The sequence below is a fragment of the Stutzerimonas stutzeri genome, from assembly GCF_019090095.1.
In the GTDB taxonomy this organism is placed as follows: domain Bacteria; phylum Pseudomonadota; class Gammaproteobacteria; order Pseudomonadales; family Pseudomonadaceae; genus Stutzerimonas; species Stutzerimonas stutzeri_AN.
In genome coordinates, this window is the sequence record NZ_JAGQFP010000002.1 from 736,919 (window position 1) to 1,640,913 (window position 903,995).

Below are 903,995 nucleotides of genomic sequence, written 5' to 3' on the forward strand. Positions count from 1 at the left end.
ACGCCTCTACTGCACGGTCAACCTGTCGATTCGCCAGTTGCAGGAGCCCGGTTTCACCGCGCTGCTGGAGCAGGTGCTGGACGAAACCGGCTTGCCTCCCAGCAGCCTGGTATTGGAGATCACCGAGACGCTGCTGATGCACGACAGCGAGCTGGTGCTCGGCAGTCTCCACGAGATCGCGGCGCTTGGCGTGCGGCTGGCGCTGGATGATTTCGGCACCGGCTATTGCTCGCTCGGCTACCTGAAACGGTTCCCGCTGGACATTCTCAAAGTGGACCGCAGCTTCATCGCCGCCGCACCGGAAGACGCCGACTCGGTCGCCATCAGTCGGGCAATCATCGGCCTTGGCCACAGCCTCGGCCTGGCGGTGGTCGCCGAAGGCGTCGAGCGTCCCGAACAGCTGCAGTTCCTTATCCAGCAACACTGCGAAAATGCCCAGGGATTCTGGTTCAGCGCCCCGCGGCCTGCCGCCGAGTTGCAGGACCTATTCAGCGGTGAGCAGCGTTTCGAGGGGCTCTGGCGGCTGCTCCCGCATTCCAGCCCCGAGCGCACGGCGCTGGCTCACTGAATCGAGCCGTCCGGCGCCCGGCCAGGGCGGGCCAGGCACTCTTGGCGACAGCCGGGGTCCACTTCTCTGACTATTGATCATTCAAGCGGTCACCGGCGGTCCGCCGGTTCTTTTCTGAAGGAGGTGACCCATGCGACTCGTATATCTTTCCGCCCCCATCCTGGGCCTGTTGCTGGCGGGCTGCGGCCCCGACGAGCCCGACCGTGAGCAGGCGCCGCCGCCAGCCACCGAGCAACCGGCGACGCCACCAGCCACTACGCCACCAGCCGACACCGGTACGGGGACTGGCACCGGCGCTGGCACCACCGGCACCGGTACCGGTGCGGGCGTCGAGACGGGCACGGGTACCGGCATGGGCACCGGCGCCACGGGTGACATGAACACGGCACCGGCCGGCAACGGCAGCGGTCTGGGCACCGAGTCCGGCGCTGGCACCGCGCCCAATACCACCGGCAACGCGTCTGGCGCGTCGCAGTAGGCACTGTCTCATCGGGGAGCCGCGTCCATGCGTCGGGCTCCCCCTCCATCAGGAGACCCGCATGAAATCCAGATGCATCGTAGCCCTGGTCGCCGTGCCGTTTTCGCTGCTGCTCGGTGCCTGCTCGCCGGATGACGAGCGCTCGGCCATGGACAACAACAGCCGGAATCAGCAGGAATATCAAAACACCGCGACCGACCCGGCCGGGCCGCGCGAAGTCTCGCCGCCCTCGAATATGGCCAACGAGTGACACCGCGCCCGTCCGGGCCGGTCACCGCCACGCGGCGTCAGACGTACTGGGCTGCCGCGTAGCCCGACGCCCAGGCCCACTGGAAATTGAACCCCCCCAGGTGCCCGGTGACGTCGAGCACTTCACCGATGAAATAAAGGCCGGCAGCCTTCTGCGATTCCATGGTCTTGGACGACACCTCACGCGTGTCGACGCCGCCCAGCGTGACTTCCGCGGTGCGGTAACCTTCGGTGCCGGCGGGTACCAGCTGCCAGCTGCCGAGCCGCTGTGCCACCTCGTTCAGCTCCGCCTGACTGTATTGCTTCAACGGCCTGGAGACGAACCAGTGCTCGGCGAGCAGTCCCGCCATCTTGCGGGTGAACAGTTCCCCGAGAAGCGTCTTGAGTTCGGTGTTGGGCCGTTCGAGCCGCTGCTCGTCCAGCCACTGGGGTAGATCGAGGTGCGGCAGCAGGTTGATTTCAACCGTATCGCCGGGCTGCCAGTAAGAGGAGACCTGGAGAATCGCCGGGCCCGACAGGCCACGGTGGGTGAACAGAATGTTTTCGCGAAAGCTCTGGCCGTTGCAGCTCACCAGGCAGTCTTCGACCGATGTGCCGGACAGTGCCTCGCACATCCCCTTGAGCTGCGGCTCGGTAATGGTGAACGGTACCAGGCCGGCGCGCGTCGGCAGAACCTGATGCCCGAACTGACGCGCAACCTGATAGCCGAAGCCGCTGGCACCGAGGGTCGGGATCGACAAGCCCCCCGTGGCGATCACCAGCGACTGGCAGCTGATCTCGCCGAGACTGCTTTGCAGTCGATAACCACCGTCGGTCTTTTCGATGCTCTGCACGGCGGTGTCCAGGCGCATGTCGACGCCGGCCTGCCGGCATTCGTCGAGCAGCATGCCGAGGATGTCGCTGGATTTATGGTCACAGAACAACTGGCCCAGCTTCTTCTCGTGATAGGGCACGCCATGGCGAACGACCATCTCGATGAAGTCCCACTGGGTGTAACGGGCCAGCGCCGATTTGCAGAAGTGCGGGTTGCCGGAGACGAAGTTCGCCGGCTCGGTGTACAGGTTGGTGAAATTGCAGCGCCCGCCACCGGACATGAGGATCTTCTTGCCGGCTTTGTTGGTGTGGTCGAGCAACAGCACGCGACGGCCGCGTGTCGCTGCCGTGAACGCGCACATCAGCCCGGCGGCGCCGGCACCGATTATCACCACATCCGTTTGCAACACCACGCACCTCGGTCAGCTCTGGAAAAGGCGGCATGGTACTCCGCCGGCTCAGCGGCTGCAGCGCTGTTCGCAGCCATTGGGCGGCGCGCGGATTAGTTCGGCGGGGCGGGCAACTGGCGGATCAGGTGGCTGGCCATGCTGCGCAGCGGGGCCAGTTGACGGCAGATCAGCGCCAGCTGGGTCTGCACCAGGCGGTGAGCGTCGTCCATGTCTTCGGATGTCTGTTCCAATTGCTGGGCCAAGGCCTGTTCGTCTTCACTGTAGACGGCCACTGGCTGGCCGCGCTGCAGGGCCATCGCCAGTTCGTCGAGGCTGCTGGCCAATCGTTGTGCGGCATGCTCCAGCAGTTCATCGCGAGCATCGTCCGGCAGGCCCTCGCGGTGTGCGCCCAGGCCCGAGAGGTAGTTGAGCAAGGTGTGCGAGAGGATCAGGAAGCGAAAGCCGGTTTCGGCGTCCTTTCGAAAGTGACCGGGTTCGAGCAGCATGTTGGACAAGGTGGTCGACAGCGCGGCGTCGGCGTTGTGCGCGTTGCGCCGGGCCAGGCGGTAGGCGAGGTCGTCACGCTTGCCGCTTTCGTACTGGGCCATGATCTGGCGCAGATAGTCCGCGCTGCGGCTGAGGGTGTTGGCGACCATCAGGTTGAGGCGGCGGCCCTGCCAGTCCGGCAATACCAGGAAAACCGCGGCAGCGGCGATCAGGCTGCCGAGCAGGGTGTCGATCAGCCGCGGCCAGATCAGCCCGTAACCATCGCCGACCTGATTGAAACAGAACAGCACCAGCAGCGTGATCGCCGCGGTGGCCAGCGTGTAGCGGTTGCTGCGGGTGGCGAAGAAAGCCACGCCGGCGACCACCGCGAACAGCGCCTGGATCTGCTGGCTGGGAAACAGGTCGAACAGCGCCCAGCCGGCCACCAGGCCAAGCACGGTGCCGGTCACCCGCTGCACCAGCTTGATGCGTGTGGCGCCATAGTTCGGCTGGCAAACGAACACCGTGGTCAGCAGCACCCAGTAACCCTGTTCCGGATGGATCGCGTGTAGCACCGCGTAACCGCATACCAACGCCAGGCTCATGCGCAATGCGTGGCGGAACAGCAAGGAGGTCGGCGTCAGTTGCAGGCGGATGCGTGCGAGCGCGTCGCGGATCGACTGCGGGTCGCGGTCCAGCAAGCTGCTGTCCTGCTCGCCGGCCAGCGCATCCGGGTTGCTCGCGCTGGCGAGCTGGCGCTGCATGGTCGCCAGGTTGTTCGACAGCGCGCGTAGCGAGCGCAACAGTCCGCGCCAGGCAGGATTGCTCTGCAGACGCAGGTGCGCCAGCGACGACTCCAGGTCGGCCAGTGCCTGGGCGTTGTCGTCGTGGTAGCGAAACGGCTGGCGCAGCTGGATGGCACTGGCCAGCTCGGCGCAGGCGGTGCCCTGCAAACGCAGCAGCCGGGCGCAGCGAAACAGCACATCGCTGTGGAAGAACGCCTCGGCCAGTGCCTGGTAGGGGTAGTGCGAGGAGCTGACGCGCTCGTGCAGATCCTGAGCGAGGAAGTAGAGCTTGAGGTAGTGGCTGATCTTGGCGCCTGGCCGGCCATTGCCGAGGCGATGCAGCAAGGTTTCCTTGGTGGCGTTCAGGGCGCTGACCACGCGTCCGTTCTGCTGCGCCAGTTGCAGCCGACGGTCCTCCACATCGAGCTGGCGCACCGGCTCGAACAACGAGGCCTTGAGCTTGAAGTATCGCCCCAGCTCACGGTACAGCCTGGCCAGGCTCTGCTGCACCGGCTGGTGCGCGAACAGTGCATTCCAGAGCACTGACAGCAAGCCGTAGCAGGCCGCCCCGGCAAGTAGCAGCAGCGGGTCGCGCCAGGGTTGCACGGCGTCGGCGGCACGCTGGTCGGCGGCGATCATGCTGTAAATGGAGAGGATCAGCGTGGCCTGGGCGATCGCGGCGTAGCGCTCGCCCAGCGCGCCGAGCATGACCAGTGCAAACGCCGCCGCGGCCATGCCGGCAACGAACAGCAGGGGATAGGGAAACAGCAGTTGCACCGAAGCGGCGGCCACGCTGAAGCACAGCAGCGTGACCAGCAAAGCCGTGAGCCGGCCGAGCCAGCTGTCGTCTGTTTCCGCCAGAGCACTGGCGATCACGCCGAGGAACAACGGGATGGCCATCCTCGGCTCCCCGAGGTACCAGCTCAAGCCCATGCTGCCAGCCAGCGCGATCAGCACGCGCAGGCTGTAGCCGAATTTCTCCAGGGCCCAGAGGCGGCGCAGGGAATGGCTGAGCGAGGGTGAACGCATAGTAGGCTCGGACCTGGTGATTGAGGAGATTGGACGTGCGAGGCGGGCTGGCGTCACCGATCGCTTTTGCAAAGCTTATACCGACCTTCCGTCGCGTATTAGCGGAACGCCATCTCGTGGTCATCGTTCTGCCGTATTTGGCTGGCTTCATTCATGCGCCCCTCCCATTCCGATAACAGAGGACAACGCATGAACCGTGAACACGACGCCAGCCGCCGCAACCTGCTCAAAGGCGGTGCCATCGCCGCGGTGGTCGCCACCACCCCCTTTCTCGGCACGTTACAAGCGTTCGCGGCACGCAATGCCCAAGGACGTGGCGCCGGCCTGGTGCGCAGCAGCTACGGCCCATTGCGTCCGACCCGGGACTTGAGTACCGGGCTGGAACTGCTGCAACTGCCCGACGGTTTTCAGTACAAGAGTTTTTCCTGGACCGGTGACCTGATGGAAAACGGCCAGCCGGTACCCACGTCCCACGACGGCATGGGTGTCATCGATGTTCGGCGGGGGCCAAAGGGACCCGAGATCGTGCTGGTGCGCAATCACGAAGCCAGCACCGGCCCGCTGATCGAAGCCAGCGGCGTGTATGACGGCATCACGCTGTCCAATGGCCAGCGTCCGGCCGGTGGCACCACCAACCTGTACTTCTCCCGCGGCATCGATCAGCCGGTGCGTACCGTACCGAGCCTTGGCGGTACCCGCACCAACTGCGCCGGCGGTGTCACCCCATGGGGCACCTGGCTGTCGTGCGAAGAAACTACGGTCGATTACAGCAGTGTTGGCGGGCGCGCCCACGGTTACGTCTTCGAGGTGACTGCCGACCCGGCGCTGACCACCGGCCAGCCGATCGTGCAGATGGGCCGCTTCGCCCACGAAGCGGTCGCCGTCGACCCACGCAACAGCTACGTTTACCTGACCGAAGATGCGCGCAACCGCGCCGGCTACTATCGCTACATTCCCACCGATGCCAGCCAGCAGCCCGGTTCGCTGGCCGCTGGCGGTATCCTGCAGGCTGCGCGTGTGCGCAGCCGTGAGCTCGTCGACCTGCACGCGCCCAGCCAAGGCGACACCTATCAGCTGGACTGGGTGGAAGTGCCCAACCCGGATCTGGAGCCGCAGCCTGAAGGCAGCGGCCCGTTTGCCCAGTCCCGCCGCGCCGGTGGTCTGAGCATGAGCCGCGGCGAAGGCATCTGGTACAGCGAGGGCAAGCTCTACATCGTCGATACCAGTGCTGGCACCGACGCCCAGGGGCGCGCTGGCTACGGTCGCGGCGCGGTGTGGATGCACGACCTGGCGACGGACCGCCTCACTTGCCTCTTCGCCTCGACCGACGCCGAGATCGCCAACAACCCCGATAACATCACCGTCAGCCCACGCGGCGGTTTGCTGCTCTGTGAAGATGGCGGCGGTGTGCAGGACGACTACGGCTTTGGCGAGCGTCTGCTGGGGCTGACCACGGCGGGCGAGGCGTACATCTTCGCCAAGAACAACGTGGTGTTCGACGATATGCAGGCAGCGGCGGCTGGCAAGAAGGTCTCCGGTGGTGACTATCGCAACCGCGAGTTCTGCGGCGCCTGCTTCGACCCGAGCGGCCACTTCCTGTTCGTCAACGTCCAGACCCCCGGGATCACCTTCGCCATCTGGGGTCCTTGGGCGCGCGGGTCGTTGTAGGAGGCGGGAAGCGGCAAGCGGTAGGCTTGAGGGTGGTGTTGCGTTTCGCGTGTACCGGGTGCCGTGGATGGTGGATCGGTGAAGCGCGATCCACCCTACGTCAGCTTGAACCTTGGCTCGACAGTTTGGCCTCCAGCCTTATAGCTGCCTCACCTTCAGCGACCGACCCTTGATCTTGCCGGCGTTCAAGCGATTGAGCGCCTGCTTGGCGACGCTGCGCTCGACCGCGACGAACGCCTGGAAATCGAAGATCGCGATCTTGCCGACCTGCGTGCCCGGGATGCCCGCATCGCCGGTGAGCGCCCCCAGGATGTCGCCGGGGCGCAATTTCTCCTTGCGACCGGCACCAATGCAGAGCGTCACCATCGGCGGCTGCAGCGGTCCGCCCGGCTGAGCTTTCAGCTCGCCCAGCGGTTGCCAGTTCAGCGGTGCCTTTTGCCGATCCTCGATGGCCTGGGCGCGGTGGCCTTCGGCAGGCGCTACCAGGCTGACAGCGATGCCTTTCTTGCCAGCCCGACCGGTACGTCCGACGCGGTGAATGTGAATCTCCGAGTCCCGCGCCAGCTCGACGTTGATCACCATGTCCAGCGCGTCGATATCCAGCCCGCGCGCCGCGACATCGGTGGCGACCAGCACCGAGAGACTGCGGTTGGCGAACATGGCGAGCACCTGGTCGCGGTCACGCTGTTCCAGATCGCCGTTGAGCGCCATGGCCGAAATCCCCTTCGCGACGAGGGCGTCGACCAGCTCCTGGCATTGCTGCTTGGTGAAGCAGAAGGCCACGCAAGTCTCGGGTCGGAAGCTCGCCAGCACGCGAATGACCGCTTGCATGCGGTCCTGCGGGTCGATCTCGTAGAAGCGCTGCTCTATCTGCGTGTCATCGTGCAGGGCTTCGACCTTGACTTGCTGCGGGTCGCGCATGAAGGCCGATGCGAGTTGCTTGATCCCGGCCGGGTAGGTGGCAGAAAAGAGCAGGGTTTGCCGCTTGGCTGGGGTCTGGCCGATGATGTCGGCTATCGCATCGTAGAAGCCCATGTCGAGCATGCGGTCGGCTTCATCGAGCACCAGTGTCCGCAAGCCGTCGAGCTTGAGCGTGCCTTTGTTCAGATGCTCGAGCACGCGCCCGGGCGTGCCAACGATGACATGCGCACCGTGCTCCAGCGAGCCGATCTGCGGCCCGATGGACACGCCGCCGCACAGGGTGAGGATTTTGATGTTGTCGGCCGAACGCGCCAGCCGGCGCAGCTCCTTGGCGACCTGGTCGGCCAGCTCGCGAGTCGGGCACAGCACCAGTGCCTGGCACCCGAAATAACGAGGGTTGAGCGGCTCGAGCAGGGCGATACCGAAGGCTGCGGTCTTGCCGCTACCGGTCTTGGCCTGGGCGATAAGGTCCATGCCCTTGAGCATCACGGGCAGACTCTGGGCCTGGATCGGTGTCATCTCGGTGTAGCCGAGTGCGTCGAGGTTGGCCAGCGTCGCGGCGCTGAGGGGCAGGGTGGCGAAGGCTGAACTGGGCACGGTAGTGATCTGCAAGGTGAAGTGGCGGGCAGTCTAACAGGCCTGTGCGGTCGTCGCGTGGCAGCCGGCGAGCCGCGTTCTGGGCGGAACGGATAAAGACTGAGCGGGTCCCAAAGGAGTCAGTGGATACTCCCAGGAGGCTGTTTTGTCCCGCTTGTTGTTGCTGCTCAGTGCACTATCCCTTCCCGCCATCGCCGCAGAGCCGACGCTCTTCGGCCGCTATGAACAGATCAAGGTCGAAGATCTCGGCAAGACGCTCAAGGCCAAGATGGACACCGGCGCGATGACGGCTTCGCTGTCGGCTCGCGATATCGAGCGCTTCGAGCGTGACGGCGAGGAGTGGGTACGCTTCCGCCTGGCGGTCGAAGGGGCTGGCGACACCGTCTTTGAACGGCCGTTGGCTCGCGTGGCCGAGATCAAGACCCGTGCCGAAGAAGCGGACGACGATACCGATCTCGAGCGTGGCCCGGATGTCGCCGAGCGGCCGGTGGTGGAGATGCAGCTATGCATCGGTGACCAGTTGCATCAGGCCGAGGTGAACCTCACCGACCGCAGCCATTTCCGCTACCCGTTGCTGATCGGGGCGACGGCGATCCGCGACCTCGAGGCCGCCATCGACCCGGCGCAGAAGTACACGGCGGGACGTCCGGCCTGTTAAGGCGCCGCGAACCCAGCGCGGCAAGCAGCGCGCAATTGCGCCTCGGCTACACGAGAGCAGCGGAACCAGGCGTTCCGCTGTCCGCCGTGAACAGGCGATGCCGGTACCTATTGGCGCATCTACTACTGGTTATTTAAATAATGAATAACCTCAGTGCGGCAGTGGTTATATGACAGCCATATGTCGATCCCTAACGGGTTTGGCCAACTGATATATATCGGCCATTCAGGTCGGCTCGTTCAAGGGTTCATTCGAACGTGTTAATTGGGGTAGTTCGCCTTGTCGGTCATGTGCTTGTTCATTGACTTATAAGTCAGGTAACAGGCAGCGCTAGCGTGCCTTTAAACGAACACCGTGCCTTGGCCCGAGATGGGGCGAGCGGCGACATGCTGTATGGAAAGGGGGGCGATCAGGCGGACATCTGTTTGAAAGCGGACTGTCGCACAATGACAACCGTCAGACTAAAGTCGGGGCTATTCAGCGATAGGGCATCCTTGTAAATTCAGGCTGTGGTTCCCTTTACCCGTAAATAAAAATAAGACGGAGAACGTCATGGCCGACAGCGACAAAACAAATGCTGCTGCGTACTGGAAGGCGAATGTTCGCCTCATAACTTGGAGCCTGGTGGTATGGGCTCTTGTCTCTTATGGTTTTGCCATCCTGCTGCGACCCCTACTCGCCGGCATCCCGGTCGGGGGGACTGACCTGGGGTTCTGGTTCGCTCAACAGGGTTCCATCATCACGTTCATTTTGATCATCTTCCACTACGCGTGGCGGCTGAACAAACTGGACAAGGAATTCGGGGTTGAGGAGTAACCACAATGAGCCAATATTGGATCAACATGCTGTTCGTGGGCGCCTCGTTCCTGCTCTATATCGGGATCGCGGTCTGGGCTCGCGCCGGGTCAACTAAAGAGTTCTATGTCGCCGGCGGTGGTGTTCACCCCGTCACCAACGGCATGGCAACGGCAGCAGACTGGATGTCTGCGGCTTCCTTCATTTCCATGGCTGGCCTGATTGCCTCCGGCGGTTATGCCACCTCCGTCTACCTGATGGGCTGGACCGGTGGTTACGTGCTGCTGGCGATGTTGCTGGCGCCGTACTTGCGCAAATTCGGCAAGTTCACCGTACCGGACTTCATCGGTGATCGCTTCTACAGCCGTGGCGCGCGCCTGGTCGCTGTCGTCTGCCTCATCCTCATCTCCGTGACCTACGTGATCGGTCAGATGGCTGGTGCTGGTGTGGCGTTCTCTCGCTTCCTGGAAGTGAGCAACTCCGCCGGCATCTGGATCGCGGCTGCCATCGTGTTCGCCTACGCGGTGTTCGGCGGCATGAAGGGCATCACCTACACCCAGGTGGCGCAGTACGTGGTTCTGATCATCGCCTACACCATTCCGGCCGTGTTCATTGCCATGCAGCTGACGGGCAACCCGATCCCGATGTTCGGGATGTTCAGCACCCATACCGAATCCGGTATGCCGCTGCTCGACAAGTTGAACCAGGTGGTTACCGACCTTGGCTTCGCCGCCTACACCGCCGACGTCGACAACAAGCTGAACATGTTCCTGTTCACCCTGTCGCTGATGATCGGTACCGCCGGTCTGCCGCACGTGATCATCCGCTTCTTCACCGTACCGAAGGTGGCTGACGCCCGTTGGTCCGCGGGCTGGACGCTGGTCTTCATCGCGTTGCTGTACCTCACCGCACCCGCGGTTGCCTCCATGGCGCGCCTGAACCTGGTTCAAACCATCTATCCGGAAGGCCCGAAGGCCGAAGCGATCCGCTATGAAGATCGTCCGGAGTGGGTCCAGACCTGGGAGCAAACTGGCCTGATCAAGTGGGAAGACAAGAACGGCGACGGTCGTGTGCAGATGTACAACGACGCCAACGCCGCCTTCGCTCCGACCGCTACCGAGCGTGGCTGGAGCGGCAACGAGCTGACCGTGAACAATGACATCATCGTTCTGGCCAACCCGGAGATCGCCAATCTGCCCGCCTGGGTCATCGGTCTGATCGCTGCGGGTGCTATCGCTGCTGCGCTGTCGACTGCTGCGGGTCTGCTGCTGGCGATCTCCTCTGCCATCAGCCATGACCTGATCAAGACGCTGATCAATCCGAAAATCAGTGAGAAGAACGAGATGCTGGCCGCTCGCCTGTCCATGACGGCAGCGATTCTGCTGGCGACCTGGCTGGGCCTGAATCCTCCGGGCTTTGCGGCTCAGGTTGTGGCGCTGGCGTTCGGTCTTGCAGCCGCGAGTCTGTTCCCTGCGCTGATGATGGGTATCTTCTCCAAGCGTGTGAACAGCAAGGGTGCTGTAGCCGGCATGCTGGTGGGTGTGATTTCCACCGCCGTGTACATCTTCCTGTACCTGGGCTGGTTCTTCATTCCTGGCACTGCCAGCATTCCGAACACCCCTGATCAGTGGTGGATGGGCATCTCCCCGCAGGCCTTCGGTGCCGTGGGTGCGATGCTGAACTTCGGCGTGGCTTATGCCGTCTCGATGGCTACCGAGGCACCGCCGCAAGCCATTCAGGATTTGGTCGAGAGCGTTCGTACCCCCAAGGGTGCTGGTGCTGCGCTTGATCACTAACTGATAATGCGTCAACGGTCAGACCTGGTCTGACGATGAAGTAGAGTCGGGCTTCCATTTGGAAGCCCGATTTTTTTAAGGAAGCTGAATATGATCTGGCATCTCATCGCTGCAATAGTCGCCGCAGTCGCGGGTGCGGGGATCGCACTGCTGCTGCGCTCTCTGACTCGGAAGCGGTTGCCGAAGTGGATCATTCCGGTGTTCGCCGGTCTGGGTATGCTCAGCTACACCATCCATTACGAGTACACCTGGTTCGAAGCCAAACAGGCTCGCCTGCCGGACGGGACCGTGGTGGTTGCGAGCGAAGAGGGGCAAATGTTGTGGCGCCCCTGGACCATGCTGTACCCCATGCCTCTGAGCTACACGGTCCTCGATCGCGCCAATGCGCAAATCCAGGACACGGATCAGGGGCGCATCGCTCGCTTTGTACTGTATCGCTTCGATAAGCAGCACCTGCTCTCCACCGTGGCCAGCCAGCGCTATCAGCTGATCTGCACGGAGAAGGCCATGTTCAGGTTGAACGATGCAGGTCAGGCCAAAGCAGACAGCTTGACCGAGCTGGAGGCCGATTCGCCGTTGTTCCAACAGATCTGTGGTGCCGACTCGCGCTGAGCCAGTGGCATTGATCTGGCGCTAACGCAACGCGGCGCCCGCTCATGGGGGCGCGGCGCTGCGTTCAGGCGCCAGGGCAGGGCGGAGCGGGCGGCGAGTCGAGACTCGGAAATCTTGTTCCTTGATTCAAGGTTGCCCAGTCTGAGCGGGTGCTGCCGGTCGCCGGCGCAGCAGCGGCCAACTGCCGAGAACCGCTGGCAGGCCGAGGCCGAACCAGGCCATCACATCCCACCAGCCATCCCCCAGCAGCGCGGCGAAAAGGCCAGTGAGACCGAGTACAGCAAGCAGGCCCGGCAGCCTGAAGGTCGATTGGCGCCAGCTCATACGGCCACCTCGCGGCCTGTCGCCTGCGCACCGCGGCGGCGAACCCACCAGAGATACAGCCCGCTACCCAGCACGATGATGGTCAGCACGTCGAGCACGGCCCAGAGGATCTGCATCGGCCGGCCACCGTAGTCACCGAAATGCAGGGGTTGTGACAGGCCCAAGGCATCCATGTACCAAGGGCGATCGCCGACCGCAGTGACCTGCAGCGTCTGTGCATCGATCAGCACCGGGGTAAGCAGGTGCGAAGTCAGATGGCTGCTGCCATTCATGAACACGGTGTAGTGGTGCTCGCTGGAAAAGCGCGTCCCCGGGAAGGCGATGAAGTCCGGCTGCATACCCGGCGCTGCCTGGGCGGCGATCTCCAACAGATCGTTGGCCGGGGCGCGGGTCGTCAGGGGCGGCGCGTCACGGTAGGGCGCGAGCATCGTCGCCAGTGACTCAGCGCGCCATGCCTCGATCAGCAGGTCGGCACAGGCGCTGACCACGCCGGTAATGCCTACCACCAGGGCCCAGCTGAGTGTGACGATACCGATCAGGTTGTGCAGGTCCAGCCAGCGCGTCCGGCTGGAACGGTCATGGCGTACCTGAGCGAACTGCAGCCGACGCATGAACGGCGCATAAAGAACGACGCCGGAAATGATCGCCACGATAAACAGAAGGCCCATGAACGCCAGCAGAAGCTTGCCGGGCAAACCCGCGAACATGTCCACATGCATGCGCAGGAAGAACATCATCAGCCCGCCATTGGCCGCCGGCATTTCAACCGCTTCGCCGGTACGTGCATCGAGCATGAAGGTATAGGACGAGTTGGGCTCGGTGCCGGCCGTCGCCGCGGTAATCGCCACGACACCGTTGGGCTCGTCCGCTTCCCAGCCGAAATACTGCACGACCTCACCCGGGCGGTGCCGCTCGGCAGCGGTCACCAGCTGTTGCAGATCCAGATGTGGCGTTCCGGGCGCCATCTCACGCAGCTCCGGCGCATCGCCAAGCAGATGCTCCAGTTCGTGGTGAAAGATCAACGGCAGCCCGGTGATGGCGAGCATCAGCAGAAACAGGGTGCAGATCAGGCTGGTCCAGGTGTGGATGAAGGACCAGCGGCGAATGGTGGCGGCCCGCATCAGAACTCCAGCTGCGCCGATAGCTTGAGCGTGCGGGGTGCCCCAAGGTAATGGCTGCTCAGCCAATATTCTTCGTCGGTCAGGTTGCTGAGGTTGGCGCGCAAGGTCAGGGCTCGGTCATCTCCCAAGGGCATGCGATAGCGACCGCCCAGGTCGAACGTGGTGAACGAGGGGATGGTGTTGTCGTTGGCCTCGTCGGTGTACTGCTTGCCGGTATAGAAGGCGCCACCGGTGAGCGTCAGCCCCGGTACGCCGAATATCGCGTATTCGCCGTAGAGCTTGGCCAGGTGCCGCGCCACGTCGACCGGCCGGTTGCCGTCGTTGGCAGCATTCGCTGCTCCTTCCACGACCGGGTCGAGCAGGGTGACGCCGCCCACCAGTGTCAGCGCTGGGGTCACGTGGCCGGTGATGCCGAACTCCAGGCCCTTGTTGTGCTGCATGCCATCCTGGACGAAGAAATTGGCGGCGTTGGTGTAGGTGTTGGGCTTCTCGATGTCGAACAGCGCAACGGTGAACAGGGCTCCGCCGAGTTCGGCTTTCGCACCGATTTCGTACTGTTCGCTGACGATCGGCGCCAGCGCCTGCCCGGCGTTGTTCGTGCCACTCGGCGCTACGCCACCGGTCTGCAGGCCTTCGATGTAGGTTACGTAGGTGGTAAGCCACTCGACCGGCTTGTAGACGAGCGAGACGTTGGGCGAGGTTTCGGTTTCGCTGTAGTCCTCGATCGCCGGCGCACTGCCGAACGCGTCGACCCAGACGAAGTTGTCGTTGAAGGTCTTGATACGCGAGTGCGTCACGCCAAGGATCGTCGACCATTGCTCGTTGAAGGTGATGACGTCGCCGATCAGCACACTGTCGGCCTGGCTGCGGCTGGCCAGATGGTAGTCACCATCGCCGAGGTCGTAGGCTGGCTTGTCCACCTGCGGCCGCTCGCTGAAGGGCACCTCGGGCGTTACCGACACATATTGCGGGCCCGGGAATGGGATGTAGTCGGTGTTGTAGCGAACCCGGGCGATATTGCCCTGGTAACCGAAGGTCATCGCATGGCCGACACCCGCGGTGTCGAAAACCGCGTCGAGGAACAGGTTGCCCGAGGTCTCTTCGGTTTCGACCGGGGCGAAGGCGTAGAGCGGCTGGACGTACACCCCGGCCGAATTCACGGTCGGCCCCGTATAGGCGTATTCGGTGGTGTATTGGCTGTAGCCGAGCGCGCCGCGCAGGCTGAACACGTCGTCCAGGCGCCACTGGAAGCGGCTGCCGACGCGGTCGTGACGGCTGTCGTTGTAGGCCCAGCGCTGGCTATAGAGCTCGTCGTTCTCGAGATCTTCAGCATCGGGCCGGAATGCCTGATCGGCGAAGTACCAGTAGCTGGTAAGGCCCCGCGTCTCGCTCTGCTTGTGCGAGGCGTCGAACTGGATGAGCAGGTCGTCGCTGACGTTCCAGTCCAGCGCGAGGCTGGCCATGTGACGGCGTTCGACCTGTCCGTCGATGGCGGTTTCTCCGTCCTGCGCGAGCAGGTTGACGCGGTAGCCAAAGCGCCCTTCGCTGTCAATCGGCCCGCCGAAGTCGCCATGCAGGTACTGGTTCTCGCCGCCGGGGGTCCCGTAGGTCACGCTGTTGTAGCGCTCGGCAGTGGGTCGCTTGAGTACGTAGTTAACCAGTCCGCCGGGGCTGGCCGGCCCATAGAGGAAGCCGGACAGACCGCTGAGGATTTCCAGCCGCTCCATTTCCTCGATGAAGTTGCCGCCATCGTAGCTGTTGCTGAAGCGCAGGCCGTCATTGGCGATGCTCAGGTTGCCGACACCGCTGAATCCGCGAATGGCCACTGCGCTGGCATAGCCGGCGCTGGTTGGGGAGGTGAACTGGGTGGTGGGGCTGAGCTTGAAGATGTCGTCGCTGGAGGTGGCCTGGATGTTGTCCATCAGCTCGGAGGACATCACCGTCACCGAGTAGGGGGCATCCTGGAGCGCCATGCCGCCCAGCGCGCCTACGTTTCGCACGGTGCTGGCGCGGTAGCCGCTTGCTTCACCGCCGTCGGCCAGCGCCTCGGTTGCGGTCACGGTGACGTCCGGCAGTGCCATCGCGTTGGTTGCCGCCTGCTGCAAACTCAAGCTGCCCGAAGGCTCCTGACGAAGCTCCAGCCCGGTACCGCGCAGCGCTTCCTGCAGCGCACCCTGGCCATCGAAGCGGCCTTGGACCGGCTCGGCCATGCGGTCGCGGGTCAACGCCGGGTCGATGCTGAGCACCAGTCCCGCTTCGGCGGCGATACGGTTGAGGGTCGAGCCCAGCGGCGCGGCGGGCAGGGCATACTCGCGCACCTCGCCGACAGCCGCTTCGCCGTTTGGCGCCTGGGCCAATAGGGGCAGCGGTGCGACAGCAATGGCAACGGCCAGGAGGCTGGGGCGAAACAGTGAAAGCGATGGCATTTGTGAATAACTCCTGAATAGGAATATGTCTCAGTTATTCATCAGGCCGGATCAGAAATGAAAAGTGATAGGGGCAGCTGAAAATATTTTCATCGGGCCTGCAGCGTCGCTGTATGGGCGCCGCCGCTACTCGCCCGGTCGGCTGACGGGTTGCGCCGGCACCACCTTGACCCACCAGTCGGTGTGCCGCTCGATCTGCACCGGCAGGCTGGGTGGCAGCGCGGCCAGCGCGCGGTCAGTGTCGTGTAGCGGAAAGCTGCCACTGATGCGAAGGGACTCGAGGCTCGGATCGAGGCCGAGGTAGCCGTGACGGTACTCACCGAGTGTTGCCAGCAGATCGCCCAATGGCAGGTCTTCCACCACGAGCATGCCCCGGCTCCAGGCGTCTGCGGCGATCGGTGCTTCCTGAGTGTCGTCAAGATGGTCACGGTGCATCACCACCTGCTCGCCAGCCCGCACGGTACGACCAGCCTGGAGGCTGCCCGGAAGCGCGGCCACGGCGGATCGGAGCACGATCAGGCGGGTCGCATCCGCCTCTCGGCGAACGATGAATCGTGTGCCGAGCGCGCGTAGATCGCCTTGTTCGGTTTCGACGATAAAGGGTCTCGGGTCGTTGCCCGGTGCGGTTTCAACCAGCACCTCACCGCGGTGCAGAAACAGTCGGCGTTCCTGCTGATCGAAGCGAACATCCAGTGCGCTGCGGCTGTTCAGCTGGATATGGCTGTGGTCGGCCAGCGTGAGGCGCTGTTGCTCACCGCTGCCGGTGCGCTCATCGGCCAGCCACACTGGCAACGGCTGCGACTGCAGTGCCAGCCCGATCGCCACCGTGCCGAGCAAGGCCAATCCGAGAAAGGCGCGGCCGGAGGCACGCCGTCGCCGGGACGTCGCGCTGACCTGCAGCGCATGTCGCGCGCTGGGTGAGTTGATGCTGCCCAGTTGCTGGTCGATGCCGCCCAGTTGCGCCCAGGCTTTGGCATGCTCGGCGCTATCGCTCAGCCAGCGCTGGAGCTCGGCATCCACCTCTGGGCCTGCCGTTTCGTCACCGAGGCGCAGTTGCCAGGCAATGGCTTCGTCGAGCACACGGGCCGATACCGGTCGCTGGTCCATGTTCATGTGGGCTCGCCGTACACCGCGATGTAGCACTGGCGCAGCGCCTGAGCCAGATACTGACGCACGCGAGGGACCGAAACGCCGAGGCGCTGGGCGATCTCGCCATGCGTCATGCCATCCAGACGGTTATAGAAGAAGGCCGCCCGCGCATTCGCCGAGAGCTCGCCGAGCAGCGTGTTTACCTGACGCAGTGCTTCGATGACCTGAAGCTGCTCTTCGGCGCTGGGCTGCGTGTCTTCCGGTTGCAGCGCCAGTTCGTCGAGGTAGGCGCGCTCCAGTGCGCTGCGGCGGAAATGGTCGATCAGCAGGCCGCGGGCGATGGTCGCCAGCATGGCCCGCGGTTCGCGCACGGCATCCAGGTCAGTGCGTTTGAGCAAGCGCAGAAAGGTGTCCTGGCTCAAATCCTCGGCGCGGTGAGGGCAGGCCTGATAGCGCTGCAGCCAATTGAGCAGCCAGTCGCGATGATCGCGATACAGCGAACCTACTAAAAGTTGGTTGGACGACTCACCAGCCGACAAGGCGAACGCTCCAAGGCCGGAAAGGCCGCTAACGAGAACTATTCGCATTATCGCAAGTTGCCGCCATGGGCGCAACGGGCGCCGTCGACTCTCGGCCCAGCGGCAGGCTGCATCGCGCTACATAAAGCTTGCGTGCTGCCGCTGCCGCCAGTTGGCCAGGCGCTGGGTCACCGTGCTCAGGTTATCGAGGCCCTGTCGTCTCGCTTTGCTCATCAGGATCAGTGCCAGTTCGGCTGTCACCAGCGCATCGGCGCTGGCGTGATGGCGCTGCAGCACCTGCAGGCCGAAATGGGTGCACCAGTCATCGAGATGGTTCTGTCTTGGCCGCCGGTCCGGGCACAGCATCGGTGCGAGCTCGGCGACATCGATGAACGGGTGGCGCAGCTTGTAGCCGAGCGCCTGTTTCAGCGCGCGCGCCAGCATGCGTTGGTCGAAGCAGGCGTGAAACGCCAGGATCGGGCTGTCACCGACGAACTCCATGAAATCCAGCAGCGCTTCGGCCGGCTCCTCGCCAGCTTCCAGCGCACTCGGCGCGATGCCGTGTATCAGGACGCTTTCGCTGAGCTTCTGCGCCGGGCGCAACAGGGTTGATTCGAACTGGTGGCCGAGATCGATCGCGCCCTGTTCGATAACCACGGCACCAATGGACAGCACGACGTCCCGGCGCATGTCCAGACCGCTGGTTTCCAGGTCGAGCACCACCATGCGTTGCGCCGGCAACGGGCTCTGGTCCAAGGCCGCGGGTGCACGCAATTGCTCGCGTCGCTGCAGTTGTTCCAGGGTGAGGATGGGGCCGCGTCGTCTGAACCAGGGCATATTCATAACTGATAGCGAACCGCCAGGCTGCTTTGCAGGCGCTGGGCCTGGCGAAAGGACTCACGAAGGATGCGGCGATCCAGATGGTTGAGGTTATCCGGGTCCAGCCGGTTGGAATACGGCCGGCCGTCGCGCGCCTGCTGTTGATGCTGCTGCATGCGCGTCTGCTGGATGAAATGATAGGCCTCCTCATAGGCCGCGCCGTCCTTTTCGTCGATCACATCGTGCTCGACCAGTTGGCGCAGTCGGTCGAGGGTGTTGCAGGTGGCGATGCCGTGACTCAGGGCGAGCAGGCGGGCCCCGTCGACGAAGGGCGTGAGGCCCTGCACCTTGAGGTCCAGGGTCGCCTTGCCCTCGCCCTTGCGGGTGACCACGAAATCACGAAACCGCCCGACCGGTGGACGATGGCGCAGCGCGTTCTCGGCCAGCATGCGCTGGAACAGACGATTGTCGCCGATCTCTTCGAGCATGCCGCGGCGCAGCTGCTCGCAGCCTTCGCTTGGCCCCCAGACCGCACGCAGGTCGAAGAAGATGCTGCTGCTGAGCAGGTTTTCTGGAGTTGACTCGCGAATGAACGAACTGAATCGGCGCTGCCACTCCTGGCGAGACAGGCACAACTGCGGGTTGCTGGCCATGATGTTGCCTTTGCACAGGGTGAAGCCGCAGGTATTGAGGTCCTGGTTGATGCGTTCGGCAAGCGGCAGCAAGCGTCCGCGGATCAGCGCCGCCGCAGCGCCATCGCTGGCTTCGAACAGGATGCCGTTGTCCTGATCGGTATGCAGTGTCTGCTCCCGGCGCCCCTCGCTTCCGAAGCACAGCCAGGTGAATGCAATTCCCGGATCGCCGAGCGCCTCGATTGCCAGCTCGATCACCCGGCAGACGGTGTGGTCGTTGAGCAGCGTGATGATGTGGGTGATCTGCGTCGACGAGGCGCCGTGGGCGAGCATGTTGTCGACCAGTTGCAGAATGCGGCCGCGGATGATCACCAGCGTCTCGACGCTGTCGGCGTGGGAGAGGGCCTGGGCCAGGTGGACCAGGTCGACGCGCTGCAGGGAGAACAGGTCGCGCTCGGAAATCACGCCGCGCAACAGACCACCTTCGACGACGCAGACGTGGGCGATGTGCCGCTCGGTCATGGCAATCGCGGCATCGAACGCGGTCGCATCCGGCGGCAGATGGAACGGGTCCTGCGTCATGAATTGGGCGATCGGGGCGGACAGGTCGGTGGTGCCGGTGCCGATCACCCGGCGCAGGTCGCGCAGCGTGAAGATGCCTTGCGGGTGCAGTTCTGCGTCGGTGATGACCACGCTGCCGACATTGTTCAGGTGCATCAGGCTGACCGCCTCGGCCAACGGCATCGACGGCAAGCAGGACACCGGATGGTGCAGCGCCAGCTCGCCAATACGCGTCTCCAGCGAATACTGCTCGCCCAGGCTCTCGACGGCGCGCATCTGTGCCTGCTGGTTGACCAGGTCGAGCAGGCTGCTGACACCGCGCATGGCGAAGTCACGGAACGCGGCGGACTTGGAGACCAGCTTGACGAAGGCTGGCTTGCTCAGCAGATAGCAGAAGGTGTCCTCGGCGGCAAAGTGGCCGGTGCGGGTGGCCCGTTCGCCCATCAGCGCTGCCATCGGGAAGCACTCGCCGACGATCACCTCGAAGGTGGTGTCGGTGCCGCGTTTGCTGGTATGCGGACGCTGGCCGTGCACCCGGCCCTGTTTGACGATATAGAAGTGCTCGACCACACCGTCATCCGGCGAAATGATGCAGTCGCCTTCGCTGTAGAAGCGCAGCTGGCAGTTCTCCACCAGATAGGCCAGATGTCCCGGCTCCATCTGGTTGAACGGCGGATACTTGCGCAGGAATTCCATGGTGCCATGGATGTTCTGCAGCACAGCGGTCTTGCCTGCCTCGGCGAAAGCATCGGCTTTGCTCATGGGTCGCTTCCATTTTTTACGCCCAATGGTGGGCGGTGGGGCCGTCAGGGCACATTGGACGTAAGTCTAGTCGCGTGCCGGTCGCGGTGGGCTGATACGGGTCAGCGCATTCGACGCGTCGGCAACACTACCCACACCCAAAAAAGAAACCCCGCCAGCGGCGGGGTTCTTTTGTGCGGCCAGGCCGCTGGGTGCGGCCTGCGGATGCGACGTCAGCTTACGGCAGGGTAAACAGTACCTTGACCGAGCTGTTGACCGCGGCGCTGTCAACGTAGCCAATGGCGTCGGCTTCGGCCGCAACCTTGGCGACCACCGCCGCGTCGTCGGCGACGCTGGCCATTGGCTGGCCTTTACCGGTGAACACCAGGCCGGACCAGTAGGACTTCAGCTGCGACTCGTTCTTGCTGGTCACTGCCGAGTAGAAGCTTTCCTTGGCCGGTGTCCAGTCCTTGATGTCGACGCCCTTCATGGACTTGTCCTTGCCCAGGAAGATGTTGGCGACGTCGGACTGCGACGGCGCTTTGGCCGCGCCTGGATTGACGATCACGGCGACCTCGGCCTGAGCCAGGGAAGCCATGCCAAACAGTGCGGCGCTGCTGAGGATGCGAAGGGATGCTTTCATCGGGACGCTCCTCAAAATACGAAATCGACGCCGACGGAAACGATGTCGCCGTCGTAGTTGCGGGCCGGGGCAACGCCGATGGCGTTCTCGAACACTTCCTGGGCGTTGCGGGTGAAGACCCCGTCATAGCCATTCTGGGTATCGACGCGCTTGTACTCGCCTTTGACCACGACGGTCGGGGCGGCCTGGTAGTTCAGGCCCAGGGTCCATGAATTCTGACGACCACCGTTGTCATCCAACTGCGCGTAGGTGACGTGTGGCAGGAAGTCGCCGAAACGGCGGCCACCCATCAGGTAGAAGGAATCGGTCGACTCCATGCCGTCGTTCTCGATCATGCGCGAGGTCCACTCGTTGCTGCTGACCCAGGTACCGTTGTCGTACTGGTAGCCGATTGAGGTGAACTTGCCTTTTTCCTTGTCGAGGTTCAGCAGCGACAGCGTCCGGTTAGTACCCAGGCCGATCACCGAGGCATCCACCGTGCCGCTGATATCGGTCTTGATGTCCGCTTCGACATAGCCGATGCGCAGCGTACCGAAATCGTTGGTGGCCAGGCTCACGCTGGCGCCGAACAGGTTGCCGTAGTCGATATCGAACTGCTCGTCGTAGGCGTAGTAGTCACGGTTCTTCGCCTGGCCGCCGGCCAGCTGGAAGGTCACCGAGCCGTAGGACAGCGGCAGGGTGTAGATCGCGTCGACACCTTCGTAGCTGGTCACCTGGACCTGGCTGTAGACCTCGTCGGGCAGGCGCAGCCAAGGGTAGCTGTAGCCGACGTCGAGGCTTTCGGAATACATGTAGATCGGGCTGCGCAGGCGGCCGGCGCGGAGCATCAGCTGGTCGTTGGCTTGCCAGGACAGGTAGGCCCACTCGAGGTTGGCCTTCCACTCATCCTGCTGGGCCTTGGCGGTGGTCTGAACGGTCACGCCAACGGTGTCGGTAATGCCATAGCTCAGCTGCGCGCCGAACTTGGACAGTTGATCGCCGCGCCAGGAATCGTTGGTCTGGCCTTGTATGCCATAGCTGCGGCCGTCGTCTTCGCCGCCCAGATGGGACACGCCGACGGTGCCGAAGCCGTTGAAACGATGCTCACCCTGTTCCAGGGCGAAGGCTTGAGTGGTTGCCAGGCAAACGGCTGCCAGGCCGATAACACGTACTGCGGTCATCAGGTTGCTCCTAAAGCAATTTAAACGCGGAATTGGGCCGTGGCCGCACGCAGGTGATCGCCCGTGCTGACCAGTTGCTCGCCCAGACGGGCAGTGGCTTCGGCGCCGTTTGCGGTTGCTTGTGCGTCCTGCTGCAACACTTGGGTTTCTTGTTGGATGGAACTCGACAGCCCGATCTGCTCCTGGGTGAACTGAGCGATGCCGGCGTTGAGTTCGTCGATCTGGTTGACGGTGAGCGCGATGGTTTCGAGCAGCTGAGTCGCCTCGACCGAGCGTTCGATGCTCGAGCGCGACTTCTCGCCATTGCTGGTCATCACGTTGAGCACGGTGTTGGCGCTCGATTGCAGGCGCTGGATGATCTGCTGAATCTCGGCGGTGGAGGCCGCGGTCTTTTGTGCGAGGTTGCGCACTTCGTCGGCGACCACGGCAAAACCACGGCCCTGTTCGCCGGCACGGGCGGCTTCGATGGCCGCATTGAGCGCCAGCAGGTTGGTCTGTTCGGCGATGCTGCGGATCACGGTCAGCACCGAGCCGACTTCCTGGGTTTCCTCCTCCAGTTGCTCCATGGCTTGCACGGCACTCATCACACTGGTGCCAAGGTCGCTGATGCCGCTGGCGAGGCTGCCGATATGGTCACGCGCGGTGGCGGCCTGACGGGCGGCCGAGTTGGCTTCGTCGGAGGCCTGCTGCGAGCGCTGCGCAACCTCCTGGATGCTGCCGGTCATGGTGAGGATGTCGCGGGTGATCGAATCGGTATGGTGCTGCTGCGACTTGGCGTTCTCTTCCGAACCCTGGGTCAGCTTGTACAGCTCTTTCGATACCTGACCGAGCGGGCTGGCCGCCTCGATGATCTGGCGAATGGTGCGCTGCAGCTTGTCGAGAAAGCCATTGAACAGCTCGATCATCGCGCCGATTTCGTCGTTCGACTCGACATTCACCCGGCGGGTCAGGTCACCGTCGCCGCGAGCGATGGCTTGTAGCGAGGCGATGACGCCACGCACGTTGGCCATCACGCTGCGAATCACCAGCCAGGCCCCGAGGCCGACCACCACGATGAGCACCAGACTCAGAATGATGCCGAGGCGGGTTGTCCGCGCGTTGGCTTCGCGGGTCTCCGCCAGGGTTTGCTGGAAGTCCTGATAGGCGCCGGTCCGGAAGTCGGCCGCAAGCTTCTGCGCCTGGCTCAGGTCGCTGGCCATGCGGTCGAGGTTCGGCCGCAGGTCGTCAAAGGAAGCGCTGCCGTCGATCAGCTTGGTCGAGGCGCTCAGAGCATTCTCGGCGTAGGTCTTCACCGCACTGCGCCAGCTGTCGAGCGCCTGTCGGCGTTGTGGCTGGCTGCTCAGCAGAGCCCCCAAGGCTTGCTGCTCGGCATCGATCTCGCCCAGCACCTCGCGAGCTTCGTCAAGAATTCCTGGCTCACCCGCCGCGACCGCATTGTTCAGCAAGCCCGGTATGCGCGAAAACTGGAAAATCACCGCATCGGCCTTTTCCAGGGTCGGATAGCTCTGGGTTTCCAAGGCCACTAGCCGCGAGTCGGTCGCCGACAGCTGCAGCGAGGTGTAGCCGACGTAGAGGATCAACCCGAGTAGCGCGACGGCGGGCACCAGCGACAACTTCGCGGTCAGCGAGAAATTCTTGAACATGCATCTACTCCACGACTGCGGCGGATACGGCGAGATGGCGACTGATGGCTGAATGGCATCAGTCGGAGGAATTGTGACTGAAATTGCTGAATCGGTCACGTTATCGGTTGCTCGAGATCGAACTTGAGCGCCGTTGGACGGATTTCCAGGCAAAAAAAACCGCCCCGAAGGGCGGCTTTTCATCGTGCTGCGGCGTGGTTTACAGACCGTTCTTGGCCTTGAACTCGCGGCGGCGGCGATGCAGGACCGGCTCGGTGTAGCCGTTGGGCTGCTTGGTGCCTTCCAGCACCAGTTCCAGCGCGGCCTGGAAGGCGACGTTGTTGTCGAAGTCCGGGGCCAATGGGCGGTAGGTCGGGTCACCGGCATTCTGACGGTCGACCACCGGTGCCATGCGCTTGAGGCTTTCTACGACCTGCTCCTGCGTCACTACACCGTGACGCAGCCAGTTGGCCATATGCTGGCTGGAGATGCGCAGGGTGGCGCGGTCTTCCATCAGCGCGACATCATTGATGTCCGGCACTTTCGAGCAGCCGACACCGGCATCGATCCAGCGGACCACGTAGCCGAGGATGCCCTGGGCGTTGTTGTCCAGCTCGTTGCGCTTTTCCTCTTCGCTCCAGTCGGTGCTTGGCGCCAAGGGGATGGTGAGGATGTCGTCGACCGACGCCTTCTCGCGCTTGGCCAGTTCGGCCTGGCGGGCGAATACATCGACCTTGTGGTAGTGCATGGCATGCAGCGTCGCGGCGGTCGGCGACGGTACCCAGGCGGTGTTGGCGCCGGCCATGGGATGACCGATCTTCTGCTCGATCATGCTTGCCATCAGATCCGGCATGGCCCACATGCCCTTGCCGATCTGCGCCTTGCCTTGCAGACCACAGGCCAGGCCCACGTCCACGTTGTTGTTTTCGTAGGCGCCGATCCACTTCTCCGACTTCATCGCCGCCTTGCGCACGACCGGGCCGGCTTCCATGGAGGTGTGGATTTCATCGCCGGTGCGGTCGAGGAAGCCGGTGTTGATGAACACTACGCGCTCACGCGCTTCCTTGATGCACGCCTTGAGGTTGATCGTGGTACGGCGCTCCTCGTCCATGATGCCGACCTTGAGGGTGTTGCGCGGTAGGCCGAGCACGTCTTCGACGCGGCCGAACAGCTCGGTGGCGAAGGCCACTTCTTCCGGGCCGTGCATCTTCGGCTTGACGATGTACATCGAACCGGTGCGGCTGTTGGCGCGGGTGGTGTTGCCCTTGAGGTTGTGCAGGGCGATCAAGCTGGTGAACAGGCCGTCCATGATGCCTTCGGGCACTTCGTTGCCTTCCTTGTCGAGGATGGCGTCGTTGGTCATCAGGTGACCAACGTTGCGGATGAACAGCAGCGAGCGGCCGTGCAGGGTCAGCTCGCCGTTGCCGTCGGCCTGGGTGTAGACGCGGTCGGGGTTCATGGCGCGGGTGATGCGCTTGCCGCCCTTTTCCAGTTCCTCGACCAGGTCGCCTTTCATCAGGCCGAGCCAGTTGCGGTAGACGAGGGTCTTGTCATCGGCATCAACAGCGGCGATGGAGTCTTCGCAGTCCATGATGGTGGTCAGCGCCGATTCCATCAGCACGTCTTTGACGCCGGCGGCATCGGTCTGGCCGATGGGGCTGGTGGGGTCGATCTGGATTTCGAAGTGGATGCCGTTGTGCTTGAGCAGCACGGCGATCGGCGCATCTGCGGCGCCCTGGAAGCCGCGCAGTTGTTCCGGATTCTGCAGGCCGGTGGTGCTGCCGTTCTTCAGGGCCACGACCAGCTTGCCGCCGTCGATGCGGTAGCCGGTGGAGTCGGCGTGGGAGCCGTTTTCCAGCGGCGCGGCTTGATCGAGGAAGGCACGTGCATAGGCGATGACCTTGTTGCCACGCACTTCGTTGTAGCCCGGGCCCTTGCTGGCGCCGTCTTCTTCGGAAATCACGTCGGTGCCGTAGAGCGCGTCATACAGCGAGCCCCAGCGGGCATTGGCCGCGTTCAGGGCAAAGCGTGCATTCATGATCGGCACGACCAGCTGCGGGCCGGCCATGCGGGCGATTTCTTCGTCGACGTTTTGTGTAGTGGCCTGGAAGTCTTCGGCTTCCGGCAGCAGGTAACCGATGTCCTGCAGGAAGGCTTTGTAGGCCACCGGATCGTGAGCCTGACCGGCGCGGGCCTGGTGCCAGGCATCGATCTGCGCTTGCAGGTCGTCACGCTTGGCCAGCAGCGCACGGTTCTTCGGCGCCAGGTCGTGGATGACGCTGGATGCGCCGGTCCAGAAGGCATCGGCGTCAATACCGGTACCAGGAATCGCTTCGTTGTTCACGAAGTCGTACAGGACTTTGGCGACCTGCAGGCCACCGACTTCAACGCGCTCAGTCATCTCTTGCCTCACTTGGTTCTTCTTCAAATCCGTCGGACAGCTCTTCTTGTAGTCCGGGTCGGCGGATACTACATGAAGCCGTTTGGAAAATCAGTCCGCCAAAGGGACCGTTCGAGACGCATCGCCGGAGCACGAGCCAGCGCTCGATGCGCATGAAAAAACTGGCTCTGCGCGGCGATGGCGGTAGATTGTTCTATACCTAGGGGGCAGGACGCCAAGCGCGGTCCATGCCCACCGTTAAGCGCGCCGTCGCCGTCCATAGCCAGAGGAGTCATCGATGGATCATCTCGTCCTAACCGTCATCGCCGAGGATCAGCCAGGGCTGGTCGAACGCGTGGCCAAGTGCATCGCCGAGCATGGCGGCAACTGGCTGGACAGCCGTATGTCGCGCATGGCCGGACAATTTGCCGGGATACTGCGGGTCGCGGTGCCAGCCGACGCGCATGTCGACCTGACCGATGCGCTACAACGATTGGAGCAGCAGGGTATCCGGGTGGTATTCGCCCGCAGCGGCGACGTGCCCGAGCGCCGCTGGCGAATGATTCAGTTGCAGCTGGTCGGCAATGACCGCGCCGGGATCGTGCGCGATATCACGCGCCTGCTGGCCGGGCACGGCATCAATGTCGAAAGCCTGAACACCGACGTCCTGCCCGCGCCGATGACCAACGAACTGCTGTTCCATGCCGACGCGCGCCTGGCGGTGCCGGCCGACCTGTCGCTGGATGACCTGCAGCAGCACCTGGAAACCCTGGCCGACGAATTGATGGTCGAGCTCAAGCTGCAACCGGCCGAGTGAATCCCCTCAGGTCACAGGCCCCTTGCGCATTAGCCGCCAGGCGTCATAGCTGTACACCGCCAGGCCCGCCCAGATCCAGATGAAGGCGAGCTGGCGGTCAGCGGGGAACGGCTCGTTGAACACCCAGACGGCCAGCACCAGCAGCAGCGTCGGGGTGATGTATTGCAGAAAACCCAGGGTCGAATAGGGCAGGTGGCGTGCCGCGGCGTTGAAGCACAGCAGCGGCAACAGCGTCACCGGCCCGGCCGCGACCAGCCAGAGCGCTTGCGGATCGGTCCAGAAGGCCCATTCTGTGCTCGGGCCGCTGCCAAAGAACAGCAACCAGCCCAGGGCAATAGGCAGTAGCAGCCAGGTTTCCACGACCAGGCCCGGCAACGCTGCCACCGGGGCCTGTTTGCGCAGCAGGCCGTAGCTGCCGAAGCTCAGCGCCAGCGCAATGGAGACCCAGGGGAAATCGCCAAGGGTGATCAGCTGCAGCGCCACGCCGATCGCTGCCATCGCCACCGCCAGCCACTGCAATGGACGCATCCGTTCGCGCAGCACGACCAGCCCGAGCAGCACATTGACCAGCGGATTGATGTAGTAGCCCAGGCTCGCTTCGAGCATGTGGTTGTGGTTCACCGCCCAGACGTAGATCAGCCAGTTGGAGGCGATCAGCACGCTGGAGATCATCAGCACGCCGATCCGCCGGGGATGCGCGAGCAGGTCCTGCCACCAGCCCGGATGACGCCACACCATGAGCACCAGGGTGCCGAACAAGGCCGACCAGATGGCGCGCTGGGTGACGATCTCCAGCGCGGCGTACTGCTCGATGGCCTTGAAGTAGAGCGGGAACATGCCCCAGATGCAGAAGGTCGTCAGACCCAACAGATACCCTTTACGCAAATCGGCAGTGGCCATGAGTGTCTCGGAACGCAGCAGCGGAGAGCCGGCCATTTTGCGCCTCTAGCAAGGGGTTTGTCTGCCGTTGTGACGGTTGCGCGCGGCCATCGCCCGCCGGGCCCGCGGACGGCGTTGAACGCCTCCGACGCGAGCCCGTCTCAAGATGAGACCCAGGGGCGCAGCGGCGCCCTGCAGCCACATGAGGTTCGCGATGAAATTGCAGAACAAGGTCGCGCTGGTTACCGGCAGCTCCCAGGGTATCGGGCGCGGCATCGCCGTACGCCTGGCCGAGGAGGGCGCGGATCTGGTGATCAATGGCCGGCACGATGACGACGAATCCCGGCAGACCCTCGAGCAGGTCCGTGCATGCGGCCGGCAGGCCTGTTTCATCGCCGCCGATGTCGGGGTGGTCGCCGAATGCCAGCGGTTGGTGACGCAAGCCATCGAGCAGATGGGCCGGCTCGATATCCTGGTCAACAATGCCGGTGTGCAGCGGCGCAGCCCGTTCCTCGAGGCCGGCGAGGGCGATTACGACCTGGTGCTCAACGTCAATCTGCGCGGGCCGTTCTTCCTCGCCCAGGCGTTCGCCCGGCACCTGCGCGACACCGGCCGAGGCGGGCGGATCATCAACAACAGTTCGGTGCACGAAGAGCTGCCGTTTCCCAACTTCACCGGCTACTGCGCCAGCAAGGGCGGGCTGAAGATGCTCATGCGCAACCTGGCGATTGAGCTGGCGCCGCTGGGGATCACCGTCAACAACGTCGCACCGGGCGCGATCGAGACGCCGATCAACCAGACGCCGATGAACCAGCCGGAAAAACTGGCCGGCCTACTGGGCAACATCCCCGCCGGGCGCCTCGGCCAGCCGCGTGACGTGGCCGGAGCCGTGGCCTACCTGGCCTCGGACGAGGCCGACTACATCACCGGTACTACACTGGTGATAGATGGTGGGCTGCTACGGAATTACAGCGAGCAATGACCGATACCGATCTGAGTCCCTTCGATTACGACACCCATGCGGTTTCCGCGGCCGATACCCTGACCCCGGCGGACCGTTATCAGGAACTGTTCGTGGCGGTGCAGACGCAGCGGGTGTTTCCCGACAGCAAGACCTTCGTCGACTGCGCACCGCGTCAGCATCCCGAACGGATTCTCGAGGCCTACCGCGCGCGCAACCAGGAGCCGGGGTTCGACCTTGTGGCGTTCGTGCACGAACATTTCGAGGTCTACCAGCGCAAGCCGACCGAGTTCGTCGCCGACCCGGACAACAGCCTGAGCGAGCACATCGATCGGCTGTGGCCGGTCCTGACCCGCCAGCCACGCAAGCATCCGGAGTTCTCCTCGCTGTTGCCGTTGCCCCACGATTACGTAGTGCCTGGCGGGCGTTTCACCGAGCTGTACTACTGGGATTCGTACTTCACCATGCTCGGGCTGGACGAGAGCGGACACTGTGATCTGCTGAGGTCCATGGCCGACAACTTCGCCTACCTGATCGACACCTACGGGCACGTACCCAACGGCAACCGCTCCTACTACCTGAGCCGCTCGCAGCCGCCGGTGTTCGCGCTGATGACCGACCTGTTCGAGGAGACGGGCGTGCACAAGGCCCATGACTACCTTCCGCAGTTGCGCAAGGAGCATGCCTTCTGGACCGAGGGCGGCGATCAGCTGCGCCCCGGCGAAACCCACCGCCGCTGCGTCTGCCTGTCCGACGGCAGCGTGCTCAACCGCTACTGGGACGAGCGCGACACGCCCCGTGAGGAGTCCTACCTCGAGGACGTCGAAACGGCGCGCTCCTCCAGTCGGCCGGCCCATGAGGTATATCGCGACCTGCGCGCCGGGGCCGAATCGGGCTGGGACTTCAGTTCGCGCTGGCTGGGCGATCCCCAGCGGCTCTCGAGCATCCGCACCACCCACATTGTCCCGATCGACCTGAACTGTTTTCTGTATCACCTCGAGCGCCAGATCTGCCGGCTCAGCGAGGCGAAAGGCTGGCAGTCATGCGCCGACGAGTTTCGCCGGCGCGCCCAGGCGCGTATCGCGGCGATCGATCGTTACCTGTGGGACGAGCAACAGGGCGCCTACTTCGACTATGACTGGTCGCTCGACCAGCGGCGCGACAACCTCACCGCGGCGACGCTGACACCGTTGTTCGTCAAGCTCGCCAGCAAGCAACAGGCGGCGCGGGTCGCTGACGTCGTTCGGGACCGGTTGCTGGCGCCGGGGGGCTTGTCGACCACCGAGATGAGCGGCACCGGCGAGCAGTGGGATCGCCCCAACGGTTGGGCACCCTTGCAGTGGATCGGCATTCGCGGGCTGCAGTATTACGGCCATGACGCGTTGGCGCTGCAGATCGAGGAGCGCTGGCTGAAGATCGTGTCGCTGCTGTACGAGCGGGAAAGCAAGCTGGTGGAAAAATACGTGTTACGCCCCAGTGCCGAGCACGCTGGCGGTGGCGAGTACCCGCTGCAGGACGGTTTCGGATGGACCAATGGCGTGACCCGCAAACTCATGCAGGAAGATCCGACCCATGAGGCCCACCGCTGCCGCGCGGGCCGCTGTCGTGCGGACTGAAAAGCAGGCTATCCAGACGGCTGACGGACGACCCGCGAGCAGCGCGGCAATGCCGCGACCCACTCGTGGCGCCCGCTCACGTCGCGGCGCGGTGTTCAACGACGGCGATAGGGATTCGGCAGGCCGCTTTCCAGGTCAAGGATGCCGCGCTCGGTGAAGCGCTGAGTGCCGAACAGGCCGCCAGCCAGCTTGCCGCGCAGCACGTAGGGGACTTCGTCCATGCCGATGTGTTCGGCCAGCCCCAGCGCCTGGCGCGCGGCGGAAAACGCCGAGACGGTCACCGGAACGTTGAGGACGGTCTCACCGAAGCGCGGCACGCTGCCACGCGCATCGCTGACGCCGCTGGCCAGGCGTCGACCGTTGACGTCCAGATCCAGCGCCACGCCGTTGTAGTCGAGCGCCATGTCGTTGGGGTTCTGAATTCGCAGTTTGACGTTCATGCGCAGCTCCAGCCCTTCCCCAGGCAATGGCTGGAGGCCGGCGACCTGGACGTTGAGTGGATCGCGCTGGCTGAACGCTGCGCAGCCGGCCAGGCTCAGCACCAGCAGGAGGACGGACAGCAGCGAAAGGGATGGGGGCGCTTGGCGCATAGGCTACTCGGGTTTCCTGGTGAGTTTGTCCAGCCCCTGCAACAGTTCCATGGGCAGCGGGAAGACGATGGTGGAATTCTTGTCGCCGGCGATGTTGCTCAGCGTCTGCATATAACGCAGTTGCATGGCGCCGGGCTGGCGACCGAGCATTTCGGCCGCCTGCATCAGTTTTTCCGAGGCTTGCAGCTCGCCCTCTGCATGAATGACCTTGGCGCGCCGCTCGCGTTCCGCCTCAGCCTGGCGGGCGATGGCGCGGATCATAGATTCATCCAGGTCCACGTGCTTGATCTCGACGTTGGCCACCTTGATGCCCCAGGCATCGGTCTGGGCATCGAGCACCTGCTGGATGTCGTTATTCAGCTGCTCGCGTTCGGCCAGCATGTCGTCCAGGTCGTGCTTGCCGAGCACGGCGCGCAAGGTGGTCTGCGCCAACTGGCTGGTCGCCGAGTGATAGTCCTCGACCTGGATGATCGCCTTCTCGGCATCCAGCACGCGGTAATACACCACCGCGTTGACCTTGACCGAGACGTTATCGCGCGAAATCACGTCCTGGGTCGGCACGTCGAGCACCAGGGTGCGCAGGTCGACGCGCACCATCTGTTGCAGCCCAGGAATCACCAGGATCAGCCCCGGCCCTTTGACCTTCCAGAAGCGGCCCAGCTGGAATACCACGCCGCGCTCGTATTCACGCAGGATGCGGAACGCCGATGCCAGTAGCGCGATCAGCAGCACCAGCACGGCGATGAAGCTCATTTCGAAACCCATGGTTCACCTCTTCTCGGTTGGCGGCGCATCGGCCGCAGTGACGTCCAGTTGCAGGCCGCGCCTGGCCACGACGCGGACCCGTTGACCGAGGTGCAAGGGCGTCGGGCTGACCACCTGCCAGTGCTCACCCTGCAGCTGCACCCAGCCGCAAGCGGGATCGTTGGCCTGGATACGGGTGACCGGCGCCAGGCGGCCGACCAGTTCGGCGTCGCCGCTGACCAGGCGCTGCCGGCGTGCCTTGAGCGCCATGCTGACGATGGCGAACAGCAGCAGCGCGCTGACCACCGCCAGCGTGCCGATCAGGGCCAGGGGAATGCCGTAGCCCGGCACATCGGTATCGAACAGGATCACCGCACCAGTGACGAAGGCCGCGATCCCGCCCAGGCCGAGTACGCCGAAGCTGGGGATGAACGCCTCGGCGATCATGAAACCAAGCCCCAGCAGGATCAGCGCCACGCCGGCGTAGCTGACCGGCAGCAGCTGCAGCGAGTACAGCGCCAGCAACAGGCAGATGCCGCCGACCACGCCGCCCGCACCGGTGCCGGGGTTGGAGAATTCGAAGATCAGACCATAGACGCCAATCATCATCAGGATCAGCGCCACGCTGGGGTTGGTGATCACCGCCAGCAGCCGCACGCGCCAATCGGGGTCGTAGCGATCGAGGCTGGCATTGGCGGTCTTCAGCGTTCGCTCGCCGGCGCTGGTTCGCAGGGTTTTGCCATCGAGTTGCTTGAGCAGATCCTGCAGATCGGTGGCCAGGTAGTCGATGACCTCGGTTTGCAGCGCCTCGCTGGCCGAGAGGCTGACCGCTTCGCGTACCGCCCGCTCCGCCCATTCGGCGTTGCGCCCGCGCAGTTGCGCCAGGCCGCGGATGTAGGCAGCGGCGTCGTTGACCTGCTTGCGGCTCATGGCATCGCCGTCGGCCTCGTTTTCCGGTGGTTCGCCATCGCTGGGTTGCTCGGGCGGCGCGCCCGGCGCTCCGCCGATCTGCACGGGCGTGGCAGCGCCCAGGTTGGTGCCCGGGCTCATCGCGGCGACATGGCTGGCATAGAGCATGTAGGTCCCGGCGCTGGCAGCGCGTGCTCCGCTCGGCGTGACATGGGTCGCGATCGGCACCGGACTGGCGAGAATCGCCTTGATGATCGCTCGCATCGAGGTGTCGAGGCCGCCGGGCGTATCGAGCTGCAGCACCAGCAGCTGCGCATCGAGCTGCGCGGCACGCTGGATGCCGGCGACGACATAGTCGGCACTGGCCGGCCCGATGACGCCGTCGAGCCGCAGGACCGTGACGGGCGCTGCCGCCTGGGCTGCACTGGCCAGGGCCAGCCAGGCCATCAACAGCAGTGCCGACGGCCAGGTCCGCTGATGGTGAGGGCGGCTGCACATGACGCGTTCCTCCGGGGTGGGTGGGCGGCAACTGCCGGTCGTATCCAAGAGGATAGTTCAGCGGACCAGGACCCTGTTGCGGCAAAGGGTCCGCGGTCGGGGCAGAAAAGCGCTGAACTCTGGTCTGCGGTCGGGCCTCAGAATTCAGACGAGATCGTTTTTTTGTGCGGCGACCCGTGACCCGGCGTGGGAGAGTCTTATGCGAGTTCATCACCTCAACTGCGGTTGCATGTGTCCGGTGGGCGGGCGCTTGTTCGATGGGTTCAGCCCCGGGCTGACCGCCAGTCTGGTGTGCCATTGCCTGCTGATCGAGACCGAGCGACACGGGCTGGTGCTGGTCGATACCGGCTTCGGCCACTGCGATGTGCTGGAGCCGCGCAAGCGCCTGAGTGCCTTCTTCATCGCGCTCAACAACATCAAGTTCGAACGCCGCCTGACGGCGCTGGAGCAGGTTCGCCAGCTCGGTTTCGCCCCGGAAGATGTCCGTCATATCCTCCTGACGCATCTGGATTTCGACCACGCGGGCGGGCTGGAGGATTTCCCCTCGGCGCAGGTTCACGTGCTGCAGCGGGAAATGGATGCGGCGCGCGCCACCCACAGCTTCATCGGTCATCAGCGCTACCGTCACTCGCAATGGGACGGGGTACGCAACTGGCAGTTCTACGAGCCGGGTGGCGATCCCTGGTTCGGCTTCCAGGCGGTCAGGGAATTGCGCGGGCTGCCTCCGGAAATTCTGCTGATTCCACTGACCGGCCATACGCACGGGCATGCCGGTGTCGCGCTGCAGAGCGGCGAAGGTTGGCTGCTGCACGCTGGCGATGCCTATTTCTATCGCGACGAAGTCGGCCAGAACGAGCGCCACTGCACGCCGGGGCTGCGTCTGTATCAGCGCATGATGGAAGTGGACCGCCCGGCGCGCCTGGCTAACCAGCATCGGCTCTGGACGCTGTCCCTGGAACACAAGGGCGAGGTCACGCTGTTCTGCAGCCATGACGCCAAGGAGTTCGAGCGCATGCGGGCGGGGACGCGCTGATGCCGCCGCGGGACGAGCGTGGCGGCGGGGCCGTACGCACCCTGATGGGCTATGTGCGCTGGATCGGCCTGGTGGCCTGTTCCCTGGCCGGGCTGGGTTATCTGCTGGTGGGTAACTTCAACCTGGCCGGCCTGATGCTGGCGCTGGCAGTGCTGTCATGGGTGAACATACGCCGCAAGCGCGTCGACGCGCCCCGCACCGATCGTTAGCCACTCAGCGGCTACGCGGCGATGGTGTGCCAAGGAACCCCTCCGGGCCGATCGGGTCGATTCACAGTACGCTTTAGCCGATAGAGACCCGAGGAGCCCCGAATGGACCTGATTCGAATCATCATCGCGATACTGTTGCCCCCGCTGGGGGTGTTTCTGCAAGTCGGCTTTGGTGGCGCCTTCTGGCTGAACATTCTGCTTACGCTGCTGGGCTATATCCCGGGCATCATCCATGCGGTGTGGGTCATCGCGCGGCGTTGAAGAACCGCACTGGATGCGTCTAGCCCGGCCGTTCGGCCGGGTTTTTTGTGCTCACCAGCGAGGCAGTGTAAAGTCCGAGGTCGCTTTTCACGTGCGTGGGGCGATCTCACGCGAATCACCTAGTACTTGCAGGGATCAGTGCGTTTGGCAACAGCGCCACGCAGCTGCCCGCGCGGCTGTGCGTGTCCGTCATCGAGGCGGTATTCAGGAAGGAACCAGATGGGCGACTCTTTCATCGATCAGAATTACTTCAGGCGCATCCTGAACCGCAACGTGGCGGTTCCTATCGGTTTCGGTTTTCTCAGCGCGTTTTTCTTCAGCGTCATCGTCTACTTCCTGCTGAATGTCAGCGACTGGGTGGAGCGCTCCGTGCTGGGCGTTTCCTACGCGCATGAGATGCTGAAAGAGATAGGCGAACTGGAAGCCTCGATGCGCGGCTATCTCATCTCGGGCGATGAGGTGTTCCTGCAGCCCTATCGAACCAACCTGCCGGCGTTCTCCGAGCAACTGGGCAAGATCAAACGCTACTCCAGCGACGATCCGGTACAGCGTGCGCGCGTCGCGCGCGTCGAGCAGTTGCACGTCCAGTGGGTGGATTTCGCCGAGCAGGCGATCGCCCGCCGTGCGAACAACGAGCCGGTGGTCGACTACGTGCGCAGCCGCCGCGGGATGGAGCTCAAGGAGGAGCAGCGCCAGTTGCTCAATGACTTCATCGCCTACGAGCGGCAGGTCCGCAGCGAGCGCACCGATACCGCTGAAATCATCTCGACGGCGCTGATCGGCGGCTTCCTGCTGTTCAGCCTGATTTTCAGCGGGTTGCTGGGTTATTTCGGGCGCCGCGATCTGCTGAGCCTGTCCGAGAGTTACGCCGAAACCCTCGCCAGGCAGCAGGCTCATGCCCAGGCGCTGGAAAAGCAGGCCTGGTATCGCACCGGCCAGACGCAGCTCAGCGAGTCGATGATTGGCGAGCAGGCGTTGCCGACCCTGGGGCAAAACGTGCTCGGTTTTCTCTCCCGCTACCTCGACGTGGCAGTGGGGGCGCTCTATGTCACCCAGGACGGGAAGTTGCAGCGCGTTGCCGAGTTCGGCTGGGACAAGGAGACGCTCAACAGCGGCCGAACCCTCGAACTGGGTGAAGGGCTGGTGGGGCAGGTGGCGTTGGAGCGTCGCATGTTGCTGCTCGACCGTGTTCCGCCCGGCTACCTGAAGGTGCGGTCCGCGCTGGGCAGCGCCGATGCCCAGTCGGTGCTCATCGCGCCGCTGGAGGACAGCGGCATGCTCAATGCCGTGCTGGAACTCGGCTTTCTGCGGCCGCTGCACGATGAGGACAGCGAGCTGCTGCGGCGCGTCGGCGAAAGCATCGGCTCGGCTGTCGAGGCCGCACGCTATCGCCAGCGTCTGCAGCGAGCACTGGCCGAAACCCAGCAGCTCAACGAAGAGCTGCAGGTGCAACAAGAGGAGCTGCGTGCCGCCAACGAGGAGTTGGAAGAGCAATCCAACGCCCTGCGTGAATCCCAGGCGCACATGGAAGAACAACAGGCCGAGCTGGAGCAGACCAACGAGCAGCTCGCGACCCAGGCCCTCGAACTCGCACGCCAGCGCGATGATCTGGACCAGAAGAATACGCGCCTGCACGAGGTGCAATTGCTGCTCGAGGAGCGTGCCGAGGAACTGCAGCGTGCCAGCCGTTACAAGTCCGAATTCCTCGCCAACATGTCGCACGAATTGCGCACGCCGCTGAACAGTTCGCTGATCCTTGCCAAGCTGCTGGCGGACAACCCGGAGGGCAACCTGAACGACAACCAGGTGCAGTTCGCCCGCTCCATCTATTCGGCCGGCAACGATCTGCTCCACCTGATCAACGATATTCTCGACATTTCCAAGGTTGAGGCCGGCAAGCTCGATGTGCACCCCGAGCCGGTATTGCTGGCGCGGATGGTCGATGGCCTCAAAAGCCTGTTCCTCGCCCAGGCGCTGGACAAGTCGTTGCAGTTCGACGTCGAGCTGGGCGATGGGTTGCCGGCGAGCCTCTACAGCGATCGTCAGCGGCTCGAACAGATCCTCAAGAACCTGCTGTCCAACGCCTTCAAGTTCACGGAGCAGGGTTCGATCATCCTGCGCGTGAGCCGCCACGATGACCGCCAGCTGGCCTTCGCTGTCCAGGATTCGGGCATCGGCATCCCCGAGGAGCAGCAAGCCGTGATTTTCGAGGCGTTCCGTCAGGCCGACGGCACCACCAACCGGCGTTACGGTGGCACCGGTCTCGGCCTGTCGATTTCCCGTGAGCTGGCCCAGCTGCTGGGCGGCACCATCGACGTCAGCAGCGAACCGGGCGCCGGAAGCGTATTCACCCTGATCGTTCCGGAGCATTACAGCGAGCCGGACGCGGCACTGCAGCCGGAGGCCGCGCCAATGCCGGCCGAGCCCGAGCCGATGGTGCTGCAGGAGCCCCGCGCACCCGCTGCGCCTCCGCCAGCCAAACCGCGTTCCGATCAGCCTGCAGTCCCGGCGCTGGCCGACGATCGCAGCGTCGTTTCCGCTGGTGAGCGCTCGGTCCTGGTCATCGAGGACGACCCCCAGTTCGCCTGCATCCTGCGCGACCTGGCGCGGGAGCTGAAGTACAGCTGCCTGATCGCACAAAACGCCGATGCCGGCTTCGACACCGCGGTCCAGTACCGACCCGATGCGATCCTGCTGGACATGCGCCTGCCGGACCACTCCGGCCTTACCGTGCTCGAGCGGCTCAAGGAAAACCCGGTCACCCGGCATATACCGGTACACATCGTCTCGGTGGAAGACCGCAAGGAGGCCGCCCTGCAGATGGGCGCGATAGGCTATGCGCTCAAGCCGGCCAGCCGGGATGATCTCAAGCAGGTGTTCGATCGGCTGGAAGCCAAGCTGGCGCAGAAGGTCAAACGCATCCTGTTGGTGGAAGACGACGCCCGCCAGCGCGAAAGCGTGTCGCGGCTGATCGAAGACATCGATGTCGAGATCACGGCCGTTGAGTTTGGCGAGCAGGCGCTGGAGCTGCTGCACTCGACCGTTTTCGATTGCATGATCATCGACCTCAAACTGCCCGACATGGACGGCCACCAGTTGCTCGAACGCATGGCCCGGGAAGAGATCTGCTCGTTCCCGCCGGTCATCGTGTACACCGGACGCAACCTGACCCGCGATGAAGAAGCGGCGCTGATGAAGTATTCGCGTTCGATCATCATCAAGGGCGCGCGATCGCCGGAGCGCTTGCTCGACGAGGTCACGCTGTTCTTGCACAAGGTCGAATCGGACATGCCGCTGGAGCGGCAGAAGATGCTCAAGAGCGTGCGCAGCCGCGAAAAGGCGTTCGAGGGTCGCAAGATCCTGGTGGTCGACGACGATGTGCGCAATGTCTTCGCCCTGACCAGCGCGCTGGAGCAGAAGGGCGCGCTGATCGAGATCGCCCGCAACGGCCACGAGGCGATTGCCCAGCTGCGCGACATCGATGACATCGACCTGGTGCTGATGGACATCATGATGCCGGAGATGGACGGCTTCACGGCTATGCAAGAGATCCGCAAGGACAAGCGCTTCGCCAAGCTGCCGATCATTGCCGTCACCGCCAAGGCCATGAAAGACGACCAGGATCGTTGCCTGCTCGCCGGGGCCAACGACTACCTGGCCAAGCCCATCGACCTGGACCGTCTGTTTTCGCTGATTCGCGTGTGGCTACCGAAAGTGGAGCTGCTGTGACATGCCGGACCGCAACCAGGCCATCGAACTGAAGCTGCTGATCGAAGCGATCTATCTGCGCTACAGCTACGATTTTCGCGACTATTCCGGCGCCTCGCTCAAGCGCCGGATATTGCTGGCGCTCAAGCAACTGCGCTGCGACAGCATCTCCGAGCTGCAACACAAGGTGCTCTATGAGCCGCCGGTGTTCATGGAGCTGTTGCAGTTTCTCACCATTCCGGTGAGCGAGATGTTTCGCGATCCGAGCTATTTTCTGGCCCTGCGCGAACAGGTGGTCCCGGTGCTGCGTACCTACCCCTCGCTGAAGGTCTGGATCGCCGGCTGCAGTACCGGCGAAGAGGTCTACTCGATGGCCATCCTGCTCAAGGAGGAGGGCTTGCTCGACCGCACCATGCTCTATGCGACGGACATCAATCCGCGTTCGCTGGAGCAGGCGCGCCGAGGTATCTTCGATATCGGCGACATGCGCCAGTACACCGAGAACTACCAGCGTGCCGGTGGCAAACAGAGCCTGAGCAGTTACTACACGGCCGCCTATGACTCGGCGATCATGGATAAGGCATTGAAGGACAAGATCACCTTTGCCGACCATAGCCTCGCGACCGACAGCGTGTTCGCCGAAACCCAGCTGATTTCCTGCCGCAACGTGCTGATCTATTTCAACAAGCCCCTGCAGGATCGGGCCTTTGGGCTATTCCACGACTCCCTCTGTCATCGTGGTTTTCTTGGGCTGGGCAGCAAGGAAACTGTGGAACTCTCCGGCTACGCTGGACGCTACGAGGCGTTCGACAAGCAGGAAAGGATCTTTCGCAAGCTATGAAATTCCCGGTCACCGGCTTTTCCGCCCATTCTCGCCGTCCGATAGACGCGGTGGTGATCGGCGCCTCGGCGGGCGGTCTGGCGGCGTTGAGTCTGCTGGTCGACGGGCTGCCGGCCACCTTGCGCCAGGCGCTGCTGGTGGTTCAGCACGTACCCGCCGGCAAGCCGACCCAGCTGGCCGAGATCTTTCAGCGCCGCACGGCGCTGCGGGTCAAGGAGGCCGATGACAAGGAGACGGTGCGCGCCGGCACGCTGTACTTCGCCGCGCCCGGCTACCACCTGCTGGTGGAGGCGGACCTGAGCCTGTCGCTCAGCCAGGACGAGGCGATTCATTTCTCGCGCCCCTCGATCGATGTGCTGTTCGAGTCGGCAGCCGATGCCTGGGGCGCGCGTCTCGCCGGGGTTCTGCTGACCGGCGCCAACGAGGACGGTGCGGCCGGTCTTGAGGCGGTCAAACGAGCCGGTGGCATCAGCATCGTCCAGGATCCGGAAGAGGCCGAAGCGCCGACCATGCCGCTTGCTGCACTCCAGCGCTTTGCGCCGGATTATATTTTGCCCTTGCGCGATATCCATCGACTGTTGCGCGAACTGGAGTGACTCATGCCTGACCAAACGGACGAAGCGAACCTGCTGATCGTCGATGATTTGCCGGAGAACCTGCTGGCGCTGGACGCCCTGCTCAAGGCGCCGGGGCTGCGCGTACATCGTGCCGAATCGGCAGAGCAGGCGCTCGAACTGCTGCTGCGCCACGAGTTCGCGTTGGCCATTCTCGATGTGCAGATGCCCGGCATGGATGGCTTTCAGCTGGCCGAGCTGATGCGCAGCACCGAGCGCACCAAGCATATCCCCATCGTCTTCGTCAGCGCCGCTGGCCGAGAGCTCAACTACGCTTTCAAGGGCTATGAGAGCGGCGCCGTCGACTTCATGCAAAAGCCGCTGGACATCCATGCGGTGCGCAGCAAGGTCAGCGTGTTCGTCGATCTGTACCGCAATCGCAAGCGTCTGGCGCGTCAGCTCGAGGCGCTCGAGCGCAGCCGGCGCGAGCAGGAAGTGCTGCTCGATGAATTGCGCAGTACCAAGGCCGAGCTGGAAGCGGCGGTGCGCATGCGCGACGACTTCATGTCGATCGTCTCGCATGAACTGAAAACGCCCCTCAATACGCTGATACTCGAGGTACAGCTGCGCAAGCTGCAGCTGGGGCGCAACAACCTCGCGGCGTTCAGCGAGGACAGGTTGCGGCAGATGGTCGACAAGGATGAACGGCAGATTCAGAGCCTGATCCGCCTGATCGACGACATGCTCGACGTCTCGAGGATCCGCACCGGCAAACTGTCCATTCGCCCGAGTCGCGCCGATCTCGGCAAACTGGCGGCCAGTGTGGTGGAGAACTTCGCGCCACAGATGGAAGCCAGTGGTTGCGCGCTGCTGTTCCAGCGGCCGGAGCCGATCATCGGCGTGTGGGACGAGTTTCGCATCGAACAGGTGCTGGCGAACCTGCTGACCAACGCCATGCGCTACGGCGCCGGCAAGCCGGTGCAGGTCAGCGTTCGCGCCACGACCGAAGGCGCCTGCATTGAGGTGCGCGACCAGGGCATCGGCATCAGCCAGAAGAGCCTGGATCGAATCTTCTGCCAGTTCGAGCGCGCCGAGGGTAGCGAGTGCAGCGCCGGGCTGGGGCTCGGGCTGTTCATCGCCGAGCAGATCGTCAAGGCGCACAACGGCCGCATTCAGGTCGAGAGCCAGGAGGGTAAAGGCGCGCTGTTCCGGGTGCTGCTGCCGCTGAACGCCGAAGCCTGATTCAGCGCCAGGCCAGCACCGGCCAGCCGCGGGCCTCGGCCTGCTCGCGCAACAGCGGATCGGGGTTGACCACGTGCGGATGCGCCACCTGTTCGAGCAGCGGCAGGTCGTTGATCGAGTCGGAGTAAAAGTGCGCGTCGTCCAGCGACTCGCCTGCCGCTTCGGCCCACTCGCGTAACCGCGTCACCTTGCCCTCACGGTAGGTCAGCACGCCACGGGTGTTGCCGCTGTAGAAGCCGTGCTGCTCTTCCAGCTGTATGGCCAGAACCTCGTTGATTCCGAGCCGCTCGGCAACCGCGCCGACGAGAAACTCCGCCGACGCGGAAATCACCAGAATGCGGTCGCCGGCTTTGCGATGTTCGGCGATATGGCGCATGGCGTCGCTGTAGATCAGCGGCTCGATCACGTCTTCGACGAAGGGGCCAACGATGTGGTCGACCTCTTCGGCCGTGCGGCCGACCAGCGGCGCCAGGCTGAACGTCATGTAGTCCTCCATCGCCAGCCGGCCGAAGGCGTACTCGGCCATCAGCTCGGCATCCTTGCGCAGGAAGGATTCCCCATCCACCCAGCCGATCTTGGCCATTTCATGGGCCCAGAGACAGGCGCAGTCGCCGTCGATCAGGGTTTCGTCCAGGTCGAAAATTGCCAGGGCCATCAAGCCACCTCGTGAATTGCGCAAGCGTCGATGGTAAGGCTTACCTGACGACCCTGGGGATAAAGATCGGCCGAGGAGCGGTTGAGCACGTCGACCAGGAGTTCGACTTCGCGCGCTTCGACGCGGTAACGGATCACATTGCCGAGCAGGCTATGGCTCTTGATCACGGCTGCAATGCCGGTGTTGCCTTCGGTTGTGTTGAGCAAGGCGATGGCTTCAGGCCGAATCGCCACCTGTGCATTGACCGGGCGTTGCAGCAGGCGGGTGGCGACTTCGGCGGAGAGCAGGTTGTAGTTGCCGATGAAACCGGCGGCGAAGGCGTCCACCGGTGCGGTGTAGAGGGTTTCGGCATCGGCGCTCTGGACGATGCGGCCGGCATTCATCAGCAGGATGCGGTCGGAAAGCGTCAGCGCCTCTTCCTGGTCATGGGTGACGAAAATGGTCGTCAGTCCCAGCTCCTGCTGGATCGTGCGGATCTGTTCGCGAAGGTGCTTGCGGATGCGGGCGTCCAACGCCGATAGCGGCTCATCGAGCAACAGCAGGCGAGGGCGCGTGACCAACGAGCGCGCCAGAGCGACACGCTGACATTGGCCGCCTGAGAGTTGGCTGGGGTAGCGCCGCGCGTAATCGTTGAGCTCGACCATCTCCAGCACCTCGGCGACCCGTCGCGCGCTGTCGTCCCGGGCGATTTTCTGCATGCGCAGGCCGAAGGCGACGTTCTGCTCCACGGTCATGTTGGGGAACAGCGCGTAGCTCTGGAATACCATGCCGATCTGGCGCTTTTGCGGCGCCAGCGGCACCAGATCCTCGCCATCGAGCATAATCAGCCCGCCGTCTACCTCGGTCAGCCCGGCGATGCAGCGCAGCAGGGTGGATTTGCCGCAACCGGACGGGCCGAGCAAGGTGATCAGTTCACCCTTGGCGATCTCGCAGTGGATGTCGCTGAAGACCTGGGTCTCACCAAAGGATTTGTGCAGGCCGCGAATGGAAAGGTAGCTCATGAGGGTTCCTGTCTCGAAGTGCCGCTGCGGTGGCATGGATCGGTTTGAAGAAGCTCGGCCTGGCGAGACACGCACGTCAGGCTCGGCCGCACAGTCTTACCAAACGACCCACGCGCTTAGGCTGTACGCTCTCGATTCAACCGGGTCGCTGCCCAGGTAAACACCAGTACGAAGAAGAAGTAGGAGATCACCAGCGCGCTATTGAAGTGACCGCTGCTGTTTTTCATGTTGTTCAGGTAAACCTGCAGGGTCTCGTAGCGCGTGCCCACCAAAAGATTGGCAAAGACGAACTCGCCGAACAGAAAGGAGAACGACAGGAACAGCGACACCATCAGGCCCTTGCGCAGGTTCGGCAGCACTACCAGGAACGCTGCCTTCCAGGTACTGGCGCCGAGCAGGTGGGCGGCGTCCATCAAGTCGCGCAGGTTGATTGCCTGCAGGTTGTTGCTGATCGCGCGGTACATGAAGGGCAGGGCAATGGTGAAGTAGGCGCCGATCAGTATCCACGGCGTACCGACCATCGCCAGCGGCCCGGAGCCGTGCAGCTGCAGCAGCCCGACCGAGGACACCACCGGCGGCACCGCGAAGGGCAGCAGGATCAGGATGTTCATCAGGCCGTCGAGTTTCGGAAAGTGGTAATGCACCACGAACAGCAGCGGCAGGATCAGCACCACTGCCAGCGCCAGGGCACCAAAGCAGACCAGCAGGGACTGACCGAAGGCGCGCAGGAAGCGCTCGTCGCTCCACAGCTGGAGGTACCAGTCGAGGGTCAATCCATCCGGAAGAATCGTGGCTGACCAGCTGCTGGCGATCGAGTAAAGAAAGGTCGCTGCCAATGGCAGCAGCAGGATCAGGAACAGCAGCCACACTACGATGCGGTGGTAGCGCTGGCCGCGCCGGGCTTCAACGGCTCGCATGGTAGCTCCTCTTCAGCAGCAGCTGATGCGCCACGGTAATCACCGCCATCAGCCCGACCAGCACCATCGCCAGCGCACTGGCCATGTGCGGATCCAGCGAGATATCCCCGGAAATCATCGCCGCGATGCGGATCGGCAAGACGTTGAAGTTGCCCGTGGTGAGGTAATAGACGGTGGCATAGGCGCCGAGCGCGTTGGCCAGCAGGATGACGAAGGTGCCAAGCAATGCAGGCGTCAGCACCGGCAGGCCGATGTAGCGCCAGTAGCTCCAGGTTCCCGCGCCCAGCAAGGACGCCGACTCGCGCCAGTCTTCGCGCAGCGCGTCGAACGCGGGATAGAGCAGCAACACGCCCAGCGGAATCTGGAAATAGGTGTAGAGCACGATCAGGCCGGTCTTGGAGTAGAGGTTGAAGTCCTCGATGATCCCGGCCTGCTTGAGCAAGATGGTCAGCGCCCCGTTGAAGCCGAGCAGGATGACGAACGCAAAGGCCAACGGTACGCCCGCGAAGTTGCTGGTCATGTTGGAAAAAGCCATGACGAAGTCGCGCAGTTTGGAGTCGACCTGACGCAACGAGTAACTCCCCAGAATCGCGATGACGATGCCGAACAGGCTCGACCAGAAGGCGATCTGCAGGCTGTGCTTGATGGCTTGCAGGTAGAACTTCGAGCCGAAGATTTTCTGGAAATTGGCCAGTCCCCAGCCCTCGGGCGTGTTCAGGCTGTTGACCGTCACCCACAGCAGCGGGGCGATCTGGAAGGCGAAGAAGAACAGCGCGAAGGGCAGCAGGCAGAGCAGCGCCAGCTGTTTGCCACGAGCGGGTCTGCGACCCAACGCGGCCGGAGCGGCATGGTCGCGTATGGCCGCGGTCTTGAGGTTGTTCTCGAGCGGCGCGGTCATTTCAGCAGCTCCCGGCACGCGGGCTTGTCATGCGCTACACCAAGCAGCTCGCACAGCGTGCCGCACAGCTCGGTCTGTTTCGGGCGCGCAGCGGTGTCGAGGCTGAATGCCGAGCCGAGAACGAACAGCGGCACTTCGCGCTCCTCCGGCAGCAGGCCATTGTGGGAGCGATCGTTGTTCATGCCGTGGTCGGCCGTGACCAGCACCTGATAGCCGTCATCCAGCCAACCCTGCAGGTACTCCGCTAACAGAACGTCGGCACGGCGCGCCGCGTTGCGGTATTGAGACGAATCCAGGCCGTGCTTGTGGCCGGCGTCGTCGACATTCATCGGGTGCACCAGCAGGAAGTCGGGGCGATGCCGCAGCCGCAGACTTTCCGCGTCGGCAAACAGGTGTGAGTCGGGGTAATGGTCTTCGTAGTAGAAATGTCCGTGCTGGATCGGCAGCTCGGGGGTCTCGCTGTGACGGTCGCGCGCAGCGTGAAACGGCGCGCGGTTATAGAGCTCGCTGACCCAGTGATAGGCCGCAGCCGCCGTGCTCAGCCCCGCCTTGCGAACGTAGTGGAAAACGCTGCGCTCGTTGGACAGCCGCACCACATCGTTATGCACGATGCCGCTCTCGATAGGTGGCACGCCGGTCAGGATGCACTCGTACAACGGCCGGGACAGGGCCGGCAGTTCGCACTGTAGCCGGTACAAGGCGCCGCGCCCGGCCATGCAATAGGCTTGCAGGTGCCCGAGTGCATGCTCGGCCACCTCGTAGCTGAGGCCGTCAAGGATGACGAGGATGGCTTTGCCCATGCTTGCGTTTCCTGCCGGTTGCCTGCTGTAGAGAGAGCGATTTCGGGTCATTGCTCGCAAATGCCGTTTTTCGAGCGCATTCGCGAGCTGACTGTTCCTTGGTGCCGGTGGCTTCCCGCCTCCGGTCATTCCATCTCGATGATCACGTTTTCCTGCCACTGCTGTGGCAGGGCCTTGGAGGTGGCTTCCCAAGCCTCTGCGTTCTTGATGGGCCGGACCTTGGCGTACTGCTCGTTGGGCAGCAGTTTCGCCTGCACCTCGGCCGGCAGGGTCAGGTGCTCGGCGCGAATCGGCCTTGCGTTGCCCTTGGCAAGGTTGATCTGCCCGGCATCGGACAGGATGTACTCACGCGCCAGCTTGGCGGCGTTGGGGTGCTTGGCCCACTTGTTGATGATGGTCGTGTAGCCGGAAATCACCGAGCCATCGGAGGGAATCAGCACTTCGAAGCGGCTCGGGTCGATCTGGTCGCGGTAGGACAGGCCGTTAAAGTCCCAAACCACACCGACTTCCACTTCGCCGCGCTCCAGCGTCTGGATCGTCGGGTTCGACAGGGACAGGCGGCCCTGCTTGGCGATCTCGGCGAAATAATCCAGGCCCGGCTGGATGTTCGTCTCGTCACCGCCATTGGCGATGGCGGCTGCCAGCACACCGTTCACGGCCTGGGCGGCGGCGCTGACGTCACCGATGGCGACCTTGTACTTGCCGTTCTTGAGCTCGGCCCAGGACGTCGGTGCTTCCTTGACCAGCTGCTTGTTAACGATGAATGCAATCGAGCCGGTGTAGGCCAGCAGCCAGTGGCCGTCCTTGTCCTTGGCCCAGTCGGGGACTTGGTCCCAAGTGCTTGGCTTGTAGGCTTGCGTGACGCCCTGCTGAACAGCGATGGGCCCGAACGCGGCACCGACGTCGCCGATATCGGCCGTGGCGTTATCCTTTTCCGCGGCGAACTTGGCGATCTCCTGGGCCGAGCTCATGTCGGTATCCATGTGCTTGAGCCCGTATTTGTTTTGCAGGTCCTGCCAGGTGTCCTTCCAGTTGGCCCAGCTGTCCGGCATGCCGACGCTGTTGACCTCACCTTCTGCACGCGCTGCCTCTTCGAGGCCTTTCAGGTCCGTTTGTGCGGCGTTCGCCGATGTCGCCAGGGCGATCGCCGATCCCAGCAGTGATGCCAGCAGCAGTCGTTTCATCAGAAGCTCCTTTCGCAAGTCGTTGGTCTAGATCAGCAAGATTTCGAGCCAATCTAGGGGATGCAAATGACAATTTGATGTCGTTGCCTCCGCCGCCGCCCGGTGGAGCGACACCGCGACAGGAGTGCCGTAGCAAGCCTAGCTCAAGCTGAAAACCTTGCCTGGCGTGGGCTGATGAAATTCGCCGATACGCTTGAATGGTTCGAAGTAACCGCGGCGGGCTGCGTTTTTCTGTGCCAATGTCATGCGACGGTCATTTGGCTTGCCTAGCCTGAAAGGTATTTACGGTCGAGATAACGAGAGCAAAGGCTCTTTCCCAGTACTGGACTAGCCCAGCGGAGGAGATATTGATGCGCGACGAGGCACCTCGGGCGGTTACGGCGATCTGTCGATCACTGCAGGAGCAGATCGCCCATGGCTTGCTGCTGCCCGGCGGGCAACTGCCGTCCGAGCGCAAGCTCAGTGAGCTCTTCGCCACCACGCGCATCACCCTGCGAGAAGCCCTGGGCCAACTCGAGTCGCAGGGGCTGATCTACCGTGAGGATCGCCGCGGCTGGTTCGTCTCGCCGCCTCGGATCGCCTACAACCCGCTGGTGCGTAGCCATTTCCACGCCATGGTTAACGAGCAAGGCCGAATTCCGGCGACCGAAGTCTTATCGGCGCGGTTGGTGCCCGCCGCCGCAGACATCTGCGCGCGCCTGAGATTGCCGGCGTTGTCCGGCGTCGTCCAGATCCGCCGAGCGCGGCGCATCGACGGTCGTCTGGTGCTCTATGTCGAACACTACCTGAACCCCAGCTATTTCCCGGGCATCCTCGACTTCGACCTGACCCGCTCGCTCACCGAGCTCTATGCCAGCGAATACGGCATCCAATACGGCCGCGTCCGCTTCGACATGGTCCCCACCGCCCTGCACCCCGAAGCCGCCACAACCCTGCGCACCGCCCCCGGCAGCCCAGCCCTGCGCATCACCCGCCTCAACCGCGACCAGCATGATCGACTGATTGATTGCGACGTGGAGTATTGGCGGCACGATGCGATTCATGTGTGTGTGGAGGTGCCGGAGTAGGGTAATGCGGACTCACCGATCGCCCACGAAAGTAAGCGTCGCCGAACTGAGCGAGGCCGCGACGCTTGGCTACTACATAAGCGCGGCGTCGTGTTTATACGGCGTTACGGTAGGACGCGAGCGGCATTCCTCCCGGATACGGCCGCCTCATACTGAGCAGCGCTGCTACCGAGAGTGCTCCATCGACTAGCTAGGCTCGGTACCGACACGATGTTGATGGACATTGCTGAAATCATTGCCCTTTGGAGTGGCATGGATGCATTTCGCCTCCTGGCTACGGTAGTAGTCTTCGACGCTCAGGCCTGGGGCGATCTTGGCGCGCAGCGCGCAGGGTTGTTGTTGCCAAGGGTGGCTGGCCAGTTTCTCCCTCAGCTTCCTCGACGCAGAGCTGCGCTTCCAACCTTCGAGGGTAAGGTCGCGCCAGTAGCGTTCGGGTCGGCCAATGGTGGCGTCATGGGCGGCGGTAACCGGGTCTAAGTAACGACTCTGCTCCAATACGGGCAGATCGGGCAGCGGCTGCTCGACATCCATATATCGCTGCAAGGTATCCCAAAAGGCGTAAAGGTTGGGTTTGTCGAGGCCCAAGCTGTGCATTTTCATGCCTAGGCAAACCTTGGTGTCGGTGTAGCGGTGGTGCAGCCAGAGTACGTAGTCATGGCCGCCATGAGGGGTGATCTGCAGCTGCATGACCGGGTCGAATTCGTAGAACGGGGCGACGAAGGGCGAGCGGAAGCGCCGACCGATACGTAACATGCCGTCGCGCCGGTTGAAGCCGCTGCCGTCGTGGGTATAGATCAGGGAATAGAGGCCGATTAGCAGGTCGGCGCCGATTACCGCCATAAAGAGCAGAATCGCGCCGAACCAGAATGCAGTTTGTTCGTCCCAATAACCCCAGAGCGCGCCTTGGTCCCAAGCAATGGTTCCGGCGGTAATTATTCCGAACACTCCGCCAAATATATAAGCCAGCCAGGGCCTCGATGAACCGTAAATCACGAGACAGGCGATCATAATGAAGAGACCTAGTGTTGTGACCAAGAAGTTACTATTAAAAACATCTGCCAGTTTTAGTGTCCATGGGAAAAAAAATGACATTAAGCAGCAAAGCTTTAATATGAATAAAAAATGCAATAGCTTGCCGCTATTTTCAAAATTCCAGCGTTCCGCATCGCAATAAATCTGCTGTTTGCGTTTTTCCTTGGTTTGCCGCTCATAGGCCAGATGAGTCTCACCCATAAGCTGGCTTTCGATCTCGGATATCGAATCCAAGTTGGCGTAATGCCCCCATTTCAAGGCGGTATCGAACAAACCTTGCTTGTCGCGAATCGGTGGAGGCAGTGGGGGCAAGGCTTGGCCGCGATAGGCGGCAGGGCCGTAGGTTTCAGTCATACCTTGAATTCCAGGGTTTCGATTAGCCAGTAGGGAACGTCATCGGTCCTAGCGTTTAGCGCCGGGGGCTTGGCGAAGGCTGCTTGATAAGGTTGCCAGGTTTTCGGGTTGGGCTGTGGCAGCACCAGCTCGTCGGAGCGGTCGGCCTCCTTGGCGAGGCGGAACTGACAGAAAACCTTGAGACGCTGGGTGACCTTCTGCCCATGACGTTGCAATGGGGTAAGCGTCATCACGGGAAACTGCTTCGGCAATATATAGAGCACCGAGGCCTCGTCCAGAGGGTTTGCGGTCAGCTTGGCCTCGTCGATCGGGCGATGCTCGGTGCGCTCCGCATTGAAGGCGCCATTGAGGGGAAGCACCCCCAATGCTTCCCGGGCAAAGAACTGAAAGTCCTGGGCGTCGAATAGGCCCAACAGGGGAGAGTGGATACGCACCGCCCAGTCGTCGCGCTCGAAGGGCTGGGCCGAGGTGCGACGGCATTCCAGGGCCGCGTTCAGCGGGGCGCGCTGCCGATTGAGGCTGCTGATACCCGCACGCACGCTCGCAGGCGCCAGATCCAGCCAGTCGCCTAGACGACTAACTTGGATCACGGGCCGGCCGAGGATGCCGAGCAGCTGCTGGTAGGCAACATGCGGGTCGCTCAGATGAGCGAAGCGCTGGTCGTCTCCAAGCAATTTGTCGAGCGCGTCGACCTGCCCATGATCCTTGCCAAAAGGCCCGTTCTTCATCAGCGCCTCGACGTCGCTGTCGACCAGCCAGCCGGCGAGGATACTGCCGCCGATAAACAGCGTGGCCCCGGCAACCAGCACCACCGGGTTGATGCACATACCAAAAGCGTAAGCCGTCCAGGCCGCCCCGCCCGCCGCCGCCACGCCATAGGCCAGGGCGGCATCGCGGTCGCCCTGATGCCAGGCACGCTTGGCGTCCCAGACGGTGATCGCCGTCGTGAAAAGCATGGCTGTGCCAGATAAGGCGCGCAGTATGGGCAGGCGCGGATTGTTCGTTTGCTCGACCAGATTTTTGGCCCAGCGGGTGGAAAACTTGGAAACACCGAAACGAGGTTGATTGAGTAGGCTTACGAGCTGATGCTCACCGCCAAGAATAAATTTCGATAGGTTGCCCGAGGCAACCACAAGGTCAGCCGCTGCAGATATATATCCGGCGCGATAGCGGTCTAGACCATCCCCCGCTTCCCTTTCCAAACTCATCATCCCCTCAACCTGCGCACTCAGGTTGTACAGGGCGCAAGCCACCGCAACCATAGGAGGAGAAGGCGACTGCGCGACAGTGTCGAGTTTGCTGGCCACCGCATGTTTCCAAGCGCTGTACTTGATCACCTCAGGATGGTTGGCAGGGGCGGCGATGATGACTCCTGCCCCACGATTGGGCAGCCCCCGTCCCACCTGACGCGGGCTGGTGGAGCCGATGACCTGACCCTCCGTATTGACGACGTTCATATACAGGTAGTTCTTACGGGTGATGGCCGCCCGCTCCGTGGCGGTCAGGCCATAGCGCAGCCCCTCTCCTTGAACGCCCAAAATCCGTAGATTCGAAGCCTGGGCCTGTGCTTCGCTGACCAGTTGAATGCCACGCCAGCTGGGACAAAGTTTCTCGAGGACGCCGTGAGTCGGTGCGAACAGGCGCTGGAACTCGATGGCTACGTTCACGTTAGCGTCGTTCAAGCGCTGCACCTGGGTCAGCACGGCTATGGAGAAAGTGTCCATAAAGTCGCCGATTAGGGCGTGCAGATTCTTGTACACCAGCACCTTGTCGGTGTCTTGCGGGTCAATGTCAGCCATGTGCAGCAGGCTGTTCATGCCCATGTGCTGTGGCTCGGGTTCGCGTTTTTTTGCGGCCAGGGCGACAAGCCGCTCTACGGCCTCGGGTAAGGTGCCGTCCGCCTGCGCCAGGAGAGGCTTGGTGAGTGGGTGATGGCCTGTTAGAAGGCGTTCGCTCAACTGGGCGATTCGGATTCGCAACGAGTTATTGGCGTCGGCCGGAGACAAGGCATCGATGTGCTCGGGTAATTTGCCCAAGGTGCCGAATATCTCGCTGAGCAACTGGTAGGGTTCCAGCAGGCGTTCGTCGTGGGTGTATTGCCAGTCCCACAGCGCTGCCGCCAGCGAAACATTCGATAGAAGACTGATCATGCGTTGCAGTTGGGATGACAGAGCGGTCCTTACCAGCTTGCGTTCGCCGTCGAACACAGCGTCGTGAAGTTGCTCAAGGTGCAGGTGCTTCTTGAACTTGCCCAGAGGGCTGCTCGGGCTCTGCATGACCGAGCTGTACAGCGCATGGGCGTAGCGACCATTGGGGCGATGCGGCACCAGCGCATTGAGGGTAAGAAGGTAGGACTCCGCCAGACGCGCTTGCGCACAGGCATGCCTGAGCGCGAACAAGGGGTCGTCGAGCATCAGCCCTACCAGCTTCGGATAGGCTCGCATATTGCGTTCCGCAAGCACATCCGCACTGGCCGCCAATGTGGGCAGGGGCTGCGGTGGCGCACTACGGGTGGCAAAAGCCAGTTCTTCCAGGCGCAGCTGCATGCGGCTGCTCATTTCATTCGAGGGGATGCTGCTCAGGCTGGGGGTGAACAGGGACGGATCGCTCAGCAGGCTCTCGATACTGAAGTCGCGCGCTCGAAAGCCTTCCGTCTGCGCGCTGATCACCACCGCCGGCATGGCCTGCGTCGGCCGCCATTGATCCATCCCAACGACCGCCGCCGACCAGGCGAACGCGACGATCTGGGCGCGGCTTTTGACTCGATTCCGATCTGCCTCAAGCCAGCGGATATATTCCCACGTCCAGGGCTTCTCGCTGTAGGCCATCAGGTAGTTGTTGGCGACAGATTGCCCCTGCACCAGGATGGGGATCAGGAGCACTTGCTGCTGCTTGCCGACGGACGGTCGATCATCGGCAGCCGTCCCGCTCTCGGCCTGTTTGCGCCAATGTGCGAGATCGACATCCTTCATGTTGCCTTTGCCGTCGCACCAGACCTCACGCCAAAGCTTGCCATTCTGGAATACGTAGATTCGCCCTGGACGTGGCAGCGCTCCCCGGGGGGCCTCGTTGTAGGCGTCATGTCCTGGCAGCTTGGCCAGCGGCATGATGGCCAAGAATGTGTTCTGTTGAACGTTTACTTCTTCCTCATGGCTGCGCATGTCTACAGCGATGGGCAGAGACAGCTTGCCACCATCCTCCCGGTCGACATTCAGCACGAGCCTCTTGCGCTGCGCATTTTCGTACTCGGCACGCTTGCGAACACCCTGCTCGATGGGTTGATCCTTCAACTCGCTCATGCGTCTTCCTCCGGGTCGAGCAACTCAACTTGCCCGCCTTGCTCCGGGTCGCCCCAGACATCCACGATCAATTGTTGCGGTCCCGGGACCACTTTTTCTATTGGGGCTGGTAACCGGTTCGGATTGGCGGTGCTGGTTTTCTCGCCCACCGGAGCGGTATCTGCTGGTTTGGGCAATACCGGTGAGATGGGCGCCGCCGCTGAGCCATTGCCCGGTGCCCCGCCGTAGTTGATCCGAATCACCGGTCCCACCAGCGTCACGCCGCTGGCGTCGAGCTTGATAAAGCTGCCTGCGGCCTTGAAGGTCAGTTCGCTGCCGGCTTCGAGGACGACCCTGAGGCCGCTGGAGAGGTGGATTTCGTTGCCGGCCTCGATGAACTGGCCGGTGCCGATCTTCAGGTGTTGGCTATTACCCACGGTGAGGTGGTCGTTGGCGCGGATTTCGGTCTTGCGGTCGGCGTGGGTGGTGCGGTGTTCTTCGGCGCGGTATTCGCTGTAGCTGTTGGCCTCGACGGTGTCGTGGCGCTCGTGGCCGACGCGGATCTTCTGGTCGTGCTCGATGTTCTCGTCCCAGTCGCGCTGGGCGTGGAGGTAGATCTGTTCGGCGCCCTTGCGGTCTTCGATGCGCAGTTCGTTATACCCGCCACCACCGGGTGAGCTGAGCGTCTTGAAGACGGAGCGGGTCTTGTTCGCCGGCAGGTCGTAGGGCACGACGTGTTCGGCGTGGTGCAGGCAACCGGTGACCAGCGGCTGGTCGGGGTCGCCTTCGAGGAAGGTGACCAGCACCTCCATGCCGACACGCGGGATGGCGATGCCGCCGTAGCGGTCGCCGGCCCAGCTGGAGCTGACGCGCAACCAGCAACTGGTCTTGTCGTCGGCCTGGCCATCCCTGTCCCAGAAGAACTGGATCTTGACCCGGCCGTACTTGTCGCAGTGGATCTCCTCGCCAGCAGGGCCGGTAACTACCGCGGTCTGACTACCCAGAATGCGGCGCTTGTGATGGCGCAGGGAGGGGCGATAGGGGACGGCCCACGGCGTTGCGGTGAAGCGGTTGCGGTAGCCCTGATGGAACGAGTCATCTGTTTCCCCTTCTCCCCGATGGGACGAGGCTGCCGACCTGCGTAGGGTCATGTCACTGCTGATCGACTCTTCCAGCACCTGCGGTTGCTTGCCTTCGTGCCGCACCTCGGTGAGCAGCCAGAGCTGGTTCCACTCGCTGCGGGGGTGCGCCTGGAGCGGGAGGAAGTGGCCGCTGGCGAGCCGGGGGTGGTCGCCGTCGCCCTCGGCCTGTTCGAAGTTGTGGCGATGACGTTCCAGGGCGCGTCGGGACAGCTGCTTGCCGCGCTCGCGGTCGGTGAAGCGGCCCGGGTAGTCGTAGTCCTCGAGGTCCGGCTGACTGTTGCCTTGTGCCATCGATTCGAGCGTCAGGCGCGGTTTTTCGAAATCGTAGTCGCGGCGGGTGATGCGGCCTGTGCGGGTTTCGAAGCGGACGCCGAAATGCTTGATGACGGTTTCGTCGGCGACCAGCCCGCTGTCCTGTTGGTAGGCGACTGGCTTGAGCGTCGGGAAGACCGTTTGGTCGTCGCCGAAAACCAGCACATGCCCGCTGGGGCTGTGCTGGAAGTGATAGTGAATGCCTTCTTCTTCGCACAGGCGCTGGACGAAGTGCAGGTCGCTTTCGTCGTACTGCACACAGTATTCGCGTTCGGGATAGACCACCGGCCCCAGGTCGAAGCGATGACCGTCGCCGGCGAGAATGCCGTGCGCCTCCAGCACTTGAGTGATGATCTGAGGCACCGAGCGGTGCTGGAAGATGCGCTGGTTGGTGCGGCGAGCCAGGTTGGCGAGGCGCGGCATGAGGACTACGTGATAGCGCGTCAGGCGCTTGCCGGATTCGCCTTGTGCAGCCTGGTGGATGTGTCCGTGGACGCCAGCGCCCTCGGTGTCGAGTGAGAGGTAGGCCGAGCGCTGCAGCAGATCCTCGAGGTCCAGGTCGGGGCGCTCGCTGACCAGCTCCAGCTCGAAGCGGTAGGGCTCGCTGATGGCGTCGCGACCGGTGAAGGCGAGCACCTGCAGGTCGTGCGCTAAGCCTTCGATCTGCAGGGAAAAATGAGGTTGGTTGGCGGGGGCGAACATCCGTGTTCCTCCTGGTTCCGTCCTTGGGTGCGCCAGGGCGCGCGGGGCTCTGATGTACCACGCACTGGCCGTGGTGCGGTGCGCTGGGTCGCGCATTGCGGTGCCGCGGTTCGGATTTGTACTACTGCTTCGCAAAAAAGGCTCCGGCCGGGCGTGCCGGACCGAAGCCTTGGGTGCCGCGCGTCGCCTTGGTCTTAGCTGGCGATCGGTGCACGCCAGTCGTCGGAGCCGGAGGTGCCGGAGACTTCGTGGGTCCAGACGATCTTGCGGTAGGTGAAGTAGACGTCTTCCAGGTGGGTGAAGTGGGACATGTTCGGGTCCTGGCAGTTGGGCATGCGCGACTGCACGTCGACGATGACCGCATCTTCCAGTTCGATGGTGAAGTAGTGCTCCTGGGTACCGGTGGACGAGGTACGGTACCACTCCAGGCGGCACTTGTTCAGCCGCTCGCCGGAAGTCAGGGCGTTGAAGATCAGCGGCGACGACTTGTCGAACACCTTGGTGATCATCAGCGGCTTGTGCACGCGCTGGCCGGTGGGCTGACCCGACTGCGGGTCGCGCGGGATGATGACCTGGTGCTGGAAGGCCTGCACCAGGATCTGGTCTTCGTGTCCTTCCTGGAAGATATTGCCGACCGAGTCCTCGGTGAAAGTGCCTGCGGTGATCAGGCCTTGCTTGGTGCCTTCGAGGGACAGATACGCGGGTGTTGGCATGAACGCTCTCCTTGCCTTGTTGAATGCCGGATTGGCATCTGAACGGTACAAAGGGCGTGCCAGTGCAGAGAAAAGCTAAATATTTCAATGAGTTAATTGTTGGGCTGGCGGCGCGTGCGACCGCTCTGGGCTGCCGCTCACATTCAGCTGGGCAATATCCTGCCGGCACCTGCGCAAGATCTGGCGCACCTCGGCGGAAGCCCCGCTAAACAGGCGCGTCGCGGCGATACCGGCGAGAGGTTGAGCCGCGCCCTGCGCAGCATGTTGCGCAGCCCGAGGCTCAGGATGAGCAGCTGATTTCCAGATGCTTGCCCCATTCCGGCGGCCGTTCGGCGTAGCGCTCCATTCCCGGCTGCTCGTCGAAGGGACGGCTGAGGACCTGATGCAGCTCGCGCACCGGACCGTAGTCGCCGGCTTCGGCCGCCTCGATGGCTTGCTGGGCCAGGTAGTTGCGCAGGATGTACTTGGGGTTGGCCGCCTGCATGCGGGTGCGACGCGACGCCTGGTCACCGCCTTCCTGTTCGCTGCGTTGGCGGTAACCCGCCGCCCAGTCATCGAAGGCGTTGAGATCGATGAAATCCTCGCGCAACCGCGCCAGCGCCTGTTCCGCCGGGCTGTCGCCGAGCTCGCGGAAGAAGCGCGTGTAGTCGATGGCGCTGCTCTGCATCAGTTGCAGCAGGCGTTGGATCAGCGCTTTGTCGCCCTCATCGGCGGTCTGAAGTCCCAGGCGTTTACGCATCAGATCGAGCCACGCCGCTTCGTAGATCGGCAGGAACAGGTCCATGGTGGCGCGCAACTGGTCGATCGCGATGAAGGGTGTCAGGGCCTGCGCCAGTGCGGCGAGGTTCCAGTGCGCGATGGGCACCTGGTTCTCGTAGGAATAGCGGCCGGCGTGGTCGGAGTGGTTGCAGATGAAGCGCGCATCGAAATCGTCGAGAAACGCGTAGGGGCCGAAGTCGAAGGTGATGCCCAGAATGGACATGTTGTCGGTGTTCATCACGCCGTGGCAGAAGCCGTAGGCCTGCCATTTGGCGACCATCTCGGCCGTGCGTTCCAGTACTTCACGGAAGAAGGCCTGGAAGGGCTCGGGATGCTCCAGGCATTCTGAAAAGTGGTTCTCGACCACATGATCGAGCAGCTTCTTCAGTTCGTCGTGCCGCTTGGTGTAGTAGAAATATTCGAAATGACCGAAGCGTACGTGACTGGGCGCCAGGCGCATCAACATCGCGCCACGCTCCGGGCGTTCGCGATAGACCGTGGAGTCCGACCCGGTCACGCAGAGTGCACGTGACGTAGGAATGCCCAGCGCATGCAGGTGTTCGCTGGCGAGAAACTCGCGGATCGACGAACGCAGCACGGCGCGACCATCGCCCATGCGCGAATAGGGCGTCAGGCCGGCGCCCTTCAGATGCAGGTCCCAGCGCTCGCCGGCGTCGTTGAGCACCTGGCCCAGCAACAGCCCGCGGCCATCGCCCAGTTGCGGGTTGTAACTGCCGAACTGGTGACCGGAATACACCATCGCCCGCGGCTCCGCCGTGCTCCAAAGCTTGTGGCCGGAGAACAGCTCGGTGAACAGCGGCTCGTCCGCCTGCGCCGGGTCGAGGTCGAGCAACGCCATCGCGGCCTCGCTGGCCACGACCAGGCGCGGATGTTCCAGCGGCTGGGGCATGATCTCGGTGGAAAACACGTCACCCAGCCGGGCGAAGCGGTTGTCGAAATGCAGCTCGGTCAGCGTTTTCACAGCGGCTCCGGCATGGGGCGGTACGGCGTCCGGTTACGGGCGCATTTGAGTGTTGGAGGCCAGGTCGGCGGTGACGTTCATCAGCCCTGACTGCCGGTGGGTGGCGCGGCGGGCTTGTCCTGCGGATCGTTCTGCCGGGGCAGGGTCCCGATCTGCAACTGCTTGCCGTCGAAGTTCTTCAGGAACACATCCACCTGACGGAAGGCGATGTTGATGCCGGCCTTGGCGAATTCGCGATCGATGAAGCGGTTGATCTCGTCGTTCGCCGGGTTGCGGTCACCGAGGTCACGCACATGGATGCGCAGCTCATGGTCGAGGGTGCTTTCGCCGAAATTGAGGAAGAACACCTGCGGCTCCGGATCCTTGAGCACTCGCGGGTTGTCCTGCGCGGCCTTGTACAGCAGCTTCTTCACCAGATCGAGATCCGAACCATAGGCCACACCAACCTTGATCGTGACGCGGGTGACGGTGTCGCTCAGTGACCAGTTCACCAGTTGGCCGGTGATGAAGGTCTTGTTCGGGACGATGATGTCCTTGCGGTCGAAGTCAGTAATGGTGGTGGCGCGGATGCGGATACGGCTGACCGTGCCGGACAGGTTGCCGATGGTTACCACGTCGCCGATGCGCACCGGGCGTTCGAACAGGATGATCAGGCCGGAAATGAAGTTGGCGAAGATTTCCTGCATGCCGAAGCCGAGGCCCACGGAAAGCGCGGCCACCAGCCACTGCAGCTTGTCCCAGCTGACGCCGAGCGTCGACAGGGTGGAGACGATGCCGATACCGGCCAGCAGATAGGACAGCAGCGTGGTGGTGGCGTAGGCGCTGCCCTGGGCCAGTTGCATCTTCGACAGCACCAGCACTTCCAGCAGGCCGGGCAGGTTGCGCGCCACGGCAAAGGTGATGGCGACGATCAGCAGCGCGCCCAGCAAATTATTCAGCGTGATCGCATTGGTCGCTGCCGTATCGCCAGTGCCGCTGACGAACTCGTAGAGCACCACGTTATCCAGGTAGGAGACGACGCTGATCAGGTCGGCCCAGACCCAGTAGAGCACCACGAAGAACAGGCCGAACATGGTCAGGCGGGTCAGCCGCAGCGACTGCTGGTTGACCTGCTCGATGTCCAGTGTCGTGGCGCCGGTGGTCTCGCTGGTATCGGTGCCTTCGTCGACTTGGGCTTCACGCTTGGCCAGCGCCCGTTGATAGGCGAGCCGGCGCGCGGCAACGGTCAGCCCGCGGATCAAGGTGGCTTCGATGACGATCCACGCCAGCAGCAGGTAAAGCGTATCGATCAGCCTGCCGGTCAGCTTCAGCGCGGTGTAGTAGTAGCCGAAGCCGACCACCACGATCAGCGCCAGCGGCAGCACGCTGAACAGCAGGCCGATGAACCGGCGAAACGGTGGCGCGTTCTGGCTTGACGGACCTTTGCGCAGCAGGCGGGTCAGACGCCAGCTCATCAGCGCGAAGCAGACCAGCACCACGACGATGCCGATCACATCATCGACCAGGCTGCCTGGCTGATGCTCAGCGATCGCCACTACCGCCACCAGCGCCATGACCACCAGCCCGAGCCGGCGGATTTCGTTGCGCAGGAAGGCCACCTGCGGGCGGTACCAGCCGAAGTGCGTTTCGGCGACCCGATTCGGCGCCAGCATGCGGTAGGCGCTGTAGAACACCATCCAGGCCTGGGCCATCTGGTAGAAAGCGGCACCAAGACTGGTGTTCTGGCCGCGGCCATCCATCTGCAGCAGGTAACCGCAGAGGGCCAGAAACAGTGCGCCCGGCAACGCCAGCAGCAGGTTCAGCAACAGGGCCAGCGGTGTATGCAGCTGGCTGTCGTTTCGAAAATGGCCGATATCGCCACTCAGGGCCTCGAGCTTGGCGTTGATCGCCTGCCGGCGCCAGAGCAGCAGGCCGATCATCAGCAGCAGGGGCACGAAGAACAGCGGACGTTCCAGCAGCCCTGCGCCCAGTGCCTCGAACACTGAAGCCCAGGGCATCGCCCTGAGCTGACGATCGAGCAATGTCGGAACGCTCTTGAGCCAGTCGAGGTCGAGCGGTTTGTTGCTCGGAATCCAGAACATCTGCTCATCGAGCGTCTCGCGCATGGCCTGCGCCTTGCTTTGCAGCTGGCGTTGGTTCAACTGCAGCGTGATCGATTCGCTGAGCAAGGCGTTGAGTTCGTGGTTGAGCCGGTCGAGCAGTTCTCCGCGGGTGCGCACCAGCTCCAGCAGGGCGCTGCGCAATTCCGGCGTGACCTCGCTCGGTGGCTGGCTCGCCAACTGCTGCTCGACATAGTCTTCCGCGTTGCCGGCTGCTTCGCGGCGCTGGTTCAGTTCGAACTGGTAGAGGCGGATGTCGGCGATCTCGTCGGCCAGATTCTTGTCCAGCTGCAGCTTCGGCAGGGCCTGCTGCTGCTGATAGAGGACCTTCGACAGCAGCAGGCTGCCCTCGAGCACGGCGATCTGCTCCTCCAGCGCCTGGTCGGCCTGGTTCAGCGTATCGAGTTGCTGGCGGGTCTGCAGGTTCTGTTGGGTCAGGTCGTTAAGGCGTTCGGTGGCGCGCAGCAGATAGCCTGACAGCCGCCGGTTCTCCGCGCTCTCGGCGGGTAGCAGTTTGTCCGAACCGGCTTTTTCCGCTTTCAGCGAGTACTTGGCGACGGTCTGCTCGGACTCTTCCCGGCGCTTGTTGTTGATCGCCGTCTGCAGCGCCATGGTCTCTTGTTCGGCGCGCGCGATCCGCTCGGAGAGCAAGTCACGGCGCGCCACGCCGAGGTCCTGCAGCTGGCTGTTGCCCGCCAGTTCGGCGCGGCGCAGCTCGATCTGCGCGTTCAGGGCAGCCTTCTCGGCGCTGAGCAGCGCTCGACGCTCGTCATTCAGCGGTTTTCCGTCCTCGCGTCCGCTCTTGAGCAGGGTGTTGATCTCGTCGATCCGCGTTTGGAACTTGCTGATATCGGCCTGCGCGCGTTCGGGCCGGGTCTGCGCGCTGATGATCATGCTGTTGGCGGCGGTCAGCGCGGTCTGCCAGCGAGACAGTTCGTCGACGCGCTCGGCCAGGCGCTGTTCCAGCTCAGTCACCGACAGCTTGGCCAGCTTCGTCCCCAGATCATTGAGGTCGCTGCCCTTGAGTTTGCTCAACTCGCTCTGGGACTGGGTGATTTCCTTCGGCGCGCCGGCCAGTTCGGCCTTGAGCTCGGTCAGGCGCCGTTGCGCCGTTTCGGCCTGCTCCGCCAGGCGCTGTGCTCGATCGTCGAGACTGGGTTGCGAGTCTTTCGGCGCCTCGGCCTCAGCCGCAGGGGCACCGCTCAGGCCAGGCATGGAAGGCGCGGCTTGAATGCCGATGAAAGACGGAGCGACAGCCAGCAGAGACGCCAGCATCAGGGAGCGCAGGAAGACCATGGACACTATCGAAAGAAAAAAATGAGAGCAGAGTCTAAGGGCTGTCGATGGGCGAGGCGAGCCCACAGATCGGAACGCGCTGCGGCGATCGATGCGGGCTGACGGCCAGCCTTAGAAGTGCAGGCTGGGGCCGGGCTTGTTGCCTTCGGGGAATTTCAGGCCGACCTTGCGGACTTCGCCATGCTCCATCGCGGCGATGGTCCAGATCAGGCCGTTCCACTCGACTTGGTCGCCGGTCACCGGCTTGCCGCCGACACGCTCGGCCATGAACTGCCCGATCTGCTGGTTGCCGTCGACGTCGCCCAGTTTCAGGCCATACAGCGCGGCCAGTGCGCTCAACTCGGCTTCGGCCTCCAGGATGAAATCGCCGAAGAAACGCATGTCGCGCCCGCGCTGCGGTGCCTCGCTGAACAGCTTGCCGAGTGCCGGGAGGTCTTCTTCGTGGCCGATGACGCAAAGGATGTCATCGACCTGCAAGCGCGTACTGCCGGAGGGGTGCAACAACGCCTTGCCGCGAAACAGCGCAGCGATGCGCGTGCCGGTGGGCATTTTCAACTCGCGCAGGGCCGCGCCGATGCACCACTTCTTGGCCGTCAGGCGGTAGATGAACATTTCCCACTGGCTGGTGGTATGGATCTGCAGCCCGGCACGCGAGATGGGCAAGGGTGAGGGCGGTACTTCGACCTTGGCCTTCTTCGCCGCCCAGGTCAGTGTGGTGCCCTGCAACAGCAGCGACACCAGCACGATGAAGAACGCCACGTTGAAGAACAGCTGGGCATTTTCCAGCCCCGCCATCAGCGGAAAGACCGCGAGGATGACCGGCACCGCGCCGCGCAGGCCGATCCACGAGATGAACAGGCGTTCGCGCAGGTGGAAGCTGCGAAACGGCAGCAGGCCGATGAATACAGCCAGCGGCCGGGCAAAAAGGATCATCCACAACGACAGCGCCAGCGCCGGCAGCGCGATGGGCAGCAGGTTGCTGGGGGTGAGCAACAGGCCGAGCACCAGGAACATGCCGATCTGGCTGAGCCAGGCCAGGCCGTCGAACATGTGCAGGATCCCGTGACGGTTGCGGATCGGCCGGTTACCCAACAGCAGGCCGCAGACGTAGACGGCGAGGATACCGCTGCCGCCGATCGCGCCGGACAGCGCATAGATCATGATGCCGCCCGCCACGGCCAGCAGCGGATAGAGGCCATCAGCGACCGCCAGGCGATTGATCAGCTGCAGCAACAACCAGCCCCCGGCAAGGCCGAGCAGGGTGCCGATGCCGAACTGTTGCAGCAGGTTGGCGAAAAAGCCCCAGCCGAAGCCGGTCTGGCCGGAGGCGAGCATGTCGATCAGCGCGACGGTCAGAAACATCGCCATGGGGTCGTTGCTGCCCGACTCGATTTCCAGCGTCGAGCCGACCCGCTCGTTCAATCCGCGGCCGTTGAGCAGGTTGAACACCACGGCGGCGTCCGTCGAGCCGACGATGGCTCCGATCAGCAGGCCCTGCATCAGCGGCAGATCGAACAGCCAGGCGGCTGCCAGGCCGGTCAGGCCCGAGGTGATCACCACGCCGGCAGTGGCCAGGGAAAATGCCGGCCAGAGCGCAACGCGGAAGGTCGCGGCGCGGGTCCGCATGCCGCCGTCGAGCAGGATGATCGCCAAGGCCAGGTTACTGATCAGAAACGCCAGCGAGTAGTCATCGAAGACGATGCCGCCAATGCCGTCGACGCCGGCCAGCATGCCGACGGCGAGGAAAATCACCAGGATCGGCACGCCGAGGCGCGTCGACAGCGAGCTCATCAGGATGCTCGCCGCAACCAACAGGGCACCGACGAAGAACAGTTGGTTGATGTGGCCGATTTCCAAGCGTGCGCTCTCCGGGGGTCAGTGCCGCTGGCGAACATGCAGGGCGCATGCCAGCGATTCTAACCTGCTGATTTGACGTGCTGTCAAAAAACGCCGGGGGATAGTGGCCATCGAGATGAGGTCGGCAGCGCTTGATTCGGGTCGGCGAGCTACGGAGTTATTGGGGGACCGGGGCAGTCCGTTGTCGTGATTCGATGAATTGCACCCATCCTACAGCTGTAGGATGCCAGGCCTGACAGTGCCTGCAGGATGGGTGAAACCCATCAGCCGGCAGGCGATGGACCCACGCAATCCGGCCCATCCCCTCGCTCAGCCTTAACCGCTAAAACCATTCTTCCCGCATGCCGAGGCAGGTGTCGTCACGGGCGGCCAGCAAATCCAGTTCATGGTGGCAGCTCGGCACTTCCCAAGTCAGAAAGTAGCGCGCGGCCTGGAGTTTGCCGCGATAGAACGCGCCATCCGCCTCGTTGCCCTTGGCCAGCCCCTTTTCGGCGCGGATCGCCTGCTCCAGCCAGCGCCAGCCGATCACGGCATGGCCGAATACCTTGAGGTACAGCGCCGAGTTGGCCAGCGCCTGGTTGATCTTGCCGGCCATCAGGTCGCCGAGCAGGGCTTGGGTGACCTCGGTCAGGCGTGCCAGCAGCTGCTCCAACGGCTGGCGCAGCGCATCCAGCGAGCCGAACTCGCCGGCGCGCTTGCAGGTGCCCTGGATCAGCCCGAGCAGCTGGCGCAGGCCGGCCCCGCCGTTCTGCATCAGCTTGCGCCCCAACAGATCGAGCGACTGGATGCCGTGGGTGCCCTCGTGGATCGGGTTCAGGCGGTTGTCGCGGTAGTACTGCTCGACGGGGTACTCGCGGGTGTAGCCGTGGCCGCCAAGAATCTGGATCGCCATCTCGTTGGCCTTGAGGCAGAACTCCGACGGCCAGGACTTGACGATGGGAGTGAGCAGATCCAGCAGCTCGTGAGCGTTCTTGCGCTCTTCGTCGGTCTGCGCAGTCTGCTCCTCGTCGACCAGACGCGCGGCGTAGAGACCGAGATCGAAGGCGCCTTCGACGTAGGCCTTCTGGGTCAGCAACATGCGCTTGATGTCGGTGTGCTGAATGATCGGCACCTGCGCCGATGCTGGGTCCTTGCCATCGGGCAGGCGGCCTTGTGGACGTTCCCGGGCGTAGTTGAGCGAGTACAGATAGCCGGCGTAACCGAGCATGATCGCGCCCATGCCGACGCCGATGCGCGCGTCGTTCATCATCTGGAACATGTACGACAAGCCCTTGTGCGGCTCGCCAACCAGATAGCCGACGCAGTTGCCGTTGTCGCCGAAGTTCAATGCGGTGGAGGTCGTGCCGCGCCAGCCCATCTTGTGGAACAGGCCGGCCAGGATCACATCGTTGCGCTCGCCCAGTGAACCGTCATCGTTGACCAGGAACTTGGGCACGATGAACAGGCTGATGCCTTTCACGCCGGGCGGGGCGTCCGGCAGCTTGGCCAGCACCATGTGCACGATGTTTTCCGACAGCGGATGATCGCCGCCGGAGATGAAAATCTTATTGCCCTTCAGGCGGTAGGTGCCGTCGCCGGCCGGCTCGGCGCGGGTGCGCAGGTCGGACAGGGAGGAGCCGGCGTGCGGCTCGGTCAGTGCCATGGTGCCGAAGAAGCGGCCTTCGAGCATCGGCTGGAGGAAGCGCTGCTTCTGCTCGTCGCTGCCGAACACTTCGATCAGATGCGAGGCGCCCATGGTCAGCATCGGGTAGGAGGAGGTGCCGATGTTGGCGGCCTGGAAATGCGCGAAGCAGGCACGCGACAGCAGATTGGGCAGCTGCATGCCGCCGTCCTCGAAGCTGCGCGAGGCGTTGTGGAAGCCCGCCTCGATGAAGGCGTCGACCGCAGGCTTGACCTCGGGAATCAGTACCGCTTCGCCGTTCTGGTAGATCGGCTCGTTCTCGTCGGCCTTGCGGTTGTGTGGCGCGAAGAGGTTTTCGGCAATGCTGCGGGCGGTGTCCACCGCGGCGTTGAAGGTTTCGCGGCTGTGCTCGGCGAAACGCTCGCGTTGGGTCAGGGCCTCGGCATCGAGCACTTCATAGAGTTCGAATGCCAGGTTGCGTGGGCAAAGCAGCGTCTCGGACATGACAATTCCTCCGGTGTTATACGGGCGAGTCTAAGGAGCCGCCGAGACCGATGCCTAGCACCATACATTCGAGTGATAAAGCGACACACAGTTGTCTTCTAGGCCTTGTCTGGGCCGGTTCAGTGTGGCCTTGAGCAGAAGTAGCCGAGCAGCTGGGCCAGCTGGCCACCACCGATACCCGCGTCGACCAGGTGTCGTCCGGCACTGGCCAGGTGCGCGTCTATGCGTTGGCGCGCGGCGTCCCGGCCCAGCAGCGCGATCACGGTGCTTTTGCCTGAATCCTTGCCTGAGTCCTTGCCGATCTGCTGCGCACTCAACCCGTCGGCAAGGTCGTCGAGCAGCTGGAACGCCTGGCCCAACTCGGTGGCATAGGCGTTGAGGTGATAGGTGCAGGTTGCGTTGGCGCCGGCCAGCAGCGCGGCGAATCCCACCGCAGCGGTGAACAGCGGGCAGGTCTTCAGGCAATTGGTCTGGGTTATGGCCTCGAGCGGCCGTGCATGCTTGCCTTCGCGCAGATCGTGCAACTGCCCGCGGCTCAAGCCTTGCGAGCCGGTCGCTTGGGCAAGTAGCTGCACCAACTGGATACGGACTTCCGCCGTGATGCCCTGGGTGGACGCGGCTATGTTGAAGGCATGGCTGAGCAGCGCCACCGAGCCCAGAACGGCCACATCCTCGCCGTACTGCCGATGGATCGTGGGCCTGCCGCGGCGCATCTCGGCGTTGTCCATGCACGGCAGATCATCGAGAAACAGCGAGGCGGCATGCACCATTTCCAGCGCGCAGGCCAGATCCAGCCCGACGCTCGTGGCGGCCTCATCCTGCAGGTCCTTGAGCGCCAGCATCAGCAGCAGCGGACGGATCCGCTTGCCCGGGGCGAGGGTGCCGTCGCGCATCGCGGCAGCGAGTACGTCCGGCAATGGCGTCTGCGGCAGCCACGCGTCGAGCCTATCGTCAATTTGCGTGCGTAACGCGCTGATCGTCTGGTCGAAGACGTGTTGCATGTCGGGCAAGGCAGTGGCCACGGTGACCTCCTGGGTCGGACTCTTAAAATCGTGACAGATCTTGTACATTATGTAGAGACATGTACAGGTCTGGCACTTTTAATGACCACATTCGTCAACATAAGGTCATCGAGCGAGGCGCTGCATGAACAACGAAATGATTGCGGGACGTAAGAACGATCATCTGGATATCGTGCTGGACCCTCATCGCGCTGGCTCAACGGTGAATGCGGGATATGACGCCCTGACATTCGAGCACTGCGCCTTGCCGGAACTGCGTCTGGACGATATCGACATCGGGGTGAGGCTTTTTGATCGGCGTTTGGCAGCGCCACTGCTGATCAGCTCGATGACGGGCGGCGCGGCGCGGGCCACGCAGATCAACCGCAACCTGGCCGAAGCCGCCGAAGCGCTGGGTATCGCGCTGGGTGTCGGCTCGCAGCGCATCGCGCTGGAAACAGGTGCCGATCAAGGACTTACGCGGCAGCTGCGCCAACTCGCTCCGAACATTGCGCTGCTGGCCAATCTCGGTGCCGCTCAGCTGGTGGCCGGTTATGGCCTGGAGCAGGCGCAGCGCGCGGTCGACATGATCGAGGCCGACGCCTTGATTATTCATTTCAATCCGTTACAGGAAGCCGTGCAACTGGGCGGCGACCGGGACTGGCGCGGCGTGCTGCGAGCGGTCGAAGCCCTGGCGACGCGCCTGCCGGTGCCGCTGGTGGCCAAGGAGGTCGGCGCGGGGATATCGCCGAGGGTGGCGCAGCAACTGCTTGATGCCGGGGTCGCGGTCATCGACGTCGCCGGGGCGGGGGGCACTAGCTGGGCGGCCGTCGAAGCCGAGCGACAGCCCGACCCCCAACAACGCGCCATCGCCCAGGCGTTCGCCGGCTGGGGCATTCCCAGCGCGCAGGCGATCGCCTCGGTGCGTCGGGCCTGCCCTGGGGCGCGTTTGATCGCCTCGGGCGGGATTCGTGACGGCATCGATGTCGCGAAGGCGATTCGCCTCGGCGCCGATCTGGTCGGTCAGGCCGCCGGCGTGCTGGATGCGGCGCTGCTCGGCCCCCAGGCGGTCATCGATCATTTCCAGGTGATGATCCAGCAACTTCGCATCGCCTGTTTCTGCACGGGGTCGGCTGATCTGGCGGCACTGACGCGAGCGCCGCTGTTGCCGGCCTTCGACCCGAATAGCCTCTGATGCGCGCGCTGCGCGGTGCCGCTGGTTGGACGGACGTTGCTCGATGATGCACTTCGCCGTGATTTCGCCGCCGTTTCTGAGCCATCTGCGCGCCATGGAAGCGATTGCCGGACAATTGCTCGCCCGTGGTCATCGAGTGGCCGTCGTGCAGCAGGCCGATGTTGCTGCGCTGCTGCGCGACCCTCGCCTGGGTTTTGCCCAGGTCGGCGCGGGCTCGCATCCGTCTGGCTCGCTCCAGGCGGTGATCCAGCGTGCCGCGCGCCCTGGCGGGCCATGGGGGATACGCCGGGTGATCGCCGATATGGCCGCGGCGACCGAAATGTTCTGCCGAGACGCGCCCGCCGTGCTGCGCGCCCTCGGTGCTGATTGCATCATCGCCGACCAGATGGAGCCGGCCGGTGGGCTTGTGGCGGATTACCTCGGGCTCCCGTTCGTGTCGGTCGCCTGCGCCTTGCCGGTCAATCGCGAAGCGCGGGTGCCGCTGCCGGTCATGCCCTGGCGCTATCGCCCGACGCCTTGGGGCGAGCAGCTGAACCTGCACAGCAGTGGTGTCTACGACCGGGCCATGCAAGCGCACGCCGCGGTCATCGCGCGCCATGCTGCGGCGTTCGGCCTGCCGCCTCGCCAGCGCCTCGATGAATGCCTGTCACCGTTGCTGCAACTGAGCCAGACGACCGCCGGTTTCGATTTTCCGCGTACCTCGCTCCCCGAGCATTTTCACGGCGTCGGCCCTCTGCGCTCGGCGCTGAGCGAGGAGCCGCCGATGGATATTCCGGTCGCGACCGGCCGGCCATTCGTCTTCGCCTCGCTGGGCACGTTGCAGGGCGATCGGTTCGGCCTGTTCCAGCGGATCGCCGGGGCCTGTCGCGAGCTGGATGTGCAATTGCTGATCGCCCATTGCGGTCGTCTCGATACCGCGCGAGCACGACGATTGCTCGAGGCCGGCGCCAGCTGGGTCACTGACTTCGCGCCGCAGCGTGCGGTGCTGGCGCGAGCGGATGCCGTGGTCACCCATGCCGGACTCAACACCGTACTCGACGCGCTGGAAGCCGGAGTGCCGAGTCTGGCGCTGCCCATCGCCTTCGATCAGCCCGGCGTTGCCGCACGGGTGGTGCATGCCGGTGTCGGTTTGAAGCTCGATCCGCGCTTGGCCGGTCGTCGCCGCATCGTGCAGGGGCTGCGACGCCTGCTGCGCGACCCTAGCTTTGCCCAGCGCGCCAAGGCATTGGGCGACGAGGTGCGCGCCGCTGGTGGTGCCCCGCTGGCGGCGCAGTTGATCGAGGCGGCGCTCGCAACGGCATCGCCCACCTTGCCGAGGGTCGAACATGGTTGATGCGGACCTGATACTGGTCGGCGGCGGTCTGGCCAACGGGCTGCTGGCCCTGCGTGTGCGCCAGGCGCGTCCGGATTTGCGGTTGCTGATCATCGAGCAGGGCGAAACCCTCGGCGGCAACCACACCTGGTCGTTTCACCAACATGATCTGACACCCGCCCAGCACGCCTGGCTGGCGCCCTTGGTGGAACATCGCTGGCCTGGCTACCAGGTTATTTTCCCGGACCTTCGACGCCGGCTGGGCAGTGGCTACGCCAGCCTGTTTTCCAATCGATTCCATCAGCTGCTGGTGTCCGAGCTGGCTGATGGCGTGCGCCTGAACACGACCGTTGCCCAGGTTGAGCCGCGACAGGTTCGACTGGGCTCGGGCGGGGTGTTGCGAGCCGGGGCGGTAATCGATGGGCGCGGCGTGCGCCGGACCGAGCAACTGGCGCTGGGCTTCCAGAAATTTCTCGGGCAGGAGCTGCGCCTGGACACGCCGCATGGCTTGCGGGAGCCGATCATCATGGACGCCAGTGTCGCGCAGCAGGATGGCTACCGATTCGTCTATGTGCTGCCGCTCAGCGCCGATACTCTGCTGATCGAGGACACCTATTACGCCGACGGCGATGCCGTTGCGCCGGACACCTTGCGGGGCAACATCCGGCGCTACGCCGAGGCGCACGGCTGGCGCATCGCCGAAACGCTGCGCGAGGAACAGGGCGTACTGCCCATCGTGCTGTCGGGCGACCTGCCGGCGTTCTGGGACGAGGTGCGTGGCGTACCGCAGACGGGCCTGTCGGCCGCGCTATTCCATCCCACCACCGGCTATTCCCTGCCGGACGCGGTGCGTCTGGCCGATCATCTGGTCGCGCTGGACCGCTGGGATGCCGACAGCCTGTTCGCGGCAATCCGTGATTACTCGATGCTGCAGTGGCGGCAGCGTGGGTTTTTCCGATTGCTCAATCGCATGCTGTTCATGGCCGGTCCGGCCGATCGCCGCTGGGCGGTCATGCAGCGCTTCTACCGTTTGCGCGAATCGCTGATCCAGCGCTTCTACGCAGCAGACCTGACCACCTGGGACCGCTTGCGCATCGTCTCGGGCAAACCTCCCGTGCCGGTGGGCGAAGCGCTTCGTGCGCTGGCAGCCGGCAATCTGCACCACAAGGACAAACGATGAACGAGGCAACTGGCGCTGTGAAACGGGCGGTGGTGATTGGGGCCGGCTTCGGCGGGCTGGCGCTGGCCATTCGGCTGCAGCGCGCCGGTATCCAGACCACGGTACTGGAGAAGCGCGACAAACCGGGCGGCCGTGCGTACGTCTATCACGATCAGGGCTTCACCTTCGACGCCGGGCCAACGGTCATCACCGATCCGCCCGCATTGGATGAACTGTTCACTGGCGCCGGCAAGCGCATGGCGGACTACGTCGAGCTGCTGCCGGTCAGCCCCTTTTATCGGCTGTGCTGGGAAGACGGCTACAGCTTCGACTACGTCAACGATCAGGCCGAGCTGGACAAGCAGATCCATGCGCTGAACCCGAAGGATGTCGCCGGCTACCAGCGCTTTCTCGCCTATTCCCGTGCGGTGTACGAGGAAGGTTACGTCAAGCTCGGCACGGTGCCTTTCCTGTCGTTCCGCAGCATGATCGGCGTCGCGCCGCAGCTGGCCAAACTGCAGGCCTGGCGCAACGTGTACAGCATGGTGTCGAGCTTCGTGGAGAACGAGCACCTGCGCCAGGCGCTGTCGTTCCATTCCCTGTTAGTCGGCGGCAATCCCTTCGAAACCTCATCGATCTATGCGTTGATCCACGCTCTGGAGCGACAGGGCGGCGTCTGGTTTCCACGCGGTGGCACCGGGGCGCTGGTGCAGGGGATGGTCAGGCTGTTCGAGGACCTGGGCGGCAAGCTGGAGCTGAATGCCGAGGTGGCGCGCATCGAGCTGGCCGGGGGCAAGGCGAGCGCGGTAATCACCGGCGATGGCCGTCGCTTCGACACCGATGCGGTGGCTTCGAATGCCGATGTGGTGAACACCTACAAGCAGCTGCTCGGCCATGAGCAACGCGGTCGTGACGAGGCCAAACGGCTCTCCGGCAAACGCTTCTCCATGTCCTTGTTCGTGATTCATTTCGGCCTCAAGCGTCGTCATGAGCATCTGCAGCACCACACGGTGTGCTTCGGGCCGCGCTACCGCGAGCTGATCGATGAGATCTTCAAGCGCGAGACCCTGGCCGATGACTTCTCCCTCTACCTGCATGCGCCCTGCGTCACCGACCCCTCGCTGGCGCCGGAAGGCTGTGCCAGTCATTACGTGCTGGCACCGGTGCCGCATCTGGGCACCGCGGATATCGACTGGGCGGAAGAGGGGCCCAAGTACCGCGATCGCATCTTCGAATACCTCGAGCGGCACTACATGCCCGGGCTGCGTGAGGATCTGGTGACCCACCGCATCTTCACGCCGTTCGATTTCCGCGACGAGCTCAATGCCCATTTGGGCTCGGCGTTCTCGCTGGAGCCGATCCTCACCCAGAGCGCCTGGTTCCGCACCCACAACCGCGATGACGTGATTCCCAACCTCTATATCGTCGGTGCCGGCACGCATCCCGGTGCCGGTGTGCCGGGTGTCGTGGGGTCGGCCAAGGCCACGGCCGGGCTGATGCTGGAGGACTTCATGTCGCAGGAGCGGGCCGGATGAACGATCAGGTCATCGACCAGTCGACGCAGGCGATCAACCTCGGCTCCAAGAGCTTTGCCGCGGCGGCCAAGCTGTTCGACGAACGCACGCGCCAGAGCGCGGTGATGCTCTACGCCTGGTGCCGGCACTGCGATGACGTGATCGATGGTCAGACGCTTGGACATGGGCAGGTCGAGGGCGACCGCTCCACCGGAGAGGCACGCCTGGCCGAGCTGGTGGACCTCACCGAGCGTGCCTACGCCGGCGAGCCGATGCGCGACCCGGCTTTCGCCGCCTTCCAACAGGTGATTCGGCGCCATCGGATTCCCAAGGCCCATCCGCTGGAGCATCTGGCGGGCTTCCGCATGGATGTGCAGGACTACTGTTACCAAACCCTCGACGACACGCTGCTGTACTGCTACCGCGTCGCTGGCGTGGTGGGCCTGATGATGGCAAAGGTCATGGGCGCCGAAGCGGAAGCGACGCTGGACCGGGCCTGCGATCTCGGGCTGGCATTCCAGCTCACCAATATCGCGCGCGACATTGTCGAGGACGCCGAGATCGGTCGCGTCTATCTGCCGGCTGAGTGGCTCGCGGAGGCGGGTGTCCCGGCTGACGAGGTCGCCTCTGCGCAGCATCGCGGGGCTCTGGCGACCCTGGCGGCGCGGCTGGTAGACCTGGCCGAACCTTACTATCAGTCGGCCTCGCAGGGCTTGCGCGATCTACCGCTGCGCTCGGCCTGGTCGATTGCCACGGCTCACGGTGTCTACCGGCAAATCGGCGTCGAGGTGAAAGCGCGCGGCGCAGCGGCCTGGGATGCGCGGGTGTCGACCAGCAAAGCGCAGAAGCTGCAGTTCCTCCTCGGCGGCGGCGTGCTGGCGCTGGCCTCGCGGCGGATGCAGGTCAGGCCGCGTCCTGACGATCTTTGGAATCGCCCTCGCTAGGTAGGGTCAACAAACCCTAATTCTTCTTGCGCAACGGCCCATCGTGCAGCTCGCGCAGCTGCTGCTTGAGCACCGGCAGCGGCGGCGCGTAGAGAAAGCCAAAGGACACGCAGCGCTCCTTGCCCTCGACCGCATGATGCAGGCGGTGCGCCTGGTACAGCCGCTTGAGATAACCGTTGCGCGGCACGTAGCGCAGCGGCCAGCGGTGATGCACCAGCCCGTCATGGGCGACAAAGTAGAGAAAGCCGTAGGCCGTCATCCCGGCGCCGATCCATTCCAGCGGGTGATAGCCGGCGGTGCCGAGGGCGATCAGCCCGATCGCGACGCCGGCGAACACCACGGCATACAGGTCGTTCTTTTCGAACCAACCCGTGCGCGGCTCATGGTGCGACCGGTGCCAGCCCCAGCCCCAGCCATGCATCACGTACTTGTGCGCCCACCAGGCGAACAGTTCCATGCCGGCCAGGGTGGCTAGAAATACCAGGGTGTTGGTCAGCACGGTCATGTCCGATCCGTTCGTCTGCAGGTCGCGCCAGTTTACGCGCTGCGTCGCCACAATGAACCTGGCTCCGACGCTTGGCGCGGCGCTCGTTGTCGCTTAACGGTTCCAGCCGGCCGCCAGCGCTTCGGTCAGCCGTGCCGCCGGAATCGGCTGGCATCCGCTGACGTTTTGCCCCGCCCAGAGCGGTGAAAAGTGATCGATGCCCTGGGGCTCGGCGGTGGCGCGCAGGCTGCCGATGGCATTGCCTGCCAGCGGAAACGCCGGCACGGCGCTGGGTCGGGCACCCAGTTCGCGCATGAGGCGATTGACGATGCCCCGCGCGGGCCGGCCGGAGAACAGGGTGGTCAATACGGTGTGCTCGGCATCCGGGCTCTGCAGGGCCTGGCGGTGCAATGGGCTGGCGCGGCTTTCGTCGCATAACAGGTACGCCGTGCCAACCTGCACCCCCGCTGCGCCAAGTGCCTGCGCGGCGGATACGCCGCGAGCATCGGCAATCCCACCGGCGGCGATCACCGGCACGTCCAACGCGGCGACGAGCTGCGGCAGCAAGGCGAAGGTGCCCAGCTGACCGTCGATGTCTTCGCTGAGAAACATGCCGCGATGCCCGCCGGCTTCGACGCCCTGGGCAATCACCGCATCGACGCCCTGCGCCTGCAGCCAGCGGCCTTCCTCAAGCGTCGTGGCGCTGGAAAGGATCTTCGCACCGGTCGCTTTGACCCGCTGTAGCAGGTCCGGCGCCGGCAGGCCGAAATGGAAGCTGACCACCGGCGGGCGATGGCGCTCCACCACCTCGGCCATCGCGGCATCGAACGGTTTGCGAGTCGCCCCGCTGGGGATGCTCGCCGGGTCGATTTCCAGCTCTTTCAGGTAGGGCGCCAGTAACGCCAGCCAGGCCTCGGTGCGTGCCGGGTCCTCGACAGGCGTTCGATGGCAGAAGAAGTTCAGGTTATAGGGTCTGCGCGTAAGTGCTGTGATGGCGCTCAGTTCGGCGTCGAGTGTTTCGGCGTTGAGCATGCCGGCGGGAATCGAGCCCAGCCCGCCGGCCTCGGATACCGCCGCCGCGAGCCGATGGTTCTGTGAGCCGGCCATCGGGGCCTGGATCACGGGCAAGCTGATCTCGAAAAGGGCGCGGATGTCCATCGGTACTCCTTGATCGGTTGGGCAGAGCTACAGACTGTAGCAGCCGTTTGTCGCGGATTTGCACACGAGGTTGCGCCGCGATTCGCCGGCCCCCTGCGAATCGCGGCGTCGCGCAGTTAGACTGTGCGCACTTCAGGAGTACCCGATGAACTACCGCCACGCTTTCCACGCCGGCAATCACGCCGACGTCTTCAAACACCTCGTATTGTCCCGTCTGTTCGCGATGCTGGCTCGCAAGGAGGCGCCGCTGGCCTATCTCGACAGCCATGCCGGCGTCGGCCTGTATGACCTCGCAGGCGATCAGGCCAGCCGCACCGGCGAATGGCTGCAGGGGATTGCACGCCTGTGGCAGGCAGAGGAGGTGCCGGCGATCGCGCAGGGGTATCTGGACGTGATCCGTGCGCTTAACCCGGACGGCACGCTGCGTTACTACCCCGGCTCACCCGAGCTGGCGCGTCGGCTGACGCGCCCGCAGGATCGCCTGCAGCTCAACGAGAAGCATCCGGAAGACGGCCGGCTACTCAAAGACAACATGGCCGGCGATCGCCGAGTCGCGGTGCATCTGGGCGAAGGCTGGCACGTGCCGCGCGCCTTGATGCCGACCGCCGAAAAGCGCGTCGTCCTGCTGATCGATCCGCCTTTCGAAAAGGCCGACGAGCTGAGCCGTTGCGTACAGGCCCTGGGTGAGGCGCTGGGGCGGATGCGTCAGACCATCGGCGTGATCTGGTATCCGATCAAGGATGAGCGTCAGCTCAAGCGGTTCTATCAGGACCTGTCGCGCAGCGGCGCACCCAAGCTGCTGCGCGCCGAGCTGTTCGTCCACCCCACCGGCGAGGCCCTGCGCCTGAACGGCTCGGGTCTTGCCATCAGCAATCCGCCGTGGGGGCTTGAGGAGGAACTGCGCGAGCTGCTGCCCTGGCTGGCCAGGCTGCTGGGCCAGAGCGAGGGCGGCTGGCGGTTGGATTGGTTGGTGGAAGAGAAGTAACGACTGAGTGACGCCTTTGGTGGATCGGTGAAGCGTGATCCACCCTACGTGGCGTGGCCGGTGCAGACTGTCCTATCGCCAGCAGCCTTCAGCGCTAGAAAAGCTTCAGCGGCTCTTCCTGCAGGGCCGACATCTGTTCACGGAGGATCAGCACCTGATCGCCCCAGTAGCGTTCGGTGCCGAACCAGGGAAAGCTCATCGGGAAGGCCGGGTCATCCCAGCGGCGGGCCAGCCAGGCGCTGTAATGCATCAGGCGCAACGCGCGCAGGGCTTCGATCAGCGGCAGTTCGCGCGGGGCGAAGTCGTGGAATTCGCTGTAGCCATCCACCAGTTCGGACAACTGCCCGAGCCGCTCATGACGTTCACCGGCCAGCATCATCCAGATGTCCTGTACCGACGGGCCCATACGGCAGTCGTCCAGATCGACCAGGTGAAACGCATCGTCACGGGCAAGGATGTTGCCGGGATGGCAGTCGCCATGCAGGCGGATCGTCTGGAAATCGGTGCGGGCGAAGACGTCATCGACGCGCTTGAGCAGGTCGCGCGCCACCGACTCATACGCGGGGAGCAGGCTCCTGGGCACGAAGCCGCCTTCGAGCAGCGTCGCCAGCGATTGGTGGCCAAAATGCTGGGCATCAAGCGTTTCGCGATGCTCGAACGGACGGCTGGCGCTGACCGCGTGCATGCGACCCAGGAGCTGGCCGAGGCGGTAAAGCTGATCCAGATTGCCCGGCTCCGGCGCGCGACCACCACGGCGGGGAAAAAGCGCGAAGCGAAAACCGGCATGTTCGAACAGGGTCTTGCCATCGCGCTCGACTGGCGCCACGACCGGGATTTCGTGATCGGCCAACTCCTTGGAGAACTGGTGCTCTTCGAGAATGGATTCGTTGCTCCAGCGACCCGGGCGATAGAACTTCGCCACGATCGGGGTTTCGTCCTCGATGCCCACCTGGTAGACGCGGTTTTCGTAGCTGTTCAAAGCCAGCACGCGGGCGTCGCTGAGGAAGCCGATACTTTCCACCGCATCGAGCACAAGGTCAGGTGTCAGTGTGTCGAAGGGGTGGCTCATGGTCGGCTCCGTGGACGGGTCGCCAGTGTATTGCACTGGGGCGTTTACACAACCGCAGGTCGTGGCTAGTCGCCGGGCTTGGGGGTACGCGCCAGGCAATAGACATCCACGCGCGCGGCGCCGGCCCGCTTGAGCAAACGCGCCAGGGCTTCGGCGGTGGCGCCGGTGGTGAGCACGTCGTCGATGATCGCCAGGTGCCGTCCGGTCAGCGGCCGCTCGCATGTCAGGGCGAACGCCAGACGCAGGTTTTTGCGCCGGCTCGCCGCGTCGAGCGCCTGCTGTGATTGGGTCTCCTGGACCCGCTGTAGGAGCGTTGCGTCGACCGGGATGGCCAATGCCGAACTCAGCCAGTCGGCAAGCATCTGCGCCTGGTTGAAGCCGCGCTGGCGCAGCCGTCGGCGTGCCAGTGGCACCGGTACCAGCGCGTCGGGACGGGGCAGGCCTTCGTCGAACGCGTGCCGCAAATGGTGCGACAGCTGCTCGGCCAACAGTCGGCCGAGCGGCCATTGCGCTTGATACTTGAAGCGGCTGATGAGGGCGTCTACGGGAAAGGCGAAGCGCCACGGGACGGTAACTTGACCGAATGCGGGCGGCCGCTTCAGACATTCGCCACAGATCAGGCCGGCCGCCGGCAATGGCAGGGCGCACAGGCCGCAATGCTCGCGCAGCCAGGGCAGTTCGGCTTCGCAAGCCGCGCAAATCGATTGCCCTGTTTCGCAGCGCTCATCACAGAGCGAACAGCGGTGTTCAATATTTAGCCAGTTGTAAACCATGAGTCCTTTCCTGGTTGACAGCGTCTCGCGCTTGGCTAACCATTTCGCATCCGTGCCAGGCCGCCGAGCCGCTACTAATTACAAGGATTGCTTATGAGCGCCACCACCGCTTCCGTTACCCGTCACGACTGGAGCCTCGCCGAGGTTAAGGCGCTCTTCGAACAACCTTTCAATGACCTGATCTTCCAGGCTCAAGGCGTGCACCGCCAGCACTTCGATGCCAACCGCGTTCAGGTTTCGACATTGCTGTCGATCAAAACCGGCGCCTGCCCCGAAGATTGCAAATACTGTCCGCAATCAGGCCACTACAACACCGGCCTCGATAAAGAAAAGCTGATGGAAGTGCAGAAGGTGCTCGATGCGGCTGCCGAAGCCAAGGCCATCGGCTCGACGCGCTTCTGCATGGGCGCCGCCTGGAAACACCCGTCCGCCAAGGACATGCCGTACGTCCTGAAGATGGTCGAGGGCGTGAAAGCCATGGGATTGGAAACCTGCATGACGCTCGGCAAGCTCGATCAGGAGCAGACCAAGGCGCTGGCCGCTGCAGGCCTGGATTACTACAACCACAACCTCGATACCTCGCCGGAGTTCTACGGCAACATCATCACCACCCGCACCTACGCCGACCGTCTGGAGACGCTGAGCTACGTCCGCGATGCAGGGATGAAGATCTGCTCCGGTGGCATCCTCGGCATGGGCGAGTCGCTGAACGACCGCGCCGGCCTGCTGATTCAGCTGGCCAACCTGCCCGAGCACCCGGAGTCGGTGCCGATCAACATGCTGGTCAAGGTCAAGGGCACGCCGCTGGCTGACGAGCAGGACGTCGATCCCTTCGACTTCATCCGCATGCTCGCCGTGGCGCGGATCATGATGCCCAAGTCCCACGTTCGCCTGTCCGCCGGGCGCGAGCAGATGAACGAGCAGATGCAGGCCCTGGCCTTCCTCGCCGGTGCCAACTCGATCTTCTATGGCGAGAAGCTGCTGACCACTGGCAACCCGCAAGCTGACAAGGACATGCTGCTGTTCAAGCGCCTGGGCATCCAGCCCGAAGCGCGCGAAGAGCATGACGACGAAGTGCACCAGGCCGCTATCGAGCAGGCGCTGGTCGAGCAGCGCGACAGCAAGCTGTTCTACGACGCCGCCGTGTAAACACGGACCTGGAAGCCCGAAGCCGGAAGCTTGAAGCGATTCGGCGTTGCTTCCAGCTTCTGGCTTCCCGCTTCGAGCTTGCCTATGTCCTTCGATCTTTCCGCCCGCCTCGCCGCGCGCCGCGCCGAACACCTTTACCGCCAGCGGCCGCTGCTCGAGGCGCCGCAAGGCCCCGAGGTGCTTGTCGACGGCAGGCCGCTGCTGCAGTTCTGCTCCAACGACTACCTTGGCCTGGCCAGTCACCCCGACGTGATCCGCGCCATGCAGCAAGGCGCCGAACGCTGGGGCGTGGGGGGCGGCGCCTCGCACCTGGTCATCGGCCACAGCACGCCGCATCACCAGCTCGAAGAGGCCTTGGCCGCGTTCACCGGCCGGCCGCGAGCCTTGTTGTTCTCCACCGGCTATATGGCCAATCTGGCCGCCGTCACGGCGCTGGTGGGACAGGGCGATACGGTGCTCGAAGACCGCATCAACCACGCTTCGCTGCTCGACGCCGGCCTGCTCAGCGGTGCGCGCTTCTCCCGTTACCTGCACAACGATGCGGACAGCCTGGCCAAGCGCCTGGACAAGGCGACCGGCAATACCCTGGTCGTCACCGACGGCGTATTCAGCATGGATGGCGACCTGGCCGACCTGCCGACGCTGTGCGCCACCGCAAACGCCCGAGGCGCCTGGGTCATGGTCGATGACGCCCATGGCTTCGGTCCGTTGGGCAAAACCGGCGGCGGCATCGTCGAGCATTTCGGGCTGGGGATGGCTGAGGTGCCGGTGCTGGTCGGCACGCTCGGCAAGGCCTTCGGCACCGCTGGCGCCTTCGTCGCGGGCAGCGAGGAGCTGATCGAGACCTTGATCCAGTTCGCCCGGCCGTACATCTATACGACCAGCCAGCCACCGGCGGTTGCCTGCGCCACCCTTAAAAGCCTAGAGCTGCTGCGCACCGAGGGCTGGCGCCGAGATCATCTGAATAAACTGATCGCGCGCTTCCGTCAGGGCGCGGCCGAGATCGGCCTGACGCTCATGGACAGCCCGACGCCCATCCAGCCGATTCTCGTCGGCAGCAGCGAGCGCGCCCTGGCGCTGTCTGCGGCGCTGCGTGAGCGCGGCATCCTGGTCGGCGCGATTCGCCCGCCTACGGTGCCAGCCGGCAGTGCGCGGTTGCGGGTAACCTTCAGCGCGTCGCATAGCGAAGCCCAGGTGGAACAACTGCTGGATATCCTGGCCGAATGCTGGAATCGATTGGCCGAGGAGCCTGAAGCGGATGCGTGATCAGCTGATTTTGCTGCCCGGATGGGCGTTTGGCCCGGCGGCGTTGCAGCCTTTGTGCGAGGCGCTCACCGAGCTTGCGCCGGCGCTCGACGTCATCATCGAACCCTTGCCCGAGCTGGCCGAGGCCGACGCTTGGCTCGACGCGCTGGACCGTCGTCTGCCCCGCGACAGCTGGCTGGCCGGCTGGTCGCTGGGCGGCATGCTGGCCGCCCAGCTCGCCGCGCGACGTCTGGACAGTTGCCGAGGGCTGATCACCCTGGCCAGCAATCCCTGCTTCCGTGCCCGGCCACAGTGGCCGGAGGGCATGGCGCCGGATATTTTCGATGCGTTTCATGAGGCGTTCAGGCTCGATCCGGAGGAGACCCTGAAGCGCTTCCGCTCGCTGTGCAGTCGTGGTGCCTACGATCCGCGAACGCTGGCCAGACAGCTGCAGGTCAGCCTTGCCGACCTGCCGTCGCCGGTGCTGGACGCCGGCCTGCAGTTGCTGGCCGAACTGGACGGACGCGCTGCACTGCATGGCTATTTCGGCCCGCAGCTGCATCTGTTCGCCGGGAACGATGCCTTGGTCCCGGCGACGGCCTGCGCCGCGCTGCAGCGTTGGATGCCGGGCATTCTGGCCGAGCTGGTGCCGGGCGCCAGTCACGGTCTTCCGCTGGAGCGAGCCGACGATGTGGCGGCAAGGATCGCAGCATTCATCAAAGGCGACGACTCATGAACGAAGTGGCCGCGGCAATGGCGCCTGAAGAAGAACACGGCCTGCCTGACAAGCGTCAGGTAGCGGCGTCGTTTTCCCGCGCGGCCGCCAGTTACGATGCCGTGGCCGAATTGCAGCGCACGGTCGGCTCTGCGCTGATCGAGCGGCTGCCGCGAACCCTGATGCCCGCGCGCTGGCTGGATCTGGGCAGCGGTACCGGTCATTTCTCTCGCATCCTGGCGAGCCGATTTCCCGCCGGGGAAGGCGTTGCGCTGGACATCGCCGAAGGCATGCTGCGCCATGCCCGACCTCAGGGTGGGGCGAGCGCGTTCATCGCTGGCGACGCCGAATGCCTGCCGCTGCGTGAGGCGTCGGTGGATCTGGTCTTTTCCAGCCTGGCGCTGCAGTGGTGCGAGGAGTTCTCCAGCGTGCTGAGCGAGGCGAAGCGGGTGCTGCGCCCGGGTGGTGTGTTCGCCTTCAGCAGTCTGTGCAGTGGCACCTTGCAGGAGCTGCGCGACAGCTGGCAGGCGGTGGACGGTTTTGCCCATGTGAATCGCTTTCGCCCCCTGAGCGCCTACCAACAGCATTGCGCCGCGAGCGGGTTGCGAGTGGAGCGGCTGGAGGTCGAACCCGAGGTGCTGCATTTCGCCGAGCTGCGGCAGCTGACCAGCGAGCTCAAGGCGCTTGGCGCGCACAATCTGAACCCAGGCCGTCCGGGTGGGCTTACCGGTCGCGCACGAATTCGCGCACTGATCGATGCCTACGAGCGGTTCCGGACGCCGAGCGGGCTTCCGGCGACCTATCAGGTGGTGTACGGCGTGTTGCGCAAGGAGCTGACATGACCGCTGCGTATTTCGTCACCGGCACGGACACCGAGGTCGGCAAGACCACCATTGCTGCAGGGCTTCTGCATGCCGCGCGTCTGGCTGGGCTCAGTACGGCGGCGGCGAAGCCAGTGGCATCCGGTTGCGACGTCACAGCCGAGGGCCTGCGCAACAGTGACGCGCTGGCACTGCTCGGCGAATGCACGCTGCCGCTGCGCTATCAGCAGGTCAACCCGATCGCCTTCGAGCCGGCGATCGCACCGCATCTGGCCGCCCGCGAAGCAGGTGTCGAATTGACGGTCGCGGCGCTGGCCGAGCCGGTTCGCCAGGTGCTGGCATTGCAGGCTCAATTCAGCCTGGTGGAGGGCGCAGGTGGCTGGCGCGTGCCGCTGGCGGGACGCGAGGCGCTATCGGACCTCGCGATCGAGCTTGGTCTGCCCGTCATTCTGGTGGTTGGGGTACGTCTTGGCTGTATCAACCATGCCCTGCTCAGCGCCGAGGCCATCGAGCGCGACGGGCTCGAGCTGGCGGGCTGGGTCGCCAATATCGTCGATCCTGCCACCTCGCGCCTGCAGGAAAACCTTGCCACGCTGGATGAGCGGCTCGAAGTTCCCTGCCTCGGGCGAGTGCCACGTCTGCCGGTGGCAAGCCCGGCCGAGATCGCCCGCTATCTAGACCTGGCGGCACTCAAGGCTTGAAGACGGCCCGCGTGTCCTCAGCGGACTTGTACCGGGCACGGTTCAGATCCATCCGGTGCACCAGCAGCGCCTGTATATAGCGATATGCGAGTGGCATCAGCGCAGCGGCTCTGCTTCAATGATGGCCAAGTGACTTTGCGAGAGTGCAACCATGCAAATCAACAGTCTTCTGGCTGCCGGGCTTGGCGCGTATCAGGCCGGGCAGCAACGTGTTGAGCAAGCCGGCGCTGCCGTCGCAGAGCTCACCCTGCCCGCTGCCGAAACCTCACAGGCGGTGGCCGATACCGTCAAGCTGACCGAGCAGCTCGTGGAAATGAAAGTGGGCGAGCATCAAGCCAATGTCGGTGCTCGGCTCCTGCAGTCGGCCGACGAAGTCCTCGGCACGCTGATCAACACCAAAGCCTGACTGTTTTCGGTCGGCCGCTCTGGCCGGCCGCCTCGCCCGGTTCGGGCGCACCAATCCTGCCTATAGTTATTTCAGATGCCGACGAATGGCGTCCTGGTCGCTGCTTGACATCGTCCAGGCCTAAACGTATGTTTCAAACGCCTGTTTGACCTGCCGGGGTAACGCCGGATGGTCCAATCGAAATCAAGCGTGGCTGACCTGCCAGTCACCTGAATCAAGAACCCACCGCTGAGGTTTACGCTATGCCTGACTACAAGGCCCCCTTGCGCGATATCCGCTTTGTACGTGACGAACTGCTCGGCTACGAAGCGCACTACCAAAGCCTTCCGGGTTGTGAGGACGCCACTCCGGACATGGTCAACGCCATTCTCGATGAAGGCGCCAAGTTCTGTGAGCAGGTGATTGCTCCCCTCAACCGCGTAGGCGATACCGAAGGCTGCACCTGGAGCGAAAGCGGTGTGAAGACGCCGACCGGCTTCAAAGAGGCTTATCAGCAATTCGTCGAAGGCGGCTGGCCGAGCCTGGCCCATGACGTCGAGCATGGCGGCCAGGGCCTGCCGGAATCGCTGGGCATGGCCATCAGCGAAATGGTCGGCGAAGCCAACTGGTCCTGGGGTATGTACCCGGGCCTGTCCCACGGCGCGATGAACACCCTGCACGAGCACGGTACCGCCGAGCAGCAGCAGACCTACCTGACCAAGCTGGTGTCCGGCGAGTGGACCGGTACCATGTGCCTGACCGAACCGCATTGCGGCACCGACCTGGGCATGCTGCGCACCAAGGCCGAGCCGCAGGCCGACGGCAGCTACAAGGTCTCGGGTACCAAGATCTTCATTTCCGCTGGCGAACACGACATGGCCGACAACATCGTCCATATCGTGCTGGCTCGCCTGCCCGATGCACCGCAGGGCACCAAGGGCATTTCGCTGTTCATCGTGCCGAAGTTCCTGCCGAACGCCGAAGGCGGCGTGGGCGAGCGCAACGGTGTCTCTTGTGGCTCCATCGAGCACAAGATGGGCATCCACGGCAACGCCACCTGCGTGATGAACTTCGACAGCGCCACCGGCTTCCTGATCGGCCCGCCGAACAAGGGCCTGAACTGCATGTTCACCTTCATGAACACGGCGCGTCTGGGTACTGCTCTGCAGGGCCTGGCCCATGCCGAGATCGGTTTCCAGGGTGGCATCAAGTACGCGCGTGAGCGTCTGCAGATGCGCTCGCTGACCGGTCCGAAAGCGCCGGAAAAGGCCGCGGATCCGATTATCGTGCATCCGGACGTGCGCCGCATGCTGCTGACCATGAAGGCCTTCGCCGAAGGCAACCGCGCAATGCTCTACTTCGCTGCCAAGCAGGTCGATATCGTCCAGCGCAGCCAGGACGAAGAGCAGCGCAAGGCCGCTGACGCGATGCTGGCTTTCCTCACCCCGATCGCCAAGGCGTTCATGACCGAAGTCGGCTTCGAAGCGGCCAACCACGGCGTGCAGATCTACGGCGGCCATGGCTTCATCGCCGAGTGGGGCATGGAGCAGAACGTTCGCGACAGCCGCATCTCCTGCCTGTACGAAGGCACCACCGGCATCCAGGCGCTCGACCTGCTGGGCCGCAAGGTGTTGATGACCCAGGGCGAGGCACTCAAGGGCTTCACCAAGGTCGTGCACAAGTTCTGCCAGGCCAACGAAGGCAACGAGGCGGTCAAGCAGTTCGTCGAGCCGCTGGCCAAACTCAACAAGGAGTGGGGCGATCTGACCATGAAGGTCGGCATGGCCGCGATGAAGAACCGCGAGGAAGTCGGTGCCGCTTCGGTGGATTATCTGATGTATTGCGGTTACGCCTGCCTGGCTTATTTCTGGGCCGACATGGCGCGCCTGGCGTCCGAGAAGATTGCCGCTGGCGAAGACGCAGACGGTTTCTACACCGCCAAGGTGCAGACCGCACGCTTCTACTTCCAGCGCATCCTGCCGCGTACCCGTACGCACGTCGAGGCCATGCTGTCCGGTGCGGACAACCTGATGGACATGGACGAAGCGCACTTCGAACTGGCCTACTAAGGCTCAGCGCAACCAGAGAAACCGCTGCTTCGGCAGCGGTTTTTTTTCGCCCCGACCTCGGCCCGTTGATCACTTTTTGTTCCGGTGGGGTGATATAAGCCAGTCAATGCAGGCAAAATGCCTTCAATCTTCAAGCGCTCGAACACCGGAGTCGCCTTGCCTCGTTTGAGCCCTGCATGCTTCAGCCATTTCTACGTCCCTCTGGCATTGGTTGCCGGTGGGCTGGCGGCTGCCCGGCAGCCGAGCCTGAACGAGTTCTTCACGTCGCTGTTCAACGTGCTGCCGACGGTCCTGCTGTTGCTCGGCGGGGCCTTCTGCATTGCCTATGCGCGGATTCGCGAGACCTGCCTGCTGGCGGTCATCTACCTGAACTATTTCCTGCTCGACACCCAAGTCGATCACTACCGTCTCACCGGCGCGCTGCTGCCCGACGCTGCGCTGACCTTTCACCTGTGCAGCCTGCTCCTGCCGTCGCTGTATGGACTGTTTGCGCTGTGGCATGAGCGCACGCACCTGCTGCAGGACGGGCTGGCGCGGGTGGCGGTGATGATCGCCGTGGTCGTACCGGCCTTCGCATTGGCCCGCCGGTTTCCGGAGGCGATGCTCAACTGGCTGGCTGAGGTTCGCTGGCCTTCGTTGCAGGCGGACTGGTTGCAATTGATCCAACTGGCCTATCCGGTGTTCCTGCTGGCGCTGCTGGGCCTGCTGCTCCAGTACCTGCGTCGGGCCCGACCCGTGCATGCGGCTCAGCTTGTGGCGCTGGTCGGCCTGCTGTTGATGCTGCCGCAGGTGTTCAGCCGTCCGGGCGCACTCAATGTGTTGAGCAGCCTGATGATGCTGACATTGGTCGTTGCAGTTGCGCAGGAGGCCTACCAGATGGCGTTTCGCGACGAACTGACCGGCTTGCCCGGGCGCCGCGCGCTGAACGAGCGGCTGCAACGCCTGGGCCGGCAGTACGTGATTGCGATGGCGGACGTCGACCGCTTCAAGGCGTTCAACGATACCCACGGGCACGATGTCGGCGACGAGGTGCTGCGGCTGGTTGCCAGTCGCCTGCGCAAGGTGGGTGGCGGTGGGCGCGCCTATCGTTATGGCGGTGAGGAGTTCGCGTTGGTGTTTCCCGGCAGCGACCTGGCGCATTGCCTACCGCATCTGGAGGCCGTTCGCCGGGCGGTGGAGACGTATCCGCTACATCTACGCGACAAGACCAGCCGGCCCAAGGATGCCGAGCAAGGTCGGCAGCGTCGTGGTGCCAGCGCGACGATGACGGTTTCTGTGACCATCAGCATCGGGGTGGCGGAGCGAACGCTGGCGCAGCGCAGCCCGGAGGAGGTCATCAAACAGGCCGATCAGGCGCTCTACAGCGCCAAGGGGGCGGGCCGCAACTGCGTTCGCTCGCACGGCGACAATCGGCGTGGCGCGGTGCGCACGGCCAAGCGCAGCGGCGCTAACGTCTGACGGTTATGGCGCCGCATTCAGCGCTTGCAATGTAATGGCGAGCAGGGCGATCAGCCAGTAGCGTGCCCGGCACAACGGTGCTGGTGCCGTACTGGAGAACGTTATGCCCGCTTACAAGGCTCCCCTGCGCGACATGCGCTTCCTGATCGATGAGGTCTTCGACTTCCATGGCAGTTACGCCGCCAACGGTGCCGAGGAGGCGACGCCGGATATGGTCAGCGCAATCCTCGAAGAAGGCGCCAAGTTCTGCGAACAGGTGCTTGCACCGCTGAACCGCACTGGCGACGAAGAAGGTTGTCACTTCGACAGCGGCGTGGTGACCACGCCCAAGGGCTTCAAGGAAGCCTTCGCACAGTATGCCGCCGGCGGATGGATGGGACTGGCTTCGGATCCGGCGTACGGTGGCCAGGGTCTGCCGCACTCGCTGGGCCTGGTGATTGGGGAAATGGTTGGCTCGGCCAATACCTCGTTTGGCATGTATCCGGGACTGACCCACGGCGCGATGGCGGCGATCGGTGCCCACGGCACCGAGGCGCAGAAACAGGCCTACCTGGCCCGGATGACGGAGGGTCGCTGGACCGGCACCATGTGCCTGACCGAGCCGCATTGCGGCACCGACCTGGGCATCATCAAGACCCGCGCCGTGCCGCAGGCCGATGGCAGCTACGCGATCAGCGGTACCAAGATCTTCATCTCCGCTGGCGAGCACGACATGAGCGAGAACATCGTGCACCTGGTGCTGGCCAAGCTGCCCGACGCACCCGCCGGTACCAAGGGCATCTCGCTGTTTATCGTGCCGAAGTTCTTACCAGCAGAGGGCCTGCCTGATGCCTCTGGTGAGGCGGGCGAGCGCAATGGCGTCGCCTGCGGCTCCATCGAGCACAAGATGGGAATCAAGGCGTCGGCCACCTGCGTCATCAACTTCGATGCCGCTACCGGATTCCTCATCGGCGAGGCGAACAAAGGCCTCAACTGCATGTTCACCATGATGAACCACGCCCGCCTGGGGACCGGTATGCAGGGGCTGTGCAACGGCGAGGCGAGCTTTCAGGGGGCGATTCAGTACGCCAACGAGCGGCTGCAGATGCGTGCGCTGACCGGCGCAAAGTATCCCGACAAACCGGCCGACCCGATCATCGTTCACCCGGATGTCCGGCGCATGCTGCTGACGATGAAGGCGTTCAACGAAGGCAACCGGGCGCTGGCCTATTTCACCGCACAGCTGCTCGATCAGATCCACAGTCCGGATGCCGGCAAGCGCAAGGAGGCCGAAGACCTGCTCGCGTTCCTGACACCCATCTGCAAGGCCTTCATGACCGACACGGGACTGGAGGTGACCAACCTCGGCATGCAGGTGTTCGGCGGTCACGGCTATATTCGCGAATGGGGCATGGAGCAACTGGTGCGTGATTGCCGTATCGCCCCGATCTACGAGGGCACCAACGGCATCCAGGCGCTCGACCTGCTGGGCCGCAAGGTGCTCGGCAGCCAGGGCAAACTGATGCTCGGCTTCACCAAGCGGGTGCACAAGTTCTGCGAGGCCAACGCTGATCACCCGCAGCTTCAGCAGTACGTGGAGCAGTTGGCGGGGCTCAACCGTGACCTGGGTGAGATCACCAAGGGCGTCGGCATGGCGGCGATGAAAAACCCGGACGAGGTGGGCGCCGCGTCGGTCGACTACCTGATGTACTGCGGTTACCTGATCCTCGGTTACTTCTGGTTGCGCATGGCTGTGGTAGCGCAGAGCCGTCTCGAGCAGGCGGGCAATGATGCGGCTTTCTACCAGTCGAAGCTCGTTACGGCCGAGTTCTACTTCTCGCGGCTACTGCCTCGTACTGCGGCGCACCGCGCGGCGATCGAGGCGGGGAGTGCGAGCCTGATGAAGCTGGCCGCCGATCAGTTCGCATTCTGAACCCTCCGGCAGGACAACTAGCCCGCGCTTGCGCGGGCTTTTTTATCTGCAGCCCCATGACGTTTCGCTACTGTCCGTTCGGTGGGCAGGGTTGCCCTTCGTGTCCGAACGCAGGGTCCGGATGAGAACCAATTGGTCATTTTAAGACGCTTCGGGCGCTGATCAGTCTTCAGTTAGACTCGCGAAACAGCTGCGGCCAACCGGCCGGGTGACATGTTCTGCGAGGTCTTTTCGATGGCTGACTACAAAGCACCGCTGCGCGATATGCGTTTCGTACTGAACGAAGTTTTCGATGCCCCGACGCTCTGGCAGACCTTGCCAGCGCTAGCGGAAGTCGTCGATGCAGAAACGGCCGAGGCGATTCTCGAGGAGGCAGGCAAGATCACCGCTAACACCATCGCCCCGCTCAATCGCAGTGGCGATGAAGAAGGCTGCCATTGGGCTGATGGTGCGGTCAGCACGCCGGCCGGTTATCCCGAGGCCTACCGGCTCTACGCCGAAGGCGGCTGGGTCGGCGTCGGCGGCGATCCGGCCTACGGCGGCATGGGCATGCCCAAGGTTATCTCTGCGCAGGTCGAAGAGATGATGAACTCCGCCAGCCTGGCCTTCGGTCTGTACCCGATGCTGACGTCCGGCGCCTGCCTGTCGATCTACGCCCACGCCAGCGAAGCGCTGAAGCAAAAGTACCTGCCGAACATGTATGCCGGTGTCTGGTCTGGTTCGATGTGCCTGACCGAGCCCCATGCCGGCACTGACCTGGGCATCATCCGCACCAAGGCCGAGCCGCAGGCCGACGGTTCCTACAAGGTCAGCGGTACCAAGATCTTCATCACCGGCGGCGAGCACGACCTCACCGATAACATCATTCATCTGGTGCTGGCCAAACTGCCTGACGCGCCGGCTGGTTCGCGTGGTATCTCGTTGTTCCTGGTGCCCAAGGTGATGGTCAACGAGGACGGCAGCCTGGGCGAGCGCAACAGCCTGAGCTGCGGCTCGATCGAGCACAAGATGGGCATTCAGGCCTCGGCCACCTGCGTCATGAACTTCGACGGTGCCACTGGCTGGATGGTCGGCGAGCCGAACAAGGGGCTGGCCGCCATGTTCACCATGATGAACTACGAGCGTCTGGGGGTCGGTATCCAGGGGCTTTCCACGGGCGAGCGGTCCTACCAGAGCGCCATCGAGTATGCGCGTGAACGCATCCAGAGCCGCGCCCCGACGGGCCCGGTCGCCAAGGAGAAAGCCGCCGACCCGATCATCGTGCACCCCGATGTGCGTCGTATGCTGCTGACGATGAAGGCCCTGAACGAAGGCGGTCGTGCCTTCTCCAGCTACGTTGCCCTGCAACTGGATATCGCCAAGTTCAGCGACGATGCCGAAGCCCGCCAGCGCGCCGAAGCTCAGGTCGCGCTGCTGACGCCGGTTGCCAAGGCCTTCCTGACCGATATGGGCCTGGAAACCACCGTTCATGGCCAGCAGATCTTCGGCGGTCACGGCTTTATCCGCGAATGGGGTCAGGAGCAGCTGGTGCGCGACTGCCGCATCACGCAGATCTACGAAGGCACCAATGGCATCCAGGCACTCGACCTGCTTGGCCGCAAAGTGGTCGGTAGCGGCGGCGAACTGTACCGGGCGTTTGCCGATGAGATCAGGGGCTTCTGCAGCACCGCAGGGGCGGAGCTGGACGAGTTCGCCGTCCCGCTGCGGGCTGCCTTGGAGAATCTCGACGCGCTCACCGCGTTCGTGCTCGACAGCGCCCAGCGCAATCCCAACGAGATTGGTGCGGCCTCGGTCGAGTATCTGCACGTGTTTGGCTACACCGCCTATGCCTACATGTGGGCGCGGATGGCAGCGGTCGCGCTGGGCAAACAGGGAGAGGACGATTTCTACGCCAGCAAGCTGGGCACGGCGCGTTTCTATTTCGCTCGATTGCTGCCGCGCATCCATTCGCTCAGCGCTACGGTCAAGGCCGGCGCCGAGTCGTTGTATCTGCTGGACGCCGAGCAGTTCTAAGGACTTAAGCTGTAGCGGCACAATGAAATTAATTCGCCATGTCCGGGAACAATGGGCCAGCATCCCAGTCATAAGCCGGCATCATGTAGTCAATGGCTTACAAGCGGGGCCAAGGATCGGCTTCCTTGTAAGTCATTGCTTACAAATCGTAGTGCAAAACTGCCACTACAGGTCTTACCGGCCCGGCGGTAGTCTTTGCGCTTGGACGCTGCGTATGGAAGCGCGACAGCACAAAATACGGAAGCGTAGCGGAACGACGCCAGGAAGGCGCAAGTCACGGATGTCAGGATGCAGTCTGCAAAGGCCCCGCTTCGGCGGGGTTTTCTTTTGCCTGGGTTTCGGCCGCTACCGGTTCTGACGGTGCGTATCAATCGTGCCGGCTTAGTCGTCCAGTCGTCAGGCCGGCATACAGACGCCGGTGCCGCCCAGCCCGCAATAGCCCCCGGGATTCTTCGCCAGGTATTGCTGGTGATAGGCCTCCGCGTAATAGAACGTCGGAGCTTCGGCGATTTCGGTGGTGATGCTCCCAAGCCCATGCTTGTCCAGCTCGGCCTGAAAACGCAGCGCGCTGTTGCGTGCGGCTTCCAGTTGGGTGGTATCGAGGCAGTAGATGGCCGAGCGGTACTGGGTACCGATGTCGTTGCCTTGCCGCATGCCCTGGGTCGGGTTGTGCGCCTCCCAGAACAACCGCAGTAGAGCCTCGTAGGTGATCTGCTGGGGATCGAAGACCACCAGTACCGCTTCGGTGTGCCCGGTAAGGCCGGAGCACACTTCCTCGTAGCTCGGGTTCGGTGTATGGCCTCCCGCGTAACCTACCGCGGTGGTCCAGACGCCGGGCTGCTGCCAAAAGCGCCGCTCGGCCCCCCAGAAGCAGCCCATGGCGAATATCGCCTGGCGCAAGTGAGCCGGAAACGGTGGTTGCAGTGGGTTGCCATTGACGAAATGGGCGTCTGGAACCGGAACGGAGGTGGCGCGCCCGGGGAGCGCCTGGCCGGCATCGGGGAGCGCCTGTTTGTGGACGAGAATTTGCGAACGCAGGGTCATGGTGTCCTCGAGCCTGATAGTCGGATGGCCTGGGCAGCCTAGGCTACCAAACGGCACGACCAACGCGCCGTCGGCCAAACGGTACACCTGATGAAAGGCTCAAAGCCAGTGCGGATAGCGGCGCAAAGAGTTGATCAGTTGGCCGCCGGGGATGGGCTTGTCGAACAGGTAGCCTTGACCGATATCGCAGCGCTGATGCCGCAGGAAGGCCAGTTGCTCGGCCGTTTCGATGCCCTCGGCGACTACTTTCAGATGAAGATTGCGGGCCATGGCGATCACCGCGGCGGTGATCTCGATGTCGTCCTGGCTGACGGGGATGTCCTTGATGAAGCTCCGGTCGATCTTGATGACATCGATGGGAAACTTCTTCAGGTAGCTCAGCGACGAATAGCCGGTGCCGAAATCGTCCATGGCCAGCGTGACGCCGAGCGCCTTCAGGCCGATCAATTGCTGACGCGTCTCCTCGGTGGCTTCGAGCAGCAGGCTTTCGGTCAGCTCAAGTTCAAGGCTGCTTGGAGGTAAGCGCTCTTCGGTGAGGATGGCGCCGATCGAGGCCACGAGTTCAGGGTCGGAAAATTGTTTCGGCGAGAGGTTGATGGCGATCTGGGGTGTGCCGAGTCCCATCGATGCGAGCTGCAAACCCATTCGACAGGCCTCGCGCGCCACCCACTTGCCAATGGGAATGATCAGTCCGGTTTCTTCCGCGACGCCGATGAACTGATCGGGCCGAATCATGCCCTTTTCGGGGTGATTCCACCGCAGCAGGGCTTCCAGGCCCTGCAGACGCCCGCTGCGCAGGCAGAGCTTGGGTTGGTAGAACACCTCCAGTTCGTTCTGCACCAGCGCGCGGCGCAGGTTGTTCTCCACGAACAGCTTGTAGTTGGCTTCGGCGTGCAGGGCTTCGGTAAACACCTGTACCTGATTCTTGCCATTGGCCTTGGCCTTGTGCAGGGCCTGGCCGGCGTGCTTCATCAGGGTTTCCGGATCGTCGCCATGCAGCGGCGCGCAGGCCAGGCCCAGCGAGCCGCTGACACTGATCAGCTGCTTGTCGACGAACAGGGGCTTGTCCAGGATGCGCAGTACCTTGTTGGCCAGATGCTGGGCTTGTTCCAGATCCATGTCATCGAGCAGCAGGGCGAACTCGTTGCTGGCGAATCGTGCCAACACGCTGTCGCGGTTCAAACTGTTGCGCAGGCGCCGAGCGAGGCTGGTCAGGAGCTTGTCGCCGGTCTGATGGCCCAGGCTGTCGTTGATGCGCTTGAAGTTGTCGATATCCACCAGCAGCAGGCAGAGGCGTGGCGTTTTTCCGTTGGCGAAGCGCTCTTCGATGCTTCGAATGAAGAATGGCCGATTGCCCAGACCCGTGAGGTTGTCGGTATAGGCCAGGCGTTCGATATGCTGCTGCGCCACCTTGCTCTGGGTGACGTCTTCGTAGATGCCGATGTAGTGCGTCAGCTCGCCGTTCTCGCCGTACACCTTGGAGATCGATAGCTGGCCCCAGTAGGGCTCGAGGTTCTTGCGGCGACTGCGGAACTCACCCTGCCAGCTGTTGTGCTGGGCCAGGCTCGAAGAGGTGTCGAACAGCAGCTCGCTGAGGTTCTCCAGGGCCGTCAGCTCGGTTAAGCGACGGCCGCGCACTTCATCGGCGGAGAATTGCGTGATGGAGGTAAAGCTTGGGTTGACGTAATCGACGATGCCGTTCTTGTCTACCAGGATGAACGCGCTTGCGCTCTGCTCCACGGCTCGCTGGAACAGGTGCAGGGTATGCGTGGCGTTGAGTCGCTGCTGGTTGGCCAGCACCTGCGCGTACTGATCTGCCAACTCTCCGGCAAAGGCCACCTCATCGGCGTGCCATACGCGCCGGCTTCCCGAATGCTCCAGGCAAAGCACACCGATGACCTCGTCCCCGACTCGGATGGTCGCATCGAGAATGGCGGTGATATTCCGAGGCTTGAAATACGACTCGACCAGCTCCTGGGTACGGGGGTCTTCCATCACGTTGGCAACATCGATGGCGCGCCCGCTGTGTACGGCTTCCATGTAGCGAGGCAGCGTCGAGATGTCCAAGGCCGATAGATACTCGGCGCTGTCGTTGTCGCGCCGGTAAGCGGCGATCGCCTCGAGTCGCTCCCCGTTGAGGTGCCAGATCGCCGCGCGGGCGATGTCGTAGGCTTCGCTGGCGGCCTGGGTAATCAGTTGCGCGGCTTCAAGCTGAGGGTTGGCCGAGCCGTAGCGGTGCCGCGCCAGCCGGACGATCAGATTCTGTTGTGCACGGGAGCGGATGAGGTGTTCCAGGTGCACGTCGGAGACGCTCTGCGGCACATCCGCAGCCGGTTCGTCGGCCGCTGCCGGCAACTCCAGGGGTGGCGCGGCTTCCGTCGAATCAGGCTCGACTACCAGGTAACCGCGCAGCAGGTCGCGGCCATACTGTTGGCCCAGTTCGCCGATTTCCAGCAGGTTTAGCGAGCCGCTGGCCGCATGCAAGCGATAGCGTATGGAGTAGTGACCCTGGACGGCCAGCTGTGCCTGGACGGTGTCGTGCATGCGTAGGCGCACGGCAGGCTCCATCAGGCTGGCGTAGGGTGAGTCTACCAATGAGCACAACTGATGAGCCGGCAGGCCGAACTGGCTCTCGCACGAGGGGTCCAGGTAAAGCAGTGCCCAGCTGGGCTCGTTCAAACGCTCGAAACGCAGCATTCCCAGCCTGGAAGGCGCTGGCAACTGCGTCACAACCTCGGTCGCCAAACGGCTGGCGGCATCGGTATGTATTTTCATCGAGCGGTTTGCTTCCAGTATGCTGCGGGGAGTCGTCTCGCTAGTTACAGCATGCAGCGTTTTCAGCGGCGAGGCGATGGCTAAATAATATTAGGCTACGGCAAGGGTGCATCATGCGACAGGGACTGACAAGCCTGGTTTCGAAGTTACTGCTGATCTCGTTCTTTCTGGGTGTCACTGTCTCGGTGAAGGCCGCTGAAACGGGCGGTCTGACGTCCGAGGAACCGGCCAAATACCTGGCTCAGCTGAAGGCCCTCTATCTTACCTCGAACGAGCGCGAAGCCTTGCTGGCGCATAGCAACGCGCTACTCGAAAGCCACGGGTTGAAGGCCGCCTATCAGGTTGGCCAGGCCAATCCACAGGACGTCAGTTACCGCTTGAGCGTGGGGGCGCCTGGTGAACTGCGAATCCGTGAAGAGCGGCGTGATGCGTCTGGCAACATCGCGGTTCGCAATCGCAGTTTCTCGGTGTTTGGTATGGACCCGTATGTCCGTTATCAGTGCCCGCCCCAAGGGGTGGTCTGCCTCTTCGAAGACCCGCTGGGCGGCGACCCCTGGCTGACGATCCTGCGTGACCCGGCCGGGGCGGAGGAGCTGGCGAAAGCCTTGTCGTTCCTGCTGCGCAATTTGCAGAAGGGCTGAGGCGGTCGGGTGAATCGGTGGTCGGGCCGTGAAACGAAAAAACCCGCCTGCTGGCGGGTTTCTTCGTTGGCTTACCTGATCACAGCAACATCGTGCGGATATCCGCCAGCAGCTCGGACAGGCGCTTGGTGAAGCGCGCGGCCGCAGCACCGTTGATGACGCGGTGGTCATAGGACAGCGACAGCGGCAGCATCAGGCGAGGCTGGAAGGCCTTGCCGTCCCATACCGGTTGCATGGTTGCCTTGGAGACGCCGAGGATCGCCACTTCCGGCGCGTTGACGATCGGCGTGAAGCCGGTACCGCCAATGTGGCCGAGGCTGGAGATCGTGAAGCAGGCGCCCTGCATGGCATCGGGTGACAGCTTCTTGGTACGCGCCTTCTCGGCGAGTTCCGCTGCTTCGGCGGCCAACTGCAGCAGGCTTTTCTGGTCGACGTTCTTGATCACCGGAACCAGCAAACCGTCCGGCGTATCCACGGCGAAGCCGATGTGGACGTACTTCTTGCGGATCACCGCCTTGCCGCTTGGCGCAAGCGAGGCGTTGAACTCCGGCAGCTCCTTGAGCAGATGCGCGCAGGCCTTGAGCAGCAGCGGCAGCACGGTCAGCTTGACGCCGGCCTTCTCCGCTACCGCCTTTTGCGCAACGCGGAAGGCTTCCAGCTCGGTGATGTCCGACGACTCGAACTGGGTCACGTGCGGCACGTTGAGCCAGCTGCGATGCAGGTTGGCGGCGCCGACCTGCATCAGGCGAGTCATCGGCACTTCTTCGACTTCACCGAACTTGCTGAAGTCAACTTCCGGAACCGCTGGGATACCCGAGCCGCCCGCCGCGCCGGCGGCCGGCGCCTGCTTGGCTTTGTGCATCATGTTCTTGACGTAGGCCTGGACGTCTTCCTTGAGGATGCGTCCCTTCGGGCCGGTGCCTTGAACGTCAGCCAGGTCGACGCCGAACTCGCGCGCCGTCATGCGCACCGCGGGGCCGGCGTGTACCTTGCTGCCGGCCTTGCTTGGCCCGCTTACCGCAGGTGCCGGTGTGGCGGCAGCCTTGGCTTCGGGGACGCCCTGCTTGTTCGGCGCGACGGCCTGTTGCTGTGGCGCGGCTTCCTGCGGCTTGGACTCGGCCTTTTTCGCTGGCGCTGCGCCTTTGACTTTCAGGGTCAGGATCAGGTCGCCGGTCTTGGCATCGTCACCCACCTTGATGGACAGCGACTCCACGACGCCTGCTTTGGGCGCCGGGATTTCCATGCTGGCCTTGTCGGACTCGAGGGTTATCAGCGACTGATCGGCCTCAACGCTGTCGCCGGCCTTGATCATGACTTCGATGACCTTGGCGCTGCCGCTGGAGCCGATGTCTGGGATACGGACTTCTTCCACGGACTCGCTTGCCGCTTCAGCGGGTGCTTCTGCTGCCGGCTCGGTCAGTTTCTCCTGGGCTGGAGCTTGTGCCTGGCTGGGCGCTGCGCTACTGACAGCTGCCGGCTTGCTTGCGGCCGCGCCCTTGAGGACCAAGATCAGGTCGCCAGTGCCCAGCTCGTCGCCCACCTTGACCGAGATGCTCTCGACCACGCCGGCGGCCGGAGAGGGAATCTCCATGCTGGCCTTGTCAGACTCGAGGGTGATCAGGGGTTGTTCGGCTTCGATGGTGTCGCCGACATTGACCGAGACCTCGATCACGCTGGCCTTGCCAGACGAGCCGATATCGGGAACCTTGATTTCCTGCGACTCACCCTCGGTGGAGGGCGAGTCCTCGGCCTGAGCGGAGGGTGCTTCGGCTTCGTCGGCGGGGCCGCCGGCGGCTGCGCCAGCAGGCTCAGCAGCGGCTTGCGCCGGTGCTTCGCTGCCTTGGGCGTCTTCGCTTTCCAGCTCCAGCAGTTCGTCGCCTTCCTTCAGTCGGTCGCCCAGCTTGACCTTAAGTGCTTTCACGACGCCCGCCTTGGGCGCCGGAATTTCCATGCTGGCCTTGTCGGACTCGAGCGTCAGGATGCTCTGGTCGGCTTCGATTCGGTCGCCGACCTTGACGAACAACTCGATAACTTCACCCTCACCGCTGCCGATGTCGGGTACGCGTATGGTTTCACTCACAATAGGTTCTCCTGTGCGCACGCAGCATCAGCAATCCAGCGGATTGCGCTTCTCGGGGTCGATACCGAACTCGGTAATGGCCTCGGCCACGACTTTGCGTTCGATGGCGCCGCGATCGGCGAGTGCCTGCAGGGCGGCGACGGCGACCCAGCGGCGATCGACTTCGAAGAAGTCACGCAGCTTGGCGCGCGAGTCGCTGCGGCCGAAGCCGTCGGTGCCCAGCACCTGGTATTCGCGCGACGGTACCCACTGACGGATCTGATCCGCGAACAGCTTCATGTAATCGGTCGATGCCACAACGGGGCCTTCGCGGCCCGCCAGGCACTGTTCGACGTAGCTCTTGCGCGGCTCCTCGGTCGGATGCAGACGGTTCCAGTGATCCACGGCCAGTCCGTCGCGACGCAGCTCGTTGAAGCTGGTGACGCTCCAGACATCGGCGCCGACGCCCATCTTGGCCAGGATGTCCACCGCGGCGCGGACTTCGCGCAGGATGGTGCCGCAACCGAGCAGCTGCACGCGGTGCTTGAAGTCGCCCTTGGCTTCTTCGAGCAGGTACATGCCTTTGATGATGCCGTCTTCGACACCCTGCGGCATGGCCGGCTGCTGGTAGTTCTCGTTCATCACGGTGATGTAGTAGTAGACGCTCTTCTGCAGCTCCATCATCTCGTGCATGCCGTGATGCATGATCACCGCCAGCTCATAGCCGTAGGTGGGGTCATAGCTGCGGCAGTTGGGGATGGTGCTGGCGAGGATGTGGCTGTGACCGTCCTCGTGCTGCAAGCCTTCGCCGTTGAGCGTGGTGCGCCCGGAGGTGCCGCCCAGCAGGAAGCCGCGGGTCTGGGCATCGCCAGCAGCCCAGGCCAGGTCCCCGATGCGCTGGAAGCCGAACATCGAGTAGAAGATGTAAACCGGCAGCATCGGCTGGTTGTAGTTGCTGTAGGCGGTACCCGCTGCCATGAACGAGGAGAAGGCGCCTGCCTCGTTGAGGCCTTCCTGAAGAATCTGGCCGTCCTTTTCTTCGCGGTAGTACATCACCTGGTCGCGGTCGACCGGCTCGTACAGCTGCCCGACAGGCGAGTAGATGCCCAACTGGCGGAACATGCCTTCCATGCCGAAGGTACGCGCCTCGTCGGCGAGGATCGGCACGATGCGCTTGCCCAGGTCCTTGTCCTTGACCAGCTGCGAGAGAATCCGGCCGAAGGCCATGGTAGTGGAAATCTCGCGCTCGCCGGAGCCGTCGAGTACCGCCTTGAGCGTTTCCAGCGGCGGGGTCGGGATGCTGAAGCTCTTCGGCCGGCGCTGCGGCAGCGAGCCGCCGAGCTTTTCACGGCACTTGCGCAGGTACTTCATCTCGGCGCTGTCTTCGGCCGGACGGTAGAACGGCAGTTCTTCCAACTGAGAGTCGTTGACCGGGATGTCGAAGCGATCGCGGAATTTCTTCAGGCTGTCGATATCGACTTTCTTGGTGTTGTGGGCGATGTTCTTCGCCTCACCGGCACCGGTGCCGTAGCCCTTGATGGTCTTGGCCAGGATGACGGTCGGCTGACCCTTGTGGTTGACCGCCTGGTGGTACGCCGCATAGACCTTGTAGGGGTCATGGCCGCCACGGTTGAGCTTCCAGACTTCTTCGTCGGACATGTTCTCGACGCGCTTGAGCAGCTCCGGATCGGCACCGAAGAAGTGCTTGCGCACGTAAGCGCCGTCTTTAGCCTTGTAGTTCTGGTACTCGCCGTCGATCGCCTCGTCCATGCGGCGCTGCATGCGGCCATCTTCGTCGGCTGCGAACAGCGGATCCCACAGGCGGCCCCAGACGACCTTGTTGACGTTCCAGTTGGCGCCTTTGAACACGCCCTCCAGCTCCTGGATGATCTTGCCGTTACCGCGAACCGGGCCGTCGAGGCGCTGCAGGTTGCAGTTGATGACGAACACCAGGTTGTCGAGGTTTTCACGGCCGGCCAGCGAGATCGCGCCGAGGGTTTCCGGCTCGTCGCATTCGCCGTCGCCGATGAAGCACCAGACGCGCTGCTTGCCCTTCGGAATGAAACCGCGGTTTTCCAGGTACTTCATGAAGCGGGCCTGGTAGATCGCGGTGATCGGGCCCAGGCCCATGGACACGGTCGGGAACTGCCAGAAGTCCGGCATCAGGTGCGGGTGCGGGTAGCTCGACAGGCCTTGGCCGTCCACTTCCTGGCGGAAGTTAAGCATCTGGTCTTCGCTCAGGCGGCCTTCGAGATAGGCGCGGGCGTAGATGCCGGGAGAGGCGTGGCCCTGGTAGTAGATCAGGTCGCCGCCATGCTCTTCGGTCGGGGCCTGGAAGAAGTAGTTGAAGCCGATGTCGTAGAGCGTCGCGCTGGAAGCGAAGGTGGAGATGTGCCCACCCAGGTCCGGGTCCTTCAGGTTCGCGCGCATCACCATCGCCAGCGCGTTCCAGCGAACCAGGGAGCGGATACGACGCTCCATGAACAGGTCGCCGGGCATCTTGGCTTCGCGGGTGACGGGAATGGTGTTGCGGTACGGCGTGGTGATGCCGTAAGGAAGTGGCGTGCCGCTGCGGGTGGCCAGTTCCCCCATCCGGGTCATCAGATAGTGGGCGCGGTCTTCACCTTCGCGGTCGAGTACGGACTCGAGGGCGTCCAGCCATTCCTGGGTTTCGACGGGATCGAGATCTTGCATGGCTTGCTCCAGGGCGGAAAGGCTTCCAGAATCGGTTGCCTGCTTCGCGATCGGCTTTGTAAGCCGATGCGTTATGTTCTTGGATGTTTTAGCCGGGGGTAGAGCCGGGCGCTGTAGTTTTACTACAAAACAACGGCTGATTCAGCCCCCTGCAACATTATTTCGTAGTAAAACTACACGTTGGCGGCTCGGTCGCGTGTCTTCATCTACATGCCGCCGCCTCTAGCTCGGGCGCTCCCGCTGTCCCCGTAGCCGTTAGCGCTAAGGAACTATATGAGTCTGCCATCGCTGGTTGCATTGCCGAAATCACTCCAACCTTTGGTCCACCGCGCGCGGGAGACGTTCCTCGGTGAGGAGCGAGACCCGGCGCTACGGCTGCAGGAGCGATTCGCTGCCTGGCCGGTGGAGCGCCGCGATGCGTTCGATCGCGTCTGCGCCGCTAGCGACTTCGTCAGCGAACAGGTTAGCCGAGATCCGCAGATGTTGCTCCAGTTGGCTGAGTCAGGGCTGCTGGAGCGGCCGCTCCGGGATGCTGAGATGCGCAGCGCGCTCGCCGAATTGCTCGCCGACTGCGCCGACGACGATGGGCTGGCGCGCCGGCTGCGGCGCTTCCGTAACCGCCAGCAGGTGCGCGTGATCTGGCGTGACCTGACTCGGCAGGCGGACCTGGCCGAAACCTGCGGCGATTTGTCCGACCTGGCTGACGCCTGTATCGACCTGACTTACCACTGGTTGTACCAGCGCCATTGTGAGCAGTTCGGTGTGCCGACCGGAAGGCGCAGTGGCGATGCGCAGCACATGGTCATCCTCGGCATGGGCAAGCTCGGTGCGCGCGAACTCAATCTGTCCTCGGATATCGACCTCATCTTTGGTTACCCGGAGGGCGGTGAAACGGTCGGCACCAAGCGCTCGCTGGACAACCAGGAGTTCTTCGTTCGCCTCGGCCAGCGCCTGATCAAGGCGCTCGATGCGCCGACCCTCGATGGCTTCGTGTTCCGTGTCGACATGCGGTTGCGGCCCTACGGCTCGTCGGGCGCGCTGGTGCTGAGTTTCAACGCGTTGGAGCAGTACTACCAGGATCAGGGGCGTGACTGGGAACGCTACGCCATGATCAAGGCCCGCGTGGTGGGGGGCGATCAGGCGGCCGGCAAGGAGTTGCTGGAAATGCTGCGGCCGTTCGTCTACCGCCGCTATCTGGATTTTTCCGCCATTGACGCGCTGCGCACGCTGAAACAGCTGATCCAGCAGGAAGTACGGCGCAAGGGCATGGCTGCCAATATCAAGCTGGGCGCCGGCGGCATCCGCGAAGTGGAATTCATTGCCCAGGCGTTCCAGCTGATCCACGGCGGCCGCGATCTCAGCTTGCAGCAGCGCCCCCTGTTGAAGGTGCTGGCGACTCTCGCCGGGCAGGGCTATCTGCCGGCGTCGGCAGTCGACGAGCTGCGTGAGGCTTATGAATTCCTGCGTTACACCGAGCACGCGCTGCAGGCCATCGACGATCGTCAGACGCAAATGCTGCCGGATAGCCAGGTCGACTGTGACCGCGTGGCCTTCATGTTGGGGTTCGATGACTGGGACGCGTTCCATCGGCAGTTGCTGCACTGGCGAGGCCGTGTCGAATGGCATTTCAATCAGGTGATAGCCGATCCGGACGAGGATGAAGCCGAGGGTGAAACCCTGGTCGGCGGCGAATGGCTGCCGCTGTGGGAGCAGGATTGGGACGAAGAGTTCGCCTGCCGGCAGTTGAACGATGCCGGTTTTCGCGACGGGCCGGTCGCGTGCCAGCGGCTCGCCGCGCTGCGTAGCGGCAATCAAGTGCGGACCATGCAGCGGCTGGGTCGCGAGCGGCTGGATGCCTTCATTCCGCGGTTACTGGCGCAGGTGGTCGAGCAAGACGATCCGGATCTGGTGCTCGAGCGGGTGCTGCCGCTGGTCGAGGCCGTCGCCCGGCGATCCGCCTATCTGGTCCTGCTCACGGAAAATCCGGGCGCGTTGCAGCGGCTGCTCGAACTCTGCGCCGGCAGCCCCTGGATCGCCGAGCAGATCGCCCGCTTCCCACTGTTGCTGGACGAGCTGCTCAACGCCGGACGCCTGTTCAGTCCGCCGCAGGCGCCCGAGTTGGCCGCGGAGCTGCGCGAGCGGCTGGCGCGCATTCCCGAGGATGATCTGGAACAGCAGATGGAAGCGCTGCGGCACTTCAAGCTGGCGCACCGCTTGCGTGTGGCAGCCTCGGAGATCGCCGGAACGCTGCCGCTGATGAAGGTGAGCGATTACCTGACCTGGCTGGCCGAGGCCATTCTCGAACAGGTGTTGGCGCTGGCCTGGCGGCACACGGTCGCCCGCCATGGGCAGCCGCGGCGCACGGACGGTTCGCTGTGCGATCCGGCGTTCATCATCGTCGGCTACGGCAAGGTCGGCGGTATCGAGCTCGGGCACGGTTCCGATCTGGACCTGGTGTTCATTCACGACGGTGATCCCAATGCCGAGACCGATGGCGCCAAGCCCATCGATGGCGCGCAGTTTTTTACCCGCCTGGGGCAGCGCATCATCCACCTGCTGACCACCCAGACCACCTCCGGTCAGCTCTACGAAGTCGACATGCGCCTGCGCCCGTCCGGCGCTGCCGGGTTGTTGGTCAGTTCGCTGAGTGCGTTCGAGCGCTACCAGAGCGGCGAGGCCTGGACCTGGGAACATCAGGCGCTGGTGCGCGCGCGGGTGCTGGTCGGCTGCGCGCAACTGGCGACGGACTTCGAGAAGGTCCGCGCCGCGGTGCTGGGGCGTTCGCGCGATCTCGACCAACTGCGCCGCGAGGTCAGCGAGATGCGCGCCAAGATGCGCGACAACCTCGGCACCCGCGCGAGCCAGGCCGGAATGGCCGACAAAGCCTTCCAGGCCGACGGCGAGTTCAATCTCAAGCAGGACGCCGGTGGTATCGTGGATATCGAATTTATGGTGCAATACGCGGCTTTGGCGTGGTCGCACCAGCATCCGCAACTGCTGCGCTATACCGACAACATCCGCATTCTGGACGGGTTGGAGCAGGCCGGGTTGATGACCGGCGATGAGGTTCGGCTGCTGCAGGATGCCTACAAGGCATACCGCGCCGCGGCCCACCGGCAATCACTGCAGAAACTGCCCGGCGTGGTGAGTGGGGATCAATTTCATGACGAGCGTCGCGCGGTGATGCGCATCTGGCATGAGCTGGGGCTCAGCTGATCTCGTCAAACTGCATTTATCGAATTCCGAGGTGGCAACAATGTCGATGGCCGATCGTGATGGCGTGATCTGGTATGACGGTGAGTTGGTTCAGTGGCGCGATGCGACCACGCACGTGTTGACTCACACCCTGCATTACGGCATGGGCGTGTTCGAAGGCGTGCGCGCCTATGACACTCCGGCCGGCACCGCGATCTTCCGCCTGCAGGCGCATACCGATCGCCTGTTCGATTCGGCGCACATCATGAACATGAAGATGCCGTACTCGAAAGAGGAAATTAACGAGGCGACCCGCGCCGCCGTTCGCGAGAACAACCTGGCAAGCGCCTACATCCGCCCGATGGTCTTCTACGGATCCGAAGGCATGGGGCTGCGCGCCAGTGGCCTGAAGGTGCATGTGATCGTCGCCGCCTGGCACTGGGGTGCCTACATGGGCGACGAGGCACTGGAAATGGGCATCAAGGTACGCACCAGCTCCTTTACCCGTCACCACGTCAATATCAGCATGACCCGCGCCAAGTCCAACGGCGCCTATATCAACTCCATGCTGGCGCTGCAGGAAGCCATCTCCGGCGGCGCCGACGAAGCGCTGATGCTGGACCCGGAAGGCTACGTGGCCGAAGGCTCGGGCGAGAACATCTTCATCATCAAGGACGGTGTGATCTACACCCCGGAAGTGACCGCCTGCCTCAACGGCATCACCCGCAGCACTGTCCTGACCCTGGCCGACGAGCTGGGCATCAAGGTGGTGGAAAAGCGCATCACCCGCGACGAGGTCTATATCGCCGACGAGGCCTTCTTCACCGGCACTGCCGCCGAAGTCACGCCGATTCGCGAGGTCGATGGCCGTAATATCGGCATCGGTCGTCGCGGTCCGGTCACCGAGCGCATCCAGAAAGCCTATTTCGATCTGGTATCTGGCAAGACCGACGCGCACGCCGAGTGGCGGACGCTGGTCAAGTAAAGCCGGAAGCTGGAAGCCAAAGCTGGAACTGAAACGTCCGGTGCGCGCTTCCAGCTTCAAGCTTATGGCTTGTAGCTTATGAATATTCTGATTGTGGGTCCCAGCTGGGTCGGCGACATGGTCATGGCGCAGACGTTGTTCGTCTGCCTGAAACAGCGCCATCCGGATTGCCAGATCGACGTGCTCGCACCGGAGTGGAGTCGGCCGATCCTCGAGCGCATGCCCGAGGTGCGTCAGGCGCTGAGCTTTCCGGTGGGGCATGGCGTCCTCGACATGGCGACGCGGCGCAGCATCGCGCAAAGCCTGCGCGGGCAGTACCAGCAGGCAATACTGCTGCCCAACTCGCTGAAGTCGGCGCTGGTGCCATTCTTTGCCGGGATTCCCAAGCGCACCGGGTGGCGTGGCGAAATGCGCTTCGGCTTGCTCAACGATATGCGCAAGCTGGACAAGCAGCGTTACCCGCTGATGATCGAACGCTTCATGGCACTGGCCTACGAGCCGGGTGCCGAGCTGCCCAAACCCTATCCGAAACCCTCGCTGCGTATCGTCGAGCAGACGCGCGACGCGGCGCTGGCGCGCTTCGGGCTGACGCTCGATCGTCCGGTGCTGGCTCTTTGCCCGGGCGCGGAATTCGGTGAATCCAAGCGCTGGCCGGCCGAGCATTTCGCCAGGGTCGCCGAGAAAAAGGTCCGGGAAGGCTGGCAGGTCTGGCTGTTCGGCTCGAAGAACGACCACGGGGTCGGCGAAGACATCCTCCAGCAATTGATTCCCGGTCTGCGTGAGGAGGCGGTGAACCTGGCTGGCGAGACCAGCCTGGCCGAAGCGATCGATCTGCTTTCCTGTGCCGATGCCGTGGTATCAAACGATTCCGGGCTGATGCACGTGGCCGCCGCGCTTGGCCGTCCGCTGATCTCGGTCTACGGCTCCACATCGCCCGCCTTTACGCCGCCGTTGTCCGAACAGGTCGAAGTTGTCCGCCTCGGCCTCGATTGCAGTCCCTGCTTCGAGCGGACTTGTCGTTTCGGCCACAACAACTGCATGCGCGAACTCCAGCCGAGCTTGGTCATCGAGGCGCTGGACCGCCTGGCTCCCCAGCCGGTCGAGGTGCGCTGAGTGAGGGTGTTGCTGATCAAGACATCCTCGCTGGGCGACGTCGTGCATACGCTGCCGGCCCTGACCGATGCGCAGCGCGCGATACCGACCATTCGCTTCGACTGGGTGGTGGAAGAGGGTTTCGCTGAAATTCCGGCCTGGCATCCGGCGGTGGCGCAGGTGATTCCCGTGGCGATTCGCCGTTGGCGCAAGCATCCCCTGCAGACCCTTCGTTCCGGCGAGTGGAGCCGCTTCAAGGCGCGGCTCGGCGAGACGCGCTATGACCTGGTGATCGACGCCCAAGGATTGCTGAAAAGCGCCTGGTTGACACGCTATGTCAAGGCGCCGGTCGCCGGGCTCGACCGCGACTCGGCGCGCGAACCGCTGGCCTCGCGCTTCTACGATCGCTCTTATGCGGTTCCCCGCCAGCAGCACGCCTTGGAGCGGGTCCGTCAATTGTTCGCCCAGGTGCTGGGCTACCCCTTGCCCGACGCCATCGCCGACTACGGCCTGGACAGGAGCCAGCTGGCGGCGCCAGGCGAGCAGCCTTATCTGCTGTTTCTGCACGGCACTACCTGGCCGAGCAAACATTGGCCTGAAGCCTATTGGCGAGAACTGGCCGAGCGGATGAGCGAATTCGGCTGGGCCATCCGGCTGCCCTGGGGCTCGGCCGAAGAGCGGGCGCGGGCCGAGCGTATCGCCGCGGGCTTGCCGAGCGTATCGGTGCTGCCCCGGCTGAATCTTGCAGGCATCGCCAAAGTCGTGGCCGGCGCGCGCGCCTGCGTCGCGGTGGATACCGGCCTTGGCCATCTGGCGGCGGCATTGGATGTGCCGAGCATTTCGCTGTATGGCCCGACGTCGCCGGGCCTGGTGGGGGCTTATGGACGCTCCCAGGTGCACCTGTGTGCCAGTGGGCCGAACGCTGGCAAGGGCGATCGCCACAAGCCCTGCTTCGACGATCTGCTGCCCGAGCGCGTCGCCAACGAACTCAAGGCCCTGTTGCGGTCCGCGGAGGCGTCATCCTGATGCAGCTGGCGTTCATTCTGTACAAGTACTTTCCCTTCGGTGGGCTGCAGCGCGACTTCATGCGCATCGCCCTGGAGTGCCAGCGGCGCGGCCATGCCATCCGGGTCTACACGATGATCTGGGAGGGCGATGTTCCCGACGGTTTCGAGGTGCTGATCGCGCCGGTCAAGGCGCTGTTCAACCACACGCGTAATGAGCGCTTCACCGCTTGGGTCGAAGCCGACCTGGCCAAACGGCCGGTGGCGCGAGTGGTCGGCTTCAACAAGATGCCTGGGCTCGACGTTTATTACGCGGCGGACCCCTGCTTCGAAGACAAGGCGCAGACGCTGCGCAATCCGATCTATCGCCGCTGGGGGCGCTACAAGCATTTTGCCGAGTACGAGCGGGCGGTGTTCGACCCCCGATCCACGACCGAGATCCTGATGATTTCCGAGGTCCAGCAGCCGCTGTTCGTCAAGCACTACGCAACGCCGGCCGAGCGCTTTCATCTGCTGCCACCGGGCATTGCTCCGGATCGCCGCGCCCCGGCTAATGCCGCGCAGATTCGCCAGGCGTTTCGCGACGAATTCGAGCTGGGCAGCGATGAGCTGTTGCTGGTGCAGATCGGCTCCGGCTTCAAGACCAAGGGGCTCGACCGCAGCCTCAAGGCGCTGGCGTCGCTTCCGCGCGAGCTGAAACGGCGTACACGCCTGTTCATCATCGGGCAGGACGATCCGAAGCCCTTTCAATTGCAGGCCAAGACGCTGGGCGTCTCCAGTCAGGTCGAGTTTCTCAAGGGGCGCAGCGACATTCCGCGTTTTCTGCTCGGGGCGGACCTGCTGATTCATCCGGCATACAACGAGAATACCGGCACGGTCCTGCTGGAAGCGCTGGTTGCTGGCATGCCGGTGGTGGTGACGGATGTGTGCGGTTATGCCCACTACATCGCCGAGGCCGATTGCGGGCGTGTAATCCCCAGTCCCTTCGACCAGGAGCGGTTCGACCGCACGCTGGCCGAGATGCTCGCCGATGACGTCCAGCGCAACCGCTGGGCACGTAATGCCCTGGCCTATGCCGACAGCGCAGACCTTTACAGCATGCCGCAGCGGGCAGCCGATGTAATTCTGGCGGAGCGACCATGAGCGTAATCCTTGCCGAGCCCTTCCAGACGCTCTGGGCGGGCCGCGACCCGTTCGACGCGGTCGAGCAGCTTCAAGGCCAGGTCTATCGCGAACTCGACGGCCGGCGCACCTTGCGCACCGAAGTCCAGGGACGTGGCTACTTCGTCAAGATTCACCGCGGCATCGGCTGGGGCGAGATCCTCAAGAATCTTGCGACCGCCAAGCTGCCGGTACTCGGGGCCGGACAGGAATGGCGCGCCATTGAGCGCCTGCACGAGGTGGGCGTCCCGACCATGACGGCGGTGGCCTATGGCGAGCGCGGCAGTAATCCGGCCGCACAGCATTCGTTCATCATCACCGAAGAACTGGCGCCGACGATCAGCCTCGAGGATTTCACTGTCGACTGGCTCGCCCATCCGCCTGCTCCGGCGCTCAAGCGTGCGCTGATTGCCGAGGTCGCGCGCATGACCGGCACCATGCATCGCGCCGGGGTGAATCATCGCGACTGTTACATCTGCCATTTTCTCTTGCACACCGACAAGCCAGTGATGGTCGATGGCTTGCGTCTGTCCTTGATCGACCTGCATCGCGCCCAGGTTCGCCGCCATATTCCCCGCCGCTGGCGCGACAAGGATCTGGCCGGTCTGTATTTCTCGGCGTTAGGCATTGGCTTGACCGAGCGCGACACGCTGCGTTTCCTGCGTGATTATTTTCAGCAGCCGCTACGCCAGGTGCTACGCGACGAGGCACGATTGCTCGATCAGCTGCAGCGCAAGGCGGCAAGGCTCAGCGCGCGCAAGGCACGCTATGGAGACGCGCTCTGATGGCCGGTTGGGTACTGGACCCCGAGTATTCGGCGTTGTCGCCCGATTTCGGCAGCGTGCAGTCGGTCTTCGACCTGGCGGGCGAGCGGGTGACCAAGGACGCCATCTCGGAAGTGATTCGCGTGGAGCGGGGCGGGGTGGTGTATTACGTCAAGCGCTACAGGAGCTCGGGCAAAAGCCTGCGCCGCTATCTCGGCCGGCCCCGCGTCAAAGCCGAGTGGCAGAATCTCAAGTTGTTCAGGCGCTGGGGAATTCCCACGGCGCCGATCGTCGCCTACGGTCTGGAGCGTCAGCACGGCGCTTTCACCCGTGGCGCGCTGATCACCCGCGAGCTGCCTCGGACCGACGATCTGGCTGCGCTTGCCAAGCGACACGACCCGCGGTTGCAGGATCCTGACTGGGTGCGGCGGGTCAGCTTCCAGCTGGCCGCCGCGACTCGCAGCATGCATGCGAGGCGCTTTGCGCACAACGATCTGAAATGGCGCAATGTGCTGGTCGATCCGCAGCTCAATCTTTACCTGATCGACTGCCCCACGGGGGCGTTCTGGTGGGGGCCTTTTCTCGAGCGGCGGATCATCAAGGATCTCGCCTGCCTGGACAAGGTCGCCAAGTACCACCTGAGTCGAACCCAGCGCCTGCGCTTCTACCTGGAGTATGCCGAGCGCGATCGGCTGACAGTCCAGGACAAGACGCGGCTTCGTCAGGTACTGGGCTATTTCGAGGGGCGGGAATGAAGGACTTCATCGCGGAGGTGGACCGAGACCTGCTGGTGCGTCATGGACTGGCGGATTTCGAGGCGCTCTGGGCGCTGCAGCTGGACGCGGTCGATGAGCCGAACGTCGAGCGAGGTGGCTGGAGCAGCGTGTTCCGGATGGAGCTGGAGGATCGGTCGTTCTACCTGAAACGCCAGAGCAACCATTTGACGCGTAGCCTGACGCACCCGCTCGGCGAGCCCACCTTCGCCCGGGAGTTTCGCGCCATTGAGCAGTTTCGGGCACTCGGCATTCCTGCTCTGCAGGCGAGCTTCTTCGCGAGCCGCCGGGTCGCTGGCGAGCAGCGCGCGGTGCTTCTCACCCGTGCGCTCGACGGCTGGCAGGATCTCGACAGCTGGCTGACGCAATGGCCGTCGCTGACCACCCCGCGGCGCAGCGGTATTCTCCAGGCGACGGGCGCGCTGGCGCGCCGGCTGCACGCGTGCGGGCAAATGCACGGCTGTTTCTATCCCAAGCACATCTTCTTGCAGGAGCAGCCCGATGGCTGGCACGCCCGCCTGATCGACCTGGAGAAAACCCGGCCGCTGCTGCTCGGGCGAGCCGACCGGGTCAAGGACCTGGAGCCGCTTTTGCGACGAGCCGGTTGTTGGAGCGAAGAGGAAGTTCGTTGCCTGCTTGGCGCCTATCTGGACAACAACGCTGAGATCGATGACTGGGTGCACCGGTTGGGCCGCCGTCGGCGCCATAAGGTGTCGCGCGCATGAGGTTATCGGAGCTGGCCGCCTGTGGCCGTCAACCGTCGCTACCGCTGACGGCCGATATCGGCGAGGCGGGCGAACTCGTCGTCGAGCAATGGCTGCGCGTACTGCCGGGGCAGCGCTATGTAGGACGGGCGCAGTGGCAGGGCAGGACCGTGCTGGCGAAATTGATGGTCGGAAGCAACGGGCATCGGCATTACCTGCGTGAGCGGGACGGCGCGGCGTCATTAGCGGCTCAAGGGCTGCCGACTCCAGGCGTCTTGGTCGACGGCTGGAAGGCAGGTGAGGGTGGCTGGCTGCTGTTCGACTTCCTCGACAATGCCCGGAGCCTGTGGGATGCCTGGCGCGAGTGCGAGCATGAGGCGCCGCTGAGCGAGGCGCAGGCCGAGTTGCTTGGGGCCGCACTGGCGCTCATTGCGCAAATGCACAGCCGTGGCCTCTGGCAGGAAGACCTGCATCTCGACAATCTATTGCTACAGGACGGCGTGTTGCACGTGGTCGACGGCGGTGGCGTGAGAGCCGAAACGCCTGGCCAGCCGCTGTCCCGCGAGCGTGTACTGGCCAACCTGGGCGTATTTTTCGCTCAGTTGCCCGCCACGATCGAGCCCTTCATCGAAGAGCTGCTGGTGCACTACCTGCTCGCGAACAGCGAGCATGCCCTGCCGCTGGAGGCGCTGCTCAAGGAAGTGCACAAGATCCGCGCCTGGCGTCTGAACGATTTCCTGAAGAAGATCGCGCGTGATTGCAGCCTGTTCAGTGCGCGTATCGGTGCGTTCGGCGCCCGAGTGGTACGGCGCGAGGCGCACGAGCGACTGCAGGGGGTACTGGACGATCCCGACGCGTTCATTGCGGGTGGTCACCTGTACAAGACCGGCGGCGCGGCGACCGTCGCCCGGGTCGAAGTGGACGGCCAGCCGCTGCTGATCAAGCGCTACAACATCAAGAACCCGTTGCACTGGTGCAAGCGCTTCTGGCGGCCCAGCCGTGCCTGGCACAGTTGGGTCGAAGGCAATCGCCTCGACTTTCTCGGCATCGCCACGCCTCGTCTGCTCGCGGTGATCGAGCATCGTTGGCTGTGGCTGCGAGGGCCGGCGTGGCTAATTACCGAATTGCTTGACGGAGAAGATATAATCGCGCGTTTTCAGCCGTACCTGAACGAGGCACCGCCGGAGGACGAACTGGCTGCGCTGGATCGCTTGTTTGCCGCGCTGATACGCGAACGTATCAGTCACGGCGATCTGAAAGGTCACAACCTGTTCTGGGAGCAGGGCCGCTGGTCGCTCATCGATCTCGATGCCGTGCAGCAGCATGCGAGTGACGTCAGCTTCGCCCGTGCCTACGCCAAGGACCGAGCACGTTTTCTGCGTAACTGGCCGACCGATTCAGCGCTCTACCGACTGCTGGACGAACGGTTACCCAAATTGATTTGAAGCTGGACGTACAGGCTCTGCTGAGCCATCGACCCACCGCTGTCGCCAAAGCCCCCCGGCCCTGAGCGTCCAGCTGCTTTTGAAGAGGCATTACCCGTGGCATTGACGATTCTCGGCCTATCCGGCGCTCTCAGTCATGATCCTTCCGCCGCTCTGTACGTCGACGGCAAGCTGATCGCTGCCGTCGAAGAAGAGCGCTTCGTGCGTGACAAGCATGCCAAGAACCGCATGCCCTACGAGTCCGCCAAGTTCTGCCTGGAGCAGGCCGGCATCAAGCCGGCGGATGTCGACGTGGTGGCGATTCCCTTCGCCCCGATCAGCATCTTCGAAAAAGCCCGTTGGCATTACGCCAAGCGCTACTGGTACGCGCCGGACCGCGCGCTGGATGCCATCCTCATGGGCAACCGCCGCTACTACCGCTACAAGAAGCGCATCGAATGGTGCCTGCAGCAACTGGGCTTCGACCTGAAGAAGGTCAAGTTGCAGCCGGTCGAGCATCATCTGGCCCATGCCTCCAGCGCCTACCACTGCTCCGGTTTCACCGAGAAGACCGCCATCCTCGGCATCGATGGCAAAGGCGAATACGCCACCACCTTCTTCGGCTGGGGCGAGAACGGCAAGATCCACAAGATCAAGGAATTCTACGACCCGGATTCGCTGGGTGGGCTGTATGGCGCGATCACTGAATTCCTCGGCTTCGAGATGCTCGATGGCGAGTTCAAGGTGATGGGCATGGCCCCTTACGGCGATGCGGCCAAGTACGACTTCTCGCGCCTGGCGACCTTCGAGAACGGCGAGCTGACCATCAATACCGAGTACGCCAACGTCATCGGCTTCCGTCGTTACAAGGAAAAGGGCAAGGGTTACTACTTCTCGCCGAAGCTGATCGAGTGGCTGGGACCCAAGCGCGAGGGCGACATCGCCGACGACCCCTATATCCATTACGCCGCCGCCATGCAGGCGCTGTTCGAAAAGCTCGCACTGCAGATGATGGATTACTACCTGGGCGACATCATCCGCGAGACCGGCAAGATCGCCTTCGCTGGCGGCTGTGCGCTGAACGTCAAGCTCAACCAGAAGATCATCGCGCGCGACGAGGTCAAGGAGCTGTTCGTTCAGCCAGCCTCGGGCGACGCGGGCACCGCGGTGGGCGCGGCGGCCTATGTATCGGTACAGCGCGGCGTGCCGGTCGAGAAGATGGAGCACGTCTACCTCGGCCCGTCCTATTCGAACGAAGACGTGATCGCCGCCTGTGCGCGCCATCCGAGCAAACCGGTGTTCAAGCAAATCCCCAACACGCCCGAGCGCATCGCCCGGATCATGGTCGATGGTAACCCGGTCGCCTGGTTCCAGGGCCGCATGGAGTTCGGCCCGCGTGCGTTGGGCGGCCGCTCCATCATCGGCTGCCCAAGCGTGCCGGGTGTGGCCGACCGCATCAACGAGCAGATCAAGTTCCGCGAACGCTGGAGACCCTTCTGCCCGTCGATGCTCGACACCGTGGCGCCGCAGATGCTCAAGGTCGATCATCCGAGCCCCTTCATGACCTTCACCTTCGAGGTCAACGAGGGCTGGAAGGAGCGTGTGGGCGAAGTGGTCCACGAGGATGGCACCTCACGCGCCCAGGTCCTCGAACGCCGCCACAACCCGCGCTGGTACGACCTGATGCTGGAGCTGGAAAAGCTCACCGGCAATGGCGTCTCGCTGAACACCTCGCTCAACCGCCGCGGCGAGCCCATGATTTGTTCGCCGACCGATGCGCTGAACATGTTCTATGGCTCCGACCTGCAATACTTGATCATGGAGGACATCCTCGTGGTCAAGGACGGCAAGGATTGGTATGAGTAGGTCTAGTTTGCTGATTACCGTCGTCATACCGGCATATAACTACGCGAAAACGCTCCCTCGTGCAGTCGAGTCGGTAATTGCTCAACTGAGCGAGCATAGCGAGCTATTAGTAATCGATGATGGCTCTACCGACGAAACTCCTGCTGTGCTCGCGGAGTTGCAAGCCAGACATTCTGCACGGTTTCGCATGATTCGTAAGCCTAACGGCGGGCTCTCCTCGGTGCGCAACCTCGGTATCGCAGAAGCTAAAGGAGCCTATCTGGTATTTCTGGATGCAGATGACGAATTGGCGCCGGATGCCTTAAGGTTGTTGAGCGAACACCTCGAGCATCATCCGCAAACGCGTATGGTGATTGGCGGGCATTGGGCGGTATGGCCCGATGGTAAGCGCCGCAAGCATTTGCCAGCAGCTCTTCCAGAGGATCGGCTGGCGCGGTTGAGAGGATATTTGCTGACAAAAACGATAGGCCTTGCCAACGGGGCGTCAGCTATCCATCGCGATGTCTTTCGGCTCGGGAACTACCCCGAAAGCTTCCGCAACGCCGAGGATATTCCTGTCTTCAGCCAAGCGCTTGCAAACTTCGACTGCACGATTCTTGTGGCGCCCATGGCTTTGATCTACAAGCACGACGACAGTATGCGGCACGACATCAAGCAGGACTGTGCGGTGGGGCTGGCCATTGTCGAGGAGGTGTTCGACAAAGGGCGGGTGCCTGCGGCTATGGCGTCGTTACGCAGGCCATTCAAAGCTCAGCGCTGCCTCTCGTTGTTTCGTGGGCTTTTAAACGCCGAGCGGTTTGACGAGGCGCGTGAAATGTATCGCCAAGCGATCGGGACTGACTGGCGGGTTATATTCAAGATGTCATACACCCGCAAAGCGTTGCGGCTCTGGTTTGGCGGAAAAGGCTGAACGTGGGGCAGCCCATGGGCGTCGCGTTGCGCCAGTTACGTGAGTTCGTGGTAGGTGCGCCCGTGCGCCGCGGAAAGGGGCGGCTGGCTACCTGGCGATTGCGCTGCCGGTTGGCAGGTAAAAGCCTGTTGGCTTTCTTGTTCGCCGCAAATCGCCATATACCCATTACGTCATGCGACGTCCTGCTGATACATCCCTCACGTAAATCGTACGAACAGGGGAGAAAAAAGGCTTTCTTGCAAGCGTTGAAGATCAATGGTCTTCACGTTGAGGAGTTCATCGAAGAGTCAGATGGTGTGCTGATTCGCACTCGGCAGTTTGTCAGGCCTGCCAAGCCAGTCCCGTTCCTGCTGTACTGGCATGCTGCGCATGCAGAGTTTCTTCTGCGACGTTATCGGGCCAAGGTGGTATTGACCGAGCGAAACGGATGGGTAGTCCCAAGCTTCATTAAGGTGCTACGCAGTGAAGGCATGCGAGTGATGCATCTGGCGCATTCAGTGCCGTCAGGTCAGTCCAGTCGCTATGACTATTTCGATTACGACTACTATCTCTTGTTTGGCAGAAGCTCCTATGACTACCTTTCTTCGTTAGGCGAGGCTTTTGGTGAGTGCAGCGCTGTCTATGCGGGACCATACTATTTGACCGACCAAAAAAAAACCGTCCGGGTCGAAAGCGATAACAGGCGAGCCCCACGTTTGTTATTTCTCGGCTCGGGACCGGAATACGAGCAAACCGAGTCCTATCAGCAGTATTGCAGGTGGGTCGTGGCCTGGCTTCACCAACATCGAGACGCAACGCTTTCGGTGAAGCTTCATCCGCGCGGGCGAGGTTATCCATGGCGGGACCACGCAGGGAATTTCGAGCGGATCGCTCTGTTGACTACAGGCGAGACGCTTGAGCAATGTGCCGGGCACTTCGATCTTGTGTTGTGTGGCTATACGAACGCCGTCTTGGATGTAGCTCGTGCTGGTGTTCCTTTCGTGCTGCTCGGAAAGGACGAGGATTTTTTTTCTGTTGCTCGATTTGGGTTGCCAAGAAGCCTTTCCGAAGCCCAGTTGCCGTTCTGTGTAGATCAGGTGCTCGCTGAACCGGAAAAGACGAAAGAGCGCTTGTCCGAGTTTCTGAGCTACCACATGTGCCATGCCGATAAGCCGCTTAGCTCTTTGGTGGATAGTGTGCGAGCCGTGGCGAACGGCTCGGAGCCTGTTGGTATTCGTTTATCTGCCCCGTCTCAAAAATATTAGACTATTTATGAATGTAGTGTTTCTCGGCTTGGCTAAGCACCAAATCCAATACTTCAGCGACCTTCTTGAAAATTCGGCACTGGCTGGCACCGTTGTCACGCCGGATACGTTACCTCTTCCATCGATTTCCGGGCTGCGGCAAGCATTACGTCGAGTGGAATGGAGGCGGTTGGTACAAGAGAAATGCAGCGAGCGGGCGACGAAAGGTCGGTATCATGGCGCTGTGTATCGGTTTTTGCTCATGCTTGAGATGCTGCTCATGGCGCTCCGCTTCGCTCGGTTACTGCGTAAGGAGCGGCCCGATGCGGTTGCAATGTGGAACGGTAGCCACCGCTATTGCGAACTCCTCACGAGCATGTGTGAGGAAAATGTGCTGAGATTGTATTTCGAGAATGGACTGCTTCCTGGGACTACAACACTTGACCCCCAGGGCGTTAATTATCGCAACTCGGTACCAAGGGATCCGGAGTTCTATCAAAGTTATGCGGAGCGATACCCTGACCGGCTCCGGGCGGGGCAATCGGTGTCGCTAGTTCCACGAGACGCAAAGCGTCAAAGCAAGTCCGTTGAGCTCCCCAGTGGCTACATCTTCATCCCGTTTCAAGATGATTGGGATACGCAAATTCGGCTGTTCTCACCTTGGATACATAACATGCGCGAGCTGTTCTCTTTTGCAGAACTGGTTGCTCAGCGCAGCGGAAGAGTCGTGGTGCTGAAGGAGCATCCATCGAGTCGAGTAAAATACCCCGATCTTGGAAAGCGTGCTTCAGATAGGGTCATTTTCGCCAACGGAAACTCGACACAAGAATTAATCGAAAAGGCTGACTGCGTTATTACAGTCAATTCCACAGTCGGCCTTGAGAGTATTTTGTTGGCGAAGCCTGTGTTGGTTTTGGGCGAGGCTTTCTATGCTGTCGAAGGCGTTGCAGCCAGGGCTCAGAATGCGACAGAGGCTCTCGCTTTGCTGGAAAAGCTACCCGCCTGGGGGCTCAGCGAAGAGATGCGACAGGCATTCATAAGTTATCTTCGGGATGAATACTGCGTGCCGGGCCGTTGGCAAGACGCAGGTCCGGAACATTATGCAACGGTGGCTAGGAGAATTGAGGCCTTAGCAGCATGATTCTACCCTCGTCGCTCCATGCCCCCTTGCGAGTATTGCTCGCGATCGGGCTGTATCTACAGCTTGCGGGGATTTGCTTTATTTCTGATGGTAGTCGTTACGCTACCATCACAAACTTAATGCTATTTGCGCCGGCACTCGCCGCGCTCGTTTTCGGTAAGCAATTATGGCCGCCGTTGAATAGAGCTTCGTTTAGCGTGCTAATGGCCCTGTGTTTTTGGGTAGCCCTTGTTTCTGTATTCAACGAGGGGAGCGTTGGCGAACCCTGGAAATGGCTGCGGTTGCTTCTCTATGTATATCTCTATGTGTTAGCCATTGGCGTGGTGATGCAGGACAGGACTCTCTGGCGAATCATGCTTCTGTTTGTTGTCTTTACTGCGGCGGTATTTGCCTGGCTCAGTCTGTTTCAAGCGCTCTTCATCGATAACCGAGGCTTTGGCTTTCGAGCATTCAGGCTGGATTCATGGAATAGCCACAAAATGGCAGATTTTGGGAATCCGATCGTATCTGCTTTGTACTTTGGTGTCGTGGCGATCATGGCGCTCTGCCTGTCGCTACGCGAAAAAGGTGGGATCAGGTTCTCGTTGCTAATCGCGTTTATTGGCGCTTCCGCGTATTGCTATTTTACTTACTCGCGAGGGGTCTGGGTCGGCCTCTTGATTGCAATTGTAGCTTATTTGGCAGTTTCGCTCACCCCGCGACAGTTTCGCATGCTGCTTTGGGTGGGGGTTCCCTTAATTATTGCGGGACTATCACTTCTCGCGAGCGTGGACGGGATAGACGCAAGTTATCGAGACGAGATCTTCTGGCAATGGTCGTCCAAGTTGAGCGAGTTTTGGTTTTGGGGCGCTGGAGCGGGGGCTGATCCGAATATCTGTATCGAAGGCATTCGGCGTTGTTTCAATCAAGCACACAGCCTGTACCTGCAATTCTTTTACGAATACGGATTTCCTGGTCTCCTGCTTCTGCTTGCGTTAATCGGTACCCTTCTGTTGGGTGGATGGCGCAATCGATCAATCCAAGGCTACGCCTCTCTGGGCCTGGCGCTTATGGTCTTCGTTATCGTCGTCTCTATCGCTAATTACTATGTGATTCTTCTGCGTCCAAGTGTGTTTTGGATCGTTTTTTGGCTGCCAGTCGCAATACTTATGTATGAAGGTGCAGGTGGCGGGCGATCGGAGGTTAAGTAGCGTCAATGTTAAAAAGCATGAAGCGATACTGGTGTATAGAGATTCTGGGCGGAAGCCAAAAAGAGTTTTCTTGGCGTCGGCTCAGGCAGAAGTATAAAAGAAGCAATCGCTATGCTTATTTGTTCTGGTTTCGTGCTGCCTACGTGCTTCACGCCGAGGGAGGGCGCTTTTGGAAGCGACGAGCCAAAATACTAAACGAGCGAATAAGTCGAAAATACAACGTTGAAATAATGCTTGGCGCGACAGTCGGCGAGGGTTTATGGATTGCCCACCCTTCCGGTATTGTGATTAGCGCATATTCCAAGATCGGGAAGAATTTCAAGGTCTGGCAGGGGTGCACTGTCGGTATCAAAGGTGGTGAGGGGGAAAAATCAATACGTATAGGGGATAACGTAAGTCTTTGTGCTAATTCTTGTATTATAGGTGACGCTATCTCAATTGCCGATAATGTGGTGGTCGGGGCAATGACGTTGATTAATAAGGATATTACCGCTCCTGGTGTCTACTTTAACAAAAGGGAGTTGGTCGGGCCTGGTTGCGGAGGCGAAATACAGCCTTAAACAGTTTAGGTTTCACTTGGTCCTCGTTTTTTTTCTAGAGGCGCCGCATAAAGCTCGATGAGTTCCTCTATGGGGAATTGTTCAAGCTTCTTTCTTTTTAAGTGGTTGCGTAAATGACTGAAGTTTCGGTGGATAAGGTTTTTTCCTAGAGGGCTGCGCTTCTTCTGCAGATCTAGAACATCAATCAGACCGAGCGATCCGTTAGGAAGCAGGATAACGTTTCCGATATGCAATGATCGGAAATAGATGCCATTTTCGTGAAGCCTTCTTATAAGGTGGGCTAGCTCCGGTAGGTGCTGTTTTATAAGGCTTGGATCGGCGCGGAAAATAGATTCTATCGAGGCGCCAGGCAGCGGTTGGTATAAGCAACCGCTCAGGCCATTACTCTTGTCAAGCCAGAACATGTCCATGATTTCAGGTACGTTGAAGCCCGAGTCACGCAGAACGGCAAGATTCTTTGCGAAGCGTTGTGCATAAGGAAACAAGCGAGCCAGGAAGGGGCGCCGGCGAGTGTAGAAGACTTTCAGAAAACTCCCGTCTGCCAGTGCCAGAACTTTGGGTCCGCGCGCATCCTTTTCCAGTACCTTTCCTTCCGTCAGCCAGCTTTCCAATTCCTGCGCTGTTACAATCCGCATCTTGTTCCTCTAGCCAGTCGTATGGGGCATGCCGAATGGCCAATTCTACCCAGCAATCCAGTGTCACGGTGTACCTGCGGTTGCTGCGCTACGTAATTCCTTACTGGGGGCTATTCGCGATCAGCCTCGTTGGCTTTCTGCTCTTCGCCGCTACCCAGCCGATGCTGGGCTACATGCTGAAGTTTTTTGTCGATGGTCTGAATAACCCGGATGCCAGCCTGTTCGCCCAGGTCCCGCATCTTAACGAGGTGCGCTGGCTGGCTCAGCTCAAGCTCTTGCAAGCCGTTCCATTGCTCATCATCCTGATCGCGCTGATGCAAGGCATTGGGTCGTTCCTGGGGAATTTTTATCTCGCCAAGGTTTCGCTCGGCCTCGTGCATGATCTGCGAGTCGCGCTATTCAACAACACCTTGACCCTCCCCAACCGTTATTTCGACAGCCACAACTCCGGGCATCTGATCTCGCGGATCACCTACAACGTCACCATGGTCACGGGCGCAGCGACCGATGCGATCAAGGTTGTGGTGCGTGAGGGCATGACGGTGATATTTCTGTTCGCCACGCTGCTGTGGATGAACTGGAAGCTCACCCTGGTGATGCTGGCGATCCTGCCGGTGATCGGCTTCATGGTCTCGAGCGCCAGCAAGAAATTCCGCAAACAGAGCAAGAAGATCCAGCTCGCGATGGGCGATGTGACGCATGTCGCATCGGAAACCATCCAGGGCTATCGCGTCGTGCGCAGCTTCGGTGGCGAGCCCTATGAGCGGGCCCGCTTCCTGACGGCTAGTTCTGAGAACACAGCCAAGCAGTTGCGTATGGTCAAGACCAACGCCGTTTACACGCCGAGCCTGCAACTCGTTATCTACAGCGCCATGGCGGTACTGATGTTCCTGGTGTTGCTGCTGCGTGGTGATGCGTCTGCTGGGGATCTGGTCGCTTACATCACACTGGCGGGGCTACTGCCCAAACCTATTCGCCAGCTATCGGAAGTCAGTTCGACGATCCAGAAGGGTGTAGCTGGCGCAGAGAGCATCTTCGAGCAGCTCGACGAAGAGCCAGAAATCGATCGGGGCACGCTCGAGCGCGAAGCGGTCAGTGGCCATCTTGAGGTGCGTAACCTCGACTTTGTCTACCCAGGCACCGACAAGCGCGTGCTGCACGACATCAACTTCACCGTCGAGCCTGGCCAGATGGTGGCCCTGGTCGGGCGCTCTGGCAGTGGTAAGTCGACGCTGGCCAACCTGATCCCACGGTTCTATCACCATGAGGCCGGGCAGATCCTGCTTGATGGCGATGATGTCGAGTCCTATACGCTGCGAAATCTGCGCCGGCATATCGCGCTGGTCACCCAGCAGGTGACCCTGTTCAACGATACGGTGGCCAATAACATCGCATACGGTGATCTGGCCGGCGCGCCGCTGGACGATATACGACAGGCCGCACGTGATGCCTACGCCGATGAGTTTATCGAGCAGATGCCTGACGGTTACCAGACGCTGGTCGGTGAGAACGGCGTGTTGCTGTCTGGCGGCCAGCGCCAGCGTCTGGCGATTGCCCGGGCGCTGCTGAAGAACGCGCCGGTGCTCATCCTCGACGAGGCGACGTCGGCGCTGGATACCGAGTCCGAGCGGCATATTCAGGGTGCGCTGGACCATGTCATGAAAGGGCGTACCACGCTGGTCATCGCCCACCGGCTGAGCACCATCGAGAAGGCCGATCTGATCCTGGTGATGGAGCAGGGACGTATCGTCGAGCGCGGAACGCATGCCGAGTTGCTGGTAGCCAACGGTGCCTACGCCCGGCTGCACGCCACGCAGTTCAAGGACGAAGCAACCGGCGAGCAGGGGGCCTGATGTTGCAGTTCCTGCAGAGCTGGCGTGAACGCGGCTGGCGGGTCATCGATGCGGCGACCTATGCGCAAGCCTGGCACCGTTATGGCGGCAGTGTGGCGACGCATCCGGAGGTGGTCGAGCGTCTGGCCCGCCTCGCCGATATTCCGGTGCGCTACCTGGGCTGGGAACACCAGGGGGAGTTGGTTGCGGCGGTTCCTTGCTGGGGGCGCTATCTGGCGTTGTCCAAGGATGTGCTGAAGAAGACCGGAAAACGTGGCCTGTTCGATTTGGGTAATGCCGAGATCATTCTTCCAATCGCCGAGCAGGCCTGCGTACCAGTGCGCCAGCGCCTACGCTATGTCTCCGAGCTAAACGCTGGCCGCATCAGTGCATTGCGTGAGCAGCCGGAGGGGCTGGCGCTGGCGCGCGAGCCGGAGGACTACTCCAAGAAGTTTCGCTACAACCAGCGTCGCGAGCAGCGTCTGCTGGAGGAGGCCGGAGGCGTGTTGCGTCCGATGCTGGAATACTCGGCGGCGGACCAGGCCTCGATGTATGCCGATCTGTTCCAGCGTCGCTGGAATTTCGAGGCGCCTGGCAGAGGCCATCTGCAGGAGGTCTTCGCGTTATTGCGTGAATTCATGACCGGCTCGGTGGTGTTGCTCGACGAGCAGCCCATCGCCATTCAGGTGCTCTACCGGGTCGAAGCGGCGAAGTGGGTGTCCATTGAATACATCAATGGCGGCGTCGATCCGCAGCAACGCGATTTCAGTCCGGGCAGCGTGCTCAGCTTCGTCAATACCCAAACGGCCTGGGCCGAGGCCCGTGCATTGGGCAAGCCGCTGCGCTATTCCTTCGGTCGTGCGGACCGCGAGTACAAGGATCGCTGGTGTCATCGCGTTCCGGTCTTCCAGGTATGACTCATGAGTGCACGCAAACAGCAACTGCTTAAACGTCACCGCAAGCACAAGCGTATCGCGCTCCTGGTCGCGTTGACGCTGCTGTTACTGATCGGTGCGCTGTTCAGTTGGTGGCTGGTGCCGCCATTGGTCCTGCTGGGGTGGGTGGCGCACGAAGCCTGGTTCGCCGACCACCTGTTCTATCGGCCGCAAGACGATTACCGCTACGACTTCCCGCCAGAGGCGCGACAGCTGGCGGTTCGGCTCGAGCAAGGGCGGCTGCGAACCGCTGCCGACTGGGCGGATAGCGACACGCTGATACTCGAGGTCCGTATCAAGGCGAACTGGCTCGGGCGCTTTCTCGATCCGCAGGTGCACATCGGCGATGACCGCCAGGACTTCGAGCGAGGTGTCGATGGGCGACGGTATCTGAATCTCTCCGGACAGCAGAGTGCGCTGCGTGCCGGCACGCTGAGCATCCATGGGCGCCATTGCCGGGTCGAAGCCGAGGCCACATTGCACGTCATGGCTTGTGCGGACTATGCCGAGCGCCGACTGCTGGTTATCGCGCCGCATGCCGACGACGCCGAACTGGCGGCGTTCGGGCTGTACAGCCGGGCCCGCGAAGTAGTCATCGTGACCCTCACCCAGGGCGAGATCGAAGCCGGCCGCTATCGCCGCCTCGGACTCGACGCTGCCGCTGCGGCGCGGCTCAAGGGGCGCTTGCGTAGCTGGGACAGCCTGGCCGTGCCGTTGTGGGGTGGTGTGCCGCCGCAACGTTGCGTGCAGCTGGGGTACTACTGCCTGCAGTTGCCGGCGATGGCCGAGGCACCCGAGCAGGCGTTCGGTTCGCGCGAATCGGGCGAAGCCGATATCCGCAGCGTGCGCGGCAACAACCCGCTGCGATTGCCCGGTGACGACGATGGCCTTCCCAGCTGGCAGAACCTGCAGGCGGATCTGCGCGCGCTGCTCACGCATTTCAGGCCCGAGGTGGTGGTGACGCCGCATCCGGAACTGGATCCCCATGCCGACCATGTCGCCGCCACGCGCGCGTTGTGTCAGGCGATCAAGGAGGGGGACTGGTTGCCGGAAGCGCTGCTGCTGTATGCCAATCACCTGCACGATAATGACCGCTGGCCAATGGGGCCCGCTGACGCCGGCGTGGCGTTGCCGCCGGCCATCGAACCGCTACCGGCCGAGCCGTTGTGGAGCCCGCTGCTGGATGCCGACACGCGGCTGGACAAGGCCATGGCGCTCGGCATGCAGCATGACCTGCAGGGCCGATTGCCGCTCAAGAAGCGCCTGCGTCGACTGATCCAAACGGTACTGGCCGGCCGTCGCTGGCCGGCGACCGGCGATGACGAGTTTTTCCGCAAGGCGGTGCGCCGGCACGAGCTGTTCTGGGTGCGCAAGCTATGACGCCGCCCCGCTGGCCCAGGCTGGCGGCAAGCGCACGCATGCTATGATCGCCGCCGTTTTTTCTTCTTCACCGGAGCCGCCATGAAACTCTCCATGCCCCGTTTCGACCAAGCCTCCGTACTGGTGGTTGGCGATGTCATGCTCGATCGTTACTGGCATGGCGGTACCTCGCGCATTTCACCGGAGGCGCCGGTTCCGGTGGTCCGGGTCGATCAGGTGGAAGATCGGCCGGGCGGTGCGGCGAACGTGGCGCTGAACATTGCGGCGTTGGGTGCGCCGGCCACGCTGGTCGGTGTGACGGGCGTCGACGAGGCGCGGCAAAGCCTGGCCGATAGCCTGGCGGCCGCCGGGGTCGGCGCGCATTTCCAAACCATCGAGCATCAGCCGACGATCATCAAGCTGCGCGTCATGAGCCGTCATCAGCAGTTGCTGCGGATGGACTTCGAGGAGCCCTTCGAAACCGATCCAGCGGCGTTGCTGGCGCAGGTCGAGGGGCTGCTCGACGGGATCAAGGTGTTGATCCTCTCGGACTACGGCAAGGGCGCGCTGCGCAACCATCAGGCGCTGATCCGGGCCGCGCGCCAACGCGGCATTCCGATCCTGGCCGACCCCAAGGGCAAAGATTTCGAGATTTATCGAGGCGCATCGTTGATCACGCCCAACCTCGGCGAATTCGAGGCGATCGTCGGCCACTGCGCTGACGAGGCCGAGCTGGTGACCAAGGGGGCCGAGCTGATGCGCAACCTCGAGCTTGGCGCGTTGCTGGTCACCCGGGGCGAGCACGGCATGACCTTGCTGCGACCGGAGCATTCGCCGCTGCATTTGCCGGCACGGGCGCGCGAGGTGTTCGATGTCACCGGCGCCGGCGATACCGTCATCTCGACGCTTGCCGCGGCGATTGCGGCGGGTGAGGAATTGCCCCACGCGGTGGCATTGGCCAATCTCGCGGCCGGAATCGTCGTCGGCAAGCTGGGCACTGCATGCATCAGTGCACCTGAGCTGCGTCGTGCCGTGCAGCGTGAAGAGGGCTCCGAGCGCGGCGTGATGACGGTCGAGCAGTTGCTGACGGCGGTCGAAGACGCGCGTGCCGAGGGCGAGAAGATCGTTTTCACCAATGGGTGTTTCGACATCCTCCACGCCGGCCACGTGACCTATCTGGAGCAGGCCCGTGCGCAGGGCGATCGTCTGATCGTCGCGGTCAACGACGATGCCTCGGTGAGCCGCTTGAAGGGGCCGGGGCGACCGATCAATTCGGTGGATCGACGCATGGCGGTACTGGCCGGCCTCGGCGCGGTAGATTGGGTCGTCTGCTTCTCGGAAAATACCCCGGAAAATCTGTTGGCGCAGGTCAAGCCGGACATACTGGTCAAGGGTGGCGACTACGGTGTCGACCAGGTCGTCGGTGCCGATCTGGTCACCGCCTACGGTGGCGTCGTCAAGGTGCTCGGGTTGGTAGAGAACAGCTCCACCACCGCAATCGTCGAGAAGATCCGCAGCCGCTGAGGCGCGCCAATGCGGTCGGTCCCGTCCTCGTCGGTTCGGGTCGGCCGCTAACGGCTAACGGCTAACGGCTAACGGCTGCGCTGGTCGTGCCGATCCAGTCGCGCCAGCGTATCCGCTCGTCGCGCACCACCCACTCATGCTGCGGTGCAAAACTTTCTGACAGCCACAAGCCTCGCGTACTGGCCGGTACCGGCAGGCCCTTGCGCAGTGTCAGCAACGAGGCGGTAGGCCGTCCATGCTGCAACGGAATCAGGTAAAGATCAGGGCGGCTACGATCCAGCTGGGCCACCAGCTTGCCGTCCTCGAGGCGCTCATCGACATGGAACAGGCTCAGCTCGCGGGTCTCTTTCGGCAGCTCCAGACGCATGTCATAAACCAGCTGCAGTGAGGCGGTAGGCAGGTGCACGTAAGCCCTGGGGCGTTCCATGAGCGTCATTTGCCCACACTGGACCGGCCGGGCCGAACCGGACAGCGACGCCAGGTTGAAATGCACGGCTTCGCGGTAACGCAGGCTGCCCTGATAAGGCGCCGGTAGCCAGATGTCGCCGAAGCGCCCCGCGAGCCAGCCCTCCGGCGTTTCAAGCAGGCATTCTTCAGCCACTTCCTGGATGGCGGTGAGCAGCGGCAGGCTGAGTTCGTGCGCCGGTACATAGCCGGAAATCAATTTCAGCACGATATCGCCGCGGTCCACGCGCTGCTGGCGCACCAGCACCCAGTATTCCTGGCCCTGCCAGCTGAGTGTCAGGCGCACCGAGACACCGAGATTGGCCAGCTCGAGACGGAAGCTCGACGGATCCTCGACATCCACCGGGCGCCGGCGTTCGAGCACCTCGGAAAAATTCAGCGGACGGCCCAGGCTCTGATAGCGCAGACCTTCTGCGCTGGCCTCGACGAGCAAGGGCAGGGTCTTGAACGCGGTGGGATTCTTACGGATCAATACGCGCGGCATTCGGCTCCTCCTGTCGTTCGGCGGCCGTAGAGGCCGCGATTATTGTTGTTGGGACAAAACGGCTGCAGCGGTACGCACGTTATCTGACAGATGTTGCGGGTTGATGGTGCCGATGATGGCGGCGCCGACGCCTGGATGCGCGAACAACAGCTCGAAGCTGGCCCGTACCGGGTCAGCGCCCGGCGCCAGGCAGGCATGACCGCTGGCCAGCGCCTTTTTGATCAGGATGCCCTTCGCGTGGCTTGCAGCGTAGTCGAGCACCGGGCGCTCGGCCTGCTCGTTGAGGTTGTAGGTGACCATGGCGCAGTCGCCCTGTTCGAGGGCGAGCAAGCCGCCTTCGACCGTCTTGCCGGACAGACCATAGCCGAGAATCTTGCCCTCGCGCTTGAGCTCGGCCAGCGTCTCGTATACGCCGCTGTTACGCAGCACCTCCACGTCATGACCATCGGAATGCACCAGCACCAGTTCGATCCTGTCTGTCCGTAAGCGGCTGAGGCTGCGTTCTACCGAGAGGCGGGTATGCGCCGGGGAAAAGTCGAAACGCGATTCACCGTCGATAAACTCCTCGCCGACCTTGCTGACGACCACCCAGTGGTCCCGCTGGCCTTCGAGTAACGGGCCCAAACGTTGTTCGCTGACGCCGTAGGCGGGCGCTGTGTCGATCAGGTTGATGCCCAGCTCGCGCGCGAGGCGAAGCAGTTGGCGCGCCTGCGCATCGTCAGGGATGCGGAAGCCGTTGGGATATTTCACGCCTTGATCGCGGCCCAGCTTGACGGTGCCCAGCCCCAATGGGGACACGCTGAGCCCCGTGCTGCCCAGCGGCCGATGCAGATCGTGGAGGGTTTCGCTCATGACAGCAGCCCCTGCCAGAACGGTCCGGTGACCGCCGGGCGCGGCAGTTCCGGAAGGACGGGATGCGGCTGAGGGCGAATGCCATCGCGGACCAGTGCGGCCTGCACGCGATCGGCGAAGTCGGGCGACAACGCCAGCTTGGTCGGCCAGCCCACCAGCAGCCGGCCCTGGTCGGCGAGGAAGGCGTTGTCCGGCCTGGCCAGCGCCGACTGGGCCGGTTCGGCGCGATCGATACGCAGCGTGGCCCATTGGGCCGAGGTCAGGTCGATCCAGGGCACCAGTTCGGCCAGCTCCTTCTTTGCCGCCGCAATCTGCGCCGCTTCGTCGCGGGCGACTCCGTCGGCCTCGGCCAGGTCGCCGCCCAGGTACCAGAGCCATTGGCCGTCGGCCGTCGGATGGCTGGTCACGGTGATCCGTGGCTTCGAGCCGCCACCCAGGCAGTGTGCATACAGCGGTTTCAGCGTGGCGGCTTTGACCAGCACCATGTGCAGCGGGCGCTTCTGCATGGCCGGCTGTGCCAGGCCCAGCGCCGTCAGGAGTTCGGCGTTGCCGGCACCGGCGGTGAGCACGATGCGCTGGGCCTGGATGGCGCGGCCATCGACGATCAGCCCGGCCAGTTCGTCGTGCACCCAAAGTGGCTCGATCCGCTCGGCCTTCAGCAGGCCTGGACCGGCCAGCTCCGCCAGCCGTTGAATCAGGCTGGGCACATCCAGCACCAGCTCGCTGAGGCGGTAGACCTTGCCCTTGAATTTCGGATCCTGCAGTGCCGGCGGCAACTCGCTGCCCTTGACCTGATCGACTCGCGAGCGCACCGCCTTGCTGGCGAAAAAGCTGGTGAGGTTGCCGGTCAGCGTACCGGGCGACCAGAGGTAATGCGCATCGGAGAGCAGGCGCACCCCTAAAAGGTCCAGCTCCCCGTTGCCTTGCAGCGCTTCGCGCCAGCGCCGCGGCATATCGGCGATGGCCTCCGACGCACCCGTCAGCGCGCCGCCCAGGGCGTACTTGGTGCCGCCGTGGATGATGCCCTGCGACTTGACGCTCTGCCCCCCGCCGAGCGCGCCCCTGTCCACCACCAGGGTCGAATAGCCTTGCTGACGCAAGCGTGCGTTCAGCCACAGGCCGGCGACGCCACCGCCTACGATCAGGACGTCGGTGCTCAGGGAATCGGACATGGACGGACCTCGTTGTGAAATCAGGCGGGCAGTATAACCGCTTGCCCGTGGGCGTTATCGGTCGCCCTGGGCTGCTTCAATGGCCCGTGCTGCTGGAAAACAGCTGGATGACCACCACGCCTGCGACGATCAGGACCATGCCGAGCACGGCTGGCAGGTCGAGCTTCTGCTGATAGATCAGCGCGGCGGCGACGCTCACGAGCACGATGCCAAGGCCCGCCCAGATGGCGTAGGCGATGCCCACCGGGATGGTCTTGACCACCAGACTGAGCATCCAGAAGGACAGGCTATAGCCTGCAACGACCAGCAACAGTGGCAAGGGGCGGCTGAACCCGTCCAAGGCCTTCATCGAAGTGGTGGCAATCACTTCGGCCGTAATGGCGATAGCGAGATACAGATAGCCAGTCATACGCGCTCCGGTGCATGCAGGGCGATCGATTCGCGCTGCGTTTCATTCGGCTGCGCCCGTGCAAGCAAGTTCGGCGTGCTGGCGCTTTTCCTGTGCGGGAGCCTAGTGGTCGTTTCATCGAGGCGTTTGCTAAGCTCCGCGCCCATGAATCGTACCCTCTACTCCTTGTTGTTCCATCTCGCCCTGCCTCTGGTAGTGATTCGTCTGTTCTGGCGCGCCCGCCGAGCGCGGGACTACTCGAAACGCGTCGGCGAACGCTTTGCGCTAGGCCTGCCGACCTTTCAACCCGGCGGTATTTGGATCCATGCGGTGTCGGTCGGCGAGAGCATTGCCGCCGCGCCGATGGTGCGTGCATTGCAGACACGCTACCCGCAGCTGCCGATCACCATTACCTGCATGACGCCAACCGGTTCCGAGCGCATCCGGGCCCTGTTCGGCGACAGCGTGCAGCACTGCTATCTGCCATACGATCTGCCCTGGGCGGCGGCGCGGTTCCTCGATCGGTTGCAGCCGAAACAGGCCGTGGTGATGGAAACCGAGCTCTGGCCCAATCACATCCATCAATGTGCACGCCGCGGTATCCCGGTGGCGCTGGCCAATGCGCGGCTGTCCGAGCGCTCGGCGCGGGGGTATGCGCGTTTTGCCCGGCTGACCGCGCCGATGTTGTCGGAGTTGAATCTGATTGCGGCGCAGACCGAGGCCGAAGCCGAGCGTTTTCGGCAGTTAGGTGCACGCGACAGCGCAGTCACCGTAACCGGCTCGATCAAGTTCGACCTGAGCGTCGATCCCTCTCTGCTCAAGCGCGCCGAACAGCTACGTCGGCAATGGGGGGCGACGGAGCGCCCGATATGGATCGGCGCCAGTACCCACACCGGCGAAGACGAAATCCTGCTGGCGGCGCATCGCCAGTTGCTGGCGGAGCGGCCCGACGCCTTGCTGATCCTGGTACCGCGGCATCCGGAGCGCTTTGGTTCGGTTTTCGAGCTCTGCCGCAAACAAGGCTTTGCCACGGTTCGACGCTCCCTTGCCGAGCCGCCCCAGGCGTCAACGCAAGTGGTGCTCGGCGATACCATGGGCGAGCTGCTGTTTCTGTTCGCATTGGCCGATGTGGCATTCGTAGGCGGCAGCCTGGTGCCCACCGGCGGGCATAACCTGCTCGAGCCCGCCGCCTTGGGCAAGCCGGTGCTGACCGGTCCGCATCTGTTCAACTTTCTCGATATCGCAGCGCAGTTGCGCGAAGCCGGTGCGCTCGTTGAGCTCGACAACGCGCCCGAACTGGCAACCGCGGTCATGACCCTGTGGCGCGACGCCGATCAAGCGGAGCAGGCGAGGCGCGCTGGCTATCGCGTGCTGAAGAACAATCAGGGCGCGCTGGGGCGTTTGCTGGCGGGGTTGGAACGGCTGCTGGGCAATTGACAGCTGAGCGTTATCGGACGCTGGTAACTCGTTCGTTCGCTGACGCAGCGAACGGCCAGGGACGCCTGGTCCTGGCCGCGCTTCGGCTCTGGCTACTCGACCCGTACCGGTCGGCCAAAATTCTCCGACAGGTCCGGCGGCAGGAAGTCGCTGTCCGGGTCGTAGTCCGCCTTCAGGTAGCGTTGCAGGTCCTCCAGGTCGCCCGGGTTGAGCGTGCCGGCGGCCTGTTTCAGGCGCAGGTTGTCGAGGATGTAGTCGTAACGCGCATTGTTGTAGTCGCGCACCGCGGCAAACAGCCGGCGCTGGGCGTCGAGCACGTCGACGATGTTGCGTGTACCCACCTGGTAACCGATGTCGGTGGCTTCCAGTGCGCTCTGATTGGACACGATCGACTGTCGGCGAGCCTGCACTTGCTCGACGTCGGTATTGACCGCCCGATGGAGGTTGCGGGTGGATTCGACCACCTGGCGCCGCAGGCTCTCGCGCTGCTGTTCGGTCTGGGTCAGCTGGTGGAAGGCTTCGCGACTCTGCGAGGTAGTCAGGCCGCCGCTATACAGCGGAATGTTCAACTGCAGGCCGATGCTGCGTTGTTCGACATCGCCGTTGTAGCGCGGCAGATCGAACCCTGGGATGTCCATGGCGCCGGTGTTGGAGAACCCCAGGCTGTCGTTGTCGCCCTTGCTGTAGCGAGCGACGGCGTCGACCGTCGGCGCGTGGCCGGCACGGCGCTGGCGCAATGTCTCCTCGGCGGCGATGACGGCTTGGTCGACCGCTTGCAGATCGAGGTTCTGCCGCGCTGCGGTGGTCACCCAGGCGCTGGCATCGTTCGGAACCGGCGGCAGCACCGGCAGGCTGTGCTCGATACCTTCCAGCGCCAGGTATTCACGGTTGGTCAGGGTAAACAAGGCCTGGAAGGCATCGTCGACCTGACGCTTGGCGATCATTCGGTTGGCGCGAGCCGTATCGAAGCCGGCTTGGGCCTCGAGCACATCGGTGCGGTCGGAAAGGCCGACTTCGAAACGTTCGTCGGCCTGATCGAGCTGACGCTTGAAGGCCGATTCCTCGGCCTTGGCCGCGGCCAGGTTGTCCTGCGCGCGCAGCACGGCGAAATAGGCTTGCGCCGTCTGGCGGATCAGGTCCTGCTCGGCGATGGAGTACTGGAGTGCCGCCTGCTCGCTGATGGCCTCGGCCGCCTGCAGCTGAAACCAGCGGTCGGCACGAAAGATCGGCTGGCTCAGCGTTGCCTGGTAGACGGTGCCGCTACGCGACAGCGAACGCGAACCGGCGCTGGTGTCGACATCCGTACGAGTCTGACTGGTTTCCGCACCCGCACTCAGGTTCGGCAGTAGGCCGGCCCGGGCCTGAGGTACGACCTCCTGTGTCGCCTGGTATTGCGCCCTGGCGGCGGCGAGATCGGCGTTGTTTTCCACGGCCTGTCGGTAGACGCTGATCAGGTCGGTGCGGCTGGAGAGCGAGGGTGCAGTCTCGGCCCAGGTCAGCCCCGACGAGGCGGCCGTCACCGCGAGTGCCAGCGTGAGTCTGCGCAGCATGTGCGTCTGTCCTTGAAGCGAAGTGATGGGCAAGGCTATGCGCCGCCAGGCGAGTGGTCAAGGTGCTTGGCGACGGCTTGAGGTCGGCTGGTTGACGGATAGCAACAGTGACCCGACGGTCGCGTTTTGCGGGTTCGGCGTGGCTTTCCTCCAAGCTCTTGATTACACTCGATCCCGTTCTTGTCGGGGTGCCTTGAATCGAAGGCTGAGATCGGAAAGTTCCGGATCCCGTTGAACCTGATCAGGTTAAGGCCTGCGTAGGGAACAAGATGTGCTCGCCAGCCGTTCCGGTGAGTTCTCTCGGCGCCAGTCCCGGCGCGCCCGATGCCCTTTCCCCGCCGTGTTTTTCAGGTTCGCTCCGACAACTATCGAGGAGCCAGTCTGATGCGTGCAGAACAACAAAATTTGAGTGAATCGGCCCAGGTCGACCAGCAGTCGATCCAGCCTTTCCCGCGTTCCCAGAAAATCTATGTGCAGGGTTCTCGCCCTGACATCCGCGTGCCGATGCGCGAGATCAGTCTTGACGTCACCCCCACAGACTTCGGCGGCGAGATCAACGCGCCGGTGCTGGTGTACGACACCTCCGGTCCCTACACCGATCCGAACGTGCAGATCGATGTGCGTAAAGGCCTGGCCGACGTGCGTTCGGCCTGGATCGAAGACCGCGGCGACACCGAGCTGCTCGAGGGCCTCACCTCGCAGTTCGGTCAACAGCGCCTCGCTGATGCCGAACTCACCAAGATGCGGTTCGCCCACGTGCGCAATCCACGCCGCGCCAAGCCGGGCAAGAACGTCAGCCAGATGCACTACGCGCGGCAAGGCATCATCACGCCCGAGATGGAATTCGTCGCCATCCGCGAAAACATGAAGCTGCAGGAGGCGCGCGCCGCCGGCCTGCTTACCGAGCAGCACGCCGGGCAGAGCTTCGGGGCGTCGATCCCGAAGGAAATCACCGCCGAGTTCGTGCGTGACGAAGTGGCCCGCGGCCGCGCCATCATCCCCGCCAACATCAACCACACCGAGCTGGAGCCGATGATCATCGGCCGCAATTTTCTGGTGAAGATCAACGGCAACATCGGCAACTCGGCGCTGGGTTCGTCGATTGAAGAAGAAGTCGCCAAGCTGACCTGGGGCATCCGCTGGGGCTCGGACACCGTGATGGACCTGTCCACCGGCAAGCACATCCACGAAACCCGCGAGTGGATCATCCGCAACTCGCCAGTGCCGATCGGCACGGTGCCGATCTACCAGGCGCTGGAGAAGGTCAATGGCGTGGCCGAAGACCTGACCTGGGAGCTGTTCCGCGACACCCTGATCGAGCAAGCCGAGCAGGGCGTGGACTACTTCACTATCCACGCCGGTGTCTTGTTGCGTTACGTGCCGCTGACTGCCAAGCGGGTCACCGGCATCGTCAGCCGCGGTGGCTCGATCATGGCCAAGTGGTGCCTGGCGCATCACCAGGAGAATTTCCTCTACACCCACTTCGAGGAAATCTGCGAAATCATGAAGGCCTACGACGTCAGCTTCTCGCTAGGTGATGGCTTGCGTCCGGGCTCGATCGCCGATGCCAACGACGCGGCGCAGTTCGGTGAGCTGGAAACCCTCGGCGAGCTGACCAAGATCGCCTGGAAGCACGACGTGCAGTGCATGATCGAAGGCCCCGGCCACGTGCCGATGCAGATGATCAAGGAGAACATGGACAAGCAGCTGGAGTGCTGCGACGAGGCGCCGTTCTACACCCTCGGCCCGCTGACCACCGACATCGCGCCGGGTTACGACCACATCACCAGCGGCATCGGCGCGGCGATGATCGGCTGGTTCGGCTGCGCCATGCTCTGCTACGTCACGCCCAAGGAGCACCTGGGCCTGCCGAACAAGGATGACGTCAAGACCGGGATCATCACCTACAAGATCGCCGCGCATGCCGCCGACCTTGCGAAAGGCCATCCGGGCGCGCAGATCCGTGACAACGCCCTGTCCAAGGCGCGCTTCGAATTCCGCTGGGAAGACCAGTTCAACCTCGGCCTCGATCCGGACACCGCACGCGCCTTTCACGACGAAACCCTGCCCAAGGACTCGGCCAAGGTCGCGCATTTCTGCTCCATGTGCGGGCCGAAATTCTGTTCGATGAAGATCACCCAGGAAGTGCGCGAGTATGCCGCGGAGAACGGCCTGACCGACGAGCAGAAGGCCATCGAGGCCGGCTTCAAGGAGCAGTCCTCGCGCTTCAAGGAAGAGGGCTCGGTGATCTACAAGCAGGTGTAGGGAGGACAAGAGCGCTGGCGGCTCGAGGCTGGAAGAAGGGCAGCCCGTAGGGTGGATGTCGCTTTTACATCAACCTTGGCGCTGGCGTGCGGTGGATCGGTGAAGCGTGATCCACCCTACGTCTGTCGCAGCTCCGTAGGATGGAATCGCCGTAGGCGCTTCCGTCGTTTACCGCGTGATGGCGATGCGTGATGCGAAGCGGAAGATGACATCGGAGCGGGTACCCCTGCTTCTCCTCGGATTACGCCTTCGGCTAATCCAAGCTACAGCGCTGGAGCCCGTAGGGTGGATGTCGCTTTTTACATCCACCCTGGCGCTGACGTGCGGTGGTTCGGTGAAGCTTCGTAGGATGGAATCGCCGTAGGCGCTTCCGTCATTTACCGTGTGATGGCGATGCGTGATGCGGTACGGAGGATGACATCGGAGCGGGTATCCCTGCTTTTCCTCGGATTACGCCTTCGGCTAATCCAAGCTACAAAGCTACAAAACACCGGCCGGTCCGCCAGCCCGTAAGGTGGATGTCGCTTTTTACATCCACCTTACGGGCTGGCGTGCGGTGGTTCGGTGAAGCTTCGTAGGATGGAATCGCCGTAGGCGCTTCCGTCATTTACCGAGTGATGGCGATGCGTGATGCGGTACGGAGGATGACATCGGAGCGGGTATCCCTGCTTTTCCTCGGATTACGCCTTCGGCTAATCCAAGCTACAAAACACCGGCCGGTCCGCCAGTCCCGTAGATCGAATGTACAGAGCGCTTCCGTCATAACCGCAAAAAACACCTGGCTCTGCCAGGTTTCAATAACAACTCCTTTGAGACAAAACGTGAACATTCCTGGCCGTTATTCCCCGCATCAGAGCATCGCTGCCGAGCACCGTGTGTTCGGTGGTCGCGATCTGTTTTCCCTCTGGTTCTCCCTCGGTATCGGCCTGATGGTGCTGCAGCTCGGTGCCTTGCTGGCGCCGGGGCTGGGCATGAGCGGCGCTTTGCTCGCCATTGTCAGCGGCACCGCCGTGGGCGTGCTGCTGCTCGGCGCCGTCGCGGTGATCGGCAGCGATACTGGCCTGTCGTCGATGGCCAACCTGAAGCGCACGCTCGGCGACCGCGGGGCGGTACTGCCGGCGCTGCTCAACCTGGCGCAGCTGGTCGGTTGGGGCGCGTTCGAAATCATCGTCATGCGCGACGCCGCAAGCTTGCTGGCGACACGGGCCTTCAGCGAGCAGAGCGTGCTGGTCAGCCCGGCGTTCTGGACGCTGGTCTTCGGTGTGCTGGCCACGCTGTTGGCGATCGCCGGTCCGCTAACCTTCGTCCGCCGGATCCTGCGTAAATGGGGTATCTGGTTGCTGCTCGCGGCTTGCGTCTGGCTGACCTGGAATCTGTTCGACAAGGCCGACCTCGCCGGCCTCTGGGCGCGCCAGGGCGATGGTTCGCTGCCGTTCGCGCTGGGGTTCGACATCGCCATCGCGATGCCGCTGTCATGGCTGCCGCTGATCGCCGACTACTCGCGTTACGGCAAGGCGGCGCGGCGGGTCTTCGGCGGCACGGTGCTGGGCTTTTTCATTGGTAACGTGTGGCTGATGGGGCTTGGCGTCGCCTACACTCTGGCGTTCGCCGACAGCGGTGAGGTCAATGCGCTGCTGCTGGCCTTGGCTGGCGCCGGCTTGGGTATCCCGCTTCTGCTTATCTTGCTCGACGAATCGGAAAACGCCTTCGCCGACATCCACTCAGCCGCGGTCTCGGTCGGCATACTGCTGCCGTTCAAGGTCGAGCGACTGGCGCTGGCCATCGGCGCCCTGTGCACCTTTATCGCCTGGCTCGCGCCCCTGGCCGAATACCAGAACTTCCTGCTACTGATCGGCTCGGTGTTCGCCCCGCTGTTCGGTGTCGTGCTGGTGGATCACTATCTGCTCCAGAGGCGTGGCCGCCTGCCGATGGCCAGCACGATGCTGCGCTGGGACACGTTGCTGGCGTGGGGATGCGGCGCGGTCGTTTATCACGTGCTGGCCAATGCCTGGCCGGAAACCGGTGCCAGCCTGCCGGCACTGTTCCTGTCCGGCGGGCTGCTGCTGGTGTTCAGCCGCTTCTCAAGGGCTACGGGAGGTACGCCGGCTTCAGTATCCCGCTGAGTTCGTTGTACGGAATCTCCAGCTGAGGATGGCCGCTCGAATACGGCGCGATGCTGTAGACGTCATATTTGAGCAGCACCTTGTCGTGCAGCAGGGCCACATTGGCGGTGCGCACAAAAGGCCACTGGCGGACGAATTCGGCGTTGTGCTGGTTCGCCAGTAGCCAGCGCTGGTGTGCCTTGGCCGCGACGCGCCAGAACGCCCCTTCCTTGCCGGGCAGCAGCACGTCGGCGAGTTCTAGCTCGCGGTCCTGCTCTCGGTCATAGTTGATGAAACCGCGCCCGGGCATGCCATGCGCGCCACCGGTGTAGAGGTAACTGGACAGCTCGACCACCAGCAGCGAGCCGTGCTGGTCGATCAGTTTGGATTGCAGGTAACTGCTCCATCCGGGTTCCGCGTTGCGCAGAAAATCCTGCTGGTAGCCTTCGAGAGTGGCGGGCAGCTCGGCGTCAGGACTGTTCAGGGTCATCTGGCGCAGCCGCGCATCGATCAACGCATTCAGTGCGGGTTCTTCGGCAAACAGTTGAGTGTCGATGTTGACCAGGGGGCAACGCTCGTCCGTTTCGGCGCAACCGGCGGGGCGCTGTTCACTGATGACCTGGCGAACCTCCACTGGCGGTTCGCCGCGAAAGTGCTGGCAGGCGCTGAGAAACAGACTGAGCGTGATCAGCGTGAGGGTATGGCGAAAGGACATGGACGATTTCATGGCTCTTGTGGTGGCTGCGGTGCGGTTTCGAGTGCCAGACGGGGGTGAAGTTCTGGAAACGGGCCTCGGCAATTTTTCCCGATACGAGTGGTCTGCAAAAGGCTGCGCCTGAATAAACGGCGCGCTAGGATGACACCTGAGAGACCGCTCACGCCGTGACGGTTACAGCCTTTCCGGCGCCCTGGGCGCGGACAACCGATATGTGAGTGATTCATGACTGATACCTACCAACCCGGTCCGGATGATGTCGAGATCGTCGAGCGAGAGCAATGCTTCAGCGGTTTCTATCGACTGGATCGCCTGCAGCTGCGGCATCGCCTGTTCAGTGGCGCCATGGGTCGGCAGCTCGAGCGCGAGCTGTTCGTCCGTCACGATGCGGTCTGCGTGTTGCCGTACGATCCTCGCCGCGACGAGGTCGTGCTGATCGAACAATTCCGGGTCGGCGCGATCGGCAAGGTGGCCAACCCCTGGCTGATCGAGCTGGTTGCTGGCTTGATCGACAAGGACGAGCAGCCCGAAGAGGTGGCCCGACGCGAAGCCGTCGAGGAAGCGGGGCTGGAAGTGGGCGAGCTGTGGCCGGTCACGACCTATTTCCCTTCACCCGGCGGTAGCACCGAGCGCGTGCACCTGTACGTGGGCCGTTGCGATAGCTCGAACGCCGGCGGCGTGTTCGGCCTGGATGAGGAGGGCGAGGACATTCGCGTGCATGTGTGGTCGGTCGAGCGGGCATTGCAGGCGGTGCGCGACGGCGGAATCGATAACGCCGCGAGCATCATCGCGCTGCAGTGGCTGGCGTTGAATCGCGACGAAATCAGGGGGGCATGGACATGAGGCGGACCCGCGAGCGATACCGCGTCGACCTGCTGGAGCTGCAGTCGGCCTGCGAAGCCAATTACATGCGGCTGATGCGCCTGCTGCCCGACATGCGCGCCCAGCCGGACGTCCGCCGGATTGCCATGAGCCAGGGCGATCGGCTGCTTGGTGTGCTTGTGCTGAAAGTGGTGGAAAGCTGCCCCTACACCACGACCGTGCAGATCAGCCAGCAGGACTGCCTGCCTTGGCTCCCGGTGCCGCAGATGGATGTGCGGGTCTATCACGATGCGCGCATGGCGGAAGTGATCAGTGCCGAGAACGCCCGGCGTTTTCGCGGCATCTACAGCTATCCCAACGCACAGATGCATCAGCCCGACGAGAAGAATCAGCTCAACCTGTTTCTCGGTGAGTGGCTGGGACATTGTCTGGCCTGTGGCCACGAGCTCGAACCCGTGCTCTGAGTGCGGCGCCCGGTCACTCACGCCACGGCTCGAGATTCGCCTTCTCGCTCCTGGGACACCGCCGTCGCATCGATTCGCTTGTCTGTGATGCATGCCCGCATCGCGTGGTTTACCCCTGTAGCGGTGAGCCACCATAATTCTTTTGCGAATTCGCCAAAGGAGACGGGTCTTGGCTGCTGCGCCCCTCACTGCTAACAACGATTCGGTGCTGCTCGTGCAGCTGACCGACAGCCATCTGTTTGCCGAGGCGGACGGGCGACTGCTGGGCATGGACACCGCGGCAAGCCTGCAGCGAGTCGTCGACCTGGTCTTGCACGAACAACCTTGCGTTGATCTGATTCTGGCCACCGGGGACCTGTCACAGGACGGCTCCCTCGCGTCCTATGCACGGTTTCGTCAGCTTTCCGAGCGCATCGATGCGCTGGCGCGCTGGTGCCCGGGCAACCATGACGACTTGGAGGCCATGCGGGAGGCCACGCGTGACAGCGAACTGATGACGCCCGTCCTCGAAGCGGGCGCCTGGCGCGTGGTGATGCTCGATACGTTGGTGCCCGGTTCGGTGTTCGGGTTGCTGCGCGACGATCAACTGGCGCTGCTGGAACGCACCCTGCTAGAAGCCCCGGAGCGGCCTCATCTGGTCTGTCTGCACCACCATCCCGTCACCATCGGCAGTCGCTGGATGGACAGCATCGGCTTGCATAACCGAGAAGCGCTGTTCGAGGTGCTCGATCGCTTCAGTTGCGTCAAGGCATTGCTCTGGGGCCATATTCATCAGGAGTTCGATGGTTGGCGCGGCGGTGTCCGGTTGCTGGCGACGCCGTCGACCGGCGTGCAGTTCGCCCCTGGCAGCGAGGATTTCCAGGTCGACACCCGCGCGCCAGGCTATCGCTGGCTGCGGCTGCACGACAACGGTGAGCTCGAGACGGGCGTCTCGCGCGTGGTCGGCGTCGATTTCGAGGTCGATTACGACGTCAAGGGGTACTGAGGCTAACCGAGCGTTGGTCTAGCGGGTTCTCGCTCCGCAACAGTGAGGCTTGGTAACGTCCAGCGCCGCTCGGGCCGCGGGCGCAGCTTGCAGCCGGCGTATCTCGCCTAGTAGCCTTTCCCGTCTTTTGCCAGCTCAGCGAACCAGCATGACCCGTATGCAGCCCGCCATCGTATATATGCACGGCCTCAACAGCTCTCCGCTGTCGCAGAAGGCCAGTCAGCTGACCGCGGCCCTGGAGCGTATCGGCTCGGTCGATCGGCTGCGAGTGCCCGCCTTGCACCATCATCCACGCCAGGCCATCGCCCAGCTCGAAGCGGCCATCCATGAACTGGGGCGCCCCGTGCTGGTCGGCAGCTCCCTTGGCGGATACTATGCGACGCACCTTGCTGAGCGCCACGGGCTCAAGGCGCTGCTGATCAATCCGGCAGTAACGCCGCATCGTCACTTCGATGGCTATCTCGGGCCGCAGACCAACCTCTATACCGGTGAGGTCTGGCAGCTCACCGAGGATCACGTCACGGCGCTCGCCGAGCTGGAGGTTCCACCGCCGCGCGATGCCCAGCGCTATCAGGTCTGGCTGCAGACGGGCGACGAGACGCTGGATTACCGCCATGCGGCGAGCTTCTACCAGGGCTGCGCCGTGCGGATTCAGGCCGGCGGCGACCATGGCTTCCAGGGCTTCGCCGAGCGCCTTCCCGCTTTGCTGGCATTCGCCGGTTTCGATCCGGCTGCCTTTGCCGAACTCGACTTTTCCGATTTATAAGGACATCACGAGACGCTTATGTCTTATACCTCCGAAGCCATTGAAGTCCTGTCGGGCCTGGATCCTGTCCGCAAGCGTCCGGGGATGTACACCGACACCTCGCGGCCCAACCACCTCGCTCAGGAAGTCATCGACAACAGCGTCGACGAGGCGCTGGCGGGCCATGCCAGTTCGGTGCAGGTGATCCTGCACCAGGACAACTCCCTGCAAGTGATCGACGACGGTCGCGGCATGCCGGTGGATATCCATCCGGAGGAGGGCGTTTCGGGCGTCGAGCTGATCCTCACCAAGCTGCACGCCGGCGGCAAGTTCTCGAACAAGAACTATCAGTTTTCCGGTGGCCTGCATGGTGTCGGGATCTCCGTGGTCAATGCCCTGTCGACCCGGGTCGAGGTGACCGTCAAACGTGATGGCAACGAGTACCGCATGGCTTTCACCGACGGCTTCAAGGCCAGCGAGTTGGAGGTCATCGGTACGGTTGGAAAGCGCAACACCGGCACCAGTGTGCATTTCTGGGCCGACCCGAAGTATTTCGATTCGCCGAAGTTTTCCATCAGCCGCCTCAAGCATGTGCTCAAGGCCAAGGCGGTACTCTGTCCGGGCTTGAGCGTCAGTTTCGAAGACAAGAGCACCGGTGAGAAGGTCGAGTGGCATTACCAGGACGGGCTGCGTTCGTATCTGGTCGATGCGGTCAGCGAGTTTGTCCGGCTGCCGGACGAGCCCTTCTGCGGCAGCCTGTCCGGCAGCAAGGAGGCGGTCGATTGGGCATTGTTGTGGCTGCCGGAAGGGGGCGACAGCGTTCAGGAAAGCTACGTCAACCTGATCCCGACGGCGCAAGGCGGCACCCATGTCAACGGGCTGCGGCAAGGCTTGCTGGACGCGATGCGGGAGTTCTGTGAGTTCCGCAACCTATTGCCGCGTGGGGTCAAGCTGGCGCCGGAAGACGTCTGGGAGCGGATCGCCTTCGTCCTCTCGACCAAGATGCAGGAGCCGCAGTTCTCCGGACAGACCAAGGAGCGCCTGTCTTCGCGGGAAGCGGCGGCGTTCGTCTCCGGTGTGGTCAAGGATGCCTTCAGTCTCTGGCTCAATGCCCACCCCGAGCTGGGCATGCAGCTTGCCGAACTGGCGATCAGTAATGCCGGGCGCCGGCTCAAGGCGAGCAAGAAAGTCGAGCGCAAACGCATCACCCAGGGGCCGGCGCTGCCCGGCAAGCTGGCCGATTGCGCGGGGCAGGATCCGGCGCGCTCCGAGCTGTTTCTGGTCGAGGGGGACTCGGCTGGCGGATCCGCCAAGCAGGCCCGCGACAAGGAGTTCCAGGCAATCATGCCGTTGCGCGGCAAGATCCTGAATACCTGGGAAGTCGATGGCGGCGAGGTGCTCGCGAGCCAGGAAGTGCACGACATCGCGGTGGCCATCGGCGTGGATCCCGGTGCGGCGGACATGTCCCAGCTGCGCTACGGGAAGATCTGCATTCTCGCCGACGCCGACTCGGACGGTCTGCACATCGCCACGTTGCTGTGCGCGCTGTTCGTTCGTCACTTCCGGCCGCTGGTCGACGCAGGGCATGTGTACGTGGCGATGCCGCCGCTGTACCGCATCGACCTCGGCAAGGATATCTTCTACGCGCTCGACGAAGCCGAGCGCGACGGTATCCTCGATCGCCTGCTGGCCGAGAAGCGCCGCGGCAAGCCGCAGGTCACCCGATTCAAGGGCCTTGGCGAAATGAACCCGCCGCAGCTGCGGGAAACCACCATGGACCCGAATACCCGCCGGCTGGTGCAGCTGACGCTCGATGATTTCGACGGCACCCGTGAAATCATGGACATGCTGCTTGCCAAGAAGCGCGCCGGCGATCGCAAGAACTGGCTCGAATCGAAGGGCAATCTCGCCGAGGTGCTGATTTGAACCGTTGCTGGCTTTTACTGCTGCTGGCGCTAGTGGCGCCGGCGTGGGCTGCTCAGGACCTTGCAGAACTGGAGCTGGTCAGCGAGCATCCAGTCGAAGGTATCGAACGGGGCAACCTGTCCGGGCTGGCCTGGTGCGGCGACGCGCTCTGGGCGGTATCGGACCGCGAAGATGACGTGCTATACCGGCTCGATGCCAGCGATACCGTCTGGCGCGCCGAGGCCGAGCGCTTCGACTTGCCGCCCGTGCCGAATACCGGGTTGTCATGGGGCGTGCGTATACGGGCCGCCATCACCGGCTTGGTGCGCGGCGGCGAGATGGATTTCGAGGGGCTGAGCTGCGACAGCCTCGGTAACCGCTACCTGGTCAGCGAAGCGCACGCGGCGGTGTTGCAGGTCAGCCCGGCGGGCACGGCACAATGGCTCAATCTTCCCGATGAGCTGGTCCGTCAGGCCCGTGCGAGCGGTATGTTGCTGCAGTTCAACGCCATGTTCGAAGGGCTTGCCGTCGACCCGGACGCAGATCGGCTCTGGCTTGCGGCCGAACACAGTCGTCGCGGGCTGATGGTGATGCACCGCAAGCAGAACGCCTGGAAGTGCACTGGTGGATGTGTTTTGCTGGCTGAAGGGGGGCGCGAGTCGCCGCCGCCTGCCATGCATGAAGGCGAGCAGCCGCGACGGTTTTCCGGCCTGGCGTACCATCAGGGCAAGCTGTTCACTCTGGAGCCCGTCCGGCATCGGGTCTGCCGGCGCGCGTCGGCCACAGGCGATAGCGAAGCGTGCTGGACGTACGCGACCACGGCGCTGGCCGATGAGCGTCGCTACGACACGCCGTTCGGCAATGCCGAGGCCTTGTGGGTGGATGCTGAGGGCGCCTGGATCGGCATCGACAATAATGAAATGACGCGCGCCGACGGGGAAAAACGGCCGGTCGTCTGGCGCTTTGCCGCACCCAAGGGCGGTTGGGGTGTCAAGCAGTGACCCAGCCAGCCGGCCGCCGCGCCGGCCGCGTCATGCTGGTATTGGCATGGGGCGCGGGGCTGCTGCTGGCGACGCGTTTTTTCGCCGACTGGGAGCAGGGCCGCGCCAATCCCAACCGCGATCCCGTCTCGGTGGTGCAGGGCGACCGCATCGAGGTGCGGCTGCTCAGCAATAGCCAGGGCCACTTCGTGGCTGACGGACTCATCAATGGCACGCCCGTGACCTTCCTGCTTGATACCGGCGCCACGGACGTGGCGATTCCCGCCGGGCAGGCGGAACGCCTCGGCCTGCAGCGCGGCGCTCCCGTCGCGCTGCAGACCGCCAATGGCTCCACTACGGGGTACCGCACGACACTCGACAGCCTCACCCTGGGTGACATCGTGCTGCATGACGTGCGAGCCCTCATCGCGCCGGGCTATGGCGCAGAGCAGGTGCTGCTCGGCATGAGCGCCTTGAAGCAACTCGAATTCACCCAGCGCGCCGGCACCTTGGTGCTGCGCCAGGAAACCCCCTGAAGGTGGCTTCATGACGATTTCCATAGAGGCGACCGTGCCGGTGCTGGCATCGCTGAATCTCGACGAAAGCCGGGACTTCTACGCGCGCTATCTGGGGTTCGAGGTGCTGCGCCAAGACGCCGACTACCTGATCCTGGCGCGCGACAGCGCCGAGCTGCATTTCTGGCGCTGCACGGACCCTTACCTGGCGGAAAACACCTCCTGCTACGTGCGGACCCGCGACTGCCAGGCGCTGTTCGATGAGTTCAGTCGCCGCGGCTTGCCGCTGCAGCCGCCCGTGGTACAGCCGTGGGGCATGAAAGAGCTGTATGTCATAGACACCCACGGCAATGTGCTCAAATTCGGCGAAAACGCTTCGATAACATCCACCTTAAGTGAAGAAAACTGCTCATGAGCGAAACCCTGGACCTGAGCCTGGACGGCGTCGAGCGCCGCTCCCTTGCCGACTTCACCGAGCAGGCTTATCTCAATTATTCGATGTACGTAATCATGGATCGCGCCCTGCCGCATATCGGCGACGGCCTCAAGCCGGTGCAGCGGCGCATCATCTATGCCATGAGCGAACTGGGGCTGAACGCCGATTCCAAGCACAAGAAGTCGGCGCGCACCGTCGGTGATGTGCTGGGTAAATTCCATCCGCACGGTGATTCGGCCTGTTACGAAGCCATGGTGCTGATGGCGCAGCCATTCAGCTATCGCTACACGCTGGTCGACGGGCAGGGCAACTGGGGGGCACCGGACGATCCGAAATCCTTCGCTGCCATGCGCTACACCGAAGCGCGTTTGTCGCGCTATTCGGAGGTCCTGCTGTCCGAGCTCGGCCAGGGTACGGTGGACTGGGTGCCCAACTTCGACGGCACGCTCAACGAGCCGGCAACATTGCCGGCGCGTTTGCCCAATCTGCTGCTCAACGGCACCACCGGCATCGCCGTTGGCATGGCGACCGACGTACCACCACACAACCTGCGCGAGGTGGCTGCCGCCTGCGTCCGGCTGCTCGATGATCCGAAAACGACGGTCGAGCAGCTCTGCGAGCACGTGCAGGGCCCCGATTATCCGACCGAGGCGGAAATCGTCACGCCGCGCGCCGATTTGCTGAAAATCTACGAGACCGGTCGTGGTTCGGTGCGTATGCGCGCCGTGTATCGCGTCGAGGACGGCGATATCGTGGTCAGTGCGTTGCCGCACCAGGTGTCTGGCTCCAAGGTGCTGGAGCAGATCGCGACACAGATGCAGGCCAAGAAGCTGCCCATGGTGGCTGATCTGCGCGATGAGTCGGACCATGAAAATCCTTGTCGGATCGTCATCATCCCGCGCTCCAATCGAGTCGATGCCGACGAACTGATGCAACACCTGTTCGCCACCACCGAGCTGGAGTCGAGCTACCGGGTCAACACCAATGTCATCGGGCTCGATGGCCGGCCGCAGGTCAAGAACCTTCAGGTAATGCTCAGCGAATGGCTGACCTACCGCATCGGGACGGTGCGCCGTCGGCTGCAGTTCCGCCTGGACAAGGTCGAGAAGCGCCTGCACCTGTTGGAAGGCTTGCTGGTGGCCTTTCTCAACCTCGACGAGGTGATTCATATCATCCGCACCGAGGACCAGCCCAAGCCGGTGCTGATGGCACGGTTCGAGCTCTCCGAACTCCAGGCTGACTACATCCTCGACACCCGCCTGCGGCAACTGGCGCGGTTGGAAGAGATGAAGATTCGTGGCGAGCAGGACGAGCTGGCCAAGGAGCGTGAGCAGTTGCTGGCGCTGCTCGGCAGCGAGACCAAGCTGAAAAAACTGGTACGCAAGGAGTTAATCGCCGACGCCGAAACCTATGGTGATGAACGCCGCTCGCCTATCGTGGCGCGGGCCGAGGCTCGGGCGCTGTCGGAAAACGAGCTGCTGCCCTCCGAGCCGGTTACCGTGGTCATGTCCGAAAAGGGCTGGGCGCGCTGTGCCAAAGGCCACGACATCGACGCGACCGGGCTGTCCTACAAGGCCGGCGATGGCTTCAAGGCCGCGGCACCAGGTCGCTCCAACCAATACGCCGTGTTCATCGACTCCAGCGGTCGCAGTTACTCGCTGGCGGCGCACTCGCTGCCCTCGGCGCGGGGGCAGGGCGAGCCCTTGACCGGACGGCTGACGCCACCACCGGGTGTCAGCTTCGAGTGCGTTCTGCTGCCCGATGATGACGCGCTGTATGTGATCGCCTCGGACGCCGGCTACGGCTTCGTGGTCAAGGGCGAGGATCTGCAGGCCAAGAACAAGGCAGGCAAGGCGCTGCTGTCGTTGCCCTCGGGGGCGCGCGTCGTGGCGCCACGGCCGTTGGCGAACCGGGACCAGGATTGGCTGGCCGCCGTCACCACCGAAGGCCGTCTGCTGGTCTTCCCGGTGCGCGATTTGCCGCAGCTGGGCAAGGGCAAAGGCAACAAGATCATCGGCATCCCGGGCGATCGCGTCGCCAGTCGAGAGGAATATCTGACGGGCCTCGCTGTGCTGCCGGAAGGGGCGACGCTGGTGTTGCAGGCCGGCAAGCGTACCTTGTCGCTGAAAGCCGATGACCTGGAGCACTACAAAGGCGAACGTGGCAGGCGTGGAAACAAGCTGCCACGCGGCTTCCAGCGTGTGGACGGGCTGCTGGTGGAAACCGCGAACTAAGCGTGGAAGTATTAGAGACTGGCTTCCGGCGTCGGATTCACGGAAGATAGCGGCCTTCAAATTTTCACCCGTTCGCGATGCGGCTGCGGCGATCCTCCAGCCGCATCGAGAGCCAAAGACAATCGGTACGACGACAGCGGCCAGTGCAGCGGGGCGGATACGCCCTCGGCCTGCCGGGTTGCTGGGTCGGTGCCAAGGTAGAGACGAACGTGCAGCGCCTCACATCTGTTTTGCTATTCGCCTGTGTCAGCCTGGCTGGCTGTGTGACTCAACCCGTGCCGATGTACCGACTCGACAACGGCGCTGTGGAAACACCCGCACAATCGGCCAATGGCGCGGCGATTCTGCTGGGGCCTGTGAGGCTGGCCGACTACCTGCAGCACGACGCCTTGTTGCAACGCCTGCCGGACGGAAGCCTGGCAGCTAACGGCCAGCAGGCGCGCTGGGCCGGCGACCTGCAAGGCGACATCAATCAACTGCTCATGCGGCAGCTGGCCTGGCGCCTGAATACGCAGAGCCTCGAACTGAGCCCCGGTAGCAAGGGCTTCAGCCCCGACGTTCAGGTCGAACTCGAGATCACCCGACTGGATTCCGGCCCCAAGCATCCCGCTGTGCTGGAAGCCCAGTGGCGGCTGCTGGACAAGCAGGGCAAGCGTCAAGGCAGTCGCCTGGTCCGCCTTCAGGAAGAGCATCAGGGCACCACGGCCGATCAGGTGCGGGCACAGAGTGTGCTGCTGCAGCGCTTGAGCGAGATGATGGCGGAGGCGATCGAACCGATGGTCGTCGCCAAGACCCCCGTCAAGCGCAATATCGTCAAGGCACCGAGCAAACCGGCAGCGCCCCCTGCTATCCCGGCGGTCGAGCCGATCAGGACCGATATGGAAGTGTTCCGCTTCTAGCGCTGCCGTCAACACGGTTGCGGAGGCCCGGCGCGAAAGGCGATAAGCCCTTCCGGCGGGCCTTTTGCCATGCTTGCCTGCTGGGCATGCCCTTTAACCGCATACCCCCGCTAGTCCACCGTTCGTGTCGCCTGGCCAGGCGTGCCGCGTGCCCAGCCGCTAGGCGTTAGCGGCGGTTGCGCAGTTCACTCATGCGTGCGAGCTGGCGTTCGAGCAGGGACGGGTAGGGCTCGAGCAGGCGCTCGACGCAGCAGGCACCTTCGGGGCTGGCGATGGGCCGAATGCGCGCGCGCTGGAGGATCAGGCGGTCTTCGCCAATTTCACGTTCGATCAGCAGCAGGTTGCGGCTGTGCTGCGACATGGCCAGGGCAGCCTGTGCGGGCTCGCTGAGCAGCAGATCGCCCTGGCTGAGATCATAGAGGCCCTCGCCCTGGGTCAGGCCGAGTTGCAGATTCAGGGTAAGGCCGCTATCGGCGACTTCGATCTGCAGGGCGTGTCCAAGGGCACGCATCAGTTCACCGCAGCACAGGGCATGAGTCAGGTAGTTCTGCTCGTCGTCCTGACTGTGGAACAGCATCAGGCTGCTGCCATCGTTGAGCGTGTGGAGTTCGGCCTGATACAGGGTCGCGGCCTGCTCCAGGCAATCGCGGTACCGCTGCAGCAGCTCGGTGAGCCGATCGCGGGGCAGGCGGCGCAATTGCTCCTGGGCGCCGAGCTGGACTGCCAGCACGCCGCTCTTGCCGGCAGACGCCGGTACTGCGGGGGTAGTCGCTATCGGCGCCGGACGCGGTGCAGGGGTTTCGAACGGCGGGTCATCGTCGAGCAGAAGGTTTTCGTCTGCGTCGACTGGCACCGCGCCTAGCGCATGATCATCGTCTTCGTCATCTTCGCCGCGGTCGGTCGGGTCGATTCCGGTGTGCCGGTAGGCACTGCTCGGCGCCGCGACCGGTGTGTCGAGGTGCGCCGAATAGAGATCCTGCATGCTGTCGTCCAGCTCGATCTCGGGTTCGGGCTCCTCGGGCACCAGGCGTGCCTGCAGCTGCCGGGCCAGATCGCCGATCTCGTCCTGGCGGCCGGCCCCAGGGGCAGGATCGTCCGGGTCGCGGAGCCACAGGCGCAATTGCATCAAGGGCAGGGAGATCTGTCGGCCGAGGCGGGTGCTCAGGATCAATGTCAGTGCCAGAAGGATCAGCGCGAGCAGCCCCATGCTTTGCAGGCTGATGGTCATCGGTTGCTGAAACTGCCGCATGTCCAGGCTGATGCGCAGGTGCCCGGCGATCACCTCCTGGAAGCTGATGGGCGTGGAATACAGCCCTTCTTCATCACCCAGCAGATTGCGCTGCGGGCGTGTGCCTGATTCGGCCAGCACGCGATTGTCGACGCTGTAGATCGCCGCATGGGCGACCAGTGGGTTCTTCACTAGATTGCTCAGCAGCACGTTGAGGCTGAGGATGTCATTGGCCACCAGCAGGTCGGTTGCCGAGGCGGCGGTCTGGGTGATCAGGCTCTGCCCGAGGGCCTCGGCCTGCTGTTCCATCGCATGCTTGAACTGCATGCCCATGACCCAGGCATAGATCACCAGGGCCAGGGCCACCAGTAACAGGGTGTGGCTGGCTACCCGCAGTACCAACGGAACGCGCCGTTGGCGTAGTGCGCGGTAGATCAGCAGAAAGAAGTTGTCAGGCTTGACGGACGCGGGCCGGTTCACAGAGCGCGGCTCTACTCTTGAGGAAGGTGCCGCGCAGTATACGGAAAGCGCACTGGGGGCTAAAGGTCACCCGGTCAAAGCGATTGAATTACTCGTCGTGTCGCTCGCCAAACGCCGTATCGAATGGCGCGGCGGACAGCGGCGCGCTCAGCTGGCGATCGGCTGTTGTAGAATGCCCGCCTTCTTTGCATAGGAGCTGCGCCTTGCGTGAAATCGTCCTGATCAATATCACCGGGGAAGATCGCCCCGGGCTGACCGCGGCCATCACCGGCGTGCTCGCTCAAGGAGGGGTGAACATCCTGGACATCGGTCAGGCCGTCATTCATGACACCTTGTCGTTCGGCATCCTGGTGGAAATTCCCGATACCGAGCGCGCCTCATCGGTACTCAAGGACGTGCTCTTCACCGCCTACAAGCATGACCAGCAGGTGCGGTTCACGCCGGTGGCCGAGGACGATTATCAGCAGTGGGTCGCCGGGCAGGGCAAGGCTCGACACATCGTGACCCTATTGACCCGCAAGGTCACGGCCGAGCAGTTGCAGCGGGTCAGCTCGATCACCGCCAAGTACGGGCTCAATATCGATCACATCGACCGCCTCTCGGGGCGCCAGCCGCTGGACATGCCCGAGGAGCTGGGCAAGGGCTGCATCGAGTTTTCCGTCCGCGGTGAGCCGGCCGACACCGCGGCGCTACGTGCCGAGTTTCTCAGCGTGGCGCAGGAACTCAATGTCGATATCGCCTTCCAGCGCGACTCGGTGTTTCGCCGCAATCGCCGGCTCGCGGTGTTCGACATGGACTCGACCCTGATCGAGGCGGAAGTCATCGACGAGCTGGCCAAGGTCGCGGGCGTTGGCGATCAGGTTGCGGAGATCACCGAGCGCGCCATGCGCGGTGAGCTGGACTTTCGCGCAAGCTTCAAGGAGCGTCTGGCCTTGCTCGAAGGGTTGGAAGAGCGCGCGCTGGCCGAGGTCGGTGCTGGCTTGCGGCTGACCGAGGGGGCCGAGCTGCTGTTCGCCGAGCTCAAGCGGCTGGGGTACAAAACGGCGATTCTGTCGGGTGGTTTCACCTATTTCGCGCGACAGTTACAGGCCAGGCTGGGCATCGATTACGTCTATGCCAACGAGCTGGAAATCGTCGACGGCAAGCTCACGGGGGTCGCCCAGGAGCCGATCGTCGACGCTCAGCGCAAGGCCGATCTGCTTCGCGAGCTGGCCGAGCGGGAGGGCTTGCGTCTGGAGCAGACGATTGCGGTTGGCGATGGCGCCAATGACCTGCCCATGCTCGGGCTTGCCGGTCTGGGTGTGGCTTTCCGGGCCAAGCCGCTGGTCAAGCAGTCGGCCAAGCAGGCAATCTCGACCCTGGGCCTGGATGGCATTCTCTATCTGCTCGGCTTTCGCGATCGCGAGGGGACGGAGTAGCCACGGCTGCAGCCTGCGCATTCAGGCGGGCTTGAACAAGATGCGGGACGAGGCCGTCAGGCAGTCGTCCCGCACGGCAGCGGTCGGCACGGGGTTACCGCTGCCATTACTCCTCGTCCGACGAGAAGTTGTAGTCCATCGATTGGCTCGGGCCCTGCAGGTATTGGCCCTGGATATATCCCACGCCGGCCTGCCAGAGCGTCGCAAGGATGGTGGCGCTGTCGACGAAGGGCACGATCGTCTGCTTGGCCTGCTCGTGCAGATCGGCGAGCAGCTGCTTGAGCGCGTCCTGGTTCTCTTGCCGGCCAAGCTCCTGGGTATAGGAACCGTCGATCTTGATGAAGTCGACATCCAGATGCTTGAGCGTATTGAACGGGTTCAGCACGCAGCCGAACCGGCTCAGGGCAGTGCGACAGCCTAGCCCGCAAAGCCCCTCGGTCAGGGTCTTCGCTTGCTTCAGGTAGGCGACGGCGTCCTGCTCGTCGAGCTGGAAGACCAGCGAGTCGGGCGGCAGGCGTGACGCCTTGAGTGCGACCCCCAGCCAGTTGAGCAGCGACGGGTCCTGCAGGCTGGCGCTGGAGAGGTGAACGAACAGCCGAGTGCTGTGCCCCTTGCTGCGATGCTCGGCGAGCAGCTTGATGGAGTTGAGCAGTACCCAGCGATCGACCTTGGTGGCCAGCCCCGCTTCCTTCGCGGCGCCGAGGAACTCGCTGGGCGGCACTTCGACGCCTTGCGGATCGAGCAGGCGCAGCAGCACCTCATAATGTTCGTGGCTGTCCCCACGCAGGCTGATGATCGGCTGGAACAGCAGGCGGAAGCTGTTCTTTTCCAGCGCCTGCTGCAGCATGGCCAGCAGATTGCCGCGGCTGGCGGCGGCGGCCAGCTCGGCAGCCGGATCGTAGGTGCGCAATGCGTTGCCATCGCAGAGCTCTTCGGCGCAGCGGTGGGCGCGATCGATGACGTCTCGCGCCTTCGCCGTTTGCTCGTCGAGTGCGGCAACGCCGATGCTCAGACTGGTCTGAACGGTCCGGCCGCCGATCTCGAACAGGTGTCCTTCGACCTTGCGCAACAGCTCGACCAGTGGGGGTTCCAGCTGCTGCGGCGTAGCATCGGCCATCAATACCGCAAACGCATCGTCGCCGAAGCGCGCCAGCTCAGCCGTGTGCGGGAACTGCTCGCGTAACAGCCCGGCCAGCTCGGCGAGCAGACGGTCCGAATCGCCCAGGCCGATCTCGGCCTGCAGGCTGGCGAAGCGGTCGATGCGAAGGTAGGCCAGGCTCGACGCCTGCCCGGCGTTCACGGCGCGTTCTACCGCTCCATCGAGCAGCTCGAGGAAGTGGTTGCGGTTATACAGCCCGGTTACCAGGTCCTGGCTGCTGATTTCGCGCAGCTTTTCCAGCTCTTCATTTTCGCTTTCCGCGCGGATGACCACCTGGATGCAGGGTTCGCCGTCGTAAGTGGCGGGGGAAAAGTGCATGCGTGCCTTGAAGTTGCCACCATCGGCACGGACGCCGCCGCAGACCAGCTCGGCACTGCCTTGCAGGGTCTGATAGTGCTTGAGGAAACCCTTGAATTCGCCCTGGTCGCACGAAGCGATGAGGTCGATCATCGGCATGCCTTCGAGCTCTTCGACGTCCTCATAGCCGAACAGCTCGAGGTAGGCGCGGTTGGCGTAGATATGCATGCCGTCATGCACGTACGCGATGGCATCTACGGAGCTGTCCAGCAGCAACTGGCAGCGCTTCTCGGCCTCGCGCAGGACTACCTCTGCGGTCCGGCGGGCGCGGCGCTCTTCGAGATTCGCCAGCTCGCGATTGGCGACCATGATCAGCCATTCGTCTTCGCCCTGCGGCACGGCACGCTGGGCGCCCAATGCCAGCGCTTCGGTCACGGCATCGGCGTCGTTGCCGTCGATCAGCTGGATGACCGGGATGTCCTTGGCTTGCTTGCGGATGGCACCGATGGCTTCGCTTGGGTCGAGATTGCTGCTGGTCGGTGCGCTGATCAACAGATCCCAGGTCTGTTGGAGCGCGTCGGCAAGGTCATCGCTGGAGGTGAGCCGGTGCACGCGTGTCGCCTGGCCCGCATTGCGAAACAGGCTGACCAGTCGCTCAGCTTCATTCTGCGAGTCCTCGAGGATCAGCAGGCGGATGGTTTTCTTTTGCGGGGCCATGGCAGCAGCTTTGGATTGCGCCTGAGACGGGGCGTTGGGGCTAAGGAAACAATGAGCGGCAATCTACAGCGTGCGCCAGAGCGAGTCAAAATCTTCACCGCGTGGCGCCGCCTGGGTTCCCCTGGCTGTGACCGACGTCTCCTGCGGCGTGGCGACGCCCACCAGTTGGTATTCGAACTGGCTGTAACTGCCGGTACCGGTCTGGCGGCGGCACAGCAGCGCGCGGAGCTCTTCGCCGTTCTGGTTGATCTGGACTTTCTGCCCTTCCTGGAACGGCAAACGGGGAGCGATCAGCGTTGCCGGCCGCGAGATGACACTGATCTCAGGCAGTATCAGAGCGCGCAGATACTCGCTGCTTTGCTCCGTCTTGCGTACCAGTCGCAGGCCACAGGGTTGCGCGGAAGGCGCGATAAGCTCGACGCCCATCTGCGGGCCGCCGCCACGCACCTGGCGAATCCAGCGCACGACGGCAATGCTCCAGGTCTGGCTGCCGGCATCCTGCAGACCGAGCAGTTCGCCGGCCTGCAGTTGCGCCGGCACCTCATCGGGCCAGGACAGGCAGAAGCCGCCGGGACTGTGGTCGACTCGCCGTACCTCGAAGGTCGGAAAGCCGTTGTCTGCCTTGGGCTCGTCTGGTGGGGCGCTCTCGGTTTTAGCGGCCGCGGTGGGCCGGACGAATTCGATATGGTCGCTCGGCAGTAGCTCGTCGGCGTTCACCGCCTGGGCGTCGAAGGCGACAGCCCAGACATCCGGAGCGGCGTTATTCAGCTTGAACACCGCCGAGCGTGTCGCATCGGGCCGTTTCAGCAGTTCGCCGAATTCGCGTTGGCCCGCCAGGAAGTAATGCAGTGCACTCATGCCGATGCACAGCTTCATCGAGCCTTGCGCTGGGGTGCGCTGGAAGCTGCGCTCGGAGATATCGCCCCAGGCGGCACTGACATGGTGCAGAAGGTCGAGGCTCAGTCCTTCGGGCAGGGCTAGCGTCTTGTCCGCAGCGGGCCCAGGCGCGGCCTGCAAATGCTGCTGAATGGCCCGAACCAGCCCGTGGGGATCGATGCCGAGCAGGTGCCGGCGTTCCTCGACGGCGAACATCGATCGATAGCGTGGTGGGCCATCGATACGAGCGGACACGCCGAACTGGCTGGACGGGCCGGGGGTCTTCTCCAATCGTACCAGTGCACTCCAGGGTTCGAGCAGCTGCGCCAGCTGGGCGATGTTCTGCTGGCGCATCTGGTTGCAGCGGGCACTGCCGAGCATCAGCGCGACGATGTAGCTCTGCTCGACACTCAGGCCTTTGACGCGATAGCACAGATCGTCTCGGACAACGGTGCGCTGGAGGCCGTGCTCGGCGGCAATGGCATAGAGCTGATGAAGCTCGAGCCACAGGCCCTCGGGCGTCGGGTTGTAGAGCTGGGTGGCGCGCACCAGCATCGCGCAGAGGCTGCGAATCGCCCGTTGCAGCGAAACGGTGACCAGCTGCAGGCGGTCACGGCCGGTCTGCGGCACCAGCTCCACGACGATCAGCTTGTAACCGGTGGCGAGATGGTTGTGCAGTGCCTGGCAAAGGCTCGCCACCTTGCGCGGGCGCTCACCGAGCACGATCGGCTGATGGTGGAGATGGCGCTCCAGCTCACGGCAGACGAAGTGAATTTCCGGTCGTAGCAACTCAAGCAGCTGCAGACGCAGCTGGGCGGTCGTGCGCAGCTTGTTGAGTTCAAGCAAGGCCTGATACAGCTGGCGCGCCGTTTCGCCGAGGTTGGCCTTGGGCAGGCCGGACAGCCACTGTTTGACGCTGCGCACGCTGGGTTCGCAGAAGGACAGCGCCTGGGTGTTTGGCGCCGTCACGCGTAGCAACAATGGTTGGCTTTGAGTTTCCAAACGATCAGCTCCGTGGTAGGCGTGCCAACGCACCGTGGGTGATCTGTCGGTGCGGGTCGGGTGCCCATCACTACATGATGTCAAAATGCAACTGTGCCCAGTCACATCATAACGGACACGGAGCGCTTGGCCAGCGGTAGCCGACCATTGGTTCGTTCTAGACGGGCGTCGGTTCTTCCGTCGAGAGGCTGGCCGGTGGTGTCGGCTTGGCCTGTCCGAGCCCTTCGCCCATGCACACCGGCGTCAATGCCGATAGCTGTTCGGCCCAGCTGACCTGGTCAGGCCCGAAGAGCATGATCACCGTGGAGCCCAGCTTGAAGCGACCCATTTCCGCGCCCTTGTCCAGATGCACCGGGGCACGGGCCGCTTCGTCGTAGCGGAAGGTCTTGAGGGTGCGCTTGGGCGGCGTGACCAGTCCGGCCCATACGGTCTCGATGCTGGCGACGATCATCGCGCCCACCAGCACCATCGCCATCGGGCCGCGCTCGGTGTCGAACAGGCAGACCACGCGTTCGTTGCGGGCAAACAGCTCCGGTACGCCTTCGGCGGTTACGGTGTTGACCGAGAATATCCGACCCGGCACGTAGACCATTTCACGCAATGTGCCGGCCAGCGGCATGTGCACGCGGTGGTAGTCCTTGGGCGACAGATAAACGGTGGCGAAATCCCCGCCCATGAAGGGTGCCGAGCGCTCGTGATCGCCGCCGAGCAGCTCCGTGACGCTGTAGTTGTGGCCCTTGGCCTGGAATATCCGGCCCTGCTCGATTTTGCCGAGTTGGCTGATCGCGCCGTCGCAGGGGTTGAGTATCGCGCCCGGTGTTGGGTCGAGCGGGCGCGCGCCGTCTTTCAAGGCGCGAGTGAAGAAGGCGTTGAAGTGTTCGTAGGCGGTCGGGTCTTCGGTCTGCGCTTCGCGCATGTCGACCTCGAAGTGGCGAACGAACCATTTGATGAAGGTGTTCTTCACCCAGGGCAGGCGGCATTCGGCCAGGCAACCGGCGAGGCGCGAGATCAGGTGATGCGGTAGCAGGTACTGGCTGAGTACGAACAAGCGATCTTTCATGGGGAGCCTTTTCATTGCTGGATGGGGGTGTCGGACAGGTTGCCCCACTCGCCCCAGGAACCGGGATATCCCTTGATGCGCGGATAGCCCAGCGCCTTGGCCAGCAGATAGGTGAAGCCCGAGCGATGATGCGTCTGGCAGTGGGTGATGATTTCCTTGTCAGCGGTAATGCCGAGCGCCTCCAGTCGCTCGGCGATGTCCTCGCGGATGCGCAGCGCACGTGTCGGGTCCATCGCGGCGGTCCATTCGAAATTGATGGCGCCTGGGATGTGGCCTGCACGTGCTGCCAACGCCTTCTCGCCCCGGTATTCCTCGGGCGACCGGGCGTCCCAGATCACCAGGTCCGCAGCACCGAGCCGACTTTCGATGTATTCGCGGGTGGCGCTGGGTGTTTCGCTGAGCTGCAAGGCAACCGGCCCGCCGGCGGCGGCAGGGCTTTGCTGCGACAGCGGCCGCTGTTCGGCCAGCCAGGCAGGCAGGCCGCCATTGAGATAGTGATAGTGCCGATGGCCGATGACATCCAGCAGCCAGATGAAGCGCCCGGCCCAGCCACCGCCTTCATCGTCATAGACGACGTAGACCGCGTCGGCTCGATGCCCGAGCGCGCCGAACAGGGCCTCCAGCTGGGGCTTGCCGGGAAGCAGGCCGGGCGCCGGCGGCTGGCCGAGCTGGGTCTGTTTCGGATCGACGAATCGCGCGCCGGGCAGGTGGCCTTCGGCGTAGCGGGTGGCGCTGGTCAAATCGACCAGAATCAGCTCGGGCGCGTCCAGGCGCTCGGCCAGATCGGCCGGTTCGATGACCAGGGGCAGGGTTGAAAAAGCGGACACGGCAATCCTCGGGCGTTCGGGAAGGGCCAAGTCTAGCGAAAAATTCAGCGACCGCGCTTGCTGAAGGTCGCCAGGGCTCGCTCGATGCATTGGACGGTCTTGCCGAACAGCTGCAGGTTCGCGTCGCTGATCGCGCTGTTGTTCTGGTCGGCCGCGACCAGCATCACCACCCGCCCCTCGTGGCCGACCGAGCGCAGCAGCAGATGTTCGCTGGGAAACAGCGACTTCAGCGTGCCCGGCAGCATGGCAGAGAACTGCGCCAGGTTGTCCGGTTTGAGCCGCAGCAGCGCGGGTTTCTCCAGCAGCCTGCGTAGTACCTGGCTTGAGTCGATATCGAGTGTCAGACGCGCCGCCTCGCGTGGCAGGCCGCTGCTCTGCTGGCCGACCAGGCGCCGTTGCTTGCGGTCGACGAGCATGATCAGCACGCGTTGCAGGCCGGCACAGCTCAGCGCGCTGCACGCGGCGGCGGTGAGTTGAAGGATGTTGTCGTAGGGGCAGGGTTCGCTGAGCAGCTCACGGCAATGCGCGCGCCATTGCGCCAGGTCTTCGGCTTCGGGCGCTGCAGCGGCCCGCTCGACCTGAAACACGCTTTCCCAAGGCCATAGCAGGCCCTGGGCAGGATGCCAGAGATCGGTCGCGCCGATCGATCGAGCGCTGTAGACGGCCTGCTGATGCACCAGTTGCTGCAGTTCGGCCAGCGGAACCTGCAGATAGAGACCGGCCAGCCGCTGCCAGCGCAGGCTGTGGATGCCGCTCCAGCTGTGGTGAGACGACAGTGCCAGGCCGTTGGCCAGGACGATGGTGTTGCCAGGCTGCGTCAGCCAGCGGCGCAACGGCGGGTCGGCGTCGAGCATCTGCTGCTGATGCAGCGGGTGTTCGTTGTCATGCGCGATATGCAGCGCTTTGATCAGCATGCGTCGATGCTCGTTGAGCAACTGGTAGCCCTGGATAATCCAGTCGGGCAGTCCCCAGCGCTCGGCGGTCGCGCTGCAGAGTTCCAGCAATGGCACGCCGAGCAGCGACTGTTCGACCTGGCGAGCCGGTTCACGCTTGACCAGCACGCGTTGTTCCCAGGTGTCGAGCAGCTGTGGATAGGCAGCGACCATCGCCCAGACGGGCGCAAGGAACAACAGACTGCCCCAATGTATTTCCTGCCAGAGCCGCGCGAGGCGCGACGCGAACAGTCCGCTGGCCTGCTGGCTGGCGTGCTGGCTGATGAGCATGACCTGCCGCAATGGTGCGGGTATGGCCTCAGGTTGCGCGGCGGGCACCTTGGCGAACAAGGCCTCGGCGCGTTTCAGGCCAATGCGGCTGAGGGCGACTTCCAGGCTTTCGGCGGGCTTGCTGGTGGTCGCCACGCCGCGGTTGGCTTCGCGAATGACGACGAGTGCCAGCGCCGGACTCGCCTGGATCAGCTCGGCGATCTGGCGCAGGGAGAGGCTGCTGTCACGCAGCGCACGCTGGACGCGGGCATACGGAACGGCAGGCGCAGGGAGCACGACGGCGTCCAGTGCATCGAGCCAAGCGTCAAGCGTGCGGGGTGGTTGGGTCATTATGATGGCGCCGTCGAACTAGCATTTCATCGGGATGGCCTTTAGTCTGGCGCAAAAGTTCCGATAACCAGAACAATTCTTTTCATCTGCCCCTTCGCCTGTCCCCATACGAGCTCGTGCATCTTTGCGCGACTTGTTTCAGGTGCACTGAAATCAGGTTTTAGACGTACCTTTCTATGGCAAAAATCATCGGCATCATCGTAGTTATCGCCAGCGTGCTCGGCGGGTTCGTGCTGTCGGGTGGCAAGCTCGGCGCGCTGATTCACCCGTTCGAGGTGATGATCATCGGCGGCGCGGCCCTCGGCGGCTTCCTGCAGGCCAACCCTGGCAGCACCACCAAGATCGTGTTCAAGAAGTCGCTGCAGATGTTCAGCTCGCGGTTCACCCACAAGTACTACCTGGAAGTCCTGGGGCTGCTCTACGAGATTCTCAACAAGAGCCGCCGCGAAGGCATGATGGCGATCGAGGCCGACCTCGAGGACCCCAAGGCCAGTCCGATATTCAGCAAGTACCCGGCAATCCTCAAGGACGACCGGATGACGGCCTTTGTCTGTGATTACCTGCGCATCATGTCTTCCGGAAACATGGCTCCGCATGAGCTGGAAGGGCTGTTCGACATGGAGCTCAACGGCCTCAAGGAGGAGCTCGAACACCCGTCGCATGCCGTTTCCAAGATTGCCGACGGCCTGCCCGCGATGGGGATCGTGGCAGCGGTACTGGGGATCGTTATCACCATGTCGGTGCTGGCCGAGGCCAACAACGCGGAAATCGGCGAAAAGGTGGGCACCGCGCTGGTGGGGACCTTCCTAGGCATTCTCGCTTCCTATGGTTTCTTCGGGCCGCTGGCTGCAGCGCTGGAGCACGATGCCAAGGAAGAGGTGAATCTCTATGAGGCCATCAAGGCGACCCTGGTTGCCTCGGCCTCCGGCATGCCGCCGACCCTGGCCGTGGAGTTTGGGCGCAAGGTGCTGCTGCCGGCGCATCGGCCGAGTTTCGCTGAACTCGAACAAGCGATGCGTGGTAGCTAAGCGACATGGAAAACACCCAGCCAATCATCGTCAAGCGCGTCAAGAAGTCGGCCGCCGGCCACCATGGCGGCGCCTGGAAGATCGCCTTCGCCGACTTCGCGACGGCCATGATGGCCTTCTTCCTGGTGATGTGGCTGATGTCCTCCGCCACGCCGGAGCAGAAGCGCGCTATTTCCGGCTATTTCCAGGATCCGATCGGCTTTACCGAGAGCGCCAGCCCGCATGTGATCGATCTCGGCGGCACGCCCACGCCCGCTCCGGACCGTACGCTCAATGACGTGATCGACCCGGCCGCTAAGCAGACCGAGGCGGCGCTCGACGCCGAGCAGGTCGAAACCCTGTCCGAACAGCTGGAGCGTGAGCGGTTGGAGCTGTTGCTGCAGGAGCTGCAGAACAAGGTCGAGGAAAACCCCGATCTGACCCGTTTCAAGGATCAGATCCTGTTCGAAATCACCCAGGACGGGTTGCGCATCCAGATCATGGACGCGGCCAACCGGCCCATGTTCGCCTTGGGCAGCGCGCAGCTTCAGCCCTATTTCGAGGACATCCTGCTGGCGATGGCCGACACCATCCGCGCGGTGCCGAACAAGATCAGCGTCAGTGGCCATACCGATGCCAAGCCCTACTCCGGACGCGGCGATTTCGGCAACTGGGAATTGTCCGCTGGACGTGCCAATGCCGCCCGGCGGACGCTGGTCGCCGGTGGTTATCCCGAAGACCAGATCGCTCGAGTGGTGGGCTATGCCTCATCGGCGCTGTTCGACCGCAACGATCCGCTGAATCCGGTCAATCGTCGCATCGACATCCTGGTGCTGACGAAGAAGGCGCAGCGCGATATCGAAGGCGAACAGTCGGATGCCGAGGCAACGGCGCCGGCGACTGGCACCGCTGCGGCACCTCCCGCAGACAATTCCAACGCCAACGTCAACGCCAACGATCCGCTACAAGCCGCTCCGCTGCGCGAACGGCTGAACATCTTCGAGGATGGCGTGCTGAAGTTCGACCAGCCGGGCGGCGAGTGAGCGTCACCGCGGGCTCTAGCTAGTACTCGGTTTCCGGCAAGCTGCTGATGATGTGCCGATAGCTGGCCATCCGTTGCGGCTGGATTTGCCCCTGCTCCAGTGCCTTTAAGAGTGCACAGCCCGGCTCACGGTCATGCTTGCAGTCGCGAAAGCGGCAATGCCCGAGCAGTTCCTGAAACTCGATGAAACCGGCTTCGACGTCGCCGCGGCTGACGTGCCCCAGACCAAACTCACGGATGCCGGGTGAGTCGATCAGCTCACCGCCACCGGGAAAATGGAACAGCCTCGCGGTGGTGGTGGTATGGGTGCCCTTGCCGGTCATTTCCGACAGTGCGCCGACCCGGGTGTCGACTCCCGGCAGCAGGCTGTTCACCAACGAAGACTTGCCTACGCCGGACTGCCCGACGAACACACTGACATGGCCGTCGAGGCGCGCTTTCAGGCTGTCCATGCCGGCCCCGTCATGGGCGGACACTTCCATCAACGGGTAGCCCAGCGTTCGGTACACCGCCAGCAACGCGTCGAGCGCGCCCTGATTCTGGGCGTCGATCAAGTCCGCCTTGTTCAGCAACAGCAGGGGCGTGATGCCGGCATGCTCGGCCGCGACCAGGTAGCGATCGATCAGGTTGGCATGAGGCTCCGGCAGCGGGGCAAAGACAATGACGATCAGGTCGACGTTGGCTGCCACCGGCTTGAGCTGGCCGCGGGTATCGGGGCGGCACAGTTCGGTTTGCCGCGGCAGTTGCGCGACGATCACGCCGATGCCCTGGTTGCCCGGCCGCCAGACCACGCGATCGCCGGTCACCAGAGCTGGCAGGTTGGCGCGTAAGTGGCAGCGGAACACCTGCCCGCGATCTTCGCCTTCCTGCGCCTCGACTTCCACCTGTACGCCGAAATGAGCGATCACCAGGCCGGTCTGTTCCGGACCGAGATCGCCACCTTCGAGTTCTTCGATGGCGCGCGATTCGCGCCGCGCGGCCCGCGAAGCGCGCTCTTCCTGGATTTTCTCGATGCGCCAGCTTTGCCGGCGGTTGAGGTGGCGTTTGGCCATTTAGATGCGATGCCCAGGCTGGAAAAGTAGGCGAGTCTAGCATGCCCCCGCGTGCGGCTACGGCCCTGTATGGCGGCGGGTTGGAGGGTTAGACTCGGTGTCGGTTCCACCTTCGATGAGCGCCTATGCCAGCGTTACCCTTTGCGCGGTTTCCCATTCTGCTGGCAATGCTAGCCCAGCTGCTTTCGCTAGCCCTCACCTGGTTCGCGTTACTTGCCCTGGCTCGTCTGCTGGGCTGGCATGGCAGCCTGTTCACCGCGGCGTGTCTGCAGGGCTCGCTCGCGGCATTGCTCGGGCTGCGGTTCGGGCTGTCGCGTTGGTGGCTGCCGATCAACGTCGGTTTCGTACCCGGACTGGTGCTGGCGCAAGGGCATGCGTTGCCCCCGTGGCTGCTGCTGGCCGGCTTTGTCGCCTTGCTGTTGCTGAACTGGAACGCGCTGGGCGAGCGGGTGCCGCTGTACCTGACAGGCAGCGCAGCCGAGCAGCGCTTGAAGCAGCGCCTGGCCGAGCTGCCCGAGGGCTTTCGCTTCATCGATCTGGGTAGCGGGCTGGGCGGTACCTTGCTCCGGCTGTCGCGGGCCTATCCCTCCGCGCACTTCGTCGGCGTCGAGACCGCCCCCCTGACCTTCGCGCTGTGCTGGTTGCGCTGCCTGTTCCAGCACAACTGCCAGGTGCGCTTTCGTAGCTTCTGGCGCGAGCCGCTGGGGGGCTACGATGTGGTTTATTGCTTCCTCTCTCCGGCGCCGATGCCGGCGCTGTGGCGCAAGGCGCGCGACGAGATGCGGTCGGACGCCTTGCTGATCAGCAACAGCTTCGAGGTGCCCGGCGTCGAGGCGCAGGAAACCCTCAACATCGATGACTGGCGATATTCGCGCCTGCTGATCTGGCGTCCGGGCGTCGATGCGCAACCTGACGGCCGATCCGTGAACGGCTAAACTGCGCGCCACAGCCGAGGAGCCCACCATGCAGAACCCCCAGAATCTGATCTGGATCGACCTGGAAATGACCGGTCTGGATCCTGACAACGACGTCATCATCGAAATGGCCACCATCGTGACCGACAGCCAGCTCAACGTGTTGGCTGAAGGGCCGGTCATCGCCATTCATCAGAGCGACGAGATTCTCGCCGGCATGGACGAATGGAATACGCGGCAGCATGGCGGTTCCGGGCTGACGCAGCGCGTGCGTGACAGCCGGATTTCCACTGCCGAAGCCGAGGCGCAGACCTTGGCCTTTCTCGAACAGTGGGTGCCCAAAGGCAAGTCGCCGATCTGCGGCAACAGCATTTGTCAGGATCGGCGCTTCCTGTACCGGCGCATGCCGCGCCTGGAGGCCTATTTCCACTATCGCAACCTGGATGTGTCCACGCTCAAGGAGCTGGCCGCGCGCTGGGCGCCGGAAGTACTGGCCAGCTTCAAGAAGGGTGGCACGCACCTGGCGCTGGATGACATTCGTGAATCCATCGCCGAGCTGCGGCACTACCGCGAACACTTCATCAAGGCCTGATTGCTGATCGCCCAAGTGGGCGCACCACCCTTCGTGCCGCGCGAGGGGTGGCGAAGCGCTGAGCTATCCGCGCCTTCGGCCCGTTAGCGTCCCAGCTTGCGCAGCTCGTCGGACTCCACCACGCGGATGCCGTCATCCTCTTCCAGCGCCAGGCGCCAGAGGGCACGCGCCAGGGTGCAGGCGGAAATGCCGCGGTACTTGCCCGGCAGCAGGTGGGAGAGCGGGGCGGTCAGGCGCTCCACCGGGCGCACTTCCATGCGCGGCCCCAGCAACTGCGAGGGGCGTGCGATGGTCAGTTGCGGCCAATCCTGCGCGCGCAAGGCCTCTTCCATTTCGCCCTTGACCCGGCAGTAGAAGATCGAACTGTCCGGACTGGCGCCCAGCGAGCTGATCACCAGCAGATGCCGGGCGCCCAGTTCACGGGCGCGCCTGGCGAATTCGACGACCAGATCGAGGTCGATGGCGCGGAACGCGTCCTGGCTTCCGGCCTCCTTGAGGGTGCTGCCAAGGCAGCAGAACGCCGTGTCTATCTGGCCCGAGAGCTGCGGCAGCAAGGTTCGCAGCGGGCCGATCGGGTTATCCAGCCGTGGGTGCTCGGCCAGGGGTTTGCGTGTGGGCGCGAGGACGCACTCGACCGTCGGTTCGTTGAGCAGGCGGTCGAGCAGATGCTCGCCGGTCAGTCCGGTGGCGCCGGCAAGCAAAATGCGCTGGGGCGTCAAATACATGGTTTGGCTTCCTGTGACGATTCAGTCGGTGGGCGTCTGCTGTGCTTCGATCAGCGACCGCCAGTGTGCGACAACCTGCTGCGGCGCCCAGATCTGCGGCTCCGAAGCCTGATAGTGGTCGGCTTGCTCCCGTTCGGCAACCCTCGCCTGTGCCAGCGTGAACGCTTGCTCGATATCCCGGGTTTGCTGCAGTGCTTCGGCGAACAGGGCGCGACCGAAATAGGTGAAGTCGCTTTCCTCGGAGCAGCCGAACGACACCCGGTCGGCACGCGCAGCGGTGATCACCAGCGTATTGGGGCTCTTCAGCGGCTCGATGAAGCCACCGGAATAACAGGCCGAGATCACCACCACCTTGTCGCGCTCGGCGAGCGGCTGCAGCAGTGTCGCCAGGTCCGCTGCCGGCAGGTCTTCCAGGGCCAGGCGGGGCTGCGCCAGTACCAGCTGGTGATCGGCGGAACCGTGGCTGGTCAGGTAGATGAAGATCAGGTCCTCGCTGCCGCTGCGCTCGGCCAGCGTGCGGATGGCACGTGCGATCGTCTCGCGGGTGGCCAGCGGCCGCTCGGCGAGACGGTCGCGATGGTTGACCAGGGTGATCTGGCCGCGGGCGGCGAAGCGTTCGGCCAGCAGCGCGTCGACGTAGTCCACTTCGCGCAGGAACACGCTCTGGCGTCCGTCGCCGGCGACGGTGAGGCTGTAGAGTTCGGCAGCAGGGGTCGAGGCCGGCACCGCCTCGAGGGCATCGGCAAGCAACTGCCCCTGGCGCAACAGGCCGATCTCCAGCGGGTCGGGTAGTTGTTTGCCGGCGGCGTCATGGCTCAGGCGGCCGGCGCGCCAGGTACCGCGCTGTTCGCTGCCGTCAGCGAGGGTGAGGGTGCCCGGGCCGTCGAAGCGTCCGGCGCGAAAATGCCCTTGGTAAAGGCTGCCGTCCGGCTGCCGCAGTTGCCCTTCGCCCTGGTACTGCCAGCGGGTGAGTTCGCCCTCATAGCGGGTGCCGTCGCTGCCGACATATTCGCCTTGTCCGCTCAGCTCGCCCTGCTCGAAGTGTCCGCTCCAGACATTGCCGGCGGCGTCTTCGTAGCGGCCTTGACCGTGGAACAGGTCGTTCTCGAAGTGCCCGCTGTAGTGCTCGCCATCACCGCCCCGATAGCTGCCTGGGCCGTTCAACTGGCCATTGACGAAGGTGCCGCTGTATTCACCGTCGGCGTCGTGGCGGCGGCCCTCGCCACTGGGCTGGCCGTTGGTGAACTCGCCCTGGTAGGTTGTGCCGTCGTGTTGCAGCGTGCCCTGGCCGTGGTAGAGCCCGTCTTTGAAGTTGCCTTCGTAGTGCAGGCCCGGCTCGGTATAACGGCCCTTGCCGTTGAGACTGCCGGCGCGGAACCGGCCCTCGTAGACGCCGCCAGTGGCGTAGCTGAAACGCCCCTGGCCGTCGAACAGGCCCTGTCTGAACTCGCCTTCGTAGCGGTCGCCATTGGCACCTTGCCAGATGCCCTGGCCATGCCACTGGCCGTCCTTGAACCCGCCGCGGTAATGGCTGCCGTTCGGGTAGTCGATTCGGCCCTGGCCCTGCAGGCGACCGTCGATGACCTCGCCGCGGTAGCGACCGCCATCGGGTAGCACCGCATCGGCCGGTAGCAGGGGCTCGCCCTCGCCGCAGGCGACCAGCAGGCAGGCGAACAGAAACGGGGTGAGGCGGCGCATGCGGCTATCCAGTGGGGCGATGCCGGCAGTATGCCGCAAACGGGACGGGGTGCGACAACGGCGCACCCCATGGAATCAGACGACGCAGAGTGCCAGGGTCTCGGCGATGTAGGCGGGTTTTTCGACGCCTTCGATCTCCATGACGGCTCGGGCCTTGAGCAGCCACTGCCCCGGATTCTTCTCGTAGGCGTCGAGCAGTGTCGCGGATACACGAACGCGCGACCCGACTCTCACCGGCTGGATGAAGCGCAGGCTGTCGAGCCCGTAGTTGACCCCCATTTTGGTGCCTTCGGGCCGGACCATCAGGTCCTCCATCAACATGGGCAGCAGCGACAGGGACAGGTAGCCATGGGCGATGGTGCCGCCGAACGGCGTCTGGGCCGCTTTTTCCGGATCGACATGGATGAACTGATGGTCGCCGGTGCATTCAGCGAACTGGTCGACGCGCTGCTGGTCGACGGTGAGCCACTCGGAGTGACCGAGCGCCTTGCCAATATAGTTCTTGAGTTCCGCGACGGGTACCTGCGGCATATTACCTCCGGATGTTTGTCGTTATTCGGCTGCGGTGTCTGCGGGTTAGATCAGCATGGGCCTGCCGGCGGATCAAGCACGCATGGTTGTGCGAATGGTGCCCCATAGGCCAGGCCCGTGCGGCTGCCCGCCGTGTAGCGGCGAGTGGCTTATAATGTCGACTCTTTCGCTCTGGAGACGTCCATGCTGCTACGCGGCCTAACCTGGCTGGTGCTGTTCCAATTGCTCGGCACTGCACTCAACGTGTTGATCCTGCCGGTGCTGCCGGGGCCGATCATCGGGCTGGTGCTGCTGTTCGTGGCGCTGTTGATGCGTGGCCAGGCCAGCGAGTCCCTGCAACTGGCGGCCAGCAGCCTGTTGCGCTACCTGCCGCTGTTGCTGGTGCCGCCGGCGGTGGGTGTGATGGCCTATACCGAGGCGATTCTCGAGGATTTCTGGGCCATCATCGGCGTGCTGGTGCTCTCGCTGGTGGTGTCGCTGGTTTTCACCGGTTGGCTGATGCAGGCGTTGATCCGTCGCCAGCAGCGCCGGGCGGGCCGAGCATGATCGGTGGGCAATGGCAGGCGGCCTGGGAGGCGGTGATCCATCACCCCTTGTTCGGCGTAGCGATCACCCTTGCCGCCTTTCAACTGGCTTATGCCGCCTACGAAAGGACTCGCTGGGTATTTCTGCAGCCGGTACTGGTGTCGATGCTGGTGGTCGTCGGCATCCTGCTCGCCTGCGGCCTGACGTACCAGCAGTACCGCACCAGCGCGCAAATGCTTACCGTCCTGCTCGGACCGGCCACCGTGGCGCTGGCGGTCCCGCTGTATCTGAATTTGCGCAGGATTCGCGAGCTGTTCGGTCCGATCATGCTGACCCTGCTGCTGGCCGGCACCGGTGTGACGGCGCTGGGCATGGCTCTGGCGTGGGCCTTTGGCGCCGATCAGGTGATTCTGATGACCCTGGCGCCGAAATCGGTGACGTCCCCGATCGCGATGCTGGTGGCCGAGCAGATCGGTGGGGTGGTGGCGCTGGCCGCGGTGTTCGTGATGATCACCGGCATCATCGGTGCGATCGTCGGTCCGGAACTGTTGCGCCGCTTTGGCGTTCAGCATCCTGCAGCCCGCGGAATGGCGCTGGGCCTGTGCGCCCATGCGGTGGGAACCGCGCAGGCGCTGCAGGAAAGCGAGGAGTGTGGTGCCTTCGCCGCGCTGGCGATGAGCTTGATGGGTGTGATGACCGCCGTGCTGCTGCCGCTGGCGGTGTTGCTGTTGTCCTGAGGAGTGGCTATGAAGCTGCCGTTGTTTCCGCTCGATACCGTACTGTTTCCCGGATGTACGCTCGATCTGCAACTCTTCGAGGCGCGTTATCTGGACATGATCAGCGGATGTCTGAAGGCCGGTCATGGCTTCGGCGTGGTCGGCCTCATCAAGGGCAGCGAAGTCGGGCTGGCGGCCAGTGAATATGCCCTGACCGGCTGCGAGGCGTTGATCCGTGACTGGCAGCAGCAGTCCAACGGCCTGCTCGGTATACGGGTAGAGGGCGGTCGCCGTTTCGATGTGCTGACGGCTCAGGTGCAGCGCGACCAGTTGATCGTCGCCGAGGTCGATTGGCGCGACGAGGAGGACGAGTCGCCGCTGGGTGACGAGCACGCCGACCTGGCGGTCCTGCTCGAGGCGCTGGGTCAGCACCCATTGGTAGAAACCCTGGGGATGGGCGGGCCGGTGCAGGGTCAGCGCGCCTTGGGCTACCAGTTGGGCTATCTGTTGCCGTTCCAGCCGGCACAGAAGCTCGAATTGCTCCAGCTGAACGATTCGCCGTCGCGGCTACAGCGTATCCAGGGCTGGCTCGAGCAGCTGCAAGGCGAAGCCGTGCAATAGTGCGCCTGTTGGCTCATTGGTAGCGATACAGCAGCATGGCGCCGGGCAGCGCCCAGACGACGAACGCACCGATCAGGCCCAGCACGGATGGCAGAATCAGCCACCACACTTTCGGTGAAAGCGCGCCCATGGGGGCTTTCCATTGCACCAGCGTCAGGCTGGCGGCGCACAGGGTGGCGGCGAGCATTGCGCCGCCGATCACGTCGGTCGGCCAGTGCACGCCCAGGTAAACCCGAGACAGCGCGATGGCGGTCGCCGGCAGGGCTGCCAGCAACACCCAGGCCAGGCGCAAGCGCGGCGGTTGCCCGCGTCCGGCCAGCACGCCCAGGGTCAGGAAAAAGGCGAAGGCCGCCGAGCTGTGGCCACTGGGGAAGCTGAAGCTGTGCAGCGGTTCGACCAGGACTTCCGGGCGCACCCGGCCGAAGGTCGCTTTCAACGCACCATTGGCCAGCGCCGTGCCCAGCAGCGTCAGAATGGCGAATGCGGCAGCGCGCCATTGCCGCACGCCGATCAGCAACAGGCTCAGTAACACCGCGGCCCACAGCTGGGTACGGAAGTCGCCGGCACGGGTGACCACCACCATGAAACGATCGAAGCCCGAGCTGCGCTCGCCTTGCACGACCGCCATCAAGCCCTGGTCGAATTCCACCAGATAGGGCCAGCCGAAGAACAGGCCGATCAAGGCGGCGGCGCTCAGGCCTGTTGCATACGGCGTGACCCAGCGCATCTGGTGCAGGCTGCAGTGCACCACGCCGCCGATGAGCAGCAGCAGTACTGCGATCACGAGACCTGCCTCAGGCCAGAAGCCTTCGGGCAGCGGCAGCCGTACCGCCGCGCCGGCCGTCCAGCCTGGCAACAGATAAGCCATGGCCCAGCCGGCAGCAGCCACCAGGCTGACCAGCAGAAAGCGTCCGAACGGCATGTCGAGCATGCCAGCGGTGAGCGGGAGCATTGGCCGCAGTGGGCCAATGAAGCGCCCCACCAGCAGGCTGGCGATGCCATAACGATCGAAATACAGCTCAGCGCGGGACAGCCACTGCGGGTTATCGCGCAGGCCCCGCATATTACGAATGCTCTGGTGATAACGGCGCCCAAGTCCGTAGGACAGCAGGTCGCCCAAGAGGCCGCCGGCATAACCCAGCAGCAGGGTCTCGCCGAGGCTCAGCACGCCACTGCCGGCCAGCACCGCGATACCGAAGATGAGAACGGTGCCGGGCATCAGCAGGCCCACCACGGCGAGGCACTCCAGACAGGCCACCAGAAACAGGCTCACGCCCAGCCATTGCGGATTGTCGGCGAGCCAGCCGGTAAGTGTGGTGAGCCATTCGAACATGGGGTTTCCTCGAGTCGAGAGGGTTTCGACCCGGCAGCTGGCGCTCCGGTTTCAAGTGCCGGCCATGATACTGCCAATGCCGCGGCCGGCCGCGACGGCTTTGGCTCGCGGTGCGTAGCCGCCGGCGGTGCGCCGCGTCCGATTGATCCCAGCCATGGCGCATCGGCCTTTTCAGCCATTCGCCCGACGCCGCTGTGCGCCGGGCGCATGGGTGGCTATAATCAGCCGCTTTCTCTCCAGTCAGGCCAGCCAGACCATGACCGAGTCCGTACTCGATTACATGACCCGCCTCGGTCGCGCCGCGCGCGAGGCGTCGCGCGTGCTTGCGCGTGCCACCACCGCGCAGAAGAACCGTGCCTTGCATGCCGCTGCGGCCGCGCTCGACGCCGCCCGCGAGGAACTGGTCAGTGCCAATCAGCGTGACCTTGCCGCTGGGCGTGCCAATGGCCTGGACGAGGCCATGCTCGACCGGCTGGCACTGACACCCGCGCGTATCGACGACATGATCGAAGGGCTGCGCCAGGTCGCGACCCTGCCCGATCCGATTGGTGAGATCCGCGACATGCGCTATCTGCCCTCCGGCATCCAGGTGGGCAAGATGCGTGTGCCGCTGGGCGTGGTCGGCATCATTTACGAATCACGGCCGAACGTGACCATCGATGCTGCCAGCCTGTGCCTGAAGTCGGGCAATGCCACCATCCTGCGCGGTGGCTCCGAAGCGATTCATTCGAATCAGGCGATTGCCCGTTGCATCCAGCTGGGGTTGGCCGAAGCCGAGTTGCCAGCTGCGGCGGTTCAAGTGGTCGAGACCACCGATCGTGCCGCTGTCGGCGCGCTGATCACCATGCCGGACTACGTGGATGTCATCGTGCCGCGTGGCGGCAAGGGCCTGATCGAACGCATCAGCCGCGATGCCAAGGTGCCGGTGATCAAGCATCTGGACGGCATCTGCCACGTCTACATCGACCAGGCCGCCGACATCGACAAGGCCATTCGTGTGGCCGACAACGCCAAGACCCAGCGTTACGCGCCGTGCAACACCATGGAAACCTTGCTGGTGCATGCGGCCATCGCCGAGCGCGTATTGCCGCCGCTGGCCGCTATCTACCGTGAGAAAGGCGTCGAGCTGCGCGGCTGCCCGCGCACCTGCGCGCTGCTCGGCGAAGCCGTGCATGCCGCCAGCGAAGAGGATTGGTCGACCGAGTACAACGCGCCGATCCTGTCGATCCGGGTGGTCGATTCCCTCGACCAGGCCATCGAGCACATCAATCACTACGGCTCGCAGCACACCGACGCCATCATCACGGAAAACTTCACCGATGCGCGCCGCTTCCTCACCGAAGTCGACTCGGCGTCGGTGATGGTCAACGCCTCCACGCGCTTTGCCGACGGTTTCGAGTATGGTCTGGGCGCCGAGATCGGCATCTCCACCGATAAGCTGCACGCGCGCGGGCCCGTAGGCCTGGAAGGGCTGACCAGCGAGAAATATGTCGTCTTCGGTGATGGCCATGTGCGTACTTGATGGCCGTTAAGCAACGGCCACGGCGCATCGGCGTTCTCGGCGGTACCTTCGATCCGGTGCACATCGGGCACCTGCGTGGGGCGCTGGAGGTGGCCGAGACGCTCGGCCTCGACGAAGTCCGGCTGGTTCCCAATTTCCGCCCGCCTCATCGCGAGGCGCCGAACAGCTCCGCTCAGGATCGTCTGGCCATGGTTCGGTTGGCTGTGCAGGACCTGCCATTGCTCGGGGTGGATGCGCGCGAACTGGAGCGCGACAGACCGTCGTACACACTCGACACGCTGGTGTCGTTGCGTGAAGAGCTGGACCACAACGATCAGATCTTCCTCATCGTCGGCTGGGACGCTTTTTGCGGACTGCCCACCTGGTATCGCTGGGAAGAACTGCTCGATCACAGCCACATCCTGGTCCTGCAACGGCCGGATGCCGATAGCGAAGCGCCGGAAGCGTTGCGCAATCTGCTGGCGGCGCGCAGCGTCAACGACCCGCTGGCGCTTGCCGGCCGCGGGGGACAAATCGCTTTCGTCTGGCAGGCGCCGCTCGAGGTGTCGGCGACACGAATTCGTCAATTTCTGGCCAGCGGCCGGTCGGTCCGTTTTCTGGTACCCGACGCCGTACTGGCTTATATCAACGCGCACGGACTTTACCGGGCGTCGAACTGAGGTTGTTTCACGTTATGCAGAATGAAGCTTTGGTCCAGCTGGCCGTCAGCGCCCTGGAAGACCTGAAAGGGGCCGACATCACCACCATCGATGTGCGCGGCAAGACCAGCGTCACCGATTTCATGGTGATCGCCAGCGGTACGTCCAGCCGCCACGTCAAGTCGCTGGCCGACAACGTGCTGGAAAAGGTCAAGGAGCAGGGCGTGCGGCCGCTGGGCAGCGAAGGCCTGGACGGCGGCGAGTGGGCGCTGCTCGATTTGGGCGATGTGGTGGTGCATGTCATGCAGGTGCCGACTCGCCAGTTCTATGACCTCGAGCGTCTCTGGCAGGGTGCGGAGCAGAGCCGCGCGCAGCACGCCGGCGAGCCGGAATAAATACCCGTGCGGATCAAGCTGGTGGCGGTGGGTTCGAAGATGCCGCGCTGGGTCGAGGACGGCTGGCACGAATATGCCAAGCGTCTGCCGTCCGAGCTACCGCTGGAGCTGCACGAGATACCGCTCAACACCCGCGGCAAGAACGCCGATGTGGCGCGGCTGATACGCCAGGAAGGCGAGGCCATGCTGGCCAAGGTGCAGCCGGGCGAGCGCATCGTCACCCTGGAGGTGACCGGGCGCCTCTGGAGCACCGAACAACTGGCTGCCGAGCTGGAGCGCTGGCGCCTCGATGCGCGTAACGTCAACCTGATGGTCGGGGGGCCGGAAGGGTTGGCGCCCGAGGTCTGCGCGCGCAGTGAGCAGCGTTGGTCGTTGTCACCCTTGACCTTGCCGCATCCGCTGGTGCGCATCCTCATCGGCGAGCAGATCTATCGCGCCTGGTCGTTGCTTTCGGGCCACCCCTACCACAAGTAGTCCAGCCAAACCCAAGATGTCACAGCCCATTCCCCTCAAAGATCACGAAAAAGACGCCCGTCTGGTGCGTCAGCGGGTGCTCGTGGGCGGCGTGATAGTGGCGCTGCTGATCGGGGTGTTGATTGCGCGTTTGTATTACCTGCAGGTCATCCAGTACCAGTACCACTCCACGCTCTCGGAGAACAACCGGGTCCATGTCCAGCCGATTCCGCCCAATCGTGGGCTGATCTTCGACAGAACCGGCAAGATCATTGCGGACAACCGTCCGAGCTTCAGCCTGACGGTTACCCGTGAGCGTGCCGAGGATTGGCGCCAGACGCTCGATACCGTGGTCGAGGTGCTGGGACTGTCGAGTGAAGAGCGCGAGCTGTTCGAGAAGCGCGTGCTGCAAGGGCGACGGCCGTTCGAGCCGGTGCCCATCATGTACGAGCTGTCCGAGGAGCAGATCGCCCGCATCGCCGTCGACCAGTTCCGTCTGCCTGGGATCGAGGTCGCGGCACAGTTGGTCCGGCATTATCCGCAGGGCGAGCACTTCGCGCATTCGGTCGGCTACGTCGGGCGCATCAACGAGGCGGAGGTCAAGCAGCTCGATCCGGTCAACTACAGCGGCACGCACCACATCGGCAAGACCGGCATCGAACGCTTCTACGAAGACGCTCTGCACGGCCAGGTAGGGTACGAGGAAGTCGAGACCAACGCCCGTGGGCGGGTGCTGCGGGTGCTGAAACGCACCGATCCGATTCCTGGCAAGGACATTACCCTGACCCTGGATCTGGAGCTGCAGAAGGCGGCGGAGGCTGCACTGGCGGGGCGCAGGGGCGCGGTCGTGGCGCTGCAGCCGGCCACCGGCGAGGTGCTGGCGATGGTCAGCCAGCCGAGCTTCGACCCCAATCTGTTCGTCACCGGTATCAGTTTCAAGGACTACGGCGCGCTGCGCGATTCGATCGACCGGCCGCTGTTCAACCGCGTGTTGCGCGGCCTGTATCCGCCCGGCTCGACGATCAAGCCAATGATGGCGGTGGCCGGTCTGGATACCGGTGTGGTCACCGAGGACACCCGAGTGTTCGACCCTGGCTTTTTCCAGCTGCCGAACGTCAAGCACAAGTACCGCAACTGGAACCGAGGGGGCGATGGCTGGGTAAATCTGGAAACCGCCATCATGCGCTCCAACGACACTTATTTTTACGAGCTGGCCCACAAGATGGGCATCGACCGCATGTACGACTACATGACTCGCTTCGGCATCGGCCAACGCGTGTCGCTCGATATGTTCGAGGAGACAGCCGGCCTGATGCCGTCGCGGGATTGGAAGCGAGCGCGCTATCGCCAGGCCTGGTATCCAGGCGAGACGGTCATCCTCGGCATCGGCCAGGGCTATATGCAGGCCACGCCTTTGCAGCTGGCGCAGGCCACGGCGTTGATGGCGACCCATGGCAAGTGGATCCGCCCGCATCTGGCGAAAAGCCTCGAAGGTCAGGCGCCGGTCGATCCGGAGCCGATGCCCGACATCCAGTTACGCGATCCGCGCTACTGGAAGGCAGCGATCAATGGGATGGAACAGGTGCTGCACGGCGCGCGCGGCACGGCAAAAAAAGTCGGCGACACCATGAAATACCGGGGCGCTGGCAAGAGCGGTACCGCCCAGGTGGTGGCGATCAAGCAGGGCGAGCGCTACAACAGCGGCAAACTGGCCGAGCGTCATCGTGACCACGCGCTGTTCGTGGCCTTTGCCCCCGTCGACAATCCGCAGATCGCAGTGGCGGTCATGGTCGAAAATGGTGAGTCCGGTTCCGGGGTCGCGGCACCGGTGGCCAAGCAGGTCATGGACGCCTGGTTGCTCGATGAAAACGGTGAATTGAAGGCCGAATATGCGAAACCGCCGACCGCCGAGGTGGCAAAGCCATGAGCGGGACATTTGATCGTACCCTGTCGACCACCGACGTGATGCGTCGGCGGGCCACCCTGCTGCAACGCATGCACATCGATGGGGTGCTGTTGTTGCTGTTGTTGGTGCTGGCTGCCGGCAGCTTGTTCGTGCTCTATTCGGCCGGTGGCCGGAACTGGGACCTGCTGCTCAAGCAGGCGGCGTCCTACGGGATCGGCCTCGGCGCGATGCTGGTGATCGCCCAGCTGGAGCCGCGATTCATGGCGCGCTGGGTGCCTCTGGGGTATCTGCTGGTCGTGGCGCTATTGGTGGCGGTGGATTTCGTGGGTTACACCGCGATGGGCGCGACGCGCTGGATCAGTATTCCGGGGGTGATTCGCTTTCAGCCGTCGGAATTCATGAAGATCATCATGCCGATGACCATTGCCTGGTACCTGTCGGCCAGGGCGCTGCCACCCGGACTCAAACATACGCTGGTCAGCCTGGGGCTCATCCTGACGCCCTTCGTATTGATTCTCAAACAGCCGGACCTGGGCACCTCGATGCTGGTACTGGTCTCCGGCGCCTTCGTGCTGTTCATGGCCGGGCTGCGCTGGCGCTGGATACTCGGTGCGGTTGCAGCCCTGGTCCCCGTTGCCGTGGGCATGTGGTACTTCGTCCTGCACAACTACCAGAAGCAGCGTGTGCATACCTTTCTCGATCCCGAGAGCGATCCGCTGGGGACCGGCTGGAACATCATCCAGTCCAAGGCGGCGATTGGTTCCGGCGGCGTGTTCGGCAAGGGCTGGCTGATGGGCACCCAGTCGCACCTGGATTTTTTGCCGGAAAGCCATACGGACTTTATCATTGCGGTCCTCGCGGAAGAGTTCGGCCTGGTCGGTGTCTGCTTGCTGCTGCTGGTGTACTCGTTGCTGATCGCGCGCGGGCTGGTCATCACCGCCCAGGCGCAGACGCTGTTCGGCAAGCTGCTCGCCGGCGCGCTGACGATGACGTTCTTCATTTATGTATTCATCAACATCGGTATGGTCAGCGGGCTGCTTCCAGTCGTAGGCGTGCCGTTACCCTTTATCAGTTTCGGTGGCACTTCATTGGTGACCCTGCTATCAGGGTTCGGGGTTTTGATGTCGATCCACACCCATCGCAAGTGGATCGCACAGGTTTGAATAGAGTGAATTTCTTGAATCCATTACGGCGTGGCTGGTTGGCACGGGTGCTCTGCGGGGCGGGTTTGTTCGGTGGGTTCGGCGGCGCCTGCGTGGCGGTCGCGGCGGACTATGAAGGCGAAAAGGTTGCCGAGTTCGTTCGTGAAATGACCCAGGATTACGGATTCGCCAGTGAACAGTTGGTGGAGATGCTGGCCCAGGCCGAGCGCAAGCAGGCGATTCTCGATGCGATCTCGCGACCGGCCGAGCGCGTGAAGCCCTGGAAAGAATACCGGCCGATCTTCATCACCGATTCACGTATCGCGCAGGGGGTCGACTTCTGGCGGGAAAACGAAGCGGCGCTGACGCGGGCCGAGCAGGTTTATGGCGTGCCGGCGGAGATCATCGTCGCCATCATCGGCGTCGAAACCTTCTACGGACGCAATACCGGCAATTACCGCGTCATCGATGCGCTGTCGACATTGGGTTTCGATTATCCGCCGCGCGAACCCTTCTTCCGCCAGCAGCTCAAGGAGTTTCTGTTGCTCGCGCGTGAAGAGCAGGTCGATCCGCTTACCTTGACCGGGTCCTATGCCGGCGCGATGGGTCTGCCGCAATTCATGCCGAGCAGCTTCCGTGCTTATGCCGTGGACTTTGACGACGATGGCCATATCGACATCTGGAAGAATCCCGTCGACGCCATCGGCAGTGCCGCCAACTACTTCAAACAGCACGGTTGGTTGGCCGGCGAGCCGGTGGTGGCTCGCGCCACCGTCGAGGGCGAGCGGCACAGCGAAGGCCTGACCGAGGGCCTCGAGCCGGTCCTGAGCGCGGCCGAGTTGCGTCAGCTGGGCTGGCACTGGCAGACCGACGAACAGATCGCCGATGACACCGCCGTGACCGCCTTTCGCCTGGATGGCGCAGACGGTGACGAGTACTGGGTCGGCCTGCCGAATTTCTATGTCATCACGCGCTACAACCGGAGCGTGATGTACGCCATGGCGGTGCACCAACTTGCTGAGCGACTGGCCCGCGCGCGAGGTGAGCAATGACCGTTCGTTTGCTGGCGGCGGCCCTTGCCGCTGTGGTCCTGGCTGGTTGCTCCTCGTCGCCGACACCGCGCTCGTCGGGGCCGGCAGCGAGTGCCGAGGTGGGCGATCCGCGCGACTATGCGCGCCCGCACAAGGACGGCGCGCCCTGGTGGGATGTCGATGTCTCGCGCATCCCGGATGCCACGCCGATGCCACATAACGGCCCGTTCAAGGCCAACCCCTACACGGTGCTCGGCAAGACCTACTACCCGATCGGCGACGGCCGTCATTATCGCGAGACCGGGACGGCGTCCTGGTACGGCACCAAGTTCCATGGCCAGCCCACGGCCAACGGCGAGAAGTACGACCTGTATGGCATGAGCGCTGCGCACAAGACGCTGCCTTTGCCCAGCTACGTTCGAGTGACCAATCTCGACAACGGCAAGACCGTGGTGCTGCGGGTCAACGATCGCGGCCCCTTCTACTCGGACCGGATCATCGACCTGTCTTTCGCCGCGGCGAAAAAGCTCGGTTATGCCGAAGTCGGTACGGCGCGGGTCAAGGTTGAAGGCATCGATCCCGAGCAGTGGTGGGCCGAACGCGGAAAGCCGGTGCCCATGGTCCTTGCGCAAGCTCCAACGGCCGGCAGCAAGGCGGCCGCCCCGTCGCTGGCGCAGCCCGTCGAGCAGTACACGCCACCGCCGGCGCAACACGCTGGCGCCACCTTGCCGGTGCAGGTCGACAACGGCGACCAGGCGCCGGCTGGCAAGTCGGGCGTGTTTCTCCAGGTCGGTGCATTCGCCAACCCGGACGCGGCCCAGCTGCTGCGTGACAAGCTCAGCAGCATGACTGCCGCGCCAGTGTTCGTCAGTTCCGTGGTGCATCAGGAGCAGATTCTGCATCGGGTGCGCCTGGGGCCGATCCACTCCGCGGACGAGGCCGCGCAGCTCGAGCAGAGTGTTCGTCTCGCCAATTTGGGAGACCCCAGACGAGTACGGGGTGATTGATCCCTTTCCGGTGCTCGACTAGACCTATGCGGCGCTTCATCAACAACCCTTTGGCACATCAATCTTCTGAGAGAGCAATGACTATCACCACCTTCGTGCATCGACTGTTCCTCCTCATCGCACTGGTCGTCGCGCCGGTAGCCTGGGCCGAGCCGGTCATTCCCTCACCGCCGCAGCTGGCGGCGAAATCCTACGTTCTGATGGACGCGGCCAGTGGCAAGGTGCTGGTCGAGAACGCTGGAGACGAGCGACTGCCGCCGGCCAGCCTGACGAAGCTGATGACCGCTTATATCGCCACGCTGGAAATCAAGAAGGGCCAGATCTCTGAAAGCGACATGGTGACCGTCAGCGAGAAGGCCTGGCGTACCGGTGGCTCGCGGATGTTCATCCAGGTCAACACGCAGGTCTCGGTCGACGATCTGCTGCACGGCATCATCATCCAGTCAGGCAACGACGCCAGCGTCGCCATGGCCGAGCACATCGCCGGCAGCGAGGAGGCCTTTGCTGACCTGATGAACAGCACGGCCCAGCGGCTGGGGATGAGCAACTCGCACTTCATGAATGCCACCGGCCTGCCGCATCCGGAGCATTACTCTTCGGCCGCCGACATGGCCAAGCTGGCCCGCGCGATCATCCACGAGGATGCGGCGCACTACAGCATCTACGCGCAGAAGGAATTCTTCTGGAACAACATCAAGCAGCCCAACCGCAACCTGCTGCTGTGGCGGGATAAGACCGTCGACGGGCTCAAGACCGGTCATACCGAGGAAGCGGGCTACTGCCTGGTCGCCTCCGCGGTGCGTGACGGCATGCGCCTGATCAGCGTGGTCTTCGGCACCAACAGTGAGCAGGCCCGTGCGGCCGAGACGCAGAAGCTGCTGACCTACGGTTTCCGTTTCTTCGAAACCAAGACCTTCTATCAGAAGGGTGTCGAGCTGGCCAAGTCGCGGGTCTGGAAGGGCCAGCAGGACCAGATCAGCGCTGGTCTGCAGGACGACCTGACCCTGACCCTGCCACGTGGACAGCTGGACAAGCTGCAGGCCGGCCTGACCTTCAATCCCGAACTCACGGCCCCGATCCAGCAGGGCGACGTGATCGGTCGCGTCGACGTCACGCTCGATGGTCAAGTCTTGCAGAGCACCGACCTGATCGCCCTCGAGGCCGTGGAAGAGGGTGGGCTGTTCAGCCGGCTCTGGGATAGCATCCAGCTGTTCTTCTTCAATCTCTTCAACTGATGCTTGAGCACACCCGGTCCTCCACCGGGTGTGCTTGCGGATCACGAGTCCGTTACCCATGACTGACACTAAAACTGATGCAACGCCACCCAAGATCGAATTTCCCTGCGAGCGTTACCCGATCAAGGTGATCGGCGATGCCGGCGAGGATTTCAGCGAGACGGTCGTCGACGTCATTCGGCGGCATGCGCCGGAGTTCGACGAAACCACCATGGTGGTTCGTGACAGCCGCAACGGGCGCTTCCTGTCCGTTCAGGTGCTGATCACCGCCACCAGCGTCGAGCAGCTGCAGGCGATCCATGTCGACCTTCGCGCGACCGGACGTGTGCACATGGTGCTCTGATGCCTGGTCGCCCGTACCGCGTTCGCGGTGTACACCTCCAGCCCGAAGGCGGCACGCCGCGATGACCGCCTCTGTTCTCGGGGTGCGTGAGTTCGGCTTGCTGGACTACCAACCCACCTGGCAGGCGATGCAGCGTTTCACCAATGAGCGCGGACCGGCCACCGGCGACGAGATCTGGCTCTTGCAGCACCCGCCGGTGTTCACCCAGGGGCAGGCCGGCAAGCCCGAGCATCTGCTTCTTCCCGGGGAAATACCGGTGGTTCAGGTTGATCGGGGCGGGCAGGTGACCTACCACGGCCCGGGACAGCTGGTGTGCTACCTGCTGCTGGATGTCAGGCGGCTAGGCATCGGGGTCCGCGACCTGGTCAGCCGCATCGAGCAGAGTCTCATCGATCTGCTGGCGAGCTACGACGTATCGGCGGTCTCCAAGCCCGACGCGCCGGGTGTATATGTCGGGGGCGCGAAGATCGCATCGCTCGGTCTGCGCATCCGAAACGGGCGCTCGTTTCACGGTCTGGCGCTCAATGTAGACATGGACCTGGAACCGTTCGGGCGGATCAATCCGTGCGGCTACGCCGGCATGCCCATGACCCAATTGACCGATCTGGTCGCAGGGCCAGTAGTCTTTTCCGAGGTCTGTGCCCGCCTGCGCGAGCAGCTGGTCAAACACCTCGGCTATGCGCAGCAGCAAACGCTGATGGGGCCAATAGCAGGCTGCTAGGCCTCGGCGCGCGTGGCGAGCATGTGTGTGGGTGTCGGGCGGTGCGGCGGTTCATGCGCCTGCCCTGAGGTCCGGGGCAGGCGCTAGTCGACCGGTCAGTTCAGGTTGAGGGTCGGGATCAGGCTGCTGTCGAACGGCTGGCCCGGAACCGGTACCGGCGCGGCCAGACCCAAATTGTTCTTTTCGAATACCCGGTCGGCTCGGTAGCTGGAGCGCACCAGCGGGCCGGCGGCGACCTCCATGAAGCCCTTTTCCAAACCGATGTCGCGCAACCGGTTGAACTCTTCCGGGCTGACCCAACGCTTGACCGGCAGATGGTTGCGGGTCGGCTGCAGATACTGGCCGAGGGTGAGGATGTCCACGCCGATGGCGCGCAGGTCATCCATGGTCTGCAGGATTTCTTCGTCGGTCTCGCCCAGGCCAAGCATCAGGCTGGTCTTGGTGAGCACTTCCGGGCGGTGCTTCTTCGCGTGCTCGAGCACCTTGAGGGTCTTCTCATAGCCAGCACGGGGATCGCGTACTTCCCGGGTAAGACGTTTGACCGTCTCGACGTTCTGCGCGAACACCTCGAGGCCTGAGTCCACCACGCGTTCGATCGCCTGGTGATCGCCGTCGAAGTCCGGCGTGAGCGCCTCGACCACTACCTGCGGGGTGTTTTCCTTGATGGCCCGAACGCAGGCGGCGTAATGGCTGGCACCGCCATCGTCCAGGTCGTCGCGATCCACCGAGGTCAGCACGATGTAGCGCAGCGCCATCAGCTCCACCGACTTGGCGGTGTTCTGCGGCTCTTCCAGATCCAGCCAGCCATTGGGATTACCGGTGTCCACCGCACAGAAGCGGCAGGCGCGGGTGCATACCGAGCCCATCAGCATGATGGTGGCGGTGCCATTGGACCAGCATTCACCCATGTTCGGGCAGTGCGACTCCTGGCAAACGGTGCTCAGGCGATGCTCGCCGACGTTGCGCTTGACCGCTTCGAAGCGGCTGCCGCTGGGCGCCTTGACCCGCAGCCACTTGGGCTTGGGTTCAAACACCTGGGGTTCGCTCGAGGCCCGGCGCTTCTGCCCGTCCTTGATCGCGGTAATGCCCTGGGTAGTGCGGAATTTTTCACCGCTGGCAACGGTTTTGGGCTGGGAGATATCGGACATCGGCTTTCTGGGCTCCGCTAGAGGCTCCGGGACGAGGCGGTTTTTGACCGCCGGGCAGTTTATCACAGGCCTGACTGCACAGTCCGTTCAGCGAACCGTGCAGCCGGGTGTCGGCCGTCCAGGTGGCAGACCCGGTGCTCAGGAGGTTAGCCCGGCGTCGCTAAGCCAACGGCTAGCGCGAGCCGAATGAGCAATCGGCGACTGGTGCCGGATAGGGTAACGGCGCGGCTTGCTTCACTGTGGCTCTGCGCGCAGTCGGCCGAGCAATTCCTGCGTCGGATGGCCATCGGCAGGCCAGCCCAGTCGCTGCTGGAAGCTGCGGATGGCGTTGCGCGTGTTGGCGCCGATGATGCCGTCCGCAACGCCAGGATCGAAGCCCTGGTTCGACAGACGCTCTTGCAGTTCAAGGCGTTCGGAGCGGCTCAGGGGCTGCTCGCCCTGCGGCCAGCTCGCACGGATCCTGCCGGCACCATCGAAACGCTCGGATAGCAGGCCGATCGCCAGCGCATACGATGACGAGTTGTTGTAGCGCAGGATGGCTCTGAAATTGTCGAGAACCAGGAAGGCGGGGCCGCGGTATCCGGCAGGCAGCAACAGGCTGGCGCTTGCCTCGTCCGAGGCGGTGGGCAGCCCACGCAGACCTAGCCGGCGCCATTCGGACAGCGGCTTGCGAATGCTGCTGTCAGCCAGTGCATAGTCGAAACCGTCCGGCAGACTGACTTCGAAACCCCAGGGTTGCCCGGCTTTCCAGCCCGACGCCTGCAGGTAATGAGCAGCGGAAGCCAGTGCGTCGGCCGAACTGTTCCAGATATCTCGCCGTCCATCGCCGTCGAAATCCACGGCGTGGGTGTTGTAGGTGGTGGGAATGAACTGGGTCTGGCCCATGGCGCCGGCCCAGGAGCCACGCAACTGATCAGCGGTGACATCACCGTGATCGAGGATCTGCAGCGCCGCCAGCAGCTGGCTCTTGGCGAACCCGGGACGTCGCCCTTCGTGTGCGAGGGTGGCGAGCGAGCGAATCACGCCTTTGTCGCCCATGATCTGCCCATAGCTGCTTTCCAGCCCCCAGATGGCGACCAAGGTGTTTCGATCGACGCCGTAACGCGCCTCGATGCCGTCCAGGGTCCGTTGGTGCTGGCGCAGCAGACGCTTGCCGCCCTCGACCCGCTGCGACGACAGCGCGCCCTCGAGGTATTGCCATACCGGGCGCGTGAATTCGGGTTGGCTGCGGTCAGCCGCGATAGTGCTTGGGTCGGGTGTGACACCCGCGAACGCGCGATCGAATACCGATGCCGGTATCCCGGCTTCCAGTGCTTCGCTACGGAAGGTTTCGCGCCATTCAGCGAAGCTTATCGCTGTCGGCTCGGCTTCGGATGGCTGTCCCGGAATCGACTCGGGGGTGGTTGGCGGCGGAGCGGTGACCGTCGTGGCGGTGGTCGGGGTCGCGGGCTCGGCGGCGCAGGCGACCACGATGCTCAGTGCTAAACCGGCAATCAGGCTGCGCAGCAGCAGGACGGGAACGAAGGTGTAAAGCATGCACCACTCTCGGCAAGGCATCGACGGACGACATTATCACGCTTTGCGCGGCTTGGCTTTTCAAGCTGCCAGAAGGACCGAAGCCTCCCAGTTGGTGGACTGGGAGGCTTCGCGGCGGTAGCTGCCTTTGCCTTTCTTCGGCTGTTCCTGGCGACTGCGAAATAGCGGTTGTGCCACCAGGCGCTTGGCCTTGTTCGGCCGTTTGTGCTGCTTGCTCATGATCGTCCCTCCGGATTGCGTGGATCAGGCGAGGGCATCATAAGGTGTGTACAAAAAATGTCCAGCAGACCAGGCGCGGGCCGCGCTATCGGCCCTGGTGGGCTGGCAGTCCATTGTCCCGTGCGTGCGGCAAGGTCGCGGGCATCGTCCCGAAGGCTCGCTAGATTTTGATCCGGCGTCCGCTCAATTGTAGGCAGAGGTCGGTCAGGCCCAGCCAGGGGTCGCCCTCGGCTTGTCCCTTGATCTGTTCGTCAATGCGCTGTGCGTCCATCAGCAGACGTTGCCAGCCGGCGACATCGTGGCGCTGCAATGCCTTGCTGACCAACGGCTTACGCTTGTCCCAGACCGGCGGGCGGGCCTGGCTGAAGGCTCGGTCGAGCGGCACGCCCTGGCTGTACTGCTGAGCGATGTTGGCCAATTGGCGAACCTCGCGCGCCACGGCCCAGAGTATGACCGGCGCTTCCACGCCCTCGCCGCGCAGCCCGGTCAGCATTTGCAGGATATGCTCCGGCTGGCCCAGCAAGGCGGCGTCGATCAGGCCAAAGACGTCGTAGCGGGCGCTGTCGGCGACGGCTGCCTGCACAGTTTCGGTGGTGACCTGGCCGCCTTCGGCGAGCAGCTTGAGCTTTTCGATTTCCTGCGCAGCGGCCAGCAGGTTGCCCTCCACACGCGCCGCGATCAGCTCCACGGCTTCCTGATCGGCGGCCAGCCCGGCTTGCGACAGGCGTTGGCGAATCCATTGCGGTAGCTGTTGCGCGTCCACTGGCCAGATCTGCAGGAATTGCACCGGCTTGCCGTCGATCAGGGCCTTGGCCCACTTGGTCTTCTGCGTGCTGCCGTCGAGCTTGGGCAGGCTGATCAGTAACACGGTGTCTTCGGCAGGGCGCGCCATGTAGTCGAGCAGCGCGGCGGCGCCTTTGTCGCCGGGCTTGCCGTTGGGGATGCGCAGCTCCAGCAGGCGCTTCTCAGCGAACAGCGAGAGGCTGGCGCCGGCCTCGATGAGCTGGCCCCAGTCGAAGCCGGTTTCGACGTTGAGCACCTGCCGTTCGCTGAAGCCCCGCTGTCGACAGGCGCCGCGGATGGCATCGCAGGCCTCTTGGCAGAGCAGGTGTTCGTCGCCGCTCACCACGTATACGGGCGCAAGAGGGCCTTGCAGGTGCTTGGCAAGCTGGGCGGGAGGCAGTTTCATAGGTCTGGGAGCGCTAGCCACCGGTGGGTGGCTAGCTAGCGTTTCATTGCGGGATCGGCAGTTCGACAGGCGATTGCAGCGGCCGTTGGCTCTGTTCGCGCATCTGTGCCTCGATCGCCTCGGCTTCGGCGCGCTTGCGGGCTTCGGCGGTCTGCTGAAGTTGATCGAGCTGGGCCGGGGTGATGCCGCGGATGCGCAGGCTCAGCTGTTGCAGGAGCTCACGGCGCATTTCCTGGCGAAGCTGGGTAGCTTCCTGGTCGGAGCCGATGAGGTTGCTGCTGTCATGCACATAGACCTTGCGCACCTCGACGCTGTCTTCCAGCAGCACGGTGTTCTCCGGCCCGCGGAACTGGTAGTCGAGCACGCTGGACAATTCGTATTCGGCCGTACGCGCCGACGTCGTATAGCTGGCGGTGCGCTGACGGTTCTGTTCGCGGACCAGGTCCAGGGTATAGCGAGCGCCAGGATAGACGCGTACGCCGTTGTCCTTGAGCAACTCTTCGAAGTCCTTGGCCGTGTCGCCGTAGCTGTTGCGTGCCTGCAGGTTGATTTCCTCGAGGGCGAAACTGGTTTCGCCCGTCCCACGCAGCTGAAAACCGCAGGCGCTCAACAGCAGCGCCAGACCGGCCACCACGAGATTGCGTTTGATCATCTTGTTATCCCCTTGCCAGTCCAGGCGCAGTGCGCCGAGGCGAATCAGTTAGCGACGATATTGACCAGTTTCCCCGGCACCACGATGACCTTGCGGATCGTCAGCCCTTCGGTGAAGCGCACCACGTTCTCGTTGGCGCGCGCGCTGGCTTCGATGTCTTCCCGGCTGGCACTGGCCGGCACTTCGATTTGCCCGCGCAGCTTGCCATTGACCTGAACCACCAGCGTCAGGCTGTCCTGCACCAGCGCGGATTCGTCGACGGTCGGCCAGCGCGCATCGATGATCGCGCCGCTGTTGCCCAGCTGCTGCCAGAGCTCGTGGCAGATGTGCGGCGCAATCGGCGCCAGCAACAGGGCGACGGTTTCCAGCCCTTCCTGCAGCAGCGCGCGGTCCTGCTCACTTTCGGTCGCCGCCTTTTCCAGCACGTTCATCAGCGTCATCACCTGGGCGATGGCGGTGTTGAATTTGTGGTGCTGGCCGACGTCGACGCTGGCCTGCTTGATGGCCAGATGCGTCGCACGGCGTACGGCTTTCTGTTCATCGCTCAGGTTGGCGGTGTCCAGCGGACCTGCCGGACCGCGACCGACATGTGCGTGGGCCAGACGCCAGACGCGGCGCAGGAAGCGGTTCGCGCCCTCGACGCCGGAATCGGACCACTCCAGGCTCATGTCCGGCGGTGAGGCGAACATCATGAACAGGCGGCAGGTGTCGGCGCCATACGCGTCGATCATGGCCTGCGGGTCCACGCCGTTGTTCTTCGACTTGGACATCTTCTCGGTGCCGCCGATTTCGACCGGCAGATCGTCGCTGGCGAGTTTCGCGCCGATGACCTTGGCCTTGGCGTCGCGCTCGACGACCACGTCGGCCGGGTTGAACCAGTCCTTGCCGCCGTTTTCCAGGGTGCGGTAGTAGGTTTCGGCGACGACCATGCCCTGGGTCAGCAGATTCTTGAACGGCTCGTTGGAACTGACCAGGCCCTCGTCGCGCATCAGCTTGTGGAAGAAGCGCGCGTAGAGCAGGTGCAGGATGGCGTGCTCGATGCCGCCGATGTACTGATCCACCGGCAGCCAGTGGTTGGCAGCCGCAGGGTCGACCATGCCCTGGTCATAGTTCGGGCTGGCGTAACGGGCGAAATACCAGGACGACTCGACGAAGGTGTCCATGGTGTCGGTTTCGCGTTTGGCCGGGGCGCCGCACTTGGGGCAGCTGCATTCATAGAACTCGGGCATGCGCGCCAGCGGCGAGCCGGCGCCGTCCGGGACGACATCTTCGGGCAGGACAACTGGCAGCTGGTCTTCCGGCACCGGTACATCGCCGCAGGCGTCGCAATGGATGATCGGGATCGGGCAGCCCCAGTAGCGCTGGCGGCTGATGCCCCAGTCGCGCAGGCGGAACTGGGTGCGGGCCTGGCCGAGGCCCTTCTTCTGCAGGGCCACTTCGATGGCATCGAAGGCGCCGTCGAAGTCGAGGCCGTCGAAGATGCCGGAATTGATCAGCTCGCCGTGCTCACCGTAGGCGTCCTGCCAGGGCGCCGGCGTCTGGTCACCTGCGCTGGTGCGGACCACCGGCTTGATCGGCAGGTCGTACTTGCTGGCAAAGGCAAAATCGCGCTCGTCGTGGGCCGGCACGGCCATCACCGCGCCTTCGCCGTAATTCATCAGCACGTAGTTGGCGACCCACACCGGCAGCAGCTCGCCCGTCAGCGGATGCTGCACACGCAGTGACGTGGCCAGGCCCTTTTTCTCCTGGGTGGCGATATCGGCCTCGGCCACGCCGCCGCGTTTGCATTCATCGATGAAGGCCTGCAGCGTGGGATCGTTCTGCGCCGCGAGGGTCGCCAGCGGGTGCTCGGCTGCAACGGCGACGTAGGTCGCGCCCATCAGCGTGTCGGGGCGGGTGGTGAAGACCTTCATCACGCCTTCGCTGCCAATGCTGGCGACGTCGTAGGGAAAGCTGATCTCCATGCCGCGCGACTTGCCGATCCAGTTGCGCTGCATGGTCTTGACCTGCTCCGGCCAGCCGTCCAGCTCGTCCAGGCTCTCCAGCAGCTCATCCGCGTAGGCGGTGATCTTGAAGTAGTACATCGGGATCTCGCGCTTCTCGATCAGCGCGCCGGAACGCCAACCGCGACCGTCGATGACCTGCTCGTTGGCGAGCACGGTCTGGTCGACCGGATCCCAGTTGACGGTGCCGTTCTTGCGATAGATCACACCCTTCTCGTACAGGCGGGTGAACAGCCACTGTTCCCAGCGGTAGTAGTCGGGCTTGCAGGTGGTGACTTCGCGCGTCCAGTCGACCGCCAGGCCCAGGCTTTTGAGCTGGCTGCGCATGTAGTCGATGTTTTCGTAGGTCCACTTGGCCGGCGCGACCTTGTTCTTCATCGCCGCGTTTTCCGCTGGCATGCCGAACGCGTCCCAGCCCATGGGCTGCAGCACGTTCTTGCCCTGCATGCGCTGGTAGCGTGCGATCACGTCACCGATGGTGTAGTTGCGCACGTGGCCCATGTGCAGCTTGCCGCTGGGGTAGGGGAACATCGACAGGCAATAGAACGTGTCCTTGCCGGGCTGCTCGCTCACTACAAAGGATTTCTGCGCATCCCAGTGGGATTGCGCGGCGGCTTCGATTTCGCGGGGCTGATACTGTTCGTGCATGGCTACTGGCGTTGAATAGTGGCTGGCTGCTCGCGAAGCGGCGACGGGCTGCTGAACGGCCGGGTCAAAGCCTGGCGAAATCGGCGGCGCAACGGGCTGAATGCGAGAGCATGGAAGCGCCGTAGCATACATGACCCCCCGTGACCGAGGGAAACCTGATTTGCCGGCGTGCGCGCCCCCGCTGGTCGCGGGCCTCGTCGTCGTTCCTGCGTGAGCTACGCTTGTAGCTGGGGGCGGGACGACCGAGGAGGTGAATCATGGGTAGAGAGCGCCAGGCAGACGAGAGCAATCTGTACGGTCGCGTGCTGCAACGGTTGACAGTAGCCCTGGAAGAAGCGGAGCGAACCGCGAGCGAGGGGGCCGGGACGACGACCGAACTGGAAGTCGGCGGGCTGACGCCGGCGGAGTTCGATCTGATCCGTGCCTATCTGCAGCAGGATTCGCAGTGGCTGTCGGGCTGGCACGCGGCGGCCGAGGAGCAGGCGCAGCTGGTGCGACAGGCGACGCGCCCGGGGTTGCGCAATGTGTTGCGCCATCATCCAGGTAAACGAAGCAAACAGACGCCGCCGCAGGTCCAGCAGGCCATGAACTGCGCGCTTTGTGGCGCCAGCGTGAACTGGCCCGACGGCGCGGGACCGGTCGCCTGCTCCGCCTGTGGCTCTCAGCTGCTGCGCGCGAGGCAGAGGTTGCATACCTACCCAAAGCACTGACGGCGTCGGTGCTGCCGACAAGCGGGCACGCCGACAGGTAAAGTTGCAGCGACCGACCTGCCGGAGCTGCACATGCCGATTCGCTATTTCTTCAAACAGTTGCTCCTGCCACCGGGCGGCCTGCTTTTGCTGCTGCTCATCGCCTGGTGGCTACGGCGCCGGGCGCCGCGGCTGGCCGCGCTATGCTTCGTCCTGGGGTTCGGCGGGCTGTGGCTGATGAGCCTGCCAATAACCGTGGAGTGGGCCGGGCGGGCGCTGGAGCGCGAGGCGCCACTCGATCGCGCCGAGTGGGCGGACCTCGCGCAGCGTGCAGAGGCAATCGTGGTGCTCGGGGCGGGGCGCGAGCAGGCCGACCCCGGCTGGGGCGCCGATCAGCCCAGCTACCTGGCGCTCGAGCGGCTGCGTTTCGCTGCGCGGCTGGCCAAGGCCTCGGGCCTGCCGATCCTGGCCAGTGGCGGCCTGCACTATGGCCAGCCGCCCAGTGAGGCGCAGCTGGCGGCAGAGGCGCTGCAGCATGACTTCTCGACGCCGACGCGCTGGCTCGAGGAGCGCAGCCGCACGACCTGGGAAAACGCGCTCTACAGCGCCAGCATGCTCAAGGATGCCGGCATCCAGCGGATCGTGCTGGTGACCTCGGCCTCGCATATGCCGCGCTCGCGCTGGTGTTTCGAGCAGAACGGTTTGCAAGTGATCGTCGCGCCGATGGGCTTCGTCGGGGTGCCCAACGGGCGGCCCTTCGGCGGCTGGCTGCCAGAAGCCAAGGCGGTCTGGCAGAACGGACTGCTGCTCAACGAGGCGTTGGGCATGCTGATCTATCCGTTGCTTTATGGTGCCGCCGACTGAACAGTCGGCGGCAGCGAGGCTCAGGCCGAGCGGCGGCGGAATACGCCCCAGCCGAGGAGCACCACGCAGACAGCGATCAGCGGCCACGAGCGCCAGCGCAGGTAAGGCGTCAGCCCTTGCATCGGTGTGACCTTGCCGTATAGCACCTGCTCTTCGAACGCCGGTACCTGCTCGGTGATGCGCCCTTGCGGGTCGATCAGCACGGTGACGCCATTGTTGGTCGCTCGGATCATCCAGCGTCCGGCCTCCAGTGCGCGCGTCTGTGCCATTTGCAGGTGCTGCAGCGGGCCGATGGAGTGGCCGAACCAGGCATCGTTGCTGACGGTGAGCAGGATGTCGCTCTGCGCGGCAAGGCTGGCGGCGAACTCGGGATAGACGACCTCGTAGCAAATGAACGGTGCGATCCGATACCCCTTCGCCTGCAACAGCGGCTGCTCCGGCGTCCCCCGGGCGAAGTCGGACATCGGCAGGTCGAAGAACGCGATCAGCCCGCGCAGCAGATCCTGCAGGGGTACGTACTCGCCGAAGGGCACCAGCTTTTGTTTCAGGTAGGTGCCTTGCGCATCGCCGGTGGTCGTCAGGCCGTTGTAGTAGCGCAACTCGCCGTCGGCGTTCGGCTGGCGCACCGGTACGCCGGTGATCATGGCCGACTGCCGATCCTGGGCGAAGCGGCCCATCATCGTCAGATAGCCCTCGGCGTGCTCCTTGAGGATAGGCACGGCGGTCTCCGGCCAGACGATGAGGTCGGCGGGGCGGCTGCGGAACGTCATGTCACGGTAGAGCAGCAGTTGCATCTCGAGCTTCTTCGGATCCCACTTGATGCTCTGTTCCACGTTCCCTTGCATGGCCGCGACGGTGAGCGGCTTGGCCTTGGCGGTCGTCCAGGCGTGCTGGCCGACCCCCAGGGCGCCGCCCCATAGCGCCACCAGGAGCAGCAGTGCCCCAATCAACGCGCCTTTCTGGGCCAGCAGGCGAGGCAGCTCCACGAGCAGCGCCGCACTCAGCACGATCGCGAACGTCATGAGCCAGACGCCGCCCAGCGGCGCCAATCCAGCCAGTGGACCGTCAAGTTGGCTGTAACCTGCGTAGAGCCAGGGGAATCCGGTCAGGATCCAGCCGCGCAGCGCGTCGAGCGCAAGCCACAGGGCGGCGAACACCAGCGCAGCGAGCAGCGGCGCGCCGGCTGGGCGCAGCCAGCGTGACCAAAGCCAGCCGAACAGCGCGAAGAACAATGCCAGGCCGGCGACGAAACCCAGCGTCAGCGCGCCCGCCAGCGGAGGGGGGGCGCTACCGAAATCGTGAATACTGACGTAGACCCAACTGACACCCGAGGCGAACAGGCCGAAGCCGTAGCACCAGCCGCGTCCGGCTGCCTGTTTCGGTGCCAACTCACGCAAGCCCAGATAGAGCAGTCCGGCCGATACCAGGGCCAGGGGCCAGATGTCGAAGGGGGCCAGCGATAGCGTGGTCAGGGCGCCAGCGGCGAGCGCCAGCAGGTTGCCCGGCCAGCCCGAGCGGGTGATCCAGCGCATGGGGTTTCCTTGAAATGCCGCCGCCGATCGATGACCGGCGGCGAGGAGGCGGAGCGGACGAGTCTACCGAAGGTTTCGGTGGGCTGGCAGGGCGCCTAGCTGTTTTCCGTTCGCGTACGGGTCAGGCGCAGCATGTGGACGCGACGGCTGTCGGCATTCAGCACGCGGACGCGGAAACCGTCGATTTCGGTGACCTCGTTGCGCTTGGGCAGGTGCCCGAACGTGCTCATGACCAGCCCGGCCACCGTGTCGAACTCTTCGTCGGGAAATTCGCTGCCGAAGAACTCGTTGAAGCTGTCGATCGGGGTCAGCGCCTTGACCAGGAAATCGCCGCTGGGCAGGGGGCGGATATAGCTGTCTTCCTCGATGTCATGCTCGTCCTCGATATCGCCAACGATCTGCTCCAGCACGTCTTCGATGGTGACCAGGCCCGCCACGCCGCCGTATTCATCGATGACGATCGCCATGTGGCTGTGGTTCGCGCGGAATTCGCGCAGCAGCACGTTAAGGCGCTTGGACTCGGGCACGAAGGTGGCCGGCCGCAGCAGGTCCTTGATATCGAATGCCTGCTGCTCGTCCTGCAGGATCAGGGGGAGCAGGTCCTTGGCCAGCAATACGCCGATCACCTCGTCGAGGCTGTCGCCGACGACCGGGTAGCGTGAATGGGCCGCGGAGATGATTGCGGGCAGGAATTCTTTCGGGGACTGGTCGGCGCGGATGCTCATCACTTGCGAGCGCGGCACCATGATGTCACGTACCTGCAGGTCGGCGACCTGTATGGCTCCCTCGACGATCGCCAGGGCTTCGTTATCCAGCAGCTTGTTCTGATGGGCGCCGCGCAGGACGTCCAGCAGCTCCTCGCGGGTTTTCGGCTCCTGGGCAAAAGCCTGGGTGATTTTCCCAAACCAGGACTTCTGCCCGTTGCTCGATCGGTCTTCGCTCATGTCTTTGACTCAATGGTCCTTGCAGTTGCCCGTCCGGGCTATTCGGTGGCATAGGGGTCGGCGTGACCCAGCTCTGCCAGCAGTTGACGCTCGAGGCCTTCCATTTCTTCGGCTTCCTCGTCATCGATGTGATCGTAGCCGAGCAGGTGCAGGCAACCATGAATGACCAGGTGCGCCCAGTGTGCGTGCACCGGCTTGCCTTGTTCGGCCGCCTCACGCTCGACCACCGGTACGCAGATCACCAGGTCGCCCAACAGTGGAATGTCCAGCAAGTCATCGGGTACGTCGGCGGGAAAGGACAGCACGTTGGTGGCGTAGTCCTTCTGGCGCCAGGTGCGATTGAGCTCGCGACCTTCGGCTTCGTCCACCAGGCGGATGGTCAGCTCGGAGTCAGCGGTCCGCTGGCGCAACGCCAGCTCGCACCAGCGGTGCAGATCCGTTTCGCTAGGCACCGCGCCATTGCTGGCGCATTGAACGTCGAGCTCAATCATCGCGACGGTCCGCAGGGCTGCGTTTGCCCGCCTGGGGCTGACGATCTTCGAAGGCCTCGTAAGCCTCGACGATGCGCTGTACCAGGGGATGACGCACCACGTCCTTGGGCTTGAAATGGGTGAAGCTGATGCCGTTGACGTCCTTGAGCACCTCGATGACATGCGCCAGGCCGCTCTTGGTGCCGCGAGGCAGGTCGACCTGAGTGATGTCACCGGTAATCACCGCCGTCGAGCCAAAACCGATGCGGGTGAGGAACATCTTCATCTGTTCCAGCGTGGTGTTCTGGCTTTCGTCGAGGATGATGAAGCTGTTGTTCAGCGTGCGGCCGCGCATGTAGGCCAGCGGCGCGATTTCGATCACCTGTTTTTCGATCAGGCGCGCCACGTGCTCGAAGCCGAGCATCTCGTAAAGGGCGTCATAGAGTGGGCGCAAATAAGGGTCGATCTTCTGCGCCAGGTCGCCGGGCAGAAAGCCCAGCTTCTCGCCCGCCTCTACGGCGGGGCGTACCAGCAGAATGCGACGCACCTGTTCGCGCTCCAGCGCATCGACGGCGCACGCGACGGCCAGGTAAGTCTTGCCGGTGCCGGCCGGGCCGATGCCGAAGTTGATGTCGTTGTCGAGGATCGACTGCACATAACGCTGTTGATTGGCCCCGCGCGGGCGGATATTGCCCTTGCGCGTGCGCAGCGAGACGTTGGGCGTGGTGGACGCGTTATTCAGCTCCTCCATGGCGGACTCCTGCAGGAACAGGTGGACCATGTCCGGCGACAGTTCGGTGCTCTTGGTCTCGCGATACAGGCGGCGAAGGAGGTGTTCGGCGGCCTTGGTCACGTCGCTCGGACCGACCAGTTCGAACTGGTTGCCACGGTTACGGATTTCCAGTTCCAGGCGTTGTTCGATCAGGCGCAGATGCTCGTCGAATTGACCGCACAGGTTGGCGAAGCGGTGGGCTTCAAAGGGTTCCAGGGTGAAACGATGAGGTTCTATGGGGGCGTTCAAGGGATTTTGATTGACCTGCTCTGCAATAAGGTTCGATGAGAATAGCGCCGTGCGGCGAAAAAAGCAGCGGCGCGCCGGCCTTAGCATCCGTGGCAAGCGCGCGGCCGCTAACTCAATGACGATCGGCCGCGGCGCCGTCCGCTCAGCTCGCCGCTTGGTCGAGCAGCGAACCACGCAATGAGTGTGGCAGGGCATCGTCGATATGCACGTCGACGAACTGGCCGATCAGCCGGGGATTGTCGCAGCGGAAATTGACGATCCGGTTGTGCTCGGTGCGGCCCTGCAGCATGCCTGGGTCTTTCTTAGAGTAGTCGGTGACGAGGATGCGCTGCGTGGTGCCCGCCATCCGTCGGCTGTTTTCGAAGCCCTGTTGGTTGATGCGCTGCTGCAGGATCGCCAGGCGCTGCTTCTTCACTTCCTCGGGGGTCTCGTCGACCAGATCCGCCGCCGGCGTGCCAGGGCGTGCGCTGTAGACGAAGGAGTAGGAAAAGTCGAAACCGACGTCCTCGATCAGCTTCATGGTCTGCTCGAAGTCTTTGTCGGTTTCTCCCGGGAAGCCGACGATGAAGTCCGAACTGATCAGGATGTCCGGCACCGCCGCCTTGAGCTTGCGGATGCGCGACTTGTATTCCAGGGCCGTATGGTTGCGCTTCATCGCCGCGAGGATGCGATCGGAGCCTGCCTGCACCGGCAGATGAAGGTATTTCACCAGTTCCGGCACTTCGGCGTGGGCCTGGATCAACGCGTCGGAGAACTCCAGTGGGTGGCTGGTGGTGTAGCGGATGCGGTCGATGCCATCGACGGCGGCGACCACGCGGATCAGCTCGGCCAGGTCGGCCGTACGCCCATCATGGGTGGCGCCGCGATAGCCGTTGACGTTCTGCCCGAGCAGGGTGACCTCGCGGACGCCGTTTTCAGCCAGGTGAACGACCTCGGCGAGGACGTCGTCGAACGGCCGGCTGACTTCTTCGCCCCGGGTGTAGGGCACGACGCAGAAGGTGCAGTATTTGCTGCAGCCTTCCATGACCGAAACGAAGGCGGTGGGGCCGTCGACGCGTGGCTCGGGTAGGCGGTCGAACTTCTCGATCTCGGGAAAGGAAATATCGACCTGCGGCTGTTTCGTGGTGCGTGCCGCGTCGATCATTTCGGGCAGCCGATGCAGGGTTTGCGGGCCGAACACCACGTCGACATAGGGCGCACGATCGCGGATCGCCGCACCTTCCTGGCTCGCCACGCAGCCGCCGACGCCAATGACCAGCTGTGGGTTGTCCTGCTTCAATTCACGCCAGCGACCCAGTTGCGAAAAGACCTTCTCCTGGGCTTTTTCACGGATCGAGCAGGTATTGAGCAGGATCACGTCGGCTTCTGCCGGGTTGGAGGTGATCTCGAGAGGCTGTTGCTCGCCCAGCAGGTCCACCATGCGCGAGCTGTCGTACTCGTTCATCTGGCAGCCATGGGTTTCGATATAGAGCTTGCGGGTCATGTTACGGGCCGGCGTTGTGCAAAAAATGACCGGCGATTATACGGCCAGCAGGTGGCCGTTAAAAGTACTGATCTCGGCGCGCAAGTCGTCAGTTTCGGGAGCGGCGCGGGTGCGCTGGGAGCCTGCATGAGCGCAGTGCGCAGGAACGGTAGCCCTGCGCGTCGCTACGGTCGGAACGGCTCGTTACCGTCGGCGGTCTGCAAGTCCATCAAGTAGTCGCGAAAGATCTGACCGAGCACCTGGGTGGCGATCTCCAGTTCGTCGCGGCGCATCTGTGCCGAGACGCGGTCGGCTGTGTCCAGCGCGTCTTCCTCTCCATTGACCGCCGCCATCTTCAATACCACGTAGGCCTGGACGTTGTTCGCCGGCACGCCTTCGCCGCGGAAGAACATCACGCCGAGCCGATGTTGAGCCAGGGCATGTCCCTGTAGCGACGCCTGTTCGAACCAGTGCAGTGCCTTGCTCAGCTCTCGCGGTGCGCGGCGGCCGTCGTAATAGTACTCGCCCAGTTCATAGGCGGCTTGCAGATCGCCTTCGCTGGCGGCCTGTTCGCACGCGCGCAGGGCTTCGCGCATCGCTTCCGGGACGGTGTTGAGTGCGCAGCGGGACGTGGCCGGAATCAGCAGCGAGTTGCCGCCTGCGCTGGCCAGCAGGGGCGTGAGAAGCAGCAGGCAGCCTAGGGCGAGGCTGCGGCCGGTGCGAGTCATGGATCTAAGCGCCTCGAAGAGCAGGGCGGTGACTGAAAGTCCGGCAAGAACGAGCCGACGTTCACATTATGGATAAGCCGCCGCCTGCTTACAAAGGCTTTGATGGCGTGGGCTCGGCAATTATGCGGGCTCGCGTGCAGCTTCGCGAAGATTGCCCGGCAAGTTGAGCAGCAGCCAGGCGATGACCGGACAGGCCAGTGCGAGCCAAAGATTTGCGTAAGCGCCAAGCGGATTGGGCCCGATCGGCAGCCCACTCCACGGCTGCAACGCCAACAACAATGCGCCGCCAGCCGCGCCAGCGCTGGCTTGCAGACGTGCCGGCCATTGCAGCAGGCCTGCATAGATCACCAGCGCCGAGCTGAGAAGACCAAGGGTCAGTGCGTAGGGTGCGCTCCAGCCGAGCTGGCGAGCCAGCTCGAAAAAGGCGCAAAGCCCAATGACGACTCGGCCCCAGGTCGGCCGACTCCAGACCCATTTCCGGCTCAGGGTCAGCGCCACCACGCCGACCAATGGTAGCCCTAGCAGCAGCGTTGCCTGCCGCAACCAGCGCCCGGCTTCGAGGGTATCGAGGCCGAGTGACAGCCTAGCCACGGCACAGGCGCCCGTGCCGGCCGCCAGACTGAACGCGAGCAGGGCGCAGAACAGGGCCGGCTGGTCCGGTTCGCCATAACCGCGCCGCGCCATGCCGATCCAGACGGCACTAGCCAGCGCGGCTGCCGTCAGGAGTGCGGCTTGCAGCAGCTCGGGCATCAGCCTGCCTGCAGCTGGGCGAATGCCCGCTCGGCGGCGTCGAGGGTCAGCTGCAGTTCCTTGTCGCCGTGTACGATGGAGGTGAAGCCAGCTTCGAACGCACTGGGCGCCAGATACACGCCGCCTTCGAGCATCAGGTGGAAGAAGCGCTTGAAGCGCTCGGCATCGCTGGCCATGACGTCATCGAAGGTGACGATATCGTTCGCCTCGCTGAAATACAGACCGAACATGCCGCCGACCTGGGTCGTGACGAACGGGATGCCGGCGGCCTTGGCGCGAGCCTTGAGCCCGTCGAGCATGCGTGTGGTGTAGGCGCTGAGTTCGTCGTGGAAGCCCGGGCGGTTGATCAAGCGCAGCGTGGTCAGGCCAGCGGCCATGGCCAACGGGTTGCCCGACAGCGTGCCCGCCTGATAGACCGGGCCCAGTGGGGCGATGCGCTCCATGATGGCGCGCTTGCCGCCGAAGCAGCCAACCGGCATGCCGCCGCCGATGATCTTGCCGAAGGTGGTCAGGTCCGGCGTCACGCCGTAGTAGGCCTGGGCGCCGCCGAGCGCGACGCGGAATCCGGTCATCACCTCGTCGAATATCAGCACCACGCCATGCTTGTCGCACAGTGCACGCAGGCCTTGCAGGTATCCCGGCGCTGGCGGCACGCAGTTCATGTTACCGGCGACGGGCTCGACGATGATGCACGCAACTTCATCGCCGACTTCGCTGAGCATCTGCTCGACAGCGGCCAGGTCGTTGAACGGCAGGGTCAGCGTGTGCTTGGCAAAGGCGGCGGGGACGCCGGCCGAACTCGGCACGCCTTGGGTCAGCGCGCCGGAACCCGCTTTGACCAGCAGGCTGTCGGAGTGCCCGTGGTAGCAGCCTTCGAACTTGATGATGCTGTCACGGCCGGTGTAGCCGCGGGCCAGGCGAATGGCGCTCATGGTGGCTTCGGTACCGGAGCTGACCATGCGCATCATTTCCATCGATGGCACCAGGCTGCAGACCAGTTCTGCCATCTCGGTTTCCATGGCGGTCGGAGCGCCGTAGGACAGGCCATGCTGGAGCTGGCGGCGGACCGCCTCGAGCACCTCGGGATGGCTGTGGCCGAGAATCATCGGACCCCAGGAGCCGACGTAGTCGACGTAGCGCTTGTCGTCTTCGTCGGTGACGTAGGCGCCTTCGGCGTGCTTGAGAAACAGTGGGGTGCCGCCAACGCTGCGGAAGGCGCGGACGGGGGAGTTCACACCGCCGGGGATGTGGGTCTGGGCGCTGGCGAAGAGGGTTTCGGAACGGGACATGCGGGCCTCTCGATTGGAAATTTCAGAAAAAAGGTTGGACGCCACTGGCCGGTCTTGCCATGACCGCGATCAGGGGCTGGCGAAGAGTTCGGTGAAGGCGCGCGCACGGCGTTCGACCTCGTGCGCTGATTCGGCCGCGAACAGGGCGTGGACCACCGCCACCAGGCTGGCGCCTCGGGCGATCAGGTCTGGCGCGTTGGCCAGGGTCACGCCGCCGATCACCACGATCGGCAGGCTGAAGCGTTGGCGTGCCTGCTCGAGCATTGCCGGGGTGGCGGCTGGCGCGCCGGGTTTGGTATTGGAATCGAAGAAGCGGCCAAACGCGATGTAGCTGGCGCCCTGTGCGACCGCCTGTTCCGCCAGGTCCAGGCGCGCATGGCAGGTCGCGCCGATGATGGCGCGAGGGCCGAGCAAGGCGCGAGCGGCCGACAGCGAGCCGTCTTCCTGCCCCAGGTGCAGGCCTGCGCCCAGACGAGCCGCCAGCTCGGCGTCGTCATTGATGATCAGCTGGGCCCCGTAGCGCTCGCAGAGCCCTAGCAGTGCTTCAGCTTCACGCAGGCGGCGCCTGTCGTCGTCGGATTTGTCGCGGTATTGCAGCAGGCGCGCGCCACCGGCCAATGCCGCCTCGGCGTAGGGCAGCAGGCGGCCATCGGCCAGCAACGTGCTGTCGGTGATGGCGTAGAGTCCGCGCAGCTTGGCATCTCTCATCGGCAACGCTCCGGTCAGGCCAGGTCCAGCGGTAGCCGGCGTGGAATGTACTGGCCACGTCCCGGCGCCTCGGCATCACGCAGGGTGCGCCAGGTATAGTCGAGCGCGGTCTTCACCGCGCTGGCCAGCTCCTCGCCGAGGGCCAGCCGGCCAGCCAGCGTGCTGGCCAGCGTGCAGCCGGAGCCGTGATAGCTGCCGGGCAGGCGCTGACAGCTGAAGTCGTAGCGGCTGCCGTCGCGGCAATAGAGGCGGTTATGAACCTCCGTTTCGTCGCCATGCCCGCCGGTAATCAGCAGATAACGGATGAAGGGCAGCAGCTTCTCCGCGCATTCGTCTGCGCTGCCATTCGGCAGTTCGGCAAGAATCCGCGCTTCCGGCAGGTTAGGCGTGGCGATGGTGGACACCGGGAACAGCCGCTCGCGCATGGCGTAACCGACTTCGTCCTTGCCCAGGGCACCGCCACCGCCGGCGCGTAGCACTGGATCGCAGACCAGCGGGACGCCCGGTAGCTTCTGCATGATGTCCAGCACCGTTTCAACCATCTCCACCGAGCCGAGCATGCCCAGCTTGACGGCGGCGATGGGCAGGTCGGCGATCACGGCGTTGGCCTGGGCCAGCACCCAGTTGCGATCGAGCACACGGAAATCGCTCACGTCGACGGTATCCTGCACCGTCAGCGCCGTAACGGTCGGTGCGGCATGGCAGCCTTGGGCGATCAGCGCTTCGATGTCGGCTTGCAGGCCAGCACCGCCGCTGGGGTCGTGGCCGGAAAGACAGAGAACAACAGGGCGAGAGCAAGGGCCAGTCATCAACGAATTCCCCGAATGCATGGCATGATGGAGTGGCCGGGGCTAGGCACAGCCAGATTTCAGGCGTGCGAGCTTATCACCATTCGTCCTGGCCAGCTCGGCAGGCGAATTGCCATATCCATTCATCGTGACGTTGCATAACCTGAGGTGTATGCGCGCGTCGACATGCTAAAGTGCCACCATTTTTCGGGTCGCAAACGCTCAAGAATTTTGTTTTTTCTGACGCGGGTCGGCAGGTCTCATACGCCATGCACCACTTTTTGATCTTCATGCTCGGCCTGTTTCCGATGCTGGCCAGCGCTGTTGAATTCGACCCGAGCACCCGGCAGCTACCGTTGGGTCGGGTCATGGCGGTGCTGGAAGACCCGGCTCGGACTGCCACCGTCGCCGACGTGCTCGCACTCGATGCGGCCGGACACTTCGTCGAGCACCAGAGCGATGTGCTCAATGCCGGTTATTCACGTTCAGCCTTCTGGCTGCGGGTGGATCTGCGGCTGCGTCCGAGCCAATCCGCGCACCGCAGCCGCTGGTGGCTCGAACTGGCCTATCCGCCGCTGGATCGGCTGGACCTCTACCTGCCCGACCAGCAGGGTCGCTATCAGCTTGCCCAGCAGAGCGGAGATGCCCTGCCGTTCGGCCTGCGCCAGATCCGGCAACGCAACCATCTGTTCGAACTGCAGCTGCAGCCCGAGCAAACGCAGCGCATCTATATCCGCTTGGAGAGCGAAGGGTCGATCCAGGCGCCCCTGACGTTGTGGGCGCCATCGGCCTATTTAGAAGAGCAGTCGGCGCACACTTACATACTGGCGATCATCTACGGCGTGCTGCTGGTGATGCTGGTCTACAACCTGTTCATCTACCTCAGCGTGCGTGATCGCAGCTACCTCTACTACATCCTCTACATCGCCTCGTTCGGCCTCTACCAGGTGTCGGTCAATGGTTTGGGCGTGCAGTACCTGTGGCCCAATTCGCCGTGGTGGGCCAACGTTTCGACGCCCTTTCTGATCGGCGCGGCGGGGCTCTTCGGTAGCCAGTTCGCGCGCAGTTTCCTGCACACGCGAGAGCACAGCCCCTGGGTCGACCGCACCCTGATGGGGATCATGGCCATGGGTGTGATCACCATGGCGATGGCGTTCACGTCCAGCTACGCGTTGTCGCTACGCCTGGCCACCTTGCTGGCGCTGCTGTTCATTCTGGTGGTCTTTGCAGCCGGCAGCCTCGCCTGGTACCGCGGGATGCGGGTGGCTCGCTATTTCATGACGGCCTGGACGGCGTTCCTTGTCGGTGGGCTGATCAACACCCTCATGGTGCTTGGCTATCTGCCGCATACCTTCTTCACCATGTACGCCGGCCAGATCGGCTCCGCCGTCGAGGTCGCACTGCTGTCGCTGGCGCTGGCCGACCGCATCAATGCCATGCGCGAAGAGCGCGCCAAGATGCTGCAGGAAACCGGTCGTGAACTCGAGCGGATGAACCGCGAACTGGCCGAAAGCAACCGCCTCAAGGATCAGTTTCTGGCCAACGTCACCCATGAACTGCGCACGCCCATGCATGGCATCCTCGGTAGCCTCGAGCTGATGCAGACGCTGGAGCTCAAGGGCGAGCTGGAGCAATACCAGAGGATCGCGACCGGCTCGGCGCGCGAGATGATGCGGCTGGTCAATGACATTCTCGCGTTGACCGAGCTGCAAGCCGGCAGGCTGCAAATGCGCCGGCAGCCGTTCGAGTTGCGCACCTTGGTCGACGAACTGTTCGCCACCTATCGGGCGCGAGCGGCGCTGAGCGGGTTGGGCCTGGAACTGGACATCGCGCCTCACGTGCCAAACCGGTTCGAGGGCGATGCCACCCGGTTGAGGCAAAGCCTGGGGTATCTCTTGGACAACGCCATCAAGTTCACGAAGCAGGGACATGTACGGCTGGCGTTCAGTGGTGAAGACGGGGCGGACGACCTGTTTATCCTGGAAGCGATGGTGATCGATACCGGCATCGGCTTCGAAGCACCGGTCGATGACTCGCTCTACCACTATTTCCGCCAACTGGATGGCAGCATGACGCGCCGGTACGGCGGACTCGGCATCGGTCTGTCCTTGTGCCGCCAACTCGTCGAGCTGCTCGACGGCGAGATCTCATACCAATCCGAACCGGGGCGCGGCAGCTGCTTCAAGGTGCGCGTACCACTGCGCCGCCTCTAGCTCGCCCGATCCCGAGCGTCTGCGCGGGTTCTTCGGGGGCAAGCGGCGATCCCGGAGCGCAGGTTTTGGCCGAAACCGCGCTTTTTCAGTGCTTCCATGCGTGCTTCACTGCTTCTTGTGGGTCGCCGCCAGCGGCGACGCGCAACGGCCCAGTACGTCCGGACGGCGAGGTAGCCAATGCTCGACTCTCACGGTGCGGTCTGACTGGTCGATCACCGCTTCTGCCTGCCCAGGAGGTCCCCATGAACCTGCACCAATTCGCCGAAACCCATGAGGTGCTCAACCAGGTCCCGCCGCTGGAAGGCGCCAACCTGTACCGTCTCGATCTGCCCCTGCAGGACTGGGTACGGCGTAACAAGGGCGGGTGGGCGGAATCGCGGCTCGATGCCTATGGCCAACTGGCTGGCGGGCCGCTGATGGTGGCGGGTTTTCTTGCCAACGAAAACAAGCCGGTGTTCAAAAGCCATGACCGCTACGGCCATCGCATCGATCTGGTGGAGTTTCATCCCGCTTACCACGAGCTGATGCGCACCGCGATCGCTCATGGCATTCCGTCGTTGCCCTGGACCGATCCGCAGCCAGGCTCGCAGGTGGCGCGCGCGGCATTGATGTACCTGCACAACCAGGCTGAGGCCGGCAGCAGCTGCCCGCTGACCATGACCTACGCCAGCGTGCCGGCCTTGCGTCTGCAGCCTGGCGTCAGTGAGCGCTGGCTGCCGAAGATCCTCAGCCTCGAGTACGACCCGCGCAATGTGCCGATGGAGCAGAAGACCGGGGTCACCATCGGCATGGCGATGACCGAAAAACAGGGCGGTACCGACGTACGCGCCAACACCACGCGCGCCTATGCCGTCGAGGCCAGCGGTCCGGGGCAGGTGTACGAACTGGTCGGGCACAAATGGTTCTGCTCCGCGCCCATGTGCGACGCCTTCCTGACCCTGGCGCAGACCGACAAGGGCGTGAGCTGTTTCCTGTTGCCGCGCCACCGTCCCGACGGCAGCCGTAACCAGTTCTACATCCAGCGGTTGAAGAACAAGCTGGGCAACTGGGCCAACGCCTCCAGCGAAGTGGAGTTCCGCGGCGCGCTGGCCTGGATGATCGGTGAAGAAGGGCGCGGCGTGCCGACCATCATCGAGATGGTGTCCTCGACCCGCTTCGACTGCATGATCGGCTCCAGTTCGCTGATGCGCCAGGCGCTGACCCAGGCCATGCACCATTGCGCTCATCGCCAGGTCAGCGGCCGCGTCCTGGCCGAGCAGCCATTGATGCAGAACGTGCTGGCCGACCTGTCGCTGGAAAGCGAGGCGGCCCTGGCGCTGACCCTGCGCATGGGCCGCGCGCTCGATCATCCGTTCGACGAGGCGGAAGAGAAGTTCGCCCGCCTGGTAACGGCCATTGGCAAATACTGGATCTGCAAACGCGCCCCGGAAATGATCGCCGAGGCCAGCGAATGCCTGGGCGGTGCCGGCTACGTCGAAGAAACCATCATGCCGCGGCTGTATCGCGAGGCGCCGGTCAACTCCATCTGGGAAGGCTCGGGCAATGTGCAGTGCCTGGATGTGCTGCGCGCGCTGTCGAAGGAGCCCGGCGTGATCGAGGTATTGTTCACCGAGCTGGGCGACGGCCATGGCGATGCTCGCTTGAAGCATCACATCAATCGCCTGCAAACAGCGTTCGCCGATAAGGACGATATCCAGTACCTAGCCCGTCAACTGACCGAGGACATCGCCGTTGCGCTTCAGGCCAAGCTGCTGCTCGAGGCGGGCAACGATGCCGTCTCCGATGCATTCATCACCAGCCGTCTGGAGGGCTGCGGCCATGCATTCGGCACCTTGCCGCGCGGGCTCGACATCAGTGCGCTGCTGGCGCGCAGCGCACCGTTTCTAGACTAGCGCCGCTGATGGTGCGTCGTGGCGCTCGGCGAGGACGGCTGCCAACACCCCTCGATCGATATTCCCCCCGCTGAGCACCACCGCAATGCGCTCGCCCAGGTTGGCGTCGCGTTCCTGCATGGCTGCGGCCAGTGCGGCCGCACCGGCGCCTTCGGCGAGGTTGTGGGTGTCTTCGTGCAGGGCGCGGATGGCCTGGCGAATCTCGCCGTCATCGACGCGTACGATGCGCGCCGCACCCTGGCGAATGATTTCCAGCGCTTCGGGCGCCGGGATCCGGCAGGCCATGCCATCAGCGAAGGTGTTGGCCGTTTCGGTGGTGACGATGCGGCCCTGCTCGACACTTTGGGCGTAGGCATCGGCTGCGCTGGACACCACGCCGATGATCTCCGTGTCCAGGCCTAGCAGATCGCGGGTTCGGATCATCCCGCAGATACCCGAGCCGAGGCCGATGGGCACGTAGACCCGGCGCAGCTTCGGCGCCGCTTCGAGCAGTTCCAGCGCGTAGGTGGCGACGCCTCGGATCAGGTCCGGGTGCAGGGACGGGACGAAATGCCAGCCGTTGGCCTCGGCCAGTTCCGCGGCCCGTTGCCGGGCGGTATCGAAGTCGCGACCGTATTCGACGACCTCGGCACCACAGGCGCGCATGGCGGCGTTCTTTTCCGTTGAGTTGCCCTCAGGCACCAGGATCTGCAATGGCAGGCCTGCCTTGCGTGCGGCCATGGCCAGGCTGATGCCGTGATTGCCGCGGGTCGCGGTGATGAGGCCCGGCAGGTACGGCTCGCGCTTGAGCAACTCCTCTACGTAGAGCAGGCCGCCCCGCACCTTGAAAGCGCCCGCTGGCGTGTGGTTCTCGTGCTTGACCCATAGTTCACAGCCCAGCCGCTCGGCGAGCAACGGCCAGGTGTATTGCGGGGTTGGCGGTACGCTTCGGTGAACCAGTTCGGCTGCCTGGCGCAGTTGGGGTAGATCGAACATCGAACGCTCCTTTGCGGGTTTGACGACGATCCTAGGTGGCAGGCATTGTATGGGTAAATCTTTATATTGCATGGCAAACAATGTGGTTACCCAATCTCGATTCGGATGATCATCCGCGCTACCTGGCGCTGGTCGACGCCATTGCCGGGGCCATTGCCCGTGGCGAGCTGAAACCGGGCGACCGGTTGCCACCGCAGCGGCGCTTGGCCTGGGCGCTGGGCCTCAATCCCAGCACGGCGATGCAGGCCTACCGCGAGGCCGCGCGTCGGCATCTGGTGGGCGGCGAGGTCGGGCGCGGCACCTATGTGCTGGCCAGCAGCCGCGAGGCCAGCCTGTTCCGGCTGAAAACACCGGAGGCGCACCCGGAGTTGGTCGACCTGTCGACCAACCTACCGGTGCTCGACCCAGACGATGACGACCTGCAGCGCAGCATGACGGCCTTGTGCGCGACGGGTGAGCTGGCGAGTCTGCAGGGCTATCCCTCCGCACGCAGCCTGCAACGTGGCCAGCTGGCGGTCAGCAGCTGGCTGCGCGGAAGAGCGCTTGAGGTTCCGCCGCAGCAAGTCATGCTTTGTGCCGGGGCGCAGCAGGGGGTGTTCGCGGCGCTGATTGGCTTGTGCGAGCCCGGTGAACCGGTGCTGGTCGAAGCCCTGACCTCGCCAGGCATCAAGGCCGCCGGGCGCCAGTTGCGCCTGCCATTGCACGGCGTGGCGATGGACGCCTTCGGCATTCTGCCGGAGGACCTTGACCGACAGGCCCGGGCCACCTCGGCGCGCGTGGCCGTGCTGACACCCTGCATGCAGAACCCGACCGCCGTCAGCATGGATGCGCAACGCCGCGAAGCCATAGCCGCCGTGGCGCGCCGGCGCGGCTTGCTGATCATCGAGGACGACATCTACGGCGCGCTGGGCGACGAGCCGCCGCTGGCCGCGGCGCTGCCCGATCGCACCTTGTTGATCAGCAGCCTGTCGAAGACGGTCGCACCCGGTTTGCGGCTGGGGTTCATCGCCGGCCCGGACGCGTGGCTGGCGCGTATCGACCCGGAACGGCAGGCGACCAGCTGGGCCTTGTCCTCGCTTTGTCTGCGACTCGGTTGCCAGTGGTTGGAAGACGGCACCGCGGCACGGCGACTGGCCTGGCAGCGTGAGCAGATGACCCGCCGCTGGCGCCTGGCGCAGAAACTGCTTGGGACTGTTTTGTCCGGCGCCTCGGCAAACGCCGCGCCGCATCTGTGGCTCGAACGGGCGAAGGATCAGGATCTGCCTGCGCTGTGCCGGAACGCCGGGATCGAAGCGGCAACGGCGGAGGTCTTCGCGGTGGGCCACGGCGCGCCCAACGCGCTGCGGCTGAGCCTGACCGCGGCGCCCAGCCTGGCGCTGTTGAAAGCGCGGCTTGAGGCGCTGGCGCGGCGGCTGGACGCATCGGATCGATGACCGCCGCAATCCGGTGCTACCGCTGTCATCGATCAGCAGGCAAGATGTTTTCAACGACTGATAAAGGAAACGCACCATGAATTCAGCAGGCGAGACTTTCCGCATTGCCACCAGCGCTGAGGCGGCCGTGGACCACCTTGCCGAGTTGCATCAGCACGCCACCCGCGCATTGAATCAGGCCCTCAAGCGCTATGTCGCCACGCGCCAGGAGCCGGGCGCTGCCGAGCGTGCGCTGTTCCGCTATCCCGAACTGCGACTGACCTACGAATGCCATGGCGAGGTGCCGGCCTCGACCCGTGCCTATGCAAAAGTGCAGGCACCGGGCGTCTACAGCGTGACCGTGACCCATCCGGCGGCGTTTCGCAGCTACCTGCTCGACCAGCTGCGGCCGCTGATCCAGGATTTCGGCGTCAAGGTCGAGGTGGGCATCAGCGAGCGCAATATTCCCTATCCGTACGTGATCGAGCAGGGCGATGAACTGGCCGGTACCGGCGTGACCGCGGCCGAGCTGGCGCGGGTGTTCCCCAGTACCGACCTGTCCGCGGCCACCGATGACATTGCCGACGGCCTCTACGACTGGGAACACGCCGATCCTTATCCGTTGGCGCTCTTCGATGGTGCGCGGGTGGATTTCTCGCTGCGCCGGCTGGTGCATTACACCGGCAGCGACTGGCGCCATGTGCAGCCCTGGATCCTGCTGACCAACTACCACCGTTACGTCGACCAGTTCATTCGCCATGGCCTCGACATGCTGCGCGACGACACCCGCTTCGTGCGCATGGTGCTGCCGGGCAACATCATCATCGAGCGCGGCATGGAGGAGGGCGAGGCACAGGCCATTATCGGTGGCGTGCTCTGGCACCGTTACCAGATGCCGGCCTATCACCTGCAGTCCGAGGATGGCCACGGTGTCACCCTGGTGAACATCGGCGTCGGCCCGTCGAACGCCAAGAACATCACCGACCACCTGGCGGTGCTGCGCCCGCATTGCTGGTTGATGATCGGCCACTGCGGCGGGCTGCGGCAGTCGCAGTCCATCGGCGACTATGTGCTGGCGCACGCCTACATGCGCCGCGACGGCATCCTCGACCGGGTGCTGCCGCCGCACATCCCGCTGCCGGCATTGGCCGAAGTGCAGCAGGCGCTGCAGGAAGCCGCCGCGCAGGTCACCGGCGACAAGGGCGAGGCGCTGAAGAAGCGGTTGCGCACCGGCACCGTGCTGACCTACGACGACCGCAACTGGGAGCTTCGCTGGGCCCAGGAACGGCCGCTGATCAACCTGTCCCGCGCCGTGGCGGTGGATATGGAAAGCGGCACCATCGCCGCTCAGGGCTATCGCCTGCGGGTGCCCTACGGGACGCTGCTCTGCGTGTCGGACAAACCGCTGCACAGCGAGATCAAATTGCCGGGCTCGGCCAACGCTTTCTATGAGCGTGCCGTCACCCAGCACCTGAAGATCGGCATCGCCGCGCTCGATCTGCTGCGCGATCAGCTCAATTCGCTGCACTCGCGCAAATTGCGCAGCTTCGACGAGCCGCCGTTCCGCTAGTCGCAGCCGCAGCATGAAACGCACAAAGCCCGAGGAGACTCGGGCTTTGTGCATCTGGCGGTCCGCGCCATGCGGCGTCCGGCTAGCGCCGTGTCATGCCGCCAGCAGCCAGGCGCCGGTGATGGCCGCTGCGGCACCGGCGAGACGCACCAGCGGAGTTGCCACGTGCGGAAGGTTGCGCGCCACGGCATAACCGCCGGCGTGCAACGCGGCAGTGGCGACGACGAAGCCGGCGGCATAACCCCAGGGACTCGACAATGCCGGCAGCTCCAGGCCGTGGGCGACGCCATGGCTGGCGGCGAACAACGCCGTGAGGCCAGCCGCGACGGCCAGCGGTGGACGCACGGCCAGGGCGACCAGCAGGCCGAGAGCCAGGACCGAGCCGGCAATACCGGTTTCCATCAACGGGATCACGACACCCGCGAAGCCGACCAGGCCACCGAGCAGCATGGTCGCAACGAAGGTGAGCGGCAGCGCCCAGCGCGCCGTGCCCTGCTGTTGCGCGGCCCAAAGGCCGACAGCGAGCATCGCCAGCAGGTGATCGAGGCCGAAAAGCGGGTGGGCGATGCCGGACAGCACGCCGGTGTGGTCGTGGCCGGGATGGGCGAAGGCGAAAGCCGGGCTGAGCAGCAGGGCAGCGGCGATTGCGATGTTCTTCTGCGGTGTCATGCGGTCATCCTCGAGTCTGCATGCGGTGGGGTGGGGACTACGGTGTGCTGGGGGTTTCCAGGTCGCGGGCAGAGCCCGCTCCTACAGGGTGAGTACGATCAGGCGGCGCGGAGCATGCCCTGTTTCTCAATAAACGCGATGATCTCGTCTAGGCCCTGGCCCACCTTCTGGTTGCTGAACACAAAGGGCTTGTCGCCGCGCATCTTGCGGGTGTCGCGGTCCATGACCTCCAGCGAGGCACCGACCAGGGGCGCCAGGTCGACCTTGTTGATCACCAGCAGATCGGACTTGCAGATGCCCGGTCCACCCTTGCGTGGCAGCTTGTCGCCGGCCGACACGTCGATCACGTAAATGGTCAGGTCCGACAGCTCCGGGCTGAAGGTCGCCGAGAGGTTGTCGCCGCCGGATTCGACGATGATCAGGTCCAGGCCCGGAAAGCGGCGGTTGAGCTGCTCGACCGCTTCGAGATTGATCGAGGCATCCTCGCGGATCGCCGTGTGCGGGCAGCCGCCGGTCTCGACCCCGATGATGCGCTCGGGCGCCAGGGCCTCGTTGCGCACCAGGAACTGCGCATCCTCCTGGGTGTAGATGTCGTTGGTCACCACGGCCAGGTTGTAACGCTCACGTAGCGCCAGGCAGAGGGCAAGGGTCAGGGCGGTCTTGCCGGAACCGACCGGCCCGCCGATACCGACGCGAAGGGGTTGGGTGTTCATGGGTGGTCTCCTCTGGATGGCAGCTGGGGTGCATCGGGGTTGATGCGAAGGGGCGTGCCGCTGCCGGCTGAGTAGGGGCAACGGGAAGCGTTTGGGGAGCGTGGAGATCGCAGCCACGCCCCTTGTGGTCCTGTGCGAGGCGCAGAGCGTTTGGATGGGTTTCGCACTGCAGAGCGGTTTGGGTGATCGATGGAGGCGTACGCAGTTGTGTCAGGCGCCGCGCTTTCCTCGGCTGGGACTACGGGTTGCGCCTCGCACGGCGCCTTACTTTTCTTTGTTTGCGCAAAGAAAAGTAAGCAAAAGAAAGCGCACCCCTGCATGCGGGTTTTGCTTCGCAAAACTTCCCTCGCTCCGGTGCTGCTCCGGGGGTCGTCGCGAAGGGACATCCATGCCGACGGCGGCCCCGACCCATCACTCCGCGCTCGGCATCCATGCCTCGCGTCCCCCTGCGCAACACCTGCGCTCGGCCTCCTGGAGGGGAGTCGAGACCGAGCCGCCTGAAAGATCGTAAACAGCGAAACAGAAGCGCTTCGTTTGTTTTCTGACAAATGACCTATCAGACGCCACCGACCGCTCCTTTCAGACGGCCGAATGGATTCCGCGCGGAGGGGCGCGAGGTCCGTAGGGTGGGTAACGCGAAGCTTACCCACCGTTTTGGAAAGTAATCCGCCATGGTCCGGCGAGAACGTGGTTGTAGCCTGTGGTGGAAAATGCTGCGCAGTTTTCCACCCTACATTGCTGAACAGGGATCGAGTCCGAGTTGTCTGAAAGTTCGCAAAAAGCGAAACAAAAGCGCTTCGCTTGTTTGCGGGCAAATGACCTATCAGACGCCGCCGAACGCCCCTTTCAGGAGGCCGAATGGAATCGCTGCGTAGAGGGACGAGCGGCATGGATGCCGCGAGAGGCGTAAAGGGTCGGGGCCGCCGTCGGCATGGATGGCCCTTGTACGCCGGCCCCCGGAGCGCGGATGGAATGAGGGAAGTCGAGCGAAGCGAGACCCGGATGCAGGGGCAAGACCTTTTGGTTCCTTTTGGGGCAATTGCCAAAAGGGACTCGCCCAGCAGGGCGAAACCAATGCATCGGCCAACTCGCTTACCCGCCCGAGATTCCCAACCCGGCGCCAACAGAGCGTTGTCGGAAGGGCGGCCCATATTAAGCGTCAACGAGGATACGGCGATCTGGGACCAATCGAACCGCTTATTACGCGCTCCATCCGAATGCAAGCTCGCCCCTATAAATGCGCATGGCAAAGCCGGACTCGATCCCCTCATGACCTAAACAACCGACTGTACTGCCGCTCATGCCCCATGCTCATCAGCGCCAGCCCAAAGGCGGCGCTGCCCCAGCGCTCCGGCTCGATAACCGTTGCGTCGAGTTGGGCCTGCTGCAGGCTAGGGAGCAGCTGCGAGGTCAACCGCTGCGCCGCCTGCTGCCCCAGCGGCAGCGTCTTCATCAACACCGCCAGTTGATTCTCCAGCCAGCCCCACAGCCAGGCGGCCAGTGCATCCTCGGGGCTGATGTCCCAGGCGCGCGCGGCCAGCGCCCAGCCCAGGGCCAGACCGGGTTCGTCGATGCGTTGAAACAGGGTGCGGGCCGGGGCGTCGAGTTCTGGCAGGTTGTCCAGCAATTGCTTGAGCGAATAGCCCATCTGCCGGCTCTCCAGCCGCAGCTCGCGAGTCTCGCGGCTGGCGCAGTGGCGGGCGGCGAGCTGTTCCAGTTCGTCCCAGTCTTCCGCCGCGGCAGCGCAGCAGTGAGCCAGCAGCAGCGGCGCCTCGAAGCGTGCCAGGTTGAGCAGCAGCTGGTCGCCCAGCCAGCGGCTGGCGCTGGCTTCGTCGTGCACAAGCCGTTGCTCGACGGCCATTTCCAGCCCTTGGGAATAGCTGTAGCCGCCGATCGGCAATTGCGGGCTGGCGAGCCGCAGCAGCGCGAACCCCGCCGGTGTCATGCGCGCACGCCGAACTGATGCAGGCGAGGCGCGTAGCTGAATTCTGCCTCGCCGGCATGGGAGTGGTGATGGCCGCCGCCATAGGCGCCGTGCTCGGGCTGGAAGGGCGCCTCGATGGCTTCGACGCGGGCGCCCAGCTGCAGCAGCATGTCTTTGAGCACGTAGTCGTCGAGCAGGCGCAGCCAGCCGTCGCCCACTTGCAGTGCGACATGGCGATTGCCCAGGTGGTAGGCGGCGCGCGTCAGCTCGAAGGCGCTGACGCAGGTCACATGCAGTAGCTGCTCGGCGCGGGCCCGCACCCGGGCGATGCGGCCGTCTTCGGCGCGCAGGCATTCGCCGTCATGCAGTGGCGGCTGGCCGCGTTCGAGGAACAGGCCGACTTCCTCGCCTTCGGTGGTGAAGCAACGCAGACGCGATTTACTGCGCGCCTCGAACGTCAGTTCCAGCTCTGCGTCGGCAGTGGCCTGAGGAGCGGTGCGGTGATGGATGACCAGCATGGCGAGCAGTTCCGATTGTGCAATGGCACAAGCAGAGCAAGCCCCTTGCCAACCCGACCCAGCCGGCACCGCACGCTGGCTGGGAACGCCGCGTGCCAGAAATGGCGCGTTTCGGTGTTCCGTTATGGTGCGCAGCGCGCTGCCGGGCACCATAGGCGTGCAAGTCAGTGCAGCGCGCGGACCATGTACACGGCAGGGATCTGGTAGCTGGCCAGATTGTCGACCTGAACGGCCTCCAGGTCGTCATGCGTGGCGTAGCCGAGGCGTGACCAGAAGGCTTCGGACTCCTGCACCGACACCAGTGCCGAGTAGCGCAGCTGCTGGCTGCGCGCCTGCTCGAGGTTGTGCTGAACCAGCGCCGGGCCAATGCCGCGACCGCTGGCTCGGCGGGAGACGGCCAGGTCGTGCAGATACAGGCAGTCGGCTTCGGCATGCGGTTGGAAGTCGCCATCCAGCGGGGTGACCTTGCCGACCCGTGAACGGTAGGCGAAGAGGTAGGCGCACACGCCCAGCTCATCCTCGGCGACCCAGGCCAGCTGGGGGCAGGCGGCGAGGCGGGCGCGGATCACCGCCTCGTCCTCGAGGACCTCGGCGGCATAGGATTCTTCCTGAATCGACATCACGGCAGGAATATCGCGCGCCTGCATCGCTCTTAACTGAAACATCTGAACTACTCGAACGGACGCGGCCGACCAGGCGGCTCGCGCGGGGCGGCGATCATACGCGATCGGCGGTTACAACGTGAGTGGGCCGACGAAGGGTCCGCGGCGACGGCCGTCGGTTCGGCTCATCCGATGACTGACGAAATGCCGATTTACGGGCATAATTCTTAGGTTGCTACCTATTGTCGCGGTTTCCCCATTGAACAATTCCCATCGGCCTCTGCTCGGCGTTCTGCTCATCCTGGTCTCCTGCCTGACCCTGGCTTCGCACGACGGGCTTTCCAAGTACCTGACCCAGCTCTATCCGGTGTTTCTGGTGATATGGGCGCGCTACCTGTCGCAGACCGCGCTGATGATCGCGCTGTTCGCGCCGCGCATGGGCTGTCGCGTGTTCCGCACGCTGCGCCCGAAGCTGCAGGTCTGCCGGGGTTTGAGCCTGATCAGCGTGAGCATGCTGTTCATCAGTGGGCTGAGCTACATCCCCCTGGCCGAGGCGACCGCGGTGATCTTCCTCGCGCCGCTGATGGTCACGATCGCCTCGAGACTGCTCGGTGAACAGGTCAGCCGCGCCCAGTGGCTGGCGGTCGGTTGCGGGCTTGTCGGGGTGCTGATCATCGTGCGCCCGGGCGGTGCATTGTTCACGCCGGCCGCCCTGCTACCGTTCGGCGCAGCACTGAGCTTCACCGTCTACCAACTGATTACCCGCCGGTTGAGTGCAACCGATCACCCCGTGACCAGCAACTTCATCACCAGCCTGGTGGGGAGCCTGGTCATGAGCGTCCTGGTGATTTTCAACTGGCAGACCCCAACGCTGCACGATGCGCTGATGATGGCGGCGCTCGGCGCCATGGCCATGAGTGGCCATTTGCTGCTGACCAACGCCTTTCGCTTTGCCAGCGCGGCTGCACTGGCGCCATTCACCTATTCGCAGATCATTTTCGCCGGGGTGGTCGGGATGATCGTCTTCGGCCATACACCGGATCTCGGCGCGATGGTCGGCATGGCCATCATCATCGCCAGCGGATTGGTGATGGCCTATGTACAGGGGCGGCAGGTGCGGCTGCGTCCTTGAAAACGGCTCCGGCCGGCCCGCGGGTCGGCCTTGCACAACACTTGACCAGACAAGGGCGACTCGACCCTTGCGTGCGTTCATCAGGAAAAGAAACATGCAACGAATTTCACACCACACCTTGCGCCAGGATTTCCGTCAGCTGCTAGCCGCCGACCGCTGCTACCACACCGCCTCGGTGTTCGATCCAATGTCGGCGCGCATTGCCGCCGATCTGCAGTTCGAGGTCGGCATCCTCGGCGGCTCGGTCGCTTCGCTGCAGGTGCTCGCCGCGCCTGACTTTGCGCTGATCACCCTGAGCGAATTCGTCGAGCAGGCGACCCGCATCGGCCGCGTGAGCCGCCTGCCGATCATTGCCGATGCCGACCACGGCTACGGTAATGCGCTGAACGTGATGCGTACCGTGGTCGAGCTGGAGCGCGCCGGGATCGCCGCGCTGACCATCGAGGACACCCTGCTGCCTGCCAAATTCGGGCGCAAGTCCACCGACCTCATCGGCATGTTCGAAGCGGTCGGCAAGATTCGCGCGGCGCTGGAAGCACGCATCGATCCCGAGCTGGCCATCATCGCGCGGACCAATGCCGGCGTGATCGGGCTGGAGGAAGTCATCGCCCGCGTACAGGCCTACGAGGCGGCGGGCGCCGATGCCATCTGCCTGGTCGGCATCGAGGATTTCGAACAGCTCGAACAGGTGGCGGCGAAGCTGAGCGTGCCGCTGATGCTGGTGACCTATGGCAATCCGAAGCTGCGCGACAACGCCCGGCTGGCCGCGCTCGGCGTACGCATCGTGGTCAACGGACACGCGGCCTATTTCGCCGCGATCAAGGCGACCTACGACTGCCTGCGCGAGCAGCGCCAAATCGATGCGTCCGACCTCAACGCCTCGCAACTCTCGGTGAAATATTCGACCGCCGAGGAGTACATGGTCTGGGCAGAGGAGTACATGCAGGTCAAGGAGTGACCGACTGCTTCCGGCTGCGCGCGGCCGGCCTTTTTCTACGCTGACGGAGATCCGATGAGCCCACGCCTGCTGACCTTCATGGTGGCATTCGCTGCCTTCCTCGGGCCCTTCACGCAGACGGTCTACGCGCCGATCCTGCCGGAGCTGGGCGCGGCGCTGAAGACCACGCCGTTGCTGATCAACCTCAGCATCTCGATCTTCACCTTCGTGCTGGCGTTCATGCAGATCGTCTACGGCCCGCTGGTCGACCGGACCGGGCGCAAGCCCACCCTGCTGGCCGGGCTGGGTATTTATATCGTCGCCTCGCTGGGCTGCTTCCTGTCCGGCAGCATCGAAATGCTGTTGGCATTCCGTGCCTTGCAGGCCGTTGGCATCGCCGCGGGCGCGGTGGTGGCGGTCACGGTGATTGGCGATCGTTTCGAAGGGGCCGAGCGCGGTCGGGCGATGGGGTCGTTCCAGATGATGGTGGCGCTGGGGCCGGTCGTGGGGCCGGTGGTCGGCGGCTTTCTGGGCGAGCACCTGGACTTCCACTACGTGTTCCTGCTGCTGGCCATCGTTGGTGGCGTGGCGCTGCTGAGCAATGCCATCGGTCTCGAGGAAACCCGACCGGCCGGCGAACAGCCGCGGGCCTTCCATCCCGGGCAGTACCTGGAGGTGCTGCGCGACCGGCAGGGGCTGGCGATCATGTTGCTCAGCTTCGTCCAGTACTACGCCTTCTACAACTACCTGGTGTTCATGCCGCGGGTGCTCGACAGCAGCTACGGCCTGAGCGCGGCGCAAAAGGGTATGGTGTTTCTGCCGCTGTCCATCGCGGTGGTGATCGGCAGTTTCAGTGGCGGACGGTTGCTGGGCCGCTGGCGGGCACGACCGATGCTGTTGGTCACGGCGCTGCTCAACGCGCTCAGCCTGCTGCTGTTCATGGCGATCGCGCAGGTATCGCTCGCCGCACTGGTGTTGGCGGTCACGGCCTTCGGGCTGTTTCTCGGGCTCTCGCTACCGGTGCAGACCAGCTTGCTGATGGACCTCTACCAGCACAATCGCGCCACGGCCGTGGGCAGCTACAACTTTTTCCGCTTCATGGGCATGGCGACCGGGCCGGTGCTCGGCTCCTGGTTGTATCAGAATGGCAATCTCTGGGTGCTCTATGGCTTCGCAGCGGCAGCCTTTCTGCTCGCCGTCGGGCATGCACGGCTGCGCTTCAGTCAGGCTCAGGCCAGGGGTTAGAACAGCGCCCGCTCGGCCTTGAACATGAAATAGCTCTCGCAATAACTGTTCTGCCCGGAGTAGACCCCGCATTGTCGTCCACTCAGGTTGGAGTCGGTGTAGGTCAGGTCCACATGCATGCCGAGCAGCGGGCGAGACAGATTCAGCGACCAGTCATTGAAAACCCGTACGCTGCCGCCCATGTGATACATCGGGCTGTCCATCGAGTGACTGGCGTATTTCAACCTCACTCCGACATTGAATGGCTGAACCGACCCCAGCTCCATGAGCAGGGTGCTGTCGGTCCGTCCCGGAGAAGCACTCAATGCCCCGCCCAGACGGCTGCCGGCAAGGTTGATACCGGCATAGAACTGATGGCGGTCGTGGTTCTCCAATTCGGGAAAGCTGTAGCGGATCACGCCCAGTTCGAAACCTGGCATATCGCCGAGATGCGGCTGGGCATACCCGGCGTAGGTGTCCAGCTCCAGAGACCGGCCCTCGAGAATGCCCATGCTGGGTGCCCATTGCCCCAGGTACAGGCCGCTGGCGTGGGTCAGGTCCAGCCCGCCACGGAAGGTGCTGGCGGCGATGGGGTTGACCAGCCCCTGCGCCATGCTGCGGGTCGGCGAGGTGCCGAGCTTGAGGTCGAAGGCGCCGAGTTCGCGTTCGACCACGTCCGGCTGGCTGGCGCATCCACTGAGGATGAGCAGTGCGGCCATCACGGCGTGTTTGTTGTTCATACGGGATTCGTGGGCTGATGAGTCATACAAGCCGCTCGGAAGCGACCACGAAGGCGATGCCGATCAAGAGCGCCGGCGCGATGTCCGCCGCTCGCGTTCTGATCAATGGGCCCAAGGGTAGTCGATGACCTGACGTGGGAATCCCCGCTCGTCGTTTTGACGCCAAGTGAACGACGGGCGGTGCCGGGGACTTGGCGTCGCGAAAAGCTGTCGCGATTGGCACACTGAACGGCGGTCGCCCGCGCCGTTCCAATGTCTTATGACGGTAACCTGGCCCCAGGCAGGCGGGAGGTAACGATGGCAACCGGTTGGGCGAACGAAGGCGCGGTACAGGATCAGATCGACAGCACCATCGAGGATGCCGTGCAGCGCGCGCGCAGCCGATTGGGCCGAGGCGAGAGCCTGACGCATTGCGAGGAATGTGACGCGAAGATTCCGGAGGCGCGGCGGCAGGCGGTACCGGGCGTGCGGCTGTGCGTGAAGTGCCAGACCGAGCTGGACAAGCAGGAAGCCAAGTTCAGCGGCTATAACCGCCGCGGGAGCAAAGACAGCCAACTGCGTTGAGGTGGCCGGCATCGGCCTCAGGCCGCGCGGACGGTCCGGCCACCGTCCGCGCCTGTCGCCTCAGCGGTGGGGTGTCAGGCTGGGCGGCGCTCCAACCGGCAGCACCTGCTTGCGCATCAGCAGGTAGTGCACCACCGCACCGAACAGCGCGCCAAGCAGCCAGGCGAAGCCCGACAGACTTTCCATGCCAGGCATCCAGACGGAGGCTACCGAGAACACCGAGCTGATGCCGAAGGCAATGATCGCCTTGCGATTCCAGCCGGCGCTGAAGTAATACGCCGCGCTGGGCTCCGAGGAAAACAGCTGCTGCACATCCAACCGCTGCCGACGAACCAGGTAGTAGTCCGCCACGATGATGCCGTAGAGCGGCGCTAGCACCGCGCCGAGGGTGTCGACGAACGCGGCGATACCCACCGCACTGATGAACGACACCCACAGCGCGCCGATGAAGAAGGCGATCACCGCGGTGATATAGCCGCCAGTGCGGGCGCTGATATGCGCCGGAGCCAGGTTGGCGATGTCGTACGCCGGCGGAATGAAGTTGGCCACCAGATTGATGCCCACCGTGGCGGCAAAGAAGGTCACCGCGGCGATCAGGGTCAGGCCGACGTTGTCGATGCGCGACACGATGTCGGTGGGGTTGGTCAGGGTCTCGCCAAACACCACCACGGTGCCGGCGGTGATCACCAGCGCGATCAGCGAGAAGAATGCCAGGCTCACCGGCAGGCCGAGAAAGTTGCCGATGCGCATCTGCCGCTCGCTTTTGACGAAGCGGGCAAAGTCGCCGTAGTTGATCACCACCGCGGCGAAGTAGGCGACCATGGTGCCGACCACGGCGGCGAACGCGGCAACGGGCCCGGCGGCGTAGCTGCCGGTGCCACTGAAGATCGTACCCAGCGCGCCGGCCAGGCTGGGACCGGCCTTGTAGCAGATGGCAATCATCATCGCGATCATCACCACGTAGACCAAGGGCCCGGCCCAGTTGAGAAAGCGCGTCACCCACTCCACGCCGCGGACGAACAACGCGACCTGGAAGACGCAGACCATCACGTAGGCGATCCAGTCCACCAGCGTCAGACCCAGCAAGGTGGCGTCCGACCCGGGGCCGGCCAGGGTGCGAACCAGCAAGGCCACCGCGGTCGAGGCGAAGTAGGTCTGCACGCCGTACCAGAAGATCGCCACGATGCCGCGCACGACCGCGGGGAAGTTCGCCCCGCGCACGCCCATGCTGGCGCGGGCCATGACCGGGAACGGAATGCCGTACTTGACGCTGGGTTTACCGGTCAGTTGCACCAGCCCCATGACGATGAAGCCGGCCAGGACGATTCCCGCGAGCACGGCCCAGCCGTTCAGGCCGTAACTGATGAACAGCGTGGCGGCGAGGGTATAGCCGAACAGGCTCTGAATGTCGTTGGACCAGACGTTGAAGATCTCGAACCAACCCCATTTGCGTTTGGCGGGGGCAAGCGGGGCGAGGTCGTCGTTATACAGCGTGGGGTCGATCTGCTTGATCCGGAAATCGTCGTGATTCATCAGTCTGCGCCCTGTGCGAATTGTTCTCGGAGTTGTATGCAGTTTTTGTTCCGTCTGTAGCAAAGTCGCGCGTGAGTAAGCGTCGGCCGATGGCAGACCTGGCCCGCAACTCACCAAAGACTAGCCATGCCTGGCGTTATCGTTAGATTGTTTTTGTATACAAAGGATGGTGTAGGGATAGGCAATTGTCCTTTTGCCTGCGCCTTCAAAGGGCAGAGGAAGCGATCTCGACCCCGAATGGGGCGGCTGCGCAGTAAAAAGATCGCGGTCAAGACCGCTCCCACAGGGGGCAGGGGCGAATCGTGGGAGCGGTCTCGACCGCGAAGGGGGCGGCGCCGCGGTGAGAAGATCGCAGTCAGGACCGCTCCCACAGGGGCGGGGACGAATCGTGGGAGCGGTCTCGACCGCGAATGGGGGGGCACCGCAGTGGAAAGATCGCGGTCAAGACCGCTTCCACAGGGGGGGCGGGCGAATTGTGGGAGCGGTCTCGACCGCGAATGGGCGGCACCGCGGCGAGAAGATCGCATTCAAGACCGCTCCCACAGGGGGGCGGGGCAAAATCGTGGGAGCGGTCTCGACCGCGAATGGGGCGGCGCCGCGGTGAGAAGATCGCAGTCAAGACTGCTCCCACAGCGGCAGGGGCGAGTAGTGGGAGCGGTCTCGACCGCGAATGGGGCGGCACCGCGGTGAGAAGATCGCGGTCAAGACCGCTCCCACAGCGGGGTGAAGCCTGGCTCGTCAGAACAGGAAATACCGCTGCGCCATCGGCAGCACTTCGGCGGGTTCACACCAGAGCAACTGACCGTCGGCGCGCACCTGGTAGTTCTGCGGGTCGACCTGAATGTCCGGCGTGTAGTCGTTGTGGATCAGGTCCTTCTTCTGCACCGAACGGCAACCCTTCACCATGCCAATCTTCTTCTTCAGTCCCAACTGCTCGGGCACGCCTGCTTCGAAGGCGGCCTGGCTGATGAAGGTAAAGCTCGACGCATGCAGCGAGCCGCCGAAGCTGGCGAACATCGGTCGGTAGTGCACCGGCTGCGGCGTCGGGATCGAGGCGTTGGCGTCGCCCATCAGACTCGCGGCAATGGCGCCGCCCTTGAGGATCAGGCTCGGCTTGACGCCGAAGAACGCCGGGCGCCACAGCACCAGATCGGCCCATTTGCCGACTTCGATGGAGCCCACCTCGTGGCTGACGCCATGGGTGATGGCCGGGTTGATGGTGTACTTGGCGATGTAACGCTTGGCGCGGAAGTTGTCGTTGCCCGCGCCGTCGCCGGGCAGGGCGCCGCGCTGCTTCTTCATCTTGTCGGCGGTTTGCCAGGTGCGGGTGATCACCTCGCCGACGCGGCCCATGGCCTGGCTGTCGGAGCTGATCATCGAGAACGCGCCGAGGTCATGGAGGATGTCCTCGGCGGCAATCGTTTCGCGGCGGATACGGCTCTCGGCGAAGGCCACGTCCTCGGCGATGCTTGGGTCGAGGTGGTGGCAGACCATGAGCATGTCCAGGTGCTCGTCGATGGTATTGCGGGTGAACGGCCGGGTCGGGTTGGTCGAGCTGGGCAGCACGTTGGCGAAACCGCAGGCCTTGATGATGTCCGGCGCGTGGCCGCCGCCAGCACCTTCGGTGTGGTAGGTGTGGATGGTGCGGCCCTTGAAGGCGCCGAGGGTGGTTTCGACGAAGCCGGATTCGTTGAGGGTGTCGGTATGGATCGCCACCTGAACATCGTACTGGTCCGCCACGCTCAGGCAGTTATCGATGGCCGCTGGGGTGGTGCCCCAGTCCTCGTGCAGCTTCAGGCCGATGGCACCGGCCTTGACCTGCTCGATCAGCGGTTCGGGCAGCGAGGCGTTGCCCTTGCCGGTGAAGCCGATGTTCATCGGGAAGGCGTCGGCGGCCTTGAGCATCATCGCCATGTGCCAGGGGCCGGGAGTCACCGTGGTGGCGTTGGTGCCGGTGGCAGGTCCCGTGCCGCCGCCAATCATGGTGGTGACGCCGCTCATCAGTGCTTCTTCGATCTGCTGCGGGCAGATGAAGTGGATATGCGAGTCGATGCCGCCGGCGGTGAGGATCATCCCTTCCCCGGCGATGACTTCGGTCGCGGCGCCGATGGCGATGGTCACGTCGGGCTGAATGTCCGGGTTTCCGGCCTTGCCGATGGCGGCGATGCGGCCGTCCTTCAAGCCGACGTCCGCCTTGACGATGCCCCAGTGGTCGAGGATCAGCGCGTTGGTGATCAGCGTGTCGACCACGTCGGCCGCGCACAGCTGGCCCTGGCCCATGCCGTCGCGGATCACCTTGCCGCCGCCGAACTTCACCTCCTCGCCGTAAGTGGTGAAGTCCTTCTCGACCTCGATCCACAGCTCGGTGTCGGCCAGGCGCACCTTGTCGCCAACGGTGGGGCCGAACATGTCGGCGTAGGCTTGGCGGGAAATCTTCATCGAATCTCATCCTTGTCCGTAGGGTGGACAACGCGAAGCTTGTCCACCGGCAAACTGGGTGGTGGAAAAGCCTGCGGCGTTTTCCACCCTACGAATCTGTAATCAGAGCGCGCCCATCACCCGTCCGGCAAAGCCGAACACCCGCCGGTCGCCGGCCAGCTCGACCAGTTCCACCTCGCGGCTCTGGCCCGGTTCGAAGCGCACCGCAGTGCCGGCCGGGATGTTCAGGCGCATGCCGCGGGTGGCCGCGCGGTCGAAGGCGAGCGCGTCGTTGGTTTCGAAGAAGTGGTAGTGCGAGCCGACCTGGATCGGCCGGTCGCCGCTGTTGGCCACGTTCAGGATCAGCGTGCGGCGGCCGGCGTTGAGCTCGATGTCGCCGTCCTGGATCTGATATTCGCCGGGGATCATGGATTGGACGTCCTGTTGAGGGTCAGTTGCATCATGGTCAGGTCCAGCCAGCGGCCGAACTTGCAGCCCACCTGGCGCATCTGGCCGACGTGGATGAAGCCAAGCTGCTGATGCATATGGATCGAGGCACGGTTCTCGCTCTCGATGAAGGCGATCATCACGTGCTTTTCCAGCTGGCGGGCGCGCTCGATCAGCGCCTGCATGAGGCTGCGGCCGATGCCGCTGCCACGATGGCCGGGGCCGACGTAGACCGAGTTCTCCACGGTATGGCGAAAGCCATCGTGGGGCCGCCAGGGGCCGAACGAGGCGTAGCCGGCCACTTGTCCCTGTTCGTCGATCGCCACCAGTACCGGGTAGTTCTGTGCGTGGCGTTCGGCCAGCCAGGCGCGGCGGTTGTCGAGATCGACGACGTTGTCGTTCCAGATCGCCGTGCTGTTCTGCACGGCATCGTTGTAAATCTGCAGGATGCCGTCGAGGTCGGCGTCCAGGGCGTCACGTATCTGCACGGGAAAATCCTTCAAGCGGTTCGGGGTCATCACGGCACGGCCGCAACAGACATTGACCTCTCGTTCACGGGATTGGTTGATGCACGGTGACCAGCTTGGTGCCGTCGGGGAAGGTTGCTTCCACCTGGATCTCCGGGATCATTTCCGGCACGCCTTCCATGACCTGTTCGCGGCTGAGCAGGGTGGTGCCGAAATGCATCAGATCAGCCACCGTCTGACCGTCGCGGGCGCCTTCGAGCAGCGCGGCGGAGATGTAGGCCATGGCTTCTGGATAGTTGAGTTTCACGCCGCGTGCCAGACGCCGCTCGGCTACCAGGCCGGCGGTGAAGATCAGCAGCTTGTCTTTCTCTCTCGGTGACAAATCCATAACAACTCCAGTCGTAGGGTGGATGTCGCTTTTCACATCCACCGGCTCGTGGTCGAGACCACGTAGCGCGTTGTTCGGGACGGCAGGTAGCAAGCGCCGACGTAGGGTAGGCAACGGCGCAGCCTTGCCCACCGTCCATTCACGTACTCCAGATTCGTGGCGGTACGGCCTCGCGCCCTAGCAAGGCTGGACGCAGCAGACGCCACAGGTCGATCAGCCAGGCACGGGCATGCAGGGCTTCGCTGGCCAGGCAGCGGCCGATGACCAGGCCCGGCAGCTGTGTCAGATCGCCCCTGACCCGGCTCGGTAGTTCGCGGCAGCGCTGCATCAGCTCGGCATCGATCTCGCCGGTGACGATCAGCGTGGCGAACACCGGCTGGCCATCGAGGCCGATCGGCGAGTCGAGCAGGCCGTCGTTGCCCGCGACACGCTGGCGTTCGTGCCAGAGCAGCTCACCATCGTGGCGGATGTCCAGCTGGGCCTGGAAATGGCCCGCGTCGAAGCGCTCGCCGCTGGCCGGCCGGCCCAGGGCGACGATGTCCCAATAGAACAACCGCGCATCGGCCTCCAGTTCGATGGTGGTGGCGAGCTCGGCCTGTGCCGCCGAGTAGACGATGGTCTCCTGAGGCAGCCATTCCAGCGTCGCGCCGGCCTTGACGCGCAATTGCACCTTCTGAAAAGCCGGGCCAGCAGCTCGATACCACTTGGCCGCGCCAGGGCTGGTCAGCTGGGCCCACGCGCCCTTGTCGACTGCCGCGCGGATGTCCAGTCGGTCGCCGCCAGCGATCCCGCCCGGCGGGTGCACGAGGATGTGTTGGCAGACTTGCGGCCCCTCGGCGTAGAGGTGCTTCTGGACTCTCAACGGCCCGCTGTGGCGGCGCAACACCGGACGTGTCGATTCGTCGAAGCGGGCGTAGGCCAGTTCGAGTTCGGCATTCCAGTGTGGCGTGAACAGGGGCGTCAGGGCAGTCATGGGTCCGTAGGATCTGCGCGGTGATGTGCTAGCCGAGCAATTGTCATGCCTCTTGCGCCACGGCGGTGCGCCGGCCCGGCATCGCGGGGTGGTAAGGCCATGGCTGAGCGGCCCCGCACCGCCTGCCAGCGCCAATCCGATGCCCTTGAATGGTGCGCTTGCCAGGTGTCACGCTGCCGGTGACCTTATTTGGTGCATGCGCAGCAAGGCACGACGGCGCGCTTCGCTTGGTTGGACAGTCGCTGCGCTGAACCGCAATCGGCTCAAGCGCAGGGCCGCTGAAACACATTGTTGCCAGCATCACGCTGCTTTATGGGCCTCTATCTCTCTTGGGCCGCTGGTTTGACGAGGGTACGAGCGAGTGCCAATGTCAGTCAGGCGCAGTTCGATGCCGAGCGGCGGTCGAGTTTCGACCTGCTGGTCTGGCGGCAATCGCAACCGCTCGGTGGTACCCATAACAACAAGATCCACGGAGGCGCTGCATTGAATCTATTGTTTCAGCAAGTGCTCAACGGCCTGACCCTGGGCAGCATCTACGGGTTGGTCGCTCTCGGCCTGACGCTCGTCTACGGCATCCTGCACATTCCCAACTTCGCCCATGGCGCGCTGTACATGGTCGGTGCCTTCGCGTCGTTCTTCTTCATGACCGACCTCGGCCTGCACTATTGGATCGCCATGCTGTTGTCCGGCCTGGTGGTCGCCGCGCTGGCTGTGCTGTGCGAGCGGCTGGTGTTCCATCCGTTGCGCAACGCGCCGCCGATTCACGACAAGATTGCCGCCATTGGCATCCTGCTGTTTCTCGAAGCGGCGATACAGATGTTCTGGGGCTCGGACTTCCGCCGCATGGCCTCGCCCTACGGCGGCATCCTCAACTTCAACGGGCTGATCATTCCCGAGCAGCGCCTGCTGATCATCGTCGGCGCCTTTACCCTGATGCTGGCGCTGCACCTGTTCCTGCGCAAAACGATGCTCGGCTCGACCATCATCGCCATGGCGCAAAGCCGCGAAGGCGCCTTTCTCGTCGGCATCGACGCCAATCGGGTGGCGATGCTGACCTTCGCCATCTCCGGCATGCTCGCCGCCTTCGCCGCCACCCTCTATGCGCCGATCAACCTGGTGTATCCGGCCATGGGGCACCTGGTGATCATGAAGGCCTTCGTCATCATCGTGCTGGGCGGCATGGGCAGCATTCCCGGCGCCATCATCGGGGCGATGATCCTTGGCTTCGCCGAGAGCTTCGGCGGCTTCTACCTGTCCTCGGACTACAAGGACATCATCGCCTTCTCGCTGCTGGTGGTGATCCTCTCGTTGCGCCCGACCGGGTTGTTCGCCAAGGGGGCTCATTGATGCATTCCTTCGCCTCTTTCCTCACCGGTCGCGCCTGCAAGCTGGTTGTGCTGGCGCTTGCCCTGGCGTTTCCCCTGTTCGCCAAGAGCGAGTACCAGGTCTATGTGATGGCCAGCGCCTTCATCTGGGCGATTGCGGTGTACGGGCTGAACATCATCACCGGCTACTGCGGCCAGCTGAACCTGGCCCATGGCGGCTTCTTCGCCATCGGTGCTTACGCCCTGGCGATTCTCACCGCGGATCATGGCTGGAATTTCTGGCCGGCGTTCGTCGCCGCGGCGCTGGTTTCGGCTGCGGTCGGCGCGCTGGTGGGCATCGTCTCGCTGCGCTTGAAGGAGCACTTCTTCGCGATCTTCACGCTGTGCGTGGGCTTCATCATTTACCTGCTGATCGATAAATGGGAGGAGCTGACTCACGGCGCCATTGGCATTCGCGGGATCGCGGCGCCGGATGGCTTCGGGCTGGTGGATTTCAGCCAGACGGTGCCTTTCTACTACCTGGCGCTGCTGTTTCTGGTGTTGGCGATCTGGTTCGCCGGGCGCCTGGCCTCGTCACTGCTGGGGCGCACCTTCATGGCGATCCGCAACGGTGATGCGCTGGCCCAATCGCTGGGCATCGATCTGATGCGCAACAAGCTGCTGGCCTTCGTGCTCTCGACCACCTACGCCGGCGTCGCCGGGGCGCTCTACGCCTCGATGATCCGCTTCATCGGGCCGGAAGAGGCCAACCCGAACCACACCTTCGACATGATCACCTACCTGCTGATCGGCGGCTTCGGCACCCTGTTCGGCCCACTGGTGGGGACGGTCGGCGTGGTCTGGATCACCCAGTCGCTGCAGTTCCTCGAGGACTACCGGATGATCATCTTCGGCCCGCTGATCGTGGTGCTGGTGATCTTCATGCCGCGCGGTGTCATCGGCACCTTTCTCGGCTGGAAACTGCGCAAGGACACCGCCGCCGCGCGGGCCAGGGATCCACGCGCAAGCAGCAAAGTCAGCCCCGGCAGCGAGGTGAACACCAATGCTTAAGGTCGAAAACCTGACCAAGATGTTCGGCGGCCTGGCGGCGGTACACGACGTCAGCATCGAGTTCGAAGCGCTCAAGATCAACGCCATCATCGGCCCCAACGGCGCCGGCAAGAGCACCTTTTTCAACCTGATCTCGGGCGTGCACAAGCCCAGCTCGGGGCGCATCCTCATCGACGGTCAGGATGTCTCGCGGATGCGCTGTGACCGTGTGGCTCGGCTCGGCGTTGGCCGGACGTTCCAGACTACGCACCTGTTCGAGCAGGCGACGGTGCTCGACAACCTCATCGTCGGCCACCGTTTGCGCACCCGCTCCGGTCTGTGGGACGTACTGATCAATTCCAAGCGCCTGCAGCGTGAGGAGCGCGAATGCCGCGAGAAGGCCCGCGCCGCGCTGGATTTCGTCGGCCTCGCGCACCTGGAGAACCGCGTGGTGCTGGATATCTCGCAGGAAGAGCGCAAGCGCGTCGCCTTCGCCCTGGCGCTGGCCACCGAGCCGAAGCTGGTGCTGCTCGACGAACCGGCGGCGGGCGTCAATCCGGAGGAAACCGAGGGCCTGGCGCAGCTGATCCGCAAGATGCCCGAGCACGGCCTGACCGTGTGCCTGATCGAACACAAGATGGACATGATCATGGGCCTGGCGGACAAGATCATGGTGCTCAACTACGGCGAGAAGATCGCCGAGGGCACGCCTGCCGAGATCAAGGCGAACCCCGCCGTCATCGAAGCCTACCTGGGGAGCGACTACGATGCTGCAGCTTGATCAGGTCGATGTCTGCTACGGCAGTTTCAAGGCGCTGAACCAGGTCTCGATGACGGTTGGCGCCGGTGAGCTGGTGGTCCTGCTCGGGGCCAACGGCGCGGGCAAGACCACGCTGTTCAACACCATCAGCGGGCTGCTCAAGCCAACCCGTGGAACCATCACGCTGGAAGGCAAACGCATCGACGGACTCAAGCCTTCGGCGCTGGTCGCCGCAGGCGTGGTGCACTGCCCGGAGGGGCGCAAGCTGTTCCCGCAGATGTCGGTTTCGCAGAACCTCGCCCTCGGTGCCTACCTGCACCGGCGTGATGGCGAGGGCAACAAGCGCAACCTGCAGGAGGTGCTGGACCTGTTCCCCATCCTTCACGACAAGCGCCACCAGCCCGCCGGCTCGCTGAGCGGTGGCCAACAGCAGATGGTGGCGATCGGACGGGCGCTGATGAGCCGGCCGCGGCTGTTGATGCTCGATGAGCCCTCGCTCGGGCTGGCGCCGCTGGTGGTCAACCAGATGTTCGAGGTGATCGCTCGCATCAACGCATCCGGCACCAGCGTGTTGCTGGCCGAACAGAATGCCTTCGCCGCCTTGAAGATCGCCCACCGCGCCTATGTGATCGAGGGCGGCAGCCTGGTGATGGAGGGCGACCAGCAGGCCATGCTGGGTAACGAAGCCGTGCGCAAAGCCTACATCGGCGCCTGATCAGTCATGACCAAGGAGACAACAATGAAAACGCTCAAAGCGCTTGGATTGGCGATGGCCACCCTGACCGCGGTCCAGGCCGGCGGCGTGTATGCCGAACAGACCCTCACCATCGGCTTCACCGGCCCGCTCAGCGGCGGCGCCGCGCTCTATGGCGAGAACACCCTGTCCGGCCTGCGCATGGCGGTCGATGATGCCAACGCGGCCGGCGGGCTCAAGATCGGTGACGAAACCTACAAGGTCAACCTCATCAGCCTCGACGACAAATACTCGCCGAGCCAGGCCGCCACCAACGCCAAGCGTCTGGTCAAGGAGTCGAACGCCGCGGCCGTGTTCGTGCCGCATACCGGCGGCGTGTTCGCCCTGCAGGACTTCAACGTCGCCGACGACTTCCTGATCATGGCCTATACCAGCGTGCCCTCGGTTACCCAGCAGGGCAATCCGCTGACGGTGCGCATTCCGCCGGAATTCACCGGCTACGTCGATGCGTTCTCAGACTACGCCCTCAAGCATTACGGCAAGAAGCTCGGCATTGCCGGCGCGACCCACGAGTACGCCAAGATCTGGACGGACATGATGACCAAGGCCTGGGAGCAGAAGGGCGGCGAGATCGTTGCCAGCAATCCCATGGACTACAACAAGTCGACCGATTTCTATACCGGCGTGAGTCGCGTCATCGCCGAAAACCCGGACGTGATGTTCGTCGGCGGCGCCTCGGAGCCCACCGGCCTGGTTGTGCAGCAGGCGCGTCAGCTGGGCTTCCAGGGCGGCTTCATCGTCATGGATCAGGCCAAGCTCGACGAAATCGCAGCCGTCACCGGCGGGCTAGATCTGCTGGAAGGCGCCGTGGGCGTCGTACCGCTGTCCGAATACGACAGCGAGGTCGCCAAGGTCTTCGTCGATCGCTACCAGAAGGCGCACGGCAAAGTGCCGGGCTCCGAGGCCGCCTACAACTACCTGGCCTTCCACGCGCTGGCCAAGGCCATGGAGCTGGCCGGCAGCACCGAACCGCAGCAGGTCAGGGCGAAGATGGGTGAGGCGCTGACGGCCATGGACCCGAAGTTCAACCTCTATTCGGTAAAGGGCATGACCGACAACGGCGGCTTCATCACACCGACCACCATGGCCGTGGTGGAAGGCGGCAAGATCGTCAGCAAGCCTATCGGCGAGTAGCCGGCCGGTTTGTCGTTCGGTCAGCAGTCCGCTGTCCGAGCGGCGAGTTTCACGACAACCGTCTTGCAGTGCGGGCTCACTGCTCAGCGCTCGGCGAGCCTGCTCTGCGAATCGTGCCTCGTTGACGGCCAGTTCCCTTGCGAAAGGCTCAGATCGCCACCAACCCACGCACGCCTTCGGCTTCCATCGTCTCGCCGCGGCCTTGCTGAATGATTTCACCGCGGCTCATCACCAGGTACTGGTCGGCCAGCTCGGCGGCGAAATCGTAGAACTGCTCCACCAGCAGAATCGCCATGTCGCCGCGGGCAGCGAGTTTCTTGATCACCGCGCCGATTTCCTTGATCACCGAGGGCTGGATGCCTTCGGTGGGCTCGTCGAGGATCAGCAGGCGCGGCTGGCTCGCCAGCGCGCGGCCGATGGCCAGCTGTTGCTGTTGGCCACCGGACAGATCACCGCCACGGCGGTGTTTCATTTCCTTGAGGACCGGGAACAGCTCGTAAATGAACTCGGGCACTTCCTTGGCTTCCTTGGCGCTGAAACGCGACAGGCCCATGAGCAGGTTTTCTTCAACCGTCAGCCGGCCAAAGATTTCACGCCCCTGGGGCACGTAGGCGATGCCGGCGTGTACGCGCTGGTGCGGCTTGAAGCCGGTGATCGGCTTGCCTTCCCAGTTCACCGCGCCTTCCTTGGCCGGGATCAGGCCCATCAGGCACTTCAGCAGGGTGGTCTTGCCCACGCCGTTACGCCCGAGCAGACAGGTGACTTCGCCGATCCTGGCGTCGAATGACAGGCCGCGCAGGATGTGGCTGCCGCCGTAGTACTGATGCAGTTGTTGGACTTGCAGCATGTCGATGTCCTTGTTTTGTCATTACGCGTGGAAAGGGCTTCGCCGTTTTCGGTGGATAAGCCTGCGGCGTTATCCACCCTGCGTTTACGTTGCGATGATGCGGACGCCGGCGTCCGGTCTGGCCTACTGGGTACGCGTGGAAAAGGCTTCGCCGTTTTCCACCCTACGTTCGGCGGCGTAGGGTGGATGACGCTTCACCCATCCACCTTCATGCGGCCTCGATGGGCGAACGGCGCCGAAGCCTTCACCGCCCGAGATACACCTCGATCACCCGCTCGTCGTTCTGCACGGTTTCGAGCGAGCCCTCGGCCAGCACCTGACCCTGATGCAGCACGGTGACGTGGTCGGCGATGGTGTCGACGAAGCCCATATCGTGCTCGACCACCATCAGCGAGTGCTTGCGCGCCAGGCGCTTGAACAGCTCGGCGGTGAACTCGGTTTCGGCGTCGGTCATGCCGGCGACGGGTTCGTCGAGCAAAAGCAGTCGCGGGTCCTGCATCAGCAGCATGCCGATTTCGAGGAACTGCTTCTGGCCGTGGGAGAGCAGGCCGGCGGGGCGATTGCGTGAGGTTTCCAGGCGAATGGTGGTGAGCACCTCGCCGATGCGGTCGCGCTGCTCGCCGTTGAGCCTGGCTTTCAGGCTGGCCCAGACCGATTTATCGGTCTTCTGCGCCAGTTCCAGGTTCTCGAACACGCTGAGCGCCTCGAACACCGTGGGTTTCTGGAATTTGCGACCGATGCCGGACTGGGCGATCTCGACTTCACTCATGCGCGTCAGGTCGAGGGTGTCGCCGAAGAACGCGGTACCGCTGTCCGGTCGGGTCTTGCCGGTGATGACGTCCATCATTGTGGTCTTGCCGGCGCCGTTGGGGCCGATGATGCAGCGCAGTTCGCCGACGCCGATGTACAGGCTGAGATTGGTCAGCGCCTTGAAGCCGTCGAAGCTGACGTTGATGTCTTCCAGGCTGAGGATGGTGCCGTGGCGGGCGTCCAGGCCCTTCTCGGCAACCCGGCCGAGGCCGATGGCATCGCGACCGCTGCCGATGCTGTCGGACGGGTCAATGAGTTCGGGTACGGCTGCGGCTTTCATTGTTCGCCCCTCCGCTTGATGAGGCCGATGACGCCCTTGGGCAGGTACAGGGTGACGACGATGAACAGCGCGCCGAGGGCGAACAGCCAGTACTCGGGGAAGGCCACGGTGAACCAGCTCTTCATGCCGTTGACGATGCCGGCGCCGAGCAGCGGACCGATCAGCGTGCCGCGGCCACCGAGGGCGACCCAGACGGCGGCCTCGATGGATTGCGTCGGCGCCATTTCGCTGGGGTTGATGATCCCGACCTGCGGCACATAGAGCGCACCGGCCAGGCCGCATAGCACCGCCGACAGCGTCCAGATGAACAGCTTGTAGCCGCGCGGATCGTAGCCGCAGAACATCAGCCGGTTCTCGGCGTCGCGCAGCGCGGTGAGCACGCGGCCGAACTTGCTGCGCGCCAGCCGCCAGCCGAGCAACAGGCTGCCGGCGAGCAGGGCGACGGTCGCCAGGAACAGCGTGGCGCGGGTCGCCGGCGCCGAGATCGAGAAGCCGAGGATGGTCTTGAAGTCGGTGAAGCCGTTGTTGCCGCCGAAGCCGGTCTCGTTTCGGAAGAACAGCAGCATGCCGGCGAAGGTCAGCGCCTGGGTCATGATCGAGAAGTACACGCCCTTGATCCGCGAACGGAAGGCGAAGAAGCCGAACACGAAGGCCAGCAGCCCCGGCGCCAGCACCACCAGACACATCGCCCAGAGAAAGCTGGAGGTGCCGTACCAGTACCAGGGCAGTTCGGTCCAGGCGAGAAAGCTCATGAACGCGGGCAGCCCGTCGCCGGCGCTTTCGCGCATCAGGTACATGCCCATGGCGTAGCCGCCGAGGGCGAAGAACAGGCCGTGGCCGAGCGACAGCAGGCCGGCGTAACCCCAAACCAGGTCCAGCGCCAGGGCGACGATGGCGTAGCAGAGGATCTTGCCGACCAGCGTCAGGGTGTAGGCCGAGACGTAAAAGGCGTTGTCCGCGGGCAATAGGTGCAGCAGCGGCATGGCGACGAGAACAGCGAGCGCCAGGCCGAGGGCGATGACCGTGGCTTTCGGCCCGGCTTTCTGCGCGGCGGTGAGGGTAAGTGGTTGGTTCATGACTGGACTTCCCCGAGGCGATGAGGGTGGCTTGTAGGCACGAATTGGCTGGGCGTGCATTCGCGGACAAGTCCGCTCCCACAGGCGCTGCTGAGCAAATGGGGCTTGGTGTTCAATCGATCACCCTCCCTTTCAAGGCGAACAGGCCCTGCGGACGCTTCTGGATGAAGAGGATGATCAGCGCAAGGATGAGGATCTTGCCCAGCACGGCGCCGATCTGCGGTTCGAGGATCTTGTTGGCGATGCCGAGGCCGAAGGCGGCGAAGATGCTGCCGGCCAGTTGGCCGACGCCGCCGAGCACGACCACGAGAAATGAGTCGATGATGTAGCCCTGGCCGAGATCCGGGCCGACGTTGCCGATCTGCGAGAGCGCCACGCCACCGAGCCCGGCGATGCCGGAGCCCAGGCCGAACGCCAGCATGTCGATACGCCCGGTCGGCACGCCGCAGCAGGCGGCCATGTTGCGGTTCTGCGTCACCGCGCGCACGTTCAGGCCCAGACGGGTCTTGTTCAGCAACAGCCAGGTCAGCAGCACCACGAACAGCGCGAAGCCGATGATCACCATGCGGTTGTAGGGCAGCACCAGGTTCGGCAACACCTGCAGGCCACCGGACAGCCAGCCGGGGTTGGCCACCTCGACGTTCTGCGCGCCGAACAGCACGCGCACCAGCTGGATCAGGATCAGGCTGATGCCCCAGGTCGCCAGCAAGGTTTCCAGCGGGCGGCCATAGAGGTGACGAATCACGGTGCGTTCCAGCGCCATGCCGATCGCAGCGGTGACGAAGAAGGCCACCGGCAGCGCCACCAGCGGGTAGAAGGCCAGCGCCTCGGGCGTGAGCCTCGCCATCAGCACCTGCACCATGTAGGTGGTGTAGGCGCCGAGCATCAGCATCTCGCCGTGGGCCATGTTGATCACGCCAAGCAGGCCGAAGGTGATGGCCAGGCCGAGGGCGGCGAGCAGCAGGATCGAGCCCAGCGACAGGCCGCTGAAGGCCTGGCCGAGCAGTTCGCCGATCATTAGTTTGCGTTTGACCTGGGCCAGGCTGGTCTCGGCGGCCTTGCGCACAGCGGCATCGGTTTCCGCCTCGTCGGCCAGCAGATTCTCCAGCCGGACTCGCGCGAGTGGCGCGCCGGTTTCGCCGAGCAGGCGTACGGCAGCCAGGCGCACGGCGGGGTCTTCCGCGCCCAGTTGCAGGTTGGCCAGCGTCAGGGTGAGGGCTTCGCGTACGGCCGGGTCGTCTTCCGCTTCGAGCCGCTGTTGCAGGAGCGGGAGCTGTTCCGGCTGACCGCTGCGCTGCAGGCGCTTGGCGGCGCCGAGGCGTTGCGCCGGATCATCGGAGAACAGCTGGTGGCTGGCCAGCGCGGTGTTGAGCAAGCCGCGCAGGCGGTTGTTCAGGCGCAGCTTCTTCGGCGTACCGACAGGTTCGGCGTCGCCTTCGAGGGCGCGGTAGGTGTCGCCGTCCTCGACGAAGGGTGTCTTGTTCTGGTCGATGACCACGCGGTTGGCGCGCAGCGCTTCGATCAGTGGCAGACGTTCGGGAGCCGGCGCGATGGCCCAGTCTTCCAGCAGCTTGGCCTGTTTGGCCGGGCTCGCCTTGGCGTAGTCGGCTGCGTCTCCGGCGTGGGCTGCGCAAGGCAGGACCAGCAGAAGCAGCCAGAAAATTCGGTACAGGGCAGTGTTCATCTACATATTCCCCTGGGGATGTCGAGTGCTCTCTTGATGGAGCTTGTGGGCGTCGACAGGTGGATGAAAAAAGCGTCGACTCCGCGTCCCGATCCACCCTACGGACTGGCGTCAGTTGACGGTGGAAGACGCCTACTCATCCACCGCAACGAAAACAGCGCTCAGTTCGACTTCACCGCGTAATCCGGCTTCTTGTCGTTGCCCGGGATGTAAGGGCTCCACGGCTGCGCGCGGACCGGGCTTTCGGTTTCCCAGACCACGGAGAACTGACCGTCGTCCTGCACTTCGCCGATCATCACCGGCTTGTGCAGGTGGTGGTTCTTCTCGTCCATGGTCAGGGTGTAGCCGCTCGGGGCCTCGAAGCTCTGGCCGGCCAGCGCATCGCGCACCTTGTCGACGTCGGTGGTGCCGGCTTTCTCGACCGCCTGCGCCCACAGGTGGATGCCGACGTAGGTGGCCTCCATCGGATCATTGGTCACGGCCTTGTCGGCGCCCGGCAGGTTCTTGGCCTTGGCGTAGGCCTTCCACTTGCTGACGAAGGCTTCGTTGACCGGGTTTTCCACCGACTGGAAGTAGTTCCAGGCGGCCAGGTGACCGACCAGCGGCTTGGTGTCGATGCCGCGTAGCTCTTCTTCACCGACCGAGAAGGCCACGACGGGCACCTCGGTGGCTTCCAGGCCCTGGTTGGCCAGTTCCTTGTAGAACGGCACGTTGGAATCGCCGTTGATGGTCGAGACCACCGCGGTCTTGCCGCCTGCGGAGAACTTCTTGATGTTGGCGACGATGGTCTGGTAATCGCTGTGGCCGAAGGGGGTATAGACCTCTTCGATGTTCGCTTCCGGGACGCCCTTGCTGATCAGGAAGGCGCGCAGGATCTTGTTGGTGGTGCGCGGGTAGACGTAGTCGGTGCCGAGCAGGAAGAAGCGCTCGGCGCCGCCGCCGTCCTCACTCATCAGGTATTCCACCGCCGGAATGGCCTGCTGGTTTGGCGCCGCACCGGTGTAGAACACGTTCGACGACAACTCTTCGCCTTCGTACTGGACGGGGTAGAACAGCAGGCCGTTGAGCTCTTCGTATACCGGCAGCACGGACTTGCGCGAAACGCTGGTCCAGCAACCGAAGGTCACCGCGACCTTGTCCTGGGTCAGCAGCTGACGACCCTTCTCCGCGAACAGCGGCCAGTTGGAGGCCGGGTCGACCACCACGGGCTCGAGCTGCTTGCCGAGCACGCCGCCCTTGGCATTGATCTCATCGATGGTCATCAGCGCCATGTCTTTCAGCGAGGTTTCCGAGATGGCCATGGTGCCGGACAGCGAATGCAGGATGCCGACCTTGATGGTCTCGGCGGCCTGCAGGGTGAACGGGAACAGGCCGCTGAGCATCAGCGCACTGGCGGCGAGGGTGGATTTCAGGAGGGGACGGCGTTTCATGGTTTGTGGCTCCTTGGCTGTCCATGCGCAACTGTGGGTTGGTTCTCTGGGACAGGAGCGCTATCGCAGCATCCGTGCCAATGTGCCTTGCAGCGCTCTGGCTCAAGGCTTTGCGGTTATTTGGTTGGGCGATAGATGAGGGCGCGCGGGGGGCGGCGGGTACGAAAACGGGGCGGCCGGCGCGACGTGGGGCAGCATGCTGCACGCATGTGGTGCGAAACCCCTTTCGCGCGTTGCCAACAGCCGAACCCGGCGAGCCCAGGGCGACTGCTTGCGAGGAGCGCCTCGTCGCCCTAGCATGACCGGCCCGCTCAGGAGCCTTCATGTCGCGTCGTCCCCGCCCTCCGCGCACCGCCGCAGCGCGTACCCAGCCCCGCCGAATTGCCAAGGCGCCGCCTGCCGAGCCGCGCCTGTTGCTGTTGAACAAGCCGTTCGACGTGCTCACCCAGTTCAACGATGCCGATGGCCGCGCCACGCTCAAGGACTTCGTGCCGGTGCCGGGTGTGTACCCGGCCGGGCGCCTGGACCGCGACAGCGAGGGGTTGCTGTTGCTGACCAATGATGGCCAGCTGCAGGCGCGCATTGCCGATCCCAAGCACAAACTGGCCAAGACCTATTGGGTGCAGGTGGAAGGGGAGGTGAGCGACGAGCAGCTCCAACGCTTGCGCGACGGTGTCGAACTCAACGACGGCATGACGTTGCCCGCTGAAGCCCGGGCATTGGATGAGCCGGTGTTATGGCCACGCCATCCACCCGTGCGCTTTCGCAAGAGCGTGCCGACGTCTTGGCTGGAACTGGTGATCAGAGAGGGACGTAATCGTCAGGTTCGCCGGATGACGGCGGCGGTCGGATTGCCGACGCTGCGGCTGGTGCGGGTCAGGATAGGTCCCTGGTCGCTGGACGGCTTGCAGCCAGGCGAGTGGCGGGAAGTGCCGGCGCGTTTGTGAAGCGCCGGCCACCTCGCAGCATCAGTGCGGGATGCCCTGCGAAACTTCGATGATGTAGCCGATGATCGGCTTGGCGAGAAAGGCGAACAGGCAAAGCCCAAGGCCCAGGAACAGAACTGCCGTGCCTAGGCGGCCCGCTTTGGACTTCTTGGCCAGGTCCCAGATGATGAACGCCATGAAGGCCATCAGGCCGCCGACCAGGACGATCATCATCCACTTTTCGAATACTTCGGGTTCCATCGAGCGCTCCGCGTGGCTAGTAACGACAACGGCTATGACAACGGCGGGTTATTGTTGGCTGAGCAGGGCTCGTTTTATATGACGCGCGGGGCATAGCAAGGCGGCGTCGAGTATACGCCAACCAGCCCGCCGCGCGGCCTGTCAGCGGCAACCGGTCTCAGGTGCGCAAATGTTCCAGCGGCAGCTCCGTGCTTGACGACACCTGCCGCAGGACGAAGCTCGAGCGCACGCTTGAGACGCCCTCGATGCGGGTCAGGGTGCCGAGCAGGAAGGCCTGGTAGTGCTCCATATCCGGCACCACGACCTTGAGCTGGTAGTCGGCGTCCATCCCTGTCACCAGGCTGCATTCCAGCACTTCCGGGCATTTTCCGATGACCCCCTCGAAGTGTTCGAAGCGCTCCGGCGTGTGCCGGTCCATGCCGATGAGCACATAGGCGGTCAGGGTCAGGCCGAGTTTCTTGCGATCCAGCAACGCGACCTGACGGGCGATGAAGCCGTCGTCCTCGAGCTGCTTCACCCGCCGCGAACAGGGCGAGGGCGACAAGCCGATGCGCTCGGCGAGATCCTGGTTGGAGATGCGTGCGTCGCGCTGCAGTTCGTGGAGGATACGCAGGTCGTATCGGTCTAGTTTGCTCATTTCGGTTTTCTCGTGTGGTCTTGTTGCGCTGGTTTGCGTTTAGTTGCGTATGAATTGCGCAAGAGTGGCTTATCTGAGCAATATTCGCAAACATCTATCGCTGTGCGGGGCGTAAGCTTTATTCAACTTCAGCCCCCGGCAGATAGGCATGGCACGCGATCCCCGCCGTGACCTCCGAAGGCCTTATCCAGGTCGACGGTCCGGGCCCCCGGCGCTCACGAGGCCCCGCGCGAAGCAGCCGTTACCATCGGCCAGACGAATCGAAGAGACCACGCCCAGGCGTGGTCTTTTTCGTTTTGGGGTTTTGTTTGGTGTTGAGTGGGTGGGGCTGTTCCTAGCCGCTGTGTATTGCGCTGTTGTGGGCATAGCCTTGGCTGCGAAGTTGTTGGGCTTTGGGTTCACGTGGCTACGCCCGTTGGCTGGGTTGGCTGAGGCATTGGTTTCGCCCTGCTGGGCGAGTCACTTTTTCTTGCGTGGCCAAGAAAAAGTAACCAAAAAGAAGGCCACCCCTGCATCCGGATTTTGCTTCGCAAAACTTCCCTCGCTCCGGCGCTGCTCCGGGGGCCGTCGCGAAGGGCCATCCCTGGCCCATCGCTCCTCGCTCGGCATCCATGCCTCGCGACCCCCTGCGCAACGCCTACGCTCGGCCTTCTGAAGGGGGCTCGGGACCGAGTCGTCCGAACGTTTTGAACAGCAACGAAGCACCTTCCTCATTATTCAATGGCGATCAGTCTCGTAGGATGGGTGCAACCCATCAAGCTCTTGTGATGGGCTTCGCCCATCCTACGTTCTGAAGCCCACCGTACAATGCTTAGGCTTTTGATATCTGGCACAGATCAGCAGTCGTAGGGTGGGTAACGCGAAGCTTACCCACCGATTTGTTGCGGGCATCGTTTGATACCGATTGCAGCGTGATTGCGGTGGAAAATGCTTCGCAGTTTTCCACCCTACGGTCTTTTCACCGGCATTGGTTGAATGGCCCTGGCTCGACACAGCTTCCTGCTTTCCATTGCACGACGTGTCAGACGACGCCGAACGCCCCCTTCAGGAGGCCGAATGGAATCCGCGCGGAGGGGAGCGAGCGGCATGGATGCCGCGAGAGGCGTAAAGGGTCGGGGCCGCCGTCGGCATGGATGGCCCTTGTACGCCGGCCCCCGGAGCGCGGATGGAATGAGGGAAGTCGAGCGCAGCGAACCGGGGACGCCTAGTCCGGATGCAGGGGCAAGCGTTTTTGGTTACTTTTGAGGGGCCGGCCATCCGGGCGTCTGGAAAAAGTGAGTCGCCCAGCAGGGCGAAACCATAGCTAGCGGTGTCCGCGGTAACCGGTATAGCACCTTTGCCAGACGCCGCGTCTGCACCTCTACGCTGCGCTACCCCTTCGCCCTAACCACCTCAAGCGGATCGGCATGCACCAACACTTCCGCCCGCGGATATTGGGCGTGTATCGCCGCCTCAACCTGATCACACAAGGCATGTGCCTCGATCAACGGCAGCTGTCCCGGCAGTTCCAAATGCATCTGCACGAACCAGCGGGTCCCGGACGCGCGGGTACGCAGGCCGTGGCAGCCGACCACACCGGGCACAGCGCAGGCCAGCCGGTGCATGTCTTCGCTGATCTCCGGCGGCAGCTCGGTATCCATCAGCACCGCGCCGGCCTCGCGGACGATGCTCAGTGCGCTCCAGAAGATGTACAGGGCGATGGCGATGCCGAAGATGGCGTCCAGGCGCTCCCAGCCGTAGCCGGCCAGCACCAGCGCGACGAGGATGCTGGTATTGAGCAGCAAGTCCGAACGGTAGTGCAGGGAGTCGGCGCGGATCGCCGTGGAGCCGGTTTCCCGCACCACATGACGCTGATACAGCAATAGCGCCACGGTCAGCGCCAGCGACAGCAGCATCACCGCGATGCCAAGGGCCGGTGCGCCCAAGGGCTCGGGGTGCAGCATGCGGTCGACGCCTTGCACGCAGACGAGGATCGCGCTGACCGAAATGAAGGCGCCCTGGCCAAGCCCGGCCAAGGCTTCGGCCTTGCCGTGGCCATAGCGGTGATCGTCGTCCGCGGGGCGCAGCGAGTAGTGCACCGCCAGCAGGTTGAGCAGCGAGGCGGCGCCGTCCAGCAAGGAGTCGGTCAGACCCGCCAGCAGGCTCACCGAGCCGCTCAACCACCAGGCCAGCGCCTTGCTCGCGGCCAGCGTCAGGGCCACGGCCAGCGCCAGCCGTGTGGCGCGGCGCATCAGCTTGGCGTGCTCGGCGCTGACGCCTTTGCGTTCGCGTGCGTGTGGCATCAGGCGGCCGGGCGCAGTCCGAAGGCGGCCAGTTGCTCGACGCTGCCGTTGTGCTGGATCAGACGAGGATCATCCAGCGGCAGGCTGCGGCCGGTTTCGGCCTCGATGATGGCCTTGAGCTTGGCCAGGTCGACCACGCCATCGGCGCCGATGGCTTGCTGCAGTTTTTCAGGCGCCATGGAGTAGTTGTCATCGGGCAAATAGATCGCGCCGGTGGCGAAGTCGATGCCGAAGGCAATCAGGCCGGGGAGGAGATAGAAGATCAGGCCGACCGCGTTGAGCACGGCGACGGCAGGGTCGATGCGACCGTCGATCTGGCCGCGGCGGTCGGGGTAGAACAGCGTGCCGCAAGCCGCCAGTTGAGTGAACAGGGAGACGGCCAGCACGCCGCCGATAACACGGGAACGAGTACGCATTTGGACCTCCGGAAAAAGTGGCGCAACTATACAAGGGCTACACAAGGGCTACACAAGGGCTGCGTGATGTTTTCTCGACATCAGACCGCGTTCTGCTCCAGGGTGTTCAAGGGGCTGTGCTGCGCCCGCAAGGCGTCGGCGGGGCGTCCGTAGGGTGGATGACGCTTCACCCATCCACCGTATCGCCGTGCGGGTAGATGAAAAGCACCGTCGCCGCTCGTGCGCTTGTCGCCCCTATAATGCCGCGCTCACTTCCGGAATCCCCATGTTGTCGTTACCCATCGATGATGCCCTGCCGGCCCTGCGCCAGGCCCTGCTAACCCGTAACGAAGCGGTACTCGAGGCGCCGCCCGGCGCCGGCAAGACCACGCGCGTGCCGCTGGCGCTGTTGAACGAGCCCTGGCTGGCCGGGCAATCGATCCTGATGCTCGAGCCGCGGCGTCTGGCCGCCCGCGCAGCGGCCGAACGGCTGGCCAGCGAGCTGGGCGAGAAGGTCGGTGAAACGGTCGGTTATCGCATTCGGCTGGAAAGCAAGGTGGGGCCGACGACCCGGATCGAAGTGGTCACCGAAGGCATTCTTGCGCGCCGTCTGCAGGATGATCCGGCGCTCGAGGGCGTGGGGCTGGTGATCTTCGACGAATTTCACGTTTTGCCATTTGCACCGAAATAGTGGCATTTCTTGTCAAAATCATCCTGCCCTTCCTCCCTGGGCTCTCTCCCGCCTCTGGACGCTTACGGCGGCCAGCGTGGCCAATGACACCCAGGCCGGCAAACTTCTGTATGGCGAGGAAACCGTAGTGTGTACAGATGCCACCTACATCGGGGTCTAGAAGCGCAACGAACATGCGAGGTGCCAGGTGATCTTGAATATCTCAGCCCGGCGCAATACCTACCAGCGACACGACAAGCACAGTGTCCTCTACAAACAGTCCAGTCCGGCTGCTACACGAGGTTGATCAGGGTGATCAGAAGCTTCCCGTCCGACGTGAGCTTCTCAACTTGCTCAGTAAGTGACCAGGGCTCTGGGCTCTGGGCTTCTTGAACCGCGAATATTCCTTTGGCCTGGGTTCGCGCGTAGATCGGGCGAGCCAAAGTCTTATCTATCAGATTTGATTATTGCCTGCCTTGTTTGAGTCTGAGCGAAAAGCGTCCTCGTCTAAAGTCTTTAGAATGGTTAGCTGGAGTTGAGGTGGAAGATTGAGGTATTCAAGTATTGCGGGATTCAGTTTTTCATGAATTTCTATCTCCGCTTGACCAAAGAATTCATTGATATAGAAATATAGATCTCTAATAACTTCGTATGGTTTTGCGTGATGGGTCCGTAGAATTGATTTTGATTTAAGGCTATTGTTAAAGGTTGTCGAGGTGGCTGTTTTTATTGATTCTTCGTCAAAGGCTACGCTCTGGCAAAGTTTTCTGTGTATTTTAAGAAGCTTGGAGAGGTGCTTTTCAAGTTTTGATAAGGGGTTGCAAAGTTCGTCAGTGGTGCTGGTGGCGTTTTGCAGTGTTATTGAGTTGATTAGCGAGATGGCTTCAAAAACAAGCTTGGTCGAATCTGTCACCTGCGGGTTCTTAGAGAATGTCCAAAATGGGGTTGGCATGGGGATTTCAATTGATACGTTTTGCTGTTTATTTTGAGCTAAACAAATTATAAATGGATCTAGGCTGTTATTTATCCATCTCCCGGGTTTCTTCAATTCCAAGGTAATGGCATAACTTGCTGCAATAACTGCAATTTCACCTAGCTGTTGCTTCTTGCTGCAGTTCAGTATGTCCTTAAGATTCAGCAGCGCACTCGTATTGTCGCCCTCAATTATCTGAAGGCGTGCCTTTAGATAATGGTGTACTGGCTTGAAAATCTCGAAATCTTCGTCTTGCTCAAGAAGGGCGATAGCTTCTCTGACTGGGGTGGTATCCGAGGCCGCTCTGTCGATAATCTCTAGTGCATATGCTAGAGGTGCGCACTCTTCAATAGTCCTGGTGGCTACAAATCTCTCATAACAATTAAAGATTTCCATAATCGATGTGTCGAGATCTGGCTCGGGGAAACAGTTTGAACTTCCTATCATGTCATGATGCAAGATTATGTGAGACTGATGGAAATTGTCTTGAGTTTTTTTCTGGGCTTGGTTGGTGAACTCGTTAATGTAATACTTAAGGATTCCAAGGAGGCTGGCAGAGTGAATGTCTGGTGTGCCGTTGGATAAATGGCCAATGAATCTTTGAATTGCGGTCCCGGCTATATAGGCGGCGCGAACATTTTTGACTTTATCAGGTAGTTCTTCTTTGCAATCGCGACTGCTGAAATTTTGGTTCAGTTTACCAATTTTATCTTCTATTGTTTTTAACTTGATGTCAGATTTTGTTGTGATCTTATTTAGCGAACTCCTGAAGTCCGCAGTGTTTGCCTCGGTTATTTTGTCAAGCTGTTGTCTCACTGCGTTGCGGGTGTTTTTTGCGCAGTCATATTCCGTCATATGAATATCGGGAAGTAGGTCGAAGAGGTAATATAGAGGTGTTGATTCTGGAAGGCGCGCACGGATATGGCATAAAAATAGTGCCAGTTGGGGGAATGCAATTATTGATAAAAATGCTCCCAAACCAGTTCGGTATGACGTTCTGGTGAAAACAGCCCTTGAGCGAATAAATGACAGGAGAGTCTCTGCAGTGTCCAGGAACTCAGAAAGCTCGTCGGCAATATTTTGATCGTCGCCAGACAAGAGCATTAGCAACTCGCCGATTCGACCTTGGTTGGCACTTCGCCACGGTTTGGTTGCATTGGGACCAAAACGAGACTGTCTTCCATGCCACGAGCGCTGGAACGTCAATTTTTGCTCGTTCGCTTCTATCAGGCCGAATCCACTTGCTAGTGCGTCTATGGTTTCTGCGTAGGTTGGAATCCTTGCCCAGCCGAGGCCTGTTGCGTCCTTCATCGATTCTCGCCCTTTCCGGTACCTAGAAAATGCAGAGTCACCATAGCCTGCTTCCCATCGCATCGCGATAGCCCCTGACAGGGTTCGGAATTTCAGAAGGAAAAATCACATGTTCAACTACTACCACCCGCTGACCATTCGAGACGTCGTCAACGCGCTAGAGGCGCTACGCCACGTACAGCGTCCCTACGGCGACAACGAAGGGGATGCGATTAATCATCCTGACGTATACGCCGATCTGCCTACTCACACTCAACAGGCTGTTGATCTCGCCTGGCGTTACGTGCGCGAGTACTGCTGCCACATTGATGGTGCGATCAACTCGCGCTCGGTGACCTTGCTAAAGAAGCATGGCTATCAGATCCATCTCGGCCCTAATCAGTATGACCCGATGCTAATTGCTGGCGTGATCACGGTTGGCGACTGGAACCTCGATCTGAGCGACGAGACCGCGGACTAAGAAAACGTCGTATAGCCGAATGGCACTGAATTAAACCCAAGCCATTGATTTTTATGGGAAAGTAGAGGGCTGGCCGCCCCGGATAGTAGGCTGGAGGTTGCGAAATCCACAGCAACCACCCGAGGAGCCAGCCCACATGCATCCTAGCCACCGCCCAACAACGGGGCAACAACAGCGTGTACGCCACTATGCAAGCAACGCGGACAGCTATTTCCTGTTCAATCTGCTGACCAGCCCAAAGCTGTTCGACCGTGTTGGGGCGTTGCTACCGGAGCACCGCGAGCGGTTGTTTCCGCCGGCGGAAACCTTGTCGATGTTTCTCGCCCAGGTGTTGTCGGCTGACGGCAGCTGCCAAGCGGCGGTCAACGACGCCATGGTCAAGCGGGTGATCGGTGGGCTCAAGCCGGGCAGTACGGATTCCGGTGGGTACTGCAAGGCGCGCTCGCGTCTGCCGCAGTCAATGATCTCGGCGCTGGCACGCCAAACCGGGGGGATCATCGCCGAAGGTGCTGCCTCCTGGTGGCATTGGCGGGGTCGGCGGGTGCGCCTGGTCGACGGGGTCACGGTTACCTTGGCGGACACCGAAGAGAATCAGGCCGCCTATCCGCAGCTCGTAATCTTCGATGAGTTCCATTAATTACTAAATGCACTAAAATTCATAATTCTTGTCAAAAACGAGAGCTTCATCACGTTGTTTATATGGGCAGGTGAGCGCCGCTAGCCCTCACAAGCTCACCACGGTCAACGTAAAGCAACTGCACGAGAGCCAGTGGCGTGATGATTCGCTTGGTGGTCGTGAAAGGGTACGTATCCCGGTTACTAATGAACGAGGCAATAGCAGCCTACATACGGCTCGTGCGGCCCGAGCTGGGAGCCGATTTAAAGGGAGTTTTAGAGGCTATTAGTGTTGACGTGCGAAGTATGGAGCGGGAATGAAAGGCATCCTCCAGCGGAGTGCTGAATCGTCCCGGCTTTTGTGGAGGCCGTTTCGTTTAAGTCAGGCCGCAATGGCCACACCAGCTTGTTGCCGGTAGAAGTTTGCCTCAGCCTCCGCAGGCGGGATATACCCGATTGAACTCAGCAGGCGCTCATTGTTGTACCAGTGTTGTACCAGTGCACCCACCTGGTCTGGCTCAGCTAGTTCCGTGATCAGAAAACATCGGATCATTTAACAGCCAGCTGACTAACACCGGATGTAGAGGTCCATGCTTGTCGGCCAATAGGGAAAGTTCCTGCTTGGATCGCTCTTCCGCTCGCCCAGCCAACGAGATGGTCTCCGCTGTCGGGTAATGCCGTAGTAGATTTTTTGCTTGGTACCGTACGCTTTCAGGAAGGCTCGTGTCCCTGGCCAGTTCCTGTAGGAAGTCCCGTGTTTGCACAACGCTACGGGTGCGCTCATGGGCCATCGTCATGGCATTGCTCCTGAAATGTCCGCAGGGGGAGACGGCTTCCCGTCAACATGTCCCACGGCCCGTGGGGGCATTTTACTGTATGAAGCCTGATCTGCCAAAAAGGGTGGAGCCTCAATCATCAGTCTCCTGTGATCCGCTCCGCACCGCTATTGCCCGCAAAACAGCATTCGAAGGTGGCAGAGTAACGGTGCGGCCAGGCCTGGGGGCATATCACTCATCGTGGTGCAGCCATGGTCGACGAAGCTTCAAGTGCGCTGGTTAGCAACCTATGTGAGCAGAGCGGCCGAGAAACTGCGTGGCCAGGGCTCGTTGTGCAGCACTATGTTGGCGCTGATGGAAAATTGACCCACCCTGCCGATTGAAATTTGACCCAGGGCGGATTGCTGATTTTGTTACCAGCAACTGTGGATAAGTCTACCAGCGCAGCTGCTGTTGCCCCCACTCCTTCGCTAGCCCAGTTCAGTTGTTTAAGACCTGCCACATGCAGCCATGCAGCAGGCCGTCGTCACCATGAAATCAGAACGACTCATCGTCCTCCGGTTCCTGGCCGCCCTTACGCTTTCGCTCCCGTGATTTGATCTTGGCCTGGGCCGCCAAGCTACTGTGTTGCAGGCGATAGGACTCGTTACCGGTTTCGACGATGTGGCAGTGGTGGGTCAGCCGATCCAGCAGGGCGGTGGTCATCTTGGCGTCGCCGAACACGCTCGACCATTCGGCGAAGCTCAGGTTGGTGGTGATCACCACGCTGGTGTGTTCGTACAGCTTGGACAGCAGGTGAAACAGCAACGCACCGCCAGCCTGGCTGAACGGCAGATAACCCAGTTCGTCGAGGATGACCAGATCCATGCGCAGCAGTGCCTGGGCGATCCGCCCGGCTTTGCCGTCGTGTTTTTCGCGCTCCAGCAGATTGACCAGATCGACCGTGGAGTAGAAGCGCACGCGCTTGCCATGCCGGGTGATGCCGGACACGGCCAGCGCGGTGGCTAGGTGGGTTTTACCGGTGCCTGGCCCACCGATCAGCACCACGTTCTGCGCGGTGTCGGTAAAGGCCAGGCTGGCCAGCTCGCTGATCAGGCGTGCGTCGGCGCTAGAGGCGTTGAAATCGAAGCTGGCCAGATCGCGGTGCATCGGCAGCTTGGCCATGTTCATCTGGTGGCTCACCGAGCGCATGGCGCGATCTGTGTGCTCTTGTTCCAGCAGGTGTTCGAGCAGCCACTTGGACGAGGCTGTGTTCGACTCACCCTGTGCAGTTAACTCCGCCCAGGCCGTGGCCATGCCGTGCAGGCGCAGCTCCTTGAGTTCCGCCATCAAATCACGCATGACCGACCTCCTCGGCCTGGCCACGCAGGCGGTCGTAGCGTGCCGTGTTAGCGACGGGGGCTTCCTTGAGCGACAAGTGGGTTTCGACGCTGGGTGGTGGTTCGGATGCTGTCAGCCGTGCCACGACATTGAGGATGTGTTCGGCGCTCAGGCTGCCGCTTTCCAGTACCAGCTCAACAGCCACCAGCACCGCATCGAGCCCGGCGACCGGTACGGCAGCCAGAACTTGCGCCATGATCCGGTCACCGCCGGCATGACGCCCCAGACCGTGCTTAAGCTGACGCAGCGGCGCCGGCAGATCAGCAAAGGGCGCGCCGTTGCGCAGCGCACCGGGCTTGCGTTCGATCAGCGGGAGGTAGTGCTGCCAGTCATAGCTGACCTGGTCGCGATCCAGCAAGCGGACATGGCTGGCGATCAGCGCGTCGTCAGCCACCACCTCGATTCGCGTCGGATACAAACGGCTGCTGACCCACTTACCCGCGTACTCACACGGCACCGAGTAGCGGTTGCGCCCGACGCTGACCAGGCAGGTGCTGGAGACCCGCGCAGGCCGCTCGACGTAACCGTCGAATGGCGCTGGCACAGGCATCAGTTCAGCGCGCTCCAACTCCAGCACTTCGGCCACACTCAGCCCGCTGTATTGAGGGTGCGTCAGCTCGTTCCAAAGCGCGCGGCAGCGCTGGCCCAGCCAGGCATTGAGTTCCTCGAAGGAGTGAAACTGGCAGTCCTGGGCGTCTAGCCAGATACGCCTGCGGCTGTCTTGCACGTTCTTTTCAACGATGCCCTTTTCCCAACCAGCGGCGACGTTGCAGAAGTCCGGATCGAACAGGTAATGCGCGCACATCACCGCAAAGCGCGCATTCACCGCCCGGCCTTTGCCCTTATTGACCTTGTCGACGGCGGTCTTCATGTTGTCGTAGATGCCCCGGCGCGGCACGCCGCCCAAGGCGCCGAACGAGCGTGTATGGGCGTCAAATAACATCTCATGGCCCTGGCTCGGATACGCCACAAGCCAGAACGCACGGCTGGCACACAGCTTCAGATGTGCCACCTGCATACGCCGGTAAATGCCGCCGACCAGCAAGCCTTCCTCGCTCCAGTCAAACTGAAACGCCTCGCCAAGAGCAAAGGTCAGCGGCACAAAGGCCTGCGACGCCTTGCCCTGTCCCCCTCGCCAGGCACGGATAAACGCGGTGAGCTGGCTGTAGCCACCGTCATAACCTTCGGCTTTGATTTGCGCCAACAGCGCCTTGGCAGCGAATCGGCTTTTAGCGCCTGCTCTAGCGTGGCGTGAAAAGGGCTGAGTTTGTTAAAGATCGCGCGGCGTTGGTACACCGGCTGCTTGGCCTCAGGTGCTCTGACCCACTTGCGAATCGTGTTGCGCGCCAGCCCGGTGCGCTTGGCTATCTCATGCAGCGACAGCTTGTCGCGGAAATACATCCGCCGAATTTTGCCCATCATTTCCATACTGATCACCCTGTGTTCTCCTGCTCAAAAATTGAGCAGAAGCAGTTGAACACCTGGGTCAGTTTTCAGTCGGCAGAACAGCCTCTACTGGGTCAGTTTTCGGTCAGCGGCAACAAACCTGCTGGCCGGCTATCATTTCCGCTACCGCAAGATGGGTGCCGTGGCCTATCGGCACGTGGCCAACAACTACATCGCTGTGTTCCAGCACTTCATCCCACCAGGCATCTGGGAGGCGATTTACGTAATTGAGGGGCTGCTTAAGGCTGATCTCAGTGTCGAGGCAGACACTGTGTATTCAGATACTCAGGGGCAATCGGCGACAGTCTTTGCCTTCACCCATCTGCTGGGCATCAACTTGATGCCACGTATCCGCAACTGGCGTGACCTGGTGATGTGCCGGCCGGATCGCGGCGCGTCGTACAAGCATATCAACCGCCTGTTCACCGACACTGCCGACTGGCACTTGATCGAAACTCACTGGCAAGATCTGATGCAGGTCGCGCTGTCCATCCAGGCCGGCAAAATCTCCTCGCCTATGCTGCTGCGAAAACTCGGCTCCTATAGTCGGCGCAACAAGCTCTACCATGCGGCCCAGGCACTGGGCAGCGTGATCCGCACGATCTTCCTGCTCAACTGGATCGGCAGCCGCGAGCTGCGCCAGGAAGTTACCGCCAACACCAACAAAATCGAGTCCTACAATGGTTTCTCGAAGTGGCTTTCGTTCGGTGGCGACGTGATTGCCGAGAACGATCCGGACGAACAGCAAAAACGTCTGCGCTACAACGACATGGTGGCCTCATCGGTGATCCTGCAGAACACTGTAGATATGATGCGCATCCTGCAGAAATTGGCCCGAGAGGGTTGGCAGTTCACCGACGAGGATGTGTCCTTCCTCAGCCCCTACCTGACCAGCAACGTCAAACGCTTCGGCGAATTCAACCTAAAGCTCAACCGGCCACCGGAGCCCTGGATTAAGGACTCGGTGTTCCAACAAGCTGCCGGCTCGCTGCGGGTGATCACACCTCGCCAGCTAGATACCGAGAAAACGACATGATCAATGTTCCTCCCGCAGCCTTTCGCGTTACACCGTACGGCGAAGTCGATGCGGTGGCGTTGGAAAACCTACGCGACGGCTTCGACGCCTCTCAACTGCTCCGGCTGGTTGATCGATTGGACGCCTGCTTGCTGCAACTGGGCGGAACCACCGCCATTCGCGACGAGCTGCTGAGATTGCATGCGATGGCTCTGACGATAATTGAGGGCATCGCCCTTACGGTGCCTGCCGAGAGTGCTTGTATCTGGGCAGAAGCCGAATCTCTGCAGACGGATCTTGAGGCGCTGGTTTCCTGGGCTCGCACTGCTCAGCTCATCATTGCGCCGCTGATCAATCTTGCTCCACAGCACGAGGCATGAGCGCTCTCGCCGATTTCGACCAGGCTCAGCGGTTTTTGATCATGGCTGGAATCGCCCTTAAGTAGATCAACTCACCAATCAATTCTACGAGTGTCTGAGTGATCACAGCCGCCGCAGCCAGCCCGCGAATGGACTCCGGGAGCGCTAGGGCCAGGGGAAGCACTACAAGCGAGTTGCGAGTGCCTGAGCTAAATGCCACTGCCCGTGCGGCAGATACCTCCAAACCAAATAGCCGGGAGCTGAGTACGCCGAGGGCGGGAGCGAGTAATAGAAACGCTCCGTATACCGGAAGCAACGGCGCCAGGATGTCGAGTTGGTACACGACGGCCGCGATCTGCGAACCTACCACCACGATTAGAACCAGGGCCATTGCAGGTACTGGCAGCCAAGCCCAGCCTGCGCTCCATGCACGAACCAGCAGAGATCGGCGCCCGCCAAATTCGGTGAGCACAGCCGCTACCAAGGGTAGGACGATCAGTAACAGGAAAGCTTCTGCGAAGGGCCACAGCTTGATCACTGTGCCAGCTTCGGAACCAAGGATTAGCTGCAAGTAGAGGGGCAGCAGCAAAAGCTGAAGCAACAGCAGCAATGGCGTCGCCGCGAGCACCAGACGAGAGTCCCCTTTGCCCAGGTGGGTGAAGACCACCACGTAATCGATACAAGGCGTCAGCAGGACAAGTAGCGCGCCGACCAACAAGGCCTTGTTCGATGAGAGCGGCCACGTCACTAGCCACACCATCAATGGCATTAACAGGAAGTTGGCCAGTAACAGGGCACCGACGAAGCGGCGGTTGGCAAAAGCTGCTCGCAGTTCCAGAAAAGGAATCTGCAGAAACATGGCATACATCAGCACGGCAATCGCCGGTGTGATGGCCATGGCCGTCAGTCCGGTGAATTGCGCAGAGCTCAAACCTGCAATGGCAGCGGCCACCACCGCCGCGAAATAAAATGCTATCTGATGTTCTTCCAGCCAGTCCCGCGACATCTGATATCTTCTCTTGCTGCGCAAGGGCGACATTCTCGCACTGGCATCGGATTTAACCCAGCGTTGAGGCTGGTTGCGCAGCGGGCTGCCTGGTTGCTTTTCGCTTGTGCCGGTGGGCGAAGGTTTACAACGCTCCAACAAGTCTTGCCGACAAGAGGAAGCATGGTGTTTCGAAATAACCGGATGGCGGGTCTGACGCAAGTGTTCGTCACCGCCAGGAGCTAACCGCAATGAATCCTCAACGTTCAGGCATGACCTGGAACCTGCTGCTGCTAACCTGGCTGGTCGCACTGGTATCGACCCTATCCGCGCTGTACATTGGCGAGGTGATGGGCCAGGCACCCTGTGTTTTGTGCTGGTTCCAGCGCGCCTTTATGTTTCCGCTGGCGGTGATCCTGGCCATCGCCTGCTACCGCTCGGATTTCACAGTCTGGCGTTACGCCCTACCGCTGACCGCTATCGGTGCGGCTCTGGCATTTGTTCACACGCTGCTCTATGCAGGGCTGATTCCACAGCCGATCCAGCCCTGCACGGCCACCGGTCCATCCTGCTCAGGCGCCGGAATGACCCTCTTCGGCGTGGTGCCCCTGCCGGCACTCGCCTTGTTCGCCTTTATCCTGATCGCCATCCTGCTCATTCTCATCCGTCGGAGAACAACTCCATGAATCGCCGTTCCGTGGTCCTGATCATCAGTGCCGTGATCCTGGCCGTTTTTGCCGCCGCCGCATTCTTCTATTCCCCCTCGCAGTCGCCTCAACAGGCCCAGGCTCCCAGTTCGACAGCCCAAGAGACCGCGACACAACCCAAACAGAACGGAGGCCAACTGGTTCGCTTCCACTCGCCGGTGTTCGGCCCGGCGCAAGCGCCAGTAACCATTGTCGAGTTCTTCGATCCTTCATGCGAGGCATGCCGCGCCTTCCATCCCTTTGTGAAGCAGATCCTCGCCGAGAACCCGGAAGATGTACGTCTGGTGCTGCGCTATGTACTGTTTCATCAAGGTTCGGAAGAAGTGGCGCGGATGCTTGAGGCGGCGCGCAAGCAAAATCTCCATGAACAAGTGCTGGAGGCTGTGCTGGAGACCCAGCCCGGTTGGCACGACGACCCCAAGGTAACGCAGGCATGGGCTGCTGCCGAGCGCGTCGGTTTGAACTTGGAGCAGGCCCGCCAGGACATGCATACGCCTAGCGTCAACGCCGTGCTTGAAACGGACATGCAGGACGTCAAGGCCGTTGGGATTCGTGGCACCCCGACCTTTTTTGTCAATGGTCGAGCGCTCAGCGAGTTCGGCCCGGAGCCGCTGCGCCGATTAGTGAGCAGCGAAGTGGCCAAGGCACGGGAATGACACTATGAGCGCGCTGGAGAACCGCGTGCCACCGCTGCTCGTAGCTGGCCTGATCGCTCTGCTGATGGGTTTGTCGGGGCCCAGATTACCGAGCATCGAACTGGCATGGACCGCGCGGCTGACCTTCGCTTTGCCGGTACTGTTCCTGGGGCTCGGCGTGTGTTTCGCCGGCGTACTGTCGTTTCGCCGCGCACGTACTACTGTCAATCCATTGCAGCCGCAGCAGGCTTCGGTGTTGGTGGAGGCTGGCATCTATCAGTACAGCCGCAACCCCATGTATTTGGGCTTCGCCATCAGCCTGACGGCCTGCGCGCTGGCCCTGGCCTCGCCTTTTACCCTGCTGGGCGTGGTTGCCTTCGTGCTTTACATGAATCGTTTCCAAATCGAACCCGAAGAGTCGGCGCTGGAAGCGCTGTTCGGCGAATCATTCGCTCGCTACCGCGCACGAGTCCGCCGCTGGCTCTGAGCGTCCGCGGCGGTAGCGACTGGCGGGGCTTGCTCGTCGCGGCAGCCTGCCGAAGGTGCCACGACCTAGCCTGATCTCCTCGTGACGAGCTGCTTTGGCCACATGCCGCTAGCATGTCTCTGGTCGAAGACATAGCGCCAACGAGTGATGTCGCAAGTTCACTCCGTTGATATCGAGATAACTGTCTAGCAACAGCGGTGAGCGCAAAGCAGGCTTATGCTTCGCTGCGATGACTGTCGGCCTGCCTGGTGTCGATACAAACACTGCCGTCTAGCTCCATTTCAAGTGTCGAGTGGCTGACTTTGAATCGCTCATGAAGTACACGTTTTAAATCAGTCTTCACTCGTTCAATTTCGGGCAGGCTAGCCTTCTTGATGACAACGTGAGCTTCCAATGCAGTTGAATGTTCGGCAATTTCCCAGACATGTACGTGGTGAACACTCACAACGTCGTCCACTTGCTCCATGACATTGATTATATCAGTGATGGAAACTCCTTCTGGTGCGCCCTCCATTAACAAGTGAATGGTTTTAGGTAGCATGCTAAAGCCCTGCCATAGCACGTAACCAGCAATCATCAGCGTCAGTACAGTATCTGTCCAATACCAGTCATACAGAAGGATTAATGTTCCGGCAATAATAACACCGACGGAGGCCAGCGCATCCGACACATTGTGCAAGAATGCCGCCTTTATATTCATGCTATTCTTAGACATTGTGTAGGTGAGCAAGGCCGTGACGACATCTACAATCAAGGCTATTCCCGCCACCACGACCACTGTCCATCCTTCAATGGGCTGTGGGGCAAAAAACCGACCTATAGCTTCGTAGATGAGGTAGAGACCAACGATAATCAGCGTGACCAAGTTAATCAAAGCCGCTATGGTTTCACTGCGTCGGTAGCCGAAGGTTTTAAAAGCATCTGGCGGTTTGCGACCGATTTTACGTGCGATGAGCGCAATAACCAGTGATGCGGCATCGCTCAAGTTATGTAGCGCGTCAGCTATGAGCGATAAACTGCCAGAAAGTATTCCTCCAACAACTTGTGCCAGAGTTAGCACAGTATTAACGCCAATGGCAGCGATTAAACGCTTATCGCCTATGGCTTCGGTGTTATGGTTATGTTCGTGAGCCATTGGTTTTTAACCGTCCTTAAATAACATAAGACAAGGATAGGGAGCCCAAAAAAGTAATAGATAATACTAGCACCAATACCATCTGGCCTTCCAAACCACACTGACAGAAATGCGACCACTCTCAAGCGAGTTCGTGCATTATCGTCTGAAACTTGCCGATAACTGGCCGATCCCTCTCAAACGTTAAACGACGTTGCTCGCTAATGATAGATGATGCGGCGTCAATCCGAAGATGACAAAATTGTAATCTTCCAATCATTCTTTTCGTAGGATAGGCCCTTGCAGATTGGTGCGCCTCGGTGCTGACATGACGAAGCAAGGCGCTCATGTCACCGCGCAATGGAAGCATTACATTTCAATAATGTAATGCTTGGCTCATGCTGCTGTTAACTTCAATCACGCAAAATTCATTCGAACCTGCAGGGCTCAGCGAGAAAGCTCAGCAAGCCACCTTTGAATTTAGCGAGGACTGCCCTATGAATCTGTTGAAAGCTATTGTTGTTGGTTTGGTAATCTGCGGCTCCGCATTGTCTTATGCAGAAGATGGTTACGACCGCTCAATTAAATTTAATGAAAAATTCCGAGCAGATCAAAAACGAATTCACGGAACCGAATCCGCCAAACGAAAAATAGACGAATTACAGATTAAGGATACCCGCCAAGATCAGAACAATACGGAAAGCAAGAAAGAAACCAAAGCTGACTAACCGCTTCATATCTGAACGATATTCGCCTCCGGCAGCTTCCAATCTCCTTTGGAAGCAGTTGCACTCTAAGCGCCCTTCGGGGCGCTTTTTTGTTTCCATAACTTGCCCGCAACATCGCTACCAGCGAATCGCCCGGAATTTATATAAGCCGTTTCGTTTAAGTCAGGCCGCCATTGCCTGATCTGTTGTTATTAGCCTTCGCAAGGATCATGTCCGAGTGAGCTGAACAGACGCTGTGGCGTACAGCGCACCCATGTCTGGGTCGCTATCTCAAAGGCCTCACGGTTCGCCCATGATTGACGGTGTCAGCTCGGCCTTGCACAGCCCGCTGATCGTTCCAGCCAGGGCTTTGTCGTAGCTATCGCCCTTTGCTGCCGACCGGGGCAGGTCAGTCGCTGTTTGCATAATCCTTCGTCAGCTCACCGTGGGTGAAAGCCATCAGGTCAAGGACGCGTATGTAGCGAAAGTCATACGCACTAAGCGCTGAGCAATTTTTTATTTACCGCTTAGATGCATCAGACTGCGCCACAAAGGCTGTGCTGTCCGCTGCGCCGCTAATGAAACTGCGCTCCGATAATTAACGCGCCCCGTTCTCGCTAGCTAGCAAGAACGGGGCGTTGTGTGCCGCCATCCAATCTCTAGCTTGTTCTGTCAGCGGCCAACGCGATTTCTTGCTCCTCCAATTCGTCTTCGCGTCGATGAGCCATCTGGTAGAGCAACGGCAAAACTAATAGCGTTAGCACCGTTGAGGAGAGAATCCCCCCGATCACCACCGTCGCAAGGGGACGTTGTACCTCTGCACCGGTACCCACATTCAAGGCCATTGGAACGAACCCGAGTGAAGCCACTAAGGCTGTCATCAATACCGGTCGTAGCCGGGTAAGGGCACCTTCGCGGATCGCAGTGTCCAGAGGTAAACCTTGCTCCCGTAGGCTACGGATGAAGGAGATCATTACCAGGCCATTTAGAACGGCGACGCCTGACAGAGCAATAAAGCCAACACCTGCTGAAATGGACAATGGGATATCTCTGAGCCACAGCGCAACAATGCCTCCGGTGAGCGCAAATGGAATCCCTGTAAAGACCAACAAACCGTCTTTGACATTGTTGAACATCATGAAAAGCAGAATGAAGACCAGGAGCAGCGCCACGGGGACGACAATCTGCAGCCGCTTCGTTGCCGATTCAAGCTGCTCAAAGGTACCGCCCCAGTCGATCCAATAACCTGCCGGGATATCTACCTGGGCCTGGATTTTCTGTTCTGCCTCAGATACGAATGATCCAATGTCACGACCACGGACGTTTGCACTGACGACAATTCGCCGTTTCCCTTCTTCTCTACTGATCTGATTCGGACCGGGGGCCAAATCCAGGGTGGCCACCTCGCCGAGGGGGATATAACTTATGGTGCTGTTTAATTCCCTTGGAAGGGCAATTGGAAGCCGCTCAATTGCGGCGAGATCGCTGCGTATCTCGTCCGGTAAACGAACCACGATATCGAAACGCCGATCTCCTTGAAACAAGGTGCCTGCCTCTCGGCCACCGATAGCTACTGCAACCGCTTGCTGGACGGTATCTAGACTCAGGCCGTATCGTGCGATCTGATCGCGATCGATATCAATCGTGAGCATGGGAAGGCCAGTCGTCTGCTCGACCGTAACCTCTGAAGCGCCTGGTACTTGTCCTAGCACCTCGGATACTTCCGCCGCCGTGCTGTTAAGAACGTCCATGTCATCACCATAGATTTTCACGGCTACCGCGGCACGAACTCCGGAAATCAGCTCGTTGAAACGCAGCTGAATCGGCTGGGAAAACTCGTAGTTATTGCCCGGCAACTCAGCGGCGGATGCTTGCACCTCGCTTAAGAGCTGATTACGCGACTTGCCTGGATCCGGCCACTGTTCTTGTGGCTTCAGCATGACGTACCCGTCAGAGATATTTGGAGGCATAGCATCCGATGCCACTTCCGCAGTGCCAGTTCGCGCAAATATGCGTTCAATCTCCGGAAACTCATCCATAAGCTTTCGCTCCAGCTGCTGCTGCATCTCTACAGACTGACTAAGACTGGTAGCTGGTACACGAAGGGCTTGGATAGCGAAGTCTCCCTCGTTGAGGCTAGGCACGAATTCACTGCCCATACGTGACCCTACGAGGCCAGAAAGTATGACTACAACTACCGCAAAGGTGAGCACTGCTGGCTTGTTGGCCATTACCGCATCGAGCGCAGGTGCGTAGGCCCGTTTAGCATTGCGGATTAGAAAGTTTTCCTTTTCCGTAACCCGCTTACCGATAAAGAGCGCAACGGCCGCCGGGACGAACGTCACCGAAAGGATTATCGCCCCGAATAGCGCTGTCACTACGGTAAACGCCATGGGCGTGAACATCTTACCTTCTACCCCTGTAAGGGCGAATATCGGCAGATACACGATCATAATGATCAGCTGCCCATACAATAGAGGCCGACGCACTTCCTTTGCCGCAGCGAATACTTCATGAAGCCGTTCGGACAGTGTTAATGCCCGTCCGTGATGGGACTGAGCGTGTGCAAGTCGACGCACGCAGTTCTCAACAATCACCACGGCTCCATCGATAATGATGCCGAAATCCAATGCGCCTAGGCTCATCAGGTTGGCGCTGACCTGATTGGCTACCATGCCGGTGAACGTGAAGAGCATAGAAAGCGGTATCACAAGCGCGGTTAGGATCGCCGCCCGGATATTGCCTAAGAAGAGAAAAAGTATAACCACAACAAGAATGGCACCCTCAGTGAGGTTCTTCTTAACGGTGGATATAGCTTTGTCTACGAGTACAGTTCGATCGTAGACAGTAATTGCCTTTACGCCTTCCGGAAGCGAAAGGTTTATCTCTTTCATCTTGTCGTCGACAGCCCTTGAAACTACTCGGCTATTTTCACCGATAAGCATGAAGGCCGTACCTAGTACCACTTCGCGGCCATTCTCGGTGGCTGCGCCAGTGCGGAGCTCCTTTCCAACCTCGACCGTCGCAACGTCGCGGATACGCACTGGGGTACCGTCAACGTTGCTAATAAGGGTATCGCGGATGTCCTCCACAGACTGCATTTGCCCTGGAGCGCGAACAAGATACTGCTCGCCGCGCTTTTCAATATATCCGGCACCTAGATTGTTATTGTTTTGCTCAACCGCCTCGATCAAATCTTGTAGTGTTAGTCCAAACGACCGCAAAGTGTCTGGGTTGGGGGCGATCTGATATTCCTTTGCATATCCTCCGATCGTATTGATCTCAGTAACACCAGGTACATTTCGGACTTGCGGTTTGATGATCCAATCTTGAATCTCACGCAAGTCAGCAGGGGTATACGGCGTACCGTCCGATTTGGTGGCACCTTCCTCAGCTTCAACCGTCCAAAAATAGATTTCGCCAAGCCCAGTGGAAATAGGGCCAAGTGTTGGAGTGACGCCATCTGGGAGCTGATCTTTGGCCCCTCCCAGGCGCTCGTTCACAAGTTGGCGGGCAAAATAGATGTCAGTGCCTTCCTCAAAAATAACTGTGATCTGAGAAAGTCCATATCGAGACAAGGATCGTGTCTGCTCGAGCTTGGGCAGCCCAGCCATTACCGTCTCGAGCGGGTAGGTAATACGCTGCTCCACTTCCAGCGGGGAATAACCTGGCGCCGCAGTGTTGATTTGCACCTGTACGTTGGTGATATCCGGGACAGCATCGATAGGCAGCTTTTGGTAGCTGTAAGCTCCTAACGCTGCCATGCCAAGCACGGCTAGCATAACCAACCAGCGATGCTCGATAGAAAAACGAATGATACGTTCGAACACGATTCTATAACTCCGTATCAGTGAGCATGCGAGGCGCTGGCTTTGCCAAGCTCGGACTTGATGATGAAGCTGTTATCCAAGGCATAGCGCGCTCCGGGCTGGAGGCCTTCCTTGATTTCGACCGCGTCACTATCGCTGCGGCCACTCACGATTGGCTGAGCAGCAAAGCCATGGTCGGTCCGTACAAACACCACCGGCTTTTCTTCCAATGTGTGGATCGCATCAGGACTTACTGCGACTGGCACGGATGCTTCGCCAGCGCCTACCTGCACTTTGACGAACAGGCCGGGGCGCCAAACCCCTTCAGGGTTGGGAAGTGTGACCCGGGCGGTAGCGGCGCGGCTTTGCTGACCAACAAGTGAGCCGACATAAGAAACGGTTCCATTGGCACTGGACTCGAATGCTGTGGCCTCGATAACGGCATTGCTGCCTACTCGTACCGCGCTGAGTGCATTGGCAGGAACGCTGATATCTGCCCACACGGTGGAGAGATCGGAAATGATGAATATCTGGTCATCGGTATTGACTGACTCACCGAGCGTGATGTCCTTCTCAACGATCATCCCATCGAACGGCGCCCTGAGTTCGTAGCGGCTCAATGCGTCTGGCTTGCCAGCATCACTGCCAAGCGCTTGTAGCTGTGCGTTTGCATTCGCAACAGTCAGCTCTGCTTCCCGTAAAGCCTGTTGTGCCTGTAAATAATCCTGTTCCGCAGAAATACGCTCTTCCCATAGCTCCTTTTCGCGTCGATAGGTTTTTTGAGCCAATGCAAGACGTTTTTGCGCCGCGTAGAACTCGCTTCTACGTTCCGACAGGTCTGTACTCGCGATCACAGCAAGTACTTGCCCCTGTTTCACCTGTTCGCCCAAATCGACTTTGACCGCTTCAACGACACCTGAGAGACGAGGCACAACTTGCGCTGTGCGGTCTTGGTTGAATGTAATTTCGCCAGGCAGCTCAATTGCGCTTTTTATCTTTGCGGGCTGAGCAGTTGCCAGTGAGATGCCGGCGGCTAGGATTTGTGTCTCTGAGAGTTCTACCTCTGCTGTTTCAGTATGCTCCGCTCCCTCGGGCTCATCTTCATGCTCATCTTTCTCTGCCGCACCGACCTCGTGATCGCTATCGGCGCCTCCTTCATCATGGCCATGATCTCCTTCGGCTTCTGCATCCTCATCCGAATGCCCTTCATCCTCATGCTCCGATTCGTCACCATGCTCGCTATGTGCGTCGCCCGCATCGGGCACAGCTGGACTACTGCGAAGAAGCAATCCGCCAAGCATAAGTGCCACGCTTAATATGACGACGATCCAAAAAATCTGCTTCTTGTGACCAGCCAAGGAAGATGTATTCGATTTACTTTTCATATGGATTCCTATGGCTGAGTGGCCGAGGTGATAACGGCCGACCCATCTCCGACAATTCGCGAGATTTCTGCCGCCGCCTGGTTAGCTTGTGATAGCGCAGACAGATACTGAGATCGGGCTTGGAAAAGCGTGCGTTGAGCATCCAGTACGTCAAGGAACGTGAATTTTCCAAGTTCGAACCCCTTGCTGGCAGCTTCATAAGCGCTTTGGGCACTGGGGAGCATATCGTTGCGCAACAGTTCAAACTGCTGGCGAGCAGTGCGCAGCCGCATGTGCGCTTGGGAAAGTTCGCTTTTCAGGCGTATATGGACGGCGTTGAGCTCGTCCTGCGCCTGGTAGGCCCGTTCCTGCGCTGCTCCGATGTTGCCTTGGTTTCGATCAAACAACGGCAGGGGCATCGAGATACTCACCAATCCCAGCGTGCCGTTATATTCATCTGAGCGTTGGGCACCTACGCTAACCGTCACGTTAGAAAAGCGATTCGTCCTTTCCAGCTTTAACGCAGCCCGACGTCTTTCAGCCTCCCGACGCGCGCGGGTTAGTTGGGCGGAATCGTTCAAACGGCTATAAAGCTCAGCTAGCTCGGGAAGAGGAGGCACTGCCTCTGCCGGCTCTTTTACTCGCTCAAAGCGTGGCTGTGGATTTCCCCAGTTGGCCGCCAGCCGAGTGCGCGCAGCTTCGAGTTCAGCTGTGGCCTGGGCAAGCTCTACTTGCACTCCAGTAGCCGCAACCCGCGCCCGGGTTTCCTCTACGGGAGAAACCATGCCGGCCCTCACACGTCGATTGGCCACGTTCACTGCTTGCTTCGCAAGCTTTGAAGCAGCCTGAGCGAGGTCCAGCCGTTCTTGAGCAGTAAGCACATCGTAGTACGCGCCCATCACTGCCCCCCTCAGTCGAGCTTGGGCGTCCTGTAGGTCAGCAGCTGCTACGTCCAAGGCTCGTTGCGCCGCCTCAATACGAGCCGAACGTTTACCACCCAGCTCTATTTCTTGGCTCAGTTCAAGCGTGGTCTCCGGGGCATCGCCCCGGATTCCCTCCTGGCTAGCGGACAATATTGGATTCGGACGTGCTCCGGCTTGGCTAATTAATGCGCGAGAAGCAGCCAGCTCACGTCTTGCAACAGCCAGTTCAGGGCTTGCAGAGCTAGCGAGTTCCAAGGCGCGTAGAAAGCTTATGGATTCGACAGACTCAACGGGGAATGTATTTGACACACCGACAGGTAAGGTCTGTGTGAAGGTCGGCAACTCTAAGGGTTGCGCAAAGGCGAGATTGCACGACAACGTCGTCAACCCCAGCGAGAAAAGAGCTTTTCGCACCGAAATCTCCTAAAAAAAGGGAAGGTTCGGTGAGACGTCAGATACAGATAAATGGCGCTTACTGGTTACTTTGGCGTCCCACCGGTTTTGCACCGATGCGCCAATTAGGTTTCTCAGGACGCCCCGCTTCAGCCGATGCGTAGCTAGCAGAAGGAAACGGTTTCAAGCTCATTGATAATACCGAACCAGGACAGATCCCTTTCGTTATAAGCGGCTTGATATGGTCGCCATGAAAGACACAGTCTCCATCCAGACTGATTTTTTTTGCGGCTTTTGACGATCCTTCCTCGTCAGTACCCAGAGACTCGTGCGGATGTTCGTGATGTCCAAGATGATTTGCTGCCGAACCATCCTCATGACTGCAGCTCGTGCTAACAACTGCCCATGATGATTGCAATGGGAACAAGGCTAGCAACATCAGCAAAACTATTTTTCTCATCCAAGGCAAAACGATGACTTCCTGGTTTAGATGTCGAATCCAATCATAAGAACTACCCCCGCCAAGACGCGAAACACATGCGCCTCTACTGCGATAGTGATTCGCCCTGAATTTAGTAGACAAATACACGAAAGCGTTTTTATCAGCCTTGCCAAGCCGGCGAGATAGCTGATGGCTATGGGGTGGTGACTTTAAATAAGTGTGGATAACGACCTGGTGACCGCAACATTACAAATCTGTAATCGAAGGAGTGCGCGATTGGGCTTCCTCAGATTACAAAATAGTCATTTGCCGCTAATCCTGCCGTCATCTCTAGGGGAAGAACATGGCCAAGCGCTAAAAACAAAAAGGCGAAAGGCGTCATTCGAGCACTGACCTGCCGTACATAAGGAGCATCATCATGAGCAAAAAGGCCGTTTTTTCGCTGACAGCCCTTTCATTGGCATTGGGCAGCGCCCCGGTCTTTGCCCAATCGGAAACAGCCGAGGGCTTCATCGAAGGCAGCACGCTATCGCTGATAAATCGCAACTTCTATTTCAATCGGGATTTTCGCGACGGTGAGAGTGCCGCCGGCAATGGCTACTCCGAGGAATGGGCCCACGGATTGATGGCCTTCTTCGAGTCCGGATATACCCAAGGCTCGGTAGGGATTGGCTTCGACGCTTTCGCCATGCTCGGCCTCAAGCTCGACTCCGGTTCGGGGCGCTCCGGTGTGGGCGGCAGCATCGACCTGCTTCCCCACGACAGCGCTGGCGATCCTGAGGATGACTTCACACGGGTGGGGGGCGCGGTGAAAGCACGCTTGCTGGACACCGAGATCAAGGCCGGCGATGTATTTCCCACTACACCTGTCGTGCACTTCGGCGACTCTCGGCTGCTGCCGGAGTCTTTCAAGGGTGTCACCGTTGTGAACAACTCGCTGGACGACCTCACCCTTCAGGGAGGCCGCTTGCACGCGATGAGCCAGCCCAACACCAGTAACATGAACGAAGACTTCGTCACCTTCTACGGCGGGGGCGTAGACGCGCCTTGGCTCGGCTACGCAGGCGGTGACTACAGCGTGAATGAAAATATCAGTCTTAGCCTGTACACCAGCCGCCTCAAAGATGCCTGGAACCAGCATTACTTCGGTGCGTCGGCCACCTATCCGCTCTCCGATATCGTCGCGCTGCTGGCCAGCTTCAACTATTACAAGGCAACCGACGAAGGCCGTGAGTTGCTGGGCGAGTTCAACAACAACATCTGGAGCTCCAGCCTGGGTGTCGCCTTCGGCGCGCACACCGTCACGGCGTCGTATCAGCGAAACAACGGTAACAACGACTTTGACTACTTGCGCCAGGCGGACTCGATCTACCTGAACAACTCCATTCAGTACAGTGATTTCAACTCACCTAAAGAGCAGTCCTGGATGCTGCGCTACGACCTGAACATGGCGGAGTACGGCATACCCGGGCTTACTTTCATGACCCGCTACGCCCGCGGTTGGGGCGCCGATTACAGCAACGCGAACGAGGTGTACATGCGCCAAGACGATAACGGTGCGCCGCTGACGGGACAGAACCGCTGGGAACGCGACGTCGAAGCCCGCTACGTTGTACAGACTGGCTCTCTCAAGGATTTGTCTCTGCGGGTGCGCCAGGCTACCACGCGGGCGACTGCTTTCGAGTCCGACCTCGATGAGGTCCGATTCATCGCCGAGTACCCTCTCTCGATCTTGTGAAACACCATGAGCAACACCACATCTTCTTTAGTTTTGCTCCCTTGGTTTGAAGATGTGTTTCAGGCGCCCATCAGGGCGCCTTTTTTCGTTTGGTGCACCCGCTCGCGCTGCGGGTCAACCAAATGACCGGTAGATTACAAATTCGCAAGATAGCCCTCACAGGGCTTTTACCGCGTTAAAGTGCTTCCCGCTTCCCTGGGCAGATCTTTTCGCCTCTGCCTTTCACGCTAGAGCCAAGCCGCTTTCGTCTTGACCTAGTTACTACATGGATTTTTTTGGTTCCGCTTACCGCGCACCTCCTTGCCGAGTTACCTCAAAACATGCGCATCCTGGTTGTCGAAGACGAGATCAAAGCTGCGGAATACTTGCAGCAGGGTCTTATCGAATGTGGTTACTTGGTCGATTGCGTAAGTGATGGCCTCGATGGGTTTCACCTGGCACTGCAGAACGACTATGACATCGTGCTGCTAGATGTGAATCTGCCAACCATGGATGGGTGGGAGGTTCTCGAACTCATCAGGCGGCGTAAGCAGACACGCGTCATCATGCTGACTGCCAATGGCCGCTTAGAGCAAAAAGTCCGCGGCTTGGAATCGGGCGCCGACGACTATCTGGTCAAGCCGTTCCAGTTCCCCGAGCTGCTTGCCCGTATCCGGACACTGTTGCGGCGAGGCGAGGCAGTCACACTTCCGAGCAACCTGCGTGTAGCCGACCTCGAACTGGACCCGGCCCGGCATAGGGCTTACCGGAGCGGTCAGCGTATCGACCTCACCAGCAAAGAATTTGCGTTATTGCATCTGCTCATGCGCCGGACTGGCGAAGTCCTCACGCGTACGGAAATAACTGCCATGGTGTGGGACATCAATTTCGACTGCGATACCAATGTGGTGGATGTTGCGATTCGTCGCCTGCGGATGAAAGTGGACGAACCCTTCGGCGATCGCCTGATACACACCATCCGGGGTGTGGGCTACGTGCTGGAGGCGCGGCCTTGAAGCCACTCAGCCTCGCATCGCGTCTCGCGCTTCAAATCACACTGACCGGCGCCGCTTTGGTCGCGCTGCTGATTGCACTGAGCTACTGGGTACTGGTGCGCCAACTGGAACTGCGCGCCCAGGAGGAAGTGACGGCCAAGCTCTCTCAGATCGATCATGGACTCCTCGAAGACACCAAAGCCCGTATGGGCCGCTCCTGGCAACACGCATTGAGCGATACCGTACTCGGCCATGACAACCTTTCGATTACGGTCATCGGCGATACAGCGAAATCACCCATTTTCAGTATCGGCCGATTCGCCAATGCGCCGCAGCAGCTGGATCTCGTGAGCAGGGACGGCGACTATCTTGGCTGGACAACGAAAGATGGCGTGCAGATGCTAACCGGGCGCAAGCAAATCCAAGTCCCGGGACTGGCTCCAATGACGCTTTTACTTTCGCAAGATCGCAGTGCCGATCAACGGCTGGTGGCTGCATTCCTGCGCTCGGCCTTAGTGACCGTGCCGATGCTACTGATATTGATCGGATTGGCTGGATGGCTAATCGCCCAAAATGGCTTGCGGCCGCTTCGCAAGTTCCGGGCCTTGGCGACTAAGGTATCTACACAGGATCTATCACCTCGAATCCGCACCGATCGGCTTCCGCAAGAGCTCCAGGCATTGGCGCACAGCCTCAACGTAATGCTTCATCGACTCGATGACGGCGTTCAGCAACTGTCACAATTCTCGGACGATGTGGCTCATGAGTTAAAAACTCCGCTGAACAACCTGATAGGCAAGGCGCAGGTGACTTTGGTGCGTGAGCGAAGCAAGGAGCATTATCGGGAGGTGATCGAGTCGTCGGTTGAAGAACTCGAACGCATGGATCGAATCGTGTCAGACATGCTGTTTCTCGCCCAGGCCAGCCACGCCAGCCCAGCACTGAAGCTCGAACAATTATCTTTAGGAAGCGAGGCGAGGCGCGTATGTGAATACTTCGAAGTCCTTGCCGAAGAAGCGGGAGTCGCTACGACAGTAACGGGCGATGCCATGATTTTGGGAAATCGACTTATGGTCCAGCGGGCCATTTCCAACCTGCTATCCAACGCGCTGCGGCATTCAAATACTGGCAGTACGGTCGAACTTAAGATCCTTGAGGAGGACGTAGACATCGTCTCGCTGGCTGTCACCAATCATGGCGCGACTATCGAATCGGATCATCTCCCACATCTGTTCGACCGCTTTTACCGCGTTAACGGCATACAACCTCGCGGGGCAGGATTGGGGCTAGCGATTGTCCGCTCAGTGATGAACCTCCACAAAGGCCACGTGGCCGTCGCCAGCAAAGACGGTCGGACCACGTTTGAACTCACGTTTCCTCGGCAGGCCTGACTCAAAGTGATACCGCACGGAGACAGCCATCACTACGAAGGGGCAAAAACCACAGGGACAAACAACCATTTCGAGGGCATGCGCGTTGGCCGGGTAACCAGGCCCGCAAGCCCCAACGCCGTTCATTTAATGCATGCGTCCTCGCTAATTCCGGCGAGAATGCCGCAAGCCTCAACTTCCCGCCCATCGTTGCAATTAGCCCGCAGTGAAACGAGTTGTCGTTCGAGTGATTGCAGAGCGGTTATCTGGGATCTGACTTGAGAAATGTGATCATCGAGTAAGGCATTGACGGCCGTACAAGGCTGGCGAGGGTCATCCTGGTAGCTTTGGAGTGCGTGAATCTCTGGAAGTGACAGATTCAAGATTCGGCAGCGCCGGATGAAAGCTAGCCGCTCGCCATGCTTCTCGGTGTAGACACGATAGCCGTTCGCCTGGCGATCAGGCGGTGGCAACAAGCCCTGCTGCTCATAGAAGCGGATCGTCTGTGTATCAATCCCTATTAGCCTTGCTAACTGACCAATGCGCATCGTGTGAATCCTCATCGGCTCTGCGTTATTGACCTTATAGTAGCTATAAGGCTTTTAATGATCCCATCTTCGATTTCAAGTGGAGCCGTATCATGAGCAAGTCCGATGGTCCCTGCGGCTGCGATGCGACGCCAGCCGCTGATGCCGATGTGCAAAACCCTTCCGATACGACGGGGCAATGGGTCAGTGTTTACGCCGTGCCCAAGATGGATTGTCCATCAGAAGAGCGAATGATCCGCTTGGCGCTGAATGGTTTGGACGGAGTTCGGAAGCTGACTTTTGATCTGTCGGACCGTCGGTTAGATGTCATGCATGACAGTGCCGTTGAGCCCATAACCAAAAAGCTGGCGACGTTAGGGCTAGGCGCCACTCTTCAGAAAACTGTCGCGGCAGACCCAGAGATGATCAAAGCCGCCGAGAATCCGGCGAACTCTACACAGGAATCCCGCTCCCTACGTTTACTGCTAGGCATCAACGCCTTCATGTTCGTGGTAGAGATGACTGCTGGCCTGATCGCCAGGTCCGCAGGTCTGATTGCCGATTCGCTCGACATGTTCGCTGACGCGGCAGTGTACGGCCTGGCCCTTTATGCGGTTGGGCGCAGCGTCAATCTGCAGGTGCGTGCTGCACACCTTGCTGGTGTGCTCCAGCTGATTTTGGCCCTCGGCGTGCTCGTAGAGGTGGTCAGACGCTTTATATTCGGCAGCGAGCCCGAGTCGCTGATAATGATGGCCGTCGCGTTCCTGGCATTGCTCGCCAACACGGGTTGTTTGCTGCTGATTTCCAAACACCGGGAAGGTGGTGCTCACATGAAAGCGAGCTGGATATTCTCCGCCAATGATGTGGTCATCAACATGGGGGTTATAGTCGCCGGAGCGCTCGTCGCTTGGACTGGGTCAAACTACCCAGACCTGATTATCGGTACCGTTGTGGGATTCATCGTTCTAAACGGCGCTCGGCGTATTCTGGCGCTCAAGAGCTAAAGAAGCTCCCGTTACAGAAAAAGGCGTCGTCATGCCTCTAAGCCATCCGGGTCTAGCGGCGTCAGCTAAAACTGGCGACGCAGCTTTAGCCGTTAGCGGATGGTGGGTATTGTAGAACGTGGGCTGCAAAGTCCATCAGCGAGACGAAGCCGCACTGATCGGCTTTCCTTCACGCTGTTGGTGGTAGCCCCGCTTAACCAATCAGCTCTACGAATGCCTGAGTGATCACAACCGCTGCGGCCAATGCGCGAACGGACTTTGGGAGCGCCATCGTCAGGAAAAGCACTACAAGCGAGTTGTGAGTGCTTGAACTGAAGGCCGATAGCTGGAGGCGACCTCGATGTGCGCTAGTGCTACGTTCTAGTGACAGTCCCCGTGCCCAAAATGTGGTCTGCAAATTCGATCAGGCTAGCTAATCGGTCAGGACCACGGATGGCATCGCGCTGGAGGTGGAAGCCATGCATTCCCAGCCTTTCGGGACCGAACACATCGGCCTCCAATGTATCGCCGATCATTGCAATGGAAGACGCTTTGCAACCCAACCGCTTTAGCAGATGTTCGTAGATCGCTGGCTCCGGTTTGATCGCGCCCACCTCGAAGCTCCAGGCATAGGCGTCAAACTCAGGCAGTAGCAACTTGGCAGGTATGGCATAGGGGGTAGCCAAGTTGGAGCACAGCGCCACTTTCAGCCCCGCTCTCTTAAGGCTTTCCAGTGCCCGCAGGGCATCATCATAGGGACGCACGCTGGCCAGTTCCGCGTAGAGATCAAGCTCCAAAATAGCAAGCTCATCGTTACCTAGTTGTGTACCAAACAGGTCGGCGGCGCCGGCCAGCCCCAAGTTTCGTGTCATCAATGTCCTGGCATCATCGGCCCTAGGTTGACGACCTTGGCTGCGTACCTGTTTTAAGAGCTTGCGAAATGGCCGCCGTCGTTCACTGATTTGCAGGAGTGTGCCATAGACATCAAAAATTACGGCTTCTATCAAAACAGAGCACCTGCGCTTAGGCTTTGCACGGTTCGGTATTCATTAAAAGAAAGCGGCCGGGCTTCGGATAAGGGAGGCATAGGCTAGGCCAGCAAGCGGTATTCGCGCGAGCTACTTTTTTCAGCAGCTCGCTTCAGCATTCGTACGACCTGACATACCGGAGAACCTGACAGAAATGTAATGGTTACTTCAGCCTTTGGTCAGGACGCTTTGCATATATTGGTTGTCGGACGCTGTAAGCATCGGAAAAACCACAAACGTCCCCGCAGTAGGCTGTTCGTTGCTAACCAATCCATAAGGAGCCCGCATGACCTCCTCGCATTGCCATCATCAGCCTGACCAAACGAAAGGCTCTGCAGGACTCACAGACCCCGTCTGCGGGATGAAGGTGAAAGAGGACAGCGAGCATCAAGAGCACTATCAGGGAAGCACTTACCGCTTCTGCAGCCAGGGTTGCCAGACCAAGTTTCGTTCTGATCCTGCTAGATATCTCACTGCACAGCAGGATCATAGGGCGTCGTCTCAGGCTTCTACGTCGGCGGCACAGAAGGCACCCGACGGTGATGTAACGACCGAGTACACCTGTCCAATGCACCCTGAGATTCGCCAAATGGGGCCAGGTGATTGCCCTATCTGCGGGATGTCATTAGAACCGCTGATCCCTGAACTCGACGAGGAGGAGAATCCCGAACTCAAGGACTTCTCGAAGCGATTCTGGTGGTCTCTGCCCCTGACCGTAGCAGTAACCCTGTTGGCAATGGCGGGACATGCGATACCGCTGTTTCACGGCGCTAGCCAGAACTGGGTTGAACTAGCCCTTACGACCCCGGTTGTCTTGTGGGCAGGTTGGCCATTTTTCGTGCGCGGTTTCGCATCAGTTAAGCATCGCAGCCCAAACATGTGGACGTTGATCGGGCTTGGCACAGGGGCTGCGTATATTTACAGCATCGTAGCAACCGTCTTACCGAGCATATTTCCAGAGTCATTCACTGTGGGCGGCCGGATAGGCGTTTACTACGAAGCCGCAGCGGTCATCATTTCACTGACGCTTTTAGGTCAGCTGCTCGAACTGAAGGCCCGCTCTCAGACATCTTCCGCAATCAAGTCCCTGCTTGGCTTATCACCCAAAACAGCTCGCCGTATCGCCAAGGATGGTTCCGAGGAGGACATCCCGCTCACACATGTTCACGAGGGCGACCATCTGCGCGTTCGTCCTGGTGAAAAGGTACCCGTTGATGGAGAGGTGTTAGAGGGCGAGAGCGCCGTCGACGAATCCATGCTAACGGGCGAGCCGGTTCCGGTGACGAAGCGGACAGGCGATTCGCTTATCGGCGCGACGATGAACACGAGCGGCTCGCTTGTCATGCGAGCCACCAGGGTTGGCTCCGGGACTATGCTTTCACAAATCGTCCAGATGGTTGCGAATGCGCAACGCTCCAAAGCACCCATGCAGCGAATGGCGGACACGGTTGCGGGTTATTTCGTGCTGACGGTCATTGGTATCGCCTTGCTGACATTCTTTGCATGGGGCCTGTTTGGACCCGAGCAGGGCTGGGTATTCGGCCTGATCAATGCAGTTGCGGTTCTGATCATTGCTTGCCCTTGCGCACTTGGCCTTGCAACGCCTATGTCGATCATGGTTGCCACAGGCAAAGCGGCTGGAAGCGGAGTGCTTTTCAGAGACGCAGGCGCCATCGAGAACGTCCGTAAGGTAGACACGCTGATTGTCGATAAAACAGGAACCTTGACCGAGGGCCGACCTGTCTTCGATCGGGCCATAGGCGTCACGCCGTTTGACTCGCAGGAAGTCATCCGTTTGTCTGCCAGCTTGGATCAAGGTAGTGAGCATCCCCTAGCCCTCGCGATCGTAGACCATGCCAGAAGCGAAGGTATCCAGCTGGCGAAGCCAGAGACCTTCGAGTCAGGGTCAGGTATCGGAGTCCGTGGTCTGGTGGAAGGCAAGCAGCTACAACTAGGCAACACCGCGCTTATGGAAGATGCGGGTGTGAGCGTCGAGCCGTTGAGAGATCAGGCAGAAAAAATGCGCGAGAGCGGTACCAGCATTGTGTACCTGGCTGTTGATGGGGCACTTGCCGGCTTGCTGGCCGTATCGGACCCAATCAAACCGACTTCCAAGGAAGCTGTAGCGCGGCTCCAAGCGGAGGGCGTGCAAGTCATCATGGCCACCGGCGACGGGCTTACCACTGCCCGCGCGGTGGCTCGTGAGCTATCGATCGATGAGGTGCATGGCGAAGTGAAGCCGCAGGACAAGGAGGCGCTGGTGGTTAAGCTACAAGCCCTAGGTAAAGTAGTCGCCATGGCAGGCGACGGAATAAATGATGCGCCGGCGCTCGCCAGGGCTGATGTCGGCATAGCGATGGGCACGGGCACTGACGTCGCCATGAACAGCGCCCAAGTTACGCTCGTTAAAGGTGACCTGATGGGGATACTGCGCGCGCGCACGCTTTCGGTGGCGACGGTTCGCAATATGCGTCAGAACCTTCTGTTTGCCTTTATGTACAACGGGTTGAGCATCCCGATTGCCGCAGGTCTGCTCTATCCGTTCTTCGGACTGTTGCTGTCTCCGATGATTGCTGCCCTGGCCATGAGCCTCAGCTCAGCATCGGTTGTGTTCAACGCACTCCGGCTCCGTCAAACGCGTGTAGTTTGAAGCCTGTCGGCTTAGGCTTAGGCTTAGGCTTCGGTTGCGAAGCGACCGAAGCCTCATTGATTGCTCATGAATTGCCCCGTAAGCTGGAAATATGAAGTCCTACATGCGCTCCTTCCTTGTCCTGCTGCTAGTGCTCGCGCTTCCGATCAACGGGATGGCGCAATTGCTCATGCCGGTTGGGTCGTCAGCGCATCACGTAATGCCTGATAGGGTAGGCATAGAGGCTATGGCAGCCAGCCACGCGTCGATGGCTGGCGTCAGCGGCGCTGAGCCCGAGTGCTGTGAAGCGAATGAGCATGGAACGGCGACCGTCTGCAAGACGGGCCAAGAATGCAAAACTGCAAGTATCCTTCAGCTTGTCTCAATAAAAGCCCAGCTGATGCCTGCTGCTAAACCCGTGACCACTCCCTATAACGGCCTGATCCCCTCTAGCCTTTTAGACGCCGTCTGGCATCCACCCCGCGTCTAATTCCGATCAAATTATAGGAACCGCCCGAGTGAGCATTCGGGCCGGCTACCGCGCGCCTTTGGCTCGCATGAAAGATCAGGAATCCTTCGCAAATGAAACCCCGTATTTATTGGGCGCCGCCGTACGTGGCCGCCTTGATCATGGGCGCGCTCTCGTTTCCAGGGTTAGCGTCCGCTTTGACCTTAGAACAAGCTCTGAGCGTGGCCGAGCAAGACGCGCCTTCGCTGCATGCGCAAGCCGCCAACCTGGTGGCCGCACGCAGCGCTGCAATCCCTGCCGGCGAGCTTCCTGACCCTAAACTTAAGCTTGGACTGCAAAGCGTGCCCATCGAAGGTGACGCTCGCTGGCAGTTGGAGCAAGAGGCCATGACCATGCAAATGGTTGGGGTCATGCAAGATGTGCCAAACCGAGCGAAAAGGCGCGCTCGTGTCGAGGCCGCGCAGGCTAGTGTTGCGCTCGCAAACGCCCAGCAAACGGTTGAACGTCTCGGTGTGCGCCAAGCAACCGCCGAGGCATGGATCGCTAGCTTCGCGGTCGAGCAGAAGCTAAGCCTTTTCAAGCAGCTTTACAGCGAGAATCAGCTCCTTTCGCGGGCTGTTCAGGCCCGCATTGCTGGCGGCAGCGGACAAACCGCAGACAGCGTACTTCCGAGGCAAGAGGCAGCATTGCTGGCTGAACAAGAGGATGAGCTGCTGCGTAACCAGGCTGTTGCGCGGGCCGGCCTCCGGCGCTGGATAGGCGAGCTAGCAGGCCAGCCGCTTACAGGTGACTGGCCGCAATGGCTTGCCGCCGTTGATAACTATCAGCACAACCTGAACCGGCACCCGGCGTTACTCGCCTTCGACCCGATGACTCGTGAAGCGGAGGCAAAGGTTCACCAGGCCATCGCAGAGAAAACACCGGATTGGAGCTGGGGGATCGACTACCTGCGACGTGGCCGTGAGTACGGCGACATGGTGAACCTCAGCGTCAGCTTCGACCTGCCGCTGTTTACCAGCTCTCGGCAGGATCCGAAGATCGCGGCCGAACGAGCTCGCCTTGCCCAGATCGAGGCTCAGCGCCAAGCGACCTTGCGCCTGTACAACCAAGAGCTGAGTACTGACCTCGCTGAGTATCAGCGTCTGGACCGCGCACTCATCCGCCTCGACAAAACCTTACTACCCCTCGCTGAAGAGAAGGTCCGCCTTGCCATGGCCGATTACCGCTCCGGAAGCGGTGAGCTGACCGCTGTGATCGAAGCGCGACGACAGCTTGTGGAGACCCGGCTACGGCGTATTGACGTCGCCCGCGATCGATCGTTGAGCAATGCCCGCCTGCATTTCGCCTTTGGAGATACCCGACCATGACATTCCAACACAAGCGGCTGGTACTCGCCTTCAGTCTGCCTCTGATGATTAGCGCTGCAGCGCTAATCGGTCTGCCTACCGCAGCCTTCGGACAATCGCCTGCAGAAGAAGACAAGGAAGTGCTCTATTGGTATGACCCTATGGTCCCCCAGCAAAAGTTCGATAAGCCGGGCAAGTCGCCATTCATGGATATGGAATTGATTCCACGCTATGCAGATGAGGGAAGCGACGGGGCATCGATCAGTATCGACCCGAGCGTGACGCAGAATCTCGGCGTGCGCTTGGCAACCGTAACGCGTGAATCGATCAGCCAGTCGCTCGAAGCGACAGGCGCGTTGATGTTTGACGAGCGAGACGTGGCGGTTGTGCAGGCGCGTGCCGGTGGCTTTGTCGAGCGCGTTTACGACCGAGCACCGGAGGATGTCATCGAAAAAGGCGCGCCGTTAGCCGATCTTTTGGTTCCCGAATGGGCTGCCGCACAGGAAGAGTACCTGGCGCTCAAAGGGGTCGGCCAACCCCAGCTGCTCGCAGCGGCTCGCCAGCGGTTGCGCCTTGCTGGCATGCCGCCAGAAGTCATAGTGCAGCTAGAACGAACTGGTAAAGCGCGCCCCGTTTGGACAGTGACGAGTCCAATAGGCGGCGTGCTGAACAGCCTCGACGTTCGCGAGGGCATGACCGTACCCGCCGGCGCTACTCTTGCGCGCGTCAACGGGCTGGACACGGTTTGGCTAGAAGTTGCAGTACCAGAGGCGCGGATCGCAAATTTAGCGCCAGGGCAATCAGTAACAACGCGCCTGCCCGCTTTTGCGGGTGAAACGCTGGAAGGAACGATCCAGACGGTACTATCGCAGGCCAACCTGGATAGCCGCACTGTGCGTGTCCGGGTCGAGCTACCTAACCCGCAACAACGGCTTCGTCCCGGCATGACGGCCGAGGTGACGTTGAGTCGCAACGTCGAAGATGTCTTGGTCATCCCGTCCGAGGCGGTCATTCGCACCGGTCGGCGCGCATTGGTGATGCTGGCCGAGGATCAAGGCCGTTACCGCCCGATTGAGGTTCGCACAGGCCGGGAATTCGATGACCAGACAGAGGTGCTTGAAGGGCTGGAAGCCGGTCAGAAGGTCGTGGCGTCCGGTCAGTTTCTCCTGGATTCAGAGGCGAGCCTACGCGGGCTGACCGCTCAGGGTTTGGAGGAGCCTGCAACTTCTACAGAACCTGCGCTGCACGAGGCTGAAGGTACGATCGTCAGCCTGGAAGATGGCATGGTTGGCCTGTCGCATGGGCCGTTCAAGACGCTGAACATGCCTGGGATGACCATGTCCTTTCCGGTTGCGGATCAATCCCTGCTGTCAGGCTTGCAAGTCGACGACCGCGTCCGTGTGGGCGTGCGTGAAAGCGACGAAGGCCTGGTCATCGAGCGCATCGAGAAGCTCGGGGGCCAGAAATGATTGCAGCCATAATCCGATGGTCAGTAGCCAACCGCTTTCTGATCCTGCTGGCCACTTTGTTCGCGGTGGCCTGGGGTATCTGGTCGGTCAAGAACACTGCTGTCGATGCGTTGCCAGACCTTTCCGACGTTCAGGTCATCATTCGCACGCCATACCCAGGGCAGGCGCCGCAGATTGTCGAGAATCAGGTCACCTACCCGCTTACGACGACCATGCTGTCTGTTCCCGGTGCCAAAACGGTTCGCGGCTACTCCTTCTTTGGGGACAGCTACGTGTACGTCCTGTTCGAAGACGGCACAGACCTTTATTGGGCCCGTTCACGTGTGCTGGAGTACCTGAGTCAGGTTCAGAGCCGGCTCCCTGCCGCCGCCAAACCCGCCTTGGGGCCTGACGCCACAGGTGTCGGTTGGATTTACCAATATGCCTTGGTAGACCGAACGGGCAAGCATGACCTCTCACAGCTGCGCTCATTGCAAGATTGGTTTCTGCGCTATGAACTAAAGACACTACCCAACGTGGCGGAAGTCGCACCCATAGGCGGGATGGTCAAGCAGTACCAGGTCGTAATGGATCCTATACGGATGGCCAGCCGGGGCGTGACGCAGCAGCAGATTGCAAAGGCGATCGATGAAGCCAACCGTGAAACCGGCGGGAGTGTTCTGGAACTCGCAGAAACCGAGTTCATGGTCCGTGCGACCGGGTATCTCAAGACACTCAAAGACTTTCGAGCCATTCCTTTGCGTCTCGACGGCGGCGTGCCAGTGACGCTAGGGGACGTTGCGCATATCCAGCTCGGCCCGGAAATGCGCCGGGGCATCAGCGAGCTTGACGGTGAAGGTGAGGTAGTCGGCGGCGTGGTGATCCTGCGGAGCGGCAAGAACGCTCGGGAAACCATCGCTGCCGTTCAGACCAAACTGGATGAGCTGAAAGCGAGCCTGCCCCAAGGCGTCGAAATCGTCACGACGTACGACCGTAGCAAGCTGATCGACAGTGCCGTTGAAAACCTCACGCACAAGCTCATCGAGGAGTTCATTGTCGTTGCGTTGGTTTGCGCGATTTTTCTGTGGCATCTGCGCTCGTCGTTGGTCGCCATCGTGTCGTTGCCGATCGGCATCCTGATTGCTTTTGTGATCATGCAGCGGCAAGGCATCAACGCCAACATCATGTCGTTGGGTGGCATCGCGATCGCCATCGGAGCGATGGTCGATGCAGCAATCGTCATGATCGAAAACGCCCACAAGCACATTGAGGCCTGGCACAAGCGGCATCCTGACTCCACCTTGAAGGGCCAGGAGCACTGGAAGGTCATTACTGACGCGGCTGTTGAAGTGGGGCCGGCACTGTTCTTCAGCCTGCTGATCATCACGCTGTCGTTCATACCAGTGTTCACCCTGGAGGCGCAGGAAGGCCGGCTGTTCGGTCCACTGGCGTTCACCAAAACCTATGCAATGGCAGCCGCCGCGGGCCTGTCTGTCACGCTGGTTCCGGTGCTCATGGGGTATTGGATCAGGGGCAAAATCCCTGACGAACACCGTAATCCACTCAACCGTGGCCTCATCTGGATCTACAAGCCGGCCCTGGACGCGGTACTGCGCTGGCCCAAGATGACTCTGCTGGTGGCTGTTCTGGTCTTCCTGACAGGCTTGTGGCCGGCCTCTCGCCTTGGTGGGGAGTTCTTGCCCCCGCTGGATGAAGGTGACCTCCTTTATATGCCCACTGCGCTTCCAGGCCTCTCCGCTCAGAAGGCTTCTGAGCTACTGCAGCAGACGGACCGGCTCATAAAAACGGTTCCAGAAGTTGCACACGTGTTCGGTAAGGCTGGTCGAGCCGACACCGCTACAGATCCCGCCCCGCTGGAAATGTTCGAGACGACCATTCAGTTCAAGCCGAAGGATCAATGGCGCCCTGGGATGACGCCTGACAAGCTGGTTGAGGAGTTGGATCGCACCGTACAGGTACCTGGATTAGCCAATCTGTGGATCCCGCCGATTCGAAACCGTATCGATATGCTGGCGACGGGTATCAAGAGCCCGATCGGGGTGAAAGTGTATGGCACTGACTTGGCACAGATCGACAAAGCCACCCAGGCAGTGGAAAAAATCGCCAAAACGGTGCCTGGGGTCAGTTCGGCGCTTGCTGAGAGACTGACCGGCGGCAGGTATATCGATGTGGATATCGATCGTGTCGCCGCCGCACGCTACGGCCTGAATATCGCGGACGTGCAATCGATCGTGGCCGGTGCCATCGGTGGTCAAACCATTGGTGAAACCGTGGAAGGGCTCGCCAGGTATCCGATCAACCTCCGCTATGGCCGCGAGTGGCGCGACTCGATATCCGATCTGCGCAACCTACCGATCTACACGCCGCAAGGCAGCCAGATCACGTTGGGGACCGTGGCCAAAGTACAGGTGACAGACGGACCGCCCATGCTTAAAAGCGAAAACGCAAGGCTGTCGGGCTGGGTTTACGTCGATGTTCGTGGCCGCGACATGGCGGCTGTGGTGGGCGATCTGAGGGAAAAGATCAGCAAAGGGGTCCAGCTCGAATCCGGCATGAGCATCAGCTATTCCGGCCAATTCGAATTCATGGAGCGAGCTAACGCGAAGCTGAAGCTCGTCGTGCCGGCTACCTTGCTCATCATTTTTGTCTTGCTCTACCTCACGTTTGGGCGCTTTGGGGAGGCGTTGCTGATCATGGCCACGCTGCCATTCGCCCTAACCGGTGGCGTCTGGTTCCTCTATTTGCTCGGGTACAACCTATCCGTAGCGACAGGAATCGGTTTCATCGCACTGGCAGGCGTTTCTGCTGAGTTCGGCGTCATTATGCTGCTGTATTTGAAGAAGGCATGGACAGATCGGGTTAACGCTGGAGCCCATGGCGAAGGCGTACTGCTCGACGCAATCCGCGAAGGCGCTGTGCAGCGGGTGCGCCCCAAGGCCATGACCGTAGCAGTGATTATCGCCGGTCTGCTGCCCATCCTCTGGGGTAGCGGAACCGGCAGCGAAATCATGAGCCGCATCGCCGCGCCCATGGTGGGCGGGATGATCACCGCCCCTTTGCTCTCCCTGTTCGTTCTGCCGGCAGCTTACCTGCTGATGCGCCGCCGGCAATTGCGAGTTACCACCCAGCAAGCAACCAACCCCACTGGAGAACATCCATGAACATTAAGCACATCACCCTTGCCTCACTCTTCCTGGTGCCAGTCGCCTATGCCGCCGACAAGGAGCCAATGGACGGCATGCCGATGGATCACAAAGGCATGAACATGCCAATGGACCAGAAGTCGGCGGGACAGACCGCTACAGCCATCGGCACAGTCAAGAAAGTAAACACCGAGAGCGGCACCGTGACCATTGCACACGGCCCGGTCGAAGCGCTGGGTTGGCCTTCTATGACGATGGGCTTCAAAGCGAAGCCTGATCAGCTCCAAACGCTGAAAGAAGGGGACCAGGTCGAATTCGAGTTCTCCTCGAAAGGTATGGATTCCACCATTACGCGCATCGAAAAGCAGTAAAGAGCAGAAAGCGACCGCCGCAGGCGCGGCGGTCGTACCAACACGAGAATGAAGCGATTACCGCTTTGTAACCTTGGCAACAGCTTCTTGTAAGTAGCAAGCCTTTAATCTACAGGCATCAACTAACCAAGAGGTGCAAACCATGAACCGCATAACCAAAGTAATCGTTCCTTTTATTCTGACCGTTGCTTCCTCGCTTGCAATGGCCGAAGGCGGAAGCGAACGTACGCTGAATCGCTTAAATGACTCGGCAGGAGCAAAGCCCACCCTTAAGGAGCTTGTCAAAGAGGGTCAAGTGCTGAGCATCGCACCTGCAGGGGCGACCGGCACGACTCGAATGATTCAAAACTATAGAACTAGTGCCCAAGTCCAGACGTATGAGATGAAGGTCAAGACCCCCGACGGGAAGATCCATACGGTAGAGTTCCTGAGCACCCCAGTTGGCGTGAACAATGGCTAATCTGCCAAGCTTAATATCCGAGGGATAGTTAGATGAGCAGCATAATATCCAAGATTAAAAGCGTACTGCAGCGCAATCCGGTCGTAACGGGGTTAACCGCAGCTGTGGTTGGCTACATGCTACTGAACCAAAGCACTGCGGCGTTGGCAACAACGCTGCCAAGCCTGCTCTTTCTCTTGCCCTGCTTGTTGATGATGGTCGTATGCATGAAGCATATGTCTAGCGGTAAGTGCGACAAGCCCAAGGAGCCCAACGTTGGCGAAAACACCTTGTTAAGCAAAAGCGAATAACCCACTGAACTTGGAGATTTAACATGCGAAAGGCCATCACCGTTACAGCAATCGCAATCACCTTGGCGAGCGGACTGAGTTTCGCAGCGGCAGATAAAGCGGACCAAAGCCATTCAGAAACCGGCATGATGAGCGGCGACAAGCATATGGAAATGATGGGTGACATGCGTGGAATGATGAAAGAGTGTCGTGAGATGATGGGGGCCGCCAAAGCCGACCACTCGCAAAATGGCGAAAATCCAGACGCAGCATAGGATATGAGGGTGTGAGTAACAATGATCGAAGCAGGTGGGGGGTGCCCCACCTGCTTTTTTGTGCTTGATGGCCTAACCAGGACCGTACTGATGGGAAAAGTGTCACTGACGAGCAGAATGGCGATAGCTTTCATGCTCGTGGTTACGGTTGTGCTGCTGGCGGCCGCAATCAGCTTTAATTATTTTTGTCAGCTCCATTTCGAACGCAAAGATGCACAAGTGCTTAATGAAAAGGCCGCTGCAGTAGAGCGTACGCTACTCAACAGCTCAGCATTCGGGCCTGAGACCGCTTCAAGGATCGATGCCGTTATTGAGCACTCCTTTGGCTTCGCGACTGCGGTTGTAGTAGACGGTAAGACGGTTTACTCCCATCACAATCTGTCTGAGAGCTTGCTACCTCTTGTCACAGACATCCAAGAGGAACGCTGGACGGTAAGTTTCGGTGGCCACCAGTACAGCGGAATTACCAGAAAAGTAAATCGGTGGGTAGAAGGGCAGGACACTGTTATCTATTTGGCTTTGGATGTAACGCACCGAATCCACTTCTTCGATATGATTCAGCAGTGGTTTGCTTATACGCTTGTCGTTAGTGCACTTCTGAGTGGCGCGTTAGGTGTTGTTCTGATCAGGAAAGGCTTAAAACCAATAGACGAACTGTCCAAGACTTCTTCTACGGTAACCGCCCACTGCTTAGATACCAGAATTCCTACCGAGTCGGTGCCAGGCGAGCTGCATGAACTCGTAGACAACTTCAACGAAATGCTTTCGCGCTTGGACGACTCTTTTCTCAGATTGTCAGGTTTCTCAGCGGATATCGCGCATGAGCTAAGAACGCCGCTGAACAGCATGCTTACCCAAATGGAGGTCGCGCTCTTGCGCGACCGCGAGAATACCGACTACAAAGACATTTTGTATTCCGCCCTCGAAGAACTTAGGCGCATGTCAAAGATGGTCGATGACATGCTATTCCTCGCCAAGGCGGACAACGGGAAGATTACGCCCAATGCCGAAGATGCCAGCATGGCTGAGATTACCGCGAGCGTTATCGAATATTACGAGCTTGCAGCCGAGGACAAAAAGGTAGAAATCGCGCTTTCAGGCGATGGATCGGTACATGGCGATAAATCGATGCTGAGACGGGCCGTCTCAAACATAGTCTCTAACGCAGTTCGATATGCAGAGGAAGGCAGCACCATCAGCGTTGAAATAAGCGAGAGCGGTGGCTCGGTTTGCACAGCCATATCCAACCGAGGCACAACGATTCCAGCCGAGCTTCAGGCCCGAGTGTTTGATCGATTCTATAGGGTCGACACCGCAAGGCGCGAAGGAACCACCATGAATGCGGGCCTCGGCATGGCTATCACTCGTTCGATAGTCGAAGCGCACAAAGGGCGCATCGCTTGCGAATCAGCTGAGGGGCATACGACTTTCACAATGACGCTTCCAAAGCTTATGTCTAGTTAATGGCAGAGTGCCAGCAACGACCCTGACCTACGCTCATAGAAACGCCAGGCTGAACCGAAAGAGGCCGAGACTTTCGAAGCTGTATGTTTGGTTCTGGAGGTTCCCGTGCAAGCGTCCTCATCGAGAAAATGCGGTACGACAGCCGCAGCGCTCAACGAAGCGTGCTTCTGCGTAAGCCTAGATCAAGCTGCGCTCGTAAACTCATTGACCGAACAGCTTGGGAATTCAGAGCTGTCGGAGCTATTGAAGTCACGTTGCCCTCATGTGTTTGCAGCACGACCGGTCTTTGTTTCATCCTTGCGGCTGCGCCAGGTTAATGAGGTTATTCAGGCCATCGAGCAGACCGTGAGCTCGCCCGGTTGGCGTGAGCATGCTCTGGATTCTGCACCTCCTATTGCCCGACACGATCCTCGGGGCGCGCGCGGCGTCTTCTTTGGCTACGACTTCCATCTGGATGATGACAAGCTTGGGCTCATCGAAATAAACACAAATGCGGGCGGAGCGATGCTAAACGTATTGCTCGCCCGCGCGCAGCGTAGTTGTTGCAGCGGCGTAGTCGGGCTTTCGCCAGGTCAGGAAGGACCCGGCGGCTTCGAGCGTTCGATTCTGGATATGTTCGCCCAGGAATGGTCTACGAGCGGCGAGCCACGTCCGCTCACGCGCGTGGTGATCTTGGATGAAAGCCCACAAGCCCAATACCTGTATCCGGAGTTCCTTCTTTTTCAGCGGTTATTCGAGTCAGCAGGAATCGACTGCCTAATCGCGGACCCAGCCGATCTGGCCTTTCACAACGAGTGCCTCTTGGTCGACGGGAAGCCTGTGGATCTCGTCTACAACCGACTCACCGATTTCTATCTGGAAGGCGACAATTGCAGCGCGCTGCGCAGCGCTTATTTGGCTGATGTCGTGACGGTAACGCCACATCCTCAGGCCTATGCCCTTTATGCCGACAAACGCCGGTTGGTTGACCTAACCAACGCACGTTTTTTGGAAGAGATTGGCGTCGATCAGCAAGTCCGAGCCGTATTGGCCCAGTACGTCCCGCTTACGGTTCCTGTCGAGCATCGCAATGCGGAGCACCTCTGGCAAAACCGCCGTAGCCTCTTTTTCAAGCCTGTCAGCGGTTTTGGTAGTCGCGGTGCGTACCGAGGAGACAAGCTCACCAAGCGGGTTTGGGAAGAAATCATTGGCGGAAACTACTTGGCCCAGTCCCTTATAGCTCCTGGCGAGCGTAGAACCGTCGCCGACCCTCAGGTACGACCAATGAAGTTTGACCTGCGCGCGTACGCTTATGCTGGCGAGGTGCAGTGGAACGCTGCCAGGGTCTACCAAGGCCAAACGACCAACTTTCGAACGGAGGGGGGCGGCTTTGCTCCTGTGTTTACCTTAGGCGAGGAAGAGGAGCTGGCCGGTTCCACAAAGCAACTATCGCACGCCTCGTTCACTTTCTTGCTCGACGAAACCGGAGCCATAGAAAAGCTGCCGCACCCGCTCTATCTCGCGTTGGTTCGAGCCGAAAGGGCTACTTCGAAGCTTGCCGGTAAGCGTTTTCGATTGGCGGACTGGTATGTGGCAATGGAAGACGGCCAACCGTCTAAGGTCATCCGAGAGTGGTACGGGTGGGTAGCGTTCGACGCAGATGGCGGTTACCACCCTGAACGTGGTTCGCCGAAAAACGACGAGTCGGATAGTGATGACAATGTAGATTCAACCGCTCTACCGACACGGGAAGAACACGATCGAATTGAGGGACTGTTGTTTAAAAGCGAGTGAGAGCCTGTCTCGCACAGCCCAGAGGTTCCTTACGGGCGCAGAGCCAAAGGAAGATTGCTTTTTCACTCACCTTTCAGGGCCATCATTAAACCCTTGAATGCGCCGTTCAGCCGAGTAAATGCAGCCTGGAAACGAATCGAATTTTCCGCATATTTTGCTTGTTCAACCTGAACGTCGACTGTGTTCTGATCAAGCGACGGTTGATTGGGAACCCTGTAGAGTAGGGCCGCATCGCTAAGAGTAACCTCCAAGCCACCAGTATTTATATGACTCTGGTTAGTTTTGGCCAGTGAAAACTCAGTGTTAATTGCCTGCTTGTTTTGAGCGGCAAGCACCGAGGCAAAATTCAAATCCCTGGCTTTGAAATTGGGTGTATCAGCATTGGCTATATTGTTGCTCAGCACCTCTGCTCTTTTGGCAGTGTAGAGGAGCGTTTTTTCTGGCCCGCCTACAGCCTTTTCGAAACTAATCCTCATCAACGATCCTATCAAGTTGGGAGAAAACCAGTGCTGATCAGAATTACGTCGATCAGCCCCATAGGATTTACGCCCGACCTGGCACCTGGTCGGGCGGTGCAGAGCCAGAGAGCGTTGTAATCGTAATCCTGGAAGAGTAGAGAATTATTACTGATGACACTCCCTATCAGCCGTCATCAGCTTATGCTCGCGAATCATTTGTTCCAGTACGTCGTCTACCAATTTGTCGTGCTTCTCCATCCAAGCCAAATGCTCCTCGGTAGAGACGTTTGGTCCTGGATGATCTTTATGGAGCTGGCTCATCATTTCTTCGAGCATTCCCATATGTTCTTTCATATGCATTTGGCGCTCGCAGACTGGCGCTTTCTCTGCTTGAACCAAAACCGCTTCAGCTTTATCGCGCAGTTGCTGAAGGCGCTCGAGAGTGCGGTCGCTTCCTCCTTCAGCCAAAGCCATGGGAGACAGCATCAGCGATCCGACAAGGTAAAAAGGTATCAACGATTTCATAGAGGTGACCTCCGTAGTGAAAGCTGCGGCCGTTGCTACTGAGCCTGTTTCAATGGACTAGAACCATTTTATGCCGTGTCTTGGACCATCTACTTCTGCAGATTAGTTAATCTACCCTGTCATGAAGCTGAGCTAGTGATTACATTTTTGTAAGCTATCGGTTTTTTGACCGAGCGGCCGCTCACCCGCATAAACTGGTAGCTCATTACCAGAAATCACCAGCACGGGTATTTCATCCCAAGCCAGCTCGATCAACCGGTAATAGCCGGCGTTATTTCGATTGCTCTCGTGCAGTCTCTTCCCGCTCCATACGTTCACGCACGCCGCCTTCCACACCAGTGCCAGAGTGCATTGGCTTGTAAAGCGAACCCGTTGTTGGCGGTGCTGGCGGAGCTTTTTCGATCTGCCAGCGGTGCGCGATGTTCGCCGCGATTCGCTCGGTGAGAGAGGGGAACAGCGAATGCGAGATCACTGCGCCCCGGGCTTTCCAGCCTACCGGCAGACGTTTGCGCGGGTTGACCGAGACCCAGGCGATGGCTTCAACCACCTGCTCAGGGCCGTCCATTGCGGCCATGCGTGGCGTGCCGCCGGTGTAGTTGGCCGCGTGTTCCCAGAACGGTGTGTCCACAGCCCAGGGCATAACAGTGGCGACACTAATAGTCTCGCTGCCGCTCAGGCGAATCTCCTCGGCGATTGCTGCCCCGAGATTCATCACTCCACCTTTGGTCGCTGCGTAGGAGGCATGGTAAGCCAGCGGTATCTCGCTCTCGACCGAGCCGACGTTGACCAGCGTGCCGAAGCCCTGAGTTCTGAACTGGCGCATGGCCGCGTGGCTTCCGTAGATCACGCCCTTGAGATTGACGTCCACAACCCGCGCATGGTCCTCGACGGGGACGTCTTCGAAGCGCCCCAGTGCTCCGACCGCTGCGTTGTTGATCCACACGTCGATACTGCCGAAGCGTTCGATGGCGGCTTGGGCCAGGCCTTGTATGTCGGCTGGCTTGCTCACATCGGTGGTCACTACGAGTGCCGACCCTCCTGCCTCGCGTATCTGCGTAGCCAGTTCTTCGAGCACCGCGGTTCGGCGGGCCGCCAGCACCACGTCGCCTTGCAAAGCGGCAAGCCTGAGCGCCACGCCGCGACCGAAGCCACTGGAGGCACCAGTGATGACGAAGGTTTTGCCAGCTACGCTTGGCTGGTCGCTTGGTTTCAGGCGTGGGGAAACGGCGCAGCCACTGAGTTGCAGGGCGGTAAGCAGAAGCAGCAGCAAAGCCAATCTCTGCGATGAGAAGATTCGCAAAACCATTATTGGTTCTCCTGGCAAAGTCATACGGCCGAATGGTCCGTAACTCCAGTGTTGTACGACTGCCTTGTGCCAGCGCCGCCGCAGGACAGGCGAATAGAACTTTTCAGGCTAGATCATCAATCTATTTATGGCGCGGAAACTTGATTACATTTCTGTAAGCATAGAACTGAATTATTGAGCTATACGAATGCATGCTTGGAAAAGATTTTGCTATTCGATCTATCGAGTCTGACAAATCACAATCGCAATTGAAACTACTGATTAATCGTGCAGTCGACTAATAATCTGTTTCTTGTATTTTCGCGCGGCTTGCGCTTCGAAAAGCGACATCGTTATGGTTAAAAATAAGCCGGCGTACGTCGGGTTACTCTTCATGCCAACTTCAATGCATTTATTACCTCAACGCGAGCCTGCCGCTTTGAAGCAGCAGTCCAGACTGGCCTTTGAACCGTCTGTAAGCGCACCGACACGAAGAGAACTATGAGAATTAATCAGCAACTGGCAGCTGGAAAGGCAGAATATCCAACGATCGCTTCGCTGGCGGCCATCGGTGATGGTCGCTCCATGGCATTGGTGGGCCCAGATGGCAACGTGGAATGGTTCTGTCCCCAGCGCTTCGATGCCACACCGATGATTTGGCCGCTGCTCGACCGTCAACGTGGCGGGCGGCTACAGCTGTCGACACCGGGTGACGTCAAAACGCATTATCTGGACGATTCTGCAGTATTAGAGTTCGAAGTGCACAGCGCGTCCGGGTCCGCCCGTGTCACGCTTTGTATGGAGTGGCCTGGATCGGACGATCAGCAACGCTTGCTTTGGCAGGTAGACGGCTTAGCTGGCCGCTGTGAGTTCACTCTGCAGTTTGAGCCGCGTCCAGATTTCGGAAGCGTAGCCGGTGAGGCAAGCATTTCAGCCGAAGGGTTAACCTATTCTTATATGGGTCAACAGCTGTTGCTTCAAGCGGACTGCGCACTGTATCCGGACGGCGAAGGCTGGAAGGGAGCGATCTCAGTAGATGCAGGAGGGCGTGCGGGAGTTTCTCTAAGCGTTTCCTTAGAGCAAGATGCCCCACCCGTTCCTGTGTCGATTGAATCTGTACCCGCGCGGATTGAGGCGACCCTGATTGCGTGGCGCGACTGGTGCGCAGCGCTGGAGTGCCCCGCAGCATATAGAGGCGCCGTGGTACGCAGCGCGATTAGCCTTAAGTTATTGATTTACGCACCCAGCGGAGCGGTCGTTGCCGCCGGAACCACTTCCCTACCTGAACACCTGGGCGGGGAGCGGAACTGGGATTACCGCTACACCTGGTTTCGAGATGCGGGGCTGACACTTGGTGCTCTTTTCGGCCTCGGTTGTCGGGATGAGGCACATTGTTGGGCCCAGTGGATGCAGCGAACCATTGAGCAGCATGGGACGCCGCTGGCCGTGCTATACGATGTAAACGGAGCTGCGCCACCGCCAGAACGTAATATCGAAGGGGTTGATGGCTATCGCGGCTCGCGGCCGGTGCGTGTGGGTAACGCTGCTGATGGCCAGTTTCAGCTGGATGTTTATGGCGAGTTGCTGGAGTGCGTGAGCATCTGCGATAGCATGGGCGACGATGCGATGCGGGCGCACTGGCCTCATATGCGCGCCGCTGCTGATTTCATTGCAGCGCACTGGCAGGAGCCTGACCAAAGCATTTGGGAGATGCGCAGCGCGCCGCGCCACTATGTGCACTCCAAGGTCATGGCCTGGGCCGGTCTACAGCGTGCGCTATGGCTGAAGCGCCGCCATGACCTAGACGGAGATGAGGAAAGTTGGGTCAATCAGGCCGAGGCTCTACGTCAGTTAGTCCTGCGCCGTGGTCTCAGCGCCGACGGCAATAACTTCGTCCGGGCCTTCGATGACGATAGGCTGGATGCTAGCCTCCTGTTATTAGCGCGTGTTGGCTTCGTCGAAGGCGGCGATGAACGTTTCGTCAATACGGTCGATATGATCCGCAAACAACTGGACGAAGGCGGCGGCGCGCTACGGCGCTACCCTGCTGAAATTTCGGATGGGCTAGAGGGCCGAGAAGGCGCCTTCTTCATCTGTAGCTTTTGGCTGGTCGAGGCATTAGTGCAAACCGGCCGGCCTCGAGAGGCAAAGGAACTTTACGAACAGCTGCTGCAACGCAAGGGTGAGCACGGCCTGTTCGCTGAGGAGTTCGACACCCGAAGCGGCCAGCATTTAGGGAATGTACCTCAGGCCTTTTCTCATGTCGGTTTGATAAACGCCGCCCTGAGCCTCGGCTCTGCTGATTAACGTAGCTGTAGCCGGTCTATAACGCGCTCTTGCATGGTCTAGTCGTTGCCACCCAGCTAGCTAGCGGGCAATGGCAACTACTGCCGCTACACAAATCACCATTACCAGTGCCAAGGCGCCCGTGGCCAGCTTGCCCACGGATTCGGAACTGAGGCCCAGTGCCTTGTCCTTGGCCTGCGCGCCGAAGCGCCCTTCGAGACGGTGCAGGCCCTCTACGGGATGGAACAGGTTGTCAGGCTGTTCATCACCGGCCGGCGAGTCGGTCATCTGCCCACTCCAGGCCTGCTTGGCCATCATCCGGTCGAGTAGGCCGGGCATGAACATGTTGCCGATAATCGCCTGAAAAGAGGCGCGTCCGATCCACAGTTCGCGCGGCGCATCGGTTGCCGCGCGGACAATCGCGCGCGCTGCCACAGCAGGCGTATGGATCGGTGGGACCGGCTGCGGTCGTTTTTGCATCTTGTTGCGCGACCAGTCGAACTGCGGCGTGTTGTGCGCTGGCAGCTGCACCATGGTCAGCCGCACCCGGCTGTTGGTATGGATCAGTTCGCAGCGCAGCGAGTCGGTGAACCCACGAATGGCGAACTTGGCGGCGCAGTAGGCCGATTGCAGCGGTATCGCGCGATAGGACAGCGCCGAACCCACCTGGACGATGGTGCCGCGGTTGCGAGACTCCATATGCCGCAGCGCCGCCAGCGTGCCATGCACGAAGCCCAGATAGGTCACGTCGGTCACACGTTTGAATTCCGCCGCGCTGATCTTGTTCACCGGGCCGAACACCGTCGCCATCGCCGCGTTGACCCAGATCTCGATCGGCCCCAGTTCCGCCTCGATCCGATCGGCCGCCTGATCGATAGCTTCGGGGTCGGCGACATCCGCGGCAATTGCCAGAACTTTCGCCCCAGCCGCTTCCAGCTCGTTGCGAGTGTCCGCCAGGCCCTGCTCACCACGCGCAATCACGGCGACGCGGTAGCCCGCCTGGGCGAACGCGTGAGCCGTCGCGCGGCCTACGCCTGCGGTCCCGCCACAGATCACGGCGGTCTGTTCACGGTCAGTCATGTCCGGGGCTCCTTTGTGTTCGGTGAAGGTTGGCTACCGCAACAACGCATTCCAGCCGGCATAACGATGGTGAATAGGACCTCTGGGCAGACTCAGGCCGATCACCAGCGCGCCGGCGATCAGACTACCCACGGTCGCGGCGAACCCTGCACCGTCGAGGAAGGCGGGTGATGCCAGTAGCCAGGCACCGATTGGCAGGTTCAGAAAACGCAGCGGCCGTGCCACTTCGGCGCACGCCAGGACCGAGACGGTGAGCAGCAGCGAGCCCATCAGGTGATCACTGTTGGCCATCGCGCCGTCGGTGCCGAAGATCAGGCGGGTTGACATCAGCCAGACGCCTAGAATGCACAGCAGCGCGAGCCCCCAGGGAAGGTTCACTCCGCGAAGGCCTCTGAGAGTCATCGAGGAGAGGCTGCCGTCGAACTCCGGCGTATTGTCCTCACGGGCGCCTTCCATCGCATCGCCTTTGAAGAAAGTTCTCCAAAACGGTTTGCCACGGCGCCGCGCATCCTTGAGGAACTGGCCCATGGCAACCAGTTCATCCAGCGCGTAAGGCATCATCACCAGCATAGCCAAGGCTTGAGCCAGGCAAAGCGTGCACCAAGTACCGATGAAGATCGGCTGGGCGATGATGAAGAAGATGCTCACGACGCCCAGGGGCACTACCACCACGCCGAACGCGGCGACCATCCACGGCATGGTCCGCCAGCGCCGGGCATCGCCCATCACCGCCATGAGGAGCTCGATCATATAGGCCATCACACCGATCCCGGCATCGGACACCGGCCAGGCGCGCGACATGTCGGACGTGATGATGGTTTCCGTGCCGTTGGGCTGGGTGCCGAAGAACGGGTCCCAGGCATTCGAGGTATGGCCAAGCTGATAAGCGGTTAGATAACGTGCGAGCAGAATGCCAATCACGGCGAGAATAGCTATTGGCAGGCGTTGCAGCCAGGTTGAAGGGTTGTAATCCCAGCCCGGTGGAACCGCGGCCTTCTGCATCATCCCGGACATGCTCATGCCGGGCATCATCGGCACCAGAGTGGAGAAGGCAATTACCAGCCCGCCGACCAGCAAGGCATTGCCGTAGCTCGCCGGGGAAGGAGTCCAGAACAGCAGCGGCGCGAACATCAACCACAATCCCATAATCGTGTTGGCCCATTGCGCCCAGCTGATCCGTTTGAGCGAGAGGATGGCGAACAACACGATCAACGCGCCGCTGATGACGTCGTTCCAGGTCATCAGCAGCGCGCGAGTGGCGACCTCGGGTAGATCACGCTCGGTTGCGAGGCGTGGCAGGTCGAGGTCGCCCGGCGCTACGTTCATGTAGCCGAATATGAAGGGCGCACTCAGCACCCAAAAGCCGAGCAATACATTGACGAAGTGGCACCAAAGCGTCGCGATGTGGCGCCGCTCCATCATCTGCATATGCACATCCATACCCATATCGGACGACATGGCGCCTTGGCGTAGATATTCCCCTTGATGCTCCATAAATTTAGTCCCCAGCACTGAGTATTGGTTACGTTGCGGCAAGAGAAAAAGCGTTACGGTGTTGCGACCGCGTGCAGGTTTGGGTGAGCTCGGCCAGCGGATATCTAGGCCTTTTCTGCTAGCAAGTCAGCTGGCTTAGCTTCAACTGCACATGCTGGGATATAAGGTCATTCTGGCGAAGCTGCTCTGGCAACGAGATGACGAGCTTTGCCAGAGCAGCAAGTCGCGAATGTTACGCAGCCATGCGCTCGCATTCTTCAGCGCACTTCATGCACGCTTTGGCACACTCTTGGCAGTGATCCACTTGATGTTTCGCGCATTCCTCTCCGCATGCACGGCAGATCTTGGCGCAAAGGGCACAAAATTCTTTAGCGTAATCACTTTCGCGACTCATCAGTATGGCGGCCAACCTACAAATGTCCGCGCAGTCGCGGTCAAGCTCGATGCAGCGTGCCATCATTTTTACGTCATCCTCACGCAGGCAAGCAGAGGCGCACGTTTCGCACACAAGGGCACAGTTCGAACAAGCTTGGATACAGGAAGCGAACATTGAGTTTGTCATTGCGTTCTCCAGGGTTCGACAGTTGTATGTCGTCGGTGCCTACTGACCGATACGGCTCATCAGCCTGTTAGCAGACACTGAATTACGACACGCTCCTACCGAGCCCGTTTCGAAAAACTTCATTACAATGTTGTAAGTTAAATCCAACCGCACCGGGGCTCTGCGGGCGCAGTTGGTGGCGATGTGGCAGTCAGATTGCCTGTACGGCTTCGCTAGTCTGTGCGAGATGATTGAGTGGGAAATGGGGGGCTCCCTGTCGCCAGGACTGGGAGCATCCATTAGAGAACGGCCGGAGCGAAAGCCGCTGAACCATATGGGCAACTAGCCTTGCGGCCTAACTTTTAGAAAGCAATTGCAGAGGCCTCCGGTACCGTTGCGTCGACCAGGATGGCCTAGAGCCGACCCTTATGCTTTTGCTGAGGCGCCTTTCAAAGAGCCTAGTCAGAACCGACTAGGCACACACATATCGGACGTTAGTGCTCGTGTTGCTTCCCGTCTGCGTGCACATGGTTATTTGCAGAGGATTTGCCTTCCGCATCGGCACGGTCATTGTCAGTGCTTTCCTCCGCCGTCTGTGGCTGGTCTGACGCATGATGGTCATCGCTTTCTTTACCACCATGATGCCCGGAGCCTGGTTGGCCGGGTGCTCCACCCGAGCTGCTAGAGCCGTGGTGATCCGAGCCGCCACTGTCGCCCTGATGGTGGTCGCCCGAGGCCATCTCGCCGTGTTGCTCACCATGCCCAGCTGGGGTCTCCCCACCACCATGCTGGTGACCACCGCTAGACGCAACGAGTGCTCGATACGCTCCTTCATCTAGCTCAGGAAGCTTCTGCAGAAAAGCCACCATTCCCCAGATGTACGGATCAGCCATGCTTTTACCCCACGCAGGCATCCCAGTGGCCTTGATGCCATGCTTGATGACCCAAAATGTTTTTGCTGGGTCACCGTATAGCCCCGCTTCAGCCAGGCTGGGTGGAGCGGGATAAAGGCCATTGCTTAGCTCGGTCTCAGCCATGCCTGGCGCCAAGTGACAACCCACACACATCGAGTCGTAGTTCCCCGCCCCGGCGCGGATTTGGTCTTCATCGTCGAGAGATGGCACGACTATGTCTTCGGAGCGAACCTCAATCGAGCGATTGCGAGCAGTTTCCAAGAAAGCGTGCACGGCTCCCGTATGAGGATCATCCGCGGCAACGTTTATTAGTCCCGAGAAAACAACACCGGCCACCACCAACAGGCCTAGTGCGCAGAAGGCAGCGAAGCTAATAATTATTCTTTTCATCTAGGGTCCTTAAAACCAAAGCCTGATGCCAGCAACGAACCGCGCCTCATCTACGTCTTCGCCTTCATCTCTCGCCATATCGGCGGTATTACCGTATGCCCGGCTCCACGTGACGCCGATGTACGGTGCGAACTCACGAACGATTTCGTATCGGAGGCGGAGCCCCACCTCTGTGTTTGCGAGACCAGCGCCTACTCCGCGCGCAGGATCGTCCTTGCCATAGAAATTGAGCTCGGCAGTCGGTTGGAGGATCAGCCGGTTAGTGAGGAGAATGTCGTACTCGCCTTCAAAACGTGCTGCTGTCTGCCCACCTTCACCGACGAAGGCGGTGGCTTCCGCCTCAAAGTTATACAGAGCCATCCCCTGGACGCCTAAAGCCGCCCACGTCTGCGGCGACTCGGGCTTAAAGTCCTGGCGAACACCTGCTACCACATCCCACCAGGGGCTGATGGCACGCCCGTAGAGCGCCTGAATTTCCGCATCTTCAGTAACGCCATTCGTTCGCTCACCTTCCGAGCGAAACCAGAACCGATTGATATCGCCACCAACCCAGGCAGTAGCTTCCCAACTGAGGGTGCTACCTTCATTTGCGTTCTGGTACTCAAGTTGATCTAGCAGAAGGAACCAGGCCAGATACTTGTCATGGACTGTATGACCTTGAAGACCAGGGAAAGCCGCTTCTCTATCCGCATCGGTCAATACTGGAATGAACGAGGGATGAACCATGCCGGGCATTTCGAGCGTATCGTCATGCTTCATTTGGCCATGGTTCATCGTGCTATGGTCCATCGCACCATGACCCATCGCAGAATGGTCCGTTTGCCCACCGGAGCCATGATTCTTAGCTGCGGGCTTCGCTGAAGATGCAGGGGCTTGAGCTGCCTCAGCAGGAGGGGTTTGATGCATCGAATGATCCATCATCTCGGCAGCGTTGGCTGTCCCTCCAGCCGCTGCGCTCAACGAAACTCCGAGCGCAATCAGAGCAAAGCGAGAAGGTCTAGTGGTCATGGTGCGAATCCACCTCAGTACCAGTAGCCTTCGGGTCATGATCCATCTTGCCATGGTCCATTTCACCATGGTCCATCGAGCCATGACCCATGTCGCCGTGGTCCATTTCTGAGTTAGAGGAGCCTTGTGTCTGAGATGCCGGCTTGTTGCCTGAATTTTGCGACGAAGCCGATGGTTGCTTGTGCTGATCATGCGTTTGCTCTGCAAACGCAGCTGATATATTCATTACGCCCAGCAGACTGAACATTAACGCGCTGCCGATAAGAGTTTTACGCTTCATAAAATTTCCCATATAAAGTTCCTCTTACTCGTCCACTCGGACTTCACGAAACATGCCCATTTCCATGTGAAGCAGTAGGTGACAGTGATAAGCCCAACGCCCGAGTGCATCGGCTGTCACGCGGTAGCTGCGCTTCGAACCTGGAGGCATGTCGATCGTGTGCTTGCGAACCATGAACTTTCCATTGTCATCCTCAAGATCGCTCCACATACCATGCAGATGAATCGGATGGGTCATCATGGTGTCGTTGACCAAAGTGATGCGTACCCGCTCGCCATATTTGAGCCGCAGGGGCTCTGAATCAGAGAACTCTATGCCGTCAAATGACCAGGAGAACTTCTCCATGTGGCCGGTGAGATGGAGTTCGATCGTCCGACTTGGCTCGCGGCCGTCCGGATCCGGGAAAGTGCTGCTCAAGTCGCCATAGGTCAGGACTCGGCGGCCGTTGTCTCGTAAGCCAATACCGGGATCGTTTAGCCTATGAGTCGGGCTCATGGTCTGCATATCCACCAGTGGGTTATTGGACTCTGAGGGCGGGTGCGATTGCATACCTCCGCTCATACCCGCCATCCCAGAGTGGTCCATCCCTGACATCCCAGCCATTTTGCTGTGATCCATTCCGGACATTGCGCCCATGCCGCCCATTCCCTGCATGTCACCGTGGTTCATACCGGACATGTTGCTATGGTCCATCGCACCCATGTCGCCCTGCATGCCGCCGCCATGGTCCATGCCCGCCATACCGCCCATACTGCCGTGATCCATCCCCATATCGTCCATGGTGATTAGCGGTCGAGGATCGGTTTCTGGAACAGGAGCGCTCAGCCCTTCGGCAACCGCTAGCGTGCCACGGGCGTACCCTGTGCGGTCCATCGATTGGGCGAAGATCGTGTAAGCCTGCTCGGTTGCAGGCTCGACAATCACATCGTAGGTCTCTGCCACGGCAATGCGGAATTCGTCGACGCTAACGGGGTTGACGTATTGGCCGTCGGCTGCGACTACAGTCATCTTCAGCCCTGGAATGCGGACATCGAAATAGCTCATGGCCGAGCCGTTGATGAACCGCAGACGAAGCTTCTCGCCGGGCTTAAAGATACCGGTCCAGTTCCCGTCGGGTGCTTGGCCGTTCATTAAGTAGGTATAGGTGTAGCCACTTACGTCGGCGAGGTCGGTGGGGCTCATCTTCATCTGAGCCCACATCTTCCGATTTGCAATCGTTGCGGCCCACCCGTCTTCGCTCACATCGTTAATGAAGTCTCCGACAGTGCGCTTATGGAAGTTGTAATAATCGGACTGCTTCTTGAGCTTAGAAAGGATTCGAGCAGGATCCTCATCGGACCAATCAGTCAACATCACCACATAGTCGCGGTCATAGCTGAACGGTTCGGGATCCTTCGCATCGATGACCAACGGACCATAGACACCAAGCTGCTCTTGTAGGCCTGAATGACTGTGGTACCAATAGGTACCGTTCTGTTTAACCTGAAACTTGTAGACATACATGCCATCGGGAGCGATGCCGTGGAAGCTCAGTCCAGGCACGCCATCCATGTTGGCCGGCAGGATCATGCCGTGCCAGTGAATGGATGTATCTTCGCTCAGCTTATTCCTGACCCGCAGCGTGACCGTATCCCCTTCACGCCAACGAAGAAGCGGTCCTGGAATAGTGCCGTTGATGGTCATTGCCGTCCGAGCCGCGCCGGTGATGTTGACCGGCGTCTCCCCAATCAGTAGATCGAACTCCGTGCCGGTTAGTACGCTGGGCTGGCCGGGGCTACTCACTGCCCAGACCGGAGCTCTCCACAAACCAAGACCGCCAAGGAGGCCTGCGGCAGTCAAGCCTTTAACAAAGGTTCGCCTAGAGGTTTTACGTTGCATGTGTACGTTCCAATCAAGCTAAGGAGCCAAGCCGAAACCAGCCCTGAGGGTTGATGTTGCCAGCGTTAATTGATCTTAAAAGCTCGGGCACGGTGTCTTATCAAGCGACTCGCCTTTATTCGTAAATATGGCATGCCTGAGAAAGATGCGTGATTACATTTTTGTAAGCTTAAAACGCATCAAAAGCGATCAAGAAATCACCTGACCACGTCGATTTCTGTATGGAGGCTGCGCAATAGCTTTACCTTGGGACGGAACTTTTGATTTATTTGAAGGATGTGGCTGCAATGATGCTCATTGAAAGTCGAACATCAGAAATCTAATAGCGGCTGCCTTCCAATCACTATATTTCGACCACGCTTCTATTGTTTCCAATTTATGTCGCATAGTTGGCGATGCCGCTTAAAAATGTGAGCGGCTAATACGACTTCGCTAGTTCTTCCAACTGAGGCTGCAAGTGGCAACACCATGGCAGCTACAACGTTCGTAGAAGCTGCCATAGTTACCAGAGCCGCATGGTTAAATTTGCATAAGGCTTCGCATTAGCAGTTAGCGTGAGCGTGCTTCGTTGAAGCTGCCTTTGAGACTACCTCCTGAGATTGGTCCTTCTTGTCAGCCTGATAACTAGCGATCGCTAGCTGGCGAGCCTGCTCCAGACGAGCAAAGGTACGATCACCACCACCCTCTGCCATCGCATAGGTAGAGCTTGCCGCGATGGCGAGCAGTACGGAAAGAAATCTGAAAAGTTTCATCGCTTGTTACCTCGTTGAAAGACATGAACTACCCAGCACCGCTCTAAGCAGAGTCTTGGGCTAGGGCTTGTGTCTAAGCTAACCGAGCGTTCCTGTCAGATCCCTGATCTAGACATTACGGTTTCGTCAGTAATGCAGGCAAGCAGTTAGCGAAAGCGAAAGCGTGTATGCGCTTTTCGTTCTGACAATAGGCCTTGTTTCCTGCCGGCAAAAAAAAGGCGCCATCTAGGCGCCGATAGGCCAAAGGAGCATGGAAAAGGCCAAAAAGCAGAGTGTGGGAGCAACTGCTGATGTAGACGTTAGCGCTACAAGCTGTCAGACAGATGATGCGGGCATTACGTTTCTGTAAGGTACTGGCTGCAAGATCTGAGAGTCGGCACACTGTGATCTCAATGCAGGCGGAGTACTTTCAATGAAGCTTCTTGTTGCTGAAGATGAGCCGAAAACGGGCACCTACCTACAGCAGGGGCTCACTGAGGCGGGCTTCACTGTCGATCGGGTTCTGAATGGGACCGATGCTGCTCAGCATGCGCTTAATGCGGCATACGACCTGCTCATCTTAGATGTGATGATGCCTGGTTTGGATGGGTGGCAGGTTTTACAGAAAGTCCGCGCGGCCGGTAATGAGGTCCCCGTGCTTTTCCTCACCGCCAGAGATGGGGTACAGGATCGCGTAAAGGGGTTGGAGCTGGGCGCTGATGATTATCTTATCAAGCCGTTTGCATTCTCCGAATTGCTCGCCAGGATCCGTACGTTGCTTCGCCGCGGCAACCATGCTCCCAACCAAACGATACTCAAGCTCCTCGACCTTGAGATGGATCTGCTGAGACGTCGGGTTACGCGCTCGGGGAAACGCATAGACCTAACCGCCAAGGAATTCGCACTTCTTGAGCTATTGCTTAGGCGTCGCGGGGAAGTCCTGTCCAAATCGCTCATTGCCTCCCAGGTATGGGACATGAACTTCGATAGCGACACCAATGTGATCGAGGTGGCGGTACGGCGGCTGAGAGCGAAAATTGATGATGAATTCGAGCCGAAGCTCATACAAACAGCTCGTGGGATGGGCTATTTGATCGACGCGCCAGACGCCTAGAGTGTAATAGCAGCTATCTTCTCTCGATGGGCCAACTACTCTACCTGGTCTGTCCCGGGCCGAGCCTAGCCTTCTGAGTTATACTTATTCAGTGGCGGCAGGAAGAAGATGGGTCGCTGCGGGGGCGCTATCAAAATGTCAGTAGATTTGATGCTTGTGCCCTTGCGGCGCTTAGTTTTGCCATCTTTGCCGATCGCCAGCAGATCACCGGTCGCGACAGCCATACCGAGCGCCTGCTTTACACGAAGCTCGTCAGCCATGGTGTAATTGGTCAATCCACTCATCAGGCCCAGAAAAGGTTGCCGTTCAACCTCGTAGACCTGCTTAGGCAAGAGCTCTGAAAGCTCGCCACGGATGCGGTCATCCGTGGCATCGTCGAAGTGGTGCTCATCCAGCAGCAAATCGTGCTGACCTGTCACGGCGATATCCCGATTGGCGTCGTAACCAAAAAAGCTGGAAGGCGACAGCATATGGGAAAAGTTGTTGCCGTATTTCCAGTGGATCTTCTTCATCACATCATTAGCGCGGTAGTTGTTCGCCAGATGGATAAACCAATAGGCCATCGGGTTGCTGCCGGCCGGACGAATGAAGAAGACGGTCATGTACTGGGCACCGCTTTCCTGCTTGATCCCCTCGGACAGATGGCGTTGGATCAGGTATTGCCAGTTTCGCGGCTGATGGGCCTTCAGCTGTTTAAGCATGTCCCATGGCACATGCTGATCCAAGCCGATATTTGCAATGGCTTTCCGGTTCGCTTGGCGGTCGGCTAGATACGTAACTGTTGCCGCCGATGATTTTTTGACCCGGGTGCCGACGCTATGCAGACCCAACCCAGCAGTCTTAAAAGTTGAAATGCAACAGCGAGTTCAGCGTTCGAAACTGGGGCAATGAAATACCGGCATGTGGGTCAAAAATGCATCGGCAGCAACAGATACAGTATTTTTGAAGCCGTCATCATGAGTTTGACACCGCTCGGCCCGCTGCGCGCGTCCATCCAGCGGCTGCCCCTGTTCCTGAGTCCGATCGCCTCTGGCTTCCCCTCGCCGGCCGAGGATCACATCGAGGTCACCCTGTCTCTGGACGACCCGTGCGTCGCTACACCGCCAGTGACTGCCGAGCGGGTGATGGGCGTGATGGATGCGATCAATGCGCGATGGGGACGGGGAACCATGCGATCTGCAGGGGTGCCGGTGAAACCGGACTGAGGGCATGCGGCGGGAGATGATGAGCCCGAGCAATACGACGCGGATTGATCAGTTATGGACGGTAACGTAAGCGCTTGAGGCAGCCTACCCTGGAAGAAACAGGTATAAGCCAAGAGCTGCCCGAGTGCGAATTGATTCGCTCTAGTTGATTCAGGCGTTCATTGCCCCAGAGCAGTCAGCGAGATTGGCCTGACTGGCGACTGTTTCAGTTCTATGATGAAACCTGCCTGATATCCAACACGACCCAGACTTCATACCCTTTCTCTCGAGCCGCTTTCTCGGCCTCGAGTTGGGCAGCGAGTGTACTGATGGAGCGGGAGCTGTGCTCGAAGCGGAATGGCGAGCCACCGTTCTTGCGCACGCTCAATTCAACGAGTGTGAAGGTGGAGTGCTGTTTGGGTATTGGCTGCTTCGATTTCGAAGGAGCGGGGTCTAGGCCAAGTGCGCGCCGCATCTCGGCTTCAATGAGTTTTGCGTCAGTCAAGCGAGATCCCTAGAGCGATTGCGGGTGACGCCATTGTAGCGAGGAGTGGTGCTGACATGGCCTGAGTTCGATGCTGGCGAGCCAACAACCTCATCTCTGCGATATGGCTACGAATCACCAAAGTAGTCATCACAGGCGACTAGTCCGAATGGGCGTTCCTCGCAGGGCTGCTCATCGCTGAACAGATTCTGCGTGCGGCGCTCCTGCTTCAAAAACGCTAGCGCCGCGAAAAAGCAACTTTCGCATAGATTGACTCGATAGCGCTCGCCATCATGCCCTGCGCCATAGCCCCAGAGCGCCTGGAGCGTCCCGAACTGCTCGCCGTATCCCGGCACCCTCGTACTGGTAGCGCATACATCGCAAATGGTGTCTTTATGGGGCTCTGTCATCGGGCAGTTCTCGTGTTCGTATTAAAGAGGGCGGCGGGGGGGCACTGCACAACGGAGTGCCTTTTGCCAATTTGCAAGCGCCGCTGCGTCAGCTCAAGCATGGTCTGGTGCACCATGCCAGCGGTGGATGTGGCAGGTCTTCGACAACTGAACTGGGCTATCGAAGGGAGGATTCAAAAGCAACTGCGCTGATAAACTTATCGACAGTTGCAGATGCAGAAATCAGCAATCCGACTGGGTCAATTTCCCATCAGCGCCAACACTTCAAGCTGTCCATCGACGACCTGTGCCATGATTGGAAATGCGACGAGTGTCTGGAGATGCGGTTGGCTTTGGTTTGTCAAGGTTGTCCCCTGCACGTTTCTTGCGTTGCCGGCGGCGACCACTCCATTCCCTCTTCGAGGATCGGATGGCTTTCGCTCACGACGATCAACGGTTTGTTCCGATTCTCCAGCGCGAACATGGCGATGGAGCCTCCGGCGTCCGCCACCGGCACCGCCCCCTGTGGCTCAAGCCTGCCAACCCAGACATATTGCCGGGTCTCCAAACATGCAAGGTAATACGAAATACCCATGTTTCCTCCGAATTCGAATCAAGTCTTTTGCTGCGCCAATCCGGAACGGGAGGCGGTACTGCCGCAATCATCAAAGGCAGCATGACACGCTCACACGACAACTATCCTGACGCGGCGGGGTTCCTCTTTCACTGATCAGCACTTGCTTTGTTGCTGACCACCGTTTGCATTCGACCTATCCCCTCTTGGTTAAGCTCACCAGCCCTACAAAGGGCGTCAATCCCCTTGTAAGTCTCGAACAGGGACATGAGGTCGCCCTGCGCCATGATTTCCAACGGTTTACGGCCATTAAAGAAATCGTTGTGGTTTTCCTTGCCCGCAAAACCGTAGACGTTCTCAGGGTTATCAAAGACCAGTCGCAAGCTGGCGTGGCAGTTCAATACGATGCTGGCCCGCTCCAGTTGATCGAAGTCGAGTTCCACGCCCTTGCCCTGCTGAGCATGGGAAATGCTGCTGCGCGAGACACGAAGAATACTGCACACCTGCTCAGTAGTAGACTTCCATTTCTCTAGGATTCTCAGTGCCGTTCGGAGAATCACGCTGCCCTGATCCTTTGAGAATGCAAGGGTTTTGGATGCTGCATGCATGGTGGTAGCTCCTGTATCTACGCAACATGGCGGTCGAGTCAGGTCATGCGCAACGGGGGGAAGTATTTCGCTAAACCGTGACCGCCTGTTTCGAAGTAGGCTGGAAATTGGTCACGTTGTTAGCGAAATGAGTGGTCATGCGTTAGCGAAAAGGCCGGTCACGATGGGCCGAAATACGCACCTAGCCTCGCAGATGCAATGCCGCAGAGAAGATCACGTGGGTACTCATCCGAGTATCGAGAGGCTGACTCGCTGAGGTTGAGTACGTGCGATCGCCTTCCACTCTGTACTGATGCCCAAGCACATTACCTTGAGCGTCTCGAATGGAGCTAATCTCCAGCAATGGCTCCATCATCCAACGACCAGCCTTGTTCATGTGCCCTGGATTCACAAGATACGCCTGCTCCAGCCAGGCGTGCTCAGTCTGCGCAGCTATGACCTGTTCCAGCAATGGAACCGACGGGACCATTAGCATGCTTCGAAAGGCCTCGTTTCCATCGTCCTCAACGATCTGCAAATAGAACCAGAGCCAGGTCACCTCTAGCTCGACATATGACCAGAACTGGACGCCATCTGGCGCTGTTGAGAGTCCGGGGAGCAGCTCCGCATTTCGGCTGGTCTTGAACACGCGGCAATCACCTAATGAGAATTGTGTTTGATTGGTGCACAATATATTTTGTAGTCATATATTGTTCAATCGCGCTTCATCTTTCCATTTTGCGGAGCAGCAAAATGGAAGTCCGGGATTCGTTCGGGAAAGCGTTGAGATTCGTGCGGCACCGTAGGGGGCTGGCGCAGGAAGATTTCTCGCTCGTTAGCAGCCGTACCTTCGTCAGCATGCTGGAGCGCGGGGCAACGAGCCCGACTCTCGAAAAGCTCGATAGCCTCTGCACGGTGCTCGACACTCATCCGGTCACCCTCTTGGCCCTGACCTACTTGCTTGGATCCGAAGCTCCTGAAAGTTTTGAGCAGCTCCTGGAGAAGGTTGGTGAGGAGTTGAGAGCTCTAGTCGAACCTGACTGATTACTCAGCGAGGCTGTGTGAGGGACCGGTTCCGTGGCCGCACAGTGAGTGTTGACCTTGCTGTCCCTCTGTGCCCTGTGGCTGGCCTGGAGGTCCCGTTTTTGGCAGGGCTTATAGTTTTTGTGGGCGTCAGAAAATATGTGGATTCTGACTTTTTGGGGCTCATATGTCCGTCGCACAAGCTATTTTAAATCGAGTCAAGCACATGCCAAAGGGGAGGCCCTTTGCCGGCGCGGTGTTCGCGCAGATCGGTTCCCGTGCGTCGATTGATAAAGCGCTTTCTAGGCTGGTGCAATCAGGCACGCTGGAGCGAGTAGCTCGCGGTGTCTACATGCGCCCCAAAATGAGCAAGTACACCGGCAGGGTGGTGCGCCCGAGTCCGCTGGCTGTCATGGAGGTCATCACGAAGGCGAGCGGCGAGACGATCCAGATACACGGCGCGGAGGCTGTTCGGAGGTTGGGCCTCAGCACACAGATGCAGGTGTTGCCGACCTTTTACACCAGCGGATCTACTCGCGAGATCAAGGTTGGCAATGCGGTGGTTCGCCTCCGCCACGTATCCAAGGATCGCTTGCAGCACGCCGGCACGACGGTAGGTGTGGCGCTTACTGCTCTCTACTACATCGGGAAAGAAGGGCTGTCCGCTAATGTGGTTTCCAAGATTGTTAGAGCGCTGAGCGGCGAAGAGCTGATGAAGCTCCGGGCCTGCAAGATGCCGGCATGGATGCGGTCGACATTGAGCCTTGTGTGAGCGTACGTGGATGCGACTTGCGTACTCGATCACTCGGCCTCGATGGTGATGATGTGTGTGGCGATCAGACCTTCCAGCACTTTTCACAAGAAAGGAGCCATTCGCTCTGATATGCGTGATCATCTCTGTCAGTCCTCCTTGTGTACTGTAAAATTCGTATGAGCTTTCTCCCTATCGACGTTGCTCTGCCTGCCCTTCGCTCAGCATTGGCAGAGCGAAATGAAGCTGTCCTTGAAGCTCCTCCAGGAGCGGGTAAGACAACCCGAGTTCCCCTCGCTCTATTGAATGAGGCATGGCTTGGAACCCAAACCATCTTGATGCTCGAGCCGAGGCGTCTTGCTGCTCGAGCTGCGGCTGAGCGTCTAGCTAGCGAATTGGGTGAGAGAGTAGGTGAAACCATCGGGTACCGGATTCGCTTGGAAAGCAAAGTCGGTCCGAAAACCCGAGTTGAAGTCGTCACCGAGGGCATCCTGTCCCGTCGTTTACAAGAGGATCCTGCCCTCGACGGTGTTGGGGTTGTCATCTTCGATGAATACCATCTTCGTACGCTCGACGCAGATTTAGCCTTAGCACTTTGCCTTAACGGCCGTGAGCTTCTGAGGGACGAAAGCCAACCTCTTAAGATCCTTCTCATGTCTGCAACGCTTGAGGGGGATCGCCTTTCTAAGCTCCTGAACGACGCTCCAATAGTGACGAGCGACGGTCGTATGTTCCCGGTCACCACGTATTGGGGGAGACCTTATCAACTCGGTGAGTTCGTCGAGCCACGCGTGATTCAGATCTGCCTGCAGGCCCTATCTGAACAAAGCGGGAGCATCCTTGTATTCCTTCCCGGTCAGGCTGAAATACGCCGGGTTAACGAGCAGTTGAAAGATCAACTGAAGGGCCAAGAGAACATTATGCTTTGTCCGCTCCATGGCGAACTTGACCTATCGTCCCAGCGAGCTGCTATCGAACCCGCGCCACAAGGCAAACGCAAAGTGGTGCTTGCCACCAACATAGCCGAAACAAGCTTAACCATCGACGGCGTTCGCGTCGTAGTGGACGCTGGACTGGCCCGCGTGCCGCGCTTTGACCCTGTCAGTGGTATGACTCGCCTGGATACGCAACGTGTTTCTCGAGCGGCAGCTACGCAACGTGCTGGCCGCGCAGGACGCCTCGAACCAGGTGTTTGCTATCGACTCTGGTCGGAATCGCAACATGACCAGCTTGCTGCATACGACGCTGCCGAAATTTTGCAGGCAGACCTATCTGGACTCGCGCTGCAGCTAGCACGATGGGGCGTGCAGCCTGACGATTTGGCTTGGTTAGATTCGCCTCCTGTAGCAGCTTATGCGCAAGCTCGTGACCTGCTCATCCGGCTAGGAGCATTAGATGAGCGTGGTGTTATTACTGCCCATGGCCAAGCTATGGCTGAGTTACCTGCACATCCTCGAATCGCGCATCTGTTGCTCCGTGGCCAAGCATTCGGACTTGGTAACCTCGCCTGTGACATCGCGGCGCTGCTTGGAGAAAAGGATATCCTCCGCGGTACCGGCGCCGACCTTCATGATCGTATTAGTGTATTGGGTAATGAAGCGTCCTCACGCGCTAGTCGAGGGGCTGTTCAACGAACCCGTCAGCTAGCGAGACAGTTCAGGGGATATCTACGCGGTCCGGTATCTGAGCCTGTGGCAGACCCTGATCATCCACGGTGGCAAGGGGGGCTCTTGGCCTTCGCTTATCCCGACCGAGTTGCTCGTCAGCGACGCGATGGTGGAGCTGAGTACCGATTGGCAAATGGTCGTGCCGCTCAGTTTGGCGAGCCTGACGCACTGATGAAAGAACCTTGGCTAGTCATTGCAGATCTTGGGAGCAGACAAGGTCAGAGAGAGGAGCGCATCTACATTGCCGCAGCACTTGATCCCCAGCTATTCGACACTCTGCTTGCCGAGCAGGTAAGCCAGCGTGATGAACTCGAGTGGGATGAACGCGAAGGTGTATTGAAAGCCGAGCGTCAGCAGCGTGTGGGTGAGCTGGTACTGAGTCGAGCGGCCATTCCTGGGCTTGATGAAGAGGCTCGTTCTAAGGCCTTGGTCGGCCTCGTACGTCGCAAGGGCATGGAGCTGCTACCGTGGACACCGGATCTTCGTCAGTGGCAGGCACGAGTGTCTCTTCTTCGTGGTCTGGATCTCGAGCAAAAGGGTGAAAGTGAGTGGCCTGATCTGTCAGATACCGCACTCCTGAGCTCACTTGAAGAGTGGCTGGGACCGTATCTGGATAAAGTCAGCCGACTCAGTCATTTCGCCGACTTGGATCTCCGAAGCATCCTTTTTGGTTTACTGCCTTGGCCGTTACCTGCACGCCTCGATGAACTTGCCCCCAAAGCGCTGCAGGTGCCTTCTGGCTCGCGCATTGCGATTGATTACTCAGAACACCCACCCGTGCTTGCTGTGAGGCTACAGGAGCTGTTTGGCCTGGCTGACACTCCACGTGTAGCAGGAGGCCGTCAGGGGGTGCTACTGCATCTACTGTCTCCAGCCCGCAGACCCGTACAGGTTACTCAAGATCTCGCCAGCTTTTGGGCCAACACTTACATTGAAGTAAAGAAAGATCTAAAGGGTCGATACCCCAAACACTGGTGGCCTGATAACCCTATGGAAGCAGAACCAACCGCTAGGAGTAAGCCTAGAAAGCAATGACTGCCGCCCGAGCGAAGCCAAGAAAAATCTAGAGATCGAGATAAGAAGCGACCAAGTTTACGTGGCGCGTGCCTTGGCAATTTCAAAGTCTTCATTACGAAACTTCTTGAGCTTTGCAAGCTTTGTTGCGTACTCGGCAACAGGCATTCCTGCCTTCAAGTCGTTCAGAAGTTTCTCTTGGCTTTGGTCAAAGACTTCAATCGCCTTGATCATGTAAACCGAGGAAACCGTAGTGTGATAGTTCGATACCTTCTCGAAGGCTAGGTGAATGTAGCGCTCTACAGAGTCAGGACAACCCCCTGGCCCTGTTGGCCGGTGACGACAAGGCCGCGCGCGGCGCTCGTGGCGGCGTGCAGCGCGCCCGCCAGCTGGCGCGGCAGTTCCGCTCCTAGCTGCGCGGCCCGGCCAGCGAGCCGGTGGCCGATCCGGATTACCCGCGCTGGCTCGGCTGCCTGCTGGCCTTCGCCTACCCGGACCGCATCGCCCAGCAACGCCGCGCGGGCGGTGCCGATTACCGCCTGGCCAACGGCAGCGCGGCGACCTTTGGCGAGCCGGATGCGTTGATGAAACAGCCCTGGCTGGTGATCGCCGACCTCGGCAGTCGCCAGGGCCAGCGCGAGGAGCGCATCTACCTCGCCGCCGACCTCGACCCGGCGCTGTTCGAGGGGCCGCTGGCCGAACTGGCGCCGCGTACGCTGGAAGTGCCGTCCGGTTCCCGTATCCGCCTGGACTACAGCGACGAGATGCCGGTACTCGCCGTGCGCCTGCAGGAGCTGTTCGGCCTGGCCGATACCCCGCGCATCGCCAACGGTCGCCAGGCGTCAAGCTGCACCTGCTGTGCAGGTCACCCAGGACCTGGCGAGCTTCTGGCGCAATACCTACGCGGAAGTGAAGAAAGATTTACGAGGTAGGTACCCCAAGCATTACTGGCCTGAGGATCCACTTGTGGCCGAGGCTACTGCAAGAGCTAAGCCGAGAAAGCCATAGGTATTGCCTTAATGTTAATGCTGGTGAATTAAAAAAGTAAGTTACTTTGTTGGGTACTGCAAGCAAAAGATTAGAAATAGAACAACTGGCTCATGCTAGGCTGCGTGCGATTCTAGAAATTTATACCATCCTTCAACGCTCCGATTAGACCTTACGAAAAGCGCAACCGTGCATGACAGAACTGGCGTAGATCCCACGGCCCGCCCCTCATGTGCGAGTGAGTGAAGACTCCCGCTGGCGAGCAATCTCAAAGTCCTTATTCGCCATCTTCTGCAGCACTTTGAGTCGCTGAATGTACTCGGTGACCGGCATACCTTCTTCAAGGAGGGCGAGCAATTCGTTCTCCTCTGAGAAGTACTTGTCCATCGCCATGACCAGGTGAACTGAACTTACTGTTTCCGTGTATCCAGCCAAATCGCGGAAGGCCAAGTTGATGTAGTACTCGGCCGATTGTGATGTGAGATGACCTGTCCAACTGATTACCTCAGCCAGGAATGTCTGGCTATCAAGTAGCGCACGCCGGAAGTCGTCTTCATTGGTGAGTTGGTGGCGTTTGATGAAGCGAATGAAGAGATTGGTGATGAAGGCATGACGGAACATGTGCGCGCAGACTTGGGACTCGATGCCGGCTACTTTGCGCAGATGATTGATCTCGTTTGATATTGCGCCGCTTGTGAGCGGGCGACCCGTTGTCGCAGAGACGAAGAAATACCCATGATCTTTTACGCCTTTGTACACAGTGCGCATGATTTTGCGTCGCTCCACTTCTATGTACTGTTTGAGTTTTTTTAGCGCAGTAGAAAAGACGGGAACGTAGCGCTCGGCTCCCTCGGCCTGTTTGAGCGTGTCCAGGCGTAGTACGGGATGTTCCATTTCCAATGCTCTCAGTACATCATCCACCTTAAGGTTTGCAACTTCGGTGCGCCTTCCACCTGTATCGCTGAAAAGTTCAATCATGCAGGCACGTCTTACCTTCACAAACGCAGGGCTCTTATCCTTCCGGATGGCGGCTTTCAGTTGCTGAATCTGCTCTTTCGTGATCGGGTTTCTGCGGTGTTCTCTGTGCGACTCTCCGAACGAGTGATGCGTCAAGTAAGTCCGATAGATATTTCTCCCATTTCGGGACGCGGCGACATACTTTTCCTCCCTGGCCCGTATTGACCCTTCAGGAGAAACAAAGTTAGGAATGCCATATAATCGGCCAACGAAGCCTAGAAAATCTAGCCAAACTTTTCCCGTGGCAACTACTGAGGTCTCCGATTTCTTTGTTACCGCCGGATTGAAACTCGAGGTCTCCTTTCGAATCTCATCAATGTAATCAGTAAACTTTCCATCTTGCAGGGTGATGGGGTCGAGACTATCTCGATAGCACTTTCGTAGCAGTTGACTCAATTTTGAGGCGTACTCTCCCATTGATCCGCCTTTCTGTCCCTTTCGCGATAGCCCTTGCTTTCCACGTCCCTTGCGACTCAACAGGGATTGCATATACAGGTTGCCAATTAAACAGGGCGAACCGTTTGGCCAGATCATAAACGGCATGTTAGTGGCATCACGGGTACTCAAGCGGTCGACCGAAAAGTGGCTGAATGTCTTGAATTCGCCCAAGAGGCTGTAAAGCTTACGGGTTAATCGACTATTCATGCGCTAGCCTTTGCGGTAGTCCGAGATATTGGCAACGTCCGCTATCGGAGCGTGAGCTTCGGAATAATTTTCTACTTGATTGAACGGTGGCATGCCCATGCTCAATATGGCCCGTAAAGTGTGGAGGGCATCGTGGGTCCGCTTTGCTCGGATCTTGTCGTCCGCTGCGTCGCGTATGTTGGTGAGCTGAGTCATTGACTCGGATAGTGCGCGAAGCAATATCACATTCGTCTGCCGCTGCATCTCCAGTTCCTGTTCCAGCTGCTCGACCTTTCTTGTTAACCCTGACTTGCTTCGTTTATTGGCGTGTTGCTGCCGTTTCTCCGCAAATTCAAGCGCCTCGAGAGCTTTGAGGCGTAGATCATTTAGTGCTTTGAAGCCACCAACTAGGTTTTCATTAGCATGTGTCTTCAGGCTGTTCAAGCTCATAGGGTAAGTTATTAGTGGCTCGTCTTTCTCGCTCGCTATAGATCGCTCGAGTTTTGCGAGACTTCCTTGGCTTTTTAGGGCGAGGTGGAGATCGGCATCCTTACTGAATTGCACTGGCCGTTGAATGATCTGCACAAGCAGAACATGAAGCGCCTTGACGCCGGCAGCCACTAGGCTTGCTCGCGACGCCCTGCTCATGCTGTTTCCTCAGTTAAAATCAGGCGGGCCACTACCTTGAACTTGTGGCCCTGGTGATCCGTGAAGAATTCCGGCTCGATTTCCACCCAGCCCTCAACTAGCAAGTCTTGAATCTGGTCTTCTAGATCATGGGTATCTATCAGATTGAAGTCTTCTGTCCCGTGCCGTTTCTTGAGTAATTCGGCGAGGGCGAGGTAATTCTCAACATTGCCCATATGCAGTTGTTCGGCTACATAGTGTGCCTTGGCACTGGCTAACACGGATCCGTCGGTTGATTCGGTAATGTAATGGTAGACATGCTTTGGATCCGCATGTCCCAGCATCCATTGCAGCGTGTCGAGTTTGGCGAAACTGCCGCAGTAAAAGAACAACATTGCAAAAAAACGACGCATTTGGTGCTGGCGGAAATAGTATCGCTCACCAGCTGCGTTTAGAGGTGTTTCGAAATAGTCACAGAACATGTCGAGGTTGCGGTTGTACACGGTAACGGACGATTCCGTGAGATTCGGTGCGCCTGTTACAGTAGGAACGGCGAAAAGGGTTTTAAGCTTACGGATGTAACCTATCCGTTGCAGAACCTTCTGCATCCTAATGAGAGTCTTTACCATGTCTACGGCTATGGGTTCGATGGGGCGCGCTTGCCTGCGACGATGACCGAAGAGGTGGCGAGTGCTCTTTGCGTTTTTAAACATGAGCCACGTCTCAGTTTCGTCAAGGCAATCGGCTGCTTTTAATTCATACAACTCGCTAGCGCGTCGGGCCATAAGCACGCCAATAGTCAACTGTATGCACCCGATGTAAACCATTATGAGTTCATATAGACCAGAATTGCGTCTTAGGTTTTCGAAATACTCGTTTTTTTTACCCTTCACGTTGGAGCGAGTTTTGGACTTGGCTGAACCACGCACACGAGTCGAAAGACATAGTCTATTTACTCCCAGAGATGCCAGTTTTTGACCAACTAGATATTGTACCTCTTCATGCGTAAGAGAGCTTGGAGATATGTTGCGCTTGCGGCACTCGAGTGCAACTCGACAGAAAGCTTTAGTGATTTCTTGTCCGTGATCGAGGTGGAACTCTATCGCTTGACGTACAGCCTTGAATACGATGTCGGACGGAACAGTGCGAAACCTACCCAGGGTCGACAAATCAGGCATATAGCGTTCAGCCTCAATTAGGGCCTCTAGGGGAGGGCTTGGAAGCGGGATTTCATGTAACAACCCAAGGCTGTATAAAGTTGAACGATAGAAATAGTAGGTATTGTCTATCATTCTCTCATGCTGCCCACTTTTTACGGGCGCACTTCGGTATTCCTTTTTAAAAGTACTGGTGTCACTGTTGAAGCAGAGGATTGGGTGAACGGGCTTGGCGAGGCTCTTGCCTCGTAGGGTATCATGGTAAATATCCTGGGCGAGCAAAAAGGTATTCGGCTGTTTGCCATAGGGAACTTGGTTGTGATAGAAATTTCTTAAGTATAGAGCCGCCCGTACCTGAGGAATTAGGTCATAAGATATTCCTAGTATGTCATCGTCCAATTGCTCATTAGTGATCAATCCAATTTCTGGAAGGCTCTTCAGTACGATTGAGATCTCGTTGGAATCGGTGCGTTTAACTAAATCAAGGCAGTATTCGCGTGCTCGATTAGTCCAATTGTATATTGACTCTGTAGTATGTGGGGTTGATGCTATCGTCTCTAGAATTTCAATTAAGTTACTACTCGTAAGCCCGCCAAGTCCATGAGAGGATAGCTTGTAGCGTTTGCTATTTATGAGCAGTAAGTCAATGATATGACAAGCAGCGCGAAAGCGCTTGTGCTGCTGTCGCTGACCTTTCGCTTCTGCAAGAAAACTGGAAGAAATGCGTGTGCAAGACGTCAAGTAATACTTGAAGCTGTCGAGCAGTTGTTTGTGTCTGGATTCCGTAAGAGTGCTTCCGTCATCCAATACTACCCTCCAGTCAAGCTCTTTATATGTTTTGAATTCAAAGCTAATCCTCCACACTGGATCATCGAAGTCGCTGAGAAGCCAACAGGCCGATCGATATTCTTCTTTAGCCTTGATTAGAAAAGGCGAAAGAAAATCGAGTTCAGGGGGTAGATGCATAGATCAGATGCTCCATGTGTGAAGCGCTGACGTGCTTTCGCGCGATGTGTAGGTGATCTTGAAGGTCACTGTTGTAGCCATCTTCAATCTCTCGTACTACCAAGTCGGTGAAATTCGACCAGTAAATAGCTTTAGAGCACAGTTTGGACGGGGTGCTAGCGCTGCAAACGGCTTCTTTTAATGAAAGGAGGGCAGTAAGCACTCCGCTGTCGATCGAGATAAGTACACGATCAGCCTGGTCAATATGCTGGATGTCCCGCTGTTTTGAATCCGCCATTTTCATGTGCTCGGGGTTCCGGATATGATCTGGAATTTCTCGTAGAGCATGGTGTTTTAGGAACTCATGAAGTTCCTCCATGTTTTGGAATCTTGCGACTTCTAGTAAGCGAGGGCTGTCCTTCATGGCTTCGCAAATAATGCCGCGCTGGAAAATTCGAATCCATCGGGTCTGGAAAAATGCAAGGATAGGTTCCGGTAGGTAACTACTCAGCAAAGAAGAGTTATATCCAGTATGCCCGATAGCCTTAGCCATAGTTTCTACGCTGTTAGTCTTTAGGTAAACTTCAACTCCACTGGATGCTCGCAGCGATGTCACCGAAACACGTGAAATAAACTCTCGGATGGTGTTTTCGTCTCGGCCAGAAATAGTTGAAAATTCGTCAATTATCTGCTGGTGACGATCTATCATGCATGGCTTGATCTTGAATATCTTCGGCTTTTTTGGATAACAGATGGCTCGCTGGCAGTGAATAAATAAATACCGCCATGCATTATCGTCTGCATTGCGAAGTTCTTCCCGAAGGGGTTCAGTTAGTGAAATTACTCGGCGAACCCATACGGCCTGCCGAGGAGTAAGGTCGATTTTTTGCTCACTCAATTTGCCTCCTTTGCGATCTTTGTATCCAATAAGTTGATAGCCGCTGTCTGTCTTCAGGAATCCAGAAAGATTTCCCCGTTTGTCGTAGAGCTCGAGGTTATCGAAGAAGCTTTCTGTCAAGCAGGGATGATGGTAAGTGAGTAGCAACTGCAGGGCGAAGAAGTCGCTGGGTTTGGGGAGGGCAAATAATTTGGCTGCATCATCTTTCGTTGTTTGCCAAAGAATCTTGTTTGCATGCTCTCTAAGATAAGCTAGCCCAAATTTTTTGAATGTTGCACATAAGTTGTTCTCTCCGACTTCATTGATGCTTGCAAGTCGTCGGCTTATTTTTGTGATTGGTGTCCCTGTGAGCGAAAGTTGATCTCGATTGATTTGTTTCTTGCGGATGCTAAAGAGTCGTTTTTCAGCCCATTTCACTACTATCTGGTTATCTTCTAGGATTCTTTTAAATATTATTTCTATTGCTTCGGAGTCGGTTAGCTGCAGCGGTACGGAAGTTATGAGCTTGTCTTTAACAATGGTGCCATCAGCTGTCGTTCTGAGATTGGTATGGGAGCCAGGCGTAGAGGCGGAAGTCGGGCGCGGTAACTCACCAGCGAATGGCCGGGTCCAAATTCCCGATTGGATGAACGCCTCATCTATAGTATGGATGAACTTCGCATAGGAACGCGTCCGATTTGCGATGTCAGTACCTACTTCCAGTGCTTGCTTGAAGTTGAAGAGTAAGTAATCGATGAAGAGATTCTTGATCTGCATAGGGTGCTGGAAACTGGTACTGGGCCAGCGCTCAGCATTTTGTGAGAGAAAGAGCAAAAACAAATTGAAGTCAGAGTGCGCAGGTGCAAGATGTTTTTGCGCATTCTGGCGATAGTTCTTATAAATCTCTTCGGCAAACTCCTCGCCGTGGGAGTTCCAGATTAGGTTGATCGGAATGAAGCTGATTGCTTCTTTGCGGCCTTGAACAGGCCAGCCATTCCAGTAGCGAACTGACTTTGCGTCGAGGTGCTGCTTTTCCTGCTCCCAAACGTGCTGGTTGTAACGGGGATAAACCTGCATTCGAGATAAGGAGGGCAAAAGTGGGATCTCCTTACGCATTTCATCCAACAGCATGACGAATCCCCTGGCGTAGCGCTGTCTGCTCGTACCGTTTAGGACGAGCAGAGATTGGTCGGCTAACGATCCGAGAAAGCCTTTCATGACATTAAGAAATGATGGGGAGGAGAGAGACAGATAAGTGATCACGGTGCCGGTGACTTGGCAGTAGGCTTCGAAGACCTTCACGAGGTGAGTAGCTTTTTCCGCAGCGTTGATCGCGGCGCAACGCTGCATGAGGTCCACGACATCTGGAGGTATGACGCTAAAGCGATAGTTCACCAACGACTGCATATGTTTGATGACTGTCAAAGATTTATCCTTGAGATTATTTCCATGAAATGCCCGGAATAGAAGGATACTGGAAGAGTTTGACAACATCTGGCAAGTGGCAAAGTGCTTGAGCGCAGCCTGGACGCCGATCTGGCCCTGGCGTTGACCCTCAATGCGCGCGTGCTGCTGCGCGACGAACCGCTCAAGCTGCTGCTGATGTCCGCCACCCTCGAGGGCGCGCGGCTGTCGAGTCTGCTGGAGGACGCGCCGGTGGTGCGCAGCGAGGGGCGCATGTACCCCGTTGTGCAGCGCTGGGGGCGACCATTCCAGGCTGGCGAACGCATCGAGCCACGCGTGGTGCAGACGATCCTGCAGGCGCTGGATGAGCAAGCCGGCAGCGTGCTGGTGTTTCTGCCGGGGCAGGCCGAGATTCGTCGCGTGAACGACGCCCTGGCCGAGCAGCTGGCGGGTCGAGACGAGGTGATGCTGTGCCCGTTGCACGGCGAGCTCGAGCTGGCGGCCCAGCGCGCGGCCATCGAGCCGGCGCCGGCCGGCAAACGCAAGGTGGTGCTGGCGACCAATATCGCCGAGACCAGCCTGACCATCGAGGGCGTACGCGTGGTGGTCGATGCCGGCCTGGCGCGGGTGCCGCGGTTCGACCCGGGCAGCGGCATGACGCGGCTGGAAACCCGGCGCATCTCGCGTGCCTCGGCGACCCAGCGTGCCGGGCGGGCAGGGCGCCTGGAGCCTGGTGCCTGCTACCGGCTCTGGTCCGAAGACCAACATGCGCAGCTGGCGGCCTATGGCGATGCCGAAATCCTGCAGGCGGATCTGGCCGGCGTAGCGTTGCAGTTGGCGCGTTGGGGGGCCGAGCCAGACGAGCTGGCGTGGCTCGATGCGCCGCCTGCCGCCGCTTACGCCCAAGCGCAGGATCTGCTCGAGCGGCTCGGGGCGCTCAGCCGCACGGCGCGTGGATCCTGGCAACTGACTGCCCACGGGCAGGCCATGGCCGAACTGCCAGCACACCCGCGTATCGCCCATCTCCTGTTGCGCGGCCAGGCACTGGGGCTGGCATCGCTGGCGGCCGATATCGCCGCCTTGCTGGTCGAGCGCGATATCCAACGTACCGGCGGCGCGGACATCTCGACCCGTCTCGGGCTGCTCGATGGCAGTGCGGGCCGGCACGCAGGCGCGCAGCGGGTGCGGCAGCTCGCCCGGCAATTTCGTGGCTTGCTGCGTGGCCCGACGGTTCCGGCCCCGGCGGATGCGTCGGATCACCGTTGGCACGGCGCGCTGCTGGCGTTCGCCTATCCCGACCGCATCGCCCGCCAGCGTCGGGAAGGGGGTGGTGAATACCGCCTGGCCAACGGCCGCGCGGCGGTATTCGGTGAGCCGGATGCGCTGATGAAGGAACCCTGGCTGGTGATCGCCGAATTGGGCAGTCGCCAGGGCCAGCGTGAGGAGCGCATCTACCGCGCCGCCGCGCTGGATCCAGCACTGTTCGATGACGTGCTGGCCGAGCAGGTCGGCGTGCGCGACGAGCTGGAGTGGGACGAGCGTGAAGGTGTGCTGCGGGCCGAGCGGCAGCGGCGTGTTGGCGAGCTGGTGCTCAGCCGTGAACCGCTGCCGGGCCTGGACGAGGAGGCGCGCGGTCGCGCCCTGCTCGGGCTGGTGCGGCGCAAGGGCCTGGAGCTGCTGCCGTGGACGCCGGAGCTGCGCCAGTGGCAGGCGCGCATAGCGCTGCTCAGGCAGATCGACCTGGCCTCCGCCGGGGCGAGCGACTGGCCGGACGTCAGCGATGAGGCGCTTGTGGCGCGACTCGAAGAGTGGCTGCTGCCGTATCTGGGCAAGGTCTCGCGGCTGGCGCACTTCGCCGCGCTGGACCTGCGCGGCATGCTCGCCACGCTACTGCCCTGGCCGCTGCCCCAGCGTCTCGACGAGCTCGCGCCGCTGGCCATCGAGGTGCCTTCGGGGTCGCGGATCCGGCTCGATTACAGCGAGTCGCCGCCGGTGCTGGCGGTACGCTTGCAGGAATTGTTCGGCCTGGCCGATACGCCGCGCATCGCCGGTGGCCGTCAGGTGGTCAAGCTGCACCTGCTGTCGCCGGCGCGTAGGCCGGTGCAGGTCACGCAGGATCTGGCCAGCTTCTGGGCCAACACCTACCTGGACGTGAAGAAGGACTTGAAGGGTCGCTATCCGAAACACTACTGGCCAGACGATCCGCTGATCGCCGAACCGACCGCGCGGGCCAAGCCGCGCGGGACCTGACACCTGCCAGGTACGCTTCGCCCGCAGCCTGTGGCGGAGCGCTCCCGCACGTCTTATTCCGGCAGGCTGACGTCCTGGCCGGCCGCCACCAGCTCGGCATAGGCGCGATCCAGGGCATCGACGATGGTCCTGCTGTCATCGGCATGGCGCGAGACGATGAAGCGAACGGCCAGCTTCTGTAGCTCGACATGCCGCAGTTCGGGCATCGCCAGATGCTGTACGGTCTGGTTGACCGGCACTGCATAGTCGAGCAGGTAGTTGGCGCGGTGATGCTTGAGCATTTCCAGCGCCGAGGCGTGGTTGCTGGTGCGGTGCAGGCGAATCTTCAGTGTCGGGTCCGACAGCATCCGGTTCACCTGCGGCCAGTAGTTATAGCCACCGATGACGATCACCCCCCGCTTGCGCAGACTTTCCGGCACCTCGGGCGTTGGCGTGTCGGCCCGGTAGTAGAGGTTGAGGCTGATCTGGCCGAGGGTTTCACGGCCTTCGAGGGTGTCGGCCCGTAGCTCCGGTTTCCCCGGGGCGCCCGGCCAGAGATCGATGGTGCCATCCTTCAGGGCCGCATACAGGCGCGCGCTGGGCAGGCCGCGAAAGCGTGCCTGATAGCCGGCATGCTCGAGGACGCGACGGGTGAGCTCCACCACCGGTCCCTTTGCCCGCCCTTGCGAGTCGCTGTAGATTGCCGGCGGGAAATCGTAGTAGCCGACGGTCAGGGTGCGTGGCCGGCCGGCGTCGCTCGCCGCCGAGCAAGGGCCTGCCAGCGCCGCCACACACGCCATCCAGAATAAAGGCTTCAAGGTAATTCACTGCCCTTTGTGGTTGAGCACGCCCAAGCATGGCCGCCGCGGGCGGGCCTGTCCACAAGCTGGCGGTCCCGGATGGGGGCGGCTTGGCGGCAAGCTGGCTATGCTGGACGTTGGGGCGCCTCGGTCGTGGCAGGCGAGGCCGTCATCAATTTCGGGTGGAGCAGTTCATGTATCGCAAGGTATTCGCCAGTAAGGTGTTCGACCGCAAGGTGGTGCTGATTACCGGTGGCTGCGCCGGAATCGGCCGCGCGCTGGCCGAGCGCATGGCCCAGGCCGGTGCGCGTCTGGTGATCTTCGACCTCGAGCAGAACGCCCTCGACGGACTGGTGCAGCACCTGGTCGATCACCACAACGCCGATGCGCTGGGGTTGCGCTGCGACGTGTCGGATGCCACCGCGGTGCAGCAGGCCGTCGCGCTGGTGATCGAGCGCTTCGGGGGCATCGATGTGCTGATCAATAACGCGGGGATCACCCACCGCAGCCGCGTCGCCGAAACCAGCCTGGCGGTGTTCGAACGGATCATGGCGGTCAACTTCTACGGCGCGCTGCACTGCACCCAGGCGGCGTTGCCGAGCCTGATCGCACGGGGCGGGCAGATCATCGTGCTCAGCTCGCTGTCGCAATACGCCCCGGTTCCCGATCGTGGCGCCTACAACGCCAGCAAACACGCGCTGCATGGGTTGTTCGAGACACTGCGCAGCGAACTGACCGACACAGAGGTCAACGTCATGCTGGTCTGCCCCGGCTATACCGCGACCGATCTGCGCAAGAACGTGCTGATCGGCGATGGCTCCACGGCGCCGCAACCGGTACTGGCGGTCGGGCGCGTGGCATCGCCGAAGGACGTCGCCGAGTCGATCTACCAGGGCGCCTTGAAGCGGCGCAAGCTACTGATCCTGTCCAACCTCGACTGGCGGGCACGGCTGGTGGCGCGTTGCTTCCCGCGGCTGTTCGAGCACCTGCTGCTGCCGCGTCTGGCCGGCGCCCGGGTGTCGGCGGACGCGCGCTGACTCAGTCAGCATCGCCGTAGAGTTTCTGGATCAACTCGAGGTCCCAGTAGGCGGCCTCGATTTTGTGGCCATCGAGGTCACGCACGAAACAACCGTAATAGGGCTCTCCGTATTCTTCGCGCGGGCCCGGCGCGCCTTCATCCGTTGCGCCAGCGGCGAGCGCGGCGCGATGGAAGGCATCGACCGAAGCCTTGTCGGCGGCGAAGAAACCGATATGGGTGCCATTGCCGACCGTGGCCGGTTGGCCGTCTATCGGTGTCTGCAACCAGAACTCCGGATACTCGCGGCCCCAGGCGATCGCGCCCGGGTGGGCCATGATGCGCTTGCAGCCCAGGGTGGCGAGCGCCTGGTCGTAGAAGCTGGCGGCTTGTTCGAAGCGGTTGCTGCCGAGGGAGACGTGGGACAGGATGCTGGGGTTCTGGCTGGCCATGACGTGCTCTGCGAAAGGGACGGGCCAGCAAGCTTAGTCCGGGCGATTGCCCTGCGCCGCCCGGCCGTCAGCTTTTCTCGTCGAGCCCGGGCTCTGCAGCGGTGCAGAGCATGAAGCAGCGGAACAGCACCACGGTCGCCAGCAGTTGCAGCAACCCGACGGCGCTGTCGACCACCACGTTCAAGGGGCCTGCAGACGCGGGCTCGGTCCAGAGCTGCGCCGCCAGCCAGGCCTCGAGCAGCCACAACGGCAGGAGCACGGCGAGGATGCAGCCGAGCAACAGCAGGAAATGGCCGCGTGTCTGCATGAAGCTCTGCTTCAGTGCCTCCAGTGGCGTCAGGCCACGTAGCACCAGCAGGTACTCGGCGAAGGCGATCTTGACCATCACCCACAGGCCCGGCAGCACGAACAGCGAGGCGCCGAGCATGATCAGCAGCGTACCCAGCCCGGCCAGTACCGCCAGGGACGGCCAGAGCGGCAGGGCGCGTTTCAGCACTTCGCGCGGCGGCGGTGAGTAGCCGCGGCTGCGGGCGTCGAGAAACAGGATCAACGCGCCGATGTAGAGCGGGTAGAACACCATGCCGATCAACAGGTCCTGCGCCGCGGGTGCGTTCTCGCCGAACAGCCGGCTGACGACCACCCGGGTGCAGCTTTCCAGCACGATCAGTGGCAGACAGAGGCGTGCGATGGACAGCAGATTGCGGGAGTAGAAGAACCAGGCGTCACGGAGGATGGACAGGACATTCATCGCAGGCGGAACAACTCTCGAAGAACAGGGCAGGCACTTTAGCCCAAGCAACCGATCGGCGACATGCGTGACGTTGCCGTCCATACTGTTTGCCCTTTCACCGCTCGGGTCGCCGCGTGAAGAAGATCGCCCTGTTTGCCGATGTGCAGAACCTTTATTACACGGTGCGCCAGGCCCATGGCTGCCATTTCAACTATGCCGCCCTGTGGGCAGACGTCAGCGCACGGGGTGAGATCGTCGAGGCTTACGCCTATGCGATCGAGCGGGGCGACGCCAAGCAGCAGCAGTTCCAGCAGATCCTGCGCAATCTGGGTTTCACCGTGAAGCTCAAACCCTATATCCAGCGCAGCGATGGTTCGGCGAAAGGCGACTGGGATGTCGGCATCACCATCGATGTGCTGGACGCGGCCGGACGGGTCGACGAAGTGGTGCTGGCCTCCGGCGACGGCGATTTCGATCTGTTGCTCGAGCGGGTGCGCGCTGGCGGCGCCGAGGCGACGGTCTACGGCGCACCGGGGCTGACGGCCAACTCGCTGATTCGTGCCGCCAGCCGATACGTGCCCATCGAAGGCAAGCTGCTGTTGCGCTAGTAGCTGTGGAACGTCGTGAGCCCGAGCGCCGCGTTTGTCGCCAGGTTCGACCTCATCGCACGCTGATGGGCTCCGGCTGTAGGTCGGGTCACGCCTTACCGACCCGACGGCCGGAGAAACGGTGGATGTAAACAGCGACATCCACCCTACGCTTGGCTTCCAGCTTCCAGCTTCCAGCTTCCAGCTTCCAGCTTCCAGCTTCCAGCTTCCAGCTTCCAGCTTCCTTTCCGAGTAAACTGCGCCCCTCGTTTTCGTATTCCCGGTTCCTGCCATGACCTTCGCCTCCCTGGGCCTGATCGATCCGCTGCTGCGCACCCTCGAATCGCTCGATTACACCAAGCCGACGCCGGTCCAGGCCAAGGCCATTCCCGCTGTGCTCAAGGGCCGCGACCTGATGGCTGCGGCGCAGACCGGTACCGGCAAGACCGCCGGTTTCGCGTTGCCGCTGTTGCAGCGCCTGCTTCAGGAAGGCCCGCAGGTGACCAGCAATTCGACCCGCGCGCTGGTGCTGGTGCCGACCCGTGAGCTGGCCGAGCAGGTCCACGAGAGCTTTCGCACCTACGGGCAGCACCTGCCGCTGCGCAGCTACGCGGTCTACGGCGGCGTCAGTCTCAATCCGCAGATGATGGCGTTGCGCAAGGGCGTCGACGTACTGGTCGCCACGCCCGGCCGGCTGCTGGACCTGTACCGGCAGAACGCCGTCAAGTTCACCCAGGTACAGGCGCTGGTGCTGGATGAGGCCGACCGCATGCTTGACCTGGGCTTTTCCGAAGAGCTGGATGCACTGTTCAGCGCCTTGCCGAAAAAACGCCAGACACTGCTGTTCTCCGCCACCTTCTCCGATGCGATTCGGCAGATGGCGCAGAAGCTGCTGCGCGATCCGCTGTCCATCGAGGTCAGCCCGCGCAATGCCGCCGCCAAGACGGTCAAGCAGTGGCTGGTGCCGGTGGACAAGAAGCGCAAGTCCGAGCTGTTCCTGCATCTGCTGGCGGAAAAGCGCTGGGGCCAGGTGCTGGTGTTCGTCAAGACGCGCAAGGGCGTCAATCAGCTGGTGGCTGAACTGCAGGCCGCCGGTATCAGCAGCGATGCGATCCATGGCGATAAACCCCAGGCCTCACGGCTGCGTGCGCTGGAGCGCTTCAAGGCTGGCGACGTGCAGATCCTGGTGGCCACCGACGTCGCCGCACGCGGCCTGGATATCCACGACCTGCCGCAGGTGGTCAACTTCGACCTGCCGATCGTCGCCGAAGACTATGTCCATCGCATCGGCCGCACGGGACGTGCCGGTGCCACCGGCGAGGCGGTCTCGCTGGTGGCCGCCGATGAGGTGGATCAGCTGGCGGCCATCGAAACCCTGATCGGCCAGGTGCTGCCGCGCCATGACGAGCCGGGCTTTGTCCCTGACCACCGCGTGCCGACCACACAGCCCGGCGGGCAGATCGTCAAGAAACCGAAAAAACCGAAGCAGCCAAAGGCCGGCGCCGCCAAGGGGCGTATCCACCTGGGTAACTGGTTCGACGAAAGCGAAAAACCCAACGCCAAACCGATCCGCAAGGTGCCGAGCCTGGGCGGCGGCAAGCCAGCCAAGAAGCGTTAGCCAGACGGCGGGCCCAGGTCGCACCGGGCGGTCGGGTTTGGCCATACTGGGCAAGGGTCGCTGACCGTTGCGCCCGTATTCTGATCATCCCGCGTAGGGCAAGAGAGGTGGTTTTGTCGAATGCCGATGCCCAGTTGCATGAACTGAGTGCTCAGAGCGTCTGGGCCGGGTTCAAGCAGCTGACTCCCATTTCGCTGTTCGTGATCGTTTTTGGTCTCGCATTCGGGCTGGCGGCAACGCAGGCCGGGCTGGGGGATGGCTCCAGCTTGCTGATGAGCGCGCTGGTGTTCGCCGGCGCATCGCAGTTCGCATCGCTCGAACTCTGGGGCACGCATGTCCCGGTGTTGCCGCTGGTGGTCACCGTGTTTGCCGTCAATGCCCGACACCTGTTGATGGGGGCCACGCTGTATCCCTATCTGCGGCATCTACCGCCGACCCAGCGCTATGCGGTCATGTTCGTCGTTTCGGATGCCAATTGGGCGATGTCCATGCAGGCCTTCGGTCAGGGCAAGCCGGGCTTGGGCATTCTCTTCGGCGGTGGACTGGCGCTCTGGACATTCTGGGTGCTGGGCACCTGGCTGGGACTCTACTTCGGCAGCGCCATCCAGGATCCGGTCAGTCTGGGGCTGGACATGGTGATGGGCTGCTTCCTCCTGGCCATGGTAGTCGGTGGCAAGAAGGACCTGCGGATGCTGATCATCTGGATCGTCGCAGGCTGCGCGTCGATGCTGGCGTACTGGTACCTGCCACCTAACAGCCACGTGGTGGTCGGTGCGCTGGCCGGCGGCCTGCTTGGGGCCTTGTGGATGGAGAACGCGAAGTGACCTTGGAAACCGCAGGATCCGGCGCGCTGGTGATCATCCTGGTCATGGCCGTGGTTACCCTGGTGACGCGCTGGGGCGGTGTGTTCGTCATGTCGTTCGTCCCCATCAACCGCAGGACCGAGCAGTTCATCGGGGCGATGTCCGGTTCGGTGCTGGTGGCACTGCTGACGCCGATGGCGGTGAACGGTGACAACGGTGCGCGATTGGCGTTTCTGGTGACGGCCGTGACCATGCTGCTGCTCAAGAAGCCGCTCCCGGCGATTGCCGCCGGGATCGTTGCCGTGGCGCTGTTCAGGCAGCTCTGAGCTTCACTGTTGCCGTGGTTGCCGTCGCCTCAGCCGCGCGCTTCACGTTCCGCTAGCCAGCGCAGCATGCCGACCGCCGCGGCACGTCCGCTGGCGAAGCAGGCGGTGAGCAGGTAGCCGCCCGTGGGGGCTTCCCAGTCGAGCATTTCGCCGGCGCAGAACACACCCGGGAGCTGGTGCAGCATCAAGCCCTGGTCCAGGGCCTCGAACGGCACCCCTCCGGCGCTGCTGATCGCTTCGTCCAGCGGGCGGGCACGCAGCAGTGAGATCGGCAACGCCTTGATCGCGCTAGCCAGACGCGGCGCGTCATCGAAGACGTCCGCGGGCGCCAGCTCTCTGAGCAACCCGGCTTTGACGCCGTCGAGGCCCAGCTGGCGCTTGAGGTGCTTGGCCATGGAGTGCGAGCCGCGAGGCTTGGCGAGCGCACGGGTGATCTTGTCCAGCGAATGGTCCGGCAGGAGGTCCAGCGTGACCGTGGCGCGGCCATGACGCTCGATCGCTTGGCGGATCTCGGCCGACAGCGCATAGACCAGGCTGCCTTCGATGCCGCTGGCGGTGATGACGAATTCGCCCCTGCGTGGAGCCCCCCCGGCGAGCGCGAGGCTGACGGTTTTCAGCGGCGCGCCAGCGAACCGTTGCTGCAGATGTGGACTCCAGCCCTCCACGTCGAAGCCGCAGTTGGCCGGCCGCAAGGGGGAGAGGGCGATGCCGCGTTCGGCCAGCAGCGGCACCCAGGCGCCATCGGAGCCCAGGCGCGCCCAGCTGCCACCGCCCAGGGCCAGCAAGACGGCGTCGGCGCCGATGGTGAATTCGCCGTCCGGCCCTTTCAGGCGCAGGCGACTGTCATCCTGCCAGCCCAGCCAGCGGTGGCGCGTATGGATCTGTGCGCCCGCATCACGCAGCCGGCGCAGCCAGGCCCGCAGCAGCGGGGCGGCCTTCATGTCGGTGGGGAAGACGCGCCCGGAAGTGCCGACGAAGGTATCGATGCCCAGCCCGTGGATCCATTCACGCAATGACTCGGGGCCGAAGGCCTCGAGCAGCGGACGCAGGGCTTGGGCGCGCTCGCGGTAACGTGCCACGAAGGGCTCGAACGCTTCGGAATGGGTGATGTTCATGCCGCCGACGCCAGCCAGCAGAAACTTGCGGCCCACAGAGGGCATGGCGTCGTAGAGGTCGACCGCGACGCCGGCCTGGCTCAGCACTTCGGCGGCCATCAATCCGGCGGGGCCGCCGCCGATGATGGCGACGCGGGGTTCAGCGAAAGGCATGGTGACAGCCGGCAGTTGCGAGGCGGGCATTGTAGCGGCTGGGCCGGTCACCGGTCATGCGCGCCACTGGGCCGGGGCCGCCTGGGTTGAGAGGGCAGGCTGCGTTCAACCCAAGCCGTGGCGGCGCCACGCCTCGGCGGCGCTGAAATGCAGTTGCGCATGCCGCCGGGCGAGCAGTGCCCGGTCCTTGTCGTAGCCGCCGCCGATCACACCGACCACCGGAATGTCCCGGCCCAGGCAGTGCTCGATCACCGCGCTGTCGCGCATCGCCAGCCCTTCATCGGTGAGGTTGAGCAAACCCAGGGCATCGTCGCGGTGAACGTCGACGCCGGCGTCGTAGATCACCAGGTCCGGCTGGTACAGCGGCAGCAGATAATTCAGCGTGTCGTCGACCACCTTCAGGTAGTCGGCGTCGCCCAGCCCCGGCGCGAGCCCGATATCCCAATCGCTGCGTGCCTTGCGCACCGGAAAATTCTTCTCGCAATGCAGTGACACGGTCACCGCATCCGGGACCTGCTCGAGAATGCGTGCGGTGCCGTCACCCTGATGCACATCGCAATCGAAAATCAGCACCCGGCCGACGCGACCGCTTTCCAGCAACGACAGCGCGATCACCGCCAGGTCATTGAAAATACAAAATCCCGAGGCATGATCATGGTGAGCGTGGTGGGTGCCGCCGGCCAGGTGGCAGGCCAGCCCGTGTCGCAGCGCCATTTCGGCAGCCAGCAGCGAACCACCAACCGCGCGTACGGTGCGCTGGGCCAGTTGCGGGCTCCATGGCAGGCCAAGCCGGCGCAGCTCTTCACGGCTCATGTCGCCGGTGCAGTAGCGCTCGACGTAGGTGCGGTCATGGGCGAGCACGAGCAGCTCGCTGGGGCAGGGTTCGGGGCGCAACAGGGCCTGGTCCGTGGTCAAACCGCTGGCGACCAGGTGATCGCGCAGCAACCGGAACTTCTCCATCGGGAAACGATGTCCCGGTGGCAACGGCGGGCTGTAGTCGTCATGAAATATCAGCGGTAGCGGCATCGATCGGCGCCCGGATGGTCAGCCGCGAGTATGCAGATCCGGCAGCAGGCCCTACAAGGAAACAGCAGGAAGCACCCGATGGAACGCATTGAACTGGATACGCCGCGGCTACGGTTGCGCGGCTGGCATGACACCGACCTCGACCCATTGGCCGAACTGTGCGCCGACCCGCTGGTGATGCGCTATTTCCCGGCGCTTTTGTCGCGTGATGACTGTGCGCTCGCGATGGCCCGCTGGCGGATTCACTTCGTACGCCATGGTTTCGGGTTGTGGGCGTTGGAGCGCAAGGACAACGGTCGCTTCATCGGTTTCACCGGGCTGGCCTGGAGCCGTTTGCAGCAGCCGTTCTGCCCAGCCGTCGAGATCGCCTGGCGACTTGCCCGCGAACACTGGCGCCAAGGGCTGGCCCGCGAAGCCGCGCAGGCCTCTCTGGCCTGCGCCTTCGAGCGTTTGGAGCTGCCGGAAGTCGTGGCCTACACGGCGGCGGTCAACGACCCGTCCAGGCAGCTGATGCGCGCGCTGGGGATGCGCCACGATGCTGGAGGCGACTTCGAGCATCCGGATCTGCCCGACGGGCATGCCTTGCGCACCCACGTCCTGTATCGGCTGACGCGCCGCGAGTGGTTCGCTATTCGACGTTAGGCGCAATCAGTGGAGCGGATACCGCGGAATCCGTACCATTGCTCGCCTGCCCCGTGCCCCGCATGAATAAAGGAATTGCACCATGACCGACACCCTAGACACGCTGGTGAGCCTGCTGTCGCTGGAACGCATCGAGGAGAACCTGTTCCGCGGCGCCAGCCAGGACTTGGGTTTCCCGCAGCTGTTCGGCGGTCAGGTGGTCGGCCAGGCACTGTCCGCTGCCAGCCAGACGGTCGCGCCGGAGCGGCATGTGCATTCCATGCACGGCTATTTTTTGCGCCCCGGTGATTCGCACCAGCCGGTGGTCTACGACGTCGATCGGGTCCGCGATGGCGGCAGCTTCACCACCCGCCGGGTCAGCGCCATCCAGAAAGGCCAGACGATCTTCACCTGTAGCGCCTCGTTCCAGGCCGACGAGACCGGTTACGAACACCAGTTGCAGATGCCGGACGTCGAAGGCCCGGAGAACCTGCTCAGCGAGTGGGAGCTGCTGCACAAGCTGACGCCGCTGGTGCCGCCGCGCGTGGCCGAGAAGCTGCGCCGGCCCAAGCCCATCGAGATCCGCCCGGTGACATTGCAGGACCCGATCAATCCGCAGCCCATCGAGGCGATCCGGCACATCTGGTTTCGCGCCGACGGTTCGTTGCCGGACAACCCCGCGCTGCACAAGTACCTGATGGCCTACGCCTCGGACTTCAGCTTCATCGGCACCGCGCTGCAGCCGCACGGGGTGAGTTCCTGGAGCAAGTTCATTCAGCTGGCGAGCCTTGACCACTCCATCTGGTTCCACCGCGAAGTACGTGCCGACGACTGGCTGCTCTACACCATGGACAGCCCCTGGGCCGGCAATGCCCGTGGTTTTGCCCGCGGCAGCATTTTCAACCGCGCCGGCCAGTTGGTCGCCTCGGTGGCCCAGGAAGGGCTGATCCGCGTGCGCGAGGACTGGAAGTGAGCCTGGCCGATGCGCGGCACTGGGTGTTCGACATGGACGGCACCCTGACCATCGCCGTGCATGATTTCCCGGCGATCAAGCGGGCGCTGGACATCCCCGAGGACGACGACATCCTCCATCACCTGGCCGCGTTGCCGGCCGACGAAGCGGCCAGCAAGCGCGCCTGGCTACTCGAACACGAGCGGGAGCTGGCGTACGCCGCAACGCCTGCGCCTGGCGCACGTGAGCTGCTGCACTGGCTGCGTGAGCGTGGGTGCCGCCTTGGCGTGCTGACGCGCAACGCCCATGAGCTGGCACTGGTGACCTTGCAGGCCGTCGGCATGGGTGATTATTTCGCCAGCGACGACATTCTCGGCCGCGACGAAGCACCGCCAAAACCTGACCCTGGTGGGCTGCTGCACCTGGCGGACCGATGGTCCGTTGCGCCGGCCGAGCTGGTGATGGTCGGCGATTACCGCTTCGATCTGGAATGTGCCAAAGCGGCCGGTGCGCGAGGTGTACTGGTCAACCTGCCGGACAATCCATGGCCGGACCTGACCGATATGCACGCCCGCGATTGCCTGCAATTGCGCGACATGTTGGGTTAACGCCAAGCCGGCGGAGAGTCGCTGTGCAGGGCTGCATCGCCGAGTGATCGAGTAACGAGTGGCTGAGTAGCCCTGTGGGAGCCCGGACCTCGGGGCGAAGCCTTTGCCTCTGCGCGGGCCCGGCCACCTCATTCGCCGCGGGTCGCGGCTCCTGCAAATGGCACGCGCTGTCCTTGTGGGAGCCCCGACCTCGGGGCGAAGCGGGTACTTTTCAGCGGGCCGGAAGGCCGCTTTCGCCGCGGGTCGCGGCTCCTACAAAGAGCGCCGCGGGTTGGCACGCACTGCCTTTGTAGCAGCCCCGACCCCGGGGCGAAGCTGTTGCTCCTCGCGCGTCCTGCGGGGCGGCTTGTTTTCCGGGCTTAATACAGCGCCTGGTAAAGCTTGCGGCGGTAGGTCGTGACCAGCGGATGATCGCTGCCCAAGAGCTCGAACACCTGCAGCAGCGTCTTGTGCGGCAGCCCATCGGCATAGGTCCGATTACGCACGAACAGCTTGAGCAGACCGTCCAGCGCCGCCTCATGCTGCTGGCGAGCGAGCTGCTGCACGGCCAGCTGGTAGGCCGCCTCATCGTCCTCCGGGTTCTGCGCCAGGCGACTCTTCAGGTCGGCGACTTCCGGCAGGTCGTTGGCTTGGCGCAGGAAGGTCAACTGCGCACGGGCGCCGGCCAGTGCCTGTTTGTGTTCATCGCCCTTGACCGCACCGAGGACGGCCTCGGCCTCGCCCAGTTCGCCGCGCTCGGCCAGGCAGCGTGCATAGAGAATCAGCGCGGCGGCATTTTCGTTGTCGTCGGCCAGCAGTTGCTTGAGCTGCTCCTCGGCATCGCCAATACGGCCTTCGGCAAACAGCGCCTGGGCCGTTTCCAGGCGGTCGGCTTCGGGGGCCGGCGGCGCCTGGACGTGGGGTTGCAGCATGGCGCGAATGGCCGACTCGGGCTGCGCACCGGCGAAACCGTCAAGCGGTTGGCCGTCCTTGAACAGCACCACGGTGGGCAGGCTGCGCACGCCGAAGCGGGCCACCACGTCCTGCTCGATGTCGCAGTTGACCTTGGCCAGCAACAGTTCGCCGCCGTATTCCTCGGTGATCTTCGCCAGCAGCGGCATCAGCGCCTTGCACGGCGCGCACCACTCGGCCCAGAAGTCCACCAGGACCGGCTTGTGAAAGGAGTTCTCCAGCACCAGTTGCTCGAAGTTGGCGCTGGTGACGTCAAAAATATAGGGCGTCTGGCTCATGCTGTTCTCTAGGTTGGGCGGGCGAAATGAGACGTGCATCTTAAGTGGGGCTGCGGCCTCGGGAAAGCAAGCGCTCGCGCGTCGCCATCGGTTGGTCTATGTTTGCGCCGCCCGGGTTGCGGCACCGCTGTCGGCCCGAGGCAAAACCCTTTCCTAGACCGGTGCGGCGTTTGCAGTCGCGCGTCAGATGGAGCTTCGCATGTCCTTTCTCTCCGATTTCCGGGAGCGCTACCTCGTGCGCTTCTGGTCACCCTTGCCGGCCCTGGTGGCCATGGGTGTCGCTTCCGCTTACTACTTTGCGATCACCGGCACTTTCTGGGCCGTCACGGGTGAGTTCACCCGGTGGGGCGGCCATGTGCTCGCCTGGCTGGGCTTCCAGCCGCAGGAGTGGAGCTACTTCAAGATTCTCGGGCTGTCGGGCACACCCCTGGATCGCGTCGACGGCGTGATGATCATCGGCATGCTGCTTGGCGCGCTCTGCACCGCGCTGTGGGCCAACAACGTCAGCCTGCGCTGGCCGACCAGCAAGCGGCGGCTGCTGCAGGGGCTGGTGGGCGGCATCGTCGCCGGCTTCGGCGCGCGCCTGGCAATGGGCTGCAACCTCGCGGCTTTCTTCACCGGAATCCCGATGTTTTCCCTGCACGCCTGGGCCTTCATGCTGGCCACGGTGGGCGGTGCCTGGATCGGTGTGAAGATCTGCCTGCTGCCGTTTCTGGGCACCCCGCTCAAGGTTGGCAGCCAGGCCAGTTCGCTGTTCAGCGACCCCCAGGCTACCCAGCGCCGTGCCGCCCGGCAGGCGCGGCTCGGCGTCGCGGTCGCCGTGCTGGCGCTGGTGTTCCTGGCCTGGCGTTTCGACACCTCGCTGGTGCTGGGCATGGCGGTGCTGTTCGGGCTGGTCTTCGGCGGGCTGATCGAGCGCGCGCAGATCTGCTTTACCAGCGCGGCGCGTGACCTGTGGACCACCGGGCGCACCCGCGCCGCCTACGGCATCCTGCTGGGCATGGCAGTTGCCTGCATCGGCACCTTCGGTGCGATCGCACTCGGCGCCAGCCCGAAGATCTTCTGGATGGGTCCCAATGCCATCATCGGCGGCGTGCTGTTCGGCATCGGCATCGTCGTGGCCGGTGGCTGCGAGACCGGCTGGATGTACCGCGCCATGGAAGGTCAGGTGCACTTCTGGGTGGTCGGCATCGGCAACGTCATCGGCGGCACGCTGGTCGCGGTCTACTGGGATGAGCTCGGCACCTCGCTGGCGCTGCCCTATCCGAAGGTCAACCTGCTGGAAACGTTCGGCCCCGCCAACGGTCTGCTGCTGACGCTGGCCGGGCTGGCCATCGCGATGTTGCTGGTGCACCTCAATGCTCGTCGTTTCCAATCCAACAGGAGTCCTGCCCGTGAGCCAGGCCACACCGAATCTATCGCTTGATCTGCGCGGCGAGCACTGCCCGTACAACGCCATCGCCACGCTGGAAACCCTGGCGACCATGCAGCCCGGGCAGCTGCTGGAAGTGGTGACGGACTGCTCGCAGTCGGTGCATGGCATCCCGGAAGACACCCGGGCCAAGGGCTACGAGTGCCAGGTCGAGCAGCACGGTTCGCTGTTTCGCTTCCTGATCCGCATCCCGGCCTAGCCGCTAGCCCGGAGTCGCCTCGCCGGCGGCTTCGGGGCCGGTCAGCGGCCAGCTGCCCATCTCGCGGTAACACACGCCGTCCTCCGTGTTCTCCGACCGGTAAAGTACGAAGCGATCGGCTACCCAGCTGAACGCCGGTGGCTCGCCTTGCTGGGGCAGTTCGGCCTGGCGGGCCAGGGTCAGGTGCGGCAGGAACGGGCGGCTGTCGAGGACGATGCCCTGCGCGCTCAGCGATTGGCCAAGGCTCGCCGCCAGCTGCAACAGGGCCGTCGGAGGTGACTGCGGCCGGAGGCAGACGAATCCCTTGCCGAGGGCGACCAGGCCGTCGAGCGTCAGCTCGAAGCGCGGCGCCTCGATGGCTGCGGCCAGGTGTTTCAGCGCCTCCAGGCGGGCGGCTGGCTGCGCGCCGAGAAAGGCCAAGGTCAGGTGAAATTTCTCCGGCGCGACCTTGCGCCCTCCCGCGATCTGACCGTCGCGCCAGTGCGCGATGGCGCTTGCCTGCGCTGGCGGGCAGGGTAAGGCGAAGAACAGTCGCAGCGTGTCGGTGTGGGCCTGCATGGCACCCTCCCGCGTCGTCGATTCAGGCCCGCTTGGCGTGGTACAGGCTGACCCGGCGAAACTCCGCGGGCTCGGCCAGATCCGGCCAGGTGCAGGCATCGAGCACAGCCAGCCGTTCATAGGCCGGGTGCTGGAAATCGCGCACCCGGGAATCGGCCACCAGCACCTCCTTGCCACGGCTGAGAAACTGGTCGAGCAGCGGCAGATTGGCGCGATCATAGAGCACGTCGGCGACGATAATCAGGTCGTAGCGGTCGGGCTCGGCGAAGAAGTCCTGCGAATAGCCTAGCTGCACCTGGTTGAGCGCGGCATTGAGCCGACAGGACGCCAATGCGGTCGGGTCGAGGTCGCACGCCACTACCTCGGTCGCACCCGCCTTGGCCGCGGCGATGGCCGCAACGCCGGAGCCGGCACCGAAGTCCAGCACCCGCTTGCCTCGCACCCACTCCGGGCGTTCGGCCAGCCAACGCGCCAGGACCAGGCCGCTGGCCCAGCAGAACGACCAGTAGGGCGGGTCTTCGAGAATCCGCCGGGTCTCTTCGGGGCTGAACGCGCGCGTCATGTTTTCCGGCTCGATCAGCCAGAGCTGGATATCCGTGCCGGGCAACGTGGCGATGCCGAGCTGCGCATCACCGAGCAGCCGGGACAGCCCGGTCTGCAGCTCGTCGGGCGCGGTCATGGCGCCGGGACCAGTCGCAGCGGGCCCAGCGACTGGTTGGCCGAGCTGGTCACCTGTACCGCTGGCAGGCGCATGATCAACTGACCGGAGCGGGTGACGCGGCCGCGCAATTCGACCGGCTGGTTGGCTGGAAACTTTTCGGCGTTGAATTTGAGGATGAACGGCAACTCGCTGCCGCGACCCTGCAGTTGCAGGCTGCTCAGCAAACGGTCCGGCTGGTCGCGTCGGTTGACCTCCAGCAGCGCCAGCTCGACTTCGCTGTCGGCCGGCACGCCGATCAGACTGCCGTGCAGTTCATGCAGGACGCTGGTCGCCTGTGGTGGCTCCTCGAAGGTGACCGGCGCCGAGGGGCGCTGGGTTTCCTGGCTCGAGCAGGCGGCCAGCAACATCAGAAGAGCGGGAACGGCAAAGGGGCGTAACGGCACGGACGGCCTCCTCGAGGGCGGTGAATGCGCGCCTGTATAGCAGCAATTCCGTCAATTTGTCTTGCCGACGGGATGCGCTAACATGGCTCTCCCGACGTCTGACAGCTCTAGCCCATGCATTGTCCCTTCTGTGGTGCACACGACACCAAAGTCATCGATTCGCGCCTGGTGGCCGAGGGCGATCAGGTGCGCCGTCGCCGCGAATGCCTCGCCTGCGGCGAGCGCTTCACCACCTTCGAAACGGCCGAGCTGGTGATGCCGCGGCTGATCAAGCAGGACGGCAGTCGGCAGCCCTTCGACGAGGAAAAACTGCGGGCCGGCATGCAGCGTGCGCTGGAGAAACGCCCCGTCAGTGTCGAGCGGCTGGAGGAGGCCATCGCCCACATCAAGCACAAGCTGCGTGCTACCGGCGAGCGGGAGATCAAGTCGCGTGTGCTCGGCGAGCTGGTGATGGTCGAGCTGCAGAAGCTCGACGAGGTCGCGTATATCCGTTTCGCCTCTGTCTACCGCCGCTTCCAGGACCTCAACGAATTCCGCGAGGAAATCGAGCGGCTGTCGCGCGAGCCGGCCAAAACCGAATGAGCGGCGACGATCACGCCTGGATGGCGCGCGCGCTGCAGCTGGCGCGCAAGGGCCTCTATTCGACGCACCCCAATCCACGCGTCGGCTGCGTCATCGTCAAGCATGGCGCGCTGGTCGGGGAGGGCTGGCACGTGCGAGCCGGGGAGCCGCATGCTGAGGTGCATGCCTTGCGTCAGGCGGGTGCGCGTGCCGCTGGCGCAACCGCCTACGTCACCCTGGAGCCCTGCAGCCATTACGGGCGCACGCCGCCCTGTGCCGAGGCGCTGGTCAAGGCCGGGGTAGGTCGTGTGGTCGCCGCCATGCAGGATCCGAATCCGCAGGTGGCCGGTCGTGGTCTCGCGCTGTTGCGCTCCGTGGGCATCGAGGTGGCCAGCGGCGTGCTGGAAAGCGAGGCGCGGGCGGTGAACGCCGGGTTCATCAAGCGCATGGAGACGGGGCTGCCCTACCTGCGTGCCAAATTGGCGATGAGCCTCGACGGGCGCACCGCGATGGCCAGTGGCGAGAGTCAGTGGATCACCGGCCCGGCCGCGCGTGCCGAAGTACAACGTCTGCGGGCGCAATCGAGCGTGGTGCTGACGGGCGCCGATACGGTGCTGATGGACGATGCGCGGCTGACCGTGCGTGCCGCGGAGCTGGGGCTCGACGAGGAAACCACCGCTCTGGCCCTTCAGCGCCCGCCGCTGCGGGTGCTGGTCGACGGGCGGCTACGCGTGCCGCTCGAGGCGCCCTTCTTCCAGGCCGGCCCCGCGCTTGTCGCAACCAGCGCTGATGAACAGGCCGCATATTATCGGGCCGCTGGTCACGAGCTGCTGGCGCTGCCTGGCGCGGCGCGGCAGGTCGACCTGCACGCGCTGCTGCGTGAGTTGGCCACGCGCGGCGCCAATGAGGTATTGCTCGAAGCCGGACCACGGTTGGCGGGCGCCTTCGCCGCCCTTGGCCTGATCGACGAGTACCAGATCTTCGTTGCCGCCAAATTCCTCGGTTCGACCGCGCGACCGCTGCTCGACCTGCCGCTGGAACGGATGCGTGACGCGCGCGAGCTGCGGATCGCCGATATTCGGGCCGTCGGCTACGATTGGAAAATCACCGCCGTCCCGCACACCTAGATCGCCACGCCTGCCAAGCGTCGCGGCACTTGCGTCAGTTCACCGGCCGCAGGCCATTGTGATCGAGCTTGGCGCGGCGCTTGTTGGCGCCCAGCAGCCATCTCGCCAGCAGGCTCTCATGGTGCGGATTGCCAAAATGAAACAGGGCGGTGGCACGCAGCATGGTCGGATCGCATTGATCATTGGCATGCAGGCTGCGGTAGCCCGAGAAGAGATACAGGTTGCCCGGCACCAGCTTTAGCCGGATCGGCCGGAGCCAACCACGCCGTACCGCAAAAGCCACCAGCTTCTGGCTGGCGGCATTGTGCAGCACAGCTTTCTCTATGACGTTGCGCAGGGCATTGAAGCGGACACGCCGCACATTGGGAAAGATGATCAAGTCGCCGCAGTGCGTGCCCAGCGTCGGGATGAACAACGGCAGCAGTGCGGTCACGGCCGTCGCATCGAAGTGATAGAAGTGCGACTGCTTGAGTCCGCTGCGGCCCTGCAGGCAGCGAAGCACCGGAAAGATCTGCTCGGTGGCGGCCGGCTCCCGTCCCGTTTGAAGGCGATACAGCGCCGCCATCGTCTCCTTCAGCGCCGTGGAAAGCGCCAGCCCCGCGATCAGGCTGCCGCCCAGTGCTTCGATCCCATGTATGGAAAAGTATTCGCCGCCCTGGATGGCGGCTTGCTGGGCGACGAAGGTGCGCCCCAGCTCGAGCTGCTCGGGCGACAGGTAGTGTTCGATGACCGTGAAGCCCCGTTGATCGATCTCGGCAGCCTGCTCGGCCGCCGATGCTTGCATAGCCGTAACCTCTGACATACCCATCCCTCGTGGCACATGTGAAGGCTCGGAGCGTGCGTCCTGATCGTGCCCGGGGCTGCGCGGGGGGATCGCCAAAATACGAGCGAATCCTGGCTCGGCGTGTCGGTACGAAGAAATGCGGGAGTGACGTTCCTTCCTGATCGTCTTGCGTTGCATCGGGCTCTGGCGGTTCGCGCTGAAAGGAGGCCGACGCGATGCGTATGGACAAACAGGCGCAACGGGAGTTGCGCAAGATGTAAAAAAATGTTGCCCGGCCGCGAAGTGCGGTCAGAACGTCGTTTCCTGGCTGCAGAAACGACTCATCTATGTTAAAAACTGCGCCGGGCCTGAAAAGGCTCAACGTTCTCAGGGCGGGGTGCGATTCCCCACCGGCGGTAATGACGCAGCGGCCATGAAAGTGGGCGAGCGCAGGGCAGGCAAGGCGCGATACGACGGAAAGCGGGCTTACGGCAGTCAACGAGACTGCGGTTAATCAGCTTCGAGGGCGATCGCAACGCAGTCTGCGTGATGTGCAGTCGCGTCTAGCCCGCGAGCGCTTGCTCAGGCAAGGTCAGCAGACCCGGTGTGATTCCGGGGCCGACGGTATAGTCCGGATGAGAGAGAGCGGGATGCCTCGACGGGCGCCGTTCGTGCGCGCGTCTACTCCCTATCGATCTGCAGCGCCCTGTTTTGTCCAAAACAGGAGTTCGTCATATGCGTCGTTTCACCCGCCTTCCACGGGAGGCCACATGTTCACAGGAATAATCGAATCCATCGGCACCATTCGCGCCATGACGCCCAAGGGAGGTGACGTACGCGTGCTGGTCGAGACCGGCAAGCTGGATCTTGGCGACGTCAAACTCGGCGACAGCATTGCCGTCAACGGCGTCTGTCTGACCGCCGTCGAGCTGCCAGGCAACGGCTTCTGGGCCGATGTCAGCCGCGAAACGCTGGCACGCACCGCCTTCGTCGACCTCAAGGCCGGCAGCCGGGTCAACCTCGAGAAAGCGCTGACGCCGACCAGCCGCCTCGGCGGCCATCTGGTCAGCGGCCACGTCGACGGCGTGGGTGAAGTGGTCTCGCGCGAAGAAAATGCCCGCGCTGTGCAGTTCCGCATCCGCGCGCCGCGCGAGCTGGCCAAGTACATCGCGTTGAAAGGGTCGATCACGGTCGATGGCACCAGCCTGACGGTCAATTCCGTCAACGGCGCGGAGTTCGAACTCACCATCGTTCCGCACACCCTGGCCGAAACCATCATGGTCGACTACCGCCCCGGGCGGAAGGTCAATCTGGAAGTGGATCTGCTGGCCCGTTACCTGGAGCGTCTGCTGATGGGCGACAAGGCCGCCGAGCCCAATGCCTCGGGCCTGACGGAAAGCTTCCTGGCCGAACACGGCTACCTGAACCCGGCTCGGTAAACGAATAGAAGGATTGGCCACCATGGCTCTGAACACCGCTGAAGAACTGATCGAAGACATCCGCGCCGGCAAGATGGTCATCCTGATGGATGACGAGGACCGCGAGAACGAGGGCGACATCATCGTCGCGTCCGAATGCGTGACCGCCGAGCACATCAATTTCATGGCCCGCTTCGCACGCGGCCTGATTTGCATGCCGATGACCCGCGAGCGCTGCGAAATCCTGCAACTGCCATTGATGGCGCCACGCAACGGCTCAGGATTCGGCACCAAGTTCACCGTCTCGATCGAGGCCGCCGAGGGGGTTACCACCGGCATTTCCGCGGCCGATCGCGCGCGCACCGTGCAGGCTGCCGTGGCGAGGAATGCGGTAGCGGAAGACATCGTCAGCCCCGGTCACATCTTTCCGCTGATGGCGCAACCCGGTGGCGTGCTGGCACGCGCTGGGCACACCGAGGCAGCTTGCGACCTGGCGCGCATGGCCGGGTTCGAGCCGTCGGGTGTCATCTGCGAAATCATGAACGATGACGGCACCATGGCGCGTCGTCCGGAGCTCGAGCTATTCGCCGAGCAGCACGGACTGAAGATCGGCACCATCGCCGACCTCATCCATTACCGGATGATCCACGAGCGCACGGTCGAGCGGGTCTCCGAGCAGCCGCTGGAAACCGAACTGGGGCAATTCAAGCTGGTGACCTATCGCGACGAGGTCGAGGACACCGTGCACATGGCGCTGACGCGCGGCGAGATCTCGCCGGAAGACCCGACGCTGGTTCGTGTGCATAACATGGAGCCACTGCGCGATCTGCTGCTGGTGACCGTGCCGGGCCGCTGGAGCCTGCGTGCCGCGATGAGCGAGGTGGCCAAGGCCGGCAGCGGCGTGGTGCTGCTGCTGGGCAATCCGCTGACCGGCCCGCAGTTGCTGGCCCAGCTCAACCGCCAGCAGTCGCAGAGCCCGGCGACCTACAGCACGGTCGGTGCCGGTTCGCAGATTCTGCGCGACCTTGGGGTGCGCAAGATGCGCCTGATGAGTGCGCCGATGAAGTTCAACGCGATATCCGGGTTCGACCTGGAAGTTGTAGAATACCTGCCCGCTGAATAAATCAGAGGCGCCGCGCAGCTTGCGGCGCCTTCGTTCTTTAAAGAGATGAGAAAGCACCCATGCCCCTGAAGACCATCGAAGGAACCTTCATCGCCCCGCAGGGCAAATACGCCCTGGTCGTAGGCCGCTTCAACAGCTTCGTCGTCGAAAGCCTGGTCAGTGGCGCGGTTGACGCGCTGGTTCGCCATGGTGTCAGCGAAGACGCCATCACCATCATCCGGGCACCGGGTGCCTTCGAGATTCCACTGGTCGCGCAGAAGGTCGCTCAGCAGGGCGAATACGACGCCATCGTCGCGCTGGGCGCGGTCATCCGCGGTGGCACCCCGCACTTCGAATACGTGGCCGGCGAATGCACCAAGGGCCTGGCGCAGGTTTCCATGGAGTTCGGTGTGCCGGTCGCCTTTGGCGTACTGACGGTCGACTCCATCGAGCAGGCCATCGAGCGCTCCGGCACCAAGGCCGGTAACAAGGGCGCCGAAGCCGCATTGTCTGCCCTGGAAATGGTGAGTCTGCTGGCGCAGCTGGAGGCCAAGTGAGCCTGAATCACGACGACAGCCAGGATGCCCCGCAGCCCAAGGCCAAGGGCAAGATCGCGACGCGTCGCGTGGCACGCAGCCTGGCGATGCAGGCGCTGTATCAGTGGCACATGGCGGGCCAGAGCCTCAACGAAATCGAGGCGCAGTTCCGCGTCGACAACGATTTCTCCGGCGTTGACGGCACCTACTTCCATGAGCTGCTGACCGGTGTCGCCCGCGGCAAGACCGAGATCGACGGCGCGATCGTGCCGCATCTCGATCGTCCGCTCGAAGAACTCGATCCGGTCGAGCTGGCGGTCCTGCGCCTCTCCACCTTCGAGCTGATGCAGCGCATCGACGTGCCGTACCGGGTGGTGATCAACGAAGGTATCGAGCTGGCCAAGGTGTTCGGCGCCACTGACGGGCACAAATTCGTCAATGGTGTGCTGGACAAGCTGGCGCCCAGCCTGCGCAGTGCCGAGGTCGGCGCGCACAAGCGCTGAGCCTGGCCTGCCAGATGGGTGAGTTCGAGCTGATCCGCCACTACTTCGCCGCCGCCGCTTGTGCCAGGGCTGGCGGCGAAGTCGCGTTGGGCATCGGCGATGATTGCGCCTTGCTGGCCGTTCCGGTCGGTGAGCAGCTGACGGTATCCACCGACACGCTGGTTGCCGGCGTGCATTTCCCTGATCCCTGCGACCCTTATCGGCTTGGCCAGCGTGCATTGGCCGTATCGACCAGTGACCTGGCCGGTATGGGGGCGACGCCCATCGGCTTCACCCTGGCGCTGACGATTCCTGCTGCCGATCCCGATTGGTTGAGCGCGTTTGCCCGTGGCCTCGACGCGATGGCGGCTGGCTGTGGCATGCGCCTGATCGGCGGCGACACCACCCGCGGCCCGTTGAGTATCACGCTGACGGTCTTCGGTCGTGTACCGACCGGCGCGGCGTTGCTTCGCAGCGGCGCCAGGGCTGGGGATCTGCTCTGTGTCGGCGGTGCGCTGGGCGACGCGGCCGGTGCATTGCCCATTGTGCTCGGCAAACAGCTGGGCGAATCGGCTGACGCGGCGGCTCTGCTACGGCGCTACTGGTCGCCGCAGCCTCAGCTGGCCTTGGGGCAGGCACTGCGTGGCAGGGCGACGGCGGTGCTGGATATATCCGATGGTCTGCTGGCCGACTGCGCGCATATTGCCGACGCCTCGGGCGTCTCGTTGCAGATCGAGCGATCCCGGCTGCCGTTGTCGGATGCGCTACGGGCTGTCGCTGGCGAAGGCGCGCTGCAATGCGCCTTGGCCGGTGGCGATGATTATCTGCTGGCGTTCACGCTGCCTGCCGAGCATCTGCCGTCGCTGCGCGAAGAAGGGTGGTCTGTCCATGTGATCGGCCGTGCCGTTGCGGGCGTGGGCGTTCAGCTGCTCGATGCGGAAGGCAACGCCATAAGCACCGGTGACCCGGGTTATAACCATTTCCGCGATTGAGCGATGCGTTCGTTCGAGAAGAACAAGAGGAACACCGTTTGACCGATTCCCTGCAGCCTGGCGCCGAACCGATGCCCGTGTCGGTCTGGACCAATCCCTGGCACAACCTGGCCTTCGGTTTCGGCTCCGGCACGCTGCCCAAGGCGCCCGGCACCTGGGGCTCGCTGGTGGCGCTGGCCTTCGTGCCGCTGTGGCAGATGCTGCCTGGCTGGGGCTATGGTGTGCTGATCGTTGCGAGCATGCTGTTCGGGATCTGGCTATGCGGCAAGGTCGCGCAGGACCTGGGCGTGCACGATCACGAGGGCATTGTCTGGGACGAGTTCGCCGGTATCTGGATCACCTTCTGGCTGGTGCCGGCGGGTTGGTACTGGTTGTTGCTCGGGTTCGTCGTGTTCCGCGTGCTGGACATCTTCAAACCCTGGCCGATCAGTTGGGTCGACCGGCACGTGCACGGTGGGCTGGGCATCATGCTCGATGACATCCTCGCCGGGTTCGCCGCCTGCGGCGTCATGCACCTGGCGGTGCGCTTGCTCGGCTGAGCCCTTCCTTCGGGCGGCCCGGGTTGTGCGTCGGATCGCTGCAAGGCCCAAGGGCTCATGAAAGAATGCGATCCGCCCTGCGTTAAGGAGCCGCCGCTGATGCGTCCCGTCGCCCTGTTGTTTGCCATGACCCTGCCGATTCTGGCGTTCACTGCCCTGGCGTCGCCGCGCGTGCAGGTGGTCGGCCTGTTTCCCGGTGCGGCCGTGCTGAATGTCGACGGTCAGCGCAAGCTGGTGCGGGTCGGTCAGACTGGCCCTGGCGGCGTCGAGGTGATCAGGGCTGACGCCAACGGTGCAGTGCTTCGAGTGGAAGGCGTCGAGCGCAATTACAGTCTTTCTCGCGAGCTGAGCGCCGGTTTTGCCGAACCCGAACGTCGGCAACTGAGCATCGCTCAAGGGCAGGGCGGCCACTATTGGATCGCCGGTTCGATCAATGGCCAGCCCGTGCAGTTTCTCGTCGATACCGGAGCCACCTCGGTGGCGATCAATGAAATCCAGGCGCGGCGGCTCGGTATCGACTACCGGGTCGACGGTCGGCAAATCGTCGTCGGCACGGCAAGCGGTACGGCCAAGGCCTGGCGGGTCAATCTCAACAGCGTGAAGGTCGGCGTGATCGACGTGCTCGGCGTCGAGGCCGTCGTGGTGGAAGGCGGCTCGCCCACCGAAGCGCTGCTTGGCATGAGCTTTCTCAGCAGGGTCAGCTGGCGCGAGGAGCAGGGCGTCCTGAAACTGGAATCGAAGTTCTAGCGCCGGTCCGTCGCTGCGGGCTTGGCGTCTGCGCAGCGGTGGTGGCCGCATCTTCCGATACAGCTTGCCCCGGCACTGCTGTTACAATATCCGCTTTTCCGTCTTCTGGAGTCGCTCCGGTGTCTGTCGTGTTCGTCGCCGCTTCCAAACTGCCGACGCCGTTCGGTGTGTTCACCATGCATGGTTTTCTCGATCAGGACACTGGCAAGGAGCATGTCGTGCTGACTCTGGGCGACGTTGCGGACGGCAAGCCCGTCCTGGGACGCCTACACTCCGAATGCCTGACCGGCGATGCCTTGTTCAGCCTGCGCTGTGATTGCGGCTTCCAGCTCGAAGCCGCGCTGCGCGCGATTGCCGAAGAGGGGCGCGGAGCCTTGCTCTACCTGCGTCAGGAAGGCCGCGGTATCGGGCTGCTGAACAAGATCCGTGCCTACGAATTGCAGGATGGCGGTGCCGATACCGTCGAGGCCAACGAGCGTCTTGGCTTCGCGCCAGACATGCGCGACTACGCGATCTGTCTGCCGATGCTCGAGCACCTGGGCATCGCCGAAATCAAGCTGATGACCAACAACCCACGCAAGGTGAAGGCGTTGCAGGGCTTCGGTATCCGCGTTGCCGAACGCATGCCGCTGGAGGTCGCCCACAATCCGCACAACCGCAAATACCTCGCCACCAAGGCCGGCAAGCTGGGCCATATGCTCGGCGAGATCCATCAGGGCGAAGCCGAGCAGTCGTGAACCGCTCGGCCGCCCGTCGCCAGCTGGTGCGCGACGGTTGGCGTTACCTGCTGGGCATCGTCCTGCCTGTGCTCATCAGTAGCCAGTTGCCCCCGTTGGCGGGCCGTATCGGCGAGTCGCTCGCATTGCCGCTGTTCTTCATTGGCCTCGCCACACTGTTCCTGAGCCTGCGCCGATTCACTGCCTACAAGCATGCCCTGATCGCGGCGGAAAACAGCCTGAACACTGCTACCGAAGCGTCCGCGTGGGCGGCGTTGCGTGCCGTCCGGCTGCGGGCGTTGCGCACCGCCGCGTTACCCGCATGGATAGCGGCAATCGGCGCGCCCATCGGCCTTGAGCCGGTTGCCCAGGTACTGCTGGTGTCTGGCAGTCTCGTCCTGCTGCTGCTCTACCGCATTCCGCGCCAACTCCAGTGATGCGGGCGCTATTGCTGGCCATCGCGTTGTCATGCTCGCCGCTGCTTGCCGCAACGGAGCGGGTGGTCAGCCTGGCGCCTTCGCTCAGCGAGATCATGCTGGAGCTGGATGCGGCGGACTTGCTGGTCGGCGTGCTCGATGGCGGCGAGCGGCCCGATGCGCTGGCCCAGGTGCCGTCCGTGGGGCGGCTCGGTCAGTTGGAAATGGAAAGCCTCCTGGCGTTGCAGCCGACATTGGTGTTGCTCTGGCCGGACAGTATCAGCCAGGCGCAACGTGAACAGCTGAAGCAGTTCGGTATACCGGTGCTGGTCGCGCAGCCCACGTCGTTGGTGCAGTTGTCACAGCAGTTCGCGCGAATCGGCGAGCGGGTTGGGCGCGGCGAGCAGGGCCGGCAGCTCGAGCAGTCGTTCCAGCAGGGCCTGGATCGCCTGCGTGAGCGTTATCACCGCGAGCGCCCACTGGCGGTGTTCTACCAGATCTGGAACCGGCCGCTGTACACCCTCGGCGGAAGACAGATCATCAGCGAAGCCATCGAAGTGTGCGGCGGCCACAACGTCTTTGCCGACCTTCAGCTGCCGGCGCCTCAAGTCAGCATCGAGTCGGTGCTATCGCGCAATCCCGAGGTGATTCTCGCTGGCAGCGGCGCTCAGCTATCGGAGTGGAACGCCTGGCCGCAGCTCGCCGCAGTGCGCAAGGCGCAACTGTGGGAGGTGCCGGACAAGGGGCTGGAGCGGCCGAGCTTCCAGATGCTGGGAGCCATCGGGAAGCTCTGTGAGGTGATGGGGCAGGCCGCACGCTGACGTGCTGTGAAGGGTTAAAGCGCTGGAGTCCAGATGACCGCGAGCAGGCCGGTTCGGCCCTGTTTGCGGTAACCGTAGACGCTGTCCATGTCGCCGAAGCTGCGCTGATACAGCGCCTGGTGGTAGTCCTTGTCCAGCACGTTCTCCAGCTTTGCTTCCCAGCGAAGTTCGGGGCTGGCCTGCCAGCTGGTGCGCAGGTCGAGTACCGCATAGCCGGGAATCGTGCTGCGCTCGGACTCGAAGTTGGCATTGAAGGCGCCGTCGTCGAAACGTTCGCTGAATGCCTGCCAGGTCGCACCGACGCCAAATTCACCGAACTGGCGATCCAGGTCCAGGCTCAGCGTGCGCTTGGCGCGGCGTTGCAACACGCGACCATTGTCCCGGTCGCGCGGGTCGATGATGCTCAGTCCTAGATTGGCCTGCCAGCCGAGCAGTTCGCGGGCCGCGCTGGCTTCGAAGCCGTTGATTCGAGCCTGGTTGACGTTCTCCATCTGACGGCCGCCCCAGGCAATCATGTCTTCGACGTCGGTGCGATACAGCGAGGCGTCGAGTTGTGTACCGTTGAAGTCGGCACGCCATTGCAGCTCGTAGGTCTTCGAGGTTTCCGGCCTCAAGTCCGGATTGGGGCCCCAAGCCGGCGGTGCGTAGAGGTCGGTGAAGGTCGGCGCGCGAAAGCCTTCGCCATAGCTGAGTATCCAGCGCTGCGACTCGCCTACCGGCAGGCTGAAGGCTGCGTTCCAGCTGTTGTGGCTACCGAACTGCTGGTTGTCGTCGTGGCGCAGACCCAGCTCCGTGCCGAAGCCGTCGCCCTGATAGCTATGCTGGGCGAAAAAGGCCAGGTTGTCGCGGCTGTTTTCCTGATAGGCCGTGCTTGCGTCCAGGCGATCTTCGTACCAGTCGCTGCCGAGGCTTAGCTGGTGGTTTTCGTTCAGTTGCAAGCGGTTGATCCAGGCGGCCGAGTGACGCGTGGTTTCCAAGAGCCCGTCGTTGAACGCCGAGCCCACAGCACGGTTGCGGTCGAAACTGCGCCCCAGCTCCAAACGACTGTTCCAGGCCTCGCTCAGTTGCCCGTCCAGATAGCCGCTGTAGCTACTGACGTGGAATTCGTCTTGGGGGACGCCGGGGGCGAATTCGTACGCATCGTCGTACTCGTTTTCGCCACGCTGGTCGTTAAGGCTCAGGCCGGCTTTCCAGTTGGCATCAAATTGGTGGTCGAGTTTCAGATGCAGGGCTTTGGTGCGCTGGCCATCGTCGTCGCTGTCAGCCCCGCGCTTGTCCCGGGTGATATCGAAGCCCTCGCGCTCGTCGAGGCTGGCTCCGAGGTTGACGCGGGTCTGCTCGGTACCGCCAGACAGGTTCAGGCTGCGCTGGTAGGTTTTGTCGCTGCCCGCGGCCAGGCGTATTTCCGGGCTCAGGCCCGGCTCGCCACCGCGAGTGAATATCTGGATGACACCGCCAATAGCGTCGGCGCCGTACAGCGACGAGCGCGGGCCGCGGATGACTTCGATACGCTCGACGTTATCGATGGCCAGATAATCGAGGCGGGCGAACCCGCTGGTTGCCGAGGAAATGCGCTGTCCGTCCAGCAATACCAGGGTCTGCGCCGTGCCCGTACCGCGCAGAGACAATGACGGCAGGCCACCGGCGCTGCCGATCAGCACGCCGGGTACCCGGCGAAGCAGTTCGGGCACGCTACGGGCCTGCAAACGCTCGATGTCGGCACGGGTAAATACCGTGTTGGCTGCGGTGGCCTGAGCGCGTGGCTCGGCTTGGCGTGCCGAAGTGACGAGCATGTTCGGTAGTTGATAGCTGCCATTCATGTTCGTATCGGCAAATGCCGGGGAGGCCGGGAGCAACGCCACGGCCAAGGCAAGACGGGACAGTTTCATCAGGATCAATCCTCAAAAGTTCAAACTTTCGAGGAGGGCAGGAACAAACGCGGAATGGCGGGCATCGGCGCTTGACGGTGCTGCCCTCCGCAACACCAGTCGAATCCGCCAGGCCGGTCTCCGGGCTGTCGACACGCACCCGGCTCGCCTTCCCATGCGGTGCACAGTGGCGGTTGAGCGGGCGGTGATCCTCAAGGATCGTGGTCGATTACCGTTGCGGGGGCAGCGCCGGCCTTGCTCTTGCGAGCGCACCGGCTTCCCGTTTAATGCGGACCTTGCGGTCGTGCACACCTGGGCGGATCAGAAATCGCGGGAACCTTAAGGGCTGGCCCGGAGAAACACAAGCAAAGCGCGAACGACCGAGAATCGGCTGGGCGGCGAGTGTGGTTCGGTCTGGTGGGATGAGCGGCGCGGGGACCCGGTTCGCCTGCGCACCGTGACGCATCCTGTGCTGTGTCGGGGGGTAACGCCGTGTCTGGCGGCAGACACGGCGTCGCGACTGGCGCCGTCAGATCTGCGCCAGTCTTGCGCGGATTGACGCTTCGATGCCGGCGGCGTCGAGCCCGCATTCCTTGAGCATCTCGCTGGGCTTGGCATGCTCGACGTAGTAGTCCGGTAGCCCCAGATGGAGGATCGGCTTCTGCCGGTTCTCGGCGGCGAGGAACTCGCCAACGGCGCTGCCGGCCCCGCCCATGATGCTGTTTTCCTCAACGGTCACCAGCAAGTCGTGGCTGTCGGCCATCTCGCGCACCAGCGCTTCGTCCAGCGGTTTGACGAAGCGCATGTCGACCACGGTAGCGTCGAGCGCGTCAGCTACCTGCAAGGCTTCGACCAGTTGCACCCCGAACACCAGCAAGGCGACGCGCTGACCATCCTCGGCACCGCCCTGACGGCGAACCACGCCCTTGCCGATCTCCAGCGGCTCGAGGCCGGGCTCGATCACCGCATTCGGGCCCGTGCCACGTGGGTAACGCACCGCTGCGGGGCCTTCGAAGTGATAGCCGGTGGTGAGCATGCGGCGCATCTCGTTTTCGTCGCTTGGGGTCATCACCAGCATGCCGGGGATGCAGCGCAGGTACGAGAGGTCGAAGCTGCCGGCATGGGTCGGGCCGTCTTCGCCGACGAGGCCGGCGCGGTCGATGGCGAACAGGACGTCGAGATTTTGCACCGCGACATCATGGATCAGTTGATCGTAGGCCCGCTGCAGGAATGTCGAGTAGATCGCCACCACCGGCTTGGCGCCTTCGCACGCCATACCCGCGGCCAGTGTCACCGCGTGCTGCTCAGCGATGGCCACGTCGAAATAGCGATCCGGGTAGCGTTCACTGAACGCGATCAGGTCCGAACCTTCCTTCATCGCCGGGGTGATGCCGGTCAGGCGCGGATCGGCGGCCGCCATGTCGCACAACCATTGGCCGAACACGTTGGAATACTTCGGGCCGCTGGGCTTCTTCGGCGTGGTGGGCGCGCCCACCGGCTCCAGCTTGCTGATCGCATGCCAGGTAATCGGGTCGACCTCTGCCGGGGCGAAGCCTTTGCCCTTCTTGGTCACCACGTGCAGGAACTGAGGGCCGGCCAGGTCGCGCATGTTGCGCAACGTGGCGATCAGGGTTGGCAGGTCGTGGCCGTCGATGGGGCCGATATAGTTCCAGCCAAGCTCTTCGAACAGGGTGCCGGGCACCAGCATGCCCTTGGCGTATTCCTCGGTGCGGCGGGCGATTTCCCAGGCGCCGGGCAGGCGCGACAGGACCTTTTTGCTGCCCTCGCGCATGCTCGAATAGGTACGGCTGGAGAGGATCTTGGCCAGGTAGTTGGACAGGCCGCCGACGTTGCGCGAAATCGACATGTCGTTGTCGTTGAGCACCACCAGCATGTCGGCGCCGACTTCGGGCGCATGGTTCAGCGCCTCGAACGCCATGCCGGCGGTGAGCGCGCCATCGCCGATCACCGCGATGGATTTGCGCTTCTTGCCTTGCAGGCGCGCAGCTATGGCCATGCCCAGCGCCGCGCTGATCGAGGTGCTGGAATGGCCGACGCCGAAGGTGTCGTACTCGCTCTCGCTACGGCGCGGGAAGGCGGCAAGGCCGTCTTTCTGGCGCAGGCTTTCCATGCGCTCGCGGCGCCCGGTGAGGATCTTGTGCGGATAGGCCTGATGGCCGACGTCCCATACCAGCCGGTCTTTCGGCGTGTCGTAGACGTAGTGCAGGGCGATGGTCAGCTCGATTACACCGAGGCCGGCACCGAAGTGCCCGCCGGTCCGGCCGACGCTGTAGAGCAGGTCCTGCCGCAGCTCGTTGGCGAGTTCATCAAGTTCCGCTTCGCCCAGCCGGCGCAGCTGCTCGGGAGTGGCCGCGCGATCTAGAACGGGCGTCGCAGGGCGGACCCGAGGAATCTCATGGAACGTCTTGGGCATCGGGCGAATCGTTTTGGCTGAAAAAAGAGCCGCAGTTTACCTGATGGTTACTACGAGAAGAATGATCCAGGCATCAACGGTTGTCGGCGTGCGAATCGCGATCTGGTTCTGAACGTCCGGACTCAGCTGCGGCGCTCGACGATGAAGCGGGCCAGCTGGCGCAACGGCTCGGCAGACTCGGCGAAGGGCATGACGGCTGCCAGCGCCGTATCGCGCAGCTCGAGCGCGTAGGCCTTGGCCGCATCCAGGCCCAGCAATGCCGGGTAGGTGGGCTTGTCGCGGGCAATGTCGGCGCCTTGATGCTTGCCCAGCGTGGCGGTGTCACTTTCCACGTCGAGGATGTCGTCCTGCACCTGGAAGGCCAGGCCGATGGCTTGTGCATAGCGTTGCAGCGCGGCGAGCGTATCCGTCTCGGCGCGGCCGCTGGCGAGGGCGCCGAGGCGCACGCTGGCTTCGATCAACGCGCCGGTCTTGTGCCGGTGCATCAGCTCCAGCGCCTGGCGGTCGAGCTTCACGCCGACCGAGCCCAGATCGATGGCTTGCCCGCCGACCATGCCGGCCGGGCCTGCGGCGCGCGCGAGGCTGACGAACATTTCCAGGCGCAGCGCTGGATCCTCGGGGTTGAGCGCCTCGGCAGCCAATGCTTCGAAGGCCAGGCTTTGCAGACCGTCGCCGGCGAGGATGGCGCAGGCTTCGTCGAAGGCCTTGTGCGTGGTCGGCTGGCCGCGACGCAGATCGTCATCATCCATCGCTGGCAGGTCGTCGTGCACCAGCGAGTAGGCGTGGATCAGTTCGACGGCGCAGGCCGCGCCATCGGCGTGCGCGCTATTGCCTTCGAGCGCCTCGCAGGCGGCGTAGACCAGCAGCGGTCGCACGCGCTTGCCGCCGTTCATGGTGCTGTAGCGCATGGCCTGGTAGAGGCGCTCGAGCTGGGGACGAGGCGGGGTGAAGAGCGTATCGAGGCAGCGGTCGACACGTTGCTGGCAGCGTTGCTGGTAGTCACCGATCATGCTTCGGGATCCGCCTCGAAGGGGACTTCCTGCAGCTTGCCGTCACGTTCGAGCAGCATCTGCACCTTCTGTTCGGCCTGGCTGAGCGCCGCCTGGCAGTCGCGAGTCAGGCCGATGCCTTGTTCGAAGCAGGCCAGCGAGTCCTCCAGCGACAGCTCGCCGCTTTCCAGGCGCTCGACCAGTTGCTGTAATTCGGCGAGGGAGTGTTCGAAATCGAGGGCGACTTTCTTGCGGGCCATGGCGGAACCTGTTCTGTGCGGCTGCTCTGAAACGGGCGCGACACTAGCAGAGCTGACCGGTATTAGCCATAAGCCGGCCGGGCTAGACGGCGCTCAGCGCCAGTATATGGCCTGGAAGTAATAGAGCGTCATGCTGCTGCCGACCACGATAACGAACACCCGCAGCCAGCTGGCCGGCAGCTTCTTGCTCAGCGCGCCACCGGCATAGCCGCCGAGGGTGGTGCCGATCAGCAGGATGGCCAGTTCGTACAGGCTCACACGGCCGGCCAGGATGAAGGTGGCCGTGGCGACGCTGTAGATAACCGCGGAGATGAGGTTCTTCAACGCGTTGGCGCGAACCAGCTGATGGCCTTCGATGGAAAAGGCCGCCAGCTGCAGGATGCCCATGCCCGCGCCGAAGTACCCGCCGTAGATGGACACCAGGCCATGCGCCGCCAGCGATGCGGGCGCATGCGGTGGCACGGCGCTGTCGTCCTTGCGGCGTGCCGCCAGCCAGCGGCTCAGCCAGGGGCTGGCGGCGAACAGGGCGGTGGCGACCAGCAGCAGCCAGGGAATCAGCAGGCTGAACACATCGTCACCGCTGGCGAGCAGCAGCAGGCCGCCGATCAGACCACCGATCAGGCCTGCCAGCAGTAGCGGAAGCAGGTAGCGGCCCAGCGGACGGAGTGCCGAGCGCGCCGCCCAGGCGCCGGCGAGGCTGGCGGGCCAGAGCGCCACGGCATTGGTCGCGTTGGCCGTGACCGGCGGCAAGCCGGTGGCCAACAGCGCCGGAAACGAAAAGAAGGTGCCGCCGCCGGCGAGCGCATTCATGCCGCCGGCAGCAAAACCGGCCACGATGAGCAACAACATATCGAACAGGGGCATCGGACGCGCTCGCGGCAAAAGGGCGCAGAGTATCCTTGCCGCCGCGCGACGCCAAGCAGCGCCCTGCAGGGCGCTGACGCTGTTGGCTGGCGTTTCAGGACTTCACGGGTGGTGTTTCATCCAGTCGCGTGCTGGCGAGCTCGTTGAGAATGCCGCAGCCCTGGGTCGCACGGTCACCGCTGCAACAGCTGCGCAGTGCCTGCAACTGGCGCTCCAGAGCATGGAGGCTCTGCAGCCGCGAGCGGACGCGCTCGAGCTGCTCGTCAATCAGCAGGTTGATGTCACCGCAGTTCGCGTCCGGCTGGTTGGAGAACGCCAGCAGCCGGCGGATATCGGCCAGCCCGATATCCAGCGCCCGGCAGTGGCGGATGAACACCAGATGCTCGAGCTGCTTGGGCGAATAGGCACGGTAGCCATTGGCGCCGCGCTCCGGCGCGGGCATCAGCCCCACCTTTTCGTAATAGCGAATGGTCTCGACGTCCACATCGGCCGCCATGCTCAGCTCGCCTATGCGCATCAGGGGCTCCTTTGCTGCGTTACTGTCGACGAAAAACGGCCTTGACCCTGTAGCTGCTCCAGGGTGTGCAATGGCACCGACTATAGTTCAGGAGGCAAACCCATGTCGTCGAGATGCTGTGACTCGGGCTGTTCAACCCCGGCGGTCAGCCCAGGCTTTCGCAAGGCCTTGTGGATCGCGCTGGTGATCAACCTGGCCATGTTCGTCGTGGAAATCATCAGCGGGCTGCGCTCCGGCTCGGTGTCCTTGCTGGCCGACGCCATCGACTTCGCCGGTGACGCCGCCAACTACGGCATCACCCTGGTGGTGCTGTCCATGGGGCTGGTCTGGCGCTCCCGCGCCGCGCTGATCAAGGGCCTTTCGATGCTTGCCTTCGGTGTGTTCGTACTGGCCCGGGCCGGCTGGGCCGTCTACGCCGGGGTGGTGCCGGAGCCGCTGACCATGGGCGTCATCGGTGCGTTGGCCCTGCTCGCCAATGTCAGCGTGGCGCTGATGCTCTATGCCTTCCGCGAAGGTGATTCGAACATGCGCTCGGTCTGGCTGTGCAGCCGCAACGATGCGCTGGGCAATATCGCCGTCATGCTCGCCGCGGCCGGCGTGTTCGGCACAGGCGCCGGTTGGCCCGACCTGGTCGTGGCGTTGATCATGGCCGGCCTGGCCTTGTCCGCCGGCTTCTCGGTGGTGCGCCAGGCACGGCAGGAGCTGGGCGCACCGCAGCATCAGGGCTGACGTCGATCAACCGGCAATGGCCGCCACGATGGCGATGACGATCACACTTGTCACCGCCAGGCCGGCCGCGGCCAGCTTGCCCACCGCCTCGGAACTCAGGCCCATCGCCTTGTCTTTGGCCTGCGCGCTGAAACGGCCTTCGATTCGATGCAGGCCGTCCGCGGGCTGGAAGAGATTGTCGGGCTGCTCGTCGCCCACCGGCTCGTCGGTCATCTGTCCGCTCCAGGCCTGCTTGGCCATCATCCGGTCGAGCAGGCCGGGCATGAACATGTTGCCGATGATCGCCTGAAACGAGGCGCGCCCGAGCCACAGCTCGCGCGGCGCATCCGTGGCGGCGCGGAGAATGGCGCGCGCGGCCACCTCGGGCGTATGGATCGGAGGGACCGGCTGCGGCCGCTTCTGCATCTTGTTGCGTGACCAGTCGAACTGCGGCGTGTTGTGCGCCGGCAGCTGGACCATGGTCAGTCGCACCCGGCTATTGGTATGGATCAGCTCGCAGCGCAGCGAATCGGTGAAGCCGCGGATGGCGAACTTGGCCGCGCAGTAGGCCGATTGCAGCGGGATCGCCCGATAGGACAGGGCCGAGCCCACCTGGACGATGGTGCCGCGGTTGCGCGACTCCATATGGCGCAGCGCCGCCAGCGTGCCGTGGACGAAGCCCAGATAGGTCACCTCGGTCACGCGCTTGAATTCCGCCGCGCTGATCTTGTTCACCGGGCCGAACACCGTTGCCATTGCCGCGTTGACCCAGATTTCGATCGGGCCCAGCTCCTTCTCTATCCGCTCGGCCGCACGATCGATCGCCTCGGCGTCGGCGACATCCGCCGAGATCGCCAGGACTTTCGCGCCGGTCGCTTGCAGTTCACTGCAGGTATCGGCCAGGCCCTCCTCGCCGCGCGCGATCACGGCGACGCGGTAGCCCGCCTGGGCCAGCGCGTGCGCCGTGGCGCGACCCACGCCGGCGGTGCCGCCACAAATCACGGCGGTCTGTTCGCGGTCGGTCATCTCGGACTCCTTTTCTGAGCGGCTGGCAGGCACTAGCGCAACAGTGCGTTCCAGCCGGCATAACGATGGTTGATCGGGCCGCGCGGCAGGCTCAGGCCGATCACCAGCGCACCGGCAACCAGGCTGCCGACGGAGGCAGCGAACCCGGCGCCGTCGAGAAGCGCAGGGGAGGCCAGCAGCCAGACGCCGATCGGCAGGTTGAGAAAGCGCAGCGGCCGGGCCACCTCGGCGAACGCCAGCACCGAAACCGTGATCAGCAACGAACCCATCAGGTGGTCGCTGTTGGCCATCGCGCCCTCGGTGCCGAAGATCAGCCGGGTGCACATCAGCCAGACACCGAGGCCACAGAGCAGCGCCAGGCCCCACGGCAGATTGACCCCGCGAAGGCCCTTCAGCGCCATGGCGGACAGCGCGCCATCGAACTCGGGCGTATTGTCTTCGCGCGCACCCTCCATGGCGTCGCCCTGGAAGAAGGTCTTCCAGAACGGCTTGCCGCGGCGCCGGGCATCCTTGAGAAACTGGCCCATGGCGACCAGCTCATCCAGGGCGTACGGCATCATCACCAGCATGGCCAACGCCTGGATCAGGCACAGGGTGCACCAGGTGTTGATGACGATCGGCTGGGCGATGATGAAGAAGATGCTCACCGCGCCCAGCGGCACCACCACCACGCCGAACGCGGCGACCATCCAGGGCATGGTCCGCCAGCGGCGTGCATCGCCCATCACCGCCATCAGCAGTTCGATCATGTAGGCCATAACACCGACCCCTGCGTCGGAGACCGGCCAGGCGCGGGACATGTCGGAGGTGATGATGGTCTCGGTGCCGTTGGGCTGGGTGCCGAAAAAGGGATCCCAGGCATTGGCGGTGTGACCGAGCTGGTAGGCCGCCAGGTAGCGCGCCAGCAGGATGCCGATCACCGCGAGGATCGCGATAGGCAATCGCTGCAGCCAGGTCGAGGGGTTGTAGTCCCAGCCCGGCGGAACCGCGGCCTTCTGCATCATGCCGGACATGCTCATGCCCGGCATCATCGGCACCAATGTCGAGAAGGCAATCACCAGCCCGCCGACCAGCAGCGCATTGCCGTAGCTGGCCGGCGACGGTGTCCAGAACAGCAGCGGGGCGAACATCAGCCAGAGGCCCATGACCGTGTTGGCCCACTGCGCCCACGCCTTGCGCTTGAGCGAAAGCACGGCGAACAGCACGATCAGGCCGCCGCTGATCACATCGCTCCAGGTCATCAGCAATGCGCGAGTGGCCACCTCCGGCACCTCGCGCTCGGCAGCCAGGCGCGCCAGGTCCAGATCGCTGCTGGAGATGTTCGAATAACCAAAGATGAACGGGGCGCTGAGCAGCCAGAAACCAAGCAGCGCATTGGCAAAATGGCACCACAGCGTGGCGAGACGACGACGCTCCATCATCTGCATGTGTGCTTCCATGCCCATGTCCGATGGCATGGCCGATTGGCGCAAATATTCGCCTTGATGCTCCATGTACCGCTCCTCGTTGCCAAGTGATGGTTGCATGTCGCGTTAGGGCCGGTGCGGGCAGCCGGCTGGCAATCAACCGCTGGTCTGTTGACCGGACGAGGCGAGGAGGAGTTGCAGAAAAACTACAGGCGGGTTGTGCACCGAAGGCTCGTGGCCGTTGCCTTCGGTTCCGTTGATGCGCGGGCGGCGGGCGCTTCCTAGGCCGAACAATCCGGTTCGACGGTGAAGGTCTTGGACGAATCCACCAGGCCGATATCTTCCAGCGCGCGGCGCCCGATGAGCACCGGATAGTTCATCTTGTCGCGATCGTTCAGCGAAAACTGTTCCTCGTAGGCCTGGTTACCCAGGCACACGTTCATCAGCACCACAGGGCGTTTCTCTGCGCCACCGGCGCCGCGCACCTTGATGTCCCTGACCACCTTGCGCTCTATGCGCTTCTCGATGTTCTTCTCGGTATCGACGTCTTCAAGCTCGAGGGTGAAGCGCACCCAGTCATCACCGTTCTTTTTGAATCGGTCGATGTGCTCGGCATGCATCGAGGAGGTCAGCGCGCCACTGTCGAGCTTGAACTTCACGGCGATGCCTTCCGGAAGGATCAGACCTTTCTCGACCCAGCCGAGCACCTGAGGCGAATCGGCCATGGCCGGCGCGATGCAGGCCGTTAGCAACAGTCCGGTGAAAACGAGTGCGTTGGCGCGTCTGGGGCTTTTCGGGCGGAACATTTTTCACCTCGATTCGGGGCTACCACGGCAACGATAGAGTCGCTGGCCCTGGATACGTTCAGCTCACGACGCAACGCATGCCCTTGCGCGTGGACAGCAGGAACGCGCGGTCGCTCCATTGACTCGGCTCATGAACACGATTGAAAAAAACAATCGGACGGCTGCCTCAGCCTGTACTCCATCCATAGGGTCGCTTGCGATATGTGCTGAATCGCTGCGACCCGTTAATGAATCGAAGGAGGCAGTCACTAGGGAAGTCCAAATTGAGAGGTGAACTATGTTCGTCCACAACAAACGGCTTCAATACACCGTGCGAGTGGCAGGGCCCAATCCGGGCCTGGCCAACCTGATGCTCGAGCAATTCGGCGGCCCGCAAGGCGAGCTCGCTGCCGCCATGCGCTACTTCACCCAGGGCGTGGCCGAGGATGACCCAGGTCGCAAGGACATGCTCATGGACATCGCCACCGAGGAACTGAGCCACCTCGAGGTGATCGGCTCCATCGTCGGCATGCTCAACAAAGGCGCTAAAGGTGAACTGGCAGAGGGCGTCGAGAAGGAAGCGGATCTGTATCGCTCGCTGACCGGCGGCGGCAATGATTCGCACATCACCTCCTTGCTGTACGGTGGAGGCCCGGCGCTGACCAACTCCGGTGGAATCCCCTGGACCGCCGCCTACGTCGACACCATCGGCGAGCCGACAGCGGACTTGCGGTCCAACATCGCTGCCGAGGCGCGGGCCAAGATCGTCTACGAGCGTTTGATCAATGTGACCGATGATCCCGGGATCAAGGATGCGTTGAAATTCCTCATGACCCGCGAGATCGCTCACCAGAAGTCCTTCGAGAAGGCGCTACACGCCATTCAACCCAACTTCCCACAGGGCAAGCTGCCGGGCGACCCGCAATTTGCCAACGTCTACTACAACCTGTCGCAAGGCGAGGGCGACCTGCGCGGGCCTTGGAACCAGGGGCCTGAGTGGGAGTTCGTCGAGAACCCGCAACCGGCTGTAGACGGAGGGGATGGCAAGCCTTCGGTCGATCTGAGCAAGGCCCAGCAGAAGGTCGTGCAACAGATGGCGGTACGGACCCAGTCCGATGTCTCCGTCGATCCCATGACCGGCGCCGACCTCGGCTCGGGTGCAGCCATCAAGAACGGCAAGTCCTGACGGCACGGGGGCCGGTGCGGCTGATCTCAACCGCACCGGCGCTTTCAACGGTCTCTACCCCTTCCTTTCCTCGTCGTTCGCATATGTGGCAGCGCTTGCTGCGACACCTACCAGCACGGTCCTGCTGCCGATCGTTCTCGGCACAATGGCGACGTCATAGCGTTGTGGAGGGTCTCGATAACGATTTAGACGATCTGCAGCATTATCTCGACGATAAGTAGCCGAAGCGGCCGCCTGCCAGTAGATCCTATCTCCACGGTCTGACACAGATCGCTCATCAACCGAGGAGAACAGCCATGACCCGCATCAGCGCACTGCCTATCGAACAAACCGCCGAATCCGTCCGTCCCGCCCTGGAAGGGATTGGCAAGGCACTGGGTTTCGTCCCCAACGCGTTTCTCACCCTGGCCCATGCACCGGCAGCCTTGAGCGGCTACCTGGCGTTGTCGCAGGCCCTTGGTCGCGGCAGCCTGACTGCCCGGGAGCGTGAAACCGTCGCCCTGGCGACGTCGCAGGTGAACAGCTGCGACTATTGCCTCGCCGCGCATAGCCTGTTTGCCAGCAAGGCCGGGCTCGACGCAACGGCTATCGGCCAGGCGCGCGAAGGTCGGCTCGATGCCGTGGCGACCCTGGCGCGTCAGATCACCGACAGCCGAGGCCTGGTGAGCGATGAACAACTCGCCGCCGCCCGTGCTGCCGGACTGGATGATCGCCGGATCGTCGAGGTCGTCGCCCATGTCAGCCTGCTGACCCTGACCAACTACCTCAACAACCTGGCCGACACCGAAGTGGACTTCCCGGCCGTCACGGTTTGAGGGCGAGCATTCGTTTCGTGCCGGATGGGTTTGCCCTGATGCGGCAGGCCCCCTTGGTGACGCGCGGTGTGTCGGGGCCGGACTGCGGAGCTCGAGCAAGCTTCTGCACGCCACCCGGCGGAGGTCTGTCAGCCGGCGCCACGCTCGTCGGAGACAATGCCCTGGAAATAAAAAAGCCGGCTTGTGGCCGGCTTTTCTTCAGTGCTTCGGCTTACTTCTGATAAGCCTCGGCAGCTTTGATGATGGCGGCGCGGGCGGCGTCTGCGCCTTCCCAGCCTTCAACCTTGACCCACTTGCCCTTCTCGAGATCCTTGTAGTTCTCGAAGAAGTGCTTGATCTGCTCGATCAGCAGCGGCGGCAGGTCGGTGTATTCCTTAACGTCTTTGTACAGCTGAGTCAGCTTGTCGTGCGGGACGGCGATCAGCTTGGCGTCGCCGCCGGCTTCGTCGGTCATGTTCAGTACGCCGACCGGACGGCAGCGGATGACCGAACCCGGAGCAACCGGATAGGGCGTGACGACCAGTACGTCGAGCGGGTCGCCGTCGTCAGCCAGGGTGTGCGGGATGAAACCGTAGTTGGCCGGGTAGAACATCGGGGTGGCCATGAAGCGGTCGACGAACAGGCAATCGGTGTCGTGATCGATCTCGTATTTGATCGGCGCGTGGTTGGCGGGGATCTCGATAGCGACGTAGATGTCGTTTGGCAGGTCTTTGCCGGCCGGGACTTTGCTGTAGCTCATGAACATTGCTCCGTGGTCGGCCGAAGCGGCCTGGGGCGAAAAAAGTGGGCGCGATTATAGGCGCACTGTCGGGCGTTTTGCCATGCCGGTCGCGACGGACCTTTGCTGGCAGGGTGACGCGCGCATTCGACGGTGCGAAGTCAATGGGGTTCCGCGTACGCCGGGTGGTCGTGCTGGAGCTGCTGCAGGCGCGTCAGCGGATCCTGGCGGTAGAACGCGGCCAGCTGCTGATAAACCTCGGGGAAGGCCTCGTGCAGCACGTCCGGCGCGCTGAAAAAGTACTCGCTGGTGACGGCGAAGAACTCGGCCGGGTTCTCCGCCGCGTAGGGGTCGATCGGGGTGTGGGCGTCGGGATCGGCGTCCAGCGTCCTGTTGAGCGCGTCGTAGGCGTGCTGCATGACCCTCGCCCAGGTGTCGATGCGCATGTTGCGGTGCAGCGGCGGCAGGCCGTTGGCGTCACCGTTGAGCATGTCCAGCTTGTGCGCCAGTTCGTGGATCACCAGGTTGTAGGCTTCCCAGCCGCCGCTCTCCTGTACGCCAGGCAGCGCCAGTATGACCGGCCCTTGCAACCACGCCTCGCCGCTGTGCTCGCCGTCCCATTCATGCACCACGCCTGCCGAGTCGCGGTGTTTTTGCGGGCTATGGAAGTCGCCGGGATAGATCACGATCTCATGGAAGCCCTGATACCAGTTCAGCTCGGCCAGGTGCAGTAACGGCAGCTGAGCTTGGGCAGCCAGACGCAAACGGTCAGCCAGTTCCAGCTCCACGCCGGGCAGCGCGGTGAGCCGCTTGGCATGCAGAAACAGCAGGCTGCGCTTGCGCAGGCGCTCGGTTTCCTCCTGGGTCAGCCCGTCGAGGATCGGCAGGCTGTCGAGCACCTGTTGCCAAAGGGCCGGCTCGATGGCGAGGCGTGCCAGAATGCGTTTGCGGCGCCAGTCGCGAAATGACCACATGAGAGAGCTTCCAGCCGGGAGGGCGACAACCTTAAGGTGGGCGAGGTGCGTCGGCAAGCGGTCGCCTCGTCACCAGATTGTTGCTTCGCTATGGTGGGCTGTCGGAAGGGCGCGTTGCGCGTATCCGAACCTGACCTTGATGGAGGCACCATGAACGACTCTGTGAGTTCAACCAAGCCCACGTTGCTCAATCCGCCTGGCCTGTACGACCCGGCACCGAACGGCTACTCCCATATCGCGATGGTGCCAGCCGGCACGCGGCTGGCCTTCATTGCCGGCCAGGGCGGCGAGACGGCGGATGGCCGGCTGTCGAGCGATTTCCGCGAGCAGGTCCGACAGGCGATGGCCAACCTGCTGATCGCGATAGAAGCGGCAGGCGGACAGACGTCGCAGGTCGCCAAGCTGACGGTGCTGATCGTCGATCACAGTGAGCAGCGGCTGGGCATACTGGGCGAAGAGCTGGCGCGCGCATTCGGGGCGCAGATGAAACCGGTCTGCACGCTGATCCCGGTACCCCGGCTGGCCTTGGACGGCATGCTGTTCGAAATCGACGCGGTGCTGGTGTTGCCGGACCGATGACTGCCGTGCGAGCGGCTGCGGAGGCAGTTGCGGCAGCGCTCGCAGTTCAACCCAGCAGGAAATTACCCACCTTTGGCTTGCCGTCGTCGAGGCTGAGTAGCTCCGCTTCGTCTTTGAGGTTCACGCCCGAGAGTTGCCGGCGGCAGGCTTCACGCATCAGGTGGATCAGGCGGCGGGCGGCGAGGTTGTAGCTCAGGCCTTCCAGGCGGATGTTGGAGATGCAGTTGCGGTCGGCATCGGTGCGGCCGACTTTCGGTGCGTAGGTGAAGTACAGACCGAGGCTGTCCGGAGAACTCAGGCCAGGTCGCTCGCCGAGCAGCATCACCACCATCTTCGCCTTCAGGCGTTCGCCCACTTCGTCGCCGAGCGCGACGCGGCCTTGTTGCACCAGGCTGATCGGCGCGAGGCTCCAGCTATCCTTTTCGAGCTGTTCTTCGATGCGCTGGAGCAGAGGCAGGGCGTGGCGCTGCACCGCCAGCGCGGAAAGGCCGTCGGCGATCACGATAGCCAGGTCGTAGCCCGCTGGGTGCTGGTGCGCATGGTCGTCGAGGCGTTCGGCCGATTGTTCGTCCAGCCGACGCCCGAGGTCTGGGCGTTGCAGATAGGTGAATCGATCGGGGGCGGCGCTGTGCAGCTGCAGGCAGCGATAACCGCGCTGCTCCAATTGTGAGGCCAGCTCGTCTGCGTCCAGCGCGAGGTGTACCGCGTCGCGGGCCTGGGCATGGGCGAATTGGAAATCCAGCTGGGCCTCGGTCGGCAGGCTGGCGCCGGCGCGGCCCAGTGCGATCCGCGCGGGGGTGAGCTGGCGGAGGTGGGCCCAGGGGTTGATGGTGATGGGCGAGCGGTTAGGCATGGCAGTCTCGGCTGTCGTTCAAACACAATATTCTGGCCACCTTGTGGGGCGCTATGCCGTGTGTAGGTTGGATTAGCCGACGGCGTAATCCGGCACCACTGACAGCGTTGCCACCCCGGTGCACGCGGCCGGTGCGCGGTAAAGCGCCTTCGGCGATTCCATCCTACGAAAAGCGACCCTTGACGTAGGAGGCAGGGGGTTGCAATGGTGCACCTGTTCTTCACGACAGTTGCCTCAACGCCTGACGAAAGGCGGGCGGGAGTTGCTCGCCCATCTGCAGTCGTCTGCCGTCCTGGCGCAGGATTTCCATCTTCGCCAGCCACGCCTCGAATTCTGGCGCGGGGCGCAGGCCCATGCTCTGACGCAGATAGAGCGCATCGTGAAAGGAGGTGGTCTGGTAGTTGAGCATCACGTCGTCCGAGCCCGGAATGCCCATGATGAAGTTGATGCCAGCGGTGCCCAGCAGCGTCAGCAGCATGTCCATGTCGTCCTGATCGGCTTCGGCGTGGTTGGTGTAACAGATGTCGCAACCCATGGGCACGCCAAGCAGCTTGCCGCAGAAGTGATCTTCCAACCCAGCGCGAATGATCTGCTTGCCGTTGTAGAGGTATTCCGGGCCGATAAAGCCGACCACGGTGTTCACCAGCAGCGGTTTGAATTGGCGGGCCACGGCATAGGCGCGCGCTTCGCAGGTCTGCTGGTCGACGCCGTGATGGGCATTGGCCGACAAGGCGCTGCCCTGGCCGGTCTCGAAGTACATCAGGTTGTCGCCCACCGTGCCGCGCTTCTGCGACAGGCCCGCTTCGTAGCCTTCCTGCAGCAGCGCCAGGTTGATGCCGAAACTGCTGTTGGCCGCCTCGGTGCCGGCGATGGATTGGAACACCAGATCCAGCGGTGCGCCCCGGTTGATCGCCTCGATGGAGGTGGTGACGTGCGTCAGGATGCAGCCCTGGGTGGGTATCTCGTAGCGGCTGATCACCGCGTCGAGCATTTTCAGCAGTTCGCAGATGCCGCTGGTGCTGTCGGTGGCCGGGTTGATGCCGATGACGGCGTCGCCGTTGCCGTACAGCAGCCCGTCGACGATGCTCGCGGCGATGCCGGCGGCTTCGTCGGTGGGGTGGTTGGGTTGCAAGCGCGTGGACATGCGCCCGCGCAGGCCGATGGTGTTGCGAAAGCGGGTCACGACACGAACCTTCTGTGCCACCAGAATCAGGTCCTGCACACGCATGATCTTCGACACCGCGGCGACCATCTCCGGCGTCAGCCCTGGCGCCAAGGCGTTCAGGGCCGCCTCGTCGGCATCGTCACCGAGCAGCCAGTTGCGGAAGTCGCCCACGGTGAGGTGACTGACCGGGGCGAAGGCCCCGGCGTCGTGGCTGTCAATGATCAGCCGCGTGACTTCATCGGTTTCGTAGGGGATCAGCGCTTCCTCGAGAAAACGCTTGAGCGGGATCTGCGCCAGGCACATTTGCGCGGCGACCCGCTCGGCATCGCTGCCCGCCGCGACTTCGGCGAGGCAATCGCCGGAGCGCGCCGGGCTGGCCTTGGCCATGACTTCGCGCAGGCTGTCGAAGCGCCAAGTGGTGCCGCCTACGCTGTGCGTGTATCCCGCCATGACAGGTCTCCAATCAGTTCAGCGATGCCTCGGCTTTCTCGATCGCCGCGAATTCCTCTTCCGGCGTACCCGCCACCAGGTGGTGCCGGCTGTAGAGGGCGAAGTAGGCGATGAAGATGCCGTAGATCACCACGGCAGCGATCACTACCCGTGGATCGACCAGGAAGCCGGCCACCACCGCGATGCAGGCCAACACCAGCGCCACGCCGGAAGTCAGCACGCCGCCGGGCGTCTTGTACGGGCGGTGCAGGTCCGGCCGGCGCAGGCGCAGGACGATGTGCGAGGCCATCATCAGCACATAGGAGATGGTGGCGCCGAACACCGCCACCAAGATCAGCAGATCGCCCTGGCCGGTCAGCGAGAGCAGGAAGCCGATGATGCCCGGAATCACCAGCGCCATGACCGGCGCCTTGTTCTTGTTGGTCAGCGACAGCTTGCGGGGCAGGTAGCCGGCCCGCGACAGTGCGAAAATCTGCCGGGAATAGGCGTAGATGATCGAGAAGAAGCTGGCGATCAGACCGGCCAGGCCGACCAGATTGACGAAGCCGCTCATCCAGGTCGATGAGCCGTAGGCTGTGGTCAGCGCTTCCACCAGCGGGTTGCCGGATTCGACCAGGGTGCTGGAGCCTGCGCCACCGGGGCCGACCAGCAGGATCAGCCCGGCAAAGGCGGCCAGGATCAGCATGGCACCGATCAGCCCGCGCGGCATGTCGCGCTGTGGATTCTTGGTTTCTTCGGCAGCCAGCGGCACACCCTCGACGGCAAGGAAGAACCAGATCGCGTAGGGAATCGCCGCCCAGATGCCGACGTAGCCGTAAGGCAGGAAACTGCTGGCGCCTGCGGCAGTAGTCGGTGCGATGTCCAGCAGCTTGTCCACGGAGAAATGCGGCACCATCGCCACGATGAACACGCCCAGGGCCAGCGCGGCTATCGCGGTGATGATGAACATCAGCTTCAGCGCCTCGCCGACACCGAAGATGTGGATGCCGATGAAGATGATGTAGAAGGCCAGGTAGATCGCCCAGCCGCCGATACCGAACAGCGACTCGCAATAGGCACCGATGAACACGGCGATGGCCGCTGGGGCAATGGCGTACTCGATAAGGATCGCCGTGCCGGTGAGAAAGCCGCCCAGCGGGCCGAATGCGCTGCGGGCGAAGCCATAGCCGCCGCCCGCAGTGGGAATCATCGAGGACAGCTCGGCCAGCGAAAAACACATGCACAGGTACATGGTCGCCATCAGCAGCGTGGCGATGAACAACCCGCCCCAACCGCCTTGGGCCAGGCCGAAGTTCCAACCGGCGTAGTCACCGGAGATCACGTAGGCAACGCCCAGGCCCACCAGCAGCACCCAACCGGCGGCGCCTTTCTTCAGTTCGCGTTCCTGGAAATAGGTACTGCCAACTGCTTCGAAATCGACGGTGTGTGTCGGGGGTGTCGCACTGCTGTGTTCGAGAGCCATGGGGATCATCCTTCAATGGGTTCGGGTACGGCAGGATCGTGAAAGCAAAGGCTGTGCCTTCAGGATGGAGCGCTGGTTTCAGCAGGCGTCCGGTCGTGGCGGGGCACAGGCGCACCAGCCCGACGCCTGGCGGCGCGGGCGGGCACTTTTTCGGCGCATTGGAAGTTAGAAGAATCCCAGTGGATTGATGTCGTAGCTCACCAGCAGGTTCTTGGTCTGCTGGTAGTGGTCGAGGATCATCTTGTGGGTTTCGCGACCGACGCCGGACTTCTTGTAGCCACCGAACGCCGCGTGGGCGGGATAGAGGTGGTAGCAGTTGGTCCAGACGCGTCCAGCCTTGATCGCCCGGCCCATGCGATAGGCGCGGTTGATGTCACGGGTCCAGACGCCCGCGCCGAGGCCGTACTCGGTGTCGTTGGCGATGGCCAGCGCTTCGGCTTCATCCTTGAAGGTGGTGACACCGATCACCGGGCCGAAGATTTCCTCCTGGAACACGCGCATCTTGTTGGTGCCCTTGAGCAGCGTCGGCTGGATGTAATAGCCGGTCGCCAGGCTGCCTTCGAGCTTCTCGACGCCACCCCCGGTGAGCACCTCAGCGCCTTCCTGCTTGGCGATGTCCAGGTAGGACATGATCTTGTCGAACTGCTGCTGGCTGGCCTGGGCGCCGACCATGGTGTCGGTGTCCAGCGGATCGCCGCGCTTGATCTGCGCGACCTTCTTCATCACCGCTTCCATGAACGGCGCGTAGATCGACTCCTGCACCAGCGCTCGCGATGGGCAGGTGCACACTTCGCCCTGGTTGAAGAAGCCCAGCACCAGCCCTTCGGCAGCCTTCTCGATGAAGGCCGGCTCGGCCTGCATGATGTCTTCGAAGTAGATGTTCGGACTCTTGCCGCCCAGCTCGACGGTGCTCGGGATGATGCTTTCGGCGGCGCGCTTCATGATGTGCGAGCCCACCGGGGTGGAGCCGGTGAAGGCGATCTTGGCGATGCGCTTGCTCGAAGCCAGCGCTTCGCCGGCCTCGCGTCCGTAGCCGTGCACGACGTTGAGCACGCCCGGCGGCAGCAGGTCGCCAATGCATTCGAGCAGCACGTTGATGCCCAGCGGGGTCTGCTCGGCGGGCTTCAATACCACGCAGTTGCCGGCAGCCAGTGCCGGGGCGAGCTTCCAGGCGGCCATCAGGATCGGGAAATTCCACGGAATGATCTGTCCGACCACGCCCAGCGGCTCGTGGAAGTGGTAAGCCGCGGTGTGCTCGTCGATTTCCGCGCTGGTGCCTTCCTGCGCGCGGATGCAACCGGCGAAGTAGCGGAAGTGGTCGGCGGCGAGCGGAATGTCGGCATTCAGCGTCTCGCGCACGGCCTTGCCGTTGTCCCAGGTTTCGGTGATGGCGAGCATCTCGAGGTTCTGCTCGATGCGGTCAGCGATCTTCAACAGGATCAGCGAGCGCGCCTGCACGCTGGTTTTGCCCCAGGCGTCGGCCGCGGCATGGGCGGCGTCCAGCGCCTTTTCGATGTCGGCGGCGTCCGAACGCGGAAACTCGGCGATGGGTTGGCCATTGACCGGGGACAGATTGGTGAAGTACTGGCCGTTGACCGGCTCGACGAACTCGCCGCCGATGAAGTTGCCGTAGCGGGACTTGAAGGAAACGACAGCGCCTTCGCTGCCGGGATGGGCGTAACGCATGGTGAGTCTCCGGGACTTGTAATTGTGTTGGGACTGCTGTGATTCAGCGTAGAACAAAGCCCGTTCGTCGGTTGCCGAGGCGACGTGCGGTGCGGCGGATGAAGGGCAGGGCCTGTGCTAATCTGCGCCGCAGTTTTCGGCGCCCACAGGCGCGGTCGAGCCGTTACGTTCGCTCGTGCGCCACGGCGTATTTCAGAGGTCATCCATGCATATTCATATTCTCGGCATCTGCGGCACCTTCATGGGGTCGCTGGCGGTGCTGGCCAAGGAACTGGGCCATCGCGTCACCGGCTCCGACGCCAACGTCTATCCCCCGATGAGCACTCAGCTCGAGGCCCAGGGCATCGAACTGACCCAGGGCTACGAGCCCAGCCAGCTCGAACCCGCGCCGGATCTAGTGGTGATCGGCAACGCGATGAAGCGTGGCAATCCGGCGGTCGAATACGTGCTGAACAAGGGATTGCCTTATGTGTCCGGCCCGCAGTGGCTGGCCGATCACGTGCTGCAGGGGCGCTGGGTACTGGCTGCGGCCGGGACCCATGGCAAGACCACCACCAGCAGCATGCTGGCCTGGGTGCTGGAGCATGCCGGCATGAGCCCGGGCTTTCTCATCGGCGGCGTACCACAGAACTTCGGCATCTCGGCGCGGCTGGGCGGCACGCCATTCTTCGTGGTCGAGGCGGACGAGTACGACAGCGCCTTCTTCGACAAGCGCAGCAAGTTCGTCCACTACCGTCCGCGTACCGCGATTCTGAATAATCTGGAGTTTGATCACGCGGACATTTTCCCCGATCTGGCGTCGATCGAGCGGCAGTTCCACCATCTGGTGCGTACGATCCCGAGCGAGGGACTGGTCATCCATCCCCAGTCCGAAGACGCGCTCAAACGCGTCATCGACATGGGCTGCTGGACGCCGGTGCAAACCACCGGTGACGGCGGGCAGTGGCAGGCCAACCTGCTCAGCGCCGACGGCTCCCGCTTCGAAGTGATCTTCGACGGCGTCGTGCAGGGCGTCGTCGATTGGGAGCTGACTGGCCAGCACAACGTCAACAATGCCTTGGCGACCCTGGCCGCGGCGCGCCATGTCGGTGTGCTGCCGAAGCAGGGTGCCGAGGCGTTGAGCGAATTCTTGAGCGTCAAGCGGCGCATGGAGAAGGTTGCCGAGGTGAGCGGTGTGACGATTTACGACGACTTCGCCCATCATCCGACCGCCATTGCTACCACGCTCGACGGGCTGCGCAAGCGCGTCGGTGAGGCGCCAATCATCGCGGTGGTCGAGCCGCGTTCCAACTCCATGAAGCTCGGCGCGCATCGCGAAGGGCTGGCCGAATCGGTGGCGCTGGCCGATCAGGCGATCTGGTATGCGCCGCCGAATCTCGGCTGGGACCTGGCCGCGACGGTTGCTGGCTCGCCGGTCGAAACCACGGTCTGCGATTCGTTGGAAGCGATCATCGCCAAGGTCAAGGCTGACGCCACGCCGGGTACGCAGGTGGTGGTGATGAGCAATGGCGGCTTTGGTGGCTTGCACGTCAAATTGGCCGCGGCACTGGCGTAATGTGATCGGTGGGCTGAAGCCCACCCTACGAGATTCCGAATAGGGCGAATTTGTTCTCAAAGCGTCGCGAGCGAAGCTTAGGCAAGGCGAAACCTTGCGAGAAAGCGGAGCTTGCTGGTGCAAGTGAGCATTTTGAGTAAGGTTTCAACGCAGCATAAGCAAGCGCAGCAGCTTTGGGAGCACATTCATGAACGGACCGGAACGCATCACCCTGGCCATGACCGGCGCTTCAGGCGCCCAATATGGTCTGCGCCTGCTCGATTGCCTGATCCAGGAAGACCGCGAGGTGCACTTTCTGATCTCCAAGGCGGCACAGCTGGTGATGGCCACCGAGACCGACGTGGTGCTGCCGGCCAAGCCGCAGGCCATGCAGGCGTTCCTGTCCGAATACACCGGCGCCGCGGCGGGGCAGATCCGCGTGTTCGCCAAGGAAGACTGGATGGCGCCGCCCGCGTCCGGTTCCGGCGCGCCGACCGCGATGGTGGTGGTGCCATGCTCGACCGGCACCCTGTCGGCCATCGCCACCGGCGCCTGCAACAACCTGATCGAGCGTGCCGCAGACGTCGCCTTGAAAGAGCGCCGTCAACTGATCCTGGTGCCACGTGAAGCGCCGTATTCGAGCATCCATCTGGAGAACATGCTCAAGCTGTCCAACCTCGGCGTGACCATCCTGCCGGCGTCGCCCGGCTTCTATCATCAGCCGCAGACCATCGATGACCTGGTCGACTTCGTCGTTGCGCGTATCCTCAACCTGCTCAACATCCCGCAGGACATGCTGCCGCGTTGGGGTGAGCACCATATCGTCAGCGACGACTGATCGGGCCCAGGCCTGCCGTTCACCGAAATTCGAGGAGATGCCATGAAAGGATCGACCCTCCGGCTCGCCTCGGCACTGGCGCTTGTCCAGCTGCTCGCCGGGTGCGCCACGGTGCGTACCCTCGACGCCGCCAAACCCGGCGCGCCCATCATCTACTCCGGCACTCGGCTGGACTGGTACAGCCTCAACGGTGGTTGTTGCCCACTGGACCGATTCGGTGCCGAGGCGCCAAGGCACGCCGCGCTGGATCTGCCCGCCAGCGCATTGCTGGACACCTTGCTGCTGCCCTTTGCCTTGGCGACGGAGCTGGGTATCGGGCTCGGTGTCCGCGGCGGGCTCTGAACGCTCTCCGCAGCGTGCGGCATAACTGATCTGCGTCCAGGTGCGGCGCCCTCACGGCTGACATACTGCTGGCAACCGACAGCGCTGCGTAGGGGCGTGGCACAGGAGAGCAGATGTGAAAGACCGGGCCCAGTTCCACATCAATTACTGGCTGATCGCCATGCTGATCTTTTTCGGCTTGCAGTATGTGCTGTCGCTCCAGCAGGAGGTCGCGGTTATCCCCTACAGCGAGTTCGAGCAGTACCTCAAAGACGGCCGCATCGATGAGCTGACCATTACCGAACGGCACATCGAGGGCTCGCTCAAGGAGCCCCTGGCGAGCGGTCAACGACGCTTCGTGACCAACCGCATCGAGCCGCAACTGGCCGAGCATCTGCAGCAGTATCCGGTGCGCTACACGGGCAAGGTGGAGAGCACGCTGGTGCGCGACCTGCTGTCGTGGATCGTCCCGGCGGCGCTGTTCTTCGCCATTTGGCTGTTTCTGTTGCGGCGCATCGGCGGTGGTCTGGGTGGCGGCATGATGCAGATCGGCAAGAGCAAGGCGCGTGTCTATGTCGAAACGGACATGAAGGTCACCTTTGCCGATGTGGCCGGTGTCGACGAGGCGAAGGACGAGCTCAAGGAGATCGTCGAATTCCTGCGCGATCCGAAGCGCTACGGGCGCCTCGGCGGGCGCATGCCCAAGGGCGTGCTGCTGGTCGGTCCGCCCGGCACCGGCAAGACATTGCTGGCCAGGGCCGTCGCTGGCGAGGCGCGGGTGCCGTTCTTCTCCATTTCCGGGTCCGAGTTCGTCGAGATGTTCGTCGGCGTGGGGGCTGCGCGGGTGCGCGATCTGTTCGAACAGGCACGCGCCCAGGCACCGGCGATCATTTTCATCGACGAGCTGGACGCCCTGGGACGTGCGCGCGGCGCCGGGCCGCTCTCCGGAGGGCATGACGAAAAGGAGCAGACGCTCAACCAGCTGCTGGTGGAAATGGACGGCTTCGATACCTCCAGCGGGCTGGTGCTGTTGGCCGCCACCAACCGTCCCGAAATCCTCGATCCGGCGCTGCTGCGCGCCGGCCGTTTCGACCGCCAGGTGCTGGTCGATCGGCCGGACAAGGTCGGGCGAGTACAGATCCTCGAAGTGCATCTGAAGAAAGCGCGGCTGGGAAGCGATGTCGACCCGCAGGCCATTGCCGCGCTGACCCCGGGCTTCACCGGTGCCGATCTGGCCAACCTGGTCAACGAGGCGACGCTGCTGGCGACCCGGCGTGATGCCGAGTCCGTGGCGATGGAAGACTTCACGGCGGCCATCGAACGCATCGTGGCCGGGCTTGAAAAGCGCAACCGGCTGCTCAATCCGCATGAGCGGGAAATCGTCGCCTACCACGAGATTGGGCACGCGCTGGTGGCCATGGCGCTGCCGGGTGTGGACCCGGTGCACAAGGTTTCGATCATTCCACGCGGCATGGGGGCGCTGGGTTACACCATTCAGCGCCCCATCGAGGAGCGCTTCCTGATGACGCGCGAAGAGCTGGAAAACAAGATGGCCGTGCTGCTCGGGGGACGTGCCGCGGAGTGGCTGGTGTTCGGCCACCTGTCCACTGGCGCGGCGGATGATCTGGCCAAGGTGACCGATATCGCTCGGGCGATGGTCACCCGCTACGGTATGTCCCGGCGGCTCGGCCACATGGCCCTGGAGCGCGAGCCCAACGCCTTCCTGGGCAACGAGGCGATGCTCGGCCTCAAGCCGCAGCATGACTACGCGCAAAGTACTGCCACGGCGATCGACGAAGAAGTGCAGGAGCTGGTGCAATCGGCCTTCCAGTCCAGCCTGGCGCTGCTCGAGGCGCGCCGGGCATTGCTGGAACGCAGTGCCCGGCAGCTGCTGCAGCAGGAGACCCTGGACGGTGAGGCGTTACGCGCGCTGAGCGCAGCCATGCCCGACCAGCCCGTAACGCCAGCGCCCTAGCGCCTGCGCCGGGAGTCGGGCAGGTAACGCACCGGTTCCCGGCCACGCGTCGCCGCCCAGGCGATCGACCGAAGCCGGCGGCTCGAACGCGTCTCGCGCGTCATCCCGACCCTCGGCCGTCGCCCACTCCGCATCAGCGGGTCGCTTCGCTTCTGATAAGCAACGGTTATCGCTCGATCAGCGGCTGTCATTAGGCAGCGCGCCCGGCGGTTCTTACAGTAGCGCCATGCACGGGCCGCTTGGCCACGAAGAAGAATAAGAACGCGAGGGAAGACGATGAGGCCTGGCCTGATCGCGAGCCGACAGTGGGGCATAGAAGCGCCTGCTAATTGCCATTCATATGATTTGAGCCGACCTAGGGCCGCCGGCGGTAGGGCGGTGCCCGCTAACCGGCAGCGCTTGGGTGGCGCTCGCCAGCGTCCTGTGGAACGCCTCAATCCGCCATTCCTACCGGATGAATACGCGCGCTGTTGGGCTGCCCGCCAGGTGGCCATTACACCGTTTGGGCGATTTACCCAGCAAAGTAACCGGCCAAATTTGACAGCCAATCATATGATGATAGGGTTTTGTAGACCCAAGGGCAGTGGCACAGAGGCTCGCATGTCGAACAACTATCACAGCGCAACGGTGGAATGGCTGGGGTCCTGGATCGCCTCGGGCAAGGTCCAGCCGGGCGAGGCGCTGAAGGTCGAGGCCGGCCTCTGCGAAGAGCTGGGCGTGAGTCGCACCGTGATCCGCGAGGCGATCAAGACGCTGGTGGCCAAGGGCATGCTCGACGTCGGCCCGAAGGTGGGCACGCGGGTGACGCCGGTACGTTCCTGGAACCTGTTCGACGTTCAGGTCGTTGGTTGGCTGGCCGAGCATGGCCTGCCAGAGAGCTTCGTGATGGACCTGATCGACCTGCGCCGGACCATCGAGCCGACCGCCGTACGCTGGGCCTGCGAGCGCGCCACGCCCAAGCAGATCACCGAAATTCAGGCCGCCTACCAGTTGCTGGCCGCCTCCCTGGGCGACAAGACCGAATACAACCGTGCCGACAAGCTGTTCCACGAGGCGGTGCTCGCCGCCAGTCACAACCAGTTCATCGAACGCATGGTCCCGGCGCTGGGCGCCCTGCTGGCGGTGTCCTTCGAGGTGTCCTCCACGGTCCCCGACGAACTCGGATTGACCCTGCCGCTGCACAAGGAAATTGCCGACGCCATCGCCAGTCGCGATGGCGCGCGCGGGGTCTGGGCCTGCATGACGCTGATCGAGCGCGCGGCGCTGACCATTTCACGTCATTACCCGGAACTCGTGGTGTCACGCGGCGAGCAGACCGCGCCATAAAAATAATCAAAGCGGAGTGCGACCATGCAATGGCTGCCCATCTCGCAACAGCGCTACCAACTGGCCGAGGGCCCCTTCTGGGACGCTCGCGACCAGACGCTCTACTGGGCCGACATCGTCGGTCGACTGGCCTGCCGGCTAGGCCCGGGCGGCTACCGGCAATGGCAATTGGCCGAGCCGGTATCGGCCTTCATTCCCTGCGCGAGCGGCGATGCACTGGTGACCCTGGCCAGTGGCGTGTACCGCCTCGACCCAAACGCCAGCGAAGCCGAACTCGCACGCTTGTGCATCGCTGACGCCACGCCCGGCAACCGCGCCAACGAAGCGCGCTGCGACGCCCAGGGCCGGCTCTGGCTCGGCACCATGCAGAACAACATCGGCGACGACGGCGGCGATATCCCGATTACACGGCGCTCCGGCGGGCTGTTTCGGGTCGATCCGGACGGCTCGGTCACCCAATTGCTCAGCGACCTGGGCATCGTCAATACGCTGCTGTGGAACGAGGCGGGCGATCAGGTCCTCTGCGGCGACACGCTGGACGAATCGCTCTACAGCCACCGCCTCGCCGACGACGGGCGTCTGGTCGATCGGCAGCGCTGGATCGGCCCGCATCCACGCGGCGTGCCCGATGGATCGGCCATGGATTCGCAGGGCTATGTCTGGAATGCACGCTGGGGCGGGCACTGCCTGCTGCGCTTCGCGCCGGACGGCTGTCTCGATCGCATCGTTGAGCTGCCTGTCAGTCATCCCACCAGTTGTGTGTTCGGCGGGCCCGATCTGACCCATTTGTACGTGACCTCGGCCATGCCAGGCGAGGCGCCGAACGAGCTGGATGGCGCCGTGCTGATGGCCGACGTCGGCATCGTCGGGCTGCCTTGTACAGGCTTTGCCGGCTAATCGGTTCAATCCGGCCGCGCGGCGGCCTCTTAACTGCTTAGGAGTTGTTCTCATGGCTGCACCGCTTTCATTACCGCCGACACCCGAACCCCAGCGCGGCGAGCGCCTGAAAGGCAAGGTCGTGGTCGTTACCGGCGGCGCCCAGGGAATCGGCGAGGCCATCGTGGCCTGCTTCCAGGCGCAACAGGCCAAGGTCGTGATTGGTGACATCCAGGGCGAAAAGGCCGAGCGGGTCGCCGCCGGTTGGCGCGAGCGGGGCGGTGAGGTGCGCGCACTGAAGACCGACGTCACCCAGCCTGCCGAGCTGGAGGCGCTGGTCGGCCTGGCGCTCGAGCACTACGGCCAGGTCGATGTGCTGGTCAATTGCGCGGGCGTCAACGTGTTCCGCGACCCGCTGGAAATGACCGAAGAGGACTGGCGGCGTTGCTTCGCCATCGACCTGGACGGCGTCTGGTTTGGCTGCAAGGCGGCGTTGCCGCACATGGTGCAGCGCGGTGTCGGCAACATCATCAATATCGCCTCGGTGCACTCGACCAACATCATTCCCGGTTGTTTTCCCTACCCGGTCGCCAAGCACGGCCTGCTCGGCCTGACCCGTGCGCTGGGCATCGAATATGCGCCCAAGGGCATCCGCGTCAACGCCATTGCGCCGGGCTACATCGAGACGCAGCTCAACGTGGACTACTGGAACGGGTTTACCGACCCGCACGCCGAGCGCCAGCGCGCCTTCGAAATGCACCCACCGCGGCGCATCGGCCAGCCGATCGAAGTGGCGATGACCGCGCTGTTCCTGGCCACCGACGAGGCGCCCTTCATCAATGCCGCCTGCATCACCATCGATGGCGGCCGTTCGGTGCTCTACCACGACTGAGGAAGGATCGTTCGATTCAAAGAGGGCCGCCCGCGGCCTGCGACAAACCGCCAGCAAAGCATTCGGTGGTGACCTGCCAGGGTGATGGACCCTGGCGCGTCAACAACAGCTATTCAACAAAAAAGCTATTCAATAAGAACAATGGAGGTAGCTATGTTCCGGTCTTTCGGAATCCGTTCGCTTTGCTGTGCCGCGCTGACTGTCGGTGCGATGAGTTTTGCCGGTGCGACCCTGGCCGAAGACGAGGTCAAGATCGGCTTTCTGGTCAAGCAACCCGAAGAACCCTGGTTCCAGACCGAATGGGCCTTCGCCGAGAAGGCCGCCAAGGACAAGGGCTTCACCCTGCTCAAGATCGCCGTACCGGACGGCGAGAAAACCCTCGCGGCGATCGACAGCCTGGCGGCCAATGGCGCCAAGGGCTTCGTCATCTGCACACCTGACGTGGCGCTCGGCCCGGCCATCGTCGCCAAATCCAAGTTCAACGACCTCAAGGTCATGGCCGTCGATGATCGCTTCGTCGATGCCAAGGGCCAGCCCATGGAAGAGGTGCCGTACCTCGGTATGGCGGCCTTCGAGGTGGGTCAGAAGCAGGGCGCAGCCATGGCCGAAGAGGCGAAGAAGCGCGGCTGGGACTGGAACGACACCTACGCGGTGATCAACACCTATAACGAGCTCGACACCGGCAAGAAGCGCACTGACGGCTCGGTGGATGCGTTGAAGAAGGCCGGCTTTCCCGAAGACCACATCTTCTACACCCCACAGAAGACCCTCGACGTGCCGGGCAGCATGAACGCCACGACCTCGGCGCTGGTCAAGCTGCCGCGCGGGGCCAAGCACCTGATCATCGGTGGCATGAACGACAACACCGTGCTGGGCGGCGTGCGCGCCACCGAAAGCGCCGGGTTCAGCGCCGAGAACGTCATCGGTATCGGCATCAACGGCACCGACGCCATCGGTGAGCTGAAGAAGGACAACAGCGGCTTCTACGGCTCGATGCTGCCCAGCCCGCACATCGAAGGCTATGAAACCGCGCGGATGATGTACGAGTGGGTCACCACCGGCAAAGAACCGCCCAAGTACACGGCGATGGACGAAGTCACCCTGATTACCCGCGAGAACTTCCAGCAAGAGCTGGAAAAGATCGGCCTCTGGAAATAAGCCGGTCCCTCTGCGGGGCCTGAGTTCAGGCATTTCAGTATCGAACTCGCCCGGTCGAACGGGCGAGGGTGGAGACGCTCCATGCTTCAACACGTCAAGTCAGGCGAGAGCCTGCGTTTCAACGGCATCGGCAAGAACTTCCCGGGCGTTTGCGCGCTGTCGGAAATCAGCTTCGAGGCGCGGCCCGGCACCGTGCACGCGCTGATGGGTGAGAACGGCGCGGGCAAATCGACCCTGCTGAAGATTCTCGGCGGCGCCTACCAGCCGAGCAGCGGCGATCTGCAGATCGGTGCGCGCACCTTGGCATTCCGCTCAGCCGGCGAGAGCATCGCCAGCGGCGTCGCGGTGATCCACCAGGAATTGCACCTGGTGCCGGAAATGAGCGTGGCCGAAAACCTCATGCTTGGGCACATGCCGTCGCGCTTCGGGCTGGTCAACCGCCGCGCGATGCTGCGTCAGGCGCAAGAACTGCTCAAGGGGCTGGCGGACGAGATCGATCCCGCCGTGCGATTGGGCAGCCTGTCGCTGGGCCAGCGTCAACTGGTGGAGATCGCCAAGGCCATGTCGCGCAACGCCCATGTGATCGCCTTCGACGAGCCCACCAGCAGCCTGTCCGCCCGCGAGATCGAGCGGCTGATGGCGATCATCGGCCGGCTTCGGGACGAGGGGCGGGTGGTGCTCTACGTCTCGCATCGGATGGAAGAAATCTTCCGCATCTGCGACGCGGTCACAGTGTTCAAGGATGGCCGCTTCGTCTGCACCTTCGATGACATGAGCGAGCTGACCCATGACGCGCTGGTGACCTGCATGGTCGGGCGCGATATCCAGGACATCTACAACTACCGGCCGCGCGAGCAGCAGGGCGAGGCGCTGCGCGTCGAGGGCCTGCTGGGTCATGGTCTGCAGGAGCCGGTGAGCTTCTCGGCCAACCGTGGCGAGGTGCTCGGTTTCTTCGGCCTGGTCGGCGCGGGGCGTACCGAACTGCTACGGCTGCTCGCCGGGCTGGCGCCGCACAAGGCTGGAACGGTTCACCTCGACGGTCAGCCGCTGAGGCTCAAATGCGCACGCGACGCCATCGCGTCGGGGATCCTGCTCTGCCCCGAGGACCGCAAGAAAGAGGGCATCGTGCCGTTGGGCAGCGTCGCGGAGAACATCAATATCGGCGCGCGTGGCCGCAACGCCCGGCTGGGTTGCCTGGTGCAGGGCCGCTGGGAACGCGAGAACGCCGACCGGCAGATCCGCGCGCTGAACATCAAGACGCCATCGCCCGACCAGCAGATCGTCTTTCTCTCCGGCGGCAACCAGCAGAAGGTCATCCTCGGTCGCTGGCTCTCCATGCCGATGAAGGTCCTGCTGCTCGACGAGCCCACCCGCGGCATCGACATCGGCGCCAAGGCCGAGATCTACCAGATCATCCATGACCTGGCGGCGAACGGGATCGCGGTGATCGTCGTCTCCAGCGACCTGATGGAAGTCATCGGCATCTCCGATCGCATCCTGGTGATGAGCGAAGGCGCGATCACCGGCGAAGTCTCTCGCGACCAGGCCGAAGAGTCCCGCCTGCTGCAACTGGCACTCCCGCGCTCGCGCGGCTGAACAACAATGATGAGGTGCTCTATGTCTGCTCAACAAAACGCTCTGGCCGCGCCGCGGCAGGGTCTCAACATGCGTCGCTTCCTCGATGACTGGGTCATGGTGCTGGCGGCGCTCGGCATCTTCGTGCTGTCGGCGATCTTCATCGACAACTTCCTCTCGCCGTTGAACATGCGCGGCCTCGGGCTGGCGATCTCCACCGTAGGCATCGCCGCCTGCACCATGCTGTTCTGCCTGGCTTCAGGGCACTTCGATCTGTCGGTCGGCTCGGTGATCGCCTGCGCGGGTGTGGTGGCCGCGGTGGTGATGCGCGATACCGAGAGCGTGTTCCTCGGTGTCTCCGCGGCTCTGGCGATGGGGTTGGTGGTCGGCCTGATCAACGGCATCGTGATCGCCAAACTGCGTATCAACGCGCTGATCGCCACGCTGGCGACCATGCAGATCGTGCGCGGGTTGGCCTATATCTTCTCCAACGGCAAAGCCGTCGGGGTGATGCAGGAGGACTTCTTCCTGTTCGGCAACGGCAGCCTGTTCGGTGTGCCGGTGCCCATCCTGATCACCGTGGTCTGCTTCGCCTTCTTCGGCTGGCTGCTCAACTACACCACCTACGGCCGCAACACCATGGCCATCGGCGGCAACCAGGAAGCGGCGCTGCTGGCCGGCGTTCATGTCGATCGCACCAAGATCATCATCTTCGCCGTGCACGGCCTGATCGGTGCACTGGCCGGCGTGGTGTTGGCGTCGCGGATGACCTCGGGCCAGCCGATGATCGGCCAGGGCTTCGAGCTGACGGTGATCTCGGCCTGCGTGCTCGGCGGCGTCTCGCTCAGCGGCGGCATCGGCATGATCCGCCACGTGATCGCCGGCGTGCTGATTCTGGCGATCATCGAGAACGCGATGAACCTGAAGAACATCGACACCTTCTACCAGTACGTCATCCGCGGCACGATTCTGCTGCTGGCGGTGATCATCGATCGGCTGAAGCAGCGCTGATCCCAATCGCGCCGCTTGCCGGCGCGCTGGAGAATTCCCGTGGATACACAGCTAATCGCGCTGGACTGGGGCACCAGTTCGCTGCGCGCTTATCGGCTCGGTGCGGCCGGCGAAACGCTGGAGGTGCGCAACCTGCCATTGGGCGTCATGCAGTTGGACGGCAGCGAGGCGGGCTTCGAGCATGCTTTGGAGCAGGCCTGCGGCGACTGGCAGCGGGCCGCGCTAGAGGCTCCGCTGATCGCCTGCGGCATGGTCGGCAGCGCTCAGGGTTGGCGGGAAGTCGGCTATCTCGAAGCGCCGCTCGGTGCTGGCGAGCTGACGCCGCTGCCCATCGAGCGCCTGCGCGGCATGCCGCTGTGGCTGGTGCCTGGCGTGATTCAGCGCGGCGGCGTGCCTAACGTGATGCGCGGCGAGGAAACTCAGGTGTTCGGCCTGCTCGACGACGATGTCGATCCGCTTGCGCCATTGTTGGTCGGCCTGCCGGGCAGTCACAGCAAGTGGGTCACGGTGGAGCAGGGGCAGCTCAGCCGCTTCCAGACGTACATGACCGGGGAGGTCTATCGGGCGCTGCTCGGCCATACGATCCTCGGCCGTACGGCAGTGACCGGCGACAGCTTCAACGCCGCGGCCTTCGAGCGCGGCCTGCAGGTCGCCAGGTCGAGCGAGGGCCAGGCCGGGCCACTTTCGACCATCTTCAGCAGCCGTACGCTGGTACTGACCGGCGAACTCAGCGGCGATGCACAAGGCGATTACCTGTCCGGCCTGCTCATCGGCCACGAGCTGGCGGCCATGACGGCGACGCTGCAGGTGCCGCCGTCGCAGCCCATCGTCCTTATCGGCCATTCAGCGCTCTGTGCTCGTTACCTGTGGGCGCTCGAGCACGGCGGCTTCGAATCGCTGCGCTTCGCGCCCGAGGCCACGGCTGCCGGGCTGTGGAAGATTGCCGCGGGCGCTGGCCTGGTCACCCCCGACACTGCAGGAGAACCGAATGTTCGACCGTACGCTCGCCATTAACGGGTTAATCGCGATTCTCCGGGGCCTGCGCCCCGACGAAGCCGAGGCGATCGGCAGTGCGCTCTACGCCGCCGGGATAAGGATCATCGAGGTCCCGCTCAATTCGCCCCAACCGCTGCGCAGCATCGAAATCCTGCGTCGGAGTCTGCCTGAGGATTGCCTGATCGGCGCCGGCACCGTGCTTTCCGCGCAGCAGGTGCTGGCCGTCAAGGAGGCTGGCGGGCAGTTGATCGTCATGCCGCACTGCGATGTTTCGGTGCTGCACGCCGCGAAGGACGCGGGCCTTTATCTCACGCCGGGTGTTGCCACGCCGAGCGAAGCCTTTGCTGCGCTGGCGGCGGGCGCCGACGCGCTCAAGGTGTTCCCGGCCGAACAGGTCGGTATCGGCGCGATGAAAGCCTGGCTGGCCGTGCTGCCGGCCGGCACGGCGCTGCTGCCGGTGGGCGGTATCACGCCGGACAGCATGGCGGCGTATCTGCGGGAGGGAGCCGCCGGCTTCGGTCTTGGCTCGGCACTCTATTCACCGGGATTGCCCGCTGACGAGGTGGGCCGCCGGGCGCATGCCTTTATCCAGGCCCGCCGCGCGGCGATGGCCTGACCCTTCATTGCGAGACCTCTAGATGAAAATTACCCGTCTTACCACGCTGGTCGTGCCGCCACGCTGGCTGTTCCTGAAGATCGAAACCGATGAAGGTATCACCGGCTGGGGTGAGCCTGTCGTCGAAGGCCGCGCGCAGAGCGTCGCCGCGGCAGTGGACGAATTGTCCGACTACCTGGTGGGGCGCGACCCGCGTAACGTCGAAGACCTCTGGACGGTGATGTACCGCAGCGGCTTCTACCGCGGCGGGCCAATCCTCATGAGTGCCATTGCCGGCATCGATCAGGCGCTGTGGGACATCAAGGGCAAGGCGCTGGGTGTCTCGGTCAGCGAATTGCTCGGTGGCCGGGTGCGCGAGCGCATCCGCGTCTATTCCTGGATCGGCGGTGATCGCCCAGCGGATACCGCCAACGCCGCCCGCGATGCCGTGGCGCGGGGGTTCAGCGCGGTGAAGATGAACGCCAGCGAGGAGCTGCAGTTCGTCGACAGCCACGGCAAGGTCGATGCGGTGCTGGCGAACATGGCCGCCGTGCGCGATGCGGTGGGCAAGAACATCGGCATCGGCGTGGATTTTCACGGGCGCGTGCACAAACCCATGGCAAAGATTCTGATCAAGGAACTCGAACCCTACCGGCCGATGTTCATCGAGGAGCCGGTACTCAGCGATAACTACGAGGCGCTCAAGGAGCTGGCCCCGCTGTCCTGTGCACCCATCGCCCTGGGCGAACGCTTGTATTCACGCTGGGATTTCAAGCGCATCCTCGCCGAGGGCTACGTCGACATCGTCCAGCCCGACACCTCGCACGCCGGCGGCATCACCGAAACGCGCAAGATCGCCAGCATGGCCGAGGCCTACGATGTCGCGCTGGCGCTGCATTGCCCGCTCGGGCCGATTGCCCTGGCCGCGTGCTTGCAGCTGGACGGGGTCTGCTACAACGCCTTCATTCAGGAGCAGAGCCTGGGCATCCACTACAACCAGGGCAACGACCTGCTCGATTACATCAATAACCGCGAGGTGTTCGAGTACGAGGATGGCTTCGTCGCGATCCCGAACGGGCCTGGGCTGGGTATCGAGATCAACGAGGATTACGTGCTGGAGCAGGCGCGTATCGGTCATCGCTGGCGCAACCCGGTCTGGCGTCACGCCGACGGCAGTGTGGCCGAGTGGTGAGCCGCCTGTGAGCTGACCGTGCTCACCGTCCGCCGTGAAGAAAGGCCCCTCGCGGGGCCTTTTCTGCATCAGGGCTTGGGGAACTTGTAGAGGGTGGTCTGGGTGTAGGTCTTGCCCGGATCCAGGCGGGTACTCGGGAAGTTCGGTTGGTTGGGCGAGTCCGGGTAGTGCTGGGTTTCCAGGGTGAAGGCGCTCCAGTGCGGGTACGCCTTGCCGCCCTTGCCGTGGATGCTGCCGTCGAGGAAGTTGCCGGTGTAGAGCTGAACGCCGGGCTCGGTGGTGTACATCAGCAGCCGCCGTCCGGACTCGGGGTCGTGTACTTCGGCGGCCAGCTTGCTGAGGTCGCCGTCGGTGTCCAGCACCCAGTTGAAATCGAAGCCGCCGGCCTTGGCCTCGGCGAATTTCAGCTGCTGATGATCATCCTTTATGTGTTCGCCAAAGCGGGTTGGCTGGAGGAAGTCCATCGGCGTGCCCTTGACCTCGGCCAGCTCGCCGGTGGGGATCAGCTTTTGCGTCACCGGCGTGTAGCGTGAGGCATATAAAGTGGCGACCTGATCGAGCACGCTCGGGTTGCCGGCCCCCGCGAGGTTGAAGTAGCTGTGGTTGGTCAGGTTGAGCACCGTCGGCTTGTCGGTGGTGGCGCGGTACTGGATGCGCAACTCGTTGTCTTCGTTGAGGCTGTAGGTCACGTGGGTGGTCATGGTGCCGGGGAAGCCCATCTCGCCATCGGGCGACACGTAGCTCAACTCGACGCCGACCCAGCCGTCCTCATCGGCGGGCTTGGCCTTCCAGACCCGCTTGTCGAAGCCCTCCGGCCCACCGTGCAGGGCGTTGCTGCCGTCGTTCTGCGGGATCTGATAAGTGGTGCCGTCGAGTTCGAAGCGGCCATCGGCGATGCGATTGCCGAAGCGCCCGATGGTGGCGCCGAAATAGACATTGCCGTTCTTGATGTAGCCGTCGACGTCATCGAAGCCAAGCACGATATCCTCGAGCTTGCCGTTCTTGTCCGGTACCAGCAGCGACTGGAGGATGCCGCCATAAGTGATCACCACGGCCTCGACGCCCTGGCTGTTCTTCAAGGTGTATTTCTCGATGGGCGTGCCGTCCGGCATCTTGCCGAAGCTGCCGTGCTGGTTCGACAGGCCTGCGGCCTGAGCGCCGAATGTACTGATCATAAGCGCGAGGGCAATTCCGTTGAGTAGCAATCTGGGTTGCATGGCTTCACCTGACATTGTTGTTGTTTTTTGCGTGAGCGCACGTCGCCAAGGCTGGTTGGGTAGCGGGCGGCGCTGCGCCGGTTGAAGCCTAGACAGCGGAGCGATTCCCTCCCAATACCAATTACGGCATGTGCGATATGCACATTGATATGGCTAGCAGGTGGTGACACGCGCCACGATCAGGCGCGCTGGCGGGCTTCATGCTGCGCCAGTGCCCACTCGACATGTTCGCGTACCAGTTCGGACGGGTCGTCACGGCGGGCGTGCAGCGCTTCAAGCACCGGGATGCTGGAGGGCGCATTGCCGAGGCCAACGGCCAGGTTGCGCAACCAGTTCTGATAACCGGTTCGCCGCAGCGGCGAGCCTTCGGTGCGGCTGAGGAATTCGTCTTCCGTCCAGCGAAACAGCGTTGCCAGCTCGGCATTGTCGAGGCTGTGGCGGGGTCGGAAGTCGGTCTGCTCGGTCGGTTTGGCGAAGCGATTCCAGGGGCAGACGATCTGGCAGTCGTCGCAGCCGAAGACGCGGTTGCCGACCTTCGAACGGAGCTCGACAGGGATCGGCCCTTTCAGCTCGATGGTCAGGTAGGAGATGCAGCGCCGCGCATCCAGTACGCGCTCGCCGATGAAAGCCTCGGTCGGGCAGATGTCCAGGCAGGCGTGGCAGCTACCGCAGTGGTCACGTTCGGTGGGTGGGTCGACTGGCAGGTCGATGTCCACAAAGAGTTCGCCAAGGAAGAACCAGCTGCCGGCCTTGCGATTGAGCACCAGGGTGTTCTTGCCGATCCAGCCGAGGCCGGCCTGCTGCGCCACGGCTTTTTCCAGCACTGGTGCGCTGTCGACGAAGGCGCGGAAGCCGAAGGGGCCGATCACCTGCTGGATGCGCTCGGCCAGCTGTTGCAGGCGTTTGCGGATCAGCTTGTGGTAGTCGCGGCCCAGCGCGTAGCGGGACACGTAGGCGTTTTCCGGATGCGCCAGTTGCTCGGCCATGCGCGTGTCGCCCGGCAGGTAGTCCATGCGCAGCGAGACCACCCGCAGCGTGCCCGGCACCAGTTGCTCCGGGTGGGAACGTTTGCTGCCGTGGGCAGCCATATAGTCCATCTCGCCGTGATAGCCCGCGGCCAGCCAGCGGTCGAGGTGGGCCTCGTGCTCGCCCAGGTCGACACCGGTGATACCGACCTGCTGGAAGCCGAGCTCGCGGCCCCACTCCTTGATGGAGTCGGCAAGTGCGGCTGGGTCGAGGGTGGTGCTGGGCATGGCTTCGGTCGTCGGTGTTGCGGTGTGCAATGGGCGGGCTGTGTTTCGGTCTGCGGAGTCGCGGCGCGGCTTTCCTGAGGCGGCAATCTTTTCTATCAATCGGCCGCCGACGCGCCGCGGGCGGTCGGCCGGGCGCATGCGTATAATTCTGCCAGATATTCGCTCGGGTGATTCATGTCCCAGACCACCGATACACTCCCCAATCGTCTTTATTCGGCCGCTCAGGTGCGTGACCTCGACGCTCGGCTGATCGCCGCCGGGACGCCTGGTTTCGAACTGATGCAGCGCGCCGCTCATGCCGCCTGGCGTGCCCTGCGCCGGCGCTGGCCGGACGCCGAGGAACTTACCGTGCTGGCCGGACGTGGTAACAACGCCGGAGATGGCTACCTGATCGCAGCGCTGGCGCAGCGTGCCGGTCGCCAGGTTCAGGTCCTGGCGGTGGGCGAACCCCAACAGCTGCAGGGTGATGCCGCCCAGGCATTCAATGAGGCCCAGGCAGCAGGCGTCCGCATCACGCCTTGGTCGTCCGGCGCCGAGCTACGCGGCGTGCTGGTCGATGCGCTGCTTGGCACCGGTATCACCGGTGCGGTCCGCGAGCCTTATGCCAGCGCCATTCGCGCGATGAACGAGAGTGCGCTGCCGATCTTCGCGGTCGATCTGCCGTCAGGGCTGTGTGCCGACACCGGGCGTCTGTTGGGCGAGGTGGTGCGTGCCGATCTGACCGTGACCTTCATCGGTCTCAAGCTGGGCCTGTTTACTGGCGAGGGGCCGGACCGGACCGGCGCGTTGGTCTTCGATGATCTGCAAGCCGATGCGCAGGTAATGGAGCAGAGCGCATGCGCCGCGGTGCGATTGTCCGAAGCGAATTTGCCCGTGCTCACGCCCCGTTCCCCGACCGCGCATAAAGGCAGCTTTGGTCAGGTCTTGGTCATCGGCGGCGATCTCGGTACCGGTGGCGCTGCCTTGCTGACGGCCGAGGCGGCATTGCGCTGCGGTGCGGGCATGGTGACCCTGGCAACCCGGCCGGAACACGTCACCGCTTCGCTGGTGCGGCGCCCGGAAATCATGTGCAGCGGTGTCGAATCCACCTACGCACTGACGGCATTGGCTCAGCGTGCGGATGTATTGGTGATCGGCCCCGGCCTGGGGCAAGCGCCGTGGGGGCGCAGTTTGCTGTCGCTCGCCCCGCAATGCCAGGTGCCACAGGTGTGGGATGCCGATGCGCTGAATCTGCTGGCCGCCGGTGCGGTGGAGTTGCCGAGCGACTGCCTGCTGACCCCGCATCCAGGCGAGGCCGCGCGGTTGCTGGGCATGTCGGTGGCTGACGTGCAGGCTGACCGTCCAGCCGCCGCCCGCGCCTTGGCGGCCCGCTTCAAGTGCGTCGTGCTGCTCAAGGGCGCAGGCACGCTGATCGCTGACCCAGACGGTCGCATGGCGCTATGCGATCGTGGGCATCCGGCGATGGCCAGCGCGGGTCTGGGTGATGTGCTGGCGGGCATTGCGGGTGCGTTACTGGCGCAGGGGCTGGCCCCCTACGGCACGGCGTGTCTGTCGGCCTGGTTGCACGCGTCGGCCGGAGAGCGGCTGGGTGCGCAGGGCAGGGGGCTGGCAGCGGCTGATCTGATACCGATGGTCCGTCAATTGCTCGAGGAGCGTTCGCCATGCCTGAAGTGACGCTGGTTGCGCCGGACGAAGAGGCTATGCTTTCGCTGGGTGCGCGCATCGCCCAAGCGACCGGTGGTCGGGGCGTGATCTACCTGCATGGCGATCTGGGAGCCGGCAAGACCACGCTGTCACGCGGGCTGATTCGAGGCCTGGGGCACGAAGGCAAGGTCAAGAGTCCGACCTTCACCCTGGTCGAACCCTATGAAACCCCCACGGCGCGGGTCTTCCATTTCGATCTGTATCGGTTGGTCGATCCGGAAGAGCTCGAATTTCTCGGCATCCGCGACTATTTCGAGGGTGGTGCGTTGTGCCTGGTAGAGTGGCCGGAACGTGGCGCCGGCATTTTGCCAAAGGCTGACCTGGACATTACCATTACGCCCCACGGGGCCGGCCGTATGCTGCGCCTGACGCCACATGGCGTGCACGGTGAGGGCTGGTGTTCCAGCCTGACCGTCGGCAATCAATGAACATCATGGGGTTGGGTATGCGCATGCGCGCGCTGGTTAGTGGTTTGGCATTGATGCTTGCGGCCGTTCAGGTCTTGGCTGCGTCTGACGTGCAGAGCGTGCGCTTGTGGCGAGCGCCGGATAATACCCGCCTGGTGTTCGATCTTTCCGGTCCGGTGGAGCATAAGATTTTTACGCTTTCGGCGCCTGATCGCATTGTGATCGATGTAGAAGGCGGCAGTCTGCCCAAGCCGTTCGACCAGTTGCCCCTCGACAACACGCCCATTTCCGGTTTGCGCGCAGCGAAGTTCGATGCCGACACGCTCCGCGTGGTCATCGACCTGTCCGCGGCGGTCACGCCGAAGAGCTTTACGCTGCCCCCCAACCAGCAGTACGGCGACCGCCTGGTCGTCGACCTGTTCGACGAAGGCGCCGAGCCGTCGACCACCGCCAGCGTTCCGGCGACCACCACGCCGAGCAAGCCCGCCGCGCCGGTGTCGCCGACGTTGCCGGCGTTGAAACTGCCACCGTTGCCGTCCACCAAGCGCGACATCGTGGTCGCCATCGACGCCGGCCACGGCGGCGAGGATCCGGGGGCCATCGGCCCGGGCAAGACGTACGAGAAAAATGTGGTGCTGCAGATCGCCAAGGAGCTGCAGCGTCAGATCAATGCCGAAAAGGGCTATCGGGGCGAACTCGTGCGTACGGGGGATTACTTCATTCCGCTGCGTAAACGCACTGAAATTGCCCGCAAGAAGGGCGCGGACCTGTTCGTCTCGATACATGCCGACGCTGCGCCGCGTTCTTCCGCTTATGGCGCGTCCGTGTTCGCCTTGTCCGATCGTGGCGCCACCTCTGAAACCGCGCGCTGGCTGGCCGATAGCGAAAACCGCTCGGACCTGATCGGAGGGGCGGGCAACGTCAGCCTGGGCGACAAGGACCAGATGCTCGCGGGTGTCTTGCTGGACCTGTCGATGACCGCCTCCCTGTCGTCCAGTCTCAATGTCGGGCAGAAAGTGTTGAGCAACATGGGTCGGATCACCCCGCTGCACAAATCGCGGGTCGAGCAGGCCGGCTTCATGGTCCTGAAATCTCCTGACATCCCGTCGATCCTGGTCGAGACCGGCTTCATCTCCAATCCATCAGAGGCGCGCAAGCTGCAAACGGCGGCGCATCAGCAATCCCTGGCGCGCTCCATTCACAGCGGCGTGAAGCAGTTCTTCCAGGAAAACCCGCCGCCGGGTACTTACGTGGCCTGGTTGCGTGATTCCGGCAAGATCGTCAGCGCGCCACGCGAGCACGTGGTTCGGTCTGGCGAGAGTCTCGCCTTGCTGGCCGAGCGCTATCAGGTCAGCCTGCCGGCGCTGCGCAGTGCCAACAGTCTGAAAAGCGACGTGATCAAGGTCGGTCAGACGCTGAACATCCCTGCTACCACGCTGGCCTCCCAGCCATGACCGACGTGGCACGCATTCAGTTGTTGAGTCCGCGACTGGCCAACCAGATCGCGGCGGGCGAGGTCGTCGAGCGGCCTGCCTCGGTCATCAAGGAGCTGCTGGAGAACAGCCTCGATTCGGGCGCCACGCGTATCGAGGTGGATGTCGAGCAGGGCGGCGTGAAATTGTTGCGTGTGCGTGACGATGGTTGCGGCATCCCAGCCGATGATCTGCCGTTGGCATTGGCTCGGCACGCGACCAGCAAGATCCGCGACCTGGAGGACCTGGAGCGGGTGATGAGCCTCGGCTTTCGCGGCGAGGCACTGGCCTCGATCAGTTCGGTGTCACGGCTGACACTCACTTCGCGCACCGCCGATGCGGCCGAGGCGTGGCAGGTCGAAACCGAAGGCCGCGAGATGGCTGCCAGGGTCCAGCCCGCGGCGCATCCCGTCGGCACCTCGGTCGAGGTGCGCGACCTGTTCTTCAATACCCCGGCGCGGCGCAAATTCCTGCGCACCGAAAAAACCGAGTTCGACCACCTGCAGGAAGTCATCAAGCGGTTGGCGCTGGCGCGCTTCGACGTTGCCTTTCATCTACGCCACAACGGCAAGCCCATCCTGGCCCTGCACCCGGCCAACGATCCGGCGTCGCGCGGGCGCCGTGTGGCCTCGGTGTGCGGTCCGGCCTTCCTCGAACAGGCGCTCCCGGTCGAGATCGAACGCAACGGCCTGCACCTGTGGGGTTGGGTTGGCTTGCCGACCTTCTCTCGCAGCCAGGCGGATCTGCAGTATTTCTACGTCAATGGACGGATGGTGCGCGACAAGCTGGTGGCACATGCCGTGCGGCAAGCCTATCGCGACGTGCTGTTCAATGGCCGGCATCCGACCTTCGTGCTGTTTCTGGATGTCGATCCGGCGGTGGTCGACGTCAATGTTCATCCGACCAAGCATGAAGTGCGCTTCCGCGATAGCCGCATGGTGCACGATTTCCTCTACGGCACCCTGCATCGTGCGCTCGGCGACGTGCGGCCGGACGACCAACTGGCTGCTCCCGCCAGCACGGGGCCAGCGGTTCAGGTTAGCGGTCGGGAAGCCGGTGAGTTTGCCGGGCAGAACGAGATGAGTCTCGCCGCCAGCGTGCTCGAGCCTCAGGCGCCGCAGCCTGCCTGGCTCGGTGCGGGCGCGGGATATCAGGCCCCTCGAACACAGGCTGCGGGCAGCGTTGCGGAAGCGCAGGGTGCCTATCGGGCGTTCTTTTCGCCGTTGGCCGAGACGAGTGCTGCGGCCCTGCCGGAAAGCCAGGACGACATCCCTCCGCTCGGTTACGCGCTGGCCCAGCTCAAGGGCATCTATATCCTCGCTGAGAACGCGCACGGCCTGGTGCTGGTGGACATGCATGCGGCCCATGAGCGAATCATGTACGAGCGGCTGAAGACCGCGATGGCCAGTGAAGGGCTGCGGGGTCAGCCATTGCTGGTGCCCGAGTCGATTGCCGTCAGCCAGCGCGAAGCTGATTGCGCCGAGGAGCACGTGCGTTGGTTCCAGATGCTGGGTTTCGAACTGCAGCGGCTTGGCCCCGAGAGCCTGGCCATCCGCCAGATTCCGTCCCTGCTCAAGCAGGCGGAGGCCTCACGGCTGGTGCAGGACGTGCTCGCCGACCTGCTCGAATATGGCACCAGTGACCGCATCCAGGCGCACCTCAACGAGCTGCTTGGCACCATGGCCTGTCACGGCGCGGTACGCGCGAATCGACGTCTCACCGTGCCGGAAATGAACGGGCTGCTGCGCGACATGGAGCAGACCGAGCGCAGTGGCCAGTGCAACCATGGGCGTCCAACCTGGACGCAGATGGGTATGGCTGACCTGGACAAGCTTTTTCTTCGCGGTCGCTAGCCTTCTTTCTCGTCCTCGGGTGCCGCCTCCGGACCCGATGCTTCCCGTTCTGAGTCCACATGTCTCGACTACCTCCCGCCATCTTTCTCATGGGCCCGACCGCAGCCGGCAAGACCGATCTGGCGATCGAGCTCGCACAAGTGCTGCCCTGCGACCTGATCAGCGTTGATTCGGCGCTGGTCTACCGGGAGATGGACATCGGTACCGCCAAGCCCTCTGCCGAACTGCTGCAGGCATTTCCGCACCGTCTGATCGACATCCGTGACCCGGCGCAGAGCTACTCGGCGGCGGAGTTCGCGGCCGATGCCCTTGCTGCAATGGCTGAAAGCACGGCTGCCGGGCGCATACCGCTGCTGGTGGGGGGCACGATGCTCTACTTCAAGGCACTGAGCGAAGGACTTGCACAGATGCCATCCGCCGATCCACAGGTTCGCGCGGAGCTGGAGGCGCAAGCCAGAACCGAAGGTCTTGCGGCGCTTCACCGGCAGTTGATGGAGGTCGATCCGGAGTCTGCCGCGCGCATTCATCCCAACGATCCGCAGCGCCTTGTCAGGGCGCTCGAGGTCTACCGCGTCAGCGGCATCAGCATGAGTGAGCACCGTGCTCGACAAAGGCAGCAAAAAGCCGGAGCGGGCACGCCAGACGGCGGCGTCTTGCCTTATACTGTCGCGCAGTTGTCCGTTGCGCCCGCGCAGCGGCAGGTCCTGCATCAGCGTATCGAACAGCGCTTCGTGGCGATGGTTGAACAGGGCTTCGTCGAAGAGGTCGAATATCTTCGCGGGCGTGCTGATCTGCATCCCGAACTGCCTTCCATGCGTGCCGTGGGCTATCGTCAGGTCTGGAGTTACCTGGACGGTGCCTGCTCACGAGAGGAGATGGTGCAGCGCGGCGTCATTGCTACTCGACAGCTGGCCAAGCGTCAGCTGACCTGGCTGCGAGGATGGGAGGGGGTTCACTGGCTGGAAAGCTCGGCCTGCGACAATCTGCCGCGAGCATTGAAATACTTGGAGAGGCTCACCATATTGAGCTGACACTGCAATTTGACCGGCTATTCTCAAATCACTGATCAGCCGAGTTCGATTCTAAAAATTAATGAAAAAGATCCTTTAAGGAGTGCGGCACATGTCAAAAGGGCATTCGCTACAAGACCCTTACCTGAACACCCTGCGTAAGGAACGCGTTCCGGTTTCCATCTATCTGGTCAATGGCATCAAACTGCAGGGCCAGATCGAGTCTTTCGACCAATTCGTCATCCTGCTGAAGAACACGGTCAGCCAGATGGTTTACAAGCATGCTATCTCGACGGTCGTTCCCGGTCGTCCGGTTCGCTTGCCTGCCGCTGGCGATGCGGAGCAGTCCGAGTCGGGTAACGACTAAAGGGGGCTTTCATTGTTCTTCGAACGTCCCGGTGGTGGTGAGCGGGCTATCCTGGTTCATCTGGATGGTCAGGATCCAGCGGCGCGTGAGGACCCTCAAGAGTTTCGGGAGCTGGCGCGTTCGGCCGGCGCCGAAACCGTTGGCTTCGTCAATGTAGCCAGGCACCAGCCTTCGGCCCGGTTCCTGATTGGCAGCGGCAAGGTCGACGAGCTGCATGACCTCGTCAAAGATGGCGAGGTCGAGCTCGTCATCTTCAATCACACTCTGACACCCAGTCAGGAGCGCAACCTCGAGCGAGCGCTCGAATGCCGCGTGCTCGACCGCACCGGCCTGATCCTGGACATCTTCGCTCAGCGCGCGCGGACCCACGAAGGCAAGCTGCAGGTCGAACTGGCCCAGCTGGAGCACATGAGTACGCGGTTGGTGCGTGGCTGGACTCACCTCGAGCGCCAGAAGGGTGGTATCGGCCTGCGGGGGCCGGGTGAGACGCAGCTTGAAACCGACCGGCGCCTGTTGCGGGTGCGCATCCGTCAGATCAAGCAGCGACTGGAGAAGGTTCGCGGCCAGCGCGAGCAGGCTCGTCGTGGTCGGCGCCGTGCCGATATCCCTCTGGTTTCGCTGGTGGGTTACACCAACGCCGGTAAGTCGACGCTGTTCAATGCGCTGACCGAATCTGAGGTCTACGCCGCCAATCAATTGTTCGCGACGCTCGATCCAACCTTGCGCCGGCTGGAGCTCGGTGATCTCGGGCCTGTAGTGCTCGCTGACACGGTGGGTTTCATTCGCCATTTGCCGCACAAGCTAGTCGAGTCGTTTCGCGCCACGCTGGAAGAATCCAGCAATGCCGATCTCTTGTTGCATGTCATCGATGCGCACGAGCCTGAACGGGACCAGCAAATCGAGCAGGTGTTGGCCGTGCTGACCGAAATCGGCGCCCAGGAACTGCCGATACTCGAGGTCTACAACAAGGTCGATCTGCTCGAAGGCATCGAGCCGCAGATTCAGCGCAATGCCGATGGCGTGCCGCAGCGGGTCTGGATATCGGCACAACAGGGGTTGGGCCTCGATCTATTGAAACAGGCCATCGCCGAGTTGCTGGGCAATGACCTGTTCGTCGGAACGCTTCGGCTTCCTCAGTCCCTCGGCCGTCTACGTGCGCAGCTGTTCGAGCTGGGCGCGGTGCAATCGGAAGCGCATGACGAAGAGGGTGGCAGCCTGCTCACCGTTCGTTTGCAGCGTGTCGAGCTGCACCGGTTGATCAGTCGCGCGGGTTTCGAAGCGGAGCAATTCTTCGATCAACACACTTTGCAATAAAGCTCGGGGGCTTTTAAGCCGTTCGTTACGGGCTTTTCGGTAGCATTGGCGGGCGCGCCGCGGGCGCGTCTTTAGCTTTATCTGAATGGAGAGCGCTATGGCTTGGAATGAGCCGGGTGGCAACTCGAATAACCAGGATCCCTGGGGTAGCGGCGGCGGTGGCCGGCGTGGCGGCGGCGATCAGAAGGGTCCGCCGGACCTGGATGAGGCTTTCCGCAAATTGCAGGACAGCCTCAATGGCATGTTCGGTGGCAAGAAGCGTAGCGGCGGTTCGTCAGGTGGCGGATCCGGGCGGCGCGGTGGATTCGGGTTGGCCTGGGTCGGCCTGGTGCTGCTGCTGGCCGTCTGGCTGTTCAATGCGATCTACATCGTTGATGAGCAGGAGCAGGCGGTGATCTTGCGCTTCGGCAAGTACCACGAAACAGTGGGGCCGGGTCTGAATATCTATTTCCCGCCATTCGATCGCAAGTTCCAGGCTAACGTCACCCGGGAGCGCTCCTATAGCAAGCAGGGGCAGATGCTGACCGAGGACGAGAACATCATCGAGGTTCCGCTGACCGTTCAGTACAAGATCAACGACCTGCAGGCGTTCGTGCTCAATGTCGAGGATCCGGAAGCGTCCCTGCAGCACGCTACCGACAGCGCCGTGCGGCACGTCGTAGGCTCAACGGCGATGGACCAGGTGCTGACCGAGGGGCGTGAGGCGATGGCGGGCGAAGTGAAGGAGCGCTTGCAGCGTTTCCTCGACAACTACGGTACCGGCATCATCGTCACGCAGGTCAACCTGCAAAGCGCTGCTGCGCCGCGCGAAGTACAGGAAGCCTTCGATGACGTGATTCGAGCGCGGGAAGACGAGCAGCGCGAAAAGAATCAGGCGGAGTCCTACGCCAATGGGGTGATTCCCGAAGCGCGTGGTCAGGCTCAGCGCATGCTGGAAGAGGCGAGCGGCTACCGCGATGCGGTGATCTCGCGCGCCCAGGGTGAGGCGGACCGCTTCTCCAAGCTGGTCGCCGAATACCGCAAAGCGCCGGAAGTGACGCGTGAACGCCTGTATCTCGAGACGATGCAGGAGGTCATGGGCAATACCAGCAAAGTGCTCGTAACGGGTGAGAAGGGGCAGAACAACCTGCTCTATCTGCCGCTGGACAAGATGATCAATAGCCGCGGTGCTACATCCGAGCGGTCGCCTGCTGCATCTGCGTCGGGCGCCTCGACACAGGCGACGCGCCTGCCGCCGGAGCTGGATCCACGTGAAGTGCGTACAAGGGAGGTCCGCTAATGAGCAATAAATCCCTGACCGCCCTGATTGTGGGTGTGGTGCTGGCGATCGTGCTGTGGAACAGCTTTTACATCGTTTCCCAGACCGAGCGTGCGGTGATGCTGCGCTTCGGCCGTATCGTCGAGCCGGATGTCAAACCGGGACTTCATCTGAAGATTCCGTACGTGAACAGCGTGCGCAAGTTCGATGCGCGTCTCATGACGCTCGATACCAGTACGGCTCGCTTCCTGACGCTGGAAAAGAAAGCGCTGATGGTCGACTCCTACGCCAAGTGGCGGGTGGATGATGCCGAGCGCTTCTATACGGCGACGTCGGGCATCAAGCAGATCGCCGATGAGCGTCTTGCGCGCCGCCTGGAGGCTGCGTTGCGCGATCAGTTCGGTAAGCGCACGCTGCACGAGTCGGTGTCGGGACAGCGCGATGAGCTGATGGGGTTGGTGACCAACAGCTTGAATCGTGCGGCACAGCAGGAGCTTGGTATCGAGGTGGTTGATGTTCGGGTCAAGGGAATCGATCTGCCTCGTGAAGTGAACCGCAGCGTGTTCGAGCGGATGAGTTCCGAGCGTGAACGCGAAGCGCGCGAGCACCGGGCAAAAGGTAAAGAGCTGGCCGAAGGTATTCGCGCCGATGCCGATCGCCAGCGTCGAGTGCTGCTGGCCGAGGCGTTCCGCGAGGCCGAGGAGTTGCGCGGTGATGGTGATGCGCAAGCCGCTGCCATCTATGCGGCGGCCTATGGGCAGGATCGGGAGTTCTATGCCTTCCATCGCAGCCTGCAGGCCTACCGCGAAAGCTTCGCAAACAAGGACGACGTATTGGTGCTTGACCCCAAAAGCGAGTTTTTCCGCTACCTGGAGTCTGCTACCGCGCAATGATCGGGCGGTCGCCCGGATGGACGATGCCGTCCACCGGGTGACCCGTTGGCGAAACATTGCTATGATCCGCGAGCCGGGGAAGCCCCGGCTTTTTTGCGTCTGCGCCCCAGTGGAAGTAGGCGGGTCCGGGCATGGTCAGCCATGCTGATCTCCCTTGCGGGCATGGCGCTGTCGCCGTGATCCGAACACATCGCACGCGACCGATGGGCGGCCCATGCCGTACCTCGGTGTTCGTCTGCTTGAATAGGCTTGCCGTATCGAGAGGTGATGGCGAAATGGCAACGGTAGACCGCTGGCTTCTGCCAGATGGCATCGAAGAGGTGCTGCCGCCCGAGGCGGCGCGTATCGAAACCGCACGACGTCGCGTGCTGGATCTGTTCCAGTGCTGGGGCTATGAGCTGGTCATCACCCCGCATGTCGAATTTCTCGAATCACTGCTCACGGGCGCGGGGCAGGATCTCGATCTGAAAACGTTCAAAGTCATTGATCCGCTGTCTGGCCGGCAGATGGGGTTGCGCGCCGATATCACGCCGCAAGTGGCGCGCGTCGATGCCCACACACTGCGCCGCGAGGGTCCCAGTCGCCTTTGCTATGCCGGCAGTGTCCTGCACGCCAAGCCGCAGGCACTCGCGACGTCCCGTAGCCCGATTCAGCTGGGCGCGGAGCTTTACGGCGACAGCAGTACCTCCAGCGATCTGGAGGTGATCAGCTTGATGCTCGAAACCCTCGCGCTGGCCGATGTGCCGGATGTGCACATGGATCTGGGGCATGTTGGTATCTATCGCGGCCTGGCGCGTGCTGCAGGCCTCTCCGGCGATGCTGAGCAGCGTCTGTTCGATGCGCTGCAGCGCAAGGCGATGGATGAGATTTCCCTGCTGACGGCGGATGTCGAGCCGGCTTTGGCGAGCATGTTGCGTGCTCTGGCGCGTCTCTGTGGTGGCCGTGAGACCTTGGACGCTGCGCGCTCGGCGCTCGCTGGCGCACCGGCGGTGGTGCTCGAGTCGCTCGAGGATCTGGTCCGGATTGCCGATGAATTGGCGGTGCGGTACCCGCAGCTGCCGTTGTATTTCGATCTGGGCGAGCTGCGCGGCTACCACTATCACACCGGGGTCGTGTTTGCGGTGTTCGTGCCAGGCGTCGGTCAGTCGATTGCTCAGGGCGGACGTTATGACGACATTGGGGCTGACTTCGGGCGGGCGCGTCCGGCGACGGGCTTCTCTACCGACCTGAAAACGCTGGTCAGCCTTGGTAATGCCGAACTCGTCGCCCCGCGTGTCGGTATCTGGGCGTCGCACTGCTCCGACCCTTCCCTGTGGCGCGCCATCTGTAGGCTGCGTGAGCAAGGTGAGCGCGTGGTGCAGGCGCTGGATGGAGAGCGGGACGACGCAGCGCTGAGCGCTGGCTGCGACCGGCAACTGCTGATGCAAGAGGGCTCCTGGGTCGTAACGCCGTTGCCCCGTTAGCGGGCTGCGCCCGAGCGCGCCAGATCGTATTCCAGTTTTTTCCGCCGGTCGTTAACCGGCATGCTTCGCCAAGAGGACAAGGTTTATGGGTAAGAATGTCGTGGTCCTGGGCACCCAGTGGGGTGATGAGGGCAAGGGCAAGATCGTCGATCTGCTGACCGACCAGGCGGCGGCGGTGGTGCGTTTTCAGGGCGGCCATAATGCGGGTCACACGCTGGTCATCGATGGCGAGAAAACCGTGTTGCACCTGATCCCGTCCGGCATCCTGCGTGAGAACGTGGAATGTCTGATCGGCAATGGTGTGGTTGTTGCCCCCGACGCGCTGATGCGTGAGATCACCAAGCTCGAGGAAAAGGGTGTGCCGGTGCGCGAGCGTCTGCGTATCAGTCCTGCCTGTACCTTGATCCTGCCGTACCACGTCGCGCTGGACCAGGCGCGCGAAGCCTCCCGCTCCGAGGGCAAGATCGGGACCACTGGTCGTGGCATCGGTCCGGCCTACGAGGACAAGGTTGCACGTCGGGGTCTGCGCATCGGTGATCTGTTCAATTCCGAGCGCTTTACCGTCAAGTTGCGCGAATTGCTCGAATACCACAACTTCATCCTGCAGAACTTCTACAAGGTCGAGCCCGTCGATTTCCAGAAGACGCTCGACGAGGCCCTGGCCTACGCCGAAATCCTCAAGCCGATGATGATCGATGTCTCGGCACGCCTGCACGAGCTGCGCAAGCAGGGCGCTCGGATCATGTTCGAGGGCGCGCAGGGCTCGTTGCTCGATATCGACCATGGCACCTATCCGTACGTGACCAGCTCCAGCACCACGGCCGGTGGAACCTCGACAGGCTCTGGCTTCGGTCCGCTGTACCTGGACTACGTGCTCGGCATCACCAAGGCCTACACGACACGCGTCGGCTCCGGTCCGTTCCCGACCGAGCTGTTCGATGAGGTCGGCGCCCGCCTTGCCGAGCGTGGGCACGAGTTCGGTTCGACGACCGGGCGCGCGCGTCGCTGCGGTTGGTTCGATGCGGTCATTCTGCGTCGCGCCATCGAGATCAACAGCGTTTCGGGCATCTGCCTGACCAAGCTGGATGTGCTCGACGGGCTGGAAACCATCCGTATCTGCGTGGGCTACAAGGATCGTAACGGTGAGGTTCTGGTCGATGCACCGACCGATGCGGACAGCTATCAAGGGCTGCAGCCTGTCTACGAAGAGCTGCCCGGCTGGTCCGAGTCCACGGTCGGCCTGAAGGCGCTCGAAGAGCTGCCCGCCAATGCGCGTGCTTACATCAAGCGGCTGGAAGAGCTGGTCGAGGCGCCGATCGACATCATATCGACCGGCCCGGACCGCAACGAAACCATCGTGCTGCGCCATCCGTACGCCTGATAGGCTGTTGGATGAAAGGCCGCCTCCGGGCGGCCTTTTCGTTTCCGCTTGATCTAACGTGTCGAGGCGCGGAGGCGAACGCAGAACGCAGAACGCAGAAACGAAAAAACCGAGCCATTGGCTCGGTTTTTTCTGAAGAGTGGTGCCCAGGAGAAGACTCGAACTTCCACGGTGTTGCCACCGCTAGGACCTGAACCTAGTGCGTCTACCAATTCCGCCACCTGGGCACATTGCGATGATTGCTCATCGGCTTTTTTTGTCGATTGCTGGTCGAGGCCGACAAACCTCGTGCTTATGAAAGTCTTGGCAAAGCCAGGAATCTCATCGGTGTAAATGGTGCCCAGGAGAAGACTCGAACTTCCACGGTGTTGCCACCGCTAGGACCTGAACCTAGTGCGTCTACCAATTCCGCCACCTGGGCACTGCAAACGATGATAGTTCATCGTTTCCGTGTTACAACGTCTACCAGACATTGTGGGCGCGAACTATACGGGCGAGGTTATGCCTTGTAAAGCCCCGTCGGGGAAAAATAATTCGCTCGAAAGCTGCCGTCGGCATGCGTTTCGCGCTTCAATAGAGACAGGGCGTTCTGCCCCTATACATGAATGAAAGGTGACATCTCTTAATGGCCGATTGGCAATCCCTCGACCCCGAGGCCGCACGTGAAGCGGAAAAGTACGAAAACCCCATCCCTAGCCGCGAGCTGATACTGCAGCACCTGAGTGAACGCGGCTCCCCAGCGGCCCGTGAGCAGCTGGTGGAAGAGTTCGGATTATCCTCCGAAGACGATATTGAGGCTCTGCGCCGCCGCTTGCGTGCGATGGAGCGTGACGGTCAGCTGATCTATACCCGGCGCGGCACCTATGCCCCGGTGGACAAGCTGGACCTGGTATGCGGTCGAATCAGCGGCCATCGCGACGGTTTCGGATTCCTCATTCCGGATGACGGCAGCGATGACCTGTTTCTCAGTCCGGCGCAGATGCGCCTGGTTTTCGATGGTGACCGCTGTCTGGCGCGAGTGGCCGGGCTCGATCGCCGTGGCCGCCGTGAGGGGGCCATCGTTGAAGTGATCAGCCGTGCCCACGAGACCATCGTCGGCCGGTATCAGGAAGAAAGCGGTATCGGTTTCGTCATGGCTGACAACCCGAAAATCCAGCAGGAGGTCCTGGTCACCCCGGGCCGCTCCATGGATGCCAAGCCGGGTCAGTTCGTCGAGATCAGGATCACCCATTGGCCAACCCAGCGCTTCCAGCCGCAGGGCGATGTGGTCGAGGTGATCGGTAACTACATGGCGCCAGGCATGGAAATCGACGTCGCGTTGCGCAGCTTCGACATTCCGCATGTCTGGCCTGAAGCGGTGAAGCGCGAAGCGGCCAAGCTCAAGCCGGAGGTGGAGGAAAAGGACAAGCTCAAGCGCGTCGATCTGCGCCACCTGCCGTTTGTCACCATCGACGGAGAAGATGCGCGCGACTTCGATGACGCCGTCTACTGCGAGAAACTCAGCGGCTGGAAGCTGTTCTCCGGTGGTTTCCGGCTATACGTCGCCATCGCCGATGTGTCGCATTACGTGAAGGTAGGTTCCGCGCTGGATCAGGAAGCCGAAGTGCGTGGCACCTCGGTGTATTTCCCCGAGCGGGTGGTCCCGATGCTGCCCGAAGAGCTGTCCAACGGGCTCTGCTCACTGAATCCGCATGTCGATCGGCTGGCCATGGTCTGCGAAATCACCCTGAGCAAGTCGGGGAAGATGACCGACTATCAGTTCTACGAAGCGGTGATTCACTCCCACGCCCGGCTGACCTACAACAAGGTCAGCAGTATGTTGGAGCAGCCATCGTCGGCTGACGGCAAGCGCCTGATCGGCGAGTACGGCGCGGTAGTGCCACACCTCAAGCAGCTGTACGCGCTGTACAAGATATTGCTCAAGGCGCGGCACACGCGTGGCGCAATCGACTTCGAAACCCAGGAAACCCGGATCGTCTTCGGAGCGGAGCGCAAGATCGCGGCGATCAAGCCCACCGAGCGCAACGATGCGCACAAGCTGATCGAGGAATGCATGCTGTGCGCCAACGTGGCCACGGCGCGTTTCCTACAGGATCACCAGATTCCCGGTCTGTATCGCGTCCATGACGGTCCGCCGTTGGAGCGCCAGGAGAAATTGCGTGCCTTCCTCGGCGAGTTGGGGTTGACCTTGCACAAGGGCAAGGAAGGGCCGACCCCCAAGGATTACCAGGCGTTGCTCGAACGTATCCAGGATCGGCCCGATTTCCATGTGATTCAGACGGTCATGCTGCGCTCGCTCAGCCAGGCGGTCTACAGTCCGGACAACAACGGACACTTCGGTCTGAACTACGAGGCGTACGCGCACTTTACTTCGCCGATTCGCCGTTATCCGGATCTGCTGATCCATCGCGCGATACGCAGTGTGATCCGTTCCCGGCGCGACACGCCACACGTTCGCAGGGCCGGCGCTACCAGCATGCCCAAAGCGCGAATCTACCCTTATGACGAAGCGGCATTGGAGCAGCTCGGCGAGCAGTGCTCGATGACCGAGCGCCGTGCCGACGAAGCCACCCGTGACGTGGTCAACTGGCTCAAGTGCGAGTTCATGAAAGACCGCGTGGGCGAGACCTTCCCGGGCGTTATCACCGCGGTAACCGGGTTCGGGTTGTTCGTCGAGCTGACCGATATCTACGTCGAGGGGCTGGTGCATGTCACTGCGATGCCGGGTGACTACTACCACTTCGATCCGCTCCATCATCGCCTGTCCGGCGAGCGTAGCGGGCGCAGCTTCCGCCTCGGCGATAGCGTCGAAGTGCGGGTGATGCGTGTCGATCTCGACGAGCGCAAGATCGACTTCGAGTTGATCAGCGGCGGTAGCAAGGGCACGAGTGCCGGGCGTGCCGCGGTCGATGATCGGGCTCCGCGCAAGGAAGGACGTAACAAGAAGGCGGCCGACAGCGCTTCGGCAAAGTCCGCGGAACCTGTCAGTGCGGACGTGCGCAAGAGTCGCGAAATCAAGAAAGCCCTGCTCGCCGATGCCAAGGGAGGCGCTGCGAAGAGCAAGCCAAAGCGCGGTTCGGCCAAGCCGAAGGCGTCAGGCAAGGCATCTGCCAAACCGGACGGCAGTGCGCCGCGCAAGCGTAAGGCCAAGTCATGAGCGATCTGGAGAAGATCTACGGCGTGCATGCCGTCGAGGCGTTGTTGCGTCACCATCCGAAGCGGGTCAAGCAGGTCTGGCTGGCTGAGGGGCGTGATGATCCTCGCGCGCAAACGCTGATCCAGCTGGCTGCTCAGGCGAAGGTGCGCATTGGGCAGTGTGAGCGTCGCGAGATGGATGCCTGGGTCGAAGGCGTGCATCAGGGCGTAGTCGCCGAGGTGAGCCCCAGTCAGGTCTGGGGCGATGCGATGCTCGAGGAGTTGCTGGACCGTACCGAGGGCGCGCCGCTGCTGCTCGTGCTCGACGGTGTCACGGACCCGCACAACCTGGGCGCCTGCCTGCGTACTGCCGATGCGGCCGGTGCGCTGGCAGTCATCATCCCCAAGGACAAGTCCGCCACCCTGAATGCCACCGTGCGCAAGGTGGCTTGCGGTGCGGCCGAGGTCATCCCGCTGGTAGCCGTCACCAATCTCGCGAGAACGTTGGAAAAGCTGCAACAGCGCGGCTTGTGGATCGTCGGTACGGCGGGTGAGGCCGAGCAGGATATCTACGAGCAGGACCTCAGCGGCCCGATCGTGCTGGTGATGGGCGCCGAGGGCAAGGGTATGCGGCGCCTGACTCGCGAGCATTGTGATTATCTGGTCCGACTGCCCATGGCCGGCAGCGTCAGTAGCCTCAATGTATCGGTGGCCACCGGTGTGTGCCTGTTCGAGGCGCTGCGCCAACGCCGCTCGACGAGCCGTCAGTAAGGCGGCTTGGCGGACCGCCGATCCCTCCCTGGTGCCGTTCGTGTCGAAACGGATCGCCGCCGCCGAGGTCAATTATCCGTTCCGGGGCTGACTGGCGGCCTCTCGGGTTAAATGTTTGGCTGGTGCCTGGTCGATACGCCAGGCGCCGGCGACTGATCGCGACCGTCTACCGGCTCGCATCATGGAGGTTGTATGCCGCAACGCCCACCGTTCGAGGCACTGTTCAGGACGTCTCCGAACGCTTATCTGCTGTTGGATCCGGCGCTCACCATTCTGGATGCCAACGAGGCGTATCTGCGGCTGACGTCGCGTACGCTCGAGGATCTTGTCGGCCGGCGCATCCATGAGGCCTTCGCGGCCAACCCGCAGGTGCCGGAAACGAGCCATGTCGACGAACTGCTGGAATCGTTTGCCCGGGTGCTGCGCAGCAAGGCGGCCGATACGTTACCCATCATTCGCTATTCGATCGCCGAGAGCTCGGCGGATGGCGCGCCACACCAGGACCGATACTGGAGCGCTACACACACGCCGGTGCTCGACGATCAGGGTGAGATCGCTGCCATCTTGCAGCACACGATGGACATTACCGAACTGCAGACGCTGAAAGCGTCGCTGCGCTCGGCGGATATCGGCGGCCAGCCCTTGCAGCAGGTCGAGGCCTCGATCATTTCTCGCGCCAGATCGATGCAGGACGAGGGCAATCAGCTGCGCCAGCTGTTCGCTCAAGCGCCGGGCTTCATCTGCTTTCTGCGCGGTCCGGAACATGTCTTCGAACTGGTCAACGAGGCCTATCAACAGCTTACGGGGCATCGCGAGCTGATCGGCAAGCGGGTGCTCGATGGTCTGCCTGAGCTGGCGGGGCAGGCCTTCGTGGGGTTGCTGGACCAGGTCTACCAAACCGGCGAGCCCTACATCGGCAGGGGCACGCGGGCGATGCTGCAGCGGCGTCCCGATATGCCACCTGAAGAGGTCTTCGTCGATTTCGTGTTCCAGCCGGTCCTCGAGCGAGACGGCCAGGTCTCCGGTATTTTCGTTCAGGGCAGTGACGTGACCGAGCAGCGGCGCAACGAGCAGGAGCTGCAGGCGCACCGTGAGCGACTGGAGGATCTGGTCCGTGAGCGAACACAGGAATTGACGCATAGCGAATCCGAGCGACGCATTGCCGAGGCGGCTCTGATGCAGTCACAGAAGCTCGAGGCGGTTGGCAAGCTGACCGGTGGGATCGCCCATGACTTCAACAACATGCTGCAGATCATTGGTGGAAACCTGCAGCTGTTACGCCGCAATATCGGCGCCGACGAGACGGCCCAGCGCCGCCTCGATTCGGCAGTCGGCGGGGTGGAAAAGGGCGCTCGTCTGGCTTCCCAGCTGCTCGCTTTCGCCAGCCGCCAGCCGCTTCAGCCGCAGCCGGTCGACCTGGGCGAGCTGCTCGGCGACATGAGCGAGTTGTTGAATGGCGCGTTGGGCCGGGCAGTGCAAGTCGATGTCGATACCCAGCCGGGCCTCTGGCCGGTTTGCGCCGATGTCGGCAATCTGCAAGCGGCGATACTCAATCTGGCGGTCAACGCCCGGGATGCGATGGTGGGGGGAGGTGCTTTGTCCCTGCGTCTGCGCAACCGCGAGCTGACTGCCGAACAGCTTGCAGGTCAGCCGGATCTGGCGGCGGGCGCATACGTGGAGCTGAGCGTTGTCGACGAAGGCGAAGGGATGAGTCCCGAGGTCTTGTCGCGTGCGTTCGAGCCGTTCTTCACCACGCGCCAGGCCGCCAATGCCTCGGGCCTGGGGCTGAGCATGGTTTACGGCTTCGTCAAGCAGAGTGGCGGTTTCGTCGTGCTCGACAGCGAGGTGGGGCGCGGTACCTCGGTCCGGGTTTATTTGCCTGGTAGCGTTGCTGAGCGCCGGGAGGCAGTCGGGGTATCGCACGCGGAGCCATCGGCCGTCGACGCTTCGGATGCTGCAGGGGCAGCGCAGGAGCAGCCTGGCGGTCTGGCTATTCTGTTCGTAGAAGACGATCCGACGTTGCGCATGCTTACTGGCGAGGTGATGGAAGAACTCGGGCATGATGTCAGCCTTTGCGAGTCGGCGGAGGCGGCGCTGGAGTTGCTCGATAAGCGCCGCTTCGACGTGCTGCTGACCGATGTAGGGCTGACCGGCATGAGCGGAATCGAGCTGGTGCGGCAGGCCAGGGCGCGCGATGCGGCGCTCAGCATGGTAATCGCGTCCGGCTATGCCATCAGCGCACGCGATGAAGGCCTCGAGGACTTGCGGACCATGCTCAAGCCCTACGATATCCATCAGGTCCGGTCCTTGCTCGACGATATTCAGGTCGAGCGGTCGCGTTCCGGCTCGGTGGGCTGAGGCTGGTTAAATAATCACCAATGCGCCTTGCGTGCTTGGCCCGTCTTCTCTAGAATTGCGCCCCTTGCCCGGATGGCAGGCGTTTGCGCGCCTCTCTGGCAGGCAAGACAACATACTCATTCACTCCTTGCCTGATCCGTTTCGTGCGGCAGGCTGCAACCCGTAAGGAGCAACAATGCGTCATTACGAAATCATCTTTCTGGTCCACCCCGACCAGAGCGAGCAGGTTGGCGGCATGGTGGAGCGTTACACCAAGCTGATCGAAGAAGACGGTGGCAAAATCCATCGCCTGGAAGACTGGGGCCGTCGTCAGCTGGCTTACGCCATCAACAACGTTCACAAGGCTCACTACGTGATGCTGAACGTCGAGTGCAGCGGCAAGGCACTGGCCGAGCTGGAAGACAACTTCCGCTACAACGACGCCGTCATCCGTAACCTGGTCATCCGTCGCGACGAAGCCGTGACCGAACAGTCCGAGATGCTCAAGGCCGAGGAAAACCGCAGCGAGCGCCGTGAGCGTCGTGATCGCCCTGAATCTGACTCTGCCGACAACGACAGTGACAGCGACAGCCGCGACAACAACGCTGACGAGTAATCCACGGACTTATTGAGGAGCCTATTTCATGGCACGTTTTTTCCGCCGTCGTAAGTTCTGCCGTTTCACTGCAGAAAACGTGAAAGAGATCGACTACAAGGATCTCAACACGCTGAAGGCCTACATTTCCGAAACCGGCAAGATCGTTCCTAGCCGTATCACCGGAACCAAAGCACGTTATCAGCGCCAGCTGGCTACCGCTATCAAGCGCGCCCGCTTCCTGGCCCTGCTGCCCTACACCGACAGCCACGGCCGTTGATCGAACTGTTCGGCAAACGTAAAGGATAGATCGCATGCGCGCCTTGGCTGACTTCATCATGCGCGGCCGTATGCAAGCGATTGTTGTGGTAGCCGGTGCGGCGGCACTGCCAATGTTGTTCTGGCTGTGCGCTGCGGCGGGAAGCCTGGTGTTGCTGCGTCGCGGGTTGAATGACGCGCTGGGTGTGTTGGTCTGGGCTTTGTTGCCTGCACTGGCCTGGTGGTATTTCGGCGATCCGCGCACGCTGCTGGTGCTGTTGGGATCGTTCGGGTTGGCGCTGCTGTTGCGTAACCAGAACGCCTGGCACCGAGTGATGCTGTGCAGTGTGGGGCTTGGGTTGTTGTACGCCTGGGCGCTTGGAATGGTGTTCGGCGAGCCGATTGCGGCGCTCGCTGCCGAGTTGCAGAAAGTGTTGCCCGACATGCTGTCGGATGCCTATCAGCAGCTTTCGGCGCAAGAGCAAGCACGGCTGGGCGCGTTGCTGATACCGGTCCTGACCGGCTTGTTGGCGGCGTTGCTGCAGATCACCACACTGCTCAGCCTGATGCTCGGGCGCTACTGGCAGGCGCTGTTGTACAACCCGGGAGGTTTCGGCCTCGAGTTTCGTGCGCTGCGTTTCTCACCGGCGTCGGCGATGGTGCTCCTTGCGGGCATGCTGTTAGCGCCAAGCCTGGGAGTACAGGTGGCGATGCTGGCTCCGCTGTGCAGTGTTCCGCTGGTGTTCGCCGGCATTGCGCTGGTGCACGGACTGGTCGCACAGAATCGGATGTCGCGGTTCTGGCTGGTGGGGCTCTACGTCACGCTGGCGCTGTTCATGCAGTTGATTTATCCGTTACTGGCCATCTTGGCCATTGTCGACAGCTTGTTTGATTTTCGCGGTCGGGCATCTCGTGATGACGATGCGGGACCTGCGAACGGTGAAGGTTAAGTTAAAGAGGTAAGACTCAAATGGAAGTCATCCTGCTGGAAAAAGTCGCAAACCTGGGCAACCTGGGCGACAAGGTAAACGTCAAGTCTGGTTACGGCCGCAACTACCTGCTGCCGCAGCGCAAGGCTACTGCTGCAACCCCGGCCAACATCGCCGAGTTCGAAGCTCGCCGTGCGGAACTGGAAAAAGCGGCTGCCGAGCGTAAGGCTTCTGCCGAAACGCGTGCTGCTCAGCTGGCCGAGCTGGAAGTCACCATCACTGCTACCGCAGGCGATGAGGGCAAACTGTTCGGTTCCATCGGTACGCATGACATCGCCGACGCGCTGACCGCCTCCGGCGTGGAAGTGGCCAAGAGCGAAATCCGTCTGCCGAACGGCACCATCCGTCAGGTTGGTGAGTACGACGTGGCCGTGCACCTGCACACCGACGTTGAAGCGACCGTCAAGCTGATCGTGATCGCAGGCTGAGACCGGCCGGCGTCTGGCACCCCTGGTGCCTGACGCGTAACATCGGGCACGTTTCCACGTGAGTGGAGCGTGCCCTTTGTTTTTGTGAACGTTGAAGAATTAACGAGTGCCATGAACGACATCAGTGTGCCCCAACAGTACGACCTGGAAACCGCAGCGCTCAAGGTGCCGCCGCATTCCATCGAGGCCGAACAGGCCGTGCTTGGCGGATTGATGCTGGACAACAACGCCTGGGAGCGAGTGCTCGATCAGGTGTCCGATGGTGACTTCTATCGTCATGATCATCGGCTGATTTTCCGCGCCATTTTCACCCTGGCCGAACGCAACTCGCCGTTCGATGTGGTGACCTTGTCCGAACAACTGGACAAGGAAGGCCACCTCTCCCAAGTGGGTGGGCTGGCCTATCTCGGTGAACTGGCGAAGAACACGCCGTCAGTCGCCAACATCAAGGCCTACGCGCAGATCATCCGCGAGCGCGCCACGCTGCGCCAATTGATCGGCATCAGCAACGAGATTGCCGACAGCGCCTATGCGCCCCAGGGGCGCACGGGGGAGGAGATACTCGATGAAGCCGAGCGGCTGATCTTCCAGATTGCCGAGGCGCGTCCCAAAACGGGCGGGCCGATGGGCATCAACGACATCCTGGTCAAGGCGATCGATCGTATCGATTCGCTGTTCAACGCCGGTGAGGCGATTACCGGCCTGTCGACGGGTTTCACCGACCTGGACGAGGCCACCAGCGGCCTGCAGGCGGCCGATCTGATCATCGTCGCCGGCCGTCCTTCGATGGGTAAGACCACCTTTGCGATGAACCTGGTGGAAAATGCGGTGCTGCGCTCGGACAAGGCGATCCTGGTGTTCTCGCTTGAGATGCCGGCTGACTCCATCGTCATTCGTATGCTGGCCTCGCTCGGACGTATCGACCAGACCAAGGTGCGGACCGGCAAGCTCAGTGACGACGACTGGCCGCGGCTGACGTCGGCCGTCAATCTGCTCAACGATCGCAAGCTGTTCATCGACGACACGGCCGGCATCTCGCCTTCGGAAATGCGCGCTCGGACCCGGCGTCTGGCACGCGAACATGGCGAGATCGGCATGATCATGGTCGACTACCTGCAGCTGATGCAGATCCCCGGCTCGAGTGGCGATAACCGAACCAACGAGATTTCCGAGATCTCCCGCTCGCTAAAAGGCCTGGCGAAGGAGTTCAACTGCCCGGTGATCGCCTTGTCGCAGCTGAACCGCTCGCTCGAACAGCGCCCAAACAAGCGCCCGGTCAACTCCGACTTGCGTGAATCCGGCGCCATCGAGCAGGACGCCGACATCATCATGTTCGTCTACCGTGACGAGGTCTATCACCCGGAAACGGAGTACAAGGGCGTCGCCGAAATCATCATCGGCAAACAGCGGAACGGCCCTATCGGTACGACACGCCTGGCATTTCTCGGTAAGTACTCGCGCTTCGAGAACCTGGCGCCCGGCAGCTACCAGTTCGACGACGAATGATTCAGCACCGGTAGACCGGCGCCATGCCCTCGCCCCGCAGATAAGGGGCAAGGTAGTCTTCGAGCCGTTGTCCGGGGCCCGGGTCGAAGGTCTCGTCGAGGTCCTCCAGGCTGGCCACCCGGTCGATACGGAAGTTACGGAAGTCGCTGCGCAGCTCGCACCAGCTGCACAGCGTCCAGGTCTGCCCCCAGAAGAACAGACCCAGCGGCCAGATGCAGCGCAGGCTGGCTTGCCCGCTTTCGTCGCGGTAAGCGAGCTGCAGTTTGCGGCGTTGACGGATGGCCTGACGCAGTTGGCCCAACCAGTGCACCGGGTAGAGGTTCACCTCCGGGGCGAACAGGCGGTTGCCGTTGAGCTCGTCACGCAGCGTGGTGGGCAACACGCCGTGAATCTTCGCCAGCGCCGATTCGGCGGCTCGTTGCAAATCGGGGTCGGCCCAGGCGTTGACCATGCGCGCGCCGACCACCAGGGCTTCGATCTCCTCGCGCTCGAACATCAGCGGCGGCAGGTCCATGGGCTGGCGCAGCACATAGCCAACCCCGGCTTCGCCCTCCAGCGGTACGCCGGAGAGCGAAAGATCCTGGATGTCGCGGTAGATGGTGCGTACCGAGACCTGCAGGCGCTCGGCCAGCCACTGCGCGGTGGTCAGGCGGCGGCTGCGCAGGAACTGAACGATCTGGAACAGGCGGTCGGCGCGTCTCATGCTCTTCCTTGGCGGTCGAGGTGGCCCGGTGAGTGGTGCTCGGCCCCGGGCCAGCTGCCTTCAGGACATGCTGTGCAGGCCCACCTCGTTGCCTTCGCTGTCTTTTATCACAGCGATGAAGCCATGGGGAGCGATGGACATCTTGCCCTGAATGATCACGCCGCCCGCTGCTGGAACCCGGTTCACGACCTCAGCCAACTGCCCTTCGACGTTCAGGTAGACCCGGGTGCCGCCGATGCCGCTTTGCTGTTCCGGTGCGTGGCTCAGGCAATCGCCGACACCGCGCTCGGGATCGTAGGGGAACAGGGCCATGCGTCCGCCCATGCCCTCGATGGTCTCCAGTGTGGTTGCCAGGGCTTGCTCATAGAAGCGGCGGGCACGCTCGAAATCGCTAACGAACAGTTCGAACCAGTTGATCGCGTTCATTTCTCTCTCCATGGAATGGGCAAATGTCAGCAGGCCGGCGTCGGCGATAGCGCGCTTTGGCCTGTGCAGGCAACTCTAGGGCAGTGCTACTGACAGCCTGGTGTCAGCAGAGACGGCTGCCTGCTGGGCAGGAGCAGCGAGCGGGGCGCTGTCGTGAGAAGCCTCGCGGTATTCAGGTTGCAGCTCGGTTTGATGCAGGCGCTTGCAGCCTGTGGGACTGAGGTTAAGATGACCGGCTCCCATACGTCGCAGAGTCCGCTCCATGCGCCCGCTAGTTGCAACCGTCGATCTGTCCGCGATTCGTCACAATTACACCCTGGCCAAACGCTGCGCCCCTGGTCGTCAGGCCTTTGCAGTGGTCAAGGCCAACGCCTACGGGCACGGCGCGCCTGAGGTGGTGACCAGCTTGCGTGAGATCGCCGATGGCTTCGCCGTGGCCTGCCTGGAAGAAGCCCAAGGCATTCGCCTGAGTGCGCCGGATGCGCGGATTTTGCTGCTGGAAGGCTGTTTCGAGCCGGCGGAATACCTGCACGCCGCCGAGTTGGGGCTGGATGTGGCGATACAGGATCAGCGCCAGGCCGACTGGCTGTTGGCCGCCGATCTGCCCCGACCGTTGAACGTCTGGCTGAAACTGGATTCGGGCATGCACCGGCTGGGTTTCACCGTAGAAGGCCTGCGCCGGTGCCATGCTCAGCTCAAAAGCTCGACGCAGGTCGCTGAGCTCAACCTGATCAGCCACTTCGCCTGCGCTGACGAGCGCGGCCATGCACTGACGGAATTGCAGCTGGAGCGTTACGGTGAATTGCTGGCGCTAGGCTTCGACCAGTGCTCGCTGGCCAACTCCGCCGCCGTGCTGACGCTGCCCCAGGCCCACATGGCGTGGATTCGCCCAGGCATCATGCTCTATGGCGCCACGCCGTTTGCCGAGCTGAGCGCGCAGGAGTTGGGGCTCAAACCCGCAATGACCCTGACTGGCGCGCTGATCGCGATTCGTGAAGTGCCCGCCGGTGAGAGCGTGGGCTATGGTGCCAGCTGGGTGGCGCAGCGCGACTCGCGGATTGGCACGGTCAGCTGTGGCTATGCCGACGGCTATCCGCGAACGGCGCCTGCCGGCACCTGCGTGGTGATCCATGGCCAGCGCGTGCCGCTGGCCGGCCGGGTGTCGATGGACATGCTGGCGGTCGATCTGACCGACCTGCCGCAGGCACGGCTCGGCGATGCGGTGGAGCTATGGGGCGCGCAGCTACCGATCGACGAACTGGCCCAGGCCTGCGGCACCATCGGCTACGAATTGCTGACCAAGGTGACCGGACGGGTGCCACGAGGCTACGTCGGCTGATCGACCGGTAGCCGTTGCTGGTCCTGCTGCACCCAGTTGCCGCGACCTCGATGCTTGGCGCGGTAGAGCGCCTCGTCGGCAGCCTTGTAGAGCTGTGAGAAGTCGTCGGCGTGGCGTGGAAAGAACGCAGCGCCGACGCTGACCGTCACCGCCAGGCCGATCTCGCCATAGGGCACGGGCTTCGACAGCTCGTTCAGCAGCCGCTCGGCAATCTGGACAGCGTCCTGCTCGACGGTCGGGCCGGTCAGCAGTACCGCGAACTCGTCCCCTCCAAGCCGAGCGGCCATATCATTGCCACGCACCAGGCTGCGCAGGCGCTGACCGAGTGCGCGCAGCAGCAGGTCGCCGGCGTCGTGGCCATGGTTGTCGTTGATGGGCTTGAAGTGGTCCAGATCGATGAGCAGCAGGGCAATGGGCTCGCCACGGCGCCGAGCATCGCTCAGTGCCATCTCGACGCGTTCGATGAGATAGCGCCGGTTGGGCAGTTCGGTCAGTGAGTCGTGGAAGGCAACCTGCTTCAACTCGACCTCTCGCTCGCTGAGATGCCGGTTGGCGTCGGCGAGTTCGGCGGTGCGCGTTTCGACTGCCAGGCTGAGCTGTTCAGCGCTGGCTTGAACCTGCTTCAGACGCGCGCTCTTTTCCTGGTCGGCATGTTCCAGTGCCGCAGCCCGTTCCTGCTTGAGGATCTGGATGCGGTAAGCCAGGGCGAAGGAGAACAGAATCGATTCAGCCGTTACGGCCAGTGGAAAGAGGTAAGCGTTCCAGGGCGCCGGCTGAACCACGCCTGTGGCCCGCAGCAGAAGCAGATTGACGCTGCCCAGGATCACGCCAAAGCCGAGCAGATAAAGCAGCGCGGGGAAGTAGCCCTGACGCCAGCGACGGAAGGACGCCCACAGCGAAGCGGGAATCGCCGTCAGCGCCAGCACGACGAAGACCCAGGCACCGAACGCACGCCAGCCGAAGGCATCGAGCAACACGGCGGTGGCATACAGCGTCAGCGCCAAGCTCAGCAGGCGGTGCGCCCAAGGCACGAACTGGCGCGTCTGCAACAGCATCTGGGTGAAGCGGCAGGCACTGAAGCCCCACAGCGCCGGGATGCTGATGCGGTCGAGCCAGAACGGGACCGGACCCTCCGGCCAGAGGTACTGAAAGCCGTGGCCGGTCATCGCCAGGATCATCAGCAGCGCGCCGCTGGTGGTCATCACGTACCAGAAATAAGCGCTGTCACGCAGGCTGAGGAAGATGAACAGGTTGTACAGCAGCATCGCCAGAATGACGCCGTAGATCAGGCCGAGAAACAGGTTTTCACCCACCGCCTGCTCTTGTAGCGCGTCGAGCTGCCAGGCCTTGAGCGGAAAGGAATTACCCGCCGGGTCGTAGCTGCGCAGGTAGAAGGTCAACGCTTGCTGGTCGCTGAGTGGCGGAAGCCGGAAAAGCATGCGCCGATAGGAGTGATCGCGGCCCTCGTTGAACCCGACCAGTTCACCGGACTGCCGCTCCATCCAGCCGCCCTTGCCGTCGGGCAGGTAGAGACGCAGGTCCTTCAGGGTTACCGAGCCGACCTCCAGCCACCATTGCTGCGGCGCATCGCTGGTGCGCTGGAGGCTGACCCGAATCCACCACGGGTTCGGGCTCTGCCCAACGCTGGCCTTGCCCTGTGCGGGCTGAAAACGCGCCTGCATCTCGGGTGCCTGTAACTGCGCGATGCTCAGCTGGGCGCCTGGATCCTCGAGCAGTTCGATCTGCGCGTTGAGGCTGCGCCCGCTGTCCGCGGCGCCGAGATCGATGGTCTCGGCTTGAACGCTGGCGAGGCCGCAAAGGCTGAGGAGCAAGGCAAAAATAGTTGCGCGCATCGGGAACTCCCGAACTCGAAGCGTTGTCTGGGTCGCGCGAGTATACGGGCTGGGCGGTGGACGTGCGCGCCTGTCGTCCGGACCGAGAAAGACCTTGTGTAATGGTCGGGCTTGATCATTTTTTGTGCTATATTCCGCGCCCGTTTTCGTTGCCCCGGTTTTCTCGCCATGCACGCAGCCAAGCCACTGTTCGACTATCCCAAGTACTGGGCCGAGTGTTTCGGTCCGGCGCCGTTCCTGCCGATGAGCAGGGAGGAGATGGATCAGCTCGGCTGGGATTCATGCGACATCATCGTCGTTACCGGGGACGCCTACGTCGACCATCCGTCGTTCGGCATGGCAATCATCGGTCGCCTGCTGGAAGCGCAAGGATTCCGCGTGGGCATCATCAGCCAGCCCGACTGGCAGAGCAAAGACGACTTCATGAAGCTCGGCGAGCCGAACCTGTTCTTCGGCGTCGCCGCCGGCAACATGGACTCGATGATCAACCGCTACACCGCCGATCGCAAGATTCGCTCCGACGACGCTTACACCGCGGGTGGACTGGCCGGCAAGCGGCCGGATCGCGCCAGCCTGGTCTACAGCCAGCGCTGCAAAGAAGCCTACAAGCACGTGCCGGTGGTGCTTGGCGGCATCGAGGCCTCGCTGCGCCGTATCGCCCATTACGACTACTGGTCGGACAAGGTGCGCCGCTCGATCCTGATGGATGCCACAGCCGACATCCTGCTCTATGGCAACGCCGAGCGGGCCATCGTCGAGGTGGCGCAGCGCCTGGCCCGTGGCGAGCCGATCGAGGCCATCACCGATGTGCGCGGCACCGCGTTTATCCGCAAGGACACGCCCGAAGGCTGGTTCGAGATCGATTCCACGCGCATTGACCGGCCGGGCAAGATCGACAAGATCATCAACCCCTACGTCAATACCCAGGACCTTTCTGCCTGCGCCATCGAGAAGGAAAAGGGCCCGCAGGACGACCCGAACGAGGCCAAGCCGGTCGAACTGCTGCCGCATCCGAAGCTGGAACGCGACCGTACAGTCATCCGCCTGCCGTCCTTCGAGAAGGTGCGCAACGATCCGGCACTCTATGCCCACGCCAACCGGGTGCTGCACCTGGAAACCAATCCCGGCAACGCCCGTGCGCTGGTGCAGCGCCACGATGATCGCGAACTGTGGCTCAACCCGCCGCCGATCCCGCTGACCACCGAGGAAATGGACTACGTGTTCGCCGCGCCCTACGCGCGCGTGCCGCACCCGGCGTACAACGGGGCGAAGATCCCGGCCTACGAGATGATTCGCTTTTCGGTGAACATCATGCGCGGCTGCTTCGGTGGCTGCACCTTCTGCTCGATCACCGAGCACGAGGGGCGCATCATCCAGAGCCGGTCCCACGAGTCGATCCTGCACGAGATCGAGGAAATGAAAAACGTGCCGGGCTTCACCGGCGTGGTGTCCGACCTCGGTGGGCCGACCGCCAACATGTACCGCCTGGCCTGCAAGAGCCACGACATCGAGAAGCACTGCCGCAAGCCGTCCTGCGTGTTCCCGGGTATCTGCGAGAACCTCGATACCGATCACAGCTCGCTGATCGAGCTGTACCGCAAGGCACGCGCGCTACCGGGTGTGAAGAAGATCCTGATCGCCTCCGGCCTGCGCTACGACCTCGCCGTGGAGTCGCCGGAGTACGTCAAGGAGCTGGTCACCCACCACGTCGGCGGCTACCTGAAGATCGCCCCGGAGCACACCGAGCGTGGTCCGCTGGACAAGATGATGAAGCCGGGCATCGGCACCTATGATCGCTTCAAGCGGATGTTCGAGAAGTTCTCGAAGGAGGCGGGCAAGGAGCAATACCTGATCCCGTACTTCATCGCCGCGCATCCCGGCACCACCGACGAGGACATGATGAACCTCGCTCTGTGGCTCAAGGCCAACGGCTTCCGTGCCGACCAGGTGCAGGCGTTCTACCCATCGCCCATGGCCTCGGCGACGGCCATGTACCACACCGGCAAGAACCCGCTGCGCAAGGTGACCTACAAGAGCGAGGGCGTCACCATCGTCAAGAGCGAGGAGCAGCGCCGTTTGCACAAGGCCTTCCTGCGCTATCACGATCCCAAGGGCTGGCCGTTGTTGCGCGAGGCGTTGATTCGCATGGGGCGCGCTGACCTGATTGGCAGCGGCAAGCACCAGCTGATCCCGGCGCACCAGCCGGCCAGTGACGGTAGCTACCAGAGCGCCCGGCGCAAGAATTCCACCCCGGTCGGCAGCAAGAAGGCCGGGCAGGGCGGCAAGATTCTCACCCAGCACAACGGACTGCCACCACGCAGCCACGACGGCAATGCCTGGGATAAACGCGAGCAGGCCAAGGCGGCTGCCGAGGCCCGGCGCAAGGCCGCAGCCGGTGGCGGCAAACCGTCCGGCAAGAACCGCAAGCCGTCACAGCGCCCCGCCGCTCCGCGCTGAGGTCGGCGAGCCGCTGCGCTATTCGCACAGCGGCTCGCGGGGCGCTCAGCCCTGGAAGGCCAGTGTGGCCTGATTCAGTTCGCCGGCCAGATGCAACATCTGTTCGCTCTGCGCGCGCCCTTGGCTGATGTGCTTCAGGTTGCGGTCACCGAGCTGATGGATGCGTTCACTATGGCCACGGATCTCGCTTACCGCCTCACCTTGTTGGGCGGTGGCAAGCGCGATCTGGGCGGCCATCTGCCCGATCGATCCGATGGTGACCACAATTTGGTTCAGCGCCGCATCGGCTGTTTCGGCCAACTCGGCGGTCGCCTCGGCGTGTACCACCTGAGTCCGCATGGCCTGTACCGATTGTTGCGCGGCGGATTGCAGGCCACCGATCAGTAACTGGATCTCCTCGGTGGCGCCACTGGTGCGCTGAGCCAGCGTGCGCACTTCGTCGGCGACCACGGCGAAGCCACGGCCCTGCTCACCGGCTCTGGCGGCTTCGATCGCGGCGTTCAGCGCCAGCAGGTTGGTCTGTTCGGCGATCGAGCGAATCACCGTCAGCACCTTGCCGATGGTGCCTGTTTCTTCGGCCAGGCGACCGATGGCCGAGGCGTTGTCCTGCACTTCGCTGACCAGATCGTGCAGCCCGGTCAGGCTGTTGCGGATGACCGCCTGCCCCTGATTGACCGCCTGGCCGGCAGCCTGCCCGGCTGCTGCCGTCTGCTCGGCGCTGCGCGCGACCTCGCGGATGGTCGCCTCCAGCTCCTCCAGCGCATCGCGAATCTGTCCGGTATCGCTGCACTGATGGCTGGCACTCTGGTGCAGGTCACCACTCAGTTCGGCCAGGCTTTGGCTATTGCCGGTCACGGCTCCGGCATGCTGACGCAGGGTACCGACCAGCGTCAGCAGATAACCGCGCAGTTGACTGAGCGAGCCCTCGATTTCGTTCAGCTCCCGAGTCGTGGTGCGCAGGACGATGGGCGCGCGGAAGTCGCCGCTGGCCCAGGTACAAAGCGCGGGCACCAGCGCTGAGAGGGATTGGGTCAGTCGCCGTTGCAAGCGATCAATGGCCAGTGCGATCAGCAGGATAAGGAGAATGATCGCGCCCTGGATCAGCCGCACCTCCGCCTGGATGCGACCGTGCTCTGCGCGAATCGCCGGCTCGAGCTCGTCCAGCGCGGCTTGCAGAGCGGCGACCCGCTGACCCGTGGCGTGCATCAGCTGGGTCCGTTGCTCGATCAGTGCGCGTGTACGCTGCAGCTCGCCGGGATAGCGTTTGATCAGGCTGGCAAGCTCGCGCTTGAGCGCGATGCCTTGGTCTTCCGATGGCTGCTCCGATGACGAACTGTCGAGATCCAGCAGCGCTGCGAAGGCGCTGGCGCCCGACGCCTGCTCGCTCATCACATTCAGCAGCGGTAGCGCTTCGAGCGTTGCCATGGCTTTGTCTAGCGCCTGCAGCGACAGTTCGGCATCGGTCGCGCGGTCGCCGCCACCGTCGCTCAGTTTGGCCCGCGCATGGCTGAGACGGAGCAGCTGACGGCTGGCGTCGAACAGCGGTTGGCGGTAGCGGGCGGCAGCAGGCCGGTCGCTGCTCATCGCGTACTGATCGAGTTGTTCCAGTGCCGCCGCCATTTCCCGCTCGGCTTGAGACAGCAATCCGGTCGGATCGCCCGCCAATTTTCCCGCGGCGAGCAGTTCGGTCGTTGCGAACCGCTGGAGCTGTTCCAGGGCGGGTTGCAGTCGTTCGGAGAAAGCCTTGGGCAGCGTGGAGACGCTGGGTGCGAGCTGTTCGAGCGTCGTCAACGCCGCCTTGTGTTGCACTGCATCACCGCTGCTCAGGTAGCCCTGGATGTTGCTCGCAACCTCGGTCTGGAAGCGCTGGGAAAGATTGAGGTAGCGCTCCATCAGTGCATAGGGGCGCGCCAGCGCCTGCTCTGACCACCAGAGCGTGGCGCCGAGCGCGAGACAGATCGTCACGAGCAGCAGTGTATTGAGCGTGGTTAGCGACTTCAGGCGCATCCTGACCTCCGGTCGATGGGGAGGTCAGCAATGTATGGCTATTTGATGTCACTCATGTGACAGGGTGTACCGCTCGACCCGGTTACGACCGCCATGCTTGGCGCGGTAAAGGGCTTCGTCTGCCTGCTGCGTCAGGGTCTTGATGTCGGCCTCGGCGGTGAGCTCGGCGATGCCGCAGCTGAAAGTGCAGCAGAGGTCGGCCGGCTGCGCCGGATAGCGGATCTCGGCAAAGCGCTGGCGAATCTCGTCAAGGACTTTCATGGCGTCCCGCGCACAGGTATCGGGGAGCACCACTGCGAATTCCTCGCCACCATACCGGCCGATATGGTCGGTCTTGCGCAGACGTTGCTTGAGGAACAGGGCGAGGCTCTTGATGACCCGGTCGCCCATCGGGTGCCCGTAGGTGTCGTTGACCTTCTTGAAATGATCGATATCGATCATGGCGAAGCAGAGGGAGCGGCCATCGCGGCGTGCTCGCGAGCTGGCGTCTTCGAGCAACTGCAAGCTGTGCGTATGGTTATAGAGCCCCGTGAGGCTGTCGCGCACGATTCTCGCCTTCAGGTTGCGCGCCCGCTCGGCGCGGGTGCGGACCGTGGCGATCAGGTGGCTGGGCTTGATCGGCTTGGTGAGGAAGTCGTCGCCCCCTTCGTTCATCGCATCGAGCTGTTTGTCCAGGTCGTCCTCGGCTGAGAGATAAATGATCGGCACGCTCACATAGCGCTCATGCTGGCGGATGACCTTGGCCAGCTCGGTGCCCATGCAGTCGGGCATGTACATGTCGAGGATGATCAGGTCTGGCTGGAATTCAGCCAGGTAGGTGATGGCCTGGATCGGTTCGTTGAGCGTCCGGGTGATGATTCCGGCGTTGTTCAGCACCCGTTCGGTATGCGTTGCCTGGGCACGAGAGTCGTCGATGATAAGCACGCGAAAGGGTTCGTAATGCGCGGTACGGGTGAATATCTCGACCTTTTCCAGCAGGCTGGACGCGTCCAGGGCGCCGGTGAAGAACTCCAGCCCGCCGGCCCGCACGGCGGCCAGACGCATGGGCGTGTCCGTCTCCGCGTGGCTGAAGAAGATCAGCGGCAATTTCTCCTCGAGCCCTTGTTGCACGCGTTCGGCGAGTTTCAGGCCCTCGCCGGGTCCGTTGAAGTCGACGTCCATGACCAGGGCGGCGGGGTGGCGTTCATGCATGGCGGCGCGGAACTCGCTGTCGTTGGCGAAGGCTCGCGCCGTCATGCTGAAGAATTCGAGCTGGCGCACCACATGGCTGGCACGCTCATGGTCTTGCAGCGCGATGTAGACCGGTTTGCTCAGCGGCGGAACGTAGCCGGATTGCCCGCGTGGGTCGCCATGGTTCAGGCCGGTGCGCGCGAGTCGGTAGATCAGTTGGCTGAGCGTGGCAATGGTGTGGCTCGACAGACGCCCGCGATTGTCGTTGATGTCGACCAGGCAGTCGTCGATACCCATGGCGAGCTGCTGATGCTCGGCCTGTCCGAAACGTTCGGCAAACCGTCGCAAGCGCTGGTTGGCGTCGGCTAGGGCGGTACGGTAGCTGTCGTTCCACTCGCTGCGTTGCAGCTGCTGCCAGACCTCGAGCACCTCTCGTGCCTGGTGGATGACCCGTTGCGCGAAGTGTTGCTTTAGTTCTTCCTGATCCGACATGTCCGGTTCCCTGGGCCCACTGCCACAGCGTGTTCAGAATCGCTGTAGTGGCAGCATGCTACCACTGTTCGGTCTGTTGCAAAGGCTCCGCTTAGGCGGCCTGGTTCTCATTATGGGACTCGCCAAGGAGCAGCTGCGTTATAGTGGTTCACACGCCGCGACAAGTTCAGTGACCGGTGGTCGAATCGTTGAATTCCGAAATAAGGACTGATGCTCATGTTGGATTGGAAGAACCGCCTTGGCCGCTTCGGCTCGTCGGGAAACACCGCCAGCGGGGAGGGGGCGGGTCGCAATCCGCTGATGCTGGCACTGGCCGTGGTGGTCGGGCTCTATCTCCTGGTAGCACTGCTGATCGGTTGGTATTGGAGCGCCGAGCCAGATCGCTTTGCCGTGCCGCAACACGTGCGCCAGGCTGCGGATGCTTCGCAGCGGCAGATCGTCAACGGCTACACGACGGTCGAGACGCTCAAGCGCGTCGCCAGCACGCTGCTGGACAAGCCGGGCGGTTATCTGAGCAACGACATCGCTCCTCCTGGCTTGTGGCTGGATAACATGCCGAGCTGGGAGTACGGCGTGCTGGTGCAGGTGCGAGATCTGAGCCGCGCGCTGCGCAAGGATTTCGCTCGTTCCCAATCGCAGTCGACGGAGGACGCGGATCTGTCGAAGGCCGAGCCGTTGTTCAATTTCGACAATCGTAGCTGGGCCCTGCCGGCCAGCGAGTCTGAATACCGCAACGGTATTCGCTATCTGGACCGCTACCTGGCGCGCTTGAGCGATCCATCGCCCAAGGCGCAATTCTATTCGCGCGCCGACAACCTGAATAACTGGCTGGGCGACGTGGGCACGCGGCTGGGTTCGCTGTCCCAGCGGCTTTCCGCCAGCGTTGGCCGGGTTCGCCTGGATGCGCAGGTGGCGCCGGAGCTGCAGCCAGAGGGCACCCAGCCGGTGCTCGAAGAGCAGCGTGTCGAGACCTCGTGGTTGCAGATCGACAACGTGTTTTACGAGGCGCGAGGGCAGGCGTGGGCCTTGTCACATCTGTTGCGCGCCATAGAGATCGACTTTGCCGACGTGCTGGCCAAGAAGAATGCGGCGATCAGCGTCCGGCAGATCATTCGTGAGCTTGAGGCCGCTCAGGAGCCCCTCTGGAGCCCGATGGTGCTCAACGGCAGTGGCTATGGCGTGTTGGCCAACCATTCGTTGGTGATGGCCAACTACATTTCGCGCGCTAATGCGGCGATCATCGATCTGCGTAATCTGCTGTCGCAGGGCTAGCGCATTCAAGCGTAGGCGGCAGGCGCCACCCGGCATAGGGTGGCGTAACGCAACGCCTGCCGCTCAATCCAATCCGAGTTTTTTCAGGCGATAACGCATCGAGCGGAACGACAAACCCAGCCGTTGAGCCGCGGCGGTGCGGTTCCAGCGGGTTTCTTCCAGGGCCTGCATGATCAGCTTGCGCTCCACCTCCTCGAGGTGGTCTTCCAGATTGTCGATCTGCGCCAGGCTCGCTTCGCCATGCTCCGGTACGCCCGGCGCGTCGGACAGGCGCAGGTCGCTGGGTTTGATCTCCTCGCCTTCACAGAGTGTGTAGGCGCGTTCCAGCATGTTTTCCAGTTCCCGCACGTTGCCGGGAAACCGGTAGCTTTGCAGCTTTGCCAGCGCATCGGGGTGCAGCCTTGCGGCCGTGTCGCCACAGTCGCTGGCGAGGCGACGGAGCATGACGTCGGCCAACTGCGCAATGTCCTCGCGACGCTCGCGCAGGGGCGGCACACGCAGCTCGATGACGTTCAGCCGGTAGTACAGGTCCTGGCGGAAACGGCCCGCCGCGACTTCGCTGGCGAGGTCCTTGTGCGTGGCGCAGAGAATCCGCACGTCGACGACCACCTCCTTGGCGCCTCCGACCGAACGCACCGCCTTTTCCTGGATCGCTCGCAACAACTTCACCTGCATCGGCAGGGGAAGATCAGCGACTTCGTCGAGAAACAGGGTGCCGCCATTTGCTGCCTGGAACAGCCCCGGCTTGTCTTCCATGGCGCCGGTGAAGCTGCCTTTCTTGTGCCCGAAGAATTCGCTTTCCATCAGCTCCGACGGGATCGCGCCGCAGTTGACCGGCACGAAGGGCCGCTCGTGGCGCGGGCCTTGTTCATGGATCAGCCGCGCCACCAACTCCTTGCCACTCCCGGATTCGCCGCTGATATAGACCGGCGCCTGGCTGCGCGCCAGTTTGCCGATCTGTTTGCGCAACAGGTTCATCGGCGGTGACGCGCCGAGCAAGCGACTGTCGACCGTCAATGCGTCGGGGTTCGGGCTGCGAAGCCGAAGCGCGGTGTTGACCAGTTCGCGCAAACGGGCCAGATCCACCGGTTTGGTGAGAAAGTCGAAAGCACCGGCCTTGAGCGCACCGATGGCGGTATCGAGGCTGCCGTAGGCGGTAATCATCGCCACGGGCATCTGTGGGTACTGCTGCTGAATGAACTGCACCAGTTCCAGCCCGCAGCCATCGGGCAGACGCATGTCGGTGAGGCACAGGTCGTAGTGCTCACGGGCCAGGCACTCGCGTGCTTCCTTGAGGTTGCGCGCGCTGCGGGTGTCGAGCTTCATGCGCCCGAGGGTGATCTCCAGGAGTTCCCGGATGTCGGGTTCGTCATCGATGATCAACGCTTTCTGGCGGGCGGTCATGGGTCTCGGTCTTTCTTCGCTGGCGGTGAATGGCGCGGGCCGCAATGTTAACGCCGCGGGACGGGATTTGTACCGCCACCGTGGTCGATGTGTGACCTGTTGCCCCTCGGTTGGCCTCAGCCCAGCTTGCGCGGGTGGGCGAAGACGATGCGGAAACAGCTGCCCCCTTCGTCTCGTTCACGATAGTCCAGGCGCGCCTGATTGCTCTCGCATAGCTCTCGGGAAATATACAGGCCCAGGCCGGTGCCTTTGCTTTCGGTCGTGAAGAACGGCTCGAAGATGTTCTGCAGTTGTTCGGGCGCTACGCCCGGACCGTCGTCGAGTATCTCCAGTACCGGCAGGTCGCTGGTTTCGTCGCGAAACACGCGCAGCCAAACCTGTGCCTGTGGGTGCTGCTGACCGCTGTAGCGCAAGCCGTTCTGTACCAGGTTGGTCAGCACCTGAATGAGCTGGTTGGGGTCCATGCGGGTCTGCAGCGAGCTGCCCAGGGTTTCCACGTGCAAGCTCTGGTTGGCCGGTAGCGTTTCGCGAAATTCGCTGGCGAACCGATGAATCCAGTATTTCAAATCGAGCAGCTGTGGCTCGGCCTGACGCCGCCGCGACAGTTGCAGCACGTTTTCGATGACCAGATTCATGCGTCGCGAATGGTCCTGGATGATCTGCGTGAGGCGCAGGTCGGCGGGATCCAGCGCTTCGGACTCCTGCAGCAATTGGGCGGCGTGGCTGATGGCGCCGAGTGGGTTGCGGATCTCGTGGGCGATGCTTGCCGTGAGTCGGCCCAGGGAGGCGAGTTTGAGCTGCTGTGCCTTTTGCGTGATTTGCGAGATGTCCTCGAGGAAGACCAGGGTGTCCTGCGCTTCGCCGTGCTGCAACATGGCGAAGCTCGGCTGCAGCGTGGCGCCATCCGGTTTGGCCTTGAAGTTGCGTGGCCGCAGGGTCGGGTTGTCGCGCCATTGCTGCAGCGCCTTGAGCAGGTCGGGGCAACGAGGGGCCAGGCGTTCGCCGGTCAGGTCCTGTTGCCCCAGCAATTCCAGGGCGCCCTGATTGGCCAGCAGGACGCGCTCCTGCGGATCGAGAACGAGAATCCCGGTGCGCATCCGCTGCAGGATCTGGGCATTCAGCGCTTCGAGATTGGCGACCTCCTCGGCGCGTTGGCGCGCCAGGCTTTCACTGACCTGAAGCCGCCTGGTCAGCCCTTGCACCAGCAGCGCCGCGGCAAAGCATAGCGTGCCGAGTGCGGCCGCCTGCACATACTGGCTGCTCGCCGCGCTGTCGCGGAGGTTGAGGTAGAACGTCAGATAGATGAGGCCGGTGGCGGCCACCGCGGCGATGAAAAAGCCGATGCGCCCATGTAGCAAAATATTGGCGATGGCGACCGCGACGATCAGCAGGTTGCCGATTCCACTCGGTGTGCCCCCGGCAAAGTAGAACAGGGCCGCTAGCAAGGTGACGTCCAGCAGCGCAAGCGCCAGCACCGGTAGTTCGCGTTTGGGGTTCTGCAGCAGTACCGCGATGAGAATGTTGAGAATCAAGTATAGCCAGGCGCCGTAGTGAAACGCCGCCGGGTTGATCATGTGCATCAGATCGTTGTGCAGATCGCTGCTGATCAGCAGCACCAGCACCAGGCCAATTGCGACCCGATAGAGGTGGTAGAGCCGAAGGATTCGACGGCCCTGATACTTGAGAAACGTCAGGCCCTCAGTTGTCACCCGAAGCGCTGCCCTGATCCAGATGCGCCTGGCTGCAGTACCAGCGGTCATGGCGCTGCAGCGCCTGGTCCCGTGGCAGATGGACGCCGCATTCAGCGCAGCGGACCATGGGCAGGGTGGTGTGTTGTGGTTTGCCGGTCGGCGTCGGCTTACGGGTCAGGCGACGCCATAGCCAGACGGCGGCAGCGATCAGAATGACCCAGAACAACAGGCGAAACAGCCCCATATCTCTACTTCCTGGCTAAGCCATGAGGGGCCTGCCGGGTTCGGCAGGCTGCGACAGGGCGATCAGTCGAACAGGCCAAAGGTCAGGTAGCTCCACCAGGAGCGGCCTTTACGCTCTTCTTCTTCAGCCGCTTCGGCTTCCGCTTCCTTCAAGACCGGGCGCAGTTCATCAGGCAGGTCCTGCGCGGCATTTTCATACTGGCGCACCACGTCGCGGTTGGATTGAGACACGTCCGGCGCCTTGGTTTCGGTCTCGATCAGCCCGAGCGTGGCACGGGACAGCCAGCTCCGGTTGTCGGCCTCCTTTTCGCGCGGTACGAACTCGCCATCTTCGAGGCTGGGATGGTCCGGGTAGTTGAGTTTGAGCGTTTCCAGGCTGGAGTCAGCCAGATCGTTCAAGCCCATGTGCTGATAGGCTTCGGTCATCACTGCCAGTCCGTCACCGACCGACGGTGTGCCCTGGAAGTTTTCCACGACGTAACGGCCTCGGTTGGCGGCTGCTACATAAGCCTGGCGGCGCAGGTAATAGTCGGCGACATGAATTTCGTTGGCGGCCAGCAGGTTGCGCAGATAAATCATCCGAGCCTTGGCATCGGGCGCGTAGCGGCTGTTGGGGTAGCGTGTGGTCAGTTGCGCGAACTCGTTGAACGAGTCACGCGCCGCTCCGGGGTCGCGCTTGGTCATGTCCAGCGGCAGGAAGCGCGCCAGCAGTCCGCGATCCTGATCGAAGGACGCCAAGCCTTTCAGGTAGTAGGCGTAGTCGACGCTCGGATGCTGTGGGTGCAGGCGGATGAAGCGCTCGGCGGACGAGCGAGCGGCTTCCGGCTCCGTGTTGCGGTAGTAGGCGTAGATCAATTCCAGCTGCGCCTGCTCGGCGAAACGGCCGAAGGGATAGCGTGACTCCAGGGCCTTCAGCTTGTTGATGGCGCTGGTGTAGCTCTTGTTGTCCAGGTCGGCCTGTGCCTGCCGGTACAGTTCCGCTTCGCCAAGGTTTTCGCTAATGGTTTCGTTCGATGAGCAGGCAGCGGTTAGGGCGAAAATGGCGATCAGCAGCAGGTGTTTCACTTGCATGGCGGCTTGCGTCCCTGTGACGGCTGGCTGTCTCGCGCGAAGCCGTCCTGTTATGATGGGCGCCCCGGCTGGCCGGGACAAAGACGCGGTATTTAAACACAAGCGTGTGGCCGAAACCAAAAGCTCCGCCGCGCCGCTGCCGAAGCATGCGGCGCCGTCGTCGAGTCGCCATTCGCGCGGCAGGCCAGTTGCCAGGCATCGCGTCCATCTTTGCCAGCCGTAGCCTGATCGCCATCTTCTGGCCGAACCGCCGCGTTCTGCCTCTTCCTACTTATGAAGCGCCCTTAATTATGTCCACGCTCTCCACTCAGGCCATTCATCTTAGCGCCGAGGTGCCGTTCGACCTTGGCGGGCAGCGCCTCGATCAGGTCGCGGCGCAACTGTTTTCGGAGCACTCCCGTTCGCGCCTGTCAGCCTGGATCAAGGAAGGGCGGCTCACGGTCGACGGAGCCGTGCTGCGTCCTCGCGACACGGTGCACGCAGGCGCGATGCTGGAACTGTCCGCCGAGCAACAGGCTCAGGGGGAGTGGGTGGCACAGGACATTGCGCTGGATATCGTGTTCGAGGACGAACACATCCTCGTGCTGAACAAGCCCGCCGGTCTCGTGGTGCATCCAGCCGCGGGCCATGCCGACGGGACGCTGCTCAACGCGCTGTTGCATCACGTACCAGACATCATCAACGTGCCGCGTGCTGGCATCGTTCATCGCCTGGACAAGGACACCACCGGACTGATGGTCGTCGCTAAGACGCTGCAGGCCCAGACGCGCCTGGTCGAACAGCTGCAGGCGCGCAGTGTCAGCCGCATCTACGAGGCCATTGTGATCGGCGTAATCATCACCGGCGGTACCGTTGACGCGCCGATCGGACGCCATGGTCAGCAGCGCCAGCGCATGGCGGTGGTGGAGGGCGGCAAGCCCGCGGTCAGCCATTACCGCGTCCTGGAGCGCTTCCGCTCGCACACCCACGTGCGGGTCAAGCTGGAGACCGGGCGTACCCATCAGATTCGCGTACACATGACGCACCTCGGCTATCCGCTGGTCGGGGACCCGCTTTACAGCGGGCGTTTCCGCATTCCGCCTGCGGCAAATCCGACCATGGTTCAGACCCTCAAGGACTTCCCGAGGCAAGCGCTGCATGCGCGGTTTCTCGAGTTGGACCACCCGGTCAGCGGCGAACGGCTGAAATGGGAGTCGCCATTGCCGGATGACTTCGTCTGGTTGTTGACGTTGCTGCAACAGGATCGCGAGGCGTTCATAGGATGAACGATTGGCCAGCCGACTGGATTCGCCCCGAGTGGCCTGCGCCTTCGTGCATCCGCGCGTGCGTCACCACCCGTGAGGGAGGGGTTAGTCAGGCGCCTTTCGATGGCTTCAACCTGGGCGATCATGTCGGCGACGCGCCAGACGACGTGGCCGCCAATCGGCGACGGCTGCGGCGAGTGCTCGCTTGCGAGCCGGCGTGGATGAATCAGGTGCATTCGAGTGCCGTCATCGAGGCCACTCCTCGTCAGCGGCTGACTGCGGATGCCTGCTGGACCAGCGAAGCCGGCGTCGCCTGCGCGGTACTGACCGCCGATTGCCTGCCGGTATTGTTCTGTGATCGCGCGGGTTCGCGCGTGGCCGCCGCGCATGCCGGCTGGCGCGGGTTGGCCGGTGGGATACTGGAGGCGACCGTGGCGGCTATGGATGCGCCGGGACACCAGTTGCTGGCCTGGCTCGGTCCGGCCATCGGTCCAGATGCCTTCGAGGTCGGACCTGAAGTGCGCGACGCCTTCGTTTCCCAGCATGCCGCCGCCGTCGAGGCCTTTTCTCCGAGCCGCAACGCCGGCCGTTTCATGGCTGACATCTATCAGCTTGCCCGGCTGCACCTGGCTGCCTGCGGCGTCACCGCCGTCTTCGGTGGTGGTTATTGCACCGTCAGCGACCCGCGCTTCTATTCCTATCGCCGTGCCGCCCGCACCGGGCGCTTCGCCAGCCTGATCTGGCGCGACTGAATCGTCTCGACGGCTGCGACCGGGCGAGTGTCCGGCCTGCTGGCCCACCCCGGAAACAAATGCCGGGGCTGACCAGGATCAATGCCACCTGGCTTGAATCTCCAACAATCAACCTTATCTAACTTCCATCTCGCAGGCTTTTGTCGAGGTGCGATTGAGTGCGCCGGCCTGCCTAACCAGAAAGGTGATTACATGCGTATCGATCGTTTGACCAGCAAACTGCAGCTTGCGCTTTCCGACGCTCAGTCCATTGCGGTCGGTCTCGACCACCCGTCCATCGAGCCGTTGCATCTGATGCAGGCGTTGCTCGACCAGCAGGGCGGATCGATTCGGCCGCTGCTGATGCAAGTCGGTTTCGATATCAATGGCCTGCGCCAGGCGTTGACCAAGGAACTCGATCAGCTGCCGAAGCTGCAGAACCCGACGGGCGACATGAACATGTCGCAAGATCTGGCGCGCCTGCTCAATCAGGCCGACCGCCTGGCGCAGCAGAAAGGCGATCAGTATATCTCCAGCGAGCTGGTGCTGCTCGCAGCGCTGGACAGCAACACCCGCCTGGGCAAGCTCTTGCTGGCGCAGGGCGTGAGCAAGAAGGCGCTGGAGAACGCCATCAGCAACCTGCGCGGAGGCAATGCGGTCAACGATCCCAACGCCGAGGAATCGCGCCAGGCGCTGGACAAGTACACCGTCGACATGACCAAGCGCGCCGAGGACGGCAAGCTCGACCCGGTGATCGGCCGCGATGACGAGATTCGGCGCACCATCCAGGTGCTGCAGCGGCGCACCAAGAACAACCCGGTGTTGATTGGTGAACCCGGCGTCGGCAAGACCGCGATTGTCGAAGGGCTGGCGCAGCGTATCGTCAACGGCGAAGTGCCCGACGGGCTCAAGGACAAGCGGCTGCTGGCGCTGGACATGGGCGCGCTGATCGCCGGGGCCAAGTTCCGTGGCGAGTTCGAGGAGCGCCTGAAGGCGGTGCTCAACGAGCTGTCGAAGCAGGAAGGTCGGGTGATTCTGTTCATCGACGAGTTGCACACCATGGTCGGCGCCGGCAAGGCCGAGGGCGCCATGGATGCTGGCAATATGCTCAAGCCTGCCCTGGCTCGCGGCGAGCTGCACTGCGTCGGCGCCACCACGCTCGACGAATATCGCCAGTACATCGAAAAGGATGCCGCCCTCGAGCGTCGCTTCCAGCGCGTACAGGTCGATGAGCCGAGCGAAGAGGACACCATCGCCATCCTGCGTGGCCTCAAGGAGCGCTACGAGGTGCACCACGGGGTCAGCATCACGGACGGCGCGATCATCGCAGCCGCCAAACTGTCGCATCGCTACATCACGGACCGCCAGCTTCCGGACAAGGCGATCGACCTGATCGACGAAGCGGCGAGCCGTATCCGCATGGAGATCGACTCCAAGCCGGAGGAGCTGGACCGCCTTGATCGGCGCCTGATTCAGCTGAAGATCGAGCGGGAGGCGCTGAAGAACGAGGACGACGAAGCGACCAAGAAGCGGCTGGCCAAGCTCGACGAGGAGATCGTCAAGCTCGAGCGCGAATATGCCGATCTCGAAGAGATCTGGAAATCCGAGAAGGCCGAGGTGCAGGGCTCTGCGCAGATGCAACAGAAGATCGAGCAGGCCAAGGCCGACCTGGAGGCCGCGCGGCGCAAGGGCGATCTGTCGCGTATGGCCGAGTTGCAGTACGGCGTCATTCCTGATTTGGAACGCAGCCTGCAGATGGTCGACCAGCACGGCAAGACCGAAAATCAGCTTTTGCGCAACCGCGTGACTGACGAGGAGATCGCCGAAGTCGTGTCGAAATGGACCGGCATCCCGGTCTCGAAGATGCTCGAAGGCGAGCGCGAGAAGCTGCTGAAAATGGAAGATCTGCTTCACCAACGCGTGATCGGCCAGCACGACGCAGTGGTTTCCGTCGCCAATGCGGTGCGTCGCTCGCGTGCGGGATTGGCTGATCCAAACCGTCCCAGTGGCTCCTTCCTGTTTCTCGGCCCGACGGGCGTGGGCAAGACCGAGCTGTGCAAGGCGCTGGCCGAGTTCCTCTTCGATACGGAGGAGGCGATGATCCGCATCGACATGTCCGAGTTCATGGAAAAACACTCGGTGGCCCGTCTGATCGGTGCACCGCCGGGCTACGTGGGATACGAGGAGGGCGGCTACCTGACGGAGGCCGTGCGTCGCAAACCATACTCGGTCGTGTTGCTGGATGAGGTCGAAAAAGCCCACTCGGACGTCTTCAACATCCTCCTGCAAGTGCTCGAGGACGGTCGGCTGACCGACAGTCACGGGCGGACCGTGGACTTCCGCAACACCGTGATCGTCATGACCTCGAACCTGGGCTCGACCCAGATTCAGGAGCTGGTAGGCGACCCCGATGCGCAGAGAGCGGCTGTCATGGATGCGGTGAGCAGCCACTTCCGGCCCGAGTTCATCAACCGGATCGACGAAGTGGTGGTCTTCGATCCGCTGGCTCGCGAGCAGATTGCAGGTATTGCCCAGATCCAGCTGGGTCGTCTGCGGCAGCGCCTGGCAGAGCGCGATCTAAGCCTGGAACTCAGCGACGAGGCGATGGATAAGCTGGTTGCGGTGGGCTACGACCCGGTCTACGGTGCGCGGCCGCTGAAGCGAGCCATTCAACGCTGGATCGAGAATCCGCTGGCGCAAAACATACTGTCCGGCGCATTCGAGCCCGGCTCTTCGATCGTCGGCAAGGTGGAGGGCGACGAAATACATTTCGCCAAGCCTGAACGGGGCCGGCGGAGTCGTTCCTGAGGGGCGGCTCTGCCGGCGCTTCGGTGTCGCTCGCAACGTGTTGTAGTAAATCGCATTTTTTCTGTTGACAGGCGCGCCGAGAACCGTAAAATGGCGCGCCTCTGAGGGGGGTTTGCAAGGCGGTACGGCAAGCCATCCGAGGAGCTGGAAGTGATAGTTCCGCGATAGCTCAGTCGGTAGAGCAAATGACTGTTAATCATTGGGTCCCAGGTTCGAGTCCTGGTCGCGGAGCCAAATTTCCAATCGGGGTATAGCGCAGTCCGGTAGCGCGCCTGCTTTGGGAGCAGGATGTCGGGAGTTCGAATCCCCCTACCCCGACCAATTTTGGGTCGTTAGCTCAGTTGGTAGAGCAGTTGGCTTTTAACCAATTGGTCGTAGGTTCGAATCCTACACGACCCACCAAACTGCCTGAATCAGGCTACAGAAACCGGAAGATTCCGAGCGGATCTTCCGGTTTTTTGTTGCCTGTCGTTTGTGCTGGGTCTGCCGGCGGGTCATTTCGCTCAGCGCCTCCCGGCCTTCGGGAGGCGCTGCCACGGCCGCGCCGTCAGTGAAGCTTGAGGCGGGGCACGGTGCTGGTGCTCAGTTTGTCGCCGATCATCATCAGTCCGGTGCGGGCGAAGCCATACAGCGCAATCTGGTGCATTCGATAGAGCGACACATAGAACATCCTTGCCAGCCAGCCTTCCAGCATGACGCTGCCGGTGAGGTTGCCCATTAGATTGCCCACTGCCGAGAAGCTCGACAACGAGATCAGAGAGCCGTAGTCGCGGTAACGGTAGCTCGGCAGGCTCTCGCCGCGCAGGCGTCGGGAAAGCGATTTGGCGAGCAGGGAAGCTTGCTGGTGGGCTGCTTGCGCTCGCGGCGGCACGTTGCGATCACTGTCTGGCTGCGGGCAGGCGGCGCAGTCGCCGAAGGCGAATATGTGTTCATCTCGAGTGGTCTGTAGCGTAGGGAGCACCAGCAGCTGGTTGATCCGGTTGGTCTCCAGGCCGTCGAGTTCATGCAGGAAGCTTGGTGCCCGGATGCCCGCCGCCCAGACCTTCAGTGTCGCGGGTACGAAATCGCCGCTCTGGGTGTGCAAGCCGTCTTCGGTGACTTCGCTGACCGCTGCGCCGGTAAGCACGGTGACGCCCAGTTTGTGAAGCGTCTGGTGCACTGGTTGGCTGATACGCTCCGGCAGCGCCGGCAGCACGCGCGGGCCGGCTTCGATGAGCGTGATGTGGACGTCTTCCGGCTTGATGCCATCCAGACCATAGGCGGCGAGCTCGCGGGCGGCGTGGTGCAGTTCCGCGGCCAGTTCGACCCCTGTTGCGCCGGCGCCTACGATGGCCATGTTGATGGTGCCTTGGCGACCTTCGCTGGCGTGTGCGCGCATGTAGTGGCTGAGCAAGTGGCGGTGAAAGCGCTCGGCCTGCTCGCGAGTGTCGAGAAAAATGCAGTGTTCTGCAGCACCCTTGGTACCGAAATCATTGGTCGTACTGCCGACGGCGATGACCAGGGTGTCGTAGGCGAGCGTGCGGGCGGGCACCAGTTCGATGCCGTGCTCGTCGAACGATGGGGCCAGGTGAACGCATTTGCGCTCGCGCTCCAGGCCGCACATGCGGCCCATCTGGAACTCGAAGTGGTTCCATTTGGCCTGTGCGACGTAGTTAAGCTCGTCGGCGGACGAGTTCAACGAGCCGGCTGCCACCTCGTGCAGAAGCGGCTTCCAGATGTGCGTCAGGTTGGCGTCAATCAGCGTGATGCGGGCTTGGCCGCGCTTGCCCAGGGTTCTACCCAGGCGGGTGGCAAGCTCCAGGCCGCCAGCGCCGCCGCCGACGATTACGATGCGATGTGTCATTGAATGGACTCATAAGGCTTTGCGGAATTCGGTTGGGCGTGAGGGGCTTGGGTGCGTCGCTCATGTCACCAGCCCGCTCAGGAGGCGGCTCAGCAGACCCAGGCCAACGACCACTACCAGAACCAGCACAAGGAGCAGCCAAGGCTTGAAGGGCCGTCGCTCGACTTGGTGCTGAGGCGCGCTGAGGTATTGGTCGACGCGTTTCTGGTCTTCGGGATTCAGGCGGCTGGGCATAGGCACCTCGAAAGGGAATGCAGGCATTCTAGCGGTGCGGTGACAAAATCCAAGCGCAGCGGCGTCTGGGGAAGGTGGCTGATGAGTAAAAATGACGCAGGCTGAGCCCCATCAATGGGGTGGGGCTCGGCGAGGGGCGCTCTGCGACCGGCAGCGTTAGCGCCCGTTGTGCTTGAGACTGCGCAGGTTGCCGATCACCGATTCCAGTGCCCGATCGAAGAGCAGCGCGTCGTTGAGCAGGCGGATTGCGCCGCGGCGAAACTCGATGGCCAGCCCCGTTCGGGTCTTCTCCAGCACCTTCATCCCGGTCCGGTTGACGAAGATGTACTTCCCGGTGGGTTTGATGATGGCGGCCAGCTTGCAGCGAAGCTTGTGATCCTCGTCCTCCTGGAATTCCACCCAGCTGCCGACTCGCAGATTGTCGACCTGAACAAGTGCCTCGTCGTTGTCGGTCAGGTTGATCTCAGGCTCCTGCTCGCGGCTTTCGCCAGGCGCCAGCAGAATGATCTCCTCGTTGACCTCCACCATCGAAGGCGGGGTGGAAGATGCTTGCTCGGCATCTTCATCGCGAGGCGGTAGCTCCAGCTTTTGCTCGGTGAACAGCTTGTCGTGTGAACCTGTCTCGCTGGTCGGTACCGCTGAGGGCGGTTGGGTGACCGGGTTGAGCTGCTGCAGTGTCTGCACGTGCAACGCTTCGAGCCGGGTGAAGAAATCGCTGGTGGAGAAGGGGTCGAATGCTGCGCTGGCCAAGCCTTCGCGCAGGTTTTTCAGCAGGCTGGGAACCAGCTCCAATAGCTGGGCCCGAGCTTCAGGGGCTTCGTGCGGCGTCACGCTCCAGATCAGATCATCCATGGTGGCCAGCGCGGCCTGCCATTGTTCCGACTGGGTGCCGTGCTTGAGGCAGGTCAGCAGCAGGACCTTGCTCCAGGCTTCTTGCAGCAGCCGGACCACGACTTCGGGAAGGGTCTTGCCCAGCAGGCGTTGATTGAGCGCATGCTCGACTTCTTTTCGCGCCATTTCTGCCTTGGCGCGCCCCTCTTCGGCGTCCCGCGTACGCTGCTCGAGCAGTTCGCTACGACGGCGCTCGTCACCGGTGAAGGCCAGGAAGTCGGCCAGCAACTCGGAAAAGATGGCCGGATCGTCGACGAAGTCATTGAGCAGGCGAGACACGACCTGCTCGATCTTCTGGTACAGACTGTCTCGTTGAGTCTCGTCCTGATCAACCCAGCCCATAGCGGCCGAGGCGATCTCGTTGAGCAGGCGACGGGCAGGGTGGCTGCCTCGGCTGAAGAAGGTCTTATCCAGTACCGCGACTTTCAGCACCGGAATCTGCAAGCGACCGATCAGTGCCTTGAGCGAGTCCGGCAAGGTGCGATCGTCGAGAATGAATTCAAACAGCATCGACACCAGGTTGATGACGTCTTCGTCGACCTCACCGACCACGCGTGATTTGCCGCTCTTGGCGCTGACCCGGTGCAGCAGTTGCTCGAGCTGGGCTTGCAGGTCGTATTCGTCGATCTGCTGAGGTGCTCGCGACTGCAGATGAGAGAGCAGTCGCATCAGGTCGTTGCTGGATATTGGAACCGCATCGCTGGGCAGGTTGCGGGCTGGTAGCGCGCTGCCGCGCAGCTCCGAAAGCAATGCTTGCAGGGTGCCGAACGCTTCCTGGGTATCGTCGCCGGCATATGCCGGCGGCTGTTCGCCTGCACTGGATCGCGACGCAGGTCTGCCCTGGGCGCCTGGTCGGCTGGCCGATCGGCGCGGAGGCGTCGATTGCAGCTCCGGCAGGATGCCCGCTGCGACCAGTACCTGGTTCGATTCGGCGTAGAGTTGCTCGAGGTCGGTCAGTACGTAGCGCTCGAACAGCTTCAGGATGATCAGCTTGACTTTGATTTCGACGCCCAGGCTATGGCAGGCATCGAGGAAGTATTCGCACAGCTGCTGTGGACCCAGCGGATTGTTCTTGTCGTCGAGCTTTCTGCTCACCAACACGTTCATGCGAGTGGTCAGGTGGCTAAGCGGCTGACTGGCGCGGCTCAATACCTTGGCGACCATGGTGTCGATCGCGACCGACTCTTCCAGTTCGTCGTTCTGTACCAGCGCAAGGCTTTCGAACGACGTCGCCGGCTGGGCGGGTTGGCCGATCTCGTACTGGTTGAGCTTGGCAAAAGACTCGAAAACCTGCTGGAGGAAACTGCGCTCGATGCCGCGACGCTTCATGCGCAGGTCGCGCATGGCTTCGAAAAAGGCATTCTGTTCGGCATTGCTGGTGGCGCGATCGGCAATTTCGAAAAGCGAATCGTCGGCGTTGTCGAACAGTGTTTGCAGAGCCAATCGCAGCTGCTGGGCGGCCTTATCGCGCACGCTGATAAGCGCGACAGGCAGTCTGCCTGCCGCCGAGGTCGGCTTTTGCTCAGGGGCGGCCTTCAGGTGCACCACTTTCCCATCGGTTCGCATCGAGACTCTCCGGTCGCCTAGCTGATCAAGCGCGCTCAATGAACAGGTAGCATGCCGTTGATTAGAGGCGGGAGCAACGGCCTATAGATTTTATGACAGGACGCGCCATTTCGGTGACGTCAATTTCTAGCGGCATTATATGCATCTTATTCGTTAGCCTAGCGCGGTTTTGTTTTGGATATGACACGGCTCACAGATACTTGGACGTATTTCCTACAGACGGTCAGCCGTCCTCCGCGCCGCGGGCGAAACGCCCCTTGGCAAAGGCCTGGCAGGCTGCTCGTCAGCCAGGCTACGCCTTATACTCTCCACCGATTTCAAAGGGAGCTCGCCTTGACCAACATCACGCTAGCGGACCTGTCCGCCGAAATTGAGACCAACGTACGCAAAGCGCTCAGCGAGGACGTTGGGGCCGGTGACATCACCGCGCAGCTGATCCCCGCCGAGCGGCTTGGGCATGCGGCGGTCATCACCCGTGAGCCGGCCGTGATCAGTGGCACGGCATGGGTCGATGCAGTCTTCCGGCAGCTCGATCCGCGTGTTGCCGTGCATTGGCAGGTCGTCGACGGCGAGCGGGTAACGGCAGACCGTGTCCTGTTTCATCTCGAGGGGCCTGCTCGGGCGCTGCTCAGCGGCGAGCGTACCGCGCTGAATTTTCTGCAGACGCTCTCGGGAGTGGCCACGCGCTGTCGGCATTACGCCGATCTGGTAGAGGGGACGGGCGTGCGATTGCTCGACACCCGCAAGACCCTGCCCGGATTGCGACTGGCGCAGAAGTACGCCGTTACCTGCGGCGGCTGCCATAACCATCGAATCGGTCTCTACGATGCCTTCCTGATCAAGGAGAACCACATTGCAGCCAGCGGCGGAATTGCCGAAGCGGTTGCAGCGGCTCACCGGATTGCGCCCGGCAAGCCGGTGGAAGTGGAGGTCGAGAACCTTGACGAGCTGGAGCAGGCGCTACAGGCGGGTGCCGATGTGGTGATGCTCGACGAGTTGAGTCTCGTCGACATGCGAGCGGCGGTCGCCATGACGGCGGGGCGGGCGAAGCTGGAAGCGTCGGGCGGGATCGATGACGAGTCGCTCAGGGCGATTGCCGAGACCGGCGTGGATTACATTTCGATCGGCGCCCTGACCAAGCATGTTCGGGCGATCGATCTGTCGATGCGTTTACGGCAGTGACGCTCTGGTGGGGGCGGCGCCAAGGCGCCGCCGCTTCGCTCAATGCTTGCTTTTCAGGCCGAAGTTTTCATGCAGCGTGCCGGGTACGTCGGCATCTTTGGGCGCGTAGTCCTTCGGCGGCTCGGTGAACGCCGGTGAGTTGAGGCGTTCCCGGTGGCTGTGGCTTTCCTCGCTGTGCAGCGCGGCGAGTAGCCGCTGGCGGGTCTGCTCGTCGAGGGCGAGTTTGTCGGCCCCTTCGGACAGGTGATCCTGCATGTCCTGATAGCTGTTGGTCAGTTTGCGCAACAGGCTGGCGGTCGTATTGAAGTGGGTGACCACTTCGCTCTGGTAGGTGTCGAAGCGCTCCTGCAGCTCGTCCACCTGACGCTGCGTGCTGGTCGGTGCGCTGTTTCGCGCGATCAGATAGCCGATAGCGATGCCGGCAATCACACCGACGATGGGGAGCAACCAGGTCGCGAGGGTCTGTTCCACGAGTACTTCCTCTAAATGAACGGCTTGCAATGCAGGCCGTGAAAAAACATGGGGGGAGATCAGGCGGAGTGGCTTTCAGGCCAGAACGCGTCTGATGTCCGGGTACTGCACCGCCCCTGGGCAGTGGTTTTCCCACGGCCTGATACGTTAACGTCTCGTACCTGCCCTGTATACCTGTATACCGCGACGCACAGCGAGCGGCCTCAGGTGGCGTGTAAGCAAGACGAGTCGACGAGCCCCAAGGTCACGGAGTTACTTTGTTGAAACGTGAAAATCCCATTTCCATCGAGGGTCCTGCCGGCGTGCTGGAAGGCCTGCATTTCGATCAGCCCGATGCGCGCGGCTTGGCATTGATCTGTCACCCCAACCCGGTCAAAGGCGGGACCATGCTCAACAAGGTGGTCTCCACCCTGCAGCGCACGGCGCGGGACGCGGGGTATGCCACGCTTCGCTTCAACTTCCGCGGCGTCGGTGGCAGTGCCGGAGACCACGACATGAACATGGGTGAAGTCGACGATGCGGAGGCCGCGTTGCGCTGGCTTCGCGACCGGCACCCCGGGCTGCCGCTGACGCTGCTCGGATTTTCCTTCGGTGGTTTCGTTGCGGCGGCGCTGGCCGGCCGGCTCGAGGCGCGTGGCGAGTCGCTGGAGCGACTCTTCATGATCGCGCCGGCCGTTTCGCGGTTGGATGGCCTGCCGTTGGCGGAGCGATGCGCGTTGACCATCGTTCAGCCCGATGATGACGAAGTGATCGACCCGGCCACGGTACATGCGTTCTCCGACGCGCTCGGCCGTCCCCATGAGCTGCTGAAAGTGGCAGAATGCGGCCACTTTTTCCACGGCAAGCTGGTGGACCTCAAAGAACTGGTGGCGCCACGGCTGGCCTAGCCGGCCGACGATTGCACGACCTGCCGCCCGCGCCGGCGGTGCGGTGGTTCGCGGCTCGCTGGTCCCTGCGCTGATTGAATCGAGATGACCGTATGAAAACCCGAATCCTTACCGGTATCACCACCACCGGCACGCCCCATCTGGGCAACTATGCCGGGGCGATCCGGCCGGCAATCCTGGCCAGCCGGGCAGTCGATGCCGACTCCTTCTACTTCCTCGCCGACTACCATGCGCTGATCAAGTGTGACGATCCGTTGCGCATCCAGCAGTCACGCTTGGAAATCGCCGCCACCTGGCTGGCCTGCGGTCTGGATGCCGAGCGCGTGACCTTCTATCGCCAGTCCGACATCCCGGAAATTCCCGAGCTGACCTGGTTGCTGACCTGCGTTGCCGGCAAGGGCCTGCTCAACCGCGCCCATGCCTACAAAGCGTCGGTGGACAAGAACCTCGAGTTGGGCGAGGACCCGGATGCCGGTGTCACCATGGGCCTGTTCAGCTATCCGGTACTGATGGCGGCAGACATTCTGATGTTCAACGCCCACAAGGTCCCGGTCGGCCGTGACCAGATCCAGCACGTGGAAATGGCGCGTGACATCGGTCAGCGCTTCAACCACCTGTTCGGCAATGGCAAGGAACTGTTCACCTTGCCGTCGGCGGTGATCGAGGAAGGCGTGGCGACGCTGCCGGGGCTCGACGGGCGCAAGATGTCCAAGAGCTACGACAACACCATCCCGCTGTTCGCCACGCCGAAGGCGCTGAAAAGCACCATTGCCCGCATCGTCACCGACTCGAAGTTGCCGGGCGAGCCGAAAGATCCGGACGACTCCCATCTGTTCACCCTGTACCAGGCGTTCGCTACGCCAGCGCAGCTCGCCGAGTTCCGTGCCGAGCTGATCGACGGGCTGGCCTGGGGAGAGGCCAAGCAGCGCCTGTTCCAGTTGCTCGACAACGAGCTGGGCGAAGCGCGCGAGCGATATCACGCGTTGATACAGCGCCCCGGCGAGCTGGAGGACATCCTTCAGACGGGAGCTGCCAAGGCACGCCAGGTAGCCACGCCTTTCCTCGGCGAACTGCGCGAAGCGGTCGGGTTGCGGAATTTCCGCAGCGAAGTGACCAGCGCCGCACCGAGCAAGAAGAAAGGCGGCAAGGCGGCCCGTTTCGCCAGCTTCCGCGAGCAGGATGGCAGCTTCCGTTTTCGCTTTTTCGCGGCCGATGGCGAGGAACTGTTGCTGTCACGCCCGTTCAGCGATCCCAAGGCCATTGGCGGGATCACCCAGCGTCTGATCAGCCAGGGCGTGGATGACTTGGAACTCCGTGCCGACGAAGCTGATCAATTCACGTTGTGGCTGGACGGACAGTGCATCGCCGACAGCCCCGGTTACGCCGATGAAGAGGCGCTGGAGGCGGCCATGCTGCGCCTGCGCCAGGCACTGGCGACGCTCTGCGTGTAGCTGCGCGGCGTTCGCCGCTGCCTTCGGCGGCGAACCGCAGTCGATCCCTGCCATCACTCGAGGCTCAAGCGCTTGAACGACCTGCGTAAATTGCCATCCACCGAGGGCGCGGCTAAAGTGTCGGCCCCGTTTCACTACCCAGACCCCGCCATGACCCCTCTTGAGCGCTATCAAGAAGACCTGAAACGTCCCGATTTCTTTCACGATGCCGCGCAGGAAAATGCCGTGCGTCATCTGCAGCGCCTGTATGACGATCTGGTCGCCGACGATCGGCATAAGGCCGGGCTGCTCGGCAAGCTGTTCGGCAAGAAGCAACAGGCGCCGGTCAAGGGCCTGTATTTCTGGGGCGGTGTCGGCCGCGGCAAGACCTATCTGGTCGATACCTTCTTCGATGCCCTGCCGTTCGAGCAGAAAACCCGCACGCACTTCCACCGCTTCATGAAGCGTGTGCATGAGGAAATGCGTACCCTAAAGGGCGAGAAGAACCCATTGACCATCATCGGCAAACGGTTTGCCGACGAGTCGCGAGTGATCTGTTTCGACGAGTTCTTCGTGTCGGATATCACTGACGCGATGATCTTGGCGACGCTGCTCGAGGAGCTGTTCAAGAACGGTGTGAGCTTGGTGGCCACGTCCAACATCGTCCCGGACGGCCTGTACAAGGATGGCTTGCAGCGTGCTCGCTTCCTGCCGGCCATCGAGCTGCTGAAGAAGCACACCGAGATCGTCAACGTCGACAGCGGGATCGATTACCGCCTGCGCGCGCTGGAGCAGGCCGAGCTCTACCATTTCCCGCTGGATGCCGAGGCCGAGCAGAGCCTGGAAAAGAGTTTCCGCAGCCTGTTGCCCGAGCAATGCCGGGTGCAGGAGAACGAAGCGCTGATGATCGAGAACCGTGAAATCGTCGCGCGCAAGACTGCGGGCGGTGTCGGCTGGTTCGAATTCCGCGAACTGTGCGACGGCCCGCGTAGCCAGAACGATTACATCGAACTGGGCAAGATCTTCGATGCAGTGCTGGTGGCCAACATCGAACGGATGGACGTCTCCAAGGACGACATGGCGCGTCGGTTCATCAACATGGTCGACGAGTTTTACGACCGCAATGTCAAACTGATCCTGTCGGCGGAAGTCGAGCTCAAGGATCTGTATGCCGGTGGACGCCTGGAGTTCGAATTCCAGCGCACCCTGAGTCGCCTGCTGGAGATGCAGTCCCACGAGTACCTGGCCCGTCCGCACAAGCCGTAAGACGCAGCGGGAAGCCTGAAACCGGACGTTCGCAGAACCCCGTGCCGGCGCCCGGTAGCCCGAGCAGAGGTGGATGTGAAAGGCGACATCCACCCTACGTACACTTACCGCTTTTTAACTGCTCTTCAAGCGATACTGCTGCCGGTACTGATTCGGCGATAGCTCCGTATGTTGGCGGAACAGGCGCGCAAAGAAGCTCGCATCGTCATAGCCGACCTCATAGCTGATGGTCTTGATGCTCTTGCGGGTGGTGGAGAGCAGCGTTTTCGCCGTCTCGATACGCAGTCGTTGCAGATAGTGCAGGGGCTTGTCGCCGGTCGCCGTCTGAAAGCGTCGCATGAAGTTGCGAATGCTCATGCCGTGGTCACGAGCCACGTCCTCGAAGCGGAATTTCTCCGCGAAATGCTCTTCAAGCCATTCCTGAATCTGCAGTACCCGCGTGTCCAGATGGAGCTTCTGGCCGCCGAAGCCGATACGTCCCGGGCTGTAGTTGCGCTGCACTTCGAAGAGAATGTCACGCGCCATGCCTTGCGCGACGTGCGCCCCGCAGAAGCGTTCGACCAGGTGCATGTAAAGATCGCAGGCCGAGGTGGTGCCGCCGGCGCAATACAGGTTGTCGCTGTCGGTCAGGTGTTTTTCCTGAACGAACAGTACTCGGGGGAAACGCTCGGCGAACTCTCGCGCGAAACGCCAATGCGTGGTGGCCTCGCGCTCGTCGAGCAAGCCCGCCGCCGCCATCCAGAACGCGCCCGAAGCCTCGCCGCAGATGGCGCTGCCCGCTGCATGTCGCGCGCGTAGCCAGGGTGCGACCTGTGGATACTGCTGGCAAAGCACATCGAAGTCCGCCCAGAAGGCTGGCAGGATGACCGCATCGGCGTCTCCCAGCGCGCCGTCCACCTCGATACGCGGGCCGCTGAAGGTATTGACGGGGTGCCCGTCGGGGCTCACCAACAGGGTTTCGAACGCCGGTGTCAGGTCCTGCCCTTGCTGCTTGCCGTACCGCAGGCTGGCCATGTGAAAGAAATCCTTGGCATGTAGCAGAGTGGATGCGAACACTCCATCGGTTGCCAGAATGCTGATACGTCGCAAGGGTCGGGCGCTGAGCATGCTTTGTCTTCTGCCGATTCCGTTTGTTCTTGTAAGGGCAAAGCAGGGTAAAACTGCCGTGGGTCGGCGGGAGCGTCTTATTTTTTTGCTTGACTGTCCAGTCAAACGTCAGGCTTTCGCTGAGGAACCGCTCGGGGCACGCCCCGTCTGATGAGGACAGAGAGGTTTTTTATGACTGCACACACACCGCAACGCCGAGCCGACGCCTTCAGCGGTTGGGATGGTAGCCCCGCCAATGCCCGCGCGTTGCAGAAACAGCTGGCCGGTCAGGTGGTGCTACAAGACGACTATGGTCCGTTACGCGTGATCGCCGGTGTCGACGTCGGTTTTGAAGAGGCGGGCAAGATTACCCGGGCCGCGGTGGTCTTGCTCGATGCCGATACCCTTGAGCTGATGGCGCAGACCGTGGCGCGGGTGCCGACCTCTATGCCCTATATCCCCGGCTTGCTCTCCTTTCGCGAGCTGCCGGCGGTCCTGCAGGCGCTCGACGCGCTGGGGCAGACGCCGGATCTGATCTTTTCCGACGGGCATGGGATCGCGCACCCGCGCGGCCTCGGAATCGCCGCGCATCTGGGCGTGATCACCGGCCTGCCGACCATCGGTGTGGCGAAGAAGATCCTGACCGGCCAGCACGAAGCCCTGGGCGAGCAGCGTGGCGATCAGGTCGAGCTGGTGGACAAGGCCGGCCAGGTGATCGGTACCGTACTGCGTAGCAAGGACAAGGTGCGGCCGCTGATCATTTCACCGGGCAATCGGGTCAGCCTGGAAACCGCGCCGCAACTGGTGATGCGCTTCGTCACCCGCTATCGCCTGCCGGAACCGACACGGCTGGCCGATCGCCTGGCCTCGCGCCGTGACGAAAAACGCGCGAGCGGCCAGCGGACCATGGCGCTGGAGTAGCGTCCGACTTGCGGCCGGCGGTCGCCGGCGCTAGCCTGCAAACCCCGCAGGTTACCCAGGGTTCGCTCCGATGCAGCTGGATCACGCGACAGGTTGGTGCCGAGGCATTCGCCATTACCCTTCGCCCAACTACAACCAGCGACCGGACGGTGAAATTTCGCTGCTGATCATCCACAACATCAGCCTGCCGCCTGGCTGCTTCGGCACCGGCAAGGTCCACGAATTCTTCCAGAACGGCCTGGCCTGCGATGAGCACCCCTTCTTCGAGCAGATCGCGACGCTGCAGGTGTCGGCGCATTTCCTCATCGAGCGCGATGGGGTGATCACGCAGTTCGTGTCCTGCCTGGATCGCGCCTGGCACGCGGGTGTGTCGCGGTTCGGCGAACGGGAAGGCTGCAACGATTTTTCCATTGGTATCGAGCTGGAAGGAACCGACGACATTCCGTTCAGCGACGCCCAATACGATAGCCTCATTCACCTGTGTCACTTGCTCCAGCGGGCGTATCCGGCGATCACCCCGGAACGTGTCTGCGGGCACAGCGATATCGCGCCGGGGCGCAAGACCGACCCGGGACCGGCGTTCGACTGGCAGCGTTTGCGCACCGCCGCGATTGTCGTCTGAGGCGCCCTGACAGGAACGATTCCGCCATGATTTTTCTCGCAGTACTGCTGGTCCTGTTGATCGACAAACTCACCGACTGGCGCCGTGACGTGCAGCAGGATGGGCCCTGGCTGCACTGGTTGCAGCGCGTCGACAAGCGTTCCGGTACCCCCATGCCCTGGTTGGGGCTGGCGTTGGCGGTACTGCTGCCGGTGCTGCTGCTCGGTCTGTTGCTGCTCGCGCTCAAACCGCTGGCCTATGGCTGGCTCAGTTTGCCGCTGCATGTGTTGGTGCTGCTGTACAGCCTGGGGCGCGGTCAGGGCAAGCGCGACTTCGGCGCATTCCGAGATGCCTGGCGTCGGGGCGACGACGAGGCGGCCGCGCTGGTCGCCGAGCGCGACCTGAACCTAAATGCCTCCGACGCGCCGAGCCTGCTGCGCGCGGTCGAGGCGCAGCTGCTCTGGCGCAGTTATCAGGGGTTCTTCGCCGTGATTTTCTGGTACGTGTTGCTGGGGCCCGTGGCCGCGCTGGCTTACCGCTTGCTGGCGCTGACCCTTGACCATGCCAGGGATGCGGCCATGCGCGAGCAGGCCGGGCAGCTACGGCATGCCTTCGACTGGCTACCGGTGCGGGTGCTGCTGGCCAGTTTCGGACTGGTCGGCAACTTCGTCGCGGTCAACCGTGCGCTGCTCAATGACCTGCTGCATTGGGACATCCCCGCTTCGCGCCTGCTGGCTGACGTTGGCCCGGTCGCCGCTGATCTGCGCGAGCCTTTCGAGGGCGAGGCGGGAATCGCTCGGCTCGACAGTCTGGCCGCTCTGCTGGTGCGTACCCGCATGCTCTGGTATGCCGCCATCGCCCTCTGGATCCTGCTTCGCTAGGCGGTTGCGCCGATTCTCGAAGATCCGTCAGCCCCGCCTCGTCTACGAGGCGACCAGACGTCGGATAAGCCCAATGGATAGGTCGCGATCGGCGGGATTTCTGCTAGTTGTGAGGCCATCATCCTGCCATTACCTTAAGTTACATTAGTGGCGACCGATATCCCGTATAAGTTTTCTTGCGTCACGCTCCGACGAGCCGCAGCCACGATGAATGCTGCCGGCCACACAACAAGAAATAGGGGGACGTCTTTTGAAAAGCCTGTTATATCCCGCCATTGCATTGATGAATCGGCTGAGCTTTGGCATGAAGTTCAGCCTGATCAGCGTGCTTTTTCTCGTCCCCATGCTGCTGACCAACTTCTATCTGGTGCGTGATTCGTATCGTGAGTTCGTCGGTACGCGCACTGAGCTGCAGAGCCTAGAATTACTCGGCACGGCGCTGCAGTTGCGCCGCGATATGCAGGATTGGAAGGATCTGGTCGAGATCGAGGGCATCATCGGCCAGACCGGTAAAGTGCAGGCGTTGGTGTCTCGGTTGTCCACGGTCGAATCCGCGTTGTCGACGCAGATGCAGCGCCTGGCTCCGGTGAGCGAAGATCCCGAGCAGGTGGCTGAATTCACCAGCCGCCGAGACGAACTCGACGCGGCGCTGCGTGAGGCTCAGGCGCAACAGTCGTTGCAGGCCAAGGCCGCCATGGCCCGCGCCCTGCTGGGCAAGGTGCAGGTGATGATCAAGCTGATCACCAGCCAGTCGGGCCTGAGTCAGGACAGTCAGCGGGACGTGCGCATGCTCGCCGAACTGTTGACCTCGGCCACGCCCACCATTACCGCCGCGCTCGGTGAAGGACGGGCCGTTGGCTCCTATACCTTCGGCCAGGGCTACCTGAACTCCGATGCCAGCAACAAGCTGGACAATCTGCTGCTCGAGCTGGAAAAGCAGCAGGCGCAGTACGGGGCGCAACTGCACGACGTGCTGGGCAGCAGCGCCGCTGCCCAGCGCCAGCTGCAGACCTATACCGAGGCCAGTCATGCCTCCTTGCAGCGCAGCAGCGATGTTTTCCAGGACCAGGTGATCATGGCCGAAGCGCTGGATACTCCCTGGGACCAGTTCTACGACCTGATCAGCGCTGAAATGGCGAAGACCTACGCGCTCAACGACGCGGTTCTCGGCTTTCTCGATGAGCAACTGGCACTGCGGCTGGAGCAGAAACGCTTGCTCATGACCCTGCTGCTGGCCGCGCTGGCGCTGGTGTTCCTGCTGGTCGTCTACCTTTACAGCGCGTTCTACATGTCCACGCGTGCCTCGCTGCGTAGCCTCGGCGCCACCATGGACCGTGTGGCCGCGGGCGACATGACGGCGCGCTTCAAGGTTCAGAGCCGTGATGAGCTGGGTGAGCTGGGGCAGGTCTTTAACGAGACCGTGGCGAAGATCCGCGAGCTGATCGAGCGTGTCGGCCAGACGGTCGGTGAGGTGGAGCGCCAGGCGTCGCGTGTCGAAACGGTCTCCGGCGAGAGCAACCAGACGGTCTCCGAACAGCGTGGGCAGATCGAGCAGGTCGCCACGGCCATGAACGAGATGTCGGCAACCGCTCAGGAAGTGGCCACTAGTGCCGAGGCGGCGGTCGGCAGCGCCCAGAGTGTCAACGACGAAACGGTGAGCGGGCGTGGCCTGGTGGAGGCGCAGGTCGCCGGCATCGGGCGCTTGGCGGCCGAGATCGAGCAGTCGGTCGAGGTGATCAACCAGCTGGCCAGCGACAGCAAGGCCATCAGCCAGGTGCTGGATGTAATCAAGGGTGTGGCCGAGCAGACCAATCTGTTGGCGCTCAACGCGGCGATCGAGGCGGCGCGTGCTGGCGAGCAAGGGCGCGGTTTCGCGGTGGTCGCCGATGAGGTGCGCAGCCTGGCCAGACGTACCCAGCAGTCGACCGAGGAGATCGAGCAGATGATTGGTCGGCTGCAGGGCGGCGTCGGCGCAGCGGTCAAGACCATGCATGCAAGCCATTCGATGGCCGAGGATACGGTCAGCCAGTCGGCGCAGGTGCAGCAGGCGCTCGAGAACATCCTCGGCGCGGTCGGCGTCATCGTCGATCAGAACCAGCAGATCGCCGCGGCTGCCGAGGAGCAGACGGCCGTTGCCCACGACATCGATCGCAACATCGTCGCCATCAACGAAGCCGGGCAGCGCACCGCCGAGGGTGCCGGGCACACCGAGCAGGCCAGCCGAGAACTCAGCGAATTGGTCGGCCGCCTGCAACAGTTGATCGGTGCGTTCAGGGTCTGATCAGCGCTCGGAGCCTGGCGCGTCTTAGACTCGCTCGTCATTCCTTGCGGCACGCGCGCTCGCGGAACTGAATCGGGCCACGCCCGAACCGATCGTCGCGGCGGGCGAACTCGAAAGCGCCTGGTCGAGTCGGCTATAGCAACACCGGCTTCGACAGGGCAAATCCGATGTCCGCTACCGCAAAGAAGACCGACCCCAAGCTCTGGGAGCGGGTCAAGCAGGACGTCACCCGAGGCGACAAGGGCGGCGAGCCCGGTCAGTGGTCGGCGCGCAAGGCGCAGTACGCCGTGCAGGAGTACAAGAAACGCGGCGGTGGCTACGAGGGCGGGAAGGCTGCCGACAACCAGCTGCGCGAGTGGACTCGGGAGGACTGGGGCACGCAATCCGGCAAGCCTTCGGGCGAGACCGGCGAGCGCTACCTGCCCAAGCACGCCCGGGAGGCGTTGAGCGACGAGGAGTACGCTCGCACCACGCGCAAGAAGCGCGCGGACGCGCGACGCGGTCAACAGCATTCGAAACAACCCGTCGACGTCGCCGACAAGACCCGTCGTGCGCGCGAGCCGGCCCTCAGCGGCCTGACCAAACCGGCGCTCATGCGTCGCGCGGCCCAGCATGATATTCGCGGCCGTTCGACGATGAAGAAGGCCGAGCTGATCGCCGCACTCGAACGAGCAGGGGAACCATGAGCGGCTTCGACGAAGACGAGCGCCGCAGCATTCGCGACGACTTCAGCACTGCGGTGAACATGACGCCTGCAGCGCTGCGTCGCTGGCTTGACAGCGACGAGAGCCGCAGCGTCGGCATGACGGCCAGTGGCGACAAGGTCACCACACCGGGCGATGGCGAGGCGGTCGGGCACCACATGGGTGAACGCATCCTCCAACTCAAGGGCACCCGACACGCCGATCTCGACGAAGAGGACTACCGAGCCATGCGCAAGGTCGTCGGCTATGTCCACCGGCACCTGGCGCAACGACCGCAGGGCGATGTCACCGAGACCCGCTGGCGTCAGTCACTCATGAACTGGGGTCACGACCCGCTTCGGCGCTGACCGCGGCGCCACGAGGCCGGCCCGCGAGCTGTCTGCCTGCACCTACGAGCCCTACGACCAGCCGAACAGCTCGCAACTGTTGTGATAGCTGGCCTCGGCCAGCTCTTCCGGGCTGATGCCGCGCAGCTCGGCCAGTTCGCGGCAGATATCCGGGAGAAACTCCGGGCTGTTGCGTTCGCCGGCGTGGCTGTGCGGGGTGATGTCGGGAGCATCGGTTTCCAGCACGATGCTTTCGAGCGGCAACTGCTTGAGCACGCGATGCATGCGGTGCGCCTGTGGCCAGGTGCCGGCGCCGCCGAGGCCGAGCTTGTAGCCGAGCCTGATGTACTCGCGGGCTTCCTCCCAGCTGCCGCTGAAGGCATGGGCGATGCCGGCGCGCTTGAGCCTGTGCCGCTTGAGCGTGGCGATCATCTGGGCATGGGCGCGGCGCACGTGCAGCAGCACCGGCAGCTCGAATTCGCTGGCCAATGCCAGCTGCGCCTCGAGCAAGGACTGCTGGCGCTCCTTGGCCGGGTCTTCGATGTAGTAGTCCAGGCCGATTTCGCCGATGGCACAGAGCTTGGCCTCGCCGCGCAGGCGCTGCAGCCAATCACGCAGCGCGTCGATGTGTTCCGCCCGGTGATCCTGTAGAAACACCGGGTGCAGGCCTAGCGCCACATGGACGCAAGGTTCTTCCTGGGCCAGCTGCCAGACCCGGGCCCAGTTGGCCTGATGCACCCCCAACACCAGGATGCGTTCGACTCCGGCCCTCTGGCTACGCGCCAATACCTCGCTGCGATCGGTATCGAACGGGTCGAAGTCGAGGTGGGTATGGGTGTCGATCAGGCGCACGGCAGCCTTCTCCTGTTCGGGGCCGGAATCATTGACGAGGGCACTCAGCGGTTGGCTTCCTCCTCGATCTGGATATCGCTGACACCCAGCTCGGCCATGCGGCTGTGTTCGCTGGGACGTACCGGGATTTCCCAGGGCGCATCGGTCGCAGCGCGAGGCTCGCGGACATGATGCAGCAGAATCTCCAGTTCGGCTTGTTCCAGATCCGGCTCTTCGAAGGAGCTGAGCGTCAGCGAGGCCGGATTACCATTGATCAGGTAGTGGATGCGGTAGCGTTTCAGTTCGGTCATGGCGGCTCTCGACTCCGGGTATGTGGAATATCGGACCGCCGAATTTCTGTCAGGCTCCCGAATCCTTGCGCTCCGATTCGAGCAGGGCCGCTTTGCGTTCGATGCCCCAGCGATAGCCGGTAAGTGACTGGTTGGCGCCAACGACACGGTGGCAGGGCACCAGCAGGCCGACGGGATTGCTCGCGCAGGCCCGCGCGACGGCGCGCGCATGACTGCCGAGGTGCTCGGCCAGTTCGCCATAACGTCGGGTCTGGCCCGGCGGAATCGCCTGGAGCGCTTGCCAGACGCGCTGCTGAAACGCACTGCCGCGCAGGTCAAGCGGCAACCGTGCCGCCCGCGACGGCTCCTCCAGCTGGGCCAGGATCGATTGCAGCCACTCGCCCAGGCCGTGCTGGTCGCGTGACAGCTCGGCAGCGGCGAAGCGCGATTGCAGTTCGTCGAGTAGCGTTTGTTCGTCGTCACCGAACAGCAGTGCACAGATCCCGCGCTCGCTGGCGGCGATCAACAGCAGCCCGAGCGGGCACGGGCTGATGGCATAGCGCAGGGATTCGCCCGCGCCCCGGCGTCGACGCTGCGCCGGGCTCAATGCGGCCACGTCCAGGTAGGCGCCGCGGGTACTGCCGTAGCCTGCCTCCAACGCGGCGTCCAATACCGAGTCGGCGGCCGGTAGCTGGGTCTCCAGGCGTTCGCGACGGCGTGCTGCGGCCCAGGCGCGCGGCGTGAGTCCGGTGCGCTGTTTGAATGCGCGGGCCAGGTGTGACGAGGACAAGCCGATGCGTGCAGCCAGCTGATCGAGCGTCAACGGCTCTGCGCTTTCGTCGAGCAAGCGGCAGGCGGCGACGATCAGGGCGTCAAGCTGCTCGGCCGGGCTCTGCCCCTGCGGTGAGCAGCGCCTGCAGGGCCGGTAGCCGGCGGCCTCGGCCTGTGCGGCATCGCTGAAGAAGCTGACGCGGTCGCGCCGTGGACGACGTGCCGGGCAGCTCGGGCGGCAGAAGATGCGGGTCGAGTGGACAGCGAATACGAAGCGATTGTCGTACGCCTCGTCACGGTCGCAGAGGGCCTGCCAGCAGTGGTCGAAATCGAGCATGTCGGTGCTCCCTGAGGGGTTGATTTCGATTGTCCGTCCAGCCCGTGCTGGATGCCAATCCACAACGCGCTTTTAAACTGCGGGCAAGCATGGAAGGGCGTAGACGATTGCCGTAACCTGCAGGTCTGCCTAGCCAAGAAGGGTCTGTAAACCGCTGATGAAAACGCCAAAACGACTCGAGCCGTTGGTCGAGGATGGCCTGATCGACGAAGTGCTGCGCCCGCTGATGAGTGGCAAGGAAGCAGCGGTTTATGTGGTGCGCTGCGGCGACGAGCTGCGCTGCGCGAAGGTGTACAAGGAGGCCAACAACCGCAGCTTCCGGCAGGCGGTCAAGTATCAGGAAGGGCGCAAGGTGCGCAGCAGCCGGGACGCCCGCGCCATGGCCAAGGGCTCCAAGCACGGGCGCAAGGAGAAGGAAGAGAACTGGCAGAACGCCGAAGTCGCGGCACTCTACCGCCTGGCCCAGGCCGGCGTTCGGGTACCCAAGCCGTACGACTTTCTCGATGGCGTGCTGCTGATGGAAATGATCAGCGGCGAGGATGGCGATGCCGCGCCGCGGCTCAACGATGTGGACCTGCACCCGGACGACGCGCGCGAGTTCCACGCCTTCATGATCGGCGAAGTGGCCAAGATGCTTTGCGCCGGACTGGTTCATGGCGACCTGTCCGAATTCAACGTGCTGCTCGATGAGCACGGACCGGTGATCATCGATCTGCCGCAGGCGGTGGACGCCGCGGGCAACAACCACGCCTTCGAAATGCTCGAGCGTGATGTCGGCAACATGGCCGCGTACTTCGGCCAGTTCGCCCCTGAGCTCAAATACACGCGCTACGCCAAGGAAATGTGGGCGCTGTACGAGGAGGGCAAGCTGACACCGGAAACCGAGCTGACCGGCGAATTCGCCGAGCCGGAGGATGCGGCTGACCTCGACGCGGTCATGCGCGAGATCCGCGCGACGCTGGCCGAACAGGCGCGCAAGGAAGCGCTGCGCAACGCCACCGACGAACCGAGCGACGAGCCGCCCACGCCACCGTGGATGCGCCACTGACCCTGGGTGGCGTCTGCCGTCTTGTCTGGTTTGGCGGTTCAAGCTGCCCGCCACGCCGCTGCCGTTCGTGCCCGTGAATGATTGGCTGACGCCCGGTGGGCGCGAGTAGCCGCTTCGCCTGAGCGCAGGCGCGTGCAGCCGCGCCGCGGCAGGTCGACACAACCTCGCCAGCGCGCGAACGGTCGGCCTATGCTCAGATGGCTATGCAGGCGGCAAAAGCAACAGCCGCCATCTGGCTCCGGTGGGCGTATCATGGCGGGGCGTTTACAGGTCAGTGCAGGAGAGCGTTGCAATGCAAGGTCAGCCACAGGTCATCGAATACCTCAAAGAACTGCTGCGTGGGGAGCTGGCGGCACGCGACCAGTATTTCCTGCACTCGCGGATGTACGCCGACTGGGGGTTCACCAAACTCTACGAGCGAATCAACCACGAAATGCAGGAAGAAACCGAGCACGCCGATGCGCTGCTCAAACGTATCCTGTTCCTCGAAGGCACGCCGGACATGACCCCGGAGCCCATTCACCCTGGGCACAGCGTGCCGGACATGCTGCGCAGCGATCTGGCACTCGAATACAAGGTGCGCGAAGCCCTGGCCAAGGGCATCGAGCTGGCCGAGCAGCACGGCGATTATCCGACCCGCGATATCCTCGAGCTGCAGCTGATGGATACCGAAGAAGACCATGCCTACTGGCTGGAACAGCAACTCGGGCTGATCGACCGGATTGGCCTGCAGAACTATCTGCAGTCGCAGGCAAGCTGATGCACAGGAGGCCAGGCGCAATGCCTGGCCTCCTTGTTTCCCGGCCCCGGTCAGATGCGGAAGCGGCTGACCATCGTCTGCAGGTGGCTACCCAGACGTGCCAGCTCGACGCTGGACGCCGCGGTTTCTTCACTGGCCGCAGCGGTCTGTTCCGAGACATCACGCACGTTCACCACGCTCCGGCTGATCTCTTCGGCCACCGCGCTCTGCTCTTCGGCGGCTGTGGCGATCTGCTGATTCATGGCCTGGATGTTGGACACCGTGCGGGTGATGCGCGCCAGGGAGGCGCCGGCCCGCCGCGTCAACGCCACGCTGCTTTCGGTTAGGTTGCGGCTGTTCTGCATGATCGCCGATACCTGCTGCGTGCCGTCCTGAAGCGCAGTGACCAGTTGCTCGATTTCCTCGGTGGACTTTTGCGTACGCTGGGCCAGGCCGCGCACCTCATCGGCTACCACCGCAAATCCACGGCCGGCTTCGCCCGCACGGGCGGCCTCGATTGCGGCGTTCAGCGCCAGCAGGTTGGTCTGTTCGGCTACGGCACGGATCACGTTCATGACGCTGCCGATCTTGTCGCTGTCGCTTTGCAGGGCCGTCATCGCCTCGGAGGAGCGGACCACCTCACCGGCCATGCGCTCGATTTGCTCGATCACCTCGGCCACGACGTGATCGCCGGCATGCGCTTCTTGATCCGCCTCGGTGGCGGCCTGAGCGGCTTGTTCGGCGTTGCGTGCCACTTCCTGCACCGTGGCCGACATCTCGTGCATCGCCGTCGCGACCTGGTCGGTTTCCTCTTTCTGGCTGTTGACCCCGGCACTGGTCTGCGTGGTCACCGCCGAAAGCTCCTCGGCGGCGCTGCTGATCTGGCTGACACCGTCACGAATGCCACCGATCAGCTCACGCAGTGTGGTGCCCATCTGCTGGATGCCCGTTTGCAACGTGCCCAGCTCGTCGCGGCGGGTGATCTGCGCGGTCGCGGTCAGGTCGCCTGCGGCGATGCGCTCCACGTCCTTGAGGGTGCTGCGCAGGGGCAGGATGATCTGGCGGGTGATCAGCCACGCCGCGAGGATGCCGAGTAGCAGCGCCAGGGCTGTGCTGATGAGCATCCCGCTGCGCGCTTCACTGCTCTCGACGTCGAGCCGATCCAGCTGGAACTGGTACAGCGCATCGCTGATGCGGACGATTTCCTTCTGCTGGTCGGTCATTTCCTGGCGCGCCTTGGCGATCGCGAGGGTTGCCGCTTCCAGGGTCTCGATGGCCGCACGGTATTCAGCGAGCACGCTGCGAATCGGATCGACCGCATCGAGGCTGTTCTGCTCGATCAGGCCGCGGTGTTGGTCGAGCGCGACCAAGGCGCTGTCGAGCTGGCTGTAGACGGCGCCGGCATTCTGCGCGTTGGGGGATGCCAGGTAGATGCGCAGCAGGTATTGCGCCTGCTTGATTTCCTCGCGGACCCGGGTGATGGCCACCAGCTGCTCGAAGCGCTGTTCGTCCTGCTCGGTGCGCTGCATGACTCGGGCGTTGATGGCCGTCGTGAGCGTATCCAGACGAGCCGCCGCCGCGTCGATGGCGCGGTGGGATTCGTTGGTACGCGCATAGCCTTGGCGCATGTCGTTGAGCGAGTGCTGGTACTGCTCGTTGTAGCCGGCCTGTTCCTTGAGCATCGCCACATTGGCCGGGTTCTTGAAGGAGCCGAGCAACTTCGTCTGCTGGGCGAGGTAGATGCTGAGATTCTTGTCCAGGCGGTCGGTGGATTCGGCATCGCCACTGGCGAGCATGAACTGCAGCCGCGCGATGCGCAGGTTCGTCAGGGTGTTGTTCAATTGCGAGATCTGGGTCATCCAGCTGCTGCGCTGGATCACGCTACCCAGGCTGGCCCAGCCACTCCAGGCCAGGATCAGCGTCAGTGCCAGTACGGCGCCAAAGCCCAACGTCAGCTTACGGCTGACGCCGATGTTTCCAAACCATCTGTTCATTCAGTTACCAATAGCCATGAAGTTCAAAAGTGTTGGCGGCGAGATCGCCGGCAACGAAGCGCTGCGCTGCTGTCGGCGGACAGCGCGAAGACTTGAGGTGTGTCGTAAAGATGGCGCCATAAATAAGGCGTCAAGGTGAGCGGTCTGCGACGCTGGGGCGTGGTCTGCAGTCACATGCGCGCGGTAGCGGCTCGCGCAATAACGACGAACGGCAGGGACGGGAAGCGCCTTACGGAAAGCTGAACGGCTGGCGCGTTAGCGTCGTATACATGTCACGGAGATTCAGCAGGTTGCTGCCAAGGCGAGGCCAGACTGAGCGCCGCCGTTGCACATCACTGGCGGCGGCTGCACCCGGATTCCAGATCCTTGAGGATCGGGCAGTCGGGTCGGTCGTCGCCCTGGCAGTGGTCGACCAGCTCCTGCAGGGTATCTCGCAGGCCGACCAGTTCGGCGATCTTCTGGTTCAGCGCTTCGACATGCGCGCCGGCCAGCGCCTTCACATCGGCGCTGGCACGGTGGCGATCCTGCCAGAGGGTGAGCAGCTTGCTCACTTCGTCCAACGAGAAGCCCATATCCCGGGAGCGTTTGATGAACGCCAGACGGTGCAGATCCTGCTCCCCGTAGTGGCGGTAGCCGTTGGCGCTGCGGCCGGCTGGCGAGATCAGGTCGATGGACTCGTAATAGCGAATCATCTTCGCCGAGAGGCCGGTTTTCTTCGCTGCTTGACCGATGTTCATAGGCGCTCCGGGCATGTCGGAATCAGATGGCACTGGACTGGACTGTTCGATGGATCATTCCCGCGGCTTCCAGCGCTTGAGCAACAACGCGTTGCTGACCACGCTGACGCTCGACAGCGCCATGGCGGCGCCAGCGACCACCGGGCTGAGAAAGCCCAGGGCAGCCAGTGGGATCCCGACCAGGTTGTAGATGAACGCCCAGAACAGGTTCTGCTGGATCTTGCGGTAGGTGCGCCGGCTGATCTCCAGCGCCGCTGGTACCAGTCGTGGGTCGCCGCGCATCAGGGTGATACCCGCGGCATGCATGGCCACGTCGGTGCCACCGCCCATGGCGATGCCGACATCGGCGGCGGCCAGGGCCGGCGCGTCGTTGATGCCGTCGCCGACCATGGCGACCACGGCGCCGCCTTGCCTCAGCTCGGCGACGACCGCGGCCTTGTCCGCTGGCAGCACCTCGGCGTGCACGCTGTCGATGTGCAGGGCTTCGGCCACCACACGGGCGCTGCCGCGGTTGTCACCGGTGATCAGGTGGCTGCGGATATGACGGGCCTCGAGGCCGGCGATGGCGTCGGCGGCGCCCTCCTTAAGGCTGTCGCCAAAGGCGAACAGGCCGAGCACGCGCGGTTGCGGAGCGGTTTCCACCAGCCAGGAGAGGGTGCGGCCTTCGCCTTCCCAGGCTTCGGCTTTGCTCGCCAGCTCGCCTGGCTGCAGGCCGCTGTCGTCAAGAAGTCTGCGATTGCCCAGCGCCAGCGAGCGACCGTCCAGATCGCCGGCGATGCCGCGACCGGTCAGCGACTGGCTGCGGTCCACGTCGGGCACCGTCAGGCGCTGTTCCTCACAGCGCTCCAGCACCGCCCGCGCCAGGGGATGCTCGCTGCCGCGTTGCAACGCACCGGCCTTACGCAATAGCGCCGCTTCATCACCATCGACCGCGTAGAGGTGGACGATGCGCGGCTTGCCCGACGTCAGGGTGCCGGTCTTGTCGAACGCGACCGCAGTGACCGCATGCGCCACTTCCAGCGCCTCGGCATCCTTGATCAAGATGCCGTGGCGTGCCGCCACCCCGGTGCCTGCCATGATCGCCGCAGGAGTGGCGAGGCCGAGGGCGCAGGGGCAGGCGATGACCAGCACGGCCACTGCATTGATCAACGCGACCTCCGCCGGCGCCCCTGTCAGCAGCCAGCCGGCCAGCGTCAGCAAGGCGATGACCAGTACCGACGGGACGAACACCTGGCTGACCCTGTCCACCAGCTTCTGGATCGGAGCTTTGGCGGCCTGGGCGTCTTCCACCAGGCGAATGATGCGAGCCAGCACGGTTTCGCCGCCGAGTGCGGTGGTGCGGACCAGCAGGCGGCCTTCGCCGTTGATCGCACCGCCGGTGATGCGGTCGCCGGGGGCCTTGGCCACTGGCAGGCTTTCGCCGCTGATCAGCGCTTCGTCGGCCTGGCTTTCGCCCTCGATCACCTCACCGTCGACCGGGAAGCGCTCGCCGGGTTTGACCAGTACCAGATCGTCCAGCCGCAGCGCGGCGATGGCGACATCCTCTTCGCGTCCGTCAACGACGCGCACAGCCCGATCCGGCCGCAGGGCTTCGAGGGCGCGGATGGCGGCGCTGGTCTGGCGCTTGGCCCGGCTTTCCAGGTATTTGCCCAGCAACACCAGCGCGATCACCACGGCAGACGCTTCGAAATACAGATGCGGCATGGTGTCGGCCGGCGCGATCCACCATTGGTAGAGGCTCAGACCATAGCCGGCGCTGGTTCCGATCGCGACCAGCAGGTCCATGTTGCCGGTGCCGGCGCGTACGGCCTTCCAGCCCGCGACATAGAAGCGCGCACCGAGTATGAATTGCACCGGGGTCGCGAGCAGGAACTGAACCCAGGGCGGCAACATCCAGTGCAGGCCCAGCAAGTCGCCGACCATCGGAACCACCAGCGGCGCCGCCAGCAACAGTGCGGCGAGCACGGCCAGGCGTTCGCGGCGCAGGCGCGCCTCGCCGCCGTCGGCCGACGGCTGGCTGCTGTCGATGGCCTGGGCCTGGTAACCGGCGGCCTCCACCGCCTGGATCAGTAACGACGGATCGAGGTTGCCGAGTACCTCGATGCGGGCGCGCTCGTTGGCCAGGTTCACCGTGGCGCTGCGCACGCCGGGCACCTTGAGCAGGGCGCGTTCGACCCGGCCGACGCAGCTGGCGCAGGTCATGCCGTCGATGGCCAGTTCCAGGCTTTGCACCGGCACGCCGTAGCCTGCCTTCTCCACCGCGGCGACCAGTCCGGCCAGGTCCGCCTCGTGGGCCTCTATCCGCACCTGCTCTGCGGCGAGGTTCACCGCTGCGGTGTCGACACCGGGTACCTTGAGCAGGGCGCGTTCGACACGGCCGGCGCAGCTGGCGCAGGTCATTCCGCTGATCGGCAAGGTGTAGGTTGCGCTGGTCATGGTCCGCTCCCGCATTGGTCTGGTGCGATGGATGTTCAACCTTGACCTGGTGGCAAGGTCAAGTCGAGCAACAGAGTGTCGCAGCCTGGTCTATTGACCTTGCCGGTGTGGCAAGGTTGAGCATGACACCGTGATCTTCAATCCAGAGGAGTGTTTCGATGCAGCAATTCAACGTGAAAGGCATGACCTGCGCCCATTGCGAGCGCGCCGTGACCCAGGCGATCCAGTCGCGTGACGGTGAGGCCAAGGTCGACGTGGATCTGGCCGCAGGGGTGGTGCGGGTCGATAGCCGCCTCGATGAAGCGGCGATCCGCGAGGCGATCGCCGAGGAAGGGTACGAGGTCCAGTAACCGGCGAGTGGCGGGCTGGTAAATGTCGCCGCCGGGCTTACTGAACGGCGGCGCTGTCCCAGTTCTTGACCAGCCCGCGGAACAGCGGGTCGATCAGGGCCGCGCTGTCCTGTTCCGGATCGAACAGCGTCGAGTCCCGCGTCCAGTCGCTGAACAGGCCGACGATCAGTGCGTGCAGCGTGCGTGCTGCCAGGCGCGGGGTGACGCCCGGGTAGAGGCTGTCCGCTGCGCTTTGCAGCATCTTTTCGCACAGCTCGATGAACAGATTGATGAAGGCATGATGGCGCTCTTCGGCTTCGCGCAATTCTTCGGTGAATTCGCAGCGGTGCAGGAGGATGGTCATCACGCGGCGCTTCTGTTCGTCCCGCGCCAGGGCGCTGACACCCTCGACGCAGAGTTCGCGTAACGCCCTCAGCGGCTGCTGCTGCGTACAGCTGCACAGCCGCTCGGCCATCTGTTCGGGCGGCAGGCGCACCTGGTTGAGCATTTCGTGGAACAGGTGGGCCTTGTTCTGGAAATGCCAGTACACGGCGCCACGCGTCACGCCGGCATCCCGGGCGATCTGATCAAGGCTGGTATGCGCCACGCCCTTGTCGAGAAACAGTCGCTCGGCGGAGGCGAGCAGGGCGATGCGGGTCTTTTCGGCGTCTTCTTTGGTTCTTCGCATGGTCGGCTACGGCAGCTCAAAGCAGGTCAGGTGGCCCCTGGAGGGCGGGCAGCGCGGAGTTCATCCTTCAACTTCTGCAACTTTGCTTGTTTACAATCGTCTGTGTATGTAACAGCATCTCAGCTTCTCTGTAAACGATCGTTCGCCGCCGTGGTTCGCCTGCGGCGGCGTTTCGTCTTTTTTGCGCTCTACGAGTTCAGTTCATGCCACTGCCTATTCTCTTGATCCTCGGCGCGCTCAGCGCCTTCGGCCCGTTGGCGATCGATTTCTATCTGCCCGCCTTCCCAACGATGGCGCGCGCTTTTGCCACGGATGTCGAACATGTGCAACTGTCGCTGGCGGCCTATTTCGTCGGCCTTGCGCTCGGTCAACTGATCTACGGTCCGGTGGCCGATCGCTATGGCCGTCGCAAGCCGCTGCTGGTTGGCGTCACGCTGTTCACCCTGGCGTCGCTGGCCTGTGCCTTCGCGCCCACGCTGGACTGGCTGATCGCGGCACGCTTCGTTCAGGCGCTGGGCGGATGCGCCGGCATGGTGGTGACCCGGGCGCTGGTGCGAGATCGTTGCGATCCGGTGCAGGGCGCGAAGGTGTTTTCCCAGCTGATGCTGGTGATGGGCGTGGCGCCAATACTCGCGCCGCTTGCCGGTGGGTTGTTGCTCAACAGCTTTGGCTGGCAGGCGATCTTCGTGTCGCTGACCGCCTTCAGCGCGGCATGCGGCGTCGCGGTGGCGCTGCGTCTGCCGGAAACGCTGGCGGCCGACGCGCCCCGGCCGCCGTTGCGCGGCACCTTCCCGCGCTATGTCACGCTGTTGCGTGATACCGAATTCGTGGCCTTCGCGCTGGCCGGTGGCGTCGCCATGGCGGGGATGTTCGCCTACATCGCCGGCTCGCCGTTCGTGTTCATCGAGCTCTATGGGGTCCCGGCCGATCAGTATGGCTGGCTGTTCGGCAGCAATGCGGCGGGTTTCATCATCGTCTCGCAGATCAATGCGCGACTGCTGCGCCTGCGCGGGCCGGGGTTCTGGCTGCGGCGCTTCGTCTGGTTCTATTTCGCCTGCGCTGCGATCTTGCTGGTGCTCGCCTGGAGCAAGCCGGCCGTGCTCTGGCCGTTGCTGATTCCGCTGTTTGCCGGGCTGGCCAGCCTCGGCAGCATTCTGCCCAACGCCACCGCCTGTGCCATGGCCAAGCAGGGCAAGCAGGCGGGGCTGGCTTCGGCGTTGATGGGCAGCCTGCAATTCTGCGTCGCCGCCCTGGCGTCGGCCTCGGTGGGATGGCTGCACAACGGCACGGCCGTACCCATGGCCTTGGTGATCGCCCTCTGTGCGCTATCGGCCGCATGCCTGGCCTGGTACACCGGCCAGCTCGATGGTGCGCAACGGCGCAAGGCCGCCTTGTCCTAGGCGGCCCCAACCGGGCGACGCTGTCCTGGCATGGCGGGTGGTCAGAACCCCTCGAGAACGATCTTGCCCTTGGCCTTGCCGCTTTCGATGAAGGCATGGGCGCGGCGCAGATTCTCGGCGTTGATGGTGCCGTAGTGCTCGCCCAAGGTCGTTTTCACCACGCCACCGTCGATCAGCTCGGCGACCCGGTTGAGCAGTCGGTGCTGTTCGATCATGTCCGGCGTCTGGTACAGCGAGCGGGTGTACATGAACTCCCAGTGCAGTGACAGGCTCTTGCGCTTGAGCAGGCTGATATCGAGGCTCGCCGGGTCGTCGATCAATGCCAGGCGACCCTGGGGGCGCAGCGTTTCGACGATTTGCGGCAAATGTGCGTCGGTGTGGGTCAGGCTTGCCACGTGGGTCACGTCGGCGATACCCAACCGCTGCAGCTCGGCCGCCAAGGGCTGGCTGTGATCGATCACCTCATGCGCGCCCAGCTCGCGCACCCAGGCCTGGGTGTCGCTACGCGAGGCGCTGCCGATGACCTGGAGGCCGGTCAGTTGCCGCGCCAGCTGGGTGAGGATCGAGCCGACCCCACCCGCTGCGCCGACGACGAGCAGGCGCTGATCGCGGTCTTCCTGGCCTTCGCTGATCTGCAGGCGTTCGAACAGCAGTTCCCAGGCGGTGATCGAGGTCAGGGGCAAGGCCGCCGCATCGGCAAAGCCGAGCGTGGCGGGTTTACGACCGACGATGCGCTCGTCGACCCGATGCAGTTCGCTGTTGGCGCCCGGGCGATCCAGCGCTCCGGCGTAGAACACTTCATCGCCCGGCTTGAACAGGGTGACCTCGCTGCCCACCGCGCGCACCACGCCGGCGACGTCCCAGCCGAGCACCTGATGCTGGCCGGCCTCCGGCTGGACACGCATGCGAATCTTGGTGTCGACCGGGTTCACCGAGATGGCGCGCACTTCGACCAGCAAGTCACGCGGGCCGGGTGTAGGGTCGGGTAGTTCGATATCGAGCAGCGAGCGCGGGTCGTCGACAGGTAAGGACTGCTGGTAACCGATGGCTTTCATCACGTTCTCCGTTAGCGGATTGAGCGGGTTGCAGCCATGTTCGGCTTTCACGTCATGAAGAAAAACCGCATATTGCGCAGAGGCTCTTTCAACGGATTTTTGAAAATGCTGCGCACCGATGACTTGCAGGTCTTCGTTCTGACTGCCGAATTGGGCAGCCTGTCCGCCGCCGCCCGGCGCTTGGAGCTGTCGCCCGCGGTGGCTAGCGCCGCGCTCAAGCGGCTGGAGGCAGGCCTGGGCTGTCGGCTGTTGGTGCGTTCGACGCGTAGCCTGCGGTTGACTGGCGAGGGCGAGCAATACCTGCCGCATGCGCGGTCGGCCCTGCAAAGCCTGCTGGATGGTCAGCGATTGCTCGCCGGTGGCAAAGCGGCCATCAGCGGCCCGCTCCAGCTGTCCGCGCCGTCGGACTTCGGTCGCAACGTGCTGCTGCCCTGGCTCGACGAGTTCCAGCTGCAGCATCCGCTCTTGAGCCTGCGGCTGCTGCTGGCCGACCGCAACGCCGATCTCTTTCGGCAGCCGGTGGACTTCGCTTTGCGCTACGGCCAACCGGAAGATTCCAGCTTGGTGGCGCTGCCGGTGGCACCGGGCAATCGACGGGTACTCTGCGCATCGCCTGCCTATCTGGCCGCCCATGGCGCGCCGCGCAGCCTGGCCGAGCTCGCCGGGCACAACTGTCTGCGCTTCATGCTGGCCGGGCGGGTGCACGAGCGCTGGTGTTTCTACGAGGGGCGTCGCGAACTGGCGCAGCTGGTGAGCGGTGATCGCGTCAGCGATGACGCCGATGTGGTGCGTCGCTGGGCATTGGCGGGGCGGGGTGTGGTGTACAAGTCCTGGCTGGACGTCGCGCACGATGTGCAGGCGGGGCGGTTGCGCGTGCTGCTGCCCGACATGCTGGGCGAGGCGGCGCCGTTGAACCTGATCTGCGCGCATCGGGCGCATCTGGGTGAAACGCTGCGGTTGTTACGTGAGCACCTGAGCGAACGGTGCCGGGCGTTGCTCGAACCGGCCCCATTCACCTCGCGTTGAGGCGGGCCGCGATGGCGGCCCGGCTTATCCTCATTGGGCCAGGCGCGCGTCCAGGCTGTTCTGCGCCAGTCGCCGTGCCTGATCCTCGGTCATGCCCAGGCTCTCGTGCAGGGCCATGAAGTTCTCGGTCACGTAGCCGCCGAAGTAGGCCGGATCGTCCGAGTTCACCGTGACCTTCACGCCTTGTTCCAGCATCTGCAGGATGTTGTGCTGGCTCATGTCGTCGAACACGCAAAGCTTGGTGTTGGACAGCGGGCAGACGGTGAGCGGGATCTGCTCCTCGATCAGCCGCTCGATCAGCCTGGGATCTTCAGCCGCGCGCACGCCGTGGTCGATGCGGCTGACCTTGAGCAGGTCCAGCGCCTGCCAGATGTAGTCCGGCGGGCCTTCTTCCCCGGCATGGGCAACGGCGAGGAAGCCTTCGGCACGCGCCTTGGCGAAGACGCGCTCGAACTTGCTCGGCGGATGGCCCATCTCCGAGCTGTCCAGGCCGACGGCGAAGAAGGCGTCGCGGAACGGCATGGCTTGCTCCAGCGTCTTGAACGCTGCTTCTTCGGGCAGGTGCCGGAGGAAGCTCAGGATCAACCCGCTGCTGATACCGAGCAATTCGCGTCCGTCAGCCAGTGCGCCGCTGATGCCACGCATGGCGACTTCGAACGGGATGCCGCGGTCGGTGTGGGTCTGTGGATCGAAGAAGGGTTCGGTGTGCACCACGTTCTGCTCTTCGCACTTCTGCAGGTAGGCCCAGGTCAGGTCGTAGAAATCCTGCTCGGTGCGCAGCACGTCGGCGCCGGCGTAATAGAGGTCGAGAAATTCCTGCAGGTTGCCGAAGTTGTAGGCGCTGCGCAGCGCATCGACGTTGTCCCAGGGCAGGGCGATCTTGTTGCGTTCGGCCAGGCGGAACAGCAGCTCGGGTTCCAGGGACCCTTCGAGGTGCAGATGCAGTTCGGCTTTAGGCAGTGCGTTGAGCCAGTCGTACATAGGGGCGTCCCGTGAGAAAGGAAAGCGACATTCTAACCAGCTGCTGGCGTTGACCCCAGGGTCAATTCTGCGACGCAGCACGGCCAGCGACTTTGGCTCGGTAGCACGAGCAGATGAACAGGATATGACCAGCCGATGGAAGGCGCCGTGCCGCCTGGCGTACGGGCGGCTTTGCAGAGCCTATCAACAGAGTTTTCCACAGGAAATGGGCATAACACTGAGGTAAAAGCTGGCTTTTTGCTGCTATTGCTATGCCTTGCGGTTCGGCGGCTATCTGGCCTGAAAAATCAATCACTTAGCGTACAAGCGAGACGGATTAAACGCAGTTGGCCAAATAATGGCCAATGCCAGCAAAGCCTCGGCGCGTCTGGCTTGCAGCGGCTCATCCAAAGGTTATCCACAACGCCGCGCACAGTAATCGGGGACAAGTCCACCACGAAAAAAGGCCATGCGGCGCTCAGGTCCGCATGGCCTTGGATGCGTCTGCCTGGACGCAGGGGGCTGGCTGTCAGTTCTGCGGGGCGGTACCTGGAGCCGGCTCGCTGGGCTCGACGGGTTCGCCAACATCCGGCTCGTCGTCCTCCGGCATGGTCACGTCGACGTCTGGCACGGTAACGGTCTTTTCCTTGGTGCCGACGTCCACGTCAGGCGTATCGACATCGTACTTGGGCAGCTTGCCGGCTTCGACGTCGACGTCCGGCATCTTGCCTTCCTCGGTCTTCTCGACATCGCAACCGGCCATGCCCAAAGTCGCGACCAACAGGGCTCCGGGGACGAGCCACTTGTAATTGCTTTTCATTGTTTGTCTCCTCTCTCGCAACGGAACGCGCTCGAACGCTGTTCCAGACAATCGGCGGGACATGCACAGTCAAGTCGGCTGGCCCAACGGCAGGCGCCGTTGTAATAGGGACTTCACCCTGCCGGCGCAGTTCAGCGCGATTGCCGTCAGGCCTCGTCCGCGTGCAGGACGATACGGCCGCGACTGAGGTCGGCAAGGGCACGCTGCAGGGCGGGTTGTTGTTCGATCGGCAGGGCCAGCAGCAGCTCGGCGCCGTCCGCGTCGAAGGTTTCCGTCTCGATGAGCGCGTCGAACTCGGGCAGGCGGGCCTTGATCAACGCCAGCTCGGCGAAGCGGCAATGGCAGTGGCAGCGAACCCGCGCCACCAGCGGCAGGCGCTCACCAGCCTGCAGGCACTTGGCGGCCGAGCCGCCGTAAGCGCGCGCCAGGCCGCCGGTGCCCAGCTGGATACCGCCGAACCAGCGGGTCACCACCACCACGACCTGGTCGCAGTCCTGGCCTTCGATGGCTGTGAGCATGGGGCGTCCGGCGGTGCCACCGGGCTCGCCGTCATCGCTGAAACGGTACTGTTGGCCGATCTTCCAGGCCCAGCAATTGTGCGTCGCCGTGCTGTCGCTGACCGACTGGATAAACGCCTGAGCCTGCTCCGGGGTCGCGATCGGCGCGGCGTGGGTGACGAAACGGCTCTTGCGGATCGTTTCCTGGTATTCGCAAGACGAGGCGAGCGTAAAGGGCATCGGGCTGGCGGCGCTGGTGGAGGAGGGCGCCATTGTAACGAGTCGCCATGGCTCGGGTACCGGTCGTCGCAGGACCGCCCGGCTAGTGGGCTGAACTTCTTCCGCCGGGGCGCCGCCCAAACTTTGAGCACCTTGCCAGTCAGCGTATGGCGCGCGCCGGGTGCTGCCGATCAATGTCCGAGGGAGGAAGCGATATGCTCAACGCCAAGTACCAGTCCTGCATCGAAGCCTGTTCCAACTGCGCCATCGGCTGCGAGACCTGCGCGGCGTCCTGCCTGCGCGAAGATGATGTGAAAAAAATGGCGCGCTGCATCGAGCTCGACCGCGATTGCGCGGACCTCTGCGCCCTGGCCGCCGTGCTGATGGCCCGCGACAGCGCCCAGGTTCAGGCGATCTGCAAGCTGTGCGCGCAAGCCTGCCGCGAGTGCGCCCGGGAATGCGGGCAGCATCAGATGGATCACTGCCAGGTGTGCGCCGAGGCTTGCCGCCAATGTGCCGAAGCGTGCGAAAAGATGGCGGCCTGACGGGCCTGCCACCGAAGGGCCGGTCCCGACCTGGTCTTCGCGCCAGGCGCGTTATCGGCGGCCATGAGCGCCGGGCCAGCGCCTAGGCAACCTCCTGCTGCCACGAGCCGAACGGGTCCGGCATTCGCAGCCAGTGTTCCGGGCCGAGGTTCCACTCGACATCGCTGAGCAGGCAGGCATCGAGTTCGGCCCGTAGCTGGTCGAAGTCGATGTGCTGGCCGATGAAGACCAGTTCCTGGCGGCAATCGCCGCTGTCATCGCTCCATTTCGAGCGGATCGCCGCACGCGATTCCTCGTCTGCCGGCCATTGCGCATCGGGCACGAAACGCCACCAGCGTCCCGCGTAGGCATAGCGCATCAGCCCGCCCGCCTGAGACCAACTGCCCGCTTCCTGTGGGCGGCTGGCCAGCCAGAAGTAACCCTTGGAGCGCAGCAGACGGCCGTTGCGCCATTCGCGGTTGAGAAAGCTGTGAAAGCGCTGCGGATGGAATGGGCGCCGCGCCAGGTAGGCCATCGAGGCAATGCCGTATTCCTCGGACTCGGGGACATGCTCGCCGCGCATCTCCTTGAGCCAGCCCGGCGCCTCGGCCGCGCGTGCGAAGTCGAACCGTCCGGTATCGAGGATCGTCTCCAGCGGCACTCGGCCCATGGTCATGGGCAGTATCTCGGCGTGGGCGTTCAGGCGGCCGAGGATGGCGGTCAGCTCGTCGCGCTCGGCACTGGAGATCAGGTCGATCTTGCTGATCAGGATGACGTCGGCGAATTCGACCTGTTCGATCAGCAGGTCGGTGATCGAGCGCTCGTCGTCGTCCCCCAGGGTCTCGCCACGGCTGGCCAGGCTTTCGGCTTCGTGGAAGTCGCGCAGGAAGTTCACCCCATCGACCACGGTGACCAGGGTGTCCAGACGGGCCAGGTCCGCCAGGCTCTGGCCCTGCTCGTCGCGAAAGGTGAAGGTTTCCGCCACCGGCAGCGGCTCGGAGATACCGGTGGACTCGATCAGCAGATAGTCGAAGCGACCTTCACGGGCCAGCTTGGCCACTTCCTCGAGCAGGTCTTCGCGCAGCGTGCAGCAGATGCAGCCGTTGCTCATCTCCACCAGCTTCTCTTCGGCGCGGTTGAGGCTGACGTCGCGCTGCACCTCGGCGCCGTCGATGTTGATTTCGCTCATGTCGTTGACGATCACCGCCACGCGGCGACCGTCGCGGTTCTTCAGGATGTGGTTGAGCAAGGTGCTCTTGCCGGCACCGAGAAAGCCGGACAGCACAGTGACAGGGAGGCGGTTCATGGTGGTCTCTCAGGCGGTTCGTTGGTGTTTTTCGCGCTGTTCCTGGCGCTCTTTGGCTTCGATGCACAGCGTCGTGGTGGGCCGTAGCAGCAACCGTTTCAGGCCGATGGGCTCGCCGGTTTCGGCGCACCAGCCGTACTCGCCACGGGCCAGGGCATCGAGCGAGTCGTCGATCTTGTCGAGCAGCTTCTTCTCCCGCTCCAACAAGCGGAGCTGCCAATGGCGCTGTTCTTCGGCGGTGCCGATATCGGACGGGTCGCTGCTGGGTTCCTGCTCGCGCAGTGCCTGGAATTCATCGGCGATGCGCGCCTGCAGTTCGGTGCGTTGGCGTAGCAACAAGCTGCGAAAAAAGGCTTGTTGGGCCTCGTTCATGTAGGCATCGGCGGGTTGGGCGAGGAGTTCGGCTTCGGTCATGGTGGGTGCGTGCATAGGGTGGATATGCATTAGTTATAACATAACATAAATGTTCGATGTACTTTGCTTCGACGCGATCAAAGGCGATGAAGGCGATCGGAACGCCGGGTGATCTCAACCGAACCGGAGGGCGCGCTACACTGCATCCCCGCCGCGTTGCCATATATCGGGTCTCGGCCAAGTCTGTAACGCTTACGCGGCTGCTTCTGGAGATAGCCCATGAGCTTGACGACATTGCTGCTGTTTCTACCGGCATGCTTCGCGCTGAACATGGCGCCGGGGCCAAATAATCTGCTTTCGATGACCAATGCGAAGCGCTACGGCATTCGCGTGGCCTGCTATGCGGGTATCGGCCGGCTCATTGCGTTCGCCGGCATGATCACCCTTGCCGCGACGGGGCTCGCGTCGATTCTTTATGCATCGGAAAAGCTGTTCTTTGCGATCAAGCTGGTCGGCGGCCTTTATCTGCTATGGCTGGCCTATCAGCTATGGCACGCCGAGCCTTCGGGTGGCGACAGCGGCGCGGTGGTGCACAGGCGTGTTCTTGACCTTGCGCAGCAGGAGTTCTTGCTGGCCGCTGGCAATCCCAAAGCCATATTGATCTTCACGGCGTTCCTGCCTCAGTTCGTCGATCCTTCGGGTGACGTGGGTGTTCAGTTCCTCGTGCTTGGGGTTTGCTTTCTGATACTCGAATGGGTGGCCATCGCGGGCTACGCGTACTTCGGTAGCGCGCTGAGGCATTGGTTTTCCCGCCCGTCCATGCGGCGAGTCTTCAACAGGGTGTGTGCGGGGCTGCTCGCTGGCGCGGGGGTGGGGCTGCTCCTGGCGCGTAAAGACTGACTCGCCGGCAAGGAGCTCCGGTTCCAACGGCAGGCTCAGCACCCGCGAGCTGGCGCGACTTTGCTACGCCTTATGCCATCTGCCGCTGCCGTCGCCGATAGACCTCGCCCAACTGCACCAGCACGACCAGTGTCACGATCGGCAGCAGCCCGAGGTTCACCGCCGCCCAGCCAGCGCCCGCGATAAGCGCGCCCGACGCGAAGGACATCAGGGCCGCCACGCTGCCGTTGCTCAGCTCCATCAGTCCTTGCGCCTGTGCGCGCTCCTGCGGCGTGTGGCCCTGGCCCAGCTGGGTGGTGCCGGCGACCAGCATGAGGTTCCAGCCGATGCCGAGCAGGCAGCTGCTGATCAGGAAATGCGCGTGGCTGACGCCGAGCAGGGCGACGACCGCGCTGGCGATCAGCAAGCCGCCGCCCAGGCAGGCCACCAGGCGGCTGCCCAGACGATCGACCAGCGGTCCGGCGATGAAGGCCGGCAAGAACATGCCGAGCATGTGCCACTGAATAACCTGCCCGCTGGCCTGCAGATCGAAGCCCTCGCCGTGCATGGCCAGGGGAGTGGCGTTCATCACCAGGATCATCAGCCCATGACCGGCCGCCGTCGTCAGCACAGCGGCCCTGACCGTCGGACGGGCGAGCAGCTCACGCCAGGGCAGCGCGACAGCAGACGGCGCGGATACCGGGGCGCGGGCGCTCGGTAGCCCGACCAGCACGAAAAAGCCCGATGCGGCGAGCACGGCGATCAGCAGGTAAGGGCCGGCGAAGGGGAGCGCGACCAGTTCGCGAGCCGCCGCGCCCAGCGAGGGGGTGATCAGCGCGGCAACCACGCCGCCACCGATGACATAGGCGGTGGCGCGGCCCCGGTGGGTGTCGCTCACCGCTTCCATGGCGGCGAAGCGGTAGTACATCGCCGAGGCCTGGTAGGCGCCGATGGGCAGTGCACCGAGGCAGAACAGCGCAAAGCTGTCGAGCCGGAGCGAAAGCGCGCAGATCAGCCCGCCCGCTACACCCGCCAGGGCACCGGCGAGAAACCCGAGCCGACGGCCATGGCGCTGCATGAGCCGGGCGATCGGTTGCAGCGCTAGCAGCCCGCCAAGCATCAGCAACGCCAGCGGCAGGGTGGCGAGGCCCGCGAGCGGTGCCAGTTGCAGGCCGACGATCGAGGTCAGGATGATGCCGGTCATCGAGCAGGACCAATACAGCGCCTGGGCGAGGAATAACCGCAAAACCTGGGGGTTGCGCAAGAGCAGAGGCATGAAGGTGTCCTTTTCAAGGCGAGCGGGCACAGCCGTACCGGGCACCTGCCAGGCCTGCTGCGGAGGGTTAGCGACGAAAGGTGAGATCAGCCGAAGCGCTGCGAGAAGTCCCGAGGGCTGACTGAGAGGTGCTTCTGGAAGCTGCGGCGCAGGTTTTCCGGATGGCCGAAGCCGGTCAGCCGCGCCACCGTGGTGATCGACGCTTCGGCGCCGAGCAGCAGGTTGCGCGCCGCCTCCAGGCGCAGGCGTTCGATGTAGCGCCCCGGGCCCATACCCACTTCCTGGTTGAACAGGCGGCACAGCGTGCGTGGGGTCATGTGCGCCTGGTCGGCCAAGGCTTCGATACTCAGATCCTCACCCAGATGGCCAGGGATCCACTCAAGCAGCGCGGCGAGCCGGGCTACGGCACCGCTGGGTGCGGCCAGCATCGGGCTGAACTGCGTCTGCCCGCCGGGACGACGCAGGAACATCACCAGCCGCTGCGCGACGGCAAGCGCCAACGCACGGCCCAGATCCGCCTCGACCAACGCCAGCGCCAGATCGATGCCGGCCGTGACGCCAGCGGAGCTGAACAGATGCGCGGTGGCCGGGTCCGCCGGGTTGAAGGTATGCAGGCTGTCGCCCTGCACATCCACTTCCGGGTAATCGGCCAGTGCCTGCAGATCGGCCCAGTGCGTGGTCGCCTTGCGCCCGTCGAGCAGCCCCGCATCGGCCAGGATCAACGCACCGGAACACACCGAACCCAATCGCCGTACCCGCGGTTCGGCCTCTCGCAACCAGTCGAGCAGCGGACGGTTGTGCTGCTGCGCCCGGACGCCTTGGCCACCCGGCACCAGCAGGGTGTCCAGCGCGGCCGGGTCCGTGTCCGCCCAGGCTGCGTCCGCGACCAGCTTCAACCCGGCAGAGGTGGCGCACGGCCCTGGCGTCTCGCCAAGAAGCAGCAGACGGTAATGGGCCGGCCAGCCCTGCCGCTGCCGTTCGACATTGGCCGAGGCGAAGACCTGCATCGGCCCGGTAACGTCCAGGCTCATGACGTCCGGGTAGATCAGGCAGGCAATGGTGCGAATGTCCATGAGGCACCTCCAGGAGAATGTAGGCAGTCTGCGTCCGTCGCCCCGTTGTCGCAATGACAAGGGCCCCACGGATCTTGCCAGCCTGGAGGGGGGCCGTGCTGTTCGGCGCCTATTGATCGGCCGCGCTTGCCCGCGATCGGTACTGCCCTGGCGTCATGCCGACGACCGCCTTGAAGTCGCGGATGAAGTGCGCCTGATCGCTGTAGCCACAAGCCATCGCGGTGTCCAGCAGCGGCTCACCCGCCCGAAGCTGGTGGCGCACCAGCGCCACACGCTGGATGCGGCTGTATTGTTTGGGCGTGAGGCCGACCTGATAGCGAAACAGGCGCTCCAATTGCCGCTGGCCAAGTGGAACCTCGCGCAGCAGGTCGGCCAGGCGTTCGCGGCCCTGGCTGGCGGCGATCCGGGTCAGCAGCAGCTGTACCGGTGAGCGGTACCCTTGCAGATCTCTGAGGCGCGCAAGCAGCGCCCGTTCGACCAGCGCTTGCTGCACGTCCCGGGTCAGATAGGCCAACTGCTCCGTCAGGTATGAAAGTCCTGGCCGGAGCCCGTCGGCATCATGGAAGCCGCAAAGCTCATCCAGGCTCATGCCGAAAAACGCGGCGCCCATGCCGGGGTGAAAGCGCACGCCCATGAGCTTGACCTGACCGGAGAGCTGCAGGCGCGTGCTGGTCAGCTGCGGACCGGCTACCAACATCCCGGGCCGGTGCGCGGCGCCATCGAACATCAGCGGATCGGCAAAGTTGAAAATGACGCCGCTGCCGCCGTCCGGGTGCAGCATCTGCTCGTCATAGACGCGCGAGGCGTCGCCTTCTAGCCACCAGAATCGCTGCACGTACCCAGCCAGCGCCGGGCCCGGCGCGCGGGCGACGAAACCCTCCAGGCAGGGCAGGCGTTCAAGGACGTTCGTGGACATGATGATCCCGGCGTTGAAATGACGAAAATCTACAATAGCGCAGTTGCAGCCATGCGTAGGCTGGCCTCACTTTCAACCGAGGAGTGATCATCATGCGCATGAACTACCAGGCCGCCGCCCCTGAAGCGGTCAAAGCCATGCTGGGACTGGAAACCTACCTGGCGCGTCAGAGCCGCAGCGAAGACGGCGTCGACAAGCCGCTCATGGAGCTGGTCAAGATTCGCGTGTCGCAGATCAACCACTGCGCGTTCTGCATCGACATGCACACCAAGGATGCCCGCGCCCTGGGCGAAACCGAGCAGCGCATCTATGCACTGAGCGCCTGGCACGAGACGCCGTTCTTCAGCGCTCGCGAGCGCGCCGCCCTGGCCTGGGCCGAGGCCAACACGCTGCTGCCGCAAGGCGTCTCGCAGGCGCTGTTCGAGGAGGTGCGCGAGCACTTTTCCGAGGCTCAGCTCACCAACCTGACACTCGCCATCGCGACCATCAATGCCTGGAATCGCTTCGGTGTCTCCTTTGCGCCAGTGCCGGGCAGTTACCAGCCGGCCTGACGCGCTGACGATCGCCACCCTGCCCGCGGCGGGGTGGCTCAGGGCGTGATCTGCTGGTTACCCATGGCGCAGAAGCTCTGCGCCTGCTTATCGGCGGGCAGGGCGCGCAGTTGCGTCATGCACTGGGCTTGGGTCGGGGTGCGAATCACGCTGAGCATCGCATCATCGTCGACGCGTATGAGGTAAGGCTGGGTGTAGCGTGGGCCGTCGCGCCAGCTGCTGAACTGCAGATCGCTGAAGGCGCAGCGATAGTGCATATGGCCGGAAAAACCTTTGAACCGATCGCTGCGAAAGATGTGCCGGTAATGCTGCCAGTCACGCGCTCGCTGCCCTTCGCGCACGGCCTCGAGACAGCCTTCCAGTTCGGTGATCTGTGGCTCGTAGAGGAACACGCTCTGAGCCAGACTGGAACCATCCAGTTGCATCGTGGCCACCAGGTAAAGCCGCTGTTCGGCCGCCTGCGCAGACAGTGCCATCAAAGAAACCAGCGTTAACATCCCTGCCTTGATCAATCTGCAATGCTCCTGAACTCGGTTGGCCTTCCCGTAAGGGAGGCGAACCGTAGCTGAGGGCAGCGCCTGGGCACAAGGGCGTGCGTCGCGCGCATGCCGGGAAAGCGGCGCAGTGGTCACGCAGATCTGTTGGTCAGCATCCGGCCGGGGTGACTGGCCGATCACATCACCGGCAGGTTCGGGCACCTGCCAGGCCTTGCCTATCCGCGCTGGCGGACGGGCAAGGCGGGATGCGGTTATCGCCGTCTCAGCGCGTGACAGTCCCCAGCCGCATGAAACGCGTCTCGCCGCTGGCATCGTCCACGCCGTCGTTGTCGGTGACGACGAACAGGCGGCCCAGTTTGTCCACTGCAGCCCCTTCGACCTTGTCCAGTCCCCAGCCGCCGGTGCTTTGCAGGTCCGGCAGAAGATCGCGCTCCAGGCGCTTGCTTACCAGCGGGAAACGCTGGCCTTCAGCGGCCGGCTGCGTGCCGCTCAGATCAATGCGGTACAGACGCTTGATCTGGGCCGCGGGGCCCTGCTGGTTGTCGCGCTCGATGACCAGGAACTGGCCATTGCCGAGCGAGGTGAGTTCGGACAGCCCGACCCAGCCGCCCTCAGGCGCAGCGTCGAGCGGGTAGTGGACGAAGCCCCATTCGCCGCTGGCCGGATTGAACACGCCGATACGCACCTTGCCGGACGGGTCGTTCTTCCACTCGCGCTGAAAGGCTACGTAGACGCGGGTGCCGGCGCCTTCGCCAACCACCGCAACGCCTTCGAAGCCGTTGCTCGTCTGCTGGGCCGCCACCGCTGCCGGCAGCGCAATTTCCTCGAGCACTTCACCTTTGGCGTTGGCGCGGATCAGCAGGTTCGGCCTGGCCTTGCCATTGCCTTCGGAGGCCAGCCAGAAGTCGCCGTTGCCGGCCTGGGCGATGCCTTCCAAGTCGTAGTCGACTGTCTTGCCAGCCTTGCGCAGCTCGATCTGGCCATCGATGAGGGCGGGCGTCTTGCTCGTGTCGACGGTGAAGATGCGCGAGGCCTTGTAGTAGCTGTCCGGCACGGCGTAGAGGCGGTTGTTCCGTGCGCGGTCCGCGACCAGGCCGCTGAGTGCGCCCCAGGGGATCAGCTGGCTGTCGGTCGAGCGGATCTGTGGATACGCCGCCGTTTTCGCGCCGTACTGGTAGATCGAGAGAGTCGAACGATAGCCATCCTTCGCCGAGTCTTCCTCGCTGCTGACCACCAGCAGGTTACGTGACGGGATCGGCAGGATGCCTTCCGGCCCCATGCCGGCCGGTAGCAGCTGATGCATCACCGGTGCCCAGGGCCGGGCCACGTCGTACACGGCGACCGCATTGCCGCGCTCGCTGCCGACGAAGAGGAAATCCTGCTTGCCGAAGCTCGCCGAGGCGATGCCTTCCGGCTCGATGCCCTTGTTCTCCGAGCGGCTTTCCGGGTAGTGGCCGGCGCGGATGAAGGCGTGCTCCAGCGACACCCCGGCGTCATGCCAGACGCGGCCGGTGTAGTCGAAGAGGGTGAAGCCGCGGCTGCCGCCCTGTTCGCCGTCGGCATCTTCGTAGTCGCCTTCGTTGGCCGTCGCCACCAGCGGGCCGACCCAGGCGATGGCGTCCGGCTCGCGGCGCTTGCCCTTGAGCACGCCGACCGGCTGGATGCGGTCGTTCTCCTCGACGTCGACGCCGTCCAGATCGACCTGGCCGGCGCTGAAGTGACGCAGCACGCGGCCGCGACGCAGGTCGATCAGCACGACGTGGTTGTTTTCCTGCAGGGTGACGGCGGCGACGTCCTGGTCGTTGATACTGACGTACTCGGGTTCGGGATCGTTCGGCGCGATCTCCGCCAGGCCGGTGAGGTCGACATCCCGCGTGCTCCAGCGCGTCGGCTGGCCCTTGAGGTCGACGATGCGCAGAAAACCGGCCGGCAACTGCGGCAGCAGCCCGTCATTCAGGTCTTCGTCACGCTCGTTCTCGATGGCCACCGCGGCATAGCGACCCTTCGGGCTGATGGCGATGGAATCCGGCTGGCCGCCCATGGGCAGCGTGGCGACGCGCTTGGGCTGTGCGGGGTTGCGGATGTCGAACACCGCCAGCACGCCATCGGGCTGGGCGAAACTGAGCGAGGTATTCACCGCAACCAGTGCAAAGTGCTGGTGCACGGCAACCGAGGTCGGCTCGCCTTCGAGCGGTACGAAGCCGACAGGCTTGGGCGATTGCGGGTCGCGAATGTCGACCAGGCCGATCCGTTGACCGGGGCTGTCGGTGTAGATCAGCGTGCGGCCATCGCGGCTGACGGCGGTGATTTCGGCCACCGTCTGTTTGGATACATCCTCATCGGCGCCGAGGTTGCGGTACACCGGGAAGGTCGCCACCCGTTCGAAATAGGCGGCGGCGCGCGGTGCGGCCTGTGATGTCAGGGGCAGCAAGGCCAGTGTCAGCGCAGTGGACAGCGCGGTGCGGGTCAGGCGGGTCGGCGTGATCATGGTGGCCTCGGCGTTCGGCTTGTTTGAGTCGAACCACGCTAGGCCGGGTTTCTTACAGAACGATGAATGGACGATGACGCGGCGACGACGCGCCCGGCCAGCGAACGCCAGCCTGGCGGGCAGGGCGTTCGTGGCGTTGCGTTGCGGCTAGTGCTGCAAGGGCGGGGTGCGCGGCGGTACTACACGCTTCGAACCGGTCGCTTCATACGCCGAGGCCAGTTGCAGCAGCCGCGAGTCGTCGTAGGCCCGGCCGGCGAAGGTCAGGCCGATAGGCATGCCGATGTCCGACATCAGGCCCATCGGAACGGTGACCGTCGGCACGCCGAGGTGGCGGATGGCGAGATTGCCGTTGGCGACCCACACGCCATTGCTCCAGGCGATATCCGCTGAAGCGGGATTGACGTCGGCATCCGCGGGGCCCACATCGGCGACCGTCGGGAAGACCACGGCATCGAGTCCGTGCTGGTCCATCCAGTCTTCGAGATCCAGCTTGCGAGTCTGCTCCAGACCACGCAGGCCTTGTTCGAGGCTGGCGATCTCGTTCCACGGCGTGATGCCACGTTCGGCCATGCGTACGTATTCGGCCATGCTGGCGGCGAGGTCGCCCTCTCGATTCGGCAGCGTGCCGGGTTCGTGCGGGAAGATCAGCGGGCCGTCGACGTCGACGAGGCGGTTGAGCTTCGGGTCGTTGTTGGTGCGCAGGAAATGGTCGAACCCCCATGCCGAGAGCGCCCACAGTTCGTCGTGGAGAAACTGCTCCGACACCAGGCCGCGGGTGTACACGGTGGGCGCGCCCGGGCGGTCCCCTTCGCAGTTGGACACCAGCGGGAAATCGACCTCGACCACGGTTGCGCCTGCCGCTTCCAGCGCACGGCGCGCCTCTTCCCAGCGCTCGATCACCGACTCGCGCGTCACGATTCGCTGGCCGGTGGGGCCGCCGATACCCGGGTTTTCGCTGGTACCCGCCTCCGGGTCCTTGTTGATGAACATGCGCGGTACGCCGAAGCGTTTGCCCGCCAGCGAAGCGGGGCTGGCCAGCAGGTCCTGGTAGGCGGCCGGGCGTACCGAGGAGGCAGCTGGGATCGGCACCCAGGGCTGCATGCGCCAGAGATCACCGGAGACGTCCGGGTCGTCGGCGACGATGACGTCGAGCACTTCCAGCAGATCGGCCATGGTTCGCGCATAGGGCACGACCACGTCCATGGTGGGCGTCAGCGGCCAATTGCCGCGCACCGAAATCACACCACGGGACGGCGTGTAGGCGCACAAGCCATTGTTCGACGCCGGGCCGCGCCCACTCGACCAGGTTTCCTCGGCCAGGCCGAAGGCCGCGAAGCTCGCAGCCGTCGCGGTGCCGGCACCATTGGATGAGCCCGAGGCGAAGGGCGCAGTCAGGTAGTCCGCGTTGTAGGGGCTCTCGGCGCGGCCATAAACGCCACGCTGCATGCCGCCATTGGCCATCGGCGGCATGTTGGTCTTGCCCAGGCAGATGGCGCCGGCGGCACGCAGGCGCTCGACGGTGAAGGCGTCCTGGTAGGCGACCAGGTCTTTGAACGCCGGGCTACCCGAGGCCGCCGTCAGGCCTTTGACCAGGTAACTGTCCTTGGCCGTGTAGGGAATGCCATCCAGCGGGCCCAGGGTCGCTCCGCTGGCGCGGCGTCGATCGGACGCCTCGGCCTCGGCCAGCGCGTCGGGGTTGGGGACGACCAACGCGTTGAGTGCGGTGGCCGTGTCGGGGCCGTCATAGGCCTCGATCCTGGCCAGGTAGGCTTGTACCAGCTGTGTCGCGGTCGTCTGACCCGTTTCGAGCGCGTTTCTCAGCTGAGCGATCGAGCATTCGGTGACTTCTATCATGATGATTTGCCGTTGCGAGTCCGCAAGTCGAGCCTGCGGGGGTGAGCGGTGGTGTGGTTGCCTCGTCGTCCTTGCCGGTGCTGCCTGTGTCCCGGTGCCGATTATGGCGCAGCCATGGTGGCTATCAGGATAGCCAACGGACGAGAACGACCGGTTTGGTGCGATGGGCTGCCCGGACCATTAGCGCAGCGATGCGGTGTTCCTGCGAATGCTTCCATGCTGCCCTTCGGGGCGGGCGGGCTCAAGGCCGTCGAGGCGATTACCGGCCCAATCTTGGGTGGCGCACACCGGAGCATAGATCGCCGAGTACCCGGGGCTGAATCGGCACGGGCGAAAACGTGCCTTGTAGCGATGCAATCGGTGACTGTGCGCCGCCACGGGGTAGCGGCCCGCGGGGCCATGGTCATTCGGCCCACTCGGGATCGCCGGTGAACACGACGGTCAGCCAACGGTGTGGACCCTCTCCGCCGATCGCCTCGCCGAGCTCCTCGCGCAGGGCGTCCCACTCGCCGATCGTCTTGGCACCCGCGGTGGCCGGCACGATGAAGTACAGCTCGATCTCCCGGGAGCGCCCGACCTTGGCGACATAGGCCCGGTAGGATTGCAGTCCGTGCTTCTCGACGAAGGCCTGCGCCACGCGATCGACGTGGCGCTTGAAGTCCACAGGCGTCACCAGAAAGATATCCGCCATCGCCTGACGCACCACCGACATCGGCATCGGAATGATCACCAGGCACACCAGCGCCAGCACGGCCGGGTCGATGTAAGGCGAGATCCACGCCCAATCGGTGCCCTGAACCAGGTAGCCGATGCAGAACGCGACCAGCAGCGCCGTGGTGATGCTGGCGGACATCACCCAGCCATTCACATCCATGCGCACGAAGTCGGAACCGATCTTGCGGTTGGCACGCGCCTCGGCCAGCGCGATCGCCACGCAGGCGGTAACCGTCAGCACCGCATAGATCAGCGCCACATCGAATGCCAGCTCCCGACCACCGGCGAGCAGGCTGCTGACCGCATTGATCAGCGCGTAGATCGCCACGCCCGACAGCAGTATCCCGTTGAGGGCAAGCACCATGGGCTCCAGGTGCCAGAAACCCATGGTGAAGCGCTCGCGCATCTTGCGCGAGACCTGCGAGGCGCTTGCGTAGGCGGTTATCAGCCTCACCACCATCAGTGACAGGCCGCTCATGCTGGCATCCACCAGCGAATACACGCCATCGAAGGCGATCGAGAACGAGCCGGATGCCAGTCCGAAGCCGATTCCGATCAGCGCAATGAACAGCGTGACGACGATAGATGTGCGCAGCACACCCTGTTCGCTCGAAAGGTCGAAGAAGGTACCGAGTGTTCCCCTTCCCATGGTTGAGTCTCCAGGTCGCCGGTGGGGCGCAAGTGCCTGCCGGGCGGTAGTGATGGGCGCAATCAGGCCCCGCTCGCTGACCTAGACGACGAGCCGAGGCTCGAAGCCGAATCAGAAGGGGGCCGAAGGGCCAGTTGAAACGATGTCGGGATGCGCTCGCGCGTGTCGTCGAGTCGCATGCAGGCGAGCTGTTGCCACACATGACCCAGTTCGCGCGGTTGCCACGAGGCGCGCAAGGATACCACTTGCGCCTGATTTGTTTGTTTTATTTTACGGAATGGCTTGGGTAGGCCGCTTTGTCGCGCTTTTCTGTACGAAATAAAGAACAGCTTCTACGGGCGTGGCCGGCCTTCTGTAGGAGCAGGCTCTGCCTGCGATTGCCGAGCAGGGCGCGGCTCAGCAGCCCAGCCCGCCGATGATCTTCCGCTTGGTCTGGTGCCGATCGGGTTGGTGCGGTTCATCGAGGTTCGTCATCCCGCTAGGCGCCGTTTGGTCCGGTGTGGCTCATTAGCGTGTCGGTGAGCCATGCGCCGAGGATATCGGTCCGATGGGACGGGTCGCAGGCAGAGCCAGCTCCTACAAGATGGGCACCTGTCATCGGGACGTAGCCAGCTCTTCTGTAGGAGCAGGCTCTGCCTGCGATTGCCGGGCTGGGCGCGGCTCAGTGGCCCAGCCTGCCGAGGACATTCATCCCGCTAGGGCGCCGCTTGGTCCGGTGTGGCCCTTTGGCGTATGGGTGAGCCAAGCGCCAATGATGTCGGCCCGATGGCGCGGGTCGCAGGCAGAGCCAGCTCCTACAACATGGGCACCCGTCATCGGGACGTAGCCAGCTCTTCTGTAGGAGCAGGCTCTGCCTGCGATTGCCGAGCAGGGCGCGGCTCAGCGGCAGGCTCGGCGAGGATCTTCATCCGCCAGCGTGCCGTTTGGTCCGGTGTGGCTCATTGCGCTTGGGTGAGCCAAGCGCCGACGCTGTCGGTTCGACGGGGCGGGTCGCAGGCAGAGCCAGCTCCTACAGGACGGGCAGCGGTACGCCTGTCTGCTGGCCTCTGCTTGGTGCGGCGACGGCAGTCCGTTGCAAAGGCGCGCCGTTTCGGGCGTTGGCTAGCGACTCGGTTTGCGCAGCAAGGCGTCCAGCACGGCCTCGCATGCGGCGTCCCATGGCGCGCTGGACTGCCGCCGGTTCAGCACATCGAGGCCTTTGGCGGTATAGGTGCCGGGAGTGGCGATGCCTTGCCCCAGCGTGCTCAAACTCTGCCCGGGCTGATGGCGAGCGCTGGCCACGCAGTCCTGCAAATTGCCCAGCACCAGATCCCTGGCTTTGTCGGCTGGCAGGCCCTTGTCGGTCAGCCACTGCTGTAGATCCTGAAGAAAGAAGTAGAACCAGCCGTTCATGCAGGCCGCGACGGTGGCCAGCTCGAAGTCGGGCTCCTGATCCAGTACGACCAGATTGCCGAGCGGGGCTAGGAGCTGTTCAGCCTGGTCATCGGGAGGGCAGACCACCACCGTCGATTGGTTGATCTGAGCGGCATAGGAGAGCATGGCCCGGACGCAGCGGGCGCCAGGGAAATGATCCTCGAGCGTCTGCAGGCTGACCCCGGCTGCCAGGGAAATCAGCAACTGCCCTGGCGCTACGCTGATCTCGGCGGCAACGGCCGGTACGGCATCGGGGCGTACGCCGAGCAGCAACGCGTCGGCCTGGTCTACCACGGCCTGATTGCTTGGCATCACCACGCAGTGCTCGTCGACCGCCAGGGCCGCGGCGCGTTCGTGGTTGCGTGGAGAAAGATAGATGATGCCGTCGAAGCGGCTGCGGCGAAGGCCGAGCACCACCTTTTCGGTCAAATCACCGACACCCAGAATGCCCAGACGCTGCATAACGCTTACCCCGCCGACTGTTGGTTTGCTGTAGTCGCCGCGCGCGGACCCTGAAGCCCGTCGCTGCAGCACGCACAGGCAGAAACTACACCGGCTACGCCGTGAGTTCACCAGCACAGGTGCCGTTACGCCGCGCCAGGCTAGCTGGCGGCCTGGTACCGGCATTGGCCGCCACGAGGGCGAGCACAGCGCGCACTATCGGCGCGCCGGATCTGGCTATCGACCTTAGCCACTCCTTCCATTGCGATGGCTTCGACAGGAATCTCGACGAAGCCTGCCGATCGCAGAGGAGGCCGCGCTGGTCTCCGTGCTGGAGCTTTCAACAGGACGCGCTGGCCGCCCGGTACTGCTCCAGCAACGCCTCTATCGGATGGCGCAGCTTGGCATCGTTGAACCGGGAGGTCTGGCTGCGGCAGGAGTAGCCGGTTGCCAGGGGCTCGGCCTGATCGTCGGCAGCGATGGCGCGGGCCCAGGATTGCTCGAAGATCACCTTGGACGTCGCCAGATTGCGTGCTTCGTGACCGTAGGTGCCGGACATCCCGCAGCAGCCGGTCGCCTGGGTCGCCAGGCTGAGACCGGCCTGTTTGAACACCTGGTTCCACAGCGCCGCGCTCGGTGCGGCATTGGTCTTTTCGGTGCAGTGAGCCAGCAGCCGATAGGGCGCGGGCGTGGCGGCTTCGGCGGTCCGCTCTGGCAGCGCCTTGATCAACCACTCCTGCGGCAGCAGCACGTCAGGGCAGGTCAAGCCGGGAATCTTGGCGTATTCCTGGCGGTAGACCAGGGTCATCGCCGGATCCAGTCCCACCAGCGGCACGTCGAAGCCCGCCAGCGCCTGCAGGCGCCGGGCATTGCGCCGCGCCGTACGGGTGAAGGCGCCGAGGAAGCCTTGCACGTGCAGCGGCTTGCCGTTGGGCGAGTAGGGCGCCAGGTACACCTGAAAACCGGCCCGGCTCGCCAGCTCGATGAAGGCGGCGAACACCGGCGTCTCGAAATAGCGGGTAAAGGCGTCCTGCACCAGGATCACGCTCTTGGCGCGCTGCTCGGCATTCAGCGCGGCGAGCGCCTTGGGCGTAGCGGTCGCGACCTTCCAGCGTCGGCAGGCAGCGGAGAAATCGAAGTCGCTGATCAGTGGGCTGTCGACCATGCCGATGTGCTTGGCCATCAGCGTGCTGATCCAGGACGCGCCCATCGGCGCGTTGTACAGCCAGGGCACGCGGGCAAACAGCGGCAGGCTGAATTCCAGCGAGCCGATCAGGTAGTCGCGCAGCGGGCGCAGGTAGCGGCGGTGGTACAGCTCGAGAAAGCGCGAGCGGAATTCCGGCACGTTGACCTTCACCGGGCACTGCCCAGCGCAGGACTTGCACGCCAGGCAGCCGGCCATGGCGTCATACACCTCGTGGGAGAAGTCCGCTTCACCGTCCCGCGTGTTGCGCCAGCGCGTGGGCAGCGAGCGTAGGAAGTTCAGCGACCCGCCAACGGCCGGGCTCAGTACGTCGGCGCCGGCCTGGGTCTGCAGGCGCAGCCACTCGCGCAACAGCGAGGCGCGCCCCTTGGGCGAATGGACGCGCTCGCGGGTGGCCTTCCACGAGGGGCACATGGCGTCGTCGGGGTCGTAGTTGTAGCAGGCGCCGTTGCCGTTGCAGTGCACCGCGGTGCCGTAGCTCTGCCAGACGCTCTCATCGATCTGCCGATCCAGTTCGCCACGCAAGGGCACCTCGTCGACCTTCAGCAGCGGCTCGGCGCTGTCCAGGGGCGTGGCGATCTTGCCGGGGTTGAGCTGGTTGTGCGGGTCGAACGCGCTCTTGAGCGCCTGTAGCGACGGATACAGTTCGCCGAAGAAGGCGGGCGCGTATTCCGAGCGCACGCCTTTGCCATGCTCGCCCCAGAGCAGGCCGCCGTAGCGCTGGGTAAGCTCGGCGACCGCGTCGGAGATGGGGCGTACCATCGCTGCCTGCGCCGGGTCCTTCATGTCCAGCGCCGGGCGGACATGCAGCACGCCGGCATCGACATGGCCGAACATGCCGTAGGCCAGGCCGTGGCCGTCGAGCAGGGCGCGGAACTCGGCGATGAACTCCGCCAGGTTTTCCGGCGGCACAGCGGTGTCTTCCACGAAGGGCTGCGGGCGAACCTCGCCCTCCACGTTGCCCAAGAGGCCGACCGCGCGTTTGCGCATGGCATAGATGCGCGTCACCGCGGCCTGGCCCACGGCGAGGGTATGGCCGAGGCGCTCCACCTGGGTGTCATGCTGCAGGTAGTCGATGAACGAGGCGACCCGCGCATCGACCTCTTCGGGATCGTCACCGCTGAATTCCACCAGGTTGATGCCCAGCGTCGGTCGCTGCGATTCCTGTGGGAAATACTCGGCGACGCCGTGCCAGACGATGTCCTGCATCGCCAGCAGCAGCACCTTGGAATCCACCGTCTCGATGGACAGCGGGCTCATGGTGATCAGTGCGCGCGCGTCGCGCAGGGCGTCCATGAAGCCGGCGTAGCGGATGTTCACCAGTACCGAATACTTGGGAATCGGCAGCACGTTCAGCTTGGCTTCGACGACAAAGCCGAGCGAGCCCTCGGCGCCGCAGAGCACGCTGTTGAGGTTGAAGCGGCCATCGGGCTCGCGCAGGTGCGCCAGGTCATAGCCGGTCAGGCAGCGGTTGAGCTTGGGAAAGCGTGCCTCGATCAGCTCGGCTTTCTCACGCTGGATGCGCTCGGCGCAGCGGTAGACGCTCCCGATGCGATCCTGTCGCGACAGCTGCTCCACCAGCGTCGGCTCGTCCACCGGAGCGGTGCGCAGGCGCTCGCCGCCCAGCAATACGGTGTCCAGCTCCAGCACGTGGTCGCGCGTCTTGCCGTAGGTGCAGCTGCCCTGGCCGCTGGCGTCGGTGTTGATCATGCCGCCGATGGTGGCCCGGTTGGAGGTCGAAAGCTCCGGCGCGAAGAACAGCCCATAGGGCTTGAGGGCAGCGTTCAACTGATCCTTCACCACGCCGCTCTGCACGCGAACCCAGCGCTGCTCGGCGTTGATCTCGAGGATGCGGTTCATGTGCCGCGACAGGTCGACGATCACGCCGTCGGTCAAAGACTGCCCGTTGGTCCCGGTGCCGCCGCCACGCGGGGTCAGGCGGACACTTTGATGAGGCGGTTCGCTGACCACCCGAGCCAGGGTCTGCACATCGTCCGCATCGAGCGGAAACACCGCCGACTGGGGAAAGCGCTGGTAGATGGAGTTGTCAGTCGCCAGCACCGTGCGGCTGGCGCGGTCCTGGGCGATCTCGCCGCGAAAACCGGCCGCACGCAGGGCATCGAGAAAGGCAATGTAGGGCGTCGCGGGCGCTTCGGTGGGGATACGGGCAATCATGGTCGGCTACCGTTGGGTAGGCTGCGATACCTTCAGCACGTGAAGGAATTGGCGCCTACGTTCTACTGATAGCTCGCATTTTCTTGAGCCTCCCGGCGTGCTACAACGGTATTTTTCGTCAATAACCTATGAGTTCCATGAATGCATTATCGCCGCCTGACGCCGTCGATGTCCTTGTTGCTGGCCTTCGAAGCGGCCGCGCGTCATGAGAGCTATACCCGCGCCGCGCAGGAGTTGTCCCTGACGCAAAGTGCCGTGAGCCGGCAGGTACAGTCGCTGGAGGCGCTGCTTGGAATCACGCTGTTCAGGCGCGAGGGGCGCAATATCGTGCTGACCGACGTGGGGCGCCTGTATCGCCGCGAATTGGAGGGCGCGCTGACGCAGATCCGCAAGGCAACGCTGCAGGCGGTGGCTTATGGTTCGGGCATTGGAACGCTACGGTTGGCGCTGCTGCCGACCTTCGGTTCGAAGTGGCTGCTGCCCCGGCTGAATGAGTTCTATGCGGCCAACCCCGGCGTGCAGGTGCATATCCATTCGAGGATCCAGGCGGTGGACTTCGACGAGGGCGATATCGATGCGGCCATCAGCGTCGGCAGCTCGGATCAGCCGGGTCTGGTGGTGCATCCACTGCTTGAGGAGCGGATGATCGTGGTCGCCAGCCCGGACGTGCTGGCCGAGCACGAGCAGGACGATCCGGCGGCCATCGCCCGGCAGTTGCTGCTGCAGGTCGCCAGCCACCCTCCGCTGTGGGCCGACTGGTTCGTGCAGCACGGCCTGAACCCTGAGCAGATGCGCGCCGGCCCCAACTTCGAATTGACCTCCCATCTCATCCAGGCAGTGCGCGCCGGCATCGGTGTCGGGCTGGTCCCGCGGCTGCTGGTTGCGGACGAACTGCGTCAAGGCCACCTGGTGACCATTGGCGAAACCATCCCCAGCCGGCGCACCTACTGCCTGGTGTATCCGCCGCGCAATGAGGTGCTGCCGTCGCTGGAGGCATTCAAGTCGTGGCTGCTGCGGTTGCCGGTCGAGCCCTGATCGGCGGTTTGTCTCGATGACTCGCACACAGCCATCAAGGCGCACCGGATCGCTCGCGCGCGGCCAGTGTCAAGGTGCTGGGCTCGGCTCGGCGCTCCGGTCCTCAGCATAAGCGCCGAGCGCGCAGAGCATTGCAAGCACTGTCAGGCCGAGACCGACCCAGGGCGTCAGCCATACGCCTGCCAAGGCGATAACGAGGCCGCCGACAGCAGCACCCAGTCCTATTCCCACATGCATGGCCGAGGTGTTCAGCGCGACCCCGGCGCTGCCGCTGGCCGGGTCGCTGTGCAGCAGAAAGCTCTGCACGGCCGGTGAAATCATCCAACTGACCGTGCTCCAGAGCATCACGCAGGGAATGAACAACAGGCTGTGCAGGGTCAGCGGCAGGGTCACCATCGTCAACGAAAATGCGGCGGGAATCAGCACCAGTGCCGGCCCCGGTCCTACGCGGTCCGACAGCCAGCCACCCAGATAGCCGCCGCCCAGGGCAGCCAGGCCGATCAGCAACATCAGTCCACTGACTGTCGCGGCGTCTCGCAGGTCGAGCATGGCCGCCAGGTACGGGGTGAAATAGGTGAATAACGTGAAATGTCCGCCAAGCAGCAGAATCGAGACGGCCTGGGCCAGCCACAGCGGGCGGTGACTGAGCTGCTTCCAGTAACCGGCGCGATCAAGCTGCGCGCCGGGCCGGCACTCTGGCAGGTATCGCCAGAGCAGCAGGCTCAGGGGTAGCGAGTAGAGGGCGATCGCGATGAATATCCAGCGCCAACCGAACCAGCTGCTGATTTGAACGCCCAGCGGCACACCGAATACCAGCGAGGCGCTGATGCCCATGAAGAGGATGCCAATCGCACGCCCTTTCTGTCCGGGTGATGCCAGCTCGGAGGCCAGCAGAGTCGCCGTGGCGATCAGTGTCCCGCAGCAGGCAGCCATGCCCACGCGTGCCAACAGTAGGCCCAGGAAGGTCGAACTGATCGCGGCGAATGCGTTGAACAGCGCGAAGGCCAACAACGTGACGACCAGCAGACGGCGTCGCTCCCAGCGTTTGGCCAACCAGGTGATCAACGGCACAGCGATGGCAAAGCCAAACGAAAACAGCGTGGTGAGCTGCCCAGCCAAACTGACGGATACGCGAAGGTCGCTGGCCAGGGGCGGCAGAATGCCGATGAGGATGCTCTCCGCAACGCCGGCGGCGAAGGTCGTGAGCGATAGCAGAAACAGGCGAAGATCCATAATGGCTCCGATTCCCGGTGAGGGGTTTCGGGCGCTACAGGCCTTCGGTTATCCCAGTTGATGGTGAGCCACGGCGAGGGCTCGACGTGGCGTGAAAAACATTAGCGCAGAATAACGGCTTGTCCAAGCGTGGCGGCGACAGGTCACGCGCGGGGTAAGGCGGAATCGTCTGTTCCAGCTTCCTGAGGCGCTCGCCAGCTTCGCTCAGAAAATCGCCGAAGCGTCGGGAGGGGGCTTTCGGTTAGCCAGATACCCAACCAAACCGCGCATCGCTTGTCAGTTTCCTTACCTCATAAGAACAAATGGCAAGGAACTGACATGAAAAAAAGCTCATTGCTGGTCGCCGGGCTCTGCGCGGCCCTGCTGGGTAGCGCCTACGCACAAGAGAAGCCCACCGTTCAGCTCATCGCTACCGGCGGAACGATTGCGATGAAGATCGACCCGGTCAAGCAGGCACCCGTGCCCGCCATTTCGGGCGATGACCTGCTCGCTACGGTGCCGGAAGTGGCAGAGTTCGCGAAGATCGAAGTCGACAATCTGTCGAATGTGCCTTCGGACTACATGGATCCGCCGCGCTGGATCGAACTCACCAAAGCCGTCAATGCGGCGCTGCAGCGCCCAGAAGTGTCGGGCGTGATCGTCTCGCACGGCACCGATACGTTGGAGGAAACCGCGTTCTGGCTCGACCTGACGGTCGATTCCGCCAAGCCGGTCGTTGTCATCGGGGCGCAGCGCAATGCGTCCTCTTCTGACTTCGACGGCCCGCGCAATCTGCTCAACGCCGTGCGTATCGCTGTCGATGAGCAGGCCAAGGGCAAAGGTGTCCTGCTGGCCATGAACAACCAGATCAATGCCGCGCGCCATGTGACCAAGACCCATACGGCCAACGTAGAGACCTTTCAGTCCGGCGACTATGGCTTTCTGGGCGAGGTCTATCCCGACCGCGTGATCTTCGCGAGGGAGCCCCTGCGCCGACAGCACATCGAGATCCAGACCGACACCATGCCCAAGGTGGATATTATCGCCATGTACGGAGGCGCCGACGGTAGCCTGCTTTGCAGCGCAGTCGACCAGGGCGCGAAGGGGATCGTCGTGCAGGCGCTGGGCATGGGGAACATGAACCAGCCGATGTTCGAGGCGGTCAAGTACGCGTTGGAAAAGCAGGTGCCCGTCGTGATTTCGACGCGTGTGTATAACGGTCGGGTCATGGCCAACTACGGTTTCGAAGGCGGTGGCAAAACCACCGCCGATGCAGGTGCCGTCATGGCCGGGAACCTCAGCCCCCAGAAGGCGCGCATTCTCCTCATGCTGCTTCTGCAAAGCGGGACGTCGGGGCAACAGGCGCTACAGACCGCATTCGACGCCATGTGAACCGGTATGGCGCTTACCCGGCGACGATTCGCATGTGCCGCCGGGAAAGCTCACCGTGAGGCGAGGGGCCTGTCACTGGCCGGCTGGCGCTAGCCATTCGCGGGCGTTCGGGCGCTGGCACGACAGGGCGGCGATCGGTCCACCGGCAGCGTGCTCGCTGAATCTATGCGAATGTTGAACCCGTACCTTTCCAGAAACCGGAAAGCTGCCTGGGCAAGGCGCTCGAACACAGAGCCGACGTTCCAATGTCACGCCAGGTCCAGCAGGGTAAGCCCCACATCTACCACCCCCTGGTCAGCTAATCGGGGTGAGGGGAAGTGGAGACTTCAATCATATACTTGGGTCGACACGCTTGGAACGCCATGGCAGTTCCAGACGCAACTTGCCGCAAGGTGTGCCCATGAAGCTCGAACTCGTACAAATGGCCGGACGCGACGGTGATACGTCCTACAACCTGCAACGCACGCTCGACGCGATCGCCAGCTGCGCTGCCGATACTGACATCGTGGTTTTCCCCGAATCGTTGATCACCGGCTTTCCGGCGCCGCACACCGTTGCTCGCCTGGCCGAGCCGCTGGATGGTCCGAGCATGCGTGCCATCCAGCAGGCGGCCAGTCAGTACGATCTGGCGGTTGTCTGTGGCCTGACCGAGGTCGATCAAGGGCGCTACTACAATACAGCGTTCTGGTGACGCCGGACGGCATCGCCCTGAGCTACCGCAAGACCCACCTGTGGGTTGGCGAAGGCGACGTGGTGCTGCCGGGAGACCGGTTCGCCACGGTGGAGTGGCGAGGCGTACGCCTCGGCCTGCTGATCTGTTACGACTGTGAGTTTCCCGAGACGGCACGCGCCCTGGCAGAGCTGGATGCCGAGTTGTTGCTGATCACCGACGGCAACATGGAGCCCTACGGCCGCGTGCATCACGCCGCTGTCACGGCGCGCGCCCAGGAAAGCCAGGTGTTCGCGGTGATGGTGAACCGCGTCGGAAAGGGCGAAGGGGATCTGATCTTCGCTGGCGGCAGCATGGTGGTCAGTCCTTTCGGTCAAGTACTGTTTGCAGCCGGTGGAGAAGCCTGCCGCCACAGCCTGCACCTGGACATGGCAGACGTCTCGGCCGCGCGCCAGCTGTACCACTATCAGGCGGATCGTCGCCTCAGCCTGCCTGGCGAACGTATCGAGCACGCTGACGGTCGCCGCGAACTCCTGATTTCCACACGCCACTGATTCGCCTTAGCGCAATAATACGCACACGCGAAGCGGCCAGAATCGGCTTGTGATGGCGCTGAACTCCCGTATTCACCAGGTTTCAGGCACAAAAAAGGACGTCCGTGGACGCCCTTAGCTGTGTATTTGGTGGAGCCGGGGGGATTTGAACCCCCGTCCGCCAGCTCTCCACTGTCGGTACTACATGCTTAGCCAAATCTACTGAGTTAACTCCGCGCCGCCCGATTGGCAGGGTGCTTGGAGCGAGCTGCATGAGTTTTAGCCGTTACGTCTGCAGCGAACTTGGCGGCGATCCTGTTCTATCTGACAGTCATTTTGGGTTTACAGGCATCCCCTAGTGACCGCTGGCGCCGAAGCGACCAGATGAAGGTTAGGCGGCTAGCGCGTACCCTTCGTAGTTGTCGTCGTTGGCAACTATAAGTTTGCAACAGTGGATTTACGAGTTCTGTTACCAACTCGGCATGCACCTAGAGTTTTGTTACCGGCGTCGAATCCTAATCGGCCCCATGAAGCGAGTCGCAGCCTCATGTGCTGCGCAGTGTACGCCAGATGCCCTGGCTACGTCGAACACTTGCTAGCCCTAGTTTGGGGCGCTTCATCGGGTTTCAACTGGTATCGCCTAAAATCGGCAAGGACCACGCCGGGTGGCCCTGCCTGACGGGCTCAGTTGCTGGCGCCTGAGCCAGTGCCGGCCGAGCCGGTGCTGCCGGTGCTGCCTGGGCCTTCGAGTTTCTGCAGCGCCTTGGTCGATTGCGCGATGCAGGTTTCGGTATCGCCGGATTGCTTGGCGTCGCGGGCCTTCTGGATCAGATCCTGGATTTCATCGCGAGCAGGGTCGCCCAGGGTGGCCTTGTTGGTGGCCATGTTGTCTTCGATCTCCTGCAGGTTGAGCTGGCAGAGATCCTTGTCAGCAGCGAACACGGCGGGACTGGCAATCAGGGCGGCTGCGGCAAGTAGGGCAAATTTCTTCATGAGATCCTCCAGGGAGTTGACTTCCCGGCGGGCCTGCCAATGCGGCTGTTGCGCGGCGGCGCCGAGGCGAATCGAGCCTCTGTGACTGCTGGGCTCATAGATTCGGACTGCGGCTGCGCTCGAGCGTTTCATCGGTACGACCAGGCGTGCCCCGGGCTACCCCTCAGCTGGAAGGGGCGACCGCTCTGGGCCGGCTGTTCCGGTTAACCAGGTAGACCAGTCCGTGATAATCGATACCGCCATGCAGTGACAGGCCGATTTCGCAGGTGCGGCTGGTGGAGATGCCCTCTTCGCACACCTGTACGGCGTCTTTCAGGCTGCGCAGCGCATGGGCATTGAGCTCGGGGGTGGTGAATCCCTTGTCGCCGGCGAAGCCGCAGCAGTGGATGCCTTCGGGCACGATAACCTCCTTGGCGCAGCGCCGGGCGATGTCGATCAGGGCCTGGGCTTCGCCGAGGTGCTGGGTGCTGCAGGTGACGTGGACGGCGATGGGGCTGTCCTGGGGCTCGAAGTCCAGCCGGTCGAGCAGGTGGGTGCGGATGAAGCGCACCGGATCGAACACCTGTAGGCGCGAGTCGTCCAGGTCCTGCACCAGCCGCAGGGTACAGGGGCTGGTGTCGCAGTAGATCGGGTCGAGCCCGCCGCGGCTGGCCTTGAGCAGCGCGTCCAGGGTTTCCTGCCGCTTGCGCTCGGCCTGCTCCGCGTAGCCTTTGGAGGCGAACGGCTGGCCGCAGCAGAGGTTGTTCAACTCATCGGGAAAGACGACCTGGAAGCCGGCCTTTTCCAACAGCGCGCGGGTGGTATCGAGCAGCGGTTCCTGCTCCTGATCACGCGCCGCGGGGCCCATGGCGCGCGACACGCAAGCGGCTAGATAGACTACGCGTGGGCGCTCATTGCCGGCCGATGGTTTGGGCAGGTGCAGGCGTTGCAGGGGTTGCGGCGTCGCGGGCGTCCATTGCGGCACGCGGCCGTTGCTGGCTTTGCTGAGCGTGGCAGAGGTCTTGCTCAACAGGCGCGTGCCCAGCATCAGATGGGCGCCGTTGGCCACATGCAGCATGAAGCGAGCGCCCTGCACGGCGGTGCTGAAGTGCCCGGCCAGCCAATTGGCGGTGCGGGCGTTGTCCGCGTTGCGCCCGCGCAGCTTGCGCACCAGGTCGCCGGTGTTGATGCTCACCGGGCAGCGTTGGGCGCAGAGGCCGGTGGCGGCGCAGGTGTCGACACCGTGATAGTCGTACAGGCGCTCGAGCTCGGCGGTGTCGATGCCCGCGCGCTTCTTCGCCTGGATGTCACGCCAGACGACGATGCGCTGGCGTGGGGTGAGGGTCAGTCCGTTGGACGGGCAGACCGGTTCACAGAAGCCGCACTCGATGCACTTGTCGACGATCTCGTCGGCTGCCGGCATGGGCTTGAGGTGCTTGAGGTGGATGTCCGGGTCATCGCTGAGGACGACGTCCGGGTTGAGGATGCCCCGCGGGTCGAGCAGGCGCTTGATCCGCCACATCAGCTGGTAGGCCTCGTGGCCCCATTCGAGCTCGACGAAGGGCGCCATGTTGCGCCCGGTGCCGTGCTCGGCTTTCAGGGCGCCGCCGAACTCCACTGCGACCAGCTGGGTGACGTCCTGCATGAAGGCTTCGTAGCGCGCGACCTGCTGCGGATCATCGAAGCCCTGGGTGAAGACGAAGTGCAGGTTGCCTTCCAGGGCATGGCCGAACAGGATCGCCTCGCGGTAGGCGTGCTTGTCGAACAGCTGAATCAGGCGATTGACGCCCTCGGCCAGGCGTTCGATGGGGAAGGTCACGTCCTCAATGATCACCGTGGTGCCGGTCTGGCGCACCGCGCCGACGGCGGGGAAGGTGTCCTTGCGGATTTTCCAGAGCTGGTTGTAGACGGCCGGGTCTTCACTGAAATCGACCTGTTTCTCCACCGGAAAATGCGCGATCGACGCCATGATCTGGTTGATCTGCTCGTGCAACAGCGACTGGCTGGCTGCACGCGACTCGATCAGCAGCGCGCAGGCGTTGGCCGACAGCGCCTTGACCCAGTCCGGCATGCCGGACTTGTTTTCTACCGAGCGCAGGCTGCGGCGGTCGAGCAGTTCGACGGCCGAGACCGGCTGCTGCTTGAGCACGGGCACGGCGAGGCAGCAGCTTTCCACGTCAGGGAAGACCACCAGCGCGCTGGCCTTGTGCGGGTGGTCCGGCACGGTGTGGTAGGTCACCGCGCTGATGAAGCCGAGGGTGCCTTCAGAGCCGACCATCAGGTGGTTGAGGATGTCGAGCGGGTCGTCGTAGTCGACCAGCGCATTGAGCGAAAACCCGGTGGTGTTCTTCAGGCGGTACTTGTGACGGATCTTCGCGGCGAGCTCGGTATTGGCGCGCGTGGTGCGGCCCAGTTCGGCGAGTTCGTCCAGCAGGCTACCGTGGGACTGGCGAAAGGATTCGACGCTGGCCGCGTCTTCGCTGTCGACCACACTACCGTCGGCCAGGACCAGACGCAGCCCAGCGAGGGTCTTGTAGCTGTTCTGCGCGGTGCCGCAGCACATGCCGCTGGAGTTGTTGGCGACGATGCCGCCGATCTTGGCCGCATTGATCGAGGCCGGGTCGGGGCCGATCTTGCGCTGCAGCGGTGCCAGGACAGCGTTGGCGTTGGCGCCGATGACGCCTGGCTGCAAGCGGATCTGCTCGCCGCCGTTGCGTATCTCGCGGCCGTTCCAGTTGTCGCCCAGCACGATCAGCACCGAGTCGGAGATCGCCTGGCCGGACAGGCTGGTGCCGGCGGCGCGGAACGTCACCGGCACGCGCTGGGCGTGGGCCAGTTCGAGCAGGCCTACCACTTCCGCCTCGGATTCGACGCGCACCACCAGCTTCGGAATCAGGCGGTAGAAGCTGGCATCGGTACCGAAGGCGAGCGTCGAGAGCGGGTCATCGAAGCGCCGCTCGGCCGGGATCAGCCTCTCGACGGCAGCGAGAAATTCGGACGGGAGGGCGGGCGCATTCATGTCAGGCTCCGGAAGGGAAGGCGGGCCGCGCGGGCAGGTCGCGCGGCCTGTTCAGGGGCGGCGGGGCTCAGTCGACGTGGCGAGTGGTCTGGTACTGGTCGATCTCGCGGACCAGCGAGTCGGTGGTGATCTCGCTGATCGACTTGGCACCGGTAAGGACCATGGCCACGCGCATTTCCTTCTCGATCAGGTCGAGCAGGTTGCTGACTCCGGCTTCGCCGTCCGCGGCCAGGGCGTAGGCGAAGGCGCGGCCGAGCATGACGGTGTCTGCACCGAGGGCGATCATGCGGACCACATCCAGGCCATTGCGGATTCCGGAGTCGGCGAGGATCTTCAGATCGCCCTTGACCGCGTCGGCGATCGCCGGCATGGCGCGTGCGCTGGACAGCACGCCGTCGAGCTGACGGCCGCCGTGGTTGGAGACGATGATGCCGTCCGCGCCGAAGGTCACGGCGTCGCGGGCATCATCGGCATCGAGGATGCCCTTGATCACCATCGGGCCATCCCAGAATTCGCGGATCCATTCCAGGTCCTTCCAGGAAATCGACGGATCGAAATTGGCCGCGAGCCAGCCGATGTAGTCTTCCAGGCCGGTGGTATGCCCGCGGTAGGTGGTGATGTTGCCGAGGTCGTGCGGCTTGCCGTGCAGCCCCACGTCCCAGGCCCAGAAGGGGTGCGTCATGGCCTGCAAAATGCGCCGGATATTGGCGTTGGGGCCACTCATGCCGGAGTGCGCGTCGCGATAGCGGGCGCCGGGGGTGGGCATGTCAACGGTGAAGACCAGGGTGGACACGCCGGCGGCCTTGGCCCGCTCCAGCGCGTTCTTCATGAAGCCGCGGTCTTTGAGCACATAGAGCTGGAACCACATGGGCCGCTTGATCGTCGGTGCCACTTCCTCGATCGGGCAGACCGAAACGGTGGACAGGGTGAAGGGAATCCCTTTCTTGTCGGCGGCGCGTGCGGCCTGGACTTCACCGCGACGGGCGAGCATGCCGGTCAGGCCGACCGGTGCCAGCGCCACTGGCATCGACAAGGTTTCGCCGAACAGCTGGGTTTCCAGGCTGAGCTCGGACATGTTGCGCAGCACACGTTGACGCAGGGCGATGCCGGCCAGGTCCTCGACGTTGCGCCGCAATGTGTACTCGGCGTAGGCACCCCCGTCCACGTAGTGAAACAGGAAAGGCGGCAGTTTGCGTTTCGCGGCAGCGCGGTAATCCGTAGAGGCAGAGATGATCATCGTGTGTTCTCACCGAGTGAAACGAGGTAGGTCTCGTGGTGCTCTCGTCGTCGACGAAGGCTCGATTGCGATCAGGCACTTCGCGATGTGGCGGTGTGCGTGCGATCGCGGCGATTCCAGACGCCTGCGCCCCGAGCGCGATCGGGGCGAAGGTCGTGCTTTACATCAGACGCCGACCAGGGGGTCCGTCACGCCAATCAGGTAGATCGCGATCATGCCGATCAGACCTGTGAAGAGGACGTAGTACAGGGTAGGCCAAACGGTCTTGCGCAGGGTGATGCCTTCGCGGCCGAGCAGGCCGACGGTGGCGGAGGCCGCGACCACGTTGTGGATCGCGACCATGTTCCCCGCGGCGGCGCCAACGGCCTGGATCGCAACGATCATCGCCCCGGAGATGCCCAGCGACTGCGCGACGCCGAATTGGAACTGGCTGAACATCATGTTGCTGACCGTGTTGGACCCCGCCAGGAACGCACCCAGTGCGCCCACGGATGGCGCCAGCAGCGGATAGATGCCGCCTACGCTGTCCGCGACGTAGCGCGCCATGGCGATCGGCATGCTGGGCAGGTCACCGGCGTTGACCCCGGAGTTGATCAGAATGCGCACCATTGGCACGGTGAACAGCAGAACGAAGCCGGCGCTGAGCAGAACGCTGCTGGATTCCTTGACCGCCGCTTTCAGTTCACCGGCGCGCATGCCGTGCATGAAGAAGGTGATCAGCACCACCGCCACCAGGATCCCGCCCGGCAGGTAGAGCGGCTCGATGCTGGCGCTGACGCCGGTCTCGCCGAGGATGTTGGCGAAGGCGATGGAAACGGATTTCAGCGCGGCAGTGACCTGCGGGAATACGCGGCTGATGACCAGGATCGCGCCCACCAGAACGTAGGGCAGCCAGGCGCGCAAGGCGCTCATCGGGCGTGCCGCGAGCTCGTCGAGTTTCATCTCGATGGTCCCGATCCACTCGGCGGGCCAGTCTTTTGCGTCGGCGAAGTCCCAGGTGGTTTTCGGAACCAGGAACTTGAAGCGAGCCGCCGTGGTGACGATGGCCAGGCCGACCAGGCCGCCTAGCAGCGACGGGAATTCAGGCCCAAGGAAGATGCCAGTGGCCACGTAGGGCAGGGTAAAGGCCAGGCCCGCGAAGAGCGCGAACGGCAGCACCTCGAGTCCGGCTTTCCAGCTTTTTTCCTTGCCGAAGAAGCGCGTGAGCATCATCACCATGACCAGCGGCATGACGGTGCCGACGATGGCGTGGGTGATGGCTACGCTGCTGGTGATCTGCTGAAGGAAGATCGGCCAGCTGGAGCCCTGGGCGGTCAGCTGCGCGCCCAGAGTGGCGGTATCGAGGCCGCTGTTCACGCCGACGACAATCGGGGTGCCGACCGCGCCGAACGACACCGGGGTGCTTTGCACCAGCATGCCCATCAGCACTGCGGCCATGGCCGGGAAGCCGACCGCGACCAGTAGCGGCGCGGCGATGGCGGCTGGGGTGCCGAAGCCGGACGCGCCCTCGATGAAGCAGCCGAACAGCCAGGCGATGATGATTGCCTGAATCCGGCGGTCAGGGCTGATGGTCGTGAATCCCGCGCGGATGGCGGTGATGCCGCCGGAGTGCTTGAGGGTATTCAGCAGCAGGATCGCACCGAAGATGATCCAGAGCAGCCCGAGGGTGATGACCAGGCCCTGCAGGGTCGAGGCGATGATGCGGGTCACGCTCATGTCCCAGACGAACAGGCCAATGGCGGCCGTGAACAGGAATACCACCGGCATGGCGCGACTGGCGGGCCAGCGCAGGCCGATCAACAGTACCGCGGCGAGCAGGATGGGGGTGAAGGCAAACAGGGCGAGCAGTCCGTTAGACATCTCAGGCTCCCATGGTCGAGGTGTGCGAATGGGAATCCGGGCGGACCGGCGATGGGCAGACAACTGGAGACCGCATTAAGTAGTCCTCTTCTTGTTGGATGCTCTTTCTTGTAAAGTGGTAATACCAATTTACAGAAGAGTCCGGCCAGCGTAAGAGCTCCGCTGTGGTGCGTCAATTAGGAAGCTATAGACTTTGGTCGCAAAAGCCGTTGTTGCGGCGGCGGCAGCCTCTGGCTACGCTGAGCGCCAGGCCAGTGGTAAAACCAATTGCGGGGTGTCATGGAAGTGGGAGTGGTGCGTCAGCGAAGGCTGGCCGATAACATCGTCGAGCAACTGGAAACGATGATTCTTGAAGGAACCCTCAAGGCGGGCGAGCGGCTCCCTGCTGAGCGTGTCCTGGCTGAGCAGTTCGGCGTTTCGCGCCCTTCGTTGCGTGAGGCGATTCAGAAGTTGGCGGCCAAGGGCTTACTGGTGAGTCGTCATGGCGGCGGGAATTTTGTCGCCGAATCGCTCGGTTCTACCTTCAGCGATCCGTTGCTGCATCTTCTGGAAAATAACGCCGATGCGCAGCGCGATCTTCTGGAGTTTCGCCACACGCTCGAGGGTAGCTGCGCTTTCTACGCGGCACAGCGTGCCACTGAGCTCGATCAGCGGCGTCTCGGCGAAGCGTTTGCGGCGTTGCAGGATTGCTATGCGCGGGAGGGCACGGTCACCCGCGCCGAAGAAGGGGCTGCCGATGCACGTTTTCACCTGGCGATTGCCGAGGCCAGCCACAATGCGGTGCTGCTGCATACCATCCGCGGCCTGTTCGACCTGCTCAAACGCAACGTGGTGACCAACATCGGCGGTATGTACGCGCTGCGCAACGAGACTCGCGACATGCTCATGCGCCAGCATCAGGAATTGTATGACGCGATCATCGAGCGCAGGGCAAATGACGCCCGCGAGGTGATTCACCGGCATATCAGTTATGTACAGGAAGTGCTGGCAGAGGGGCAGCAGGAGGCGCAGCGTTTGGCGCGGGCGCAGCGGCGTCAGGGGCGGTCGGAAAAAAATCTGGAGGGTTGATGCGGTTGCCAGCAGCCGCTTGAAGGCCAGTTATCGGGGCGGGGCAGGCCCGCCCGGTGACGCGACAAGGCTCAGTCTTCCTTGCCTTTGGTGCGCATGGCGCGCTGTATCTCGCGGTCGGAGTCGCGCTCTTTCTCGGTATGGCGCTTGTCGTATTCTTTTTTACCCTTGCCCAGTGCGATGTCGCACTTGATCAGGTGCTTCTTCCAATAAAGCGACAAGGCGACGCAAGCGTAGCCCTTCTGCTGTACGGCGCCGAACAGCTTGCCCAGCTCGCGCTTGTTCAGCAGCAGTTTGCGGGTGCGCGTAGGGTCCGCCACCACGTGGGTGCTGGCGGCCGTCAGTGGCGTGATGTGGCAGCCCATCAACCAGGCTTCGCCGTCCTTGAGCAGGACATAGCTGTCTACCAGTTGGGCCTTGCCGGCCCGCAGGCTTTTGACTTCCCAGCCGGCCAGCACGAGGCCCGCCTCGAATTTCTGTTCGACGAAATAGTCGTGTAGCGCCTTCTTGTTCAGCGCGATGGTCCCGGGGGACTGTTTCTTCTGTTTGGCCATAGGCTGCGCATTATAGGGAGTCCCGCTGCGGCTGGCGATAAGCAGCACGCTGCGACGGTGTGAAACTTGAGGGGGAAACGCTAATCCCTGACAATGTGCCATCTTTACGCTTGTTCAACTTGGGAGCGGCTCCCTGACGGAACCTGCGTGACCACGCTTGCTCTCGGTGAGCTGTAATCGGCTGCGATCATGATCATCGATGGTCGAACGACGAAGTAGAAGGTTCGAATGACGACGCATATTCAACGCTCGGCGCTGCTCCCTTATCCGGCGCAGGCTTTGTTCGACATGGTCAACGATGTCGCCAGCTATCCCCAGTTTCTGCCGTGGTGCTCGGCAACCGAGGTCATCGCCAGTAGCGACACCCAGATGCAGGCCAGTATGACCGTGGCGAAGGCGGGCATCAGCCAGCGCTTTCTCACGCGCAACGAGCTACAACCGGGCAAGCGCATCGAGATGACGCTGGAAGAGGGGCCGTTCAGTCATCTGCACGGCATCTGGGAATTCAAGGCGCTGGGCGAGAAGGCCTGCAAGATCAGCCTTGATCTGACGTTCGACTACGCCGGGCCATTGGTCAGGGCGACACTCGGGCCGCTATTCAACCAGGCTGCCAATACCCTGGTCGACGCGTTCTGCGACAGGGCGAAACAGCTGTATGGATAATCCGGTAATCGCTATAGAAGTGGTCTACGCCTTAGCCGACAAGCAGAAGCTGCTGCGCCTGACCGTGCCGCAGGGTACGACGGTGCGGGAGGCGGCGCTGCGTTCGGGGATGGATCGTTTCTTTCCGGGGTTGGATCTTGCTGGCTCGCCGCTCGGCATCTTTGGTAAGGCGGTACCCAAGCCGGATGAGCGCGTGCTGGAGGAGGGTGAGCGGGTCGAGATTTATCGGCCGTTGATTGCCGATCCAAAGGAAGTGCGCAAGCAGCGTGCGGCGAAGGCGGCGCAGAACAAGGGTGGCGGCGCGAGCGCCTAGCGCTGAGCACCTATGAAAAAGCCCGGCATGCCGGGCTTTTTTTCGTCCAGCTGGATTCAGTCGGTTTCCAGTGCGCCTGGTGTCGGGACCGGTACCGGCTCGGCGGCGTCGACGTCGCGCTGGATCTGCTCGAGCAGCGAGCCAGGTTCCGCGGGTTCCGGCTCGATGCGGGCCGGAGCCTCGGGCGCGGGGCGGTCGGTGCCGAGGATCGCCTCGTCACGGCTGACGCCTGGCTTGAAGTCGCCAGCCAGGCCAGCCAGCTGGTCGTTGGCATTGAACACCAGGCTGACGCGTTCTTGCTGGCGCTGGGTGCCGCCCGGTTGAATGCTGTAGAGGTAATCCCAGCGGTTGGCGTGGAAGGTGTCGGTAATCAGCGGACTACCCATGATAAACCGTACTTGCGAACGGGTCATTCCTGGGCGCAACTGGTCTATCATGTCCTGCGTAACGACATTGCCCTGTTGAATATCGACCTTGTAAACCCCGGGGAATGAACAACCGGCGAGTGCGAACAGGCCCACGAGTGTGAGACTGGACAGCATGAGCTTGGTGTTTTGCATCGGTAGGTGACTTCCACTATCTTGGCTGGGCAAAGCCCGGATCATACCCGTATTGAAGGAGGCTGCGAAACAGCAGCAGCGAGAAAGCCAACCATGGTAGAAAATAGCGAACTACGCAAAGCTGGCCTCAAGGTAACCCTGCCGCGGGTCAAGATCCTGCAAATGCTGGACACCACCGATCAGCGCCACATGAGCGCCGAGGATGTCTATAAGGCATTGATGGAGGCCGGTGAAGATGTCGGTCTGGCGACGGTTTATCGGGTATTGACCCAGTTCGAGGCGGCCGGGCTGGTGGTTCGGCACAATTTCGACGGCGGCCACGCGGTATTCGAGCTGGCCGATGGGGGGCATCATGATCATATGGTGTGCGTCGATAGCGGCGACGTCATCGAGTTCTTCGATCCTGAGATCGAGAAGCTGCAAAAGGAAATCGTCAAGCGTCACGGCTACGAATTGGTCGACCATAACCTAGTGCTTTACGTCCGCAAGAAGGCGGACTAAGCCCTACGCAGCGAGGCGGTGATGCCGCCTCGGTTGACGAACCCCGCCACCTGGCGGGGTTTTGTTTTTCTGCCCCGTGAACTGCGCCGGCCCCTGCTTCCCGTCTGCCATGGTCACGGCAGCAGACGAGCGTCATGAGCGATACGTTCATGTCTTGAGCTGGCACGGCTACGCAACGTTTCTCCGTCTCGCAACCGTGGCGCCATGCCTCTATGCAGGCGCTACTGGCTCAGGAGGCTTGCGCCGATCCGATCATTTGTCTGGCGTGGGCCAGTGCCTGCTCTGTCAGATCGACGCCGCCGAGCATGCGTGCGATCTCTTCGACGCGTTGGCTGTTATCCAGGGTAGCGACCGCCGTATGGGTTTCGTCGGTGCCGCGAGCCTTGTGCACGAACAAATGATGGTGCCCCTGCGCCGCGACCTGTGGCAGGTGCGTCACGGTCAGCACCTGGCCGCGTTCGCCGAGTCGACGCAGCAGCTGCCCGACAACCTCGGCGGTCGGTCCGCCGATGCCGACGTCCACTTCGTCGAACACCAGCGTAGGGATGCGCGAGGTTTGCGCGGTAATGACCTGAATCGCCAGGCTGATACGCGACAGCTCGCCACCCGATGCCACCTTCGCCAGCGGGCGCAGTGGCTGGCCAGGGTTGGCGCTGACCAGAAATTCCACCTGCTCCATGCCGTAGGGTGGGAATTCGCCTTCTGCGCTGGGCTTCAAGACGACGCTGAACTTGCCACCCGGCATGCCGAGTCGCTGAATCTCCGCTTCGACCGCAACGGCCAACGATTCGGCTGCTTGTTGGCGAGCGGCGCTCAACTCTCCGGCTTTCTCCTTGTAGTGTCGCTCATAGGCGGCGAGCTCTTCGCCGAGCCGCTCCAGTGCGGTGTCGTCCGCGTTCAGGCCTTCCAGTTCTTCCAGTAGACGTTGTTGCAGTGCGGGTAGCTCCGGAGGTTGTACGCGATGTTTGCGCGCCAGCGTATAGATGCTGTCGAGGCGTTCTTCCAGGGCCTGCTGTCGTTGTGGGTCCGAGTCGAAATGATCGAGGAAACGATTGAGTTCTCCGACCGCTTCTTCGACCTGAATCTGCGCGCTGGATAACAGATTGACCGCCTCGCCCAGCGCGCCGGGCTGGTGCTGGAAGCCCGTCAGGCGCTGCAGGCTCGAGGTCAGTGCCGAAAGGACGTTGCCCGCATCGCTCTCGCTGCACAGGTCAATCACCTGGCGACAGGCACCAAGCAGGTGTTCGGCGTTGGAGAGGTTCTTGTGCTCTTGCTCCAGCTGCTCGAGCTCATCCTCGCCCAGGGCGAGGGCCTCGAGTTCTTCCAGTTGATAACTCAGCAATTGATGGCGCGCACGCTGTTCATCGCTGCAGTTGCTCAGGCGCTCCAGGCTTTGCCGGGTCTGCCGCCAGCGCTGGGCGGCGAGCTGTACCTGGCGCGCGAGGTCCTGGCTGCCGCTGTATTCGTCGAGCAGACGGCGGTGGGTGTCCAGCTTGAGCAGCGACTGGTGCTCGTGCTGGCTGTGAATGTCGATCAGGAGCTCGCCCAGTGCCTTGAGGTCGCCCTGCGGGCAGGGCGTGCCATTGATATAGCCGCGCGAACGGCCTTCGGCGGTGATCACGCGGCGAAGGATGCACGGCCCATCGTTGTTCAGATCGCGTTCGGCCAACCAGGCCTGCGCATCAGGTATGTCATCGAGGTCAAAGCTGGCGAGGATATCGGCTTTGTCCGCACCGATACGGACCACGCTGCTGTCGGCGCGGTCGCCAAGCGTAAGGCCGAGGGCGTCCAGCATGATCGATTTGCCGGCGCCGGTTTCACCGCTGATCACGCTCATGCCGCGCTTAAGCTCGAGGTCGAGGTGTTCGACGATGGCGTAGTTGTGAACGGAGAGATGGACCAGCATGGCAGAGCTCCTGCGTCGTTGACTGGCTGTTTATACAGTGCTTTCGGTGAGCGCTTCAAGCGCCAGTAGCTGGGCGGTGTGTAAACCAAACGGGCAGGTGGCGACGGGTTTTCGCGAGGCGGGGCGCAGGGCGTCGTCGAGAATGCCTGGCCGCCCTTGAAGGAAGATTTGCCGCCCCCATATAGCGGCACAAGCGCGGGTCACTGCCCGCTGACGTATCGATGAGGAGGACCGCATGGCCGACGAGCAGAACCTGGACAACCAGACCCCTGAAGAGAATGAGAATGCGCAAGCCGAGGTGGCCGAAGACCTCGCTGCCCGGGTGCAGTCCCTCGAAGAGCAGCTCGCAGCGGCGCAGGACCAGTCGCTGCGCGTAGCCGCTGAGCTGCAGAACATCCGTCGCCGCGCCGAGCAGGACGTGGAAAAAGCGCACAAGTTCGCCCTCGAAAAATTCGCCGGTGATCTGTTGGCTGTCGCCGACAGCCTGGAGCGCGGGCTCGAGCTGTCGAATCCGGACGACGAGGCGGTCAAGCCGATGCGCGAGGGCGTCGAGCTGACGCTGAAGTTGCTGCTCGATACCCTGGCGCGCCATCAGCTGGTGCCGGTCGACCCGCAGGGCGAGCCCTTCAATCCTGAACATCATCAGGCGATGGCCATGGAGGAAAGCACCCATACCGAGCCTGGCAGCGTGCTCAAGGTATTTCAGAAGGGCTATCTGCTTAATGGTCGCCTGCTTCGTCCGGCGATGGTCGTGGTCAGCAAGGCGCCGGCAGAAACACCGCCTTCGATCGATGAGAAGGCTTGAATTCCGGCGACCAATCCCCATCTGGTAGCCAAGCGTTTTTGTATTACCCGCAGCCGGTAAACAGGCGCGGATCAATCAAAGTTCGGAGAGAAACACATGGGCAAAATTATCGGTATCGACCTGGGAACGACCAACTCCTGCGTCTCGGTTCTGGAAAACGGCAAGGCCAAGGTGATCGAGAACGCCGAAGGCGGCCGCACCACACCTTCGATCATTGCGTACTCCAATGATGGCGAAACGCTGGTCGGCCAGTCCGCCAAGCGTCAGGCAGTGACCAACCCGCAGAACACCCTGTATGCGGTCAAGCGTCTCATCGGTCGTCGTTTCGAAGAGGATGTCGTCCAAAAGGACATCAAGATGGTGCCGTACAGCATCGTCAAGGCTGACAACGGCGACGCCTGGGTCGAGGTGAAGGGTCAGAAGATGGCCCCGCCGCAAATCAGTGCCGAAGTGCTGAAGAAAATGAAGAAGACCGCCGAAGACTATCTCGGTGAGCCTGTGACCGAGGCGGTGATCACCGTTCCGGCCTACTTCAACGACAGCCAGCGCCAGGCCACCAAGGACGCCGGTCGCATCGCCGGCCTGGACGTCAAGCGCATCATCAACGAGCCGACCGCCGCGGCGCTGGCCTACGGCATGGACAAGGCCAAGGGCGACCACACCGTGATCGTCTATGACCTGGGTGGCGGTACCTTCGACGTGTCGGTGATCGAGATCGCCGAGGTCGACGGCGAGCATCAGTTCGAAGTATTGGCCACCAACGGCGACACCTTCCTCGGTGGTGAGGACTTCGACATCCGTCTGATCGACTACCTCGTCGACGAGTTCAAGAAAGAAACCGGGATGAACCTCAAGGGTGACCCGCTGGCCATGCAGCGCCTGAAGGAAGCGGCCGAGAAGGCCAAGATCGAGCTGTCCTCCAGCCAGCAGACCGACGTCAACCTGCCGTACATCACCGCAGACTCGACCGGTCCGAAGCATCTGAACGTGAAGATCTCCCGTGCCAAGCTGGAAGCGCTGGTCGAGGACCTGGTGCAGCGCACCATCGAGCCGTGCCGCATGGCGATGAAGGACGCTGGCATCGACGTCTCCAAGATCGACGACGTGATCCTGGTGGGCGGCCAGACCCGCATGCCGCTGGTGCAGCAGAAAGTGGCCGAATTCTTCGGCAAGGAAGCGCGCAAGGACGTCAACCCTGACGAAGCCGTTGCCATGGGGGCCGCGATTCAGGGCGCCGTTCTGGCTGGTGACGTGAAGGACGTGCTGCTGCTCGACGTCAGCCCGCTGACCCTGGGTATCGAAACCATGGGCGGCGTGATGACTGCGCTGATCGAAAAGAACACCACCATCCCGACCAAGAAGTCGCAGGTGTTCTCGACGGCCGACGACAACCAGAGCGCCGTGACCATTCACGTGCTGCAAGGCGAGCGCAAGCAGGCGGCGCAGAACAAGTCGCTGGGTCGTTTCGACCTGGCCGAGATTCCGCCGGCGCCGCGTGGCGTGCCGCAGATCGAGGTGACCTTCGATATCGACGCCAACGGCATCCTGCACGTATCGGCGAAGGACAAGGCCACCGGCAAGCATCAGTCCATCGTGATCAAGGCCAACTCGGGCCTGTCCGAGGAAGAAATCGAGCAGATGGTGCGCGATGCCGAGGCTAACGCCGAGGAAGACCGCAAGTTCGAGGAACTGGTCACCGCGCGCAACCAGGGCGATCAACTGGTCCATGCGACTCGCAAGATGCTGACCGAAGCGGGCGACAAAGCCACCGAGGAAGACAAGGCCAGTATCGAGAAGGCCATTGGCGAGCTGGAAGCGGCGATCAAGGGCGACGACAAGGCCGAGATCGAAGCCAAGATCGCAGCGGTGTCCCAGGCTTCCACGCCGTTGGCGCAGAAGATGTATGCCGAGCAGCCGCAGGGTGGCGAAGGCCAGCCGGCTGGCGACAGCGCGCAGGGCGGTGACGACGTGGTCGACGCCGAGTTCGAAGAGGTCAAGGACAACAAGTAAGCCGCGGCTTATGACCTCCATGACCGATAGGGTGGGGCTGTCCTCGTGATGGCCGCCCTGTCCGACCCGTTGCGGTGATGCCGTGACGGGCCTGATCGCCGCGCGGGGGCTTGCTCCCGCGTCGGCGTGTCTGGAGGGTACGAATTTGAAGGTTCAGGATATTTATGGCCAAACGTGACTATTACGAAGTGCTGGGTGTCGAGCGCGGCGCCAGCGAGGCGGAGCTGAAAAAGGCTTATCGCCGTCTCGCGATGAAGCACCATCCGGACCGTAATCCCGGAGACAAAGCCGCCGAAGACGCGTTCAAGGAAGCCAACGAGGCTTACGAGGTGCTGTCCGATGCGAGCAAGCGTCAGGCCTACGATCAGTACGGTCATGCTGGCGTCGATCCGCAGATGGGTGCGGGTGCGGGCGGTGCGGGCTATGGCGGAGCCAACTTCTCCGACATCTTCGGCGACGTCTTCAGCGATTTCTTCAGTGGCGCGCGTGGCAGTTCGCGTGGCGGTGCCCAGCGCGGCAGTGACCTGCGCTACACGCTGGAGCTGGATCTCGAGGAGGCTGTGCGCGGCACCACGGTGACGATTCGTGTGCCGACGTTGGTCGAGTGCAAGACCTGTGATGGGTCGGGCGCGAAGAAGGGCACCAGCCCGGTGACCTGTACGACCTGCGGCGGTATTGGCCAGGTGCGTATGCAGCAGGGCTTCTTCTCCGTACAGCAGACCTGCCCGCGCTGTCATGGCAGCGGCAAGATGATTTCGGACCCCTGCGGCAGCTGCCACGGGCAAGGGCGGGTCGAGGAGCAGAAGACGCTCTCGGTCAAGGTGCCGCCGGGCGTCGATACCGGAGACCGCATCCGCTTGACTGGCGAAGGCGAGGCGGGCGCGCAGGGTGGCCCGGCGGGCGACCTGTATGTGGTGGTCAATGTGCGCGAGCACCCGATCTTCCAGCGCGACGGCAAGCATCTGTACTGCGAGGTTCCGATCAGCTTTGCCGATGCGGCGCTGGGCGGCGAACTGGAGGTGCCGACGCTGGACGGACGAGTCAAGCTGAAGATTCCCGAGGGCACTCAGACGGGCAAGCAGTTCCGCCTGCGTGGCAAAGGCGTCGCACCGGTTCGTGGCGGCGCCGCTGGCGATCTGTTGTGCCGAGTCGCGGTGGAAACGCCGGTCAACCTGGGCAAGCGCCAGCGCGAGCTGCTGGATGAGTTCCGCAAGACGCTGCAGAGCGACAGTTCTCATTCGCCCAAGGCGAGTGGCTGGTTCGAGGGCGTGAAGCGTTTTTTTGGTGATCTGTAACTCATAGCGGCGAGCACGGTGGCGCCTTTACGGTGCTGCTGTGTTTGCGCTTGCTTGGAGCCGTTTAGATGCGACGTATTGCAGTGATGGGTGCCGCAGGGCGCATGGGCAAGACACTGATCGAGGCCATCCAGCAAACCGCAGGTGCGGCGGGCTTGACCGCCGCGGTCGATCGGCCCGATAGCACCTTGGTGGGCGCGGACGCGGGCGAGCTGGCGGGCATCGGTCGTCTGGGGGTGCCGCTGATAGGCGAAGTGGCGAAGGTCACCGACGAGTTCGATGTGTTGATCGACTTCACGCATCCATCGGTCACCTTGAAGAACCTCGACGTCTGTCGTCGTGCGGGCAAGGCGATGGTCATCGGCACGACCGGTTTTTCCGTCGAGGAAAAGGAAAAGCTGGTGGCGGCCGCGAAAGAGATCCCGATCGTGTTCGCCGCCAACTACAGCGTGGGCGTCAATCTGTGCCTGAAGCTGCTCGATACGGCGGCGCGGGTCCTGGGGGACGAGGTCGATATCGAAATTATCGAGGCGCACCATCGACACAAGGTCGATGCGCCCTCCGGTACTGCGTTGCGCATGGGAGAAGTGATTGCCGATGCGCTGGGGCGGGATCTGCAGCAGGTGGCCGTCTATGGACGTGAAGGGCAGACCGGTGCTCGTCAGCGCGACACCATCGGCTTTGCAACGGTCCGCGCGGGCGATGTGGTGGGTGATCACACCGTGCTGTTCGCTGCCGAAGGGGAGCGTGTGGAGATTACCCACAAGGCGTCCAGTCGCATGACGTTTGCCAAAGGTGCCGTGCGCGCAGCCATGTGGCTGGAGCAACAGCCAGCTGGGCTCTATGACATGCAGGACGTGCTTGGTCTGCGGTAATGCGGTGCCCGCTCGGTGTTGAAGGGCGATTTCGGCTGGACCTGAAAAGGGCTTTTCTGTAAGCTTTCTGTTTTAGTGTGTCCACTAAAAGTTGCGCAGAAATGACTCAAATAAAAAGCGGGATGACCTTCACACGTCATCCCGCTTTTTTACAATCTGCGCCTGCTCCAGCCTTGATCTTTGGGAGGTCTCTTGACTAAGCCAGCCCCTACACCAGCCATTTTGGCTCTTGCCGATGGCAGCATCTTTCGCGGCGAGTCCATCGGCGCCGATGGGCAAACCGTTGGTGAGGTGGTGTTCAATACCGCCATGACCGGCTATCAGGAAATCCTTACCGATCCTTCCTATGCCAAGCAGATCGTCACCCTGACGTATCCGCACGTTGGCAACACCGGTACGACACCGGAAGACGCCGAGTCGTGGAAAGTCTGGGCCGCAGGTCTGGTCATTCGCGACCTGCCGCTGATCTCCAGTAACTGGCGCGACAAGCAATCGCTGCCGGAATACCTCAAAGCCAACGGCACTATCGCGATCGCGGGCATCGATACCCGACGTCTGACTCGTATTCTGCGCGAGAAGGGTGCCCAGGACGGCTGCATCCTGGCGGGCGCCGACGCTACTGAAGAGAAGGCCTTGGAGCTGGCGCGCAGCTTCCCCGGGCTCAAGGGCATGGACCTGGCCAAGGAGGTCAGCGTCAAGGAGCGCTACGAGTGGCGTTCCACCGTCTGGAACCTGAAGGATGACGGCCACGCCGAGATCCCGGCCAGCGAGCTGCCCTACCATGTCGTCGCCTTCGACTACGGCGTGAAGTACAACATTCTACGCATGCTGGTTGCGCGCGGCTGCCGGGTCACCGTGTTGCCTGCGCAGACGCCTGCCAGCGAGGCCCTGGCGCTGAACCCCGATGGCATCTTCCTCGCCAACGGTCCTGGGGATCCGGAGCCCTGCGATTACGCGATCAAGGCGATCCAGGAAGTCCTTGAAACCGAAGTTCCGGTGTTCGGAATCTGCCTCGGCCATCAGCTGCTGGCTCTCGCCTCAGGCGCCCAGACGGTGAAAATGCCGAACGGCCATCACGGCGCCAACCATCCGGTTCAGGATCTGGATACCGGCGTGGTGATGATCACCAGCCAGAACCACGGTTTTGCCGTGGACGAGGCCAGTCTGCCGGGCAATCTGCGGGCGACTCACAAGTCGCTGTTCGATGGCACGCTGCAAGGTATCGAGCGTACCGACAAGGTGGCCTTCAGTTTCCAGGGGCATCCTGAGGCGAGTCCCGGCCCGCATGACGTGGCGCCGCTGTTCGACCGCTTCATCGCTGCCATGGCCAAGCGCCGCTAAGCCCGCCGAGCACAGAATTCGAGAGAGACCATGCCAAAACGTACAGATATCAAAAGCATTCTGATCCTCGGCGCCGGCCCGATCGTCATCGGCCAGGCGTGCGAGTTCGACTATTCCGGTGCCCAGGCGTGCAAGGCGCTGAAGGAAGAAGGTTTCCGCGTCATCCTGGTTAACTCCAACCCGGCCACCATCATGACCGACCCGGCCATGGCCGACGCGACCTACATCGAGCCGATCAAGTGGGCGACCGTAGCCAAGATCATCGAGAAGGAGCGTCCCGACGCCCTGCTGCCGACGATGGGCGGCCAGACCGCGCTGAACTGCGCGCTGGATCTGGAGCGCCACGGCGTGCTGGAAAAGTTCGGTGTCGAGATGATCGGCGCCAACGCGGACACCATCGACAAGGCCGAGGATCGCTCGCGCTTCGACAAGGCCATGAAGAACATCGGCTTGGCCTGCCCCGTCTCTGGCATTGCGCACAACATGGACGAAGCCTACGGCGTCCTCGAAAAGGTCGGTTTCCCTTGCATCATCCGTCCGTCGTTCACCATGGGCGGCACCGGCGGTGGCATTGCCTACAACCGTGAAGAGTTCGAAGAGATCTGCGCGCGCGGCCTCGACCTGTCGCCGACCAGTGAGCTGCTGATCGACGAGTCGCTGATCGGCTGGAAGGAATACGAGATGGAGGTGGTCCGCGACAAGAAGGACAACTGCATCATCGTCTGCGCCATCGAGAACTTCGATCCGATGGGCGTGCACACCGGCGACTCCATCACCGTCGCTCCGGCCCAGACCCTGACCGACAAGGAATACCAGATCCTGCGCAACGCCTCGCTGGCGGTGCTGCGTGAGATCGGTGTGGAAACCGGCGGCTCCAACGTGCAGTTCGGCATCTGCCCGAACACGGGGCGCATGGTCGTGATCGAGATGAACCCACGTGTGTCGCGCTCCTCCGCGCTGGCCTCCAAGGCTACCGGCTTCCCGATCGCCAAGATCGCGGCGAAGCTGGCCGTCGGTTATACCCTCGACGAGCTGCAGAACGACATCACCGGCGGCCGCACTCCGGCATCCTTCGAGCCGGCGATCGACTACGTCGTCACCAAGATCCCGCGTTTCGCCTTCGAAAAATTCCCCAAGGCGGATGCTCGCCTGACCACCCAGATGAAGTCCGTCGGCGAAGTCATGGCCATCGGACGTACCTTCCAGGAGTCCGTGCAGAAAGCGCTGCGCGGTCTGGAAGTCGGTGTGTCCGGCTTCGATCCGAAGCTCGATCTGGCCGATCCCGAGAGCGAAAGCACGCTCAAGCGCGAGCTGACCGTGCCGGGCGCAGACCGCATCTGGTATGTCGCCGATGCCTTCCGTGCCGGCAAGTCCGTCGCGGAAGTCTTCGACCTGACGCGCATCGATGAGTGGTTCCTGGTGCAGATCGAGGATCTGATCAAGGAAGAAGAGCAGATCAAGACGCTGGGTCTGTCCAGCATCGATCGTGACGTGATGTACAAGCTTAAGCGCAAAGGCTTCTCCGACGCGCGCCTGGCCAAGCTGCTCGGCGTGACCGAAAAGAACCTGCGTGCTCACCGGCACAAGCTGAAGGTCCTGCCGGTCTACAAGCGCGTGGACACCTGCGCGGCGGAGTTCGCGACCGATACCGCCTACATGTACTCGACCTACGAGGAAGAGTGCGAGGCCAACCCGTCGAGCCGCGACAAGATCATGATCCTCGGTGGCGGCCCCAACCGCATCGGCCAGGGCATCGAGTTCGACTACTGCTGCGTACATGCGGCACTGGCGATGCGTGACGACGGTTACGAGACCATCATGGTCAACTGCAACCCGGAAACCGTCTCCACCGACTACGACACCTCGGATCGCCTGTATTTCGAGCCGGTGACCCTGGAAGACGTACTGGAAATCGTGCGTGTCGAGCAGCCCAAGGGCGTCATCGTGCAGTACGGTGGCCAGACGCCACTGAAGTTGGCGCGTGCGCTTGAGGAGGCGGGCGTGCCGATCATCGGCACCAGCCCGGACGCTATCGACCGCGCCGAAGACCGCGAGCGTTTCCAGCAGATGGTCGAGCGCCTGAACCTGCGCCAGCCGCCGAACGCGACCGCGCGCAGCGAAGAGGAGGCCCTGGCTGCGTCCAAGGTCATCGGTTATCCGCTGGTGGTGCGTCCGTCCTACGTGCTGGGCGGTCGGGCGATGGAAATCGTCTACCAGGAAGAAGAGCTCAAGCGTTACATGCGCGAGGCGGTGAAGGTTTCCAACGACAGTCCTGTACTGCTGGACCACTTCCTGAACTGTGCCATCGAAGTCGACATCGATGCGGTCTGCGACGGCGAGCAAGTGGTGATCGGCGCGATCATGCAGCATATCGAGCAGGCTGGCGTGCATTCGGGTGACTCGGCATGCTCGCTGCCGCCTTACTCGTTGCCGGCGCACATCCAGGACGAGATTCGCGATCAGGTCAAGAAGATGGCGCTCGAACTCGGCGTCGTCGGTTTGATGAACGTGCAGATGGCCGTGCAGGGTGAGGACATCTTCGTCATCGAAGTGAACCCGCGTGCGTCGCGCACCGTGCCCTTCGTGTCTAAGTGCATCGGTGTTTCGCTGGCGATGATCGCCGCCCGTGTCATGGCCGGCAAAACGCTGGCAGAGGTTGGCCTGACGGACGAAATCATCCCGAACTTCTACAGCGTCAAGGAAGCCGTGTTCCCCTTCGCCAAGTTCCCGGGCGTCGACCCGATCCTTGGCCCGGAGATGAAGTCCACCGGCGAGGTGATGGGCGTGGGCGACAGCTTCGCCGAGGCGTTCGCCAAGGCGCAGCTCGGCGCCAGCGAGATCCTGCCGAACAGCGGCTGCGCCTTCATCAGCGTGCGAGACGATGACAAGCCGCATGTCGCGCAGGTTGCGCGGGACCTCATCGAACTCGGTTTCGAGGTCGTCGGCACCGCCGGCACCGCCAAGATCATCGAGGCGGCCGGGCTGCCGGTGCGCCGGGTCAACAAGGTGACCGAAGGTCGTCCTCACGTTGTCGACATGATCAAAAATGACGAAGTCACGCTGATCATCAATACCACCGAGGGGCGTCAATCCATCGCTGACTCCTACTCGATCCGTCGTAACGCCCTGCAGCACAAGATCTGCTGCACCACCACCTTGGCGGGTGGGCAGGCGATCTGTGAGGCGCTGAAGTTCGGGCCAGAGAAGTCCGTGCGCCGCTTGCAGGATCTCCATGCAGGAATCAACGCATGACAAAATTTCCCATGACCGTCCAGGGCGCACGCGCCCTGGAAGAAGAGCTCAAGCACCTGAAAACCGTACTGCGTCCGCAGATTACCCAGGCGATCGCCGAAGCGCGCGAACTGGGGGATCTCAAGGAGAACGCCGAATACCATGCCGCCCGCGAACAGCAAGGTATGGTGGAGGCACGTATTCGTGACATCGAGGGCCGTCTGCAGAACGCTCAGGTCATCGATGTGGCGAGCATTCCGCACACCGGCAAGGTGATCTTTGGCACCACCGTCGACATCGCCAACGTCGAAACGGATGAAACCGTGACGTACCAGATCGTCGGTGATGACGAATCGGACATCAAACGCGGCAAGTTGTCGGTCAGCTCCCCGATTGCCCGAGCCCTGGTAGGCAAGGAAGAGGGGGACGTGGTGGCAGTCAAGACGCCCAGTGGCGTGGTCGAGTATGAAATCGTCGAGGTTCGTCATATCTGATCGGCCTGCAATGCGTGCGGGCGTGATCAGTTGGCAGCTGGCCCAGACATTCTGGGTCGGCGGCCTCTGGTTGTTGCAGTTCGTAATGCTGCCAGCGCTGGCGAAATTCGGCCTGGCGCCGCTGCTGCTCGAGGAGATCGCGGCTGCCCTTAGGCCATTACTGGTGGGGTTCGCGGCGTTCTGTGTGGTGCTTCAGGCTGTGGTGCTGATTCAGATCGGCGGCTTTCGCAGCCTCTGGCGAGACGTGCGCGGGCAGTTGCTGCTTGCGGTTCTGCTGTTGGCGGCGAGCTATTTCGTGGTGAAGGCCAATGCGGTCGGGTCGACGTACTGGCTGTTGTTCAGCTATCAGGTGATGGGCTTGTGCGGGCTGCTTCTGGTCCTGCAGGTCGCTCCCGGGCGAGAGCGATAGCGCAGGGCTCGATGACTCAACCCTGAAAGCGGTGAACGTTCGAGAGTTGCTTGTTCACTTTCGGATTTTTGCGATAGATCAGCGCCATCTTGCCGATGGACTGCACCAGTTCACAGCCGCCGATCTTGCACAGTTCGTCCATCAGCGCACGGCGGTCATCGCGCTCGGTGATTCGCAACTGAACCTTGATGAGCTCATGATCGCTCAGAGCACGTTCCAGTTCGGCTTGAACGCCTTCGGTCAGGCCATTCTCGGACACGATCAGGACCGGCTTGAGGTGATGGCCGATGGATTTGTACTGTTTCTTCTGCTCGTTGGTGAGCGGCATAATTCGACCCTTGCGTCAGAACCCTTGAAAAACGGCGGCTAGTGTAACTGACACGCCTTGAGCCGCACAGATGAGGTAACAGCTTGGCACGCTCCAAGACCAGCCCGCGTTGGCTGAAAGAACATTTCGACGACCCCTATGTGAAGATGGCGCAGCGCGATGGCTATCGGTCCCGAGCAAGCTACAAGCTGCTCGAGATTCAGGAGAAGGATCGTATCCTGCGTCCCGGCATGACGGTCGTCGATCTCGGTGCGGCACCGGGCGGTTGGTCCCAGGTCACCAGTCGTGTGATCGGGGATCGTGGCCGGCTGATCGCATCCGATATCCTGCCGATGGATAGCATCGCGGACGTCACGTTCGTGCTTGGGGATTTCACCGAGGACGAGGTATTTGCCGAAATCCTTCAAGCCATCGGCGATACGCAGGTGGACCTTGTGATTTCCGATATGGCCCCCAATATGAGTGGGGTGAAGGTCGCCGATCAGGCAAAAGCGATGTTCCTGTGCGAGCTGGCGCTGGATCTGGCCATGCGAGTGTTGCGGCCAGGTGGCGATTTCCTGATCAAGGTGTTTCAGGGGGAGGGCTTCGATGCCTACCTGAAAGAGGTTCGGCAGAATTTCGACAAGGTGCAAATGCGCAAGCCGCTATCGTCCAGGGATCGCTCGCGTGAACAGTATCTTCTGGCCCGAGGCTATCGCGCGGCCGGCAACGAGATGTCCGAACCGCGGTCCTAACTGCAGTCGAGGAAAAATGCCAGGGCAGGTGCCATTTGCCCGACTTTACCGGCTAGCATGTTTCATATCGGGTTACAGACCAAGCTGCCCGTTCAGCGACGTTGTGTAGTAAGTTAGGCCGAGAGCGAGATCGGCCGTCATGCAGGCTCCCGACAACAGGCCTGCTCCAGAGGGTAGTGAATTGAACGACATGGCGAAAAACCTGATTCTGTGGTTGATCATTGCCGCTGTCCTGGTGACGGTGATGAACAACTTTTCCAGCCCGACCGAGCCGCAGACGCTTAACTATTCCGATTTCATCGAGCAGGTGAAGGAAGGGCGAGTCGAGCGCGTGACGGTCGATGGCTATGTCATTACCGGCAAGCGTAGCGACGGCGAGACGTTCAAGACGATCCGGCCGGCGATTCAGGACAACGGTTTGATCGGCGACCTGATCAACAACAACGTTGTGATCGAAGGTAAGCAGCCAGAACAGCAGAGCATCTGGACGCAGCTATTGGTGGCCAGCTTCCCGATTCTGGTCATCATTGCCGTGTTCATGTTCTTCATGCGCCAGATGCAGGGCGGTGCAGGCGGCAAGGGTGGGCCCATGAGTTTCGGCAAGAGCAAGGCGCGCCTGCTTTCCGAGGACCAGGTCAAGACCACTTTTGCTGACGTGGCCGGTTGTGACGAGGCCAAAGAAGAAGTCACCGAGCTGGTTGAATTTCTTCGCGACCCGGGCAAGTTCCAACGCCTGGGTGGTCGCATCCCGCGAGGCGTGCTGATGGTGGGCTCGCCGGGTACCGGTAAGACCCTGCTGGCCAAGGCTGTAGCTGGCGAGGCGAAGGTTCCTTTCTTTACGATTTCCGGTTCCGACTTCGTCGAGATGTTCGTCGGTGTCGGCGCCAGCCGCGTGCGCGACATGTTCGAGCAGGCCAAGAAGCATGCGCCTTGCATCATTTTCATCGACGAAATCGACGCGGTGGGCCGCCACCGTGGCGCTGGTCTGGGCGGTGGTCATGACGAGCGCGAGCAGACCCTCAACCAGCTGCTGGTGGAGATGGACGGTTTCGAGATGAACGATGGCATCATCGTGATCGCCGCAACCAACCGGCCGGACGTGCTCGACCCCGCGCTGTTGCGCCCGGGCCGCTTCGATCGTCAGGTTGTCGTTGGGCTTCCGGATATCCGTGGCCGCGAACAGATCCTTAAAGTCCATATGCGCAAGGTTCCGCTCGGTGACAGCGTCGAGCCGGCATTGATTGCACGCGGCACGCCCGGATTCTCGGGTGCCGATCTGGCCAACCTGGTCAATGAGGCTTCGCTGTTCGCCGCCCGCGCCGGTAAGCGCGTGGTTGAGATGAAGGAGTTCGAACTGGCGAAGGACAAGATCATGATGGGCGCTGAGCGCAAATCCATGGTCATGTCTGAAAAAGAGCGCCTCAATACCGCTTATCACGAAGCGGGTCACGCCATCGTCGGGCGCATCGTGCCGGAGCATGACCCGGTCTATAAGGTGTCGATCATCCCGCGTGGTCGGGCCCTGGGCGTGACCATGTTCCTCCCGGAAGAGGATCGCTACAGCCTTTCCAAGCGCGCGTTGATCAGCCAGATCTGCTCGCTGTTCGGTGGTCGTATTGCCGAAGAAATGACGCTTGGCTTCGAGGGAGTGACCACTGGCGCATCTAACGACATCATGCGAGCGACTCAGTTGGCGCGGAACATGGTCACCAAGTGGGGGCTTTCCGAGAAGCTCGGTCCGCTGATGTATGCCGAGGAAGAGGGCGAAGTGTTCCTGGGTCGAAGCGCCGGCAGTCAGCACGCCAATGTGTCTGGCGACACGGCAAAGCTGATCGATCTTGAGGTCCGCAGCATCATTGACCAGTGCTATGGCACCGCCAAGCAGATCCTGGCCGATAATCGCGACAAGCTGGACCTGATGGCTGAGACGCTGATGAAGTACGAAACCATCGACTCTGATCAGATCGACGACATCATGGCTGGCCGAACACCTCGCGAGCCGCGTGATTGGCAGGATGGTTCCGGTTCGACGGGAACCCCGGTGCAGCCTGAAAACGGGCGTCCGCAAACGCCGATCGGCGGTCCTGCCGGCGAGCACTAAGCTAAGGCTTCGTTAATGACCGATCCGTTGCATCCAACCCGGCTGCCTTGTGGCAGCCGGGTTCTTGATTTTTCGCGCCCGCACGTCATGGGCATACTCAACGTGACGCCTGATTCCTTTTCCGACGGCGGCCAGCATGTCGGTGTCGATGCTGCGTTGCGTCATGCCGAGCGAATGGTCGCGGCTGGCGCGACGTTGATCGACGTCGGGGGGGAGTCAACGCGCCCAGGGGCGCGCGTCGTTTCTCCAATCGAGGAGCTCGAGCGGGTCGCGCCAGTGGTCGAAGCCATCGCTCGCGAGCTCGACGTGGTGATCTCGGTTGATACCTCAACGCCCGCCGTGATTCGCGAAAGTGCGCGCCTTGGGGCGGGCCTGATCAACGATGTCCGATCACTCTCTCGTGACGGCGCGCTGGATGCGGCTGCCGATACAGGCCTGCCGGTGTGCTTGATGCACATGCAGGGCGAGCCGGCCACCATGCAGAACGACCCGCGCTATGGAGACGTAACGGCCGAGGTGTTGGCATTTCTGCGTGATCGGATGGAGGCTTGCGCGGCCGCGGGCATCGCTGCCGAGCGAATCGTCCTTGATCCGGGTTTCGGCTTCGCGAAAAACCTATCGCATAATCTCAGTCTGTTTAAGCACATGGGCCAGCTTCATGCGCTGGGCCGGCCCTTGCTGGTCGGTGTCTCGCGAAAAAGCATGATCGGACAGACGCTGGGGCGCGACGTGGCGCATCGTCTGTCTGGAAGCCTGGCGCTCGCTGCGCTGGCGGTCGCCAATGGAGCTAGCATTTTGCGCGTACATGACGTCGCGGAAACTGTCGATGTGGTTCGAATGATTGCCGCGGTACAAGCGGCCGAATAGGGACTTTTATGGGTAGAAAATATTTTGGCACCGATGGTATTCGTGGCCATGTGGGCCAGTTTCCGATTACACCGGACTTCATGCTCAAGCTGGGGTGGGCGGCCGGGATGGCCTTTCGCAAGCATGGCAAGTGCCGAATCCTGATCGGGAAGGACACCCGTATCTCCGGTTATATGTTCGAGTCCGCGTTGCAGGCAGGGCTTTCTGCGGCCGGTGCCGATGTGCTGTTGCTCGGGCCCATGCCTACGCCTGCGGTGGCCTATCTGACTCGAACGTTTCATGCCGACGCGGGCATCGTGATCAGCGCCTCGCACAATCCTCATCACGACAACGGCATCAAGTTCTTCTCCGGTCGGGGCACGAAGCTGCCGGACGAGGTTGAGCTGATGATCGAGGAGCTGCTGGATACGCCGATGACGGTCGTGGAGTCGGCGCAACTCGGCAAGGCGTCCCGAATCAACGATGCCGCAGGTCGCTACATCGAGTTCTGCAAGAGCAGCGTTCCCACCAGTACCGATTTCTCTGGCATGAAGGTCGTGCTTGATTGTGCTCATGGCGCTACCTACAAGGTGGCACCCAGCGTCTTCCGCGAGCTTGGCGCTGAGGTGGTGGTGACTGCCGCGCAGCCGGACGGCCTGAACATCAACGCCGACGTGGGCTCCACGCATGTGGCGCAGTTGCAGAAAGCTGTGGTCGAGCAGGGGGCTGATCTCGGGATCGCCTTCGATGGCGATGGCGATCGCGTCATGATGGTCGATCATACCGGCGCCCAGGTTGACGGCGACGAGCTGCTCTACATCATCGCTACCGATCTTCAGGATCGTGGGCGCCTGACGGGCGGCGTGGTTGGCACGCTGATGAGCAATCTCGGGCTTGAGCTGGCCTTGAAGGATCGCGATATTCCGTTCGTGCGCGCCAAGGTCGGTGACCGCTACGTGATGGCGGAGATGCTTGAGCGTGACTGGGTGCTGGGCGGCGAAAACTCGGGGCATATTGTCTGCGCGCAACATGTTTCGACCGGCGACGCTATTATCGCGGCGCTGCAAGTTGTGCTCGCCCTGAGGCGGCGTGGCCACAGCCTGGCCCAAGAGCGCCTGGTTTGGAAAAAATGCCCGCAGGTGCTCATCAACGTACGTTTCGCTGGCGACAAAGACCCTATTTCCCACCCGCAGGTGCAGGCGGTGTGTGACAGCGTCACGGGACGCATGGCTGGCCGCGGTCGTGTGCTGCTGCGCAAGTCGGGTACAGAGCCTTTGGTAAGGGTCATGGTCGAGGGTGACGACGAGGAACAGGTCCGTTCCTATGCCGAAGAGCTGGCGAATGCAGTCACTGAAGTTTGTGCGTGATTGACGCTTGCCAGGTCTGCTTTGGTTGAGTACCATCTGCGCCCACTTTGACCGATGAGGTAAAGCATGCGTCGCCCCTTGGTAGCTGGTAACTGGAAGATGAACGGTACCCGCGCCAGCGTCGCAGAGCTGATCGAGGCGCTCCGTCAACAGGAACTGCCGGCCGCGGTCGAAGTGGCGGTTTTTCCGTCCTCCTTGCATTTGACGCAAGTGATCAGCGGTCTTGAGGGCAAGGCGATCGCCGTAGGTGCTCAGGATTGTGCGGCTGAGAATGGCTTCGGCGCTTTCACCGGTGAGGAGTCGGCTTGTCAACTGGCTGATGCAGGATGTGGATGGGTATTGGTTGGGCACTCGGAGCGGCGCCTGCTTTTGGGCGAAAGCGACGAGGTAGTAAGCCGAAAATTCAAGGCGGCGCTGGAGAGTGGTTTGATTCCGGTGCTGTGTCTGGGTGAGACGCTGGATCAGCGTCAAGCTGGACAAACCCTGGAAGTGGTTGGGCGTCAGTTGGCATGTGTCATGGCTGATGCTGGTGTGGCTGCTTTCGACAGAGCGGTTGTGGCATACGAGCCGGTCTGGGCGATAGGCTCAGGGCTCACCGCAACGCCGGAGCAGGCTCAGGAAGTGCATGCGGCCATTCGGGCCCAACTTGCGCGGGAGAGTCAGAGCGTCGCTGCCGGGGTGCGTCTGCTGTACGGCGGCAGCGTAAAGGCCGATAACGCGGCTGAGCTGTTCGGGATGGCGGATATCGATGGGGGGCTTATCGGTGGTGCCTCTCTGAAAGCGAATGATTTTGGCGCGATCTGTCGCGCTGCAGGGAACTGATCAGATGTTGCAGACTGTTGTGATTGTGGTGCATCTGCTGGTTGCCATTGGTGTGGTTGTGCTGGTGTTGCTACAGCAAGGGAAGGGGGCGGACGCGGGTGCCTCGTTCGGTGCGGGCGCTTCGGCAACCGTATTCGGAAGCCAAGGTTCTGCTACCTTTCTTAGTCGATTTACTGCTATACTAGCTGGCGTTTTTTTTCTGACCAGCTTGGGTTTGGGGTTCTTCGCGGCGCGTCAGGCTGAGCATGTTTCTCAGGCGGGCTTGCCAGATCCGGCAGTGCTGGAGGTTCCAGCTAGCAAGCCTGCGGTCGAAGATGTGCCTGTTTTGGAGTCGGCTCCTTCCGCACCGGCGGCAGATGAAGTGCCGCAAGTCGAAAAGCAGCAGTGATACAGGTTTTTGCCGAGGTGGTGGAATTGGTAGACACGCTACCTTGAGGTGGTAGTGGCCATAGGCTGTAGGGGTTCGAGTCCCCTCCTCGGTACCAAACAAGCAGGCCCGCAGATGCGGGCTTTCTTGTTTTTAGCGTTTAGGTTGACCTATTTTAGGTGCGGTCGTATAATTCGTGCCCAGTTTGACGCGGGGTGGAGCAGTCTGGTAGCTCGTCGGGCTCATAACCCGAAGGTCGTTGGTTCAAATCCAGCCCCCGCAACCAGTTGATGAAAAGCCCCTGTTAAGGGGCTTTTTATTAGCTTCAAGCCAGGTCGCCGGCATCTACAGGCGATCATCAGGGATGGGCGTTTCGCCCATTTTTCATTTGTACGGCATGCACGAGGACTTCGATGTCGAGCAAGCTAGAACAGTTGCAGGCCTTGTTGGCCCCGGTGGTCGAGGCGCTTGGCTATCAATGCTGGGGCGTCGAATTTATTTCACAAGGCCGCCATTCGTTGCTGAGGGTCTATATCGACCACGCGGATGGCATCCTTGTCGATGATTGCGAGAAGGTCAGCCGCCAGTTGAGTGGTGTTCTCGACGTAGAAGATCCGATCAGTTCCGATTACACGCTTGAAGTGTCCTCGCCTGGTATGGATCGGCCGCTGTTCACCCTTGAGCAGTACGCGGCGCATGTCGGCGATCAGGTCAAAATTAGGCTGCGCTCGCCCTTCGAGGGCCGGCGCAATTTCCAGGGTCTTCTCCGCGGGGTCGAGGAGCAGGATGTGGTGGTGCTGGTCGATGATCACGAATACCTGTTGCCGATCGACATGATCGACAAGACCAACATAATCCCCCGTTTTGAGTGAATCGCGGATCCCGCGGACCCCAATGGATTGCGAAAGGCGAGGCGTACGATGAGCAAAGAAGTACTGCTGGTTGTGGAGTCGGTATCCAACGAGAAAGGCGTACCGGCCGGTGTAATCTTCGAGGCATTGGAGCTGGCGTTGGCCACGGCTACCAAGAAGCGCTTCGAGGACGAGGTGGACCTGCGAGTCGAGATCAATCGGCACAACGGCAGCTACGAAACGTTTCGTCGCTGGACCGTCGTTGAAGAAGAAGATTTCGACGATCCGGCACACCAACTGACCGTCGATATGAAGCAGGCCCAGGATGCCCACGCGAAGGTCGGTGACGTTCTGGAAGAAAAAATCGAATCGATCGAATTCGGACGTATCGCTGCCCAGACCGCCAAGCAGGTCATCGTGCAGAAGGTTCGGGAAGCCGAGCGGGCTCAGGTGGTCGAGGCTTATCGCGATCGTCTGGGTGAAATCATCTCCGGCACCGTGAAGAAGGTCACCCGCGACAGCGTCATCGTCGATCTGGGTAACAATGCCGAGGCCTTGCTGGCCCGCGAGGACATCATCGCTCGCGAGACCTTCCGTGTCGGCGCACGGGTACGTGCGCTGCTCAAGGAGATTCGTACCGAGAATCGCGGGCCGCAGCTGATTCTGTCGCGTACCGCGCCGCAGATGCTGATCGAGTTGTTCCGTATCGAGGTGCCGGAAATCGCCGAAGGGCTGATCGAGGTCATGGGCGCCTCGCGTGATCCGGGCTCACGGGCCAAGATCGCCGTGCGTTCGAAAGACAAGCGCATCGATCCGCAGGGTGCCTGCATCGGGATGCGCGGTTCGCGTGTCCAGGCGGTATCCGGAGAGATCGGTGGTGAGCGCGTCGACATCGTCCTGTGGGACGAGAACCCGGCACAGTTCGTCATCAATGCCATGGCACCGGCCGAAGTCGCCGCCATCATCGTCGACGAGGATGCACACGCGATGGATATCGCGGTCGGCGAAGACAATCTGGCGCAGGCGATCGGTCGAGGCGGTCAGAACGTACGTCTGGCCAGCCAGCTGACCGGCTGGACGCTGAACGTGATGACCGAAGCCGACATCCAGACCAAGCAGCAGGAAGAAACCGGCGACATCCTGCGCAATTTCATCGACGAGCTGGATGTGGATGAAGAGTTGGCACAGGTGCTGGTCGAGGAGGGTTTCACCTCGCTCGAGGAGATCGCCTACGTTCCTATGGAGGAAATGCTCGGCATTGAAGGCTTCGACGAGGACATCGTCAACGAGCTGCGAACCCGCGCCAAGGATCGCCTGCTGACGAAAGCGATCGCAACGGAAGAAAAACTGGCAGACGCCCAGCCAGCCGAGGATTTGATCGAGCTGGAAGGCATGAACAAGGAACTGGCGGTCGAGTTGGCAATGCGGGGTGTCATCACCCGCGAAGACCTGGCCGAGCAGTCGATTGACGACCTGCTCGACATAGACGGCATAGATCAAGAGCGTGCCGGCAAGCTGATCATGGCCGCCCGAGCCCACTGGTTCGAGTAAGTAATTAGCGGCCTGAGGAGAGAGATGCATGACGCAAGTCACGGTGAAAGAACTGGCCCAGGTGGTCGACACACCGGTCGAGCGACTGCTGCAGCAGATGCGTGAGGCAGGACTGTCGCACACCAGCGCCGAGCAAGTAGTGACCGATAACGAAAAGCAGGCCCTGTTGGCGCACCTCAAGAGCAGCCACGGCGCCAAGGTGGACGAGCCGCGCAAGATTACATTGCAGCGCAAGACCACGACCAAGCTGAAGGTCGGTGGTAGCAAGACCATCAGTGTTGAAGTGCGTAAGAAGAAAACCTTCGTCAAGCGTAGCCCTGACGAGATCGAAGCCGAGAAGCAGCGCGAGCTCGAAGAGCAGCGTGCCGCCGAAGAGGCCGCTCGGCAGAAGGCCGCCGAAGAGGCGCGTCTGCGCGCTGAGGAAGAGGCCCGGCTGCAGGCTGAAGCGCAAGCGGCTGCCCAGGCGCAACAAGCGCAGGCGACTGCTTCCGAAGAGCCTGTACCTGTCGTGGAGCCTGAGCCCGCTCCGGTTGCTCCGGCCGCTCCGATCGAGGAGCGCAAGAAGGACGAGCCGCGCCGATCGGACAAGGCACGCAGTGATGACGACGAACGCCGTGATCGCAAGCAGGCGCAGCATCGCCCGTCGTTGAAGACCAAGGCGCCGCTGTCGCGTACCGTACGCAGTGGTGAAGACGATGCCGACGGGTTCCGTCGCGGTGGGCGTGGCAAGTCGAAGCTGAAGAAGCGCAACGCGCATGGCTTCCAGAGCCCGACCGGCCCGATCGTTCGCGAAGTCGCGATTGGCGAAACCATCACCGTTGGCGATCTGGCGCAGCAGATGTCGGTGAAGGCCGCCGAAGTCATCAAGTTCATGTTCAAGATGGGCAGCCCGGTCACCATCAACCAGGTGCTGGATCAGGAGACTGCCCAGTTGATTGCTGAAGAGCTTGGTCACAAGGTCAAGCTGGTCAGCGACAACGCCCTGGAAGAGCAACTGGCCGAACTGCTGAAGTTCGAAGGCGAGGCGATTACGCGTGCGCCGGTGGTGACCGTCATGGGTCACGTCGACCACGGTAAGACGTCGCTCCTTGACTACATTCGTCGGGCCAAGGTCGCTGCCGGAGAAGCGGGTGGTATCACCCAGCACATCGGTGCTTATCATGTCGAGACCGATCGTGGCATGGTCACCTTCCTCGACACGCCAGGCCACGCCGCGTTTACCGCCATGCGTGCCCGGGGTGCACAGGCGACCGATATCGTCATTCTGGTCGTGGCAGCCGACGACGGCGTGATGCCACAAACCATCGAGGCGATCCAGCATGCCAAGGCCGCCGGCGTTCCGTTGGTGGTTGCGGTGAACAAGATTGACAAGCCGGGCGCCGATCTCGACCGGATCCGTAGCGAGTTGTCCGTTCACGAAGTGACGTCGGAAGAGTGGGGCGGTGACACGCCGTTCGTTCCGGTTTCCGCGAAGATGGGAACTGGTGTCGATGAGCTGCTCGAAGCGGTACTGCTGCAGGCCGAGATTCTCGAACTGACCGCGACACCTTCGGCGCCTGGCCGCGGTGTGGTCGTCGAGTCGCGTCTCGACAAGGGGCGTGGTCCGGTCGCTACGGTGCTGGTTCAGGACGGTACTCTGCGTCAGGGAGACATGGCACTGGTCGGCTCGAACTACGGCCGCATTCGCGCCATGCTCGACGAGAACGGCAAGCCCATCAAGGAAGCCGGCCCATCGATTCCGGTTGAAATCCTCGGTCTTGACGGTACGCCTGATGCCGGCGACGAACTCAGCGTATTGGCTGACGAGAAGAAGGCGCGCGAAGTCGCCTTGTTCCGTCAGGGCAAGTTCCGCGAAGTGAAGCTGGCCCGTGCGCATGCCGGCAAGCTGGAAAACATCTTCGAAAGCATGGGGCAGGAAGAGAAGAAGACGCTCAACATCGTCCTCAAATCCGACGTCCGTGGTTCGCTCGAAGCGCTGCAGGGCTCGCTCAGCAGCCTCGGCAACGATGAAGTCCAGGTGCGTGTCATCGGCGGTGGTGTCGGTGGTATCACCGAGAGCGACGCCAACCTGGCGCTGGCATCGAACGCCGTTCTGTTCGGCTTCAACGTGCGTGCCGATGCTGGTGCTCGCAAGATCGTCGAGCAGGAAGGCCTGGATCTGCGTTACTACAACGTGATCTACGACATCATCGAAGACGTCAAGAAGGCCCTGACCGGGATGCTCGGCAGTGATGTTCGCGAGAACATCCTGGGGGTCGCCGAGGTTCGCGATGTGTTCCGCTCGCCGAAGTTTGGCGCTGTCGCGGGCTGCATGGTCATCGAAGGTATGGTGCACCGCAACCGTCCGATTCGCGTACTGCGCGATGACGTGGTGATCTTCGAGGGCGAGCTGGAATCGCTGCGCCGCTTCAAGGACGACGTCGCAGAAGTGCGCGCCGGCATGGAGTGCGGTATCGCGGTGAAGAGCTACAACGACGTCAAGGCTGGCGACAAGATCGAAGTATTCGAGAAGGTCGAAGTGGCGCGTTCGCTCTAACAAGCAGCGACAAGCCTCAAGCGGCAAGCATCAAGAGGTGGCTTCGGCTCACCGATTGAGCTTGCCGTTTGGTTTTGTGGCTCAAAAATTCACAGCGTGCAGCGTGCAGCGTGCAGCGTGCAGCTAGAGGCAGCGTTTATGGCCAAAGAATTCAGCCGAACCCAGCGTATCGGCGACCAGATGCAGCGCGAGTTGGCGTTGCTGATACAACGAGAAGTGAAAGACCCCCGCCTGGGGCTGGTTACCATTACGGCCGTCGATGTCAGTCGCGATCTGTCCCATGCCAAGGTGTTCATCACCGTCATGGGCAAGGACGATGACGAGGACGCGGTCAAAGCCAATCTCAAGATTCTCAACGAGGCCGGTGGCTTCCTGCGAATGCAATTGGGCAAGGCGATGAAGCTGCGTACCGTACCTCAGTTGCATTTCAACTATGACGCCAGCGTGCGCCGTGGCGTAGAGCTCGCGTCGCTGATCGAGCGCGCCGTGGCTGAAGATCGCAAGCACAGCGATGACGTCGGAGAGTAAGGTGGCTCAGGTTAAACGCGTTCGCCGCTCAGTCAGTGGCATCATTCTTCTCGATAAGCCGCGTGGCTTCACGTCCAATGCGGCGTTGCAGAAGGTCCGTTGGCTGCTCAACGCCGAAAAGGCCGGGCATACGGGAAGCCTGGATCCGCTGGCCACCGGTGTGCTGCCGTTGTGCTTCGGTGAGGCCACCAAGTTTTCCCAATACCTGCTCGATGCCGACAAGGGTTATGAAACCGTTGCGCAGCTTGGCATCACCACCACCACGGCGGATGCCGAGGGTGAGGTGCTCGAGCGCAAGCCTGTCGCCGTGACCCAGGCGCAGCTGGAGGCGGTGCTGCCGGCGTTTCGAGGTGATTTGCAGCAGATTCCACCGATGTACTCCGCGCTCAAGCGTGACGGTCAGCCGCTATACAAGCTGGCGCGTGCCGGGGAAGTAGTGGAGCGAGAGCCACGTTCTGTTAATATTGCGCGCTTGGATCTGCTGTCGCTCGACGGTGACCGGGCTCGCCTTGCAGTGAGCTGCAGCAAAGGCACCTACATTCGTACGCTGGTCGAAGACATCGGCCGCGAATTGGGCTGTGGCGCGCACGTTGCGGAGTTGCGTCGGACCCAGGCCGGGCCGTTCGATCTGGCCCAGACGGTCAGCCTCGAAGCGCTCGAGCAGGCTCACGCGGAAGGTGGTGCGGAAGCGGTAGACGCATTCCTCAAACCAGTGGACAGCGGGTTGGAGCATTGGCCACTGTTGCAGTTGTCAGAGCACAGCGCGTTTTATTGGTTGCATGGGCAGCCGGTGCGTGCACCGGAAGCGCCGAAGTTCGGCATGCTGCGCGTGCAGGATCACAATGGCCGCTTCATCGGTATCGGTGAAGTGAGTGAAGACGGGCGCATAGCGCCGCGTCGCTTGATTCGGTCGGAATGACCGATGCGCCCACCGCATCGACGGTGGGCGTGACGAGGGTGGCTGTCGGCAGGCACGGTCATGCCTCTTTTAATAAAACGGGACACGTCCCGGCCTGTTCATAGAAGGAGCCCATCATGGCACTTAGCGTTGAAGAAAAAGCCCAGATCGTTGACGAGTACAAGCAAGGTGAAGGCGATACCGGTTCTCCGGAAGTGCAGGTTGCCCTGCTGACCGCCAACATCAACAAGCTGCAAGGTCACTTCAAGGCCAACGGTAAAGATCACCACTCCCGTCGTGGTCTGATCCGCATGGTCAACCAGCGTCGTAAGCTGCTGGATTACCTGAAGGGCAAGGACACCACTCGTTACAGCACTCTGATTGGTCGTCTGGGTCTGCGTCGCTAAGCGATGCTGACGCGTAGCTGAATGCCGAAGCTGGAAGTGGGGCTAGCCCTGCTTCCAGCTTTTGCCTTTCAGAAGCGCGTGTTTTGGACAGCGGCAGGGTTCGATTCCCGCCACTGCCCACGAATCTGCAACACGCGTCCGGCGTGAGGCTCTGCCCGTAGGACGTAGTAAAACGATTCCCCCAAGGCAACATAGAGAAGGAACCACCGTGAACCCGGTTATCAAGAAATTTCAGTTCGGTCAGTCGACCGTAACCCTCGAGACAGGCCGCGTTGCCCGTCAGGCTTCCGGCGCCGTGCTGGTCTCCGTCGACGACGACGTCACCGTGCTGGTGACCGTGGTTGGCGCCAAGACCGCCGATCCGAGCAAGGGCTTCTTCCCGCTCTCGGTCCACTATCAGGAAAAAACCTACGCGGCCGGCAAGATCCCTGGCGGCTTCTTCAAGCGTGAAGCGCGTCCCTCGGAAAAGGAAACACTGACCTCGCGCCTGATCGACCGGCCGATCCGTCCGCTGTTCCCGGAAGGCTTCCAGAATGAAGTCCAGGTCATCTGCACCGTCGTTTCGACCAGCAAGAAGACCGATCCGGACATCGCCGCCATGATCGGTACGTCCGCCGCACTGGCCATTTCGGGCATCCCGTTCAACGGCCCGATCGGTGCCGCGCGCGTGGCGTTCCACCCGGAAACCGGCTACCTGCTGAACCCGACGTACGAGCAGCTCAAGGCGTCCAGCCTGGACATGGTCGTAGCCGGCACCAAGGATGCCGTGCTGATGGTCGAGTCCGAGGCCAAGGAACTGACCGAAGACCAGATGCTCGGCGCTGTGCTGTTCGCTCACGACGAGTTCCAGGCCGTCATCCAGGCGGTGAACGAGCTGGCCGCTGAAGCGGCGAAGCCTACCTGGGATTGGCAACCGAAGGCCGAGAACACCGCGCTGCTCAGCGCGATCCGTAGCGAGTTCGGCGAGCAGATTTCCCAGGCCTACACCATCATCGTCAAGCAGGACCGTTACGCGCGCCTGGGCGAGCTGCGTGATCAGGTCGTCGCCAAGTTTGCCAGCGAAGAAGGCCAGCCCTCGGCCTCCGAGGTCAAGGAAGCGTTCGGCGAGATCGAGTACCGCACCGTTCGCGAGAACATCGTCAACGGCAAGCCGCGCATCGATGGTCGTGACAACCGCACTGTCCGTCCGCTGAATATCGAAGTCGGCGTACTGCCCAAGACTCACGGTTCTGCCTTGTTCACCCGTGGCGAAACCCAGGCTCTGGTCGTTGCGACCTTGGGTACCGCGCGTGACGCCCAGCTGCTCGACACCCTGGAAGGCGAAAAGAAAGATGCCTTCATGCTGCATTACAACTTCCCACCGTACTCGGTCGGTGAATGTGGCCGCATGGGTGCAACCGGGCGCCGCGAGATCGGCCATGGTCGTCTGGCCCGTCGTGGCGTCGCCGCCATGCTGCCGAGCGCCGACCAGTTCCCGTACACCGTCCGTGTCGTTTCGGAGATCACCGAGTCCAACGGTTCCAGCTCCATGGCGTCGGTCTGTGGTGCCTCGTTGGCGCTGATGGATGCAGGCGTTCCGATGAAGGCCCCGGTGGCCGGTATCGCTATGGGCCTGGTCAAGGAAGGCGAGAAGTTCGCCGTTCTGACCGATATCCTGGGTGACGAAGACCACCTCGGCGACATGGACTTCAAGGTCGCCGGAACGGTCAACGGCGTGACCGCGCTGCAGATGGATATCAAGATCCAGGGCATCACCGAGGAGATCATGGAGATCGCCCTGGGCCAGGCACTGGAAGCGCGTCAGAACATCCTCGGCCAGATGAATCAAGTCATCGCTCAGTCGCGCACCGAGCTGTCGGCCAACGCACCGACCATGATTGCCATGAAGATCGATCAGGACAAGATCCGCGATGTGATCGGCAAGGGCGGCGCCACCATTCGCAGCATTTGCGAAGAAACCAAGGCCTCGATCGACATCGAGGACGATGGCTCGATCAAGATCTTCGGCGAAACCAAGGAAGCGGCCGAGGCAGCCAAGCAGCGCGTGCTGGGCATCACCGCCGAAGCGGAAATCGGCAAGATCTACGTCGGTAAGGTTGAGCGCATCGTCGATTTCGGCGCGTTCGTCAACATCCTCCCGGGCAAGGACGGTCTGGTGCACATCTCGATGCTGAGCGATCAGCGCGTCGAGAAGGTCACCGACGTCCTCAAGGAAGGCCAGGAAGTCAAGGTCCTGGTCCTGGACGTGGACAACCGTGGCCGCATCAAGCTGTCCATCAAGGACGTTGCTGCTGCCGAGGCGTCCGGCGCCTGATTTGCCGGTGTTAGGAAAAAGAGCCCTTCGGGGCTCTTTTTTTTGGGCTCAGATAAGCGGAGCGAGCCGAGACGGGCGATCTCGCATTGCAGACTGCACGCCTCAGCTGGGCGAAACATGCAGAGTGCTAGTGGCCAAGCGATATTGTTCAGACTCTAAGCTGTTGATTATAAAGCCTTTTATGGTCTTAAGTTTTTTGGCATGCCGCTTGCGATGTTTACAGTGACTCTGCGGCAGGACTGTGCCGCAGCGACTATGAGAAACAGGAGTGCTATCCATGAACAAGATCCAGACCACTATTACCGCTGCCACCATCGCTACCGCTTTGAGCTTGCCGCTGGCGGGGGCCGCGTTCGCCGACGTCACGCCTGCCCTGAGCGACAGCCAACCCATGATGCTGGCAGCAACCGACAGCGACCTGGAAAACTCGGCCGAGCACACCGCTAACGAAGCCGGTGAAGCCATGTCCGACACTTGGATCACCACCAAGGTCAAATCCGCGCTGCTGGCCGGCGACTCGACTCCTGGCATGAAAATCGAAGTGGAAACCAACGATGGCGTCGTCTCGCTGTCCGGTACCGTTGCGAGCGAAGCGCAGCGTGAGATGGCGATTGACAAGGCCAAGGGCATCGAAGGCGTGAAAGATGTTTCCGCCGATGGCCTGAAAGCCGTCGACTGATACCGCACCGATGGTGCAGAGAACCCGCTGTTTGCCAGCGGGTTTTTTTATTGGCGCTCGCTGTCTATGCGCGTGAGGCGATTCCCTTCGAAACGCAGGAAGTGATACATGCCGTTGGTGGGGCCGTAGGTCCACTCCTCGACGGGCACCTCCTGGCGGAACCCGTAATCATCGATGATTTCGCGGTAGCCGGTCATGGCGCGGGCCGACGGCTCGCCGCATTTGGCCGCGACCTCGGCGGTGGTGGCTTGCAGGCTGACCAGCTTGCTGCGACAGCGGAAGGTCGACGATGCGTTGGCATCCACCGCGCCGAGCGACAGGAGCAGCACCGTCAACAGCGCGCCGACTGGCTTCATTGGGCCATCAGCTCAGTGCTCACGGCGTGTTTCGATCTCGACCAGGCGGTTGCCTTCGAAGGTCAGGATGCTGAACACGCCGTTTCGCGGTCCGTAGACCCATTCCTCGCGTGCCATCTCGCGTCGTTCGTTGGGGCTTAAGGTATAGCCGACGAAGTCCCGCTGCAGCGGCTCGCCGCACTTGCGCTCGACCTCGAAGGTGCGGTCACCCGTGCTGATCAGATCACTGCCGCAGCGCAGGGTCTGCGCAGTGGCCACCTGGCCCAGCAGGAGGAGGCACAGTAGCGCAGCCAATCGACAGGGGGGCACTCCGGCGCGCTTCATTCGGCCTCCAGGTGCAATTCGGTCGTGACCTGTTGGCCGTCAGGCGCTTCGGTAATGCTGGTGTCCAGCAGGTAGACGCGATCGGCTGGTAGCTGGGCCTCATCGACCAGATAGTCCTTGATGCTGCCCGCACGCTCCCGGCTCAGCCGTCGCAACAGGGCGGTGCTGTTCTCGCGACTGTCGAGTATCGCCTGGCGCAGGAGCCCGGTGCGGGTGTCCTCATCCAGCTGTTGCCATTCGCTCGGCGGTTGCTGTTGCAGTCGGCTGCGGTAGATTCCTTCGAGCATCGCGCTTTTCTCCTCTTCGCCGATCTGCAGTTCGGCGGCGTCGGCGGGAACCTTGTCTCCGCGTCGTTGCAGTACCTTGTACCAGGTCTGCTGATATTCGCGCTCGAGCCATTGTTCGGCAAGCAGAGGACCATCGAGCGTCGGGGCGCTCCTGCCTTCGACCTCCAGGCGCAGCACAGGACGCTCCTTGAGCGCGGCCGCCAGGGTGTCGAGTCGGCTGCGCGCCTCGCGGTCCAGTGCGCTGCTGCCCGGCGCAAACGGGATCTCATTGAGATCGGCCTGGCTGCCCCCGACCAGTCCGCCGAGAAACTTGAACGGCGACTTCACAGCCCGCACCACCAAATTGCGCAGCGTCTGCCATACGATCGGCATCACGTCGAACTGCGGGTTGTTCAGGTCGCCTTGCACGGGGAGCTTGATAGCGATGGTGCCGCTACTGTCTTTCAGCAAGGCGACGGCCAGACGGACCGGTAGGTCCACGGCCTGTTCGCTGTCGACTTTTTCACCGAGCTGCAGTTGCTCAAGCACCACTTCGTTCTCGGCGTTCAGCTGGCCCTGCTGGATGCGGTAATGCAGGTCAAGATTGAGACGGCCCTTGCGGATGCGGTATCCGGCGAACTTGGCCGAATAGGGCGACAGGGTGGTCAGCTCGACGCGCCTGAACTGGGTCGCGATATCGAGGCTCTGCAAAGGATCGAAGGGGGTGAGGCTGCCTTTGATACTGACCGGTGCGTAGCGATCGACCTTGCCCTGTACGTCGACGGCCGCGGGTCGTTGGGCACGGTTGTCGAGCGTGCCGATTTTCCCGTTGAGTTCCTGCACCGCGGTGATGAAGGGCGGGCGCAAGCTGAGGTCGGAGAAATTGGCCGAGCCGTCGCTGATGCTGATGTCGCCGATACGAATGGCCATGGGTGCAGCCGGCTCGGCCGCGGTTGCCGTCGTTTTGGCGCTGTCAGCGGGTGCCTTGTCCACCAGAAGGTCGTTGATGTTGGTGGTGAGGTCCGGGTTGATGATGAAGCGTGCATAGGGCTGAATCAGGTCGATATGCCCAATTTGCAGCGCTGAGGGATGCTGATAGTTCAGCGCGTCGAGTTCCAGACGCTGCCATTTAACGAAGTCCCGGTCCTTGATCGTATCCAGCGTATGCAACTGAGTGACGTTTGCCGTTCCGGCCACGCTGAAGGCCAGGGGGTCGGTGCCGGTCAGGTCCAGTTGCAGCTGGCTGGCCAGCAGACCACTGCGTAGCTCCAGATGGACGAACGGGGTGAGGTAAGCCTGCGCAATGCGCAAGTCGATGTCTTGCGTGCTGATCTCGAGTCGCCCGGTCGCAGGCTGCAGTTGTAGCTGTCCGGCGGCCTTCAGTGCGCCCTGTTTGCCGACGCGGGTGTTCAGCCTGAGGTCAAACGGCGAGGTGCCCAGGCTGTCGAAATTGGCGATGTCGAGATCCAGCGCGCTCAGGTCCAGCGCGACCTCCTGCTCCGGCACGCGATCGTTCAGGTGAACCTGATAGTCGCGTAGCTGCGCGTCGCGTAACCGCACCTGCCAGGCCGTGTCTGGCTCCGTCGCGTCGGCGGTTGCTGCCGGCGAGGATGCCGCGTCCTCGGCGGCGGCGCGGCGGCGCTGTGCGTCTGATTTGGGTGCCAGCCACTTCTGCCAATTAAGCTCGCCATCGGACTCTCGTGTTACCCAGGTCTCCAGCGTACGGCTACGCAGCTGGCCGATGGTTACCTGCTGCTTGGCCAGATCCAGTGACGTCTCGCTGATTTCCAGGCCTTCCAGACGACCCGCAGGTTCTCCATCGGGCGTGTCGAGTTTGAGCGCGGTCAGTTGCGCGTTCAGGTCGCTCAGCTGCAGTTCGGTGCCTTTGGCAAGATCGAGCCGATAATCGCTGGCGAAGCTGAGCCGACCTTCCCGCAGGCGCAAGGGAACCGCGTCCTGGGCATAGGCCCAGAAATCCTTGAGCAGTACATTGCTGACGCTCAGTTGACCAGATGAGCTGACAGGTGCCAGGCTGACCCGCCCACGCCAGTCCACCCGCGCACCGCTGGGACCGGTCGCGACCAGCACGGCGTCGGCGGCATCTTCCGAACGGGTCGCGAAATTGAGCAGCTCGAAGTTGAGCGAGTCGAGCACGAAATCGATGGGTTCGGCGGGGCGCCGGTCAGCGAAATGCACGGAGCCCTCAACCAGTTGCAGTCGACCGATGCTCAGCGCGAACGGCTCTTTCTCGGTTTCATCGGGCGCCTCGTCAGCCGGAGGCAGGTCGAACAGCTGGGTCAGGTTGAGCACGCCGTTTTCGTCAAAAACCACTTCGGTGTGCAGTTCAACCAGCTCGATATCTTCGATCTGCAGGGTGCGCTGCCAGAGACTGCTCCACCGCAGGTTCAGGTAAAGGCGCTCGAAGCCGAGCTGTGGTTGTTCGGCTTCGCCGAGGCGCAGATCGAACAGCGTCAGTTCAAGGCTGAACGGATTGAACTCGATGCGCTCCAGGCGCGCCGGCACCGTTGCGTATTGGATCAGCTGTTGGTTGATGACCCGCTGGGCAACGCCAGGCACTATCAGAAAGCCGAGGAGGCAATAGCAGACCAGTGCGGTCATCAGGGCGATGAGCGCGCGCTTCATTCCATTGGGCATGCGGACCTACATTCCGGGGCAGTGGGACTGCCTTGGAGTATGGCACGACATGCGGGTTCCTCTATGCGGCACGAGAACCGCTGCGTCTCACAGCTGTAAGATCAGGATCTTCAGCGGCGCCCTGCCATCGGCCGAAGGAAAGTCGGCCGCCGGCGCCAGCACCTGCCACTCGCGCACCGGCCGACCGGCCTTTGTCGCGCAGCGCAGCACTTGCTCGCGCCATTCGTTCAGGTCGACCTTCGCCAGGTTGTTGCAGCAAATCAGCACGCCGTCTTCGGCGGTCGCGAGCAGGGCGGGTTTGAGCAGGCTCTGATAATCGCGCAATAGGTCGACGGTGCCAAATGGGCTCTTCGACCAGGCGGGCGGGTCGAGCAGCACCAGGTCGAATTGCTTGGGCGCCAGGCGCGGGTAGTCGGGCAGCGCTCGGCCTCGGCGTTGGGGGATCGGCAAGTCGGCCAGCTGGCGGATCGCCGGGAAGTAGTCCGACTGAATGAACTGCATCGGCTGCAAGTCCGGATTGAGCGCGCCATTCTCCCGACCGACCGCCAGATTGCTTTCGGCAAAGTCCAGGTTGTACACCTCGGTCGCACCGCCCCCAGCGGCGCACAGACCGACCCCGCAGGTGTAGGCGAACAGGTTGAGGACCGACTTGCCGGCGGCGTTGGCCTTGATCCAGCCACGGGCGTTACGCAGGTCGAGGAACAGCAAGGGGTCCTGACCGCTGTGGCGCGCGCGGACGCGGTAGTTCAGGCCCCATTCCTGACCGATCTGGTCCTGCAGCGCGTCGGCGTCGGCGCGGTAGACCGGGTCCGTACGGTCGATGCGTGAGTTGCCTTGCGAGCGGTCGTTGTAGACAAGCGATAGCGGCACGCCCAGGCTCGCGCAGCTTTGCTCATGCAGGGCCAGCAGCGCGTCACGCGCCAGCGGCTGGTGAAAGCTCTGCACCAGTAGCTGCGGGCCATACCGATCCACCGTCAGTCCAGGGGCACCTTCCTGGCTGCCGTGGAACAACCGGTAGCAGTCGGTAGCCTGGCTGTGCAGTTCGGCGAGCAGGGCTGAGCGATTGTCGTAAGCGGCGCGCAGCGCCTGTTCGAGAGAGGGCATGCGCGGCGACTCGGAAGAGAGGGCCGCGCAGTCTAGCGGAAATTGCCGGCGCGAGCCGGCCTGTTGTCGCGCCGATCAGCGCTCGAGTGCCAGCGCGACGCCCTGGCCGCCGCCGATGCACAGCGTTGCCAGGCCTTTGTGGGCGTCTTGGCGGATCATCTCGTGCAGCAGGGTGACCAGGATGCGGCAGCCCGATGCGCCGATCGGATGCCCGATGGCGATCGCGCCGCCATTGACGTTGACCTTGTCAGCATCCCAACCGAGCACTTGACCGACCGACAGGGCCTGGGCGGCGAAGGCTTCGTTGGCTTCGATCAGGTCCAGCTGATCGAGCGTCCAGCCGGCTTTCTCCAGGCAGCGTCGGGTCGCGGAAACCGGCGCGATGCCCATGATGACCGGGTCGACACCGGCATTGGCGTAGCTGGCGATGCGGGCCAGGATTTGCAGGCCCAGCGCTTTGGCCTTCTCGGCACTCATCAGCAGCACGGCGGCGGCGCCGTCATTGAGGCTGGACGCGTTGCCGGCGGTGACGCTGCCGTCCTTCTTGAAGGCTGGCTTGAGCTTGGCCAGGCTCTCGGCGGTGGTGCCGGCGCGTGGTTGTTCATCGGTATCGAAAATCAGTGGCTCGCCTTTGCGCTGCGGAATTTCGATCGGCGTGATCTCGTTCCGGAAGCGTCCGGCTTCTATCGCCGCGCTGGCTTTTTGCTGGGACGCGGCGGCGAAGGCATCCTGCGCTTCACGTGTGATGCCGTACTCGGCCACCAGGTTTTCGGCGGTAATGCCCATGTGATAGTCGTTGAACGCGTCCCATAGGCCGTCCTGGATCATGCTGTCGAGCAACTTGCCGTGACCCATGCGCAAACCGGTACGTGCCGTCGGCATCACATAGGGGGCCAGGCTCATATTCTCCATGCCGCCGGCTATGACCACCTCGGCATCACCACAGCGGATCGCTTGAGCGGCCAGATGCAGCGCCTTGAGTCCGGAGCCGCAGACCTTGTTCAGGGTCATCGCCGGCACCGCGTGCGGCAATCCGGCGTTGAGGGCGGCCTGACGAGCCGGGTTCTGGCCGGCGCCAGCGGTCAGGACCTGGCCGAGAATCACCTCATCGACCTCGGCCGGGTCGAGTTCGGTTTGTTGCAGCAGACGGCGAATGACCGCGGCGCCGAGGTCGACGGCGGGAATATTGGCCAGCGCGCCCTGGAAGCTGCCGACGGCAGTGCGGGTGGCGGCGACGATGACGACTTCTTGCATGCTGCTTACCTCCGGAAGGTGCGGGCGCCCGCGGGGCGCTCATGGTGGCACAGGCTCCGGGGTGGCTCCACAGGCGGAACCTGTCGGTCACACTAGCGGATCGGTAGCCCCATTCGGCGGCGGGCGCGATGCACCGAACCGCTGCGCACGGCCCAGCGCAGCACAGGGGCGGTACGCCTGACACCGAAGCGGATCAACTGGCGCTCGGGGCCGGACTGTTGAAGATCGAGCATCTGGCTGGCCCAGTCCGGCAGCAGATCGACGCCGGCACGCATCATCAGCGCCCCGAAGGGTTTGGCGAGGTGGCTGGGCGCAGGGGCCTCGAAAAGTACCCGCACGATCTCGCGTGAACGCTCGTCGCAGCGCAACTGCGGCTGGATCGCCTGTAGATAGTCGGCGACCGCTTGCCGGGAGCGGGGCACTTCCCGCGCGCCCAGCGCCTCGGCGATCCGCGCCACCTCGGCGTAATAGCGATCCTGCGCCTGATCCGACAAGGCCGGGTTGAGGTAACGCAGGTGCGCCTTGAGAAAACTGCTGACCTCGGCGACGTGCACCCAGGTCAGCAGCTCGGGATCGGAGGCCGCATACCGGCGGCCATCAGGCGCATGGCCGGTCACCTGTAGATGGATGGTACGGACGCGCTCGATCAGCCGCTGTGCGTCGGCCTGGCTGCCGAAGGTCGTGGCGGAGATGAACTGCCCAGTACGTCTTAGCCGGCCGAGCAGGTCTTCGCGAAAGTTCGAGTGATCCCAGACGCCCGCGAGCGCGAGAGGGTGCAGGGCCTGCAGCAGCAGAGCGGAAATCCCGCCTACCATCATCGAGGTGAAATCGCCGTGCACACGCCAGCAGACCGCATCCGGGCCGAACAGGCCAGGGTCGCCTGGCGGATTTTCGTAATCGACACCGCCGATGGCCAGGCCGGTAAGGCTGAGCACTTGCGCTTCGATATGACGGCGAATGGGTTCCATGGCGGATCTGATCGGCAGGGGGAGGCTCATGTTACGCCAAGCCCAGCATCAGGATGCGCCATGCCCGATGGGGGACGGCCACACACCGCTAAACGCTGCGGCGAGCGGCACGCCGGGCCGGTGAGAGAGCCCGGCGTGCGAGCGGATCAGCCGCGATGGCGACCACGGAAGAAGTCGATCAGGCCCTGGGTCGACGCATCCTCGGCCGGTGGCGCATCGAAGCTGGTCATCTGACCGTAGACGGCCTTGCCGAGCTCCTTGCCGAGTTCGACGCCCCATTGGTCGAAGGAGTTGATACCCCAGATCACGCCCTGGACAAATACCTTGTGCTCGTAGAGTGCAATCAGTGCCCCCAGGCGGCCGGGGCTGATGGTTTCCATGACCACGGTATTGCTCGGGCGATTGCCCGGAATGACCTTGTGCGGGGCCAGACGCTGCACTTCGGCCTCGTCCATGCCTTTGGCGCGCAGTTCGGCCTCGGCCTCCTCGCGGGTCTTGCCGAGCATCAGCGCCTGGCTCTGCGACAGGCAGTTGGCGTAGAGCCATTCATGGTGATCGGCGACCGGGTTGTGGCTGACCACCGGCACGATGAAGTCGGCCGGAATCAGGGGGGTGCCCTGGTGCAGCAACTGGTGATAGGCATGCTGGCCATTGGCGCCGACCCCGCCCCAGATGACCGGGCCGGTGGTACAGGACACCGGCGTGCCATCCTGGCGTACGCTCTTGCCGTTGGATTCCATGTCCATCTGCTGCAGGTGTTTGACGAAGTTGCGCAGGTAGTGGTCGTAGGGCAGGAAGGCGTAGCTCTGGGCACCCCAGAAGTTGTGGTACCAGACGCCGAGCATGGCCAGCAGCACGGGCATGTTGCTTTCGAACGGCTCGTTGAGGAAATGCTGGTCCATGCTGTAGGCGCCGGACAACAGATCCTTGAAGTTGGACATGCCGATGGCCAGCGCGATGGGCAGCCCGATCGCCGACCACAGGGAATAGCGGCCGCCGACCCAGTCCCACATCGGGAAGACGTTCTTCTCGCGGATGCCGAAATCGACCGCGGCCTGCTTGTTGCTGGTGACCGCGATGAAATGGCGGTAGAGCTTCTCTTCGGTGCCGCCCTTGCCCAGGTACCAGGTGCGCGCAGCCTGAGCGTTCTTCAGGGTCTCCAGCGTGCCGAAGGTCTTGCTGGAAATGATGAACAGGGTGGTCTCGACGTTCAGCTTGGCCGTCACCTCGCGGAACTCGCTGCCGTCGATGTTGGCCAGGTAGTGAGTGCGAACCCCATGCTGGGTGAACGGCAGCAGCGCCTCGGATACCAGCTGCGGGCCGAGGAACGATCCGCCGATGCCGATATTCACCACGTCGGTGATCGTCTTGTCGCTGAAGCCACGCCAGAGGTTGTTGTGGATGCGGGTGACGATGTCGGTCATCTGCGCCAGCGCTGCATGGACATCGCGCATGATGTTGCGGCCGTCGACCAGAACCGAGTCACCCATCGGACGGCGCAGGGCAGTGTGCAGCACCGGACGGTTCTCCGACGCGTTGATTCGCTCGCCTTCGAACATGGCGCGGGCGGCCTGTTCTACGCCGGCCTCACGCGCCAGGTTCACCAGTAGCGTGCGCGTCTCGGGAGTGATCAGGTTCTTCGAGTAGTCCAGGAACAGGCCGCAGCAGGAAACCGACAGTTCATCGAAGCGCGTCGGATCGGCCTTGAACGCTTCGCGCATGCTGAAATGCTGCATGGCCAGGCGATGTTCTTCCAAGGCCTTCCAGGACAACAGGCCGGTGGCATCGAGAGGGTGCTGGTAGTAGCTCATGGGTGTTCGGCTTCCTTTGCGTTGGCGGACCGTCCGCGGGTCTGCGGTGGGGCGGACGGTCATTCGATCATGCTGGCACGCAAGCATTCATCCTGAATGCAGCAGGCGCGTACCGCGACGGTTGAGGCCGTAGCGGCGACGGTGCGTCCTGCACCGTCGAGACTGGTCTGACTGGCAAAAACGCGCAGCGTTCCGAAGCGTTGCGCTCGCAGCGCAGCGTAACACCTGGGCCAGTGCCGACGACGGCTGGCGGGGCAAACCCTGGCCATAAAAAAAGCCCGCAGCGCGGCAGCGGTGCGGGCTTGTCTAATCACCAAACCGATCAGGCGACCTGAACCGGGATGGCATTGCTGGTGTGGCTGAGCTCGCCATCGGCGCCCATGTAAAGGACATGGGGCTTGAAGTTGGCCAGTTCGGCTTCGCTGTAATGGGCATAGGCGCAGATGATCAGGCGATGTCCGACGCCAGCCTTGTGCGCGGCGGCGCCATTGACCGAGATGATCTTCGAGCCTTCTTCGCCGCGGATGGCGTAGGTGGTGAAGCGCTCGCCATTGTCGACGTTGTAGATCTGGATCTGTTCGTATTCACGGATGCCGGCGAGGTCCAGCCAGTCACCGTCGATGGCGCAGGAGCCTTCGTAGTCCAGCACCGAATGGGTCACCTGGGCGCGGTGCAGTTTGGCCTTGAGCATGATGGCGTGCATGGCGGGGTCCTCCGGGTGCGCAAGCGGCGCAGAGTGTGCCCGAACCCCGGGGTGCGATCAATACCGGGGCGGGCGGAGCGGGTGCCGATGATCGGCTCGAGCAGCTGTGGATCAGGCGGTATGAAGCTGCAAATTGTCGATCAGTCGGGTCTTGCCAAGATAGGCTGCCGCCAGGATCACCAGGTCATGGTGGTCGGGCAGGGCCGGTTGCAGGTCCGTGGCATGGCGGATCTCCAGATAATCCGGGCGAAGACCTGCGGCTTGCAAGGCCTGCTTGCCGGATGCCAGCAGGGCGGGGTAGTCGCGCTCGCCCTGGCGGATGGACTCGGCCAGTTGCTGCAGTGTGCGATACAGCACCGGAGCGGTCGCGCGCTCCTCGGCGCTGAGATAGCCATTGCGCGAAGACAGCGCCAGTCCGTCTTCGGCGCGCACGATGGGCTCGCCGATGATCTGCACGGGCATGTTCAGGTCGCGGACCATGGTGCGGATCACGGCCAGTTGCTGGTAGTCCTTTTCGCCAAACACGGCGAGGTCGGGCAGCACCATGTTGAACAATTTGCTGACGACCGTGGATACGCCATCGAAATGACCGGGACGGCTACCGCCACACAGCCCTTCGGATACGCCCGGTACGCGGACAATGGTCTGTAGCGCCTGGCCGTGGGGGTACATCTCTTCGACGCTCGGGGCAAACAACAGATGGCAGCCGGCGTTGAACAGCTTGTCCTGATCGGCGCTGAGCGTCCGGGGATAGCTGGCCAGGTCTTCGTTGGGACCGAACTGCAGCGGGTTGACGAAGATGCTGGCCACAACGAAATCGGCTCGCTGGCCGGCCTTCTTCACCAGCGCGATATGGCCGGCATGCAGGTTACCCATGGTCGGCACGAAGCCGATGCGCTTGCCCTCACCGCGCGCGCGGGTCACCGCGGCACGCAAATCGGCGACAGTCCTAACCACGTTCATGCTGAGAATCCATGTTCGGCTGCGGGAAAATCTGCGCTCTTCACGGCCTGGACGTAGGCCGCGATAGCGCTGGGAATGTCGCCCTGCTGCTGCATGAAGTTCTTGACGAACTTCGGTGCGCGTCCGCTCAGCGACAGCCCGAGCATATCGTGCAGCACCAGGACCTGACCATCGGTGGCGCTGCCCGCGCCGATGCCGATCACCGGCACCTCGACCGCGCGGGTGATGCGGGCGGCCAGTTCGCTGGGTACGCACTCGAGCAGAAGCAATGCGGCGCCGGCAGCTTCGAGGGCCTGCGCATCGGCAATCATCTGCTGTGCCTGGGCTTCCTGCCTGCCCTGTACCTTGTAACCGCCGAACAGGTTCACCGCCTGAGGCGTCAGCCCCATGTGCGCGCAGACCGGGATGCCTCGCTCGGCGAGCAGGCGAATGGAGTCGGCCAGCCAGGCCGCACCCTCGAGCTTGACCATGTGCGCGCCAGCTTTCATCAGCGTCGCGGAGTTGTTCAGCGTCTGCTCAATCGTCGCGTTGGCCATGAAAGGCAGGTCCGTCACGATCATCGCACCACGGTTGCCGCGTTTGACGCAGGCGGTGTGGTAGGCCATTTCTTCGACGGTGACAGGCAGGGTGCTGTCGTGTCCTTGCAGCACCATGCCCAAGGAGTCGCCGATTAGCAGCATCTCGACGCCCGCTTCGCAGGCGGTCTTGGCGAAGGTCGCGTCATAGCAGGTGAGCATGACGATCTTCTCGCCTTTCTGCTTGAGGCCTTGCAGGGTGGTCAGGGTTACGTCTGGCATGAATGCCGTCCTCCTAGGGGCTGTTGACGTTCGTCGCGAGCCGCGTTGCTGCGTCAAATGGCGCCAGGCAGGCTCCGGCGCGACCGCGTACGAAACTTCAACAGCACCTGGGGCCCTGAGGGCAACGGTTGCCGTCGGGGCGCCAGCGGCGGCTGCCTCATTCGACACGTGCCGGTAGCGGGCGCTTATAGTCCCGATGGCGGGATGCTAAGTCAATCGGAGTGTTACCGCTGCGTTACGTCTGTTACCGGCCGGTTACAACGCCTCGTCGAGGCGTTCCAGGCCTTCGTAGGGGCAGGCGGCCAGTAGTTCGCTCAAGTGCCTGCCATCGGCCAGACGCAGCGCGGCAGGCGCCACCTCGGCGAGCGGGTAGAGCACGAAGGCTCTCGCGTGAAGATGGTAGTGCGGCACCGTCAGGCGTGGTTCAGCGAGCACCCGGTCGCCGAACAGCAAGATATCCAGGTCCAGCGTGCGCGGTCCCCAGCGCTCGGCTTTGCGTTCACGCCCTTGCACCTGCTCGATCGCCTGCAACGCATCGAGCAGGTCCAGCGGCGTCAGGGACGTTTCGAGCACGGCAACGGCATTGTTGTAGCGAGGCTGGTCCGACGGGCCGAGCGGATCGCTGACATACAGCGACGAGACACCGACGAGCCGGGTCGAGGGGATATTTTCCAGCGCCTCGAGGGCATTGCGAAGCTGCTGGCGCGGCTCGGCCAGATTACTGCCCAGGCCGATGTAGACCCGCTCCATCGTTATTCCGCCGATGCCGGTGCGCTATCGTTTGGGCCGCGTTTGCGCCGCCCGCTGCGCCGCCGTTTGCGTGGTGCGCCGCTGCCGTCATCCTTGCTGCTCAGGCCGCGGATCATCGTACGCCGTTCGCTGTCATTGGCCTCTTGATAGTCAGTCCACCATTCACCGAGGCCGTCGGTTTGCTCACCGGCGCTTTCGCGCAGCAGGAGAAAGTCATAGCCCGCACGGAAGCGCGGGTTGTCCAGTAGCTGATCGGCACGACGGCCCTGGCGACGCGGCAGACGCTCCTGCATGTCCCAGATCTCGCGCATCGGCATGGTGAAGCGCTTCGGAATGGCGGTGCGCTGGCACTGCTCCCAGATCAGGTCATGGGCGGCTTCCTGCATGGCCGGGATCGGCGGCATTCCGCGGCCCTGCAGCTCGGCGACCCGGGCCGGTAGGGCAGGCCAGAGCAAGGCGGCGAAGAGGAACGCCGGCGTCACTGGTTTGCCCTGGGCGATACGCTCGTCTGTATTGGCCAGAGCATTGCGAATCAGGGTCCCGGTGTATTCCGGGTTGTCTTCGAGCGCCTCGGCACTGGCCGGGAACAGCGGTGCGAAAAGATCGTGCTCCAGTAACAGTTCGAAGGTGCGCTCGGCTTTGCCGCCGAGGAAGAGCTTGAGAATCTCGTCGAACAAGCGGGCCGAGGGCACATCGTTTAAAAGGTCGGCCAGTTCGGCGATGGGCTCGGCGCTATGCTGTTCGATCTCGAAGTCCAGCTTGGCGGCGAAGCGCACCGCGCGGAGCATGCGCACAGGGTCTTCCTGATAGCGCTGTTCGGGATCGCCGATCAGGCGAATCAGCCGGTTGCGAATGTCGCGAACGCCATGGGTGTGGTCGAGGATGCGCTCGCTCGAGGGATCGTAGTACAGCGCATTGATGGTGAAATCGCGTCGCTGTGCGTCGTCTTCCAGCGTGCCATAGATGTTGTCGCGCAGGATGCGGCCGCTTTCGTTGCGTGACGCCAGGTGATTGTCTTCGTCATCGTCCGCCTCGGGGTGGTTTGCCCGGAAGGTGGCAACCTCGATGATCTCCCGGCCGAAATGCACATGCACCAGCTTGAAGCGACGGCCGATGACGCGGGCATTGCGAAATTCGGCGCGGACCTGCTCGGGCGTGGCGCTGGTGGCCACGTCATAGTCTTTCGGTGTCACTTCCAGCAGAAGATCGCGAACACAGCCGCCGACGACATAGGCTTCATAGCCGGCATGCTGAAGGCGCTCGACGACGCTGACGGCGTGCCGGCTCAGATCGTTGCGGTGCAGCGAGTGCTGCCGGCTGGACAGTATTTCGGGGGTGCGGCGAGTATGCGGCAATCGGCGCAGGGGAAGACGAAAAGACTGGAACAGCTTTTTCAGCATGAGAGGCACTGTGTGGCGAAATGACGGGGTGGCGAAGCGAATGGCCACGAAACGAGCGTGGATTCTAGCACCGGGAGCAGGGATGGTGAACGAAGCGCGGGGAGGTGTCAAAGAACGGCCGGAGCCAGGAAGCACTAGGGGGAGCCGAAGCTCCCCCTTTAAATGATGTCGCGTGCTTTGTTGTTATTAGTATTTCGGGCGTGTTGTTTTTGTTTGGTCACCCGTTCCCTTCAGCTAAAGCTTCCGGGAGTCGCTCCTACGTTGGGAGCCAAGAGCAAACGGATTTCTTTGGTCGCTGATTTGCCATCGATCATTGATCCAACCAGTTCAGGCGCTGCTGATGCAGTTTTTGTTGTTCTCGGCCTGGTCGTGGGGCAAAACCCCGTTTGGCATTTCCTCTCCAAAAGAATCAGTTAGCTACGTCTCTGCCTTCTTGTTTTTGTTCTGCTAGAGCCGGTACGTCTTGTTCTTATTGTGGGTCTGCTTGTTATTGTTGTTGTGCCAGATAGAAAGCATTTGCCGTGCCAGTTTTTGAAAATCCTTTGTTTTCAATGGCTTGAGGAAATCTGTCATTTTTTGAGGCGATAAAAAACCGGGTTCCCGTTACCGATGAACCCGGTTTCTGTTACGCCCTGGTGGGGTGGGTAACAACCCGCTACCCGGTAGCGCTGGTTTTGCGTCGAGGAATCCCCAGGCGCTGTCGACGTTCCCACAGACACTTGCGGCTGATGCCGAGTTTGCGCGCAAGCTCGGTCTCGGTCATGTGGTCCTGGTGCTCGAGCACGAAATGCTGGAAGTAGTCCTCCAGCGACAGGTCCTCGGTCGGCTCGTTGCTGGTCGACACAGCGGAGCCCAGCGTGGCGCAGGGCTCGTCGAAGTCGTCATCGAGGTTGTCGAGCTCGATGTCGATGCCCAGCAGCTCTGCGCTGATCTCCTCGCTTTCGCTGAGAATCGCGGCCCGCTCGATGGCGTTTTCCAGCTCGCGAACGTTCCCAGGCCAGGCGTAATGCCGGACCGCCTGCTCGGCTTCCCGGGAGAAATGCAGATCTTCATTGCCGATGCGTTCGCCCTGGCGTGCCAGAAAGGCTTTGGCGATTTCCAGCACATCCGCCCCGCGCTCGCGCAACGGCGGCAACTTCAAGGCGATCACATGCAGGCGGTAGTAGAGGTCTTCGCGGAACTGTCCATTCTTGGCCAGCGTCTTCAGGTCCCGGTGGGTGGCGGCGATCAGGCGGACATCGACTTTTTGCGACTGGGTAGAGCCGACCCGCCGAATCTCCCCTTCCTGTAACACACGTAACAGTCGCGCTTGTGCTTCCAGCGGCAGCTCGCCGATCTCGTCGAGGAACAGAGTGCCGCCATCGGCCGCCTCGACCAGGCCGGCGCGTCCGGCACTGGCGCCGGTGAACGCGCCTTTTTCGTGCCCGAACAGTTCCGACTCGATCAGGGTTTCCGGAATGGCCGCGCAGTTGACCGAGATCATCGGCGCCTTGGCGCGCCGCGAAAGGTTGTGCAGTGCCCGGGCCACAAGCTCCTTGCCGGTACCCGACTCGCCCTGGATCAGAACGTTGGAGTCGGTCGGTGCGACCTTGCGGATTTTGCTGAACAGGTCCTGCATCGGGCCACAGCGACCGATGATGCCGATCTCGCTGTTACCCGAGTCGCTGTCGCTGGATGCCCCGCCCTGGGGCGCAGCGGTCCGTAAGGGGGCAGCGGGCACGGCGGCCGCCTTTTGCCGATCATTCAGGATGCGCGCAACGGTTTGCAGCATCTCGTCGTGGTCGAAGGGTTTGGCGATGTAATCCACCGCTCCCATTTTCATCGAATCCACGGCTGAGCGCAGGCTTGCATAGCTGGTCATGATCAGCACCGGCGTGCCTTCGGCTAGCTTGATCAGCTCGGTACCCGGCGCGCCGGGCAGGCGCAGGTCGCTGACGATGAGGTCGAAACCGGGGATGCTGAAACGCTCCTGCGCTTCCTGCACGGAGCCTGCTTCGCTGACCTCGTACTGGTTACGTTCGAGCAGGCGGCGCAGGGCGGAGCGGATGATGGTTTCGTCTTCGACGATCAGAATATGGGACATCAGTACTCTCTCGACGGTCTGAAGGCGGCTGTGAACAGGTGCTGCGCGGTGTCGCTGGACGGACATTGCGCGGCCTGTGCACGCGATCGCGATACGGCGTGGATCTGCTTCGGCGAGGGTTGCGGTGTCATCTCGTCAAGCTCCGGCGAGGCGAACGGTTCGCTGAGGCCTGCGTGGCCGAACAACGGGGCCGGCGCCTATCGCCTCTTCACTCAATGGCATCTGTCGCCTCGACATACCGCGGCAGGGTGATGCGGAAACGGGTGCCGCGTTGGGTTTCCGGATCCGCCGGGCTGTCGATATTGATTTGTCCATAATGCTCTTCCACGATCGAATAGACCAGCGCAAGGCCCAGGCCCGTCCCTTCGCCGGGATCCTTGGTGGTGAAGAACGGCTCGAACAGGCGGTCCTGTATGGCCCGTGGTATGCCGCTGCCTTCGTCCTCGACGATGAGGTAGACGGTCTGCTCGGCCTGCTCGCTGCGCACCCGGATCGCCCCGCCGGGCTCCGATGCGTCGCGGGCATTGGACAGCAGGTTGATCAGCACCTGGGCGAGGCGTTGCGGGTCGCCTTCGGCCAGGTGACCAGGATCGCAGAGGTTGAAGAAGTGCACTTCGGTGCCGCGGCGGTTGAGCGAGAGCAGCGAGATCGCATCCTGGGCGACCTCGGCCAGACTGACCGGGTACATATCCTGCTGGCGCCCGCCGGCATGGGCGAAGCTCATCAACGACTGGACGATGCGCGAGACGCGCTTGGTCTGCTCGACGATCTGGTTGCTGATCTCGCTGATCTCGGGGTCGGCCTCGCGCTCCTCGCGCAGGTTTTGCGCCAGACAGGCGATACCGGTGATCGGATTGCCAATCTCGTGGGCGACGCCCGCGGCCAGGCGACCGATGCTCGCCAGGCGTTCGGAGTGCACCAGCCGGTCCTCCAGCTGCTGGGTCTCGGTGAGATCCTCGATCAGCAGCACCAGGCCACTGTTGCCGGGCGCCAGCGGTTCGGCGATCGCCGCCTTGTGCAGGTTAAGGCAGCGGCTGTGGCCGTCCAGTTGCAAGCGTTGCTTGTGCAGGTGCTCCTCACGCTGCTGGATGAAACCGCTCAACAGGCTTTGCCACGGCTCGGCGATGGTGGCCAGGCGTGAGCCAACCACCTGCAGCGCGGGAATCTCGGTGAGCTCTTCGAGCGCCCGGTTCCACATCAGGATTTCCTGGTCCTTGGCCAGCGAGCAGACGCCCATTGGCAGCTCCTGCAGCGTCTGCCGGTGGTAGCGGCGCAACGCATCGAGTTCGGCGGCCAGGCCGGTCAGACGCGAGTGATAGTCCTCCAGGCGGCTTTCGATGAAGTGGATGTCCTCGGTGACGTAGCTGTCTGCACCGTTCTTGTAGGACAGGAAGTTCTCGACGATGTCCTGGGCCACGCTGGGGCCCATCAGCCCGGACAGGTTGGCCTCGATACGGTCGCGCAGGCGGCGCAGGGCGTAGGGGCGGTGTTCGTCAAACGGCAGTTGCAGATCGCGCAGTGCCTGTTCCACCTCCCGTTGCGCGGTCTTGGCACCCAGCGGCTTGGCCAGTTGGGTGGCAAATTCCTGTGGCGAGGCAGCTGCCAGTTCGCGCCGCTGCGGCCGGCGTACATTTTCCACCGCGCAGGCTTCGGCGGCGGCCTGTTCTTCCGCGCTGGTTTCGGTGAACAGCGAGAACAACGAGAAGGCCAGTACGTTGACCGCCAGCGAGGCGATCGCCGCCAGATGCCAGCTGGTGTCGTCAAGCACATAGACGACGTTGAGCAGCGGGAGATAGAAGCCGTCGAGGTTGCCCACCAGGGGCAGCAGCATGGTGACCACCCAGACCGCGATCCCCGCCAGCAGCCCGACGATGTAGCCGCGGCGGTTGGCGGTCGGCCAGTAGAGTACCGAGAGCACGCCGGGCAGGAATTGCAGCGTGGCGACGAACGCGACGATGCCGAGGTTGGACAGGTCCTGCTCGGCGCCCAGCAACAGATAAAAGCCGTAGCCGGCCATGATGATCGCCAGGATCAGGCTGCGGCGCGTCCATTTCAGCCAGCGATAGATGTTGCCTTCGGTTGGCGGCTGGTACAGCGGCAGCACCAGATGGTTGAGCGCCATGCCCGACAGGGCCAGCGTGCTGACGATGATCAGGCCGCTGGAGGCCGACAGGCCGCCGACGAACGCCGCCAGCGTCAGCAGTTCGCTCTGCGCGGTCAGGCCAAGGCCGAGGGTGAAATATTCCGGGTTGGTGCTGACGCCCAGTTTCAGGCCGGCCCAGAGAATCAGCGGGACGGCGAGGCTCATCAACAGCAGGTACAGCGGCAATCCCCAGCTGGCGCTGACCAGGGCGCGGGGATTGAGGTTCTCGGTGAAGGTCATGTGATACATGTGCGGCATCACGATCGCCGAGGCGAAGAACACCAGCAGCAAGGTGCGCCAGGGCCCCTCCTGCAATGGCGTATGCAGCGCTTGCAGCGCCGACTGGTTCTGCAGCAGCCAGATTTCCAGTTGATGCGGGCCGCCAAATACTACGTACAAGGCATACAAGCCGATGGCGCCGAAGGTCAGCAGCTTGACCACCGATTCGAAGGCAATGGCGAAGACCAGCCCTTCGTGCTTTTCACGCGTGGCGATGTGCCGAGCACCGAAGAGAATGGTGAACAGCATGATCATCGCGCAATAGCCCAGCGCGACGCGTTCCTGCAGGGGCTCGAGGGTGAGAATGCCGATGGCGTCGGCCACCGCCTGAATCTGCAGCGCCAGCAGCGGCAGCATGCCGATCAGCATGACGATGGTGGTCAGCGCGCCGCTCCAGGTGCTACGGAAGCGAAAGGCGAAAAGGTCGGCCAACGACGCCAGCTGGTAGGTGCGGGTGATGCGCAGGATGGGGTAGAGCAGCACCGGTGCCAGCAGGAAGGCGCCGCACACCCCCAGATAGGTCGCGAGAAACCCGTAGCCATATTGGTAAGCCAGGCCGACGGTGCCGTAGAACGCCCAGGCACTGGCATACACCCCCAGCGACAGGGTGTAGGTCAAAGGGTGACGGATTATCCAGCGCGGAATCAGCCCGCGCTCGCTGACCCAGGCCACCCCGAACAGCACCAGCAGATAGGCGGCGCTGATGAGGATCAGGTGGCTGAGGCTAAAGCTCGTCTGCATCGCGCTGACTCTGAAGAATGAAGGTCACCACGATCAGGATCAGCCACAACAGATAAGGGCGATACCAGGCACCGTTGGGGTCGATCCACCAATCCATGATCGCGGGGGAAAACAGATAGATCCCCACTACCAGGAGCAGCACCAGTCGGTAGATATACATGCTGGAACTCGTGTCGTAAGTGCTGGAATGGTAAAGCAGCGGCAAGCGGCAAGCCACACGCGGCCGCTCAGCGCGGCAAAGTGGGCGCTGCTTTCGCCTGTTGCATCAACGCAACTGCGCCTCGGCCAGGGTCGAGCAGCGCGGGATCCGCTCGGCATCCCACCGTGGGATCGACCAGGCAAGCACCTCGTGGGGGAGCGCATCGTTCAGCTCGCTGGGCGTCGGCTGGCCGAGGGCGCGGAGCGCGCGAAGCAGCAGCGGCGTTGCCTCGGCAGGCTGCAGCGGGGGTGAACGGTAACGTTTGCCCAGTTTGTGGCCGTCGGGCTGGATGATCAGCGGTACGTGCAGGTAACGCGGCTGCGGCAGCCCGAGCAGTTCCTGCAGGTAAAGCTGACGTGGGGTGGAGTCGAGCAGGTCGGCGCCGCGGACGATATCGGTCACGCCCTGCCAGGCATCGTCGAGCACAACCGCCAACTGGTAGGCGATGAGTCCGTCGCGTCGCCGGATGACGAAATCGCCCACGTCCTGAAGCAGCTGCTGGCAAAACGCACCCTGTACGCGGTCGACGAAGCCGTATGTCCGATCAGGAACGCGCAGGCGAATGGCCGCATCGATCGGCTCGTGCCGGGCGTCCCGGCAGAAACCCGGATACAACCCGGCGAAGGGCTGCAGCTGCTTTCGAGAGCAGGTGCAGGCATAGGCGTGGCCAGCCTGCCAGAGCTGCTCGATCACCGCGTTGTAGACGTCCAGCCGATCGCTCTGGCGTTCCATCGGCCCATCCCATTCGAAGCCGTAGGCTTCCAGCGCCTGAACGATCGCCTCCTGCGCGCCGGGCATCTCGCGAGGGGGGTCGAGGTCTTCCATGCGTAGCAGCCAGCGACCGCCCGCCGCGCGCGCATCCAGATGGGAGGCCAGCGCCGCGATCAGCGAGCCGAAGTGCAGGTAACCGCTGGGGGTCGGTGCGAAACGCCCGACGTAGGCGGCAGGCTTGGTAATGGAGGTTGGCATGACGGACCGGCTCGGAGGGGAGAAGCGAGGCGGGCGATTCGATGGGGGCAGAAATGAAGCGGGGCGCCGTAGCGCCCCGTTCGGGATCAGGAACCGATCTGCTTTTCCTTGATCTCCGCCAGCGTCTTGCAGTCGATGCACAGCGTGGCGGTTGGGCGCGCTTCGAGGCGACGGATACCGATTTCGACGCCGCAGGAGTCGCACCAGCCGTACTCGTTGTCTTCGATCAGCTGCAGCGTTTCGTCGATCTTCTTGATCAGCTTACGTTCGCGATCACGGGCACGCAGTTCCAGGCTGAACTCTTCTTCCTGGCTGGCGCGGTCGGCTGGGTCGGGAAAGTTGGCCGCTTCGTCCTGCATGTGGTGCACGGTACGATCGACTTCTTCCATCAACTCCTGTTTCCACTTGTTGAGGATGGCGGTGAAGTGAGCGCGCATGTTGTCGCTCATGTACTCCTCACCCTTGGACTCCTTGTAGGGAACGAAGGCGCGAATCAGTTGGTTGCTGGGTGTCGTTTTGGTAATGGGCATGGATGAACGCCTCTCGCTATGTCCATTGCGCAGGATAGTGAAGTCCCTCTGCCGGCCCGTGCCGGCCCTGCGGCTGCAAGCGGGCGAACTTACCAGATCGTATCGGGGTGCGCTACTCCCGAATACCACGGTGGCTGCGGTGTCAGGGGGACCTTCGGTAGAATTCACGTTTTGTACTCTTCAGGAAGGTCAGATGACCTCGTCATATAGCGCGCGTAGCCGCGCAATCGAACCCTTTCACGTCATGGCGCTGCTGGCGCGAGCCAATGAATTGCAGGCGCTGGGGCGTGATGTGATTCACCTGGAAATCGGTGAGCCGGACTTCACCACCGCCGAACCCATCGTCATGGCCGGGCAGGCTGCTCTCGCGGCAGGCCACACGCGCTATACCGCTGCCCGAGGGCTGCCGCAGCTGCGCGAAGCGATCGCCGGTTTCTACGCCGAGCGCTATCAACTGTCTATTGACCCCGAGCGTGTGCTGATTACTCCCGGCGGATCCGGCGCGTTGCTGCTGGCCAGCAGCCTGCTGGTCGATCCGGGCAAGCATTGGTTGCTGGCCGATCCGGGTTACCCCTGCAATCGACACTTCCTGCGCTTGATCGAAGGCGCCGCGCAGTTGGTGCCGGTAGGGCCCGAGGTCCGCTATCAGCTGACCCCCGATCTCGTCGAGCGTTACTGGGATCAGGACAGTGTCGGCGCGCTGGTCGCCTCGCCGGCCAACCCGACCGGCACGCTGCTCGACCGTGACGAACTGGGTGGCCTCTCGGCGGCGCTGAAGGCGCGGGGTGGGCACCTGGTGGTCGACGAGATCTACCACGGCCTGACCTACGGCACCGATGCCGCCAGCGTGCTGGAGGTGGACGACTCGGCCTTCGTGCTGAACAGTTTTTCCAAGTACTTCGGCATGACCGGCTGGCGCCTGGGCTGGCTGGTGGCGCCGCAGGCCGCCGTCCCTGAACTGGAGAAGCTGGCTCAGAACCTCTATATCAGCGCACCGACCATGGCCCAGCACGCCGCGCTGGCGTGCTTCCAACCCGCCACCCTCGAGATTCTCGAGGCGCGCCGGGCCGAGTTCGCCAAACGGCGCGACTACCTGCTGCCCGCATTGCGCGAGTTGGGATTCGGTATCGCCGTCGAGCCGCAGGGTGCCTTCTATCTGTACGCGGATATCTCGGCGTTCGGCGGCGATGCCTACGGGTTCTGCCAGCACATGCTCGAGACCGAGTTCGTGGCGATCACGCCGGGGCTCGATTTCGGTCGTTACCAGGCCGGACATCATGTGCGCTTCGCCTATACGCAGGATCTGCCGCGGCTGGAGCAGGCGGTCGAGCGGATCGCCCGCGGCCTGCAGAGCTGGCAGGCCTGATGCGCTTCACTACGCCGCTGGAGCAGGGGCGCCTGGTGCGGCGCTACAAGCGCTTCCTTGCTGATGTCATCACTGATGAAGGTGAGCACCTGTGCATCCATTGCCCCAATACCGGCTCGATGCTCAATTGCATGGGCGAAGGCGCGCGTGTCTGGTTCCAGCGCAATAGCGACCCCAAGCGCAAACTGCCCGGGACCTGGGAGCTGGTGGAGACGCCCCAGGGGCGTCTGGCCTGCGTCAACACTGCGCGAGCCAACCGACTGGTCGAGGAGGCCCTGCTGGCCGGCGTGATCAGCGAGCTGGTCGGCTTCACCGCGCTCAAGCGCGAGGTGGCCTATGGGGTGGAGAACAGCCGTGTGGATTTCCGCCTGGACTATCCGGCGGGGCCCGCATTCGTCGAGGTCAAGAGCGTCACCCTGGGCTTTGGCGATACCGCCGTCGCGGCGTTCCCCGATGCGGTGACCACGCGTGGCGCGCGCCACCTGCGCGAGCTGGCGGCGCTGGCGCGCGAGGGTATCCGCGCCGTGCAGCTGTACTGCGTGAACCTGAGCGGGATCGAGGCGGTGCGTCCGGCGAGCGAGATCGACCCCCTGTACGCCGAGGCGCTACGCGAAGCGGCGGCGGCGGGGGTCGAGGTACTGGCCTACGGCGCCGAGCTGACCGCGCAAGAGATACGCCTGGCCCACCGGTTGCCGGTGATCATCTGAGGGCAGCCATACCGCCTGCGCAGACCGAGCCTTAGCGGTCTCGGTCTGCAGTACAGCCAGGTCTCCGTCCTCAATCATTCGCTGGCGTCACCCGCCAGATCACCCCGCCGACGTCGTCGGCCACCAGCACGGCACCGGTCTTGTCCACCGCGACGCCCACGGGACGGCCCATGGCCTGTTCCTGCGCGTCGAGAAAGCCCGTCAGTACGTCTTCGGCCGGGCCGTCGGGCACGCCATCGCGGAACGGCACGAACACCACCTTGTAGCCGCTGCGTGGCTTGCGGTTCCAGGAGCCGTGCTGACCGACAAAGGCGCCGTGGCGGTAGCGCTCGGGCAGCAGCGACCCCTCATAGAAGGCCAGCCCAAGGGAGGCCGTGTGTGGGCCCAGGGCGTAGTCGGGGACGATGGCTTTGGCCAACAGATCCGGACGTTGCGGCCTGACCCGCTCGTCGACGTGCTGGCCGTAGTAGCTGTAGGGCCAGCCGTAGAAACCGCCGTCCTGTACCGAGGTCATGTAATCGGGCACCAGATCGCTGCCGATCTCGTCGCGCTCGTTGACCGTGGTCCAGAGCGCGCCACTGTCCGGCTGCCACGCCAGCCCGTTGGGGTTGCGCAGACCGGAGGCGAACAGGCGCAAGGTCTTGTTCCGCGGGTTGACCTCGAGGATCGCCGCGCGGTTCTCCTCGGCGGCCATACCGTTCTCCGCGACATTGCTGTTGGAGCCGCTGGTGACGTAAAGGCGCGAGCCGTCCGGGCTGGCGATGACGTTCTTGGTCCAGTGATGGTTGATCGGTCCGCCCGGCAGATCGACGACCTTTTCGCCCGCGGCGTCGATACGCGACACGCCCTCGCGATAAGGGAAGCGGACCAGCGCATCGGTATTGGCCACATAGAACTGATCCGCGACCAGCGCCATGCCGAAGGGGGAGTGCAGGCCGTCGAGAAAGGTCGTGCGTTTATCGGGGCTACCGTCGCCGTCCGTGTCACGTAGCAGGGTGATGCGGTCGGCGCTCTTACCGCCGGAGCCGGCCCGCGCCATGAGCTTTTTCATGATCCAGCCACGCAGGCCGCCGCCATCTTCGGGCTTGGCCGGCGCATCGGATTCGGCGACCAGCACGTCGCCGTTGGGCAGCACGTACAGCCAGCGCGGATGATCGAGGCCACGGGCGAAGGCCTCCACGCGCAACCCCGGCGCTGCCTGCGGTGTGCGGCCCTCCGGCCAGCCTGTGGCCTTGGCGATATTGACCGTGGGTATCAGCGAGCGGGTCGGCTCGGGCAACACGGGCTCCGGGCCGTAGCCCGCGTCGACCGGCAGCGTCGCGGTGTCGCCACAACCCGCCAGGGCAAGCACGATGGAAAAAGACGCGAGGTGATGTGGCTGGCAGCGCATGGCGGCTCCTGGCAAGGGGGATGGCCTGACAAGCCGAAGTCTAGCTCGGGTCGTCATCGTTCTCTTTGAATGGTGAGGTGTTTGCCACGTGTCGCTCCAGGCGCGGCATCAATTTCAAGATCACGAAGGCGAAACAGGTGGTGAGAACGGCCGTCGATTCATGCCCCAGCCCGGCGGCGATGCCGATGGCCGAGGTCAGCCAGATGCCCGCTGCGGTAGTGAGGCCTTTGACGTCCTGAAGGGAGTCGCCCTTGAGAATGGTGCCGGCCCCGAGAAAGCCGATGCCGGTGATGATGCCCTGCATGACGCGGGACAGGTCTTCAACCTTCATCCCCGCTTCCAGCGGCACCAGCACGAAGAGCGCGGCCCCGAGCGAAACCAGCATATGGGTGCGCAGGCCGGCTGCCTTGCCCTTGTATTCGCGCTCGTAACCCAGTGCCCCGCCCAGTATTGCCGCGACCAGCAGGCGTAGCGAAATGCGGATCGCGTGCTCCAGGTCAGGCAGGTCGGAAAATTCCGAGGCGACCGTACGGCTCAGGATCTCCCACCACTCCATGCACCCTCCCGGACTTCTGATGACTGGGCTTTGGCTGTATGAGTGCCGTCGGGCTTCAGCGGTTCAGTCGACGACCTCGAAGCGCAGCATGCCGATCATCTGTCCAGCCTCGGTCACTACCCGCACGCGCCATTTGCCCGTGGCCCGCTCGGGAAAGTTGCGCTTATGGGTCCAGGCGCGGTAGCCCGCGTCACGGCCGCCGCTGATCTCCAGCGGAATCCGATCGACCTGCCGGCCGTTATATATCCACTCATGGTAGATGCGCTCCTTCAGGCCTCGTGGCGCATTGATTGCGGTGTAGGCGTAAAGGCCATTGCCGTGCAGCTCCGCCGATGTCAGCTGCCGGAGACGGTCGCCTGGCTTGCGCGAGGTGTTATCGAAGGTGCGGGTGACGGCCACATCGGTCAACCACAGGGTCGCCGGCGGTACCCAGGTGCGACCCATCCAGCCGGCCAGGCCGACAGCCGCGGCGAGCACCAGCATGCCCAGCACGCTCTTCCAGTTCCAGGTCGCGAACAGCCCGCTCAGGCTCGGCAGGGCGAGTGCGACGGCGATACCCAGCGCCCACAGATAACTTTGAGGCGTCGACAGGTGGAAGATGATCGGCAGCGCCGTCAGCAGGACGGCGAACAGGGTCAGGGCATGGAAGGCCAGATACACCCAGCGCCGCGGCGCCAGCCATTTGTAGTACAGCGGATCGACCAGTGAGACCAGCGCGGCGATACCGAGCAACACGGTGAATACCGACTGGCCGCTGTTCCAGGTCGTGGTGATGAAAAAGAACGGAATGATGAAGAACAGGCTTTCCTGATGGACCATCTGCGTGACGTAGCGCAGCAGGGGCGGAGGCACTTTCCAGCCGAAGCGACGTTCGAGCGCGCGGCGCAGGCTGGTCTCGAGCATCAGCCAGAGCCAGCTGACCAGCATCAGCGCGGCGATGACCTTGGCCAGCCCCGCCTGGCGCTCCACCAGCACGAAGCTGGCGACGCCCGAGCCGAAACCAAACAGCGCGATGGTGCCGGGGTAGCGGCTGATCAGCCGGGAAATCAGCTGGATCAGCGGCATCAGGCGGGCTTTCAACGACATGGCAGGCTCATGGTGAAGGGTGGCTCCAGACAGAATGCTCGTAGATGGCGTTCATCAGGCCAGACGAAGCGTGATTGCCAGGCGCGGTGATTCGCTCGTGGGCAGCGAGCGGTTGGATGTCGCCGCAGGCCGAATAAGCACATCGCTGGTCCGGCGGGGAGGGACATCCATAGCGGTTGCCTCGAATCATCAGGGCTCGGCTTGAGGCAGGCCTTGGCTTCTCGCGTCGTCGTGCCCACGGCTCGCCTCTTGTTAAGCCTAGCCTGTCGTGGTCAAGGCCTGATCGATGGCACCACACAGGCTGTCATAGGCCCGCGCCGTTTCCGGTGTCAGACGGACCAGCGGCAGGCCGATGGTCTGGCACAGCTCCTCGACGAAGGCGTTGGCCTCGCTGGGCGCTTCCATTTCTATGGCGCAGCGTGGCGCCAGACTTTGTCGGTCGCAGAGCAAGAAATCGAACCGTGCCGCCGAGATGCGATTGACGGCCTGATACCAGGGGGCCCGGCGCGGCACCGCGGTGACCTCCACGACATCCGCCATGCGTACCTTGCTGAGAATCACGAAGCGTTCGCCCATCGCCTGTTGCAGCAATGCCAGCAGCTCCCGTTCGCTGGGCTGAAAGAACGGCTGCTTCAAGGCATAGGGCATGCGCAGCGCCGGATGATTGTATTGGCGCTGCTTGATGAAGAAGACCAGCGCGAAGCAGACGAAGGCCACCAGCACCATCGCCAGGAAGCCCATCATTGTGGGTGGCTCCTGCGTACGAGCGGTCGGGGTTGTCTGATGGAAGGCCGAGACGGCATGGCGAACTCCATGGGGCGGGCGTACTGGATTGGAGGCGCCTGATCGGGTGAAGTTCGTTGGCTGACGCGGGATGCGAGATTGTTCTCGGGAGTTATCCCGGATATCTGTTAGGCGTTCTGTGGATAACCTTGGGGCGAATGACGCAGTACCTGCAACAACGGGGCTTGCAGGGTTCCGCTTATTTTTTAGTCAATCCACCGTCCAGCGATGTTTTTACCCAGCCGGCTTTTGTTTTACCGACTGCGGACCGTTTTTCTTGCCGGCTTTCTGCAAATTCGCGCGGCTGGCTGCGGTTATCCAAGATTACTGTGGAGGGCGCTGTGGATAACCGCTGGTAAACCAGGTTCAGGCTGCACAGGGCGCGGCCTGCAGAGAGGTGAGTGTTTTTTGTACAGTGCGCTCAGCTGGACGCTTGCGTCGGTGTGCGCTTGCTCCAGCGCGTGTCGGCGCTCGGCTGCCAGTCGTGCAGCAGTTGCAGCAGCGCCTCGGGCGACTCGCTGCGCTGCAGCATGCCGCGGTGCGGCGCTCTGACGAAGCCTTCGTCGACGAGGTGATCAAGGAAGTGACTGAGCTTGCTATAGAACTGGTTGGTGTCGAGCAGGCCAAGCGGCTTGCGGTGATAGCCCAGCTGGCCCCAGGTCCAGACTTCAAACAACTCCTCCAGCGTGCCGAGGCCACCCGGAAGCGCAATGAAGGCATCCGACAACTCGGCCATGCGCGCCTTGCGCGCATGCATGCCATCGACCACTTCCAGACGGGTCAAGCCCGGATGGCCGACCTCGGCATCCTTGAGGCTTTGCGGAATGATCCCGATGACCTCGCCACCCGCAGCCATGGCGGCATCGGCAACCACACCCATCAAGCCGACGGCACCGCCACCGTACACCAGCCTGATGTCATGGCGCGCCAGCGTCTGGCCAAGAGAGGCAGCCGCCTGGCTGTAGATCGGGTTGCCGCCGGTACTGGCGCCGCAGAACACGCATATCGAACGCAGGGACATCATCGACTCCGTCAGTTGAACGGCTGGCAGGGTAGCGCCGACGTTCCCAGCGGCCAAGCGTCAACCGGGCTCGCCAATACAGGCGCCGCTAATTCCCAGGGCATAATTGGCAAACAGGGTCTGGATCATCTCTAGGCTAGGCATTGGCGGGCTCCTCAGCTGTTGAAAACAAGCCTAGTCGCTGATCGGTGTTCTGCCTTATCGGTTTTAATCATCGCCTCGATAGTTGTCGCTACTTATCCCCTAAGGTTGTGCAAGGTTCTGTGGATAACCTCTTCGCGGTTTTCTCGAGCCGGCATGTCCATTGGCGTTGCTAGAGCTGATCATTAACTGATCAATCATCCCGCATCATGTCGTAAGTGATTGTAGAACCGGTTTTTTTGTCTAACGGCAACGAGGCGATCCGAGTTTTGAGGGCGCGCCAAGGTTGTCCAGCATTACTGTGGGGCGCTCTGTGGATAAGGTGGGGAAACGAGGCGCCAGGCCGCTGCCCGCCTGGCTTGTGGAAAGTCGGTTAAAAAACGATCAGACACTGTGGAGCGTTGAAGAAGGCACCCCCAACGCCCCGAGCTGATGAGTGCCGTTACGGGGCTTCTTGTCAGTCTTCTGCGCTGACCAGGCCCTTGCGCAATGCATAGAGGACCAGCGACGGTACGTCGTGCAAGTTCAGGCGATCCATGATCTGTGCCCGATGCGCATCGACCGTTTTCACGCTCAGACCCAGCCCATTGGCGATCTCGCGTGTCGAAACGCCGCGCACGATCAGCCGCAAGATCTCCAGCTGCCGCGGCGTCAAGGCGGGCGCAGCGGGCTGAGGGCGCTGGCCGCCTTCGATCACCGCCGACTGGATCACCGTCTGCGCGATGCCCGGGCTCAGGTACGACTCGTTGCGCGACAGCGCGCCCAATGCCAGCTCCAGCTCCTGCGCCGCGGCGTCCTTGAGCAAGTAACCGCTGGCGCCCAGGCGCAGCGCTTGCAGCACGTAGTCCGCCGTGGTGTGCATCGACAGGATCAGAATCTGAACGTTGGGAAACTCCATACGCCATTGGCGCAGGGCGTCCAGTCCACTCATATGCTTCATGCTGATATCCAGCAGCAGGATGTCCGGCTCGAGCCGAGACAGAATCCCGTGTACCTCGCTTCCGTCGGCCCCTTCGGCGACGACTTCGTAACCCGGCTGGTCCTGTACCAGCGCCCGTAGGCCTGCCCTGACCAGTCCATGATCGTCGATCAGTGCTACCCGTTTCATGCGTGTACTCCGTTGCGCGGGGTGCGGTCTGCGATCGGCAGGTTCACCGATACCCGCGTGCCAACCCCGCTGAGGCTTGCTATGTGCAGGTCTCCGCTCAGTGCGGCGACGCGTTCTTCCATGCTGGTCAGCCCCAGACTTTCGGCGCGCGCGCGTGCCGCTTTGCAATCGAAGCCTACGCCATCGTCAACCACTTCGACCCGCAAGGCGTTCTCGGTACGGTGGATGCACACATCCACGCAGCTGGCGCGGGCGTGACGCGCGACGTTGTTGACCGCTTCCTGGACGATACGGAACGCGACCAATGCAATGTCCGGGGAAAGGTCGACCGTTTCGCCGTCGAACTTAAGCGACCAGCGGGTATGCGCGGCTTCGAGAAATCGCGACAGATGCCAGTGCACCGCCGCCTGCAGGCCCAGTGTCTCCAGTTGCAGGGGATGCAGGGCGAGTGACAGGCTGCGTACCTTGTGGAGCGCTTCGTCGGCGGCATCACTCAGGTGTGAGACCCGCGCAGCCAGTGCCGGTTCGTGCGCCAGCGAAGTGCCCAGGCGCTGCAGGTGCAGCTTGAGACCGGTGAGCTGCTGGCCGATGTCGTCGTGCAGGTCACGTGCGAGCTGACGGCGCTGGCTCTCCTGGACTTCCATCAGGCGCTGCGACAGATGCTGCAGGCGCAGATTGGCCTGCTCCAGTTCGGCGCGCATTCGTTCCGACTCGCTGATGTCGCGTAGCAGAAGCAGGACATCATGGTGCCCGTCGTTCTCCAGCAGCAGCTCGCTCACCTCGGCCTGGAACGGGCTGCCGTCCGAGCGCAGCAGGGTGACATGGCGAAAGCACACCGGATCGATCACGCCGCATTGCAGCCGGCTGAGCCGCTCGGCTTCGAGCGGTCGCTGCTGCGCCATGATGTAACGGTCCAGGTTGCCGGCTGCAGGCGATGCCTGGTGCGACGGATTGAACAGCTGCTCCGCCGCGGCGTTGCGGTAGCGGATCTGCCCGTTGCGGATGATCACCACGCCGTCCGGAAGGCTGGCGACCATCCGTTCATAGATGCGTGGCGGGTAGGCGCTCGCCTGGTCGACATCCGAGGCCAGGGAACGCTGCGATGAATGGCTGACGTCTGCCAATGCCAACCCACCCGTAGCAGGTTGCTCGTTCAGCGCCGAGCGCGCGATGGCATGGCCTGCCAGCCACATGACGGTGGTCGAGAGCACTAGCACGATCAGCAGCGACCAGGAGCTCGCGGCCGGCAGCCGTGCGCTGAGCCAGATCCCGCCCAGCACGACGAGTCCCGCATGCAAGGCGGCCATGGACCACGGCATCCAGCGCAATAGCTGGCGTGATCGGCCCAGTCGATCGATGTCTGAAACACGCTCCGTCATCTAGGAACCGGTACCTGCGGTCGAGGCGTGCCGCTGTGTGCGGCCCTGCCAGGGGTGACTGTTTACTGCGCGAGCGCTGTATAGAGCCTAGTCCGCCTATCGCGCCGATACCTCGCAGCCCGATGGGTGACGCGGGGCAGCCGTGCTGAAGGCCGGCAGCGGAGACGAAAACTTTAGGGCTTCTTCACCCTAGGACACCCTAGGGCCGCCTAGGGTTTTGCCTGATACCGCGATCCGTGTCGGCTCTCTATCGTGCCGGCCATTCGACTCTGCGCCCTGAGGCCATACCGTGTTCGCCTACCCTGCACTTTGGATTGGAATTGCCACCGGGCTCGCTGGCCTGGCCATCGGCTCGCCCTGGATCGTCGGCGCGGGCAGCGCCATTTGCGTGGCCAGCGCGGTTGCGCTCAGGCCGCGCGCCGCGCGTGCGCTGGCCGGCCCTGAGCCCATGACTGCGCCAACGGTTGCCGTCCCGGCGGTCGAACCCCTGCTCAGCGCCGTGTTGCCAACCTGGGACAAGAACCTGGGTCAGGTTCGCGACATCCAGCAAACCAGCGTGCGCCAGCTGTTCGAACATTTCGCCGGACTTTCGGATCGACTCAGCCAGACGCTGAGCAACTCCGACAATGTGATCGGCGGCGATGGCATGACCAGCAGCCTGCGTCAGGCGCAGAACCGCTTGAACGAAGTGACGTCGGCGTTTCACGCCGCCAGCGGTCGCAAGGCCGAGCTGCTGGGCACCATCTCCGACCTCAACAGCTACGCCAGCGAACTGCAGTCCATGGCCAAGCACGTCCAGGACATTGCCAGCCAGACCAACCTGCTCGCACTCAATGCCGCTATCGAAGCGGCCCGTGCCGGCGACTACGGCCGTGGTTTCTCGGTGGTCGCTGACGAGGTGCGCAAGCTGTCCACCCTGTCGGCCGAGACCGGCCAGCGGATGGGCAACAAGGTCAGCGAGATCAACCAGGCGATCCGCGCCACCGTGACCGCCGCCGACGAGCTGACCACCAGCGAGCGCGACAACCTCAGCTACCTCGACAGCGTCGCCGGTGACGTCATGCAAGGCCTGGGGCAGAGCCTCAACGAGCTTTCGGTCACCTCGCTGCAGCTGCAGCAGGAGACCCGTGTCACCCGCGCGACCATCGAGGAGATCGTCGTTCACCTGCAGTTCCAGGACCGCACCGACCAGATGCTCGATCACCTGCAACACGACATGCAGCGGCTCGACCAGGCCGTGCGTGCCGGCGACGACCGGGTGAACGACCCGCAGCGTTGGCTGCGCGAGCTGCACCAGCACTTCACCACCGACGAGGAGCGTCACGGCAAGGCCCGTAGCAAGAGCTCCGGCGACGACGTGACCTTTTTCTGATTCAACACTCGATTCAACCAGGAGCAACACATGGCCAAGACCATTCTCATCGTCGACGACTCGCTCTCCATGCGCCAGTTGGTGAAGATGACCCTCACCGGTGCGGGCCACCAGGTGATCGAAGCCGTCGATGGCAAGGACGCGCTGACCAAGCTCAACGGGCAGAAGATCAACCTGATCATCAGCGACGTGAACATGCCCAACCTCGATGGCATCGGCCTGGTCAAGGCGGTCAAGGCCAACGCGGCCTACCGCTTCACGCCCATCGTCATGCTCACCACCGAAAGCGAGCAGGGCAAGAAGGCAGAAGGCCAGGCCGCGGGCGCCAAGGCCTGGATCGTCAAGCCGTTCCAGCCGCAGCAACTGCTGACCGCTGTCGACAAGCTGGTCGGCTGACATGCTCGAAATCAACTACGACCGCAGCGTTGAGCCAGCCCGGCTTCGACTGTCCGGCAGCCTGACCATCTACGAGGTGGGCGAGGCGCACACGACCTTGCTCGGCATGCTGGGCAAGACCGATGCGAGCCCCTGTCTGCTCGATCTCGAAGCGCTGGAAGAACTCGACACCGCCGGTGCGCAGCTGTTGCTCGCGACCCAGCGTCATTTCGAGGCCGCTGGCGGCAGCTTGAAGGTGCAGGGCCCGGCCGCCGCGGTGACCGAGGTGCTCGAGCTGTTGCGCCTGGAAACCCTGTACCCCGATGTCCTACTGGCCCATCGCTGAAAGGAAACCGTGATGCTTGATGGCGAACAATGGAGCCAGCTGTTGCTGAGCTTCGTCGACGAGGCCCGCGACCTGGCCAAGCAGGCTGAAGAGTACCTGCTGCAGCTCGACGAATGCCCGACCGACGACGAGGCGATCAACGGGCTGTTCCGTGCGATGCACACGCTCAAAGGCTCGGCGGGGCTGTTTTCGCTCGCGCCGCTGGTGGGCTTCACCCATCACCTGGAAAACCTGCTGATGGCGGTGCGTGACGGCGCCCAGAGCCTGTCGCCGGCACTGATCTCGCTGATGCTGCGCTGCCTGGACGAGATCAGCGCGATGATCGAGCTGATCGACACTGACAAGGGCGAGCTGTTGGTCGACGACAGCCGCCAGCAGCCGCTGCTGGCCGAGCTGGCCAATTGCACGGGTGCTGCGCCCCAGGCGCAGCAGATTCCAGTGGTCATGCTGCCCGAGGACAGCTGCAGCAGCCGTGGACGCCTGGAGCGTTGCAGCACCTGCGACGCCGATGGCGCCTGGCACATTTCGCTGCGCTTTCACGCCGATCTGCTGCGAAACGGCTTCGAACCCAGTTCGTTCGTGCGCTTTCTGAGTCGCCTGGGCGACATCCTGCATCTGCAAACGGTCACCGAATCACTGCCACCACTGGCCGAGCTGCAGCCGGAGAGCTGTTACCTCGGCCTGGAAATCGCGCTGTGCACGCCGGCCGGCAAGGCGGAGATCGAGGAAGTCTTCGAGTTCATCGATGATTTCTGCACCCTGCGGATCCTGCCGCCGACCAGTGAGCTCGAGGATTATCTGCAGTTGATCCACGACCTGCCCGAGGCCGATGCACAGATCGGCCGTATCCTGGTTGCCAGTGGTCTGCTGACCGAGCGCGAGCTCGAAGAAGGGCTGGCCCTGCAGGCTGCCGAAACGGTCGAGGTCAAGCCGCCGCTGGGCACCGTGCTGGTCAACGAAGGCATCGTTGCGCCGCAGGCAGTTAACGCCGCCCTGGCCAAGCAGCAGGTGGCGCGCGAGAAGCGCAGCCAGGAAAGCAGCCAGATCCGTGTGGCGGCCAACAAGCTGGACGAGCTGATCAATCTGGTCGGCGAGCTGGTCATCAGCGCCGCCGGTGCGCAGCTGCGTGCCCGCTCGCATGGCGATGCCAGCTGCATCGAGAGCACCCAGACGGTCAACCAGCACGTCGAGCTGATCCGCGAGGCGGCGTTGAAGCTGCGCATGATCGAGATCGGCGACACCTTCAATCGCTTCCAGCGCGTGGTGCGCGACGTCAGCCAGCAGCTCGGCAAGGATATTCGCCTGGAGATCCGTGGCGCTGACACCGAGCTCGACAAGGCGGTCATCGACAAGCTGGCCGACCCGCTGACGCACCTGGTGCGCAACGCCATCGACCACGGTATCGAGTCGGCCGAGGGCCGTATCGCTGCCGGTAAAACGGTCGAGGGCCATCTGCGCCTGGATGCCTATCACGAGTCGGGGATGATCGTGATCGAAGTCGCCGACGATGGGCGCGGCCTCAACACCGCGCGCATTCGTGAGAAAGCGATCGCTCGCGGTCTGATCGATGCCCAGGCGAATCTGCCCGAGGCCGATATCCAGGCGTTGATCTTTGCCGCCGGGTTCTCCACCGCCGAGAGCGTTTCCGACCTGTCCGGCCGCGGCGTGGGGCTGGATGTGGTGCGCAGCGCCATCGATGCCTTGCGCGGCACCATCGAGATCGATTCAAGAGAGGGGCAGGGCTGCACCTTCCGCATCCGCCTGCCGCTGACGTTGGCGATCATCGACGGGTTCCTCGTCAGCCTCGGCGACGATTACTTCGTGATCCCGCTGGACATGGTGACCGAGTGCCTGGAAATGGATACCGAGCAGCTGAGTTGCGGGGCCTACGGCTACCTCAATCTGCGCGGCAAGCCGTTGCCCTGCCTGTCGCTGGCGGCCCACTTCAACCTGCCGGAAAGCCACGGCAAACGTCGCAACATCGTCGTCGTCAGCCAGGGCCGGCAACAGGCCGGGCTGATCGTCGATCACCTTCACGGTGAACTGCAAACCGTCATCAAGCCGCTCGGGCAGCTGTTCCAGCACCTGCAAGGCATTGGTGGCTCCACCATCCTGGGAACCGGGCAGGTCGCCCTGATCCTGGATATTCCCAGTCTGTTCCGTTACCTGCAAAACCACGTCGACGCGAATCCTGCTGCCCAGCGCATCAGCCAATCCCGCCAGGACCTCGCAGGCCAGTAAGGAGAAACACCCATGAAAATGTTCGGTAACTTCAAGATAGGGGCCCGCCTGATCACCGGCTTCCTGGTGGTAGTGGCGCTCACCGTCGCCGTGGGCCTGTTGGGCATTCGCAACCTTGCCCAGGTCAACGAACTGTCCGACCAGATGTATTCGCGCGACATGATGGCGCTGAACAACATCCAGTCGGCCAATGTGCAGCTGATCTATATCGGTCGCGGCCTGCGTTCGAGCCTGCTGGCGACCAGCCTGGAAGAGCGCGACTTCGCCATCAAGCAGACCCGCGATGCGATCAAGAAGATGTACGAGTACATCGAGATGACCCGCTCGAGCTTCGTGACCCCCGAAGGCATCGCCCAGTTCGAATCGCTCAGTGAGCCGATGGCCACCTATGTGCAGGCCGTCGAGCAGGCCCTCAAGCTGCGGGAGGCTTCCAGTGACGTGCGCCCGGCCGACGAGCTGACCGTCATGCTGCCGAAACTGCGTGAGACCGGAAACAAGGCCGACGATCTGCTGACCGCCCTGGTCGAGCGCAAGGTCGTCAACGCCAAGGAAGCCAACGAGCAGATCACTGGCATCTACCTGGGTTCGCGTACCCAGATGATCGGCCTGGTGATCATCGCCGCCGTGCTTGGCTTCGGCATCGGTATCCTGGTCACCCGCAGCATCACCCGGCCGCTCAACCGTGCCGTATCGGTGGCCGACTCGCTCGCCGCTGGCGACCTGGGCATTCAGGTCGAGGTCGACAGCAAGGACGAAACCGGCCAGCTGCTCAACGCCATGAAGAACATGACCGAGCGCCTGCGCAGCGTCATGGGCGACGTGCGCAGTGCCGCCGACTCCTTGTCTTCGGCGTCCGAAGAAGTCAGTGCCACCTCGCAATCGCTGAGCCAGGCGGCCAGCGAGCAGGCCGCCGGCGTCGAGCAGACCACCGCGTCGGTCGAACAGATGTCCGCCTCGATCGCGCAGAACACCGAAAGCGCGAAGATCACCGACAGCATTGCCGGCAAGGCGGCCAACGATGCCGTGGCTGGCGGCCGTGCGGTGCGTGACATGGTTATCGCCATGAAGCAGATCGCCGACAAGATCGGCATCATTGACGACATCGCCTACCAGACCAACCTGCTGGCGCTCAACGCGGCCATCGAAGCGGCGCGTGCCGGTGACCATGGCAAGGGCTTTGCGGTCGTGGCCGCCGAAGTGCGCAAGCTGGCCGAGCGCAGCCAGGTCGCTGCGCAGGAAATCGGCGGTGTGGCGGGCAGCAGTGTGCAGTTGGCCGAGCAAGCCGGGCGCCTGCTGGACGACATCGTGCCGAACATTCAGAAGACTTCGGACCTGGTGCAGGAAATTACCGCCGCTTCGCAAGAGCAGAGCACCGGCGCCGGCCAGATCAACATCGCCATGGGCCAGATGAACCAGATCACCCAGCAGAACGCCTCGGCGTCCGAGGAGCTGGCTGCCACCTCCGAGGAGATGAACGCCCAGGCCTCGCAGCTGCTGGAGCTGATCAGCTTCTTCCGACTCGATGCGCGTGATGTCGCCGCTCAGAGCCTCGGCCGCCAGCCAGTGGCCAGCGCCAAGCCCAGCAACCGCTCGGTGCGCAGCATCCGCAAACCGACCGTCATGGCCGACGACGGCCAGTTCGTCAGCTTCACGTAAGGGGGCGCAGATGAATCTTCCACAGGTAAGCGGTGCTGCCAGCACCGCTCCGGCTGACATTCAGCACCTGTCGTTCCGGGTGCGCCAGGCACGTTATGCGCTGCCTATCGAACTGGTGCGCGAGATCATCGAGTACGGGCAGATCACCGGTGTGCCGATGATGCCGGCGTGCATCCACGGGGTGATCAACCTGCGCGGCAACGTCGTGCCGGTGCTCGACCTGGCCGCACGCTTCGGTATGGAGCGCACGGTACCGGGCAAGCGGACCTGCATCGTCATCATCGAGCTGGACCTGAATGATTCGCTGCAACGCATCGGCCTGGTGGTCGATGCGGTCGACGCGGTACTGGATATCCAGGGCTCCGATGTCGAACCCGCGCCGGCGTTCGGTGCTGGGATCCGCACGGAGTTCATCGCCGGCATGGCGCGTGACGAACGCGGCTTTACCATCATTCTGGACGTGCGCAAGGTGTTGTCGCTGGACGACATACTGCAGATCAGCCAGGCGATGGCGCAGGCGAGCTGAGCATGCCGACGTCAAGCCTGCCGGTGCTGGGCGAGCAGGAGTTCCGCTTCCTGCAGCAACTGATGGCCGAGGCGTCGGGCATTCATCTGAGCGACAGCAAGCGGCCGCTGGTGGCCGGTCGCCTGATGCGCCGGTTGCGCGCATTGAACCTGAGCAGCTACCGCGACTACCTGGTGTTGCTCAGGGATCCGACCAAGCAGGCCGAGCAGCGGCTGGTGATCGACCTGCTGACCACCAACGAAACCTACTTCTTCCGCGAACCGCAGCATTTTCAGTTCCTCGCCCATTGGCTGGAAGGCCGGCGCGAGCCGCTGCGCCTCTGGAGCGCGGCCTGCTCGTCGGGCGAGGAGCCCTACACCCTGGCCATGGTGCTGGCCGAACATGGCCCGGCGGACTGGTCGATCCTCGGCAGCGACCTCAGCCGCACGGTGTTGGAAAAGGCGCAGGCGGCGATTTACCCGATGGATGAGTCGAGCAATTTCCCGTCTGGCTGGCTCAAGCGTCACTGCCTGCGGGGTATTGGCGATCACGAGGGCGAGTTTCGCCTCGGCCACGGGTTGCGCGAGCGGGTGCGCTTTCGCGAGCTCAATCTGATGCGGCCGTTGCCTGATGATGTCGGCAGCCACGACGTCATCTTCCTGCGCAATGTGCTGATCTATTTCAGTGCCGAGGACAAACGCGCCATCGTGGCCCGCCTGATCGAACGGCTGCGCGCGGGCGGCTTGTTGTTCATCGGCCATGCGGAAAGCCTGCATGGCTTTGGGCTGCCACTGCGCAGCGTGGCGCCCTCGGTCTTTCAGCGCCTATGAACACGCCCCGTTTTCTCATGCCCGGCCAATACCTGTTCGGCCAGCATCCCGAGCCGGTGGTGACGCTGCTCGGCTCATGCGTGGCTGTCGTCCTGTGGCATCCGCGGCGTCAACTGCTTGCCGTGAGCCATTTCGTGGTGCCTGGCGGCGCCTTCGAGCGGGACGACGATACCCGCAGCGGTGAAGCGGTGTTCGCCCGGCTGCAGCAGGACATGGTCCGTCACCGCACCGCGCCCGATGAGTATCGCAAGGGCCTTTATGGCGGCGGGTCCTGCCTGCAGCCGGGCAGGCACAGCAACCTCCAGATCGGCCTCAGGAACATCGCCTTCGCCCGCGAGCGGTTCGCGCGGCTCGGCTGGCACGCCGACGACGAACAGCTTGGTGGTCTGGGTTATCGGCGTTTGACCGCCGACGGTCGGGACGGGCGCCTGGTCTGCCAGTCCTTCACTCCCCCTCAATTGCTGGAAGGCACCGCATGATCAAGGTGTTTATCGTCGATGACTCGGCGCTGGTGCGTCAGGTGCTTTCGGCCTGCCTAAAAAACCACCCGAACATCGAGGTGATCGGGCAAGCCGCCGATCCGCTGTTCGCGCTGGAAAAGATGCAGCGCAACTGGCCCGATGTGCTGGTGCTCGACGTCGAGATGCCGCGCATGGACGGCATCACCTTTCTGCGCAAGTTGATGGCCGAGCGCCCGACGCCGACGATCATCTGCTCGACGCTGACCGAGGCGGGCGCGGCCATCACCCTTGAAGCCTTTGCCGCTGGCGCCGTGGGCGTGTTCACCAAGGCCCGGCTCGGCCTGAAAGACAGCCTGTTGCAGCTCTCCAACGACCTCATCAAGCAGATCCAGCAGGCGGCCGCGACCCGGCCGCGGGTGACCGCTGCACGAAGCACGCCGGCTGTTTCCCCCGCGCGCCCGGCGGAGCCGGCAGCCAGCGCCCTGACCACCACCGACCGGGTGGTGGCGCTGGGTACATCGACCGGCGGTACTCAGGCGCTGGAGCTGGTGCTCAAACAGCTGCGCGTGGATTCGCCGGGCATCGTCATCGTTCAGCACATGCCGGAGAAATTCACCGCCGCCTTCGCTCAGCGTCTCGACAGCCTCTGCCAGATCGAGGTGCGCGAAGCCCGCCATCTGGATCGCGTGCGCTCCGGGCTGGCGCTGGTGGCGCCTGGCGGCAAGCACATGCAGCTCAAACGCAGCGGCGCGCAGTACTTCGTCGAGGTGCTCGACGGGCCGCCGGTCAACCGGCACAAGCCGTCGGTGGACGTGCTGTTTCGCTCCGTCGCCCGTCATGCCGGGCATAACGCCCTAGGGGTGATCATGACCGGCATGGGTGACGACGGCGCCCGCGGCCTGCTGGCCATGCGCGAGGCCGGTGCGCGTACGGTGGCTCAGGACGAAGCCAGCTGTGTCGTGTTTGGAATGCCCAAGGAGGCCTTGCAGGTAGGCGCGGCGCAGTGCACCGAGTCGCTGGAGAACCTGCCGCGGCTGATCACCGACTACGCCCGCGCAGTGCTGGGCTGATCGCCGGCGAGCCGAGGACCGCTTCGGCGCGTGCCTCGGCGTCCGATTCGACATCATCCTGCAGCCTTATGCCGGGGCATTCATTCGTGGCGGTTTGATTGTGAGTGAGGGTGGCCTGGCCGACACTCGCCCGATCGCGTGCAACGCATCCAATCAAAACCGCTGGAGGATATCCGAATGAGTGAAGCCATTCGCTTCGAAGACAAGGTGGTCGTGGTGACGGGCGCCGGTGGTGGCCTCGGCCGCGCCCATGCGCTGGCGTTTGCCCGCCACGGGGCGAAGGTGGTGGTCAACGATCTGGGCGGCAGCGCCCAGGGCGAGGGCGCCAATGCCTCGGCGGCCGATCGCGTGGTCGAGGAGATCCGCCAGGCGGGGGGCACCGCGGTGGCCAACCATGACTCGGTGACCGATGGCGACAAGATCATCCAGCAGGCGCTGGACAGCTTCGGCCGTATCGACGTGGTGGTGAACAACGCCGGCATCCTGCGCGACAAGACCTTTCACAAGATGGAAGACGCGGACTGGGACCTGGTCTATCGCGTACACGTCGAGGGCGCCTACAAGGTGACTCGCGCCGCATGGCCGCACATGCGCGAGCAGGGCTACGGCCGGGTGATCTTCACCGCGTCGACGTCCGGCATCTACGGCAACTTCGGCCAGTCCAACTACGGCATGGCCAAGCTGGGGCTCTACGGCCTGACCCGCACCCTGGCGCTGGAAGGGCGCAAGAACAACATCCTGGTTAACGCCATCGCCCCCACCGGCGGCACGCGCATGACCGAGGGGCTGATCCCGCCGCAGGTGTTCGAACAGCTGAAGCCCGAGCTGGTGAGCCCACTGGTGGTGTTCCTTGCCAGCGAGCAGTGCCAGGAAACCTCCGGCCTGTTCGAAGTGGGTGGTGGCTGGATGGGCAAGGTGCGCTGGGAGCGCAGCCTGGGCGTCGGCTTCGATCCCAAGGCCGGCTTCGATGCCGAAGACGTGGCCGCCAACTGGCAGCAGATCTGCGATTTCGAGAATGCAGCGCATCCGGCCGACAACATCGAAGCGCTCAAGGAAATGATGGCCAACCTGCAGAAACACGCCGGTTGATGCTGCATCCGGGGCGCGAGCGCCGCGCCCTGTTTGCCCGTGGCGCGGCGTCAGGTCGCCGCGCCGGCTGGATCCTCCGGCAACAGGCGCAAGGCCTTGGCACGCGCCTGGGCGAGATCGCGCACGTGATACAGCTGGCCTTCGAGTCGATGAATGCCGGCTCGGCGCAACTTGAGGCGCACCCGCGCGTTGCTTCCGCTGAGAATCAGCGCAACACCCAGCTTGCGGTAGTCGAGCAACAGGTTTTCCAGCGCCGCCAGAGCGGTCATGTCCAGCAGCGGCACACCGCTGATATCGACGATGACGACCCGCACCTGCGGGTTGAAACGGCGCAGCACGCCGAGGGCTTTCTCCGCCGCGCCGAAGAACAGCGGGCCGCGAATGGCATAGGCGGCGACATGCTCGGGCAGGTCCTCCAGCAGGCGATGCTGACGGCGCGACAGTGCGGTGGTGTCGGTCAGCTCGCTCATGCGCTTGATGAACAGCCCGGCAGCCAGCAGCAGGCCCACTCCGACCGCCAGTACCATGTCGAACAGCACCGTCAGGACCAGGCAGGTCAGCAAGACCAGCACATCGCTGCGCGGGGCGATGCGCAGCGTCCGCACCACATGCGGGGCCTCGCTCATGTTCCACGCGACCATGATCAGCAGTGCTGCCAGCGACGCCATCGGCAGGTAGCTGAACAAGGGGGCCAGCCAGAGCACCGCGACCAGAACCACACCCGCATGGATCATCGCGGCCAGTGGCGAGCGCGCACCGGCGCGCACGTTGGTGGCGCTGCGGGCAATCGCCGCGGTGGCGGTGATGCCACCGAACAAGGGCGCCGCCAGGTTGCCGATGCCCTGGCCGAGCAGTTCGGCATTGGGGTCGTGCTGGCTGCCGGTCATGCCGTCGGCAACCACTGCGCAGAGCAGCGACTCGATGGCGCCGAGCATGGCGATGGCGAAGGCGGGCGCGAGCAGCTGGTGGAACAGCTCGAAATTCAGCGTCAACGGCTGGCCATCGGGGCCGGGCAGCTGCCAGGGCCAGGCGAACTCGGGCAAGAACGGTGGGATGCCGGGGTGCGATACGCCGTCGACGCTGTAGCTGAAACGCTCGCCCAGCGTGGCCACGGGCACGCCGGCGTGCTCCAGCGCCACGGCCACCAGCGCACCGACCAACAACGCCACCAGATGCCCCGGGACCTTCGGGACCAGACGCGGCCAGATCACCAGGACGGCAAGGCACAACCCGGCGATCAGCGTATCGCCGGGTTGTATGCCAGGCAGGGCGCTGACCAGCAGGCTCAGCTGTTCGAGATAATGCTGCGGCTGCGCGGAGAGGCTGAGTCCGAACGCGTCCTTGAGTTGCAGGGTCGCGATGACGATCCCAATGCCGGCGGTAAAGCCCAGGGTGACCGGATAAGGCACGAAGGCGATCAGCTTGCCCGCGCGCAGCAGCCCCAGCGCAATGAGGATCAGCCCGGCGAGCATGGTGCACAGCAACAGGCCGCCGAGGCCGAACTGTTGGGTAATCGGCAGCAGGATTACCACGAACGCCGCCGTCGGCCCGGAGACGTTGAAACGCGAACCACCGGTCAGAGCAATCAGCGGCGAAGCCATCAACACCGTATACAGACCATGTTGCGGTGCGACACCCACAGCGATCGCCAGGGCCATGGCCAGTGGAATGGCAATGACGCCAACCGTCAGGCCCGCGACGATGTCGCCGCGCAGTTCAGCGCCGCCGTAGCCCGTTTGCAGGGTATGGTGCCAGGCGGCGAACAGCGGCGGAATCTTCATCCCAGATACTCCTTGTGCGCAAAGCGCCAGTATATGCCCGACCTCCATGGAGAAGGCTGTCCGAGCGCAATATCGAGGGCAAATCGAGGATTTTCGCGTACGACCTTCGTCGCAAGGCCTTCTGGCGCGTTGAGTGCGATGGCCTCGCAGAGTAAACTGCCGCCCCCGTAAGGCCCGTCGGACCGGAGAAACCATGCGTAAAGACAAACAAAAGGTGATCGGTGAAGAAATCAGCGATGACTCGATCAAGTTGTTTCTCGATCCGGAACCGGCCGATGACACGCCGCCGTCGCTGCACAAGCTGATCAAGGCCTATCGCGGTTTGCGGGTGGATGATTTCGAGCGTTTCGTCAGCTTCTTTGTCGAAGCGGGATACGACCTGAACGCCAAGGATGCACAAGGGCGCGATTTCGTGGCGCTGGTAGGCGATCAGCGTCAGGCTGAGCCCTATATCGAACTGATCAAGGCCGCTCGCGGTTGAGTGCCTGGGCCTCGGCAAGGTAACTGCCGAGGCTGTAACACCCGTTGCAACGGCTGCTCGCGCGCACGATCCGGCAGCCACAATCGATTTTCTCGCTGCACGTGCCCCGTTGAGCCCAGGCCTGTCGCCCCGCTCCGGGAAGCTTCGGAGCGAGAGGGAGGAGGCCAAAAGCCGTTCTCCCGACAGCGGGTCGGACTCTTCGGAGGCCGGCCTTCGGGCACAAGCCCGAGCAGCGGCATAGAGACCTCCTCCGTTTCTAGCCGCCTGGCTGGTGGTTCTACACGATCGCGTACTGCGGTCGTGACAGTTTAATGCTGTGATTCTGGAGAACGCGTTGATGACGCAACACGATAGCGAAGCCGTGGATTTGGTGCTGGTGGGAGCTGGCATCATGAGTGCGACTCTGGCTGTACTGCTCAAGGAGCTCGATCCCAACATCAAGCTGGAAATCGTCGAGTTGCAGGAATCCGGGGCCGTTGAAAGCTCGAATCCCTGGAACAATGCCGGAACCGGTCACGCCGGACTGTGCGAGCTGAACTACACCCCGGACAACAAAGACGGCCCGATCGATATCAAGAAAGCCGTCACGATCAACACCCAGTTCGAGGTCTCCAAGCAATTCTGGGCCTACCTGACGGGACGCGAGGGCTTCGGCAGCCCGCGTGATTTCCTCAATGCCGTACCGCATCTGAGCTTCGTCCGTGGCCCGAAGAACATCGATTTCCTCAAGCGCCGCTTCGATGCCCTGATCAAGCATCACGCGTTCGAAGACATGGTCTACACCGAAGACCGCGCCACGATGGAAGAGTGGATGCCGCTGATGATGCCGGGGCGTCCCGTCGACGAGCCGATCGCAGCCACCCGCGCCATGAACGGCACCGACGTCAACTTCGGCGAACTGACCCGACAGATGCTCGTCTACCTCGCCAGCAAGCCGGGCGTGAAGCTGTCGTACTTCCAGAAGGTCACCGGACTCGAGCGCCATGGCAAAGGCTGGCGCGTGGAGATCAAGAACACGCGCGACGGTGCCAACCGCCAGCTCGAAGCCGGTTTCGTCTTCCTGGGCGCTGGCGGAGCGGCGTTGCCGCTGCTGCAGATGTCCAACATCGAAGAAGGCAAGGGCTACGGTGGCTTCCCGGTCAGTGGCCAGTGGTTGCGCTGCGATAACCCGGAGATCGTCAAACAGCATCAGGCCAAGGTCTACAGCCTGGCCGCCGTCGGCGCGCCACCGATGTCCGTCCCGCACCTCGATACCCGCGTGGTCGATGGCAAGAAGTCGCTGCTGTTCGGACCCTATGCCGGCTTCACCACCAAGTTCCTCAAGCACGGCTCGCCGCTGGATCTGCCCATGTCGATCCGTCCGGGCAATCTCAAGCCGATGCTCGCCGTGGCGCGCGACAACATGGACCTGACCCGTTACCTGATCAAGGAAGTGCGGCAGTCTATGGAAGACCGCCTGGAAACCTTGCGCGGCTTCTACCCGGAGGCCAAGGCCGAAGATTGGCGGCTGGAAGTTGCGGGTCAGCGCGTGCAGATCATCAAGCGCGACCCGAAGAAGGGCGGGATCCTGCAATTCGGTACCGAGCTGGTGTCGGCCAAGGACGGTTCCATCGCCGCCCTGCTGGGCGCTTCGCCGGGGGCTTCGGTGACCGTATCGATCATGCTCGATCTGATCGAGCGCTGCTTTCCGGAGCAGGCGAAGAGCGAAGCCTGGAGCCGCAAGCTGGGTGAGATCTTCCCGGCTCGCGAGAAAGTGCTGGAAACCGATGCCGCGGCTTACCGTGAGGTGACCGCCCTGGTCGACAAACGTCTGGGCCTGGCCGACTAAGCCGATTGGCCGATCCGAGCCGCGCCACCCTCAGGGGTCGCGCGGCTTTTTTATGCAGCGCGGTTCGGCAGGCTTGGCTGTGAGGCAGGCGTCAACGGCTGGCCGAGCATAGCGAGGTGGGCTTCGCCAACCTCTACCCAGCGCTCGCCGCGTGGACGCTCGGTGGCGGTCAGCAGCATGCGGCAGTGTTGCTGGTCGTCGAGCAGTGCGTAATGGCGTCGCGCCGGACGTGAAAAAAGCCGGGTCAGCAAGAACATGGGGGCAACTCCTGAAGGGGTCGACCGGTTATCCCACGCCGGGGTTACCGTTCGATGAACGGAACGTTGCCGGTGCCGAAAGGGTCTTTAGTGCGACTGCTGTCAGGCGCTCGCGGTGCTGGTTATACTGCGCGCCATTCATCCCTCATCTGGAGAAAAACAGCATGCTGAAACGCCTGTTGTTCAGCTTCGCCGCGGTGTCGGCACTGGCGCTGGCCGGTTGCGCCCACAGCCCCCAACAGCTCGATCCGAGCCCGAAGATCACCGGCACCATCAACCCGGTCGGACAGGGGCAACCGGTATCGGTGCGGGTGGTCGATGGCCGTCCGTCCACGACCTTGGGCACTCGAGGCGGCCTGTATCCGGAAACCAGCGCGGTGATCGTACCGAAGGAGAAGGTGCTGCCCAAGCTGCAGGCCGAGACCGAAGCCGCAGTTCGCCTGCTCGGCTTCACCCCGTCGCCCAATGCCTATAACGCGCCGCAGCTGACCCTGACCCTGGCCGAGCTGAAGTACCAGTCGCCGAAAGAAGGCCTCTATGTCACGGAAGCGACCATTGGCGCCACGTTCCGCATCGAGGTGCAGAACGGCGGGCGGCGTTACACGGGCCGCTATGGCGCGTCGCTGGACCAGCGGTTCGGTATGGCGCCGAACGAGCAGACCAATACCAAACTGGTCAGCGAGGTATTGAGCGATGCGCTGAGCCGAGTGTTCCGCGACCAGAACATCGGCCAGGTACTGAGCCAGTAATCGCGACGCTTGCACCGCTGGCTGCACAAAAAAAAGCCCGCCTCGCAGCGGGTTTTTTTTGTCATCCAAGAGGCGTGACGTTCTGCATGGAAACAGCATGCCCTGGCGGCCAGGGCGTGCCGTTGTCGGGATCAACGCACGCCGGAGTTGCGCAGCGCCGCCGGGGTGTACTGGTTGGAGTTGGCTTCGTAGTTGTAGACGTACGGGTTCTTTTCCTCGTTCTTCATCCCCATCACCAGGTAGCGACCGGAGACCAGGTCATACAGGGTTTCCATCGCGTAGAGCGGTACCTGTACGTTGAAGAAGTATTCCGAATGCGCCTCGGCTACACGCCACAGCGTGTTACGACCGTCGTAGTGATCGATGACCGCCGCCTGCCAGGTGTCCTCGTCGATGAAGAAATGACGCTTGGCGTAGATGTGCCGTTCGCCAGTCTTGAGGGTCGCTTCGACTTCCCACACACGGTGCAGCTCGTAGCGGGTCAGGTCCTGATTGATATGGCCTGCGCGGATGATGTCGTCGTATTTCAGCTTCGGCGAATCCAGGCGATAGGCGTTGTAGGGGATGTACATCTCCTTCTTGCCCACCAGCTTCCAGTCATAGCGATCCGGTGCGCCGTTGAACATGTCCAGGTTGTCGGAGGTGCGCAGGCCGTCGGCTGCGGTGCCCGGGCCGTCATAGGCGACCTGCGGGGCGCGGCGAACGCGACGCTGGCCGGCGTTATAGATCCACGCCATGCGTGGCTCCTTGACCTGGTCGAGGGTCTCGTGAACCAGCAGGACGTTGCCGGCCAGGCGTGACGGTTCGGTGACTTGCTGTTTGAAGTAGAACAGCACGTTGCCATGCTTCTGCGGATCATAGTCGCGCAGGGTGTCGGTATAGACCACTTCGTCGACGAATTTGACCAGGTTGTAGCTGCCGTTCACCTGGGGGGTCGCCTGGGCCACGACGCGGCGAGCCGAGCCGCCACGGTAGCGTGTGATGTGGTTCCAGATGACTTCCAGGCCGTTCTGGGGAATCGGGAACGCGATGGCGGTATCGAAGTTTTCCAGGCCATTGCCGCCGCCGGTCAGCTGGGTGTGGGTGGCGTTCTTCTTCGCCGCGTCATCGATCCGCTGAGGCACGGCGGCGCTGCGGTGGGTTTCGAAAACCGGCAGACGGTAGGTATCGGGGTAGCGCTTGAGCATGGCGATCTGGCCGGGGCTCAGGTTGTCCTTGTACTGCTCGAAGTTCTGCGCGGTGATGGTGAACTTCGGCTTTTCGTCCGGATACGGATCGTTGACGAAACCTTCTTCGCTGACGCCGGCAGCGTCCTTCGGCAGACCACCGGTCCAGGCCGGGATGGTGCCGGCCGCATTGCCGGCTTTCTCGGCCCCTAGCGGCGTCAGGCTGTCGCCCAGCTTGGCGGCTTCGGACTCCGATACGGCTGCCACGGCTCCGTTGGCCAGCAGTGCGCTTGCCAGCAAAGAGAGTGTGAGTGCCCCCGTCTTCAACGTCATATTGTTCATTGTTAGGTCCTGTTGATACTCGGTAACTGATGCCTGCTCGCAGGTGGCGGCTGCTACGCATGCGGCGAGCGGGCCGTTACTGGCCCGTGGACTCGCCGCAAGGTGTGATGACAAGCGCCGATCGCTCGATTCCGCGGCAGTCCCGCCTGCTCGCTCAAGCCAGGCGCACGCTCTATTTCGGAAGTTCGAGACGATGAGGGTGAAGCTGCGACGGACTATAAGTCAACAAACGAGACGGGGCCTATCTGCATAAATGGCGCAAATACCCGGCAAATTGCCATCTCTCGGGTCGGTATTCGTTTGGTCGGGAAGTGCTGAACCGGCCGTCTCGCCTCGGTAGACTCCGCAGCCACTCGTGCGGCCGTTCCAGGCCGGTGGAATGGCTTATGGAGGTTCGGGTGTTTTTGCAGATCAGCGTTGCGGGACTGGCCAGCCTCTGTCCCTTGCTCAATTCGATGGCGTTGCTGATTGCGCTCGGTGGCGCCTGGTTGCTGCTGGCTACCCGCTGGCGCCAGCAATTGGCGAGTCAGTTGACGGCCGCCCGCCGCGAAGCGAGCGGCGCGCGGGCGAGTTTAACGGCGACTCAGCGCGTGGATCGGTTTTTCTACGGATTCGGCTTCAGCAGCCTGGCGGTTGCCTGGCTGCTGTCCTCGTTCACTCGGCTGATCTGAATGACGACAGCCGCCGGCTGGCGCTTATAGGCTCAAGCCCGCCTTCAGCCGGTGCTGGTTGCGCACGGGGGTGGCGTACTGCTGGATCAGGTAGGGCTGCTGCACGCTCGGGCAGGCGGCCAGGCGCTTGCTCCATTCGGCTTCGGCGCGTGCAATCTCTTCCTGACTGAACAATTCGGTGAGTTCGGGAATCGGCAGTGCCGGGTCGCGACCGTCCCAGATCCGGTAGGCCAGGTAATTGACCGGAAACAGTCGGTAGTCGCCGAGAATCTGTTGGTCGATCTCGACGGCCAGCTGCTTGGGGTCGTCCGGAACCTCGCTGATCGGCGTGCCGAAGCTGACGTGCACGCGCCCCTTATAACCGGTGATCCCCAGCGCGATGCTGGTGTCATCTTCCCCGGGTGCCTTGATGTAGCTGCCAGTCGTGGCGCGGATGTAGAGCTCGCGCGCCTTGGCCTGGTCACAGGGGTCGTATTCGTAGCTGATCGAGACCGGGGTTGGCCGCAGTGCGGCCAGGGCCTGGGCGAACGGCTCGTCTTTGCGGCTCATGTGCAGCATTTTCAGGATCGCCGAGTCGGTGCGATCGTCGCCGTCCTTGGCGCGGCCTTCGGCCTGAGCTATCCAGATCGACTCCCCATCCTTGAGAATGGAGTGGTTGATGTAGGCGGACAGCAGCTGATAGGCCGCCAGTTTCTCCCGTCTGCCGGTCACCGAGCGGCGCACGATGAAGCTCTTGTTCAGCCGCATCAGGTCGCTGACGAAGGGGCGCTGCAGCAGGTTGTCGCCGATGGCGATGCGCGGTGTGCGCATTCTGGCCTGATACAGCGCATAGTTGACGAAGGCCGGATCCATGACGATATCGCGGTGGTTGGCCAGGAAAAGATAGGGGCAACCTTGCTGCAGCTTGTCCAGCCCGGAATAGGTGATGCCGTCGGTGGCGCGCTCGATGGTGCGGTCCAGGTACATCTCGATCCGCGCTTGCAGCGTGTCGACCGAATGGATACTGGCGAACTCGCGACGCAGACGTTGCGCTATAAGAGGTTTAAGCATCCAGCCCATTGGGCCGGCCAGCCGTGGAAAGCGAAAATGCGCCAGAATGTCGAGGAATTCCCGGTCGGCGAACAGGCGCGCCATGACAGCAGGGACTTCATTGTCGGCATAGGGTCGGATGGCTTCGAATTCGTCCATCATGCTCTCTGTAAGGGAAACAACTGAATAACCCCGGTCGTTGGGGGTGAAGATGAGGCCGTCGAATTCGGCGCGGTCACGCGCTGGCATAGTCATCGAACGCAGGGCTGACCTGATTCGATCATCCGCAGCGCGGGTCTCGCCTATGCTTCGAACGACGCCATTCCGGACGGGTAGCGTTCGCCGGAAAGTCAAAGGACTCAGATGGGCGATTATAGCGGCAAGTCACGTGGGAGACGCTGATGCTGGAGTCACAGGACTATCAATGCCCTTATTGCGGTGAGGGGGTCGAGGCGCTGCTCGATCTGAGCGGTGGTGATCAACGCTACATCGAAGACTGCCCGGTCTGCTGTCGCCCCATCGTTTTCGATCTGCAAACCGACGGTGTCGACTGGCAGCTCGCGGTGTTGAGGGAGGACGAGTAGATGCAGCGCATTTACGAGCCGCGCGATCTGCTCGAGGCGGAAATGCTACGTGGCATGCTGGCCGCAGAGGGTATCGAGGCGTACCTCACGGGGCGCCATCTGATCGGCGCCGTGGGCGAGCTGCCGGCCGCCGGTCTGCTCGGGCTGATGGTCGCCGACGAGCAGGCCGAGCGCGCACGTGAGCTGATCGCTGAGTACAATGGCGCCGAACCTTTGCCCGGTGACGAACCTGAAAGCTATCCGGGCGAGCTCATCTGCTGACACCCGCGGATGAGACCTGCCGCTGACGTCGATGGGCGTCTCCTTCGATCCGCCGTTGATGAGTTTTGCCCATGTGTGGCCGCTATGCCTTGTTTCGCTGGAGCCCGGCGTTCGCCGCGATATCCGGATTTCCTGCTGACCAGCAACCGCACTGGAGCCTGGCGCCCGGTGCGACGGTATTGCTGCTGCGACAGCTCGACGACCAACTGCAGCTCAGCAGCGTGCGTTGGGGACTGACCCCTGCCTGGCTTACCGATTTCAGCTGCACACCGGCCCAGGCGCGTGCCGAAACGCTCGCCGAGCAGCCGATGTTTCGCGATGCCTTTCGCTTGCGCCGCGGCGTCTTGCCTGCCAACGGCTTCTACGAGTGGCGGGGCAGCGCGCGCAAGCGGCCGTACTGGATGACCGGCGCGGACTCCTTGATGTACTTCGCCGCGCTCTGGGAGGCCTATCCCGTTCAGGGGCATACCTATCTCAGCGCGGCGGTGGTGACCGTGCCGGCGGCGAACCAGCGCCGTCCCCTGCTACTCGATCAGGCAGCGATGACGGCCTGGCTTGATCCGCAGACACCGGTGGAGGCGGTACAGGCGCTGCTGACCGCGCCGCAGCCGGGGCTGCGTGAAAGGCCGCTGGCGACCCTGGTCAACGATCCCAAGCTGGATGCGCCGCAATGCCTGACGCCAGCGAACTAGGCGCCGATCGCACACTCGCATGATCTTGGACCCTCGCCGGTTGCCCGGCGCGCGGGCTCGCTCTAGCATACGGCGCAGCATTCATGGGAGACGCGACATGTTCAAGCCGCATTCATTAGCGCTTCTGCTGACGGCCTCCGCGCTGGTTGGCTGTCAGGCGGTCAATACCACCAGTGGCGGCGCAGTCGGGGTCGACCGCAAGCAATATATGTTCAGCATGCTGTCGACCGAGCAGGTCAATCAGATGTACGCCCAGTCTTATCAACAGACCCTCAGCGAGGCGTCCAAGAAGGGTGTTCTGGAAAAGAGCAGCGCCGTGAGCAAGCGCGTCAACGCCGTTGCCCAGCGGCTGATCGCCGAAGTGCCGGCGTTTCGCCCGGATGCGGCGCAGTGGAACTGGGAGGTCAACGTGATCGACAGCCCGGAACTGAACGCCAACTGTGGTCCGGGCGGCAAGATCATTTTCTATACGGGGCTGATCGAGAAGCTGAAACTGACCGATGATGAGATCGCCGCGGTGATGGGGCATGAGATTGCCCACGCCCTGCGTGAGCATGGCCGCGAGGCCATGTCGAAGGCCTACGGCGTACAGATGGCGACGCAGATCGGCTCGGCCTTCGGCGTCGGAGACGGCAGTCTGCAGCTGGCCAACATGGGGGTGGAGTATCTGATGACGCTGCCCAACAGCCGCAGCAACGAGAACGAGGCGGATCTGATCGGGCTGGAGCTGGCTGCCCGTGCCGGCTACAACCCGAACGCGGCGATCAGTCTTTGGGAGAAGATGGCAGCGGCTGGCAGTTCGGCGCCGCCGGAGTTTCTCAGCACCCACCCTTCATCGAGCAGTCGTACGAAGGCGCTGCAGGCCGCCATTCCCAAGGTGATGCCGCTGTATCAGAAGAACCGTTGAGGTCGAATGGTGCCGTCGCCCGGCTCAGGTCGGCGGCAGCGTGACTGGCATGGGGGTGTCCATCCCCATCTGCTTGCGGGCGCTTTCGAGGTCGAACAGCGTATTGATTTCTTCGATGTCGCCGCCCGGGTTGAGCGTCCAGATCGACATCGCGGCGACGGTGAGGATCTTGCCGGTCGGCGGATGACCGAATGCCGTTTTCACCAGGGTGCCGAACAGCGTACTCGAGGTCACCACGCGGTTGCCGTCGCTGAGGCATTCGTCCACGACCACTTCCAGGTCCGGCATTGCCTGGCGAATTTCCCTCACGATCAGGCCGAAGCCGGCACTGTTGACCGGTTGCGCGATGAACGAACTCTTGTAACTGAAATACCGGCTCTGCAGCTGTTCGGCCAGCGCCAGTCGTCCCTTGCTCCAGCTCAGGTCGATGTGCTGCCGAACCCGCCGTTTTCGTTCATCCGGTGACATGCCGCCTGCTCCCCTCGAGTGCCGCCAGAATGCGGTGGAACGCGCACTCTAGCAGTACCGCGAAAGCGGCAATTTGCGCTGTGTATCAGACTGGAAGCGTGCCACTCAGGTGCAGCGCCTGGTAGACGGCATACAGCGCGAGGGCGGCGAAGCCGATCGCGGCGATCCGACGAATCAGCGTGAGTGGCATCCGGTCGGCGGCGAAATTGCCGGCCAGTACGACCGGTACGTTGGCGATCAGCATGCCCAGGGTCGTGCCGACGATGACCAGGATGAAGTCTGGATATTGCGCGGCGAGCATGACGGTGGCGACTTGGGTCTTGTCACCCATCTCGGCGAGGAAAAAGGCGATCAAGGTCGCGACGAAAGGGCCGAAACGGCGGCCGCGCGACGCCTCGTCTTCCTCGAGCTTGTCGGGGACCAGCGTCCACAATGCCACGGCGGCGAACGAGGCGGCGAGAATCCAGCTCAGCACGCTGGGCGAGACCAGCGACGACACCCAGTTGCCCACGGCACCGGCGGCCGCGTGATTGGCCAGCGTGGCGACGACGATGCCCCAGATGATCGGCAGCGGACGTCGATAGCGGGCCGCCAGCAGCAAGGCAAGCAGCTGCGTCTTGTCGCCGATTTCAGCCAGCGCAACGATCAGGGTGGGGATGTAGAACGATTCCAAAACGACTTCCTTGCAGGGGCGGGTCGACAAAATCACCATGACACGCACTGCCTGCCCGCCCCGGGTCAGGTGTACGTGTCACAGGTCTTGTCAAACCGAGCGCGAGCCGGCGAGGCCGGTTGCGCGGGTCGCATGCACCATGGTCTGTGGACCAAGTATGTTGATGCACGCCGGGCGAGCAGAGTGCTCGCCGGAGACTACTCCCCCAGGACGGCGGCGAGTGTGCCCAAGCCTGGCGCATTGTGCAAGGGTGGGCGGCGAGCGATCAGCTGCGTTGTGCGCGGTAGATGCGAAAGCCCTCAGCGTGGACGAGCGTTTCGCAGGTGCCCAGGTGGGCCTCGATCAGCGGCGGATACCGGAGGAAGGCGTTGGCCACCAGGCGCAGTTCGCCGCCCGGTCGCAGATGACTGGCGGCGCGCTGCAGCAAGGTCTCGCTGGCTTCGTAGTGGGTATGCACACCTTGATGAAACGGCGGGTTGCTGATGATCGCCGCGCAGTCGTCCGGCGCCGCGTCGATGCCATCCCCCGCGATGACCTGCGCATCCAGGCCATTGGCTGCCAGGGTCATGCGGCTGCTTTCGACGGCAAATGCATCGACGTCCAGCAGCACCACTTCGCTGGCGCGATAGCGGCGTTTCAGCGATGCGCCGATGATCCCGGCGCCACAGCCGAAGTCCAGCAGCCGGCCGTCTGGCAACCCGTCGAGCTGGTCGAGCAGCAGGGCGGTTCCGCGGTCGAGCCGGCCGTGACTGAACACACCGGGCAGGCTGACGACCTGCAGCGGACCGTCAGCCAGCGGCAACTCGAAATGCTGCGCCAAGGCATGCAGTGCGGGGGCGGGTGGGGCGTTCGTCACGCTGACCTGCCACAGCTGGCAGTGGCGCGCGCTGTCGAGTTTGCGCGGCTCGCCAACGCCTGCCAGTTGCCGGGCAGCGCGCTCGACCCCGGCGCGTTTCTCCCCAACCAGATACAGCGGGCGGCCCGGCAGCCTGGCTGCCAGTGCATTCAACAGATAATCGGTGAGCTCTCGCGACTTCGGCAGGAACAGCACAGCGGAATCGAACGCTGCCGCGGGCGGCTCGACGCCGAATGCACAGCGCCCGGCGAAGCGGCTCTGCAACCGCTGGTGCTCGCCGGCGTGCCAGCTCCAGCCGCGGGCAGCGGGCAGTTGGCCGAGCAGATCGTCGGCCGGCAAGCCGGCCAGCAGCACATCACCGCCGAAGAGTTCGGCCTGTCGCAGCAGTACTTCGCTTCGCGGATCCATGATGCCTCCGGACAAAAGCTGGCGAGCTTAGCAGTCGGAGGTCAAGGCGTCAGCCAACCTGCCGCTTCGGTGCGCCGGCAAAGAATGCCGCAGCGTTCTCGCACATCTGATCGACGATGCGCTGGCGTGCTTCACGGCTGCCCCAGGCGCTGTGGGGTGTCACGATCAGTCGCGGGACGTCTGCCGCCAGCAGCGGATTGTCATTGCTCGGCGGCTCGCTGGTGAGCACATCGGTGGCGGCGCCGCCCAGATGCCCGCTGCGCAGCGTATCGGCCAGCGCCTGCTCGTCGATCAGGCCGCCGCGGGCAGTGTTGATGACGAATGCCGAGGGTTTCATCATGCGCAGCTCGCGTGCCCCGATGAGGTTACGCGTGTGCTCGGTCAGCGGGCAGTGCAGCGTCAGGGCATCGACCTGCGGCAGCAGCGCGTCGAGGTCCAGCCGATCGGCGCGGGCCGGGCGCCCTGGCAGGTTGCCGGTCAACACGCGCATGCCCAGCGCCTCGGCCAGCCTTGCCACCGCGCCACCCAATTCGCCATGACCGAGCACGCCCAAGGTCTTGCCAGCCAGCTCGATGATCGGAAAATCCAGCAGACAGAACTGCCCGCTCTCCTGCCAACGCCCGCGGGCCACGGCCCCCTGATAGTCGGGCAGACGTGTGGCGAGCGCGAGCAGTAGCATCAGCGTGTGTTGGGCGACGGTTGCGGTACCGTAGGCCTGGCAGTTGCTGACGACAATGCCGCGCCGTTTCGCCGCTTCCAGGTCGATGTTGTTGACGCCAGTGGCGGCCACCAGAATCAGTTTCAGGTCCGGGCAGGCGGCGAACACCGCATCGCTCAAGGCGACCTTGTTGACGATGGCGATCCCGGCACCTTGCAGTCGCTCGATGATCTGAGGGACGCTGGTCTGCGCATGGCAGACCAGGTCGTCGAAGGCCGATTGCAGCGGCGTCAGGTCCAGGTCACCCTGGTCGAGCGGGAAGAGGTCGAGGAATACGGCGCGGCGGTTGCTCATGGACTTTACTCGTAAGAATCGTTGGGCGGAGGTCCCGCCCCTGGAAATAGCGGAGTCGGTAGATGTACTGGATGGAATTTCTCACCGTGGCACTGGTTCACCTGCTTGCCGTGGCCAGCCCCGGACCGGATTTTGCGGTGGTCGTTCGGGAAAGCGTGGCCCGCGGTCAGCGCAGCGGCAGTTGGACGGCGATCGGTGTAGGCAGCGCTATCCTGCTCCACGTGGGTTATTCGTTGCTTGGAATCGGGCTGATCGTCTCGCAGTCGATCGTGCTGTTCAACCTGTTCAAGTGGCTGGCGGCCGGCTATCTGTTCTATCTCGGCATTCAGGCCTTGCGAGCGAAACCCGCGGCGGTCGGCGATCTGCCTCGAGCCGATCGCGAGGACTCGCTGTCGTGGCGTCGTTCGTTCACCACGGGATTCGTCACCAATGGGCTCAATCCCAAGGCCACGCTGTTCTTTCTCTCGTTATTCACAGTCGTTATCGACCCCCATACCCCGCTCGCGGTTCAGGCCGGCTATGGGGTATATCTTGCGTTCGCCACCGGCGTCTGGTTCTGCCTGGTGGCCTGGCTGTTCAGTCGCGAGCGCGTGCGAGCGGGTTTTGCGCGCATGGGGCACTGGTTCGACCGCATCACCGGTGTCGTACTGATAGGCCTTGGTGTCCGCCTGGCAGCAAGCGAAATCACCTGACCGTTTTCCTTGCGGTGTGGGTGAGGCGCGGCAGTCCAGCGGCCGAACGGGTGGTTTCCCCGGGGCGATGAAGCGCCCCGTTGGCGAGCCCCCGGCACCCGGTGCGGATCTCATAACATCAATAACAGGAAGCCCTATGTTGCAGACCCGAGTGATCAAACCCGCCGCGAACGCCTACCAGTACCCGCTGTTGATCAAGAGCCTGTTGTTGTCAGGTCAGCGTTATGAGCGCGCCCGTGAGATCGTCTATCGCGATCAGATGCGCTTCGACTACCGTACCCTCAACCAACGCATTGCCCGGCTGGCCAATGTGCTGACGGCTGCAGGCGTCAAGGCGGGCGACACGGTGGCGGTCATGGACTGGGACAGTCACCGCTATCTCGAATGCATGTTCGCGGTGCCGATGATCGGTGCGGTGATTCACACCATCAACGTCAGGCTGTCGCCGGAGCAGATTCTCTACACCATGAACCATGCCGAGGATCGCTTCGTGCTGGTCAACGGCGAATTCGCGCCCTTGTATCAGGCCATCGCCGGGCAGCTCACCACCGTCGAGAAGACCCTCCTGATCACCGATGCCGGCGGCGAGCCAGGCGAGCTGCCAAACTGCGTCGGCGAGTATGAGAGCCTGCTCGCCGCGGCCGATCCGCACTATGAGTTTCCCGACTTCGACGAAAACTCGGTGGCCACCACCTTCTACACCACAGGCACGACCGGCGACCCGAAAGGTGTGTATTTCACCCATCGCCAACTGGTGCTGCACACCCTGGCCGGCGCCGTGACGGTCGGCTGCCGCGAAAACCCCCAGCTGATGGCGGCGGGGGACGTCTACATGCCGATCACGCCGATGTTCCACGTGCATGCCTGGGGACTGCCCTACGTGGCGACCATGATGGGCCTCAAGCAGGTCTACCCGGGGCGCTATGACCCCGAATTGCTGATCGAGCTCTGGCGCCGGGAAAAGGTGACGTTTTCCCACTGCGTGCCGACCATCGTCCAGATGCTGCTCAACGCCAAGGCGGCGCAGGGCACGGATTTCAACGGCTGGAAAATCACCATTGGCGGCAGTGCGCTGACCCGTGGCCTCTACGAGTCGGCCCGTGCCTGCGGCATGCAACTGGTCGCCGCTTACGGCATGTCGGAGACCTGCCCGTTGATCTCCGGCGCGCATATCAACGATGAGCTGCGTCAGGCCAGCGCCGATGAGCAGACCGACTATCGGCTCAAGGCCGGTGTGCCGGTGGTACTGGTCGATGCGGCCATCCAGGCGCCGGATGGGAGCTTCCTCCCCGCCGATGGCGAGTCCCAGGGCGAGCTGGTGCTGCGCGCGCCCTGGCTGACTCAGGGCTACGCCGGCAACCCGGAGAAGAGCGAGGAGCTCTGGGCCGGCGGCTGGCTGCACACGGGCGATGTCGCCACGCTCGATGAGATGGGTAACATCGACATTCGTGATCGCATCAAGGATGTCATCAAGACCGGCGGCGAATGGCTTTCGTCGCTGGCCCTGGAAGGGTTGATCAGCCGCCATGAGGCGGTGCGCGACGTGGCGGTGGTGGGGGTGCCGGACGAACGCTGGGGTGAGCGGCCTTTCGCGCTGGTGGTGCTGCGCGAGGGCACGTCGCTCGATGCGGCTTCGTTGCAGCGGTTTCTCGAGCCGGCCGTCGCGCAGGGGCAGATCAACAAATGGGCGATCCCGCAGCAAATCGCAGTCGTGGCAGAGATTCCCAAGACCAGCGTCGGCAAGCTGGACAAGAAGCGCATCCGGTTGGATATCGCCCGCTGGCTGGAAGAGGGCTGCGACGCCATCTCGTCGATCTAGCCCGTCGATCCGGCGGCCGGCATCAGCCGGTCGCCGCGCCTTGGATCATGGCTGATCAGGCTTGAGCATGCTGCGGACCTTGCCTTCGAGATCGTTGATGGTGAATGGCTTGGTCAACACCTCGTAATCGTATCGCGCCGAACTGCGTTGCAGCACCGAGCCTTCGGCGTAGCCGGTGATGAACAGCACCGGCAACGACGGTCGCTTTTCCCGCGCGGCGTCGGCCAGTTGCCGCCCGTTCATACCGCCGGGAAGACCGATGTCGGAAATCAGCAGATCCAGGTGTGCGTCGCTGTCGAGGATGCGCATGCCGCTGGGGCCTTCGGCAGCTTCCAGCGTGTTGAGCCCCATCTCCTGCAGCACCTCGGTGACCAGCGTGCGGACGTTGGGCTCGTCATCGACCACCAGAACGGTCTGCCCGTGCACCGATGCGGGCGCCTGGTCTGTGGTGATCGGAGCGTGCTGGCAGGCGGACTGGCCCTGGTGATGGGGCAGGTAGATCCAGACACTGGTCCCTTCGCCTACCGTGCTCTCGATGCGCACGCCACCGCCCGATTGCTTGGCGAATCCGTAGACCATCGACAGCCCCAGCCCCGTGCCTTCGCCGAGGGGCTTGGTGGTATAGAAGGGGTCGAACACGTAGCCAATTCGTTCGGGTGGGATGCCGACACCGGTATCCTGGACGCCGAGCGCCACGTACTCGCCCGGCTGCAGGCCGATCTCTTCAGCAAGGGGCTCGTCCAGCGTCACGTTCTCACTGATCAGCGTCAGCTCGCCGCCGTCGGGCATCGCGTCACGCGCATTGATGGTCAGGTTCAGCAATGCGTTTTCCAACTGGTTGGTGTCGCAGAGCGTGAGCCAGAGATCGTCGGACAGTTGTGTCGAATAGCTCACCAATGGGCCGATGGTCCGCTGCAGCAGTTCCATCATGCCCTCGATCAGCGCGTTCAGATCGGTGGGGCTGGGATCGAGTGTTTGTCGGCGCGAAAAGGCCAACAGACGATGAGTCAGCGCGGTTGCCCGGGTGGCCGATGACAGTGCGCTGCGGATGTAACGCTGCAGATCGTCGGTACGGCCCTGGTCCAGGCGAAGCGAGAGCAGTTCCAGCGAGCCGATCACACCCGCCAGCAGGTTGTTGAAGTCGTGCGCCAGGCCGCCGGTCAACTGGCCGACCGCTTCCATCTTTTGCGACTGTCGCAGCGCCGCCTCGGTCTTGGCGCGCGCGGCGACTTCCGCGTTGACGCGCTGCTCGAGGGTTTCGTTGAGGCGGTGCAGGGCCCGTTCGGTGCGCTTGTGCTGGGTGATGTCGAGGCATGCCCCGACCATGTACGCAGGCCGGCCGTGGTCGTCGGCAAAGGTCTGGCCCTTGTCGAAAATCCAGCGCTCGTTGCCTTCCGGCAGCCTGACGCGGAACTGCATCTCGATGTCTTCGCCGTAGCGGACGCAGCGCTCGCATTGCTGGACGATAGCGTCCCGATCTTCCGGGTGGATGGTGCCGAGCAGGTCATCCAGCCAGCCGGACGTGAGGCCTTCCAGGCCAACGAGCCGCTGCATGGGCAGGTCCATGTCCAGTCGGTTGTTGCGCAGGTCCCAGTAGAAGGTACCGGTGCCGGAGGCCAGCAGCGCAGCGTTCAAGCGCTCATCGCTCTCACGCAGGCGCAGCGCGGCCGACTCCTGATCGAGCAGGCTTTCGGTGACGTCTTCGGCCCGGTGGATGATGTGGCTCACCCGGCCCTGGTCATCGAGCACCGGTACGTTGGTCAGGTCCCAGTAGCGATTCTCATAGCGGTCGCCTTCCTCGTCCGGACGCCGCAGCGGGTAGCCCACGGTCTTTAGCACCTGGGGCAGCCCGGTGCGCGCCACTTCCGCCAGGGATGCGCGAAGCTGATTGACACCCGACGAGCTGGCGCCCGCCGCTTCGCCACCGCTGTAGACCTCGAACAAGGGGCGACCGATGACATCCTCACGGCGCAGCAAGGTCGCCCGCAAGCGCTCCTCGCTGGCAGCGACCATCGTGTAGTCGGCATCGTTGGCGACCACCAGGAACAATCCGGGCAGGGCATCGAAAATGCGCTGCAGATCCGCTATGTCAATGGCTCGACTCTCCGTCAGATGACACGTGCGCACGTGCCGTATAAGTTAGTAGTGGCTGTTTTGCCGAAAAAATTCGCTCGACGAGGAGCCAGGGTGTCAGACACAGGCCATACGCTGATCAGTGAAACCTTTGCTGTCGGTCCGCTGCAATGCAACTGCACCATCGTTGGCGACCCCTTGACCGGAAGGGCTATCGTGGTGGATCCCGGTGGCGATCCGCAACGGATCCTGGCACGAATCGAGGCACTGGGATTGCGCGTCGTCAGCATCATTCACACCCACGCTCATCTGGATCATTTCCTGGCCTCGGGGCAGATCAAGGAGCGCACCGGCGCAACCTTGCACCTTCACAAGGACGATCAATTTCTCTGGGATAGCCTGGAGCAGCAATGTGCGCTGTTCGGCGTGCCCTATGTGCCCGTTCCTGCGCCTGACTTCTGGTTGGTCGATGACGAAGCGTTGGCCTGCGGGTGTGGCGTCGCGCTACACACGCCGGGGCACACGCCAGGCTCGATGAGCTTCTGGTTTCCCGACGCGAAACTGCTGCTGGCGGGCGACACGCTGTTTCGCCGAGGCATCGGCCGTACTGATCTCTGGGGCGGAGATTATGCCACCATCGAACGATCAATCAGACAGCGCCTGTATCGTCTCGATGAGGATGCGATCGTCATCACAGGCCATGGCCCACAGACCCGTTTGGGCGACGAAATGAGGGACAACCCGTTCGTCCGAGCCTGAGGCGTGCAGGTTCGTCGGCGCGTTCCGGTTCTGATGTGGGACGGATGTTAACCTAGCGCCGCATTGCAGCCTGGAACCGTATTTTCGACAGGCTGAGGTCCCGCAGATAAAGGAAGTAACCATGAAGAAGCTGATTACGCTAACCGCTATCGCCTCCACCGTAGCGCTGCTCGGCGGCTGCACCAACAACCCTTACACCGGCGAGCGCGAGGCAGGTAAGGCCGGCATCTACGGCGGCATTGGCGCGGTCAGTGGGGCGGTAATCGGTGCTGCAACGTCCAGCAAGAAGGACCGCGGCAAAGGCGCCCTCATCGGGGCGGCCGTAGGCGGTGCCGCAGGCGGTGGCTATGGCTACTACGTCGACACGCAGGAAGCCAAGCTGCGCCAGACCCTGCAAGGCACTGGCGTTCAGGTCCAGCGCGAGGGTAACAACCTGACGCTGATCATGCCGGGCAACATTACCTTCCCGAGCAATTCGGCGGACATCTCCAGCAGTTTCTACCCGACCCTGAATTCGCTGGTTCAGGTGTTCAAGGAATTCAACAAGAACGGCATCGATATCGTTGGCCATACCGATAGCACGGGCTCGCAGCAACTCAATCAGGAGCTGTCCACTCGCCGCGCACGCAGCGTAGCGGCTTACCTGGAAAGCAATGGCGTGGCGCCTGCGCGGATATCTGCCTACGGTGCCGGCCCCAGCCAGCCGATTGCCAGCAATGACACCACTGCTGGGCGCGCGCAGAACCGCCGGGTGGAAATCAACCTGCGGCCGCTGTAAGGATTTTTCAGGACGGCCTCGCAATGGGGTCGTCCACGCCAGATAAGTGGCGCCAGCCTTCCATCTTTTCTTCGATTACCATTGAACCTCTGACGCGCGCGCGACTCTGAAGTGGGTGACAGCCAGCCCTGTGGCGGCACTGAGGAGGTTGAATGGTAGATCGTTCTGCTCTCCATTCTCGTAAGCCTTGGCTGCCAGTGGTCGTGACATTGGCCTTGATGGCCGGGCTCGGGGGATGGGTCGTCTGGCAATGGCAGGTCCAGGAAGACCGGATTCGCGCCGAGCAGGCGCAGCGCTTCAATCTAGCGGTCAATGACGTCGAAAGTAATCTGCGTGAGCGGATGCGCGCCTACGAGATGGTCATGCGCGGGCTGGCCGGTCTCTTCGTCGGTGGCGACTCCGTCACCCTGGATGAGTGGAATCGCGCCGTCGATCAGCTTCAGCTTCAGGATTTCTACCCCGGCATTCAGGCTGTCGCGCTGGCGCGCTACGCGCGAGCGGACAATCTGGCAGCGGTACTCGAGCAGATTCGCAGCGATGGCCGTAGCAATTTTCGCATGTACCCGCCCGGCGAGCGCGCCGAATACCTGATCACCGATTTCATCCACCCACTCGATTGGCGCAATCGCCGCGTGGTGGGCTTCGACATGATGAGCGAGCAGGCGCGACGGGAAGCCATCACCGCCGCGCGCAACATCGGTACACCGATGCTCAGCGGGCCGGTGCGGCTCAAGCAGGAAACCGATCAGAACGCGCAGGTGGGCATTCTCCTTTATCTCCCGCTGTACCGGGTCGGCGCGCCGATCACCACGCTGGAAGATCGCCAGGCCGCGTTTGCCGGTACCTTGCATGGTGCGTTCCGCCTGACCGATCTGATCGAGGGTGTGCTGGGCTCGCGCAACAAACTGTTCCAGTTGCAGCTATACGATGCCGCCGCGCCGGACGAGCCGCTGCTGCTCGGGCGCGCACCGGTCAGCAGCGGTGCCCGCTTCCATCGCACGCGCAACATCTACATGTACGGCCGCAGCTGGCAGTTGGAGGTGGCCAGCACGCCCGAATACGAAGTGCTGTTGAACAGGACCAGCGGCACCTACAACCTGGCGGCCGCCATGACCGCCGCGATGCTGTTTTCCTTGCTGATCGGCGGCTATCTCTACCTTCGTGAGCGGGCGCTGCGTAGCAGCCAGGCCCTGGGTAAGCAACTGCAGGAGCGCGAGGCCTGGTTCCGTCAGTTGATCGAGCAATTGCCAGTGGCGACCTTGTTGTGCAACGACCAGGGACGCATCGAGTTGGCCAACCAAAGTGCCGCGGCGCTGCTGGGCAGCAGCGCCGGTCTGCTGGCGGGTGAGCGCCTTAGCCGCTATGTGCCCGGCGCGCTGAGCGATCCGCTGGGTGGGGCGCAGCTGGACGCCAATCATCAGGAAAGCCAGGCCTTGCGCGAAGACGGCACGTCCATACCCGTCTCCCTGAGCCTGACCAGCTTCAGGCGCGATGACGGCATCCATCATCTGCTCAATCTGGTCGATTTGCAGCAGCGCAAGCGTGACGAAGAACGGTTCCGTAATGTCGTCGAGGCGTCACCGAACGCGTTCCTCCTGTTCGACTATGACGGGCGTATCGTCATGGTCAACCGGCAGACCGAACTGCTGTTCGGCTATAGCCGTCAGGAACTGCTGGATCAACCGATCGAGCTGTTGATTCCCGAGTCGATGCGCAGGGCCTATCACGAAGTGCGGCACCGCTTCGGGCAGGCCACCGAATCGCTTCGCCTCGGCGAAAACCGCGAGCTGTACGGCCGCCATCGGGACGGCCATCTGTTGCCTGTCGAGGTGGGCTTGTCACCGCTGCGCAGTGGTGAGGAACAGCTGGTGCAGGCGGTGGTGATCGACATCGGCCATCGCAAGGCGGCGGAGCGGCGCCTGCGCGATCAGGCCAACGAGCTGGTGGTGGCCAATCGATACAAGTCCGAGTTTCTCGCGAACATGTCGCATGAGCTGCGCACGCCACTCAACAGCATCCTGATCCTGAGCGACCAGATGCGGCAGAACGCGGCGAGCAATCTGACCGAGAAGCAGGTTCGGCATGCCGACATCATTCACCGTGCCGGACAGGATCTGCTGCAGCTCATCAACGATGTGCTCGACCTGGCGAAGATCGAGGCCGGCCATATGCAGATCAAGCCGGAGCCGGTCGACCTGGCTGAGCTATTGGCAGAACTACTGTCCGGGCTCGAGCCGATGGCCGAGCAGAACGGACTGTCGCTCTCTTCACGCATAGACCCGAACGTGCCGGTCTCGATCGTCAGCGACCGGGCGCGTTTGCAGCAGATATTGCGCAACCTGGTCACCAATGCGTTGAAGTTCACCGAGCAGGGGTCCGTGGATGTGCATGCGTCCTGCGAGCCGCCGGAACACCCCGGCGGCGAGGCCACGCTGCGAATCTGCGTGAACGACACCGGCATCGGCATCGCCGAGGATCAGCACGAACGGATTTTTCAGGCGTTCCAGCAGATCGATGGCTCCATCAGCCGGCAGTACGGCGGCACCGGACTCGGCCTGGCCATCGCCAGACAACTGGCCGAGGTGCTGGGTGGCGCCATTCGCCTGAGAAGCGCCCCGGGCCAAGGATCGAGTTTCACCGTCGAGCTGCCGCTGAAAGTGGCTGCGGCCACCGAGATTCGCACGCTACGGGCGTCACCGCACCGGGGGCAGGGCGGTGGGCTGCTGATTGTCGAAGACGATGCCGACTTCGCCTCGGTGGTGGCCGAAGTCGCGCAGTCCCACGGCTTTCCCAGTCTGGTCTGTGGCACCGGGCAGGAGGGGCTGGATGCCCTTCGGCAGGATAGGTTCGCGGCGGTCATTCTCGACATTCTGCTGCCGGATATCAGCGGCTGGCAGGTTCACCGGATGCTGCGTGCCGACCCCCGGCACCAGGACACGCCGGTGTTCATCATTTCTTGCGTGCCGCAACCGCAGGGCTGGTCGGACGACGGTTCACGCTATCTGGTCAAACCGGTCGGCCAGGCGGAGCTGGAGCGCCTGTTCGTCGATTTGGCGCGCCAGGAGGCGCGCTCGCTGACGTTGTTGTTGGTGGAAACCGATCCCCAACGACGGCGGCAGCTGAGTGAACATTTTGACCGTCTCGGCTACCGGGTGACCGAATGTCAGCGCAGCGAGGAGGCGAGGTTGGCCTATGCCGAGCACAGCTACACGGCGCTGGTCATCGATTTCGATCTGCCCGGCGAAGATGGCCTGGACTTGCTCGAGGCGCTGGATCGCCTGCGGCCGCTCGAGGGTGTGCGTGTGGTACTCAACAGCCAAAGACCGCTGTCGGAAAAGAATCTGCAGCGGCTTCGGCGTTATCCATCGGTTGCGTTGTCGAAAACAGAAGGAATGGAGCATATGGACGATGCATTGAAGCCCGCCGCGGTCGAACCCGCAGGGCTGGACATGGGCGAGGCGGGCAGTCCGCTGCTGGGGCAGCGTGTGCTGCTGGTGGATTCCGACGTACGGGCGATCTATGCCCTGAGCGCCCTGCTCGATGAGCAGGGCTTGCAGGTGGTTCCTGCGACCAACGGTAACGAAGCACTCGAGCGATTCGACGAAGATGCATTCGATCTGGCACTGATCGACATGGCTCTTGCGGACGATGGGGCGTCGGCGCTGATCCGCCAGCTGAGAAACGACTATGGTTGTCAGGTGCCGATCGTAGCATTGGCGGCGGGCGATGATGCTGCCGCTCGGGATCGGAGCATTGCCATTGGCGCGGACGATGTTCTGTTCAAACCGGTTGAGGGTCGCAGTCTGGTCGAACTGTTGCGGCGTTGCCTGGCGCGGATCGATGACCCTCACAAGAGCCCATAAGGAGACGCATGTGACGCATCGTTCATGCCGGATTGGCGCAGTGGTCGGCGCCGTCGATGTCGGAAGTGGCGGTTTGCCGGGCAGAGGAAGTCGCTGATGGCCCGGTTACAAGCCAAATCGCAGCCCCGTACCCGGACGCTGCTGGTGGTCGATGATCGCGAGGCGAATCTGGTCGCCATGGAAGCCCTGCTCGGCGATGGTGACTGGCAGGTGCATACGGTCAACTCAGGCGAAGCGGCGCTGCAGGCGCTACTGGACATGGATGTGGAGCTGGTGCTGCTCGATGTCCAGATGCCGGGCATGGATGGCTTCGAAGTGGCGCGTCTGATGCGCGGCAGTCCGCATACGCGTTACACGCCGATCATTTTCGTGTCGGCCATCGCGCATACCCGTGAGTCGGTCCTGCGTGGTTACGCGACAGGGGCGGTGGATTTCATCCTCAAACCCTTCGACCCGCAGGTGCTCAAGCACAAGATCAACACACTGCTCAGTCACGAACACAATCGTCGTGACTTGCAGCTGCTCACCCAGCAGCTCGACAGCGCCCGCGCGTTCAACGCCTCGGTATTGAACAACGCCGCCGAGGGCATCCTGGTGGTGGGCGAGGATGGCTACATCAATTTCGCCAACCCGGCGATCGCCCAGATGCTGCACACCAGCATCGACGACCTGCAGGGGACGGCACTGGTCGATCATCTTGCCGCGCCCCAGATGCCCGAGGCCTGGCGCGACACGGAGTTCTACAAGCAATGGCGCAGCGGCAATACCTACCGTCTGCACGAGGCGCAGCTGCATACCGCCAATGGCGGTACATTGCCGGTGGCCCTGTCGTCGTCGCCGCTGCCACGCCAGCAGCGCTCGATGGTGGTCATCGCGCTGGATATGTCGGTGGTGCGCAATCTGCACGTGCAGCTGGAAACCCAGGCGGTCACTGATTCGCTGACCGGACTCCTGAACCGTCGAGGTTTTCACCAGGCGCTGGAGTCGGCGCTGGCGCGTGTCGACCGGAACGGCAAGCGCATGGCGATCCTGTACATCGATCTGGATGGCTTCAAGCGCATCAACGACTCGCTGGGCCACGATGCCGGCGACGAGATACTTTGCCGTGTGGCAAGGGTGTTGGAAACCTGCATGCGCCCGTACGACATCATCGCTCGCATGGGTGGCGACGAGTTCACCGCGCTGCTCGACTCTCTGGACCATCCCGAAGATGCGGCAAAGGTGGCGGAAAAGCTGATCGAGCTGATTTCTGTGCGCCACACCATCGAGGGCACAGATGTCACCCTCGGAGCCAGTATCGGTATCGCGCATTTCCCCGATTGCGGCCAGAGCGTCGAGGAGCTGCTGCGCTCGGCGGACATGGCCATGTACGAGGCCAAGCGCAATGGCCGGCAGCAATATCGGTTCTTCTCCAGCGAAATGAACGGCCGAGCGCATGCTCGCCTGATGATGGAGGAGAACCTGCGCAGCACCATCGAGCGCGATGGCTTTGCCCTGGCGTATCAGCCGCAGGTGATCCTCGAAACCGGCGAACTGCGTGGTTTCGAGGCGCTTTTGCGCTGGGACTACAGCGGTCGTGGCAAGGTCGAGCCGAACGTCTTCATTCCGTTACTGGAGGAAACCCGGCTGATCGACCGCGTCGGCGAATGGGCGCTGCGCGAGGGGCTGAGCCAGTGTCGAGACTGGCGCGAGCGCTTCGGCGAAAAATTGATCCTGAGCTTCAACATCAGCCCGGTGCAGTTCGGTCGGGCAGGGTTGATAGACGCGTTGCGGCGCCTGCTCGATGAATCTCAGCTCGATCCGCGCCAGCTCGAGCTGGAGGTTACCGAAGGGGCGCTGATGCAGGACCTCGAGCAGAGCTGCGACAAGCTTCGGCAATTGCGCGAGCTGGGCGTCAGGGTGGCGGTGGATGATTTCGGTACCGGCTATTCGTCGTTGGCCTATCTGCGCCATTTCGATCTGGACACCTTGAAGATCGACCGGCTGTTCATCGCCAATATGCTCGACTCGCCCCGTGATGCGGCGGTGGTCAGCACCATCATCGATCTGGGACGCAACCTGGGGCTGGAGGTGATTGCCGAGGGGGTCGAGACCCTGGCCCAGCGAGACTGGCTGATCGCTCATGATTGCCAGGTGATGCAGGGCTTCTTGGTGGCGCCGGGCCTGTCCGTCGACGACGCCATGGCGTTTCCGCGGACCGTCGACTGGGCGCAGCAGAGCAACTGGCCCGAATAGCCGAGCCGGCAGTTGCTCAGCCCGGGTCAGTGGGTCGGTGGATATTGGCGGTGCAGGGTGTCGAGCAGGGCGTCCTTGTCGCTCCAGAGCTGGTTGACCCATTCCTGGAACGCCAGCCGGTAGGACGCGTCCTGATCGTAGTTGCGACGCAGGAATTCAGCCGGGATGGGTTGCGACTCGATGCGCATCACCACCTGGCCGATACGTCCGCACAGCAGGTCCCAGAAGCTCGGGTTGCCGTCGGGGTAATGGATGGTGATGTTGATCAGCGACGTCAGCTGCTCGCCCATCGCATCGATCACGAAGGCGATACCGCCCGCCCTGGGTTTGAGCAGGTAGCGATAGGGTGAGGCCTGTTCGGTGTGCTTGTCCTCGGTGAAGCGGGTGCCTTCGAGAAAGTTGAACACTGACACCGGATTGGTCCGGTAGCGCTCGCAGGCCTTGCGGGTCGTCGCCAGATCCTCGCCACGCTTTTCCGGATACTTGGTCAGGTACTCCTTGCTGAAGCGCTTCATGAACGGAAACTCCAGCGCCCACCAACACAGACCGATCACCGGCACCCAGATCAGCTCCTGCTTGAGGAAGAACTTGAGGATCGGCATGCGGCGGTTCAGCTGGTATTGCAGCATCAGGATATCGGCCCAGCTCTGATGGTTGCTGGTGACCAGATAGGAGTGGCGCATGTCGACCTTGCCCAGACCCTGCACGTCCCAACGGGTGCGGCGCACGCTGTCCATCCAGCGACCGTTACCCGCCATCCAGGACTCGGCGACCCAGTGCATGCCGAACCGTAGCGCACGTTGGACGCGTGGAAACGGAAGCGCCAGCTTCAGGAGCGAGAGAGCAAAAAGCGGCCAGCACCAGAACAGGGTATTGAGCGCCAGCGCAAGGCCGGCAAGGACGCCCCGGAGCGGAGCAGGTAGGACACTCAGCATCGATTGGCTCGTCTATCCGTCAAAGGCGGCAAGCGTACCGATTGCGCATCGAACTGCAAGCGACGAATACCGTAAGGCGACGTGCCCGACCCTCGATGGGCCGGGGCACGTCGTGACGCCGGGGTTATTCGGCCTGTTTGCTGCTGTCCGCCTGTAGCGCCGTGAGCGCGATGGTGAACACGATGTCGTCGACCAGCGCACCGCGGGAGAGGTCGTTGACCGGCTTGCGCAGGCCTTGCAGCATCGGCCCGACACTGATCACGTTGGCGCTGCGCTGCACCGCCTTGTAGGTGGTATTGCCGGTGTTCAGGTCGGGGAAGATGAACACCGTGGCTTGGCCGGCCACCTTGCTGTTCGGCGCCTTCTGACGGCCGACGCTGAGCACGGAGGCGGCGTCGTACTGCAGCGGACCGTCGATCGGCAGATCGGGGGCCCGCTCCTGGGCGATGCGGGTGGCCTCGGCGACCTTTTCCACCTCGGCGCCGCTACCGGATGTGCCGGTGGAATAGCTGATCATCGCCACGCGTGGGTTGACGCCCAGGGCGACGGCGGACTCGGCGCTCTGCAGGGCGATCTCCGCCAGCTCGGTGGCGTTCGGGTTGGGGTTCACCGCGCAGTCGCCATAGACCAGCACCTGATCGGGGAGCAGCATGAAGAACACCGAGGACACCAGGCTGTAGCCCGGCGCGGTCTTGATCAACTGCAGTGCTGGGCGGATGGTGTTGGCGGTGGTATGCACGGCGCCGGAAACCAGGCCGTCGACCTCGTCAAGCGCCAGCATCATGGTGCCCAGCACGACGGTGTCCTTGAGTTGTTCGCGGGCATCGTCAGGGGTCAGCCCCTTGGCCTTGCGCATCTCGCACATGGGTTCGACGTAATGGTTGAGGATCAGCTCCGGATCGAGAATCTCCAGGCTGGCCGGCAGTACGATGCCCTGCTCGCGGGCGACGGCCTGCACTTCTTCGGGTTTGGCCAGCAATACGCAGCGCGCAATGCCGCGTTCCTGGCAGATCGCTGCAGCGCGGATCGTACGTGGCTCGTTGCCTTCCGGCAGCACGATGCGCTTGTTGGCTTGCTGTGCACGGCGGACCAACTGATAGCGGAACGCCGGGGGCGACAGGCGCAGCTCGCTGCGCGGCACACTGAGGCGCGTATGCAGCAGCTCGGGTTGCAGGTGCTGGGCGATGAAATCGGTGACCTGACTGGCCCGCTCGATATCGTCGACGGCTGTTTCCTTGTTCAGGGCGAACAGGTTGGTGGCGGTGTCGTACGAGCCGGTCTGTACCGTCATGACGGGCAGGCCGCCGTCGAGCGCGGCTTTGCACAGCTCGAGAATGCGAGGGTCCGGAGCGAAGTCGCTGCAAAGCAACAGCCCGGCCAGCTCGACGCCGTTCAGCGAGGCCAGGCTCGCCGCGAGGATGATGTCGTCACGATCGCCGGGCGTGACCACCAGTACGCCTGGCTCCAGCAGTTGCACGGTATTGGGCACGGCCCGGGCGCACAGAACGATCTTGCTGACACGGCGGCGCTCGGCTTCGCCGGCATGCAGCACCTTGGCATCGAGCAGCTGGGCGATATCCCGGGTGCGCAGGGCATTCAGCCGCTCGGCATAGGGGATGGCGCCGAGCAACTGGAAGTCCGGGGAGCCGAGCAGCGGCAGCTGCTCCTTCAGACGTTCGACAAACGCCGGTACGCCATCGTCGCTCTTGATCTTGTTGAGGATCACACCGAGTACTTTCGGATCCTTGGCACCGCCGAACAACTGCGCCTGGATCTCGATTCGCTCGGCCATGCGCTTGAGCGTGTCGGTGCCCTGCGCGGCGATCAGGATGACCTCCGCATCCAGGCTCTTGGCCAGATGGGTATTGATCCGCGAGGTGTGGTTGAACTCGCGGGTGGGCACCATGCCTTCGACGATGACCACGTCCTTGCCCGTGGCGACTTCCTGGTAACGGCTGACCACGTCTTCGAGCAGCAGATCGAGCTCGCCGTCGGCCAGCTGGCGTTCCACCTGCTCCAGCGGCAACGGTACAGGGGAGGCGATGTTCAGCGTATTCTCCACCAGCACGCAGGAGCGCTCGCGCCCCTGATCAAGCGGGAAGGGCTGGGCGATGGGCTTGAAGAAGCCAACCTTCAACCCGGCGCGTTCCAGCGCCCGGATCAGGCCAAGGCTGACGGAATTGAGGCCGCCACCGAAACCGCTGGGGGCGAGAAATAGGGTGTGCATGGTGATCTCCTGTCGAGCGATGGGCGATGCGGGGCCGAGTCGACCAATCCGACGCGCCAATAGGTCGTCGGATTGTGCAGTGCGAAGCGCTGCGGCGAGTTGTCAGGCGTCAAGCAGAGCGAGGGTGTCCAGCGCGATCTGGCGTTCCTCGTTGGTCGGCACGACCAGCACGCGGGGGCTGCCCGCTGCATGGATTTCTCCGCCGACACCGCGCGTGCAACGCGCGTTGGCTTCTTCGTCCAGCTTGAAGTTGAACAGCTTGAGATGCTCGAGCGTGCGGGTACGCACGGCGACGGAGTTCTCTCCGATGCCGCCGGTGAAGATCAGCCCGTCGAGTCGGGGCAGGGCGCAGGCCATGCTGGCCAGGGATTTGGCCAGTCGATAGCAGAAGACCTCCAGCGCGAGGTTAGCGCCGGCGTGGCCCGCTACGCGTGCCTCATGCAGGGTGCGCAGGTCGTTGGACAATCCCGACAGGCCCTTCAGGCCGCTGTCGTGGTTGAGCATGCGGTCGATCTGTTCGAGGCTCCAGCCCAGGGTGCGGTGCAGGTAGCTGTGCAGGTTGGGATCGACATCGCCGCTGCGTGTGCCCATCACCAGACCTTCCAGCGGGGTCAGGCCCATGCTGGTATCCCGGCTTTGGCCATTGACGATGGCGCAGGTCGAGCAGCCATTGCCCAGGTGGGCGGTCAGCCAGCAGCTGTCGTCGACCGGCAGGTTGGTCATCTCGGCGGCACGCTTGCTGACATAGTTGTGGCTGGTGCCGTGGAAGCCGTAACGGCGAACGCTGTGCTCTTTGTAGAGGAACTCCGGCACCGCGTAGCGGAAGGCGTGCTCGGGCATTGTCTGGTGGAAGGCCGTGTCGAATACGCTGACCTGCGGCAGGCCGGGGAACAGCGCCATGGCCGCGTCGATGCCGACCAGGTTGGCCGGGTTGTGCAGCGGCGCCAGCTGCGCGCTGTCGCGAATCGCCTGGAGCACGTCCTCATCGATCAGGCTGGAGCCGGTGAAGTGCTCACCGCCATGGACCACGCGATGACCGATGCCGTCGAGCTTGCCACCGGCGGCGTCCTGGGCCAGCGGCAACAGTTGCGCCAGCGCGGCACGGTGATCGGCACCCGGGATGTCCAGGCTCTGCTTGGTGTCGCCCTGCTGCCAGTGCAGTACCGCTTCAGGACTGCCAAGACGTTCAGCCAGACCTTGCAGCGGGAACGTGGCTTGCGCTTCGTTGACCAGTGCGAACTTGATCGACGAACTGCCGCAGTTAATCACCAGGATGTTTCGAGCCGACATCGGTGCTCCTCGGGATGCTTAATAATTGTTGAATTACATCGCTTAGCGTGCGCCGCGGATTCTGGCACAGGCCTTGGCGAACCGATGTTCTCCAAAGGTTGTATGCGGCTCCGCCCGATGCAGGAGCTACGATGGTGTCCAGCTACTGTGCTGACCCCGTTTATCCGGGCTCGGTTCGCAATCGGCGCGGCGCGCGGTTAAACTTTGGTATCACATCCCCCAGAGAAAGGTTACGTCTCATGCAGATTGCCGCGAACAAGGCTGTGTCAATCGACTACACGCTCACCAACGACGCCGGTGAGGTGATCGACAGCTCGGCCGGCGGCGCGCCGCTGGTCTACCTGCATGGTGCAGGCAACATCATTGCGGGCCTGGAAAGGGCCCTGGAAGGCAAGCAGGGCGGTGACGAGCTGAAGGTCGCCATCGAACCCCAGGACGCCTACGGCGAGTACAGTCCGGAGCTGGTCGCCACCCTCAATCGCTCGATGTTCGAGGGCGTCGACGAGCTCGAAGTCGGCATGCAGTTCCATGCGTCCGGCCCGGATGGCGGCATGCAGATCGTCACCATTCGCGATGTGGAAGGCGATGACGTGGTCGTCGACGGCAATCATCCGTTGGCTGGGCAGCGCCTGAACTTCGAAGTCAAGGTCGTCGATGTCCGCGATGCCAGCGACGAAGAAGTCGCCCATGGTCACATCCATGGCGAAGGTGGTCACCACCACTGATTTTTCGCTGCAAGGCAGATGGCGAAAAGGCTCGATCACGACGATCGGGCGATGAAAGCGCTTCGGTGATGCTGGAGCGCTTTTTTACCCTCTGGAGAAGAGAGATGAGCGCGTTCCACGATTTGGTCCTCACTGACCTCAGCGGTCAGGAGCTGCCGCTTGCGGCGCTGAAAAGCCAGTTGACGCTGGTGGTCAATGTGGCGTCCGAGTGCGGGCTGACCCCGCAATACGCCGGTTTGCAGGCCTTGCACCAGCGTTATCGGGATCGTGGTTTCGGCGTGCTGGGGATCCCGTGCAACCAATTCGCCGCCCAGGAACCCGGCAGCGATGCGCAGATCCTGCAGTTTTGCAGCGAGCAGTACGGGATCAGCTTTCCGTTGACCAGCAAGCTGGAGGTCAATGGTCCGCACCGGCATCCGCTGTATCGCCTGCTGGCTGGTGAGGGCGCCGACTTCCCAGGCGACATCAGCTGGAACTTCGAGAAGTTCCTGGTCGGGCGGGACGGCCGCGTGCTGGCTCGCTTTTCGCCCCGCACCGCGCCGGACGATCCGGCGCTGATCCAGGCGATCGAGCACGCGCTGGCCTGACGGTTCACCGCCCCAGCCGCCAGCCATGCCTGGCGGCCCTCCGCGCCGCCGGTTTGCTCGCATCATCGTCGTGAGCGTGGCGACTCGATAAGCGTCATGGATGATGCTATTCGACCGAGACGACCGGTCATATGCTCGGCCCATGAACAACCGAGCTCGCATCGACAAGCGTGACATGATCCTGGCCAAGGGCGCGCAGGTAATGACCCGGCGTGGTTACCACGGCACCGGGGTGCTGGAGATCGTCCAGGCTGCCGGGATACCCAAGGGCTCCTTCTACCATTACTTCGCCAGCAAGGAAGATTTTGCCCTGCAGGCGCTCGAGTACCTGTACACGCCTCGGCTGGAGCGCTATCAGGCTGCGCTCAGCCGTCCTGCGCTGAGCCCCCGCGAGCGGATTCTCGCTTACTACGCCGAGCTGATCGCGCACTTCGCCCGGCAGGAATGCCCGGAGTACCACTGCTTCCTCGGTAGCCTCAGTTTCGAAATGGCCGAGCTGTCGCAGCCGATCGGTCGCCAGGTAGAGTCGATTCTGCAGCGGTCTGTCGCGCTGCTGGCCAGCTGTCTCGAACAGGCCCGGACTCAGGCTGAAATCCCCACCAATACCGATTGCCAGGCGCTCGCCGAATTCATTGGCAACGCATGGGAAGGTGCGCTGTTGCGCATGAAGGTCGGCCGCAGCGTGGGACCTCTGAACGTCTTTCTGACCCAGTTGGAGCGTCTGCTGACGGTCCGCTGATTTTTTTGTGGCGAGCGGCGAGACGACCGGTCGCTTTGATGCCCTCAACCAGGAGATAACAATGACTGCAGCCGTGAATGCCCTGTTTCAGCCTTTCCAGCTCGGCAGCCTGCAACTGCCGACTCGTGTCGTCATGGCGCCGATGACTCGTTCGTTCTCGCCCAATGGCGTGCCGACCGCGGACGTTGTCGAGTACTACCGCCGCCGTGCCGCCTCAGGCGTTGGGCTGATCATCACCGAGGGCACCACGGTTGGCCATGCAGCCGCCAACGGCTACCCGCAGGTACCGCGCTTCTATGGCGAGGACGCCTTGGCCGGCTGGAAAGCCGTGGTGGACGCGGTACACGCGGCAGGCGGCAAGATCGTGCCGCAGCTTTGGCACGTCGGCAACGTACGCCGCAAGGGCACCGAGCCGGAGCCCGACGTGCTCGGTTACGGCCCCATGGAAAAGGTCAAGGACGGGCAGGTCGTTGTCCATGGCATGACCAAGCAGGACATCCAGGCGGTAATCGCCGCATTCGCGCAGGCGGCTGCCGATGCCAAGGCCATCGGCATGGATGGCGTCGAGATCCACGGCGCGCATGGTTACCTGATCGATCAGTTCTTCTGGGAGGGCAGCAACCAGCGCACCGACGAGTACGGCGGCAGCCTGGCCAATCGCTCACGCTTCGCCATTGAACTGATCGAAGCCGTGCGGGCTGCCGTGGGTGCTGACTTCCCGATCATCTTCCGCTTTTCGCAGTGGAAGCAGCAGGACTACACCGCTCGGCTGGTCACCACACCGCAGGACCTCGAGGCCTTTCTCGCGCCGCTCTCGGCGGCGGGTGTGGACATCTTCCATTGCTCCACGCGGCGTTTCTGGGAGCCGGAATTCGAGGGCTCGGACCTCAACCTGGCTGGTTGGACCCGGCAGTTGACCGGCAAGCCGACGATCACCGTCGGCAGCGTTGGCCTGGATGGGGAATTCCTGCAGTTCATGGTCAAGACCGACAAGGTGGCGCAGCCGGCCAATATCGAAGGTCTGCTCGAGCGTCTGAACAAGCAGGAGTTCGACCTGGTGGCCGTCGGGCGCGCCCTGATCTGCGACCCGGATTGGGCGTTGAAGGTCCGTGAGGGGCGCATGCAGGACATCCTGCCGTTCAGTCGCGAGGCGCTGAAAACCCTGGCGTGATCAACTTTTGAAAAACGGCGGCCGGCTTCGGCCGAGCCGCCGCTTGCGAGGTCGACGTCCACCGCGCAGATCGGGCGGTACGATCAGGCGCCGGGATAACCGGACTGTTTGAGCAGGGTCGCCAGATGCACCGCGTTGCGTGCCAGCATCGCGTTGGTCTGGGCGATCTTCTCGCCGGGGTCCTCTACATCCTTGTAGTCGGTCGAGCCCATTGCCGGTCCCACCCAGTAGGTACAGCCATTGGCTGGGATGCTGAAGCCTACGTCATTGAGCCCTTGAAACAGCTCCGCCACCACATGGTGAGCGCCATCCTCGTTGCCGACCACGGCCACGCAGGCGACCCTTCCGTAAGACACCATGCGTTGCTGGTCGTCCGTTTCGCCAAGAAATGCATCGAGTCGTTCGAGCACGCGCTGACACACGCTGGCCGGATGCCCCAACCAGATGGGCGTGCCGAGCAGCAGGATATCGGCGGCGAGGACTTTTTCTCGGATCGCCGGCCAGTCATCGCCAGGCCCTTCGTCAGAGGTCACCCCGGGTTTGATGTTGAAGTCCACTGCGCGTATCTGCTCGCAGGTAACGCCGAGTTTCTCCAGCTCATGTTCGGCCTGGCTCAACAGCAAGCCACAAGACGAGGGGGTTGGGGAGGATTTGAGCGTGCAGTTGATAGCCAATGCGCGAAGGGCCATGTGCGAATCTCCTTCAATCCGAGGGTGTTCGGATCTAGACAGCGTCGGCCTTCGCGGTTCACTGACGGGCCGCTGGCATCCTCTGCGTCTTTCCGCCTTCATGCACCCAGAACAGGGTCGCACCGGCCACGGCGGCCGGCATGATCAACAGGTTCAGCCCCGGCACAAGCAGTGCGGCATAGGTCACTGCGCCAAAGCTCAAGCTGCGCCAGCGGCGTTGACGCAGCCAGACCATCATTTCGGTCCAGCTCATCTTGTTGTTGTCCGCCGGATAGTCGATGTACTGCACGGCCATCATCCAGACCCCGAACACCAACCAGAGTGGCGCTGCGACGAGGTTGACCACCGGAATGAACGAGAGGATCAGCAGGGCCAGCGCTCGCGGCGCGAAATAGGCCAGCTTGCGCGCTTCGCGGCCCAGGGTTCGTGGCAGCATGGCCAGCAGCTCGCTCCAGCTGAAGGGCGGGGCGCTGTCTTCGCCGCGCGCGACGGTTTCCACCTTCTCGGCGAGGAAGCCATTGAAAGGGGCCGCGATGATGTTGGCGAGCAGGGTGAAGGTGAAGAACACCATCAGCAGCACCAGCACCACGAACAGCGGCCAGAGGATGTATTCGAGGAACATCAGCCACTCGGGCAGGCTCGGCATGAAGGCATCGACCCAGCCGCCGAATTGGCGTAGCGCGAAATAGATGAGGCCGGCGAACAGCAGCAGATTGACCGTCAGCGGCAGGATCACGAACAGCCGTAAGCCAGGGCTCAGAATGAGCTTCAGGCCTTCACGCAGGTACTGCGGGCCGGAAAGGGCAGCGATGGGCATGTGACGAACTCCGGAGGAACCGGTCCAGACCTTGCCGGTTCTGGTTGAGCGGGCGAGCCCGACTGTGGCGCGCCAGGATGGCGTCTGTTCCGGTCCACGAGGGTGTGAGGGGCGATGGCAGATGCGGTTGTCGCTGGGCCAGCCGGGGTATCGACTCCGGCTGGCGTCAGGGCCTGCACTGTTTCATTTGCTGTCGAAGCTGATTGGCTTGCGCCGCAGTGGTTGCTGGTCGAAGCGTACGCCGGGCAGCCCTGTTTCCATCAGGGCGCGAATGTTGCGGTGGTCGGTCCCGCTGGGGTTTTCCAGCACGGATTGGTAATGCTCACCGAAGGCCAGCAACGCTTCCTCGGTGCTGAACCCTTCCAGCACCGCGAGCCCGAGGGTCTTGCACGAGCCTTCGTTTTCGCCTGCGGCGTTTTCCACGTTGCCGTTGAAGAAGCGACTCGGCTGGTAGTCATAGGCGCTGGCGATGAACGCCAATGTGTCGCTGAACGGATGGTTGCGGTTGCGCAGCCGGGCGCGGAATTCCCTGATATCGGTCATGGTTTCTGGCTCTTGTCGAATGCGGCCTGCTGCTCAGGCGTCGCTTCCTTCTGATAGCGCTTTTTCCATTCGGCGTAGGGCATGCCGTAAACCTCTTCGCGCGCCTCGTCGATGCTGACCTCGATGTCCAGGTCATCGGCAGCGGCTTTGTACCACTTCGACAGACAGTTTCTGCAGAAGCCCGCCAGATTCATCAGGTCGATGTTCTGTGCATCGGGGCGGCTGCGCAGATGCTGGACCAGGCGGCGGAAGGCGGCGGCTTCGAGTTCGGTGCGTTCTTGATCGTTCATGTTCTCAGGTCTCGGCAATGCAGACGTGGACGGGATCATAACCTTGACCGATGCACTGGGCCAGAGAGTGGCGGGGGAACTTTAGCCGGCTCCTGTGCCTCCGCTGGTAAGGATGGCCAGCCGGCCGTCCGGTAACAGAGGAGAACGGATGTGATCGGGAAAAAACACTGGGTAATTGCCGAGGGTTACCTGCCCGCGCCGGGCCCCGTACCTGATGACCCGGCGCTGCGCAGCCATGAGACGGCCTGCATTCTCAATGCCGGGCCGGTGGAAGCAGTGATCGACCTGACGCTGTATTTCGCCGATCGCGAGCCGGCCGGGCCGTACGAGGTTCGGGTGCCCGCACGGCGCACCTTGCACTTACGGTTCGACGATCTGCGCGCGCCCGAGACGGTTCCGCGGGAGACCGATTACGCAAGCGTGTTCGTTTCCAGCGTTCCGGTGGTCATCCAGCACACCCGCTTGGACGCCCGCCGCGGTGAGCGCGCGCTGATGACCACATTGGCCTACGGCAGCGATTAAGCGGCTGCTCAGTCCCGGTGTGCGGCCAGCGTGATCGATACCGACTCGGCGAAGCGCAGGGCGTGGGGCTTGTCCACTTCGACCTCGGCGTAGCGCACCTGAGGGTGCGCCATGACCAGATCGAGGATTTCCTGGGTGAGGCGCTCGAGCAGGGCGAAGCGGTTGTCTTCGACGTGACGAATGATGGCCTTGGTGATGGTGCGGTAGTTCAAGGCGTGTTCGATGTCGTTGTCGCGTACGGCGTCGGCGGCCGGGTAGAGCATCGTCAGATTGATCAGAACATCCTGTTTGTTGAGGATCTCTTCCTCCTTGATGCCGATGAAGGTACGCAGTCGCAAGTCTTTGACGCGGATGCGCGCCATGGCGGGTTCCAGTCGAGGCATGTTGTTCCTTCGCGTATCAGATCAGGTGACGGCCACCGTTGACCGCCAGGGTGGTGCCGGTGACGTAGGGATTATCGAGCAGATAACGCAGGCTCTGGTAGATCACTTCGGCGCCGGGCTCGATGCCCAGTGCGGATTTGGCCAAGGCCTTGCGTCGGTATTGGGCATCATCGTCCGGATTGAACTGTATCAGGGCCGGAGCGATGCCGTTGACCTTGATGGCCGGTGCGAGGCTGGCGGCGAACGACAGCGTGAGGTTGTCCAGGCCGGCTTTGCTTGCCGCGTAGGCGATGTGCTTCTTGCTACCGACGCGGGTCACGTCGTCGCTGATATGGATGATATCGGCCGGACCGCCATGGTGTAGCAGGTCAGCGCACTGGAGATTGATCAGGTAGGGGGCGAGCATGTGCACCTCGAACATGCGCTGAAACACCTCGGCCTCCTGGCCTGGCGTCTCGACGTGCCAGTCCGATGCGTTGTGAACGATGGCACGCAAGGCCTGCGTCTGTTGCTTGAGCGCCGCAATGAAGGCATGGATGCCCGCCGCACCGGAAAAGTCGGCCTGCAGCGTGACGGCGCCACGGTCGCGCAGCCGCTCGAGGCTGGGCCTGGGGGTGCGGTAGCTGATGATCACTGGCTGCCCTTCATCGAGCAGACGCTCGGCGCAATGCAGGCCGATGCGTTGGCTGGCGCCGGTGATCAGGATCGGGGCCACTGGCTGGGTCATGGTCGTCACTGAGTCGCTGGAAGAGGCCGCGTCGGGAGGCGCGGGTGATGCGCCAGCTTACACCAGGCACCTGACGGCATCACGCCGACACCGCCTGCCGCTGTCGGACAACATAATGACCCAGGAGGCGAGCCGCTAGGAGTGCTCGGGGGTTTCGCTGAATACCTCGGTCGGCAGCTCCGGTTGCAGCTCCGGATGCAACCGCTGGTGCTGCTCGTACAGGTAGGAACGGATGCGCTCGGCGTCGCGATGTTGCGGGTATTCGACCTCATAGGCCGTCAGCCCATCCTTGGCATCGCGGACTCGGTGGGCATCGATCTCCAGCGCGACCTCTCCGGGGAGCGCCAAGTGCAGGTGCAGGTGCTTGGGCGCCTTGCGCTTCTTCCCGACGTCGACCAGAAGGCCATTGGGCGACAGTTCATGAACGCTGAGCGCGGTCTCGTGGCCGTTGTCGGAGAGCAGCGGCAGGGGCTCGTCTAGCGGCAGCCGCCACGCCCGAACGACCGGTCCGCGCTCGTAAATGGTCGGCGGGGCGAGTTGCAGCCGAACGGTCTGGAACTCGTCCTTGCCAAGCTGTAAGGGGAACGACATGCAATAGTCGTCGAACTCCGCTTCGAAGGTCAGCTTGGCCTTGGCGGCCAGGCGTAACAGCAGGCTGTTCGCCTTGTCGCCGCCGTCCACACGAAAACCGCCCGGCGTCTGGCCGGTTTCCGCGGACGAACTCGTGAGAAGGTCGTTGATATACGCCAGCTCGGTGCTGGTCAGAATGGACTTGTTCGGCATCACGATTCCCTCTCCAGGGCAGCAGGACTGGCCTGCCCATGCCTCGCTCCGCGCGCCCGTCAGGCACCCGCGAGATCCTCTGCAGGACCGCCTTGCGACAACGCGTTGCGCGACAAGTTGCAACCAGACGCACCGATGTAAGAATAGAGCTCCCAGCGCCAGCCGGAGGGACCGAATGCGGCATAATGTTCCGCTTCCATTCGCAGCGGAGCCCACCATGAAAGTTGCCATCCTCTCCGGTACGGTCTACGGCACAGCCGAAGATGTTGCCCGCCACGCCGCCACGCACCTGAAGGCAGCAGGTTTCGAGGCCTGGCATGATCCACGTGCGCAGTTGGCGCAGGTTATCGATTTCGCCCCGCAGGCGTTGCTGGTGGTCACCGCCACCACCGGCATGGGCGAGCTGCCTGACAATTTCGTCCCGCTGTACTCGGCCATTCGCGACCAGTTTCCGGCCTGGCAGGGCTTACCCGGTGGCGTCATTGCGCTAGGCGATGCCAGCTACGGCGACACCTTCTGTGCAGCCGGCGAGCTGGTGCGTGAGTTGTTTGCCGAACTTGGCGTCCAGGAAGTGCAAGAGATGCTGCGCCTCGATGCGAGCGAGACGGTGACCCCCGAGCGTGACGCCGAACCTTGGCTGGAAGGCTTCGCCGCGGCCCTGCGCCGCTGATGCGCTAAACGTCGTGCGGGCTTCTAGCGCGACCCGGCTGGCCCGTCAGCCGCTTGCCGGGCGAATGCCTGCAGCTGCGGGTAGAACGCACGGAAGTCCTGCTGCAGCGGCCGGTACAGGCGCTCCAGCTCACGGACCCCGCCGGCGAGCCCTTCGGGGCGTGACAGACGGCGGCTCATGCCGGCCACGACCTGCTCCATCACGCTAAACTCGCGATAACTGCCGAGCCAGTCCTGGGCGGCCATGCGCGGCGCGATCACCGCCAGCTTGCCCGGTAGCTCGGCCTCCTCGCGCAGTACCCGATAGACCCGCGCCGTGAACTCATCCAGCGGCTCGTCGGCATAGTCGTGCCAGTGCGCGGCCAGGCAATGGTCAAAAAACAGGTCGATCAGAATGCCGGCGTAGCGGCGCCGCTCATTGGGAAAGCGCGCCTTGGCCTGCAACACCAGCGGATGGCTGTCGGTAAAGGCATCAATCTGACGGTGCAGGCGAATGCCGGCTTCGATCTGTGCGGGCCAACGCCCTTGCAGCGGGCCTTTTACAAAGTCGCCGTACAGGCTGCCGAGCAGTGCGCCGGACTGCGGGCCGCCGAGATGCAAGTGTGCGAGATAGTTCATGGGAGCAGTCTAGCAGCGCCGCCTGGCCCGGGGTGCATCACGCCGCGTCGGGTACCTCGGCGACGGCGCCGTACAGCGCCTCGGCGATCGCCTTGTGGCAGGCGCGACCGAGTGAGTTGCGTGCCATTGCGCGACTGTCGATCGGTGGCAGTAGCTGAATATCCACCTGGGCGATGTCGGTGCTCAGCAGCCTGAACAGATGGGTAAGCAGGTCATCGTCGCCGACGAAGGGGGCCTGGGCGTCGGCCTCACCGTTGCGCCAGTAACGGATCGCAACGGGTTGGATCGGCGTGCCGGTCTCGATGGCGGAGGACAGCAAGCGGCTGTGGAACGGGCGCAAGGTCGTGCCATCCGTGGTGGTGCCCTCGGGAAAGATCAGCAGTGTGCCGCGCTCTTGCAGCGCCGCGCCGAGTTGCCGGTTCAGCACGGCACTGTCACCACCGCCTCGGCGGATGAATTGGGTGCCCGCTTCGGCGGCCAGCCAACCGAGCAGCGGCCAGCGGCGCACGTCGGACTTGGCCAGAAAAGCCATCGGCTGGAGCATGCCGATCAGCGGAATGTCCGTCCAGGACACGTGATTGGCCAGCCAGAGCATTGGTCGATCGGGGCACTGCCCGGACAGCCGGAGCTCGAAGGGAAGAGCGCCCGCCAGACGCGCAAGAAACCAGCGGCACAGCCGGTGGCGCGTGGCGGCGGACGGCGTGGCGCCGGCCAGCGCACCGATCCTCAGGCTGCTGGCCAGGCAAGCGCCGAGTGCAATGACGCCGCTCAGACGGGCCAGTCGTGCATACAACCGCAGCCTGCTCATCTAGACGGCGGCCTTGAAGTGCCGGGCATAGCGAGGGCAGAGCTCGTCGCGCTTGAGCAATATGAAGACATCGGCAACCTGGAAATCGGGATCCCAGCAGGGTTCGCCGCAGATCTTCGCGCCGAGCCGCAGATACGCCTTGAGCAAGGGCGGCGGTTGCGCGATGACGTTGCCCGGCGACTCCAGCGCGGGCAGCGGATGCTTCGGCTTGGCCTGCAGCAAGTCGGTGCTCATGTATCGCTCGCGTAGCCGCTGCATGATGGCCTGGGCCTGGATGCCACCGTCGCGCATGGGAATGCTCGCGCACCCCATCAGGTAGCGATAACCGCCTTGGTTGAGGGCGTCCGCCAGTGCGCTCCAGAGCACGGCGATGGTCGCACCGTTTCGGTAGCCGGGGTGCACACAGGTGCGGCCGATTTCGAGAATCGGCGCGCTTAGTTCCGCCAGCCCGTGGAGGCTGAATTCCCCTTCGCTGTAAAAGCGCCCGAGCGAGCGTGCGGCGTGACTGTCGAGCAGCCGCGTGGTGGCGACCAGCATGCCGTTGTCGAGATCACGCACGCCGATATGGCTGCAATAAGCATCGAACTCATCGTGGTCGAGGCCCGCTTCGGCGCCGTTCAGCTGCGCGCCGAATTCACTGCTGAACACCTGGTAGCGCAGTGTTTGGGCATCGAGCAAGGCCGCCTGCCCATGGAGACGCTCTGCCTGTAGGCGGCGGGAGGTACGAGGGAAATCGAGGGTGGTCATGCCTGTCTCCTTGGTCAGCCTTGGCTCGGCGCTGCAAACGCAGCGCTTGGTTGCTATGGTTGAGGCGCCGTCGAACAGTGATGCCGAATCAGGCTAGGCAGAGGCCGTGTCACGGCGGTTACCAATCGATGATGCTTGGATGACGATGCTTGCCATTGGCCATCTGGCGCTGTTGACCCCAAGGAGTGAGAGCGATGTCTTGGCACGAACTGATTGGCCCGCTGCACCGTCTGCCGTCACGGCTTGCGCTGGATGACTGGTTTGCGGCGCTGCAGGCTCAGTGCGAGGGTGACCTGTTCGAGCTGGCGGTGCTCGGCGGCCGGCTGGCAGAAACGCCCGGGTTGGCGTTCGTCGCCGGTTATCAGGCGGCATTGCGGCGGCTCTGGCCCGATGCGCCCGAGGGGCTCGGCGCGCTGTGCACAACGGAAGACCGCAAGTTGCGCCCAGCCGACATGCTGACGCGATTGGAGGGCGCGCAGCTGACCGGCCACAAGGACTTCGTCACCGGCGGTACAACCGCGAGCTGGTTGCTGGTGTCTGCGCGCGACGAGCCGCCCGGCGAGCGCCCGCGTCTGAGCCTGTGCATGGTCCGTTGCGACGAGGTGGGTGTGCACCTCGAGCCTGGACCGCCACTGCCGCTGCTGCCGGACGTGCCCCACGGACGCTTGCGGTTGGTGCATGCGCACTGCCAGCGGCTGACGGGGGATGGCTGGGACGATTACGTCAAACCGTTCCGCACGCTGGAGGATCTGTATGTGATGGCGGCCCTGGTCGGCTGGCTATATGGCGTGGGACGCGAGTGCGCCTGGCCGCAGGGCTTGCAACTGCAGCTGTTGGGCATATTGGCTGGCGCGGCCGAGGTGTCACGCCTGCCTCCCGCGGACCCCGCCACGCATCTGTTGCTGGCCGCGTTGAGCCAGCAATTGGCGGCGCTTGGCCCTGGGCTCGATGCTGCGCTGGCGGCTGGCCCGCCGCAGTGGTTAGGCTTGTGGCAACGTGATCGTGGCGTGCTGCAACTGGCTCGGGGTGCCCAGGCCAGGCGGCTGGCCCAGGCCGCGGCGACCTTGGGGCTGACGCCGTTGGCTGACCCGACGCCGTGAACCGTGGCGCCATCGGGAACTCCTCGTCGTCCGAGGCGCCTATAGCAGGCGTGCCGCAATGGCACGGGACGATTGTCGAGTGCCTGATCGGCGACGTCCTGACCCTTTCTCAGACAAGGATTTCAATGTCTCTCAGCTGTATCGCTACGCTTGCTTGGTGCGCCGCAGTCGTGCGGAGCCTTCGACCATGATGCTGGCGGGGGAGGTGTTCCCGTGGCGCGACGGCAACCGCTTCCAGCTGTTGACCGACGGGCCGACGTTCTTCCCGCGCATCCTGGCGAGTATCGAGGCGGCCGAGCGTCGGGTGGATGTCGAGCTTTACCTGGTAGAGGATGGCCGCTGCGTGGAGCGTTTGTTCGACGCGCTGGTGGCGGCAGCCGAACGCGGGGTGCGGGTGCGTTGCCTGTTCGATGGCTTTGGTTGCCTGAAACTGGGGCAGAAAGCGCGTCAGCGTCTGAGCGATGCCGGGATCGATTTTCGCCAGTACAACCCGCTGAAACTGCGCCTGAAATTTCGCAACCTGCACCGCGATCATCGCAAGCTGATCCTGATCGACGACCGGCATTGCTTCGTCGGCGGCGCTGGCGCAACGGATGAGTTCTGGAATCCTGACAACCCGGACGAGCACTGGCACGAAGTGATGGTCGAAATTGCCGGCCCGTTGCTCGACGACTGGCGGCGACTGTTCGATGTGCAATGGGCGTTGTGCCTGAAGCGGCGGATCTGGCAACTGCCGTTACCGCAGCGGCAGCCGAGGGTGCCGGCCAACCCCTCGCTCGACACGGGCATGGGGCGGGTCGCCTATTCAGCGGCGCGGCAGCATCGAGACATTCTGCATAGCCTGTTGCGCAACCTGCGACACGCACAGCGCCGGATCTGGCTGGCCACGCCTTATTTCCTGCCGACCGGTCGGGTACGCCGCGAATTGATGCGCGCGGCACGTCGAGGCGTCGATGTGCAGCTGTTGCTGACCAGCCGTAATACCGATCACCCCGCGGTGCGCTATGCCGGACAGCGCTATTACCCAAGGCTGCTCCGGGCGGGCGTGCGGATTCATGAATATCAGCCACACTTCCTGCACATGAAAATGGTGCTGGTCGATGACTGGGTCAGTATCGGTTCATGCAACTTCGATCACTGGAACCTGCGCTGGAACCTGGAGGCCAATCTGGAAGCGGTCGACACGCCGTTCAGCGAGTCTGTGGTCGCCAGCTTCGAGCATGATTTCTCCCGCAGCCTGGAAATCGACCTCGAGCAGTGGCACGCGCGTCCGCTCAGCCAGCGCGTCTATCAGCGCATGTGGGGCTTGCTCGATCGCCTCGTGATCAACATATTCAACCGCAGCGGCTGAGGCACGGCCCGGGCGCTGCAAACCTTCACCTGACTGGGAGCGTGTTTCGATGGCTGCGAAGAAGATCCTGATGCTGGTCGGCGACTATGTTGAAGATTACGAAACCATGGTGCCGTTTCAGGCACTGCAGATGGTCGGGCACACCGTGCATGCGGTCTGTCCGGACAAGAAGGCGGGCGATACGGTGCGTACCGCGATCCATGATTTCGAGGGTGATCAGACCTACAGCGAGAAGCCGGGTCATAACTTCGCCCTGAACTTCGACTTCGCCGCGGTGCGGGCCGAGGATTATGACGCGCTGGTCGTGCCCGGCGGCCGCTCGCCGGAGTACTTGCGCCTCAATGAGCAGGTGCTAAGCCTGGTCAAGGCGTTCGGCGAGGCGCAAAAGCCGATTGCCGCGGTGTGCCATGGTGCGCAGCTGCTGGCGGCGGCGGGGATTCTCCAGGGCCGCGGCTGTAGTGCATACCCTGCCTGCGCGCCGGAAGTGCGGTTGGCCGGCGGTGAATATGTCGATATACCTGTGGATCAGGCTCATACCCAGGGCAATCTGGTGACCGCTCCGGCATGGCCGGCGCATCCGGCGTGGCTGGCGGCGTTTCTCGAACTGCTCGGTACGCGCATCAGCCTGTAACATGGCGTAGCGTTCACAGGCCCGCTACTGGCGGGCCTTTTCGTTGGCCACGCGGCGCTCATCTGTCGAGACACCCATGAACCAGGCAAAAGATCCCCTGCACGGCGTCACGCTGCACGACATCCTCGTCGAACTCGAGGCCCATTTCGGCTGGGACGGCCTGGCCGAGCGGGTCGATATTCGCTGCTTCAAGTGCGATCCCAGCATCAAATCGAGCCTGACCTTCCTGCGCAAGACGCCCTGGGCGCGGGCCAAGGTCGAGGCGCTGTACGTACAGCTGCGCAGCGCTGCACAGCGCTAGGTCCGGCAGCTGGTCGTCGTTAGCGAAGGACCGTTTATCCGCACTCAGAAAAAAAGATCTCCCCGCGACTCAAGTTCGCTGAATCATGCCGATCCTGTTACTGAATGATTCGTTGCGCTGACGGGTCAGTCTGGAAACGAAGCGGTCTCAGGGAGATCAAAAACAATGAGAAACAACGGACCGGTCAGCAACACAGAACGTAGCTTTCCTGAACACCAGCGGCTGATCTCTGCCACCGATACGCACGGCAAGATCGTTTACTGCAACGATGAGTTCGTCGCTATAAGCGGGTATGCGCGCAACGAGCTGATCGGCAGCCCGCACAACCTGGTGCGTCACCCCGACATGCCGCCGGCGGTCTTTCAGGCCATGTGGGGCCAACTGAAGGCGGGAAAGAGCTGGATGGGGGTGGTCAAGAACCGCTGCAAGAACGGTGACTTCTATTGGGTCAGCGCCTATGTCACGCCGATTCTCGACAACGGCACGCTGACCGGTTTCGAGTCTGTCCGGGTCAAGCCAACCGCAGAACAGGTAACCCGTGCCACGGCCCTCTATGCGCGGCTACGGGAAGGGCGCCCGGCGCTCTCCGTGGGGCGCCGAGCCATGGGCCATATGCGTGCCCTGTCGCTGCCGCTGGCTGGCGCTCTGCTGGCCAGCGTCAGTGTGCTCTGGCTGCCGCCCGCAGCGGCGATCGTTGCGATCGTCGGCCTGTTTCTGGCGCTGGGGCTTGGCTGTCACATGGCTACTGAAAGGCAGATGGCGCAGATACTGCAAAGCGTGCCAAACGCGTTTAGCGATCCGGTGGTCGCGCTCACCTATACGCACCAGCACGGGAATGCCGCCCGGCTGGCAATGGCCCTGATCAGCGAGGATGCTCGCTTGCGCACCGCCCTGACGCGGTTGTCCGATCTCGCCGTGCAGGTGCAGAGCGCTTCGGCGGATACCTTCCAGTTGGCCAGCCAGACGGAAAACGATCTGCGCCAGCAGCGCGGTGAAACCGACATGACGGCCACGGCTGTCACCGAGATGACCGCCTCGATCGGAGAAGTGGCCGCTCACGTTCAGCAGACCGCAGAAGAGGCGACCACCGCCAACGCACTGGCCAATGATGGCGACCGGGTGGCCGAACGTTCACGCAAAGCCATGGAGATGCTCGCCAGCACCGTCGGCAACATTGGCAGTGCGGTAAATGAACTGGCCGGCGAGACCCAGCAGATCATGGCCGCCGCCGGAATGATCCAGAGTATTGCCGAACAGACCAACCTGCTGGCGCTCAACGCCGCCATCGAAGCGGCGCGTGCCGGCGAACAGGGACGGGGCTTCGCCGTGGTGGCGGACGAGGTGCGCGCGCTGGCCAGCAAGACGCGTGATTCGACGCAGCAGATCCAGACCATCATCGAGTCGCTGACCCGCAAGGCCGACGAGGCGGTGAGCATCGCTCAGGTTGGCGACCGGGAGGCTGCGCAGGGCCTGGCCCAGGTCATCGAGACGCAGCAGGCGCTGGAGGGGATTCGCGAGGCGGTCAGCCGCATCACCAACATGAGCCAGCAGATGGCCGCCGCCGCCGAGGAGCAGGCGCATGTGGCAGAGGATATCGCTCAGCAGATTACGCGTATCGCCGGGAGCACAGACAGCAATGCCAGCAAGGCGGAGCGCACCATGCAGCGTGGGCGCGAACTCGAAGGTGCGGCACGTGGTCTGCGGGCGCTGGTCGAACGTTTCAATCGCTGATCACGCGGCATAAAAAAGCCCGGCTCAAGGCCGGGCTTTTTTGCATTGGCGGTTGGTTACTGCACTTCGACCGCCAGGCTTTCGGCGATCTTCTGCTGCCAGACCGCAGGGCCGGTGATGTGGACCGACTCGCCGTTGGTATCGACGGCGACGGTGACCGGCATGTCCTTGACCTCGAACTCGTAAATGGCCTCCATACCCAGTTCAGCGAAGGCCAGCACCTTGGACTTCTTGATCGCCTGGGCGACCAGATAGGCCGCACCGCCGACCGCCATCAGGTAGACGGCCTTGTTGTCCTTGATTGCGTCGATGGCGATCGGGCCGCGCTCGGATTTACCGATCATGCCCAGCAGGCCGGTCTGCTCGAGGATCTGACGGGTGAACTTGTCCATGCGCGTGGCGGTGGTCGGACCGGCCGGGCCCACCACTTCGTCACCGACCGGATCGACCGGTCCGACGTAGTAGATGAAGCGACCCTTGAGGTCCACCGGCAGCTCTTCGCCCTTGTTCAGCATGTCGACCATGCGCTTGTGCGCGGCGTCGCGGCCGGTGAGCATCTTGCCGTTGAGCAGGACGGTTTCGCCCGGCTTCCAGCTCTGAACCTCTTCGGGGGTAATGGTGTCGAGGTTGACGCGACGCGCGCTCGGGCCGGCTTCCCAGACGATTTCCGGGTAGGCATCCAGCGGCGGCGGGGTCAGTTCGGCAGGTCCCGAGCCGTCCAGCACGAAGTGTGCGTGGCGGGTGGCTGCGCAGTTGGGAATCATGCACACCGGCAGCGAGGCCGCATGGGTCGGGTAATCCATGATCTTGACGTCGAGCACGGTAGTCAGGCCGCCGAGGCCCTGGGCGCCGATGCCCAGCTGGTTGACCTTCTCGAACAGCTCCAGGCGCAGCTCTTCGATGCGGTTCTGCGGACCGCGGGCCTTCAGCTCGTGGATGTCGATGGATTCCATCAGGACTTCCTTGGCCATCACCGCGGCCTTCTCGGCGGTGCCGCCGATACCGATGCCGAGCATGCCTGGCGGGCACCAGCCGGCGCCCATGGTCGGAACGGTCTTCAGGACCCAGTCGACGATGGAGTCGGAAGGGTTGAGCATGGCCATTTTCGACTTGTTCTCGGAGCCGCCGCCCTTGGCCGCGACATCCACCTCGACCTTGTCACCGGGCACGATGGAGTAGTGGATGACCGCCGGCGTGTTGTCTTTGGTGTTCTTGCGGGAACCTGCCGGGTCGGCCAGGATCGAAGCACGCAGCACGTTCTCCGGCAGGTTGTACGCGCGGCGAACACCCTCGTTGATCATGTCGTCCAGGCTCATGGTGGCGCCGTCCCAGCGCACGTCCATGCCTACCCGCACGAATACGGTAACGATGCCGGTGTCCTGGCAGATCGGCCGATGACCGGTGGCACACATGCGTGAGTTGATCAGGATCTGCGCCATGGAATCGCGCGCGGCTGGCGACTCTTCGCGCAGGTAGGCCTCGTGCATGGCCTGGATGAAGTCGACGGGGTGGTAGTAGGAAATGAACTGCAAAGCGTCGGCAACGCTTTGTATCAGATCGTCTTGCTTGATCACGGTCATGCAGCGCGTCCTCTTGGCGGGGCGGAGACGAGGCGCGTGGGAACGTGGCCGACGCGCTCAGGTAAAAAAGGCGCGGCAGTATAACCCGCTGCGCGACAGGGGGCACAGACGGACCAAGGTGGAAGGGATGCGAAGGGCAACTGGCTTGGCGATAGGGCAGTGGGGCGCGGTGGCGCGGCTGACGGCCACAACGTCACCGATCAGCGAGCAAGAGCGGTACAGGGTGACAAAACCGCCACTCTCGGGACCATCGGACGCTCGTCTGGACACGCGGCGTACGGCTTATAGGCTTTTACAGGTGGCCGGCGTACAGTACATCGAAATGCCATTATGGGAACGGATTCCATGCGCGTGACTCGTGAACAGAGCGATCAGCAGGCGCTTCAGCAGCTCGTCACCAAACGCTTCGCAATGGCGGCCGGAACCTACGGCCTGGCATTGCTGCTGATCTGGGTCACCGTCGCCGGTGGCTTTTATCAGGCATCGATCGACACGGCCATTTTCGCCTCGGCGATGATCCTGGCCACTCAGCTGGTCTTCTGCTGGGTCTTCTACCGAGGCTATAACCTGCGCTTTCGCGACCCGAGCCTGACGGAGCCACAGGTGCTGGTTGCGCTGGTCTGGTTGACCTATTTTCTATTCAATCTCGGCGATAACCGTGGCTCGTTGCTGGTGCTCTATGTGCTGGCGCTGATGTTCGCCGTATTCCTGCCGCCTCGGGTATTCATGCGCTACGCCGTGCTCGCGTTTCTGAGCTTCGTCGGGATGTCGCTGGCCGACGCCTATCTGGGCGCGCTGAAAGATCCGCAGGCCGCTTTGCTGGAGGCCGGCGTACTGTTGGTCACGCTGATCTGGATGTGTCTGTTCGTCGGTTACGTCTATACGTTGCGCCAGCGCATGCGTCAGCGTCGTTTCGCCTTGCAGGCGCATCAGGAAACATTGCGCGGCATGATGCGGCAGCTCGAAGACCTGGCGTCCACCGACGAGCTGACCGGGCTGTACAACCGTCGCCACTTCCTGCGCCGTGCCGAGGCCGAACTGAGCCGCTTGCGGACCGGACACCGGTCGGGCCTCGCCCTGATCGACCTCGATTACTTCAAACGGATCAATGACCAATACGGGCACGCCACCGGCGACAGGGTCCTGCAGACGTTCGCATCCGTGGCGCGTTCCTGTCTGCGCGACGACGATGTGCTGGCCCGCTACGGCGGTGAAGAGTTCGTGCTGTTGTTGCCCAGCACCGATGCCGAGCAGTTCAGCGCTTGCTGCGAGCGCCTGCGCGAGGCCTTCGCCAATGCCCAGCCGTTGGACGTGCAGCTCCAGGCGGGGCAGTTGAGCCTGTCGGTAGGGCTGACCCTGCTCGAGGCGGGCGATGACCTGGACGAGTCCTTGCAGCGTGCGGACGAGGCGCTCTATCGCGCCAAGAAGAACGGTCGCAACCGCTGCGAGGCCAGCTGGATGACCGCCAGTGCCTGAACTGACGGTCGAGGACCGCCGCTGGACGGTCAGTGCGGGCCGCAATCTGCTCGATGCGCTTAATGACGCCGGGCTGCGCGTGCCGTACAGCTGCCGGGCGGGTAGCTGCCAGGCCTGCCTGGTGCGCTGCGTGCAAGGCGCTCCTGCCGACGCGCGCCCCGAGGCGCTCGATGCCGAGCTGCGCGCGAAGGGGTGGCGGCTTGCCTGCCAGTGCACCGTCACCGAGGACCTCAATGTTGCGCTGTACGATCCGCGGCGAGACGGTTTGTCGGCGCGGGTACAGGCACTCGATTGGCTCGATGGGCAGGTCCTCCGGCTGAGGCTGGTTCCGGAGCGGCCCTTGCGTTACCGCGCAGGCCAATCCGTACTGTTATGGACCGACGAGGGGGTCGCACGGCCCTATTCGTTGGCGAGCCTCCCCGGCGAGGACGCCTGGCTCGAATTCCAGATCGACTGCGGCCGACCCGGTGCCTTCAGCGATAGGGCGCGCAAGCTGGCCGTCGGCGATCAACTGGGCCTTGGGCAGCTGCACGACAGCGCCTTGCGCTACGAGCCCGACTGGCAAACAAGGCCGCTGTTACTGCTGGCTGCCGGCACGGGACTCGCGCCGCTCTGGGGCGTATTGCGCGAAGCGCTGCGACAAGGCCATGCCGGGCCCGTTCGGCTGCTGCATTTCTGTCGAGGTGAGTCTTACCTGCGGGCTTCGCTCGATCAACTGGCCGAGCGGCATCCGAATCTGAGTGTGGAGCGGATCGATCGGCAGCAGACACACGATCGCCTGCAATCGCTGCGGATCGCATCGCGTCAGGAAGTTGCGTTGATTTGTGGCGCCAGTGCGTTCGTCGACGCCTGCGCCAAGCGGCTGTTCATGGCGGGCCTACCCAGAGGTCAGGTGCTCTGTGATGTCTTCCTGGTGCGCCAGGTCGAGACCGCGCCGCCGCGCTGATAATGAGGCCGGCCAGCGCATGGGCGCTGGCCGGCCAATGGCAGGCTCTGGCGAGCCGTGCCGACCGACCCAGGCGTATCAGGTCAGCGAATCGCCGACGCGCAGGATCTTCATGGTGTTGGTGCCGCCGGTGCCGTGGTAGGTGTCGCCCTTGGTCAGAATCACCCAGTCGCCGACGCTCACCACGTTGCGCTTGAGCAACTCGTCCACCGCCGCCTGACTGACCTTGTCTGCCGGCAGTGCCGCCGGGTCGAAGGGAATGGTCTGCACGCCACGGAACATGGCGACCCGAGCCTGGGTTTCGCGGTGGGGCGAATAGGCGAAGATCGGTACCGACGAGCGGATGCGCGACATGATCAGTGGGGTGTAGCCGCTTTCGGTCAGGCTGATGATCGCCTTCACGCCGGGGAAATGGTTGGCGGTGTACATCGCCGCCAGCGCGGTGCTTTCATCGCTGCGCTCGAAACGCTGACCGAGACGATGACCGGATTTGATGCTGGTCGGGTGCTTCTCGGCACCGCAGCAGACCCGCGCCATCGCCTTGATCGCCTCGACCGGGTATTCGCCAGCCGCGCTTTCGGCCGACAGCATCACCGCATCGGTGTAGTCCAGCACGGCATTGGCTACATCGGACACCTCGGCGCGAGTCGGCATCGGGTTCTGAATCATCGACTCCATCATCTGCGTCGCGGTGATCACGATCTTGTTGTTGCGGCGCGCGTGCAGAATGATCTTTTTCTGAATACCCACCAGTTCGGCATCGCCGATTTCAACGCCAAGATCGCCGCGCGCGACCATTACGCCGTCGCTCGCCTGGATCAGGCCGTCCAGCGCTTCGTCGTCGGCGACCGCTTCGGCCCGTTCGATCTTGGCGATCAGCCAGGCAGTCGAGCCCGCTTCGTCACGCAGGCGGCGGGCCAGCTCCATGTCCGCGGCATCGCGCGGGAAGGAAACGGCGAGGTAATCCAAGTCCATGTCGGCGGCCAGTTTGATGTCGGCCTTGTCCTTGGCGGTCAGCGCCGGTGCGGTGAGCCCGCCACCGCGGCGATTGATGCCCTTGTGGTCCGACAGCGGCCCGCCGATCAGTACGGTGCAGTGCAGCTCGTCGGCGGTGGTGCTGTCGACCCGCATGACCACGCGGCCATCATCGAGCAGCAGTTCGTCGCCCACGCTGCAGTCCTTGACCAGATCCGGGTAGTCGATGCCGACTACTTCCTGCGTACCGGCATCGCGGGGATGGGTCACGGAGAAGCGAAAGCTGTCGCCTTCAGCCAGCTCGATGCGCTTGTCGGTGAACTTGGCGATGCGGATCTTCGGGCCCTGCAGGTCGCCTAGCAGCGCGACGAAGCGACCGTGCTTGGCCGCGGTATCCCGTACCAGTTTTGCCCGTGCGCGGTGCTCATCGGGCGTGCCGTGGGAAAAATTCAGGCGCGCGACGTCGAGGCCGGCGAGAATCATTTTCTCCAACACCTCGGGCGAACTGCTGGCAGGACCCAGGGTGGCGACGATTTTGGTACGGCGCGAGATCATTCAAATGCTCCTATTTTCAGAATGGCCGGGAGGCTACTACGCTGCGCGGCTGTAGTCATTGTTGGCTTGCACTACTCTTTGACGCCAACATTTGGGACGCCACGACGTGCGCTGGCGCGCCGAACGGCCTGCAGTTTTTCTCACCGTGGTCGATAAGTCGGCAACGGAGGATCCACTCATGCGTACCCTTGTCATAATTTGCCTGGCCACACTCAGCGTAGGCTGCAGCAGCCGAAATGCACTCGATCGACACCTGGACAGTGCCTACCAGCACTATCAGGAGGGTGACTGCGAGCGGGTCATGCTGGCGCTGTCGCAGGCCGAGCGCGCCAGCCGCCCACGCGACAACGTCCAGCCGGAAATCTCCCTGCTGCGCGGGCAGTGTCTGGAGCGCCAGGGATTGTTCGTCGACGCGGCACAAACCTATCGCTTCATCCAGACCCGCTATCCGGCCAGCGAATATGCCTATCGCGGCAGCGCCAGGCTGGAGACGTTGCGTCAGTTGGGGCACTATCAGCCAGAAGAGCGGGTGGTCACCCACGCCGTCAAACCTTGAAGCGAGCCCGTCACCGACGGACCGATGGGAAGGACCCCATGCGCATTACACCGATACTCGTTGCTGCCCTGTTGGCCTCGTCTCCGGCGCTGGCCGAGATCTATCGCTGGGTCGATCCCGAGGGTAACGTGCATTTCGATGCCCGCCCAAGGCCGGGCGCCGAGCAGGTCGAGGTTCGGCCGCAGGTCGTCGAACGCGATGAGGCGACGCGCGAACGACAGGCGCGCACCGAACGCTTCTTCGAAGCGCGTCGGCAGGAGCAGCAGGCGGCCGATGAGGCGGCCAGCGCCCGGCAGGCTCAGCGCGAACAGGCCTGCCGCCAGCTGCGTGAGCAAATGGCGCAGCTGTCACATGGCGGGCGCTACTTTCGTGCCGATGCAAAGGGTGAGCGCGTCTACTACAGTGATGAGGAAATAGGGGCGGCGCGCCGGCAGTTGGCCAGTCGTATCAGTCAACACTGCAGCTGAGCGGCCGGCATCGGGCGCATTGACTAGAATGGCGGCAGGCCCGGAACCATGAACATGCTCAACCAACGCAGTATCCAGCGGCACCAGTTGCCGTATTACCTCAATGTCTTCAATCGATACACCGACAAGCCGCTGGGCTTCATCGGCAACCTGTCTGAAACGGGGCTGATGCTGATCAGTCCCTATCCGATGATGATCGATGCGCGCTTCGAGATGCGGCTGAAAATACCGGGCAAGCATGGCCAGCTGCGCTTTATCGACTTCAGTGCGATTTGCCGCTGGTCACGCGAGGACGTCACGCCGGGCAGTTTCGATTCGGGCTTCGTGCTGATTACGCCCCCCGGCGACATCCGTCTGATGATCGATGCCCTGCATCATTACTTCAGCTTCCGGCCGACGTCGAACATTCCTCCTGCCCGTTTGCCGATGACTGACCTACCGCCCAGTCATGCGGCCGACCAGAACCGTTGCCTCGGTACCTGACAGGCTGTCCCTTCCGGTAGCGCCCGAGCCAGGCGACGTTGGCGATGCGCTACAAGGTCCCGTTTTTCTTCCAGGCCAGGTAGCGGCTGATCAACGCCGGACCCAGCGCCTGGGGCAGGGCATCGAGTACCGGCACCCCGCGCGCGCGCAGGCGATCATGCAGACGCTCGCGGGCCGTCAGATAGTTCAGCGTCCCGCAGTAATCCAGTGCTTCCTGACGACTGACCACGGGATGCTGGCGTAGCACGTCGAGTACCGGTTCGCGCAAGCTTACCAGCAACACCCGGTGTCGGCTGGCGAGCAGGCGGACAGCGGCGAGCAGGTCTTCGTCATCTTCGTCGCGCAGGTTGCTCAGTATCACCACCAGCGCCCGGCGTTTCTGCCGCGTCAGGACCTCGGCGGCGGCCCGTGTGAAATCGGCAGGCTGGCGGGTATTGATCAGGTCGTAGACGCCGTTGAGCAACAGGTTCAGCTGCGCCGGGCCTTTGGCCGGTGCCAGGAAGCGTGGTTGCTCGCTGGCGAAGCTGCAGAAGCCCAGCGCATCGCCTTGGCGCAGGGCGACGTAGGCCAACAACAGGCTGGCATCGAGTGCGTGGTCGAAGTGCGAGCGCGTGCCATCCATGCTGCGCATCCGCCGCCCGCAGTCGAGCATCAGCAGGATCTGCTGGTCACGGTCGTCCTGGTATTCGCGAGCGATGGGCAGGTGTTTGCGTGCGGTCGCCTTCCAGTCGATCTGTCGCAGCGTGTCGCCTTCGCGGAACTCGCGCAGCTGATGGAATTCCAGGCCAAGACCGCGGCGCGGCTGTTGCCGAACGCCCAGGCGCCCCAGCCAGCTGTCGACCGCCATCAGCGATGCGCCGTGCAGCCGTGTGAAGTCGGGGTACACGCGAGTCTGCGACGCCAGCGGCAGCAGCCGGCGTTGGCGCCACAAGCCCAGCGGGCCATACAGCCCTATCTCGCATTGCTCGAACCGATAGTGGCCGCGTCGCCGGGGGCACACCCGATAGCGAAGCGTGCCGACGTGACCGGCGCCGAGCGTGAGGCGCTGCGGCAGATGCACGAGCGACAGGGCGGATGGCGCATGGTCGAACACATCCAACCGCAGCCCGTTGCCGGGTTGCGCGGAAATCTGCAGCTGCACCTCGTGCCAGCGTCCCAACGCCAGATAGCCGTTCAGGACGCGCTGCAGGCTGGGCGAGGGCAAGCGGTGTACTGCAACCGCATCGATGGCGGCCAGCGCTCCCAGGCACAGCAACAGGCCCCACCAGGCCGCATGGACGGCGTCGGGCAGGGGATGGCCCAGCGCCGACAGCACGCCGAGGGCCAAGGCCAAGCCCAGCAGCGCCACCAACGCGACGATCGATCGCCGTGACGGAGTCATCGATGCGTCACAGCCGCGGTGCTGCGACTTGGTCGAGCAACTGCCGCAGCAACGGGTCCACCGACATGCCTTCGATGGCCAGTTCCGGCGAGAGCCTGACGCGATGCCGCAGCACCGCGAGCGCGCAATCCTTCACGTCATCCGGAACGACGAAGTCGCCTCCACGCAACAAGGCGCGAGCCCGCGCCCCGCGGACCAGGGCGATCGAGGCGCGCGGTCCGGCACCCAAGGTCACGCCCGGCCAGTCCCGCGTGGCGCGGGCGAGGCGCACCGCATAGTCGAGCACCTGATCATCGAGCGGAACGTCGCTGGCGATCTTCTGCAAGGCCTGGATGTCCTTGGCCTGCAACAGCACCCGCAGCCCGCTGACATCGAGGATGTCGGTGCGCGCCGAACGGGTAACCTGGCGAACCAGTTCCAGCTCTTCGTCAACCGCTGGGTAGTCCATGCGCAGCATCAGCATGAAACGGTCCAGCTCGGCCTCGGGCAGTGGATAGGTGCCTTCCTGCTCGATGGGGTTTTGCGTGGCCATGACCAGAAAGGGCTGTGGTACCGCGAGCGGCCGGCCTTCCAGCGTGACCTGGCGTTCCTGCATGACTTCCAGCAGCGCCGCCTGGGTCTTGGCCGGCGCGCGGTTGATCTCATCGGCCAAGAGCAGGTTGGTGAAGACGGGCCCCTTGCGCAGCTTGAACTGCTCGCTGGCAAGGTCATACACCGCGTGGCCGGTGATATCGCTGGGCATCAGATCCGGCGTGAACTGGATGCGCGAGAATTCACCGCCGAAACAGCGCGCCAGCGCGCGAACCAGCAGCGTCTTGCCGAGCCCCGGCACGCCTTCGACGAGCACATGCCCGCCAGCGATCAGCGCGGTGAGCACACCCTCGACGACCTCGTGCTGGCCGATGACGGCCTTGTGCAGTTCCTGACGCAGCGCCTGGGCTAGTTGGCTGGCGCGCTGACGCTGACTGCTCGCGGTAGGCGACGCGCTGGTCGGTTCGCTGGTTGGTTCACTCATAGTGCATTCCTGAGGCGTTGTAGAAGGGCGATCAGATGGGTGAATTCGCTGGTGTTGGCCGGGCCACTGGTCGTCGGACGCAGTATCTGGTCGATCGTGTCGATGGGCACATGGCTGAGCGCGGCCAGCACGCGGCACTGTTCGGCGTGGGCCAGGGCATCGAACCCCGGATGGTGCCGCCGCGCCTGGCGCTGGATGTCCTGCCGAAGGGTGTCGAGCAGCTGTTGCGGCCCGGCCTGACGGTAGAGGAAATCGGCGCTCGCGCGCAGGTGTTCCTGCAACTCTCGCCGTCCGCGGTCGCCCGGCTCGATGAGCGGACCCTGGCGCGCGCCTCGATGCCAGGCCGCCAGCAGCAGCGTCAGCAACAGGGCAATCAGCGCCTCCAGAAAGTGCCGCAGAAGCTGTCGCAGCAGGCTGTCGTGCTCGGCGTGAGCGATCAACGTCACGTTGCGGTCCTGGGTGAGGTACCAGAGCAGCCAGGCGTGGTCATGCTGACCAATGGTTTCGTTCTGCCAGATCCAACTGTCGGTGAGTGCCGTAACCAACCCCTTGCCGTGCTGTAGCTGCAGCATATGGGTGGCGCTGTCGCTGTTGGCCCATGCGTGGGCCTTCTTGCCGGCGTCGTACAGGTGGTAGCGCGTGTCGAACGCGAGATAGACGGGTTCGTCGTCGTTTTCCAAATACAGGCGGGTGAGTGCCGGGCGCCGGTCGGTACTGCCGGCCGGCTTGGCGTCGTCATCAGTCGGGTTGTCGTCGGTTTCGTACTGCTGCAGGTCGAGCGCATCGAGCAGCAGATCGCCACTCTGCCCAGTTTTTTCGTCCCAGAGCTTTTCGGCGACGAACACCAGGTGCCCGCCGGCGCCGACCCACTCGAGCACGCGGGCGGACTGGTCCGGCGTCATGTTGGTGCGATCGGCCAGCAGCAATAGGACGTGCTCGCTCGGTGTTTGATCGAGCACGCGGTCGAGGCTGGACGGCTGGGTGACGGTTTTGCCCTGGTCAGCCAGAAAGCGCTCGGCAGCCAGGTACGGATGGTCTCGCACCTGCGCCGTGGGCCCTCGCTCGATGGTCTCCTGGTAAAACTCGAGCTGGCTCGCCAGATAGCCCACCAAGACGACGAGCAGCACGCAAGCCATCACCGCCACGCCTATACGCGAGCGACTCATGGCCAGCCTCGTACGGCAAAACGTTCACGCCAGCCGTCGCATAGTTCCCGGCAGGTACTGCTGGACGGCACTTGATGGCCGTAGGCGAGGTTCAGCCAATGACCGGTCAAGGCTTCGGCGTAGGGTGTCAGCTCCGGCGCTTGGGCCTGGCGTAGCAGGTCAAGGATCTCGCCTTCGGTGTGGGCCGCCTTCAGTGGCACCTGGCGTTCATGTAGCAATCGACTCAAAAAGGCTCGGTAGAGCAAGCCGAGGGCCTCGCGTGGCTGCTTCTCCCACAGTCGCTCCACCTCGCCGGCAACATCCGCCGGCAGGTTTTCCGGTTGTATGTCGAGCCCGAATAACACGGCTGGCGCGGGAGCTGTCGGAGCGGGCGTTCGTGGATGCCGCCGGACATGCAGCCTCAGCCAGTCGCGATAACGCCATACGACCAGCGCTATCAAACCGAACAGGCCGGCCCAAAGGGCTACCTCGATGCCTGTCACGAGGTGATCGAAGCCGTAGTCCAGGCGCAGCCAGGAGCTGAGCAGGCGTGCCAGCCAGCCAGGGGCCGCCTCCGCCTGCTCGTCGCCCAAGCGCCAACGGGTGACCGTCTCGCGCTGGCGAAACGGCGCCTGGTCCAGCAGCAGGCTGATGCGCTCGCTGGCTGCCGGACGGGTCAGTGGTTGGCTGTCCAGGTGTGCCTTGTCGGTACCGTTATCGGTCACGGTGGGGCGCTCAGCGATCGGCGTCGTGGCCGTGGCCGTGGCGGCCAGGGTTGGCGGTGCCGGTATCGCCAGCAACAGCCCGAGGCTGAGCAATACGGCCGGCATCACGGCTTTCAGACGCTCCTGCAGGCGCCGGAAGCCCAGCTCGATGTCCCAGGCCTCCAGCGTGGTGCGTCGGTCGAGGTACAGGCTGAAGCCGCTGGCGACATAGATCGGCTCCCAGACCACCAACACCAGCACATACAACAGGTTGGACAGGTGTTCGGCCCACAGCCAGTCCTGTTCCACGTGCAGCAGGTCCAACCAGCTCCAATCGGCGATCAGCGGTGCCGGGATCATCAAGTAGATGAGCGCCAGCGCGCCGAACCACAAGCCACTTTCCAGGTGAACGCCGACGATGGTCAGCCAGCGCGCGGCGCTGGCGTCGCGCTGATGCAGAACACGCAAACGCTGCTGTCTGGGCGCGCCGGACAGCTCCTCGAGCTGCAGGACGGGGAGGTCATAACTGCGGGTCAGGCTGAAGCGACGCCAGGTCAGGCTGGCGAACCACTCCCGCCGCAGCAGGCCTGGCAACGCCTTGAAGCTTCGCGCCAGGGTCGGCGTATCGCCGAACAACGAGCGAGAGAGGATGAACAGCGGCAAACGTTCGTACAGCGGTTTGAACCACCAGAACAGCAGTACGGCGAGTGAGGGGTATGACCAGAACAGCAGGCTGAACAGCGCGAAGACCGGCAGGGTGAACAGCGCCCAGCTGGACATCAGCAGGCCTGCGTGGCGGCGTGCCAGCAGCGCGCCGAGGTCGACCGCTTCCCAGGCGCCACGCGGCCGTATCTCCAGCGTCGCGTCACTCAGTTGCATGGGAGCTCCGACCGCTCAGCAGGAAATACAGGCCAACCAACAACCACAGCAATGCCCCAACGGCATATTTCACCGTGGCGGATGGGTAAGTCATCGAGGACCAATAGGCTTCGACGAAGGCGGCGATGAGCAACATCAGCGCCGCACCGGCGATCAGTCGCACGCTGCCGATGGCGGCCAGGCGCAGTGCTTCGCCACGGGTCGAACGGCCAGGGGCGATCAGGGCGTCACCCAGCTTCAGGCCTGCGGCACCAGCAAGGGTGATGGCCGTCAGCTCGAATGCACCGTGGCCAATGACGAACGACCAGAACGGTTGCTCATAGCCGATGCCCGTCAGATGCCCCGCGATCGCACCAATGACCAGGCCGTTGAACAGCAGATAGAAAAGACTGCCCAGACCGAACAACAAACCGCCCGCGAACATCTGGAAGGCAATCCCGATGTTATGCATGACGTAGTAGCCGAACATTACCCAGTCATCGGCCGAGCCTCGCTCGCCAAAACGGCCGAGGCGGCTGGCGTCAGGGTCGTACATCGCTTCCATCTGGGCGACCTGCTCGGGGCTGATCAGGCTGTACACCAGCTCAGGGAACAGCATTACCAGGGCCGCCATGCCCAGCAGGCTTCCATAAAACAGCATGCTGGCGAGGGTCAGATAACGCCATTCCTGTCGAACCAGCCGACCGAACCCACCGAGAACGAAACCGAGCAGGCGGCCGGCCAGCGGGCTGCGATGACGGTAGAGCTGTTGATGCCCGCGCTGCACCAGCAGTTGCAGCTGATCGGTGGCGTGGGGGCTGTATCCGCGGCTGCGCGCCAGGGCCAGGTGATGACAGACGCGGCGATACGCGGCCGGGAAACCGAGCGAGTCCTGAGGCGATGCTTGGCCTCGCTCGAGCGCATCGAGCATCTCGCTGAATGCCTGCCATTCGGGATGGTACTGGCGTTCGAACTGGCTCTGCTTCATGCCGGGCCCACCAGCGCGCGGGCGATGCCGTTCAGGCGCGCTTCGGCCTGTTCCGGCGTGACGTTCAATGGCGCGGCCAGAATAGCAGCCAGCTCCTGCCGCCGCTCCGGCGACAGGCTCGACTGGCGCTCGGCGAAGCCAATCAGGGCGCGCTGATCGGCCAATTCCAGCGAAAAGGGCGGAGCGATGGGGGCCGCCGGGGGAAGCGTTGCGGTCGCTGCGCGTCGCTCGCGATGCACTACCAGGGTACCGGCGGCGAGGTCGCCGAGGCGTTTGAAGGCGGGATGTCCCAAGCAGCAGAGCGCGCCCAGGCAGTAGCCGAACGGCAGCATGTCGACGAAACGCAACAGATTGCGCAACAGCGATGCGGCCCAGCCTATCGGTGTGCCGTCGTCGTGGATGACCCTCAGCCCCAGCCAATGCTTACCGGGCGTTCTGCCATCGTTGAACACCTCGAACAGCACCATATACCCCCACTGGACGACGAACAGCAGCATTGCGCCCGCGCCCATGCCGAACTTGCCCAGCGCGCCAAGACCTAGCGCCAGCACCAGCAGCAAGGCCAGGCGAATCAGCAGATCCAGGGCAAATGCCAAGGCACGCGGAACCAGCCCCGCAGGGCGCAGCAGAAGATCGATGCCCTCCGGCGTTTCGACCGTGTGCGTATTATCCAGTGGGGCGGCGGGAGGCAATGGCTGTGCTCGGCGCTCGGGTTGCAAATGGGGCAGGCCCGCACGATGAGCGATCGGCTGATCGGTACTCGGTGTGGCCGCATATGGCCGCTATGAAAGCACCGAACGCGCCCGTCGGCTAGAACCTGCTTGGCATTTGGCGTCGGTTATCCGCTCGGTCTGTGACGACCCCGGTGCGTGTCTGTTGCGCAGGCGTGCAAGACGAGCAGGCCGATCACCGCCCAGGCACGCTAGACTGCCGCCGAAATGAGAGGGAGGCTCCCGTGACGTCCAGCATCTTCTGGTATGACTTTGAAACCACCGGTATCTCGCCGCGCTGCGATCGGCCACTGCAGGTTGCCGGAATCCGAACCAATGAAGCCCTGGAGGAAATTGGCGAGCCGCTGAATCTCTATTGCCGCCCTGGCGACGACATCCTGCCTCATCCGGCGGCCTGCCTGGTGACAGGCATCACGCCGGCGACCTTGCTGGCCAAGGGGCTGTGCGAGGCGGAGTTCGTTACCCGGCTGCACCGGGAACTGGCGCAGCCGGGCACCTGTGGCGCTGGCTACAACACCTTGCGGTTCGATGACGAAGTGCTGCGCTACAGCCTTTACCGAAACTTCTTCGATCCCTATGCACGCGAGTGGCAGGGCGGCAACAGCCGGTGGGATCTCATCGACCTGGTCCGCACCGCTTATGCGTTGCGACCCGAAGGGCTGGTCTGGCCGGAGGAGGACGGACGGGTGACGCTGAAGCTGGAGCGCCTCAGCGTGGCCAACGGGCTTGAGCATGTGCAGGCGCACGATGCGCTGTCGGATGTGCGGGCGACCATCGCGCTGGCGAGGTTGATAAGGGAGCGTCAGCCGCGGCTGTACGACTATCTCTACCGGTTGCGTCGCAAGAATGCGGTCATCGAGCAGGTCGAGCTGTTGAAGCCGATGGTACACATCTCCGGGCGTTTCTCCGCCGCGCGGCACTATCTGTCCGTGGTGCTACCGTTGGCCTGGCATCCGCGCAACCGTAACGCGCTCATCGTTTGCGACCTCAACGCCGAATGCTCGCCGCTTTGGGAAGAGTCGGCCGATACGCTACGCGAGCGCTTGTATACCCGGCGAGAGGACCTCGGCGAAAAGCTACCGGCGCCGTTGAAACTGGTGCACGTCAACCGTTGCCCGGTTCTGCTGCCCATGAAGGTGTTGCGGCCGGTCGATGTCGAGCGATTGGGCCTGGACCTGCAGTGCTGCGAGTCGAGGGCTCGCGATCTGATCAGTCGGGAAGTGACGTGGGGCGCGAAACTCGCCGACATCTATCAGGAGCAGGCATTCAATGAGGTGGCTGATCCTGAACAGCAACTCTACGAAGGGTTTCTGGGAGAGCGCGATCGGCGACTGTGCGAGCAGGTCAGAAGCCTCATGGCCTCAACAGGCTCGAGCGTAACGCCACCGTTCGATGATCCTCGCTTGCCTGAACTGCACTTTCGCTACCGCGCACGCAACTTCCCGGAAGGCCTGTCGGACGAGGAACGGCGGCAATGGCAACAGTTCTGCCGGCAACGGCTGACCGCCCCAGAATTCGGTGCGCCCAATACGCTCGAGCAGTTCGAAAGCGCATTGCGTGAGTTGCTGGTCTCAGCCAGTCCCGAGCAGGCGGAGCTGCTGCAACAATGGGCTCGCCACGCCCAAGGCTTGCGCGAGCGCTTTATTGGCTGACCGAGCGTCAAGCGACGGCCATAAAAAAACCATCTGACGTGACAGGACGGGCATGCCACGTTAGATGGTTTCGGTGTAACGCGAAGACTTAACCGAGCAGAGTGGCCCAGCCTTCAACTTCGTCAGCGCCCCACTGAGCTTTCCACTCTTTCAGCGTTTTATGATTGCCACCTTTGGTTTCAATCACTTCGCCATTGTGCGGGTTCTTGTACTGCTTGACGCGACGGGCGCGCTTGGTTGCGGCCGGCGCTTTCGCTGCGCGAGGCGACTTGCTGTTTCGGGCATCCGGGTCGAGCAGTGCGATGATGTCGCGAAGCGACTTCTGGTATTCGCCCATCAGCTCACGCAGTTTGCCTTCGAACTCGAGCTCTTTTTTCAGCTTGTCGTCTGCAGAAAGAGACTTCAGGCGTTCCTGGAGTTCCTTGATAGCCTCTTCAGTAGCGCGGTATTCATTGATCAGCGACATGTCACTTCCTTGGTATTGGTTTGAACGCAAGTGTTAGCAATCATAGACAGGCGCAATGCACAAGTAAATATCGCTTTTAATAAAAGATAGTCGCTTTTCTTGATTCCGTTACCGCGACAGTCGCGTTCAGTTAGTTTGGATTTCGCAGAACAAGCCGGAGACGACAGCAGCGTGCTTGTAAATGCGTTATATGAGTGCGGTGACGTGGCGGCCAGCAACGGGCAACAGGTATATAGGCTGCTTTCGGAGCCATCCAAAGCCGGGTCGTATGATGCTCTTGGAAAATGATGACTCTTAATGCCATCGCAAGCGCATGCCGGAACCCTGGTTCAATAATGTGGCTGCGGTTTTCGGCGCTGCGCTAGAATGCGCCACCTTTTTTTACGCTGGAGTTCTGCTTAATGCGCACATTCAGGCTGGTTATTGCCTGTCCCGATGGCGTTGGCATTGTTGCCAAGGTCAGCAATTTCCTGGCCACCTACAACGGCTGGATCACCGAAGCCAATCATCACTCGGACCATCAGAGCGGCTGGTTCTTCATGCGCCATGAAATTCGCGCCGACTCGCTGCCTTTCGATCTGGCAGGGTTTCGTCAGGCCTTCGCCCCGATCGCGCGCGAGTTCTCCATGGAGTGGCGCATTACCGACTCGGCAGAGCGCAAGCGTGTCGTGCTGATGGCCAGTCGTGAGTCGCACTGCCTGGCTGATCTGCTGCACCGCTGGCACAGCGGTGAGCTGGATTGCGAAATTCCCTGTGTAATTTCCAACCATGACGACCTCCGCAGCATGGTCGAGTGGCACGGCATCCCCTATTTCCATGTGCCGGTCGCGCCCGGAGGCAAGGAGGAGGCTTTTGCCGAGGTGACACGTCTGGTGCGTGAGCATCAGGCCGATGTGATTGTGCTTGCCCGCTACATGCAGATCCTGCCTGCGGGGCTGTGTGAAGAATTCGCGCAACGCGTAATCAACATCCATCACAGCTTTCTGCCGTCGTTCGCCGGTGCCAAGCCTTATCACCAGGCCTCGCTGCGAGGGGTCAAGCTGATCGGTGCGACTTGCCACTACGTCACCGAGGAGCTGGATGCCGGCCCGATCATCGAGCAGGACGTGGTGCGCGTCAGTCACCGTGACAGCATCGAAGATATGGTTCGGCTGGGCAAAGACGTGGAAAAGATGGTGCTTTCGCGTGGCCTGCGCTATCACTTGCAGGACCGTGTGTTGGTGCACAGCAACAAAACGCTGGTATTCAACTGATCCAAGACGTCCATGTGGAGGAGCAATGGCCGATCCATTAGCCAAGGCCGGTGCAAGCGCGCCGCCTGTCATCGGCGCTGGCTGCACTCAGCGTTATGATCCGGCGCATCTGGGCCCCGAGCTGGGTACGGACTTTCCCGGCGCGCAGGCGCTGTGGGCGCGTTACGCGGCTGCCGGCGAGCAACCTATCGTGGACGCTGCTGCGCAGCTTTTGGACGACGATTGAGCGTCTCGGTCTCGTGGCCGGACGCCTGACGATCATCCGTTCTACCCTTCTGGAGATGACCTGATGACAAGTCCCGATCGATTCGTGCTGGGAGTTGAGGCTACCGGCGAACCCAGCACCCATCCGCTTCGGTTGATCAATCGTCATGGTCTGGTAGCGGGCGCGACGGGAACTGGCAAGACGGTGACCTTGCAGCGCCTTGCCGAACAGTTCAGCGATGCCGGGATTGCCGTCTTTGCGGCCGATATAAAGGGCGATCTGTGCGGCCTTGGAGCGGCCGGAGCGCCCAAAGGAAAGATCGCCGAGCGCATCGCCAGCATGCCCTGGCTCGAGCACCGGCCGCAGGCCTATCCGGTCACCTTGTGGGACGTCTACGGCGTCAGCGGGCACCCGTTGCGCACGACGCTTACCGAGATGGGGCCTTTGCTGCTGGGCAGTCTGCTCGAACTGACCGATAGCCAGCAGACAGCGCTCTACGCTGCCTACAAGGTTGCCGACCGTGAAGGGCTGTTGCTCCTGGACTTGAAAGACCTCAAGGCGTTGCTCGGCTATCTCAAGCAGAACCCGGACGTGCTGGGCGAAGATGCGGCGTTGCTGACCACGGCGTCGTCGCAGGCTTTGCTGCGACGTTTGGCAACGCTGGAGCAGCAGGGGGCTGACGCCTTGTTTGGTGAGCCGGCGCTGGCGCTGGAGGATATCCTGCAGCCGGCGAGTGATGGGCGAGGTCGGATTCATCTGCTCGATGCCAGCACGCTCGTGCATCAGGCGCCGAAGGTCTATGCAACCTTCCTGTTGTGGATGCTGGCAGAGCTGTTCGAGCAACTGCCTGAGCGCGGCGATGCCGATCGCCCGCTGCTTGCGTTGTTCTTCGACGAAGCTCATCTGTTGTTCAACGATACGCCCAAAGCGCTGCAGGATCGGCTGGCGCAGGTGGTTCGGCTGATCCGCTCGAAGGGCGTAGGCGTGTTTTTCGTGACGCAGTCACCCTCTGATTTGCCCGACGAGATACTGGCGCAGCTGGGTCTGCGCATTCAGCATGGGCTACGGGCTTTCACCGTCAAGGAGCAGAAGGCGTTGCGCGCTGTGGCAGAGGGCTTTCGTGCCAATCCGTCCTTTTCCACGCTGGACACACTGGTGGACCTTGGCATCGGGGAGGCGCTGGTCGGTGGCCTCGAAGACAAGGGAACGCCGGCCATGGTGCAGCGCGTTGCGATCGCGCCGCCACAGTCGCGAGTAGGGCCGCTTGCGGCGAACGAACGGCAGGCGCTGATCGCAGACTCTTCCCTGCGGACGCGCTACGACACGGCCATCGATCGCGAATCCGCATACGAGATCCTGCTTGAGCGGGCAAACCAGGCCAAACAGGCCCCCGCACCGGAGAAGGCGCAAGCCTCGAAGGGCGAGCTGAGCGATGTATTCGGCGATCTGGCGGGGCGAGCATTCAAAAGTGCAATGCGCCAGGCGGCTTCTCAGTTGGGCAGGCAGTTGGCGCGAGGAGTGCTGGGTTCGCTGTTAGGGCGGGGGCGCTGAATCGAGCCATTCCGGAGAACGATCGGTCGCCTCATCGAGCAACCGCTGTAGACATCGCTGACATCGATTCAATGTTCTTCGGATGCCTGCTTCGCTATTTCTTTCTCGATCTTTTCCAGCTCTTTCTTGAATACCTGGTCGTGAATCGTCTGCTTCTTGCGCCAAGGCTTTCGTTCGGGCTCTGGTTGCGCCGCGTAGGTGGTTATTTCGCCGCCATACACCGTCTTGAATCGGTTGGCCTGCCGCTCCAGTTCGGCGCGTAATTCTTCTTTGGTCACGCTTGGTCGTTTCCTTATTTAAAGTTCAAGCCATTAGCAGCCGCGCAAAGGATGCGGCACGGATGGAAAGTGGCCTTGCTTATTTAAAGGTCTGGCAGGCGCCTTTGCAAGCGACCCGTGAGGCCTGCTGGGTGCGCAAGTAAGGCCATTTCGCACGCGAATCGGAAAGGGGCCCCGCACTGTTCTTTTAACTGCACTTACCAGGAGGCTCTATCATCGGCTCAGGCGCCCGTTGGGCGATTAGGCCAATGGTAAACGGTCGGTTACATCGGTATTTTTATTGAAACAAAAAAACCGCGCCAAAGACTGGCGCGGTTTTTTTTACAGGGGCTAACTTAGCGGGCCGACTGGCTCACTACCGAGTCCGGTGCGCGGCCGTAGACGTCGTCGAGGCGCTCGATATCATCTTCACCCAGATAGCTGCCCGATTGTACTTCGATAATTTCCAGTGGAATCTTGCCCGGGTTCGCCAGGCGATGAATCGAGGTCACCGGAATATAGGTCGACTGATTCTCGGTAAGGAGGAAAGTTTTGTCGTTGCAAGTTACCTGCGCGGTGCCCGACACAACGATCCAGTGCTCGGCGCGGTGATGGTGCATTTGCAGCGAGAGCTGCGCGCCAGGATTGACGCAGATGCGCTTGACCTGGAAGCGTCCGCCCATGTCGACCGAGTCGTACCAGCCCCACGGGCGATATACGGCGCAATGATTCTGTGTTTCTGAACGCTTCATGGCGTCGAGCTTGTTGACCAGCTTCTTGACGTCCTGAACCTTGTCCTTATGCGCGATCATGGTCGCGTCTTTGGTCTCGACCACGACGATATTGTCCAGGCCAACCACCGTCACCAGCTTGCCGTTGCCGTGTACCAGGCAGTTGCGGCTGTCCTCGACGATCACGTCGCCGCGGGACACGTTGCCGTTCTCGTCCTTTTCCAGCACGTCCCAAAGGGACGACCAGGAGCCGACATCGCTCCAGCCAGCGGACATCGGCACCACACAGGCCAACTCGGTCTTTTCCATCACGGCATAGTCGATCGAGTTGTCCGGGCAGCAGGCGAAGGTCGCCGGATCGATCAGGACCTCTTCACCATTCTTGGCGCTGCGCTCCAGCGCAACCCAGCAGGTATCGTAGATATCCGGATCGTGTTTCTTCAGTTCCTCCAGGAACACGCTGGCGCGGAACAGGAACATGCCGCTGTTCCAGTAGTAGTCGCCCGATTCCACGTACTGCTGCGCGCGCGCTTCGTCAGGCTTCTCGACAAAGCTGGTTACCCGGTTGACACCTTCAGGCAGCCCGTTGCGCTCGCTGTGGTCACACTTGATGTAGCCATAGCCGGTTTCGGGGCTGGTTGCCGGAATGCCGAACAGCACCATCTCGCCGTTTTCCGCGGCGTTGGTGGCCAGCGCGAGTGAGCGTTGGAAGGCTTTGTGATCTTCGATCACGTGGTCGGCTGGCAGGACCAGCAGCAATTCATCGCGACCATCCTCGAGCAGTTTCATCGCCGCGATCGCGATCGCCGGTGCGGTGTTGCGCCCGAAGGGTTCGAGCATGAGGCCCTGGATGGCCAGCTTGCGTGCTGCCAGCTGTTCTTTGACGATGAAGCGGTGTTCCTGGTTGCAAACCAGCAGGGGCGGCTGCATGCCGTCGAAAGCGAGGCGCTCGATGGTTTGCTGAAACAGCGTCTGTTCAGCCGTCAGAGCCAGGAACTGCTTGGGAAATGCCTTGCGAGAAAGAGGCCAGAGCCGGGAACCGCTGCCGCCTGAGAGGATGACCGGAATCATAGTGTTTCTCCTGAATCGTTGAGAAGGGGGTTCTTCTTGTCCATATGGGCGGCCAGTGGTCTGTGCGCGCCTTACGTTTCTTTGGTCGGGGCCTCAGGTGCCGCGCGCCGTCGTGCTTCGTTTTCTCGAAAGAAAACTGCCTTCGGGGCGAACTGCGTGCTCCGAGCCTGAATAGGGAGATGTAGCCTGATGGTCGACGGTTACCGCATGAGAAGCGGCGGCACCGGTCGTCGTTCTGAAAGGAGTGCGTGTAAGCCCTCTGTTGATCTGACAGAAACGGGTTCGAACGCGCCCTGGCTGCGTTCCGCCTGCCGGCTGCTGCTGTGCCCAGCCCAGCGCGCATCCGGTGGCTCGGTTGCTGCTGCCGGGCGATACCGCACGCTTGCCCTGGCGGAGCCTCTGAAAACACTGTGTTGAAACCCAAAGCACATTCATGTGCGACGTCCCTTTCCATCTGGAAGTGTCGGTACGCGCTTATGATTGCGGGTGCCTGCGGATAGTTCCCCGGCGAACTGCCACTGATCGGAGAGTTTTTTTCGATCGCCGAACGGGCCCGCTGCTCGTGCGCGGGTAGGGCACGAGGCGGGCAGCAGCGGTCGGACGAGCGGGAGGGACGGTCAGGCGAGCGACCGCTTTCGCCTCGAAGTCAGGCGATACGGGCGAGAGGCGGTATCAGCGCGGAGTGTCGCGCAGAAATACCAGGTGATCGGCCGAGGAGTCCTTGGCGTTGTAGCGGTAACCGTCGTAAGCGAAATCCAGCAGTTGGTGCGGCTGCTCGACACGCTCTTTGATCACGTAACGGGCCATCAGGCCGCGTGCTTTCTTGGCGTAGAAGCTGATGATCTTGTACTGATCGTTCTTGCGGTCCTTGAAGTCGACGTCGATCACTCGGGCGTTCAGTGCCTGGCGTTTGACTGCACCGAAGTACTCTTTCGAAGCCAGGTTGAGCAGGACGTCGTCGCCCTGGGCCGTCAGCGCGTCGTTCAGCCAGAGGCTGATGCGTTCCCCCCAGAAGGCATACAGATCCTTGCCGCGTGGGTTCGCCAGTTTGGTTCCCATCTCCAGTCGGTAAGGCTGCATCAGGTCGAGCGGACGAAGGACGCCATACAGGCCGGACAGCATCCGTAGATGGTCCTGGGCAAAATCCAGGTCCTGGTCGGAGAAGTCGTCGGCATCGAGTCCGGTATACACATCCCCCTTGAAGGCCAGTAGCGCCTGTTTGGCGTTTTCGGGGCTGAATGTCGGCGTCCAGCTGCCGTAGCGGGCGACGTTCAGAGCGGCCAGTTTGTCCGACAGGTGCATCAGTTCGCTGATCTGCTGCGGTGAATAACCGCGTAGCTGATCGATCAGCTGCTGTGCGTGGTCGAGATGTTCAGGTTGAGTGAAGCGGTCTGTGGTCGGCGGGGTGTCGTAGTCCAGGGTCTTGGCTGGCGAAATCACCATCAGCATGCATCGGTCTCCTTTGATGTGCGCTGATTCTAGGCGCTATGCCTCGGGCGGCTCTACCTATGGCTTTGATTAATCTGGTCATTGACCTTGCCGCAGGGTCAACGCGCACACTTGGCTGACCCAAAGGAGCCTTTATGACTGACTGCAATCATTCGCGCTGGGAAACCTCCCATGATTACCGCCCGCTCGAGCACGGCACCGAGCGTCAGACCTGGGCTGTTGTGCTGTTGACGGGCGTCACCATGGTCGCCGAGATCACCGCCGGCCACCTGTTCAATTCGATGGCGTTGCTCGCCGATGGCTGGCACATGGCGTCGCACATGGTTGCCATTGGCATGGCGGCGATCGCCTATCTGCTCGCGCGGCGCTATGCGCACGATCGGCGCTTCGCATTCGGAACCTGGAAGATCGAGGTTCTGGCCGGCTTCGCCAGTGCGCTATTGCTGGTCGTGGTGGCGCTGATGATGATCGTCGAATCGCTGTCACGGCTCTGGTCCCCCGCTCAGATCGGGTTCGACGAGGCGCTGTGGGTCGCCGGCATCGGGCTGGTGGTCAATCTCCTGTCGGCCTGGCTGTTGCGCGATCAGCACGACCACAGCCATGCTCATCACGATCACGATCACGATCACGATCACGATCACGATCACGATCACGATCACGATCACGATCACGGCCAGTCAGGCTCGGCAGCGCCGGGGCGGGACCTCAACCGTCACGCCGCCTTTGTCCATGTCCTGACCGACGGGCTCACCTCGGTGGCCGCCATCATCGCCCTGCTCGGGGGCAAGTATTTCGGTTGGAACTGGCTGGACCCGCTGATGGGTATCGTCGGCGCTGCGGTCATCCTGGTCTGGGCCAAAGGCTTGTTGCGCGACACGGGGAAGGCGCTGTTGGACCGCGAGATGGACGACCCTCTGGTGCAGCGCGTGCAGGCGCAGCTGGAGAAGGTGCCCGACACCGAGGTCACCGATCTGCATCTATGGCGGGTAGGGCGTGCGCAGTACAGCTGCATCGTCAGCATTGTCACGCATCAGGGGTATTCGGCCGATCGCTACAAGGCGGAGCTGGCCGGCTTTCCGCAACTGGTTCACGTGACGGCGGAGGTCAATCGGTGCGGCGAAAACGGCCGAGTTGATTATTGAGCCTAGCTAGCGGGGTGGGCACGCGCCAAGGTTGTTCGTCGTTTCGATAAAAAAACCTCGCTGGTTGGAAAAAGACTTTTTCCTGTCATCTGTTTTGCGGTATTACGACATCAAGACCGCCGAAACCTGCACTCACAGGTGGCGGCCTCTGGGTGGCCCCAAGCCCCTGCCATCCAAGTCCGCTTACCTTGCATTCGGTGGTTTTCTCTACGGCGGAGGGCATTTGGCCCCCCGTCGTCCCGGATCCGAAAAGGTGATCGCGTATGGATGACTACGGCAGACCCCGCGCTACTCAGCCCACCCTCTACGTTCTGGACACCAACGTCCTGATCCACGACCCCAACGCGTTATTGAATTTCCAGGAACACCAGGTCGCCATTCCGATGACGGTTCTGGAGGAGCTGGATCAGCTCAAGACCGGCAAGCACACGGTAGCGGCCGAGTGCCGTCAGGCCATTCGCCTGATCGATAAAGTGCTTGGCAACGCGACACCCGAGGAGGTCGAGCTCGGCGTACCGATCCAGCGTGAGAAGAGCGGACCCTGCGGCAGCCTGTCGATCCTGATGAGCCGGGGCGCCGACTCCACCGCGCTACCGGAAGATCTCAACGACAACAAGATCATCAACCAGGTCGTGGAGTTGCAACGGCGCAGCAGCGGTGTTCCTGTGGTGCTGGTGACCAATGACATCAACATGCGGCTGAAGGCGCGTGCCTGCGGTGTCGCCTCGGAGGACTACCATACCGACAAGCTGGTCGACGACGTCGGCCAGCTGTCTCGCGGTTATCACAGCCTGAGCGGATCGTTCTGGGATCGGGTCAGCAAGGTCGATACCCATCAGGGGCATGGGCGTACCTGGCACCGGGTTCAGCTGATCGACAACTTGCCCGCCGTACACATCAACGAGTTCATCCTCGATGAGCAGGGCTTCGTGGGCTGGATCAAGGGGATCAAGGCTGACGAGCTGCTGTTGCTGGACATGCATCAGGAGCCCCTGTTGCATCAGGAGGCCTGGGGATTACGTCCACGGGATATCCATCAGGCGCTGGCGCTGTTCGCCTTGCTCGACCCGGACATCCATCTGGTCAACCTCTCGGGGGCGGCCGGCTCTGGCAAGACCATTCTTGCGCTGGCCGCGGCCATCGAGCAGACCGTGGTCAGTAAGCGCTATCGTCGGATCATCGCAACCCGCAGCGTGCAAGGCCTCGATGAGGACATCGGCTTTCTGCCCGGTACCGAGGCGGAAAAAATGGAGCCCTGGCTTGGCGCAATCACCGATAACCTCGAAGCCTTGCATATGGATGACGAGAACACCCACGGCAGCGTCGATTACATCCTGCAAAAGGTGCCGCTGCAGTTCAAATCCCTCAACTACATCCGCGGCCGCAGCTTCCAGCAGAGCCTGATTCTGATCGATGAATGCCAGAACCTGACGCCGCATCAGATGAAAACCATCATCACCCGCGCAGGCAGCGGCTCGAAGGTGGTTTGCCTGGGCAACCTGGCGCAGATCGATACCCCCTACCTGTCGGCCACCAGCTCGGGGCTTACCTACCTGACCGAGCGGTTCAAGGACTTCCCGCACGGCATGCACATCACGCTGCAAGGCGTGCCCCGTTCGATTCTGGCGGAATACGCCGAGGCCCATATGTAGCCCATCTGATGCCCGCCAGAGGAGGACGGCGGGCCCGAGGCGGCATGTTGTGTATACAATGTGCCGCATCGTTTTTCTGGAGTTGCCGGTATGCTCACTCATCTCGACGCCCAAGGGCGAGCGAATATGGTCGATGTCACTGCCAAGGCCGTTACGGCACGCGAGGCAGTAGCCGAGGCCAAGGTCCGCATGCAGCCTGAAACCCTGCAAATGATCCAGCAAGGGGGGCATCCCAAGGGAGATGTCTTCGCCGTTGCGCGTATCGCGGGCATTCAGGCAGCGAAGCGGACCCATGAACTCATTCCACTTTGCCATCCGCTACTGCTGACCAGCATCAAGGTCGACCTGCAGGCCGAGGGCGAAGACTGTGTGCGCATCGAGGCGCGCTGCAAGCTGGCTGGTCAGACCGGCGTGGAGATGGAGGCACTGACGGCGGCAAGCGTTGCGGCGCTGACGCTCTATGACATGTGCAAGGCGGTCGACAAAGGCATGGTTATCGAAGCGGTCCGGCTGTTGGAAAAGCTCGGTGGCAAAAGCGGGCACTGGCAGGTGCCGACATGATTCGGGTGCAGTATTTTGCGCGCTATCGCGAGGCGCTGGGGCTGGATACCGAGCAGCTGGATTGGGACGCATCGCTTCGGCAGGTCGACGATCTGCGGCAACGGTTACTGGCACGCGGCGACCAGTGGGCGGTCCTCGGCGAGCAGAACCTCATGTGCGCGCGCAATCAGGAGCTGTGCGGGCTCGATGAGCCGCTCGCTGACGGCGACGAGGTCGCCTTCTTCCCCACCGTGACCGGAGGCTGAACATGAGTGTGCGCGTACAGCAGGCCGCGTTCGATCCAGGCGTCGAGCTCAACGCACTGCATGCGGCCAACCTCGGTATCGGGGCGGTGGCGGGCTTTGTCGGTTACGTCCGCGATTTCAACGATGGCCAGGACGTCGCTGGCATGTTTCTCGAGCACGCGCCCGGTATGACGGAAAAGGCACTGCAGAAAATCGTCGAGGAGGCTGGCGAGCGCTGGCCTCTGCTCAGGCTGGAAATCGTCCATCGTGTCGGACGGCTCGAGCCGGGCGAGCCGATCGTTTTCGTCGGCGCTGCCAGCGCGCACCGTGAAGCGGCGTTCGATGGTTGCCGGTTCGTCATGGATTATCTGAAGACCCGTGCCCCGTTCTGGAAGAAAGAAGACACGCCGTCCGGCCCGCGTTGGGTGGAAGGGCGTTGCAGCGACCAGGCCGCGGCACAGCGTTGGCAGCAGGATTGACGAGGCAGGGCACATTCCACAGCAAAAAGGCGAAGCCGGGCTTCGCCTTTACCAGGGGCGTGTGGCGTCAGCTCAACGCTTGGGCGGGACGGGCGCCAGCAGCTCGGCTGGTGGCATTTCGCAGCTGATCTTGCGGCCCAGTAGTGCTTCGATGGCCGGCAACGCGAAGGCGTCATCCTCGCCGGCGAAGCTGATCGAGGTCCCTGTGGCGCCGGCCCGGCCGGTCCGGCCTATGCGGTGCACATAGTCATCCGGGACCTCCGGTAGCGTGAAGTTGATCACATGGCTGATGCCATCGACGTGAATCCCGCGACCCGCAACGTCGGTGGCCACCATGACGCGAATCTTGCCCTCGCGGAAGCCTTCCAGCGCGCGGATGCGTTTGTGCTGGGGGACATCGCCGGACATCTGCACGGCGCTGATGCCGTCGCGGGTGAGGCGCTCTTCGATGCGTCGCACTTCATCCTTGCGGTTGGCAAACACCATCACCCGAGTCCAGTCGTTCTGCGTGATGAGGTTGTACAGCAGCTTGTACTTGTCACTGCCGGCAACGGCGTAGACGTGTTGCTCGACGGTGTCGCTGGCCACGTGCTCGGCTTCGATCTCGACGATCGCCGGGTCGGTTGTCCATTGCTTGGCCAGGTTCATGACGTCTTCGGTGAAGGTGGCGGAGAACAGCAGTGTCTGACGCTCGCTCTTTGGCGGCGTCTGGCGAATGATCTGGCGCACCTGGGGGATGAAGCCCATGTCGAGCATGCGGTCGGCTTCGTCGAGCACCAGCACCTCTACCATGTCCAGGTGCACTTCGCCGCGTTGGTTGAAATCCAGCAGCCGCCCGGGCGTAGCAACCAGGATGTCGCAATAACGGCTTTCCAGTGCCTTGAGCTGCTTCTCGAAATCCATGCCGCCGACGAAGCTCATCACGTTGAGGCCGGTGTACTTGGTCAGGTTCAGCGCATCGTTCGCGATCTGCACCACCAGTTCACGCGTGGGCGCGATGATCAGTGCCCGTGGTTCGCCCATGTAGCGATCGCTGGGCGGCGGCGTCTGCAACAGTTGGGTGATGGTGGAAATCAGGAAGGCGGCGGTTTTGCCGGTACCGGTCTGGGCGCGTCCTATGGCATCGCGGCCTTTGAGCGTGAAACCGAGCACCTGCGCCTGAATCGGCGTGCAATAGGGAAAGCCCAGGTCATGGATGGCATGCATCAGCTCGGGGGCGAGCTTGAAATCATGGAAGCGCGTCTTGCCCTCGGCTGGCTCGACCTGAAAGTCTTCCAGCTTCCACGCGGGGGCGGCCGGGGCCTCGGGCTTGCGCGAACGCTCTCGGCGGGGCTTGGTCGACGCCGGAGCAGGCGCATCAGCCGGCGTGTCGACGGAAGGGGCGCGGGGGGAATCTACAGGCGTCGCGGTGTGGCTGACGGGCTGGATGACGGTTTGCTCTGCCGGGCCTTTGCCAAAAATCTTCTTGAGTGCTTTGAGCACGGTTTCGTCTCTGTCGATAAGGTTCGCCCGCCAGTGTAATGCAAGAAGCAGATACGGCGAAGACTTGCTCGGGGCGCGCGTTGGGCTGGGTCGCGAGCCTTTGGCTGAAGCGGGTCGACTTCAGCCACACACCCGATTTCGACCCTGTGCCTTGGCCTGGTACAGCGCCTGATCGGCGGCATGGATCAGCGTCTTCAAATCGTCCGCAGGCCGCATCGGCGCTACACCGATGGAGATGGTCACGCCAGGTAAGGTGCCGAGCGAAGAGCGAAAGGAGCTGATCGCTTCAATACTCTGGCGCAGACGCTCGCCGATGTTGCGCGCGTCGCTCAGCGTCATATCCGGAAGCAGGACGACGAACTCCTCGCCGCCGTAGCGCACCAGGCTGTCGGCGGGGCGAAGCAACTTAGCCAGCGTGTCGACCACCAGGCAAAGCGCGTGATCACCCGCCAGGTGGCCGTGCCTGTCGTTGTAGTCCTTGAACTGGTCGACATCGAGCATCAGCAACGCGAGCGGCTGACCGTTGAAGGCGCAGCGGGTGCTTTCGCGATTGTAGATGTGCTCCAGCCACCGACGGTTGAACGAACCGGTGAGGGCGTCGATGTTGGCGTTCTGCTCGCTGTTGATGATCAGGCGATCACTCAGGCGAACGCGGTGGCAGAGCAACTCGGTGAGGTTCTGCATGAGTTGCGGCGAGCGCGTGAGCACCCACAGGGAACTGCGGTGCAGGCGCAACAGCCGCGAAGGGACCAGCGCCACGACATAGGCCGAGGGTGGCAAGCCGTCCATAAAACTGATTTCGCCGGCGCAGTCGCCGGCGCCGATGGCCCGCACCGGTTGGCCATCGAGCGAATCGAGGTGAACAGCGAGTTCGCCATCGAGTACCAGATAAAGGTAGTGGTTGGCTTGCAATGGCGACAGCAGGACATGGCCGGTGTCGATCAGGCATGGCTTGAACAGTTCCTGCAGGAGGCGCAGGCAGGGCTCGTCGACATGATCGAGCAAGTGGGCCTGTCGAAGGTGCTGCATTTCGACACGTCTCGTGACGGCGACATCCTTGCCGGAAGACTTCTTCGTCATCACCCGCTATGCCTCGTCCATTCTGTTCGCGCCAGCTCCGTCTGGCCGCGATGTGCGCTGCGAGAAGCGACGCAATCGAGTGAGCTGCTGCCTTGCCAAAGAGTAGCCGTAATTGACCGATCGGCCAGGCGCGCAGCGTCACATTTCTCGACGAAGGCCTGCTTCGGCCCTGATGCGCATCAGTCGAGGCGGGCCATCAGCCAGTCGCCGATATCGGCAATCTCCTTGGGGCTCACTTCATGGGCCATCGGATAGTCCTTCCACTCGGCCGCGACATGGTTCTGTAGCAGGCAATCGTATGCGGCGCGCCCCATCGATGGCAGGACGACGTTGTCGGCGCTGCCGTGCAGGCACAGCACCGGAACGCTTTGCTGCTGGGCTGAGAGGCCGAGGTCGCTGACGAAGGTCGGTGCGTAGGTGGACAACGCCAGTACGCCGCCGAGCGGGCCGGCCCAGCGAAGGAAGGCGGTGTGATAGACGACCGCGCCGCCTTGGGAAAAACCCGCCAGGACAATCCGTCGAGGATCGATGCCGCTGTCTCGCTGGGCTTCGATCAGCGCAATCACGGCCTGTGCCGATTCCTCGAGCTGCGCCTGGTTGATGGCCCTGGCCGGGCTCATGGCGAGGATGTCGTACCAGCTCGGCATCGCCCAGCCGCCGTTGATGGTCACCGTCTGGGTGGGTGCTTGGGGCAGGACGAAACGAGTCCGTAGCAAGCGCTCCTGCAGGGCTTCGGCGACCGGCAGGAAGTCATAGCGATCAGCGCCGAGGCCGTGCAGCCAGATGACACAGGAGTCGGCAGAGGAGGCGGGTTCGATGATCAGGGGGGCGCTCATGGCGGGCTCCGTCTGGGGCCCGCCTCATGTTGGGGCGGGCTGGAAGGGTGGATGCAGCAAGATGCAGCGAGGTTACCTGTACGCGCGTCAGCGTTGAAGGTCGCGATGCCGTTCGGGCGGTTTTCGCAGGGTTCTGGTATGGCGCTTGCTTCGTCGCAGCGTGGCACGGATACCGAGGCCGCTCGTGCCGGTGCCGGCGAGCGCATCGGGAGAAGTTGCCGTTAATCGATCGGCGACTAGACTCAGGTCAGGTGCTTCTGCCGTTTCGCTCGACGGATGCCGTTTGGCGTGCGCGAAGCAGGTAGACGACCCCGACCCCGCAGAATAAAAGCAAACTGGAGGTTTCGATGATAAGGGTTAAATCCACACTGGCTGTGCTTGGCGCGGCGACACTATTGATGAGTGTCAGCGGCCTGGCGCAGGCAGGGGCGACGCTGGATGCAGTGAAGAAGAAGGGCTTCGTGCAGTGCGGCGTGAGCGATGGCTTGCCAGGCTTTTCCTTCACGAATGCCAAGGGGGAGTACAAAGGAATCGATGTCGATGTCTGCCGCGCTGTCGCGGCTGCGGTGTTCGGGGACGCCAACAAGGTCAAGTTCACACCGTTGACCGCCAAGGAACGCTTCACCGCATTGCAATCAGGCGAGGTCGATGTGCTGTCGCGTAACACGACCTGGACCAGCTCTCGTGACTCTGCGATGGGGTTGAATTTCACCGGCGTGACCTACTACGACGGCCAAGGCTTCCTGGTCAACAAATCGTTGGGTGTATCCAGCGCCAAGGAGCTCGACGGGGCCACCGTCTGCATCCAGGCGGGCACCACTACCGAACTCAACCTCTCGGACTACTTCCGCGCCAACAGCCTCAAGTACACGCCGATCACCTACGACACGTCCGACGAGAGCGCCAAGTCGCTGGAGTCCGGTCGCTGCGACGTGCTCACCTCGGATCAGTCCCAGCTCTATGCGCAGCGGATCAAGCTGGCCAAGCCGGACGACTATGTCGTCTTGCCAGAAGTCATCTCCAAGGAGCCGCTGGGCCCTGCCGTGCGCCAGGGTGACGAGGAGTGGTTCGACATTGTGCGCTGGTCGTTGCTGGCGATGATTAACGCCGAGGAGCTCGGTATCACCGCAGCGAACGTGGAGGAAACGGCCAAGACCACCAAGAACCCGGATGTGGCGCGTTTGCTCGGTGCCGAAGGTGAATATGGCAAGGACCTGAAACTGCCGAAGGACTGGGCGGTACAGATCGTCAAGCAGGTGGGTAACTATGGCGAGGTGTTCGAACGCAACATCGGTTTCGGTAGCGAACTGAAGATCGAACGCGGTCTCAATGCGCTCTGGACCAATGGAGGTCTGCAGTACGCGCCTCCGGTGCGTTGACCTAGCCGGGCCAGCCGAAGGCTGGCCTTGTTTCAGGGACGAGCACTGCCGGTGCGCTCGCATCGGCAGTGCCTTATGAGGTTTCTTGATGCGAACCATCGCCAAAACGGGGGCAACGCGCGGCTCGTTGCTCACGGATCCACAGGCGCGCGCCTGGTTGTTCCAGATTCTGGCAGTCGTGACGGTCGTGGCTGTCGGCTGGTTTCTCTTCGACAATACCCAGACCAACCTCGCTCATCGAGGCATCACCTCCGGCTTCGGCTTTCTCGATAACGCCGCCGGCTTCGGCATCTCCCAACACCTGATCGACTACAGCGAAAGCGATTCCTACGGCCGTGTGTTCTGGGTGGGGTTGCTCAATACGCTGTTGGTCAGCGTCATCGGCATCATCCTGGCGACGCTCATTGGCTTCATCCTCGGGGTAGCGCGATTGTCGCCCAACTGGCTGATTCGCAAGATCGCCACCGTATACATCGAGACGTTCCGCAACATCCCGCCGCTGCTACAGATATTCTTCGTCTACTTCGCCGTGCTCAGCCCGCTACCTGGGCCTCGCAACAGCTTGAGCCTGTGGGACATCGTGTTCGTCAACAACCGCGGTGTGCAGATGCCTTCGCCAAGCGCCGGGGAGGGCTTTTGGGCGTTCTGGATTGCCTTGGTCACGGCGCTGGTGGCCATTGTCCTGCTTAACCGCTGGGCACGTGCACGGCATGACGCGACCGGTCAGACCTTTCCGGCGTTTTGGGTCAGTGTCGCCTTGTTCGTTGCTATCCCGAGCCTAGCTGCACCGCTGTTTGGCGCGCCGTTTCTCTGGGAGGTGCCGGAACTGCAGCGCTTCAACATTCGTGGCGGCTGGGTGGTCATTCCCGAGCTGGTGTCGATCGTGCTGGCCCTGTCGATCTACACCGCGGCCTTCATCGGCGAGACCGTACGCGCCGGTATCCAGTCGGTGAGTCACGGCCAGACCGAGGCCGCCGCTTCGCTGGGGCTTCGCCCAGGCCGCGTCCTGCGCCTGGTCATCATCCCCCAGGCCATGCGGGTGATCATCCCGCCGCTGACCAGCCAATACCTCAACCTGGCGAAGAACTCCTCGCTGGCCGCTGCAATCGGCTATCCCGACATGGTCTCGCTGTTCGCAGGGACGGTGCTGAATCAGACCGGGCAGGCAATAGAAACCATGGCGATCACCATGAGCGTCTACCTCGCGATCAGCATCAGCATCTCGCTGCTGATGAACTGGTACAACAAGCGCATTGCGCTGATCGAACGGTGAGGGCGAGCGCATGACAACTCATACTTTCAAGCCGGACCTGCCGGCGCCATCGGCGAACATCGGCGTGATTGGCTGGATGCGCGCCAACCTGTTCTCCAGTTGGCTGAACACGCTGCTGACGCTGGCCGGGCTGTATCTGATCTGGATAATCGTTCCGCCCATTCTCGAATGGGCGATCATCAAGGCCGACTGGAGCGGCGAAACCCGCGCCGACTGTACGCGCGAAGGCGCTTGCTGGGTGTTCGTGCAGACGCGCTTCAGCCAGTTCATGTACGGTTTCTACCCGCCGGAACTGCGCTGGCGGGTGGATGCGACCGCGTGGCTTGCCATCGTCGGCGCAGCGCCCTTGTTCCTGCGCCAGATGCCGCACAAGGCACGCTATGGCATCGCCTATCTCATCGCTTATCCGCTACTCGCCTACTGGTTGCTGCACGGCGGCTTCCTTGGCCTCGAAAACGTGCCGACCAGTCGCTGGGGCGGACTGATGCTGACCATCGTGATTGCGGCGGTGGGTATCGCTGGGGCGCTACCGCTCGGCATTCTACTAGCGCTTGGTCGGCGCTCGGACATGCCGGCGATCCGGGTCCTCTGCGTGACCTTCATCGAGTTCTGGCGTGGCGTGCCGCTGATCACCGTGCTGTTCATGTCTTCGGTGATGTTGCCGTTGTTTCTGCCAGAGGGGATGAACCTCGACAAGCTGATGCGCGCCATGGTCATGGTGATCTTCTTCGAGGCGGCCTATGTCGCAGAAGTGGTGCGCGGCGGTCTACAGGCGATCCCCAAGGGGCAGTACGAGGCCGCTGCGGCGATGGGCTTGGGCTATTGGCGCAGCATGATCCTGGTGATCCTGCCGCAGGCGCTGAAAATGGTCATTCCCGGCATCGTCAATACTTTTATCGCCCTGTTCAAGGACACCAGCCTGGTGATCATCATCGGCTTGTTCGACTTCCTCAACAGCATCAAACGGGCGACATCGGACCCAGCCTGGCTGGGAATGTCCACTGAGGGTTATGTATTCGCAGCGCTGGTCTACTGGATCTTCTGCTTCGGGATGTCGCGTTACTCGATGCACCTGGAACGCAAGCTCGACACCGGCCACCGGAATTAAGGACTCACATCATGAGCGACACTTCTCTACGTTCCGATCAACCTGCGCAGGCGGACGAACCGGTCATCCAGATGCAAGGTGTGCACAAGTGGTTCGGCCAGTTCCACGTGCTCAAGGACATCAATCTCAACGTCACGCAGGGCGAGCGGATCGTGCTGTGCGGGCCGTCCGGCTCGGGGAAATCCACCACCATTCGTTGCCTCAACCGTTTGGAAGAGCATCAGCAGGGGCGCATCGTCATCAATGGCGTGGAGCTGACCAACGACCTCAAGCAGATCGAGGCGATCCGCAGCGAAGTCGGCATGGTGTTCCAGCACTTCAACCTGTTTCCACACCTGACGGTGTTGCAGAACTGCACGCTGGCACCCATGTGGGTGCGCAAAATGCCACGACGCCAGGCCGAAGAAATCGCCATGCATTATCTGGAGCGGGTGCGGATTCCCGAGCAGGCCAACAAGTTTCCCGGCCAGCTGTCGGGTGGCCAGCAGCAAAGGGTCGCGATTGCACGTGCGCTGTGCATGAAGCCGAAGATCATGCTGTTCGATGAACCGACGTCGGCGCTGGATCCGGAAATGGTCAAGGAGGTGCTCGACACCATGGTCGGGCTCGCTGAAAGCGGCATGACGATGCTCTGCGTGACCCATGAGATGGGCTTCGCCCGCACCGTGGCCGATCGGGTCATTTTCATGGACAAGGGCGAGATCGTCGAAGAGGCCGATCCCGACACCTTCTTCACCAACCCGGTCAACGATCGGACCAAGCTGTTCCTCAGCCAGATACTGCATTAAGTACGCAGCGGTTCACGCCGCATTCAGGACGGGCTTCGGTGCAGCGTTAGGGTGGCGGCAGGGCTCGATCGGCACGCCACCGGACCGCTTGCGGTCTGCGGCGGGCCTTCGTGCTGTCTGCGGGCCACCGTGAGGCCGCGGGCGGATCGTCGTCCGCATCACCTGCTTGCAGCAGGCTTAGCCTCGACGGCCGTCATGGGCTAGAATACGCGGCCCGACTGCTCCCCTCCCCGAGGCTGTTCCGACGATGTTGATCCTGCGCGGCGCTCCCGCTCTTTCCGCCTTCCGTCACGGCAAGCTCCTGGCACAACTGACCGCGAAGGTCCCCGCCGTGAGCGGGTTGTATGCCGAGTTTGCTCATTTCGCTGAAGTATCCGGCACGCTTGGCGCGGACGAGGAGCGCGTGCTCTCCCGGCTGCTGAAATATGGGCCGAGCGTACCGGTGCAGGAGCCTGCCGGCCGGCTGTTTCTCGTAATCCCTCGTTTCGGCACCATTTCTCCCTGGTCGAGCAAGGCCAGCGACATTGCCCGCAACTGTGGTCTCGACAAGATTCAGCGTCTGGAACGCGGCATCGCCTATTACGTGGCTGGAGAGCTGTCCGATGACGAGGTCGGGCAGATCGCTGCGGCGCTGCACGACCGCATGACCCAGCTGGTGCTCGAGCGCTTCGAAGAGGCTGAGAACCTGTTCAGCCACGCCCAGCCCAAGCCCCTGACGGCGGTTGATGTCCTCGGTGGCGGTCGCGCGGCGCTGGAGCGGGCCAACGTGGAATTGGGTCTGGCGCTGGCCGAAGATGAAATCGACTATCTGGTGACCAGCTTCACCGATTTAGGGCGCAACCCTCACGACATCGAACTGATGATGTTCGCCCAGGCCAACTCCGAGCACTGCCGCCACAAGATCTTCAACGCCAGCTGGGACATCGACGGCGAGAGCCAGGACAAGTCCCTGTTCGGCATGATCAAGAACACCTATCAGTTGCACGGCGAAGGCGTGCTGTCCGCCTACAAGGACAACGCTGCGGTGATCGTCGGCAACGTGGCCGGCCGTTTTTATCCGAATCCGGATACCGGTGAGTACGCGGCCAACCGCGAGCCGGTGCACATCCTGATGAAGGTGGAGACCCACAACCATCCGACTGCAATCGCGCCGTTCCCAGGCGCCGCCACCGGTTCGGGCGGTGAGATTCGCGACGAGGGCGCCACCGGCCGTGGCGCCAAGCCCAAGGCCGGCCTGACCGGCTTCACCGTGTCGAACCTGAACATCCCCGGTTTCGAACAGCCCTGGGAAGTGCCCTACGGCAAGCCCGAGCGCATCGTCACGCCGTTGGACATCATGATCGAAGGCCCGCTGGGTGGCGCGGCGTTCAACAACGAGTTCGGTCGGCCTGCGCTGAGCGGTTACTTCCGCACCTTCGAACAAGTGATCGACACCCCGCATGGCGAAGAGGTGCGCGGCTACCACAAGCCGATCATGCTCGCCGGCGGGATGGGTAACATTCGCGAGGACCACGTCCAGAAGGGCGATATTTCGGTCGGCGGCAAGCTGATCGTGTTGGGCGGCCCGGCCATGCTGATCGGCCTGGGCGGTGGTGCGGCGTCCTCGATGGCCACCGGCAGCAGCTCGGCGGACCTGGATTTCGCTTCGGTACAGCGCGACAACCCGGAAATGGAGCGTCGCTGTCAGGAGGTCATCGACCGCTGCTGGCAGCTGGGCGACAAGAATCCGATCAAGTTCATTCACGACGTCGGTGCGGGCGGCCTGTCCAATGCCTTCCCCGAGCTGGTCAACGACGGCGGCCGCGGTGGGCGTTTCGAGCTGCGCAACGTACCTAACGACGAGCCGGGCATGGCGCCGCTGGAAATCTGGTGCAACGAGTCCCAGGAGCGCTATGTCCTGTCGGTCGATGCGGCTGATCTCGAGCGTTTCGAGGCGATCTGCCGGCGCGAGCGTTGCCCCTTCGCGGTCGTCGGCGAAGCGACGGCCGAACCGCAACTGACCGTCGCCGACAGTCATTTCGGCAACAACCCGGTCGACATGCCGCTCAATGTGCTGCTGGGCAAGGCGCCACGTATGCACCGCAGCGCCGTACGCGAGGCCGAGCTAGGCGACGATTTCGCCGCCGAGCAGGTCGATCTGACCGAAGCGATCGATCGTGTCCTGCATCACCCGGCGGTGGCCAGCAAGAGCTTCCTGATCACCATCGGCGATCGCAGCATCACCGGCATGGTGGCGCGCGATCAGATGGTCGGCCCCTGGCAGGTGCCGGTGGCTGACTGTGCGGTGACCGCCACCAGCTATGACGTCTATACCGGCGAAGCCATGGCCATGGGCGAGCGTACCCCGCTGGCGCTGCTCGACGCGCCCGCGTCGGGGCGTATGGCGATTGGCGAAACGCTGACCAACCTGGCCGCCGCTCGCATCGACAAAATTTCCGATATCAAGCTTTCCGCCAACTGGATGGCCGCTGCAGGTCACCCGGGCGAGGACGCGCGGTTGTACGACACAGTCAAAGCGGTCGGCATGGAGTTGTGTCCGGAGCTGGGCATCACCATTCCGGTGGGCAAGGACTCGATGTCCATGAAGACGCGTTGGAACGATGAGGGCGCGGAGAAGAGCGTGACGTCGCCGCTGTCGCTGATCGTGTCCGGCTTTGCTCCGGTCGTCGATATCCGCCAGACGCTGACGCCGCAACTGCGGTTGGATAAAGGCGAAACCGACCTGGTGCTGATCGACCTCGGCCGCGGGCAGAACCGCATGGGCGCCTCGATCCTGGCCCAGGTCTATGGCCAGATGGCACGTCAGGCGCCGGATGTCGATGACGCCGAGGACCTGCAAGCGTTCTTCGCCGTGGTCCAGGGGCTGAATGCCGATGGCCTGCTCTTGGCCTACCACGATCGTTCCGACGGCGGCTTGCTGACGACAGCGCTGGAGATGGCCTTCGCCGGTCACTGCGGTCTCAATCTCAACCTCGATGGGCTCGTGGAGAGCGCGGCGCAGATTCCTGCGGCGCTGTTCAACGAGGAGCTGGGTGCGCTGATTCAGGTTCGCCAGGGTGATACCGAAGTGGTGCTGGCCCAATTTAGCGCTGCGGGGCTCGCCGACTGCGTGTCGGTCATCGGCCAGCCGGTCAACAACGGCCACGTGGCCATCCGGTTCCAGGGCGCGGATGTGTTTGCAGGCGATCGCCGTCTGCTGCAACGGCAGTGGGCGGAGACCAGCTACCGAATCCAGCGCCTGCGCGACAATGCCGACTGCGCCGACCAGGAGTTCGACGCGCTGCTCGAGGAAGACAATCCGGGGCTGAGCGTCACGCTGGGCTTCGACGTCAACGAGGATATCGCTGCGCCCTACATCAAACGTGGGGTCCGCCCGGAAGTGGCGATCCTGCGCGAGCAGGGCGTCAATGGTCAGACCGAGATGGCCGCTGCGTTCGACCGTGCCGGCTTCGCGGCGGTCGATGTTCACATGAGCGATATCCTGTCCGGGCGCATCAGCCTCGAGCGCTTCAAAGGGCTGGTGGCCTGCGGCGGCTTCTCCTACGGCGACGTGCTGGGCGCCGGTGAAGGCTGGGCCAAGTCGATCCTGTTCAACGGCCGCGCCCGTGAGGACTTCGGTGCCTTCTTCGAGCGCAAGGACAGCTTCGCCCTGGGCGTGTGCAACGGTTGCCAGATGCTCTCCAACCTGCACGAGCTGGTGCCGGGTAGCGAGTCTTGGCCACATTTCGTTCGTAACCGTTCCGAGCAGTTCGAGGCGCGGGTGGCGATGGTGCAAATCCAGGATTCGCCCTCGATCTTCCTGCAGGGCATGGCCGGCTCGCGCCTGCCAATTGCCATTGCGCATGGCGAAGGTCACGCCGAATTCGAGAGCGAAGAAGCGCTACTCGAGGCTGACTTGTCCGGCACGGTCGCGCTGCGTTACATCGATAACCATGGCAAGGTCACCGAGCGTTATCCGGCCAACCCGGGCGGCTCGCCGCGAGGCATCACCGGGCTGACTACCCGTGACGGCCGCGTGACCATTATGATGCCGCACCCTGAGCGTGTGTTCCGCGCCGTGACCAACTCCTGGCGTCCGGACGATTGGCAGGAAGACGGCGGCTGGATGCGCATGTTCCGCAACGCGCGGGTTTGGGTGGACTGAGGTCAGCGCAGCGGAAGAGCCCGGAGGTGAATAGCGCTCCGGGCTTTTTTGTAACCGTGATCTGGTCGACCGCTGCGGATGAACCTAGCGCCGGTGCCGGCGTCTGATAGAGGCGCTCGGCTTTGCCGGCCGGGTTCGGCGAGGCGAGCGCTTCGACGGAGAAGCGCTCCGCCGAGTGTTCTTGTGCGGAGAGGTTGATGTACAAGCTTTGTTTCTACGTCCCGGATACTCATCTGGACGCCGTCAAACAGGCGGTTTTCGCGGCCGGAGCCGGGCGCATCGGCGCCTACGACAGTTGCTGCTGGCAGGTGCTCGGCCACGGACAGTATCGACCGCTCGAAGGCAGCAAGCCGTTTCTCGGTCAGCTGGGGCAGGTGCACTCGGTCTCTGAGTGGAAGGTCGAGCTCGTGGTGGCTGACGAGCTGATCCATGACAGCGTCAAGGCACTCAAGCGTGCCCATCCGTACGAGACGCCCGCATTCGAGGTATGGCGGCTATCGGATCTGCAGTTCTGACAGGATGCAGCAATGAAAAGCCCGAGTCGCCACAGGCGGCCCGGGCTTTTTCATGTGGGGTTTTCGGGCTGATCAGACGCTGACGTTCAGGCGCACGTCGATGTTTCCGCGCGTGGCGTTGGAGTAGGGGCAGACCTGGTGCGCAGCCTCGGCCAGTTGCTCCGCAGCCGCCTGATCCAGGCCCGGCAGGTTGATGTTCAGTTGCACCTCGAGGCCGAACCCGCCGGGAATCTGGCCGATCCCGACCTGGCCGGTGATCGAGGTGTCGGCGGGAAGCGGCTGCTTCTGTTGACCCGCGACGAACTTGAGCGCACCGATGAAGCAGGCGGAGTAGCCCGCAGCGAAGAGTTGCTCGGGGTTGGTGCCTTCACCGCCTTGGCCGCCCAGCTCACGCGGGGTGGACAGCTTCACGTCGAGCATTCCGTCCGGGGTTACGGCACGCCCGTCACGGCCTCCAGTGGCTGTGGCGGTAGCGGTGTAGAGAGCCTTGATGGTCTGCATGGCGGTTTCCTCTCATTGGGTGGATGACAATAAGTTATCGCGCATATATTTAGTGCGCAAGATAATTATCGAGCGCTACGTGGACCACTCCGGTTGGGGCGCGTGCCTGGATGTGCTCAGCTGCGTTGTAATAACGCTTCGCGAAGGGACGCGAGCTGGTCGCGCAGTGCCAACAGGGCTTCAGGCGATTGCCCGGTGCACTCGAGCATGCAGGCGGGGAAGTCGCGGGCACGGTCTTTCAGGGCACGCCCTGCGACCGTGAGATGGAGTTCGACCACGCGCTCGTCATCGCGCCTGCGGATGCGACTGAGCAAGCCTTCGGCTTCCAGGCGCTTGAGCAGGGGTGTCAGCGAGCCGGGGTCGGTCAACAGGCGGGTGCTGATCTCACTCACCGTCAGTCCGTCACGCTCCCATAGTACGAGCATCGCCAGGTATTGCGGGTACGTCAGACCGATGCTCTTGAGCAAGGGCTTGTAAGCCTTGGTCATCTGCAGGGAGGCGGAATAAAGGGCGAAGCACAGCTGATTATCCAGCTGGAGCTGCTCGTCAGAATCTGTCGTCGTCATGGGCGGCCGAATGGCGAGGGAGTGGTTTCACGTTAACGCGCTGCCTCGCCTGCTGCCAAGCTCGGAACGCTGGATCAGGGGCGAATTTCGATCAGGGTACCGTTCTTGACCAGGTTCCAGATTTCGCGCATGTCATCGTTCTTCAGGGCGATACAGCCCTCGGTCCAGTCGAGGGTGTGGAAGAACCACTCGGGGTACTCTTCATCGACCGGCGTGCCGTGCAGCATGATCATGCTGCCTGGGCGCGCGCCTTCGCGGCGGGCTCGCTCCAAGTCCTTGGCGTTCGGATAGGAGATGTGCATCGCCAGGTTGTATTTATCGGAGGTTTTGCGCCAGTCGATCCAGTAGAACCCCTCTGGCGTGCGCTTATCGCCCTCGCGCTCCTTGGGGCCAGGCTGCTTGCCCAGCGAGATGCGATAGCTCTTCATGACGACGCCACGGCTGATGAGGTGGAGCTGGCGTTCGGACTTGACCACCAGCACCTTGTCGATGAACGAGTCATCAAGCATGGGCGCGGCGGTAGCATGGGAAAGGGTGGCAAAGGTGAAACAACAGATCGCTAACAGCCAGCGCATGGAGAGCTTTTCCTGAATCCTTACGGCATCAGACCTGTCTGCCCGCCACCCGCATTGCTTCGATGGCTTCGTTGCGCACCGGGAAGGTCTGCTGCACCCGGTCGGCGAAAAAGTATTCTAGGGTACGGCCCACGGTGGGAAAAGCCAGCTCTGACCAAGGGATCTCGGCCTGTCGGAAAAGCCTGACCTCAAGGCTTTCCTCGCCGGCGCAGAAACCGTCATCGACCAGTTCGGCGCGGAAGAACATGTACACCTGGTTGATGTGCGGCAAGTCGAATAGGGTGTAGAGCTGCAGGTCCGTGACTCGGGCACAGGCCTCCTCCAGCGTCTCTCTTTCGGCCGCCTGCTGAACCGTTTCGCCGTTCTCCATGAAGCCGGCTGGCAGGGTCCAGTAGCCGCGACGTGGTTCGATGGCTCGGCGACAGAGCAGTACATGGTCGTTCCAGACGGGTAGGCAGCCGGCCACGATGCGTGGGTTCTGGTAGTGCACCATGTCGCAGGCGGTGCAGACGAAGCGGTTGCGGTTGTCACCCTCCGGCACCCGCTCAATGATCGAGCCGCCACACTGGCTGCAGTATTTCATCGTGCTTCCTTCGGTCAATGGATGATGCCGGTCATCACCGTGAAATCGCCGGGTCGTCTGCTGGTCAACGCCAGTTTGCCGCGAAAAGCGGGGCAGCGACAGTTGCTACATCGATTTGTAGCATTCCGGCTGTCCTAACGGCGCCGGTTTTGGTTTCGTCTGTCTTGGGCGCCTGGGGGATTCATGCCATGATGCCCGACAAAGGTTGAACGAGATGCTTCATGCTGGACAAGATTCTCCAACGGGTGCGTGACTACTCCCCGCATCTCCTGGAGCCGGAAGGCCGGATGCCGGAAGCGGCGGTGTTGATGCCGATCACGCGCAGTGAGTCGCCTGAGCTGGTGCTGACCCTTCGCGCCAGTGGCTTGTCCACCCACGGCGGCGAGGTGGCGTTTCCCGGCGGTCGGCGCGACCCCGAAGATCGCGACCTGATTCATACAGCCCTGCGCGAGGCCGAGGAAGAGGTCGGCCTGATGCCGGCCTTGGTCGAAGTTGTCGGTCCGCTAAGCAGCCTGGTTTCGCTGCACGGAATCCATGTCACGCCTTATGTCGGGATCGTGCCGGACTACGTCGAGTATCGAGCCAATGATGCCGAGATCGCTTCGGTGTTTTCCGTGCCACTGGAATTCTTTTGCCAGGATGTTCGTGAGGTCACCCACCGCATCGACTATCAGGGCGGCGCCTGGTACGTGCCGTCATACCGCTATGGCGAATACAAGATCTGGGGGTTGACGGCGATTATGATCGTCGAGCTGGTGAACCTGATCTATGACGCCGGAATCGAGATGCGCCGTCCTCCGGCTTCCTTTATCGATCTGAGCCAGAAGAGGTCATGACCGTGAAATATCGCCTGGGCGATGCCCGTGTTGAATGCCACCCGCAGAGCTGGGTGGCGCCGAATGCCACGCTGGTCGGCAAGATCCGCCTGGAGGCCGGGGCCAGTGTCTGGTTCGGTGCGGTGTTGCGTGGCGACAACGAACTGATCCATATCGGCGAGAACAGCAACGTGCAGGATGGCACTGTCATGCACACCGACATGGGGCATCCGCTGACGCTGGGTACCGGTGTGACGGTTGGCCACAATGCGATGCTGCACGGGTGCGTGGTTGGCGACTACAGCCTGGTCGGGATCAACGCGGTGATACTCAATGGGGCGAAGGTCGGCAAGCATTGCATCATCGGCGCCAACACCCTGATTGCCGAAGGCAAGGAGATCCCGGATGGCTCGCTGGTTGTGGGCTCGCCCGGCAAGGTCGTCCGTGAGCTGACCGAGCAGCAGAAAAAGATGCTCGAGGCCAGCGCCGCTCATTATGTGCACAACGCCCAGCGTTACGCGCGTGACCTGGTGGAGCAGGAAGATTGAGCCACGACGACAAACCGGTCGCCTCGCCTTGCGTCAGTATCTGCGCCTTGGATGAAGACAGCCACTGTACGGGCTGCCAGCGCAGCGTCGACGAGATTCGTCGTTGGAGTCGCATGGACAACCTGGAGCGGCGTCAGGTGCTCCTGCGTTGTCAGGAGCGGGCTCGCGTGAGCGGGCTGCTCTTTTAAGGCCGATGCGCAAGGCGTTGGCAAGGGAATTTCTTAACTGTCTGCATTGCGAGGAATGACATGCCCCGAATAGGTACGCCGCTGTCGGCCAGCGCTACCCGTGTGCTGCTCTGCGGTTCCGGCGAGCTCGGCAAAGAGTTGGTCATCGAGCTCCAGCGTCTGGGCGTGGAGGTCATAGCGGTCGACCGCTATGCCAACGCGCCGGCGATGCAGGTGGCTCATCGGCACCATGTTATCGATATGCTCGACGGCGCCGCGTTGCGCGCGGTCATCGAGCAGGAAAAGCCGCATTTCATCGTCCCGGAAATCGAGGCGATCGCCACCGCGACGCTGGTCGAGCTGGAGGGCGAGGGCTACACCGTCATTCCCAATGCCCGGGCCGCGCAACTGACGATGAACCGCGAGGGGATTCGCCGCCTGGCTGCCGAGGAGCTGGGGTTGCCAACCTCGCCTTACCGCTTCGCCGATTCGCTGGATGAGTGCCGCTCGGCGGTCGCTGCGCTGGGGTTTCCCTGCCTGATCAAGCCGGTCATGAGCTCGTCCGGCAAAGGCCAGTCGGTGCTGCGCGCCGATGCCGATATCACCGGGGCGTGGGAGTACGCACAGGCTGGCGGGCGTGCAGGTAAAGGGCGGGTGATTGTCGAAGGCTTCATCGATTTCGACTACGAGATCACGCTGCTGACCGTCCGCCATTCAGGTGGAACGACCTTTTGCGAGCCAGTCGGTCATCGGCAGGAAAAAGGCGATTACCAGGAGTCGTGGCAACCCCAGGCGATGATGCCCGGTGCAAGAGCGGAGGCTGAGCGCATCGCATTGGCCGTGACGCAGGGGCTGGGAGGGCGCGGTATCTTTGGCGTTGAACTGTTCGTCAAGGGCGATAAGGTCTGGTTCTGCGAGGTGTCGCCCCGGCCGCACGATACCGGTCTGGTGACGCTGATTTCTCAGGATCTTTCCGAGTTCGCCCTGCATGCGCGGGCAATCCTCGGATTGCCCATCCCGGCGGTTCGACAGTTTGGCCCGTCCGCTTCGGCGGTGGTCTTGGTGGAGGGCGAGTCCGATCAAGTCAGTTTCGGTCACCTGGCCGCGGCGCTGGCCGAGCCGGACACGGCGTTGCGGCTGTTTGGCAAGCCGGGCGTCAGCGGTCAGCGGCGGATGGGCGTTGCGTTGGCGCGAGATAGTTCGATCGAAGACGCGCGTGCCAAGGCGCTACGGGCCGCTGCGGCAATCGACACGGAGCTTTAAAGCGCGTCCATGGGCGGCGTGCCTCAGGGCGCGTCGTCGGCAGGCTTCTGACTGTCTTCGATTACCCAGGCGCGGACGCTTTTGACGCGGTTGTCGGCCGCTTGCAGGATCTCGAGCCGGTACTGATCGATCTGCAGGCAGATGCCGCTATCAGGGATATGTTCAAGCGCCTCGGTGATCAGCCCGTTCAGCGTTTTAGGGCCGTTACAGGGCAGTTGCCAGCCAAGTGCCCGGTTCACTTCGCGAAGGTAGGCGGCACCGTCGATCACCAGAGTACCGTCGTCTTGCGGGTGAATATCGGGACTGCGCAAGGCGTCCTGGTTGCTGAACTCGCCCACGATCTCTTCGAGAATGTCTTCCAGGGTGACGATCCCCAGAACGTCGCCGTACTCGTCGACAACGATGCCGATGCGGCGCTTGTGCTTCTGGAAGTTCACCAGCTGCGTGGAAAGCGGCGTGTTTTCAGGAATGAAGTAGGGCTCGTTGCAGGCCTCCAGGAGGCTCTCGCGCGTCAGCTGGTCATGGCTGAGCAGGCGGGCGATCTGGCGCATGTGCACGATACCTTCGATCTGGTTGATGTCCTTGCGGAACACCGGAAGGCGCGTGTGCGGCGTCGTGCGCAACTGCGTCACGATGGTTTCCAGGTCGTCCTCGAGGTCGATGCCGGCAACCTCGTTGCGCGGGATCATGATGTCATCGACCGTGACCCTTTCCAGATCGAGGATGCCGAGGAGCATGCTCTGGCGATTCATCGGCATGTCGCTACCCGATTCATGCACCACGCTACGCAGCTCTTCGGTGGAGAGGCTGTCGTTGCCTTTGTTGGACAGGTCGACGCCGAGCAGCTTGAGCAGGCCGTTACTGATCCAGTTGAGCAGTGCCACCAGCGGATAGAGCACTCGTTGCAGCAGCAGTAGCGGCAGGCTGACGGGGTAGGCGACCGCTTCGGGCCGCAATGCGGCAAGCGTTTTCGGGGTAATTTCGCCAAAGATGAGCAAGATGACGGTCAGGCCGATGGTGGCGATGGCGATACCGGCTTCGCCCCAGATTTTAATGGCGAGGACCGTTGCGATCGACGAGGCGAGAATATTGACGAAGTTGTTGCCGACCAGAATGGTGCCGAGCAGCCGGTCCGGTCGTTCGAGCAGCGTGCTCGCTCGCTTGGCGCCGCGGTGCCCTTCCTTGGCCCGGTGACGCAGGCGGTAGCGGTTCAGGCTGAGCATTCCGGTTTCGGAACTTGAAAAGAAGGCCGAGCACAAAAGCAGGAAGACCAGCATGCCGACCAGGAAGCCGGGGTGTAGATGTTCCACTTGGTGTTCCTAGAGTCCGTTGATGTTTCGCCGCGCGCTGTTAGACATGCAGGATGAATTCGCGGACCAGCTTGCTGCCGAAATAGGCCAGCATCAGCAGGCAGAAGCCCGCCAGCGTCCAGCGGATGGCCTTGTAGCCGCGCCAGCCAAGCTGATGTCGCCCCCACAACAGCAGGCCAAAGACCACCCAGGCGACCACCGACAATAGCGTCTTGTGCACCAGATGCTGGGCGAACAGGTTCTCCAGGAACAACCAGCCGGAGATCAGCGAAGCCGACAGCAGCAGCCAGCCGGCGAGCAGAAAGCCGAACAGCAGGCTCTCCATGGTTTGTAGCGGCGGGAAATTCTTGATCAGGCCAGAGGGATGCTTGTGCTTGAGGTGATGGTCCTGCAGCAGCAACAGCAGCGACTGGAAAACGGCGATCGTGAGCATGCCGTAAGCCAGTATGGAGAACAGGATGTGGGCCAGAATGCCCGGCTCTTCGGCAATCGCCGGCGCGGTGCCGGAAGGCGCGAACTGGGCGAACAGCACCGTCAAACAGCCGAGCGGAAAGAGCAGCAGCAGAAGGTTCTCGACCGGCATGCGGTAGAGCGCCAGCAGGATCAGCAGGATGACGGCAGCGGCTATCAGGCTCGAGGCCGTGAAGAAATCGAGATGCAGCCCGCTGGGCGAAAGCAGCTGAATGAACAGGCTTACCCCGTGCGCCATTAGCGCCAGCGCGCCCAACGCAAGAAGCAGACGTTTGTCCGGCACGGTGCGTTGCGCCAGGCGCAGGCCCTGGTATCCAGTGACGCCTGCGTAAAGGCAGGCGGCGGCTAGGCTCGGTAGCAGAGGGTGCATAGGTCTGTTAGCAGGCTCGAAAGGCGCTGAGTGTGGCACAAACCCTGGGCGCACAAAAGTGCGTGAATAACGCATATAGGCCGCTGCGCTCGGCATGTGGCCGACTGCGCGGCAATCGCGGAGGCGGGCTGGATGGTCACGATGAAAAGCCTCGACGGTGGGGTACCGGCCCAGGGGTCGCAGCTTCTATAATCGGCGCCTTAACCACATCCAGCGTGGACACGGCACATGTTTGAAAACCTAACCGACCGCCTCTCTCAGACGCTTCGCCATGTCACCGGCAAGGCCAAGCTGACCGAGGACAACATCAAGGATACCCTGCGCGAAGTACGTATGGCGCTGCTCGAGGCCGACGTCGCGCTGCCGGTGGTCAAGGACTTCGTTGCCCGGGTCAAGGACAGGGCGGTCGGCACCGAAGTGTCCAAAAGCCTGACGCCGGGTCAGGCATTCGTGAAGATCGTGCGCGCTGAGCTCGAAGAGCTGATGGGCGCGGCCAACGAGGATCTTGCCCTCAGTGTGGTTCCCCCGGCCGTGGTGCTGATGGCCGGCCTGCAGGGGGCGGGCAAGACCACGACGGTCGGCAAGCTTGCCCGCTTCCTCAAGGAGCGCAAGAAGAAGTCGGTGCTGGTGGTCTCGGCTGACGTCTATCGCCCGGCGGCGATCAAGCAGCTGGAAACCCTGGCTGCGGAAGTGGGTGTGACCTTCTTCCCGTCCGATACCAGCCAGAAACCGGTCGAGATCGCTCAGGCGGCGATTCGCGAAGCCAAACTCAAGTACATCGACGTGGTGCTGGTCGACACCGCCGGGCGTCTGGCTATCGACGCCGAGATGATGGCTGAGATCCAGGCCGTGCACGCCGCGATCAAGCCCGCCGAGACGCTCTTCGTGGTTGACGCCATGACGGGTCAGGATGCGGCCAATACCGCCAAGGCGTTCGGCGAGGCGCTGCCGCTGACTGGCGTGGTATTGACCAAGGTCGACGGCGATGCGCGTGGCGGTGCTGCGCTGTCAGTCCGTCATATCACCGGCAAGCCGATCAAATTCCTCGGCATGGGTGAAAAGAGCGACGCGCTCGAGCCGTTTCATCCGGACCGTATCGCGTCGCGCATCCTCGGTATGGGTGATGTGCTCAGCCTGATTGAACAGGCCGAGCAGACCCTCGACCGAGAGAAGGCCGAGAAGCTCACCAAGAAGCTTAAGAAAGGCAAGGGCTTCGATCTGGAAGATTTCCGCGATCAGCTCCAGCAGATGAAAAACATGGGCGGGCTTGGCGGCCTGATGGACAAGCTGCCATCAATCGGCGGCGTGAATCTGTCGCAGATGGGCAACGCGCAAGGCGCCGCTGAGAAGCAGTTCAAGCAAATGGAAGCCATTATCAATTCGATGACACCTGGCGAGCGGCGCAATCCCGACATCATCAGCGGTTCGCGCAAGCGGCGCATCGCCATGGGCTCCGGTACCCAGGTTCAGGACATCGGGCGGCTGATCAAGCAACACAAGCAGATGCAGAAGATGATGAAGAAGGTCAGCGGCAAGGGCGGCATGGCCAAGATGATGCGCGGCATGGGTGGCATGTTCCCTGGCGGTGGGATGCCCAAGTTCTGATTCGAGGTCTTCGGCGAGGCCCTTCCGTCGGGCGTCGCCGCGGCCTGGCGGGCCAGTGCGCCAGGCCTGCGCTTGTTTTTGAAAAAGCCATTTGCAAAAGTCCGGATAATCCTTAGAATATGCGGCCTTTCGGGCCTTGGGCCCTGCATTCAGATTTGCTGTACCGACTACAGGAACGATGTTCACATGGTAACTATTCGTCTCGCCCGTGGCGGCTCCAAGAAGCGCCCTTTCTACCACCTGACCGTGACCAACAGCCGCAATCCGCGCGATGGTCGCTTCGTTGAGCGTATCGGCTTCTTCAATCCGGTCGCTTCGGGTGCGGAAGTGAAGCTCTCTGTAAACCAGGAGCGTGCTGCTTATTGGCTGGGCCAGGGCGCGCAGCCGTCTGAGCGTGTTGCTCAGCTGCTGAAGGAAGCTGCCAAGGCTGCTGCCTAAGCTATATGAACGCGACGTCAGCCCCGGCCGAAGACCTGATTGTCATCGGCAAGATCGTTTCGGTGCATGGCGTGCGGGGAGACGTAAAGGTCTATTCCTTTACCGATCCAATCGACAATCTGCTGGATTATCGACGCTGGACGCTCAGGCGAGGCGACGAAGTCAAGCAGGTTGAGCTGGTCAAGGGGCGCCTCCAGGGCAAGATTCTGGTGGCTACGCTCAAAGGGCTGACTGATCGTGAAGTGGCGCGTACCTACGCCGACTTCGAGATCTGCATACCGCGTAGCGAACTGCCCGCATTGACCGGCGAAGAGTATTACTGGTTCCAGCTTCAGGGCCTGACGGTCATCAACCAGCTCGGGCAGGTGCTTGGGCGGGTGGATCATCTGCTCGAGACCGGAGCCAACGACGTTCTGGTGGTCAAGCCGTTTGACGGCAGCCTGGACGATCGAGAGCGTTTGCTGCCCTATACCGACCCCTGTGTGTTGAAGGTCGATCTGGATGCAGGCGAGATGCGCGTCGAATGGGATGCGGACTTCTGAGCGACATGTCGAGCTTTCGTGTCGAGGTCATCAGTCTGTTCCCGGACATGTTCGCTGCCATCAGCAACTACGGGATCACCAGTCGCGCTGTAAAGCAGGGGCTGCTCCAGTTGCGATGCTGGAACCCTCGTAGCTATACCGACGATCGACACCAGACGGTGGATGACCGCCCCTTCGGCGGCGGCCCCGGTATGGTGATGAAGATCAAGCCGCTCGAACTTGCCTTGTCCGATGCCAGGCAGGCCGCCGGCGGCAAGGTGAAGGTGATCTACCTGTCGCCGCAGGGGCGTCAGCTGAAACAGGCTGACGTTCGCGACCTGGCAAAAGAGGAGGGTTTGATCCTCATTGCCGGTCGCTACGAAGGAATCGACGAACGCTTCATCGAGGCGCATGTCGACGAGGAATGGTCGATCGGTGACTACGTGTTGTCCGGCGGTGAATTGCCGGCCATGGTGCTGATCGACGCGGTGACCCGACTGCTCCCCGGAGCGCTGGGTCATGCTGATTCCGCCGAGGAGGATTCGTTTACGGACGGCCTGCTCGACTGCCCGCACTACACGCGACCGGAAGTGTATGCGGATAAACGTGTTCCTGAGGTGCTGCTGAGTGGCAACCATGAACACATCCGGCGCTGGCGCTTGCAGCAGTCCCTCGGAAGGACCTGGGAACGTCGCGCTGATCTTCTGGATAGCCGCTCGCTTTCTGGAGAAGAACAAAAGCTGCTGACGGAATATATCCGCCAGCGGGACGATAGTTAACGTATCGATGGTACGCCATGATGGCCTGCCTTAGGAGCACAGCATGACCAACAAGATTATCCAGGCGCTCGAAGCCGAGCAGATGACCAAAGAACTGCCTCCGTTCGCCCCTGGTGACACCGTAGTTGTCCAGGTGAAGGTGAAGGAAGGTGAGCGTGAGCGTCTGCAGGCCTTCGAAGGCGTCGTGATTGGCAAGCGCAACCGTGGTCTGAACAGCGCATTCACCGTTCGCAAGATCTCCAACGGTGTCGGTGTCGAGCGTACTTTCCAGTACTACAGCCCGATGGTCGACAGCCTCAGCGTCAAGCGCCGTGGCGACGTTCGCAAAGCCAAGCTGTACTACCTCCGCGCGCTGTCCGGCAAGGCGGCCCGCATCAAGGAAAAGCTTTCCTGAGAAGCGATCCTTGCAACGAAAAAGCAGCCTTCGGGCTGCTTTTTCGTTTTCAGGCGAGCTGAACTCCATTGGGGCTGGGAGCCGCCACCCAGGGTTTCAGTGTCTCGGATCGAGCATACAATCGACTCGCTCCTCGTCTCGCTTAACGAGCCGCCCTGCGCTGGCTCGCTCATAGTCGTCTGTGGAACACTCATGCGCTTGTTCTTGCGGTGAATCGCCATGCCTGCCCTTGATGATCCGGTCATTGATCGTTTTCTCGATGCCCTTTGGCTTGAAAAGGGCCTGTCCGACAACACGCGTGAGGCGTACCGCAGCGACCTGGCATTGTTCAACGGCTGGTTGGACGAGCGGGGCGTGCGGCTGGCCGATGCGGGGCGAGAGGTAATCCTCGATCATCTCGCCTGGCGGCTGCAGAACGGCTACAAGGCGCGGTCCACGGCTCGGCTGCTGTCTGGTTTGCGTGGCTTCTATCGTTTCCTGTTGCGTGAAGGGGTGGTTTCGGTCGATCCGACCTTGCGGGTCGACTTGCCGCAGTTGGGGCGGCCGTTGCCCAAGGCCTTGTCCGAGGCGGACGTAGAGGCGCTGCTGGCTGCGCCGGACATTGGCGACCCGTTGGGGCTTCGCGATCGCGCCATGCTGGAAGTGCTCTACGCCTGCGGATTGCGGGTGACCGAATTGGTTGGCTTGACCCTCGAGCAGATCAACCCGCGGCAAGCGGTGCTGCGTACCTTCGGCAAAGGTAACAAGGAGCGACTGGTGCCGTTGGGGGAAGAGGCCATGCATTGGTTGAAGCGCTATCTGCGCGACGGGCGGGATGCGTTACTTGCCGGAAAGGCCAGCGATGTGGTGTTTCCTAGTCGTCGCGGCGATTTGATGACCCGGCAGACGTTCTGGCATCGCATCAAGCTGCATGCCCGGCAGGCCGGAATCAGCGCATCGATATCGCCGCACACGCTACGCCATGCCTTCGCCACACATTTGCTCAACCACGGAGCGGATCTCCGGACCGTGCAGATGCTGCTGGGGCATAGTGATCTATCGACCACGCAAATCTATACCCACATCGCCCGTGCGCGATTGCAGGCGCTTCACGCGGAGCATCACCCGCGCGGATGATCGAGCGCTGCGGGTTGCGTAGCAGCCCACAAAGTCGACGAGCGAATCCTTTGCCAGGCGCCGCGCCATGGTGGCTATGGTAATCTGCGCTTTCCCGATCGAAGTCGCCCGGAGACTCCATGCGCGTGATTCGTTTATTTGCTGCCGCGACCCTCGGCGTTGTCAGCACCGTTGCCTCGGCTGCAGATCCTGACAAGGCCATTCGTGATTCGCTGCAGTCCATCCAGCCGGATATGCCTATCGAGGCCATCGCGGAAAGCCCCATGGAGGGTGTCTATCAGGTCCAGCTCAGGGGCGGGCGCCAACTCTACGCAAGCGCCGATGGGCAGTTCGTGATCCAGGGCTATATGTTTCAGTTCAAGGACGGCCAGGCCGTCAACCTGACCGAGCAGGCTCAGAGTCGTTCGGTCGCGAAGCTGATCGATGCCGTGCCGACCAGCGACATGGTGGTCTTCGCGCCGGAGCATCCCAAGGCACATATCACCGTATTCACCGATACCGATTGTGGCTATTGCCAGAAGCTGCATAGCGAAGTGCCTGAGCTGAATCGCCTGGGTATCGAGGTTCGCTACATGGCGTTCCCGCGCCAAGGCATGGGTAGCCATGGCGCCAACACGCTTGCCAGCGTCTGGTGCTCCAAGGATCGCCAGGCGGCCATGAACAAGGCCAAGGCGCGCGAGGAAATACCGGTCGTTCAGTGCGATAACCCGGTTGCGGAGCAGTACGCGATGGGTCAACAGATCGGCGTGCAAGGTACGCCTGCGATCGTTCTGGCCGATGGCCAGGTCATCCCCGGCTATCAGCCGGCCCCCCAGCTTGCCGAGCTTGCCCTGAAGGCCAAGTAAGCCAAGCCACGGCATCTTCGATCCAGAAGGTGCCGTCACTCGATGCCATTCGCTGAACTGTTCCTTCGCTCGTGTTCAAAGCCTTAAGGCATACCGAGGAGGTGCGAACATGAAGCTCGATGGTTCCTGTCATTGCAAGGCTGTCCGTTTTTCGCTCGAGTCGCTCGAGCCGTACCCGTTCATGCGCTGTTATTGCTCGATCTGCCGCAAGACGGCAGGAGGCGGCGGCTATGCGATCAACCTGGGGGGCGATCATCGGACGCTGCGCGTCGAAGGGCGGGAAAGCGTGAGTATTTACCAGGCCAGAATAGTCGATGAGCAGACCGGCGAAACCCGTGTCAGCGACGGTCAGCGGCATTTCTGCAAGCAGTGCGGTAGTGCGCTCTGGTTGTGGGATCCCAACTGGCCGGACCTGGTGCATCCGCACGCGTCGGCCATCGACAGCGAATTGCCGAGCCCACCTGAATCCGTGCACATCATGCTCGCGTCCAAGGCGGCCTGGGTGCAGCCTCAGGTGGAGCCCAACGATCGGTGTTTCGATGGTTATCCCGATGAGTCGCTCGCCCAATGGCACCAGCGCATCGGCGCGCAGGAGAATGCCGGCTAGCGGCGTGTTCCGGGTGCGGCCGATTGACTAAATCCCGCGCGCTTCGTAATGTGCGACTCTTTTGTTCGGCCGCTGTGCAGGGTCGTTCGCTGGCAATGGGGAGTGCAGCTTGAAACCGGTGAAAGTGGGCATCTGTGGGCTGGGAACCGTCGGTAGCGGTACCTTCAATGTGCTCGAACGCAACGCTGCGGAAATTGCCCGCCGCGCCGGGCGTGGAATCGAAGTCGCGCAGATCGCGGCTCGTCGTGCAAACCCAAGGTGCAACACCGGTACCACCCCGATTACCGCCGATATTTTCGAGGTCGCGAACAATCCCGAGATCGACATCGTGGTCGAGCTGATCGGTGGTTACACCCTGGCCCGTGATCTGGTCCTCACCGCCATCGAGAACGGCAAGCACGTGGTGACAGCCAACAAGGCGCTGATCGCCGTGCACGGTAACGAAATCTTCGCCAAGGCACGCGAGAAAGGCGTGATCGTCGCGTTCGAAGCGTCGGTCGCCGGTGGCATTCCGGTGATCAAGGCGATCCGTGAAGGCCTGGCGGGCAATCGCATCAACTGGCTGGCCGGCATCATCAATGGCACCGGCAATTTTATCCTCACTGAAATGCGCGAGAAGGGTCGCACCTTCGAGGACGTGCTCAAGGAAGCGCAGGAGCTCGGCTATGCAGAGGCTGATCCGACCTTCGACGTCGAAGGCATCGACGCTGCGCACAAGCTGACCATCCTCGCGTCCATTGCCTTCGGCGTACCGCTGCAGTTCGACAAGGCCTATACCGAAGGTATCTCCCGCCTGACCACCGCTGATGTCAATTATGCCGAGGCGTTGGGCTATCGCATCAAGCATCTGGGCGTTGCCCGCAGCACAGAGGCGGGGATCGAACTGCGTGTACATCCCACGTTGATCCCGGCTGATCGCCTGATTGCCAACGTCAACGGCGTGATGAATGCGGTCATGGTCAACGGCGATGCGGTCGGTTCGACGCTGTATTACGGTGCCGGGGCCGGCATGGAGCCGACGGCGTCGGCGGTTGTTGCGGATCTGGTCGACGTGGCGCGCGCGCTGACCACCGACCCGAACAACCGTGTCCCGCACCTGGCGTTCCAGCCCGATTCGCTCTCCGCGCATCCGATCCTGCCGATCGGCGCCTGCGAAAGCGCCTATTACTTGCGTATCCAGGCCAAGGATCATCCGGGCGTTTTGGCCCAGGTCGCGACTATCCTTTCCGAGCGCGGCATCAACATCGAATCGATCATGCAGAAAGAGGCCGAGGTCCACGACGGCCTGGTACCGGTCATTCTGGTTACCCATCGGGTCATCGAGCAACGCATCGACGACGCGATCGCCGCGCTGGAGGCGCTCTCCGACGTCGTGGGCAGCGTGGTGCGGATCCGCGTCGAGCAGCTGAACTAACTCTGGAGCCGGAAAGGGGACGGCTGGAAGTCCGAGCGGATCGCTCGGTTTCAAGCCCCGCCCCTGATGCCGGGCTCAAACCTAAGGTTTGTTAACATGCGCTATATCAGTACCCGTGGCCAGGCGCCAACCCTGAATTTCGAAGACGTGCTGCTGGCTGGTCTGGCCAGCGATGGCGGTCTTTATGTGCCGGAAAACCTGCCGCGTTTTACCGTCGAGGAAATCGCTTCCTGGTCGGGCCTGCCGTATCACGAGCTGGCGTTCAAGGTCATGCGACCGTTCGTTGCCGGCAGCATCCCGGATGCTGACTTCAAGCGGATTCTTGAAGAAACCTACGGCGTGTTTGCCCACAGTGCAGTGGCTCCGCTGCGCCAGCTGAATGGCAACGAGTGGGTGCTGGAGTTGTTCCACGGCCCAACGCTGGCGTTCAAGGATTTCGCGCTGCAACTGCTTGGTCGCCTGCTCGACTACGTGCTGGCCAAGCGCGGCGAGCGCGTGGTGATCATCGGTGCGACATCCGGCGACACTGGCTCGGCGGCGATCGAAGGCTGCCGCCGCTGCGAGAACGTCGACATCTTCATCCTGCACCCGCACAACCGTGTCTCGGAAGTGCAGCGCCGGCAGATGACCACCATCCTCGGCGACAACATTCACAACATCGCCATCGAAGGCAACTTCGACGACTGTCAGGAGATGGTCAAGGACAGCTTCGCCGATCAGGGTTTCCTCAAGGGCACCCGTCTGGTGGCGGTGAACTCGATCAACTGGGCGCGGATCATGGCCCAGATCGTCTACTACTTCCATGCCGCGCTGCAGCTCGGTGGGCCGTCGCGCTCGGTGGCCTTCTCCGTGCCGACCGGCAACTTCGGCGACATCTTCGCCGGCTATCTGGCTCGCAACATGGGCCTGCCGATCAGCCAGCTGGTGGTGGCGACCAACCGCAATGACATCCTGCACCGCTTCATGAGCGGCAATCGCTACGACAAGGACACGCTGCATCCGTCGCTGTCGCCGTCGATGGATATCATGGTGTCGTCCAACTTCGAGCGCCTGCTGTTCGACCTGCACGGTCGTAACGGCGCTGCCGTGGCCGAGTTGATGAGCGCGTTCAAATCCACTGGCAAGCTGTCGGTAGAGGACGAGCGCTGGACCGAGGCGCGCAAGCTGTTCGACTCGCTGGCCGTCGATGACGAGCAGACCTGCAAGACTATCGCCGAGGTATTTGCCGCCACCGGCGAGGTGCTGGACCCGCACACTGCCATTGGCGTGCACGCGGCGCGCGAGTGCCGCCGTAGCCTGAGCACGCCGATGGTGACGCTGGGCACCGCGCACCCGGTCAAATTCCCCGAGGCGGTCGAGAAGGCCGGCGTTGGCAAGGCGCTGGAGCTGCCGGCGCACCTGTCCGACCTGTTCGAGCGTCCCGAGCGTTGCACCGTGCTGGCAAACGATCTGAAGGCCATGCAGGCCTTCGTCGGCGAGCATGGCAACCGGGGCAAGCCGCTTTAAGCGCAGGGGCAGCAACGAAAAAGGCCAGTCATGTGACTGGCCTTTTTCGTTTAACGACGACGCTGGCTTATTCGTCGAACTCTTCCCAGCCGCCCATTTCCTTCCAGCGGTTGACGATGCCGCAGAACAGCTCGGCAGTTTTCTCGGTGTCGTAGCGCGCAGAGTGCGCCTCGCGTCCGTCGAAATCGATACCGGCGGCCTGGCAGGCCTTCGCCAGCACGGTCTGGCCATAGGCGAGGCCGGCCAGGGTTGCCGTATCGAAGCTGGAGAAGGGGTGAAACGGATTACGCTTGATATCGCAGCGCGCAATGGCGGCGTTGAGGAAGCCCAGATCGAAGCTGCTGTTGTGCCCGACCAGAATGGCGCGCTTGCAGCCTGCCGACTTCACCGCTTTTCGCACGCTGCGGATGATTTCGTTCAGCGCCTGTGATTCGGGTACCGCCATGCGCAGCGGGTGATCCAGCTTGATGCCGGTGAACTCCAGAGCCGCCGCTTCGATGTTGGCCCCGGCGAATGGCTCGACGCGGAAGAACAGCGTCTCCTGCGGATACAGCAGCCCCTGCTCGTCCATGCCGATGGTCACTGCCGCGATTTCCAGCAGCGCATCGGTGGCGCAATTGAAACCGCCGCACTCGACGTCCACGACCACCGGCAGGAAGCCACGGAAGCGGTTTGCCATGGGGGAGCGGGGCTTGCCCGGTAGGCTACCTTCGAGCTCGTCGTCGAACTGCTCGTCACTCATGTGCGTGTCTCCAGCCGCCATTGCAGGGTCTCACCGGCGCGCAGGGGAACGACATGGTGTTCGCCGAATGGCAACTGAGTCGGCACGCTCCAGGACTCCCGGACCAGGGTGATCTGCTCGGAATTGCGCGGCAGGCCGTAGAAGTCGGCACCGAAATGGCTGGCGAATGCCTCGAGCTTGTCCAGCGCCTGGCGTTGCTCGAAGGCCTCGGCATAGAGTTCGATCGCTGCGAAGGCCGTGTAGCAGCCGGCACAGCCGCAGGCGTTTTCCTTGGCGTGCTGCGCATGCGGTGCCGAGTCGGTGCCGAGAAAGAACTTGGGACTGCCGCTGGTGGCGGCGTCGAGCAGCGCTTCCTGATGGACGTTACGCTTGAGAATCGGCAAGCAGAAGAAGTGCGGGCGAATACCGCCGACCAGCATGTGGTTGCGGTTGTAGAGCAGGTGGTGCGCCGTGATGGTCGCGCCCACGTTGCTGCCCGCCGCCTCGACGAACTGCACCGCGTCTCGGGTCGTAATGTGCTCGAACACCACTTTCAGTGTCGGAAAACGTTCGGTTACCCGGCTCAGTTGCTCGTCGATGAAGTATTTCTCGCGATCGAAGATGTCGATCTCCGAGCGTGTTACCTCGCCATGCACCAGCAGCGGCAGACCGACCTCGGCCATCGTCTCGAGCACTGGGAAAATGTTGTCGATGCGTGTCACACCGGACGCGGAATTGGTGGTTGCACCGGCTGGATACAGCTTGGCCGCATAGACATAACCACTGGCCTTGGCGGCGCGCACGTCCTCGGGCTGGGTGCCATCGGTGAGATAAAGCACCATCAGCGGTTCGAACGCGTTTCTGGCCGGCCGGGCCGCGAGAATGCGCTGGCGGTACGCATCCGCTTCCGCGGCGTTGCGTACCGGCGGGACCAGATTGGGCATGATGATCGCCCGGGCGAACTGGCGCGCGGCGTCCGCCACGGTGTGCGGCAATGCAGCGCCGTCACGCAGATGAATATGCCAGTCGTCGGGGCGCAGTAGGGTCAGTCGGTCGGACATGCAGATTTCCAGGCGGGTAAAACGTGCGGGAATGCTACCGGAAAAGCCGGAAAAAATCGCTGCAGCCGGGACGCCTGGCAGATAAAGCCAGAGGGAGGTGACGCAGGGTTCAAGTTTTCATGGGCCGCACCGATATCTCAGTTGATGTCGTTCACCCTTGGAGTCTGACGTGCGTTTGCGCCTTCTATTTCTCGCCTGCATGCTGGCCTCTCCGGCCAATGCCCTGACCTTCCAGACTCGTCTGGAGCGGGCGCAGTGGGAAGTGGCGGGCGATCAGTTCGAATGTCGCCTGACCCAGCCGGTGGCCGGTTTCGGGGTGGGGGAGTTCGTGCGCAGGGCGGGCGAGCAACCGATTTTCCGTTTGCAGTCACCGGATCGCTGGCTGGACAACGGGTCGGCGACCTTGCTGGCAGCGGCCGCGCCCTGGCAGTCGGAGCGCAGCGATATCAACCTGGGGCTGGTTTCGGTCGCCGGTGCGCGCGACATCCCCTTGAGCAGCTCGCAGTTGCAGGCCGGCCGGTTGCTCAGCGGTTTGCTCGAAGGGCGCAGCCCGGTGGTGCGTCACCGCACCCGACACGGGGGCGAGGCACTGGAGGTCAGGCTGCTGCCGGCGCGCTTCGGCAAGGCCTACGAGGAATTTCGCACCTGCACGGCGAAACTGCTGCCGGTGAATTTCGACCAGATCCGGCGCTCGCAGATCGGCTTTCCCGCCGGTGACGTGGCACTCGATGCACTGGGCCAGGCTAAGCTGGACATTATCCTGCAATTCCTCAAGGCCGATCCCAGCGTCAATCGGATCGAGCTCGACGGTCATTCCGACAACAGCGGCAATCGCCTCACCAACCGTGACCTGTCCCGTCGTCGAGCGCTCGCGGTCGAGGAGTACCTGATCGCCAACGGTGTGCCGAAAGAGCAGATCACCGTGCGCTTTCACGGCGAGCGCTATCCCCTGGTGCCCAACACCAGCGAAGCCAACCGGGCCAAGAATCGCCGGGTAACCCTGCGCCTGGAGCATGGCCCCGCGGCCACCACGGCCGCCACCGAGGGCGGCGCGCCGTCGTCCTGATCCCGGGCGGCGTTCACGCCCCTGTAAAACCACCGCCGCGACCAGTAGAATCCTCGCTTTCCTTACAATCCCGGGAGTGGATGGCAATGGCCGACGTAAAGAAGGTAGTCCTGGCGTATTCCGGTGGCCTGGACACCTCGGTGATCCTCAAGTGGCTGCAAGACACCTATAACTGCGAAGTGGTGACCTTCACCGCTGACCTCGGGCAGGGCGAAGAAGTCGAGCCCGCCCGTGCTAAGGCCAAGGCCATGGGCGTCGAGGAGATCTACATCGATGATCTGCGCGAAGAGTTCGTTCGCGATTTCGTCTTCCCGATGTTCCGCGCCAACACCGTTTACGAAGGCGAGTACCTGCTCGGTACCTCCATCGCCCGTCCGCTGATCGCCAAGCGCCTGATCGAAATCGCCAACGAGACTGGCGCCGACGCCATCTCCCATGGCGCCACCGGCAAGGGCAACGACCAGGTTCGTTTCGAGCTGGGCGCCTACGCCCTCAAGCCCGGCGTCAAGGTCATCGCCCCCTGGCGCGAATGGGATCTGCTCTCGCGCGAGAAGCTGATGGACTACGCTGCCAAGCACGAGATCCCGATCGAGCGTCACGGCAAGAAGAAGTCGCCGTACTCCATGGACGCCAACCTCCTGCACATCTCCTATGAGGGCGGTGTGCTGGAAGACACCTGGACCGAGCACGAAGAGGACATGTGGCGCTGGACCAAGTCGCCGGAAACCGCGCCGGACACCCCGACCTACATCGAGCTGACCTACCGCAAGGGCGACATCGTTGCCATCGACGGCAAAGAGATGACCCCGGCCGAGGTATTGACCTACCTGAACAAGGTCGGTGGCGAGAACGGCATCGGTCGCCTGGACATCGTCGAGAACCGCTATGTCGGCATGAAGTCGCGCGGCTGCTACGAAACCCCCGGCGGCACCATCATGCTCAAGGGACATCGCGCCATCGAGTCGATTACCCTGGACCGTGAAGTGGCCCACCTGAAAGACGAGCTGATGCCCAAGTACGCCAGCCTGATCTACAACGGCTACTGGTGGAGCCCGGAGCGCAGCATGCTGCAGCAGATGATCGACGCATCGCAGGTCAATGTGAACGGCGTGGTGCGACTCAAGCTCTACAAGGGCAACGTCATCGTCACTGGCCGCAAATCCGACGATTCCCTGTTCGATGCCAACATCGCCACCTTCGAGGACGACGCGGGCGCCTATGACCAGGCCGATGCCGGCGGCTTCATCAAGCTCAACGCGCTGCGCATGCGCATCGCCGCGAACAAGGGCCGGACGCAGTTCTGACGACTGCCCCATGCCTGACCATGACCCCGGCCACGAGCCGGGGTTATGCTTTCTGCACCTTTAAACGCCTTGCTGAGGAGAAAAGACCATGAGACTGCTGCATACCATGCTGCGAGTCGGCGACATGGAGCGATCCATCGCCTTCTATACCGAAGTGCTGGGCATGACCCTGCTGCGCCGCAAGGACTACCCGGACGGCAAGTTCACCCTCGCATTCGTCGGCTATGGCGACGAGGCGCACAACAGCGTGCTGGAGCTGACCCATAACTGGGGCGTCGACAGCTACGATCTCGGCAACGGCTACGGCCATATCGCGCTGGAAGTGGAGGACGTCTACAAGGCCTGTGAGGACATCCGTGCGCGCGGCGGCAAGATCACCCGCGAGCCGGGGCCGATGATGCACGGCACCAGCATCCTGGCGTTCGTCGAGGATCCGGACGGCTACAAGGTGGAACTGCTTTCACCCTCGCGTCGCGATTGATCGACGACGCATAAAAAAGCCCCGTGATTCGGGGCTTTTCTGCTTCACAGATCGAAGTCGAATTCGTTGAGTTGCTTCTGCAGCCGTCGTTCTTCGAGCAGGTTGTCGATAATCCGGCGCTTGGTCAGGTTGGTCTTGGCCACTTCGACCGGAGCCTCTGCAGTATCGTCTTCGTCGTCTGCGACGAAGTCGTCTTCAATCTGGATATCTTCTTTCTCGGACACTTGTCTCACTCCACGGCTAAGGCGCGCTGTTGGCGCTCCTTATAGCGACAAAAAAGATGGCCGTAAAAAAGATTTTTTCAATCGAACGATAGCTTTTTGCCGAGGCTGATCAATCGTCGGAGGTCTTGTGCTTGTACTCGCACAGATCCTCTATCCGGCAACTGCCGCACTGTGGCTTGCGTGCCTTGCAGACGTAGCGCCCATGCAGAATCAACCAATGGTGGGCGTCGAGCAGATACGCTTTCGGGACGAACTTGATCAGCTTGCGCTCGACCTCCAGCACGTTCTTGCCTGGGGCGATGTTGGTGCGATTGGCGACGCGGAAGATATGGGTATCGACGGCCATGGTGAACTGGCGAAACGCCGTGTTCAGCACCACATTGGCGGTCTTGCGCCCGACGCCGGGGAGCGCTTCGAGGTCTTCGCGGTTGTCCGGAACCTGGCCACCGTGTTTCTCAACCAGTATGCGGCAGGTCTCGAGCACGTTCTTCGCCTTGCTCGGATACAAGCCGATGGTTTTGATGTAGTGGCACAGGCCGTCGTAGCCCAGCGCGTAGATGGCCTCGGGGGTATTGGCGACGGGATACAGCTTGGCCGTGGCCTTGTTGACGCCGACGTCGGTGGCCTGTGCCGACAGGATGACGGCTATCAGCAGCTCGAAGGGCGTGCTGTACGCCAGTTCGGTCTTGGGCTCCGGATTGTCTTCATGAAAGCGGCGGAAGATTTCCCGACGTTTCGCGGCGTTCATTGGGCGAAGCCTCCGTGCATCATTCGATCACCCCGGTGACGCGTACCCGGCGACTCTGTACCGGTTCGACCGGCTGCCTGGCCTTGGCACGCTCGGCCAGGTGCAGATCGATGCGGTTCTTCAACGCAATCAGCAGCCCAAGCACGATGAAGGCGCCGGGTGGCAGGATGGCCAGCAGGAAGCCTTTGTAGTCGTTGAACAGGGTGATCTGCCAGTCCGCGGCGACCGGTCCGAACAACAGGGGCATGTTGGCAAACAGTGCCCCGGTGCCGAACAGCTCGCGCAATCCGCCGAGCACGACCAGTACCAGCGCGAACCCCAGCCCCATGAGCAGGCCATCGTAGGCGGCGATCAACGGATTGTGCTTGGCGGCGAAGCCGTCGGCGCGCCCGAGGATGACGCAGTTGGTGGTGATCAGGGGAATGAAGATGCCGAGAATCTGGTACAGCTCATAGGTGTAGGCCTGCATCAGCAGTTCGATGCAGGTGGTTAGCGCCGCGATGATCATGACAAAGGCCGGCAGACGCACGGCAGTGTTGACCACGCCGCGCACCAGCGAAACCGCAACGTTCGAGCAGATCAGCACCAGGGCGGTGGCCAGTCCGAGTCCCAGCGCGTTGACGGTGGAGTTGCTCACGCCCAACAGCGGGCAGAGCCCCAACAGCTGGACCAGCGCAGGGTTGTTCTTCCACAGGCCATTGACGCTCAGTTCGCGATAGCTGGGGTTGCTCATGGTGTCTGACCTTTCTGTGCGGGCGGCGGCTCGTCGATTCGCAACGCGTCGCGGGTGGCTGCGGCGCCCGCGCGTGAATGAGTGGTCACCGGCGCCGGTTCGACGTGCTCGTCGAGCGTCTCGTCAGCGGGTGTCGGGCTGCCGCTGGCATGGAGGAGTTCGGCCTTGTGCGCCTCGAAGTATTGCAGGGCTCGATGCACCGCGCCGACCACGGCGCGCGGGGTAATGGTGGCGCCGGCGAACTGATCGAACTCACCGCGATCCTTCTTCACGGCCCAGCCGGACTCGTCGGGGGCGTTCAGTGAGCGATTGTCGAAGCTGCGAATCCAGGGGCTCTTGGCCAGCTCGATCTTGTCGCCCAGACCGGGTGTCTCTCGGTGCGCGACCACGCGCACGCCGGCGATGCGTCCGTCAGCCCAGATGCCGACCAGCAACTGTATCGCGCCGCCGTAGCCGTCCGGGGCGATGGCCTGCAGAATGATCGCGTTGGGCTCGCCGTCCTTCTTGGCAATGTACGCCGCTTGCGGTTTACGGGTGCCAAGCAGGGGATCGTGCACCTCGATGCTGCTGTCCAGCAGCGCATTGTCGTAGCTGTCGCGCGGCAGAATCTCGTTCAGGGCACGCAGCTGGGCCGCGCGCTCGGATGCCTGGATGCGCTCGGCGGTGAATTGCTGCAGCAGGGTTACCGCGCCGACCGTCACCACGGCGAACAGGCCGAGGACCAGGCTGTTCTTGAGCATCGAGCGGCTGAGTTCAGGAAGGATCATGTCATTCGCCCAGCTTGAAGCCGCGCTCGGCCTTGCGATGGCCGTAGGTGCGCGGGCGGGTGTAGTAATCGATGGTGGGGGCGGCCAGATTCATCAGCAGCACGGCGAACGCGACGGCGTCCGGATAACCGCCCCAGGCACGGATGACGTAGACCAGCACACCGACGCCCGCACCGAAGATCAGGCGACCCTGGTTGCTGGTGGCGCCGCTCACAGGATCGGTGACGATGAAGAACGCACCCAGCATCGTTGCCCCGCTGAGCAGATGAAACAGTGGCGAGCCGTGGCTATCCGACCCCGAGCCGTTCCAGAACACCAGGCTCATGACGGTCAGTGCCGCGAGCATGCCGACCGGTGCGTGCCAGCTGAAAAGCCGCTTGTGTAAAAGGAACAGGCCTCCGGCCAGGAACGCCAGATTCACCACTTCCGAGCCGATACCGCCGAAGTGACCGAAAGCAGGGTTGGCCCAGAGCTCGTCGACGGTGAGGCTCTTGTTGATCTTCAAAACATCGAGCGCCGTGGCCTGGGTCCAACCGTCGGGCAGCGAGGCGATACCCAGAATATGCTGCAATCCAGCGCCAACGCCGACGCTGTGCGGTACCGGCCAGGTGGTCATTTCCACCGGGAAGGACACCAGTACCACGACGTAGCCGATCATCGCAGGGTTGAAGGGGTTCTGGCCCAGGCCACCATAGAGCTGCTTGCCAAGCATGATGGCGGTACCTGTCGCGATTAGCGTCAGCCACCAGGGCGAGTACGGCGGCAGTGCCAAGGCCAGTAGCACAGCGGTGACCAATGCGCTGCCGTCGCGCAGAAAGAACCCGACCGGGCGGCGTCGAACGTTGAGAACAAGTGCCTCGACGGCCAGCGCAACGACACTCGCCCAGAGCAGATTGATCAAGGTGCCGGTGCCATACAGCCAGGTCAGCGCGACGACGCCTGGCAACGTGGCGGCCAGCACCAGCAACATGACCCGCTGGGTCCGGTTGTTACCCTTGGTATGTGGTGAGGTAATGCGGGGCAGGGCCATTGGCTCTCCGGTATTGATGCAGTGTAGGGCGGCGCCGCCGCCCCGGGGATGGTCACGCCAGCGGCGCTTGCGTCCCTAACGAATCGGTATGTGCCTGCAGTTTGCGTTCGGCTTCGGCCAGTCGTGCCTGGGCGGCCTCGACCGCGTTGGCGTCGCTGGCTGGATCGCGTTCCAGTTTGCGCAGGTCCGCGCGCGCATAGGCGACTTCGGTTTTCAGCGTGCGGGTCTGCTCGTCCACCGGGCGTTTCTCTTGCCGAACCAGCTCCGGCTCCGGCTTGCCGCACTGCGCTTCGGCCTCGTGCAACGCCTGCTCGGCGCTGGCCAGGCCATCGCGAAGCTTGCTCAGTTCGGCATCTTCAGCGCCGGCCTTTTCGGCTTTTTTCAGCTCGGCTCGCTTCATTGCCAGTTCGATCTTGGCCTTTTTCAACGCCTCATCACTGGCGGGCATGGCGGGCGCCGCAGTGGTTGCGCTGTTTTGTGCTTCCGCCAGGGCCTGCTCGGCGGTAGCGAGTTGGGATTGAAGGTGGCTCAGCTCGGCCTGTTGCTCGGTATCGGGGCTTTCCAGCTTCTCCAGCTTGCGCAGTTGCGCGCGGAGCATGGCGGCCTCGATCTTGGCTTTCTTCAAGGCCTCGTCACCGGCGGGCTTGGTGGGCGCAGTGGTTGTGCTGTTCTGTGCTTCTGCCAGGGCTCGTTCGGCGGCGGCGAGCTGGCTTTGAAGGCGGCTCAGCTCGGCCTGCTGCTCGGTATCGGGGCTTTCCAGCTTCTCCAGCTTGCGCAGTTGCGCGCGGAGCATGGCGGCCTCGATCTTGGCTTTCTTCAACGCCTCGTCACCGGCGGGCTTGGTGGGCGCAGTGGTTGTGCTGTTCTGGGCTGCTGCCAGGGCTCGTTCGGCGGCGGCGAGTTGGCTTTGAAGGCGGCTCAGCTCGGCCTGCTGCTCGGTATCTGGGCTTTCCAGCTTCTCCAGCTTGCGCAGTTGCGCGCGGAGCATGGCGGCCTCGATCTTGGCTTTCTTCACGGCCTCGTCACTGGCGGGCTTGGCGGGCGCCGCGCTGGTTACGCTGTTCTGCGCTTCCGCCAGGGCCTGCTCGGCGGCGGCGAGTTGGCTTTGAAGCCGGCTCAGCTCGGCCTGCTGCTCGGTATCGGGACTTTCCAGCTTCTCCAGCTTGCGCAGTTGCGCGCGGAGCATGGCGGCTTCGATCTTGGCTTTCTTGGCAGCCTCGTCGTTGGCCTGAGCGGGGGCGGCCGCTGGCGGCGGCGCGAGCGCCAGGGCCTCGTCCAGTGCCTTCTGCGCTGCCGCGGCGGCCTCGCGCAGCTCGGCGACCTGGGCTTCGAGCTCGGCAGTCGCATGAGTGGCGAGTTGCTTCTCTGCTTTCTTCAGGGCGACCTGGGCCATGCTCGCTTCGATCTTGAGCTTTTTCTGCTCATCCGACAGCCCGGTCTTGTTCGCCTGCACCCGGGCGAGTGGGTCGTCCAGGCTGACGGTCGTGCTGGCATCGGACTGGGCCGCCTTGGCGCGAGCGGCGCGTTCGGCCCGGGCCTTGCGATCCGCTTCCTTCTGTTCTTCGGCACGCCGCAGGCGTTCCTGGCGCAGCTCGAAACGCTGCTTGGAATGTTCGGCTTTCTGCTGTTTTTGTTCCAACGCGCGAATTTCGCCCTTGGCGGCGCGGTAGTACTGCACCAGAGGAATGCTCGACGGGCAGACGTAGGCGCAGGCGCCGCATTCGATACAGTCGAACAGGTTGTATGCCTTGAGCTGCTCGTGCTCCTGGCCCAGCGCGAAGAAATGCAGCTGTTGCGGTAGCAGGTTGGCCGGACAAGCCTCGGCGCACTCGCCACAGCGAATACAGGGCAGTGCAGGAGGCGGCGGAGGCAATTCGGCCAGGGTCGTGGCGAGCAGGCAGTTGGTGGTCTTGACCAGCGGCACGTCCATCGATGGCAGGGTGAAGCCCATCATCGGCCCGCCCATGATCAGGCGGTTGAGCTTGCCGCTGTCGAGCCCCGCAAAGGCGAGCAGCTCGGCTACCGGGGTGCCGATCAGTGCCTCGACGTTCATCGGGCGTGCCAGCGCTTCGCCGGTCAGCGTGGTGATTCGCGAGATCAGCGGTTTGCCCAGTAGTACCGCGTCATGAATGGCGACACAGGTACCGACGTTCTGGCAGAGCATACCGATGTCTGCCGGGAGACCACCGCTGGGGACTTCTTCTCCGGTGAGGATCTGGATCAGCTGCTTTTCTCCACCGGAGGGGTACTTGGTGGGGAAGACCTTGATCTGAAAGTCACGTTGGCCAACTGCCGCGCGTACGGCTTCGATGGCTTCGGGCTTGTTGTCCTCGATGCCGATCAGCACCCGCTCGGCCTGGATCAGGTGGGTCAGTATCTCGATACCAGCGACGAGCTCCGTGGCCCGTTCGCGCATCAACAGGTCATCGGCGGTGATATAGGGTTCGCATTCGGTCCCGTTGATGATCAGCGTGCGGATCTTCTGGCTGGGCGGGGCGGTCAGCTTGACCGCCGTCGGGAACCCGGCGCCGCCGAGGCCGCTGATTCCGGCCTGACGAATAATCTCCAGCAACCTGTCGGTCGGCAGGGTCCGGTAATCGGCCTGCGGTCGCAGTTCGGTCCATTCGTCCTGGCCATCGCTGTCGATGACGATGGCGGTGCTGAGCATGCCCGACACATGGGGGTAGGGTTGTGGCCCGATGTAGCTGACGATACCGGAGGTGGGTGCATGTACCGGCGCGCTGACGAAGCCGCTGGCCTCTGCGATCTTCTGCCCTTTGAGTACGCGCTCGCCAAGCGTGACGCAGGGTTCGGCAGGCGCGCCGAGATGCTGGGCCAGCGGCACCACCAGTTTCGCCGGCAATGGCGGCCGCTGTACTGGCGCGCGGTTGGACAGTTCCTTGCGCTCCGGTGGATGAATGCCGCCGTGGATATCCCAGACGTTCAGCGAAGTCATGCGGCCTGCTCCCGGTCAGTGGCGATCAGCTGGCCCGGCATCAAGGGCTGTTCCCATTTCCAGCTCTGCAGGTTGCTGCCCAGTTCGATCATGTCGATGCAGTCCACCGGGCAGGGATCAACGCAGAGATCACAGCCGGTGCACTCGGAGACGATGACCGTGTGCATCTGCTTGGCCGCGCCGACGATGGCGTCCACCGGGCAGGCCTGGATGCACTTGGTGCAGCCGATGCATTCGGCTTCACGGATGTAGGCGACCCGGGGTGGTACTTCGCCCTCGGCGGCGTCCAATGGCTCGGGTTCGACATCGAGCAGGTCGGCCAGGGCCTGGATGGTGGATTCGCCACCGGGCGGGCATTTGTTGATCTTGTCACCGCCGGCGATAGCCTCGGCGTAGGGTTTGCAGCCTGGATAGCCGCACTGTCCGCACTGGGTTTGCGGCAGCAATGCGTTGATTTGTTCGGCGATCGGATCGCCCTCGACACGAAAGCGCACCGCGGCGAATCCAAGAATCGCCCCGCATATCAGGCACAGCGCGAGAAGCGCGAGCACGGCAATCAGCACCAGACTCATAGCTTGATCAACCCACTGAAGCCCATGAATGCGAGTGACATCAGCCCCGCCGTGATCATGCCGATGGCCGCGCCCTGAAACGACTTGGGAACATCGGCGATGGCGATGCGCTCACGCATGGCGGCAAACAGCACCAGTACCAGCGAAAAGCCCAGGCCGGCGGCAAAACCGTTGGCCGTGGCGGTAATGAAGGTGAATTCGGTCTTGTTGGCGTTCAGCAGCGCGACGCCCAGGACGATGCAGTTGGTTGTGATCAGCGGCAGAAAGATGCCCAGCACGCGGTAGAGCAGGGGGCTGGTCTTGTTCACTACCATTTCGGTGAACTGAACCACCACGGCGATCACCAGAATGAAACTGATGGTGCGCAGGAATTCCAGATCCAGCGGTTTCAACACGTACTGTTGGACCAGGTAGCTGCACATGGCCGCCAGGGTCAACACGAAGGTCGTGGCCAGCGAAAGGCCGATGGCGGTTTCGATCTTCTTCGAAACGCCCATGAACGGGCACAGACCAAGAAACTGCACCAGCACGAAGTTGTTGACCAGGATGGCGCTAACCATGATCAGGGCGAGTTCGGTCATCGCGGGTTCCTGTGGCGCTCTGCACGAGCCGAGGCTAAAAGGCCGCTATTATCGGGAACCCACGGCAGCCATACAAGGCCGCAGCGGTCCATGGCGCGTGCAGCCGCTGCGGCCCGGTGACACATATGGAAATGCACCTGCGGTCCGCGCAGACGTCACATGGCTGTTCGTTGTGGTCTGATGATTCGAGGCCGCAGCTTTCAGGCAGAGCGGCCGCAGGAGGTGCTCGATGAAGATTCCGATGACGATCATGCTTTTGCTCATGGGGTTCGGAACGCAGGCCTGTGCGGATTCGCGAGGTGGCGTATGGGTCTACCAGCCGGATGGCGGCAGCTATCGGGTGGAAAGCCGTGGCTACCAATACGACCCCCGCAGCCCGTATCCGCAGTACCGGCAATATCCTCAAAACCTGCCGCCGCGCTACCAGGGGCAGCTCCCGCCGCGCTACTACGACCGGCATCGGCAAGCCGACCCGCGGGGCTGGAGGCACCACCGTCATGGTGAGTTTCGTCCGCGTTGGAGCGACAGGGGCCGGTCCGGCTTCGATCATCCCCAGCGTTGGCGCGACGATGGACCTCGGCACTTCGGTCGGGCGCCGCTGATACGCAACCGGGGGGATCTGCGGATGCATCAGCGTGATTTCGGCGGCTACCAGCCGCGCCGCTGAGGGCCGTTATGGTGACGCCAGCCGTAAGATGCCCGTCGCGCCCGCCTGACAGCGCTGGGCGCGGCTTGCGCCATGCCAGCGGTTGGCCTAGCAGTTCCTCCAGCGCGGCTCGCGTTTTTCCAGGAATGCGTTAACGCCCTCCAGCGTATCCTGCGCCTCGAACAGACCGACGAACGCCTCGCGCTCGGCCGAAGCCTGTTGCGCTGGGCCGCGGCTGTGCATCGCATCGATCAGGGGCTTGATGGTGCGCACCGCGACAGGGCTTTGGCGCGCAACGCGAGACGCCATCAGCAGGGCGTGGCCGCGCGCTTCGCCTGGTTCGACGACCTGCTCCACCAGGCCGATCCGCAACGCGGTCTCTGCGTTGACGCGCTCGCCACAGAGAATCATCCGTTTTGCCCAGCCTTCGCCGACCAGCCAGGCCAACGCCTGGGTGCCGCCGGCGCAGGGCAATAATCCGACCGATGCTTCCGGCAGGCCGAGCTGCGCCTGCTGTTCGGCAATGCGGATATCGCACGCCAGGGCGCATTCCAGGCCGCCGCCGAGGGCGAAGCCATTGATTGCCGCGATCGACACGCCGCGAAATTCGCGCAGCGCCTCGAAGGCTTCGCCGAAGCGCTTGGCCATCTCATGCGCGCGCGCCCGATCGCCGTCGGCGAAGAGCTTGAGGTCGGCTCCGGCGCTGAAAAACTTCTCGCCCTGACCGCTGATGACCAGTGCATAGACCTCGTCGTCATGGTTCAGGTGCTCGACAACCTGCTTGAGGCCGATCAGCGACTCACGATCCCAGGTGTTGGCCGGTGGATGGTTGATGGTGATCAGCGCGGTGTGGCCGTGCTTTTCCACGGTCAGCTTGTGGGTCAGGTCGAAGACACCCGACTTGTACGGTTCAACGGCGGTGTTGCTCATGGTGGGATCATCCTCGTCAGGATTACAGCGACTGCTCTGTATCAGATAGGCAAATAGCTTGTACGTTGCAAGCGGCCGGCGGCAAGACCGGACCTGTTTCATGGCGGACCCAGGCGCGAGGGCGACGCACCCGGCCTCGCTCGAGTCGGTTGTCCGGGGGGCAAGCCAGCGTCCAGGGGCGATGACTATTCGAGGTTAGGGCACAGACGTCGCGCCTGCGCCGTTCCGTCGTCGGTCATTGAAGCGTCAGCGGTTGGCCGGCTGCGCGTCGTTCGGCTTGCCATTCGGCCAGCGAGGGCGCCGCTTGCTCGCCGGTCAGCCGATGAACGATATCGAAATAGTCCTGCTTGAAGCGGTCCTTGAGTACGGCCTCGCGGGGCTTGACCTTCACGGCATAGACCGTCTGCAGGTTCTGGTGATCGAAGGTGCGCCACTGCTGTTCGTCCTTGAGCAGGCTGTAACGATGACCCTCCAAGGCCTCGATGACCCGTTCGCTGTCGAGGCTGCGCGCGCGCGTCACCGCATCGGCCCATTGGTAGACGATGCTATAGGCCGAGGCGGCGGAACTGGATGGGTGGGTCTGGTAGCGCTCGTCGTAGTGCTGGACGAACTGCTGGCCGATCGTCGATCCCTCGAGCTCGGGGACGCGCCAGGTCCAGGGCTCGGTGCCCAGCACGCCGCGCATGATGTCGGGGCCCGCGGTTTCAACCATGCTCAGTGTCAGGTTCGGTACCGCGATCTGCATTCTCTTGTTCAGGCCCAGGTCGTCGGCGATCCGCATGGCGCGCACGAGGTCTTCGCCGAAAAGCACCAGAACCAGCACCTCGGCATCGCTCTTGGCGACCTGGGTCAGCGCGTCGCGATAATCGGACAGGCGCGCGCCGGGAAACGCGGTCTTGATGCCCGGATGCTGGCGATTGTCCTGGGTGCCGGTTGCCTGTCGCAACGAACTCTCACTGGTATGGCCCCAGGTGTAGTCGGAGGTGATGTAGAAATAGCGTTTGTTGGGCAGATGTTCGTTCAGGTATTGCCCCAGTACCTGCGCGCTCATCCAGGCGTTATTGCACTCGCGGAACAAGTAGCGATGGGCGTCCTTGCCGGTGGTGTCGTTGGAGTAGGTCAGGGTGCCGAAATAAAGGAGCCCACGTTCCTTGGCTCGCTTGCCGGCAGCGATAGCCACTGCGCTCGATGCGCCACCAAACAGCATAGCGGCGCCTTCGTCGGCCAGTTTGTCGACATTGGCGACGGCCTTGTCGGGGCGCGAGGCGGAGTTGCGGCTCGACAGCTTCAGAGGTCGGCCCAGCACGCCCCCGTTGGCATTGATCTCGTCAATTGCCAGCAGTGCGCCGCGCATCTGGGACAGCCCTTCCTCTTTGTAGCTGCCGGTGCGCGGATAGTTGAGCCCAAGGGTAATAGGGTCGGCAGCTTCGGCGGCCAGGCAGAAGCCCAGCCCCAAAGCCAGCAGGATGCTCCGTTTCATGGCGAGTCCTTGTTGTAATTGTTGTTGGCGAAGCGCTTTTTTAGCGCGCGCCATCACTGCCCGTCACCTGCTCATTGGTCGTACAAGAAGGCTCGTTCGCGCAACTGTGCGGTGGGCGACACTTTCATCTCGTCGCTTGCCAATCGCGGCTTTGGATGTCCTGCGGGCTCGCATTGACTCGCTGCGGTCCTTTGCTTAGGGTTCAGCGCCTCGGCATACCAGGGCAGCACCATGAATCAGGGTGATCGCGTCAAACTCGAAGACAGCTGGAAAACCGCCTTGCGGGATGAATTCGAACAACCCTACATGCAGGCGCTGGGTGATTTTCTGCGCCGTGAGAAAGCATCCGGGAAGGTCATCTACCCGCCGGGGCCGTTGATTTTCAACGCGTTGAATTCGACGCCACTGGAGCAGGTGCGGGTGGTGATTCTGGGGCAGGATCCCTATCACGGTCCCGGACAGGCGCATGGCCTGTGCTTCTCCGTGCAGCCGGGCGTTGCGCCGCCGCCGTCGTTGCAGAACATCTTCAAGGAACTCAAGCGCGACCTGAATCTGGATATTCCCCGCCATGGCTACTTGCAGCATTGGGCGGATCAGGGGGTTCTGATGCTGAACACCTCGCTGACGGTCGAACAAGGACTGGCAGGGTCACACGCCAAGATGGGCTGGCAGCGGCTGACTGACAGGATCATCGAACTGGTCAGCGAGCGACGCTCGAACGTCGTGTTCATGCTCTGGGGCGCTCACGCGCAGAGCAAGGCCAAGCTGATCGATCCAACCAAGCACCTGTTGCTCAAGTCGGTTCATCCCTCGCCGCTGTCGGCGCATCGGGGATTCATCGGCAACGGGCATTTCAGTCGAGCCAACCAGTTCCTCCGGCAGCAAGGTTTGGCGCCGATCGACTGGGCATTGCCGGCCGTGGTGTAGGCCTGGCGCCGTGCTCACGGCGCCAGGATGGGCAGTTACTGCTTGCTGCCGTGCTTGGATGCCAGCTCTTGCGCGTGTTGCAGGTGCTGTTCCAGCTCCTTGAGTGTCGACTCGGCGAATTGCTTGAGCTCCGCGTTCTCACCGTCTTTCACGTAGTCGCGATACAGCTCGATGGTTTGCTCGTGGGCCACCACCTGGTTGTTGGCGTAGGCCTGATCGAAGTTCTCGCCATCACGCAACTTGAGGATCATGGCCTTGGCCTTGTCCATCAGCGTCGCCTCGTCTGACATTTCCAGGTCGTCATGCTGACCGGCCAGTTTGGCGAGCTGCTGATTCGATTTGGTGTGGTCGTCGATCATCTTCTGCGCAAAGGTCTTGACGTCCTGGGCAGTGCCCTTGTCCAGCGCGAGCTTGGCGGTTTCTATTTCTGCCATGCCTTTGGCCGAGGCCTCGTCGACGAAGTTTTCACCGTCTGCGGCCAGCGCGAAGTTCGCCGCTACGCCGAACAGCACTGCTGCGGTACCCGATAGGAAAGCTTTGGTCGTCATGTGGTTCTCCTTCATCTACTGAAGTCTGTGCGGTGCCGAGGCAAGGCCAAGGGCACAAACAAGAGGCGGCAAGAGCGCCGTCTATTTTTGTGACTGGAGGCGGCGCGCGGCGGTTCCTGCGCTCCGGCGAGCGGTAGCAGAACCGTCACAGGGGTAGATGCAGGCAGGCGGGCGCCGGAAGGCACCCGCGCGGGGAGGAGTTACTGCAGCATGCTCATTGCAGCATCCATCGCTGCGGACAGGTCTTCGTCTTCCTGCAATAACGTGGCGGGATCGAGCCCCAGCTTGGCGAACGCAGGAATCCGGTTCCAGTCCAGCTGCGTGTAGGGGTGGGAGGTGCCGATATGGCTTTGCAGCGTGGCGACCTGGACGATATCGACATAGTCGACCTTGTCCGAGGTGCGCGAAAAATCCAGATGTTGGCCGGGCACCACGGCGATCGATTCGGGAAACTCCCAGGCCCGTAGAATCTTCTCGCCGATCAGCGGGTGGATGCGATCGATCACGTGATTGAGGCTGATGGAGTCGCTGAGCAGCGCGTTGTGTTCTTCGGCATAGGTCAGGATGGGCAGTACGCCGATCTGGTGAACCAGGCCAGCCAAGGTTGCCTGATCGGCCGGCAACCGGGTGAAGTTGCGGCACAGTACGTGACTGATCGCGGCGATCTCGGTGCTCTTGTTCCAGACCTCGCGCATCTTGCGGTCCACCACGTCAGTGGTGGCCTGGAACATCTGCTCCATTGCCAGGCCGGTTGCCAGGTTGGAGGTGTAGTTGATGCCCAGGCGGCTGATCGCCATCTGCAGGTCGTTGATCTCCCGATTGGTACGCAGCAAGGGGCTGTTGACCACCTTGATGATGCGTGCCGTCAGTGCGGCATCGTTGCCGATGACCTTGGCCAGCGTCGGGATACTCACGTCGGGGTCTTCCGCGGCCTCGCGGACGCGCAGCGCCACTTCGGGTAGCGTCGGCAGGACCAGTTCGTCGTGTTCGATCGCTTGCAGCAAGTCCTGCTGGACCTTGTTGGCAAGAGTGCTCATGTCGTTCCTCGATGATTCTGTTGCGTGGCAGGCAGGGGCTAGCGCTGGATTTCTCGGTCCGCGTCTAGCGTATAAGGCAATTCAAGCCGCGTGAGCGGAGCGCCATCCGGCGATCCCAGGGTTATCCGGCCATCGGCCGCCGCGTCCTCTTGCAATACCGCAAGCAGTTCCAGCGCACCCTCTGCGCGAGCCGCCAGGACGACCTCGCCCACGCTCGATCCATGAACCGGCGAGTACAGTTCGAGGCCCGGCGCCGGTACCTCGATGTCACTGCTTTCGGCGGCAAGGCGGTACAGGCGGCGCTTCAATTTGCCCAGATACTGCATGCGCGCCACGATTTCCTGCCCGGTGTAGCAGCCCTTCTTGAAACTGACGCCATCGAGCGCCTGCAAATTGATCATTTGCGGGATGAACATTTCACGAGTACCGGCCAGCACCTGGCCAATGCCCGCACGTATCTGTGCCAGCAGCCAGCGGTCGAGCGGCGCCTGAGGCAGTTGCGCGGCCAGTCGCAGACGCACGGTGTCGGCGTTCGTCGACCGGGTCCAGAGCTCGGCTCGGCCATCGGGAAGGCGCACGGCAATCATCGAGTGGTCGTGGACTATCTGGTTGGCGGCGTGCGGCAGGTCCAGTCCCAGGCTGGTCAGGGCGCCGTCGCCCTCGCACAGCCCGAAACGAACCCATTGTTCACTCTCGTCATGCAGTTTCGATTTCGAGAAGGCGGCATATTTGCTCAGGTCAGCGAGCTGCGAGGGCACCAGGTCGCGGTCCATCGCCATCAGGTAGCCGTCACCTTCCGGCAGAATGCGAAAGCTCGATTGCATGCGCCCTTTGGGCGTGCACCGCGCGCCGAGACTCGAGTGCTGGGCGTCGAGGTAGTTGAGGTTGCAGGTCAGTTGGCCTTGCAGGAACTTGCTTGCGTCCGGCCCGCGTACGGCCAGGATGCCTTCGTGCGACAGGACGCAGAAAAAAGCAGTGTCAGTCATGACGGGTCGCCGTGAAGTAAACCGGACCGCATCATAGCAGGACGTCGGCAAAAGGCAGCGTGCCTCGGCTGACACTTCGCACCGTCTGCATGGGGCGTGCCGGCCGGGTGCGCCAGTCGTTATAATGGCCGCTTACTTTCAGGAGCGTCTTTGCATGGTCGAACAATCCGAACTCAATCGCCTGTTCTGGCAGAGCCGCCGTGGCATGCTCGAGCTGGATGTGCTGCTGGTGCCTTTCGTCAAGGAGGTTTATCCGCAGCTGGATGAAGAAGACCAGCGTCGCTACCGCAAGCTGCTCAGTTGCGAGGATCAGGATATGTTCGGCTGGTTCATGGAGCGCTCCGAGCCTGAGGACGATGATCTGCGTTACATGGTTCGCATGATCCTCGATCGTGTCCAGCCCAAGTAGCCAGCTGTTCGAGTGCCGCTGGGCGGCGTCTGGCCTGTTGCTGGTGCTTTATCTGGCGGTATGGGTGTTGGCCCTCGGGGCTTTGCTTGTCTTGCCGGTTCCCTTTTGGTTCCGGCTGCTTGCCGTGTCGTTGTGCTTGCTACATGCCGTCTGGGTGATTCCGTCGTGCATCTTGCTGAGTCGCGACAGCTCCTGGCTCGGGCTTCGCCACGATCAGCAGGGCTGGGCGCTGTGGAGTCGGCGTGCGGGTTGGCAGCCCGTCCAGCTGCTGCCTGACAGTCTGGCGCTGCCGCTCGTTGTGATCCTGCGGTTTAGGGATCAAGGCGACTGGTTGGCGCGTGGTGTGTGCATTCCACGTGGAGCGATGCCGCCGGATGAGCATCGGCGCCTTCGGCTCCGGCTGAAATTCAGTCGCCGTAGGTGGGCGGCACCAGAATAGTGTCGGTCGCCTGTGGCAGCAGCTCGGGGTAATCCAGCGTGAAGTGCAAGCCCCGGCTTTCCTTGCGTTGCATGGCCGAGCGAATCATCAGGTCCGCCACGGTCGCCAGGTTGCGCAGCTCGATCAGGTCGCGACTGACCCTGTAGTTGCTGTAGAACTCGTCAATCTCCGCGAGCAGCAGGCGTACCCGGTGCTGCGCGCGTACGAGGCGCTTGTTTGTCCGGACAATGCCCACATAGTCCCACATGAACCGGCGTAGCTCGTCCCAGTTATGCGCAATGATGACGTCTTCGTCCGAATCGGTGACCTGGCTGGCGTCCCAGCATGGCAGCTGATCGACACTGTTGACGGATGGCAGCTCGCGCAGCATGTCCTGTGCAGCGGACTGCGCATAGACGAAGCACTCGAGCAGCGAATTGCTGGCCATGCGATTGGCGCCATGCAGCCCGGTAAAGCTGGTCTCACCGATTGCATAGAGCCCGGGTACGTCGGTTCTGCCGGCATGATCGACTACCACGCCGCCGCAGGTGTAGTGCGCCGCTGGCACCACCGGGATGGGCTCGCGGGTGATGTCGATGCCGAAATCCAGGCAGCGCTCGTAGACGGTCGGAAAGTGCGCCTTGATGAAGTCGGCCGGCTTGTGGCTGATATCCAGGTACACGCAATCCACGCCGAGGCGCTTCATTTCGTGGTCGATCGCGCGGGCGACGATGTCGCGGGGAGCCAGCTCGGCGCGGTGGTCGAAGCGCGGCATGAAGCGTTCGCCGTTGGGCAGCTTGAGCACTGCACCTTCACCGCGTAATGCTTCGGTGATCAGGAAGCTCTTGGCCTTGGGGTGGTACAGGCACGTGGGGTGAAACTGATTGAATTCCAGGTTGCCGACTCGGCATCCGGCGCGCCAGGCCATCGCAATGCCGTCGCCACAGGCGCCGTCCGGGTTGCTGGTATACAAATAGACCTTCGCCGCGCCGCCTGTCGCCAGCACGACGAACTTCGCCTGGAACGTATCTACCTCGCCGGTTTCCCGGTCCAGCACATAGGCGCCAAGGCAGCGTTGGCCATCGAGGCCCAGCTTGCGTTCGGTGATCAGATCGACGGCAACGCGCTGATGCAGCAGCTCGATATTGTTCCGGCCCTGGGTGCGTTCCAGCAGGGTGTTGAAAATGGCCGCGCCAGTGGCGTCGGCGGCATGGATGATGCGCCTGTGACTGTGGCCACCCTCGCGCGTGAGGTGGTATTCGAAACTGCCGTTCTCGCGATCGGCGTCGTCGCGGGTGAACGGCACGCCTTGTTCGATCAGCCAATGAATGGCGTCGCGGCTGCGCTCCACCGTGAAGCGAACGGCGTCCTCTCGGCATAGCCCGCCACCGGCGTCGAGGGTGTCGGCGACGTGCGATTCGACCGTGTCGGTATCATCCAGCACCGCGGCCACGCCGCCCTGGGCCCAATACGTCGATCCGTTGGCCAGGTCACCCTTGCTCAGCACGGCCACGCGAAGCGTGGTCGGCAGGTTGAGGGCAAGCGTCAAACCGGCGGCGCCGCTGCCGATAACCAGAACGTCGTATTGATAATGTCGGCTCATTTCGAATCTCACAGTGAGGCGAGCGCTAGTATATAGGCGCGTCCACCTGCAAAATAGCGATCCCTTGTTTATGTAGTCGCTGCTTTGGAACTTTTCTTGCAAGCCCGTCTCTATAGACAGTTGTGGAAGCGAGCCAGCTGGCCATCGAATGAATGGCGGTTGGACTTTGCTGTGGATACCAAGGGCGCGTCATCCAAACGATCCGTTTCGGTGCGTTGCTCGCTAATGCCGTCAGGTGTGTTGCAGGAAAGCTTGCTTGAAGGGGGAGAACTTTTGTGTAAAGCCCGTGTCTATTCTGGCAGGTCAGCTCGCAGGCGAGCGCAGCATTCCTTCCAGGTCAGGGAGGGATGTTCATGCTAACCCAGGAGCAGGACCAGCAACTGGTCGAGCGGGTGCAGCGGGGAGACAAGCGGGCTTTTGATCTGTTGGTTCTGAAATATCAGCACAAGATTCTTGGGTTGATTGTGCGCTTCGTACATGATTCTCACGAGGCTCAGGACGTTGCGCAGGAAGCCTTTATCAAAGCCTACCGCGCGCTTGCGAATTTTCGCGGTGACAGCGCTTTTTATACCTGGCTGTACCGCATCGCCATCAATACGGCGAAAAATCATTTGGTGGCTAGAGGGAGAAGGCCGCCAGACAGCGATGTCAGCTCTGAAGATGCCGAGTTCTACGAAGGGGATCACGCCCTCAAGGACATCGAATCACCGGAGCGAGCGCTGCTCAGGGATGAAATTGAAGACACAGTTCATAGAACTATCCAACAACTTCCGGAAGATTTGCGCACGGCTCTAACACTGCGCGAATTTGATGGTCTTAGTTATGAAGACATTGCAAACGTCATGCAGTGTCCGGTGGGTACGGTCCGCTCACGGATATTCCGGGCGCGGGAAGCCATCGACAAGTCATTGCAACCCCTGTTGCATGAATCCTGAGACAGCGGCGACAGCCAAGAGAGGAACCGCCATGAGTCGTGAAGCCCTGCATGAATCGCTGTCCGCGGTGATGGATAACGAAGCGGACGAGTTGGAATTACGTCGAGTACTCGCCGCAGACGGCGACACCGACATGCGATCGACATGGTCGCGTTATCAAATCGCTCGTGCCGCCATGCACAGGGAGTTGATCGAGCCTCGTTTGGATATCGCCTCGGCGGTGTCGGCCGCTCTGGCTGATGAGCCGGTCATCACTGCGGCCAAGCCCAAGCGTTTTGCCTGGGGCAACCTGGGTCGCCTCGCCGTAGCGGCATCGGTCACCGTCGCTGTGCTGGCTGGCGTACGTCTGTACAATCAAAGCGAAGTGGCTGGTCCGCAGATCGCACAGCAGGCGGCACAGCCTAGCATTGCGGTACCGCAGGCCAATCAGGGTCCAGCGGTGCTGGCCGGTTACAGTGAAGACGCAGGCTCGTCTGACGCCCAGGCGACGGATGTGCAGGCTTCGGCTGAAGGCTGGCATGAAAAGCGGCTGCCGACCTATGTTCGCCAGCATGCCCAACAGGCCGCGTTTGGTGGCGGCTCTGAAGGTGCGTTGCCCTATGCGCGCGCTGCCAGCATGGAAGATCGTTAAGGAAGAACATGCGTGTAATACCGCTGTGTGTGGTACTCGGAGGCTGGCTGTCGATGCCGGCCTTCGCTGCTGATGCCGATACCTGGATGGAACGCCTGGCGGCGGCCGAGAAGAAGCAGAGTTACCAAGGCACTTTCGTTTATGAGCGCAATGGTAGCTTCTCCAGTCATGCGGTCTGGCAGCTAGTAGAGGGTGATCAACTGCACGAGCGGCTCTTGCAGCTCGACGGCCCGGCTGTCGAGGTGTCGCTGGTGGATGGGAAGGTCCAGTGCGCCAGCGAGGAAATGGCTTCGCAGGTTCGTGACGGCAAGCCATGGCGGCAGCAGCCGTTGGACCCGGCGGCGCTGTCCCGGTGGTACAACTTTCAGGTCATCGGTGAATCTCGCGTCGCGGGGCGCCCGACCGTCGCGTTGTCGATCAGGCCAAAAGACCAGCACCGTTACGGCTTCGAAATTCACTTGGACCGAGAGACGGCATTGCCGCTCAAATCGCTGTTGCTCGACGAGAACGGTCAGTTACTCGAGCGTTTTCAGTTCACCCAATTCTCGCCTGACGCCCTCGCGCCCGCGGATGTCCGTGCCGGCTCTGGCTGCCAGGCGGTTTCCCTGGCAGCGGAAGAATCGTCGACGTCGCCTAAGTGGCGTTCTGACTGGCTGCCGGACGGGTTCCAACTGCTGGACTCTAAAGTCCGTCCCAGCCCGGCTTCGGATGAGTCGGTCACCTGGCTTTCCTACGGTGATGGGCTCGCCCGCTTCTCGGTGTTTCTTGAGCCGCTCAATGGTGCGGTAGTCGAGGATGCGCGCAGTCAGATGGGGCCGACCGTCGCGGTGTCCAAACGTATTTCCACCGCCGGAGGCGATGTCATGGTCACCGTGGTGGGTGAGATTCCGTTAGGGACAGCCGAGCGAATCGCATTGTCCATGCGCGCTGGAGCTGAACAGGCTTCGCGATGATCGAAGAACCGGGTCGGGTGATTGCCGTAGAGGCGGGTGCGGTTTGGGTCGAGACTCAGCGTAGCAGCACCTGTTCCGGTTGCTCGGCCAAGAACGGCTGCGGTCAGGGTTTGATGGATAGGCTGGGTGTCCGCGAGCGACGCGGATTGATACGGGCATTATCCGACCTGCAACTGAACGTAGGCGACTCGGTCGTGATAGGTGTACGCGAAAGCGTGCTGCTGCGAGGGGCCCTCCTTGTTTATCTCTTCCCGTTGATCGCATTGTTTGCCTCGTCGTTGCTGGCCTTGGAGTTCGGTGCCGCCGAACCCTACGTCATGCTCGCCGGCATCGGAGGCTTTCTGCTGTCGTGGTTGGCGGTGAGAAAGCGCAGTCAGCAAACGGCGTGTGATCCTGCGCTGCAACCGGTTGTGCTGCGAGCGATGTTGGTGGGGGCGGCTGGCCGTGGTCAGGCCGATAAGATTCTGACAAGGGAGAGTGATTTTGAGGGTTTCACGGAATAGCTGCTTCGCCTTTCTCGCTGCATTGTTTTGTCTCGGCCAGGTTGCGCTAGCTAATGCGCAACTGCCGGACTTCACCCCCTTGGTGGAAAGTGCGTCGCCAGCGGTAGTCAACATCAGCACCAAGCAACATGTCCAAGCCCGTGGCGCGGCTCCGCAGATGCCGGACCTCGAGGGGCTGCCACCGATTATCCGAGAGTTTTTCGAGCATGGCTTCCCGGCGATGCCCGAGGGTCAGCAGCCGGACGCGCAATCGCTAGGTTCTGGCTTCATCATCGCTGCGGATGGCTATGTACTGACCAATAACCATGTCGTGGCCGATGCCGATGAGATCATCGTGCGCATGCCTGATCGTAGCGAGCTGGAAGCAACGCTTGTCGGCGCCGATCCACGCACGGACGTGGCTTTGCTTAAGATTGACGCCACCGGTCTGCCGACGGTCCGGTTGGGCGATTCCAGCTCGCTGAAGGTGGGCGAGTGGGTGCTTGCGATCGGCTCGCCGTTTGGCTTTGATCACACGGTGACGGCTGGCATCGTCAGTGCCACCGGAAGGAACCTGCCCAGCGAGAGCTACGTGCCATTTATCCAGACCGACGTCGCGATCAATCCGGGTAACTCCGGTGGGCCGCTGTTCAATTTGCAGGGGGAGGTCGTCGGTATCAACTCGCAGATCTTCACCCGGTCGGGCGGCTTCATGGGGCTGTCCTTTGCCATTCCGATCGACGTCGCGATGGATGTGGCCGACCAGTTGCGCACCGAGGGTAAGGTCAGCCGTGGTTGGCTGGGCGTGGCGATACAAGAGGTGAACCGAGATCTGGCCGAGTCGTTTGGGCTCGAGCGTCCGGCAGGTGCGTTGGTGGCGCAAGTCATGGATGGAGGCCCGGCGGCCAAGGGCGGGCTGCGAGTCGGTGATGTCATTCTTAGCGTCGACGGTCATGCGATCGATATGTCGGCTGACCTGCCGCATCTGATCGGGGCCATGAAGCCGGACACCAATGCCAAGCTTGAAATTGTCCGCGATGGAGAGCGTGAAACGCTCACCGTTAAGGTCGGGTCCCTGCCGGACGAAGGCAAGGAGGCAGCGGCATCCGGCCGCAACGCCGAGAAGAGCAGCAACAGGCTGGGTGTGAAGGTGTCGGAGTTGACGGCCGAGCAAAAGCGCACCCTCGACCTGCCGGGCGGGGTGGTGATTACCGAAGTATCGAGCGGGCCGGCGGCGATGATCGGCTTGCGTCCGGGTGATGTCATCACGCATCTGAATAACCAGGCAATCGACTCGGTTTCGACATTCGCCGAGGTGGCAGAGCAATTGCCGAAGAATCGCTCGGTCTCCATGCGTGTACTGCGGCAGGGTCGAGCGAGCTTCATCACATTCAAGCTCGCCGAATAGCGCGAATCGCTACATCAAAGCGGCCTACGGGCCGCTTTTTTTGTGTATGCGCGGCTCATTCGGTGCCCGCTTTGCTCAGCGGTTGGAGGGCAGGAAATCCTTAGCGGGGTCTGGCGTGGCGCTGAATAGACCTATCAGGTACACTTTGCGGCTATTTTCGGCGGGCAATCGGTCCGCGGCGTATTCGAGTGTTTAGTTGTGAGCGACCTGAGTCATATCCGCAATTTCTCCATCATCGCGCATATCGATCATGGCAAGTCGACCCTGGCTGATCGCTTCATCCAGATGTGTGGTGGCTTGACCGAACGCGAAATGAACGCCCAGGTGCTCGATTCGATGGACCTCGAGCGCGAGCGCGGCATTACCATCAAGGCGCACAGCGTCACGCTGTACTACAAGGCGCGAGACGGTAAGACCTACCAGCTGAACTTCATCGATACCCCCGGTCACGTCGACTTCACCTATGAAGTGAGCCGGTCGCTCGCCGCCTGTGAGGGGGCGTTGCTGGTGGTCGATGCCGGGCAAGGCGTCGAGGCGCAGTCGGTCGCCAACTGCTACACGGCCATCGAGCAAGGGCTGGAAGTGATGCCCGTGCTCAACAAGATGGACCTGCCCCAGGCCGACCCCGACAAGGTCAAGGGCGAAATCGAACATATCATCGGTATCGACGCGACCGATGCCGTTGCCTGTAGCGCGAAAAGTGGTATGGGCGTGGACGAAGTGCTCGAGCGTCTGGTGCAGGTCATTCCGCCGCCAACCGGTGAAATAGACGCACCCTTGCAAGCGTTGATCATCGATTCCTGGTTCGACAACTACCTCGGCGTCGTCTCGCTGGTGCGGGTGCGCCATGGCCGGATCAAGAAGGGCGACAAGGTTCTGGTCAAATCCACCGGCAAGGTGCACCAGGTCGACAGCGTCGGTGTGTTCAATCCGAAACACACCACCACCGCGGACCTGAAGGCCGGCGAAGTGGGCTTCATCATCGCGGGTATCAAGGACATTCATGGCGCGCCGGTGGGCGACACCCTGACACTTGCCAATACCCCGGACGTCGAGATGCTGCCCGGCTTCAAGCGCGTCAAGCCGCAGGTCTACGCCGGTCTGTTCCCGGTCAGCTCGGATGATTTCGAAGACTTCCGCGAAGCCTTGCAGAAGCTGACCTTGAACGACGCCGCACTGCAGTACGAGCCCGAGAGTTCCGATGCGCTGGGCTTCGGCTTCCGTATCGGCTTCCTCGGCATGTTGCACATGGAGATCATCCAGGAGCGGCTCGAGCGCGAGTACGATCTGGACCTGATCACCACGGCACCGACCGTGGTCTACGAGCTGGCGTTGAAGAACGGCGAGGTCATTTACGTCGACAGTCCATCCAAGCTTCCGGACCTGTCGTCGATCGAAGACATGCGCGAGCCCATCGTGCGCGCCAATATTCTGGTGCCGCAGGAGCACCTGGGCAGTGTGATCACCTTGTGCATCGAGAAGCGGGGCGTTCAACGGGACCTGCAGTTCCTCGGTTCGCAGGTACAGGTGCGCTATGACCTGCCCATGAGCGAAGTGGTGCTGGACTTCTTCGATCGTTTGAAGTCGGTCAGCCGCGGCTATGCCTCGCTGGATTACAGCTTCGAGTGTTTCCAGTCGGCAAACTTGACCCGCCTGGATATCCTGATCAACGGCGACAAGGTCGACGCCCTGGCGCTCATCGTGCACCGGGACAATGCCCACTATAAGGGCCGCATCCTGGTCGAGAAGATGAAAGAGCTGATTCCTCGACAGATGTTCGACGTCGCGATCCAGGCCGCGCTGGGCGGTCAGATCGTCGCGCGAAGCACTGTAAAGGCGTTGCGCAAGAACGTTCTGGCCAAGTGCTACGGCGGCGACGTCAGCCGCAAGCGCAAGCTGCTCGAAAAGCAGAAGGCCGGTAAGAAGCGGATGAAACAGGTCGGTAACGTTGAGATACCGCAGGAAGCTTTCCTCGCAGTGCTGAAGGTAGATAGCTGATGTCGATCAATTTTCCGCTGTTGCTGGTGATTGCCGTAGCGGTCTGCGGCTTTCTTTCGCTTCTCGACCTGGTGTTCTTCGCACCGCGTCGTCGGGCGGCGATAGCGAACTATGAGGGGCAGACCGGCGAGCCTGACCAGTCGACGCTCGACGCCTTGAACAAGGAGCCGGTGCTGATCGAGTACGGCAAATCGTTCTTTCCGGTGTTGGCGATCGTGCTGGTCCTGCGGTCGTTTCTGATCGAACCGTTCCAGATTCCGTCGGGATCGATGATTCCGACGCTCGAAGTTGGCGACTTCATTCTGGTGAACAAGTTTGCCTATGGCATTCGCCTGCCCGTCGTCGATACCAAGGTTATCGATGTCAGTGATCCCCAGCGCGGCGATGTCATGGTCTTCCGCTATCCGAGTGACCCGAACATCAACTACATCAAGCGTGTCATCGGGCTGCCTGGTGACGTGATTCGCTACAGCGGCGACAAGCAGCTGAGCATAAACGGCAAGCCCGTTACCGAGATGCTGATCGGCGAGGAGCCTGGAAGCCTGGGTAGCGCCAAGCTGTACCGCGAGCAACTGGGCGACGTGGAGCATCTGATTCGCAAGGAGATGGCGCGGTACCGGGTCGAGCCCAATCGTGAATGGCACGTCCCCGCCGGCCACTACTTCATGATGGGCGACAACCGCGACAACTCCAACGACAGCCGCTACTGGCATGATCCGGCGATTCCAGCCGAGCTTGCCGGGATGGTTCCCGATCGCAACATCGTCGGCAAGGCGTTTGCGGTATGGATGAGCTGGCCGGATCCCAAATTCAGCAATCTGCCGAATTTCTCCCGAGTCGGGTTGATTCACTGAGTCTGTGAATCAGGGCCCGGTTCCGCCGGTCCGGCTCGCTATATTTGAGTCGCCCCGATCCGTGGGTGCCGCACGACATAGAGGTCGACATGAGTTTCGCTCGTTCGCAAAAAGGGCTGTCCATGCTGAGCTGGATCATGGTGCTCGCGCTGGTCGCGTTTTTTGCCAGCACCGCATTCAAGATGCTGCCGCATTACTTCGACTATATGTCCATGGACAAGATCATCTCAGGGGTGGAAAGTGAACCAGCACTGGAGATCCGCACTGTGCGAGATTTCTACGGTCATGTTCAAAAGGGGATGGAGGTGAACGGCATTCGCGATCTCGATCTTGAGAAAGCGCTGACTGTGGTCATCGAGAACAACGAGTTCAAAGTCCACCTGGATTACGAAAAACGCGAGCCCCTGATCCGTAACCTCGATCTGGTGGCGAACTTCGACAAAGAATATCGCCTAAGGATGCCGTGAGCACTTCGTTAGCCCGTCTCGAGCGTAGGCTCGGGTATCAATTCAAGGATCAGGAGCTCATGCTCCTGGCCCTGACGCATCGCAGCTATGCCGGACGTAACAACGAGCGTCTGGAGTTTCTCGGCGATGCCATCCTGAACTTCATCGCCGGCGAGGCGCTGTTCAGCCATTTTCCTCAGGCCAAGGAAGGACAGCTGTCGCGCCTGCGTGCGCGCTTGGTCAAAGGTGAAACGCTGGCGGTGCTCGCCAGAGGGTTCGAGCTAGGCGAGTACCTGCGCCTGGGGTCGGGTGAGCTGAAAAGCGGTGGATTCCGCCGCGAATCCATTCTGGCCGACACGCTCGAAGCGTTGATCGGCGCGATCTATCTGGATGCCGGCATGGAAGTCGCGCGCGATCGCGTACTCGCCTGGCTCGCTAACGAACTGGAAGGGTTGACGTTGGTCGACACCAACAAGGACCCGAAAACGCGCTTGCAGGAGTTCCTGCAGTCGCGTGCTTGCGAGCTGCCGAAATACGAAGTCGTGGCGATCCAGGGCGAGCCGCATTGCCGGACCTTCTTTGTCGAATGCCAGGTATCACTGCTCAACGAGAAGACTCAAGGGCAGGGTGCCAGCCGGCGTATCGCCGAACAGGTTGCCGCTGCCTCGGCATTGATCGCGTTGGGCGTGGAGAACGGTCATGACTGATGAACATCTGCAGGACGAAGTGAGCCGTTGCGGTTACGTGGCGATCGTTGGCCGGCCCAACGTGGGTAAGTCGACACTGCTCAATCACGTGCTCGGACAAAAGCTCGCGATCACGTCGCGCAAGCCGCAGACCACCCGCCACAACATGCTCGGCATCAAGACCGAGGGTGCGGTTCAAGCGGTGTATGTGGATACGCCCGGCTTGCATAAGAACGGCGAGACCGCGCTGAATCGCTACATGAATCGCACTGCCTCGTCCGCCCTGAAAGATGTGGACGTGGTGGTTTTCGTCGTCGATCGCACGCGCTGGACCGAGGAAGACCAGTTGGTTCTCGAGCGCGTGCAATACGTCGAGGGCCCTGTGATCGTCGCGGTGAACAAGACCGACCGCGTCGAGGACAAGGGCGAGCTGCTGCCGCATTTCGAGTGGCTGGCGCAACAGCTGCCGAACGCGGAAATCGTGCCGATCTCCGCGCAGCATGGACAGAATCTCGATGTGTTCGAGAAGCTGGTCGCCTCGCATCTACCGGAGGGCGAGCACTTTTTCCCCGAGGACCAGATTACCGATCGCAGCAGCCGTTTCCTGGCGGCTGAGCTGGTGCGCGAGAAAATCATGCGTCAGCTGGGTGCCGAAGTGCCTTATCAGATCACCGTCGAGATCGAGGATTTCAAGCAGCAAGGGCATGTTCTGCATATCCATGCGCTGATTCTGGTCGAGCGTGACGGGCAGAAGACAATCATCATTGGCGACAAGGGTGAGCGCATCAAGCGTATTGGCCAGGAGGCGCGCAAGGACATGGAGGTGTTGTTCGACTCCAAGGTCATGCTCAACCTCTGGGTGAAGGTAAAGAGCGGCTGGTCCGACGACGAGCGCGCGCTGCACTCGCTGGGCTACAGCTGATAGCGCGGCGCCCAGACGCGAGCGTAATAGCGGTCCAGCCGAGCGGGCTTGCCGCTTGCGTCGCCGATCTCCCAGTCCGAAAACGCCATGCCCCAGACCGCCTTCGTCCTGCATAGCCGACCCTACCGCGAAAGCAGCGCGTTGGTGGATTTCTTTACGCCCGAAGGACGCTTGCGCGCGGTGCTTCGTGGCGCACGGGGCCGGTCCGGCACCCTGGCCCGGCCTTTTGTGCCGCTTGACGTCGAGTTTCGTGGGCGGAGCGATCTGAAGTCCGTGGCGCGACTCGAGGGCGCCGGCCTGGCGTACTGGCTCGATGGCAATGCGCTGTTCAGCGGCATGTACCTCAACGAACTGCTGATTCGCCTGCTCCCGGCCGAAGACGCTCATCCCGCGCTGTTCGACCACTATGTCGCGACCTTACCGGCGCTGGCGGCCAAGCGGCCACTGGAGCCGATCTTGCGCGCCTTCGAATGGCGGCTGTTGACCGAGCTGGGATACGGCTTTGCCCTGGACAAGGATATCGATGATCAGCCGATTGCCAGTGCCGGGCTTTATCGACTGCTGCCTGATACCGGGCTCGAAGCCGTGGGGCAGTTCCAGCCCGGCCTCTTCAACGGTGCGGAACTCTTGGCCATGGCCGAGGCCGACTGGGAAGTGCCCGGCGCGCTGGCGGCAGCGAAAAGACTGATGCGCCAGGCCCTGGCGCCCCATCTAGGTGGCCGGCCACTGGTCAGCCGCGAACTGTTCATGAACATCAAGGAGGTCCCGCGTGACTGAAGCCAACCGAATCCTGCTCGGCGTCAATGTCGACCACGTTGCCACACTGCGCCAGGCGCGCGGCACCCGCTATCCGGACCCGGTCAAGGCCGCACTGGATGCCGAGGAGGCCGGGGCCGATGGCATCACCGTGCATCTTCGCGAAGACCGTCGTCACATCCAGGAGCGCGACGTGCTGATGATGAAGGACGCGCTGCAGACGCGAATGAACTTCGAGATGGGCGTGACCGAGGCGATGCTGGTCTTCGCCGAGCAGCTACGCCCGGAGCACGTGTGCCTGGTGCCGGAGACGCGGCAGGAGCTCACCACCGAGGGCGGCCTCGACGTGGCTGGACAGGAGGCGCGCATCCGTGAAGCGGTAGATCGTTTGACGGCCTGCGGTGCAGAGGTTTCGTTGTTCATCGACGCCGATCCGCGGCAGATCGAAGCCGCGGCGCGAATCGGTGCGCCGGCCATCGAGCTCCACACGGGACGCTATGCCGATGCGCATGGCGTTGCCGAACGCGCCTGCGAATTGGCGAGAATCCGAGACGGCGTCGAATCCGGTCTGAGCCACGGCCTGATCGTCAACGCTGGCCACGGCCTGCACTACCATAACGCCGAGGCCATCGCCGCGATCCGGGGCGTCAACGAGCTGAACATCGGCCACGCCATCGTCGCCCATGCGCTCTTCGTAGGCTTCAAGCAGGCCGTCAAGGAAATGAAGCACCTGATCCTCAGCGCGGCGGCGCGCGGCTGAGGGTTCGAGGCGATCCGCGCTGCGGCGGGTCGCCTCATCGTCTGAACAGATTCAGCACGACCGTCAGCAGCACGCTCAGGATGATCATCGAGGTGATTGGGATAAACGTCCGGCTGCGTTCCGATTCGATGCGGATGTCGCCGGGCAGCTTGCCGAACCAGCTCAGCAGGCCCGGTACGTAGTGCAGAATCAGACCGAGCAGAAGCAGCAGCAAACCCGCCGCGATCAACCATTTCGCCATTGTGCCCCCCGCTCTCGTATGCCGATGGTTAGCCGCTATTTGTGATAGGCAGCAAACGCTGCGATGACATGTCGGGACAGCACGTCCACCGCCTCGCTGCGACCAGCGGCGCAAAGCAATTTGATTTGATATTCACCCAGCGTTGGCAGGTTATCGCCTTCCTCCAGTCGCTTCAGCGGGGGTTTGATCAGGCTCAACGGATAGGGCGCCACCGCCAGGTCGGCGATCATCGCCGCCTCCTGGCCTGCGCATTGCTCGCTGGAATAGGCGATGCGATAGGCGCGGCCGGCACGGTCCAGTGCATCCAATGCCTGGCGTCGCCACGCGCACTCAGGCGTCGACAGGGCCAGTGGCAGCGGGTCACGCTCGACCGCGACGCCGCCCGCTCGGCCGGCCCACACCAGTGGTTCGCGGTGGATGACTTCGCCGCGTGAGTCATCCTGGCCGAGGTTGCCGACGCTGATGAGCGCAACGTCCAGCTCGCCGGCGTCGATGCGCTGGATCATGTCGACACTGCGGCCCACCGAGACATTGACCTCGATCCCCGGGTGAGTCCGGGCGAACAGCGACAGCAGGCCGGGCAGGATATGCGTGCCGATGTCCGCCGGGGTACCGAAGCGAACCCGCCCGTTCAGCGGCGGCAGGATGAATGCACTGACCGTCTCTTCATTGAGTTTGAGCAAGCGCCGCGCGTAACCGAGCAGCCGTTCGCCCTCATCGGTCAGCGCGATGCGTCGCGCCTCGCGAATGAACAAGGTGCAACCGAGCAGGGTCTCGAGCCGTTTGATCTGCATGCTCACGGCCGAGGTGGTGCGAAAGACCTGCCCAGCGGCGCGCGTGAAGCTTCCACTTTCGGCGATAGAGACGAAGGTGCGCAGCACATCGATTTCAAGCAGGGGCATTGCAGATTGGGGAAGCTCTTCGGGCATGCCGGGCATTGGCTTTCCTTCAATTTTTCTGAATCGACAGTTCTATTGTAGTCGTTTGTCTGAATCGTCAAGGACGCTCAAGCTGATTTTGCCGGCCACGAGTCGGTCGGCGGCACCGGGTGCGCCCATGCACCCCCCGCGAAAGCAGGAGGATGCCATGCGTCATTCTGAACAGCAGCAACGGGACGATCATATCGACGACCGCGCCCGTCCGGAGATGCCGGACTTCTATATGCCGGCGATGTGGCCCATCGAACTGCAGCAGGCGGTCATCGACTGGTTCGTTGCCTGGCGTAAACGGCGCCTGTATCGACGTCTGCTGATGCTCAGCGACCGGCAGCTGCGGATGCGCGACTTGAGCCGGCCGCGGCTCATCGAAAAACTGCAGATGCCGCTGAGGCAATTGGTCGACGAGCGGCGTTGCCAGCGTCAGCGCTAGGGTTTGCGTGCGACCAGGACGGCGCGCATCGGCGCTGGGAGCCCTTCGATGGTCTTGCTGTGATCCTCGGGGTCGAGGAAGTCGGGCAGCGACTGATAGCGCATCCAGTCGGTGCTGCGTTGCTCGCGGGTAGTCGTGATGCTGACGTCGACGCAACGAACGTCGACGAAGCCTGCGCGACGTAGCCAGCATTCCAGCGCGGCCACCGAGGGCAGGAACCAGACGTTGCGCATCTGTGCGTAGCGATCCTCCGGGACCAGTGCGGTGTGCTCGTCGCCCTCGACCACCAGGGTCTCCAGAACCAGCTCACCGCCCTTGATCAAGCAGTCCTTGAGCTCCAGCAGGTGATCGATGGGCGAGCGCCGGTGATAGAGGACACCCATGGAGAACACGGTGTCGAAGCCCTCGAGCTTCGCCGGCAGTTCTTCCAGTGCCATCGGCAGATGCCACACGGGCCGCTCCTGGAGGTAGCGCTTCATCGCATGAAACTGGCAGAAGAACAGCCAGTTCGGATCGATACCGACGACCGAGTCGGCCCCGGCGCCGAGCATTCGCCACATGTAATAGCCGTTGCCGCAGCCTACGTCGAGGATGCGTTTGCCGGTCAGGTTCAGGTGCGGCGACACGCGGTCCCATTTCCAGTCCGAGCGCCATTCGGTGTCGACATGCACACCGAATACGTCGAACGGGCCCTTGCGCCAGGGCGAAAGCCCGAACAGTGCGTCATAGGTAACGGCGCGTGTCGCCTCATCGCAGTCGGCCTCCAGCCGAAAGGCGTCGCGCAGCTCCACGGTGCTGGGCTGGATATCGGGCAGCGCATCCACGGCGCGCCGCCAGCGCGGCAGGTCGCCGTGCCCCACAGCGAGTTTGGCGTCCAGCTGTTGCTGCAGGCCATTGGCCCAGGCGGCCAGCGGAGTGCCGGCCAGGCGCCAGGCGAGGGGAGTCAGGTCGAGATTCATGGCAGGGCGATCAATGAGGCGAAGTTCAGGCACTGGAACCAGGGCACCACCTTGGAAAAGCCGGCGTCCAGCAAGCGCTGGCGATGGGTTTCCAGGCTGTCGGGTTTCATCACATTCTCGATGGCGCTGCGCTTCTGCGCGATTTCCAGCTCGCTGTAGCCGTTGGCGCGTTTGAAGGCGATGTGCAGATCGGTCAACAGCTGCTGCTCCTGGTCGTCTTCGAAACGCAGCTTTTCCGAGAGGATCAGCGCACCACCGGGCACCAGGGCCTGGCGGATGGCGCGCAGTAGAGCGGGGCGCTGCTGCGGCGGGATGAACTGCAGGGTGAAATTGAGCGCGACCAGCGAGGCAGGCTGGAACGGCAGGGCCAGCACGTCGGCTTCGATCACCTCAACCGGGAGCAGCTCCTGAAACATGGAGTCCTGCCCATGCAGATACTCGCGGCAGCGCTCGACCATCGCCGCAGAATTATCGACCGCGATCACATGGCAGTTGTCCGTCTTGACGTGCCGACGCAGCGCCTGGGTCACCGCGCCCAGCGAGCAACCGAGGTCATACAGGCAGGTGTGCGGCTGGGCAAATTGCGCGGCCAGCACGCCGATATTCTCGACGATGGTGGGATAGCCCGGGACCGAGCGCTTGATCATGTCGGGGAACACCCGCACCACGTCTTCGTTGAAAACGAAGTCCTGCGGCTGGGCAAGGGGCTGGGCGAACAGGCGGTCGGGTTCGTGGCTCACGGTAACGTCTGGGCAGGCAGAAAACAGGGGCGGCATTGTAGCGGAAAGCCGGCGCGACCGCTGGCGCCACAGGACAACCGGCCCGGTGCTGCGGAGGCTATTGCACCTCGATGCGGCAGTCGAACAGCCCGGCCGGCTCGCTGTCGGTTTCCCAGGGCCGCTCGTAGGTCAGGTAGAGCCGTCCGCTGCCCCGCTGATCGGCCTGAAAGCGCCAGGTCGAGATACCATCGCCGCCAACCAGGTCGTTCTTCGGTGAGCTGAACACCTCGGGGCCGAGGCTCTTCAGCTGTTCGCCGGATATTTCCCGGGCTTGCCAGCGGTAGCCTGTGGTCGGGTTGCTGGGCAGGCTGACGATCAGCTTCTGGCCCGGCTGCAGGGTGACCGGACACTCGGCCTCATCGCTTAGCGCGACGGTGCCGGACGGCGCGCTGGCGCAGCCAGCAAGCATCAGCAGCGGGACGAGTGACAGCAGTCGGGGCAGGGCGATAGGCATCGGCGTAGGCGGCTCTGGCGAAGTGGATGTGCATCGAACCATAAGGCGCCTGACGCCGATCGTAAAGCGTGCGCAACCCCGGTGTGGCCTCTGGCAGCGCCCCGAGAGCTCGAGCGCTGCCGCGGACACTCAGAACAAGACCTTGACCACGTCGCTGAAGCGCTTGGCGAAGTGCATCGTCAGGCCTTCTTTCAGGTAGTCCGGCAATTCCTCGAAATCGCCCCGGTTCAGTTCCGGAATGATCAGCTCGAAGAGCTTCAGCCGGCGCGCGGCGATGACCTTTTCCCGCAGTCCGCCGATGGGCAAGACCAGCCCGGTAAGGGTCAGTTCGCCGGTCATGGCCACGCCCTTCTTCGGTGCTTGATTACGCGCCAGCGACAGCAGGGCACTGGCCATGCTGATACCGGCACTCGGCCCGTCCTTCGGCGTAGCGCCTTCCGGCACGTGCATATGCACGAAGGCCTGATCGAAGAATTCCGGGTCGCCCTTGAATTCCTTCAGGTGCGAGTTGATGTAGCTGAAGGCGATCTCGGCCGACTCCTTCATCACGTCACCCAGCTTGCCGGTGAGCTTGAAGCCGCGGTTGAGCGTGTGGATGCGCGTCGCCTCGATCGGTAGCGTCGCGCCGCCCATGCTGTTCCAGGCCAGGCCGGTGACCACGCCGACTCCGGTAAGCAGCTGCTCGGGGTGCCAGAACGGCATGCCCAGGTAGCTCTCGATGTCCTTCGGGCCGATCTTGATGTTCGCCTCGGGCTCGTCGAGCAGCTTGACCACCGCTTTGCGCACCACCTTGCCGAGCTGCTTGTCCAGCTGTCGCACCCCGGCCTCGCGCGCATAACCTTCGATCAGGCTGCGAAGGGCACTATCGCTGATCGACAACCGCTTCTTCGGTACGCCGGCGCGCTCCAGCTGTCGTGGCCAGAGGTGGCGCTTGGCGATCGCCAGTTTTTCCTCGGTGATGTAGCCGGACAGCCGTATGATCTCCATGCGATCAAGCAGTGGTCCGGGGATCGAGTACAGCGTGTTGGCTGTGCAGACGAACAGCACCTTGGACAGGTCCAGGCGCAGGTCCAGGTAATGATCGAGGAAGCCGACGTTCTGCTCGGGGTCGAGGGTTTCCAACAGCGCGGAGGCCGGGTCGCCCTGGTGGCTGCTGCCGAGCTTGTCGACCTCGTCGAGCATGATCACCGGGTTCATGACCTCGACTTCTTTCAGCGCCTGTACCAGCTTGCCGGGCAAGGCGCCGATATAGGTCCGCCGATGCCCCTTGATCTCCGCCTCGTCGCGCATGCCGCCGACGCTGAATCGGTAGAACCGGCGGCCCAGGGATTCGGCGATGGACTTGCCGATGCTGGTCTTGCCCACACCCGGCGGGCCCACCAGCAGCACGATGGAACCGGCGATCTCGCCACGGAAGGCCCCGACGGCGAGGAACTCGAGGATGCGATCCTTGATGTCGTCGAGGCCCGCGTGATGAGCGTTGAGTACCTTGCGCGCGTGGTTCAGGTCGAGCTTGTCCTCGCTGTACTTGCCCCACGGCATGGAGGTGGCCCAGTCCAGGTAGTTACGCGTCACCGCGTATTCCGGTGAGCCGGTTTCCAGCACCGAAAGTTTCTGCAGTTCGTCGTCGATCTTCTTCTGCGCGGCGGGCGGTACGACCTTGCCTTCCAGGCGCGAGCGGAACTCGTCGGCGTCAGCGCTGCGGTCGTCCTTGGTGATGCCCAGTTCCTGCTGGATGATCTTCAACTGTTCCTTGAGGAAGAACTCGCGCTGGCGCTCGCCGATCTTGCGGTTCACTTCCCCGGTCAGCTCTTTCTGCAGCTTGGCGACCTCGACTTCCTTGCGCAGCAGCGGCAGGACCTTCTCCATGCGCTTGAGCACCGGCACGGTGTCCAGCACCTCTTGCAGTTCCGCGCCCGGCGCGGTGGTCAGCGCGGCGGCGAAATCGGTCAGCGGCGAGGGCGCGTTGGGGCTGAAGCGATTGAGGTAATTCTTCAGCTCCTCGCTGTACAACGGGTTGAGCGGCAGCAGCTCCTTGATGGCGTTGATCAGCGCCATGCCGTAGGCCTTGACCTCGTCGCGCGGATCTTCGTCGCTCTGCGGGTACTCGACTTCCACCAGGTAGGGCGGCTTGCGCCGCAGCCAACCGCGGATGCGCACGCGGGCCATGCCCTGTGCCACGAACTGCAGTTTGCCGCCTTCCTTGGACGCGTGGTGCACGCGGACCATGGTGCCGTGTTCGGGCAGGCTGTCCGGATCGAAGCTGGCCGCATCCGATGCCGGCGCCTCCATGTAGAACAGCGCCAGGCGCTGGTGCGGCGTCTTGGCAACCAGCTCCAGCGTCTCGGACCAGGGATCTTCATTGACGATGATCGGCAGTACCTGGGCCGGGAAGAAAGGCCGGTTGTGTACCGGAATGATGTACAGCTTGTCGGGCAGGTTCTGATCCGGCAGCACCAGACCCGTGGAGGAGAGGTCCTGTTCGAATTCCTGATGGATGTCGTCGTTCATGCGGCACCTGTTGCGAGTACGTGCTCTTTAGATGGGTATTGGACGAATGATTTCAATCCGATCATGGCCACGGGCGGGCGTCGCTACAAAAAAACGCGCCTCTCCGGTAGAGTGCGTCGATCTCTAGGGTCTGTTGACGTTTCGTACGCGGCCGCGCCGGAGCCTGTTTTAGCGCGAGGCAAGGCATGAGGAGGGACGTTTGGTTGTTCCAAATGAGCGACGAATAACGCCGCATCGCGCTAAAACAGGCCCGTCCCGAAGGGTTGCGCGGCAAATGGCGCCATGCGGCGTTGCGGAACTTGGCAAGGGAACAACCATTACCTGCGTCCCGCGCCTTGCCTGGCGCCATTTGATGCAGCAACGCGGCTCGCGACGAAACGTCAACAGACCCTAGGTACCCCGCCATGCTCAACGCCCGTTTGCTTCGCCTCGACGACAAGGCCCATGAACACGCGCACGACTACCACCAGTTGGTCCTGTCGCTGTCGGGTAGTGCCGAGTTCGAAGTGGACGGTTCCGGTGGCGAGGTCTGCCGGATGCGCGCCTGTCTGGTGCCCGGACATGCCGAGCACGAATTTGCCGGCAAGGGCGACAACCGTATGCTGATCATCGACCTGGATGATCAGGACATCAGCGACGACGATCCGCGTCTGCTCGCTCAACTGTTCGAGACGCCCCGCTATCCAGCCCTGGATGCCGACTTCCACAACTTGCTCAACTACGCCGGTGCCGAGCTGGCGCGCTACGGCAGCGATCCGCTGCTGGCGCGGGCATTGGGAGGCGTGCTTCTCCGGGCGCTGCACCTGCGGGTGTTTGGCGAGGCAAAGCGTCAGCCGAATGGCTCGTTGGATATCGCTCGGCTCGATGCCCATATCGAAAGCAATCTGGCCCGTCGCATCACCGTCGCCGAGCTCGCCCAGGTAGCCTGCCTGAGTCCCAGCCATTTCCACGCGCAGTTCAAGGACAGCGTCGGCCTGACCCCGCATCAATACCTGCTCAAGAGCCGCCTGGACCGGGCCACCCGCCTGCTTCGGGAAAGCCCGTTGCCGTTGGTGCGAATCGCCGAGGAGTGCGGTTTTTCCAGCCAGAGCGCATTGACCACGGCTACCCGCCGTTACCTGGGGCTGACGCCCAAGCGCCTGCGCAAGCACGACGAGTGACCACTCCGGCATGCACCATTCAGGTGCGCTGCTACCAAAATGACAGTATTTGAGCGCCGCTTTAGCGCATTTGCGTGACAGCCTTTTGACGGCCAGCAAACGCCGTAGTTTTCCGTAAAAATTCCGTAGCTTCCTGCAACAACGCAACGCGCCCCCGCCTTAGATTCGCCTACCCGTTCGGCAGCTGCTGCGTCTTTCGAGCGCAAGCACGCCGTGCCAGTACAACAACACTCCATGAGAGGAGCGGCGCGATGTTCAAAGCCGGTCAAGTCTTGCAGGGCGATTTCGCCAACCTGAAAGCCGCCGAATTTTTCCCCGCCATCAGCGCGAATTACAGCGTTGACGAGGCGGCCTACCTGAACGAGCTCTTGCAGCTGGCCGATCCCGGCGAAGCGGGTATCGACGCCATCCGTCGCGAAGCCCGCACCCTCATCGAAGCGGTGCGCGGTCGTGACAATGCCGTCGATACCCTCGATGCGCTGCTGCGCCAGTACAGCCTCGATACCCACGAAGGCCTGATGCTGATGTGCCTGGCCGAAGCGCTGCTGCGCGTGCCGGACTCGGCCACCGCCGATGCGCTGATCCGCGACAAGCTCAACGCCGCCGAGTGGGAACGCCACCTGGGCCAGAGCGACAACGTGCTGGTCAATTTCGCCGCCTGGGGTCTGGTGATGACCGGCAAGGTGGTCGATCCGGAAAACGCTGACGGCCGCCCCAAGAATGTCATCGGCCGGTTGATCAAGCGCTCTGGCGAACCGGTCATCCGCGCGGCGATGAACCAGGCCATGAAGCTGATGGGCAAGCAGTTCGTGCTGGGTCGGACCATATCCGAGGCGCTGAAGAACGGTCGTCCCGAGCGCGAGAAGGGCTACACCTATTCCTTCGACATGCTCGGCGAAGCGGCGTTGACCGCCGAGGATGCACGCAAGTATATGGCTGACTACCGCCAGGCCGTGGAAATTGTCGGGGCCGAACCACAGGTCGGCCCAGGCCCGCGTCCGTCGGTGTCGATCAAGCTCTCCGCGTTGCATCCTCGTTATGAAGTGGCCCAGCGTGAGCGCGTGCTCACCGAGCTGTTCGCCAACGTGCGCGAACTGGCGATCCTGGCGCGTCGCCTGGATGTCGGTATCACCATCGACGCCGAAGAAGCCGACCGCCTCGAGCTGTCGCTGGAGCTCTATGAAAAGCTCATGCGCGACCCGGCCATCGCTGGCTGGGGCGAGTTCGGCCTGGTGATCCAGGCGTACTCCAAGCGCTGCCTGCCGGTCCTGGTGTGGCTGACTTTGCTGGGCAAAGAGCTGGGCGCGCGGATTCCGCTGCGGCTGGTCAAGGGCGCCTACTGGGACAGCGAGATCAAGCAGTGCCAGGTTCAGGGCCTCGACGGCTACCCGGTCTACACCCGCAAGGAAGGTACCGACACCTCGTACCTGGCCTGCGCCCGCTACTTGCTGTCCGAGCAGACCCGCGGCGTGATCTACCCGCAGTTCGCCAGCCACAACGCCCATACCGTCAGCTGCATCCTGTCGATGGTCGGCGAGTTGAAGACGCCGCGTGAATTCGAGTTCCAGCGCCTGCACGGCATGGGCGATGCGCTGTACGACACGGTGATCGAGAAGTACCGCAAGAACGTGCGCATCTACGCGCCCGTCGGTGCTCACAAGGATCTGCTGCCGTACCTGGTGCGTCGCCTGCTGGAGAACGGCGCGAACTCCTCGTTCGTGCACCAGCTGGTCGACCCGCGCGTACCGGTCGACAGCCTGATCGATCACCCGGTCACCCAGCTGCGCCAGTTCAAGACCCTCGGCAACCATCGCATCCCGCTCCCGCCGGCGCTGTACGGCAACCGGACCAACTCGCAAGGCATCAACATGAACATCCAGACCCAGTGGAACGAACTGTCCAGCGCCTACCAGACCTTCCTCAACCGCCAGTGGCAAGCCGCCCCGGTGATCGGCGGGCAGACGCTCATCGGTACCCCGCACAAGGTCCATTGCCCCTATCAGCTCAGCCAGGAAGTGGGCACCGCCCAGTTCGCCACCGCCGAGCAGGCCAAACAGGCCATCGACGGTCTGGCTGCTTACTGGCCGCGCTGGAATGCCACGCCGATCGAACAGCGCGCGCAGATCCTCGAGCGCCTCGCTGACCTGCTCGAAGCCAACCGTGCCGAGCTGATGGCCATGTGCACCTTGGAAGCGGGCAAAACGCTGCAGGACGGCATCGACGAAGTCCGCGAAGCAGTGGATTTCTGCCGTTACTACGCGCTGCAGGCGCGCCTGAAGCTTGGCCGTGAAGAACTCAAGGGCCCGACCGGCGAGCGCAACGAGCTGTTCCATGAAGGGCGCGGCGTGTTCGTCTGCATCAGCCCCTGGAACTTCCCGCTGGCGATCTACCTCGGTCAGATCACCGCGGCGCTGGTCGCCGGCAACACCGTGCTGGCCAAGCCGGCCGAGCAGACCAGCCTGATCGCTGCCCGTGCACTGGAACTGATGTTCGAAGCCGGCCTGCCGAAGGAGGCGATTGCCTTCCTGCCAGGCGACGGCGCCACGCTGGGCGGCGTGTTCTGTCGCGATCCGCGTGTGGTGAGCGTGTGCTTTACCGGTTCTACCGACACGGCGCGCATCATCAACCGCCAGCTGGCCGAGAAGGAGGGCGCCATCGCGGCCCTGATCGCCGAAACTGGCGGCCAGAACGCCATGATCGTCGACTCCACCGCGCTGCCTGAGCAGGTAGTCAAGGATGCCGTCGCCTCGGCGTTCACCAGTGCCGGCCAGCGCTGCTCGGCCCTGCGCGTGCTCTACGTCCAGCGCGACATCGCCGACCGCGTAATCGAGCTGCTCAAGGGTGCCATGGCCGAGCTCAAGGTCGGCCCGACACACCTGCGCGAAAACGACCTCGGGCCGGTGATCGATGCCGAAGCCCGCGAAGGCCTGCTGGCGCACATCCAGCAGCTCAAGGGCGAAGGCAAGCTGATCGCTGAAGCCAAGCTGGCCGGCAGCCTGAATGGGCATTTCGTGGCGCCGGTGGCATTCGAGATCGGCAGCATTCTCGAGCTGAAGAAGGAGCAGTTCGGTCCCGTACTGCACGTGGTGCGTTTCGATGCCGCGGACCTGGAGAAGGTCGTCGCCGACATCAATGCCACCGGCTACGGCCTGACGCTCGGCGTGCACAGCCGCAACGAGGAAACCGCCGAGCGCATCGAAGCGCTGGCGCGGGTCGGCAACCTCTACGTCAACCGCAACCAGGTCGGCGCTGTGGTCGGTGTGCAGCCGTTCGGCGGCTGTGGACTGTCCGGCACCGGCCCGAAGGCGGGCGGCCCGAGCTACCTGCTGCGCTTCGTCAACGAGCGCACCACCTCCACCAACACCACGGCGGTCGGCGGTAACGCTTCCTTGCTGTCGTTGGTGGATGACTAACGGAAGGGGGCTTGGGCAGGCCTGACGGCCTGCATTCGCCGCGGGTCGCGGCTCCCACAGGGTAAGCGGCGTGCACTGCGGTTTTTTGTGGGAGTCCCGACCCCGGGACGAAGCGGTGGGCACCGAGCCGACGCCATTCGCCGCGGGGTCGCGGCTCGCACAAGGTTGCATTCAGATCGCGGTACCCAGATTCACCCCGACAGCTCCGGCGATCGGATTACAACAACAATCAGAACAGTCGGCGGATCGCTCTTCCGCCACTGATGGGTCCGGTTGGACCCGTCCCGGTGATGGCGCCATCCGCCGTCGCCCTCTGCCAGGTGGGATCGCGAACACCCTCGCGCCCATCAACAACAACTAACGAGGGAACAAAATGAGCATCAGTACACCCACCTTGATCACCTTCGTGATCTACATCGGTGCCATGCTGTTGATCGGCTTCATCGCCTACCGTGCGACCAAAAACTTCGACGATTACATCCTCGGCGGACGTAGCCTGGGCAGTTTCGTCACGGCCTTGTCGGCCGGGGCATCGGACATGAGCGGCTGGCTGCTGATGGGCCTGCCGGGCGCCATCTACGCGGCAGGGCTGTCGGAAAGCTGGATCGCCATCGGCCTCGTCGCGGGCGCCTGGCTGAACTGGCTGTTCGTCGCCGGCCGCCTGCGCGTGCACACCGAACGCAACAAGAACGCCCTGACCCTGCCGGATTACTTCTCGCACCGTTTCGAGGATGAAAGCCGCCTGCTGCGCATCTTCTCGGCGCTGGTCGTGCTGGTGTTCTTCACCATCTACTGCGCCTCGGGCGTGGTGGCTGGTGCGCGCCTGTTCGAGAGCAGCTTCGGCGTGCCTTACGATCTGGCGCTGTGGATCGGCGCCGCGGCGACCATTCTCTACGTGTTCATCGGCGGCTTCCTCGCCGTCAGCTGGACTGACACCGTGCAGGCGACGCTGATGATCTTCGCACTGCTGATCACGCCGGTGTTCGTGATCCTGGCGCTGGGCGACATGGGCGCGGCGATGGACACCATCGAGACGCTGAAACCGGCCGCCTTCGACATGTTCAACGGCCTGTCCTTCGTCGCGATCATCTCGCTCCTGGCTTGGGGCCTGGGCTACTTCGGCCAGCCGCACATCCTGGTGCGCTTCATGGCGGCCGACTCGGTCAAGACCATCCCCAACGCCCGCCGCATCGGCATGGCGTGGATGATCCTGACCCTGGCCGGTGCCGTGGCGGTGGGCTTCTTCGGCATTGCCTACTTCGCCGGCCATCCTGACCAGGCCGGCCCGGTAACCGAGAACGGCGAGCGCGTGTTCATGGAGCTGGTGAAGATCCTGTTCAACCCCTGGGTCGCCGGTGTGATTCTTTCCGGTGTACTGGCGGCCGTCATGAGTACCCTCAGCGCTCAGCTGCTGGTCAGCTCCAGTGCCCTGACGCAGGACTTCTACAAGGCCATGCTGCGCAAGAATGCCTCGCAGACCGAGCTGGTCTGGGTCGGCCGCGCGATGGTATTGCTGATCGCGTTCATCGCCCTGGGCATTGCCTCGAACCCGGACAGCAAGGTGCTGGGCCTGGTGTCCTACGCCTGGGCCGGCTTCGGTGCCGCCTTCGGTCCGGTGGTGCTGATCTCGCTGCTGTGGAAGCACATGACCCGTAACGGCGCACTGGCCGGCATGATCGTCGGTGCGGTCACCGTGGTGGTCTGGAAGCAGTTCATTGGTCTGGGCCTGTACGAAATCATCCCGGGCTTCATCCTGGCCAGCATCGCCATCGTGGTGTTCAGCAAGGTCGGCCAGAGCGCGTCGCCGGCCATGATCAAGCGTTTCGAAGACGCCGAAAACGAGTATCAGGGCCGCTAATACCTCCGCCCGTGAACGAGAAACCCCGCTGTCGGCGCGCCGGCAGCGGGGTTTCTTTTTGCGCGCTGCCAACACGGGTCGGCTTCGGCGCGTGCGACCTCAGCCGCCGTCGCCCCAGCGCTAGTCGTCCGCGATCAGGTTCTCGCGATCGTCCTTGGCACCCGCGGCAATCAGGTGCTCGGCCATGTCCTCGGTGACATGGGTGCTGTGGCCGTCGATATGGGCCATCGACATGCGGGCCGCCGGATCGGTGCTGACCCGAACGTCCGTGATCGCGCTGCGGTACGTGGTGCCTTCGAGCGTGGTGGAGCAGGTGCCGGTAGCGGTATCGATGCTGACTGACATAGCGGATCTCCTTGGGCTGCGATGGGCCGCCGATACGGGCGGCTATAGTCATTGAGACAGCCGGGGTAGCGATCCGTTTGGCCGTGACGACGACGCGCCGGCTATTCGCCGCGATGTAGGCTTCATCGAGGGGTCTGGGGCGATGGCATCGGTGATCTGGGCCGTGCTCTTCCTGGCGGGGTAGACGCAAGGCAAGCAGCGCCGCTTGCGGTCATGGACCGGATGGTCCAGCCGCTCGTGGCTGCGGTGTTTGTCTGCCGTCGATGGCTGGCCAATGCCAGGGCGCCGAAACCGCCCGGTCACGAGCCAAGAGCCCGTAGAGCCGCTATCCTTACTGGTTAAGCCGGGCCGTGCCCCGGCAGCACAACAAGGAATAACTAATAATGAATGTGTCTACCCCAACCCTGATCACGTTCGTGATCTACATCGTGGCGATGATTCTTATCGGTTTCACCGCCTACCGAGCCACCAAGAACTTCGACGACTACATCCTCGGCGGTCGCAGCCTCGGCAGCTTCGTAACCGCACTGTCCGCCGGTGCGTCGGACATGAGCGGCTGGCTCCTGATGGGCCTGCCAGGGGCCGTGTTCGTCGCTGGTCTGTCGGAAAGCTGGATCGCCATCGGCCTGATCGCGGGCGCCTGGCTCAACTGGCTCTTCGTCGCCGGGCGCTTGCGCGTGCACACCGAGCACAACCACAACGCTTTGACCCTGCCAGACTATTTCTCCCATCGCTTCGAAGACACCAGCCGCCTGCTGCGCATCTTCTCGGCGCTGGTGATCCTGGTGTTCTTCACCATCTATTGCGCCTCCGGCATCGTCGCCGGTGCGCGCCTGTTCGAATCGACGTTCGGCCTGCCCTACGACACGGCGCTGTGGGTCGGCGCGGCGGCGACCATCATTTATGTGTTCGTCGGCGGCTTCCTTGCCGTGAGCTGGACCGACACCGTGCAGGCGACGCTGATGATCTTTGCGCTGCTGATCACGCCGCTGTTCGTCATCCTCTCGCTGGGCGATATGAGCACCGTGATGGATACCATCGCCGCGCAGGATCCGTCGAACTTCGACATGTTCAAGGGCCTGTCCTTTATCGCGATCATTTCGCTGCTCGGCTGGGGCCTCGGTTATTTCGGCCAGCCGCACATCCTGGTGCGCTTCATGGCGGCCGACTCGGTCAAGACCATCCCCAATGCCCGCCGCATCGGCATGACCTGGATGATCCTCACCCTGGCTGGCGCCGTCACCGTGGGCTTCCTCGGTATCGCCTACTTCGCGGACAACCCGACCCTGGCTGGCGCGGTCACCGAAAACGGTGAGCGTGTGTTCCTGGAACTGGTCAAGCTAATGTTCAACCCCTGGGTCGCCGGCATCATCCTCTCCGGGGTCCTGGCGGCGGTCATGAGTACCCTCAGCGCCCAATTGCTGGTCAGCTCCAGCGCCCTGACCCAAGACTTCTACAAGGCGTTTCTGCGTAAGGGCGCCTCGCAGACCGAACTGGTCTGGGTCGGTCGCGGCATGGTGCTGCTGATCGCATTGATCGCCATCGGCATCGCCTCGAATCCGGACAGCAAGGTCCTGGGGCTGGTGTCCTATGCGTGGGCCGGCTTTGGTGCTGCCTTCGGTCCGGTGGTGCTCATTTCGCTGGTCTGGAAGCGTATGACCCGCAACGGCGCGCTCGCCGGCATGCTGGTGGGCGCCATTACCGTGGTCGTCTGGAAGCAGTTCATCGGTCTCGGGCTGTACGAAATCATCCCCGGCTTCATCCTCGCCAGTATTGCCATCTACGTGGTCAGCCTGATGAGCGAAGAGCCAGCGGCGTCCATTCAGCAGCGCTTCGAAGCAGCTGACGCGGAGTATCACGCCGGTTGAGTGAGGTGTCGTCCGTGGCGTTGCCGGCCGGTGATGATGTTGTGGACCTGGTATCTGTCGCCCGTTCGCGCGGCGGTGGATACTAGCCTTAAGGCGCCAGGCATTGGCGTCCCCGGGAAATTGAGGAGTATTCCAATGAACGCGCAATCCATGATGACTCGCACCGCGGCTGTGGTACTGGCGGCACTGTTGATGACTGGCTGCAGCCTACGCTTGCCGGGCATCGGTATCGATATCGGCGACGGCGGCGGCCATGGCGGGCATCACTGCCCGCCGGGCCAGGCCAAGAAGGGCAATTGCTGATACGGGCGTAACGCGGCGGGCTGAGCGATAGTCGCGCTCGGTCCGCTTGCCACCCATCGACCCTCACCTGGCGGTGCCAGCCGCACCTTTCTCGTATGGCCATTCGCGCCGCTGCCGCTACGGCTGGCTTTCCCAATATCTCACTCGGCCTGGGCCAAAACTTTCGCTCATGCGAGTAGGTTCCGCAGGAGGGCAGGGCTGGCCGAACAGCGCGCCTTACCTCGCCACAAGACCACAATCCCCGCACATCCAATCCAGCCCTGACCGGCTTCATAAGCCAGACGGCAGCCGTGACATTCTTGAAACGGTGGTGCCGCTCATCTCTCGAACAGCCGCCGCTTTTGACAGGTCGTAACTTTCTGCCACGGTTAGTCGCAGTGCGCGTAGTGCTTGGCGGCCAATCCGGCAAAGCTCGCATCGCTAGAACAACAACAATAAACAACTGAGGAACCACCCATGCTTCCAAGCAAGTTGGCTTCAGCCTGCACGCGTGCCATCGCCGGCGTCATGCTGGTAGGTACTATCGCAACAGCGACCGATGTCCAGGCACGATCGAAGCCGATCAAGCCGCCGGTATCCGGTAGCGAGGTCCGCCTCCAGGATTCGCGCACCTTCGTGCCGGTCGTCTCGCCGTTAGCCCCCTTCCCTGGCTTGCCCAGCGAGCGCTGGAGCGGCATCTATCAAGGCGCTTCGTACCAGATCGAAGTGCCGCCGAACTGGAACGGCATGCTGATCATGTATGCCCACGGTTATCGCGGTACCGGGCCGGAACTGACCGTCGGACCGCCGCCGATTCGTCCCTGGCTGCTGCAGCAGGGCTACGCCTGGGCTGCCTCCAGCTACAGCAAGAACTATTACGATGTGCGCGCCGGTATCGAAGACACCAACGCCCTGGCACTGGCCTTCAGCGAGCTGACCGGCAAGGCGCAGCCGTCGAAGATTTACATCACCGGCCACTCCATGGGCGGCCATGTCGCCGCTGCGGCAGTGGAAGCTGAGACCTACGCCACGGCCAACAATCCGGTGCGCTACAGCGGCTCGGTGCCCATGTGCGGCGTCACGGGCGATGTCTATGAATTCGAATACCTGATGAACTTCACCTTGGCCGCGCAACATCTGGCAGGGCTGGGCCCGACGGGCTTCCCGGCGACGGACTTCCAGGCCAAGCTGCCGCAGATCATCGGCACGCTGTGGGACAGCTACCCGACCGACCCGTCGGCCCAAGGCGAGAAGCTCGAAGGTATCGTGCGCGAGCTCAGCGGTGGTGAGCGGCCGATCTTCGCCGAGGGCTTCCGTACCAGCCTGCAAAGCGTCGTGCTGGGTACCGGTGGGCGTGATGGCTCGGTGGACGGCATTCTGGCCGACTCGCTCTCCGGCAATCTCACCACCCGCTATCAGTTCGATACCAGCAAGGCTATGTCCCGCGAAGAGCGGGCATTCAACGACTCGATCATCCGCGTCATCGGCCATCCGCCGGCCAACAGCATCCGCCCGGACGGCCTGCGCTGGATTCCGGTGGTGAATGGGCAGTTCAACGTCCCCGTCGTCAGTATCCACACCCTGGGCGATCTCTACGTGCCGTTCAAGCATGAACAGATCTACCGCCGCAACGCGCTCGCCAACGGCAACGGCGACCTGCTGGTGCAACGCGCCATTCGTGCACCCAGTCACTGCGACTTCACCTATCAGGAGCAGGTCGAAGCGATGGCGGACATGCTGCGTTGGGAGCAGGAGGGCATCAAACCGGCAGGTGACGAGGTGCTGAACCCGCGTGTGGTCGCTAATCCGGCGTACGGCTGCCAGTTCACGCGTAACGACGGCACGCAGAACCGAACAGCGCTGCCCGCATGCCCGGGTAGTTGATATGCCGTTCTAAATAAAAAGCCCTTGCGCATGCGGGGCTTTTTATTGGGAAGGAGAAGGGAATCGAACCCTTTTGCTTGGTGTGTCGTTCCGTCTCAAAGCGTGTCGTTACGAGGATTTCTGGCGTATCGCCTGCTCGTTTCAGCGCAGTGCGTCACAGTGATTTCGACACTTTATCGACACTTTCCTACCGTCACTAGCGTGTGACAGTGGCAGGACGTATCTTTCGCGTCGCACAGTATGCACTGCCACCAAGGAAGAAAAATGCTAGCTCCTAGGATTCCGATGCTTACGATCGTGATGGTCATTGTCGGATACGTTGTAGGACTCGTTCCGTTTGTCAGCGAGTCGTCATTTTCAAACTTTACACCGTTGTCAAAGCTCGTGGCAGCAAATATTAGTTTGGCTTGTGCGGCAGGCTTGAATCTCGCAATTTTGCTGAGCGCAATCTCTGCAACTATTTATTCCGTTTTCAGCAAAGATGAAACGGTAGAAGTATTTGAGTGGTACGGCTGTTTAATCTTCGGTGGTTCGATGGCTGTGTTTTGCTACTGGGTGATGGTGTCTGGCTATCTATTTGTGTCATCGGCGGGTGGGGCAAGTCGCCAGACACGGTTTCTTTACTCCGTTTTGGAGGTTCCAATCGCTTTGTATATGGCAAGCGTATTGTGCCTTGTGATGGGTAGTCTGGGGCTGTATCTGGTGGCGAAGGTGCCAATTCTCTTGGTGAAGAATTTTCTTCCGGTGAAAAGCTAAGTGGCTAGCCAGAGCTGGTTTTCCTAGAGCAGGCAGCCGAAACCGAAAAAGCGAATACCCACATAAAAAGAAAAAGAAATAACGAGGCGCCGAACCAATCTAAATACGTAGCCATAATCATGGCTACTCCGTGGTATTTCGTACCTTCGCTCGCTGGTAAAAGGCCTAATGATGCCAGAAGGGAGGGAAGCGAAATGATTAATAAGAATATGCGTCCTCTCCTTGGGATTGAAATCGACGTGAATCCATGGCGTCGGATTAAGATTATCGCTATTGGTAGTAAGGCAAGGTGGGTGATTGTAATTGCGGTAACTAGCCTGCTATTTTCGGTTAAATTACTTATATGTGTGTAAGGATTGAGGCTGTCTATTTGGCTAGGGATTATGGAAGACAAGAGGTGGCCTAGCACTATACCGATCACAAGCCATGCAATAGTGATGTGAGAGAGATATTTCGAGTAGGTGACTTTTCTAACTGCTGTAGGCATATATCACGGAAAGTAATTGTTTTCGGCAGCACATGCCGGTTGGTATCGGCTGCACATCTGCTTGAAGGTAACCTTCGCACCTTTACGGCAATCGCGGTAGACCAGGGAGCCGCGTTTGTAGTTTTGACACACGCTACTGAAGTCGATCTGGTCGTTTACAACCGTCCACTGGAACTGGCCGCCGACGCGCTGCTTGTTATGGCCGTTCTCCCAGCTCCAGTTGCTCATGTTCATCTCACGGCTTTCTGAGCGCCCCTGAGTGTTGCTGGATGAACTGGAAGCGTAGTAGCGGGCCGGTGGTGGTTGCATCGTGTTGGCGACAGGGCGGGGGGTGTAGTTTTCGTCGCTGAAAGAGGTTTGCTTGCGTTCTATCGTGCGCGCCGAGGCCTCTTCGAACCATTCGATTTCAGCCTGGGTCAATTGGCGTTGCCCTTTTGCTTCAGGTGCCGCTGATGGTTCTGGAGCGTCGTATGCGCCAGTGAAGGTCGGCTAACTGGGTGGTCGGTTTCAGTTGGCTCTTGGTTGAACCAGGTCTTGCCTGAGACATTAGAGCCCGACTTGATCTGGTTGATATCCTGCGCAAGAGGCTCTGCGAACATAGCCGCTAACCCCAGCAAGACCACCGATCCGATACCCAAGATGGCTACGAAACGCCATGGGCTGTCTTTTCTCTTGCCGCGTAGGTATTCCGGGGCGTCTTCCCAGTCCGATCTCATGCCGCCTCCTTGCGTTAAATTAGGTGCAAATTAAACAATCTGACCCATTGTCCATTTTCATTGTTGAAGTCGTGACAGCGTCATGATAGCGTTCGGCTAGCACAAGCGTACCGCTTGTTTGCTGCAACTGATAGCTTAAAAATGCATCGACTTCGCTCTTAACAGAGCGCTTGCTGTTTGACAGCAAGCATCTGGGGCACGGACGGCACGATCCGCTTCCTAGAGTAGCGACAGACGGTAGGTTAGCCATAGGGGGTTTGGCTGGATCGGCGCACTGCGTCAGTGAAAGCAACATACCCCCTAGCGCTCTATTGTATGAGCTGGCGACACCTACACTTATCGAGGATGGGCATGAGAAGGAGTTCTGCACACCGAGCATTTAAGGTGGCCAGTGGCTCTATCTCAAATGTTGAGAATCTGGCGGCTGCCTTAGGTCTTACCACCCTTCATTTTGAGAAGCTGTGGGAAATACCTGAAGAGCTTCGCTATTCATCTAAGACGATTCCCAAACTTTCCGGTGAACTCAGAGAAGTCCACAATCCGTGTCGGGAATTGCGCATAATTCAAAGAAGAATCAACACACGTATCTTCTCTAACCCCGATGTTGTGAAGTGGCCGAGTTATCTTTATGGTTCTATTCCGAAAGGAGATAACCCAGAAGATGAATTTAATAGCCGGGACTATGTTGCTTGCGCAAAGTTACATTGCCGGGCTAAATCAATCCTGAAGCTAGATATTAAAGACTTTTTTAGTAACGTCCATGATGATCTGGTTATGGGGGTTTTTTCTGAGGTATTGAAGTACCCTGACGTGGTTTCGCAGGTGTTAACTAGGGTTTGCACTTATAAATCTAGCCTGGTTCAGGGCGCTCTTACGTCAAGTTATCTGGCGATGTTAAGTCTGTATGGTGCTGAGGATGACTTGGTTCATCGGCTCCGTAAGAAAAATTTGATCTACACCAGATTTGTAGACGATATAACCATATCCTCCAAAGTGGCAAACTATGATTTTTCCTATGCTGCTCGATTAGTCGAGCAAATGCTCGTTGAGAAAGGTTTGCCATTAAATACTAAGAAAACTATCACGCAGTATGCGTCTCTTGCTCCGTTGACAGTCCATGGTTTGAGAGTCTGCTTTGCAGAACCCCGTTTACCCGCAGACGAGGTGAGGCGAATTCGGGCTGCGGTGCAGAGCATAGAGATAGTTGCCAAGGAAAAAAACTACCGCCAAACGTATCCTTATCGAAAGGATTTCAACCGCTGCATGGGTCGGGTTAATAAGCTGGCTAGAGTTGGGCATAACCAGCATTCTAAGTTCATTTCCCGTTTACATAAGATCCTGCCGCTGCCTTCAGCTAGAGAGGTTGAATATGTTAAGGCCGCTACCTTAAAGCTAGAAAGCCTTTATGCTACCAAGCGTGAAAGTTTTTGGTATAAGAAGCTATATTACCGGGTTGGTGACAGGCTTAACTTAGTTGGTCGTAGTTTTCCGAATTTAGCTAAATCGTTGCGCGAGCGACTAAGGGAGGTTAAACCAGCTTATGAGTAAGGTTTCTGACTTTCTTAAAGAACATACAGGTGTCGCCATAGTAACTTTGGCTGCCGTGCTGGTTCTTTCGATAGGCTTTGCTGTTTCGCTAACTATATTTCTTGCAACTCTATTCGGCGAAAAGCTTTACGATTTTGATTTTTGTTTGACTAGCTCGTGTGTGAAGTTTTGGACAAAAAAGAATGAGGCAGTTTTTGATATTCTTTTTTCGACGGGGAATATAATTGCTGTACTTATAACTCTGGGTGGTATCGTAGTTGCATTGTTTAGCTATCTGAATTCGGTTCAGAGCTCAAAGCTCGCCAATCATCTTGCACAGTTGACTATTTTTACTGAGTATATTCGCTGTGAGATAGAGAAAAGGCCTAGAATTACTAATTCAGATGTTGATGTTTTGAAGTGGTACAATATTTTATTTAAGAATTCCAGCTCTGGCTCGTTTGATGTGTCTGACGAATATCAAGCTTTGCTTCAGCAGATTAATTCGAATATTGATTTATCAAATCATCGGTACGAAAACGTTGATGCGCATCGTTACGAGTACAAGCATCATCAAAAAACGATGATAGATATATTCGATAATTTCGGCATAAAAATGAGCCGTCTGCCTAGAATCGATTTCAACGAAGCTGAAAGTCAAGTGCTTGATCTGATCTCTACAGCCAACCGTTCGTTTTGCCGGTCATTAGAGAGTTTCGTATTCAAAGAGAGACGGTATCACTGAGCTTTTGCCGTTCACTCTACTGGTCAGAAGCCGATCCAAAGACTACTGATGTCGCTCCAATCGACCTGATAACCGGCCTGTGATAAACTCGGGTAATCCCTTCTTGTATTACCTCAAGCTCTTCATCAGGGATGCCTATATCCAGCTGAAGGTCATCCAAACTGGTTAAAGCTGAGTTATGTCCCAGCCGAATTGCTCGCGTTATTGCATCGGCGGCTCGCCTTTGAATTTCGTTCGTAATCCCGCTTCTGGCCATCAAGGCTAGTTCTCTCGCTTTAGAAGCTGGAAGCAGCTTTGCGGGAGCTGCATCAGAAATAAAACTTCCTTATAGCCGAGCGACTAGCTCGGCATTTAGCGATCTTCCTGCCGCTTTGGCTGCGTGTTCAGCCTGGAGTCGGAGCTCCGCTGGCATGCGTAATTTGAATTGTAGCAAAAAGGGGACAGATTTATTTTTAGCAAAAAGGGGACAGATTTATTTTTGTTCGCCAAGCCTACCAGCAACCTATCCGAAACAAGCCAAACCCTAAACGAAAAAGCCCTGCAAGTGCAGGGCTTTTCTAATCTGGAGCGGGCGAAGGGAATCGAACCCTCGTCATGAGCTTGGGAATCTATAACGGGCCAAATATCAGGTTATTACGCGAAGTATCGGAAAAGCGCTACAATCCCCGTCCTGTATGGGCTGGGGCTTCCGGCTCAGTCTCAATTTGTCCCGCCGAATTTCGTGTTAGTTCGGGACAACTGTCACCGGAAACTGTCACGCATGCTAACCGAAAAGCAGATCCGAGCGCTCAAGCCAGAAGGTCGCGACTATGTGATGTCCGACGGGCGCGGTGCGCGCGGGGAAGGGGTGCTGCTGCTGAAGGTCCGCGCCAACGGCACGAAGGAGTTCTATTATCAGTGGCACGTGGCGGGCAAGAAGAAGCAGCGCAAGCTCGGCGTGTGGCCGACGATGTCGCTCACCGTCGCCCGGGACAAGTGCAAAGGGGCATCACCGCAGAGTGAGGCGGAAGGCACGCTGCAGAACCTGCTCGATTCTTACGTGGCCAAGCTGAAAGCAGAGGGCGCCGCCTCGGCCGGCAACGTGGAATGGTCACTCAAGCACTACGTCTCCGAACCGTTCCCGCACCTGGTGAAGAAGCTGGCCAGCGCCATCGAGCCCGGTGATATCCGCGACATTATCTCTGCGATGATCAAGGCGAAGGTGACTACCTACTGCAACCGGGTGCGGTCGCAACTGCATGCTGCGTTCCAGCACGGGCTCAATCAGGAATACAACCCTCGCGACTACCTCAAGTCGAAGGTGCGTTTCGGGCTGACCTACAACCCCGTGGCGAGCATTCCTGTGCAGGGCGACTGGGAGCGCCCGGGGCAGCGAGTGTTGAGCAAGGAAGAGCTGGCTGCGCTGTGGAACCTGCTTCCGGAGGAGCTGAGCCTGGTCACGGCAGAGCTGATCAAGTTCCTGATCGCCAGCGGTGGGCAGCGGCCGGAGCAGGTGGTGGCGTCTGATCGCACGATGTACCGCGATGACTACTACATGATCCGCAGCAAGAAGGGCGTAGAAGGCGAGAGGGAGATTCACGTGGTGCCGTTCAACGAACTGAGCCGTGCGTGCCTGGAGCGGCTGAAACCGATCTCGGGCGACGAGGCCTTTCCGTTCATGGGCCGATACAAGAACAACTCCATCAACGTCCAGTCCGTGTCGCGGGCGGTGACGAAGCTCTGCGGCCGGCATCCGGATACGTTCAAGACGCCGTTTACGTTGCGCGACCTGCGGCGCACGTGCAAAACGCTGATGGGTGTGGCGGGGATCAGCAAGGAACTGCGCGATCGCATTCAGGGGCATGCGTTCAGCGACGTTTCGTCGAAGCACTATGATCGCTACGACTACCTGAAAGAAAAAAGCCAGGGCCTCGAGGATTGGGCTACCTGGCTTGTCGATGTGGCGGGAGTGAAGCCGTAGTCGTCACGCCACCTGCTTGCACCATGCTTCCGGATCCTCCAGCCAAAAGCGCAGGTCGGATGCTCGCCAGCCGACGCGGCCTGGCGAAAGTCGCACCTGCTTCGGGAAGCGGCCGGCTTTGATCTCGCGCCAAAGCGTTGCGTGGGACAGCGTTGTAACCTCCAAAACCTGCTCCTCCCTCAGGTAACCTTCAAGCGCGACCACGGCGCTTCCCTCCCTTGCGATGCTTCTTCGTGCCGCCGTGGCAGGTCAGGCGGTAACTGATGAACGATGCCAGGTCGCCGATCTCTGCTTTGATGTCGTCGATGATGGCGCCCATGATCGCGTTCACCTCTTCGTATGTTGCGTGCTGGATAGTCCGCGAGTTGTCGACGTGGGTCTTGCCATCCGGCGTCTTGACCAGCCACTCCATCAACCAGCGCTGCGGCTTGCGCGGCAGGCGCCCGCTGACCTTAGCGGTGTCGTTTGGCATTTCGGTGCTGTAGAAGATGGAGTAGGTCATGCTGCATCCTCAACGCCGCGGGCCATCTGGCTAATGACATCAATGCAGGTTTGGTTTTGCCGGATGCTGGTGGTCCGGCAGCGGCTGGTGTTCAGGCGGTTCTCGCCAATCGAGCGCTTACGCTGGCTCATGCGTGGAACTCCAGTACGAGATCACTCTGGCCGCTGTGCTGCCAGACTGGTGCTGAATTTTGGGATTCGATTCGGTCGGCGATCACTGCTGCTCGAGCCGCGGCAGTCGGTGCTGGATACATCCCGAAGCGGCCGACGGCGCCGGCGTTCACTGCGGCGTTAGTTGAGTCAGCGCTGGCCAATGGCAGGTCGCAAAAAATCCTCGGATCAAGCATGCGTAATCCATGCAGCTTGCAGATTGGGCGTCCCTTCTCGTCACAGATCGCGTTCATGGCATCGCTTATTCGTCGCCACCAGGGCGTTGTGCCAGGCACTCCCCATTGCCCTGAACTGCCGAGTGCAACTACGCGCCATTTTTTTGCTAGGCGCTGCAGGCGTTCGAGCGACTCATGCATGTGCCACACCGGAACACCGGGAAGGTGCTCGGGCCAGCACTCGAGCATCAGGTCGTTGGCTGCCTCGTCGCCATCGATTACGTCCGGGATGAGAGCCCAGTCGAAGCCTGGGTGCCTGTACCACTTAGCGACCCAATGGATATAACCCTCAACATCAAGGGGTTGGCCGTCCCGCCAGCGGCTGAACGCGCCATTGTCGAGGATGAACGACTGACAAACGTCGGCTACGTTCGCTATCTCATCGGGTGCCTCGAAAGATACGAGAGCATGGCGGCCAGATAGGAACGCATAGGCCTCCGCCCGCGGGCCGCTACACGGGGTTCCGTGGTAATGGATCATCACGCTGGCATCCTCAGGGTTTCGATCTCAACCCCCTGGTGAATGGCAGCGATGCGTTGCTCGCCGCCGAGGCGGCTGAACAGTTGGTCGGCGATATCTTCGTGGTAGCCGCGCTTGATGAGTGCAGTAGCAGTGCGAATATGCTCGGCATGAATCATCAAAGTGGAGTGGATCTCCAGTCGGTAAACGATCATCTCGCCATCGGCAGGACATTCAGCAACGAAGGTGTGGCGGTAGGTGTTCATGCCGCGTCACTCCTGACCGGTGAGCAATAAGAATGCTGCCGCTTCCACTCGTGGAACCTGGCCATTGCCAAGGGCTCGATTGCGGTCCACCCTATGGGCCAGCCCATGAGCCACTCGACAAACTCGGGGTTCAGCCGGCCATTCTTCCCATCTCGCTCTACCCAGTAGTCCAAACGATTGCGAAGGCGAGTCCGACCATCCACCCGGGTAAGCGCTTTCGCCGATGATCCTTTGCACATTGCCACTGAGGGGGTTGGAAACGTCTCTCCCGACCAGCCAGGCGCGATGGCGTGTGTGAGGCGCGCCGAGTTCGCGTGCTGAAAGACATAGCCACTGCGCGTCATACCCCAGTTCGGTAAGATCGCCGAGGACCACGGCAAGACCTCGTCCCACAAGCAGCGGTGAGTTCTCCAGTTCGACGAGGGGAGGTCGTACCTCACTGATGATTCGCGCCATTTGCTTCCATAGGCCTGACCTCGGTCCTTCAATGCCGGTACCGGGCCCGCTCGCTGAGATGTCTTGGCACGGAAACCCGCCCGAAACCACGTCAACAAGGCCTCGCCACGGCCTTCCGTCAAAACTGCACACGTCAGACCAAATCGGGAAAGCTGGGAGGCATCCATCGTTTTGTCGTTGCGCCAGAACTTGTGCTGCGTAGGCATCACGCTCAACGGCGCAGACGGTGCGCCATCCCAAGAGGTGGCCGCCGAGAATTCCTCCACCAGCGCCCGCGAAAAGAGCCAACTCATTCATGGCACCTCACATGCACTGCGGCGCAGCCGCGCCGGTGTGGGCTTCGTCCACGCGTTCCCAGGTGCTGAGCGCCTGGCTTCGGTGGGTGGCGTGCATCAGCTCCAGCAGTTTGCCGTGGTACTGAATGCAGGCGTGTTCGCTGGTCCAGCGAGGCAGGGTCGCCGGTAGTGGCTTGACGCCGGCGAGGCAGGGCCAGCTTTCGGCGTGTTCGGGCATGAGGTCGCGGCGCTCGGTGGCGAGGGCGATCATGTCGGCCTGGTAGATGCTGGTTGGCAGGGTTGAGTCGATGTTGAAGCGGTCGCAGACGGCCAGCCAGATACCGTGCTCGATCTCGCTGTAGTCAGGCAGCAGCGCCTTGAGCGGGCGCACCATGTCGCCGACATAGGCCTCGGTGGCGTCGTGCAGCAGCGCCTTGAGCGGGCGCACCATGTCGCCGACATAGGCCTCGGTGGCGTCGTGCAGCAGCGCGGCGAGTTGGTGCTCGGCCGGGACAATGCTGGCCACCAGCAGGCTGTGCTGCGCGACCGAGTAATGGTGCCGAGTGTGGCCGTTGAAGCGGCAGACGTGCGCCAGGGCGTGGGCGATGTCGATGGTGCTGATCAGCTCCGCGCGCGGGGCCAGCAGGTCGAAGCGCTTGCCGGTGTGGGTGAGTATCCAGCTCATTGCTGACCCCCAGCTACTTCATTGCGGACCCGCTTCATCGCATCCTTGTACGACATGATGCGGCGCTCAAAGGGGGCGAACGGACCCTCGGAGTTTGTCAAAACCAAGGTGTCCTTAGCGGGCGCATGCATGCCCGGCTCCCAATCGTCCAGGATGTTCTTTAGGCCTAGCGCTGAAGCTATGGCGTTTGCGTTTCGCGTCTTACCGCAGGCCTTGGGACCGTAAACGAGATAGCTTTTCTGGCTCATGCAACTTGCTCCTGCGCGAGGGTGGTCTGGGCGGCCCAGTAGCGGTTGAACATGGCCAGTGCGAAGGCGGCGAGTTGTTCGCAGCTCTTGGCCTGGTCAGTGGCGCCGAGGTTGCCGAAGGTTTGCGCGGCGAGGCTGAGCTTGGCGGCGATGGCGGTCAGGTGGGCGGCGTCCTCTTCGCTGATGGCGACGGCGTTGTAGCGGCTCACGGCGGCGAGGGCTTCGGCGACCTGGGCGCGCAAGCGGGTGAGTTCCTCGCTGCGCAGGTCCGACTCTTCCGTCAGGGCCTCGATGGCCTGGGCGGCGTTGAGGCGGCTGAGGGTGTGTTCGTGCTCGGAGCGCTTCAGCTTGTGGCGCCACAGTTCGTTCTCGTCTGCGCGGGCCTGGCAGATGCGGCTGATCTCTTGGCGGTGCGCGCGTCGGCCGGCGATGTAGCCGAGGGTGGCAAAGATGGCGGTGCCGGCGAAGCCGCCGATGAACGCCATGAATTGGTAAGCGGTGAATGACATTGCTGTGTCTCCCCTGGTGCCCGCCGCGGGCGTGGTGAGTGCTGCGGCGGGCGGGTGTTGGTGATCGTTATTTGCCGAGGGCGAAAGTGCCGATGGTCAGCGGGACGAGCCCACCCACTTCCTGCTCGAGCACGCCCTTGAATTCGCGGGCGATGGACTCGCGCTGGGCCTCCTCACCGACCCAACGCAGCTTGAGCATCGGCGCCTCGCCGCCGGTGATGACGGACAGGCGCAGGCTAATCGTGGAAGCTGCAAGGCCTTCGAACGGTACGGTGACGAAGACGAAGGCAGTCGGCAGGGTTTCCTGGCTCTTGGCCTCGATCTCGTCCATGGACGAGCGGCTGTTGCTGAAGTCGCCAACGGTGCTGTCGCGCTGGCTGGTGGCCTTGATGGTCATCTTTCGGATGCCGGCGATGGCCTGGGCGAGGGGCAGTTCCTCCTCGCCGGCGAAGGTCTGGATATTCGGTGCCCAGTCTTCGAGGAATTCAGCCAGCGTCTGCTGGTCGAGCTTTCGCCAGACGATGCCTTGCAGGGCGGAATAGGCGGCGGTGGCCTTGAGGGTGAGGGTGGCGGTGTCGTCCGCGTGTCCGGCATAGCCCGGCTCGCCCAGGTTGAATATCACCGTGGCGCGCATGGCGTCCTGATCGATGAAGCCCGCCGAGCTGACAGGGGTGGTGTCGTCGCTCTTGTGGTTATCAACGTATTTGACGAAGTCCTGCAGCGAATGCGTATTCAGGGCGCCGCGGAAGCGGTCGCGCACCGATTGATACGCTTCCAGGCTGTGCAGGCGAACGCTTTCGGGCAGCACGGCCAGGCGGGCGGCATCAGTGCCGATTTCGCGGCCTGCGGCGGCGAGGGCGTTGGACTCGATATGTTGGATGGCTTCTTTACTCAACGGCATGGTGTTGCTTCCTTGTGGTGAGTGGGGCTTGGTGGTGCGGGTCAGACTTGGCGCGCTTTAACCGGGGCTTGCTCCGGCGTGAACATCTGCGCGGTCGGGTCGTTCTGGAACAGGGTCAGGCCTTGTTCGGTGACGTAGAGCGGCGTGTCCAGGGTGGTGTCCTCGCGCTTTTTGCCGCGCTTGGTGGGCTGGACGAAGTCCAGCGTGTGGCTGACAGCCACCTGGTTGCTCTGGCCGATCTGCTTCATCTTCAAGGTGATGGTCACCTGGCCCTGCTTGCTGTGGTCGATCACGCCGGCGGCGACATCGGACAGGGCGCGGCCGACCTGCTGGGCGAAAACGCCAGCGTTCAGCGAGCCGAAGAAGTCATTTACGTCGGTGGGTTTCATTTGCTGTGTCTCCCTTTGCTGCGTTATGCCGCTTGGTGGGCGGCGGTTGGTTTTATGCTGCGGGTTGGTGCTCGTTGCTCGGGTCCTGCGCGTCGAGCCAGGCGGCGAGGTCGTTGAGGAACACGACCGGCGGTGCCTTGCGACTGCCATGCAGGCGTACATAGCGCAGGCGGATGGCGCCCTTGCGGATCTCCTCGAGCAGGTGATCCATGCTGCTGATATGCGGCAGGTACTCGGCCCGTACGTCGTCCAGCGGCAGGCAGGGCCGGTCGTAGCGGCGCAATAGCTGCTGGTAGGTGCTGTTGGGGTTGGCGAGGCTGGTCACGCTACCGCCTCCCCGCACCCCGCCGGGAGGCGCATGCGAACCATCGTCGCGAGGCCCTCGATGGTCCGGCCCGCGGCGGTGACGATCAGCTGGCCGGCCGCATCGGTGACGACGGCGCCGTAGGGCCGTTCGGCGCTGGTGGTGGGCGTGACGTAGAGCGTTTGCCCGGGTGCCAGCTCGGCCACGACGACGCGGTACACCTCGGCCAGCTCCAGTGCGGCCGGGTCGATAGCCTCGAGCCGCTCGACCGCTTCACGCGCGGCGCCGAGCATGGCTTGGGCGCAGACCAGGCCGGGGTGGTGGTGGACGATCGGGACCAGTTTGAGCGCGCCGATGGCATCGGTGATGGGGTTGGTCTTCATGCGACGTCCTTCTGGGTCACGGTGATGTCCAGTTGCTTGGCGAGCCAGGCAATGCCAGCTTCGGTGGTCATCACGACCGGGTAGTGGCTCCAGGCGCCGATGCTGGCGTTCCAGCGCGAGCGGGTATCCACGAACAGGTAGCCCTTGTCGCGATGTGCGCAGGCGAGCTCTCCGTTTTGCTTGAGGATGCCCAACTCGCGCAGGCGGCGGCGCAGGATGCGCGGGCCGATGCCCAGCACGGCGGCGGTGGCGTCAAGATTCCTATTCATGGCGGTGGCCTCAGGCTGCTGCCGCGCAGTGCTGGGCTATCCAGCGCAGGCGCTCGGCTTCGGCCGCGAGCATTTCCACGCAGGCGTCGTAAGCGCCGCATTCCTCAGGACCAGCGATGATCAGCATCGCGGCGCCGAACGGATGCGGCTCGTGCACGACGATGGCGCCCAGCGCTTCACGGGCTTCTTCGGGTAGCTCGGGCTTTTCCGGGTAGGTCTCGTTGTGGCGGTTGACGTGCCAGATGGCCTCTTCGATGGTCTCCGCCGGGTTGCCGTCGGCGTTGCGCAGGTACAGGTGCTTGAACGCGTTGCCCAGGCAAAACGGCAGGTGCTCGGCCACCTCGATGTAGTCAACGCCGCTTGGGTGGGCCGCTTCGTGCGCCGGATGGTTGGCCATGTCGGTGGTGGCGCTTGGTTCTTCGTTCAGTTTTTCACGCTGAATCTCGTTCCAAGCGTCGGCGGCCTCCGTCGCTGTGGGGGCGCCTTCCAGCGACTGGCAGCTGCGGTAGCGACATTTCACCCCATGCAGAAACGTGTCGCCTTGGGCGGCGTAGTCATAGGCGATGGCCTCGCCTTCGCACTGGCGGCAGGGCAGCAGCACGGCAGGGCGCTGCGGGCAATCGGTTGGATGGGTGGCGCATGGGTGGCGAAGCGAGCCATCTCCGCTGGGGCAAGTGCAGACCGTACGTTGCGGCGTGGCCTCGGCCGTATCCAGCGTGCCGTTCGCGATCGACTCGACCCATTCAGCCAGGTGCTGGGCGTTGGCGCGGTCGTTGCGCTGCAGCGTCATGCTGTGGCGCTGGTTGGCCAGGTACAGGACGGCCTCGAGCGGAGCGCCGAACACGGTGCCCATCGGTTCGATGGTGATCTCCGGGCGCAGATCTCGCTCGGGCTGGATCAGCAGCAGCGTCTCGGTGCCGCCCATGTTGGCGATCAGCTTCAGGGCAGCGGTGCTGCCTGCGGTAAGGGTATAGGCGCTCATGCTGCATCACCCCCGAACGGGCCGAAGTCATCCTGGGTTGGTGTGGTGAAGCGCTGCTTGAGTTGTGGGCGCCCGCCGGTGAGCACGATCAGCTGGCCGGTCGACCGCTGAATGTGCGCAATGGTGGCGGGGCTGGATGCGCATGCCGGGTGTAGGAATACCGGGCAGCGGGTGACGCTGTGCTGTGTCTGCATGACCGTAACCTTGGTGAGTGGGTACGGGTCGAAATATGTACTAGAGGTTCACAATAGTCAAGTACCGCAGGTACATATTGAGGAAGCTGTGGTTCACAGCTTCGATCAGCGCTCGGCTATTGACCAACAAACATGCACGGTTCCATCGGGGCGCTTCGTCATCGCGACGCCGTCGGTCTGCTGGATCTCGTCGAGCAGGCGCTCCCAGTCGTCGAGCCGATCGTCAGGGTGGCGGGCGAGATTGGCCTGGCGCTCGTATTGAGCGCGAGGCGTGGTGATGAGGTGGTTGATGCGCCGCACCAGTCGGCCATAGCTGGATGCTTGGCGCTGATGGGTGATGGTCTGAGCCTGAGTCCGATTCATGGCTTTCTCCTTAATGCTGGATATCCGTACAGTAATAAGGGGAATCGGAAAGTTCAATCAAAGCGGGACGACCGCGATTTGATGTGTAAAGAATTGGTGCAGGTGCCGCTATTCCTTGGCCATCAGCGTAGCTATCAGATCAGCGATACCGTCGGAGCTTGTGTTGAGCAGATCGAGGTGACTCTTAGCTGCTTGGGCAGTATCGACCGATCCGCGCTGCTCGACCCAGATCGCGAGCTCTTCTACAGCAGCGCCGATGGCCAGTTGGTTCATGTGGAGTTGGTAAAGCAGGGTGGGAAGAATATTGTGATCCGTCATGGCTGATCCTTCTTGTTTTTGATCAGCGTAGACAGATACAAAAAACCCCGCTAGGTGCGGGGTTTGGGTTACTGCTGCGGTGCGTCTGGTGGTGTGCTGGGCAGCGCTGTATCGGCCGGTTTAGCTGCTTGCTGGGCCTTGATCTGCTCAAGCAGCTGGCGGGTCTCGAAGGACTGCTGTTTCATTTCCTGAATCACAGCAGACGTGTCGCGGCCGGAGTCGAAGCTAGCAACGCCATAGGACAGGACGGCTACCATCACGCCTATGGTCACTGCTGTAGCGCCCCAAATGTTCGCTTTCAGACTTTTAAGAGGCAGGATCTCAAGTCGAAAGTCGCTAACCGTCTGCCGCATGTCCTTATCGAAACGCTCAAGCCTCGCGTCCATGCGCGCTTCTGTTGCTTGAAGCTTTGCGTCGAGTTCTTCGCGGGTGAGATCGTTCATAGATCTAGTATGCGCAGGGTTTGATCTTGTGTCACCAGCGAGCTTAAACGGGCGGACGTTGTATAGGCTAATTACTTTAGCCCAATCCACATCATCTTCTTTCTTCCATTGTGACCCTGCGCCGCGCTCAATCATCGCGATCCCCGCTATGGCGCTCTTGCAGCCAGTCATGGATGACAGGCGCAAATATTTGCTCCAAGTGGCCGCACTTGGTGCAAAACATGGCGTACGTCGTCATTCCCACAGGCGCGCCGTCTGAGTGCGCTGTTTTGAATGCATGGAAGATGGGCTCCATAAATTCACGGCCATCTTGTTTTCCGTATGGATTTCCTTCCCAGACAGACGAGCACAGCGACCAAATAGACGGGGATGTGCCACATCCTGGGCAGTTGGAGTCAGGCCGTGTATCGTTTAGAAATGCTATGAAATCGTTAACAAATACGCCGCTCGGCGCCTGGTCATTCGCATCAGCCATTATTAAATCCTAACCTTACTCGGCGCCAGAATGTGCCCGACATAGTGCATCTGTTCGATCTGCTCAACTGGGATGGTGCGCCGGCCGTATGCGTCATTGATCGACATTACGCTGACCTCGACGTCGTTCGCATACAGCAGCTCCTTGAGCATGCTTTCGCCATCGACAAGCCGAATCATCACGTACTCGCCTGGCACAAGCCTGCCGTTTGGTTCACAGACCGCGATCCAGCCGGAACGTATAGCGGGGGCCATTGAGTCGCCGCGTAAGCGCAGGGCATAGGCGCCAGGGTCCTTAGACGGCACATCGACATAGCCTTCACCGTCGTCAAGGGCGTGCCAGTAACCCTCGGCTCCCATCTGGGCGGTGCCGACGATCTTGACCTCACGGTAAGGGCTGGTAATCGCCGGGCCGGGCTCCACGTTAGCACCGGCGCCTTCGGCAGCCTGCATAGGTCCTTCGTCAAACTGCAGCCACTCGCGCCGGATGCGAAGCTCTTTACAGAGAGCCGCCATCTTTTCTGGCCCCGGCATGGCTTCTGCGTTAAGCCATTTGCTGGCCGCTTTCGGAGTGACGTTCGCAATTTTTGCCAGGCGAGCGCCAGCGCCCCATGCATCTATGCCGTTCTTGGCTAGTGCAGCTTTGAGGCGTTGTGAAAAAGCGATGCGGAAATCGTCATGTTGAACCATTGGTTCAATCTCGCACGCCCTTGCATGTACTTTCAGTTCCGTCATAATATGTACTTCAGGTTCACATTTACGCCGAGGAGGCGCCGTAATGAGCGCGATAAAAGAGGCAGTGAAATGCGTAGGCGGCGCGAAAGCAGCAGCGAAAGCGTGCGGCGTCAGCGTGCGGGCCATCTACAAGTGGATCGCCGCTGACGCGCTGCCTCGCACCGAGTACACGGGCGAGACCACGTATGTGGCCAAGCTGGCTGAGGCGGCCGCGAAACAAGGCAAGCCCTTCGACTTCAATCGCCTCAAAGCTGTAGCCGCGCCGCGTAAGGCTGGCGAGACCACTGATGACAGCCAGCTCGGCGATCGCCGGGCCGGGGAGCGGCGTTCCGGTGATCGTCGTGAAGGCGATCGGCGCGAGGGCGACCGCCGCGCTTAACGAACAACACCCGCCGCACACTCACCACCGCGCAGAGCGGGGCGGCGGTGCCGGTACCGGGAGGCTCACCACCAGACCGGTATCGGCAGGGCTTGAAGCCCGGGAGCAACAAACCTGACGCCACGGCGGCAGGGAGATGTAGAGGCTGGAACCAAGGCGCCCACTCACCAAAGTAAAGAGCCTTGATCCAGCGGTCCGGTAGACGGGTACCACCCCTGACTACCTCAACAGTCAGCCCGCCGAGACACAGCAATGCTTAAGCGGGCGACGACTGCTGTAGCCATAGAGTAGGGCAATTGCCCGACGAATGGCTACGGCGTTACCGGGGCATTAAAGACCATGAGTCGCAAAGACCTTTTGCCGGCCGCCGGGCCGGTACTCAACACCCGGCAGGCGCTGTACCGCGCCACGCGCGATGCGGTTGGCGGGCAGAACAGTGTGGCGCTGTCGATCGGGATGGACCCGGACGAGTTGAGCAAGCGCCTGAACCCTACGGGCGGCCGCCCGATGCACCCTGAGCTGATCGAAGAGATCGTCGCTACGACGCGTGATCCGCGCCTGCTGGCGGCGCTCGTGCGTCCGGCCGGGGCGGTGGCGTTCGTGCCGCAGCCGGTACCGGCCACGCGCGATGCGTTGCGCGCGCTGGGCAAGCTGCTGCAAGCCGAGGGCGAGTTCGTCGGCAGCCTGCACGATGGTGCAGCGGACAACGTGTGGGAGCACCACGAGGTGGAAACCCTGCGCTACCACGCGCACCGGATGATCGGCGAAATCCTCGGCATCGTGGCCGGTGCCGAGCAAGCGATGGAGCAAGCATTGGAGGAAGTGGCCCATGGATGAGCATTTGATCGAGCTGGCCGAACAGGCCCAGGCCGAACAGATTCAGCGCGCCATCGACAGCCGCGTGCAGTACCAGGGCGTGAGCCTGACCAAGTGCGAGGAATGCGGCGGCGAGATTCCGAAGGCACGGCAGGAGGCGGTAAAGGGCTGCCGGTTGTGCTTTGACTGCCAGACGCTGGCTGATGAGTGCGCGAAGGGGGTGCGGCGTGGTTGAGCGTATTGATGCGGTGGCCCCGGCGCAGGATGAAATGGTCGTCTATCGCGCCGTGAACCAGTTCGGCAGCGATTGCCACTTTGGAGTCGAAAGCCTGGCGTGTGTATGGGCGGGCACGAAGGGGACGGTCGAGAGGGTAACGCTGACGCCAGTGCCGGAGTTCAGTGTCGTCACCACCCGCCCCGCGCAGCAGCCGGTCGAGGGTATTCACTCCAATCCGTACCCGGCTAAATGCCCGGTGACCGGCTTGCCGTACTTCATGCACCTTGAGCATCCAGAGCTTGGGGTTATCCCAACATTCGGCGGCCCATTTGACAGCTACAGCATTCCGTATCCAGAAGGATCGCCGGACGATCCATGGCATCAGCGGCAGCTGGTTTCGCACCGCTACTGTCATGACAAAGGTTATTGGGTCGATGACGAGTTTATTCCGCTGCGCATCATCCACGAGGATGTTCTGTCGGACCTTCAGGATGACGCCGCCCCTGTCGCGCAGACCGAGCAGCAGCCGGTGGCGTGGGCGCGCCAATGCGACATGACCGACCCAGAAGGCGTCATGTTCGTCAGCCTCTACGAGTACCGGAAAACCGGATACAGCGTTCCACTCTACGCTGCCCCTGTCGCGCAGACCGATCTCGCCGCCCGCGTGGCCGAACTCGAAACCCAGCTCAGCCAGCAGCACGAAGCCCACCGCAAAACCTGGCGGCAGCTCGAGCAGGCGCAGGCCGAGCTGGCGGCGTTGAAAGCGGGAGGGCCCGCCCATGGTTGAGCGCGTACCGCTGACGCTGGCCGATCTTGGCGAGCTGCTGCAATACATCGGCGCGGATGACCGCGACACCTGGTTGGCGGTGGCCATGGGAGTGAAGGCTGAGTTCGGTGAAGCCGGGTTCGATGCCTGGAACGCCTGGAGCCAGACCGGCGAGGGTTACAGCGCGGCCGATGCGAAGAGCGTGTGGAAGTCGTGCCGCAAGCGCGGGACGGGCATGGGCACGGTCATCAAGCTGGCGAAGGACAAAGGCTGGGCGCCACGGCGCGAGCCGATGACAGCCGAAGAGAAGCGGCAGTTGAATGCCGAGGCGGAAGCACGGCGGGCCGCGCGGCAGGCGGAAGTCGAGGTGGATGAAGCACGGCTGGCGGTGATGCGAGAAGCGGTGGCCCAGGCTTGCGAGCTGATCTTGACGAAGCACTGCAAGCCAACAGGCGAGAGCCCCTACCTGGAGCGTAAGCAGGTGGGGGCTTTTGGTGTGGGCTTCTTCCATTACACGGTGGTGCTCTCGATCGATGACGCGCGGCAGCGCTGCGATGTGTGGGTGGGCAGCGAGACGCGTACCTTTTTCGCGAACCTGCCCAAGCCGCGGCCCGATTCGCTCAGCTTCATGATGTTCAAGGCCGGGACCATTGCGGTGCCGCTGCGCGATGCGGCCGGCAAGCTGTGGAGCCTGCAGGCGATCAACGAGCAGGGCACGAAGCTGTTCCCGAAGTACGGCCGCAAGGCGGGCTGCTTTCACCTGATCGGGTCGCTGGTCGAGGAGGGCGGTTTGTTCGTGGCCGAGGGCTACGCGACGGCGGCCAGTGTGTGGATGGCGCTGGAGATGCCAGTCGCGGTGGCGATCGATTCCGGCAACCTGGCGGCGGTGTGCCGCGCGCTTCGTGAGGCGAACCCGACCATTCGCATCGGCATTGCCGGCGACGATGACCCGACCGTGAAGAACAACCCGGGCCGGATGAAGGCTGAGGCGGCAGCTGCCGAGGTGGGCGGCTTTGCGGTGTTCCCGGTGATGCCAGGGGAGGCTGCCTGATGGATTGGAATGATCTGCATGTGAACTGGGGCGTCGAGGCGGTTGCGCAGCAGCTGCAAGCGGCGCTGGACGCTGGTGAGCCTTCCCCGGCCCCATCCGAGGCCGAAGCCGCCGCGCCGGCCAGCTCCTCCGATACCGGGGGGCAGGGGGCGGGGCTCTCGGCCGAGCAGGTGCTGCGGCGTTTCGCGCTGGTGGAAGGCACGACGCACGTCTGGGACCAGGATAAGAAGGCGGTGATGAAGAAGTCGGCCTTCGAGGCGCTGGTGGGCAAGCCGCTCGCCAAGGGCTGGTTGGACGATACGGCGAAGAAGCTGATCGGCGCCGATGCGGTACGGGAGATCGAGCAGGCACGGCGGATGGCCGGCAAGAAGGCCGGTGCGTTGGGCATGCCGCCGACCGAACGCTATGTGTACATCGACGGGACGAAGGATGTGTGGGACCGCGAGAAGAAGCGGCGCATTCCGGAAGGTGCCGTGAAGATGGCGCTGGGCGATGCGTACGCGCTGTGGCTGAACAGTGCCGAGCGGCGGACGGTGGACGTGGACCATATCGTCTTCGACCCGACGATGACGAAGGACCCGGCGGTGTACATCAACACCTTCGAGGGCCTGCCGCTGGAGCCGGTGCGCAATGATGAGGCGTGCGCGAACCTGCGCTGGCTGATCTCCTTTCTGTGCAACCACGAGGAAGCGGCGCGCGACTGGCTGATGAAGTGGCTGGCGTTCCCGCTGCAGCATCTGGGCGCGAAGATGGACACGGCGGTGCTGATGCACTCGGTGATGGAAGGTTCGGGTAAGAGCCTGTTCTTTGCCGACACGATGGGCGCGCTGTACGGGCAGTATGCGGCGACGGTGGGGCAGACGCAGCTCGAATCGAACTTCAACGCGTGGCAGTCCCGCAAGTTGTGGGCGGTGTTCGAGGAAGTCGTCTCGCGCGACCAGCGTTACAACCAGGTGGGCAAGATCAAGCATCTGATCACCGGCAAGACGGTGCGGATGGAGTCGAAGTTCATCAACGGCTGGGAGGAGGCGAACCATATGAACGCCGTGTTCCTGTCCAACGAGATCTTGCCGTGGCCGATCAGCGACAGCGACCGGCGGCTGCTGGTGATCTGGCCGCATGAGACGCTTCCGGAGGAACGCCAGAAGGCAATCGGTGCCGAGTTGCGGGGCGATGGCGTGGCGGCGCTCTATGCCTGGCTGCTGTCGCTGGACTTGGGCGACTTCGATCAGCGCACCCGGCCCCCGCGTACCGATGCCCGGCAACGCCTGGTGGCGCTGTCGCGTGCTGGCTGGCAGACGTTCCTGCATCAGTGGCGGATCGGCGAGCTGGGCGTGGGGCTTTGGGGTGCCTGCCTGTCGACGGACCTGTATGCCATGTTCCTCGAGTGGTGCCAGCGCAACAAAGAGCACGCGATGAGCCAGACGAAGTTCAGCCTGTTCATCAGTGCCGAGGTGGAGAAGACGCGGTCGATCCCCTGGACGGATGGGACGAACCGGCGCTTTGGTGCGTTCTTCTTTCCGGATGACCCGGACTCTTCCCTGCCCCCATCTGTGAACGCAGCTGCGCTTGGCCAGCACGTGGCGGAGTGGCGCGGGAAGGCACGCAAGGCGGGCTGGGACGTGGACGGGTGGGATCACCTGAAGGCGGCTGCAGCATGACTACGACCGTAAGTGTGTTGGGTTGTGTTGGGTTGTGTCGGGTTGGTTTTGCGAACCCAACACAGGACGAGGCCGCCAACGGCGGGGCTTTGCAGGTGCTGTGTGGGGTGTGTTGGGTTTGGCTACGCGCGCGCGCATGCGTTGCCGTTTCGGTTGTTCCTTCTGACGGGGAGGTAAATATTCTCTATGCGAGGGCTGAAAAACCCAACAAACCCAACACACTCAACACAGACGCCTTGAAAGCATTGATTTATAAGGGTTTTAGCTGTGTTGGGTTTGTGTCGGGTTGGGGTTTTTGTGTTGGGTTCGGTTCGGCGGGGGGGAAACGCCATGATTGAGGCTGTCGAAGCGTTGATGGTGCATTGGGGTGAGCGCTGCCGCGGCGGCCTGGGTGGGCCCGGTGCGGGCGGCTCGTCGCCGCTGGCGGTGGCGATGCAGTACGGCGGGATGATCCCTACTGGTAGCCGTGGAACGATGGGCCTGGCTGGGGCTGAGGATCGGGCGGCAGAGGAGGTCGACGCGGCAATCGGCAGCATCAAGCAGAAAGGCTTGGCGGAGGATCGCAAGCTGGCGAAGGCGTGGCGGCTCGCGGGCAACAAAGGGCGGCCGCCGTTCTGCCTGGAGACGCAGTTGGTCAAGCTGGCGATGGTGCGCTATCTGCCTGACCCGATCCCGACCGTGGCGCAGCAGATGCGGCGCGTGCGCATAGGGTCGGAGCGGACCTACCACGAGCGGGTCCAGCAGCTGCACAAGCTGGTCAAGGCTGAGCTGGAGGCTCGGGAGCGGATGCAGCGGGTGCATCGGGGGCGTTACGTCGCGTAAATGGCCGGCTGGTGTTCGCCCGGTATAGAGACAGGATTCAGGCAGGATTAAGCCGACATTCGCCAGTGGCGTTAATTCGCTGTTTACGCCTCCGCAGTCGGGGGGTACAAAGCGCATAACAGGTCAGAGCAGCGCCAAGGCGATGACCGAAACGAGCCTTACTTGCTGTGTCAGGCACAGGCCGGTTCCCCCGCCGGTCACCCCTCAAAGCCCCGCCATCGTGCGGGGCTTTGTTTTTTCCGGCTGGAGGTTGTCATGGGCGAGCCAACGAGCGCGGCTGGCGTTGTTGTGGCCGGTGCCGCTGGCGCTGGGCTGGCTGGGTTCATGGCTGGCGTGAACGGTGACGCGGCGGTCGGTGCGCTGTTGGGCGCGCTGGTGTACGTAACAACGACGCACGACCTGCCAATCTGGAAGCGGCTGCTGTTCTTCCTGGTGTCTGGCGTGATGGGCTACCAGTTCGCCCCGGCCATTGTCGAGGCGGAGTTTTGGGGTTTGCGCCCGTTTGCCTACCCGGGCCCGGCCGCGTTCGGTGCCGCCGTGCTGGTCGTGACGGTCGCATTGGCCGCGATTCGTCGGCGCGGTCTGCCAGCAATCGATGATGGAGGCACAGATGGTTAGTGCTTTGCTGACTCAGGCGACGTTCCTTATCTGTGCCGTGGTGTTCCTGCGGCTATTCACGTATCGGCGCGGCGCTGCGCGGTTTCGGCGCGGTGTGTCGTGCGTGGCTATGTTGGTTATGGGCTGCGCGGGTGCTGCGGTGATCTACATCCTGACCGGCGAGCTGCGTGTGCCCGTCATGGCTTGGCCGCTGGTGGTACTGCTGGCGGTATTCGCCTGGGCGGTGTGGCAGAGCGGCGGTAATTTGGCCGGTGCGTTCCGCCCGGGTGGCTGGGATGGTGTGGAGCGGCGGCAGCAGGAGCGGCGCTCACGGCGGCCGCCATACCGCAACCCGTCAGCGCCGGGGAACACGCGATGAGTAAGCCCAGGCTGAAGATGCGCGGGTCTGGCCTGAAGATGGCGAAGCCGAGCGGGCCAACGGCGCGCGTGGTGGCTGATCGGCGAATCACTGGACGGCGTTTGCAGTCGAGGCGATTGGAGATGTGGCTGGCCGACCCGCATTGTGCTGAGTGCCGGCGTTGGGTGGTGTTTCCCGGTGGGTTCGAGCTCGACCACAAGGTGGCGCTGGGCATGGGTGGTGAGGACGTCGAGGCGAACTGCCAGATCCTCTGCGTGGACAGCCCGGACGGCAGCCAGATCGGCTGTCACCGCCGCAAGACCGAGGCCGACCTGCAGGGCATGCGCTGACCGGGGGCGGGTCAAAATATGGGGCTCGCCGCCAGCGGAAACCTCGCCCCCTCCCACGCGCGAAATTAATCCCCTTTAACGGATTTGGTTAAGGCATGGCGTTAACTGAACAGCAGCGCAAATATGCTGAGTCCCGGATGTCAGGTGCATCCATCCGGGACTCCGCATTGGCGGCCGGCTGCCCCGCCAGATCCGCATCGCAGGCCGGGTCCCGGCTGGAGAGGCACCCCAACGTGCTGGCCCACCTGGCGCGCCTAAAGCACCTTGAGTCGGAGGCGAAGCCGGAAGTGGGCCGCGATGCGCTGCCGCCTGACGTACAGCTCGGCGACGAATTCTTCGAGGATCCCAAAGACTTACTCCGTCACGCCATGAACGACCGCCGCCTGGACCCGAAGACACGCATCCAAGCGGCCGTCGCGCTGCTGCCCTTCGAGCATCAGAAACGCGGTGAGGCCGGCAAGAAAGAGCAGCAGGCGAACGCCGCTGAGTCGATTGCGACCGGTCGCTTTGCTCCTGCCGCACCGCCGTCGAGGCAGCTCAAACTGGTGAACTGACATGCAATGGCAGACTGCATGCCCTGACTGGGCAGATCGGCTCGTGGCCGGGCAAAGCATCATCCCGGCGCCGATCTACCCGGCCCAGGCCGAGCAGGCGCTGAGCATCTTCAAAGAATTGCGCGTAGTCGACCTACCCGGCAAGCCCACCTTCGGTGAGTGCAGTGACCAGTGGGTGTTCGACTTCGTGGCTGCCGTGTTCGGTGCCTACGATGCCGAGACCGGGCAACAGCTGATCCGCGAATACATGATGCTGATCAGCAAGAAGAACACGAAGTCCACCGTCGCCGCGGGTATCATGATCACCGCCGTCATCCTCTGCTGGCGTGAGGACGAAGAGCACCTGATCCTGGCGCCGACGAAGGAAGTCGCGGACAACAGCTTCAAGCCCGCCGCCGGCATGATCCGCGCCGACCCCGAGCTGGGCGCACTGTTCCACGTCCAGGACCACGTGCGCACCATCACCCACCGGGTGACGAAGGCGAGCCTGAAGGTCGTCGCGGCGGATACCGACACCGTGTCCGGCAAGAAAGCCGGTCGCATTCTGGTCGACGAACTCTGGCTGCTGGGCAAGAAGGCCAACGCATCGGCCATGCTGATGGAGGCGCTGGGCGGGCAGGTGTCGCGCCCCGAAGGTTGGGTGATCTTCCTCACCACCCAGAGCGACGAGCCGCCCGCCGGGGTGTTCCGGGAGAAGCTGCTCTATCACCGCGGCGTGCGTGACGGAAAGATTCACGACCCACGCTCGCTGGGCATCCTCTACGAGTTTCCGCCTGAGCTGCTGGCCAGCAAGGCCTACCTGCAGCCCGAATACTTCCACATCACCAACCCAAACCTCGGGCGTTCGGTGAGCCGGGAGTGGCTCGAAGACCAGCTGCGTCGTAACCAGCAGAACACCGACGGCAGCTTTCAGCAGTTCCTCGCCAAGCACCTGAACGTCGAGATCGGCCTCGCGCTGCGCTCGGACAACTGGGCCGGTGCCGAATACTGGGAGGCAATGGCCCGCCCGGGCATCACCTTGGACAGCATCCTTGAGCGCTGCGAGGTGGTCACGGTCGGCATCGACGGCGGCGGGCTCGACGACCTGCTTGGCCTGGCCGTAGTGGGGCGTGAACGAGAGTCCCGGCGCTGGCTCGCCTGGTGCCGGGCATGGGCGCACCCGTCAGTGCTGCAGCGGCGCAAGGAGATCGCTCCGCGCCTGCTCGACTTCGCTAAGTCGGGTGATCTGGTGTTGGTCGAGCACATCGGCGAAGACGTCGCCGAGGTCGCCTCCATCGTGTTCCACATAGACCAGGCCGGGCTTCTGCACGAGGCAGGACTCGACCCGGCCGGCATCGGCGCCATTCTCGAAGCGTTGGTCGGCATGGGCATTGATCCGGAAAAGGTCGTTGGCGTTAGCCAGGGCTGGCGTATGGGCGGGGCGATCAAGACCACCGAGCGCAAGCTCGCCGAAGGCGGGCTGCAACACGCTGCTCAGCCGCTCATGGACTGGTGTTGCGGCAACGCCAAGGTCGAGCCCCGGGCGAACTCCATCCTGATCACCAAGCAGGCCAGCGGCACCGCGAAGATCGACCCGCTCATGGCCCTGTTCAACGCGGTCTCGCTGATGGCGGCCAACCCGCCAGCGCTGGGCGGTATGGACGACTATCTCAACAACGGATTCTTCGGACTCATAGGCTGACCATGACCTTTCGTTGGTACAACCCGCGCACCTGGCGGATGTTCGGCTATTCCGATCCAGCCACCGGCGACTACGTCGAAGTGGACCTGGAGGTCGGCGGCAAGCGAACCAAGGCCGGCGTGCGCATAACAACCACGGTCGCATTGTCGATCAGCATGGTCTGGTCGTGCGTGAAGATTCTCTCTGAGTCGCTGAGCGGCTTGCCGCTCAAGCTGTACGAGGATACGGACGGCGCGCGCAGGCTGGTTGCCGGTACCGACCGGGCCCAGAAGCTGCTGCGTAAGCCCAACCCATACATGACGATGCTGAACTTTCTCAAGTTCGTCGTCGTGAACATGGCGTTGCGTGGCAATGCGTTCGCGCTGATCGAACGCAACCGCAACGGTGAACCAATCGGACTCGTCCCGTTGGGCATCGACTCGGTCACCATCGACACCGACGAGGACCTGCTCTATTGGGTGCAGCCCAAGGACGGCGCCCGATTCCCGGTGTCACCGGAGAACATGCTGCACTTCAAGATATTCAGCCTGGATGGCCTCGTCGGGATGTCGCCCATCGAGTACCAGGCCGAAACCATGGGCCTGGCCAAGGCGGGGCAGCAGTGGTCATCGCGCTTCATGCGGAAGGGCGGCTTCACCGGTGGCTACGTCATCTACGAGCAGTTCCTAACCGATGCGCAGCAAAAGCAGATCCTCGCCAAGTTTCCGGACGTGCGTGAGGGCGATGCCGATGACATCGGCAAGATGGCCATCCTGCAGGGCAACCCCACGATCGTGCCGGCCGGGCTCAGCCAGAAGGACGCCCAGTTCATCGAATCCCAGCAGTTCCAGGAAGAGGCGCTCGCCGGCATCTACGGCGTGCCGCTCTGGCTCGCCAACCGTGCCGGCAAGACCTCAATCATGGGCTCCAACCTCGAACAGCAGCTGATCGGCTTCGTCACCTTTGGCTTGAAGCCCTACATCGACGTAGTCGAGGACGAGTTCAACGACAAGCTCTTTCGCTCCTCCGGACGCTTTGTCGAGTTCGTCGTGGAAGGCCTGCTGCGCGCGGATAGCGCCGGTCGCGCCGCCTATTACACCGCAGCGCTCGGGGGCTCGGGCGGCTCGGGTTGGCTTTCGATCAACCAGGTGCGTGCCAAAGAGAACGAGCCGCCGCTCGATGGCGACGAGTACAACCGGGTCACCCGATGGGAGATGCAGACCAATGCTCAGCAAACTTGATTGCCCGTTCGAGGTGAAAGCCGCCGACGAGGCGGGAAACTTCGAGGGTTACGCCGCGGTATTCGACAACGTCGACCTGGGCGATGACGTCATCCTCAAGGGTGCATTCACCAGCGTCAAAACCGCGCGCAACGGTCGTCTGAAGCTCGCTTTGTATCACGACCTGACCCGGCTGGTCGGCACCTCTGAGTTCAGCCAGGACGAGCATGGCCTCTACCTCAAGGGGCGCGTCAATCTCGCGGTCAGCTACGCGCGCGACGCCTACGAGCTGATGAAGGACGGCTCGCTGGACAGCATGTCCATCGGCTTCAACACGCTGGAGGCGGACTACCAGCAGCGCGCCGGCCGCAGCGTACGCGTCATCAAATCCGCTGAACTCTGGGAGGCGTCGTTCGTGCCCTTCGGCATGAACCCCGAAGCCCAGGTGCTTAGCGTCAAGTCGGACATCCGGCTATTCGAGAACGCCCTGCGCGAACGCATGGGGCTCTCGCAAAAGGAAGCGGCCGCAGTCGCTTCGCTCGGCTACCCCGCGCTCCGCCGTGACGGCGGCAGCGAGGCCACGGCGATCGTGGATGAGCTGAAAAGCATTTCCAACCTGTTCATCCACCATTTCGGAGCATAACCATGCCAGCAGAAATCAAAGAACTGAAAGAATCCCTCGAACTGCAGCTGAAGAGCGGTTTCGATGGCCTTCAGAAAAAGTACGACGCGGCGATCGCCGAGGTCGAGAAAGGCAATGCCGTTACCGGCGACCTGAAAAAGCAGATCGAAACCCAGAAGGGCGAGCTGCAGAAGGTCATCGACCAGGTGCAGGATCTCGAGCAGAAGGGTGTCCGTCTGCGCGGCCAGCCGGGCGAAGGCAAGTCGTTCATCGACATGGTCAAGGGCGACGACAGCTACAAAGATCGCCAGAAGACCGGCCTCGCCCAGATCGAAGTGACCAAGTCCGACCTGGCCACCATGAAGGAAACCAAGGCCACCAGCGCCGGGCTCGTGGTACCGAACTACGACCCCACCATCCAGCCCGGCATCCGTCAGGAGCTGCGCATCCGGGACCTGCTCACCGCCATTCCGGTCGGCGGCCAGAGCTACAGCTACTTCAAGGAACTGCTGCACACCCGCGGTGCCGGTACCGTCGCCGAGGGCGCGCTGAAGCCTACCAGCAACGTGACCTTCGAGACGGTCACCGACCGCATCAAGAAGATTGCCGTCTGGATGCCAGTCACAGACGAAGCGCTGGACGACGTCCCCCAGCTGTTCGGCTACATCCAGGAGCTGCTGCGTTACGACCTCAAGCTCGAGGAAGAAGCGCAGATCCTGAAGGGCGACGGCACCGGGGAGAACCTGAACGGTCTTATGACCCAAGCCACCACCTACGATGCCACGCTGACCAAGGCCAGCGACACCGCCATCGACATCCTGCGTCGCGGCATCTACCAGGTGCGCAAGCAGTCCAAGCTATCGGCCGACGGCCTGGTCATGACCGAGCTGGACTGGATGAACATCGAGCTGGAGAAGGACGGGCAGAATCGCTACCTCTTCGCCAACCTGCAGGGCCTGGTCACGCCTGTGCTTTGGGGCCGCCCGGTCATCACCTCCGACAGCATGGACGAGGGTGATGCAACCACCGGCGGCGAGTTCCTGGTCGCCAACTTCGCGCGCGCCGCGATCCTCTTCGACCGCATGTCGTTCCTGTTCAAGATGGGCCTGATCAACGATCAGTTCATCAAGAACGAGCGCGCTCTGCTCGTGGAAGAGCGTCTGGGACTTGGCGTGCGCCGTCGCGAGGCGCTGGTCAAGGGCCAGTTCCCGACCGCCGCCTGAACTACCCCATAGGCACACATGAGGCCGGCACATCGCCGGCCTCGTCGTTTCTGGAGCAGATATGAAAATCAAAGCCAAGTGGGGCTTCATCGGTAACGCCCGCCTGCTGGGCGTGGCCTCGGCCAAAGTAGTTGCCGGACAGGTGTTCGACGATGTCGACGACGAATACGCCCACACCCTGATCGGCAAAGGCCTGGCGCAGCCGGCAGTTGACGAGGCCCCGGCCAAGCCAAAGCCCACGGCGCAGCGCACCAACAAACCCGCCGCGCCAAAGGAAACCAAGCCGGTCGAGCCGCTGCAAACGCAACTGGTTCCGACGTCTGAAGGCGCGGGCGCAGCACCGGAGAGCAACACCGCCCCGGCTGACGTTGCGCAAAGTGAAGGCAACGACGCTGCCGATCCGGCGAACACCGAAGCGGGTGGTGAAGCCTGATGATCATCGACTGGGCCGCGCAGCCTGAATTGCTCGACAAGCTCAAGCTCCAGGTGCGCATCGATACGGACGAAGAGGACGAGCTGCTCAAGGGCTACGTCGAAGCGGCGTTGGCCCATGTCGAACAGCACTGTGACCGCACCCTGGTGGTGGCCACCCCGGGCGTCGACCTGACGCCCGAGCAGATGGAACTGACCCCGGATGTCTGGCAGGCCGTCCTGCTGCTAGTCGCCCACTGGTACGCCAACCGCGAGGCGGTCGTCATCGGCCCGCTTGCCACCTCGGTGCCGTTGGCGTTCGAGCGGCTGCTCTGGTACAGGAAGCGCTTTTGATGGCCTGCGCCGCATGCGCCGCACGGCGTGAACGAATAGCAAAATGGATGAGGATTGCCCGTGAACGACTCATTGGAACGACTGATCACCGCCCTGGAGAACCAGTCCGAGGCGATCAACCGCCTGGCCGACAGCAACATGGCGCTGGTGAGCATCGTCGTTGAAGGTGATGGAGAGTACCTGCCGGACGATGAAGCGCCTCATGGCCGGGACTTGAGTGGCAAGCCCATTCGGGTGGGTGATTGATGCAGGCCGGCAAACTTCGGCACCGTATCCAGTTCCAGCAGCAGGTGCAGGCGCAAGACCCGGAAACGGGTGCCGTGGTGTTGGTCTGGCAGGATTGGCCGGCCCCCGGCAAGAAGCTCTTCGCGAGCATCGAGCCGCTGAGCGCCCGCGACTTCATCGCCGCTCAGGCTGCTCAGTCCGAAGTCACTGCGCGCATCGTTATCCGTTACCGCGAAGGAGTGCTGCCGACCATGCGCGCGCTGTATCGAGGAAAGGTCTACTCCATTCAGGGCGTGCTGCCTGATCCGGTCATCGGCCGTGAATACTTGACGCTGCCTGTCAGCGAAGGGGTGAAGGATGGCTGAGGCCATTGAATTCAGCCTGATCGGCATCGATAGCCTGCTCGGCAAGCTCGATTCGGTTAAGCAGGACGTCAAGTCGAAGGGGGGTCGATTCGCCCTGCGCAAGGCTGCGCAGCTGATCGCCGAGAAGGCGAAGGAGGGCGCCCTGCGCGTTGATGACCAGGCCACGGGCCGGAGCATTGCCGACAACATTGCACTGCGCTGGAACGGTCGTCAGTTCAAGCGCAATGGCGACCTGGGCTTTCGCATCGGTGTTCTTCACGGTGCCGTGCTGAAGAATGGTGGCGACACCTCTACCAACGCCCCAACGCCGCACTGGCGGCTGCTGGAGTTCGGTACCGAGAAGATGCAGGCGCAGCCCTTCATGCGCAGCGCCCTGGCCGACAACATCGCCGCAGCAACCAGCATATTCGTTACCGAATACGAAAAAGCGCTCGATCGGGCGATCAAGCGCGCCGCCAAGAAAGCCGCCAAGGGGTAACCATGTACCCGCCAATATTCAAAACTGCTGCGGCCTCGACTGCGGTGCAGGCAGTGCTGGGCGCTGGACCAACGCGCCTCTACCCATTCGGTGAGGCGCCCGAGGGCGTCATCTATCCGTATGCCGTGTGGCAGGCCATCGGCGGTGCGCCCGCGAACTATCTGGCCTGCCGCCCCGATATCGACCTCTTCTCGCTGCAGGTGGACGTGTACGGCGATTCCGCTGACAGCGTCCGTCACGCCGGCGCTGCGCTGCGTGACGCCATCGAGCTGCACGCCAACATCACCCGCTGGGGTGGTGAGCGCAAGGACCCGGCCACCGGCCGCTATCGCCTGTCGTTCGACGTCGACTGGCACGCGCATAGGTAAATCGAAGCAACCCAACAACCCGCCAAGTGCGGGTTTTTTGTACCTCACAAAACCCGCAGGAGAATCAAATGGCCATACTCAGCCAGGGCAGCCAGGTCTTCGCACTTGTGCCCAGCGCCGCAAACCCCGGGGTGCTTGAAGTGCTCGAGATCGCATGCGCGACGGCATTCACGCCCGGCGGCAACCCCGCCGACCAGATCGAGACCACCTGCCTAGGAGAAACCAGCCGGTCCTACATGCCGGGTCTGCGCACGCCGGCCAGTGCCTCGCTGGCTGTCAACTTCGACCCCAGCGAGCCGAGCCATGTGCGCCTGTTCGAGCTGAGCCAGCAAGACCCGTCGCCTACAGTGAAATGGGCGCTCGGCTGGTCGGACGGCCCGAAGGCCGTGGACGGCACTCCCTCGGCGCTGCCGACGCTGAACGTAGAGGGTGACGACTTCGAGCTGCCATCCACCCGCACCTGGTTCACCTTCGAAGGCTACCTGTCGGACGTCCCGTTCGACTTCGCTGCGAACACTGTCGTCACATCTGCAGTCGCCATTCAGCGCTCCGGCGCTGGCGTTCTGATCCCTAAGGTATAAGTCATGCAGCTGAGCATTGATTCCCTCAAGCAAATGGGCGCCTTTACCGGCGCACCGGTCGAGCGCGAAATCACCTGGAAACAGAGCGAGGAGGTGCTCACGGCTACCGTCTACGTGCGCCCGCTGTCCTACCTGTCCGCTCGTGCCGATCTGGCCGCGCTGACGGGCAAGAGTGACGGTGTCGCTGGCCGTATCGCTGCGTGCATCTGCGATCCGGAAGGCAAGCCCGTGTTCACCGCAGCTGATATCACCGGCGAGGCCGATCCTGATCGCGGCCCGCTCGATGGCAACCTAACCATGGCGCTGCTCGCCGTAATTGGTGAGGTCAACGGATTGGGAAAGACGCCGAGCTGACCGACGAAGAGGAAGTGTTCTGCGAGCTTGTCATGAACGGCATCGGGGGCAGAACCATCGCTGAGGCTCAGGCCAATCTGAATCACAGCGAGTTCCTGACCTGGATGAAGTACCGGCAAAAGCGCGGATCGCTCAACCTCGGGATGCGCATAGAGCGCGGCTCAGCTCTCCTGGCAGCGCTCTATGCCAACAGCAAGTCGAAGAACGGCGGCTATCAGCTGCATGAGTTTGCGCCTTATCACGATCAACCAGTGCTGACGCTGGAGGATCTGCAAAGTTGGGTGTGACTCGCGTGACCTACAAATTGTTTGCATTGCCGCCGGGCCTAGCGCTGGGTTTTGGTAATGGCGTTTTGGTAATCTCTCATCTTCTTAGGGAGGGGTAATCATGCGTAAGGCAATTGTTGCGGGAGCGATAGCTCTGCTTGCGAGCGCTGGAGTGTCAGCGGACCAGAAACGAACGGCGCAGTGCGCTCAAATTTCTGAAGTGGCTTCAGAGATTATGAAGACGCGGCAGGCTGGAGTTTCCATGGCGAAGATGATGGAAGTACCGTCGGAAGGTGATCTAGGTGACATGTTACGTGGACTAACCATCGCGGCCTATGAGAAACCTCGGTACAGCACACCTGAAATGAGGCAGCGCGAAATTGAAGATTTCCAGAATGACGTTTATCTCAACTGTATAAAGAACTAAGCCAAGATAAAGGAGCCCGCCAAGTGCGGGCTTTTTCATGCCCAGAGGAAAGTAAATGGCCAGCAAATCACTGGGCACGTTGACGCTCGATCTCGTTGCGAAAGTGGGCGGGTTCGTTCAGGGCATGGACAAGGCTGAGCGCAGTTCAGCCAAGTGGCGCAAGCAGGTCGAACAGAGCGCGGCTGCCGCTGGCGCAGCAATCGGCGCCGCTTCGGCAGTGGCTGTCGGCGCGATGGCTGTGTGGGTTAAAAGCAGTATCGACAACGCTGCCGAGATCCAGAACCTTGCCAGGGTTGCCGGTACTTCGACCACTGAGTTCCAGAAGTTCGCAGCTGGCGCCCGCACCGTAGGCATCGAGAACGACAAGCTGTCGGACATTCTCAAGGATGTGAACGACAAGGTTGGGGAGTTCATCACAACGGGCGGCGGTGAGCTAAAGGATTTCTTCGAGCAGGTAGCACCGAAAGTCGGCGTCACCGCTGAGCAGTTCCGTGATCTGTCCGGGCCGCAGGCGCTCGGCCTGTATGTTGATGCGCTGGAAAAGGCAGGTGCCAACCAGCAGCAAATGACGTTCTTTCTTGAGGCCATAGCCGATGAGGCGTCGTCTCTGGCGCCGCTACTGCGCGACGGCGGCAAAGAGCTGCGCGGCCTGGCAGACGAGGCGCAAAGCCTCGGCCTGATCCTTTCCGATGAAACAATCGCTGGCGCGAAGCAATTCAATGACGATCTTGACCTGCTCGGGCGAGTGGCGGGTGGAGTAGGACAGCAGATCGCGGCAGAGCTGCTGCCTGAGTTGCTTGAGCTGACCGGTGAACTGCGCAAGCCGGAGACTGCAAAGGCTGCGGCCGACATGGCCAAGGCGGTAGTCGGCTCGTTCACGACCATCATCAACGGCGCTCGGAATACCGTGCAGTTCATTCAGTGGGCTGCTGAGTCTGCCGCTGCGTTCATGAACGGCATCGCCGCCGATGACATCGTTCGGCTGAACGATGAGATTGAGCGCCTGGAGAAGATGAAGGCGTCCGGCGCCTTGGATCGGCTGGTGTTCTTCGGGCGCGACGGGATCGCTAAGTACTACAACGATGAGGAGCTGGACGCCGAACTTGCCACGCTACGCGGTGCGGTCGAAGCTGCAATGAGCCGTGGCAAGCCAGTCGTTTTACCCATAGAGCCGAAGATAGAGAGCGACAAGCCTGCTCCCGGCTCGGGCCTGCGGCTTGATGGTGCGTCTTCAGACGAAGCCGCTAAGGCAGCCGAAAAGGCAGCCTCTGCCATCACCAGGCAGGTCGAAGCCCTCCAGAAACAGGCCGACACCATTGGCATGAGCAGCGAAGCGCTCGCCATATACAACCTGGAGCAAGCCAAGGCCAGTGATGGGCAAATGGCGCAGGCTCGGGCCGCGCTCGAAACCATCTCGGCTTACGAAAAGCAGAAAGAGCAGACGGAAGCTTATGCCGAACTGGTCGCCAGCCTTCGTACCGAGGAGGAGCAGCTAACCGACCAGATGCGGGAGCGCCTGGCTGTTCTCGATGCGATGCAGGGTATTGAGCCAGACGATCGCATGAAGGTAGCTGGCCGAATCGCAGGGGCAGCTACAGAAGAAGCGCCCGACATGGGCGGGATAGCGCCCGAGGTCGGCGGCGTGCTGGGCGAACTAGACCGCATCGATGAGGCCGAGTCCAAGCTCGAAGAGTGGTATGAGCGGCAGCTTGAAATGCTGGATCAGTTCCGCAAAGAGCGTGCTGACCTGTCCGCGACATGGGATGAGGAAGAGCTAGCGATCAAACAGCAGCACGAAGACGGCATGGCCCGAATCGAAAAGGCCCGCCAGCTAGCCGCGCTCAGCTCTATCGACAGCTTCCTGGGAAACATGATCCAACTTCAGGAAACGGGCAGCAAAAAAGGCAAGGCCATCGCCAAGGCTGCAGCAATTGTCCAGACCACCATCAAAACCTACGAATCCGCGACAAGCGCGTTCTCGGCGATGGCGGGGATACCGTACGTCGGGCCTGCGTTGGGCGCGGCAGCTGCAGCCGCGGCTGTTGCGGCCGGCATGGCAAACGTGGCGGCTATCCAGGGCATGGCGCACGAAGGCATCGACTCCATTCCGCAGACCGGCACCTGGCTGCTGGAAAAGGGTGAGCGCGTCACCACGGCCAACACCAGCGCCAAGCTCGATAAGACGCTGAGCGATATACAGTCTGGCAACAGCGGAACAGGCCAAAGCATCCAAATCATCAACAACGGCGAGCCCATGACTGCCAGGACAGAGATGGACGGCAACACGCTGCGCGTCATCCTTGATCGCATTCGAGCGGACATCATGAGCGACGGCACGACTAAGCAGGCCATCAGCCAGAAGTTCGGCATTGAGGGAGTAGGCAGATGATTGAGTATCCGCGCGATTATCTGCCGCTTCCGTTGCGCGAGGGCTACGCCTTTCAGGCCGTCAGCCCCGTGCAGCGCACGGAGATGCAGAGCGGCCGCGCGCGGCAGCGCCGGCGATTCACGTCAGTCCCGACGATGGCAACGGTGTCTTGGCTGCTCAGCGACGTCCAATCGCAGCTGTTCGAGGCTTGGTTCGAAGACGCGCTGAAATCAGGGTCGGATTGGTTCGAGTGCCCGCTGAAAACGCCGACGGGCGGCATTCAGAATTATGTGGCGCGCTTCAGCGATATCTACCAAGGTCCGGCGCTGGTCGGCGTGAGTCACTGGCGATTCATGGCGCAGTTGGAACTGCGCGAGCGTCCGATTCTTGCGCCCGGCTGGGGCAATTTCCCTGGATTCATTGCACAGCAAAGCATCCTCGACGTTGCGCTAAACCGTGAGTGGCCCGAATCGAAGTACCAGACCTACATGGGCGCGTTCGACGAATCTGTTAATCAGGAATGGCCGGAATGACCGTGCTCGAACAGGTCTATGCCTCGGGCGGCGACGTGCTGATCAACACGCTTGAGCTTTCCTGCGCAGCCTGGGCAGAGTCGATCCTGCTGTGTGAGGGGTTCGATAACCAGGCGTGCATCACCGAGGATGGCAGGGCCGTTACCTTCATCGGCTCTGGTATTGCGGTCGAGCTGCCGGACCGTGGAACCAGTGGCGGCCAGACGCTCACCTTTGCCATCGACAACGTGACCGGCGAGGCGCAGCAGAACATTGACGCAGCGCTTGAGGCTGAAGAGCGAATGATCCTGACGTACCGCTGCTATCTGGCAAGCGATAAGTCAGCCCCGGCAGAGGCGCCGTATCGCATGACCGTGCTCGACGGCGAAATCAACGGGTCAACCGTTCAGGTCGAGGCCGGCTACTACGACCTGATCAATAGCGCCTGGCCAAGAGATCTCTACACCACCGAGTTTGCACCCGGGCTGAAATACCTATGAGCTGGCTAGACGCATATCGCGACGTCCGCTATCGGGACGGGGCGCGAGGGGAGGTCCTGGGCGGCGTTGTTGAGCACGACTGCTGGTCACTGGCTCGCACCGTGCGGCACGAGGTATACGGCAAGCCTCTTCTGCCATCTTGGGGGCACGTGCGCAACACCGCGCCTCGCGAGTTCGCCAGGGCGCACGAGGCGGTGTCTTCTGAGTATTTGGAGGAATGTGCGCCAGAGGTGGGCGCTGTCGCTGCTGTATTTCGCGGACGCCTTGTGACCCATGTAGGCGTAGTCGTTGAGATCGACGGGCGTCTTGCGGTGCTGGATATCCGCGGAGACGGTCTTCCGGTGCGCTGGCAGTGGGAGGCTGATTTCAAATCTCAATACCTGCGCGTCATCTACTACAGGGACAAGACATGATCCGGATCTACTCGAGCAAGCTGGGCGGCGAAGTCGTTGAGCAGCATCAGGCCAACGGTTGCACGCTCGACGCCTGGCTGTCTGCAAACGTTCGCAGCTACAAGCGCATGGACTCGCCACCGATCAGCGCGCACCTAAACGGTGATCTGATGGCGGTCGAGGACTGGTCGCGCGTCGTGATTGGCGAAAGCGACACGCTCGACATCTATCCGGAGCCGAAGAACGACACCTTCAATCTGCTGTTCAACCCGGCGATGCATTCGAAGATCGGCATCATGCAGTTCTTCATGCCGGAGACGCCGAAACAGCGCGACAACAAAAAGGGCGCCGATCTGGACACCGTGTCGGCACGCGGTAACCAGGTTAAAACAAACTCCGTGATTCGTGAGGTGGCGGGGCGCTGCAAGATCTACCCAGACTACTTGCTGCCGCTCCGTCGCTATTTCGCTGCGCCAAAAGAGCAATGGGCGGAGATGCTCCTTTGCGTAGGTAAGGGAAAGTTTTCGATCCCATCCAGCCGCGTCCTGGTCGGCGATACACCCCTTATTTCGCTGGGCTCTGACGCTTCGTTCACTGTCTATCAGCCGGGAGCGGACTTGTCTGCGGAGCCGGCTGCGGTATGGTGGCATTCTGCGCCAGAGGTTGGATCGAGCAGCACAGGAACCGCAGGCCTTGAACTGAAGGCAACCTATGCGGTGAGCCCGTCGCCGACTGCCAGCACCTACTTGTTCAGCGGAAACACGGTCACCATCCCATCAGGAGCGGGAGCGTTCCCGGATGGCTGGGCCGCAGGCATGATTGTTCGGATAGTTGCGCCTGAGTCTTATACCGTCATTGACGGAGGGGCATCGCATGACATCTTGAGCGGAAAGCTTGCATGGCTCGCTCCGTTCCCTGGAATGGTGCTTGAAATGGCCGGGTCGCTCGAGGGGACCTTCGTGGTGAACTCGTTCACGCCTGGCACGAGCGGCTCTGATGATCAGATGACGCTTAACTATACGAACGGATCGCCTGCGACTGGCTTTCCAGCTGGAAGCGCTTCTCTGAGCTTGGGCTATGCCGGCCTGCGTTACCGTCTTACAGCGGCCAGTGCTTCAGCAATTTCGGTTGAGCGCATCACTGATACTGGCGGAACAGATCCGATTGCCTGGCCGGGCTTCAATGCTTTCTCATCCACCGCTGCAACGATCGGCCTTGACGGATCGACCCAAGAGGGCGATTGGTGTGGTCCGTTTGCTGCAAGCCCCTCTGGAGAAATAGCCACGCAGCTCGAGTGGGACGTCATGTTCCCCAACGGGCTCATTCATATAGGAAGCAAGGGGCAGTACATCGCCAGATCGGTGACTGTTGAATTGCAATATCGCGACATCGAGACGGCCGGCGTTTGGCAGTCGGTTCAGAAGACGTACAGCCAGAAAACGCTTGACCAGATCGGGTTTACCGAGCGCGTAACGCTCAGCACGCCAATTCGCGCCGAGGTGCGCATGCGGCGAATCGGCGCCGCGTCTACGGACGTCAACATCACCGACGAGGTCCAGTGGTACGGGCTTCGGGCAAACTTGCCGATCAAGAAGCAGTATGAAGGCGTGACGACCATTGCCATCCGCATCCGCGGCGGAAACCGTCTGTCGTCGAAGTCTGAGCAGCTGATATCCGTTGAGGCTACAAGAGTCCTTCCCGTCAGGACTGGCGGCGGTGCGTGGGACGTCGAGACGCCAACGCGTGACATCGTGCCTTGGGTGGCGCACGTTGCCCGCTCCATTGGCTATTCCGATGATGATCTGGACATGGCTGAACTCGATCGGCTAGGAGCGATATGGGCAAGCCGTGGCGATTACTTCGACTATGCGGCCGGGTCCAGCATGACCGTCAAGCAGATCCTGAACGACGCCATGCAGGCCGGGTTCGCCACGCTGACCATCGACCGGGGCCGAATCAGGCCGGTGCGCGACGAGCCGCGAATTACATTCGAGCAGTCCTACACCCCCCAGAACGTAAAGGAGCCGCTGGTTCGGCAGTTCAGTGCACGGAAGCCGGACGACTTTGATGGCGTTGACGTCGAATACCTCGATGGCATCACCTGGCAGAAGGAAACCATTCAATGCCGCCTGCCTGGTGACGCTGGAGTTCGCGTCGAGAAAATGAAACTCGAAGGCGTGACGGGCAAGACTCAGGCTTGGCGCATTGGGATGCGCCGCAGGATGGAGCAGAAGTACCGCCGCTGGGGCTATCGGTTCTCGACTGAACTGGACGCACTGAACAGCCGTTATCTCAGCTACGTACCGCTACAAGACGACGTGCCAGGCTACGGCCAGAGCGCGCTTATGCTGAGCTACGACAGCGGCATTATCGAGTCGTCCGAGCCGTTCTACTGGTCAGCTGGCGGCTCGCATGTGGTTGGCATTCGCCGGCCAGATGGGACGCTGTCGGGCCCATACGCCGCAACGCGCATCGATGACTATCGGCTGTCAATCAGCGGGCTGGACTTCGTCCCCGACACGTCTTGGAGCATCGAGCCGCCCCACCTGCTGTTCGGTCCGGTCAACCGCTGGAGCTATCCAGCGCTGATCACGTCAATCAGCCCTAGCGGAACCGATGGGGCGTCGGTGCAGGCAGTCAACTACGACTCGCGCGTCTACACCTACGACGACCAAACACCCTAAAAACTAGCCAACACCACATACCGGACACGGCCCACACGGACGCCGTGCGAATTTGCACGCCTGGAGAAAACTACATGGCCTTTAACACCGGCAACCCTGTACCGAGCACCGATGCGCGTGATCTGTACGACAACGCGACAAATCTGGATAAGTTTGCCAATGGCCAGGGGCTGGAATACGAAGATCGTCTCGGCACGCCACGCAAAAGCTTGGCCGGAATGGAAGCTGATTTCGCCGATTTCCTGGCAGCGTCCGGTTTCGAGCCTAATGTTCTGGAGTACGTCGACGGTTCGCCGCTGACTGTTGAGCGGCCAACTCAGCTGATCGAGCGCGCAGCCACCCCGGGAATCTTGTATGCGATCAAGCTGCCGTCTGCGTTTCCTGTTGCTCTTTCTGGCTCATGGGCTTCCGACGAGGCAAATGTGGTTATTCGCGTCGATGACTCGCTTCGGCAGGAGCTTGCGGCTGACGCGGGCGCCGAGAAGGTTGGCTACAAATCATCCTTGCCGTTTGCCGTCAGTCAGACCGTCAAAGGAAAATTGGGTCAACTGGCTGTCACGCCATACACCTTTGGCGCAGTTGGCGACGGGGTTGCCGATGACACCACTGCGGTGGTTAAAGCCCTTGAGGCTGGCTACGCTTTCTTTGATGGCATATTCAAATGCACGCCTTTCACCATTGCCGGAAAGAAGCTAGATGTTCATTTCGCGCCAGGCGCAAAACTGGTGTTCGATCACCAGGGCAGTAACAGCGCCACGTTTACAAACTGCAGCGGGCATATTGACGGAATTGAGATCGACGATACTGTAGAGACCGTCACTGGCGTTTTCGTCTCGCTACTGCTTAACGCTTGCACAGATCTGACCGTAAACCGCCCAGTTCTGAACGGCGGTAAAGACCTGCCGGTAGCGGTATACCAAAGTGACAACTGCCATGTCATCGACGGCATAGGTAAGGGCTCTGATGCTAACCGGCCGTTTGGTTGGGAATTGGTGAGTTGCAAAGCATCAACTTTCAGCCGCTGCCGTCTCTATAGATATCAGTTCGGGTTTGTACTTATTGGTCCTGGGTACAAGTCGGGCACCATCCTGCCATCTACGCGAGCTTGGTCGGATACGCTCGGAATGAAGGCGGTCGATTGCTATGTGGAAGACCACACAGGCCATGCATTTGACATGAATGGGACTGTGGGCGGCGGGTTTTCCGGTTGCACAGCCAAGGACTACACTGGCATTGGCGGCAATGCATCCTTTCAGATCAAACAAAGCACGAACATTCCGGCTGAGCTTGACGACGACACATTTATTAATTGGATGGACAACTGCCTGGCTGTTAACTGTGTGAACGGCTTCGGCACGCAGCAGGGCACCGATGTTCGCCTCTCGAACTTGCAGGTGATACGCGCTAAGCGCTATCCAGTAACACTCAATTCGACAAAACGAGTAAGCCTTCGAGGGCTGCACGTCAGGGATTGGGGGCTTGATCTGGCTAGCTGGCCTTTACAGAACGGCGATAGCATCTGCGCTGGAGTCGCTGTATGGAACGGGTCGGATTACTGCGTGGTTGATGATGTCACCCTGTCATTAACCGATGCAGCAAACCCGAACATTGCAACGCTCGCCCTCTGTAATGTCGTCGGAGCTAACACCACCGTCGGGTCGTTCCGTTACCGACGAGAGGTTGGGCTCTCCGGAGTTATCTCGCGTGCAATCCGTATATCTGGTGGGAATACACTAATTGAATCAGCGTTTCGACCTGGCGATCCGAGCCTGTATGCGAATCATCCAGTTGACGACACGACCGGGACGACAATGTACCCACTGGAATATGGCATCAATGTGCCACTAACCTCCTCTGGGACTTTCATAGTCCCGCAGATGCCGCAGCGCGGAATAATGGTCGCAAAGATTGCCGCAGTACCCACGGTAACCCCGGGTGGATCACCCCAGTACTCAGTCGGCCGAATCGGCAGCAACAATGCGTTAGTGGTCTCGCGCGCGGCGCCTACAGCCAGCGAATTTCTCGATCCGCTTAGCCCTACGATATCGCCTAACCTTCCGCTGGCTATTGGCGTAACCGCAGGTAGCGCCGGGCAACTTTCAGTGAGCGTTCGCGGCCTTCACTTGCTGTAAGGAGGTGCCATCTGATCGGCGGTCAAGGGCAGCCAAGACCGCCTCCTTAAAATGACTTATTGCGCGAACCGATCCGGCTTTGGAAAGATGCAGGGCGTCACTATAGTAAACCGCATCATCACCAGCCGAACTACAAAGTCCGTTCGCGCAAAAGGCGTCAAACGGGTCTAGAAAGATGGTATTCGGCCGGGCGGATGCGTATTGCGCTAAAATTTTGTTACCTACAGCACTTTCGATAGCTCGCACGGGGACGTTGAGCAAACTAAAGCAATTTGACTGTATAAATGATGGGCGCAAAAAACACCCCATAGTGTCTGATGTCCCGGCCCCAGGGACATTTCCTACTATGATCAGCTGTCTATTCCCTATTTTGGCTCTAAGTTTATCCAGTTTTTTTGTGATGAAACGGTAGCCGTCAGCAGAGTTTCCATGCTTTAAAGGCTTGCCTTCCCCTATTTCTCCTGCCGCATTAAGCTGGAATTGCCAACTTTCGCCAATCATGACAACCGAATTTGGGTTATTTTCAATAGCAGTGATAGCTTTTGAAAGCGCGCCGGAGCAAGCGGAGTCCCAGTCGGTTCCTGGAGTAACCCTTGTCATGCCGGGAAGAACCAAGCAGCTTGCGGATGATATGAAAATATTCTTAGAGAATGGCTTGCCTATTATCTGATCTAGTCCTGTGGCGTAGTGTCTGGCATGGCTATCACCAATCACTACAAGGTCAGCAATAGGTTTCTTTCCGACATTTATCCATCCGCTTGCTGTGTAACCGGCTCCTCCGTAGTTGTCGATGTGAAACTGCTTAGAGTCGCCGAGCTGCTCAGCAAGCTTTTTTCGCGATTCACCAATACGCCATTCCCAACCGCTAGACGCCCATATAGACGAAGCTGGCAAAACCAAAAACATGGCTAGCATTGCGCACGATAGTCCAAAGGCCGCCTTGTTCGGCTTGTAAGTCGACCCCGGCGCTCTTCGCATTGGAGTTTCAACAAGCCGGAACATGGCAAAGCCTAGCGAGATTGATATCGTGACGATCGCGACCTGCTCGTGTAAGGCTAGAGGCTGACTGCTCCAGTAGCGATAGAACACGATCAGCGGCCAATGAACTAGATATACGGAGTAGCTGATCAATCCGATCCAGACCATCAGTCCATTGCGTAGCAACAGGCCAGTAGTCGGGGCATTCACCCCATAGATCACCAGGGCCGCGCCGATGCACGGGATGAGAGCATTGTATGAGGGGAAAGCCGTTTTCTCCGTGAATGTGAATATGGATATCCCGATCATCAAAAGCCCGGCTGTCATGGATGCTTCGGATAGTGCGCGATGTTTTTCGCCAGGCCTCGGCAGCCAGACAATGGCGGCGCCGACAGCGAACTCAAATACCCTAAAAGGCGTCAGATAAAAAATCGTTGATGCTCCATCGCTGAACCAGCCTGCCACAGTTGGCGCGAGACTCGACAGGGTGCTGCTCTGGCCGTCAGCAAATACCAAGTTAAGGCCTAGCGAAACAGCAAAGGCAGCGGCTAGGGCGAACAGGACGATTGCCTTTGATTTGGCTCGCAGTAGTAGAACAAGTAGCGCCGGCCACAGCATGTAAAATTGCTCCTCGACACTAAGGGACCAGGTGTGCAGCAATGGCTTGAAGTCTGAGGATGTGTCGAAATACCCGCTTTCGCTCCAGAAAAAAAAGTTAGACAGGGAAAAAATCGAGTACGTAAGCTCTCCCCCAAATCTTTGGAAATGCTGCGGAGTGAAAAGCAAGAACGACAGGATCAGGCATATAGCTAACGTTGTGAATAGCGCCGGGAATAGTCGTCGAACGCGACGATAGTAGAAGTTTGGAAAGTCAAAAGAGCCTTTTTGCGTCACCTCATCTGAGATTAATCGAGTGATCAGGTATCCGCTGATCACAAAGAACACATCAACGCCAACATAGCCGCCGGAGAAGCTGGTGAACCCTGCATGGAATAGTAAAACGCTCAGCACCGCGACAGCGCGTAAGCCATCGATTCCGGGGACGTATTTCATGTGGAGACTTCCGTGCGTTGAGGCTTAAGCCAATCGAGAAAAGTGCAAATTATGCCATCACAGCCCCGCCAGCCGGGGCTTTTTTCTGCCTGGAGAAACCCATGACCCTTTCTGAAATACGGGAGCGAGCCATAGCGCCCGCTCTCGCGCTGCTGCCTGCGCGGATGTCTAGCCGAGAGGCTGAAATCATGCTGTTGGCTATCACGCAGCAGGAAGATCCGGATCAGCGGCGCCGCCAATGGCCAACCGGACCGGCGCGTGGGCTATTGCAGTTCGAACGAGGCGGCGGCGTGCGTGGCGTGCTGAATCATCCTGCAAGCCGCGACCATGCACGGCGTGTGTGCGCTGCTCGAGGTATTGCGCCGGACCCTGCCGCGGTATGGGCTGCGCTCGAGCGTGACGACGTGCTGGCGTTTGCCTTTGGCCGTCTGCTGCTCTGGACTGACCCAAAGCCGCTTCCCGGTGAGCATGACGCCGCTGCTGGCTGGGGGCTGTACGCACGCACCTGGCGTCCAGGTGAGCCGCATCCGGATCGCTGGCCGGCGCGATTCGCCGCGGCCGTCCGGGAGGTGATGCGATGATCGCCCTGCTCAAGCAATACCGATTGATAGCCGCCGGTGGGGTCATCCTCACGCTGATGGCCATTGCGGCTTTGGGCGCCTGGCAGTGGCAGGCCAACAGCTATGGCAAACGACTGGCGGATCTAGGCGCCGAGCATCAGGCGTTCGTACGCAACGTGGCCGAGGCGAACGCCGCGGTGATTCGCCAACAGCAACGCGAGCGGCTGGAGCTGGAGCAGCGCCTGGCCGCCCTTGACACATCCTCTACCGAGAATCTGACCCATGCACTCATTGAAAACGATCGCCTCGAGCGCCTGTATAGCGCTGCTGATGATGAGCGTCGCCGCCTGCGGATCGAGGTCAGAGTTGCCAGAGCCGACGCCGTCGTGTCCTCCGCCACCGGCGCCGGCCGCATGGGCGATGCAGCCACCCTCGAACTCAGTACAGCAGCTGGATCAGCTGTTTGGGGTATCCGGCGAGGAATGATCGATGACCAGGCCAAGCTGGCCTATCTGCAGGAGTGGGCGAGGTCGGTAACCAAGTGATCAATCCGGTAACTGGCAGAGCCACGACTGCGCATAAGCAACGCCGTCGACCATCTCTATGCCGCTGAGGGTGAATCCGTTGGTGGACATCGTGTACAGGCTGACATCCATCAGAGGAGGGATAACACTGCTCACGAGTGGGTTGTCGCTGATGAGGCTAGCGACCTGAGAGGGCCTGCCCAGCTCTGCCGGTTTCTCATGCATGATCCGGACGTCGCCATAAATCGGCGGCACGCGGCTCAGTTCACGGCTATCGATCGGCTTGCCATTGATGCGGCGGCGTCTGACATTGAAATACATCGCTAAAGCACCGGGTCGCTGATTCGCTCAATGAGGTGTGCGCCCTCGTTCCGCACATTGCCGACGGCCTTGTCCACTGGATACCAGTCGAATTCTTCGACGCCTAGGCTATGCTCGAGCGCGATTTCCTCGGCCTCGTCGGGCGTTAGATCAGGATCCATCCAATGGGCGGCGCACTCCGCCGAGAGCACAACAGGGCGCCGGTCGTGAATATCGATCATGCCCACATCGCTCGACGCTGTGATGATTACGAACCCGTCGCCGTCGCGTGGCTCAAGCATGCCGCCCCTTTGAAACTGCCCAAGCGCCGCCATGAATAGTGGCTCGTCGCTGCGAAACTTGATCAGATAGGGCTGCTTAATCTTCGGGTTGGCCGGGTCCTTCTTCCACTCATACCAGCCGTCAGCCGGGACGATCGCACGGCCGGTCGTCCATATGTCGCGAAAAAACCTGCTCGTCGCGGCTGTCTCCACCCTGGCGTTGATCGCCGGCGGTCTCTTCCCCTGCGCCCAAAACGGGGCGTACCCCCACTTGACCGGCTCCATGCGCAACCCGTCGTCATCCTGGTGCAGTAGCTGAACCCGCGATTGCGGCGGCACGTTGTAGCGGCCGATCGGCTCCGGATTCGTCCAGCTAATCGGCAGCTGACCCAGCGCTTCAACGTATTCGCGTGAGTATCGTGACTGGGTGATTCGTCCGCACATGAACAAGACTCCTTACAGAGATGTTCCGCATAGACCGTGTGCCAAGCCAATTGTTGGGAGAGGCCGATAGTGACAGTTAAGTTGGCGAGCGCAAGCGATAACTGTCGCCATTACTGTCACCAAATAAAAAGGGGCCTCGCTAGAGGCCCCGTAAATACTGGAGCGGGCGAAGGGAATCGAACCCTCGTCATGAGCTTGGGAAGCTCAGGTAATGCCATTATACGACGCCCGCGGTGGGTGCCTTTGTACCAGAAGGGCGCGTGGAATTGAAGCGGGCACGGGGGGCTTTTCGGCGAAAGGCTCAGATCTGCGCGATTTCGCTGTCGGTCAGGCTGCGGTATTGGCCGGGTGCGAGTGTGGGGTCGAGCGTGAGCGGGCCCATGCGTTCACGGTGCAAGGCGGTGACCTTGTTGCGGAAGTGGCCGAACATGCGCTTGACCTGGTGGTAGCGGCCTTCGTGCAGCGTCAGGCGTGCCTGGCGTGGGCCCAGTAGTTCGAGTTCGGCGGGTAAGGTGGTGAGGTTCTCGAAGCGGAAGTAGAGGCCTCTGGCGAAGTGCTCGATGCAGCTGGGGTCGATGGGGTCTTCGGTTTCGACCCGATAGGTCTTGCCGAGCAGGCTTTCGGGTTGGGTGAGGCGGCGGGACCAGAGACCGTCGTTGGTGACGATCATCAGCCCGGTGGTGTTGAAGTCCAGCCGGCCAGCGATGTGCAGTTCGTGCTTGTCGGGCTCGTTCAACAATTCCAATACCGTAGGATGTTGCGGGTCGGCAGTGGCGCTGACGCAGCCGGCAGGTTTGTTGAGCATAAAGAAGCGCGCGGGCTTGCCGGCTTGCAGTACCTCGCCGTCCAGCTCGATGCGGTCGAATACGCGGATGTCACGGGTGCCATCGCAGACTGTCTTGCCATTCACCGAAGCGCGACCAGACGCCAGCAGCAGACGCGCCTGGCGATGGCTGCAGTGGGGCAGGCTGGCGAGGAAGCGGTCCGGGCGCATCAGGATTGGGCGGGAGGCTCGCCGCTGGCGCAACGAGGACAGATGCAGGCTTTATTCTGCGCGTCGTCGGGAATGCGTTCGCGGGCTTCGGGTGCTATCTCGGTGGTGAAGCACCAGCACGGTTGCGTCGCGGTTGCCGGATTGCTGAGGGCGCATTGATTGGGCTCGCCACAGATTGGGCATGTACTGGGATCGGGTGTGACAGTCATAACCGCCTCCGGGCAGTGGCAGCGATAGATGTGGTGGAGCGATAAGTCGAGTTGAAAAAGAAGCCCGGCATTGCACCGGGCTTCTCGTCTCATGTCATTACTTCACGCGCTGACCGGGCTTGGCGCCGCTGTCCGGGCTGAGCAGGTAGATTTCTTCACCACCAGGGCCGGCGGCCAGGACCATGCCTTCGGAGACGCCGAACTTCATCTTGCGCGCAGCCAGGTTGGCGACGTACAGGGTCAGGCGGCCTTCCAGCTTGCTTGGGTCCGGGTAGGCGCTCTTGATGCCGGAGAAGACGTTGCGCTTGGCGTCGCCGATGTCTAGCGTCAGGCGCAGGAGTTTGTCGGCGCCTTCGACGAACTCGCACTTCTCGATCAGCGCGATGCGCAGGTCCACGGCGGCGAAGGTGTCGAAGGCGATTTCCGCGGCGATCGGCTCCTTGGTCAGCTCGCCGTTGCCAGTCGGCGCGGCGGTTTCGGTGGCGGCGAGGTCTTCTTTGGAGGCTTCGATCATGGCTTCGATTTTTGCGGGCTCGATACGGGTCAATAGCGGGGTGAAGGCGTTCAGCTGGTGATTGGCGAGCAGCGTTTGCAAGTCAGTCCAGCGCAGCGGTTCGACGTTGAGGAAACGCTCGGCGTCGGCGGCCAGGTTCGGCAGCACCGGCTTGAGGAAGATCACCAGCTGGCGGAACAGGTTGATACCGGTGGCGCAGATCGCCTGAACTTCATCCTGCATGCCTTCCTGTTTGTTCAGTGCCCAGGGCGCCTTGTCGGCAATCCAGGCGTTGGCGCGGTCGGCTAGGGCCATGATTTCGCGCATGGCGCGGGCGAAATCGCGGCTTTCATAAGCGTCGGCAATGGACGGTGCGGCGGCCTGGAAGACGTCGGTCAGCTCCGGCGAAGCGTTGCGGTCGACCATCACGCCGCCGTTGCCCTTGTGGATGAAGCCTGCGCAGCGGCTGGCGATGTTGACCACCTTGCCCACCAGGTCGGAATTGACCTTCTGCACGAAGTCTTCGAGGTTCAGGTCCAGGTCATCGACACCACGGCCGAGTTTGGCCGCGTAGTAGTAGCGCAGGTATTCCGGGTTCAGGTGCTGCAGGTAGGTGCGCGCCTTGATAAAGGTGCCGCGCGACTTGGACATCTTCTGCCCATTCACCGTCAGGTAGCCGTGCACCGCGACGGCGGTGGGCTTGCGGTAGCCGGCGCCTTCGAGCATGGCGGGCCAGAACAGGGTGTGGAAGTTGATGATGTCCTTGCCGATGAAGTGGTACAGCTCGGCGCTGGAGTCCTTTTTCCAGAACGTATCGAAATCCAGCTCCGGACGGCGGGAGCAGAGATTCTTGAAGCTGGCCATGTAGCCGATCGGTGCGTCCAGCCAGACGTAGAAGTATTTGCCCGGCTCGTCCGGGATCTCGAAACCGAAGTAGGGCGCGTCGCGGGAGATGTCCCACTCGTGCAGGCCGCCGTCGAGCCATTCGGCGATCTTGTTGGCGACCGATTCCTGCAGGCTGCCGCTGCGGGTCCACTCCTTGAGCATCGCCTCGAAGTCGGGCAGCTTGAAGAAGAAGTGCTTGGAGTCGCGCAGCACCGGCGTGGCGCCCGAGATGGCTGAGCGTGGATTCTTCAGCTCGGTGGGCTCGTAGGTGGCACCGCATTTTTCGCAGTTGTCGCCGTACTGGTCCTCGGCGGCGCACTTCGGGCAGGTGCCCTTGATGAAGCGGTCGGCGAGGAACATGCCCTTTTCAGGGTCGAAATACTGGGTGACCGAGCGCGTGGCGATATGGCCGGCGTCGCGCAACCGGGTGTAGATCAGGCTCGACAGCTCGCGGTTTTCGTCCGAGTGGGTCGAGTGGAAGTTGTCGAAGTCGACCAGGAAATCGGCGAAGTCCGCGCTGTGTTCGGCCTGCACGTTGGCGATCAGCTGCTCGGGCGTGATGCCTTCTTTCTCGGCACGCAGCATGATGGCCGAGCCGTGGGCGTCGTCGGCGCAGACATAGATGCACTGGTTGCCGCGCAGCTTCTGGAACCGCACCCACATGTCCGTCTGGATGTACTCGAGCATGTGGCCAAGGTGAATCGAACCGTTGGCGTAGGGCAGGGCACTGGTAACGAGGATCTGGCGGGCTTCGGACATGGGGGAAATCTGCAGTCGAGGTTGCGAAGTGAGTCGGCCACTATAAAGGTGCGGCGGTTTTTTTTCATCCGCACTGGCGCGGGCGGCTGGGGTCGAATGCCTGCGCCGCGCCTGATTGCCGCGCCTGATGAGCGCAGGCGGCACCACGAGGTAAGATGCCCGTCTGTTTTACTAGGTTTCTTTGGGAGTAGTCATGACCGTCACACGCGAAGCTGTCGAAGCCGTACTGCGTCAGTACACCGACCCTAACTTGAACCAGGATCCGGTGACCGCCGGTTGTGTACGCTCGATCGATGTTCAGGGCGATCGCGTCAAGGTCGAGATCGAGCTGGGCTATGCGGCCGGATTGTTCCGCAGTGGCTGGGCACAGATGTTGAGCATGGCCATTGAAGGGCTCGACGGCGTGACACGAGCGGACGTTCAGGTCGACTGTGTGATTCGTTCGCACAAGGCGCAGGATCAGGTCGAGGCGCTGGCCAACGTCAAGAACATCATCGCCGTCGCTTCCGGCAAGGGCGGTGTCGGCAAGTCTACGACCGCAGCCAACCTCGCGCTGGCGCTGGCACGCGAAGGCGCGCGCGTGGGCGTGCTGGATGCAGATATCTACGGGCCGAGCCAGGGCATCATGTTCGGCATCGCCGAAGGCACCCGACCGGAGATCCGCGACAACAAGGCATTCATTCCGCTGGAAGCCCATGGTGTACAGATCATGTCGATGGCGTTTCTCTCCGACGACAAAACGCCCATGGTCTGGCGCGGGCCGATGGTATCCGGCGCGCTGTTGCAGCTGATCACTCAAACCGCCTGGGACGATCTCGACTACCTGGTGGTGGACATGCCGCCGGGCACGGGCGATATCCAGTTGACCCTGGCGCAGAAGGTGCCGGTGGTGGGGGCGGTCATCGTCACCACGCCGCAGGACCTGGCACTGCTGGACGCGAAGAAGGGCGTGGAGATGTTCCGCAAGGTAAACATTCCGGTACTGGGCGTGGTTGAGAACATGGCCATCCATATCTGCTCGAACTGCGGCCATGCCGAGCACCTGTTTGGCGAGGGTGGCGGTGAGAAGCTGGCGGCGCAGTACAACGTCGAGCTGCTGGCCTCCTTGCCGCTGTCGATGGCGATTCGGACCCAGGCCGATGCCGGCAAGCCGACCGCAATTGCCGATCCGGAAAGCCAGATCGCCATGATCTATCAGCAGATGGCACGCAGCGTTGGGGCGCGGATTTCCCAAGGCGGCCAGATCATTGCGCAATCGATGCCCAACATTACGGTCAGCGACGACTGATCGTCGGGAGCGCCGCTTTGTAGGTTGGATTAGCCGCAGGCGTAATCCGACGATGGCGAAGGCCGGCGGCAAGCCTCGAGCGGCACGCAAATCAGTTACGGGTTGGTTTTGGTGTTCGAGTAGTTCGCGGCGAGCGACGGAAGCGCCTGTGGCGATTCCATCCTACAAACGTTGGTCGTCGGGAGCGCCGCTTTGTAGGTTGGATTAGCTGCAGGCGTAATCCGACGATGGCGAAGGTCGGCGGCAAGCTTCGAGCGGCACGTAAATCAGTTACGGGTTGGTTTTGGTGTTCGAGTAGTTCGCGCGGCGAGCGACGGAAGCGCCTGTGGCGATTCCATCCTACAAACGTTGATCGTCGGGAGCGTCGCTTTGTAGGTTGGATTAGCCGCAGGCGTAATCCGACGATGGCGAAGGCCGGCGGCAAGCCTCGATCGGCACGTAAACCAGTACGGGTTGGTTTTGGTGTTCGAGTGGTTCGCGGCGAGCGACGGAAGCGCCTGCGGCGATTCCATCCTACAAACGTTGATCGTCGGGAGCGTCTTTTTGTAGGTTGGATTAGCCGCAGGCGTAATCCGACGATGGCGAAGGCCGGCGGCAAGCCTCGAGCGGCACGTAAACCAGTTACGGGTTGGTTTTGGTGTTCGAGTGGTTCGCGGCGAGCGACGGAAGCGCCTGCGGCGATTCCATCCTACAAACGTTGATCGTTGGGAGCGCCGCTTTGTAGGTTGGATTAGCCGCAGGCGTAATCCGACGATGGCGAAGGCCGGCGGCAAGCCTCGATCGGCACGTAAACCAGTTACGGGTTGGTTTTGGTGTTCGAGGGGGGCGCGCGGCGAGCGACGGAAGCGCCTGCGGCGATTCCATCCTACGAATCGCAGGCATAAAAAAGCCCCGCCGAAGCGGGGCTTTTTCAGAGAAGCTTCAGGTTAGATAACCTGAACTTCCTCAGCTTGCATGCCCTTCTGGCCGCGGGTAGCGACGAAGGAAACTTGCTGGCCTTCTTTCAGGCTCTTGAAACCGTCGCCTTGGATGGCGCGGAAGTGTACGAAGAGGTCGTCACCGGATTGCGGAGTGATGAAGCCGAAGCCTTTTTCATCGTTGAACCACTTAACGGTACCGGTTTGGCGATTGGACATTTGAATGTCTCCTTGAACAATGTAGATGTGATTGAACGGGCAACTACCCCGAACGGTGACTGTGTGCAAGGAGTTAAAGGAGTCGTAGCAATGATCGGATCGAAATCTAAACATGTAGCGATTCACGGTGACACATGCAGCAGCAGCCAATGAAAGATACCGCATTTCCGCAGCAATGCGAGCATTATTTTCAGTTTCTTCCCAGCGCCCGATGGGCGTGGCGCACGGTCCCAGGTGGCGGGCTTTGAACCCACCCCCTGGGCTCGGTAAGATGCATGCCTTTCTCTGACCCTACCAGCCAAATCAGGACGCCCGCCATGAGCATCAAATCGGACAAGTGGATTCGCCGGATGGCCCAGGAGCACGGCATGATCGAGCCTTACGTCGAGCGCCAGGTGCGCACCGAGGGCAACGAGCGCCTGATTTCCTACGGCGTGTCCAGCTATGGTTACGACGTGCGCTGCGCGGACGAATTCAAGGTGTTCACCAACATCAACTCGGCCACCGTCGATCCGAAGAACTTCGACGAGAAGAGCTTCGTCGACATCAAGAGCGACGTCTGCATCATCCCGCCGAACTCCTTCGCGCTGGCGCGTACCGTCGAATACTTCCGAATCCCGCGCAACGTGCTGACGATCTGTCTCGGCAAGAGCACCTATGCCCGCTGCGGCATCATCGTCAACGTGACGCCGCTCGAGCCCGAGTGGGAAGGGCATGTGACGCTGGAGTTCTCCAACACCACGACGCTGCCGGCGAAGATCTACGCCAACGAAGGCGTGGCGCAGATGCTGTTTCTCGAGTCGGATGAAGAGTGCGAGACGTCTTACCGTGATCGTGGCGGCAAGTACCAGGGCCAGCGTGGCGTGACCTTGCCCAAGGCCTGATCCTTCTTTGCGTTGATCGCCGCGCTCGAGCGAGGCTGCCGCGTCGGCCCGCAGACCTCGCCGTTGCGTCGATCATTACCAGGCGAGCGTCTCGCCCTGATAGTCGATGAAGCGGTGGCCACCCTGGCCCGCGGCCCGACGGACCTGTTCGACCATGCCGCGGCAGCTGGTCTCGACATCCAGTGGCGCTTCCGCCCCGCCCATATCGGTCTTGACCCATCCCGGATGCATCGAAATCACGCTGAGCCCGGTTTCGCCGAGCTCAGCGACAAAGGTTCGGGTCAGGTGGTTGAGGGCGGCCTTGCTGGCTCCGTAGAGCGGCATGCCCATGCCGGGTCCGGTTTCCACGCTGCCCATGATCGAACTCATGAAGGTGATGACGCCCGTCTGTGGGTTGACCAGAGACCGCAAGCGCTTGGCCAGGCGTACTGGCGCGACGGCGTTGGTCATGAACAGCTGGCTGACCTCGTCGGGCATGGCCGTGTCGGCCGAGAGCGTGCGGGAGCCGGAAATGCCCGCATTGATGAAGAGCACGTCGAGCGTGGTGCCGGATAGCCGTTGCGCGAGGGCGTCGACCTCCGCCGCGTTGTCTATATCGAGCTGCTCGACCCGGGTATTGGCGACGGACTTCAGGGCATCCGCCCGTTGCGGGTCACGCACTGTCGCGATGACCTGCCATCCCTGGCTGGAAAATTGTTTGGCCAGACCCAGGCCTAGGCCGCGCGATGCACCGATGATCAGAACTGTGTTGGACATGGGCAATGCCTCCGACGGAAAGGGTGGCGCCAGCATAGTCGGCCACGCCGTGGTGTGCATGGGCAGCCGTCAGCAGGCGGGGCGTCGATAAAAAATGCCCGCATCACAGGATGCGGGCATTTTTGATTTGCGTGCTACGGAGCGGAAACCGCTCCGTAGGCAAGCCTGACACTCAGCCAGCGAAGTTCTTCGCGACGAAGTCCCAGTTGACGATGTTCCAGAACGCTTCGACGAACTTCGGACGCGCGTTGCGGTAGTCGATGTAGTAGGCGTGTTCCCAAACGTCGCAGGTCAGCAGCGGCTTGTCGCCAGCGGTCATCGGGTTGCCGGCACCAATGGTGCTCGCCAGGCCGACGCTGCCGTCGGACTTCTTCACCAGCCAGGCCCAGCCGGAGCCGAAGGTGCCGATGGCGGTCTTGGTGAATTCTTCCTTGAACTTGTCGAAGGAGCCGAACGCAGCGTTGATGGCATCGGCCAGGGCGCCAGTCGGCTGGCCGCCGGCATTCGGTGCCATGCAGTTCCAGAAGAAGGTGTGGTTCCAGACCTGGGCGGCGTTGTTGAAGATGCCACCGGAGGAAGTCTTGATGATGGTTTCCAGATCCTTGCCTTCGAACTCGGTGCCTGGGATCAGGTTGTTCAGGTTGGTCACGTAGGCCTGGTGGTGCTTGCCGTGGTGATACTCGAAGGTCTCGGCGGAAATGTGCGGCTCGAGGGCGTTCTTTTCAAACGGAAGCGGCGGCAATTCGAAAGCCATGGTGTATCTCCTGCTCAGGTGTCGAGAATAGATGCGGCTCGGAGGGAGGTAGTCCGCGCTGGTGGCCAGCGCCTGGTGGAACGGAGAAAACTACTGCACCGATGTTCTTCCGTTTACGCCTGTCTTTCCCTTCGCGCTGCATGCATGCGCATTCTTCGGCCGTTCACGGGCGGCCGTTGTGGCGGGCTGAAGCGTTCCACTCCATGCCCGCGGACCAAGGATCATAGCACCCAGCCTACGCCAAAACCACGCGACAACTGTGTGGGAAAAGGCCTAGGCCAGAGCCCGGTAGCGAGGCTTGTGCGGGCTCGGTGCTGAGTCCCCTTGCGTGGACCGCGAATCCCCGGCGGCGTTCCTCAGGCAACAAAAACCAACTGGGCGGCAACGCTGAACATCATCGCCGCCACGCCGAGGTCGATCAGCCGCCAGGTCAGCGGGCGGGCCAGCCAGGGTGCAAGCCAGGCCCCACCCAGCGCGAGCAGCAGAAACCACAGCGCCGATGCGCTGGCGGCGCCCAGGGTGTAGGCGCCGGGTTCGGGCTGCTGGGCGCCGAGCGAGCCGATCAACAGTACCGTGTCGAGATAGACGTGCGGGTTGAGCAAGGTGACCGCCAGTGCGGCGAGCATCACGTTCTGCAGCGAGCGCGGACCCCGCTGTGTCTCTTCCTGCAACGCCTGCGGATAAGCCGCCCGACGCAGCGCGACGGCACCGTAGAACAGCAAGAACAGCACACCGCCCCAGCGCGTGATGTGCAGCAGCAGTGGGCTGGCTGCCAGCACCGCGGCGAGGCCGAAGACGCCGGCGCTCACCAGTACGACGTCACACAGGATGCAGAGCGCGGCGACCGACAGGTGATGTTCGCGTCGCAGGCTCTGAGCCAGGACGAATGCGTTTTGCGCGCCGATTGCGATGATCAGGCCTGCTGCAACCAACAAGCCGTTCACGTAGCTCTGCCACATCTTTTTTTGCCTGTTCCGGTAGATCAAGGCTCGCAGTCTCGGCGGTTGTCTCGTATAAGAAAAACGAAATAGCGTAATGCGCCATAAGGAAAACTGATGTTCGATTACAAGCTGCTGGCGGCTCTGGCAGCGGTGGTAGAGCAGGCGGGGTTCGATCGGGCCGCGCGGGCGCTGGGTTTGTCGCAATCGGCGGTGTCTCAGCGCATCAAGTTGCTCGAGGCGCGCCTCGGTCAGCCGGTGCTGTTGCGCGCCAGCCCGCCACAGCCGACCGAGGTGGGTCGGCGTCTACTCAACCACGTGCAACAGGTGCGTCTGCTGGAGCGCGATCTGCAGGGGCAAGTGCCGGAGCTGGACGAGGGCAGAGTGCCCGAGCGCTTACGTATCGCCCTGAATGCCGACAGCCTGTCGACCTGGTGGGCGCAAGCGGTCGCACCGTTCTGCACGGCCAATGCCGTGGTCCTCGATCATCTGGTGGAAGACCAGGACGTAGGGCTCAAGCGTATGCGGGCGGGTGCAGTCGCCGCCTGCGTCTGTGCGGTGGAGCGCCCTTTGGCCGGGGCGCGCAGTCTGTTTCTTGGGGCCATGCGTTATCGGGCGCTGGCCAGCCCGGCATTCGTCGCGCGACACCTGGGGCCCGGGGCGCCGGCGCACGCCTTGTTGCGCGCCCCAGCGATTGTGTTCGGCCCGGACGATCAGTTGCAGCACCGCTACTTGGCATCGCTGGGCCTGAATGGCGCCTTCAGCCATCACCTGTGCCCATCGTCGGAGGGTTTCGTGCGCTTGCTGCAGAGCGATCTCGGATGGGGGCTGGTGCCCGAGTTGCAGGTAGAGGCCGAGCTGGCCCGCGGCACCTTGGTGGACGTGTTTCGAGGACCGCCCATCGATGTGCCGCTGTACTGGCACCACTGGCGTAACGGCGGGGAGCTGCTTGCCGAACTGACCCGCCAGCTGACCCGGTCGGTCGGGCAGTGGCTGGTCACCGCAAAAGACGCTAGTTCATGACCCGCTGGCCGCGATAGATGCGAACCGAGTGCGCATGCCTGCCATGGGTTTCAGCGGGCGGCGACTTGGTCACGGTGGGGATGGGTAGATCGCTGAAGGTGGCCAGCTGCTTGCCGAGGTCGCGAGTCGTTTCGTCATTCGAACACAGGCAGGCCGCCAGCATGGCCTGGACGGCATCAGGCTGGCTCAAGCGGATGTCGAGCTGTTGTTCGTCGCGCAGTCGGCGCCGCAGGTGCTGCATGCAATCGAGCACGGCCTTGTTGATCTCCATGATTCGCTCTCTTGGTCGCATCGTTTTTCCATGCTTAGGCCCGACGTCCTTGTCGGAAAACGCTGTCCGCTGGCCCTTTCCTCAAAGCAATAGCTGTACCACTCGTGAAGTTTCTTCCGGGCAATCAAGCACGCGGCGGCTCAGGCCCCGGTTTGTCTGTCTTCTTGCAGGCGAAGCGCCCTCCCTAGTCCTTGGGGCGGGCGCAGGCTGCACCGTCTGTCGCGGTCGGTTTGCACGGTCTTGAGCCGCCGAAGGGCTGCTACGCCTGCTCTCGGTGCAGCATCGCCGGTCGATGCCGCTGAAGTGGCGCTGCTGAATCGTTATACTGCGCGCTGTTTTTCGCTTCGCGCCGCCAAAGGTAACCCCATGCGCAACGATGCCCACGACGAACTGGACCACGTACCCAGCCTGACCGCCGGCCGTGACCGCGATCCCTATCCTGCGCCTGAACTGGAGCCGATCCAGCGGCCAGTGGATCGGGACCCGGACGGCCCCCGTTCGCGGCAGAAGCGTCGCGCGGCGGGCACCGCGCCGCTGTGGATCCTGATCGTGGCGCTGTTCTGCGCACTGGGTGCGCTGGGCTGGTGGAGCGACCAACAGGTCTCCAGGCTCGAGGCCCAGTTGGTCGCGACCCAGGAGAGCTTTGCCCGTATCAGCGAGGACGCCACCGGCCGGCTGCAGGATATCTCCGGCAAGATCGTGGCGACCGAGTCCAACGTGACCACCGAAGGCGAGGCCTTGAAGCTGCGCATCAAGCAACTGGAGAAGCAGGCGCTGGATCTGGCGGAGCAGCAGCGCGCCATGGCGACCGAGCAGCAGAGCCTGCTTGGCAGGCAGGGCAACCAGGACAAGCGCCTCGATGAGCAGGGCATCCGCGTCGGCCGCGTCGTCAGCGACATGCGCGAGTACCAGGCCAGCTCCGCGACGCTCGCCGAGACGATCAAGGGTCTCAGCGACGAGCAAGCGGCGCTCAAGTCGTCGGTGGCCGGGCTTAAGGGAACGGCCGATGAAATGGGCAAGCTGTCGGCTCGGATCGATGGGTTGAGCAAGGATGTCGCCGCGTTGAAACAGCGCGGTGACGCCAGCCAGGCGGTCAGTCGCCTCGAGCAGGATCTGTTGGTGCTGCGCAGCGAGGTGGACAACCGACCATCGGCCCCGGCAGCGGCCCCGGGCGTCAAGACGGCCGAGTTCGACTCCTTCCGCGCTCAAGTGACCCGCACCATCAATTCGCTGCAAGGCCAGGTCGCCAATCTGCAGCAACAGCTGGATCAGCGATAACGCGTCAAACCGCCAAGAAAAAAGCCGCTGCACAGCGAGTGCAGCGGCTTGGCAAGGCAGCCAAACGAGGAGCGTCGCAGTTACAGATCCAGCGCCAGGGACAGGCCAACGCCCTGGTTGCGGTTGTCGTTGCCCTGATAGTTGTAGTTGGCGCGCAGGCTCAGCCCGGGCGCCAGTTGATGGGCAACGCCCAGGCTGAATCGGGTCTGGTCGCCGGTAGGAACAGCCCCGGGCAGCGCGAAGGTGTTGTTCGCCACGCTGTTGAGTGACATCCGCAGGTCGTCGCGTTCATCGTCCTTGCGCTCGACCTCGCGGGCCACGTTGGCAAACAGGCGTGTGCGATCGGTCAGCGCATAGTTGCCGAACAGGCCTACCGACAGGCGCAGCGATTCAAGCTCTTGATCCTCGAAACTCAAGGCCGTCGAGCTGGCGCCTTTTTCGCTATAGCCGTCCACTTCGATCTTCTGATAGCTGGCCCCGATGAACGGGCCGAACTGCAGCGGATCGCCGATCTGCATCAGGTTGAAGCCGGATTTGGCCGAGACACCCCAGAGCATGCCTTCAGTGCTGCCTTTTTCCGAACGCTCCGTGATACCCAGCGCGAAGGTGCGATCCAGCGAGTCGTAGTCGAGATAGCCGGCGCTGGCGCTGAAGTCGGCGAAAAATCGATCCTGATGAAAGCTGGCGAACGCGGTGCCCAGATAGCTGCGCATGTCGTAGTCCGAATCGCCTTCGCCCAGGCTCAACGAATTTTGCGCCAAGCCCAGGCTAAGGCCCGCCAGCCAGCTCTCACTGACCCGATTGGTGATGCCGATCGCCAGTGTGGGGCTGTCACCATCGCCGCCGCCGAAACCATCGTACTCGGGCCGGTTGTAGCCACCTTGAACGAAGGTGCGCCAGCGACCCACCGACTGCCACCGGCCACGCTGTGCATCGAGTTCGTTGTCGAGCATTTGCAGGTGATTGCGCAACGCCGAGCGCCCCATCTCCGGCAATCGCGAAATCTCTGCCGGGGCGGAAAGGATCGAGTAGACGTAGTCGGCACTGATCTGGTGAACCGCCGTGGTCGGGTGCACGGCATCGTTGAACAGCAAGCGGTCTGGATCGGCGTTGGCATTGGTATTGGCAACGAGGCCGGTCAACCCGTAGGTGGGGTCGCTCACGCAGCCGTCACCGCTGAAGCAGACGGTCGCCTGGTCGATGGTCGGATCGAAGCCGAAGCGGGCAAGGTCGGCGCGAACTTCCGAGAGCAGCAGGCGGTTGTTCAGCAACACGTAATTGCCGCCCTGCGCCTGAAGGCCGGCGGCAAGCTCGGCATTGAAGCTATCGCTCAGGTTGTTCAGCAGGGTGCTGAAGCCGGGCATGCTGTTGCCCAGCGGTGTATCGCCGACATTGGGCAGGTCGGAAATCACGATGTAGCGGGCGCCAGCCGCCTGTAGCACCCGGACAGCCTCCACCATATTGGCGGCCGATTGCGCCATGGTGATCGTCGGTACGGTCCCGTTGACGAGCTGGAAGATGTCGTTGGCGCCGCCGTTGAGGTAGTACAAGCCGTCCGGGTCGACTTGAGGGTTCTCCACCAGATAGCCCAGACGGCTGCGGGTAGCGACACCGGGAACCGTGACGGTCGAATTGCCGGTCAACGAGTCGAGAATCTGATCCGAACGGTAACCCCCGACCGCATAGTTGGTGCCATCCGGGTTACCGGTCAGAGCGCCGGGTAGCAGCGGCGTGGAGGGGAGCGATTGCAGGCCCAGGCGGTTGGCGAGTACCTGGGTAACAACCTGGCCGTAGTACTCGCTATTGTCGGACGTGTAGTTTGGGCCGGTACGGTTGGTAAAGCGCAGTCCTCCGGTGGGATTGCCGTCCAGTAGGCTGCCGGTGGCCAGCAGCGGGCTACCCAGGTCGGGAAAGTTTCCGGCATCGCTCAGCGAATCACCGAAATTGACGAACTGCGTGTACGGGCTGGTCGCCGCGTCTACCGCAACCGGCACGGCCGCCAGTAGCACCGCGAGAGCAAGGGGCTTTAGAACGCTCTGCACAGGCTTCTCCTTATTGTTGTTCTTGTTGTTGTTCTTGGCTTGCGGAGATCAGGTCTCCGGTAGATCAACGCTAGCCCGCTCAGCTAACTGGCATAAGCGCTCTTAAGCGCCATTTGTCGGACGGTGGTGTGTCGCTCGAACGGATGACGCCGTGCGGTCCGGCCAGTGTTCGGCTTGTTACAAATTATTTTCGGGTTGCTGGCTCCCGGCTTCGGCATTTCGGCCGTAACGCTGGGAAGCCCCGCGGCCTGGAGGGCTGTGCAGGCAGCGCCGACTCGATGGAGGCGCCACCGAATGCCGACGACCGGGTGGGGCGGGTGATGCTTTGCGTTGATGTCATGGTGATATCATTCGCTGCCGACTGACACCCGGGCGTGAACGCCCATCCATTGCTCATGGTGAATAGAGAAATGCCGTCCTTGATCGACCTGCTGTCGAGCCGCCTGGCGATCCTGCTACCCAGCGAGCTGCGGACCAACGAATGGGTGAAGCTGGCCGCGCCGAACCGGCATCCGTTGCTGTTGACCCAACGCCGCGCGACCTTGATCGTCAATCGTGTCAGGTTGTTCGCCTTCCTGTTCGCGGTGCTCACGCCAATATGGGGCGTGATCGACCTGATGGCCTTCAGTTATCCGCTATGGCTCGGTCTGGCAACGTTTCGCCTGCTCGCCTGCGCGGCCTTCGCCTGTCTGCTGATGTTCTATCGGCCCAGCGGCAATCTGTTCGATGCGTACCGCGCCGTTGCGTTGCTGTTCGCGATCCCGACAGCCTTCTATATCGCCTCGCACACATTGCTCGGCCATTATCAGCTGACCGCATTTTCCGCTGCCGTGGCCTCGGGCTACGCCTTTCTGCCATTCGTGTTGATGGCCGGCCTGGCGATATTTCCACTGACGCTGCTGGAAAACCTGGCAATGGCCAGCCTGCTGCTGTTGGCTCAGGTGGTGGCGGGTTATCTGTCCTGGTCGACGCTGAACTGGCCATCGTTCGCCGGCGGCTTCTGGTTGCTGATGCTGATCGCCGGGGTCGCGGTGCTGGCAAGCCTCAGCCAGCTGGCATTCATGATCGCGCTGGTGCGCCAGGCCATCCGTGATCCGCTCACCGGAGTCTTTTCCCGTGGCAGCGGTCAGGAAATCCTCAAACTGCAATGGGACACGGCGCGCCGACACGACACCGGGCTCGCCGTCGCCTTCATCGATCTGGATCACTTCAAGGCAATCAACGATACCTTCGGTCACGACGCCGGCGATCGAGTCCTCTGCGAATGCACGCAGAACATGTTCGCAAGCCTGCGCAGTACCGATACCCTGCTGCGCTGGGGAGGCGAGGAGTTCGTCGTGATCATGCCCGATACCGATCTGGCGCAGGCGCGCATGGCCTTGGAGCGTATGGTGCGCAGTGGCCTCGGGTTGCGGCCCGATGGCAGCACCCTGACCGCCAGCATTGGGCTGGCTGAACGCTGCGCCGACTTCGCCGAAAGTGCGCAGGAGTTGCTCGACATCGCCGACCGGCGGATGTACCTGGCGAAAGCCGCCGGCCGCAACCGTCTGTGTTTCGAGTCGGACGACGCGGAGCTGTCCGGCGCCAGTCTTCCCACGGCTTGAGCGGGTTTTAGTGCTTCACCGAAAACACGTGCTTGAGGTAGGCGACGAACGCCTCGTCGCGGCACATGGTTTTGCCGGGCGAGTCTGAGATCTTGGCCACCGGCTGCCCGTTGCAGCTGGTCATCTTGATCACCATGTTGGTGGGCTCGACCCCCGGGATGTCGCAGGTCAGCTGAGTGCCGATGCCATAGCTGGTATTGCTGCGTCCGGCCAGCGCGCGGTAGATGCCCAAGGCTTTGGGAAAATCCAGGCCATCGGAGAACACCAGCTGCCGGGTCATCGGGTCGATCCCCAGCCGACGATAATGGGCGATGGCCTTCTCCGCCCACTCGATCGGGTCGCCCGAGTCGTGGCGCAGACCGTCGAACAGCTTCGCCAGGTAGAGATCGAAATCGGCGGTGAAAGCGTCCATGGTGATGCAATCGGTGATGGCGATGCCCAGCGCGCCGCGGTATTCCCGGGCCCAGCAGTCGAGCGCAGCGCTCTGACTGTCGATCAACCTCGGGCCAAGCTGTTGATGGGCCATGATCCACTCATGCGCCATGGTCCCCATGGGCTTGAGCTTCAGCTTGTGTGCCAGATGAAGGTTGCTGGTACCGACGAAATTACCGGGGAAATCTGCTTTCAGCCGCTCGACGACCCGGGCCTGCACGGCGAAGGAAAAGCGTCGACGGGTGCCGAAGTCGGCCAGGTTGAACCCCGCCAGCTCCTGCTCGCTGGCCTCGGCCTTCAGCCATTCGAGTTTTTCATCGAGACGTGCTTCGGCCTGCTCCAGGGTCACCTCGGGGTAGCGGACCCGATTGCGTACCTCGCTGATGATCGCCAGCAGCGGCACCTCGAACAGGATCACATGCAACCAGGGGCCGCGCAGATAGACCACCAGTTCGCCGGCCTCGAGTTCGACGCGTACATAGCGCGGATCGAAGCGGAACAGGCCGAGAAACCGGATGAAGTCCGGCTGCATGTAGGGAATATTTTCGAGAAAGGCCAGCTCTGCCGGCTCGAACCGCAGCTCTGCCAGCGCCTCCATCTGCTCGCGGATGGCGTCGAGGTAGGGCGAGAGGTCTTCCTCGGAGCGGCTGCGAAAGGCCCATTCGACCTCTGCGTTCGGGTAGTGGTGCAGCACGGCCTGCATCATCGTCAGCTTGTAGTAGTCGGTATCCATCAAGCTCTGGATGATCCGGTTGGTAAACGCGCTGACGCCCATGAAGGTGCTCCCGAGTCCATGACGGCTTCAGGCGCCGCCGATGCCTTCGATCACCTTACCGGTACCGCCGCAGTTTGTGCATTCCCCTCTGTCGACGCGCCCGCTGCCGCTGCACACCGGACAGATATTTTCGCCGGTGCCGGGGGTTCCGGGTGCTGCTTCGTCGCCGGGATTGGTGGGGGCGTTCGGACTATCGAAATCTTTCATGGTCGTTACAGTTCCAAACTTGGTTCGCTGACCGTTTATGGTCTTCGATAATAACTATCGGCCCGACTTGTGCGTCGACTTATTGTCGCGACGCAATCCCTGAAAGAACTATCGTTAAAAAACGGCAATAAAAAAGGCAAAGGCTTTTGACCTTTGCCTTTTTTATAAAAGGACCTATCAGCTGTTGCTGTTACGTCCGCCGCCGTGGCTGTTCTGTCCGCCTTTGCGGCCAGCTTCGGAAGCCTTCTCGCGGTCGTTGGCGAAGTTGCCGCCGCTGTTGTGGCCACCCTTCTTACCAGCCTCGGACGCTTTTTCGCGATCGTTGGCAAAGTTGCCAGGATTCTTGTTTGCCATGTCTTTTTCTCCTCGATGGATAGAGACTTACTGCGGGGCTGAACAACTTCATCAGCCTTCATGGTTTCAGAGTTCGGTTGTGTCTCAGGAGTTTCCAAGAGCCACGAACGGCAGACGAATGGTTCGTATTGACCAATCAAGTAATGGCGTTATGAAAGCGCAACGAAACGGCAATTAGCCGCAACTAATAATGTGCTGGCCAGGATGACGTCACGCACTCAGCGTCAGCTGACGCTGGGCCAACAGGCGCATCACGTAGCCGATCTTGAGCGCGGTCGGGCCGAGAATCACCAGCGCATGGCAGGCGACCACCGCGCCCAGGGTCAACTGCCGATCGAAGACATAGGCGCCGGCCACGCCGAGCAGCAACAACACAACGCCGAGGGTCATGGCGAGGGTGGCGACTGCCCGCAGACGATGCGGATCCTGTGGATGCGGGGTCATAGCGGTACCTCATGACGGACATCGGGTGGCTGGGCCAACGGCAGCCGGCCCAGCGTTGGCTCACTCCAGCGCCGAAGCCGGGCCGAAGAATTCGTAGCGGACCTGCTGCTCAGGGACACCGAGCGCGTGCAACAGCTGGCGAATCTTGGCCATGAAGGGCTTGGGACCGAGGAAGTAGGCATCCAGGTCGCGGTCGGCCGGCAGCCAGGCCGCCAGCCGCTCCTCGGTGATCAGGCCGACGGCATCCGGTTGCGGCGCATCGCCCTGGTGTTCGTCATAGCAGTAGAAGCGCTTGAGTTGGCCGTGGCGCTCGGCCAGCGTGTCGACCATCTGGCGGAACGCGTGAACATCGGCGTTACGCGCACAGTGGATGAAATGAATCGGGCGCTCGGTTTTCAGCGCGTCTTCGAGCATCGCCAGTGTCGGGGTGATGCCGACGCCGCCGCTGATCAGCACCAGCGGCTTGTCGCCAGGTTGCAAAGTGAACTCGCCGGCTGGGGCGAAGAGCTCCAGTCGCTCGCCCTCGGCCATGCGGTGCAGGGCGTTGGAGGCGACACCCTCTGGCTCGCGCTTGACGCTGATCCGGTAGCCGCGGCCGTTACTGGCCGACGACAGCGAATAGTTGCGGCGGATCTCCTCGCCGTCGATGTGCAGGCGCAGGCCGATGTACTGGCCGGGCTTGTGCGCGACCACTTCGCCGCCATCTTCGGGCTCCAGATAGAACGAGGTGATCTCGGCGCTTTCGGTTACCTTGCGCACGATTCGGAACGGCCGTGCGCCGCGCCAGCCGCCCGGTGCTTGCGCCGTGGTGCTGTAGAGCTGTTCCTCGGTGCCGATGAGGATGTCGGCGAGCTGGCCATAGGCGGCGGCCCAGGCGGCGATCACCTCGTCGGTGGCAATGTCTTCGCCGAGCACTTCGCGGATGGCGCGCAGCAGGCAGGCGCCGACGATAGGGTAGTGCTCCGGCAGTACCTGCAGTGCCACGTGCTTGTTGACGATCTGCGAGACCAGCCCGCCGAGTTGGTCCAGACGGTCGATGTGCTTGGCATACATCAGCACGCCGTTGGCCAAGGCGCGGGGTTGGTCGCCGCTGGCCTGGTGAGCCTGGTTGAACAGCGGGCGTACCTCGGGATGCTCGGCCAGCATCATCCGGTAGAAGTGTTGGGTCAGGGCTTCGCCACCGGCTTCCAGTAGCGGTACGGTGGCTTTGATCAGGGCACGTTGTTCAGCGCAAAGCATGATAGGCTCCAATTGGACTGGGAGGCCTGTCTCTTATTGCGAACGGCTTTGCGGGCGCGTCGCGGACAGGTACCCACTGTCTTTCAATAACCGTTCCAGGCTGGAATTGACCAGAATCAAGGGCGTCCCGGCGGCGCGGGGTGTTTAGAACCCTTGGTATCCGAGGTTAAATTCACCCTGTGCGGTATGTGCGACCCTCACGCCTCGCGACATGACCGATCGAACCGCTGCGCCGGCAGGTGTTCTATAGCTCTGACTATCGAAGACCCGAGGGAGGGCTACATGGACAACTACCACATCACCCACGACGGCGATCGCTGGGTTCTGCGTGAGGAAGGCGACAAGCGCGCACTGCTCGAAGCCGCCACCAAAGAGGACATCATCGACGAGACCCGCGATTACATGAAGCTGCGTACCGCCTCGGTGAAAATCCACACCCTCGACGGCCAGATCGAGGAGGAACGTACCTACCCGCGGGACCAGGATCCACGCGCGACCAAGGGCTGATGCTCAGGCGTGCCGCATGCCAAAGCGGCACTGGGTCAGGTACGTACCCAGTGCCACGGCCCAGCACGCCAGAATAAACGGCATGGTCAGGGGCGCCAGCCCCAGTTGATCGAACGCCCACCGGCAGGCGATGGCGAGCACGATTCCCAGCGCAGGGGCCAGTGCCGAGCGGTGTACCTGGCTCAGCGCCAACGCCGCCAGAGCGGGGTTGTAACCATCGAGGCCGGCCAACGCCTGTGGCGCGCCGAGCCCCAGCAGCAGGGTGCAGTAGACGCCCACGGCTGACCCGCACAGCGCCCACAGCCCGGCCCGCCGATCAGCCACCCATACCGCCGCCAGCAGACCCAGCCCCGCGCCGGGCGCACCGAGAAACATGACCTGGCCGATACCACTGGCCATCGCCCCGAGCGCTCCGCGGCCGTCGACGTCCGGGTCGGGCAAGCGTGCCTCCGCCACCGTGTCGAGCATCCCGGCCAGGGCCAGCGCCAGCCAGCCGAGCAATACGAACGCCAGGGTAAATACCGCAGGGCCGCCGCGCTCGCGCATGTGCCGCAACAGGCGGCGTTGCAGCAGGCTCGACAGCGCACCGCTCACCACGACCAAGAGCAGCGACGCCGCTCCGATGCCCATCACCAGCGTGATCAGCACACCCAGCAGCGTGGCGTTGTAGCCGTACAGTCCGGACTCGATATCCTGGCGGGCATAGCCCAGCCGCCACGCGGCGACGGTGCCGCTGAGCAAGCCCAGCAGGGCACCGGCCAGCAAGGCAGGGGCGTACAGGCTGAGCGTCACCACGATCAGCAAGCCGCAGAGCGGGTTGGTCTGGAGGAAGATCTGGCTGACACCGTTGAGTGCAGCCTGTGCTGCGGACGGCAGGGAGGGCGGTTGCATGAGCTGGATCTGCGCGAAGAGGAGGCGACCGGCCTCGCCTGCACCAACGAGCAGGCGAGGGCGGTGCCGGGGTCAGTTAAGGGTCTCGATGCGCAGCGAGTTGGTCGTACCGGGCTGCCCCAGGGGCACGCCAGCGGTGATCACCACAGTATCACCCGTGCCGGCCATGCCCTGGGCTCGCGCCAGCTCGAGCGCATTCAGGCAGACCTGCTCCATGTCGTGCATGGGCGCATCGATGACCGAGTACACGCCCCAGGCCACGGTCAGCTTGCGGGCCGTCGCGATGTTCGGCGTCAGGCTCAGGATCGGCGAGCTCGGCCGCTCGCGGGAAGCGCGCAGGCTGGACCGGCCCGATTCGGTGTAGTTCACCAGTGCCGCCACCGGCAGGATGCTGCTGATCCGGCGAATGGCGCAGCTGATGGCGTCAGGCAGCGTCGCCTCGGCATTCGGACGATGCACCTCGAGCTGGGCCTGGAACTCCGGGCCGCTCTCCACCTGGCGGATGATCTTGCTCATCATGCTGACCGCTTCCAGCGGGTAGTCGCCGGACGCGGTTTCCGCCGACAGCATCACCGCATCGGCGCCTTCGGCCACCGCGTTGGCCACGTCCGTGACTTCGGCGCGGGTCGGGGCCGGGGAGAAGCGCATCGACTCGAGCATCTGCGTCGCCACCACCACCGGACGCCCGAGCTGGCGGCAGGTGCGGACGATGTTCTTCTGAATGCGCGGCACGTTTTCGGCCGGTACCTCGACGCCCAGGTCGCCGCGCGCCACCATGATGGCGTCGCTCAAGCGCGCAATCTCGCGCAGGTGCTGCACGGCGGACGGCTTCTCGATCTTGGCCATGAGAAAGGCGCGGCCGTCGATCAACTCGCGAGCTTCATGAATGTCCTGCGGGCGCTGGACGAATGACAGCGCGACCCAGTCGACGCCCAGCTCCAGGCCGAAGGCCAGGTCACGGCGGTCCTTGTCGGTCAGCGGGCTCAGTTCGAGTACCGCTTCGGGCACATTGACGCCTTTGCGATCGGACAGCTCGCCACCGGCAACCACGCGTGTATCGATGGCATCGTCGTGCTTGGCGATCACCGTCAGGCGCAGACGACCGTCGTCCACCAGCAGGCTCATGCCCGGCTGCAGCGCATCGATGATTTCCGGATGCGGCAGGTTGACCCGCGTGGCATCGCCCGGTGTCGGATCGAGATCGAGGCGCAGGGTCTGGCCGCGCTTGAGCTGGACCTTGCCATCGGCAAAACGCCCCACGCGCAGCTTGGGCCCTTGCAGGTCCATGAGGATGCCGATCGGCTGGTTCAGCTGGCGCTCCACTTCACGAATCCAGGCGAAGCGTTCGGCATGATCGGCATGCTCGCCGTGGCTGAAGTTGAGGCGGAACAGGTTGACGCCGTTCTCCACCAGCTCGCGCACGTCATCGATGCTGCGGGTGGCGGGGCCCAGGGTAGCGAGGATCTTGACCTTCTTGTCGGGTGTCATGGCAGGCTCTATTGGCAGTTATGGTTATAAGCGTTGCCAGCCGCTAGCGGGACGGCGGCAGGATCAGGATCGCGCGGAAGTCATTGACGTTGGTGCGTGTCGGGCCGGTCATCAGCAGGGCGTCGAGGGCCTGGAAATAGCCGTAGCCATTGTTGTTGGCCAGCTCGTCCGCGGCGCTGAGGCCCAGGGCTTCGGCACGGGCGTAACTGTCGGGCGTCATCAGCGCGCCGGCATTGTCTTCCGAGCCGTCGATGCCATCGGTGTCGCCGGCCAGCGCGTACACGCCAGGCAGGCCTTGCAGGTTGTCCGTAAGGCTCAGCAGAAACTCGGCATTGCGGCCGCCACGGCCATTGCCGCGTACCGTCACCGTGGTTTCACCGCCGGAGAGGATCACGCAGGGCGCGGCGATCGGCTGGCCGTGCAGGACCACCTGGCGAGCGATGCCGCCGTGCACCTTGGCCACTTCCCGTGATTCGCCTTCCAGGTCACCGAGGATCAACGGCGTGATGCCGGCGTCGCGAGCCTTCTGTGCCGCGGCGTCGAGGGACTGCTGGGGCTTGGCGATCAGCTGGAAATGGCTGCGCGACAGGCACGGATCGTTCGGCTTGACGGTTTCCGAGCGCGGATCTTCCAGCCAGGCACGCACGTTCGCGGGAATCTCGATGTTGTAGCGTGCCAGGATCGCCAGCGCTTCGGCCGAGGTGGTCGGGTCGGCCACGGTCGGGCCCGAGGCGATTACCGTGGCCTCGTCACCGGGTACGTCGGAGATCGCGTAGGTGTAGACGCTGGCTGGCCAGCAGGCCTTGGCCAGGCGGCCGCCCTTGATCGCCGAGAGGTGCTTGCGCACGCAGTTCATCTCGCCGATGTGGGCGCCGGAACGCAGCAGCGCCTTGTTGATCGCCTGCTTGTCGGCAAGGCTGATGCCTTCGGCCGGCAGCGCCAGCAAGGACGAGCCGCCACCGGACAGCAGAAAGATCACCCGGTCGCTTTCCTCGAGGTTGCTGACCATCTCCAGTACGCGGCGGGCGACGCGTTCACCGGCATCGTCCGGCACCGGATGGGCGGCCTCGACGACCTCGATCTTGCGGCAATCGGCGCCATGGCCGTAGCGGGTCACCACCAGGCCGGACAGCTCGCCTTCCCAAACCGCTTCGATGGCTTCGGCCATGGCCGCGGCCGCCTTGCCGGCGCCAATGACGATGGCGCGGCCGCTGCGGTCGGCGGGCAGGTAGTCAGCCAGTACCTGGCGTGGATGGGCGGCGTCGATGGCGGCGGCGAACAGGTCGCGCAGGAAGGCTTGCGGGTCGAGGCTCATATACTGCTCCTTCTAATGGGTCTGGAGCCGATTCCAGACCTTAGGGCTCGGCAATGCAAGCGCTAAGGTCTGGAATCGACCCACCCGGCAGTCGGGCCGTGACTCCTCGTGCCGAGCAGGTCGAAAAGGGGGGCCGCCCGAGGGCAGCAGTTGACGCACCATCTGCGTAGGCCGAGCGAAGCGCCTGCGGCGTTTCCACCCTAGTCGTAGCCTGGATTAGCCGAAGGCGTAATCCGGGTTTCCAACGGCGTAATCCGGGATTGCGAAAGACACCTTTCAAGTGTCGACGAGCTCCTGGCCTTGCCTGCGCATCGGTGGATCAACTCTCAGAGCGTCGCGGCCTCGGACTTGCGCTATCCCACCACTTGGGTTCTGTCTGTCCGAAAAGTGGGCGCGCTAGCTCGATTCCGCGGGCTCAGAGCTGTTTCAATCTTTGCGGATCGAGAAGTTGGCCATGTGTTCCAGACCCTTGATCAGCGCCGAGTGGTCCCAGTTGCTGCCGCCGATGGCCGCGCAGGTGCTGAAGACCTGCTGGGCATTGGCGGTGTTGGGCAGGTTCAGGCCCAACTCGCGCGCGCCAGCCAGGGCGAGGTTGAGGTCTTTCTGATGCAGGCTGATGCGGAAGCCCGGATCGAAGGTGCCCTTGACCATGCGCTCGCCGTGCACCTCGAGGATCTTCGAGCTGGCGAAACCACCCATCAAGGCCTCGCGGACGCGCGCCGGATCGGCACCGTTCTTGGCGGCGAACAACAGCGCTTCGCCGACTGCCTGGATGTTCAACGCCACGATGATCTGGTTGGCGACCTTGGCGGTCTGGCCGGCACCGTTTTCACCGACCAGGGTGATGTTCTTGCCCATCGCCTGGAACAGCGGCAGGGCGCGGGCAAAGCTTTCCTCGCTACCGCCGACCATGATCGACAGCGTCGCGGCCTTGGCGCCGACTTCACCGCCGGAGACCGGCGCGTCGAGGTAGCGGGCGCCGGTGGCGTTGATCTTCTCGGCGAAGGCCTTGGTGGCGCTGGGGGAGATCGAGCTCATGTCGATCACCAGTTTGTTGGGGCCGACGCCTTCGGCAACGCCGTTCTCACGGAACAGGACGTCTTCGACCTGCGGCGTATCCGGCACCATGACGATGATGAACTCGGCTTCCTGCGCCACGTCCTTCGGGGTGGCGAGGGCAACGGCGCCGGCTTCGACGAGGACGGCCGGGGCAGCGTCGTGGTGTTCGGACAGGAACAGGCTGTGGCCGGCCTTCTGCAGGTTCTGAGCCATGGGCAGGCCCATGATGCCGGTGCCGATAAATCCAATCTTAGCCATGAGTAATCTCCTTCGATTCGTTCAGTTCGAGTCAGATGACGTTGTGCGCTTTCATCCAGCCTAGGCCAGCTGCGGTGGTGGTGGCCGGCTTGTACTCGCAGCCGACCCAGCCCTGGTAGCCGATGCGGTCCAGATGCTCGAACAGGAAGTGGTAGTTGATCTCGCCGGTGCCCGGTTCGTTACGCCCGGGGTTATCGGCCAACTGCACGTGGTTGATCGCCGCCAGGTTGGTCTCGATGGTCCGCGCCAGGTCACCTTCCATGATCTGCATGTGGTAGACGTCGTACTGCAGGAACAGGTTGTCGCTACCGACCTTGGCGCGGATCTCCAGTGCCTGCGAGGTGTTGTTCAGGAAGAAGCGCGGGATGTCGCGGGTATTGATCATTTCCATGACCAGGCGGATGCCTTCGGCTTCGAGCTTCTGCGCCGCGTAGCGCAGGTTCTCGACGAAGGTCATCTCCAGCTTGCCGAGATCGGCGCCCTTCGGGGCGATGCCGGCCAGGCAGTTGACCTGGGTATTGCCCAGCACCTTGGCGTAGGCGATGGCCTGGTCGACACCGGCACGGAATTCCTCGACGCGTGCGGGATCGCAGGCAATGCCGCGGTCGCCGTTGGCCCAGTCGCCCGCCGGCAGGTTGAACAGCACCTGGGTCAGACCGTTGGCGTCCAGGCGTGCCTTGATCTCTTCGGCCGGGTAGTCGTAGGGGAACAGGTACTCGACACCGGTGAAGCCGGCCTCGGCAGCGGCGGCGAAGCGGTCGAGGAAGTCCATCTCGGTAAACAACATGGACAGGTTGGCGGCAAAACGGGGCATGGGTATCTCCTTGTCTGTAGGGACAATTGGTGTTGCGTATCGGTGGTGATAACCACCTCGAGTGCTGCATGCGGTGGATGTGCTTCGCGACATCCACCCTACGGTTGCCTACCCGCGTGGTCCGAGCCCACGTACGGGTCGTAGGGTGGAAGACCGCGAAGCGTCTTCCACGCGTTCAGTTACGTTCGAATCAATCCAGCAGCGCGATCGCCGTCGGTGCGTCTTCACGGCCCTCGGCCAGCGGCTCGAATTCGTTGATGGCGTCGATCTCGGTGCCCATGGCGATGTTGGTCACGCGCTCCAGGATCACTTCGATCACCACCGGCACCTGGTGCTCGGCCATCCAGGCCTGGGCCTGTTCGATCGCCGGTTGCAGCTCTTCCTGACGGAACACGCGGATCGCCTTGCAACCCAGACCCTCGACCACCGCGACGTGATCGACGCCGTAGCCTTCCATGCCGCCCTGGTCGGCATTGATGTTCTCGAAGCCCAGCTGCACGCAGTAGTCCATCTCGAAACCGCGCTGCGCCTGGCGGATCAGGCCGAGGTAGGCGTTGTTCACCAGGATGTGGATGTAGGGCAGCTTGAACTGCGCACCCACGGCCAACTCCTCGATCATGAACTGGAAGTCGTAGTCGCCCGAGAGCGCCACCACCTTGCGTGCCGGGTCCGCTGCGACCACACCGAGCGCGGCCGGAATGGTCCAGCCGAGCGGGCCGGCCTGGCCGCAGTTGATCCAGTGGCGCGGCTTGTAGACGTGCAGGAACTGTGCGGCAGCGATCTGCGACAGGCCGATGGTGCTGACGTAGCAGGCGTCCTTGCCGAACGCGTTGTTCATGCACTGGTACACGCGCTGGGGCTTCATCGGCACCGAGTCGAAGTGCGTCTTGCGCAGCATCGTCCGCTTGCGCTCCTGGCAATCGGCGGCCCAGCTGCTGCGATCCGGCAGCTGGCCGGCGGCCTTGCGCTCCTTGGCGACTTCGACGAACAGTTTCAGCGCGGCGCCGGCGTCGGAGGTGATGCCGAAGTCAGGCGAGAACACCCGGCCAATCTGGGTCGGCTCGATGTCCACGTGCACGAATTTGCGGTCCTTGGTGTAGACGTCGATCGAACCGGTGTGGCGGTTGGCCCAGCGGTTGCCGATGCCGAGCACGAAGTCCGAAGCCAGCATGTTGGCGTTGCCGTAGCGGTGGCTGGTCTGCAAACCGCACATGCCGGCCATCAGCGGATGGTCGTCGGGGATCGAGCCCCAGCCCATCAGCGTCGGGATCACCGGCACGCCAACGGTTTCGGCGAATTCCACCAGCAGCGCTTCGGCACCGGCGTTGTAGATACCACCACCGGCGACGATCAGCGGGCGCTCGGCTGCGCAGAGCATGTCGATGGCTTTCTCGATCTGCTTGCGGCTGGCGGCCGGCTTGTAGACGGACAACGGCTCGTAGGTCTCGACATCGAATTCGATCTCGGCCATCTGCACGTCGAACGGCAGATCGATCAATACCGGACCAGGACGGCCGGAACGCATGACGTGGAAGGCCTGCTGGAACACGCGCGGCACCAGCGCCGGCTCACGCACGGTCACGGCCCACTTGGTCACCGGCTTGGCGATGGATTCGATATCCACGGCCTGGAAATCTTCCTTGTACAGACGCGCACGCGGTGCCTGGCCGGTGATACAGAGAATCGGGATGGAGTCGGCCCAGGCCGAATACAGACCGGTGATCATGTCGGTACCGGCCGGGCCCGAGGTGCCGATGCACACGCCGATGTTGCCGGCTTTGGTGCGGGTGTAACCCTCAGCCATGTGCGAAGCGCCTTCGACGTGGCGGGCCAGGATGTGACGGATGCTGCCATCGGCGCGCAGGGCGGAGTACAGCGGGTTGATCGCGGCACCGGGGATGCCGAAGGCGGTATCGATGCCTTCCTTGCGCAATACCGCGACGGCGGCATCGATTGCTCTCATTCGGGCCATGGATCAGTCCTCCTACGTTTAGCTCGATAGTTTTTATACGTGGCCCAAGGATGAAGCCCTGGAAGATTGGAGGGAATTGGTCGAAACTGCACTTCTGTCGATATCAGGAGTATCGAATGGACCGCTACACGACACTGCAGAGCTTCGTGCTGGTCGCCGAAAGCGGCAGCTTCGCCGCGGCTGCCCTGAAAGAAGGTGTCACGCCCGTGGTGATGGGGCGGCGACTCGATGCGCTGGAGCGGCACCTGGGCGTCAAGCTGATGCACCGCTCCACGCGCGGGCTGGCGCTGACCGACCTGGGCGAGCAGTACCTCGAACGCGCGCGCGGCCTGCTCAAGGATTTCGACGAGGCCGACGCCAGCATCGCCAAGGACCGTACCTCGGTTCGCGGGCATCTGGTCATTTCGGCGCCGGCGGCGTTCGGTCGCAAGCACATCGGCCCCCACGCGCCGGCGTTCCAGGCGCGCTTCCCGGACCTGCAACTGTCGTTCAACTTCACCGACAGCGTGGTCGACCTGGTGCGCCACGGTTACGACATGGGCATCCGCATCGGCGAGGTGACCGACCCCAACTATGTCGCGATCAAGCTGTTCCCCAACCGTCGCGTGGTCTGCGGCGCGCCGGATTACTTCGAGCGCCAGGGCGTGCCCCGCACACTGGAGGACCTCTCGCGTCACAACTGCCTTGCCTTCAACCTGCAGGGCGGGCAGCAACGTGGCTGGACCTTCCTGCGCGATGGCAAGCAGGTGGCGATACGCGTGGACGGCAACCTGGACTGCAACGACGGCGAACTGCTGTTCGACTGGGTCAAGCAGGGGCTGGGCATCGGCTGGCGCTCGACCTGGGAGATCCAGGCCGAACTCAAGCGCGGCGAATTGGTGACGGTGCTCGACGAGTACGCACTACCGGCCTACGACATCCAGGCAGTCTACCCGCAGCAGCGCTATCTGCCGGCCAAGGTGCGCTTCTTCATCGACTACCTGAAGACCATCTACAACGCGCCGGGTTACTGGGAAAACCGCTGAGCCGAGCCGCAGTCGGGGCCGGTGGCGCAGGACACCCGTGGGAGCGGTCTTGACCGCGAATGCTCTCGCGCATCCCGAATCACGCCGGCTACAGGCCGCCCCCTACTAGGAATGACCTCGCTGTACATGGCCTGAACAGCTCGCGGCTGCCCATTCGCGGTCAAGACCGCTCCCACAAGATTGCCGCTCCTACGAAGCCGCGTCAGCAAGGTCCCTGCCACAGGAACACCCCCGCCACACCGCACCCGCAGAGTCAGTACGGAACCCCTCGCTCCCACAAGATTGCCGCACCCACGAAGCCGCGTCAGCAAGGTCTCTGCCACAGGAATGCGCCCGCCACACCGCTCACGCAGAGTCGGTACGGAACCCCTCGCCCGACCCGTGGGAGCGGTCTTGACCGCGAATGCCCGAGCATGTCGAACCACGCCGGTAGCGGGTGAGTCACAGCTAGGGATATCCATCGGAGCGAGGCTAGCTGTGGACGCCCTGAAAATCGCCACCTACAACATCAACGGCATCCGCGCGCGGCGGAGCAATCTGCTCGACTGGCTGGAGCGCGAGCAGCCCGATGTGGTCTGCCTGCAGGAGCTGAAGGCGCAGGATGCCGACTTTCCCATCGATGACATCCGTGCCGCCGGTTATGGCGCCATCTGGCATGGGCAGAAGTCCTGGAACGGCGTGGCGATTCTCGCGCGCGGCGACGATCCGCTGGAGATCCGTCGCGGGCTGCCTGGCGATCCCGATGACAGCCACAGCCGCTATCTGGAAGCCGCGGCGCACGGCATCATCTTCGCCTGCCTCTACCTGCCCAACGGCAACCCGCAGCCCGGACCGAAGTTCGACTACAAGCTGGCCTGGTTCGAGCGCCTGATCACGCACGCGGCAGGGTTGTTCGATAACGGCCACCCGGTGGTGCTGGCGGGCGATTACAACGTGGTGCCCACCGACGAGGACATCTATAACCCGCGCTCCTGGACCAAGGATGCGCTGTTGCAGCCGGAAAGCCGCGCCTGTTACCAGCGCCTGCTGGATCAGGGCTGGACCGATGCGCTTCGTGCCAAGTACCCGGACGAGCGCATCTATACCTTCTGGGATTATTTTCGGCAGCACTGGCAGAAAAACTCCGGCCTGCGCATCGACCATTTGCTGCTCAGTGCCGACCTGGCGCCTCGCTTGCTGGAGGCGGGTGTGGATCGCTGGGTGCGTGACCAGGAGCATGCCAGTGATCACGCGCCCACCTGGATCACGCTGGCAGCCGTCGGCAGCGACGCGGCGAAAAAGCCAGGCAAGCGCCGGCCGTCGTCCGCAACCAAGTAACGGCTGAAACGGCGCTAGGCTCTAACGTGAGGCTTTGCGACGCGTTCCGGCCCAAAGCCGCCACTGTTAGAACGCCTACGATTCTTACGCTGATCGAGCGTACGGAGTACCCCACATGAGCCGGGATACCGATCTGGATGGCAGCAGCGCATCGCCGTTGAAAGTCGGCGGTGCGGAGCCCATCAACCTGTCCATCGACGAGATGCTGGTGGAGGCCTTGGGCGTGGTGCGGCGGCATCTGCGGATGGAAGTCGCCTTTATCGGCGAGTTTCGAGAGGGGCGGCGGATATTCCGCCATGTCGAGGGGGATCCCCGCGCGATGCCGCTGGCACTGGCAGTTGGTGACAGTGGCCCGCTGGAAGAGAGCTACTGCCAGCGAATCGTCGACGGTCGCCTGCCGGAGCTCATTCAGGACGCGGCCGGCATCGAGGAAGCGCTGACACTTCCGCAGACGCTCAGTGTGCCGATCGGGGCGCATGCCAGCGTGCCGATTCGCTTCAGCGATGGGTCGCTCTACGGGACCTTCTGCTGCTTCGGAACACAGCCGGACAGGAGCCTGGAGCTCTGCGATCTGACCGCCCTGCGCCTGTTTGCCCGCTTTGCCGGCGGGCTGCTCGAGCGGCACGCCATCAGTGAGCGGCAGCGCAGCGAGAGGTTAGAACGCATCAGGGCGGTGATGGACAGGCGCGATTTCTGGACCGTGTACCAACCGATCTTCCACCTGGCCAATGACCGCATCGTCGGTTACGAAGCGCTGGCGCGGTTTCGCCCCGAGCCTTACCGCTCGCCAGACCTCTGGTTCGACGAGGCCGGGGAGGTCGGCTTGCGCACGGAGCTGGAGCGCATGTTGCTGGAAACGGCACTGATGGGCCTGCCACTGATTCCCGATGACGTCTATCTGTCGCTCAACGTATGCCCGGATGCCCTGCTGGACGGGACGGTGGTGGAGCTGCTCGCCAGTCAGCCGCTGCACCGCTTGATGCTCGAGGTGACTGAGCACCGCTCGATCGTCGACTACAGCCTGATCGCCGAGATTCTCGAGCCGCTACGCCGGGCTGGCCTGCGCCTGGCCGTCGATGACGCCGGCGCCGGTTATGCCAGCTTCCGGCACATCCTCAAACTCAAGCCGGACGTCATCAAACTCGACCGGAGCCTGATCAACAATGTCGACCATGACAGCGACTGCTGTGCCATGGCGGCCGCGCTGATCCGCTTCGCCGAGCAGACCGGCAGCAAGGTCGTCGCCGAGGGCGTCGAGACGGACGGTGAACTGGCGGTATTGCGCGGCCTGCAGGTGGCCAATGCCCAGGGCTTCCTGTTGGGGATGCCGCAGCCGCTGGCTGAACCGCAGCGCTGAACCCGTGTGGCAAGGCAGGTCGGCGATCGTGTCGAATGCGTGCCATCGCGCCTCATGAACGATCGCACCATGGTCGTTGGCGGCGCGCCCCTCTACAATCGGCGCCACCGCCGTAGGGCTTGCCGAGTCGTCCGGCACTAGGCGCCATCCTCTCGTTGCTCGGAGCCTCCGCGTTGTCCATCTCCCGCTCCCGTCGCGTCCCGGCCTGGTTGGCCACCTTCGCGGTGTTGCTGCATCTGTTGGCGATGCCGCTGATGGGCAGTGCCTCGCCGATGATGGGCATGGTGGGGCACTGCGCAACGGCCGAGGCGCGCCAGCACGATGCGCATCCTCTTGCCGCACAGGCCGAGGCCGCGCCGGAGGGGCACGCCGCGCATGCCGGCCAGTCCGAGCCGCTGCCGGCCCCGGTTCACTCGCCCGGAATGCCGTGCTGCTGCGCCGCCGGGGCCGCGGCGCTGGCGGCGATTGCCCCGAGCGCACCGCAATTGCCGGCGCCACGGCGTGCCGCGCTGGGCCCGCTGCCGCTTGCCTGCGCCGCGCACGCCTCGCCGCGGTATTGCTGGCCGAGCCTCAACCCCCGCGCGTCTCCCCACGTCTGATCGGTGCTCCCCCATTGCCATCGCCGGCGGTCACCTCGCGCACCGCTGGTTTGCCTGCCGCTGGCCCAGTCCGGCCGCGGCCCCGATCGAGCGAACGAACATGTCTGCACAGAATCCCGACGCCCGCCCCGAGGCGTCCTTAACACTATCCCCTAGGCAACAACCGCTGCTCGGCTTGTTGATTCGTCTGCACCTGTACGTCGGCCTGCTGGTCGGCCCGTTCATCTTCGTGGCGGCGTTGAGCGGTCTGGTCTACGCCTTGACGCCGCAGCTGGAGAACCGCCTGTATGCGGCGCAGCTGTACACCGACAGCACCGGCTCGGCGCTGCCGCTGGCGCGCCAGGTCGAGGTGGCCCGGGCCTACGTCGGCGAGGCCGCGACCCTGTCGGCGGTGCGTCCGGCACCCCAGCCGGGCAGCACGACGCGGGTGATGTTCAGGACGCCCGCGCTGGGCGACTCGGAAAGTCGCGCCGTGTTCATCGATCCGGTCACCGCCGACATCCGCGGTGACCTGCCGGTGTACGGCACCAGCGGCGTGCTGCCACTGCGCACCTGGCTCGATCAATTCCACCGCAGTCTGCTGCTCGGCGAGCCGGGCCGGTTATACAGCGAGCTGGCGGCATCCTGGCTTTGGGTCGCCGCCTTGGGTGGCGTGGCGCTGTGGTGGCTGCGTCGCCGGCGACAGCCGCCTACCGCGTTGCCACGCCGCCGCGGGCTGCGTCGCTGGCACGTGACCCTGGGGCTATGGCTGTTCATCGGGTTGCTGTTCTTCTCGGCCACCGGGCTGACCTGGTCACGCTGGGCCGGAGACAACATCGGTGTCGCTCGGGCGGCGTTGGGCATGTCGACGCCGAGCGTGTCCACCGCGCTGGATGGCGCTTCCGTCGCGCCAGTCGGCGAGCACGCCCATCACGCCGGGATGGCGATGCCGGCTGCACCACCGCAGGATTCCAGGCTGTTCGATGCGGTGCTCGTCGCGGCCCGTGGAGCGGGAATCGACGCCGGCAAGGTGGAAATCGTGCCGGCCAGCGCGCCGGATCGCGCCTGGACGGTGACCGAAATCGACCGCAGCTGGCCGACCCAGGTCGACGCCGTGGCGATCGATCCGCGCACCCTGCGCATCACCGACCGCATCGACTTCGCCAGCTTTCCCCTGGCCGCCAAGCTCACGCGATGGGGTATCGATGCGCACATGGGCGCGCTGTTCGGCCTGGCCAATCAGCTGCTGCTGGCCGCTACGGCCCTCGGGCTGGCGACGCTGGTGGCGCTCGGTTACGTGATGGGGCTGCGCCGCACGACGGCCCGCCGCGTTGGCCTGGTGCAATCGCTGGCGGCGCTATCGCCGTCTGCGCGGCTGCTCACGCTGGGCCTTGCCGTGCTGTTCGGCCTCTGCCTGCCGGTGCTGGGCGTCAGCCTGCTGCTGTTTCTGATCGGCGAGGCGGTGTACGACGCCCTGGCGCGGTCGCGTCGGCTGCGAGTCGGTCAGCCGGGCTGAGGCGGTTCGCGGCTGGCTTGCCAGCCGCCCCCCAGCACCTGGTACAGGCGGATCAGCGCATTGAGCTGGCTTTCGCGCAATTGCACGGCGGCCAGCTCGGTGTTGAACAGGTTGCGCTGGGCATCGAGGGTTTCCAGGTAAGACGAATAACCGGCGCGGTAGCGGTCTTCGGCGTAGGTCAGCGAGCGCGCCAGCACGGCGCGCCGAGCGGCAACGCGGGCGAGCTGTTGGCGCAGGTTGCCGACCGCGGCCAGGCTGTTCTCCACCTCGTTAAAGGCTTGCAGGGCCGTGGCGCGGTAAGCGAACGCCGCCTGATCGCGCTGGGCGGTGGCGATGTTCACCCCGGCTTCCAGCCGCCCGGCGTTGAAGATCGGTGCGAGCACGCTGGCGCCGAGATCCCAGACCCGCACCGGGTCGTAATCCAGCGAGTTGACGAACAGCTGGCCGAGGCTGGCCGACAACTGAACCTGGGGCAGGAAACGGTCACGTTGGGCTTGCAGGTTGAGGCTGCTGGCAGCCAGCAGCAACTCGGCCTGCTGAATGTCCGGGCGGCGGCGCAGCAGGGTGGACGGCAGCAAGCCGGGCACCGCTGGCGGCTCGAGGACCAAGAGGTCGGCGCCCCGTTCGATCTGGCCAGGTAGGCGTCCAGTGAGCAGGCGCAGGGCGTTTTCCTGTTCGCGGATCGCCTGCTGCAAGCGCGGCAGCAGTTCGGCCGCGGCTTCGTACTCCGACTGCGCCTGGGTCAGCTCCAGTTGCGAGGTGTAGCCGAGGCCGGCGCGGTCTTCGGCAACGCGCAGCGCCTCCTGCCGGGACTTGACCGTCTCTCGGGTCACGTACAGTTGCCGGTCCAGTGACAGCAGCGAGACGTAGGCCCGCGCGGTGGTGCTGGCCACCGCCAGGCGCACTGCGTCGCGCTCGGCTTCGCTCGCCTGGAACTGCAGTTCGGCCGCGTCGCGCAGGCGCCGCAGCCGGCCCCAGAGATCGACTTCGTAAGACACCTGCAGCGCGGGCTGCACGGCGGTGGTGTGCGTGATCCCCAACACGCTCAGCTCGCGTTTGCGTTGCGCCCCGAGCACCGCGTCCAGCGACGGCAGCAGGGCGGCATGCGACAGCTGGATCTGCTCGCGCGCCTGCTCGACCCGCGAGGCGGCACTCAGCACATCGGTGTTGTTGGCCAGGGCGGCCTCGACCAGCGCCGTCAGCTGCGGGTCGGCGAAGGCTTTCCACCAGGTCGCGGAAATCTCCACCGGTTTCGCCCCCGGCTCGCGCCAGTCGGCCGGCGGGGTGAACGCGGCCTGCGGTGGCAGTGGCTTGCGGGCCGGCATGCAGCCGGCCAGCGGCAGCAGCAACAGCGCCGTCAGCAGGCAGGGCAGGGTGCAGGGGCGACGGCTCATTGCGCGTCTTCCGCAACCGGCTGCTCGGTTTGCACGGCGGCGCCGGTGTCGACGTGGGTCACCACCGAAAGCCCCGGCCGCAGGCGCTGGGCCAACGGCTGGTCGGGATCGATGGAGATGCGCACCGGCACGCGCTGGACCACCTTGGTGAAATTGCCGGTGGCGTTGTCCGGCCGCAGCACGCTGAACTCCGAACCGGTGGCCGGTGCCAGGCGTTGCACGTGGCCGTTCAGGCGCGCGCCGTCCAGCGCGTCGACTTCGATTTGCACGGGTTGGCCTGGCCGCATGGCAAAGGTCTGGGTTTCCTTGTAGTTGGCGATCACCCAGAGCTGTTCCGGTACCAGGTAGAGCAGCTGCGAACCGGCCGTCACGTACTGGCCCTGGCGCACCGTGACCTCGCTGACCTGCCCGTCGCGTGGGGCTTCGATCAGGGTGTTGTCCAGGTCGATCCGCGCCCGTTGCAGCGCGGCTTCGGCAATTTCGACCTGCGCCTGCAAACCGCCACGGGACACCTCACTGGCCTTGAGCGTCTGCTCGGCGATGGCGATTGCTGCCTGTGCCTGCTCCACCCGGGCCGCCGCGGCTCGAGCGCTGGCGCGGATCTGGTCGCGCTCACGGATCGAGACCGAACCGCGCTGGGCCAGCTCGTTGACGCGCTTCTCGTCAGCCAGGGCGCGTTGCCGTTCGGCCTTGGCGGACGACAGCTCGGCGCGGCGAGAGGCCAACGTGGCCGCGTTCGAGGCGAGGGTCTGTTCGAGGTTTTCCAGATCGAAGCGCCGTGCGGCCAGCTCCGCGCGGCGCTGCTCGACGGTCTGGCGGTACTGACGATCGTCGATGCGCACCAGCTTCTGGCCCTTCGCGACCTGTTCGAAATCCTGTACCAGGACCTCGGTCACATAGCCGTTGACCTGCGGCGCGAGCACCGTGATCTGCCCACGCACATAAGCGTTCTCGGTGACGGCCACCTGCCCGCTGAAGGGCCAGAGCTGCCAGGCATACAGGATCGCCAGCACCCCGATGAGCGCCACCAGCACCATCAGGATCACCGAGCGGCGGCTCGGCTTGATGGTCTTCGGTGGGTCGTCAGGCGCCGGGCCGGCATCGGTCGCGGCCGCCGACGGTTGCGGCGGCTGAGCGGTCTGGAGGTTTTCCGGGTCCTCGGATTGGGGGCGTTCACTCATGGAGAGGCAGCGTTCCTGTTCTGCTGCGCGATGCGCAGGGTGCGATAGAGCGTCCAGCCGAATACCGCGATGGCGAGCACGCCGATCAGCCGGAATACATCATTGAAGGCCAGCACGTTGGCTTCACGCGTGGCCGCCTGGCTCAGCTGCGCCGCGCTCTGCGCCTGGCGCAGGTTCGGGTCGGTCTGGCGTGGCGTCAACGCCTGGCTCTGGGCCTGCAGGCGTGCGGCGACGCGCGGGTCGCCGGGCACCACCTGCTCGGTCAGGTGGCTGGAGTGGTACTTCTCACGCATCACCTGATAAGTGCCGAACAGCGCCGGCGCCGCCAGGCCGCCAAGGCTCTGGGTCATGGTGAACAAGACGATGAAAGTAACCAGATAGTTCGGCCCGTTGCGCAGCGCCCGGCCAATGCCGGTGATCAGCAGCGGCCCGAGAAACATGCCGCTGGCGAAGGCGAGCAGACCCTGGCTGAGGAACATGTCATGCGGGCGGGTCAGGTTGGTGGCGTCGATGTCGAGAAAGCTGGCGATGGCGATCAGCACGATCGACAACAGGATCTGCGGGAAGGCCATGGCCGGGCTAAAGGTCATCGCGCTGCCGGCGATGCCCATGGTCAGCCCCAACAGAATCACGGCGTACAGCGGTTGCAGCTGTTCGGTACCCATGCCGAGCGTCTGCAGCAGGCCGACCGCGCCGTAGGTCTGCTCGGACAACAGCAGGCGCAGCATCAGCGCACCGAAGGTGAAACGCAGCATCTCGGCGGTACCCAGCCAGCGCGTGTGCAGCAACGGATTGCGCCGGTGATGCTCGATCATGAACGCCGCGCAGATGAGCAACAGTGCCGCGATCAGGGCGTAGCCGAGCCATGGCTGCTCGGTCCACCAGAGGATGCGGCCCTGCGCCAGCACCGCCGCGATCAGCGCCAGGGCGGGGGCGAGCAGGGCGAAGGTGAGGAAGTCCAACGGCTCGAAAACCTTGATGCGCTCGCCCAGCGGCAACTTGAGCACCACCACCGCGGCCAGCGAGCACAGCGCCAGGCCGCTTTCGAACACATACAACCGATGCCACTCGCCCAACACCAGCAGCGCCGGCGACAGCAGCCAGGCCAGCGGCGTGCCCAGCTGGGATATCCCGAAACCGAGGATCACCGCTTTCGGCAGGTCGGACTTGCGAAACGCCTGGAGCATATAGAGCAGCCCCAGCGACGAAGTGGTGGCCGCCGCCAGGCCGCTGGCCGCGCGCACGAAGATGGCCATCTCCAGCCCTTCGACGAACACGTGGGCGATGCTCAGCAAGGCATAGAGCGTCAAGCCGATCTCGGCGAAGCGCCGCAGGCCGTACTGTTGACGGAACTTGATCATCAGCAGGTTGGCCGACACGTTGACCATGAAATACGCCGCCGGCAGCCAGGCCGCCTGCGACGGCGTCAGGCCGAGGTCGCCCTGGATGCTCGGCAGGTTGGCGATGAACAACGCATTGCCCAGCCCGCCGGTGATGCCCACCAGCACCGCGACGCAGGCATAGGCGATGCGCAGCGGCATGGGGTGCAGCAGGATCGCCGGGGAACCGGGCATCGAGGGGCGTTCTTCGGGTGCCCAGCGAGGAACCGGGGCGAGGTATTGCGGCATTGGCGGTAGCGCTCGAAAAAAGAAAACACAGCGTGGTCGTCAACTTCAGGTTAACGCGGTTTTCTTTCGGACAACCTTCAGCGCGAAATGATTGGTTACGCAGCGCCGCCGCGAAAACAATCGTGCCGGTCTGGCTGGCAGCGACGGCTTCGATCGGACGAAAGCCTTGGCGACAGGTGCCGAACGCTCGGAAACCACCTGCCACCTCAGGCATGCCCAGCGGCTCAGTTACCGCGGTAGGTCGAGAAACCGTATGGGCTGAGCAACAGCGGGATGTGGTAGTGCGGCACCGTGCCGTCCACTTCGAAGATCACCGGGACCTCGGGGAAGAAGCTCGCCGTGTCGTGTGCCTTGAACCAGTCGCCGGTTTTGAAGGTGACGCGGTAGGTGCCTTTTTCCAGCGCCTTGTCTTGTGGGTACAGCGCGGTGATGCGGCCCTGCTGGTTGGTGACGCCGTCGCTCAGCGCCGTCCACTGCTTGCCGTTTTGCTTCTCCAGCGTGACCTTCACGTCAGGCGACGGCAGGCCGTCGTTGAGGTTGAGGACGTGCACGCTGAGCGGGTTGTCGGCTGCCATGGCGAGGCTGGACAGGCTGGCGAGGACGAGGCTGGCGCAAAGAGTTTTCAAAGCAGTCATGGGGGTTCTCCGATCAGGATTTGGAAGGCAACAGCTGAGCGATCGCCTGGGTGGCGCAGGCTTCGTCGGTTTCGGCGCCGCCAGCACCGGCTACGCCGATGGCACCGATCACCTCGTCGCCGACGCGTAGCGGGACGCCGCCGCCGAGCAGCAGCAGTTCATCGAGGGTGTTGAGATTGGCGGCGTCCGGGTTGTTACGTGCACGCTCACCGAACAAACGCGTGGGCGTCTTGCTCGATAGCGCGGTGTAGGCCTTGCGCTGTGCGGCGATGGTGTTGTGCGGCCCGACATTGTCATCACGCTGTAGCGCGACGAGATTGCCGCCGCGATCGACCACTGCCACAGCGGCGGTACGGCCGTCGGCATGGCAGGCCGCCATGGTGGAGTCGAGCAGGGCGTTGGCCAGTTGCAGCGAGACGTTCTGCTGGCTGACAGGTTGCGGTGTGGCGGCCAGCGCCTGGGCACTGGCAAGCGCCAGGCCGAGCAGCGACAGGGGAACAATGCGCATCGGTTTCTCCTCAATGGGCTCCGTGGAGCAGGTGGCGCCATCCTGTGCGGGCGGCCCCGTCAAACCCATTGCCGGCGGATTACGTATTTGTAATGGGATAAAGGCTCTGGCCGGCCTAGCCTATGTGCCTCGCCCGGGAGGTACAGATGCGCATACTGGTGGTGGAAGACGAATTCAAGACAGCCGATTACCTGCGCAAGGGCTTGAGCGAATCCGGCTATCTGGTGGAGGTCGCGCTCAATGGTCTGGACGGCCAGCACCTGATTCAGGAGAGCGAGTTCGACCTGATCATCCTCGACGTCATGCTGCCCGGCATCGACGGCTGGCAGCTGTTGCAAGTCGTGCGGCGCAAGGCACAGACGCCGGTGCTGTTTCTCACCGCACGCGACGCCGTGGAGGATCGGGTCAAGGGCCTCGAACTCGGCGCCGATGATTACCTGGTAAAGCCGTTTTCCTATGCCGAGCTGCTGGCGCGGGTGCGCACCTTGCTGCGTCGCGGGCCGCCGCGCGAGGTCGAGCATTTCAGGGTGGCCGATCTGGAGCTGGACCTGCTGCGCCGTCGCGTCAGCCGCAACGGCGAGCGGCTGACGCTGACCAACAAGGAGTTCGCGCTGCTGCATCTGCTGCTCAGCCGCGAAGGCGAGGTGCTGTCACGAGCGCAGATCGCTTCGCAGGTCTGGCAGATGAATTTCGACAGCGACACCAATGTGGTCGATGTCGCCATTCGCCGTCTGCGCGCCAAGGTGGACGACCCCTACCAGCCCAAGCTGATCCATACCGTACGCGGCATGGGTTACCTGCTGGAGGCACCGGAATGAGCCTGATGCCACGTTCGCTGAGCCTGCGGCTGGCGCTGATGTTCGCGCTGGTCAGCACGGCGCTGCTGGGCGCCATCGGTTTCTATCTGTACCAGTCACTGGAGCGCGAGATCGCCTGGCGCGACGATCAGGCCTTGCTGGGTCGGCTGGAGCGCATGCGAGCCCTGCTCGATGACAGCGATAGCATCGAGGCATTGCGTGAGCGGCCCCAGCTCTACGCCAACATGCTCGGCAATCGGGACAACCTGCTCTGGGTGCTGGGAGAGGGCGGCCAGCCGCTGATCGAGATCAATCCTGCCAAGCTGGCGATCCCGCAGCTGCCGCTTGAGGCGCAGCCGCGACTCGATGACCTTGGCGACCAGGCGCGCCTGGCCTGGGTGCATATCGAGCGGCCGGAGGGCGGTCTGACGTTGATCGCCGGCAAATTGCTGGCCGAGCGTGAGCAGATGCTGGCGGCGTACCGCCTGAAACTCTGGCTGGCGCTGGTAACCGGCGCGCTGCTGGCGTTTCTGCTGGGCTGGCTGGTCAGCGAGCGGGGGCTGCGGCCGGTGCGCCAGCTGACCCGCCGCGCATTGGCGATCGACGTCCAGCACCTGCACCTGCGAATCGACGATTGCGCCGAGTTCAGTGAGCTCCGCGCCTTGAGCGATGCACTGAACCAGATGCTGGCGCGGCTAGAGGCGGGTTTCACCCAGCTGTCGCGGTTCTCCGAGGATCTGGCGCACGAAATGCGCACCCCGCTCAGCAACCTGATGGGCCAGACCCAACAGGCGCTGCGCCGGGTGCGTTCGCTGGAGGACTACCAGAGTCTTCTGGCGTCCAACCAGGAGGAGTACGAGCGTCTGGCGCGCATGATCAACAACATGCTGTTCCTTGCGCGTACCGAGCAGGCAAACGAACGGGTCGGCCTGCAGGAGATCGACCTGGCCGAAGCGGTGGAGCAGATCGGCGACTATTTCGAAGGCATTGCCGAAGAGCACGGCATGCGCCTGCAGAATGAGGCAACCGGCAAGCTGCGGGCCGACCCCGATCTGCTGCGCCGGGCGCTGGCCAACCTGATCGCCAATGCGCTGCGCTACGGCGAGGCGGCGACGGTCGTAACCGTGGTCAGCCAATGCACGGGCGATCGAATCGTGATCAGCGTCGCCAACAAGGGCCCCGCGATTCCTCCGGAGCACCTGCCGCGCCTGTTCGACCGCTTCTATCGCTGCGATCCGTCCCGTGCCGAGCCGGGCGACTCTGGCGGGCTGGGACTGGCCATAGTGCGCTCGATCATGCAGCTGCATGGCGGCGAGGTGCGGGTGACAAGCGACGCGACAGGCACCTGCTTCAGCTTGGCCTTTCCTCGTTGAGCGCGGCTTCCACCGGGCGGGCCGGCTGAACCTTTGTCGAAACGGCACAGTCGACTTAACAGGTTGGCCGTGTTTGTTCCGGCCCGTTCAGAAGCCCTCAGGAGGACTCTTCATGGATACCAAAGACACCATTTCCGTACTCAACGATCTCATCGAAACCAGCAAGGATGGAGAGAAGGGTTTTCGCGAATGCGCTGAGGATCTGAAGAGCCCGCAGCTGAAAACCAGCATGACCCAGCGTGCCCAGGACTGCGCCACGGCCGCCGCCGAGTTGCAGCAATTGGTGCGCTCGCTGGGCGGCGACCCGGAGACCTCGACCAGCACCGCCGGCGACATGCACCGTCGCTGGGTGGATCTGAAATCGATGCTGACCGGCAAGGACGACGAGGCGATCCTCAACGAATGCGAGCGTGGCGAGGATGTTGCCCTCAAGAGCTACCGCAAGGCGTTGGAGAAAGAACTGCCGCCAGAGGTCCGCGCGGTGGTCGAACGTCAGATGCAGGGCGTGCAGCGCAACCATGATCAGGTCAAGGCACTGCGCGACGCCGAGCGTGCCCGCAGCTGACCGCATTTTCGATCTGCGATGCGCCGGCCCTGGGCCGGCGTATTCGTTTCTACCACCGGTAAACGGTCGGGCCGGCTGCGATTCGCAGCGAGCTGCTAAGCTAACGCCCTTCGTTTTTCCGGGAGCCGGCTCATGAATTCATTCATTACCCCTCCTCCGGCTGATGAGACCCGTGCCCAGCGCGCGGAGCTGGCGCGGCTGGTGGCCAGTCTTGTCAGCGGTGAGGGTATGCACCCGACGGCGATCGAACCGCTGCATCTGGTCCGCTGCGACCGCCCTGGCGAGATAACCCACGGCCTGCACAAGCCGGCGCTGTGCATCATCGTTCAAGGCGGCAAGGAAGTGCTGTTGGCCAACGAACGCTACTGTTACGACCCGCTGCATTACCTGGTGGTGTCCGTCACGCTGCCCGTGGCCGGCCGTGTGGTGCGCGCGTCCGCTGCCGAGCCCTATATCTGCATTCGTCTGGATATCGCCCCTGCGCTGATTGCCGACCTGATCAGCGAAACCGAGCCGCTCATGCCGGACACCGAGGTGAATGGGCGTGGCCTGTATCTGGATCGCATCGACGCGCCCCTGCTCGATGCCACCCTGCGCCTGGTGAGGCTGCTCGGCAATCCGAAGGATATCCCGGTGCTGGCGCCGCTCGCCCTGCGCGAGATTTTCTATCGCCTACTCTGCGGGCCGCAGGGTCGACACCTGCAGGATGTGGCGCTGCAGGGCAGCCAGTCGCACCGCGTCAACCGCGCCATCGAATGGCTCAACCACAACTATGTCGAGCCGCTGCGCATCGATGAACTGGCGCGGCGAGTCAACCTCAGCAGTTCCAGCCTGCACCACCGTTTCAAGGCGCTGACCGCCATGAGCCCGCTGCAATATCAGAAACAGCTCCGCCTGCAGGAGGCGCGTCGCCTGTTGATGGCCGAAGGACTGGAGGTGTCGGCGGTCGGCTACCGGGTCGGCTACGAGAGCCCATCGCAGTTCAGTCGCGAATACAGCCGGCTGTTCGGCGCCTCCCCGCTGAAGGATCGCGCGCGGCTGCGCAGCATCGCCTGATCGCCGCTTGAGGCCGGATGTTCAGGGGTGGGTGGCCGCGCCGCGGCGCCGTCGTTGCGCAACGAACCAGCGCCGTTCACGGCTCGGCGTTCAGCGCGCCGAATCATGCCCGCGGCGGGGCACCAGCTCAAAGGCGATGCACCAGTTCTGCAGCGGGTAGGGCTTGCCCACCAGCACGTCGATGTTGGCTTCGGCCGGCATGCCTTCGTCGGGCAGGTACTCGTACTGAGCGTCCGCCACGGTCGGGTCGCTGTCGTGCAGCTCACCGGCGCCGCCGGCCGCCTGGCTGGCGTAGCGGATGGTCGGCGTGCCCACCAGGTCGCGCGCGGTTACCAGGCGCAGCACGGTATCGGCGGCCGCTTCGATGTTTTCCACCGGGACCTTGCCCTGGTCGTCGGTAATGACGAACCCGTAGTTCTCGATCATCTGCGCCTGGTGCCCGATATAGGGTTCGCTGAAGGCCAGCGGCGGATGTGGTACGTGGAAATCGATAAGGATCTCGCGCCCCTCCTGGGTGGCGCCGAGCGGCGACAGTGGTTGCCAGCCGCGGCGCTGGACGACGACCTGGTGGTAGACCTTGCCGAGCATCTGGCCGAACCAGCGGTAGCCGTTAGCCGTCAGGTGCGTGCCCTGGTCGACGTAGGGATAGACCGGCCCGGCTAGATACCAGTTGGGCTCTTCGCGCGCCAGCTCCCACTGCGCCATGCCGATGTCGAGGCTGCCGTTGACCACCGAGGTCTTGGCGTCGGTCTGGTAGCTGATGAAGGCCGGCATCTGCACCTGGCCGAAGGCGCGCGCGGTGTCGCGGTAGAGGTCGTCGCGCAGTTGCCGCAACGCGGTCTTGTAGCGCTGCTTGTCGTTGATGCCGCCCTGGACCTCGGCATAGTCGTATTCGCCCTGCAGCCAGAAGAACGCGCTCAGGCTGTAGCTTGCGCCGCTTGACTCGGCGACCTGGCGCGCCTGATCGACCGCCTGCAATACGCGTTTGTATTCCTGGGTGCCGCCGACCTTGGACAGCTGCGCGATGGAGCGGCCGGAGGTGGCGGCGTTGCTGGCGACCAGCAGATGCGCGGGGTCGGCGTCGAGCCCCTTGTCCTGCAGGTAGAGGTGCCGCGCCATGTTCAGCGCGCCTACCTCGACCGACTCGCCTTCTTCCTGGTCGTGCGGCTTCAGCGCCGCCACGGCAGCGCTGTCGAGCAGCACCTTCGGATCACGCTTGAGCTGCACCACGGCCCGCAGCGGCTTGAACGCTGCACCGCCCACCGGGACGAAACGGTCGCCGCTGAAGGTGGCCGAACGTGTCGAGTCGCCGAGCATGAGGTTGTCGTAGCCCGGCTTCTTGGACAGCGCCGGCCAGCCCTCGGCGGCTGATGCGAGCGACTGGCCGAAGGTGACGATGTGGTTGTACTGGGCCTCGAGCGGCGGCGGGAGCAACTTCGGCCGCTCGAGCATCTGTTGGCTCCAGCGCTTGTTCTGCGCATCGCGATCGGCCAGGGCCTGTTCGTTCGCCTGGACCAGCAATGGGCTACCGCACAGCAGCAGGCTGGCCAGGACCACGGAGCGGGATACGCGGCGCGACACGTGAGGGAGGTTATGAGGCGAACAGGGCATTGGTCGGGACCTTTCGGTGAGTGCAGACGAACGCTATGCGGCCCGGGGGCGGCGCATGGGTGTCAGGGCTGGCGTTTTCGACGGTCGCTACGTCGCTTAGTTCGGATAGCCCTGCACGCGTGGCGGCGGGGCGGCAGCTGCGAGGCGTTCCCGTGCGGCGACGAGCGCGGCGGCGAGCTCCTCCAGCCGGTACGGCTTGGCCAGAATCTGCACACCTTCGGCTTCGGCGGAATGCTTGACCGCTTCAGCGTAGCCGCTGGTCAACAGTACCGGCACGTTGAAGCGCCGGGCGCGGATTTCCCGTGCCAGCTCCAGCCCGTTCATGCCGCCGGGCATCATCACATCGGAGAACACGATATCGACGCTGCGGCCGTTGGCCAGCGCACCCAGCGCGGCGGCCGCGCTGGCGGCATGGGTAACGTGATAACCGAGGTGCTGGAGCATTTCGCCCACCAGCGCCGCGACTTCGGCGTCGTCATCGACCAGCAGGACATCGCCGGCCGACACCTCGACGGCCTCGTCGATCGGCACCTGGTCCTTGGCTCGGCTCGGCATACGGGTCGCGCGCGGCAGCAGCATCACCACGCTGGTGCCTTTCGCGCAGTCGGTATCGATCCATACCGAACCGCCGGACTGCCGTGCGAACCCGTAGACCTGAGCGAGTCCCAGTCCGGAGCCCTTGCCGATTTCCTTGGTGGTGAAGAAGGGATCGAAGACGCGGTTGCGAACCTCCACCGGAATGCCGGTGCCAGAGTCGATCACCGCGAGCCGGACGAAGTCGCCGCGTCGGCCCAGCACTTCCTCGTTCGGCGCGTTGCAGGCCTGCAGCAGGATCGAGCCGCCGTCGGGCATGGCGTCGCGCGCATTGACCGCCAGATTGAGGATCACCAGTTCCAGCTCGCCCGGGTCGACTTCGACCGGCCAGAGGTCCGCCGCGAATTCCTGCTTCACATGCACGTCGCCTCGCAGGCTGCGATCGAGCAGTTCGCGCATCTGGCCGATGCGCTGGGCCAGGTCCACCGGCTCGGGTGCCAGGGATTGGCGTCGGGAGAAGGCCAGCAGCTGACGGGTCAGCGCCGAGCCTCGTTGAGCGGCCTGGCGCATACCGTCCATCAAGCGCTTGCGGCGCTCCGGATCGGCGCGGCGATCGAGCATGTCGAGCCCGCCGGAGATGACCATCAGCAGGTTGTTGAAGTCGTGGGCAATGCCGCCGGTGAGCTGGCCGATGGCTTCGATCTTCTGCGTCTGGCGCAGGGTTTCCTCGATGTGCGCGCGCTCGTCCATCTGGGTACGCAGTTCCAGGTTGGCCTGCTCCAGGGCGCGGGTGCGTTCGACCACCAGGGCTTCGAGTTCGTGTGACGCCTGTTCGCGGGCCTCGATCAAGGCGCGCACTTCATATTGCCGAAGACGCCCGCGCACGGCGGCCTGCAGGGCACTGGACAGGGTGATGCTCTGCACCGGGCGTTCCAGCAACGAAACGTTGCGCAGGGCGGCGACCATGCGCTGGCGCCACGCGCTGACCGCTGGCTGCTGATGCTTGCTGGTCAGCACCACGAACGGGAAGTCGGACCAGGCCGGTTGCTGGTCGACCCAGGTCGCCAGTGCCTGCAGATCCTGACCGAACAGGGCCTCTTCGGCGATGAACACCGCATCGGCATCCCGTTCGGCCCGTTCCAGGACCTCGGCCAGGCTGTGACCCACTTCGGCCTGCATGCCACTGCGGCGCAGCACATCGGCTGCCGCCGGGCCGTCCCGGCCGATGGGGGCAAAGACGACTACTAGGGGGCTGTCTCGCTTAGGCGTCGTCATGCTCGTCTTTCATGAGAGGCGTCGCATCGCCGGTGTACTGCGGCGTGCCCGAGAATATACCGCTGAAGGCGGTGAGCGGCGGACCCACCTTGATGCCGGAGGCGCCGAGGCGAAACTCCCTGATGGTGTCCTCGTGACGTCCGCTGCGCTTTTTGACCACTGACAGCGCACGCCGCACCACGCCAGCGTGTTCGAAGTAGCGCAGCATGATAACCGCATCACTCAGGTAGCTGATATCGATCGGCGTGTCCATCGGCCCCACCAGACCATGCTGAGCCAGCACCATTACGCTGATCACGCCTTTCTGGCCGAGGTAGCTCAGCAGCTCATGCATCTGCAGGATCAGAAAGCGACCGTCGGGCATGGCGTTCAGGTAGCCGTTGAGGCTGTCGAGAACCACCAGCTGCGCATTTCTCACCTCGACGCTGTGGCGTACGGCGGCGGTGAATTCACCAGGCGACAACTCGGCGGGGTCGACCTGTTGCAGGTGCAGTTGGCCGTTGTCGATCCAGGGTTGCAAATCCAGTCCCAGCGCACGTCCACGCGCCAGCAGGGTGCCGATGCCTTCGTCGAAGATGAAGAAGGCGACCTGTTCGCCGCGCTTGCACGCCGCTTCGGCGTAGGCCAGGGCAAGCGATGATTTACCGACCCCCGCTGCGCCGATCAACAGGGCATTGGTGCCGCGCTCCAGCCCGCCTCCCAGCATCTGGTCCAGTTTGTCGTTGCCACTGGAGGTGAGTTCGCCGACGAACGGGGAATGATGCTCGGCGGCGATCAGGCGCGGGTAGATCGCCAGGCCGCCCTTCTTGATCGTGAAGTCGTGATAGCCGCCGCGGAACTGGATGCCGCGCATCTTGATCACGCGCAGACGCCGGCGCTCGGCGCCGTAATCGATCGCCAGCTGCTCGAGCTTCACCACGCCGTGGGAGATCGAGTGAAGCTGAAGGTCGCCGATTTCGGACGTCTGATCGTCGAGCAGGATGACCGTGCAGCGACGGGTCGTGAAGAAATGCTTGATCGCCAGCACCTGGCGGCGGTAGCGCAGCGGGCTCTGTGCCAGCAGACGCATCTCCGACAGGCTGTCGAAGATCACCCGCGTCGGGTTGGTCTCGCTGACCCGGTCGAAGACCTGCTTGGTCGTCTCGCTCAGCTCCATCTCCGCAGGATGCAGAACGGTCAGTTCCAGCTCGGGGTCGAGGGTGTTCTCGGGCGTCACCAGCTCGAACACATCGATGCCTTCAAGGGTCCAGCCGTGACGCTTGGCGACCAGCTCCAGTTCGAGCTTGGTTTCCGACAGGGTCACGTAGAGCACGCGCTCGCCATGGCGCACGCCCTCGAGGAGAAACTGCAGCGCGATGGTCGTCTTGCCGGAGCCGGGGCTGCCCTCGTAGAGGTACATCCGGTTAGGGTCCAGGCCGCCGCCGAGGATGTCGTCGAGACCTTCGCTGCCGGTCGAAATACGGTGGTGTTCGTCGCCTGGCGCAAGCGCCTGATCAGAGGAATCGGTCATTCCTTACTCCTTACGCTGTCCCCAAGGGGAGATTGCGTGTCCTTGGCCCGGTCGCCGCATGGCGGTCGGGCAAAAAAAGCCCGTTCAATCGCCTCGTCGCGTCGCCGTTGCGAAGCTGGCACGGGTGAGACGATGACCGAGGGGCATCGTCTTGTAGTCGGACTGGCTTTTTGCCGCGCCGTTCCCCTTGAGCGTCGCGATGAACACAATCTCGAAGGCTCTATTCTGGGGCCTGGCCGCGTTGTAGAGCGGCCCGTTTGCCGTTTCGCTTGATTGGCGTTTCGTCCGCAGTTGCAGCACTTCGCACCGGCCCGACTCCATCGCGTGCGCTTTTTCGAATGGGGCCCGGTCAACGGAGCGGGGCCTTGCTCCGCCGTGCTCGTGGCTGCAACAGCTTGCAATCCGCTGGCGCTTGGATCGCTCGGCGGGCTGGCTCATGATCGACGCTCGGCCACAGCGGGGTCCTTCATGTCTCGATTCTCACGACCGTCGGCGTCGGCGCTGGGGCGTTTTCTGCATCTGGGCGGCACGGGGGCGCGCATCGCCGGCAATCTCCTGGTGCAGCGCATTACCCCGGGCGCCTCGCGTGTCGACTGGACGCCTGTTGGCGCGCTGCTCGGCGACACCCTGGGACAGATGAAAGGCCCGGTGCTCAAGCTCGGCCAGCAGGCTTCGCAGTGGCAGGACGTGCTGCCGCCGCCGATCAGCGCCGCGCTGGCCCGTCTGCAGAATCAGGTCCCGTCACTGCCGTTCGCCTCGCTGGAGGCCCACCTGCAGCGGCTCTACGACGGCCAGCTCTATCAGCTGTTCGAGTCGATCGAACACCAGCCTGCAGCGGCGGCCTCGCTGGGCCAGGTCCATCGCGCCCGTGACCGACAGGGGCGGGCGCTGATCATGAAGATTCAGTACCCCGGCATCCGCGCGATCTGCGACGCCGATCTGCGCCAGCTGCGGCGGTTGATGCCGCTTGGGCGCCTGTTCGGCACGCCGGCGGCGCGCCTCGAATCGGTCTACCGCGAGCTGCAACACGCCATCGAACAAGAGCTCGACTACGACGCCGAACGGCGCAGCGCCGAGCGCTTCGGTGCGCATTTCGCCGATTGGCCCGGCGTGGGTATTCCTTTCGTCGCGACGGCGCTGTGCCGTCCGGGCGTGCTGGTGCAGCAGGAACTGGCGGGGCGCTCGATGAACGAGGTCGATCAGGCCAGCGCCGATACCCGCCAACGGCTGGCCGAAACCCTCTGCCAATGGCTCGCCGAACAGGCTTTCGGGATGGGACGGCTGCATGCCGACCCGCACCCGGGCAACCTCGCTTGGCGCGAGACGGGCGAGCTGGTGGTCTACGACTTCGGCAGCGTCGTGCCTCTGCCGACTCCCTTGCTGCGGGCCTACGCGCAACTATTCGATGCGCTGCGTGGCCCTTCCAGCGAGGCGCTGGAGGCGGGCTTCCAGGCGCTGGGCGGGCGCCAGCCCGGCAGCGCGCCGCCGCACGGGTTGTACCGGCGCATCCACCAGCTGCTGCACCCCCTGCTGCAACCCGGTGCGCAATGGGATTTTCGCGGCGCATCGCTGCACCAGCAGCTGGTCGAGCTGTTTCCGCTGGTCATGTCCGCGCTCGGCAGCCTGCAGCCGGCCTCCGGCACGCTGCTGGTCAACCGCACGCTGGAAGGGCATTACTGGAACCTCTACCGGCTCGGTGCCTGCCTGCCCATCGCTGACCTGCTCGCCGGGCATATCGAGCGCTGGCGCGGCGAGACCGGTGACCCTCGAACCTGAACCCTGAAGTCGAACCGCTGGAGACGCGTATAAGGCACGCGCTCGAGCGGGCGGCGGCGGTCTCAGTCGCCGGGTTCGCGTGCGCGCAGCCGTTCATCGAGCTCCGCACCCGACAGCGCATCGCGCAAGCCATCGAAACGACCCTCTTCGATGATTGTGCGCGCCGCGCTCATGAACCCGCCCCAGGCGACGCGGGCCAGGGCACCGCCGACACTGATGCGCCGAACGCCGAGCTCGGCCAGCGCGTCGACCGTCAGTTCGCTGCCCCAACCGATCAGCACGTTCACCGGCTTGGGCGCGAGCGCCCTGACGACTGTCTGGATCTCCTCGCGGGTCTTGAGGCCTGGCGCATACAAGCAGTCGGCGCCTGCCTGCGAATAGGCAAGCAGACGTTCGACGGTATCGTCCAGGTCGTCACGCCCCAAAAAATGGTTTTCCGCGCGCGCTACCAGAAGCGTGTCGCCGCCAAGGGCGTCGATGGCGGCGCGTGCCGCCTGCAAGCGCTCCACAGCGTCGGCCTTGTCGCGCACGGGCTGCCCGGGAATGCCGGTCGAATCCTCCACCGACAGGCCCGCTACACCGGTGTCCACCGCCAGGCTGACACTGTCGTACACCTCTTCCGGGGTGCGTCCGAAACCGCTCTCGAAGTCCGCGTTGATCGGCAGGTCACTGATGGCCGCCATGTAGCGCAGGTGTGCCAGGGTGTCATCGCGTGACAGCTGGCCGTCCGCCAGGCCTTGCGACCAGGCATAGCCCGAGCTGGTGGTCGCGAGGGCCCGGTAGCCGAGTTGCTCCAGCAGGCGGGCCCCCGCGGCATCCCAGGGATTGGGCAGCACAAAGCACCCCGCACGGTGCATCTCGCGGAAGATTGCGCGTTTCTCGCTCACGGTAGGTCGGGTCATGTCTTCTCCTTGGGCTGCCCGCCGAACCTCTTATAGCGGGCAGTGCAGCACGGGCAGGGGCATTACGAGGGGCGGTAGATGGCGCACAGCTTGTTGCCGTCCGGGTCGCGTACGTAGCCCAGGTGCATCGCGCCGAGGCTGCTCTCGCGCAAACCCGGTGGGTCCTCGCAGGTGGTGCCACCATGGGCGATCGCGACGTCGTGAAAGGCCTGGACCTGCTCGGGCGAGTTGCATTTGAAGCCGATGGTGCCGCCATTGGCGACCGTCGCCGGTTCGCCGTTGATGGGCTCGGTAACGCCGAACAGGCTGTCGTCGTGGCGATAGAACAAGCGGGTGTGCCCGCTGGGGCCCGTGTTGCGGATCGGCTCGCCTGCGCCGAGGACGCCGAGCACGGCATCGTAGAACCGCTTCGACCGTTCCAGATCATTCGAACCGACCATTACATGGTTAAGCATGGAGCCCCTCGCGAGTGGTGTGGATGGTGCGCTGATGGAATACGCACTCTAGCACCGGTACGAAGCGGACGAGCAAAAGCGCTATCGGGCCGCGAGCGGGATGGCTGTGCCATCGCGCCTCGCTGCGTACCGTGCAATCGCCGTGGCCGAGGGGCGTCACTAGGGGATGGTGATCTCCGCGTCCTTTCCCGCTTCGCGGTACCGCGCCCGCAGCACCTCGGCCAGTTGCTGCTTGGCCGGGGCTTCGCCGTGGATGAGGCGGATTGCCTTCGGCCATTCCTGCATCCGGGTGACGAAGCCGACCAGATCCGCCTGGTCCCCGTGCGCTGAATAGCCGCCGACGCTGTCGATGCCGGCGCGGATGTCGACGCGCTGGCCGTCCAGATCAACGAAACCGCCGTCTGGCCCGTGGGTCTGGATATCCCGCCCTGGTGTGCCCTTGCCCTGGTAACCGATGAACACCACGTTGTGGCGTGGGTCGCCGAGCATCGCCTTCAGGTAGTTGACGATGCGCCCACCGGAGCACATGCCGTTGCCCGCGATGACGATGGCCGGCCGCGCGGTCTGGGTGAGGTGCTCGACGATGCGCATGTGCTCGTCGTGGCTGTCCACCGTGATCAGCTGTTTGAACGACAGCGGCTTGCGGCCTTCGCCCAGGCGCTCGCGTGCGTCCTCGTCCCAGAAGGCCTGCAGCTCCTTGTAGGTGGTGGTGAAGCGGCTGGCCAGCGGCGAGTCGAGAATGATCGGGACATGCGGCCAGTCGATATCCGGATCGCCTTCCTGTGCTTGCCGGGCGGATGCGCTGGGCGAGTCGCCGGCCTCCGTCGCTTCGTTTCGCTCATGCAGGATCTCTTCCAGCTCGTACAGCAGCTCCTGGGTACGGCCAATGCTGAACGACGGAATCAGCACCGTGCCCTCATCGGCCAGGGCCCGTTCGATGGCCGCTTGCAGCCGCTCGCGACGATGCACGCGGTCTTCGTGCCGGCGGTCGCCGTAGGTGCTTTCCAGGATCAGCAGGTCCGCACGCTCGGGTGGAACCAGGTCCGGCAGCAGCGGTGAGTGCGGCGCGCCCAGATCGCCGCTGAACACCACCCGCTGGGCATCGCCGGCGGCGCGCAGTTCCAGCTCGACATAAGCCGAACCCAGCACGTGCCCGGCCGGCTGCAAGCGCACCTGACAACCGCCATCCTCTGTTTCGTTCAGGGTGAACCAATGGCCGTAGGGCAGAGCGATGATGCGCTGCTCGACCACCTTCAGATAACGCTCCAATTGCTCCTGATCGCGGCTGATGGACAGCCGAAAGGCGTCCTCCAGCACGATCGGCAACAGCCGGGCGGACGGTTCGCTGCACAGGATCGGCCCGCTGAACCCCGCCGCCAGCAGGTTCGGAATCCGTCCCACGTGGTCGATGTGCACGTGGGTCACGATCAACGCCTTGATGCCCTCGATGGAGAAATCCAGGGCCAGCTCATCGTCGTCCGGCCCCGCGTCCTGCCCTTGGAACTGCCCGCAATCGATCAATACGCTGGAAATGTCATCCATCCACAGCTGATGGCACGACCCGGTGACGCCCTCACGCGCGCCATGATGGATGAGTTTCGGATGCTTCATCGGGATTCCTTCACCAGCGGTATGCCCCGACATCGCATCGGGGCAGGGGAGAAAGCGGACATTGCCGCTTTCGCTAATGAAGTATTGGGCCGACGCCGCCGCTGGAGAGTTTCCCCCCGCCGCTGAGCGGTGCGGCGGCGGACGAAATCGCCTGGGCTGCGGTCCGGTTTAGAGGGCTCGAACCAGCGCCTCTGCTGCACGCGCATCGCGGCTGCCATCCATGACAAGGGCGTTCATGGCAGGGCCGACCCCTTTTCATGCTTAACCCGTCGCATCGTTCGGGCCAACACCTGCTTGATGATCGACTCACGCGTTGCCTGAATCGGCAGGTGCTGGCGTGGCTGTATGCCGAGCCGAAGGCAGCTCGCTACTGCTTTTCGATCGATGTGATACGTGCGCGCATGCCTTCGCTGGTAAAGGTGAACGTCACCTGGTCCCCTTCGTTCACCTGGGCAATCTGTGCCGGTGTGGCGGCGAATCCCATGACCATCGCTGGCCATTTCAGCTCGGGGACCGGGCCGTGGGCGATGGTCAGGGTGCCCTTGTCGGGGTCGATCTTCTTCACGGTGCCGGTGGCACTCGCGGTCTGGGCCGCTGGGTCGTGCTGCATCGGCATATCGTTCATGCCTTTGTGGTCCATGGGCATGCCTTCCATATGATTCGTCTCGGCGGCGTAGGCGGCCGGAACCAGTGCCAGGACGGCGACGGTGCTGATGAGTCTTTTCATGGGGTGACTCCCGTTTCGGTGGTAGTTGCAGCGGGGGCGGCTGTGGCGGCCAGCGACTGACGGCGGCGCATCAACAGAAAGGCCGCCGGCAGGACGAAGAGGGACAAGAGCGGGGCGGTGACCATTCCGCCGACCATGGGGGCGGCGATGCGGCTCATGATCTCGCTGCCGGTGCCGCTGCCCCAGAGGATCGGCAGGAGCCCGGCGATGATCACGGCAACGGTCATGGCCTTGGGCCGTACACGCTGCACCGCACCGTAGCGGATGGCGTCGCGCAGGGCGGGCTCGCCGAAGTGGCCGGTGATCTGCTTGTCCTCCCAGGCGTTTTTCAGATACAGCAGCATGATCACGCCGAACTCCGCGGCGACGCCTGCCAGCGCAATGAAGCCGACGCCGGTGGCGACCGAAAGGTTGTAGCCGAGCAGATAGAGGAACCAGACGCCGCCAGTGAGGGCGAAGGGCAGGGTGGCCATGATCAGCGCCGCCTCGGAGGCGCGTCCGAAGGTCAGGTAGAGCAGCACGAAGATGATCGCCAGGGTGGCCGGCACGACCAGTTTCAGTCGCTGGTTGGCTCGCTCCATGAATTCGAACTGGCCGGAGTAGGCGAGGCTCATGCCCGCTGGCAGGTCGAGCTCGGCGTCGATGGCGTGGCGCAGGTCGCCGACCACCGAGGCGATATCGCGGCCACGGACGTCGATGTACACCCAGCCGGACAGCCGGGCGTTCTCGCTTTTGAGCATCGGCGGGCCGTCGACCACGCGAATCTCCGCCACGGTGCCGAGGGTGATCTGGCTGCCCTGCGGCGTGTAGATCGGCAGCTTGCGCAGATCGCTGATCGAGTCGCGCCATTCGCGGCCGTAGCGCAGGTTGATCGGGTAGCGGGCCAGGCCCTCGACCGTCTCGCCGACCTTGGCGCCGCCGATGGCACCGGCGACGATGGCCTGCACTTCGGCGATGTTCAGCCCGTAGCGGGCGGCCGCGGCGCGGTTGATGTCCACGTCGATGTAGCGCCCGCCGGTCATGCGTTCGGCCAGCGCCGAGGTGACGCCGGGAACCTGCTTGGCGATGCGTTCGACGTCGGCGGTGGCCTTGTCGATCTGCGCCAGGTCGCTGCCGGCCACTTTCACCCCGATGGGGCTCTTGATGCCGGTGGCGAGCATGTCGATGCGGTTGCGGATCGGCGGGATCCACAGGTTGGCCAGGCCCGGCACCTGCACCGCGCGATCCAGCTCCTCGATCAGCTTCTCCTGGGTCATACCCTCGCGCCACTGATCCTTGGGCTTGAACTGGATGGTGGTCTCGAACATCACCAGCGGCGCCGGGTCGGTGGCGCTGTCGGCACGTCCGGCCTTGCCGAAGACGCGTTCGACCTCCGGCACCGACTTGATTAGCCGGTCGGTGCGCTGCAACAGGGCACTGGCCTGCTGCGCCGAGAGGCCGGGCAGGGCGGTGGGCATGTAGAGCAGATCGCCTTCGTCCAGTGGCGGAAGGAATTCGCCGCCCAGCTTGCTCGCCGGGTAGAGCCCGGTAAGGAAGATTGCCAGCGCGACCACGAGGGTGGTTTTCGGCCACTTGAGCACGGCGTCCAGTGCCGGGCGGTAGATCCGGATCAGCCCGCGGTTGAGCGGGTTCTTCGTCTCATCGGGAATCCTGCCGCGAATCCAGAAGCCCATCAGCACCGGCACCAGCGTCACCGAGAGCGCCGCGGCGGCCGCCATGGCGTAGGTCTTGGTAAAAGCCAGCGGGCCGAACAGCCGACCTTCCTGGGCTTCGAGGGTGAACACCGGGATGAACGACAGCGTGATGATCAGCAGGCTGAAGAACAGCGCCGGGCCGACCTCCACCGCGGCGTCGGTGATCACGCCCCAGTGCGCAGCGCCCTTGAGCGGTTGCCCCGGATGCTGCTCGCGCCAATGCTCGATGTGCTTGTGGGCGTTCTCGATCATCACCACAGCGGCATCGACCATGGCGCCGATGGCGATGGCAATGCCCCCGAGGGACATGATGTTCGCGTTGACCCCCTGCTTCTGCATGATGACGAACGCCACCAGCACGCCGACAGGCAGCGAGACGATGGCCACCAGCGACGAGCGCAGGTGCCAGAGGAACAGGGCACAGACCAGCGCCACCACGATGAACTCTTCCACCAGCTTGTGGCTGAGGTTGTCCACGGCGCGGTCGATCAGCTGGCTGCGGTCGTAGGTGGTGACGACCTCCACGCCCTCGGGCAGGCTTTTGCGCAGCTCGTCCAGACGCGTCTGCACCGCTGCGATGGTCTGCCGGGCGTTCTTGCCGCTGCGCAGGATCACCACGCCGCCGACCACTTCGCCCTCGCCATCCAGCTCGGCGATACCGCGACGCATCTCCGGGCCGAGCTGGATGCTGGCGATATCGCCCAGCGTCACCGGGGTGCCGTTGGCCTCCACCCTCAGCGGAATCTGCCGGAAGTCCTTCAGCGATTGGAGGTAGCCCGAGGCACGCACCATGAACTCGGCCTCCGCCAGCTCCAGCACGCTGCCGCCGGTTTCCCGGTTGGCCGCGTCGATGGCCTGCGCCACCTGCTGCTGGGTGATGCCGCGGCTGGCCATGCGCACCGGGTCGAGCACCACCTGATACTGCTTGACCATGCCGCCGATCGGCGCCACTTCCGCGACGTTGGGCAGGGTCTTCAGCTCATAGCGCAGGAACCAGTCCTGCAACGAGCGCAGTTGGGCCAGATCATGCTTGCCACTGCGGTCGATCAGCGCGTACTGGTAGATCCAGCCGACACCCGTGGCGTCCGGGCCCAATGCCGGGGTGGCGCCGGCCGGCAGGCGGCTCTGCACTTGGCTCAGGTACTCGAGCACACGCGAGCGCGCCCAATAGAGGTCGGTGCCGTCCTCGAACAGCACGTAGACGTAGCTGTCGCCGAAGAACGAATAGCCGCGGACGGTCTTTGCGCCCGGCACCGACAACATGGTGGTGGCCAGCGGGTAGGTGACCTGATTCTCGACGATCTGCGGCGCCTGGCCGGCGTAAGGCGTGCGGATGATCACTTGCACATCGGACAGGTCCGGCAGTGCGTCGATGGGACTGTTTTTGACCGACCAGACGCCCCAGGCCACGGCGAACAGCGTCGCCAGAAGGACCAGAAAGCGGTTGGCCACCGACCAGCGGATAACGGCGGCAATCATGGCTGGTGCTCCTCGTGGCCGGTGTGCTCATCGAGCTTCTCCAGGCGCTCGATGAACAGCCCGTCGTCGGTCTGCGACACGCCTACGCGCACCCGGTCACCCACCTTGAAGCCTTCCAGCAGTGCCAGGTCCGAGACCGAGAAGGGCATGGTCATGCCCGGCATGCCGAGGGTCTTGAACGGGCCGTGGGACAGCCCGACCATGTCGCCATCGATCTCGACAATGGTGCCTTCGGCCTCATGCAGGGTCGGCGCGGCGGCGGCCACCGTCGTCTCGCCCACGCCATGGGCGGCGATGCCGCGCAGGCTGGCTTCGGAGTCGAGCAGGAACTGGCCGGAGGCGACCACCTGCTGGCCTTCTTCCAGGCCAGCGAGCACCTCGGTCTTCTCCTCGGTTTCCCGACCGGTGCGGATCTCCACGGGCCGGTAGCGGCCGTTGTCGTCGGCCAGCATTACCAGGCTGCGCTTGCCGGTGCGAATGACCGCTTCGGTGGGAATCACCAGCGCCGGCTGGCTGTTGTGGGCCAGGCTGACCTCGGCGGTCATGCCGGGACGCAGGCGCAACGCAGGGTTAGGCAGCTCGACCCGTACGCGCACGGTGCGGCTGGCCAGATCCGCCTGGGGCAGTACCGCTTGAATCCGCCCTTCCAGCGCTTCGCCGGGGAACGCCGGCAGCCGCGCGGCGACCGGTTGATCCGGGCCGAGGCCGGCAGCCTGGGCCTCGGGCACCGCGACCTCCAGCCAGACCTTGTCGAGCCCGTTGACCCGCGCCAGGGTGGCACCGGTCGGAAGGGTCATGCCTTCACGTACGTCGAGGCTTTGCAGTACACCGCCGATGGGGCTGGTCACGGTCCAGACGTTTTGCGTGCGGCCAGTATTCTCCAGCCGGGCGATCAGCTCGGCGGGCATGCCGGCCAGCCGCAGGCGCTGGCGGGCGGCGCTCAGCAGTTCCGGTTCGCCGAGGCCGCGCAACGCCAGGTACTCAGCTTGGGCGGCGCCCCATTCGGGCACCAGCAGATCGGCCAGCGGCGCGCCTTTTTCGATCACATCCTCCGGGGCACGGTCGTAGACGCGTTCGACGAAGCCGCCGCTGCGCGCCTGTACCAGGGCCATGTCACGGCCATTGAAGGTGAGCGCACCGACAGCCTCTACCGAGTCGTCGAAGGTCTCCCGGCTGGCGGTGGCCAGGCGCATGCCGAGATTCTGCGAAATGCCAGGGTCGATGCTGATACTGGCGGCGTCGCCACCCTCCTCGGCGTAGCGCGGTACCAGATCCATGTCCATGAAGGGCGACTTGCCAGGCTTGTCGAACCGTTGCTGCGGGTACATGGGGTCGTACCAGTACAGCACCGCACGGCCTTCGGTGTCGGGCTTGGCAGCCTGGGCAGCGCTGAGAGGAGAGGCACCGAGCAGCAGCACCGGAAGGCTGACCAGCAGGGCCAGGCGCTTGAGTGGGTCATTCATTGATCAGCTCCAAAGGCGAAGTGCAGGCGGGCGTTGGCCAGGGCGCGGTCGCGGGCCACGTCGATCCGGCGCAGGCGGGTCTCCAGCAGGGCCTCGCGGGCCTCGACCACCGGCGTCAGGCCGCCGCGACCGCCGCGGTAGTCGGCCATGGACAGGTGGACCTTTTCTTCCGCCAGCGGAACCAGGGTCGAGTCGAGGCGCGCCAGGGTGCGCTGCAGTCGCTCCAGTTCGGCAAGGTCGGTAGCCAGCGCCTCGTTGTGCATGCGCAAGGCCGCTTCACGCTCGGCCTCGACCTGGCTCAGGCGTGCCCGTTCGGAAGCGATACGGGGCGTCTGGCGGGAGCCGGCGAACACCGGCAGGTCGAAGCTCACATTGAAGCTGACCATGTCGCCATAGGCTTCACGCCGCCCGTACTCGACGCCCCAGGCCCAATCGGGCCGCTTGTCGGCAATGGCCTCCTGCAGGCGCGCCTCGGCCTGGCGGGCCAGCGGCCCGTACGCCTCGAGCGAGGGATGATGTTGCAGATGGTGCTGGTAGTAAGCGGCCTCGTCGGACCAGGACGGCAGTTCGCCGCTCAGCGGTTGCCCCGCGGCCTCGCCGATCCAGCGGCGCAGGGCGGCGCGTGCCACCTGACGGTTGCGTTGCAACTGGTCTTCCTGCTCGGCAAGCAGCGCCGCCTCTTGCTTGGGCTGCACGCTATCGGCCGCGCCGCCTCCGCCGCCGGCAATGCGCGCCTGCACGGCTCGCTCGAACAGGCGGTTCTCGTCATAGAGCGCTTTGAACAGCTCGAGCTTTTCCTCGACCGAGCGAGCCGTGATCCAGGCTTCGGCCGCTTGACGACGAACTTCCAGGCGAGATAGCTGCTGTTGGGTTTGCGCCAGTTCGATGTCTGCGCCGGCTGCCTCGGTCCGCGCCCGACGCTTGGCGCGGTTGGGCACCTCCTGCACCAGGCCGATGGTCTGCATAGTCATGGCTTCGGCATCCAGACGCCCGGCCGGATCGCCTTCGATCGGCAGGTTGCGTATGCCCAGGCTGAGGCGCGGGTCCGGCAGCTCGCCGGCAGGTATGGCCGCCTGGCGGGCGGCCTCGGTATTGGCGGCCCGGGCTTGCAGGTCCGGTGCCTGTTGTTCGGCGAGACGCAGCGTCTCGTCCAGGGTCAGCGCGCTGGCTAGGGTAGGCAGGGCCAGCGTGATCGCCAGCGCGACCAATGAAGGGCGCGCCAGAGGGCGTGAGGATTTCATTCCTGTTGATTCCAGTGTCGTCCAGGCGAGCCAAAAGGCACGCAATGCCTCTTCGTGCGGACGGGCGCACGAAGTGGGTCAGGGCAGAACGGGAATCAGGCGCGGGGTGGATGCCAGACGGCGTCCGGGATCAGGGCGGGGGTAAAGTCGCTGGGATGGACAGGCACGGGCTTGCCGAGCGGCAATGTAGGCGGCTTGCCGAGCGATAGCTGCAGCAAGCTGCTGGTTTTGCATTCCTTGCCGGATTTGCAGAACACGCCTTTGCCTGGCTGCTCGTGATCGAGGCACTCGCTGCTCTGCATATCCATCGTGGCCTGCATGAGGCTGGACGCTTCGGCGTGTGACCCGTGGCTCATCATCGTGCCTTGACCGACAGGCAACAGCATTTGCGCCATTCCGTTGATGGGAAGCGCAAGGGTCAATAGCAAAAAGATGAAGACACGGACATGGCGTTGCATGCGGCCGAGTCTATTGGATGCAGCTGCGCTGAACAAGCGCGGCCAGCCCAGCGAACGGGCTCTGCCACGCCCTAAGTCCGCCGGTTGCCAGGCCGTGTTTTGGATGGGCAAACGAAGCGCATTGAAAACGGCCCGGCACGCGAGGGCATGCAGCCACGGTAGCGTGCCGAGACGGCTGCCTTGGCGCCGAATCAGATCGGCATCACAACGGTCAATGAACAGCCGGACAGGTTTGGTTTCTGCGCAGCTCCCCCGTTCAGCTGAGCGCGTTAGGCCGTATGCCTCCCCGGCACGACGCCAGCCCGGCAGATGGACGGCTCGGCCTGGAGTGGCCGTGCTAGGCTTGGTTTGGCTGTTTCCCCGGTCGATACGAACAATTACGCACGGCCCGACTCGGCGCCTTGTTTGGAGTCCCGCATGATCGCGCGTCCGCCCTCTGAGCTACCAACCGATCTCTCGGCATTCGTTGCCACGCACTTCGCCGGCCGAGGGTCCAATCCGGATCGGTTGATTGCCGAATCCTGGTACCGCAGCGTCCACCAGCACGGGCTCGATCCGACTCAACCTGTCGCCCATGTTCAGCTCGAGCAGCACGAGATTCGCCTGCATCAGGAAGAACACCATGACTTTCTGGCCATCGCGAGTCAGGGCATGGAAGGGTTGTCGCGGCGGCTGAACCCGGCGGGCTTTGCCGTGCTGCTCAGTGATCGCCGCGGGATCACGCTCGATGCCCGGCTACCCGGGCAGTACAGTCCCTATGCGGACTCGGGGCTGGTGGTCGGCAGTTGCTGGGACGAGTCGCTGGTGGGGACCAACGGCATCGGTACGGGGCTGGCCGCGGGCCAGTCGCTGATCATCCACCGCGACGAGCATTTTCTCAGCAGCAACGCCATGCTGAGTTGCTCGGTGGCGCCGTTGTTCGATCCTCAGGGCGCATTAATGGGGTGTCTCAACGCCTCGTGTCTCAACAGTGGCGGGCCGAAGCAGGCGCAATACCTGACGCTCCAGTTGGTCAGCCTGTACGCCCGGCTTATCGAAAACGCCAGTTTCCACCAGCGCTATGCGCATTGCGCCATGCTGACGCTGGGCGGCGATGCAGGCGACCTGGGCAACGAGCGGTTGCTGGCGCTTGATGCGGCGGGCCGGATCCTCGGTGCCAATCGCGCCGCCTTTTTGGCCGCCGGCCAGCGGGGCGCGCTCGTGGGCGAGGCGGTTCAGGATGTTCTGTCCCTCTCACTGGATGAGCTGGTCACCCTTACCCACGGCGGCCAGCGCAGCGCGACCTTACGGTTGGCCGGTGGACCGGCGCTGGAGGTGACGCTGCGGATGCCGGCGGCCCCCACGCCGCGCGCCAGAAGCGAGCGCGGCCTGAACGTCGTTCCGGCAGAGCCAACCCTTGAACACCTGGCCGGAGAGGATCCAGGCCTGCAGCGCTCCGTCCAGAAGCTGCGGCGCGTGCTGGATCGGGATATTTCATTGCTGCTGACCGGCGAGACCGGCACCGGCAAGGAAGCCTTCGCGCGGGCGATCCATCAGGCCAGCGTGCGCGCTAAGGGGCCCTTCGTCGCGCTCAATTGCGCGGCGATCCCGGAGTCGCTGATCGAGAGCGAGCTGTTTGGCTACCGTGCCGGCACCTTTACCGGCGCCAGCCGCCAGGGGATGAAGGGCAAGCTGGAGCAAGCCAATGGCGGGACGCTGTTTCTCGACGAGATTGGCGATATGCCGGCGCACCTGCAGACGCGGCTGCTGCGCGTGCTGGCCGAGCGGGAGCTGGTGCCGCTGGGGGCTGCCACGCCGGTCGCGCTGAATGTGCAGCTGGTCTGCGCCACGCACCGCGACCTGCCTGCCATGGTGGCTGCGGGCGAGTTTCGTGAGGACCTGTACTACCGGCTAAACGGCCTGACCATCAGGCTGCCCGCCTTGCGCGACCGGGCGGATCGCGCCGCGCTGATCCGTCGCGTTTTAGGACGTGAGGCTGGCGACGAGCCTGTCGAGTTGACCACCGAGGCGATGGAACGGCTGGCCGCTTACCGGTGGCCCGGCAACGTGCGCCAGCTGATCAACGTGCTGCGCTGTGCCGTCGCGCTGGCGGACGACGGGCTGATCGGTCTCGATTGCCTGCCACCGGAGCTACTGTCGGCGCCCATGGAGCCGTTGTCCGTGACGCAATCGCTGGAGACGACCCGAGACGCTGCCGAAGCGGCCCATCTGCAAGCGACACTTGAGCAGCATGGCGGCAACGTCACGTCGGCGGCACGTTCGCTTGGCATCAACCGCGCCACGCTGTATCGCAAGCTGCAGCGTTACGGGCTCACCACGCGACGCAGGTGATAGCTCGCATGTGACGGTTGCGTCGCGGGCTCAGCGGTGCCCAGGGCGCTAGCCTCGAGATCCGAGAAGAATGCGTGCCAGCTCTCGGATATGACCCAGACCAGGTGGGCTGAAGCAGAGCTCCGCTCGGCCCACCCTATGGTGGCGCGAACACGCTCAAGCCCAACACGACGCTCGCTTCCCCCACCATCCGACTCCCTCGCCCCTCCGGGGAGAGGGCTGGGGTGAGGGGAGCGCCGTCAGGCGCCTGCGCGAGGAAAGGTCACTCAGCTCTGTACATACACCGCGTGGGTATGGGTGTACTCGTACAGGCCGTGCTTGCCATCCGCGCCGCCGATGCCGGATTTGCGCACCCCGGCGTGGAAGCCCTGCATCGCCTCGAAGTTCTCGCGGTTGATGTAGGTCTCGCCGAAGTCCAGGCCAGCGGCCGCTTTCATCGCGGTGGAGAGATCGCGGGTGTAGATCGAGGAGGTCAGGCCGTACTCGCAGTCGTTGGCCATGGCGATGGCTTCGTCCAGGTCATCGATGATCTGTACCGGCAACACCGGGCCGAAGACTTCCTTGCGCATGATTTCCATGTCGTGCGAGCAGTTGGCGAGCAGCGTCGGCTGGTAGTGGAAGCCCTTGCCCAGGTCCGCCACGGCGCCACCGGTGACCAGCTGCGCGCCCTGGCTCTGGGCGGTGCGCACCATCTGCTCGACCTTGCGCAGGCCAGCCTCGTTGATCAGCGGGCCCATCTCCACGTCCGCTTGGGCGATGGGGTCGCCATAGCGGGTTTCGGCCAGGGCACCGGCAATGCGTTCGATGAACTGGTCCGCGACACCGCGCTGCACGTAAACGCGCTCGGCGCAGTTGCAGACCTGCCCGGTGTTGATGATGCGCGACGCGCGAATGGCGGTGACGGCGAGGTCCAGGTCCGCATCGTTCATCACGATTGCCGGGGCCTTGCCGCCTAGCTCCAGGTTGAGCTTGGTGACGTTTTGCGCCGCAGCGGCCATGATCCGCTGGCCGGTGCCGACGCTGCCGGTGAAGCTGATCATGTCGATCTTGTCGCTGGTGGTCAGCGCGCTGCCGACCCCCGCGCCGCTGCCGCAGACCACGTTGAACACGCCTTTGGGCAGGTCGGTCTCGGCCACCAGCTTGGCAAATTCGAAGCAGTTGTTCGGCGTCTCTTCGCTGGGCTTGATGACGATGGTGTTGCCGGTCACCAGCGCCGGCGCCATCTTCCGCGCGATCAGGAAGAACGGGAAGTTCCACGGCAGGATGCCGGCCACCACGCCCAGCGGCTTGCGGAACAGGAAGATGTTTTCGCCCGGGCGGTCGCTGGTGATGATCTCGCCCTCGATACGGCGCGCCCACTCGGCCATGTAGTCGAGGTAGTCGGCAGTGAAGTTGACCTCCACCAGCGCCAGGCTCTGGATCTTGCCGCCTTCCTCGGTGATGACCCGGGCCAGGCGCTCGGCGTTCTGGCGGATCTTGCTGGCGATGGCGCGCAGGTAGCCGGCGCGCTCGACGGCGGGCTTCTGGCTCCAGGCTTTCTGCGCGGCGCGGGCGGCGGCGATGGCGCGTTCGGCGGTGGCGGCATCGGACTCCGGCACGCGGGAAAGCACCGCGCCGGTCGCCGGGTTGCGCACCTCGATGAGGTTGTCGCAGGCGACGAAGGCGCCGTCGATGTAGTTCTGGTAGGTCGTCAAGTCAGTCATGTCGATTCTCCTGGGGTCAGTTGCTGGCCGTTTTCTGGGTCGGCTGAGGCAGGTCGTCCGGGCCGTGTTCGAGGCGGTCGTGGGCGCGCTTGATCAGGTATTGATGGATCTGTTCCATCTGCTCGCGATCGAACGCTTCGGCGAAGGAGGGCATGCCATCGGGGATGCGCGCGCCGTGGAGGATGCCGAGGAACTGCTCATGTTTATCCGGGGTGAGCATGCGCAGGTCCGGCAGCACGCCGCCGCTGACGGCGTGGATGCCGTGGCACTGGGAGCAGTAGCCGTCATAGAGCTTGCCGCCGGCCTTGACGGTGGCCGCATCGGCTGTCAGTGGCGGCGGCTTGGGCGCGTCTTCACGCGGCGCCGGTTCCTGCAGCTCGGCGGTGCCGCCGAGCTTGTAGGTGAGCACCTGGGCGTAGGGCTGCACGCCGGCGCGCAGCGACAGGGCGCCGGCAAAGGTGGAGAAGGCGCCGCCCCAGCCCGCCATGAAGGTCACGTACTGCTCGCCGTCCACGCTGTAGGTGATGGGCGCTGCCATCACGCCGCTTGCTGCCGGCTGCTCCCAGAGTTTCTTGCCGGTGTCGGCGGCATAGGCGATGACACGGCCATCGGCGCTGCCTTCGAACACCAGGTTGCCCGCGGTGCTCAGGGTGCCGCCGTTGAAGATGGTGACGTAGGGCACTTCCCACGCCTGCTCCTGCTTGACCGGGTCCCAGGCGATCAGCTTGCCGGACCAGGTGTCGGCGTACTTGCCCAGGCCTTCCGGGTCCTCGGGCATCATCCCGGTCTTCAGGCCCAGCTGGTACATGCTCTTGAACTTGTTGCGCGCCGGCGCATCCGGCACGTGCTCGTACCAGGCCGACATGATGTGCGCGGGGATGTAGACCAGCCCAGTGTTCGGGTTATAGGACATGGGGTGCCAGTCATGCGCGCCCCAGAAACCCGGCTGGACCAGCTTGGCCTTCTTCTCGCCTTTCCAGTAGGCCGCCGCTTCGTCGTCGACGATAGGCCGGCCGGTCTTCAGATCCACGCCCTTGGCCCAGTTGATCGGCACGATGTTTTCGGCCGATAGCAGCTCGCCCGTGGCGCGGTCGATGACGTAGAAGAAGCCGTTCTTCGGCGCCTGCATCAGCACCTTGCGCTGTTTGCCCTTGATCTCAAGGTCCGCAAGAATCATGTGCTGCGTGGCGGTGTAGTCCCAGGCATCGCCCGGCGTGGTCTGGTAGTGCCAGACGTATTCGCCGGTGTCGGCGTTGACCGCGACGATGGAGGACAGGAACAGGTTGTCTCCCTTGCCCTCGCTGCGCCAGATCGGGTCCCACAGCGAGCCGTTGCCGACGCCGATGTAGAGCAGGTTCAGCTCCGGGTCATAGGCAAAGGAATCCCAGGCGGTGCCGCCGCCACCCTGCTCGACGAAGGCGCGGCCGTGCCAGGTCTTCTTTGCGATCTCCATGCCCTTGCCTTCGGCAGGCTTGTCCGGATCACCCGGTACGGTGAAGAAGCGCCAGGCCTGCTTGCCGGTCTCGGCATCGTAGGCGGTGACGTAGCCGCGCACGCCGAACTCGGCGCCGCCGTTGCCGATCACCACCTTGCCGTTGACCACGCGCGGGGCACCGGTGATGGAGTAGCTGCGTTCCTTGTCGTAGCGGGTGTCGACCGACCAGACGCGCTCGCCGGTCTTGGCGTCGATGGCTTCCAGACGGCCATCGAGCACGCCGACATAGACCTTGCCCTTCCACACGGCGACGCCGCGGTTGATCGCATCGCAGCAGGCCTCACCAGCGCGGGAACGGTCGGACTTGGGGTCGTACTTCCAGATTTCCTTGCCGGTGCGCGCATCGAGCGCATAGACGATGGAGAAGGGCCCGGTGGTGTACATCACACCGTCGACCACGATGGGTGTGGCTTCCACGCCGCGGTCGATGTCGAGCTTGTAGCTCCAGGCCAGCCCGAGTTCGTCGACGTTGGCATCGGTGATCTTCTTCAGCGGGCTGAAGCGCTGTTCGCCGTAGTCGCGACCGTGGCTCATCCAGTTGCCGGGTTCGGCGTCGGCATTGGCGATGCGTTTGCCGTCGACTTCGGCAGCGTGCAGTGGCAGGGACAGCAGGGCGGCCAAACTGGTGGCGCCAAGCAGGGTGGTGGGCCGTCGGCCCAGGTAGGGATCCAAGTGCTTCATCGCAGGCTCTCTCTTGTTATTGGTTTAACCGCCCGGTGGGGCAGGTCTTCTCGGGAGAGCAACCGCTGTGCCAGCCGTTGCGATTTGGCTGCAAGGCCAGGTGTGGTGCTGGCTGGCGGGGTCCTGGTTCGTCGCGGCGGGAGCGGCTTGTCGCAACCAGACCGTTGCGCTGCTGCGGCAGCTGTCGCGCCGTTGCGACAGTGGGGACGCGCTCGAATGCCTGACGATCGGAGGCTGAATCTTACGGCGGCGATTCAAATAGGCCTGCCAATGCAGCAGGACCGGCGTCGGCGGGTTGGCTCGGAGGCGAAAACGGCGATCGGCGGTGTCTCAAGGCTGGCTTGGCATGTACGTTGCGTTGATAAGAGCTGGCATAGACAGGTTTTCCGCCCCAGCTCCGCTCTGTAGTTTAAAAACCGCGTTTCGGTTCGGCCTGCCGCCGAGGCTGCCTCTTCGCCTCCGCTCGGTCAGCGTTCTCGAGCGGTTTGCCCGGCAACAGCGGTTAACGTCACTCCATAACAACAAGGCTCATCCATGTATCGACTGTTTCTTGCCGGATCGCTCTCGTTGGCGACCGGCCCCTTGCTCGCGCAGACAAGCGAACCGCTCACGCTCGACCCGTTGTTGGTGAGCTCGCCGCGGGCGGAATCCGACTGGTTCACCTTGCCGATGGCGGTGTCCGCCGTAACGGCGCAGGACCAGCCGGGTGAGCAGTTGCTCACCCTCGACAGCTTGCTCGGGCCTGTGCCGGGCGCGCTTTCGCAGAGCCGCTACAACCTGGCGCAAGGCATGCGCCTGTCCATTCGCGGCTTTGGTTCCCGCTCCAGTTTTGGCGTGCGCGGCGTTCGCGTGCTGGTCGACGGGGTGCCGCTGACCATGCCTGACGGGCAGACCGAGATGGACGGGCTGGATACCTCGCTGGTCGAGCGCATCGAGGTGATCCGCGGCCCCTCGTCGACCATCTACGGCAATGCCGCGGGTGGCGTCCTGTCGATCCAGACGCGAGAACCAGGGGAGGCGCCGTTTACGCAGGTCGAGGTGACCGGCGGCGAACTGGGCTATCGGCGCATGCGCGCGGAAACCAGTGGCAGCGCCGGATCGCTGGGTGCCTTGCTCGCCGTCAACGCCACACAGCTCGACGGCTACCGCACACACGGGACTGCCGAAACCAATCACCTCACCGGCAAGCTGCGTTGGCAGGGGGAGGGCGGCACGCTCGGGCTCACCCTGCATGCGATCGACAACCGCGCCGAAGATCCCGGTGGGCTGAACCTGGCTCAGGTCCGGGCGGACCGTTCCCAGGCGCGGCCACAGAGCCTGCAGTTCGATTCCGACGAGACTGTCGAGCAGCAGCGCGTCTCGCTGGTTTGGGATGGCCAGGCCGCCGGCGACGATACCTACCAGTTGCGCAGCTATTACGGCCAGCGTGAGTTCAGCAACCGCCTTCCGTTGCAGAACAACGGCCAGACCTCCTACGACCGCTGGTTCGCCGGGGTGGGCGCGCAGCGCACCTTTCACCGTGAGCTGGCGGGTCTACCGCATCAGTTGACCGTCGGCATGGACCTGGAAAGCCAGCGGGACGAGCGCTCGCGCAACGACAACCTGCCCGGCGGCATCACCGGCGCCCTGACGCAGCGCCAGCGCGAAACGGCGGACAGCCGGGGCGTGTTTATCGAGGATCAGCTGCGCCTGGGCGACGCCTGGCTGCTCACTGCCGGCGTGCGCTATGACAGCGTGCGGCTCGAAGCCAAGGACCGTTACCTGAGCGACGGCGATGCCTCGGGCGAGCGCAACCTGGAGGACTGGAACTACAGCCTGGGGCTGAGCCGGCAACTGGACGCCCACCATGTGGCCTACGCGCGCTACGCAACCTCCTTCGAGACGCCGACCATCAACGAAATGGCCAACCCAAGCGGGGGCGGCTTCAATCCATCCCTCGCCCCGGCACAGTCGATCAATCGCGAAATAGGCCTGAAGGGCGAGCACCCTGGATTGCGTTACGAAGCGGTGCTCTACAGCATGCGCATCGAAGACGAACTGGTGCCGGAAGTCGACGGACGCACCTTCTACACCAACGCCGGCCGCTCCAGTCGTGACGGTATCGAACTCAGCGGCGACTGGTTGCTGGGAAGCCATTGGCGATTGACCGGTGCCTGGAGCTACAACCGCTACCGTTTCGACCAGTTCCAGGGCTACGACGGCAACCGCATCCCCGGAATTCCGAGGCAAAGCCTGTTCGCCGAGGTCAGCTATGACCGCGACGACTGGTATGCACGGGTGAACGTCAACGCCTATGACCAGCAGTACGCAGACAATGCCAACCTCGACCGTGTGGCCGGCTATGCGGTCACCAACGCCCGGCTGGGCTGGCGTATGGCGTGGGGTGATCAGCGCTGGGAGCCCTATGTCGGCATCGACAACCTGCTGGACCGCAACTACTACGACAACCTGCGCATCAACGATAACTTCGGCCGTTATTACGAGCCTGCGCCAGGGCGGACGATCTATGCGGGAGCGAAGCTGACGTTTGATTGATGTGCGGTTTCTGCGAAGCGATGCGCTGCGTGGGGCGCACGCGGCCGTTGCAAAGGAAGCAACTCTGGCGCTCCAGCTGCACCCTCGGTTGTGTCTATCCGCAGCGGCTGGGCGGCGCGGGCCAGGCAGACATTAGAACCGTGCAGTTCAGGCTAGGTTCTGCTGCTGGCCGACAGGCGAAGCTGGCCCGCCGCCTTCGTCTCACCCGTGTATGTGGTATCTGTATATCCATACAGATAAATCTTGCCTGCCGCCTCGCCGCTGCGCATGCTATCGCCCCTTGCAAAGCGAACGGGTGACGACCTGATGCGGCTGTTTCTCTGCGAAAAACCTTCCCAGGCGAAAGATATCGCCCAGGTGCTCGGCGCCACGCGGCGGGGCGAGGGCTGCTGGATGGGTGCGGGTGTCACCGTGACCTGGTGCATCGGCCATCTGCTGGAAACCGCGCCGCCGGACAGTTACGACGCGCGTTACAAGCGCTGGGTGCTGGCTGACCTGCCCATCGTTCCAGAGCGCTGGAAGATGCTGGTCAAGCCCAAGACCGCGAGCCAGTACAAGGCGGTCAAGCGACTACTGGGCGAGGCGCAGGAGCTGGTGATCGCCACCGACGCTGACCGGGAGGGCGAGATGATTGCCCGCGAGTTGGTCGATCATTGCCGCTATCGGGGCCCGATCCAGCGGCTGTGGCTGTCGGCGCTGGACGATGCTTCCATTCGCAAGGCGCTCGGTGCGCTGCGCGCCGGCGCCGATACCTTCAACCTCTATCAGTCGGCGCTGGGACGTTCGCGCGCCGACTGGCTGATCGGCATGAATATGAGCCGACTGTTCACTCTGCTCGGACGGCAGTCCGGTTATCAGGGTGTGCTGCCGGTGGGCCGGGTGCAGACGCCGACGCTGCGCCTGGTGGTCGATCGTGATCGCAGCATTGCCGATTTCGTGCCGCAGCCGTTCTGGGCCATCGAGGTGCAGCTGTTGGGCGACGACGCCATGCCGTTCACGGCGCAGTGGCGCGCGCCGGATGAACACTGCGACGACCAGGGGCGCTGTCTCGATCAGGCGCTGGCGCAGCGCGCCGCCGAGGCCATGCGGGCCGCCGGCCAGGCACAGGTGCAACGGCTCAAGACCGAGCGTGTGCGTGAAGCCGCGCCGCTGCCGTTCGACCTCGGCACCCTGCAGGAAATCTGTTCGAAGAAGCTCGGCCTCGGTGCGCAGGAGACCCTGGACATTGCCCAGTCACTCTACGAAACCCACAAGCTCATCACCTATCCGCGCAGCGATTGCGGCTACCTGCCGCTGAGCCAGCACAGCGAGGCGCCGGATATTCTGGCCGCGCTGGCACAGGCCGATCCGTCGCTGCGTGAGCTCCAGCCGCACCTCGATCCCCGACGCAAGTCGCGCGCCTGGAACGACGCCAAGGTCGGCGCGCACCACGGCATAATCCCGACGGCGGCGGCTCGCGCCTTCGAGCGGCTGAGCGGCAAGCCGCGCGCGGTCTATGCGCTGATCCGTGCGCGCTACCTGGCGCAGTTCCTGCCGGCGCACGAATACGACCGCACCCAGGCCGATCTCGACTGCGCCAGCCAGGCGTTGCGCGCCGTTGGCAAGCAGATCATCGAGCCGGGCTGGAAGCGCGCCTTGCCCGAGGCGCTGGCGGCCAGCCGCGGCCGCGAAGCGCCGGCGCCGCAGACGTTGCCGGTGCCGGTGCTGCGCGAGGGGCAGACATGCCCGGTCCACGACCTGACCTTCAAGGATCTCTGGACGCAGCCACCCAAGCCGTTCACCGAAGGCGACCTGATCAAGGCGATGAAGAACGTGGCCAAGCTGGTGGACGATCCCACGCTGAAACAGAAGCTCAAGGACACCACCGGCATCGGCACCGAGGCGACGCGCGCAGGGATCATCCAGGGCCTGCTCGATCGCGGTTACCTGACCAAGCAGGGCAAGGCGTTGGCGGCCACGCCGGCAGCCTTCAGCCTGATCGATGCGGTGCCGCGTGCCATCGCCGACCCCGGCACCACCGCGATCTGGGAGCAGGCGCTGGACATGGTGCAGAGCGGTGAGATGAGCCTGGAAGAATTCGTCAGCAAACAATCGGCGTGGATGAGCAAACAGGTCGAGCGTTGCAAGGGCGTGCGTTTGACCATCACGGGGCCGGCGGTGCCCGCCGGTCGGGCGCCCTGGAAAAAGCGCAAGGGCGCGGGCCGCAAATCGGCGCCCAGGGCGCGCCGTGCGGCCAAGTCATCCAGCCCGGCGTGATGGCCGGCTAGCCGGCGAGCCCGACCTGCATCAGGTAATAACTCGCGCTACCCAACAGCGCCGTGGCAATCAGCCCCAGCCGGGTCGCAATGGCGATGCCTGCCACCAGCGCCAATGCCAGGGTCGCCGCGAGCGGTGCTTTCGTGGCTTCGCTGTAGAGGATGTACACCGCGAAATTGATGAACACCGCTGTCGGCAGCACCCGCTCCAGCAACCGACGACTGGCGTCCGTCAGATTCAGCGTGACGAACACGGGCAGGATGCGCACCAGGCAGCTGGTGGCAAGCAGCGCGGCGATGGCCAGCAGTACGGGTGTATTCATGAGCGCACCCGCGCGAGGACGAAGGTGGCGAGCAGGACGCTGGGAATCCAGAAGTACAGCGGGCCGAGCAGCAGGATCAGCGCCACGGCAATCAGTGCGCACAGCACGACGGCCAGCAGCAAACGAACCTTGCGGTGGCTCAGCTGCGGCAGGCGCAAGCGCAGTTGACTGGCGGACAGGAACATCAGTACGACGCTCGCCGGGAAGCCCAGGTTCAGGTCCGCTGCGAGCCAGGCCGTCGGGATCAGGGTGCCGATGACGGCGCCGGCCACCCCGGCCACCACCCAGGTCAGAAACAGCGTGGCGCGGATGACCGCCAGCGAGACCCAGGTGTCCTGCTCACGCTCGGTGGCGTAGGCCTCGTCGCCCAGCATATGGGCAAGCAGGGCACGCAGGCCCCACGGCTGCGGCAGCCGCGGGGCCGACACGTAGGCAATCGGTAGATAGCGGCTGTTGATCGAGGCGGTGAGCAGCAGCATGGTGACGAAACCGGCCCCCGAATCGGCCAGCGGCAGCACCGCGAACTGACCGCTGCCGGTGAACCCCAGCAGACCGATCAGCGCGACCTCCAGCGGGCTCCAGTCCGAGCGGCCGGCCAATACGCCGAACAGCAGGCTCACCGGAATGATCGCCAACGCAGCGGGGGCTGCCCGCAGCAAGGCATCGAAGGGGCGGGGTGCGGCGGCTTCCATCGGCGGCGGTCCTCCAGGATTCTGCGAGGGCGCTGTTCGTGCCCGGCCGGGCAGTCTAAACCGAGCGTCTCGTTGCCGTCTGCGGAATCGCGCGGCCTGCCAGCCAAGCGTTGATTGTCTGCCCTGCAGGCGGGCCGGTTCGCGTTTAGAATACGCGCGCCCTTTTCGAGACGATTGAACATGCAGCCTGATGCCCTCGCGACATTGCAACAGCACCTCAGCCAAGCCCTGACGCAACTACCGGACGAGACCCGCCGGCTGTTCCATGGGCGTGGGCGCTGCTGGGCCGGGCTCGAGCACGTTACGGTGGATTGGTTGCAAGGCGTGGTGCTGGTTTCGCTGTTCCGTGAACCGGCGGCCGCCGAGCTCGACGCGCTGATCGGCATGCTCTCGGCACTGACCGACGCGCAAGCCTGGCAATCCAGTGGTGCGCATACCTTGTTGCTGCAGCACCGCTACCTGCCCGACAGCCATATGCAGCAGCTGTTGGGCGAGCCGATCGAGGAGTGGCTGATCAGCGAGAACGGCCTGCGCTACAAGCTCGACCTGGGCATCAAGCAGAACAACGGGCTGTTTCTCGACATGCGCTACGGCCGGCGCTGGGTTCAGCAACACGCGTGCGGCAAGCGGGTGCTCAACCTGTTCGCCTATACCTGCGGGTTCTCGGTGGCCGCCATCGCCGGGGGCGCCGAGCACGTGGTCAATCTGGACATGGCCCGCGCGGCGCTGAGCCGGGGGCGGGACAACCACAGGCTCAACGACCATGATCTGAGCCGGGTCAGCTTCCTGGGCCACGAGCTGTTCAAGTCCTGGGGCAAGGTGAAAAAGGCCGGCCCCTATGATCTGGTGATCATCGACCCGCCGTCGTTCCAGAAGGGCAGCTTTGCGCTCGGTCGTGACTACCAGAAGATTCTGCGGCGCCTGCCTGAGCTACTCACCGAGAGCGGGACGGTACTGGCCTGCATCAATGATCCGGATACCGGCCCGGACTTCCTCATCCAGGGCATGACGGCCGAAGCGCCTGCCCTGGAGTTTCAGGAACGGCTGGAAAACCCGCCGGAGTTTCCGGACATCAGCCCGGACAGCGGACTCAAGGCACTGGTGTTCAGGCGCTTGAATCCGCGGTAGCCGCGGCGGCGAGCGGTCAGTAGTGCGCCTTGACGATGAAGTTGGTCACGTTGTTGTCGGTGTTGAAGGCGTGGCTGTCCTCGATCCCGTACTTGTCCGACCAATAGTCATACTCGATACCGACGTAAAGCTTGCCGGGCGTGCGCGCCAGCGCCTTGCCCAGGTCGTACTTGACCTGTGGGTTGATGTGCAGGTTCTTCGCAACGAAATCGCCTTTCGAGCGCGAGCCGGCATCGTTGACGACCCAGTCGATGAAGCCATCGAAAAGGATGTCGGATTTGCCCACCGGAACGGTCATGGCCCAGGTCGGCGTGATCTGCCACTGCCCACTGGCCTGGCCAGTGATGCCGTCGGGTTTGCGGTAATAGGTGTTGACCGACAGGCGATCGAAGCCCGGCACGGCGAGGTCGACGGCGGGACCGAGCAGGTAGTTGCGGTTGCGACCTTCGCCGCGCTCGTAGGTCGCCGAGAGCAGGACATCGGTGACCGGACCGAAGCTGAAGTCCCGGCCAGTGGTCTTGCTCAGTGACAGGCGCGGGCTGAACTCGCCGTAGTAGGTGCGTCCATCGTTACCGGAATGACCGTTGAACCACTTGTGGTCGACGAACAGGAACATGTCGCCCCAGGCCCAGCCGCTGGCATGTTCGAAGGTGATGGTTTGCTGAATGGAAGCCTCGCGCCCGTCCTCGCCGGAATCGACGGCGAAGTTCTTCCCGTATAGATAGGTCAGGCTGTTGTCCTGCCAAAGCATGGGGTCGGCCATGACCTGGCCGGCAGAAGCCAATCCCGCCGCAAGAACGGCGGTGCTGAGGCTGCGTTTCATGGGTGTACTCCTTGGGTGCAGTTGGCACTGCGGCTATGAATGGCCGAGCGGGCGTCATGCGCCGCGACAGCGCCGTGCGCTGGCGCTCAGGCGCAGCGGAAATACCACAAAACGCATTGATTTACATCGTTTTATCGACGTGATGGCGTACGAGGAGGAGCTTGTAGCGCGTGCCGGCTCGCCTCGTCCGGGGCTGGCCGCCGTTGTCGGTAGCGGCATCTGCCGTGGGATCGCTCACTGCGTCAGGAGCCAGTGTCGCGTTGGCAGCGGCGCAAATGGCGTGGCGGAACAGGAAACGGCCGGCACGGGGCCGGCCGCTCGGGTGGGCGGATGTCAGTGTTGGTTGATCACCGCCATGTTGTTGAAACCTGCCTGGCTGATCAGTGCGTTGTTGCCCATGCCGCTCTGAGCCACCAGCGCCTCGTTGCCACTGCCGTTCTGCATCACCGTGGCCAGCTGGCTTTCCCCGTACTGGGATAGGGTTGCGGCGTTGCTGGCGCCGAACTGATTGACGTTGGCCAGGTTGAAATCCCCGTCCTGGGCAATGTCGACATCATTGCCGGCGACGTTGCTCGAGCCGGTGATCCGGTTGCCTTCACCTTCTTGAACAGCGGTGAGGCGGTTAAGAATGCCCGACTGGTTGAAGTTCAGCTCGTTGCCTTTGCCCTGCTGATCGACCATGGCGTTGTTGTAGTTGCCGGCCTGGCCAACGGTGGCCAGCTGGTTGCGGCCGTCCTGATCGATTGCCACTGCGTTGCCGAAACCGTTCTGATCGGTATTGGCAGTGTTGCCGCGGCCCCGCTGGGCAACGTCGGCATCGTTCTCGTTGCCGGCTTGGTAGACGAAGGCGTTCTGGTTGCTGCCGCGCTGGTCGACGTTGAGGTTGTTGTCATCACCGCCGGAATAGGTATAGGCCTCGTGGTGCGTGCCGGTCTGGTGCACAGCCGCATCATTGCGATTACCGACCTGCTCGACTTCGGCGACCGAGCCCAGGCTCCAACTCTGCTCGACGCTGGCTGTGTTGTCGTTGCCTTGCTGATCGATCAAGGCACGGTCGTTGACGCTCGCCGTTTGATCGACATTGGCATCGTTGAAGTTGCCGGCCTGGTACAGCGCCGCTTGGCTGCCGTGGGTGGCGGCCTGGTAGCTGGAGGCAACGTTCTGAGCGCCTAGTTGCCGGGTCACGGCGGTCGTGTCATGGGTGCCGGTCTGAACGGTATCCGCCGCGTTGGCGTAGCCATGCTGGCGCTGCTCGATGCGGCTGCCCCAGGTGGCGGTCTGATTGGCGTCGGCGTTGTTGCTCTGGCCGTTCTGCCATTGCTCGACACTGCTGTGTACGGCCAGTGTCTGGTTGATGTTCGCCTGGTGGAAATTGGCGATCTGGGTCTGCAGGGTGGACGCTGCGTGCGAGCCGTTCTGCTCGACCATGGCGTCGTTGCCCCAGCCACTCTGAAGCTGGGTGGCCATGTTGGAGCTGCCGCCGTTCTGTTCTACCTGGGCCAGGTTGTCGATGCCGTTCTGGCGTTGCTCGGCGCTGTTGTCGACGGCGAATGCCTGGGTGGCAGCGATGGTCAGCAGGGCAGCTACAAGGGGTTTGATCTTGAACATTATTGTCTCTCCATGGAATGTTTTCAGCGGTACTTCCCGGTGGTGCTTTTGCGTTAGCGGTACTGACGTACCGCTAGATCCAGACCCTGGCCATGCTGCGTGACGCGACTACGATGTCCGGTGCCGGTCTGTTCGATCAGCGCGTTGTTGTACGCGCCGAACTGTTCGATACGGGCCTGGTTGGCGGCACCGCTTTGAACGATTGATCCCTGGTTGTAATGGCCGTACTGCTCGATGGCCGCTTCGTTTGCATGGCCGGTTTGGAGGATGTAGGCCTCCTGCGCCTGGCCGTCCTGAGTGACGGTTGCGATCGAGTGGCTGCCGACCTGTGCGGCGAGCGCGCGGTTCTCAGCCCTGAGGGTGGCTGCTGGTTGGGGCAGGGAGCCCGCGCGAAGCGGGGCGACGGCGAGCTCGCTGGGTGCGAGGTCCAGCGAGGTCTGAAGGCCGGCGGCGTGGAGAAGGGGGGAGGTCAGCGCGGCGAACAACGGCAACAGCGCGCTGCGGGCAATCCATTGCACCTGGCTCATCGGTCATCCCTGATTAATTCGCGGTAAGTCATCCTGGCCCAAACCGCGACCGGGCAAATCCATCGAACGACTGAAATCGTTGCGCTTGTTTTCGCGGCTGGCGGGTGCCGGCCGCGAACCCGTTACAGCCTGTTCGGTGTCGAGAGGTATTTCGCCAGTTCCTGTTGCACCGCCGGCGTGTTGTCTGCGGTTTGCCACAGACGTCGGTCGACTCCCTGTGCGATCAAGTGGGCGACCGCTGCCTCGATCGCCGAGAGCACGCAGAGCTGGGCCGGCTCATTGGTGGTGTAACCCGCTTCGGCCTCGAGCAATTCCTTGAACTCGATGAATTTGTAGACGTTGGCGCTACGTCCGATGGAGTAGATGGTCTTGGTGGTCATCACGTTGGACAGCACCTGGCCGCTGCGCACATCGATGGCGCGCAGGTTGACCGTGACCTGATCGACCCGATACTCCTGCGACACCCCGATACCCAGATAGCGCGCACCCTGCCCACCGCTGCGCACGTTGGTCTCGTAGGCGACGATGGCACCCTCCATGAGGATGTTGGCCGCCAGTAACGAAGGCAGCTCCGACTGGATGTTCGGTGCGACGTCCGGCTTGGCTTGCGAGGCGCGGATGATCTTGCGTTCGGTCAGGACGTTCTGCAGGCCTTCGCGCTCCAGGACGATGAACCAGCCACTGGCCTGCATGGCATCGACCAGCATGCTCGCCGCGCCCTGGGTCACCGCGGTGGAAAAGGAACTGGCCGGGCTTGGCTTGTACTGTCCGGTCTGATCGCGAAAGCCATAGACGGCCGCGACCAGCGGGCCGCGGGGACGAGGCAGGTTGAGCAGGTCCTGATAGGTCGAGGCGCGGGGGGTAAGGGTTGGGGTTTGCTGGTCCGCCGACATGGGCTCGCGAACGGCACAGCCCTGCAGAACGGCCATCATCCCGATGGCGACGAATAGGCTTCTCATGGCCTTTGCACTCCTTGCAGTCAGTTGATGGCGCCGTAGCCGTTGACGATGATTTCCGAAACCTCGCCGGTCAGCCGGTCGGTGATTTCCACCGTCAGGTTGCCGTCGAGGTTGACGACGTTGACGATGAAATCATCGGTAATCAGCGACCCCCCATTGGGATCGTCCATCTTGTTCAGCAAGTCGGCGAGCAGGCGTGATTCGAGCTGGCTGGTGAAGCGGTCGAGCGCCGAGGTGCCGGCCAGCTTGGAGCGATCGATCGCATCCGGATCCTTCTTGCTGTTCTGCGCCTGGGCGTTGCCCAGCAGCCAGGCACCGTTCAGCGGGCTGCCACCGAACGATGGGTTGACTGGGGTGTAGACCAGTTCGGTGGCGCTGGCGCCTGCACTGAGCAGTAAACCGGCCAGGAGCATGCCGGTGGATTTTTGTTGTGGCCGGTTCATAACTCATCCTTTGCAAGGTCAATGGTGTCTTCGAACAAGGCTTCGATTTTCCTGCGATTCAGTTCTTCCACCACGAAGTCGGCGGCGTCATAGGCGGTCTGCTCCATGTCGCTGACGTTCGGTTGGAGAAAGCGGCGATACAGCGGCTGGTCGTTGTGTTCGACCCAGACCAGAATGCCCCAGCGTGCCGAGGGCCGTTCCTTGACGGCCAGGTTGAAGTCCAGCTTGCTGGTGTCGTTCAGGCGCTCGCAGAACTTGCGATAGAACTCCTGGCCGGATCGCGAAATGGTGTTGTTGGTGATGAACCCCTTGAGTTCGGCCTCGTCGGCCCATGCCTGCGGAATGCCGACCAGCAGCATCAGGGCCAGGCAGGCGGCCTTCATATCCCGGCCTCGCTCACATGCCCCATCACCAGCGAGGCCCCTTGAGCCCGGTTGGATGCGCCCAGTTTGCTCAGGGCATTGTGGATATGACTCTTGATCGTGTGAGTGCTCAGGTGCAGGCGCTCGGCAATTTCCGAGTTCGACAGCCCTTTGCCGGCAAGTGCGAGGATTTGCTTTTCGCGAACCGACAGGTCATCGATCACGCGCGAGGCCTGGGTCAGCTGGCGATAGCGGCCCAGCAGTTTTTCCATCAGGGCGCGGGGCAGCCAGTCGCCGCCGTCGAGGATCACATTGATACCGCGGCTGAAGTTGATGCGACTGGTGCCCGGGTAGAACACCCCCTTGAGCCACGGGTGCCGCTCCAGCAACCGCGGCGCCTGTTCGGCATGAACATTGATGAGGGCGGTCGGGGTATCACTCAACTGCCTGAGCAGGCGCAGGCAATCGGCCTCGCTGAAGCTGCCGACGTCGACCAGGATCAGGTCCGCGTCGCTCAGCCCTGGGCGAAGCGTGGCGCTACGGATCAGGCGAAACGCTGCGCAGCCCATGAGCAGCGGTTGTAACGCGCCGTCCAGCGATTCGCTGTTGGACAACAGGACGAGACGAGTAGAGGAGGCGACGAGCGCCACGGAGGCTTCATCGTTCATGTGCATTTCCTTTGCGAGGTGACGATAGGGTTGCGCCTGAGTTCCTGGTCGGCACTGGCGCTTTGACACTGCCGAACAAAAGGTAGTTCAGTGTAGTGACAATAAAAAGTCGATCTTGTGAGTGGTGCCAATTATCCGACGAAGTGCATCGTCAACGCGATTGAGCGGAGCTGGCAGCGGTTGTCTGGCTGGACTAGAGTCATTGTCTTTTTTTCGTTTTGGCGAGTGAGGGGCGAGATGTCTGATCCGGCGTTCTGGTTGGTTTTCTTCCTGGCTGCGCTGGCGCTGAACCTCTCGCCAGGGCCGGATCTGCTGTTCGTCCTGTCACGCACCCTGAGCGGCGGACGGCGTGTCGGCGTGGCTTCGGCGTGCGGTGTATGCAGCGGCGCCCTGGTGCATGTCGCGGCGGCTGCGCTGGGGCTTTCGGCGATCCTGGCGACCTCGGCGCTGGCCTTCGCCGTGGTCAAGTATGTCGGCGCAGCGTATCTGCTGTACCTGGGCATCCAGGCGTTGCGCTCGGCTGGCGGTACGCCACTGCCGATGAAGGCCCTCCCCCGGACCAACGCCTGGCAGGCGTACCGCCAAGGCATCCTGGTAGACCTGCTCAACCCGAAGGCCGCGATCTTCTTCATGGCATTTCTGCCGCAGTTCGTACGCCCCGATCAGGGCCCGGTAGCGCTGCAGTTACTAGGGCTCGGGGTGTTGGTGGTGCTGGTGGCGATCGTCGTGGAGTGCAGCCTGGTACTGCTGGCGGCCCGAGCGACCTCGGCGTTGCGTGGCAACCAGCGCCTCAGTCAATGGCTGGATCGGGTGCTCGGCTCGATGCTGATCGCCCTGGGTATTCGCCTCGGATTGGCCGAACGCTTATAGCTGTGGGAACGTCGCGCGCGGTATCGGTCCACATGCTAGGTGGGCGTTACTGGCGACGCCGCGGCAATCGGAGGAGTTTCTATGTCCCTGTACAGCAAGAACACCACGTCGAACCTGATCCCCTGTCTTCGTTATCGCGATGTGCCCGCGGCATTGGACTGGCTGTGTCGAGTGTTCGACTTCGAACGGCAGAGCGTGGTCGAGGATCCACAGGCGGGCATCATTCACGCCCAGCTACGCTTCGGCAGCGGCATGCTGATGCTGGGCCCGGTGAGTGACTCGCCCTATGGCCGCCAGGTCCGGCAGCCGGATGAGGTGGGTGGCTTCGCCACCCAGAGCATCTACGTCATCGTCAACAGTGCTGATGCGCTGTACACCAAGGCCAAGGCCGCCGGCGCCGAAATCGTCATCGAATTGAAGGATGAAGACTACGGTGGCCGCGGCTTCAGTTGTCGCGACCTCGAAGGGCATCTGTGGAATTTCGGCACCTACGACCCTTGGGCCGAGCCGGTTGCAGAACAGAACGCACCACGAGGAGAGGCTTGATGCGCACCTTGACGTTGGCCGACGGTACGGCCGTGCCCGTGATCGGCCAGGGCACCTGGCACATGGGTGAGAATCCCGCCGAGCGCAGCAATGAGGTGGCCGCGCTCAGGCAGGGTATCGAGCTGGGCATGACCCTGATCGATACCGCGGAGATGTACGCCGAGGGCGGCGCCGAAGAAGTGGTCGGCGAGGCCATTGGCAACCGACGTGATCGGGTCTTTCTGGTCAGCAAGGTCTATCCGCACAATGCCAGCCGGCAGGGCGTACCGCAGGCCTGCGAGCGCAGCCTGCGGCGCTTGGGTGTCGACTACCTCGACCTGTATCTGCTGCACTGGCGCGGCCAGTACCCGCTGGCGGAAACGGTCGAGGCCTTCGAGCGACTCAAGGATCAAGGCAAGATCCGCCGCTGGGGCGTATCGAACTTCGATCTGGACGATATGCACGAGTTGGGCTCGCCGGCCTGCGCGACCAACCAGGTGCTCTACAACCCGGCCGAACGGGGCATCGAGTTCGACCTCCTGCCCTGGTGCCAGGCGCAGGACATGCCAATCATGGCCTACTGTCCTTTGGGGCAGGGCGGTGATCTGTTGCGCCACCCGGTACTGGTCGAGGTCGCGCGGCGGCACGGCGCCCAGCCCGCTCAGGTTGCGCTGGCCTGGGCCCTGCGTCAGCCCGGGGTGCTGGTGATCCCCAAGTCGGCCAGCCCGGCGCATCTGCGCGCCAATGCCTCGGCGGCCGAGTTGAAGCTGTCAGCCGAGGACCTGAGTGCGCTCGACGCGGCCTTCCCACCGCCCGCCCGTCGACAACCGCTGCAGATGGTCTGAGCCGTACGGCTGCCGGCACGCGTTAATCCACACGGCGGGGAATGTTTGCCTCGCCCTGGCTGTCAGCTGTGGAGACGCGAAGCAGGAGGGTATGAGCATGTCTATTTCTGGAACCACGCTCGACGGCGCCGTGGTGGTGATCACCGGCGCCTCCAGCGGCATCGGCCGAGCAGCGGCGCAGGCTTTTGCGCGTCAGCGGGCCCGTGTGGTGCTGGCGGCACGCGACGACGAGGCGCTGCAGGAGGTTGCCGCGCAATGCCGGGCCTGCGGCGGCGAGGCACTGGTGGTTGTCACCGACATGACCCTCAGCGACTCGGTGGAGCGGCTGGCCAGCGCCGCTGCCGACTTCGGGCGGGGGCGTATCGATGTCTGGGTCAACAATGCCGGCGTCGGTGCGGTCGGGGCGTTCGACGAAACGCCGCTCGATGCTCACGAGCAGGTGGTGCAGACCGATCTGATCGGCTATCTGCGCGGGGCGCATGTGGTGCTGCCCTATTTCAAGCAGCAGGATGGCGGGGTGCTGATCAATACCTTGTCGGTCGGCAGCTGGGTACCGCAGCCTTACGCCGTCGCCTATTCGGCCAGCAAGTTCGGCCTGCGCGGGTTCTCCCATGCGCTGCGTGGGGAGCTGGTGCAATGGCCAGGCATCCATGTGTGCGATGTGTACCCGTCGGTCGTCGACACCCCCGGTTTTCGCGACGGCGGCAACTATGCAGGCCGCTCCTTGCAACCGCCGCCACCGCTCTGCGACCCGCGCCAGGTAGCCGAGGCGATGGTCAGCCTGGCACTGCACCCACGCCACACCACCTCGGTGGGCATGATGGCCACCTTGCTGCGCTTCACGCATTTCATCATGCCTGGCTTCGATAAGCTGTCGGGGCTGCTCACCGGGGCTGCGCTGCGGCGCGCCGATCGCGTGGCGCCTTCGTCAGGCAATCTCTTTCATCCGGCGCTGGGCGAGCGTCGAATCGATGGCGGGTGGCGCGCCGACGAGTCGCGTCAAGACTATCTCCTGGTCGCTGGCGGCATCGCGGTGGGTTTGATCGGGGCCGGGTTGTTGCTGTTGCGTCGCCGACGCTAGCCGCGTGCGCGGCGCTGCGCGCATCGCGTCGAGGGTCAGTCGGGCTCAGGCAGGCAGTCCAGCGAGCCCAGGTCCTTGCGCAGGTCTTCCAGTTGGGCCATGAAGTGGTCGCGCTGGCCGGCATCGGACAGTTCGTAGAGATCTCGCACAAGGTCAATGGTCAGTTGCTCGGCGCGGTCGAAGGCAGCTCGGTAGTCGGCGCTCCAAAGCGTCTCCGGGGCCTGCAGCAGTTCGGTAATGCGCCGTTCGAAGCCGGCGCCTTGGCGATCGGCCAAGGCGTCACTCAGCATCTGCTGCCAGCGGGCCCGGTTGTCCAGCCAGCGCTGGTTTTGCGCGCCCAGTGCAAAGGACCAGGTCAGGATGCGCTGCCGCTGCGCCGGGCTGACGCGGCCAAGCCAGTGCTCGACCCGCTCGCCCATGCGTTCCTCTCGCTCGCGGATCTGCTGGTCGAGCGGCGGCTTCAGGTATTCCTCTTGCTTCTGGCGCCGATCGTCTGCCAGGGCTTCGTTGAATTCGCGGACCTGGGTCTCGTCGAGATCGGCCAGAAGCTGCGTCAGCGTTGGGGTTATCTCAACGGCTATGGCGTGAATCGCCTGCCGCGCGCGCGCGTAGCCGGTGCGCAGGGTGGTGTCGTCGACGGTTCCCTGGCGGACCTGGGTCTGGAGTTGCTCGATGTCGACGAGGTAGCTCGGCAGCTGGGTACGGCAGTGCCAGCGTAGATGCTCGCGCAACTGCGTCCGAAAACGCTGTTGCTGGTCGCGATTCAGGTTGAGGTAATCGTCTAGCGTCCAGGGGATCAGCAGGTGCAGGTTGCGATACGCCAGGTTCATCCGGCTACAAGCCGTCACCATCAGAGTGAGCGCCAGCACTACCAGCAAGGCCTTGCAGCCCAGTACCTGACGAGTCCGCATCGAAGCCCTCATGTTTCTGCCAAATCATCGGAAGGATATCGCTTGCTCAGTAGAACAGCGGGCGTGGCGACGGTTCGGCACAGACCGCAACGGTTTGTTGCAGGGCGGCCAGGAAATCCTGAGGCGAGGCTGGCGATACCGGGCGGCGCGCGTTGTGCTGCCGCCTGCAGCGGCCGAATGACCACTGCACGCCGTCATCGTGATGGGCTATTGGGCCGGGCGGTTGGCAGAGCGATCGTCTGCGCTGTGGGGGGCAAGCGCAGACGATGGGCGAGGTTGAGCGGGCGTTTCAAAGACAGCGGTTGACGCACGGATCGACCCGCTCGGGAAGCGGCGGTGGCGGCTCGACCAGCTGGGAGACCAGCTCCAGCGCCTTGTCGAACGAGGGGTAGCCGCTCTGCGCAACGTCCAGTTCGGAATAGGCCTGGCGGTACAGCTCCGCCTTGGCGGCATCGCGTTCGTCGAGCAGGTAGGGTTCCTGGTAGATCTTGTACAGCAGCGCCACGGCGTGGGGGTGTCCCTTGGCCCGGGCCTGCTCCAGCAGTTGCAGGACCTGTTCAGGTTGCGGCCCCTGGCGGATCAGTAGCAGCGCTTGATAGAACTCGATCTCACCCCGTTCATCGAGGCGAGCGCTTCGCTTGAGCAAGGCATCGGCAAGTTCATAGCCGTCCTCATCGCCGATCGCGATGAGAATCTTGGCCTGTAACAGATCGTTCTGATAGAGCAGCCGCTCCGCGCGGCACGAGCTGTCGCTACGCGATTGGTCACACGGCTGAGAGGCGCAGCCTCCCAGGACGATGAGCAATCCGATGACCCATAGGTTCTTCATTACGGCCTGGTTCTCTTGCTGTTGTTAGAGGTGTCAGCGCGTGTTCTGACCGGCATGTGGCGTTTCTGTTCAGCGCTCTTATGGCTCGTTGGCGATGGCCTTGAGCCCGTACTGGAACAGCAGAATCTGCCATTCGGGATTGTCTGGCAAGACGCGAAGGAATTCTTCCAGGTAGCTGACCACGGCCCCGTCGAGCGGTCCGTTGACCAGCACATGCCGCGCGAACTGGTACAGCGGCGCCGTCGAGACATAGAGGTCGCGCAGCTGTTGCTCCTTGCGGTAGTAGAGCAGGGTGGAGCGAGGAATCAGCAAGGTGTCGATACGACCCGACAGCAATTTCTCGATGTTCTGCAGGTCGGACTGAACGTCGCGGCGTTCTATCTCGCCGCGAGCGATGTCTTCTTCGAGGGCGCGGTATTGGTGGCCGAGTACGCCGCCGAGCACGAGCCCATGAAGCGACTCAGGCCCTTCGTATTCGAACGGCGTGTCGGGCAGCGAGACGAAAACCTGCTGGTCGATGAGCAACGGCTGCGACCATTTGCCGTTGGCGGTCTGCTTGGCGCTGAAGAAGCTCGGTGTCGCCCAGAGCAGGACGCCGGGCTTTCGTTGGGCAAGGCGCTCATCCAATCGCTTGCGCGGCAGTTCCACCAGTTCGAAGCGAAAGCGGTCGTGGTTGCCGGGGTCCTGGTTGAGCATGTCGACGAACGCATGCGACAGGCCTTGCCGGTCTTCGAGCATGAACGGCGGCGACAGATGATAGGTCCACACCTCGACTCGCTGTTGCGCGCCGCAATACAGGGGCAGCAGGGCAATCAAAAGCAGAACGAGTCTGTGCATGGCGAACCTTTGCGGTGGGTGACGAAGCAGCCGGCCGAGAGGGCATTTGATATGCAGACCGCGAATGGCTTGCGTCCGTTTCAAGCTGATCAGCGTAGCCGAGCGGCCAGACGACGCGAGTCGCCAGCGCCATGGGGTGTGATGCAGCCGTCTAGACGCGTTCGTGCTCGCCGAGAAAACGCCACTCGCCGACCGGCAGTTTGGCCATCGACAGGCGGCCAATGCGGATGCGCTTGCAGCTGAGCATCTGCAGGCCGATAGCCTCGCACAGCTGGCGCAGGTCGCCGGCGCGCGGTGCATGGACAACGATGCGCAGGCGGGTCTCGCTCTGCCAGCTGGCCTTGGCCTTGGGCAGGATGTTGCCGCGATGGCCGATGCCCTTGGCCAGCAGCGCCAGGCCGCCTTCCTCGGCTTCGCCGGCCACTTCGACGACGTATTCCTGTTCGAGCTTGCCGCGCGGATCGGCGAGGTGGCGGATCACTTCGCGCTGCTGGCTGAACAGCACCAGGCCACTGACGTCCGGCTCCAATGGCAGCAGGGCGGTCTGGCGGGCGAAATGCCGCTCGCGCGGCGCGAGGCGTGCGCCGTCACCGGTCCAGTGGCTGGCATCGGAAAGTTGTCGTTGCGCGTCGGCCGGGCTGGCGGCGGTGGGCTGGCCTGCGGCTTTATGCAGGAGCAGCGTGATGGGCGGCACTTCGGTCGCGGTGGCGCCGGGGAGCAATTCGATCTGCTGGCTGCCGACCTTGAAAAAGGGCGTTTCGACCACCTGGCCATCGACCTTGACCCAGCCGCCTTCGATGTAGAGCTCGGCCTCGCGCCGGGAACAGCCGAGTTGCTCGGCGAGGCGTTTGGACAAGCGTATCGGGTCGGTCATGGCGGGCTCGGGGGTGTTTCGGCGGGGAAACCTGGCGAGCCACTGCGCTACGGCACAGGGCAGTGGAAGCTCGCGCGTCGGTCAGGCTGTTGCGGGGTTACTTCTTGCTGATGGTGATCTGGCGAGACGGGCCCTGGGTCTGGCCACTGACACCGTTGGGGATCTTCTGGACTTCGCCGCCGGCCTTGAGGAAGGCGGCCATCTGCTCGGCCAGCGACTGGCTGGTTTCGCTGGCGGGTTCGGGTTTACGTTTGGCGGTGGTGGTCTTGGAGGCCATCGTCATCTGGTTCCTTTGGTCAGTCGAACCGGCCATTATACAGATCTGGCTAGTTTTTGTCCGATTATTCGATAGGGCGACTTTTTCCGAAGCGTTTACCGGCGGCCATGGTCTTTGCTAAAGGCTCATGCTTACGCGTTGGAGGATTTCCCATGTTGCGCTATGCCCGTCGCGCCTTTATTTGCAGTTTGCTGTTGGCCGGCGCCGTTCCGGCCGCCACCGCCGCCGAATCGTTCGACAGCGAGCAGGGACGCGTCACGGTGGAAGCCGTGGCCGAAGGGCTTGAACACCCTTGGGCCATGGCCTTTCTACCCGCGCAGGGCGGCATTCTGGTCACGGAGCGGCCCGGGCGGCTGCGCATCGTCGACAGCCAGGGGCAGTTGTCCGAGCCGCTCGATGGCGTTCCGGAGGTTTACGCGCGCGGCCAGGGCGGCTTGCTGGATGTGCGACTGTCGCCCGACTTTGCGCAGGACCGCCTGGTCTATCTCAGCTATGCCGAGGCGGGCGAGGACGGCAAGGCCGGCACCACCGTGGGGCGTGGCCGGCTGGCGGACGACAACACCCGGCTCGAGGATTTCACCGTCATCTTCCGGCAACAGCCGAAGCTGTCGACCGGCGTCCATTTCGGTTCTCGGCTGGCCTTCGACGCCGAAGGCCATTTGTTCATCGCGCTGGGGGAGAACAACCAGCGGCCCACTGCGCAGGACCTGGGCAAGTTGCAGGGGAAAGTGGTGCGTATCTACCCGGACGGTCGCATACCCGAAGACAATCCCTTCACCGGTACGGCCGGCGCTCGCCCGGAAATCTGGTCATACGGCCATCGCAATCAGCAGGGCGCGGCCTTCAACCCCTGGAGCGGTCGCCTCTGGACGCACGAGCATGGCCCGCGCGGCGGTGACGAAATCAACATCCCGCAGCCCGGGCGCAACTACGGCTGGCCGCTGGCGACCCATGGCATCGACTACAGCGGACGGCCGATACCGGAAGCCCAGGGTGAATCAGCCGAGGGTAGCGAACCGCCGCATTACGTCTGGGAGCGCTCGCCGGCCATCAGCGGAATGGCCTTCTATGACGCCGATCGTTTCCAGCCGTGGCAACACAACCTGTTCATCGGCGCGTTGGTGGACCAGTCGTTGATCCGCTTGCAGCTCGACGGCGATCGGATCGTTCATGAAGAGCGCTTGCTGAAATCGCTGGGCGAGCGCATCCGCGACGTGCGCCAGGGGCCGGACGGCTATCTCTACCTGTTGACCGACTCGCCGCGCGGCAAGCTGTTACGGGTCGGGCTGCAGGCGCGCTGAGCCCACGCACCAATTTCGCGCAGGCAGGGAGCGTTCTGGCCGACCGCCGGTCAATTGCAATGCGGGCGTTCCGGGTTGTCCTTGCGCTCGCCGATGATGATCGCCGCAACGGCCGCTTCATCATCGTCGCAATCTGAATACACGATAAGGAGGGCGTGTGGCGGTCGTCATCAGCGCAGTGTTGTGCATCATCCTGGGGCTCGCGCTCGCCTTAGGTGGCTGGAAAGTCATCATGCTCGGCGGTACCTGGTATTTCGCGCTGCTGGCGGTGGGGTTTCTGCTCACCGGTGGCTTGCTGTTGGCCCGGCGCCGCGCGGCCCTGTGGGTCTATGCCTTGGTGATGCTCGCCGCGCTGGGGTGGGCCATCTACGAGGTCGGCTTCGACTGGTGGCAGCTGGCGCCACGCGGCAGCATCATCGTGCCGCTGGGGGTGTGGTTTCTGACGCCCTGGATCGCGCAGCGGCTGGGCTGGCTGCATTTCGGTGCGCGCGCCTGGGGCGGTGGTGCCCTCGTGCTGATGCTGGCGGTCGCGCTCTGGGGCGCAACGGCGGTGCAGGCGCTTTCCACCGACAGCCATGACGTCAAAGGCATGGTGCCGCCGCCACTGGCCTCGGCAGGCTCGGGGAACTCGGCCGGGAACGTGCCGGACGGCGAGTGGCATGCCTACGGCCGTACTCAGGCCGGCACGCGTTACTCACCCCTGGCGCAGCTCACGCCCGCCAATGTCGATGGCCTGGAGCCGGTCTGGCATTTCCACACGGGCGACCAGCGCCGGCCGAGCGATCCGGATGAAACAACCTACGAAGTCACGCCACTGAAGATCGGCGACAGCCTGTACCTCTGCACGCCACATAATCTGGTCATCGCGCTGGATGCCGATACGGGCGAGGAGCGGTGGCGCTTCGACCCGAAGGTCCCAGACTCGGCCAACCGCCAGCATCTGACATGCCGAGGGCTGTCCTATCACGCCACTGAGGCGTCCTCCGATAGCCAGGCTTGTCCGCAGCGCCTGTTCATGCCGACCGCCGACGCTCGGCTGATTGCACTGAACGCGCAAACAGGTCAGGTCTGCCCTGAATTCGGTCGCAATGGCGAGGTGAATCTCTGGGCCAACATGCCGAACGTGAAAGAAGGCTTCTACTATTCCACCTCGCCACCAGTGGTCGCCGGTGGGCTGGTGATCATCGGCGGGGCGGTCAATGACAACGTGTCGACCACCGAGCCGTCGGGTGTGATCCGCGCCTACGACGCCATCAGCGGCGAGCTGCGCTGGAACTGGGATCCGGGCAATCCCGAGCAGACCGAGCCGATTGCCGAGGGCAAGACCTACAGCCAAAGCACGCCGAATAGTTGGAGCATCGCCAGCGCGGACGAAGCGCTGGGGTTGGTCTATGTGCCGCTGGGCAATCAGGTCCCGGATCAATGGGGCGGCGAGCGCGACGAGCACACCGAGCGTTTCTCGTCGTCCATCGTCGCGCTGGACCTGAACAGCGGTCAGCTGCGCTGGGTGTTCCAGACCGTGCACCATGATCTGTGGGACATGGACGTGCCGGCACAGCCGAGTCTGGTCGATATCGACACAAAGGCCGGCCCGGTGCCTGCCCTGGTGGCGCCGACCAAGCAGGGCGACATCTATGTGCTGGACCGTCGCACCGGTGAGCCGATCCTGCCGGTCCGTGAAGTGCCGGCCCCGCAGGGCGCTGCCGAGGGTGACCACACGGCGCCTACCCAGCCGGTCTCGGCGCTGAGCTACGCACCGCCGAAGTTGAGGGGCAAGGACCTGTGGGGCGCTACCTTCGTCGACCAGATGTTGTGCCACATCCAGTTCCACTCGCTGCGCTATGAAGGGCGCTATACGCCGCCCTCGACCCAGGGCACGCTGGTGCACCCGGGCAACTTCGGGGTTTTCAACTGGGGCGGCGTGGCAGTCGATCCGGTCCGGCAGATGGTCTTCAGTACACCGGCCTACCTGGCGTTCACCTCGACCCTGATCCCTCGGCAAAACGATCAGAACACCTATGTGTCGGACAAGGCGCCGCATCTCAACGAGAATTTCGGTGCGCCGTTCGCCGTCGAGCTCAAGCCCTTCGTCTCGCCGATTGGCCTGCCCTGTACCGCGCCGCCCTGGGGGTATGTGGCCGGGGCGGATCTGCGTACCGGCAAAACCCACTGGCTGCGCAAGAACGGTACCGTGCGCGACCGTGCGCCGGTCCCGTTGCCATTCAAGATGGGTGTGCCGAGCCTCGGCGGACCGATGCTCACGGCCGGCGGTGTGGCGTTTGTCAGCGGCACCCTGGACTACTACCTGCGTGCCTATGACAGCAGCACCGGCCGGGAGCTGGCCAAGTGGCGGCTGCCCGCCGGCGGCCAGGCCACGCCGATGACCTACCTGAGCCGCTCTGGTCGGCAGATGGTAGTGGTCGTCGCGGGCGGTCACGGCTCGCTCGGCACGCGCGCCGGAGACTCGGTCATCGGCTATGCCTTGCCGCAATAGGTAGGCGTCATCCCCTCGGAACGGGCTGCCGGCTGTTCGTGGCGGCGCGCCGTGCCGGGCGGGCCTGTTAGAATCGCCGCCTTCGAACCTCAGGATCAGTGCAATGGCCGCAATCGGGCGCTTCAACAGTATGCAGATCGTCAAGCACACCGGGTTCGGCCTGTATCTGGATGGCGGGCCGGACGGCGAGATTCTTCTGCCCAACCGCTACATACCCAAGAACGTTCCTACCGACGTCGATGACTGGCTCAACGTGTTCGTTTACCTCGACAGTGAAGACAAGCTCATCGCCACCACCGAAAAGCCCAAGGTGCAGGTGGGTGAGTTCGCCAGCCTCAAGGTCGTGGAGATCAACCGGGTCGGAATCTTCCTCGATTGGGGTTTGCCCAAGGATTTGCTACTACCGCATTCCGAGGAAAAGCGTCCGCTGAACGAGGGTGACTATTGCGTCGTGCACGTCTACCTCGACAAGCACACCCGCCGCATCACCGCCACGGCGCGTCTGGACCGTTATCTGGACAAGACGCCGGCGCGCTACAAGGTCGGCGAGGTTGTCGATCTGTTGGTGGTCGAGCGCACTGACCTCGGCCACAAGGCGATCATCAACGGGCGTCACTGGGGGCTGATCCACAAGAACGAAGCCTTCAAGTTCCTGCGCGGTGGTATGCATGAGAAGGGCTATATCAAGGACGTGCGCAGCGACGGCAAGATCAGCCTGAGCCTGCAGCCGGTGGGTAGCGAGGCGGGCGACGCCCTGCAGGCGTTGATCCTGCAGAAGCTGCAGGAAAACCGGGGCCGCCTGGCCGTCAGTGACAAAACCGCCGCCGATGAGATCGCGCGGTTGTTCGGGGTCAGCAAGGGCAATTTCAAGAAGGCCATCGGTGGGCTCTACAAGCAGGGCCGCATCGTGATCCACCCCGATCGTATCGAACTCGCCTGACTCTACCGCCCAGCGCGATTTTCCTTATCCCGCTGCGCTGGAATCCCCCACGAGCCCGACCCGCCTCGACGCCAGGGCTCGCCTGCCGCTATCGCCTCTGCACCGAGCAGAGGCCCCTTATTGCACCTGGCTCGATGGTGGTCTTCGAGGGCTCGCTCGTCGGCGGTCGAGATGACCGGTCGTCCTTCCAAGTGTTGCTGCGTGTAACAAGGCGGAACTGCTCTGGATCGGGCCTGTCCAGTGAAGGCGCCTGGTGAGCCAGGGCTGGTCGACCTTCATTGAATGCATGAGTGCAGGCGGAGACGCGGTGGATAGGCACATCGATTTGCCGACTAAGGCCTGGTACCTGCTGCAGTGCAAGCCGCGCCAGGACGCACGTGCTCAAGAGCACCTCGCCAGGCAGGGTTTCGAATGCTTCGCCCCGACCGTGATGGTGCAGCGCTTGTCTGCTGGCAAGGTGCGCGAGCAGTCGCAACCGTTGTTTCCCGGTTATGTATTCGTGCGCATGGGCACGCAGGACAGTTGGCTGTCGCTGCGCTCGACGCGCGGTGTCAATCGGGTCGTCAGCTTCTGCGGTCAGCCGTGTCTTGTGCAGGACGCGATCGTCGATCAACTTCGACAGCGTTGCGCAACGGCTGCGCCGTCTCCCGTGCTGGTTAGCGGGGATCGGGTACAGGTCCGGGTTGGGGCCTGTACCGAGATGGAGGCGATCTTCCTGGCCATGGATGGGGAAGAACGGGTGATGTTGCTGCTCAATGTGCTCAACCGGCAGCACCAGATTCAGGTTGGGCTGGCAAGTATCGAACCGGTTCGGCACGCCGCGACGTTGCGGGTCCGTTAATCACTATAACGACGCGTTGCTTCGCCGACTCGGTCGGTCGAAGCGAGCGGCGGCTTTGTTCGTATTCCGCTACAGGGCGCTTGCCTTGGGGCGGTAGCGTGGTTGAAACGCGGTGCAAGAGGGCTTGCGGTGGCGCCTGCAGGCCACTGCCGAAGGCACCGCTCATCGATTGTGCAACTGTCAGGGATATTTGCGGTCTGTTGCGTGTCTATGCCTGCTCACAAGAGCCCCTGCGTCGCGGCTGGAGTCGAGGCATGAACAAAAATCCATCTCCGAGAAGGGATTCCATATGAGGAACATCACGCTTCCAGGTGTATCGCTGCTGTGTCTTGTCGCTACCGATAGCTGGGCAGTGAACGAGCCACAGGACATACAACTTGGCGGTTTCGAGTTCACCCCGACCCTGGTCGTACGCGAAAGCTATGACGACAACTATCGCGGGCTGTCGGACAACGAGCAGGCCTCCTGGGTCACCGGAATCAATCCAACCTTTCTGTTGGGGACGGGTAATCGCAACAGCGAGTACGAGCTCGAGTACTCCTTGAACAGCGATATCTTTCATTCCGATTCCGAGGCGAGCAACACCGACCACCATCTCAACTTGAGAAGCGTCATCGAGTTCACCTCGCGCCACCGGCTTAGCTGGGGGCTGGCCTACCACCGCGTAGAAGAGACGGCGGACACCGAAGACGCCACCGAAAACGACAAGTACAGCCGTGCGATTGCCCGTGCCGCGTACCGTTTCGGCGCCCAGAGCGCACGCAACCAGCTCGAGTTCGGCACCAATTACGAACAGTTGCGCTACCACAACAGCGGCAACATCAACGCCTCCGAAGAGCGCGACAGCCTGATGTTCAACTCCATCTGGTTTCATCGCCTGGGCGCCAAGACGCGCTCGCTCGTGGAGGTTCGCCACACGGACCATGACTACAAACTCAGCAGCGCCCTGCGCGACAGCACCAACCTGGCGCTGCTGGGCGGTGCGACCTGGGACGCCACCGGAAAGACCTCCGGCAGCTTCAAGCTCGGCGCGGAGCGCAAGGATTTCGACAGCGACCAGCGCAAGGACTTCACCAGCCCGATGTGGGAAGTCGGCGTCACCTGGAAGCCACGGACCTATTCGGTGTTCAACCTGACCTCGCGGCGGGCCTTCGACGAAGGTGACGACGGCGCCAGCACCATCAACGACTGGACGACGTTGGCCACTTGGGAGCACGAGTGGACCTCGCGCATCGCGACCGAGCTGAAGTACCGCTTCTCCGACCGTGATTACGAAGGCATCGGCCGCAACGATGAACGGAGTTCCTACGGGGCGGGGGTGATCTGGTCACCGGATCGCTGGATCGACGTGACCCTGTCGTACCTCAGAACGGAGAACGACTCGAACCTGAGCTCGGAAACCTATGACCGTAACGTTTACCTGCTGAGTTTCGACCTGAGCCTTTGAGGCCCGGGTAGGACGTTAACCAGTGCCTAAGGAGGAGCCGAACATGCGCATCCCGAACATCTTCAAATTTCTGTCCGTGCTGTTGCTGCTGGCGTTCAGTGCAACCGCCAGCGCCGCGCAGTACAAGCTGGGCTCGGGCGACGTGATCCGCATCAGCGTCCACGGCGAACCCGACCTCTCGTTCGAAGAGGTACGCCTGACCGACGCGGGCACCTTCACCTTCCCCTTCATCGGCGAAGTCGACGCCAACGGCAAGACGCCCGGTGAGGTCCGTAACGTGCTGGTCGAGAAGCTCAAGGACGGTTACCTGATCGATCCGCGGGTGTCGGTCTCGGTGGTCAACTACCGGGAGTTCTACATCTCCGGCGAGGTCAAGCTGCCCGGCGGTTATCCCTACCAGCCCGGTCTTACCCTGGATCGCGCGATCGCCCTGGCCGGTGGCCTGACCGAGCGCGCCTCGACCAAGCGCATGACCATCGTGCGGGGATCCGAAGGTAGCCGCGCCGAAGAGAAGGCCACCATGGACACTCAGGTTCGCCCCGGCGACACGATCAATATCGACGAAGGATTCTTCTGATGAACAGCCCAGTTCGCCCGGATCGACCCTGGCAGCGTCCCGTAGGGCCTGCTACCGACAGTGACTTCATCGACCTGAAGAAAATCTGGCATGCCATCTGGTCACGCAAATGGGGCATCGTCCTGTTGGTGGGTGTCGTTGCGCTGCTGACAGTCTTCCTGCTGGCACGGATGACGCCGATCTACAAAGCCGTGGCTTCGGTGCTGATCGAGACCAAGGGCACACCCGTGCTGTCGTTCCAACCGGCGGCGGATACCCCGGTGGAACTCAGTGAATACCTGCAAACCCAGCTCAGCCTGATGCAGAGCCGTGGCGTTGCCGAGCGCGTGGTGCGCGATCTCGATCTGACCAAACACCCCGAGTTCGACCTGCGGCAGCAGCCAGGCCCCTTGCTGGATATCGGCGGCATGATCGATTCGCTGACCGGCGAAGAGCCTACGCCACCGACCGAAGCCGAGATTCTCGACTTCGCCACCCAGTCGCTGATGGAGCGCACGTCGGTATGGGTGGAGGGCAAGAGCCAGCTGGTCTATCTGTCGATCGCCATGGCTGATCGCATGACCGCCGCGCAAGCGACCAATCAGCTGGCCCAGGCCTACATCGAAGCGCAGCTGGAGGCCAAGGTCGACATGTCGATGACCGCTGCCAGCTGGATGAACGACCGCCTGGTGTCCCTGCGGCAGAACCTGCAGGACTCCGAAGACAAGCTTCAGGCCTATCTCGATGCCGAGGGGCTGGTCGACCTGAACGGTGTCGGCACCATCAGCGCCAGCGAGCTGTCGCTGACCGGCGACCGGATGATCGATGCACGCCGTCAGCGTGCCGAGGCCGAGAGCCAGTATCGCCAGGTCGAGTCGATGCGCAGCCAGGGCTGGCAGCGTCTTGCCAGCGTGCCGGCGGTGCTGGGGCATCCGCTGATCCAACAGTTCAAGGCCGACCAGGCGCATGCCCGTTCGCGGGTGGAAGATCTGTCGCGTCGCTATGGTGATCGCCACCCGGCGATGGTGTCGGCGCGTTCCGATCTGAATGCCGCCACCGCCAGCCTCAAGCAACAAGTCGAGCAGGTGGTTGCGAGCATCGAGCGCAACTATCAACTGGCCGTGGCCAATGAGAACTCGCTGCGCTCCTCGTTCGACGAGAACAAGAGCCGCATCCAGGACATCTCCCGCAAGGAATTCAAGGTGCGTGATCTGCAGCGCCAGGTCGAGAGCGACCGTGCGCTGTATGACACCTTCATGACCCGTCTGCAGGAGACCACGGCGACTTCCGACCTGAGCTCCACCAACGCTCGGGTGGTCGATTCGGCCATCCCGCCGACCGAGCCCAGTGCGCCGAACAAGAAGCTGATCCTGGTGGTGGCGCTGTTCCTGGCGCTGGTGCTCGGCGTCGCCCAGGCGATCATCCGCGAGATCCTGGACAACACCTTCAAGAGCTCCGAGGAAGTCGAGAACAAGCTCGGCCTGCCGGTCATGGGCATCGTTCCGCAGGTGCCGCGCAAGCTGCGCAAGGACGTCAGCCATCTGTTCGAGCGCAGCAGCGACAAGCGTTTCTGCGAAGCCGTGCGGACCATCCGCACCAACCTGCTGCTGAGCGAAGCCAGCCAGCCGCGCCAGGTACTGGTGGTGACCTCCACGGCGCCGGACGAGGGCAAGAGTTCGGTGTCGGCCAACCTGGCGTTCGCCATGGGCCAGCTGCATCGCGTCCTGCTGATCGACGCCGACCTGCGTCGCGCAACCCTCGACAAGTCGTTCGACTTCAAGCCGGGCACCCCTGGCCTGGTCAACCTCATCGGCGGCAACGCCAAGCTCGAAGAGTGCATCCACAGCGTTGGCAACGTCGACATGATCGCCGCCGGTGCGGTGCCGTCCAATCCGCTGGAACTGCTGTCTTCGCCACGCTTCGCCAAGCTGCTCGAGGTGGTCAAGGGCCGTTATGACCGCATCATCATCGACTCGCCACCGAGCCAGGCGGTCAGTGATGCGGCCGTCCTCTCGACGCTCGCCGATGCGGTGATCTACGTCGTCAAGTCCGACAGCACCTTGATTCCGCACGTGCAGAAGGGCGTCAATCAGCTGCAGAACAGCAGCGCGCCGGTCATCGGGGTGGTGCTCAACCACGTCGACATCGAGAAGGCCAAGAAGAACGGTCAGTTCCGTGGCTACTACGACCACTACGGGTATAGCGAGCAGCAAACGGTCTGATCCGGCTCGTACTGTCCCTTGCCGGGCCGGACGCCGCCTACGCGGATGCCGGCCCGGATTGACACTGCCCAGCAAGCGAATAGCGCCAACGGCCCCCGCCAGGGTTGCGCCGAGGCACGCCCGTTTAAATGTCTAAATCGAGGATCCTGCTATGAACATCACCGTCGTTGGAAGCGGCTACGTCGGTCTGGTTACCGGTGCCTGCATCGCGGAAATGGGCAACACGGTCTACTGCGTCGATGTCGACAAATCCAAGATCGAAAATCTCAAGCAGGGCATTCTGCCTATCTACGAGCCGGGTCTCGAAGAGATCGTCACGGAAAACCATACGGCCGGTCGCCTGCATTTCACGACGTCACTGAGCGAGGCGGTCGAGCAGTCCGAAGTGTTCTTCATTGCCGTCGGTACGCCGCCAGGTGAAGACGGTTCAGCGGACCTGCGCTATGTCCTGGAAGTGGCCCGTCAGATCGGCGATACGCTGAACGCGCCGGCCATCGTGGTGAACAAGTCGACCGTGCCGGTCGGCACCGCGGATCTGGTGCGCGCGGCCATAACCGAGCGTCTCGAGGCGCGCGGCGTCGACATCGAGTTCTCGGTGGTGTCGAACCCGGAATTTCTCAAGGAAGGGGCGGCGGTCGATGACTTCATGCACCCCGACCGTATCGTCATCGGTGCCGACAACGAGCACGCCCGCCAAGTGATGAGCGCGCTCTACGCGCCGTTCATCCGTAACCGTCCGCGGACCATGTTCATGGGCATTCGCGACGCGGAAATGACCAAGTACGCCGCCAATGCCATGCTGGCGACGAAAATCTCCTTCATGAACGAGATCGCCAGCCTCTGCGAGCGGCTCGATGTGGACGTGGAGAATGTGCGCCTGGGCATCGGTTCTGACGAGCGCATCGGCTACCACTTCATCTATGCCGGCTGTGGTTACGGCGGCTCCTGCTTCCCGAAAGACGTCAAGGCGCTGATCAACATCGCCCACCAGAACGATTTCGAGCCCAAGCTGCTGCAGGCGGTGGAAGCGCGCAACGATCAGCAGAAGCATTCGTTGTTCAACAAGATCTCCACGCACTTCAACGGCAACCTCGAAGGCCGAACCTTCGCCGTCTGGGGGCTGGCGTTCAAGCCCGGCACCGACGACATGCGCGAAGCGCCGAGCGTGGTGCTGATCAACAGCCTGATCAATGCGGGCGCCAAGGTGCGTGCGTTCGACCCGGTGGCTCGCGAGACCGCGCGCCGCGAGTTTCCGGACGCCTGGTTCGCTGACGGCCGCCTGCAGATCGTCGAGGGCCAGTACGAGGCGGCGATCGATGCCGACGCGCTGTGCCTGGTCACCGAGTGGAAGCCGTTCCGCCGCCCGGATTTCCGTGCCCTGAAACGCCTGCTGAACACGCCACTGATCATCGATGGACGTAACCAGTACGACCGCGAACAGGTCAAGCGCGAAGGCTTCAGCTACTACGGCGTCGGTCGCCAGCCGGTCCAGGCCTGAGCGAGGAGCGGCGAGTGAGCGCCATCGAGCAGTCCGGCATGTCGCGCAGCGCCTCCCCCATGCGGGAGCGCCTGGCCGCGCTGTGGCACGGCAGCCTGCGCAGCAAGCTGCTGCGTAACATCGTCACCGTGGTGTCCGGTACCGCCGGTGCCCAGGCGATCACCCTGGCCTTCATGCCGGTGATCACCCGCATCTACGGGCCGGAGGCCTATGGTGTGCTGGGCACCTTCCTCAGCGTGACCATGATGCTGATCCCGGTCGCTGCGCTGACCTACCCGATCGCCATCGTGCTGCCCAAGCGCGATGGCGATGCGCGTGGATTGGTACGCCTGGCGCTGTTGACGGCGTTGGTGCTGGCGTCCCTGGTTGCCCTCGCGCTGCAGCTGTTCGGCGAGCGGCTGGCGGGCATGGCGGACATCAGCATCATCCAGCCCTACCTGATGCTCATCCCGTTCGTGATGTTCTGCGGCGCGGCGCTGGAGATCTGCCAGCAATGGCTGTTCCGGACCCAGCGTTTCCGCATTACCGCCAGCGTGGCGGTGGGTCATTCGCTGCTGTTCAACACGATGCGCACCGTTGCCGGCCTGCTGCAGTCCTCGGCACTGGTACTGGTCTGCACCACCGCGCTGCAGCAGGCGTTGCATGCGGCCATGCTGGGGTTGGCCATGCTGCGGGCGAAGCCGCATGCGGACAACCACCGCGATGAAGCCGAGCAGGTCAGCCCGGGCATGCTCGAACTGGCGCGTCGGCACAGCGATTTTCCCAAGTATCGCGCGCCGGTCATGCTGATCAACGCGGTATCGCAGCACCTGCCGACGCTGGTGCTGGCCGCCTATTTCGGCCCGGCCGCGGCCGGGTTCTTCGCCCTGTGCAAACAGGCGTTGACGATGCCGACCAACCTGATCGGCAAATCGGTTGCCGATGTCTATTACCCGCGCATCAGCCGCGCCATCCATGACCGCGAGCCGGTTGCGGCGATGCTGCTCAAAGCCACCGCCGCGCTGGGATTGGTCGGTCTGGTGCCATTCACGCTGGTTGCCGTCATCGGGCCCTGGTTGTTCGCGCTGGTGTTCGGCGAGCAATGGCACGTGGCCGGTGAGTATGCCCGTTGGTTGGCCTTGGCCGAGTACGTGATCTTCGTCTCGCGGCCCTGTGTGGTAGCGGTACCGGCGCTTTCGCTGCAAGGCCGCTTCCTGCTGTTCGAAATTTTCAGCACCAGCCTGCGTGTGATGTCGCTGTTCGGCGGTGCGTTGCTGCTCGGCAATGCGCTGGCCACGGTGCAGGCGTTCGCCGTCGCCAGCATCGTCATTTATTCCTCGTTGATCGCGATCGTGCTGATCGCGTCGCGGCGGTGGTACGCGGCGCTGCGCCGCGAAACCCTGCACCCGCAAGAGAGTGTTGATTGATATGAAGGTTTTACATCTGGTTGCCGGCGAGCTGACCGGTGGCGCCGCACGCGGTGCCTACTGGCTGCACCAGGGCTTGCGCTCGCTGGGAGTCGATTCGCGCGTTTATACCAATAGCCAGGTCACCCATGGCGACACCTCGGTGGTGTCGGTCAGCCGCAGCAAGAAGGACAAGATCATCAGCATTGCCCGCAGCCAGGCCGACCAGGCATTCGCCAGCCTGTATCGCGGGCGCCCATCGGGCATGTTCAGCGCGGGCGTCATGGGCGCCGATTTCACCGACAGCGCCGAATGCCGCGAGGCTGACGTGATCCACCTGCATTGGATCAACGGCGGCTTCGTCGATATCAAGCACCTGGCCAAGCTGCGCAAGCCAGTGGTCTGGACCATGCGGGACATGTGGCCGATGACTGGCGGCTGCCACTACGCCATGGGCTGCGAAAGATTCACCACCGGCTGCGGCAGCTGCGAGCAGCTCGGCAGCACATCCGACCGGGACCTGTCGCGGTTCGTGCTCAACCGCAAGCGCAAGTACTTGCCCAAGTCGATGAAGATGATCGGCATCAGCGACTGGGTCTCCGAACAGGCCCGGCAGAGCGAGCTGTTTCGCGACTTCGACGTGCGCACCATTCACAACAATGTCGACGCCAGCGAGTTCTTCCCGCTGGACAAGACGCTGGCACGCCAGCTGCTCGGCTTGAACACCGAGAAGCAGATCATCCTCACCGGCTGCACCAGCGCCAAGGACACCTACAAGGGCTTCGGCAAGTACCTCGAGATGCTCGAGCACCTCGATCCGGCCAAGTACCACTTGTGCTTCTTCGGCAAGCTGGACCAGTCCATCGCCGATGGGCTGGGTTTCGATTACACCTCGTTCGGCTATCTGCACGACAGCATCTCGCTGCGCCTGCTGTATTCGGCGGCGGACGTGTTCATCGCGCCGAGCCTGATGGAAGCCTTCGGCAAGACCCTGGCCGAGGCCATGGGCTGCGGCACCCCTGTAGTGTGCTTCGATGCGACGGGGCCGAAAGACATCGTCACCCACCTGCACGATGGCTACAAGGCCGCACCGTTTGAAGCCCGGGGCCTCGCAGAGGGGGTCGAGTGGATCACCGGCGAGGCCGACTATCCGACGCTCGCGCGCAACGCGCGGGACAAAATAACCAGCACCTTCGACAGCCCGGTCATCGCTCGCCAATACCAGGCGCTGTACGAGGAAATGCTCGCATGAGCCGTCCATACGTCCGCCACGGGCGGGACGGTCATGCTTCGTTAACGTCCACTGCCAACAATCGACCGAACCGACCCAAGGGTGTCCGGCATCTGATAGCGCCAGTCCCCGCCAGTCGTCTCGCCTCATCACCTCTTGTCATCTGGAACCTACAGGTACTCTGAAATGGAAAAGAAACGCGCGCTGATCACCGGGATTACTGGCCAGGACGGTTCCTACCTCGCTGAGTTTCTGCTGGAAAAGGGCTATGAGGTCCATGGCATCAAACGCCGCGCCTCGTTGTTCAATACGCAGCGGGTCGATCACCTCTATCAGGACCATCATGTCGAGAATCAGAACTTCGTTCTGCATTACGGCGACCTGACCGACTCGTCCAACCTGACCCGCATCATCCAGGAAGTGCAGCCCGATGAGGTGTACAACCTCGGCGCGCAGTCCCATGTCGCGGTGAGCTTCGAGTCGCCCGAGTACACTGCCGATGTCGACGGCATGGGCACGCTGCGTATTCTGGAGGCCATCCGCCTGCTGGGCCTGGAGAAAAAGACCCGCTTCTATCAGGCGTCGACCTCCGAGCTGTATGGCTTGGTCCAGGAGATTCCGCAGAAGGAGACCACGCCTTTCTACCCGCGCTCGCCCTACGCGGTAGCCAAGCTTTACGCCTACTGGATCACCGTCAACTACCGTGAGTCCTACGGCATGTATGCCTGCAACGGCATTCTGTTCAACCACGAGTCGCCACGCCGTGGCGAGACCTTCGTGACCCGCAAGATCACCCGCGGCCTGGCGAACATCGCCCAGGGCCTGGAGAAATGCCTGCACATGGGCAACCTCGATGCGCTGCGCGACTGGGGCCACGCCAAGGATTACGTGCGCATGCAGTGGATGATGCTGCAGCAGGAGCAGGCCGAGGACTTCGTCATCGCCACCGGCGTGCAGTACTCGGTGCGTGAGTTCATCAAGTGGTCGGCCGCCGAGCTGGGTGTCCAGTTGCGCTTCGAAGGCAGTGGGGTAGATGAACGCGCCATCGTCGCCAGCGTCGAAGGGGACAAGGCGCCGGCGCTCAACGTGGGCGATGTGATCGTCCGCATCGATCCGCGCTACTTCCGGCCGGCTGAAGTTGAAACCTTGCTAGGCGATCCGACCCGAGCCAAAGAGCGGCTCGGCTGGACCCCGGAAATCACGGTGCAGGAAATGTGCGCCGAGATGGTCCGTGAAGACCTCAAGGTCGCCCAGCGCCACGCCCTGCTGAAAGAGCACGGCTTTGATATTCCAGTGAGTGTGGAGAACTGAACATGAATCGTGACGCACGTATTTTTGTCGCGGGACATCGTGGCATGGTGGGCTCGGCAATCGTCCGTCGCCTGCAGGCGTTGGGCTACACCAATCTGATCACCCGCGGGCGTGAAGAGCTCGACCTGGTCGACCAGGCCGCGGTGAACGCATTCTTCGCCGAGAACCGGATCGACCAGGTTTACATGGCGTCCGCCAAGGTCGGTGGCATCCATGCCAACAACACCTATCCGGCCGAGTTCATCTACCAGAACCTGATGGTCGAGGCGAACATCATCCATGCCGCGCACTGCAACGACGTGCAGAAGCTGCTGTTCCTCGGCTCATCGTGCATCTATCCGAAGTTCGCCGAGCAGCCGATGAAGGAAGAGGCGCTGGTGACCGGCGTGCTGGAGCCGACCAACGAGCCCTACGCGGTGGCCAAGATCGCCGGCATCAAGCTGTGCGAGAGCTACAACCGCCAGTATGGCCGCGACTACCGCAGCGTGATGCCGACCAACCTTTATGGTCCCAACGACAACTTCCACCCGGAAAACAGCCACGTGGTGCCCGCCTTGCTCAAGCGCTTCCACGAAGCGACTCAGCGTGGCGACAACCAGGTGGTGATCTGGGGCAGCGGCAAGCCGCAGCGCGAATTCCTGCACGTGGACGATATGGCGGCGGCCTGCGTGCACGTGATGGAGCTGGACGACCAGCTCTACCGAGCCCATACCCAGCCGATGCTGTCGCATATCAACGTGGGCACCGGCGTCGATTGCAGCATTCGAGAATTGGCGGAAACCATCGCCCGGGTGACCGAATACCAGGGCGAGCTGATCTTCGACAGCTCCAAGCCGGACGGTACACCGCGCAAGCTGATGGACGTCTCTCGCCTCAAGGCGCTCGGCTGGCAGTCGAGCATCAGCCTGGAGGACGGCCTGCGCGACGCCTATCGCTGGTTCGTTGAAAACCAGCACCTGGCTCGTCATTGATCGGCGATTGCGCCAGTGCGCCGCCGCACGACCGCGCAAGGACGCGTGTCGTGCCGCGGGTTTGGTCGCCGTCGCCGCCTAAGGTTTAAGCCTGCGGACTTTTTCGGCGCTGCTGTTGTCCATCCATGGCACATGACGCCACGTCGTGGCGAATTGCCTCACCGGCGCCATTCAGGTCGTCGGTTCGGTTCAGTGTTCGCCACGTTACACCTGGAGAATGGGGAAAGCGCTTGTTAAGGAAAGTTCTGGCGTACAAGAATCTGCTGTTCATGCTGCTGTTGCTGAATTCCACCTGCTTCTTCCTGACGGATGACAAGCGGGCGGGGATTCCGTATTTCCAGGAGCTGTTCCTGCTGATGGTGGTCGCCGCCACGGCCTGCCTGTTCGTAGCATGGAAGTGGGTTTATCAGTCCAAGACCAGCCTGTGGATCATTTTCATGGGCTGCTTGCTGCCGCTGATATCCGCCGTGCTGGCCAACCTGAACTTCGGCCAGCCGCTGGCCTATGGGTTGCTGGAGGAGCGGCGCTTCTTCCAGTACCTGGTGTTCTTCCCCACGCTGTTCCTGCTGCTTAAAGCGGGCCCTACCCAGGAAGAGCTGGGCAAGTACTTCCTGTACGTCGCGCTGTTCTGCGCCACCTTGGGCTTCGCTTATTACCTGGGGATCATTCCGCAGAACAAGGTGGCGTCCTTCACCGTCGATGACTGGACCCAATACGAGGACCTGCTGCGGCCGAACCGCTTCCGCATTGGCTCGCCCTTCGTCACGGTGGCCGCCTTCATGGTGATGTACAGCATGAAGGAGCGGGTGACGCTCGGCAGGCTGTTGATCCTGCTCTACTTCGTCGCCTATCTCTGGCTGGTCATGCAGACCCGGCAGACGATGCTTGTCTGGGCGTTGGCAGGGGTGTGGATTTTCCGCAAGCGTATCGACTCGCTGATGAAAATGAGCGCGTTGGGCCTGATCATATTGGTGGTGTCTTATCTGCTGGTGCCCGAGTTCTACCAAGAGCAGTACGCCCGATTCGACGCCTTGCTGTTCGACGCGACATCTGCGCCCGGGGTACGTGACACGACCGTGGCCATCATCCTCGACGCGATCGGGGCTAACGATTACATCGGTATGGGCGCCTTGTCGCTGCAATGGCAAGGCGGGTTTTCACGGATCTATAACTCGCACTTCTATCTCGCTGATGTGGGCATCTTCGGCGTCTATTATCGCTATGGATTCCTGACCCCGATCATCGCGCTGATCTTCTATGGCGGCTTCATCTGGATAATGCGTCAGTGCACCAACAAGGGCAGTCTTCTGGCTGCGCTGCAACTGTCGTTCGTGGTCAGCATGCTCAATATCGCCCTGTCCAATGCACTGACATTCTCCGGCGACGTCTATGGCATGGCCGCCGCATTCTTCCTTTATTACGCCAAGCTACAGACGGCGGATACTCCTCTTATAGCCAATCTCGAACAGGTGAATTATGGTCCGTTTCAGTATCGTAACTATAAACTGGAATAATCTGGCTGGCCTGAAGGAAACCTATCTGAGTCTTGCCAACCAGACCTACCGTAACTTTCGCTGGATCGTGATCGATGGCGCATCCAAGGATGGCAGTGGCGAGTGGCTTAACAATCTGGATGACAGTCAGGCCGAAATAACCATCGAGCCGGACAAGGGCATCTATGATGCGATGGATAAAGGTCGTCAGCGCGCCGTCGAAACGCCTGGTTATACCTTGTTTCTCAACAGTGGCGATTCGCTCGCCGATCCGACGGTATTGGCGCGCATCAACGACGAACTTTCGAAGGCGACGACCAAGCCGAAGTTCATCTATGGTGATTTCTATCGCCAGGAAGCCGGTGGTGTTTTGAAGCGGACCAGTGCGCGGTCAATCGAGCGTGCGCCTCTGGGATTACCGGCCAGCCATCAGACCATGTATTTCGAGAATGAGCGGCTTCGCCAGTTCAAGTTCCGGCTCGACTACAAGTTGTCCGCCGATTACTGCTTGTTGCTGGAATTCCTGCAGGGCCTGGATCTGCAGCGTGATGTCCTGCAATTGTCTTTTCCGCTCTGTATCTTCGACACCAGCGGTGTCTCGCACAAGCGACGCTTCGAAGCGATTCGAGAAGATATGGATATCAGAACGCGCTTCCTGAAGTTCTCGAAGCCTAACGCGTTCGCCCTTTATGTATTGCACTACGTGCATACGCATACCAAGCAATTACGAGCGTCCTTGGGGCGTTAAAGGATGGATAGCAGGGTTCCCTTTTCAAGTGGGCCCTTGGAACAGGGTGCAGGAGTGTTCGATGAATTACCGAAGCTTGAATGACTTGTCGCGGCTCAGCACGGAGTGCGCCAGCCAGATTCCAGATGATATCGAGTTGGTGATCGGTATTCCGCGCAGTGGGATGCTGGTTGCCAGCATCATCGCACTGAAACAGAACCTGCCACTGACGGATCTGTATTCGTTCTTGCGCAACGACGACCTCAAGAAAGGTCATACCCGAACCTACAAGCACGCCGAACTGCTCAAGCCGATGGATGCGAAGAAGGTCCTGCTGGTCGACGACAGCATCTCGTCGGCCAAGTCGATGCAGGCAGCGCTGGAGCAGGTGCGCGCGACCTATCAAGGCAGCGTGGTGACCTTGGCGGCGTTCGCCGAACGGCACAATCGGCACCTGGTGGACATGCATCTCGAGCTCGTCGAACAACCGCGGGTGTTCGAATGGAACATCATGCACCACCCCTTTCTCGCCCAGGCGTGTCTGGATATCGATGGCGTGCTGTGCGTCGATCCGACCCTCGAGGAGAACGATGACGGGCCGAACTACCGGGCCTTTCTCACGGGCACTCGTTCGTTATTCGTGCCTTCGGTCAAGGTCGCGCACCTGGTGACCAGCCGGCTCGAGAAATATCGTGCCGAAACGGAGGAGTGGTTGGCGCGCAACGGCGTGCAGTATGGAACGTTGCACATGCTAGACCTGCCCACGGCTGAGGAGCGCCGCCGGCTGAACATACATCACAAGTTCAAAGCGGAGGTCTATGCCAAGCAACCGCTGGCGCGCCTGTTCGTCGAAAGCGAGGTCAAGCAGGCGGTGGAAATCATGAGGCTCAGCGGCAAGCCGGTGTACTGCATCGAGACCAACGAGATGTACGTGCCGGGCCAGGTCTACAACCTCAAGGCCAATGCCTTGCGCAAGAGTTATAGCCTCAAGGCCAAGCTGGCCGGCAAGGCCAGATCGGTGCTGAGCAAATGGGCGCCAGCGGCGCCCTCTTCGAAAGGCTGACGGCTCAAGGCCGTAACGGACCGTCTTACTGGATCGGTCCGATGCGGCTGCAATTACCCTGGCCGATGTACTTGTCGAGAACCGCCCACTGGGGTCGGTCGCGACCATCCTGCGGTTCGACGGATAGCTTGTATTTGCCCCAGGACGAACCCGCTGCCCAATACGTCATGGGGATGCAGTGTTGTTGCAGGTAGGCCAGCAGATTATCCATCGCTTCGAGCAAGCGTGGATCATCGGAGGGAATTCCAAACTCGCCGATATGGCCTTGTCTGCCGTGCTTGATCAACCAGTCGACAAAGGGCTTGACGCGCTCGACGCCCAGCATGGTGTCGAAGTCATCCTCCAGCGGCTCCTTGTATTGTCCGCTACCGTGTTTGTCCAGGTAGAGGTGGGCGGAAAATATCAACTTGTCGGAGGGGTCTTTCAATTGCAGCAGCGGATCATTGAATTTCGGCCAGCGATAACTGCTGGACCAGAAGTTACCTTCAATGAACAAGGGGCGTTCTTTATCGTGCCTTCTGATGGCATCGATACCCGCCTGCGCTGCGGCCGGCCAGTACTTATCGGCGCCGTGCGGTTCGTTCATGATGTCGTAAGCGTAAAGTCCGCGCTGATCTTTCCAGCGCTTGGCAATACGCTCGAGCAGATCTTCATAGGCGGATATCGGCACGGCATCGGTTCCGATGAGCTGCTTTTGGTAGCGGGCATAGTTGTGTATATCGAGGATGACGCCAATGTCGTTATCGGCGGCTTGTTCAAATGTCTCCTCGATCAACCGCGCATAGTCTTCATCAAGTTCACCATTGAGCTCGTGTTGCAAACGCTCCCACATGATAGGGAAGCGAATGGTCTTGATGCCTTTGGCCTTCCATTGCGAAAGATAGCCGGGGGCTGGGAAGAAATAATTTGTTTTATATTTGCCTGGTATCACATTGCCAGAAAACGCGGCGCCACCGATATTCAGGCCGATCAGGTCAATATTTTCTGCTTCGCTGGCGGCACTCCCGAGCACAAGTGCGAGTCCGAGGAGTATTCCTTTTGATCGTTTCGAAGCGCTGCGTGTCCCTAACATCTGACTACCTCAATTGCTCATGTGGAAGATGCCGCCACGGCGGCTGCTTCGTTTGTCCGGCACAGGCCGGCATTGTTCAGTTTTCCCGGCAAATCTTCCATGCGGGCGTGACACGACGCTAGGCGTGCTGCGCCGCAAGGTTCCGACATACATTTCGTTTTGCAGACAGAGAAGCTACTTATGAAAAATCCCGTCACCAAAAGGATGGATCCTTTGATAGGGAAGCTGAAACTATTGGATGAGACGGACACAGGCCCTTTTATTTCCGAGCTGAAGAAGCGGGAGTCGCCCACCATTCTGGGCTTTCTCAACCAGCACGGGTACAACATCGCGCAGCGCCACACGTCGGTGCTGGACAGTTTTCTGCAGGTCAATTACCTGCTGCGCGACGGTATCGGTATCAAGATCGCCTGCCTGTTCAATGGGCGCGACCCCAAGGCCAACCTGAACGGCTCCGACTTTATCCCTGAGCTGATCGAAGATCTGGTCGGCGATTCCGAGGATCGCTATGAACTGTTTGCCATGGGCACCCGCGAGCCGTGGCTGAGCGATGGCGCACGCAAGCTTTTCGGGGATCGTCGCTTCCATGCGATCGATGGCTTCAAGCGGGCCGAGGAATACCTGGAGTTCTACCGGCAGCACCATGTGCCGGGGCGCTTTCCGATCATCGTGCTGGCGATGGGTATGCCCAAGCAGGAGCATGTCGCGCTGCATCTGCAGAAGGCGATGAACACCCGCGCGTTGCTGATCTGTGGCGGGGCGATCCTGGACTTTTCGGCGCAGCGCTTCCCGCGTGCGCCGATGCTGTTCCGCCGCTTTGGTCTGGAATGGGCGTTCCGCATGCTCATCGAGCCGCGCCGCTTGTTCAAGCGCTACGCGGTGGGCATTCCGTTGTTCTTCTTCTACCTGTCGCGCAACGTCTTTTCCGGCGCGCGTCGTGTAGACGGCTGGAACGCGCTCAAGCGCGAACCCTGACCGCCGCTGAGCAAGCTCGCCAGGGAAGGGCGGCTTCGCTGCATGGTGCAAGTTATCCCGCCGCGCGTGGAATCACTCTCAGCGTTACCAGCAGGCTGAACAGATAATGCGCTGACAGGGCGATCGCGTAGAGCCCTATCACCGTGTTGATCGGCAGGTCCAGGACATACCCGGCCGCGAAGGCGGCTATCGTCAGTGCAGTTCGCTGCAGGTTCAGCATCAGATGCAGCCGTTGGCCCTCGAACACCGACAACAAGTGGGATACCGGAGCATGCATGAACTGGAACAGCAGGTAGAGCGCCAGTACTGAGGCCAATTCCCCCGCGAGGCTCCACTGGGCCCCGAACATCAACCCGAACAGCGGGGCGCCGAAGAACAGCAGCAAGAGCGTCGGCGCGAGCGCGAGCAGCAGCAGCCGCTTGATCACCGAGTAGGTCACGCGTCGGATAGCGTCTGGGCGTTTGCGCCCGATGGTGGCGATTTCGGCGTAGTACGCCTTGCTGGTCGAGTGACCCAACAGGTTCATCGGCAACGCCAGCGTCATCATCGCCAACCCAAGTTGCCCCGTGGTCTGGGCATCGTAGAGCGCGGCGGTCAGGAGCAACGGTGCCTGGCTGGCAAAGAGCTGCAGCAGCTGTGACGGCAGCCGATAGATCGGAAAACTCCGGTAGTACCTCAACATGCACCAGGCCCGCTTGGGCGTGACATGCCGCCAATAGCCCCTGACATCCTTCCCAAACAGCCGAATCAGCGACATCGTCCCCGCGCCGGCGCCCAACGCCTGGCCCGCCAGAAGCCCGAGCGGCTTCAGTCCGAGTAATCCCAACGCAATCTTTGCAATTGAACCCACGGCACTTTGCTGGAGCTGCGTGCGCGCGATCGCCGGGTAGGCGCGCCGCCGTACGGCCCAGATCAGCAACACCTCATACAGCCCGGCGCTGAACAGCGCGACCAGCAGAATCCAGACGTAAGGGATCAGTGCCTCGGCCGAGGCCAGCTTCAGCAGCGCGGGCCCTGTCCACCAGAGCAGCACCGCCATGGCCAGAGTCATCACCACGACCAGGCAGACCGAGATGGCCATCAGTGTCATGGCGGCGCCGTCCCTGCGCGGCAGCGGCACAGCCAGTTCGTAGCGCAACGTCAAAAGTGGCGTGAAGATCAGCAGCAGGGCGGTGAATACCGAAAGCGCCCCGAAGTGCTCCGGGGCGTAGATCCGCGTGAGGATCGGTATGCTGGCCAGGCCAACGATCCTGGCCAGCCCATTACCGACCGCCAGCGTAGCCATGCCTTTGAATACCTTGGACGAAGCATCACCCGTGACCCATAGCTTGGCCACGGTGCGCTTGCCGACTCGATAAAGGTCTGACATCGAGCTCTCCTCCCTGATGAGCAGCTGCTAGACAAGCGTGCGCTCAGTATTGCCGCCGAGCATCGGCCAAACGGCTGACTCGACGGGTCTCGTTCCCGCGCGACTTGGCGGCTGTTGGGTTCATAGGAAGCGATAAAAGCTGGAAAGTTCAGCGCACCCGGATCATGGGCGAGGCAGGCAGTCGGCGCGAATACCGGAACGGATACGGCTGGCGTCCACCGAGGGGAGGGCTTATCGCGTGACGGAGGTCTTCAGCGGCACGCCGGCAGATTCGTCATAGGTCAACCCATCCTCGTCAAGCCTCGCCGGTGTGGTAAACGGATGAGTTGTCAGGTGCTGTTCGTCCTGGATATGCAGCACTTCCACGCCGCGCAATTTCAGCACATCCGACACAAGGGCGCGGTGGCAGCGCCACCAGAGCACTTCGGCGCACATCATCGCGGTGCGTCGCTCACTGGCCAGGCGCAGCAGGCGCTGCAGCCCGGCGGCGAACTCCTCGCTGCGCACATGCTCGGCATACCCCCGGAACGATGCATTGCGCCAGCCGCTTGAGCTCGGTCCCGGTGCGGCCCGACGCCTCCCACCCAGTTGCTCGATCCACTCATAGGCAATTCCGCGTTCGCTGAGCGCGGCCTCAAGGTTTGCCGAGGCGAACTGCGGCCAGCGTTTCGAGCCCGGGAAGCGACGGACGTCGGCGATGGCTTGAATGCCAAAGTGTTCCAGGATCGCGATGAACGCCTCGGACGTGCGGGTGGAATGGCCAATCGTCCAGATCTGCGGCGGCTCGTGGGCAGTCATTCGATCTTGCTCAGCGCGCTTCCCTTGTGCATCGCCACGTGATCTGTCTTGTCGCTCGCGATCTCGTATTGCGGTTCATCCGGACTCGCTCGGCGCGTGTGACCTTTATAGTCGGTGTCCTGCGTATGCACCCGGACGATGCGCCCCGTCACATGGCCTGCCTCTGAATTCCAGCGGACATGGTCGCCAACCTTGAATTTCTGCTGCGCCATAAACGATTCCCCAGTCTGTCGGTGGGCTGCGAGGAATAACGCAGGCGGAAACACCTCTTCCTCTCTTATAAGCGGACCGGAAACGGGGCTGCCTTGCTTTGACCGTTCGTCGGCTAGATCCATAGCAGAATCTGGATTCTGTGACGCGGTTAATTCAAAAAAATGACGCCGAAGAGCTATTAGCGAAACGTTTTAAAGCGGCTGAAGCACTATCAAGATTGATGGCAATTGGACATGTTCTAATAGCGGATTAATGGCCGGTCAAAAATGTGACGTAGAGTTGGCGATCTAAACCCGTCAAAAAAATTTTGAGTGTTTCGATAAACCTATTATAAAGGCGCCACGCAACGGATTGCCGGATTAACCCACTGGTAGTCCGGCGTTCGTTGCAACGCGGTTCGTCCGGTTGCGCGAATGATGCCCCTGCTCCAGTAAGCGCCTGCACGACTTAATTACAACTCCCGCCACTTTTTTAAAGGCTTCGGCCTTTTGAAGTATTAAGTTCCGGAGAGACTGAATGTCTATCAACGTATTGACGGGTGCCCCCCGCGCACTCGCTCGTTCCATCGCCCTTGCTGCCCTGTTCGGCGCTGTTGTGTTCACTGGCGAAGCGGCTGCTGCCATCACCGTAAGCGCGTCTTCGACGGCCGCGTTCACCTCGAAGATTAATACCTTCACCAGCAACGATTTCCTCAATGGTGTATGGCGCCGGACTGCCGCGCTGTCCGTCCCGGCAAGCTCCGCCGCGATCGCTGCGTTCAAACCGGGTGTTCAGATCAAATTTGCCGACGGCCAAGTACGCAAGATCACCAAGGTGTACGTCGTTGGTAGCAACCTCAGCATTTATGTGGACGGCGCCCTGCTCGATGGCGCCAAGGTCGGCGCGCCGCATACCGTCAGCACGGCGGTGGCGTCCGTAGAAGCACCGGCTACCTCGGCTCCGGCTCCGACCCCAACAGCGCCCGCCCCGAGCAGCACCCTCTCGGTGGCTGTGAACAATTTCACCAGCACCGATTGGGATCGCGGGATCTATCGTCGCTCGCCCGGTTTCTCCATCCCCGATACCGCCTCCAACAAGGCTGCGTTCGTTGTCGGTGCGTCGGCTAAGCTGGCGGACGGTCAGGTGCGTAAAATCACCGCCGTCTACGATACGGGCGCCAACCTCTCGATCATGATGGGTGGCTCGTTGTTGTCTGGCAGCGCCGTCGGTTACCCGAAAGTCGTCAGCGTGGTGACCAGCACTGGCACCACCACGTCGCCCGCCGTCACTCAGCCGGCTCCGACTCCGACTCCGGCTCCGGCTCCTGCACCGACCGCGCCCGCGCCCAGCACGACCTATTCCGCCGCGCTGAACAGCTTCACCAACTCGGACTGGGACAATGGCATCTACCGCAAGGCGGCCGGCTTCTCGATCCCCGACACGGGCGCCAACAAATCCACCTTCGTGGTCGGTGCGTCGGTGAAACTCGCTGATGGCCAGGTTCGCCAGGTCGCTGCCGTCTATGACGTGGGTGATCACCTGTCCATCATGCTGACCGGCTCGACACTGTCCGGCAGCGCGGTGGGTTACCCGAAGACCATCAGCGTGGTGTCCAGCACCGGCGGCACGACGGCGCCCACCAGCCCCGCTGCACCGGCACCGGCCCCTGCGCCAACGCCAGCACCGGCTCCGGCACCCACCACACCGGTGGTCAGCGATGGCAGCGGTATCGATCTGGTCGGCGTGAACTTCGGTTCGGGCGTGTTCGACCCGGCGAACGTTCCGGGCATCTATAACAAGGGCTATACCTACGCCGACGAGTCCTACTACAAGCGTCACGCCGGCCTTGGCTTCAAGCTGGTGCGCCTGGGCTTCCTCTGGGAGCGCATCCAGCCCAAGTTGGGCACTGAACTCGACGCCGCTGAACTGGCGCGCATCAAGCAGTCGCTGGATTACGCCCAGAAGTACGGCATCAAGGTCATCCTTGATATGCACAACTACTATCGCTATTACGGCAAGGTGATCAACTCTCCTGAAGTGCCGCGCGCTCAGTTCGCCGAAACCTGGCGCAAGATCGCGGTACAGGTATCCAAGCACCCGGCCCTGTATGGCTATGGTCTGATGAACGAGCCGTACAACACCGGCAACAACCTCTGGCCGCAGACTGCTCAGGCTGCCGGGCAAGCGATCCGTACGATCGATCCGACCAAGTGGATCATGATCGCCGGTGACCGTTACTCCAGCGCCTACCATTGGCAGAAGTACAACACCCAGCTGATCAACGACCCGTGGATGCGTGATCCGAAGAACAACCTGGTCTACGAAGCGCACCAGTACCTGGACAGCGACTTCTCGGGTACCTATCGCAACACCGCCGAAACCTTCGCCCCGAACCTGGGCGTCGAGCGGGTCAAGCCGTGGGTCGAGTGGTTGAAAGCCAACAAGCTGCGCGGCTATCTGGGTGAGCATGGCATTCCGGATTTCTCCCCGTCCGCCGTGGTCGCTACCGACAAGCTGCTGGCTTACCTGGCCGAGAATTGCATCCCGAGCACCTACTGGGCTGCCGGTCCTCGCTGGGGTGAAAACATCATGGCGCTGGACGTCTCCAGCGGAAAGTACCGCCCTCAGTTGGCCCCGCTGCAGAAGTACGCTTCGGCCAAGAAGACCTGCTCCACCATCGGCCCGCTGTAACCGGACCGGTATATATAAAGAAACGGGCCCTCGGGCCCGTTTTTTTTTGCGCCTCGCCGCGGTGCTGGGCTAATAGAGCATGCAACTCGTCGGCTGCGGTTTCGCTCGCCGTTGGTCCTGGAAGTTTGTCTTGAATAACAGAAGGTTATTATCGCAGCGTTGGCCGTTTCGCTTAATGGCCTCAGCGCTACGCTTAATGGCAGTAACTACGCGGCTCGTAGCGATAATGCGTCAAGTTGCTATCAACGCTGTTGTTAGAGATGCAGCCGTTAGTTCCGTAATTTTGCAAATTGTTTGGCCCCTTCGAGCGGTTCGAAATAATGGAACTCGAAAATAGGGGCCCGGTCACCTTATATGTGCGCACTTAAATACGCAGCTCGCCGTTGCCATTGCGACTGTGTTCCTACGGACCGTGGTCTTACGGCCAAGCCATACAAAGGTGAATCCAAATGACGACACCCGACGAAGAAATCACCGGTTACGGTGGCCAACCCAAGACCGGCCCCAACTCCGCCGCTTCAACCTCAACTTCAACCTCGACCAGCAGCCAGTCGACATCCGGTCCAACCTCCGGCCAGATCGCCGAGGATGCCAAGGCGAAGGCCAGGCAAGCGGCCGACGAGGTGAAAACCCGAGGCAAGAGCCAGCTGGAAGGTTATCGCGAAACAGCGGCCGACGAGCTTGAAAAGGTCGCACAAAGCGCCAAGGCGGCAGCCCACGAGCTGGAAGAACAGGACCGCCTGGGACTTTCCAATTATGTGTCGACCATGGCTCAGAGCATGGTCAGGCTCTCCGATGACTTGCGTGGCAAAAGCGTGGATGAGCTGTTCCAGGACGTGAACCGGCTGGCCCGTAACAATCCGGGTCTGTTCATCGCCGGCAGTGTCGCTCTCGGTTTCGGGCTCACTCGCTTTGCCCGTGCCTCCGGCAAGCGCGCCAGCCAAGGCGACTACGGCTACTCGGAGTCCTCCAGCGTTCGTGACGACTCATCGTTCGATGCGCAGGGTTCCGAACAAAGCGCGCTCAACGATCGCCTGCGCACCGGCGAGCCGGGAACGGTCGGCAGCATCAGCAACGCAGGCACTTCATCAGTAGCGGGTACTTCCCGCAGTTCCGCGTCCAGCACCGGAACCACCACGACCAGCACTGGCGCAGGTCTGGGTACAGGTTCCGCTGGCGTTGGCGGCATGGGCGGCGGCACTGGCCTGGGCTCCAATTCGGGGAATGGACTTGGCTCCAATTCCGGTCGAGACGGTAAAGGTACTGACGGAGGGCTATACCCATGAGCGAAGCACGCAAGACAACAACGACCACCACTACGCTCGGCACGCCTGAGCCGACCATGCGTCCCGAGAACGATACCTCGGTAGGCGGCCTGCTGCGGCAGCTGACCCACGAAGTGCCGTCCTTGATCACCAAGGAACTGGCGCTGGCCAAAGCGGAGCTGAACGAATCCCTGCGCGCGACCAAGGCCGGCGCCGCCAGCGTCGCCACGGGCGGGGCCGTGCTGCTCGGCGGCTTCATCGTCCTGCTGATGTCTGCAGTCTATGGCCTGAGCAAGGTCATGGAGCCGTGGCTTGCCGCGCTGATCGTCGGCGGCGTCGTCGTGGTGATCGGCCTGATCATGGTGTCCGCCGGCAAGAAGAAGTTCGAGGCGTCGTCATTCAAGCCCGAGCGCACCATCCACTCGGTCAACAAGGATAAAGAAGCTGTCAGGGGGCACACGTCATGAGCACTCGTAACCAGATAGATGCCGAAGCACAAAAGGATCCCGCCGAGCTGGAGCGGGAGATCGACCAGCAGCGAGCCGAGATTGGCAACATCGTCCATGCGCTGGAAAACAAACTGTCTCCGGGCGAGCTCATCGATACGGCGCTGGGCTACGTGAAAGGCGGGGGCGGGGAGTTCTTCTCCAACCTGAGCAACACGGTCAAGGCCAATCCGGTGCCGACGGTGCTGACTTCCATCGGCCTGCTGTGGATGATGGCCGGGCAGAATCGCCAGCCACATTCGAACGTGACCACCACCGGTTACGGCGCCAGCTCATCCGGTCCGTCGATGGGTGAAAAGCTCTCGGCGAAAACGGCCGGGATCAAGCAGCACAGTGCCGAGCTCAAGGACAAGGCCAGCCAGATGAGCCACAGCGTGTCCGAGTCGCTTGGCAATGCACGGAGCCGGGCCAGCGATTCCAGGCGCCACGCGTCCGAGCGGCTGCGCGGCGGTGCTGACCGCGCCCGTGGTGGTTTCAACCATCTGCTGCAGGAGCAACCCTTGGCGCTCGGTGCCATTGGCATCGCGCTAGGCGCTTTGCTGGCGGCTTCGGTGCCACCGACGCGTCGTGAGGACGAAGCGCTGGGTGAAGTCAGCGACCGCATGACCGATCGGCTTCGCCACAAGGCCGAGCAGGGGTACCAGAAGGTATCGGCCAAAGGCGAGGAAATGGCCGAACAGGTCAAGCACAACAGCAACCACGACGCGGGACGTTCCACTACCAGTGGCACCACCAACTCCACCGGCTCACCCGCCGGGCTGTGACGCTGCACGACGCCGCGAGACGCGACGTCATTTCGCCGATGCAGGCCTTGAGTCTGCATCGGCGAAATCAGATAATGCGCCGCTCCAAGCCGGTGTAGCTCAGTAGGTAGAGCAGCGCATTCGTAATGCGAAGGTCGGGGGTTCGACTCCTCTCACCGGCACCACGATCAAAGGGTTAGCTTCGGCTAGCCCTTTTTCGTTCTGGCGGATGCCCAAGTCTTGTCCATCACCTCAGTAAAACCAGCTTCGGGCGGTCATGGCTGAGCCGTGTTGAGACGCCCAATATCATGCCGGTGCGTTGCGGTGTAAGCACTTCGAGCCTGTGCATGCCGGCCGGCGTCTCGCCTCGTGACGTAATGGCGGGCGATGGCAGCAACAGTTCGTCTCGGTCCAGGCCTCGTTACCGCTGCCACTTCGTTTGCAATGACTGGTCCCCAGTCTTCTACGCTTCTTACCTGTCTGGCCGTTGGGCGTAGTGTCGGCGTGGGCGGTGATACGCCTTTGATCGCTCGGCACTTGCGGTGTGCGTATCGATCGCTCCGGGTAGTCAACACCTCTTGAACGTTCTGAGGAGAAGCTCGTGGATTCATTCACAGGAGGCTGCCTGTGCGGCAATGTCCGGTTGGTGGCAACGGGGCGCCCGTACCGTGTCGGTCTATGTCATTGCCTGGACTGCCGTAAGCACCACGGCGCGCTGTTCTATGCGGCGGCGGTGTTCGCTCAGGAGGCGGTGACGATCGAGGGGGAGGCGAGCGAGTACGCCGGTCGCTACTTTTGCCCCCGGTGTGGCTCGTCGGTCTATGCACGCAGCGGGGACGAGGTCGAGGTTCACCTGGGCGCGCTGGATTCCCCGGATCAACTGATGCCGACCTATGAAAGCTGGGTCGTTCGCCGCGAGTCCTGGCTGCCGGCGTTTCCAGTCGCCAAATGCTACCGGGGCGATCGCGAGGGCAGCGGGCGCTTCGAAGACTAGCGGTGCTGGGAAACGCCGCGCTTGGCGGCAGCCTGAACGCCTGTTGCGTTCATAGGCGCGGCGCCGCCAGCCGAGGCCGCTTGGCGTTGCCTATGGCCAGGGCGTTGCGCAGCGCCCCGGCGCTCAGGCGAGCATCGCCTAGGAGGCCAATGCCGCTTCGATGGCGGCGATGTCGATCTTCTTCATGCCCATCATCGCGTCGAATGCGCGCTTGGCCGCAGCCCGGTCGGGGCCGGTTATCGCGGCGGTCAGGATCCGTGGGGTGATTTGCCAGGACAGCCCCCACTTGTCCTTGCACCAGCCGCAGGCGCTTTCCTCGCCGCCATTGTCGACGATGGCGTTCCACAGGCGGTCGGTTTCGGCCTGGTCGTTGGTCGCGATCTGGAACGAGAACGCCTCGCTGTGCTTGAACGCAGGGCCGCCATTCAGGCCGAGGCAGGGGATGCCCGCGACGGTGAACTCAACCGTCAGCACATCGCCTTCCTGGCCAGACGGGTAGTCGCCAGGTGCATGCATGACCGGGCCGACGGCGCTGTTGGGAAATGTGGCGGCATAGAAGGTTGCGGCCTCCAGCGCGGTGCCGTCATACCAGAGGCAGATGGTATTTTTGCTGTTCATAGGGCTCCTCCGCAGCGCAGGGCGGACGGCCGGGCACCTCGTCGAGGTGAGCGCGTCGAATCTGGTCGGCGTCGTTCAGCGCTCGGCTCGGCACACTCGGTCTCGTGCCGACCCGCAGTTGATGTCGTATTGCGTCCAGCAAGCGTAGACCCATATGGGTGCGATGGTGGGCCCGAATGCGTCAGGCCGGCACTCGGAAATAGTAGGGGGCACTGGGGTATTCGAACGGTGGGCGGCCCGCAAGGGCAGGGGGCCGCGAGCGCCGCTGCCGATCAGACGATCAGACGATGCTGCCCGTCCGGTATGCAGGCGCGGCACAAGGCCGCCTGTTCCAGGCCCTATGCCGCGGTACGGATGCTAACGTCAGTTGGTTGCGACGGCGGCGCGCGCCTTGTTGCCCCGGTCAGGCGATTCGTCGCGGGCCGGCGCCTGATCATAGAGCTCGACCATGTGATCGAGGTTGGCACGCACGCGACTCTTCATGGCCTCGACCACGGCGCGCAGTTCGGCTCGCTGTGTGTCACCGAAGGCCTTGATCAGGTTGGCGCCGATCTGGCTGATCTGTGGCACCTCGGCGAATCCGCACGACTGCTTCGGTACCCAGGTTTCGAGGAAGCTCGACAGTTTGATCACGCGCTGAGGCAGCAAAGCGATCTGCGGTACGGCATAGGCCAGCGCGGTGATTGCACCGTGCAAGCTGGTGCCACAGTAGAGTTTGCTGGTGGCGATGCAGCGGATGATGTCGTCGATATTGCCGCTGTCGACGCGGTAGGCGCGCTCATCGCCCAGCAGGCTGTGCAGCTTGTCGAGCGGGCCGTCATCGGAATGCCCCGGTGCTTTACCGATGGTCAGCAGGGCGATCTTCAGCCCGGTGGTGACGTTCAGCTCGGTCAGTTGCTGAGCAATCGCTTCGATGCGCCGCTTGGCATGGTGATCGGAAATGTGGAACACGATGTGCCCGGGTTCGTCCGGGGTCGTCGGCTGCACGAAGATGTCCGAAATCAGGATGGCGCTGTCAGGCACCAGGTTGTGTTTGATCCCCAGCTTGTCCAGCTCGGCGGAGGTCTCGCGGTCGCGTACCGAGACATAGGTGCAGTCGTTGAGGTTGCGCTTGATCGCCTCGTGGATCAGCGGCTTCTTGCGGCTGATCTCGTTGCCACCCACACTGTTGTACATCACTTTGTAGCCGGGCAGATCACGCTCGCCCAGCACCAGCGGGATGTCCGAGGGAATGGAGGTGAACAGGCGGCTCAGGCGGATGAACGCCTTGTGGCCGATCAGGTAGGGGCTCGCCTTGATCGGGTAGTAGATCGCCTGCGGCGCCAGGTAGCCGATGATGCTTTCCCACTGCGCCGTCAGGCACTCGCCGCCCGCTACGATGAGCATCGTTTTCGGCTGCTGACGTGTCGCCTCCAGCGCTTTTTTCAGCGGGATGGTCGGCAGCGCGCCATAGCTGGACAGGTCGGACTTCTTGGTTGCCGCGACCAGAACGCGGAAACGGCCATTGGCTTCGAGATAACGCTTGAGGACGATGGCAAAGAGCAGGTCGCCATAGTTGTGCCGGTCATAGGCTCCGTAAGCGATTACGTTAACCCGGTCAGTCATGGCGTCGGACTCCTTTCGATTTGTTTGAACTGTAAATAAAGCAGGGTGTTCTTCACGGTCAGCGCCACGGCCGTGGCGAAGCAGGCGCCGTTGACGCCATAGCGCGGGATCAGAATGAGGTTCAGCGCCAGGTTGATCACGCAGGCGGCGATGTTGTTGTGTAGGTAGCGACGATGGTTGCCGGTCATGGTCATGAAGATGCCCAGCGGGCCCGCCGCCAGGACGAAGAAATAGCCCAGCGCGAGCACCAGCAACGGGAACACCCCCTGGTCGCGGTACTCGGGGCCGAACACCGTGAGGATGTATTCACGCAGCAGGACGATGGCGAGCAGGATGACCAGGGCGAGGGCGAGCATGAACCGCGAGTATTTGCGCACCATGGCGAATGCCCCGGCATGGTCGCGCTGCGCCCAACACTTCGAGATGTGCGGGCCGATGGTGCCGTTGATGATGAACAGCAGCGTGGTCGAGAGGGCGGCAATCTTCGCCGCGACGTAGTAGACGCTGACTTCGCTGGCCGAGCGCAGTACCCCGAGCAGCAGCGTGTCGGACAATTCGATGACGCTGTTCATCACCGCGATCAGCATCAGCGGCACGCACAGCACCAGCATCTCGCGCCAGCCCAGCCCCGGTGTGGCGTCCGCCTTGGGCAGGCTGGCGCTGGCACGCCATATCGAGCCTGCGATCGCCAAGGCATAGCTGATGGCGAAGCAGGCGGCCACGGTGCTCAGGTCGTTGTTGGTGACCGATACCAGCAACAGTGTCAGGGTGGGCTGGAAGGCGGTCTGCCAGAACAGCCCTTCGCTGGTTCTATGCTTGGCCTTGAGGGTTTCGCTGGCGATGCTGAGCAACGAAACGCCCAGGGCCGTGACGGCGAACAGGACGCTGGCGTGGGCGAAATATGCCTGGGTGGTTTCGGAGAAGTACACCACCACCAGGCCAATCAGAAAGGCCGGCACGTTCATCAGGGCAGCGAGGCCGAGTGCGCGATGAAAGTAGCGCCGCTGCTGGCCCTCGCTCAGGGAGGAGATGTTTTTCAGGCATGCGATATCGAGCCCCAGTCGTGCCACCAACGACAGGAAGATGCCCAGCGCCACGCAGAAGAACACCGTGCCCGCGAGCTCGGGAACCAGCAGGCGCGCCAGCAGGATGTTCAGGCCCAGCGTCGCGGCAGCCCCGCTGCCCTTGGTGAGGATCAGCTTGGCATATTTGATGAGGTCGGCTTTCATTCCTGGTTGGACGGCGTCCGTTGCACATGCCGATTTCATTCGTTGCTCCTGCGGCCGTAAATAACGACGTTAGCCATGTCTGGCGTATTCGGGCGGCAACTGCCGGGGCGAGTCGCGGCTCGAAACAAACCCGCCGCGCGGCAGTACCTCAGTCAGCGGGTCGCTGAATCGAGACTCCATCAAGAGCGTCGACCGGGCAGAAAGTTCCTTGGAAGGCCGGATCGCGACGGCTGCCGAATCGGCCCCTATGGAGCACATTCAGCATTGTGTGGAGGGTCGCCCACAGCGTCTGGCACTGGTGATGTCGTCAACGCGACCGCTGGGGCGGTACCCGCGAACTCTTGCAGAGCCGGGTCGTCCCATTTTTGAATGGGTGTGCTTTCTAACGATTGGGGGATGAGGAATGGCATTGCTGGAGACTCGCGGAATCGGCGGTTTCGAATTGTTGAAACGCACCTTCAAGGAGTTCAGCAATGACGACATGACGACCTATGCCTCGGCGCTGGCGTATCGGGCGATTTTTTCGCTGTTTCCGTTTCTGCTTTTCCTCATCGCCATGTTGGGCATGCTGGATCTGCAGAACTTTTTCGACTGGCTGCGTCAGCAGGTGTCGTTGGTGCTGCCGCCCGATGCGCTGGATCTGGTCAATCCGGTGATCGACCAGATGCAGACGCAAAAAAGCGGACTGTTATCGGTGGGGATCCTCGTTGCGCTCTGGTCCGCGTCGATCGGCGTGCGCTCGCTGATGAACGCGATGAACAAGGCGTACGACGTACAGGAAGGACGGCCGACCTGGAAGCTGATGCTGCTGGCGGTCGCGTACACCATCGGCATGGCGCTGATCCTGCTTGCCACGGCCGGCTTGATGGTGACCGGGCCGCAGGTGATGGAATGGCTTGCCGCCCAGGTGGGGTTGAAGGAGATCGTGGTGGTGCTGTGGACCTGGCTGCGCTGGCCGGTGATCGTGATCCTGATGATGCTGGTGGTGGCTTTGTTGTACTACGTCACGCCGGATGTCGAGCAGAAGTTCCGCTTCATCACGCCCGGCTCGGTGCTCTCGGTGATCGTCTGGATCGCGGCTTCGGTAGCCTTCGGTTTATACGTGCAGAACTTCGGTAACTACGACGCCACCTACGGCAGCATCGGTGCGGTCATCGTACTGCTGCTCTATTTCTATATTTCCGCTGCCGTCCTGCTGTTCGGTGCCGAGATGAACGCGGTAATCGAGCACGCCTCCGTCGAGGGCAAGAATGAAGGCGACAAGCGCGTCGAGGGGTGATGGCCGCCGAGCGTGAATGATCGATAAGCCGAGACGCTTGCGAACAACCGTCTAGCCCGGTGGTCCATTGATTTCATTGCGGAATCTTTCGGGTCTGGCTTTGGCTTGATGAGGCTGGTGGACCGCCCTTCGTCAGTTCGCCGTCCGAAGGCTGCGCATCGAGACCTCACGGAGACGCTTCATCTTGCACATCGCCGACATGACCATGTTCTACGCACCTGCCAGTGGTGGGGTGCGTACCTATCTCGAGGCCAAGCATCGCCGCCTGCAACTGTATTCGGGGGTTCGCCACAGTATTCTGGTTCCGGGCGACAGCTACAGCCATCAGGCCGGTATCTACCAGATTCCCGCGCCTGCCTTGCCCTTTGGCAAGGGCTATCGTTTCCCGGTACGGCGCGCGCCCTGGCGCAACCAGTTGCGCGCGCTGCGCCCGGATGTCATCGAGGTCGGTGATCCCTACATGACCGCCTGGGCCGCGCTGGATGCCGGGCGCCGTCTCGATGTGCCGGTGATCGGCTTCTATCACTCGGATCTTCCGCTACTGGTCAGCAATCGCATCGGCGGCTGGCTCGGCACCAATATGAACGGCTACGTCTCCCGCTTGTATGGCAGTTTCGATCGGGTGCTGGCACCTAGCGCGGTCATGGCGGAAAAGCTCAAGGCGCTTGGCGTCGGCAACGTCTACGTGCAGCCGCTGGGTGTCGATCTCGAGACCTTTCGGCCGGATCGGCGTGATCCGCAGCTACGCCGCACGCTCGGGCTGGATGAGGATACGCGGCTGTTGATTTTTGCCGGGCGTGGCTCGAGGGAGAAGAACATCGACGTCTTGCTGGAGACCGCTCGGTTGCTCGGCAAGCCGTATCACCTGCTGCTGGTGGGGTCGAGCATGCCCCATCGCGTGCCGAAGAACGTCACGGTGATTGACCGCTTCTGTCCCGCTTCCGACGTGGCGCGCTACATGGCCAGCTGCGATGTGCTGCTGCATGCCGGCAATCAGGAGACCTTCGGTTTGGTGGCGCTGGAAGCGATGGCCAGTGGCATCCCGGTGATTGCTGCCCGGGCTGGCGCGTTGCCGGAACTGGTGCCGTTCCATACCGGCCGGCTCTGCCGCCCGCTGGATGCGTCGTCTATGGCGCAGACGGTGCGCGAACTGTACGAGGAAGATCCTCGCCTGCTGGGTGCCCAGGCCCGTCAGCACGTCGAGGCCCATCATGCCTGGGACGCTGTGGTGGCGGGTTTGCTTGCGCATTATCACGCCGTTCTGGGTACGGCCGAGCTGCCGGTTGCCGTACATGGCTGAACGCAGTCTGATGCTGGTCTTGCATGACGTCGCCCCGGAAACCTGGGTGGATTACGAGCCGTTCGTTCGCGCGGTCGACGCGCTGGGCAACGTCCCGATCTCGTGGCTGGTAGTGCCGGATTTTCACCGACGCAACCCCCTCGAAGCGCATCCCGGATTCTGTCGGATGCTCGATGGTCGGTTGTCGCGCGGCGACGAGCTGGTGCTGCATGGTTATCGTCACGCCGACGACGCGCCAGCACCGCGCTCGCCCCGTGATTGGTTCATGCGCCGCGTCTTTACCCATGAGGGCGAGTTCTATCCGCTGGATGAGGCCGAGGCGTCGGCGCGTCTGCAGCAGGGCATCGAACTGTTTGCGCGGCTGCGATGGCCGCTGCATGGCTTCGTGGCCCCCGCCTGGTTGCTGGGGCCCGGTGCGAGGCGGGCGCTGGCCAAGACCGGCCTGACCTATACCAGCGACCCGGGGCATTTCTATTTGCTGCCCGAATACAGGGCTATCGATGCACCCGGTTTGGTCTGGAGCGCACGCAGTGCCTGGCGCCGTGGGGTTTCGCGCCTGGTCAGCGAGCGGATGCTCGAGCGCCACCGGCACGCGCCGGTGCTGCGCCTGGGGCTGCATCCGGTCGACATGCGCCACGAGTTTTCGCGCCGCTATTGGCTGGACCTGCTGACGCGCCTGCTCGCCGACGGCAGGCAACCGGTCACCAAGATCGACTGGCTGGGCCGATACCTGTCGACCTCGAGCGCGGTGGCATGAGCCGCCGCTGGTGGTTGCTGCTGGGCGCGTTGCTGGTTGCCGCGCTGATTCCTCTGTTGCTGGGCGGCAGCGGGCTGTTCGAGCGATTGCTGCAGTTTCCACCCTGGCTGCTGCTCGGCATGATCGGTATGGTCCTGCTCGGCTGGTACCTCAACGCGTTCCGTCTGCGCCTGCTGGTGGGCCGGCGGCGGCTGGGGCAACGCCGAGCCCTGGGCGTGGTGGTCGCCACCGAGTTCGCCATCTGCGCCACGCCGGGTGGCGCCGGCGGCCCCTTGACAATGATGGCCTTGTTGCTACGACAAGGCGTGGCGCCGGCCCGGGGCACTGCCACCTATGCGGTCGAACAGCTGACCGATCTGCTGTTTTTCGCCTGCGCGCTGGTGGGGGTGTTGATCTATGCGGTGACCCACTCGCTCAATAACTATATCGCCAGCCTGCTGGGGTTCAGCGCCGCGCTGCTGATCGGCTTGATGGTGTTGTTGGGGTTGCTCGGGCGCTTCCATCGGCAGGTGTTCCGGCTCAACGGCTGGCTGGTAGGCCGGCTGGGCATGAAGGCTACTCGCAAGCGCTATTGGGCGCGCAAGGTGCTGAGCTTTCGTAATGCGTTGCTGGAGTGCTTTCGTCTGCCGCGCGCTGTCTTGCTTTCGGTGTTCGGGCTGACCACCCTGCACTGGCTGCTGCGCTACAGCGTGCTGTATCTCACATTGCATGGGCTGGGCAGTCAGCTCGCCTGGGCCTGGACCTTTATCGTTCAACTGCTGGCGTTGACGGCTGGACAACTGAGCCTGCTGCCGGGAGGGGCTGGCAGTGCCGAGCTGGCCTCGGCGGCCTTGCTCACGCCGCTGGTGGGTAAATCGACCGCCGCAGCGGCCATTCTGATCTGGCGCTTCGTGACCTATTACTTCTACTTGATTGCCGGCGCGCCGGTGTTCCTGCATCTGGCCGGGCGTCCGCTGTTCAACCGTCTGGTGAAGGCGCGTAGCAGCTGAGCCGCGTTGGTTGGCCGTCACCCATACCGTTACTCGGAAAATCGAAACTATCTGGCATCGGGCTCAGTCCACTGAATAACCCATCAAGCAAGAGGAAGATGCCATGAGCAGTACCGAAGACAAGATGAAAGGCAACCTCAACGAAGCGGTCGGCAAAGCGAAGCAGGGCATCGGTGAGGCGACCGACAACGAGCGCATGAAGAATGAAGGGCAACGCCAGGAAATCAAAGGCGACGCTCAGCAGGTGAAGGGCGAGGCCAAGGACACCCTCAAGAAGGGCATCGACCGCGCCTGATACCGGCGAAACAAAAATGCCCGCATCTGCGGGCATTTTTGTTTTGGCGTCTGGACCGAATCAGCGTTCCAGGTGCTGCAGCTTGTCCTTCACACCGTCCCATTCCTCGGCGTCCGGCAGCGCATCCTTCTTCTCGGTGATGTTCGGCCAGACTTCCGCCAGGTCGGCATTCAGCTCGATGAATTCCTGTTGGTCGTCCGGTACCTCGTCCTCGGAGAAGATGGCCTGCGCCGGGCACTCAGGCTCGCAGAGCGCGCAGTCGATACATTCGTCCGGGTGAATGACCAGGAAATTCGGGCCTTCGTAGAAGCAGTCCACCGGGCAGACTTCCACGCAGTCGGTGTATTTGCACTTGATGCAGTTGTCGGTGACGACGAAGGTCATTTCTAGCTATCTCCTCGGGCGTGTCAGGTGGCGTTGCAATGACGCCCCCGTTCGGCAGGCTACGGCGGCACCAGGCAAATGCCGCATGTATCCAAAAAATGCGCGCGATTCTAGCAGCTTTTTTTAGCCGTCAGACGCGTGTTTTCAAGTTGTATAGCAGGTCCAGCGCCTGGCGCGGAGTCATATTGTCGGGATTGATACGTGTCAATTCCTCGATGACCGGGTGCGGCAGGCTAGCGAACAGGTCGTTCTGCATCGGCGGAGCCGGTTGACCCGCGGGCATTCTCGGCGTTTCGTGCGGCAGGCTGGTAGTTTCCAGCCGCGACAGATGGTCGCGTGCGCGTTGGATCACTTCGCCAGGCACACCGGCCAGCTGCGCCACCGCCAGGCCATAGCTCTGGCTTGCCGGTCCCGGCAGCACGTGGTGCAGGAACACGATGCGCTCGTTGTGCTCGGTGGCCGATAGGTGCACGTTGGCCACCACCGGCTCGCTTTCCGGCAGCACGGTCAGCTCGAAGTAATGGGTGGCGAACAGCGTGAAGGCGCGCAGCTTGGCCAGATGCTCGGCAGCGGCCCAGGCCAGCGAGAGCCCGTCGAAGGTGCTGGTGCCGCGGCCGACTTCGTCCATCAGCACCAGGCTGCGATCGCTGGCGTTGTGCAGGATATTGGCGGTCTCGCTCATCTCGACCATGAAGGTCGAACGGCCGCCGGCCAGATCGTCCGACGAGCCGATGCGGGTGAAGATGCGGTCCACCAGCGACAGCTCGCACGCCTTGGCCGGCACGAAGCTGCCGATCTGCGCCAACAGGACGATCAGTGCGGTCTGCCGCATGTAAGTCGACTTACCGCCCATGTTGGGGCCGGTGATCACCAGCATCCGCGTCTCGTCATCGAGCGTGAGATCGTTGGCGACGAAGGGCGTCTGCAGCACCTGCTCGACGACCGGGTGACGGCCTTGCTCGATCTGCAGGCAGGGATGCTCGACGAAGCGCGGGCGGTTGAGGTCCAGCGTCAGCGCGCGCTCGGCCAGGTTGCTCAGCACGTCCAGTTCCGCCAGTGCCGCGGCGCTGTCCTGCAACGGCGCGAGGTGGTCGATGAGCCGCTCGAGCAGTTCTTCGTAGAGCTGCTTCTCACGGGCCAGGGCGCGACTCTTGGCCGAGAGCGCCTTGTCCTCGAATTCCTTCAGCTCGGGTGTGATGAAACGTTCGGCGCCCTTGAGCGTCTGGCGACGGATGTAATCGGCCGGGGCCGACTCGGCCTGCTTGCTCGGCAACTCGATGAAATAGCCGTGTACGCGGTTGTAGCCGACCTTGAGGTTGGCCAGGCCGGTACGGGCCTTCTCCCGGGTTTCCAGGTCCATCAGGTATTGGCCGGCGTTTTCCGATAACGCCTGCAGCTCGTCCAGCTCGGCGTCGTAGCCGGTCTTCAGCACACCGCCCTCGCGGATCACCGCCGGTGGGTTGTCGATGATGGCTTTGGCCAGCAGCGCGGCGAGTTCCGGGAAGGTGCGGATGGTGGTGGCCAGCTCGGTGAGATGCGGCGCTACCAGTTCGCGCATGGCATCCTGCAACTGGGGCAGGGCGGCGAGTGCATCGCGCAGGCGCGCCAGGTCGCGCGGCCGGGCGTTACGCAGGCCGATCCGCGCAAGGATGCGCTCGAGGTCGCCGATTTCCTTGAGCTGCGGCTGGATCTGTTCGAAGCGGTAGTGCTCGAGCAGGCAGGTGATCGAGTCCTGACGGGCTTCGAGCACACCGCGATCCCGTAGTGGGCGGTTGAGCCAGCGGCTGAGCAGGCGACTGCCCATGGCGGTCTGACAGCGGTCGACCACCGATTGCAGGGTGTTGTCGCGTCCGCCGCCGAGGTTGATGTCCAGCTCCAGGTTGCGTCGTGTCGCACCGTCGAGAACCACGGTGTCGTCCAGGCGCTCATGACGCAGGCTGCGCAGGTGATGCAGCGCGGTGCGCTGGGTTTCCTTGGCGTAGGTCAGCAGGCAGCCCGCCGCGCCGATGGCCAGGGTCAGCTTCTCGCATCCAAAGCCTTTCAGATCCTGGGTGCCGAACTGCTGGCAGAGCCCCTTGAAGGCACTGTCGCGGTCGAAGTCCCAGGGCGCACGGCGACGCACGCCGCGGCGTTTTTCCAGCGGGAGGTTCGCCGGCCAGTCGTCGGGGATCATCAGCTCGGCGGGATTCAGGCGCTCCACTTCGGCCAGCAGGGTTTCCCAGCCGCCGAATTCCTGAACACTGAAGCGCCCGCTGGTAATGTCCAGCACCGACAAGCCGAAGAGTTTCTCGTCGCCCACCACGGCGGCCAGGAGATTGTCGCGATGCTCGTCGAGCAGGGCTTCGTCGCTGACGGTGCCGGGCGTGATGATCCGCACCACCTGCCGCTCCACCGGCCCCTTGCTGGTGCTCGGATCACCGATCTGCTCGCAGATCACCACCGATTCACCGAGCTTGACCAGTCTGCTCAGGTAGCCTTCGGCGGAGTGGAAGGGAATGCCTGCCATGGGAATCGCACTGCCGCCGGACTGGCCGCGGGCGGTCAGGGTGATGTCCAGCAGCTTGGCAGCCTTCTTGGCGTCCTCGTAGAACAGCTCGTAGAAGTCGCCCATGCGGTAGAACATCAGCTGGTCCGGATGCTCGCGCTTGAGTTTCCAGTACTGCTGCATCATGGGCGTGTGATGGGACAGGTCTTGTGACGACATATAGCTCGATACTTGAAGATGGATGCAGGAAGGGCCGCAGCGGCCTATGCGTGCCCCGGCGACCTTGCGGTCATGGCTGACGGCCCGGTTTGTGCCGGCCGAATCAAACCGGCAAGGTTAGCATGGGCTGGTGAGCGATCGGGGACGTACTTTTCGTCCGCCAGCGTTGGCGTGACATGCATGGAAGGCGCAGGCAAGCGGTTGCCTGGCAGATATGAATAGAGGCGAGGCAATGACCGATCCAATGCAAGCGCTGCCGAGTCTGATTATCGTCACGCTGGTCAACGTGTTCATCGTGATAACGGTAGTGGTGGTCCACTACGAATTCCTGTCGCGGCTGTCGATCAGCCGGGAAAAGTCGTTGCTCAATCACCGGGTTGGCATTGTCTTCGGTGTCTGTGGCGCGCTGATCGCGCATGCCGTCGAGGTGTGGATATTCGCCTTCGCCTATTTCGTCATGCATCACCTGCCAGGCTGGGGAACATTGTCCGGTGAGTTCTCCGGTGCCTTGCTGGATTGCGTCTATTTTTCCTTCACGACCTTTACCACGCTCGGCTTTGGTGACATCCAGCCACACGGCCCGATCCGGTACCTGACCGGGATCGAGGCGCTGACCGGGCTGGTGCTGATCACCTGGAGCGCCTCTTTCCTGTTCCTCGACATGCAGAGGCACTGGACCAACCGGTGAGCGGTCATCGGGCGTTGCGTCCGCAATAGCCGGACTGCAGCATCCGGCAGGCCTGTTAAGGTATTGGTTCGACTGGTCTATTCGGAGCGTTCATCCATGTCATCCCTGACCGATCTGGCGGCGCGCCTGGGCGTCGTGCTGAGTGCACAGGCGGCCCAGGTCACGACGGCCGAATCCTGCACCGGTGGCGGCATCGCCGAGGCGATCACCCGCGTGGCCGGCAGCTCTGCCTGGTTCGAGGCCGGTTTCGTGACCTACTCCAACCTCCAGAAAACCCATCTTCTGGGGGTGCCCACGCAGTTGTTCGACCAGGTGGGCGCGGTCAGTCGCGAAGTGGTCGAGGCCATGGTCCGTGGCGCGCAGCGGGGCGGCGGCGCGCGTTATGCGGTAGCCGTCAGCGGCATTGCCGGGCCGGGCGGCGGTTCGCCGGAAAAGCCGGTCGGTACCGTATGGCTGGCCTGGGCGGATGGGGATCGGCTGGTAGCTCAACGCTTCCTGTTTGGCGGTGATCGGCAAGCCGTACGTGAGCAGAGTGTGGAAGCGGCGCTCGTCGGATTGATCCAGCTTGCGGGCGGAGAAAATCCATTTCAGGGCTAGGCGGTTTTTTTTGCCTATGCTCTAATACTGTCTACTTATACAGTTGTCGTGGCCTCTGGCCCTCTTGATCAAGTGAGGATTGTAATGGACGAGAACAAGAAGCGCGCCTTGGCTGCTGCCTTGGGCCAGATCGAAAAGCAGTTCGGTAAAGGCGCGGTCATGCGCATGGGCGATCACGATCGCCAGGCGATTCCTGCCATTTCCACCGGCTCGCTGGGCCTGGACATCGCGCTGGGCATCGGCGGTCTGCCCAAGGGCCGCATCGTCGAGATCTACGGTCCGGAATCGTCCGGTAAGACGACCATGACGCTGTCGGTGATTGCCGAGGCGCAAAAGGCTGGCGCTACCTGTGCCTTCGTCGACGCCGAGCATGCGTTGGATCCCGATTACGCCGGCAAGCTGGGCGTCAATGTCGACGACCTGCTGGTGTCGCAGCCGGATACCGGCGAACAGGCGCTGGAAATCACCGACATGCTGGTGCGCTCCAATGCGGTCGACGTGATCATCGTCGACTCCGTGGCCGCGCTGGTGCCCAAGGCGGAAATCGAAGGCGAGATGGGTGATGCTCACGTGGGTCTGCAGGCTCGCCTGATGTCCCAGGCGCTGCGCAAGATCACCGGCAACATCAAGAACGCCAACTGCCTGGTGATCTTCATCAACCAGATCCGTATGAAGATCGGCGTGATGTTCGGCAGTCCGGAAACGACTACTGGCGGTAACGCGCTGAAGTTCTACGCCTCGGTTCGTCTCGACATCCGTCGTACGGGCGCGGTGAAGGAAGGCGATGAGGTGGTCGGCAGCGAAACGCGGGTCAAGGTAGTCAAGAACAAGGTCGCACCGCCATTCCGCCAGGCCGAGTTCCAGATCCTCTACGGTAAAGGTATCTACCGCAACGGTGAGGTCATCGACCTCGGCGTACAGCAGGGGCTGGTGGAGAAGTCCGGTGCCTGGTATGCCTACAAAGGCAACAAGATCGGTCAGGGCAAGGCCAACGCGGCCAAGTTCCTGGAAGAGAATCCGGAGATCGGCCGCGAGATCGAGCAGCAGATTCGTGACAAGCTGCTGGTGGTGTCGGCAAACACCAAAGCCAACCCGGTCGCTGAAGATCTGGCCGAAGCCGATCTCTAATCAGCATGCCGGTCGTGCTCGATAGTCCCGCCGCGGTGCGGCGGGCGGCCATGGATCTGCTGGCTCGCCGCGAGCATGGTCGCTTCGAGCTGAGCCGTAAGCTGCGTTCGCGCGGCGCTGCAGCGGAAATCATCGATCCCGTGCTGGATCGGCTGGCCGAGGAAGGACTTCTCAGCGAATCACGCTATCTGGAGAGCTTCGTGCGTATGCGCGCCAACGCGGGGTACGGCCCCTTGCGCATTCGTGAGGAGCTGTCCCAGCGAGGCCTGGCCCGCGACGATATCGAGCAGGCGCTGCGTGATAGCGGCTTCGATTGGCGTCAGCAGCTACAGGATGTCTGGCAGCGCAAGTTTGCCGGTGAGCTGCCGAGCGACCAGCGAGAAAAGGCTCGGCAAGCACGCTTTCTCAGCTATCGCGGTTACCCGTTGGACATGATCGGCCGGCTGCTGCGAGGCGGCTCGGTCGATTGATCGGGTGCCTGCGATCCCCTGCTTCAGTGTCTGCCAGGGCCGATCATAGAGTCGGTACGCCGTAGACGCTCCGCTTCGCTATCGCGCCCAGTGCTGGGATTCATTGATGAAATCGGTGAGTTCTCGCAGCCGACCGTGATCGCGTCCATTGAACACGAAGCTCAGCCGCGGCAGTTGCTGCAGCTCCGGCTCGTCCACCGCCAGTTCGCAACAGGCTTGTTGTTCGAACTGGTCTTTCAGGCACAGATCGGCAAAATCGGTGTTGAGCCTTTCCAGCGCCGCATCGGTCAGCCGGTGGTTCATGCGCATGATGAAGCGGTCCTTCAGCCAGCGGCTTGAGTGAAAGTTGCTGTAGAACCTGTCGATCTCCGCGGCGGCGTCTTCGGCGTTGTCCACCAAGCGCATCAGGCGCATGTCGGTGGGCAGGATGTAGCGATTGTCTACGAGCTGGCGCTGCATGAAGCTCAGCGCATCCGCCCAGAACGAGCCGTTGGGCTCATCCAGCAACACGACCGGTACCAGAGGGCTTTTGCCGGTCTGTATGAGGGTGAGTACTTCCAGGGTTTCGTCCAGCGTGCCAAAGCCTCCCGGGCACAGCACCAGCGCGTCGGCTTCTTTGATGAAGAACAGCTTGCGCACGAAGAAGAAGTGGAAGGACAGCAAATGATCGGTGCCATCTACCGTTGAGTTGGCATGCTGCTCGAAGGGCAGGGTGATATTCAGGCCGATGCTATTGTCGGTGCCGGCCCCTTCGTGTGCGGCGGCCATGATGCCGCCCCCGGCGCCGGTGATGACCATCAGGTCGTAGCGTGCCAGCGTTTCGCCAAGTTCGCGCGCCAGGCCATAGAGCGGATGTTCCACTGGCGTACGTGCCGAGCCGAAAACCGTCACCTTGCGGCGCCGTTTGAACTGGTCCAGTCGACTGAAGGCGTGCTCCATCTCCCGCATGGTTTGCAGCAGTATTTTGGCGTCCCAGCGGCTTCGATCCGCCTGGGCCATACGCATGACGGTGACCAACATCTCACGATAGAGCGGCAGGTTCTGACTGGTGGGCGGAACGACCAGCGCTACGAGCTCGTCGAGCTTCTTCGACAGCTCCGTACCGCTGGTGCTGAAGTGCCGCGATAGATAGTCGTCCGGATCGAACGGCATACAACGTCCCCCTTGCTTTGGTTTCTGCGTTACTGCTCGCTGGCCGCTGCGAGGGCCGCCTCACGCTTGCCGGTGCAAACCGGCATTCAAATCAGCTACTACTCCGCAAGGCCTGCCTTGAGCGTAGCAGCCGCGCACCCTCCAGACGATGCGCGGCAAGTGTTTCCTCTCCGGCCGGTTTGGCAGGCGCTTCATACCACTGAACGGTGGCGGTCGTTTATCAGGCGTCAGTCCCCGGTATCAGAGGGCGATGCGGTCGCCAGGTTCCGGAATCCTGGCCGCCCAACCGAGACGCTTATTCAGCGCCTGCTGCAGTGTTTGCATCTTTTCCAGCTCGCCGTGCACGAGGTAGAGCTCCGGTCGCGGCTGGAAGTGGCTTGCCCATTCGATCAGCTGTGATTGCCCCGCATGCGCCGAGAAACCACCGAGGGTATGAACCTGCGCGTTGACGGCGATTCGCTGATGCATCAGCTTGACCGTGGTCGCGCCATCGACGATCGCTCGGCCCAGGGTGCCGCTGGCCTGGAAGCCGGGAATGACCAGGTGACACTCCTTGCGCCAGAGGTTGTGCTTGAAGTGATGAAGTATGCGGCCACCGGTGCACATGCCGCTGCCCGCGATGATGATGGCGCCGCTCTTGAAGCGATTGATCGCCATCGACTCTTCGGGCGTCGGGGTGGTGCGAAAGATCGGCAGCCACTTTTCGATGCTGTTCTTGCCGCCGCTATCTGGAAATCCGGGCGGGATGTCCAGTTGCTCATGAAACAGCGAGTAGATCGCGTTGGCTCCGATGGCCATTGGGCTGTCGAGGAACACCATCTGCTGGGGAACCCGCCCTTGCTGATAGAGAAGGCCGAGGTAATAGATCAGGTCCTGGGTGCGACCGACCGCGAATGACGGCATCAGCACGTTGCCACCGTCACGATGCGCCTGCTGGAGGATTTCGGCGAGCTCCTCGATCGTCGCCTGATGGTCGCGGTGATCGCGATCACCGTAGGTGGACTCCATCAGGACCACGTCAGCTTCGCGCAGCGGGGTGGGGCGATGCATCAGCGGCGAACAGGTGTTGCCGAGGTCGCCGGAGAACACTAGGCGGCGGGTGCGTTCAAAGTCTACGACATCCAGCTGGACGATAGCCGAGCCGAGGATGTGCCCGGCATCGAAGAAGGTCACGGTGACGCCGGGCGCGACTTCGATGGCTTGGTTGTAGCCGTGTGCCTGGCGCTGACCGAGCATGCGCTCGGTATCGACTCGGGTGTAGAGGGGCTTGATCGCCGGCTTACCCAGGCGCGCGCGCCACTTGTTCTCCCACTCGGCGTCCTTTTCCTGGATGTTGGCCGAGTCGAGCAACATCAGCTCGACCAGTTTGCAGGTTGCTTCGGTGGCGTGGATCGGCCCGGTGAAGCCTGCCGCCACCAGCTTGGGCAGCAAGCCGCTGTGGTCGATATGCGCATGGGACAGTACAACCGCGTCGAGGGTTTTGGGGTCGAAGCTGAAACCTGCCCGATTGCCTTCCTCCTCTGCGCGTCGCCCTTGATACATGCCGCAGTCGAGCAGTACGCGTGCCCCGCCATGGGTTTCGAGCAAGTAGCACGAACCGGTGACCTGTCGAGTTGCACCGAGAAAACTGAGCAAAGCCATGAGCACCTTCCTTCTGTACGGATGAGTCCAGCATGCATGCGCAGCCGTTTGTCCATCTTGATGCATATCAGCGATAGCGCCACAGCTGCTGTCTAGACTAATGCCACTCGCCATTCAACGGAGCGCCCTATGACCCAGTTACTGCCCAGTCTTGCCGAACTGGACAATCACGCCGAGACGCAGCCCGAGTTCGCCCGTTGGCGTGCCGGATATGGCCCGTTCGTTCATGCGCCGGAAACCCAGGCCGCGGTCTTCCGCCTGGCGCATCAGCTGGTGCAGGCGGAGCTGCAACCGGATCTGGCCGGCGTCTATCGCCTGCTGCAGGCCATCGATCGGCTGGGTTCGGCAGGGCTCTGGCTGGTCGTGCACATGACCTATGCCCGCCGCGCCCGGCTCGATGGCTCGGCGCTCGCTGCCGAAGATTTCAAGCGTGCACCCGAGGGGCACACCGGAGGTTCGCTGAACATGGTCCCGGCCTATGCCGGCTATCTCGCGCTGAACGCCCTGACTGGCAGTACGCGCGGGTGGTTGATGGGGCAGGGCCATTGCGTGGCGGCGATCGAAGCGTTGAACCTGCTTACCGACAACCAGACTGCCGAGCAGGCACAGGTTTACGGTGACGGAGAAGCAGGAATCAATCGACTCCTGGAGGATTTCTATGGCTATCACCAGGCTGCCGACGGAAGACCGTCCGCGCCACTGGGTAGCCATGTCAACGCGCATACCGGCGGTGGAATGGCCGAGGGCGGCTATCTCGGCTTCGCAGAACTGCAGTACAGCCACTTGCCGTTGCCGGGCGAGACGCTGGTGGCGTTCCTGTCCGACGGCGCCGCTGAGGAGCAGCGTGGCAGTGATTGGATGCCGCGCTGGTGGCGTGCCGAGGACTGCGGCGTGGCGCTTCCGGTCATGATCGCCAACGGACGGCGTATCGAGCAGCGGACCCAGCTCGGCACGCATGAAGGACTCGAGGGGTTCCGCCAGCATCTGAGCCGCTGCGGCTTCGATCCGATCACCTTCGATGGTCGAGATCCGGCGGCCTTCGTCTGTGTGCTGTGGGAAATGGAACAGCGTCATGCTCGCCGTATCGAGGAGAAGCAGCGCGGCATTCTCAGCTATCCGCTGCCGATCCCCTATGGCATTGCCGAGACGGTCAAGGGCTTCGGCTTCTACGGCGCGGGCAGCAATGCCGCACACAACCTGCCCTTGCCCGGGAATCCGCGTATCGACGAGGCTTCACGTGAGCTGTTCAACACCCACGCCAGTGCGCTGTTCGTGCCCCGGGAGGCGCTCGACGCGGCCCGCGCGCTGTTGCGAGAGACTCGTCGCGGACGCCCGGCGGAGCGTGACAATCCACTGGCGGCGCGGCGTCCCGCGGAGCCGGTCGTCCCGGCCCTCAAGTATCGGGACGAGGCCTGCTCGCCGATGACGGCGGTGGATGAGTTTTTCACCGAGCTGACCCGGGCCAACCCGCCACTGCGCCCACGAGTAGGCAATCCTGACGAGCTGGCGAGCAACCGTCTTGGTGGTGTGCTCGCAGCGCTCAAGCACCGTGTGGTCGAGCCGGAAAGCCAGCTCGAAGCGGTAGACGGCAAGATCATCACAGCCCTGAACGAAGAAGCGGTGGTCTCGGCATGCCTGGCCAATCAGGCTGGATTGAATCTGGTCGCCAGCTACGAAGCCTTCTGCTTGAAGATGCTCGGCGCCATCCGTCAGACACTCATCTTCGCGCGCCAACAGAAAGAGGTCGGGCGTCCAGCTGGCTGGCTCGGCTGGCCGGTCATTGCCACCTCACACACCTGGGAGAACGGCAAGAACCAGCAGTCGCATCAGGACACCAGCTTCTGCGAAGCATTGCTGGGCGAGATGAACGACATGGTCAGGGTGCTGTTTCCCGCCGACCATAACAGCGCGTTGGCGCTGCTGCCCGCGATCTATCGAGCGCGCGGCACCTTGGCGTGCATGGTCATGCCCAAGCGTGAGCGCCCTGCGGTATTCACTCAGGACCAGGCCGAGCAATTGGCTCGGGACGGGGCGATCGTCGTTGAGGAGCGCCTCGGCAACGATGCCGTTCTACTGATCGCCAACGGCAGCTATCAGTTGACCGAGATGCAGCGTGCGGCGGTGCGCTTGAAGGAAGCGGGCCTGGCCTATCGGCTGGTCTATCTGCAAGAACCAGGGCGTTTTCGGGCGCCGCGTGACCGTTGGGAGATCGATGCGCTCGCCGCCGATGGCGTGGCGGAGCGGCTGTTCCCGGAACGGATGGAGTTGCGCGTGTTGCTGACCCACATGCGGCCCGAGGTGGCCCGTGGACATCTCTGGCCCATCCTGCCGGACGCACGGCGCAACTCGGTGCTGGGTTATCGCAACCGTGGCGGCACGCTGGACGTAGAGGGCATGCAGTTCGCCAACCGTGCATCCTGGGCAAACGTCTTGGCGGCCTGTGCTCGCCTGCTCGATGTGCCGCGTACCGCGCTGCTCAAGCCGGACGAAGCCGCCGCGGTGGCCGGTAAGGGTGATCCGCGGGTGTTGCGCTAGGGCCGACTGTCAGGGGCAGCCGCGACGCTGCCCCGGTTTGACGGGTTTCAGCAATCGCTGGCGCGGTACCGCTCGGTGGTGATCGGCTTCTTGCTCTGGTACTCGCTGAACTCGAAGCGCAGCACCGCACCCTGACTCATGAGCTGGCGCAGACCATCATTGTTGCAGACGCTTGCCGCCAGCTGCGTGCGGACCTGCTTGGGGTTGTCGCGCATTTGCGCGGCATGGCGGGGTTGTACGCTCAGGTGATTGACCAGCTCGTTGCCGTCGACGCTGTAGCCTTCGTCGAGCAGGTCAGAGTTGATCGCGCGCGGTGTGCCTACGCTACTTTCGCGGGCAACCTTCTCCAGCAGAGGGCCGAGTGTCGAATCCTGCGCCGAAGCGGCGTGAGCAAACGGCAGGGCGAGGCAGAGCGTGAACACTTTAGTAAGACGGTGCATGGTGATCTCCTGATGACTGCCGTCGTTCGACCGGTGCTCGTCGGGACGGTTCAGCAGCGCTCGATTGCACGGGGGCTGGTAGACTGCCGCCCCGCCCGAATTCGATCGAAGCATCCCCATGCCACATGCCGTAGCCCGCTTGCGTGACGAGCGCCTGGCCCGCAGTGCCAAACCCTTTGTCGCCAGAGGCTCGCGCACGCCCCGTTGTGCACGCTGCCGTGTCCCTCGCAGCCACTGCCTGTGCGAATGGCGGCCGCTGGTAACGGCACACAGTGCGGTCTGCCTGATCATGCACGACATCGAGCCACTGAAGCCGAGCAACACCGGTTGGCTGATCGCGGACATCGTCGACGACACGCATGCATTTACCTGGCAGCGGACTGGCGTCGAGCCGGCGTTGCTGGAATTGCTTGCCGACCCCCGCTATCAGCCGGTGGTGGTGTTTCCGGGCGAATACGCCGAACCCGAGCGGGTGGTCGCTGAGGTGAAGCCTCCGGTGGGCAAGCGGCCGCTATTCATCCTGCTCGATGCGACCTGGACCGAGGCGCGAAAGATGTTTCGCAAGAGTCCCTACCTGAATCGCTTACCGGTCCTCAGCCTGCAGGCCGAGGTGCTGTCGCGGTATCGCCTGCGCCGCTCGACTCGCAGCGAGCACCTGTGTACTGCGGAAGTGGCGGCGCTGTGCCTCGCCATGGCCGGTGATACGCCGGCCGCCGAGGCGCTGGATACCTGGCTGGACGCGTTCACCGACCATTATCTGGCCGCCAAGCACCACCGTAGTCCTGATCTGGGCGATGCCACCCACCGGGCGCTGGCGGCGCTGCGTCGGCCGTCGTAGGGCTTAGGGTCAATGCCGGGCGGTTTGCGGAATCTCGGTATCGGCCACCACCGGCGACACCTTGCGCGGCCAGAGCTGTGCGGCGAGCATGCCGATGAACATCAGTGCGCAGCCGGCATAGCCTCGCAAGCTGAGATTCTCATCCAGAAACAGCGCGCCAGCGATGGCCGCGAACACCGCCTCGAGCGAGAGAATGATGGCCGCGTGGGAAGCGATGGCGTGTTTCTGGGCCACCACCTGCAACGTGTAACCCACGCCCACCGCGAACAGGCCGCCATAGATCAGTGCCGGGGCTGCCAAGCGGATGCCCTCCAGGCTGAACTCTTCGAAGAACACGCCTAGCGCCAGGCTGACAACCGCGCAGGTGACGAATTGCAAAAAGGCCAGGCGGATTGCGTCGTGCCGACCGACGAAGAAACTCACCAGCAACACATGCACACCCCACACGAACGCACCGGCCAGCTGTATCCAATCTCCAGAGGCGACCTGAAAGTTCTCGTCGATGCTGAGCATCGCCATGCCGGCCACCGCCAGGATTGCGCCGAGCCAGGTGCCCATACCGGTCCTCTGGCCGATAACCAGCCCTAGCAGCGGCACGACGATCACGTACAGGCCGGTAATGAAGCCCGAATTGGTGACGCTGGTGAACAGCAGGCCGACCTGCTGCAGATTGATGCCCAGCGTCAGCGCCAGCCCCATGCAAACGCCACCGAGCAACAAGCCTCGTTGCAGGAAGGGCTCGTGCTTGGCTGCTCCCCGGCCCTGATAGATCAACAGCGGCAGCAGCACCAGTGCACCCAAGGCGAAGCGCAAGCCGGTGAACAGCAGCGGGCCGATGTTATCCATGCCGACGCGCTGTGCGACAAAAGCGCTTCCCCAGATCATGGCCGTAATAAGCATCAGGAAATCGGCGCGAAGGGCTTGGTTACGCATGTTCTGGCTCGTCAGGTAAAGCCTCGAACTCTGCCTCAAACCGATGCGCTTGGCCACTGCGTCAACGCCCTGTAAGCGCGGGTAACGATTAAATGTTCGGCGATGATCGAATTTCCGGTGGTGGCGCGATATCATCACACCGGTCAATCCCCGAGCAAATTCCGGGTTCATGCCGGCCCGGTGCCGACCTGCGCGCCGGTCCGGTGAAAGCGCCAATAACAAAACTATAGGTCTGCCATGGCTGCTTACGAAATCCTTATCGCCGACGATCACCCGCTGTTTCGTAGTGCCCTTCAGCAAGCGCTGACGCTTGGCTTGGGCGACGACGTGAGGTTGTCCGAAGCGGCCAGCATCGCTGACTTGGAAGCTCAGCTGACCCGTACCTCGGCGTGGGATCTGGTACTGCTGGATCTGAACATGCCGGGTGCTTATGGTTTTTCCGGACTGGTCTTGCTGCGTGGTCAGTATCCCCAACTGCCCGTGGTGATGATTTCTGCTCAGGAGGATGCGGCGGTTGTGGCGCGCTCCCGGGAGTTCGGCGCCAGCGGTTTCATCCCCAAGTCCAGCTCGCTGGAAGTCATTCAGCAGGCCGTGCGTGTCGTGCTCGATGGTGACGTGTGGTGGCCGAGCAATATCCAGGACGTCGCTTACGTAAGCCCCGAAGCCAAGGCGGCCAGTGAAGGGCTTGCCAGTCTCACGCCGCAACAGTTCCGGGTGCTGACGATGGTTTGCGACGGCTTGCTGAACAAGCAGATCGCCTACGAGCTGAACGTCTCCGAGGCGACCATCAAGGCCCACGTCACAGCAATCTTCCGCAAATTGGGCGTCCGCACGCGGACCCAGGCGGCGCTGCTGCTCCAGCAGATGGGCTCGATCCCCAGCAGCTGATAGCGGTCGCCGCGGCAGGATGGCCTGGCCGTCCGCTTGCACCGATCAGGCGATGGTGGGCAGCACGATCTCGTCGCTGCGACGGATCCCGGCGGTCAGTGCCCGGCATTGCTCGATGAATTCGCGCATCGCTGCGGTCTGATACTTCTGCGAATGCCAGATGAAATAAAACTGCCGGGTCAGGTCCAGTTCGGGGGTTTCCACCGCAACCAGGCTGCGTCGGCGGAACGCATCGCGCAATGCCAGGCGCGAAATGCAACCAATCCCCAGTCCTGATTCGACAGCTCGCTTGATGGCCTCGGTATGCTCCAGTTCGAGCCGGATATTGAGCTTGGCGGGATGATGACGCATGGCGTGATCGAACGTCAGGCGCGTCCCGGAGCCCTGCTCACGAAGTATCCAGGCTTCTCGCGAGAGCTCCTCCAGGCTCACCTGGCGACGTTGCGCCAATGCATGTTGCGGGGCGCAGAACACCACCAGTTCATCCTCGACCCAAGGCAGTACCTCGATATCGGGATGCTGGCAGTCGCCTTCGATCAGACCCAGATCAAGTTCGTGCTGCGCGATCTGCTGGACAATATGCGCGGTGTTCTGCACGTGCAGCTTCACCCGGCAGTCAGGATGGCGCTGCATGAAGCTCCCGATCAGCAGGGTGGCCAGGTAATTGCCGACGGTCAGCGTCGCGCCGACATCAAGGGAGCCGAAGCCGGTCTTGCCCGCGAGCAAATCTTCGATGGCCTTGGCCTGGTCGAGCAGGCTGACCGCTTGCGGTAGCAGTTGGCGGCCCAGCGCGTTCAACCATAGCCGTTTGCCGGCGCGGTCGAACAACAGACATCCCGATTGGCGCTCCAACTCGGCCAACGATGTACTGGTCGCCGATTGGGACAACGCCAGGCTCTGCGCGGCGCGAGACACGCTTTCCTGGCGAGCAACGGAGACGAACACTTCCAACTGACGCAGCGTAAAATGCATATCTATATAACCGATAAGCTATATCGTTAATATTCGTTTAGCGAATATTAACGAGGCCGGTAAACTGTCGCAAATGTCCAGCGCCCACCTGCGCGCGAGAAGGGGAATTTCTAGATGAGCAACCTGAACGTCGAGCGAGTCCTCAGTGTTCACCACTGGAATGACACGTTGTTCAGCTTCAAGACCACCCGTAATCCGGGGTTGCGCTTTGAAAACGGCCAGTTCGTGATGATCGGCCTCGAAGTCGAAGGCCGGCCGCTGATGCGCGCGTACAGTATCGCCAGCCCCAATTACGAAGAGCACCTGGAGTTCTTCAGCATCAAGGTGCCTGATGGCCCGTTGACCTCGCGTTTGCAGCATCTCAAGGAAGGCGACTCGCTGATGATCAGTCGCAAGCCGACCGGCACTCTGGTGCTGGGCGACCTCCTGCCGGGCAAGCATCTTTACCTGCTAAGTACCGGCACCGGTCTGGCGCCGTTCATGAGCGTGATTCAGGACCCTGAAACCTACGAGCGGTTCGAGAAGGTCGTGCTGGTCCATGGCGTGCGTTATGTCAACGAGGTGGCTTATCGGGAGTTCATCACCGGGCACCTTCCGCAGAATGAATTCTTCGGCGAGGCTTTGAAGGAAAAGCTGATTTACTACCCGACGGTCACCCGCGAACCTTTCGAAAACCAGGGCCGGCTGACCGACCTGATGCGTAGTGGCAAGCTGTTCAGCGATATCGGCCTACCGCCGATCAATCCAGAAGATGATCGCGCGATGATCTGCGGCAGTCCGAGCATGCTGGCCGAGACCAGCGAGGTGCTGGACAGTTTCGGTCTCAAGGCTTCGCCGCGTATGGGCGATCCCGGGCATTATCTGATCGAGCGCGCCTTCGTCGAGAAGTAACCGCTCGCGACAAACAAAGGCCGGCCGGCGCGATGCGCTTGCCGGCCTTTTTCGTTTAGAGATAGGCGGCGCAACATTTCTTGAATTTCTGGCCACTTCCGCATGGGCAGGGATCGTTACGGCCGGACTTCAGTGGCACGGTCGGATCGATGAAATACCATCGTCCGTCGTGCTGCACGAAGGCCGATCGCTCATGCTGGGCATGCTCGCCGTCCTGGTCGTGCCAGCGTGCGGTGAAGCTGACCCGTGCATGCTCGGGCTGGCCGCCGAGTAGCTCGCTGTCTTCGACCTCGAGGCCCAGCCACACGCTGCTGGCGCTCCACGCCTGCATGGCTTGCAGGTCAAGCGATGCTTGTTGGATGGGCAAGGTCGTGGCTTTGAGATAGTCGATCAGGCCAAGTACATAGGCACTGTAGCGGGACCGCATCAACTGTTCCGCGCTTGGTGCTGGTAGCCCCTGGTGGTAGCGCCCGCAGCATTCGCCCAGTGGATCGCCGCTGCCGCATGGGCAACTTGCCTCGTGTCGAGGGGCCTGTGAGGTCATAGGTTCACCACCAGAATTTGCCGAACATTTGCGGATTCGCCCAATACTTCGCATTAAGCCAATCCGGAACCTGCTTATAGGCAAGCAGGTCGTAGGTGAAGAGGGTCAAGGTCTGTCCATCACGCTCGAAGCGGGCGCTGATCTGCAGTGCCAGGGCGAAGAAGTCGGTGGCTTGCCAGTCGCATGCCGCCAGATCGACCAGCACCGCGATACGGTTGGCGTTGAGGTTGCGAATACCGCCGAGCAATTGCAGCCCTTCACGTTTCGGCATGTGCTCCAGGCAATCGGCGATAAGTGCCAGGTCATATCGACGGCCGGCCAGTTCTTCGGACAGCGGCCCGGTCGGTGCGCGTTCGACGTGGCAGGTTTCGTGGCTACGGCTGAACGCGTGCACGGCGGGCATATCGCTGGAGCCTACATGCAGCAGGCGCGCGGGAGCGTCGTGCTCGAGCAAGGCGGCCAGCGCTTGCTGTGGGGTTTGGGCGGAGCAGGATGCAGCCAAGCCGAGGTCCTCAAGGTAAAGGGTGCAGGTCGCATGGCAGCAACTTGCGCAGCAGTCGAGGTTAAAGACTAGCGCGGCGGCGCGTGCCGTCCTAGTCTCGTTACAACTGGAGTCGCTCATGCCGTCCGCATAGCGCTCTGGCCGATCCCAAACTAGGAGGTTCAACCAATGAGTAGCTTACGGACAGCAGTACCCGTGATTTTTATGACCACCGTCCTGGCTGGCTGTGCAGGGGTGCAGAAGCAGGATTGGCCCACCTGTGCGGCCGCAGGGGGCGTCACCGGTGCGGCGCTGGGCGCCATAGAGAGCAGTACCTATGCCGGATACGGGGCGTTGATCGGCGGTGGTATGGCCGCGGCGTATTGCTGGGCCAACGGTACGGAGCAGGAAACCGTCGCTGTGACGGAAACGGTCGAGCCGATGCCGACTGCCGAGCCCGAACCGGAGCCAATGGCCGAGCCTGTCCGTGTCGAGCTGGACGTCAAGTTTGACTTCGATCGCGCGGAAGTGAAGCAGGACAGCATGGCCGACATCAAGGACCTGGCGGACTTCATGAAGCAATACGGTCAGACCTCGACGGTCGTTGAAGGCCACACTGACTCGGTGGGGACCGACGCCTATAACCAGCGTCTGTCCGAGCGTCGTGCCAATGCCGTGCGTGATGTGCTGGTCAATCAGTTCGGTCTTGAGGCAAGCCGCGTCGACTCGGTTGGCTACGGTGAGTCCCGTCCGGTTGCGGATAACTCCACGGCTGAAGGCCGCGCCATCAACCGTCGTGTAGAGGCCGAGGTCGAAGCGCGTCCCTGATGGGATGCTGATAAAGAAAGCCGGGCCTTTAGCCCGGCTTTTTGTTGCACTGCCGATTCGCCAGGTCAGAACAACGGGCGAGCACTGGCCAGCGCCACGACCAACAGCCCGAGCAGCAGATTGATACCCACCAGTCGACGGATTTTCCCTAGAGCGGCGCCGCCTTCCGGCCAGTTTTGCGCGGCAATCGCGCGCTTGAGTTCAGGCAGCTGCAGCAGCTGGATACGCAGGAAAAGCGCCAGCATCACCAGAAAAATACCAGCCATGATGTGCACGTAGCGGGGCGCAGCCGCGAGCCCGTCAAAGCGCATGTGCCACATGCCGATACCGCTGATCGGCAAGACCAGCAGCGCAACCCAGACCCACTGGAAGAAGCGGCGAAACACTTCGGCCCACAATTTCAACCGCTCGGGTGCTTGTAGCTCGGAGACAGCGGCGGGGCGCAGCACCATCCAGGCGAAGAACATACCGCCGACCCAGATCACGGCGGCCAGTACATGGAGCGAATAGGGCAGAGCGAAAGCGGTCATGGGCAAATCTCCGGTGGCGATTGAGCGAACGCGCGCTATCATAGCCACCCACTCGAAATACTGAAAATATATACAGCTTCCGCGCCCATGCTCAGTACCGAACTCAAGTCCCAGATCCAGGGTGCCTACTCTCGATTTCTCGAAGCCAAAGGGCTCAAGCCCCGCTATGGCCAGCGCCTGATGATCGCCGAGGTAGCGAAGGTCCTGGGCGCCATCAAGACTGACGATGAAGGCCGCCGGGAGGGTGAGCCAGCGGTGGTCGCGGTCGAGGCGGGAACCGGTACCGGCAAGACGGTGGCCTACAGCCTGGCGGCGATTCCGACCGCCAAGGCGGCGGGCAAGCGCCTGGTGATCGCCACCGCCACCGTTGCGCTGCAGGAACAGATCGTACACAAGGACCTGCCCGATCTGATGCGCAACAGCGGTCTGAACTTTTCCTTTGCGCTGGCCAAGGGCCGTGGTCGCTACCTGTGTTTGTCCAAGCTCGATGTGCTGTTGCAAGAAGGCCAGGCGCAGAGCGCCACTGCTCAACTGTTCGAGGAAGAAGGCTTTCGCATCGACGTGGATGAGCGCAGCGAGAAGCTGTTCGGCAGCATGATCGAGAAGCTCGCCGGCAATCGCTGGGACGGCGATCGCGACAGTTGGCCCGAAGAGCTGGCCGACCCGGACTGGGCACGGCTGACCACCGATCACAGCCAGTGCACCGGTCGACATTGCCCCAACTTCCAGCAATGCGCGTTCTACAAGGCGCGGGAGGGCATGACCAAGGTCGATGTCATCGTCACCAACCACGACATGGTATTGGCTGACCTGGCGTTGGGCGGCGGCGCGGTGCTGCCGGATCCACGCGATACCCTCTACGTGTTCGACGAAGGCCATCATCTGCCGGACAAGGCCATCGGTCACTTCGCGCACTTCACACGCTTGCGCTCGACTGCCGATTGGCTGGCCCAGGTCGAAAAGAACCTGATCAAGTTGCTCGCCCAGCATCCGTTGCCGGGCGACCTTGGCCGGCTGATCGAGGCGGTGCCGGAAATTGCCCGCGATCTGCGCAGTCAGCAGCAGTTCATGTTCAGTGCCTGCGAGCAACTGGCCGACTTCAAGGCTGGTGAGGACATGGAAGGCCGAGAGCGGCCGCGTCACCGTTTCGTCGGCGGGGTAGTACCCGAACATCTGATTGAACTGGGCGTTGAGCTAAAAAAAGGCTTCGCCAAGCTGACCGATCTGTTCACGCGGTTGACCGAGCTGTTGAAAGAGGCAATGGACGGCGAGGCGGGTGTCGGTATCGCCAGCCATCAGGCCGAGGAGTGGTATCCGCTGTTCGGCAGCCTGCTGACCCGGGCGCAGGGCAATTGGGAGCTGTGGACAGCGTTCACTGTCGACGATCCGGAGGACAGTCCACCGATGGCGCGCTGGCTGACGTTGACCGAAGGCGGCGCGCTGTTCGATATCGAGGTCAATGCCAGCCCGATCCTGGCGGCCGAGACCTTGCGGCGCAATCTGTGGAACGTCTGCTACGGCGCGTTGGTTACCTCGGCGACGCTCACCGCGCTCAACAGCTTCGACCGTTATCGCATGCGTGCCGGCCTGCCGCGCTGCGCGGTCACCGCGGTCGTGCCCAGTCCGTTCCATCACGCCGATGCCGGTGTGTTGCGCGTGCCTGATCTGAAAGCCGATCCGCGAGATGCGGCGGGGCACACCGCAGCCATCGTGCGTGACCTGCCCGCGCTGGTCGAAGACTCGCGTGGCACGCTGGTGCTGTTTTCTTCACGCAAACAGATGCAGGACGTATTCGACGGCCTGGAGCGTGACTGGCGCCGCCGCGTGCTGATTCAGGGCAACCTGTCCAAACAGGAGACGCTGAACAAGCACAAGGCACGTGTGGATGACGGCGAAAAAAGTGTGCTGTTCGGCCTCGCCAGCTTCGCGGAGGGCGTCGATCTGCCGGGGGCGTACTGCGAGCATGTGGTGATCGCCAAGATACCCTTCGCGGTTCCGGACGATCCGGTCGAGGCAGCGCTGGCCGAGTGGATCGAGGCGCGGGGCGGCAATCCGTTCATGGAAATTGCCGTGCCCGATGCCTCATTGCGGCTGGTGCAAGCCTGTGGCCGGTTGCTGCGTACCGAGGAGGATCGCGGCACCATTACCTTGCTTGACCGGCGCGTGGTCACGCAGCGCTATGGCAAGGCAATTCTCAATGCATTGCCGCCGTTTCGACGTGAGGTCGGCTGACAGGCCGTCCGACCCGGCGCGGGCGGCATGTCTCGCCATTCAACGGGTTGATGCATTCGGCAAGGGCTGACAAGTCTGTTTCCATGGCTCGGTGCGGCTGAAACAATAGGCCGAGCCCATATTGACGGAGGTGGCGAGCGTGCAGATCCAAGGGTATTTCGATCTTCGTTTCGAAGCGGTCAAAGAGACATTCAGCGATCTGTTCGAACAGACCCAGCAACGCGGGGCTGCCGTTTGCGTCAAGGTTGGGGGCGAGACGGTGGTCGACCTCTGGGCGGGCGCGGCGGATAACGCCGGCGAGCAGCCGTGGCAAGACGATACTCTGGTCAATCTGTTTTCCTGCACCAAGACGTTCACCGCCGTCGCGGCGCTGCAGTTGGTGGCCGAGGGCAAGCTGCAGCTGGACGAACCCGTCGCTCGTGTATGGCCTGAGTTCGCCGTCAACGGCAAGCAGGCCATCACATTACGGCAGCTGCTGTGTCATCGGGCCGGTCTGCCTGCCATCCGCCAGCCGCTTGCGCCCGAGGCGTTATACGACTGGGATGCAATGACGGCAGCGTTGGCGGCCGAAAGCCCGTGGTGGACGCCTGGCGACGGTCAAGGTTATGCCGCGATTACCTACGGCTGGTTGCTTGGTGAGCTGATTCGCCGTGCCGATGGGCGCGAGCCGGGCGAAGCGATCATGGCGCGTACCGCGCAGCCCCTGGACCTGGACTTTCATATTGGGCTGGCCGATGCCGAGTTTGATCGTGTCGGTTACCTGACCCGACAGAAGAACAACTTCGGCGATGCAGCCGCCCAGCGGGTATTCAAGGCATTGACCAGCGATCCACAGTCGCTGACGGCGCTGGCGTTCACCAACCCACCATCGATCATGAACAGTGCCAACAAGCCCGAGTGGCGCCGCATGGCGCAGCCGGCTGCCAATGGCCATGGGAACGCACGCGCCCTGGCTGGATTCTATGAGGGGCTGCTACGCGGCAAGCTGCTCGAAGACGAGTTGTTGAGCGAAATGACCCGTGAGCACTCCATCGGCGAAGACCGTACGTTGCTCAGTCGCACCCGGTTTGCGCTTGGCTGCTGGCTGGATCAGCCAGACGTGGAAAACGCCACCTTTTCGATGGGCCCGGGTGCTTTCGGACATCCTGGCGCGGGGGGCTGTATCGGTTTTGCCGATCCGCATTATGATGTCGCCTTCGGATACGTCACCAATACGCTCGGACCTTATGTGCTTATGGACCCTCGCGCGCAAGCGCTGGCGAGGAGTGTCAAAGCCTGCTTGAACTGAACCGCTCGTCTGTTCTTGCCTGGCGGGCTTTTCAGAACAAGGACCTGCGTCCACAATTTGAGACAAATCCTTGCTTAAGCTATGCGCTGACTTCGCGCGGCTTGTATTCGCAAAAATCACCTACGGAATCGTGTCTCATGAACTGGCTGAAAAGCGCCTCCCTTCTTCTTTGCATTGTCATGGTTGGTTGCAGTTCCAAGGGCGAAAAGCCTGTGGAAGTCGCCGTAGTTCCTGAGCCGGTACTGGACAGGGCCTGGCTGGATGATTACGAGCCACGGTTGCGTGATGCGTTGAAAGACAGCCATTTCGAAGTCGAGCGTCGCGAGGGCATGCTGGTCGTTACGGCACCGGTCGATTCCTCCTTCAACCCCGACCGTCCTGGCATGCTGTTGCCTGTCACGCTCGGTCCCATCAGCCGCGTGGCGAAGCTGGTGGAAGGTGACGCTAAGACCGCCGTCGTGGTGCTGGGGCACGCTGATAGCACGGGGTCGGCTGATATCAATCGCGACATCAGCCGCCAGCGCGCCAGCGCCGTTGCGGCGATCTTCCGGCTCAGTGGTCTGAAGCATGACCGCCTGCGCATTCGTGGCTTGGGTTCGGACATGCCCCGTGCCTCGAACGAAAACGAACAGGGACGTGCGCAGAACCGTCGAGTGGAAATGATGCTGGCCCCACAGACCACTTTGTTGGCTTTGATCGCCCAGTACAGCGAGGCGCCCAAGGCGCCGACCCAGGTGGCCACGGTAGACGTCACCAAGAGTAAATAAAGGCTCGCCGAGCGCATCTTGCCTGGTGCGTGTTGCGCTGAGTCAAGTGAGCCCTGAGCTCGAACAGTTAAGCTCCGGCTTCGACTCTTTCCAGGAATCGCTGTGATGACCCAGACCCTGGCCGATATGCGCCGCGACTACACCCGCGAAGGCCTCAGTGAAGCCAATGCGCCAGACGAACCCTTCGCGCTTTTTCGGCAATGGTTCGACGACGCCGTGAAGACCGAGCAGCTACCCGTCGAGCCCAACGCCATGACGCTGGCGACGGTCGATTCCGATGGACGTCCCCATTGCCGTGTGCTGTTGCTCAAGGCGCTGGATGAACGCGGCTTCACCTTCTTCACCAACTACGACAGCGCCAAGGCCGAGCAACTGGCTGCCCGTCCGTTTGCGGCGATGACGTTCTTCTGGCCGAGTCTGGAGCGTCAGGTGCGGATCGAAGGGCGGGTCGAGAAGGTCAGTGCCGAAGAATCGGATGCCTATTACCAGGTGCGGCCGCTGGGTAGTCGTTTGGGGGCTTGGGCTTCACCCCAGAGCCGAGTGATCCGCGACCGGGCGGAACTGGAGCGGCTCCTTGCCGAAACCGAGCAGCGTTTTCTCGATCAGGCACCGCATTGCCCACCGCATTGGGGGGGGTACCGACTGCTCCCTGAACGCATGGAGTTCTGGCAGGGGCGACCAAGCCGCCTGCATGATCGGCTGAACTACAGCCTGGTTGCCAGCACCTGGCAGCGAGAGCGCCTCGCACCCTGAGTTAAGGCAGCGCCGCCATGGCGCTGTATTCGGCTGGCTCACTCCACATCAGTTGGCGTGGTAGCGCTCCAGTTCGCGCTCCAGCCAAGGTTGCAGATCTTTGCGCTTGACCCGAGCTTGCTTCGCGGCTGCCAAGCGCTGCAGCACCCACTCGCGCTTTTGCGGATCGCTTCCCGCGAGCGATAGCGCCAGATCCCGATCCGCCCAGCGCCGGAAACGAACGAACAGCCAGGCGTGGAACACCAGCCCGGCTAGCGTGACCACTGTGATGATGAAGTAATCCATGGATATGCTCGTGAAACGGGCCCGGGTAAGGGGTTATGCATGCGAGACGGGATCGCCTCGGGTAAAGTGGGGTCCTAATGGCAAGCATGCTGAGTCAGGACGACGCCTTTGCCAAGCGTCATTTCGCCACGGCGTCTGCTAAATGCGGTTGGGATGAATATCGTTCCCTGGAGAAGACATCTATGCGTAACTCCATTTTCATTGCGTCTTTTACGGCGATTGCGCTCGCCATCGGTGGTTGCACGTCGAGTCTCACCGGAGATTCCTATTCCCGGGACGAGGCACGTACGGTCCAGACTGTGCGATATGGAACCATCGAATCCTTGCGCCCGGTGAAGCTCGAGGGCACGAAGACGCCGATCGGTAGCGGCGCGGGTGCTGTGGTCGGCGGTATCGCCGGTAGCGGAGTCGGGGGCGGTCGCGGTAGCGCGGTCGCAGCCGTGATCGGCGCGGTGGCGGGCGGCATGCTCGGCGCGGCGGCAGAAGAGGGCATCACTCGCGCGCAAGGCGTCGAGATAACGGTACGCGAGGACGACGGCAACATGCGGGCCTATGTTCAGGAAGTCGAGCCGAATCAGGTGTTCCGTGTGGGCCAGCGTGTGCGCATCATGACGGTCAATGGCACCAGTCGTATCGCACCCTGATGCCGTCCGGTCGGACGACCGGTGAGCGCTGCCCACAGCTGCCGCTGATGGCAATGAGCGTGTTTGTCGGCGGGCGATCCTTGCCTGCCGCATATTGAAAAGGGCGTGGCCCGAATGCCGTGTTACGGTCGTTCGGCCGCGCTTTTCGTTTTTCGAAATACATCAATTCATGACGTTGCTGTGATGGGTATGGATAATCGGCGCACACCGCAGGCGCGGGGCTTGGGTCCGGCTGACCGTAAGGAATAACTGCCGCGTGCGCGCGCGGCTCAAGGGGTTTTTTCATGGCGCTTGCGCTGATCATCGCTTTGCCATTTCTTGGCATCTGCCTGCCGCTGTTGCTCGAGCGTTTCGGCCGGTCCGCCTGCGCGTTCGGTGCTGGGATGGCACCGTTATTGGCATTGGTACTGCTGTTGTCCGAGCGCGCCGCAGTGTTCGGTGGTGAGACGCAGATCGTGACGGTGCCCTGGCTTCCCGAGCTGGGCTTGAACCTCAGTCTCAGGCTGGACGGTCTGGGGTTCCTGTTTGCCTTGTTGATCCTGGGCATCGGCCTGTTGGTGATCCTCTACGCGCGCTACTACCTGTCGAAAAGCGAGCCGATGGGCCGCTTCTTCAGCTTCTTTCTGCTGTTCATGGGCGCCATGCTGGGTGTCGTGCTGGCCGAGAACCTGCTGCTGATGCTGATGTTCTGGGAGCTGACCAGCCTCTCGTCGTTCCTCTTGATCGGCTTCTGGCATCATCGCTCCGACGCCCGTCAAGGCGCCCGAATGGCGCTGACCGTGACAGGCGGGGGAGGGCTCGCCTTGCTTGCCGGCATCCTTCTGGTCGGCCAAATCGTGGGCAGTTTCGAACTGAGCACCGTTCTCGCCTCTGGCGACCTGATACGCGCCAATGCGCTGTATCCGCTGACGCTGATCCTGATCCTGCTGGGCGTTTTCACCAAGTCGGCGCAGTTTCCCTTCCACTTCTGGCTGCCCCAGGCCATGGCAGCGCCGACTCCGGTATCGGCTTTCCTGCATTCGGCGACCATGGTCAAGGCCGGCGTATTCCTTCTGGCACGCTTGTATCCCGCGCTGTCCGATTCGGAGTGGTGGTTCTACATGGTCAGCCTGACGGGGCTGGCAACCTTGCTGATCGGAGCTGTGCTGGCACTCTTTCAGCACGATCTCAAGGGTCTGCTGGCCTACTCGACCATCAGCCACCTCGGCCTGATTACGCTGCTGTTCGGGCTTGATTCACGCCTGGGACCGGTCGCGGCGATCTTCCACATCATCAACCATGCGACGTTCAAGGCGTCGTTGTTCATGGCTGCGGGGATCATCGATCACGAGACCGGAACGCGTGATATGCGGCGCATCAACGGCATGTTGAAGTACATGCCGCACACGGCGGCACTGGCGATGGTGGCCTCGTTGGCAATGGCCGGGGTGCCGCTGCTCAACGGCTTCCTGAGCAAGGAAATGTTCTTCGCCGAGACCCTGGATCAGCACCTGCTGGGCAGCTTCTACTGGACGATCCCGGCGCTAGCCACCCTGGCCAGTGCCTTCTCGGTCGCCTACTCGCTGCGCTTCGTGCATGACGTCTTTTTCAATGGCGAGCCCATCGACCTGCCCAAGTATCCGCCGCACGAGCCGGCCCGCTACATGAAGATCCCGGTGGAGATACTGGTGCTGCTCTGCCTGCTGGTCGGCATGTTGCCGGCCTACACCGTGGCGCCGTTGCTGGCTGCGGCGGTGGCCGGCAGCCTGGGCGGCGATGTACCCGAGTACAGCCTGGCGATCTGGCACGGCGTCAATCTGCCGTTGACGATGAGTTTCGTGGCCCTCGGCGGCGGTCTGCTGATCTATCTGATGCGCAAGTGGGCGTTTCGCTGGTACGACGGACTGCCGCGCGTAGACTCGCTGCAGGTGTACGCCCGGGTGATCAACGATATTGCCGCCACGGCGCGCTGGCTGACCGAGCGAATGGAGAGCGGCTCGTTGCAGCGTTATCTGGCGCTCGTACTGCTCAGTTCGTTGCTGGTGGTGATCTATGCGTTGACGCCGCTGCGCTCCCTGAGAGGTTCGGTGGCGATGACGCCGCTGGACGGCTTGACCGTGCTCGGGCTGGTATTGCTGGCACTGGCTTCGGTCATGACCGTGCTGTTCCATCGCCGCCGGCTCACGGCGTTGATGGTGCTCAGCGTGGTTGGCCTGCTGGTCTCCTTGGTGTTCGCTCGCTATTCCGCACCGGACCTGGCGTTGACTCAGATCTCGGTCGAGGTGGTGACCATCATCTTGCTGATCCTGGCGCTGTTCTTCATGCCCGACCGAACGCCGGTCGAGTCGAGCAGTCTGCGCAGCTTTCGCGACCTGATCCTGTCCGGCATGTTCGGCACCATGGTCGCGTTGCTCGCCTACGCGGTCCTGACGCGCCCGTACGACAGCATTGCCAGCTTCTTCCTGGAGAACAGCCTGTCGGGTGGCGGCGGCAGCAATGTGGTGAACGTCATCCTGGTGGACTTCCGCGGATTCGATACGCTCGGTGAAATTTCGGTGCTCGCTATTGCCGCGGTGGGCATCTACGGGCTGCTCAAGGGCCTGCGGCTGCCGCATCCGGTTCGCGACTATGGTGGGCGTCTATGGTCTACCGACCGCCACCCGATGGTGCTCGACACCTTGTCGCGGGTGCTGTTGCCGATGGCCTTGTTGGTGTCCGTCTTTATCTTCCTGCGTGGGCACAACCTGCCGGGTGGCGGCTTCATCGCAGGGCTGATCACCGCCGTTGCGTTGATTCTTCAATACATTTCTCATGGCGTGGTTTGGGCCCAGCAACGGCAACCGTTCAGTTATCACAGCGTGGCGGGGCTCGGCGTGCTGATCGCTGGACTGACCGGGCTAGGCAGCTGGCTGTTCGGCCGGCCATTCCTGACGTCTGCATTCGGCCATTTCCATCTTCCATTGATTGGGGAATTCGAGCTGGCCACCGCGATGATCTTCGATCTGGGCGTTTACCTGACCGTCGTCGGGGCGACGTTGCTGATCCTTTCCAACCTGGCGCATGTCAGCCAGGACGAGTCGTGCAAGGAGGTGCTTTGATGGAGGCGGTGTTCGCGATAACGCTCGGAATACTGATGGCCAGCGGTGTCTACTTGCTTCTTCGCGCCCGGTTGTTTCCGGTAGTCATGGGGCTGACCTTGATCTCCTACGCGGTCAATCTGTTCATTTTCGCCATGGGTCGCCTGACCACCGGGATACCCGCCATCCTCGGCCAGAGCGCCGAGTACAGTGATCCGCTGCCCCAAGCGCTGGTGTTGACAGCTATCGTGATCGGCTTCGCCATGACTGCCTTCGTGGTGGTGCTCTCGTTGCGCGGTCTGGGCGAATTGCGCACCGACCATGTGGACGGTCGGGAGCCGCGCGAATGAGTCATGCGTTGATTCTTCCGCTGCTGCTGCCGCTGTTCATGGGGTGCGTCCTGCTGCTGGCGCACCGGCAAGCGATGCGGGTCAAGCGCGGTTTATCGTTGGTTGCAACCTGGTTGCTGGTTCCGCTGACGTTTTTGCTGCTGATGCAGGCAGATTCCGGTGCGCTGTCGGTGTATCGGCTGGGCGACTGGCAACCACCGTTCGGCATCATGCTGATGCTCGATCGGCTCAGTGCCCTGATGCTGGTCGTAACCGCGCTGCTTGCCAGCTTTGCGGTGGTCTATGCGGCGCGCGGCGATGATGAGCGCGGTCCGAATTTTCACGCCTTGTTTCAGTTCCAGCTGGCAGGTATCAACGGTGCCTTTTTGACTGGCGACCTGTTCAACCTCTTCGTGTTCTTCGAAATCCTCCTGATCGCCTCGTACGCGTTGTTGCTCCATGGGCACGGTGCCAAGCGCGTCCGCGCGGGCGTTCACTATGTGGTGCTGAATCTGCTGGGCTCGTCGTTGTTCCTGATCGGCGTCAGCATGCTGTACGGCCTGACCGGGACCCTGAACATGGCCGACCTGGCGGTGCGGGTCAGTGCGGCGGACCCGGCCGATGCGCCATTGTTGGCGGCGGCGGGCTTTCTTCTGTTGGTGGTCTTCGCGTTGAAGGCAGCCATTCTGCCGCTGTATTTCTGGCTACCGCGCGCTTACGCCTCGGCGACGGCGCCCGTTGCGGCGCTGTTTGCGATTATGACCAAGATCGGCCTGTACGCGATCATCCGGGTGTTCGTTCTCGTATTTGGCAGCCAAGCCGGCGTGCTCAGCAACATGGCGCTCGACTGGTTGTGGCCGTTGGCGATGCTCACGCTGGCCGGCGGTGTGTTAGGGGCGCTGGCGGCGCGCAACCTGCAGATCTTGCTGTCTTACCTGGTGGTGGTTTCGGTTGGCACCCTGCTGGCAGGGGTCGCGCTGGGGACCGAGGCGGGCCTGGCCGCGGCGCTTTATTATCTGCTGCACAGCACCCTGGTCTCCGGTGGGCTGTTTCTCCTGGCGGATGTCATTGCACGGCAGCGTGGCGATACGGCCAGCGAGCTCATTTCAGCGCCGGCATTGAAGCAGCCGTTGCTGCTCGGGGCGCTGTTTTTCGCCGGCGCGATTTCCATCGCCGGGCTGCCACCGTTCTCCGGCTTTCTGGGCAAGGTGATGCTGTTGCGAGCGGTGCCTCCAAACATCGACGCGGCGGTGTTCTGGCCCGTGCTGCTCGTCAGTGGCCTGGGGATGCTGATCGCCTTGGGGCGCGCCGGTAGCATGATTTTCTGGCGTCCGAGCGAGGCCGTCAGCGTTGGCCGTGCCGCTGATAGTGTCCGCCTGATAGCTGCATTCGGATTGCTGCTCGGCAGTGTGGTGCTGGTTGTCGCCGCACAACCGATTCAGGCGTATGTACAAGCTTCTGCCGCGCAGCTGTTCGATCTCGAACCGTACTTGCAGATCGTGCGAGGGCCCAGCCTATGATCTCCCGAGTGTTACCCAATCCGGGCCTGACTCTGCTGTTGGCGCTGCTCTGGCTGATGCTCAACAACACACTGAGTGTTGGCCATGTTCTGCTTGGTTTGGTGCTTGGCTGGGCGATTCCATTGCTGGTGCAAGGGTTCCTGATCGACCTGCCGAAGGTCCGCCGCCCGCTGAAGCTCTGCCTGTTCAGCCTGAAGGTGTTCTATGACATCGGTGTCGCCAATCTTCACGTGGCCAAGCTGGTGCTCGGGCCGACCGGTCGTCTGCAGCCCGCGTTCGTAGAGGTGCCGATGGACATCGAGCACCCCTTCGTTCTTGCCGTGCTGACCAGCATCATCTCGCTCACGCCTGGTACGGTCTCGGCTTCGTTGCGCCCGGATCATCGGATGCTGTTGATACACGCGCTCGATGCGCCCGACGCCGACGCGCTGGTGGCCGAAGTGAAGAATCGCTACGAAAAGCCCCTGCTGGAGATGTTCGAATGCTCACGTACGTGATCCCGCTGTGCATGGCGCTTGTCGGGTTAGGCGCGGTCCTCAACGTGGTTCGCCTGGTCCGCGGGCCGGACATGCCCGACCGCGTGTTGGCGCTGGACACGCTGTATATCAACGCGCTGGCGCTGATCGTGCTGTTCGGGATCTGGCTGGTGTCCGATCTGTTCTTCGAGGCGGCGTTGCTCATCGCCGTGATGGGGTTCGTCGGTACCGTGGCGGTGGGCAAGCACCTGCTGCACGGCGAAATCATCGACTGAGGGCTGAAGATGTCATTCTGGATCGAATTGCTGGTCTGCGCCTTTCTCGTCGTCGGCAGTCTATTTGCCCTGGTCGGGGCGATCGGCCTGTACCGTCTGCCTGACTTTTTTACCCGGCTCCACGGGCCGACGAAGGCCAGCACCATGGGGGTGGGCGGCATCGTGGTGGGCTCGATGATCTTTTTCAGCAGTCAGGGCGACGGGCTCAGCTTGCATGAAGTGCTGATCACCCTGTTCCTGTTTCTGACCGCTCCGGTCAGCGCCCACGTCCTGGCCAAGGCCGCCATGCAACAGCGGCTGCCGTATACCGAGCGGACCCGCGGCAAGCCCTGGGACTGACCGCTCGCTCAGATCACGAAGCTGCTTGGCGAGGGCTGGTGTTCGTTTTCCTGCGAAAGCTGCTTGATCATCGCCTGCTGCAATCGCATGCACAGCTGAGGGTCGGACAGCGGCTGATTGTCTGCGTTGGTGACGAAGAACACGTCCTCGACGCGCTCCCCCAGCGTCGCGATCTTGGCGTTCTGCACGGAAAGATCGAAATCCAGGAATAGCTGACCGATGCGCGCCAGGAGCCCAGGGCGGTCGGGCGCCACCACCTCGATGATCGTTTGCGGGCGCTGCATGTCGTTGTGGATGGTGACCTGCGGCGGAAAGGCGAAGTGCTTGAGCTGCCGGGGCACGCGCTTCTGAATGATCGTCAGGTAGTCTTCCGGATTGCGCAGGGCATCGATCAGCCCCTGGCGAATTTCCTCGGTACGCTCGGGATCATTGCCGATCGGCGTGCCATCGGCGTCCAGGACGATGTAGGTATCCAGCGTGAACTGGCTGCTGGAAGTGATGATGCGGGCGTCGTGGATGTTCAGGTTGAGCTGGTCCATCGCGGCGACCGTGACCGCGAAAAAGTCATGCTGATCCGGCGCATAGATGAAGATCTGCGTGCCACCTTCGAACTCACGTTGCGTGGTTTCCTTGATCAGGACCAGCGGGCCGCCATCGCTCGGATGCTCGATGATGGCCTCGGTGTGCCAGGCGACGTCCGTTGAGCTGTGACGCATGAAGTAGTCGTCGCCCAGTTGCGCCCAGAGCTGCTCCGCGTCGTCCGGATCGGTACCGTTGCGCACCAGATTATCGAGTGCGGCGCGCTGGGTTTGGCGTATCTGCTCTTCGCGATCCAGCGGGTTTTCCAGGCCACGCCGCAGTGCTCGCTTGGTCTCGGTGTAGAGTTGGCGTAGCAGGCTGGCCCGCCAGGAATTCCAGAGCGTGGGGTTGGTCGCATTGATGTCAGCGACGGTCAATACGTACAGATAATCCAGATGGGTCTCGTCGCCAACCTGTTGGGCGAAGTCGTTGATTACCTGCGGGTCGGACAGATCCTTGCGTTGCGCGGTGGTCGACATCACCAGATGATTTTCCACCAGCCAGACCACCAGCCGCGTATCCCAGGCCGGAAGCTTGTGGCGCGCGCAGAATGCCTGCGCATCCACCGCGCCCAATTCGGAATGATCGCCGCCGCGCCCTTTGGCGATGTCGTGATACAGCCCGGCAATATAGATCAGTTCCGGTTTTGGCAGCCGTTCCACTAGCTTGCTGGCCAACGGGTATTTCTCGGCCACGCCAGGCTTGCTTAACTTGCGCAGGTACTTGATGACGTTCAGCGTGTGAGCGTCGACCGTATAGATATGGAACAGGTCGTGCTGCATCTGTCCAACGATATGGCCGAATTCCGGCAGGTAGCGACCCAGGATGCCATAGCGATTCATGCGCCGAAGGTTGCGATGAATGCCTTCCTTGCACTTGAACAGCTCGATGAACAGGCTGGTGTTGCGAATATCTCCGCGAAAGTCGTCATCGATCAGATGGCGATGATCGCGCAGGAGGCGAATGGTCTCGGCACGAACGCCCTTGATCTCCGGGTGCTGCGCCAGCAACACGAAAATCTCCAGGATGGCGAAGGGCCTGCGCTTGAACACTGCGTCATTGGCGACCTCCAGATAACCATCGCGTACCAGGAAACGACTGTTGAGCGGCTCGGCCGTGCCGCTGTCGCCTTCCCACAGGATGACCTCTGCGAAGTGCTGGCCTACCAGGTCACTGAGCTCGGAGATGCTCATGACGACGCGGTAGTACTTCTGCATGAAGCGCTCGATCGCTAGCTTGGCGTCGCTGTCCTCGTACCCGAGCAGGGCGGCCAGGCTGCGCTGGTGGTCGAACAGCAGGCGATCTTCGGCGCGCCCCGCGAGCATATGCAGACCGTAGCGCACACGCCAGATGAACTCCTGGCTGGACACCAGCAGCGAATATTCGCCCTCGGTCAGAAAGCCCTGATCGACGATTGCGCTGAGATTCAGGCTGCCGAACTGACGCCGCGCTATCCAGAGAATCGTCTGGATATCCCGCAGCCCGCCCGGAGAGCTTTTGACGTTCGGCTCGAGGTTGTACTCGGTATTGTTGTATTTGGAGTGGCGTGCAGCTTGCTCGTTACGCTTGGCGAGAAAGAATTCCTTGCTCGGCCACATTTCCGATGGGCTGGTGACCTTCAGCATCTTCTGCCGCAGATGCTCCGGGCCAGCGATCGTGCGGCTTTCCATCAGGTTGGTGATGACGGTCAGGTCGGCGCGCGCTTCTTCGGCGCATTCCTGGACCGAGCGTACGCTCTGACCGACTTCGAGGCCGATATCCCACAGCAGGGTCAGAAAGCCTTCGATCGAGCTGCGGAATTTCTCGTGATCGCTGTCATCGAGCAGAATCAGCAGGTCGATATCCGAGTAGGGATGCAGCTCGCCGCGACCATAGCCGCCGACGGCGACCAGTGCGATTTCGGCACCGCCGTCCCAGTCGAAGCGTCCCCACGCCGCCCGCAAGATCTGGTCGGTGAACCAGGCGCGATCCTCGATCAGGCGGCGGATGTCACGACCGGCCACGAAGCGCGCGTCGAGCACTTCCCGGGCCTTGCGTATGACTTTCTTGAAGGCGGCGATGGGGCTGGCCTTGAGCGCCAGCTCAGCTTGGAACTGGCTGCCGTCGAACAATTCGGGATCAACCTGAGGCATGCCGTCCTCCGTCAGAGCATCGTTAGGTTACGCGGCGATCATGGCGATGTGCGTGCAATCGTGTCGTCGCTGCGCAGGGTGAAGATCTCATAGCCGTCGGCGGTCACCAGGATAGTGTGCTCCCACTGTGCCGAGAGCTTGCGGTCCTTGGTGATGGCGGTCCAGCCATCGCCGAGCAGGCGCGTCTCGGAACGGCCCTGGTTGATCATCGGCTCGATGGTGAAGGTCATGCCTTCCTTCAATTCGAGGCCGGTGCCGGCGCGTCCGTAGTGAAGCACTTGGGGTTCTTCGTGAAAGACCTTGCCGATACCGTGACCGCAGTACTCACGAACCACCGAGAAACCATTCTTTTCAGCGTGCTTCTGGATCACTTCGCCGATATCGCCAAGGCGGGCACCGGGGCGAACGATCTCGATGCCTTTATACAGGCACTCCTGGGTGACCTTGCACAGCCGCTCGGCCCATTCCGGTGCCTTGCCTACCAGGAACATCTTGCTGGTGTCGCCGTGGTAGTCATCCTTGATGACCGTGATATCGATATTGAGGATATCCCCGTCCTTCAAGGGCTTGTCGTTAGGAATGCCGTGACACACCACATGGTTGATCGAGGTGCAGATCGACTTCGGGAAGCCCTTGTAGTTGAGCGGGGCGGGTATGGCCTGCTGGACGTTGACGATGTGGTCATGGCAGAGGCGGTCGAGCTCGTCGGTCGTGACGCCCGGCTTGACGTGCTCGCCGATCATTTCGAGCACCTCGGCGGCGAGGCGACCGGCGATGCGCATTTTCTCGATGTCTTCAGGTGTCTTGATGGAAACGGTCATGCAATCCTCTTGGCGCCAAGAGGCGCGGGCGGAACGAAAGGACAGATGATAAACCAAACAACGGGGCGCCTGCAGGCGCCGACCAAGGTATGCGGATCGCTGGGAGCGACCGGTGGGCTGCGGGAAACTGAATGACGCGCTAGCCTGGAGCAGGCCTTTGTGCTATAAAACGCGCCGCTCTGCGGGACTACCCGCCGAGCCTGACCCCACACACGTGTCGACACGGTATCCTGGGTGCTCGAAAGAGTTGGATATCGGGACGCGTGGAGGCCTAACCCGACTTATCCTGAGGAAGTCCCATGTCCCAAGTTACCATGCGCGATATGCTGAAGGCCGGTGTGCACTTCGGCCACCAGACCCGTTACTGGAACCCGAAGATGAACAAGTACATCTTTGGCGCGCGTAACAAGATTCATATCATCAACCTCGAAAAAACCCTGCCGATGTTCAACGACGCACTGCGTTTCGTTGAGAAGCTGGCAGCGGGCAAGAACAAGATTCTGTTCGTTGGCACCAAGCGTTCCGCTGGCAAGATCGTCCGCGAAGAAGCGGCTCGTTGCGGTTCTCCGTACGTCGACCATCGCTGGTTGGGCGGCATGCTGACCAACTACAAGACCATTCGCGCCTCGATCAAGCGCCTGCGTGATCTGGAAGCCCAGTCCCAGGACGGCACCTTCGAGAAGCTGACCAAGAAAGAAGCCCTGATGCGTACCCGTGACCTCGAGAAGCTCGAGCGCAGCCTGGGTGGTATCAAGGATATGGGCGGCCTGCCCGATGCCATGTTCGTAATCGACGTGGATCACGAGCGCATCGCGATCTCCGAAGCCAACAAGCTGGGCATCCCGGTCATCGGCGTGGTCGATACCAACAGCAGCCCGGAAGGTGTGGACTACATCATCCCCGGTAACGATGATGCCATCCGTGCCGTGCAACTCTATCTGAGCTCCATGGCTGATGCCGTGGTTCGCGGTCGTCAGAACACCGCTGGTGGGAATGACGAGTTCGTCGAAGAAGCAGCTCCTGAGGCGGCCCAAGGCTGAGCGCAGAAGTTGCCTAGCTGATACCCGTTGAACAAGAAGGGGGCTATGCCCCCTTTTTGCCACTTCCGAATTGATCGTCCGAATGCTGGGCGATGATCGAAAATCGAATCGAGAGGATTTGCGAACATGGCAGAGATTACTGCAGCCCTGGTTAAAGAACTGCGCGAGCGTACTGGCCAAGGCATGATGGATTGCAAAAAGGCGCTGACCGCCGCCGGTGGTGATATCGAAAAAGCCATTGATGACATGCGCGCCGCTGGTGCGATCAAAGCGGCGAAGAAGGCCGGCAACATTGCCGCCGAAGGCTCGATCGCCGTCAAGGTCGCCGATGACAACAAGCGTGCCGTGATTATCGAAGTCAACTCGCAGACCGACTTCCTGGCCCTGCAGGACGACTTCAAGAATTTCGTCAGCAGCAGCGTCGAGAAGGCCTTCGCCGAGAAGATGACCGATGCCGCTCCGTTGATCGCGGCGCAGGAAAGCGATCGTGAAGCGCTGGTGGCCAAGTGTGGCGAGAACGTCAATATCCGTCGCCTGACCGCTGTCGAGGGTGATCTGATCGGTGCCTACCTGCATGGTCATCGCATCGGTGTCCTGGTTGCGCTGAAGGGTGGTAACGTCGAACTGGCCAAGGAAATCGCCATGCACGTCGCCGCCAGCAACCCTCAGTTCCTGGATCCGTCGCAGGTTTCCGAAGAAGCCGTTGCCAAGGAAAAAGAGATTTTCCTGGCGCTGAACGAAGACAAGATCAAAGGCAAGCCTGCCGAGATCGTCGAGAAGATGGTCGCCGGTCGTATCAACAAGTTCCTGGCTGAAGCCAGCCTGGTTGAACAGCCGTTCGTCAAGGATCCGGAGATCAAGGTCGGCGATCTGGCGAAGAAGGCTGGTGCAGAAATCGTTTCCTTCGTTCGTTACGAAGTAGGCGAAGGTATCGAGCGCGCCGAGGTTGACTTCGCGGCCGAAGTAGCCGCCCAGGTCGCAGCTACCAAGCAGTAATACGCTTCCGCTGTCCTCGAAGAGGCTGCCCGCTCACGCGCGCGGCCTCTTTGTCGGATTGGTGGGCGGAAAAGTTTTTTCGCCACGCTTATAGTCGCTGCTTGGCACCAATTCGTGACTGCGCTGTCATAGCGCAGATTATTTTCTGGCCATAGCGCCAGTTTGGCCACAAATGCCGCAGGAGAAACAACGCCAATGGCTCAGCAGATGAGTGCACGCAATCCTCGCTATAAACGCATCCTGCTTAAATTAAGCGGCGAAGCCTTGATGGGGTCGGAAGACTTCGGCATCGATCCCAAGGTGCTCGATCGCATGGCCCTGGAAGTCGGGCAGCTGGTAGGGATCGGCGTCGAGGTTGGTCTGGTCATCGGCGGTGGCAACCTGTTCCGCGGCGCAGCGCTTTCCGCTGCCGGCATGGATCGCGTCACGGGCGATCATATGGGCATGTTGGCCACGGTAATGAATGCGTTGGCCATGCGTGACGCCCTTGAGCGGTCGAATATTCCCGCATTGGTCATGTCGGCTATTTCCATGGTTGGCGTGACCGACCATTACGATCGTCGCAAGGCGATGCGCCATCTCAAGAGTGGAGAGGTCGTGATCTTCTCGGCGGGTACCGGCAACCCGTTCTTCACCACCGACTCGGCTGCATGCCTGCGTGCTATCGAGATTCATGCCGACGTCGTGCTCAAGGCCACCAAGGTCGATGGCGTGTATACGGCTGATCCTTTCAAGGATCCGAATGCCGAGAAGTTCGAACAGCTGACCTATGATGACGTGCTGGATCGCAAGCTGGGCGTCATGGACCTGACGGCCATCTGCCTGTGCCGCGACCACAACATGCCGCTGCGGGTGTTCAATATGAACAAGCCCGGCGCCCTGCTCAATATCGTGCTCGGCGGCGCTGAAGGAACCCTGATCGAGGAACAGACCCAATGATCAACGAGATTAAGCAAGACGCCCAGGAGCGCATGAAGAAAACCCTGGAATCCCTGGGACATGCCTTCGCCAAGATCCGTACGGGCCGTGCCCATCCGAGCATTCTCGACGGCGTCATGGTGTCTTACTACGGCAGCGATACGCCGCTGCGTCAGATTGCCAACGTGGTTGCCGAGGACTCGCGTACCCTGGCGCTGACGGTATTCGATAAAGGCATGATTCAGGCGGTTGAGAAAGCCATCATGACCTCCGACCTCGGGCTGAACCCCGCTACCGCCGGCACGACCATCCGTGTCCCGATGCCGGCACTGACCGAGGAAACGCGCAAGGGCTATACCAAGCAGGCGCGTGGCGAGGCCGAGAATGCGCGAGTTGCCGTACGTAACATCCGCCGTGATGCGCTCGCCCAGCTCAAGGACTTGGTCAAAGAGAAGGAAATCAGCGAAGACGAGGAACGTCGTGCCCAGGATGACGTTCAAAAGCTGACCGACAAGTACGTTGCGGAGATCGACAAGGCCCTTGAAGCCAAGGAAACAGACCTGATGGCTGTTTGACGTTGCTGCACTGGACCTCGTCCGTATTGCTCGCGTCGGAGCACGCCGATCCTGCCGGGATCGGCGCGCAAGGGGTTATGCAGCCGTATCCCCGGAAACGGACATTGACCGTTTCTCCCATTGTTCGCAGCGTGATTGAGCGCAGGTAGAGTCGTTTCATGGAAAAGGTCAGGCGGACTGCCGGGCGGAATGTACCCCGTCATGTCGCAGTCATCATGGATGGCAACAATCGTTGGGCAAAGCGCCGCCTCTTGCCGGGCGTCGCTGGGCACAAGGCCGGTGTCGACGCGGTGCGCGCGGTCATTGAGGTCTGTGCCGAGGCGGGTGTCGAGGTGCTGACGCTGTTCGCCTTCTCCAGCGAGAACTGGCAGCGACCCGCCGATGAGGTCGGTGCGCTGATGGAGCTGTTCCTGACGGCCCTGCGTCGGGAAGCGCGCAAGCTTAACGAGAACCGGATCAGTCTACGGATCATCGGCGACCGCTCTCGCTTTCACCCGGAGCTGCAGGCGGCGATGCTCGAGGCTGAAGAGATGACTGCCGGTCCGGGCCGCTTCGTGCTTCAGGTCGCGGCGAACTATGGCGGTCAGTGGGACATACTCCAGGCCGCACAGCGCATGGCACGTGAAGCGCAAGCGGGCCAGCTGGATCCGGACAAGATTTCGCCGGCGCTTTTCCAGAGCTATCTGGCGACCGGCGACCTGCCCTTGCCTGACCTGTGCATCCGCACCGGCGGTGAGCGTCGCATCAGCAATTTCCTGTTATGGCAGCTGGCCTACGCCGAGCTGTACTTTTCCGACCTGTTCTGGCCGGACTTCAAGCACGAGGCCATGCGCACCGCGCTGGCGGATTTCGCCAAACGACAACGGCGGTTCGGCAAGACGGGCGATCAGGTCGAGACGGAGGCCCGAGCAGAATGTTGAAACAACGCA

Annotated in this window: 837 protein-coding genes, 9 tRNA genes, 1 other RNA gene, 10 pseudogenes and 3 riboswitches (2 of these 860 running past the window's edge); of the genes and pseudogenes, 462 read left to right on the top strand and 395 right to left on the bottom strand. The window is 62.6% G+C overall.

The annotated features are described in order from the left end of the window. The 3 genes from KVO92_RS13020 to KVO92_RS13030 all read left to right on the top strand — a co-directional run. Positions 1–568, top strand: the end of a protein-coding gene (locus tag KVO92_RS13020) for a putative bifunctional diguanylate cyclase/phosphodiesterase (protein ID WP_217476053.1). The gene continues 1,670 nt to the left of window position 1, outside the view; 568 of the gene's 2,238 nt are visible here — the last part of the coding sequence; its start codon lies beyond the left edge, outside the window; it ends in the stop codon at positions 566–568. A gap of 130 nt (positions 569–698) precedes the next feature. Beyond that, positions 699–1,046 carry a hypothetical protein gene (locus tag KVO92_RS13025; RefSeq protein WP_217476054.1) on the top strand — a complete coding sequence of 116 codons (348 nt, stop codon included), beginning with the start codon at positions 699–701 and terminating at the stop codon, positions 1,044–1,046. Between the two features lie 61 nt (positions 1,047–1,107). Next, positions 1,108–1,296 (top strand): hypothetical protein, encoded by a 189-nt coding sequence (locus KVO92_RS13030; protein ID WP_212618609.1) that lies wholly within the window; start codon positions 1,108–1,110, stop codon positions 1,294–1,296. A 37-nt stretch (positions 1,297–1,333) separates the two neighbouring features. Here the strand turns inward: KVO92_RS13030 and KVO92_RS13035 are convergent, their stop codons facing one another. After that, complete coding sequence (locus KVO92_RS13035) at positions 1,334–2,518, bottom strand: NAD(P)/FAD-dependent oxidoreductase (protein ID WP_212618608.1); 1,185 nt, start codon at positions 2,516–2,518, stop codon at positions 1,334–1,336. Between the two features lie 92 nt (positions 2,519–2,610). Further along, entirely contained in the window at positions 2,611–4,797 is a 2,187-nt protein-coding gene (gene yccS, locus KVO92_RS13040) for a YccS family putative transporter (RefSeq protein ID WP_217476055.1), read from the bottom strand. A 189-nt stretch (positions 4,798–4,986) separates the two neighbouring features. Between yccS and KVO92_RS13045 the strand changes: the two genes are divergently transcribed. After that, entirely contained in the window at positions 4,987–6,465 is a 1,479-nt protein-coding gene (locus tag KVO92_RS13045; RefSeq protein WP_217476056.1) for a PhoX family protein, read from the top strand. 138 nt (positions 6,466–6,603) lie between these two features. Here KVO92_RS13045 and dbpA read toward each other — a convergent pair whose 3' ends face one another. Beyond that, positions 6,604–7,983, bottom strand: coding sequence for an ATP-dependent RNA helicase DbpA (gene dbpA / locus KVO92_RS13050; protein ID WP_217476057.1), 1,380 nt, complete (start codon positions 7,981–7,983; stop codon positions 6,604–6,606). Positions 7,984–8,128: 145 nt separating this feature from the next. Between dbpA and KVO92_RS13055 the strand changes: the two genes are divergently transcribed. From KVO92_RS13055 to KVO92_RS13070, 4 genes are all read left to right on the top strand, one after another. Beyond that, positions 8,129–8,641, top strand: a complete 513-nt coding sequence (locus KVO92_RS13055) for an ATP-dependent zinc protease (protein ID WP_217476058.1) — start codon at positions 8,129–8,131, stop codon at positions 8,639–8,641. Between the two features lie 552 nt (positions 8,642–9,193). Beyond that, the gene (locus tag KVO92_RS13060; protein WP_102836722.1) at positions 9,194–9,457 is read left to right on the top strand and encodes a DUF4212 domain-containing protein; all 264 of its coding nucleotides are present in this window, start codon (positions 9,194–9,196) and stop codon (positions 9,455–9,457) included. A 5-nt stretch (positions 9,458–9,462) separates the two neighbouring features. Beyond that, the gene (locus tag KVO92_RS13065; RefSeq protein WP_217476059.1) at positions 9,463–11,232 is read left to right on the top strand and encodes a sodium:solute symporter family protein; all 1,770 of its coding nucleotides are present in this window, start codon (positions 9,463–9,465) and stop codon (positions 11,230–11,232) included. Between the two features lie 90 nt (positions 11,233–11,322). Further along, a complete protein-coding gene (locus tag KVO92_RS13070) occupies positions 11,323–11,844 on the top strand; it encodes a hypothetical protein (protein WP_217476060.1) in 522 nt (173 codons plus the stop codon). A gap of 126 nt (positions 11,845–11,970) precedes the next feature. Here KVO92_RS13070 and KVO92_RS13075 read toward each other — a convergent pair whose 3' ends face one another. From KVO92_RS13075 to KVO92_RS13125, 11 genes are all read right to left on the bottom strand, one after another. Then, the gene (locus KVO92_RS13075; RefSeq protein WP_217476061.1) at positions 11,971–12,168 is read right to left on the bottom strand and encodes a hypothetical protein; all 198 of its coding nucleotides are present in this window, start codon (positions 12,166–12,168) and stop codon (positions 11,971–11,973) included. Next, positions 12,165–13,289 carry a PepSY-associated TM helix domain-containing protein gene (locus tag KVO92_RS13080; RefSeq protein ID WP_217476062.1) on the bottom strand — a complete coding sequence of 375 codons (1,125 nt, stop codon included), beginning with the start codon at positions 13,287–13,289 and terminating at the stop codon, positions 12,165–12,167. Before KVO92_RS13080 ends, KVO92_RS13075 begins: the two co-directional genes overlap by 4 nt. Continuing rightward, positions 13,289–15,715, bottom strand: a complete 2,427-nt coding sequence (locus KVO92_RS13085; RefSeq protein ID WP_217476063.1) for a TonB-dependent receptor — start codon at positions 15,713–15,715, stop codon at positions 13,289–13,291. Before KVO92_RS13085 ends, KVO92_RS13080 begins: the two co-directional genes overlap by 1 nt. A gap of 126 nt (positions 15,716–15,841) precedes the next feature. Next, on the bottom strand, positions 15,842–16,822 hold the full coding sequence (locus KVO92_RS13090) for a FecR domain-containing protein (protein WP_217477247.1): 981 nt from the start codon (positions 16,820–16,822) through the stop codon (positions 15,842–15,844). Positions 16,823–16,824: 2 nt separating this feature from the next. Continuing rightward, positions 16,825–17,343: an RNA polymerase sigma factor gene (locus tag KVO92_RS13095; protein ID WP_217476064.1), complete on the bottom strand. Its 519-nt coding sequence runs from the start codon at positions 17,341–17,343 to the stop codon at positions 16,825–16,827. A gap of 117 nt (positions 17,344–17,460) precedes the next feature. Further along, positions 17,461–18,165 (bottom strand): 3'-5' exonuclease, encoded by a 705-nt coding sequence (locus tag KVO92_RS13100; protein ID WP_217476065.1) that lies wholly within the window; start codon positions 18,163–18,165, stop codon positions 17,461–17,463. After that, positions 18,162–20,096: a putative nucleotidyltransferase substrate binding domain-containing protein gene (locus tag KVO92_RS13105; protein WP_217476066.1), complete on the bottom strand. Its 1,935-nt coding sequence runs from the start codon at positions 20,094–20,096 to the stop codon at positions 18,162–18,164. The genes KVO92_RS13100 and KVO92_RS13105 overlap by 4 nt, the downstream gene beginning before the upstream one ends. 217 nt (positions 20,097–20,313) lie before the next feature. Further along, a complete protein-coding gene (locus KVO92_RS13110; protein WP_217476067.1) occupies positions 20,314–20,718 on the bottom strand; it encodes a phosphate ABC transporter substrate-binding protein in 405 nt (134 codons plus the stop codon). Between the two features lie 11 nt (positions 20,719–20,729). Continuing rightward, complete coding sequence (locus tag KVO92_RS13115) at positions 20,730–21,878, bottom strand: hypothetical protein (protein ID WP_217476068.1); 1,149 nt, start codon at positions 21,876–21,878, stop codon at positions 20,730–20,732. A 20-nt stretch (positions 21,879–21,898) separates the two neighbouring features. Then, the gene (locus KVO92_RS13120; protein WP_217476069.1) at positions 21,899–23,521 is read right to left on the bottom strand and encodes a methyl-accepting chemotaxis protein; all 1,623 of its coding nucleotides are present in this window, start codon (positions 23,519–23,521) and stop codon (positions 21,899–21,901) included. A gap of 199 nt (positions 23,522–23,720) precedes the next feature. After that, positions 23,721–25,901 (bottom strand): malate synthase G, encoded by a 2,181-nt coding sequence (locus KVO92_RS13125; protein WP_217476070.1) that lies wholly within the window; start codon positions 25,899–25,901, stop codon positions 23,721–23,723. A 277-nt stretch (positions 25,902–26,178) separates the two neighbouring features. Between KVO92_RS13125 and KVO92_RS13130 the strand changes: the two genes are divergently transcribed. After that, a complete protein-coding gene (locus tag KVO92_RS13130) occupies positions 26,179–26,697 on the top strand; it encodes a glycine cleavage system protein R (protein WP_217476071.1) in 519 nt (172 codons plus the stop codon). A gap of 6 nt (positions 26,698–26,703) precedes the next feature. Here KVO92_RS13130 and rarD read toward each other — a convergent pair whose 3' ends face one another. Next, on the bottom strand, positions 26,704–27,597 hold the full coding sequence (rarD, locus tag KVO92_RS13135; RefSeq protein ID WP_217476072.1) for an EamA family transporter RarD: 894 nt from the start codon (positions 27,595–27,597) through the stop codon (positions 26,704–26,706). A 193-nt stretch (positions 27,598–27,790) separates the two neighbouring features. Here rarD and KVO92_RS13140 point away from each other — a divergent pair, with 193 nt between their 5' ends. Next, positions 27,791–28,558, top strand: a complete 768-nt coding sequence (locus tag KVO92_RS13140; RefSeq protein WP_217476073.1) for an SDR family NAD(P)-dependent oxidoreductase — start codon at positions 27,791–27,793, stop codon at positions 28,556–28,558. Continuing rightward, positions 28,555–30,153: an alpha,alpha-trehalase TreF gene (gene treF, locus KVO92_RS13145; protein ID WP_217476074.1), complete on the top strand. Its 1,599-nt coding sequence runs from the start codon at positions 28,555–28,557 to the stop codon at positions 30,151–30,153. Before KVO92_RS13140 ends, treF begins: the two co-directional genes overlap by 4 nt. A gap of 95 nt (positions 30,154–30,248) precedes the next feature. Here treF and KVO92_RS13150 read toward each other — a convergent pair whose 3' ends face one another. The 3 genes from KVO92_RS13150 to KVO92_RS13160 are packed head-to-tail and all read right to left on the bottom strand — an operon-like array spanning position 30,249 to position 32,894. Next, positions 30,249–30,743 carry an LEA type 2 family protein gene (locus tag KVO92_RS13150; protein WP_217476075.1) on the bottom strand — a complete coding sequence of 165 codons (495 nt, stop codon included), beginning with the start codon at positions 30,741–30,743 and terminating at the stop codon, positions 30,249–30,251. A gap of 3 nt (positions 30,744–30,746) precedes the next feature. Continuing rightward, positions 30,747–31,508: a slipin family protein gene (locus tag KVO92_RS13155; protein WP_217476076.1), complete on the bottom strand. Its 762-nt coding sequence runs from the start codon at positions 31,506–31,508 to the stop codon at positions 30,747–30,749. A gap of 3 nt (positions 31,509–31,511) precedes the next feature. Beyond that, complete coding sequence (locus tag KVO92_RS13160) at positions 31,512–32,894, bottom strand: NfeD family protein (RefSeq protein ID WP_423836233.1); 1,383 nt, start codon at positions 32,892–32,894, stop codon at positions 31,512–31,514. A gap of 199 nt (positions 32,895–33,093) precedes the next feature. Between KVO92_RS13160 and KVO92_RS13165 the strand changes: the two genes are divergently transcribed. The 7 genes from KVO92_RS13165 (at position 33,094) to KVO92_RS13195 (ending at position 40,742) form a co-directional block, all read left to right on the top strand. Then, positions 33,094–33,927, top strand: a complete 834-nt coding sequence (locus KVO92_RS13165; RefSeq protein ID WP_217476077.1) for an MBL fold metallo-hydrolase — start codon at positions 33,094–33,096, stop codon at positions 33,925–33,927. Next, a complete protein-coding gene (locus KVO92_RS13170; RefSeq protein WP_217476078.1) occupies positions 33,927–34,136 on the top strand; it encodes a hypothetical protein in 210 nt (69 codons plus the stop codon). The genes KVO92_RS13165 and KVO92_RS13170 overlap by 1 nt, the downstream gene beginning before the upstream one ends. Positions 34,137–34,238: 102 nt before the next feature. Then, entirely contained in the window at positions 34,239–34,397 is a 159-nt protein-coding gene (locus KVO92_RS13175) for a YqaE/Pmp3 family membrane protein (protein WP_090225571.1), read from the top strand. 219 nt (positions 34,398–34,616) lie between these two features. Beyond that, positions 34,617–38,126, top strand: coding sequence for a response regulator (locus KVO92_RS13180; RefSeq protein ID WP_217476079.1), 3,510 nt, complete (start codon positions 34,617–34,619; stop codon positions 38,124–38,126). Between the two features lies 1 nt (position 38,127). Then, a complete protein-coding gene (locus KVO92_RS13185) occupies positions 38,128–38,946 on the top strand; it encodes a CheR family methyltransferase (protein ID WP_217476080.1) in 819 nt (272 codons plus the stop codon). After that, positions 38,943–39,542, top strand: a complete 600-nt coding sequence (locus tag KVO92_RS13190; RefSeq protein WP_217476081.1) for a chemotaxis protein CheB — start codon at positions 38,943–38,945, stop codon at positions 39,540–39,542. Before KVO92_RS13185 ends, KVO92_RS13190 begins: the two co-directional genes overlap by 4 nt. A 3-nt stretch (positions 39,543–39,545) precedes the next feature. Then, positions 39,546–40,742, top strand: a complete 1,197-nt coding sequence (locus tag KVO92_RS13195; protein ID WP_217476082.1) for a hybrid sensor histidine kinase/response regulator — start codon at positions 39,546–39,548, stop codon at positions 40,740–40,742. A gap of 1 nt (position 40,743) precedes the next feature. Here KVO92_RS13195 and KVO92_RS13200 read toward each other — a convergent pair whose 3' ends face one another. The 6 genes from KVO92_RS13200 to KVO92_RS13225 form a co-directional block, all read right to left on the bottom strand. Next, entirely contained in the window at positions 40,744–41,397 is a 654-nt protein-coding gene (locus KVO92_RS13200; protein ID WP_217476083.1) for an HAD family hydrolase, read from the bottom strand. After that, the gene (locus KVO92_RS13205; RefSeq protein WP_217476084.1) at positions 41,397–42,398 is read right to left on the bottom strand and encodes an ABC transporter ATP-binding protein; all 1,002 of its coding nucleotides are present in this window, start codon (positions 42,396–42,398) and stop codon (positions 41,397–41,399) included. Before KVO92_RS13205 ends, KVO92_RS13200 begins: the two co-directional genes overlap by 1 nt. A gap of 116 nt (positions 42,399–42,514) precedes the next feature. Next, on the bottom strand, positions 42,515–43,315 hold the full coding sequence (locus tag KVO92_RS13210; RefSeq protein WP_217476085.1) for an ABC transporter permease: 801 nt from the start codon (positions 43,313–43,315) through the stop codon (positions 42,515–42,517). Then, positions 43,302–44,213 (bottom strand): ABC transporter permease, encoded by a 912-nt coding sequence (locus tag KVO92_RS13215; protein WP_254621430.1) that lies wholly within the window; start codon positions 44,211–44,213, stop codon positions 43,302–43,304. The genes KVO92_RS13210 and KVO92_RS13215 overlap by 14 nt, the downstream gene beginning before the upstream one ends. Further along, on the bottom strand, positions 44,210–45,013 hold the full coding sequence (locus KVO92_RS13220) for an alkaline phosphatase family protein (RefSeq protein ID WP_217476086.1): 804 nt from the start codon (positions 45,011–45,013) through the stop codon (positions 44,210–44,212). Before KVO92_RS13220 ends, KVO92_RS13215 begins: the two co-directional genes overlap by 4 nt. A 125-nt stretch (positions 45,014–45,138) precedes the next feature. Next, positions 45,139–46,197 (bottom strand): ABC transporter substrate-binding protein, encoded by a 1,059-nt coding sequence (locus KVO92_RS13225; RefSeq protein ID WP_217476087.1) that lies wholly within the window; start codon positions 46,195–46,197, stop codon positions 45,139–45,141. 350 nt (positions 46,198–46,547) lie between these two features. On the opposite strand from KVO92_RS13225, the gene KVO92_RS13230 reads away from it, so the two are divergent. Next, positions 46,548–47,264 (top strand): UTRA domain-containing protein, encoded by a 717-nt coding sequence (locus KVO92_RS13230; protein ID WP_217476088.1) that lies wholly within the window; start codon positions 46,548–46,550, stop codon positions 47,262–47,264. Between the two features lie 186 nt (positions 47,265–47,450). Here KVO92_RS13230 and KVO92_RS22845 read toward each other — a convergent pair whose 3' ends face one another. The 9 genes from KVO92_RS22845 to KVO92_RS13275 form a co-directional block, all read right to left on the bottom strand. Next, entirely contained in the window at positions 47,451–48,104 is a 654-nt protein-coding gene (locus tag KVO92_RS22845; RefSeq protein ID WP_217477250.1) for a hypothetical protein, read from the bottom strand. Positions 48,105–48,646: 542 nt separating this feature from the next. Beyond that, positions 48,647–51,949: a hypothetical protein gene (locus KVO92_RS13240; protein ID WP_217476089.1), complete on the bottom strand. Its 3,303-nt coding sequence runs from the start codon at positions 51,947–51,949 to the stop codon at positions 48,647–48,649. Then, positions 51,946–54,084 carry a type VI secretion system tip protein VgrG gene (gene tssI / locus KVO92_RS13245; RefSeq protein WP_217476090.1) on the bottom strand — a complete coding sequence of 713 codons (2,139 nt, stop codon included), beginning with the start codon at positions 54,082–54,084 and terminating at the stop codon, positions 51,946–51,948. Before tssI ends, KVO92_RS13240 begins: the two co-directional genes overlap by 4 nt. A gap of 194 nt (positions 54,085–54,278) precedes the next feature. Continuing rightward, positions 54,279–54,797, bottom strand: coding sequence for an Hcp family type VI secretion system effector (locus KVO92_RS13250; protein ID WP_217476091.1), 519 nt, complete (start codon positions 54,795–54,797; stop codon positions 54,279–54,281). Between the two features lie 280 nt (positions 54,798–55,077). Continuing rightward, complete coding sequence (selO, locus tag KVO92_RS13255) at positions 55,078–56,538, bottom strand: protein adenylyltransferase SelO (RefSeq protein ID WP_217476092.1); 1,461 nt, start codon at positions 56,536–56,538, stop codon at positions 55,078–55,080. Positions 56,539–56,618: 80 nt separating this feature from the next. Beyond that, positions 56,619–59,933, bottom strand: a complete 3,315-nt coding sequence (gene mscK / locus KVO92_RS13260; protein ID WP_217476093.1) for a mechanosensitive channel MscK — start codon at positions 59,931–59,933, stop codon at positions 56,619–56,621. A gap of 111 nt (positions 59,934–60,044) precedes the next feature. Further along, positions 60,045–61,790: a potassium/proton antiporter gene (locus KVO92_RS13265; RefSeq protein ID WP_217476094.1), complete on the bottom strand. Its 1,746-nt coding sequence runs from the start codon at positions 61,788–61,790 to the stop codon at positions 60,045–60,047. Between the two features lie 322 nt (positions 61,791–62,112). Further along, positions 62,113–63,915 carry an acyl-CoA dehydrogenase gene (locus KVO92_RS13270; protein ID WP_217476095.1) on the bottom strand — a complete coding sequence of 601 codons (1,803 nt, stop codon included), beginning with the start codon at positions 63,913–63,915 and terminating at the stop codon, positions 62,113–62,115. A 119-nt stretch (positions 63,916–64,034) separates the two neighbouring features. Next, positions 64,035–64,937 (bottom strand): polyprenyl synthetase family protein, encoded by a 903-nt coding sequence (locus KVO92_RS13275; protein WP_336512639.1) that lies wholly within the window; start codon positions 64,935–64,937, stop codon positions 64,035–64,037. Between the two features lie 124 nt (positions 64,938–65,061). Here KVO92_RS13275 and fni point away from each other — a divergent pair, with 124 nt between their 5' ends. From fni to KVO92_RS13300, 5 genes are read left to right on the top strand one after another with little or no spacing between them, the layout of a single operon-like run. Further along, on the top strand, positions 65,062–66,111 hold the full coding sequence (gene fni, locus KVO92_RS13280) for a type 2 isopentenyl-diphosphate Delta-isomerase (protein ID WP_217476096.1): 1,050 nt from the start codon (positions 65,062–65,064) through the stop codon (positions 66,109–66,111). 43 nt (positions 66,112–66,154) lie between these two features. Next, complete coding sequence (locus KVO92_RS13285; protein WP_217476097.1) at positions 66,155–67,444, top strand: glycosyltransferase; 1,290 nt, start codon at positions 66,155–66,157, stop codon at positions 67,442–67,444. Continuing rightward, positions 67,437–68,603, top strand: a complete 1,167-nt coding sequence (gene crtY, locus KVO92_RS13290; RefSeq protein ID WP_217476098.1) for a lycopene beta-cyclase CrtY — start codon at positions 67,437–67,439, stop codon at positions 68,601–68,603. Before KVO92_RS13285 ends, crtY begins: the two co-directional genes overlap by 8 nt. Next, complete coding sequence (locus tag KVO92_RS13295; RefSeq protein ID WP_217476099.1) at positions 68,600–70,117, top strand: phytoene desaturase; 1,518 nt, start codon at positions 68,600–68,602, stop codon at positions 70,115–70,117. Before crtY ends, KVO92_RS13295 begins: the two co-directional genes overlap by 4 nt. Beyond that, on the top strand, positions 70,114–71,040 hold the full coding sequence (locus KVO92_RS13300) for a phytoene/squalene synthase family protein (protein WP_217476100.1): 927 nt from the start codon (positions 70,114–70,116) through the stop codon (positions 71,038–71,040). Before KVO92_RS13295 ends, KVO92_RS13300 begins: the two co-directional genes overlap by 4 nt. A 16-nt stretch (positions 71,041–71,056) precedes the next feature. On the opposite strand, the gene KVO92_RS13305 is transcribed toward KVO92_RS13300, so the two are convergent. Together KVO92_RS13305 and KVO92_RS13310 are read right to left on the bottom strand one after the other, a co-directional pair. After that, positions 71,057–71,545 carry a sterol desaturase family protein gene (locus KVO92_RS13305; RefSeq protein WP_217476101.1) on the bottom strand — a complete coding sequence of 163 codons (489 nt, stop codon included), beginning with the start codon at positions 71,543–71,545 and terminating at the stop codon, positions 71,057–71,059. A 93-nt stretch (positions 71,546–71,638) separates the two neighbouring features. Beyond that, entirely contained in the window at positions 71,639–72,682 is a 1,044-nt protein-coding gene (locus KVO92_RS13310; RefSeq protein ID WP_217476102.1) for an NAD(P)H-dependent flavin oxidoreductase, read from the bottom strand. Positions 72,683–72,827: 145 nt separating this feature from the next. On the opposite strand from KVO92_RS13310, the gene KVO92_RS13315 reads away from it, so the two are divergent. After that, on the top strand, positions 72,828–73,667 hold the full coding sequence (locus tag KVO92_RS13315; RefSeq protein WP_217476103.1) for a 23S rRNA (adenine(2030)-N(6))-methyltransferase RlmJ: 840 nt from the start codon (positions 72,828–72,830) through the stop codon (positions 73,665–73,667). Positions 73,668–73,761: 94 nt separating this feature from the next. Here KVO92_RS13315 and KVO92_RS13320 read toward each other — a convergent pair whose 3' ends face one another. Both KVO92_RS13320 and KVO92_RS13325 read right to left on the bottom strand, forming a co-directional pair. Next, positions 73,762–74,736 carry a serine/threonine protein kinase gene (locus KVO92_RS13320; RefSeq protein WP_217476104.1) on the bottom strand — a complete coding sequence of 325 codons (975 nt, stop codon included), beginning with the start codon at positions 74,734–74,736 and terminating at the stop codon, positions 73,762–73,764. 65 nt (positions 74,737–74,801) lie between these two features. After that, positions 74,802–75,509: a ComF family protein gene (locus tag KVO92_RS13325; RefSeq protein ID WP_217476105.1), complete on the bottom strand. Its 708-nt coding sequence runs from the start codon at positions 75,507–75,509 to the stop codon at positions 74,802–74,804. 93 nt (positions 75,510–75,602) lie between these two features. On the opposite strand from KVO92_RS13325, the gene bioB reads away from it, so the two are divergent. The 10 genes from bioB (at position 75,603) to KVO92_RS13375 (ending at position 87,977) form a co-directional block, all read left to right on the top strand. Beyond that, complete coding sequence (bioB, locus tag KVO92_RS13330; RefSeq protein ID WP_217476106.1) at positions 75,603–76,658, top strand: biotin synthase BioB; 1,056 nt, start codon at positions 75,603–75,605, stop codon at positions 76,656–76,658. Positions 76,659–76,742: 84 nt separating this feature from the next. Continuing rightward, a complete protein-coding gene (gene bioF, locus KVO92_RS13335) occupies positions 76,743–77,924 on the top strand; it encodes an 8-amino-7-oxononanoate synthase (RefSeq protein ID WP_217476107.1) in 1,182 nt (393 codons plus the stop codon). Continuing rightward, positions 77,917–78,639: an alpha/beta fold hydrolase gene (locus tag KVO92_RS13340; protein WP_217476108.1), complete on the top strand. Its 723-nt coding sequence runs from the start codon at positions 77,917–77,919 to the stop codon at positions 78,637–78,639. The genes bioF and KVO92_RS13340 overlap by 8 nt, the downstream gene beginning before the upstream one ends. Beyond that, entirely contained in the window at positions 78,636–79,460 is an 825-nt protein-coding gene (gene bioC, locus KVO92_RS13345; RefSeq protein WP_217476109.1) for a malonyl-ACP O-methyltransferase BioC, read from the top strand. The genes KVO92_RS13340 and bioC overlap by 4 nt, the downstream gene beginning before the upstream one ends. Then, positions 79,457–80,140 carry a dethiobiotin synthase gene (gene bioD, locus KVO92_RS13350; protein ID WP_217476110.1) on the top strand — a complete coding sequence of 228 codons (684 nt, stop codon included), beginning with the start codon at positions 79,457–79,459 and terminating at the stop codon, positions 80,138–80,140. Before bioC ends, bioD begins: the two co-directional genes overlap by 4 nt. A 151-nt stretch (positions 80,141–80,291) precedes the next feature. Further along, positions 80,292–80,546 carry a hypothetical protein gene (locus KVO92_RS13355; protein ID WP_217476111.1) on the top strand — a complete coding sequence of 85 codons (255 nt, stop codon included), beginning with the start codon at positions 80,292–80,294 and terminating at the stop codon, positions 80,544–80,546. 242 nt (positions 80,547–80,788) lie between these two features. Beyond that, positions 80,789–82,594, top strand: coding sequence for a phenylacyl-CoA dehydrogenase (locus KVO92_RS13360; RefSeq protein ID WP_217476112.1), 1,806 nt, complete (start codon positions 80,789–80,791; stop codon positions 82,592–82,594). A gap of 156 nt (positions 82,595–82,750) precedes the next feature. Beyond that, a complete protein-coding gene (locus tag KVO92_RS13365) occupies positions 82,751–84,052 on the top strand; it encodes a GGDEF domain-containing protein (protein ID WP_254621432.1) in 1,302 nt (433 codons plus the stop codon). A gap of 103 nt (positions 84,053–84,155) precedes the next feature. Continuing rightward, positions 84,156–85,964, top strand: coding sequence for an acyl-CoA dehydrogenase C-terminal domain-containing protein (locus tag KVO92_RS13370; protein WP_217476114.1), 1,809 nt, complete (start codon positions 84,156–84,158; stop codon positions 85,962–85,964). A gap of 234 nt (positions 85,965–86,198) precedes the next feature. Continuing rightward, positions 86,199–87,977 carry an acyl-CoA dehydrogenase C-terminal domain-containing protein gene (locus KVO92_RS13375; protein ID WP_217476115.1) on the top strand — a complete coding sequence of 593 codons (1,779 nt, stop codon included), beginning with the start codon at positions 86,199–86,201 and terminating at the stop codon, positions 87,975–87,977. A 396-nt stretch (positions 87,978–88,373) separates the two neighbouring features. Here KVO92_RS13375 and msrA read toward each other — a convergent pair whose 3' ends face one another. Together msrA and KVO92_RS13385 are read right to left on the bottom strand one after the other, a co-directional pair. Further along, entirely contained in the window at positions 88,374–89,021 is a 648-nt protein-coding gene (msrA, locus tag KVO92_RS13380) for a peptide-methionine (S)-S-oxide reductase MsrA (protein ID WP_217476116.1), read from the bottom strand. 99 nt (positions 89,022–89,120) lie between these two features. Then, complete coding sequence (locus KVO92_RS13385; protein ID WP_217476117.1) at positions 89,121–91,796, bottom strand: sensor domain-containing protein; 2,676 nt, start codon at positions 91,794–91,796, stop codon at positions 89,121–89,123. Between the two features lie 113 nt (positions 91,797–91,909). On the opposite strand from KVO92_RS13385, the gene KVO92_RS13390 reads away from it, so the two are divergent. Next, positions 91,910–92,437 (top strand): hypothetical protein, encoded by a 528-nt coding sequence (locus tag KVO92_RS13390; RefSeq protein ID WP_254621433.1) that lies wholly within the window; start codon positions 91,910–91,912, stop codon positions 92,435–92,437. A 79-nt stretch (positions 92,438–92,516) separates the two neighbouring features. Here KVO92_RS13390 and aceF read toward each other — a convergent pair whose 3' ends face one another. Together aceF and aceE are read right to left on the bottom strand one after the other, a co-directional pair. Then, the gene (gene aceF, locus KVO92_RS13395) at positions 92,517–94,517 is read right to left on the bottom strand and encodes a dihydrolipoyllysine-residue acetyltransferase (RefSeq protein ID WP_217476118.1); all 2,001 of its coding nucleotides are present in this window, start codon (positions 94,515–94,517) and stop codon (positions 92,517–92,519) included. A gap of 27 nt (positions 94,518–94,544) precedes the next feature. Further along, positions 94,545–97,190: a pyruvate dehydrogenase (acetyl-transferring), homodimeric type gene (gene aceE / locus KVO92_RS13400; RefSeq protein WP_217476119.1), complete on the bottom strand. Its 2,646-nt coding sequence runs from the start codon at positions 97,188–97,190 to the stop codon at positions 94,545–94,547. A 273-nt stretch (positions 97,191–97,463) separates the two neighbouring features. Between aceE and glnE the strand changes: the two genes are divergently transcribed. The 15 genes from glnE (at position 97,464) to KVO92_RS13475 (ending at position 115,182) form a co-directional block, all read left to right on the top strand. Next, positions 97,464–100,406: a bifunctional [glutamate--ammonia ligase]-adenylyl-L-tyrosine phosphorylase/[glutamate--ammonia-ligase] adenylyltransferase gene (gene glnE / locus KVO92_RS13405; RefSeq protein ID WP_217476120.1), complete on the top strand. Its 2,943-nt coding sequence runs from the start codon at positions 97,464–97,466 to the stop codon at positions 100,404–100,406. A 40-nt stretch (positions 100,407–100,446) separates the two neighbouring features. Further along, positions 100,447–101,370, top strand: coding sequence for a branched-chain-amino-acid transaminase (gene ilvE, locus KVO92_RS13410; RefSeq protein ID WP_217476121.1), 924 nt, complete (start codon positions 100,447–100,449; stop codon positions 101,368–101,370). Positions 101,371–101,448: 78 nt separating this feature from the next. After that, a complete protein-coding gene (waaF, locus tag KVO92_RS13415; protein ID WP_217476122.1) occupies positions 101,449–102,483 on the top strand; it encodes a lipopolysaccharide heptosyltransferase II in 1,035 nt (344 codons plus the stop codon). Further along, positions 102,484–103,488, top strand: a complete 1,005-nt coding sequence (waaC, locus tag KVO92_RS13420) for a lipopolysaccharide heptosyltransferase I (RefSeq protein ID WP_217476123.1) — start codon at positions 102,484–102,486, stop codon at positions 103,486–103,488. Then, positions 103,488–104,609 carry a glycosyltransferase family 4 protein gene (locus KVO92_RS13425; protein ID WP_217476124.1) on the top strand — a complete coding sequence of 374 codons (1,122 nt, stop codon included), beginning with the start codon at positions 103,488–103,490 and terminating at the stop codon, positions 104,607–104,609. Before waaC ends, KVO92_RS13425 begins: the two co-directional genes overlap by 1 nt. Beyond that, a complete protein-coding gene (gene rfaP, locus KVO92_RS13430) occupies positions 104,606–105,412 on the top strand; it encodes a lipopolysaccharide core heptose(I) kinase RfaP (RefSeq protein ID WP_217476125.1) in 807 nt (268 codons plus the stop codon). The genes KVO92_RS13425 and rfaP overlap by 4 nt, the downstream gene beginning before the upstream one ends. Further along, positions 105,412–106,146, top strand: a complete 735-nt coding sequence (locus KVO92_RS13435; RefSeq protein WP_217476126.1) for a lipopolysaccharide kinase InaA family protein — start codon at positions 105,412–105,414, stop codon at positions 106,144–106,146. The genes rfaP and KVO92_RS13435 overlap by 1 nt, the downstream gene beginning before the upstream one ends. Next, the gene (locus KVO92_RS13440) at positions 106,143–106,889 is read left to right on the top strand and encodes a lipopolysaccharide kinase InaA family protein (protein ID WP_217476127.1); all 747 of its coding nucleotides are present in this window, start codon (positions 106,143–106,145) and stop codon (positions 106,887–106,889) included. Before KVO92_RS13435 ends, KVO92_RS13440 begins: the two co-directional genes overlap by 4 nt. After that, the gene (locus KVO92_RS13445; protein WP_217476128.1) at positions 106,886–108,313 is read left to right on the top strand and encodes a lipopolysaccharide kinase InaA family protein; all 1,428 of its coding nucleotides are present in this window, start codon (positions 106,886–106,888) and stop codon (positions 108,311–108,313) included. Before KVO92_RS13440 ends, KVO92_RS13445 begins: the two co-directional genes overlap by 4 nt. Positions 108,314–108,409: 96 nt before the next feature. Beyond that, a complete protein-coding gene (locus tag KVO92_RS13450) occupies positions 108,410–110,158 on the top strand; it encodes a carbamoyltransferase family protein (RefSeq protein ID WP_217476129.1) in 1,749 nt (582 codons plus the stop codon). Next, positions 110,151–111,068 carry a glycosyltransferase family 2 protein gene (locus KVO92_RS13455; protein ID WP_217476130.1) on the top strand — a complete coding sequence of 306 codons (918 nt, stop codon included), beginning with the start codon at positions 110,151–110,153 and terminating at the stop codon, positions 111,066–111,068. The genes KVO92_RS13450 and KVO92_RS13455 overlap by 8 nt, the downstream gene beginning before the upstream one ends. A 14-nt stretch (positions 111,069–111,082) precedes the next feature. Then, on the top strand, positions 111,083–112,312 hold the full coding sequence (locus tag KVO92_RS13460; RefSeq protein WP_254621434.1) for a hypothetical protein: 1,230 nt from the start codon (positions 111,083–111,085) through the stop codon (positions 112,310–112,312). A gap of 7 nt (positions 112,313–112,319) precedes the next feature. Continuing rightward, on the top strand, positions 112,320–113,432 hold the full coding sequence (locus KVO92_RS13465) for a capsular biosynthesis protein (RefSeq protein ID WP_217476131.1): 1,113 nt from the start codon (positions 112,320–112,322) through the stop codon (positions 113,430–113,432). Then, positions 113,429–114,622, top strand: a complete 1,194-nt coding sequence (locus tag KVO92_RS13470) for an O-antigen ligase family protein (RefSeq protein ID WP_217476132.1) — start codon at positions 113,429–113,431, stop codon at positions 114,620–114,622. The genes KVO92_RS13465 and KVO92_RS13470 overlap by 4 nt, the downstream gene beginning before the upstream one ends. A 17-nt stretch (positions 114,623–114,639) precedes the next feature. Continuing rightward, positions 114,640–115,182, top strand: a complete 543-nt coding sequence (locus tag KVO92_RS13475) for a serine acetyltransferase (protein WP_254621435.1) — start codon at positions 114,640–114,642, stop codon at positions 115,180–115,182. A 5-nt stretch (positions 115,183–115,187) separates the two neighbouring features. Here the strand turns inward: KVO92_RS13475 and KVO92_RS13480 are convergent, their stop codons facing one another. Continuing rightward, positions 115,188–115,817 carry a toluene tolerance protein gene (locus tag KVO92_RS13480; RefSeq protein ID WP_217476134.1) on the bottom strand — a complete coding sequence of 210 codons (630 nt, stop codon included), beginning with the start codon at positions 115,815–115,817 and terminating at the stop codon, positions 115,188–115,190. Between the two features lie 35 nt (positions 115,818–115,852). Here KVO92_RS13480 and msbA point away from each other — a divergent pair, with 35 nt between their 5' ends. The 4 genes from msbA to hldE all read left to right on the top strand — a co-directional run bounded on the left by msbA (position 115,853) and on the right by hldE (position 121,467). After that, positions 115,853–117,670: a lipid A export permease/ATP-binding protein MsbA gene (msbA, locus tag KVO92_RS13485; RefSeq protein WP_217476135.1), complete on the top strand. Its 1,818-nt coding sequence runs from the start codon at positions 115,853–115,855 to the stop codon at positions 117,668–117,670. Continuing rightward, positions 117,670–118,566, top strand: coding sequence for a GNAT family N-acetyltransferase (locus KVO92_RS13490; RefSeq protein WP_217476136.1), 897 nt, complete (start codon positions 117,670–117,672; stop codon positions 118,564–118,566). Before msbA ends, KVO92_RS13490 begins: the two co-directional genes overlap by 1 nt. A 3-nt stretch (positions 118,567–118,569) precedes the next feature. Beyond that, a complete protein-coding gene (locus KVO92_RS13495; RefSeq protein ID WP_217476137.1) occupies positions 118,570–119,964 on the top strand; it encodes a PIG-L deacetylase family protein in 1,395 nt (464 codons plus the stop codon). Positions 119,965–120,045: 81 nt separating this feature from the next. Then, the gene (hldE, locus tag KVO92_RS13500; protein ID WP_217476138.1) at positions 120,046–121,467 is read left to right on the top strand and encodes a bifunctional D-glycero-beta-D-manno-heptose-7-phosphate kinase/D-glycero-beta-D-manno-heptose 1-phosphate adenylyltransferase HldE; all 1,422 of its coding nucleotides are present in this window, start codon (positions 120,046–120,048) and stop codon (positions 121,465–121,467) included. A 61-nt stretch (positions 121,468–121,528) separates the two neighbouring features. On the opposite strand, the gene KVO92_RS13505 is transcribed toward hldE, so the two are convergent. From KVO92_RS13505 to KVO92_RS13520, 4 genes are all read right to left on the bottom strand, one after another. Beyond that, complete coding sequence (locus tag KVO92_RS13505) at positions 121,529–122,416, bottom strand: metal ABC transporter ATPase (protein WP_217476139.1); 888 nt, start codon at positions 122,414–122,416, stop codon at positions 121,529–121,531. A 39-nt stretch (positions 122,417–122,455) separates the two neighbouring features. Continuing rightward, positions 122,456–123,268, bottom strand: a complete 813-nt coding sequence (locus KVO92_RS13510) for an aldo/keto reductase (protein ID WP_217476140.1) — start codon at positions 123,266–123,268, stop codon at positions 122,456–122,458. Next, positions 123,265–124,440 carry an NAD(P)/FAD-dependent oxidoreductase gene (locus KVO92_RS13515; protein WP_217476141.1) on the bottom strand — a complete coding sequence of 392 codons (1,176 nt, stop codon included), beginning with the start codon at positions 124,438–124,440 and terminating at the stop codon, positions 123,265–123,267. Before KVO92_RS13515 ends, KVO92_RS13510 begins: the two co-directional genes overlap by 4 nt. 76 nt (positions 124,441–124,516) lie before the next feature. Then, a complete protein-coding gene (locus KVO92_RS13520; RefSeq protein ID WP_217476142.1) occupies positions 124,517–124,849 on the bottom strand; it encodes a DMT family transporter in 333 nt (110 codons plus the stop codon). Between the two features lie 144 nt (positions 124,850–124,993). Here KVO92_RS13520 and waaA point away from each other — a divergent pair, with 144 nt between their 5' ends. Continuing rightward, a complete protein-coding gene (gene waaA, locus KVO92_RS13525; protein WP_217476143.1) occupies positions 124,994–126,265 on the top strand; it encodes a lipid IV(A) 3-deoxy-D-manno-octulosonic acid transferase in 1,272 nt (423 codons plus the stop codon). A 92-nt stretch (positions 126,266–126,357) separates the two neighbouring features. Here the strand turns inward: waaA and KVO92_RS13530 are convergent, their stop codons facing one another. Next, positions 126,358–127,815, bottom strand: a complete 1,458-nt coding sequence (locus KVO92_RS13530; RefSeq protein ID WP_217476144.1) for a TolC family outer membrane protein — start codon at positions 127,813–127,815, stop codon at positions 126,358–126,360. 174 nt (positions 127,816–127,989) lie between these two features. Further along, positions 127,990–128,096: riboswitch (TPP riboswitch) on the top strand. A gap of 103 nt (positions 128,097–128,199) precedes the next feature. Between KVO92_RS13530 and thiC the strand changes: the two genes are divergently transcribed. Both thiC and cytX read left to right on the top strand, forming a co-directional pair. Beyond that, positions 128,200–130,080: a phosphomethylpyrimidine synthase ThiC gene (gene thiC / locus KVO92_RS13535; protein ID WP_272876508.1), complete on the top strand. Its 1,881-nt coding sequence runs from the start codon at positions 128,200–128,202 to the stop codon at positions 130,078–130,080. Between the two features lie 821 nt (positions 130,081–130,901). After that, complete coding sequence (gene cytX / locus KVO92_RS13540) at positions 130,902–132,203, top strand: putative hydroxymethylpyrimidine transporter CytX (RefSeq protein ID WP_217476145.1); 1,302 nt, start codon at positions 130,902–130,904, stop codon at positions 132,201–132,203. On the opposite strand, the gene KVO92_RS13545 is transcribed toward cytX, so the two are convergent. Further along, positions 132,169–132,897, bottom strand: coding sequence for an RsiV family protein (locus tag KVO92_RS13545; protein ID WP_254621437.1), 729 nt, complete (start codon positions 132,895–132,897; stop codon positions 132,169–132,171). The genes cytX and KVO92_RS13545 overlap by 35 nt on opposite strands. Positions 132,898–133,122: 225 nt before the next feature. Here KVO92_RS13545 and nudF point away from each other — a divergent pair, with 225 nt between their 5' ends. The 10 genes from nudF (at position 133,123) to KVO92_RS13595 (ending at position 142,882) form a co-directional block, all read left to right on the top strand. Further along, positions 133,123–133,740 carry an ADP-ribose diphosphatase gene (nudF, locus tag KVO92_RS13550; RefSeq protein ID WP_217476147.1) on the top strand — a complete coding sequence of 206 codons (618 nt, stop codon included), beginning with the start codon at positions 133,123–133,125 and terminating at the stop codon, positions 133,738–133,740. Then, on the top strand, positions 133,737–134,183 hold the full coding sequence (locus KVO92_RS13555; protein ID WP_217476148.1) for a DUF1249 domain-containing protein: 447 nt from the start codon (positions 133,737–133,739) through the stop codon (positions 134,181–134,183). The genes nudF and KVO92_RS13555 overlap by 4 nt, the downstream gene beginning before the upstream one ends. 169 nt (positions 134,184–134,352) lie before the next feature. Further along, complete coding sequence (gene cpdA, locus KVO92_RS13560; RefSeq protein ID WP_217476149.1) at positions 134,353–135,168, top strand: 3',5'-cyclic-AMP phosphodiesterase; 816 nt, start codon at positions 134,353–134,355, stop codon at positions 135,166–135,168. Positions 135,169–135,325: 157 nt separating this feature from the next. Next, positions 135,326–135,934 (top strand): YqiA/YcfP family alpha/beta fold hydrolase, encoded by a 609-nt coding sequence (locus KVO92_RS13565; RefSeq protein WP_217477255.1) that lies wholly within the window; start codon positions 135,326–135,328, stop codon positions 135,932–135,934. A gap of 18 nt (positions 135,935–135,952) precedes the next feature. Further along, on the top strand, positions 135,953–137,839 hold the full coding sequence (gene parE, locus KVO92_RS13570) for a DNA topoisomerase IV subunit B (RefSeq protein WP_217476150.1): 1,887 nt from the start codon (positions 135,953–135,955) through the stop codon (positions 137,837–137,839). Beyond that, positions 137,836–138,819: an esterase-like activity of phytase family protein gene (locus KVO92_RS13575; RefSeq protein ID WP_217476151.1), complete on the top strand. Its 984-nt coding sequence runs from the start codon at positions 137,836–137,838 to the stop codon at positions 138,817–138,819. Before parE ends, KVO92_RS13575 begins: the two co-directional genes overlap by 4 nt. Next, positions 138,816–139,334 (top strand): retropepsin-like aspartic protease family protein, encoded by a 519-nt coding sequence (locus KVO92_RS13580; protein ID WP_217476152.1) that lies wholly within the window; start codon positions 138,816–138,818, stop codon positions 139,332–139,334. The genes KVO92_RS13575 and KVO92_RS13580 overlap by 4 nt, the downstream gene beginning before the upstream one ends. Positions 139,335–139,344: 10 nt before the next feature. Beyond that, positions 139,345–139,728, top strand: a complete 384-nt coding sequence (locus tag KVO92_RS13585; protein WP_217476153.1) for a bleomycin resistance protein — start codon at positions 139,345–139,347, stop codon at positions 139,726–139,728. Next, a complete protein-coding gene (gene parC / locus KVO92_RS13590) occupies positions 139,725–141,983 on the top strand; it encodes a DNA topoisomerase IV subunit A (protein WP_217476154.1) in 2,259 nt (752 codons plus the stop codon). Before KVO92_RS13585 ends, parC begins: the two co-directional genes overlap by 4 nt. Positions 141,984–142,246: 263 nt before the next feature. Next, a complete protein-coding gene (locus KVO92_RS13595; protein WP_336512640.1) occupies positions 142,247–142,882 on the top strand; it encodes a PqiC family protein in 636 nt (211 codons plus the stop codon). A gap of 166 nt (positions 142,883–143,048) precedes the next feature. Here the strand turns inward: KVO92_RS13595 and KVO92_RS13600 are convergent, their stop codons facing one another. After that, the gene (locus KVO92_RS13600; RefSeq protein WP_217476156.1) at positions 143,049–144,590 is read right to left on the bottom strand and encodes an AhpA/YtjB family protein; all 1,542 of its coding nucleotides are present in this window, start codon (positions 144,588–144,590) and stop codon (positions 143,049–143,051) included. Positions 144,591–144,793: 203 nt separating this feature from the next. Between KVO92_RS13600 and serB the strand changes: the two genes are divergently transcribed. Next, positions 144,794–146,008 carry a phosphoserine phosphatase SerB gene (serB, locus tag KVO92_RS13605; RefSeq protein ID WP_217476157.1) on the top strand — a complete coding sequence of 405 codons (1,215 nt, stop codon included), beginning with the start codon at positions 144,794–144,796 and terminating at the stop codon, positions 146,006–146,008. A 106-nt stretch (positions 146,009–146,114) separates the two neighbouring features. Here the strand turns inward: serB and KVO92_RS13610 are convergent, their stop codons facing one another. The 5 genes from KVO92_RS13610 to KVO92_RS13630 all read right to left on the bottom strand — a co-directional run bounded on the left by KVO92_RS13610 (position 146,115) and on the right by KVO92_RS13630 (position 153,499). Next, on the bottom strand, positions 146,115–148,181 hold the full coding sequence (locus KVO92_RS13610) for an EAL domain-containing response regulator (protein ID WP_217476158.1): 2,067 nt from the start codon (positions 148,179–148,181) through the stop codon (positions 146,115–146,117). Positions 148,182–148,244: 63 nt separating this feature from the next. After that, complete coding sequence (locus KVO92_RS13615; protein ID WP_217476159.1) at positions 148,245–150,059, bottom strand: molecular chaperone; 1,815 nt, start codon at positions 150,057–150,059, stop codon at positions 148,245–148,247. Positions 150,060–150,216: 157 nt separating this feature from the next. Further along, positions 150,217–151,119: an archaetidylserine decarboxylase gene (asd, locus tag KVO92_RS13620; RefSeq protein ID WP_217476160.1), complete on the bottom strand. Its 903-nt coding sequence runs from the start codon at positions 151,117–151,119 to the stop codon at positions 150,217–150,219. An 11-nt stretch (positions 151,120–151,130) separates the two neighbouring features. Then, a complete protein-coding gene (locus KVO92_RS13625) occupies positions 151,131–151,946 on the bottom strand; it encodes a rhodanese-like domain-containing protein (RefSeq protein WP_217476161.1) in 816 nt (271 codons plus the stop codon). A gap of 44 nt (positions 151,947–151,990) precedes the next feature. Further along, positions 151,991–153,499 (bottom strand): HDOD domain-containing protein, encoded by a 1,509-nt coding sequence (locus KVO92_RS13630; RefSeq protein WP_217476162.1) that lies wholly within the window; start codon positions 153,497–153,499, stop codon positions 151,991–151,993. A gap of 176 nt (positions 153,500–153,675) precedes the next feature. Between KVO92_RS13630 and motA the strand changes: the two genes are divergently transcribed. Both motA and motB read left to right on the top strand, forming a co-directional pair. Continuing rightward, on the top strand, positions 153,676–154,527 hold the full coding sequence (motA, locus tag KVO92_RS13635) for a flagellar motor stator protein MotA (protein ID WP_217476163.1): 852 nt from the start codon (positions 153,676–153,678) through the stop codon (positions 154,525–154,527). A 5-nt stretch (positions 154,528–154,532) separates the two neighbouring features. After that, complete coding sequence (motB, locus tag KVO92_RS13640) at positions 154,533–155,549, top strand: flagellar motor protein MotB (protein WP_217476164.1); 1,017 nt, start codon at positions 154,533–154,535, stop codon at positions 155,547–155,549. A gap of 19 nt (positions 155,550–155,568) precedes the next feature. Here the strand turns inward: motB and rsgA are convergent, their stop codons facing one another. Next, positions 155,569–156,600, bottom strand: coding sequence for a small ribosomal subunit biogenesis GTPase RsgA (gene rsgA, locus KVO92_RS13645; RefSeq protein ID WP_217476165.1), 1,032 nt, complete (start codon positions 156,598–156,600; stop codon positions 155,569–155,571). A 125-nt stretch (positions 156,601–156,725) separates the two neighbouring features. Between rsgA and KVO92_RS13650 the strand changes: the two genes are divergently transcribed. Both KVO92_RS13650 and orn read left to right on the top strand, forming a co-directional pair. After that, positions 156,726–157,535 (top strand): class I SAM-dependent methyltransferase, encoded by an 810-nt coding sequence (locus tag KVO92_RS13650; RefSeq protein WP_217476166.1) that lies wholly within the window; start codon positions 156,726–156,728, stop codon positions 157,533–157,535. Positions 157,536–157,563: 28 nt separating this feature from the next. Further along, a complete protein-coding gene (gene orn / locus KVO92_RS13655; protein ID WP_217476167.1) occupies positions 157,564–158,106 on the top strand; it encodes an oligoribonuclease in 543 nt (180 codons plus the stop codon). 83 nt (positions 158,107–158,189) lie between these two features. Here the strand turns inward: orn and KVO92_RS13660 are convergent, their stop codons facing one another. From KVO92_RS13660 to KVO92_RS13670, 3 genes are all read right to left on the bottom strand, one after another. Beyond that, a complete protein-coding gene (locus KVO92_RS13660) occupies positions 158,190–158,831 on the bottom strand; it encodes an oxidoreductase (protein WP_217476168.1) in 642 nt (213 codons plus the stop codon). A 21-nt stretch (positions 158,832–158,852) separates the two neighbouring features. Then, positions 158,853–160,529 (bottom strand): C13 family peptidase, encoded by a 1,677-nt coding sequence (locus KVO92_RS13665; RefSeq protein WP_217476169.1) that lies wholly within the window; start codon positions 160,527–160,529, stop codon positions 158,853–158,855. Positions 160,530–160,604: 75 nt separating this feature from the next. Further along, a complete protein-coding gene (locus KVO92_RS13670; protein WP_217476170.1) occupies positions 160,605–161,060 on the bottom strand; it encodes a MaoC family dehydratase in 456 nt (151 codons plus the stop codon). A gap of 183 nt (positions 161,061–161,243) precedes the next feature. Between KVO92_RS13670 and KVO92_RS13675 the strand changes: the two genes are divergently transcribed. Genes KVO92_RS13675 through KVO92_RS13685 form a run of 3 tightly spaced genes read left to right on the top strand, consistent with a single transcriptional unit; the run spans position 161,244 to position 162,922 of the window. Continuing rightward, complete coding sequence (locus tag KVO92_RS13675) at positions 161,244–161,606, top strand: CidA/LrgA family protein (protein WP_217476171.1); 363 nt, start codon at positions 161,244–161,246, stop codon at positions 161,604–161,606. Further along, positions 161,603–162,322, top strand: coding sequence for an LrgB family protein (locus KVO92_RS13680; protein WP_217476172.1), 720 nt, complete (start codon positions 161,603–161,605; stop codon positions 162,320–162,322). The genes KVO92_RS13675 and KVO92_RS13680 overlap by 4 nt, the downstream gene beginning before the upstream one ends. Positions 162,323–162,331: 9 nt before the next feature. Beyond that, positions 162,332–162,922, top strand: coding sequence for an LON peptidase substrate-binding domain-containing protein (locus tag KVO92_RS13685; RefSeq protein ID WP_217476173.1), 591 nt, complete (start codon positions 162,332–162,334; stop codon positions 162,920–162,922). Between the two features lie 13 nt (positions 162,923–162,935). On the opposite strand, the gene KVO92_RS13690 is transcribed toward KVO92_RS13685, so the two are convergent. Next, entirely contained in the window at positions 162,936–164,255 is a 1,320-nt protein-coding gene (locus KVO92_RS13690) for a bifunctional DedA family/phosphatase PAP2 family protein (RefSeq protein WP_217476174.1), read from the bottom strand. A 256-nt stretch (positions 164,256–164,511) separates the two neighbouring features. On the opposite strand from KVO92_RS13690, the gene KVO92_RS13695 reads away from it, so the two are divergent. From KVO92_RS13695 to lipB, 11 genes are all read left to right on the top strand, one after another. Beyond that, on the top strand, positions 164,512–165,777 hold the full coding sequence (locus KVO92_RS13695; protein ID WP_217477256.1) for a glutamate-5-semialdehyde dehydrogenase: 1,266 nt from the start codon (positions 164,512–164,514) through the stop codon (positions 165,775–165,777). After that, the gene (nadD, locus tag KVO92_RS13700) at positions 165,777–166,436 is read left to right on the top strand and encodes a nicotinate-nucleotide adenylyltransferase (protein ID WP_217476175.1); all 660 of its coding nucleotides are present in this window, start codon (positions 165,777–165,779) and stop codon (positions 166,434–166,436) included. Before KVO92_RS13695 ends, nadD begins: the two co-directional genes overlap by 1 nt. A 14-nt stretch (positions 166,437–166,450) precedes the next feature. Beyond that, positions 166,451–166,810 (top strand): ribosome silencing factor, encoded by a 360-nt coding sequence (rsfS, locus tag KVO92_RS13705; protein WP_217476176.1) that lies wholly within the window; start codon positions 166,451–166,453, stop codon positions 166,808–166,810. A 6-nt stretch (positions 166,811–166,816) separates the two neighbouring features. Beyond that, positions 166,817–167,284 (top strand): 23S rRNA (pseudouridine(1915)-N(3))-methyltransferase RlmH, encoded by a 468-nt coding sequence (gene rlmH / locus KVO92_RS13710; protein WP_217476177.1) that lies wholly within the window; start codon positions 166,817–166,819, stop codon positions 167,282–167,284. Between the two features lie 16 nt (positions 167,285–167,300). Further along, positions 167,301–169,190: a penicillin-binding protein 2 gene (mrdA, locus tag KVO92_RS13715; RefSeq protein ID WP_217476178.1), complete on the top strand. Its 1,890-nt coding sequence runs from the start codon at positions 167,301–167,303 to the stop codon at positions 169,188–169,190. Then, positions 169,187–170,332 (top strand): rod shape-determining protein RodA, encoded by a 1,146-nt coding sequence (rodA, locus tag KVO92_RS13720; RefSeq protein WP_272876509.1) that lies wholly within the window; start codon positions 169,187–169,189, stop codon positions 170,330–170,332. Before mrdA ends, rodA begins: the two co-directional genes overlap by 4 nt. A 47-nt stretch (positions 170,333–170,379) precedes the next feature. Continuing rightward, entirely contained in the window at positions 170,380–171,363 is a 984-nt protein-coding gene (mltB, locus tag KVO92_RS13725) for a lytic murein transglycosylase B (RefSeq protein WP_217477258.1), read from the top strand. Next, entirely contained in the window at positions 171,360–172,349 is a 990-nt protein-coding gene (locus KVO92_RS13730; protein ID WP_217476179.1) for a septal ring lytic transglycosylase RlpA family protein, read from the top strand. Before mltB ends, KVO92_RS13730 begins: the two co-directional genes overlap by 4 nt. 77 nt (positions 172,350–172,426) lie before the next feature. Beyond that, entirely contained in the window at positions 172,427–173,584 is a 1,158-nt protein-coding gene (locus tag KVO92_RS13735) for a D-alanyl-D-alanine carboxypeptidase family protein (RefSeq protein ID WP_217476180.1), read from the top strand. A 58-nt stretch (positions 173,585–173,642) separates the two neighbouring features. Beyond that, positions 173,643–173,927, top strand: coding sequence for a DUF493 domain-containing protein (locus KVO92_RS13740; RefSeq protein ID WP_217476181.1), 285 nt, complete (start codon positions 173,643–173,645; stop codon positions 173,925–173,927). Between the two features lie 61 nt (positions 173,928–173,988). Beyond that, positions 173,989–174,648, top strand: coding sequence for a lipoyl(octanoyl) transferase LipB (lipB, locus tag KVO92_RS13745; protein WP_217476182.1), 660 nt, complete (start codon positions 173,989–173,991; stop codon positions 174,646–174,648). A gap of 95 nt (positions 174,649–174,743) precedes the next feature. Here lipB and lipA read toward each other — a convergent pair whose 3' ends face one another. The 6 genes from lipA to leuS all read right to left on the bottom strand — a co-directional run bounded on the left by lipA (position 174,744) and on the right by leuS (position 182,043). Next, positions 174,744–175,796: a lipoyl synthase gene (gene lipA / locus KVO92_RS13750; protein WP_217476183.1), complete on the bottom strand. Its 1,053-nt coding sequence runs from the start codon at positions 175,794–175,796 to the stop codon at positions 174,744–174,746. A gap of 234 nt (positions 175,797–176,030) precedes the next feature. Then, positions 176,031–177,332 (bottom strand): lytic murein transglycosylase, encoded by a 1,302-nt coding sequence (locus KVO92_RS13755; protein WP_217476184.1) that lies wholly within the window; start codon positions 177,330–177,332, stop codon positions 176,031–176,033. Between the two features lie 60 nt (positions 177,333–177,392). Then, the gene (arfA, locus tag KVO92_RS13760; protein WP_217476185.1) at positions 177,393–177,551 is read right to left on the bottom strand and encodes an alternative ribosome rescue factor ArfA; all 159 of its coding nucleotides are present in this window, start codon (positions 177,549–177,551) and stop codon (positions 177,393–177,395) included. 160 nt (positions 177,552–177,711) lie between these two features. After that, a complete protein-coding gene (gene holA / locus KVO92_RS13765) occupies positions 177,712–178,740 on the bottom strand; it encodes a DNA polymerase III subunit delta (protein WP_217476186.1) in 1,029 nt (342 codons plus the stop codon). 43 nt (positions 178,741–178,783) lie between these two features. Beyond that, the gene (gene lptE, locus KVO92_RS13770) at positions 178,784–179,392 is read right to left on the bottom strand and encodes an LPS assembly lipoprotein LptE (protein ID WP_217476187.1); all 609 of its coding nucleotides are present in this window, start codon (positions 179,390–179,392) and stop codon (positions 178,784–178,786) included. A 44-nt stretch (positions 179,393–179,436) separates the two neighbouring features. Then, entirely contained in the window at positions 179,437–182,043 is a 2,607-nt protein-coding gene (gene leuS, locus KVO92_RS13775; protein ID WP_217476188.1) for a leucine--tRNA ligase, read from the bottom strand. Positions 182,044–182,300: 257 nt separating this feature from the next. On the opposite strand from leuS, the gene KVO92_RS13780 reads away from it, so the two are divergent. Further along, positions 182,301–182,753: a hypothetical protein gene (locus KVO92_RS13780; protein WP_217476189.1), complete on the top strand. Its 453-nt coding sequence runs from the start codon at positions 182,301–182,303 to the stop codon at positions 182,751–182,753. A 72-nt stretch (positions 182,754–182,825) separates the two neighbouring features. Then, positions 182,826–183,596, top strand: a complete 771-nt coding sequence (locus KVO92_RS13785; RefSeq protein WP_217476190.1) for a YdcF family protein — start codon at positions 182,826–182,828, stop codon at positions 183,594–183,596. A 20-nt stretch (positions 183,597–183,616) separates the two neighbouring features. Here KVO92_RS13785 and lnt read toward each other — a convergent pair whose 3' ends face one another. The 10 genes from lnt to KVO92_RS13835 form a co-directional block, all read right to left on the bottom strand. Next, complete coding sequence (gene lnt, locus KVO92_RS13790) at positions 183,617–185,128, bottom strand: apolipoprotein N-acyltransferase (protein ID WP_217476191.1); 1,512 nt, start codon at positions 185,126–185,128, stop codon at positions 183,617–183,619. A 95-nt stretch (positions 185,129–185,223) separates the two neighbouring features. Continuing rightward, positions 185,224–186,072 carry an HlyC/CorC family transporter gene (locus KVO92_RS13795; RefSeq protein WP_217476192.1) on the bottom strand — a complete coding sequence of 283 codons (849 nt, stop codon included), beginning with the start codon at positions 186,070–186,072 and terminating at the stop codon, positions 185,224–185,226. 38 nt (positions 186,073–186,110) lie between these two features. Further along, positions 186,111–186,563 (bottom strand): rRNA maturation RNase YbeY, encoded by a 453-nt coding sequence (ybeY, locus tag KVO92_RS13800; RefSeq protein ID WP_217476193.1) that lies wholly within the window; start codon positions 186,561–186,563, stop codon positions 186,111–186,113. Beyond that, on the bottom strand, positions 186,556–187,563 hold the full coding sequence (locus KVO92_RS13805; protein ID WP_217476194.1) for a PhoH family protein: 1,008 nt from the start codon (positions 187,561–187,563) through the stop codon (positions 186,556–186,558). Before KVO92_RS13805 ends, ybeY begins: the two co-directional genes overlap by 8 nt. A 142-nt stretch (positions 187,564–187,705) precedes the next feature. After that, entirely contained in the window at positions 187,706–189,046 is a 1,341-nt protein-coding gene (gene miaB / locus KVO92_RS13810; RefSeq protein WP_217476195.1) for a tRNA (N6-isopentenyl adenosine(37)-C2)-methylthiotransferase MiaB, read from the bottom strand. 164 nt (positions 189,047–189,210) lie between these two features. After that, positions 189,211–189,753: a tetratricopeptide repeat protein gene (locus KVO92_RS13815; protein ID WP_217476196.1), complete on the bottom strand. Its 543-nt coding sequence runs from the start codon at positions 189,751–189,753 to the stop codon at positions 189,211–189,213. 120 nt (positions 189,754–189,873) lie between these two features. Then, positions 189,874–190,503, bottom strand: coding sequence for a hypothetical protein (locus tag KVO92_RS13820; protein WP_217476197.1), 630 nt, complete (start codon positions 190,501–190,503; stop codon positions 189,874–189,876). Continuing rightward, positions 190,503–191,792, bottom strand: coding sequence for a glutamate-1-semialdehyde 2,1-aminomutase (hemL, locus tag KVO92_RS13825; RefSeq protein ID WP_217476198.1), 1,290 nt, complete (start codon positions 191,790–191,792; stop codon positions 190,503–190,505). The genes KVO92_RS13820 and hemL overlap by 1 nt, the downstream gene beginning before the upstream one ends. 69 nt (positions 191,793–191,861) lie before the next feature. Next, positions 191,862–192,500: a thiamine phosphate synthase gene (thiE, locus tag KVO92_RS13830; RefSeq protein WP_217476199.1), complete on the bottom strand. Its 639-nt coding sequence runs from the start codon at positions 192,498–192,500 to the stop codon at positions 191,862–191,864. A gap of 14 nt (positions 192,501–192,514) precedes the next feature. Further along, a complete protein-coding gene (locus tag KVO92_RS13835) occupies positions 192,515–193,309 on the bottom strand; it encodes a hydroxymethylpyrimidine/phosphomethylpyrimidine kinase (protein ID WP_217476200.1) in 795 nt (264 codons plus the stop codon). A gap of 248 nt (positions 193,310–193,557) precedes the next feature. Here KVO92_RS13835 and KVO92_RS13840 point away from each other — a divergent pair. After that, a pseudogene (locus KVO92_RS13840) lies at positions 193,558–195,489 on the top strand (sensor histidine kinase); the annotation flags it as partial. Between the two features lie 254 nt (positions 195,490–195,743). Continuing rightward, positions 195,744–197,393 (top strand): acyl-CoA dehydrogenase family protein, encoded by a 1,650-nt coding sequence (locus KVO92_RS13845; RefSeq protein WP_217476202.1) that lies wholly within the window; start codon positions 195,744–195,746, stop codon positions 197,391–197,393. On the opposite strand, the gene KVO92_RS13850 is transcribed toward KVO92_RS13845, so the two are convergent. After that, a complete protein-coding gene (locus tag KVO92_RS13850) occupies positions 197,385–198,368 on the bottom strand; it encodes a threonine dehydratase (protein WP_217476203.1) in 984 nt (327 codons plus the stop codon). The genes KVO92_RS13845 and KVO92_RS13850 overlap by 9 nt on opposite strands. An 80-nt stretch (positions 198,369–198,448) precedes the next feature. On the opposite strand from KVO92_RS13850, the gene KVO92_RS13855 reads away from it, so the two are divergent. Together KVO92_RS13855 and amn are read left to right on the top strand one after the other, a co-directional pair. Next, complete coding sequence (locus KVO92_RS13855; protein ID WP_217476204.1) at positions 198,449–199,801, top strand: PLP-dependent aminotransferase family protein; 1,353 nt, start codon at positions 198,449–198,451, stop codon at positions 199,799–199,801. Between the two features lie 76 nt (positions 199,802–199,877). Further along, positions 199,878–201,350: an AMP nucleosidase gene (gene amn / locus KVO92_RS13860; RefSeq protein ID WP_217476205.1), complete on the top strand. Its 1,473-nt coding sequence runs from the start codon at positions 199,878–199,880 to the stop codon at positions 201,348–201,350. 93 nt (positions 201,351–201,443) lie between these two features. Here the strand turns inward: amn and KVO92_RS13865 are convergent, their stop codons facing one another. The 5 genes from KVO92_RS13865 to KVO92_RS13885 all read right to left on the bottom strand — a co-directional run bounded on the left by KVO92_RS13865 (position 201,444) and on the right by KVO92_RS13885 (position 205,821). Then, the gene (locus KVO92_RS13865) at positions 201,444–202,019 is read right to left on the bottom strand and encodes a HupE/UreJ family protein (RefSeq protein ID WP_217476206.1); all 576 of its coding nucleotides are present in this window, start codon (positions 202,017–202,019) and stop codon (positions 201,444–201,446) included. A 98-nt stretch (positions 202,020–202,117) separates the two neighbouring features. Further along, the gene (gene ureG / locus KVO92_RS13870; protein ID WP_217476207.1) at positions 202,118–202,732 is read right to left on the bottom strand and encodes an urease accessory protein UreG; all 615 of its coding nucleotides are present in this window, start codon (positions 202,730–202,732) and stop codon (positions 202,118–202,120) included. A gap of 1,267 nt (positions 202,733–203,999) precedes the next feature. Continuing rightward, positions 204,000–204,677, bottom strand: a complete 678-nt coding sequence (locus KVO92_RS13875; RefSeq protein WP_217476208.1) for an urease accessory protein UreF — start codon at positions 204,675–204,677, stop codon at positions 204,000–204,002. After that, positions 204,674–205,174, bottom strand: coding sequence for an urease accessory protein UreE (gene ureE, locus KVO92_RS13880; RefSeq protein WP_217476209.1), 501 nt, complete (start codon positions 205,172–205,174; stop codon positions 204,674–204,676). Before ureE ends, KVO92_RS13875 begins: the two co-directional genes overlap by 4 nt. A gap of 164 nt (positions 205,175–205,338) precedes the next feature. Beyond that, complete coding sequence (locus KVO92_RS13885) at positions 205,339–205,821, bottom strand: GNAT family N-acetyltransferase (protein WP_217477259.1); 483 nt, start codon at positions 205,819–205,821, stop codon at positions 205,339–205,341. A 214-nt stretch (positions 205,822–206,035) separates the two neighbouring features. Between KVO92_RS13885 and KVO92_RS13890 the strand changes: the two genes are divergently transcribed. The 3 genes from KVO92_RS13890 (at position 206,036) to KVO92_RS13900 (ending at position 209,090) form a co-directional block, all read left to right on the top strand. Continuing rightward, positions 206,036–206,908 carry a DMT family transporter gene (locus tag KVO92_RS13890; RefSeq protein WP_217476210.1) on the top strand — a complete coding sequence of 291 codons (873 nt, stop codon included), beginning with the start codon at positions 206,036–206,038 and terminating at the stop codon, positions 206,906–206,908. Between the two features lie 94 nt (positions 206,909–207,002). Continuing rightward, positions 207,003–207,866, top strand: a complete 864-nt coding sequence (locus tag KVO92_RS13895; RefSeq protein ID WP_217476211.1) for an isocitrate lyase/PEP mutase family protein — start codon at positions 207,003–207,005, stop codon at positions 207,864–207,866. A 54-nt stretch (positions 207,867–207,920) separates the two neighbouring features. Continuing rightward, positions 207,921–209,090: an MFS transporter gene (locus tag KVO92_RS13900; RefSeq protein WP_217476212.1), complete on the top strand. Its 1,170-nt coding sequence runs from the start codon at positions 207,921–207,923 to the stop codon at positions 209,088–209,090. On the opposite strand, the gene KVO92_RS13905 is transcribed toward KVO92_RS13900, so the two are convergent. Next, positions 209,087–209,809, bottom strand: coding sequence for a TorF family putative porin (locus KVO92_RS13905; protein WP_217476213.1), 723 nt, complete (start codon positions 209,807–209,809; stop codon positions 209,087–209,089). The genes KVO92_RS13900 and KVO92_RS13905 overlap by 4 nt on opposite strands. Before the next feature lie 297 nt (positions 209,810–210,106). Here KVO92_RS13905 and KVO92_RS13910 point away from each other — a divergent pair, with 297 nt between their 5' ends. Continuing rightward, positions 210,107–210,373, top strand: a complete 267-nt coding sequence (locus KVO92_RS13910) for a DksA/TraR family C4-type zinc finger protein (protein WP_217476214.1) — start codon at positions 210,107–210,109, stop codon at positions 210,371–210,373. 60 nt (positions 210,374–210,433) lie between these two features. Here KVO92_RS13910 and KVO92_RS13915 read toward each other — a convergent pair whose 3' ends face one another. The 6 genes from KVO92_RS13915 to KVO92_RS13940 form a co-directional block, all read right to left on the bottom strand. Continuing rightward, on the bottom strand, positions 210,434–211,906 hold the full coding sequence (locus KVO92_RS13915) for an NCS1 family nucleobase:cation symporter-1 (protein ID WP_217476215.1): 1,473 nt from the start codon (positions 211,904–211,906) through the stop codon (positions 210,434–210,436). 738 nt (positions 211,907–212,644) lie between these two features. Then, positions 212,645–214,345: an urease subunit alpha gene (gene ureC / locus KVO92_RS13920; RefSeq protein WP_217476216.1), complete on the bottom strand. Its 1,701-nt coding sequence runs from the start codon at positions 214,343–214,345 to the stop codon at positions 212,645–212,647. 102 nt (positions 214,346–214,447) lie between these two features. Continuing rightward, positions 214,448–214,753 carry an urease subunit beta gene (locus KVO92_RS13925; protein ID WP_217476217.1) on the bottom strand — a complete coding sequence of 102 codons (306 nt, stop codon included), beginning with the start codon at positions 214,751–214,753 and terminating at the stop codon, positions 214,448–214,450. After that, positions 214,750–215,259: an N-acetyltransferase family protein gene (locus KVO92_RS13930; protein WP_423836234.1), complete on the bottom strand. Its 510-nt coding sequence runs from the start codon at positions 215,257–215,259 to the stop codon at positions 214,750–214,752. The genes KVO92_RS13925 and KVO92_RS13930 overlap by 4 nt, the downstream gene beginning before the upstream one ends. Before the next feature lie 64 nt (positions 215,260–215,323). Continuing rightward, positions 215,324–215,626, bottom strand: a complete 303-nt coding sequence (locus tag KVO92_RS13935; RefSeq protein ID WP_217476219.1) for an urease subunit gamma — start codon at positions 215,624–215,626, stop codon at positions 215,324–215,326. A 139-nt stretch (positions 215,627–215,765) separates the two neighbouring features. After that, on the bottom strand, positions 215,766–216,599 hold the full coding sequence (locus tag KVO92_RS13940; protein WP_217476220.1) for an urease accessory protein UreD: 834 nt from the start codon (positions 216,597–216,599) through the stop codon (positions 215,766–215,768). 342 nt (positions 216,600–216,941) lie between these two features. On the opposite strand from KVO92_RS13940, the gene KVO92_RS13945 reads away from it, so the two are divergent. The 5 genes from KVO92_RS13945 to KVO92_RS13965 are packed head-to-tail and all read left to right on the top strand — an operon-like array spanning position 216,942 to position 221,601. Next, positions 216,942–217,946: a branched-chain amino acid ABC transporter permease gene (locus tag KVO92_RS13945; RefSeq protein ID WP_254621438.1), complete on the top strand. Its 1,005-nt coding sequence runs from the start codon at positions 216,942–216,944 to the stop codon at positions 217,944–217,946. Then, positions 217,946–218,974, top strand: a complete 1,029-nt coding sequence (locus KVO92_RS13950; protein ID WP_217476221.1) for a branched-chain amino acid ABC transporter permease — start codon at positions 217,946–217,948, stop codon at positions 218,972–218,974. The genes KVO92_RS13945 and KVO92_RS13950 overlap by 1 nt, the downstream gene beginning before the upstream one ends. Further along, positions 218,967–219,734 (top strand): ABC transporter ATP-binding protein, encoded by a 768-nt coding sequence (locus KVO92_RS13955; protein ID WP_217476222.1) that lies wholly within the window; start codon positions 218,967–218,969, stop codon positions 219,732–219,734. The genes KVO92_RS13950 and KVO92_RS13955 overlap by 8 nt, the downstream gene beginning before the upstream one ends. After that, positions 219,721–220,428 (top strand): ABC transporter ATP-binding protein, encoded by a 708-nt coding sequence (locus KVO92_RS13960; protein WP_217476223.1) that lies wholly within the window; start codon positions 219,721–219,723, stop codon positions 220,426–220,428. The genes KVO92_RS13955 and KVO92_RS13960 overlap by 14 nt, the downstream gene beginning before the upstream one ends. A 24-nt stretch (positions 220,429–220,452) precedes the next feature. Then, positions 220,453–221,601 carry an ABC transporter substrate-binding protein gene (locus KVO92_RS13965; protein ID WP_217476224.1) on the top strand — a complete coding sequence of 383 codons (1,149 nt, stop codon included), beginning with the start codon at positions 220,453–220,455 and terminating at the stop codon, positions 221,599–221,601. 148 nt (positions 221,602–221,749) lie between these two features. Here KVO92_RS13965 and urtE read toward each other — a convergent pair whose 3' ends face one another. The 5 genes from urtE to urtA all read right to left on the bottom strand — a co-directional run bounded on the left by urtE (position 221,750) and on the right by urtA (position 227,728). Next, a complete protein-coding gene (gene urtE / locus KVO92_RS13970) occupies positions 221,750–222,448 on the bottom strand; it encodes an urea ABC transporter ATP-binding subunit UrtE (RefSeq protein ID WP_217476225.1) in 699 nt (232 codons plus the stop codon). Between the two features lie 244 nt (positions 222,449–222,692). After that, entirely contained in the window at positions 222,693–223,538 is an 846-nt protein-coding gene (urtD, locus tag KVO92_RS13975; protein WP_217476226.1) for an urea ABC transporter ATP-binding protein UrtD, read from the bottom strand. Continuing rightward, positions 223,535–224,614, bottom strand: coding sequence for an urea ABC transporter permease subunit UrtC (gene urtC / locus KVO92_RS13980; protein WP_217476227.1), 1,080 nt, complete (start codon positions 224,612–224,614; stop codon positions 223,535–223,537). Before urtC ends, urtD begins: the two co-directional genes overlap by 4 nt. 112 nt (positions 224,615–224,726) lie before the next feature. Next, positions 224,727–226,298: an urea ABC transporter permease subunit UrtB gene (urtB, locus tag KVO92_RS13985; RefSeq protein WP_217476228.1), complete on the bottom strand. Its 1,572-nt coding sequence runs from the start codon at positions 226,296–226,298 to the stop codon at positions 224,727–224,729. A gap of 161 nt (positions 226,299–226,459) precedes the next feature. Further along, positions 226,460–227,728: an urea ABC transporter substrate-binding protein gene (gene urtA, locus KVO92_RS13990; protein WP_217476229.1), complete on the bottom strand. Its 1,269-nt coding sequence runs from the start codon at positions 227,726–227,728 to the stop codon at positions 226,460–226,462. A 323-nt stretch (positions 227,729–228,051) separates the two neighbouring features. On the opposite strand from urtA, the gene KVO92_RS13995 reads away from it, so the two are divergent. Further along, positions 228,052–228,675 (top strand): pseudouridine synthase, encoded by a 624-nt coding sequence (locus KVO92_RS13995; protein ID WP_254621439.1) that lies wholly within the window; start codon positions 228,052–228,054, stop codon positions 228,673–228,675. Between the two features lie 21 nt (positions 228,676–228,696). On the opposite strand, the gene KVO92_RS14000 is transcribed toward KVO92_RS13995, so the two are convergent. The 4 genes from KVO92_RS14000 to KVO92_RS14015 form a co-directional block, all read right to left on the bottom strand. Next, positions 228,697–228,915: a DUF2788 domain-containing protein gene (locus KVO92_RS14000; RefSeq protein ID WP_217476230.1), complete on the bottom strand. Its 219-nt coding sequence runs from the start codon at positions 228,913–228,915 to the stop codon at positions 228,697–228,699. 157 nt (positions 228,916–229,072) lie between these two features. Then, complete coding sequence (locus KVO92_RS14005; protein ID WP_217476231.1) at positions 229,073–229,552, bottom strand: Lrp/AsnC family transcriptional regulator; 480 nt, start codon at positions 229,550–229,552, stop codon at positions 229,073–229,075. Positions 229,553–230,922: 1,370 nt separating this feature from the next. After that, complete coding sequence (locus tag KVO92_RS14010; RefSeq protein ID WP_217476232.1) at positions 230,923–231,834, bottom strand: cation diffusion facilitator family transporter; 912 nt, start codon at positions 231,832–231,834, stop codon at positions 230,923–230,925. Further along, entirely contained in the window at positions 231,834–232,250 is a 417-nt protein-coding gene (locus tag KVO92_RS14015; RefSeq protein ID WP_217476233.1) for a polyribonucleotide nucleotidyltransferase, read from the bottom strand. Before KVO92_RS14015 ends, KVO92_RS14010 begins: the two co-directional genes overlap by 1 nt. 265 nt (positions 232,251–232,515) lie before the next feature. Here KVO92_RS14015 and KVO92_RS14020 point away from each other — a divergent pair, with 265 nt between their 5' ends. Beyond that, positions 232,516–232,920 (top strand): DEAD/DEAH box helicase, encoded by a 405-nt coding sequence (locus tag KVO92_RS14020; protein ID WP_217476234.1) that lies wholly within the window; start codon positions 232,516–232,518, stop codon positions 232,918–232,920. 433 nt (positions 232,921–233,353) lie between these two features. On the opposite strand, the gene KVO92_RS14025 is transcribed toward KVO92_RS14020, so the two are convergent. Then, the gene (locus KVO92_RS14025; RefSeq protein WP_129591701.1) at positions 233,354–235,183 is read right to left on the bottom strand and encodes a hypothetical protein; all 1,830 of its coding nucleotides are present in this window, start codon (positions 235,181–235,183) and stop codon (positions 233,354–233,356) included. A 109-nt stretch (positions 235,184–235,292) separates the two neighbouring features. Between KVO92_RS14025 and KVO92_RS14030 the strand changes: the two genes are divergently transcribed. Next, the gene (locus KVO92_RS14030) at positions 235,293–235,643 is read left to right on the top strand and encodes a hypothetical protein (protein WP_003298438.1); all 351 of its coding nucleotides are present in this window, start codon (positions 235,293–235,295) and stop codon (positions 235,641–235,643) included. Between the two features lie 136 nt (positions 235,644–235,779). Continuing rightward, entirely contained in the window at positions 235,780–236,280 is a 501-nt protein-coding gene (locus KVO92_RS14035) for a hypothetical protein (protein WP_003298435.1), read from the top strand. A 496-nt stretch (positions 236,281–236,776) separates the two neighbouring features. Here the strand turns inward: KVO92_RS14035 and KVO92_RS22850 are convergent, their stop codons facing one another. From KVO92_RS22850 to istA, 3 genes and pseudogenes are all read right to left on the bottom strand, one after another. Continuing rightward, positions 236,777–237,055 (bottom strand): BPSL0761 family protein, encoded by a 279-nt coding sequence (locus KVO92_RS22850; protein ID WP_003298432.1) that lies wholly within the window; start codon positions 237,053–237,055, stop codon positions 236,777–236,779. 516 nt (positions 237,056–237,571) lie between these two features. After that, complete coding sequence (gene istB / locus KVO92_RS14040) at positions 237,572–238,375, bottom strand: IS21-like element ISPst3 family helper ATPase IstB (protein ID WP_013983804.1); 804 nt, start codon at positions 238,373–238,375, stop codon at positions 237,572–237,574. Continuing rightward, positions 238,368–239,842, bottom strand: a pseudogene (gene istA, locus KVO92_RS14045) (IS21 family transposase). Before istA ends, istB begins: the two are co-directional and overlap by 8 nt. A gap of 106 nt (positions 239,843–239,948) precedes the next feature. Here istA and KVO92_RS14050 point away from each other — a divergent pair. After that, positions 239,949–240,896 (top strand): annotated as a pseudogene (locus KVO92_RS14050) (transposase); the annotation flags it as partial. Further along, positions 240,893–241,255, top strand: a complete 363-nt coding sequence (gene tnpC / locus KVO92_RS14055; RefSeq protein ID WP_003298428.1) for a Tn3 family transposase post-transcriptional regulator TnpC — start codon at positions 240,893–240,895, stop codon at positions 241,253–241,255. The pseudogene KVO92_RS14050 and the gene tnpC, both read left to right, overlap by 4 nt. Before the next feature lie 25 nt (positions 241,256–241,280). Here tnpC and KVO92_RS14060 read toward each other — a convergent pair whose 3' ends face one another. Beyond that, entirely contained in the window at positions 241,281–242,240 is a 960-nt protein-coding gene (locus tag KVO92_RS14060; RefSeq protein WP_102845815.1) for an arsenic resistance protein, read from the bottom strand. 230 nt (positions 242,241–242,470) lie between these two features. Here KVO92_RS14060 and KVO92_RS14065 point away from each other — a divergent pair, with 230 nt between their 5' ends. The 3 genes from KVO92_RS14065 to KVO92_RS14075 are packed head-to-tail and all read left to right on the top strand — an operon-like array spanning position 242,471 to position 244,048. After that, on the top strand, positions 242,471–242,905 hold the full coding sequence (locus KVO92_RS14065; RefSeq protein WP_174824731.1) for a disulfide bond formation protein B: 435 nt from the start codon (positions 242,471–242,473) through the stop codon (positions 242,903–242,905). Beyond that, on the top strand, positions 242,902–243,582 hold the full coding sequence (locus KVO92_RS14070) for a DsbA family protein (protein WP_102853253.1): 681 nt from the start codon (positions 242,902–242,904) through the stop codon (positions 243,580–243,582). Before KVO92_RS14065 ends, KVO92_RS14070 begins: the two co-directional genes overlap by 4 nt. A 4-nt stretch (positions 243,583–243,586) precedes the next feature. Next, positions 243,587–244,048, top strand: a complete 462-nt coding sequence (locus KVO92_RS14075; protein WP_017246351.1) for a methyltransferase family protein — start codon at positions 243,587–243,589, stop codon at positions 244,046–244,048. 214 nt (positions 244,049–244,262) lie between these two features. Here KVO92_RS14075 and KVO92_RS14080 read toward each other — a convergent pair whose 3' ends face one another. After that, positions 244,263–245,183 carry a cation diffusion facilitator family transporter gene (locus KVO92_RS14080; protein WP_008569956.1) on the bottom strand — a complete coding sequence of 307 codons (921 nt, stop codon included), beginning with the start codon at positions 245,181–245,183 and terminating at the stop codon, positions 244,263–244,265. Positions 245,184–245,560: 377 nt separating this feature from the next. On the opposite strand from KVO92_RS14080, the gene KVO92_RS14085 reads away from it, so the two are divergent. Then, entirely contained in the window at positions 245,561–245,890 is a 330-nt protein-coding gene (locus KVO92_RS14085) for a hypothetical protein (protein WP_023444715.1), read from the top strand. A 638-nt stretch (positions 245,891–246,528) separates the two neighbouring features. On the opposite strand, the gene KVO92_RS14095 is transcribed toward KVO92_RS14085, so the two are convergent. Genes KVO92_RS14095 through KVO92_RS14105 form a run of 3 tightly spaced genes read right to left on the bottom strand, consistent with a single transcriptional unit; the run spans position 246,529 to position 252,379 of the window. Continuing rightward, entirely contained in the window at positions 246,529–249,699 is a 3,171-nt protein-coding gene (locus tag KVO92_RS14095; RefSeq protein ID WP_015275576.1) for a CusA/CzcA family heavy metal efflux RND transporter, read from the bottom strand. Positions 249,700–249,716: 17 nt separating this feature from the next. After that, positions 249,717–251,063: an efflux RND transporter periplasmic adaptor subunit gene (locus KVO92_RS14100; RefSeq protein ID WP_015275575.1), complete on the bottom strand. Its 1,347-nt coding sequence runs from the start codon at positions 251,061–251,063 to the stop codon at positions 249,717–249,719. Positions 251,064–251,071: 8 nt separating this feature from the next. Next, positions 251,072–252,379, bottom strand: coding sequence for a TolC family protein (locus KVO92_RS14105; protein ID WP_008569960.1), 1,308 nt, complete (start codon positions 252,377–252,379; stop codon positions 251,072–251,074). Between the two features lie 839 nt (positions 252,380–253,218). On the opposite strand from KVO92_RS14105, the gene KVO92_RS14110 reads away from it, so the two are divergent. From KVO92_RS14110 to KVO92_RS14120, 3 genes are all read left to right on the top strand, one after another. After that, complete coding sequence (locus tag KVO92_RS14110; RefSeq protein ID WP_014822255.1) at positions 253,219–254,538, top strand: OprD family porin; 1,320 nt, start codon at positions 253,219–253,221, stop codon at positions 254,536–254,538. 320 nt (positions 254,539–254,858) lie between these two features. Continuing rightward, entirely contained in the window at positions 254,859–255,533 is a 675-nt protein-coding gene (locus tag KVO92_RS14115; RefSeq protein ID WP_008569962.1) for a heavy metal response regulator transcription factor, read from the top strand. Continuing rightward, positions 255,530–256,903: a heavy metal sensor histidine kinase gene (locus tag KVO92_RS14120; protein ID WP_003292663.1), complete on the top strand. Its 1,374-nt coding sequence runs from the start codon at positions 255,530–255,532 to the stop codon at positions 256,901–256,903. The genes KVO92_RS14115 and KVO92_RS14120 overlap by 4 nt, the downstream gene beginning before the upstream one ends. Before the next feature lie 122 nt (positions 256,904–257,025). On the opposite strand, the gene cadR (KVO92_RS14125) is transcribed toward KVO92_RS14120, so the two are convergent. Beyond that, complete coding sequence (cadR, locus tag KVO92_RS14125) at positions 257,026–257,430, bottom strand: Cd(II)/Pb(II)-responsive transcriptional regulator (protein ID WP_003292662.1); 405 nt, start codon at positions 257,428–257,430, stop codon at positions 257,026–257,028. 92 nt (positions 257,431–257,522) lie between these two features. On the opposite strand from cadR (KVO92_RS14125), the gene KVO92_RS14130 reads away from it, so the two are divergent. Further along, positions 257,523–258,413: a cation transporter gene (locus KVO92_RS14130; protein WP_021210268.1), complete on the top strand. Its 891-nt coding sequence runs from the start codon at positions 257,523–257,525 to the stop codon at positions 258,411–258,413. Between the two features lie 193 nt (positions 258,414–258,606). Here KVO92_RS14130 and KVO92_RS22660 read toward each other — a convergent pair. Both KVO92_RS22660 and KVO92_RS14135 read right to left on the bottom strand, forming a co-directional pair. Continuing rightward, positions 258,607–258,732, bottom strand: a pseudogene (locus tag KVO92_RS22660) (arsenic resistance protein); the annotation flags it as partial. A gap of 34 nt (positions 258,733–258,766) precedes the next feature. Beyond that, entirely contained in the window at positions 258,767–259,399 is a 633-nt protein-coding gene (locus KVO92_RS14135) for an HAD family hydrolase (protein ID WP_036998676.1), read from the bottom strand. A 307-nt stretch (positions 259,400–259,706) separates the two neighbouring features. Between KVO92_RS14135 and KVO92_RS14140 the strand changes: the two genes are divergently transcribed. The 10 genes from KVO92_RS14140 (at position 259,707) to KVO92_RS14185 (ending at position 273,088) form a co-directional block, all read left to right on the top strand. Then, entirely contained in the window at positions 259,707–262,070 is a 2,364-nt protein-coding gene (locus tag KVO92_RS14140; RefSeq protein WP_217476235.1) for a heavy metal translocating P-type ATPase, read from the top strand. 561 nt (positions 262,071–262,631) lie between these two features. Then, on the top strand, positions 262,632–263,885 hold the full coding sequence (locus KVO92_RS14145; protein WP_003292652.1) for a TolC family protein: 1,254 nt from the start codon (positions 262,632–262,634) through the stop codon (positions 263,883–263,885). Continuing rightward, positions 263,882–265,333: an efflux RND transporter periplasmic adaptor subunit gene (locus tag KVO92_RS14150; protein WP_217476236.1), complete on the top strand. Its 1,452-nt coding sequence runs from the start codon at positions 263,882–263,884 to the stop codon at positions 265,331–265,333. Before KVO92_RS14145 ends, KVO92_RS14150 begins: the two co-directional genes overlap by 4 nt. Next, positions 265,330–268,494, top strand: coding sequence for an efflux RND transporter permease subunit (locus KVO92_RS14155; protein WP_217476237.1), 3,165 nt, complete (start codon positions 265,330–265,332; stop codon positions 268,492–268,494). Before KVO92_RS14150 ends, KVO92_RS14155 begins: the two co-directional genes overlap by 4 nt. Further along, a complete protein-coding gene (locus KVO92_RS14160; RefSeq protein WP_102829505.1) occupies positions 268,491–268,847 on the top strand; it encodes a copper-binding protein in 357 nt (118 codons plus the stop codon). The genes KVO92_RS14155 and KVO92_RS14160 overlap by 4 nt, the downstream gene beginning before the upstream one ends. 142 nt (positions 268,848–268,989) lie before the next feature. Next, a complete protein-coding gene (locus KVO92_RS14165) occupies positions 268,990–269,307 on the top strand; it encodes a co-regulatory protein PtrA N-terminal domain-containing protein (RefSeq protein WP_003292648.1) in 318 nt (105 codons plus the stop codon). A 32-nt stretch (positions 269,308–269,339) separates the two neighbouring features. After that, complete coding sequence (locus tag KVO92_RS14170) at positions 269,340–269,597, top strand: DUF2933 domain-containing protein (RefSeq protein WP_003292647.1); 258 nt, start codon at positions 269,340–269,342, stop codon at positions 269,595–269,597. Positions 269,598–269,620: 23 nt separating this feature from the next. Continuing rightward, a complete protein-coding gene (locus KVO92_RS14175; RefSeq protein WP_003292646.1) occupies positions 269,621–269,851 on the top strand; it encodes a hypothetical protein in 231 nt (76 codons plus the stop codon). Between the two features lie 90 nt (positions 269,852–269,941). Beyond that, entirely contained in the window at positions 269,942–271,315 is a 1,374-nt protein-coding gene (locus KVO92_RS14180) for a heavy metal sensor histidine kinase (protein ID WP_003292645.1), read from the top strand. 204 nt (positions 271,316–271,519) lie between these two features. Further along, the gene (locus KVO92_RS14185) at positions 271,520–273,088 is read left to right on the top strand and encodes a hypothetical protein (protein WP_231975561.1); all 1,569 of its coding nucleotides are present in this window, start codon (positions 271,520–271,522) and stop codon (positions 273,086–273,088) included. 62 nt (positions 273,089–273,150) lie between these two features. Here the strand turns inward: KVO92_RS14185 and flgB are convergent, their stop codons facing one another. From flgB to KVO92_RS14200, 3 genes are all read right to left on the bottom strand, one after another. Then, entirely contained in the window at positions 273,151–273,564 is a 414-nt protein-coding gene (flgB, locus tag KVO92_RS14190; protein WP_046164420.1) for a flagellar basal body rod protein FlgB, read from the bottom strand. A gap of 147 nt (positions 273,565–273,711) precedes the next feature. Beyond that, positions 273,712–274,071 (bottom strand): co-regulatory protein PtrA N-terminal domain-containing protein, encoded by a 360-nt coding sequence (locus tag KVO92_RS14195; RefSeq protein ID WP_217476238.1) that lies wholly within the window; start codon positions 274,069–274,071, stop codon positions 273,712–273,714. A gap of 271 nt (positions 274,072–274,342) precedes the next feature. Then, the gene (locus tag KVO92_RS14200) at positions 274,343–275,401 is read right to left on the bottom strand and encodes an SDR family NAD(P)-dependent oxidoreductase (protein ID WP_254621440.1); all 1,059 of its coding nucleotides are present in this window, start codon (positions 275,399–275,401) and stop codon (positions 274,343–274,345) included. 456 nt (positions 275,402–275,857) lie between these two features. On the opposite strand from KVO92_RS14200, the gene KVO92_RS14205 reads away from it, so the two are divergent. Next, entirely contained in the window at positions 275,858–277,663 is a 1,806-nt protein-coding gene (locus tag KVO92_RS14205) for a glycoside hydrolase family 15 protein (protein ID WP_003298782.1), read from the top strand. 60 nt (positions 277,664–277,723) lie between these two features. Here KVO92_RS14205 and KVO92_RS14210 read toward each other — a convergent pair whose 3' ends face one another. From KVO92_RS14210 to KVO92_RS22855, 8 genes are all read right to left on the bottom strand, one after another. Continuing rightward, positions 277,724–278,722 (bottom strand): SDR family oxidoreductase, encoded by a 999-nt coding sequence (locus KVO92_RS14210; protein WP_003298780.1) that lies wholly within the window; start codon positions 278,720–278,722, stop codon positions 277,724–277,726. Between the two features lie 33 nt (positions 278,723–278,755). Beyond that, the gene (locus tag KVO92_RS14215) at positions 278,756–280,216 is read right to left on the bottom strand and encodes a vitamin K epoxide reductase family protein (RefSeq protein WP_231975562.1); all 1,461 of its coding nucleotides are present in this window, start codon (positions 280,214–280,216) and stop codon (positions 278,756–278,758) included. Between the two features lie 232 nt (positions 280,217–280,448). Then, complete coding sequence (locus KVO92_RS14220) at positions 280,449–280,778, bottom strand: four-helix bundle copper-binding protein (RefSeq protein WP_032489165.1); 330 nt, start codon at positions 280,776–280,778, stop codon at positions 280,449–280,451. A 473-nt stretch (positions 280,779–281,251) separates the two neighbouring features. Next, on the bottom strand, positions 281,252–282,061 hold the full coding sequence (locus KVO92_RS14225) for a c-type cytochrome (RefSeq protein ID WP_101153174.1): 810 nt from the start codon (positions 282,059–282,061) through the stop codon (positions 281,252–281,254). 9 nt (positions 282,062–282,070) lie between these two features. Next, positions 282,071–283,069: a copper resistance protein B gene (locus tag KVO92_RS14230; RefSeq protein WP_015275567.1), complete on the bottom strand. Its 999-nt coding sequence runs from the start codon at positions 283,067–283,069 to the stop codon at positions 282,071–282,073. After that, complete coding sequence (locus KVO92_RS14235) at positions 283,059–283,361, bottom strand: hypothetical protein (RefSeq protein WP_014822233.1); 303 nt, start codon at positions 283,359–283,361, stop codon at positions 283,059–283,061. The genes KVO92_RS14230 and KVO92_RS14235 overlap by 11 nt, the downstream gene beginning before the upstream one ends. 12 nt (positions 283,362–283,373) lie before the next feature. Further along, positions 283,374–285,227: a copper resistance system multicopper oxidase gene (locus KVO92_RS14240; RefSeq protein WP_217476239.1), complete on the bottom strand. Its 1,854-nt coding sequence runs from the start codon at positions 285,225–285,227 to the stop codon at positions 283,374–283,376. Positions 285,228–285,769: 542 nt separating this feature from the next. Beyond that, positions 285,770–285,979, bottom strand: a complete 210-nt coding sequence (locus KVO92_RS22855; protein WP_046164453.1) for a co-regulatory protein PtrA N-terminal domain-containing protein — start codon at positions 285,977–285,979, stop codon at positions 285,770–285,772. A gap of 412 nt (positions 285,980–286,391) precedes the next feature. On the opposite strand from KVO92_RS22855, the gene KVO92_RS14245 reads away from it, so the two are divergent. Next, positions 286,392–287,072, top strand: a complete 681-nt coding sequence (locus tag KVO92_RS14245) for a heavy metal response regulator transcription factor (RefSeq protein WP_046164454.1) — start codon at positions 286,392–286,394, stop codon at positions 287,070–287,072. A gap of 65 nt (positions 287,073–287,137) precedes the next feature. Here the strand turns inward: KVO92_RS14245 and tcmP are convergent. Further along, a pseudogene (tcmP, locus tag KVO92_RS14250) lies at positions 287,138–287,851 on the bottom strand (three-Cys-motif partner protein TcmP); the annotation flags it as partial. 339 nt (positions 287,852–288,190) lie between these two features. Between tcmP and KVO92_RS14255 the strand changes: the two are divergent. Continuing rightward, positions 288,191–288,347, top strand: a pseudogene (locus KVO92_RS14255) (DUF4113 domain-containing protein); the annotation flags it as partial. Positions 288,348–288,868: 521 nt separating this feature from the next. Here the strand turns inward: KVO92_RS14255 and KVO92_RS22665 are convergent. From KVO92_RS22665 to KVO92_RS14270, 4 genes are all read right to left on the bottom strand, one after another. After that, complete coding sequence (locus KVO92_RS22665; RefSeq protein ID WP_003298752.1) at positions 288,869–289,150, bottom strand: hypothetical protein; 282 nt, start codon at positions 289,148–289,150, stop codon at positions 288,869–288,871. A 340-nt stretch (positions 289,151–289,490) separates the two neighbouring features. Then, positions 289,491–289,724 (bottom strand): hypothetical protein, encoded by a 234-nt coding sequence (locus KVO92_RS14260; protein ID WP_003298751.1) that lies wholly within the window; start codon positions 289,722–289,724, stop codon positions 289,491–289,493. Positions 289,725–289,852: 128 nt separating this feature from the next. Further along, complete coding sequence (locus KVO92_RS14265) at positions 289,853–290,311, bottom strand: antitoxin Xre-like helix-turn-helix domain-containing protein (RefSeq protein ID WP_226930359.1); 459 nt, start codon at positions 290,309–290,311, stop codon at positions 289,853–289,855. A gap of 181 nt (positions 290,312–290,492) precedes the next feature. Next, complete coding sequence (locus KVO92_RS14270; RefSeq protein ID WP_003298997.1) at positions 290,493–290,939, bottom strand: hypothetical protein; 447 nt, start codon at positions 290,937–290,939, stop codon at positions 290,493–290,495. A gap of 104 nt (positions 290,940–291,043) precedes the next feature. Between KVO92_RS14270 and KVO92_RS14275 the strand changes: the two genes are divergently transcribed. The 3 genes from KVO92_RS14275 (at position 291,044) to hrpB (KVO92_RS14285) (ending at position 294,766) form a co-directional block, all read left to right on the top strand. Beyond that, positions 291,044–291,334: a helix-turn-helix domain-containing protein gene (locus KVO92_RS14275; RefSeq protein ID WP_003298996.1), complete on the top strand. Its 291-nt coding sequence runs from the start codon at positions 291,044–291,046 to the stop codon at positions 291,332–291,334. 166 nt (positions 291,335–291,500) lie between these two features. After that, positions 291,501–292,085 (top strand): DUF6088 family protein, encoded by a 585-nt coding sequence (locus KVO92_RS14280; RefSeq protein ID WP_036998750.1) that lies wholly within the window; start codon positions 291,501–291,503, stop codon positions 292,083–292,085. Between the two features lie 158 nt (positions 292,086–292,243). Next, positions 292,244–294,766 carry an ATP-dependent helicase HrpB gene (gene hrpB, locus KVO92_RS14285; RefSeq protein ID WP_102853264.1) on the top strand — a complete coding sequence of 841 codons (2,523 nt, stop codon included), beginning with the start codon at positions 292,244–292,246 and terminating at the stop codon, positions 294,764–294,766. A gap of 57 nt (positions 294,767–294,823) precedes the next feature. Here hrpB (KVO92_RS14285) and KVO92_RS14290 read toward each other — a convergent pair whose 3' ends face one another. After that, a complete protein-coding gene (locus KVO92_RS14290; RefSeq protein WP_177429592.1) occupies positions 294,824–294,979 on the bottom strand; it encodes a hypothetical protein in 156 nt (51 codons plus the stop codon). Positions 294,980–295,065: 86 nt separating this feature from the next. Here KVO92_RS14290 and KVO92_RS14295 point away from each other — a divergent pair. Further along, positions 295,066–295,753 (top strand): annotated as a pseudogene (locus KVO92_RS14295) (ATP-dependent helicase C-terminal domain-containing protein); the annotation flags it as partial. Between the two features lie 207 nt (positions 295,754–295,960). On the opposite strand, the gene KVO92_RS14300 reads toward KVO92_RS14295, so the two are convergent. The 4 genes from KVO92_RS14300 to KVO92_RS14315 are packed head-to-tail and all read right to left on the bottom strand — an operon-like array spanning position 295,961 to position 302,404. Next, positions 295,961–297,394, bottom strand: a complete 1,434-nt coding sequence (locus KVO92_RS14300; protein ID WP_100549884.1) for a tyrosine-type recombinase/integrase — start codon at positions 297,392–297,394, stop codon at positions 295,961–295,963. Positions 297,395–297,397: 3 nt separating this feature from the next. Beyond that, positions 297,398–298,021, bottom strand: coding sequence for a hypothetical protein (locus KVO92_RS14305; RefSeq protein WP_100549883.1), 624 nt, complete (start codon positions 298,019–298,021; stop codon positions 297,398–297,400). Further along, positions 298,018–300,123 carry an integrase gene (locus tag KVO92_RS14310; RefSeq protein ID WP_217476240.1) on the bottom strand — a complete coding sequence of 702 codons (2,106 nt, stop codon included), beginning with the start codon at positions 300,121–300,123 and terminating at the stop codon, positions 298,018–298,020. Before KVO92_RS14310 ends, KVO92_RS14305 begins: the two co-directional genes overlap by 4 nt. Next, positions 300,107–302,404 (bottom strand): hypothetical protein, encoded by a 2,298-nt coding sequence (locus tag KVO92_RS14315; RefSeq protein WP_217476241.1) that lies wholly within the window; start codon positions 302,402–302,404, stop codon positions 300,107–300,109. Before KVO92_RS14315 ends, KVO92_RS14310 begins: the two co-directional genes overlap by 17 nt. Positions 302,405–302,494: 90 nt before the next feature. On the opposite strand from KVO92_RS14315, the pseudogene hrpB (KVO92_RS14320) reads away from it, so the two are divergent. Beyond that, positions 302,495–304,633, top strand: a pseudogene (hrpB, locus tag KVO92_RS14320) (ATP-dependent helicase HrpB); the annotation flags it as partial. A 53-nt stretch (positions 304,634–304,686) separates the two neighbouring features. Here the strand turns inward: hrpB (KVO92_RS14320) and KVO92_RS14325 are convergent. After that, complete coding sequence (locus KVO92_RS14325) at positions 304,687–305,430, bottom strand: substrate-binding periplasmic protein (RefSeq protein ID WP_254621441.1); 744 nt, start codon at positions 305,428–305,430, stop codon at positions 304,687–304,689. Positions 305,431–305,606: 176 nt separating this feature from the next. Here KVO92_RS14325 and KVO92_RS14330 point away from each other — a divergent pair, with 176 nt between their 5' ends. Beyond that, a complete protein-coding gene (locus tag KVO92_RS14330) occupies positions 305,607–306,449 on the top strand; it encodes an SDR family oxidoreductase (RefSeq protein ID WP_217476242.1) in 843 nt (280 codons plus the stop codon). A gap of 1 nt (position 306,450) precedes the next feature. On the opposite strand, the gene KVO92_RS14335 is transcribed toward KVO92_RS14330, so the two are convergent. Further along, entirely contained in the window at positions 306,451–306,879 is a 429-nt protein-coding gene (locus KVO92_RS14335) for a VOC family protein (RefSeq protein WP_217476243.1), read from the bottom strand. A gap of 67 nt (positions 306,880–306,946) precedes the next feature. Then, on the bottom strand, positions 306,947–307,627 hold the full coding sequence (locus tag KVO92_RS14340) for a hypothetical protein (protein WP_217476244.1): 681 nt from the start codon (positions 307,625–307,627) through the stop codon (positions 306,947–306,949). A gap of 116 nt (positions 307,628–307,743) precedes the next feature. Here KVO92_RS14340 and KVO92_RS14345 point away from each other — a divergent pair, with 116 nt between their 5' ends. The 4 genes from KVO92_RS14345 to KVO92_RS14360 all read left to right on the top strand — a co-directional run bounded on the left by KVO92_RS14345 (position 307,744) and on the right by KVO92_RS14360 (position 310,943). Then, on the top strand, positions 307,744–308,217 hold the full coding sequence (locus KVO92_RS14345; protein WP_217476245.1) for an NYN domain-containing protein: 474 nt from the start codon (positions 307,744–307,746) through the stop codon (positions 308,215–308,217). Positions 308,218–308,488: 271 nt separating this feature from the next. After that, positions 308,489–309,814 (top strand): DEAD/DEAH box helicase, encoded by a 1,326-nt coding sequence (locus KVO92_RS14350; RefSeq protein WP_217476246.1) that lies wholly within the window; start codon positions 308,489–308,491, stop codon positions 309,812–309,814. A 113-nt stretch (positions 309,815–309,927) separates the two neighbouring features. Then, positions 309,928–310,638 (top strand): AzlC family ABC transporter permease, encoded by a 711-nt coding sequence (locus tag KVO92_RS14355; protein WP_217476247.1) that lies wholly within the window; start codon positions 309,928–309,930, stop codon positions 310,636–310,638. After that, entirely contained in the window at positions 310,635–310,943 is a 309-nt protein-coding gene (locus tag KVO92_RS14360) for an AzlD family protein (RefSeq protein WP_217476248.1), read from the top strand. The genes KVO92_RS14355 and KVO92_RS14360 overlap by 4 nt, the downstream gene beginning before the upstream one ends. 29 nt (positions 310,944–310,972) lie before the next feature. On the opposite strand, the gene KVO92_RS14365 is transcribed toward KVO92_RS14360, so the two are convergent. Together KVO92_RS14365 and KVO92_RS14370 are read right to left on the bottom strand one after the other, a co-directional pair. Next, positions 310,973–312,241: a TIGR03862 family flavoprotein gene (locus KVO92_RS14365; protein ID WP_423836235.1), complete on the bottom strand. Its 1,269-nt coding sequence runs from the start codon at positions 312,239–312,241 to the stop codon at positions 310,973–310,975. A gap of 75 nt (positions 312,242–312,316) precedes the next feature. Beyond that, positions 312,317–313,237 carry a histone deacetylase family protein gene (locus KVO92_RS14370; protein ID WP_217476250.1) on the bottom strand — a complete coding sequence of 307 codons (921 nt, stop codon included), beginning with the start codon at positions 313,235–313,237 and terminating at the stop codon, positions 312,317–312,319. Between the two features lie 78 nt (positions 313,238–313,315). Between KVO92_RS14370 and KVO92_RS14375 the strand changes: the two genes are divergently transcribed. From KVO92_RS14375 to KVO92_RS14385, 3 genes are all read left to right on the top strand, one after another. Beyond that, positions 313,316–313,879 carry a GNAT family N-acetyltransferase gene (locus KVO92_RS14375; protein WP_217476251.1) on the top strand — a complete coding sequence of 188 codons (564 nt, stop codon included), beginning with the start codon at positions 313,316–313,318 and terminating at the stop codon, positions 313,877–313,879. Between the two features lie 82 nt (positions 313,880–313,961). Then, a complete protein-coding gene (gene tesB / locus KVO92_RS14380) occupies positions 313,962–314,831 on the top strand; it encodes an acyl-CoA thioesterase II (RefSeq protein WP_217476252.1) in 870 nt (289 codons plus the stop codon). A 32-nt stretch (positions 314,832–314,863) separates the two neighbouring features. Next, positions 314,864–315,418 (top strand): HAD family hydrolase, encoded by a 555-nt coding sequence (locus tag KVO92_RS14385; RefSeq protein WP_254621532.1) that lies wholly within the window; start codon positions 314,864–314,866, stop codon positions 315,416–315,418. A gap of 359 nt (positions 315,419–315,777) precedes the next feature. Here the strand turns inward: KVO92_RS14385 and trxA are convergent, their stop codons facing one another. Continuing rightward, a complete protein-coding gene (gene trxA / locus KVO92_RS14390) occupies positions 315,778–316,647 on the bottom strand; it encodes a thioredoxin (protein WP_217476254.1) in 870 nt (289 codons plus the stop codon). Between the two features lie 199 nt (positions 316,648–316,846). On the opposite strand from trxA, the gene yedE reads away from it, so the two are divergent. Beyond that, on the top strand, positions 316,847–318,073 hold the full coding sequence (gene yedE / locus KVO92_RS14395; protein ID WP_217476255.1) for a selenium metabolism membrane protein YedE/FdhT: 1,227 nt from the start codon (positions 316,847–316,849) through the stop codon (positions 318,071–318,073). Beyond that, the gene (gene yedF, locus KVO92_RS14400; RefSeq protein ID WP_102853278.1) at positions 318,042–318,278 is read left to right on the top strand and encodes a sulfurtransferase-like selenium metabolism protein YedF; all 237 of its coding nucleotides are present in this window, start codon (positions 318,042–318,044) and stop codon (positions 318,276–318,278) included. The genes yedE and yedF overlap by 32 nt, the downstream gene beginning before the upstream one ends. 3 nt (positions 318,279–318,281) lie before the next feature. On the opposite strand, the gene thpR is transcribed toward yedF, so the two are convergent. The 3 genes from thpR to KVO92_RS14415 are packed head-to-tail and all read right to left on the bottom strand — an operon-like array spanning position 318,282 to position 319,940. Beyond that, positions 318,282–318,836 (bottom strand): RNA 2',3'-cyclic phosphodiesterase, encoded by a 555-nt coding sequence (thpR, locus tag KVO92_RS14405; RefSeq protein WP_217476256.1) that lies wholly within the window; start codon positions 318,834–318,836, stop codon positions 318,282–318,284. Positions 318,837–318,858: 22 nt separating this feature from the next. Beyond that, positions 318,859–319,515 carry a class I SAM-dependent methyltransferase gene (locus KVO92_RS14410; protein ID WP_217476257.1) on the bottom strand — a complete coding sequence of 219 codons (657 nt, stop codon included), beginning with the start codon at positions 319,513–319,515 and terminating at the stop codon, positions 318,859–318,861. Then, a complete protein-coding gene (locus KVO92_RS14415; protein ID WP_336512641.1) occupies positions 319,512–319,940 on the bottom strand; it encodes a YbaY family lipoprotein in 429 nt (142 codons plus the stop codon). The genes KVO92_RS14410 and KVO92_RS14415 overlap by 4 nt, the downstream gene beginning before the upstream one ends. A gap of 114 nt (positions 319,941–320,054) precedes the next feature. On the opposite strand from KVO92_RS14415, the gene nrdR reads away from it, so the two are divergent. After that, entirely contained in the window at positions 320,055–320,522 is a 468-nt protein-coding gene (gene nrdR, locus KVO92_RS14420) for a transcriptional regulator NrdR (RefSeq protein WP_021206698.1), read from the top strand. After that, on the top strand, positions 320,519–321,628 hold the full coding sequence (ribD, locus tag KVO92_RS14425) for a bifunctional diaminohydroxyphosphoribosylaminopyrimidine deaminase/5-amino-6-(5-phosphoribosylamino)uracil reductase RibD (protein ID WP_217476258.1): 1,110 nt from the start codon (positions 320,519–320,521) through the stop codon (positions 321,626–321,628). The genes nrdR and ribD overlap by 4 nt, the downstream gene beginning before the upstream one ends. Before the next feature lie 34 nt (positions 321,629–321,662). Here ribD and KVO92_RS14430 read toward each other — a convergent pair whose 3' ends face one another. Next, positions 321,663–322,412 (bottom strand): hypothetical protein, encoded by a 750-nt coding sequence (locus KVO92_RS14430; RefSeq protein ID WP_217476259.1) that lies wholly within the window; start codon positions 322,410–322,412, stop codon positions 321,663–321,665. A 749-nt stretch (positions 322,413–323,161) separates the two neighbouring features. Here KVO92_RS14430 and KVO92_RS14435 point away from each other — a divergent pair. The 10 genes from KVO92_RS14435 to KVO92_RS14480 all read left to right on the top strand — a co-directional run bounded on the left by KVO92_RS14435 (position 323,162) and on the right by KVO92_RS14480 (position 330,160). Then, a complete protein-coding gene (locus KVO92_RS14435; RefSeq protein ID WP_217476260.1) occupies positions 323,162–323,830 on the top strand; it encodes a riboflavin synthase in 669 nt (222 codons plus the stop codon). Positions 323,831–323,852: 22 nt separating this feature from the next. After that, positions 323,853–324,932, top strand: coding sequence for a bifunctional 3,4-dihydroxy-2-butanone-4-phosphate synthase/GTP cyclohydrolase II (ribBA, locus tag KVO92_RS14440; RefSeq protein WP_217476261.1), 1,080 nt, complete (start codon positions 323,853–323,855; stop codon positions 324,930–324,932). Positions 324,933–324,991: 59 nt separating this feature from the next. Continuing rightward, entirely contained in the window at positions 324,992–325,468 is a 477-nt protein-coding gene (gene ribE, locus KVO92_RS14445; protein ID WP_217476262.1) for a 6,7-dimethyl-8-ribityllumazine synthase, read from the top strand. Continuing rightward, complete coding sequence (nusB, locus tag KVO92_RS14450; RefSeq protein WP_217476263.1) at positions 325,465–325,950, top strand: transcription antitermination factor NusB; 486 nt, start codon at positions 325,465–325,467, stop codon at positions 325,948–325,950. The genes ribE and nusB overlap by 4 nt, the downstream gene beginning before the upstream one ends. Positions 325,951–325,964: 14 nt before the next feature. After that, positions 325,965–326,921 carry a thiamine-phosphate kinase gene (gene thiL / locus KVO92_RS14455; RefSeq protein WP_217476264.1) on the top strand — a complete coding sequence of 319 codons (957 nt, stop codon included), beginning with the start codon at positions 325,965–325,967 and terminating at the stop codon, positions 326,919–326,921. A gap of 71 nt (positions 326,922–326,992) precedes the next feature. After that, positions 326,993–327,460 carry a phosphatidylglycerophosphatase A family protein gene (locus tag KVO92_RS14460; RefSeq protein ID WP_217477264.1) on the top strand — a complete coding sequence of 156 codons (468 nt, stop codon included), beginning with the start codon at positions 326,993–326,995 and terminating at the stop codon, positions 327,458–327,460. 99 nt (positions 327,461–327,559) lie between these two features. Next, positions 327,560–328,207 (top strand): retropepsin-like aspartic protease family protein, encoded by a 648-nt coding sequence (locus KVO92_RS14465; RefSeq protein ID WP_217476265.1) that lies wholly within the window; start codon positions 327,560–327,562, stop codon positions 328,205–328,207. A 119-nt stretch (positions 328,208–328,326) separates the two neighbouring features. Next, complete coding sequence (gene ribA, locus KVO92_RS14470; protein ID WP_217476266.1) at positions 328,327–328,944, top strand: GTP cyclohydrolase II; 618 nt, start codon at positions 328,327–328,329, stop codon at positions 328,942–328,944. Further along, positions 328,941–329,360 (top strand): hypothetical protein, encoded by a 420-nt coding sequence (locus KVO92_RS14475; protein ID WP_217476267.1) that lies wholly within the window; start codon positions 328,941–328,943, stop codon positions 329,358–329,360. The genes ribA and KVO92_RS14475 overlap by 4 nt, the downstream gene beginning before the upstream one ends. Further along, positions 329,360–330,160, top strand: coding sequence for a cobalamin-binding protein (locus KVO92_RS14480; protein WP_217476268.1), 801 nt, complete (start codon positions 329,360–329,362; stop codon positions 330,158–330,160). The genes KVO92_RS14475 and KVO92_RS14480 overlap by 1 nt, the downstream gene beginning before the upstream one ends. 14 nt (positions 330,161–330,174) lie before the next feature. On the opposite strand, the gene KVO92_RS14485 is transcribed toward KVO92_RS14480, so the two are convergent. From KVO92_RS14485 to cadR (KVO92_RS14510), 6 genes are all read right to left on the bottom strand, one after another. Further along, a complete protein-coding gene (locus tag KVO92_RS14485; RefSeq protein ID WP_217476269.1) occupies positions 330,175–332,049 on the bottom strand; it encodes a TonB-dependent receptor domain-containing protein in 1,875 nt (624 codons plus the stop codon). A 94-nt stretch (positions 332,050–332,143) separates the two neighbouring features. Further along, a riboswitch (cobalamin riboswitch) is annotated at positions 332,144–332,359 on the bottom strand. Between the two features lie 198 nt (positions 332,360–332,557). Beyond that, complete coding sequence (gene dxs / locus KVO92_RS14490; protein WP_217476270.1) at positions 332,558–334,462, bottom strand: 1-deoxy-D-xylulose-5-phosphate synthase; 1,905 nt, start codon at positions 334,460–334,462, stop codon at positions 332,558–332,560. Positions 334,463–334,584: 122 nt separating this feature from the next. Continuing rightward, the gene (gene ispA, locus KVO92_RS14495) at positions 334,585–335,472 is read right to left on the bottom strand and encodes a (2E,6E)-farnesyl diphosphate synthase (protein WP_217476271.1); all 888 of its coding nucleotides are present in this window, start codon (positions 335,470–335,472) and stop codon (positions 334,585–334,587) included. Next, positions 335,469–335,711: an exodeoxyribonuclease VII small subunit gene (locus KVO92_RS14500; protein ID WP_217476272.1), complete on the bottom strand. Its 243-nt coding sequence runs from the start codon at positions 335,709–335,711 to the stop codon at positions 335,469–335,471. The genes ispA and KVO92_RS14500 overlap by 4 nt, the downstream gene beginning before the upstream one ends. A gap of 93 nt (positions 335,712–335,804) precedes the next feature. Next, positions 335,805–336,575 (bottom strand): sulfite exporter TauE/SafE family protein, encoded by a 771-nt coding sequence (locus KVO92_RS14505; protein ID WP_217476273.1) that lies wholly within the window; start codon positions 336,573–336,575, stop codon positions 335,805–335,807. A gap of 94 nt (positions 336,576–336,669) precedes the next feature. Further along, positions 336,670–337,092 (bottom strand): Cd(II)/Pb(II)-responsive transcriptional regulator, encoded by a 423-nt coding sequence (cadR, locus tag KVO92_RS14510; protein WP_217476274.1) that lies wholly within the window; start codon positions 337,090–337,092, stop codon positions 336,670–336,672. A gap of 102 nt (positions 337,093–337,194) precedes the next feature. On the opposite strand from cadR (KVO92_RS14510), the gene KVO92_RS14515 reads away from it, so the two are divergent. Next, entirely contained in the window at positions 337,195–337,821 is a 627-nt protein-coding gene (locus KVO92_RS14515; protein ID WP_217476275.1) for a cation transporter, read from the top strand. Between the two features lie 6 nt (positions 337,822–337,827). Here KVO92_RS14515 and KVO92_RS14520 read toward each other — a convergent pair whose 3' ends face one another. The 3 genes from KVO92_RS14520 to KVO92_RS14530 all read right to left on the bottom strand — a co-directional run bounded on the left by KVO92_RS14520 (position 337,828) and on the right by KVO92_RS14530 (position 341,038). Next, entirely contained in the window at positions 337,828–338,826 is a 999-nt protein-coding gene (locus KVO92_RS14520; RefSeq protein ID WP_217476276.1) for an SDR family oxidoreductase, read from the bottom strand. 32 nt (positions 338,827–338,858) lie between these two features. After that, positions 338,859–340,319, bottom strand: a complete 1,461-nt coding sequence (locus tag KVO92_RS14525; protein WP_254621444.1) for a vitamin K epoxide reductase family protein — start codon at positions 340,317–340,319, stop codon at positions 338,859–338,861. A gap of 194 nt (positions 340,320–340,513) precedes the next feature. Next, positions 340,514–341,038 carry an ATP-dependent zinc protease gene (locus tag KVO92_RS14530; protein ID WP_217476277.1) on the bottom strand — a complete coding sequence of 175 codons (525 nt, stop codon included), beginning with the start codon at positions 341,036–341,038 and terminating at the stop codon, positions 340,514–340,516. Between the two features lie 277 nt (positions 341,039–341,315). Here KVO92_RS14530 and KVO92_RS14535 point away from each other — a divergent pair, with 277 nt between their 5' ends. Continuing rightward, positions 341,316–342,203, top strand: coding sequence for a manganese catalase family protein (locus tag KVO92_RS14535; RefSeq protein WP_217476278.1), 888 nt, complete (start codon positions 341,316–341,318; stop codon positions 342,201–342,203). A gap of 296 nt (positions 342,204–342,499) precedes the next feature. Then, complete coding sequence (locus KVO92_RS14540; protein WP_217476279.1) at positions 342,500–343,018, top strand: carboxymuconolactone decarboxylase family protein; 519 nt, start codon at positions 342,500–342,502, stop codon at positions 343,016–343,018. A 211-nt stretch (positions 343,019–343,229) separates the two neighbouring features. Here the strand turns inward: KVO92_RS14540 and ppa are convergent, their stop codons facing one another. Together ppa and KVO92_RS14550 are read right to left on the bottom strand one after the other, a co-directional pair. Beyond that, positions 343,230–343,757, bottom strand: a complete 528-nt coding sequence (gene ppa / locus KVO92_RS14545) for an inorganic diphosphatase (protein WP_003290517.1) — start codon at positions 343,755–343,757, stop codon at positions 343,230–343,232. A 140-nt stretch (positions 343,758–343,897) separates the two neighbouring features. After that, positions 343,898–344,710, bottom strand: coding sequence for a zinc-dependent peptidase (locus tag KVO92_RS14550; RefSeq protein WP_217476280.1), 813 nt, complete (start codon positions 344,708–344,710; stop codon positions 343,898–343,900). A gap of 150 nt (positions 344,711–344,860) precedes the next feature. Between KVO92_RS14550 and KVO92_RS14555 the strand changes: the two genes are divergently transcribed. Beyond that, positions 344,861–345,289, top strand: a complete 429-nt coding sequence (locus KVO92_RS14555) for a RidA family protein (RefSeq protein ID WP_217476281.1) — start codon at positions 344,861–344,863, stop codon at positions 345,287–345,289. A 46-nt stretch (positions 345,290–345,335) separates the two neighbouring features. Here KVO92_RS14555 and eutC read toward each other — a convergent pair whose 3' ends face one another. The 4 genes from eutC to exaC all read right to left on the bottom strand — a co-directional run bounded on the left by eutC (position 345,336) and on the right by exaC (position 350,905). Next, positions 345,336–346,142, bottom strand: coding sequence for an ethanolamine ammonia-lyase subunit EutC (gene eutC / locus KVO92_RS14560; protein WP_217476282.1), 807 nt, complete (start codon positions 346,140–346,142; stop codon positions 345,336–345,338). 220 nt (positions 346,143–346,362) lie between these two features. After that, positions 346,363–347,757 carry an ethanolamine ammonia-lyase subunit EutB gene (locus KVO92_RS14565; protein WP_217476283.1) on the bottom strand — a complete coding sequence of 465 codons (1,395 nt, stop codon included), beginning with the start codon at positions 347,755–347,757 and terminating at the stop codon, positions 346,363–346,365. A 13-nt stretch (positions 347,758–347,770) separates the two neighbouring features. Continuing rightward, positions 347,771–349,219 carry an ethanolamine permease gene (eat, locus tag KVO92_RS14570; protein ID WP_217476284.1) on the bottom strand — a complete coding sequence of 483 codons (1,449 nt, stop codon included), beginning with the start codon at positions 349,217–349,219 and terminating at the stop codon, positions 347,771–347,773. Positions 349,220–349,384: 165 nt separating this feature from the next. Next, positions 349,385–350,905 (bottom strand): acetaldehyde dehydrogenase ExaC, encoded by a 1,521-nt coding sequence (gene exaC, locus KVO92_RS14575; protein WP_019340099.1) that lies wholly within the window; start codon positions 350,903–350,905, stop codon positions 349,385–349,387. Positions 350,906–351,110: 205 nt separating this feature from the next. On the opposite strand from exaC, the gene mpl reads away from it, so the two are divergent. The 13 genes from mpl to dgoD all read left to right on the top strand — a co-directional run bounded on the left by mpl (position 351,111) and on the right by dgoD (position 365,194). Then, positions 351,111–352,460, top strand: a complete 1,350-nt coding sequence (gene mpl, locus KVO92_RS14580) for a UDP-N-acetylmuramate:L-alanyl-gamma-D-glutamyl-meso-diaminopimelate ligase (protein WP_217476285.1) — start codon at positions 351,111–351,113, stop codon at positions 352,458–352,460. A gap of 187 nt (positions 352,461–352,647) precedes the next feature. Next, the gene (ubiX, locus tag KVO92_RS14585) at positions 352,648–353,277 is read left to right on the top strand and encodes a flavin prenyltransferase UbiX (protein WP_019340101.1); all 630 of its coding nucleotides are present in this window, start codon (positions 352,648–352,650) and stop codon (positions 353,275–353,277) included. A 42-nt stretch (positions 353,278–353,319) separates the two neighbouring features. Then, a complete protein-coding gene (locus KVO92_RS14590) occupies positions 353,320–353,619 on the top strand; it encodes a YceK/YidQ family lipoprotein (RefSeq protein WP_217476286.1) in 300 nt (99 codons plus the stop codon). Between the two features lie 115 nt (positions 353,620–353,734). Beyond that, entirely contained in the window at positions 353,735–355,573 is a 1,839-nt protein-coding gene (ftsH, locus tag KVO92_RS14595; protein WP_217476287.1) for an ATP-dependent zinc metalloprotease FtsH, read from the top strand. 600 nt (positions 355,574–356,173) lie between these two features. Further along, positions 356,174–356,899, top strand: a complete 726-nt coding sequence (locus KVO92_RS14600; RefSeq protein WP_217476288.1) for a FadR/GntR family transcriptional regulator — start codon at positions 356,174–356,176, stop codon at positions 356,897–356,899. A 24-nt stretch (positions 356,900–356,923) separates the two neighbouring features. After that, a complete protein-coding gene (locus KVO92_RS14605; protein WP_217476289.1) occupies positions 356,924–357,796 on the top strand; it encodes an SMP-30/gluconolactonase/LRE family protein in 873 nt (290 codons plus the stop codon). 52 nt (positions 357,797–357,848) lie between these two features. Next, complete coding sequence (locus KVO92_RS14610) at positions 357,849–358,667, top strand: SDR family oxidoreductase (protein ID WP_217476290.1); 819 nt, start codon at positions 357,849–357,851, stop codon at positions 358,665–358,667. Positions 358,668–358,820: 153 nt separating this feature from the next. Beyond that, entirely contained in the window at positions 358,821–359,825 is a 1,005-nt protein-coding gene (locus KVO92_RS14615; protein WP_217476291.1) for a substrate-binding domain-containing protein, read from the top strand. An 81-nt stretch (positions 359,826–359,906) separates the two neighbouring features. Next, positions 359,907–361,421, top strand: coding sequence for an L-arabinose ABC transporter ATP-binding protein AraG (gene araG, locus KVO92_RS14620; protein WP_217476292.1), 1,515 nt, complete (start codon positions 359,907–359,909; stop codon positions 361,419–361,421). A gap of 21 nt (positions 361,422–361,442) precedes the next feature. After that, positions 361,443–362,411 carry an L-arabinose ABC transporter permease AraH gene (araH, locus tag KVO92_RS14625; RefSeq protein ID WP_217476293.1) on the top strand — a complete coding sequence of 323 codons (969 nt, stop codon included), beginning with the start codon at positions 361,443–361,445 and terminating at the stop codon, positions 362,409–362,411. A 39-nt stretch (positions 362,412–362,450) separates the two neighbouring features. Next, positions 362,451–363,425 (top strand): 2-dehydro-3-deoxygalactonokinase, encoded by a 975-nt coding sequence (locus KVO92_RS14630; protein WP_217476294.1) that lies wholly within the window; start codon positions 362,451–362,453, stop codon positions 363,423–363,425. Continuing rightward, a complete protein-coding gene (locus KVO92_RS14635; RefSeq protein WP_217476295.1) occupies positions 363,400–364,023 on the top strand; it encodes a 2-dehydro-3-deoxy-6-phosphogalactonate aldolase in 624 nt (207 codons plus the stop codon). Before KVO92_RS14630 ends, KVO92_RS14635 begins: the two co-directional genes overlap by 26 nt. Before the next feature lie 22 nt (positions 364,024–364,045). Then, a complete protein-coding gene (gene dgoD / locus KVO92_RS14640) occupies positions 364,046–365,194 on the top strand; it encodes a galactonate dehydratase (RefSeq protein ID WP_217476296.1) in 1,149 nt (382 codons plus the stop codon). Between the two features lie 68 nt (positions 365,195–365,262). Here dgoD and KVO92_RS14645 read toward each other — a convergent pair whose 3' ends face one another. Further along, complete coding sequence (locus KVO92_RS14645) at positions 365,263–366,411, bottom strand: aldose epimerase family protein (protein WP_217476297.1); 1,149 nt, start codon at positions 366,409–366,411, stop codon at positions 365,263–365,265. 179 nt (positions 366,412–366,590) lie between these two features. Then, positions 366,591–367,664 carry a tRNA epoxyqueuosine(34) reductase QueG gene (gene queG, locus KVO92_RS14650; RefSeq protein WP_217476298.1) on the bottom strand — a complete coding sequence of 358 codons (1,074 nt, stop codon included), beginning with the start codon at positions 367,662–367,664 and terminating at the stop codon, positions 366,591–366,593. A 174-nt stretch (positions 367,665–367,838) separates the two neighbouring features. Between queG and KVO92_RS14655 the strand changes: the two genes are divergently transcribed. The 11 genes from KVO92_RS14655 to KVO92_RS14705 all read left to right on the top strand — a co-directional run bounded on the left by KVO92_RS14655 (position 367,839) and on the right by KVO92_RS14705 (position 380,786). Beyond that, complete coding sequence (locus KVO92_RS14655) at positions 367,839–369,338, top strand: NAD(P)H-hydrate dehydratase (protein ID WP_217476299.1); 1,500 nt, start codon at positions 367,839–367,841, stop codon at positions 369,336–369,338. Next, positions 369,326–369,796, top strand: a complete 471-nt coding sequence (gene tsaE / locus KVO92_RS14660) for a tRNA (adenosine(37)-N6)-threonylcarbamoyltransferase complex ATPase subunit type 1 TsaE (RefSeq protein ID WP_217476300.1) — start codon at positions 369,326–369,328, stop codon at positions 369,794–369,796. Before KVO92_RS14655 ends, tsaE begins: the two co-directional genes overlap by 13 nt. Before the next feature lie 5 nt (positions 369,797–369,801). Continuing rightward, the gene (locus KVO92_RS14665) at positions 369,802–371,229 is read left to right on the top strand and encodes an N-acetylmuramoyl-L-alanine amidase (RefSeq protein ID WP_217477266.1); all 1,428 of its coding nucleotides are present in this window, start codon (positions 369,802–369,804) and stop codon (positions 371,227–371,229) included. After that, on the top strand, positions 371,226–373,100 hold the full coding sequence (gene mutL, locus KVO92_RS14670; protein ID WP_217476301.1) for a DNA mismatch repair endonuclease MutL: 1,875 nt from the start codon (positions 371,226–371,228) through the stop codon (positions 373,098–373,100). The genes KVO92_RS14665 and mutL overlap by 4 nt, the downstream gene beginning before the upstream one ends. 59 nt (positions 373,101–373,159) lie before the next feature. Then, on the top strand, positions 373,160–374,131 hold the full coding sequence (gene miaA, locus KVO92_RS14675; RefSeq protein ID WP_217476302.1) for a tRNA (adenosine(37)-N6)-dimethylallyltransferase MiaA: 972 nt from the start codon (positions 373,160–373,162) through the stop codon (positions 374,129–374,131). Between the two features lie 91 nt (positions 374,132–374,222). Continuing rightward, positions 374,223–374,477, top strand: a complete 255-nt coding sequence (gene hfq / locus KVO92_RS14680) for an RNA chaperone Hfq (protein ID WP_021206763.1) — start codon at positions 374,223–374,225, stop codon at positions 374,475–374,477. A gap of 12 nt (positions 374,478–374,489) precedes the next feature. After that, complete coding sequence (gene hflX, locus KVO92_RS14685; protein WP_217476303.1) at positions 374,490–375,791, top strand: ribosome rescue GTPase HflX; 1,302 nt, start codon at positions 374,490–374,492, stop codon at positions 375,789–375,791. A 97-nt stretch (positions 375,792–375,888) separates the two neighbouring features. Then, positions 375,889–377,070: an FtsH protease activity modulator HflK gene (gene hflK / locus KVO92_RS14690; RefSeq protein ID WP_217476304.1), complete on the top strand. Its 1,182-nt coding sequence runs from the start codon at positions 375,889–375,891 to the stop codon at positions 377,068–377,070. Beyond that, positions 377,070–377,942 carry a protease modulator HflC gene (hflC, locus tag KVO92_RS14695; protein WP_217476305.1) on the top strand — a complete coding sequence of 291 codons (873 nt, stop codon included), beginning with the start codon at positions 377,070–377,072 and terminating at the stop codon, positions 377,940–377,942. The genes hflK and hflC overlap by 1 nt, the downstream gene beginning before the upstream one ends. A 275-nt stretch (positions 377,943–378,217) precedes the next feature. Next, positions 378,218–379,405, top strand: coding sequence for an ATP phosphoribosyltransferase regulatory subunit (locus KVO92_RS14700; protein WP_217476306.1), 1,188 nt, complete (start codon positions 378,218–378,220; stop codon positions 379,403–379,405). A gap of 85 nt (positions 379,406–379,490) precedes the next feature. Beyond that, positions 379,491–380,786, top strand: a complete 1,296-nt coding sequence (locus tag KVO92_RS14705) for an adenylosuccinate synthase (RefSeq protein WP_217476307.1) — start codon at positions 379,491–379,493, stop codon at positions 380,784–380,786. Between the two features lie 140 nt (positions 380,787–380,926). Here the strand turns inward: KVO92_RS14705 and KVO92_RS14710 are convergent. After that, positions 380,927–381,013: transfer RNA gene (locus KVO92_RS14710), tRNA-Leu, on the bottom strand. Between the two features lie 107 nt (positions 381,014–381,120). Further along, positions 381,121–381,207: transfer RNA gene (locus tag KVO92_RS14715), tRNA-Leu, on the bottom strand. Positions 381,208–381,411: 204 nt separating this feature from the next. Between KVO92_RS14715 and rnr the strand changes: the two genes are divergently transcribed. From rnr to dnaB, 8 genes are all read left to right on the top strand, one after another. After that, entirely contained in the window at positions 381,412–383,943 is a 2,532-nt protein-coding gene (rnr, locus tag KVO92_RS14720; RefSeq protein WP_217476308.1) for a ribonuclease R, read from the top strand. Further along, the gene (gene rlmB / locus KVO92_RS14725; RefSeq protein WP_217476309.1) at positions 383,940–384,692 is read left to right on the top strand and encodes a 23S rRNA (guanosine(2251)-2'-O)-methyltransferase RlmB; all 753 of its coding nucleotides are present in this window, start codon (positions 383,940–383,942) and stop codon (positions 384,690–384,692) included. The genes rnr and rlmB overlap by 4 nt, the downstream gene beginning before the upstream one ends. A gap of 192 nt (positions 384,693–384,884) precedes the next feature. Next, positions 384,885–387,050: a PAS domain-containing protein gene (locus KVO92_RS14730; RefSeq protein ID WP_217476310.1), complete on the top strand. Its 2,166-nt coding sequence runs from the start codon at positions 384,885–384,887 to the stop codon at positions 387,048–387,050. Between the two features lie 175 nt (positions 387,051–387,225). Then, positions 387,226–387,645 (top strand): 30S ribosomal protein S6, encoded by a 420-nt coding sequence (gene rpsF / locus KVO92_RS14735; protein WP_122163797.1) that lies wholly within the window; start codon positions 387,226–387,228, stop codon positions 387,643–387,645. 28 nt (positions 387,646–387,673) lie between these two features. Next, the gene (rpsR, locus tag KVO92_RS14740) at positions 387,674–387,904 is read left to right on the top strand and encodes a 30S ribosomal protein S18 (protein WP_019340128.1); all 231 of its coding nucleotides are present in this window, start codon (positions 387,674–387,676) and stop codon (positions 387,902–387,904) included. 34 nt (positions 387,905–387,938) lie between these two features. Continuing rightward, entirely contained in the window at positions 387,939–388,832 is an 894-nt protein-coding gene (locus KVO92_RS14745) for a hypothetical protein (RefSeq protein ID WP_217476311.1), read from the top strand. Between the two features lie 20 nt (positions 388,833–388,852). Then, complete coding sequence (gene rplI / locus KVO92_RS14750) at positions 388,853–389,299, top strand: 50S ribosomal protein L9 (protein ID WP_021206774.1); 447 nt, start codon at positions 388,853–388,855, stop codon at positions 389,297–389,299. A gap of 111 nt (positions 389,300–389,410) precedes the next feature. Next, the gene (gene dnaB, locus KVO92_RS14755; protein WP_021206775.1) at positions 389,411–390,805 is read left to right on the top strand and encodes a replicative DNA helicase; all 1,395 of its coding nucleotides are present in this window, start codon (positions 389,411–389,413) and stop codon (positions 390,803–390,805) included. A 1-nt stretch (position 390,806) separates the two neighbouring features. On the opposite strand, the gene KVO92_RS14760 is transcribed toward dnaB, so the two are convergent. Further along, positions 390,807–391,508, bottom strand: a complete 702-nt coding sequence (locus tag KVO92_RS14760) for a helix-turn-helix transcriptional regulator (RefSeq protein ID WP_217476312.1) — start codon at positions 391,506–391,508, stop codon at positions 390,807–390,809. A 60-nt stretch (positions 391,509–391,568) separates the two neighbouring features. Next, entirely contained in the window at positions 391,569–391,934 is a 366-nt protein-coding gene (locus KVO92_RS14765) for a VOC family protein (RefSeq protein ID WP_217476313.1), read from the bottom strand. Between the two features lie 262 nt (positions 391,935–392,196). Here KVO92_RS14765 and alr point away from each other — a divergent pair, with 262 nt between their 5' ends. Continuing rightward, entirely contained in the window at positions 392,197–393,273 is a 1,077-nt protein-coding gene (alr, locus tag KVO92_RS14770) for an alanine racemase (protein ID WP_217476314.1), read from the top strand. Here the strand turns inward: alr and KVO92_RS14775 are convergent. Beyond that, positions 393,261–395,126 carry a diguanylate cyclase domain-containing protein gene (locus KVO92_RS14775; protein WP_217476315.1) on the bottom strand — a complete coding sequence of 622 codons (1,866 nt, stop codon included), beginning with the start codon at positions 395,124–395,126 and terminating at the stop codon, positions 393,261–393,263. The two genes, alr and KVO92_RS14775, sit on opposite strands and share 13 nt — an antisense overlap. A gap of 168 nt (positions 395,127–395,294) precedes the next feature. Between KVO92_RS14775 and KVO92_RS14780 the strand changes: the two genes are divergently transcribed. After that, positions 395,295–397,583 (top strand): YgiQ family radical SAM protein, encoded by a 2,289-nt coding sequence (locus tag KVO92_RS14780; RefSeq protein ID WP_217476316.1) that lies wholly within the window; start codon positions 395,295–395,297, stop codon positions 397,581–397,583. 45 nt (positions 397,584–397,628) lie between these two features. Here the strand turns inward: KVO92_RS14780 and KVO92_RS14785 are convergent, their stop codons facing one another. Both KVO92_RS14785 and KVO92_RS14790 read right to left on the bottom strand, forming a co-directional pair. Further along, the gene (locus tag KVO92_RS14785; RefSeq protein ID WP_217476317.1) at positions 397,629–399,590 is read right to left on the bottom strand and encodes a methyl-accepting chemotaxis protein; all 1,962 of its coding nucleotides are present in this window, start codon (positions 399,588–399,590) and stop codon (positions 397,629–397,631) included. Between the two features lie 48 nt (positions 399,591–399,638). Next, positions 399,639–401,252: a response regulator gene (locus tag KVO92_RS14790; RefSeq protein ID WP_217476318.1), complete on the bottom strand. Its 1,614-nt coding sequence runs from the start codon at positions 401,250–401,252 to the stop codon at positions 399,639–399,641. Between the two features lie 216 nt (positions 401,253–401,468). On the opposite strand from KVO92_RS14790, the gene KVO92_RS14795 reads away from it, so the two are divergent. Continuing rightward, positions 401,469–402,524, top strand: coding sequence for a DUF2333 family protein (locus KVO92_RS14795; RefSeq protein WP_217476319.1), 1,056 nt, complete (start codon positions 401,469–401,471; stop codon positions 402,522–402,524). A gap of 63 nt (positions 402,525–402,587) precedes the next feature. Here KVO92_RS14795 and KVO92_RS14800 read toward each other — a convergent pair whose 3' ends face one another. From KVO92_RS14800 to KVO92_RS14815, 4 genes are all read right to left on the bottom strand, one after another. Further along, positions 402,588–403,928, bottom strand: a complete 1,341-nt coding sequence (locus KVO92_RS14800) for a sigma-54-dependent transcriptional regulator (RefSeq protein WP_217476320.1) — start codon at positions 403,926–403,928, stop codon at positions 402,588–402,590. A gap of 116 nt (positions 403,929–404,044) precedes the next feature. Beyond that, positions 404,045–405,637, bottom strand: coding sequence for a sensor histidine kinase (locus KVO92_RS14805; protein WP_336512642.1), 1,593 nt, complete (start codon positions 405,635–405,637; stop codon positions 404,045–404,047). Then, entirely contained in the window at positions 405,627–405,863 is a 237-nt protein-coding gene (locus tag KVO92_RS14810; protein ID WP_217476322.1) for a PP0621 family protein, read from the bottom strand. Before KVO92_RS14810 ends, KVO92_RS14805 begins: the two co-directional genes overlap by 11 nt. Before the next feature lie 62 nt (positions 405,864–405,925). Continuing rightward, positions 405,926–406,933 (bottom strand): outer membrane protein assembly factor BamD, encoded by a 1,008-nt coding sequence (locus tag KVO92_RS14815; RefSeq protein ID WP_217476323.1) that lies wholly within the window; start codon positions 406,931–406,933, stop codon positions 405,926–405,928. Positions 406,934–407,223: 290 nt separating this feature from the next. Here KVO92_RS14815 and rluD point away from each other — a divergent pair, with 290 nt between their 5' ends. The 6 genes from rluD (at position 407,224) to KVO92_RS14845 (ending at position 412,118) form a co-directional block, all read left to right on the top strand. Next, the gene (rluD, locus tag KVO92_RS14820) at positions 407,224–408,198 is read left to right on the top strand and encodes a 23S rRNA pseudouridine(1911/1915/1917) synthase RluD (protein ID WP_217476324.1); all 975 of its coding nucleotides are present in this window, start codon (positions 407,224–407,226) and stop codon (positions 408,196–408,198) included. Next, positions 408,195–408,929 (top strand): peptidoglycan editing factor PgeF, encoded by a 735-nt coding sequence (gene pgeF / locus KVO92_RS14825; protein ID WP_217476325.1) that lies wholly within the window; start codon positions 408,195–408,197, stop codon positions 408,927–408,929. The genes rluD and pgeF overlap by 4 nt, the downstream gene beginning before the upstream one ends. Before the next feature lie 192 nt (positions 408,930–409,121). Then, entirely contained in the window at positions 409,122–411,716 is a 2,595-nt protein-coding gene (clpB, locus tag KVO92_RS14830) for an ATP-dependent chaperone ClpB (RefSeq protein WP_217476326.1), read from the top strand. 158 nt (positions 411,717–411,874) lie between these two features. Then, positions 411,875–411,950: transfer RNA gene (locus tag KVO92_RS14835), tRNA-Asn, on the top strand. Between the two features lie 10 nt (positions 411,951–411,960). Continuing rightward, positions 411,961–412,037: transfer RNA gene (locus tag KVO92_RS14840), tRNA-Pro, on the top strand. Positions 412,038–412,042: 5 nt separating this feature from the next. Beyond that, positions 412,043–412,118: transfer RNA gene (locus KVO92_RS14845), tRNA-Lys, on the top strand. A gap of 145 nt (positions 412,119–412,263) precedes the next feature. Here the strand turns inward: KVO92_RS14845 and KVO92_RS14850 are convergent. From KVO92_RS14850 to KVO92_RS14860, 3 genes are all read right to left on the bottom strand, one after another. Beyond that, on the bottom strand, positions 412,264–413,559 hold the full coding sequence (locus KVO92_RS14850; RefSeq protein WP_217476327.1) for an NAD(P)/FAD-dependent oxidoreductase: 1,296 nt from the start codon (positions 413,557–413,559) through the stop codon (positions 412,264–412,266). Positions 413,560–413,619: 60 nt separating this feature from the next. Continuing rightward, the gene (locus tag KVO92_RS14855) at positions 413,620–413,793 is read right to left on the bottom strand and encodes a DUF3094 family protein (protein WP_217476328.1); all 174 of its coding nucleotides are present in this window, start codon (positions 413,791–413,793) and stop codon (positions 413,620–413,622) included. Between the two features lie 156 nt (positions 413,794–413,949). Further along, positions 413,950–416,250, bottom strand: coding sequence for a DUF1631 domain-containing protein (locus tag KVO92_RS14860; RefSeq protein ID WP_217476329.1), 2,301 nt, complete (start codon positions 416,248–416,250; stop codon positions 413,950–413,952). 333 nt (positions 416,251–416,583) lie between these two features. Here KVO92_RS14860 and nadC point away from each other — a divergent pair, with 333 nt between their 5' ends. Then, a complete protein-coding gene (gene nadC, locus KVO92_RS14865) occupies positions 416,584–417,432 on the top strand; it encodes a carboxylating nicotinate-nucleotide diphosphorylase (protein WP_217476330.1) in 849 nt (282 codons plus the stop codon). A gap of 39 nt (positions 417,433–417,471) precedes the next feature. On the opposite strand, the gene KVO92_RS14870 is transcribed toward nadC, so the two are convergent. Beyond that, positions 417,472–417,903, bottom strand: a complete 432-nt coding sequence (locus tag KVO92_RS14870; RefSeq protein ID WP_217476331.1) for a YhcB family protein — start codon at positions 417,901–417,903, stop codon at positions 417,472–417,474. A gap of 257 nt (positions 417,904–418,160) precedes the next feature. On the opposite strand from KVO92_RS14870, the gene KVO92_RS14875 reads away from it, so the two are divergent. The 3 genes from KVO92_RS14875 (at position 418,161) to zapE (ending at position 421,486) form a co-directional block, all read left to right on the top strand. Next, a complete protein-coding gene (locus tag KVO92_RS14875; RefSeq protein WP_217476332.1) occupies positions 418,161–418,790 on the top strand; it encodes an alpha/beta hydrolase in 630 nt (209 codons plus the stop codon). Positions 418,791–418,882: 92 nt separating this feature from the next. Continuing rightward, entirely contained in the window at positions 418,883–420,241 is a 1,359-nt protein-coding gene (locus KVO92_RS14880) for a tryptophan--tRNA ligase (protein WP_217476333.1), read from the top strand. Between the two features lie 150 nt (positions 420,242–420,391). Next, entirely contained in the window at positions 420,392–421,486 is a 1,095-nt protein-coding gene (gene zapE / locus KVO92_RS14885) for a cell division protein ZapE (RefSeq protein ID WP_217476334.1), read from the top strand. A gap of 114 nt (positions 421,487–421,600) precedes the next feature. On the opposite strand, the gene KVO92_RS14890 is transcribed toward zapE, so the two are convergent. Next, complete coding sequence (locus KVO92_RS14890; protein WP_217476335.1) at positions 421,601–422,593, bottom strand: GlxA family transcriptional regulator; 993 nt, start codon at positions 422,591–422,593, stop codon at positions 421,601–421,603. 171 nt (positions 422,594–422,764) lie between these two features. On the opposite strand from KVO92_RS14890, the gene nfi reads away from it, so the two are divergent. The 6 genes from nfi (at position 422,765) to KVO92_RS14920 (ending at position 428,307) form a co-directional block, all read left to right on the top strand. Next, entirely contained in the window at positions 422,765–423,493 is a 729-nt protein-coding gene (nfi, locus tag KVO92_RS14895) for a deoxyribonuclease V (RefSeq protein WP_217476336.1), read from the top strand. A gap of 70 nt (positions 423,494–423,563) precedes the next feature. Further along, positions 423,564–424,115: a 1,6-anhydro-N-acetylmuramyl-L-alanine amidase AmpD gene (gene ampD / locus KVO92_RS14900; RefSeq protein WP_217476337.1), complete on the top strand. Its 552-nt coding sequence runs from the start codon at positions 423,564–423,566 to the stop codon at positions 424,113–424,115. 26 nt (positions 424,116–424,141) lie between these two features. Continuing rightward, positions 424,142–424,975, top strand: a complete 834-nt coding sequence (ampE, locus tag KVO92_RS14905) for a regulatory signaling modulator protein AmpE (RefSeq protein WP_217476338.1) — start codon at positions 424,142–424,144, stop codon at positions 424,973–424,975. Positions 424,976–425,225: 250 nt separating this feature from the next. Further along, positions 425,226–427,256: a methyl-accepting chemotaxis protein gene (locus KVO92_RS14910; protein WP_217476339.1), complete on the top strand. Its 2,031-nt coding sequence runs from the start codon at positions 425,226–425,228 to the stop codon at positions 427,254–427,256. 167 nt (positions 427,257–427,423) lie between these two features. Beyond that, the gene (locus tag KVO92_RS14915) at positions 427,424–427,942 is read left to right on the top strand and encodes a DUF5872 domain-containing protein (protein WP_217476340.1); all 519 of its coding nucleotides are present in this window, start codon (positions 427,424–427,426) and stop codon (positions 427,940–427,942) included. Next, positions 427,939–428,307: a DUF3140 domain-containing protein gene (locus KVO92_RS14920; RefSeq protein WP_217476341.1), complete on the top strand. Its 369-nt coding sequence runs from the start codon at positions 427,939–427,941 to the stop codon at positions 428,305–428,307. Before KVO92_RS14915 ends, KVO92_RS14920 begins: the two co-directional genes overlap by 4 nt. Before the next feature lie 51 nt (positions 428,308–428,358). On the opposite strand, the gene KVO92_RS14925 is transcribed toward KVO92_RS14920, so the two are convergent. Genes KVO92_RS14925 through ada form a run of 3 tightly spaced genes read right to left on the bottom strand, consistent with a single transcriptional unit; the run spans position 428,359 to position 430,515 of the window. After that, positions 428,359–429,138 (bottom strand): TatD family hydrolase, encoded by a 780-nt coding sequence (locus KVO92_RS14925; protein WP_217476342.1) that lies wholly within the window; start codon positions 429,136–429,138, stop codon positions 428,359–428,361. Between the two features lie 44 nt (positions 429,139–429,182). Then, complete coding sequence (locus KVO92_RS14930) at positions 429,183–429,428, bottom strand: hypothetical protein (RefSeq protein ID WP_217476343.1); 246 nt, start codon at positions 429,426–429,428, stop codon at positions 429,183–429,185. A 49-nt stretch (positions 429,429–429,477) separates the two neighbouring features. After that, entirely contained in the window at positions 429,478–430,515 is a 1,038-nt protein-coding gene (ada, locus tag KVO92_RS14935) for a bifunctional DNA-binding transcriptional regulator/O6-methylguanine-DNA methyltransferase Ada (protein WP_217476344.1), read from the bottom strand. A gap of 157 nt (positions 430,516–430,672) precedes the next feature. Here ada and KVO92_RS14940 point away from each other — a divergent pair, with 157 nt between their 5' ends. Both KVO92_RS14940 and bfr read left to right on the top strand, forming a co-directional pair. Next, positions 430,673–431,563: a PA4780 family RIO1-like protein kinase gene (locus KVO92_RS14940; protein ID WP_217476345.1), complete on the top strand. Its 891-nt coding sequence runs from the start codon at positions 430,673–430,675 to the stop codon at positions 431,561–431,563. Between the two features lie 292 nt (positions 431,564–431,855). Then, complete coding sequence (bfr, locus tag KVO92_RS14945) at positions 431,856–432,323, top strand: bacterioferritin (RefSeq protein ID WP_217476346.1); 468 nt, start codon at positions 431,856–431,858, stop codon at positions 432,321–432,323. A 50-nt stretch (positions 432,324–432,373) separates the two neighbouring features. Here the strand turns inward: bfr and KVO92_RS14950 are convergent, their stop codons facing one another. From KVO92_RS14950 to KVO92_RS14960, 3 genes are all read right to left on the bottom strand, one after another. Then, positions 432,374–434,296 (bottom strand): methyl-accepting chemotaxis protein, encoded by a 1,923-nt coding sequence (locus KVO92_RS14950; protein WP_217476347.1) that lies wholly within the window; start codon positions 434,294–434,296, stop codon positions 432,374–432,376. 332 nt (positions 434,297–434,628) lie between these two features. Next, positions 434,629–435,033: a Cu(I)-responsive transcriptional regulator gene (gene cueR, locus KVO92_RS14955; RefSeq protein ID WP_217476348.1), complete on the bottom strand. Its 405-nt coding sequence runs from the start codon at positions 435,031–435,033 to the stop codon at positions 434,629–434,631. A gap of 54 nt (positions 435,034–435,087) precedes the next feature. Further along, positions 435,088–437,469: a heavy metal translocating P-type ATPase gene (locus KVO92_RS14960; RefSeq protein WP_217476349.1), complete on the bottom strand. Its 2,382-nt coding sequence runs from the start codon at positions 437,467–437,469 to the stop codon at positions 435,088–435,090. A gap of 158 nt (positions 437,470–437,627) precedes the next feature. Here KVO92_RS14960 and KVO92_RS14965 point away from each other — a divergent pair, with 158 nt between their 5' ends. Next, a complete protein-coding gene (locus KVO92_RS14965) occupies positions 437,628–437,819 on the top strand; it encodes a heavy-metal-associated domain-containing protein (protein WP_217476350.1) in 192 nt (63 codons plus the stop codon). Positions 437,820–437,856: 37 nt separating this feature from the next. Here KVO92_RS14965 and KVO92_RS14970 read toward each other — a convergent pair whose 3' ends face one another. Further along, entirely contained in the window at positions 437,857–438,486 is a 630-nt protein-coding gene (locus tag KVO92_RS14970) for a TetR family transcriptional regulator (protein WP_217476351.1), read from the bottom strand. Positions 438,487–438,689: 203 nt separating this feature from the next. On the opposite strand from KVO92_RS14970, the gene KVO92_RS14975 reads away from it, so the two are divergent. Continuing rightward, positions 438,690–439,886, top strand: a complete 1,197-nt coding sequence (locus tag KVO92_RS14975) for a Bcr/CflA family multidrug efflux MFS transporter (protein WP_217476352.1) — start codon at positions 438,690–438,692, stop codon at positions 439,884–439,886. A gap of 41 nt (positions 439,887–439,927) precedes the next feature. Here the strand turns inward: KVO92_RS14975 and KVO92_RS14980 are convergent, their stop codons facing one another. Beyond that, positions 439,928–440,941 carry a zinc-binding alcohol dehydrogenase family protein gene (locus tag KVO92_RS14980; protein WP_217476353.1) on the bottom strand — a complete coding sequence of 338 codons (1,014 nt, stop codon included), beginning with the start codon at positions 440,939–440,941 and terminating at the stop codon, positions 439,928–439,930. A gap of 105 nt (positions 440,942–441,046) precedes the next feature. Between KVO92_RS14980 and KVO92_RS14985 the strand changes: the two genes are divergently transcribed. Beyond that, entirely contained in the window at positions 441,047–441,967 is a 921-nt protein-coding gene (locus tag KVO92_RS14985; RefSeq protein WP_217476354.1) for a LysR family transcriptional regulator, read from the top strand. Between the two features lie 30 nt (positions 441,968–441,997). Here the strand turns inward: KVO92_RS14985 and KVO92_RS14990 are convergent, their stop codons facing one another. From KVO92_RS14990 to KVO92_RS15000, 3 genes are all read right to left on the bottom strand, one after another. Further along, positions 441,998–442,948: an adenosine deaminase gene (locus KVO92_RS14990; RefSeq protein WP_217476355.1), complete on the bottom strand. Its 951-nt coding sequence runs from the start codon at positions 442,946–442,948 to the stop codon at positions 441,998–442,000. 508 nt (positions 442,949–443,456) lie between these two features. Next, the gene (locus tag KVO92_RS14995) at positions 443,457–443,747 is read right to left on the bottom strand and encodes a hypothetical protein (protein ID WP_217476356.1); all 291 of its coding nucleotides are present in this window, start codon (positions 443,745–443,747) and stop codon (positions 443,457–443,459) included. A gap of 146 nt (positions 443,748–443,893) precedes the next feature. Next, positions 443,894–444,484 carry an IMPACT family protein gene (locus KVO92_RS15000; protein WP_217477267.1) on the bottom strand — a complete coding sequence of 197 codons (591 nt, stop codon included), beginning with the start codon at positions 444,482–444,484 and terminating at the stop codon, positions 443,894–443,896. 194 nt (positions 444,485–444,678) lie between these two features. Between KVO92_RS15000 and KVO92_RS15005 the strand changes: the two genes are divergently transcribed. Beyond that, on the top strand, positions 444,679–445,008 hold the full coding sequence (locus tag KVO92_RS15005) for a four-helix bundle copper-binding protein (protein WP_217476357.1): 330 nt from the start codon (positions 444,679–444,681) through the stop codon (positions 445,006–445,008). 82 nt (positions 445,009–445,090) lie between these two features. Here KVO92_RS15005 and zigA read toward each other — a convergent pair whose 3' ends face one another. Both zigA and dksA (KVO92_RS15015) read right to left on the bottom strand, forming a co-directional pair. Further along, a complete protein-coding gene (gene zigA, locus KVO92_RS15010) occupies positions 445,091–446,293 on the bottom strand; it encodes a zinc metallochaperone GTPase ZigA (RefSeq protein ID WP_217476358.1) in 1,203 nt (400 codons plus the stop codon). A gap of 9 nt (positions 446,294–446,302) precedes the next feature. Continuing rightward, positions 446,303–446,707 carry an RNA polymerase-binding protein DksA gene (gene dksA / locus KVO92_RS15015; RefSeq protein WP_217476359.1) on the bottom strand — a complete coding sequence of 135 codons (405 nt, stop codon included), beginning with the start codon at positions 446,705–446,707 and terminating at the stop codon, positions 446,303–446,305. A gap of 219 nt (positions 446,708–446,926) precedes the next feature. Between dksA (KVO92_RS15015) and KVO92_RS15020 the strand changes: the two genes are divergently transcribed. Beyond that, positions 446,927–447,547: a LysE family translocator gene (locus tag KVO92_RS15020; protein ID WP_217476360.1), complete on the top strand. Its 621-nt coding sequence runs from the start codon at positions 446,927–446,929 to the stop codon at positions 447,545–447,547. A gap of 70 nt (positions 447,548–447,617) precedes the next feature. Here the strand turns inward: KVO92_RS15020 and KVO92_RS15025 are convergent, their stop codons facing one another. The 3 genes from KVO92_RS15025 to KVO92_RS15035 form a co-directional block, all read right to left on the bottom strand. Further along, a complete protein-coding gene (locus KVO92_RS15025; RefSeq protein WP_217476361.1) occupies positions 447,618–448,802 on the bottom strand; it encodes an MFS transporter in 1,185 nt (394 codons plus the stop codon). A gap of 86 nt (positions 448,803–448,888) precedes the next feature. Then, on the bottom strand, positions 448,889–449,875 hold the full coding sequence (locus tag KVO92_RS15030) for a GlxA family transcriptional regulator (protein WP_217476362.1): 987 nt from the start codon (positions 449,873–449,875) through the stop codon (positions 448,889–448,891). Positions 449,876–449,984: 109 nt separating this feature from the next. Then, positions 449,985–450,791 (bottom strand): helix-turn-helix transcriptional regulator, encoded by an 807-nt coding sequence (locus tag KVO92_RS15035; protein WP_217476363.1) that lies wholly within the window; start codon positions 450,789–450,791, stop codon positions 449,985–449,987. A gap of 92 nt (positions 450,792–450,883) precedes the next feature. Here KVO92_RS15035 and KVO92_RS15040 point away from each other — a divergent pair, with 92 nt between their 5' ends. Beyond that, complete coding sequence (locus tag KVO92_RS15040; RefSeq protein ID WP_217476364.1) at positions 450,884–451,342, top strand: carboxymuconolactone decarboxylase family protein; 459 nt, start codon at positions 450,884–450,886, stop codon at positions 451,340–451,342. Between the two features lie 38 nt (positions 451,343–451,380). Here the strand turns inward: KVO92_RS15040 and KVO92_RS15045 are convergent, their stop codons facing one another. The 6 genes from KVO92_RS15045 to ydiJ form a co-directional block, all read right to left on the bottom strand. After that, positions 451,381–451,839, bottom strand: a complete 459-nt coding sequence (locus tag KVO92_RS15045) for a hypothetical protein (RefSeq protein ID WP_217477268.1) — start codon at positions 451,837–451,839, stop codon at positions 451,381–451,383. A gap of 262 nt (positions 451,840–452,101) precedes the next feature. Next, positions 452,102–454,327 carry an esterase-like activity of phytase family protein gene (locus KVO92_RS15050; protein WP_217476365.1) on the bottom strand — a complete coding sequence of 742 codons (2,226 nt, stop codon included), beginning with the start codon at positions 454,325–454,327 and terminating at the stop codon, positions 452,102–452,104. Between the two features lie 147 nt (positions 454,328–454,474). Next, a complete protein-coding gene (locus KVO92_RS15055; protein ID WP_217476366.1) occupies positions 454,475–456,181 on the bottom strand; it encodes an amidase in 1,707 nt (568 codons plus the stop codon). 403 nt (positions 456,182–456,584) lie between these two features. After that, on the bottom strand, positions 456,585–457,544 hold the full coding sequence (locus tag KVO92_RS15060; RefSeq protein ID WP_217476367.1) for a cation diffusion facilitator family transporter: 960 nt from the start codon (positions 457,542–457,544) through the stop codon (positions 456,585–456,587). A 1,101-nt stretch (positions 457,545–458,645) separates the two neighbouring features. Beyond that, the gene (locus KVO92_RS15065) at positions 458,646–459,419 is read right to left on the bottom strand and encodes a pyrroline-5-carboxylate reductase family protein (RefSeq protein ID WP_217476368.1); all 774 of its coding nucleotides are present in this window, start codon (positions 459,417–459,419) and stop codon (positions 458,646–458,648) included. Between the two features lie 319 nt (positions 459,420–459,738). After that, positions 459,739–462,777 (bottom strand): D-2-hydroxyglutarate dehydrogenase YdiJ, encoded by a 3,039-nt coding sequence (gene ydiJ, locus KVO92_RS15070; RefSeq protein ID WP_217476369.1) that lies wholly within the window; start codon positions 462,775–462,777, stop codon positions 459,739–459,741. A gap of 141 nt (positions 462,778–462,918) precedes the next feature. On the opposite strand from ydiJ, the gene KVO92_RS15075 reads away from it, so the two are divergent. Beyond that, positions 462,919–463,812: a LysR substrate-binding domain-containing protein gene (locus KVO92_RS15075; protein WP_217476370.1), complete on the top strand. Its 894-nt coding sequence runs from the start codon at positions 462,919–462,921 to the stop codon at positions 463,810–463,812. 69 nt (positions 463,813–463,881) lie between these two features. Here KVO92_RS15075 and KVO92_RS15080 read toward each other — a convergent pair whose 3' ends face one another. Further along, positions 463,882–465,045, bottom strand: a complete 1,164-nt coding sequence (locus KVO92_RS15080; protein ID WP_217476372.1) for an MFS transporter — start codon at positions 465,043–465,045, stop codon at positions 463,882–463,884. A 333-nt stretch (positions 465,046–465,378) separates the two neighbouring features. On the opposite strand from KVO92_RS15080, the gene KVO92_RS15085 reads away from it, so the two are divergent. Beyond that, entirely contained in the window at positions 465,379–466,416 is a 1,038-nt protein-coding gene (locus tag KVO92_RS15085) for an asparaginase (RefSeq protein WP_254621446.1), read from the top strand. Between the two features lie 400 nt (positions 466,417–466,816). Further along, a pseudogene (locus tag KVO92_RS15090) lies at positions 466,817–467,640 on the top strand (carbon-nitrogen hydrolase family protein). Positions 467,641–467,767: 127 nt separating this feature from the next. Here KVO92_RS15090 and ssrA read toward each other — a convergent pair. The 5 genes from ssrA to KVO92_RS15115 all read right to left on the bottom strand — a co-directional run bounded on the left by ssrA (position 467,768) and on the right by KVO92_RS15115 (position 474,707). Beyond that, positions 467,768–468,146: a transfer-messenger RNA gene (ssrA, locus tag KVO92_RS15095) on the bottom strand. A gap of 157 nt (positions 468,147–468,303) precedes the next feature. Next, positions 468,304–468,612: a hypothetical protein gene (locus KVO92_RS15100; RefSeq protein WP_217476374.1), complete on the bottom strand. Its 309-nt coding sequence runs from the start codon at positions 468,610–468,612 to the stop codon at positions 468,304–468,306. Positions 468,613–468,775: 163 nt separating this feature from the next. Continuing rightward, the gene (locus tag KVO92_RS15105; RefSeq protein ID WP_217476375.1) at positions 468,776–471,610 is read right to left on the bottom strand and encodes an FAD-binding and (Fe-S)-binding domain-containing protein; all 2,835 of its coding nucleotides are present in this window, start codon (positions 471,608–471,610) and stop codon (positions 468,776–468,778) included. Positions 471,611–471,677: 67 nt separating this feature from the next. Further along, entirely contained in the window at positions 471,678–472,847 is a 1,170-nt protein-coding gene (gene lldD / locus KVO92_RS15110) for an FMN-dependent L-lactate dehydrogenase LldD (RefSeq protein ID WP_217476376.1), read from the bottom strand. Between the two features lie 165 nt (positions 472,848–473,012). Then, positions 473,013–474,707 carry an L-lactate permease gene (locus KVO92_RS15115; RefSeq protein WP_217476377.1) on the bottom strand — a complete coding sequence of 565 codons (1,695 nt, stop codon included), beginning with the start codon at positions 474,705–474,707 and terminating at the stop codon, positions 473,013–473,015. Positions 474,708–474,986: 279 nt separating this feature from the next. Here KVO92_RS15115 and KVO92_RS15120 point away from each other — a divergent pair, with 279 nt between their 5' ends. Then, a complete protein-coding gene (locus tag KVO92_RS15120; protein WP_217476378.1) occupies positions 474,987–475,775 on the top strand; it encodes a GntR family transcriptional regulator in 789 nt (262 codons plus the stop codon). 71 nt (positions 475,776–475,846) lie between these two features. On the opposite strand, the gene smpB is transcribed toward KVO92_RS15120, so the two are convergent. Next, on the bottom strand, positions 475,847–476,329 hold the full coding sequence (gene smpB, locus KVO92_RS15125; RefSeq protein WP_217476379.1) for an SsrA-binding protein SmpB: 483 nt from the start codon (positions 476,327–476,329) through the stop codon (positions 475,847–475,849). Positions 476,330–476,557: 228 nt separating this feature from the next. Between smpB and KVO92_RS15130 the strand changes: the two genes are divergently transcribed. Next, on the top strand, positions 476,558–476,992 hold the full coding sequence (locus KVO92_RS15130; protein WP_217476380.1) for a type II toxin-antitoxin system RatA family toxin: 435 nt from the start codon (positions 476,558–476,560) through the stop codon (positions 476,990–476,992). Continuing rightward, positions 476,985–477,305, top strand: a complete 321-nt coding sequence (locus KVO92_RS15135; protein WP_217476381.1) for an RnfH family protein — start codon at positions 476,985–476,987, stop codon at positions 477,303–477,305. The genes KVO92_RS15130 and KVO92_RS15135 overlap by 8 nt, the downstream gene beginning before the upstream one ends. Positions 477,306–477,361: 56 nt before the next feature. Here KVO92_RS15135 and KVO92_RS15140 read toward each other — a convergent pair whose 3' ends face one another. Next, a complete protein-coding gene (locus KVO92_RS15140; protein ID WP_217476382.1) occupies positions 477,362–477,865 on the bottom strand; it encodes an outer membrane protein assembly factor BamE in 504 nt (167 codons plus the stop codon). Between the two features lie 93 nt (positions 477,866–477,958). Between KVO92_RS15140 and fur the strand changes: the two genes are divergently transcribed. After that, complete coding sequence (fur, locus tag KVO92_RS15145; protein ID WP_021209135.1) at positions 477,959–478,366, top strand: ferric iron uptake transcriptional regulator; 408 nt, start codon at positions 477,959–477,961, stop codon at positions 478,364–478,366. 229 nt (positions 478,367–478,595) lie between these two features. Here the strand turns inward: fur and recN are convergent, their stop codons facing one another. Then, positions 478,596–480,272 (bottom strand): DNA repair protein RecN, encoded by a 1,677-nt coding sequence (gene recN, locus KVO92_RS15150; protein WP_217476383.1) that lies wholly within the window; start codon positions 480,270–480,272, stop codon positions 478,596–478,598. A 235-nt stretch (positions 480,273–480,507) separates the two neighbouring features. On the opposite strand from recN, the gene grpE reads away from it, so the two are divergent. The 8 genes from grpE to KVO92_RS15190 all read left to right on the top strand — a co-directional run bounded on the left by grpE (position 480,508) and on the right by KVO92_RS15190 (position 490,732). Beyond that, the gene (grpE, locus tag KVO92_RS15155; RefSeq protein ID WP_217476384.1) at positions 480,508–481,077 is read left to right on the top strand and encodes a nucleotide exchange factor GrpE; all 570 of its coding nucleotides are present in this window, start codon (positions 480,508–480,510) and stop codon (positions 481,075–481,077) included. A gap of 96 nt (positions 481,078–481,173) precedes the next feature. Further along, positions 481,174–483,087 (top strand): molecular chaperone DnaK, encoded by a 1,914-nt coding sequence (dnaK, locus tag KVO92_RS15160; protein WP_217476385.1) that lies wholly within the window; start codon positions 481,174–481,176, stop codon positions 483,085–483,087. A gap of 164 nt (positions 483,088–483,251) precedes the next feature. Further along, positions 483,252–484,382 carry a molecular chaperone DnaJ gene (dnaJ, locus tag KVO92_RS15165; protein WP_217476386.1) on the top strand — a complete coding sequence of 377 codons (1,131 nt, stop codon included), beginning with the start codon at positions 483,252–483,254 and terminating at the stop codon, positions 484,380–484,382. Positions 484,383–484,450: 68 nt separating this feature from the next. Next, complete coding sequence (dapB, locus tag KVO92_RS15170; RefSeq protein WP_217476387.1) at positions 484,451–485,257, top strand: 4-hydroxy-tetrahydrodipicolinate reductase; 807 nt, start codon at positions 484,451–484,453, stop codon at positions 485,255–485,257. 192 nt (positions 485,258–485,449) lie between these two features. Next, entirely contained in the window at positions 485,450–486,598 is a 1,149-nt protein-coding gene (gene carA, locus KVO92_RS15175; RefSeq protein WP_217476388.1) for a glutamine-hydrolyzing carbamoyl-phosphate synthase small subunit, read from the top strand. 30 nt (positions 486,599–486,628) lie between these two features. After that, a complete protein-coding gene (gene carB, locus KVO92_RS15180) occupies positions 486,629–489,850 on the top strand; it encodes a carbamoyl-phosphate synthase large subunit (protein WP_217476389.1) in 3,222 nt (1,073 codons plus the stop codon). After that, on the top strand, positions 489,847–490,323 hold the full coding sequence (gene greA / locus KVO92_RS15185) for a transcription elongation factor GreA (RefSeq protein ID WP_217476390.1): 477 nt from the start codon (positions 489,847–489,849) through the stop codon (positions 490,321–490,323). The genes carB and greA overlap by 4 nt, the downstream gene beginning before the upstream one ends. Positions 490,324–490,333: 10 nt before the next feature. Then, on the top strand, positions 490,334–490,732 hold the full coding sequence (locus KVO92_RS15190; RefSeq protein ID WP_217476391.1) for a DUF4149 domain-containing protein: 399 nt from the start codon (positions 490,334–490,336) through the stop codon (positions 490,730–490,732). Between the two features lie 16 nt (positions 490,733–490,748). On the opposite strand, the gene KVO92_RS15195 is transcribed toward KVO92_RS15190, so the two are convergent. Then, entirely contained in the window at positions 490,749–491,060 is a 312-nt protein-coding gene (locus KVO92_RS15195; protein ID WP_217476392.1) for a YhbY family RNA-binding protein, read from the bottom strand. Between the two features lie 83 nt (positions 491,061–491,143). Here KVO92_RS15195 and rlmE point away from each other — a divergent pair, with 83 nt between their 5' ends. The 16 genes from rlmE to KVO92_RS15275 all read left to right on the top strand — a co-directional run bounded on the left by rlmE (position 491,144) and on the right by KVO92_RS15275 (position 507,061). Beyond that, positions 491,144–491,794 carry a 23S rRNA (uridine(2552)-2'-O)-methyltransferase RlmE gene (gene rlmE / locus KVO92_RS15200; protein ID WP_217476393.1) on the top strand — a complete coding sequence of 217 codons (651 nt, stop codon included), beginning with the start codon at positions 491,144–491,146 and terminating at the stop codon, positions 491,792–491,794. Between the two features lie 190 nt (positions 491,795–491,984). Continuing rightward, positions 491,985–493,895 (top strand): ATP-dependent zinc metalloprotease FtsH, encoded by a 1,911-nt coding sequence (gene ftsH / locus KVO92_RS15205; protein WP_102847567.1) that lies wholly within the window; start codon positions 491,985–491,987, stop codon positions 493,893–493,895. 15 nt (positions 493,896–493,910) lie between these two features. Beyond that, positions 493,911–494,762, top strand: a complete 852-nt coding sequence (folP, locus tag KVO92_RS15210) for a dihydropteroate synthase (protein WP_217476394.1) — start codon at positions 493,911–493,913, stop codon at positions 494,760–494,762. A gap of 8 nt (positions 494,763–494,770) precedes the next feature. Then, on the top strand, positions 494,771–496,108 hold the full coding sequence (gene glmM / locus KVO92_RS15215) for a phosphoglucosamine mutase (protein WP_217476395.1): 1,338 nt from the start codon (positions 494,771–494,773) through the stop codon (positions 496,106–496,108). Between the two features lie 66 nt (positions 496,109–496,174). Then, complete coding sequence (gene tpiA / locus KVO92_RS15220; RefSeq protein WP_217476396.1) at positions 496,175–496,930, top strand: triose-phosphate isomerase; 756 nt, start codon at positions 496,175–496,177, stop codon at positions 496,928–496,930. Between the two features lie 4 nt (positions 496,931–496,934). After that, positions 496,935–497,318 carry a preprotein translocase subunit SecG gene (secG, locus tag KVO92_RS15225; RefSeq protein WP_217476397.1) on the top strand — a complete coding sequence of 128 codons (384 nt, stop codon included), beginning with the start codon at positions 496,935–496,937 and terminating at the stop codon, positions 497,316–497,318. 11 nt (positions 497,319–497,329) lie between these two features. Continuing rightward, positions 497,330–497,415, top strand: a tRNA-Leu gene (locus KVO92_RS15230). Between the two features lie 91 nt (positions 497,416–497,506). Next, positions 497,507–497,583: transfer RNA gene (locus KVO92_RS15235), tRNA-Met, on the top strand. Between the two features lie 127 nt (positions 497,584–497,710). Beyond that, complete coding sequence (gene rimP, locus KVO92_RS15240; RefSeq protein ID WP_217476398.1) at positions 497,711–498,169, top strand: ribosome maturation factor RimP; 459 nt, start codon at positions 497,711–497,713, stop codon at positions 498,167–498,169. A 48-nt stretch (positions 498,170–498,217) separates the two neighbouring features. Further along, positions 498,218–499,699, top strand: a complete 1,482-nt coding sequence (gene nusA / locus KVO92_RS15245; RefSeq protein WP_217476399.1) for a transcription termination factor NusA — start codon at positions 498,218–498,220, stop codon at positions 499,697–499,699. 28 nt (positions 499,700–499,727) lie between these two features. After that, positions 499,728–502,235 carry a translation initiation factor IF-2 gene (infB, locus tag KVO92_RS15250; protein WP_217476400.1) on the top strand — a complete coding sequence of 836 codons (2,508 nt, stop codon included), beginning with the start codon at positions 499,728–499,730 and terminating at the stop codon, positions 502,233–502,235. A gap of 138 nt (positions 502,236–502,373) precedes the next feature. Then, positions 502,374–502,763: a 30S ribosome-binding factor RbfA gene (rbfA, locus tag KVO92_RS15255; RefSeq protein WP_217476401.1), complete on the top strand. Its 390-nt coding sequence runs from the start codon at positions 502,374–502,376 to the stop codon at positions 502,761–502,763. Position 502,764: 1 nt separating this feature from the next. Next, the gene (gene truB / locus KVO92_RS15260; protein WP_217476402.1) at positions 502,765–503,682 is read left to right on the top strand and encodes a tRNA pseudouridine(55) synthase TruB; all 918 of its coding nucleotides are present in this window, start codon (positions 502,765–502,767) and stop codon (positions 503,680–503,682) included. 116 nt (positions 503,683–503,798) lie between these two features. After that, entirely contained in the window at positions 503,799–504,068 is a 270-nt protein-coding gene (gene rpsO, locus KVO92_RS15265; protein WP_021205845.1) for a 30S ribosomal protein S15, read from the top strand. A 208-nt stretch (positions 504,069–504,276) separates the two neighbouring features. Further along, positions 504,277–506,382 (top strand): polyribonucleotide nucleotidyltransferase, encoded by a 2,106-nt coding sequence (pnp, locus tag KVO92_RS15270; RefSeq protein WP_217476403.1) that lies wholly within the window; start codon positions 504,277–504,279, stop codon positions 506,380–506,382. A gap of 277 nt (positions 506,383–506,659) precedes the next feature. Further along, positions 506,660–507,061, top strand: a complete 402-nt coding sequence (locus KVO92_RS15275) for a BON domain-containing protein (protein WP_217476404.1) — start codon at positions 506,660–506,662, stop codon at positions 507,059–507,061. 47 nt (positions 507,062–507,108) lie between these two features. Here KVO92_RS15275 and KVO92_RS15280 read toward each other — a convergent pair whose 3' ends face one another. The 17 genes from KVO92_RS15280 to dksA (KVO92_RS15360) all read right to left on the bottom strand — a co-directional run bounded on the left by KVO92_RS15280 (position 507,109) and on the right by dksA (KVO92_RS15360) (position 527,356). Next, positions 507,109–507,417: a DUF2845 domain-containing protein gene (locus tag KVO92_RS15280; RefSeq protein ID WP_217476405.1), complete on the bottom strand. Its 309-nt coding sequence runs from the start codon at positions 507,415–507,417 to the stop codon at positions 507,109–507,111. A 12-nt stretch (positions 507,418–507,429) separates the two neighbouring features. Continuing rightward, positions 507,430–507,741, bottom strand: a complete 312-nt coding sequence (locus tag KVO92_RS15285; RefSeq protein ID WP_217476406.1) for a DUF2845 domain-containing protein — start codon at positions 507,739–507,741, stop codon at positions 507,430–507,432. Then, positions 507,738–510,662: a DUF748 domain-containing protein gene (locus KVO92_RS15290; RefSeq protein WP_217476407.1), complete on the bottom strand. Its 2,925-nt coding sequence runs from the start codon at positions 510,660–510,662 to the stop codon at positions 507,738–507,740. Before KVO92_RS15290 ends, KVO92_RS15285 begins: the two co-directional genes overlap by 4 nt. 87 nt (positions 510,663–510,749) lie before the next feature. After that, the gene (locus KVO92_RS15295; RefSeq protein WP_217476408.1) at positions 510,750–511,766 is read right to left on the bottom strand and encodes a class I SAM-dependent rRNA methyltransferase; all 1,017 of its coding nucleotides are present in this window, start codon (positions 511,764–511,766) and stop codon (positions 510,750–510,752) included. A gap of 75 nt (positions 511,767–511,841) precedes the next feature. After that, entirely contained in the window at positions 511,842–513,020 is a 1,179-nt protein-coding gene (locus tag KVO92_RS15300) for an acetyl-CoA C-acetyltransferase (RefSeq protein ID WP_217476409.1), read from the bottom strand. Between the two features lie 92 nt (positions 513,021–513,112). After that, on the bottom strand, positions 513,113–513,988 hold the full coding sequence (locus KVO92_RS15305) for an oxygenase MpaB family protein (RefSeq protein WP_217476410.1): 876 nt from the start codon (positions 513,986–513,988) through the stop codon (positions 513,113–513,115). A 146-nt stretch (positions 513,989–514,134) separates the two neighbouring features. After that, entirely contained in the window at positions 514,135–515,799 is a 1,665-nt protein-coding gene (pgi, locus tag KVO92_RS15310) for a glucose-6-phosphate isomerase (protein ID WP_217476411.1), read from the bottom strand. A gap of 322 nt (positions 515,800–516,121) precedes the next feature. Further along, on the bottom strand, positions 516,122–516,502 hold the full coding sequence (gene panD / locus KVO92_RS15315) for an aspartate 1-decarboxylase (protein WP_021205856.1): 381 nt from the start codon (positions 516,500–516,502) through the stop codon (positions 516,122–516,124). Between the two features lie 111 nt (positions 516,503–516,613). Then, complete coding sequence (gene panC, locus KVO92_RS15320; protein ID WP_217476412.1) at positions 516,614–517,465, bottom strand: pantoate--beta-alanine ligase; 852 nt, start codon at positions 517,463–517,465, stop codon at positions 516,614–516,616. Further along, positions 517,462–518,262 (bottom strand): 3-methyl-2-oxobutanoate hydroxymethyltransferase, encoded by an 801-nt coding sequence (gene panB, locus KVO92_RS15325; RefSeq protein WP_217476413.1) that lies wholly within the window; start codon positions 518,260–518,262, stop codon positions 517,462–517,464. The genes panC and panB overlap by 4 nt, the downstream gene beginning before the upstream one ends. A gap of 255 nt (positions 518,263–518,517) precedes the next feature. Beyond that, positions 518,518–519,012 carry a 2-amino-4-hydroxy-6-hydroxymethyldihydropteridine diphosphokinase gene (gene folK / locus KVO92_RS15330; RefSeq protein WP_217476414.1) on the bottom strand — a complete coding sequence of 165 codons (495 nt, stop codon included), beginning with the start codon at positions 519,010–519,012 and terminating at the stop codon, positions 518,518–518,520. Positions 519,013–519,014: 2 nt separating this feature from the next. Further along, a complete protein-coding gene (locus KVO92_RS15335) occupies positions 519,015–520,412 on the bottom strand; it encodes a polynucleotide adenylyltransferase PcnB (protein WP_217476415.1) in 1,398 nt (465 codons plus the stop codon). Between the two features lie 655 nt (positions 520,413–521,067). Beyond that, positions 521,068–522,495, bottom strand: coding sequence for a sigma-54-dependent transcriptional regulator (locus KVO92_RS15340; RefSeq protein WP_217476416.1), 1,428 nt, complete (start codon positions 522,493–522,495; stop codon positions 521,068–521,070). Positions 522,496–522,703: 208 nt separating this feature from the next. After that, entirely contained in the window at positions 522,704–525,658 is a 2,955-nt protein-coding gene (locus KVO92_RS15345) for a sensor histidine kinase (protein ID WP_217476417.1), read from the bottom strand. Continuing rightward, positions 525,642–525,818, bottom strand: a complete 177-nt coding sequence (locus tag KVO92_RS15350) for a hypothetical protein (protein ID WP_003095129.1) — start codon at positions 525,816–525,818, stop codon at positions 525,642–525,644. The genes KVO92_RS15345 and KVO92_RS15350 overlap by 17 nt, the downstream gene beginning before the upstream one ends. Positions 525,819–525,923: 105 nt before the next feature. Then, positions 525,924–526,826, bottom strand: a complete 903-nt coding sequence (gene gluQRS / locus KVO92_RS15355; protein ID WP_217476418.1) for a tRNA glutamyl-Q(34) synthetase GluQRS — start codon at positions 526,824–526,826, stop codon at positions 525,924–525,926. A gap of 86 nt (positions 526,827–526,912) precedes the next feature. Beyond that, positions 526,913–527,356, bottom strand: a complete 444-nt coding sequence (gene dksA, locus KVO92_RS15360; RefSeq protein ID WP_217476419.1) for an RNA polymerase-binding protein DksA — start codon at positions 527,354–527,356, stop codon at positions 526,913–526,915. Between the two features lie 193 nt (positions 527,357–527,549). Here dksA (KVO92_RS15360) and KVO92_RS15365 point away from each other — a divergent pair, with 193 nt between their 5' ends. Together KVO92_RS15365 and sfsA are read left to right on the top strand one after the other, a co-directional pair. Next, complete coding sequence (locus KVO92_RS15365; protein ID WP_217476420.1) at positions 527,550–528,722, top strand: pyridoxal phosphate-dependent aminotransferase; 1,173 nt, start codon at positions 527,550–527,552, stop codon at positions 528,720–528,722. Then, on the top strand, positions 528,722–529,429 hold the full coding sequence (sfsA, locus tag KVO92_RS15370; protein WP_217476421.1) for a DNA/RNA nuclease SfsA: 708 nt from the start codon (positions 528,722–528,724) through the stop codon (positions 529,427–529,429). The genes KVO92_RS15365 and sfsA overlap by 1 nt, the downstream gene beginning before the upstream one ends. Before the next feature lie 70 nt (positions 529,430–529,499). On the opposite strand, the gene KVO92_RS15375 is transcribed toward sfsA, so the two are convergent. From KVO92_RS15375 to KVO92_RS15405, 7 genes are all read right to left on the bottom strand, one after another. Next, the gene (locus KVO92_RS15375; protein WP_217476422.1) at positions 529,500–530,819 is read right to left on the bottom strand and encodes a PQQ-dependent sugar dehydrogenase; all 1,320 of its coding nucleotides are present in this window, start codon (positions 530,817–530,819) and stop codon (positions 529,500–529,502) included. Between the two features lie 40 nt (positions 530,820–530,859). Continuing rightward, positions 530,860–531,375 (bottom strand): MgtC/SapB family protein, encoded by a 516-nt coding sequence (locus KVO92_RS15380; protein WP_217476423.1) that lies wholly within the window; start codon positions 531,373–531,375, stop codon positions 530,860–530,862. A 63-nt stretch (positions 531,376–531,438) separates the two neighbouring features. Further along, positions 531,439–532,461, bottom strand: a complete 1,023-nt coding sequence (locus KVO92_RS15385; protein ID WP_217476424.1) for a DUF5924 family protein — start codon at positions 532,459–532,461, stop codon at positions 531,439–531,441. Between the two features lie 258 nt (positions 532,462–532,719). Beyond that, positions 532,720–533,202 (bottom strand): DUF2726 domain-containing protein, encoded by a 483-nt coding sequence (locus tag KVO92_RS15390; protein ID WP_217477269.1) that lies wholly within the window; start codon positions 533,200–533,202, stop codon positions 532,720–532,722. Positions 533,203–533,665: 463 nt separating this feature from the next. Continuing rightward, the gene (locus tag KVO92_RS15395; protein WP_217476425.1) at positions 533,666–534,265 is read right to left on the bottom strand and encodes a TIGR00730 family Rossman fold protein; all 600 of its coding nucleotides are present in this window, start codon (positions 534,263–534,265) and stop codon (positions 533,666–533,668) included. 598 nt (positions 534,266–534,863) lie between these two features. Then, positions 534,864–535,514: a response regulator gene (locus KVO92_RS15400; protein ID WP_217476426.1), complete on the bottom strand. Its 651-nt coding sequence runs from the start codon at positions 535,512–535,514 to the stop codon at positions 534,864–534,866. Continuing rightward, complete coding sequence (locus KVO92_RS15405) at positions 535,511–536,821, bottom strand: histidine kinase (protein ID WP_217476427.1); 1,311 nt, start codon at positions 536,819–536,821, stop codon at positions 535,511–535,513. The genes KVO92_RS15400 and KVO92_RS15405 overlap by 4 nt, the downstream gene beginning before the upstream one ends. 361 nt (positions 536,822–537,182) lie before the next feature. Between KVO92_RS15405 and KVO92_RS15410 the strand changes: the two genes are divergently transcribed. The 10 genes from KVO92_RS15410 (at position 537,183) to KVO92_RS15455 (ending at position 546,838) form a co-directional block, all read left to right on the top strand. Continuing rightward, positions 537,183–538,265: a methyl-accepting chemotaxis protein gene (locus KVO92_RS15410; RefSeq protein ID WP_217476428.1), complete on the top strand. Its 1,083-nt coding sequence runs from the start codon at positions 537,183–537,185 to the stop codon at positions 538,263–538,265. A gap of 30 nt (positions 538,266–538,295) precedes the next feature. Beyond that, positions 538,296–538,661, top strand: a complete 366-nt coding sequence (locus KVO92_RS15415; protein WP_021205875.1) for a response regulator — start codon at positions 538,296–538,298, stop codon at positions 538,659–538,661. 1 nt (position 538,662) lies between these two features. Next, entirely contained in the window at positions 538,663–538,986 is a 324-nt protein-coding gene (locus tag KVO92_RS15420; RefSeq protein WP_217476429.1) for an STAS domain-containing protein, read from the top strand. Positions 538,987–538,998: 12 nt separating this feature from the next. Then, positions 538,999–541,227 carry a chemotaxis protein CheA gene (locus tag KVO92_RS15425; protein WP_217476430.1) on the top strand — a complete coding sequence of 743 codons (2,229 nt, stop codon included), beginning with the start codon at positions 538,999–539,001 and terminating at the stop codon, positions 541,225–541,227. A 12-nt stretch (positions 541,228–541,239) separates the two neighbouring features. Further along, positions 541,240–542,883: a methyl-accepting chemotaxis protein gene (locus tag KVO92_RS15430; RefSeq protein WP_217476431.1), complete on the top strand. Its 1,644-nt coding sequence runs from the start codon at positions 541,240–541,242 to the stop codon at positions 542,881–542,883. A 10-nt stretch (positions 542,884–542,893) separates the two neighbouring features. Further along, entirely contained in the window at positions 542,894–543,409 is a 516-nt protein-coding gene (locus KVO92_RS15435) for a chemotaxis protein CheW (RefSeq protein ID WP_217476432.1), read from the top strand. Between the two features lie 2 nt (positions 543,410–543,411). Continuing rightward, a complete protein-coding gene (locus tag KVO92_RS15440; RefSeq protein ID WP_217476433.1) occupies positions 543,412–544,218 on the top strand; it encodes a CheR family methyltransferase in 807 nt (268 codons plus the stop codon). A 17-nt stretch (positions 544,219–544,235) separates the two neighbouring features. Continuing rightward, positions 544,236–544,697, top strand: a complete 462-nt coding sequence (locus tag KVO92_RS15445; RefSeq protein WP_254621448.1) for a chemotaxis protein CheD — start codon at positions 544,236–544,238, stop codon at positions 544,695–544,697. After that, on the top strand, positions 544,694–545,749 hold the full coding sequence (locus KVO92_RS15450; RefSeq protein ID WP_217476435.1) for a protein-glutamate methylesterase/protein-glutamine glutaminase: 1,056 nt from the start codon (positions 544,694–544,696) through the stop codon (positions 545,747–545,749). Before KVO92_RS15445 ends, KVO92_RS15450 begins: the two co-directional genes overlap by 4 nt. A 177-nt stretch (positions 545,750–545,926) precedes the next feature. Beyond that, the gene (locus KVO92_RS15455) at positions 545,927–546,838 is read left to right on the top strand and encodes an SDR family oxidoreductase (RefSeq protein WP_217476436.1); all 912 of its coding nucleotides are present in this window, start codon (positions 545,927–545,929) and stop codon (positions 546,836–546,838) included. 50 nt (positions 546,839–546,888) lie between these two features. Here the strand turns inward: KVO92_RS15455 and dauA are convergent, their stop codons facing one another. Beyond that, positions 546,889–548,619, bottom strand: coding sequence for a C4-dicarboxylic acid transporter DauA (gene dauA / locus KVO92_RS15460; protein WP_217476437.1), 1,731 nt, complete (start codon positions 548,617–548,619; stop codon positions 546,889–546,891). A gap of 193 nt (positions 548,620–548,812) precedes the next feature. Between dauA and KVO92_RS15465 the strand changes: the two genes are divergently transcribed. Both KVO92_RS15465 and mqo read left to right on the top strand, forming a co-directional pair. Continuing rightward, on the top strand, positions 548,813–549,100 hold the full coding sequence (locus KVO92_RS15465) for a PA4642 family protein (protein ID WP_217476438.1): 288 nt from the start codon (positions 548,813–548,815) through the stop codon (positions 549,098–549,100). Positions 549,101–549,416: 316 nt separating this feature from the next. Further along, complete coding sequence (mqo, locus tag KVO92_RS15470; protein WP_217476439.1) at positions 549,417–550,928, top strand: malate dehydrogenase (quinone); 1,512 nt, start codon at positions 549,417–549,419, stop codon at positions 550,926–550,928. Between the two features lie 50 nt (positions 550,929–550,978). Here the strand turns inward: mqo and KVO92_RS15475 are convergent, their stop codons facing one another. Further along, positions 550,979–551,185 (bottom strand): hypothetical protein, encoded by a 207-nt coding sequence (locus KVO92_RS15475; RefSeq protein WP_217476440.1) that lies wholly within the window; start codon positions 551,183–551,185, stop codon positions 550,979–550,981. 164 nt (positions 551,186–551,349) lie between these two features. Between KVO92_RS15475 and KVO92_RS15480 the strand changes: the two genes are divergently transcribed. Then, positions 551,350–551,934, top strand: a complete 585-nt coding sequence (locus KVO92_RS15480; protein ID WP_217476441.1) for a YajG family lipoprotein — start codon at positions 551,350–551,352, stop codon at positions 551,932–551,934. Between the two features lie 131 nt (positions 551,935–552,065). On the opposite strand, the gene KVO92_RS15485 is transcribed toward KVO92_RS15480, so the two are convergent. Beyond that, complete coding sequence (locus KVO92_RS15485) at positions 552,066–553,442, bottom strand: DUF1329 domain-containing protein (protein ID WP_254621450.1); 1,377 nt, start codon at positions 553,440–553,442, stop codon at positions 552,066–552,068. A gap of 398 nt (positions 553,443–553,840) precedes the next feature. Here KVO92_RS15485 and KVO92_RS15490 point away from each other — a divergent pair, with 398 nt between their 5' ends. Then, positions 553,841–554,113, top strand: coding sequence for a hypothetical protein (locus KVO92_RS15490; protein WP_336512643.1), 273 nt, complete (start codon positions 553,841–553,843; stop codon positions 554,111–554,113). A gap of 24 nt (positions 554,114–554,137) precedes the next feature. On the opposite strand, the gene KVO92_RS15495 is transcribed toward KVO92_RS15490, so the two are convergent. Next, a complete protein-coding gene (locus KVO92_RS15495; protein WP_217476443.1) occupies positions 554,138–555,301 on the bottom strand; it encodes a 1-acyl-sn-glycerol-3-phosphate acyltransferase in 1,164 nt (387 codons plus the stop codon). A gap of 242 nt (positions 555,302–555,543) precedes the next feature. Between KVO92_RS15495 and KVO92_RS15500 the strand changes: the two genes are divergently transcribed. The 4 genes from KVO92_RS15500 (at position 555,544) to KVO92_RS15515 (ending at position 557,586) form a co-directional block, all read left to right on the top strand. Further along, the gene (locus KVO92_RS15500; protein ID WP_217476444.1) at positions 555,544–555,726 is read left to right on the top strand and encodes a CPXCG motif-containing cysteine-rich protein; all 183 of its coding nucleotides are present in this window, start codon (positions 555,544–555,546) and stop codon (positions 555,724–555,726) included. Beyond that, positions 555,727–555,987: a DUF2007 domain-containing protein gene (locus tag KVO92_RS15505; protein WP_217476445.1), complete on the top strand. Its 261-nt coding sequence runs from the start codon at positions 555,727–555,729 to the stop codon at positions 555,985–555,987. 71 nt (positions 555,988–556,058) lie between these two features. After that, positions 556,059–556,679, top strand: a complete 621-nt coding sequence (locus tag KVO92_RS15510; RefSeq protein ID WP_217476446.1) for an SOS response-associated peptidase — start codon at positions 556,059–556,061, stop codon at positions 556,677–556,679. 97 nt (positions 556,680–556,776) lie between these two features. Continuing rightward, the gene (locus KVO92_RS15515) at positions 556,777–557,586 is read left to right on the top strand and encodes a M48 family metallopeptidase (protein ID WP_217476447.1); all 810 of its coding nucleotides are present in this window, start codon (positions 556,777–556,779) and stop codon (positions 557,584–557,586) included. A 24-nt stretch (positions 557,587–557,610) separates the two neighbouring features. On the opposite strand, the gene KVO92_RS15520 is transcribed toward KVO92_RS15515, so the two are convergent. The 4 genes from KVO92_RS15520 to KVO92_RS15535 all read right to left on the bottom strand — a co-directional run bounded on the left by KVO92_RS15520 (position 557,611) and on the right by KVO92_RS15535 (position 561,003). Further along, positions 557,611–558,054, bottom strand: a complete 444-nt coding sequence (locus KVO92_RS15520; protein ID WP_217476448.1) for an ester cyclase — start codon at positions 558,052–558,054, stop codon at positions 557,611–557,613. A gap of 85 nt (positions 558,055–558,139) precedes the next feature. Then, on the bottom strand, positions 558,140–558,727 hold the full coding sequence (locus KVO92_RS15525; RefSeq protein ID WP_217476449.1) for a TMEM165/GDT1 family protein: 588 nt from the start codon (positions 558,725–558,727) through the stop codon (positions 558,140–558,142). 12 nt (positions 558,728–558,739) lie between these two features. Beyond that, a riboswitch (yybP-ykoY riboswitch) is annotated at positions 558,740–558,945 on the bottom strand. Positions 558,946–558,992: 47 nt separating this feature from the next. Then, on the bottom strand, positions 558,993–559,991 hold the full coding sequence (locus KVO92_RS15530; RefSeq protein WP_217476450.1) for a class I SAM-dependent methyltransferase: 999 nt from the start codon (positions 559,989–559,991) through the stop codon (positions 558,993–558,995). 49 nt (positions 559,992–560,040) lie between these two features. Then, positions 560,041–561,003 (bottom strand): 2-hydroxyacid dehydrogenase, encoded by a 963-nt coding sequence (locus KVO92_RS15535; protein ID WP_217476451.1) that lies wholly within the window; start codon positions 561,001–561,003, stop codon positions 560,041–560,043. Positions 561,004–561,065: 62 nt separating this feature from the next. Here KVO92_RS15535 and KVO92_RS15540 point away from each other — a divergent pair, with 62 nt between their 5' ends. Together KVO92_RS15540 and KVO92_RS15545 are read left to right on the top strand one after the other, a co-directional pair. Beyond that, a complete protein-coding gene (locus tag KVO92_RS15540; RefSeq protein WP_217476452.1) occupies positions 561,066–561,695 on the top strand; it encodes a LysE family translocator in 630 nt (209 codons plus the stop codon). A 136-nt stretch (positions 561,696–561,831) separates the two neighbouring features. After that, entirely contained in the window at positions 561,832–563,514 is a 1,683-nt protein-coding gene (locus tag KVO92_RS15545; protein ID WP_217476453.1) for a fatty acid--CoA ligase, read from the top strand. Positions 563,515–563,559: 45 nt separating this feature from the next. On the opposite strand, the gene KVO92_RS15550 is transcribed toward KVO92_RS15545, so the two are convergent. After that, positions 563,560–565,641, bottom strand: a complete 2,082-nt coding sequence (locus KVO92_RS15550; protein WP_336512644.1) for an ATP-binding protein — start codon at positions 565,639–565,641, stop codon at positions 563,560–563,562. A gap of 60 nt (positions 565,642–565,701) precedes the next feature. Between KVO92_RS15550 and KVO92_RS15555 the strand changes: the two genes are divergently transcribed. The 4 genes from KVO92_RS15555 to KVO92_RS15570 all read left to right on the top strand — a co-directional run bounded on the left by KVO92_RS15555 (position 565,702) and on the right by KVO92_RS15570 (position 573,222). Further along, positions 565,702–566,346 carry an MBL fold metallo-hydrolase gene (locus KVO92_RS15555; protein ID WP_336512645.1) on the top strand — a complete coding sequence of 215 codons (645 nt, stop codon included), beginning with the start codon at positions 565,702–565,704 and terminating at the stop codon, positions 566,344–566,346. Between the two features lie 121 nt (positions 566,347–566,467). Continuing rightward, a complete protein-coding gene (locus tag KVO92_RS15560; RefSeq protein WP_217476455.1) occupies positions 566,468–567,124 on the top strand; it encodes an OmpA family protein in 657 nt (218 codons plus the stop codon). Between the two features lie 152 nt (positions 567,125–567,276). After that, on the top strand, positions 567,277–570,987 hold the full coding sequence (locus KVO92_RS15565) for a CHASE domain-containing protein (protein ID WP_217476456.1): 3,711 nt from the start codon (positions 567,277–567,279) through the stop codon (positions 570,985–570,987). Between the two features lie 96 nt (positions 570,988–571,083). Beyond that, entirely contained in the window at positions 571,084–573,222 is a 2,139-nt protein-coding gene (locus tag KVO92_RS15570) for a putative bifunctional diguanylate cyclase/phosphodiesterase (protein WP_217476457.1), read from the top strand. Between the two features lie 26 nt (positions 573,223–573,248). On the opposite strand, the gene KVO92_RS15575 is transcribed toward KVO92_RS15570, so the two are convergent. From KVO92_RS15575 to KVO92_RS15585, 3 genes are all read right to left on the bottom strand, one after another. After that, the gene (locus KVO92_RS15575) at positions 573,249–574,157 is read right to left on the bottom strand and encodes an acyltransferase (protein WP_217476458.1); all 909 of its coding nucleotides are present in this window, start codon (positions 574,155–574,157) and stop codon (positions 573,249–573,251) included. Positions 574,158–574,281: 124 nt separating this feature from the next. Then, the gene (gene pta, locus KVO92_RS15580; protein ID WP_217476459.1) at positions 574,282–576,384 is read right to left on the bottom strand and encodes a phosphate acetyltransferase; all 2,103 of its coding nucleotides are present in this window, start codon (positions 576,382–576,384) and stop codon (positions 574,282–574,284) included. 102 nt (positions 576,385–576,486) lie between these two features. Next, positions 576,487–577,674, bottom strand: a complete 1,188-nt coding sequence (locus tag KVO92_RS15585; protein ID WP_217476460.1) for an acetate kinase — start codon at positions 577,672–577,674, stop codon at positions 576,487–576,489. A gap of 239 nt (positions 577,675–577,913) precedes the next feature. Here KVO92_RS15585 and KVO92_RS15590 point away from each other — a divergent pair, with 239 nt between their 5' ends. The 4 genes from KVO92_RS15590 to KVO92_RS15605 all read left to right on the top strand — a co-directional run bounded on the left by KVO92_RS15590 (position 577,914) and on the right by KVO92_RS15605 (position 580,896). Continuing rightward, on the top strand, positions 577,914–578,399 hold the full coding sequence (locus tag KVO92_RS15590) for an FKBP-type peptidyl-prolyl cis-trans isomerase (protein ID WP_217476461.1): 486 nt from the start codon (positions 577,914–577,916) through the stop codon (positions 578,397–578,399). A gap of 104 nt (positions 578,400–578,503) precedes the next feature. Further along, positions 578,504–578,986, top strand: coding sequence for a glutathione peroxidase (locus KVO92_RS15595; protein WP_217476462.1), 483 nt, complete (start codon positions 578,504–578,506; stop codon positions 578,984–578,986). 142 nt (positions 578,987–579,128) lie between these two features. Next, the gene (locus KVO92_RS15600; protein ID WP_217476463.1) at positions 579,129–579,725 is read left to right on the top strand and encodes a TetR/AcrR family transcriptional regulator; all 597 of its coding nucleotides are present in this window, start codon (positions 579,129–579,131) and stop codon (positions 579,723–579,725) included. Positions 579,726–579,786: 61 nt separating this feature from the next. After that, positions 579,787–580,896, top strand: a complete 1,110-nt coding sequence (locus KVO92_RS15605; protein ID WP_217476464.1) for an NADH:flavin oxidoreductase — start codon at positions 579,787–579,789, stop codon at positions 580,894–580,896. A gap of 83 nt (positions 580,897–580,979) precedes the next feature. On the opposite strand, the gene KVO92_RS15610 is transcribed toward KVO92_RS15605, so the two are convergent. From KVO92_RS15610 to KVO92_RS15625, 4 genes are all read right to left on the bottom strand, one after another. Further along, positions 580,980–581,585: a flavodoxin family protein gene (locus tag KVO92_RS15610; RefSeq protein ID WP_217476465.1), complete on the bottom strand. Its 606-nt coding sequence runs from the start codon at positions 581,583–581,585 to the stop codon at positions 580,980–580,982. A 58-nt stretch (positions 581,586–581,643) separates the two neighbouring features. Continuing rightward, positions 581,644–582,402: a sulfate transporter CysZ gene (gene cysZ, locus KVO92_RS15615; RefSeq protein WP_217476466.1), complete on the bottom strand. Its 759-nt coding sequence runs from the start codon at positions 582,400–582,402 to the stop codon at positions 581,644–581,646. A 183-nt stretch (positions 582,403–582,585) separates the two neighbouring features. Further along, on the bottom strand, positions 582,586–582,945 hold the full coding sequence (locus KVO92_RS15620) for a HopJ type III effector protein (RefSeq protein ID WP_217476467.1): 360 nt from the start codon (positions 582,943–582,945) through the stop codon (positions 582,586–582,588). Continuing rightward, positions 582,942–583,235: a DUF1244 domain-containing protein gene (locus tag KVO92_RS15625; RefSeq protein WP_102853604.1), complete on the bottom strand. Its 294-nt coding sequence runs from the start codon at positions 583,233–583,235 to the stop codon at positions 582,942–582,944. Before KVO92_RS15625 ends, KVO92_RS15620 begins: the two co-directional genes overlap by 4 nt. Before the next feature lie 150 nt (positions 583,236–583,385). Here KVO92_RS15625 and KVO92_RS15630 point away from each other — a divergent pair, with 150 nt between their 5' ends. Next, complete coding sequence (locus KVO92_RS15630; protein WP_217476469.1) at positions 583,386–583,757, top strand: sensory rhodopsin transducer; 372 nt, start codon at positions 583,386–583,388, stop codon at positions 583,755–583,757. A gap of 8 nt (positions 583,758–583,765) precedes the next feature. Here KVO92_RS15630 and folX read toward each other — a convergent pair whose 3' ends face one another. The 3 genes from folX to KVO92_RS15645 form a co-directional block, all read right to left on the bottom strand. Beyond that, a complete protein-coding gene (gene folX, locus KVO92_RS15635) occupies positions 583,766–584,140 on the bottom strand; it encodes a dihydroneopterin triphosphate 2'-epimerase (protein ID WP_217476470.1) in 375 nt (124 codons plus the stop codon). A 16-nt stretch (positions 584,141–584,156) separates the two neighbouring features. Continuing rightward, complete coding sequence (folM, locus tag KVO92_RS15640; RefSeq protein WP_217476471.1) at positions 584,157–584,867, bottom strand: dihydromonapterin reductase; 711 nt, start codon at positions 584,865–584,867, stop codon at positions 584,157–584,159. Between the two features lie 135 nt (positions 584,868–585,002). Then, the gene (locus tag KVO92_RS15645; protein WP_217476472.1) at positions 585,003–585,650 is read right to left on the bottom strand and encodes a PilZ domain-containing protein; all 648 of its coding nucleotides are present in this window, start codon (positions 585,648–585,650) and stop codon (positions 585,003–585,005) included. 217 nt (positions 585,651–585,867) lie between these two features. Here KVO92_RS15645 and KVO92_RS15650 point away from each other — a divergent pair, with 217 nt between their 5' ends. Beyond that, a complete protein-coding gene (locus tag KVO92_RS15650) occupies positions 585,868–586,320 on the top strand; it encodes a flavodoxin (protein ID WP_217476473.1) in 453 nt (150 codons plus the stop codon). Between the two features lie 23 nt (positions 586,321–586,343). On the opposite strand, the gene KVO92_RS15655 is transcribed toward KVO92_RS15650, so the two are convergent. From KVO92_RS15655 to olsB, 3 genes are read right to left on the bottom strand one after another with little or no spacing between them, the layout of a single operon-like run. Then, a complete protein-coding gene (locus KVO92_RS15655; RefSeq protein WP_217476474.1) occupies positions 586,344–586,937 on the bottom strand; it encodes an ACP phosphodiesterase in 594 nt (197 codons plus the stop codon). 37 nt (positions 586,938–586,974) lie between these two features. Continuing rightward, positions 586,975–587,745 (bottom strand): lysophospholipid acyltransferase family protein, encoded by a 771-nt coding sequence (locus KVO92_RS15660; RefSeq protein WP_217476475.1) that lies wholly within the window; start codon positions 587,743–587,745, stop codon positions 586,975–586,977. Beyond that, positions 587,746–588,492 (bottom strand): L-ornithine N(alpha)-acyltransferase, encoded by a 747-nt coding sequence (gene olsB, locus KVO92_RS15665; RefSeq protein WP_217476476.1) that lies wholly within the window; start codon positions 588,490–588,492, stop codon positions 587,746–587,748. Positions 588,493–588,686: 194 nt separating this feature from the next. Between olsB and KVO92_RS15670 the strand changes: the two genes are divergently transcribed. From KVO92_RS15670 to KVO92_RS15690, 5 genes are all read left to right on the top strand, one after another. Next, a complete protein-coding gene (locus tag KVO92_RS15670) occupies positions 588,687–589,592 on the top strand; it encodes an acyl-CoA dehydrogenase (RefSeq protein WP_217476477.1) in 906 nt (301 codons plus the stop codon). A 190-nt stretch (positions 589,593–589,782) separates the two neighbouring features. After that, positions 589,783–590,943, top strand: coding sequence for a phospholipase D-like domain-containing protein (locus KVO92_RS15675; RefSeq protein WP_217477272.1), 1,161 nt, complete (start codon positions 589,783–589,785; stop codon positions 590,941–590,943). Between the two features lie 49 nt (positions 590,944–590,992). After that, on the top strand, positions 590,993–591,574 hold the full coding sequence (locus tag KVO92_RS15680; RefSeq protein ID WP_217476478.1) for a DJ-1/PfpI family protein: 582 nt from the start codon (positions 590,993–590,995) through the stop codon (positions 591,572–591,574). Positions 591,575–591,650: 76 nt separating this feature from the next. Beyond that, on the top strand, positions 591,651–591,875 hold the full coding sequence (locus tag KVO92_RS15685; RefSeq protein WP_217476479.1) for a VF530 family DNA-binding protein: 225 nt from the start codon (positions 591,651–591,653) through the stop codon (positions 591,873–591,875). Between the two features lie 165 nt (positions 591,876–592,040). After that, on the top strand, positions 592,041–593,606 hold the full coding sequence (locus KVO92_RS15690) for a methyl-accepting chemotaxis protein (RefSeq protein ID WP_217476480.1): 1,566 nt from the start codon (positions 592,041–592,043) through the stop codon (positions 593,604–593,606). Between the two features lie 56 nt (positions 593,607–593,662). On the opposite strand, the gene KVO92_RS15695 is transcribed toward KVO92_RS15690, so the two are convergent. Continuing rightward, entirely contained in the window at positions 593,663–595,186 is a 1,524-nt protein-coding gene (locus tag KVO92_RS15695; protein ID WP_217476481.1) for a fumarate hydratase, read from the bottom strand. A 345-nt stretch (positions 595,187–595,531) separates the two neighbouring features. On the opposite strand from KVO92_RS15695, the gene KVO92_RS15700 reads away from it, so the two are divergent. Together KVO92_RS15700 and KVO92_RS15705 are read left to right on the top strand one after the other, a co-directional pair. After that, entirely contained in the window at positions 595,532–596,662 is a 1,131-nt protein-coding gene (locus KVO92_RS15700; RefSeq protein WP_217476482.1) for a GGDEF domain-containing protein, read from the top strand. Further along, complete coding sequence (locus tag KVO92_RS15705) at positions 596,655–597,608, top strand: iron-sulfur-binding ferredoxin reductase (RefSeq protein ID WP_217476483.1); 954 nt, start codon at positions 596,655–596,657, stop codon at positions 597,606–597,608. Before KVO92_RS15700 ends, KVO92_RS15705 begins: the two co-directional genes overlap by 8 nt. 78 nt (positions 597,609–597,686) lie before the next feature. Here the strand turns inward: KVO92_RS15705 and pyk (KVO92_RS15710) are convergent, their stop codons facing one another. Beyond that, positions 597,687–599,138: a pyruvate kinase gene (gene pyk, locus KVO92_RS15710; protein ID WP_217476484.1), complete on the bottom strand. Its 1,452-nt coding sequence runs from the start codon at positions 599,136–599,138 to the stop codon at positions 597,687–597,689. Positions 599,139–599,316: 178 nt separating this feature from the next. Here pyk (KVO92_RS15710) and KVO92_RS15715 point away from each other — a divergent pair, with 178 nt between their 5' ends. Genes KVO92_RS15715 through KVO92_RS15725 form a run of 3 tightly spaced genes read left to right on the top strand, consistent with a single transcriptional unit; the run spans position 599,317 to position 600,644 of the window. Next, entirely contained in the window at positions 599,317–599,694 is a 378-nt protein-coding gene (locus KVO92_RS15715) for a tetratricopeptide repeat protein (RefSeq protein ID WP_217476485.1), read from the top strand. A 38-nt stretch (positions 599,695–599,732) separates the two neighbouring features. Then, a complete protein-coding gene (locus tag KVO92_RS15720) occupies positions 599,733–600,161 on the top strand; it encodes a DUF4124 domain-containing protein (protein ID WP_254621451.1) in 429 nt (142 codons plus the stop codon). A gap of 48 nt (positions 600,162–600,209) precedes the next feature. Further along, positions 600,210–600,644: a PilZ domain-containing protein gene (locus KVO92_RS15725; protein ID WP_217476486.1), complete on the top strand. Its 435-nt coding sequence runs from the start codon at positions 600,210–600,212 to the stop codon at positions 600,642–600,644. 49 nt (positions 600,645–600,693) lie between these two features. Here the strand turns inward: KVO92_RS15725 and KVO92_RS15730 are convergent, their stop codons facing one another. The 6 genes from KVO92_RS15730 to KVO92_RS15755 are packed head-to-tail and all read right to left on the bottom strand — an operon-like array spanning position 600,694 to position 607,427. After that, positions 600,694–602,025 carry a DUF58 domain-containing protein gene (locus tag KVO92_RS15730; protein WP_217476487.1) on the bottom strand — a complete coding sequence of 444 codons (1,332 nt, stop codon included), beginning with the start codon at positions 602,023–602,025 and terminating at the stop codon, positions 600,694–600,696. Positions 602,026–602,032: 7 nt separating this feature from the next. Further along, positions 602,033–603,040 carry an AAA family ATPase gene (locus tag KVO92_RS15735; RefSeq protein WP_217476488.1) on the bottom strand — a complete coding sequence of 336 codons (1,008 nt, stop codon included), beginning with the start codon at positions 603,038–603,040 and terminating at the stop codon, positions 602,033–602,035. Continuing rightward, positions 603,037–604,206, bottom strand: a complete 1,170-nt coding sequence (locus KVO92_RS15740) for a DUF4350 domain-containing protein (protein WP_217476489.1) — start codon at positions 604,204–604,206, stop codon at positions 603,037–603,039. The genes KVO92_RS15735 and KVO92_RS15740 overlap by 4 nt, the downstream gene beginning before the upstream one ends. Continuing rightward, positions 604,203–605,768 (bottom strand): DUF4129 domain-containing protein, encoded by a 1,566-nt coding sequence (locus KVO92_RS15745; protein ID WP_217476490.1) that lies wholly within the window; start codon positions 605,766–605,768, stop codon positions 604,203–604,205. The genes KVO92_RS15740 and KVO92_RS15745 overlap by 4 nt, the downstream gene beginning before the upstream one ends. After that, complete coding sequence (locus KVO92_RS15750; protein WP_217476491.1) at positions 605,755–606,735, bottom strand: stage II sporulation protein M; 981 nt, start codon at positions 606,733–606,735, stop codon at positions 605,755–605,757. The genes KVO92_RS15745 and KVO92_RS15750 overlap by 14 nt, the downstream gene beginning before the upstream one ends. Further along, entirely contained in the window at positions 606,732–607,427 is a 696-nt protein-coding gene (locus KVO92_RS15755) for an RDD family protein (RefSeq protein WP_217476492.1), read from the bottom strand. The genes KVO92_RS15750 and KVO92_RS15755 overlap by 4 nt, the downstream gene beginning before the upstream one ends. A 263-nt stretch (positions 607,428–607,690) precedes the next feature. On the opposite strand from KVO92_RS15755, the gene sbcB reads away from it, so the two are divergent. Continuing rightward, positions 607,691–609,118: an exodeoxyribonuclease I gene (gene sbcB, locus KVO92_RS15760; protein ID WP_217476493.1), complete on the top strand. Its 1,428-nt coding sequence runs from the start codon at positions 607,691–607,693 to the stop codon at positions 609,116–609,118. A gap of 88 nt (positions 609,119–609,206) precedes the next feature. Here sbcB and mvaT read toward each other — a convergent pair whose 3' ends face one another. After that, positions 609,207–609,584 (bottom strand): histone-like nucleoid-structuring protein MvaT, encoded by a 378-nt coding sequence (mvaT, locus tag KVO92_RS15765; protein WP_217476494.1) that lies wholly within the window; start codon positions 609,582–609,584, stop codon positions 609,207–609,209. A gap of 401 nt (positions 609,585–609,985) precedes the next feature. Here mvaT and purU point away from each other — a divergent pair, with 401 nt between their 5' ends. The 3 genes from purU (at position 609,986) to KVO92_RS15780 (ending at position 612,593) form a co-directional block, all read left to right on the top strand. Next, entirely contained in the window at positions 609,986–610,837 is an 852-nt protein-coding gene (purU, locus tag KVO92_RS15770; RefSeq protein WP_217476495.1) for a formyltetrahydrofolate deformylase, read from the top strand. A 25-nt stretch (positions 610,838–610,862) separates the two neighbouring features. After that, a complete protein-coding gene (locus KVO92_RS15775; protein WP_217476496.1) occupies positions 610,863–611,063 on the top strand; it encodes a hypothetical protein in 201 nt (66 codons plus the stop codon). 63 nt (positions 611,064–611,126) lie between these two features. Continuing rightward, positions 611,127–612,593 (top strand): helicase HerA-like domain-containing protein, encoded by a 1,467-nt coding sequence (locus KVO92_RS15780; RefSeq protein WP_217476497.1) that lies wholly within the window; start codon positions 611,127–611,129, stop codon positions 612,591–612,593. A 68-nt stretch (positions 612,594–612,661) separates the two neighbouring features. Here KVO92_RS15780 and KVO92_RS15785 read toward each other — a convergent pair whose 3' ends face one another. The 3 genes from KVO92_RS15785 to yaaA all read right to left on the bottom strand — a co-directional run bounded on the left by KVO92_RS15785 (position 612,662) and on the right by yaaA (position 616,101). Continuing rightward, entirely contained in the window at positions 612,662–612,871 is a 210-nt protein-coding gene (locus KVO92_RS15785) for a hypothetical protein (protein ID WP_217476498.1), read from the bottom strand. A 335-nt stretch (positions 612,872–613,206) separates the two neighbouring features. After that, positions 613,207–614,652, bottom strand: a complete 1,446-nt coding sequence (locus KVO92_RS15790) for a mannose-1-phosphate guanylyltransferase/mannose-6-phosphate isomerase (RefSeq protein WP_217476499.1) — start codon at positions 614,650–614,652, stop codon at positions 613,207–613,209. 672 nt (positions 614,653–615,324) lie between these two features. Next, positions 615,325–616,101 carry a peroxide stress protein YaaA gene (yaaA, locus tag KVO92_RS15795; RefSeq protein ID WP_217476500.1) on the bottom strand — a complete coding sequence of 259 codons (777 nt, stop codon included), beginning with the start codon at positions 616,099–616,101 and terminating at the stop codon, positions 615,325–615,327. A gap of 134 nt (positions 616,102–616,235) precedes the next feature. On the opposite strand from yaaA, the gene dmeF reads away from it, so the two are divergent. The 5 genes from dmeF (at position 616,236) to moaE (ending at position 620,159) form a co-directional block, all read left to right on the top strand. Continuing rightward, the gene (gene dmeF / locus KVO92_RS15800; RefSeq protein WP_217476501.1) at positions 616,236–617,243 is read left to right on the top strand and encodes a CDF family Co(II)/Ni(II) efflux transporter DmeF; all 1,008 of its coding nucleotides are present in this window, start codon (positions 616,236–616,238) and stop codon (positions 617,241–617,243) included. Positions 617,244–617,506: 263 nt separating this feature from the next. Beyond that, positions 617,507–618,895: a PhoH family protein gene (locus tag KVO92_RS15805; protein ID WP_217476502.1), complete on the top strand. Its 1,389-nt coding sequence runs from the start codon at positions 617,507–617,509 to the stop codon at positions 618,893–618,895. Positions 618,896–618,985: 90 nt separating this feature from the next. Beyond that, complete coding sequence (moaC, locus tag KVO92_RS15810) at positions 618,986–619,456, top strand: cyclic pyranopterin monophosphate synthase MoaC (RefSeq protein WP_217476503.1); 471 nt, start codon at positions 618,986–618,988, stop codon at positions 619,454–619,456. Further along, a complete protein-coding gene (locus tag KVO92_RS15815) occupies positions 619,453–619,701 on the top strand; it encodes a MoaD/ThiS family protein (RefSeq protein ID WP_217476504.1) in 249 nt (82 codons plus the stop codon). Before moaC ends, KVO92_RS15815 begins: the two co-directional genes overlap by 4 nt. 2 nt (positions 619,702–619,703) lie before the next feature. After that, positions 619,704–620,159: a molybdopterin synthase catalytic subunit MoaE gene (moaE, locus tag KVO92_RS15820; RefSeq protein WP_217476505.1), complete on the top strand. Its 456-nt coding sequence runs from the start codon at positions 619,704–619,706 to the stop codon at positions 620,157–620,159. Positions 620,160–620,231: 72 nt separating this feature from the next. On the opposite strand, the gene rhlB is transcribed toward moaE, so the two are convergent. From rhlB to KVO92_RS15835, 3 genes are all read right to left on the bottom strand, one after another. Beyond that, positions 620,232–621,641 carry an ATP-dependent RNA helicase RhlB gene (rhlB, locus tag KVO92_RS15825; protein ID WP_217476506.1) on the bottom strand — a complete coding sequence of 470 codons (1,410 nt, stop codon included), beginning with the start codon at positions 621,639–621,641 and terminating at the stop codon, positions 620,232–620,234. A 120-nt stretch (positions 621,642–621,761) separates the two neighbouring features. Continuing rightward, positions 621,762–622,721, bottom strand: coding sequence for a GGDEF domain-containing protein (locus KVO92_RS15830; protein WP_254621452.1), 960 nt, complete (start codon positions 622,719–622,721; stop codon positions 621,762–621,764). A 179-nt stretch (positions 622,722–622,900) separates the two neighbouring features. Further along, complete coding sequence (locus KVO92_RS15835; protein WP_217476507.1) at positions 622,901–623,557, bottom strand: alpha/beta hydrolase; 657 nt, start codon at positions 623,555–623,557, stop codon at positions 622,901–622,903. 347 nt (positions 623,558–623,904) lie between these two features. Between KVO92_RS15835 and KVO92_RS15840 the strand changes: the two genes are divergently transcribed. The 6 genes from KVO92_RS15840 to KVO92_RS15865 all read left to right on the top strand — a co-directional run bounded on the left by KVO92_RS15840 (position 623,905) and on the right by KVO92_RS15865 (position 632,764). Then, a complete protein-coding gene (locus KVO92_RS15840; protein ID WP_217476508.1) occupies positions 623,905–624,936 on the top strand; it encodes an amino acid ABC transporter substrate-binding protein in 1,032 nt (343 codons plus the stop codon). Positions 624,937–625,024: 88 nt separating this feature from the next. Further along, entirely contained in the window at positions 625,025–626,209 is a 1,185-nt protein-coding gene (locus tag KVO92_RS15845; protein WP_217476509.1) for an amino acid ABC transporter permease, read from the top strand. A gap of 10 nt (positions 626,210–626,219) precedes the next feature. Continuing rightward, positions 626,220–627,317 carry an amino acid ABC transporter permease gene (locus KVO92_RS15850; protein WP_217476510.1) on the top strand — a complete coding sequence of 366 codons (1,098 nt, stop codon included), beginning with the start codon at positions 626,220–626,222 and terminating at the stop codon, positions 627,315–627,317. An 11-nt stretch (positions 627,318–627,328) separates the two neighbouring features. Continuing rightward, a complete protein-coding gene (locus tag KVO92_RS15855; protein ID WP_217476511.1) occupies positions 627,329–628,105 on the top strand; it encodes an amino acid ABC transporter ATP-binding protein in 777 nt (258 codons plus the stop codon). Between the two features lie 247 nt (positions 628,106–628,352). Next, positions 628,353–632,249: a phosphoribosylformylglycinamidine synthase gene (gene purL / locus KVO92_RS15860; RefSeq protein WP_217476512.1), complete on the top strand. Its 3,897-nt coding sequence runs from the start codon at positions 628,353–628,355 to the stop codon at positions 632,247–632,249. Positions 632,250–632,446: 197 nt separating this feature from the next. Further along, a complete protein-coding gene (locus KVO92_RS15865) occupies positions 632,447–632,764 on the top strand; it encodes a YqfO family protein (RefSeq protein ID WP_217476513.1) in 318 nt (105 codons plus the stop codon). A 72-nt stretch (positions 632,765–632,836) separates the two neighbouring features. Here the strand turns inward: KVO92_RS15865 and KVO92_RS15870 are convergent, their stop codons facing one another. From KVO92_RS15870 to KVO92_RS15885, 4 genes are all read right to left on the bottom strand, one after another. Further along, complete coding sequence (locus KVO92_RS15870) at positions 632,837–633,265, bottom strand: organic hydroperoxide resistance protein (protein ID WP_217476514.1); 429 nt, start codon at positions 633,263–633,265, stop codon at positions 632,837–632,839. A gap of 116 nt (positions 633,266–633,381) precedes the next feature. Further along, entirely contained in the window at positions 633,382–633,831 is a 450-nt protein-coding gene (locus tag KVO92_RS15875) for a MarR family winged helix-turn-helix transcriptional regulator (RefSeq protein WP_217476515.1), read from the bottom strand. 74 nt (positions 633,832–633,905) lie between these two features. Further along, the gene (locus tag KVO92_RS15880; RefSeq protein WP_217476516.1) at positions 633,906–634,406 is read right to left on the bottom strand and encodes a L,D-transpeptidase family protein; all 501 of its coding nucleotides are present in this window, start codon (positions 634,404–634,406) and stop codon (positions 633,906–633,908) included. 28 nt (positions 634,407–634,434) lie between these two features. After that, positions 634,435–634,989: an NUDIX hydrolase gene (locus KVO92_RS15885; RefSeq protein ID WP_217476517.1), complete on the bottom strand. Its 555-nt coding sequence runs from the start codon at positions 634,987–634,989 to the stop codon at positions 634,435–634,437. A gap of 221 nt (positions 634,990–635,210) precedes the next feature. On the opposite strand from KVO92_RS15885, the gene KVO92_RS15890 reads away from it, so the two are divergent. Genes KVO92_RS15890 through purT form a run of 4 tightly spaced genes read left to right on the top strand, consistent with a single transcriptional unit; the run spans position 635,211 to position 637,782 of the window. Further along, the gene (locus KVO92_RS15890) at positions 635,211–635,825 is read left to right on the top strand and encodes a CoA pyrophosphatase (RefSeq protein ID WP_217476518.1); all 615 of its coding nucleotides are present in this window, start codon (positions 635,211–635,213) and stop codon (positions 635,823–635,825) included. A gap of 2 nt (positions 635,826–635,827) precedes the next feature. Further along, positions 635,828–636,352: a gamma carbonic anhydrase family protein gene (locus KVO92_RS15895; RefSeq protein ID WP_217477275.1), complete on the top strand. Its 525-nt coding sequence runs from the start codon at positions 635,828–635,830 to the stop codon at positions 636,350–636,352. Next, positions 636,349–636,540 carry a DUF1289 domain-containing protein gene (locus tag KVO92_RS15900; protein ID WP_217476519.1) on the top strand — a complete coding sequence of 64 codons (192 nt, stop codon included), beginning with the start codon at positions 636,349–636,351 and terminating at the stop codon, positions 636,538–636,540. The genes KVO92_RS15895 and KVO92_RS15900 overlap by 4 nt, the downstream gene beginning before the upstream one ends. Positions 636,541–636,600: 60 nt before the next feature. Further along, on the top strand, positions 636,601–637,782 hold the full coding sequence (purT, locus tag KVO92_RS15905) for a formate-dependent phosphoribosylglycinamide formyltransferase (protein WP_217476520.1): 1,182 nt from the start codon (positions 636,601–636,603) through the stop codon (positions 637,780–637,782). A gap of 23 nt (positions 637,783–637,805) precedes the next feature. Here the strand turns inward: purT and KVO92_RS15910 are convergent, their stop codons facing one another. Continuing rightward, positions 637,806–639,092 (bottom strand): HlyC/CorC family transporter, encoded by a 1,287-nt coding sequence (locus KVO92_RS15910; RefSeq protein ID WP_217476521.1) that lies wholly within the window; start codon positions 639,090–639,092, stop codon positions 637,806–637,808. Positions 639,093–639,132: 40 nt separating this feature from the next. After that, the gene (locus KVO92_RS15915; protein ID WP_217476522.1) at positions 639,133–639,933 is read right to left on the bottom strand and encodes a cytochrome C assembly family protein; all 801 of its coding nucleotides are present in this window, start codon (positions 639,931–639,933) and stop codon (positions 639,133–639,135) included. A 228-nt stretch (positions 639,934–640,161) separates the two neighbouring features. Here KVO92_RS15915 and ffh point away from each other — a divergent pair, with 228 nt between their 5' ends. The 10 genes from ffh (at position 640,162) to thrC (ending at position 649,158) form a co-directional block, all read left to right on the top strand. Further along, on the top strand, positions 640,162–641,538 hold the full coding sequence (ffh, locus tag KVO92_RS15920) for a signal recognition particle protein (protein WP_217476523.1): 1,377 nt from the start codon (positions 640,162–640,164) through the stop codon (positions 641,536–641,538). Between the two features lie 186 nt (positions 641,539–641,724). Further along, positions 641,725–641,976, top strand: a complete 252-nt coding sequence (rpsP, locus tag KVO92_RS15925; RefSeq protein WP_158189667.1) for a 30S ribosomal protein S16 — start codon at positions 641,725–641,727, stop codon at positions 641,974–641,976. A gap of 5 nt (positions 641,977–641,981) precedes the next feature. Then, positions 641,982–642,518, top strand: coding sequence for a ribosome maturation factor RimM (gene rimM / locus KVO92_RS15930; protein WP_217476524.1), 537 nt, complete (start codon positions 641,982–641,984; stop codon positions 642,516–642,518). Between the two features lie 5 nt (positions 642,519–642,523). Then, complete coding sequence (trmD, locus tag KVO92_RS15935; protein WP_217476525.1) at positions 642,524–643,276, top strand: tRNA (guanosine(37)-N1)-methyltransferase TrmD; 753 nt, start codon at positions 642,524–642,526, stop codon at positions 643,274–643,276. Between the two features lie 43 nt (positions 643,277–643,319). After that, positions 643,320–643,670, top strand: coding sequence for a 50S ribosomal protein L19 (rplS, locus tag KVO92_RS15940; RefSeq protein ID WP_021208319.1), 351 nt, complete (start codon positions 643,320–643,322; stop codon positions 643,668–643,670). A 219-nt stretch (positions 643,671–643,889) separates the two neighbouring features. Next, complete coding sequence (xerD, locus tag KVO92_RS15945) at positions 643,890–644,786, top strand: site-specific tyrosine recombinase XerD (RefSeq protein ID WP_217476526.1); 897 nt, start codon at positions 643,890–643,892, stop codon at positions 644,784–644,786. Between the two features lie 119 nt (positions 644,787–644,905). Next, positions 644,906–645,631 (top strand): DsbC family protein, encoded by a 726-nt coding sequence (locus tag KVO92_RS15950; RefSeq protein WP_217476527.1) that lies wholly within the window; start codon positions 644,906–644,908, stop codon positions 645,629–645,631. 109 nt (positions 645,632–645,740) lie between these two features. After that, the gene (locus KVO92_RS15955) at positions 645,741–646,238 is read left to right on the top strand and encodes a GFA family protein (protein ID WP_217476528.1); all 498 of its coding nucleotides are present in this window, start codon (positions 645,741–645,743) and stop codon (positions 646,236–646,238) included. 109 nt (positions 646,239–646,347) lie between these two features. Beyond that, on the top strand, positions 646,348–647,652 hold the full coding sequence (locus KVO92_RS15960; protein ID WP_217476529.1) for a homoserine dehydrogenase: 1,305 nt from the start codon (positions 646,348–646,350) through the stop codon (positions 647,650–647,652). A gap of 96 nt (positions 647,653–647,748) precedes the next feature. Continuing rightward, positions 647,749–649,158: a threonine synthase gene (gene thrC / locus KVO92_RS15965; protein ID WP_217476530.1), complete on the top strand. Its 1,410-nt coding sequence runs from the start codon at positions 647,749–647,751 to the stop codon at positions 649,156–649,158. Between the two features lie 67 nt (positions 649,159–649,225). Here the strand turns inward: thrC and rnt are convergent, their stop codons facing one another. Then, on the bottom strand, positions 649,226–649,900 hold the full coding sequence (gene rnt / locus KVO92_RS15970) for a ribonuclease T (protein ID WP_217476531.1): 675 nt from the start codon (positions 649,898–649,900) through the stop codon (positions 649,226–649,228). Further along, entirely contained in the window at positions 649,897–650,940 is a 1,044-nt protein-coding gene (gene pyrC / locus KVO92_RS15975; protein ID WP_217476532.1) for a dihydroorotase, read from the bottom strand. The genes rnt and pyrC overlap by 4 nt, the downstream gene beginning before the upstream one ends. A 169-nt stretch (positions 650,941–651,109) precedes the next feature. Here pyrC and KVO92_RS15980 point away from each other — a divergent pair, with 169 nt between their 5' ends. The 3 genes from KVO92_RS15980 to gloA all read left to right on the top strand — a co-directional run bounded on the left by KVO92_RS15980 (position 651,110) and on the right by gloA (position 653,791). Continuing rightward, positions 651,110–652,006, top strand: a complete 897-nt coding sequence (locus KVO92_RS15980) for a flagellar protein MotY (RefSeq protein ID WP_217476533.1) — start codon at positions 651,110–651,112, stop codon at positions 652,004–652,006. Between the two features lie 86 nt (positions 652,007–652,092). Beyond that, complete coding sequence (locus KVO92_RS15985; protein WP_217476534.1) at positions 652,093–653,310, top strand: argininosuccinate synthase; 1,218 nt, start codon at positions 652,093–652,095, stop codon at positions 653,308–653,310. An 88-nt stretch (positions 653,311–653,398) separates the two neighbouring features. Then, positions 653,399–653,791 (top strand): lactoylglutathione lyase, encoded by a 393-nt coding sequence (gene gloA / locus KVO92_RS15990; RefSeq protein ID WP_217476535.1) that lies wholly within the window; start codon positions 653,399–653,401, stop codon positions 653,789–653,791. Between the two features lie 44 nt (positions 653,792–653,835). Here the strand turns inward: gloA and KVO92_RS15995 are convergent, their stop codons facing one another. From KVO92_RS15995 to rsxA, 8 genes are all read right to left on the bottom strand, one after another. Then, entirely contained in the window at positions 653,836–654,015 is a 180-nt protein-coding gene (locus tag KVO92_RS15995) for a PA3496 family putative envelope integrity protein (RefSeq protein WP_021207006.1), read from the bottom strand. A 109-nt stretch (positions 654,016–654,124) separates the two neighbouring features. Next, positions 654,125–654,763: an endonuclease III gene (gene nth, locus KVO92_RS16000; protein ID WP_217476536.1), complete on the bottom strand. Its 639-nt coding sequence runs from the start codon at positions 654,761–654,763 to the stop codon at positions 654,125–654,127. 19 nt (positions 654,764–654,782) lie between these two features. Beyond that, entirely contained in the window at positions 654,783–655,496 is a 714-nt protein-coding gene (locus KVO92_RS16005) for an electron transport complex subunit E (protein ID WP_217476537.1), read from the bottom strand. After that, positions 655,493–656,263: an electron transport complex subunit RsxG gene (gene rsxG, locus KVO92_RS16010; protein WP_217476538.1), complete on the bottom strand. Its 771-nt coding sequence runs from the start codon at positions 656,261–656,263 to the stop codon at positions 655,493–655,495. Before rsxG ends, KVO92_RS16005 begins: the two co-directional genes overlap by 4 nt. Position 656,264: 1 nt before the next feature. Then, entirely contained in the window at positions 656,265–657,293 is a 1,029-nt protein-coding gene (locus KVO92_RS16015) for an RnfABCDGE type electron transport complex subunit D (protein ID WP_217476539.1), read from the bottom strand. Positions 657,294–657,345: 52 nt separating this feature from the next. Continuing rightward, complete coding sequence (rsxC, locus tag KVO92_RS16020) at positions 657,346–660,249, bottom strand: electron transport complex subunit RsxC (RefSeq protein ID WP_217476540.1); 2,904 nt, start codon at positions 660,247–660,249, stop codon at positions 657,346–657,348. After that, positions 660,246–660,821: an electron transport complex subunit RsxB gene (rsxB, locus tag KVO92_RS16025; protein ID WP_217476541.1), complete on the bottom strand. Its 576-nt coding sequence runs from the start codon at positions 660,819–660,821 to the stop codon at positions 660,246–660,248. The genes rsxC and rsxB overlap by 4 nt, the downstream gene beginning before the upstream one ends. Next, positions 660,818–661,402, bottom strand: coding sequence for an electron transport complex subunit RsxA (rsxA, locus tag KVO92_RS16030; RefSeq protein WP_217476542.1), 585 nt, complete (start codon positions 661,400–661,402; stop codon positions 660,818–660,820). The genes rsxB and rsxA overlap by 4 nt, the downstream gene beginning before the upstream one ends. Positions 661,403–661,631: 229 nt before the next feature. Here rsxA and KVO92_RS16035 point away from each other — a divergent pair, with 229 nt between their 5' ends. After that, positions 661,632–662,069, top strand: coding sequence for a hypothetical protein (locus KVO92_RS16035; RefSeq protein WP_217476543.1), 438 nt, complete (start codon positions 661,632–661,634; stop codon positions 662,067–662,069). 87 nt (positions 662,070–662,156) lie between these two features. Here KVO92_RS16035 and KVO92_RS16040 read toward each other — a convergent pair whose 3' ends face one another. Beyond that, positions 662,157–662,978 (bottom strand): enoyl-CoA hydratase, encoded by an 822-nt coding sequence (locus tag KVO92_RS16040; RefSeq protein WP_217476544.1) that lies wholly within the window; start codon positions 662,976–662,978, stop codon positions 662,157–662,159. Between the two features lie 235 nt (positions 662,979–663,213). Further along, a complete protein-coding gene (locus KVO92_RS16045) occupies positions 663,214–664,458 on the bottom strand; it encodes a substrate-binding protein (RefSeq protein WP_217476545.1) in 1,245 nt (414 codons plus the stop codon). Between the two features lie 231 nt (positions 664,459–664,689). On the opposite strand from KVO92_RS16045, the gene ung reads away from it, so the two are divergent. Further along, complete coding sequence (gene ung / locus KVO92_RS16050; RefSeq protein WP_217476546.1) at positions 664,690–665,385, top strand: uracil-DNA glycosylase; 696 nt, start codon at positions 664,690–664,692, stop codon at positions 665,383–665,385. Positions 665,386–665,420: 35 nt separating this feature from the next. Here ung and KVO92_RS16055 read toward each other — a convergent pair whose 3' ends face one another. From KVO92_RS16055 to KVO92_RS16065, 3 genes are all read right to left on the bottom strand, one after another. Beyond that, positions 665,421–665,933 (bottom strand): DUF4142 domain-containing protein, encoded by a 513-nt coding sequence (locus KVO92_RS16055; protein WP_254621454.1) that lies wholly within the window; start codon positions 665,931–665,933, stop codon positions 665,421–665,423. 200 nt (positions 665,934–666,133) lie between these two features. Continuing rightward, entirely contained in the window at positions 666,134–666,970 is an 837-nt protein-coding gene (locus tag KVO92_RS16060; RefSeq protein WP_217476548.1) for an HDOD domain-containing protein, read from the bottom strand. A 38-nt stretch (positions 666,971–667,008) separates the two neighbouring features. Next, positions 667,009–667,956 carry a YgfZ/GcvT domain-containing protein gene (locus KVO92_RS16065; RefSeq protein WP_217476549.1) on the bottom strand — a complete coding sequence of 316 codons (948 nt, stop codon included), beginning with the start codon at positions 667,954–667,956 and terminating at the stop codon, positions 667,009–667,011. A 154-nt stretch (positions 667,957–668,110) separates the two neighbouring features. Between KVO92_RS16065 and KVO92_RS16070 the strand changes: the two genes are divergently transcribed. Both KVO92_RS16070 and KVO92_RS22670 read left to right on the top strand, forming a co-directional pair. Then, positions 668,111–668,365 carry a succinate dehydrogenase assembly factor 2 gene (locus tag KVO92_RS16070; RefSeq protein WP_217476550.1) on the top strand — a complete coding sequence of 85 codons (255 nt, stop codon included), beginning with the start codon at positions 668,111–668,113 and terminating at the stop codon, positions 668,363–668,365. Next, the gene (locus KVO92_RS22670; RefSeq protein ID WP_336512646.1) at positions 668,349–668,804 is read left to right on the top strand and encodes a protein YgfX; all 456 of its coding nucleotides are present in this window, start codon (positions 668,349–668,351) and stop codon (positions 668,802–668,804) included. Before KVO92_RS16070 ends, KVO92_RS22670 begins: the two co-directional genes overlap by 17 nt. On the opposite strand, the gene nadB is transcribed toward KVO92_RS22670, so the two are convergent. Beyond that, positions 668,773–670,386, bottom strand: a complete 1,614-nt coding sequence (gene nadB, locus KVO92_RS16075; RefSeq protein WP_217476551.1) for an L-aspartate oxidase — start codon at positions 670,384–670,386, stop codon at positions 668,773–668,775. The two genes, KVO92_RS22670 and nadB, sit on opposite strands and share 32 nt — an antisense overlap. Before the next feature lie 353 nt (positions 670,387–670,739). Between nadB and rpoE the strand changes: the two genes are divergently transcribed. The 12 genes from rpoE (at position 670,740) to pdxJ (ending at position 681,217) form a co-directional block, all read left to right on the top strand. Beyond that, positions 670,740–671,321 (top strand): RNA polymerase sigma factor RpoE, encoded by a 582-nt coding sequence (rpoE, locus tag KVO92_RS16080; RefSeq protein WP_217476552.1) that lies wholly within the window; start codon positions 670,740–670,742, stop codon positions 671,319–671,321. Positions 671,322–671,352: 31 nt separating this feature from the next. After that, positions 671,353–671,952 carry a sigma-E factor negative regulatory protein gene (locus KVO92_RS16085; protein WP_217476553.1) on the top strand — a complete coding sequence of 200 codons (600 nt, stop codon included), beginning with the start codon at positions 671,353–671,355 and terminating at the stop codon, positions 671,950–671,952. An 8-nt stretch (positions 671,953–671,960) separates the two neighbouring features. Then, complete coding sequence (locus KVO92_RS16090; RefSeq protein WP_217476554.1) at positions 671,961–672,905, top strand: MucB/RseB C-terminal domain-containing protein; 945 nt, start codon at positions 671,961–671,963, stop codon at positions 672,903–672,905. Beyond that, positions 672,902–673,408 (top strand): SoxR reducing system RseC family protein, encoded by a 507-nt coding sequence (locus KVO92_RS16095; protein WP_217476555.1) that lies wholly within the window; start codon positions 672,902–672,904, stop codon positions 673,406–673,408. Before KVO92_RS16090 ends, KVO92_RS16095 begins: the two co-directional genes overlap by 4 nt. Next, positions 673,386–674,795, top strand: coding sequence for a DegQ family serine endoprotease (locus tag KVO92_RS16100; RefSeq protein WP_423836246.1), 1,410 nt, complete (start codon positions 673,386–673,388; stop codon positions 674,793–674,795). Before KVO92_RS16095 ends, KVO92_RS16100 begins: the two co-directional genes overlap by 23 nt. A gap of 198 nt (positions 674,796–674,993) precedes the next feature. Beyond that, entirely contained in the window at positions 674,994–676,793 is a 1,800-nt protein-coding gene (gene lepA, locus KVO92_RS16105; RefSeq protein WP_217476556.1) for a translation elongation factor 4, read from the top strand. Further along, complete coding sequence (lepB, locus tag KVO92_RS16110; protein WP_217476557.1) at positions 676,793–677,647, top strand: signal peptidase I; 855 nt, start codon at positions 676,793–676,795, stop codon at positions 677,645–677,647. The genes lepA and lepB overlap by 1 nt, the downstream gene beginning before the upstream one ends. Positions 677,648–677,736: 89 nt before the next feature. Next, positions 677,737–678,114 (top strand): DUF4845 domain-containing protein, encoded by a 378-nt coding sequence (locus KVO92_RS16115; RefSeq protein WP_217476558.1) that lies wholly within the window; start codon positions 677,737–677,739, stop codon positions 678,112–678,114. Next, positions 678,111–678,800 (top strand): ribonuclease III, encoded by a 690-nt coding sequence (gene rnc / locus KVO92_RS16120; RefSeq protein ID WP_217476559.1) that lies wholly within the window; start codon positions 678,111–678,113, stop codon positions 678,798–678,800. The genes KVO92_RS16115 and rnc overlap by 4 nt, the downstream gene beginning before the upstream one ends. After that, positions 678,793–679,701 carry a GTPase Era gene (gene era, locus KVO92_RS16125; RefSeq protein WP_217476560.1) on the top strand — a complete coding sequence of 303 codons (909 nt, stop codon included), beginning with the start codon at positions 678,793–678,795 and terminating at the stop codon, positions 679,699–679,701. The genes rnc and era overlap by 8 nt, the downstream gene beginning before the upstream one ends. An 87-nt stretch (positions 679,702–679,788) precedes the next feature. Beyond that, on the top strand, positions 679,789–680,478 hold the full coding sequence (gene recO, locus KVO92_RS16130; protein ID WP_217476561.1) for a DNA repair protein RecO: 690 nt from the start codon (positions 679,789–679,791) through the stop codon (positions 680,476–680,478). Next, positions 680,471–681,217 (top strand): pyridoxine 5'-phosphate synthase, encoded by a 747-nt coding sequence (gene pdxJ / locus KVO92_RS16135; protein WP_217476562.1) that lies wholly within the window; start codon positions 680,471–680,473, stop codon positions 681,215–681,217. The genes recO and pdxJ overlap by 8 nt, the downstream gene beginning before the upstream one ends. 34 nt (positions 681,218–681,251) lie before the next feature. Here the strand turns inward: pdxJ and KVO92_RS16140 are convergent, their stop codons facing one another. Next, positions 681,252–681,458: a DUF2905 domain-containing protein gene (locus tag KVO92_RS16140; protein ID WP_217476563.1), complete on the bottom strand. Its 207-nt coding sequence runs from the start codon at positions 681,456–681,458 to the stop codon at positions 681,252–681,254. A 35-nt stretch (positions 681,459–681,493) separates the two neighbouring features. Then, the gene (locus KVO92_RS16145; protein ID WP_217477277.1) at positions 681,494–682,387 is read right to left on the bottom strand and encodes a LysR substrate-binding domain-containing protein; all 894 of its coding nucleotides are present in this window, start codon (positions 682,385–682,387) and stop codon (positions 681,494–681,496) included. Between the two features lie 157 nt (positions 682,388–682,544). On the opposite strand from KVO92_RS16145, the gene KVO92_RS16150 reads away from it, so the two are divergent. Continuing rightward, a complete protein-coding gene (locus KVO92_RS16150) occupies positions 682,545–682,826 on the top strand; it encodes a hypothetical protein (protein WP_217476564.1) in 282 nt (93 codons plus the stop codon). On the opposite strand, the gene cmoB is transcribed toward KVO92_RS16150, so the two are convergent. The 4 genes from cmoB to lon all read right to left on the bottom strand — a co-directional run bounded on the left by cmoB (position 682,823) and on the right by lon (position 687,529). Then, positions 682,823–683,785, bottom strand: coding sequence for a tRNA 5-methoxyuridine(34)/uridine 5-oxyacetic acid(34) synthase CmoB (cmoB, locus tag KVO92_RS16155; protein WP_217476565.1), 963 nt, complete (start codon positions 683,783–683,785; stop codon positions 682,823–682,825). The two genes, KVO92_RS16150 and cmoB, sit on opposite strands and share 4 nt — an antisense overlap. Further along, positions 683,782–684,525 carry a carboxy-S-adenosyl-L-methionine synthase CmoA gene (cmoA, locus tag KVO92_RS16160; protein WP_336512647.1) on the bottom strand — a complete coding sequence of 248 codons (744 nt, stop codon included), beginning with the start codon at positions 684,523–684,525 and terminating at the stop codon, positions 683,782–683,784. The genes cmoB and cmoA overlap by 4 nt, the downstream gene beginning before the upstream one ends. Before the next feature lie 97 nt (positions 684,526–684,622). Then, complete coding sequence (locus KVO92_RS16165; protein ID WP_217476567.1) at positions 684,623–685,018, bottom strand: protease inhibitor I42 family protein; 396 nt, start codon at positions 685,016–685,018, stop codon at positions 684,623–684,625. Positions 685,019–685,147: 129 nt separating this feature from the next. Further along, positions 685,148–687,529: an endopeptidase La gene (gene lon, locus KVO92_RS16170; protein WP_217476568.1), complete on the bottom strand. Its 2,382-nt coding sequence runs from the start codon at positions 687,527–687,529 to the stop codon at positions 685,148–685,150. A 404-nt stretch (positions 687,530–687,933) separates the two neighbouring features. On the opposite strand from lon, the gene KVO92_RS16175 reads away from it, so the two are divergent. From KVO92_RS16175 to putP (KVO92_RS16185), 3 genes are all read left to right on the top strand, one after another. Continuing rightward, positions 687,934–688,689, top strand: a complete 756-nt coding sequence (locus tag KVO92_RS16175; protein WP_217476569.1) for an AraC family transcriptional regulator — start codon at positions 687,934–687,936, stop codon at positions 688,687–688,689. 251 nt (positions 688,690–688,940) lie between these two features. After that, positions 688,941–692,102 carry a bifunctional proline dehydrogenase/L-glutamate gamma-semialdehyde dehydrogenase PutA gene (gene putA / locus KVO92_RS16180; RefSeq protein WP_217476570.1) on the top strand — a complete coding sequence of 1,054 codons (3,162 nt, stop codon included), beginning with the start codon at positions 688,941–688,943 and terminating at the stop codon, positions 692,100–692,102. Between the two features lie 373 nt (positions 692,103–692,475). Further along, complete coding sequence (gene putP / locus KVO92_RS16185) at positions 692,476–693,960, top strand: sodium/proline symporter PutP (RefSeq protein WP_217476571.1); 1,485 nt, start codon at positions 692,476–692,478, stop codon at positions 693,958–693,960. 120 nt (positions 693,961–694,080) lie between these two features. Here the strand turns inward: putP (KVO92_RS16185) and KVO92_RS16190 are convergent, their stop codons facing one another. Beyond that, positions 694,081–694,305 (bottom strand): DUF3203 family protein, encoded by a 225-nt coding sequence (locus KVO92_RS16190; protein WP_217476572.1) that lies wholly within the window; start codon positions 694,303–694,305, stop codon positions 694,081–694,083. A gap of 383 nt (positions 694,306–694,688) precedes the next feature. Here KVO92_RS16190 and putP (KVO92_RS16195) point away from each other — a divergent pair, with 383 nt between their 5' ends. From putP (KVO92_RS16195) to KVO92_RS16210, 4 genes are all read left to right on the top strand, one after another. Continuing rightward, a complete protein-coding gene (gene putP / locus KVO92_RS16195) occupies positions 694,689–696,173 on the top strand; it encodes a sodium/proline symporter PutP (RefSeq protein WP_217476573.1) in 1,485 nt (494 codons plus the stop codon). A 135-nt stretch (positions 696,174–696,308) separates the two neighbouring features. After that, complete coding sequence (locus KVO92_RS16200; protein WP_217477316.1) at positions 696,309–696,476, top strand: hypothetical protein; 168 nt, start codon at positions 696,309–696,311, stop codon at positions 696,474–696,476. 456 nt (positions 696,477–696,932) lie between these two features. Beyond that, positions 696,933–698,339, top strand: coding sequence for an alpha/beta hydrolase (locus KVO92_RS16205; RefSeq protein ID WP_217476574.1), 1,407 nt, complete (start codon positions 696,933–696,935; stop codon positions 698,337–698,339). A 285-nt stretch (positions 698,340–698,624) separates the two neighbouring features. Next, positions 698,625–699,095, top strand: coding sequence for a hypothetical protein (locus tag KVO92_RS16210; RefSeq protein WP_217476575.1), 471 nt, complete (start codon positions 698,625–698,627; stop codon positions 699,093–699,095). A 490-nt stretch (positions 699,096–699,585) separates the two neighbouring features. Here KVO92_RS16210 and KVO92_RS22675 read toward each other — a convergent pair whose 3' ends face one another. Both KVO92_RS22675 and KVO92_RS22680 read right to left on the bottom strand, forming a co-directional pair. Next, entirely contained in the window at positions 699,586–700,002 is a 417-nt protein-coding gene (locus KVO92_RS22675) for a hypothetical protein (protein WP_254621456.1), read from the bottom strand. Next, the gene (locus tag KVO92_RS22680; RefSeq protein ID WP_254621457.1) at positions 699,999–700,298 is read right to left on the bottom strand and encodes a hypothetical protein; all 300 of its coding nucleotides are present in this window, start codon (positions 700,296–700,298) and stop codon (positions 699,999–700,001) included. The genes KVO92_RS22675 and KVO92_RS22680 overlap by 4 nt, the downstream gene beginning before the upstream one ends. 351 nt (positions 700,299–700,649) lie before the next feature. Between KVO92_RS22680 and KVO92_RS16220 the strand changes: the two genes are divergently transcribed. Together KVO92_RS16220 and KVO92_RS16225 are read left to right on the top strand one after the other, a co-directional pair. After that, a complete protein-coding gene (locus tag KVO92_RS16220; RefSeq protein ID WP_217476576.1) occupies positions 700,650–701,846 on the top strand; it encodes a reverse transcriptase family protein in 1,197 nt (398 codons plus the stop codon). After that, positions 701,839–702,570, top strand: coding sequence for a retron Ec48 family effector membrane protein (locus KVO92_RS16225; protein ID WP_217476577.1), 732 nt, complete (start codon positions 701,839–701,841; stop codon positions 702,568–702,570). The genes KVO92_RS16220 and KVO92_RS16225 overlap by 8 nt, the downstream gene beginning before the upstream one ends. Positions 702,571–702,895: 325 nt before the next feature. Here the strand turns inward: KVO92_RS16225 and KVO92_RS22785 are convergent, their stop codons facing one another. Next, positions 702,896–703,003, bottom strand: coding sequence for an Arc family DNA-binding protein (locus KVO92_RS22785; RefSeq protein ID WP_272876513.1), 108 nt, complete (start codon positions 703,001–703,003; stop codon positions 702,896–702,898). 327 nt (positions 703,004–703,330) lie between these two features. On the opposite strand from KVO92_RS22785, the gene KVO92_RS16235 reads away from it, so the two are divergent. Then, on the top strand, positions 703,331–704,530 hold the full coding sequence (locus tag KVO92_RS16235; protein ID WP_217476578.1) for a tyrosine-type recombinase/integrase: 1,200 nt from the start codon (positions 703,331–703,333) through the stop codon (positions 704,528–704,530). A gap of 3 nt (positions 704,531–704,533) precedes the next feature. Here KVO92_RS16235 and KVO92_RS16240 read toward each other — a convergent pair whose 3' ends face one another. The 20 genes from KVO92_RS16240 to KVO92_RS16330 all read right to left on the bottom strand — a co-directional run bounded on the left by KVO92_RS16240 (position 704,534) and on the right by KVO92_RS16330 (position 714,070). Beyond that, complete coding sequence (locus KVO92_RS16240) at positions 704,534–704,734, bottom strand: helix-turn-helix transcriptional regulator (protein WP_217476579.1); 201 nt, start codon at positions 704,732–704,734, stop codon at positions 704,534–704,536. Continuing rightward, positions 704,721–705,032 carry a hypothetical protein gene (locus tag KVO92_RS16245; RefSeq protein ID WP_217476580.1) on the bottom strand — a complete coding sequence of 104 codons (312 nt, stop codon included), beginning with the start codon at positions 705,030–705,032 and terminating at the stop codon, positions 704,721–704,723. Before KVO92_RS16245 ends, KVO92_RS16240 begins: the two co-directional genes overlap by 14 nt. Next, entirely contained in the window at positions 705,029–705,163 is a 135-nt protein-coding gene (locus tag KVO92_RS22790) for a hypothetical protein (protein ID WP_272876514.1), read from the bottom strand. Before KVO92_RS22790 ends, KVO92_RS16245 begins: the two co-directional genes overlap by 4 nt. Further along, a complete protein-coding gene (locus tag KVO92_RS16250; RefSeq protein WP_217477279.1) occupies positions 705,160–705,897 on the bottom strand; it encodes a hypothetical protein in 738 nt (245 codons plus the stop codon). Before KVO92_RS16250 ends, KVO92_RS22790 begins: the two co-directional genes overlap by 4 nt. Beyond that, complete coding sequence (locus KVO92_RS16255) at positions 705,897–706,142, bottom strand: hypothetical protein (protein WP_217476581.1); 246 nt, start codon at positions 706,140–706,142, stop codon at positions 705,897–705,899. Before KVO92_RS16255 ends, KVO92_RS16250 begins: the two co-directional genes overlap by 1 nt. Before the next feature lie 6 nt (positions 706,143–706,148). Continuing rightward, on the bottom strand, positions 706,149–706,895 hold the full coding sequence (locus KVO92_RS16260; RefSeq protein WP_217476582.1) for a DNA cytosine methyltransferase: 747 nt from the start codon (positions 706,893–706,895) through the stop codon (positions 706,149–706,151). Positions 706,896–706,901: 6 nt separating this feature from the next. Further along, on the bottom strand, positions 706,902–707,558 hold the full coding sequence (locus KVO92_RS16265) for a phosphohydrolase (RefSeq protein ID WP_217476583.1): 657 nt from the start codon (positions 707,556–707,558) through the stop codon (positions 706,902–706,904). After that, positions 707,555–707,806, bottom strand: coding sequence for a hypothetical protein (locus tag KVO92_RS16270; protein WP_217476584.1), 252 nt, complete (start codon positions 707,804–707,806; stop codon positions 707,555–707,557). The genes KVO92_RS16265 and KVO92_RS16270 overlap by 4 nt, the downstream gene beginning before the upstream one ends. Then, positions 707,803–708,315, bottom strand: a complete 513-nt coding sequence (locus KVO92_RS16275) for a hypothetical protein (RefSeq protein ID WP_217476585.1) — start codon at positions 708,313–708,315, stop codon at positions 707,803–707,805. Before KVO92_RS16275 ends, KVO92_RS16270 begins: the two co-directional genes overlap by 4 nt. Positions 708,316–708,382: 67 nt before the next feature. Continuing rightward, a complete protein-coding gene (locus KVO92_RS16280) occupies positions 708,383–709,216 on the bottom strand; it encodes a DUF2303 family protein (RefSeq protein ID WP_217476586.1) in 834 nt (277 codons plus the stop codon). A gap of 41 nt (positions 709,217–709,257) precedes the next feature. Continuing rightward, complete coding sequence (locus KVO92_RS16285) at positions 709,258–709,605, bottom strand: hypothetical protein (RefSeq protein ID WP_217476587.1); 348 nt, start codon at positions 709,603–709,605, stop codon at positions 709,258–709,260. 52 nt (positions 709,606–709,657) lie between these two features. Further along, entirely contained in the window at positions 709,658–709,930 is a 273-nt protein-coding gene (locus KVO92_RS16290) for a pyocin activator PrtN family protein (RefSeq protein ID WP_336512648.1), read from the bottom strand. Then, positions 709,927–710,292 carry a hypothetical protein gene (locus KVO92_RS16295; RefSeq protein WP_217476588.1) on the bottom strand — a complete coding sequence of 122 codons (366 nt, stop codon included), beginning with the start codon at positions 710,290–710,292 and terminating at the stop codon, positions 709,927–709,929. Before KVO92_RS16295 ends, KVO92_RS16290 begins: the two co-directional genes overlap by 4 nt. Then, on the bottom strand, positions 710,289–710,561 hold the full coding sequence (locus KVO92_RS16300; protein ID WP_217476589.1) for a hypothetical protein: 273 nt from the start codon (positions 710,559–710,561) through the stop codon (positions 710,289–710,291). Before KVO92_RS16300 ends, KVO92_RS16295 begins: the two co-directional genes overlap by 4 nt. 10 nt (positions 710,562–710,571) lie before the next feature. Continuing rightward, positions 710,572–711,543, bottom strand: coding sequence for a DUF3310 domain-containing protein (locus KVO92_RS16305; protein WP_217476590.1), 972 nt, complete (start codon positions 711,541–711,543; stop codon positions 710,572–710,574). Next, positions 711,540–711,737 carry a hypothetical protein gene (locus KVO92_RS16310; protein ID WP_217476591.1) on the bottom strand — a complete coding sequence of 66 codons (198 nt, stop codon included), beginning with the start codon at positions 711,735–711,737 and terminating at the stop codon, positions 711,540–711,542. The genes KVO92_RS16305 and KVO92_RS16310 overlap by 4 nt, the downstream gene beginning before the upstream one ends. 105 nt (positions 711,738–711,842) lie before the next feature. Next, positions 711,843–712,100: a DUF1654 domain-containing protein gene (locus tag KVO92_RS16315; RefSeq protein ID WP_217476592.1), complete on the bottom strand. Its 258-nt coding sequence runs from the start codon at positions 712,098–712,100 to the stop codon at positions 711,843–711,845. A gap of 108 nt (positions 712,101–712,208) precedes the next feature. After that, positions 712,209–712,418 (bottom strand): hypothetical protein, encoded by a 210-nt coding sequence (locus KVO92_RS16320; protein WP_217476593.1) that lies wholly within the window; start codon positions 712,416–712,418, stop codon positions 712,209–712,211. A 68-nt stretch (positions 712,419–712,486) separates the two neighbouring features. Next, positions 712,487–713,047 carry a hypothetical protein gene (locus tag KVO92_RS16325; protein ID WP_217476594.1) on the bottom strand — a complete coding sequence of 187 codons (561 nt, stop codon included), beginning with the start codon at positions 713,045–713,047 and terminating at the stop codon, positions 712,487–712,489. 291 nt (positions 713,048–713,338) lie between these two features. Then, positions 713,339–714,070, bottom strand: a complete 732-nt coding sequence (locus tag KVO92_RS16330) for a LexA family transcriptional regulator (protein ID WP_254621459.1) — start codon at positions 714,068–714,070, stop codon at positions 713,339–713,341. 43 nt (positions 714,071–714,113) lie between these two features. Here KVO92_RS16330 and KVO92_RS22865 point away from each other — a divergent pair, with 43 nt between their 5' ends. From KVO92_RS22865 to KVO92_RS16490, 32 genes and pseudogenes are all read left to right on the top strand, one after another. Then, positions 714,114–714,449, top strand: coding sequence for a hypothetical protein (locus KVO92_RS22865; RefSeq protein WP_336512649.1), 336 nt, complete (start codon positions 714,114–714,116; stop codon positions 714,447–714,449). 339 nt (positions 714,450–714,788) lie between these two features. Continuing rightward, positions 714,789–715,286, top strand: coding sequence for a phage regulatory CII family protein (locus KVO92_RS16340; RefSeq protein ID WP_217476595.1), 498 nt, complete (start codon positions 714,789–714,791; stop codon positions 715,284–715,286). Further along, on the top strand, positions 715,279–715,500 hold the full coding sequence (locus KVO92_RS22795; RefSeq protein WP_217476596.1) for a TraR/DksA C4-type zinc finger protein: 222 nt from the start codon (positions 715,279–715,281) through the stop codon (positions 715,498–715,500). Before KVO92_RS16340 ends, KVO92_RS22795 begins: the two co-directional genes overlap by 8 nt. Next, on the top strand, positions 715,493–716,269 hold the full coding sequence (locus KVO92_RS16350; protein WP_217476597.1) for a hypothetical protein: 777 nt from the start codon (positions 715,493–715,495) through the stop codon (positions 716,267–716,269). The genes KVO92_RS22795 and KVO92_RS16350 overlap by 8 nt, the downstream gene beginning before the upstream one ends. Beyond that, positions 716,262–717,299 carry a PriCT-2 domain-containing protein gene (locus KVO92_RS16355; RefSeq protein ID WP_217476598.1) on the top strand — a complete coding sequence of 346 codons (1,038 nt, stop codon included), beginning with the start codon at positions 716,262–716,264 and terminating at the stop codon, positions 717,297–717,299. Before KVO92_RS16350 ends, KVO92_RS16355 begins: the two co-directional genes overlap by 8 nt. A 125-nt stretch (positions 717,300–717,424) precedes the next feature. Beyond that, positions 717,425–718,960, top strand: a pseudogene (locus KVO92_RS16360) (primase-helicase family protein); the annotation flags it as partial. Continuing rightward, positions 718,957–719,298 (top strand): hypothetical protein, encoded by a 342-nt coding sequence (locus KVO92_RS16365; protein ID WP_217476599.1) that lies wholly within the window; start codon positions 718,957–718,959, stop codon positions 719,296–719,298. The pseudogene KVO92_RS16360 and the gene KVO92_RS16365, both read left to right, overlap by 4 nt. Beyond that, a complete protein-coding gene (locus tag KVO92_RS16370; protein WP_217476600.1) occupies positions 719,291–719,782 on the top strand; it encodes a hypothetical protein in 492 nt (163 codons plus the stop codon). The genes KVO92_RS16365 and KVO92_RS16370 overlap by 8 nt, the downstream gene beginning before the upstream one ends. Positions 719,783–720,037: 255 nt before the next feature. Further along, positions 720,038–720,400, top strand: a complete 363-nt coding sequence (locus KVO92_RS16375) for a putative holin (protein WP_217476601.1) — start codon at positions 720,038–720,040, stop codon at positions 720,398–720,400. Further along, positions 720,393–720,758: a phage holin family protein gene (locus tag KVO92_RS16380; protein ID WP_217476602.1), complete on the top strand. Its 366-nt coding sequence runs from the start codon at positions 720,393–720,395 to the stop codon at positions 720,756–720,758. Before KVO92_RS16375 ends, KVO92_RS16380 begins: the two co-directional genes overlap by 8 nt. Then, positions 720,755–721,087, top strand: a complete 333-nt coding sequence (locus tag KVO92_RS16385; protein WP_217476603.1) for an HNH endonuclease signature motif containing protein — start codon at positions 720,755–720,757, stop codon at positions 721,085–721,087. Before KVO92_RS16380 ends, KVO92_RS16385 begins: the two co-directional genes overlap by 4 nt. Before the next feature lie 95 nt (positions 721,088–721,182). Further along, complete coding sequence (locus KVO92_RS16390; protein WP_217476604.1) at positions 721,183–721,641, top strand: terminase small subunit; 459 nt, start codon at positions 721,183–721,185, stop codon at positions 721,639–721,641. A 1-nt stretch (position 721,642) separates the two neighbouring features. Continuing rightward, entirely contained in the window at positions 721,643–723,322 is a 1,680-nt protein-coding gene (locus tag KVO92_RS16395) for a terminase large subunit (protein WP_217476605.1), read from the top strand. A gap of 2 nt (positions 723,323–723,324) precedes the next feature. Beyond that, complete coding sequence (locus tag KVO92_RS16400) at positions 723,325–724,542, top strand: phage portal protein (protein ID WP_217476606.1); 1,218 nt, start codon at positions 723,325–723,327, stop codon at positions 724,540–724,542. Next, positions 724,526–725,164, top strand: coding sequence for an HK97 family phage prohead protease (locus tag KVO92_RS16405; RefSeq protein WP_217476607.1), 639 nt, complete (start codon positions 724,526–724,528; stop codon positions 725,162–725,164). Before KVO92_RS16400 ends, KVO92_RS16405 begins: the two co-directional genes overlap by 17 nt. Positions 725,165–725,166: 2 nt before the next feature. Continuing rightward, on the top strand, positions 725,167–726,366 hold the full coding sequence (locus KVO92_RS16410) for a phage major capsid protein (RefSeq protein ID WP_217476608.1): 1,200 nt from the start codon (positions 725,167–725,169) through the stop codon (positions 726,364–726,366). A gap of 61 nt (positions 726,367–726,427) precedes the next feature. Beyond that, on the top strand, positions 726,428–726,799 hold the full coding sequence (locus tag KVO92_RS16415; RefSeq protein WP_217477317.1) for a DUF7302 family protein: 372 nt from the start codon (positions 726,428–726,430) through the stop codon (positions 726,797–726,799). Further along, positions 726,799–727,131, top strand: a complete 333-nt coding sequence (locus tag KVO92_RS16420; protein WP_217476609.1) for a head-tail connector protein — start codon at positions 726,799–726,801, stop codon at positions 727,129–727,131. The genes KVO92_RS16415 and KVO92_RS16420 overlap by 1 nt, the downstream gene beginning before the upstream one ends. Before the next feature lie 60 nt (positions 727,132–727,191). After that, positions 727,192–727,377 (top strand): hypothetical protein, encoded by a 186-nt coding sequence (locus tag KVO92_RS16425; RefSeq protein ID WP_217476610.1) that lies wholly within the window; start codon positions 727,192–727,194, stop codon positions 727,375–727,377. Beyond that, positions 727,377–727,721: a phage head closure protein gene (locus KVO92_RS16430; RefSeq protein ID WP_217476611.1), complete on the top strand. Its 345-nt coding sequence runs from the start codon at positions 727,377–727,379 to the stop codon at positions 727,719–727,721. The genes KVO92_RS16425 and KVO92_RS16430 overlap by 1 nt, the downstream gene beginning before the upstream one ends. Beyond that, positions 727,714–728,199, top strand: coding sequence for an HK97-gp10 family putative phage morphogenesis protein (locus tag KVO92_RS16435; RefSeq protein WP_217476612.1), 486 nt, complete (start codon positions 727,714–727,716; stop codon positions 728,197–728,199). The genes KVO92_RS16430 and KVO92_RS16435 overlap by 8 nt, the downstream gene beginning before the upstream one ends. Before the next feature lie 2 nt (positions 728,200–728,201). Continuing rightward, positions 728,202–728,567 (top strand): tail completion protein gp17, encoded by a 366-nt coding sequence (gene gp17 / locus KVO92_RS16440; protein WP_217476613.1) that lies wholly within the window; start codon positions 728,202–728,204, stop codon positions 728,565–728,567. 68 nt (positions 728,568–728,635) lie between these two features. After that, a complete protein-coding gene (locus tag KVO92_RS16445) occupies positions 728,636–729,148 on the top strand; it encodes a phage tail tube protein (protein WP_217476614.1) in 513 nt (170 codons plus the stop codon). 3 nt (positions 729,149–729,151) lie between these two features. Continuing rightward, positions 729,152–729,502 carry a phage tail assembly chaperone family protein, TAC gene (locus KVO92_RS16450; protein ID WP_217476615.1) on the top strand — a complete coding sequence of 117 codons (351 nt, stop codon included), beginning with the start codon at positions 729,152–729,154 and terminating at the stop codon, positions 729,500–729,502. A gap of 32 nt (positions 729,503–729,534) precedes the next feature. Beyond that, positions 729,535–729,789 (top strand): DUF3102 domain-containing protein, encoded by a 255-nt coding sequence (locus KVO92_RS16455; protein WP_217476616.1) that lies wholly within the window; start codon positions 729,535–729,537, stop codon positions 729,787–729,789. Between the two features lie 100 nt (positions 729,790–729,889). Then, positions 729,890–730,195 carry a hypothetical protein gene (locus tag KVO92_RS16460; protein ID WP_217476617.1) on the top strand — a complete coding sequence of 102 codons (306 nt, stop codon included), beginning with the start codon at positions 729,890–729,892 and terminating at the stop codon, positions 730,193–730,195. Positions 730,196–730,250: 55 nt separating this feature from the next. After that, positions 730,251–732,584: a phage tail tape measure protein gene (locus KVO92_RS16465; RefSeq protein ID WP_217476618.1), complete on the top strand. Its 2,334-nt coding sequence runs from the start codon at positions 730,251–730,253 to the stop codon at positions 732,582–732,584. After that, complete coding sequence (locus KVO92_RS16470) at positions 732,581–733,096, top strand: hypothetical protein (protein ID WP_217476619.1); 516 nt, start codon at positions 732,581–732,583, stop codon at positions 733,094–733,096. The genes KVO92_RS16465 and KVO92_RS16470 overlap by 4 nt, the downstream gene beginning before the upstream one ends. Continuing rightward, the gene (locus tag KVO92_RS16475) at positions 733,093–733,575 is read left to right on the top strand and encodes a DUF1833 family protein (protein WP_217476620.1); all 483 of its coding nucleotides are present in this window, start codon (positions 733,093–733,095) and stop codon (positions 733,573–733,575) included. Before KVO92_RS16470 ends, KVO92_RS16475 begins: the two co-directional genes overlap by 4 nt. After that, positions 733,572–733,988: a hypothetical protein gene (locus tag KVO92_RS16480; protein ID WP_217476621.1), complete on the top strand. Its 417-nt coding sequence runs from the start codon at positions 733,572–733,574 to the stop codon at positions 733,986–733,988. Before KVO92_RS16475 ends, KVO92_RS16480 begins: the two co-directional genes overlap by 4 nt. Further along, the gene (locus KVO92_RS16485; RefSeq protein ID WP_217476622.1) at positions 733,985–736,651 is read left to right on the top strand and encodes a host specificity factor TipJ family phage tail protein; all 2,667 of its coding nucleotides are present in this window, start codon (positions 733,985–733,987) and stop codon (positions 736,649–736,651) included. The genes KVO92_RS16480 and KVO92_RS16485 overlap by 4 nt, the downstream gene beginning before the upstream one ends. Before the next feature lie 74 nt (positions 736,652–736,725). Further along, on the top strand, positions 736,726–738,783 hold the full coding sequence (locus tag KVO92_RS16490) for a hypothetical protein (protein WP_217476623.1): 2,058 nt from the start codon (positions 736,726–736,728) through the stop codon (positions 738,781–738,783). Here the strand turns inward: KVO92_RS16490 and KVO92_RS16495 are convergent. After that, positions 738,751–740,814: an acyltransferase family protein gene (locus tag KVO92_RS16495; RefSeq protein ID WP_217476624.1), complete on the bottom strand. Its 2,064-nt coding sequence runs from the start codon at positions 740,812–740,814 to the stop codon at positions 738,751–738,753. The genes KVO92_RS16490 and KVO92_RS16495 overlap by 33 nt on opposite strands. 188 nt (positions 740,815–741,002) lie before the next feature. Here KVO92_RS16495 and KVO92_RS16500 point away from each other — a divergent pair, with 188 nt between their 5' ends. Continuing rightward, positions 741,003–741,395: a hypothetical protein gene (locus KVO92_RS16500; RefSeq protein ID WP_254621460.1), complete on the top strand. Its 393-nt coding sequence runs from the start codon at positions 741,003–741,005 to the stop codon at positions 741,393–741,395. Further along, positions 741,392–741,919: a lysis system i-spanin subunit Rz gene (locus KVO92_RS16505; RefSeq protein ID WP_217476626.1), complete on the top strand. Its 528-nt coding sequence runs from the start codon at positions 741,392–741,394 to the stop codon at positions 741,917–741,919. Before KVO92_RS16500 ends, KVO92_RS16505 begins: the two co-directional genes overlap by 4 nt. On the opposite strand, the gene KVO92_RS16510 is transcribed toward KVO92_RS16505, so the two are convergent. The 6 genes from KVO92_RS16510 to metG form a co-directional block, all read right to left on the bottom strand. Continuing rightward, positions 741,920–742,219, bottom strand: a complete 300-nt coding sequence (locus KVO92_RS16510; protein ID WP_217476627.1) for a hypothetical protein — start codon at positions 742,217–742,219, stop codon at positions 741,920–741,922. It lies immediately after the preceding gene. 2 nt (positions 742,220–742,221) lie between these two features. Beyond that, complete coding sequence (locus tag KVO92_RS16515) at positions 742,222–742,923, bottom strand: SOS response-associated peptidase family protein (protein ID WP_217476628.1); 702 nt, start codon at positions 742,921–742,923, stop codon at positions 742,222–742,224. A 158-nt stretch (positions 742,924–743,081) separates the two neighbouring features. Beyond that, a tRNA-Gly gene (locus KVO92_RS16520) sits at positions 743,082–743,155 on the bottom strand. Between the two features lie 69 nt (positions 743,156–743,224). Further along, on the bottom strand, positions 743,225–743,917 hold the full coding sequence (locus KVO92_RS16525; RefSeq protein WP_217476629.1) for a pseudouridine synthase: 693 nt from the start codon (positions 743,915–743,917) through the stop codon (positions 743,225–743,227). Further along, a complete protein-coding gene (locus KVO92_RS16530; protein WP_423836236.1) occupies positions 743,917–744,219 on the bottom strand; it encodes a cysteine-rich CWC family protein in 303 nt (100 codons plus the stop codon). The genes KVO92_RS16525 and KVO92_RS16530 overlap by 1 nt, the downstream gene beginning before the upstream one ends. Before the next feature lie 4 nt (positions 744,220–744,223). Next, on the bottom strand, positions 744,224–746,263 hold the full coding sequence (metG, locus tag KVO92_RS16535; protein WP_217476631.1) for a methionine--tRNA ligase: 2,040 nt from the start codon (positions 746,261–746,263) through the stop codon (positions 744,224–744,226). A gap of 193 nt (positions 746,264–746,456) precedes the next feature. Between metG and apbC the strand changes: the two genes are divergently transcribed. Continuing rightward, positions 746,457–747,551 carry an iron-sulfur cluster carrier protein ApbC gene (apbC, locus tag KVO92_RS16540; protein ID WP_217476632.1) on the top strand — a complete coding sequence of 365 codons (1,095 nt, stop codon included), beginning with the start codon at positions 746,457–746,459 and terminating at the stop codon, positions 747,549–747,551. A gap of 926 nt (positions 747,552–748,477) precedes the next feature. On the opposite strand, the gene KVO92_RS16545 is transcribed toward apbC, so the two are convergent. Then, positions 748,478–748,687: a cold-shock protein gene (locus KVO92_RS16545; protein ID WP_003282211.1), complete on the bottom strand. Its 210-nt coding sequence runs from the start codon at positions 748,685–748,687 to the stop codon at positions 748,478–748,480. Between the two features lie 317 nt (positions 748,688–749,004). On the opposite strand from KVO92_RS16545, the gene dcd reads away from it, so the two are divergent. Beyond that, positions 749,005–749,571 carry a dCTP deaminase gene (gene dcd / locus KVO92_RS16550; protein WP_021207353.1) on the top strand — a complete coding sequence of 189 codons (567 nt, stop codon included), beginning with the start codon at positions 749,005–749,007 and terminating at the stop codon, positions 749,569–749,571. Between the two features lie 75 nt (positions 749,572–749,646). On the opposite strand, the gene KVO92_RS16555 is transcribed toward dcd, so the two are convergent. The 3 genes from KVO92_RS16555 to KVO92_RS16565 form a co-directional block, all read right to left on the bottom strand. Further along, the gene (locus KVO92_RS16555; protein WP_217476633.1) at positions 749,647–750,327 is read right to left on the bottom strand and encodes an SDR family oxidoreductase; all 681 of its coding nucleotides are present in this window, start codon (positions 750,325–750,327) and stop codon (positions 749,647–749,649) included. A gap of 172 nt (positions 750,328–750,499) precedes the next feature. After that, positions 750,500–751,081, bottom strand: a complete 582-nt coding sequence (locus KVO92_RS16560) for a superoxide dismutase (protein ID WP_021207355.1) — start codon at positions 751,079–751,081, stop codon at positions 750,500–750,502. A gap of 356 nt (positions 751,082–751,437) precedes the next feature. Further along, positions 751,438–752,040, bottom strand: coding sequence for a LysE/ArgO family amino acid transporter (locus KVO92_RS16565; RefSeq protein ID WP_217476634.1), 603 nt, complete (start codon positions 752,038–752,040; stop codon positions 751,438–751,440). A 96-nt stretch (positions 752,041–752,136) separates the two neighbouring features. Here KVO92_RS16565 and KVO92_RS16570 point away from each other — a divergent pair, with 96 nt between their 5' ends. Then, entirely contained in the window at positions 752,137–753,042 is a 906-nt protein-coding gene (locus KVO92_RS16570) for a LysR family transcriptional regulator ArgP (protein ID WP_217476635.1), read from the top strand. Here the strand turns inward: KVO92_RS16570 and KVO92_RS16575 are convergent. Further along, positions 753,032–753,313, bottom strand: coding sequence for a hypothetical protein (locus KVO92_RS16575; protein ID WP_217476636.1), 282 nt, complete (start codon positions 753,311–753,313; stop codon positions 753,032–753,034). The genes KVO92_RS16570 and KVO92_RS16575 overlap by 11 nt on opposite strands. Before the next feature lie 366 nt (positions 753,314–753,679). On the opposite strand from KVO92_RS16575, the gene KVO92_RS16580 reads away from it, so the two are divergent. After that, positions 753,680–754,591, top strand: a complete 912-nt coding sequence (locus KVO92_RS16580; protein WP_217476637.1) for an ATPase — start codon at positions 753,680–753,682, stop codon at positions 754,589–754,591. Positions 754,592–754,671: 80 nt separating this feature from the next. Here the strand turns inward: KVO92_RS16580 and KVO92_RS16585 are convergent, their stop codons facing one another. Then, on the bottom strand, positions 754,672–756,633 hold the full coding sequence (locus KVO92_RS16585; protein WP_217476638.1) for an autotransporter outer membrane beta-barrel domain-containing protein: 1,962 nt from the start codon (positions 756,631–756,633) through the stop codon (positions 754,672–754,674). Positions 756,634–757,043: 410 nt separating this feature from the next. On the opposite strand from KVO92_RS16585, the gene KVO92_RS16590 reads away from it, so the two are divergent. Further along, positions 757,044–758,237: a GGDEF domain-containing protein gene (locus tag KVO92_RS16590; protein ID WP_217476639.1), complete on the top strand. Its 1,194-nt coding sequence runs from the start codon at positions 757,044–757,046 to the stop codon at positions 758,235–758,237. Positions 758,238–758,244: 7 nt separating this feature from the next. On the opposite strand, the gene pncB is transcribed toward KVO92_RS16590, so the two are convergent. From pncB to hmpA, 5 genes are all read right to left on the bottom strand, one after another. Then, positions 758,245–759,444, bottom strand: a complete 1,200-nt coding sequence (gene pncB, locus KVO92_RS16595; RefSeq protein ID WP_217476640.1) for a nicotinate phosphoribosyltransferase — start codon at positions 759,442–759,444, stop codon at positions 758,245–758,247. Positions 759,445–759,471: 27 nt separating this feature from the next. Beyond that, positions 759,472–759,651, bottom strand: a complete 180-nt coding sequence (locus tag KVO92_RS16600; RefSeq protein WP_217476641.1) for a hypothetical protein — start codon at positions 759,649–759,651, stop codon at positions 759,472–759,474. A gap of 177 nt (positions 759,652–759,828) precedes the next feature. Beyond that, positions 759,829–760,005 carry a general stress protein gene (locus KVO92_RS16605; protein WP_019342274.1) on the bottom strand — a complete coding sequence of 59 codons (177 nt, stop codon included), beginning with the start codon at positions 760,003–760,005 and terminating at the stop codon, positions 759,829–759,831. Between the two features lie 210 nt (positions 760,006–760,215). Further along, positions 760,216–760,449 (bottom strand): hypothetical protein, encoded by a 234-nt coding sequence (locus KVO92_RS16610; RefSeq protein ID WP_217476642.1) that lies wholly within the window; start codon positions 760,447–760,449, stop codon positions 760,216–760,218. Between the two features lie 60 nt (positions 760,450–760,509). Beyond that, positions 760,510–761,688, bottom strand: coding sequence for an NO-inducible flavohemoprotein (hmpA, locus tag KVO92_RS16615; protein WP_217476643.1), 1,179 nt, complete (start codon positions 761,686–761,688; stop codon positions 760,510–760,512). A 282-nt stretch (positions 761,689–761,970) separates the two neighbouring features. Here hmpA and KVO92_RS16620 point away from each other — a divergent pair, with 282 nt between their 5' ends. Then, a complete protein-coding gene (locus KVO92_RS16620) occupies positions 761,971–762,195 on the top strand; it encodes a DUF2188 domain-containing protein (protein ID WP_217476644.1) in 225 nt (74 codons plus the stop codon). Positions 762,196–762,198: 3 nt separating this feature from the next. On the opposite strand, the gene KVO92_RS16625 is transcribed toward KVO92_RS16620, so the two are convergent. The 6 genes from KVO92_RS16625 to gcl all read right to left on the bottom strand — a co-directional run bounded on the left by KVO92_RS16625 (position 762,199) and on the right by gcl (position 769,992). After that, positions 762,199–763,086, bottom strand: a complete 888-nt coding sequence (locus tag KVO92_RS16625) for an urea transporter (RefSeq protein WP_217476645.1) — start codon at positions 763,084–763,086, stop codon at positions 762,199–762,201. 72 nt (positions 763,087–763,158) lie between these two features. Next, positions 763,159–764,574 carry a pyruvate kinase gene (gene pyk, locus KVO92_RS16630; RefSeq protein ID WP_217476646.1) on the bottom strand — a complete coding sequence of 472 codons (1,416 nt, stop codon included), beginning with the start codon at positions 764,572–764,574 and terminating at the stop codon, positions 763,159–763,161. 43 nt (positions 764,575–764,617) lie between these two features. Continuing rightward, the gene (locus tag KVO92_RS16635) at positions 764,618–765,889 is read right to left on the bottom strand and encodes a glycerate kinase type-2 family protein (RefSeq protein WP_217476647.1); all 1,272 of its coding nucleotides are present in this window, start codon (positions 765,887–765,889) and stop codon (positions 764,618–764,620) included. A 426-nt stretch (positions 765,890–766,315) separates the two neighbouring features. Continuing rightward, positions 766,316–767,206, bottom strand: coding sequence for a 2-hydroxy-3-oxopropionate reductase (locus KVO92_RS16640; RefSeq protein WP_217476648.1), 891 nt, complete (start codon positions 767,204–767,206; stop codon positions 766,316–766,318). A gap of 31 nt (positions 767,207–767,237) precedes the next feature. After that, the gene (hyi, locus tag KVO92_RS16645) at positions 767,238–768,020 is read right to left on the bottom strand and encodes a hydroxypyruvate isomerase (RefSeq protein WP_217476649.1); all 783 of its coding nucleotides are present in this window, start codon (positions 768,018–768,020) and stop codon (positions 767,238–767,240) included. Positions 768,021–768,210: 190 nt separating this feature from the next. Beyond that, positions 768,211–769,992 (bottom strand): glyoxylate carboligase, encoded by a 1,782-nt coding sequence (gene gcl / locus KVO92_RS16650; RefSeq protein ID WP_217476650.1) that lies wholly within the window; start codon positions 769,990–769,992, stop codon positions 768,211–768,213. 116 nt (positions 769,993–770,108) lie between these two features. Here gcl and KVO92_RS16655 point away from each other — a divergent pair, with 116 nt between their 5' ends. The 5 genes from KVO92_RS16655 to KVO92_RS16675 all read left to right on the top strand — a co-directional run bounded on the left by KVO92_RS16655 (position 770,109) and on the right by KVO92_RS16675 (position 775,785). Continuing rightward, the gene (locus KVO92_RS16655; RefSeq protein WP_217476651.1) at positions 770,109–771,017 is read left to right on the top strand and encodes a LysR family transcriptional regulator; all 909 of its coding nucleotides are present in this window, start codon (positions 770,109–770,111) and stop codon (positions 771,015–771,017) included. Positions 771,018–771,494: 477 nt separating this feature from the next. Continuing rightward, positions 771,495–772,334: an exodeoxyribonuclease III gene (gene xth, locus KVO92_RS16660; protein WP_217476652.1), complete on the top strand. Its 840-nt coding sequence runs from the start codon at positions 771,495–771,497 to the stop codon at positions 772,332–772,334. A 202-nt stretch (positions 772,335–772,536) separates the two neighbouring features. Beyond that, on the top strand, positions 772,537–773,691 hold the full coding sequence (locus KVO92_RS16665; RefSeq protein WP_254621560.1) for a sensor domain-containing phosphodiesterase: 1,155 nt from the start codon (positions 772,537–772,539) through the stop codon (positions 773,689–773,691). A 173-nt stretch (positions 773,692–773,864) separates the two neighbouring features. Further along, complete coding sequence (locus tag KVO92_RS16670; RefSeq protein WP_254621461.1) at positions 773,865–774,290, top strand: DUF2946 domain-containing protein; 426 nt, start codon at positions 773,865–773,867, stop codon at positions 774,288–774,290. Between the two features lie 100 nt (positions 774,291–774,390). Then, entirely contained in the window at positions 774,391–775,785 is a 1,395-nt protein-coding gene (locus KVO92_RS16675) for a PepSY-associated TM helix domain-containing protein (RefSeq protein WP_217476654.1), read from the top strand. On the opposite strand, the gene KVO92_RS16680 is transcribed toward KVO92_RS16675, so the two are convergent. The 5 genes from KVO92_RS16680 to KVO92_RS16700 all read right to left on the bottom strand — a co-directional run bounded on the left by KVO92_RS16680 (position 775,773) and on the right by KVO92_RS16700 (position 781,131). After that, on the bottom strand, positions 775,773–777,179 hold the full coding sequence (locus tag KVO92_RS16680) for an efflux transporter outer membrane subunit (protein WP_217476655.1): 1,407 nt from the start codon (positions 777,177–777,179) through the stop codon (positions 775,773–775,775). The genes KVO92_RS16675 and KVO92_RS16680 overlap by 13 nt on opposite strands. Then, positions 777,176–778,360, bottom strand: a complete 1,185-nt coding sequence (locus KVO92_RS16685; protein ID WP_217476656.1) for an HlyD family secretion protein — start codon at positions 778,358–778,360, stop codon at positions 777,176–777,178. Before KVO92_RS16685 ends, KVO92_RS16680 begins: the two co-directional genes overlap by 4 nt. Further along, positions 778,357–779,934, bottom strand: coding sequence for an MFS transporter (locus tag KVO92_RS16690; RefSeq protein ID WP_217476657.1), 1,578 nt, complete (start codon positions 779,932–779,934; stop codon positions 778,357–778,359). Before KVO92_RS16690 ends, KVO92_RS16685 begins: the two co-directional genes overlap by 4 nt. A 278-nt stretch (positions 779,935–780,212) precedes the next feature. Further along, the gene (uraH, locus tag KVO92_RS16695) at positions 780,213–780,623 is read right to left on the bottom strand and encodes a hydroxyisourate hydrolase (RefSeq protein ID WP_217476658.1); all 411 of its coding nucleotides are present in this window, start codon (positions 780,621–780,623) and stop codon (positions 780,213–780,215) included. A 13-nt stretch (positions 780,624–780,636) separates the two neighbouring features. Continuing rightward, entirely contained in the window at positions 780,637–781,131 is a 495-nt protein-coding gene (locus KVO92_RS16700) for a GlcG/HbpS family heme-binding protein (RefSeq protein ID WP_217476659.1), read from the bottom strand. A 146-nt stretch (positions 781,132–781,277) separates the two neighbouring features. Here KVO92_RS16700 and KVO92_RS16705 point away from each other — a divergent pair, with 146 nt between their 5' ends. The 4 genes from KVO92_RS16705 to KVO92_RS16720 all read left to right on the top strand — a co-directional run bounded on the left by KVO92_RS16705 (position 781,278) and on the right by KVO92_RS16720 (position 784,922). Continuing rightward, a complete protein-coding gene (locus KVO92_RS16705; RefSeq protein ID WP_217476660.1) occupies positions 781,278–781,949 on the top strand; it encodes a heavy metal response regulator transcription factor in 672 nt (223 codons plus the stop codon). Further along, positions 781,946–783,301 carry a heavy metal sensor histidine kinase gene (locus KVO92_RS16710; protein ID WP_217476661.1) on the top strand — a complete coding sequence of 452 codons (1,356 nt, stop codon included), beginning with the start codon at positions 781,946–781,948 and terminating at the stop codon, positions 783,299–783,301. The genes KVO92_RS16705 and KVO92_RS16710 overlap by 4 nt, the downstream gene beginning before the upstream one ends. Positions 783,302–783,413: 112 nt before the next feature. Beyond that, positions 783,414–783,866, top strand: a complete 453-nt coding sequence (locus KVO92_RS16715) for a PA2169 family four-helix-bundle protein (protein ID WP_217476662.1) — start codon at positions 783,414–783,416, stop codon at positions 783,864–783,866. 132 nt (positions 783,867–783,998) lie between these two features. Continuing rightward, positions 783,999–784,922, top strand: a complete 924-nt coding sequence (locus KVO92_RS16720) for an AraC family transcriptional regulator (RefSeq protein WP_217476663.1) — start codon at positions 783,999–784,001, stop codon at positions 784,920–784,922. A gap of 90 nt (positions 784,923–785,012) precedes the next feature. On the opposite strand, the gene KVO92_RS16725 is transcribed toward KVO92_RS16720, so the two are convergent. The 4 genes from KVO92_RS16725 to KVO92_RS16740 all read right to left on the bottom strand — a co-directional run bounded on the left by KVO92_RS16725 (position 785,013) and on the right by KVO92_RS16740 (position 790,290). Then, entirely contained in the window at positions 785,013–786,533 is a 1,521-nt protein-coding gene (locus tag KVO92_RS16725) for a sialate O-acetylesterase (protein WP_217476664.1), read from the bottom strand. 96 nt (positions 786,534–786,629) lie between these two features. Next, positions 786,630–788,342: a response regulator gene (locus tag KVO92_RS16730; protein ID WP_217476665.1), complete on the bottom strand. Its 1,713-nt coding sequence runs from the start codon at positions 788,340–788,342 to the stop codon at positions 786,630–786,632. Next, positions 788,329–789,852: an ATPase domain-containing protein gene (locus KVO92_RS16735; RefSeq protein ID WP_217476666.1), complete on the bottom strand. Its 1,524-nt coding sequence runs from the start codon at positions 789,850–789,852 to the stop codon at positions 788,329–788,331. Before KVO92_RS16735 ends, KVO92_RS16730 begins: the two co-directional genes overlap by 14 nt. A gap of 84 nt (positions 789,853–789,936) precedes the next feature. Next, positions 789,937–790,290 (bottom strand): hypothetical protein, encoded by a 354-nt coding sequence (locus KVO92_RS16740; RefSeq protein ID WP_217476667.1) that lies wholly within the window; start codon positions 790,288–790,290, stop codon positions 789,937–789,939. A 30-nt stretch (positions 790,291–790,320) separates the two neighbouring features. Here KVO92_RS16740 and KVO92_RS16745 point away from each other — a divergent pair, with 30 nt between their 5' ends. After that, complete coding sequence (locus KVO92_RS16745; protein ID WP_217476668.1) at positions 790,321–791,628, top strand: ABC1 kinase family protein; 1,308 nt, start codon at positions 790,321–790,323, stop codon at positions 791,626–791,628. Positions 791,629–791,690: 62 nt separating this feature from the next. On the opposite strand, the gene KVO92_RS16750 is transcribed toward KVO92_RS16745, so the two are convergent. From KVO92_RS16750 to KVO92_RS16785, 8 genes are all read right to left on the bottom strand, one after another. Beyond that, positions 791,691–792,530, bottom strand: a complete 840-nt coding sequence (locus KVO92_RS16750) for an isocitrate lyase/PEP mutase family protein (RefSeq protein ID WP_217476669.1) — start codon at positions 792,528–792,530, stop codon at positions 791,691–791,693. A gap of 62 nt (positions 792,531–792,592) precedes the next feature. Then, entirely contained in the window at positions 792,593–792,985 is a 393-nt protein-coding gene (locus tag KVO92_RS16755) for a VOC family protein (RefSeq protein WP_217476670.1), read from the bottom strand. Positions 792,986–793,144: 159 nt separating this feature from the next. Continuing rightward, positions 793,145–794,596: an MBL fold metallo-hydrolase gene (locus KVO92_RS16760; RefSeq protein WP_217476671.1), complete on the bottom strand. Its 1,452-nt coding sequence runs from the start codon at positions 794,594–794,596 to the stop codon at positions 793,145–793,147. A gap of 367 nt (positions 794,597–794,963) precedes the next feature. Further along, a complete protein-coding gene (locus tag KVO92_RS16765) occupies positions 794,964–795,323 on the bottom strand; it encodes a copper-binding protein (RefSeq protein WP_217476672.1) in 360 nt (119 codons plus the stop codon). Then, positions 795,320–798,496, bottom strand: a complete 3,177-nt coding sequence (locus tag KVO92_RS16770) for an efflux RND transporter permease subunit (protein WP_217476673.1) — start codon at positions 798,494–798,496, stop codon at positions 795,320–795,322. Before KVO92_RS16770 ends, KVO92_RS16765 begins: the two co-directional genes overlap by 4 nt. Beyond that, entirely contained in the window at positions 798,493–799,959 is a 1,467-nt protein-coding gene (locus tag KVO92_RS16775) for an efflux RND transporter periplasmic adaptor subunit (protein WP_217476674.1), read from the bottom strand. Before KVO92_RS16775 ends, KVO92_RS16770 begins: the two co-directional genes overlap by 4 nt. Further along, on the bottom strand, positions 799,956–801,200 hold the full coding sequence (locus KVO92_RS16780) for a TolC family protein (RefSeq protein WP_217476675.1): 1,245 nt from the start codon (positions 801,198–801,200) through the stop codon (positions 799,956–799,958). The genes KVO92_RS16775 and KVO92_RS16780 overlap by 4 nt, the downstream gene beginning before the upstream one ends. Positions 801,201–801,295: 95 nt before the next feature. Then, a complete protein-coding gene (locus KVO92_RS16785) occupies positions 801,296–801,658 on the bottom strand; it encodes a hypothetical protein (RefSeq protein WP_217476676.1) in 363 nt (120 codons plus the stop codon). Between the two features lie 417 nt (positions 801,659–802,075). On the opposite strand from KVO92_RS16785, the gene KVO92_RS16790 reads away from it, so the two are divergent. Further along, positions 802,076–803,989 (top strand): sigma-54-dependent Fis family transcriptional regulator, encoded by a 1,914-nt coding sequence (locus KVO92_RS16790; RefSeq protein WP_217476677.1) that lies wholly within the window; start codon positions 802,076–802,078, stop codon positions 803,987–803,989. Positions 803,990–804,255: 266 nt separating this feature from the next. Here the strand turns inward: KVO92_RS16790 and aldA are convergent, their stop codons facing one another. After that, positions 804,256–805,692 carry an aldehyde dehydrogenase gene (aldA, locus tag KVO92_RS16795; protein ID WP_217476678.1) on the bottom strand — a complete coding sequence of 479 codons (1,437 nt, stop codon included), beginning with the start codon at positions 805,690–805,692 and terminating at the stop codon, positions 804,256–804,258. A gap of 16 nt (positions 805,693–805,708) precedes the next feature. Next, positions 805,709–807,868 (bottom strand): PQQ-dependent dehydrogenase, methanol/ethanol family, encoded by a 2,160-nt coding sequence (locus tag KVO92_RS16800; protein WP_217476679.1) that lies wholly within the window; start codon positions 807,866–807,868, stop codon positions 805,709–805,711. A 534-nt stretch (positions 807,869–808,402) separates the two neighbouring features. Here KVO92_RS16800 and KVO92_RS16805 point away from each other — a divergent pair. Continuing rightward, positions 808,403–810,403, top strand: a complete 2,001-nt coding sequence (locus KVO92_RS16805) for a TonB-dependent receptor family protein (RefSeq protein ID WP_217476680.1) — start codon at positions 808,403–808,405, stop codon at positions 810,401–810,403. A 306-nt stretch (positions 810,404–810,709) separates the two neighbouring features. Further along, a complete protein-coding gene (locus KVO92_RS16810; RefSeq protein ID WP_217476681.1) occupies positions 810,710–812,659 on the top strand; it encodes a DNA topoisomerase III in 1,950 nt (649 codons plus the stop codon). Positions 812,660–812,666: 7 nt separating this feature from the next. On the opposite strand, the gene KVO92_RS16815 is transcribed toward KVO92_RS16810, so the two are convergent. Then, positions 812,667–812,981 (bottom strand): hypothetical protein, encoded by a 315-nt coding sequence (locus KVO92_RS16815; RefSeq protein WP_217476682.1) that lies wholly within the window; start codon positions 812,979–812,981, stop codon positions 812,667–812,669. Then, on the bottom strand, positions 812,978–813,673 hold the full coding sequence (locus tag KVO92_RS16820; RefSeq protein WP_217476683.1) for an AzlC family ABC transporter permease: 696 nt from the start codon (positions 813,671–813,673) through the stop codon (positions 812,978–812,980). The genes KVO92_RS16815 and KVO92_RS16820 overlap by 4 nt, the downstream gene beginning before the upstream one ends. A gap of 180 nt (positions 813,674–813,853) precedes the next feature. On the opposite strand from KVO92_RS16820, the gene KVO92_RS16825 reads away from it, so the two are divergent. After that, complete coding sequence (locus KVO92_RS16825) at positions 813,854–814,801, top strand: class I SAM-dependent methyltransferase (RefSeq protein WP_217476684.1); 948 nt, start codon at positions 813,854–813,856, stop codon at positions 814,799–814,801. Between the two features lie 16 nt (positions 814,802–814,817). On the opposite strand, the gene KVO92_RS16830 is transcribed toward KVO92_RS16825, so the two are convergent. The 7 genes from KVO92_RS16830 to KVO92_RS16860 all read right to left on the bottom strand — a co-directional run bounded on the left by KVO92_RS16830 (position 814,818) and on the right by KVO92_RS16860 (position 820,191). Continuing rightward, positions 814,818–815,624, bottom strand: a complete 807-nt coding sequence (locus tag KVO92_RS16830) for an outer membrane protein OmpK (RefSeq protein WP_217476685.1) — start codon at positions 815,622–815,624, stop codon at positions 814,818–814,820. 333 nt (positions 815,625–815,957) lie between these two features. Then, positions 815,958–817,232, bottom strand: a complete 1,275-nt coding sequence (locus KVO92_RS16835) for a hypothetical protein (protein WP_217476686.1) — start codon at positions 817,230–817,232, stop codon at positions 815,958–815,960. Between the two features lie 53 nt (positions 817,233–817,285). Next, positions 817,286–817,759, bottom strand: a complete 474-nt coding sequence (locus tag KVO92_RS16840) for a curli production assembly protein CsgB (protein ID WP_217476687.1) — start codon at positions 817,757–817,759, stop codon at positions 817,286–817,288. Between the two features lie 122 nt (positions 817,760–817,881). Next, positions 817,882–818,718, bottom strand: a complete 837-nt coding sequence (locus tag KVO92_RS16845; RefSeq protein WP_217476688.1) for a CsgG/HfaB family protein — start codon at positions 818,716–818,718, stop codon at positions 817,882–817,884. 20 nt (positions 818,719–818,738) lie between these two features. Beyond that, a complete protein-coding gene (locus tag KVO92_RS16850; protein WP_217476689.1) occupies positions 818,739–819,161 on the bottom strand; it encodes a curli assembly protein CsgF in 423 nt (140 codons plus the stop codon). Next, positions 819,158–819,544, bottom strand: a complete 387-nt coding sequence (gene csgE, locus KVO92_RS16855; protein WP_217476690.1) for a curli production assembly/transport protein CsgE — start codon at positions 819,542–819,544, stop codon at positions 819,158–819,160. Before csgE ends, KVO92_RS16850 begins: the two co-directional genes overlap by 4 nt. Continuing rightward, the gene (locus tag KVO92_RS16860; protein ID WP_217476691.1) at positions 819,541–820,191 is read right to left on the bottom strand and encodes a helix-turn-helix transcriptional regulator; all 651 of its coding nucleotides are present in this window, start codon (positions 820,189–820,191) and stop codon (positions 819,541–819,543) included. Before KVO92_RS16860 ends, csgE begins: the two co-directional genes overlap by 4 nt. Positions 820,192–820,428: 237 nt before the next feature. Here KVO92_RS16860 and KVO92_RS16865 point away from each other — a divergent pair, with 237 nt between their 5' ends. The 4 genes from KVO92_RS16865 (at position 820,429) to KVO92_RS16880 (ending at position 823,512) form a co-directional block, all read left to right on the top strand. Next, positions 820,429–821,061: a LysE family translocator gene (locus KVO92_RS16865; protein WP_217476692.1), complete on the top strand. Its 633-nt coding sequence runs from the start codon at positions 820,429–820,431 to the stop codon at positions 821,059–821,061. A gap of 81 nt (positions 821,062–821,142) precedes the next feature. Then, positions 821,143–821,607 (top strand): VOC family protein, encoded by a 465-nt coding sequence (locus KVO92_RS16870; protein ID WP_217476693.1) that lies wholly within the window; start codon positions 821,143–821,145, stop codon positions 821,605–821,607. Beyond that, positions 821,607–822,431 carry an aldo/keto reductase gene (locus tag KVO92_RS16875; RefSeq protein ID WP_217476694.1) on the top strand — a complete coding sequence of 275 codons (825 nt, stop codon included), beginning with the start codon at positions 821,607–821,609 and terminating at the stop codon, positions 822,429–822,431. Before KVO92_RS16870 ends, KVO92_RS16875 begins: the two co-directional genes overlap by 1 nt. Before the next feature lie 97 nt (positions 822,432–822,528). Then, a complete protein-coding gene (locus tag KVO92_RS16880; protein ID WP_254621462.1) occupies positions 822,529–823,512 on the top strand; it encodes an SDR family oxidoreductase in 984 nt (327 codons plus the stop codon). Positions 823,513–823,547: 35 nt separating this feature from the next. On the opposite strand, the gene KVO92_RS16885 is transcribed toward KVO92_RS16880, so the two are convergent. The 5 genes from KVO92_RS16885 to KVO92_RS16905 all read right to left on the bottom strand — a co-directional run bounded on the left by KVO92_RS16885 (position 823,548) and on the right by KVO92_RS16905 (position 827,240). After that, the gene (locus tag KVO92_RS16885) at positions 823,548–824,423 is read right to left on the bottom strand and encodes a DUF6279 family lipoprotein (RefSeq protein ID WP_217476695.1); all 876 of its coding nucleotides are present in this window, start codon (positions 824,421–824,423) and stop codon (positions 823,548–823,550) included. A 289-nt stretch (positions 824,424–824,712) separates the two neighbouring features. After that, positions 824,713–825,252: a hypothetical protein gene (locus KVO92_RS16890; RefSeq protein ID WP_217476696.1), complete on the bottom strand. Its 540-nt coding sequence runs from the start codon at positions 825,250–825,252 to the stop codon at positions 824,713–824,715. 78 nt (positions 825,253–825,330) lie between these two features. Beyond that, complete coding sequence (locus KVO92_RS16895) at positions 825,331–826,089, bottom strand: substrate-binding periplasmic protein (protein WP_217476697.1); 759 nt, start codon at positions 826,087–826,089, stop codon at positions 825,331–825,333. 151 nt (positions 826,090–826,240) lie between these two features. Then, a complete protein-coding gene (locus tag KVO92_RS16900) occupies positions 826,241–826,963 on the bottom strand; it encodes an RNA pseudouridine synthase (RefSeq protein ID WP_217476698.1) in 723 nt (240 codons plus the stop codon). Positions 826,964–827,060: 97 nt separating this feature from the next. Next, positions 827,061–827,240: a hypothetical protein gene (locus tag KVO92_RS16905; RefSeq protein ID WP_217477284.1), complete on the bottom strand. Its 180-nt coding sequence runs from the start codon at positions 827,238–827,240 to the stop codon at positions 827,061–827,063. A gap of 152 nt (positions 827,241–827,392) precedes the next feature. On the opposite strand from KVO92_RS16905, the gene KVO92_RS16910 reads away from it, so the two are divergent. From KVO92_RS16910 to KVO92_RS16980, 15 genes are all read left to right on the top strand, one after another. Continuing rightward, complete coding sequence (locus KVO92_RS16910; protein ID WP_217476699.1) at positions 827,393–828,541, top strand: PQQ-dependent sugar dehydrogenase; 1,149 nt, start codon at positions 827,393–827,395, stop codon at positions 828,539–828,541. Between the two features lie 157 nt (positions 828,542–828,698). Further along, positions 828,699–831,035: a membrane-bound PQQ-dependent dehydrogenase, glucose/quinate/shikimate family gene (locus KVO92_RS16915; RefSeq protein ID WP_217476700.1), complete on the top strand. Its 2,337-nt coding sequence runs from the start codon at positions 828,699–828,701 to the stop codon at positions 831,033–831,035. Positions 831,036–831,138: 103 nt separating this feature from the next. Beyond that, on the top strand, positions 831,139–831,975 hold the full coding sequence (locus KVO92_RS16920; RefSeq protein WP_217476701.1) for a CvfB family protein: 837 nt from the start codon (positions 831,139–831,141) through the stop codon (positions 831,973–831,975). Positions 831,976–832,282: 307 nt separating this feature from the next. Continuing rightward, entirely contained in the window at positions 832,283–832,816 is a 534-nt protein-coding gene (gene rfaH, locus KVO92_RS16925; protein WP_336512650.1) for a transcription/translation regulatory transformer protein RfaH, read from the top strand. A gap of 289 nt (positions 832,817–833,105) precedes the next feature. After that, the gene (locus KVO92_RS16930; protein ID WP_217476703.1) at positions 833,106–834,263 is read left to right on the top strand and encodes an outer membrane beta-barrel protein; all 1,158 of its coding nucleotides are present in this window, start codon (positions 833,106–833,108) and stop codon (positions 834,261–834,263) included. A gap of 43 nt (positions 834,264–834,306) precedes the next feature. Beyond that, positions 834,307–834,840 carry a polysaccharide biosynthesis/export family protein gene (locus tag KVO92_RS16935; RefSeq protein ID WP_217476704.1) on the top strand — a complete coding sequence of 178 codons (534 nt, stop codon included), beginning with the start codon at positions 834,307–834,309 and terminating at the stop codon, positions 834,838–834,840. Next, entirely contained in the window at positions 834,840–837,041 is a 2,202-nt protein-coding gene (locus KVO92_RS16940; protein ID WP_217476705.1) for a GumC family protein, read from the top strand. Before KVO92_RS16935 ends, KVO92_RS16940 begins: the two co-directional genes overlap by 1 nt. 151 nt (positions 837,042–837,192) lie before the next feature. Then, complete coding sequence (locus KVO92_RS16945) at positions 837,193–838,539, top strand: UDP-glucose dehydrogenase family protein (RefSeq protein WP_217476706.1); 1,347 nt, start codon at positions 837,193–837,195, stop codon at positions 838,537–838,539. A 14-nt stretch (positions 838,540–838,553) separates the two neighbouring features. Beyond that, on the top strand, positions 838,554–839,945 hold the full coding sequence (locus KVO92_RS16950; RefSeq protein WP_217476707.1) for a lipopolysaccharide biosynthesis protein: 1,392 nt from the start codon (positions 838,554–838,556) through the stop codon (positions 839,943–839,945). 1 nt (position 839,946) lies between these two features. After that, positions 839,947–841,176, top strand: a complete 1,230-nt coding sequence (locus tag KVO92_RS16955) for a glycosyltransferase family 4 protein (RefSeq protein ID WP_217476708.1) — start codon at positions 839,947–839,949, stop codon at positions 841,174–841,176. Positions 841,177–841,341: 165 nt separating this feature from the next. Further along, positions 841,342–842,466 (top strand): GDP-mannose 4,6-dehydratase, encoded by a 1,125-nt coding sequence (gmd, locus tag KVO92_RS16960; protein WP_217476709.1) that lies wholly within the window; start codon positions 841,342–841,344, stop codon positions 842,464–842,466. 2 nt (positions 842,467–842,468) lie between these two features. Beyond that, positions 842,469–843,437, top strand: a complete 969-nt coding sequence (gene fcl / locus KVO92_RS16965) for a GDP-L-fucose synthase (protein ID WP_217476710.1) — start codon at positions 842,469–842,471, stop codon at positions 843,435–843,437. Positions 843,438–843,667: 230 nt separating this feature from the next. Further along, complete coding sequence (locus KVO92_RS16970; protein ID WP_254621463.1) at positions 843,668–844,951, top strand: hypothetical protein; 1,284 nt, start codon at positions 843,668–843,670, stop codon at positions 844,949–844,951. Continuing rightward, on the top strand, positions 844,914–845,678 hold the full coding sequence (locus tag KVO92_RS16975; RefSeq protein ID WP_217476711.1) for a glycosyltransferase: 765 nt from the start codon (positions 844,914–844,916) through the stop codon (positions 845,676–845,678). The genes KVO92_RS16970 and KVO92_RS16975 overlap by 38 nt, the downstream gene beginning before the upstream one ends. 61 nt (positions 845,679–845,739) lie before the next feature. After that, entirely contained in the window at positions 845,740–846,720 is a 981-nt protein-coding gene (locus KVO92_RS16980; protein ID WP_217476712.1) for a phosphoribosyltransferase family protein, read from the top strand. A gap of 25 nt (positions 846,721–846,745) precedes the next feature. On the opposite strand, the gene KVO92_RS16985 is transcribed toward KVO92_RS16980, so the two are convergent. Beyond that, the gene (locus KVO92_RS16985; RefSeq protein WP_217476713.1) at positions 846,746–847,792 is read right to left on the bottom strand and encodes a glycoside hydrolase family 5 protein; all 1,047 of its coding nucleotides are present in this window, start codon (positions 847,790–847,792) and stop codon (positions 846,746–846,748) included. A gap of 204 nt (positions 847,793–847,996) precedes the next feature. Here KVO92_RS16985 and KVO92_RS16990 point away from each other — a divergent pair, with 204 nt between their 5' ends. Further along, positions 847,997–848,767, top strand: a complete 771-nt coding sequence (locus KVO92_RS16990) for a WecB/TagA/CpsF family glycosyltransferase (RefSeq protein WP_217477286.1) — start codon at positions 847,997–847,999, stop codon at positions 848,765–848,767. 52 nt (positions 848,768–848,819) lie between these two features. Here KVO92_RS16990 and KVO92_RS16995 read toward each other — a convergent pair whose 3' ends face one another. The 3 genes from KVO92_RS16995 to KVO92_RS17005 form a co-directional block, all read right to left on the bottom strand. After that, on the bottom strand, positions 848,820–850,136 hold the full coding sequence (locus KVO92_RS16995; RefSeq protein ID WP_217476714.1) for a lipopolysaccharide biosynthesis protein: 1,317 nt from the start codon (positions 850,134–850,136) through the stop codon (positions 848,820–848,822). A 231-nt stretch (positions 850,137–850,367) separates the two neighbouring features. Then, positions 850,368–850,934, bottom strand: coding sequence for a DUF488 family protein (locus tag KVO92_RS17000; RefSeq protein WP_217476715.1), 567 nt, complete (start codon positions 850,932–850,934; stop codon positions 850,368–850,370). Further along, positions 850,931–851,146, bottom strand: coding sequence for a DUF2945 domain-containing protein (locus tag KVO92_RS17005; RefSeq protein ID WP_217476716.1), 216 nt, complete (start codon positions 851,144–851,146; stop codon positions 850,931–850,933). The genes KVO92_RS17000 and KVO92_RS17005 overlap by 4 nt, the downstream gene beginning before the upstream one ends. Before the next feature lie 517 nt (positions 851,147–851,663). Between KVO92_RS17005 and KVO92_RS17010 the strand changes: the two genes are divergently transcribed. The 6 genes from KVO92_RS17010 (at position 851,664) to KVO92_RS17035 (ending at position 857,325) form a co-directional block, all read left to right on the top strand. Further along, the gene (locus tag KVO92_RS17010; RefSeq protein ID WP_217476717.1) at positions 851,664–853,817 is read left to right on the top strand and encodes a glycoside hydrolase family 5 protein; all 2,154 of its coding nucleotides are present in this window, start codon (positions 851,664–851,666) and stop codon (positions 853,815–853,817) included. Between the two features lie 449 nt (positions 853,818–854,266). Next, complete coding sequence (locus tag KVO92_RS17015; protein ID WP_217476718.1) at positions 854,267–855,103, top strand: hypothetical protein; 837 nt, start codon at positions 854,267–854,269, stop codon at positions 855,101–855,103. A 56-nt stretch (positions 855,104–855,159) separates the two neighbouring features. Next, positions 855,160–855,549, top strand: coding sequence for a phage holin family protein (locus KVO92_RS17020; protein ID WP_254621564.1), 390 nt, complete (start codon positions 855,160–855,162; stop codon positions 855,547–855,549). Further along, a complete protein-coding gene (locus KVO92_RS17025; protein ID WP_217476720.1) occupies positions 855,546–856,352 on the top strand; it encodes a DUF3618 domain-containing protein in 807 nt (268 codons plus the stop codon). The genes KVO92_RS17020 and KVO92_RS17025 overlap by 4 nt, the downstream gene beginning before the upstream one ends. Before the next feature lie 88 nt (positions 856,353–856,440). Further along, a tRNA-Thr gene (locus KVO92_RS17030) sits at positions 856,441–856,516 on the top strand. A gap of 416 nt (positions 856,517–856,932) precedes the next feature. Then, positions 856,933–857,325: a GFA family protein gene (locus KVO92_RS17035; protein ID WP_217476721.1), complete on the top strand. Its 393-nt coding sequence runs from the start codon at positions 856,933–856,935 to the stop codon at positions 857,323–857,325. A 138-nt stretch (positions 857,326–857,463) separates the two neighbouring features. Here KVO92_RS17035 and KVO92_RS17040 read toward each other — a convergent pair whose 3' ends face one another. From KVO92_RS17040 to KVO92_RS17050, 3 genes are all read right to left on the bottom strand, one after another. Continuing rightward, positions 857,464–857,943, bottom strand: coding sequence for a VOC family protein (locus KVO92_RS17040; protein ID WP_217476722.1), 480 nt, complete (start codon positions 857,941–857,943; stop codon positions 857,464–857,466). Positions 857,944–858,306: 363 nt separating this feature from the next. Then, positions 858,307–859,548, bottom strand: coding sequence for a polysaccharide pyruvyl transferase family protein (locus tag KVO92_RS17045; protein ID WP_217476723.1), 1,242 nt, complete (start codon positions 859,546–859,548; stop codon positions 858,307–858,309). After that, positions 859,545–860,816, bottom strand: a complete 1,272-nt coding sequence (locus KVO92_RS17050) for a lipopolysaccharide biosynthesis protein (RefSeq protein ID WP_217476724.1) — start codon at positions 860,814–860,816, stop codon at positions 859,545–859,547. The genes KVO92_RS17045 and KVO92_RS17050 overlap by 4 nt, the downstream gene beginning before the upstream one ends. A gap of 364 nt (positions 860,817–861,180) precedes the next feature. Here KVO92_RS17050 and KVO92_RS17055 point away from each other — a divergent pair, with 364 nt between their 5' ends. The 5 genes from KVO92_RS17055 to KVO92_RS17075 all read left to right on the top strand — a co-directional run bounded on the left by KVO92_RS17055 (position 861,181) and on the right by KVO92_RS17075 (position 865,397). Beyond that, a complete protein-coding gene (locus KVO92_RS17055; protein WP_217476725.1) occupies positions 861,181–862,056 on the top strand; it encodes a YihY/virulence factor BrkB family protein in 876 nt (291 codons plus the stop codon). A 184-nt stretch (positions 862,057–862,240) separates the two neighbouring features. Then, a complete protein-coding gene (locus tag KVO92_RS17060) occupies positions 862,241–863,356 on the top strand; it encodes a glycosyltransferase family 4 protein (RefSeq protein ID WP_217476726.1) in 1,116 nt (371 codons plus the stop codon). Continuing rightward, positions 863,349–864,113 (top strand): DUF2334 domain-containing protein, encoded by a 765-nt coding sequence (locus tag KVO92_RS17065; RefSeq protein ID WP_217476727.1) that lies wholly within the window; start codon positions 863,349–863,351, stop codon positions 864,111–864,113. Before KVO92_RS17060 ends, KVO92_RS17065 begins: the two co-directional genes overlap by 8 nt. Next, on the top strand, positions 864,110–865,102 hold the full coding sequence (locus tag KVO92_RS17070) for a lysylphosphatidylglycerol synthase transmembrane domain-containing protein (RefSeq protein WP_217476728.1): 993 nt from the start codon (positions 864,110–864,112) through the stop codon (positions 865,100–865,102). The genes KVO92_RS17065 and KVO92_RS17070 overlap by 4 nt, the downstream gene beginning before the upstream one ends. Positions 865,103–865,205: 103 nt before the next feature. Further along, complete coding sequence (locus KVO92_RS17075) at positions 865,206–865,397, top strand: CsbD family protein (RefSeq protein ID WP_217476729.1); 192 nt, start codon at positions 865,206–865,208, stop codon at positions 865,395–865,397. A 60-nt stretch (positions 865,398–865,457) separates the two neighbouring features. Here the strand turns inward: KVO92_RS17075 and fdxA are convergent, their stop codons facing one another. Continuing rightward, positions 865,458–865,781, bottom strand: a complete 324-nt coding sequence (gene fdxA / locus KVO92_RS17080; protein ID WP_021206625.1) for a ferredoxin FdxA — start codon at positions 865,779–865,781, stop codon at positions 865,458–865,460. Positions 865,782–865,911: 130 nt separating this feature from the next. Further along, positions 865,912–868,485 carry a DNA mismatch repair protein MutS gene (mutS, locus tag KVO92_RS17085; RefSeq protein WP_217476730.1) on the bottom strand — a complete coding sequence of 858 codons (2,574 nt, stop codon included), beginning with the start codon at positions 868,483–868,485 and terminating at the stop codon, positions 865,912–865,914. 262 nt (positions 868,486–868,747) lie between these two features. Here mutS and KVO92_RS17090 point away from each other — a divergent pair, with 262 nt between their 5' ends. From KVO92_RS17090 to recX, 4 genes are all read left to right on the top strand, one after another. Beyond that, the gene (locus KVO92_RS17090) at positions 868,748–869,173 is read left to right on the top strand and encodes a potassium channel family protein (protein ID WP_217477287.1); all 426 of its coding nucleotides are present in this window, start codon (positions 868,748–868,750) and stop codon (positions 869,171–869,173) included. Between the two features lie 96 nt (positions 869,174–869,269). Continuing rightward, entirely contained in the window at positions 869,270–869,770 is a 501-nt protein-coding gene (locus tag KVO92_RS17095) for a CinA family protein (protein ID WP_217476731.1), read from the top strand. An 84-nt stretch (positions 869,771–869,854) separates the two neighbouring features. Further along, positions 869,855–870,898 (top strand): recombinase RecA, encoded by a 1,044-nt coding sequence (gene recA / locus KVO92_RS17100; protein ID WP_217476732.1) that lies wholly within the window; start codon positions 869,855–869,857, stop codon positions 870,896–870,898. 5 nt (positions 870,899–870,903) lie between these two features. Beyond that, on the top strand, positions 870,904–871,368 hold the full coding sequence (gene recX / locus KVO92_RS17105; RefSeq protein ID WP_217476733.1) for a recombination regulator RecX: 465 nt from the start codon (positions 870,904–870,906) through the stop codon (positions 871,366–871,368). A 78-nt stretch (positions 871,369–871,446) separates the two neighbouring features. Here the strand turns inward: recX and KVO92_RS17110 are convergent, their stop codons facing one another. Next, a complete protein-coding gene (locus KVO92_RS17110) occupies positions 871,447–872,520 on the bottom strand; it encodes a TIGR00730 family Rossman fold protein (RefSeq protein WP_217476734.1) in 1,074 nt (357 codons plus the stop codon). Between the two features lie 240 nt (positions 872,521–872,760). Beyond that, a complete protein-coding gene (locus KVO92_RS17115) occupies positions 872,761–874,161 on the bottom strand; it encodes an MBL fold metallo-hydrolase RNA specificity domain-containing protein (RefSeq protein ID WP_217476735.1) in 1,401 nt (466 codons plus the stop codon). Between the two features lie 129 nt (positions 874,162–874,290). Between KVO92_RS17115 and KVO92_RS17120 the strand changes: the two genes are divergently transcribed. Then, positions 874,291–876,696 (top strand): xylulose 5-phosphate 3-epimerase, encoded by a 2,406-nt coding sequence (locus KVO92_RS17120; protein ID WP_217476736.1) that lies wholly within the window; start codon positions 874,291–874,293, stop codon positions 876,694–876,696. A gap of 47 nt (positions 876,697–876,743) precedes the next feature. On the opposite strand, the gene KVO92_RS17125 is transcribed toward KVO92_RS17120, so the two are convergent. Next, on the bottom strand, positions 876,744–877,136 hold the full coding sequence (locus KVO92_RS17125; protein WP_217476737.1) for a PA3611 family quorum-sensing-regulated virulence factor: 393 nt from the start codon (positions 877,134–877,136) through the stop codon (positions 876,744–876,746). 118 nt (positions 877,137–877,254) lie between these two features. Here KVO92_RS17125 and KVO92_RS17130 point away from each other — a divergent pair, with 118 nt between their 5' ends. After that, positions 877,255–877,974 carry a tRNA-uridine aminocarboxypropyltransferase gene (locus tag KVO92_RS17130; RefSeq protein ID WP_217476738.1) on the top strand — a complete coding sequence of 240 codons (720 nt, stop codon included), beginning with the start codon at positions 877,255–877,257 and terminating at the stop codon, positions 877,972–877,974. A gap of 9 nt (positions 877,975–877,983) precedes the next feature. Here KVO92_RS17130 and KVO92_RS17135 read toward each other — a convergent pair whose 3' ends face one another. Beyond that, the gene (locus KVO92_RS17135) at positions 877,984–878,907 is read right to left on the bottom strand and encodes a DMT family transporter (protein WP_217476739.1); all 924 of its coding nucleotides are present in this window, start codon (positions 878,905–878,907) and stop codon (positions 877,984–877,986) included. Positions 878,908–879,144: 237 nt separating this feature from the next. Between KVO92_RS17135 and erdR the strand changes: the two genes are divergently transcribed. After that, complete coding sequence (erdR, locus tag KVO92_RS17140) at positions 879,145–879,795, top strand: response regulator transcription factor ErdR (protein ID WP_217476740.1); 651 nt, start codon at positions 879,145–879,147, stop codon at positions 879,793–879,795. A gap of 45 nt (positions 879,796–879,840) precedes the next feature. On the opposite strand, the gene KVO92_RS17145 is transcribed toward erdR, so the two are convergent. Beyond that, positions 879,841–880,767 carry a LysR family transcriptional regulator gene (locus tag KVO92_RS17145; RefSeq protein ID WP_217476741.1) on the bottom strand — a complete coding sequence of 309 codons (927 nt, stop codon included), beginning with the start codon at positions 880,765–880,767 and terminating at the stop codon, positions 879,841–879,843. A gap of 114 nt (positions 880,768–880,881) precedes the next feature. On the opposite strand from KVO92_RS17145, the gene fpr reads away from it, so the two are divergent. After that, complete coding sequence (gene fpr, locus KVO92_RS17150; protein ID WP_217476742.1) at positions 880,882–881,658, top strand: ferredoxin-NADP reductase; 777 nt, start codon at positions 880,882–880,884, stop codon at positions 881,656–881,658. Positions 881,659–881,713: 55 nt separating this feature from the next. On the opposite strand, the gene KVO92_RS17155 is transcribed toward fpr, so the two are convergent. Then, the gene (locus tag KVO92_RS17155) at positions 881,714–882,202 is read right to left on the bottom strand and encodes a YchJ family protein (protein WP_217476743.1); all 489 of its coding nucleotides are present in this window, start codon (positions 882,200–882,202) and stop codon (positions 881,714–881,716) included. 4 nt (positions 882,203–882,206) lie between these two features. Continuing rightward, entirely contained in the window at positions 882,207–882,704 is a 498-nt protein-coding gene (locus KVO92_RS17160; RefSeq protein ID WP_217476744.1) for a DUF6231 family protein, read from the bottom strand. Between the two features lie 204 nt (positions 882,705–882,908). Between KVO92_RS17160 and KVO92_RS22800 the strand changes: the two genes are divergently transcribed. Continuing rightward, entirely contained in the window at positions 882,909–883,511 is a 603-nt protein-coding gene (locus tag KVO92_RS22800; RefSeq protein WP_217476745.1) for an OmpA family protein, read from the top strand. Positions 883,512–883,576: 65 nt separating this feature from the next. Here the strand turns inward: KVO92_RS22800 and KVO92_RS17170 are convergent, their stop codons facing one another. Continuing rightward, positions 883,577–884,041 (bottom strand): CopD family protein, encoded by a 465-nt coding sequence (locus KVO92_RS17170; protein WP_217476746.1) that lies wholly within the window; start codon positions 884,039–884,041, stop codon positions 883,577–883,579. 87 nt (positions 884,042–884,128) lie between these two features. Between KVO92_RS17170 and dinG the strand changes: the two genes are divergently transcribed. From dinG to pdxH, 4 genes are all read left to right on the top strand, one after another. After that, positions 884,129–886,273, top strand: coding sequence for an ATP-dependent DNA helicase DinG (gene dinG / locus KVO92_RS17175; protein ID WP_217476747.1), 2,145 nt, complete (start codon positions 884,129–884,131; stop codon positions 886,271–886,273). Positions 886,274–886,412: 139 nt separating this feature from the next. Next, entirely contained in the window at positions 886,413–887,561 is a 1,149-nt protein-coding gene (locus KVO92_RS17180) for a serine hydrolase domain-containing protein (protein WP_217476748.1), read from the top strand. A gap of 137 nt (positions 887,562–887,698) precedes the next feature. After that, entirely contained in the window at positions 887,699–888,328 is a 630-nt protein-coding gene (locus KVO92_RS17185) for an OmpA family protein (protein ID WP_217476749.1), read from the top strand. Between the two features lie 105 nt (positions 888,329–888,433). Continuing rightward, a complete protein-coding gene (pdxH, locus tag KVO92_RS17190) occupies positions 888,434–889,081 on the top strand; it encodes a pyridoxamine 5'-phosphate oxidase (RefSeq protein ID WP_217476750.1) in 648 nt (215 codons plus the stop codon). Between the two features lie 48 nt (positions 889,082–889,129). On the opposite strand, the gene KVO92_RS17195 is transcribed toward pdxH, so the two are convergent. Next, positions 889,130–889,366: a hypothetical protein gene (locus KVO92_RS17195; protein ID WP_217476751.1), complete on the bottom strand. Its 237-nt coding sequence runs from the start codon at positions 889,364–889,366 to the stop codon at positions 889,130–889,132. A gap of 182 nt (positions 889,367–889,548) precedes the next feature. Between KVO92_RS17195 and KVO92_RS17200 the strand changes: the two genes are divergently transcribed. The 7 genes from KVO92_RS17200 to KVO92_RS17230 all read left to right on the top strand — a co-directional run bounded on the left by KVO92_RS17200 (position 889,549) and on the right by KVO92_RS17230 (position 896,005). After that, positions 889,549–890,010 (top strand): glycine zipper domain-containing protein, encoded by a 462-nt coding sequence (locus KVO92_RS17200; RefSeq protein ID WP_217476752.1) that lies wholly within the window; start codon positions 889,549–889,551, stop codon positions 890,008–890,010. Between the two features lie 284 nt (positions 890,011–890,294). Further along, positions 890,295–893,087, top strand: a complete 2,793-nt coding sequence (locus KVO92_RS17205; RefSeq protein WP_217476753.1) for a monovalent cation/H+ antiporter subunit A — start codon at positions 890,295–890,297, stop codon at positions 893,085–893,087. Further along, positions 893,087–893,416, top strand: coding sequence for a Na+/H+ antiporter subunit C (locus tag KVO92_RS17210; RefSeq protein WP_217476754.1), 330 nt, complete (start codon positions 893,087–893,089; stop codon positions 893,414–893,416). Before KVO92_RS17205 ends, KVO92_RS17210 begins: the two co-directional genes overlap by 1 nt. After that, entirely contained in the window at positions 893,413–894,915 is a 1,503-nt protein-coding gene (locus KVO92_RS17215) for a monovalent cation/H+ antiporter subunit D (RefSeq protein ID WP_217476755.1), read from the top strand. The genes KVO92_RS17210 and KVO92_RS17215 overlap by 4 nt, the downstream gene beginning before the upstream one ends. Continuing rightward, complete coding sequence (locus tag KVO92_RS17220; RefSeq protein ID WP_217476756.1) at positions 894,912–895,412, top strand: Na+/H+ antiporter subunit E; 501 nt, start codon at positions 894,912–894,914, stop codon at positions 895,410–895,412. Before KVO92_RS17215 ends, KVO92_RS17220 begins: the two co-directional genes overlap by 4 nt. Further along, positions 895,397–895,666, top strand: coding sequence for a K+/H+ antiporter subunit F (locus KVO92_RS17225; protein ID WP_217476757.1), 270 nt, complete (start codon positions 895,397–895,399; stop codon positions 895,664–895,666). The genes KVO92_RS17220 and KVO92_RS17225 overlap by 16 nt, the downstream gene beginning before the upstream one ends. Before the next feature lie 9 nt (positions 895,667–895,675). Continuing rightward, positions 895,676–896,005 carry a Na+/H+ antiporter subunit G gene (locus KVO92_RS17230; protein ID WP_217476758.1) on the top strand — a complete coding sequence of 110 codons (330 nt, stop codon included), beginning with the start codon at positions 895,676–895,678 and terminating at the stop codon, positions 896,003–896,005. Positions 896,006–896,013: 8 nt separating this feature from the next. Here the strand turns inward: KVO92_RS17230 and KVO92_RS17235 are convergent, their stop codons facing one another. Both KVO92_RS17235 and map read right to left on the bottom strand, forming a co-directional pair. After that, positions 896,014–898,716, bottom strand: a complete 2,703-nt coding sequence (locus tag KVO92_RS17235; protein WP_217476759.1) for a [protein-PII] uridylyltransferase — start codon at positions 898,714–898,716, stop codon at positions 896,014–896,016. 38 nt (positions 898,717–898,754) lie between these two features. Continuing rightward, positions 898,755–899,537: a type I methionyl aminopeptidase gene (gene map / locus KVO92_RS17240; protein ID WP_217476760.1), complete on the bottom strand. Its 783-nt coding sequence runs from the start codon at positions 899,535–899,537 to the stop codon at positions 898,755–898,757. A 299-nt stretch (positions 899,538–899,836) separates the two neighbouring features. Here map and rpsB point away from each other — a divergent pair, with 299 nt between their 5' ends. The 6 genes from rpsB to KVO92_RS17270 form a co-directional block, all read left to right on the top strand. After that, positions 899,837–900,577, top strand: coding sequence for a 30S ribosomal protein S2 (gene rpsB, locus KVO92_RS17245; protein ID WP_217476761.1), 741 nt, complete (start codon positions 899,837–899,839; stop codon positions 900,575–900,577). Positions 900,578–900,703: 126 nt separating this feature from the next. Continuing rightward, a complete protein-coding gene (tsf, locus tag KVO92_RS17250) occupies positions 900,704–901,573 on the top strand; it encodes a translation elongation factor Ts (RefSeq protein ID WP_217476762.1) in 870 nt (289 codons plus the stop codon). A 195-nt stretch (positions 901,574–901,768) separates the two neighbouring features. Continuing rightward, positions 901,769–902,512 carry a UMP kinase gene (pyrH, locus tag KVO92_RS17255; protein WP_217476763.1) on the top strand — a complete coding sequence of 248 codons (744 nt, stop codon included), beginning with the start codon at positions 901,769–901,771 and terminating at the stop codon, positions 902,510–902,512. After that, on the top strand, positions 902,509–903,066 hold the full coding sequence (gene frr, locus KVO92_RS17260; RefSeq protein WP_217476764.1) for a ribosome recycling factor: 558 nt from the start codon (positions 902,509–902,511) through the stop codon (positions 903,064–903,066). Before pyrH ends, frr begins: the two co-directional genes overlap by 4 nt. Positions 903,067–903,224: 158 nt before the next feature. Further along, on the top strand, positions 903,225–903,986 hold the full coding sequence (gene uppS / locus KVO92_RS17265; RefSeq protein ID WP_217476765.1) for a polyprenyl diphosphate synthase: 762 nt from the start codon (positions 903,225–903,227) through the stop codon (positions 903,984–903,986). Continuing rightward, positions 903,980–903,995 carry the 5' end (the start) of a phosphatidate cytidylyltransferase gene (locus KVO92_RS17270; RefSeq protein WP_217476766.1) on the top strand. It continues 800 nt past the right edge of the window, so 16 of the gene's 816 nt are visible here — the first part of the coding sequence; its start codon is at positions 903,980–903,982; the stop codon falls past the right edge of the window. Before uppS ends, KVO92_RS17270 begins: the two co-directional genes overlap by 7 nt.

What these genes read in the sequence shown, in the direction of transcription:
- clpB (WP_217476326.1), top strand. Translation starts at nt 409,122, where the DNA reads ATGCGTATCGATCGTTTGACCAGCAAACTGCAGCTTGCGCTTTCCGAC.
- putP (WP_217476571.1), top strand. Translation starts at nt 692,476, where the DNA reads ATGAGCATCAGTACACCCACCTTGATCACCTTCGTGATCTACATCGGT.
- KVO92_RS14150 (WP_217476236.1), top strand. Translation starts at nt 263,882, where the DNA reads ATGACATTCCAACACAAGCGGCTGGTACTCGCCTTCAGTCTGCCTCTG.
- KVO92_RS17065 (WP_217476727.1), top strand. Translation starts at nt 863,349, where the DNA reads ATGGCTGAACGCAGTCTGATGCTGGTCTTGCATGACGTCGCCCCGGAA.
- KVO92_RS15620 (WP_217476467.1), bottom strand. Translation starts at nt 582,945, where the DNA reads ATGACCGATATCAGGGAATTCCGCGCCCGGCTGCGCAACCGCAACCAT.
- ung (WP_217476546.1), top strand. Translation starts at nt 664,690, where the DNA reads ATGAATCAGGGTGATCGCGTCAAACTCGAAGACAGCTGGAAAACCGCC.
- KVO92_RS13650 (WP_217476166.1), top strand. Translation starts at nt 156,726, where the DNA reads ATGCCAGCGTTACCCTTTGCGCGGTTTCCCATTCTGCTGGCAATGCTA.
- KVO92_RS13240 (WP_217476089.1), bottom strand. Translation starts at nt 51,949, where the DNA reads ATGAGCGAGTTGAAGGATCAACCCATCGAGCAGGGTGTTCGCAAGCGT.
- tnpC (WP_003298428.1), top strand. Translation starts at nt 240,893, where the DNA reads ATGATCAATGTTCCTCCCGCAGCCTTTCGCGTTACACCGTACGGCGAA.
- exaC (WP_019340099.1), bottom strand. Translation starts at nt 350,905, where the DNA reads ATGCGTTACGCCCATCCCGGCAGCGAAGGCGCTGTCGTTTCCTTCAAG.
- KVO92_RS16780 (WP_217476675.1), bottom strand. Translation starts at nt 801,200, where the DNA reads ATGAAATCCTCACGCCCTCTGGCGCGCCCTTCATTGGTCGCGCTGGCG.
- KVO92_RS15475 (WP_217476440.1), bottom strand. Translation starts at nt 551,185, where the DNA reads ATGTTCTTGCTGACCCGGCTTTTTTCACGTCCGGCGCGACGCCATTAC.
- putP (WP_217476573.1), top strand. Translation starts at nt 694,689, where the DNA reads ATGAATGTGTCTACCCCAACCCTGATCACGTTCGTGATCTACATCGTG.
- tsaE (WP_217476300.1), top strand. Translation starts at nt 369,326, where the DNA reads ATGCCTGAAGTGACGCTGGTTGCGCCGGACGAAGAGGCTATGCTTTCG.
- rsgA (WP_217476165.1), bottom strand. Translation starts at nt 156,600, where the DNA reads ATGGCCAAACGCCACCTCAACCGCCGGCAAAGCTGGCGCATCGAGAAA.
- KVO92_RS16265 (WP_217476583.1), bottom strand. Translation starts at nt 707,558, where the DNA reads ATGAGCTGGATACTCACCCACACCGGCAAGCGCTTCGACCTGCTGGCC.
- KVO92_RS14175 (WP_003292646.1), top strand. Translation starts at nt 269,621, where the DNA reads ATGCGAAAGGCCATCACCGTTACAGCAATCGCAATCACCTTGGCGAGC.
- KVO92_RS16500 (WP_254621460.1), top strand. Translation starts at nt 741,003, where the DNA reads ATGCTGTTGGCTATCACGCAGCAGGAAGATCCGGATCAGCGGCGCCGC.
- KVO92_RS14790 (WP_217476318.1), bottom strand. Translation starts at nt 401,252, where the DNA reads ATGTCGGATCAGGAAGAACTAAAGCAACACTTCGCGCAACGGGTCATC.
- KVO92_RS14920 (WP_217476341.1), top strand. Translation starts at nt 427,939, where the DNA reads ATGAGCGGCTTCGACGAAGACGAGCGCCGCAGCATTCGCGACGACTTC.
- era (WP_217476560.1), top strand. Translation starts at nt 678,793, where the DNA reads ATGACTGATGAACATCTGCAGGACGAAGTGAGCCGTTGCGGTTACGTG.
- KVO92_RS17120 (WP_217476736.1), top strand. Translation starts at nt 874,291, where the DNA reads ATGACCCAGTTACTGCCCAGTCTTGCCGAACTGGACAATCACGCCGAG.
- ada (WP_217476344.1), bottom strand. Translation starts at nt 430,515, where the DNA reads ATGCTCGATTTCGACCACTGCTGGCAGGCCCTCTGCGACCGTGACGAG.
- KVO92_RS13520 (WP_217476142.1), bottom strand. Translation starts at nt 124,849, where the DNA reads ATGACTGGCTATCTGTATCTCGCTATCGCCATTACGGCCGAAGTGATT.
- KVO92_RS15645 (WP_217476472.1), bottom strand. Translation starts at nt 585,650, where the DNA reads ATGCCGAACAAGTCCATTCTGACCAGCACCGAGCTGGCGTATATCAAC.
- KVO92_RS13370 (WP_217476114.1), top strand. Translation starts at nt 84,156, where the DNA reads ATGCCCGCTTACAAGGCTCCCCTGCGCGACATGCGCTTCCTGATCGAT.
- eat (WP_217476284.1), bottom strand. Translation starts at nt 349,219, where the DNA reads ATGGCTCTCGAACACAGCAGTGCGACACCCCCGACACACACCGTCGAT.
- KVO92_RS13530 (WP_217476144.1), bottom strand. Translation starts at nt 127,815, where the DNA reads ATGCTGCGCAGACTCACGCTGGCACTCGCGGTGACGGCCGCCTCGTCG.
- motB (WP_217476164.1), top strand. Translation starts at nt 154,533, where the DNA reads ATGGAAAACACCCAGCCAATCATCGTCAAGCGCGTCAAGAAGTCGGCC.
- urtA (WP_217476229.1), bottom strand. Translation starts at nt 227,728, where the DNA reads ATGAAACGCCGTCCCCTCCTGAAATCCACCCTCGCCGCCAGTGCGCTG.
- map (WP_217476760.1), bottom strand. Translation starts at nt 899,537, where the DNA reads ATGACCGTTTCCATCAAGACACCTGAAGACATCGAGAAAATGCGCATC.
- KVO92_RS13285 (WP_217476097.1), top strand. Translation starts at nt 66,155, where the DNA reads ATGATGCACTTCGCCGTGATTTCGCCGCCGTTTCTGAGCCATCTGCGC.
- waaF (WP_217476122.1), top strand. Translation starts at nt 101,449, where the DNA reads ATGAATATTCTGATTGTGGGTCCCAGCTGGGTCGGCGACATGGTCATG.
- KVO92_RS15105 (WP_217476375.1), bottom strand. Translation starts at nt 471,610, where the DNA reads ATGAATGCGCCCGCCCTCCCGTCCGAATTTCTCGCTGCCGTCGAGAGG.
- parC (WP_217476154.1), top strand. Translation starts at nt 139,725, where the DNA reads ATGAGCGAAACCCTGGACCTGAGCCTGGACGGCGTCGAGCGCCGCTCC.
- KVO92_RS13175 (WP_090225571.1), top strand. Translation starts at nt 34,239, where the DNA reads ATGGACCTGATTCGAATCATCATCGCGATACTGTTGCCCCCGCTGGGG.
- KVO92_RS13955 (WP_217476222.1), top strand. Translation starts at nt 218,967, where the DNA reads ATGCTTAAGGTCGAAAACCTGACCAAGATGTTCGGCGGCCTGGCGGCG.
- hfq (WP_021206763.1), top strand. Translation starts at nt 374,223, where the DNA reads ATGTCAAAAGGGCATTCGCTACAAGACCCTTACCTGAACACCCTGCGT.
- KVO92_RS14995 (WP_217476356.1), bottom strand. Translation starts at nt 443,747, where the DNA reads ATGAAAAGCAATTACAAGTGGCTCGTCCCCGGAGCCCTGTTGGTCGCG.
- KVO92_RS16370 (WP_217476600.1), top strand. Translation starts at nt 719,291, where the DNA reads ATGATTGAGGCTGTCGAAGCGTTGATGGTGCATTGGGGTGAGCGCTGC.
- miaB (WP_217476195.1), bottom strand. Translation starts at nt 189,046, where the DNA reads ATGACCCGCAAGCTCTATATCGAAACCCATGGCTGCCAGATGAACGAG.
- KVO92_RS15305 (WP_217476410.1), bottom strand. Translation starts at nt 513,988, where the DNA reads ATGGAACCCATTCGCCGTCATATCGAAGCGCAAGTGCTCAGCCTTACC.
- KVO92_RS16885 (WP_217476695.1), bottom strand. Translation starts at nt 824,423, where the DNA reads ATGCGGACTCGTCAGGTACTGGGCTGCAAGGCCTTGCTGGTAGTGCTG.
- KVO92_RS15575 (WP_217476458.1), bottom strand. Translation starts at nt 574,157, where the DNA reads ATGCTGAGTGTCCTACCTGCTCCGCTCCGGGGCGTCCTTGCCGGCCTT.
- gloA (WP_217476535.1), top strand. Translation starts at nt 653,399, where the DNA reads ATGAGACTGCTGCATACCATGCTGCGAGTCGGCGACATGGAGCGATCC.
- KVO92_RS17010 (WP_217476717.1), top strand. Translation starts at nt 851,664, where the DNA reads ATGTCTATCAACGTATTGACGGGTGCCCCCCGCGCACTCGCTCGTTCC.
- ftsH (WP_102847567.1), top strand. Translation starts at nt 491,985, where the DNA reads ATGGCGAAAAACCTGATTCTGTGGTTGATCATTGCCGCTGTCCTGGTG.
- KVO92_RS13795 (WP_217476192.1), bottom strand. Translation starts at nt 186,072, where the DNA reads ATGAGCGAAGACCGATCGAGCAACGGGCAGAAGTCCTGGTTTGGGAAA.
- KVO92_RS14280 (WP_036998750.1), top strand. Translation starts at nt 291,501, where the DNA reads ATGTCCGTCGCACAAGCTATTTTAAATCGAGTCAAGCACATGCCAAAG.
- KVO92_RS16640 (WP_217476648.1), bottom strand. Translation starts at nt 767,206, where the DNA reads ATGGCTAAGATTGGATTTATCGGCACCGGCATCATGGGCCTGCCCATG.
- KVO92_RS16700 (WP_217476659.1), bottom strand. Translation starts at nt 781,131, where the DNA reads ATGCGCATTGTTCCCCTGTCGCTGCTCGGCCTGGCGCTTGCCAGTGCC.
- lipA (WP_217476183.1), bottom strand. Translation starts at nt 175,796, where the DNA reads ATGTCCGATATCTCCCAGCCCAAAACCGTTGCCAGCGGTGAAAAATTC.
- KVO92_RS14460 (WP_217477264.1), top strand. Translation starts at nt 326,993, where the DNA reads ATGCCCGTGTCGGTCTGGACCAATCCCTGGCACAACCTGGCCTTCGGT.
- KVO92_RS14110 (WP_014822255.1), top strand. Translation starts at nt 253,219, where the DNA reads ATGAGCAAAAAGGCCGTTTTTTCGCTGACAGCCCTTTCATTGGCATTG.
- KVO92_RS15835 (WP_217476507.1), bottom strand. Translation starts at nt 623,557, where the DNA reads ATGAGCGCCCCCCTGATCATCGAACCCGCCTCCTCTGCCGACTCCTGT.
- gmd (WP_217476709.1), top strand. Translation starts at nt 841,342, where the DNA reads ATGGAAAAGAAACGCGCGCTGATCACCGGGATTACTGGCCAGGACGGT.
- KVO92_RS16115 (WP_217476558.1), top strand. Translation starts at nt 677,737, where the DNA reads ATGAGTTTCGCTCGTTCGCAAAAAGGGCTGTCCATGCTGAGCTGGATC.
- fni (WP_217476096.1), top strand. Translation starts at nt 65,062, where the DNA reads ATGAACAACGAAATGATTGCGGGACGTAAGAACGATCATCTGGATATC.
- holA (WP_217476186.1), bottom strand. Translation starts at nt 178,740, where the DNA reads ATGAAACTGCCTCCCGCCCAGCTTGCCAAGCACCTGCAAGGCCCTCTT.
- KVO92_RS13070 (WP_217476060.1), top strand. Translation starts at nt 11,323, where the DNA reads ATGATCTGGCATCTCATCGCTGCAATAGTCGCCGCAGTCGCGGGTGCG.
- KVO92_RS15595 (WP_217476462.1), top strand. Translation starts at nt 578,504, where the DNA reads ATGAGCGCGTTCCACGATTTGGTCCTCACTGACCTCAGCGGTCAGGAG.
- KVO92_RS16445 (WP_217476614.1), top strand. Translation starts at nt 728,636, where the DNA reads ATGGCCATACTCAGCCAGGGCAGCCAGGTCTTCGCACTTGTGCCCAGC.
- gp17 (WP_217476613.1), top strand. Translation starts at nt 728,202, where the DNA reads ATGTACCCGCCAATATTCAAAACTGCTGCGGCCTCGACTGCGGTGCAG.
- KVO92_RS16930 (WP_217476703.1), top strand. Translation starts at nt 833,106, where the DNA reads ATGAGGAACATCACGCTTCCAGGTGTATCGCTGCTGTGTCTTGTCGCT.
- KVO92_RS14880 (WP_217476333.1), top strand. Translation starts at nt 418,883, where the DNA reads ATGAAAACCCGAATCCTTACCGGTATCACCACCACCGGCACGCCCCAT.
- KVO92_RS15530 (WP_217476450.1), bottom strand. Translation starts at nt 559,991, where the DNA reads ATGGATCCGCGAAGCGAAGTACTGCTGCGACAGGCCGAACTCTTCGGC.
- KVO92_RS15890 (WP_217476518.1), top strand. Translation starts at nt 635,211, where the DNA reads ATGCTGGACAAGATTCTCCAACGGGTGCGTGACTACTCCCCGCATCTC.
- urtB (WP_217476228.1), bottom strand. Translation starts at nt 226,298, where the DNA reads ATGAACACTGCCCTGTACCGAATTTTCTGGCTGCTTCTGCTGGTCCTG.
- KVO92_RS15505 (WP_217476445.1), top strand. Translation starts at nt 555,727, where the DNA reads ATGCAGCGCATTTACGAGCCGCGCGATCTGCTCGAGGCGGAAATGCTA.
- KVO92_RS14300 (WP_100549884.1), bottom strand. Translation starts at nt 297,394, where the DNA reads ATGAATAGTCGATTAACCCGTAAGCTTTACAGCCTCTTGGGCGAATTC.
- yaaA (WP_217476500.1), bottom strand. Translation starts at nt 616,101, where the DNA reads ATGCTGATGGTGATTTCGCCAGCCAAGACCCTGGACTACGACACCCCG.
- KVO92_RS15130 (WP_217476380.1), top strand. Translation starts at nt 476,558, where the DNA reads ATGACGACGCATATTCAACGCTCGGCGCTGCTCCCTTATCCGGCGCAG.
- KVO92_RS15300 (WP_217476409.1), bottom strand. Translation starts at nt 513,020, where the DNA reads ATGCAAGAAGTCGTCATCGTCGCCGCCACCCGCACTGCCGTCGGCAGC.
- KVO92_RS14505 (WP_217476273.1), bottom strand. Translation starts at nt 336,575, where the DNA reads ATGCCCCTGTTCGATATGTTGTTGCTCATCGTGGCCGGTTTTGCTGCC.
- dnaK (WP_217476385.1), top strand. Translation starts at nt 481,174, where the DNA reads ATGGGCAAAATTATCGGTATCGACCTGGGAACGACCAACTCCTGCGTC.
- KVO92_RS16715 (WP_217476662.1), top strand. Translation starts at nt 783,414, where the DNA reads ATGGATACCAAAGACACCATTTCCGTACTCAACGATCTCATCGAAACC.
- hyi (WP_217476649.1), bottom strand. Translation starts at nt 768,020, where the DNA reads ATGCCCCGTTTTGCCGCCAACCTGTCCATGTTGTTTACCGAGATGGAC.
- hmpA (WP_217476643.1), bottom strand. Translation starts at nt 761,688, where the DNA reads ATGCTTTGCGCTGAACAACGTGCCCTGATCAAAGCCACCGTACCGCTA.
- KVO92_RS15380 (WP_217476423.1), bottom strand. Translation starts at nt 531,375, where the DNA reads ATGGAGTGGTGGGAGATCCTGAGCCGTACGGTCGCCTCGGAATTTTCC.
- KVO92_RS22855 (WP_046164453.1), bottom strand. Translation starts at nt 285,979, where the DNA reads ATGAAACTTTTCAGATTTCTTTCCGTACTGCTCGCCATCGCGGCAAGC.
- KVO92_RS13910 (WP_217476214.1), top strand. Translation starts at nt 210,107, where the DNA reads ATGGCAACCGGTTGGGCGAACGAAGGCGCGGTACAGGATCAGATCGAC.
- KVO92_RS16685 (WP_217476656.1), bottom strand. Translation starts at nt 778,360, where the DNA reads ATGAGTGAACGCCCCCAATCCGAGGACCCGGAAAACCTCCAGACCGCT.
- tssI (WP_217476090.1), bottom strand. Translation starts at nt 54,084, where the DNA reads ATGTTCGCCCCCGCCAACCAACCTCATTTTTCCCTGCAGATCGAAGGC.
- KVO92_RS14780 (WP_217476316.1), top strand. Translation starts at nt 395,295, where the DNA reads ATGCACGCAGCCAAGCCACTGTTCGACTATCCCAAGTACTGGGCCGAG.
- KVO92_RS15680 (WP_217476478.1), top strand. Translation starts at nt 590,993, where the DNA reads ATGGCTGCGAAGAAGATCCTGATGCTGGTCGGCGACTATGTTGAAGAT.
- frr (WP_217476764.1), top strand. Translation starts at nt 902,509, where the DNA reads ATGATCAACGAGATTAAGCAAGACGCCCAGGAGCGCATGAAGAAAACC.
- KVO92_RS14890 (WP_217476335.1), bottom strand. Translation starts at nt 422,593, where the DNA reads ATGCTCAGCGCCCGACCCTTGCGACGTATCAGCATTCTGGCAACCGAT.
- KVO92_RS16765 (WP_217476672.1), bottom strand. Translation starts at nt 795,323, where the DNA reads ATGAAAAGACTCATCAGCACCGTCGCCGTCCTGGCACTGGTTCCGGCC.
- KVO92_RS14850 (WP_217476327.1), bottom strand. Translation starts at nt 413,559, where the DNA reads ATGACACATCGCATCGTAATCGTCGGCGGCGGCGCTGGCGGCCTGGAG.
- KVO92_RS16705 (WP_217476660.1), top strand. Translation starts at nt 781,278, where the DNA reads ATGCGCATACTGGTGGTGGAAGACGAATTCAAGACAGCCGATTACCTG.
- KVO92_RS15485 (WP_254621450.1), bottom strand. Translation starts at nt 553,442, where the DNA reads ATGAACAATATGACGTTGAAGACGGGGGCACTCACACTCTCTTTGCTG.
- KVO92_RS16340 (WP_217476595.1), top strand. Translation starts at nt 714,789, where the DNA reads ATGAGTCGCAAAGACCTTTTGCCGGCCGCCGGGCCGGTACTCAACACC.
- KVO92_RS16785 (WP_217476676.1), bottom strand. Translation starts at nt 801,658, where the DNA reads ATGCAACGCCATGTCCGTGTCTTCATCTTTTTGCTATTGACCCTTGCG.
- panB (WP_217476413.1), bottom strand. Translation starts at nt 518,262, where the DNA reads ATGCCAGACGTAACCCTGACCACCCTGCAAGGCCTCAAGCAGAAAGGC.
- KVO92_RS14305 (WP_100549883.1), bottom strand. Translation starts at nt 298,021, where the DNA reads ATGAGCAGGGCGTCGCGAGCAAGCCTAGTGGCTGCCGGCGTCAAGGCG.
- KVO92_RS14915 (WP_217476340.1), top strand. Translation starts at nt 427,424, where the DNA reads ATGTCCGCTACCGCAAAGAAGACCGACCCCAAGCTCTGGGAGCGGGTC.
- KVO92_RS13320 (WP_217476104.1), bottom strand. Translation starts at nt 74,736, where the DNA reads ATGAGCCACCCCTTCGACACACTGACACCTGACCTTGTGCTCGATGCG.
- KVO92_RS17135 (WP_217476739.1), bottom strand. Translation starts at nt 878,907, where the DNA reads ATGCGTAACCAAGCCCTTCGCGCCGATTTCCTGATGCTTATTACGGCC.
- KVO92_RS13565 (WP_217477255.1), top strand. Translation starts at nt 135,326, where the DNA reads ATGCAGCCCGCCATCGTATATATGCACGGCCTCAACAGCTCTCCGCTG.
- KVO92_RS16575 (WP_217476636.1), bottom strand. Translation starts at nt 753,313, where the DNA reads ATGGAGATCAACAAGGCCGTGCTCGATTGCATGCAGCACCTGCGGCGC.
- KVO92_RS16210 (WP_217476575.1), top strand. Translation starts at nt 698,625, where the DNA reads ATGCTTACGATCGTGATGGTCATTGTCGGATACGTTGTAGGACTCGTT.
- KVO92_RS15815 (WP_217476504.1), top strand. Translation starts at nt 619,453, where the DNA reads ATGATTCGGGTGCAGTATTTTGCGCGCTATCGCGAGGCGCTGGGGCTG.
- KVO92_RS16690 (WP_217476657.1), bottom strand. Translation starts at nt 779,934, where the DNA reads ATGCCCGGTTCCCCGGCGATCCTGCTGCACCCCATGCCGCTGCGCATC.
- KVO92_RS16390 (WP_217476604.1), top strand. Translation starts at nt 721,183, where the DNA reads ATGGCGTTAACTGAACAGCAGCGCAAATATGCTGAGTCCCGGATGTCA.
- KVO92_RS13030 (WP_212618609.1), top strand. Translation starts at nt 1,108, where the DNA reads ATGAAATCCAGATGCATCGTAGCCCTGGTCGCCGTGCCGTTTTCGCTG.
- KVO92_RS14765 (WP_217476313.1), bottom strand. Translation starts at nt 391,934, where the DNA reads ATGAACGCGATCAACTGGTTCGAACTGTTCGTTAGCGATTTCGAGCGT.
- KVO92_RS15855 (WP_217476511.1), top strand. Translation starts at nt 627,329, where the DNA reads ATGAGCGACACTTCTCTACGTTCCGATCAACCTGCGCAGGCGGACGAA.
- KVO92_RS13680 (WP_217476172.1), top strand. Translation starts at nt 161,603, where the DNA reads ATGATCGGTGGGCAATGGCAGGCGGCCTGGGAGGCGGTGATCCATCAC.
- KVO92_RS16680 (WP_217476655.1), bottom strand. Translation starts at nt 777,179, where the DNA reads ATGAGCCGTCGCCCCTGCACCCTGCCCTGCCTGCTGACGGCGCTGTTG.
- ampD (WP_217476337.1), top strand. Translation starts at nt 423,564, where the DNA reads ATGCAGCTGGATCACGCGACAGGTTGGTGCCGAGGCATTCGCCATTAC.
- KVO92_RS15135 (WP_217476381.1), top strand. Translation starts at nt 476,985, where the DNA reads ATGGATAATCCGGTAATCGCTATAGAAGTGGTCTACGCCTTAGCCGAC.
- KVO92_RS17115 (WP_217476735.1), bottom strand. Translation starts at nt 874,161, where the DNA reads ATGGCTTTGCTCAGTTTTCTCGGTGCAACTCGACAGGTCACCGGTTCG.
- cueR (WP_217476348.1), bottom strand. Translation starts at nt 435,033, where the DNA reads ATGAACATCGGTCAAGCAGCGAAGAAAACCGGCCTCTCGGCGAAGATG.
- KVO92_RS16600 (WP_217476641.1), bottom strand. Translation starts at nt 759,651, where the DNA reads ATGAAAGATTTCGATAGTCCGAACGCCCCCACCAATCCCGGCGACGAA.
- KVO92_RS13185 (WP_217476080.1), top strand. Translation starts at nt 38,128, where the DNA reads ATGCCGGACCGCAACCAGGCCATCGAACTGAAGCTGCTGATCGAAGCG.
- msrA (WP_217476116.1), bottom strand. Translation starts at nt 89,021, where the DNA reads ATGACCCTGCGTTCGCAAATTCTCGTCCACAAACAGGCGCTCCCCGAT.
- KVO92_RS16005 (WP_217476537.1), bottom strand. Translation starts at nt 655,496, where the DNA reads ATGAGCAACCCCAGCTATCGCGAACTGAGCGTCAATGGCCTGTGGAAG.
- KVO92_RS15390 (WP_217477269.1), bottom strand. Translation starts at nt 533,202, where the DNA reads ATGGGCTTCCTGGCGATGGTGCTGGTGGCCTTCGTCTGCTTCGCGCTG.
- KVO92_RS14500 (WP_217476272.1), bottom strand. Translation starts at nt 335,711, where the DNA reads ATGGCCCGCAAGAAAGTCGCCCTCGATTTCGAACACTCCCTCGCCGAA.
- KVO92_RS17220 (WP_217476756.1), top strand. Translation starts at nt 894,912, where the DNA reads ATGATCTCCCGAGTGTTACCCAATCCGGGCCTGACTCTGCTGTTGGCG.
- KVO92_RS15880 (WP_217476516.1), bottom strand. Translation starts at nt 634,406, where the DNA reads ATGCGCTGGCTGTTAGCGATCTGTTGTTTCACCTTTGCCACCCTTTCC.
- purU (WP_217476495.1), top strand. Translation starts at nt 609,986, where the DNA reads ATGCGCACATTCAGGCTGGTTATTGCCTGTCCCGATGGCGTTGGCATT.
- KVO92_RS16635 (WP_217476647.1), bottom strand. Translation starts at nt 765,889, where the DNA reads ATGAGCCTCGACCCGCAAGCCTTCCTGCGCGACCTGTTCGCCGCCGCC.
- KVO92_RS16375 (WP_217476601.1), top strand. Translation starts at nt 720,038, where the DNA reads ATGGGCGAGCCAACGAGCGCGGCTGGCGTTGTTGTGGCCGGTGCCGCT.
- miaA (WP_217476302.1), top strand. Translation starts at nt 373,160, where the DNA reads ATGTCTCGACTACCTCCCGCCATCTTTCTCATGGGCCCGACCGCAGCC.
- hflC (WP_217476305.1), top strand. Translation starts at nt 377,070, where the DNA reads ATGAGCAATAAATCCCTGACCGCCCTGATTGTGGGTGTGGTGCTGGCG.
- treF (WP_217476074.1), top strand. Translation starts at nt 28,555, where the DNA reads ATGACCGATACCGATCTGAGTCCCTTCGATTACGACACCCATGCGGTT.
- putA (WP_217476570.1), top strand. Translation starts at nt 688,941, where the DNA reads ATGTTCAAAGCCGGTCAAGTCTTGCAGGGCGATTTCGCCAACCTGAAA.
- KVO92_RS16355 (WP_217476598.1), top strand. Translation starts at nt 716,262, where the DNA reads ATGGTTGAGCGCGTACCGCTGACGCTGGCCGATCTTGGCGAGCTGCTG.
- KVO92_RS13325 (WP_217476105.1), bottom strand. Translation starts at nt 75,509, where the DNA reads ATGGTTTACAACTGGCTAAATATTGAACACCGCTGTTCGCTCTGTGAT.
- KVO92_RS14615 (WP_217476291.1), top strand. Translation starts at nt 358,821, where the DNA reads ATGTTCCGGTCTTTCGGAATCCGTTCGCTTTGCTGTGCCGCGCTGACT.
- KVO92_RS16775 (WP_217476674.1), bottom strand. Translation starts at nt 799,959, where the DNA reads ATGAATGACCCACTCAAGCGCCTGGCCCTGCTGGTCAGCCTTCCGGTG.
- crtY (WP_217476098.1), top strand. Translation starts at nt 67,437, where the DNA reads ATGGTTGATGCGGACCTGATACTGGTCGGCGGCGGTCTGGCCAACGGG.
- KVO92_RS15000 (WP_217477267.1), bottom strand. Translation starts at nt 444,484, where the DNA reads ATGCCCTTTACGCTCGCCTCGTCTTGCGAATACCAGGAAACGATCCGC.
- gluQRS (WP_217476418.1), bottom strand. Translation starts at nt 526,826, where the DNA reads ATGCCAACCTCCATTACCAAGCCTGCCGCCTACGTCGGGCGTTTCGCA.
- KVO92_RS13115 (WP_217476068.1), bottom strand. Translation starts at nt 21,878, where the DNA reads ATGACCGCAGTACGTGTTATCGGCCTGGCAGCCGTTTGCCTGGCAACC.
- lon (WP_217476568.1), bottom strand. Translation starts at nt 687,529, where the DNA reads ATGAACGACGACATCCATCAGGAATTCGAACAGGACCTCTCCTCCACG.
- KVO92_RS14115 (WP_008569962.1), top strand. Translation starts at nt 254,859, where the DNA reads ATGCGCATCCTGGTTGTCGAAGACGAGATCAAAGCTGCGGAATACTTG.
- KVO92_RS13390 (WP_254621433.1), top strand. Translation starts at nt 91,910, where the DNA reads ATGCGACAGGGACTGACAAGCCTGGTTTCGAAGTTACTGCTGATCTCG.
- KVO92_RS14800 (WP_217476320.1), bottom strand. Translation starts at nt 403,928, where the DNA reads ATGACCGCCCGCCAGAAAGCGTTGATCATCGATGACGAACCCGACATC.
- KVO92_RS14590 (WP_217476286.1), top strand. Translation starts at nt 353,320, where the DNA reads ATGAAAGGATCGACCCTCCGGCTCGCCTCGGCACTGGCGCTTGTCCAG.
- KVO92_RS14005 (WP_217476231.1), bottom strand. Translation starts at nt 229,552, where the DNA reads ATGAGCAAACTAGACCGATACGACCTGCGTATCCTCCACGAACTGCAG.
- KVO92_RS13315 (WP_217476103.1), top strand. Translation starts at nt 72,828, where the DNA reads ATGAACTACCGCCACGCTTTCCACGCCGGCAATCACGCCGACGTCTTC.
- KVO92_RS14985 (WP_217476354.1), top strand. Translation starts at nt 441,047, where the DNA reads ATGCTGCGCACCGATGACTTGCAGGTCTTCGTTCTGACTGCCGAATTG.
- KVO92_RS15440 (WP_217476433.1), top strand. Translation starts at nt 543,412, where the DNA reads ATGCCGACGTCAAGCCTGCCGGTGCTGGGCGAGCAGGAGTTCCGCTTC.
- nadD (WP_217476175.1), top strand. Translation starts at nt 165,777, where the DNA reads ATGGCCGTTAAGCAACGGCCACGGCGCATCGGCGTTCTCGGCGGTACC.
- rlmB (WP_217476309.1), top strand. Translation starts at nt 383,940, where the DNA reads ATGAGCGATCTGGAGAAGATCTACGGCGTGCATGCCGTCGAGGCGTTG.
- KVO92_RS13555 (WP_217476148.1), top strand. Translation starts at nt 133,737, where the DNA reads ATGAGGCGGACCCGCGAGCGATACCGCGTCGACCTGCTGGAGCTGCAG.
- lipB (WP_217476182.1), top strand. Translation starts at nt 173,989, where the DNA reads ATGACCGCCTCTGTTCTCGGGGTGCGTGAGTTCGGCTTGCTGGACTAC.
- KVO92_RS16435 (WP_217476612.1), top strand. Translation starts at nt 727,714, where the DNA reads ATGGCTGAGGCCATTGAATTCAGCCTGATCGGCATCGATAGCCTGCTC.
- KVO92_RS14080 (WP_008569956.1), bottom strand. Translation starts at nt 245,183, where the DNA reads ATGGCTCACGAACATAACCATAACACCGAAGCCATAGGCGATAAGCGT.
- KVO92_RS13460 (WP_254621434.1), top strand. Translation starts at nt 111,083, where the DNA reads ATGGGCGTCGCGTTGCGCCAGTTACGTGAGTTCGTGGTAGGTGCGCCC.
- KVO92_RS14235 (WP_014822233.1), bottom strand. Translation starts at nt 283,361, where the DNA reads ATGGGAAATTTTATGAAGCGTAAAACTCTTATCGGCAGCGCGTTAATG.
- KVO92_RS15715 (WP_217476485.1), top strand. Translation starts at nt 599,317, where the DNA reads ATGCGTACCCTTGTCATAATTTGCCTGGCCACACTCAGCGTAGGCTGC.
- KVO92_RS14145 (WP_003292652.1), top strand. Translation starts at nt 262,632, where the DNA reads ATGAAACCCCGTATTTATTGGGCGCCGCCGTACGTGGCCGCCTTGATC.
- KVO92_RS15190 (WP_217476391.1), top strand. Translation starts at nt 490,334, where the DNA reads ATGCGTGCGGGCGTGATCAGTTGGCAGCTGGCCCAGACATTCTGGGTC.
- fur (WP_021209135.1), top strand. Translation starts at nt 477,959, where the DNA reads ATGGTAGAAAATAGCGAACTACGCAAAGCTGGCCTCAAGGTAACCCTG.
- KVO92_RS15025 (WP_217476361.1), bottom strand. Translation starts at nt 448,802, where the DNA reads ATGCCTCTGCTCTTGCGCAACCCCCAGGTTTTGCGGTTATTCCTCGCC.
- rpsO (WP_021205845.1), top strand. Translation starts at nt 503,799, where the DNA reads ATGGCACTTAGCGTTGAAGAAAAAGCCCAGATCGTTGACGAGTACAAG.
- trxA (WP_217476254.1), bottom strand. Translation starts at nt 316,647, where the DNA reads ATGAGCCAGACGCCCTATATTTTTGACGTCACCAGCGCCAACTTCGAG.
- KVO92_RS16400 (WP_217476606.1), top strand. Translation starts at nt 723,325, where the DNA reads ATGACCTTTCGTTGGTACAACCCGCGCACCTGGCGGATGTTCGGCTAT.
- queG (WP_217476298.1), bottom strand. Translation starts at nt 367,664, where the DNA reads ATGCCCAGCACCACCCTCGACCCAGCCGCACTTGCCGACTCCATCAAG.
- KVO92_RS13855 (WP_217476204.1), top strand. Translation starts at nt 198,449, where the DNA reads ATGTGGTTACCCAATCTCGATTCGGATGATCATCCGCGCTACCTGGCG.
- trmD (WP_217476525.1), top strand. Translation starts at nt 642,524, where the DNA reads ATGTCGAGCTTTCGTGTCGAGGTCATCAGTCTGTTCCCGGACATGTTC.
- KVO92_RS13105 (WP_217476066.1), bottom strand. Translation starts at nt 20,096, where the DNA reads ATGAGCAAAGCCGATGCTTTCGCCGAGGCAGGCAAGACCGCTGTGCTG.
- rsxB (WP_217476541.1), bottom strand. Translation starts at nt 660,821, where the DNA reads ATGAGTCTGGTGCTGATTGCCGTGCTCGCGCTTCTCGCGCTGTGCCTG.
- KVO92_RS14075 (WP_017246351.1), top strand. Translation starts at nt 243,587, where the DNA reads ATGAGCGCGCTGGAGAACCGCGTGCCACCGCTGCTCGTAGCTGGCCTG.
- KVO92_RS14210 (WP_003298780.1), bottom strand. Translation starts at nt 278,722, where the DNA reads ATGACTGACCGTGAACAGACCGCCGTGATCTGTGGCGGGACCGCAGGC.
- KVO92_RS14220 (WP_032489165.1), bottom strand. Translation starts at nt 280,778, where the DNA reads ATGACAAACTCAATGTTCGCTTCCTGTATCCAAGCTTGTTCGAACTGT.
- KVO92_RS16035 (WP_217476543.1), top strand. Translation starts at nt 661,632, where the DNA reads ATGAAGATTCCGATGACGATCATGCTTTTGCTCATGGGGTTCGGAACG.
- istB (WP_013983804.1), bottom strand. Translation starts at nt 238,375, where the DNA reads ATGCGTGATTTGATGGCGGAACTCAAGGAGCTGCGCCTGCACGGCATG.
- KVO92_RS14215 (WP_231975562.1), bottom strand. Translation starts at nt 280,216, where the DNA reads ATGGAGCATCAAGGGGAATATCTACGCCAAGGCGCCATGTCGTCCGAT.
- KVO92_RS16835 (WP_217476686.1), bottom strand. Translation starts at nt 817,232, where the DNA reads ATGTTCAAGATCAAACCCCTTGTAGCTGCCCTGCTGACCATCGCTGCC.
- KVO92_RS17155 (WP_217476743.1), bottom strand. Translation starts at nt 882,202, where the DNA reads ATGACCTCACAGGCCCCTCGACACGAGGCAAGTTGCCCATGCGGCAGC.
- KVO92_RS15375 (WP_217476422.1), bottom strand. Translation starts at nt 530,819, where the DNA reads ATGCGCTGCCAGCCACATCACCTCGCGTCTTTTTCCATCGTGCTTGCC.
- rimP (WP_217476398.1), top strand. Translation starts at nt 497,711, where the DNA reads ATGTCGAGCAAGCTAGAACAGTTGCAGGCCTTGTTGGCCCCGGTGGTC.
- metG (WP_217476631.1), bottom strand. Translation starts at nt 746,263, where the DNA reads ATGTCCGAAGCCCGCCAGATCCTCGTTACCAGTGCCCTGCCCTACGCC.
- KVO92_RS15365 (WP_217476420.1), top strand. Translation starts at nt 527,550, where the DNA reads ATGACCTCGTCATATAGCGCGCGTAGCCGCGCAATCGAACCCTTTCAC.
- KVO92_RS14600 (WP_217476288.1), top strand. Translation starts at nt 356,174, where the DNA reads ATGTCGAACAACTATCACAGCGCAACGGTGGAATGGCTGGGGTCCTGG.
- sfsA (WP_217476421.1), top strand. Translation starts at nt 528,722, where the DNA reads ATGCGCTTCACTACGCCGCTGGAGCAGGGGCGCCTGGTGCGGCGCTAC.
- KVO92_RS16225 (WP_217476577.1), top strand. Translation starts at nt 701,839, where the DNA reads ATGAGTAAGGTTTCTGACTTTCTTAAAGAACATACAGGTGTCGCCATA.
- thrC (WP_217476530.1), top strand. Translation starts at nt 647,749, where the DNA reads ATGCGCTATATCAGTACCCGTGGCCAGGCGCCAACCCTGAATTTCGAA.
- KVO92_RS13490 (WP_217476136.1), top strand. Translation starts at nt 117,670, where the DNA reads ATGTTGCAGTTCCTGCAGAGCTGGCGTGAACGCGGCTGGCGGGTCATC.
- KVO92_RS17170 (WP_217476746.1), bottom strand. Translation starts at nt 884,041, where the DNA reads ATGACCGCTTTCGCTCTGCCCTATTCGCTCCATGTACTGGCCGCCGTG.
- KVO92_RS13340 (WP_217476108.1), top strand. Translation starts at nt 77,917, where the DNA reads ATGCGTGATCAGCTGATTTTGCTGCCCGGATGGGCGTTTGGCCCGGCG.
- dgoD (WP_217476296.1), top strand. Translation starts at nt 364,046, where the DNA reads ATGAAAATTACCCGTCTTACCACGCTGGTCGTGCCGCCACGCTGGCTG.
- KVO92_RS13495 (WP_217476137.1), top strand. Translation starts at nt 118,570, where the DNA reads ATGAGTGCACGCAAACAGCAACTGCTTAAACGTCACCGCAAGCACAAG.
- KVO92_RS15115 (WP_217476377.1), bottom strand. Translation starts at nt 474,707, where the DNA reads ATGTCTAACGGACTGCTCGCCCTGTTTGCCTTCACCCCCATCCTGCTC.
- KVO92_RS13180 (WP_217476079.1), top strand. Translation starts at nt 34,617, where the DNA reads ATGGGCGACTCTTTCATCGATCAGAATTACTTCAGGCGCATCCTGAAC.
- KVO92_RS13085 (WP_217476063.1), bottom strand. Translation starts at nt 15,715, where the DNA reads ATGCCATCGCTTTCACTGTTTCGCCCCAGCCTCCTGGCCGTTGCCATT.
- lepB (WP_217476557.1), top strand. Translation starts at nt 676,793, where the DNA reads ATGTCGATCAATTTTCCGCTGTTGCTGGTGATTGCCGTAGCGGTCTGC.
- KVO92_RS14130 (WP_021210268.1), top strand. Translation starts at nt 257,523, where the DNA reads ATGAGCAAGTCCGATGGTCCCTGCGGCTGCGATGCGACGCCAGCCGCT.
- KVO92_RS16465 (WP_217476618.1), top strand. Translation starts at nt 730,251, where the DNA reads ATGGCCAGCAAATCACTGGGCACGTTGACGCTCGATCTCGTTGCGAAA.
- KVO92_RS13585 (WP_217476153.1), top strand. Translation starts at nt 139,345, where the DNA reads ATGACGATTTCCATAGAGGCGACCGTGCCGGTGCTGGCATCGCTGAAT.
- KVO92_RS13820 (WP_217476197.1), bottom strand. Translation starts at nt 190,503, where the DNA reads ATGCCCGAGCTGCTGCAAGCCGCACTCCTGACGGCAGCCGCGCTGGCT.
- KVO92_RS15395 (WP_217476425.1), bottom strand. Translation starts at nt 534,265, where the DNA reads ATGTCCCTGCGTTCGATATGCGTGTTCTGCGGCGCCAGTACCGGCGGC.
- KVO92_RS16820 (WP_217476683.1), bottom strand. Translation starts at nt 813,673, where the DNA reads ATGGAAGCCGCCGCACCCCGCCCCTTCGATGCCTTGCTGCGGGCAGCC.
- KVO92_RS13480 (WP_217476134.1), bottom strand. Translation starts at nt 115,817, where the DNA reads ATGCGGATTGTAACAGCGCAGGAATTGGAAAGCTGGCTGACGGAAGGA.
- lldD (WP_217476376.1), bottom strand. Translation starts at nt 472,847, where the DNA reads ATGATCATCTCTGCCTCTACGGATTACCGCGCTGCCGCGAAACGCAAA.
- KVO92_RS16455 (WP_217476616.1), top strand. Translation starts at nt 729,535, where the DNA reads ATGAACGGCATCGGGGGCAGAACCATCGCTGAGGCTCAGGCCAATCTG.
- waaA (WP_217476143.1), top strand. Translation starts at nt 124,994, where the DNA reads ATGAATCGTACCCTCTACTCCTTGTTGTTCCATCTCGCCCTGCCTCTG.
- KVO92_RS14245 (WP_046164454.1), top strand. Translation starts at nt 286,392, where the DNA reads ATGAAGCTTCTTGTTGCTGAAGATGAGCCGAAAACGGGCACCTACCTA.
- KVO92_RS13225 (WP_217476087.1), bottom strand. Translation starts at nt 46,197, where the DNA reads ATGAAACGACTGCTGCTGGCATCACTGCTGGGATCGGCGATCGCCCTG.
- cadR (WP_217476274.1), bottom strand. Translation starts at nt 337,092, where the DNA reads ATGCGCATAGGCGAGCTGAGCATGGCGGCCGATGTGGACGTCGAGACC.
- pyk (WP_217476646.1), bottom strand. Translation starts at nt 764,574, where the DNA reads ATGACACCCGACAAGAAGGTCAAGATCCTCGCTACCCTGGGCCCCGCC.
- KVO92_RS15480 (WP_217476441.1), top strand. Translation starts at nt 551,350, where the DNA reads ATGCTGAAACGCCTGTTGTTCAGCTTCGCCGCGGTGTCGGCACTGGCG.
- zapE (WP_217476334.1), top strand. Translation starts at nt 420,392, where the DNA reads ATGACCCCTCTTGAGCGCTATCAAGAAGACCTGAAACGTCCCGATTTC.
- KVO92_RS14335 (WP_217476243.1), bottom strand. Translation starts at nt 306,879, where the DNA reads ATGGCCAGCCAGAACCCCAGCATCCTGTCCCACGTCTCCCTCGGCAGC.
- KVO92_RS14375 (WP_217476251.1), top strand. Translation starts at nt 313,316, where the DNA reads ATGGAACGCATTGAACTGGATACGCCGCGGCTACGGTTGCGCGGCTGG.
- KVO92_RS16990 (WP_217477286.1), top strand. Translation starts at nt 847,997, where the DNA reads ATGGATCCTTTGATAGGGAAGCTGAAACTATTGGATGAGACGGACACA.
- bioC (WP_217476109.1), top strand. Translation starts at nt 78,636, where the DNA reads ATGAACGAAGTGGCCGCGGCAATGGCGCCTGAAGAAGAACACGGCCTG.
- folM (WP_217476471.1), bottom strand. Translation starts at nt 584,867, where the DNA reads ATGACCCAGCCAGTGGCCCCGATCCTGATCACCGGCGCCAGCCAACGC.
- KVO92_RS15345 (WP_217476417.1), bottom strand. Translation starts at nt 525,658, where the DNA reads ATGCAGACGAGCTTTAGCCTCAGCCACCTGATCCTCATCAGCGCCGCC.
- KVO92_RS14635 (WP_217476295.1), top strand. Translation starts at nt 363,400, where the DNA reads ATGTTCGACCGTACGCTCGCCATTAACGGGTTAATCGCGATTCTCCGG.
- KVO92_RS14940 (WP_217476345.1), top strand. Translation starts at nt 430,673, where the DNA reads ATGAAAACGCCAAAACGACTCGAGCCGTTGGTCGAGGATGGCCTGATC.
- KVO92_RS13630 (WP_217476162.1), bottom strand. Translation starts at nt 153,499, where the DNA reads ATGACCCAACCACCCCGCACGCTTGACGCTTGGCTCGATGCACTGGAC.
- KVO92_RS17230 (WP_217476758.1), top strand. Translation starts at nt 895,676, where the DNA reads ATGTCATTCTGGATCGAATTGCTGGTCTGCGCCTTTCTCGTCGTCGGC.
- KVO92_RS15045 (WP_217477268.1), bottom strand. Translation starts at nt 451,839, where the DNA reads ATGTTAACGCTGGTTTCTTTGATGGCACTGTCTGCGCAGGCGGCCGAA.
- KVO92_RS15690 (WP_217476480.1), top strand. Translation starts at nt 592,041, where the DNA reads ATGAGAAACAACGGACCGGTCAGCAACACAGAACGTAGCTTTCCTGAA.
- urtC (WP_217476227.1), bottom strand. Translation starts at nt 224,614, where the DNA reads ATGAACCAACCACTTACCCTCACCGCCGCGCAGAAAGCCGGGCCGAAA.
- dksA (WP_217476359.1), bottom strand. Translation starts at nt 446,707, where the DNA reads ATGACCGAAGCCGAACTCCTCGCCCAACCCGCCGATGCCTACATGAAC.
- KVO92_RS22795 (WP_217476596.1), top strand. Translation starts at nt 715,279, where the DNA reads ATGGATGAGCATTTGATCGAGCTGGCCGAACAGGCCCAGGCCGAACAG.
- KVO92_RS15535 (WP_217476451.1), bottom strand. Translation starts at nt 561,003, where the DNA reads ATGAGCAACCGCCGCGCCGTATTCCTCGACCTCTTCCCGCTCGACCAG.
- KVO92_RS14465 (WP_217476265.1), top strand. Translation starts at nt 327,560, where the DNA reads ATGCGTCCCGTCGCCCTGTTGTTTGCCATGACCCTGCCGATTCTGGCG.
- KVO92_RS14860 (WP_217476329.1), bottom strand. Translation starts at nt 416,250, where the DNA reads ATGCGAACCGATGGGAAAGTGGTGCACCTGAAGGCCGCCCCTGAGCAA.
- ppa (WP_003290517.1), bottom strand. Translation starts at nt 343,757, where the DNA reads ATGAGCTACAGCAAAGTCCCGGCCGGCAAAGACCTGCCAAACGACATC.
- mrdA (WP_217476178.1), top strand. Translation starts at nt 167,301, where the DNA reads ATGTCACAGCCCATTCCCCTCAAAGATCACGAAAAAGACGCCCGTCTG.
- KVO92_RS15385 (WP_217476424.1), bottom strand. Translation starts at nt 532,461, where the DNA reads ATGTCGTTGAAAGCCCGCCTGATGCCGCTGATCCAGCTGATTTCCCGG.
- KVO92_RS16935 (WP_217476704.1), top strand. Translation starts at nt 834,307, where the DNA reads ATGCGCATCCCGAACATCTTCAAATTTCTGTCCGTGCTGTTGCTGCTG.
- KVO92_RS15915 (WP_217476522.1), bottom strand. Translation starts at nt 639,933, where the DNA reads ATGCACCCTCTGCTACCGAGCCTAGCCGCCGCCTGCCTTTACGCAGGC.
- KVO92_RS14015 (WP_217476233.1), bottom strand. Translation starts at nt 232,250, where the DNA reads ATGCGTACTCGTTCCCGTGTTATCGGCGGCGTGCTGGCCGTCTCCCTG.
- KVO92_RS13160 (WP_423836233.1), bottom strand. Translation starts at nt 32,894, where the DNA reads ATGTGCAGCCGCCCTCACCATCAGCGGACCTGGCCGTCGGCACTGCTG.
- KVO92_RS15140 (WP_217476382.1), bottom strand. Translation starts at nt 477,865, where the DNA reads ATGCAAAACACCAAGCTCATGCTGTCCAGTCTCACACTCGTGGGCCTG.
- KVO92_RS15720 (WP_254621451.1), top strand. Translation starts at nt 599,733, where the DNA reads ATGCGCATTACACCGATACTCGTTGCTGCCCTGTTGGCCTCGTCTCCG.
- folX (WP_217476470.1), bottom strand. Translation starts at nt 584,140, where the DNA reads ATGCCTCGACTGGAACCCGCCATGGCGCGCATCCGCGTCAAAGACTTG.
- KVO92_RS16380 (WP_217476602.1), top strand. Translation starts at nt 720,393, where the DNA reads ATGGTTAGTGCTTTGCTGACTCAGGCGACGTTCCTTATCTGTGCCGTG.
- KVO92_RS16060 (WP_217476548.1), bottom strand. Translation starts at nt 666,970, where the DNA reads ATGAGCACTCTTGCCAACAAGGTCCAGCAGGACTTGCTGCAAGCGATC.
- KVO92_RS14665 (WP_217477266.1), top strand. Translation starts at nt 369,802, where the DNA reads ATGGGGTTGGGTATGCGCATGCGCGCGCTGGTTAGTGGTTTGGCATTG.
- KVO92_RS14340 (WP_217476244.1), bottom strand. Translation starts at nt 307,627, where the DNA reads ATGAATGTCCTGTCCATCCTCCGTGACGCCTGGTTCTTCTACTCCCGC.
- KVO92_RS13670 (WP_217476170.1), bottom strand. Translation starts at nt 161,060, where the DNA reads ATGCCGCAGGTACCCGTCGCGGAACTCAAGAACTATATTGGCAAGGCG.
- KVO92_RS13150 (WP_217476075.1), bottom strand. Translation starts at nt 30,743, where the DNA reads ATGCGCCAAGCGCCCCCATCCCTTTCGCTGCTGTCCGTCCTCCTGCTG.
- mutL (WP_217476301.1), top strand. Translation starts at nt 371,226, where the DNA reads ATGACCGACGTGGCACGCATTCAGTTGTTGAGTCCGCGACTGGCCAAC.
- KVO92_RS15500 (WP_217476444.1), top strand. Translation starts at nt 555,544, where the DNA reads ATGCTGGAGTCACAGGACTATCAATGCCCTTATTGCGGTGAGGGGGTC.
- KVO92_RS13730 (WP_217476179.1), top strand. Translation starts at nt 171,360, where the DNA reads ATGACCGTTCGTTTGCTGGCGGCGGCCCTTGCCGCTGTGGTCCTGGCT.
- KVO92_RS16220 (WP_217476576.1), top strand. Translation starts at nt 700,650, where the DNA reads ATGAGAAGGAGTTCTGCACACCGAGCATTTAAGGTGGCCAGTGGCTCT.
- recA (WP_217476732.1), top strand. Translation starts at nt 869,855, where the DNA reads ATGGACGAGAACAAGAAGCGCGCCTTGGCTGCTGCCTTGGGCCAGATC.
- KVO92_RS14085 (WP_023444715.1), top strand. Translation starts at nt 245,561, where the DNA reads ATGCTGCTGTTAACTTCAATCACGCAAAATTCATTCGAACCTGCAGGG.
- hrpB (WP_102853264.1), top strand. Translation starts at nt 292,244, where the DNA reads ATGAGCTTTCTCCCTATCGACGTTGCTCTGCCTGCCCTTCGCTCAGCA.
- KVO92_RS16975 (WP_217476711.1), top strand. Translation starts at nt 844,914, where the DNA reads ATGGTCCGTTTCAGTATCGTAACTATAAACTGGAATAATCTGGCTGGC.
- KVO92_RS15775 (WP_217476496.1), top strand. Translation starts at nt 610,863, where the DNA reads ATGGCCGATCCATTAGCCAAGGCCGGTGCAAGCGCGCCGCCTGTCATC.
- pyrC (WP_217476532.1), bottom strand. Translation starts at nt 650,940, where the DNA reads ATGTCCGACCGACTGACCCTACTGCGCCCCGACGACTGGCATATTCAT.
- KVO92_RS15605 (WP_217476464.1), top strand. Translation starts at nt 579,787, where the DNA reads ATGACTGCAGCCGTGAATGCCCTGTTTCAGCCTTTCCAGCTCGGCAGC.
- KVO92_RS17045 (WP_217476723.1), bottom strand. Translation starts at nt 859,548, where the DNA reads ATGACTGACCGGGTTAACGTAATCGCTTACGGAGCCTATGACCGGCAC.
- KVO92_RS15695 (WP_217476481.1), bottom strand. Translation starts at nt 595,186, where the DNA reads ATGACCGTGATCAAGCAAGACGATCTGATACAAAGCGTTGCCGACGCT.
- KVO92_RS15465 (WP_217476438.1), top strand. Translation starts at nt 548,813, where the DNA reads ATGCGTAAAGACAAACAAAAGGTGATCGGTGAAGAAATCAGCGATGAC.
- KVO92_RS13935 (WP_217476219.1), bottom strand. Translation starts at nt 215,626, where the DNA reads ATGGATTTGTCACCGAGAGAGAAAGACAAGCTGCTGATCTTCACCGCC.
- msbA (WP_217476135.1), top strand. Translation starts at nt 115,853, where the DNA reads ATGGCCAATTCTACCCAGCAATCCAGTGTCACGGTGTACCTGCGGTTG.
- KVO92_RS13215 (WP_254621430.1), bottom strand. Translation starts at nt 44,213, where the DNA reads ATGACCGCGCCGCTCGAGAACAACCTCAAGACCGCGGCCATACGCGAC.
- carB (WP_217476389.1), top strand. Translation starts at nt 486,629, where the DNA reads ATGCCAAAACGTACAGATATCAAAAGCATTCTGATCCTCGGCGCCGGC.
- KVO92_RS14265 (WP_226930359.1), bottom strand. Translation starts at nt 290,311, where the DNA reads ATGCATGCAGCATCCAAAACCCTTGCATTCTCAAAGGATCAGGGCAGC.
- KVO92_RS13170 (WP_217476078.1), top strand. Translation starts at nt 33,927, where the DNA reads ATGCCGCCGCGGGACGAGCGTGGCGGCGGGGCCGTACGCACCCTGATG.
- KVO92_RS15405 (WP_217476427.1), bottom strand. Translation starts at nt 536,821, where the DNA reads ATGGCCGCCTTGCATGCGGGACTCGTCGTGCTGGGCGGGATCTGGCTC.
- KVO92_RS13130 (WP_217476071.1), top strand. Translation starts at nt 26,179, where the DNA reads ATGGATCATCTCGTCCTAACCGTCATCGCCGAGGATCAGCCAGGGCTG.
- KVO92_RS14350 (WP_217476246.1), top strand. Translation starts at nt 308,489, where the DNA reads ATGACCTTCGCCTCCCTGGGCCTGATCGATCCGCTGCTGCGCACCCTC.
- KVO92_RS16275 (WP_217476585.1), bottom strand. Translation starts at nt 708,315, where the DNA reads ATGTCATTCACCGCTTACCAATTCATGGCGTTCATCGGCGGCTTCGCC.
- KVO92_RS14795 (WP_217476319.1), top strand. Translation starts at nt 401,469, where the DNA reads ATGTTGGATTGGAAGAACCGCCTTGGCCGCTTCGGCTCGTCGGGAAAC.
- KVO92_RS15735 (WP_217476488.1), bottom strand. Translation starts at nt 603,040, where the DNA reads ATGAGTGAACCAACCAGCGAACCGACCAGCGCGTCGCCTACCGCGAGC.
- KVO92_RS15285 (WP_217476406.1), bottom strand. Translation starts at nt 507,741, where the DNA reads ATGAAGCGCGCCGGAGTGCCCCCCTGTCGATTGGCTGCGCTACTGTGC.
- KVO92_RS16430 (WP_217476611.1), top strand. Translation starts at nt 727,377, where the DNA reads ATGCAGGCCGGCAAACTTCGGCACCGTATCCAGTTCCAGCAGCAGGTG.
- KVO92_RS16895 (WP_217476697.1), bottom strand. Translation starts at nt 826,089, where the DNA reads ATGCACAGACTCGTTCTGCTTTTGATTGCCCTGCTGCCCCTGTATTGC.
- KVO92_RS16305 (WP_217476590.1), bottom strand. Translation starts at nt 711,543, where the DNA reads ATGAGCGCCTATACCCTTACCGCAGGCAGCACCGCTGCCCTGAAGCTG.
- KVO92_RS16790 (WP_217476677.1), top strand. Translation starts at nt 802,076, where the DNA reads ATGATCGCGCGTCCGCCCTCTGAGCTACCAACCGATCTCTCGGCATTC.
- KVO92_RS16480 (WP_217476621.1), top strand. Translation starts at nt 733,572, where the DNA reads ATGAGCTGGCTAGACGCATATCGCGACGTCCGCTATCGGGACGGGGCG.
- KVO92_RS17195 (WP_217476751.1), bottom strand. Translation starts at nt 889,366, where the DNA reads ATGGATTACTTCATCATCACAGTGGTCACGCTAGCCGGGCTGGTGTTC.
- rnr (WP_217476308.1), top strand. Translation starts at nt 381,412, where the DNA reads ATGGCCGATTGGCAATCCCTCGACCCCGAGGCCGCACGTGAAGCGGAA.
- KVO92_RS13025 (WP_217476054.1), top strand. Translation starts at nt 699, where the DNA reads ATGCGACTCGTATATCTTTCCGCCCCCATCCTGGGCCTGTTGCTGGCG.
- folK (WP_217476414.1), bottom strand. Translation starts at nt 519,012, where the DNA reads ATGGAGCGGGTCTACATCGGCCTGGGCAGTAATCTGGCCGAGCCGCGC.
- KVO92_RS14140 (WP_217476235.1), top strand. Translation starts at nt 259,707, where the DNA reads ATGACCTCCTCGCATTGCCATCATCAGCCTGACCAAACGAAAGGCTCT.
- KVO92_RS16490 (WP_217476623.1), top strand. Translation starts at nt 736,726, where the DNA reads ATGGCCTTTAACACCGGCAACCCTGTACCGAGCACCGATGCGCGTGAT.
- KVO92_RS16095 (WP_217476555.1), top strand. Translation starts at nt 672,902, where the DNA reads ATGATCGAAGAACCGGGTCGGGTGATTGCCGTAGAGGCGGGTGCGGTT.
- KVO92_RS16300 (WP_217476589.1), bottom strand. Translation starts at nt 710,561, where the DNA reads ATGAATAGGAATCTTGACGCCACCGCCGCCGTGCTGGGCATCGGCCCG.
- KVO92_RS13200 (WP_217476083.1), bottom strand. Translation starts at nt 41,397, where the DNA reads ATGGCCCTGGCAATTTTCGACCTGGACGAAACCCTGATCGACGGCGAC.
- KVO92_RS15430 (WP_217476431.1), top strand. Translation starts at nt 541,240, where the DNA reads ATGAAAATGTTCGGTAACTTCAAGATAGGGGCCCGCCTGATCACCGGC.
- uppS (WP_217476765.1), top strand. Translation starts at nt 903,225, where the DNA reads ATGGAAAAGGTCAGGCGGACTGCCGGGCGGAATGTACCCCGTCATGTC.
- nudF (WP_217476147.1), top strand. Translation starts at nt 133,123, where the DNA reads ATGACTGATACCTACCAACCCGGTCCGGATGATGTCGAGATCGTCGAG.
- KVO92_RS16665 (WP_254621560.1), top strand. Translation starts at nt 772,537, where the DNA reads ATGCTGGTGGAGGCCTTGGGCGTGGTGCGGCGGCATCTGCGGATGGAA.
- fcl (WP_217476710.1), top strand. Translation starts at nt 842,469, where the DNA reads ATGAATCGTGACGCACGTATTTTTGTCGCGGGACATCGTGGCATGGTG.
- ydiJ (WP_217476369.1), bottom strand. Translation starts at nt 462,777, where the DNA reads ATGATTGCCCGTATCCCCACCGAAGCGCCCGCGACGCCCTACATTGCC.
- recN (WP_217476383.1), bottom strand. Translation starts at nt 480,272, where the DNA reads ATGCTGGTCCATCTCTCCGTTCACAACTACGCCATCGTCGAACACCTC.
- KVO92_RS15845 (WP_217476509.1), top strand. Translation starts at nt 625,025, where the DNA reads ATGCGAACCATCGCCAAAACGGGGGCAACGCGCGGCTCGTTGCTCACG.
- KVO92_RS16940 (WP_217476705.1), top strand. Translation starts at nt 834,840, where the DNA reads ATGAACAGCCCAGTTCGCCCGGATCGACCCTGGCAGCGTCCCGTAGGG.
- KVO92_RS16280 (WP_217476586.1), bottom strand. Translation starts at nt 709,216, where the DNA reads ATGCCGTTGAGTAAAGAAGCCATCCAACATATCGAGTCCAACGCCCTC.
- KVO92_RS15565 (WP_217476456.1), top strand. Translation starts at nt 567,277, where the DNA reads ATGGTAGATCGTTCTGCTCTCCATTCTCGTAAGCCTTGGCTGCCAGTG.
- KVO92_RS14950 (WP_217476347.1), bottom strand. Translation starts at nt 434,296, where the DNA reads ATGAACAGATGGTTTGGAAACATCGGCGTCAGCCGTAAGCTGACGTTG.
- KVO92_RS14535 (WP_217476278.1), top strand. Translation starts at nt 341,316, where the DNA reads ATGTTCGTCCACAACAAACGGCTTCAATACACCGTGCGAGTGGCAGGG.
- KVO92_RS14170 (WP_003292647.1), top strand. Translation starts at nt 269,340, where the DNA reads ATGAGCAGCATAATATCCAAGATTAAAAGCGTACTGCAGCGCAATCCG.
- KVO92_RS15670 (WP_217476477.1), top strand. Translation starts at nt 588,687, where the DNA reads ATGTCTTGGCACGAACTGATTGGCCCGCTGCACCGTCTGCCGTCACGG.
- bfr (WP_217476346.1), top strand. Translation starts at nt 431,856, where the DNA reads ATGCAAGGTCAGCCACAGGTCATCGAATACCTCAAAGAACTGCTGCGT.
- KVO92_RS14990 (WP_217476355.1), bottom strand. Translation starts at nt 442,948, where the DNA reads ATGTACGACTGGCTCAACGCACTGCCTAAAGCCGAACTGCATCTGCAC.
- KVO92_RS16505 (WP_217476626.1), top strand. Translation starts at nt 741,392, where the DNA reads ATGATCGCCCTGCTCAAGCAATACCGATTGATAGCCGCCGGTGGGGTC.
- KVO92_RS14975 (WP_217476352.1), top strand. Translation starts at nt 438,690, where the DNA reads ATGCCACTGCCTATTCTCTTGATCCTCGGCGCGCTCAGCGCCTTCGGC.
- nfi (WP_217476336.1), top strand. Translation starts at nt 422,765, where the DNA reads ATGACTGCACACACACCGCAACGCCGAGCCGACGCCTTCAGCGGTTGG.
- KVO92_RS16460 (WP_217476617.1), top strand. Translation starts at nt 729,890, where the DNA reads ATGCGTAAGGCAATTGTTGCGGGAGCGATAGCTCTGCTTGCGAGCGCT.
- KVO92_RS14365 (WP_423836235.1), bottom strand. Translation starts at nt 312,241, where the DNA reads ATGCCCGCCTCGCAACTGCCGGCTGTCACCATGCCTTTCGCTGAACCC.
- dapB (WP_217476387.1), top strand. Translation starts at nt 484,451, where the DNA reads ATGCGACGTATTGCAGTGATGGGTGCCGCAGGGCGCATGGGCAAGACA.
- KVO92_RS16055 (WP_254621454.1), bottom strand. Translation starts at nt 665,933, where the DNA reads ATGACGACCAAAGCTTTCCTATCGGGTACCGCAGCAGTGCTGTTCGGC.
- KVO92_RS13080 (WP_217476062.1), bottom strand. Translation starts at nt 13,289, where the DNA reads ATGCGGGCCGCCACCATTCGCCGCTGGTCCTTCATCCACACCTGGACC.
- cmoB (WP_217476565.1), bottom strand. Translation starts at nt 683,785, where the DNA reads ATGAATCTCGACCTGACTCCCCTCGCCTGGCGCCTGGCCGGCACTCCG.
- KVO92_RS17025 (WP_217476720.1), top strand. Translation starts at nt 855,546, where the DNA reads ATGAGCACTCGTAACCAGATAGATGCCGAAGCACAAAAGGATCCCGCC.
- KVO92_RS15610 (WP_217476465.1), bottom strand. Translation starts at nt 581,585, where the DNA reads ATGGCCCTTCGCGCATTGGCTATCAACTGCACGCTCAAATCCTCCCCA.
- rodA (WP_272876509.1), top strand. Translation starts at nt 169,187, where the DNA reads ATGAGCGGGACATTTGATCGTACCCTGTCGACCACCGACGTGATGCGT.
- KVO92_RS13545 (WP_254621437.1), bottom strand. Translation starts at nt 132,897, where the DNA reads ATGTCCTTTCGCCATACCCTCACGCTGATCACGCTCAGTCTGTTTCTC.
- KVO92_RS14530 (WP_217476277.1), bottom strand. Translation starts at nt 341,038, where the DNA reads ATGTTCCGCCCGAAAAGCCCCAGACGCGCCAACGCACTCGTTTTCACC.
- rluD (WP_217476324.1), top strand. Translation starts at nt 407,224, where the DNA reads ATGTCCACGCTCTCCACTCAGGCCATTCATCTTAGCGCCGAGGTGCCG.
- motA (WP_217476163.1), top strand. Translation starts at nt 153,676, where the DNA reads ATGGCAAAAATCATCGGCATCATCGTAGTTATCGCCAGCGTGCTCGGC.
- KVO92_RS13925 (WP_217476217.1), bottom strand. Translation starts at nt 214,753, where the DNA reads ATGATCCCCGGCGAATATCAGATCCAGGACGGCGACATCGAGCTCAAC.
- KVO92_RS14655 (WP_217476299.1), top strand. Translation starts at nt 367,839, where the DNA reads ATGTCCCAGACCACCGATACACTCCCCAATCGTCTTTATTCGGCCGCT.
- ampE (WP_217476338.1), top strand. Translation starts at nt 424,142, where the DNA reads ATGATTTTTCTCGCAGTACTGCTGGTCCTGTTGATCGACAAACTCACC.
- rbfA (WP_217476401.1), top strand. Translation starts at nt 502,374, where the DNA reads ATGGCCAAAGAATTCAGCCGAACCCAGCGTATCGGCGACCAGATGCAG.
- rsxA (WP_217476542.1), bottom strand. Translation starts at nt 661,402, where the DNA reads ATGACCGAACTCGCCCTGATCATGGTTAGCGCCATCCTGGTCAACAAC.
- purL (WP_217476512.1), top strand. Translation starts at nt 628,353, where the DNA reads ATGTTGATCCTGCGCGGCGCTCCCGCTCTTTCCGCCTTCCGTCACGGC.
- KVO92_RS16015 (WP_217476539.1), bottom strand. Translation starts at nt 657,293, where the DNA reads ATGGCCCTGCCCCGCATTACCTCACCACATACCAAGGGTAACAACCGG.
- ilvE (WP_217476121.1), top strand. Translation starts at nt 100,447, where the DNA reads ATGTCGATGGCCGATCGTGATGGCGTGATCTGGTATGACGGTGAGTTG.
- KVO92_RS14065 (WP_174824731.1), top strand. Translation starts at nt 242,471, where the DNA reads ATGAATCCTCAACGTTCAGGCATGACCTGGAACCTGCTGCTGCTAACC.
- urtE (WP_217476225.1), bottom strand. Translation starts at nt 222,448, where the DNA reads ATGCTGCAAGTCCAACAACTGCATCAGTACTACGGCGGCAGCCACATC.
- pgeF (WP_217476325.1), top strand. Translation starts at nt 408,195, where the DNA reads ATGAACGATTGGCCAGCCGACTGGATTCGCCCCGAGTGGCCTGCGCCT.
- KVO92_RS13440 (WP_217476127.1), top strand. Translation starts at nt 106,143, where the DNA reads ATGAAGGACTTCATCGCGGAGGTGGACCGAGACCTGCTGGTGCGTCAT.
- arfA (WP_217476185.1), bottom strand. Translation starts at nt 177,551, where the DNA reads ATGAGCAAGCAGCACAAACGGCCGAACAAGGCCAAGCGCCTGGTGGCA.
- KVO92_RS15035 (WP_217476363.1), bottom strand. Translation starts at nt 450,791, where the DNA reads ATGTCCACGAACGTCCTTGAACGCCTGCCCTGCCTGGAGGGTTTCGTC.
- KVO92_RS15875 (WP_217476515.1), bottom strand. Translation starts at nt 633,831, where the DNA reads ATGACGACGACAGATTCTGACGAGCAGCTCCAGCTGGATAATCAGCTG.
- KVO92_RS16900 (WP_217476698.1), bottom strand. Translation starts at nt 826,963, where the DNA reads ATGACCGACCCGATACGCTTGTCCAAACGCCTCGCCGAGCAACTCGGC.
- KVO92_RS16755 (WP_217476670.1), bottom strand. Translation starts at nt 792,985, where the DNA reads ATGCTTAACCATGTAATGGTCGGTTCGAATGATCTGGAACGGTCGAAG.
- KVO92_RS14165 (WP_003292648.1), top strand. Translation starts at nt 268,990, where the DNA reads ATGAACCGCATAACCAAAGTAATCGTTCCTTTTATTCTGACCGTTGCT.
- KVO92_RS16085 (WP_217476553.1), top strand. Translation starts at nt 671,353, where the DNA reads ATGAGTCGTGAAGCCCTGCATGAATCGCTGTCCGCGGTGATGGATAAC.
- KVO92_RS16475 (WP_217476620.1), top strand. Translation starts at nt 733,093, where the DNA reads ATGACCGTGCTCGAACAGGTCTATGCCTCGGGCGGCGACGTGCTGATC.
- KVO92_RS17005 (WP_217476716.1), bottom strand. Translation starts at nt 851,146, where the DNA reads ATGGCGCAGCAGAAATTCAAGGTTGGCGACCATGTCCGCTGGAATTCA.
- rpsR (WP_019340128.1), top strand. Translation starts at nt 387,674, where the DNA reads ATGGCACGTTTTTTCCGCCGTCGTAAGTTCTGCCGTTTCACTGCAGAA.
- KVO92_RS16725 (WP_217476664.1), bottom strand. Translation starts at nt 786,533, where the DNA reads ATGCCCTGTTCGCCTCATAACCTCCCTCACGTGTCGCGCCGCGTATCC.
- KVO92_RS16720 (WP_217476663.1), top strand. Translation starts at nt 783,999, where the DNA reads ATGAATTCATTCATTACCCCTCCTCCGGCTGATGAGACCCGTGCCCAG.
- KVO92_RS16255 (WP_217476581.1), bottom strand. Translation starts at nt 706,142, where the DNA reads ATGAACACCTACCGCCACACCTTCGTTGCTGAATGTCCTGCCGATGGC.
- KVO92_RS16770 (WP_217476673.1), bottom strand. Translation starts at nt 798,496, where the DNA reads ATGATTGCCGCCGTTATCCGCTGGTCGGTGGCCAACCGCTTTCTGGTC.
- KVO92_RS17095 (WP_217476731.1), top strand. Translation starts at nt 869,270, where the DNA reads ATGTCATCCCTGACCGATCTGGCGGCGCGCCTGGGCGTCGTGCTGAGT.
- zigA (WP_217476358.1), bottom strand. Translation starts at nt 446,293, where the DNA reads ATGAACCGCCTCCCTGTCACTGTGCTGTCCGGCTTTCTCGGTGCCGGC.
- KVO92_RS16260 (WP_217476582.1), bottom strand. Translation starts at nt 706,895, where the DNA reads ATGAATGAGTTGGCTCTTTTCGCGGGCGCTGGTGGAGGAATTCTCGGC.
- KVO92_RS15295 (WP_217476408.1), bottom strand. Translation starts at nt 511,766, where the DNA reads ATGCCCTCTCTCGAACAGGCGCTGCGCGCCGCTTACGACAATCGCTCA.
- KVO92_RS17210 (WP_217476754.1), top strand. Translation starts at nt 893,087, where the DNA reads ATGGAGGCGGTGTTCGCGATAACGCTCGGAATACTGATGGCCAGCGGT.
- KVO92_RS14930 (WP_217476343.1), bottom strand. Translation starts at nt 429,428, where the DNA reads ATGACCGAACTGAAACGCTACCGCATCCACTACCTGATCAATGGTAAT.
- KVO92_RS16590 (WP_217476639.1), top strand. Translation starts at nt 757,044, where the DNA reads ATGCCGTCCTTGATCGACCTGCTGTCGAGCCGCCTGGCGATCCTGCTA.
- KVO92_RS14540 (WP_217476279.1), top strand. Translation starts at nt 342,500, where the DNA reads ATGACCCGCATCAGCGCACTGCCTATCGAACAAACCGCCGAATCCGTC.
- KVO92_RS16420 (WP_217476609.1), top strand. Translation starts at nt 726,799, where the DNA reads ATGATCATCGACTGGGCCGCGCAGCCTGAATTGCTCGACAAGCTCAAG.
- dnaJ (WP_217476386.1), top strand. Translation starts at nt 483,252, where the DNA reads ATGGCCAAACGTGACTATTACGAAGTGCTGGGTGTCGAGCGCGGCGCC.
- apbC (WP_217476632.1), top strand. Translation starts at nt 746,457, where the DNA reads ATGACCGTCACACGCGAAGCTGTCGAAGCCGTACTGCGTCAGTACACC.
- rimM (WP_217476524.1), top strand. Translation starts at nt 641,982, where the DNA reads ATGAACGCGACGTCAGCCCCGGCCGAAGACCTGATTGTCATCGGCAAG.
- KVO92_RS16385 (WP_217476603.1), top strand. Translation starts at nt 720,755, where the DNA reads ATGAGTAAGCCCAGGCTGAAGATGCGCGGGTCTGGCCTGAAGATGGCG.
- KVO92_RS14070 (WP_102853253.1), top strand. Translation starts at nt 242,902, where the DNA reads ATGAATCGCCGTTCCGTGGTCCTGATCATCAGTGCCGTGATCCTGGCC.
- KVO92_RS15870 (WP_217476514.1), bottom strand. Translation starts at nt 633,265, where the DNA reads ATGCAGACCATCAAGGCTCTCTACACCGCTACCGCCACAGCCACTGGA.
- greA (WP_217476390.1), top strand. Translation starts at nt 489,847, where the DNA reads ATGACAAAATTTCCCATGACCGTCCAGGGCGCACGCGCCCTGGAAGAA.
- KVO92_RS14515 (WP_217476275.1), top strand. Translation starts at nt 337,195, where the DNA reads ATGTCGTCGAGATGCTGTGACTCGGGCTGTTCAACCCCGGCGGTCAGC.
- KVO92_RS15350 (WP_003095129.1), bottom strand. Translation starts at nt 525,818, where the DNA reads ATGTATATCTACCGACTGGTGCTGCTCCTGGTAGTGGGGATCTATCTG.
- KVO92_RS14200 (WP_254621440.1), bottom strand. Translation starts at nt 275,401, where the DNA reads ATGACTTTGCCAGGAGAACCAATAATGGTTTTGCGAATCTTCTCATCG.
- KVO92_RS15570 (WP_217476457.1), top strand. Translation starts at nt 571,084, where the DNA reads ATGGCCCGGTTACAAGCCAAATCGCAGCCCCGTACCCGGACGCTGCTG.
- KVO92_RS16865 (WP_217476692.1), top strand. Translation starts at nt 820,429, where the DNA reads ATGTCTGATCCGGCGTTCTGGTTGGTTTTCTTCCTGGCTGCGCTGGCG.
- KVO92_RS14705 (WP_217476307.1), top strand. Translation starts at nt 379,491, where the DNA reads ATGGGTAAGAATGTCGTGGTCCTGGGCACCCAGTGGGGTGATGAGGGC.
- dcd (WP_021207353.1), top strand. Translation starts at nt 749,005, where the DNA reads ATGAGCATCAAATCGGACAAGTGGATTCGCCGGATGGCCCAGGAGCAC.
- KVO92_RS16750 (WP_217476669.1), bottom strand. Translation starts at nt 792,530, where the DNA reads ATGACCCGACCTACCGTGAGCGAGAAACGCGCAATCTTCCGCGAGATG.
- KVO92_RS15075 (WP_217476370.1), top strand. Translation starts at nt 462,919, where the DNA reads ATGCATTATCGCCGCCTGACGCCGTCGATGTCCTTGTTGCTGGCCTTC.
- KVO92_RS13195 (WP_217476082.1), top strand. Translation starts at nt 39,546, where the DNA reads ATGCCTGACCAAACGGACGAAGCGAACCTGCTGATCGTCGATGATTTG.
- pgi (WP_217476411.1), bottom strand. Translation starts at nt 515,799, where the DNA reads ATGAGCTACTACCAGCACCCTCTCGATGCCACCGGCCTGTTGTCCTGG.
- KVO92_RS14855 (WP_217476328.1), bottom strand. Translation starts at nt 413,793, where the DNA reads ATGCCCAGCCGCCTGAATCCCGAAGACCAGAAACGCGTCGACCAATAC.
- KVO92_RS16365 (WP_217476599.1), top strand. Translation starts at nt 718,957, where the DNA reads ATGACTACGACCGTAAGTGTGTTGGGTTGTGTTGGGTTGTGTCGGGTT.
- KVO92_RS14775 (WP_217476315.1), bottom strand. Translation starts at nt 395,126, where the DNA reads ATGCGCGCAACTATTTTTGCCTTGCTCCTCAGCCTTTGCGGCCTCGCC.
- dksA (WP_217476419.1), bottom strand. Translation starts at nt 527,356, where the DNA reads ATGCCCATTACCAAAACGACACCCAGCAACCAACTGATTCGCGCCTTC.
- KVO92_RS13140 (WP_217476073.1), top strand. Translation starts at nt 27,791, where the DNA reads ATGAAATTGCAGAACAAGGTCGCGCTGGTTACCGGCAGCTCCCAGGGT.
- KVO92_RS15520 (WP_217476448.1), bottom strand. Translation starts at nt 558,054, where the DNA reads ATGTCACCGGATGAACGAAAACGGCGGGTTCGGCAGCACATCGACCTG.
- KVO92_RS16565 (WP_217476634.1), bottom strand. Translation starts at nt 752,040, where the DNA reads ATGTGGCAGAGCTACGTGAACGGCTTGTTGGTTGCAGCAGGCCTGATC.
- KVO92_RS14155 (WP_217476237.1), top strand. Translation starts at nt 265,330, where the DNA reads ATGATTGCAGCCATAATCCGATGGTCAGTAGCCAACCGCTTTCTGATC.
- yccS (WP_217476055.1), bottom strand. Translation starts at nt 4,797, where the DNA reads ATGCGTTCACCCTCGCTCAGCCATTCCCTGCGCCGCCTCTGGGCCCTG.
- thiL (WP_217476264.1), top strand. Translation starts at nt 325,965, where the DNA reads ATGGGTGAGTTCGAGCTGATCCGCCACTACTTCGCCGCCGCCGCTTGT.
- KVO92_RS13865 (WP_217476206.1), bottom strand. Translation starts at nt 202,019, where the DNA reads ATGACACCGCAGAAGAACATCGCAATCGCCGCTGCCCTGCTGCTCAGC.
- KVO92_RS22800 (WP_217476745.1), top strand. Translation starts at nt 882,909, where the DNA reads ATGACCACCGTCCTGGCTGGCTGTGCAGGGGTGCAGAAGCAGGATTGG.
- KVO92_RS15080 (WP_217476372.1), bottom strand. Translation starts at nt 465,045, where the DNA reads ATGGATCTTCGCCTGTTTCTGCTATCGCTCACGACCTTCGCCGCCGGC.
- infB (WP_217476400.1), top strand. Translation starts at nt 499,728, where the DNA reads ATGACGCAAGTCACGGTGAAAGAACTGGCCCAGGTGGTCGACACACCG.
- KVO92_RS16270 (WP_217476584.1), bottom strand. Translation starts at nt 707,806, where the DNA reads ATGAGCCAGAAAAGCTATCTCGTTTACGGTCCCAAGGCCTGCGGTAAG.
- KVO92_RS16295 (WP_217476588.1), bottom strand. Translation starts at nt 710,292, where the DNA reads ATGAAGACCAACCCCATCACCGATGCCATCGGCGCGCTCAAACTGGTC.
- KVO92_RS13850 (WP_217476203.1), bottom strand. Translation starts at nt 198,368, where the DNA reads ATGTTCGATCTACCCCAACTGCGCCAGGCAGCCGAACTGGTTCACCGA.
- KVO92_RS22845 (WP_217477250.1), bottom strand. Translation starts at nt 48,104, where the DNA reads ATGGCGGTAATCGGCGCCGACCTGCTAATCGGCCTCTATTCCCTGATC.
- KVO92_RS16910 (WP_217476699.1), top strand. Translation starts at nt 827,393, where the DNA reads ATGTTGCGCTATGCCCGTCGCGCCTTTATTTGCAGTTTGCTGTTGGCC.
- KVO92_RS15955 (WP_217476528.1), top strand. Translation starts at nt 645,741, where the DNA reads ATGAAGCTCGATGGTTCCTGTCATTGCAAGGCTGTCCGTTTTTCGCTC.
- ureE (WP_217476209.1), bottom strand. Translation starts at nt 205,174, where the DNA reads ATGCTGGTCATCCATCACCGCACCGCTCCTCAGGCCACTGCCGACGCA.
- KVO92_RS13190 (WP_217476081.1), top strand. Translation starts at nt 38,943, where the DNA reads ATGAAATTCCCGGTCACCGGCTTTTCCGCCCATTCTCGCCGTCCGATA.
- KVO92_RS16165 (WP_217476567.1), bottom strand. Translation starts at nt 685,018, where the DNA reads ATGCCTATCGCCCTGCCCCGACTGCTGTCACTCGTCCCGCTGCTGATG.
- KVO92_RS14745 (WP_217476311.1), top strand. Translation starts at nt 387,939, where the DNA reads ATGCGCGCCTTGGCTGACTTCATCATGCGCGGCCGTATGCAAGCGATT.
- cysZ (WP_217476466.1), bottom strand. Translation starts at nt 582,402, where the DNA reads ATGCCCATCGCTGCCCTTTCCGGCCCGCAGTACCTGCGTGAAGGCCTG.
- KVO92_RS16070 (WP_217476550.1), top strand. Translation starts at nt 668,111, where the DNA reads ATGGTCGAACAATCCGAACTCAATCGCCTGTTCTGGCAGAGCCGCCGT.
- KVO92_RS16805 (WP_217476680.1), top strand. Translation starts at nt 808,403, where the DNA reads ATGTATCGACTGTTTCTTGCCGGATCGCTCTCGTTGGCGACCGGCCCC.
- KVO92_RS13735 (WP_217476180.1), top strand. Translation starts at nt 172,427, where the DNA reads ATGACTATCACCACCTTCGTGCATCGACTGTTCCTCCTCATCGCACTG.
- erdR (WP_217476740.1), top strand. Translation starts at nt 879,145, where the DNA reads ATGGCTGCTTACGAAATCCTTATCGCCGACGATCACCCGCTGTTTCGT.
- KVO92_RS15415 (WP_021205875.1), top strand. Translation starts at nt 538,296, where the DNA reads ATGGCCAAGACCATTCTCATCGTCGACGACTCGCTCTCCATGCGCCAG.
- rplS (WP_021208319.1), top strand. Translation starts at nt 643,320, where the DNA reads ATGACCAACAAGATTATCCAGGCGCTCGAAGCCGAGCAGATGACCAAA.
- KVO92_RS17110 (WP_217476734.1), bottom strand. Translation starts at nt 872,520, where the DNA reads ATGCCGTTCGATCCGGACGACTATCTATCGCGGCACTTCAGCACCAGC.
- dnaB (WP_021206775.1), top strand. Translation starts at nt 389,411, where the DNA reads ATGAACGACATCAGTGTGCCCCAACAGTACGACCTGGAAACCGCAGCG.
- KVO92_RS16985 (WP_217476713.1), bottom strand. Translation starts at nt 847,792, where the DNA reads ATGTTAGGGACACGCAGCGCTTCGAAACGATCAAAAGGAATACTCCTC.
- KVO92_RS16530 (WP_423836236.1), bottom strand. Translation starts at nt 744,219, where the DNA reads ATGAGACGAGAAGCCCGGTGCAATGCCGGGCTTCTTTTTCAACTCGAC.
- panD (WP_021205856.1), bottom strand. Translation starts at nt 516,502, where the DNA reads ATGCACGCCATCATGCTCAAGGCCAAACTGCACCGCGCCCAGGTGACC.
- KVO92_RS14100 (WP_015275575.1), bottom strand. Translation starts at nt 251,063, where the DNA reads ATGAAAAGTAAATCGAATACATCTTCCTTGGCTGGTCACAAGAAGCAG.
- KVO92_RS14810 (WP_217476322.1), bottom strand. Translation starts at nt 405,863, where the DNA reads ATGGGGCTGTTTCGCCTGTTGTTCTGGGTCATTCTGATCGCTGCCGCC.
- KVO92_RS16745 (WP_217476668.1), top strand. Translation starts at nt 790,321, where the DNA reads ATGTCTCGATTCTCACGACCGTCGGCGTCGGCGCTGGGGCGTTTTCTG.
- KVO92_RS14275 (WP_003298996.1), top strand. Translation starts at nt 291,044, where the DNA reads ATGGAAGTCCGGGATTCGTTCGGGAAAGCGTTGAGATTCGTGCGGCAC.
- KVO92_RS15445 (WP_254621448.1), top strand. Translation starts at nt 544,236, where the DNA reads ATGCCCGGCCAATACCTGTTCGGCCAGCATCCCGAGCCGGTGGTGACG.
- KVO92_RS16510 (WP_217476627.1), bottom strand. Translation starts at nt 742,219, where the DNA reads ATGTATTTCAATGTCAGACGCCGCCGCATCAATGGCAAGCCGATCGAT.
- KVO92_RS17235 (WP_217476759.1), bottom strand. Translation starts at nt 898,716, where the DNA reads ATGCCTCAGGTTGATCCCGAATTGTTCGACGGCAGCCAGTTCCAAGCT.
- grpE (WP_217476384.1), top strand. Translation starts at nt 480,508, where the DNA reads ATGGCCGACGAGCAGAACCTGGACAACCAGACCCCTGAAGAGAATGAG.
- KVO92_RS13375 (WP_217476115.1), top strand. Translation starts at nt 86,199, where the DNA reads ATGGCTGACTACAAAGCACCGCTGCGCGATATGCGTTTCGTACTGAAC.
- ubiX (WP_019340101.1), top strand. Translation starts at nt 352,648, where the DNA reads ATGAACGGACCGGAACGCATCACCCTGGCCATGACCGGCGCTTCAGGC.
- KVO92_RS16145 (WP_217477277.1), bottom strand. Translation starts at nt 682,387, where the DNA reads ATGCCCGAAGAGCTTCCCCAATCTGCAATGCCCCTGCTTGAAATCGAT.
- KVO92_RS14760 (WP_217476312.1), bottom strand. Translation starts at nt 391,508, where the DNA reads ATGAGACGCGCCGACCGCCTGTTCCAGATCGTTCAGTTCCTGCGCAGC.
- KVO92_RS16880 (WP_254621462.1), top strand. Translation starts at nt 822,529, where the DNA reads ATGTCTATTTCTGGAACCACGCTCGACGGCGCCGTGGTGGTGATCACC.
- KVO92_RS13685 (WP_217476173.1), top strand. Translation starts at nt 162,332, where the DNA reads ATGAAGCTGCCGTTGTTTCCGCTCGATACCGTACTGTTTCCCGGATGT.
- KVO92_RS13950 (WP_217476221.1), top strand. Translation starts at nt 217,946, where the DNA reads ATGCATTCCTTCGCCTCTTTCCTCACCGGTCGCGCCTGCAAGCTGGTT.
- KVO92_RS14965 (WP_217476350.1), top strand. Translation starts at nt 437,628, where the DNA reads ATGCAGCAATTCAACGTGAAAGGCATGACCTGCGCCCATTGCGAGCGC.
- KVO92_RS14960 (WP_217476349.1), bottom strand. Translation starts at nt 437,469, where the DNA reads ATGACCAGCGCAACCTACACCTTGCCGATCAGCGGAATGACCTGCGCC.
- KVO92_RS13665 (WP_217476169.1), bottom strand. Translation starts at nt 160,529, where the DNA reads ATGCGCCGCCTCACCCCGTTTCTGTTCGCCTGCCTGCTGGTCGCCTGC.
- KVO92_RS14605 (WP_217476289.1), top strand. Translation starts at nt 356,924, where the DNA reads ATGCAATGGCTGCCCATCTCGCAACAGCGCTACCAACTGGCCGAGGGC.
- KVO92_RS15805 (WP_217476502.1), top strand. Translation starts at nt 617,507, where the DNA reads ATGGATGACTACGGCAGACCCCGCGCTACTCAGCCCACCCTCTACGTT.
- KVO92_RS16610 (WP_217476642.1), bottom strand. Translation starts at nt 760,449, where the DNA reads ATGACCCCGCATCCACAGGATCCGCATCGTCTGCGGGCAGTCGCCACC.
- KVO92_RS13675 (WP_217476171.1), top strand. Translation starts at nt 161,244, where the DNA reads ATGCTGCTACGCGGCCTAACCTGGCTGGTGCTGTTCCAATTGCTCGGC.
- rpoE (WP_217476552.1), top strand. Translation starts at nt 670,740, where the DNA reads ATGCTAACCCAGGAGCAGGACCAGCAACTGGTCGAGCGGGTGCAGCGG.
- KVO92_RS13270 (WP_217476095.1), bottom strand. Translation starts at nt 63,915, where the DNA reads ATGTCCGAGACGCTGCTTTGCCCACGCAACCTGGCATTCGAACTCTAT.
- KVO92_RS14010 (WP_217476232.1), bottom strand. Translation starts at nt 231,834, where the DNA reads ATGCCACACGCACGCGAACGCAAAGGCGTCAGCGCCGAGCACGCCAAG.
- KVO92_RS16450 (WP_217476615.1), top strand. Translation starts at nt 729,152, where the DNA reads ATGCAGCTGAGCATTGATTCCCTCAAGCAAATGGGCGCCTTTACCGGC.
- KVO92_RS15545 (WP_217476453.1), top strand. Translation starts at nt 561,832, where the DNA reads ATGTTGCAGACCCGAGTGATCAAACCCGCCGCGAACGCCTACCAGTAC.
- aldA (WP_217476678.1), bottom strand. Translation starts at nt 805,692, where the DNA reads ATGACTGACTTGACGACCTACCAGAACTACATCGACGGCGCCTTCGTC.
- KVO92_RS13915 (WP_217476215.1), bottom strand. Translation starts at nt 211,906, where the DNA reads ATGAATCACGACGATTTCCGGATCAAGCAGATCGACCCCACGCTGTAT.
- KVO92_RS13125 (WP_217476070.1), bottom strand. Translation starts at nt 25,901, where the DNA reads ATGACTGAGCGCGTTGAAGTCGGTGGCCTGCAGGTCGCCAAAGTCCTG.
- eutC (WP_217476282.1), bottom strand. Translation starts at nt 346,142, where the DNA reads ATGCCTAACCGCTCGCCCATCACCATCAACCCCTGGGCCCACCTCCGC.
- KVO92_RS13845 (WP_217476202.1), top strand. Translation starts at nt 195,744, where the DNA reads ATGAACCTGCACCAATTCGCCGAAACCCATGAGGTGCTCAACCAGGTC.
- KVO92_RS17070 (WP_217476728.1), top strand. Translation starts at nt 864,110, where the DNA reads ATGAGCCGCCGCTGGTGGTTGCTGCTGGGCGCGTTGCTGGTTGCCGCG.
- orn (WP_217476167.1), top strand. Translation starts at nt 157,564, where the DNA reads ATGCAGAACCCCCAGAATCTGATCTGGATCGACCTGGAAATGACCGGT.
- KVO92_RS16860 (WP_217476691.1), bottom strand. Translation starts at nt 820,191, where the DNA reads ATGAACGATGAAGCCTCCGTGGCGCTCGTCGCCTCCTCTACTCGTCTC.
- KVO92_RS13355 (WP_217476111.1), top strand. Translation starts at nt 80,292, where the DNA reads ATGCAAATCAACAGTCTTCTGGCTGCCGGGCTTGGCGCGTATCAGGCC.
- KVO92_RS15100 (WP_217476374.1), bottom strand. Translation starts at nt 468,612, where the DNA reads ATGAAGAAATTTGCCCTACTTGCCGCAGCCGCCCTGATTGCCAGTCCC.
- KVO92_RS13660 (WP_217476168.1), bottom strand. Translation starts at nt 158,831, where the DNA reads ATGTATTTGACGCCCCAGCGCATTTTGCTTGCCGGCGCCACCGGACTG.
- KVO92_RS16415 (WP_217477317.1), top strand. Translation starts at nt 726,428, where the DNA reads ATGAAAATCAAAGCCAAGTGGGGCTTCATCGGTAACGCCCGCCTGCTG.
- KVO92_RS14525 (WP_254621444.1), bottom strand. Translation starts at nt 340,319, where the DNA reads ATGGAGCATCAAGGCGAATATTTGCGCCAATCGGCCATGCCATCGGAC.
- KVO92_RS15840 (WP_217476508.1), top strand. Translation starts at nt 623,905, where the DNA reads ATGATAAGGGTTAAATCCACACTGGCTGTGCTTGGCGCGGCGACACTA.
- KVO92_RS14410 (WP_217476257.1), bottom strand. Translation starts at nt 319,515, where the DNA reads ATGACCGCGCCCGACGAGCTGCAGACCGGGCTGTCCCGGCTGCTCGGT.
- hemL (WP_217476198.1), bottom strand. Translation starts at nt 191,792, where the DNA reads ATGTCCCGTTCCGAAACCCTCTTCGCCAGCGCCCAGACCCACATCCCC.
- KVO92_RS16205 (WP_217476574.1), top strand. Translation starts at nt 696,933, where the DNA reads ATGCTTCCAAGCAAGTTGGCTTCAGCCTGCACGCGTGCCATCGCCGGC.
- folP (WP_217476394.1), top strand. Translation starts at nt 493,911, where the DNA reads ATGACCGATCCGTTGCATCCAACCCGGCTGCCTTGTGGCAGCCGGGTT.
- KVO92_RS16285 (WP_217476587.1), bottom strand. Translation starts at nt 709,605, where the DNA reads ATGAAACCCACCGACGTAAATGACTTCTTCGGCTCGCTGAACGCTGGC.
- KVO92_RS14060 (WP_102845815.1), bottom strand. Translation starts at nt 242,240, where the DNA reads ATGTCGCGGGACTGGCTGGAAGAACATCAGATAGCATTTTATTTCGCG.
- dauA (WP_217476437.1), bottom strand. Translation starts at nt 548,619, where the DNA reads ATGAAGATTCCGCCGCTGTTCGCCGCCTGGCACCATACCCTGCAAACG.
- lptE (WP_217476187.1), bottom strand. Translation starts at nt 179,392, where the DNA reads ATGATCAAACGCAATCTCGTGGTGGCCGGTCTGGCGCTGCTGTTGAGC.
- ybeY (WP_217476193.1), bottom strand. Translation starts at nt 186,563, where the DNA reads ATGATTGAGCTCGACGTTCAATGCGCCAGCAATGGCGCGGTGCCTAGC.
- KVO92_RS17000 (WP_217476715.1), bottom strand. Translation starts at nt 850,934, where the DNA reads ATGACTGCCCACGAGCCGCCGCAGATCTGGACGATTGGCCATTCCACC.
- KVO92_RS22850 (WP_003298432.1), bottom strand. Translation starts at nt 237,055, where the DNA reads ATGACGATGGCCCATGAGCGCACCCGTAGCGTTGTGCAAACACGGGAC.
- KVO92_RS16850 (WP_217476689.1), bottom strand. Translation starts at nt 819,161, where the DNA reads ATGAACCGGCCACAACAAAAATCCACCGGCATGCTCCTGGCCGGTTTA.
- KVO92_RS14260 (WP_003298751.1), bottom strand. Translation starts at nt 289,724, where the DNA reads ATGGGTATTTCGTATTACCTTGCATGTTTGGAGACCCGGCAATATGTC.
- KVO92_RS16655 (WP_217476651.1), top strand. Translation starts at nt 770,109, where the DNA reads ATGGACCGCTACACGACACTGCAGAGCTTCGTGCTGGTCGCCGAAAGC.
- KVO92_RS15450 (WP_217476435.1), top strand. Translation starts at nt 544,694, where the DNA reads ATGATCAAGGTGTTTATCGTCGATGACTCGGCGCTGGTGCGTCAGGTG.
- nusA (WP_217476399.1), top strand. Translation starts at nt 498,218, where the DNA reads ATGAGCAAAGAAGTACTGCTGGTTGTGGAGTCGGTATCCAACGAGAAA.
- KVO92_RS13425 (WP_217476124.1), top strand. Translation starts at nt 103,488, where the DNA reads ATGCAGCTGGCGTTCATTCTGTACAAGTACTTTCCCTTCGGTGGGCTG.
- KVO92_RS16995 (WP_217476714.1), bottom strand. Translation starts at nt 850,136, where the DNA reads ATGTCAGACCTTTATCGAGTCGGCAAGCGCACCGTGGCCAAGCTATGG.
- KVO92_RS15040 (WP_217476364.1), top strand. Translation starts at nt 450,884, where the DNA reads ATGCGCATGAACTACCAGGCCGCCGCCCCTGAAGCGGTCAAAGCCATG.
- KVO92_RS16800 (WP_217476679.1), bottom strand. Translation starts at nt 807,868, where the DNA reads ATGAAGCACTTGGATCCCTACCTGGGCCGACGGCCCACCACCCTGCTT.
- KVO92_RS13210 (WP_217476085.1), bottom strand. Translation starts at nt 43,315, where the DNA reads ATGCGAGCCGTTGAAGCCCGGCGCGGCCAGCGCTACCACCGCATCGTA.
- KVO92_RS14970 (WP_217476351.1), bottom strand. Translation starts at nt 438,486, where the DNA reads ATGCGAAGAACCAAAGAAGACGCCGAAAAGACCCGCATCGCCCTGCTC.
- KVO92_RS16175 (WP_217476569.1), top strand. Translation starts at nt 687,934, where the DNA reads ATGCTCAACGCCCGTTTGCTTCGCCTCGACGACAAGGCCCATGAACAC.
- KVO92_RS13075 (WP_217476061.1), bottom strand. Translation starts at nt 12,168, where the DNA reads ATGAGCTGGCGCCAATCGACCTTCAGGCTGCCGGGCCTGCTTGCTGTA.
- KVO92_RS16200 (WP_217477316.1), top strand. Translation starts at nt 696,309, where the DNA reads ATGAACGCGCAATCCATGATGACTCGCACCGCGGCTGTGGTACTGGCG.
- KVO92_RS16470 (WP_217476619.1), top strand. Translation starts at nt 732,581, where the DNA reads ATGATTGAGTATCCGCGCGATTATCTGCCGCTTCCGTTGCGCGAGGGC.
- KVO92_RS13995 (WP_254621439.1), top strand. Translation starts at nt 228,052, where the DNA reads ATGTCGCGTCGTCCCCGCCCTCCGCGCACCGCCGCAGCGCGTACCCAG.
- KVO92_RS15425 (WP_217476430.1), top strand. Translation starts at nt 538,999, where the DNA reads ATGCTTGATGGCGAACAATGGAGCCAGCTGTTGCTGAGCTTCGTCGAC.
- KVO92_RS17225 (WP_217476757.1), top strand. Translation starts at nt 895,397, where the DNA reads ATGCTCACGTACGTGATCCCGCTGTGCATGGCGCTTGTCGGGTTAGGC.
- KVO92_RS15335 (WP_217476415.1), bottom strand. Translation starts at nt 520,412, where the DNA reads ATGCTGAAAAAGCTGTTCCAGTCTTTTCGTCTTCCCCTGCGCCGATTG.
- KVO92_RS16760 (WP_217476671.1), bottom strand. Translation starts at nt 794,596, where the DNA reads ATGAAGCATCCGAAACTCATCCATCATGGCGCGCGTGAGGGCGTCACC.
- KVO92_RS16150 (WP_217476564.1), top strand. Translation starts at nt 682,545, where the DNA reads ATGCGTCATTCTGAACAGCAGCAACGGGACGATCATATCGACGACCGC.
- KVO92_RS16735 (WP_217476666.1), bottom strand. Translation starts at nt 789,852, where the DNA reads ATGACCGATTCCTCTGATCAGGCGCTTGCGCCAGGCGACGAACACCAC.
- KVO92_RS13300 (WP_217476100.1), top strand. Translation starts at nt 70,114, where the DNA reads ATGAACGATCAGGTCATCGACCAGTCGACGCAGGCGATCAACCTCGGC.
- KVO92_RS15885 (WP_217476517.1), bottom strand. Translation starts at nt 634,989, where the DNA reads ATGAAATACTGCAGCCAGTGTGGCGGCTCGATCATTGAGCGGGTGCCG.
- KVO92_RS14485 (WP_217476269.1), bottom strand. Translation starts at nt 332,049, where the DNA reads ATGAAACTGTCCCGTCTTGCCTTGGCCGTGGCGTTGCTCCCGGCCTCC.
- smpB (WP_217476379.1), bottom strand. Translation starts at nt 476,329, where the DNA reads ATGGCCAAACAGAAGAAACAGTCCCCCGGGACCATCGCGCTGAACAAG.
- KVO92_RS22665 (WP_003298752.1), bottom strand. Translation starts at nt 289,150, where the DNA reads ATGACAGAGCCCCATAAAGACACCATTTGCGATGTATGCGCTACCAGT.
- KVO92_RS17145 (WP_217476741.1), bottom strand. Translation starts at nt 880,767, where the DNA reads ATGCATTTTACGCTGCGTCAGTTGGAAGTGTTCGTCTCCGTTGCTCGC.
- KVO92_RS13165 (WP_217476077.1), top strand. Translation starts at nt 33,094, where the DNA reads ATGCGAGTTCATCACCTCAACTGCGGTTGCATGTGTCCGGTGGGCGGG.
- KVO92_RS13465 (WP_217476131.1), top strand. Translation starts at nt 112,320, where the DNA reads ATGAATGTAGTGTTTCTCGGCTTGGCTAAGCACCAAATCCAATACTTC.
- mutS (WP_217476730.1), bottom strand. Translation starts at nt 868,485, where the DNA reads ATGTCGTCACAAGACCTGTCCCATCACACGCCCATGATGCAGCAGTAC.
- KVO92_RS16235 (WP_217476578.1), top strand. Translation starts at nt 703,331, where the DNA reads ATGCTAACCGAAAAGCAGATCCGAGCGCTCAAGCCAGAAGGTCGCGAC.
- aceE (WP_217476119.1), bottom strand. Translation starts at nt 97,190, where the DNA reads ATGCAAGATCTCGATCCCGTCGAAACCCAGGAATGGCTGGACGCCCTC.
- KVO92_RS13470 (WP_217476132.1), top strand. Translation starts at nt 113,429, where the DNA reads ATGATTCTACCCTCGTCGCTCCATGCCCCCTTGCGAGTATTGCTCGCG.
- lnt (WP_217476191.1), bottom strand. Translation starts at nt 185,128, where the DNA reads ATGCGCTGGATCACCCGCTCGGGCTGGCCGGGCAACCTGCTGGCGCTC.
- ribBA (WP_217476261.1), top strand. Translation starts at nt 323,853, where the DNA reads ATGGCTCTGAACACCGCTGAAGAACTGATCGAAGACATCCGCGCCGGC.
- KVO92_RS13740 (WP_217476181.1), top strand. Translation starts at nt 173,643, where the DNA reads ATGACTGACACTAAAACTGATGCAACGCCACCCAAGATCGAATTTCCC.
- KVO92_RS15950 (WP_217476527.1), top strand. Translation starts at nt 644,906, where the DNA reads ATGCGCGTGATTCGTTTATTTGCTGCCGCGACCCTCGGCGTTGTCAGC.
- KVO92_RS13435 (WP_217476126.1), top strand. Translation starts at nt 105,412, where the DNA reads ATGGCCGGTTGGGTACTGGACCCCGAGTATTCGGCGTTGTCGCCCGAT.
- nadB (WP_217476551.1), bottom strand. Translation starts at nt 670,386, where the DNA reads ATGAGCCGACATTATCAATACGACGTTCTGGTTATCGGCAGCGGCGCC.
- KVO92_RS15120 (WP_217476378.1), top strand. Translation starts at nt 474,987, where the DNA reads ATGGAAGTGGGAGTGGTGCGTCAGCGAAGGCTGGCCGATAACATCGTC.
- KVO92_RS15060 (WP_217476367.1), bottom strand. Translation starts at nt 457,544, where the DNA reads ATGGGAAGGGGAACACTCGGTACCTTCTTCGACCTTTCGAGCGAACAG.
- KVO92_RS17125 (WP_217476737.1), bottom strand. Translation starts at nt 877,136, where the DNA reads ATGCACCGTCTTACTAAAGTGTTCACGCTCTGCCTCGCCCTGCCGTTT.
- KVO92_RS14435 (WP_217476260.1), top strand. Translation starts at nt 323,162, where the DNA reads ATGTTCACAGGAATAATCGAATCCATCGGCACCATTCGCGCCATGACG.
- recO (WP_217476561.1), top strand. Translation starts at nt 679,789, where the DNA reads ATGCCCCAGACCGCCTTCGTCCTGCATAGCCGACCCTACCGCGAAAGC.
- tesB (WP_217476252.1), top strand. Translation starts at nt 313,962, where the DNA reads ATGACCGACACCCTAGACACGCTGGTGAGCCTGCTGTCGCTGGAACGC.
- KVO92_RS13295 (WP_217476099.1), top strand. Translation starts at nt 68,600, where the DNA reads ATGAACGAGGCAACTGGCGCTGTGAAACGGGCGGTGGTGATTGGGGCC.
- KVO92_RS17185 (WP_217476749.1), top strand. Translation starts at nt 887,699, where the DNA reads ATGAACTGGCTGAAAAGCGCCTCCCTTCTTCTTTGCATTGTCATGGTT.
- KVO92_RS16945 (WP_217476706.1), top strand. Translation starts at nt 837,193, where the DNA reads ATGAACATCACCGTCGTTGGAAGCGGCTACGTCGGTCTGGTTACCGGT.
- KVO92_RS15435 (WP_217476432.1), top strand. Translation starts at nt 542,894, where the DNA reads ATGAATCTTCCACAGGTAAGCGGTGCTGCCAGCACCGCTCCGGCTGAC.
- KVO92_RS17200 (WP_217476752.1), top strand. Translation starts at nt 889,549, where the DNA reads ATGCGTAACTCCATTTTCATTGCGTCTTTTACGGCGATTGCGCTCGCC.
- KVO92_RS14310 (WP_217476240.1), bottom strand. Translation starts at nt 300,123, where the DNA reads ATGCATCTACCCCCTGAACTCGATTTTCTTTCGCCTTTTCTAATCAAG.
- KVO92_RS15655 (WP_217476474.1), bottom strand. Translation starts at nt 586,937, where the DNA reads ATGAACTATCTCGCACACTTGCATCTCGGCGGCCCGCAGTCCGGCGCA.
- KVO92_RS16045 (WP_217476545.1), bottom strand. Translation starts at nt 664,458, where the DNA reads ATGAAACGGAGCATCCTGCTGGCTTTGGGGCTGGGCTTCTGCCTGGCC.
- KVO92_RS13220 (WP_217476086.1), bottom strand. Translation starts at nt 45,013, where the DNA reads ATGGGCAAAGCCATCCTCGTCATCCTTGACGGCCTCAGCTACGAGGTG.
- KVO92_RS15850 (WP_217476510.1), top strand. Translation starts at nt 626,220, where the DNA reads ATGACAACTCATACTTTCAAGCCGGACCTGCCGGCGCCATCGGCGAAC.
- KVO92_RS14610 (WP_217476290.1), top strand. Translation starts at nt 357,849, where the DNA reads ATGGCTGCACCGCTTTCATTACCGCCGACACCCGAACCCCAGCGCGGC.
- KVO92_RS14700 (WP_217476306.1), top strand. Translation starts at nt 378,218, where the DNA reads ATGGCAACGGTAGACCGCTGGCTTCTGCCAGATGGCATCGAAGAGGTG.
- KVO92_RS14815 (WP_217476323.1), bottom strand. Translation starts at nt 406,933, where the DNA reads ATGCAAGTGAAACACCTGCTGCTGATCGCCATTTTCGCCCTAACCGCT.
- KVO92_RS13965 (WP_217476224.1), top strand. Translation starts at nt 220,453, where the DNA reads ATGAAAACGCTCAAAGCGCTTGGATTGGCGATGGCCACCCTGACCGCG.
- KVO92_RS16320 (WP_217476593.1), bottom strand. Translation starts at nt 712,418, where the DNA reads ATGACGGATCACAATATTCTTCCCACCCTGCTTTACCAACTCCACATG.
- KVO92_RS15065 (WP_217476368.1), bottom strand. Translation starts at nt 459,419, where the DNA reads ATGCAGCGTCTGGGCATTCTGGGTGTCGGTGATTTGACCGAAAAGGTG.
- KVO92_RS15420 (WP_217476429.1), top strand. Translation starts at nt 538,663, where the DNA reads ATGCTCGAAATCAACTACGACCGCAGCGTTGAGCCAGCCCGGCTTCGA.
- KVO92_RS13250 (WP_217476091.1), bottom strand. Translation starts at nt 54,797, where the DNA reads ATGCCAACACCCGCGTATCTGTCCCTCGAAGGCACCAAGCAAGGCCTG.
- tsf (WP_217476762.1), top strand. Translation starts at nt 900,704, where the DNA reads ATGGCAGAGATTACTGCAGCCCTGGTTAAAGAACTGCGCGAGCGTACT.
- KVO92_RS14480 (WP_217476268.1), top strand. Translation starts at nt 329,360, where the DNA reads ATGCGGGCGCTATTGCTGGCCATCGCGTTGTCATGCTCGCCGCTGCTT.
- KVO92_RS15340 (WP_217476416.1), bottom strand. Translation starts at nt 522,495, where the DNA reads ATGTCCCATATTCTGATCGTCGAAGACGAAACCATCATCCGCTCCGCC.
- KVO92_RS16570 (WP_217476635.1), top strand. Translation starts at nt 752,137, where the DNA reads ATGTTCGATTACAAGCTGCTGGCGGCTCTGGCAGCGGTGGTAGAGCAG.
- hldE (WP_217476138.1), top strand. Translation starts at nt 120,046, where the DNA reads ATGAAACTCTCCATGCCCCGTTTCGACCAAGCCTCCGTACTGGTGGTT.
- KVO92_RS14160 (WP_102829505.1), top strand. Translation starts at nt 268,491, where the DNA reads ATGAACATTAAGCACATCACCCTTGCCTCACTCTTCCTGGTGCCAGTC.
- dmeF (WP_217476501.1), top strand. Translation starts at nt 616,236, where the DNA reads ATGACTGACTGCAATCATTCGCGCTGGGAAACCTCCCATGATTACCGC.
- KVO92_RS15725 (WP_217476486.1), top strand. Translation starts at nt 600,210, where the DNA reads ATGAACATGCTCAACCAACGCAGTATCCAGCGGCACCAGTTGCCGTAT.
- rplI (WP_021206774.1), top strand. Translation starts at nt 388,853, where the DNA reads ATGGAAGTCATCCTGCTGGAAAAAGTCGCAAACCTGGGCAACCTGGGC.
- hflK (WP_217476304.1), top strand. Translation starts at nt 375,889, where the DNA reads ATGGCTTGGAATGAGCCGGGTGGCAACTCGAATAACCAGGATCCCTGG.
- KVO92_RS14520 (WP_217476276.1), bottom strand. Translation starts at nt 338,826, where the DNA reads ATGACCGACCGCGAACAGACCGCCGTGATTTGTGGCGGCACCGCCGGC.
- KVO92_RS22680 (WP_254621457.1), bottom strand. Translation starts at nt 700,298, where the DNA reads ATGAGATCGGACTGGGAAGACGCCCCGGAATACCTACGCGGCAAGAGA.
- KVO92_RS16140 (WP_217476563.1), bottom strand. Translation starts at nt 681,458, where the DNA reads ATGGCGAAATGGTTGATCGCGGCGGGTTTGCTGCTGCTTCTGCTCGGT.
- KVO92_RS17055 (WP_217476725.1), top strand. Translation starts at nt 861,181, where the DNA reads ATGGCATTGCTGGAGACTCGCGGAATCGGCGGTTTCGAATTGTTGAAA.
- KVO92_RS15055 (WP_217476366.1), bottom strand. Translation starts at nt 456,181, where the DNA reads ATGATAGAAGTCACCGAATGCTCGATCGCTCAGCTGAGAAACGCGCTC.
- KVO92_RS16875 (WP_217476694.1), top strand. Translation starts at nt 821,607, where the DNA reads ATGCGCACCTTGACGTTGGCCGACGGTACGGCCGTGCCCGTGATCGGC.
- KVO92_RS13205 (WP_217476084.1), bottom strand. Translation starts at nt 42,398, where the DNA reads ATGAGCTACCTTTCCATTCGCGGCCTGCACAAATCCTTTGGTGAGACC.
- KVO92_RS17050 (WP_217476724.1), bottom strand. Translation starts at nt 860,816, where the DNA reads ATGAAATCGGCATGTGCAACGGACGCCGTCCAACCAGGAATGAAAGCC.
- KVO92_RS13895 (WP_217476211.1), top strand. Translation starts at nt 207,003, where the DNA reads ATGCAACGAATTTCACACCACACCTTGCGCCAGGATTTCCGTCAGCTG.
- rsxG (WP_217476538.1), bottom strand. Translation starts at nt 656,263, where the DNA reads ATGATCCTTCCTGAACTCAGCCGCTCGATGCTCAAGAACAGCCTGGTC.
- KVO92_RS14785 (WP_217476317.1), bottom strand. Translation starts at nt 399,590, where the DNA reads ATGCGCCTGAAGTCGCTAACCACGCTCAATACACTGCTGCTCGTGACG.
- KVO92_RS13455 (WP_217476130.1), top strand. Translation starts at nt 110,151, where the DNA reads ATGAGTAGGTCTAGTTTGCTGATTACCGTCGTCATACCGGCATATAAC.
- araH (WP_217476293.1), top strand. Translation starts at nt 361,443, where the DNA reads ATGTCTGCTCAACAAAACGCTCTGGCCGCGCCGCGGCAGGGTCTCAAC.
- KVO92_RS16245 (WP_217476580.1), bottom strand. Translation starts at nt 705,032, where the DNA reads ATGACCTACTCCATCTTCTACAGCACCGAAATGCCAAACGACACCGCT.
- olsB (WP_217476476.1), bottom strand. Translation starts at nt 588,492, where the DNA reads ATGACCACCCTCGATTTCCCTCGTACCTCCCGCCGCCTACAGGCAGAG.
- KVO92_RS13065 (WP_217476059.1), top strand. Translation starts at nt 9,463, where the DNA reads ATGAGCCAATATTGGATCAACATGCTGTTCGTGGGCGCCTCGTTCCTG.
- KVO92_RS13905 (WP_217476213.1), bottom strand. Translation starts at nt 209,809, where the DNA reads ATGAACAACAAACACGCCGTGATGGCCGCACTGCTCATCCTCAGTGGA.
- KVO92_RS13110 (WP_217476067.1), bottom strand. Translation starts at nt 20,718, where the DNA reads ATGAAAGCATCCCTTCGCATCCTCAGCAGCGCCGCACTGTTTGGCATG.
- moaE (WP_217476505.1), top strand. Translation starts at nt 619,704, where the DNA reads ATGAGTGTGCGCGTACAGCAGGCCGCGTTCGATCCAGGCGTCGAGCTC.
- KVO92_RS15865 (WP_217476513.1), top strand. Translation starts at nt 632,447, where the DNA reads ATGTACAAGCTTTGTTTCTACGTCCCGGATACTCATCTGGACGCCGTC.
- KVO92_RS16555 (WP_217476633.1), bottom strand. Translation starts at nt 750,327, where the DNA reads ATGTCCAACACAGTTCTGATCATCGGTGCATCGCGCGGCCTAGGCCTG.
- mvaT (WP_217476494.1), bottom strand. Translation starts at nt 609,584, where the DNA reads ATGTCGCTGATCAATGAATACCGCGCTACTGAAGAGGCTATCAAGGAA.
- dinG (WP_217476747.1), top strand. Translation starts at nt 884,129, where the DNA reads ATGCTCAGTACCGAACTCAAGTCCCAGATCCAGGGTGCCTACTCTCGA.
- KVO92_RS17040 (WP_217476722.1), bottom strand. Translation starts at nt 857,943, where the DNA reads ATGAACAGCAAAAATACCATCTGCCTCTGGTATGACGGCACCGCGCTG.
- KVO92_RS15455 (WP_217476436.1), top strand. Translation starts at nt 545,927, where the DNA reads ATGAGTGAAGCCATTCGCTTCGAAGACAAGGTGGTCGTGGTGACGGGC.
- KVO92_RS14205 (WP_003298782.1), top strand. Translation starts at nt 275,858, where the DNA reads ATGAGAATTAATCAGCAACTGGCAGCTGGAAAGGCAGAATATCCAACG.
- KVO92_RS13090 (WP_217477247.1), bottom strand. Translation starts at nt 16,822, where the DNA reads ATGGACCAGCGACCGGTATCGGCCCGTGTGCTCGACGAAGCCATTGCC.
- xerD (WP_217476526.1), top strand. Translation starts at nt 643,890, where the DNA reads ATGCCTGCCCTTGATGATCCGGTCATTGATCGTTTTCTCGATGCCCTT.
- ureC (WP_217476216.1), bottom strand. Translation starts at nt 214,345, where the DNA reads ATGAAGATTTCCCGCCAAGCCTACGCCGACATGTTCGGCCCCACCGTT.
- KVO92_RS13785 (WP_217476190.1), top strand. Translation starts at nt 182,826, where the DNA reads ATGCCGATTCGCTATTTCTTCAAACAGTTGCTCCTGCCACCGGGCGGC.
- KVO92_RS13610 (WP_217476158.1), bottom strand. Translation starts at nt 148,181, where the DNA reads ATGGCCCCGCAAAAGAAAACCATCCGCCTGCTGATCCTCGAGGACTCG.
- nth (WP_217476536.1), bottom strand. Translation starts at nt 654,763, where the DNA reads ATGAACGCCGCGAAACGTCGGGAAATCTTCCGCCGCTTTCATGAAGAC.
- KVO92_RS13060 (WP_102836722.1), top strand. Translation starts at nt 9,194, where the DNA reads ATGGCCGACAGCGACAAAACAAATGCTGCTGCGTACTGGAAGGCGAAT.
- KVO92_RS14000 (WP_217476230.1), bottom strand. Translation starts at nt 228,915, where the DNA reads ATGGAACCCGAAGTATTCGAAAAGTGGATGATGATCGTCCTGGTCGGC.
- moaC (WP_217476503.1), top strand. Translation starts at nt 618,986, where the DNA reads ATGCTCACTCATCTCGACGCCCAAGGGCGAGCGAATATGGTCGATGTC.
- bioB (WP_217476106.1), top strand. Translation starts at nt 75,603, where the DNA reads ATGAGCGCCACCACCGCTTCCGTTACCCGTCACGACTGGAGCCTCGCC.
- KVO92_RS16810 (WP_217476681.1), top strand. Translation starts at nt 810,710, where the DNA reads ATGCGGCTGTTTCTCTGCGAAAAACCTTCCCAGGCGAAAGATATCGCC.
- KVO92_RS15790 (WP_217476499.1), bottom strand. Translation starts at nt 614,652, where the DNA reads ATGATTCCGGTCATCCTCTCAGGCGGCAGCGGTTCCCGGCTCTGGCCT.
- pta (WP_217476459.1), bottom strand. Translation starts at nt 576,384, where the DNA reads ATGCACACCCTATTTCTCGCCCCCAGCGGTTTCGGTGGCGGCCTCAAT.
- KVO92_RS15510 (WP_217476446.1), top strand. Translation starts at nt 556,059, where the DNA reads ATGTGTGGCCGCTATGCCTTGTTTCGCTGGAGCCCGGCGTTCGCCGCG.
- KVO92_RS17215 (WP_217476755.1), top strand. Translation starts at nt 893,413, where the DNA reads ATGAGTCATGCGTTGATTCTTCCGCTGCTGCTGCCGCTGTTCATGGGG.
- KVO92_RS14430 (WP_217476259.1), bottom strand. Translation starts at nt 322,412, where the DNA reads ATGCAAGCATCGGCGGCCGAGCAGGCTGCCGAGATCGATCAACGGGGC.
- bioF (WP_217476107.1), top strand. Translation starts at nt 76,743, where the DNA reads ATGTCCTTCGATCTTTCCGCCCGCCTCGCCGCGCGCCGCGCCGAACAC.
- KVO92_RS16090 (WP_217476554.1), top strand. Translation starts at nt 671,961, where the DNA reads ATGCGTGTAATACCGCTGTGTGTGGTACTCGGAGGCTGGCTGTCGATG.
- KVO92_RS13475 (WP_254621435.1), top strand. Translation starts at nt 114,640, where the DNA reads ATGAAGCGATACTGGTGTATAGAGATTCTGGGCGGAAGCCAAAAAGAG.
- KVO92_RS17075 (WP_217476729.1), top strand. Translation starts at nt 865,206, where the DNA reads ATGAGCAGTACCGAAGACAAGATGAAAGGCAACCTCAACGAAGCGGTC.
- KVO92_RS16065 (WP_217476549.1), bottom strand. Translation starts at nt 667,956, where the DNA reads ATGACTGACACTGCTTTTTTCTGCGTCCTGTCGCACGAAGGCATCCTG.
- KVO92_RS16845 (WP_217476688.1), bottom strand. Translation starts at nt 818,718, where the DNA reads ATGAGAAGCCTATTCGTCGCCATCGGGATGATGGCCGTTCTGCAGGGC.
- KVO92_RS14290 (WP_177429592.1), bottom strand. Translation starts at nt 294,979, where the DNA reads ATGATCAAGGCGATTGAAGTCTTTGACCAAAGCCAAGAGAAACTTCTG.
- KVO92_RS13155 (WP_217476076.1), bottom strand. Translation starts at nt 31,508, where the DNA reads ATGGGTTTCGAAATGAGCTTCATCGCCGTGCTGGTGCTGCTGATCGCG.
- flgB (WP_046164420.1), bottom strand. Translation starts at nt 273,564, where the DNA reads ATGAGGATTAGTTTCGAAAAGGCTGTAGGCGGGCCAGAAAAAACGCTC.
- KVO92_RS13835 (WP_217476200.1), bottom strand. Translation starts at nt 193,309, where the DNA reads ATGACTGGCCCTTGCTCTCGCCCTGTTGTTCTCTGTCTTTCCGGCCAC.
- KVO92_RS16905 (WP_217477284.1), bottom strand. Translation starts at nt 827,240, where the DNA reads ATGGCCTCCAAGACCACCACCGCCAAACGTAAACCCGAACCCGCCAGC.
- rsxC (WP_217476540.1), bottom strand. Translation starts at nt 660,249, where the DNA reads ATGACTTCGCTGAACGTCTGGGATATCCACGGCGGCATTCATCCACCG.
- KVO92_RS15985 (WP_217476534.1), top strand. Translation starts at nt 652,093, where the DNA reads ATGGCCGACGTAAAGAAGGTAGTCCTGGCGTATTCCGGTGGCCTGGAC.
- urtD (WP_217476226.1), bottom strand. Translation starts at nt 223,538, where the DNA reads ATGAAAGCCGCAGCCGTACCCGAACTCATTGACCCGTCCGACAGCATC.
- fpr (WP_217476742.1), top strand. Translation starts at nt 880,882, where the DNA reads ATGAGCAACCTGAACGTCGAGCGAGTCCTCAGTGTTCACCACTGGAAT.
- KVO92_RS14180 (WP_003292645.1), top strand. Translation starts at nt 269,942, where the DNA reads ATGGGAAAAGTGTCACTGACGAGCAGAATGGCGATAGCTTTCATGCTC.
- bioD (WP_217476110.1), top strand. Translation starts at nt 79,457, where the DNA reads ATGACCGCTGCGTATTTCGTCACCGGCACGGACACCGAGGTCGGCAAG.
- KVO92_RS16040 (WP_217476544.1), bottom strand. Translation starts at nt 662,978, where the DNA reads ATGAGCAACACCGCCGTTGAACCGTACAAGTCGGGTGTCTTCGACCTG.
- pdxH (WP_217476750.1), top strand. Translation starts at nt 888,434, where the DNA reads ATGACCCAGACCCTGGCCGATATGCGCCGCGACTACACCCGCGAAGGC.
- ribD (WP_217476258.1), top strand. Translation starts at nt 320,519, where the DNA reads ATGAGCGGCGACGATCACGCCTGGATGGCGCGCGCGCTGCAGCTGGCG.
- thiC (WP_272876508.1), top strand. Translation starts at nt 128,200, where the DNA reads ATGCGTGCAGAACAACAAAATTTGAGTGAATCGGCCCAGGTCGACCAG.
- KVO92_RS13120 (WP_217476069.1), bottom strand. Translation starts at nt 23,521, where the DNA reads ATGTTCAAGAATTTCTCGCTGACCGCGAAGTTGTCGCTGGTGCCCGCC.
- KVO92_RS15495 (WP_217476443.1), bottom strand. Translation starts at nt 555,301, where the DNA reads ATGGACGAATTCGAAGCCATCCGACCCTATGCCGACAATGAAGTCCCT.
- KVO92_RS15585 (WP_217476460.1), bottom strand. Translation starts at nt 577,674, where the DNA reads ATGTCGGCTCGAAACATCCTGGTGATTAACTGCGGCAGTTCGTCGATC.
- KVO92_RS14645 (WP_217476297.1), bottom strand. Translation starts at nt 366,411, where the DNA reads ATGCAACCCAGATTGCTACTCAACGGAATTGCCCTCGCGCTTATGATC.
- KVO92_RS16495 (WP_217476624.1), bottom strand. Translation starts at nt 740,814, where the DNA reads ATGAAATACGTCCCCGGAATCGATGGCTTACGCGCTGTCGCGGTGCTG.
- KVO92_RS15275 (WP_217476404.1), top strand. Translation starts at nt 506,660, where the DNA reads ATGAACAAGATCCAGACCACTATTACCGCTGCCACCATCGCTACCGCT.
- ureG (WP_217476207.1), bottom strand. Translation starts at nt 202,732, where the DNA reads ATGAACACCCAACCCCTTCGCGTCGGTATCGGCGGGCCGGTCGGTTCC.
- alr (WP_217476314.1), top strand. Translation starts at nt 392,197, where the DNA reads ATGCGCCCGCTAGTTGCAACCGTCGATCTGTCCGCGATTCGTCACAAT.
- mpl (WP_217476285.1), top strand. Translation starts at nt 351,111, where the DNA reads ATGCATATTCATATTCTCGGCATCTGCGGCACCTTCATGGGGTCGCTG.
- KVO92_RS16830 (WP_217476685.1), bottom strand. Translation starts at nt 815,624, where the DNA reads ATGAAACGCAGCCTCAGCACCGCCGTTCTTGCGGCGGGATTGGCTTCT.
- KVO92_RS14565 (WP_217476283.1), bottom strand. Translation starts at nt 347,757, where the DNA reads ATGGCGGGATACACGCACAGCGTAGGCGGCACCACTTGGCGCTTCGAC.
- KVO92_RS16890 (WP_217476696.1), bottom strand. Translation starts at nt 825,252, where the DNA reads ATGAAGAACCTATGGGTCATCGGATTGCTCATCGTCCTGGGAGGCTGC.
- KVO92_RS13515 (WP_217476141.1), bottom strand. Translation starts at nt 124,440, where the DNA reads ATGTCCGATTCCCTGAGCACCGACGTCCTGATCGTAGGCGGTGGCGTC.
- KVO92_RS15730 (WP_217476487.1), bottom strand. Translation starts at nt 602,025, where the DNA reads ATGACTCCGTCACGGCGATCGATCGTCGCGTTGGTGGCGCTGCTGGGC.
- KVO92_RS15750 (WP_217476491.1), bottom strand. Translation starts at nt 606,735, where the DNA reads ATGAAGCAGAGCCAGTTCGAACGCCAGTACCATCCCGAATGGCAGGCA.
- KVO92_RS13510 (WP_217476140.1), bottom strand. Translation starts at nt 123,268, where the DNA reads ATGAGCGAAACCCTCCACGATCTGCATCGGCCGCTGGGCAGCACGGGG.
- pyk (WP_217476484.1), bottom strand. Translation starts at nt 599,138, where the DNA reads ATGATCTCGCGCCGTACCAAAATCGTCGCCACCCTGGGTCCTGCCAGC.
- asd (WP_217476160.1), bottom strand. Translation starts at nt 151,119, where the DNA reads ATGAAAGATCGCTTGTTCGTACTCAGCCAGTACCTGCTACCGCATCAC.
- KVO92_RS13385 (WP_217476117.1), bottom strand. Translation starts at nt 91,796, where the DNA reads ATGAAAATACATACCGATGCCGCCAGCCGTTTGGCGACCGAGGTTGTG.
- KVO92_RS15830 (WP_254621452.1), bottom strand. Translation starts at nt 622,721, where the DNA reads ATGACGAAGAAGTCTTCCGGCAAGGATGTCGCCGTCACGAGACGTGTC.
- KVO92_RS14730 (WP_217476310.1), top strand. Translation starts at nt 384,885, where the DNA reads ATGCCGCAACGCCCACCGTTCGAGGCACTGTTCAGGACGTCTCCGAAC.
- KVO92_RS13755 (WP_217476184.1), bottom strand. Translation starts at nt 177,332, where the DNA reads ATGCTTTACACCTTCGTTCCCGTCCTGCTGCTGCGCAGCCTGATTGCC.
- thpR (WP_217476256.1), bottom strand. Translation starts at nt 318,836, where the DNA reads ATGCAGGCCCACACCGACACGCTGCGACTGTTCTTCGCCTTACCCTGC.
- KVO92_RS16840 (WP_217476687.1), bottom strand. Translation starts at nt 817,759, where the DNA reads ATGAGCCAGGTGCAATGGATTGCCCGCAGCGCGCTGTTGCCGTTGTTC.
- KVO92_RS16815 (WP_217476682.1), bottom strand. Translation starts at nt 812,981, where the DNA reads ATGAATACACCCGTACTGCTGGCCATCGCCGCGCTGCTTGCCACCAGC.
- dxs (WP_217476270.1), bottom strand. Translation starts at nt 334,462, where the DNA reads ATGCCCAAGACGTTCCATGAGATTCCTCGGGTCCGCCCTGCGACGCCC.
- KVO92_RS13780 (WP_217476189.1), top strand. Translation starts at nt 182,301, where the DNA reads ATGGGTAGAGAGCGCCAGGCAGACGAGAGCAATCTGTACGGTCGCGTG.
- KVO92_RS15700 (WP_217476482.1), top strand. Translation starts at nt 595,532, where the DNA reads ATGCGCGTGACTCGTGAACAGAGCGATCAGCAGGCGCTTCAGCAGCTC.
- KVO92_RS15745 (WP_217476490.1), bottom strand. Translation starts at nt 605,768, where the DNA reads ATGCAACTGAGTGACGCGACGCTGGAGATACGGCCGCGTGGCGCCTGG.
- KVO92_RS14555 (WP_217476281.1), top strand. Translation starts at nt 344,861, where the DNA reads ATGAACGACTCTGTGAGTTCAACCAAGCCCACGTTGCTCAATCCGCCT.
- leuS (WP_217476188.1), bottom strand. Translation starts at nt 182,043, where the DNA reads ATGCACGAACAGTATCAGCCCCGCGAAATCGAAGCCGCCGCGCAATCC.
- KVO92_RS22790 (WP_272876514.1), bottom strand. Translation starts at nt 705,163, where the DNA reads ATGAGCCAGCGTAAGCGCTCGATTGGCGAGAACCGCCTGAACACCAGC.
- KVO92_RS13305 (WP_217476101.1), bottom strand. Translation starts at nt 71,545, where the DNA reads ATGACCGTGCTGACCAACACCCTGGTATTTCTAGCCACCCTGGCCGGC.
- KVO92_RS16920 (WP_217476701.1), top strand. Translation starts at nt 831,139, where the DNA reads ATGGCCGCAATCGGGCGCTTCAACAGTATGCAGATCGTCAAGCACACC.
- KVO92_RS16980 (WP_217476712.1), top strand. Translation starts at nt 845,740, where the DNA reads ATGAATTACCGAAGCTTGAATGACTTGTCGCGGCTCAGCACGGAGTGC.
- KVO92_RS13960 (WP_217476223.1), top strand. Translation starts at nt 219,721, where the DNA reads ATGCTGCAGCTTGATCAGGTCGATGTCTGCTACGGCAGTTTCAAGGCG.
- KVO92_RS17205 (WP_217476753.1), top strand. Translation starts at nt 890,295, where the DNA reads ATGGCGCTTGCGCTGATCATCGCTTTGCCATTTCTTGGCATCTGCCTG.
- KVO92_RS15050 (WP_217476365.1), bottom strand. Translation starts at nt 454,327, where the DNA reads ATGATCACGCCGACCCGCCTGACCCGCACCGCGCTGTCCACTGCGCTG.
- amn (WP_217476205.1), top strand. Translation starts at nt 199,878, where the DNA reads ATGAATTCAGCAGGCGAGACTTTCCGCATTGCCACCAGCGCTGAGGCG.
- KVO92_RS15590 (WP_217476461.1), top strand. Translation starts at nt 577,914, where the DNA reads ATGCAGATTGCCGCGAACAAGGCTGTGTCAATCGACTACACGCTCACC.
- KVO92_RS16395 (WP_217476605.1), top strand. Translation starts at nt 721,643, where the DNA reads ATGCAATGGCAGACTGCATGCCCTGACTGGGCAGATCGGCTCGTGGCC.
- KVO92_RS15540 (WP_217476452.1), top strand. Translation starts at nt 561,066, where the DNA reads ATGTACTGGATGGAATTTCTCACCGTGGCACTGGTTCACCTGCTTGCC.
- KVO92_RS15625 (WP_102853604.1), bottom strand. Translation starts at nt 583,235, where the DNA reads ATGAACGATCAAGAACGCACCGAACTCGAAGCCGCCGCCTTCCGCCGC.
- KVO92_RS22865 (WP_336512649.1), top strand. Translation starts at nt 714,114, where the DNA reads ATGAGCGCGATAAAAGAGGCAGTGAAATGCGTAGGCGGCGCGAAAGCA.
- KVO92_RS13230 (WP_217476088.1), top strand. Translation starts at nt 46,548, where the DNA reads ATGCGCGACGAGGCACCTCGGGCGGTTACGGCGATCTGTCGATCACTG.
- KVO92_RS14385 (WP_254621532.1), top strand. Translation starts at nt 314,864, where the DNA reads ATGGACGGCACCCTGACCATCGCCGTGCATGATTTCCCGGCGATCAAG.
- KVO92_RS14020 (WP_217476234.1), top strand. Translation starts at nt 232,516, where the DNA reads ATGTTGTCGTTACCCATCGATGATGCCCTGCCGGCCCTGCGCCAGGCC.
- uraH (WP_217476658.1), bottom strand. Translation starts at nt 780,623, where the DNA reads ATGACTGCTTTGAAAACTCTTTGCGCCAGCCTCGTCCTCGCCAGCCTG.
- gcl (WP_217476650.1), bottom strand. Translation starts at nt 769,992, where the DNA reads ATGGCCCGAATGAGAGCAATCGATGCCGCCGTCGCGGTATTGCGCAAG.
- KVO92_RS16525 (WP_217476629.1), bottom strand. Translation starts at nt 743,917, where the DNA reads ATGCGCCCGGACCGCTTCCTCGCCAGCCTGCCCCACTGCAGCCATCGC.
- rarD (WP_217476072.1), bottom strand. Translation starts at nt 27,597, where the DNA reads ATGGCCACTGCCGATTTGCGTAAAGGGTATCTGTTGGGTCTGACGACC.
- KVO92_RS16605 (WP_019342274.1), bottom strand. Translation starts at nt 760,005, where the DNA reads ATGGCAAACAAGAATCCTGGCAACTTTGCCAACGATCGCGAAAAAGCG.
- KVO92_RS16580 (WP_217476637.1), top strand. Translation starts at nt 753,680, where the DNA reads ATGCGCAACGATGCCCACGACGAACTGGACCACGTACCCAGCCTGACC.
- KVO92_RS16625 (WP_217476645.1), bottom strand. Translation starts at nt 763,086, where the DNA reads ATGCAACCGCCCTCCCTGCCGTCCGCAGCACAGGCTGCACTCAACGGT.
- KVO92_RS16955 (WP_217476708.1), top strand. Translation starts at nt 839,947, where the DNA reads ATGAAGGTTTTACATCTGGTTGCCGGCGAGCTGACCGGTGGCGCCGCA.
- KVO92_RS16740 (WP_217476667.1), bottom strand. Translation starts at nt 790,290, where the DNA reads ATGAGCCAGCCCGCCGAGCGATCCAAGCGCCAGCGGATTGCAAGCTGT.
- KVO92_RS14230 (WP_015275567.1), bottom strand. Translation starts at nt 283,069, where the DNA reads ATGACCACTAGACCTTCTCGCTTTGCTCTGATTGCGCTCGGAGTTTCG.
- KVO92_RS16315 (WP_217476592.1), bottom strand. Translation starts at nt 712,100, where the DNA reads ATGAATCGGACTCAGGCTCAGACCATCACCCATCAGCGCCAAGCATCC.
- KVO92_RS16545 (WP_003282211.1), bottom strand. Translation starts at nt 748,687, where the DNA reads ATGTCCAATCGCCAAACCGGTACCGTTAAGTGGTTCAACGATGAAAAA.
- rsfS (WP_217476176.1), top strand. Translation starts at nt 166,451, where the DNA reads ATGCAGAATGAAGCTTTGGTCCAGCTGGCCGTCAGCGCCCTGGAAGAC.
- araG (WP_217476292.1), top strand. Translation starts at nt 359,907, where the DNA reads ATGCTTCAACACGTCAAGTCAGGCGAGAGCCTGCGTTTCAACGGCATC.
- KVO92_RS16410 (WP_217476608.1), top strand. Translation starts at nt 725,167, where the DNA reads ATGCCAGCAGAAATCAAAGAACTGAAAGAATCCCTCGAACTGCAGCTG.
- KVO92_RS16485 (WP_217476622.1), top strand. Translation starts at nt 733,985, where the DNA reads ATGATCCGGATCTACTCGAGCAAGCTGGGCGGCGAAGTCGTTGAGCAG.
- recX (WP_217476733.1), top strand. Translation starts at nt 870,904, where the DNA reads ATGCCGGTCGTGCTCGATAGTCCCGCCGCGGTGCGGCGGGCGGCCATG.
- mscK (WP_217476093.1), bottom strand. Translation starts at nt 59,933, where the DNA reads ATGGTCTTCCTGCGCTCCCTGATGCTGGCGTCTCTGCTGGCTGTCGCT.
- KVO92_RS13360 (WP_217476112.1), top strand. Translation starts at nt 80,789, where the DNA reads ATGCCTGACTACAAGGCCCCCTTGCGCGATATCCGCTTTGTACGTGAC.
- KVO92_RS14550 (WP_217476280.1), bottom strand. Translation starts at nt 344,710, where the DNA reads ATGTGGTCATTTCGCGACTGGCGCCGCAAACGCATTCTGGCACGCCTC.
- rnt (WP_217476531.1), bottom strand. Translation starts at nt 649,900, where the DNA reads ATGAGTGACGAGCAGTTCGACGACGAGCTCGAAGGTAGCCTACCGGGC.
- KVO92_RS17130 (WP_217476738.1), top strand. Translation starts at nt 877,255, where the DNA reads ATGCCACATGCCGTAGCCCGCTTGCGTGACGAGCGCCTGGCCCGCAGT.
- KVO92_RS15020 (WP_217476360.1), top strand. Translation starts at nt 446,927, where the DNA reads ATGAGCTTGACGACATTGCTGCTGTTTCTACCGGCATGCTTCGCGCTG.
- nrdR (WP_021206698.1), top strand. Translation starts at nt 320,055, where the DNA reads ATGCATTGTCCCTTCTGTGGTGCACACGACACCAAAGTCATCGATTCG.
- KVO92_RS15515 (WP_217476447.1), top strand. Translation starts at nt 556,777, where the DNA reads ATGTTCAAGCCGCATTCATTAGCGCTTCTGCTGACGGCCTCCGCGCTG.
- KVO92_RS13900 (WP_217476212.1), top strand. Translation starts at nt 207,921, where the DNA reads ATGAGCCCACGCCTGCTGACCTTCATGGTGGCATTCGCTGCCTTCCTC.
- rpsB (WP_217476761.1), top strand. Translation starts at nt 899,837, where the DNA reads ATGTCCCAAGTTACCATGCGCGATATGCTGAAGGCCGGTGTGCACTTC.
- KVO92_RS16620 (WP_217476644.1), top strand. Translation starts at nt 761,971, where the DNA reads ATGGACAACTACCACATCACCCACGACGGCGATCGCTGGGTTCTGCGT.
- KVO92_RS13445 (WP_217476128.1), top strand. Translation starts at nt 106,886, where the DNA reads ATGAGGTTATCGGAGCTGGCCGCCTGTGGCCGTCAACCGTCGCTACCG.
- KVO92_RS16515 (WP_217476628.1), bottom strand. Translation starts at nt 742,923, where the DNA reads ATGTGCGGACGAATCACCCAGTCACGATACTCACGCGAATACGTTGAA.
- KVO92_RS16250 (WP_217477279.1), bottom strand. Translation starts at nt 705,897, where the DNA reads ATGATCCATTACCACGGAACCCCGTGTAGCGGCCCGCGGGCGGAGGCC.
- KVO92_RS14025 (WP_129591701.1), bottom strand. Translation starts at nt 235,183, where the DNA reads ATGAAGGACGCAACAGGCCTCGGCTGGGCAAGGATTCCAACCTACGCA.
- rpsF (WP_122163797.1), top strand. Translation starts at nt 387,226, where the DNA reads ATGCGTCATTACGAAATCATCTTTCTGGTCCACCCCGACCAGAGCGAG.
- cadR (WP_003292662.1), bottom strand. Translation starts at nt 257,430, where the DNA reads ATGCGCATTGGTCAGTTAGCAAGGCTAATAGGGATTGATACACAGACG.
- KVO92_RS16710 (WP_217476661.1), top strand. Translation starts at nt 781,946, where the DNA reads ATGAGCCTGATGCCACGTTCGCTGAGCCTGCGGCTGGCGCTGATGTTC.
- KVO92_RS15600 (WP_217476463.1), top strand. Translation starts at nt 579,129, where the DNA reads ATGAACAACCGAGCTCGCATCGACAAGCGTGACATGATCCTGGCCAAG.
- KVO92_RS13875 (WP_217476208.1), bottom strand. Translation starts at nt 204,677, where the DNA reads ATGACACCGGCGGGGTTCGCGCTGCTGCGGCTCGCCAGCCCGCAATTG.
- KVO92_RS15660 (WP_217476475.1), bottom strand. Translation starts at nt 587,745, where the DNA reads ATGAGCAGGCTGCGGTTGTATGCACGACTGGCCCGTCTGAGCGGCGTC.
- KVO92_RS13695 (WP_217477256.1), top strand. Translation starts at nt 164,512, where the DNA reads ATGACCGAGTCCGTACTCGATTACATGACCCGCCTCGGTCGCGCCGCG.
- KVO92_RS16330 (WP_254621459.1), bottom strand. Translation starts at nt 714,070, where the DNA reads ATGACGGAACTGAAAGTACATGCAAGGGCGTGCGAGATTGAACCAATG.
- KVO92_RS15005 (WP_217476357.1), top strand. Translation starts at nt 444,679, where the DNA reads ATGCTCAACGCCAAGTACCAGTCCTGCATCGAAGCCTGTTCCAACTGC.
- ispA (WP_217476271.1), bottom strand. Translation starts at nt 335,472, where the DNA reads ATGATCGGTGACTACCAGCAACGCTGCCAGCAACGTGTCGACCGCTGC.
- KVO92_RS15195 (WP_217476392.1), bottom strand. Translation starts at nt 491,060, where the DNA reads ATGCCGCTCACCAACGAGCAGAAGAAACAGTACAAATCCATCGGCCAT.
- purT (WP_217476520.1), top strand. Translation starts at nt 636,601, where the DNA reads ATGCCCCGAATAGGTACGCCGCTGTCGGCCAGCGCTACCCGTGTGCTG.
- KVO92_RS13310 (WP_217476102.1), bottom strand. Translation starts at nt 72,682, where the DNA reads ATGGACATCCGCGCCCTTTTCGAGATCAGCTTGCCCGTGATCCAGGCC.
- glnE (WP_217476120.1), top strand. Translation starts at nt 97,464, where the DNA reads ATGAGTCTGCCATCGCTGGTTGCATTGCCGAAATCACTCCAACCTTTG.
- KVO92_RS15030 (WP_217476362.1), bottom strand. Translation starts at nt 449,875, where the DNA reads ATGGACATTCGCACCATTGCCTGCCTGATCTACCCGGACGTCATGAGC.
- KVO92_RS16190 (WP_217476572.1), bottom strand. Translation starts at nt 694,305, where the DNA reads ATGTCAGTCAGCATCGATACCGCTACCGGCACCTGCTCCACCACGCTC.
- panC (WP_217476412.1), bottom strand. Translation starts at nt 517,465, where the DNA reads ATGAACGTGGTTAGGACTGTCGCCGATTTGCGTGCCGCGGTGACCCGC.
- KVO92_RS13885 (WP_217477259.1), bottom strand. Translation starts at nt 205,821, where the DNA reads ATGCAGGCGCGCGATATTCCTGCCGTGATGTCGATTCAGGAAGAATCC.
- ffh (WP_217476523.1), top strand. Translation starts at nt 640,162, where the DNA reads ATGTTTGAAAACCTAACCGACCGCCTCTCTCAGACGCTTCGCCATGTC.
- KVO92_RS14225 (WP_101153174.1), bottom strand. Translation starts at nt 282,061, where the DNA reads ATGAAAAGAATAATTATTAGCTTCGCTGCCTTCTGCGCACTAGGCCTG.
- yedE (WP_217476255.1), top strand. Translation starts at nt 316,847, where the DNA reads ATGTCCTTTCTCTCCGATTTCCGGGAGCGCTACCTCGTGCGCTTCTGG.
- KVO92_RS16825 (WP_217476684.1), top strand. Translation starts at nt 813,854, where the DNA reads ATGCAGCCTGATGCCCTCGCGACATTGCAACAGCACCTCAGCCAAGCC.
- rfaP (WP_217476125.1), top strand. Translation starts at nt 104,606, where the DNA reads ATGAGCGTAATCCTTGCCGAGCCCTTCCAGACGCTCTGGGCGGGCCGC.
- ribE (WP_217476262.1), top strand. Translation starts at nt 324,992, where the DNA reads ATGCCCCTGAAGACCATCGAAGGAACCTTCATCGCCCCGCAGGGCAAA.
- KVO92_RS16675 (WP_217476654.1), top strand. Translation starts at nt 774,391, where the DNA reads ATGTCTGCACAGAATCCCGACGCCCGCCCCGAGGCGTCCTTAACACTA.
- glmM (WP_217476395.1), top strand. Translation starts at nt 494,771, where the DNA reads ATGGGTAGAAAATATTTTGGCACCGATGGTATTCGTGGCCATGTGGGC.
- KVO92_RS14030 (WP_003298438.1), top strand. Translation starts at nt 235,293, where the DNA reads ATGTTCAACTACTACCACCCGCTGACCATTCGAGACGTCGTCAACGCG.
- KVO92_RS14240 (WP_217476239.1), bottom strand. Translation starts at nt 285,227, where the DNA reads ATGCAACGTAAAACCTCTAGGCGAACCTTTGTTAAAGGCTTGACTGCC.
- KVO92_RS14330 (WP_217476242.1), top strand. Translation starts at nt 305,607, where the DNA reads ATGTATCGCAAGGTATTCGCCAGTAAGGTGTTCGACCGCAAGGTGGTG.
- KVO92_RS15780 (WP_217476497.1), top strand. Translation starts at nt 611,127, where the DNA reads ATGACAAGTCCCGATCGATTCGTGCTGGGAGTTGAGGCTACCGGCGAA.
- KVO92_RS14370 (WP_217476250.1), bottom strand. Translation starts at nt 313,237, where the DNA reads ATGCCGCTACCGCTGATATTTCATGACGACTACAGCCCGCCGTTGCCA.
- KVO92_RS17020 (WP_254621564.1), top strand. Translation starts at nt 855,160, where the DNA reads ATGCGTCCCGAGAACGATACCTCGGTAGGCGGCCTGCTGCGGCAGCTG.
- KVO92_RS16730 (WP_217476665.1), bottom strand. Translation starts at nt 788,342, where the DNA reads ATGACGACGCCTAAGCGAGACAGCCCCCTAGTAGTCGTCTTTGCCCCC.
- KVO92_RS15675 (WP_217477272.1), top strand. Translation starts at nt 589,783, where the DNA reads ATGCTGGCGGGGGAGGTGTTCCCGTGGCGCGACGGCAACCGCTTCCAG.
- KVO92_RS13940 (WP_217476220.1), bottom strand. Translation starts at nt 216,599, where the DNA reads ATGACTGCCCTGACGCCCCTGTTCACGCCACACTGGAATGCCGAACTC.
- KVO92_RS13815 (WP_217476196.1), bottom strand. Translation starts at nt 189,753, where the DNA reads ATGACTCGCACCGGCCGCAGCCTCGCCCTAGGCTGCCTGCTGCTTCTC.
- KVO92_RS13045 (WP_217476056.1), top strand. Translation starts at nt 4,987, where the DNA reads ATGAACCGTGAACACGACGCCAGCCGCCGCAACCTGCTCAAAGGCGGT.
- KVO92_RS14035 (WP_003298435.1), top strand. Translation starts at nt 235,780, where the DNA reads ATGCATCCTAGCCACCGCCCAACAACGGGGCAACAACAGCGTGTACGC.
- KVO92_RS15560 (WP_217476455.1), top strand. Translation starts at nt 566,468, where the DNA reads ATGAAGAAGCTGATTACGCTAACCGCTATCGCCTCCACCGTAGCGCTG.
- tpiA (WP_217476396.1), top strand. Translation starts at nt 496,175, where the DNA reads ATGCGTCGCCCCTTGGTAGCTGGTAACTGGAAGATGAACGGTACCCGC.
- KVO92_RS15280 (WP_217476405.1), bottom strand. Translation starts at nt 507,417, where the DNA reads ATGAAGCCAGTCGGCGCGCTGTTGACGGTGCTGCTCCTGTCGCTCGGC.
- rpsP (WP_158189667.1), top strand. Translation starts at nt 641,725, where the DNA reads ATGGTAACTATTCGTCTCGCCCGTGGCGGCTCCAAGAAGCGCCCTTTC.
- KVO92_RS15290 (WP_217476407.1), bottom strand. Translation starts at nt 510,662, where the DNA reads ATGCCCAATGGAATGAAGCGCGCGCTCATCGCCCTGATGACCGCACTG.
- KVO92_RS13690 (WP_217476174.1), bottom strand. Translation starts at nt 164,255, where the DNA reads ATGTTCGAATGGCTCACCACACTTACCGGCTGGCTCGCCGACAATCCG.
- KVO92_RS15740 (WP_217476489.1), bottom strand. Translation starts at nt 604,206, where the DNA reads ATGAGTCGCTCGCGTATAGGCGTGGCGGTGATGGCTTGCGTGCTGCTC.
- secG (WP_217476397.1), top strand. Translation starts at nt 496,935, where the DNA reads ATGTTGCAGACTGTTGTGATTGTGGTGCATCTGCTGGTTGCCATTGGT.
- thiE (WP_217476199.1), bottom strand. Translation starts at nt 192,500, where the DNA reads ATGAGAGATGCCAAGCTGCGCGGACTCTACGCCATCACCGACAGCACG.
- KVO92_RS15685 (WP_217476479.1), top strand. Translation starts at nt 591,651, where the DNA reads ATGAACCAGGCAAAAGATCCCCTGCACGGCGTCACGCTGCACGACATC.
- KVO92_RS13100 (WP_217476065.1), bottom strand. Translation starts at nt 18,165, where the DNA reads ATGAATATGCCCTGGTTCAGACGACGCGGCCCCATCCTCACCCTGGAA.
- KVO92_RS14980 (WP_217476353.1), bottom strand. Translation starts at nt 440,941, where the DNA reads ATGAAAGCCATCGGTTACCAGCAGTCCTTACCTGTCGACGACCCGCGC.
- pncB (WP_217476640.1), bottom strand. Translation starts at nt 759,444, where the DNA reads ATGGGCGTCAGCGCGTTTACCAACCGGATCATCCAGAGCTTGATGGAT.
- csgE (WP_217476690.1), bottom strand. Translation starts at nt 819,544, where the DNA reads ATGAAGGCCGCCTGCCTGGCCCTGATGCTGCTGGTCGGCATTCCGCAG.
- fdxA (WP_021206625.1), bottom strand. Translation starts at nt 865,781, where the DNA reads ATGACCTTCGTCGTCACCGACAACTGCATCAAGTGCAAATACACCGAC.
- KVO92_RS15650 (WP_217476473.1), top strand. Translation starts at nt 585,868, where the DNA reads ATGAAAGTTGCCATCCTCTCCGGTACGGTCTACGGCACAGCCGAAGAT.
- KVO92_RS13505 (WP_217476139.1), bottom strand. Translation starts at nt 122,416, where the DNA reads ATGCCGCGCGTATTGATCCGTAAGAATCCCACCGCGTTCAAGACCCTG.
- KVO92_RS16870 (WP_217476693.1), top strand. Translation starts at nt 821,143, where the DNA reads ATGTCCCTGTACAGCAAGAACACCACGTCGAACCTGATCCCCTGTCTT.
- parE (WP_217476150.1), top strand. Translation starts at nt 135,953, where the DNA reads ATGTCTTATACCTCCGAAGCCATTGAAGTCCTGTCGGGCCTGGATCCT.
- KVO92_RS17015 (WP_217476718.1), top strand. Translation starts at nt 854,267, where the DNA reads ATGACGACACCCGACGAAGAAATCACCGGTTACGGTGGCCAACCCAAG.
- KVO92_RS16405 (WP_217476607.1), top strand. Translation starts at nt 724,526, where the DNA reads ATGCTCAGCAAACTTGATTGCCCGTTCGAGGTGAAAGCCGCCGACGAG.
- KVO92_RS14195 (WP_217476238.1), bottom strand. Translation starts at nt 274,071, where the DNA reads ATGAAATCGTTGATACCTTTTTACCTTGTCGGATCGCTGATGCTGTCT.
- KVO92_RS16560 (WP_021207355.1), bottom strand. Translation starts at nt 751,081, where the DNA reads ATGGCTTTCGAATTGCCGCCGCTTCCGTTTGAAAAGAACGCCCTCGAG.
- KVO92_RS16310 (WP_217476591.1), bottom strand. Translation starts at nt 711,737, where the DNA reads ATGCAGACACAGCACAGCGTCACCCGCTGCCCGGTATTCCTACACCCG.
- KVO92_RS15400 (WP_217476426.1), bottom strand. Translation starts at nt 535,514, where the DNA reads ATGAAACGGGTAGCACTGATCGACGATCATGGACTGGTCAGGGCAGGC.
- pyrH (WP_217476763.1), top strand. Translation starts at nt 901,769, where the DNA reads ATGGCTCAGCAGATGAGTGCACGCAATCCTCGCTATAAACGCATCCTG.